Origin of the sequence: Paenibacillus sp. FSL H7-0350 (assembly GCF_038593195.1) — a bacterium.
Lineage (GTDB): Bacteria > Bacillota > Bacilli > Paenibacillales > Paenibacillaceae > Paenibacillus_AQ.
The window spans coordinates 5,073,633-5,996,378 of record NZ_CP151972.1 but is presented as its reverse complement, the minus strand read 5'-3'; the positions used below and the strand labels follow the sequence as shown (position 1 = coordinate 5,996,378).

Below are 922,746 nucleotides of genomic sequence, written 5' to 3'. Positions count from 1 at the left end.
CGGAATTATTAAATGGTTCACCAAAGCGGAGCTGAATCATGCCTCGATTGCTTTTGACAGTGAGCTGCGCGAGGTCTACAGCTTCGGCCGGAAAAAAGTGTACAACCCTTTTATCGCCGGACTGATCCATGAGAACTTCATCCATCCGTTCTATAACAGTGCAGACTGTGCCATCTACCAGCTTAGAGTCAGTGAGGAAGAATACAACACGATGTATAATCATGTCCAGGGTATGATGCAGAATCAGGAGCGTTATAAATATCACCTGCTCGGTCTGGTCGGTGTGCTGCTGAACATCCGGATTGACCGTGATAACGCCTATTTCTGTTCCCAGTTCGTCGCCTCTGTATTGGAGGAAACTACTGTTCATCCGGTAGCCAAGCCCTCCTGCTTCGTGACTCCGGAGGATTTCGCTTCATCTCTATGCGCTCACAAAATATTCAGCGGCAAACTCTCCTACTATATGCACCGGAGTCATTCTGCGGCCCTGCTAGGTTCCAGTCTACATAACCCCCAAGCTACTAATCCGCCAGATTTTGCAGTCCCAAGGCTGCTGCTGCATGAAGAACGGACCGAGGGAATCGTCTGAACGATCAACCTCCGCCCGCTTAATGCCTAGTAAAACATAAAATTATGGCAGAAGCATAAGGCACAAGGATTGCAACCCGCGTTATTTTACACGATGGCTCTGATAATATTCTGTCCAATCTCCGAGAATCGTTACCGCCACTGTATCCACCTTGGTCTGATACTCATTGGTTGCGGTGAAGGTAAAAGTAACCGGACCATCCGGCAGCTGTTCGAACGATGGGTCAGCCAGCTCACCTGTCCACATGGTCTTATCGCTCCCGGTCGGGCTCAGCGCAGCCGTGTATCCTCCGGTCATTGTGACTTGCACGGTATCCGGCAGTCCGGTAGCTGACCCCTGCAGCACGAATTTCTCGCCAGCCCAATAGACACTATACCCCCGCGGACTTTCAGTCGAACCGCTCTGCTTTATATTGTATGCCTGACGGTTGCCATTCCACTCCTCCGTATGACGGACAGCCCCCTTAATGCTAAGCAGGTTAACCATCATGAATTTCTTAGGGGAGACCTTACTCCATTCAAAGCCGTCATAGGCTTCTACTTCCACACCATACCTCATGTTCTCCACGAGTCTGCCAGCCGGCACCTGCCACTGCTTGTTGCTGGAATACTGTTCGCCCGAGCCGATAATCTGACCACTCGTCAGATCAATGATGCGAACCTTGAAGCGTTGCTGCGAATCCCCGTCTTCGTCTTGATAATCCCATTTGATAACTGGCGTAAGGGTGCTCACAATGGTTGGGCTGGTGTACACCGTACTCGCCGGGTAAGTGATGTTCACCACAGGGAGCCGGTTTACTACCGTAATATTTTGAATAAGTTCCCGGTACAGCCCCAATGAATCTGTGACAACCTGCCGCAGGGCGAAGGTTCCGTTAGAAGTGAACTGCTTGGTGAAATTGCTTTGTGTGTTAAAGAGCGCCTCTGTTCCACCTGCCGGCTTCAGGAAATACTGATGGCTTATGGCGTCCCCCTTCGGAATATCCGCGTCCGTTGCTGTACTTTGGATGTTTAGAACATCCGTCCGGTAGATCGGTACCTTCGCCGCATCTTTTCCGGTATCCGTAATGAGGGTGAATCCCGGCTTAGGCGGGTTGTCGATGATGAAGGCTTTTTCGTTGGAGATTTCAGACCACTTCCGTTTGGAGAATGCCCGTCCCTGAACGGTATAGAGCAGGAATCGGTCCAGCGATTGATCCGGCAATTGATACTGGCGTACTGATCCCGTACTGTCGCTGTTCTCTACCGTTTTGGCTAGCAGCCCGTCCTTCGTAAAGAACTCCAGCCGGTAGCTCTCCTGCGGATCGTTCTCCGGGTCGGAGTAGGTCCACTTGATCAGCGGATCTCCTTCTTTTTCCGCATCGATAATCGTAGGGTTGTTAACCGTCCCTGCAGGATACGTAAGGGTCATGCCAGGAGCCATGTTTTCTTTAACCGTTACCTTAAGTGTAGCTATGTTCGACTTGTCTCCAATCTGGTCTACAGCCCAATGCTCCAGCGTATAGGTTCCTAGTTCATCAAAGGTAAGAGAGATACTCGGAGTCTGGAAAAGTGTGATCTTATGATCGCTTCCCGTTACCCGCCAGTAATACTTCAAGCTGCTCTGATCGGCTACATCTTCATCCACATCAAAGGAAGTGAAGGTATGGGTATCGTATTGATTGACCGCTGCCGGACCGTTGATTGCCGCTGTAGGAACATGGTTTTTGACGCTGAACATCTGGGTGGCATAGGAATACAGATATCCATCCGTTGCGTTCAGTCTCATTTCCCAGCCGTCAGAGATGGCTTTTTGAGCAGAAATCCCATAATCATTGAGTACGTCCTGCACCCTGAATACCTGATTCCGGTTGCTCCCCCGCCAGTAATAAGGATCATTGTTAAGCTTGGTATACCAGCCATACTGCAAATTATCTCCGTCTTCATCCGGATCGGGCGTCAAATTATTCAAGATGATGACCGTATCCCGGTAGACCTCACTTGGCATCGTAAAGCTGGCCGCAGGCGGATGATTAATGACCTGCACGGTTTGGCTGTACATATTCGACCAGAGCCCGCGGTTATCGTGAACCTGCAGATTAAGCTGGTAAGAGCCCACGCCGAAGGCCGCGATGTTTGGGGGTACCGTCGCACCGCCCGAATGACTCCACACCTGCTGCCAGTCGTCTTTTATAACCGTCCAGGAATACAGATCAAGCGGATCATTATCCGGGTCAAAGGACTTATCAATAATAGTGGTTGCCTTGCGGTATGAGACATGGGTTGGACTCACTGTGAACAAGGCGACCGGCGGTAGGTTGGCTGCACTGCCCACACTCTGCTGCATCCAGTCACTCCAAACCCCGAGGCCGTTAGGACCATCGATGTCCCGGACACGCAGCCGGATCTCATGGGCTTTGCCCGATGGAAGCTGTGCAGGTGGCTGTCCCTCCGTCCACACTTCATCCCCGGCTTTACGCCATTGCCACTGCCAGGTCACCAGCCCCTTGGAAGGACTGGACATATGGTCCAGATCATAAGAGCTGTCTGTGAGATGCAGCGTGCCGCCTATCAGCTTCGCTGAGAATAAGGCAACCGGCTTCCGGTGGATCATGAACGTCATGCTGGATAAGTTGTCGCGGCTCCACATACGGTAATTGTCAAACCGGTCATCACCCTTCGGATTATCCTTCGCTTGAAAGGTAGCCGTGTAAGCGCCGCTGAAGGGAAATGACGGATACTTGCTATCCCGCCACAATCCGCTGTCCCAGATCATCCCCATGGAGTTATCAAAAATAGCAGGGTCCTGATCATACCGGTACCGCTCTGCATATTTGCCGTCATTCTCATAATCGGTATAGGAGGTACTGATATCAATCGGACTATTAATAAGGAAGAAGGCTTTGTTCCTCAGCCGGTTGGTCACGCTAAAGGAAGTGGAGGCTTCCCCCTTCAGGTTGAACGGATCGACGACCTTCACATTGACGTTGTACAACCCAGGCGGGATTCCCTCATTTATCACATCGATGGGAATGGTGAAATTTTTCGCAGATCCTGTATTTGCTAAGGTGATCTTCTTGTAGAACACGTTCGGGATCTCGGCTATGACATCGACGGTATCGTTATCCGGGTCTTGTACGTATCCTTCCAGGTTGTACGTGCTTAACCCGGTATCGTTGATCACCGTTTGGTTCGGTTGGGAGGTCAGGGTGAGATTCGGTTTTTTATTGATGTTTAAGGGGAATACCCGGTAATCCTTGATGCTATAACCTTTGTAATACTCATTATCCCAGTCGTTGAACGGGTTATGCTTGATAAAGTAAAATTCATGTACTTCCGTTTCAATACCAATAGCTGTTGGCTTCATCCCCCCAGAATTCTCTTTAAAGTACGTGGAAATGTCCGGATAACACTGATAATCATACCCTTGCTCAGATCTACAAGTGGATTCATAAGTTAATCCTGGAAATCCATTTAAGGTATACGACGAAGAAGTATCACCGTTGGCCCCCACTGGTCCTGTGGAATAACCTGAATTTACACTCGACCGAACCCAATCCTGATTGTTATAAAAGATATGGAATTTCAACGAAACTTGATTCGCGTAGCCGTGAGGTTTTCCGTTATATGCGGTTGGCTCCAGCGCATTTCGTTGAGTTGTCCATCTACCATTTAAATAATTAGGTGAAACATTCACTTCCACATCGCCTGTTACCTGATTCCATCTGACATTCGTAAATTCATAGGCAGGGATATCCAATTGCATAGCGATCCCCCCCCCACCATCACTTTGTGCCTCTAAATGCACGGCAGGAACCTCAACATCATTAAACTCTATCACTTCCCCAGCCGCTGCTGCCCGTTCCGTCATCATTCCCGTCAACGACAATGTGATGATTAGGATTAGGATCTTAATCCGCATAATCAATGATCTCATATTTCGTCACTCCTTCCCCTACCATGACCAGTCCACGACTGGAGCGCGGTTATAAACCTCAATCACTCGTTCCGCCAAGGGCTGTGCTGGCACACTACTGTAAGAGTCTTTTGATCTACGATCGGCTGCCGTTACAAATTCATCGATAGTTGGCTGGTCAAACTCTTCTGTTACAGTAAGCCGTACTTCATATCGTCCTACTTCATATAAAATCAAATTCAGAGTAGTGAAGTTGCCATCATTAAACGGGACCCATGGGTTATTGGAGAAATCTCCATCATTCTCAGCATCATAACGATATTCCCATTTTCGGTGGGCCAAAAAATCATAGTCTGGCGAAAAAGACATATCGGTTAAGGCTGCAACCGCCTGGTTCCCATTCGCTGGATCACGGTAGATCTTTCCCGGGGCAGAAAAATAAACGACCGGCGGCTCATCCGGAATAATTTCAAAGGTCATACTGGTGGAATCCCCAAAGCCCGCAGTGTTAGTTATGGTGAGAGTAGCCTTATACGTCCCAGGCTTCTTAAACAATACATCTTTGGAGTTCATCCCTGAGAGATTTCCCAAGTATTTAATATCTGCGGCAGTACCACCGGAAACAGGGGAAATCGCCCACTGCGTCTTGGTCTCATCAATAGGGTAGTGCTCCGGGCTTAGGCTCTTACTCAATAGTGTTACTTTCCTGTTTTCTTTTTTTGTCCCCTTCACAGCAATTTCCGCATGAGGAACTGGCTGAATGACGTTGATTTTCGCACTGGTTGATCCGGTCAGTCCTCCATTATCAGTTACGGTTAGGCGCACGGAATGCTGGCCGAGGGCGCTTAGTGGATACCAAGTCCAGCCGAAGGGTCCGCTAACCGGCTCCACAGCTCCAGGGGTATTGTACTTATAATCTACAATCGTTCCGTCTGGATCATATGAATCTTTACCATAGATCAAGGTTTCTTCCCCTGCCATGACCTCTTCAGACACATCAAGTACGGCTTTAGGCGGCTTGTTGCTATTGGCTGGTGGAGGTGTTGTAGGGACAGGAGAATCTGAGATTTCTACGGTTGCCTTCATCGTTTTGGACAGTGATGAAACTGTGCCATTCCCGGTCACTACCGGTTTAGCGAACCGCACGGTAACGGTAAGGGTATACTCTTGCTTCACATTGCTACCCCTGCTCTTAGGAATGACAAAATTATCGAAGGTCTGTGTGCTATTCAGAACCTTGCCGTAATCCTTCTTTGTCTTCACATCACTAGAGCCAGTCTCCTTCGCATAAAATATCCATTCCTCGATGTTAGATGAATTATTGTAAGCCAAAAGGTCTCCCTTGACTCTCAAGGATACCTCAGTGTCCTTCCCCTCAAACTTGGCTGGATTGGGGGAAGGCTTGAGGATGCTTACTCCGCCGTCTAGGGTGGGTTCGGTGATAGGCGTGTAGCTGAAGGATACGCTGCCGCTGTAGCTGTAGGTTGGAACTTTGGCGTCGGCGGTGTAGTAGTAAGCGGCTTTGACTTCGTATTTTCTTCCCTCAGCATGACCTACTAAGGGATGAGATGCATCGGCATCTTGATTTGCAAATTCCTGTTCATATGTTTTGCCATCTTCTCCAACTAAAAAAGGAATTGCGTAGTTAACAATAACTCTACCATTCTTAAATTTCGGAGCTTCATTAATATAAGTTGAGGAAAGTCCACTTTCAAAATGCGGTGTTAGCGTGTTAGCAATAATATACTTAGGATCGATAACATTGGCTTGGGACCCCTCGTACCATTTTAGATACTCCATTGATTGGGCAGGGCCAGCCGAAACAACAACTCTAGGTGGGCGCATTGAAGGAGTTGTGTTATCTTCTGCTGGCATATCCTTTGTTTTCATTCCATTTGTTGATTCATCATATTCATTAATCTGCCAGCGCCTTCCATCTGAGTACCTCCAGATTGAGTTGCTGGGATTAGTAATATAATATTCATTCCATGATGAACGGAATCCCTTGACGTTAGTTAGAATTTTCAAATTCGAAACACCATTAAGTTTTAGATTTATTTTTCCATTTTCAAGCGTAATGCCTCCAACAAGTTTGTTGTTACCTGAATACTTAAGTGAGCTAGTGTCAATAGAAGCAGCTGTTACACCAGTAGGTAAATCCAAAATATATGACTTTGCAACGTACTCATCACCAATTAATCCTGTATTTGCCGGAATAGATATTGTAGCAGTTTTAGTTTCGGAAGCCTCTGCTACCCTGGTTTGAATAAACGAAGTCGTCAGTATTGAAAAAACCACTATTAAGCTTAGTACCTTTTTCATTCAGGAACCACAAACTTTTCAACAAAATTTTCACCATAGAACATACGAATTACGAAAAATTCAAATTCATCCGAATAAACATAGCCAAGATAGGAATCTATTTTTTCGCCCGGTTTAAGTTTATATGTCCAAAGAGCTTCTGTACTGTTTGTTTTAGATGCATATTTTTTTGGCCATATTGCATCGGTAATAGTACCAGCTTTAAATCTTAATGGTATCAGCCTTTGTATATCATTACCGCTCCCATACATTGTTTTATTCGTTTTGTTTTCTATCGTTACTTTTGTCCATATAAAGTACTTTGGTTTGCCTATAATTCCAGTTTCATCCTGAAACCCATACAACTGCTGTAATTTCTTCACCTCCGGAGACTTAAAATCATATATCATAATCTTATGAAGTGTATAACTCAATCCTTCCGATTCAAGTGTGACTGGCAGATCCATTGCCTTCTTCAGTCCGAATTTAGCCAAGTTATCTGTCATCACTGGAGCCGCCGTAGCCTTCACCCCCGCAGCACTAACATCCCCAGATAGAACAGCAGCCGGACCTGCCAACAAGGCCACTGCCAAAAAAGCTTTTACTGCTGTTTTCCCCGCCATTGTCTTGCTGATCTTCAACTTCGTCATAATTACCTCTCCCTAGTTTTCATATTTTTGCACCTTCACCAGCCGGATGCATTTATCGATTTATCCTATATTCCTGAACTGCCGGTACCGTGATGGCCTCTTGGACCTTGCTTCTGGAGATCAGCACCGGGTGCTGCGTTTGAATAACGGCGATGACTGAAGGACCTTGTAAGTATTTGGTGATACCGTAAGTACTGTCCTCATAGAGCAGCGGAAAAGTAGTACCCGTAGATTCATCCACGATGTCGAACTTGACGATCTTCACTTGAGCCTGAAGCCGGCTCCCCGCTAAGGGGGATAAGCCGTCATCCAGTCCCAGATTACTCTGCAGGGTGTGGCGGAAGGTGGCATAAGCCTCAGCGGGGTCAATGACCAGACCGCCTTGGGCCCTTGCTGCTTCGTTCAACTCCTGTGATGCGTCATGGACAGCCATATTATTGGCATCCTTAAGCATGCTGCGCACCTGGTCCCATTCCTGATTCTGAATCTGAAAAAACCAGGAATAAATAAAGATCAACAGGACAAAGGCCAGCTTAATAATATAATCCATAGGTTAGCTTCATCCCTTAATTAATCGAGATATTCACTCATGATCGAGCCATGTCCATAGTACTGTGTCGGCTGGGATATGCCGGAGAAATTGTAGGGGAACAGGTTCACCCGCGGCGCAGTCACATATACATCAATCCGCTGTTTGCGCTCAAGGATCACTTCTGTTCCGCTGGTTATTTTAATCGAGCCTTCTGGAAATCCTACAGCTTTCAGGTTGGAAATGACCTCAGCCTTCATGAAGGCAGTGACCCTCCCTTCTGTCGCCGCCTTTTGCGTAATATACGAGGTATTGGCTTTGACCTGCAGATCGAGCAGATAATCGATGTACGTAAAAATCGGCTGCAGGATAATAAACAGCACCAGCCACATGAACAAGGCCCGGAGGACAGTTGCCTTCAAGCGCAGCGCCTCCTTTTAATACTTCTCGACAGCTTTGACATGGGTGATAATATCATCCTGGCTGCCGCCGATAATGCTTGTAGCCCCAGCGATAAAAATCCCGGCAATTACAAAGCCAATAGCCAGAAACAGCGCGACGGAAATCGAGTCCTTCTTCATCTCAGTTAAACCAAAGGACTGGCGAGTGTATACGTTACTGCCGCTTCCACAGAACCTGCGGGCTGAACCAGACTAACCTTGGGGATTTCAGGTCTGTTGTCATCCGCTTTATCGATTACATCCCGTACTACAGGAATCAATACAGCAATTACGATAGCCACACACAGGAACCCGATAGCGATAAACAAACCAGTCGAAATAGCGTCTTTTTTCATTGTAAATATCTCCCTTTTGATTTTATATTTTAAATGGCTTCTTGAATATAACAAATTTTTCATTTGGTTCTTTTTTTGCTGTGAGCCTGCCCGAACTGGTCATTGGAACATCCCTACGCCGTTAAAATTCCCTTTGATCAGCATAATGTACTGCATCGCCAGCGACACAATCATCAGAAAGGTAGCGATTGACGGAACAACATTGATGATCGTGGAAATATCCCCGATAAAGGACCACTTCTTCAGATATTGGTCACTTGAGATTTTGGTGATAATTTTGCCTTGCTCCTGCAGATACTTCGCTGCTTCATGGTCATCATCCATCCCTTCTGTCGCCAGCAGAATCGAGCGGATATCGTTGATAAACATGTGGTTCTCCGGGAATTTGCTGCAAAACCATTCAATGGCCCGCTCCGTCCCCTCATCCACCGCCCGCTCCGAAAGCTCATACAGATCCTGGCGGATGTAACTGAAATGGTTGGCCGTCCCGGCGCAGAAGGCTCCAAATTCCACATACCCCCGCTTGCGCAGCCGATTGTTCTCATAAAGGCGGATGAAGGAGATCAGCTCCCCGTCTTTTTGAATCAGTGTCTTCTGATGCAGCCAGCTCAGCACCCAGCCAAATGGCAGCACCCGCTGCGGACTGGTAATTACAAGAATCAGCAGCGCAATCAGAGGATCGTATATGGACATGGACTCTGAGCGTACGAAATCTCCCGTTGCCTGAACCAGCAGATAGAGGAAGGCCGCCGAATATCGGAATAATGTGATTTTGGCTGCGGATATAGAGAGTCCGCTCTGATTGAGCAATTGCTGCAGCCACTCATTGTGCACACGTTCACCGAAGGCCTTCCACTGCTGGCCTAGACGGAGCACATACCGTTCCTGACGGCTGCTGCTACTGACAAAGACCAGTAAGGCAAGATACACAACACCTGTTACAGCTATCAAAAGTAGTAATCTATCCATCATTCATCACCTTAATGGTAGTCCAGTCTGGGTCTGGCTAGGATGGTACTGATCATGAACGAGATGAATAGGCCCGTAAGGATCACCATCATAAATGTAAGTCCAATCGTTGTCTCGAACTGCAATTTGAAATACACATCCGGCTTCAGCATGTACATGAACGTTCCCACCGAAGATACCAGCACAATCAGATTACCGTACAGTCCCAGGCTGATCGCATCCCTGCTGCTGGCCTTTACCGTCAGAATGGTCTCCCGTTGCAGCTCCATTGAGCGGTTAAGCGTCATGAGTGAGCTTTTGAGATAACGGGTGCCCTCCTTCTCGCAATAGAGCAGGTCCGATACGAATTCAACGGCAAACGTCGTGCCAATCGCTCCGGCAAAACGCCCGGCTTCCTCATTCAGCTCCCGTTCATTACTATAGCCAGCGAATGCTGTCCCCAGCAGCCTCAAAGGCGTCTTTAGCACATTCTCCACCGGTAGCAAGTCACTGGTCTTGGACAAAATGGAATCCGCAGACAAATGCGTGAATTTGGTGGCGATTTTGATCACATCAAGCAAATCGTAGCTTCCCCGCACCTTGCGCTGGGCATAGGTATATCTCATCCGCAGATAAGGAATACAAGCCGAGAGAATCGCCAGGAACAAGGGAAGCCGCCAGGTATTCTGCACAGGTGCGCCGTCATTTAACACCATGCCTTCCAGAAAAGGATTGCTGAAGCTCATCTGCCCCGGCAGCTCTTTAAGAGTCAGCAGACTCGATAGGAATACCCCGAGGAATAGCATCCCCGAACGGGTGACGAAGCGCAGCACACTACTACCCGGCTCATATCGCTTATGGGCAAAATACAGCAGATCATCCAGATGGCGGTACAGCCACATTTTCCTCTTTGCGCTGCTGACCCTTTTGCCGAACAAGCTCATCCGCATGTTCATACGCAGATCCAGCTTTTGCCCCCACTGCCATAGATGCCGCTCGATCAGCGGCTTGACCAGCAGCCAGAGTCCGCCTGCAACGAGCAGGTGAAGCACAAACTGGATGATATAGAACAGCAGCTCCACAGGCACTCCCTCCTCTCATTCGTTCAAAACGATTTTGGACTTCAGACTTTCCTTCAGCGGGTCAATCATCGGTTTCTGTGCAGCGAGATGTCCAAGCTCCTGCAGCAGCATCCGGGCCGCTCTGGCATTCTTCTTCTTCATCTTCACAATCAGCGCTTGGGTTAGCTTGTCATTATAGGTCCAGCCTGCCTGCTCTGGTTCCCAGCGCATCAGATCGTTGGCGAAGACTGAATTACTGGCCTCTTCATAAAAGACCTCGGAGATCCGCGTGAGCCGCTTCTTGCCATCCGGGACACTCTCCAGAATAAACACCAGCTCACAGGATTTCAGTGCTGAGATTAAATGCCCCTTCAGGCTGCCGCCGATCCGTGTAGATACAGCAAACGCCCCCTGATAGGGAATATCCTCTGAATCTACGGTATGAAAGGTGCCCGTAATGCCGTCATAGCCCTTCTCGCCGCTCCACAGATAGAATTCCCACTCGTTATAACGCATCTCCGTCATGTAGAGAATGTTCGGGTCATGCCGCAGCGACTCCACTCCGACCTCCATCAATTCTTCATTAGACGCCTGAATGGGAATGATCCGGTGGCCTTTGATCTGATAAGGTAAAATCGACTCCGGATGCTTCTCGATCATCACGACGCCCATGCAGGAAGAGGAGCCGAGCAACTGCTCGCCGACAATCGTGTTGGCAAAAGTGGTTTTACCCGAGCCTACGGCCCCCGCGATAATTGTGTTGCGAAACGTCCCGGTAAGCGCACGAATCAGATCAATCGCTTCCGCAGGAATACATTCTGTGCCGGCCTGATCATCCAGATCCAGAAATTCAACGACCTGCCGCCGCAGCGAGATGGTAGTGAAGCCCTCCCAGACCCGTGGCGAGACCCAGATGGCTAGACGAATGAACCGGCCGGGCCAGAGGGGATCATCCATTTTGAATTCAACGGAAGGATTATCCTTGTTCAGCTTCTTGCCCGGATCGCTTTTGAGGAGAGAACGCTTAAGCTGCTCCACCCGGTCGAGCGAAGGCATCTCATAGGGATACGCCACAAACCTCCCCTGATGGTTATAAAAAATTTGCCGCCCGATCATCTGTAGTCCGGTGGATTCGCTATAGGCCCGGTCTGTGAACCAGCGGTAGGCGGGGCCGAAGCCCTTCCATTCATGAAACAGCGCTTCAGCGGCTGTGCGGTAAGCCTCCGGTACTTTTCCGGTAAACGGGGTCCGGCGCAGATATTTCTCAATCTCGTTCATGAAAAAGCTGACCGCCTGCGGATCACCAACCAGCGCCTTCGCATTTAGTTCGAAATAGCCGTCATCCTCACGCTCCAGCCCGGCGTTCATTTCACTTTTCATGGTGTGCAGGAAGCTGTAGAAGTCCTCTTTGCCAGGTTTGCTGGTTCGCAGTACACTCTGCTTCAGTGAAAATAGCCGTCTGCTCTGCGTTCCGTCCGCGAGTCCAGACACCGCCCGTAAACTCTCATCCCGCTGCTCCTGCCGCCTGCCCTGTTCAGGGTCCAGCGGAGCCCATCCGGACAACACCCGCTTCTGTAGCAACGGCAAGCTTTCATCCTTGTTGTTCATCATTGGAATATCCCCTTCTTACGGGTTTCCTGGGCGAGGCCCAGTGATACAAGCAATGCGTGGACCTTATCGTCCACTTGCTGAAGCTCTTTTTTCCCATCGGCAGGCTCTCTTGAAAAGATGGATAATACGGTAGCTCCAGCAGAAGCTCGCTGCCAAAACGCAGAGCCAGGCTCTTCGGTGACGTTAACTCCTCCACATTGCTGCGGTTGATAATCCACTGGAAGTCCTGCGGATGCAGGTCCATATGTCCGGCCAGCTCCATTAGAGGCTGCAGCCTGTGTTCATGCCGCGGGTGTGTAACGATCATGCGCAGCACCGACTTCTGCATCCCCACATACCACGCGGCGCTCTCGGGGATCGACCCGAAATCCGCAATTACCACATCAGCGCTTTCACTTGCTCTAGCCAGCAGGTATTCGATCTCCTCCTCCTGATAATCCTGGGCGCTTAGATAATCGAAGTTTCCGGGCAGATAGGCATAGCCTTCCTGCTTCACCAGCGTGCTGAAATCCTCATCATGCAGCATTTTACCGGTAATCCGCGGCCGCAGCCTGTCCAGACTAACCGCCGTCTTCCGGTCATAGCCCGGATCGTACAGGTCGAGACCCAGCATAATCACCCGCAGCCCTGAAGCGGCAATCCTCCTGGCGAACAGTTTGGCAATACTCGTGCAGCCAATACCTGGCCCCGAGCCGAAGAAGCCTACCACATTACCGCTCTCCTTATGCTCATCTTCGAGCATATAGCGCAGCTTATCGATGATTGCCGCTGAGGTTGAGCGCGGGGGCATGAAAAATATGCCCAGACTCTCACACTGCATATGTATAGCCTGGTAACCCCGTACCCCTTTTTGCAGATAGATGTACAAAATCGAAGAGTCCGGATACCTCCCTCTCAGCTCTCTTAATTCCACTGCCGGCACCTGCTCGCTAGTTACCATTAATAGATGCCCTCCGGCATGCTCAGGCTCTGGCAGCACACTTTGTGCTATAACGGTGAAGCCTGCCAGCTTAATCTCGTTGATGGTCAGCTGATCTATACCCAGACTGAATATTCTCAAGCTCATTCCTCCTCCCTTCTGTCCACTCTTCTACTCCACCCGAACAATCCATAGCTTCTTGCCCTGTTCGAGATAAGCTCCCAACAGCTCACCGTCACTTTTCTTCAACTTCAATTCCGGGGCTGCCACCTTCCCGGTGGAAGTAAAGCGGTTATTGTTGTTGCCGTTCTCCGAGTCGAGTACATCGTTGTTATCTTCCGTACGGACATAGTTTACAGTCACTCCGCTTAAAAATACTTTGCGCGCAGGGATTTCTGGCGGAATCTCTGCTTCCAGCAGGGAAGAAGAGTCTGCGGCCTTTCCCCCTCCGGGAGTAGTTACAGGTGCAGCAGCAGCCGGACTGTATCCCCTGCTTTCTTTTGCGGGTGAGTCTCCTTCGACCAGATAGATATCTACCTTATCCCTGCTGCGGAGAGAACCGTTGATGGCATAGATGGCATCTTTGGGAATCGGGAAAATCCCCTCGTCCTGCTGTGGCTCCAACTCGCTAACATCCACCAGTGACTCGGTCAGAATGCTGCCATCCGTCAGATTGACATTCGTAATCTTCTGCTCCACCTGCTCCAGACTACGGACGACCCCTGCCGGGATGTCTTTGGTCTGTACGGAATCCAGGTAGAGATTCTCTTCTGTCAGCTCATGATTCTTCGGCAGGAAGCCTCCGCCGTCCACCTTGATTTTGACAACGGTCTGTGACAGTACATAAGGTTTGAAGTAGAGATCATAGCCGAGCAGTCCGCCGAAGCCGATGAGCAGGATGAGTCCGGCGAAGAAATAATTGCGTTTTAATAGACGTCCGCGCTTTGTTGACAAGCCCTTTACCCCCTTTGAATGTGATTTCTGCACATAGCAAAATACATCTTGGCGCTTATGTCCAAAATGCCGGCAAAATGCTTTTTCACCTTAGTGGTTGAGAATTGTATTAGATTATCCTTGTGAGGTTGGTAAAGCCTGAGGCCGCGGGAAGCTCCCGCTGAAGATGAATGCCGGTAAAAGTCAGGCCAGAACGATGTTCTAAATCTCCTGCATTGCGCAAGATTGCTGACTTTTACCGGAGTGGTTATAACGTTGACTGCAAGATAAGGCTGATTAATTAAATACTACTGTTTTGTTGTGATGCACGAGGATTCTGTCCTCAATATGCCATTTGACCGCACGGGCCAGAACCACCCGCTCAATGGTACGTCCAATGCGCTTCAGCTCATTCACATCATCGCTGTGGCTGACCCGCTGCACGTCCTGCTCGATAATCGGCCCGCCGTCCAGCTCCTCGGTCACGTAATGGGCAGTCGCCCCGATGATCTTGACTCCGCGCTGATAGGCCTGGGCGTAAGGCTTACCGCCGACGAAGGCGGGCAGGAATGAATGATGGATATTGATGATCCGGTGCCGGTAATGCTCAATGAATGAAGGGGAGATAATCTGCATGTACCGGGCCAGTATAATTACATCGATATCCTCACCGATAACCTCCAATTGACGCGCTTCAGCTTCAGCCTTCGTCTCTGCGGTAACCGGAATATGATGGAACGGAATGCCGAAGGATTCCACATAAGCCTGCATATCGGTGTGGTTGCTGACCACAAGCGCGATATCTGCATCCAGGTCGCCCGCCTGCCACTGCCAGAGCAGCTCCACCAGACAATGGTCCTCCTTGGAGACGAAGATCGCCAGCCGCTTCTTATGGCTTACCTTGAAGATCTGCCAGTTCATCTTGAAGCGCTCGGCAACACCGCCGAAGATGCTACGTACCTCTTCCAGCCGCTCATCCAGCTTAGGCAGGTCAAACTCTACCCGCATGAAGAACATTCCACCGTCCGGGTCCATCGTATACTGGTCAGACTGCACGATGTTCGCGCCATGCTGATACAAGAAATGCGATACTGCCGCTACAATCCCCGGTCCATCAGGACAAGATATAAGCATACGTGCCCGGTCGGGATAAGGTCTGCCTGTTGAATGCTCTCTCTTCACATGTAATTCCATAGTTCTCCGTTCATCCTCTCATCTGCTTGCGTTATCTATGCGGGTCTATGCCTTCACGAGCAGCTGTTTGCCTGCAAGCCAGGCGATCAGCCGGTGATTAACGGCTTCCTCACTAAGCTGAGGGAATAATCCGGCAGCTATGACTTGATCATAGAGACGTTCCAGCGGTTCACGGGGGTCTGCTTTTTTGGCCTTGGCGTCATTCTTCAGCAGCTCCCACACATCCAGTACATAACGGCGGGAATCCAGCTCCTGCTTGGCAAAAAAGGCATGCAGCTCTTCCAGCTCCTGCAGGAACTCCGCTCCAAAGCGTTCAGCGACATTGCCGCGCAGCAGGGCGATTTCTACTTCATACATGGGACGGAGCTTCTTGGCATCCTTGCCGATCCAGGGTGTCTCCAGAATAAATGGCAGACCTGCGAGTGCTTCATGCCGGACTACATTGTTAATCGTCTCAAATCCTAAGTAGCCCGAGCCAATCGGTGTATGACGGTCTTTGCCCGCTCCGCGCGGGTTCTTGCTGTCATTAAGATGGATCACACCGAGGCGCTCCAGGCCGATCGTATCATCGAATTTCTTCAGTACCCCATCCAGATCGTTCACGATATCGTATCCTGCATCATGAATATGACAGGTGTCAAGACAGATCGATAGCCGCTGATTAAATTCGACCTTATCTATAATAGAGGCGAGTTCCTCGAAGGTGCGGCCGATCTCTGTGCCTTTACCAGCCATCGTCTCCAGTGCGATATGCACATCAGTCTCATTCGTACCGCCCAGCACCTCATTCAGGCCGTCTGCAATACGCTGAATGCCGTAATCAGCATCCTTATCAGTGAATGCACCCGGATGCAGGACAATATGCTTGACCTCAAGCGCATGGGTCCGGCGAATCTCCTCCTGAAGGAAATCTACTGCCAGCTGGTAGGTATTCTCCTTATAGGAGCCCAGGTTAATAATGTAAGGAGCGTGAACCACTATCTCTCCGACACCATTCTCCCGCATCTTCTGCTTGCCTTCCTCGGGGAACATCGCCTCAATCGGCTTCCGGCGCGTATTTTGCGGCGCTCCCGTATATATCATAAACGAGGTAGATCCGTACTCATTTGCTTCATTGGCCGCGCTCAGGAGACCCTTGTCCGCGCAGGACACATGTGAACCTATTTTCAGCATGCCTATTTCCCTCTTTCCTTCACGAATTAACCCTTATTCTACCGTGATCGGAAGAATAAATCTAGGCAAGCCCCGGAAGGCCGCTTCCGCTTCGCAAACTTAAGGAAATACGCTATACTCAAGAGGAGCAAAAGGAAAGTGACAATCATCATTGTCAAAGGCGGTGTATTCATGCATTTCCATTTACCCTCAAGCTTATTGTCCACGTCTCCAAGCAACTGGTTTATGAACTCTATCGCATTTTGGACCTTTTTACTGCTGGGCAGCATGTGCATCGGCGGCTATTTTATGTTCCGCAAATTTCTGAAGGTGCTGCCCAAGGCTGACGGCAAATCCAAGCTGGACTGGCAGAACTACTGGGTGGAACGCAGCCGTCCGCTGTGGAGCGACGAGATGAAAGCTTTTCTGGACCAGCTTGTACAGCCGGTGCCCAGCCCGTTCCGTGACATTGCCAAGCACTCTATCGCTGCTGAGATCGGCAAGCTTGCTGTAGAGAGCCAAGCAACCGAGGTTACCCGTGAGCACTGTATCCAAGGGTACATTATCGCCACACCCCGGCGTGACAACCGGTTCCTGATCACCTTCCTGGAGAAGAACGGCATCGACTACGCGCCTTACAAGCATCTGGTCAAATAAAGCAGATTAAGGAGCAAGCCCTATGAAATATATTATTTGCGGAGGCAGCGGATTCATCGGCAATGAGCTTACCGGATATTGGCTGCACAGCGGACATCAGATCATCAGTGTCGGCCGCAAGAACCCCGGGAACAAGCTGGAGCATCCGGGGCTTAGCTATCTCACCTGGGACAGCCTGGCATCTAATCCTGAAGCGGCAGAAGGCGCAGATGCAATGATTAATCTTGCCGGAGCTTCGCTCAGTCAACGCTGGACCCCTAAGGGGAAACAGGCGATTATGCAATCACGGCTTGAAACCGTTGCCGCTGCCGGAAAGCTGCTGAATTCACTCCAGCATAAGCCAAGCGTGATCATCCAGTCCTCAGCAGTCGCAATTTATGGTACATCCGTGCAGGATACCTATACCGAAGACTCCGAGACCCGGGTTGTCGATTTCCCTTCCGAGGTGGTCAAGACCTGGGAGGAGGCTGCAGATGTAGCCTATGCCGGTATCCGGCTGGTCAAGCTGCGCACTGGGGTAGTGCTTGGCAATGAGAGCGGTGCTTTCCCCAAAATGAAGCTGCCTTATTCGCTTGGCTTCGGCGGCAAAATCGGCACCGGTAAGCAGTGGATGTCCTGGATTCACCTTACAGACATTGTGCGCCTGATCGAATTCTGCATTCTTCAGCCTGAGATCGAGGGTCCCGTTAATGCCACAGCTCCACAGCCGGTCACTAATGAACAGTTCGGACGGATGATCGGCAAGGTCTACCATCGCCCGCATTGGTTCCCCCTTCCGGCGTTTCTGCTAAAAACCGCTGTAGGCGAGCTGTCAGAGATTCTGCTGGAAGGCCAGCGTGTGCTTCCTTCCAAAGCAATTAACCACGGCTTCACCTTCAACTATCCCACGTTACAGCCTGCACTGGAGCAACTGAAAAACCAGTAGGCTGCCGCAAATGCACCAGTTGATCTGCCCCGTCTATCTCTGCTACGTTGTATGAAAGGTGTAGGTACCCTTAACAATGGTGAACACAGTGCCTTCGGTCAGCGGATATTCTTTGTAGGGAACCATAGCTTCGCCTCCAAGCAGCGTTCCATTCCTGGAATCCAGATCCTTCAGAATGTAACTTCCTGAGGCTCTGGAGATTTCAGCATGGACCCGTGAAGCCCCTTCCGATTTCTCAATGTACTGAGCCACTTCAGAGGAGCGTCCAATAATGAAGCTGGGCCGGTTCAGCTCAATTCTCTCGGGAGCTCCCCCGTCATCCTGGTCACTTCTTTCCAGATAGGGTACTGCCCTACCCGCCTTGGGTATTCCGCTACCTGTAGCCTGAACGGGTTCCCGGGTCAGCAGCGCTGTAGCCATCGCCGCTTCCTTCTTCTGCGGACTACTGGCGGTCATTCCCGCCGGAGCCCGTTGTCTGCCAGCCGGTGCGGCTGTGAATCCGCTCTGCCCCGCATTTGCTTCCTGGTTCTGAGGAGTGTAGACCGGTACCGGAGAACGGCGCTGATCTACCGGATTCCTGCTGAAATCCCACTCCAGATCGCTTCTCAGCTTACGGTTCCGGGCTGTACTGTTATCATCCTCCGGCCTCTCCTCCAGAGCATCCCTCTCTTCCTCTGCTTCGCCCCAAGCCAGCCTTCCACTCCACACCAGCCAGCATGCAGCTGCAAGTATCAGAGTCACCGCAGCACAAACTGCCAGCCACAGTGCCCGGGGGGCATTCAGATAGAGAAACTTCCATAGTAAAGCATCACCCAATAATGCCCCCAGCAATATATAAGTCCTGTAAGAACTTTGCTTGTCCTCAGCCGGAACAGGTCTCATTGTTGTACCGTTTGCTGTCTGAGCCCCTGATAATCCATCCTGCCGCTTCAACTGAGGCGTACCGCTCCCCCAAGGCGTAGGATTAAGCATCGAACCGGAAGGCTGCGACTCCTTATCTCCATGTACATGGGAGAACGCTGCGGCCGCGGACCTCTCCCTTCCCGGTTCCTCCAGCCTGCGATCCGGAGGCTGCGCCCAGTCTATCCTCGTTCCTGACACGGCACCAGAAGTGCCTGTGCCAGCCATAGAACTTAGACGTGCAGGCTCCGTTTCTTCAACATGGCCCTTATGGGGTGTACCCTCCGTCAGCATTTCTGCGAGCAGCTCCTTCAGCCCAGCCGGACTAAAGACTTCTTCCCCGCAATATTGCAGCAGCCGCTGAATCCCGTCACCCGATAATTCCCGGATGGCTCCCATGAAGACCATGATCAGCGATTTCAAGGCTTCTCCAGGCTTCCGTGCAGGCTCTGTGAGTTCCAGCGGAACATATGTGAGGAAGACCTTGCCGCTGCTGAGCGGACCTTCGATAAAGATAAAATCCTCATGGAGCGCATACTGCTCCGTACGCAGCATATACAGCTGCCCCTCCTCCATCCCGGCAGCGATCTGCAGCATCAGCCCGAAGAATTCCGTCATGCTCAGCTTCCCGCTTTTAAGCAGAGCTCCAAGCATTTTACGTCTTGCCAACGTGTATTCCAGTGTGACCTGCAGATCTATTTCTCTAAGCAGCAGCCGTAAATGATACGGTATCCCGCTGGTCATCAGCATCCGGGCCTGCACCATATTCAGCTCGCCTGCGCTCAGCCCCCCGGATCTGCCCAGCAGCATCGTTATTCCATCCTGCTGGATGAAGTCACGTTCTAGTCCAAACAAGTCTCTTCACCTCCTAAGCTGTAATCGATAAGCTCCAAGTCAGAGATAAATATAAGCACAGATAAAGCCCGGGAATACGGCCAGCATAAAAGGAAACCGGAGCAGTTCTCCCTCCCCGCCTTTGACCAGACTCATATTGCGAAGCAGCAGGAACCTGGCTGTTCTGCTAATCACGCTGCGCAGCCTGCGTCCTGTCTCCCTCCTGTAGAGAATGATGATCCAGCCTACGACTGCCCCCAAGAGCACCGAATAGACCATGACCTGAAGCGAGAAAAGTACTCCTGTCCAAGCACCGATAGCCGCAAAGAGCTTCACATCACCAGCCCCCACCGCCCCGATAAAATACATAATCAGCAGGAGCAGGAAGCCTGCTCCGCTGCCGCAAAGTGAAAACAGCAATCCCTGCCAGCCATTGATAATCAACTGCAGGAGCAGTCCGCCAATCAGCGCAGGCAGTGTAATCCAGTTAGGAATTCTCATCCAGCGTATATCTGTGAATAATGCTGCTGTCAGGAACGGCAGGCAGCCCCATAACGCCCATTCCGTCATCCGTGCTCCTCTTTTCTCTATTCTTTTATTTTTTGACTACTGTAAAAGTCGCCTGAAGCGTAGCTCCATCAGCCAGACTAACCACGAAGGGCCAGGTACCCGGCGTAGTATTCACGCCAATCTTCCATTCCCATTCGATGTACCCGTGCTCATCCGCCTGCTTCCAGCCCAGATACTTGGCAGTACTCTGGCCGCTCTTGTAAAAGATCGATAGATTGGCTGATGCCCCGGGAGGTACCTTCACCTTGATGATGCCCTGGTGATTCGCTACTCCCGGATTCGGCTTCTCCAGGATCATAATGGTCCCGGTCTCCTCAGCAGGCTCAGCCGGATTTCCTTCCCCGGAAGAATCGGTGTTTCCGACCCATAAGCGTTCAACTGCGCTGGCCTCCAGCACGATTTTTTCATTCAAGAACGGAATTCTCATTGGCAGCTCATAGCTGACTACCATACCGAAATACGGATGCGTCCCTTTTCTCAGATCGGGTACAGTGACATTGGATACATGAATCTTGCTATATTCAAGCAGGTCTGAGGACAGATACGGCCGCAGCATCGGCTTAAGCACCTGATCCAGCACGGCCTCGGATGCTCCCGCCTGCACCTTCTGCAGAGGCCCTTCTCCCTCCCGGACCACAGCCTTGACCCAGGATTCCATCGGCTGCGGAAGCTTCTCCACGTAGTCCTCACTCCACTCCGTTACCGACAGCCGTGGAATGCTCCAGATGCTGGAGGAGTCCGCATCATCTGAGTGCTCTCCCTCACCTGCTTCTTCGGTTTCATCTCCCCCGCCACCACCTTCCCCCTCCTGCTGCTGCATTGCCAGCGCTGCGGGATACATATGGGTTGAGATTATTTTGACAGTGTCAGAAGCCGTACTCTGCAGCGCTGTCGAATACAAGGTCATTTGGATAATGAAGATGAGGAACAGGACAAATAACAGGAACACAGGCAGAATCAGTGCCGCCTCCACAACCATGCTGCCTTCATCCTTAGGGTTCAGCGATTTCCTCAGCCACCGCTTCATTCTACCGTCCCCCTTTAGTAAGAAAAGTCAGCCCCTGCTTGTCTGAAATAAACCTTGCCCCGCACATCTCCTGGCAGTCCGGCACTGTAATTCACCAGCTTCACTACACCCGGCAGAAACCAAAGCTGCATGCCCATCGTGATTCGGGCAAAGGCATATGTATATTTCTCTACCGGATTGATACCGGTATTCAAGCGGATCAGCGCAAGCATCCGGGACAACTGTTCTTCACCTCCCCCATGCAGCAGGAGGAACAGCCGAAGATAATCACGATAGCTGAGCTGTGCGGTCATATATTTGGATAAGGGAATCTCCCCCTTGGTGCAGAGCTGTATCATATCCTGGATAGCCTGCTCAATACCGTACAGCAGTGCGGCGGCCAGGACGACAAGCGGATTCCCCATACCGGCTTTCTCAATCAGGCCTTCCATCGTCCGCACAGCCAGCCGCAGAGCAAAGATCTCGCCATAAGCGGCGGCCACATTGCCTGCAGGATTATAGAATCCGTACAAAATATATTCCAGCTCTTGCGCCTGCGGCTTCAGTTGCTCTCCCAGCTGCTCACCGAACCCTTCAGCAGACCCGGAGGCCAGCGAGGTTAGCGCAGACAGATCGAAATGCCGGAAATACATCGCAGAGTACTCCGTCTGGTACAGCCGGTCTCTGGCTCCTGCCAGCACACTGCCCATAGCAGCATATATCCCATCCATATCTTTCATGGACGACTTGCCCGCAGCGTATTGATCACCAGTATTCACAGCAGCCCCCGGTTCCTGCTCCAGACCTTCGTTAAAGGCCACATTCTGCTGGTAGTATTGACGCAGACTACCGTACTGCTCCATCGCTTCATGTGCGCTGCTTCCCAGCGCGCGGATCTGATCCAGCAGTTTCATGGCATCGCCAAGCTTCTTCTTCGCCTGCCCTTCTATCTGCTTACGCTGGCTATCAGCAGTGCGGCGGCTCTCAATCTGTTCCGCTTCCTGCGTTATGACAGTACCGTGTTGCCCGTAACTGCTTATATAGCCGCGAACTGCCCGGGAAGCATTAAGAACACCTGCACTCATAAGAGAATAGTCGGCATACAACCCGGATGCTGTACTTAATGTAGCCGGCAAGCCGGAGACTGGCGGCTCCAAGGGAAGCGCAGAACCTCGCTGTATACCGATGTTATTGCCCATCCCGCTAAGCTCAGCCGGAGGAAGGATAAGTCCCTCCACCTGTGCTCTCAGCTTCTTCAGGGGCTCTGAGCTGAGCTCTCCGGCCGTGTCCGGAATGTCCCAGTTGCGGGCAGGATCATCCCCCGCAGCACTGGTATTCGCATCTGCCTGATCAATTACACTCTTCATCTGAAGGTTCAGCGCATTCACCTGCTCAAGTGCAGCCTCTGCTTCATCCAGCAGACGGCTGTTTTTCTCCTGGAAGTCAGCTAGCACTGCCGGTATCTTGCCTGTTATTTCACCAATCTGATACTGATACTGCGATAGCACTGCCGTGTACTTTGGCCATGTCTTGGGGGGACGGTAATAATCGTCATAATATTTATTGACATAATCCCCGTACATCGCCGGGATATCGGAGATTGCGGCCAAGGATGCAAGCGAACGGGCCGGAATACTGTCACCCGGAGGATTCATCAGAAGCTCCTGCAGGTTCTGTGCACTGTCAGCAGCTTCCTTGCGCTTCTTCAGCATAAGATCCAGCGCTTCCTCACGCTGATCATATAAGGGCTGCAAGTCACCCATTATCTCTGTTGTCCGTGAAGCCTCCGTCATCGCCGCCGATAACGGCTTAAGCTTGCCTGCCAGCTCCAGGGCGAAATCAACCGGCGCTTTGTATTTCATCTCTTCTATAATCTGCCGCCGGAAGACCTCATAGGTGCCCAGCGGGCGGCTCCAGTTCAGCGAAGAGGAATCTACCATCACGGGCAGCAGGTTAAAAGCATCCCCCCGTCCGCTCTCATACAGATTATCATTGAGCACCTTTGATAGCAGCTGATTGCCGTCCCCGCCGCCGAAGGCGAACAAGCCGTAGTTCTCGTGCAGTTCAATGTCATATGCCGACATTACTGAGCGTATAGCGGCTCTCGCCAGACGTTCCTCCTGCACATTCACCGCCGCAATCCGTGCGTAATCGATCAGCACAGCATTAAAAAGAAATACAAACGCCAGCACCAAAATAAGAAAGACCGATACCGAACCCTCCGCTGAACGAAGACATCTGAATATAGATCCGCGATACAAGCAGCGGCTCAGGCCGGGATACTTGCTTAAATACCAGCTGTGCTTGAAAATACGCATTGGAACTTCCCCTTAACCTTTTTCTTGAACAACCCGGCCCAAGCTGCTACATCACCAGCCATCCTTAACGCAGCTTATCAAGCATGAGGGCTGCATGCTTTTTCTCCATGCCGCTGCCCTCCTTGCCGGCGGAGGAATGCTGTTTGAACTTCGACCCGTAGTAACGCATAAGATCTACTGTTCTTATGAATTCAACAGGCTCCGTAACGTAGGAGCGGGCATACACCTCAGGCGCGGCTCTATCGGCCAGCAGATTGTCCAGAACAGGCAGATGTAGCGCCTTCTTCAGTTGCGTACTGATTCTGCGGCCAGTCAATCCGTAGACGTAGCTCATTTCTCCCTGTAATCCGGCAGGCACCATCTGTGATGACCGGCGCAGCTTCACTACCGGCAGGGGCCCTCCTTCTTCAGCATTACCAGGCAGCGTAATGGCCGTACTGCCATTCTCTGCTCCTGAACCGAATAGCGAAGCCAACAGTCCATCCTCACCGATTCTCCAGTACAGCGGATCAACATTTCCGGTCTGGAATTCTCCGCTTACCGCCCGGTTACTATTCTCCCAATTATAAGCAGCCCGCTCCGCAGTAGCTGAGGCAATCTGCAGAAGCATCGACTTCTGATAGCTGTAAAGGGAGAAGAACAGCAGCACCATCGTAATGCCCATAAGCATCGGCAGCAGAAGCGAAGCCTCGATAGTGAAGCTCCCCTCATCCTCCCGCAGCGGAATCACTCAAAGACTTCCTGACTCTTATCTCCGGCCGTGCCGATCAGATCCTTAACCACCTTCACAATCTCCTCACGGAATACCAGAACGACCGCAATCAGTACAGCGATGATCAGGATCATCTCCAGCGTCCCCAGCCCCTCCTCATCTTTCCAAAAGCTTTTTGCTCCTTCTGCCATCTGTGTTAACATACGCCTCTACCTCCTACATTTTTAACATCATAATCGCCGGTGTTCCCACCAGCACAATCACAATCAAGAAGATAACCACCATCGGAAAAACCAGCTTCGACGATGCCTGTTCCCCGCGTGTGCGGCTGATAGCCTTCCGCTTCTCCCAGAGCATCCGTGACAGATCCCGCAGTGACAGAACAAAGTCGGCCCCGCCTCTGCGGTAATTAAGCAGCACTGTAGTTGTGAAGATGGAGACCTCTTGCACAGCACAGCGCTTACTGAAGTTCTCGAACGCCTGCTGGAAGGAGTAACCGCCGTCCCATTCAGCCGTCATTTTCATTAATTCAGCGTAAAGCGGATGGGTGCTGTCCCCTTGACGGCTGTTCACACAACGGACAATTGCCCGCTGAACCGTCTCACCCGCGCCTACCAGCAGAACAATACTGTTCAGCAGCTCAGGAAGCTCCAGCATAATATTCTGCTCCCGTACACGTACCTTTTTGTGCAGATCGCTAACCATCGCCACCGGGAGAGCAACTGCCAAGAGCCCACCGAGAATGATTCCCGCCTGCTCTCCCGTAAGCATTGTCAGTGCACTTCCTCCTGCAGCAAGCAGCCAGCTGTAGCTAAGCATCTCCCCCATGAACAGTAAGGTCCGTTCTGCGCTGTAGCGCATACCATAGATCCGCTGTAGCGAACGTTGTATCCTGAACATCATGGACGGGAGATAACTGGCGATCCTGCCCTTCTCTACCAGTAACAATAGAGGCTCACCTAACAGGCGCAACCGCAGGCCTTCCATGGGCAGCTCCCGCAGAGCAGCATAACGGCTGCCGCATCTCATCCTCAGAATGAGCCAGCCTGCTGCGAGCAGAAGCAGAATCGCACCGCAGATCAATGACATCCCTTTACTCACCCTCCTTCACAGAGGAATATCCATGATCTTATTAGTCCAGAGGTAACAGAGGAACAGTGCAATCAGCGCCAGTGTAGACACCGCTATTCCTGCACCAGTATACATTGGCTGCATATAGTCTCCGGCGCTCAGACTCATGAACATCACCATCATCAGCGGAGAGACCAGCAGCGCCTTCGCCTCAAATTTCTTCTGGGCTATACTGACTGCTATATCCTGCTGGATATCCAGCTTCTCACCGATGATCGAGGATGTGCGGCGTACGATCTCTACCAGATCCCCGCCTGTACGCTTGCAGACCATGAACACATCTGCGAAGCGCTCCACATCCTCCATTCCTGCTCTTTTGCTGAATTCATACAGCGCATCTTCAATTGGCTCCCCGTTCTCCATCCGGGCACAGATGATATTCAGCTCGGAGATCATGTCACTTGCGCCCTCCGGGTCAAGCATCCGCAGATCCTGCACTGCCTCACGGAAGGCATTCTCCACCGAACGTCCGGCCGAGAGCGACGAAGAGAGTGAGAACAGCATCTGCTTGAATTGCAGATTCAGTGCAGCCCGGCGGCGCTGCAGCAAATATTCACGCAGCAGCTTCGGCCCATAGGCGCTTCCGGGGACAGGCATTACCGCCAGGATCAGCCGGTGATAGAACAGGTAACCAATACCGAACAACAGGGCTCCGGCACCGAGAATGACCAGCATTCTTTGCAGGGAGGTCAACTCGTATACGGTATAATCGGGCAGCAGCACCTGCTCTCCCCCTGGAGATGTACTAAGCGGCAGCATGGGCGGTGTCCTCTTCATGAACCCTTTGCTTCGCCTTACAGGGGGATGCCGGTCTATCTTCTTCATGACATTCAAGGTACACTCGCCTCCTTCGCAAAGCTTCTACTCTCATACTGCTTGAGCGGATAATCATGGATTCCGGCCATCCGCAGCTTGTCTGCATGCAGAAGCGGGTTGCCGCTGACTTCAAGCTTCCCTTGCACCCTGCCATCCTGTTCGCCCGATTCCCGAAACTCATACAAAGGATTCAGGATGACTTCACCGCTGCGGATTCCAGCAACCTCACTGATCTCCATCACCCGGCGTGAACGGTCACGCAGCCGCGACAGATGCACGAATATATCGATCGCTGAGCTGATCTGCTGACGGACGACGGTTACCGGCAGATCAGCAGCGCTGAGCACCATAGTCTCCAGGCGGCTGAGCATGTCCAGCGCACTGTTCGAATGCCCCGTTGACAAGCTCCCGTCATGACCGGTATTCATCGCCTGCAGCATATCCAGACATTCAGCTCCCCGGACCTCGCCAACGACAATACGGTTCGGCCGCATCCGCAGCGAAGTGCGGATCAGGTCGCGGATGGTGATCTCGCCCCGCCCCTCCGTGTTAGCATTCCGGGTCTCCAGGGAGACCAGGTTCGGAACCGTAACGATCTGCAGCTCTGCCGAATCCTCCACCGTAATGACCCGCTCCTGCGGCGGGATGAACTGCGATAGAGCATTCAGAAAGGTTGTTTTCCCTGAGCCAGTTCCCCCGCTGATGAAAATATTGTATTTGGCAGTAACCAGAATCTGCAGCAGCTCGGCCGCTTCCTCCGAGAGCGCTTCACGTCTCACCAGCTCCTCCATCGTCATCGGCGTCTCCGGGAATTTGCGGATGGTCATGGCCGGACCCTTCAGCGCTGCAGGCGGCAGTACGATATTGACACGCGAGCCATCCTGCAGCCGCGCATCTACAATCGGCGAGGATTCATTGACCACACGGTTGACGCCGGAGACGATAATCTGAATGATATCCTCCAGCCTGCTCCCCGATTCAAAAGCCAGCGGCAGCCTGCGGATCATGCCCTCTTCCTCAATAAAGATCTCCTCATGGCTGTTGATCATAATCTCGGTGATCGCCGGATTATCGACCAGCGGCTGAAGAATATCCAGCCCCCGGAAGGAATCGAACAGCTTCTTCACCAGCCCGTGCTTCTCCTGGGCAGTCAGGAGGCGTAATTGCTCCCGCTCCAGAATGATCCGTTCAATATAAGCTGCCAGCTCATCATTCCCGATGACCGAGGTAACATCCAGCCCTGCCCGGATATCGCTGCGCAAGGCGCGGAACATCTCTTCATTCATACAGGAATCCCGGTGAACACCACAGGCAATTCTGGCTCTACGATAGCTCTGGAGAGCTGCTGAATACCGTCGATGAATTGGGGAGAGCTTAGGCAGAGTTCTCCATAATGCTGTAAACCCCAGGATGGAATATACGGAAGTACAGCATCCAACCGGAGGGCAGCGGATAGCGGACCTTCACTATCTGCTCCGGTACAGCCGTTCATGACGAATCGGCTCCTGTTCACCAGCTCCGGCTGCATGCCGGAGTGCGGACTGGCAGTATAATCGAGCCAGCATTCCGTCTTACGGATACTGGCCTGGTCATTCTTCAGCACCCACAGCAGAATGCCGCATCTGTTCAGAACAGCCTGGGCCCGCTCCTCCTCAATAGCGCCGGTGTCTACAATAACCACATCATAGCTTCCAGCTCCGGCCAACCCCTCCAGGAGATCCATTGTATCCTGCCGCGACATCTGGAGCATCTCTTTGAAGTTCTCCACAGGCCGGAAGGCATCACACCGCAGACTGTCATGTCTGAACGCATAATCGGTCCATTTCGGCTGCCCTCTTCCTCCCTTATTCTCTGGCCCTCCGGCCTTAAGCTCATATAAGAGCCGCTCCAGACCGGGAACATGGCTCCCCGGCATACGCAGGATGAATCCGCTGCTGTCCACACTCTCCAGATTAAGATAGAACACGGACAGGCCAACTGCTCCAAGCTGCTTCGCCATGTTCAGTGCTACCGTGGTTTTGCCGCTGCCGCCGCTGGCCGAGACGATCCCGAGCAGCAGCGTTGCTTCCTTAGGCAGAGCAGCCGTCCGGACACGCTTCTGATCGCTCAACTGGAGAATCGCTTCCATTAGCGCCGGCAGAGCCTGATACTTGGCAATATGCCTTTCCCCCGCCAGATCCCGGCCATTCGGCAATTCTCCGCCTTCACTTAAGACAGCCCAGGGAACGGTACTTCTCCCTTCCACCAGCCAGGCTTCAATGAAAGACGGGTCAGCGGCAACCGCATCCGGCAGCTCGTCACCTGTCATAAATTCCATAAAAGCGTCCAGTCTGCTGAAAGCCGTAATCCGCAGCATCTCTCCATATTCGCTATGGTGAAGATAATGAAGCAGCGGTTCAATATACTGGCTCTCCCGGACTGCAAGTACGATTCTTGCCGTCATGAAATCCTCCTCCTCTCTTGGATACATAAGAAAAAGAACAGCAAAAAGCACCGCCAATAACCGTGAATATGGTCATTGAACGGTGCTTCCGTTACTGTTCCTGTAATTTACTGTTATAGTAGCATATATATAAGAGGTCGGCAATAGCTTTTTCTCCACTATTTGAGAGAATCCCTCAGAATCCCCCTTACCGGCTACAGAAATCTGCGCTTCATATCCGGTGTCGGCAGCAGACACTGCTCATCCCGGCCGAACCAGCGGTAGCGGTTCCTGGCCACAATCTTGTACATAGCGTTACGCAGCGGCCCCGGAATCAGGATGAACACATATGCGGCGGGCCACGGGAACCGGAGTCTGCGGGCAATCCGCAGAACAGCAGCCGATTTCGTATAATACTTGCCGTTCTCTATCAGCACCACAGTATCTAGTTGCTGCTCGTGCAGACCGCCTGCCTTAAGCAGTTCCCGGGCCGCATCACTCTGCAAGGAGGCGAATTTGAAGTACGCCTTGGGATCACGCGGAATAATGAACCGGACGATTCCCTGGCACAGATGACAGACCCCGTCAATCAGCACAATAGATTCACCCTGTATTCCCTTCCGCTCCTCAGTCACATCACCGCCCCCTTTCTCTTAAGCATAGTGTAACATTCGTATCCCCTTTTGAAAAAAAACAAAAAACGCGGGATAGCTCCCGCGCCTACAACGTCCGTTCGTCTAATTATTCAGCAATTGCTTTGTTAATCCATTCGTCCCCGGTCATTTGCTCTTCGAAATCAGCAGTGAAGGATTCCATACATTTGCAAATGAAATCTTTGCGGCATACCGGACAAGGAGTCTTGAGCAGGCGGCTGATGTTCGTCATTTTCCATTCCGGAAACCGGTTGTAGAACGCGCGGCACTCCGTTCCGTCAGCAAGCTTGATAATGAACTCGTACAATCCTTCCTTATCATTGCTGCTGGCTTTGGTCACATTCGTAATACTCGGTTTGTAAGACATCTTCATCACCCATTATTTAAATTTTTGGTAGTTAATAGCACGCGCGACATTAACAGATACTTAGACATATTAAAGAATTTCCGGGGTGATGTCAACCAAAGTACAAGCTCCTGCACGCTATTTACCACACTTCCGGCCTTCTCAGACTCTATTTAGCCATTATTCCCAGCTTTGTCCATTCCTACCCGTGGTTCTGCGCTCAACATAATGAAAGACCAGACATTGAATGTCTGATCTTTCAGATAACCATGCTATTCAATTTTACATTGCTATCTATCGCTACAGAACGTTCAGCTCAACCTCAATGTTTCCGCGGGTCGCCTTGGAGTACGGGCAGAAATCATGGGCTTTCTTAGCCAGATCCTCTGCCACAGAGCGCTCAATACCTGGCAGCTTCACATCCAGCTTCACGGCCAGCTTGAAGCCTCCATCGCTCTCGTCCTTGCCGATCAGCACATTCGAGGTAATCTCGACATCCTGCAGCTTTACGCCTTCTTTACGGGCAATATTAGCAAGGGCACTCTCATAACACGCACCATAGCCCGCCGCGAACAGCTGCTCCGGATTTGTGCCGGCACCACCAGGACCGCCAAGCTCCTTCGGGATTTTGAGATCATGCTTCAGCGCTCCGTCGGACGATTCCACCGAACCTTCACGGCCTCCGCGAACCTTGGCTGAAGCTGTATATAGGGGTTTTAGTTTCAATGTACTCATCTTTAACTCTCTCCTTTTAACACAAATTTTGTAAGAACACTTATCCTTAACTTAAACAATCTCACATTTTTGAAACGATTGGGGCAGATTGTTACCTTTTAAAACTTGCTTCCGGCGGTGAATAGTGTACAATTAAATTGTGATAAATCAATGTTCGGGAGGAATCATTCATGAATGTCCATGATTTTGAAGCCAACACCCTGCGGGGCCAGGAAGAATCACTCTCCAAGTACAAAGGCAAGGTTCTGCTCGTCGTGAATACAGCCAGCAAGTGCGGACTTACCCCGCAATATAAGGGTCTCCAGGAAGTGTACGATAAATTCAAAGACCGTGGTTTTGAGATTCTGGGCTTCCCAAGTAACCAGTTTGCCGGACAGGAGCCGGGTGAGAGCGAGGATATTGCCGAGTTCTGCGAGATCAATTACGGTGTATCCTTCCCGATGTACGAGAAAATCAATGTCAAAGGCGCCGACGCCCATCCCCTGTTCAAGTATCTGACTAAAGAGGCACCTGGTGTACTCGGCTCGAAGAGTATCAAATGGAACTTCACCAAATTCCTGGTGGACCAGGAAGGCCGTGTGCTGAAGCGGTTCGCCCCGCAGACAACACCTGATCAGATCGAAGAGGATATAGAGAAGCTGCTGCGCTAGAGCGGGTTCAACAAAAAAAGCTGATATCCTTGAATCATCAAGGATATCAGCTTTTTTGAAATATATGCGGTAGAGAGGACTCGAACCTCCACGGGTATACACCCACTACCCCCTCAAGATAGCATGTCTGCCATTCCACCACTACCGCGCGGTGTGTCTAACGTTGATGCATTGTTTGAGGCCAACATTCAATATTATAAATCGGTAAAATAATCCTCGCCGCTTTCCTGAATCGTTTGGGGCTGCTTACCCAGGATTAGCCAATCCAAGCTCACATGAAAAAATGCAGCAATCTCAATCAGCTTATGTGTACCGGGCGTAGATTTGCCGCGTTTCCAGTCTCCCATATTGCCGGTGCTGATTCCGAGCTGTGCACAGAAGGATTTCTTCGTAATTCCTTGCCGTTTAATCAATAATACAATACGTTCATAGATGGATTGCATCAGCCAACTGCCTCCCCCAACAGCAAACGCCCTATTACTGCCTACGGCTGGGCCATCAAGCAACGTCTGGCAGAACTGCACTTGGATCAGAAGAAATTCTGTGAATTACACGACATCCCACCCTATCGGCTGTCCAACCTGATTCACGGCACCCGCAAGGCAGACAGATACCGCCGTCAAGTCGCAGAGTTGTTGAACCTGCCGCCATCTTAGTACCAACTGGAACAGCAGCTCCCCAGGTATGAACCGACCGGCATTATTCTTCTTGTAGCTACTCTTATTCCATCTAATCCTGGAAAAATCCTTCTTTTCGCGCTTACACCACTCCATCTACAAAAAAACTCACCGGCTGGCATTATCCAAGACTGCCGTCCGGTGAGTCGTTAACATCGTAATTTTTATGAAAATACGTTTTAGAGCACCACCGGATCAGGTCATCCCGCTCTTTCTCATGAATCTTGATTAGCTGGTTCAGGACAAAAACCCGCTGCACAATATCCCCCGCAAAACGCAGCTGATTCGTGTAGTAATCGATTTCCCTTTGATAGGCCGAGTACTCTCCGTTGTTATGGGCAGAGTAAGCTTTTAACAATTGAAGGTGAAGGTCATAGATCTCAGAGTAATTCATTACCGTAGACTACCTCCCAGGTAAGGCGTTTACTAGTATTGTCTCCAAGATTGATAGGATTATACGATAGAGCTCCACTCTTCCTTTAGAATCGCATACTGATACGCATCATGCCATACAGGCTGCCCGTCATCTGTTCTTCTGAAAAAGGCTTTTTTCTTGAAATGACCCTCACGGCGCATATTCAATCGCTCCAGCAGTCTCCAGGAAGGTGCATTCTCAGGATTACACATAGCCGCCACCCGGTGAACACCCAATGCTTCAAATCCATATTGTAAAATTCTTTGGCAAGCCTCAGTGGCATAACCATGTCCATAAAATGCAGGGTTAAAGATGTAGCCTAGCATCCATGTTTTAAATTCAGCAGGTTCTTTTTGCTCAAAATAAATATGACCGATCATTTTATTGGTATCCTTCAAGCTAACGGCCCAGAAACTATCTCCACCCGCACGTTCCCTGGCTATATTCTTGCATTCCTCTTCACTGCTTACACCGCCCGGCTCGTATTCCAGCACCTGCTCTAATGACAAATACTCGTGTAAATCGCTCCAATCGTTTTCTGCAAATTCACGAACAATTAGCCTTTCCGTTTCCAGTAACATAGGATCGCCCTTTCATCCATCTTCGTTTCTTCCATTCTAAAGGTTTCAGGTAATTATCACCAGCTATAGCTTGATCAAGTTAGAATTCTTTGTAAATCACGTATTTCTTTCCATGAGACTAAATTAATATTCTCTTTTCTAAGCACTTTATTAATATCAGGATCTATTAGTAATAGATACTCAATCCCACGCTCAAAATAACAATTCGTTACAGACTTCAATTCTTCAGTTATTTTCGATGGATGTATAGTTAATTGTGTTATACCGGGCTTAATATTTTTGAGTAGCGTGAGCAACTGTCTCTTCATTTCTTCATATTCCACGGGCTTACAGCAGTAGGGCAAAGAAATTACATCATCAATAAACAAGATCCCACGTTTTCTTCCTGAATTAATTCTAATGCGAAAAGTTTCTTTTTGCTTGTTATTAAAAAATGGTTGTTCAATTATTCTTGTTGGTAAGTTAAAGGGGAGACGATATTTCTCGCATAGATCAAAGGTTATTTCTAAAAAATCATTGCCCGCATATAAACCCATAAGACTACCGCTATGACTATCAAGATGAGTTGGGTCAATTCCTAACATAGTGGCACTTTGTATCTGAGCCTCTAATTCAATTCTAACTTCTTCATCATCGGCATTTTCCTCTATGTATGAAATGTCAGTATGGAAGTTACCATCCTTATTGATTAAACTTTTCAATGATCTTTCTTGAAATACTGGACGATATAAATGATACTCACCGCTTGTTAAGGTAAGATGAATCCCGATATTATCTAGAATGTTTTGATTACTTAATTCAAGGGCTTCCCGCGCTGCTGGACAGGGAAACATTATAGATGTTGAGGTTATAGCTTGTTGTTCAAATAAACTAACAATTGCTTCATTAGTTCCCTTAGTTATTCCGAAATCATCAGCATTAATTATTAACAAACGGTCATCTGAAGAAAAACCTAATTTGCTTATCATAAAGATCTCCACCTTAATAAGTTTTTTGCAATCAAAAAAGAAAAACAGCAGGAATACAAAACACATTGTCGTGTGCGTATCCCTACTGTTTCAGAAAAATAAAATTAAAATAGTTAAACAATATTTATCGAAAAAAAAGCAAAAACCCTTGAACTACCAAGGATTTTTGCTCATTTGAAATATATGCGGTAGAGAGGACTCGAACCTCCACGGGTATACACCCACTACCCCCTCAAGATAGCGTGTCTGCCATTCCACCACTACCGCGCGGTGTGTCTAACGTTAATGCATTGTTTGAGGCCAACATTCAATATTATAAATCGGTTGCGCTCAAAAGTAAAGGTACCTGCTTAAGATTTTTCGCCGTCCGTATCCTGATCCTTGCGGTATTTGGTAAAGGCCAGATATTCCTTAATAAAGTTCTTCTCCTCCGGCAGCAGCTCTTCGGTTTGGCAATTCAATTGCCGCATTTGGCCAAAAAAATAATCCTCGCCGCTTTCCTGAATCGTTTGGGGCTGTTTGCCCAGGATCAGCCAATCTAAGCTCACATGAAAAAATGCAGCAATCTCAATCAGCTTATGCGTGCCAGGTGTAGATTTGCCGCGTTTCCAGTCTCCCATATTGCCGGTGCTGATTCCGAGCTGTGCACAGAAGGATTTCTTCGTAATCCCTTGCCGTTTAATCAATAATTCAATACGTTCATAGATGGATTGCATCAGCCAACTGCCTCCCCCAAAATATAATACGTAAAAACGTTATTTTTTATTGAAAAATGACGTAAAAAAGTATATAATTAACTATTATTATATCTTTACCTATTTTATATCATAGCGGCTGGATAGTCGATACGAGGTGAGCAATCTGAACAGCAAACGCCCTATTACTGCCTACGGCTGGGCCATCAAGCAACGTCTGGCAGAACTGCACTTGGATCAGAAGAAATTCTGTGAATTACACGATATCCCACCCTATCGGCTGTCCAACCTAATTCACGGCACCCGCAAGGCAGACAGATACCGCCGTCAAGTCGCAGAGTTGTTGAACCTGCCGCCATCTTAGTTCCAGTTGGAAGTAGCAGTTCTCCATATGTGGGCCAACCGACATTCTTCTTGTAGCTAATGTTATTCCACCTGATCCTGGCAAAATCCTGCTTTTCCCGCCCACTCTATTCATACACAAAGAAACCTCTCCTGTGAAATGGCTGAGCCGACTCCATTTCACTATAAGAGAGGTTTCTTTCCTGTTCTTTGCGGTCACTTACCCAATTTTAGTGAGTTAGCCTTTGACCGCTCCGCCGGTAAGTCCTCTGACCAGGGTCTTCGAGCCGAACAGGAAGAGAATAATCAGCGGCAGTGTACCCAGCGTAAGCCCCAGAATACTGGCTGAATAATCCGTGCGGAAGACCGTTGACAGATTAGCAATTCCCAGCGGCAGCGTGTACAGCTCGGGCTTGTTGATCGTCACCAGCGGCAGCAGATAACCATTCCAGGACCCAAGGAAGGAGATTAGCCCCAGGGTACTGATCGCAGGCATTAGAAAAGGAATAACAATTCGGGTGAGAATACCCGGTTCCGAAGAGCCGTCGATTCTTGCGCTCTCAATGACCTCTGTCGGGACAGAGGAGCGGATGAACTGGGTCATGAAGAATACGCCGAAGGCATTATTCAGACCGGCCAGAATCAGCGGCGCATGAGTGTTGTTAAGGTGGAACCACTTCATCTCCATCACATATGCAATCAGACCCAGATGACCGGGGATCATCATCGTCAGAAGAATGAAGCCATACAGTGCATTTTTACCCTTAAATTCATATTTGGCAAAAGCAAATCCGGTAATCGAGGCCACCCCGACCGTCACCAGAGTGAACAGTACAGCAACATAGAAGCTGTTCCAGTAATTCCGCAGGAAGCTGGCAGACATGATCGTCTTCAGGTTCTCCACCAAATAACCGCTGGGCAGGATCGGAAGCTGCTTGAACAGGTCTTCGGAATAATAGGTGCCCATCACAATCATCATATAGAACGGGAAGAGGAACGCGATAGCGATCAGACTAAGCAACAATACGGTAAAGAACTTCTTCGCTCTCATTTGTCGTCACCGTCCCTGTTGATCCATTTCATGCCAACCACCGAGAACAGGGCGATGAACAGGAAGGTGCCGTAAGCTATAGCCGCCCCTTTGCCGTACTTGAACGCACTGCCGTTGAAGGAAGCATCGAACATGTACCAGATCGGTGTGAAGGTGGAGCCGTCAGGCCCTCCTACCATACTGGAGCCGGAAGCCCAGCCGCTGAACAGCAGCATTGGTTCTTCCACCAGTTGCAGGCCGCTGATAATGGAAGTAATAATCAGGAACAGATTGATCGGCTTCAGCAGCGGAATCGTAATACGCGTGAACACATCTTTGGAGGAGGCTCCGTCGATTACAGCGGCTTCATAGATGGAGGTGTCAATACTGGCCATCCCCGCCGTGTAGAACATCACGAAATATCCAAGATTTTTCCAAAATACCATCAGGATAACTACCCAGCGGGAGGAGCTGGCGGAGCCCAGCCAATTGATCTTCTCCTGAATGATGCCCAGCTCCATCAGCATATTATTGAAGAAACCGCCCTGCCAGTCGAACAACAGAGAGAAGATAATCCCGACCGCGACCGGCGTTGTCATATAGGCACTGAATACACTTAGCCGGAAAAAGGTTTTGCGGCGGATCAGCTTGCTCTCGATAAGGCTGGCTACCAGCATGCCCATTAGGACAAGAGCCGGAAGATATACCGCCATGAAAATAATGACATTCAGCAGCGATTTCCAGAAGAAGGCGTCATGAAAAAATAGCTGTATATAATTACCAAGTCCGATGAAATTCCGGTTACCGTACAAATCCCAGTCTGTAAGACTGATGTACAACGTAAACAGGATTGGGAACAAGCTCAGTACGGCATAGGACAAGAAATAAGGGGTAATGAACAGGTACGGCCATTTGTTTTTACTGCTGATTCCATTTGATTTCTGCATCATTATTCAAATGTCAGCTCAGGGTGATTTTTCTTCAACTGTTCTTCCCACTTATCCAGGGCCTGCGCGGCATCGAAGCTGTTATCCTGTGCCATGACCTGCAACACCAGCTCCGACGAGCTGTAAATATCCTGATCGTATTTAGTCACCGCTTTGGACTTCATGTTCGGGAATACCTTCTCCACCCAGAACTTTCCTAGATCCTGTCCGCCGAAATATTCATCCGCCCCGGATGACAGCTTGGAGGTATCCTTGAAGAACGATTTCAACGGTAAAATGTAATCGGAGGTAGCGAAGTTGGCTTCAGCGCCTTCGTCTGTACCTAACAGCCAGTTGAGATACGCCCAGGCAGCATCTTTATTCTTGCTGTCCTTCCAAATACCGATAGTAGTACCGCCGTATGGATATCCGCCTTCCGGAGGCACCATCAGACCCCATCGGCCGTTGCTGGCCTTGTCGTTAGGCTTAATTACGAATTCTGGAGACCAGTTCGCTGCAGGATAAAAAATCACGTTGTCTTGCGAGTACGAAGCATTCCAAGTCGGAGACCACATCGCCAGCTTGCCCTCAGTGTTATTGTCGCGGATGGACTGCAGCTGAGTGAAGATCCTAAGCAGCTCTTGGGTATTCACCTTGGTTCCGTCAACAACTGCCGTTGTACCCTGGTTGGAGAGGATGGTATACGCATCCATGAGGCTTCCAAGCATGAATGTCTTGCCGCCGCTTTTCTCATAGACTTCCTTGCCCTTGGCAATAAAGGCATCCCAGTCAGTGAACATTGCCGTTAATGCATCAGGATCATCTGTCCCGAAGTATTCTTTAGCCAAATCACGCTTGTAAGCCAGCGCTCCAGGCGAGCCGGATTGCTCTAGACCCACAAGCTCTCCCTTACTGTTCGTCAGCAGCGGAAGCTCGAAGTCGAGCAGATTGGAGGTGTCGAATTTGTAGGGCTCTTCGGACAAGCTTTGCAGTACGTTAAGCTCATACAGAGCGCCGCGGAAGGCCGCTTCTCCCCAGATAATATCCGGCAGCCCGGAGCCGGCAGCGATGGAGGTCTGGATTTTTTTCAAATAATCCCCCGCCGAGACTTCGACGAACTCCAACTTGACGTTCGGGAACTTCTCGTTGAACTTCGCTCCGGTGCCTTCGAACCAGGCCTTGTCCCAGCCCCATACGGTCAATTTACCGGAAGCGTTCGCAGGATCACTTGAGTGATCCGCACTGTTTGTACTGCCGGAGTCTCCCGAAGTGTTGTTGCTTCCGTTGCCGCAGCCGGCCAGCACCAAGGTGAAGCATAACGTTAGAACAAGCGCTATAACCGATGCTTTTTTACTGAATAGATTGTGCAATTTAAGATCCCCCTTGCATCTGTTGTGACAGCGGGCGGTTCCTGTTAATGTCTTCCGTCCGTCTGTATAGTAGAACTATAAGCTTGAAGGGATCACCTAACAATTAGACGATCTGATGGTTTTGTATAAATAATGATAGTGCTTTTCACTCGGACGGTTGCTGCAGGACGGGCAGGAGAACAGACACTTTGGTGCCTCCCTGCTCACTTGACCGGATGACCAGGCGGCCTTCCTGCCCGTACAAATACTCGATTCGCTCCCGGATATTCCATAATCCAATCTGCTTCATAGCCCCTGAAGGGAGACGCGCAGGCGGCAGGGTTCCATTCATAATAGACCGGGCCTTCTCCTGGCTCATGCCGCAGCCGTCATCTCTGACCGAAACCAGCAGCCTTCCGCTGCGCTTACGGATAATGATCTCTATACGGCCTACAGTCTCTTTCTCTGAAAATCCATGAAAAATAGCATTTTCCACCAGCGGCTGAATCAGGCTTTTCGGAATATAGTCACCCTTCGCTTCGTCTTCTACGCTCCAGACTACCTCGAACCGGTCTGCATACCGGTACTTCTGAATCGTTACGAAGTGATTAATAATGTTCATCTCCTGCTCCACCGTGATATACAGACTGGTATCACCAATATTGACAGCATCATGCAGAATGCCAATGAAGGATTCAACCATTTCCTCAATAGCCGGGTAATTCTTTTTGCGGGCCAGATACACAACCGTATTTAGAGTGTTGTAGATGAAATGGGGATTGATCTGGGCGAATAACAGCTCTGCCGTCATTTTACGTTTCCAGCGCTCCTGCTCCACCCTTTCGCTCATCTGCCGCTCAATATCACCAAGCATCGTCTCAAAACCATTCTTCAGCACAGACAGCTCATCATTGCTGCGGAACGAGAGCTGAACATTATAGTTGCCCATAGACACCTGCTTCATCGCTTTGGTCATCTGCAGGATCGGACGGATAATATTCGAGATGATGGGGAGGAACAACAGGAAGCAGAGCGCCAGACACAAGGCGAGGAAGATGGCCCAGTAGCGGACAATATAACCCACCCATTCATAGAACCGTTCATTGGAGGTGAACGTGGAGACGGACCAGTCCGATTTCTCAAAAGCGCTGGCCAGATAATAACCCTTGTCATGCTTAACGACTTGAATGTCTGGGCTGTCTGCGCTCAGCGTAGGGGCAGGCAGCTCTGTAGCGGTGCCTTGCTGATAGAGCAAGGATTGACCCGGGCCGATCCAGGCTACCTGGTCGAAGGACTGGCCCAAGTACTGGAATAGACTCTCAAAAGCAGTGTAATCAATATTTAATAGCAGCACTCCACCATACTGGGGATCGAAACGGATAAAGAAGCTGACGATTTTTTTGCTGTCAGGGTCGAGAATAATATGGGGAGCTGTGAACCCGCTTTTGGCATTGCTCTTCAGCGCTTCCTGATACCAATCCTCTTGCAGCAGCCGTTCAAAATAAGGGTCGATATACAGCGAGGACCAGAAAATCTTGCCGTCCGAGCGGACGATGGCCGAGCTCTCAAGGTAGTCACGCAGTACATTGAATTTAGTCAACTGGACGACGACATCTCTGTATGCGCTTAGCTCATCATACGTAGAGGAGTAGTTCAATCTTGCAGCGAACCGCTGAAGCAACTCATCGTTGACCATATTTGCGGCATATTTCTGTACATCGTCAATCAGGTGATTCATCTGATTCGTGGTCTGCTCCAGATGGATCGTATCTTCACGCAGGGCTTGCGCTTCGAGAATCGAAGAGAACTGCTCATACGCCAGTGCACTGATGGCCGTTACCGACAGCGTAACGATCAGAATAACGCTGCCGAGAATTTTATTCTTAATTTTTCGCATAGCTATTCGCTGCCCCTCTGCTGCAGGAAATCCTTGGGCTGTATACCCGTGGTTTTTTTGAAGACCTGACTGAAGTATTGGCTGGTTTTGTACCCTACTTTCTCCGATACCTCGTAGATTTTGTATTCACCGGTCTGCAGAAGCTTCTTCGCCAGCCCGATCCGATACTCCGTTGTGTAGTCGAGCAGAGACTTGCCCGTCTCCCGCTTGAAGGTTGTCCGAAGATGGATGCTGCTGATCTGCAGATGACCTGCGACCGTCTCCAGGGACAGATCGGGATCGGCGTAATTCCCGGCAACATACTCCATCGCCTTGTTGACCCAGCGGGAATACTGCTTCTGGCTCTGCCGCTGCTGCAAACATTCTTCAAGCATCCGGTACAAGCTGTTAACTACTTGCCGCGTGTCTGTACCCAGCACTTGATCAGGGCTGTTGCTTCCGTCCTTGCTTCTTGCTCCCCTGATCTCACCCATGACGGCGCGCAAATCTCCCAAATACGCCTGAGCGGCGATCTGGTCCAGACCCGTCTTCAGCCGTTCCAGCAGACTCCGTTCGGGGGATAACAGATATTGTCTGACCTCTTGGGCAATACGGGTAGCTTCCCGGGTTGAAGCTGCTTGCTCCAGCAGAAACACAGCACCGGGCGGCAAAAACACAGAATAATCATAAGCCTGCCTCATCGCCGCATATCTGAGGTCCGGCGGTTCCGCGCCATTACCTGCGGATATTATCACTCTGGGAAGGTTCCCCCGATAGAAAGACTCCAGGCAGAGCAGAACTTGGGCCGCGAGCTGCCGCAAGTTATAATGCTGGAGCAGCAGACTGCTGGAAGAGGATAACTTAAGCAGCAGGATGTATCCGCCTTCATCCATCTCCAGAAGTTGAAGCTCCTCCAAGTCCGTTGTCTGACGGCGGATCTCTTCTTCGACATTCTTCCATACGAGGGCCGTGCCACTACGTGCATTACTCCGGCTGCCGTCCAGCTTCAATGCAGCCTCCAGCTCGAAATACAGCAGCCCGGGCTGACCCTGCTGATAATCTGCCACGAGGCGGTGAAGCCGGGATTCCTTATTCCCTGCAGGAGCCTGATACTTGCCGGCCAGCATATCCTTAAGCAGGATATGGAGCGCATGTCCGTGCCCTTCTTCCTCGGCAGCTTCCGCTGCCAGACCTTCCTTCAGCAGCTTTAGCTGTTCCAGCAGGCGGCCCCGGCTAATCTCATGCTTAAGCAGATAATGGGCCGCGCGCAGCTCCAGGGCCTGACGGGCATAGTCGAAATCCCGGTAAGCAGTCAGAAAGATCAGCCGCGTTCTTGGGGCAAGCTGGACCACATGCCGTCCCAGCTCCAAGCCATCCATAGGTGACATGGAGATGTCGGTGATGATAATCTGCGGCCGTAATTCCTCGAACATCCGTAGCGCCATACGCCCGCTGGTCGCCTGAGCGACCACCCGGAAGCCATTCTCCTCCCACGGAACCGATTGGTAGACATGATCAAGTGCAAGCGGCTCATCATCCACAAGCATGACCGAAATCAATGAATTCACTGTAGAAATCCCCCGTTCCTGTCGAATCCTGATATATATGCAGGTATAACGGAACATGGAAGGGCTGTCAATGGAAATAGATTCCCTTTTCCGATAAGTTGGTCTACTTCGGATACGGCACTTTAAAGGGTGAAGTTGCCGGGTAGATTTGAACCACCTAGAAGATGCAACTGTGAGGCGCACGCAAAAAAGGCGCTTCTATCAGCGCCTGAAATGGATTCTTATTCAGCTCCTTACTAAGCGTCGCGATGAATTATCACTTCACTTTTTCAACATGGAATTCACTTCTGCTTCGCTATGTAACAAATCAGAAACAGTAGGTTGACCTCCTATTGCCCCATGTTTATGTGCTTTGAAGAAAGAATGTATAAGCGAACCTATATCAATGATTGCAACTTGTTCACTGAAACAGTTTATATCTGAACATATGGTTAATGAATACCCAACTTCTAAAAGATAGGACTTAAAGTACCACTTTTTCCCGAATATCCATTTTTCACTTGCCATTTCGTCTCCTTCGACGGTAGAGAAACTTTCAAGTGGGATGGTCATCCCCTTGCCAATGGCTTTAATATAACTTTCTTTCGCTGTCCAAATCCGAAAGAACTGTAATAATCTATGCTCACCCATTTCAACTTTCAATATAGACCGGTATTCATCTTCCCTGAAAAATCGTAGCGCCAAATCGAGATGAACCTCATCTATTCGCTCTACATCTACTCCAATTTGGCTGGAAGGACCTGTAGCCAGAACGACCCAATCCCCAGAATGGGAAATGTTGAATCCAAGTCCCTGCTTGTTACCAAGCAGAACTGGCTTGCCAAAGCAATTAACAGCGATACTTATATCCTCTATAGGTCTATCCATCATTGAGGATAACACCATTCTCATTAACATATCTCCGGTTACACCCCGTAATTTATCTTGTAAAAATCGGAATTCCAGGTGCTTTTGACGTCTACCCTCCGGAAGATATGACAATATAGAATCCAGATATTTATAAGGGAATTGGGTTATCTGAACAGCGAATACTCTAACCAAAATTATCTCTCCCTGATTGATGAGTCGATATGTCTTCCCATCCTTACAAATTGAAACAGTAATTCTGATAAACTCTTGTTATACATCATCATTATAGATAGCTCTATGGTTAAAAATGCTTATAGTTCACCACAAACATTTTAGTCCCCTGGTAATCGTCATAGACTGTTCAGACCCGGCTACCTGTGCCCACCAGCAGGACGGCTGGCTGAAGAACGCCATGATCCAGATGTGTAAATCCGATATGGATACGCGGGATGTAGCCTATCTTAATAAAAGTACGTTTAACAGCCACTACTACTGTAGTTGAGGAGGACATACATCATTAGCATCAGTGGCTGTCAAATAAGTGTTACTCTCTTATAACGTCTATTTCCTTGGATACACAAGCATAGGTCCTCTGCTTTACATTGGATGTATATTTCCAGTACTCATTCAGACACCAAATTACGCGGATTGATTTTGAGAACGCCTCCCGAAGCGACCCATGTACTAAGCATGGTAACCGCCATACACAGTGGTGCTATCATAATAATTTGGAACCAGTCCATTACGATATCAATTCTTACAGCTCCTCCTTGGGATAACGCTGGACCAATGAAGGATGGAGTTAAGAGCACGGCTGTAACGATTCCTAATCCACATCCAATAATCGTTACAAATTGAATTCTATAGATCAAAGCTTTTCTTATTTCAAAGGAAGACATTCCAAAGGATTTGTAAATCCCGTAATTCTTCTTCATATTAAGGATATTGATTAAGATTGCATTGAACACTGTAATAAAACAAACACTAACTACAACTATACTGATAATATAGGTTACCAGCTTAATTACAGACTTAATAGAGGAAAGGAAGGTATCTCTGAATCTCGAATTGTTTACAATTTCTAATGAATCTTCGTATTTCCCCTTTAATTCTTGCTCAAATTTCGCTACATCCACATTCTCCTTTAACTTCACTTGATGAACCCTCTGCATGCCAATTTTCGAGGTCTTAATGTCAGCATTTAGGATTCTAAACATATATCCGCCACTGCTCATCGTTGAAAAAACACCCGAAATCTTTAATTCTTTATTTTCCCCTTCAATATTGGCTAAAAGGGTATCTCCTATCCCCATGTTAAGCCTCTGGGATAATTTATAACTAATTGAAACTTCATTCTGATCAGAAGGATTTCGGCCTTCCGAATTCGTAATGCCCAAAAGCTCCATATCTCCGGCATATGCTGTTCCTACAATGTTCTTAGAGGCACTATCATCACTGATAAAGATGGAGGAGTTGATCAAATAATTCATAGGAACTACAAACTCCACGTTCTCTTCCTTGGATAATAGCTGATATATATCATCATTAGTCATTTCCGTCCTGTTCGAATTCCCAACGGTCAGATCACTGTAATCCATCCCCATGTAATTCGGATCCTCCAAGGCATTTTCCATACTGGAGATACTTACGAAAGAAAACACCAATATAACACTTGTTACAAAAAGAACGATTACGAAAAAGATCATTTGTCTCACTTGAGAGAATGTATCCTTTATTCCAATCATCATGGATACCGGCAATCGTCTAAGTGCCGATAAAGAAATGCCTGTTCTCTTTAAGTTTTTACTTGCCGGAGCCCCATAACGGATCGCTTGGGATGGTTTAACTTTCGATGTTTTTGAAGCCGCAACAAAAGAAACACCAACCGTAAACAACATTAAAACAATGAACGTCACTATGCCTGTATCCAAGGAGGTCCCCGAGCTCTGCGTCATTCCTAACGCCTTCATCAAGCTGTCCGACAGCACCCCAACAATAGGTATGCTTAACATTGAACCTAGAGGAATAGCAATAAACCCAATAATTAAGTATTGCAGCACATATGTAAAAATAATATTGACCGAAGAGAAGCCCTGGGCTTTAAATATCCCAATGGTTGTATAATCAGACATTATTGAATTTGATATTGCAAAGAAAATTAGAATAAAACATACTGCAATAACTATTAAAGCAAGCACTAACATAATAGCGCCAATGCTTTCTTGCGTACTAGTATACTTGAAAACAATATCATTATAATCCAGTTTATATCCGGTAAAACTTTGTCCAAGATACGTTTCAAAGTCATTCCAGATTCTAACTTCATCCTTCTCGGAGTATTCCAGATAACGAATTCCAATGACATAGGATGTAGATTCACCGGTGAATATTCGGTTTAGTTCTCCTGATTTAACCCATACTCTGACTGGATTATGCTGAGGAGAGCTGTACTGGGGATCAATTATAATTGCAGACACTTTATATTTTTTCGAGCCTTCAAAGGTTGGCAAATCAATGCTGTCCCCTACGTTAATCTTATTCTCGTATGCAAATGTAGTCGGTAGCCAAATCTCATTAACTCCTGGTTTTGACCCCTCGGTGCCTTCAACAATTTTTAATATATCCTGTGTAACAGTCCCGTCAGGAACTTCAGCTATAAATAAACTAATATCAATTTTTTTATTAAAATAAGCATTCCCCTGCATGAATTGTGCAGGCACGAGGTAAGTGCTTTCTACTTCCTTTTGTGATTTCCAAAAAGCCTCAACGTCCTTATTCTTGTTAAGAACACTATCGTAAAAAAGTAAAGTATGAGAAGCATTTAGGTCTTTATACATTTTGTCAAAGGGTTTATCAATTATAGAAAGAATAGAGATCCCTAACGAAAAGACTAAAGAGGCCAATAAAACTGTAATGGCAATCAAAACCTTTTGCGTTTTATTCCTCTTGAAGTTTGCAAGACATACCTTAAATATTGATCGCATAATTACCACCCCTTATCCATTAAGAAAGAATATATTTGTTCTTCCCTCTCTATACCATTATCCTTTGAATATTTTTCGAGATTTAACTCACTATTAATCTCACCATCACGTAAAAACAGAATTCGATTCGCCCGGCAGGCTGCCTTGACGTCATGCGTAACCATTACAATAGATTGCCCTTTGCTGTTGATATCTGTGAATACATCCAAGATTCTTTGACCTTGTGTTGAGTTCAGTGCTCCTGTGGGCTCATCTGCAAAAAGCACCTTAGGTGAATTGATAAGCCCTCTTGCAATGGCTATTCTCTGTTGCTGTCCGCCTGATAACTGCGAAGGCATTCTTGATGCCTCCTGTTTGATATCCATATTGTCCAAAAGCTCCCTGGCTCTCTTCTCAACATCTTTTCTATTTTTTTGTGCAAGGTATCCAGGCACCGTCACATTTTCAAAGATGGATAGATTGGGTACAAGATTAATGGACTGGAAGACAAACCCGATTTTTTCACGTCTCAACTGAACCATCTTTTTTTCTTTTAACACATCAATTCTCATATCTTCAAACCAGACCTCACCCTTGGTTACATTATCAAGTCCGCTTAGAAGATATAACAGGGTAGATTTCCCAGAGCCTGAACTCCCCATGATTACAGTAAAATCCTTTTCATAGATATCAATGGTCAGATTATTAATAGCACTTACTTCTACATCAGCACTCAAATAGGATTTATATAGATTTCTGCATTTCAGAATAGCCTTGCTCATAGCAATTCCTCCTTTTGATAATTACCTTATAAACATTGAATATAATGGAATCCAAGGATCTGTTGCCTAATCAGGATTAGAAATCCTTGGATCTAATTACTACATACTCTTGCTGCAGGTATAATGGGATCTTCCCAGTACATTTATATTTAAGTTTTCTTTGACTTTCACAATTTTAATATTATTAAAACCAACTTTATTCAATAATGCAGAGAGCTCCTCCTCCAGATAACTTCTTTGGATAATGCAAAAATCATCTCGCTCCCAAACCTCACTTTCCTTAAAGTAAACACCCTTCATAATCCCCAATCGATCGTTAGCGTTGTAGATCGTCTTATAGGTGACTACCAGTTCTGGTTCTATTATGGAGTAACTCTGCTTATCCCAGATGTACTTATAGCCCTCCTCATTCCTCACATCAAAATACAATACTCCCCCGGGCTTCAAAGCTTGAGCAATATGGATAAAGACTTTCTCCAGATCTGCTATGTTAGTAATATGATTAAGACTATCCAACGTACATATAGCAGCATCAAAGGAAATGTCATAACTGAAATCCCTCGCATCTCCCACTTTAAAAGAGGCCTTAGGCGCATTAATCTTTGCATTTTCAATCATTTTTTCCGATATATCAAATCCTTCAACAACATAATTCTGCTCACTGAGTTTCGCTGCGATCAAACCTGCACCACAACAAACATCCAGTATGACACTATTGTCAGGTATAAATGGAAGAAGCGTTTTCTCAAGGATAGGATAATTAGACAACACTATATCATTCCAATATTTGATATATAAATCGGAAATGACATCATAAGGTGCACCCATAATAATAAAACCTCTCTCTCATATTCAATATTGTTAACGATTAGCCGTCAGCTCTTCATTGATAATCAAACATAAGTCACGCCACACTTCATTCAAGAAAAAGTGCCCTCCTTCAAAGTCAAAGACTTTGAAGGAGTGTTTCGTATAACGCTCCCATTCCAAAATTCCGGGCTTATCTACATGAAAGTCCTGAATGCTATAGAATAATACGATATCCGAATCAAAACATACTGCCGGTTCTTGGAATTGGTACTCTTCAATGAGGCGATAATCATTTCTCAGAATCGGAATGAAAATCTTGAGCAACTCTTTCGACTCAAAGAATGATGCTGGTGTGCCTTTAATCCCCTTCAAATACTCAATTAACAGCTCATCAGACTTTAGGTGAACCTTCTCAGCTTTGTAAAAATGATGAGGGGGCATACGTCCAGAAACAAACAGGATCGCCGGTTGCGGTAGACCTTCGGCACGTATAGCCGCTGCCAACTCGTATACAAGCACTGTGCCCATACTGTGTCCATACAAGGCATATGGCTTATCTGAAGTAATCAGCGGGCGAATCATCTCCAGCATATCTTCAACAGCTTCCTGTATACTGCTATGAAAAGGCTCGTTCATCCGTTGCCCGTGTCCAGCCAGTTCCAAATAATAAACGTTTGTTTTAGGATCGAGTATTCCTGTCCATTTACCATAAATAGTCCTGGCAGAGCCACCTGCATAAGGAATGCAGAATAAATTATAGCTGCCCATTAGACACTTCCTTCAATTTCCTTTTCTCATTATATTTCTCAACTAGCTGGGCAACTTCTTCATCAAACGCTTGACGAACACTTTCCATATCGGAATCAAACTTATACAACACTAAGAAATTTAGTTTATCCTTCACAACTCCGACCAGACCATAAAAACCAGCGTAATTTAATTTCTTTTGATCTTTGTCGTCTAACTGCTGCATGGTATAATCCCAAATCTGACTATACTCTTCCTCAGCATTTCCTCCATAGTTCAGCAAAATTGGAGAATAGAATGTAGCAGGAGCCTCTTTAAAGATTGTTTTATTTTTGGATAGACTAATAAAATTGACATTATGTTTGTTAATATTCTTCACTGTATTTCTGATTACATCGGCTACATGGGATGGATTCTCTCTATCCGCCGTTACGATGAATGGTACTGCATCTAATACTAAGCCCACTACATCGGAGAAGTTTTTACCTTCGTATCTACGGTTTTGGAAGAGCAAATCAAATGGCACAGCTTCCAGATCCAATATTCTCGCCACCACAAGAGCATATACCTGCAAAGCTAACTCAAACGGAGCATTAGCATCATCTTCATCGAAATTGAAGAGACTCAAATCTATGCTGTAGCGCATTTGCTGGATTCTATTTTCTTGAATATTATTGAATTTTTCTATTAGAATATCGGTATATTCAAGGTATCTGTCTAAGTCAAACATGCTGTGCAACTGCTCTATCTCCATACCAACCGGGCCTTTATTGATTTGCTGCAAATATTGCTCATACGTAGTCGCTGCTTCCATTGCATGTTTTACACCTTTTTGTAATTCCTTATAACGCTGAAGAATTTGACGCCGGATGGCCTGTCCAGAAGAAATATCAAATATAGAGTGATCAAATTGGAAGAACAGATTGTAATTTTTTTCATTCATTTTAATCAGCGTTACATGATACATTGGCTTATCCAATTGCTTAAAGTTCGCAGCCCACTCAAACTTTGCTATTTCCTCCATGACCCTGGATTGAGCGCCAGGTGTTAGTCCGGATAGATCCAACTTGGGAAGGGATAGTTTCAGAGGAGGAGAATACTCTTTCCACCGATACCCCTCGTTGTATTCATATAGACAACTACGCAGCAATTGGTGATTGCCCACAACATCACATAAGGCTTGCTCTAATAAATCTTGATCCACCATTTCATTAAATTGCATCATGTACAACTGTAAGCGTACTTCTCCGCGGAAATGAATTTCCTGGATATTACTTAGATCAAAGCGATTAATAATTGGCTGGCTGGTAACGGCTAGGTTAAAGAGATCTTGTCCTGCCTGTATATGTTCTTCAACGTTCTCGATAACCATCTTCTCTGAATTAAATAGAACACCATGCTTTATCAATTGACCTAGATCAATAGGTTCAGACAACTGTTCGTACAACGACAATTCATAAATATAATGCGGCAGAAGTTCCTCAGACATATGAAGCTTCTGAAGATACTGACGGGCAAAATCTACTCCGCCGGTTGCCGCTTCATCTACAAACAGAATATTAACGGGCTGCTCTCCGCCTAAGACGCGGAAGATCCACTTTGCTCCAAATGCTCCGGTAAGATGTGCCTCCAACTGTTCAACAGTTGTAATATCATTGCTTTTACCTTCAGATTGTCGATTCATATATGCGGCTAACAAATGAATGGTTGGATATTTATATACTTCATTCATCAATAATTTGTAGCCCTCACGTTCCAGATCCGTTGTCATTTCGATCAACTTGAAGGAATCTCCACCCATTGCAAAAAAGTCTTCTTCGCGTCCAATGTCTTCTCTGCCTAAAATCCCCTTCCATGACTTCTCCAACAATTGCTCCAGAACCTCAAGCTCTGTAACCTTTACGATTTCTGTCTTTGTCTTACTGGAAGCCCCAACCGATCCCGGTTTATCTGAGAATAAAGGGAATTCGCAAGGATTCAGGATAACTTGGCGTATACCCGACTCTAGCATTGCTCCCAGCACAGCAGGTAGTTCCTCAATAATCCCTTCATTCTCTAAAGGTAAATAGAGGCGGTATACATCTGCAGCAATATCCAACTCATCATTTGCTACAACCCATTTCGTTAGCTCAGAAGACCAATGATTGGCTTGAGAAAGAGAAGATATCATGATTCGCGGCTTCTGATTATCCATTCTGGTTATAAGTTGGTTTACAGCAATGGATAAGTCTACTTCCTCCTGATGCGCGACTCTTACTGCATGCTGGCTGCATTTCTTATTCGCCAATGCATCCCATAACATTATTCCATCCACATTTGATAGCGTATTGAGCGTTGCTTCCAGCGCCCTCTGCAAGGAGTCCATATCGCTTCCGGCAATGACCGGCAGGCAGGTTACCCCCTCTTCCGTCAGAATCACATTCTCCAATCCTTCAGTCTCTTCCATGATCATCCGGCGGCCAACAAGCATACCTACATCAAGCAGCGCTCCATACTTGCTCTGATCGGGATATGCCGTTACCATCTCAAGACCTAACTGAACGAATTGTCTATGCCATTCCACTACAGATATTAAAGGTGACAGTTCGCGTTCACTTTCATCAAAATGCCACCATCCATCGGCCAATCCCCAGATAAGATCAACAAAGCGTCTGGTGTGGACTCGTTCTATAACACATAGCAGTCCCCCCAGCTTCAACAATCTATGAAGATGATCTAGACTTTCCGAAATGCGATGTGTTGCATGAACAACGTTATACGCAACTACTATGTCGAAATGATTCGCTTCAAATCCTTGCTGCTGTGGATCTTTCGTAATATCAAAAAGTCCGGTTGTGAGGAATTCCAAGTTCTCCTCATGCGCGTATGCTCGAATATCCTCCAAGAATGAACTTGATACATCTGTAAATAAGTACTCGACTTCTACTCCCTTGAGAACCTCTGTTACTTGGCGCAGGATAGTACCAAATCCGCCTCCAACCTCCAGAATACGGATTCTGCGTTTTTCGCCTACCAGCTTAGACAGCATTTGTGCGAACATCTCAATCATAAGCTCTTCTTCTTTGGCCTGAAGAGTCCCTTCATAGGTGCGTTGAAGCAATTCATTGTTTCCTTCAGGATACAATACGCCAAGAGATGGGATCTCACCTCGAAGCGCAGGCTTAAATTTACTTACACAGTGAGCTAGTAGATCCAGTTGTCCTGAGAAAAGATCCGTCATACCTTCAATTTCCGCACGAATTTCTGTAGGCTGACGGAGCTGTTCTGTTCTCTCAGTAACCCTGAAGCTTCCTTTATCTTTTTCTGCTTCCAGAAGACCATCCTCACATAAGATATGGAGGAAATAATCTGCAAATCTAGCAAGCGGGTCAATGACTCCCAATCCTTCTTTGAAGGTATTGATGTCAAACCTCCGCCCTGTCTTCATCAGAAACACTTCATTAATATAGTCAAACACCAGACGAGCGGAGTATTCATCAACTAAACGGTGAGTACCGGATAAATCTTCAATTCCAAAGCGTTCCATATACTGCTGTTGCTGAGCTTGCACATCCTCCAATGCCTGAACAATCGTTTCATCATAAAAGGATCTGGAATCCAAGCGATAAGGCAGCAGACTTACCTTCGTATCCTTCTCGCGCTGGAGAGTTTGGGCTAATGCTATTGGCAGCCGGTTCTCAGGACTCAATACAACCAGATGGCTCCCGGAAATAGATGAACTTTGCCTCACCTCACACGTATCCAAATTACGAAGCCGAGGAACCATTCTTGATCCGTTGTTATAGGATACGGCCGGATAGTTACTACCATCTACAGCAAGTTCCTTTTCAATTACAGATGCCCATTGTTGAACATAATCAACATGGTTAGACGGTACACCTGCATCTACCAAACGAATAACTAAGCCAGGCTGCTCCGTCATTAATGCCCTGACCAAAGTAACGAGCCCAGGAGCATGATTGCCTATAGCTGCAGGACTAATGACTACAACTTCTGGTAGCGAATCATGAAGTTCCTCCTTTATTACATCAGCCAGCACGCGAAGCTCCTCTTCAGTGCTGCGGACATCAGACTGAATCACCATAATCGTGTTTGGCAGCATAGCATGATTCTTCAGGTCCTTGAATAGGCGGCGCAGATCGGTTTCGTTAGCAGGCCGTATGGCAGAATCGTAGAACCCATTGAACGAATACTCGCATCCAATGTTGACAAAAATCCCTCTCCACTTAGGCAAGCTCTTAAATAAATGAATGGCATGGCCAACATCTTGGGTCAAAATCAAACTGGTTCTCTGCTGCACAGAAGGATTAATCTGAGGCAAAAAGGATGGCTCCCAAAGAACCTGACTCACTTTCGCTGCCCCGTTGCCAGTATCCTTATGAATAATATCTTGTGAAGCGTTATTATGCTTGGCTCCGCTTGTTATTCCCTTTAGCAGACTATACGTATCTCTGCTTCCAATAGGGAATTTCTTAGCATCAAATGGATAATGAGGAAGCGGCTCGTGATTACGAACTTGTTCCTTATAATAAGCCTTCCAATCTGGAGCCACTCCACAACACCATAGTTCTCCTAAGCGTTCCGTGAGAAACGCATCATCACTCAAAGGCTCGTTGGGATGGCGTAAAATATTGACTACACCCGCAGTCTTCTCCGTTGCCGCCTGACGAACAAAGGTGGATAGAGTCCGTCCCGGCCCCACTTCAATGAATACAACTCCTGGATTCGTTAAGATGGTCTCAATTCCACGGGCAAATTGAACGCAGTTGCGCACGTGCTTCGTATAATAAGAGCTATCGGTAGCATCCTGAGGCGTGATCCAGTCCCCCGTCAGATTGGATACATAAGGAATTGCCGGCTCCTTAAAGGCAACCTTGGCGCACACCTCACCAAATTCAGCCAGCATACCATCCATCATTGACGAGTGGAAGGCATGGCTGGTCTTTAGCCTGCGGTACGTCAAGCCCATCGAAGCCAATTGAGATTGCACCAGCTCAATATCTTCATCCGAGCCAGCCACCGTACATTGGTTCGGACTATTGACAGCAGCCAAAGACACGCTGGCAGGCAGCAGATGCTCCAGAATGGCCGCCGAGGCACTGACACTAAGCATGGAGCCTCTAGCCATGGATTTCATAAGACGCCCTCTGGCCATAACAAGCTGGATTCCTTCTTCAATAGAGAACACTCCAGCCAGACAAGCGGCAGTGTACTCACCCAAACTGTGGCCAATCATTCCATAAGGCTTAATTCCCCAAGACATCAATAGACGCGCCAATGCATACTCAATAACGAACAAGGATAATTGGGCAAGATCCGTCTCTTTCATGATCTCTTCATCATTTGCCGCCGGATCTAGAATCAGTCGCCTAAGCGTGTACTCTCCACTTACTTCTGCAATTTTTAAGCATGCCTCTAATTCATTACAAAACACTTGCTCCGTCTGATACAGATCACGGGCCATACCCACATATTGAGATCCTTGTCCCGGGAAAACGAAAATGACTTCCGCCTTACTATTAGACACTGTATTCTTGCTTCCCCGCTGAGAAGCTTCGCCTTTTATAGCTGCCTCCAATCCTTCTGACAGCTCTTGATAATTGCGATAAGGCAGCGAGAAACGTTCCTTTAGACTTCTGCTCCCTGTATGTAAGCTGTACGCCAAATCCGTAGGGTTAATCCCAGCGCCAGCATGATTAATAAATGTAAGGTAGTCCTCTTTCATCTGGTTCAGAGATGTTTCAGTGGCAGCCGATAGACTTAGCACATTCCATTCTCTGCCCGGTCCCGAAACCTCTCGTTCCGGGGCTTCTTCTAATATAATATGAACGTTCGTGCCACCGATACCAAAAGAGCTGACACCCGCCCGCAGAGGATAATACTCAGCATTCTCTGTGGACTCAAGCTGTCTGTTCCACTCTTGGGATTCAGTTATCATCCGAAAAGGCGTATTTGTGAAATCAATATTAGAGTTTAATTTCTCGAAGTGTATACTTGCTGGAATAATCTTATTTTTAAGAGCTAACGAGGTTTTGATAAAGGATGCAACACCGGCGCCGACATCAAGATGTCCAATGTTAGACTTTAGGGACCCTAAACCGATGCTGCCGGATTTAGAATCTACAGACTGGAATGCCTTTTGCAGGCCCGCTATCTCAATCGGATCTCCCAATATAGTTCCGGTTCCATGCGTTTCAATATAGGATATGCTCTGCGCAGGTACATCTGCCATATACAAAGCTCTGCGGATCACATCCGCTTGCCCCTCAACGCTAGGAGCCGTGAATCCTACCTTGCGGTTCCCATCATTATTGACAGCAGAACCTCGAATAACCGCATAGATATGATCCCTGTCCTTAACCGCATTCTCAAGCCTCTTGAGCACTACGATTCCGACGCCATTACCCTCCACGGTGCCTTTGGCATCTTGGTCGAACGGGCGGCAATGCCCATCAGGTGAATTAATCATGCCATCCGTATATAAATAACCATTACGGCTAGGTACAGTAAAACTGCTGCCTCCAGCAACAGCAACTGAACATGCTCCGGTAAGGAGCTGACGGCAAGCAAGATCAATAGCATACAAGGAAGTCGAGCATGCACTATGCACAGTAACGCATGGTCCTTGAAGGTTAAGGCTATAGGCAATTCGAGTCGCTGCAAAATCTTTATCATTCAACAAACCAGTGCCAAACATATGCTCATCGTTATCCATACTGAGTTTCATAGTTTCAAGTTCCCAAGCAAAGTTACTTGTAGAACCTAAAAATACACCTATATTATTGCGGGGTTGTTCCGTTACATACCCGGCATCTTCCAAAGCATGGTAGACTTCTTGATGCAAAATACGAACTTGCGGATCTAATGTCGCAGCATCACGATGGGTGTAGTTGAAAAAATCAGCATCAAAGTACTCAATGTTAGGAAATACACCTTTAGCCCCAACAAAGTTAGGCATATCCAGCAATTCCGGATTCATCCCACTCGCTACAAGCTCATCTTTATCAAAAAAGGAAATTCCTTCTTTCCCATCAACCAAATTACTCCAGAACTCTTCGAGATCTCCCGCACTAGGAAACCTTCCTGACATCCCGATAACAGCAATTTCCATACCTGTATAATTATTTTTCATATCTTTATTTAGCCCTCCAAGAAACGAATTAGTCTATCAGTTTGTAATAGAGTTCTTCTGGATTCATTCAATTCAGCTTCCTTATCTTGTTCTTCTTGGTTGTCAATTACCTCTTTGGGCTGCAGGTATTTGGCCAGACGGGCTATACTGGTGTATTCAAACAGAACCGTTAAGGGTATATCTCTATTTAGCTTCGCTTTGAGCTTATTGTTAATCGTAATAATGTTTAGCGAATTTACTCCCAGTTCAAAAAAATTATAGTTTATCGGTACAGCTTCTGTTTCCAATACTAAGGCAAAAATATCTGTTATAATGTTCTCCATTTCACTTGCTGGCTGCATTCGCTCGGATCTGCCTGGAACTATTGATGAGGGCAGCGGTAGTGCCCCCTTGTCAATCTTGAAGTTTGGTGTCAAGGGTAACGCTTCCATCTGAATAAAGAAAACAGGAATCATATAGACCGGCAACTTGGAAGCCAATAGCTTCTGCCAATTATCTATATCAGGAACACCTCTGCTAGTATAGTAAGCACATAGTTGCTTTTCCTGTCCTACGTTCTGAATCTGAACGGTCACTTCTTTGAGGTCTAAGAAGTTCGCCATAGTACGTTCAATTTCACCGATCTCAATGCGATATCCCCTAAATTTCACCTGAGAATCAGCTCGGCCTAAGAAATCGACGGTTCCATCAGGAAGCCAGCGGGCTAAATCACCTGTCCGGTACATCCTCCCATCAGGCATAAACGTATCTTGAACAAATTTCTGATCGGTAAGCTCCCCGTTATTGTAATAACCCAGGCTTACCCCATCACCGCCCACGCATACTTCTCCTATAGCACCTACAGGGAGAAGATGAAGTCCCTGATCCATAACATATACCGATGAATTGTCCAGAGGACGTCCTATCGGGACACGATCTGCTTCCAAATCGGAATCGTTAATAATGTGAACGGTGGAAATTGTCGTATTTTCTGTAGGTCCATATCCGTTAATTAGAATCAAATCAGGATTCGACTCTCTTACTTTGCGAACGTACTTAGCTAATAGAACATCACCGCCCACCATCATACTTGTTAAAGAAGAGAACACTGCAGGGTCTTGATCGCATAACCGGTTAAACAATGCAGTAACCAACTGCGTACTGTTAACCTTTCGGCGGATTAATAATTCACCAAGCCTTCCAGAATCAATACAATCCTCCTCGTCTGCCACAACCAGAGTGCCTCCTTGCAGCAAAGCCACCCAAATTTCGAAAGTGCAGGGATCAAAGGTAGGCGAGCAAGTCTGAAGCATAACCTGACCATGCTGGAACTTCATAAATCCAGCACTACTTACTAGATGAATAATATTCCTATGAGTAATCATCACGCCTTTGGGTTTCCCTGTTGAACCAGATGTATACATGATATAAGCCGGACTCTCAGCAGTATGACTCTGGCTTATATCTTCGACCGCTACGTCGTTGTCTGTATAATCTAGGAATAGAGTTGCTATACCATCTGGCAGTTGAGATTCTAGTTCTTTCTGGGTACATACCATCTGGATATCTGTATCCTTAATCATTGTTGTCAATCTCTCAGCAGAGCTATTAATATCCAGTGGTACATAGACTGCACCTGTCTTCATTATTCCCAGCATGCCAGCTATCATTTCTGGTGAACGCCCTACTAATAAGCCCACATTACCACCAGGGCTCACCCCTCTAGCCCGCAGTAGAGCGGCTAAGCGGTCAGACCAGGCATCCAGCTCCGCATAAGTGAATTCTTTATTTCTCCATACAAGAGCAGTGTCGTTCGGATAGCTTGAAGCAATACTCTTAAAATAAGCGTCAACGGTAGTATCGGACGGATAGGTGAATCTCTTTCCATTGAAGTCTTGTATAATCTGCGTTTGATCGAGAGCTGAGCATAAACTCAACTCATCTACAGAAACATCCGGACTGGCGCAAGCCTCCTCTAGCAGGTTTATCAGACTTCGCTCCAAGCCTTCTATTGTTTCTCGCGAGTACCGTTTCTCATTATAGATAAATGTAACCGAATACTCATTTCCCGGATTGACGATAATGCTGAAATCATAATTCGCACGTTCATACACCTGAATATCCTCGAACCATAAAGAGTGTTCCGCTTCCGTCTCCCTTTCTCTAAGTTGATCGATTAGGGGATAATTCTCAAACGCCACTACATGGTCCAGCAGCCTATTCTTCAGTTCACAGTGTGTTTGAATTTCATAGAGCGGATAATATTCATAGGCAGTCGATGTAAAACTTGCATCTTGCACTTTGGAACAAATCATGGCAAAACTGTCTCCATCAGCGGTTTGAACACGTTGTGGCCTTGTGTTTATGAATAAACCAACCATGGATTCCACACCGGGTAAATCAGGTGGTCGCCCAGATACAACCGTTCCAAACACAACATCCCGAACATAGTTATACTTTTGGAGCAGCAGACCCCATGCACTTTGAAACAACGTATTCACCGTAAACTGTCGTGCTTTTGCCAAATACTCCATTGCTTCCACCAAATCCGATTTCAATGGAAAGACATGCCTAGCATGACAATAAGAATCCGTATTCCCCAGTGTAGGGATCGATGCTGGTTTATCATATCCATCAAGATACTGTTTCCAGTAGGCACAGGCCTCATCCACACTCTGCTTTTGAAGCCAACTGATATATTCGCTATATTGGTAGCCCGCTTTAACAGCCGGTATCGTCTGATTATTAACCGCAGTTTCATAATATCCGAATAGCTCCTGAAAGAAGGGCGCAAGTGACCATCCATCCATCACGATATGATGAAAAGTCAATATTAACCTCCAGGCTTTGTCCCCGACTCTCAATAACGCTGACCGAAGCAGCACATCTCGACTTAAATCAAACCCTCTAGCTCTATCTTTTTCCTTGAAATTATCTACAGCAGCTTCTATTGAATGCATGTTCCTATAATCCTCAACTGTCATTTGAGGGTGCCAGGATTTCAATACGATCTGCCTGGGCAGATCCGTTTTCTTGTAGGAGAACACCGTACGTAGAATATCATGGCAGTCAGAAATCTGAATCAATGCGTATTCCATACATTGGGGATTCACATCACCCATAATATTAAAATCAAATTGCTCCAGATATGCTGAAGATAAAGGATCGAGAGCATGACTTATTAACATCCCGTTCTGCATTGGAGACAAACCGTAAATATCCTGTATATCATCCTTATGGATCATATTGCAGCTCCTTGTTTATCCTTTACCGCCAAATAAATAGTACCATATTTGGTTAATATAAACAAACATAATCACTATTTAGCGATTTATTTAAAATAAAGGATATTAATTGTAATATTTAGAATTCATATACACTCAATCCAATGTTATATCCTCTAAGATACTATCTAGTTCTTCTTTGCTTAATTTGGTTACCGTGTAATCTGAAGCAGTTTTCTCACTGCTTTCTCTCTTCAAACAGAACTCGGCAATCTGCTCAGCCATCGTATCAAGCAGCGCCAAGAGCTCTTCAATCTCTTCTTCACTGAACATTGCGCGGGGATATCGCATTTCTATGGATATTGCCGATTCCACTCGAACTGCGACGATATCCAGCACCCATTGGCTCTCCCATTCGTCATCAGTGGTGACTTCGCCTGGCAAATGGTTAATATTCATTTCTGAATCATTTGTATTTCCTTGCACACCAAGATAATTAAAGCAAACCGCAGGTACCAGACTTTCCAACAAGGCTCGATCCTGATCTTCCAGTCCTGAATCCAATTGACGAAGAACACCATATCCAAAGCCCCGTCTAGGTACTCCGCGCACTGCTTCCTTAGTGTTCTTAATTGTATCTCCAATTCCGCTGACCGCCTTTAGCAACAACGGATAGGTGCTCGTAAACCAGCCAATCGTCCGGCTGATATCTAAACCTGGAGCGAAGTCCTCTCGTCCATGGCCCTCAAGGTTGACTAATAGAGCCGTTGTCTTAAACCATTCACACAATGCACGAGCCAGAACACTTAGCAAGAGATGGACAGTCTCGGTGTGATATGCAGAGTTGGCATCGCCACATAGCGCTCGGCCAACGTCTCCCTTAATCCAGTATTCTGCTCGCGCAGTATCCTTGCGCAAGACATTTACCGGGGCAAGCGGTGACGGCAATTTCCTAACCTCATTGGCTAATTCCAGCCAATACGGCAGCTCATCTCTAGCGCCTCCGGATCGGGCCCATTCTGTTAGCTCCTTGGTCCATGCGGAGAATGATGAGGTCTTCTTGGGTAGCGAAATCTCTGCATGTTCTAAACAGGCCTGAAAATCCTCCAATAGCACCCCCCACGATACAACATCCATAGCCATATGATGCACTGCAATGAATAGTTGACCTGCCTCTTGGCCTGACCCAATAGCTGCAGCCACCAGCGGACCTCCGTCAAGATGGATATGTTTTTGCACTTCAATCATTGCTTCATGAAGCGCATCTTCATTTAAATGCGGTGGCAAGTCCGTTAAATAGTACATCGGACCTTCATCTGGACTCCGCAATCGCATCCTTCCATCCGATGATACTGTCAGCCTAAGGGCATCATGATGTCTGCATATACTGGTCAACGCCGCTTGAATTTTTGTACGATCCCAGCTTGTATTGCTTCTGATGAACATGGCCTGATTGAACCGTCTGCCGGCATTCAACTCATTACTTAAAAACCAACTCTGAATAGCGCCAGGAGCACAGACGCCTTGAATATCGTGCTGCTCAACCTGCATCTTGAGTTGCATATTTAGATGTGGAGCCAAGGATTCAATACTCTGATTTTTGAACAAATCCTCCATCTTCACGCTATAGCCTTTATCTTGAAGTCTTGCGATTACTTGGATGGCTTTGATCGAATCGCCGCCCACATTGAAGAATTTATCATCCATGCTTGGCGTACGAATGCCCAGAACTTGAGACCATACATCGGCCAGCAACAATTCATGTTCATTGCGGGGCGCGCGAACCGGTTTCTGTGCACCTGAGAAGGGTCCGGGAAGTTGACTCTCGGCAATCTTTCCATTCTTATTGAGCGGTAAGACGGAGATAGGAATCACAAACGATGGCACCATGTAGCTTGGAAGAGTCTCTTCTAGCGAACGGCGTACATTCTGGCACCCAACTTCACTTGAATCCCCATCAAGGACTACCCACAAGCAGAGGCTCCGCACTCCTGCTTGATCCACATGAATTCCAGCATACGCTCCTATTACAGAGTCCAGGCAATTGGCGGTCGTTTCAATTTCCCCCAGCTCAATGCGATATCCTCTAAACTTCACCTGCTGATCGCTGCGACCCAAATATTTTAGAAGTCCGTCAGCCCCGCGAACCACCAGATCGCCACTGCGGTACAACCTTTCATCCGGCTGGAAGGGATTCTTAACAAAGCGCTCTCTCGTAAGCTCCGGCTGGTTCAAATATCCTATTGCCACACCAGGCCCTCCAATGTACAATTCCCCTGGCATTCCAATAGGCTGGGGATGCATCCGGTTATCCAGCACATACAATGAAGTGTTGCCAATAGCATATCCGATGGGAATTCCTTCATCTCCCGGCAAACAGTCTATTGCATACGTCACAGCGAACACCGTTGTCTCCGTAGGTCCATAGCCATTAATTAGACGATTAGGACCTATGCGTTCGTAAGCTTTCCGCACATGATATAGCGATGCTGCTTCACCACCAAAAACGACTTTTCGAGTAGAATCAAAGCATTCTAAATTGACATCAACCATCGCATTGAACAGAGAAGTAGTAACGAAAAGCACAGATACCTTGTTTCTCAAAATGATTTGGCTCAGCACTTGGGGATTGGTGACCTCATGCTTATGAAGCAATACGAGCGCTGCGCCATTTAATAATGCATTGAAGATGTCGAATACTGAGCCGTCAAAGGAGTAATTAGACAACTGCAATAATACGTCATCAGGAAGGATGTCAAGATACCTTGAATTACGCACCAATCTTATAACTGATTTGTTGCTTACCAGAACACCCTTAGGCGTTCCAGTAGAACCTGATGTGTACATGGCATAGGCTGCAGTATTACCATCCACTTGTAAGGCAGGATTGGCGTCAGAAACATCAGGATTTAGCGCATTAAGATCCAGCACAGGATTTTCATAATCAAGGCATTCCCTATATTTATGGAATAATTCTCCATGAGAAAGCAAAAGCTTTGCCCCACCATCCACCAGCATCATTTGCAAACGAGCCGTGGATAGTTCAGAATCCATTGGGATATAATAGCATCCGGCTTTTAGAACACCTATTATTGCAGCAATCATATCGAAGGAACGGTTTAATAAAAGAGCTACACCGGATCCGGGTTCAACACCATGCGCAGCAATCTCTCGCGAAATACGGTTGGCCCAAGCATTCAGTTCCTCATAGCTCAGGCGCTGGCCATCCATGATTAATGCGTCTACCTTGCCTCGGCGATCGACCATCTCTTCGAAAAGGGCGGGAATTCCCCGTTCATCAGGATATGGCATCTCAGCACGGTTCCATTGATTTAGAATCAAATCCATCTCCCCCTCCTCCATCAGATTCAGTTCATCTAAGGGAGAAGACGGATTATCCACTATGGAGGCAAGCTGCCGTTCAAATCGCCTAGCCATTCGTTCTATAGTGGAATGCCTATAAAGAGCTTCTGCATATTCCCATTCCATAAGCAGACCTTCCGGGGTTTCTCTTGCACTTACCGTAATATCAAACTTTGCGGTTCTCGAATCAAACTCTATAAATTTCTCATCCGAGCCCGACAGTCCCATGTCAACGTTTTGTAGAGCAAAATAGACATCAAACAAAGGGTTACGGCCAGGAATACGCTCAGGCTGTAAATCCTCGATCAAAGCTTCGTAAGGATATTCCTGATTATCAAAAGCTGACATTACCGTCGTTTTAAGTTGACCCAGAAAATCATGAAAGCTCTCCATATCGGTGGATCTTGTCCGAATAGGCAGCGTGTTAACGAACATCCCTACAATCTCTTGAAACTCCAGATAAGGTCTTCCGGCTACCGGTGTTCCAATGACAATATCACGGCCGCCTCCCAGACGGGCCAAAAGATTGTGAAAGGCTCCCAGCAGGACTGTAAACAAAGTCGCTCCAGCGTTCTTGGCCAACTGCTTCACCTGGGCTGTCAGCGCACCGGGCACCATATGAATAACCCGTGAGCCGCGGTAATCCCGTAACGCCGGACGGGGCTTGTCCATATAAAGATCCAGCACAGGTATTCCATCAGCGAACTGCTCCCTCCACCATTGACGCTGCTTCTGCAAGGCTGTCTCATCAAGACGCTTCCGAATCAGTGCGGAGGCTTCCCGATATCCCATCAACAAAGGTGATAATGTCCTGTTCTCGGCCAAAGCCATGTATTCGGCAAAGAGTATCCCCATTGAAGCTCCATCTGTAATGATATGGTGCAGATCAATAGCTAGATAGGCCTCATGACCATTGATCTCGAAATATCCAGCCCTTACCAGCGGTGCCGTTTCCAGATCAAACGGTCGGACAAATCGTTGAAGCTCTGCCTGTAGCATGTTCATCCGGATATCCGCATGATCTTCACACTCCAGTAACTTGCGCTCTACATTAAAATTCACGTTGGAACGAATGACTTGCACAGGCAATCCATCTTGCAGATGGAACGATGTACGCAAACTTTCATGACGTTCGATCAGACGGCGCATTATTTTTTCAACATCGTCGATATTTTCATGCTTCCGAATTCTCGAAACTCCCGTAACGTTATACGCTACCGAATCGGGCATCATACTCACCGACAGGAACGTTCTGCTCTGGGCAGGAGTAAGCGCCAAGGTATTCTCCTCACCTTGAGAGCGTTGAATAACCTGAGCTTGTACGGTAGACCCCTCCAGCAGAGAATCCAGTACTGCATCTGTGAAACCGAAATCCTTGAACACGGTTTGCACAAAATCGCTAAAGACCGGGAAACCCAAAAGCGACGACGGGGGTAATTCTAGGCTGTACGCTGTATTAAGCACTTGGATGATTCTGAGCGCATTGATAGAATCACCACCAAGCGCATAGAAATCATCCTGAGGATGAATGACTGGATACCCCAATACCTCAGACCATATCCAGGCCAATAAAACCTCTACGTTACCAGAAGCCTCATGCTCTGCAGGTAATCGGGAACCTGATGCTACTGCTTCCTTCCATATTGATACAGCATCGAACTTCATACTGTTCCCTGTTTCAGACGCCTCTGACTCGCTCTCCCCTAAGTTCCGGGGAGTTTCATCCCAGTAACGCTGATTGTTAAATACCTGGGGAGGTAGCGGAGTTCGTCTTACTGACTGATTCGCATAGATCCCCTCGAAGTTAACGTTAACCCCGGTGATATATAGTTCAGCCAGTGACATCCATGCATTTGGCATTTCCCGCATTTCCGGATTTGCCAGAGACGCTACAAGACTCTGCATGGCAGTCTCGCTATCCACAGTCTGCTCTTCCTTCTGAGCAAAGGTAGAGGATTCCGGTGTTAACCACAGGCTAACCCCTTCTCCCGACTGCTGATAGGTATATGTATCCCATCCTCCTTTGGAGATAGCTTTCGCCAAGACCTCAAGTCCAGCTATGAGACCTTGGGCATTCCGGCATAGTATAGCTGCGCGCACATGATGATGCTCGCGCCCTGTACTGGCAGTAAAGCACATATCATGCCAACGCATGTTTGGATGCTTCTTCACATACCTCAGATGGTGCAGAACCGTTTTTTCCAAAAGCTTAATGTTACGTCCCGATAAAGGATACAGGCTCAGCCCCTCATCTATACCAGAACGTTCATCAATCGGAGCTTCTTCTACCACCAGATGACAATTTGTACCCGACAGACTAAAGGAGCTGATTCCCGCACGCCTTGGGGCCATGCCAGCATCCCATGATGTTAAAGTGTCTTGGATGTAAACTGGGCTGTTGCAGAAATCAATATATGGATTTGGCATTTGAAAGTTAATTGTTGGAGGCAACGCGCGTGCGCGCAAGGATAAGAGCACCTTAATCAGAGAAGCCATTCCAGCCGATCCTACCGTGTGGCCTATATTGGACTTAACAGACCCAATGGCACAAAATTGCCGCTTGTTCGTAAACTTGGAAAAAGCGCCAGTCAGTCCTTTTATCTCGATAGGATCGCCTAAATGGGTCCCCGTACCATGTGTTTCAATATAAGAAATCGTTTCAGGAGGTATTCCCGCACGCTCCCAAGCCTTTAGCAAGACTTCCTGTTGTGCACGGGCACTTGGTGCAGTCAAGCCGTTGGATTTCCCATCATTATTAATCGCAATACCGCGAATGATTCCATATACATGATCCTGATCAGCCAGAGCTTTCGACAACGGTTTGATAAATACCGCTCCTACACCTTCACTCCAGACAGTACCACTTGCGCCGCTGTCGAAAGCTCTTACAATATACTCACTGGACTGGGTCTCATTATCAAAATTCACCGGGTCTAAAAAGAGGTTGGCACTCCCTATAAGAGCAGAATCACAATCGCCTTGCCGGATAGCCTTAATGGCATAATCCAATGCCACCAGAGCTGAGGAACAGCCGGTATCGAGTACAATCGCTGGCCCATGAAGGTTCAACAGATAGGATAAGCGGCTGGCCAAAACACCTGTCCATGATCCGGTCACAGTTGTAAAATCCTGATCCGACACAAAGGGCATATAGGACATGCTCAATCGGTGTGTATGGTCATTGCCCACAAAGATCCCTACGGAACGTCCTTGTAACTGGCCGCGATGATAGCCTGCATCTTCTATCGTTTCTATAAAGGTCTCAAGCAACAGACGATGATAGGGATCTAGGTGTAAGGCCACTTGAGGTGGGATATTGAAGTATTCCGCATCAAAAGCATCAATTGACTCCAGGAATCCCCCTTGACGAAGGGGCCCCTTAATCTTGCGGATACGTTTAAAATCTTCGAGTCTCGCAGCCGGGAACGGCGTAATGGACTGGCGGCCAGCAGAAAGATTATCCCAGAGCTGGTCAGGATTGTCGGCATCAGGGAAATGGCAGGACATGCCCACTATTGCTATAGGTTCAACATCACTCTTAGCTGTACTCCCCAGTTCCTTCAAGTATTGCTTCACCAAATTTGGATCAAGCTCCCGTTCTTTCACTTTAGACAGAAGAAACTGAATCAATTCCTTTTTGACATTCATACTATCCTTCGCCACGCTGTCCCCCCCCAGTAGACTTATCTAAAAAGAACTCCAAAAATTCTGTTCCGCTCAATTCTCTCTCTAAGAGTTCCATGAGTTCATCCACCACATCATCCGATTGGCCTGCAGTTAATGATTCGTCAGGCACAGTATGTTGTCGTTGGCTGTCAATGAAGTCTGACATGTCATTAACCGAGGGATATGAAAAGATGTCCGAAATATCAACAAGTCCCGGGAACTGATCTTCAAGCAGCTTCAATAGCTGCGTAGACATCAGAGAGTTCCCCCCCATATCCTGAAAGCTTGCAAATACATCTATTTCACTTAGTCCCAGTACCGCAGCAAAAATATTACCTAATGTACGCTGCGTATCGGTTATCTCGACAACTCCCTTTAATTTGACCGATGCCTCACTCTGACTTTGGCCTGATCCCTTATCACTGGCAGCCAACGGTATAGAAATTTCTGGAGCCAGCCGGAAAGGCAGATCATCAGCAAGTTGAGCCGCCAGTCTCGTATTAAGAGCTGCCGGAACGATACGCTGCTTAGGATGAACAATCAAGTATTCAAGCCAGTTAAGCCCGTCCTCTACATCTAGATGGCTGAAGAGGTTATCAGCAGCATCTATACTGAAATCTACAGACATGCCTACCTCCTTCCAGCTCGGCCAATTCACTGAGATGACCTTAAGCCCCCGTTGTCTGCTTGCAGACTCAGCGAAAGAGTCAAGGAATGCATTCGCGGCAGAGTAGTCACCTTGCCCTTCTCCTCCGGTCAATGCTGTGATTGAAGAAAAGAGTGCCAAAAATCCCTTGCCCTCTTGCGGTAGAAGAAGATGCATCAAATTCATCGTGCCATCTAGTTTAGGATTCAGTACCTGCGAGAACTGCTCTTTATCCTTAGACATCAAAAAACCGTCTCCCGCTACACCAGCGGCATGAAAGATTCCTGCGATCTCTCCATAACGATCCTGCAGGGAATCTCCTAATACTCGGACACTATCACGATTTGAGACATCAAGGCTTATATATTCCAAACTTCCTAACCGGGATTTTAGATCAATCAGTTTGCAATATAATGCTGTCCTTTCGGAAGGTCCTGATTCCGATAAACTCTTCCATTCATCAGCCGGCGCTATAGGCGTTCGGCCCAGCAGTACGACGTTTGCCTTGCCTTTCTCAGCCAAACGTCCAGCCACAGCAAGACCCACACCGCCTAGACCACCGGATATTAAATAGACACCTGTACGCTCCAATGAAAGACTCGTGTTCAGCGGCACACGATGCGGCCGCAGTTCCTCAATGAAAACTCCCGAAGTACGTAATGCCCGTAGTCCGGCTCCTTTGAACCGGAACAACTCATCCACTACGGCAATTTCAGAGACCGGCCCCGATACGTCCACAATGTCTACATTTAAGTGCTTATACTCCTGACCGATTACTCTTCCAAGCGCTCCTGTAGCCGCCGAAAGGGGAACGATCCACTCCGAATGGTCTACAGCCCAGGCATCCCGTACCAATACTTTTAGACCGCCGGGCCATTTGGACTTTCCGTTCAGAATGCTCTTACATAGCTGGAACAAGGCATCCACGCCGAGACTGCGTCTTTCGGCAAACCCCAGATCAGATTCCCCAGCCTCTAAGGTGTAATCGCATGAAAACAGCAGTCCCTTGACTCCGTTCTTCTCGGCAATTGACAATATCGTATCCATACCTTTTGGATCTGGTGTATAAGCAGGAGCAGCTTCTTCCTTGTTATCCGCTGCCAGCAGAAAGGTCACCACCTCGACTCCAGCTACTTCCAAAGCGTTCCGCAAGCCCTGATAGCGACTTCCTTCGGTTGCAATGAGCGCCCACGGTCCGTCCTTCTCTTCATACAATGACTTCTTCGACTCTTCGCGGGCTACCCATGTCATCTGTAAGCAGGAACCTGCTGTATCATCACTGCCTATTAAATCGAGGTCATGCACCCGCTTAACAGAATAATCGCTGATTTGTGCCGCAATCCGTCCTTCAGCATCTACAATATCTATGTCATAGGTCATAGTCTCGCCTCTTCCATCCTTAGCAGTATGGAGGCGGATATGAGTATATAATTCCTGTGTAAACGAACGATAGAATCTTAGCCGCTTGTACATGAAGGGAAGGAATGTCTCCCCCGTACTTTGGCTGGTCAGATTAACTGCATTGTCCAGTAGCGAAGGATGTAAAGGATAGATATTAAGCTCCTGCTTTAAATTCTCTGCTAGCTGCAAACGAGCCAGTGTTTCAGAACCAATCCGCCAGACTGCACGTACCGTATCCCAGTGGGGACCGAATCTAAAAACTCCAGTGTCGTGGTCATCTATGAAAGGATCTTGCACCTCATCTGCCCGGGACTTGAGATCCGTTAGATCCATCCGATCCTGACCTAATTCAACATTCAAAGCATATACCTTACCCTCTAAGTGGGAAATCCACTCCCCAGCCTGATTACAGCTCGCCACAGAGAACGAGTAGCCGGACTCCCTTGGCGTTAGCGTTAATTGGGCCAATACTTCAGCCTCTTCTTCAACGATCAGAGGAAACAGAAAGAATACATCACGAAACTCAATGCTCTCCTGGCCAAAAGCTCGAGCTGCAGCAAATCGCACCATTTCCAGGTAGCTTGTACCTGGCAGCACAGCTTTGTTGCTTATCCGGTGGTCCGACAGTACCCAATGCTTATCAATTCTGAACGTTGTTTGATAGCTGTGTTTTCCTTCATGGGCTGGAAGCTTCTCTTCTACCAGAGGATGCAGATTATCTGCGGGCTTTGTGCGGATTTTGCTGACCTTGGGATCAGCCCACACACGTATTCGCTGTAATGGATATACTGGAATAGGTATCCTTCTGCGAGATTCTTTATGATAGAGAAGCTCCCAGTTAATATCGGCTCCTTCGACATAGTGCCGGCACACTCTCTCAAGTATCGATGCGTCCGATGAATCCCCGTTCAGATAATCCTTCATCTTAAATGAGGCTAATTCACTAAGGTTATTACGTGTGTACACGCTAAGCTCACCAGATTCAAGCAGTTGCTTCTTCTCACTTACAATCATGTGATAGCCCGTGTATACTCCGGTTAACCCTAGGGGACTCCCTCCGTTATTCACTAAGGCCTTTACTTTCTCGCGCAGTTCATTCTCAGTTCCTGCAATAATTACAGTCCTGTATTCATAATGTCCCCGGCCAATGTTCGAGGTGTAACATAAGTCAGCCAGATTCCATGAATCCCCTTTTAAAAATGGCATGTAGCGCTGGAGGTATTGCTGCATCACCTCTTCATTCTTAGCGCTAATGGATAGACAATACCGGGGCTGCAAAGCTGGCTTCGGCTCCATATTAGGTGCTTCTTCGACAACCAGATGACAGTTCGTCCGACTGAAGCCGAAGGAACTGATTGCAGCCCGGCGGGGAATTCCATTAACATCCCAGGATTGCAGCTTGTTATTTACATAGAAAGGACTTTCAACGAAATTAATATACGGGTTAGGCGTATAGAAATTGATTGTAGGCGGCAATTCCTTATGCTCCATGGACTTAATAACCTTAATCAAGGATGCCACACCGGAGGCAGCAACCATATGCCCCATGTTGCTCTTCAGTGATCCGATGCCGCAGAATTGCCGCCGGGATGTATATCGGCGAAAAGCACTCATCAGTCCCTTTACCTCAATGGGGTCGCCCAATACAGTACCTGTCCCATGGGCTTCAACATAAGAGATCGTTTCAGGCGGAATGCCCGCTTTTTCCCAAGCATCGACAATTACATCTTCTTGCGTTTTTGCACTTGGTGCTGTCAAGCTATTCGTTCTGCCATCGTTATTGATGGCGCTGGCTTTTATTATGCCGCGGATATGGTCTCCATCCTCGAGTGCCCGATGCAGTGGCTTAAGCAGGACTACTCCGGCTCCCTCTCCCCATACTGTACCGTTAGCCTTTGCATCGAAAGTCTTGACTAATTCATCGTTTGACTCCACGTTTTCCATGTTCGCCCCTTCTAAGTAACGAGGCTTTATTTCACCTGTTGTCGTCAGATTAAGACCTCCGGCAATCGCTTGATGGCATTCACCAGCAATCAGAGCTTGAGCTGCCATATGGATACTAACCAGCCCTGCAGAACAAGCCGTATCTATGATCATAGAGGGTCCCTTAAAATCGAAAGCATACGAAATCCGGCTGACAATCATACTCTCCCACGAGCCCGTGAGCTGCATAGGATGCTTATCAGAGCTAAGCCGGTAAAAAGAATAATTGGTTTCATCCCTGCCTATATAAACACCCGTCCGGCTCCCGATCAGAGAATCACCGCCGTAGCCTGCATCCTCCATAGCCTCCCATGCAATCTCCAATGCTACACGCTGATTGGGGTCCATGTACGTTGCCTCAGTGCGGGGTATTCCAAAAAAAGCGGCATCGAACTTGTCTATTTCGTCTAAATATCCGGCCCGGACGTTAATGTCAGGAATATCCTCAGGATGTATTGCATTACCGAGCATAAACTCTGAGTAATGCGGGTTACGTAATACATGTTCAATATCACGAAGCCTCTCCGGAGGGAATTCACGGATGCCATTCACACCGTCCCTCAGGATTTTCCAGAACTCTTCAGTATCATTGGCACTTGAGAAACGGCCTGCCATCCCAATAATCGCGACGTCCCGCTGAACGGATTCAGTAGTTTCCATCAGTTCTGTAAGCAAGACCTTCGCTTCGTCTTTACTCAACTGTTGTTTAGCGACCTGGGACAATATATATTTTTTAAGCTCTTCCATCTGTTATCCCTCCTTCATTTTTTTATTGGCTAAGCGTGAAGAAGATTCCTCGACCGTCAGTTCTCCCGTTGCTACCAGCTCAAGTATTTCGTCCAAATTTTTATTGAAATCTGTAATCGGAGCTGTAGCTGCAGAAGCAGCTTTACCAAGCTGTTCTCTTACATATCCCGCTTGTTTATGTATGGTCGTATAAGTGAAGAGATCTGCAATTTCCATTATCCCGGGATAGATTTTTTCATATTCCCTGAGCATTTGTGATGTCAGCAGAGAATTGCCTCCTATACTACTGAACTCATCGTCGGCCTCTACTTTGTCTAATTCAAGTGTACGAGCCCATATGCCCGCCACTTCCAAATCGAATTCGTCCGGTTCAGTGATACCCAACAGTGTAATTTGTGTCCTTTTTTGTGGCACTGTATTGTGAAGCATCTTTGGCTTTTGTTGTATATAACCATTCGTTTTGAATGTCCTTCCAGGCATAATAACAGGTGGAAGCTCCTGGCCTCTCCATACAATCCTATCGAATAGCGCCAAAGCCTCATCGGTGTTCAGAGGGGTAAATAGTTCGTCTTCATCTACAGCATTCATCCGCCAGGCTATACCGGTCTCACGCCACGCCGGCCATTGAAGACTTAAAGCAGGTAAACCCATCTGCCGTCTATATGCAGCCAGCGAATCCATAAACATATTAGCTGCTGTATAATCCGACTGGCCGGGATTAAGCAGCAGCGAGGAGATGCTTGAGAACTGTATAAAGATCTCCGGTTGATCCTCCAACGTTACAAGATGCAGATTCAAAGCGCCATTAGCCTTCGGGGCATATACCTCGCGGAAGGTTTCTTCCGTTTTTTGAAATAAGAACCCTGATCCTGCCCGGCCAGCCAGATGAATAACACCCTGAATCGGTCCGTGGTCACTACGAAGCTCCGACATGAGAGCAGCAACTGCTTCAAAGTCTTCGATTCTAACTGAGCGGACCTCCAATACCTCTAACACCCGTTCCAACTCCAGCCATTGCTTCAGTCGCATAACCAGTTCAGCATCCATTGAGCTCTCAACTAAATGCTCCCAGGAATCCCTTGCTGGAATAGTACGATAACCTAATAAAGCCATTCGCTTTACCCCGCGCCGGGCCAAAAGTCCCGCTACCTCCATTCCAAGACTGCCCGTTCCTCCACTAAGAACAAACATTCCTGAATGCACTGGCACTGGAAGTGCAGCTTGCGTTGGCACAGCACAGTCTTCTACGACTGGCTCATAGGCCTGCCCTTTTCTGTAAGCCAAAAATGTCGGTCTGCCAACATCCGCAAATTCATCCAACATAACATCGCTAGAAGTCTCTTCGTCCTGATCGATACAGCGTAAGTTCATTGTCTCAAACTCAAGAGCGCCTACACGCCACAGGCCCCCCAAAGCCGCCTGCCCCGGATGTAGATCTGTTTCGTCATCGCCCACAGACCAGCCCCTATGGGTAAGGGCAATCACACCTGCTTGAGTCTTGAGTCTGGCGGTTGACCATGCCTTTAAGAAAGCGGCCCCCTGATATACAGCCTCATCAACCTCCCCCCAACTCTCAAGCTGGCTGCTGAGAGCTCCTGGAGTGTCCCATACAAAAATCGCCTGAGACAGCCATTCATTAGATAACAACTTTAACGGCTGCTCCCAATCACCGGAATCCGAGGTAATCTCAATTACGCGGTGTCCTCTCTCTTTCAGAGCCTGCAACAACCGCTCGTAGGTTCTGGAGATTCTTCCTGCCAGTACTACCGTTCCAGAAGGTAATTGCTTCGGCATAGGCAAGGGATAAGGACGGTAAACCTCTCTACGTCCATAGTTATTAGCCCCCTTCGTTCCAGAGAACGCTTCAGAAGCAGACTTTATACAATAATTACGGATCTCAACGACCAGACTGCCTTGGGCATCATACAGGTTAATATCGAAACGGTGAACAGGGTCTCCCTTTACTCCATGGGTCTTACGTAAATGCGTGAAAAAACGGGCCGGAAGACGTCGGTGTACAACTAACTTGCCGTAGGACAATGGTAGATAGAGTTCTCCTTCTCCCATCATATTGTTAGCCGCATTCACTGCGTTATCCATTAAAGCGGGATGCAGAGTATAGGCGGCTTCATCCCCCATATATTCAGCAGGCAAAGAAAGTTCGATTAAAAATTCCTCCGCAGAATCATCAATCATACCGCTCACAAAAGAATGAACCCAACGCCCCCCAAGCTCTAATCCTCTAGCCAAGTCTTCACTTGAGTCCATCGCAACGGACCGGTTCATTCGTGCCCTTATCGCTTCTAAATCAACCTTAGAATGAATGTCCGGCTGTATAATGTCTTCGTTATACCAGAACCCTTCAGCATGCTGTACCCATTCACCATCAGACGAAAGACTGGCAAACCGGAGGTGCGTACGACCACCGTCATCCTCTGCAAGAAGATGCAGCTCTTTAGAGGATTCGTGATCCACCATGAACGGCTGTTCAAAGCGGATATCCTTAAAATACAAAGACATGTCTTGCCCGTTATGTCTCCCCGCATAATCCATCATCATTTCAACAAGAGCCGTTCCGGGTAGTAGATATGTACCTTGGATTTTATGTTCAGCCAGCTCCCAATGAGTCTCAGGCCCGAGAATGCTTTTGATTAATGTGTGTCCAATGGTATGCACCAATGACGTACCTAATAAAGGATGGAGCGGGTTCAAGCTGGTATCAGTTCCATCCTGAGAAGGTTCCGGCCAGCAACGTATATGTTGAAACGGATAGGTTGGCAGCGGGATGCGCCGGGCTTCCAAATCGATAGTAAGCTGGCTCCAAGGAAGCTCTCCCCCTGCGATATAGAGCTGTGCCCATTTGAGCAGAACTTCTTTTGTCGGCCTGTGTTGACTACCCTCAATCATAGTCATCGCCTCATGGCTCATACGCTCCTGTTCCATCTCCGTTATATCTGTAGAACGGCGCCGATTCATTCCATCTGCAATGAGGCGGTACTCCCCATAGAACAAGCATGTGTCAGACAACATCTCCGGTCCGTTGTTCGCATACCGTTCCAGCAATGAACATAATTGGTCACGGGTCTCGAAAACAACCGCCAACCGCAGATTATGATGCAGACGTCCCCGCGAAGCAGTCATAACTACATCAGCCAAGTCTACAGTAGACTCCGCTATACGGTTACTGTAAGCTGCGGCTAATTGTTTTAACGCCATCTCATTTTTGGCACTCAAAGGTAGCAGGAGCGGGCCTGGTTCCGTAGAACGTGAGCGCTGCTGTAGAACCGGAGCAGACTCCATTATCAAATGGCAATTGGTTCCACTAAGCCCAAAGCTGTTGATTCCTGCGCGTACAGCCTTATCTTGATCCCCTGGCCAGGATACAGTCTGATTATTTACATATACAGGAGACTGCACAAAAGGAATACTACGGTTGGGTATAGCAAAGTTTAAGCTGGCAGGAAGCACTCTTTGCTGCATGGCCAACACTATCTTCGCTACTCCCCCAAGACCTGCAGCATTGTCTAAATGTCCTATGTTTGTTTTCAAAGAACCGATCGCACAGAATTGCTTCTTGTTCGTAAAATGCTTGAAAGCACGCTGAATGCCGCTGACCTCAATGGGATCTCCGAGGCGGGTGGCCGTCCCATGAGCCTCAATGTAGCTGATGCTCTCAGCGGAGACACCCGCATCTCTCAAGGCCCGAACAATTAACATTTCCTGAGCCTCAGAGTTAGGAGCGGTAATTCCATTAGAAGCACCATCTTGATTAGCGGCTCCTCCCAGAATTACAGCTCGGATAGTGTCTCCGTCTCTTACCGCTGCTTCCAGTGACTTCAATACAAAAGCAAAGGAACCCTCAGCTGCCGTAGTACCTGCACAAGCATTATCAAAGGTGCGGGTATGTCCATCCTGAGCAAATGTATCTTGAATATCTTTTATGCCTACTCTGCTCTCCTTACTTTCTAACAAAGGAACAAGGTCACATTTGACAGCACCGGCAATAGCCATGTAGCATTCCCTTGATTGAATGGAGCGGCAAGCTAAGTACATGGCCATTAACCCCGAGGAACAGGCCGTATCGACCAATAAAGCAGGGCCTCTAAGATCTAAATGGTATGCCAACCTGCTTGCTATAATCGATTTAATATTCCCGGCTACCGCAACTTCAGACGCATCCGGGTCTAGTGACGTCAACATATGCCGGTAAGCTTCACCAAAGTCTGATGAGAATCCTACATAGATTCCAGTATCCGATCCCTGTATTTCCTTTCCCCCGTACCCTGAATCCTCTAATGCTTTCCATGCCGTTTCCAGGAAAATTTTCTGGTTAGGATCCATATACTTTGCCTCTTGCTGGGATATACCAAAAAAAAGAGGGTCAAAACCGGTTAAATCTGTTAAAAAAGTTCCCTTAACATATGCGTTTTCAGGAAGAGGGGACTCCAGGCCTCTTGTTTTTGTATAGTTATCCAAGTCTCGGCGTCTTTGTTCCGAGAGAGATTTAAGCCCCTCCCGCTCATTCACTAATAGTTCCCAAAATAACTCCAGATTTTCCGCTTCACCCACTTTACCGTCCATACCGATAATGGCAATTGCCCGGGAAAGGGGGCGCAAATTCTCGGAATGTATCACAAGCTCAGTGTCAGACGAGCTATCCGATATATCATTAAGATCAATATCATCAAGACTGAAAATCGGTGTTACCATCAACAGCCCTCCTTAGCCGTTGTCAAGTACTCTGGAAAATCCCGGTCAGTTTCCGATGCCTTTAATAACAAACTAAATCTTGTAAACTGTTCCTCTGGAGGAATGCCCTTAGTCATAAAAATTTGACGCAATAGAGCTAATGCTTCCTGCATTTCTTCGTGGTTTGGAGTACGCCCTTCTTTTGCAGCCTTGTCGTACAGGTTTTGGATATTTTTGTAAGGCTCCACAACACCTTTATGATAAGCCGCCTCATCCCAATTTGTATTACGTGTGCTTACCGCTGCACCCAGGCAAAGTCCCACCAGGTTTGGCAGTCGCTCTTTATTCTGAAGAATTGCCGCAAGCTGTGTTCTACTAGCTTCATTGTCTGCTTCATCATCGTAGGCATAGAATTTACTATCAGGAAATGTTTGTAATCCAATTTTTTTGAGAACATCCTTTGGTCCCATCTCCAGCCACAGCGCTATGCGCTCTTCGGATAATCGGTCAAGCACCGTGGTCCAGCGTACTGGTCCAGTCAATTGAGCTGCAAGAATAGACTTAATATCATCATCTTTCGTATACAGCCGGCCCTCAAGTCCATTCATAACAGGAATTGACATATCCCCAAACTTCATAGGCTCCATAGCAGCAACCATTCTCTCAACCGCACTTGACATAAAGGTACTATGGAATGCGCCGCTTACATTCAGCGGATGTACCTTCCCTCCTATGGCAACCAGACGTTCTCCTGCGGATTGTAGCCCTTCAGCACTTCCCGACAATACTGTCTGCAACGGGGTATTGTAGTTAGCGATCTGGACACTATATCCTTCAGCTTGTAATTTTGCCACTATCACTTCAACTTGGGACGCTTCAACATTAGTTACTGCTGACATTCCTGTCTTAATGCCTGTAGAGCATGCAGCCATAGCCTCTCCCCGAATTCGCGCCAGCCTGACAGCATCTTCAAAATCCAACACACCAGATGCCGTCAGCGCAGACAACTCACCGAGACTGTGACCAGCCAAAAAAGAAGGCTGAAACCCTTCCTTTTGAGCCACTTCAAACATAGCCACACTAAGAACAAGAATCGCAGGTTGAGTGTTTTCAGTCTGTGTTAATGTAGCGGAAGGTCCGTTGAAACACAACTCAGACAGATCAAAGCCCAATATTTCCGAGGCTTTCGAGAATCGTTGGTGCACCGATTCATGGCGCACGAATAATGTTTTACCCATACCCACATATTGAGATGCTTGCCCAGGAAACATTGCAACTATTTGGCTCATGAAGTATCTCCTTTTGATTTAGTTTTGCTAATCACTATATTCAGCATCTTTATTAATCGGTTCAGGTGGTTCCGTATAATTGCCGCCTTTAGGCGTCCATTATAATAAATAGCGAGCTTGATTTCTTCGTCCGCTCCTTCAAGTGCAAGCACGAAATCCAGGTCATTCAGCACACGATGCCAATCAAGTCCATGGTCTGTGATGAATCCCACTCGCACCCCGTTCTCTGCAGTGATTAATGGGCTTATCGTCTGTAAGAGTCGATAATCACTAAATGACTGAACAGCAGAAGACCATTCACTGAGCATCTGTCCAATATCCGAGCGTCTTCCAAAATCAAAATCAATGAAACCTGCTCTTTCCGAATCTGCTATTAACCAGATAGGTATTGTTTCTTGCCCTAATTCCTTGTGCAGGTATACAGCAAATAGAGACATTATGATTTCTGAGATGCTGACCTTATTATTCTCTGTCCCCATTTCTCTTAAAGTCCGAACCATTCCCGGGGTCAGAGTCGCTGCAAAACGCCCTTCATTCCCGGAAGAATGGTTGAACCAAGAATCTGCAAGGGTTAGTACACCTTCTTGTCCTGTAGACGCACTAGAAATGGAACTATGAATATAATGTCTCAACCGTGCAATCGTAGGATTCGCAAACAAGTCCGCTACCGAGACAACACCCGGGAAGATCTTTTCTAACTCAGCCTGCACCAGCACAAGGCTAAATGAGTTTCCACCCACATCAAAGAAGTTATCGTGGATCCCAATATCGCGCTCACCCACGAATGTTCTCCATATATTCAGCAGAGTAGTGTCCAATTGATATAGAGGTTCTTCGATGTTTTCATTACGAACAGTAACAATAACGGGTGCTGCAGGCAGAGCCTTCCGGTCTATCTTTCCATTCGGAGTCTGCGGAATGACAGACAGCTCTGATAACCTTGCAGGCACCATATATTCAGGGAGACGGTCTGCAATCCATTCCATAAGCCCATCCTTGACTATCTCCATTCCGGGTTTCGTTTGAAAGTACGCGGCTAATACACTGTTACCTGGGCCCAGCTCCTGTACCGCCACAACAGCATTGGCGATAGCAGGATGTTGTTTAATAACCTCCTCTACTTCACCAAGTTCGATACGATAACCGCGAATCTTGACTTGATCGTCATTGCGACCGACAAATTCTAGTTCTGACCCCTTCCATATTGCTCGATCTCCCGTGTGATACATTCTTCCTTCATAAAAGGGATTCTCGGTGAAACGTTCTGCAGTTAGCTTAGGATTATTGATATATCCTCTAGCCACTCCTGTTCCTGCAATCCAGAGGTCACCCTCTACTCCTTCAGGAACCAATTGTCTATAGGCATCCAGCAAATAGATTTGTGTATTTTGTATAGGAACACCTATGTTAATCTCTTGAGCAGAGGTCAGCTCTTTGCATGTGGACCATATGCATGTCTCTGTTGGTCCGTAAACATTGAATATCCTCAACGATTCGAACTGCTGGAGCATTGGCAGCACCTTCTTCGGAAAGGCTTCACCTCCAACGATGAGGGTCTGAATGGAACCCATAACCTCTTTCATCACTTGCGGGTCCGTCAGAATTAACTGCAACCGTGTAGGCGTCATTTGTAAAATGTCCACCTGTCCCTCACGTACAAGTCGTGCTATAGACTGGGGATCAGCTGTCTCACGTTCATCCGCCAGAACCACGCATCCCCCTTGAGACAGACAGAGGAATGTTTCTAGCAGAAATATGTCAAAACTAATGGTAGTCAAACAAGCTGTCCGGCTTCCCCGCGTCCAATTCAATGCCTTAGCCATACCACAGAGGAAGTTAGCCAAAGAACCATGTTCGATCTGCACGCCCTTTGGTCTGCCTGTTGAACCGGATGTGAATATTAAGTAAGCCAAATCTTCAGTGCTGCTCTGATTCTCAAAGGTACATTCCGTCTTATATTCCATTACATCAGCCGGATCTAAGGTAGGTATAGAGAAATGGGAGCGGCCTTCATAGGAAGCTTCGCATATTACCAGGCTCGTTCTGCTGTTATCTAACATGTAATGCAAGCTTTCATCTGGATATGACAAGTCCAATGGCAGCCATGCCGCCCCCACCTTAAGAATTGCAAGCATCGCTGCCAGCATTTCTGGTGTTCGAGGCAACAATATGCCCACTATATCTTCTTTGCCTATACCAATATCCGCCATTCTTGCAGCCAAAGCTCCTGCGCGGACATCAAGCTCCGAATATGTCCATTCTCTCTGCCGAAACCAGACTGCAGGCTTATCACTCTGTTCCTTAACTACTTCAGCCATGATCCTGTCAGTCATTGCTCCTGTCTGCTTGACCTCGGGCCCCATTCCTTTGCTTGTTAGTTCTTCCTCTTCATCTTCTCCTAGAAGTCGTATTTCATCTAATGACTGGGAAGGATTAAGAATCATTTCGTGTAAATAGCTCTTAAATTGTATGATCCATTCGTCAATTCTCGATTGACTAAATAAAGGAACAGCATAATTAATACTGGAGAAGAGTTGACCGTCCCGCTCGATCATCTCTAGCGTCAGATCAAAAGTAGCATGTTCCGTTGGAACTTCTTCCGGCACGCCTTGAATTCCACCAAGTTCCACAATTCTCTGCTGGCCATTCTCATAAATAAACATGACATCAAATAGTGGATTTCGCCCCAAATCCCGCGGTACATTTAAATCTTCCAATAACCTATCTAATGGATATTCCGGATTTCCATAAGCCTCCAGGCATCTTTCCTTAACGGACGCCAGAAACTCTTCAAATGATAGCGTTGGCTCCGGCTGTAGCCGTAATACCAGCGTCTGCGCAAACATACCGACTATGCCATCAAGATCATTGTTGTTTCTCCGGTTCCATGGAATGCCGATACAGAAGTCCGACTGAACTGCAATCCGTCCTAAAAATGCTGCCCAAGCTGCCAAAAATAACATGAAAGGAGTGGTTTGATACTTCCGAGCCAGTACCTTCACATTAGATAGCATTTCAGACTCTATAGTGAAAAATCTGCTTGCTCCCTTGAATGTATTAATTGCCGGTCTTAATTCATCATTCGGCAAGTTAAGCCCAGCAGGCAGGGGACTCAGTTGTTTTAGCCACCAGTCCCTTTGCCGGGAAGCCTCAGGACTTGCTAGAAATACTTTCTCTGCTTGTACATAATCCTGATAAGTGAAAAAAGATTGTTGTGGAATAGCACCTCTGGAAACTTGCTCCAAATCTTGCAGAATGATATCTATAGAAGCGCCATCCACAATTAGATGATGAAAGCAAAATACGAGCTTATAACAGCCATCATGATCTACCAATAGTCCCCACCGCCATAGAGGAGCTTGAGTAAGATCAAATGGGCGCTTCCATAGTACTTCAAACCGCTCCAAGCTGTCGCCATTCCGTAAATCGGCATGTATACATTCAGGTTCTATGGTTTCGGCAATAACATGGATTACCTCTGAATTCTTGACATGGAATGAACTTCGCAACATCAAATGATTGTCGGATAGGGATTTAAAAGCTTTCTTTAATTCAGGAATATTAGGAATTCCATCCATGGCGAGCAAGCCGCGTACTTGATAGGCTTCGTTGCCGCCTTTGAACCTAGACATGATGTAAACCCTGCGCTCCTCAGAAGACAATCCAAACTGAATCGGGCTGGATTTAGACATCTCATTCGGATCAATGGGGTCTTTGGGATCTTCTACCGCTCTGAAACAAAAGCCTCCGGCTCTCAGTGTCTCCACACTGTACCGCAATGCCTCCAGAATCTTACTTGAATCCTCATTGGTATGAGCTGCTGAGAAAAAGCAGGTATGCCTCTCCCACACATACACACCTGCTTCCATCATCAGACGGAAGAACAGATTAATCTCTAATGACAATACACTCATATCTGTAGAGACCCCTGTAACAAACCGGTACATCGAACCAAACTGTAAGGTTGTAAGGGGCACACCCGCTTCAGCAAAATAAGCATTAGAACGCTCAACAAAGCAGCGGGTGCGTTCATTAATCTCGTCAATCAGAGCTGTTCCATTGTCTCTCAAGCGCTCCAACACTACTTTGGAAGCAGCCATTGTCAGAGGATGCTTACAGAAGGTGCCTGCGAAGAAGGTTGTCTCAGCTGACGGTCCTGACTCATCGCCATACGACCAGTTACCGCCATCCACTGCATCCAGATACAGTGCTTTGCCTGCCACTATACCAATCGGCATGCCGCCGCCAATCAGCTTGCCATAAGTAACGATATCCGCCTGAACCCCGAAATACGCCTGTGCTCCGCCCGTATGAATACGGAAGCCTGTCACCATCTCATCAAAAATCAAAGCGATGCCATACTCTGAACAAATAGCCCTTAGATGATGTAAATATTCCCTTGGTTGAAGCCCTGGATTCCGGCTTTGGACAGGCTCTACCAATACGGCTGCCAACTCCGACCCATGTTTGCGGATAGCCGCAAGGGATTCCTCGCTACCATATCGCAGTACTACCGTATCCTCCACCATAGACTGCGGTATGCCTGAGGTCATAGGCTGGCTATAACCGCCATCAGCTTCTGCCAAAACACCATCAAAGCTTCCATGGAAAGAGTTGGTAAATTTAGCTATCATGCTTCTTCCACTGACCGATCGCGCCAATCGCAAAGCGACCATAACGGCTTCAGTACCTGTATTACAGTAAGCCACACGTTCCACATCAGTAAGCTCACGGATCAGCATGGTTACCTCCCCAACCAATTGCGATTGAGGTCCAAGCTCGAAGCCCTTATCCAGCTGATTACGAATTGCCTCAATAATAAACTCAGGCTTATGTCCAAAAAATGATACTCCATAGCCCATTGCAGTATCCAGATATTCATTTCCATCTACATCCCAGAACTTGGAGCCTTGGGACTCTGCCGAAACCAATGGATAGACTAATTCTTTAATGCTGCGGCTAAAGTTAAGACTTACGATCCAATCAGCCAGCGTTTCTCTATACTCAGAGGCATATGCTTTAGATTTCCGGGTGCGCGAGTTCCATCGAATGATGAATTTGTTCAAGAATTCTTGCTGACGCGGTGTTAGTGAATCCTCCGTGAGCTTGATGCCCCTGGAGCTAGTGATACTAACAGGCGGCGAGCTTGAAGCATTTTTTTTCTTATCTGGTACAACAACACCATTCAACAGGCGCAACTGTTCTTCCATAATGGTTAGCTGACGGTTAATAATCTGTTGCACATCATCAGAATTACTATTACTTTCTACTTTCACCGGAACCTGATAAGCAGGTACTGGTACCGTGTGATTTTTTAAGATATAGTTCGCCAGTAGTTCAACAGTATGTAATTCTGCAAAGAAGGTTTTTATAGGAATATCCACTCCGAAACTTTTTCTGATATTCTTCCCTAGCTGCACTAACATCAGAGAGTCCAACCCTAGAGTAAACAGGTTGAGGGAACCAGAGATCTCAGCGGCAGCAGCACCAGTCACCTGTGAAATCATTTCTTTAAGCTGCTTCTGAATTCCACTGGTGTCTACATCCCAAGCAGGCGTTGCCTCAAGAGTCGCTGCAACCTCACTTCTGATCGATTCAGATTGCAATATATTTCCGGGCAAAGCAGCAATTCTGTTATCGGAATACCACACTCTCTGACGCTCGTAGGGGGTATGCGGTAAATTGCCAATGCGAGCAGCATGTCCACCATAGAGAGCCTTCCAATTAATAGGGTACCCTAGCTGCCACAATTGCCCCATACACTCATGCATCTGTTTCCATGCTAATCGATTTTTACGCAAACTTGGCAGTACTAGAATATCCGGATTACTAATATTCTGAGCAACCAACCCACTTAGGGTAGCGGTTGATCCGATTTCTAAGAACAAACTCCCCCCTGCCGCTACCGCAGTGGTTATCGCTTCTGAGAAGAGCACAGGCTCTACTAGATGGTCTCCCCAGTAAGCCGCATTCATAATTGTATCTTCTGAAACGAAGGTACCGGTACAGGCGGATATCAAGCGCCGGGATGGAGCATGAAACTTCAGATTTGCCAGCATCATCTCCATCTTCCTTGCGTCGTCACGCATAAGTACGGAATGAAATGGATGTGATACCTCTAGCTCTTCAATGAAAATCCGTTTCTTTTTAGCACGCTGTATCAGATTATCCATACTGGCTGTTCCACCAGATACGGTGATATTCTCAGGGGCATTTACAGCGGCTATTGATACATCATCATAACCGGCTATAAGCTCCCTTACCTTGACTTCATCGGCAAGTACACCGATCATCCGGCCTTGGACCGGAGTTCCATCCATAATCTTAGCGCGGGTAGCCACCATATACACAGCATCCTCTAGACTCATCACGCCTGCTATGCAGGCCGCAGCATATTCCCCAATGCTGTGCCCAATTAGTAGATCTGGAATAATGGAAAGAGATTCCCAATAATGCACCAACGCTATTTCTATCGAGAAAATTAGGGGTTGGGCATACAAAGGGCGCTGCAATGCATCATTTGAGTGACCATACACTAAATCGACAAGGGACACATTGATCTGAGACTGGAATGCTGCATCCAATTCATCAAGCTTGTCCTTGAATACGGGAGCCTGCTGGTACAATTCACAAGCCATGTCATGATATTGTGAACCTTGACCTGTAAATAGGAACACTATCATTCCCGGTTGTTCAGTTGCTTTCACTCCCACAGGCATCTGTAGTTCCGCCAAGGCTTCCAGGCGTGCGGCAAGCGTATCCATGTTATCGACACTGAGGGCAAGCCGGTGGGTTAGAGTTGCTCTGCCTATACTCACCGTACGACAAAGCTCTGTAATCCCCACACTAGGTTTGCGGCACCACTCAGCCAGAGCTCTCACATACTCACGCAGGGCCGGCTCAGTCCTGGCCGAAACCGTAAATAGATTTGATGGCTCCGAGAGCCCTACATCTGAACTTGTTAACTCACTTGGTACGTTCTCCACCACAATATGTGCATTAGTACCATTGATCCCCAATGAACTGATGCCCGCCCGTCTCAATCCGTCCCGGGCTTCCCACTCCTGTACCTCATTCACAATGGTAAAAGGTATCTCGTTCCATTTAATCAACGGGTTCCCTTTATTAAAGTGCAAGTTAGCCGGAATCTGCTTATAATGCATGGATAATAAAATTTTGCAAAGCCCGGCTAATCCTGAGGCCGTCTCCAAGTGACCTATATTAGATTTAACGCTTCCTATATAAAGAGGACGCTCCCTCCCACCGAATACATCTACCAGCGCATTCATCTCTTGGGGATCTCCTAGCTTGGTGGCCGAACCGTGTGCTTCCAAATAATCAATATCATCCGGCTTGAGTTCAGCATCAGCTAAGGCCTGACGAATAACCTGTTGTTGTGCCAGCCCGCTGGGTACCGTAAAGCCTCCACTCTGACCGTTATGGTTGACTGCAGCGCCTTTAATAACTCCCCAAATATGATCTCCATCTTTACAGGCATCCTCCAGACGTTTGAGAACAAGCACGACTCCGCCCTCACTCCGGATATAGCCATCCGCCGATTCATCAAAACTACGGCATCTGCCCGAAGGCGATAAGGCTTCCATTCTAGAGAAGCTGGCATGCCCTTCAGCTCGCAAAATCAGGTTGACGCCTGCGACCAATGCGGCGTCACAAGTATTAGCCCTAAGCTGTAACATGGCCTGTTGCACTGCTACAAGTGAAGAAGAACAAGCAGTGTCAATGGCCATACAAGGCCCTTGAAGACCAAAGACGTAAGAGAGACGGCCGGCTGCACTACTGAGCATTGCTCCCGTAAAAGTGTATGGTCCAGGTGCATGCCCCAGATCCCGGCCAACCTGTAAATAATCGCTGCCGGCAATACCAACGAAAACGCCGGTATTGCTGCCCTTAAGAGACTTGGGATTCCACCCGGCCTCCTCCAGCGCCTCCCAAGTCAGTTCCAGAAGAAGCCGGTGCTGAGGGTCAAGTGCCTCAGCTTCTAACGGAGAAATCCCGAAGAAGAGCGGATCGAATGCATCAATATTATCAAGAAAGCCACCCATGCGCGTAGTTAGATCCGCTTGGGCCTGTGGATCTTTCTCCCAACGCCATTCCGGGATTTCTTGTACAGGGTCTATTCCTTCGCTTAGCAGACTCCAAAAACGCTCCGGTGAATCCACTCCCCCAGGAAAACGACATCCTATACCTACTACTGCAATGTTCCCGCCTTCAGCGGATGCAGGACGTTCAGTTTCGCCGGATTCCTTAAGATCCTCCTGTTGCGATAATAGCTTTGTCAAAGCACTAATGCTTGGATAGTCCAGAACTGCTGTACTCGATATAGCAACACCCAAACGCTTCTCCAAGTTTTCTTGAAGTATCATTAGCTTGACCGAACTCAGTCCAAGATCTACCAAACCAGCATGCATATCTATACCGCTGCGTCCCAATAGATTCTCTACTTCTTCTCTTACCACCGTTAACATTTCTTCTTTATGTAAGGGCGAGGGGGCTTGTGAAATATCAGCTGAAGCTCTTTTTGGATGTACCCAATTTGAATTATCCATGTTCCCAGCGAATTTCCCATCAAGAAAGTCTCGGATTAACTTATGACGCTGTACTTTTCCGCTCGTTGTTTTCGGGATTTTTTTGACGGGCAATACGTAGTCTACTTTCAGCCCTAACCCATCCAATACTTGCTTGCGAACAAATTCTATAATAGGCAGAAACTCTTCGCTGCTCTTTTTAAAATATACAAATATCACTAAATCCTCTGTGCCTGATTCAGGATTAGGTACACCGCAAACAATATATTGATTTAGCTTATCTTCTCCCATACCGCGCAGTATGGCCTGTTCGATATCATGAGGGAAGTAATTTATTCCGCCGATAATAAGCATTTCCTTCAATCGGCCCACCATAATCAAACGTCCATTGTGCAGGAATCCTAAATCCTGTGTGTCAAGCCACCCCTCTTCGCTGAGAACTGCACGGGTAGCTTCAGCGTTCTTGTAGTATCCTGAAGTAACGCACAATCCTCTAACTTCGATATGTCCTACAGTGTCTTCCCCCAATGTCCTTCGCATATCATCAGTAATTCGGATCTCGCTGTGCTCACAAGGCAAGCCGCAATCTACAAATTGCAATGCTTCTTGTGCCGTATGCTCAACAAATCGGACAGGCTGGCCCGATGCCAATTGCGTCCGGTCAACCGTATACGTTAATATCCCTTCTTCCGGCGGAACAACCGTTACAATGAGCGTAGATTCAGCTAATCCGTAGCCGGGCTTAATCGACACAGGGGGCAAGCCCCAGTCCCCTAGCTCTTTTGTGAATTCTTCACATAACGAAGTCGATATAAGTTCAGCCGCATTAAAGATAATTTTTACGCAGCTCAAGTCCCATTGCTCCGCTTGTGCAGTATCTCGCTTGAACCGTTTAAGGAAATGTCTGAAGCCAAAGTTGGGAGATCCCAGGATTGTAGCTCTATATTTGTTGACTGCAGAGAACCAGCACATCGGATTCCAAACAAAGGTATTCGTGGGTATACGGTATTGCTGCAAGCCAGCAACAATCGGAGTCAGATGGAAACAGATCATTCCGAAATCATGTGAAATGGGCTTCCAGCTCAAAAAGGAATCCGTATCCTGCACGTTGTTACTTGAAATAATGTCATAAATGTTGTGCATGAGGTTCTCATGCGTAAGTAACACACCCTTGGGATCTCCGGTAGATCCTGAAGAAAACTGAATAAAGGCGATGTCTTTGCAATGAATTACGGGGAAATAAGGTTCCCGTCCAGCGCACTCAATCTGCTCCGGGTAAAAAAGATGAGAGGACATCCCTTCATAAACTGACAACAGATTTTCCTCATCAGAGAAGGATTTCAGCTTATTAAACAGAGTATCATTGTCGGTGGTAATCCATGGCTGCTCCAAGATGCCCCACACTGTAAATAGCTTAAGCATCTCATCCTTATTCTCAGGAAAAGCAAGAGGTACCGGCACAATCCCCCCTAAAAGACAGGCCCAAAATGCTGCCACAAAAGCGCGTGGTGATTTGTACAATAACAACATCTCATCGCCAATGTTCACTCCAACTGACTGATAAGCTGACAGGAAATTACCTGCCTCATTTAAAAGCTCTGAATAGGAGAAAAAATCGTCATCTAATGCGTTGTTAAGAAAGTGTATCCCAACATCATCTCGAGCATGATCTCGAAGTGCCTCGACCAAGTTATTATATGTACACATTTTGACCTCCTTATGAGAGAAAGCTAGCGTCTGCGATATTTCCTCATCCCATAGTTAGCAATCATCAATTGCTGAATCTGTGATGTTCCTTCAATAATTTCAAGAATCTTAGATTCACGGAATAATCGTTCTACCGGATATTCGTTCCAGCATCCATTGCCGCCGAATACCTGCACTGCGTCAGACGTTACTTGGCGGGCCATAATCGATGTGAAATACTTGGCGATATTGGTTTCCATAACAGCACTATGATCTCCGGCAATGGATAGCTCTCCAGCTCTAATGCATAGCGCTCTTGCAGCATGGACCTGTGTAACCGCATCACCAATAAGACCTTGGACCAATTGGAACTTGCCAATTTTCTGTCCAAACTGTTCCCGGGTCCTTGCGTAACTCACCATTTCCTCCAACGCTGCCTGACCGATGGCCACACCGGCCCAAGCTATGCTGTAACGGCCATAGAACAGGGCTGTATTAACAACAAAGCTAAGCCCTTCGCCTACATTGCACAAAACATTCTCTGCCGGCACCTCTACGTCTGTAAATGAGATTTCGGCAACATGGGCTGCTCTGCTCCCTAACAAGCCACTCATCGGTTTGACTTCGACACCCGGCATTGTGCGCTCCACTATAAAGGCGGTGATTATTCGTGTATCAGCTTCAGCAGCAATGACCAAGATAATATCCGCTATGCCGCCAAACGTAATCCATTTTTTTTTGCCGTTGAGAATAAACATATTTTCTTTCTTTGTATACTGGGTTTTGACAGAAGAAGCGTCTGAGCCCGCACCAGATTCGGATAATGCAAAACAGCCTAATTTTGTTCCTTTAGCAATCTCTGGCAAGTAACGCTCACGCTGTGCGGAACTTCCCAGTTTAACCAGCGTCTCACCAACAAGTGAAGTATGTACTGTCAATAACGCACGTGTAGAACAACAGGCTTTGCCTATAATTTCAGTTAAAGATCCATAGAATAGAGGGTCTAGGCCTAATCCGCCATATTTTTCAGGAATAGCAGCCCCTAATAGCCCTCGAGAAGCCAGTCCATCAATAATCTCCCGAGGCAGATATTCTTGGCGGTCGAACTCTCCTGCTCTAGGTCTGATTACTTTCTCAGCATACTCTGTAGCTTTTGAAAGAATCGATTGTTGAAATTCCTTATGCATACGAGCCTCCTTTAACTTTTTCTATTAAGCACAACATTTGATCTACCGAACTAAAGTTAGAGAGCAGGATATCTTCATCCTTAACTTCTATAGCAAAATCCTGTTCGATAAAATTCAACAACTGCATAGCAAACAAAGAGCTGACGAAGCCTTTTTCAAAGATGTTGTCAGAGTCGTGAACCTCATTATCATCAAACATTTCGTTCATATTGTTTTCAATAAAAGTTCGAATGCGCAAACGTGCTTTTTCCGCAGTTTCCATCATGCTATTCCTCCTTTACTAAGAGAATCCACTTGAATATATGGCGGGTATTCTTGAATCTTCGTAAGATCGTTCTCAAAGATTATGATATCTTCAACACATTCACGTTCCACGAAGTTAGCAAACTGATAGGTCAATAACATCTGGCGGTTACGTTCTGTCCGCCGAAAAACAGCTCTTAATCCTTTAGCTTGCGCTTTGGCTTCTTTCATCAAGAAAGACAGCAGGACGGTTCCTACTCCCCTGGAAATTACCCGGCAGGACATCAGCAACAGATGAATAACCCAAGCCTCTTCTTGTACCTCTACCAGCACCAACCCAATCTTACCGTAAGAGCCGTATTTATCCGTCAGCTCACAAATCCACAAATGATGATGCGGGGAATTTAACAATTCCTTAAGTTCATCAGAACTGTACTGAACTCCCGTTGAGTTAAGCTGATTTGTGCGAACCGTCAATTCCTCTGCACGCTGCAGATCCGATTCGTTAGCTTTAGATATGGTGAATACCATGTTCAGGCTTTTCAAGAAATCAATGGGCGTACCTTGGTATACTAGCTCGTCCCCTTTGCGCTGTTGCTCCTCTATATACATTAGCCTGCGCCTGCAGCTATCCTCAGTGATTACTTTTGGCATTAGAGTTGCCATTCCCAGCAGCTTATTATAGTTAGAAGCATCCACAATACTAACTTCCGGATGTGCCGCGCTTACCTCATCCCGCTCAAAGATCTGGTCATCTATAAAAAGAATGGTGTCCATACCGATATTCAGGCTTTTTTGGATATTAGCTACAGAAATAGATTTGGGCCCCCATCCAATCTGCGGATAGAGAAAGTAATGGGCAAGTCCAACTTGTTCTAAGTACTCCATCGTTTCCTTATAGTTGTTTTTACTGGCGATAGATAAAAGAATACCCCTTGAGTCTAAAATTTGTAAAATCTCCGAAATACCCGGTTTCAAGTAAAGCTGATCTCCCTCAAGCAGTACCCCCTCCCATAGAGTATTGTCGAGGTCCCAGATTACACATTTTATGTCCTTCAAATTCATATTCCTCTCTCATTATATGTATAAAAGCCCCGACCACTTTTACGGCCCTTCAGCCCGGCGTCAACCATCTTTTTCAGAAGCGGACAACACCGAAACTTAGGGTCCTGATAATTTTGGTAGAGTACATCAAGAGAACGCACAACGGTATCCAGCCCGATTAGATCCGCAGTTTCCAGCGGGCCCATCTTATGGCCGTATCCCTGTTTGAATAATGTGTCAATCTGTTCCGGCTCAGCCACCTGCTCTTGAACCAAGAAGGCTGCCTCGTTCATGAACAAGTGTGATAGTCGGTTTGATACGAAGCCCGGAGAATCCTGAACTAGAACCGATGTCTTACCAAGGCTTCTAAGAAAAGCTTCGGAAGCTTCAATCGTCTCATCAGAAGTATGAAACCCCCGGATCGTCTCAACAATGCCTTTCAACGGCACGGGATTCATAAAATGCATTCCAATAACTCGCTCAGGCTGGGGAACAAGACCTGCCAGCTGGGTAATTGTAATACAACTGGTATTTACAGCAAACCTTACATTTGATGAGCATACTTCACACAGCTCTCTGAAGACTGCACTTTTCACCTCTACATCCTCAGTGGTGTTCTCAATAATCCAGGATGCCTGCTCAAAGCCTTCATAGCTGTCACTAAACGTAATTCTGGAGAGAATGTCCGATATATTCCAATTCTGAAGATCCTGAGAAATCATCTTATACTTTCTGATATTCTGGCGAATGATATGAGGCGCCTTTGCCAGAGCCTCAGGATCAACATCTTTTACAATGACTTTATATCCATGGAATGCTGCCGTCGCCGCGACATCTCCCCCCATTACTCCTGCTCCTACCACCGCGACCACTCCGATAATAGAAATCATCCCTTTCCGTTGGCATAGTTGGATAAGAATATTATTTCTTGTTCAGAATATAAATTGCGCCTCCATAACCGAGAACACACCAAATGGACAAATTAACATAGTGCCACCAGTCCACTGCGAAAGTAGAAGCAGCCATAGCAGAACGCATCACTTCCGCCATTGAATATATAGGCAAGACATGATGGGTGAGCTGAAGCCATTCCGGCAGTCTATCAATCGGAAAGTTAATTGGTGAGAACATGAGCGTTGCAAATGCCAATACTTGAGAAAGCGCCATAGCAGCATTACCTGGCAACGCATAAGAAAAACCGGAACCAATTCCAATACAGGTTAGTGCAGTAAGCAGAAATGCCGGAACAATGGTCCACGAAAAATCAAATCCAGGTTGAAAGGTGAGCTGTGAAATAATGGTTGCAATCGATATTCCGGGTACCGTTATCATCAGCCATACCAATGTATCCGAAACAATAACAGATGCGCGATTTACTGGCCATGTGCGAATAAATTCAATATATCCTTCGACCTTTGAAGTAGCCAACTGTTGCGGTAAAATAACCAACCCCGTCATTGTCAGAATGATCGTTGGAGCACCTGTTGCCAGAAACAGCATCGAATTTGAATCAGGATTTTCAAACAGATAAGTAAAACCAATAACAATCCCTACTGAAACCATGATTTGAATAATGGCAAAGAACACGAGGAATCCCTTGGTTCTATTAAATTGCATAGCAAATACATAATTAACTTGCTTTATAAAGTTCATAGCGCCGAACCCTCCTTTCCTCCTGTCAATTTAACATACACATCTTCAAGTGAGGTTGGGGACAATGAATAATCCAGGAACTTCCCTTCGTCTATTTGAGACTTCGCCCATTCAATTACCTCGACTACAGTATTTGGATTTATGTATATTGCAATACGCCCATTATCTTGATTGGATGAAAGAGCCCAGCCCGGGAGATCCACTTTGTCTATTCCTGCGGATAAACTCGCTTCAATACGTAAATGACTGCTTATTGAACCCTTCACCTCTGACGGAGTACCTTGCGTAATGATCTTTCCTTTATGTAAAATGGCTACTCTATCTACTGCCTTCTCTGCTTCAAGAACGTTATGTGTTACTAGAATTACCGACACGCCTTCTTTGGTTAGGTTACGGATTTCATTCCAGAGGTATCGCCTACGGACAGGGTCCACATCATTGGTAGGTTCATCCAGTATGATAATTTTCCCGGCCTGCACCACAGACATGCAAAAAGCGGTTAATCGGCGCACGCCTCCGGATAGCTTGGTCCCTTCCGTCTTAGACCATTGGCTGATATCCAGTGCTTCAAATAGCCTCTCTGCCTGTTTTATGACTTCAGATTGTTTCCCTCCTCGCATTTCCCCCATAATAGTAACCGCTTTCAAAGGAGTCAGCTCTCCTAGCGGCACCTGAGACTGCGGCTGGATTGAACATAATTTCCGAGCACGGGCAGGGTCGTTAATTACCGATTTCCCTAAAACATAAATCTCGCCTCGAGTCGGCTTAGTTAAACCTATAATCTGGCTTACCAGAGTCGTTTTCCCTGCTCCATTGTGACCTAAAAGGCCTAAAATCTCACCCTCTTTGACACTTAGATTCAGGTCATCGTTAGCAAAGATCTCAGATCCACCTGAACCTTTGTAAATCTTAGTAACACCTTGAACATTAATAACCATAATTACCTCCACACCATTATTATTAATTTGTCAAAGATACAAATATGTAATCATTAATATATAAACCCATAATTAAACAAAGAAAAAACATATATACACTTACATAATTACACTTTTGGTTATATTGTGCAATACCTAACATGAAAATGTTGTAATTTTTTTAATATAAATGTCTAAAAAGGTACTTTTCATTCAAACAAAGTTAAAATCTCCATTTCCCTCGACCACTCTTAAAAACGAGTAAAATACTATATTCGTCAACACAGTTATAACAGAATCATGAGCAACAGTTTTTTTGAACTAGAGTAAAGGGCTGGCTTTAAACCAACCCCTCCTCATCAAACCGTACGTCATCCATCTCCTCCGTTGGCTCTTCTTCGCTTGCGAATATCTACCTGAACTACTTTGACCGGTAGTTTAGTTGCCATCTGCAGCACTCGGTCCCGTAAGGTCGGGATGCCTAGCGGTCTGGGCTTCCCATCTTTCTTGGGAATGTAGTGCCGCCGTACGGGCTGCGGATGGTACTTGCCTTCCTTTAGTTCTCGCTCGCATTCCTTGAGGAATCTTGTTTCTCCTTGTTCTTTAACATCTGCGCGCGTTACGGTATCCACTCCCGCAGCTCCCTTATTCGCTTTCACCCGTGTTCAGGCTTCGCATAGTACATCCCACCGGTAGACTTTGTCGTACAAGGCTTGGAATTTACGCTTATTATTCTCCTTGACCGCATGACCTAACTTTCCTTGGAGTTCTTGAACTTTTTCCTTAGGTTTCGTTAGCCGCTTGGCATTCACTCATTCGTACCTCCTTGAGAAACGTAAACAAAGCAGGGCTCCTCCCCTCCCTAAGATTATGTTACCCTTAGGTTCTTGGAGTAAACGAAAGTTAATAATAACAAGAAAAAGACGACATCCATTCGGAAGAAACGAATGGATGTCGTCTTTTTGAGATATGATTGTGACTTTACCAGGAAAGGTTAGTTTTTCAGTGGCCTCGCTGTTACCGTATTGTTTAAAACGGAACATGCCGTAGAACCCTACAATCTCAACGGCATCCAGCGTCACATCGGTACTTAAAATGGCTAGCCATTCCCGTTTTTCATTCCGGTTGCGGACAAAAACAAGCTTTATGGGTAGTCCACAAGCTGTTTGTACGATGACGGAGCCTTTAATGTCTTTTGCCCTCGAGGCAGGAAGGCTTTGAAATACCTCACGCAGTGTCAGTCGCTTGCCTTGCCCGAGATAACGCCGCTTCATCTCTTTCACCATACCAATAACAGGAAGCCCCTGGGCCGCAAGCTCACGAAGAAGTGGAGCTTGTGTAAACCAGCTATCCATAAGGACGTAGTCGGCGGTAAATCCTGTATGCAGTGCCTGTTTTAGCATAGCAAGGGCCGCATCTGGTTTCCGAAAAAAGCCTCCAGCCGGCGTTTGTACCCATGACTGCGCTTGGAGAGAGCCCTAGACATTTCGCATACCCGGTTGGTGATTTTAGCGGAAGACAGCATGACAAAATTAAGTGGAGCAAAGCTAAATCCCTCCGACCAATTCAGGGTTAGTATGGTGTAGCCCTTAGTGAATTTGCCCATAGAATGGTCAAAAACGCGTACTAAAAACTCTGCTTTTTTGCTACGGTTTCGGCTCAAAACGGAATCGCCGATAATGAACACGCTTACGAGCTGAGAAGAGGTAAGCGATTCGAAATGACATACAATACGAAGACTTAAAGCCTGCAAAAAGCGTCGCCAAGCAAACGAAGCTTGATTTAAAAAACGGTAAACAACATCTTTACCAGGAAGATCTGCTGCACGGTCGCTTTCCAGAAGCTGAAACCAGTTCTTTCCTTCGAAAACTAACGAGAATACGATTTGAAAAATGGCTAAACTGGAAAGATCTAAAGATTTGAAATACCACTTGCCTTAAGGTTTTTCCAAGGTGAAGAGTGGCAAAAAGTTTGGAAAAGCGAGGTGTGTTTTGTAAATACAAGTAAACCTACAGAATTCTCCTTACGCGCTCAAGGGTTTAAGCCATTTTTCTAGGTGCGAAAGTTGAGTTAATAATAATAAAAAAACAGAAACCCTTGATCATTCAAGAGTTCCTGCTCATTTCCTAGTATGCGGTAGAGAGGACTCGAACCTCCACGGGTATACACCCACTACCCCCTCAAGATAGCGTGTCTGCCATTCCACCACTACCGCATATTGGTGACTCGTATGGGATTCGAACCCATGTTACCTCCGTGAAAGGGAGGTGTCTTAACCCCTTGACCAACGAGCCAAATTTATGTTTTTTCTTTGTGACAACAAAAATGAGTATATCAAACCTTAATCCATTTGACAAGCCTTTTTTTGAAGGTCAACTTTCCTGGAAAATACGGGGAGAACTACAGTGTGCAGCCCTGCTTCTCCCCTCTTAAGATCAGTTCTCCCCGCCCGCAGCCAGCACCTGGATTCCATCCGCGTATTCATACCCCAGACTCCCGGCCACTGCAGCATTGGTTACCTGTCCAGCTACCACATTCAGGCCGCTCACAAGCGCAGCGTTCTTCACCGCAGCCGCATGAATGCCCAGATTGGCAATCTGTAGCGCGTAGGGGATCGTCACATTGGTCAGCGCCAGTGTCGAAGTCCGGGCGACCGCTCCAGGCATGTTGGCTACGGCGTAGTGGACTACGCCATGCTTCACATACGTCGGGTTCTCATGCGTGGTGATCCGGTCAATGGTCTCAATCGACCCGCCCTGGTCAATTGCAACATCCACGATGACAGAGCCCTCTTCCATCTGCTTCACCATATACTCCTTAACCAGCTTCGGCGCACGGGCACCGGGAATCAGCACTGCCCCGATCAGCAGATCCGCCCGGCGCACAGCCTGCTCCAGATAATAGGAATCCGACATCACGGTCACCAGCCGTCCGCCAAAAATATCATCCAACGCACGCAGACGGCCCGCATTCAGATCCAGTACGGTGACGCGTGCCCCCATGCCCAGTGCTATCTTCGCCGCATTTGTGCCGACAATTCCGCCGCCGACAATGACCACCTCTCCCGGTTGTACGCCAGGTACCCCGCCCAGCAGAACGCCTTTGCCGCCATGCGGCTTCTCCAGCAGCCCGGCACCAATCTGCACCGCCATGCGTCCGGCGACCTCACTCATCGGAATCAGCAGCGGCAGCGAGCCGTCTTCAAGTTGAATCGTCTCATAGCCCACGGCGGTCACACTGCTCTCCACCAGCGCTTTGGTCAGCTCCGCTTCAGGTGCCAGATGCAGATAGGTGAATAGAATCAAGCCTTTGCGGAAATAACCGTACTCCTCCGGCAGCGGCTCCTTCACCTTGATAATCATCTCTGCCTTGCTCCAGACCTCAGCAGCCGTATCCAGAATCACTGCACCTTTATCTGAGTACTCCTTGTCACCCATGCCGCTGCCTGCTCCGGCTGAAGCTTGGATGTAGACTTCATGACCTGCCTTCCGGAGTGCTTCCACCCCGGCCGGGGTGATGGCGACGCGGTTCTCGTTATTCTTGATTTCTGCGGGTACGCCAATAATCATGCCGATTCCCCCTAAAAGTTGTGTAAGCATAGCCTTCCTTGATATCTCACCGGCACAACTCGCCCCGGAAGCATCTGCTTAGTTGTGTAAGTATAGTCAACATTCTATCCTTGTGAGATGCGAAAAGAAAGGCTCCCATTCGGGGCCTTCCTCTTCACGGTTAAAGTGAGGCAAGAGGCTCCCTGGCCTCCTGCAGACCGGCTCCCCGTTCCCTTCACCTTAGTATATGCAATTTCACTGCTTAAGGATTAACCTTGGTTTCAAAGGTTTGCTTCCCGTCAACGAATTTCAGCACAACTGCGGCTTTGACCGGGTCATGCTTGTCGTTCAGGGTGATTTTTCCTGTAGCGAGCTGCAGATCCTTAGTCGCTGCCAATGCTTCTGTAATCTTGGCCGGATCGGCTTCACCGGCGCGGGTGATCGCATCAGCTACCAGTTTCAGGGCGTCATAGCCTAGGGCAGCCATACCATCTGGAACTGCTCCGCCGTTAGCGGCTTTGTAGGCATCCACGAAGCTGGTTACTTCAGGAGCTGTATCTTCTGGCGAGTAGTGATTGGACATGAACGTGTTCTCCAGCGCTTTGGCACCGGCGATTTCCGCCAACTGCGGGGAATCCCAGCCGTCGCCGCCCAGGAACGGAACGGTGATGCCCATTTCACGGGCCTGCTTCACAATTTTACCTACTTCTTCATAGTAACCAGGCAGGTAGATGACATCCGGGTTCGCTGCTTTGATGCGGGTCAGAACTGCTTTGAAGTCCGAATCCTTCTGCTGGTAGGACTCCTGGCTGAGCACCTCGCCGCCTTTGGCCTTGAAGGTCTCTTCAAAGAACTTCTGCAGACCCTTGGAATAGTCGGACGAAGTATCGGTATAGATGACAGCCGTCTTAGCCTTCAGGGAATCGAGCGCAAAGTTAGCCATTACCTCACCCTGGAACGGATCGATGAACGCTGCGCGGAACACGAATTCATTAACATTGCCGCTGCGCTCATCCACGGTAACCTTCGGATTGGTAGCCCCTACCGAGACAAGCGGAATCTTTTTCTCCGTAGCTACCGGAACGATCCCCAGCGTATTGGTCGAAGTGGATGCGCCGATAATGGTCACGACCTTGTCATTGGTGATCAGCTTCTGTGCCGCCTGGGTAGCTTCTTCAGACTTCGATGCATTGTCTGCAACTACCAGTTCCAGCTGCTTGCCGAGTACACCGCCTGCGGCGTTGATCTGCTGAACCGCCAGCTTCGCGCCCTTGGATGCGGAGTCGCCGAAAGAAGCCTGACCGCCTGTGAGCTCAAGGTCAGCCCCGATCTTGATGGTGCCTCCGGCCGTGTTGCCGCCGCTTGCAGAGTTACCGCTGTTCTCTGTGTTGTTGCCGCAGCCGGATGCTAATACCGCAGTCAATACTGTCGACAAGATAATGGCCCCAATTTTCTTCATAGTTTCTCCCAGCCTCCTGATTATTTAGTTTATATATGTTGTTTCTGTGATGCTGCTGTACGATGGATACCCTGCTTAGTGCCCGAGATAAGCCATTTTGATCTCATCGGAGTCGGCCAATTCCTTGGCATCCCCTTCAAGCACTACCCGGCCTGTCTCCAGGACATAAGCGCGGTCAGCGATTTTAAGTGCCTGGTGCGCATTCTGCTCGACCAGCAATACAGTGGTTCCGGCATCATTGACTTCTTTTATAATTTTGAAAATATCCTGGACCAGCAGCGGCGCCAGCCCCATCGACGGTTCATCCAGCAGCAGCAGCTTCGGGTGGCCCATAATTGCCCGGCCCATCGCCAGCATCTGCTGCTCCCCGCCGGATAAGGTTCCCGCCTGCTGCTTCTTGCGCTCAAGCAATCGCGGGAAGGTGTTGTATACCTTCGCGAAGTCCGCAGCCAGACTGCTTCCATCCTGCAGGTAAGCGCCCAATTCGAGATTCTCCTCGACCGACATATTAGCGAATACGCGCCGTCCTTCGGGACAATGGATCAGCCCTTCTTTGACAATCGCCTGTACACTTTGATTCGTTATCGATTTACCCAGGAATTCAATACTTCCTGTCTTGGGCTTCAGCAGCCCCGAGAGCGTCTTAAGCAGCGTTGACTTGCCGGCGCCGTTGGCACCGATTAGCGTCACAATTTCCCCCTGCTTGACGGTGATGCTGAGGTCCTTCAAGGCATGAATCGCTCCGTAATATACATTAATCCCTTGTACTGTAAGCATAGCCCTACGCCTCCTGTCCCAAATACGCTTCGATGACCTTCGGATTGTTGCGGATCTCCGCCGGCGTTCCGTCAGCGATCAGTATTCCGCGGTCCAGCACGTAGATGCGGCTGCAGACCCCCATTACCAGTGACATATCATGCTCAATCAGCAGAATCGTCAGGTCGAACTCCTCCCTGATCCAGGCGATCAGATTCATCAGGTCACGCGTCTCATTCGGGTTCATCCCGGCAGCCGGCTCATCGAGCAAGAGCAGCTTGGGTCCGGCCGCAAGCGCCCGGGCAATCTCCAGACGCCGCTGATTCCCATAGCTCAGGTTGCTCGCTACCTCTTCACTCTGATCAGCCAGATTGAAGATGGAGAGAATATCCATCGCCTTCCGGGTAATCTCCTCTTCGCCCTGGAAATGCTTCGGCAGACGTAGCATCGAAGAGAACAACGAGTGCTTCGCATGCTGATGGAAGGCAATCTTGACGTTCTCCAGCACCGTCATAGCCGTAAACAGGCGGATGTTCTGGAACGTACGCGCAGCGCCTTTATGATTGATCTTGTAGGGCTTCATCCCGCCGATAGACTCATTATTCAAAAGAATCCTGCCCGACGATGGCGGGTACACTCCGGTCAACAGGTTGAATAGTGTGGTTTTACCTGCACCGTTGGGCCCGATCAGGCCGATCAGCTCGCCTTTATCAATATGAAGAGATACCTCGCTGACCGCCTTCAGTCCGCCGAAGGCCCGGCTGGCCGCTTTCACATCAAGGAGTACCGCTGCTCTTGATTGCGTCATTTGCCTTCGCCTCCTTTTTGCCGAACTTGCCAAATGAGAATTTGCTTACGCCAAGCAGGCCGCTTGGACGGAAGATCATCATCAGAATGAGCACAATGGAGTAGATAATCATGCGCCATTCCGGGAATTCACGTAAGTAGGTATACAGCAGGGTAACGAACACCGCACCCACGATAGAGCCCGCGGTACTGCCCAGCCCCCCGAGAACAACCATGACGATGATTTCAAAAGACTTCAGGAAGTTGAAGCTGCCTGGCGTAATAACATAGAACGTATGGGCTGACAGGCCGCCCGCCATTCCGGCAAACAGCGCACCGATAGTGAAGGCAATGATTTTGTAGCGTGTCGTATTAATCCCCATCGCCTCAGCGGCAATCTCATTCTCGCGGATCGCAATACAGGCCCGGCCGTGAGTAGATCTAATGAAGTTATTAATCAGTACAACTGAAATCAGAGTGAAGAAGAAGAGCATGGTCCAGGTGGTTTTGGCCGGAATACCGCTTAGCCCTGAAGCTCCGCCGACAAATTCCGTATTCAGCATAATGATGCGGATGATCTCACCGAACCCCAGCGTGGCAATAGCAAGATAGTCCCCGTTAAGCCGGAGCGTAGGCATCCCGATCAATACACCGAATACCGCTGCCAGCAGCCCACCCGCAAGAATCGCAGGAATGAACGGCACATTGTAGTCAAGAGTCAGGATCGCCGAGGTATACGCACCCACTGACATGAACCCGGCATGACCAATGGAGAACTGCCCGGTAATCCCGGTAATCAGGTTCAGCGACACGGCCAGCATGATGTTAACCCCGATGAGCAGCAGCATAGACTGATTCACATCACTAAGAATTCCCGTTGTTAGAAGAACTTTAACGATTCCATAGAACGCAAGGGCGGTCAGTATGCCCAGCCAGAACTTATTATTTATCTTTTTCACGGCAGCTTCCCCCTACACTTTCTCCCGGACATTCTTGCCGAACAGTCCGGATGGTCTGAAGATAAGGATTAGAATCAGTACCGCAAAGGCTACGCCGTCACGCCAGGAGGAGAACCCGAGTGAAGAAATCTCTGTCTCAACCGTTCCCAGCAGCAATCCGCCGACAAGCGCACCCGGTATACTGCCAATCCCTCCAAGTACTGCCGCGACAAAAGCCTTAAGCCCGGGCATTACGCCCATGAGCGGATCAACCGAATTGTACGTCATTCCGAAAATCACGCCTGCGGCAGCGGCAAGCGCTGAACCGATCGCGAAGGTGGCTGAAATAGTGCGGTCTACGTTGATGCCCATCAGCCGCGCCGCTTCCACATCGAAGGATACGGCCCGCATAGCTTTTCCCGTCTTGGTGTAACGAACGATATATTGCAGTACAAGCATAAGAATAATCGTTGTTAGCAGAATCATGATCTGGTTGGATTCGACCTGGATGGAGGACCCGAAGAGATGATACTGCTTCTTATCCATAATATCCGGGAAGCCCTTGGCCTGCGGCCCGAGGATCAAGACTCCGGTATATTCGAGCAGGAAGGATACGCCGATCGCTGTAATCAGCGCTGCAATTCGAGTGGACTTACGAAGCGGCTTATACGCCAGACGTTCAATGCTGATACCGAGCAATGCACTGATGGTCATCGAGATGATCAGCGACAAGAGCAGTACAACGATCGGCGGCAATCCGGCATTCGCCAGGTATTTGGCACTGTACAGACCGATGAACGACCCAACCATGAATACATCGCCATGCGCAAAATTAATCAGCTTGATGATACCGTACACCATTGTGTAACCAAGGGCGATCAGAGCGTAAATACTGCCTACGGAAATCCCGTTTATTAGTTGCTGAATGAAATACTCCATCGCCATCCCCTTCTCCCCATATTCATCTTGTATACCCCTTTCTCTGTGTTGCTTCTCTATTCTTGGATTATGATGTCATTTATATTAACACAAGGTCAGGGAATCGTCACTAATAATTGTGGGAATTAATACAAAATTCAATAGTTGGTGTTATATTACATAACATGATATATGTAGGATTCGGTAGGTTTTTGTAGGTTTACGAAAAATGCGTAGAAAACAGGAGAAAAACAGAGGATTTTTAAGCAGGAACGTTTTAGAAGTTGTTTCCTTTTCTTATACAATACTTTTTTTCTGCGCAATTAATATAACATTTGTCTCTTTACAGCATCATTCCTTCAACAAGTGGAAACGGATTTGCCGTCCCTGTAAAGGACGGTACCGTTTCAGCGAGAAATAGAAGGATAAGTTATCATGTGAAACCTATAAATTCTTATATTTTTAATTAAAGGGGTAACGGATTGAACCAGCAGTGTGCGGTAGCAGAGGTCCAGATTATGCGTATAAAAGTCTCCCTACATCTACAGTCTCATAGATGACTGGGCCAAGGTCCCAATGGCCTGCTGGGCTCCAGGTTGTTCCTCACTTCCCCGTTCGTTGCTATACTCTACCAAGCATTACACACATTCAAAGGAGTGAAATTGAAATGAGCACCATCGAAAAAGAGGAGAGCGTCCAATCTGCCAGGAGAGGGTTGCTAGTATTCTTCCTGATACTTATACCCCTTACGGCTATAAGTTACATATTGGCCCTTACTGTAACACCTGTGTACGGCTTGCTGCTGATGTGGGCGCCCGGGATCTCCTCCATACTCACCCGTATCCTGCTTCGTGAGGGCTTCGCGGATATCTCCCTGAGGTTCGGGGGACGGCGCACATTGAAGACGATTCCGTTCATCTTGTTGTTGCCGGTGGCGGTTGGCTTGGTGGCCTACGGGGCAGCCTGGATCACAGGACTGACGGAGTATACCGGCCACAATGGCAATGTTGTCGGTGCGCTAGTCGGGGCGATCCTGATTCAAATGTCTGTTGGGACCGCGATGGGAATCATCAGCAGTGCCGGAGAAGAGTTAGGTTGGAGAGGCTACATGCTGACCCGGCTCATCCAAGCCCGCGTCTCGAAGCCTATTCTCATGAGCGGACTGATCTGGGGCATGTGGCATATCCCGGCGATTCTAATCGGCAGCTACTATTCCGGCCCTTCCCTGGCCTTATCGATCGTATTGTTCATGGTAACCATCAGCTCATTTAACATCATTATTAGTCTATTGCGCTTAAGCACGGGGAGCATATGGCCGGCGGTTCTGCTCCACGCCTCATGGAATGCTATCATTCAGGACGCTTTCGACCGGTACACCAGCGGGAAGAATGCCTATCTCTGGACAGGCGAGTCCGGGATACTGGTGGCTGCTACGCTCGTGATTGCAGCGTGGTTCTTCTACAGAAGATCTGCGTTCGTAAAGGATGCCCGGTTGTAGGTGGCAATGCGGCAAAAAACAGACAGCCCATTTTTTGAGCAGGATCAACGGGAGTACTCGGGTGGACGCTCCGCAAACGGAACGTTGTTACAATCGCTGTTGTGTCCAGATTTTTTTCATTCCCCTCAGCGGTGAAAATCCGGACACAAAGGCGACCGCTGCCGCTTTTCCGCGGGTCGTTCCGTCCGCTCCGCTGTTTAAGCGGGATGCGAAAACACATTTTTTTAGCACAAAAAAGAAATCGTCCTTTGGTAAAATGGAGTTACTATTAAAACATGCATCAATGGACCAAAAACAGAAAGCAGCGATTCTCCAATAACGAGAGAATCGCTGCTTTTTTAACATCTAAAGCTTTTAAGAAATCTGAGATTTGACTCGGGCAATGATCACCTAGTCCAAATATACAGCCTTCCCCGTCTGGGCCGATTCATAGATGGCCTCCAGAATCCGGGAGACCACATAAGCCTGTTCAGGAGTCACGACCGGATCTTTATCCTGCTCAATCGCTTCGATCCACTTTCTTAATTCGATATCCGTAGCTTTCTCTTCTTTGCCTTCATAGAAGGCCACTCCTCCGGCACCAAGCTCAATTTCATTCGTGTAGAGCTTGCTATGCTTCTCCCCATTAATCCGGAGACCGTTCTTCATGTCCGCACCTGCTTCGGTTCCGCTTAAGCTGCACTTGGCTTCATCCACATCCAGCGAATTCAGCGCCCAGCTCGCCTCCAGCGTAATCGTTGCTCCATTCTCCATTACAATCATCCCGAACGCAGAGTCTTCCACGGTGAATTTCTTCGGGTCCCAGGGTCCCCAGGCGTTGGCCGCATCTTCTTTTTGGGAGAGCTCGTGGTATTTGGTCCCCAGCACAACCTTCGGTTTGTAGTTGTCCATCATCCAGAGCGTCAGATCCAGCGCATGGGTTCCAATATCAATGAGCGGGCCGCCCCCCTGCTTCTCCTCATCCAGGAATACCCCCCAGGTAGGGACCGCTCTCCGCCGGATCGCATGTGCTTTCGCATAATAGATATGGCCGAGCTCGCCTGCTTCACAGACTTTTTTCAGATACAGGCTGTCTTGCCGGAACCGGTTGTCATACCCTATGGTCAGCTTCATCCCAGTACGTTTCGCTGCTTCAGCCATACGTTTGGCGTCCGCCGCTGTTTTGGCCATGGGCTTCTCACACATCACGTGCTTGCCCGCTTCCAAGGCTGCAATGGATATTTCCGCATGCGCGTCATTAGGAGTAAGCACATGAACAATATCAATGGAAGCATCCTTCAATAATTCCTGATAGTCCGTATAGACAGCAGCATCTGCACCGCCATATTGTTCAGCAGCCGCTTCAGCCCGTTCCTTGATAATATCGCAAAAAGCTACCACTTGAACCTTATCCTGTCTGCTTAAGGCAGGCAAATGCTTCCCGTTCGCAATCCCTCCACAGCCGATCACTCCAACACGATACACTTTGCTCATCGCCGCACATCCTCACTGTTCATGTATTTTTCGGGCCTTGCGGTATGCAGCCGGGGTCATGCCCAGCCGCTTGCGGAATACCGAATGCAAATAGGTCGCAGTGGTGAACCCCTCGGACTCCGCGATATGTTCGATCGACAGGTTACTGGCTTCAAGCTTGCTGCACACTGCCTGGAGCCGGATCTCTTCAAGAATCCGGCTGAAGGTCTGATCCGGATCGATCTGCTTAAATATCCGCTGCAGCTGTCTTGCGCTGATATTCAGCTTCTCTGCAACATTCTCCAGCGTCACGGCGGCTGAATAATTCGCTTCCATGTACTGAACAGCATATTGATAGCGGTAGGTTAACATGTCCCTTACGGGTGCCTCAGCTCCCATCCCGCTTGTATCATAAGCTCTGGTTACCTTCAGCAAGATACTGATCACGAGATGCTTGATGGATGTGTAATATCCCGCAAGCTTGCCGTCACAGGCTTCATAGGCTTCCAGAAAACACTTCATCGCCCTGTGATAATCCTGCGCAGGGACAAGCGGCAGCCTCCTCAGCTTCTCCACACATTCCTCCGCTTCGGCAACCTCCCATGGGTCTGCATCGTTCCGGGGCTTCTCCGCAATATGGATATGCAGACATAACTCCTCCATCGACTCTTCCGCATCTGCTTCCTGACGATGCATCACTCCCGGTCCGGTCAAATAGAGCATTCCCTCCGATAAAGGATACTGCTGATCGCCAAGAATGACGGTTCCCTTGCCCCGCGGTATGAAATGAAATTCAAATTCAGCATGGTTATGGAAATCAATGACCCTCCCCGGCGGAAAAGAGGTCAAATGAAACCGTAGAACGGAAATTTCATAATGTCCCCACAGGATAGAAATATCCAATCTTTCCAACAGATCCATCTTCTCAAACATAATCTCGAAGGGAAAAGGGCTCATGTTAACCTCCTGCTTAGGTTACGTTCTGTCTCGGATTTTGAATCAAGACTTCAGTTCGGCTAACCGGACCACCCGTCCTGCCTTCGCCGAGAGATTGGCCGCCTCCATTAACCGGGTAAGCTCCGTTGCCGCTTGAATATTGTCAGAAGCAAGCGTGTCATCCTGGATGTGGGCCACCCATTGCTCAAAAGCGCTATCACGGTTGGCCAGCACAGGCGTATCGTTCCAGGCAGCCCCTTGATCTGCTGCTTGATTACTTCTAACAAGCAGCTTCGCTTCAGGCGTTCCATAGAGTAGAGTTCCTTCCGTTCCATGCACTTCTATGGTAAAAGGGGAGTAGCTGTTCACGAAGCCGGCTTCCACCACACCGATCGCTCCCGAACCGGTATAGAGCGTCGCTACCGCGTTGTCTTCCACTTCCTTGCCCGTCACATATCCGAAGCTCGCGCTTACCCCGGTCACCTCTTGACCCAGAAACAGTCTGGTCAGGTACATGGGATGACATCCCAGATCAATCAATGCCCCGCCCTGGCATTGCTCGAGACTATAAAAATGCTCGGGAAGCCAGTTGGCCGTTGCGCCGTTATGAGATAAGCGGACTCTGACATAAGTGATCTCCCCCAGCAGTCCCTGGCTTAAAATGTCTTGAACCGTTAACGTATAACCGTCATTTAGCCGCGGCAAGGACACGGTTAGCTTCACTCCATGCTCCGCTACCTCAGAGAGGATTTCGTTCACCTCATTCAGCGTTGCAGCTACAACCTTTTCGGTGAAGATGTGCTTGCCTGCTCTGGCCGCCGCAATCATAACCTCCCGGTGCATATGGGTTGGCGCGTCGACAATCACGGCATCGATATCCTTCCGGGCAAGCATGTCCTCCAAAGAATCATAAAATGGGACATTCAAACTCTCTGCCGCCTTCCTGCCCCTCTCCGCATCCTCGTCCCATACCGCAGCAATCTCCGTATCTTCATGCTCCTGAGCCTGCTTCGTATAATCCCAGGCATGTACATGCCAAAAGCTGATCTTGCCAATCTTAATGCTCACCCGCCTGCACCTCCATATACATTATTCTGACATCACCTATAAAGTATCATATAATAAGCAGGATTTTTAGTAGATAAATGCGACATCGACTATATGGAATTACGACATCAGACAGGAAAATCGTATCTTCCAGGGATTCAGCGTTTCCCGCTAAAGGGACCCGCTTATATGAATCACATTGTTGCACATTATGCAGGATTCTTCTAAAAATATTACGGACTTTGGTACATTGTTGCATCATTTGCAGGATTTCCGGTGTTTAGTGCAACCTAGCGCTAGCTTTGTTGCCTTTCATGCAGAATTTCAGTGCTCGCTTCTATTGGGCCGTATTGCTGCACTTCTTGCAGGATTTCTCTACAAGGTTACGGGCTGCGGAGCAAGGCCCCCTCCTTTATCACATCAGCACCGATTGTATTCGGTTTCCCGTATACGTTTAGCCACTTCCCTTTATGGCAGTGCATTGTGTTCAGTTTTCCGCATATATTTGGCCCGAGATCCTTCGCGGCAACACATTGTATTCGGTTTTTCATATACAATCGGGCCAGATACCTTCGCCCAGCAAATTGTATTCGGTTTTTCATATGCACGTCAGAAGAAAATTGTAATTTTCTAAAAACAAAAAAAAGGAGCTCAATATGAGCTCCTTATGTGTTAATTCAAGAACGGAGAGAGAGGGATTCGAACCCTCGCACCGCTTACGCAGTCTAACCCCTTAGCAGAGGGTCCCCTTATAGCCACTTGGGTATCTCTCCAAGTAATGGCTCCCCGAACAGGACTCGAACCTGTGACAACTCGATTAACAGTCGAGTGCTCTACCAACTGAGCTATCAGGGAACATTAACATGAACAAGGATTAATTTATCATGATTCTACAGGTTAGTCAAGCGGGTAGCGAGAGATTCTGAGATCGTTTACAATTCAGACCCACTCCCCATCCAGCGGAATGGCAACGCGGGCGGACAGACCTTCCTGTTCAAGCCGCTCCTTCAATAGCCCCCTCGTCACACGGCAGTGGTTAATCGTATCCATATGCACAGCAATTACCGAAGCAGCCGGAGCGGAATGGCATACCTGCACCACGTCCTGCTCATCCATGGTAATCGGCCCTCCGCTCAGGAACCGTGCTCCTCCGGCATTGACAATGATCACCTCAGGCGATTCCTCTTCTATCACCTGCTGAACCTCTTCGCACCAGATCGTATCGCCTGCCAGATACAGCACAGGTTCGCCTTCCGCCCGAAAAACGAAACCCGAAACCTTGCCCATTAATTCTCCGATCTCCCCTGTCCCGTGATGCCCGCCTGTACGCGTCAGAGTCACACCGCCGAAGGACGCAGACCCGCTATCCTTAATCTCAGTAACTCGCCCATAACCTTGGGCCGCAATGGTCTCTCCGTCACCTTCCTGGCAATACACCGGCAACTCCTTGGACAACTGCTCTGCTGCCGCAGCATCCCAATGATCCGGATGCAGATGCGTGACCAGCACTGCATCCGGTTCCAGCCACTGCTGAACAGGGCCCGGCAGAGGCACCAGCGGATTCCGGCGGTCATCGCCTGAATTCATAATCGGCGGATTCACGCCCTGCACACTCAGCATGGGATCGATTAGAAACGTTGCACCGCCGTATTCCAGCCATAGGGTGGCGTGGCGGATCAGCTTTATTTTCATCATATGCACCTCTTCCCGGATGTCTACCTTATGTTCACTTTCTGATACAATAAGTATAAATCAGGGCAAGAAGAGAAGACATTGTGCCGCGAAAGAGATTGTTATGTTCTGCTTTCAGCCGGAAAGGAATTCAAGGAAATGACCTCTTACCTCATCGACAATACCGATTACCGCATCCTCCAGCTCCTTATCGAAGACTCCACCTTAAGCCATAAGGATATCGGGGCGATGGTCCACCTGACCGGCCAGGCTGTAGGCGCACGTGTCCGCAGAATGCGGGAGCTTGGCATCATTGAGGGCTACACCATCCGTTATAACCCGCTGCGGATCGGCCAGAGCATTCACGCCTTTATCACGGTTTTTCTCAGCAGCAATAAGGATCATCCGCCTTTTCAGGCTTTTGCGAAGGCCCATGAGAGTGTCACCGAGCTCTACCGCATCAGCGGGGAGGGCTGTTACTGGATGCGGGTGCGTACTGTGGATCAGGAGGCGCTGACCGCTTTTTTGGATGAACTGCTGAAGTATGGCAATTACCGGGTCAACCTGGACATGGGCCAGATCAAATAAGGACAAATAAGGCTAGGAACTGCCAAGGAGGCCGACATGAGTAACAAGATAGAACCACCCAGAATCACAGATCCCGGGCTACTTACGCCGCAGGACATTCACGCCCTTGCTTCCAAGGACGAATTCAGCAACTGCCTCATTGAAGGAGCGCTCATTGAATATCAGGAGGCTACGCGGGTAGCTTTCGACAAGACTATTTTCAAAAACGTCACCATCACGGAATCCTCGCTGCAGCGCATTGAGCTTACCGATGTGATCTTCGATCATTGCGACCTGTCCAATGTGGATTTCAGCGACGCCTTCATACACCGGACCGAGTTCAGGGATTGCCGCATGATCGGTACAGACTTCACCAGAGCACGATTTCAAAATGTATCCATCACCGGATGTATCGGGGAATTCGCGGTCTTCCGTTTCGCTAACTTCAAAGGGACTTCCTTCGAACGCAGCTCGCTGGTCAGCGCAGATTATTACCAGTCCACCCTGAACGGCCTGTATCTCGCGGAATGTAATCTGGAGCAGGCCACGCTGGCTGGCTGCAAGCTGAAGGGTGTTGACCTGAGCGACTGCGAGTTCACCGGCCTTCTAGTGGATCTTCAGGATCTGGAGGGCTGCATCATCTCTGCGGAGCAGGCGGCTTCTTTTGCCGGACTACTAGGTCTGGTTATCAAAAGTTAAGTAGCCGGACCCGCGCCCGCTTCTAGAGCAATCAGCTTCAGCTTACCGGAGCATTTACCGCAGCGGTACCGCCCGGGATCGGCCCGGCGCTTACGCAGATACTCGGTGGCACAGGCAATACATACCAGCTTATACCGGTAAGGCTGCGGCTTGCGGGCCTTGGCTCCCGGCAGGGTCTGACAATACCGGCTGCCGCCGACGCGGGCCAGCAGTGTTTTGAAATCGGCATCCCGGTGCATGTACCCCCGCTTCGCCAGATGCAGATGGTAGTGGCAGAGCTCGTGCTTGATGATCTTCTCCGTCTCCTCCCGTCCGTACATCGCCAGCTGCTGGGGGTTAATCTCTATATTATGGCTCTTGGTAAAATATCGTCCGCCGGTTGTCGTAAGTCTGCTGTTAAAGCTCGCCGTATGCCGGAAAGGCACGCCAAAGCTGTTCAGCGACACCTGCTCGATCCACAGCTGCAGCTCTTCGTTGCTCATACTGGTCATAGCGTTCCTTCACGGTCCTCTCCTCAAGGAAATCAGATCTCTACTTGAATTGTAACTTGCCCATAGGCTACACTGTCAAGAAGGAAGACAAGTCCGGAGGGAGAATGAAAGATGCCTAGAATGCGTTACGTAATTATGCAGCAGGATCAGGAACTGCTATTCGTGGAGATGCCGGAGGAATATGCTTACCAGCTAAGCGCCCTCAATCTTCGCCTGAACAAAGAAATCGACAAGCTGACAGCCGAGAATGTACCCGGACTGCCGCGGGCGGTGGCCGAATGCGAGGCGCTGGAGCTGCTGCGCGAAGAGCATCATCTGGAGTCGGGGCTGGCGTATATTAACCGGCTGGAGCAGGCTTTTGCCTCTATTAAAGAGGAGCATTACCCCCTGATCTCACTACTGACCGAAATCCGGGCGCTCCAGGCCCAGCTTGAACAATGGTATGAAGAGGAAGAAGAACGGGTGCAGTAACGCCGGTTCCGGGCGGCCTTGTGAAATTCGGCTTGGCTACCTGAAACTAACCGTGCACCTTTGGGCGTATTCCCCCATATGCTATCTATACACAGGAAGCATGCAGAGGAGGGGTACCCTTGCCACAATGGCTTCGCCAACAGCTCATGAAGGCCTATCTCAAGAAGGACTGCCGTCAGATTAGACTGCTGAATGAATGCTGGTTCTTTTACCGGAATACCGCCGATTCCCACGAGATGATCCAGAAGAACGTATAGCCGTTATGCAAGTGGAAACGGCTTTGCCGTCCTTTTACAGGACGGTACCGTTTCGGCGGGAAATAGAAGGATAATGTATAGCGTGAAACATATTCATTCTTATATTTGAACAAAAAGCCACGATCCCTTGAGGGGGTTCGTGGCTTTTTGGCGTGAATCCGTCCAAGTCTGCACTTAGCTGGGCAACTGGCTTATTTGAACATCGGGAATACGTATTTCACCAGGAAAAACAGAACTCCGAAGGTGATAATAATGTAAGCTGCATATTTAATGAACGTGGATGCGACAAGACTGGAATCCGATTTGCGGTGCACCTCTGTCCGTTCAACCTCAACACTTCTGTCCTTGTAATTCGGCTCCATCCTCAATCTCTCCTCTCCGTTGATAGCTGCATGTCTTCCATTAACCCGGGGATTTGGAGCTGAAACAGAGCCGCCTACGAACAGATCACTTGTAAAATATGGCTGCTGCGCTTAATCGAAACGGCGGGTGCCAGGCCAAGAGCCTTGCAGCTTGCGGACCAGTACAATCTGTCCCGTATGATAGGCATCGTGCAGAATCAGGCTCATGACCTCTTCGCCTGGCGCATGCCCGGAGCCGCCCCATTCATAAGCGCCTTCCTCCAGAGCTACAATAATCTCGCGCAGCGAGGCATGAATGGACTTCAGCTTGTCTACCGCCTGCTTCCAGTCCTCTTCCCCGCTTCCTGTTACAGTGAATGTAGCGTCATTGCTCTCCAGATCAGGCAATTTCTCCATTCCCTTGAGCTTGCGCAACAGACGCTCCTTATAATACGTCAGATGGTTAACATTCTCCCAAATAGAATTGCCCGCAGCTCCCTCCGGCTTCCAGACGGCCTGTTCACTGTCCACACCTTCAAGCGCCGCACTCAGCGGCGGCTGCCAATCCTCCACATCCATCACATAATCCCAGTTCTCGATCAGCACATCGCTAATTTTGTTTTCCATCTATATCCCTCCTGTAAACAACCCCAATAAAAGTTACACGAGCACTGTAACATATTTGCCAGAGCGTATCAAGTAACTAGTGTAACTCAGTTTTAACTGTTACAATCAAGGGAAAGATCATGTGAAGGGACAGATGAAGCTTGCTGTGGGTAGATTTCATGAACAGCTATTGGCGGAATTGGCGGACTAGTGACCGGAGCACGGACCAGGATCGGCTGGAGGACCCCAAATGGCTGGCGGAATGGCTGGTGGAGCACAAGCTGCCGGCAGCAGCCCCTCCCCGGCCGGAGGAGCTGAAGCAGCTCAAAGGACTGCGCGGCTTGTTATGGGACGAGCTGCAGCGGCTGGTCACGGGAGAGTCTCCGTCCACAGCGCTGCTTGCGCAGTTGAATACGTACATGAGCGACGGGCCCGTGATACGGCAGGTGGTCTGGACGGCAGCAGGTGAAGCCGAGATCTCCCTCCAGCCGCAGCGTGCGGACTGGGGGCAGATTATGGCGGAGGTTGCCGCCTCTTTTGCGGCTGCGCTGCTGGAGAAGGAGCCCTCTCGCTTCCGCATTTGCGGGAATCCCGACTGTCTCTGGGCCTATTACGACGATACCCGCAACCGCTCGAAGCGGTACTGCGACGACAAGCTGTGCGGGAATCTGATGAAGGTCCGGCGGTTCCGGGCACGCAAAAAAGCAGCGGAGGGTGAGCCTTCGAAGGAGTAAGCGTGTTACCGGAGGCGGCGGATGAATCATCGGCAGCGTAAGCAGGTTACCAGGTGAGACAAATTTGACTACACAGCATTCCGCTGCGTCAGCGGGGTCAGCGTAGTATTTTTGCCGGAGTGCTTGGCCGTATAGAGGAGATTATCGACTTCTTCGAACAGCGCTTCTTTGGTGGCGCCTTCGGCATAGCTCTTGAGGCCAATGCTGACGGTCACCGCCCCGTGCTCCATCTCTTCATGAAGCGTCTCCGAGAGCATGTGGCGAATCCAATCCATGAGGGTGTAAGCCTCCTCGAAGCTCTTCTCGAACAGCAACACCGCAAATTCCTCGCCGCCGTAGCGGGCAGCAATGTCTGCGGGAGAGAGATGGTCCTTGATGATCTGCGCGACCCGGGCCAGCACCAGATCCCCCATACGGTGTCCATATTTATCGTTAATTCGCTTGAAATTATCGATATCTACCAGCGCAAGATGGAATGGGGCACCCTGGCTGCCGTATTCCATCGCTTTTTCATAGAATTCGTGAAAAGAAATATGGTTATACAGTCCTGTCAGTGCATCGGTGGTAGACAGCTTGCGGATCACCGCATTCTCAATCATCAGATCCTGCTTGGCTGTCAGAGTGGCTTCCAGATCGCTTGCCAACTCGCGCCCGTTAATGATGATAATCCCCGCCACCAGCGTGCCAACTAGCAGGAAGAGCGGGATCGCAATCAGGTCGAAATCCGTCAGATAATACTTGAACCAGTAATCCCAGCGGTAGAGAATGAAGAAGGCCGCCGCCTGCAGGCCAGAGGTGAACAAGGTGAGATCCAGCCGAAAAAAGATCGCCGACGCAATAATCGGCAGCAGCATCAACGCCCCGATAATCCGTATATCCATATTCAGATGAATAATCATCATCGCGATAATTGTCCCCGCCACAAACAGCAGCACGAAGGAATACTTCGGTGCCGCAACATCCACCAGTTGCGTCAACCCAACCACCGCACTCATTAGTAGCGTCGGATAGAGCAACACATCATAGTAGAACTCGTGCGCTCCCATGGGATACGGCAAACATACAAAAGACCCCAGCTGGGCCAGGAAATGCAGAGCAATCACCAGCCAGTACGTATACAGAAACCGCTTGACCCACTTCGCCTGCCGGTGCGCCGAAGTCTCCGAAGGGCCCATGTAATCTCTCAATCTCAACGCTCTCACCTGTTGCCCCCCCGATTAAATTCACACATAGGATGTACACATTGGTCCTATTCTAACATGCCAGGGTCCGGGTCGGATACTCACTTGCGGGATATGTACTTGTGGGGGGTGGGGGAGGGTTAGTGGGATTGGTGAAGTATAGGGGCGAAAGGACGGGGGGTGGGAGCTTGGGGGCAGGTGTTGGTATGAGGGCGATTATTCTTTGTGCGATTTCAATACATGCTCGTACATAAGGAGGGGCCAGACCATGCCTGTGATAGTGCCGATCGCCCCACTTTTAATACACACCCCTACATGAGTAGCTACGCCGACGCGCCGATCGCGAAGCCAGGCTTCATCCGATTTCAATCCACGCTCCTGCACGAGGAGTGACAAGAAGTACCAGCGGGCTCACACCATTGATTTCACATTTCAATCCACGCTCCACACGAGGAGCGACAAGGAAGCTATTCAACCATCACACCTTTTTTACAAATTTCAATCCACGCTCCTGCACGAGGAGCGACATCATTAAAGCCCCTGAACCTTCGGCAGTAGAAATTTCAATCCACGCTCCTGCACGAGGAGCGACATCTTTCCCGACCACTCTAAACCGATCATATCCAGATTTCAATCCACGCTCCTACACGAGGAGCGACGGGTACAGGGCGGCAGACCACGTAAAGAGCTTGATTTCAATCCACGCTCCTACACGAGGAGCGACGATGGTTTAGGGGGAGCTTATATGAGCGATATTATTTCAATCCACGCTCCTACACGAGGAGCGACATAAATCTCTAAAATGATTAAAATCTCCGTTATTTATTTCAATCCACGCTCCTACACGAGGAGCGACAATCTCAATGACCGCCAGGCGCGCGAACTCCTCATTTCAATCCACGCTCCTACACGAGGAGCGACGGGTCATAGGTATTACTGGACCGTTCGGCAATGGATTTCAATCCACGCTCCTACACGAGGAGCGACATCACCGCCATTCTGGGCCAGCTTGGTCCGGTTATTTCAATCCACGCTCCTACACGAGGAGCGACATCACCGCCATTCTGGGCCAGCTTGGTCCGGTTATTTCAATCCACGCTCCTACACGAGGAGCGACGTACACCTCCGAATGGGACGATGGAGACGCGGATATCATTTCAATCCACGCTCCTACACGAGGAGCGACTAAAGCTGTCTCCTTAATGGCGCCATCGAACCTTAATTTCAATCCACGCTCCTACACGAGGAGCGACAGCAAATGGAGCAGCGCAACCGACAGGAGTTTGGATTTCAATCCACGCTCCTACACGAGGAGCGACTGACACAAACTTGTCTGTTGACCGTTCGTAATAATTTCAATCCACGCTCCTACACGAGGAGCGACCTCGTCTACTTTGACGAGATCGACCGTATGCACCCATTTCAATCCACGCTCCTACACGAGGAGCGACTACCACGGTAACACCACCAGCGCCGTCAGGGGCGAATTTCAATCCACGCTCCTACACGAGGAGCGACTAAACACTGCATATCCGAGCAACACGGAGCATGCATTTCAATCCACGCTCCTACACGAGGAGCGACTCACAGACCGTTTGGAGACCGCAGAAAGGCAGAGGATTTCAATCCACGCTCCTACACGAGGAGCGACTCCTAATTTGCAAATAAAGGAGATCAGCGCATATTTCAATCCACGCTCCTACACGAGGAGCGACCAGCCGCCCTTATCCCGATTACATTCCAATTCATATTTCAATCCACGCTCCTACACGAGGAGCGACGAAGCTGCTTCTTTGTCAGGCCGAATGTCATCTATTTCAATCCACGCTCCTACACGAGGAGCGACCAGGGATTGGAGCTGACTTCGGGGAGTCTTCCGAGATTTCAATCCACGCTCCTACACGAGGAGCGACTTGCTGTGTCTAAAACCGTCTTAGTGGCTTGCACATTTCAATCCACGCTCCTACACGAGGAGCGACTTGCTCAAGCAATGGCTCAGTAGGGCAAAATAAATTTCAATCCACGCTCCTACACGAGGAGCGACTCGTCTTGGGTTGGGGTATAGGCTTAATGGGGTAGGTATTTCAATCCACGCTCCTACACGAGGAGCGACGACAAGATTTGAAACGGACAAAGGGGAACATATAATTTCAATCCACGCTCCTACACGAGGAGCGACGCTTCTCTCCGCTGCCTCTATCGTAGCGCAACAGTATTTCAATCCACGCTCCTACACGAGGAGCGACGGTACCACCCGTACACTTATCCGTGTATAGGAAATACATTTCAATCCACGCTCCTACACGAGGAGCGACATATTATAGCGCATTATCGCGGAGACAACTCCGTAATTTCAATCCACGCTCCTACACGAGGAGCGACGCTTGCGCAGGCAAAAGAGGTGATGGAGCGCGAATTTCAATCCACGCTCCTACACGAGGAGCGACATGTTGTTGCAGATGCATGGGTTACTTTCAGGTCATTTCAATCCACGCTCCTACACGAGGAGCGACGGTAATCTGCAAATGTCATAGTCCAAACTGGAACGCATTTCAATCCACGCTCCTACACGAGGAGCGACGACGGCGTTACATGGTGCGTTCTGCGCGTAAGGGATTTCAATCCACGCTCCTACACGAGGAGCGACATTATATTTTCCGTCTGAAAGATATAGATACCACATTTCAATCCACGCTCCTACACGAGGAGCGACCCGTTAATCAGACTTTTGATCCGATTGGATATATAATTTCAATCCACGCTCCTACACGAGGAGCGACTTGATTTATCTGGATGATATTATCACCCGCCGTATTTCAATCCACGCTCCTACACGAGGAGCGACTATAAGTATCCACCGTTGTATTCGGGAGCATTCGATTTCAATCCACGCTCCTACACGAGGAGCGACGTATCTAACGCGAGTCGCTGCGTTCCAAGCCTTTATTTCAATCCACGCTCCTACACGAGGAGCGACCCAATTGGTGAGCGCGGGAACCTGAAGTATGTAGGATTTCAATCCACGCTCCTACACGAGGAGCGACATACTTGATAGTCCTGGTCCTGTGCCATTTGTTATTTCAATCCACGCTCCTACACGAGGAGCGACACTCATATTGTGTACAGTAGTACGCAGTTTATTATTATTTCAATCCGCGCTCCTACACGAGGAGCGACTTGTTTGCAAATGTAACTTTAGTTGTTGTAAGTGATTTCAATCCACGCTCCTACACGAGGAGCGACAACTCAAAATATGATATTATTATTGCAGTCGATTATTTCAATCCACGCTCCTACACGAGGAGCGACCAAGGAGATAGAGGAGGAGCTCACGCAATGATTATTTCAATCCACGCTCCTACACGAGGAGCGACCGTTGCTGCTCCCCCGCACTGTGACGCCCATCAGAAATTTCAATCCACGCTCCTACACGAGGAGCGACCCCATCTTGCAAGCACAACCATAATGCCTAACAATTTCAATCCACGCTCCTACACGAGGAGCGACTATTCTCCAGCATGCGCTACGTGGAGGACAAGAGAATTTCAATCCACGCTCCTACACGAGGAGCGACAAAATGCTTACACAAACGTGGACCACAGGCGGTATTTCAATCCACGCTCCTACACGAGGAGCGACCACATTAATCGTGACAATGTGATTAACAACCTGAGATTTCAATCCACGCTCCTACACGAGGAGCGACATCATCATTTGCCTTCGACAAATGGGCAGAGCAAATTTCAATCCACGCTCCTACACGAGGAGCGACGCGTTATGATCTGGTCTGTTCGTAATTCGTTCTAAATTTCAATCCACGCTCCTACACGAGGAGCGACGCTAGGCAGCGCCCCATTAAATAAAACGTATATAATTTCAATCCACGCTCCTACACGAGGAGCGACATGGCCTGGGGGCTTATCCGGTATTGCAAGTGAGATTTCAATCCACGCTCCTACACGAGGAGCGACGATTCCGTAGCCAAAAACAAGCACATGAAAATTATTTCAATCCACGCTCCTACACGAGGAGCGACATTTGGGGGACCGATGAAGTCGGCCCCTGGGAAGAATTTCAATCCACGCTCCTACACGAGGAGCGACCCTAAGGCAGATCCTGGACCGCCTCCGACTCCCGGATTTCAATCCACGCTCCTACACGAGGAGCGACACTATCTTAGGATAGTCGGTAATAACACAAATAATATTTCAATCCACGCTCCTACACGAGGAGCGACTAGGTGATGAAATGCGAACATATTTTCCATACAATTTCAATCCACGCTCCTACACGAGGAGCGACACCTGCACCGCCGAGCAGAGGGGAGATCGAAAATATTTCAATCCACGCTCCTACACGAGGAGCGACGCAGAGCAAGAACATTACGTTGAGGTGTGGGTCGAATTTCAATCCACGCTCCTACACGAGGAGCGACAGCGATTTTTCATCAAAATAAGGAAATAAATCCTCTTTTTAGATCTAAAATCACATGCTTTATTACTTCCAAAAATAAATCTATCAATAAAATAACAAATTTTTCTATAAATTCGGTGCGAATCTCCCAGGGATTTCATGTGAGCCTCACATTCGCACTACAGGATCAACGGGCCTTCAAGGTCTAAGGATTCCTTAATCCCCACATGTTCAACCTTGTTTTTATAGTTATTTCCCAGCTGATAGAACCTGAGGCTATCCTCCTTCTGATCAATAATATCCTTCAGCTTCAACTTAAGCTCGGTAAATTGCGCTGCATCCACTATGCACTCGAACACCGAGTTCTGGACACGCTGCCCGTAATTCTGGCAAACCTTAGCCACCCGCCGCAACCTGCTTTGACCTGCACTGCTGGTTGTACTTACATCATAAGTGATTAGCACTAGCATCGATTACACCTACTTCCACAGAAACGGAGGATACTCATCCAGATCATTACGCAAATGACGGGCGAGCAACAAGGCTTGAGCATGAGGTACCAGCCCCCAGGTTATTTTCTCCCCCAGATAGGGGTGGGTGATCTTCTCTTGCTTCCGGTTCTGCCATGCGGTAAGGAATCGCTTCCTTGCCTCATCCGTCAGGAGCACCGCTCCATTCTCTTTGGTCACAAAATCATCCTTGTTCACAAGCTTCTTGTTAATCAGCATCAAGACAAATTTGTCAGCCATGACTCCGCGTAGCTCCTCCATCAGATCGAGGGCCAACGACACCCGCCCCGGACGATCCCGGTGAAGGAACCCTACATACGCATCTAGACCAACTGCCTCTAACGCAGAGGCCGTATCATGTGCGAGCAAGGTATACGCCAGCGACAACATCGCATTCACCTTATCGAGCGGAGGTCTGCGGGAACGGAGATGGAATTGGAAGTCCTCTTTTTGCTGCAAAATCATAGGGTCAAACAGCTTATTATACGTAACCGCCGCTTGCCCCTCAAGCCCTCTCAAACGGTCTAGTTGCTCACAGTTTCTAACCTCAAGCAAAAGTGCGGATAATTGCTGAGAAGCCTCCTTGAACTGTTCCACATTCACCCGCATCGGATAATCTCTGGTTGTTCTTTCGAGTATCCATTTATGGTTATAGATCTTGCCAATAATGAAATTCCGGGCGATCTTCGCGGACTTCGTCTCGTCTTCCGACAACGCATACTGCTTCTTGCGCAGAATAACGTTCCCCCGGCTCTCACCGGTTACCCTGGCCAGAAATCTCCCATTCATCGTCAAAAAGAGCAGCGAAACATTGTGGTCCGCACAATATCCCATCAAGGCCGGACTTGCTCCCGTGTATCCAAAAGCGACTATCGATTCCAGATTATGCAGCGGAACTCTGCCCAGCTTCTCCTGCTCCTTAAGCAGAACAACATTATCCCCATCGAGCGATAGATATACATCCGGCTGTGTAACATATAGGGTATTTTGCAGCTTTTTCATTCCCTGATTTTCCCTTCGACATAGCTTTTCACAGTCTGTTTATTCATTAGCTTGGGCAGACAAATATGCTGGAGAGAGCAGCTTTGGCAAAAGGCTCCGGTCTTAACCTTCGGTGTATATCTGCGGCGGTAGTAATCCTGCATCTCTTCCAGCACAGCGCTTACCTTGCGCTTCAGCTCATCTGTAAGTGGAACTTCAATCCGGTGCTTCACCTCTTTATAAAAAATAAACCCTGTCCGCACCTCGCACAGCAGCATTTCTTCCAGGCACATCGCTTGGGCGGTCAGTTGCAGCACATCCGTGTCCTCCAGCTTGGGCTTCCCCCGTTTGTATTCAACGGGAAAAGCCACATATTTGCCTTCGGCTCCATGAATTTCAACTCCGCTGTCATCCTTGACGAACTCCACCACATCACAGATCCCCGTAATGCCAAGCTGTCGTGACTTCACCGGCATCGCCCGAACAACCAGCTTATCCCCACGCTTCTCCCGTGTAAAAGGCTGATCTGCATTGCGGTGAAGATGCTTCCCCTCAATCGTTCGCATATCCTCTGCCCATTGCTGTTCAATGTGGATTAATGCCCACTGCCTCTTACAGAAGTGAAAATGCTGTATTCCAGAGAGCATCAACGCATCATCTTCGTCAGTATAGGCCATCTAAGACCTCAGGTTGCAATCCTTCCAATGGATATAATTCTATAGAATAATCCTCAATCGATTTAGGCTCATCCTTCTTAGCACGAACATCCAGAGAACGGTGCACCTTGGCCGAAGAATATTGCCCCAGCTTAGAGTTATGCTCCCACCAGTACACCTTATGTACCTCCATACTTCCTTCCGGTCTTGCCGAAGAGACATCATTAGCAAAAAGAGTAACCAATGCTTCCTTAATCTTGTCTGCATCTTCATTTGTAAACCCGGTTTTCTCAGCAAGCTGTGTGTTAATACTGCCCTGGAATACGTATACTCCAAAGTCTACCCGGTGCTTCATCCCCATGGTATCGGAGCCTCTGTCTTTGCCGGGCTCGGAATTCACACTTTTGGTAATCTGCATACTGGTTATATCAATAGGACTTACACTCGTTGCCGTATGGATGGACACAGGGCCACGAACCCCGACAGATACACCTGAACCCTTACTATCCGCTTTAAAAGCAAATACCTGCCCAAAGCTGCGTACGTCAATCCACTCCTGACAGGCGATGCGGGCAAACTCCTCGTTTGAACTTGTTTTGGCTTTCAGTATTTTATCCAGCTCAGCGTTAGCATCCGCTCGTTCTCTCAAGCTTCCATAAGCATCCGTTTTACGGTCATTGGATTGAACAAAGATAGATTCCCCTGCGTCCTGCAGACGGTTTCTGATTTTGCGCTTCAAGGCTACATCGGAGATTTCACCGTATCCATCATAATTCTGGCGCGGCCGGTTTCCGTTAAGCGGGTCACCATTGGGATTGGCTTTATTGACAGCTACAATGACAGCAAAATCAATTTTATGATTGAGTGTAGACATCTCTTATCTCTCCTCTTGATTAGTAGTTGTGGAAGACGAAGGGGAAGCATCGGATTTGGCTTTGAAATGATTAAGTTCATGCCGCTGAGAATAGAAACCAAGTAAATACTTGCTAGTTAGAGCATTGTTGTTGAAATCTTCTATTTTAATTTTGGAAGCTACTTCATCAATCAGGTTAGAATAAAATCTCACTCTAGTCCCTAGTCTGGCTTGATGCGGCTGCAAGCAGGATTGAATCGTACTCCAGGTTCTAGCGGGATATTTGGAAAAAGAGTTCATGTAACGGATGGCATTCGTTGAACGTTTCTCATCTGAATCCAGCGCCCGTCTCTCCAGGATATCGGCAATAGCCAGCAATCTGCCGAACAAGTAACTGCGGTCATCTTCCTCAGTGTTTAGTGCCACATTATATTCCTCCTTTGTATTAATCAGAGCGCATGTAATACTAAGTGTCTTTTCCCACTCCCAATTCTCCATTGCAACGGGATTGGATGCCCGGTAAAAAGCACTTCGTATAATATCGTGAGGAATTTTATGTCCGTCAACGATGCAGGGCAGAACCCGTTCCATCATTCCCTTGACTACTTTCTCGTTAGCTTTCGGCCCGTAAGCGGCAAAGGCAATATCCTTTGTGGATGGTGCACCGTAAAAAGTGACTACATCTCCATGCTCATCCTTACGGTACTTATGCAGCCAAGCGCAGGTGGAGTGCCATCGAATCAGCTTGTCCACATATAAGTTCTTTTCCATGTTACGATAATACAAAACAGCCAGACGACCAGTCGTCGCAGAATCCAGAACGAGGATATTCACATCCGATTTAGTTCGGGACGCCAGCTTATTCCGGTATCCTCCAAGGCCTTTGGCGACTTCCCGCGCATATTCTTTGAAGGTATAACCAGCGCTTGCTTTGGCAGTAACTGGTGTCACTTCGGGCTCTGATTCCGGCTCAAGCTCCAGCTTTAACGTGAAAAAATCAGCAATGGGGTCAGGGATATTCAACTCCTTGTTTCCCCAGACGAGAAATACACGCTGATCTATGATTTTACCTTGCCTATTAATCAGCCACTTTAAGGCATTATGCGCCTTCTGGGACACTTCATAGCTGATACTAGCCGCATCGCTGCTCTGAGCAAAACGCCCCCGAAAGGTAAACCCGCTATTATCATTGGCCGAGATCAACTTGGCTTTATCTCCGGCATGTCTAATCTTATTCGCATGACGTTCTGTGCCGGGCAATATTTTGCCGGATACGAAGCAGTAATCTTCTTCCCCTAGAAGGCTGGAGTAGTGCTGAATGAAAGAGTTGTACATCTCAGGATCTTTCCAGACTGCCGTATGATCGTCAGGCTGACGAACGTTGAAACGGACAAATGCGCTCTCCTGTTCAGCGGCTACTAGGGCAAAGATAGGAGGTTTATCCCCGTGCAAGGCTTCATACTTTTTATCCCATTTATCAATGAGCTTATGATTGGCGTCCAGATAGATCACCTTGCTGGCTACCAGATCCCGAATCAACTCACGCTTGCTTAAATAGCGGTATATGCTCTTCACCTTGGAAGTGGCATGAGGGGAATTAGCCCACGCCTCCAATTGTTTGATATACGCTACGAAGGGCTCTTCCTTCTTGATCTTGCCGCCATAGGCTAAGAAATCACCAGCGACATAACTCAATTTGTCGTGAAGCGGGTAAGGGGCAATCTTAGAGCCGGCCCGGCTAGAGGATTCCTCCGTACAAGGAATTAGGGTGTTAATATCGCTTTTATCATTTACAGTTGCCGAGTGGAAGTCTCCGTCCTCTGTAATCTCAACGGTGATATGAGCATTCTGCGTGGTATGGGATACAGGAAGGAGCGTATACTCCGTATTATTTGCTTTTAATTCAATCTCACCGACACGGCCCAGATTCGCCTCATACGTCTCATATAAATTCAAGAGCCAGCTCATAGATGCCCTCCCGCTTCGAGTGCCTGGAGCAGTTCATCCGCCGACTGAACATTGTGCTCACCGAAAAGTTTAGGTTGCATATCCGAAATTTTCCGTACCCGCTTACAATCCTCAGGCCGTTCAAACTGAATGTATCCGTTCTTCATCACCGGATTCCACAACCTGACCTCCATCTGATCCCTGCCGGTCTCGTCAGGATAGTTGATCCCATGGACCATCGTGCCAAAATGGATCTCGCCGTCATAGTCATCGTAGTACCCTCGCACCTCCCCGAACACACATGGCTCAACATACGCCTGGCATTCCCTGGCACCCAGGAAGATATCTCTGCGGCCTCCAGCTTCCAGTGACCGCTTGAGAATATTGTGATGCTTATGCTCGTTTCGGTCATGTGCCAGATCCGGGCGATGCTCATTAAATTCAAAATGCGCCCTCACCTCGTAACGCGGCTCCTTCAGATAGGTATAATTCGCAAGCGTATTCCCTCCGCCGTATTCGATGGGACGAACGCCCTTGGACTCCATGCGGATCGCATTCATCACCCTCACTTCATCGATGACCATGATGAGCGTAGGTTTCCAGTAGATAGATTCCACAACACCCTTAAGCGCCTGATAGGTAGGAACACTGTACGTCAGCTTCTCCCCGCCCAGCTTGGTGAGGGGGTCAGTAAACAATGCGTATTTTCCATAGACCACGAATTCAATTGAATTCCTCATAGGGCTTTGCCTCCTTTCTTGGGATGGGATTTGGTATATATTAAAAAACTCTGCCTCCATCAAAGTTCAATCAAAGTTACACATTATGGAGGCAGTTGCTTTGCTGCCCTCTGTTAAAACTTTTTTCGAAGCTACATCCTCATTTCGTTAAACAGTGCATGGCTTTCTTTAATATTTCATTCTCCTGTTGTAGTTCTCCTATTCTTAGTTGCTGTTTCGTCAGCAAGTGTTCTACGCTGAGTTCTTGTTTTGACGGCAACTCGAGACTTCTAGAGAATAATTTCTGTAACTTACTGACTGGTTTCTTCTTGTAGTAGTCTGGATAGTCTTCAACTAGAGAAAACGTTGAGTTTTTCAATTTTTGTTCCTCCTTTCATTGGTAAAATGCAGGGATATGTTATGAATATGCAGAACATAGATCGAATATTCTTGAATTCGTATATAAAAATCCTTAAAATAGACCTAGCATTCAATGTTATATGAACTTTAAGATGAATTACTTAAAAGAAATTCTAACCGCTTAGAGTCAGCATATTATGCTATAATGAATCGTCGCTTCCATGCGGAAGTGTGGATTTAAATATATATCTTTGTATGCAGAGGCCTATCTGTTTTCAGATAGGTTTTTTAAAACATGCTGACCTCCATCACGCTCTCCCCTTTCAAATCCAAGCCATACTCTTTGGAGTATGTCCCTTCCTTAAGAGCAAGAATCTTGCCATCCAGATAAGCAATGATCCCATTGTTCTTGCCAAGTACATCCTTTTCAAAGTTGAAAAGATTAATTGTGAATTGCTGCGCCTCACGCAGCAGCCTGGATAAATCCTCAATACTGTGCTGACCATTAAGGTCCGCGATAATCTCCTTGCCCTTTCCGTAAGGTACGATTACAGAAGTCGTGATACTATCAATTACTTGAAAATTCTCAGCAGCCGTCTTATAACTGTTATGGAGGAACAATGGCAGGCTGGCATCATGCTCACCGAAATATGCCTGATGATAAGAATTATGTTCTCTGTCAGCCGACAACAACTCAGTCATTTCTAGTTGCAGTTTGGGGATATGGTAGTTCAGATTAGCAGCCAGTTCCGTGTAGAACTCCTGGAAATATTGCTTCATTGCCTGTACTGACAGCAGATGGCCCCCAAAACTTTCTGGATTGCGGAGAAAATCAACTAAGAGCTTGGCTGTTCTATCTTTACCGATTCGAATTTCCTTCAAATTCTTCAAATTCTCTTCTGCATGATTAATTACATAGACTTGCCGCAGCTCATCTTCACCGTGTCTGTTGCAGCGGCCTGCAGCTTGAGCAATGGAGTCCAGTCCCGCCAAGGAACGAATCACACACTCAAAGCTGACATCCACCCCTGCCTCAATCAATTGGGTGCTAACGCAGATCACTGGCTGTTTTGCATCAAGGAGCTTTCTCACCTCAGTCAGGATCTCATTCCGGTGAGCCGCGCACATCGTAGTACTCAGATGAAAGACTGAGATAGATAAATCTTTCTCCAGTAGCTTGTTATATAGGGACCTGACTACAGATCTGGTATTAAGAATAATCAGTACGCTGGTTACGTCTCGGGTCTTGTCCATTACGAAATCCACCAGTTTATCTGTATTGAATTCCTCTCCAGTCGCTCTATCTATGATCTCCACACGCCTGAACTCCTGAACAACAACGTCTAAGTCATGGATCATCTCGGCTTCAGGACTAAGCTGCAATTTATGCCGAACATAATCCAATTCCGGCTGAGTAGCCGTACACAGGACTATACTTGAATTTGCATACGCTTTCAGGAAATTCAATGCTTGATTAAACAAAGAGACACACGGAATAGGTACTTTCTGCACTTCATCAAAGATAATGACGGAATTGCTCAAATTATGAAGTCTGCGAATATTTCGGCTGCCATCTGCGAAGAACACATTCAGGAATTGCACCATCGTCGTAAAAATAATTGGAGCGTCCCAATTATCCTTCGCCAGTCTCAGCTTTTGCTGGATCGTAGCCTTCCCTTCATCCTCTTCATCATCTTCCTTCTCCGCCTCAACTACGTTCGAGTGATGCTCCAGCAGGTGCTGGTCATCCTGAAGAATCTTACGTACCTCTTCAGCATTCTGTTCAATAATTGTCGTAAAAGGCACCACGTATATAATGTGCTGTTTGTTGTAGCGTTTGGCATGTTTCAGAGCATAGCGCAGGCTTGCCAGTGTCTTGCCGCCTCCTGTTGGAATCGACAAGGTATAGATACCAGATGCTTTTTCTGCAAAAGCATCACACTGTTCCGACATCTCCTGTCTTAACTGATTAATGGGGGATTCTGCCTGCTTATGGTTCTTAAAAGATTCAATCTTTGTCATCAGCTGCTCATAATACTGCCCAAACAAAGCGTTAGAGTTAATCTCCTCGTCCATCTTGTTTTGTTCAAAGCAGCGTGTATTGGTTCGATCAGCATCGACCAGCGTACTAAAAATAAATTTACTCAGAAGCATAGCCCTGTGTTCGAGAGTAACCTTGGGTTCTTTTTTAAGAAAAGCGCTCAGTTCACCCTCAGCCTTATCTACATAGAGAAGAAAGTCATGTTCCGTCATTATTTGCTCGAAAAACATTTTGACCGTCAGGGGATAAAATTCATCAAGCTCTTTATCACGAACACGCTTGAGGTAATTGGATTCCAAGTCCTGATTCAGGAAATCCTGCAAATAAGAATGATGCGAAATAATAGCGTTTCCTACAATTTCGGACAAAATAATTTTATTCTGGCTGCTTGTCCCCTTCATATGTTTTGACGAAGAAGGATGAAACCAGTTAAATAATAACTTCCCTCCAGCCGTCGAGTGGTCTACGCTGCCTCTTCTGGGTGGAGCATTCGGGTTATTAACTGCAGTTAGTATGTAATCTCTAAATTCTTCTGTATATTTCCCAAGGTCATGTAGGAGCCCAGCCAGTCCCGCAATATACCGTACTCCCAATTTCTCACCAAAGTTCTCGGCCAATGTACAGACATCCAGCAAATGCTCCCTTACTGTCTGTATCTGTCCATCACTTTCGCGGATATGAGCAATATATTCCATCCTACCACCGCTCTCATATAGGTCTTTTCCACTACCTTTTTATCATAATCCTCTCCTAACGCAGATGCTGTCGGAATTTGGAGACTGCCCAAAGTTCTTATCGGATTTTCCATAATTGCTCCGAGGTCATGCCAGCGATTTTGGCATTTCAATCCACGCACTCGTATAGAGTGCGACGAGACGTTACGGCTCAGTAGACGCATACGGTTCAGATTTCAATCCACGCACTCACACGGAGTGCGACAGAAACAGATGGCAGCCGCGCTTGAATTGCCTTATATTTCAATCCACGCACTCACACAGAGTGCGACAAATACAAATCGTCAACAACCCGTTTGTCAAAGATTTCAATCCACGCACTCACACAGAGTGCGACAAATACAAATCGTCAACAACCCGTTTGTCAAAGATTTCAATCCACGCACTCACACAGAGTGCGACGCCACAAATTTTCAAATACCGGAGATTTCATCACAATTTCAATCCACGCACTCACACAGAGTGCGACGACCAACACGCCGGATTACATCCAAGTAAATTGGTCATTTCAATCCACGCACTCACACAGAGTGCGACGGCTCCCTTGGCTGGGTCATCACCTGTAGGGATCTGATTTCAATCCACGCACTCACACAGAGTGCGACACAGGCACTGGCTGTTCTGCAACTGGATTCTTTTATTTCAATCCACGCACTCACACAGAGTGCGACGTTATTGATTACCTATCGGATAAATGCCTAGGTATTTCAATCCACGCACTCACACAGAGTGCGACTAGCATCCCTTCGGCCCAATCCTTATATTGAGCTGTATTTCAATCCACGCACTCACACAGAGTGCGACATTTTTACAGTCCACCATAGGCGGACAATCATGATTTCAATCCACGCACTCACACAGAGTGCGACACCAATGTCACCAGCGACGGCAGGGCGGTCAGCGGGATTTCAATCCACACACTCACACAGAGTGCGACTGGGTCATTGGGGGTGTACCTCCTCAAATTTCATATTTCAATCCACGCACTCACACAGAGTGCGACACAGTGCCGTAGCAAAGACCATCACTTGCGCAAATTTCAATCCACGCACTCACACAGAGTGCGACATTGTCAAGTATATCGGGCGTAACGCCTTTACTGATTTCAATCCACGCACTCACACAGAGTGCGACATTCCCGAGTCGATTAAATCCGTGGACACCATGATATTTCAATCCACGCACTCACACAGAGTGCGACTCCCTGACCTTCTTGTTTATCCTGTATACGATACAATTTCAATCCACGCACTCACACAGAGTGCGACTTCCCTTCTTTTTTAAACACCGGAATGTTTAAGAATTTCAATCCACGCACTCACACAGAGTGCGACGCAAAATGACACATTGAGGGGGGGGATTCATGAAATTTCAATCCACGCACTCACACAGAGTGCGACGTGCGACAATGCAGTATGACAACGCCGGGACATGGACATTTCAATCCACGCACTCACACAGAGTGCGACGGGCAAGCTCAATCAGCCCTTTGTAACCAATCTGATTTCAATCCACGCACTCACACAGAGTGCGACATTGATGCACTGTTAAATCTGAAGTCACAGGCTATTTCAATCCACGCACTCACACAGAGTGCGACGTTACCTTTAATACCTGCTACTTTGAAACAATTACATTTCAATCCACGCACTCACACAGAGTGCGACGGCTAAGAAGATCACTATAACTGAAGCTGCTGCTATTTCAATCCACGCACTCACACAGAGTGCGACGGTTACCTATCGTATACAATTAAGGTAACCTAATATTTCAATCCACGCACTCACACAGAGTGCGACCAAAAGTGACGAAGATGTGGCGACTGAAAAAGTAATTTCAATCCACGCACTCACACAGAGTGCGACTAATTTTGGTCTTTCCACTTGTCCAAGGCATAGATTTCAATCCACGCACTCACACAGAGTGCGACGGTATACACACGACGGAATGAGGAATCAGCATAATTTCAATCCACGCACTCACACAGAGTGCGACGTCCGTTAACTTCGATCTTCATCCCTTGGTATGCATTTCAATCCACGCACTCACACAGAGTGCGACGCTTCCTCGGAAATCTTGTAATCAATCCCCTCAAATTTCAATCCACGCACTCACACAGAGTGCGACGGCGGAAAACAGCATAACCTATGCTTTTTCCGTATTAATTCACTATCTTCCTCCAAACTCAATTCTTGAAAACGTATCAGTCCACTCTTGAATTTCCAAGTACACTCTCTCAATGTTAGAGTTTCGGCAAATTCCGAGGTGCGAATCTCCCGGGGATTTCATGTGAGCTTGGCATTCGCACCAGCCCTCCCTCCTATCTTACTCCATCACTTATTTTCTGCAAACTAATTAGCTCACTACTAGCTTCAGTAGTCTATGGATTATTGTTCCTTCGCTCGGCCTTTTCGATAGCTTGTATAAAACTTAGCGTAGGATTCTCGGATCTGAAATTAACAGCAAACTCAGCCATACCTCCAGCTTGCACCCAATCCCAATAATCCAATGTATCTACATTTTCCAAGTACATTCGGGATAAGGCTTCGATTGGGTTTATTTTATACATAGTTTCAAAATCTGGAGTAGGCATTGGATCATTCAACAGATACTCATTTTTCAGGTCATATAACACTGTAAAAATGCTATAATGATTAACGTTAACAATCGTATTTATAAACTGATTGCATCTTACTGGTGTATTTAAAATAATTTGCATGTCATTAACTAACGCTTTGTCATCACAGTTAAGAATCGCTACCAACTCTCGAGCTGTTAGGTCAGACGTATCAGGTGCCTTTTCAATAATAATTGTCCAGGGTGGATACGCTCCCATTTTAAAAACCTTAATCGCATCCGTAACATGACAACCAATTGTCTGCCATTTACGTCCCAGCGCATCTGTCAAATGATAGTAGTGGATCGTATCCGGTAATCCATTTAGCTCTGGCCACACCAAGTTTTTCCGGGATATGTCCAGAATAGCTTGAGTATTAAGTTTGCGAGGGCGACGTTTGGACATAGAGCAACCTCCATTTGATTACCTCCAGAAACTGCACGTTTAAAGTTCAACTTCTATATCAATAATATACATTATGCACTATGAAAGTGCAATCATTATTATTAGGAGGTCCCCATGGAATTTGATAAATATACACTGCACTGTAAACTCGACCAAATTTTAAAGGCACACAATATCTCAGTACTAAAATTGTCCAATGAAATCGGCCACCGGAGAACGACTATCATGGAGTTAGTGCATAACTCCAACATGGATAAAAAGAAAATATCAGCAGAATTAATCATGAAGCTATGCCTCTATTTTGAAGTCAGCCCTAACGATTTATTTGAGGTACGCCGGAAGGAATAGGATAGGATTTAAAAAAGCACTGAGTCCTGCGGCTGCGCAGATATTCAGTGCTTTTATTTATAAGATGGAGCTAACCAGATTCGTGTAAGTCAGATAAACAAAAAGCTGGGACCCAACCGTATTCGTTATTATCCGTTTTTCAGTAAGTCCAATCATTTAAGTGCTTTAACCCCCACAGTATCTCCCCTTGAGTAACTGTCAGTTCATGGGCGGAATAATTTTCGATCACTTTTGCAATATCATGGTTATCTGAAGAAGTTAAAATCTGCTTCGGCACCCATCCCTCTTTGCTAGTGGACACTGATTTACAAAAAATCCAATAAGGAAATTGAGTATCCTCCCTGCCATACCGCACTTCTTGTCCCTTTTGCAAGATGATTGGATCAGGATAATTTGATGCATGATCTTTGATTACAATGTATTGTTGCAAGGTAGGGGGCCTCCATTCGCATTTAGTGTGTAAGGCCGGTATTTACTTCAGTCCACACTCCATACGGAGTGCGACTCCTTGGTCATTTTTCCAATGGCAGTTACCAAAATTTCAATCCACGCGCTCGTGTAGAGTGCGACGACTACCTGGGCATACCCATCACATACGCCAACATATTTCAATCCACGCACTCGTGTAGAGTGCGACCTGGTTCAACTTCTACGGCGAGGACGACCTCATATTTCAATCCACGCACTCGTGTAGAGTGCGACCGCAACCGAAAAGACTGACCGTCGGGGATTACGCATTTCAATCCACGCACTCGTGTAGAGTGCGACTGGGACTATGTTATTCTAGTCGGTAATTATTCAGATTTCAATCCACGCACTCGTGTAGAGTGCGACATTGGTGCATGAGCAGGCCACAGAATGCGGGCAAAATTTCAATCCACGCACTCGTGTAGAGTGCGACACGGGCAGCTGGTTGAACGGTTGCTCTTTTCGCGATTTCAATCCACGCACTCGTGTAGAGTGCGACAAATCTTCGGCATATCCCGTCGGCGACGGCGGAATTTCAATCCACGCACTCGTGTAGAGTGCGACAGGGCCACAGCATTGTTTCGCTCAAGCGTATCTATTTCAATCCACGCACTCGTGTAGAGTGCGACCTCCAGATACTCCTGTGTTACAGGCTTCATGTAATTTCAATCCACGCACTCGTGTAGAGTGCGACAAGTAATTTTTCTTTGGCATTTATTCCGGCTTCACATTTCAATCCACGCACTCGTGTAGAGTGCGACGTTAAGTACAAACTCAAAGTTACCGGAGATTGCCATTTCAATCCACGCACTCGTGTAGAGTGCGACGGCAGTTGCCAAGAAATACAATTCTTATGCTGAATTTCAATCCACGCACTCGTGTAGAGTGCGACGTTCCGCCCCCAATTTCCCTGGCAACCCCATGAAATTTCAATCCACGCACTCGTGTAGAGTGCGACGGCTTATACCATCTATGATTATCTTAACCAAAAAATTTCAATCCACGCACTCGTGTAGAGTGCGACGTCTCCCCATCGCCGGCTGATCCATACGAGGAGACGATATTTCAATCCACGCACTCGTGTAGAGTGCGACTACGCCGCCAGTTCCCCGGCTACAGGATGTGCCATTTCAATCCACGCACTCGTGTAGAGTGCGACGGTGTACCGGACTGGATGAATGCTTTTGAAGTGATTTCAATCCACGCACTCGTGTAGAGTGCGACTTCCTCACAGGCCGTACTCACTTTGTATAAGCGATTTCAATCCACGCACTCGTGTAGAGTGCGACAATCAAAATGCTCCGACAATTCAAGTAGTCGATATTTCAATCCACGCACTCGTGTAGAGTGCGACCATGCATGGGTTCCGTTTCTCCGTACCCTGAGTTATTTCAATCCACGCACTCGTGTAGAGTGCGACACCACAGCGGCTGTAGGGATCATTGCAGTGCTTCCATTTCAATCCACGCACTCGTGTAGAGTGCGACGTTCTTTTCGATGCTGATACCAGTCCCGTCCATATTTCAATCCACGCACTCGTGTAGAGTGCGACGGAATACGTAGAGGAGTTCATTCGTACCGCTGATATTTCAATCCACGCACTCGTGTAGAGTGCGACGATCATTATTTTGCTCTGGAGAGCCAACCTTTGAATTTCAATCCACGCACTCGTGTAGAGTGCGACCTTCCTGAAATTATCAAAACGCTTGCCGCGACTATTTCAATCCACGCACTCGTGTAGAGTGCGACTCCTTCGCTGTATGCGTCTACTATTCCACTATCAATTTCAATCCACGCACTCGTGTAGAGTGCGACAATTACAAAAACTTACTTACTGCATGGTCTATATTTCAATCCACGCACTCGTGTAGAGTGCGACCTGTGAGGGCTTGGTAGGCGTCGCCCAGCTTGGAATTTCAATCCACGCACTCGTGTAGAGTGCGACGGGGCTATGCGAGTAAAGTGGTCCTAAATTGGGAATTTCAATCCACGCACTCGTGTAGAGTGCGACCATGTTATGGATTTAGAGTGAATCTGATTTTCGAATTTCAATCCACGCACTCGTGTAGAGTGCGAAGCGAAAAAAAGCGTAACCCATACTTTTCCCGTATTAATTCACCATCTGTTCCCTAATTCTATTCTTTAAAAGATATACAACCACCCTTGACTTCTAAAGAATACCCTCATATTTATAAACATTCGACAAATTCCGAGGTGCGAAACCCCCGGGGGTTTCATGGGAGCTTGGCATTCGCACCGGCCCTCTCCTTCTATTTTAATCCATCGCAAACCATTCTGCATAATGATAAATCTCTCAATATTGTAGTTTTTTTGTTGTATGTGCGGCGTTTCATATGCACTAGGCCATTCGATATACTAGTAGTGGGAAAGGTCAACATTAGGCTACATACCTTAAGGAGAAGGGGAATCGAACTCAATGAAAAAATATATATTAACATCTATCAGTGCTATTGCACTTTTAAGTTACCTAATGGGGTGTAAGGATACTTATGCACTCCAAGCCCAGGTGTCAAAAGCAACTCCTTCCCACACCCCATCACCAAGGTCTGCCCCCTCCCCTACGCCAGCGCCTAAAGCACAGAGCATGAATGCCTTGATTCCGGCCGGATGGCATATTTTGGAGCCATATCTGGGAGAGAAGGCCCTCGCCAAAGGCAACTTAAATAAAGACGGGATTTCAGATCTTGCAATGGTCATTGAGAAAAATTCGGTCAAGGGAGAGGCATCACCGCGATCCCTATTAATCGCTTTTGGCGGCAAAAATAACACATACTCCCTCTCGATCATCGCCGATCATGTTATTTTGCAAGCAGATGAAGGCGGAATATGGGGCGATCCTTTTGAGAGCATAACCATTGATCGGGGGTCTGTGCTGGTCAGTGATTACGGAGGAAGCAACTGGCGATGGTATAACAAATACCGGTTTCGGTATCAAGATCAGGATTGGTTTTTGATTGGTTCCACCCGGGGAAGCTACTTTACAGGAGCCACAACTATGGAACAATCGGACGAGGATGACATTAACTATCTGACAGGACAATTCATTCAGCGTAGAACGGACGACCAGGGACATCTCACAACGAAAAAAGGAAATCGCGGCAAACAGAAATTGATCCGGCTTGAGGAGTTCAACTCCGAAAATCTATAGCGAGTGGTTGAAGGCCCGTTAATCCAAAGTGATTCACAAGAACTTCAAGCAACCTTTTCTCCCCTCAAGCGTCTACATTCACAGGAAGAATAAAACATAAATTGGAACAAGGAGGATTTGCATTAGTGAACACAATGTTGAAAAAAGGCGTTGCCGGGTGGCTTATCGCGTCAATGCTATTCACTGGAAGTGCCTTAATGGGAACGGCTTCAGCCGCTTCAGCTGCCATTCAGATCTCGATGAACAACTCGTTTGTGGATACAGATGTGGCCCCATATATCACGAATGGCACGACGATGGTCCCCCTGCAGGTGGCCCAAAAAATCCCCGGCAGCTCCATCCAATGGAACAACGCCTCGAAAACAGTCACGCTTACCCGGGACGGACAGACCGTGACCTTAGTGGCAGGCCAACAAACAGCAAAGATCGGTAATAAAGAAGTGAAACTCGAAGCAGCTTCGGTCATCCGAAAAGGGCGGGTGATGGTTCCCTTACGCTTCATGGCTGAATCGACCGGAGCCTATGTCTTGTGGAATCCCAAACAGCGGATCGTCTTCGTCGCTTCGAGGCCCAGTGAAGAGCTTAAGCAGCAATTAGCGTCCTCTAATCTGGCTGAAGCCCGGACCGCCGCCCTGAAACTGCCCAGAGTTAGCGCACTTAAACAATTTGAAGTGAGTGGCGTAGAAGGAGGCAATTTCGATTACTATTTCCCGGAGGGCAGGGCCGACCAATTTTTCCTATCCGGGGGTAACAGTATCTCTTACTATGAGGTTGTGGGGGGCCATAGCGAAGTCAAGTGGACCGCCACCTTCGACTGGAAGGTTAAAGCAGCAAGCGGACTGTTCTTTAAACCTTACCAAATTACCAACCAGGACGGCACACTCCCCAAACTAACGGGCCGGGTCGTATTCTACCATTTCATGGGACATATTGGAGCAGCGGGTTATGGATTCATTGATCCTGACGGGAACGTGACTACTTTGGGAATGAAGGATATGAATTCTGAGGTGTTTTTTGAGATTCCGGGAGAGGTGAAGCCTTAACCCATTGTCATTGAAAAAGCGGACAACGTAGCTCTATCCAGGCGTTGTCCGCTTTAGTGTGTCTACCAACCATTTTGCCGCATCCAGGAGGTCCTTCGCAATATAATCTGGTGCTGCCTGCTCATACCACAGGTAACGGTATTTATCCAAAGACTGCAAGCATATCGGTCAAAACCACATCGCCAATCACCGCACACCGGGTATCACCCACAAATTACAGCTTGAAGAGTCAAGCGGACTCACCTCTTTTTCCTGAATACTCCAAAAATTATAATAAAAATAAGAACAACGATTATGAACCCGCTCAACGCAATCCCCCCCTTTTTTGGGATTATATCATGAGCATTATGGTATGAATATCAGACTCTTAGTGTGAGTGTAGAGATTGATCCTTTACCAATTCCCAGTTTATCATTCCGTTCTCTACTCCGGTTCGTGTAAAACTCAATTTCTCCAGAACTCTGATAGACGGAATATTATCGATAAGGCACTCGGCCACAATTTTTTGGACTTTTTTTGATGATAAGGCCCATTCTATAATAGCTCCTACCGACTCAGTGGCTATACCTTTATTATGCATCTCAGGAATAAAGCCAAATCCAACTTCTACAATTCCTTGATGATCAGGCTTTCCCTTGAAGCCAATATCACCGATAATTTGTTGATTATCCGTCAAGGTTACAAACCACGCACCCCAGCCTAATAATTCAGGGTCCTATTTAAGCTTATCTAAATAGTTAATGATATGCTTTCTAACAGAATATGTTTCTGATACTTTTATGTAATTTTCTTGGGTGAAAGGGGTAATGCTGAGCCGTTCTGTCTGAATGTACATAATTAATTCCTCCTCTTGACTGGCTGCGCATGGAATAATTATACAAACAGACTTCTTTAAAAACCAGGTGAAAGTTGAATAAAACCAAACTACACTGCCCTAACTTGAGGGGCGTACTCGCCACACAGAACTAACATCCCCGTTAGCGAGCTAACTAGAAAGGTAAACATGAATTTATTTTACACTGATGACTCGTCCGTTTGTCATTTGAATTAATTCTTCGGGTGTTAATTGAAACACTGCTCTTGGATGTCCGGCAGCAGCCCATATCTCTCTATATTGTAACAAATCTTGATCAATAAAAGTGAGGATCGACTCTTTATGTCCTAAAGGCGGTACGCCTCCAATAACAAATCCTGTGTGTTCACGTACAAAATCAGCGTCAGCTTTTCCCAATTTGTCATTCAGATGGCTAATAATTTGTTTTTCGTTAATCCGGTTGACTCCGCTTGCTATAACCAATAAGGGTTTATCTTCATTTTTGAGCCGAAAGATAATGGACTTCGCTATGTGTGCAACCTCGCAGCCTATCGCATCGGCAGCTTCCTGTGCAGTTCGTGTACTGTCAGGCAGTTCTACAACTTGATTTGCATACCCCAGCTCCAATAGTTTGTTTTGAACCTGCTGGGCACTATCTTTAAGTTGACTTGTCAACGTGTATTCCTCCTTAATCATTACATGCAATTAAGAATCCATATAATGCATAATCACATGTATCGTCACATCTTCGTCCGATTTATTGATATAACGGTGTTCAATATTGCCTGTAAATTTTATAGCCTGGCCTTCTTGTAATTCGTATATTTCGTCCTTAATCTGTAGACTGAACACTCCGGAGGTAACCGTGATATACTCTTGAACCCCATCATTGTGCGGGAATGAAACATAGTTACAAGTAGGGCTGAGAATAATCGTAAACGTTTCAATACGTGTCTGCGGATCAAACGGAAATAGTAAGTACACTCTACATTTTCCATTGTCTTCTGTTAAATCTGGAATTTCTTTTCGAGTTGCAATGGATACTACTGCGTCATCCTCTTTAAGTAGAGATGAGAACGAAATATTGAGTCCCGTAGCAATTTTCCACACGGTTGTCACTGTGGGCTGCGTTTCTCCCCGCTCAATTTGATGAAGCATACCTTTGCTAACCTTCGTTAAATCAGCGAGCTTATCTAAGCTTAACTGCCTATTCTTTCTAATACGCTGCAGGTTGTTTCCTATCCTGATGTGTATAGCATTCAAGAAATAGCACCTCCTTCTTGTTCATTATAATATACAAATATAGCACTATACAATACGTTCCATGAAGTAACCCAAACCCCGTCCACTCTCATTCTCATCAATGAACAATGGTGCAATCCATGACGATAAATCTTTTCGACTTGTCGTTCTCCAATAGTAGGAATGTGTATGGCAACCCAGCTTCAGCCGATAAACTTTTGTCGATTTTTGGGAGGATCACCTTCTTTACATTTGGCCACTTTTCTTTAACCTATTCAGCAAGCTCAATATACCGCTCTGGACACTCTGTTATAGATTTAATACCTTGCATTAAGTCCACTCCTTGAAAAAGCTGCTTCCAGTTTACACTTTAAGTTAACTATGGGATGGGAAATTTCATTTATGTACTCTGCACGAGATGAGGCCAGTGAACAGTAGACGTATACTGCGCACTAAAGGAGGGATAGTACGGGGAGAAAACTCAGCTTGTCGCGGCAGCTCTGAACTAAAAACCAAAGTCAAAGACTGCCGCTGTTATTGTTTAACTAACGTTTCTTCGTTAGTTAAACGCAAAATAGTTATTCATTAGTCAAGTTTAATAAACTTATCAAAGCAGTATGAATCTTTGTCATAGCCATTTTGTTCATAGAAAGCATGAGCCTCGGTTCGCCTCATCCCTGAGCATAGAATTATGCTGGATATTCCGCAATCTTTCGCATAATTTTCAGTGTATCTTAACAGTTTAGTGCCTACCTTTTGTCGCTGAAAATCATTATGTATAGCAAGTCCGGTTATATGCAGATAATCATTCGCAGACCCTACAGCTAATGCATGAACGCTAGATATAAAACCAACAACATGGTTCTCAAGTAACGCAACAAACGTTTTGTAATTGCCCGCCATTCTCATCTGTTCCATCTTAACGCGAAAGTTCTCATCCGTAACAGTATGAACGCCAAGTACATTGTTCCATAAGAAAACAACTTCATTATAATCGTTTGCTATAATTTCTCGTATCTTAATTTCCATACCCTGCCCCCATTATTAAGATATTCACAATAAAGTATTCGTCGATTGAAGCATTTTCAGCGAGAGTCATAGTGCTTGTTGGACAGTCCGAGAATAAGGCGTAACAGAAAGGGGATTTTAATTTGTACACTGTTTACAAGAGTGGACTAGTGAACTTTTGACGTATACTGTTCAGTAAGAGCGGGATAGTACGGTGAAAATTCAACCTATCATGGCAGTTCCGAACGAAAAACAGAGTCATAAACTGCCGCTATGTTGATGAAACAACGTTTCTCGTTAGTTGAACAGACTAATCTACTAAAGTTGAAACTCTAATTGATAATCGTTTGGATCGTTTTCGTATAGTTTCTTATTTATCTCTACCGTCTCTTTACAGCCAATTGCAAAATAAAATGCAACCGTCTCCTCGGCAGAACCAGCACAAATATATATTTTATCTGCTTTCCACGCTTTAGCTCTTTCTGCGATTATTAAGAATAACTTTCTACCAATTCCTTTATTCCTATGCTCTAATGAAATAAATAACTGGTCTAATAAAACGTATTTATATTTTTCACCAAAGAACTCACGATTTAATGTTGCGAACCCTATTAATTTGTTGTTTTCATCAAAAGCACCAACCGCTTCACCGTTACTTAATATAGTTGCTTTTAAACTGTTGAAATGATGTTCATAACCATTAGCCCAATCAGAATCTTGATAATTAATTTTGACTAACTGGCGTTTTCCATCAACTTCTCTCCATGCATTATTTATGTATTGTGAAGGATTTATATCATTTATCAGTACACACTCTTCAATCGCTAATTTTCTATACTGCATACTCAATATAAATTACCTCCTCTAGCTTCATCACTCATATTACTTTCGATCCCTTTATACACCTTAATAAATTCTTCACCTTCATTCAGAGAATCCAACAGCTTTAATAGACCAGGAGTACCCACAATTCCATACCACCTCGAAACCTCATAACACGCCAGTTCATAGTTCATACGACTTTGAGCATTAGGCTGGAATGCAGTGTGGGAGTCCAATAGGTCGAAATTTATTGATTCTTTGCCGTCTTTCGTTTGGATTTTCCAAGTTTTTTCATTATCTGTAAATCGGCCATCGACCATAGCGGCTAGCCCCTCATCAAACCATACTGGCACTTTGCTGCTGTTTTTGAGCCTCTTTCTTAATTCTGCATGGGTGAATTCATGAGCAATAACATTCTCGTTATAACCCCTTGAGCCGATAACAATGTAGTTATTCCATGGATAATAATAAGTTTGTCCAATATCAGAATCCGCATAATTATCCAAAGCCTTTTTTGATTTTGCATAGATTACAACAGGGGCCGATTCTTTTGGACCAAAAAGTACATTGATTTTCGCAGAAGATATTTGAACAAAATGGATTAGTTCTGCTTTTTCACTCTCATTGATTTCAGGTTCAACGAATACATTAGGAGCAATTTGGTTCATTCTAGAGTATTTGACTAATACAGCATTTGTTTGCTTCGCATAACTCAAATACAAGATTAGTACGACAAGAGCGAATATCAGAATGGTAGAAAAGGTGATGATTTTGATCCTTTTGGATCTGAGTAGTATCAATGTAGTATTCTCCTTACGCATATAGCACACCATGTTTGATAGGAACAAATCATGTTGCGATAAATTACTTTATAGTGTCGTACTAGCTTCAGCCGATAAACTTTCATCAATTTTTGGGAGGACCACCTTCTTTACATTTGGCCACTTTTCTTTAACCTATTCAGCAAGCTCAATATGACGTTCTGGGCACTCTGTTATAGATTTAATAACTTGCATTAAGTCCACTCCTTCAAAAAAGCTGCTTCCAGTTTACACCTTATGTTAACTTATGGGATGGAAAATTCAGTTTATGTACTCTGCCAAGAGTGGACCAGTGAACTATTGACGTAAACTGTGCAGTTAAACTAACGTTTCCTAACTTAGTTCAATAGACTATAGTACGAACTCAGCAAATACTTCACCGGAAGGGTGGGTATCCCCTGTCTCAACAAAACCTAGTGAAGAATATAGATTCTTCGCAACCGCGTTTTCAGGTTTATATGTTAGTTCAACGACCCTAGCTTTCCCATGAGGAGATGCTTTTGAAAATTCTATGGCTTTTATCATTGCTTCTTTGCCATACCCTTTGCTCTGGTAACGCCCATCAATCATGATTTTAAAAACTCCATAACTGCTGTATTCAAAGTTACCATTTCCATCGTCATAATACATCATTATAAAGCCGACCATCTTTTCGTTTTTATATATCGCAAATGTTATAATCACCTGCCCCTCTTTTGATGCAATATAAGCTTCTGCGAGTGCATGTTGATTAGAGGAGATAAAGCGTTTCTGTTCCTCTGTGACTTGTAGCTCAATACATTCAATAAAGTTGTCCCATGTTATTTCTCTAAACTCCACAAACCATCCCTCCAAAATCCTTATGACAATAATAATTCTACAGTTATTGGAAGTATCCTGCCTATAGCTATAGTGATTGTTGCACAGTCCGAAGATAGGGCGTAACAGAAAGGGGATTTCAGTTTATGTACTCTGCCAAGGGTGGACCAGTGGACTATTGACGCAAACTGTACAGTAAAGGGGGGGGATGTACGGTGAGAAACCTCAGCCTATTGCGGCAGCTCTGAACGAATAACAAAGTCATAAGCAGCCAATGTGTTGTTTAACTAGCGTTTCTCGTTAGGTTGGTTAATTTCCCACCACCATGTCTAAATATTTCTTTAAGTTATCTTTGGCGTAAGAATTATTAGACCAAGCTCCTAAATTCCAACTCATATATCTAAGTCCCAGGTAGCGGGAAGCAATTCCATACATTTGACTGAAATGATCATAAGAAAATTCTATGCTTTTATCAGCCAGTAGCCCCCTGTAATCCTTAATTTGTTCGGTACCACAACGCAGTGGGATATCTAAAAATAAAGAGCCATACCTAGCTGCTTCCCAATCAATAAAGAGTACATCAGAATTGTTATGTACCAATACATTTCCTGGATTAAGGTCGTTATGAATTAACGTTTGGCTGCTTTCATCATTTATTACATGTTTAATATCCTCAATAATCGTATCAGCAACAGCTTCCACTAAGGGGATGTAATGCCAGAAGATATCTATAAACTGTTCATTTTTCTTAGCAGCTTGCCATTGGGGTCTCCACCACTCGAATATCGTCTTTTCTATATATAAGCTGTCTACTTCAGGTAACCATGAAAGTTCGTTTCTTTGGCAAAAGTTAGAGGCGTGAATGTAGGCTAGTGCCTTCGTTTCACTCTTCTGAAGTAAACTAACATTTATGTTACTATAGTTTGTTTGATAATCAACATCCTGTATGCAAATAAGAAACCTTTCATCTAATTCAGAACCATAGGAAAAAGAAAAAGGTACACTTGCTCCTTGGGAGTAAAGCCTCGTCAATACCTGTCGTTCTATCATGGTTGCATATTTTGAAACAAGGGACCACTTCGATGTTTCGTCAAGTATCTTCAATTGTACACTATGGCGCATTAACTCAACTGCTTGTAAGCCCATACTAATAGGCGTGCTTTCAATGCTTACAACTTCTGCATTAGGATCTATATATTTCTTTACAGTCTCTTGTACCAATCTTAGGAGGTAGTTATTTATTAACGTCAATTTATTCACCCATTCATATTACATTTTGCCTAAATATACCATATTACTCATTTTCAATGTGAGAAAAGTTTAAGACCTTTTGCTTCACTAATCTGTCTGTTAGCTTAATGCCTGGCATACGGCGTAACAGAAAGGAGTGAAACCATGGACTATAAGCAGAAGACCTTCATAGAATGTGGATTGCGGCAGCGTAAGGCTTGAGCCGGCGAAAAGAATGACGACCCATGCGGCGCGCTTACTGGTTGTATCATCTGCCCGGTTGTGACCATCGACAAAAGCTCTCAGGAGTTCGCGAAGCACAACCCGTGGTTACAGCCGTATGTTGGACTGCGCAATCTGATGATTCAAATGTACAAGAAACGCGGAATTAAGCCGGTCGAAGACGCAGCGGAGGTTGAGCGGTTAATGAGACGAAGATCAAGGGATTGCAGGTTAGCTATCAAATCGTTTGGAATCATCTGTATGACACTCCGGACCGCGAGAACAGGTAAATAAAAAAGCCTGATATAAGCCAGGTTTAAGCATTCTTGTGTCTAAAGAAACCAACGGCACAGCTAAGAGTCGTTAAACCAAACATAATAGCACGATATTCGATATACAGAAAATCGAGAGTCAAAAAAATAGTTAAAGCAGATAGCCATATCGTGAAATATGTACTTTGGCTTCGAGTCATGTTAAATCATCTTTCCAACAAGGTATATAAATACAATATATACCATTACAATAAAGGGTTGCAATACATTTATTGCAACGCTCGAATTAGGGTAGAGAACGAAGAATCCGAGGACAAGGATTGTGGGAGGGTTAACCTCCCTCTCCCTCGAAGGAGAGGACACATAACCATTATATATTGAAAGAACAATGATACAAACAAGTTACTGAGCGCCAGGGGCTTAATAAAAACAGCTACAAAAATTGGTATACGTATGCGCAGTGCATATAATCCATGCTACCATGCACTAGGGGGGCTTGGATCTCCCCTCTAAAAACCAATTTACTTTTTCTTACGCTTACTTAGGAACACAGTCCAACAACTAATAGCCGCGAGGAACGCAAGAATAACTGGTACTAATTGATTATTAGTCAAGTGCCACACCTCCAAGTTACAAATAATTCCATCTTTCTTTTGTGAGTTGAAACATGAAGCTGTAATGTTATGTTCAAAATTTATCCGGATTTTTAACTCTAATGGAGACTACTTCTCCGCACTTTTTACAAAATGTATATATAACCGGGGAGCCAAAAGAAAATGTTTTACCAATCGGCATTAATCTAGCATCCACAGCGTTCACTTCACCTTTAGCAAAGGTAGTACCTCCACAAGCTTTACAAGTTGTGTTTTCTTGAATCATAATAACCATCCTCAACAGAATATTTTTCCATTAATACGAATTATCCCAATGGTAGGTTTCATTAATAAAATGTGTTAATGCACACGTAACAGATACGGCCAGTGAAAACTAGACGCGTATTAATCAGCGAAGAGGCCCCTTCGCTCCCTATGAGAGAAGAGGCCTATCCGTGAGTGGGATATCAGAACTGATTCGCAGCTAAGTTTTGCAGCAGGAGATTGTTATATTTAGCCGCATGTTTTTGCTCATCCAGAATAATGCCATACAGAGTATCCTTGTAAATGCCGTACGGAAGACCGAACCATATCTTTCGATATTTCTCAACAGCAGATAATTCACCTTGGAAGGCTTGTTGCAACCCGGCAATATAAGAATTAACATTATCCGGAGCTTCGTTGCTAACTCCTGTTACTTCATGTCCTGTTAATTCCCTATACATTTGCCGAAACATTTGATTATGTCCTCTTTCATCATTCCGGATAGAGGTAATCACGTTAACTTGTTCTTGGTTCGGAGCCAGTTTGATGAGTTGATCATAAAAAAGTTCATCATTTCGTTCACCTTGTACCGCATTCCTTATTAGTTCAAGTGCTTCTTGTGTTGTAGTGGCCCAAACGGGGACAAATTGTGATCTATACCAATACGGATAAATCCTATTCATGAGCTTAACCTCCAGAAATGCAAATAATCACATCATCAATTATATGCATAGAAGCCCAGAGTGTGATTATTCGAGAAAGGTTTATCATCACCGTGATGTTGACTCATCCTATATTAAAGCTCCCACCAAACGTAGTACGTGCCTAGCAGCTCTGTAAGCTGGTTGATCGTAGCGAGGCAGTCTTGCGAACATTCGGTGATCAACACACCTTGGATGAGCGGCATTGCGAGATAGAGCTTACTCAGTACTGCCGTTTCCACTGGAAAAGCAGGCTTTTCCCGCGACACACGAATTCGCCATGATTCCATGAGCAACTTCTCATACTCTTCCCGTGTGTCTGGATCACTATAAAGCAACTGCTCGATATGCGTATCCATCATGATTGGCAACTTCGCTGCTTCGAATGCGTCCTTATGTACTAAGCGGCTTACCAGCCTCCTCATGATCGCGTTTACGCCAATGTTAGCCGGGGAAGCTTGCATACGAGCTTCTTCCCATATGAGCTCGGTGACCTGCTTGCCAGCTTCGAGTGTGAACTGGAGATTTTCATTTGTATAGCTCATCGCTTCAAAAAGTTCACCAGTCGAAATAGTCAGATAACCGCCGACAAATGCACTTCTGACCCAGGAGTCCAGGTGATCTGCATGAAGAATTCCGTCCTTGTTCCTCAATAGGCTTCGCTTTGATCCATCTATATAGTCCATAACATCAGTTGTACGAATATTTGCACGGACTAGGATGTCGACAATCTCCTGTGAAAACACGGCCTCCCGCGTCCATTCATGATGATCCACGCCTGGAAGGGATTCTAGTGTATGACTGAAAGGCGCATGCCCGATATCATGCAGTAATGCTGCTGCCCGCAACGTATGATTATCCGGCTCAAAATGCGCTATAAGCGCAAATACACCTAACGTGTGCTGTAAGCGGCTGTAGGTATGGTGGGTATTGATGAAAGAAGCTCCTCCATGCCGAATGTAATGAAGCCGCCGCACCTTCTTGCTTCGGAGCAGCGCTTTTTCTTCATCGGTGAGCTGAATCCGTAACTGCCATAGCGGTTCATATATTTCGTCTAACGCACCATCAAGTCTTAACCGAAAGTCCATTCCAATGGTTCCTCCTGGGTTCTCCTTTATTCTTCAACCTCAAATATTGAATCAATAATGATTGGAAGATTGTCTCTAACCGAAACAGCCCCAAACACTGATCGTGCATGGACACCCTTTTCTCCGAAAACATCCAACATAAGATCAGAACAACCATTTAACACTTTATGATGTTCTTCAAAATTAGCGACCGCATTAACAAAGCCCTGAATTTTAACCACTCGTTTCACTTTATCCAGTGTACCTAAAGCAGCTTTTAGTACAGCCATAATTTCAATCCCAGCCTGCCGTGCAAACTGATAACCTTCTGCGGTTGTATACTCTTGACCTAACTTTCCTTTAGGCGTTCCAGCAGGTCCCTTACCTGAAACATACAATAACCCGTTTACTTTAACGAAGTTTGCGTACTTAGCTGCTGGTTCGCTTGCATTGGGGAGGACGATTCCTAATGTTGCTATTCTACTATCTACTGTTTGTTCAGTCATTTTTCAATCTCCTCACGCATCATATTTGGAAGAATTATACTACCCAATGAGGTAAGGAGCAACAATTAGTCTAGCAATGCTTCAATCGCTGACTGTATTTCAAATGGCTCCGTCGTTGTTTCGTATCTACCCTCTACTTGTCCGTCCCGGCCGATCAGAAATTTTGTGAAATTCCACTTGATCCCATGCCCTGCGTATATGTCAGGATACTTTTCTTGCAGGAAATTCTGCATCCATTTACCGTTCACAGTCTGGGTATTGAAGCCTTGAAATGGTGCTTGATTCGTTAAAAATTCAAATAATGGATGCGGGTTCTGTCCCCTAATCTCGACTTTCTCAAATAACGGAAATGTCAGTCCAAAGTTGCCCGCACAGTATTCCTGCACTTCTGAGTTATTCCCTGGCTCTTTCTCATTAAATTGGTTACACGGAAATCCGAGGATTTCAAAGCCCCGCTCCCTGTGATGTTCATAAAGCTTCTGAAGATCAGCAAATTGGCGAGAATAACTACACTTGCTGGCAGTGTTTACAATAAGGAGTACTTTTCCGAGGTATATTGATAAATCAATGGTCTTCCCGCTAATCTTGGTTACCTTATAATCATATATAGACACCAGATCATTCCCCTTCGTTAAGATAAACACATCATATGTCGTTATCTCTTATTGGTCTAATATATAAATTCAATTAAATCTATAGGAAGAACCAATACATCAAGCGCAATCGGATACTAATCCGTGGTCATACGCTTATTCTCTGAATCTTCGAGCGGGATATATAATATACCGGACCCATTATTTCGATTTTGCCGTCTTTTACACGAATCGCACTCTCCTGCTCTGCCGCATATACATCGATCTCCTCCGATAAGGGGAACAGGTAGCCTTGGATAAACGAGCCATAGTCGCGTTGCGAGTGTGATTCATAGGCAAACGGATCAAAGCCCAACCCATCATGAATTGTATCTATTTCCACTGAATGGGCGGCGTTATGCGAGGTTACCCATTTGGCAGACATGTTCAACGAACCGGCGCTAGCTCCCAGGATAACTGCATTGCTATTTCTAATCACATTCGTCAAATCGTATTCCGCCAAAAAATCATGCTGCTGAACTGGATATCCCCCACATAATAAAATGACCGACGCGTTCTGAATCCATTGCCGGGCCTCTTCCTTCTGCATGCGGTAATCGATGAAATGATACTCATCAAACCTAAGATTAGCCTGATGGAGCCATGTCCATTCCGTTATATCCTCAAGGTTAATCTGCCCGTCTTCATAATCAGAGGGTTGAGCGCTGATCATAACAAGCGATTGTCTGTCTTGAATATCCTCCTGCAACCATTGCATCAGCCCCTCTGGCAAAATGCCATTAAACCAACTGAAATAATAGTGAGTACTCATGCTTCGTTACCTCCATATGTATGATTTGCCTCGTTAAAGCAGTTTAATTTAGCTTCAGCCGTCAGCATGGCGCTGGTGAGTGTAAGATAATTCCCGTCATTCCGGGCAATCGTTCTGAAATACAGGCTGCGCACGATATTTTTCCCATTCACTCTGGCGACTCTCTGTGCGCGTGTATCCGGCCATTCCATGCACTGCGACAAGCTATGAATCCAGCCGGTAATCTCCTGTTGCGGAAGCAGCTTTTCGCGGATCATCGTTTCCACAACACTAGCCATGCGTTCGTCTTCCTCCTCGTCAAAAATCCGAACACCGTTATGCAGCATTCCTGTAATCGCCTCTAACACCTCATGCTGCACCGCAATGTCACTTTCCTCATAGCGGATCAGCTCCTCCAGAGCATCTGCCCCGTGAGCTGCGGCATGAGCCCAGCCTTCGGCTGCCAGATAACCGCGCAGGTCCTTCTCCTCCTGATAGTAGCGAAGCAAGGACAGCTTTAGATACTGGAAGTCTTTTGGCGGCAAGAACGGATGAATCCTGTCCCGCTGCATAATAAGAGCGATAGGCAGAACCGCGAATGCCCTGGTTAGTACACTGTGACCGCCCTCACTTCCAATCCGGTAGAACAAATGCTGGTCGTCCAGCAAGACAGTTAATAGATGCCGCATTTCCTCAGCTGTGAGCTTATTATCGCGCTTCAGCCATATGTAAAAGGTAGAGTAAATATGCTCACGAAGCTCAGGCTCCGGGTCACCCATATGCCTCAGCATCAGATCGGTGAAGTCTTGGAAGCTTTCTCCCTCTCGCAGGATATACTGTTCTTCCTCCAATCTGTGCAGCTTGTGTATCAGTTCTGTCCGTGTGTCCTTCGTACCCCATTCATTGACTTCTTCGTCCAAAATGCAGGCTTTCATCTAGTCGGTTCACTCCTAACCTAGTTATAGCGGCGGTATGTATTTCTCCCGGCAATATCCCTACTATAAAATACAATGACTGACACCAGGGGGTCAGTCATTGTAGGATAAAAGCATATTGTGCATATATTGCTGCAGCTCGGCCCGTAATCCCCGAGGCTCCAACAGCTCGCACTCCCTGCCGAAGCTTAGAATGAATTTCAGCAGACCCTCCTCATGAGGAAAAGTATCCGTAACGAGATAGAAGCCATCTTCACCCAGGCTAATCTTCTCTTTCTCAAAATACTCGGTAAGCTGCGCGCCAATTCGCGAAGTGAATCTCAACACAACCTGTATGCCCGCCTGCGAATAATTGTGTTCAATGACCTCGGCAATCCGCGCATCCGGCACATCTCTTTTGGCAAAAGACGGCCCCAGCTCCAATTGTCTGATCCGCACAAGCTTGAATCTGCGATAGTCGTTTCTGACCCGGCAGAAGCCGATCACATACCAATGGCCGTGACGAAAGTCAATCCAGCCCGGCTCGACCGTCCGCTCCAGGTATTCCATATCCCGGTTAATGTAGTCGAACACCAGCAGCCTATTCTCCGTGATGGCTTCGCTTATAATCCCGAGGTACTCTTTAATCTCCTTTTCCATACTGAAATGGGACAAATCCAGAGTCAGTTTATCCTGATTGGATTCCCGCTTATAGGTATGTTCAACCTTCAGCAGAATGTCATTAAAAGCTTCGTTCCGGCCAAACAAGCCGTGTAAATTCTTCATTACAGCTACAAACTATGAGCTTCGTCCCCATTAAGAAAGAGATTGCTTACATTATAGCTGTCCATAATATAGTATCCTCCACCCTTGCCGCTGGTCGATGCAACCGGTATGCCGGCTTCGCTTATTTTCTCAATATCCCGGTAGATCGTCCGCAAGGATACCTCGAAATGCTCAGCAAGCTCCTTGCCCGTTACCGTACCTTGACCGGAGATGATTAGCAGCATGGAGAGTAATCGATTGACTCGCATGATGGGTGTGTGACGCTAAGGAACGTCTCCTCCTTTGGGTGGGATTTTTTACTATCCATTATTTAAGGCTACTTGGTATAGGATGTTTACGGTATTCATTAGTTGTACTTCTCCCCGATTTTCCTAACATAGGCTTCTTCGAGATATTCTTTTAATCCATCACATTGATCTTTAATCAGTGTCATCCATAAGATCTTTCCTTTTGCAGCAAGCTCTTCTTCACTGTATTGTCCTTTGATAAAAACTCCCCAGTTACCATCCTCTGTAAGTTTGTCCCAGCCAATATAATCGGAATATCTATTGTTTTCTTCCGGTATTTCAGAGCCCATGGCTTCTAACTTTACTAGCTCAGGACATAACCACATTGCCGTACAAACACCAGTTAACCCACCATGTATTTCATTGCGTCCATCTAATCCAGCGGCCTTCACTGCATTATCCCACGAACCGTTATAACCGGGGTAAATAACAATGATGTCTTGATATTTATAATTCATATGTTTAATAAATGCGTTATACCAATATGCTCCACCATGCCCTGAACATAGGAGATATTTCTTGAAACCTTGTCTTCTCAAGCCCAATATTATATCTTCAAGCATAGCAGTCAAAATATTAGGACTAACAGTCACTGTTCCTTTGAACGCTGCATGTTCTTCCGAGGTATTGAAGGGTAAAACGGGCAAAACGTATGCATTTAGTGCTTTACCATATTCATTGGCGTAAAGCTCAGCAATCAAACTGTCTATATGCATTGGCAAATAAGGCCCAAATTGCTCTGTAGCCCCAACGGATATGACTACAGCGTCAATGCCGCTTAAAGATAATTCTGTTGTGGTATTTGTATAATCTAGCATGGTTAGCTCCTTCATTGTTGATCTAGGTTACTTGATAAGCACGACTAACCTTCGATCCCCTCCTCGATCAGCTTGCCTCGAACTCTCCTAGCCATGCGCTCCACACGGAGTACGACAGCGGAAAACAGCAAAACTCATGCTTTCTCCGTATCAATTCACTATCTATTTCCCATTTCAATTCTTGAAAAGGACCCGGGGATTTCATGGGAGCTTGGCATTCGCGCCGATTCTTGTTTTTATTGTACCTCTCCTACCAAATTCTGCACAATCCTAAACCTCTCAACACTGTATCGACCAATGACAAGGGTGTGATTTGCCCCATCGAAAAGTTAATTCCTTGCCCACCCTTTCGACTGCTCCCGGACCAGTGAGAGAAATGCTGCTGCCGCTGGCGACAATGCCTCCTGTTTCCGGGTACAGACGGCAATCGGATTTAGCAGCGAAGTGCCGTTAACCATCACACGCTCCACTTCCCCGCGCTCCACATTGTCCCTTACCGCCAGGGAGGAGATGAAGATGGCTCCATAGCCCGCGATGACGGCCCGAACCATCTCGTTCACCCCATTAAATTGTAGACCGACCTTGGGAGGACTGACGTTCAAAGCCCGACATAAAGAGAAGAGACGCTCCCGGGTTGAACTTCCTTCTTCACGCAGAATGAAGGGAACCTTCATCATTTCCGCTAAAGTAATTTCCTTTCCTCCGTATGGATGGTTTTTCGGGACGATGAACCAGAGCTCATCCTCCAGAAGCTCCTCCCATTCAATACCCGGTTGCTCCTCCCAGCCGCCTCCGTATACGGCTACCTCGGCATCGTAATGTAGTAGCCCCTCCACCGCTTCCCGGGAATTCGCAGTATTCAAGACCACCTCCACGGAAGGATGCTCCTGCTTGTAGCGTGCCAGCCATTCCGGCAGCAGGAGATTAGCAGGCAGATAGGTGGCGACAATCCGCAGGATACCGCTGAACCCGGCCTTGTATTCACGGACTGCCTCATCCAGCTCACGCTCCAATGCAAACAATCGTTTGGCATGACTGGCCAGCATCTGACCCGCATCGGTCACTAAGATACCACGCCCCTTGGGGGCTAACAGTTGTATGCCTAATTCCTTCTCCAGATTGCGTACCTGGGCCGTAACCGCAGGCTGACTAATCCGCAATTCCTCCGCAGCGCGGGTGACTCCGCCTTTTTCAGAGATGGTGTGAAATATTTTAAGGGCATGAAGATTCATAAGATGACCTGCCTCCTACATCAAAATTAATGAAGAACGAAATTATATATATTTTTCTGATGAATCATTATGCTTTATTGTAAGGATAAGGGAAAATTTTCACAAGGTAAAATAATTTATCGATGAAGGAGAGAATTTCATGAGCAAAACTAAAATCGTCTGTACCATCGGCCCCTCCAGCGAAAGCCCCGAAATGCTCCGTAAGCTGATCCAAGCAGGTATGAATGTCGCCCGCCTGAACTTAGCTCACGGTGAGCTGGAGGAGCACGCAGAGCGCATCCGCCACATCCGGGAAGCAGCCAAGGAGCTAAACCAATATGTGGCCGTCCTGCTTGACATCAAAGGTCCGGAAATTCGTATCGGCAAAATGGCCTCGGACTACGTGGAATTGGTACCAGGGGGAACAGTGGTTCTGACCACAGAGGAAGTGCTCGGCACGAAGAACCGCATCCAAGTCACCTATAAGCAGTTACCCCAAGATGTGAAGCCCGGCAGCAGTATCCTGATTGATGATGGTCTATTGCGTTTGGAAGTCGTAAAGTCCGAAGGCACCGAGATCACCTGCCTCGTCAAGAACGGCGGCAAGCTGAAGCCGCGCAAGGGTGTCAACGTTCCCGGCATCAAAACCAGTCTTCCCGGTGTAACTGAGAAGGACATCCTGCACATCAAGTTCGGCGTTGAGCAGAATATCGACATCATCGCTCAATCGTTTGTCCGCAAAGCTGCAGATATTCTTGAGATTAAACATATTCTGAGTAAACACAAGGCCGACCATATCCAAATCATCGCCAAAATTGAAAATGACGAGGGCCTGGAGAACCTGGATGCCATCCTGAGCGTAGCCGACGGACTAATGGTTGCCCGCGGAGATCTGGGCGTGGACTTGCCGGTGGAGGAGGTGCCGCTGGTTCAAAAAGACATGATCAAGAAGTGTAATCTGGCCGGAAAACCGGTTATCACCGCCACTCACATGCTGGAGTCCATGCAGATGAACCCGCGTCCGACCCGTGCAGAAGCAAGTGACGTCGCCAACGCTATCTTTGATGGCACCGATTCTGTCATGCTGTCAGGTGAATCTGCCGCAGGTAAGTACCCGCTGGAGTCCGTCGAGACCATGGCCCGCATCGCCGCCCGCGCTGAGTCCGTCCTGGGGAGCTATGGCCGCTGTAACTGCATGGGTAATGAAACTGCCATCAACGTAACAGGTGCCATCGGCGAATCTGTTGTCCGCACTGCCCTCACGCTCTCCGCCAGGGCTATTCTCGCCCTAACTGAAAGCGGCTTTACTGCCCGGATGATCGCCAAGCACAAGCCCGCTGCACCAGTCATCGCCGTATCCACTAAGGAGAGCGTGCTACATGCCCTTTCTTTGACCTGGGGTGTAATTCCTCTGCTCCGCGACGAGTCTGCTTCCAGCACTGATGCAGCCGTAGAAGCCGCCGTTGAACTGGCGAGGTCTGCTGGATACGTACAAAATGGCGACTTGGTGCTCATTACCGCCGGTGTCCCTGTAGGCTGCGCGGGAACCACTAACCTGCTGCGGGTACACCGAGTTGGGGAAGGGATTTAAATAAAAACGGGGTTCGTATTTTACTCCAGCCTGTTAGAAACGCGGATTGCCCCCGATCAAATCTTTGGTCATTGGATCAAAAAACATTGTAATCGGTCCCAGTAGGCCGTTCATTTCCGTATCAAATTGAACGGATACAACAACATCTAACTTTCTGTCATCCATCCAATAGCCAACGTTTTTTCCAGACTCTAGAATCACTTTGGCTTTCTCTTTCGGCGTGGTTAAGGTGCTTCTTTCCTTTTCAGAGATTTGGGCCCAAGCTAGATTCCGAAATTCATCTTCATTTTTAAGTTTGTCATAATGGAAGACATAATAGTACCATCCACCGCCCAGATTCTTATAGTCATTGACATAGCTGAATTTCGAAGGATCGCCTTTGGCCATCTCTGGTAGGCTGATATAGGTTATGCCTTGCTGATACAAGTTGTCTTCGGCATTACACAAAAAGTCAATACTTTTACTAGGGTCATCATTTAAGGAGGATATCCTTTTTACAACACCTTCTTGAAACAATGTTTGAGCGATTTGTTGAATTTCAGGGTCTTGGATGTTCTCGATGGAATAATCTTGTTGAAGTATGACAGGCCGAGTCTGGAACACTTTTTCATTCTCTAACAGATAACCGCCTAGAATATCAAAATCTTCACGACGGTTTTGAAAATATTCAATAACCCCAGTCTCTGGACGCTTCAACACTTCGCTAACGTTCAAGGGAATAATGAAATCACTTGCCGTAACATGCTCCGTGCCCTTGCTTTTCATGCCAGCACATCCGCATACCGTCAATGCAAAACAAGTTAGAACTGAAATGAATTTCATCGGCCAAAGCTTCATATTGCTGACCCCCATTAAGACATACGTTGTGAATTCATGTCACGAAATAGCTTCTCGGTATTATTCTATAAAAACAGTAATAACATTGATGCTCACCTTAGGTATGACGGTTGCAGGGGGCGGGCTTTCTGTTTATGCAGGCTAAGGTACTTCCTGGCAGGCCTCTCCCAGAGGCCTCACTGGCTCCAGGTCTGTGTTAGCGAATAGAGTTGCAAGCAGCGCGGCTGGCTCAGCTGTGACGTCAGAGACACAAGATGAAGTGACCCTCAGTATATCCAATGTTGTTTTTGACGGGGACAATCTTGTCATGAAGACTGTGAGAAGCTTGTGCCTGGAGGTCACGCCAGTGCTTAATTCATACGACTTGTAGCATTAGGTATGTTGTAGCGGCAGCTTATACATTGATCCTGAAGTTTTTCTTAAAATTATTTCAATGATTTCTTCAGTTTCTCTATGGTCAGTTTCTATATGTTCTTGAAATCTACTCTCATTAAATGTAGCTACACCTGCTTTTGTATGCTGTTGGTACCAAGCATCATAAGTGTTCCCGCGTTTTTCAATACGTTTTTTAATTGTGTTTTCGGATGCCAAGAGACAAAAATGAAAAACTTCTCGATCCATACTTTTAAAACCGTTGTAAATGTACTCGAAATGTACAGCTTTATATATTGTCATAGGAACAATAAGATGTTTCTTGTACTTCTTCAATAATTCTTGAGCTGTCTTTACAGCAAGTATTCTCCATAATTCTATATCCTGAAAATCATCAGTTAGTTCTAATTATTCACTAATTATTTACGTATTCTTCATGTATACTACGCAACCTAACCGAAACAGCTTCCAAAGACTGAACGGGCATGGATACCTTTTTCTCCGAAAACATCCAGCATCAGATCAGAACACCCATTTAGCACTTTATGATGCTCTTCAAAACTGGCTACCGCATTAACAAAGCCCTGAATTTTAACCACCCGTTTCACCTTATCCAGTGTATCTAAAGCTGTTTGTATTACAGCCAAAATCTCAATCCCCGTTTGCCGTGCAAACTGTTTGTTCAGTCATTTTCAATCTCCTCACTCATCAGATTTGGAAGAAATACAGTAAGGAATCAAGTTTCATTTTGAAGCCGAGTCGATATTAAACAGGACTGCAATTTCTATAATCATTCGTTTTAAATTCATGAGATATCACCTAACACGTTTAGCAATCGGATGATTCTGATTCAACTCCAGCAGGTCCCATAAATTCCCGTATAAATCTTTAAAGACAGCTACTTTTCCGTACGATTGATCTTGGGGCTCTCTAACAAATTCAATGTCCTTAGAGACCATATCCTTATAATCTCTCCAAAAGTCATCCGTGTTCAGGAACAGAAATACCCGCCCACCCGTTTGATTACCGACAAATTGCTCTTGTTCAGGTATGGACGCCTTGGCAAGCAAGATCGTAGTCCCAACTGAGCCAGGAGGCGAAATCACCACCCACCGTTTATCCTGCTCCGGCTGATATGTATCTTCTACTACTGTGAAATTCAACTTTTTTGTATAAAATTCAATGGCCTCATCATAATCGTTTACGACCAGAGCAATATGTACAATGGACTGAATCATTTGTCATTTCTCCTCACCCATATCATTTAGTGTTTACAGCTCAATTACTTTCAATCGTTTAGATTGCAGCCGCTAACTTGGCAATAACATTAAAATAGACATGATCCGAAAACAATGAACTGCTTTAATGATTTCATGACATCCTATCCTCTACGGTTTTTAACCTATCTTATCACAGAGAGCATCGAGAATCAGGATCTACCACTGCTTAGTCCAAACGGGCTCCATGCTGGAGCAACCCCCTTTTGAAGTGAAAATCCTATATGAAAGCATACAAAAAGAGGGGCTGTTACAGCCCCACGCAGGAGACAATCATTCATCTTTAGCTTTAGGTTTTACCGTCATGGAGAAGACAACCCCAAAGATAATCCCGAAAGTAATGCCTAGTGGAATACTATGGAGAGCTGCACCAAATACCACACCAAAACACAAGCCTAAAGATGCACCGGTTACAAGAGATTTATTGTTCATAATCCACGCCTCCTTTCCCAATACAACGAATTTAAACAGTATCGGCTGGAGTATCCAACACATTGCAAATAAGCCGGACCGCATACTTAAGTATGCAGGCCGGCTATCTCTGTTACCTCTACTTGGCTATGCCCTCAGCATAGTGCTTTCTCCCACTCTCCCCAGCGGACTGCAGGGCCCTTATTCTGCGAGAAATCCAACTTTATCAGCTGTCGCGGACTCCAGGGCCCTTATTTGCAGGTTATTCGCCTGAGAGGGTTCGCAGAGAGGCAATAAGCGCACTCCTGCTCTTCTGTCAATAAAGTGGACGCCCAATTAAACGACTGTCTGGTAGTAAAGTTGCTCAAAACGCACTGGCGACATGTATCCCAGAGTACTGTTGGAACGCTTACGGTTGTAAAACAACTCCAAATACCAGTATAGCTTTTGGTATGCCTCTTCCATGGTTTTAAACTTTGGATGACTGTAAATCAACTCGCGCTTCAGAATGCTGTGGAACGCTTCTATACAAGCATTATCGTAGCAGTTGCCCCTGCGGCTCATACTCGCTTTCATACGATAGGTTTGGAGCTGTTTCCGGTAATCCTTGGAGGCATACTGAGATCCTCGGTCGGAGTGGTGTATCAGGTCCTTCCCAGGCTTTTTCGCCTTGTAGGCCTGCTTGAGGGCGTCTAGAACCAGATCTGTGGTCATCCGGTCACTGAGCTTCCACCCCACAATCTGTTTCGTATACAGGTCCAGAATACTCGCCAAATAGAGTTTGCCTTGGCGACATGGAATGTACGTAATATCGGCCACCCATTTTTCATTTGGCCTTGTGGCCGAAAAGTCTTGCTTCAGTTCATTGGGCGCGATCGGCAGATTGTGATTCGAATCCGTGGTCGTGACCCGATATTTACGGGCCATACACGAACGTATCCCTTGCTCGCGCATGAACAGGCCGACGGTACGCTCGGAGACCTTCCAGCCCTCCTTTTGGAGTTCCCGATGAATCCTTGGGCTGCCGTAGGTGCCCCCTGAATCCTGGTGATACCACCGAATACGCTGAATCAGCTTCTCTTTTCGCTCGAGGCGTACCGGCTGCTCTGCCGCACGCCATTTGTAGTACCCGCTTCGGGATACCTTTAGGACCTTGCACATCTTCTCCAATCGAAAATCCGAGCGGTGATCTTCGATAAACTGGAACCTTAGTTCTTTTCTTTGCTGAAGATGTGCAGCGCCTTTTTTAGAATGGCCAGTTCTTCTTTCAGGTCCTCGATTTCACGTTCTTTGCGGTGATTCTCCGCTTCGGCATCCTTAAGCGTCTGTTCAATCTGACGCATTTTCTCCGGATGGTGAATGGCCTCCTGCTCGAATTGGCGGTACTGAGAGATCCATTGGTGAATTGTACTCTTGGGGATATTCAGCTCCTCACAGATATCCCCTATACTCTTGGTCTGCTCCTGCACATATTTCACCGTCTGCTTCTTAAATTCTTCATTGTATCGTTGCCGTCGTTCCCCCACATTGGACACCTTCCTTCGTTAAGCCTATTATCCAGTGTCTCTTAACGTGGCGTCCACTTTTTATTCTAATTGCATCCAGTCCGCAGACCGGCAAAAAGGTACCTTTTCTTGAAAATAAGGGCCTTCAGGTCCGTTAAGGAGCAGATTGGGCACTCGAAGGTCCTCAATCGCCCTCCCATCCCCCATCAAGCATTCATCAACACCTGAATGCGCTCCACATCCTGGCTGAATTTTTTGGCCAGGCGGGCTTTGCCGAGGTTGGACTTCACGATCTTCTGCATGCGCTTGTCATCGGTCACTGCGAATTTGGCCAGCATCTTAAAGCCCGCTTCGGGCGCACGCTCGACGAAGACGCTAAGTGCGTATTCCAGACCCTTCGAGAGCACGCGGAACTCTTCCGCACCGTAGCGGGTCTGTCTGGCGGCAATCTGGTCAAGAATCTCCTCGGACAGCTCCAGCGCATACAAGACATTGGCCTGCTCCTTCAGCATCGGCGGGTGGGCCAGGGCGGCGACGAAGGCCCGCTGCTCCAGCGCGTTAGCCGTGCTTTTCATTCCGTCGAACAGTGCGCGGAGCGCGCTGAAGTCCTGCTCCCCGATGCGCTGCAGCGCCATCGCTGCCGCCTCGCGCATCCGCCAGCGGGCGTCATTCATCGCCGCCCGGCAACGCTCCAGAATGATCTCCCGACGGGCAGGCTCCGCATAGCGGTAATAGCTGCCCATCGCCTGGAGCGCGCAGAACGGCAGGAACTCGCGGGCATCGTCGGTCGGCGCTTCCGCCTCCGTCTTGACGCTCCATGCCACCACCAGCTCCCACGCTTCATCCGTCACCCAGTCGGACGCGAAGGCGTCCGCGAAGGCGGAAGCCGCCCCCAGATTGGCCCGCGGCCCCGGCAGGTTCGACTCGCCCATCAGGCGCTGCTCCAGCTCCGCATACTTCCCGGCCTCCTGAAGATCGCCGTAGAAGACGTTTTTGCTCATTTTACTGTTCATTCCAGTACCCCTCCATTATTTTGGAAAAGCCATCTTGATCTGCTCCTCACAGAACTCCTTACATACATTGTTGCCCCAGAACAGCCCGTGGAAACGCGTCAGCGCAATCGTGTCCTCGCGGATCTCCACCAGCCCTTCCTTCACGAACTTATCGAACAGCTCCGGGAAATGCTCCTCCGGGAAAACGCCGAATTTGCGGCGGAACTGCTGGCGGTCAACCGCTGTACGGCGCAGGCCCATCGCCAGGAACTGGTTGGGCAGATCCTCTGCCTTCACTTCGTAGCCTAAAGCAATGGGGAGGTCGCCGGATGTAACTTTTTTCACATATTCAGGGAGTAATTTCACATTCTGGTAGGCATAGCCGCCCACATCGCCGAACGCCCCCAGCCCCACCGAGAGCAGGTCCAGGTAATCGTCGAAATGCTTGCGGCTATACACATGATGGCCTCCCGGCCGTACGAAATCATACGTCGATTCCACCGAATAGCCCTGCGACTCCAGATAACGGCAAGCCTCCACATACATCTGCTGTTCCAGCTCAAGACCGCCGCAGGCCGGAAGCTCGCCGCTGGCAATGCGCTTAGCCAGACCGAAGCCGGGGATGATCTTCAGCGGAAATAGTGTGACATGGCCAATGTCCAGCTCTACTACCTTCGCCAGATCCTCCAGCCATTCCTCCATCGTCTGGCCCGGCAGATTGTACATCAGGTCCAGGCTGACATTGGTGATCCCGGCTGCTCTGGAATCCTGAATACTGCGCAGGGAATCCTCACCGGTCTGAAGCAGCCCAAGGCGTCTGCCCAGCTCATCGTTGAAGGTCTGCACCCCGAGACTGATCCGGTTCACCCCAAGCGCCTGAAGCAGCTTCAGCTTGGCAGCGGTGAACGAGGCGGGATTGCCTTCGAACGTGATTTCCTCAACGCTGTGCAGGGGAAGCGTGGCCTGGAGCTGCTCGAATAGAGCGGTGATCTCTTCCTCGTCCAGTACACTGGGCGTCCCGCCGCCGATGTAGAGCGCCTCCACCGAGCAATTGCGGATCTGCGGCGTCTCCCCGTACATCTCCAGCTCGCGGAACAGCGCAGTCAGATATTCCTGGCGGGCTCCCTGCTCGTTGAACGCCTTGGGGTACGGGCAGAACGGGCAGATGGAATCGCAGAACGGAATATGTACATAGGCCAGCTTGGAGCTTGCCGCAGCTTGATTCAGGTTCATAAGGGACGGCAGGCGCTTGCTGTCCTCCGGTGACACCGGAGTGTTCCCCATAGGATAATGTCCGATCCCGATCTCCCGGAACGGATACACAGGCTTGTTCATTCTATCAAGTCCTTCCTCCAATTGAATTCATAAGCATATCCTTATAAATATGGCGTGAAGCTGACAGAGCACCGGTTAGCAGGTCAGCACTATAATTCTTGGACTGATAGTAGGCTGGAAAAAGCAAGTTATCCTCAGCCCGGATCACCTGCTCCTGTAGAGCAATATGGTATAGTGCGGTGTGAGGGTAGACACGGATGCCTTGGCTGGCCAGAATATACACAGGGTTCATCTGATTGACCATCTGTACTGTCTCCTGTACCGTATCCGCATTCTCTCCCGGCCCGCCGAACAGCAGCGATACCGAATAGGGAAGCTGATAGTGCTCCAGCAGGCGTCCCAGCTCAATCAGCTGCTCCGGGGTGAACTGCTTGCCCATCTGCCGGAGCATCTGCCGCGAACCCGAGTCGGCCCCGATGTCTACGAAGCGGCAGCCGGTCTCCTTCAGCGAGCGGATCAGCTCCTCAGTAATATGGGCCGGAGTCAGAGCGCAGCTCCATTCCAGCGAGGGGCTTGTGCGGCCGATCAGCCTGCAGAACTCCACCGTCTCCTCCACCTCATGATTGAACACCCCGTCTACAAAAGTGATGTTATGCACCTGATAGCCGTTCTCCAGAATCTTCATATCTTCGCTGAACTGCTCCGCAGGAATCCGGCAGGCACCGGGATTCATGTAGCCCTCCGAGCAATAGATGCAGTGCCGGCTGCAGCCTCTGGAGGCCTGATAGCCCATCGAGGCTTTTTTGATGCGGGGATTGGGGATAAAATACTGCGGAGCGAACAGCGACTTCGGGGGAATACGGCTGTACACCGGATGATAGGCAGGATCTGCATGACGTACCGTACCTGTCTCCGGGGCCTGCCCCTGTTCCATCTCACAGGCCAGCCGCACTGCTTCCGCTTCGCCTCCGCTCCCCTTGATTCCGTAGTCCGCCCCCAGCTCCTTCACCAGCTCGCCTGGCATCACCAGCATCGCAGCCCCGCCAAGCAGTACCTTGGCTGAACTGCAAGTACGGCATACCTGCATGACTTCCTGTATAAAAGCAAGATAGCTCTCCGGCTGCTGAATCACCTGGTTATCGATGTTGCGCACCGAGAGGCAGATCAGATCCGCTCCGGTGACCCGCAGCTCCTCGCGAAGCGCCTCCAGCGGCTCAGCCACAAAAGCCAGATCCAGAAAACGGGTGCTAAATCCGGCAGCCGTGAGGGCCGAGTAGACCATCCCCGCGCCGACAGGAAGAACCGGCATCGGCCGGAGCAGGGTATTCGTAGACACTACCAGTATTCTCATGATTCACTCCACCCTGTCTTCCTTCAAATGAACATCCAGTCCGGGTTACGCTCCCGGTACGGGGCGCAGATGCGGTTCGCCTGCTCCAGACTCAGCTGCGGGGACATGAAGAACTTCGGATGCAGCAGATCATCCGGCTCCGGCGAACCCACATAGCTATACATATCGGTGGACGGCAGAATACGGATGCCGAACAAGCCGAAGATGCGCTGCACCGCAAGCTCCTCCATCAGATCCAGCGTCTCGTGCAGGGTCTCCGGCGTCTCCTCCGGCCCTCCGATCAGCAGACAGAAGCTGAAGTCCAGCTCCTGATCACGGCAGAGCTGGACCACCGTCCGGATCTCGGCCTGCCGGAAGTTTTTCTTGAACGACCTGAGACAGACATCGCTGCCTGAATCAATCCCGAACTCCACCTCCGTACACCCAGCCCCTTTAAGCAGCCCGGCGAATTCTGCCGTGAAGAACCGCGGATTCAGGAAGCAGCCCCAGGACAACGGCAACGTCCGCCCGATCAGCTCCCGGCAGATCTCTTCGGCATGCTCGAGCGGATAGTTGAACACACTGTCCACGAAATCAAAAGCACCGATGTCATACTGCACAACCATCTGCTCAATCTCATCGGCAACCCCCTTCGGCGACCGCAGGCGGACGGCCCGGCCCTCCAGTGACGGGTAAGCACAATAGGTGCAGCTTAGCGCACAGCCCCTTTTGGTCAATACATTATGGCGGACCTTCCGCTCTACATCATAGCTGTGCAGAAATCCGCTGCGGCTCGGGAAATACTCCTGATCCAGCTGCTCCGGTGCATATGGCGACCAGTAATTCCATTCCCCGGCCCTTGTTCTGAACATCAGCCCGCTCACTGCGGACGGCACCTGCCCCGCTTCCAGCTGGCCCAGCAGCTCCACGATACTGTCACAGCCGTCTCCGACAATGCCGTAATCGGCTCCTGTCTCCTGCAGCCACTGCCGGGGCAGAAGCGAGAAGCCCGCCCCTCCCAGAATAATGCGGGCGGTACAGTTCCATCCCCGGACCCAATCGACCAACGCACAGACCTGGTCCACGAAGCTCCGGGGGTACTGCATGCAGCAGTTATCGAGGTTGCGGATGGATAGACCGACATAATCCGGCATATAGGCATTGAGGTAATCCGTAACGGTCTCCCGGTTATACTCCAGCTGGGTCATGTCCAGCATGCCTGCTTCCCAGCCGGAAGCGACAAGACTGGCATGAATATAGCTAAGACCCAGCGGGAATACAGGCGGCCGCTTCTCCGTATTCGCCGAGATCAGCAGCACTCTGCCCATGCTCACTCCCCCTTAAGAAAAGTGAGCGTGGCAGCAGCTACATCCCCGCCCGCCTCAAGAAACATAAAGTGTCCGGCGCCTGGAACCGTATGCATCCGGGAGTCCGGCAAATACCGGTTCAGCTCCAGCGCCTTGTGCAGCGGCGTAATCCGGTCCGCTTCCCCGGTAATAATAAGCGATCTCTGACGGATGCCCTGCAGGACCGGCCGGAGATCGGGATGCTTGATCTGAATCATCAGACGGTGGGTCGCGGCAGGCAGCCGGGACCAGCCCTCCAGAATCTGCTGCTGAACTGCTTCATGCCCCTCGGTGAAAAAATACGGAACCGCCGCCGCATTCGTCTGCCGCACAGCATCCGGCGTGATCTCTTCCCCATGCTCCGGCCGCTTGAACGGAACCGCGAAGGTGGCGGCGGCCCCCATCAATACCAGCTTCTTCACCCGGTCCGGCTCACGTGCGGAGAGCAGCAGAGCAAGCGTACTGCCCAGGGAATGCCCGATGATCGAGACCTGCTTCAGCCCCTGCTCATCCAGCAGCCTGAGAATATCATCGACCATATCCTCCAGGGTGAAGGCCGGACCGTCGTATTCCGACTGGCCGTGTGCACGCAAGTCCGCGCACAGCACCTGATAATGAGGCGCAAGCGCCATGGCCAAATCCCGGAAGACAAGCGAAGAGTCGCGGTTACCGTGCAGGCACAGCACGGCTTCTCCGGTACCCTGAACAGTGTGATGTAAAGGTATCCCTTTAGTCTTCAACATGTAATTTGTATCCTCCCTTGAACTTCCCGGCCGGGCCGCTCATACGACAGCTTCCTCCAGATAGTCCACGACCCGGTCTATATCCCGGCCGTCTGCTTCATCCACTGCAAACAACCACCACTCCCCGGGGCTTCTGCCTACCAGAATGGCCGGCTGTCCGGGCGCCAGGGTGCAGCGCGAGGCCAGCTTATCCTCCCAGTCATAGTACAGCGTGAAGCCGGGAACAGTCTGGCCTGTCTTCTCCTTCACGAATTCATGAGTGATGAAGTGGGGCAGCTGCCCCACTCTTGCAATCAGCGCACAATCTGCGGTCCCGCCGAACTGCCGCTTCAGCTGCTCCAGCAGCGGCCCGCAGCGGAGGCTGGCCTGCTGATCGCCAATGACGAAGATCCTTGGCTGAATCGAAGCGAGTTCACCGAGCGTAACCTCCCCATCCCGGACGTCCTGTACAGTGAAGGCAGACCAGACTTCGCTTTGCTCCAGGCTCGCCAGCCCTTGCCCCTGCCCGTGGCTCTCCCCCGGATCACCGTTCACCTGCACCCCTCCCGACTGCCCGGGAAGGTCGAAGTAAGAGAAGCCCAGGGAGGAGGCCACCCGCATCCCGACTGCCCGGGCCATCATCTTCGCCTCCTCCGCTTCTTCAATCGGCTTGCTCCAGGAGCGCTTGCGGATGCCAGGCTGCCCGTCATATTCAATCAGGCTGATGCCTGCGCTGGCAATCATCGACAGCTTGATCGCCGTGAAGCAGGGCATCAGCGAGGCCAGCGCCCATTCATGCCCCGGTCCCGCTGCGACAACAATCTGTCCGGCGACCTTACCCTTGAACGCCTTGCCCTTCACCCCGGCTACCCGGTCATAATTGTAGTACTCGAAGTCCAGATCCTCGTCGCTGCAAGGCTCGCAGCGGTCGATCCAGTTCTTCCAGACGGCCGGAAGCGAGAGCGCATAGACCGGAGAGGCGAAGACGAAGCCGTCCGCCTCCTTCAGCTTGTCGTACAGCTCCGTCAACTGGTCCTCCGGGTCCTTCAGCAGGTGGCAGTGCTTGCCGTTCATGCAATTGCCGCAGCCGTCACAGGGCAGAATGTTGTAATCATTCAGCCGCAGCAGCTCCGTCTGCACCCCCTGCTCCGCTGCGGCTTCAAGCGCAACAGAGAGCAGGTATTCACTGGAGCTGTGGCGCTTCTTCATGGACCCGGCGAGCCCGATGATCTTCTTCATCCGGCCGCCTCCTCTAAGTCCAGCTCAGCCGTATCGAAGCCCAGCGACCGCAGATCGCTGAGCGCGAACATCCGGAAGTCTGCCGGGGTACACAGTACGTTCGCTTTGGCGACATCCTGCCTTAAGACCTGGGCACTTCCGCGCGCCGTTGCCAGCTCCTCAGCCTTCTTACGGATCTCAGGCCCGGCCATATCGCGGATGAACTCGGGCTTGCGCCCAATGACAGCTTCCAGAAGACCCTCGCCTTCCGCGCTCCAGGCCACCTTCATTCCTCCGGCCGCCGAATCGAAGAAGCTTCCTGAAGCCAGCGCCGCGAACAGCTGCTCGAATTCCTTCAGCGCCTCGTCCCCGGGCTTCGCCATGGACACCGTCCGGCTGGCCCATTCGGCACAGTAGCCGCACTTGTCACAGTCCATCCGGTCGCAGCGCTTCGAGCGGAAGCCCTCCAGGAAGCCTTCCAGGCTCTCGTTGTCGATGCTGGCCTGGAAGCTGAACAGCAGGCGGTAGACCTGTCTCATTTTCTCGGACGGAGCGAACTCCTCCTTGATATTCTTCGAGAAGTTGGGCATTTCGAAGTCAGCCTCTGCCATCCGCGAATTAAGCAGGCTCAGCAGGTTCCCCTGATACTTCCGCTGCGAATAGGACTGCGCGGTAGCCGCAATCTTCTCCGTGGTCTTCATCCGCTCGGTCAGCTTGAACTTGTGATAGCCCAGCTCCTCATAGACATACATGTCTTCCGGGCGAATCCACTGCGACTTCAGTAGCTCCTCAGGGTGCTGGAGCTTACGCTCCGTACAGCGCAGCATATAATAATCCAGCGCGAAGCCCTCCGTTACATGATTGCACTGCGAGGCATGACTCTGGAAGTTCGCATGATTGTGGCGCATGGGGCAATCCAGCATACAGTCATTGGTCGCAATGAGCTGATAGTCACAACGGGTATTCTTGCGCAGGCTCTCCAGGAAGGCGAAGTCGCGGTTCCGGCTCTCGGGCAGAGTAATCTCGCTGACGCCTTTTTCCTCGAAATACTGTGCCTGCCGCAGCGTATTCACATTGGCGAAGGTGGACAGGCTGATCTTCACATCCGGCAGCGCGGTGCGCACCATATCAATCAGCATCGGGAGGGATACGGTCACATATTCCGGCTGCAGGGTGCCGATCCATTCCAGCAGCTCGCGCAGGCGGTAATGGAAATCCTTGGTAGTCTCCAGGTTATCCAGACAGGTCGCATTCAGCAGATAATTGAACTTGAACCCATAGGCATGCAGGAGCTTGACATGCTCCTCCACCCTCGCCCGGTCTATCGTGGGCAGCGCAAAGGTCGGTCTTCCGCCGCCCACCAGATCAGAAGATAGCTTGCCATAGAAGACATCCACATGCGAATCCTTCAGCAGGATGGGCAACCGGTCATCAAAGTTCGTGCCGACAGACAGCTTCATCCCTTCAGCTCCTCTCCGGCAGCCTCAGCCGGCTTTTGTCCGCGTGCCAGCTTCACACGGCTCTCGAAGGTCTGCTGGTTCGCTTCCGAGAAGAATTCCTTGCAGACGTTGTTGCCCCAGACAATCCCTCTGTCCGACAGGCGGATCTCATGCTCATCCGTTTCCAGCAGGCCTTTGGCTACCAGATCATCGATCGTCTGACCGAAGACCTCTTCCGGCTGATATCCAAACATTCCAGCGAAATCCTTCCGCTTCACTGAGAGCATCCGCAGACCCTTGGCCATCATCCCGTGCATCGCTTCCAGATCATCTGCCTGACTGGCAATGAAGACGGACAGGAACTGCTGCTGGAGCCGGTCGCTGTACTCCTGGATATCCCCCTGGTTGATATACATCAGCTTGTTGACGTACCCGAAGGCCGCCGGACCGTGCGCGAACAGATCCTTCTGCTGGGTATAGTACAAGACAACATGCCGGTCCTCGAAGCCCGGCTTGGCGAAATCCCACACGCTGTACTGGACATAGCCTTCTTCCTGGAGCAGCCGCTTGGCTTCCAGATACATATCCACTTCCAGCTCGACGCTGCCGGTAGGCGGAATCTTGCCTTCCTTGATCATTTTGAACAGGGCAGTAAAGGGTACTACACACAGTGAAAATACCGTGATATGGTCGATGCCGAGCCGCACCGCCGTGCGGACATCCTCCAGCCACTCCTCCATGGTCTGCTCGGGCAGGTTGTACATCAGATCGATCCCAATATTCTCGAAGCCTGCTTCCTTCGCTTCCTCCAGCACCTCAAAGGCCCGCCGGGAATCATGGCTCATCCGCAGATGATGCCCCATCTTGTCGTTGAAGGTCTGGATGCCGATGCTGATCCGGTTCGCCCCCTGGGCGCGGATGGCCTGCATTTTTTCCAGCGTCAAGGTGGCCGGGCTGCCTTCAAAAGAGATCTGCGCATCCGGCGTCACCCGGTAACTCGCCTGGACGCTCTTCAGCATCTCCACCATCCGTTCAGCCGACAGAGCCGAAGGCGTACCGCCCCCGAACGTCACCGCACTGATCGTGGACTGCGAACCATACGGAGAAGAGGCATAGATGCCGATTTCGGCCTTGACGGCCTCCATGTACTGCTCCACCTGCTTTTCCTGATAGGCCATCTTGTTGAAGGGGCAGAAGATGCAGACGGACGCGCAGAAGGGAACATGCACATAGACTGCGCCCACATTATCCGCCGGAGGCTGGCCGCCAAGGCCCATCGTTCCATAGATATCAGCGGGGGCAACCTCGGTCACAGGGTTCGGATAGTGGGACACACAGATTGGATCTCTATGAGGATAGACGTTGTAGAAGCGTTCGTAGGCCGTGGTCTTAACCGACATGATGAACACCCCGCTTAGCTTCCACTGCCGACAAGGCCGCAGCCAGACCGGAAGAGACCGCCTCAATACCTGCCACAGGCAGACAATTCATCACCGTCTCTGTCACTTCCTCCGCGCTCGCCCCCAACTCATAAGCCTTCATTGCATGCAGCCGGATGCCGTAGGCAGAACGGTCTGTAACCACGCAAGCCAGCCGGATCAATTCCCGCACCTTGGGGTCAAGCGTCCCCGTGTCCTCAATCGACTTGCACATGCTCTCAAAAGCGTTCCCCACCTGCGGATTAACTCTCATCAACATATCGCTCATCAGCTATACCCTCCTTATGATTGTACCGACTGTACCGATTGTACCGACTGCACCGGGCGTCCCTTGGCCAGCTTCATCCGGTGCTGAAGCCCGTAATCCGCATATTTTGCGGAGAAAAATTGCTTGCTCACATTGTTGCCCCATATAATGCCGTCCTCAGTCAGCCGAATCCCTTCCGCATCCTGAATCAGCAGCCCGTCCTGCACCAGACGTTCGATCGTCTCCGGGAACAGCTCCTCCGGCTCCTGCCCGAACATCTTCACGAACCCGGCACGGTTAACGGACAGCATCCGCAGCCCCTTAGCCATGGCCCCGTGCGCCAGCTCCCGCTCATCCGCCTTCTCCCCGCAATTGACCGGCAGCAGCCCGTCCTGCACGCGGGTCATATATTCATTCAGATTGCCGCTGTTGATATACATATAGCCGTTGATGATGCCAAAAGCGGCCGCGCCGATCCCGATCATATGCGACTGCTCCGAGAAGTACAGGGTGGCGTGCCGGTCCGTCTTGCCCGGCTTGGCGAAATCGATGACGCTGTACTGCTCATACCCGGCTTCCAGCAGCATCTCCTTGGCGATGGTATACAGCTCGATCTCCCGGTAGACATCCCCGATGCCCGGGATCTTCCCTTCCGCTATACGCGAGGCAATCTGCGTATGCGGGACAACACAGAAGGAAATCACGCAGATATGGTCAATCTCCTGCTCGATGGAGGTGAGGATATCCGCCCGCCATTGATCCAGCGTCTGGCCCGGCAGATTGTACATCAGGTCAATGCCGACATTCTCAATGCCGCTGTTACGCGCATTCTTAACTAACGCGAATGAATCCTCGACACTGTGATACAGCCCCAGCACTTCGGCCAGCTCTTCCTGAAAGGTCTGCACCCCCACGCTGATCCGGTTGAGGCCCTGCAAAGCCAAGGCCTCCAGCTTGTCTGCCGTGAAATTCCGCGGGTTGCCTTCGATGAAGATCATGGCGTCCTCTTCCACGCGGAAGGCCTGCTTGATGTATTGCAGGACACCGGTCAGCTCTTCCGAGGACAGGCAGGAGGGAGTTCCGCCGCCGAGATTAATGGACGAGACCGTAATGCTGCTGCCAAACGGCGTAGCTGCATAGCTGTCCATCTCCTGCCGGACAGCGGCCAGGTAGCGGTCCACCTGATCCTGCCGCTTCAGATAACGGTTGAACGGGCAGAACGAGCAGGTGGCATCGCAAAAGGGAATATGCAGATACAGCGCTACCGGTGTATCCTTGGTATTCACCTGATTCAGCTCCATCAGCGACCTTACTTCAGACTCTTCGTGCTGAGAGACAGGTACAGGATAATGCGAGACACAGATCGAATCTCTCTCCTTGAACAATTCAACATATTGCTTCGCTCTGGTCATATGGAGCGTTCCCCCTTCATTTGGATTGCAGCATCCGGCCCGCATATGGGGAATCTTCGGACGGCTCCACCGGAATGCGGCGGATCTCCATCGTCATCTGGTTGCGCAGATCCGGGCAGGCCGAATGTACAATGTTGCCTTCCGGGTCCCACGGCAGCTTCGCATCCATGTTCAGCGCCAGCAGCATCGGAAAGACCGCATGAAACGCCGTTCCACACAGATTCCCTGCGTTCAACGGGGAGACCTTCATGATATCCCCTTCCTTATGCCCTGCCCGGCAATGCCCCTTAACACCCGTAACCTTAAGCTCAAATTCATAATTCATCCCTAATTCCTCCTCTTGGATTATGTGATTGGTATGTGACTCGTTTCACTTAACTTGTGATGTACTACTCAATAATGGCTACTACCCTTACCCAGGCCGCACCGGCCTGCCTGATCTTGATCGGAAAGCAAGCGACCTTGAACCCGTATGCCACCGGAATCCGGTCCAGATTCGCCAGGCGCTCCATATGGCAATACGTCTGTTCTCTGCCCCAGAAGTGAGCGGGGAACAGATAGGCGTTGTCGCCGGTCCGCTTATAATCGCTGATCATATGCTTGAACGGACGGTCGAACCCGTAGCTGTCGATGCCCATCAGCCTGATGCCTTGCCCGGTCAGGAATGCTGTAGCCTCCCTGCTCATGCCCGGATAATCCGTGAGATACCGGGGGGTTCCCCAGTGCCGGTCCGCACCTGTACGAATCAGCACAATATCCAGCGGCTTCAGTGTATACCCGATCCGCTCAAGCGCCTGTTCAATATCCTGCTGCCCGATGGATTCTCCTGCTTGCTTATGGGTGAAATCCAGCACCACCCCGTCGCCAAAGCACCATTCCAGCGGGACCTCGTCAATGGACGCTGCCGGTTCTCCCTCGCTCATGGAGCCGAAGTGCAGGGGGGCATCGAAGTGGGTCCCGGTATGCGTGGATGCGGTGATCATCTCCATGTTCAGGAACTCTTCGCCCGGAAAGTCCTTCCGGCTCCCGTTGAATTGGCGGGCGAAGCGGTCTGCCCCCTCCTGATGGCCGGTCTGCTCGAACCCGTACGGGGCCAGCTCGCCCGGATTCTGCTCCATCGGCACACTTAAATCAATGAACTGAACTGCCATGTCCTCACCTACTTCATAATTCTGAGTGCGTTACGCCCCAGGATGTTCTGGACATCCTCCCGCTTGATCTCCTTCACCCCCATCATCAGCTTCATGGGCAGCGGGATCACTACCTTCTGCATGTAATTCAGCACCTCGGCAATGTTCGGAGTGACTGTCCAGTCCGAGCCCCAGAGAATCTTGTGGCTGCCGCAGACCGAGATCATTTTGGCCAGCTCCATCCGGAACACCTTCGGGTTATTGTGAATCAGGATATTGGCTACCGCCGTGATGGTCACATACATATTGTCGTGCCGGCCGACCATGTAATAGCACAGGTCATTCCAGGGATGGCCCATATGCTCCACAATCAAGGTCAGGTCGGGAAAATCCACCGCCACATCATCAAGAAGAATCGGGTAGTTATGCTTCATCCGAAAAATACTGCCCGGCGTAATCCCGGTATGCACGCTGACCGGAATGCCCAGCTCACTGCACCGCTCATACAGCGGATACAGCAAATCCCGGTCATTCAGGACGAAGCCTCCGTAATCATTGGGGTTCAGCTTGAAGCCCTGCATGCCCAGCGTCTTAATGGCATAATCCAGCTCCGCCAGCGCTTCCTTCCCTTTGTAGGGATTGACGCTGGCGAAGCCGCGCAGCTTGTCGGGGTGGGCGCGGACCGCCTCGGCGATTTTCTCATTGGACAGCACCTCATAGCCGTAGACATCCTCGAAGCTGAGCTGATGCACCCAGCTCATGGCAATCTGGTTCTCGGCCATACAGTTCAGGTAATCCTCCAGCAGATTGTTGTCATCGACGAAGCCGTCCTGCGTGGCCCCCACCATCTTCTTCAGATACTGCAAGTCATCGAAGCCCTTCTGCTTCTTGTAATCCGGGACCGTCCCGGCCCCGGCCAGACTAAGCTCCAGGCTTTTGTTCTCCTTGACGGCGAAATGGGCATGAGTATCTACAATTACAAGATCGCTCTTCACGTTCGTCTTCTCACCACTTTGCTTAGAATTGGTATTGCAAGGCCGGGAGGCTAGACCTCTCTGTGCCCAATCTCCGGCCTCGGGGCCAGCGGCGCCGTGGCGAAGACCAGCTCCATCTCGCCCGGACCCTCATTGACTACGCGGTGCCGCTCACCCCTCCGCGCAATGAACAGGCTATTCTCCCGGATGGCATGCGGAATATCCTCAATGAACGCCGTTCCCCGGCCCCGGACGACATAGACATTCTCTTCGCCGTAATCATGGAGATGCTCCTTGATCTCTTCTCCCGGCTGGAGCAGGACATGACCCATGATCAATTGGGTAGACCCGACAGTTGCCGGACTTGCCAGCACGCGCATCTGTCCTCCTCTGGCATGAACCACCGGCACCTCTTCCATATGGACCACTGTTTTCGTGTAGACCTGGTTCATATTGCACCCCTTATCCCGCAGATTTATATTCGGTGACACCCGCCTCTTCCTTCTTGCCCAGGCTAAGTGAGATCAGCAGCGTCAGCACCATCAGTCCGGCGGCCACCAGATAGCTGGGATGCGTGCCGATTCGGCTGTAGAAGAATCCGCCAAGCGTAGACCCCAGCGCAATCCCGACCCCCTGAAGAGTCCGAAAGGTTCCTAAGGCTGCGCCCATCTCCATCGGATTAATCTTGATGACCTTATCCGTAATAATCGTGTTGACCAGGGTAATAATCGGCCCTTCCGTGAGTCCGATCAGCGCATAGCCGAAGGTCAGCAGCCAGGGGTTGAAGTCCAGCGCATACAGCAGCACGAGCGCTCCCACGCAGATCGATTGGGCCCAGATCAGGGGCGCATGTCTGCCTACCTTATCCGAGATCCAGCCGATGAAAACCGCCCCGAACGAGGCTACCGCCTCATACGGAATGAACAGCAGGCTGAGCAGCACTAGCGAGATATCCTGTTCCTTAGCCGCGAACGGTACCAGGAAGGTAGTGAAGACACCTACCATGAAGCACAGGGTTCCCACAATGCCTGCCAGCAGAATTTCGCGGACGCCCAGCCATTTGAAGGAGCTTTTGAAGGCTTGCCCGATGCTCCGGCTTGTATTCTTGACTCCGGTCTCCCGCAGCAGCACTGTGGTAACTAGCGTAGACAGCAGCAGCAGTGAAGCCAGCACCGCGAAGGAGGTATGCCAGCCGAAATAATTGCTCAGCAGCCCGCTCAGCACATACCCCAGCACCGACCCGGCGCCAATCGCCCCGGATACAATACCCATCGCCCGGCCCCGCTCCTCGGGCTTGCACACATCCATCACCACCGCGAAGATCGGCGTGGACACGAACCCTCTGGCGAAGCCGAACAGCAGCCATCCAGCCGTGAACAGCAGCACTCCGTGGGATGCAGCCACCATAAATACAGCCACTGCCGATAATGCCATGGAGGCGATAATAATCTTCTTCCGCCCGTACCGGTCTGCGAAGACACCAGACGGAATGGACAGAAAGGTCATCACCAGCGAGGCAATCCCCGCTATGGTTCCAATCTCACCGGAGGTCATGCCGAGATCACTGCTGATCAGGGGTGCGATTGGGAAGATGCTGACCATAATAGAGAATACAAGCAGAATGTTGATGGCGAGTAGTGTGAATATTTTGTTGTTGCTCATGTGATTCGTCCTCCTCACAGTCATTGACTGCTCTCAATAATGATGAATGCAGCAGCATAATCACCGTGATGACTAATGCTTACGTGGATGCTCTCCTGCTGCTGTATATAAGACTCCAGTCTTCGGCTGCGGACCAGATAGGGCTGGCCGCTGGGAAGGCTCAGGAACTCCAGCTCATTCCAGTCCAGCTCACAGTTCATTCCGGTGCCGATGGCCTTCAGCAGCGCTTCTTTGGCGGCGAATCTACCGGCCAGGAACTGTTCTGCATGTCTTTTTTTACAGGCGAACAGTTCCCTTTCTTCCATTGAATAGTACTGCTGGATGAAGAGTTCACCGCACTTGGCCAGCATCTGCTCCACGAAGCTGATGCTGACCAGATCCATGCCGATCCCTCTGATCATGCCTTCAAGGCAACGGCTTCGATCACTTGGGCTACAGAATACGTCTTGAGCACCCGGCTCTCAATGAAGATGCCAAATGCCTTCGCCAGTGCTGTAGAGACCAGCGCCAGCTCTGTTGAATCCAGGGCCAAATCGTCATAGAGCCGCGATGATTCCGTAATTTCATCCTCAATGCCAATATCCTCAATGATTGCTTTTACCTTCTCGAATACCATTAGATACACCCTCCCGCTTAAGTTAATGTGCCGTAATATTCACCCTTACAAGCCTTCAGCGTTCACAACCAGTGCCGAAGAGACACCACCCCTTCCTCTGGATATAATCAGTGAAGACTCCACAGCTGTTCGGCGGCTGATCCCCGGGACGAAGTTCAAGCCATTGTCCTGAACCGATTCTGCCAGATACGGAAGGCCGGGCAACTCCCCGTGATTCATAGCCAGCACACTCAGTGCCACATCGAACGCCCCTGCCGCTCCAATCGTGTTGCCGAAGACAGTCTTGGGGCAGCCCGCCCACTTGGCTTCTGTACTACTGCCGAAGACCTCTTGGATGGCCGAGCATTCAATTCCGTCTTCGCGGGCGGAAGCCGCCCCATCCAGCGACAGATAGCCGATCTGCTCCGGCTGCGTCTCCGAATGCCCGACCGCCAGCCGGATCGCCCTGGCACATTGCGCTACACTCTCCTCAGGCGGGGCTGCGGCCTGACCGTCGTTGGTAAAACCAAAGCCCTGGATGCTTGCCCTCACCCGGCGGGATGCCTCGCGCTTCTGAAGGCTGCGCTCCGATTCAAGGCAGAGGAACGCGGCTCCTTCAGCCAGGGTCATTCCGCTCCGCGACTCCACAAATGGCTGGTATGCCGCCTGCGGGCGATCCGCCTTCAGATTCAGCAGCCCCTCCGTGTTATAGAAGGACAATGCCCACGGATCAAGCGGCGTCTCGGCTCCGCCCACGATAGCTGCATCGATAATCCCGCTGCGGATGGCTCTGGCCGCATAGGCAATGGCGAGCAGCCCGCTACTCCGGTCTGCGATCACAGTCTTGCTGTAGCCCTTGATGTCGAAGGCCAGGGACATATGCCCTTGTGCCGCCGCCGGGAACCAGTTGCTCGCCAGGTTCGGGTCAATGAAGGGCGCCCCTTCGGTGTGCAAGACACGCAGGCCGTTCCGCGCACTCTCCCAGCCTCCCGAGTTGTTGCCGACGAAGATCCCGATCCGCTTGCGGCTCATCTGATCCAGCTCCCAGTGCGCATCATCCATGGCATCCTTCGCAGCCAGGATCGACATCACAGAGAAGCGGGAGCATTTCTTGAGCAGACGCTTCGAGATGACCCGCTCCGGCTCCATCCCGCTGACTTGTCCCGCGAAGGGAGGGGCGGCTCCGGTTGTATGCTCAAGCTGGAGCGGAGTCATATAATTGCGGCCGCTCAGGAGTCCCTCCCAGAAGGCCCCGGCACTATTCCCGCACGGCCCCACCATTCCTACTCCGGTTACGAATACTGTATTCTTCATAGGCTGCACATCCATTGTTCAGTCTGAAGCTTGCCCGCCTGATTACTGTATTCGTTCGCTGCCAGGATCATGGCGGAGTGAATGCCGGAGAATCCGCTGGCATTGGTCAGAATATGGTACAGGTCGCGCTGTATCGCATGCTTCGGTACATAGTTCAAATCACAGGCCGGGTCCGGCTCGTCCAGATTCGCGGTTGGCGGGATATATCCCTCGTTCAAGGCCAGCAGGCAGTGCACAATCTCAATGGCACTCGCTGCTGAGAGCGGATGGCCTACCATCGATTTCGTGGAGCTGATCGGGATGGAGTAGGCGAGCTCTCCGAACGTTCTTTTATAAGCGGCGGTCTCAAAAGCATCATTCTGCGGAGTCGAGCTTCCATGCGCGTTGATATATTGAATGTCCTCCGCTGTCAGGCCCGCGTGGCCCAGCGCCTCGTTCATCGTCAGACTGAGCGCATCCCCGTCCTGCGGCAGATCGGTCATATGAAAAGCGTTATTGGTACTTGCGAATCCGGTCACCTCGCCATAGATCGGCGCCTGCCGCCGGAGCGCATGCTCCAGCTCCTCTAGAACCACAACGGCACAGCCCTCACTGAGAACAAAGCCGCTGCGGTTCTTCTCAAACGGCCTCGAAGCCCGCTGCGGATCATCGTTGAACTTAGAGGTCAACGCACCAATGGCATCGAAGGAGGCAATGGTCATGGAGCTGACCGGTGCTTCCGCTGCGCCGCAGATCATTACGTCATGTTCCCCGGCTGTAATCGACTCATATCCATATCCGGCCGCATCAATGCCGCCCGTGCAGCCCGTAGACATGACCAGCGCCTCTCCCTGAAGTCCGAACTCATGCGCCACTTCGAAGGCAATATAAGAGAACATGCCCTTGCGGTACAAATCCTCCTGACAGAGTCCATGATCAATCGGCCCCTGCCCGCCCTCCGTCATCCGCAGGAAGGTTTGCTCCGAGAACGGGGTATCGGCAATCGCATTGGCGATGCAGACCCCAGAACGCTCCCGCAGCTCCTTCGTGAACACAAGCCCCGCATCGGCAACCGCCCTTATCGCGGCATTGACCGCCAGAATCCCCGGCCGCCCCATGCCTGCCCGCTGCGCTTCATCGGCTGTCCGGCCCAAATGCTCGAACTGCGGTATTGTGCCGGTAACTCGGCTTTTGAGCGCCATATGCTCATAGCCCTGCAAGCGGTCATATCCCACCTTGCCCTGCAGGCTGTTCCTCCAGAACTGCTCCAGCGTATTCCCCAGCGGGGTAAGCAGCCCCATTCCGGTGATCACGACTCTTTTTCCTGTCACCTTCTCCATGTAAGCCCTCAGCTCCGAACCGTTTGCTTCTCGATATTGTGCTTGATCGCTGCCATCTGCTCCTTAGTCGTGCGGTTCAGATGCGCTTCCACCTGATCCCCGGTCAGCCCGCTTGCCGGATCTACCTCGAATTCCTGAATCCAGGTCATGTACGTCCCTTCGTCCTTCTCCTCATAGAGCCATTCCAGATTCATATGCTTGAACGGCAGCAGCGGCGCAAGGCGTCTGGCCGTAATCCGGAAGTTCGGCCGGTCCAGCCAGCGTTCCGATTCCCATGTGCGCGAAGGCCGGTTCTCCTCGGGATGTGTCGTCAGCTCAAACCGGATGTAGGCGTCTCCTTGCTCCAGCACCCGCGTCTCCTTGTATTCTGTGAATAAATCTGTCCAGTGCGCAATATCATTCGTCCGCTCAAATACGGTGATCCGGTCTGCGTGAATCCAGACACTGTTCTGAATCGTTGCCACTTCATCTGCCTCCCCATTCGTATTAATGACATCGTAACGCCTAAGCCCGGAAGGGGACATAACCCGGCTGTTAAGCTTGCGTTAATTTACAGTTATTGTGCATTTCTGAGAGGAGACGGCAGAGTACAATCTATGTGTTTTCCGGGCACAAAAAAGACCTGACAGAACTCTGTCAGATCAATGGGTTCACCGAATATCCGATCCCCCGGCGAAACAGGATGATGTCGCTTCGTCCGGAGATGATCTCAATTTTGTGCCTCAGCTTGTATACGTACTGCCTCACAATCTCAGGGGATGTATACCTATCCCACAGATGGTGCAGAATCTGCTCGGTGGGAATGTATTGGCCTTGGCATTCCAGCAGCAGATCCAGGAGTTCGAACTCTTTACAGGTAAGCTCAATGACGAATTCTCCGACCTTCAGGGATTTGGAGTGCAGATGAAGGGCGATATCCTTGATTTGTCTGGTGTGGTGTGTGGGGAGGCCCAGTCCTTCGTCGAACCAGCAGCGCAACCGGCTGAACAATTCCTCTTGGAAGCCGTAACGCTCGAAGCTGCTGATATACATATGATTGGAAGGAAAGGGGACAGGGGTACCGTGCGCGCTGATCTCCTCTACAATGAAGAATATTCTCAGCGTAAGCATCTGCTGCAGGTACTGCACCGTGTGAATGAAGCCCGGGTTGAAGTCAGGGGTGCTGATCACCACACCATCGAGCCGGAGGCCCTCCTTCACAATATCGACGAGCGCCTCAAGCTCCTTGAAATGCAATACCTTACAACCGTACACCTGTGAAAAAAAAGAATGAACTTTCTTAAACCTGCAATCCTCACAAGGCTCTGTGGAATCTGCACAACACACCAGCGCAACACGCATGAACTTCTCTCCAATCCCATTCTTCTCAAATAAGCTTGGTTTCCCAAGATTGCATCTCCTATATTATAGTATTTTATGGGATTAAAAAGGAAAAATATCATAGTTTCTTATTCACAAAATGAACAATTTAAAAGTTTGGCAGTGTGTGATAATCCAGTTCCAAACTTCCCCTCCGCTTCTTTTTACTTAAGTGTATGTTTTACAACTAAATGGAAATTAGGCGCTACACTGGACGATTTAGTTGTACAGAATATACTTGAGCATATCGCTGGTAACTTAATGGCGGGACGACACCCTCAGCATGCGATTACGCTGGAACGAGAGTAACTGTAGTTTGTACAATAGAATGCTGTAAAAAAGGCTTCCAAATAGAATCTATTGTATTTGATACAACTGATGTTGGATAAAGGCCATATTTCGCTCAAAACGCAACATTCCACTGTACGAAATACAACAGAAGCACATTTCACGGTCAAATATGAGTTTTCTATTGCAGGAAATACAATCAGCCGTCTGCAGAACTATATTTCCCCTTCAAAATCCTACGAAGTACATCCGTCTCGATTTTCTTTCCCAATGAAGATTAGTTGCCTTCTTATGCTATAATCGTTCACCAAGAGGGATTGTTATCCGAACTTAGAAGGAAAGGAAGATGCTAAATGGAACACTTCGTTTTGAATAACGGAGTCCAGATGCCGAAGGTGGGTCTGGGTGTGTACAATATCAAAGACAATAATGAAGACGCTCTAGTATGGGCGCTCCAGAACGGGTACCGGCATCTGGATACGGCGGCAGCTTACCGCAACGAGGAGCTGATAGCCAGGGCTGTTCAGAAATCGGGTGTACCTCGAAGCGAGCTCTTTATTACGACCAAAGTATGGAGCACGGACCTGGGGCGAAAGACCCGGAAAGCCTTTGAAGCCAGTCTTCAAAAACTCCAAACGGATTATGTTGACCTCTACCTGATCCACTGGCCGGCTAAGCACTATCTGGAAAGCTGGCATATCCTGGAGTCTTTATACAAAGAGGGCAAGATCCGGGCGATCGGGGTGTCCAATTTTGAGCCGGAGCATCTGGACAAGGTCATGAAGCAGGGGACGATTGTCCCCGCAGTAAATCAAATTCAGACGAATCCGCTGCTCCAGCAAGGGTCGCTTCATGACTATATGAGGGGGCACGGTATCCGGCATGTCGCATGGAGCCCTTTTGGACACGGTAACTCGGAGATGCTTACCCATCCTGTGCTCACCGAAATGGCAGAGAGGTATGATAAAACAGCGGCGCAAGTCATCCTGCGATGGAACCTTGAGCGTGGTATCGCTGTCATACCGAAGTCGGTTACTCCTGCAAGGCTGAAACAAAATCTGGAGCTGTTTGATTTCTCCCTGTCCGATGAAGAGATGAAGAGAATCGCAGCCCTGGACCAGAATAAAAGAGGATTTACCGATCCGCAAAATAAATTTTACCTGTGGTCCACCCGGTTTATCCCGTTGTCCTAAGTTTATTCGTATTATTTTCCGGACAACTGCAACTTTTCGCCGTAAAGAACCATCTGAGTATATAGAGGTGATGCACAATGAAACCAACTAATCTAACGAAGCACGCAAAAAAAATGAGCATCGCGTGCGGAATCCTGGCTGCCAGTTTATCCTTCGGAGCGTCCGCATTTGCCTTCACGGACCTCAAGGGAAATTCAGCCGAAACCAAGATCAATTCACTGCATAGCGCAGGCGTAATTAACGGAATTACAAACGACCTGTTTGCCCCCAATGCCAAAGTGACGAATGCGCAAGCCGTACAGTTCCTTGTAAAAGGATTGGCGCTTGCACCGAAAGCCGGTACTGACAGCAGTACTAAGGCCAGCCAGCTCTTCGACAATGTAAAAGATAATACCTGGTACGCCTCCTCCTTCGCCCTTGCGAAGCAGAGCGGCCTGACACTGGCAAAGGATATCAACCCGAATGCACCGATGACCCGTGCAGAATTCGCCCATCTGTTGACCCAAGCCTTGCAGAGCAAGGGCAATTTCCCGGTGACCAAGATGTTCTTCATGATCGAGGATGGCGATAAGCTTACTCCAGAGGTGAATTACAGCCTGCAGGTGCTGCTGAACACGAAGGTGCTCACACTGGATAACGGAAAATTCCGTCCGTCCGATGCGATTACCCGTGCTGAAGCCGCTGTCATGATCCATGATGCCGCTGAATTCGCCGACCGGGTGATTACGCCGAACAATCCGGGCAATGAGCCTTCTGAGCCGGAGCCGGTTCCGGCTAACAATTACGTCTCCGATGTAGTCCTGGACAAAGCCGCGGAAGGCGTCAACAAAGCCACCATCACCGTTGACAATCTGCCTAACCCCGGTTACGGCCTGACAGTAGAGCGTATCGAATTCACCAGCGCCACCAAAGCCGTAATCTACTTCAAGGTAACCCTGCCTGACCCGGATAAAATGTATCCGCAAGTGATCACCAAAGGCTCGGTATCCACGTACCTGCCCGCAGGTTACACTGCGACGGCTGAGCCTGTAATGGATTCACGCTGGCTTGAGCCATCGGCTCCAGCGAAGTAAGAGGTTCCCCTTCTATCAAGGCTTGCACAACTAGCAGGAAAAAGCAGTTCCCATACGGGAACTGCTTTTTCCTGCTTTGTATAGAAGTATTAATATTTTTTACGAAAAGCAAAAAAGAAGTTGAGTTCACCGCAGCGACGAACTCAGTTTCAAGTCGAATCTTAAGCTGCTCCGCCTACTTACTCTGCCGCAGCCTATTCCGGTAATCCATCGGGCGGCAGCCGTAGGTTTTCTTGAACATCTCCGTGAACCGGTTCACATTGCTGAAGCCGGTCATGCCGGAGATCTCCATGATCTTCTTATCCGTGGTCTCCAGCAGGCTGACTGCCTCCGAGATCCGGTATTCGTTCAGGAAATCCATCGGGGACAGGTCGAACTGCTTCTTCATGAAGCGGCAAAAGTACGACGGGCTCATATTGACCTGCTGGGCCATATCCGAGAGCGTTATCCGCTTGCTGTAGTTCTGCTGGACGTAGGCCAGCGTTTTTTTGGCCAACATCGAGCTGTTGCCGCCCCGGGACTGCCCGGGCAGTCCTGCCCGCGGATGCTCAGCCGCACACTTTTCCAGCCGGTACAGTACCTCGAACAGCCTGGCCTTAATCAGCATCTCATAGCCGTGCGACTCCTGCTGATAGAGATCCCGCACCTCCTCCAACAGTGGGATAAGCCGCAGCTTCTCCTCCAGCTCCCGCCCGATCAGCAGCGGATAACGCCGGTTGTCGAGGAAGAGCGGGGATACAAACTGCTGCTGAATCTTGTCTCTCTCCAGGCTGGAGAGGAAATTGAAGTGCACCAGCACGGCGCAGAAAATGATCTCCTCCTGATCCACGCGGATCGCCGAATGCAGCATATTGGGCTGAATGAAGACCGCCTCTCCGCTCTGGACGACCAGCTTCTCCTGTCCCACATGGAATTTGGCCGTGCCCTTAATCATGAACAGCAGCTCCAGCTCTTCATGCCAGTGGGAATACAGCACCAGATTATTCATGGAGGGTACCTTGGTTACATGCACGCTCATGCGGAATTGTCTGCTGCCATGAATTAGCTTTTCCTTCATATCTTGAGATACAGGTTCGCCGATGGAATCGAGCAGTTCAAGACTTTTTTTCACTGAGGTTCCCTCCCTCCCGGCCCACCGGATGCTGCCCGCAGCGTCAGCTATACGCTCAGCCCTTCACCGCACCGATCATTACACCCTTCTCGAAGTACTTCTGGATAAACGGATAGATAATCAGCACCGGCACCGTCGATACGATAATGACCGCATATTTGATCTGATCCGCGAACTGCTGGGCATAGCTGCCCGCACCGGCACCGGCCCCTGATCCGGCTCCGCCCGCGAACGCCTGATTGGATAACAGAATATTGCGCAGGACGATCTGCAGCGGCTGTAAGCTATCCGTATTGATATAGAGCAGAGCGTTGAAGAAGTCGTTCCAGTGACCCACCACATAATAGAGCGTGATGACGGAGATTACCGCCTTGGACAGCGGAACCACCACCGAGATGAAGTAACGGAAGTGCGAGCAGCCATCCAGGGTAGCCGCTTCATGCAGCTCCTCCGGTATAGCGGTCTCGAAGAAGGTCCTTGTAATAATCAGATTGTATACACTAATAGCGCCGTTCACAATCATTACCCAAGGCGTATTCAGCAGATTCAGGTCACGGATAAGCAGATAGGTGGGAATCATGCCCCCGCCAAAATACATCGTGATCACGAATAGCGGCATAATGAATCTGCGTGCCCGGAATTTCCGCTGGGACAAGGCATACGCCGCAGGGAGTGTGACCAGCAGGTTGAGCAGCGTGCCCAGCACCGTATAAATAATCGTATTCTTATACCCCTGCCAAATCCGGGTGTCCTTGAATATCTGCTCATAACCATACAGGTTAATGTCCTTGGGCCATAGAATAACCTGTCCCTGATTCACCATGGTAGAGTTACTGACGGAAGCTATGATGATGAAATACAGCGGGTACGCGACCATGATGAACGCTGCGATGCTTATAACCGCAACCACCAGCGTATACAGCCTGTCTGCGATACCGCCCGAATGCTTAATCTTTTGCGAAGGAGCGGCTTGACTGTTTGACATCCCATTTCCTCCTTACATTAGACTGATTTTTGAAGTTTTTTTGGCCAGTGCATTCGCCAGCATCAGGAACGTGAAGTTGATCAGGGTATTGAATAGTCCGACCGCTGAACCGAAGCTGAACTGGTTGGATTTCACGCCCACATTGAAGACATACGTGGAGATGACCTCCGAGACGGGCTTGTTGAGACTATTTTGCATCAGAAAAGTCTTCTCGAAGCCTACACTGAGTATGCTGCCCATATTCATAATCAATAAAATAATAATGGTCGGCAGGATCGCCGGAATCTCGACATGCCATACAGTCTGCCAGCGGTTAGCCCCGTCAATCCGGGCGGCGTCATACTGCTGCGCATCCACCGAGGACAGGGCGGCGATGAAGATAATGCTATTCCAGCCGCAGGCCTGCCAGATGGCAGAGATGACATACACCGGAACGAAGGCGCCAGGGTCACCAATGAGGTTCGTATCCGCAGGGATCAGGTGCAGCGCCTTCAGGAAACCGTCAATCAGACCGGTGGTAGGAGACAGCATAATCTGCAGCAGCGCAACCAGTACAACGGTGGAAATGAAGTAAGGCATATACACCGTAGTCTGCAGGATTCGCTTGCGTCTGTTGCTGCGGATCGAGTTAACCACCAGCGCCAGTAGGATCGGCATCGGGAAGCCCAGCAGGATGGAGAAAAAGGCAATAATAAACGTATTTCGCAGCGTAGGCCAGAACATCGGGCTGTTGAAGTACTGCTCGAAGTATTTGAGCCCGGCCCATTCCCCGCCCGTCAGTCCTTTGCTGAAATCAAATTCACGAAAAGCAAGCTGGATGCCATACATCGGACCATAGCAGAAAATGGCGATATAAATGACCGCAGGAAGCACCATCAGCCATAGCTGATAATGCCCGGCATGCTTACGCAGCCATCCGTTCTCCCGCAGCGTCTGATGCGGCACCGTGGTCTGTGCTGGTTTCATTTGGGAGCGCCCCTTCCATTCAAGTCCACTATTTCAAGGTCGAGAGGTATTCGTCATACGCCTTTTGGCGGATTTGCAGGTTCTGCTCAAGACCGGAGCTATTGAAGGAGGCGACATAGGCAGCCCACTCCTTCTCAATGTCTACCTTGGTGGTCAGCCAGGTGGCCCACTTTTGATCCGTGATATTATTGACGTTCGCCTGATTCATTGCCAGGGTGTTAGTGTCCTCTGTGCTGTATTTCATGAAGTTCTGCGGATAGACATTACTCTTCTCATCTGCCTTGTTCAGCAGCTCATCATAGACAGCCTTCTCCTTCAGCACATTCTGCATATCCGACCCAAGCGTCACCTTGTCCTTCAGCGCATCGGCAATGTACATCGGACCGTTGTCCGCGAACGAATTCGTCCATTTCCATGAGCCGGGGTCGAGGGATGCATCTGCCGGAGGAAGAATCGCATACGTGCCATCCCCGTTATCCTTGATTCCCTTATCCGTGTCATTCATCCCGCCGAACAGAACCTGCAAGCTGACAACCGGCTCATAAAAACCATCAATGAACCGCATCGCAGCTTCCTTGTTCTTGGAGCGGGCACTGACCGACACCGCATTGGAGCCGTAATTCTGGTAGTAGTAGTCATTGCTCCAGTACAGCTCATCCGTAGAATCTGCATGCTGCTTCAGCTGCGGCAGGGTAACATATTGATCCTTCAGCTCGTTGCCGAAGCGGTCTCCTGTCTCCCAGCCCCAGGTGAATCCGACCTTGGCCGTAGCTCCATTCCCGCGGGCAACGGACTGGTATTTGGAGTAATCCTGCGTGACCACTTCCTTGCTGATCAGATTCTGGCTGTACAGCTTCTGCAGGAATTGCATGAGCGTCTTGAACCGTTCATCTACATAGAAATTCTTAACCTGCGCCCCTTCTGTAAAATAGCCGTCGCTCGCCCCGTTGGACAGAGGCAGCCCCAGGCTGCCCAGCAGCAGCTTCGGCGTGAAGTCCCAGCCAATCGGGTTGAAGTCCATCGGAATCTCATCCGTCTTGTCCCCGTTCTGATTCGGGTCGCCATCGCGGAAGGCAAGCAGCACCGTCTCTAGCTCATCCCAGTTCGTAGGCACCTGAAGGCCGAGATTGTCGAGCCAGGTTTTGTTAATGAACATCGAGGCGGTGGAGCCAGGCCAGATGCCCTTATAACGCGGAGTGCCGTAGAGCTTCCCGTCAATTTGAGTAGCAAGCGTTTTCAATTCCGGGTGCTCGCTGAACATTTTTTGAATATTAGGCGCGTCCTTCTCAATCAGCGGGCCCAGATCCTCGAACAACCCGTTGAATTGCACAAAATCAGAGTTCGAGGTCGCATTGAACAGCAAATCCGGAATTTCACCGCTGGCAAACAGGGCACTTTTCTTCTGATCCCAGTCCGCAGAGATTTGCTGCCATTCAATTTCGACATTCGCCTTCTCCTCTATTTCAGCGAGCCATTTCATTTGCGTGACATCTTTGGTTAATGAATGCTTCACGATAATCGCCTTCAGCTTCGTCTTCCCCTCCGGCGTATTGCTGCTGTCGTTCCCCACATCCGAGCTGTTCCCCTTACTGCTGCAGCCTGTGAGTGATAGCCCTGCCAGACAGCCTGCCAGCACCAAAGCAAGAATACTCTTTTTTCTCATTTGACTTACCCCCTTAGTAGGAATTCATAAATGATCTATGCTTAAGAGCGAGGCTCTGTTAGCCGGGAAACTCGGACACACTAAGGTTACAATTCACTCAGGTAATACAAGCCATTCCTTCATCGAAAGATTCAAGAAAGCGTTATCATTATTATAATTTTTCTTCTGCACCCTGTCTCACCGTATATTACCTTTTAATCATCGTATATTGACCTTTTTGGCTGCAATAGTAGCTGAATTCAGGCGAAGATTCGACTTCTGGTAGATGAAAATTGACACATGATGAATTGTTTTGGACCTCCGGCGAATCACCGCTGCGGGGTTAGAGAATAATAATTCCATCTAAGAGGATACGAGGTGAAGTATAATGAAGAATACATTACCCCGGCTGCGCACGGCCATAATCCCGCTGGCCTGCTGCATTCTGGCGGCAACCGTAGCTATCGGAGCACAGGCTTCCGCTTTCTCAGATCTGAAGGGCCATGTGGCCGTGAAGGAAGTGATTATGATGGATAAGAACATTGCTGCCCCGTCCGGCACATACGATGCAGCCGTTACACTGGACAAAGCAGCCGCTGGTGTCAACAAAGCTACGGTGACCGTATCCAATCTGCCGAATCCGGGATATGGCCTGGTCATTGAGCGGATTGAATTCAGCGCTGACAAAACTGCCGTGATCTACTTCAAGGTAACCTCACCGAAGCCCGGGTCTATGAACCCGCAGGTCATCTCGGCAGGTACCGCCGTCACCTATCTGCCGGAAGGCTATACCGCAGTAGCCCAAGCTACACCAGGCTCGGCAACCTCGGCTGCTTCCAGAGTCACAAAGTAATTGCCTTCACTTAACTTGCTGCATCGCAAAGAGCGCACCCCCGGATATCCGGCTGGTGCGCTCTTTGTGATATGTGATTGTACAGTCTCTATGATCAGGGAGTCGTTCGTTAGCACAGCTCCTTGGAGTATCTAATCTCCTGACGCCCAGTCTGGAAACCTACTGAATGGTACAGGGACAGTGCGGAATCATTCGTGGTCAATGCGACCAGCTGCGCCTGCTCCAGACCCTTCTCCTGAAGATACATTAACGCACGATTCAGCAGCGCCTTGGCAATGCCTCTTCTTCTCCAGGGCTTACAGACAAATACATCCTCAATGATGCCAAGCTCCTCTTCCTGCCAGACCATCAGACTGCCCGCCACCCGGCCTGCATCCCGCACAACCATCGATGCCCAGAGCGGATGCTCCTGATATTCCAGCAGACGCTCCATTCCAAGCGGGGTCTCCGGCCAGATCTCCGCTTCCAGCTCCAGATAAGCCGCCCGTTGCTCCGGTGATTCCATAGGCACATTGGTCAATTCAAAGCCTGCCTCCAGCTCCACCGTATGAACGGGTTCACGAAGATCGCGCTGGAGCGTATACAAGCGGCTATGCGGCAGGTAACCGAGATGCTCTGCGAAATAAGCATGGTAACTCTCTTCCGCCGCATAATTGCCTGTGCACAGGAGGGTCCCATATTCCGGGGGCAGCGTACGCTTCAGCACCTGTACCCGTTCCAGCAGAAGGGCGTAGACGCTGTCAAGCAGCTCCAGATCCTTTTCCCGTCCGGGCAACGTCTTCAGATTCACGAAAATCTTGTGTTTACTCTCCGCTGCGCGTCCCGGAGGCACCACATTAAAGAGCTGCAGCTGGCCTTTGGCCACCATCTGCTCCCCTTCAAAAGCACAGAAGACATTCTCCCAATTGTCCGCATCCCCCACCCACCAGAACAGTACATCCTCCTGCGCCGACACCTGCCCGTACATCACGCCAAGCGCCGCCATATCCTTCTCTTCAAACTGCTGGATCACTCTATTGCTCAATTCCCAACCGCCACCTTCTGTTTCTGTCTATCATAACACTGCCGGGCAGGGGGCTTCCGTTCCTAAATACCTATAGTTGTTTTATACTGCTGAGCTGAATCCTCAGCTCGAATTCATCAGCCCTATTTCGCAAAAAAACTGTGCCATCCTGATGAAGGATAGCACAGCTTTTTTTTCGCTCCTCCGGTCTTTGCGGCGGACCAGGATACCGTTATCCGCTTTGAAAGGCCTCTTTTGTCGGCCTAAACGGACTGAGAAGACGCTAATGAGGCTGCAAGGCCTAATTACAGGCTCCGATGCCTGTATTAACGGCTCCTGAGTCCACAGCGGTCCACAAAACGCCGATTTCAGCAAAATAAGGTCCTCTGAGTCCGTAACGTCCTCTACTTCTACTCCCCGCTGCCCGCCGCCTCGCGCGGCTGGCGCATCGTCAGGCTAACACGGCCCTTCTTCACATCTACGCCGAGCACCCATACGGTGACATTGTCTCCGACGGAGACAACATCCATCGGGTGCTTCACATAGCTGCCGCTAAGCTGGGAGATATGGACCAGCCCGTCGTTCTTGATCCCGATATCGACGAAGGCGCCGAAGTCGATTACGTTGCGTACCGTGCCCTGCATCTCCATACCGGGCAGCAGGTCCTCCATCTTCAGCACATCCTTGCGGAAGATGGGCAGCGGCAGCTCCTCACGCGGGTCGCGGCCCGGACGTTGAAGACTCTCCAGGATGTCGCGCAGCGTAGGCACGCCCACCGCAAGCTTCACCGCCAGTTCCTCCGCATCCTGAGCGCTTAGCTGCTCTGCAACCTCCTTGCTGCCAAGCTGCTTCACATCCAGCCCCAGCTCGCGGAACAACTTATCCACCACCGCGTAGGATTCCGGGTGGATCGGCGTGCGGTCCAGCGTATTGTCCCCTCCGGGGATACGCAGGAACCCGATGCACTGCTCGTAGGATTTCGCACCCAGGCGAGGCACCTTCTGCAGTGCCTTACGCGTAGTGAACTTGCCGTTCTCCTCGCGGAACTTCACAATATTCTTGGCAATCGTCGTATTCACTCCTGCCACATAGGAGAGCAGCGAGGCCGAAGCGGTATTCACGTCGACGCCGACATGGTTAACCGCCGACTCTACGACGCCCCTCAGGCTCTCTTCCAGATGCTTCTGCGACACATCGTGCTGGTACTGCCCCACACCGATGGCCTTCGGGTCGATCTTGACCAGCTCCGCCAGCGGGTCCTGCACGCGGCGGGCGATGGAGGCGGCGCTGCGCTCCGCCACATCCAGATCCGGGAACTCCTCCTGCGCCAGCTTGGAGGCCGAATACACACTGGCCCCTGCCTCGTTAACGATCAGGTAGGCCAGGTCAGGGTCGCCGACCTCGGCAATGACCTCGGCCGTGAACTGCTCCGTCTCCCGCGAGCCGGTGCCGTTGCCGATCACGATGAGCTGGATGCCATATTTGGCGATCAGCTCCTTGAACTTGGCCGCCGCCTCACGCTTCTTGTTGTTCGGCGGCGTCGGATACGTGACCGCTACCTCCAGCAGCTTGCCGGTATCGTCCACTACGGCCAGCTTGCAGCCGGTGCGGTAGGCCGGGTCGACGCCCAGAACATGGCGACCCTTCACCGGCGGCTGCAACAGCAGGCTGCGCAGATTACCTGAGAAGATGGAGATCGCCTGCGTCTCCCCCTTCTCGGTCATCTCCCCGCGCACCTCGCGCTCAACGGAAGGAGCGATCAGCCGCTTGTAGGCATCCTCGGTCACCGCCTCCAGCAGCTCCTTGACCGGAGAAGGCCCCTTCACCAGCTTGCGGATAATGAACGCATGAATCTTGTCCGGCACCACCTCGATACCGACCTTGAGGATATTCTCCCGCTCCCCGCGGTTGATCGCGAGAATACGGTGCGGCGGCATCCGGTGCACAGGTTCCCGGTACGCATAATAATTCTCGTATACACTTTCCTGCTGGGCATCCTTGGCCTCGGAGACCAGAATCCCCTGACTCGCTGTATACTGGCGCACCCAGGAACGGATATCCGGATCATCGGCAATATTCTCGGCAATGATATCCATCCCCCCTTGCAGCGCCAGCTCGGCGCTCTCCACACCCCGGTCCGCATCGATATACTTCGCAGCCTCTTCCAGCGGAACCCCTTGGCGTCTCTGCTCCATCACCCAATCCGCCAGCGGTTCAAGTCCCCGTTCCTTGGCGACACTGGCCCGTGTCTTGCGCTTCTGCTTGAACGGACGGTACAGATCCTCCACTTCCTGCAGCTTCACAGCCTTCATGATACTCGCCTGCAGCTCAGGAGTTAGCTTGCCCTGCTCCTCGATGCTGCGGATCACATCCTTCTTGCGGTCACCGAGGTTACGCAGATATCCGAGCCGTTCTTCGACATCGCGGAGGACATTCTCGTCCAGCTCCCCGGTCATTTCCTTGCGGTATCTGGCGATGAACGGAATGGTGTTGCCCTCGTCTAGCAGCCCCACCGTCGTTCTTACCTGCTTCAGACTGATGCTCAGCTCCTTCGCGATAGCTGCAAGTATCAGTTCCTGCTCCTGACGGGCAGCGGCATCTTCCGCCGCCTTCACCGCCTGATTCGTATCAACGCTCAAGTAGATCCCTCTTTCTATACACAGTCTAAGTTCATAGCTCTCTACTGAAATACTATCACAGTTTGCCGCAGGACCAAAGTTTGCCCCGTATAAAAGAAGAAGCGGCCGCTCCATCCCCACCGGGATAGCACAGCCGCAATCATGTTAACGTATTGTATTCGGTTTTTCACATACATTTAGCGCACCGCAGTAACCTGCTTGCTTCTTCTCCGCCGGGCATAGCCTACCGACAGCATGAAGCTGATGAACAAGACCAGCGCAGCTACCGCATAAGGGAAATTGATATCCAGGTCGAACAGGACCCCCGCCACAATCGGACCGGCAATGTTGCCAAGGCTCGTATAAGCGGAATTCATTCCCATCACCAGACCCTGCTGCGAATCATCTGCCATCTTGGAGAGCTGGGTGCCGACCGCCGGGCGAAGAATATCCATAGCCAGAAAAACAACAAAGGTCACAGATACAATCGCCACGAAGCCATGCACGAACAGCGTCAGGAGAATCGACAAGCCCGCGATCATCAGACAGGCGGAAATGACCCGGCTCTCCCCGAATTTGTTCAGAATCCAGCTGAATGCGGTAATCTGCACCACCGCCCCGGCAATGGAGCCGAACGTCAGGACAAACGCAATATCCTTAGGAGTAAACCCGAATTTATGATCTACGAAGAGTCCGAATACCGTCTCATAATTGGCCAGTCCGAAGGACAGCACGAATACAATAATTAATCCGAAGAAATAAGGCTCACGATACGAGCGCATGAGCTGCATGATTAGACTATCGTTATTGCCTCCCATCGTTCTCGCTTCTTCCCGCAGCTCCGCCGAACGTGATTCTGGCAGGACCAGCAAGGTGATTACCGCAACAATGGCGGCAGCCCCCGCAGCGACAAAGAAGGGGACGCGGATGCCCAGCTCCGCAAGATAACCGCCGATTCCCGGCCCGATGATGAAGCCGGTGGTAATGGCTGCGTTGATGAAGCCCATGCCCTTGGCCCGCTCCTCCGAGGTAGTGGTGTCTGCCACATAAGCCATAACCGCAGGCATAATCATCGCGGCACCGATACCGCCAAGCATTCTGGATACGAACAGCACCCAGGAGGCATTGGCCAGACCGAACAGAAGCTCCGAGAAGGCGAATACGGCCAGACCGCCGACGATGATTTTTTTACGGCCCATCTTATCCGACAGTCTTCCGGCGAAGGGCGAGACCAGCAGCTGCGTCAGTGAGAAGGCTGCCACCAGCAGTCCTACCACACTCCCGCCAATGCCCAGCTCGTTCATATAGGTAGGCATAATAGGGACAACTAGCCCAATCCCCGTGAACGCCAAAAAGATATTCAACATCAGGAGCAGCATCGCTCCCCGGTTTTTTAACAGTAATGACATGGTGTTTCCCTCCGTATATCTCAGAGCCTTGTTATAAGCTCTGATTGTAATTCATTAATGATCTCTATTTATTGCTCCATCTTCCTGGAACCTATCCCCTGAAGCAGGATCTGAATTCCCGCACGGTAGTATGCCCTGATCGTCTCCGGGGTATCGGTCCGGCCTGTGATCTCATGGACCCGGCTGATTCCCTCCAGCATGGCGCTGAGCGTGATTACATAGTTCTCCAGATCACCACGGATCAAATAACCGGAATCCATCCCCTCTTGCAGCAGTACACGGCAGGCCTCTGTTACCGATTCGAAAATATGTGAGAGTCGCTCACGGATCTCCTCTGACAGCGTATGAGATCTTCCGTATTCCTCCAGGGCATGAATCAGCGGATTCTGGATATCTTTTGCATAATGATCCCCAAGCGCATATAGACGGGCTTCCGTTCCGCTAATCCCGCTCCGCAGCTCCTCCCACTCCTTGAGCCACTTCAGGGTATCCACCTCCACTACGTACAGGAACAATTCATCCTTGCCCGGAAAATGGTGATACAGACTGCCCTTGCTGACCTTCGCGGCTGTGCAGACCTCGTTCATGCTTACAGCGCCATAGCCCTTTTGCGCAAATAAACTGGTGGCATGCTCCAGAATCCGGCTCTTCGTTTCTTCTCCATCTGAGCGTCCCTTCATTGTTAACCCTCCCCTAGACCGACCGATCGGTCTAATTATAGCACGCAGTTATGTCCATACACAACCCCCATCATCCATACTCATCTATCCCCTCGGTATATCAATAAGTATATATGGGACTAACGCCAAATAACCCCACAAAGTGGGGCTTTAGCTTCGATGATGACTCAGGTACTTTGCGGGGACCCCAAAACGCCAAAAAAGGCAGCACCGGAATATATCCAGCCTGCCTTTTATTACAATGGTTGATGTTATATCCCCCGTAGGGTTCAGAAATCAATCAGCCCCAGGCTGATTTGCAGCGAATCATCCACCAGCTTCATGGTTTCATCGTCCAGATGGGTGATTTTATCCGTTAAGCGTTGCTTGTCAATGGTACGAACCTGCTCCAGCAGAATCACGGAATCCCGGTCAAAGCCATGAGCTGCTGCATCAATCTCGACATGCGTCGGCAGCTTGGCCTTCTGGATCTGGGCAGTGATAGCTGCCACAATCACAGTCGGGCTGAAACGATTGCCAATATCGTTCTGAATGATCAGTACCGGCCTTACTCCACCTTGCTCAGAACCCACAACCGGTGAAAGGTCGGCAAAAAAAACGTCGCCGCGTTTAACAATCAATAGTTACACCCCGCTTACTAAGCGGCCAAGAGTACTGTCTGCATCTTCCTCTGCGAGAAAAGCCTCGCATGCCATGGTCAAATTAATCTTAGCCATTTCCATATAGCCCCGCTGCATGGACTCGCGGATGGTACGTTTCCTCCGATCGCTCAAGTACAGCTTCATGGCCTGCCTGATCAATTCACTACGGTTAGAGTTCTCCAGTTGAACGATCCCATCTACTTCCTGCAAGAGATGATCGGGCAAGCTGATCATGATTCTTTTGGTGTTCTGCAAATTGGCCACCTTCTCTTCCACCCCCACAAACCTTCTGCCCTTGTGTTCCAGTGTTACAATATACAAGGAATTTTATACAAGGAATATATGCCGCCAGTATATCAAGTATGCTGCATCCCATTATAAACTAGAAATGGCGGTTCGTATAGACTATAAGTCACAAGCTCTACACGGTACGTTCCTTATATTCAGCTCCTGTACTAGGTATCTGGTCAGGGTATTAGGCTTGCAGCAAAGGATTAACGAGGTTGGGTAGCATACCTTGGCGTACATATACGCGCGGTACCCGGTGAGCCAGCATACAGATTACTTCGTAGTGGATCGTCCCTAAATGGAGCGCCAGTTCATCTGCCGTAATCGACTCGGTGCCCTGGCGGCCGATGAGTACAACCTCTTCGCCTGCTTTGATTTGTTCCGCTTCTAGAGCGAAAGATTTGAGTGATACCATACACTGGTCCATGCAGATCGTTCCGACGACAGGAACGCGGCGTCCGCGTATTAGCACCTCCGCTTTGCCTGTTAGCATGCGGGAATATCCGTCAGCGTACCCCACGGGGAGCGTAGCGATGATCTCATCGCCTGCCGTGAAATACCGGGTGCCGTAGCTGATGCCTGAGTCAGGCGGCAGGGTTTTGACATATACAGCCTGCGTCTTCAGCGTCATTACCGGGTGCAAGGCCACCAGCTCGCGGTTCACCTCAGCCGAGGGGTAGAATCCGTACAAGCTTATGCCTACACGCACCATGTTAATGGATAGTAGAGGTGTATCAATGGCCGTAGCGCTATTGCCCGTATGTATGATCGGGATGGTAATGTTCATGTCCCGAAGCGCCTCCGCCACGCTCATGAAACGTCGGTGCTGCATTAGTGTATAGCTTTTATTGTGTTCGTCTGCTCTGGCAAAATGGGTGAACATGCCCTCCAGCTCCGCCTGTGCCACCGCATGAACCTCAGCGATGAATGCAGGCGCATCCTCCGGCAATAATCCCAGTCTTCCCATTCCGCTGTCAATCTTGATGTGTACCTTCAGCCGGTGCTCCTTCTCTACAGGAAGAGCCCTAACCGCTTCCAGTACCTCCGGTGTGAACAGTGTAACGGTGATATTGTTCTCCCAGGCTACGGCAATGCCCTCCGGTGAAGTATAGCCCAGCACCAGGATAGGAAGTAGTATTCCCGCCTGACGCAGCTCCAATGCCTCATCCAGAAAAGCAACACTGACGTAATCTGCTCCAAGCCGCTCCAGCTCCCGCGTCACCTCCACTGCTCCATGTCCATAAGCATTTCCTTTGACGCATCCCATGAACTTGGTCTCCTGCGGCAATACGCCGCGTAAAGCTTCGTAGTTGGCACGCAAATCATCCAGGTTAATCTCGGCTGCTGTCGGCCGATAGCTTGCCTTCACTTCAGGTCACCTTCTTACATTGTAGTAAAACATCTCTGCCTTGTTCGCACAGATCAGAAGTCTTACTGCCAATGGTAATGCTCGTGAAGGCCGCTGTCAATGTGAGCAATGTGTAGGCAAAAAACGGATACCGCGGGTAGAGGAATGATTCCCACCTTGCGCAGTATCCGCCCACTGATTTTTATTTACCCGATTGTTCCTCCATAGAAGCGGCTATTTGCATCATTTCCGTAACTGGCAGATTTGCGCTTGTAATCCGGTACTCTACACCCTCGCTCATCCAGGTCAGCGTCTGCTGCTCATCTCCGCTAAGCAGGCCTGCCGTGAAGCCCAGATCGACCAGTGTTCCGGGAGCCAGTGACACTGCACGGTCCAGCGGACGGGCTTCCATAATCGTATACTGGTAGACGCCGTCATAGCGGATCAGCACCGCATGGTCCTTGCTGCCTTCAATCTTATTGGTGTCCTTCAGCTTCACACCGGCCGGAATGTAAGCCGGCTCAATGATCCCGAAGTCGCCCAGCTCGGCCGTAACCGGCTCACCGGTCTGTTCACCATCTTCCGAGACCACCGGATTGCCATCCTGATCCACTTCCGCCATCGTATTCTCGGAAGGGCTGCCGGCCGCCATATTCTTCTGCATATCGAAGGAATCTGCTGTGAATTCCGGATCGAACTTGAAGCTGTCGAAGGTCACGTTCACCACAACCTTGGCTTCGGAATCCGATACCTGCACCTGCTTCGGCTCATAGGTCTTTTTGTTCAGCCAGATCTTCTGGCGGACCAGCGCACTGCTCTGATAGTTGGCAGCGACCTCGAACACATAATTATCCCCGTCCTCCACGAACTGCCGGTTATTGTCTTTGACAATTCCCTTCAGCAGCGTCTGGTACAGATACACCTGGCCCTGGCTGTCCGGCCAGTCGCTCTGGAAGCGGAAGCTTTTGCCCAGGCTTGGGGTCAGGACGAATACGCCCTCATCATTGCGCAGCACAATCTGCTTCACGTCCTTCTGGACGTTCGACAGGCTGATCCGGTAATACGATGGATTCTTATACCATACCTCCACCTTGTAATCCTGCGGCTGCTCCCCGGTGTACAAGGTCATCGTGCCTGAGCCCTGATAAGCTCCCTGCTTGCTCTCCAGCTTGTCAGACACTTGATTCAGATCCTTGACCACAGAGGCGGCATCCTTCTTCCCGCACCCCGCCAATACTAAGGCCACGCTCATAATGATCGCGAGTACCCATGTTATCCGGCGCATGACATCATCCCCTTAACCTGTTTTGAATGCATTGATTAGTACATGTCTATGAAGGACTTGGCCTCAATATGCAGACGGGCATGACAAGCTTGAAGAATAGTAGAGACGCTATTACAAAAAAGCACCAGCCCGCAATCCCCGCCACGCTCTGGGGTTGCAGTCTGGTGCTCTGATTCATCCTATGCCTGCCTATGCCTCATACCTGTTCCTTTATCCGCTCCTCAGGCTTACCAGTTAATGGACTCTGCGATCTTCAGAACCTCAGCCCGGTCAAGGCCACGGGTGCTGAGGCCGTACATCACGCCGCTTGCTTCCCAGTCCAGGCTTCTGTCACTGACCAGAACCGCATCCGTCCCCTTAAGCTTCACCTGCTCCACCTTGTCGTCAGTTGCCATTGAAAAGGCATTCTCCTCATTGGCCAGGCGCAGCTGCATCCAGATCCGCTTAGTCTTATCCTTGCTGCCAAAGAACAGCTCAACAATCTGCCCGCTTACGCCCTCCTCATCCTTATAGAACTCCCCGTGGTCAAAGGCAAAGCCCTCAGGCAAATATTCCGGCAGCTTCACCTTGAAAAGGGCGTATTGATCCAGCTTCGCTGCCTCCTTGACGGTAAACTTCTGCTCTGACGCTTCCTTGTCAAGCTGCTCCTGCTCACTCTTCGTAATGGGCTTATCCCCGTCGAAGCGTACGATGGCCTCCCCGGCTGCATTGAAGATGGCCTTCGGCATAGCTTCAAAGGAAGTGACCGGGTTCCCGTCCTGATCGAAGATCTGGCCCTTCAACGCCTCTGGAAACATAGCGCTGCCATCCATCTGAGCGACCTCAATGTGACCCAGATTAACCGATTTCAACACCCGCTCCAGCATTTCCTGTGCAAACGAGGGTCTGACAAAAGATACGCTTACCACAGCAGCCACCAGCAGGGAAGCTGCAATCATCACCGGACGTCTGATCCGTTGTTTGTTCTTCATTTTATCATCCTCCTGTTGTTTCTGAATGGAGCGGCTTCTCACTTGGCTGAGAACCGCCGCCATATCGGACTCCCGGGAGAAGTCCTGGCGGGCCAGATAACTCCCTAGCTCCTGAATCTCCTGCTCAACTGCATGTTCGGCGCTCTTCTTGTTATTCATAGCTCTTCCACACTCCCTATTTCGGATTTCAATTTTCGCATGCTGCGATAGAGAATGACTCCGACATTGCTCTCCGAGATTCCGGTAATCCGGGCAATCTCCGTATTCTTCAGATCCGCCCCGAACTTCAGGGCGATGAGGTTACGTTCCTTCGGGCTGAGCGTGTCCAGCGCCATCTGTAGCCTATCGTTGCGCTCTCTGCCGAGGATGAGCGTCTCCGGTTCTTTTTTGCCAGACACCAGCTCCCGGATACTGTCCAGTGAGAAGAAGCGCTGCCGCGCGCGGCTCCGGTAATAATCATTCACAACGTTGCGGGCAATGGCGAACAGCCACACCTCAAGCGGCGCTTTCTCCGGGGAGTAACCGGGCAGCTTGGACAGCGTCTTCTCGAACACCTGGCTGGCCAAATCCTCGGCGGTGTAACGGCAGCTCACCCTGTAGGCGATATAGTTGAATATCCGTTTATAATAGGCTTCAAAAACTGCTGCAAACTCAAGCTCTGTCTCTATATGAGCAGGAACTCTATCATGTATCAAAGGCAGCAATGCGCGCTCTTGCATCCTTGTGGCACTCCTTTCCAGGAAGATTCTACTTGGCCAAGTAATTTACATGAGCTAATACGCTCTATCTATCGAATCCATTACATATGCAGGCACAAAAAAAGACAGAGGATCGAAGCTCCCCTGCCTACTGTAGTTTTTTTAGGAATTACTGGCTATGCGGATTATTGCTGAACGCGGCAAGGCTCCTTTTCTCAAGCGTGCTCCTTCTTCCCGGTCAAAAAGTAGATCAGCGCCAGCACTGGCAGTGCCAGTCCGATTAGGGTTGTCAGACTCCAGCCGCCGTAAGCGTAGGCCCAGCCCCCGAGTGATGATCCCACGGCTCCTCCAATGAAGAAGATCGCCATGAACAAGCCGTTCAGCCGCCCCCGGGTCTCATTGCCCAGTGAATAGATCGCCCGCTGCCCCAGCACCAGGTTACCGGACACGCTCATATCGAGCAGAATCGCCGTCAGCACCAGCAGGCCTAGTGTAAGATTAGAGGAATCCCGCAGCAGATAGGCTAGGATAAAGGAGAGAACGGCCAGTGAAATGCCAAGACCGGTCAATAACCGGGTCCAGCCCTTGTCAGCCAATCTGCCCGCAATCGGCGCGGCTGCAGCTCCGCCCACACCAGCCAGGGCAAACAGGGCAATTCCTTGCTGGGACAAATGAAACTCGCTGGACAGGTGCAAGGGAACGGTCGTCCAGAACAGACTGAAGGCGCCGAACAGGCTGGCCTGGTATAGAGCGCGGCGCCGCAGCACCGGCGTGTGCGTGAGCAATGTGCCCAGAGAGCGGAGTAATTGTCCGTATCTCAAGCCGGGAGCGGGCTTCCGGGCGGGCAGAACACGGGATAGGAGCAGCGTCAGCAGCGCAGTAACGACAGCCGAGACCATGAAGATGGATTGCCAGCCCCAGAGTCCGGCCATGAAGCTGGCGACCGGGCGGGCGAACATAATACCCAGCAGCAGTCCGCTCATTACATTGCCTACTACGCGGCCGCGATCTTCCTCTGTGGCCAGATAGGAGGCATAGGGCACTAGGACCTGCGCTGCTACCGAGCCCAGTCCGATCAGCAAGGAAGCGGCCAGGAACAGCGGTGCATTTGGTGCCAGGACGGACAGCACCAGGGCAGCCACAACCAGAATCAGCGACATCACCGTCAGACGGCGGTTCTCAATAATATCGCTGAGGGGGACAATGAACAGCAGTCCGGCTACGTAACCGATCTGCGTCAGGGTAACGATTAGCCCTGCCGCTCCGGCCGACAGATGAATCGCCTGCCCGATGGGCCCAACCAGCGTCTGGGTATAATAGAGATTCGCCACGATCAGTCCGCAGGATACGGCTAGCAGAAATGTGATCCAGCCGGGAACAGCCTTGGCGGCTTCAGCGGAACCTGCTTGTTGTTGCACCCTAACTCCAGCCTTCATTTGAAACTCCACCTTCCATTTTTTAAATACTGAACGATAAGTTCACTAATTAGTTATGAACAAATAATATACTAAACGTTCAGTATTGTAAATAGGCGGTTTTATGGTATACTCCAATTAGAGTTGAACCAGCACTGTCAGGAGGAATCACCATGGAGAAAAAAAGAGGCCGTCCGCGCAACACCGAGGCCAAGAATGCTATTCTGAACGCTTCATATGAATTATTGCTGGAGACCGGCTTCGGCGCAGTTACCGTGGAGAAGATTGCAGAGCAGGCCCAGGTCAGTAAGGCAACGATCTATAAATGGTGGCCGAATAAAGCGGCGGTAGTGATGGACGGATATCTGTACGCTGCTAACGCCAGACTTCCGATCCCCGATACCGGTTCCGCCAAAGAGGACATTCTGATTCATGCAGGAACGCTCGCACAGTTCCTCACCAGCCGGGAAGGTAAAGTCATTACGGAGCTGATCGGTGAAGGGCAGTCCGATGCCGGACTGGCGGAGGCGTACCGGAGCAGATATTTCGGGCCGCGCCGCCAGGAGGCCTGGAAGCTGTTCGAACGGGGGATTGCCCAGGGGGAACTGAAGCAGGGACTCGATATCGGAAGTTGTATTGATCTCGTCTATGGCCCCATCTTCTACCGTCTGCTGCTGACCGGAGGAGAACTGAGCGAAGACTCCGTCAGAGCCCTGGTGTCACTTGCCCTTCAGGCGCTTGAGGCTTGAGGTTCCTCACCTCTGCTGAACAACAACATTTATAACGAGCACCCCCTTTCTAAAAGGGTCCCGCCATTTCAGAAAGAGGGTGCTATGATTGAATTTTAGCGAGTTGCAGGCTTAAACATGTACCCCATCTTTTTCAAATAGGGGTTCAGCTTGTCAAGTAGCGCAGTCTGTTCTGCAATCCTATCATCCGGTATACGATCCAACTGTCTGCCGTCCGGTCCGGTGAGTGACGCATTGTACTCCTTCCATTCCTCTATCAACAGTTGGACATTAGCCAGTTCCTCCCCGCTAAAAGTCTGTTCTGCCTTATCCAGCAACTGGTCACTGAAAGCGGCGAAATCAGAATCCGTCATAGTTGTTGCTGTGAGTGGAGCTGCAGCCTGATCGAGCTTGGTATTAAATGGCTTAACTTCAGCAGCCAGCTCCTTATAGCGTATCAAGTCTGCATCACTCAGCTTATCGAATTGCAGCACGCCCTGCTCATCTGCAATCTGCAGATTATAGACGGCTAACTCATGCAGCAAAGAGGTTAAGGCTTTGAAATCTTCCTCACTCAAGCTGGACTTTGACTGCTGAAGCTTAGCCTCAAGCCGATCATATTGCTGCTGGGCACCCTCAATCTTTGCCAAGTTATCCTGTGAGCCATATAGAGTATCCGCCAGATAGTTATAACCGGCATAAGCTCCGGTAGGAATAATTAAGGTCGCTGCTATTATAGCTGCCACCAGCCATTTTTTCATACGTCTACCTCCTTGTCCTGTTGGAATTCTGTCCAGAATCTTCTCTTTCAGTTCGGGGGGAGCATGTACATTCCCGGCTTCTTCCTGAAGAGCGCACCGTAAATCATGTCCTAGACTCATACAGCTCCTCCACCTTCCCCAATTTGATTGTATCCGCCTGATGCTTCCGTCTTAGCTTCTGCAGTGCGGCATGAAGCCGTGATTTCACCGTCCCGAGCGGGATCTGAAGAATTACCGATATCTCCTCCTGTGAGTACTCATGCAGGTAATGTAGAATAATGACTTGCTTCAGCTTATACGGCAAACGGCTAACCCCTTCGGTAAGTACCCGGTTTGTCATCCGCTCTACGACATCGCTGGAGAAATCCTGTACCATAGTCTCACTGGTCTGCTCCGCTTTGTTCATAATCCGCAGATGTCTCCAGTTTCTGCGCCTGTAAGCATGGACCTGCCGCATCGTGAGCCCCATAAGCCAGGGTCTAAAGGCTTGTGTCCTGTCAAATCTCCTTAGTGAGCGGTGCAGCTCAATATAAATTTCCTGTACAACATCCTCTGCATCTGAAAGCCCGGTAACGAGGAAACGCACGGTCTTATAGACATCATGAATGGTTGCCTCATATAACTCACCGTATGCTTCACGGCTGCCGGCTAGCGTGAGCTTGATGAGCTGCGAGTATGGATCAGTTGTCTTCATCCGTTATTCCCCCTTCAGGCTTACACTATTTATTGGAGGGATTCCGAGTTTTCGTTCGTTTTATTTTTGTTTTTGGGCTGTAACAGGCTTGTCTTATCTTTGTTAACAGAACGTGACCCGCGGGCGGAGTTTTTCATTTATAATACAAGAGATTGGAATTTCCAGACACCGGAGGTTATCTTATGAAAAAATTAATTACTGCTGCCGCTATTGCCCTGCTCCTCGCAGGCCATGCGGCGGGTTCATCCATAGATATTGCCCATTCTGCTGCTGCCCCTCTATCCCTTGTTGTGGACGGACAAGCCGTTCTCCCCGGGGCTCCCCCCTTCCACTCAGGCGGCACATTATACGTACCAGCCCGCACGCTGCTGGAATACTACCCGATAGAGCTGCAATGGAATAACACTCTCAAGCAACTTACTCTGTTCACGAGCTGGGACAAGACTATTCTTACGCCCGGTAGCGCCTCCAAACAAGTGACTTATACGCAAACGGATGGAGGATATCAAGAGGAGCTGGACTCTCCTGTGTTACTGAAGGCAGGCCGTGTATATATCGCGGCAGCTACCTTGGACTCCCTTACAGGAGCTGTTACAGAGCTGAATCCGGGAGGAAGCCGGGTTAACATTACCCCGGGCAGTCTTAGCACAACAGTAAGAGTACCCGCTGCCCCCCTTGCCGTTGCAGAGAATAACCCCAAGGTGAAGCTGTACGCCGCGCTCAAGGACGGCAATACCTACAAAGGATTCCTCCTTGAAGTGAACGGGAAAAAACAGCGCTTCAACTGGAATGTATCCAGAGACTACTCGCACCCGCCTCAGCTCTTCTATGCCGATGTAGATTCGGACGGCAAACCGGAGGTCACGGTTGTGTTCACCCTGGGAACCGGGACCTCGCTGGTCGCACAGGAGGTTCATGTGGTTAAGCCGGAACAGTGGAAGGAAATATCGGTGCCTGCTGCGGACAAAGCAGCCTCTGCTGTAGTATCTTCCAGTATTTCGCTGGATAAGGACGATGTCCTGCTGAAGCTTGAGCTTACAGGACCCAAGCCGTCCAAGGTGACGCTCAGACTCCCGGACCGTGCTGAGGACGGCATGAAGTATTTCGGCAGCAAAGCGGCCATTGGCGCAGTGACCTACTACTCCGTAGAGAATAACAAGCTGCTCGCAGATACCAGCCTGATGGTCGGGACGACCGAGAGTGTCGGTACCCTGAAGCTGGAGTATAAGGCAGGCAAGACGGGGATGGAGCTGGGGTCTATTGCTTTTGAGCCGGATGAACGCGGTGAAGCCATTGTGGAGTAAAAATCCGCCGCTGGAAGGAGAGGCTTGCAAATGATTGATGCCCATATTCATCTAGACCAATACGAGGATCAAGTAGTGTCCTCCATGCTGGAGGGACTGCGGGAGCAGGGCATTGAGGCCCTGATCGCCGTCTCGATGAATCTCGCTTCGAGCAAGCGAACGCTGGAGTTAGCAGCCAGCTATCCGGGCCTCGTGAAGCCTGCGTATGGCTTCCATCCAGAGCAGGCGCTGCCTACGGAGGAAGAGCTGAATTCGCTGCTGAAATGGATTACAGACCATGCGGACAATATGGCCGCTATTGGTGAAATCGGCCTTCCCTACTACTCCCGGGCCGAAGCAATCGCACGCGGTGAGGGCTGGGAGATGGAACCCTATCTCGGACTGCTGGGCAGACTTCTCAGGCTAGCTGCCCATTTAGCCAAGCCGGTTGTACTGCATGCTGTCTATGAGGATGCGTGGACCGTATGCGATCTGCTGGAGCAGCATGGCCTTACGCAGGCCCATTTCCACTGGTTCAAGGGGCCCGCTGCTACCGTTGACCGGATGATTAGCCGCGGTTACTACATTTCCTTCACTCCCGACATCCTCTATGAACCGGAGATTCAGGAGCTGGCACGCCGCTACCCGCCGGAGCTGGTCATGGCAGAGACAGACGGCCCATGGCCGTTTGAAGGACCATTCACCGGACGCACCACCCATCCGGCTATGGTCCATGACGTTGCCGCCGCCTGGGGGGCGCTGCATGGATATTCTGTTACCGAAGCCAGAGCGAAGCTGACGGCGAATACGGTGCGATTTTATGGGCTATAGGTATAGGGCCGCACTAATTATGTAGGACATCAGACCGGATTATGTGCAGGCGAAATGCTTAAGTGTATTCGGTACAACTAAATCGTTTGACTTACTGCCGAATAGCCGTTTAGTTGTATTTCATATATCTATAATGCCTCATTATCCGGGATCTCGCCCACTCGGGCAAATTTAGTTGTACAAACTACAGTTAGAAGAGGAAATCCTTCCTTTTGGCTGTTTTTAAATGTATAGAATACAACTATCCCCGAATGTCCAATATGTCCGCTTCGAACCCGGTCTTTGAAGATGTTTCTATTGCAAAGTAAGAAGACGCTGGTAGGCGCGCGCATGATTTTAAGAGGGAAATTCCGGACTATCCGTTTGCGGCCAGCTGATCAAGAAAAGCTAAATAGGCAGCCACCACATTGGTCGGCTGCCTTCTTGAATTTAGCTTACACAGGCATCCGCCGGATCAATACTTCATCTTCTTTGAACTCCATGACATAAATATCCGGCTTGGTCGTCTGCAGTAAGAAGTCCAGACCATATTCCGGGGAGAAATGGCCCATCATCAAGGACATCACCATGCCATGGGTGCCGATGGCCACTTTTTTCCCAGCATGGGTCCGCAGAACGTCCTGCAGCGCCTTCACTGCACGTGCCTGGCACTCCCGGTTGGATTCCCCGCCCGGCAGGGCGTAATCCGGATCGGTGTACATCTTCTGGAGTACTTGGTGTAAATCTTCGTCAGATAGCTGCTCGTTACCCTCCATCCAGACCTTTTCTCTCAGATCATCGATCAGAATGATTTCCTGCTCCAGTTGATCCGCCAAATCCGCAATTGTATTAACCGCCCGGATATACGGGCTGCTGTACAGCACATCTATCCCTTCATCCTTCAGGCATTCTGTGACCCGCAGGGCATCCTCCTCCCCCTTGGGCGACAGGCCGCGCGTCCATTCATCCACCCCGGTACGCAGCGAATCCCCGTGCCTTACCATATAGATATAAGTTGTCATAAGCTCCTCCTGTTCGTCCATACAGAAATTAGTGATCTATCAACCTTCTCAGCTACTCTCTACTGCCGGATGGGCGGCTTCCGCTTTAGACCTCGCCATCGGCCAGAGCTGCCGGCCAAACACCACACCTGTCAGACCCAGAAGCACCTGCAACAAGCCAATGTTGACAAAAATACGGGCCGGACCTGCATATTGCACCAGCACGCCGCCCAGCAGAGGCGCTACAATCATTACCGCGCTGAGTACGGTATTCTGGATGCCGAAGATACGGCCGGTCATGTGCGGCGGGGTTTCTTTTTGCAGACAATAATTGAACGTAACCATAAACATGCCGTTGCCGATCCCCAGCACAAATCCGATGAGCAGCACCCACAGCATCGATGCCCCCGGCCTAAGCAGACCCAGCGCGGCAATCGACCCGCCAATCAGCACGTACCCGAGGCCCAGCTTCCAGCCATACCGGCCTTCGGATTTCAGCTTGTTCAGAATCAGAATAATCAGCACGGCTCCAGCTCCCGTTGCGGCAACCATCCAGCCCAGCAGCGCTTCCCGCTCCGGGGCGAATATCCGGAACAGACTGGTGAACTGAAAATCAACCACCTGAATGACCATTGCTCCGGCAATTCCGAACAACATCGCAGTCAACAGCAGCCGGCTGCGCAACAGAAAGCCCCAGCCTTCCCGCCACATGGTGAGAAGCGGAATCTTACCTTGCTGCGCTTCAGACAGCTTTCTGTCTGCTTCATCCGTGCGGATATTCTTGACAGACAGCAACAGCAGGTAAGAACAGCCGCGCAGCAAGGCATTGAGCAGGATACACCACTGCGGCGTAAGGAAGGCGAGGGCCAGACCTCCGAGCAAGGGACCTGCGATTTTGGAGCCCTGGTTGACCAGTCCGTTGAGTGATGAGGCTTGCAGCAACTGGTCTTCTCTCACGAGACTGCGAGTCAGAGACTGCTGGGCCGGCATATTCAGTGTGGACAGCGCGGAGCGCAGGGCCAGCAGCGGCAGCAGCCAGACCATACTCGGCGCGAACAGCACCAGTAGGGTCAAGAGCGCGGTCAGCAGGTCGCAGGTACGCATCAGCTTCAGCTTGTTCATCCGGTCGGCGGCCGCGCCGGCAACCGAGCCGAGCAGAATGCTCGGCAGCGCCAGCGCTACCGGTATGAGCGCCAGCATCAGCGGGCTGGCCTGCCAGCGGTAGCCAACCAGCACCTGAATGGCTATCGCGTCGAACCAGTCGCCGAAGCTCGCCGTGGCAAAAGCGCTGTACACCCGCATATACGTTTTGTTATGAAGCAGGCTGTTCCCCTGCTTGGTTGATTGTTCCATCTGACATTCCTCCAGGTTACATAAGATCGTAGATGAAGCTCCATCTATGATTCTAAAGTAACGGAGAATTGTCAGAGAATTATCATGGGGTCTCCAGCAGCGGCAGCAGGATGTGTTCCAGGGTGTGTTCCAGTCTGGCCAGGCCACAAGCTTCAAGCTCGGCTACAAACAGGCTGTTATACTTTCGGTCCGAGGCACTTCCGCTCACGAACATCCGGCAAAAATGATGAATCTTGTACAGCGCATAGAAGCGCAATGGCACGAATCCCGACATATCCAGCACCTGCAATCCCTCATGGATAAGCCGCTCCCCCTCTATCCACTGTTCACGCTGCAGCTTCCAGAGTCCCTTCACGACCTTGTAATTGCCAATCTCCCGCAAAAAAGGCTTGTCCTGCAAAATCCGGCTGACAGCTTCATCCATCCGTTCGAGCTCTTCATCGCAAGCTCCCGCTGAGAGATGGATGAACAGCTCCGTGATTACCGTGACCGGGATGAAATTCTCGAAGCCGGGTTCGGAAATGACCTGGTAGGAACGCGTCAGACGTTCCAGCGCTTTTTCCGGCTGGCCTGCAAGGGTGTACATGTCCAGCATCGTGAGAATCTCCAGCTCCAGCTGCTCCGGCGGGTTCAGCAGACTCCGCGCAATCAGGCGCTCGGCGTACGCCACCTTCTCCCTGGGATCACCAATGAAGAAGTAGAACAGATTGAGGTAAAAGAGCCGGTCCTTTAACGGAATCTCGTCCGTATGAATCAGCCACTCCAAATCGCCCTGGACAAAATGAATAACCATAGAATAATGGGCGTCCAGCTCGTAGCCGAGGATGTCCTGCTGGCGGGCAAGGGTGAGCATGGAGTTCCCCTGGCCGTAGACATGGAACTTCATGAACACCTCTCGCATCGTGTCACGCAGCTCCGGGTCATTCGTTGCCGGATTCACAGCCACGCCCGCAAGGCTGCCCGGGATTGCCAGACTGTACCCGAATCCGCGAATCGTCTTAATGTCAATCCCACCCAGTAGACGCAGCTTCTTGCGCAGCCGGTAGATATGATCGTCAACGGTCCGTTCCACCGGATATTCCATCGGCCACACTTTATCCAGCAGCTGCTCCCGGCTGAAGGTCCGCCCCCGGTTACGGTACAGAAACTGCAGCAGTGCGAATTCCTTGGGCAGCAGCTCTACCGTTAATCCTCCGGCGGATACCTTAAATTCACTTCCGTTCAACTCCAGATGCATGGCCGTGCCTCATTTCTTCTGATTTCTTTCATAAGAGAAAGTATACATCATGCGTTGACTTTATTTAAGTACTCGCAACTGGTTAAGGCGGCCTGGCTCACGCACCAGCGCTTTTTTGATTACATTTCGCCTACGCGCCGTCCCTCGGTCCCATTGTGATCGGTTTTTCGATTACATTTCGCCTACGCGGCGCCTTCGGTCCCGTTGTGATCGGTTTTCCGATTACATGCCTGTAGACCGAAAAATCCCCCTGCAGTTGCTGCTGCAAGGGGATTCATAGTTGCTCTAAGATGCTCTCAGCTGACTAGCCTGCCATATTATTAATGGAGTCCTGCTCCGAGAACACCGAGATATGATCTACCGTCCCTGTGGATTCCGGGATGATGAATTTGAGCTGATACTGCTTGTTGGCCTGATAAATATAGATGTTATGCTCGCCATTCACAGTAGTATCATCCGGCTTGCCGAGGACTTCTTCAATCTGCTCCAGTGTGAGGTTACGCAGGTCCGGGGCGCTGGAGCGCACATCGAAAATCTTGCTGCCCTTATTGAAGCCGATTACCACCTGCTTGCCCGAATATGTGGAATAGATCCCTTTGCCTGCCGATTCCTTGAGGTCCGGCTCTCCCCACGCGGCTTCCACCTCATCAATAAGTCCGGTGTGTGCAGCATATTCGACACCGGGCACCTTGCCCTGCTTGGCAAGCTCCAGCAGTTCCTTCAGCTGCTTGCTCCGTTCCTGCGGGGTGGCGGGAGCTACGGTATCTGCTTCAGCCCCTGCAACCTCAGTAACCGTAGACTCTGATGAGGCTCCGGCTGCGGCTTCAGAGTCAGCAGTTACAGGCTCTGCGCCCGCAGCAGCACCTTCATCTGTACCGGATTCGCTTACCTGCGCACCTTTTGCTGCCGATGAAGCGCTATCCCCTGGCTGCACAGTTGCTGTAGCCGTAGCCGTATTGTTATACGATGGTTCCGTTTTGCCGGAATTACAGGCTGTAAGGCTGAGCATCGCCCCAACGATAAGAATACCTGTGATTGTTCTAATTGCTGTAGTCATGCCGCCATCTCCTTCGTTATGGGAAACATCCTCTTTTGTCTAAACTGTACCCTATGACGAAGTGCCTGTAACAAAGGTTGCAGGCGCAGACCTCCTGATCCAGGTATTATACGCATTGCCTTATGCTATGAATTTCCCTGTCTGATCACGGTCCAGCGCCGTTTTGTTCACCACATAAGTTCGGGCCATCAGATCATGCAGCGCCCGCTTGCGCTGGGTGAATGCGACGAACAGGCAATCCACAATCACTACCCAGCCAAAAAACACATTTATATCGGCCGCAAGCGGACTCCAGTTCACGAGACTGCTTGGTATGGCAGATAACGCCTCGGTATTCAGACTCACAACCACTGCCAGGAAGCTGTTAACAATAAAAAAACTATCCCTGATCAAAGCCTGCCGGAGCACCGGATATCTTCCATTCTCATCAACGATTCTTGCCCCCAGAAGCAGCCTGCCCGGCGTCCCGCCGTATCGGACAACCATCAATATATTGAACACCATAAGCAGTGCAAACTGTATAAAAAGCGGGAATGCTGACCCTGCCGACTCTGCCGCCGGCACTGAAATCCTGGTCAGTAAATAGGTAGGAAGAATAAGAATAAGTGAGTCAATGATATTAATCAGCACTCTTTTCCAAAAGCCTACAAATTCATATACATTAAGCTGCTCCTCGATCCACGGCTCCATACTTTCACCCCTTACGCAAAAGTAGTCCATCATTCATGCCCATATCCATAACCCTGGCAGCACAATCAGCAGCAGCGCAACGGCAATGAGACTCCGGGTCAAACCCGGGTTAAGCTTGCGGTTCTTCTCTGATTGGTACCAGCCTTTGAACTGCCAATAGTTGCGGTACATCACAAAGAACACCAGCAGATTACCAGGTACGGCAGTGTACAGGAAGCCTTCCCTTCCATATGCCATTTTGAATATCCACTGCTCCACGCCTCCTAGCACAAGCAGCGTAAGAATGAGCAGAATCACCAGACGCACCATCTCTACAATAAAAGTTGCCAATTTGCCCATGATGTCCTCCCGTATAATCGAATTAATCACTCGTTCCCAGCACACTCTTCCCCTGCACATACCTGCACATACCTGCCCACATGCTGCAAAATCTCACGATTCTGCTGCACGATGATCCGCTTAGCCTGATACTCCTCGGTTAATGCCATGATTGCAGGAATACCCTCCCTCCTGAAGCTGCGGTTCCATTCCAGCAGCATGATCCGGAGATACTTGAACGACTGCTTATAATTCCCCTGCTCCAGCCCCAGTCTGGTCTTCATGAACCTGCGGATGACCCGGGCATCCTGTACATAAGCCTTAGGCTGAATCAGAAAAATCAGATCCGCTTGCCGGAAGCTTTCTGTTCCCCATTTGTAATGTACGCCCTCTATAATCCACGACTCCGCATCCATAGCTTCCGCGAGCTTGGCATCCCGCACCTCCGGGGAGTTCTTGGTATTGTCCCTGCGATCCCAGACAAAATTATCCGTCTCATAGCAAGGAATTCCGTAACTTTGAGCTAATTTCCGGGCGATATATGTCTTCCCGCTCCCGCAGCCGCCTATAATCCGTACTCTAATCTTCAGTCCCTCCCCTGGAAGATCAAGAATATAACAAATCTCTCTCATATTACTATTCTCTATGTATCCTGTCACTCTACTCCACCCGGTTAAACATTTGAAGCCAGCCGATCAATGTTTGATAGGCTGGCTTCTGGAGCCGCAGTGTATGGCGGCATCTTGGTTGGATAATCCCTGGCTGGTGCAGCAGTATCCTGCTGCTTTACAGCTTCACTGCTCCCTCTTTAGCGTTCCAGGTGAACGGCAGGCCGAACAGCGGCGTTAAGCTGCCCAGCGGAATGTACAGGCGGCCGTCTACACTTTTGGAGGCTAGCATCTCCACTGTTTTGCCGTTCACTTTGGCTTTCGTGCTAAGCGGCTTGTGAACTGCTGTATTCTTGCCTATTGTGATGATAAGCGCTCCGGTTCCCGCCTCCTGCATCAGGCTTCCGCCCAGCAGCTTCACGGATTCACTCAGTGGAATATACACCCGCGAATCCTCCAGCAGGAAGGAATTCTTCACTTGCAGCTTCTCCCCGCCCTTGACAAAAGCTCCCGCAATCATTGTAGATCCCATACGGTAGCCGTTCTTCTCGGCAATGGCCGCCATCTCAAGCCCGGAGGTTGTAATGATGACCCGGGTGTTCTTCGCAATCTTCGGATACAGCCAGTGAATATCATCATTGTGCATGCGGATGCATCCGGCGCTGACATATTTACCGATAGAGGATTCATTGTTGTTGCCGTGAATGGCATAGGTGGTGCCGTAAGTGTCATTGACCTCCAGCCCCAGCCAGCGGTCCCCCAGCGGATTGGCCGGATCTCCTCCGGGAATCTTATCCTTGTAGTAGGGTCTGTTCTTGATTTTGACCACCATCTTGAAGCTGCCTTCAGGCGTCAGGCTTTTCGTTTTGCCAGTAGCGACCGGAAAAACCTTCACCAGCTTGCCATCGCTGTAATACGCCAGTTTGTTCGTTTTTTTGTTCACAATGATCAGATCTGAGGAAGACGATGCCGCCGCGGCCGATCCTGTGAAGCATGCGGTCAAAAGCATTACAAATACCAGTGTAAATGCGATGCTTTTGGGAAAATATATTTGAATCCGGCTTGCCTGTTCACGCTGACTCATAGTTGCCCCCACCTCCAGGTTATGGATGATTCTGGATTGTCTTTTCTACATAGACGTTCATTTGCCGCAATAGTTGCACAGCAGCCTGTACCTATTCTTATCAACTCGTCCCGCCCGGAGTGACGCAACGTTTGCAATATTGTAACCGTTCTTGGCGGAAGCGCCTCAATTGCACCCGAGGCATGAATATTCGCCAGTCCCATCAGAGATAATAAGCCCGCATGACCATAACACCCATCTCAAGGAGGCCAAAAATAGTGAATACCAACTCATCTGCACAGATCCGGGAATGCGAGCAAATCGTTCAGCAGCTGATGGCACAGACCCAGCAGGGAACGCAGAATTACCAGCAGCTTCTTCAGCAGGAGCAGCAGGATGCCGCCAAGCTCCAGGAGCTTAGCCAGCATAACAGCAAGGCCATTCAGATGATCCAGCAGGCGCTGCAGGGCCATCAGACCGCGATGCAGCAGCTAGAGCAGATCTCGCAGTCGGTCAGATCGATGGAGCAGTTCCCGCAGACTTCCGGCTTCAATACCCATACAAGCATTCCAAGCTTCAATTCCGGGAACCAGATGGGACTAATGCATTCTATGGGACAGAGCCAACCAATGGGGCAAAGCCACAATACAGGAATGGGAGGGTATAACTCTTCCTTCAGCCCGTCCTTCACTTCAAACAGCCAGCCGGTGAACTCACTGCATAGCCCGATTAATGCGGGGATCAACCACCAGCCGATGCATACGCCAATGCAGACACCAATGTCCGCAGGCTCCTCCTATAACACTCCAATGAATCAGGGACGAAGCTTCCAGTAGGAAGCGCGGGGAGCATATACGATTATATTTCGAAAAAGGGTTCTCTCAGACCGCAGCAGCGGAAGCTGAGAGAACCCTTTTGGCGTACGCGCCCCGCCATGAACGGTCTGCTCTTCGTCTAGACTACCAGCCTGCCCGTCTTCTCCGCCAGCCCAACCGTCGCTTCCACCCCGGAGTTGAACTCCAGATAATCGCTCTCCACTCCATCGCTGAAGATCACGCCGTCCTCCGGCATCTGCGAAGTGATGCGCAGCGGCAGACTGCTGCTGATTCTCCCGAATACCAGCTCTGCTGAAGTCGTCCGGCTTGGAAAAGGCTCCCGCACGGTGAAATACAGCTCGGGATGATTCCAGGCCAGCCCGCTGCCCGCGCTAACTGCGGCAATCTCCGCAGACACCTGGGCTGTCCGTTCAACCTCTGCATCCTTCATTTGTGCGGCACGGCTGACGATTCCTGCGGCTCCGGCGAGCACACTCTTGAGCCAACCCGTGGAGCCCAGGCCAGTCGAGACAATGATGCCGCTGGAGGATTGCTGCTCCAGCTGCCCGTTCAGCTCCAGCTGATACCGGGCTGAGACATGGGTCCGGCGGCCGATGAACAGATCGTTCACCCCGTATAGGCTCTGGCCGTCATTCAGCTCCACCTTGGCAAGGGTAACCTCACAGACCTGGCGCTGGGCGCGCAGCACCTCACTCACCACTTGCCGCACCTCCTTGACCCTGAAGGGCAACAGCACGCCATCCCAGCGCAGCGGATCAGGATTCACCCCGATCAGCGGCTGCTCGTGAAGGTATTTCAGCGTGTTGGCGACCAGACCGTCCTGGCCCAGGACCACTACGGTATCCTCGGCCCCAAAGATGAAATTCGGCACATGCTGCCGCTCCAGCACCTGGAGCCGGCCGATGGCGCTGAGCTCGGTCACTGCGGTCTCCACGGCTTTGCGGTATTGGAAATCCTCGCTTAAGTAGTCGCTGAAATCGGCTCCCAGCCGTTCAATATAAAACTGGGCCTGCTGGATCGTATTGTAGCGGACCACAAGCTCCTCCAGGCGAGTCTTGCGTTTGATCAGTATGATTTTGTTCTCCGATCCCCGGCTGCTCATCGTCCGTCACCTCCTCTGTCTGCTCCGGCTCCGCCTCCTGCGGAACCGGCCATGATTCCTTGCAGCAGATCCGGCGTAATGTTAAGCTGGCCGATCTTCCCGGCGTTCTCCGCCAGCTCCTGGAAGGCGATGGCGATTAGCTTATCCGGGTTCATGCCTACATTCGTCAGCGCCTGCAGGACGTTAGGCGATACATTTTGCAGCGAATTCATTACCGCCGTCAGCTCGTAAGCCTTGGCATCTGCTTCGGCTCTCTTATTCAATATGGCCAGCTCAATCAGCGCCTGCTTCTTCTTCTCCAGCTCCGTATCAAAAATCAGCTGCTCTTCCTTCATCTCATTCTGCTTCTGCTTCGCTGAACGGTCAGAATCCAGCAGCGCCTCACGCATCTGTCTCTTCTTCGTCTGAACGGCGATCTCCGTATTCAGCTCATTCTCCTTCACCCGCCGCTCCTGCTCAATCGAAGCATTGCGCCGCTCATATAGCGCATTATCCGCGCTGCGGAGCATCTCCTCCCTGGCCTGCGCCTCCAAAGCCCGCAGCGTCTCCTTATTCGGTACAATTGCCAGAATGGACAAGCCCATCAGCTCAATGCCCAGCTTCTCAATCTCCGCACTCTGGCCGATTTCATGAGTAATCATCTTGGCAAGACGTTCACTCGACTGGATAGCCTCCTTTAGCGGGAGCTGCCCGAGCTGCTTCTTGGTCAGGACCTTGGCGATATTAATCACCCGCTGGGCCAGCTTGTGCGGATCGTCGGAGAGATAGGTGTTCTTTTTGAGATTATAGGTGTAGTTAAGGATCTGGGTGGTCTTGCGGTAATCGGCAATCCGGTAGGTCAGCTGTCCCTGGACGGTTACCGTCTGATAATCCGCCGTAATTTCCTCGAACATGAAGGGAACATCTATCGAAGAGACAGGCACCACAACCACCGAAGTCGTCGGCGCATAATAATGAAAAGAAAGCCCGACCCCTTCACGTACTACCTTGCCATTCTTCACCTTAAGCACATAATCACTGGGCTGAAATTTCACGAACCGGAATCCGAACATGGTCATTACCTCCTATGGGTTGTATTCTGAGTCATCTGCTAAGCAGAGGGGAACCCAGTTATTAATTAGTTGTTATTATTAATTTATTATTAACAACATCATAGCAGACTATGTTGATATTATCAATATGTTATTAACAAAACAAGCAATTTTTTTTGTACAAAATCAATTCCTGCATTGCGTTTTGTCTATTGAGTAACTCCTGACTATAATTTATGATGACTTCAACGAGAATGATTATCATTATTGGTAATTACACTACCTTTGGGAGGCATACATATCATGAACAAGGCAAGATCCACCTTAGCCATCCTGTGCATCATCTTCCTGATGAGCACCTTACTGCTCGGCTGCAGCAGCAATAAGGAGCAGAACAGCCAGGCATCGGCACCTACCGCCGCTCCTGCTGCGGAAGCTACTGCTGAAGCTTCGGCCACGGCTGCGGCTGTAGCTGCAACCCGATCATACACGGATTACAAAGGCCATACGGCGGAGATTCCTGTGCATCCGCAGCGGATTATCTACTCTGGAGAAACGTACGGCGATCTGACCGCAATCGGTGTACAGGCCATCGGCTATCCGCTCTCCATGGCTGAAGGCCAGGTATTCGAGGACAAGCTCACTGGCGTGGAAGATGTAGGATTCCCGATTAACCTGGAGAAGACGATTGAGCTTCAGCCCGACCTGATCATCTATGCCGGCATTGAGGAAGCAGATTACGAGGCTCTGTCCAAAATTGCTCCAACAATTATCTTCAACACCTTCGCCCCGCTGAAGGAACGGATGCTGGAAATTGGAGATATCCTGGGCAAGAAGCCTGAAGCGGAGGCTTGGCTGGCACAGTATGCGGCGAAGGAAGAGGCGATGTGGGCGCAGCTTAAGGCTTCGGGCATGAAGGACGGCGAGACGGCTTCCGTCTTCACTTATTATCCGGGAGACCGGCTGTTTGTAATGGCAACGACCGGCCTCTCGCAGGTGTTGTACGGAGAGCAAGGCTTCAAGCCTTCCCCAGCCATTCAACAGGTACTGGACGACGATATGGGCTTTCAGGAAATCTCGCTGGAGGTGCTGCAGGAATATGCCGGGGACCGGATCTTCCTCCTGACTCCGGTAGCGGAAGAGGCTAAGCAATCCACTGATAAGCTGCTGGAAAGCGCGGTGTGGACAAGCCTGCCCGCCGTCAAAAACGGCTTCGTCTACACACAGGACATCATGAAGACCTCCAGTGATGCTACCACAAGAGAATGGCTGCTCGGTGAGATTCCTGCCATGCTGGGCAAGCAATAGTCGCGGTGGCAGACAGACTGAAAAGCAGCTTATCAACGCCTGTTGATAAGCTGCTTTATTTTATATACAATATTGTTTATTGATAATCATTCTCAATATAATTCAATTTTAATCTGCCCTGAAAGGAGAACCAAGCCTTGCGCCAGCCTGCCCATCCCGCTCAACCTCTGTCGCCGCCCCCTCCTGCCCCTCTCCGTTCTCTGCTGTTTCAAATGAAGGGCATTGAGCTGGTGATGCAGAGCGCTGACACCGTATCGGCCGTGCGGACTGCGGAGCAGCATACACTTCTGCTGTTTACAGGCGGACGCGGTGAACTCCGCATCACAGATCAGGTCACACTCTCTGTACATACGGACAAGTGTTGTCTGCTGCCTCCCGGAACCTCGTACAGTCTGGATAACCGGGAGCTGACGCTTTATTATTATGTGCTGACTTTTGCCGCTTTTACTACAGGGGATTCCCCTGCATTCTGCCTGGATGAACTGCTCCCGGGGCAAAAGGAGCTGATTGTCCACCCCTTCACCAGAGTGATCCGGCTGGCCGAAGAGCTGCTTGCACACCCTAACGGCGGGGATGACCTCCAGTATGTCAGACAACAGCTCCGCTTCCAGGAGCTGCTGCTCCTGCTGCTTGAACAGAACTACTCCACCCGCCAACTGCCTAGTCCGGCGCAATCGGTGGAGAGCACTGTACACTTCATGCAGCAGCATTATAGGGAGAGCATCACGGTGAAGCAGCTCGCGGAGCTGGCAGGTGTCTCCCCCTGGCAATACACTCCGATCTTCCAGAAACTGACCGGACAGCGCCCGCTCGATTATCTGACAGATGTGCGCATTGGGCACTCGAAGACTTATCTGCTTGAATCCTCTGAGCCGCTTCGCGAGATTGCCCGGCGGGTCGGCTTCTCCGACGAATACTACTTCAGCCGCCGCTTCCGGCAGAAGACGGGAGTGACTCCCGGGCAATATGCCCGTTCGCAGCAGCGCCGGATTACCGTCACGGACTGGACCGGACATTCGGTGGACATCCCGGAGCGTCCGAAGCGCGTTGTCTACCACGGGGAGACCCTGGGCGATGTGCTGGCACTGGGGGTGAAGCCTGTCGGCGGCGGCGAGGCGTTCGCCCGGGGCAGCGTCTATAGCCACCGGGTCAAGCGCTTAGCCAATGTGGGGTTTCCGCTGGACCCGCAGTTGACCCGTTCCGTCCGCCCTGACCTGATCATCCTCGCAAGCCCGGATGAACAGGTCTACCGCGGGGTATCCGGCATTGCGCCGTCCCTCACCTTCGACTCCTTCGCACCGCTGGAGCAGCGGCTGCGGACGCTGGGGGAGTGGCTCGGGAAGCAGCGCGAAGCTGAGGTCTGGCTGCAAGCCTACCATGCGAAGAACGCCGCCATGTGGCAGCGTCTGTACGCCGGAGGGCTGCGGGCTGGTGAAACAGCTTCGGCGCTGTTCTATGACCATGGCAACCATCTATACGCCATGGGAATGACCGGCTTGTCCACGGCCCTGTATGCCCCTGGCGGCCTGCAGCCGGCAGCGGCGATCAAGGACATTCTGGACAAGGACCTGGGGTTCCGCGAAGTGGACCCTGCGATGCTGCACAGCTACGCCGGGGACCGTGTCTTCATGCTGATTCCAGAGCGGGAGGACTCGCGGGAAGCCATGCAGGAGCTGCTCCAGACAGAGCTCTGGAGTAGTCTGCCTGCCGTGGAGCAGGGCCATGCCTACATGCTGGATGGAGCCAAATGGAATTCCGGCGATGCGCTGACCCGGGAGCGGCTGCTCACACTGCTGCCCAGACTGCTGGGCGCTCAGAAAGGGGAGTAGCCTGAGCACCCTTCTAGGGCTTGAGAAGAGCACGTATGGCTGCGAGCCGCTCCGGGTCTATCGGCTTCAGCGGGTCGCCGTCCTCCCGGACTGCCGAACCAAAGTGTACCCGGCGAACGCCGGTCCGTGTAACGAAATCCTTCAGGTCAGCGGCATTCAGGCCGCTGCCTGCCAGGATGGAGAGGGAAGAACCGGCAGACAGCCGTTCCAGTACAGCAAGTCTCACCATACCGCCAGGCGTATTGGCAGCAGCAGTCCCGCCGGACGTCAGGATATCCGTAATCTGCGGATACCGCCTCAGAACCTCTAGAGCTTCAAGCTGGTCCTGCACCTCGTCGAAAGCACGGTGGAAGGTAACCTCCATCCCCGCTGCCCTATCCAGCAGCCGGCTCAGCAGCTCTTCGTCTATCGTCCGGTCCTCCCGGAGCATTCCCATCACCACAGACAGCCCGCCTACCCCGGCTATATGGCGGATATCGCGCAGCATGGTCTCCACATCGGATGCATTATACACGAAGGAACGTGCATGCGGCCTCACCATTACTCTCACCGGAATACTGACCTGCTCCCGGACCGCTTCAATCAGGCCCAGACTGGGCGTTAATCCGCCCTCCCTGATGCCTGTGACCAGTTCAATCCGGTTAGCACCATAATGCTCCGCTATAACCGCATCACTTACCGTAGTAGCTATAACCTCTAACAGCATAAATTGCTCCACTCCCCTTCTTGGTTGTAATCCTTGTAAACTGCCTTACCCTTCGATCCGTCCAATCTGCTCTATCAGTCACGGGGATATATAGAGGCCGGGCAAATTCCTGACTATGTTATTTCTTCCAGCGGAGGCATGGATGCCACGGTAATCTATTACAAACAGCAATAATCAGAAACTGCACTAGACCAGAGACCAGGATTTTTCCCGCCTTTTGGAGAGTGTGTTCTCTGGATGAAGCCTCTATACTGAAGAAGTTGAAATTTGGAAATTCGGAATGGAGCGGTCTGAATGATAAGACAAAGTATATACGCGTGGAAAATATTGATGCTCTCCCTGCCCAAAGGAATCATTGCCTTCGTCATTGCTGTTACGGGTCTGAGTGCAAGCCTGCCTCTGATTATTGTATGGGTGGGGTTGCCTCTGCTGGCCCTGACCTTGGCCTGGTGCCGCAGGATGATGTCCGGTGAACACAAGGTGGTTGAAGCCTGGTCCAGCGGTAACAGCCGCGGGGGAGCCGGGCAGCCTGCTGCCGCAGATCATGCCCCCGCCTTCCACTGGGAGGGGCTGCGGACATTAGGACACCAGCTCCGCGAAAGGGAGTCGTACCGGGGAATCCTGTACAGCCTCCTCCAGCTGCCCGCAGGCATTCTCGGCTTCACACTTGCGCTGGTCCTGCCTACGGTTGCCTTCAGCGCTCTTCTGTCGCCTTTGGCCCAGCGAATCAGTGCATCGATATTCTCCTATGATTTGAATATGCTGGACCCGGAGTTCTTCTTCTTCCTATCCGGCACAACCTCGGACGAACGCTCGTGGATTCTATGCGGAACCGGATTTGTGCTGCTGCTGATTCTACCGCTGCTGCTTGTGGGTCTTGGACGTTTGTACGCGGCCTGGATCAGTGCAGTCTCAGGCACACATGTGAATTCCAGCAATACCCCGCTTGAAGTCATACATACCTGATCTCTTCCCGCATATCTATTAATAGTTCACTTGCCAAAGCTTACGAAGCGGGTTGTCCCCAAAGTAATTGCAGAAAGGGCGGCCCGCACAACCTTGTGAGGAGGCGGTTCAGTGCTCATGATCCTGGTGTATCTGTTTGCTGTGCTTGGCGTGTCTCTCCTGCTCTTGGCTGCGGTTCTTCAGTACAGACTCTCCCGTCCCAGGGCAGCGGGCCATAGCGGGGCTACCTATGCCCTGTCATCCTTCAGCCTGAAATTCCCCCAGCGGTTCATTACCCCGGACGAATCCCATCTGATTGCCCTGGACGAAGAAGGCCAGGCACTGGCCATCGGGCTGCTGCATCCGGGTAAGCCGGAGCCGGCGACAGCCACCATGTATACGTTCGATGCCATCCTTGGAGCAGAGATTGTCGAGAATTCCTTGACGCTCAGTAAAGTCAGCAAGACCAGCCGGATTACCACCAGTGCACCAAGAGTACGGGCAGGCGCTGCCGCTAGTTATGAATTTACAGACGCTGTGCCGGAAGGCAGTCCTGCCGAAGAGATCCGCGAGCTGACACTCAGAATCTATTTTAGCAGCGCAGATACGCCTGTGGTATCCATCCCTTTTCTCCCGCCGCTCCTGCCGGCCCGCAAAACAGATCTGCAATATTCCGCAGCCTTCCTGGAGGTGCAGCAGGTACATGAAAGAATCCGCGACATCGTCTCTGCATAAGGAAAACCGTAGCCTTCAGAATTCGCAATTACCGGACAACCGCTGTAAAATCCTCCAGAGCCCTCCCCTGTCTCAGCTTATCAATGATGGTGAGCAGGAAGCTCTCCGCGAGGCTGCCTGGTAATATGGCGTCAACAGCTTCATCCAGTGTGAACCAGGCGGCGTGGTCCAGCTCGTCGCTCATGGCACTTAAGTCATCCGTGTCAGCCACACTGATGTAATTGAGCATTAAAGTATTAGACGGGGCGAAATACTGGCTGCGCATATATTCATAAGCAATCACCTCAAGCCCCGCTTCTTCCTTCACTTCACGGATCAGGGCCGCTTCGGCGTTCTCTCCCTTATTCACATACCCGGCGAGCAGAATGTAATCCTTGCGCTTATACTGCTGGATGAGCAGGATTCTATCGAGACTCCGGTTCAGTACGGCTGTACTCATCGCTGTGCTGAACACAGGGAATCTGAAGGCGGCGCAGGATTCGCAATAGGGTACCTCTCCTTCTCCATTGCATTCCTTCATAACCAGACGGGTTCCGCATTCCAGACAAAACTTCAAGCTCTATCGCTTCTTTCTGTATGTAGTATAGTTGATGTCTATTCTAAGCGATTGCTTCCAAACGTACCACGATAAAATTTCAGGAACCCGTCCTTTATACCGATGGGGGACAGGGTTTCTTGCCGTGATGTGGAATATACTATAAGGGGCCCGGACACTACGGGCTGCATTACATCATAGAGATGGAGGGAACTACTCGACATGAACATCATTAATTTCGCGCATCGCGGCGCATCCGCAGCCGCCCCGGAGAACACAATGGCGGCCTTCCGCAAGGGTCTTGAGCTTGGTGCAACCGGCATTGAGACCGACGTACAGCTGACCAGTGACGGAGCAGTAGTAGTGATCCATGATGAGAGTCTTAACCGTACCACTTCAGGCAGCGGTTATGTGAAGGATAAGACGCTTCGTGAGATACTGGAGGTAGACGCAGGCTCCTGGTTCAGCCCTGAGTTCGCAGAAGAACGGATTCCGACACTGGACGAGCTGCTGGATCTGCTGCAGGGCCGGGAGACGATTCTGAATATAGAGCTTAAGAACGGGACCTTCCTCTATCCCGGCATGGAAGAGAAGGTAATCGCCGCTGTCCGGGAGCAGGGTATGAGTGAGCGGGTCGTGATCTCCAGCTTCAATCATTATTCCCTAGCCTACTGCAAGTCGCTGGCACCGGAGATCCGTACGGGTATTCTCTACGGCGAGGGACTGTACCGTCCTTGGAATTACGCGGCAACCTTGCAGGCGGATGCGCTGCATGCCCATCATTCCTCGGTGCTGCCGGAGTTCGTGAACGCCGCTGCAGAGAAAGGCATTGTCTATCATCCGTGGACGGTTAATGATCCCGAGCGGATGCAGGCATTAATCGAAGCTGAGGTGGCGGGAATTATTACCGATCATCCGGATATTCTAGCCGGGCTTTTGGCTGCCAGAGGCGTCTGACTTATGGAACACGGCTGCGCTGTCCATAGGACGGCGCAGTCCGGCGGGTGAACGAGTGGAATTCTGTACATCTCATTTGGCGTCACAGGTATTCAACAAAAAAACAGCTGGAATAAAGCACTTAATCGGCCCCGATTTTCTCAGAATCCATTGGATTCGGCAGATTAAGTGTACATTTTCCAACTGCTTACTTGTAAGACTTATAAACCTTATTGCGCTCTTGAGCTGCTGACCAGCTTCACGGAAGGAATGCGGCCCTCCTGCTTGTATACAGCACAACGCCCGCTCCCCAGCTGCTTGGCATTGTACATAGCCGAATCCGCCTCCTGAAGCAGCTGCTTCGGATCGATCCGGCCCTGACTTATCGTGATCCCGACACTCGCGGACACGAATAATTCATGGCTCTCCAGCTTATAGGTACGGGTGATGCGCTCCAGAACCTTAAGAGCAAGCTGCTCTGCCTCCTTGCGGCTGTAGCGTTTGGCGATAATGACGAATTCATCTCCGCCCACCCGGAAAATATGCCGCTTGCCCTTGCAGGTGAATTGCTGCAGGCTGGTTCCAACGGCCTCCAGTAACAGATCCCCTGTATGATGGCCGAGGGTATCGTTAATCGATTTGAACCGGTTCAGGTCGAGATATAATACTGCAAGCTGCTCGCTCATTTTGCAATGATCCCAGAAATGATCCATTCCGTTCTTATTCAGCAGGCCGGTCAGCGTATCCCGGTATGCCAATTCCTTGAGCTGCTCACGCTCCCCAAGGATCATGCGCATCCGCAGGAACAGATACAGAATACCGGCAAGTGTCAGCATGTACAGGAACAAAGAGATCAGCAGACTTCTGCCTTCTGTAGTGAAGCCGGTTAAGGCTCTTCTGCCGAGCAGATGCATGCCGGAAAGTCCGGCACTAATCACCAGCACCACAAGACTCGAGCGGACTGCCCGGGTTCTTTGCGTTTGTCGGGAGAAATCCCTTGTCAGTCTAAGCGAGCTATATACGGTCAGTACCCCTATAAGTATGGATAGAATTGTCAACATATAATTGCGGGCCTCTTCCACTAGTCTTACGCCCTCCTTCAGCCTATCAATGAATTTATGAATTTATGAATTTATCGCTTTCAAGCGCTACTGTACAGGAACAGACTGAACAAATTCTGAACAACTCCGGCAAGAGGCACTGTAAATGAATACCCCTAGCGGATTAGCATTAAGCATATTATCGGCAGGACAGGCGCTTTATTGTAATGAAATGCTCTGAAATATCCGTCCTATCCGTCCATATGCTCCGCACTGTTGTACAATTCACAGCTCCAGCTGCCCTTCTCCTTGACCAGGCAGGTGATGGAGGTGTTCTTCAGCAGCACGCTCACATCCAGGGAAGGCACAAGTCCGGCCAACGTACTCCGCAGAATAGCCCCGTGGCTGACTACCAGCACATTGCTGCCGGGATGGCGCGCAGCAAGCTCTTCAATTGCCCGGACTCCCCGCTCGCGGGCCAGCTCCTGACTCTCCAGCTTCAGATCCATCGTCTTCCACTGGCTGCCGAAGCGCTCGATCCGCTCACTCTCGGTGGTTCCTTCAATTAATCCGCCGTTCATCTCCCGGATGCCCGGAACGAGACCGGCCAGCGGGATGCCCAGCCTCCCGGCGATGGTCTCCGCCGTCTGTCTGGCCCGCAGCAAATCGCTTGAATAGATATAATCCCACGCTTCACTGCTAAGCCGCTCCGCAAGCACGCCGGCCTGCCGGAAGCCTTCCTCGTCCAGAGGATTATCCGTATGACCCTGTACCCGGCCCTCCTGATTCCAGCGTGTGCTGCCGTGCCGGATTAAGCCTATTCTTGTCATGATCGCTACCGCCCTTATATGCAGATATTCTAATGTGATCCCATTATAAACCAACCCGCTGCTGGATGCATGCTCCATTGACGGTAACGGGAGACGATTATATGATGATAGCTCAAGTACTGCATTCTGGGGCCTGTTCCAGAATCATCCTAACCTGCAGATTAACCTGCTACAACCCAAAGGAGATTTTGTGTATCATGAAAAAACTGCTCACCCTCTTTACCGCCTTCTGTCTGCTGGCCGTCCTTCTTCCAGCACTGCAATCCGGTGCCGCTGCGGCACCGCAGCCCAAGCTTGCCGTATATGTGGACAAGGAGAATCACTCCTTCATCCCGCTCCGCTTCCTGAACGGCTTCGCCGGTATCCAGTCTGTACTCACCGCTTCCGGCGGCCAGATTGAGATATCACGCGGCGAGAATTCCATTACCTTCACTCCAGGCAAGCCCGGGGCTTCCGTTAACGGCAAGCCCGTTACCGTAAGTGTGCGGCCTTTCAGTGAGAACGGGACTACCTATGTCCCCTTGTCTCTTGTAAGCCAGACACTCGGCATACAGCTCCAGTGGAATAGAGAAGCTGGGTCGCTTACGCTAACAAGCGGGGCTGAACCAGGCACTGCGGAGACAGCCACCCTGCCTGTACAGAACGGCAGCCTGATCAAGAGCGGCTCGCCCGCTGTAGTCAGCGGACATCATACCTACAAGGTCGGCGGCCGCTCCTTCAGCGTCCAGACCGTCACGGTCTCCCTGCTGCATCCTTCGGTGAAGCTGGATGCCGTTCTGGCCGGGAATACCGTCGGTAAGACTGAAGCCCTTGCCAGCATCGCCAAGCGCAGCAATGCTGCCGCCGCGATCAACGGCACGTTCTTCGCCGCGTATACTAATGACGCTTTCAAGGCTCCCTACGGCTACATCATCAGCGGCGGCAAGATGCTGAAGAACAGCTCCGGAGACAAACGGGCGGTCTTCGCTTACGACCGCAATATGCTCGCTGAACTGATTCCGGGCAGTGAATTCAAAGCCCGCTTCGATTCCGGTTCCGTTCACGGCGCACTTCAGGCTGGACCACGGCTGCTGGTTAACGGGAAGGTCGCGCTGAATGTGGCGGGGGAAGGCTTCCGGGACCCCAAAATCCTGACCGGCGGAGGCTCGCGCAGCGCACTGGGCATCACCCGCGATCATAAGCTGATTCTGCTCACCTCCGGCGGGGCAACCATCCCCCAGCTGGCGGAAATTATGAAGCAGGCCGGAGCCTACCAGGCGATGAACCTCGATGGCGGTGCCTCAAGCGGCCTATATTACAATGGCAAGTACCTGACCACTCCGGGACGCCTGATCAGCAACGCTCTGGTTGTACAGACTAAATAATGTACCCAGCTTAGAGTTCAAATCTAAAGTCTGTTGATGAAACTGCCTTTATGGAATGCTGCAAAGCTGCCATTCCTAAAGGGCAGTTTCTTTTTTGATTCCAGCGACTCCTCTATGTGCGTAGTTCAGGCAGAAGGCAGAATAAGGAATACGCCTATGGGGGATAATACAGGGAACACATCCAGATTTCAGCAGAAGGGAGTCCCCGAGATGCCTCAAGAGCCGAAGAAGAGCCGTAAGACTACCCAAGATCCTGTAGAAACCTCCGTGCCTGCACCGCTTCCGTTGAAGCTCTCCCTTGAGGATAATTTGCAGGAACTCAGCCGCCGGATCGGCAGCAGCTCGGATATTGTCATCCGCCATTATAAGAATGAAGCTCAGCCTCCCCTTTCCCTTGCCTTCATCTATATTGACGGTCTGGTCAACGCCGATACTGTCAACCAGTCCGTACTCCAGTCCTTAATGGAGAACAGCACGCTGAACGGAGATAGCATTACCACAGAAGCTGCCTTCAACCTGATTAAGGAGCACATTCTGCCAATAGGAGGAGTGAAGGAGGCCCGGACCCTGGAGGTGCTGCTGCCCCTGCTTTTTGACGGCTATACCCTGATACTGTTCGAGGGGCTTCAGGTCGCGCTGGCCGCCGACACCTCCGGCTGGGAGAAAAGAAGCATTAATGAGCCAACCTCCCAGGGAGTTATCCGCGGGCCGAAGGAAGGCTTCACCGAGAGCCTGCGTACCGGGACCGCCATGCTGCGCCGCCGCCTGAAAACCGCCGATCTGCGGATTGAGGAATATACCATCGGCCAGCGTACCGGGACCGGAATTGCCCTCGTCTATCTGGAAGGCCTCGCCAGTGAACAGGTGCTGGCCGAAATCCGCCGCCGGCTGAACGCCATCAATACCGATGCCATTCTGGAGAGCAATTATATTGAAGAATTCATACAGGACGGCGGCCTGACGCCCTTTCCCACCATTCAGAATACCGAACGTCCTGACGCTATGGCCGGGGGCATTCTGGAAGGCCAGGTCGGGATTATCATTGACGGCACTCCCTTTGCGCTGCTGGCCCCGTCCACCTTCTTCAACTTTTTTCAATCCAGCGAGGATTATTACCAGCGGTATGATATTTCCTCCTTCCTGCGGCTGATCCGCTATGGTGCATTCTTCGTCTCTATGCTGCTGCCTGCACTTTATATTGCCGTTACTACCTTTCACCAGGAGATGCTGCCGACCACCCTGCTTATAAGTCTGGCTGCCCAGCGGGAAGGCGTTCCGCTCCCCGCATTTGCTGAGGCGCTGCTGATGGAGCTGACCTTCGACGTCCTGCGTGAAGCGGGGGTACGTATGCCGCGGACCATCGGACCGGCTATCTCTATCGTAGGCGCGCTCGTGCTGGGCCAGGCCGCCGTCTCGGCCGGACTTGTGTCCGCGGCGATGGTGATTGTGGTTTCTTTTACCGCCATCTCGAACTTCGTGATTCCGTCACTCGCCATCGCCAACTCCATCCGGCTGATCCGCTTCGTGATGATGTTCATCGCTGCCTCGCTCGGTCTGTTCGGCATTATGTCCTTCCTGATGGTGCTGCTGATTCACATGGCGGGCCTGCGCTCTTTCGGCGTGCCTTATCTGTCTCCGGTGGCGCCGATGATTCCGCGTTATCTGAAGGACATCTTCATCCGTGTTCCGCTGTGGAGCATGAATATGCGTCCGAAGACCAATCTCGGCAAAGAGACCCGCAGACAAGTCCCTAACCAGAAGCCACAGCCCGTGGAAAACACAGCTCATCCATCACCGGCACAGCCTAAACCGCAGGGAGAGGGTCCAGCATGAATGGAAAAATCGGCACCACCCAAGCTGCCATGCTTGTAGTCAATACCATCCTGCCGACAGCCACTGTCGTGCTGCCTATCATTATCAGCACCTATGCAGAGCAGGACGCTCCGCTGGCGATCATCCTGTCTACCGCGGCGGGGCTGCTCATTGCGTGGATCGTCGGGGCGGTGATTCAGAACAGCAACGGCACTCCTTTTCTGGAGTGGGTGGGGGAGAAAAGTTCCCCTGTGGTCGCAGTCATCCTTGGTCTGCTGATGCTCCAGTTCTACCTGGACACCACCGCAACCATTCTGCGGGAATTTGTCAATTTCATTAAAGACAACGTCCTGATCGATACCCCGATCACGGTGCTGGTCATACTCATTCTCTTCATCACTATCTATATGGTCCGGCAGGGCATTGAAGCCATCGCCAGAGTGAACAGTCTGGTAATTCTGCTCTATCTGTTCTTCGTACCGCTGTATCTGTTCGGGCTGTACAACGACCTGAATGTGCATCATCTGTTGCCTATGTTCGATCATAATCTGGCTGAGATCACCCTGGGGAGCCTGACTCCGACTGCATGGATGTCTGAAGTGGCGGTGCTGCTGTTCCTGGCCCCTTACCTGCAATATCCGCAGCGGGCCAAAATTATCGGCTGGACCGGCCTGCTGTTCGTGGCCACACTGATGATGTTCTCATTAATCACAGCCCTGATGGTCTTCGGACCGGAATTCATTAAGCTCAGCGCTTACCCCGGCTTCGCTACCATCAGCATCCTCCGGGTCGGCCGGTTCATAGAGAAGCTGGATATTCTCTTCATCTCTTATTGGGTGCTGTCGATCTATCTCAAATTCGCCATCTTCCTGTTCGTGACGGTGGAGTGCTTCAAGCAGACGTTCCGGGTCAGCAGCAGCCGGCCCTTCATTGGCGCGCTGGGTCTGATCATTGCTCTGGAATGCCTGTTCTCCTGGCAAAGCTCAGCCAAGCTAAATGTATACAACCAGGAAGGGCGGTTCGTGGTCTTCTTCCTGTTCAACGTCCTGGTACCGCTGGGCGCGGTCCTGCTGAACAAGGTGCACAAGGCCCGGTCTAAGCGGAAGGGGCTGGAGACATGATGAACAAACCGAGAACTCTGCTGTGCCTGATTCTCTGTCTCCCGCTTCTCTCCCTCCTGCTCTCCGGCTGCTGGGATGACCGGGAGCTTAACGAGTTGGGCATTACCTCCGGCTCCGCCTATGACTGGGAGAACAATCAGTGGAAGGCGACCTACCAGGTCATCAACCCTTCCTCAGGTGCCAGCGGTATGGGCGGCAGCGGAGGAGGCAGCACCAGCTCGCCGCCCTTCCTCACGTTCACCGTCAAGGGCCGGACGATTATGGAGGCCATTGAACGGACGAATCTGACCAGTACGCGGGAGATGTTCTTCTCCCACTCTAGAATTACTGTGATCGGCGAGAGCCTGGCCAGACACGGGATCAATCAGCTGATTGATATGTTCCTGCGCAAGCAGGATGCCCGGGAGACGGTCTTTGTCTTCATCTCCCAGGGCGATGCGGGAATGATTCTGGATCAGCTGATGCAGATGACCAAGAACCAGGGTGCCGGCATCCAGCTAATGATTGAACAAGAATCACGGCTCTTGTCCTACTTTCCGGGAACCCGCCTGTATGAGCTGGCGATGGCGCTGTCCTCCGAATCCAAAAGCGCGGTGTTGCCGGAGATTCTGCTGACCGGCTCACAGACGATGGATGAGACCAGTGAGACCGCGGTTACCGATCTGCCCTCACGGCTGGCGCTGGGAAGGCTGGGCGTTATTAAAGGGGATACGTTCGCGGGCTGGCTTAGCCAAAAGCAGGCGTTCGGGCTTTCTTTTCTGACCGATAATGTTGATTCTGCCACCATCGCCTTCCCCTCCCGGCCGGCAACAAGCGACAAGCTTGACGCATCCTTCGTCCTGCAGAATTCGGCCACCACCGTACGCCCTGTCTGGGCCAAGGATCATTATGTGATGGAGGTTAACGTGAAGGGCAGCGGTGTGCTGACGGAGCTTGGCAGCATCATGGATCTGAACGACCGCAAGGCGATCAGTGAGATGGAGGAATCACTGGAGCAGCGGGTGCTGGAGCTAATGAATAACGCCTGGACAGAGGTCAAGCGGCTGAAGGCAGACGTCACCGGTTTTGCTGTGAGAGTACACCGGAGCGATCCGAAGCGCTGGAAGCTGATTGAGCAGGAGAAGCACTGGGACAGCGTTTTTCAGGAGATCGAGCTCCGCCCTCAGGTCTCGATTGAGATGGAACGGACCGGACTCAGCAACAAATCGTTCAAGTCTGTCCAGCAGAAGTAAAGGAGCATATCTATGAAAATAGCTATTACTCTTCTACTCTATGCGCTTGCCTACGGGTGGGGGTGGAGGAAGCTGAGCGGAGAAGGACATCGCCGGCGGCGGCTCTTGCTTGGCTGCATTATGGGATACGGAGTCTATCTTAATCTATGCGGTATTACCGATACCCCTCATCTGTCGCTGGGTCTCCTGTATACGGCGTACTTTCAGCCTGTCGGGAGAGCCATCATCCATTGGTTAGGAGGCTGAGAAGCCATTATGGTGAACAAAGAACAGGTCAAAGAACAAGTCTCTTCCCTGCAGATTGCGTTCATGATTATGCTGTTTGAAATCGGCAGCACGCCGCTGTTCCTGCTGGGGGGCACCGCCAAGCAGGATTCCTGGCTGGCGATGTGTGCAGGTTCAGCGGCGGGCTTCGCCCTTCTCCTTGTGCTGATGTGGATTCAGCACCGCTCTCCGGGCGCGGACCTGATTGGAATGCTCAAAGCTCATTTCGGCACAGCTCCCGGGGCGTTCATCGGCGCGGTGTACAGCCTGTACTTCGCTTATCAGTCCATGCGTAATGTCCGCGATCTCGGCGAGCTGACGGCGATGACCATGCTGCCGAGAACCCCGATAGCCATTACGATGCTGGTGTTCGTGCTGCTGGCCTTATATGCCATTTGGAAGGGGGCGGAGGTTGTCTTCAGGCTGCCTGAGGTGCTGCTTCCAGTCATGCTGTTCTTCTATTTTCTGCTTATTCTGATGCTGGGCATCATGGGAGTGATCGATTTCGGCCGTCTGGCGCCGGTGATGGAGGGCGGGTTGATGCCGGTGCTGCAAGCGGCGCTGCCGGAGATCGTCTCGTTTCCCTTCGGGCAGATGATTGTTTTTCTGATGCTGTGGACGCTATGGGAGAAGCCCGGTATGCCTGTAAAATACACAGTGAACGCCTATCTGCTCATCAGCGCGTTCCTGATCTTCATGAATGCGCTGAATGTGGCCGTCCTCGGCCCGTCGATTGCGGGCGTCAGCCAGCTGCCTTTTCTCAAAACCGTCCGGGTGCTGTCCAACCTCAAATTCGTCGAACGGCTTGATATTCTCGTCACCATCCAGCTCTTCCTGGGGCTGCTGATCAAGATGATGCTCTTCTACTTCTGTTCTGTAAAAGCTCTTGCAGAGCTGACCGGCAAACCGGCCAAATGGTGGGTCTTCCCTGTGGGGGCCGTCATCTATGGTTCCTCATTCCTCGAACGGGATTACACCCAGCATATCGCCATCGGCCTGGGTCCGAGCCTGAAGCTTGACCCGCTCTTCCAGGTCGCCATTCCGCTGCTGCTGGCCCTGTCGATCTGGGTGCGGGGCCGGTTACAGCGTTCAGCTTGAAGCAGATTGCTCCGGCTGCTGCTGGTTGAACTTCAGATTCTGCGGCCCGGACGGAAGGTTCTTCGCACCTGTAGAGCTATCCGTTACGGGTACATCCTTGCCTACTTCCTCAAATTCACATTCCCCCAGCCACACCTGTCCGGTTCCGCTCAGCAGTATTCCGATATTGATCACGTCGGCTTCGGACGATCCATTACGCAGGCATAGTGGTTCCATTCCGTGGTTCCTTGTATGCTCCGGTTCTGCATGTTATCAAAAGCCAGCATATTCTGCTGATTATCATCCACTCTCATCCACAGGCCGCTCCAGCCGGTGACATTCTCCGTTCTTACGAACCCGGAGAAGCGCATCCGCTTCCCTCGATACTCTCTTGCCTGAAACTGCTGCATTAAGGTTCCAAAACTATTGTCGTCCTGCGCAGCCTCTTCATTGGAATAAAGATGCATGGAGGGACTTGTCTTATAGCAGACGCGGGGATCGATCTCTACCTTATAGTTGTCCGGGTGAGTACCTGTAATATACCAGCCTGTAATCTCTGACATTGTAAATACCTCTCTTTCTTGAATCAATAGTCTCACCTGCGATCTGTACTGCGCAGGCGGCAGATCATAGATTTCCTTGAAAGCTCTTGTAAAAGCCTCCTGGCTCTCAAAGCCGTACTGCAGCGCAATCTCAAGAATACGTGTCTCGGAGTACAGCAGGAGATTGGCTGCTTGGCTGAGACGGCGGGCCCGGATATATTCATGGACATTTTTGTTCACATATTTCCGAAAAATCCGGTGAAAATGATATTTGGACAACCCTGCTGCCTTAGCCACCTTCTCCAAATCCAAATCCTCTTCCAAATGCTGCTCAATAAATTCGATACTCTTATGAATCAATTGATAGTGAATTACTCTCACCCCCTCCACAACTCAAAGTATATATTAGGTACCGGAAACACTTTTAATAAATCTTGCTCTATTTATCTTTCCCTAGGGAAACATTATTGTTGCAAGGACAAATTTATTTACGTATACTAATCTTGTGGCAGGGTGCAATATTTTGTTCCCTGCACAATATACTATACAAGTGCATATTTCATACTTAAGGATAACTATAACTATTCATTCATTATTCATACGAAAGTGGGAGTGCTTATGGCCGGAGCCGTAATTCCATTGTCTGAAGCTGTGAACGGCAGCACGCTGCGGATCAGCGGGATCGAGGTCCAGGGTGTGCTGCGGAGAAGATTGCTTGATCTCGGATTTGTCGCCGGGAACCGTGTAGAAGTGCTGCGGCGCAGCCCGCTCGGAGACCCTACGGCTTACCGGATCAGCAATACTACCATTGCCCTGCGGCGGGAAGAGAGTTCCCTCATTTATGGCGAACTGATTGGAGGCGGAGAAGGATGAGCGAGTATACTGTAGCTTTTGCCGGCAACCCCAATACAGGCAAGAGCACGCTGTTCAACCTGCTGACCGGCATGCGCCAGCACACCGGCAACTGGGCGGGCAAAACCTTAGTTACCGCTGAAGGGCGGTTCACCCACAAGGAGCATACCTACCGGGCCGTTGACCTTCCCGGCACCTATTCGCTCTACTCCAATTCCGCCGATGAAGAGGCGGCGCGGGACTATATTATTTTTGAAGAGCCGGATGTAACGCTGGTGGTTCTGGATGCAACATCGCTGGAGCGCAACCTCAATCTGGCCCTGCAGGTGCTGGAGATTACGGGACGCGCCGTGGTCTGCATCAATCTGATCGATGAAGCCAAGCGGCTGGGCATTGATATTAATCTGAAGCGGATTGCGGAGCGGCTCGGCGTGCCTATCACGGCCATTTCGGCCCGCAACGGGATCGGCATCGAAGCGCTGCTGGATCAGATCGCACGCGTAGCGACCGGTGAATTCAAGGCAGAGCCGCTGAAGATTACCTATGGCGAGGAGATTGAGCAAGGCATTGCCGAGCTGATCCCCATGGTGGAACAGACGGTCGGTGCCAGATATCCGGCACGCTGGATTGCCCTGCGCCTGCTGGACGGTGACCACAGCCTGCTGGCTTCCCTCAAAGCCCATATGGGACGCAAGGGTATATCTGTAGCGAAGGAGGTGGCCCGCCATGGAGTCACCGCATGCCATTAACGGCCAAGACCCGCTTGATTCCCTGCTCGCAACCGCGAAGAAGCTGGCAGACAAAGGGGCGATCCGCGACGAGATCGTCAGCGGAATCTATGGCGTATCGGCCGGAATCTGCAGCGATGCCGTTACTTATCACGATAAGAAGAAGCTAGGCAGCACCTACAAGCTGGATAATATCGTCACTTCGAAGATCTGGGGCTTCCCTATTATGCTCGCCGGCCTTGGTCTGGTATTCTGGATTACCATTGCCGGCGCCAACTATCCTTCGGGCTGGATTGCCTCCCTCTTCAGCTGGATCGAAGGCTATCTGACCGCCGGGTTTGAGGCTGTTCATGCCCCGGCCTGGCTGCACGGCGTGCTTGTTCTGGGACTGTATCGCGGAACCTCATGGGTCATCAGCGTCATGCTGCCGCCCATGATGATTTTCTTCCCGGTGTTCGCGCTGCTGGAGAATTTCGGGTATCTGCCCCGCGTGGCTTTTAATATGGACCGTCTGTTCAAGAAATCCGGGGGGCATGGCAAGCAGGCCTTGACGATGTCGATGGGCTTCGGCTGCAACGCCGCCGCTATTCTGTCCACCCGTATTATTGAATCGCCCCGCGAACGGATGCTGGCCATTCTGACCAACAACTTCGTCCCGTGCAACGGCCGTTGGCCTACGCTTATCTTGCTCTCCTCCATGTTCATGGTCGGGGCGGCAACCACCGGGGCATTGCGTACCTTCTCGACGGCGCTGGTGCTAATGGGCATCGTGCTGGTCGGAATTGTCGTCACCCTGAGCGTATCGTGGGTCATGTCCAAAACAGCGCTGCGCGGTGTCCCCACCCACTACACCCTGGAACTGCCGCCTTACCGCCGCCCGCAGATCTGGAAGACCATTGTCCGCTCCTCCAAGGAAAAGTCCCTCAATGTGCTGACCCGCGCCATCGTCGTGGCCGCTCCGGCAGGGATCATCACCTGGATTCTCGGCAATCTGTTCATCGGCGGCGAGAGCGTGCTGAATCATATGGCGGCCTGGTTCGATCCGTTCGCGCAGCTGCTCGGCATGGACGGCTTCATTATTATGGCCTTCATCCTCGGCCTGCCCGCTAACGAGATTGTACTGCCTATCCTGCTGATGGGCTACATGTCCTCCGGGGCCATGGTCGATATCGAAGGTCTCGGCAGCATTAAGGACATCTTCCTGAGCCACGGCTGGACCTGGCTGACGGCACTGAATATGATGTTGTTCTCCCTGCTCCACTATCCTTGCGGCACCACACTGGTGAACATCTACAAGGAGACCAAAAGCCTGAAATGGGCTGTGCTCTCCGCTGTAATCCCGCTCGCTATCGCTATCGGCGTAACCTTCGCGGTGGCTTCGGCGGCCCGGCTGTTCGGCTGGGTGTAAATCATGCAGAGCACTATTCCCCCGGACGGGCGGATAGTGCTTTTTTGCGCTCTGGGGCGCATCCTTCGCGGCAACCCCCGCCACGCCACCGCCACGCTAAATGTGATCGGTTTTTCGATTACATTCGGTCTGCACACCTCCGCCAAGCGTAATGTGATCGGTTTTCCGATTACATTCGGACCACACGCCACCGCCACGCTAAATGTGATCAGTTTTTCGACTACATTTGATCGTACACCCCCGTGGTTACAGGAGTTAACGGGCAAATAGGGACACTTGTTCCTCTGCTATTTGACTCTCCCTCTCCCTGCATGTTAGGGTGATTTGGAAGGTACTATTTTCTGGGAGGGATTGTTCATGACAGCAGGGAAGCTCAGTATTGATTATGATGGATATGAAGAAGGCAAGCGGATGGTAACGGAGATTGAACGCTTAAGCGGAAGCCCTGAAGCCGCCAGCCTGACCAGCCTTACAATTGGCGATTGGGGACAAGCCTACGAAAACAGCTCGGAGGAGGTTGCCGAGGCGCTGGTGAAGTATAGCGCAAGCTTCCCGGCACTGCGCAAGCTGTTCATCGGGGAAATGAGCTACGAGGAATGTGAAATCTCGTGGATTACCCAGAGTGACCTCTCCCCGCTGCTCCCTGCCTATCCGGAGCTTCAGTCATTGACGATCCAGGGCGGTACCAGTCTGCGGCTAAGCCAGCTGCAGCACGACAAGCTCGAAGAACTGATTATTATTACAGGCGGACTCGGCAAGGATGTGCTGGCGGATATCGCCGGTTCCACTCTGCCTAACCTGCAGAAGCTCGAACTCTATCTTGGGGTGGACAATTACGGCTTCGACGGCGGGCTGGAGGACCTTCTGCCGCTGATCGAGCTTGGGAAATTCCCTAAGCTAACCTATCTTGGACTCAAAAACAGTGAGATCCAGGACGAAATTGCCGCAGCCCTGGCGGATGCGCCGATTCTGGACCAGCTCCATACCCTGGATATGTCACTGGGAACGCTTAGCGACACCGGCGCAGAGGCGCTGCTAGCCAGCGAGCGGGTCAAGGGACTGAAGCAGCTCAATCTGAGCCATCACTTCATGTCTGACGAGATGATGCTGCGTCTGAAGAACAGCGGCTTGCCGGTCGATGTCAGCGACCAGCAGCAAGCCGATGACGATGATGACTGGCGTTATCCGTCGATCACAGAATAATGCAGCCCGCAGCACCGCTGATTGTCTTCTGCCAGCCCGGCGACCGGCGCTCGGCCGGTATCCAGCAGGCGCGTTCGCGTCTCGGGATGCCCCCGGCGCTGCTGATTCCCTACGCCGGGCTGCTGGAGAACCAGCCGCTGGCTGATCTGCTTACGCTGGCTGTGCAGCAGCAGGCAGCCTGGCTGCCGGAACAGGTGAGCCGGCAGCTTCGGGGCACAATTCCGGAACCGCCGGGGCTGAGTTCGCCAGCGCTGAACGGGACGCCGGTTCCGGCACAGCCGGCTACAACGGACCGCCGGAGCGGCGGGCACTCCGCGCCGGGACCCGCAGCGGAAGCGCAGCACCTGCGGCCGGATTCTCCCGGCGGCAGCTCCAGCGTGCCCGCTGTGCCGGAGCCCGCAGCGTGCCCGCCGCTGCTGCGGCTGGAGTCCCCCGGCGGCAGCTTCGCGCTGGAGCGGGCGCTTATCGCGCTGGGCGCACCCGATGCACCGGACGCGAACGACTCGCTGCACCCGTTCGGGCAGCAGCCGGACCTGCGGCCGCTAAGCTTCAAAGCGGCCTCCGCCCTGAAGGACATGCCCGGCGTGCTGCATCACCCGTCCCAGTGGTTCCGCGGCTACTGCCGCCTGCTGGCGCGGCTCCGGCAGGAGGCCGGGCAGCTTCTGCCCGCCTCCCGCTGGACCAATGACCCGGCGGAGATCGCAGCCATGACAGACAAGCGCCGGACCCAGCAGATTCTGGCTGAGGCCGGCGTCTCTGTTCCCCGGCCGCTTCGCGGCAGCGGCGGACAAGTCCCCGTGGACTACGCCTCCCTGCGCGAGCTGATGCTGTCGCAGCGGATGCACCGCGTATTCATCAAGCTGGCCAGCGGCTCCGCCGCTTCCGGCGTGATTGCTTATCAGCTGAACCCGGCCACGGGAGCTGAGTCAGCGGTCACTACCATCGGGGTCGAGAGCTATATCACCCGGCCCCCGGTGTATTATAATTCCGGCAAGCTGCAGCGCTATACAGATTCTGCCCGCCTTACCGGCATCATTAACTGGCTCTACCGCCACGGCGCCTATGCCGAGCAGTGGATTCCGAAGCCCGGCAGGGATGGGCATTCCTTCGACATCCGCCAGCTGGTTGTCGCTGGAGAAGCCTGCCACGCTGTCGCCAGGGTGAGCACCACACCGATTACGAATCTGCATCTGCGCAGCCAGCGGATGACTCCGGCGGAGGCCGGACTGAGCGAGGCGCAGCAGGCTGAGGTGCGCCGGACAGCGGAGGCTTCGCTGGCCGCTTTTCCGAACTGTTCCGTCGCGGGCATCGATGTGCTGGTTGGAAGCACCGGGCAGACGTATACGGCGGATGTGAATCCTTTTGGCGACTTGTTGTACGATATTAAATACCAAGGCTGCAGCACCTACGAATGGGAAATGAAGCAGCTGCCTTAGGAGGAATCCGGCCCCATGACCGATATGAATGCCATTGTCGGCACCCACGATATATTAATGATTACACTCGATACTCTGCGCTACGATGCGGCTGTGCTGGAGGAGGCGAATTGCCCCAATCTGTGCGGCAGCGGCTCCTGGGAACAGCGGCATACTCCCGGCAGCTTCACTTATGCGGCTCATCACGCCTTCTTCGGCGGCTTCCTGCCCACTCCGGCTGACACGAATAAGGCTGAGCATGTGCGGCTGTTCCACTCCAAGAATACCGGGATGAAGACCCATCCCCACACCTGGCTGTTCGATACACCGGATATGGTGTCGGGGCTGGCTGCAGCGGGTTATCAGACGGTGTGTATCGGGGGCGTCATCTTTTTCAGCAAAAAAGTGCCCCTCGCCCGCGTCCTCCCCGGTTATTTCCAGCAGAGCTACTGGCGGATGACCTTCGGGGTCACGAACCCGCGCTCGACGGAGCACCAGGTGAATCACGCGCTCAAGCTGCTCGGCAACACCCCGCTGGACCAGCGGCTGTTCCTGTTCATGAACGTGTCAGCGATCCATGGCCCGAACCATATGTTCCTGCCGGGCGCCCGCAAGGATTCGGTAGACAGCCAGCGTGCAGCGCTGCGTTATGCCGACGGGGAGCTTGGGCGTCTGTTCGATGCGTTCCGGAAGCGGGGCAATCCGGTATTCTGTCTGGCTTTTTCCGATCACGGTACGGCTTACGGCGAGGACGGCTATCAGGGCCACCGGCTGGCGCATGACACGGTATGGAATGTTCCGTACCGGGAATTTATTTTATAAGCATTGAACTGAAATTTCGATCCCGCACAAGGAAGGAGAACGTATGACGTCCATCCGGCAATCTCTGCATCACATGAACCAAGACGGACACCCTCCCTTCTCCGCTGGGGAGCTTCAGCAATGGACGGAGCAGATCACGGCCCATCCTTACCGCAATTATCTCTATTCCTATCCGCACAAAACCGCTTACCGCGAGTTCGCGTTCCCCCTTCCTTTAGAGGAGCTGTGGCGGGATGAGCCTGCGGAGAGTTTTTTCTTATATATGCATATTCCGTTCTGCGGCGCGCGCTGCGGCTTCTGCAACCTGTTCACGCTGCCTGATAAAAGAGCGAATGTGCACGCCGAATACGTGGATGCGCTGGAACGGCAGGCCCGGCAGTGGGCAGCCTTCACCCGTCACAAGCCTTACGCGCGCTTCGCCATCGGCGGCGGGACGCCCAGTCTTCTCGCTCCCGCCCAACTGAACCGGTTGTTCAGGATTGCAACGGATATCATGGGGGTTGATCTTAGAACCACCTCTATCTCTGTGGAAACCTCACCCGAGACGCTGACGGAGGAGAAGCTGACGATTCTGAAGGAGCATACCGTGGACCGCGTCAGCATGGGCATCCAGAGCTTCGTGGCCGCCGAGTCGGCTGCGATCTACCGCCCGCAGGACCCGGAGGTGGTGTACCGTGCGCTGGAGCTGCTAGGGCAGTTTGATTTTCCCATTCTTAATCTGGATCTGATCTACGGACTCCCAGGGCAGACAGTGGACTCTTGGCTCTATTCGCTGAACCAAGCGCTGCGGCATGAACCGGAGGAGATCTTCCTCTATCCGCTCTACACCCGTGAGCATACCATTGTGAAGCCGGGCGATCTGGTGAACCAGCTGGATATCCGTCATGAATGCTATGAAGCAGCACGTGCAGTGCTGGCAGAGCGTGGCTACCGCCAATACTCCATGCGCAGATTCGCCAAAGAAGATGCCGGAACCGGCAAGGATATTCTCGACTACAGCTGTCAGGAGGAAGGGATGGTCGGTCTCGGCTGCGGCGCGCGGTCCTATACCCGGAATGTGCATTATGCCTCCCGCTATGGCGTCAGCCGCAAGGCCACGGAGAGCATTATCGCGGATTATGTTGCCGCAGAGCGTTATGATACAGCCGATTATGGCATCGTACTGAGCCTGGACGAGCAGAAACGCCGGTTCATTCTAAAAGCAATCCTGCACAGCGAAGGGCTGACGATTGCGGATTATAACCAGCGGTTCGGGACTACGCTATGGGAAGATCACCCCGAGCTTGGCCTGTTGGTACAGAGCGGGTTCGCCACGGATGATGAGGGCATTCTGCGGCTGACTCCAGATGGGCTGGGGTACTCTGACTCCATCGGTGACTGGTTCATCTCCGGCGAGATCCGCGAGCAGATGCAGGAGTTCGTCCTGCCATGAAGGCAGTCCTCTACTACCGCGGTTCCCTCTCCTCCTGTAACTATGACTGTCCGTACTGCCCCTTCGGCAAAACCAAAGACAGCGCCGCCACCCTCGCCAAAGACCGCGCAGGTCTTGAGACCTTCGTCCGCTGGGTGGCGGAGCAGGGGGCCGCAGGCCACCGCCGCCTGTCTATCTTTTTCAATCCGTATGGCGAAGGCTTGACGCACCGCTGGTACCGGGAGGCGCTGATTACGCTGTCCCATATGGAGCATGTGGACAAGGTCGCCATCCAGACCAATCTGTCGGCCCGGCTTGATTTCACCGCTGAACTGAATCCGGCCAAGGCAGCCTTCTGGGCGACCTATCATCCGGGTCAGGTAAGCGAGGACAAGTTCCTGGCACAGTGTATGCAGGTATACCGGCAGGGCATTCCTTTCAGTGTGGGCAGTGTGGGGGTGCATAGTGCCTTCCCGGCTATCGCCTCGCTGCGTGCGGCCTTGCCGGAGGATGTCTATTTGTGGGTGAACGCCTACAAGGATAAACGGGATTATTATACGGCGGAGGATATAAGCTTCCTGAGCGGCATAGACCCGCATTTCCAGATTAATGCGCTGGACTACGACAGCCTCGGCGCCAGCTGTAATGCCGGCAGCAGCGTATTCTACGTGCAAGGCCCCGGCCTGGTAAAGCGCTGCTACAAGGACCGAGCGGTCATCGGCAACCTCTACCGTGACGGCCTGGAGGGACTGGCTGCCCAGCGGAGCTGCCGCATGAAGATCTGCGACTGCTACATCGGCTATATTCATATGCCCGAGCTGGGCCTGGAGCAGATCTACGGCTCCGGCCTGCTGGAGCGGATTCCTTACGGCGCAGGGAGCCTGCAATCGGTGGCTGGCCGCGGAGACGGGAGGACAGAGCAATGACGGCTCAGGTACATGCCCATACACATACTGGCATAACGATATGGCTTACCGGTCTGTCGGGGGCGGGCAAGTCTACGCTTGCCGCGCTGCTTACAGACCGGCTCCGGGAGCAGGGGCAGGCGGTGGAATGGCTGGACGGCGATGAGCTGCGGCGCAGCCTGGGGCGGGGACTCGGCTTCAGCCGCGAGGACCGGTTCGAGAACATCCGCCGGGCGGTCTACCTCGCCGGGATACTGAACCGGCATGGCGTGATTACCGTGGTCTCGGTAATCAGCCCTTATGCCGAGATGCGCAGCTATGCCCGGCAGGAATTGCCGGGCTTCGTCGAGGTCTATGTGGACTGCCCGCTTCCCGTCTGTGAAGCGCGGGATGTCAAAGGGCTGTACGCCAAGGCCCGCTCCGGTGAGATCCCGGCCTTCACCGGGATCTCCGATCCTTATGAAGCTCCGGCTGACCCGGAGCTGACGCTGCACACTGCGGAGCGTACAGCGGAGCAATGCATGGAAGAGCTGATCAGCTGGCTCACGGAGCATCGGCTTTATCTGCTCTGATGGAATAGAGCAGACGAAATAAGGAGGGGCGTTAATGCCCCTCCTTTGTTTATTTAGCCCGCGTCCGCTGGATTCAGGGGCACTAATGCTCCTCATTTGCTCATTTTGCCCGCGTCCGCTGAATTCAGGGGCACTAGTGCTCCTCATTCGCTCATTTAGCCCGCGTCCGCTGAATTCAGGGGCACTTATGCTCCTCATTTGCTCATTTTGCCCGCGTCCGCTGAATTCAGGGGCACTAATGCTCCTCATTCGCTCATTTAGCCCGCGTCTGCTGAATTCGGGGGCACATTGGGACAAATTGTATGTGATAAACCGAACACAATTGCTGCTACGAGGGTAATCAAACCCAATGTATACGAAAAACCAAGCACAATAGTGTAGGTAGTATCGCCTTATTAATCCACTCCTAATTACTTATGCGAGTTAGATTGGCCGCGCAGGAGAATCAATACGGCGGCTCCAAGAACTGCGATTCCGGCACCCGCTCCAGCGTATAGCAGCCAAGATGCAGAGTTTGTTTCAGGCACGGCCGTTGGATTATTTTCAGTTGTTGGATTACTTTCAGTTGTTGGATTACTTTCAGTTGTTGCGTTATTTTCAGAAGCTGGAGGGTTTGTTGATGTTGGATGGTTTCCAGAGACCGCCCCTGGATCATCAGCGATCCCGGGCGGCTCCGTGGGCGAGCCCCCTGATATTCCGGCGCCAAGCTCATTTAAGTCCTCCTCCGCACCAGAAAAGAATGCGGTCCGGCTGCACAAGCTGACTGTAAGCTTAGCAGTCCCTCCTGTACCCTTCGCTTCCTCTGCTCCTGCATATACGATGTAGCGTTCACCCTTGGTGAATTCAAAGCCGCAGCTATCCCCCGACTGTGCGGTAGTTACAGTCACCTTCTCCCCCACTTCACCCTTCCACCGGGCTCCCACTTGAAAGGTTACACGCACCGGATCAGCGCTGGACTGCATAATTTTAAATTTCTCTTGAATGGAGACTACCGTTCCCTCAAAAACAGCCGTACTCTTCTCCATTGCCTCCAGCGGCGAAGGAGACACAACACAAGAACAGGCATAGGTTACCTGCGGGCGCACAGTCAGCAGTGTCATGAAGACAATTAGCGCACAGAGAGCCGTCAGCCAGGCGCTCCGTATTTTCCTTCTCGTTACCATCATCATCACGCTCCTCATAACCCTCAGACGGAAATTTCCAGAGAAAGGTTACTCTACAAACCAAAAAGTCCCATCCTAGCAAAATAGCCGCAGTTACTCGCTAAGCATACCTAATAGAGATGTAGCTGCAACTATCAGCTGTTACCGTCTTTCCCGTTACCTATTCCTATTCCTGTCACCTATCTCACTAGCTACTCCCCCGCCTCAATCTCCCGCGCAATGGCGGTGAGTTGCTGCATTCCCTCGCGCAGTAATGCTTCACTGGCAAAAGAATAGCTGAGACGCAGCCAGGACTTCATCTCCCCCAGCGGATCGCAGAGCTCACCGGGAACGAAGGAGATGGACTGCTCCAGGCAACGGGCCAGCAGCTGAGTTACCGGAACACTGTCCGGCAGCTTGACCCACAGATTGAGGCCGCCCTGCGGAGTGGTCCATTCCCAGCCGGTGGCCGCGAGCTCCTCCTCCATAATCTCCTTGTGCACCTGCAGGGCAATCCGCAGCTTGCCGAGATGCTGCTGTAACCGCGGCGATGTGTAATAATGCAGGAAAATCTTCTGATTCAGCAGCGGCGTCCCGTTGTCCGCCAAGGACTTGGCCGCGATCAGCCGTTCCATGAACGGGTAACGGCAGGCCACCGCGCAGATCCGCAGGCCGGGAGCCACATATTTGCTGAAGCTGCTGATATAAATGACCCAGCCCTCCGTATCATAGGCGAAGAATGGTGCGGGCGGCTCTTCCCCGAAGTACATATCACGGAACGGATCATCCTCAACGAGCAGGCAGCGGTAGCGCTCCGCAAGCTCCACCAGGAGCTTACGCTGCTTCGCCGGAACCGTATACCCCGTCGGGTTATGATGGGTCGGGTTGATGTAGAACATCCGCGGCTTAACCTTGCGCATCAGCTCCTCCACCGCCGCCAGATCATAGCCCTGCGCCGAGATCTCCACGGCTACCAGCCGTGCCCCTGCCCGCTTGAAAATATCCAGCGCCACACTATACGTAGGCCGCTCCACCAGCACAACATCCATCGGGCCGAGCATGATTCCGGCAATCAGATTGATTGCCTGCTGGGCGCCTGAGGTAATCAACAGCTCCCGGGCCGACAGCTGGAGCCTATAACGTTCCTCGAAATGGCTGCTCAGCGTAACGCGCAGCTCTTCATCCCCCTGTACGGAGGCGTAGGTGCCCATGACCCTCGGGTAGAGATCGAATACTTTTTTGACATAATCGGACAGGAACAGGTTCGGCAGCAGTCCCGGATCAACCAATGCCTGAGAGAACTGGTACACTACGGGCATACGTTGAATATCGGACATCGGGCTCCTGACCATATATCCGGGTACTGCCGTCCCTTCGTCCGCCGGAGGGTTAAGCCTGCTGCCCGGCGCCACATAATAACCGGATTTGTCTTTGACATACAGCTTGCCGCTCTCGGCCAGCGCCCGGTAGGCCTTGAACACTGTCAGCCGGTGAACCCCCAGCTCCTCCGCCAGCAGCCGGATCGAAGGCAGTTTATCACCAGTCTTCCACTCCCCGCGCTCCATCCGGTTCAGCATGAACTCATAGACTTGGCGGAATAAGGGATTATTCTGCCCGGCACCCGCTATTTTTTCCATCAAAAAACTACCGCCTCTCTGCAACCTATACCGGGGTCGCCCCGCTCCATCGCTCCATATTCACTCGACACGGCTCCAGCTGACGCTTGCCGGCTCCTACACATCCCCGCACGCCCCGCCGCTAACTTCTCTTTGCCCTATTGTACAGCATTCCCCTCCGCAACTGTTCTACTATCTTCAAACTGTTCTGTGCCAATGAGGATATGATTAACTGAAATCTTTAAGAGGGTGACACATTACCACCGCAAAGGGGAACTGAACCATGATTCTGTTAGCTTATTCACTTGTCTGTCTGATCTTCGGCACTACCTTCCTGGCCATCAAAATCGGCGTAGACGCCGGAGCGCCGCCCTTCTTCTCTGCGGGACTGCGTTTTTTCGTGGCGGGTGCGGTGCTGTTCCTGTTCATGGTTCTGAAGGGCAAAGCCCGCTTCTCCCTGCTGCTGCGCAAGGAAATGCTGCTCACGGGAGCAGCCCTGACCTTCGGCACCTTCGCCGCACTCTACTGGGCGGAACAATATGTATCCTCCGGGCTTGCTGCCGTATTGTCAGCTACTGGACCGATGATGATTCTGCTGATGCAGACGGTCTTCCTGCGCCAAAAAGCTCCCGCCTACTCCCTGCTCGGCTGCATCATCGGGTTCACCGGAGTCCTGCTGCTGGTGCTGCCCAGCCTGGCAGCTGACGTCACTCCGCTCTGGCTGATCGGCTGTGTGGTGGTGCTGATTGGGGAACTCTGTTACGCGGCGGGGGCGATCTATTCCAAAAAAGTAATCACCACCTTCTCCGCCGAGTCCCCCGTGGCTTTGAACGCAGCCCAGATGATGTACGGCGGGGCGCTGCTGTTCATCATCTCTCTGTTCACAGAGCCGATGCATCCGTCCTTCTTGTTGTCTTTCAAAACTGCAGGTTCCCTGCTCTACCTGACCGTTGTCGGCTCCATGGTTGGACACACGCTGTTCTACTGGCTCGTCTCCAAGACGAATCCGGTTTTCCCGTCCACCTGGCTGTATATCTCGCCGCCGATTGCCGTCGGGGTAGGCTTCCTGTTCTATAACGAAGCAGTCACCTGGGTAACGCTGCTTGGCGTGTTCACGATTATATCCGGAACCATTCTTGTGAATGCTGGCGCACTGAAGCAGCTGTTCTTCAAGCCTAAATCAGTAATACCCGTTCTGCCAAAAGCAAGCGTTGAACCCTTGGTTCAGGAGTAGCTGCTGCGCTTCTCCCGAACACAAACAGCCTGCTCCCTAACTTAAAGGGATGCAGGCTGTTCTGTTATCTTCACAGGCTTCACGCCAATGGAAGTCTACGGCTGCTCTTCTGAGCTGAAATACAAATTCAGCGGCAATTCCTTATCGCTATCGAAGCTATTCGCCATTCTGTAGGTGATGAACAACTTGTCATCACCCTCGCCGTGCGTCCAGGATTCTTCTACTGCCCCTGTCAGCGGCTTCAACGGGAAGGTCATCCCGTCAATCGACTGGAGTGATTCCTCTACATTGTCAGCCTCTGCCTCATCCACTGGTTTGTACTGGTTCAGGAAAGCACGTACCAGCTCTCTCGCATCCTCATACCCGCTGTCCGATCTGGGAAAAACCGTCCCGATCCGGTAACCGGTAATCTTACCGTTTGTGATATCTGCCGTCATCTGCTGGATAAATTCTTTTTGATTGACGGTCAGTTTCTCGTCCAGCATCAGTATACCCAAGGTTGTATCGTACGCTTGAGCAGCATCCTTCATTCCCAGAGTAGTAAGCCCTTCTTCAAGCGGTTGCTTGAATACGGCCCGGTGCTTCTCTACCTGTGTGAACAGCTCGTTATATTGGGGTGTATCCTTGCTGCAGCCCGCCGTTAATAAGGAAAGAACCACTATTCCACAAATGAGCACAAAGTATGATTGTCTCAATTGAACCTGCCTCCTTCTCCTATCCCCTTCTATAAAATAACAAATATTCAAGCTACGATCCACACCGCAAAAACAAGGGCCTCCCTAAAGTCCGGCAGGACTTCGGGAAACCCTTGTCTTTTATCCTCTAATACGCCGTTCATCACTCTATGCTCATTGCTTCATCCGCTGTTCATTCGCCACTTAACGGATGCGCCCGTGGTTTCTGAGCAGCTCGCTGTCATCCTTCGCCTTCTCATCTGCAAGGCTCCCGGACCGGGTGCCTTCCTGTCTGGCGGCTTCCTGTGCCTGCCGTTCCTCCCGGTCTTGGAGCCTGCGGTCGGCTATATGATCCGGCATCTTGTCGATGCCGTTACGCGTGCCGGAATACAGATCCCCTGTCATTCCCGGCCGTTTCATATCCTCGACTGCGCTTCGCTCCGGGAGATCATGCTCCGTGGCTGAATTCATCGTGTCCAGCCCGGTATCATGTCTGCCTTCGAGACCTGAGCCATTGAACGCCGCATCCACCGCGTCTGTTACGGAGTCCCGTGGAGCATTCACATCTGCAGCCGTATCTGCAGTGCCGGCATCCCTCATATAGCGGTCAGCATTTGCCGAATTATGGTTGCGGAATACAGTGTATACGTCATGTTCGCGGGAGACATCTGCATCCACCATAACCAGAATGTGTCCTTCGTCTACATAGTTGTCATAGCTCGCGGCTTCATCCTCCGGAATGCCTAATCCGATCAGACCGCCGACCAGACCGCCCGTTCCTGCGCCTACGGCTACTCCGGTCAGGGTGGCTGCAATCGGCCCCGCTGCGATAATCGGCCCGATTCCCGGAATTGCCAGAGCGCCGATGCCTGCGAGCAGTCCGGTTACACCGCCAAGGATACCCCCGGTCGCCGCCCCGGAAGCCATACCCTCCGGCACCTTCGTCCCGGTCTCATCATTGATCGCTTCCACATCGCGTTTATTTCTCGCTATCACTGAGATATCCTCTGTCAGAAAGCCGTGCGCCTTCAAGTCTTCAATGGCCCGTGAAGCTTCATGCTCGGCATGGAACACACCTACAATTTTCTTATTCATAACGATTCCCTCCTGGTAGCTGTTTTAGGTTGTTGTTGGAATGACGCTCGCTTTACTTTCACATCCCTTACTTAACCAAACCCTTCTCCGCGAAACTGGTAACTTTCGATCTTGAGCCGGGTTCCGCAAAAAAATTTATGAAACAGGAAATTGCCTGCCGGACACATTTTCCACAAATTCAGTGATTTGAAGTCAGCTTAGATTACACTGAATTCTCCAATTGATGGAAGTTATTAAGCCTTTGGGAACAATGCTCCAATCTCCTTACAGCGCGGCCAAAAGAGACTATACTCCTCGTATAACAGGTTAGCTACTCTTATAGAATCCAGGGGGAAACCGCGATGAATATGCGTCTGAAGGTACTCAAGAAGCATCTGCTCTTCTGCTGCAGTGAGCACTGCAATAACCAGGATGTAGAGGATGTCATGCAGGAATTCAAGGAGCAACTGGTGGAGCAAGGGATCAACAAAACGGTCAAAATCAACAAAACCAGCTGTCTCGGCCTATGCGGCAACGGCCCTTTTGTCATCGTGTATCCGGACGGGGTCTGGTATTACAATGTAACGACGGAGGATGTGGCCCGTATCGTGGAGGAGCATTTAGTGAACGGTCAGCCCGTAGAAGAGCTGGTTATGCTCAAAATGGAAGCCTGAGTCCCAGCGTCCCCCGCCTGCCCGCCTTCAGCCTCATACTCCTGGTCCCTCCCCTCCCCGGGCTGGGACTATTTGCGGTTGTCCGGTGCTCCTCCTTCTGAGGTATACTAGGGGTATATGTTCATTAGGAGTGCCATCATCCTTTTAGGAAATGAGGCTGCAAGCATGACAGTATTCAAATATAACGCCCATCGCCCCCACCGGGCCAATCCTGACCTGTATCTGCATTACTGGGGCCAGGAGCAGTGTGTACCCGGTCATTCGTTCGGACCCGGGGTACGCAGCCTGTACAAAATCCACTTCATACACGCCGGAACCGGCACGGTAACCGTCGGTGAAGCCACCCATACATTGAACGCAGGACAGGCCTTCCTCACTTACCCGCATGTGGTAACGCATTATGCCGCAGATCAGGACAACCCTTGGCTGTATTCCTGGATTGCTTTTACCGGGGAGGAGGCAAATTATCTGCTGGGACGGACTTCGCTTACTCCCGAGCAGCCGGTGTTCCCGATGGACCAGGTGCTGATGCCCTCGCTGTCCGCCAGGTTATCGGAGACAGGGAGCAGCGGGGAACTGCTGGATCTGCCGCTGAAGGTGATGCTCTATGAGTTCTTCTCCCTGCTGCTGCGCACGGTCCCGGCTGCCGACAGCCCGGCTCCGCGCAGCAGAAGTGTCTATGTCGAGCAGTGCCTGCATTACCTTCAAGCCCATTACGCCGAGAATGTGACGATGGAGAGCTTGTCCTCCTCCCTGAAGCTGGACCGCAAATATATGTCGGCGCTGTTCAAGCGGACAGTCGGCTTGCCGCCGCAGCAATATCTGCTCCAATTCCGTATGTCCAAGGCCTGCGAGCTGCTGACAGAGACCGGCTGCACCATCGGGGAGATCTCGCAATCGGTGGGGTATCAGGACGCCTTGCTATTCTCCCGGATGTTCAAGAAGGTGAAGGGCTGCTCCCCCAAAGAATACCGGCTCCGCCATGCGGATACGGACATTGTGCTATAAAAATCATCCATGCTGACATACGATTGAAAGCGTTTATCCGCTACAATTAGGGAGGTATGAGGTCAAGCACAACTTACACTTAGGAGGAATCCAATATGTATATCGCCAATTCTGAACGCTATGACAAGATGAAATATAACCGCACCGGACGCAGCGGCCTGCTGCTTCCGGCCATCTCCCTCGGGCTATGGCATAATTTCGGCGGCAATGATGTGTATGAGAATGGCCGCGCGATGGTCCGCCGGGCATTTGACCTGGGGATCACCCACTTCGATCTGGCCAATAACTATGGCCCGCCTGCCGGCTCTGCGGAAGAGAGCTTCGGCCGGATGCTGAAGACGGATCTAGCGCCTTACCGCGATGAGCTGATCATCTCCAGCAAGGCCGGATATTACATGTGGCCCGGCCCTTACGGCGAATGGGGCTCCAGGAAGTATCTGGTCTCCAGTTTGGATCAGAGCCTGAAGCGGATGGGGCTGGATTATGTAGACATCTACTACCACCACCGTCCGGACCCGAATACACCGCTGGAAGAGACCATGTCCGCCCTTGATTTCCTGGTCCGTCAGGGCAAGGCGCTGTATGTTGGCCTCTCGAACTACAAGCCGGAGGAAGCGCGCGAAGCCGCGCAGATTCTCCGCCGCCTGGGCACGCCTTGCCTGATCCATCAGCCGAACTATTCGATGATGTCGCGCTGGATCGAAGACGGCCTGCAGGATGTACTGGAGGAAGAGGGCATTGGCACCATCGCCTTCTCCCCGCTGCAAAAGGGGATTCTGACCGACCGCTACCTGAACGGCATCGCAGCCGATTCCCGTGCAGCCGGACCCAGCGTGTTCCTCTCCGAGAAGGAGCTCACGCCTGAGGTGCTGGCCAAGGTTGGCAAGCTGAACGAAATTGCGGCGGCACGCGGACAGAAAATGTCCCAGCTCGCCTTATCCTGGGTGCTGCGCGGCGGCAAGGTGACCTCTGCACTGATCGGGGCAAGCAAGATCAGCCAGATCGAGGATGCTGTAGCTTCACTGAATGCGCCTGAGCTAAGCGTAGAAGAGCTGGGGCAGATTGAGACGATTCTGCACGGATAAGCCGTGCAGATACTGCACCTGCTGAACCTGCAGCTCACAGATACCAGATCACAGATTGTAGATTACAGATCCCAGATCACAGATCACAGATCACAGATATGACGGAAATCCTGCCCGCCCGCTCGCGGTGGTGCAGGATTCTTTTTGTGCAGATATCCCTACCCTAACTAGTACAGCACAAGATTTAAATATATGGATTGGATCAGTAAGACGGAACCACCAAAACTATTATGTTCGGTTTACCGCATACATTAGGCCCGATACCTTCGCGCAAGCACATTGTATTCGGTTTTTAGCATACATTGGGCCTCATTACCTTCGCGCAGGCACATTGTATTCGGTTTTTAGCATACATTGGGCCTGATTACCTTCACGCAAACACATTGTATTCGGTTTTCCACATACAATTGCTCCCAATTCCTTTACTCCTTATAAAACTTCAGGTCTCATCATGCCCAACCACAATTAAAAGACTGAGGTTGTTCCAGTTGAACTCTGAAGGAATCCCGCCCGAGTGCTTACGGTGTGCCTGAATGCTATAATGAACTCATTCGTACCCATTAATACCCATCACTGCGTAACGAAAGGACATCCGATGAAGACTAACCGACTGGGGCAATCTGATTTACATGTAAGTGCCATGGGGCTTGGCTGCATGTCGCTGGGGACCGAGGAAGCGCAGGCCACCGCCATTATCCACGAAGCGCTCGAACGCGGAATTAACTTCCTGGATACTGCCGACCTCTACGATGAGGGCCGCAATGAGGAGATTGTCGGTCAGGCCATCCGGCACCGCCGCGCTGACGTGATCCTGGCGACCAAGGTGGGCAACCGCAGAATTCCCGGCCAGGAAGGCTGGAGCTGGGATGCCTCCAAGGCCTATATCCGCTCTGCTGTGAAGGAAAGTCTGCGCAGGCTGCAGACCGATTATATTGACTTGTATCAGCTGCACGGAGGAACGCTTGAGGATGATATCGATGAGACGATTGAAGCCTTCGAGGAGCTGAAGCGTGAAGGGGTTATCCGCCATTACGGCATCTCCTCCATCCGGCCGAATGTGATCCGGGAATATGTGCAGCGCTCCGGCATCGTCAGCGTGATGAGCCAGTATAGCATTCTCGACAGACGCCCGGAGGAGAGCATTCTTCCGCTGCTGGGCCGCGCGGGCATCAGCCTGATTGCGCGGGGTCCGCTGGCGAGCGGCATTCTGACCGATCACGGCCGCAGCAAGGCACAGCGGGCATATCTGGACTATACGGAGGCCGAGCTCACGGCGCTGCATAAGCAGCTGATGAGCCAGACCACCCTCACCCGGACGCTGACGCAGACTGCGCTGCAATATCCGCTGGCTGATCCGGCGGTTGCTGCCATTATCCCTGGGGCCAGCAGCCTGGAGCAGCTGCGGCAGAATATGGCGGCTGCCCGCTCGCAGCCGCTCTCTGCGCTTGAGCTTGAAGCCGTACGGGATTCCAGCAAGGCAGGACGGTATACCCTGCACGTATAGAGCGTGCTTACGGCCAAGTGGAAACGGCTTCGCCGTCCTTTTAAAGGACGGTACCGTTTCAGCGAGAAATAGAAGGATAATTTATAGCGTGAAATATATAAATTCTTATATTTCAACAGAAGAAGCTGTCCGGAAACTGTAGGCGTTACAGTCTCTGGACAGCTTCTTATTTTTTTGCCTTGCTTCTTATTTTCTACCTATGAGCGCGTTTCCTTGCCTTAACTATCCACGTAATCAATGCAGCCACAAATACCACTGCGGTAATGAGCCAGGTCAGCAGGAACGCCATGCCCAGCCCGATATTGGCATCCAGCGCTTCCCTTCTGCTCTCCAGTATCAGCATCACGGCAAGCGGCGCTCCGCTGGCTATCAGGAGAACCGTCATGCTGTACCGGGCGAAATTCGTCCGCTTCTGAATAGCCGCGTATAAGCACAGGTATGAAGCAATCAATAGTACGAAGGATAATGCAGCTTCCCATTCCAGTCTAACCATCGTGTCACCACTCCTTCTCCATAGGAACCGGGGATTGCGTTATAGTATAGCGGCTGCGGCAGGCAGATGCAAACAACACTGCTGCTGAAGCAGCCTAGCCAAAAAACTGCGTAATATAGACCATCGCGAGCAGCCCGAAGATAAACGAATACGTGGAAGGCCGTTCATATCCGTGACCATGGCTCTCCGGGATCAGCTCCTTATACACAATAAAGAGCATCGCTCCGGCAGCGAATGCCAGACCGTACCCGACCACATTCTGTACATAGCTGGCTGTAAAATACCCGATCACGGCCGATACCATCTCCATCAGCCCGGTCAACGCTGCTATCGTCAACGCCTTACGCCGGCTGGCGCGGGCATTCATGAGGAAGATCGCCAGAATCAGCCCTTCCGGCATATTCTGCGCACCGATCGCAATCGCCACCATCGGGCCAAGGCTTGTCTGCTCGCTGGCATAGCTGAAGCCTGTGCTGAGCCCTTCGGGGATGTTATGAATGAACAGCGCAATCATGACGAGCAGCGCTTTGGAATCCAGAGTGCTGAGGCCGGGCTTATTCTCCACATCGATATGCGGTATATGGCTCTCAATCAGATCAAGCAGCAATACGCCGGTAATCAGCCCCAGAGTCAGTGCAGTAATGCCCGATTCCTTGATGGCCTGCGGCATCAGCCCGAACGTGCTTGCAGAAACCATGATCCCTGCGGTGAAAGCCACCAGCACATCCTTCCACAGCTCAGACAGCCGCCTTACGAACAGAATAGGAATAACGCCCAGCACTGTTGCCATTGCAGACAAAAAGCTGCCTAGAAGTGCACCCGCCAAATCTTCAACCCCTTTTGTGGACAGGACTATAGATCAAGCATATGCTCAAGGCAGCTATAAATATGACCTAAGCTTCAGAGTCTCACATACCGTCTCAGCCCCCGGTCTTCAAGCTCTGCCTTAGGGACGAACTGAAGGGCGGCAGAATAGATATGGTAATGCTGCTTCGCCGGCTCCGGTCCGTCAAAGGTCAGATACCCCAGATAAGCTCCGCTCAGCCTGCTGCGCAGCACGGTCCGCACCTGCCCGCCGCTATAATCCGCTTCGCGCCGGATCAGCCCCTCTTCCACCGGACCCGTGAAGCTGGGCCAGCCTGTGCCGGAATCGAATTTGTCTGCCGAGCTGAACAGCGGATCACCGCTGATCACATCCGTGTATAGACCCTCCTCGAAGTGGTCCCAATACGCATTCTGGTAGGCAGGCTCCGCGCCTTTGTTCTGGGTGACCTCATATTGCAGCTCTGTAAGCCGCTCCCGCAGCCGCTTCTTGTCCTCACGGCTGTTCCAGTGCAGCGCTGTGAAGTCGTCACGGCCCGAGCCCTTCTGATATAGCTTATAATCCAGCGGATGGGTCAGATAATATTGCTGATGCTCCGCTTCCGCCGGATAGAACGGCGCAGCGGGCAGGATGGGCGTCACAATCGGCGCTTTGAAGCGCTTGCTGGCCTTCAGCCTCTCCTTCGACAGCTCCGCCTGCTTCTGCTGCTCTTCATTCTGAACAAAGATCGCCGGAGCGTAAGAATGCCCCCGGTCCATGAACTGTCCGCCGTCATCCGTCGGATCGATCAGCTGCCAATAGATGTCCAGCAGCCGTTCATACGGGAACAGCTCAGGATCATAGACAATCTGTACTGCCTCCCGGTGCCCGGTAGTTTCCGACCCTACCTCTTCATAGGTCGGATTCTCCGTATGCCCGCCTGTATAACCTGATACCACAGAGACGATGCCCGGCAGCTCGTCGAACGGCTTGACCATACACCAGAAGCAGCCGCCGGCGAAGGTCGCCAGCTGCAGCGCATCATTCGAAGTCAAACAGACCGCCTCCCTACATGCTTTTCCCCTATTATATCTGAATATCCCGCTTCTCCAAAACGGTCAGGGTGATAGTTAGAGACAGCAAGATCCAAGCTGCGGGAATCCACAACGCGCGTATATAATCCCCCGTCCCCGAGAGCAGGATCAGCTGTGAGTTCTCCACATATATCCTCGAGAATTTGAGAATCTGCGTCATGAGGGAATGCTCAGAAACTGCGCGAAGAACCGCAGAGGAGGCGTCCTTGAGATACCCGCTGAGCAGCAGATTACCGAAGATGAAGAAGAATGCGGCCACCACCGCCGAAGCCGGTTTGCGGATCAGTATCCCCAGCATCATGACTGCTGCACAATAAGCTGCCAGATAGAGCAGGTTCAGTCCCAAGGCTGTCAGACCAGCCGCCAGATCCTCTGTATATCCGGCATGTCCTACCGGCACTCCTGTGATCAGCGCTGCCGCCAGAGAGAAGAGATAATATAAACCGTAGAACTCCAGCAGCCAGCCCAGAACAGCAAGCAGCTCCAGCACGTATTTACCGGTGAAGTACTTCGCCTTGCTATGCCCGGCAGCAATAATATTCTGCACCGAGCCATGCTCGAAGCCTTCGGTTGCGAAGAAGCAGGCATGCAGCGGAATGACCAGATAGAACAGGATGGAGAACGAAGCAGCCGTCTTGAGCGGCTCTGCATAACTGCTTAAGGAATAACCGCCTTTGCTGCCCAGAATTAGAACAAGTGCGAGGCTGGCGAGGGCGAAGACTGCGGTGACGCTTTTGAAAGCCAGATCCTTACGCAAATAATAGATTTCAGCCTGCCAGAGGTTTCTCATCTTCCGCCGCCCCCGATCAAGTCCATATAATACTGCTCCAGATTGGGCGCCGTCAGATGGAAGCCGTCAACCGGAATCTCCCGCTGCACGAGAAGAGACATTAGGCGCTCCAGATCTACCCCGCTGCGGGGAAGCTCGATCTCTCCGGACTGCTTGACCCGGATATCCCCGCAACTTAGCTCCTGCCTCAATATCTCAGCTACAGCTGCTGCCGGAGAAGATGTGGTAATACAGATCATCACCTGCGCAGACCGCTGCAGTTCAGCAGCCGAAATCTCCTGAATCAGCCGGCCTTGATGAATGAAGCCGTATTTACCGGCCAGCAGCTGCAGCTCACTCAGAATATGGCTGGAGATCAGGAGAGTCACGCCTTGTTCCCGGGACAGTTGCTCCAGGATATGCCTGACCTCCACAATTCCCGCAGGGTCGAGTCCATTCACCGGCTCATCCAGCACCAGGAACTCCGGCCGGTTCAGGAGGGCCACCGCAATTCCCAGCCGCTGGCGCATGCCAAGCGAATACTCGCCCGCCTTCTTTGGTCCCGCCTCATCCAGACCTACAAGCTTCAGCACTTCAGCACTTCTGCCCTTATCCCTGATGCCGAAGATCCGGCAGTAAAAGCCCAGATTCTCCATAGCATTCATATGCGGATAGAGCGAAGGCCGTTCAATCAGGAAGCCGATCCGGCGTCTGGCCGCAATCTGTTTCTCCTTGCTCTGCTCTCCGAATAAGGCCATCCTTCCGGCTGTCGGATGCACCAGACCGCCGATGATTCTCATCAGCGTTGTTTTGCCTGCCCCGTTCTCCCCCACGAAGCCGTATACTTCCCCCGCCTCAATTCTCATGCAGAGCTGATCCAGCGCCGCTCCTGTAGGGTACTCCTTGGATAAGCCCTCAGCCTCAAATACCGTTGCCGTCAAAGCAAACACTCCTTTTCCCATTCAAATCTGTTGACGGCTTAACGATACCATCTGGTGTTCCCTCCGCTAACGCAGGTGTCATATTCACGCGAGATCATGTCGTTTTTGAGGATGAAAATGTATAATGTAGGGATAAATGCAAAGGTGGAGAAGCCGATGATTCATATTGCTGTGTGTGACGATGAGCCCCGCGCAGCCGGAGAGGCCGAGCGCCTGATTCTGGAAACCGGAGAACACTTAAACGAGCCTATTGAAATTTCCATATATTATTCAGGAGAAAGCTTTGCCCGGGCCCTCCGGGATGGCAGCCAGTTCGATATTATCTTGATGGACATTGAGCTGGGCGGTCTGGACGGCATTGCGGCGGGACAACTGCTGAGGGAAGATGACGGCAATGATCCGGTGCAGCTTATCTATATTTCCAGCCATGAAGAATACCATATGCAGCTGTTTGACTTGCGTCCGTCGGGGTTCATGAAAAAGCCGGTAACGCCGGAGAGCTTCAAGCAGAAGCTGGTCCGGGCCATACATAAGACCCTCCGTCTCCGGCAGCAGGGCCGGACCAACTTCCTTGCAGTACAGCTGAAGAACCAGGAACTAAGGATTCCTCACAGGGACATTCATTACCTGGAGAGCAGCATCCGGCGGATTACACTGGTTACTCATGATCGGACACTGCAATACTACGGGAAGCTAATAGAGGAGGAGCAGAAGCTGGCGTCCAGCCATTTCGTAAGAATTCACCAGTCCTATATCGTGAACTTCTATTCAATCCAGGCCATCAGCGCCAAAAAAATCATTCTCACCACCGGCTGTGAGCTGCCGGTCAGCAGCAAATATAGCCCCGCTGTGCGCAGGGCCTATCTTCATTTCAGGGGGGAGCTGGTATGAATTCCTTACTCCTCGATGAAATCATATATCTCGCTGTACTACCGCTCCTGTCAGTCATACTGCATCTCTTCTTCAGCCGCTTCTTCACCTGCCGTGTAGAATCACGGCTGCGGCTGACCGCCTTTTATATTCTGTATATTGGTGTTCATGCTCTGCTCCATCACAGCTCCCTGCCCGGCTTGCTGCTGATGGCTGCTAATATCGGACTGATCCTGGGTCTGTCCCTGCTCTACAGGGGCAGCCTTGCCTGGCGGTTATACGCTGCGGTGTTTATCTCTGCTGTAATTATCCTCAGCGATGCAGCGGTTCTTCTGCCGCGTACAGACTTCGGTTACAGGCTTGGCTTGCTGCTCTCGAAGCTCTTGATGCTATTGCTCGTGCTGCTGCTGCGCAGGCTGGTGAAAGACGAGGGCCGGGGCCAGCCAAACGGATGGTTAGGGTCTGTTGTCTTTCTCTGTCCTTGTCTTAGCATTGCGGTATTGCTGAAGTTATCCGGCAGTCCCTTCTTCCAGCTATATCCGCAGTTATTCCCTATTGTTCCCGCCTTGCTGCTCGCTATCAATCTCTTGATCTTCCTCCTGATTGACCGCGTGCTGAACGCGCAGTCTGAACGCAGCCAGCGCCTGCTGCTGGAGCAGCAGAACAGCTATTATGTGAACCAATACCACCGGAACCGGGAATTTCAGGAGGAAGCTCTCCGCTTCCGCCATGACTTCAACCATATTCTGCTGGGCCTGCGCTCCAGAATTCTCAGCGGAGAAGAAGCCGCCTCTACAGCCGAACTGGACGCTCTGCTGGGCTCGACTGGACAAGCCCAAGCTTACTGTAACACGGGCAACCCGGTTATTGACTCCATTCTGGACTACAAACGGCAGGAGGCATCCGCAGCAGAGATAGATCTCCGTCTGGAGCTGAGCCTTCCTCCCCGGCTGATGCTCGATACCGCTGTTATCAGCGTTATTCTGGGCAATGCCCTTGATAATGCACGGGAAGCAGTCAGCCTGATCCCCAAGGAACAGGGAACAGAACGGTACATCGCGGTCCATATGCATTATCTGAATGACAGCTTATTCATACGGATTCAGAATCCGTATGCCGGGTCTGTCCTCCAAGGCCCAGGCGGCGAGCTGCTGACGACCAAAAGCGATAAGCGCTCCCACGGGATCGGACTGCGGAATATCCGCCAGACGATGGAGCGGGCCGGCGGGCTGTTTCAGCTTGCTTACAGCGGCCAGCTGTTTCAGCTGGAGCTGGTGCTTTTTCATATGGAGAGAGATGAACGTGGCGGAAGACTAGTGTCCGAGGGGGAATGATGGGGAATGGGGCCTACTTCAGTTTCTTGCGTTCGCTGCGGGGCTTAGGCCTATGGTTGCTGTCCCATAACTCCTTGTGCATCAAGCCTGCGAATACAAGCATGACGAGGGTCAGCACCAGCACATACTCCCGCAGGATATCGGATAAACTGCCGGACAGGTTCAGCCCGAGAATAATGTTCAGCCTTCCCCACAGCAGATTGAGACACAGGAGTGCTACTGCCCCATAAGTTACCCACACACTGCGGAGGTACAAATTATAGGTGCGCATAGGTCCCCGTCCGATGAAATATTTGCTGTAACGGATAACATACGCGGTAAAAGCGATCAAGGCGATCAGTTCCAGTGTAATCAGGATCAAGTCAATAATGTCCATGCAGATCATCTCCCCTTCTACCTAAGCCCGTGCGGTGCAGATCAATAAGCCTCTCTAGATCATTGGATTCATACGCCTCCTGAATTTGGCCCAGGGTCTCAATTTCCCGTTTGACCCGGCTGGGCTTCAGCTCGTGCTTGCGAAAGATATCGAGGAGCTTCACTTGTTGACGACCTCCTCATCATTAGGTTTTCTCTCTGCGGTTCCTCTCTCAATCAGCAGCTTCACGAGCGTACGGTTATATTCGCTAAGCTGCTTCTCATTCTCCTCATCGCGTTTCTGATAATTCTGTATGACTTTCTCTTTATTCGCAATTTGCTTAATACTCCAGATCAAGGCAGTAGATAACAGAACATTCAGCACGACCGAACCATTGTTATCCACGAAAAGGCCAGTCAATGCACTGAAATCCATCTGTATCCCCCCATTTCCTAATGTAATCGGAACGGATTCGCGCCTTTACCCCTGTCCACATTTTTGGCGAAATTCCTTGCCGCCACTCTAACAGAATCACCCTCAAGCTAATCTACTCTAGCAACAGCCATTCTGATTGGGTTGAGCAGCAAAAAAAACCGGAAGACCCGTAATCCGGGCCCTCCGGAGAAGGCTGAAACAGCGCTTATTTGAGTTCCGAGATCCGCCGGACCAGGGAATCATACAGGTAGATTAGGTCACCGGAGGGCTTGATGCCAAGCTCGCGGCTCAGCAGCCGCACGTAGTCTGTGTAGACGGCATTCAGACCTTTTTTGTCTCCGGCCAGTTCGTGAACGGCCATCAGCTTGCGGATCACCGATTCATCCAGCGGATTCCGCTTGTTCAGCTTCAGCAGCAGCTTGGAGGCCGCAGCGGAATCCCGGCTGGCAATGAGCGCTGCGGCCAGCCGTTTGACGAAGGAGGCATACAATTCCGCATAACGCTCCGTCTCATGGATGGCCCACACATAAGCCTTGTCGCCGAACAGCTCCCCTGTATAGAGCTGCTCGATACGCATAGCCCTCTCTATATCCGGGAGTTCAATGATGTGCAAGGCGGCTGCCTCCTGTTCAAATTGCAGATAGTCGATAACCGGCGCCTGAAGCTCAAGCGCATACCCGTCGTTCTCCGAACGGATGGCTTCCCGCAGGCCCAGCGGCTCCAGAGATTTGCGCAGTTGATAGACGGTAGTGTTAAGATAGCTCTCCGCATTGGTCTTATGCATGCCGCCGAAGATATCCGCAACCAGCCTGCTCCGGGGGACGCGCTTCCCCCGGAGCAGCAGCAGATAGGCAAACAGCTCAGCACATTTACGTGAGGTCCATTTGACCCGGCCTGCCCCGCTGCTGACGGCAACATCCCCAAGCATCGTGAGCGTTACCCGGCCGGAACCGGCCGGAGCCTGCACCTCCGGCTGAGGGGAGAGCCGTGCCGGCGCAGCCCGCCGCTGGGTAAGCACCCGGTTCACTGTGCGCGCAAGCCGCTCCTGGGAGACCGGCTTGACCAAATAATCCAGCACGGACAAGTCGTAAGCCTCCAGGGCAAATTCCTTATGTGAGGTCACGAACACAATTTGCACCGGAGAAGCGGCAGCCGCCAGCCTGGCTGCAAAGGCCATGCCGCCTTCTCCCGGCATAGAGAGGTCTACGAAGGCAAGCTCCACATCCGGGTGCTCCACCAGAAAGGCAGCAGCCGACTTCGTATCTGTGAACGTACCCGCAAGCTCAACTTCAGGCAGTTTAAGCAGCATAGTGCTAAGGATCAGATGCATCATCCGTTCATCATCGACCAGTATAACCTTCACTTGCATATCTCCTCCCTCCCGCTGCCCGTTACTCCATCCGTTCGCCTCCTGCCGATCCCGGCAAGGTGAAGAAGAAGGTGGTTCCACTACCCGGCTTGCTCTCAAACCACAGGCTCCCGCCATGAATGCGCACAAATTCACGCGCGAGCGCCAGGCCGAAGCGGGCATCTCCTGCCTCCTCTCCCAGCGGCGCCTTCAGAATCGGCTCCTCCAGGCGCAGCATGTCTGCGGTCGCTTCATCAATACCGATCCCGTCATCGCGGACAGACAAGATCACCTTGTCCTCTTCAAACAGGGCTTCAACCACAATAGAGCCGCCTATCCCAGTGAATTTGATAGCGTTAGAGAGCAGATTGCGCAGGATCAGATCCAGCATCTCTTTATCCGCCCGTACGGTTAATTCGCTGCCGATACGCTCCGTCAGGCGGATCTGCTTCATCCCGGCCTTCGTACCCGCCAGCATCAGGGCCTGCCGGACCACCTGCTGCACACTCCAGGCCTGCGGATGGAACGACACCGTCCCCTTCTGGCTGCGGTACCAGTCCAGCAGATTGTCAACAAGCTGGAACGTATTCCGCACCTGCCCTTTAATCTCCCGCACCACCTCCGCATGCTCCCCATCTGCAGCTGTCAGCCCGTCGCCCAGCAGCTCTGTCAGGCTGACCAGCAGTGCTACCGGATCGCGGATATCGTGGGCCACAATGGTGAACAGCTTATCCTTGAAGGCATTCAGCTCGGACAGCTGCCGGGCATTCTCGCGCAGCCGGACCTCGCTCTCCTTCAGCTCGGTAATGTCGCTGACCAAGAGGATTTTGCCGATAGGGGTGCTGCCTGTATCATGAATGAAGGACAGGCTGCAATTATAGTACATACGCCTGCCAGCTTGGAGCCGCTCATAGGCAAACCGCTCGTCCTCATCGCTTAAGCCCCTGAGACGTTCAAGCAGCTCCCCGCTGCCGGCAAGCACCTCCGTCATATCCGCCGGGTAGCGCCGCCTGCTCCCAAGCTCGGGAAACATCTTCTCTGCGGCACGGTTGTAGCTGACGATCTGATTCTCATAATCGAACAGAAGGACACCGTCCCGGATCGTCTCGAACACCTGCGCCATAGCCAGCGGAGTCAGACGGAGCAGGTTGAATCTGAGGATGCCCCAGGCGTAGGCGATGCCCGATACTGCAAATCCGAACGGCGTAAGATCTATTCGGGTTCCGGTCCACAGAAACAGATTGAGCAGCATAGGCGCAACCGCACCCAGAAGCAGAACAGCAATCTGTTTGCGTACAATCGGCAGCGCCCGCACAAACATGGATATGAACAGCGCAATCCCGCCAAGCAGCACCAGATAATTATACGCAGCATGGATGTTATACCACAGCCCCTTGACGGTGTAATACAAGGAGACTGAAGGGTCCGTATTCAGCAGAAATTCCCGGTAGATCAGATGATGCCAGTCATTGGTGAGCTGCAGGATGAAGATGACGGCGGGGATCAGGAACAACAAGGCAATCAGTCGCTTACGGAAGCGCGCAGCGGCTCCGGTGAATTGAATCGCTTGTACCAGCCATAAGGTGGAGACAAAGGGAATACCCAGATATTGAATGTGCAGCGCCAGCTTCACCTGGCTTAAGTTCCCGCTAAGCAGCTCAAGACCATAGCCGAAGGCGTAGAAGGCTGCTGTCAGCATAATCAGAATCATCGTTCTGGCAACAGGCAGATGTCTTTTCTGGTACGACAGGAACGAGACAAACAGCATCAGTGCTGCTGCAATAAAAAGCATAATCGACATCCAATGCCTACTTTCCACGGCTGCGTCTCCCTTAATAACAAATTCTATTAAGTTAGGATAGCACCTTCCGGGTCGGGGTGTCCACGCCTTGATTTTCCATGACAGGTTACCGGCAAAGGCCGGTCCTTATGCGGACCGGCCTTTGCTGCAGCCTCATTTCTTACTTGGATACTTTATAGATAATCTTGGATAACGTCATGACCAGCTTGTAGTAATTACTGAAGTCACTAATATACTTGCCTGCCGCCTTTTCGAACATCTTGAGGACAATCTTGGCCCCGATATAATCGCGGTAGACATCCCATACGGCTCCTGCCGAATCCAGCACATTGGCTCCTGATACAATCAGCACCTTCAGTGCATCTTCCGGTTCAATCCCTTCCGTCACCTTCAGCTGATTGGTGGCATCGGCGATACTGATCCTTCCGTTACGCATGGCGGACACCACTACAATCATGGCGATTTCATTGTTGTCCAGCAGCATGCGCTCCACGCTGCTAAGACTGTCATAGAATTCCCGCTGTTTCACGGTGGATACCTTTTTGAGAATACGATAGGTCTCCTTCAGCACGCCGCCCGTGGCCATCTGAATCGCCGTTCCCAGATCCACGAGTGAGATCAGCCCGGAATCCAGCATTCCCTGGGCGATATCATCCATGGTCCAGCCGCCAATCCCCACCAGCAATCCCAGCAGCCAGACCGGCTGATAATTGATCGCGATCAATGCACCTGCTACTTCACTGACCTGTGTAAATCCTCCGTCATACAGTGCTTTGGCTAAGTAATAGTGACTCATACTGCCCTTATACTTATTCAGCAGCTTGGCAATATCAGTTGCGGACAAGCCGAGCTGCTGTCTCAGAACTGCAATGGTATTGTCGGTCTCCACATTCCGGTAGCGGATGTATTCGCTTGGTGTATAGCCATTGCTGATCAGCCATTGCAGCTGCTCGTCCACGGACCAGCTTTTGCCTAGGAAAACCAGTGCCCGTACCACCGGAAGCCCAAGCTTCCTGAGAATCGCAGCAATGCTATCCCCGCCTTCTCCGATAATTTCAAGTCCGCCCATAATGGCTTCACCATCGTAGCCCTGCTCACGCATGGCAAGGGCAATCTCCGCGATTGGTGCATCCGGCAATCCTGCTCTTACGATCTTAAGAACCTTGTAAGGGGTCAGACTCCACTTGCGCAAGTATTGAACGATAGCGGCTGGTGTATTTACGCCGAGCTGCACCAGCTGTATTCCCTGCTCCTCTTCCGTGCCTGCATTCTGACGCATTTCGTTGAAATAATTGTAGCGCATCTTCAGGATGCTGGCGTTGTCGTAGCCCAGGCTCCGCAGTGTATCTACCAGGTAGCCGGACGGTGCCAGCTCAAGCAGTCCCCGCAGATCCAGTTCGGCAGCGACATCATTCGCACTCGCTCCCCGGTCTTTCATACGCTTCAGATAAGCATAGAGCGGATCAGCCCCGAACACTTCGGTTACCGCTGCCCGGACTCGCTCCGCAGGCATCACCGCCGTAGTGATTGCATCCAGCACACCGAGAGCGTCCAGATTGAACATCACCTTCAGCGCAAGCACGATATCGGTATCCCTGAATTTCGCCTTCATATAGTTCGCCACCGTTCCCGGGCTGCCCATAGAGGTTGCCGGAATCAGCTTCGCGAGATAACCGATATTCGTGCTGCTGTAATACACCGTAGTGACGGCCAGACCAAGCTCCGGCCCCTTGACATGCACGGCCAGCAGGGCGGTTGCTTCATCGGCACCCAAGTGATAAGCATCCTTCAAATACTGGAGGATATCCTGCACCGGTGTACCTTGCTTATAGAGCAGGCTTACAGCAGCCTCTGTACCCGTAATTCCATACAGATCAAGTACTTGCTGAAGCGTTCCAGAGGATGTGCCCACTGCGAAATACATTTCGGCCACTGTCTTCTGTACCGCATCCGCAGTGTAAATACCCAGTCCGTTCAGGACGTCCTTCGCCTCTGCCTCTGTCTTGCCATAGCTCTTCTTCAGTAATTCTGCGATATACGCCATCCGGTAGCCGCTTGTACTCAAGACCTGCGCCGCTTGCGGGGCGTCTGTAAAGATGCCCTGCGCTCTGAAGAGCTCCATCACAGCGGGATCATACGCAGTGCCATATATAGCACTGATGCTGCTCAGAACCGCAGAGCTATGGAACGAGCCATCGGCAAGCAGCAATGCTGCCGCTGCGGCCGCAGATTGGCCGTTATACTCTTTGAGCATTCTGACAATTTCCTGTAGCGGGTAGCCTGCGTTCCATAGATAGGCAATGGCCGCTGGCTCCCCTGTAATTCCAGCTTCCTGCAGGATTGATTGAGGCGTGGCAGCCGTAGTGCCTTCCTCCGCAGTTGTGCCGTAGACCTGCCGTACAGTCCATTCTATAATGCTGGCATCTTCCAATTGGAGAGACAGTAAGGCGTCATAGGTAGCCTGTAGCGTATTACCGTAGTAGTTCTTGGATACTTCGCTCACATCCTGCAGTGTGTAGCCCAGCGAACGAAGATATGGCGCTGCATCCTGGATGGAAGCAATACCGCTGCGGTTCAGCAGCTCCTCTACACTCTCATTCACCGGCTTGCCATAGAATTCCGCCACAGCAGCCAGAAGGTCTGCAGCCGGATATTTCCCGGATTGCAGCAGGCTGTAAGTTGTCTCTCCGGCGCTGAGCTTGTAGTGCGTCTTGCCTGCAAGCACCAGGTCGGCTAGTGTAAATCCGGCGCTTATCAGCTCCGGCACAGCATCAGCGAACACGGTGATCCCCAGCGCATTCAGCGTATCGAGCCGGGTCTGCGTCAGATTCTGTCCGTATACATAGGACACCGCACTCTGGATGTCCTCATCACTATAAGTGCCCTCGACAGTCAGAGCGGCGGCAGTCTCACCGGCCGTTAACCGGTAATGCTCCTTGCCCACCCGGACGATCCCGTTCAGATCGAACTTCATGTTGCGCAGGAAGGTTACGGCAGATTCCAGGGTGACCAGCCCGCTGGCTGCCAGTGAATCCACGATACTCTCACGCTGCGAGGTCCGGTAGATATCCGTCACTCCCGCAAGGATATCCTCCTGGCGGTATAACCGGGAATCTGTGAGCAGCTGCAAGGCGGTTCCCGCAGATAATCCGTATTCTGTCTTGGCCAGCCTGATGCTGTTCGCCAGACTGAACCGGGCCTGGAACACAAAGGCAATGGCTCCCTCGAAGGAGGGGTCTCCCTGACGGACAAGCAGTGCATGGATCACCTGCTCTACGGACAGTCCATAGACAGAGGCAAGGGTCGTTACCAGTACATTTTTATCTGCCAGAATATTCTTCTGCACGAAGAGCAGTGCGGTCTGACCTGCGTCCTGGTGGAAGGCGTCTTTGGCAGAGACCGCAATTTCTTTGGGAGCAAATCCCGCATTCCACAGATATTCAACAGCTGCGCCTACTTCAGTAATTCCCTGCTCCTGCAGCGCTTCTGCTACCGTACTTCCGAGCGTCTGTCCGTATACGGAAGCAAGCCCGGAGAGAATAAGACTCTGATCATTCGGATAAGCGGCGGTAAGCAGCTTGGCTGCTTCTCCGGCCGTAAGCCCGTAATAATCCTTGAGTGCGCGGGCAATATCAGGCAGCTTATAGCCGCCCTTCTGCAGAAATTCCAGTCCGTCTCCCGGCGATTCGGACTTGGCCGCACTCAGCAGCTGGGCAATGGTAATCTGCTGCTGGCTATACAGCGACTGCAGCAGCGCAAGCGTTGCCTTCAGGTTGCCCCGCACTCCGGCATGGATCAGCAGCCCCCGCATCACCTCATCCTGGCTGAATCCGCCCTGAATCAGGGCCGGGCCCACCTTGTCCGACTGCCAGTAGGCAGGGTATCGCGCGGCGAGCGTATTAATCACGGAGGCAGCCGTAGCCCCTTGTGCCCGCAGCGTCTGAATCCACAACGCGATTGGATCGCTGCCGTAGGCCCAGGCCGCTGCCCGGCCGATATCCTCCTGATCCTCGTCAGTCTGCTGGAGCAGCTGTGCCACCGCAGCAGCGCTATCCAGCCCGTAGGCTTCGCGCAGGACCAGCGCCCGGTCCTTCAGCGGATAAGGAGCCAGCCGGTCAATGACCTGGCTCATGGTAAGACCTTTTGTAACCAAATAGGCAGTCACATCACTTGCTGCAATTCCGTATGTGCTGAAGACAGACACCCATTCACTCCACCCTTGGCGGTCGAATTCCGCAGCGACCTCTTCGAAGGAATACCCCGCATTTTTCAGCGCAGAGATCAGGTAAGGCATTCCCTTCGCTCTGACACCCCCTGTAGGGTAGAGATTAATCGTTCCTTCCACAATCATGTTCAAGGTATAGCTGCTGGATAAGCTCATGGCCACCGTAATCTCCGGCAGGGTTGCACCAGCGAAAAGATACTGGGTATCCTTCACCACCGTACGTACATCACAAGCGCAGCCGAACCGGGACAAGGCCTCTGTGCGCTCCAGCTCCACCCAATCCTGAATTGTGAGGCCCATCTGCCGGATAAGCGGCTTGGCAATTTCATATTTATCCCACAGCGTGGAGTTGCTCATAACAGCCGCTAGTGCGGTAGCATCCGCCTTCCCATCTACATCCTGGGCGAACACGGTACGCAGCGCCGTCAGGACCTGGTCTGCTTCATAACGGTTATTGTAATCATGGTAGAACAGATCCATGGCTCCGCTCAACGTCAGCGCTGTTCCCGCTTGAATATAGGCATCATGCATCGTCTGCAGCGATTGTACCGGCGTCTTGCCCGCCAGCCTGAATTGTCTGAACAATTCATAAGGATGGCTGCCCTGCTTCAGATAATAATCTGCTAAGAGAACCGGATCATATCCCCCATCCAATAGGTATTTCAGGATATGCTCCCGCTGGGTCTGGGTAAGCCCTGGAGAGAGCGCCGCAATGCTTGCCGGAAGCTCTGCACGGAACTGCTCCCGCAGCAGCGCGGCCCGTGCTGAAGGCTCATATCCGCCAGCAGCGAACTGGGCAAGGATATCGCTTAACGGGGTACCCGCCGATACCCATAAATCATTCACAATGAGGGCAATTTCCTGCACCTCATAGTGCTTGGCCGTTAAGGCGCTAATGATAACAGCGGCTCCGTCACCGGCTGCTTTCACCGCTTCAGCCGCATCCCGGGCAGACACCTTGGCATTAAGCAGCTCTGCCGCCGCATCCTGCTGCGAATACTCCCTCCGCAGCAGAGCATACGTGTAGGCTGCCGGGAAGCCGGCGTCCATGAAGGCCTGCCGCATTTCAGCCGCACTGGCGTAGCTGTACTGCTCTGCAATCGCCTTGCTCACCTCCGCCGCCGGATATCCGGCTTGGGACAGCCAGGTTGCACTTGTAACCGCACTCTCCTGGTACAACTCTTTAATGACCGCTGCCGATTTCGTTGCCGGCTGCTTGCCTTCGGCCATAGCAGACACCGTCTGTGCCGGATTCAGACCATATGCATTCTGGACAGCTCCGGCAATCCCGTTGCTGTCATAACCCGTACGCCCGAGTAACTCCACGGTATTTCCGCTTGTTTCATTCCAGTTCTCCCTCAGGACCTTCGCCGCTTCTGTCACCGGTACATTGTAGCGCTTCAGATATCCCAAGATGTCTTTGCTGAGCAGACCGAATCGCTGGAGGACCGGGCCAATCTCACTGGCCGAATAGCCTGCCGAGAGGAGCTCACCTATAATCAATCCATCATACGCAGCCGTAGCTGGCTTAAGCGAATTGTAAGCATCAAAGAGCGCTGACGCATCCGCGTTCATTGCATACAGGATAGGAGTGATTTCTGAACGGATCATCCCGTATTCGACCAGCACCGCACGGTACAGATTCGCTGCCTTGAAGCCGCCGTCCCGCAGAAGCTCCGCCGTCTCCAGCGCCGTCTTGCCATATTGCTTGTGAAGGATTTGAGCCGGATAGGCTGCATCGTTCTTATAGGCATAGCTGGAGACGAACCCGGCCAGGGTCGCCGCATTGGCCACCGGCAATTCGTCAAAGACAGCCAGGAACGTCTGATTGACCGCCTTCACCCGGTTCACGCCGGTGTAAGCTACCGATACCGTAGAGGCTGAGCCAATTACCCGGCCGCTGCTATTCCAGCTCAGGAGAATCTGCGCCGGATCTGCGCCGAGTGCCGTAGTTACGGAGCTCTGCCATTGTCCGTCGATCTTAACGGAGAAGGACCCGCTTGCTGTTACGCTGGCCAGCGGCTTGTCGAACGTCAGGATCACCTGGGTTCCGCTCTCTGAAGAGGTTGCATCCATCAGTTGCGGCGGCGCGCTTATATTATTCACCGTCAGCTCCGCCCCGAGCTCATACCCCGCTGCGCTCAGCCGCAGCTTGAATTCCTTATTGTAGGCCAGGTTCGCTGCCACCTTGTACGTCTGGCCGAAGTCTGTGGTGGACACTGCGCCCAGTGTGACCGGGTTGTTGCCGGCGTCCTGCAAGCTGAACTGTACATCTGGAACCGGCGCACTGAAGCTTACAGTGAAGCCATTCTCATTCACTCCTGTGAGGCTTGAGGCAACACGGTAAGCCACGTACACTTTAGCCGCTGCGCCAAAATCATACCCCGTTTTCTTCAGAGTCAGCATATACGTACTACCTTCAGCAAGCTGAGCTTGAATGATGAAGGTACCAGCGTCAGTTCCCGCTGCGATCCCCGTCACCTTGATCTTATCGCCTGCAGCCGTAAGAAGCTCCACATCCTCAGGCAGCAACGTGATAGACTTGCGGGCCAGCAGCACACTTATTCCGCCGGTATCCGCACGGGTGACCTGGCTCGTAACCGCAACCGGCAGAACCACTTCCAGCGGCCCTTCTACCGGGTGGATTGAATCCTGCACCGTAAGTGTGTACGTTTGTCCGGCACTTATAGGCACCCGCACCTGATATACTTTGCCCGCATCTGCTGTACCGGGATTAGCATCATAGAATGAGCTTGCGGTAAGGGTTATATCCTGCCCGTCCGGTCCGCTAAGGCGAACGGAAGACAGCTTCAGATCAGGCACGGCCTTGCTCAGATTCAGACTGAAGCCTGAGGTACTAATGCTACCCGCAGTCAACTGCAGCATCGGAAGAACATCCACATGAACCGGCGGGCCAAAATCATACCCCTTAGCGGTCAAGGCCAGCCGGTATCCCGCCCCTTCTATTAGCTTCGCTGCCGCTTGGTACGTCAGCCCGCCGTCCGCCGTCACCAGGGAATCAAGCGCAACAGCCTCACCGCTGCTGTCCTTCAGCAGAATGTGATTGACCTTCAAATCTGGAACTGCGGATTGCAGGCGCAGAGTGAACCCGTTCTTGGACAGCGTCTCAATAGACTTGGCGACAGGCTGCAGCACCGTGAACGGCAGCACCATTCCGAAATCATACCCGTCAGCCGCAATACTCAGGCTGTAATCCGTTCCAAATTGCAGCGCCGCCCGCACAGCGTAGGTTGCACCGCCATCTGCCGTGCTTGCCGCAGATGCAACGCTCTGATTGCCCTCCGCATCCTTCAAGATGAAGCTGGCTGCGTGAAGTCCCGGAACAGCCGGGTCCAGCTTCACCGTCAGCCCGTCTTTTTGTATGGAGTCATAGCTCAGTGCGATGGGAACCGGTACCTTCACCGCAAGCGGGGCTCCGAAGTCGTAGCCTGCCGCAGTCACAGTCAGCGTATAGACCGCTCCAGCTGTAAGATTAGCAGATAACGAATACGCGGCTCCCGCATTCAGCTCTTTGACAGCTGTAACCGGAATGGCCTGCCCGGCAGCATCCACCAGCTTGAAGCTGCCTGCCTTAAGCCCGCCAACAGCCGGGTTCAGGAGAACCGTTACCCCTTGCCCGTTAACCGGCCCTGTCTCACTTGTAATCACACTTGGCAGCGTAGCAGACAAGACCTCCCCGAAGTCATGGCCCGTCTGTTGCAGCGCAATCGTATAGGTCTGGCCTCCGGCAAAGGCTGCCTTCAGGCGGTAGGTCAAGCCATGGTCGTCCGTCACCGCAGAGGACACAGGCAACGCTTGCCCCCTGCTGTCTTTGACCGTGAAATCAGCGGCGCTAAGTCCGAAGACACCGGGATTCAGTCCGATCTCCACGTAATCCGAGCCTGTTCTCAGCACAGCCGCGCTGATCATCGCCGGAACCTCAATGAAGAGCGGAGCACCGAAGTCATATCCCTGCCTCGCAATGCGCAGCGCGTAACGCTCGGTTCCCCAGAAGCTCGCTTCCACCTTATAGGTGAATCCTCCGTCTGCCGTAGATATTTTCAAGGGATGAGTCTGGAGTGTGTTCTCCCCTTGGGTAATGTTGAAATCGCCCGGCAGCAGACTTGGCATCGCTTGATCGAAACGGACGGTGAACGCCTGATTGTTCCCGCTCTCCATCCCCTCGAACGCAGCCGCAACAGCCTGAATGGACAACGGCAGCTCCGTACCCAGATCATATCCCGCCACATGCAGGCCCAGCTTATACTGCACGCCTGCCTTCAGATAGACACTAACCTCATAAGACCGTCCTGCATCCCGGGTAAGGATCGAACGGAGGTTAACCGTTTCTCCCTGCTCATCCGTCAGGCTGAGATTCCCGGGGTCCAGACTGAGCGGGGAAGACAGATTCAGCTTGAAACCGGTCAGCGACAGCTGATCCACCGTGACCGCAGCCGCATTCAGGGTGAACGGGTCAATGCTGTCAAACACATACGGCGCCTTCGCAGCAATCTTCACCGTGTACGTCTTGCCGCCGGATAGCGGAACAAGCACGTTATAGCTGCCTGGAGCAGTGGAAGCCTGGAGGGATTGTACCGCAGCGATATTTCCCCCTTTATCAGTGACGGTAATGTCCGCAGCACTCAGACCGGGCACCTCCGAGCTAAGAACAAGCTTGAAGCCGCTCCGCGACTGGCTGTGAATAATTGCATATACCCCAATCTGGAAGCCCACGGTAAGCGGTGCTCCGAACAGATAGCCGGGATACTTCGCCTGCAGGGTATACGTCTCGAAGGCGTCAAATTTCCCTTCAATGTTATACATCGCGCTATCCGGACCTTGAGAGGTCACCGTAATTGCGGTCTTGCGGCCTTTGCTTTCATACAGGGTGAAGTGCTCCTGTGTCATATCCGCCAGATTCGGCGCAACCGACACCACAATCTTGTTCCGCACAGTGCCGACCAGCCAGATTGCAGCCGACGCCAAGATATCGAAGGAGACCGGTGATGCCAGCCGGAATTCCTCTCTCGCCAGATCCAGCATATACCCCTTGCCTGCTGCCGCCGCATTCAGCGTCACCTGGTAGCTTAACCCCTGATCCGTTGTCTTAAGTGAATAATCGGATTCTGGGAGCAGATTGCCGCTTGGATCGCGGAGAATCAATTGCTGCGGGGTGAGACCGGGAACCCGGGAGCTGAATTGAAGCTTGAACCCCAGTACCGTCACATTGCTGACCACAGCCGTAATCGTTGCAGATATTGAAAAAGCAACCGGTTCATTCACCTGATAAGCTACATCAGGCTTGTACTGCACCGTATACGTCTGTCCGCCTGCAAAGGCACCGGCCAGAGTGTAATGAGCGCCCGCATCCGTGGTCGCCGCTGATGTCAGTGCAATGCTGTCACCGGAGGCATTCCGGATCACAAAATGCCGCTGGGCCAGCCCCGGAACCGGCGCATCCAGCTGCACCTTCACGCTTGCTGTCGTCGCCTCCGTAACTGTCAGCGCTGGTGGCAGCCGGAAGGAAACCGGATTCATTGAGAATTCATCCTTGTCCAGCTTAACCATATAGGCCATACCCGGCTTCAGCTGATTGCCCGGCACTCGAATCTGGTAGCTCGCCCCGCCGTCTGCCGACTCGAACAGATTCGGATAATAGAGCGTGCCCGCTTCATCCGTTAACGACAGTCCCAGATAATTCTCAATCTCCGGGAACGCGGGAGTGAACTTCAAGGTGAACCGCCCGTCCTTCGTTACATCCGCTATGCTGGCGGCAATCCACTTATTCACATGGAACGTAACCGGCGAGTCGAAGAGGATGAACCCTTTCTTCAGCACGATCGTGTAGTCTGCATTCTCCGCAAGTGTTACCCGCACACGATAGGTCCCGCCATTGTCACTCGTGCTTAATGTAATTCCGCTTAGCTTGTTATTCTGCGCATCCGTGATCGTGAGGTCACCAGGAAGCAGGCCCATCACCGGATTGGCAAAAGAAAGCTCGAAGCCTGTACTCGTGATCTTCGATACACTTGTTGTTCCTGCGTCTGTGGTAGCCGCAACCTTGAAATTCACACCCGCTTCCGGCAAATGCCCGGCCAGCTTCAGATTGTAGCTGCCTCCCGCCAGATGGGCCGACAGCCGGTAGCTTGCGCCCTGGTCCGCCGTTGACGCCGAGGATATCACTACCGGATCACCTGTATCGTTGTTGAGCAATACGAAACTCCCGGCATCCAGCCCATCCACGGCATAATCAAGCTTCGCAAGCAGCCCATTGTTCTCAATCTCTCCGACAGAGACTGTAGCGGTTAGCGGAACCAAGAAAGAGACAACGTTCGGGTCCACCTCCGCATCCAGCGCGAGACTATAGTAGCCCGGAATCAAGGCGGCTGAGAACTGATAGCTTCCGCCTTCCGGATCATTCATGACCGCCTTCTTGATGGGAACCTCCGGGCCTCCAAAAGCCTTGGTTAGCTTAAAGCCGTATTGCGTATTAATCTTCATCGCAGGTGCCATCACCAGCGTGAAGCCGCTGTAAGTCGGATCTACCACCGTGTTCTGGGCATACACATAAATCTTCTTCGGCGCGCCGAAGTCATACCCGTCCGCATGGGCAGATACGTAATAACTCTGACCGCCCTCTCCGTCAAAAGTCACTACATAAATCCGCTGCTGGTTATCCCACGTCACACCTGTAATCGCAACCTCACGGCCTGCCAGATCCGTGGCGCTGAAATGTTCAGCCGTCAAATCCGGCACGCGCGGATTCAGTCCGGCCATGAATTGGGTCGGCTTCCGCCCCGCTCCCCACACATTCAGAGTCGCATTCACCAGTGTGGCCGGCTTCCCGAAGCTGTAGCCCGGAGCCGTAAGGCCAAGTACAAATGGGCCTCCGGCATTAATCTCCGTGGTCAGCAGCTTGTAGGTGCGGCCCCCGTCACTGGAGCTCGCCGAGTCCAATACAACCGCCCCGCCGCTGCTATTCTTAAGCTCAAAGGCTGAGACTGTTAACCCAGGTACCGCCCGCCCGAAGTGAACCGTAAGGCCGCTATAAGCACCAGGGTATCCGTCGAAGGTCGTATACTTACTGATCTCCACTGTCTCAGGAACAATTACGGTCCCTTGTATGAACCGTCCGTCATAGAGATTGACGCGGTAAGCATAACTTCCTGCTGCCGGCAGATCCGCAGCTATCATTGCCGATGTTCTGTCCGGGCTAAACTGGACTTCATCCACCGCTACGGCCCCGCCGCCCGGAGCCTGCAGAGTCATATCGCCTGCCGGGAAGTCCGGTGCGCCCTGCGCAAACCGCAGCTCGAATCCGCTATGCGTCACCCAGCCTGCCGAAGAGGGAACTTCCTCTGCCTGGACCGCCAGAGCCGCCGGTTCGGTGAACTCATACCCGTCCATATCAAGTGAAAGGGTATACGAATCCTTCGGCGCCAGGCTGGCCCACACTTCATATTGCCGGCCGGGAACCACTGTACTAAGCATGTCGATACTGACAGGCTCGCCTGCCGCATTCTCCAGCACCAGGCTCAGCGAATCTACATCCGGCACTGTCTTATCCATGGACAGGATGAAGCCGTAAGTACGTACGGTGCCAACCGAAGGTTCAACCTTCACCTTGCCTGCGGCTGGTACAGTCACTTCAAGCGCTGTCCCGAAGCTATAGCCGCTCCGTTCCATACTAAGCGTGTAGCTGCTGCCCGGGACAAGCCCTGCCGTAATCGTGTATACACCGCCATCCTCTGTGGAAGCCGCTCCGTCCACCGGAACGCTGCTGCCATCCCCCACTGACAAGGCGAAATGGGCAGCGGTCATTCCCGCTACTGGCGGATTCAAGGATACCTGGAAGCCCGTCTCCGTGATGCCGTAGACCTCAGCAGATACTGAGATCACCACCGGGTCCGTGACCGGAACGAATACGGACACAACCCCGCCGAAGTGGTAGCCCGCCTTCGTCACGGTTAACAAGTAGGTAGCCCCTTCCTGCAAGCCGGCTGCCAGCAGGTAAGAGGTTCCGCCATTAAGAGCGGCAGCCTCTTGAATAGCTACTGCCTCGCCCGTCCCGCTGCGCTTCAGGGTGAAGCCGGACAGCGGCACATCCGCGACCGGCTGATCGAATTGGACCTCCAGGCCAGCTGCGGTGATATTCTGCACCGCCGTAGCCACCCGAATATCCTCCGGTATGATCACTGGAACAACGAAGGTAACCGGGGCGCCGAAGACATACCCTGCCTTGGAGAGAGTCACAGAGTAGGTCTCTCCCTCCTTCAAGTCTGCGGCAACCCGGTAAGTGCTTCCTCCGTTCAGTGAGCCGATGAAGGAGATCCCGACAGCCTGTCCCGCGGCATCCTTCAGCAAGAGCTCTGCTGCTGTCAGATTCGCAACAGGCTTGCTGAAGCTAAGCATGAAGCCTCCCAGGGTGCCAAGTGAAGCAGTGACTGCTACCTCAAGCGGCTGCCCTGCAGGCGGCAGGGTCGGCTGAGGCGTTGGGGACGGAGTCGCTGTTGGGGACGGAGTCGCTGTTGGGGACGGAGTCGCTGTTGGGGATGGCGGGGTCGTCGGATTGCTTCCGCCACCGCCGCCTCCACCACCACTTCCTCCGCCAGTTCCACCTGCTCCACCTGCTCCGGCAGGAGCCGTGCTTGCAGCCGGAGCAGTAACCGTGTACTCTCCGCGTGTCGTAGTCTCCACGCTGCCTGGGGAACGTTCAAACACTACTTTCGGAGCATCTACCAGCGCCTTCACGATTTCCCCAGTGCCCGATACACTGGCTGTGCCATGCAGCTCCAGATCACTCACCTTAACGCCTTCGTTCAGTGTAATGGCCGAACTACTAACTCCCCCGGCAACGCTTAAGCGGCCAATGGTCCCTGAGGTGACCACAACCTTGACGTTGCTCTTAATCTCCACCGAGCTGAAGTCTCCGCTCAGGGTAACTTCACCCGACCCTGAAATGACCACTCCCTCAATCCCGCCGGAAGCTGTCCCGCTCTGCTCTGACTCAAGCTTAGCATCAGACTGGACATTCAACTGCCTGATGATCGTTGTCCCACCGATGACAACCCGTACCAGACCATCCGCGCGATCTACGGTTACAACTCCGAGCCGGGACTGATTGATATGTACACTATGGGCACCGCCGCCTTGAATATCCGTGCTGCCCTGTACCGTCACCTGTTCAAGGTAGATCTCTCCGTCTCCAACCTTGGAGCCGATGAGCAGATTTCCTTGAACCTGTATATTGCGCAGCTTTATGCCCGGCGCATTCAGGGTAAGATCACCGGCCACGGTGAACGAACCTGTAGCAGGACCATAAGTGCCGCCGGTCTCCAAGGTCTTCGCCGGAGGAATGATCCCTCCCTCTGCATGACTGCCGGACTGCTGCTTCAGACGATCCAGCAGCACAACGGCTTCGGCCCGAGTAAGCTGCCGTGAAGCTGCAATCGTTCCATCCGGGAAACCCTTCATGTAACCGGCACTTAGTACAGCACCCAGTGCATCACGGCCATAGCCCGGAATACTGCCCGCATCCTTGAACACCTTCAGCGGATCTTCGCCGTCCTTCATCAGCACAGGCGTAAGCTTGGCGAGCATCACAGCCGCCTCCACCCGTGACAACGGCTTGTCCGGCTGGAAGGTCCTGTCAGGAAATCCCGTCACATATCCGGCCTGGACCGCTGCCTGCACCTGTGAGACGAACCAGGCCGCAGAGGGAACATCCTTGAAGCTGATCTTTCCCGTTCCCTGGTAAGCAAACAAGCGGTTCACTAACGCCACAAACTCTATGCGTGAGATAGCCTGATCAGGCCGGAAACTTCCATCCTGGAAGCCTTTGATATACCCGCCTCCTATCCATTCGCTCATTTGCGGCTCCGCCCAATGACCGCTAATATCACTCGCAGCAGAGGCGGTCCCGTTCACAGCCGCAGCTTCTGCCTGGCCAGTCTGCCAAAGTCCGGGATTCCACAGCCCCGCAATTAGACTGACAATCAACAGCCAATGGAGCAAGAGCCTGATTCTCTGTTTTGCCCGGTGGTTCTTCACGTCAATTCCCCCTTCATCACAGCACCCATATTTTCGACAATCTTTGAGATTTTTCTCATAGACAAAATCATATCTTGTATATTCGAGTCTAAAGGAAGGGAATAAAAGAATAATGAAAACTTTAAAGGACAAACAGAGAAAAACCGCGCAGCAGCAAGGCTTCGCGGTTTTTCTTAGATGAGATAAATATTTTGGGGCGGCTGGTATTCATTTAAATTTCAATTCAGCTCATTAAACCTTTCGAGCATAGTGGCAACCTCCGCTCTGGTAGCAAGACCAGAAGGATTTATAGTCAAATCCGTGTTACCCTTCATGATGCCCTTGGATACAGCCCAAGTAATGGACTCTTTGGCATAGCCTGAAATTTGATTTGCATCTTTGAAGCTCAGGCTTGAATTTTTAGCTTGAAGGCCATAACCTTTAACCTTTGCGTACCTATGCAGCATGACAGCAATTTGCTCACGGGTGATCGCATCGTTGGGAGCAAATTTCCCCTTAGCATACCCGTTAACAATGTTCTTTTGATTGGCCCAAATCACCGGCTCTGAATACCAGCGGCCACTTTGCACATCAGAGAATACACTCACAAATGTAACATCCGGTTTATTCTCCATGCGATAGAGTACAGTGGCCAGCATGGCACGGCTCATTTTCCCGGAGGGTGAGAATTCCGTTTCAGTAGTTCCCGTGAACAGTCCCTTGTTGTAAACATATCTTACAGAAGAATAGAACCAATCGTCATGTGCTATATCTGTAAAAGGAGGTTTTTTCGCAAAGGTAACCACCACAAGGGTGTCACGGCTAACCTCTGGAATAGTGTAAATGTCGTGGCCTATCCATTTCTCACCGTTGACAAAGATATATTCGGTTTCATACCCTTCATCGGGAATCATTCGGATGGTGGCAGAGGTTGTGGCGCGAATGGTTTGAACTTCAAAGCCCTCGGCAATTTTGCCGTTTCCGCCTTTCACCGAAGCTTTAACTGAATAGTAAAGATCCACTGCGGTGCTACCGGCTGTGGCATCGCCCTCCGGAGCAGCCCAACGTTTCGGACCGGTAATTTTGGAGTTCTCAAAGTCAGAAACGCCAATGCTAAGCTTTTCAATAGCCTCTGAGATTTCCGAAGCCAGCGCGTCCTTGTTATTAAAAACAGCCTCAGCTTCAGCAATCACAGCTCTCAATGTTTGCGCGGATTTGGTTGGGTACCAATAATCCGGATAATAGATGGTTTTGGGATTATCCGCAATCGTCACTGAAGCAAGCAAAGCTTTTGCAGCAACAATGTTTTCATATAACAGAGATTTTGAGGCATCTTTTACTCCATCGCCCACAATGATTTGCACAGCTTCAACCGGTTCAATATACCGGTGTGTCGCATCTTTGTTTGTTAGAATGAAGCCGCTTGAAGAAATGCTGAACGTGCCGCTGTTTTTAGCTTGAAATACAGCCGTTCCTATATTTTTCAGGATGGAATCCTCTGTTCCCTTGGCGGTCATATCCAGATAGACATAGTTGATGGCACCATCGGAAACTTTCATCGAAATGTCCTTTTCCATCTTCACACCGGTATTTTCCAGTACATAAGAATCAAACTGCAGCTTTCCCTGAAAGCCATATACCGGTGCCCTTCCGGCACCAGTATAGGCAAGACTAAGCTTAACAAGTATTTTTTCTCCGACCTTAAATGATGATTTCGAGGAACCCGAGCTGTCCGTTACGGTGATGCCCACACGATAACTAAGGTCTGCAGCATCATTTGCGCCATAGGCATATGAAGGTATAACAGCCCCTAGAAGCATGATGCACACAATGATTTTTAAGTATTTGATCATCTTTGAAGTGCCTCCATTAGGGTGAGCTGCGCATCTACAATATCAACAATGCCGTCACCGTTGGTATCAGCTCTCATCCAATTTTCTACAGAACTAAAGCCGTTGTAAACATTGTCCAAAATAGCATTCAATGTTGCCGTAACGTCGACTTTATCGATCGCACCGCTACCATCGGTATCTCCTCGCAGAAGAACAGGAGATTTCACCGTTGGTTCAAAACCAAGCTTGGCTGTTAATTGCTCGCCTGTGACAAGCTCCTTTGAAGCGCCAATATAGGCTTTCTTGAGATTGTCATATAACAGAGTTTGTTTGTTGCCTCCAATCACAACCGTTGCCTTGCCCATGTTCATTTCAGTATATATGGTGTACAACGAGAACCCTTGGGTCTGACGAACCTCATAACGGTAACCATAATCTTTTACATGAATTTTGATAACGTCTGACAGTTCTTTATAGACCGTCTTCCCGTTCTGGCCTTCAAAAGCAGACAGTCTATAACTAACCTTGATAGCCGTTTCGCCTGGGGCTAATGCTTCAAGGGTCCCGTCTTGTGACAGTCTGATGATGTTCTGATTATACAGAACGTCCCACACAACGTCTTCTGCCTTTAGAACGGTGCCCTCAACTGTGCGGAGAGCTTTAACAGACAGCGCCGTTGCCGCGCCTATGCCAAGCTCAATCGAATCAGGCTGATCCTCGGAGCCTTCCAGGTCAGAGATTAGTTTGATGCTTTCATACTCTGACAGAACACGATTCACCAGATACACTGGAACCACCGTTTCGTTACCGGCATCATCAACCGCTGTAAGCATCAGAGTTTCGTTCGGTTCCTCACCTGAGGCCTTGCGATTGACAACGAAGGTTCCGTCAGGACGGATAACAATGCCGTCTGAACTGCCGTCTAACGTTAAGCTTGCGGATGGCTCTGTTAGGCCATGGAAGCTATAGCTGGAGTCCGCGCCCACAAAAACAACCTGATTGCTGACGGTGTTATCAACGTTTTCCTTATCCAGGCTGGTTTTAACATCTTCATCAAGGAGTAACACAGGCGCTTTGGTATCAACAGTAAATCCAATGGCACCTGATGAACGGCTGCCTTGGAGGGTGTCACGGTTTTCAGCAACCGCTATAAAGTCAACCAGCTGCTGGCCGTCTTCAAGATTTTCTTCAAATGACCACACCTTCTTAAATTCTAGAGGCGTGTTTTTATCTTCGGTGTTAAGGTTGAAGGTCATTTTCACGGGTCTGTCGAAGGTGTACGTCGCCTTTAATTGGTTAGTGTTTAAGTAATAGAGATCCTTTGATCTGTCAATATTTGTATCAATGCTTACAAGCTGAGGCTTATCCGTTGAAGGCATAACAAAGCTTGGCGATGATGCAAATTCGGTTGAACGGTAATATTCCGCCTGTTTAAGAGCAGACTCCACAATTCTAACCGCCTGCACTTCAACAAAATAAGTCTTGCCTTCCTCTAATAGAGGCCGGTTGGTTTGGCTTTCTAATGGTTTGAGAACGATGTCACTGCCAACTTTAAATTGACCAAAGGAATTCTCGACCTCATCCCCGTCTTCATCTTGGATCGCCACAAGATAATGTGTGGCAGTATCATCGGTTCCCGCTATATCAACCTTCACATAGCCGTCACCGCTGTAGACCGCAGACACAGATTTCGGGTTTTGCGGGAGCAATGGATTGGTAAAAGTGAAGGTTGAAGCAGTGATTTTCTTGCTCATTCCGCCTTGATGGTTCACAAGCATGGCCACCACATGATATTTCCCTTCAGGAAAGGACTCAGGAAGCGTGAATACATGAGAGCCTGATTCAATTTCATCTAACTCCAGGTTGCCAATACTAATTAATGATGAAGTATCTTGAATGTTAGAGGATTCGATGGTTTTCATGACGGACGGGTCCTTCGTGACATAGACATTAAGTGCACCCGAATATTGGCCCTGCTTGTCCGTTGTCCAGGAAACGTTAATATCACGGCTTGTATTTGTGCTAGTAGAAGCACTAACTCCTGTCAGCTCAGGCATATAGTCAACACTGTTTACTGCAAAGTTGTCTATATAGACATCAGGTGTTGAAACTGAAACGGACCAGTTGCCCCCAACAATCAGAGAGGGATCAGTGACTGAAATGTACAAATAATTCGTGCCGTCTAAAGATTGAACAAGATAGTTTCCGTTGCCCTTGTTGTCGTCTTCAATCATGGTCAATCTTTTTCCATTTGGATTGGTGACAATGATTTCAGATGCAGACGGCTGGATTAAACCCCGAAGTGGAATTTCAAAGAGAAGTGCATCCTTTGTTGCCGGGTTAATCTCTTTGGTAACCCCATTCCCGGCCCTTGTCTTAGCGACGGCCTCCGTACTCAGTCTTCTCATATTCGTTCCATAGATCGTGGTGGTTGGCACAAGGTTGCCGCTCTCGTCCAGCGCTTCCGAGTGGACATAGTGAACGGCGTCTCCTCTTGAAGAGAGGTCGATGGACCCGCCAAAGCTTAGGTCACCGTTCCAATAATAGATGAAGCCAAGCTTCACCCCAATGACCTTAAAGTTTGCACCCACAAAGTCCGATGAGACGGCTGCCTCAACGCCTGCGATCTCCTTGCCCCCGAGCAGCGGGATGGAGTCTGGAATGAACAGCCCTGCGTACACATAACCATAGAAATAATCTTCCGTAATTTTAATCGTGATCCCGCCACGAATGGCTCCGGCATGAATACTGATACTGCCGAAGGCATTAAGCTGAAACGGCGAGATCCATTGAACATTCATTCCCGCTTGAATATTAAGCAGCCTTCCCTCTTCGTCTTTCTCCAAGTGGCCGCTGCCTTCTATGGCGAGACCGGATAGCTTCGCATCCAGCTTAAAGTCACCTACAATAATGGCATTAATTAATAGCCTCGTCTGAAGATGGATGGTAAGGGGTGGAAGCTCGCCTGCCGGTTCTCCGGCAACGGTGTCAGCAAGGTTTGAGATTCCTCCGCCAAGGCCTGTGATAAATACATAAGGTGCAACCACAGGAACCTTCATTGTGGATGGCGCTAAAAAGAAGGTGAGCTTGTCCAGCATCATTTTGGGCACGGAGTTAATAGGAACCTTTTTGAGGGCCAATGACCCTTCTACTTCGAGCATGGTAACAGATACACCGGCATCAATACTATAAATATCTTCAATGGTGTTAATGGTTATATCCGCTTTAACACCGGCTTCGTTTCCTACTAACGGGCCTAATATATCTTTGGGCAGAGCTACTGAGAGTGTTGTGTTAATGCCAACAAAACCAATCTCGCTGTCTTTACTTCCATAGAGAACATCTTGAACGTCCGCTGTGAGCGAGCCTTTATAATCATAATGCTCCTCACCCTTGGATGAGTCAGCAGCTTTTAAAGGCATTGAAATTCTACCGCCAAAGCTAATTCCGAAATCATCATCTTCCTGGGTCATAACACCGTACTTAATATTGATCAAAAAACCTGCAATATTTTGCAGCATATAACCGGCATCGCCGAGCTGAAGTTCAAAGGCTTGAGCCCTCTTCTCGGCAACAGCCTCCCGGTTCAGCGTATATTTGGTTCCATTGCTGGCTTCAAAATGCCACTTATTATGCCAAATATTAATCGAGTTGATCACTTTGACGGTACCGTCGCCTTCCAGCTTGGCCCCCTTGCTGTCAACGGTCATCTTCAAGGCTTCGGTGCTGTCATAGGTCAAGATGCTGTTGATGGTAATGTCGCCATCGGCCGGGCTGGCAGAGTAATATTTTTCTGTACCCGTATCCATAAGTCTGATTTTTCCGCGAAGGGTCAACAAAATTTCTGTTTCGTCTTCTTTAAAGGCTATTCCTTTGTGAAGAATGCCGTCTTTGCTCACGCCGCCGGCTATGAATTTCTTCATTACATCTTCGTTTGTAAAACTAATATAGTCATATAACTGTCTGTGGTTCGCAGCGTCTGTGAACCGGACTAGCGAAACAATGCCGTAGCTTGCACTTTTATCCGCTAAATGATCGGTAACGTCCACTGTAGTGGCTGCTTTAATTTTGGTACCGAAGGCATCGATCAGCTGTTGATTTGTAAATCTGAATTCAATGTCATACTTTCCAACCGCTAACGTCTGATTCGTTGAGAACGCAAGCGTTTGGCCTTCATCAATAAAGCTTATTTTTCTTTTGTCAATCAGAGCAGCCTCACCGCTTGAGGATGAAACAAGGTACAGACTCCATCCGTCACTTCCCGAAAGAGCCCCTGACAACACCTTCATATCGCCAGAAACGGTAAGGTTTTTGTCACCTTCATAATAAACGGCCGCCGGGAAAACATGCTTCATTGAAACCTCCGGGAGCTTTCCTTCCACTGCAGGAATCAAAATGTTTGTGTTGGCACTATAGTCAACCACTTTATTGGTCTTAGCATCAATAATTTCTGTGGCGTTTAGCGAAACGACCAGACGTTTTGATTTGATCATGGACTGTGTCTCTGCAATAATGTCTACATCCGGAATATTAAACACCGTTCCAATGTTAAGACCGCCCGAAATCTTCACTGTGTATTCCCGTGTCTTCGTGGCTGCAAACACAAGCCCCTCTTCGAGGCTAAGCTTCACAATGGGTTCTATAAGTTCCTTTGCTCCTGAGACACTATTGTCGATGGTTACATTTGCTTTAAAAACACCATTGTTTTCATACCCTTTTTTGTCGTTAGCTAAGTATACATTTTCGGTTTGAATCCCTATGGATACATGCTCCTTTTGGGTTTGTTCAGCAAAGCTGCCGATCCCATAGAGCATTTCAGAAATTCTGACTTGACCAGGCTCAATGGCTTTTTCATTCCAATAATAAGCCGTTGCAGTGTCGGGAACTAAGTATTGGTTAGAATAATTAGTAAAGTCCACACTAGGGTTTGGTGTATACTCGTATCTGGTGTTTGCAAGATTAATCCAGTGTCCTACAATCACCTTATCAACGTTCACATCCTTGTTGCCGCTCCAGCCGGACAAGAGGGCATAAGCCGTCTTGTTCGAGGCCGACAGAGAATCAACATATCTGATTTGCTGCGGAAGATTGTCACCGCTATATTCGGTTTCAACGATTGTCGGTTGCGACGGGTCAACTAACACATAAGGTGCGTCAATCTCTGAACCCAGCGCGTTGTCCAGCAGAAGCCGAATCCCCACCGTTCCGGCCGTGGCATTATTATTTTTCACATCATATGAAATACCAATGTTACCCGTCCTTGAATTGTTAGGGTCGATTGAAATGGACACCTTTTGTGTAATGGTATAGCCCTTAATGTCCCATGCAATGGTTAAAAGCCTATTTTGCTCAGAAACGACAGGTTCATGAAGCTTGGTATCAATTCCAAACCAGCCATATTCCTGACCGAAAATAAAATCCTTTCCGTCGATACGGACGGTTGTGAAGGATGTTCCGTTGCTCCTAGCCGCATCTTCCTTATACAGAAGCGGAAGGTTGTTATCAAACGCTTTTTGCGGATGACCGTCAATGGTTTCGATGGAGAAGCCGCCCGTTTTTGAATTAATTGAATATTTCATAAATTCGTTCGCAATGGAATAATCCGCATTACTGGCGTCAGCATGAACAGGGAAACTTGCAAACGTGAAAAGCATGGATAGAATCATAGCTGCAGCTATGCTGCGTTTCATTGTTCTATAGAACGTCATTGCCTATTTCCCTCCTTGATTTGAGACATATACATGAATGTTGAAATAGTCGCGTTTATCCGTTTGGATATATACGGTATACCAACCATTCGTAACATTATCGAGAGTATACACTCCGCTTTTCTCCCGCAGGACCGTTCCTTTTGTTTTCATCTGACCTTGGGTTAAGACACCTTTTTCATAACGTGCATACGAGATCCCGGAGAAATTCTTCAATGAAATTTCAACCTTGTTTCCTAGAACGGACGCAGCATTGGAACTGTTTGGCATAACGCCGTTCACAAGGGCTATGGTGTCATAAAGACCCACAAGGCGAACGGTCCGGCGAAGGGTAGTTTGATTCCCTGCATCATCTCTTACGGTATAGTCGATATAGTACGGGTTCGAGCGGACAAATTCATTGGCTGAGATGTTGTCAGGGTTAAACACCCGCCCGCCGGCTCCATAGCTTATAGTGACCCGCTTCGTCAAGTCGACCTTCTTACCCGCAACCATGTCCCATGCTTCGAAGTCCAGAATCTTGGACTTGTCATAGGCAATGGAGGCATCTTTTTTAGGCGTCATGCCTTCGATGAAGATTAGCTCTTCCCCATTTTTAAGTTTTAGCACAGGGGGTGTTTTGTCGATTAGACCAATGTCAACACCATACGAGGTATAGGTCCCTGTTCTTCCTTCAAGGTTAAAATTGTAAAGTCCATTGTCGCTATAGTTCATTGACTTCTCTTGTTTCCACGGATCGTTCCCGCCCACGAATTTAGCATCTTTATCCGTGATTACCGTGACATTCACATTCTGGTTCGTTGCCGGGTTCTTGTCGGTTCCCACAACGTATCCTTCTTCTTGTCCAGAGGTGTCAACACCAACAACAATCTTGTTTTGATGATCCTTTTCCACCCACTCGCCACTTTGGTTCTGTTCGAGATATTTGTATGTCCAGCGAACCTCTTTAACTCTTGGACCGCCCACTTCAATTCCTTCAACCGTTACCAGAATTTTTTGCGTGATGCCTGTTTGGTCCCTGACTTGAAAGACGTGCTCCCCGTTAGTTTTAACGTTGATCACTGCCTCTTTATAGGACAGGGCATCGCCGGCTTCGTCCTTCACTTCAGTCAGAAGTGCATGTTCATATCCACGATAAGAAACGGTAAGGTCTGTTAGTTTTCTTAGAATGTCGAGCGGAACGCCGTCACTGTCACGGATTTGGTCAAAGGTCACATTCACGCTCAGCTTATCTTCAGCTAATGTGGCAGTGGCTTTGATTTGCGGCGGTGTGGACACAATATTGGATACGGTTATCACTTCCTGGCCTTCATTGCCATAGTCGTCAACAAAGAACATGGACACTGTACCATTTTTTCTAAAGCGGACAGCTTTGGTGCCGGGGATATGTACGATATCGCCCGCAGTTAGGCTTCCGGCAGGCTCCACACCGGTGACTGTAATCGTTTTGAACTCCTTGCTGAACTGAGTCAACTCCACATTCACGCTTTGTGCAGTAACGGTGGTGGGTGGTGTGCTGTACGTTTTTGCAATTGCAGTTGGCACTACTTTATTAATGTTCGAGACAGTAATCGGAGTCGTCCAACGGTTTCCAGCGTAGTCATAGGCTGTCACATTATAAATTCCTGAGCTGTCCAGCTCTACGACATATTCATTCTCAAGCGGCTCCCCTTTGAACGGATACACCACATTGCCCTTCTTCACCTCTGCAAAAGCGATTTCACCTGAATCATCCGTTAAAGTGAACGTTGCAAAGATATTTTGGTTCGTCTTGGACATGTTGGATAACACATAGGATGTTTGGCCAATGGTATTGTCGAAATGGTTATAGCTAACCGTTTGAGAACCTGTGTTGCCCGATTGATCTCTAAACTCAAAGGTGAATGTGTGATTATCCTCCGTTAGCGTCCTTGAGAAGGCTGCGTTGTTGTTTGTCATCGAAAGCGTTTTTCCGCCTCCGGTAAACTTGAGCGTGGCCATAACCCTTCTATAGGCTTTTCCTTCTTGGATTGGAACCCAGTTCCCAAGATAGTTCTCATAGCTGTATTCAACGGTGTAGTGTGTGTCTTGCGTGATTGGCGTTTTATCAATGTTTGAAACGGTGACCGGCACGATTGTTACTATTCCGGCTTTGTTTGTCACTTTGAAATATACCGTTGCATTCTGCTCGAAGGTTTCGGTATGCGAAACAATCGATTCAATGGGGCTAAAGCTTATGCCGTCATACGAACGTTCAAGTTTTAGAATTCCGCTTTCCGGGTCATATACAGAAAGTGTTGCGGTAACATTTTGGTTGGTTGGCTCCGTGGTCGAATAGACCACCTGTGTAACAGGTGCAGTTTCGTCAACCGTTGCAATGGCAGCATACTCCGCTTCCATCCGGTCAGCTTCCATACCTTCTGCCGTATAGGCCTCGAAATAAGCTGATTTTGTTGTTTTGCCGTCTCTTAGCACTTCAAATACAAGCTTAGAATAAGCTGTTCTTCCTTCAACTTCTGTAAACGATGGGTCAGGAACACTTAGCTCGGTATTTAGTTCTAACCCGGATAACACTGCATGTTCAACAAAGAAATATTGTCCGGAATACTTTGGATTCGGAACTACAATATAATACAGCTTGTCGCCCTGGTTAAAGGATATGAACCCGCCGTTTTGAATCGTTTGACCATTTTTCTCTACATAACCTGTAGTATCAAAGCCTGTAACAAATTCAACCTCAGGTGTAAATTCCAGAACACTGTCTCTTCCAACCTCGTCCTGAATGTAAAGGCTGATTTTATTATTGTTTTGGATAACAACCTCATAATCCATTACATAGTTAGCGGAGGTTGTTAAAAGTCCTGTATACAGAAGGTTCGACCTGGCCATATCACCCACAACATCGCCCTCTACAGGTGCGTTTGGCATTACGGTTACTGGAACGTTAAAATAAACGCTGACCGTTGCGGTGGTTTTTGTAGTTCTAGGGTTTGCGCTGACACTTACAATGGCTGCCCCTGCGTCAACCAGGTCCAGTTTTGCGTCAGTGAACACTTTTTCAGTCACATTTCCTGCGGTGTCGGTGGCTTTGACCCCAATGGCATAGCTTCCGCTAAGCCCCTTCAGGTCAATGGTGTAGGTTTTCTGTTTGTTGCCTTCGCCATTAATGATGACCGGACTGCTTTGCATTTCCACGGATGGGCTTGATTGAAACAGCGCATAGTCCGCTTCGGTTAGAATAGGGTTTGCTGCCGGATCTTGAATAAGTGCGAAGGAGACGGTTGTGTCATTCTTGTCTGAGACATCAACTGTAATCACACCATCTTGTCTTGCTCCTTTGGTCACGGTGTCACTTGAAGCAAGCGCAGATGGAGCTGCCCGGTCAATGTTAGATACGGAAATAGGAACTAGAACACGATTGCCAAGCTCGTCAGACAAGATCAGATTTGTGGTTATATTTTCGCTTACCGTTACTGTGAATGCACCGTCTGTATAGGGAGAAACCGTGATTTTGTCAGCATCCTCGGGTGCAACGGTCAGTTTGCTAATCCCTGTACCCGCATCACTTGCGATTATTGTTGCTGTCACTGATGCGTTGGTTGGCTGTATGGTGCTATAGTCCGGCAATTCAAAGGCTGGTGCCTGGCTATCATACAGAATGGTGAGCGGTCTTGCTTCTGTTAAAAACTCCGGTCTGTCGTCAGCAGGAGCATTGATGAGGCCAAACTGGAAATAGATGGTGTTGACGCCTTCTTGAAGCGGAACCGGTGTGTCGAGTGTAAATGCATAATTCCCGCCCGAATTGCTACTCGCTGTAAACGCAGGAACTAAAGCACCGTTATCTGTTGGCATGCCGTCCGTTGTCGCATAATATACCGGGTTTTGATATTTCGTTGCGCTATCAGAAGTCCACGATGCATGTGGCTCATTCAACACAGCATTGATACTATAGGTTCCATCCGTGGTTGTACCCATTCCGTTTACAATCTTTGCTCCCGCAAAGTTTAAGGTATCAATTACCGCAGGCTCTGACCTCATCCCAAAGTACGGGGACACCTTTTTACTTTCTCTGCCATGCGGGTCTTTGGCCACAACAACAATGCTGTACGCACCTGATGGAAGTCCGGCCAGGGTCAAGGTTTGATTAACCTGCGCTATGTTGTCACTGCCAAGTGTCAGTGTCAGCGGATAGTTGGGCATATCTTCAATTCTCATCTCTGAATCCGGCTTGGATACATAGTAATATGCACTGGCAATTCCACTGCGGTCTGCCACTTTCACGTTAATTTGATGGGATGATTTGAAATGATCGTGCTGACTTCCTACGGTAAATTTAATCTCCGGGGGATAGGCGTCATACGTGTATTCTTGTGAGAATTCAGCAGTATTACCAGACTGTTTATTTTTCACCCGATATTCAAGGATATATTTCCCGTCCATCAGCACTTTGGTTCCGCTAAGATTCGTTTTTTCAGCTGCACCAACAGCATCGCTTGATTCGTACACTTTAAATTTTTGTGTAAAGCTGTTGTCATTGCCAGGATCAGAAATCCACCGGTAACTCGTTTCAAGGTTTGGATTGCTTACGTCAAAGCTAATGTCAAAATACGGCTTTGGCAGACTGGAATCCTCCGTATGGAGGGTGTCGGCAACATTTCCATTGAACATACTCACAGGCTTTTTATAGTAACTGGAGGCTTGCTCGTTTCTAGAATCGTTTCCAAGTGAGTCTACGGTGAAATAATAGAGAGTTCCCTCAAAGTTGTCCCCTTTGGGAATGGATAGAATGGCAGTTGTGCTGTCACCTTCTGAGTCTACGAATGCCCATGTGCCTTGAGTTGAAGCAATTTCTGCGGAGGCAGGTTTAATCTGATTGATTGGCGTGTCAGGCGGCGCCGCATTCCCGTTCATAAAGGTATAATAAGTTCTTGACCAGCCGTTATTGCTTTGCTCAAGGTCATTCATTTCAAAGCTATAGTCATTTCTTTTGCGGAGCTGTGCATCTTGGGGATGTACCGTTTCGTTTACGGTCACCCGCGGAGCCTGGTTATCGATTAGGATATTCTCAATTTCTGCATATCCGGCCTCTCCGCCAAGCGGATTGTCGGCTTGATCCCATCCGTACAGCCGAAGCTTGAATTCACCCTCCACCCGATCGATTGGACTTAGCTTTAGGCTAACGCCATTAATAACCTGCGTGTTAATAGGTGCGGTAACTCTTGCTCTGTTTCCTGTACCGTCAAAGTTTGTGATTCGGGTCATGGCCGGTTCATAGGAATCACCGGTTTTCTTGTACAGCTCATAATTAAAATAGTTTTGATTCGACTCGCTGTGGGCGACATTTCCGTCTGGATAGAGGGTTTCGCTGGCAACCATATAAAATTCATGCAGCTTTTTGATGTTGCCTTGAATGGAATTTGCCCCCGTCAGGTCATTTCCAGTTTGGTCGGTCACTCTTACCGTTGGGGTTTTAGTGTCCACTTTGTGAGTTGAGAAATAAAAGCTTTGTGATGACGGTGACTCTGGAGTTGGATTCTCTAAATAATAGGCCTGCGCCTGGCCTTTTTTCGTTAGATGGGTAGATACGTTGTCAAGCTGAAGCCTTATACCCTCGCTTTCCACTGCGCTAACATCCAGCGGGACTTGTCCATTGAACTGAAGCTTGCCGTTTGGTTTGCCATCATCGCCCTCCAGTTTGGTCATGGTTAGGTTGGCAAGCGGTGTTGTCGTGTTGTTCCCAATATATAACGAAGGCGTGGCTTGGAAGTTGGTGATCAGCTCCGTTTTAATTTCTTGCGTCATAGTTTTTTTATGAATGGACACCGCTTCAACCGTGATATTAACATCTGTGAATTTACGGTTGAGATACAGATTGTCCTGGCTCGGTGAATAGGTAACCGTTTGAGTGATATCTGGGTTGCCGAGGTTATATATGCTACGATAGAACGTATACGTTACATCTTTATAATAGTAGTCCGCTTGCCCTATCTTTGTTGTCAAATAGGTTTTCACTTCCGGATTTCCTGAACTTGTATGGGCAAAAGTTCCCCCGAGGCTCTCAGCATTGGTAGACTGGGCAAGCAGCGCCACTCTATAGGTTAGAGAAATCTCTGCTTTGTCCTTGGCAACCATCTGATCGTGAAGCTTCTTGCGGTCAATATTGAGCTCAAACGTTTTTGTTTTTGTCGGCTCCTGGAAGGTTAACCAATCCCTGCCTACAGCGTCGTCCGAAACAGTATAGCTGACTACAGGAGCATCCTCATATTGCATAATGTCATAGTGACCATATTGATCTCTGACATAGTTGTCCCACTCTGCACGTTCAGAGCCTGACGAATTCGCATCCAGATAGAACTCTCCTCCATGCTTATCAACGTCACCCATATCTGTGAATTTTCTTTTGGTTACGTCCGAGATATCACGATACAGTCTGCCCTGGTCTTTTGTCCATGAGTATATTGGAATGGTCTTCGTCTGTGTTGGATTTATGTTTCCCCCAATTTGAGGAAGCCACAGAACCACCGACTCACCGTACCAGTCATCACTGCCTACCAGCCAAAAAACGAGCTCGTTCATTCTCCACGGTGGAGTATTTTGCAATTTAAATGTATGTTGTGTATCAGACCAAGCGGCAGCGCCGCCAAAATTTGTTGCTTGATCAGAGTTTATTCCAGATTCATATGTACTTACGCCCATATAAATATCATCACCGGTTCCGCCGTTATCGTTGCCTCCTGTTTTCACACCAAACACATACGTGTACTCTGTTGCTACATTCGCATACACAGGCGCTACTGATAGTAAAAGCGAGAATACCAGCATCAAACTTATTATCTTCTTCATAAAATACCTCCTCGTTAGAAAATAGTTTCTATGTATTTTGAGCTAAGACCAAGGGCTTGTAGCTCTTGTTTCATTTGATGTGTGAGTTCAATTTTTTTGTTAGGGACATATACTGCTACGCCGCCCCGATGGTTATAGCCTGCTGAATTTCTTACTTCGAAGGCAAGCGCTTGGGCGGCAGCAGTGACTTCTGATGATTGGCCCATGATCTCTATAAGATCATATTGATCGAATATCCCGTCGTTTTTGCCTAATAGCTCTGAGCGGTTTGCAAGCTCTGTTAGGGAGAGATCAAATTCTGCATGTTCTATAGCCTTAACCAAGGATTCCGCCTGAGACAGCTTCAACATTGATAGGGTGGTTTGCATCTTAGCTTCCATCCCTGAATGAAGGGTAAAGGAATCTAAAATTAAACGCCCTACTCTTTCAGTGCTGATCTGTGGATTTCGCTCTAGCGCACCTATCCATGTGGTATAATACAAGCCTGCTGCGGGGGTTGAATCTTCAGAAGCTATGAGATATTTGCTCTGATTTCTAAGCGCATAGGCAGTTTCAACTGTGCCCATAAGACAGGCATCAAAGACGATTAAGTCGAAATACATATCTGATGAACCGATCGCTTGGGAAAGCTCCGAGACCTTCATCGTTTTTCTTTCATTTAACTCGTCTGCACCAAATCCGCCCATTGTTCCATACCCGTGGTCCCATAGAATCAGGATATAACGCTCACTTGGTGCAACGGTTTTGCCCCATACAAGAAAATCCTTTAGTGTTTTAGGGTCTGATGCGGCGGTTTGGATGTGGCTGTCGTGCTTTTGCAGCTGTCCACGACTAACTTCAAAGCGTTCGGATGCTCCATCGGTCATATATTTGTTGTGATAGTTGAGCGTTCCGCCTGTTTGCAGCAGGATTTTCGTATTTTGGTTGGGTTGACCCCGCAAAATTTCTTCCAGGTCATCGGTTAGCCGGCCTTGCTGTGATTCAAGGTCAGAACCCACCGCATATATTAAAATCGTCGTTGAATCCAGATTTTTATCCTGCTCCCAAAGTGACCTGGCCTCGTTTAAAGCTTGTGTGGTGAACACATTTGTTGCACTAAGGGTTTGACCTAGCGTTGCAAGTTGGTTTTGGGGTCTTGTGTTTAGAACATAACTGCTTATTTTTGCAAGCGTTCCCCGATTGAATTCGCGTTCTTGGGTAAGGTCTATTCCTAGAACTATTGAGGCGAAAGAAACCGCGGTTCCATAGGTAAAGTCGCCCTTTGTTTCTGAATATCTGAGCACCCTTAAAATCATTGAACAATATTGGTTAAGCGAGATAGGCCGGTTACCGCCAAAACGAAACTCATCCATTCCATTAACTACACCCTTGGTATAGGCATATGACACGTAGCGGCTTTCCCACCCTGTATCAGTAAATGGACTGTTGTAGGTGCTTTTCAGGACCTCTTTCTCCTTCCCCCACAGACGCAGCATCATTACAAGGGCTTCTGCTCTGGTAGGCACCCGCAACAGCTCATATCCATTCTCCGTTCCACTGAACAATCCCAAGTGGTTAAGCGCTTCTGCATAGCTGGAGCTTTGTGCCGCTGCTGCTGATGATGATGGAGTTATTGCAAGAAAAAAGACTAAAAAAATGATAAAACCTCTGATTTTTGTCATCAAGTTCCGGCCTTTCAATTGATTAATCCTATTAAGCTACTACTCTAACATGGCAGATTAACCCCTGTGTGAAAGTTAAAGAAATCTTTAAGTTCGCGCTTGCCGCTCCCTTCTGGCCAACAGCAAAAAGAGCCAGATCTCCAGGAGATCAGACTTTTACGGATACCTAATTTATTCACAGCCCCTAACAAAATGTGTTAGTCTATGTATGATGGGTAAAAGGCTTTGCTATTGATTATATGTTGCAACAGGAGAAGATAATATGAGTAACGAACCAAACTTTTGGCTGGATTTACCGAAACCGTTTTTTATATTAGCTCCAATGGAAGACGTCACAGATATTGTATTTCGTCACGTCATTAGTGAAGCTGCAAAACCTGACGTATTTTTCACAGAATTCACAAGTGCAGAACATTATTGTCATCCTGTTGGAAAAGAAAATGTAGGTGGCCGGTTAATGTTCACAGCTGATGAGCAACCGATTGTCGCTCATATTTGGGGCAATAAACCTGCACTTTTTGAACAGATGAGTATTGATATGAAAAAACTTGGTTTTCGTGGTATCGATATAAACATGGGATGCCCAGCACAAAACGCCGCAGCCAGTGGAAAAGGGGCTGGATTAATACGCCATCCTGAAGTTGCAGCAGAAATTATTCAAGCAGCAAAAGCAGGTGGATTGCCGGTTAGTGTTAAAACAAGATTAGGTTACTCTAAAATTGATGAGTGGCGCGATTGGTTAGGACATATATTGAAACAAGATATTGCGAATCTTTCCATTCACCTTCGTACCAAAAAAGAGAAGAGTAAAGTAGCTGCACACTGGGAACTCATTCCTGAAATAAAAAAATTGCGCGATGAAATTGCCCCAAATACGTTGTTAACCATTAATGGAGATATTCCGGACCGCGCAACAGGATTAAAAATAGTTGAACAATACGGCGTTGATGGTATCATGATTGGCCGCGGTATTTTCACTAATCCATTTGCTTTTGAGAAAGACTCTAAAGAACATAGCGCGAAGGATTTTCTCAATTTACTTCTTTTACAGTTGGATCTTCACGATAAATATTCGACAGAAACCTTGCCACGTTCATTTAGACCACTTCTTCGCTATTTCAAAATCTATGTTCGTGGATTTAGAGGCGCAGGCGAACTAAGAGACCAATTAATGGAAACCACTTCAACAGACGAAGTACGTCGTTTAGTAAAACCTCTTTTAGATCAAGAATTAGATTGAGGAATATTAAAGTCTAAAGCTATGAAAAAGAGACTTCCCACAAGTTCAATGAACTCATAGGAAGCCTCTTATTTTTGCATCATATGGTCAAACGGTGTTTCCTTCTCAGGAAACCCTTATTACATCATTCCGCCCATACCGCCCATGCCGCCCATATCTGGCATTCCGCCACCAGCACCGGCTGGTTCTGGCTTGTCAGCGATAACCGCTTCGGTAGTCAGGAACATAGCAGCTACGGAAGCTGCGTTCTGCAGCGCGTAACGGGTTACCTTGGCAGGGTCAACGATCCCTGCTTCGAACATGTTTACCCACTCATCGGTAGCAGCGTTGTAGCCGATGCCGATGGCTTCTTTTTTCAGGCGGTCCACGATAACGGAACCTTCCTGGCCTGCGTTAGCAGCGATCGTACGAACAGGCTCTTCCAGTGCGCGCAGCACAAGGTTAACGCCAGTTCTTTCGTCGCCTTCAGCTACAACAGCAGCTACAGCAGCATATACGTTCACAAGAGCTGTACCCCCACCGGATACGATACCTTCTTCAACCGCAGCGCGGGTTGCGTTCAGGGCATCTTCGATGCGGAGCTTGCGCTCTTTCAGTTCAGTTTCAGTAGCAGCACCGACTTTGACAACGGCTACGCCGCCAGCCAATTTCGCCAGACGCTCCTGCAGTTTTTCTTTGTCAAATTCGGAAGTCGTTTCTTCCAGCTGGGAACGGATTTGGCTAACACGTGCATTGATGTCCGCCTTGTCGCCGCTTCCGTCTACAATTGTAGTGTTTTCTTTGGTTACGCGCACTTGACGGGCGTTACCCAGTTGCTCGATGGAAGTGCTTTTCAGATCAAGTCCAAGTTTCTCAGTGATCACTTGTCCGCCTGTCAGAGCAGCGATATCCTGCAGCATAGCTTCACGGCGGTCGCCGAAGCCAGGAGCCTTAACCGCTACAGCATTGAATGTTCCGCGCAGCTTGTTCACGATCAGCATCGCCTGAGCTTCGCCTTCGATGTCTTCAGCGATGATTACCAGCGGACGCGCCTGTTGAACGATCTTCTCCAAGAGCGGAAGAATTTCTTGAGTGCTGCTGATCTTCTTGTCAGTGATCAGGATGTACGGGTTCTCCAGAACGGCTTCCATCTTGTCCGTATCTGTGATCATGTACGGGGAAATGTAACCACGGTCGAACTGCATACCTTCAACCACTTCAAGCTCAGTCAGGAATCCACGGGATTCTTCAACGGTGATAACGCCGTCTTTGCCCACTTTTTCCATAGCTTCAGCAATCAGTTGGCCCACTTCTTCGTCAGCAGCGGAGATTGCAGCTACTTGTGCGATCGCTTGGGAATCCACAATCGGTTTAGCGATATTCTGCAGTTCAGCAACAGCAGCCTTCACTGCTTTGTCGATCCCTTTACGCATAACCATCGGGTTAGCGCCTGCAGTTACGTTCTTCAGACCTTCGCGGATCATAGCCTGAGCCAGAACCGTTGCAGTTGTAGTACCGTCACCGGCTACATCGTTAGTCTTGGTAGCTACTTCTTTAACGAGCTGTGCGCCCATGTTCTCGAAAGCATCTTCCAGTTCGATTTCTTTGGCGATGGTTACACCGTCATTCGTGATTAGCGGGCTGCCGAATTTCTTCTCCAGCACCACGTTGCGGCCTTTAGGACCCAGTGTAACTTTTACTGCATTTGCCAAAGCGTCAACCCCGCGCAGCATTGCACGGCGAGCATCTTCACTGAACTTAATTTCTTTTGCCATTGTATAGTTAACCTCCTAATATAATTTGTGAATGTATTCTGAATCTGACTTATGAGAGACGCTTAAGACTAGTCAAGAATAGCGTGGATGTCGCTTTCTTTCATAATCAGATATTCTTTGCCTTCATATTTGATTTCAGTTCCGGCATATTTCGAGAAAAGCACACGGTCGCCTTCTTTCACTTCCAGCGCTACACGGACTCCGTCTTTCAAAGTTCCGCTGCCTACAGCGATAATAGTACCTTCTTGCGGCTTCTCTTTGGAAGAGTCCGGAAGCACGATCCCGAAAGAAGTAGTTTCCTGTTGCTCGCTTGGTTCTACCAATACGCGTTCACCTAGTGGTTTAATCATGAAAAAATAGCCTCCTTTGAAATTATGTGATTTGCCTTGAAAACATAAATTGAGCTGCGGGGATCTGCGCCATCAGCATCTCTTACGGAAAGCTGCTCCGGCCAATCCCGGTTTTTCAGCAGCGTTAGCACTCAACCCTCTGTAGTGCTAACAACAATTTTTATGATACTCAACTTGAAGACGGATTTCAAGTCCTTTTACACAAAATCGTATTTGTTTTTGCCAAAATTATGGTTTCAGCACTTGTCTGGGCGCACACTCTACTCCATTCTATCCACCAAGGGGCATATTATGCCCCCTTCCCACTAATCTGCCTTCACATATCGTGCCTCCCGCTTAGCGTCCTCAGCCAATTGCCTGCGGTAGACGAATGCGGACAGGAACACACTGAATTCATACAGCACCAGCAGCGGAATCGTCACCAGAAAGTCCGAGATGAAATCAGGCGGCGTAATAACCACAGCTATGAACACAAGCGCGAAATAGGCATAACGGCGCATCTTGCGCAGACGCAGCGGATTCAGCACCCTAAGCTTGGTCAGGAACATGACAATCAGCGGCAGCTCGAAGAGCAGGGCCAGCGGAATCACCAGACTGAACAGGAAGTTGAAGTATTCAGCGATGCCGTAGGTCTCTTCAAGCCCCATATTCCGCGTAATCGAAATGGTGAAGGACAAGGCCATAGGGAATACTATGTAATAGGCAAAAGCAATGCCGGCAATAAACAAAACAAACACATAAGGCACATATCGCAGGGCAGCACTCCGCTCCACAGGACGCAGACCGGGGCTGATGAATGCCCATAGCTGGAAGGCAATGAACGGCACGGAGAAGACCAGCGAGACCGCCATGGCGATCTTCATATACATCCCTATCCCGTCCCAGAAGGAGAACGCATGCAGTACAAAGCCTTGCGCAGCGTCGGCGCTGATCAGATACAGATAGATTGGTTTGGCGACGAATAAGCCGAGCACAAGTCCGGCCACAAACACGATCAGCACGTAGATAAGACGTCTGCGCAGCTCCGTCAGATGATCGACGAGGGACATTTCTTCCGCTTCCAGAGACATGACTGACACCACCCGGATTGACATATTAGCAATGGATAAGTTATCGCTTGATATACATACAAGTTCTTCTCTTCAAGTGAAAACGGCTATGCCGTCCTATTAAAGGACGGTACCGTTTCAGCGAGAAATAGAAGGATAATTTATCATGTGAAACATATAAATTCTTATATTTCAAAAAAAGGGCGCCGCCCCGGTCTAAAGCAGACCTGGGAAAGACGCCCCTGCGTGGGAACCTTAAAATTATTCCGGCAGACGGCGGTCCTGCGGAAGTTCTGCTGACACTGCCTGCGAGGCCGCAGGAGCAGGTGACTCGCTCCGCTTGGCCGGTTCCGGCTCGTTCACAATCTCCCGCGCACCGTCCTTGAATTCACGGAAGGTACGCCCGACTGCCCGCCCCAGCTCAGGAAGCTTATTGGGACCGAAGAGCAGCAGCGCCAAGATAACCAACAAGATAATTCCGGGTGTGCCAATACCACCTAACATTCCGGTTTCCTCCCATCCTTCTGTCCGTTCATGACAATAGTTAACGATAAAATAATAATACCATAACTTATATCACACATCCATCGTCTATCCTGAACGATTTAGACAAAAGTAATTAGGGCAGAACCCAGTTACTGGCGGTATTGTCCCGTAACCATCAACAGTGCTTCCGGAAGCTGATCCATAATCGCTGCCAGATTCTCATGTACCCCCTTCGGGGTACCGGGCAAATTGACAATCAGGGTTCTTCCGCGGATCCCGCAGATTCCCCGGAACAGCATAGCTGCGCGGTTCTTCTGCATCACCGTACTGCGCATCGCCTCGGAGAGTCCGGGCACTTCGCGTTCAATGACCCGCCGCGTCGCCTCCGGCGTAACATCGCGGATGGCCAGATCGGTTCCGCCGGTTGTCAGCACCAGATCCGCCTGGAAATAATCCGTTAGCTCAATCAGTGCAGCAATAATCTCATCCTGCTCGTCAGGCACGATCCGGTATTCAATGATCTCGCCGCCCAGCTCCTCCTCCACCAGTTCCCGAATCACCTGGGCGCTCGTATCTTCCCGTTCGCCCCTGGCCCCTTTATCGCTGGCTGTCAGGATTGCTGTTTTCCACGCCATAGGTTGTCCCTCCCTCTCTATGTACTATGTATGTCCGGCTGCTGAAGCAGCTGCCGCTGCGCCTTCGGCTGTATCATTCCCTGCTGCTGATCTATTCTGCTTCCAGCGCGTAATCCCCATTCTTGCCGCCGCTCTTGGACACCAGCATCGTAGGTCCGATAATCATGTCCTTCTGCAGCGCCTTGCACATATCATATACGGTCAGCGCCGCTGCCGATACGGCAGTGAGCGCCTCCATCTCCACCCCGGTCTTGCCGGTAGTGCTGACGGTTGCTTCTATATATAGTTCATCTTTGTTGTTATCCATGAAGCGGATATCCACTCCGGTAAGCGGCAGCGGGTGGCACATGGGAATCCAGCTGGAGGTCTGCTTCGCCGCCATGATTCCTGCAACCTGAGCTACCGCAAGCACATCGCCCTTGCGGATCGTTCCCGCCTTAATGGCGCTCAGCGTCTCCGGGGCCATATGTACCTGGCTTCTGGCTGCCGCTGTCCGCTTGGTAACTTCCTTGTCGCTCACATCCACCATGCGGGCTCTGCCCTGCTCGTTGAAATGAGTTAATTCCATGTAGCCCTCTCCTTCCGGCAATCCCAGATGCCGTTCTCCGTAATCAGCAGATCCATTAAGGCATCATGCTCTTCAAGCGGTACTTCGGGTACCAGCTGGAGGCCGTAGGCCAGACCAATCCACATAGGCTTGGCAGCCGTGCCGGGGACTCCGGCCTCCAAGGCAGTGTGCAAGCGGTCATAATATCCGCGTCCGTAGCCGAGGCGCCCGCCCCGCCGGTCAAAGGCCAGTCCAGGCACGAAGATGACCTCCGGCCAGCCGGTTCCCCGTCCTGCTTGCGCGATGGACCCGGCAAGTCCGGCACTCCCGGCTGGCGGCTCCATGATCCCGTAGGTTCCAGGGACAAGCTCATCCCATGAGCTTACCCGGTGAAGGCTTAAGTCCCCGCTCTCCCGGTTGACGCGGGGAAGCAGCACCTCATGCCCTTCCGCCCACGCCGCCGCAAGAAGCGGACGGCAATCCAGCTCGGAGCGCAGCGGGGCATAAGCAAGCAGTGAAGCTGCGCCTTCCTGCACGAACCAGCTCCACGCATGAGCGCATACCCGGGCGGATAACAGCTCCCGCTGCTCCATGGGCAAGGCATCGCGGAGTGCGGTATTCCCGGCGCGAAGCTCACGCTTCCGCCCGGCAAGCTGCATGCTGCGGTCCTGCATAGGCAGCCTCCTCCTTCACTTGTTCCTAGCTTATCATAGTTTGTAAGCTCAGTTTACCACTCTTCTCACCGGTTCGCCAAGGTTGATTCATTCCCCTTGTTAGAAGAATGGACCTCGCATGCCCAACCTTTTTCATGTAAACTGGAGAATAAGATTAGACAATCGCCTGGGCGCAAGCCGCCGAGGCCAATTTGCAAGGGCGGAGGTTTCATCAGAATGCTTCTTCAAGCGACAGGAATAACGAAATCATACGGTATACAAAGCGTACTGGACGGCATTAGCCTCATGGTGAATGAGAGGGAGAGAGTCGGGCTGGTTGGCGTCAACGGAGCAGGCAAATCGACCTTTCTACAGATCCTTGCGGGTGAGATGTCTTATGACAGCGGACAAATTCATAAGTCTAAAGAGACTACGATTGGCTACCTGGCCCAGAACAGCGGCCTGCAGTCGGATAACACCATACAGGAAGAGATGCTCGCGGTATTTGCGCCGCTGCTGGAGGCGGAAGCCGAGCTGCGGCAGCTTGAGACGGATATCGCCGATCCGGCACTTGCCGAAGATCCGAAGCGTTATGAGGATCTGCTGGAGCGTTATGCCAGACGCTCCGACTGGTTCAAGGATCACGGCGGCTATGAGATCAATACGCGTATCCGCAGCGTGCTGCACGGGATGGGCTTCGGAGAGTTCGCACCGGATACTCCAATCTCCACCTTAAGCGGAGGCCAGAAGACACGTCTGGCACTGGCCCGCATCCTGCTTCAAGCGCCCGATCTGCTCATGCTTGATGAGCCCACTAACCATCTGGACATCGAGACGCTCACCTGGCTGGAGGATTATCTGCGCGGCTACGCCGGCGGCATCCTGGTCGTCTCCCATGACCGGTATTTCCTTGACCGCCTGGTGACGACCATCGTGGAGATTGAGCGGCACCAATCGCGCAGATACACTGGCAACTACAGCCGGTATATGGAGCTGAAGGCTGCGGAATACGAGATCCGTATGAAGCAGTATGAGAAGCAACAGGATGAAATTTCGCGGATGGAGGATTTCGTGCAGCGCAACATTGTCCGGGCCTCCACCACCAAGCGGGCACAGAGCCGCCGCAAGGCGCTCGACAAGATGGAGCGCATCGACAAGCCGCTGGGCGACCTGAAGAAGGCCAGCTTCTCCTTCGAGCCTGATTTCATGTCCGGCAAGGAGGTGCTCCAAGTCCGGGAGGTCGCTGTCTCCTTCAGTCCGGAGGCTGCACCGCTCTTCCGCAATGCCTCCTTCGAGCTGCGGCGCGGCGAGACAGCGGCGCTGATCGGGCCCAATGGGATCGGGAAGTCCACACTGCTGCAATGTATGACCGGCACCCGCGAGCCTTCCCGCGGAACCGTGAACTGGGGAACCAAGGTGAAGATCGCCTACTATGATCAGGAGCAGACCCGGCTGAATCCGCGCAATACTGTGCTTGAGGAGCTGTGGAGTGAATATCCGATGCTGGAGGAGGCCAGAATCCGTACGATTCTCGGCAACTTCCTGTTCAGCGGAGAGGATGTACTTAAGAAGGTAGCTGCGCTGAGCGGCGGCGAGAAGGCCCGGGTGGCCCTATCCAAGCTGATGCTGCGCGGAGCCAATATGCTGATTCTCGATGAGCCTACCAACCATCTGGATCTCGTCAGCCGCGAGGTGCTCGAATCGGCCCTGATCGATTTTGAAGGCACATTGCTGTTCATTTCCCATGACCGTTATTTCCTCAACAAGATGGCTGAACGGGTACTTGAGCTGCACCCGGACGGAATTGATCAGTATTTGGGCAATTATGACGACTATATTGAGAAAAAGCTCGAGCTCAAAGCGATTGCCGAAGAGGAAGCCGAGCTGGCCGCCGCCAAGTCCTCCCGCAGTGCCGACAACGAAGCGATAGCGGCGGAAAAGGGTAGTTCCCTCTCCTATGAGGCGGAGAAACAGGCCAAACGCGAGGAGCGGAACCGCCAGCGCCGTATCTCTGAACTGGAGGAGAATATCGCGAAGCTGGAGGAATCCATCTCGGAGATTGAGCATGAAATGACTAAACCTGAGGTGTATCAGGATTATATGGCGCTTCAGGAGCACGAAAGTGAGCTGAAGGACAAAAAACGCAAGCTGGGAGATTTATTTAGCGAATGGGAGAAACTGGCTGAGGAATAATGTAAAGACGGTTCAAAAAAAATTTTAACAGTTTCCAATTTGTTCAAATCTGGTTATCCACAGCCCCATCCACAGTTTCCGTGCATAACTATCGCCTAAAATTAGCCCTTCGGGGCTTTTTTCATGCGTAAAATGGCTACTTTGCTTGTCAAGGACTTTTTATCCACCGAATTATCCACATTATCCACAATTCTCACAATTCTGTTTCAGAGCATAACCTCCTGTTTATGCTGCTCGTAAAAAAGGCGTTATTGCTGATTTTACACGGTTTTTACACAACTCGTGCGGAATATGTGGATAACGTTGTCCACAGCTTGACAAATGCCGCACGGGGCAAAAATCATGTTAGGTTTAGGCGATTTTGTATGCCCACTTGCCGCCAGCAAATTGTGTTCGGTTCTCTGTATACATTTGGCCGTACGCCGTCCTGCTAGCCCCTGACAGCAAAAATGCCCCTGCCGATGTCGATGACATGGCAGAGGCATCCGGTTCTTGAAAAAGCGTTGAACCTGCGAGGCCACCTCGCTCTGTTCTTTGGTCTCCAGCTTCTAGCTATTCACCGCTGAGCCCGGAGAGGGCACCTCCGATTCCGACAGCAGCGCCGCATTACAGGCGGCGATATAAGCAATGCCTGCGGCCATCACGATATCATGATGGATGGCCGTGCCCCGGAACTTGGTGTCCTTCCACTCCACCATTACGGCGGCCTCGGCCTGGGCATTCCCGCCGCTGCCGAGGGAATGCAGCTCCAGCCCGTCGAAGCGGATATCCTCAGCAATCCCTTGCCCTATAGCGGCAATGATCGCTTCCAGCGGACCGTCTCCGGTGCTGGTCTGGGTCGTCTCTGCGCCGCTCTGCAGATGGCGCACTGTCACTGCAGCCACGCGGCGCGGCGCGCTGCCGGCCAGGACCTGGACCTCGCCGAGCGCATAGACCTGCGCCTGCTGTCCCGTAGTGCTGCTGACCATCCGCAGCAGCTCATCGTCGCTGACGGCCTTCTGGCGGTCAGCCGTCTCCTTGAAGGATTCGTAGAGCGCGTCCAGCTCCGCCGAATCCAGGGCAATGCCGTACTTCGCAGCACGGTCCTTCAGCGCATGCCTGCCGGAATGCTTGCCGAGGATAATCATGCTGCGCGGGATGCCCAGCCGCTCCGGGTCCATAATCTCGTAGGTGCTGCGGTCCTTCAGCAGACCGTCCTGATGGATGCCGGATTCATGCTGGAAGGCATTGCGCCCGACCACCGGCTTGTTGAAGGCAATCGGGAAGTGCATCGCCCCGCTGATCATCCGCGAGGTGTCATACAGCTTATCCAGCACGATTCCAGTCTCGGCGCCGATAGAGTCTCCGCGTGTCTCCAGCGCCATGACCAGCTCCTCCAGCGCACAGTTGCCGGTCCGCTCGCCCACACCGTTGACTGTGACCTCAATCTGTGTGGCGCCGCCTTCAATAGCCGCCAGACTGTTCGCTACGGCGAGGCCCAGATCGTTGTGGCAATGGGCACTGTAGATAACCTTGTCTCCGCCCCTGGCCCCAAGCCGCACACGCCGGAACATCTCTCCGTATTCCTGCGGCAGCGCATAACCCACTGTGTCCGGCAGATTGATAATCGAAGCGCCCTCTTCAATCACCGCCTCGACCATCTCGATCAGATCGTCGATGCCCGTCCGCGCAGCGTCCATTGCAGTGAATTCTACCACATCGCAGAACTGGCGGGCATAAGCCGTCATCTCTCTGGCAACCGCTACAACCTCAGGGCGGCTCATGCGCAGCTGATGGCGCAGGTGAATGTCGGAGGAGGAGATGAACAGATGAATCCGCCGCCGCGCGGCATCCCGGGTGGCCCGTACAGCAGCATCGATATCCCCCTTGACGGCACGTGCGAAGCCGCAGATCTCTACGCCCTGAATCTTGCGGGAGATCGTCTCCACTGCAGCGAAATCCCCCGGACTGGATACAGGGAACCCCGGCTCCATGACATCCACTCCCAGGTCCGCCAGCTTGCCGGCCAGAATAATCTTTTGCTCAGGAGTAAGACTGGCTCCCGGGGCCTGCTCGCCATCGCGTAGCGTCGTGTCAAAAATCTGAATTCGTTTCTTTACCGGAATGATCATCGTAATTCCTCCTCAAATTAGGTTTATCTAATGGAAGGCTGCCTCCTAAAAAGCACAAAGACCCCCCGTCTCTTATAAAGAGACGGGGGGTCAGCCCTCCGCGGTACCACTCTTTTTGACGCATAGGCTTCCTGATGTACAGAAGTCCTGGCTGCGTCCAGCTTAGTATCAGATCTCTTTAGCCCCGATAACGGAAGTTCTAAAGTCTGAATAGTCCGGTAACGGGGACATCCGTAGCAGCGTACCTGTAGCTCTTTCCGCCGCTCCGCTCACGGGCGAGATTCGCCGGCCTCTGGTGTCTGCGTCGCACCTCCCCGCAGCTCTCTGCTCACCTTAGCCGTCTACTGCTCCCGATCCTCGCGTGTCATTCCTATAAACTTCTCAAAAATGTACACAAAAAAGCCTGCCGTCTCATTCAAGAGACGACAGGCTGTTCACTGTCGCGGTACCACTCTTGTTGATATCCGAACCCGCTAACCTTCCAGCTGTTCTGCGATACCCACTCCATGTCTGCAAGGGTTCCGGAATGTTTCCACTCCGCCAAGCCCTGACTGACCACCCTCTCACGGAGGTTAACCGTAACGATGTACCTAAGGTCGCCGGATTATATCCTGTACCGGCCAGTGCTCCTGTTCAAAGAGCTCCCTGCTTCCACCGCTCCGCTCCCGGACGAGTTCAGGTCTCCATCGACTGCGTCGCACCTTCCCGCAGCTCTCTTATCCCGGAGTGACCTTACTGCTTCCGATCATTGCGTTTGTTCAAATATAAAGTAATTGAATTGAACTGATTATACCCGGCGGCTTCTGCAAAAGTCAATAGGCAGATACCGACCATTTCTCCAGCGAATAGCCGGGATCGGCTACCATATCCAGCGGAATCCCGCCTTCATGTCTCCATTTCACATAAGCAGCGGCACCAATCATCGCCGCATTATCCGTACAATACACGGGTGGAGGAATAATCAGCTCAATCCCTTCTGCCCCGCAGCGCCGGGTCAGTGCTTCGCGCAGCCCCTTATTCGCCGCTACCCCTCCGCAGAGCAGAAGCTGCTCCGCGTGGTATTCCCGGACAGCACGGATCGCCTTCTCGACCAGCACTTCAACAACAGATTCCTGGAAGCCGCGCGCAATAGCCGCGACATCCGGCACAAGCCCCTTCATCTTGCTCTGATTCACCGCATTCAGCACCGCAGACTTCAGGCCGCTGAAGCTGAAGTCGTACGAGCCCGGCTCCAGCCACACACGCGGCAGAGTGAAGGCTTCTTCCGCTTTATGCGCAAGCTTGTCCACATGCGGCCCTCCCGGATATGGGAAGCCCAGGGCCCGCGCCACTTTGTCGTACGCTTCGCCGACGGCATCGTCACGCGTGCGCCCGATGATCCGGAAGCTTCCTTCCCGCTCCATATGCACCAGCTCCGTATGTCCCCCTGACACCACCAGCGTCATGTTAGGATACTTGAGTTCCTTGACCAGCCGGTTGGCATAGATATGACCGGCAATATGATGCGTGCCGATGAGCGGCTTGCCCCAGGCCAGCGCCAGGCTTTTGGCAGCCACGACTCCCACCAGCAGCGCCCCCACCAGCCCCGGACCCTGCGTTACCGCCACTGCTGTCAGCTCCTGCGGACCCACGCCTGCTACGCTTAAGGCTTCTTCAATGACCAGCGTAATCACTTCGACATGCTTGCGGGAGGCCACTTCTGGCACCACACCTCCGAATGCCCGGTGGGTCTCAATCTGGCTGGAAATAATATTGGACAATACCTCACAGCCATCCTTCACTACAGCTACAGAGGTCTCGTCACAGCTGGTTTCAATCGCCAGAATCAATACAGGCTCCCTTACGCCCGTGTCTGTCTTCATTTCAAGTCCACGCTTCCTTCCGTTACAGCTTGCTCCCCGTACTCCGGCAGATCGGCCCACATGATGAGCGCATCCTCGCGGTTGTCCGAATAATAGCCCTTGCGGGTACCCGCAGGCTTGAAGCCTTTTTTGCGGTATAAATTCTGGGCCACCTCATTGGAGACCCGTACTTCAAGCGTGATCGACTGCATGCCGAGATAAGCTGCCGTTCTCATCAGCTCGTCCAGCAGCCGCTCGCCCCATTTACGCCCCCGGTAGGCCTCCAGCAGTGCAATATTAGTGACATGCGCCTCATCGACAATCGCCCACATTCCCGCGTAGCCGATAATATGCCCTGCCAGCTCCATTACCATATATTTCGCAAAATGATTGTGGGTCAGCTCGTTGCGGAAGGCTTCCTCCGTCCAAGGCATGGTAAAGGCCTCCCGCTCAATCACTAGTATCTCAGGGACATCCTCCAGCCGCATCAGGCGAAAAACAAGCTCAGCCCCCTGAGCTGGTCTACGTTCCGGTTCGATCATCGTGTATTCAGGCTCCCTTCGCTGCTGCGGCGCAGATTCGCCTCCGCCTCCGACAGCTGCGTATAGTTGGGAATCAGCGTATGCAGATCTCCGCTCTCCTCATAAAGGCCCGCTTCCGCCAGGAATCCGGTCCAGCGTCCTTCCAGCTCATAAGGCAGCGCCCGGGCATTCGTGGCTTCCATCAGCGGAGCCAGTATATCCGCACTTCCGTGCAGCGCCGTCTCGCCTACGAACCACAATGTGTCCGGCAGCTTGCCCTCAGCTGCGGCTTCCTTCAGCCGCACCGCCAGCTCCTGCACCCAGTCGGCCATCAGCCGGATAGCATCCGGTGCCAGCCGCCGGGGCGGCTTGTCCCCACCCGCCGCGAATACAGCGGTGTACGCTTGTCCCCGCCGGGCATCGATCAGCGGAATGATCCAGTCTGTTCCTGACGTGCCAAGCCTAGAAGCCGCATGGTATCCGCCCCAGGCCAGCGCATGCAGACTGGATACGCCAGTAACCGGAACGTTCCAAGCCCAGGCCAGCGTCTTCGCTGCGGTCACAGCAATCCGTGTTCCGGTATAGGAGCCAGGGCCGATCCCGACCGAGATTCCGCCGATTGTATCGGCCGTAGTCGCAGACGCCTGAAGCGCCTGCTCAATAATAGGCAGCAGATGAACCGAATGATTCCGCTCCCCGGAAGCATTAATCTCATGCAGCAGCTCCCCGCCGCCAGTCACGGCCACTCCCAGAACTGCCGTTGATGTATCCAGCGCCAAAAACCGCTTACGCGGCTCATTATTCGAGTTCGTCATGTTTCTTTACCCCACTTCTGGATCAGCATCCGGCACACTTCGCCGTAAGACTCTCCGATTCCGGTCACCGTTATCTCCCGTTCATCCGGGCCGGCGGTCTTCAGCTCTATATGGAGATGCCGCGGCGGCATCAGGTCGGCGATAATTCGGCTCCACTCCACCAGACTCACACCATGGCCATAGAAATACTCTTCCAGCCCCAGCTCGTCCGCTTCCTGCAGCGATATCCGGTATACATCCATATGATACAGCGGCAGACGTCCTTCATACTCTTTGATAATGGTAAAAGTAGGACTATTCACAATGCCCTCCACACCTAAATGGCGCGCATAGCACTGCGAGAACGCCGTTTTGCCTGCACCTAAATCTCCGTCAAGGCCGATGACCATCCCTTCCGATGACACAGCAGCAATGGCGGCGGCAAGTGCCTCCGTATCCTGAAGGCTGAATGAACGGTACGTAAACACCGTTTGTGTATTATTATCCAAAGCTGCAACTACCACCTTTTTGAAGTCCCTTAACGGTTAACAATATCCTTAATTATATCGGTATGCTACTTGCACCGCAACAGCCGCTGTTAGTCCCTCGAGGCCGCTTGAAACGCCGCAGGCTTCCCCGGATGCCTGGAGAATAGGCTGTGCAGCACCATTCCGCCAATAATGACCGCAATCCCCGCCCATGACAGGAGGGAAGGCAGCGGCGAGGCCAGCAGGAGCATCTCCCCCAGCAAGGCGAACAGCACCTCCAGTGACTGGGTCGCTTCCACGGCTGCCAGACTGCTCATGTTATCCCGGACCAGATCGGTAGCCCGGAAAAATAGCACCGTAGCCACAATTCCCGAACTGAGTGCAACAATGACTGATTGTCCTACCTGCGAGGAGGAGGGCAGGCCTGTATCTGCCATACCATACAGAGCGACAGCCAGCCAGAAGGGCAGGCTGGCAAGCGTCATGCCGAGAATCCGCTGGAATACATCCAGCTGGCCGCCGCACAGCTCCATCATCTTACGGTTTCCAAGCGGATAAGCGAAGGAAGCGATAAGTACCGGGACAATGCCCAGCAGGACCTGGGATGGGGCAAGCTGCCGCGCCTGCTCCACCTGCAGCAGCGCTACTCCGGCGAGAATAATCAGGGAGAGCAGCAGCCCGCGCAGCGGGATTTTACCTCTTATGTATACTTGTCCTCCCGGTCCGCTGACCCATTCTCCGAAGAACGGAGCCAGCAGCGAACCGGAGATAATCGTGATCTGCCATGTTCCCGCGCTCAGCCAGCCCGGTGCATAGGCAGCGGCGAAGCAGATGGGCGCGTAGAACAGGCCGAACCCGACAGTGCCCCACAGCAGCCAAGACCCCGGCCGTTCTCTCATCGCAGCCAGCAGCGGCTTCAGCCTCCCTCTCCCGGCTACAATAACCAGCAGCAGCGGGAGCGTGAACAAGTACCGCAGCGAGGCGCTCCAGGCCCAGCTTCCTCCCGCAAGCTCCATCCTCCGGTTCAGCACAAACGTCACCGCAAAAAACAACGCCGAGCATACACCCAGCAATATCGGACGCACTTCCATCATCTCTTTTCGTCAAAATTCTTCTTCCAAATATAGGGGGTCACCACGCCGGCGTCAATATCTGTGTCAGCTATAATTAGAGGGACGTTGCCCGTTGGAAGACGTAAGGAAGGTTGCTGGCGGAGGTGGCGGGTAAGGGGAGTGCTGGGGTGTGTTGTGCTAATAAGCGTGGTGCCGGATGAAGTGGTGGCGGATGAGCGAGGCAACGGTGTGTGAGGTGACGGATGAGCGTGGTGACGAATGAGCGTGGTAGCGGATGAGCGGGACGACGGTGTGTGAGGTGACGGATGAGCGTGGTGGCGGATGAGTGGAGTGTTGGGAGTTCGGCGGACCCAAAAGCCGCTATTTGGCTTAAAATATCATTCTGCTGCTTGTTGCGGACCCAGAAGCCGTTAACTTCCAATTTTGAGCCAAATGTTACGCCGAATGGGTTACTTAACGACATCTGTGCAATTAGAATAAAAAGTGGACGCCACGTTAAGAGACACTGGATAATAGGCTTAACGAAGGAAGGTGTCCAATGTGGGGGAACGACGGCAACGATACAATGAAGAATTTAAGAAGCAGACGGTGAAATATGTGCAGGAGCAGACCAAGAGTATAGGGGATATCTGTGAGGAGCTGAATATCCCCAAGAGTACAATTCACCAATGGATCTCTCAGTACCGCCAATTCGAGCAGGAGGCCATTCACCATCCGGAGAAAATGCGTCAGATTGAACAGACGCTTAAGGATGCCGAAGCGGAGAATCACCGCAAAGAACGTGAAATCGAGGACCTGAAAGAAGAACTGGCCATTCTAAAAAAGGCGCTGCACATCTTCAGCAAAGAAAAGAACTAAGGTTCCAGTTTATCGAAGATCACCGCTCGGATTTTCGATTGGAGAAGATGTGCAAGGTCCTAAAGGTATCCCGAAGCGGGTACTACAAATGGCGTGCGGCAGAGCAGCCGGTACGCCTCGAGCGAAAAGAGAAGCTGATTCAGCGTATTCGGTGGTATCACCAGGATTCAGGGGGCACCTACGGCAGCCCAAGGATTCATCGGGAACTCCAAAAGGAGGGCTGGAAGGTCTCCGAGCGTACCGTCGGCCTGTTCATGCGCGAGCAAGGGATACGTTCGTGTATGGCCCGTAAATATCGGGTCACGACCACGGATTCGAATCACAATCTGCCGATCGCGCCCAATGAACTGAAGCAAGACTTTTCGGCCACAAGGCCAAATGAAAAATGGGTGGCCGATATTACGTACATTCCATGTCGCCAAGGCAAACTCTATTTGGCGAGTATTCTGGACCTGTATACGAAACAGATTGTGGGGTGGAAGCTCAGTGACCGGATGACCACAGATCTGGTTCTAGACGCCCTCAAGCAGGCCTACAAGGCGAAAAAGCCTGGGAAGGACCTGATACACCACTCCGACCGAGGATCTCAGTATGCCTCCAAGGATTACCGGAAACAGCTCCAAACCTATCGTATGAAAGCGAGTATGAGCCGCAGGGGCAACTGCTACGATAATGCTTGTATAGAAGCGTTCCACAGCATTCTGAAGCGCGAGTTGATTTACAGTCATCCAAAGTTTAAAACCATGGAAGAGGCATACCAAAAGCTATACTGGTATTTGGAGTTGTTTTACAACCGTAAGCGTTCCAACAGTACTCTGGGATACATGTCGCCAGTGCGTTTTGAGCAACTTTACTACCAGACAGTCGTTTAATTGGGCGTCCACTTTATTGACAGAAGAGCACTGAGTCCGGTCGGGTCCACAAAACGAAGAGTTTCATCCAAATAAAAGCACTCCAGTCCGCTCAACATCTTCCTCCCAACTCGCCCCCCTGAAGCCGCCGCTCCAAGCCCCCACCTTCCTCAAATTCACAGGCACTTCTGCACATCATACCCGCCCCACGCTCCCTCTTCACGCTCACCGCCACCGCCTAAAACAAGCATATAGCGCTCCATGCACCAGTTAGAGGATCAGCCAACAGCCAACACACCAAAAAGCAGGGCCTCCGGCGTTAATCATACCGCCAATAAGGTCCTGCCCCAATGCTGAGTTACTTTTACGCCCCTGCATCTTCTACCCGCTACTTCCCCTGCTCCTCCAGGCGCTCAACACCCACAGTCTGCGTATTCGTCGGCCGGGAGCCTACCTGAACTGTTGCCATGCCGTTAGCGGAATCAACATGCTCAATCCAGACCGGCTCACCATCGAGATGCACCGCGATTTTGTCCTTGGAAGCGTAAATATCCTGCGCACGTGTTATATCCATTCTTTTCTTGCCTCCCTATTCCTCGTCGTCGTCTTCCGCCGGAAGCTCCCCAATCGTTGCATCGGCATCCAGCAGTCCTGCATCCTCATCCAGTCCGGCATCCTCCGGACCGGCAATAATGTTGTCCCAATTGACCGCCTCTGCCGGAATGTCCTGCTCCGATAGGGCATCACTCCAGCGATAATACTCCTTGTCCATATTGCCTCCTCTTCTCGCTATGGGTCTGTGCAAGCTGAGCAGCCTTATTTTTTCCCATGACTCTCAAATAATGCATCCGGCTAGAAAAACCCTTGACGCCCCATACTAAGCCATACCACATCCCATCAGGAGGCGATTCTCATGCATACCGTTTGGAAAGGAGCCATCAGCTTCGGGCTTGTGCATGTTCCGGTCAAGATGTTCTCCGCCACGGAGGATAAAGACATCTCGCTGCGCTACATACACAAAGAATGCGGCAGTCCATTGTCTTATGTACGTAAATGTCCTGTCTGTGACAAGGAGGTCACCTGGGAGGAGATCGGCAAGGGGTACGAATATGAGAAGGGCAAGTTTGTTCTGTTCGACAAGGAGGAGCTGGATCAGCTAAGCGAGGAGAGCAGCAAGAGCATCACCATCTTGGATTTCGTGGATTTGACGGAGATTGACCCGATCTATTTCCAGAAGACCTACTATTTATCACCCGATCAGGCAGGCGCGAATGCTTACCGTCTGCTGATGGAGGCTATGCGTCAGACCGGGAAGATCGGTATTGCCAAGATCTCCATCCGCTCCAAAAGCAGTCTGGCCGCCATCCGCGTCCTGGCGGACTGCCTGGCGATTGAGACGATCTATTACCCGGACGAGGTCCGTCCGGTATCGCAGGTCCCGGGCTTGCCGGAGCCGGGCAGTGTGAACGACAAAGAACTGGATATGGCCAAGCTGCTGATCTCACAGCTATCCACCCCGTTCGAGCCTGCCAAATATACCGATGATTACCGCCAGCGGATGCTTGATCTGATCACGCACAAAATTGCCGGCGAAGAGTTCCACATTGCTCCGGCACGCCAGGAGAACAATGTCATCGATCTGATGGCTGCCCTGCAGGCCAGTATCGAGGCTGTGCAGCATATTCCTTCCGATCCCGGGCCCGCCAAAGGAGGCAGCGGAGCTAAGCCGAGGCCTGCTGCCGGTGCGAAGAAACGTCCGGCCAAGGCCACTGCCGCTGCGACTTCAACCGATACAACCGCCGCTCCCGTTGTAGATGAAGCTACCGGACCGATTCCGGTGATTGCCCCGAAGCCGAAGCGCCGGAGCGCGAAGAGCAAGGTCACCGGTGCCTAGGGGACGGACTCCCGCACCTGCTGCAAAGCCAGCCTGTTCCCTTCAACTTCAGCCCGTCACTCCGTTTGAGCCTGTGCTGGCCTCTGTGCTTCCAAGCGGAGAACAGTGGATCGCCCAGATCAAATGGGACGGCGTGCGGATGATCTCCTATTACGACGGGAGCCATGCCGAGCTGATTAACCGCCGGGGCAACCGGCGCACGCTCCAGTATCCTGAGCTGGCCGGACCAGAGAGCTATTGCCGGGCCGGCTCCTTCATTCTGGATGGCGAGGTCATTGCGCTCAGCGGCGGCAAGCCCTCTTTCCACGAGGTTATGCGGCGGGACAGTCTGAAGAACGAGGCGGCGATCCGGGCAGTGCAGCCGCAGGTTCCGGTGCTGTATATGGTTTTTGATATGCTGTACTGTGACGGCATCTGGCTGCTGGACGAACCGCTTTGCAGGCGGCAGGAGATGCTGAAGGAGATGCTGCTGCCCCATCCCCATGTGCAGCAGGTGCCAAGCTACCAGGACCCGGCCCAGCTGCTCACTGCGGCCCGGCAGGGGAGTCTGGAGGGAATCGTCTGCAAGGATCTGGACAGCACTTATGCGCCCGGCGGCAAAGATAAACGCTGGCAGAAGCTCAAGATCATCTCTGATGTCACTGCTGTCGCCGGGGGCGTCACCTTCCGCGACGGCATCGTGAATGCACTGCTTTTCGGCCTGTATGATGATGCCGGGAAGCTGCATTATATCGGACATGCCGGGGCGGGCAGAATGACCGTCCAGGACTGGCGGACACTGACCGCACGAATTCCGGGACTTGTCACAGAGCATATGCCGTTTGCCGCACTTCCGCAGCGAAGCTCAGGCTCCGTTTGGATTAAGCCTGAGCTGGTGTTTAAGCTGCATTTTCTGGAATGGAATCCCTCCGGCACCTTCCGCCAGCCTGTGATTCAAGCTCAGGTCGATCTGCCCGCACACTCTTGTTCTTTAAGCCAGAGGGGGGTCTAGCTGCCTATTGCGGAGTCAGACTTCCGGCAATCTTCAGCAGTTCAGCCTTACTCTGCACAGTGTTCCGGGTATCCGTTAATGTGTACTCTCTGCTGCCATCCGCACTGCTCCACTGCAATTGAGATTTCAGCTTGTCATGATGTGGCCCGAAGGAGGTGAACATCATCTCCTGCCCGTTAACCTTCACCTGCTCATCCTTGTCCTTCGGCAATAAGGCCAGTGTAACTCCAGCCGGAAGCTGGCTTGCAGGCTCGGCACGCAGGCTCAGCACCTCTCCCTTGCGGGTATAGGTCAACGTGGTAACATGACCGCTCCAAGGGAGCATTTTGGTGATAACCTTTTTACCGGCTGCTGTGGATTGCCCCTTGAGTTTATCCCTGAGCTGCATATATTCTTCCTCATACGAAAAAGGTATGTCAGGGCTGATGATTGCCTCCTTCAGCACATAATCTTTCGGCAGCGAAGCCGGAGCCACTAATACACCTCCACCCATTGATGTTAATTTCTGCGCCGCTGTGCTTACAGACGTATAACTAAACGGCACGTAACTGATATTCAGACTATCCAGCGTATTAATTTTGGCATCATTTACATACACGGCCCGGATTTCCCCTGCGTTCAAGGGAAGCTTATATTCCTTGGCCAGCAATGCGTCTAACGGAGATAGCGCAGCCGGTTTAGCCGTTTCTGTAGCCAGGATACCGTTGCTTTTATTCTTTAATTTGTCAGGCAGCGTCCCTGCTGCTCCCACCGGCCCCGCTGCTGTGCTGAGTAGCAGGGACATGCATATTGCGGCAACAGCCGCTTTTTTAAACTGAATCATAGTTCAATCCCTTCCTTCCGGTTCATTTGCTGTTCCCTCACCGCTGAACCATACCGGCGGCAATGGTCTCCCATTGTTCCCGGGTCAGCCGCTGGTTCGGCGGGTCCGTCATCCAAGCAAGCCCTCCGTAGGCACTGTCATACCAATACAGTTTGCTTGTTGAATCCTCGCTCCACCCAACTCCGCCAACAGTTCCGGGAATAAACAGCAGCTCCTTATCTTCAGAAGACCAAATCTCAGCAGTTTGACCGGGGGATACGCGAATTTGATAAGGGCCGGTAGTTGCTGCGTTATTCCAGAATACATAAAGCGTATGCTGCTGCCCGCCATCCTGGTAATCAAGCTCGGCGCTTGCTAGACTCTTAAAGGGCAATAAGGCCAAGGCCAGCGGATTTCCGTCCGGAGCGGCTTCTGTTTTGGCCTTCAGCGCCCCCAGAACCACCCCGTACTCTGGATCAAATGAAGAAGGAATTTCTGCGAACAGTCTGCCTTCTGCAAACCGGAGTTGACCAATTCTCTCGGGTGGCAGCGCAAAGCTCCACTTGCCCGCTTGCTCCCGGGCTGCCGACAGCTTCGCGTAGCTGGTATACGTAACCGTTTTGCTGGTGAAAAATAGCGGTTTTCCATACCCCAGACCGTTCATCAATGCAATCAATTCACTGTCATTGACATAATAAGCTGCTGTCTCTCCCGGCCGTAATTCCGCTTGCGCCTGATGATCATATGGCTCCTTCAGCTTGTAGTAACGCTCCCGGGCAGAAGACGACCCCGTATAAGAGGGCGTGTAGACCTTCGATTCAGCCTTCTTCACCTGTGCCACAACTCTGCCGCTGCTGTCCTTCAAGGCAAATGGCTGCCCCTCCGTCTGCCGGATGACCGCAAAGTCCGGTTGTAGCGCCTTCCCCGTAGTTTCCTGGTCCGTCACATGGCGGAGAATGCTGAACCCAGCCAGCCCCAGTAGCGCGACTGCGCAGAATCCGGCGGCCAGCCTTCTGCCCCGCTGTACCGCAGGACGCAGCGGAGGTATGAGCTGCCTGGTCATCACAGGCGCCTGCACCACCGTTCCCGGCTCCGCTTGTCCCTGTGAAGTTGGCGTTCCCCCGCCCTCTGACGCAAGCCGCTGGGCATGGATGGCCCGTACCCGCTCCATAACGGATGACTTAACATCAATGCTGCCCGATGCCTCACCTGCACCCATTCGTCTTATCCTTTTTTCTTCAGCAGTGAAGTGCTCGTCCAATGTGATTCCTCCCCCTCTCTTTGCGATTGCAGCAGGTTAGTGAGCTTAACAATCGTGCGCCGGTATCTTTTTTTGACCGCATCCTGATTCTTGCCCAGAATCACGGCAATTTCGGCAAAGCTCAACTCTTCAAATATCCGCAGTACCAGCAGATTCCTCTCTTCCGCCTTCAGCCGGGAGAGCGCTACAGCGAGCGGTTCATCGAACAGGAAGCGGTCCATCTGCTGCTCCGGGCTTTCCGCGTATTTCTGCGGCCGCAGCAGCATCATCAGCCGGCTCTGCCGCTGGCGCTGGCGGATGACCCCTAGGCAATGATGATAAGCGATTTTATACAGCCATGAAGAGAAGCTGACCAGCGGACGATACTGGCCGATATTTTGATAGGCTTTGACCAGAATCTCCTGCACGGCGTCCTCCGCCTCTGCCCCGCTGCCGAGCAGGCGGCTGCAATAACGGTACATCGGCTGCTGAACAGCCTCAACGATCCCCCCGTACTGCTCCACGTCGCCGTTTTGCACCTTAACAACGAGGTGTTCCATTTCATCCAAAATCGTAAAACGCTCCTCTCTTATAGCTGACACCCTTATAAGCATCTGCCCGGGCCAAAAGGGACATTTTGCGCAAAAAAAGTGTGAACTGCCCTTATCCCGGGCCGGAACCCCGACTGAAAACCGGCAGCGCGGCAAATACTAGGCAGACATAGACAAGCCTAAGGAGGGATGTCCCATGCCAGCATCCGCTAAAGGAACCATTACCGTAGACGGGCAGCAAATCAGCATCACCAATCCCGACAAACCGCTCTGGCCCGAGATGGGCATCACCAAGCAGATCTATCTGCAAAAGCTGGCGGCCCTCTCGCCCTATCTGCTGCGCTATTGTAAAGACCGGCTCCTCACAGTGATCCGCTATCCCCATGGCGTTCCCGGGATGTCGTTCTATCAGAAGAACGCCCCGGAGCCGCTGCCGGAATTCGTCCGCACGGCGGTGCAGGACGATATCACCTACATTTTGCTGCAGGGCCTGCCGGAGCTGCTCTGGCTGGGCAATCTGGCCGCGCTCGAATTCCACCCTTCCCTCCATTATGCCGGAAGTACGCTGCCCTGCGAGTGGATGATTGATCTGGACCCTTCGCTTGAGGTCGAACCGCGGATTATGGAAGCTGCTGCTGTGGTAGGGGAGGTGCTGAAATCGCTTGGACTGGACTCCGTTCCCAAAACCTCGGGAGCCACCGGAGTTCAGATCATTGTTCCGGTGGGGCCGGGGGTGACCTTCGATGAACTGCGCCGGATCGGGCATTTCGTAGGCCGTTATGTCACCGAGAAGCGGCCCGATCTCTTCACCCTGGAGCGGCTGAAGAAGCATCGCGGGGATAAAATATACTTCGATTATCTCCAGCACTACGGCGGCAAAACACTCGCTGCCCCGTACACCCCGCGCGCCCGGCCGCTGGCCACCGTCTCCACTCCCCTCCTGTGGGAGGAGGTTGAACGGGGCGTCAAGCCTACAGATTTCAACCTGCTGAATATAGAGGAGCGGCTCAGCCGGTTAGGAGATCTGATTGCCAAGGTTCCTCCCCAGCCGGTCGAAGCGATTATTGCCAAGCTGCCCTCAGGACAGCAATAAGCCCGCAAATGCCTTCTCAGGCTGCGGGCTTATCTGGCTTCCTCCTCAATCAGGACGAAAGGTATTATATATGGGAATACGGCGCAGCAAGTCAGAACCGCCGTATGGGTTACTCTGTCGTTCGTAAATATACCTTCCTTCGAAAGCGTTACGGCTGGGCCGGTGACGCTAATGCTAATGAATTGCTTTTTTCTTGAAGCGGCCGCCCTTGACATCATGGATATTGCCGATGGCGATGAACGCGTCGGAATCCCAATCCTCTACAATCGACTTAAGCTTCGCTTCTTCCAAGCGGGTGATGACTACAAAAATCACTTTCTTGTTGTCACCGGAGAATCCGCCTTCACCATCAAGATAAGTCACTCCGCGCCCCAGACGCTCCGTCAGGGCTTCGCCGATATCACGGAATTTATCGCTGATAATCCATACTGACTTGGACTGGTCCAAGCCTTCAAGTGTAATATCGATCAGTTTGAAAGCAATGTAATACGCAATCAGGGAGAACATCGCATTATTCCAGCCGAACACAAAGCCTGCGCCGGACAGAATGAACAGGTTGAAGAACATAACAACTTCCCCTACAGAGAACGGAAGCCTCTTGGACACAAGAATGGCTACAATCTCAGTACCGTCAAGCGATCCGCCATAACGGACAACGAGTCCAACCCCAACGCCGAGAATGACCCCTCCGAATACTGCTGCCAGCAGCGGCTCAACCGTAATGGGATGAACAGGATGGAGCAACTGGGTACCGATGGACATTACAATGACAGCGAATAGAGTAGATAAGGCAAATGTCTTACCGATCTGCTTATACCCGATAACCAGGAACGGCAGGTTAAGCAGGGTCAATAGTATACCGAGCGGTATATTGAAAATATGGGACAACATAATGGAAATACCGGTGATTCCGCCATCAATCAACTTATTGGGAACAAGAAAAATCTCAAGCGCAACAGACATCATGGCCGCTCCGATGACAATCATCACAATCCGCTGGGCCAATCTTGCCGTCTTAAATACTCCGGACTTCTGCGGCTTCTTCTGTTCTTCACTCGTAAAGATATGTTGGCTTACAGTCATAGAACTCCCCCTATAAATAGTATATCTAAGAAGCTTACGAAAGCGAACGTACAGTCGTGCCTTCTCCCCTGTTCTTCTTATATTTCCATTATATCATAAAGGAAAGTCAAATAACGCATATAAATTGATATAACCTTCGATAATCGATGCTTCCGCCATCTTTTCTGTCATAATAGCGGCGATAAGAGCTGACACAGACTTTCTATGCGTTTGACATTACGACTGCGCTCCCGGAACTTTTTCGGATCGATGAATTCACTCTGCTCCTGGTCTCTGCTGAAATCCTCAGCCAGCTCTGAAATCATCTCCGGACGGAGCAGCACCGCCGTCAGCTCAAAGTTGGAATAGAAGCTGCGCATGTCCAGATTGGCACTGCCGACGGTGGCCAGCAGGCTGTCGATAATCATTACCTTGGCATGCATGAACCCTCTGGTATATCGGTAAAATTTCACGCCTGCGTCCTGCAGATTCTCCAGATACGACAGCGTGGCATAATAGACCAGCTTGTTATCCGGCTTCGCCGGGATAATGATCCTCACATCCACTCCGCTAAGAACCGCATTCTTCAGCGCCCTGCTTATCGCAGGATCGGGGATGAAATACGGTGAGGTCATCCAGATCCGCTGCCTTGCAGCGCAAATAGAAGCGAAATACATCTCCTGGGTAGCATCTATGGCCGCATCCGGCCCGCTCGCGACAATCTGTACAGCCTCCCTACCGCTACAGTTATGATCCGGGAAGAAGCGCGGATGGCTGATAATATCCCCGGCTGCCAGCCGCCAGTCCTTGAGAAACACATATTGCAGCTGATAAACGGCATCCCCTTCAAGTCGTAGATGCGTATCCCGCCAGTAGCCCATTTCCGGATTTTTGCCCAGGTAATCATCGCCTATGTTCATTCCTCCGGTGAATCCGGTAAGTCCGTCCACCACCAGAATCTTCCGGTGATTGCGGTAGTTGAAGCGGCGGTCCGGCAGTGCAGTTAGCAGAGGCAGAAAAAAATAGACCTGCACTCCCGCGTTCTTCAGTGTATTCACAAAACCCCGGCTTAGTTTGTGGCTTCCCAGTCCATCGCACAGCAGGCGCACCCTCACCCCCTGGCGTACCTTGCGGATCATCAGCTCCTGGAACTGCCGGCCGATCTCGTCCTCCCGGAAAATATAAAATTCCATGTGGATATGCTCCTGCGCACCCTCCATCACCTCCAGCATGGACTTATACGCTGCCTGCGCGCTGGACAACACTTCACACCGGTTATGGCTTGTAACCGGACTGTCCGCCAGTCCCGAGAACAGGTGCAGCAGCTCAGGGCGGTGTTCAAATCCGGGGTTGCCGGTATCCTCCACCTGCTTGACCTTATGAATCTTGCCGGTAACATGAATGCGGATTTCCCGCAGCAGAGAGACGCACCGGTTGCCAAGCTTGCGGCTCTGCCAGTAATCACGGCCCAGGAAATAGTAGAACAGCAGGCCCAGCGGCGGGCAGCAGAAGGTAATACATATCCAGGCAAGTGCCCGCTGCGGACGGCGGAATTCGGAAGCGGTAATAATGGCAAGCTGCACAATAAAAAGACACAAGATAACGGCAAATATTCTCATTCCAGGCCTCCTGATTAACTGAATGAACTCTTACTATCTCTGCGGGCATAGACGGTACTTACTAACTTTCATGAGGAATCTGCCACGGCAGAAGCCTGCGCTTACTACAGGTTTTGCCTTAACTCTCCTTCTTTATTCAAGTAAACCGTTGTCATGTTCACCTTAGTTATGGAATACATAGAGTAGTAGGACGAATCGGATAAGCCCCCTGCACCCCGACAGTTGTTTCAGTCAGTTCATACCAAGCGGCTGCCATGGCCGCAGTAAGGAGACGTTATGAAGAGTCAGCCCAGTCAGAAAAAGATTACGCTGCTCGTTATGCGTGAGGCCGGACGGCCTGTGAAGCAGCTGCAAATGTCGAAGCCCTTCGCTCTGGCGCTGCCTGCTGCAGCCGCTCTGTCCCTCTCCAGTCTGGTCACCTCCATGCATATCCATGCTTCCCGGTCGATCGCCGAGCTGGAGGCCGAAGCGGCCGCCTTATCACTGACCAATATCCGCATGGAGCTGAAGGTTGCAGATAAGGAACAAGCGCTACAGCAGCTGCGCGGCCAGGTAAGCGAGCTCTCGGAGGAAGCGGAGAGCATTAAAGACAAGCTGAAGAGTGTGACTGAGCTGGAAGAGCAGCTGCAATCACTGATCAACAAGGAGACCACCTCTTCTGCTGCCGGTAGCGGTTCTAGTGAGGCTATCCGCACTGAAAATGCTGGCGCCAAGACCTACAACGCGGATACGTCAACCTCAGCAGCTTCCTTCAAAGGCAGCCAGCCGGTAGTGGCGAACTTGCCTGATACCGGAGCCGGGGCTGCTGCTGCCGGAAGCTATGGCAAGATCAGCCGCTTAAGCGCCGGCCCGTTCATCCAGGAACAGCCGGAAGCTCTCTCTGCCGCCGTATCGCCTGCCGTCAACTTCCGGATCAGGGCTGCTGCTGCTACAGCACTAAGCCTGCCTGCGAATCCGCAGGTCGGCGGTGAATATGTCGCCGTCTACGAGAATGATCCGCAGCGGCTGGTTGAGGAGACAAAGGACGACTTCGAGGAGATCCACACCATCATGGATGAGATGATTGGCAGTATCTCAAGCACGATTACACAGGCCGAGAAGGCACACAAAACAAGAGCGGAGTTTCAGGCAAAACAAGCCCAGGAGAAGCAAGCCCGGCTGGCGCGGGCCGTGATGTGGCCTACCGGCTCGAAGGTCATCACCTCCAGCTTCGGTTACCGCTCCGATCCTTTCAAGGGTGTCTCTGCTTATCATTCCGGGATTGATATTGCGGGAAATATCGGAGATGCAGTATACGCGGCACTGGGCGGCGTGGTTACCTCTGCAGAACAAATGGGAGCCCGGGGCAAATACATCATAATCAAGCATGACAATGGACTGGAGACCTGGTACATGCATTTGAACCAGATGACGGTCACCCCCGGTGAGCGGGTCGGCAAAGGGGAGCAGATCGGCATGCTGGGCAGCACCGGGCGCAGCACGGGCCCCCATCTGCATTTTCAGGTCGTGAAGCAGAACAAGCCGGTGAATCCGCTCAATTATGTTAAGCCTTTATAAGTTCAAGAATATAAGGAGGAATGCGGGAATGTGGAACAGACGTAAGCAGGGTGCTTCGCTGAGGTCAACCGACTCGCTGATCGGACATGGCGGCACGCTTGAAGGGAAAGTGCATTGCGATACGAACCTGAGGATTGAAGGGAACTTCAGCGGGGAGATTCTATGTGAGGGTACTGTGACGGTTGGTGAGCAAGGCACCGTCCACTCCAGCATTGAAGCGCAGGAGATTATTATCGCCGGCAAGGTTTATGGAGACGTAACCGCCCAGCGGAAGCTTATTCTCACCGGAACGGGACAGCTGCACGGCAATATTGCCGCCGGTTCCCTGAGCATTTCGGAAGGCAGCCTGCTGAACGGGGCTGTGGCTATGACCGAACAGCCCGCCCCTGAGACAGCGGGCGGGCTGCATACGGTCACTGCCAAGAAGACTGCAGCCAAGCGCAGAGACGGCAAGCAGAGTAAGCTGGAGGGCGCATGAGCCGCAAGCACTCAGTCTGTACGGCTCCACTGGCCAGCCCTATCTTGCTACTTACGCTGCTACATCCCTTTTACGGAACACAATCCATGATACCGCCATGAATACAACATAATACACAGCCAGGACGGCAATCGCGAACCACAGCGTCGCTCCTCCGGGACCGGTATCCGACACCACATAATTGCTAAGATTCATATGGGCAAAAATCAGATAGTTCGCCCACTCATACCGGTCAGGGTTGAAGATGGCGATAAAGATATCCTTGGTGAACATGATCGACAGCGACAGTACAATCGCAAGGCCACTGGAACGGAACACGCTGGAGATCATGAAGGCAATGGCTGCTGTCAGGAACAGCTCAATGTAGCTGCACAGAATCAGCATGAAGACATATTCCCCTGGCCCCCAGCCCATCACCATGTCCCCTGCATTTCCTGCAGTTGATGAAGAGAAAATGAAGGCAGAGCCATAGCCGAATAGGATCAGCACGCCCGTGCTGACAAGGCTGAAGATAACCAGCGAGATATATTTCGAGAGCAGAATCTTGGAGCGGCTCCAAGGGCGGATCAGCAGCAGCTTAATCGTTCCCCAAGTGAATTCGCCCGCTACGGAGTCGGCAGCCACTAAGGCTGTGAAGATAGTATTTAGGAAAAAAGCGATGGCTACGGTGGTCCGAAAGCTGTCCCATAACCCGACTACATCGCTGCCATTCGTGGTGAAGTGAACCAGCGCCGGAAACAGCGCACTCATCAGCGCCAGAAGAATCAGCATAATCCATGTCCGCAGACGTCTGAATATTTTGATATTCTCATTATGTATGAGAGAAGCGAACTCACCCAATGCCTTCACCTCCTGTCATTTCCAAGAATTGATCTTCGAGCGAACGGGACATCGCTTTGATGCTGTAGACCTTAATTCCGGCAGCTACCAGCTTGGCATTCAGCTCGGCAATCTCCTCCCGAACCGCCTCCACCGCTATTCCACCTTCCATGATTACGCCTTGGCCGATCTGCGCCAGTGCAGCCTCAGGGTTATCTACCTCGAAGAACGTCTGGCTCACCGGTACCGCTGCATCCCCGACCGTCTTAAGCTGCTTCACATCGATCAGGCGGCCGTTCTGGATAATCGCCACACTATCGCACATCAGCTCCATCTCAGACAGCAGGTGACTGGAGACAAAAACGCTTGTCCCCTCGGTCTGACACAGCTTGCGCAGATAATCACGCAGCTCGCGGATACCCTGCGGGTCCAGTCCGTTGGTCGGCTCGTCCAGAATCAGCAGCTTCGGCCGGTGCAGCAGAGCCTGGGCCACCCCCAGCCGCTGTCTCATCCCTAATGAATAGGTCTTGACCCGGTCATTGATCCGCTGGCTGAGGCCGACCAGCTCCACTACTTCATTGATGCGCTCTTTGGTCACGCCGGGCACCATGCGGGCGTACTGGCGAAGATTCTGATATCCGGTAAGGAACTTGTACATTTCGGGATTCTCTACGATGGCCCCCACGTTGGCTATGGCCTCTTCAAAATGGTCTTTGATGCTTCGTCCGCAGATCAGGATATCCCCGCGGCTAATGGAGATAAGTCCTACCATCATACGGATGGTAGTGGTTTTACCGGCTCCGTTCGGCCCGAGGAATCCGAAGATTTGCCCGGGTGGAATGTCGAGTGTCAAGTCGCTGATCAGTGTTTTGGAGCCGATCTTTTTGGTGACTCCCATCAGGCTGGCTACGGGCTTCACCACTTCTGCCGTATTCGGCATAACTTCACTTCCTTTCGTCGGTTTGGTGTGAAACGGGCTTGCGGTTTAAGATAAGGTATAATCATAGCAGAACTGAAGAGACTCTAATCTAGATGTAGTCGTACCTGCGGGAAAAGTTTGGACTTCCGGCCGCTGCCTAAGTTTGGATTTCCTCCTTACACTGCTGTCTCAGCGGTAGAAAGCCAAACCTAGCTTATGCTTCCGAAGCGAGCTTTCCTGCGGAAAGCTTTCAGGCGGACGCTACCGCTCCTCCAGTTCCAAACTTCCCCTCCGTTACTCCCATCTTATTATTGTCTTTTTCAGTTCAAGCTATTATTAACCTTATCAGTGCATCAACAACCCATTTTCAACCATTTATATATTTTACCACACCTTCCCTTTTCCCTGAAATTAGGAAAGAAATGCAGTGAAAGCCAGTGGAAACGGCTTGGCACAAAATCATCCTAACGGGTGAACGGGATAGCACAAATGTATACTGTTTTTCGCATACATTCGGGCTATCCCTCCTCGCGCGAGTGCAATGTATGCTGTTTTTCACGTATATTCGGGACACACGCCTGCGTGCGAGCGCAATAATCGGCCAGCGCGGGGCGCGAGGACGGAATGTAATCGCAAAACCGATTACATTGGACCAGCGCAGGGCGCGTGTACCGAATACGTACTGTTTTCACATACATTTGCCCCGCTCACCCTCGCGCCAGCATCCTGTGGATACCTGTGGATAAATGAAGGAGCATTTATCCTCCACAATTCTATGCATACTTTATCACCATCAGACGAGACCCTAATTTCCTGTAAGAAAAACATAAGAGGCCACCTCTTTCCATAATGAAAAGAGGTGGCCTCTTGAATTGGCAATGCGCTCCGTCAATGCCGAAGCATATCACTTATGAAATGTAGAACATTAACCGCCAACACGCGCAAGCTCACGCATATTCGCTTCAAAAGCAGCCATCAGTGCAGCTTCGCCGGTCAAACCGTTCTGCTCCACCTTGCGGATCTGCTCCAGCATCCGTTTGTAATCCTTCGGAATCACACGGGCAAATCTCGGCAGGGCCTCATCCCATGAATCCAGAATCGCCCGGCCCGCATTACTGTCTGTATGCTGGGTATGGCGGCTGATCATAGCATGCAGCTCAGCGATTTCGTCCGCTTCCTCTACCCGCTCCAGCAGCACCATCTCCAGGTTACAGCGTTTGATGAAGGTATTGTCAGGATCATATACATAAGCGATACCGCCCGACATCCCTGCTGCAAAGTTACGGCCCGTTGTACCCAGTACAACCACACGGCCGCCGGTCATGTATTCGCAGCCGTGGTCGCCCACGCCTTCAACGACTACATTCGCCCCGGAGTTGCGGACAGCGAACCGTTCACCGGCAATGCCGCTCACGTAAGCTTCGCCGCCGGTCGCTCCGTACAGCGCCGTATTTCCGATGATGATATTCTCTTCTGCCGCGAAGGTAGCCTTGCGCGAAGGCCGGATAATCAGCTTGCCTCCGGACAGCCCTTTGCCGACATAGTCATTCGAGTCGCCTTCAACGGTAATGGTGACGCCCTTCGGCACGAATGCGCCCAGACTCTGTCCCGCTGATCCGGTAAAATGCAGCCGGATCGTATCGTCCGGCAACCCGGCTGCGCCGTATTTGCGCGTCAGCTCACTGCCGAGAATCGTACCCACGGCACGGTTCACGTTCGTGATCGGCAGGGAAGCTTCCACCGCCTTGCCGGATTCCAGCGCAGGTGCAGCAATGTCAAGCAGATGGGTCATATCCAGGGTCTCTTCCAGACCGTGGTTCTGGAACTTGCTGCGGAAGCGTGTGCTTCCTTCCGGCATAGCCGGAATGTGCAGCAGGCTGCTCAGATCAATGCCCTTCTTCTTCCAGTGTGTGGATGCCTTAACCGCATCCAGGCAATCGGTACGACCGACCATCTCTTCAATCGTCCGGAAGCCCAGCTCTGCCATAATCTCGCGCAGATCCTGTGCCACGAAGGTCATGAAGTTCACCACATGCTGCGGATCACCCATGAAGTTCTTGCGAAGCTCAGGGTTCTGGGTCGCTACGCCCACTGGACAGGTGTCCATCTGGCATACACGCATCATGATGCAGCCTACGGCTACCAGAGGTGCAGTAGCGAAGCCGTATTCTTCAGCACCCAGCAGAACAGCTACCGCGAGGTCGCGCCCGCTGAGCATCTTGCCGTCTGTCTCCAGCACGACACGGTCGCGCAGATTGTTCAGCATCAGCGTCTGGTGGGTCTCCGCCAGGCCAAGCTCCCAAGGCAGTCCGGCATGACGGATGGAGTTCATCGGCGAAGCGCCGGTACCGCCGTCGTAACCGCTAATCAGGATAATATCAGCGCGGCCCTTCGCCACACCTGCGGCGATGGTGCCTACGCCAACCTCAGAGACGAGCTTCACGTTAATATTGGCACGCGGATTGGCATTCTTCAGATCATAGATCAGCTCAGCCAGATCCTCAATGGAATAAATATCATGATGCGGCGGCGGCGAGATCAGTCCTACGCCTGCCGTTGAACCGCGGACCTCTGCCACCCAAGGGTAGACCTTGCGGCCCGGAAGCTGTCCGCCTTCACCCGGCTTCGCGCCCTGTGCCATCTTGATCTGAATCTCGTCGGCATTCACCAGATAGTTCGAGGTAACGCCGAACCGTCCCGAAGCGACCTGCTTGATCGCACTGCGGCGGGAATCGCCGTTAGCATCCGGAATGAAGCGCGCCGGATCTTCTCCGCCTTCACCGGTGTTGCTCTTGCCGCCGATGCGGTTCATGGCAATGGCCAGCGTCTCATGTGCTTCCTTGCTGATCGAGCCGAAGGACATGGCACCGGTCTTGAAGCGTTTCATGATCGATTCAGCCGATTCTACCTCATCCAGTGATACCGGAGCATTGGTGCTCTTGAACTCCAGCATCGAGCGCAGCGTCTGATGCTTCTCGCTTTCGCCCTGAACGAGTGCCGCATACTTTTTATACATCTCATAATCGCCACTGCGCACGGAGTGCTGAAGCAGATGAATGGTCTGCGGGTTGAACAGATGCTCTTCCCCGTCACTGCGCCACTGGTATTCACCGCCGGAATCCAGCACCATATCGTTGCCGTCTTTGTCGGTGAAGGCGCGGTTATGGCTGGCAAGCGCTTCTTGCGCCACTTCCTCCAGGCCAATTCCGCCGATACGCGAAGGCGTCCAAGTAAAGTAACGGTCCACGAATTCCGAATTCAGCCCGACCGCTTCAAAAATCTGTGCGCCGCGATAGGATTGAATCGTAGAGATTCCCATCTTGGACAGGATTTTGACAACGCTCTTCGTAGCTGCCTTGATATAGTTCTTCACAGCCTTCTCATGCGAGATTCCGCGGAGCAGGCCTTGGCTGATCATGTCATCGAGACTCTCGAAGGCCAAGTAAGGATTGACCGCACTTACACCATAACCCAGCAGAAGCGCATAATGATGAACTTCACGCGGTTCGCCGGATTCCAGCAGAATGCTGACCTTGGTGCGGGTTCCAGAGCGGATCAGATGGTGATGCAGGCTGGAGACTGCCAGAAGCGCCGGAATTGCCGCATTCTCGCGGTCTACACCCCGGTCGGACAGAATAAGAATATTATGGCCCTTGCCCATGACGCGGTCTGCTGCCTCATTCATCCGGTCAAGCGCAATTCGCAGCCCTTCTGCCCCCAGCTCTGCCGGGAAGAGAATTGGAATGGACATTGACTTGAAGCCCGCACGGCGGACATGACGGATTTTGGCAAAATCCTCGTTTGAGAGAATCGGAGAATCCAGCGAGATCTGCCGGCAGCTCTCCGGTTCTGCCTTCAGCAGGTTGCGTTCAGGTCCGATTGTAGTCGCTGTGGACGTTACCAGCTCTTCACGGATGGCGTCAATCGGCGGGTTGGTAACCTGGGCGAACATCTGCTTGAAGTAATTGTACAGGCGCTGCGGACGGTCTGATAACACGGCCAGCGGTGAATCGTATCCCATGGAGCCGACAGCTTCGGCGCCTGTGGAGGCCATTGGCTCCAGCACCTTGCGCAGATCCTCGAAGGTATAGCCGAAGGACTGCTGCAGCTGCTGCACATTATCATGCTTCGGATTCGGCAGCTCCGGTGCATCCGGGAGCTGATCGAGGCCGATCAGATGCTCATCCAGCCACTCTTGATAAGGCTGCTCGGAGGCGATTTCGGCTTTTACCTCTTCGTCCGAGATAATCCGGCCCTGCTTCGTATCCACGAGCAGCATACGGCCCGGTCTCAGCCGGTCTTTGTATAGAACATCTTCTGCAGGAATGTCGAGGACACCCGCTTCAGAGGAGAGAATAATCAGATCATCTTTGGTGACATAGTAACGCGCAGGACGCAGACCGTTACGGTCGAGGATGGCCCCAATCTGCACACCGTCGGTGAAGCCCATTGCGGCAGGTCCGTCCCACGGTTCCATCAGGGTGCTGTGGTATTCATAGAAGGCTTTCTTCTTCTCGTCCATGCTGTCATGATTGCTCCAAGGCTCAGGAACCATCATCATCGCCACATGGGGCAGGGAGCGTCCGCTCAGGTAGAGGAATTCAAAGGTATTATCGAACATGGCCGTATCGGAGCCGTCCGGATTCACCACCGGCTTAACCTTGCTGATGTCTTCTCCGAACTTCTCGCTCTTGAACAGCGACTGGCGGGCATGCATCCAGTTTACATTGCCGCGAAGGGTATTAATTTCACCGTTGTGGATCATGAAGCGGTATGGGTGGGCACGTTCCCAGCTCGGGAAGGTGTTGGTGCTGAAGCGGGAGTGGACCAGCGCAATCGCTGATTCGAGTGTCTCATCCTGGAGGTCCAGATAGAATTGTCCTACCTGTACAGTGGTCAGCATGCCTTTGTATACGATCTTCTTGCAGGAAAGACTCGGCACATAGAAGGATTCGCCTTCTTCTGCCCCGCCGTAGCGGATGGCCAGTTCTGCCCGTTTGCGGATCACATACAGCTTGCGTTCGAAGGACAGGTCATCCTTGATTCCCTCCGAGCGTCCGATAAATACCTGGCGTACATATGGCTTCGCAGCCTTGGCTGTCTTGCCGAGCATTTCGTCAAAGGTCGGGACATCGCGGTAACCGAGTACCTGCTGACCCTCTTCCGCGATAATCTCGCTCAGAAGCGCCTCATGGCGGGCCCGGATCTCCTCGTTATGAGACAGAAAGATCATGCCCACGCCATAATGGCCCGGCTCCGGAAGCTCAAATCCCAGCTTCGCGGCTTCACCGGCAAAGAAACGGTGGGGAATCTGCAGCATAATGCCGGCTCCGTCTCCAGAGTTCGGCTCGCTTCCCTGGCCTCCCCGATGCTCCATATTGAAGAGCATAGTCAGCGCATTGCTGACAATATCATGGGACGGCTTGCCTTTAATATGCGCGACAAATCCCATGCCGCAAGCGTCTTTTTCGAACTGGGGATCATAAAGGCCCTGTTTGCCGGGCAGTTCAGTGTGTCTCATCACATGCAACCTCTCTATTATAAAGTAGACGGAATTCCAGGAAAATTTTTCAGCGGAAAATCTTAATAATTATTCAGGCAGAATTGGTGTTATTATTTTATCATCGAGCTGACATGAGCGCAATTTAAACTTTTTTATGAGCTTGATTAACATTTGCTTTTGCAGTGCAGCTTTAGCGAATAAAAGCGTAAAAAAACTGTCGAATGTATAATTATGCATAAATGACGAATAAGCGCTTATGCATTGAAAGCGTTTCAACCATTTTCCCGCACTGAAAACGGCACTTCCTTTAGCTATTTATATTTATGAATAAACCAAAAGCGCCCCCTAAGGGGGCGCTTTTGGTTCGTATGATTTACAAAGAATATTGCTGCTTTATACAGTCAAAACTTGTTCACTTTTCAGCACAGCTTCATTGCCGCGGTCACGGGTCATAAAGTAGGTGAAGGTTAATGCAAGGAATATTATTCCATAAGCACCAAGTGTTCCTGCATCGGCCCACATAGAGCCGAGTTCCCCAGTAGAGATTACTGCCTTGAAGCCTTTGACACTGTAAGTCATCGGCAGCAGCGGATTGAAGATCTTCATCCAGTTAGGAATCAGCTCCAGTGGGAAGGTTCCTGCGCTTGTAGTCAACTGGAAGATCAGAATCAGAATGACTACGAAGCGGCCCGGCTGATCCAGCCAAGTAACAATTGCTTGAATCATCCACATGAAGGCTAGGCTGGTAATGAACGAGAACGCGTAGAACAAGGGTACATTCTGTACTTCAAGTCCGAGACCATACAAGACAATCAGGACAGCCAGCAGTGCCTGAAGCACACTCATCATGGAGAACGTAAGGGTACGGCTCATGAACCGGTTGAACCGGCTGGCTCCAATGACTTCGGAATCACGCATTGGGATAACAATCGTACAAATCAGAGCACCTACGAACAATCCGAGGGACAGGAAGTAAGGAGCGAATCCTGTACCGTAGTTAGGCACCTTGTTCACCTTCACTTCTTCGATCTGTACCGGTTGGGCGAACATGGATACCAGTCCATCGGTCTTGTTCACCGATTTGGTCTGCGAAGCCGCATCGCCCAGTTTACTTGCCAGCTCACCGGAGCCTGTCTTCAGATCATCCAGGCCATCCTTCAGCTGCCCTGCTCCGTCACTCAGCTTCTTCGAGCCATCGGCTACCGAGCTAAGGCCGCTGCCCAGCTTGCCTGCTCCAGCCAGCAGCTTCGTAGTGCCGGCTTCAAGCGCCCGGCCGCCGTCTGCCAGCTTCACGCCGCCCGCTGCAGCTTCGTCCAGCTTCGCGCCGAACTGCTTCATGCCTGCGGTCAGCTTCGCGCCGCCGTTCTCCAGTGCGGCTGCACCGGCTGCCAGCTGATTCTGGCCATCCAGCAGCTGCGAACTGCCTGCGTAGAGCTTCTGCGCTCCGTCATGCAGCTGGCCTACACCTGCATCCAGCTGCTGTGAACCGCTGTGCAGCTGATTCGCTCCCTCAAGCAGCTGCCCCTGGCCGCTGTTCAGGGCCGCAGCTCCGTTCAGGAGCTGCTGCTGACCCTGGTCCAGCTGCGCGGTGCCCGCAGCTACTGCTGCGCTTGCTGCAAGCAGCTTCTGCACCTCAGGGCTTGCTGCCAGCTGAGGATTCGACTTCGCCAGCGCCTGCAGACCATCAGCTACAGCCTTGGCTCCGGCTGCTGTCTTGGCACTGCCGTCCTTCGAAGCCGTAAGTCCGGCTTCAAGCTTCGCACTGCCCTCGGCGGAGGAGCTTAATCCGGCCGCAAGCTTCGCGCTGCCGTCCACAACCGCCTTCGTACCTGTCTGCAGCTTCTCGGTGCCGGCTACAGCCGACTGTGTTCCGGCCTGCAGCGAAGCCGTTCCGGCTACTGTCTTCTGCAACCCGGCATTCAGCTGCTTGCTTCCCGCTGCCGACTGCGTTACACCCTCCTGCAGCTGCTTATGCGCTGCGGATAACTGCTGCAGTCCTCCGGCAAGCGTGCTGGTGCCGGTTTTGAGTGCGGCTGCTCCGTTATTGAGATCACTCACGCCCTGCGTCAGCGGCGCTACGCCATCCAGCAGCTTGCCGGTGCCTTCGGTCAGGACAACCAGATTGTCCTTCAGCTTCAGAGCGCCGTCATCCAGCTTGGTGGCGCCGTCTGCGATTTTGGTCGCACCGTCTCCGGCTTCGCCCAGACCGTCTGCGATTTTGGTGATTTTATCAAAGACAGAACTGGTGTAAGCTTCCGTAATCTTGGCGGATACCTTGCTCTTGATATCCTTCACTGCAGTGCCGCCAATCTGGCCCGCCAGGAAGTTGTAGCCTTCATTCGGCTCGTAGATAATCTTGGCCGGCTGCGGATCTGCATCCAGCAGTGTAGTTGCCTTAGCTGAGAAGTCTTCCGGAACCACAATCGCCATATAATAGGTATTATCTGCAAGTCCGGCTTCCGCCTGCTCCCGGCTGACGAAATTCCACTTGAACCCGTCCGTCTTCTTCAGCTCCGTGACCAGATCTGCTCCGGCGGTCAGCTTGGTGCCTTCATAGTCAGCACCCTTATCCTGGTTGACAACCGCTACCGGAAGCTCGTTCATTTTACCGTAAGGGTCCCAGAATGCTTTCAGGAACAATCCGCTGTACAGAACAGGAATAAATAGAATGGCGAACATGGAAATGCGCATCTTGGGATTCTTGAATACCGCGCCAAGATCCTTCATAAACACGGATAAAGATTTCATTCTGGTTCTCTCCTTATGATCATATGCTCTCTCTTGTAAAATACGATGACTTGCTTTGAAATGATAGTTTCGTGAATGTTACAGTAACACCAGATGACTGTTTTCCCCATTCGGTCAATCAAAGGCAAAAAAAAGGGTCTATCCTGTTCAGTACCATCCGCCTCAGCCCATCCATTCCAATCAGGGAAAGCGCAGCAGTGCGAAACGCCATCCCTATACCGGACTTAACTTCTACTGTGATAGCCCCTCTGCCAAAAACAGATGAAAATAATGCTTGATCTGTTCTTTGGTCAACGGCACATGTACCTTGCTCAGTTCAGCAGTAAGCGCGATATATAGCCTGAACATTACCACCGACACAATCTGGGGATCGCAGGGTTTGATTTCCCCTTGACGAATGGCCTGCTCCACCTCCCGTTCCAGATATTCAAGCACCACACTCTCGATCTTGTCGAGTCCTTCACCAGCCTGCGGCGTTCCGAAGTCCAGACTCTCCTGGGACAGCTTGATGAATAGCTCGTGTTCGCTACGAAATTCCAGCAGGGCATCCAGCACACGGTGCAGATTATCAAAAAACGGCTTATCACGCCTAATCTCCCGCTCGGCGATCATTTTCATCTCGATGATGACGTCCCGCAGGATTTCATCAAATAACTGTTCCTTGTTCGTAAAAAAGGTGTAAATCGTCCCTTTGCCAACATTGGCAATCTTGGCGACCTGATCCATCGTTGTTGCCTTATACCCGAATAATGAAAAAGACTTCGTCGCCGCCTGAAGCACCTGCTGCCTTCGATCTACCACAGCCATTCATACACTCCCTTTCCTGAAGGATCGTCTATAACTCCCGTTCTGACCAATTTACTAATCCGGTCACTCGGTCAAGACCAACTTTATCACTTTGCCTATGTCTTTGCAATACTTTTGCTAAATTTTTTTATTTTATTGCAGTGTTTTAACTTTCTATTTACGTCTTATTTGTATAATGTGAGAAAAGAAGCAAAATCCCTAGTATAATATTAGGAGAAGCATGTACGCGAGTAACCGCAGACGGACTTATGAAGCTATCTAACAAACCTACCTATTAATGGAAAGTTGCAGGTGAACTTATGCGAAAGAAAAGAGTACTGCTGTTTTCGGAAGGCTTCGGCACGGGCCATACAGGGGCAGCCTATGCTCTGGCTGAAGGAATACGACTGCTGAACCCTGATGTTCAGTGCCGGGTCTTCGAGCTCGGAAAATTCCTGAATCCTACGGTCGCTCCTTGGATTCTTTCCGCTTACCGCAAAACTGTCAGCAGCCAGCCTAAGCTGGTCGGCATGATGTATAAGACCCAATATCATAAATCACTGAACCGGTTGACTAAGCTGGCCCTTCACCGGATTTTTTATACCCATGCCTCTCAGGTCATTGAGCAGCTGCGGCCGGATCTGATTATCTGTACTCATCCGATTCCGGCTGCGGTCATCTCCAGGCTGAAGCGCCAGGGTCTTGATGTGCCGTTCTATACGCTGATTACAGATTATGATGCCCACGGCAGCTGGGTGAATGCGGAAGCCAACCGGTATCTGGTATCGACCTCCAGGGTCAAATCCATTCTTACGGGACGCGGCGTACCCTCCGAGCTGGTAACGGTGACCGGGATTCCCGTGCATCCGAAGTTCTGGGAGTCCCAGGGTAAGACCAAGCTGCGGAAGGAGCTGGGTCTCGCTGACATCCCGACTGCGCTTATTATGGGCGGCGGCTGGGGCCTGATGTTCGGCAAGGATATTATGAACTCGCTCACTGCCCGGATCAATGAGATCCAGCTTATCTTCTGTATGGGCAGCAACGACAAGGCTATAGCCAAAATGCAGGCCAACCCCCTGCTCAACCATCCCAACGTAAGGATTCTTGGGTACAGCAGCGAGATCAACAAGCTGATGGATGCCTCGGATCTGCTGATCACGAAGCCCGGCGGAATGACCTGCACGGAAGGCCAGGCCAAAGGTATTCCCATGCTGTTCTATAACGCCATCCCCGGCCAGGAAGAGAAGAACAGCCAGTATTTTGTCGAGCTGGGGCTCGCCGAGATGCTTGATCCGGGCGTTGTGGACAAATGGTTCTCCATGCTCCTGAGCGAATATGCCGGATTCGGAGGACCGAAGAAGCGCAAAAGCTCTCCGGACCTCCAGCAGCCGCAGCACTGCGCCGCCACCATTCTTAAGATGCTCGGCAAGCCAGCTGCGGAAGCCGTCTTCTCCGAGGCGTGGAGCGCCCCTCCGCCCAAGGTACGGGGAGAAGAAGCCGTCTATGTCACACCATAAGCCCTTATCCTGATATTCATACGAAGGTGCAAAAGAACCTCCAGCCCATAGAAATGGGGCTGGAGGTTCTTTTCGCGCCGCGGACCTGACAAGGCATCGGAGCCAGCAGTACGGCTGTGTCTTCCGGCTGCGTCAAATAGCTGTAACTGAATAGACGTATAGCGTCTGGTGCATAAGATCTTTTTGTTTACGGAAGAACCCTTATTATTTATAAAAGGTATGATTGCCGATGGTCTTCGCGAGTGTACGTGAATGATGTACGGTAAGATCCTGTGCCAGCGTCAGCGACAGGAAGAAATAGGTATCATCCGTAACTTCTTTGACCCCCATAAGCGCTGCGTTTACAGCCTTAATACTGTCCGAATTTGGCTTTACGCGCTTAAGACGCCCGTTAGCTACAGGACTGAACTGCCTTTTCTGATAGATTACTTCTCTGATCGTGTCGGGAAAATTGGCTGACCGCAGCCGGTTTAGAACAACGTTGGCAACTGCCACCTTGCCCTTGTACGGTTCGCCTTCTGCCTCTGCCATGACGATTTTTTGCAGCAGATGCAGGTCTTCTCCGGATACGGCGTAGCTCCAGGTAGCTTCAGCTTGATGCTCCTTGGGTAGTAGCTTGGTCCGGGAGAAGAACAATGTTGCGGGGGGATGTTGCTGAGTTACAGCCTTGCTTGGTTTCACACTCTTCGTCCCCGTTGCCGCGATCTTCAGCGCTTGCGCCGCTGGCGGCGATGCTTTCACCACAGTTACCTTAGGCTTAGTCACAATGGAAGCCGGCTTAGCCGCATTCTTGTGCTGCAGCTTCTCGGGACTTAACCATCCTGTACTCACCGTGCGGGTCCAGGTATGGACCGGCTTGGCAGCTGTGGTGAAGAGCATGGGTGTACTATTTTCAGCTGAATGGCTTGTCCTATGCAGGACGGATACGGCTTGCGGAATAAGCTGCTCTACCGATTGATGGCTTGCAGACTTCAGCTTACCCATTTCTATTACATTCTCCCCGGTAGCAGCAGTTCCTTCGGGGTTCATCAAACTTATCGCTGAGAAAGACACTAGGATTACACCAACCAGCAGCGCAATATAGCGGCTCTGTTTGAAAATCAACATGTTTTACCTCCTATTTTACGGCACATTCCTATTGTATGTAACCGAAAATGGAAGCTTTGAAAACTTTCTTGTCGATTTTATATTTAGAAAAATGTAAATTTTTCAGTCATTTCATACATAGGAATGGCATGCATCCTGGTAGCATACACCACAAAAGCATCTACCGTCCAGCCTATGTCTGGAAGTAATTGGCCCGAAGGATGGTTCTCCATCCGTAAATTTCCCAGCCGCTCCAGCGTAAACGGATCTTCTCCGCGATATTTGCGGGCCACCGTCAAATGGGGATTGTACGTTCGCATCTCTGGAGTATAACCTAAGGGAAGGGTCGCTGAAACCACCTTTCGCTGCAGCTCCTTCAGCGGCTCTAATTCTCCGGAAACCCCCGCCCAGAGCACTCTTGGCGAGTCTGGAAGACCGAAGGTGCCCCATTCGCCGAGCTTCAATTGAAAGCCTTTACTTGAGCGTGCAACCGTCCATAAGGCCTCATAGAGAGCTGGAATAGTTTCCCTGGGGGTATCTCCAAGAAATTGCAGCGTAATATGGAAATCTTTAAAATGTGTCCATCTCGCAAATTTAAGTCCGGACGACACACGGGCAGACTCATTCTTCAGATATTCAAGCAGCCTATCAGGCAGCGGCACGGCAACGAACAGGCGCTCTACTTCTTGCTCCGGGTCCAAATGGTTCATGCGAATTTCACCTTTCCAGGCAGATTTGTTATGCTTATCTATACTTATCGTCCATTTCTCTACTGAAATGTAGAACAGGAGGGAACCATCATGACTAAATCCATCGTTTGTATACAGCAGCTCTCCTCTGCTCAACAGGAGCTGATCCGGGCCGCTGCACCAGAGTACACACTCACCCTGGGAGATTCCAGAAACCCTGATCTGGATCTGCTCGCCGGCGCAGAGATTATTATCGGCTGGGGCAAAGGCATCCGTGACACCGTGCTGCGCCAGGGCTCGCCGCTCCGCTGGGTACAAGCCTGGTCCGCCGGTGTAGAGAAGCTTCCGCTGGAAGCCATGAAAGAGCGCGAAATTCTGCTGACGAACGCCAGCGGCGTGCATGCGGAACCGATTACTGCCGTCATCCTCAGCTTCATGCTGATGTTCACACGTAACATGCACACGGCCATCCGTAACCAGCAGAACCGCCGCTGGCACTCGGACGGGCAGGAGAGCGAGCTGACCGGCAAGACGATCGTCATCGCCGGAACCGGAGCGATCGGCAGCGAGACCGCCAGAATCGCCCAGGCCTTCCGGATGAAGACAATCGGTGTCAGCCGCTCCGGCCGGCCGGTGGAGGGCTTCGACCAGATTTTCACCACTAGGGAACTGAAGGATTCCGTCCGTGAAGCGGACTTCGTAGTCAACACGCTGCCTCTCACAGATGAGACACGGGGCCTGTTCGATGCTGAAGTCTTCTCCGCCTGCAAGCAGGGGGCCTACTATATTAATATTGGCCGCGGCGTGACCACTCATACTAACGACCTGATCGCCGCACTGAATAGCGGCCAGCTGGCCGGAGCGGGCCTTGATGTCTTCGAGACCGAGCCGCTCCCGGAGGACCACCCGCTATGGGACATGGAGCAGGTCATCATCACCCCTCACTGTGCCGGGGTAACCGACCGCTATGCCGACCGGGTGGTCGACATCTTCGTGGAGAACATGAAGGCCTACCTGGAATCCGGCAAGCCTTCGCGCAACCTGGTAGACTACAGCCGCCAGTATTAGGTTCCTTTCGCGGCTGAGCTGGCGGGTTGTAGAGCTAGGGGGTTGGCAGGCAGGCCGTAGCTTGGCGGGTTGACTCACAGTTTAGAGTTTTAACGTTCCCCTGCGGCCAAATGTTGCACATATTGCAACTCGGGTATCGCCAATTTGGGCTATTCGAGAAGATTGTTGCATGAAATGCAGGAATTGTCCCCTTCATCTGCCAACTGGATAAGAATTGCTGACATTTGTACAACATTCTCTCATTCACCTCATATTGATCAGGTAAATGTTGCAAAATGTGCAGGATTCCAAGCGAACTCATTAGCACCAGCACCAGCACCAACATCAGCACCAGCACCTGCACCTGCACCTGCACCTGCACCAATATCAGCAACAGCATCACCAGCACCACATGTCGATACATGCTCAGCTCGTTCAACTCTTTCAACTAATTTCAGCAATTCAGTTCATTCAATGATTCCGCGATTCACGAATTCACGCATAATAAAGAGCCTCTGCTGAACAAAGCAGAGGCTCTTTATATACTTCCATCCCTAAATAGATTGAACTTGAAATTTCCCCATTAGGGAGCAGTGGCGGAAGAGAAGTTTGGAACTGTAGGAGCGACAGCGTCCGCCTGAAAGCTTTCCGCAGGAAAGCTAGCTTCGGAAGCATCAGCTGTTCCCGGATTTCAACCGCTACTGCGGTTCAATCCAAGAAATCCGGGAACAACAGCGGCCGGAAGTCCAAACATTCTCTGCAGTCACGGCGTATCCCTAATCCCCGAAATTTTACCGCTTCAATCTATCCCCCCTCACACCTTAAATCGGGTCACCGACTCCCGAAGCTGCGTAAGCAGCAGCTTCAGCTCTGAGATGCCGTTAGCCACGGCAGTGGTTGAGCTGAGCTGCTCATGCGCAGAAGCAGAGGTCTCTTCGACACCTGCCGCGGATTCCTGGGAGAGTGCCGAGATATGCTGGCTGAACTCGTTCATAGTCTCGCTGGCACCGGTCATTTGCTGCAGGTCCTGGCCCATCTCATCGATGGTCACCGCCATCATGCGGACCGAGCCGTTGATTTCAGCCAGGGCATCACCAGTCTCGACAATCTGCCGGCTGCCTTGCTCCGTCTTGGCTACTCCGCCGCGCAGCTGCTCTACCATGGTTCTGGAGTCGAGCTGGATGCCCTGCGTAATCTCTGTGATCTCCGAGACCGTCCGCTGCACATCCTCAGACAGCTTCCGTACTTCCTGTGCGACAACGGCGAAGCCGCGTCCGCTGTCACCGGCCCGTGCGGCTTCAATGGCAGCATTGATCGCCAGCAGATGAGTCTGCTCCGAGATGCTCCGGATTGCTCCCACCAGATGGAAGATCCCCTCATTCTTGCGGTTCAGCTCTTCTACGGTATCCATGGACTGCGAGACCGCATCGGCAATCTCGTTCATCTGCGCCACGGAGCTTTCCATAAGCGACCGGCCCTTTTCACCCTTTTGCCGTACCTGCTCGGAATGGTTGGAGAGATCCGTACCTCTGCCGGCAAAATTCTCAATTAACGTATTTAGCTCCTCCACCGCCTTGGAGGCATCCACCGCTGCTTCGGCCTGGCTTCCGGACGCTGTAGCCAGCTCTTCCATCGTCAGCGCGATCTGGCTGCTGCCTTCCTTCGTATCGGCAATTCGATGCATCAACTCATCGCCCTGCTCCGAAATAATAGTGGATACATTTCGGATCTGGCTGACCATTTCCAGCAGCGTGCGGTTCGTTTCATTTACGGTCTTGGCGAGCAGGCCAATCTCATCTTTGTTGCGGATCAGCGTCTCTTCGGCCGTCAGATCCCCGCTGGAGATCTGCTGCAGCTGCGCAGTTACCCTTTTCAGCGGATTGATGATCGTTCTGCGGATAACCGTGTTAGTCAAGCCAATCATCAGAAGCACAACCAGTACAGTCACGATATTTAAAGTCACTGAGGTATTGAAAATTTGCGCAGATATTTCACCCTCATTCTCAGCATCCTTCTGGCTGTGCGCTACCAGCGCATCCAGATCCACCTGCATGGAATTAAAAGCGTCAATCCCCTTCCGCGATACCTCAAGAGCTAATTTCTCGTCTTTGGAGCTGCTGAGCAGGATCGCCTGATTGTTGACCGTCAGGAACTCGCCCCATTTCCCGACGAGCGACTGTAATTGCTTCAGCTCCTGATCTCCTGTCAGATTGGCTTTATACTCCTTAAAGGTGTCCGATACTTTGCGGATGTATTCGGACCGCTCTTCCGCAAGGGCGTTTTTGTCCGCACTGTCAGTGCTCAGGATATGCTGCAGGCTAAGCGCCATAACATGCTCTGTGAGGTAATTGACATTATGAATTTTATTCAACTCGGGGATAATGTGATTAATGATCTTCCCGGTATTATTCTGCATGCCGTTCATTTGATAGAGTGATACTCCGCCGCTGATCAGAACGAATACAGCCAGAGCCGCATAACCGTAGGCTATCTTGGAGCCGATGCTTTTTCTGCCCTGGATTAGACTTGCCTGCTGCTCCTTGTCTGCTCCCTTTCTCCCTTTTCCTAACAGATCCTTCAGTCGCTGACCTATACCCACACCTGTGTGCCCCCTTGATAATGTCTGGATGTTTACACCATTTTCCATCTGATTACATTTATTTTCATAAAAAAAAGCAAAAAAAAAATAGGTTGTATGTACTATTTCGGCAGCAGACGATTAAAAATTTACATGTTTCTCCCGATGTAAGGTATTACCTGCCAGCCGGGGCGGCGGACAGGTAAGTGTTCCACTATATGGGTCTAATCCAGATCGTATATCGAGCCGACCTTCAGTCCGTAAAGCTCATTGTAGATTTTCTCGGCAAAAGCGTCAGTCATTCCGGCAATATAATCCGTCACCATATGCTCCCAGGTCCAAATCGGTCTGGCCGACTTCTGGTCCTTCTCGAACCGCTGCAGCCAGTCCGAAGGGATGATACTCCGGGATGTCTCGGGATCAAGGAATGCCTCCCACAGCCGCCGCAGTATCCACTCGCTCCGTTTCTGCAGACGCTGTACGCGTAAATCGCGGATCATCGTTACCCAGGCGAAGCTTTTGAGCACACTGACGGTCCGCAGCATGTCCTCATCCTCCTTGCCTTCCTTAATGAAGGTAACCTTCTTCCAGTCCCCGTCCCCAATCACGCCGAGGCTGGCGACGAAGGTACTGACCCAATAGGCTTTGACTTCACGGCGGGTACGGGAATAGTCATTCTCACAGGTAGGCATCTTCTCCTTCCAGACACGCAGGAATGAACTCAGTACCTCCTCCACTTTGAAGCGGATCGCAGACTTGTTCCAGCCGGACCAAAAGGCATCCTCAAGCGTGGTGATTTTCTCCACAATCAGCCGCTGGATATAGTCGTCATGCATGAAATGCTCATGTACCTCAATCTTCCCGGCCTTGATACCGTCCTCCAGGTCATGCGCCGAATAAGCAATATCGTCACACAGGTCCATCAGCTGCGCTTCCAGCGTCTTTTTGCCTGCCGGAATTCCCCACTGGGTGCGGATCTCATGGATATACTCCCATTCGTGCAGATACATCCCCTTCTTCAGTACCGTCCCGGGAAAAGGATACTTGTTAATGCCCAGCAGCACCGCGTCCGAGAGGTTCAGGCCGTCGATATTCTCACGCTTCTCAAGGAACATGATCAGGCGGAAGTTGTGGGCGTTGCCTTCAAAATGCTCATATTTGCGCTTCATGCTCTCATGAATCGTCTGCTGCTGAACGGGACCAGCGCCGGACTTGGCCACCGCCTCCACCGTCTTGCGGGTCACCAGCTTCTCCAGCAGGTTGTCCAGCACCTCTTCTCCCTTATGTCCAAATGGGGGATGACCGAAGTCATGGGCGATGGCCGCACATTCCACTACCTCCGGATCAATGACCAGGCCCGGATTCTCCGCGGCTCCTGTCTCTACTTCCGGGTAAGAACGCAGCAGGCTTTTGGCCGCTTCACGGGCAATCTGTGCCACCTCCAGCGAATGGGTCAGACGCGTCCGGTAGTAATCCCCGGTTCCGGCTCCAAACACCTGAGATTTGCCTTGCAGCCGCCGGAAGGTCGGCGAATGGATCAGACGCGAATAGTCGCGTTCATATGCGGCTCTGGAGGTCTCCAGCTTCGTGATTTCGGGATATTGTCTATGCTCTCTTTGTTCAATCAGTGTCATCTCCGCTGCCCCTATTCCTTGATCTGTATTTAGTAACTTATTATAAGTCATTTCCGCCGGAACTTTCACTCTAAAATGCAAATCGCCTTGCGGGCTGCTATAAATGCATAGCAACCAAGGGGGATAGAGCATTCTAAGACTTAAGCAGCAGGAACCGCTTATAAAAACAAGTGTGGAGTGAATCTGAGAGCCATGAGAACAGCCACCCGAATGACCGCCGCAGTTCTTGCAGCGCTAGTGCTGATGCATAGCCCTTCCGATCTGGCCCTGGGCAGTCCGAACAAGGCAAAAAACCGCTACTACTATGAGGAGCGCGGCGATATGATCTGGGAAGTGCGCACCAGCCAGAAGGTAATTGCGCTGACCTTCGATGACGGCCCGGACCCCCTGGAGACGGACAGCATTCTGGAGGTGCTGCATGAGTATCAAGCGAAATGCACGTTTTTTGCGATTGGCAAGCGGATCGCCGCTTATCCCGATGTCGCCAGACGCGTAATTAATGAAGGACATGAGCTGGCGAACCATACCTATAACCATGTCTATTTCAAAAGGCCGATCTCCGGGAAGCAGATTCAGGAGGAGCTCGCGCTGACGGAGCAGGAAATTATGAAGATATCCGGCAGACACAGCAGCCTGTTCAGACCGCCGGGCGGAATGTATGACGAGACTCTGATCGATGTGTCTAACAGCATGGGCCTGAAGCCCGTACTGTGGTCCTGGCATCAGGACACCCGCGACTGGAACCGCCCCGGCGTCTGGAACATCTCAAGCCGGGTGATCCGCAATGCCAAGAGCGGCGATATTGTCCTGTTCCACGACCATGTCCATGGGCCGTCGCAGACGAAGGAAGCGCTGAAGATTATTCTGCCTGAGCTGAAGAAGCAGGGCTTCAGGTTCGTTACCGTCTCGGAGCTGATTGAGTTATCCGATGTACAGCAGGCGAAGACGGACCGGCATATAACCTATTAGGGGGCCTCCCCGGATTGCACAGGTTCACAAAATAAGGTAGTCTTGAGCATAATAAGGCTATCATAATATGGCTATTTGTGAATCTGCCGCAGTCCATCCCCCAGGAGGGTACAATATATGACCGAGAATACTTCCTATACAACCGAGGAAATCGCCCGGCTGCTCAAAATCTCCAAGCTCAAGGTCTATGATCTCATTAAAAAGGGCGAGCTTCCCTCTTACCGTGTCGGCAAGCAGATGCGCGTTGACCTCTCCGATCTGGAGAAATACAAGCAAAATTCCCGCAACAGCGGGGCTTATGCGAATCCGCTGCCCGGGGGCGGGCTGACCGAAGCTGCACTGCCGCAGGCCCAGCCATCGCAGCAGACGGGCCTCCCGTTCGCCGCGCCTTATCAGGCCTTTGCCTCCCCGCCGCCGCACAGTATGAAGAGCAGTGGTGTAAATGTAGTCATTACCGGGCAGGATATGTCGCTTGATATTCTGGCGACTCATCTGGAGCGGACCCTGCCGTCCACCCGGCCGCTCCGTTCCTATGCGGGCAGTCTGGACAGCCTCATTGCCATGTATCAGGGCGAATCAGATATTGTAAGCACCCATCTGCTGGACGGCGACAGCGGTGAATATAACCTGCCTTATATCCGCAAGCTGCTCGTAGGCTTCTCCTATATAGTAGTGCATCTGCTAACTCGCAGCGCAGGCTTCTATGTGCAGAAGGGCAATCCGCTGGGCATCCGCAGCTGGGGAGACCTCCGGCAGGACGGAGTGACGCTGATCAACCGTGAGCGCGGCTCCGGCGCCCGGGTGCTTCTGGATGAACAGCTGCGCCTGCATGGAATCCCGTCATCCCGCTTGAACGGATACACTAATGAAGAGAACAGCCATTTGGCAGTAGCCAGCCTGGTGGCGAGAGGCGGGGCGGATGTGGGCATCGGCACCGAGAAAGCCGCCAAAATCATTGACGGCATCGACTTCATTCCGCTGATCCGCGAGCGCTACGATCTGGTCATGGTGAAGAAGCCGGAGAATGAAGTCTGGATTAACGCCATTCTGGATATTCTGCGCTCGGAAGCGTTCCGCAGTGAACTAAGCTCGATTCACAGCTATGACCTGAGCGAGACGGGGGATATTATTTACGAGACTTGAAAGGATCTGCTATTTTTTTCCGGCCGAACGAGGAGGTACGCATGTTATCCACAATACCGCAGACAGCATTCAGGCTGGAGCGCTTGTTTTTTTCAAGCGTACACAGCTATTACGGAAGATTTGCAGAGGGGGAGTCTTTGCCCCGAAGGATCCTTCACCACCATGCCTTGTGTTATGTTACAGAAGGTAAAGGGCAGATTATCCTAAATGGTAGGCTGCTTACGGCGAATAAAGGAGACTTCTTTTTGTTATTGCCCGAAACTTCGGTGGAAGGCAAAGCGCTGACGGCAGAACCGCTGCGTTATATGATCATTTTCTTCTCCTGTATCCAGCTTCGTAAAAATCGCAGGCAACAGCAGCTCCACCCTCCGGTATTTCCAATTAGCGGGAAGCTTGAAGCTTCCGCCCATCCACAGGCTGCAGAGATCACCAGCCAAATGAGCTCCTTTCACCGTACCCGTGACCCGGAGGATATCATGCACGCCAAATACCGGCTGCAGCAGCTGCTCGCGATGCTCCTTCAACCAAGTAAGCGTATTGTGCAGGACAAGGCTGTAGGAATGGACATTGCGCTTGCCTACATGAAGAATAACTACAACCAAGAGCTTAAAGTTGGTCAACTGGCTCTAATGGCGGGCTTAAGCACCAATCATTTTATCAGAGCATTCAAGCAGCTTACAGAAAAGACTCCTATGACTTATTTACTGGAGGAGCGGATAAAAAGGGCCAAGCAGCTGTTGTTCTCTTCTGAACGGGTCAAGACGATCGCCAAGGAAGTGGGCTATAAGGACGAGCATTATTTTAGCCGGGTGTTCAAAAAATCGGAAGGCGTGGCACCGGCCAGTTACCTCAAAAATAATCATATCCGTATTGCTGTTCTCTACTATGGTCTGGATGATTACCTGATGACACTTGGATTGGCGCCAGTGGCTGCGCTGTCTTACCGGGAGCGGGTGTCAAAAAATCACAGCCTTCCCCACTCCGGTATACTGGAGCAGGACATTGTCCGCCTGAACGGTTCCCGGTTGAATTATGAAGAGCTGGCACGGGTGAAGCCTGATCTGATTATTGGGAGCGACCGCCTGTTACCAGGCGAGCTGCTGGAGTCCATCGCACCGACGGTTGTTCTTAAGCATACCGATAATGTGGAGCAGCAGTTGTCAAGGTTGTCCCGTATTCTGGGCAGAGAGCAGCAGGCTGACGACTGGATGAACCGCTACGCAGAGCAGAAGCACCTCCTTAGATCACAGCTGGAGGCACAGGATGTGCTGCCCACCGTTTCTTTTATCAGAGTCAGCTCTGAATTCTACCGCTTGTACGGCGCCTCCAATCAGACAGGAACTCTGCTATACCAAGATCTTGGACTGAGTCCGCCCCTCTCAACCCGTGAGCAGACTGAAGCAATGGATTTCGAGATTCATGAGCTTCCCGGGTATAACCCGGGAACCATCTTCTTGGCTGCGGACCCTACCCTGGAATCGAGACAACGGCTGGAAGCACTGCTCTCGTCCAGAGAATGGTCTTCCCTGGATGCAGTGAAGCAGTCCCGGGTATTCGATGCCGGAGATCTGTTGTTCAAAACACTCGGACCCTCAGGCAGAAAGTGGGCCATGTCGTATGTTGCATCCCGGATTAGCAGGCCGGCCGATAGAATTATCCACGCCAACACAGGGTTATAATCCATTGAAAAGTATGTATCGTTCTCCTATCATAATGATAATGATTATTATTATCTATTGCACAAAGGAGACTAAGAAATAAATGAAGCGAATGAAATCCCTCCAGTTCATGCTCTTTGCCGTGCTGCTGCTGATCCTGGCGGCTTGCAGCAATGGAGCAGGACAACCACAACCGGCTTCTGAAGAACCGCGTCCCTCCGCCTCCCAACCCAGCGGTCAGGGGGCTGCGGAAACGGGCACACGCACAATTACCCACCTTAAGGGAGAAGCTGTGATTCCGTCCGAAATCGATAAGATCGTTGTTCTCACAGCAGAGTACATAGATCATCTGTTGACTATCGGAGAGAAGCCTTCCGGCGTGAACACAGAGGTCCGGTACGGAGGAGAGTATCTTCCCTATCTGGCTGACAAGCTGCAGGGTGTACAAACCGTAGGTTCGGCGGATAATCCCAACCTTGAGGCCATTACCTTGCTTGATCCGGATGTGATTCTTATTGAGAGCCGGACGGCCGAGAATTCGTATGAGCAGCTGAACAAAATCGCCCCTACCATCGTTCTTGGAAATGAATGGCTTGATTATGGCGACGATACTTCCTTTTGGACCAAGGACCTGCTAACCATTGCGGAGATGTATGACAAAACGGACCTGGCGAAGGAAAAAATTGCTGAACTGGAACAGAAAACGGTCCAGGCCAGCGGGAAAATCAAAGCGCTGGACAGCAAAAAACTCGCCTACCTCCGTGTACGGGAGAAGACACTCCAAGTGTACGCACAACAAGGTCATCCAACCAATGCATTACTCTATCAGGATCTCGGGTTCGAACCTGCCGCACTTACGCCGGAAGAGAAAAGAGTTGATCTATCCTTGGAGAAAATACCGGAGCTGGGGGCAGACTTTATCGTCCTTGAGGTGGATTCCAATGCCCGCGATTTCCTGGACAACATGCAGGCCAGCGCACTCTGGAAGAACATCCCTGCCGTACAGGGAGGAAAGGTTCATGAGACCGATTCCTTCTGGCTCTTCAAGGGCTGGGGGGTTATCGGCCGGGGCGAGATTATTGATGAAATAATGGCATGGATGGAGCCATGAGCAGCGCTGAACCTTTTGGGAGCCAGTGGATACAAGATTTCATGCAGCAGCATTTTGCCGTGACTGTCGCGGAGGACAGGAATAATTCTTTTCCTTACAGTACAGAAGATCTATTGGATGCAGCGAGGCTACCGCTCATTATCGGCAAGCAATCGGTTCAGCTTGGGGAGCCTGGAGGAATTGTGGTCGGAACTTTATTTGCCAAAAGGTACTCGGTGTTGATCATGGGACTGGCCGCCTCCATCACTCTCTTCGATACCCCGCTCTCTCTGTTGCCCGGCGCTTTACGGTTCAGGCTAACGGATGCAGGAATGATGCAGTATGAAGCGGAGACGGCAGCCACGGACAAATGGCCTGCTAATCCTTCGGAAGTCCGTCAAGCCTGCCTTGCCGGCTATATGGATCGCCTGCTGGCACATTTACGGCAGGTGCTCCAGGCTGTATCAGGGTATACGGGAGCTAAGGAGAAAGTCATGTGGTCGCTGATTGCACATAATTTGCATAACCTGTATGGACGGCTGCTGACGGACAGGCAAATTTGGGATTCAGAGGAGCGTGGCCGGATCATCGGCCAGGATTATACTACCCTGCTTCAGCCGGAGAAGCCGGATGAATTATCCATGCGGTTCCGGAGGTATGAGCATCCGAAGCTGCGCGGCCATTCATTATATCTGCGCAAGCATTGCTGCTTGGCCTACCGGATCCGGATCGGGCCAGATGCCGGAGAGTATTGCTGCACTTGTCCCAAGCTATCCCCGGAAGAGCGAGGGCGTATATTAGATGAATAAGCAACGCCCCTCACCGGTTCGGGAGGGGCGTTGCTTATTCGTGCTGTGCTATTCTCTATGACCGCTAACGACAATAACATCCCGGTTATAGTTGCCTCCAGCAAACGCGATGCCCTCCGGCTCCGTCTTGCGGGGCAGCAGCGCTTCGGAGATAATATTGCCGGTATGGTCGAGGTAGCTGGTGACATCGACACTCTTATGGTAGAGGCAGATATCATCCACCCGGTCTCCCATCACGATACGCAGCGCGGTGGCCTCCTGCACGGAGAGTAATTCCCCATGCTGCCGGACAGGCAGCCGTTCTACACTCACCTGCGGCTTCGCTGTTCCGAACGGAACAGCCAGGGTAACGATAGCCGCGCTCCCCGTCAAGGTAAGGGAACGCTTCATGACCGGACTCTCGTGATAGTGGCCCTGCTTGAAGATCAGGCCCTGCTCCAGCGTCAGCCGGTCCTCCGCCAGCCCGGAGGGGAGCGGCTTCAGCAGCAGATTGGCCCCCTCCAGCTGCGAGACCACTTCCGTGCTGAGCGAATCGTAGGCCGCTGTCCCCGGCGGCAGGTGGAAGTACTGCTCATAGCGGTGCTGCCCTTCTGCTTCGAACAGGTCCACAATCAGCCAGTAGCTGTTCTTGACGAACAGCACCTTACGGGAGTGAACCACCGGATCTTCGTACCGGGTATATCCGTACTGGCTTGCAAAAGCATAATCATAGGCTTCATTGAACTGGGTATCCCAGATTCTGCAGCTCGCCGTAGGCGGCGTATTCCAGTGGAAGCTGCGCACATGCTGGTCCTGACCGTCTACAACCACAGTGTTATGGGCACGGGTCGAGACTGTATATTTACGTTCCTTGTTCCACTCGAACAAGCCCATACCCGAATCGGCCAGCAGCTCGCGTCCTCCGGCGTAGAGAACCAGACTGAGCGCATCGGAATGCGCATGCCCGCCAATCCCCACACCTGCCCGCATCGCCATGTACATATCGTTAGGGCTCCAGCCCTGGCGCGAGGTCACATAACCGCCTGCCGGGAAGCAGGCGGCCGTCTCCGCAGGCTCTGCAGCCTTGAGCTGATCATACTCCGACGCAGCCTCCGGCCCCACTCTCCACAGCAGGGAGAACGGCAGCCGCTCATGTCCCAGCGCCTTGAAGTCCCCCCGCTGGTACAGGTAAGCGCCAAGGCTCATGACGTTGCGCAGCTCGCTGACGACCTGGACATCGGTATCGCCGAACTTGACCAGCTGCCCGTCCGGTGCCAGCAGATGCATCGTGACGACATACATTTTCTCCAGCGTCTCCCGGTATTCCCCGGCATCGATGCCGAGCTTCTGGTACAGAACCACCAGTTCATACAGCTCGCGCATGACGATCAGGTGGTAATTCGGGCTGCCCTCGAACTGTACCCCGTCGGGGTAGACGTTCTCAAGGATGTATCCCGGCAGCTTACGCCCAGCGTATTCCAGCCATGCGGCGGAATCCTTCAGCTCCGGCAGAAGCAGCGCCGTCTGAGTCAGTCCCCGGAGCTGCATGCAGACATGGTTGCCGCCGCTGGCATGATATTTACGGACGTACTCCCCGTGCTGCTGAAAGGACTGAATCAGCTTCAGCTTCACCTCAGGCTCGAAGGCCGGAGAGCCGAAGAAGGTAATGAAGGCTTCCGGCAGCATGAACATCCGCACACCGGCCGAGAGAGGGTCCCAGGTCGAATGCTCCGCCCGGAACGTACCATCCACCGGCATAGGGTTATCGTCAATGAAATGGCTGATCATATCATTGAAGCATTTGGCGTATTTATCATCCCCGGTCAGCGCATAGGCTCTGGACAGGCGCTTCACATAGACGAACCGGGTCAAATGCAGCTGATACTGCGAGCTGTCGAACAGCCAGCTGTTCCAGTCATAGCTTCCGTGCCGGAAGAGCACTCTTTTCCCTTTGAACAGGGGAATATCCCCCTCCACAATCCGGTCCGCCTCGGCAATATCCTGCTGCGCCTCCTCCTCCCCGCTGTAATGGCTGGCGGCGTAAGCCCTAAGCCCAGGAACATCCTTCACATCAAAGTAATATCTCCCGTTGTTACCCGCTGCAATGACTTCTAAATAAGCATCCCGTGCACCGGCGATATCGCCTAAGTCCAGCTTCGCAGCTACACCGGCAAGCTCCGGTCTGGTCAAGTCCAGCCTTGTGCTTAAGAATTCTCCGGCAGTCAGCTGCGGCTTCGTGTATGCGGGATTGTGCCGCAGATCTTTATAATTCATGGTCAATTCTATCATCACCTTTATATTTGCGGATTCATCCGCCTAAATGTCTATTCCTTAATCGAACCCAGCATGGCACCCTTAGCAAAATATTTCTGCAGGAACGGGTACACCATGACTATGGGCAGCATCGCCAGCAGAATGGCCGCATTCTGGACATTGGGTCCAAGGTTGGCCGCAAGCGAGGCATCCACCGCCGCCTCTGCCGAGATATTGGAGGCGCTGATCGCGACCATCTGCCGCAGGAGTGGTTGAATCGGCCAGCGCGTCGTATCATTCAGATAGATAACCGCCGAGAAGAATTCATTCCAGAACTGCACCATGAAGAACAGGGTGAACGTAGCGATAATCGGCTTGGACAGCGGCAGCACGATCGAGTAAAGAATTCGGAATTCCCCCGCCCCGTCAATTCTTGCCGCTTCGTCCAGACTCTCAGGCAGGCTCTGGAAGAACGAGCGGATGACCATGATATTGAAGGCACTGGAGGCTGCCGGAAGTACTACCGCCCAGTAGGAATCGATCAGGCCCAGATTTTTGACGACCAGATAGTTCGGAATCATGCCTCCGTGGAAGATCATCGTGAAGAAAATAACCAGCAGCATGATCCGGCGTCCGGGCAGAAATTTCTTCGATAGGGCATAAGCCAGTGTAATCGAGACAAACAGGCTGAGTACCGTGCCCATCGCCGTGATAATTACAGAGTTCTTGACGGAGGTCAGGAACGTATTCGCATTCAGCAGATAGCTGTAGGCGTCCAGTGTCCAGTGCTTGGGCCAGATGAAGAAATTCCCGGCCATCGAATCTCCCGGCGGACTGAACGAGACTGCGATAATATATAGAAAAGGCAGAATAACCAGCAAGCTGATTAAGCAAATAATGACTACAATAATGGTGTCAAACCAGGTTGCCTTAAGCTTCATAACCTCTACACTCCTGTTCTTGTTCTAGAATATGCCTTCCTCGCCAAGCAGCCTTGCCGCATAATTGGCCCCGAGGACCAGGATCAGACTGGCTACGGATTTGAACATGCCGACCGTAATCGCGAAGCTGTAATTAAATTGCTCCAGACCGACATGGTAGACGAACAGATCGAAGACATTGGAGACATCGAGGTTAAGGCTATTGGTCATCAGGAAGATCTGCATGAAGTTGGAGTCCATCGAGGAGCCCAGACGGAGCAGCAGCAGAATCACAATCGTACCCTTGATGCCGGGAAGCGTGATATGCCAGATGCTCTGCAACCGGCTTGCTCCATCCACCTTGGCTGCTTCATACTGCTCAGGGTTAATCCCGGCCAGTGCCGCCAGGAAGATAATCGTACCCCAGCCCGCATCCTTCCAGATGGACTGGAAGATGACCAGCGGCCTGAACCATTCGTTGCTGACCAGGAAGTTAGCGCTGCCGTCAAACCACTGGCCCAGGTAATGGTTAATGACGCCCGAAGGCCCGAAGAAGGAGATCGTAATCCCGTAAATCACGACCCAGGAGAGAAAATGGGGCAGATATACGATGGTCTGCGAGACACGCTTGAACACCTTGAGCCGCACTTCATTCAGAAGCAGCGACAGGAAGATCGTGAAGGGAAAATAAATAATCAGATTCAGCAGACTGATCAACAGCGTATTTTTTAGCAACATATAGAAATCGGAGGTTCCGAAAAACTGTCTGAAATTATCCAGCCCCACCCAGGGACTGTCCATCATGCCCTTGAACGGGCTGTATTCCTTGAAGGCCAGAATAAGTCCTGTCATCGGGATGTAATGAAAGGTGAGAAAGTAGAGAATACCCGGTGCTGCCAATAAATAAAAGGGCCATAGCTGATGAAACCGTTTGGGGCGTAAAGCTCTCTGCACGGGCTAAACCTCCTTATCCGATTGGGCAAGTGGAGAGGGAAAAGTCCCCCTCCTTTGCCTCTGTGTATTGTGTTGTATTACTTCGTGGAATGCTCTGCTTTATACTGGTCCAGCAGTTCCTTGGTGATCTGCACCCCCGGACCCTGAGTCCAGGTATCAATCTCCTTCTGCACATCCTCCCAGGCTCCCTCGCCCAGCACATACTTCGTCATTACCGCACTCATTTTCTTATAGCTGTCGGGATTCTTGCTGGCGTACTGTGAGTTGTAGCTGAGGAACGGGTTCTCCACTCCGATCTTGCTGATCGTATCTAGAGTCGCCTTTTGCAGCGCCAGGATGTCCGGCTCCTTGGAGTTGGCGTATACATATGGATCTGCGCGGTTCTCCAGGATGAAATTGTTCGGCTTATCCAGCTCATATTGCTTCTTCTGCTCCTCGGTCTGCACCGCAACCCCATTCTTGAAATCGCTGGAATGAATGCCGGTGACACCCGCTTTGGAGAACGCTACATTCTCCTCGGAGGCCGTGAAATCAAGGAAGTCTACAATTTGCTGCACTTTATCCTCCGGTACGGAGCTTGGAACCGCCCAGAGTCCGTAGTACCCGGAGAGTACAGAAGCGCCCTTCTGTCCGTTCACGCCTTCAAGCACATCGACAATCGCGATTTCGGCCTTCGGGTCCGTCTGCTTCAGCTTCTCTACGTTGGTCTCTACAATATCACTGACATTCCCGACAAAAGCACCCGCTGTACCGGCCAGGAACTTACTCCGCGCCTGCCCCTGGTTCTTCAGTACAGGCGCATCCTTGTCGATCAGGCCCTTGCTCCACGAATCTCTCAGCCACTCCAGGAAGGCCTTGTATTCCGGCGTCTGGAAATCACGGACTACGTTGTCTCCATCCAGCTTCCATACGTTAGGAATGCCAAAGGCATACTGGAGCGGGAGGACACCCGAGAACGGCCCGGGGCTGTTCACACCGTCTGATCCGTAGATTGTGAACGGAATGGTTTTGCCGCCGCCCGCAGGGTCCTTCTCCTTGAACACCGCAAGCGCATTCGTCAGCTCATCCATGGTCTTCGGAACCGGCAGATTATACTTATCCAGCCAGTCCTTGCGGATCAGGATATTGGCTTCACCTCCGCCGTAGAGACCGCGCGGCCGGGGAATCCCGTAGGATTTGCCGTCAATCTTGGCCCCGTTCCAGACCACCTCATCAATCTGGCTGATATTCTTGGTCTTCGCAAGGTAAGGCGTCAGGTCATGAAAAGCGCCCATTCTCACCAGGTTGTTGAATTTATCGTCCTTGCCGCCATCCATCAGCAGCAGATCATAGGAATCTCCGGCGGATACCGCTACTGAGAGCTTATCCGTATAGGCTTCGGATGGCACGAAGGTTACGTTCAGATCTACATTGCCGCGCTTCTCCAGATCCTCCAGCGCCTTGTTGTTCGTCATCTCCGGCGGATTGCCGAACAGAATCGTCATGGCCTTGATGCTGGCTGGCTTGCTAGCCGCGCCGCTTGGTGTGCCGCCTTCCGGTGCCGCTGTGCTGCCTGCCGCTGAATTTTTATCTCCGCCGCAGCCCGCCAGTGTAGTTAAGGCTAACGCCGCTGTAGCCATAAGCGGTACAAGCTTTCTCTTGTAACTCATTGTCATCCCCCATTTGCTTGTATTGGTTGCGTTTACATCGTCCTTACACTTTGGATTATAGAAGACGCCGGAGCTTAAGAACATGCCGGATTCCAGCCAAAGTGTCACCATTTTTAAGATTTGCCGGGCCGCAGGTATCTCCCTGTTCTCCAATGTACTATAATCTGTATAGGATAGCCTGCCCGGTATCCGAAGTCCAAAACCTTTAACGGATGTGACTCTATGAATTCACCCTTTTTCAGCTTTTTGCGGCGGAGCTTCTATATCAAGATGATTGTGGTCATGTTCGCCATCTCGGTGGTTCCGCTGATTGTGCTGTCATTCATCTCTGTAAGCGTATCCAGTACGACAGTGGAACAGCAAGTGAACCGCCTGAACGCCCAACTCGTCAATCAGGTCGTGGACCGGATCGAATTAACCATGACCCGGCTGCGGGAGCTCAGCGAGCAATACTCGCGGATCTCGTCCATTCAAAGTGCGCTGGTCTCGCCTTCGGCCCAATATTTTGAAGAGGTGGTCCGCAAAAAGGATCTGATCTCCGTGCTCAGCGGCGCCTCCGCTATTATCGGGAATGTGGAGGGACTGCAGGTCTATTCCGCTGTCACCGGAGAAGTCCTCTCCTCCACGGAAGCCCCGGCCATGCTGGAGGAGTCCCCGTACCGGCCGCTGATTGAAGCCTACCTGGCTTCGGGACGGCCGAATCTTTTTCTGGACAAGCACTCGCTGCCTGAGCTGGCTATCCTTCATTCGTCCACCTATTATATCTCACGCGTTCCCTTCGACTTATACAAGGACCTGAAGGGCGTGCTGCTGATCTCCATGAACAATAGCCAATACCAGCAGCAGATTGAGAATATTCAGCTGGGGAGCGAGGGCTCCATCTCCCTGCTGACAGAAGACGGCCTGACCATTGCCACGACCAGCAAGCTGGAGAAGCAGGAGGATACGCAGCGGGTGCATGAGATTCTGAAGCGCTGGAAGGAGCTGAAGCGCCCAGATCAGTTCGCGGCAGGCTCCTCAATAGTCTCTGTCAAACAGACCTCCACCTATGATAAGTGGATCGTACTCTCGGAGATTCCGTCCAAGGAGCTGACGGCCAGCGCCGAGATTATCCGCCGGACGGTCACTTATTTTCTGCTGATACTGGTCTGTCTGGGGGCGCTCTGTGTGATCGGCTTCGGATATCAGCTCTACCGGCCTCTGCAAGCTGTGAAGCGGCAGGTCGATGCTCTGAAAAAAGGGGATTTCGAAGCCCGTGTTACTCATTTCGCGAGTAATGAGATTGGGGATCTGGGCCGGATGCTCAATACCATGGCTGTCCGCATTCAGGATCTGCTGGCAGACCTGCATGATTCGGAGGATCTGAAGCGCAAGCTGGAGATTCGGGCGCTGCAGTCGCAGATCAACCCCCATTTCATGTACAATACCCTCAATACGATCCGTATGTTCGCCATGATGAAGGATTATGAGAAGATCAACTCCCTGATGGGACGGCTGGTGGCCCTGCTGCGGTATTCGATGGAGAATTTCGAGCAGACGGTGCAGCTCCAGCAGGAGCTTGATTATCTGGCGGATTATGTCGGGCTGCTGAATATGCGCTACAAATGCCAGATTCACCTGGAGGCTGACATTGAGGAGCCGCTGCGGGGCATGATGATTCCGAAGCTGGGTCTGCAGCCGCTGATTGAGAACTCCGTATTCCACGGCATTCTCCCGCGCAAGGCACCGGAAGGGCATATCCGTGTGCGTGTATACAGAAGTCCCGGCGGGAGCCATATTATTGTACAAGTCGGGGACGACGGGATCGGTCTGGAAGAGAGCGAGCTGAGGAAGCTGCAGCTCCATCTCCAGCAGGAAGAGTCTGCCGAGAACATCGGACTGCAGAATGTATGGATGCGCATGAAGCTGCTGTTCGGAGCGGAGACACAGATCCTGCTCACAAGCGCTCCGGGCGAAGGCTTGACCATCCGCATGCTGCTGCCGTCCGGGAACGTTCTGATTAAGGAGGAGCATCATGAATCACTATAGAGTTGTCCTTGTGGAGGACGAGATTCCGGCAAGAACCGTCTTCCGGCATTTCATTGAGGAGCGCGCTGACCTGTTCACCCTTGTCGGCGAAGCCGAAGATGGCCGGGACGGACTGGAGCTGTTCCTGAAGCATAAGCCGGAGCTGATTGTTACCGACATCACGATGCCTGGCATGAACGGGCTGGAAATGCTGCGCGAGATTGAACGGAGCGGGGTCCGTGCGCCGCAGATCATTATCCTGACCTGCCATCAGGACTTCCATTATGCCCAGCAGGCCATTCATCTGAAGGCAGCCTCCTATCTGATTAAGGATGACTGCCTCTCCGATCCGGGCCTGTTGACCCGGACGATGGAGGAGCTGGCGGTCCTGGCGGATTCACGCGGCGAGACGAGGGACAATTATCTGCAGCTGGAGCAGCAGGTCCGCCTGAGCGAAGTGGAGATCGAGCAGAGCCTGTTCCTGGACATGCTTCGCAGCCCGGCGGCTGAAGCCAAATGGCTGCGCAGTCTTGCAGACTCGCAGCTTCCGCTTCACGGCCAGGGCTTCATGACCCTGCTCTTGGAGCTGGACCGCAACTCCCTGCGCTTCCCGATCGACCAGCTGGAGGAGCTGAAGCTGTGGCAATTCGCCGGGGTCAACGTGCTGAAGGAGCTGCTCGGCAGCATAGGCCCGCATAAGGTTATCGCCCTCGACAAAGGGCGATTCCTGGCCCTGTATACCGACAGCATGAAGACGGAGAGACCCCGCTTCCTGGAGCAGGTGCTGGAGTCTCTGGCCGCGAATCTGCGGATGAGCTGCATCGCCCTGCTGTGCAGCTTCGAACAGGGGCTGGAGGAGCAGCCGGAGGCGCTGAAGCGGCTGGCTTCAGCGCCGTATCCGTTCTTTTACCGCTGCAATGAGCTTATCGGCATCGGGGAGTGGGGGCAGCTCTCCAGCTTCCAGCGGATTCCCGAGCCGCAGAGCCGTTTTTGGAGCAAGGTGCTGAAGAAAGCGCTGCTGGAGCCGCATCTCAGCACAGCCGCTCTGGAACAGGAGCGCCAATCCCTGCACCGTCAGGCCATGGAGCAAGCCTGGGACCCGGAGCAGATCAAGTCCCTGTACCTGAGAGTCTTCCTGGATATGAGCCATAACGTAATTGGGGCGGAAGGCGGAGCGGACCTCGAAGCGGAGCTGCGTGTACAAATCGAGCTCTGCCAGACGTTCAACTCCGTACATGAGATCACCTGCGATTATTTCCGCAAGCTTCAGCAGCTTCAGGAGGGCGGCCGGAAGATCGATGCCTCCATCACGCGTATCATTCAACAGATGCGTGAAGATCTCAGCTATCCCTACAAGCTGGAGGAGCTGGCGGCTTCGATCAATTACAGCGTGCCTTACTTCAGCTCCATGTTCAAAAAGGCCGTCGGCGAGAGCTTTGTCCAATATCTGACCCGCCTGCGGATCGAACAGGCCAAGCTGCTGCTGCTCACCACCGACCACAAGACCTTCGAAATCTCCGAATCCATCGGCTTCGAGAATTACCGGTCCTTCAACCGGATTTTCAAGAAGGAGACCGGCGTCTCCCCCTCGGATTACCGCCGGCAGGGGACACAAAACACATAAATTCAGGAACTAAACCGTGAGGGCAACATGGATACTCTTCAGCCAATTGTGGTCGGTTTTTCGATTACATTGGGTACGTGTGCCGTCCGCTCAAGCCAATTGTGTCCGGTTTACCGTAAACAACCCCCGCCTTCACCGGAAATCCGGTGAGGACGGGGGTTGCTCTTGTTAACCTGTAATCATCCATCAGGAACGGCGGTTCACGAACATCAGCATAAGCATGGAAATCACAATGATTGAGCCGACCCACATCCAGGCAAGCGTCATATTGCCTCCGTCCACCGCTACATAGATCGCGGTAGGCACGGTCTGGGTACGTCCCGGGATATTGCCCGCCACCATAATCGTCGCTCCGAATTCACCCAGCCCGCGGGCGAAGCCGAGGACATATCCGGCAGCCAGCGAACGGCTGGCCAGCGGGAGAGTGACATAGCGCAGCACCTGAAGCTCGCTGGCTCCCTGCGCACGCGCAGCATCCTCAAGGTCCTTCTCTACCCCCTCGAAGCCTGCCTTGACCGTGCGGTATACCAGCGGAAAAGCCACCACGACTGCGGCAATTACCGCTGCCCCCCAGGTGAACAGGATCGTGTGCTCTGTGAACTGTTCATACAGCCTGCCAATCCAGCTGCGCCGCCCGAGGAAGACCAGCAAGACGAAGCCGACCACAGTCGGCGGCAGCACCAACGGCAGCAGCAGGACCGTTTCGACCAGGCTGTGTCCGAAGAACCGGCGTCCCGCCATCTTCCGGGCAGCCAGCGTGGCCAGCAGGAATACGATCACACTGGTTAATACCGCAATCTTGATGGACAGCCAGACCGGGGCGAAAAAATCGGTCCAATTGATCTCCATCTCTTTTCACCCTATCTAATAGAAGTTACTTATTTCGCTAATTGAAAGCCGTAGCCGGTAAAGACCGAGCTTGCAGAAGCAGTCTGCACATAGCTGTAGAAGGCTTTGGCCTCCACCTGATGCGACGAATCTGTGACAATACCCACCGGATAGTTAATTGCCTTGTGTACATGGCCGCCTACCGTCAGGGCAATCTTCACCTTCTTCGAGGTTAACGCGTCTGTCTTGTAGACGAACCCTGCATCTGCATTCCCTGTCTCCACATAAGACAGCACCTGACGGACATCCTTGGCGAAGACCAGCTTACTTTGCAGCGTATCCCATACCTTCTTCGCGGTCAAGGACTGCTGGGCGTATTGTCCGGCCGGAACCGATTCCGGCTGGCCTACGGCTACTTTTTTGAAGGCTGGAGCAGTAAGGTCAGTAATGGTTGTAAGCTTCGTGTTCGAATCGGAAGGAACCACGACGACCAACTGATTCTTCAGCAGCGGCATGTGGTCAGCGATCAACCCTTTGTCCACCAGCGCGTTCATCTGCTTGTCGCCTGCCGAGAAGAACAAATCCGCCGGGGCCCCCTGCTCAATCTGCTTCTGCAGCGTACCGGAGGCGCCGTAATTGAACACCAGCTTAATCTCAGGATGCTGCTTCTCGTACTGCACCGCGATCTTGTCCAGACTATCCTGAAGGCTCGCCGCTGCGGAGACAATAATCTCCGTCTTTTTGGCTGCCGCCTCAACCTCCCCTGTTGAGCCGGCCGTTACCCCCGCCATCATCATGAATACCAGTAATCCCATTAACCACTTCTTCAGCATTTCCCATTCCTCCCAATCGCTATTTCGTATATTTTGAACATATTCTAGCAAGTTAAATCGAATTATACAATATATTTGATTATGTTTGTGTATGTTTAGTTATAATTAGTATTAAAATCAGGGATTTCCCTCGTCCACACAGCAAAAAGCCCCCGCCTATATATAGGGAAGAGGCCTGTTCTAGGGGTATTCGTAATCATCTTTTCACCAGTTCCAGTTATTCGACCTTGAAAGCAACCTTGAAGCTTCCTTTGGTTTCTTCACCCTTGATTTCAATCCGGTATTTCCCGTCTTTATCGGCTTTCACCTTCTCAGTACCGGTTTCATTGGTTCCCAGTTCAGTAAGCACCTGATTATCCGGTCCGTATAACTTCATGGACAGCTGGCCCTCTTCCACCTTGGATTTATAATCGATACTGATCGTTTCGCCGCTTTTCATACTCAGTTTCTTCTCCTCTGTACCCGTAAAAAACTTGTAGGAGCCGCTTATTTTGCTCTTCGTGCTGGACCCGACGTACATTATTTTCTTATCGCAGGAAGTCAGCAGCACCGATGCCATGATGATTAAGATCCCCAGTGTCATCCATTTCTTGTTCATATGCTTAACACTCCTCTGTATAGATTAGATGGCCGCAGTGCGGACAACGGATACCTTGATTGGCTACATCAGATGCAGCGTGAATGTGGTGCTGCTTCCTCGCGAGGAGATACAGGATCAAACCGATGAAGTTCGGAATATAGATGACCGCAGTCATCCACAGCCAGGCATTCATCCGGCGCCGCGAGGCATCCTTGTAAATGAATACTGCAATTAGCACATTGAGGCTCAAGAACAGCAGGGCCAGCAGACTCATCACAATAAGCCAGGTCAGATTCTCCTCCACATAATCGCCCATATACGGACTTATGCTGTATCCCAGCGCAATGCAGCTGGCCAGAACGATTGCCGTCATCCCCCCAAAAACAAACTTCTCAACGGTGAAGTGAACTTTCATAAGATCCTCCTCCGCTTCCCATAGTACGGTACAATAGTAACGTTCCGGCAACCATTGGAGACAGAATGAACAGCAGCCCCATGCTGATCTTCCACTGCAAAGCAGCCGGACCGGCCAGGAAATACAGTCCCAGCACCATGAATACCAGCCATTGCAGAGCCACTAAAATGGAAATCGCGCCCATTGTCCTGCGCCCTTGTATCCGCTGGATCGTATTAGAGACAAGCTCTGGAGATGGCGTAACAGGCAGCTTGAAATATTCCGTCAGCAGCCGGTCTTCGTCTCTGGGCTCCTTCATTTAGTTCATCTCCTTCATTAACTTGTGCAGCAGCTTCTTGCCATGATTCAACCGGGATTTGACGGTTCCGAGGGGAACTCCCAGCACCTCCGCAATGCCCTCATAGCTGAACTCCTCATAGTAATACAGCATGAGAGGGGCAAGGTAACGTTTGGGCAGACTCCGCAGGCATTCCTCCAGGAACCGGTGCTCCTCATGCCGCAGCAGCTCCTCTTCTGCCAATGGAGCCGGATCTCTAATATGAATATGCTCCGAATCCGAGGACAACCAGGTCCAAAGGGCATACACACTTTTCCACTTCCGGTAGTGGTCACGGTACATATTGAACGCCACCTGGAACAGCCAAGACTTAAAGGGACGCTCTACATCATACTTCTCCAGCTTGCGGAGCACACGTACCCATACCTCCTGGAACAAATCCTCCGCATCCTGCCGGTTCAAGGTAAGATGGCGGCAGAACCGGTATAAATCATCCCTATACCTGACAATGAGAAGCTCAAGATGCTCATGTTGACCGGACTTGCATCCTTCAACGAGCTGTTTGTCGGTCATCATCTGTTCTCCGCCGCCCTTTCAACCTACATTACGAAGTGTTTTGGATATTGTTCGAAAATTCACAAAGTTATTTTCGGGAAAAGTTGCGACTACTGTTCATGGAACGCTGAGAAACGAATCTCCTATTCAAACAGAACAAACTCACCCTAACGGGTGGGATATGCTCGTGCCTTCCTTCATAATAACATTTCATTAAATAATCTCCCTCAAAATAAAGAGCTATCCCAACAGCCATTGATATGGCTTGGGACAGCTCTTGATAAGATCTTAATTTCAATTCTTCATCCGCGGGTCCAGCACATCGCGCAGGCCGTCGCCCATCAGGTTGAAGCCGAGGACGGTCAGCATGATGGACAGGCCCGGGAAGACTACGGTCCAGGGGGCCTTCTGGATAAACTGCCGGGAATCGGAGAGCATCTTGCCCCACTCCGGGTCCGGCGGCTGGGCGCCGAGTCCAAGGAAGCCCAGGGCCGCGGCTTCAATGATGGCTGTAGCGATGCCAAGGGTGCCTTGGACAATGATCGGCGTCAGGCTGTTCGGCAGAATATGGCTGAACAGAATCCGCCCGTTTTTCATCCCGATCGCCCTGGCCGCCGTAATGTACTCCTCGGACTTCAGGCTCAGCACCTTGGCCCGGACCAGCCGCCCATAAGTCGGAATGTTGACGATGGCAATCGCGTAGAGCGCATTCTGCAAGGAAGGCCCAAGAATAGCTACAATAGCGATGGCCAGCAGAATACTCGGAAAAGCCAGCAAAATGTCAAACAGACGGGAGATCATCATATCCATCCATTTGCCATAGTATCCGGCGAGTATGCCCAGTGCGGTGCCAACAATGATCGAGCCGATTACGGAGAAAAATCCTACCCAGAGTGAAATCCGTGCCCCGTAGATCACCCGGGTGAACAGATCCCGCCCCAGATCATCCGTACCGAACCAATGCTCCGCCGACGGCGGCTTCAGGCGGTTCACTAATTGCTGGGCCTTGAAATCATACGGAGCGATCCATGGCGCGAGCAGCGCAATCAGTACAAAGAACAGGATAATGCCAAGCCCGGCCATGGCCGTCTTGTTCTTGCGGAAGGCCTTCCACGCATCGCGCCAGGGGCCGGAGGCTTGATCCGCCGGAGCCTCAGGAGGTGGAGCCTGTAGTGCTGCCTGTCCCATAGCTGCTCCCCCTCACTTGTAATTGATGCGCGGATCAATAGCGGCATACAGCAGATCCACCAGCAGATTGATGACCACAAAGATAAAAGCGATAATCAGAATCCCCGTCTGAATCACCGGATAATCCCGCGAGCTGATCGCTTCAAAGATATAACGCCCTACCCCGGGCCAGGCGAAAATCGTCTCGGTCAGCACCGCCCCTCCGAGCAGCGCCCCCGTCTGCAGGCCGATTACCGTCAGCACCGGAATGAGTGCATTCTTCAGCGCATGCTTATAGACCACGAGGAACTGCGACATACCCTTAGCCTTGGCTGTACGGATATAATCGGAATTCATCACCTCCAGCATACTGGAGCGGGTCATCCGGGCAATGATCGCCATCGGAATCGTGCCAAGCGCAATACTCGGCAGAATGAGATGCTTAATGACCGTCCACAGCTGGTCCCACCGCCCGGCCAGAATTGTATCCAGCACGTACAGGTTGGTTATCGTCTCCACCGGATTGCGCTGGTCCATCCTGCCGATGGATGGCAGCCAATGGAGCTTCAGCGCGAAGAGCAGCTGCTCCATCAGCCCCAGCCAGAATATCGGCATCGATACCCCAATGAGCGCGATGATCATAGCCGTATAGTCGAACCAGGAATTCTGCCTCCAGGCGCTGAGGATACCGGCGTTCACTCCGACGAAGGTTGCGAACAGCATACTGGCAGCCGTCAGCTCCAGCGTAGCGGCCAGATACGGTACGATTTCCTTGGCAATCGGCGTTTTGGTACGGATCGAAGTCCCCAGGTCCCCCTGCACCAAATCACCCATGTAGTTAAAATATTGCTGCAGCCAGGGCTTGTCGAGGCCAAGCTGGTTACGCAGCGCCTGCTTGGATTGCTCCGTCGCCTTCTGGCCGAGAATGGTCTCGGCCGGATCACCCGGAATGGCATGGATGATCGAGAAGACGATCAGGGTCATGCCGATCAGCACCGGGAACAGCACCATCACACGTTTTATGAGGTAAGAGTTCAATTCCGTTCACCTTCCAAAGGTGTATTTATTCAAAATAAATCTCACTGTAATATTCTGTCCCTGTCGGTCCGGGAACAAAGCCCTTCAGATTGGCCTTACCGGCCAGCAGCGGTGTGGTATGAACCAGCGGAATCCATGGCGCATCGGCTTTGATCATCTCCTGAGCCTGCTTGTACAGCTCGGTGCGCTTGCCCTGGTCTATCTCCTTCTGGGCGCCGGTCAGGAGCGTATGCAATTCTTCATTCACATAAAAGGCACGGTTATTGCCGGGAATAGCATCCTTGTCCAGCAGGGTGTACAGGAAGTTGTCAGGGTCACCGTTGTCGCCGGTCCAGCCGAGCATGAAGATATCGTCCTTCTCCCCGGTCTTGGTGTCATCGAGATAAGTGGCCCATTCCGGGGACTCAATCACAGTCTTGACCCCGATCTTCTCCCACTCTGCTTGAATCGCTTCGGCTACCTTCTTGCCGTCAGGCATATAAGGACGGGATACAGGCATCGCGTACAGGGTCACCGGGTCAGGCAATCCGTCAGGATAACCCGCTTCGGCCAGCAATGCTTTGGCTTTGTCCAGATCATACTCATAATCCTTCACGCTGTCGTTATAGCCCCACAGGGAAGGCGGCATAGGATTGACCGCAGCCTGAGCCTGGCCGGCGAAGAATGCATCGATAATCTCCTGCTTGTTGACCGCATGGCTGAGTGCCTGTCTGACCTTCACATTGTCAAACGGCTTCTTCTTGAAGTTGAAGCCGAGGTACGCCACATTGAACGGCGGACGCTCAATCTTGGTCAGAGCGCTGCTATTCTCCAGCGTGGACAAGTCGTCCGGGCTCAGGTCTTCCATCAGGTCGATTTCCCCGTTTTGCAGCGCCGTGAAGCGGGCCGAGTTGTCCGGGATCGAGCGCACGATGACTTTGTTCAGCTTGGGAAGCCCTTCCTTCCAGTAGGCAGTATTCTTATCCAGCGTGATGGAATCGTTGCGCTTCCACTCCTTGAACACGAACGGGCCCGTCCCTACCGGCTCATTCTTGAAATTCTCCTTCTTCTCCTTGATCCCAGCAGGACTGGCAATTCCGAAGGTGGTCATGGCGATATTCTGCAGGAACGGCGCCTGCGGCTGGTTCAGTACAAATTGAACCGTCGACTCGTCCACCGCCTTCACTTCCTTGATCACCCGCGACCCGTCCGGGCCGAACATGGAGTCATAGTAGTCGAAAGAATCGCCTTCGAATTTGTATTCACTGGCCGAATCACTCCAGCGCTGGAAGTTGAACACAACGGCCTCGGCGTTGAAATCGGTTCCGTCATGAAACTTCACGCCGGGATGCAGCTTGAAGGTGTAGCTCAGCCCATCCGGCGTTACTTCCCAGCTGTCGGCAAGGGAAGCCTGGACTTCGGAGGTGCCCGGCTTATATTCGAGCAGCGAATCGAAGACCTGATGGGCAATCTTCAGCGACTCCCCGTCCGTCACAATCGCCGGGTCAAGGGAAGCCGAGTCGCCCCCGCGCCCCAGAATCAGGGTATCCTGTGCTGTCCCGGATGTCTCAGGTAGGCTTGCCGGAGCGTTCGTTGCCGCCGTATTCCCTCCGGTATTTCCTGTGTTGCCTGCGTTGCCTGTGTTGTTCCCTCCGCCGCAGCCGCTGAGCGCGAGCCCCGCGCCAAGCATCAGTACCAATGCGAGATTACCCCATTTCTTCATCTCCAGAAAGCTCCCTTCTTTCATTGAAATATCAAAGTGTTTATATAGAGCGGTGCAGGTAGCACAGCTATAAACCAAGGTTCTTCTGTATATGGCTCTAAGATGCATGCGGATCAGGCAAGCGGTGTATTGGCTTCTCCATCATAGAGATGACAGGCTGTGAAGTGTCCGGCTTCTGTCTCGAGCAGCGGAGGTCTGATCACCCGGCACCGCTCCATCACGCGCGGACAACGCGTGTTAAATGCACATCCGGCTGGCGCATTGGCCGGACTCGGTACCTCCCCCTGCAGAATGATCCGCTCCTTGCGGATATCGGGATCAGGTTCAGGAACCGCAGAGAGCAGGGCCTGCGTATAAGGATGCTGCGGCCGGGCATAGAGCGTATGCTTGTCCGTAATTTCGACAATCCGCCCCAGGTACATTACTGCTACCCGGTCGCAGATATGCTTCACCACACTAAGATCATGGGCGATAAATATGTAAGTTAAGCCCAATTCCCGCTGCAAATCCTGCATGAGGTTAATGACCTGGGACTGGATCGATACATCCAGCGCAGAGACAGGCTCATCCGCGATAATCAGCTTCGGATGGAGTGCCAGCGCTCTGGCAATGCCAATCCGCTGACGTTGTCCGCCCGAGAACTGGTGAGGGTAACGCTGCAGATGCGCCCTGGACAATCCGACCACATCCGCCAGCCGCTCCACCTCTGCCTTACGCTGCCTGGCATTGCCGGTGGCGTGTACAATCATCGGCTCTTCGAGAATACGCTGCACAGTATGACGCGGGTCCAGAGAGGAGAACGGGTCCTGGAAGACGATCTGCATCTCCCGGCGCTGCTTCCGCATCTCTTCCGCAGACAGCTTCGTAAGCTCCTGCCCTTCGAACCAGATCTCACCCGCTGTGGGCTCAATCAGCCGGAGCAGCGCGCGGCCGGTGGTCGATTTGCCGCAGCCGCTCTCTCCTACCAGACCGAAGGTCTCGCCCTTGCTTACAACGAAGGAGATATCATCCACAGCCTTCACACTGCCGCGGTCCCGGCTGAAGAAGCCCTTGTTCAGCGGATAATACTTCCGGAGTCCCTTGACCTCAAGCAGGCTCTCACTCATACCGCATCCTCCTGTGGACTGTCATGCAGCCAGCATCTGCAGCTGTGCTGTTCCTCTTGCCTTGTCAGCGCCGGAAGGCTCTGCATGCAGAGCTCCATGACCTCCGGGCAGCGCGGTGCGAACCGGCAGCCCTGCATATCTGTGCTGAGAACCGGCACATTACCCGGAATGGAGTAGAGACGTTCCTTCGCTTCATCCATCCGGGGGACGGAGGCAATCAGTCCTCTCGTATACGGATGCAGCGGATTTTTGAAAATATCTCGAACACTGCCTTCCTCCACCACCTTGCCGGCATACATCACAGCCACACGGTGGCACATCTCAGCCACTACGCCAAGATCATGGGTAATCAGCATGACAGCAGTGCCTTGCTCCTCATTCAACTGGCGGATCAGCTCCAGAATCTGGGCCTGAATCGTTACATCCAGCGCGGTTGTCGGCTCATCGGCAATCAGCAGCTCCGGGCTGCAGGAGATCGACATGGCAATCATGACACGCTGGCGCATGCCTCCCGAGAGCTGATGCGGGTACTCGTCGATGATCGCTTCCGGCCGGGGAATTCCAACCTTGCGCAGCATACCGACAGCATGCTCCCGCGCCTCCTTCCTGGAGAGGCCGCGGTGCAGGCGTATCGTCTCCATAATCTGCTGGCCAACTGTGAATAAGGGATTCAGCGAGGTCATCGGCTCCTGAAAGATCATGGAGACCGAATCTCCCCGGATCTTGCGCATATCCTTCTCCTTCAGCGGGACAATATCGCGGCCCTTCAGCAGGATGCGTCCGTCTACAATTCTCCCTGAGGGGCTTGGGACAAGCTTCAGAATAGATAGGGAAGTAACGCTCTTGCCGCAGCCCGATTCCCCCACCACGCCCAGAACCTCGCCCGGGTTAATGTAGAGATCGACACCATCCACTGCAGGAACCTCACCGCGGCCCGTTAAAAAGTGAGTATGCAGGTTTTCAATGCTCAGAATCGGCTGGATCAAGTCTCTCCCTCTTTTCTGTTAAAAATTGAACGAAGGTCAAATGACTAGTTAGGAAAAATTATTTAAAAAAGTTAGATATATTAACCAATACCTAACATACTAAGTGATATAATTAACATTAGATACATATTACTGTTATTTAATGTATAACATTACTATGGATATCCTATCTAGGCAAGGGGAATTTGTGCATATAACTAACCCTATGAATTTTATATGAATATATCAGAGCATAAAAATCCGGGGAAAATATACTTATCGTTATTTGTACAGCGACAGCCACTTCTCCAGTTGATGCTTCAGCACATCCCGGTAGTACAGCGGCTCCATAATCTCAGCCTCTTCCTTGTATTTCATAATCCAATGGACGAAGCCGATGTCCTGCTCCACAGCGACCTTGAAGTGCAGGCTGCGGTTCTGGCGGTCCACTCTGCTCGGCTTCACAAACATTTCCTCCTGCTTCAGCCGTTCCATCATCCGCTGCGAGAATTTGACTCTGAATTCAACCTGCAGGCTGTCCTGCTCCAGGGACCACTTCTGCTCCATGAAGGACTGCAGATCGAACTGATCTTTGGAGAACCACCTGTCCAACTGATTCACACTGGAGAAGCCGTTAATATGAAAGGTACGGATAATTCCGAAACGGTGACAGAAACCAATCAGGTGAAAACGATTCTCTAGCGGGACCAGGCAATAGGGATCAATCCGGATACCTTTTTCTTCGTAGGCATTCTCACTATAGTCGGCCTGTATGCTTCTCTGCTTCATCACGGCATCCAGAATGTCGGTCAGAAAGAGGGGCTGGTCTCCCTGAGATCTGCTATTTTCCGTCCAGTTTGGTCCGGCTTCCTTTTTCGTACGCTCCATTGTTTCTTCCCTTTCTGCCTTTTGCTTATAATCTGCCGCCATCACTTTCTCGTATGCATCTTCAAAGCCCGGGGGCAGCAAAGGTTTGATCTCCGCCATAATACTGCGCAACTGTGAAAAAGCCTCTTCTTCCTCTTCTGACCAATCCAAGGGGTACAGCGCGAAATTTCCGATAAAAGCATACCCCTTGCCGTGTCCCATATGAGTAATGGGGATATGCATGGCACTGAGCGCATCCATATCCCGATAAATCGTTCTCTCGCTGTTGCCGCATCGTTCCGCCAGCTCACGGGCCAGAATTCCCGGTTTGGCTTGAACTAGCGTAATGATGCGCATCAGCCGGATCAATCGGTCTGTCATATTCAGTTCTCCTTGACTTATGGTAAAATAGACCCATTATTTTTAAATAAACTAGTTATATATATCTATAACCAAGGATGTAATAACCGAGATAAGAAAATATAATAGAACTATTTTACTATGTTACCACATTTAGATATTACGCCTTTCTTTATCTGCTCCGCCGGGTGTGATACTATATTTGAGCCCTATGTATGGGTAATTCCTATTCTATCTACGCAGCTTCCCTGCAATTATCTCATTCCTGTCCTGCTGAGCGGCAGATTCTCTGCCTCCAGTCTTTTATACAGTGATTCCGCTTCTCTGAGCAGCTGCATATCCCCGGAGCGGGCAGCCATCAGGAGTAGTTGATCGGCCTGCCTGTGAAGAATCTCCGAGGGCACTTCCGGCTTGTTCTTCATCCGGGCCTCCTGGGCTTCCGCGATTAGCGCCTCTGTCTGCAGCAGTGCCAGATGCTTCTCCACATGGAAGCAGGAATGTGCCCCCAGCAGGTCGGTACGATGGGAATATTCGATTCCCAGCTTCTTGAGCGGCAGCTCGCGGATACGCTCCACCGTAGGCTGCTTGTATTGCCATTGCAGCCAGAGGGCTTCATGTATGCCTGCAGGCATACCCGCCATGATGAATTCCAGGGCGATGTACCTGCGCTGCCCGGAATGGATTTTGCCAAGCTTCAGGAGCAGTGATCTCCCCTCTCCTTCTTCTGCACTACACCCGTAACATCCTGTTACCTTGACATGACTTTCGAGCCAGACACGCAGCTCAATATCCCTGGCTACCACCTTGCGGCTCTTCTTGCGGAAATCTTCGCCTTGCGACACTCCTTTCCACTCCACCAGCAGCACTACTTTCTTGGCACCGCCCGCCAGAATACGCTCCTGGCTCCATGTAAACAACGTCTGAATACTTGCTTGCATATTTCCACCTCTTTCTTAATTTGGGTCTTCTATTAATGTACCAATATTGGCGGACAACTCCTTGTCATGGAATGTATGTTCGGTCCTATAATATCGACAAAAAAAGAGCCAACCTCCCCCTAAAGGGGATTGCCTCTTTACGAAAGTCTATCCTTTTGTCAAAATATGACGAACAAAGTTTTACGCATTACATCAATCTAACCCGTCTGCCCGCCTTCTCATGCCGGAAGAACAGCCCAAGGGCCCAGGTTGCACACAGCAATGCGAAGAGGAAGAACAGGAGTGACCACACAGGGGCCGGTAAAATGGTTAATCTGGACAGATTTGCTGCATCCCCTGCCCGGGAAGGTGTCACAACGGAAGCATAGACCAGGAATAAGGTCCCCATTACGGACTCCTCCAGGGTCAGGAACGCAAGAAACAGGTAGTACACCTTGCTGACCTTCGGCCAGAGGAACAGCATCGCAGCATTCAGCAGAATGAAGCCGCTCAGCCAGATCATCCCGAAGCCACCCCTCACATAGAGCACAAGCATAATTAGCGCAACCATGCTGGCCAGAACCAGCCCCCATTCCCGCTTATCTCTACTATAGAAATAGAAGAGCAGCAACGCAAACAGTGAAGCCAGAGGATAACCCGCCAGCGACACCAGGATCGCCTTGCCTCCGGCAGCAATCGCCGAATAGGTCACACCGCTGTGATCAGAATACAGCTCAATGCGCAGCACATTGCCGGAGAGCAGCAGAGTCATCAGCGCGTGGCCGAATTCATGGAACATGGTATCCAGATTACGGAATAAGGAGGAGAACGGAATAAACCGGGTTAACAGGGCGGAGCCCGCCAGGAACAACAGTGTTTTGAGCCATTTATTCATTGAATACAGCCCCTTTCCGTTCACAGTATACGTTAATTTGCAGCGACACTCAATATCGCGGGAACCATCTCTGGCTTAACGCTGTATTACCTGTATGGTTCTCTGTATGGTTCTCTGTATGGTTCTCTGTATGGTTCTCTCTATGGACCTGAAGGGTAATTATGCCTACAGCCTTCCAGGTTGTTCAAACGGCAAGCAGCTATGATAAAATAGGAAGACAATAGCTCTAACAGGTGGTGATCAGTTGATGAAAAGACGGGTAACAGGAGTGATGCTGAAGCTGCTGGGTTCTTCCCTGCTTCTGCTTGGCCTTACTCTCACTTGGCCTGCCCCCGAGGCCAAGGCCAATTATCTGAATGATATATACAATGGAATACAGAGCTTCTCGGAGCTTCCCGGAGAAGTCACCAAGCTGCAGGAGAGTTACCAGAAGACTGCAGAAGAGCTTCAGCAGACGAAGGAGGATCTCGGTGAAGCCAAGGACCAGCTGACGGACAGCCTGCAGCAAATGCAGACGTATCAGTCCCAGAATGCCGCCCTGCAGGAGCAGAACCGTCAGCTCAGCCAGGTCGTGGACGAGCTGAAGAACGACCGGACAGCGAGAGAGAATTATTTCAACCGGATCAAGGTGACGGTCATCTCCGGGATTGCTCTTCTTCTCGGCTACTTCCTGCTGATCCGGGTGCTGCGCTTCACAATGCGCCACCGCTCCAGAAGAAGTGACCGGCTGCGTTAAGGAGGATGAATGAAGAATGAATATTGACATTCAGGATGAAGGCGACAGCGGCAGCGGACAGGCGGTTGCTTTTACTATTCAGGAGAACGAGGAGGTCCATGTGCTGCACCCGCAGCAGATTATTGCTTACCAGGGCCCTTCGGCAGGACGTGCCGACCGGTTCATGGATGTGAAGGGCATGTACCGCAAGCGCAAGCTGATCCGGGCGGATCTGACCGGCCCTTGCCGGTTCACAGCCGCGCTGCCGCCCGGCTACCGGGTCAAGACCATCCAGCTCGACAGCAAAAGCGATCTGCTCTACGACTTCAGGCATCTCTTCTTCTACAGCAAGGGAGTCACGATGCAGACGAGAGTCCTGAGCATGAAGAATATGCTGATTACCCGTGATATCGTCAAGGTCAAATTCTCCGGCCGCGGCAGCATCGGCATTCTGACAGAGGGCACGGTCTGCGAAGCGGAGCTGCATCCCTTTGATCCGCTGTATGTCGATGCCGGGAGCATTATCGCTTATCCTGAGAACGCCAAGCTGGAGCTGACGGTCTACGGCAACCATCTCGCCAGCCAGCATATGAGCTATCACTGGAAGATGACCGGCCACGGGCCTGTGCTGTTCCAGGCCGGACGCCAGAGCAGACGCTTCGAGCGCGACAATAATGAAGATGGCATAATCAAGCGATTCCTGCGGGAGGCACTGCCCTTCGGCGGTGTATTTATTAAGTAAGTGGAAACGGCATTGCCGTCTTTTTAAAGGACGGTACCGTTTCAGCGAGAAATAGAAGGATAAGTTATCGTGTGAAACATATAAATTCTTATATTTTAAGCAAAGAGCGCCCGCATGTGTAACGCGGGCGCTCTTCTATATGTCCTGTGCGGAATTACGCAAGTGGAAACGGCATTGCCGTCCTTTAAAAGGACGGTACCGTTTCAGCGAGAAATAGAAGGATAACGTATAGCGTGAAACCTATACGTTCTTATATTTCCAGGTAAGCGTTCAGCATCCAGGCTGTCTTCTCTACACTTGTCCGGATTCCGATCAGCAGATCGGCGGTAGGCTGGTCGCTGACCTCCTCTGCGCTAGTAATGCCCTGCTTCAGCTCTTCAGCTACGGCAGCGAAGTCTTGAACCAGCTGTGCCACCATTTCCTTCGCGCTCTCACCGCCCGCGGCTTCCTTCAGGCTGGAGAGCTTCAGGTACTCAGCCATGGTGGAAGCAGGGCGTCCGCCGATGGCGAGCAGCCGTTCAGCCAGCTCATCCACATAACCCGCAGCTTCGTTGTACAGCTCTTCGAATTTCTCATGCAGCGTGAAGAATTGAGTTCCGCTGACATACCAGTGGTAGTGATGCAGCTTCACTCCCAGCAACGTCCAGTTCGCGGTCTGACGGTTCAGGACAGCATGCAGTGCAGTGTGGCTATTAACTTGTGTACTCATTCAAAAAACCTCCCGGAGTGTGTATTTTACAACATATTATATTTAGACTCGTTCTAAATCTATATACAATTTAACATACTTTTTTCCGTATTGCAATCTATTGTCCTGCAGCCTTGATGTATTGCACATTCTAGCATTCTTCCGGGAGCCTATCCTATAATTTGAATCACAATTCTGCAAAAGCACATGGATTGACATAAATCACCTGAACCGGAAGAGAAGCTTACATCCCTCCCGTAGGATGTCCCTTATACCGTAGGGATATCCTTCTCTGCCGCCCGTCCCAAGCCGCTGCGGAAGATGGCGCGCATCTCCTCCCGCTTGCTTTTGGGACTAAGCACATATACCGTATCTCCAGGTTCAATAACCGTGCTGCCATGCGGCGTCACAATGGTCTTGTTCCGTATAATGGCCGTGAACAGAATATCGTCCGGCAGGCCGATCTCTGCAATCTGCATGCCCGCAATCGGCATCTGCCGCTCAATTCCGATATGATTGAATTCGGAATCGGTCTTCCCGAGCGCGACCAGCTCCATCAAGGAGGGCTGGGACGCAGGCTCCCGGCCCACCAGCCTCAGCCGCGAGGCCAGAGGCGAAATGGTGGTTCCCTGAATCACTGCCGAGGTCAGGACCACGAAGAATACGACATTGAAGAATAGCCTGCCATGCGGCAGCCCCGCGAGCAGCGGGTAGGTCGCCAGGACAATCGGGACGGCTCCCCGGAGCCCGGCCCAGGAGATCAGTAGCTTTTCACGGAAAGAGAACCGCGACACAAGCAGGCTGAGGAATACGCCAAGCGGTCTTGCTAGGGCCATCAGGATGACAGACAGCAGCAGCCCTTGCCAGGCCACAGCCGCCAGCTCCTGCGGGAAGACCAGCATCCCGAGCAGAATGAACATGGCAATCTGCATCATCCAGGCGAAGCCATGATTGAAGTTCATAATGGTGCGGTGGTACATCAGCTCGGAATTCCCCAGCACCAGGCCCATAACATAGACGGCAAGCAGCCCGCTGCTGTGTACCATGGCCGAGACCCCGTAAGTCAGAACTGCGAAGCCGACCGCCATGACCGGATACAGCCCGGTGGAATCCAGATTAATCCGGTTAATCAGATACACTGCCAGCTTGCCAATGATGATACCGATCAGCAGCCCTACCCCCATCTCCCAGAAGAACGACAGCACCAGGCTCCAGACTGCAGTATCCGGGTGCTGCACCCATTCAATCAGCGACACGGTAAGGAATACAGCCATCGGATCATTACTGCCGGATTCGGCTTCAAGCGTCGAGGTTAGCCGTTTGTCGATATTTTTGCCGCCCAGCACGGAGAATACCGCCGCTGCATCTGTGGAGCCGACAATGGCCCCGAACAGGAAGCTCTCCGCCCAGGGTACACCGAGTACGAATTTGGCAAAAATACCAACGATCACCGTAGTCAGCAATACTCCGAGTGTAGCCAGCGACAATGCCGGCTTCAAAATCGGGCGAATATCCTTCATGCTCGTCTGCATGCCGCCCTCAAACAGAATCACCACCAGGGCAAAAATGCCGGCAATCTGCGTGAGTGAAGCATTGTTGAAATAAATAAAATGGCTGAGCACCATGCCGGCTGCAATAAACAGGACCAGAGCAGGCATACCAAAACGGGTGGAGAATTTGGTGGAGAGCACGGCGATCAGCAGCAAAGCCGCCAGCAGTAGGATGATTTGATCTGCAAGATGAGTCATGAACCGGTTCACACCTTCCCCGGAGCCGGGTATCCGCCATAGCCCCATTTATTTCATAATAATGTTTATGATTCCAGGGCAGAAAAAAACCCCGGTGGGCTGAATTCCACGGAGGTTATTATGCCGTCCTTCATTCTCTTGAATACACCTGCAGCTCCTGAATCGACCAATAGTTGCCGCCGGAGCCTGTCTGGGTAATCTTGATATGCCGGGTCTTGACCGGAGCAAACGTAATCTTGGTCTTCTCCAGCTGGCCTTTGCCCGCTGCGACCTGTCTCCAGCTCTTGGCATCATCCGATACCTGGACAGTGTAGCCGCGCGGATAATCATATGGCGATAAAGGGTAATCCATGTCTATAGCTTCTACCGTATGTTCTGCGCCCAGATCAATCTGGAAATACTCCCCCGAAGCCTGATGCTTGACCGTATCCCAGCGGGTCCGCCGGTCTCCGTCAATGGCACCTGCCGGATTGGAAGCCTCCTTACTCACACTGGACGTCACCTTCCAGCCTGCCCGGTCCAGCGGGACAAGTCCGGTTGCTGTAATCTGTGTCTTCTCTGACATCACACCAGAGCCGGACACTCTTACAGCATAAGTATAAAGTGTGCCTTCCTTCAGCTTGCTGTCGTTATACTCCGTTCCCTTCACCGCTGTAGCGATGACCTTCAGCTTCTCGTCCGGACCGTCCGCCCGGAGCACTTCATAGCTTGCTCCGGGGGCTTCCAGCCAGTTCAGATGCATCGATAATCCCTTGACAGCAGTCGCCTTCAGGCCCTGCGGCGCCGTATCCGCTACCTCGGAGGAAGGCTCCAGAATATACTGCACGCCTTCTCCCGGAGCCAGCGTCTCCGTGAATTCCAGCTCCGGCGAAGCGGCTCTGCCGGTTACATAGCTGCGGGCCTCCTCATAAGTATCGCCCTTGCCGAACCGTTCTCCTTCGTACACTGTCTTCTTCGGCATTGTGACCTTGACCTTAACGGTCTGCTCGGTGCGCTCGAAATTGACGAAGTTCACCAGCACCTTGTTCGATGTCGCCTTGCTCCCCGCCAGCGGCTCAAGCGTGGAGGTGTCCACTGCTCTTACGTAGACCAGCTTATCCTTCAGCTCCTCCTTATTGCTGATCTGGTAGGTCAGCGGAGCGCCGTGTGTGGCATAAGCCAGATCCAGCCTGCGCATGATACTGACGCGGGATTCTTCGCCTTCCTTGGTGTAGTAGATCTCTGTAGCCGCCGGATCATGATCCTCCAGATTAAAGCCGTATTTGAACAGGCTGAAATTCTTGAAGAAGGCGGCATGCTGCACGAACATATCCGCATAGCCGAGATGTGCCCGCATAATCCGGTCGAACACCGCCGAGGTCCGCTGCTTGGCCCCGTATTGATACGCATCTACATGAGAGTCCGAGGTGCCGAACTCGGTGGCGAGCATTTTTTTGCTAAGGCCGTCTACCGATCCCCCGAAGGTCTTCAGGTTCTCCGTGAAGCTCCCGCCCTGTCCGAAAATATAGGAATCGCCATAAGAATGTCCATTCGTCAGATCCGTTACCGCCTCCAGCTCATCACGCTGCTTCGGGTCGCGTTCCCAGCCGTCGGGGTCTCCGCACTGCTTCACCGGCCCCTTCTGGTTGCCGCACGAGTCTTCGCTGTAGCCCGGCCAGTAGGCCCATCCGGGTGCAACCGTCTGCAAATGGGGCGCGATCGTCTTACCCTTGCTGTTCAGCCACTCGGCTATAGCCAAATTTACCGCTTTGGAACGGTTGAACAGGCCCGGTTCGTTATCCACCTCGTAATACTGGAAGTACGGGCTGTACTTCTGGAAATAATCCGTCAGCTTCTTCTCCGCATCCCCCGGCAGCGTTCCGTCCGCCTTCAGCTTGATATCGCCTGTGTACAGATAGAGCGCTACGGCCTGCATATTGTAATCCTTCAGGACCTTGTAGTACTCCTCCATCTTCTCACAGGAACGGCCCACATCGCTGGCACAGCTGGTACGCATGATATTGCCGCTGTAGGCTACGCCCAGCCACTTCATAATATAGGGCAGATGCGTAACCGCCCCCTCGTCAAAATAAAACTGCTTGTTATTGACCACCGTCCCGGTCACCGTATAGCTGCCGTGAATCGGCTCCTTAATCGGAGACTTCAGCGCCTCCAGACTGAGATTATCCCATGTCCACCAGTTGTACTTATCCTCAGCTTCTGAGGAATAGATTCCCCTGGCCGTCCGCAGCGTCAGCTCGTTGGTGCCGCTGATGAGCTGCTCTTTGGGAATGTACAGCTCATAGGTTTTGCGGAAGTCGTATTTGCTGCCTGTTCCGGCAATCCCGGCGATCTGAATGATGCCTGAGAGCTGACGGTTGGAGAATACGCCCATCTGGGGTACGGATTTGTACGCATCGATAATGCTCACGCGAAATAAGACCCCGTGCTCCGGGATCTTATCCAGCTCATACTGAATCCGCAGCTCCGGGTTGGTCTCCCCGTGCAGGCCGGAGGGAAGTGACTTCAGCTCTGCCGACCTGGCAGTGGTTGAGGCTATGCTGAGCGTCTTCTTCACCCCGCTTGACCCTGCCGCCTTGAACTCATCGGCAGAGCCGTCATGCTTGCCAAGCTTCCATAGAACCGTTCCTTCCGGCATCTCAGGACCGGCATCCTTAGCCGCCGACAATGAAGACAGATCCACATCCGCTTCACCGTCCTTCGTCCCGTAATCTCCGAAGATAGAGACGGACAACAGAACCAAGATGATCAGTGCTGCAAATTTTAGTAGCCTGTGGAGATATTTACCGGGTTTCTTTTGAACTCTAGTCCTCATTCCCTTGTCCTCGCTTTCTTCCGGAATTCTATGCTGTACCGGGATAACGTTACGCTTCTTCTGCTGCGGGGCTTCCTTAAGGAAGCGTCAGCGCACTCTGGGGAATTATCATCTGCTTCTGGCTCTGGCTTCTCCACATCAGACTGACGCTGGCATCCCCGCGGTTCTCGTAATACTCTACCTTGATGGCGTAGGGGGTATTTGCCGAAAGTGTGATGCTGCCCTCCTTGCCCGCGCTGCTCTGATTCTTCCAGCTGTCGATCAGGAGCTTGCCGCCGATCCATACGCGGATGCCGTCATCCGAAGAAGCGGTGAACGTATACTTTTCACTGTAGAGAGGCTTAAGGGTCCCGGTCCAGCGTACCGAGAATGCATCCTTGGGCAGGCCGGAGGCCGGTGAATTGCCATGCCAGTTGAATTGAAGGGTGCTGTCGTTACGGGTAAGCAGCGGTGTGCCGGACAGGTCCATATTGCCATAATACTGGCCCCTCAGGCCATTCCTTGAGCTTACAGCCGCCGCATGGGTTTTGGTACCCACCGCAAGCTTATAGTCCTCCCGCGATACCGTGTATTTATGATTCATAAAGCTTTGAATTTTCACGGTCGGGTTATTCTCAACCAGCATCTTGCCCCATGTCATCGTATATACCCATTTGCTTTGTTTTTGAGACATGATGACAGGGTCTGGAAGCTCTCCGCTCTCCCCGATTCCGATCGGTTTGCCGCCCGCAAGCTTCAGGAGGCTGTCATAATAGGACTGTTTGAAATCATTGTCATAAATATCGGCGGCCAGAATATCCACCTTGGCGGTGCCGGGAAAATAAGCGTGATACGGCTCAGACGACTTATTGGGGGCATTCGGATTCCACACCCACAGCAGATTGTTCAACTTATGCTTATTCACCATGCGGTCATAGACCAGGTCCCAGAGCTTCGCAAAATCATCCTTCTGCCCCCACCAGAACCAGCCGCCGTTCATTTCGTGATAGGGCCGCCATAACACCGGAACTCCGGCATCGCGCAGCTCGCCCAGATACTTGGCCACTTCATCCAGCTCAGCAACTAATGCTTTGTACTGCGGCGTTCCGGGAGTGACGTACTGCTTGAATTGATCCTGGCTAAGCGGCTTCTGCACATTGGTCCATACCGGCGCGGTTCCCGGCAGATTCTGATGGAAGGTCATGGCGACAATGCCGCCGCCCTCATGCCATCGTATGGCGCTGTCCACGACAGCCTGACGCTGTCTGGCAATGATCTCCTTAGACTGGTTGCCTATGGCTCCCAGCTCATAGCCATGCAGAACGGCATAGCGGCCGCTTGTTGTGCGGAGCTTATTATTGAATTCATCGGGGCTCTCCAGGTAATCATGCTGGCCGGATATCATCCCCTTGCCGCTAAGATCACTAAGATAGCTTAACAGTGCGGAAGCCTCCTTGGAGGCCGATGGATTAATGGGTTTAATGGGCCCCATGGGAGCGGAGGCGGCAGGTGCCGTAACCTTAGCGGCTGCGGGCAGACTGCGCCCTTCCCCCCATGGAAGTAATGAAAGGATAAGGATTAGAGGAAAAATAGTTGTATATAGCCTGTACTTACGGTAAGTGTTCAATGTAATCTCCTTTCTCCAGCCACACTCTCAGGCAGGCCCCGGAGGTTAAGCCTCGCGGATTATCTGCCTTCTATAGCTTAGTAGCCCTGCTGGTAAGCAGGGCCATTAAGAGTGGCTTACAGGATTTATAATTGTAACGTCTTAACCAGTAACAGCGCCAATGATGAACACAGCTGCGGACCTTATGAGCTTAGGAAGCGGACGGGAGGAACAGCGCGCTTGCCGGAACGGTACCTTTGGCTTGGCTTGGACTCTGCCACATTAGCCGCGCTTTTGCATCCCCTTGATTCTCATAATACTCTACCTGAATATCATACAGCTCGCCTGCGGTCAGGCTGATGCTGCCCATGCGTTCGGTGCCGCTCTGCTTCACCCAGCTGTCAATCACAAGCTCACCGTTAACCCGTACGCGGATACCGTCATCGGAATTGGTATAAATCTGATACGTCTCTGTGTACAGCGGCTTAATCTTCCCGCTCCAGCGGACAGAGAAGAAGTCTATACCGATAGCAGCATCCGGCGAGCCTTGGCGCCAGTTGAAATCAAGCACCGCATCGGTGCGCACTGCAGCGGGTTCGCCCGATAGCGTCATGTTATTGAAGTATTCCGCATACAGTCCATTGGCAGCAGGGACTTCTACCGGCAGATCCACCGGTGTTGCTGTAGGAGAAGGAACGGGAACAGGAGCCGCTGTCGGTGTTGGTGCCGGTGTTGGCGTTGGTGTCGGTGCTGCTGTCGGCGTTGGTGCCGGTACTGGCGTCAGTGTTGGTGTCGCTGCTGGTGTTGGTGTTGTTACTGGTGCCGGCGTTGCTGTTGCTGCTGGTACCGTTGTCGGTACTGCTGTTGCAGCCGGAACAGGTATGGATATGTTGCCTGCTCTGGAGAAAAGCGCACTTGCAGGTACGGTTCCCTTCACCTGGCTAGGGCTCTGCCACATCAGATGGACATTGGCATCGCCAGCATTCTCATAGTACTCTACTTTGATATCGTACAATTGCCCGGCAGTTAAGGCTATGCTTCCTGTGCGGGCAGTTCCGCTCTGTTTGACCCAGCTGTCAATGACCGCTGTGCCGTTCACCCACAAGCGGATACCGTCATCCGATGTAGTATAGAACTGATAAGTCTCACTGTAAGCCGGCTTAATCTGTCCGGTCCAGCGAATTGAGAAGTAATCTACGCCCAGTGCGGCATTAGGAGTCCCCTGACGCCAATTGAAGCTGATGACATCATCGTTACGCACCATAACCGGTGTCCCCGAGAGCGTCATGTTCTTGAAGTATTCTCCAAGCAGGCCATTCTGGCCAGGCTTACTCTCCGGGTCGCCGAAGGTTGGGACCGGCTTCTGAGTCGGCGCAACGGTTGGTGTTGCCGTCGGCGTTGCCGTCGGTGTTGCGGTTTGTGTCGGTGTTGCTGTTGGTGTCAGTGATACTGTAGGCGTCGGCGTTGCCGTTGGCGTTGCGATTGGCTTAGGAGCCGCCGCCGGAGCAGACCAGGCCTTATATTGGTCACGGGTTAGTGTGTAACTGTCATTCATGAAATTCTTGATTGTCGCCGTGCTGTTATTCTCATAGAGCATCTTGCCCCAGTTCATCATGAACACGTAATTCTGCTGGTTCAGCTTTAGCTTCGATATATTTGGCATTTCACCGTTCTCGCCGATGCCGATCGGTTTGCCGCCAGCCAGGCTGGTCAGATCATCATGATATTTATTGGAGTAGTCGTTATTATATATATCTGCTGCCAGCACATCCACTCTGTCCGCGCCCGGATAAGTCCGTGGATAGGGATCGGAGCTTGCATTAGGCGCATTCGGGTTCCATACCCAGAGCAGATTATTTAACTGATGAACGTTCACGAACCGGTCATACATAATATTCCACAGGGCTGTAAAATTATCTTTCTTCCCCCACCAGAACCAGCCGCCGTTCATTTCGTGGTAAGGTCTCCAGAGGATCGGAACCTTAGCATCCCGCAGGCTTTTCAGAGAGACCGCTACTTTATCCAGATCGGTGATCAGTGCATTATACTCTGGCGTTCCGGGGGTTACGTATTTGTTAAATTGCGCCTGGGTGATCGGCTTCTGCACATTGGACCATTCGTACTTGGTGCCCGGCAGATTCTGGTGGAAGGTCATGGCGACAATGCCGCCCGCTCTGGACCAGTTCGTCGCACTCCAGACGATATTTTTGCGTTGTGCAGCTACTCCGCTCTCACTCTGCCCACCGATTGCTCCCAGCTCATAACCATGCAGTGCTGCGTATTGTCCGCTTGTTCCCTTCAGCTTGTTGCTCAGCTCATCCGGACTCTCGAAATAGTCATGCTGGCCTGTAATGATTCCATTTCCCGAGATATCATACAGATTGTTCAGCAGCTTGACCGCCTCCGCTGAGGCGTTAGGGTTCACCGGCGCTCCTTCAGAGGAGGCAGCCTTGACGGTGGAAGGGGCGATTCCCAGTCCCACAGGTACAGCAGACAATACCACGGCCAGCGACAGCACAGCGCAGAGCAAACGAGACTTACGGTAAGTTTTCACAATATTCTCTTCCTTTCGGTAGCCAGGCTGCCACTCTTGCGAAGGCCCTATAGCTTTGCGTCCCTGTCTTTCGATCAGGTTTGCCTTTGTCGTTTTGGAAGGATCAATCCCTCTTACCGTAAATTATCGTCTTTATGCAATTTTTTTGTAGAGCAAACGCGAATTTCTCCGAATAAATAGTTCCGAGTACCTGTTTTGATTCTGTAACAAATGGTTAAATAGATAAGTTAGACCTACGAAATAAACTGATGTAGCGCTATATCCTCCCAGTCCAGAGTAATACGGATGTTATCTTCCTCTACCAGCTCCGACCCCGTCTGCACCTCAATGAACTCCACATCGGTAAGAGCAAGAATGGCATGCTTGGTCCCTTCCGGTATCCGCACCACATCTCCCGCCTTCACCGTATGCATCTTCTCATTGATGACAATGCTGGCTTCCCCGCTGACGAAGGTCCAGATTTCACTGCGTTTGTGATGCAGCTGATAGCTGATATTTTTGCCCTCATTGATGAAAATCCGCTTGGTCAGCACCTCGTTGCCTTCGTCATACTTTACATAATCTATCACCTTGTAGTGGCCCCAGCGGCGCTCCTCGTACATCGGTCTTTGTTCAAAAGACTTCAGCACTTCCTTGATCCGCGGACTCTCAGTCTTGTGCGTCACCAGAATGCCGTCCGGGCTGGCAGCGATAATCAGATCCTTCGCCCCGATCACGGTAATCGGAATATCCAGCTCGTTAATGAGGCAGGTCCCCTCGGAGTCAGCGGTCACAAAGCCTTTGCCGACATGGTTGCTGGTCATTTCCTCGGTCAAGGTGTTCCAGGTACCCAGGTCCTTCCAGAATCCGGCATACGGCTGTACGACGATGTTCTCTTCTTTCTCTACCACTTCGTAATCGAAGCTGATGGAAGACAGCAGCTTATACTGCTTCTGCAGTTCCTCATAATTAAGCGGCAGCCCTTTGCGCTGCAGGATATCCAGCAGGTAACCCAGACGGAAAGCGAACACCCCGCAGTTCCAGAGAGCCCCCTGGCTAATCAGCTCCTCGGCCTGCACACGGTCCGGCTTCTCCTGGAAGTGGCTGACCTGCAGATAACCATTCGCTCCCGCATCTGCACCCGTTGGAATAATGTAGCCGTATTTCTCCGAAGCATGCTCGGGAACTACGCCCATCAGCGCCAGGTTCGCCCCGCTCACCAGCATGGTGTTCTCCAGTTGCAGTACCGTTTCGAAAAAGGAGGATTCCACGTATGGGTCCACCGGCAGAATCGCCACGGTCTCGCTTGGGGAAACCCCTGCGATGGAATAGAGGTAGGCCGCCGTCAGCGCAATGGCCGGGAACGTATCCCGCCGCTCCGGCTCCACGATGATCGGCACCTCGCTGCCGAGCTGGCTCTGGATCATCTCCACCTGGCTGCGTCCGGTCGCCAGATAAGAGGACCCGGCCATGCCGTTCTCCTCCAGCTGTCTCCATACCCGTTGTACCATTGATTCCGGTTCACCTGCCGGACTTGCCAGTACCTTCAGAAATTGCTTGGAGCGTGAATCATTGGACAACGGCCAGAGCCGCTTGCCGGAGCCGCCTGATAGAAGTACTAGTTTCATAGTGAACCCTCCATATCGTATTGTTATTGGGTATTTCTTATTGCGGCTGTGTGTTAAAATCCCGCCTGTTATGAGGGTCGCTGCAAGGAATTTTGGGCTTACGGCCGCTGTTGTCTCCAGATGTTGTTGATTATATTGCTTGCAGCAGATAACATCCGGAGACAAAGGCGGACGCTAACGCTCCTACAGCTCCAAAATTCCTCTCCACTCCATTTCATAACCGGCTTTACTTTTTATATCCGCTTCGCCCGCAGGCGAAGCTCCCGGCTAAAGATCCGGGTATTGCCGCTTGTTGTAGCGGCAAGGGGGGCCGGGCTGCCGCTTGTTCCAAGGCGTCGCCGCTGACCTAGCGGCTAGAGAAAGCAAGAATTCCAAGACAATGGAATTCAAGACCGGGATTCAAGACTCTTGTTCCAAGGGCTTGCCGCACAAATTTGCGGCGGCAGAAGCTGGTTAGTTTAAGTACGTGACACAAATGCTGCTCAGTTGCTCCATTTGGCTCGAATCCGAGAAATCAAGGGCACTTGTGCTCCTCATTTGCTCGTTTAGCCAACTTTCCCGGGATTCAGGGGCACTTGTGCTCCTTATTTGCCCGTTTAGCCAACTTTTCCAGGATTCAGGGGCACTTGTGCTCCTCATTTACTCCATTTGGCTCGAATCCGGGAAATCAGGTGCACTTGTGCTCTTCATTTACTCGTTTAGCCAACTTTCCTAGGATTCAGGGGCATTTGTGCTCTTCATTTGCTCATTTAGCCAACTTTCCCGGGATTCAGGTGCACTTGTGCTCCTCATTTACTCATTTAGCCAACTTTCCCGGGATTCAGGTGCACTTGTGCTCCTCATTTACTCATTTAGCCAACTTTCCCGGGATTCAGGTGCACTTGTGCTCCTCATTTACTCATTTAGCCAACTTTACCGGGATTCAGGTGCACTTGTGCTCCTCATTTGATCGTTTAGCTAACTTTCCCGGGATTCAGGGGCACTTGTGCTCCTCATTTGCTCATTTAGCCAACTTTCCCGGGATTCAGGGGCACTTGTGCTCTTCATTTACTCCATTTGGCTCGAATCCGGGAAATCAGGTGCACTTGTGCTCCTCATTTGCTCGTTTAGCCAACTTTCCCGGGATTCAGGTGCACTTGTGCTCCTCATTTACTCATTTAGCCAACTTTCCCGGGATTCAGGTGCACTTGTGCTCCTCATTTACTCATTTAGCCAACTTTCCCGGGATTCAGGTGCACTTGTGCTCTTCATTTCACCGCGCAGCCCACTTTCAGCGCATTCAAGAGGATTTATCCCCTTCATTTCGCCGCGCAGCCGATCCGGCGCAGCTCCTCCAGAAAAGGCTGACTCGCCGTGGATCGCTGCCCTTGATCGCCGCTCTACACCGCGCCAGCCACGCTAGCGGAGAATCCGCTAAGCCCGCCCATCTGCGGGCGGCCGACGGAGATGTACTCGAGGCCGGTGCCTTCGATTTGCTCTTTGCTATAGACGTTGCGGCCGTCGATCAGCACCTGGCGGCGCATGGTTCCGGCGAGCTGGTGCAGGTTGATCTCCTTGAACTGGCTCCAGTCGGTCAGCAGGCAGACGGCATCGCTGCCCTCGGCAGCCTCTTCCGCCAGTCCGCACCAGCGGAGCTGCGGGTGATCGTATTCCTTACGGAAGTTATCGGCCGCAATCGGATCGTACAGCTTGACGATGGCGCCTTCGGCCACCAGCGCCTCAACAATCTCACGGGCCGGGGCCTCGCGGACATCATCGGTATTGGGCTTGAAGGCAAGCCCCCAGATGCCGATGACCGCGCCTCGCAGGCTGCCGAGCGATTCATGGAGCTTGGAGATAATCATGAAGCGCTGGCCTTTATTGACTTCAACGACGGATTTGAGCAGCTTGAACTCATAATCCACGTTACCGGCAATCTGGATCAGCGCATTGGTGTCCTTCGGGAAGCAGGAGCCGCCATAACCGATACCGGCTTGCAGGAAGGTCGAACCGATTCTCTGGTCCATCCCCATGCCGCCTGCGACTTCGGTGACATCTGCTCCTACCTTTTCGCAAATGTTGGCAATCTCATTAATGAAGGAGATCTTCGTCGCCAGAAAAGCATTCGAGGCATATTTGATCATCTCAGCGCTGCGGATATCCGTAACGAATACGTTGTCTGTGAAGCCCTTATGAAGCTCACGCATGGTCGGCTCAAGCGCCGAATTATCCAGTCCGATGACGATCCGGTCGGGATGAAGCGTGTCGCGGATGGCAGAGCCTTCACGGAGGAATTCAGGCGCAGAGACGATATCGAAGGGATGATTCGTGAGGGAGGAGATCAGCTGGCGGATACGCTCATTGGTGCCAACAGGGACGGTCGACTTGGTCATGATGATCTTGTAGCCTTCCATCGCCTGGGCAATCTCGGCAGCGGCACCTTCGATATACCTCAGGTCGGCTTCGCCTCCCGGCAGGGAAGGTGTACCCACGGCAAGAATGACGATATCGGAGCGGCGGACCGACTCCTGAAGATCGGACGAGAAGCTCAGCCGGCCCTCGCGCAGATTCATTTCGATCAGGGCCTCAATGCCCGGCTCATAGATGGGAGATTCCATCCGGTTCAGCTTATTGATTTTCTCCTCATCCTTATCCACACAGATGACATGATTTCCATTTAAGGTAAAGCATACGCCTGATACAAGTCCTACATAGCCGGTACCAATCACTGCGAGTTTCATACTTTCATCCTCCTTTTAGGAAATTGACGTAGGCCTGTTCCACATACTGCTTGAACTGAACCATAAACGCCTGCTCATCGAATTTGCGTGCATGGCCCATAATCTGGTCGATATCCCACGCATAGGACTCCACCTCATCAATGGCCTTAAGCAAATCATCAACTTCCTGGTGCTGGAAAAACACGCCGTTAACGTATGGGATAATCGTGTCCAGCGCGCCCCCGGCCTGATAGGCGATGACCGGTCTTCCAGCAGCATTCGCCTCCAGCGGCGTGATGCCAAAATCCTCTTCCCCCGGGAAAACAAACGCCCGGCACTGGGACATCAGCCCTGTAACTTCCTCATCCTCCAGCCGGCCCAGGAACGATACATTCCCCTTGGCCATGCCTTCCAGACGCTTACGGTCCGGTCCGTCCCCGACAATATACAGCTTAAGCCCGTTACGGTTGAACGCCTCCACCGCCAGATCGATCCGCTTGTAGGAGACCAGCCGCGAGACAATCAGATAATAATCCCCAATGCTCGGGGAGCTGGTGAAGCGGGCTGTATTGATCGGCGGGAAAATCACATCGGAATCCCGGTGGTAATAATTCTGAATCCGCGTCTTCACGACGGAGGAGTTGGCGACGAACTGGTTCACATTTTTGGAGGTGCGCTGGTCCCAGTTCTTGAGCCGCTGCATATACACCTTGAGCAGTCTTTTGAACAACCCGGAATTCGATTGCCGCTCCATGTACGTGTCATAATCCCAGGCGAAACGCATCGGCGTATGACAGTAGCACAGATGGAAGGTGGACTCGGGCACCTGAATGCTTTTCATAAAAGCACTGCTGGAGCTAAGAACGATATCATACCCGCTGAAGTCCAAATCGCGGACAGCCATGGGGTAGAGCGGGAGCACCCCTTTGAAGTTACGCTTCACTCCCGGAATCTTCTGCAGCCAGGAGGCCCGGATATCGGCATCTTTGAGGTTATCGGTCAGGCGGCTTCCGTTAAAAACCGTTGTGAAGATCGGAGCTTCCGGGTACATGTGATGGAAAACCTCCACCACCCGTTCCGCCCCGCCCATCTGGATTAAATAATCGTGCGCGATCGCAATTTTCATGTGAATCATCCTCAAAGTTTTATGGAGCAGCATCATTAAGTAGTACACGCATGGCTAGAGACAGATATGATGCAAGCCTTAAGCATTATGGAGCGGGAAGGTCAGGTAACTGCCAGCAGACCTTTGTAGTAAGCGACAATATCCTTGACCGTGTTCTCGATGACAAAATGCTCTTTCACCCGTCTCATGCCATTATCCGCCATCCGTCTACGCTCTTCGGGATGGTTCAGCATCCAGGTGATGGAGTCTGCAAGTACAGTAGCATCTCCCGGCTGGATCAGCAGTCCTGTTTCACCAGGAACCACGATCTCCACCGGTCCGCCTTCATTGGAGGCAATGACCGGCAGTCCGGCCGCCATGCCTTCGACGATGACCTGGCCGAACGGCTCAGGGGTAATCGACGTATGAATCAGTAAATCCGCTTGGTTCATCAGTCCTTGTATATCATCCACATGACCCAGCAGGCTGACATTGGTGATGTCGTCCCGCTGCATCTGCTGAATTAATTCCTGCTTGTATTCTTCCTCTCCGAACAGGGCATCACCGGCCAGCCAGAACTTCACGCGGCTGTCCTGCTTGAAGGCCTTGGCCGCTTCCAGCACAATGTGCTGGCCTTTCCAGTGGGCAAGCCGCCCGACCAGCAGAACGTTGAAGTCCTTCCGCTCCCGCCGGCCGATCCCTTCGCCGATCGCCTTAGCGAAGGCCGAGTAGACGACCAGCGTCTTCTTCGAGCGCGGCAGATCCAGCGCATTCAGCGTGGAGTGGGAATTGGCAATGACCCCGTTCGGCAGCAGGCGTGACAGCAGCCGGATCGCCTTGGCGACAACCGGCTTCAGATAAGGCGCCCCGATGTGGTCCCGGATGTGCCAGATCAGCGGCACGCCTGCCTTTTTGGCGGCGACGGCTCCGTAAAAGGCTGATTTCAGGGAATTGGTGTGCACACAGTCCACCTTCTCCTCCTTCAGCAGCGGAGCCAGCTTACGGCCGTAAGCCAGCAGCTTCATCGCAGCAGCCGGAGCCCCGAGGTTCACGGCGTTGCGGCCGCGGCTGCGGATGCTCTCATCCAGCGGGATAATGCGGACATCGATGCCCTTCTCCCGCAGGCGTTCAGCAAGCGTCCCCTCTTCCGCCAGGATGACCAGCGGCTCAATCTGCTCACCGATGTTGGTGAGGATGTTGAACAGGGCGACCTCTCCTCCGCTCCATTTGGCGGTGTGGTCGATATAAGCGACTTTGATCATCCTACGCTCACACCCTTTCCCAAGGTTTCGAGGAATACAGACTCAATCTTGTCGCCTACATGCTGCCAGGTGTACTTCTCCAGCACATGATTCCGGCATTCCTCCCTGCCGGGCAGCAGCTTGCGGTTACTCAGCATATGAATCATACCTTCCGCCATATCGTCGCTGGCTGCACTCTTGAACAGCAGCTCCGGACGGAAGCCCTGGAGGATCTCCTTGTTGCCGCCGACAGGTGTAGCCATTACCGGAAGTCCGGAGGCCAGCGCTTCAACGGTGATCAGGCCAAAGCCTTCCAGCGCCTGGGAAGGAACAACGAACATGTCGGCTGCCTGATAATACGAAGCCAGCTCATGATCGGGAATATAGCCGAGCAGCCGGACCTTGTTCCCCAGCCCGTAATCGGATATTTTCTCTTCCAGCTCCCCGCGCAGCGGACCCTTGCCCCCGATCAGCAGAATCGCGTTCGGGAACCGCTCGGATACCTGCTTCCAGGCTTCAAGCAGCTGCAGCAGCCCCATCCGGTTCATCAGTCTGCGGACGGTCAGGACCGTTGTTGCGCCTTCCGGCAGATTCAGCGTCCGGCGGACCGCCAGCCGGTTCGTGGCGGGCGTGAACCGCTCGACATTGGCCGCTCCGGGAATGACGGTAATCTTGTGCAGGGGCACGCCGTGCAGCTCGTGCAGCATATTACGGAAGTAATCGCTGAGGACAATGAATTTGTCTGCCAGCTTGTAAGCCTTATGTTCAATCGATTTGGCAATCGTTGTTTTGACTTTATGCTTGATGCCTTGACCTTCGATCTTCATCTCTTCGTTCCATGGACCGTGGAAGGTCATAATGACCGGAATTCCCCGCTTCTTCGCTTCAATCGCCGGCCCGATGCCGTAAGGGGCGAAGTGAGTGTAGAGGATATCAATCCGCCCGCTGCCATCCCCCATCAGGGAGGCCGCCTTACGCTGGAAGGCGTCCTTGCGCTTCCAGATGGTCTCCTTCGGATCACCGGCATTGTGGATGATCAGTTCCTTCGGCGTCTCCGGCGTTTCTTGGCTGCAGATTAGGGCATGCACCTGGTTCCGCAAGGAGAGCTGCTCACACACAGATTTGAAATAGGTGTTCAGTCCTCCGGGCTGTAACGAGGGCCAGCTGAGGCCGGTCGTCATAATGTTAAGTCCGTCATTGTACGACATAGCTTCTCTCCCCCTTGTTCTCCTTCTCGGCCTGACCCGCTTCGTTATGCCGGGCCAGCCTGCCTGCGCTGTGCAATTCGTAATGCTTGAAGCCGACCATGAATTCATACATCACCCAGAAGACGGATACTGCGAAGCCCGAGATGCCTTTCTTGAACAGGCCATGCAGGAAATACTTCTGCAGGAACCGTGCCGGCGGACGCAGCAGCAGGTGGCTCAGCTTGAACGGCTTGCCGCTGGCGAACGCACTCTCTGCTTCCAGATCAGTGTATTTGTTGAACCGGGCCACATGATCGTTGATGCTGCGGAAGCCTTGATGCCACAGCGTTCCGTTCAGCTTCACCGTCCGCTCCTCGGACACCTCGGGCATCTCATGCACCAGAGAGTTGCGGATACCGTATTCCTTGCGGTTATACAGCCGCACCAGATATTCGCCTTTATCCAGCCATTTGCCAAGGAAGTCGCCAATCCGGTACAGCGAGAACGCCACCGTAGCATCGGTCAGTCCCGGCTTGCGCTCCAGGATATCCCGGGCCAGCTCCTCGCTGACCACTTCGTCGGTATCAATCAGGAAGACCCAATCATGGATGGCACGTTCCACTCCGAATTCCCTTTGCTTCGCATATCCGGGCCATGGGTTGACATACACCCGGCATCCCAGGCTCTCGGATAGCCCTACGGTCCCGTCTTTGCTTCCCCCGTCGATTACGACCACCTCATCGGCGAATAACCGGCAGGACTGAATGGCTTTGGATATCCGAACTTCGTCGTCCTGGGCAATGATGACCGCCGAGATGGGGTAGCTGCCCCGGCCGCCAAGCACGCTTGTTACTGAATCCATGATAGGTATCCTCCTTTGCCTGGTAGGGTCCGGTGTGTGTCGTCGCTCCGAGAAAAGTTTGGGCTTCCGATCGCTGTTGTCTTCTGATTTCCTGATTAGGACCGCTTACTGCGGTAGAAATCAGAAGACAAAGGCGAACGCTGACGCTTCTACAGCTCCAAATTTTCTCTGCGCTCCTCCAAGCACCGTCCCATGGTTTTTTAAGCAGATAGGGGCTCGCATCGTGTCTCTGCTCGCTGAAACAAATACAAACCATTTGATTCATAAGCAAAACACTTGAATCAAACCCTTAACTGCCTAGACATCTTCTACACATCCATAGGTTTCTTACGAATATACGAATTCATCGTCGTCTTCATCCACTGAAGGTCCTGGGCGTTAATGAGCAGCCGCGGAAGCTTAACCTTCAGGTTGTACCTGATATTGAGAATAATGAACAGGAACCGCAGCACAGAGGAGGAAAGCATAGCCACCCCGGCTCCGAACAATCCGAACTTCGGCACCAGCAGGAAGAGCAGCGGAATCACCAGGATCAGGCCGACCCCCTGCAGGATGGATACGAACTTCGGCTTGCCCAGCGCCATGAACACCTGAGCCAGAATCAGCGTCCCGCCGCTGATGGTCACTTCCAGCAGCAGCAGGCGGAACACGGTAAGCGCGGTATTGAAATCCTTGCCGTAGAGCAGCGGGATGACAAAGGGCGCTACCAGCATCAGGAACACTGCGCCAAGCAGAGTACAGGTAGTACTGATCCGGAAAGCTTTGAAGGTAAGGGCAACCGCTTCGTCCTTCGCCATCTCGGAGGCCTTCGGGAAGAGCACCACCGTGATCGAATTCGCGAAGAAGTTCACCATACGCGACAGGCTGACCGCTACCGCATAGAGCCCCAGATCTGCCGGTCTGAGTAATCCGGCAATGATGATCTGGTCTATGTATACTGAGAATTGTCCGAGCAGGTCGTTTCCGTAGGAGCCCAGACCATAGGTGAACAATCTTTTGAAATTAAGATAGGAATCCCGGAGCTTGACCTTGTAGGTCCGCAGCAGCAGGATGGTCATCCAGATGAACAGCGGAACCGACGGAACCAGATAAGCCAGTGCAGTTGTATAAGGATTCATGTAGCCGGTCAGGATCAGAATCCCGATGGCTCCCAGCGTCAGCAGCGGTACCAGGTAACGCATCCAGTTGAAGGTCTTATAATCCCCTCTGAACTGGAAGGCCGCGTTGTTGATCTGCGACACCACAATCAGCGGGCAGAGAATCATCGACCACTGGGCGAAGACCACTACCTCATGACTGAAGGACCCCAGCCAATACGGTAGCACGAGTATTCCGACGGTCATGGCGATGGTTCCGAACGTTAGGCCGATCAGCAGGGCGATCCGGTACAGCACCCCGGCTTCCTCCGGATTCTTCTTGGCGTTATAGATCAGCGCCGAGGGAATGCCGAAGCTCATGCTGAAGGCCAGGAACTGCGACCAGTTCACCATCGCTGTCTGCTCCCCCCGGCCTGACGGGCCGAGATAACGGGCGGTCAGTACGCCGGTCAGCATATTGACCAGCAGGATCAGCACGCTGACGAACATCGTTTTGACAGCAGCCGAGCTATTGTCCTTACTCTTCGTGAATCTCCGGAAGGTGGACCATACCCGGTTAGCGGGTAGTGATTTGGCGCTTGACTGCTGCATGCGGTAGTCCCTTCTTTCTGCTTTGAGTGAGCTCCTTGGCGCTGAGGCCAAGTCCGATCAGCATCCAGATCAGATACCCCTTAAGACCGGGAAAGCCATTATCCGAGATCAGGCTGGCTACAGCTCCCATCCACGCCGCCAGCGCCAGTCTGGCGTAAGGCTGAAGTTCATTCCTGCGGGTGACTCTGGCGCCGATCTCCTTGATGACCGCACCGAGGGCTCCGAAGAAGAACAATGCACCGAGTACGCCGAAGGTGAGCAGCAGCGCGATGAAGCCGTTATCCATGTTTCCGTATTCCCCCAGCTCTCCGCCGTTGCCGAGCTTGGTGCCCTGGCCTACACTGCCGATCCCCTGCCCTACCGGATTGCCAGCCACCATGGGCAGCATATTGGTCCAGAGGCTGAGGCGTTCATTGTAGGAATGATCCTCCTGCACGGAGGTCAGGGTCTCCATCCGGGCCACCAGCCCCTCTGCTCCAGGGAGCTTCGGAACGATCCAGAACAGCGCGGCTGCCACGAAGGCGAGCTGGAGCAGCGTCTTCCATTTACCCTTGGAGGGAGAGGAAGCGATGTAAACCAGCAGCATCACCAGCAGGACCAGCCAGGCGGACCGGACGAGCGTAGTCAGCAGGCAGACTACTACGAGCAGAACACCGAGCCAGCGCAGGGTACCCTGCCATCTTTTCTCCAGAATCATCGGCACCAGGGCGAAGACCAGGAAGGTTGCTGCCGGACCCGGAGAGTTCAGGGTCGAGAAGACCCGGATCTCCAGCGGATAGGGAGTCCCGATGGAGATCATATCGGCGTTCCGCATCCAGAAGGCGTCCCAGGGAGGAACGGTCAGATACTGCACGATCCCGTAGATCGCAACCAGCACGGCAATATTGGCAAAAGCGTACAGCAGCCGGTCGATATCCTTCGGCTTAAACGGCGTGACCGCGAAGAAGGGAATCAGCAGCAGCGGTACGATGTAATTCGCCAGATCGTATACCGAGCCGATACCGTTCTTCGCCAGGCCAATCAATGCGCCGTAGGCGAGTGCGATGGAGAACAACAGTATGATCCGGGTGGAGGACTTGCGAATCCGGTGAATTTCCCGCAGCACCGGAATGGCTAAGGTCGCTCCGGTCAGCAGCGGGGCCAGACTGAGCAGGGATACGGAGTGATAGACCCCTTCGTACCAGTCTGCAATCCGCCGCAGCTCCGGGGCAATCGCCCAGATCAGCAGAGTGTACGGGATAAGCATCCGTGTATTCAGCAGGGCCAGCAGCAAGGCCGGAAAGAGAATGCCCGCCAGAATAATGCCCTGCAGGCTGTTCGACGCGCTCAGGTTCGCACTGGCGAAGCCGATCGCAAGCGGCAGGGCCAACGCCGCAGCGCAGATCAAGGTCATCATTACAGCCGACTTCACGGCCTGTGCCGATGGAAGATTCAGACTATTCTCATCTCTGCTTAGCATCTTCATTCCCTGCCTCCCGTCTTTCGCCGCTTTCTTCAATCCGTACTGCTGTTCTTCACCTTACCCCGTTTGCGCATCTCCTTGAGCAGCAGCACCAGGAACTGGGCATCGTCGACAAGGTATCTTTTCCATAAACGGCCCGGCTCCTGGCTAAGTCTCCATAGCCACTCCATGCCAGTTCTCTGCATGAAATCCGGTGCCCGCTTCACCGAGCCGGACAGGAAGTCGAAGGTGGCACCTACGCCGATGGAGACCGGCGCCTGGTAGGAGGTATAGTGACGGTAGATCCACTTCTCCTGCTTCGGTGCGCCTACTCCTACGAACACGATATCGGGCTGACTCTCGGTCAGCAACCGGATAATATGCCGGTTCTCTTCTTCGTTATGCTCGAAGCCGTAGGAAGGCGAATAACAGCCCACTACGTTAATGCCAGGGAAGGCGGCCTTCAGATTCTTCGTAGCCTGCTCCGCCACACCCTCGGCAGCACCGAGGAAGAACAACCGGTATTGCCTTTGCTCGAACGCATTGCCCAGGCGGCTGAACAGGTCAGCCCCGGACACCTTTTGCTTCAGCGGCTTGCCGAGCATCTTGGACGCCCAGATCAGCGGCATCCCGTCTGCGACTACGGCACCTGCTTCGGAGTATACTTCCCGGAACTCTTTGTCTTTGCGCAGCTTGATCACATGATCGACATTGCAGGTCAGGATGTAGGACTGGTTCCTCTCCTGAATGGTTCTGTCGATATAATCCAGCAGGTCCATGAAATCATAGTTATCGAAATTGACATCGAACATATTCACTTGGTTCATCGTATCACTTCTTTTTGTGGGGAATCGGTCAGCTGTGAAGATCGGTACAGGCAGTTCAGGTACCAACAGAACGGAATGATGAATTGGACCGTCGACAGCGTGTTATCCGTGAAAGAATAGATTAGAAATGCTGCAATAAAGAGCAGATAATAAGGTTTGACCGCCGGCAAAAGAACTTTGTATACCATAAAAAACACAGCGAGCAAGGACAGCAGCAGCAGGATGGCCCCGACGTATCCCCCATCGTAATAAAAGCGGATATATTCGTTATGCGGAACCACGAACCCTCCGTAGAGCGTTCCGTCATTAGCCACCGTTACGGCTCCAAGACCCCGTCCTGCCACCGGCGAATCCGCCGCCTTGTTCAGGAAGTACTCCCAGGCCTCCGCCCGCCCTGACAGGTCAATTCCCGTCTCGGTCGTCCGTTCGAAGGAGCGCTTCTTGATGTTGTCGAGTTGCATATACACCGCCGAGGTAATGATCAGCAGGGAGCCCAGTAGCGGGAGCAGGTACTTCTTCTTGCCCTTCAGAAAAGCGCGGGAGATGTCATAGAAGTAATAGAGTACCATCAGCACCAGGGCGAGAATCGGCCCCCGCGTGCCTGTAATCACCAGAATGAAGAAATTCAGCCCCAGCATGATGTAATTGAACCGGATATACTGCGGACTGCGCTTGATCTCGATGAATGCGATCGCTACTCCCATGAAGGCCAGCATCGCCAGGTGAGGCGGAATGTTCGCCCCCTGCACCCGCACCGCGCCTGTGAACTCAACGGCTACCAGTGAATGTATATTCGCCGCTTGAAGCACTACACCCAGCAGCATGCTGACCAGCGGCAGCAGGGTAATGATCCGAATCTGCTTCTCGGCGACCTCCTTCTTCCAGTTGATCAGCAGAAGTACGAAGGGCAGAGACAGTCCGATGAAAGCTTTGACCGCAATCGATGTGCTCATCTCCGGCAGCCAGATGGAGAAGCTGAAGGTGAGCAGAATCAGGGCCAGCATCGCCCATATGGGAGGGCTGAGCTTGAACCTGAGGCCATTGACCAGGATACACGGCACCAGCAGCATTAGAATAACCAGCTTGTAGAGCGACAGGATCTCAATACCGAACATACTCCCGCTGTACAAGAAGTTAATCGAGACCGCCGTGGTCAGCAGAACGAAATAGCTGATCAGCTCAGGGCGTGATAGGGAGGCAACCAGCAGCAGAATGAAGAATACGGCCGCTACTGCGATGACCGGCTGGAAGATGACAGCTGTTCCCAGGAACAGTGCAGTTACGAGATAGAGCACTCCGTATGGCAGACTATTTATTTTGGAGCCCCACTCAAAATTGATCATCGCGCGTCCTCCCCTCACCCCGCTGCGGATTCCCTCTTCCGGTTAAGAATCATATGGAGAGTTCCGCGAATACTCTCCAGCCGGCATTTATTCAGCAGCTTCCTTCCCTTACTGCGGGAAAGAACGGAATCTGCCAGGATGTAGATCACTTTGGCGCCCGTCTTGCCCAGGAGCAGCAGATGCCCTATCATTCCTTCACTTTTCATAGCGTTCGATATGCCTTGGCTGTAGTACCGCTTCATGATCCAATCTTCCGTCAGCCGGTTAGCGGGAACGAAATGATCCACGGCCATCTCAGGATGATAGAGAATGGAATGTCCTTCCTGCTGCAGCTGGCTGAACAACCAGGTCTCTTCACCTGAGAGCAGCGAATCTCCCTTGCGTCCCAGCTCAAGCGGGAACAGGCTGATATCGAACACCGGCTTGCGCATCGCCATGTTGGCACCGCAGGGGTGAAGGCGCTTCGGATACTCTTTGATCCGGCTGCCCAGATCGACAATCGTATACGGAAGCTCGAACGGCTTGATCAGCCAATCCGGGCGCTTGCTCTCGAAGATCGGAGCAATCTTGCCACCCATTGCCATCACCTCCGGCTTATCCGCAAAGGTGTTCACAATGGTTGTAATCCAGGTCCGGCAAGGGATCGCATCATCATCCAGGAAGGCGATGAGCTGCGATTTGGAAGCCAGAATCCCTGTGTTCCGGGCTGCCGACAGCCCTTGAACCGGCTCCAGCAGATAACGGATATCCATATCGGCACCATAGGTCTCGATGAACCCCTTAATGGCGGCCGCCGTATCATCCGTGGACTGGTTATCCACGACGATGATTTCGGCCTGGTGCAGATTCTCCAGCGGCAGCAGCGAATGAAGAGTCTTCACCAGCAGCGCCGACCGGTTATAGGTGCATATGATAATGGAAATCTCAGGTACAGCTCCGTGTACGAACATCGGCATCACCTAATTTCCATATTTTTAATAAGCATTTTTGGAACCGAGCAGCATCAGGCCGGTCTTGACGATAATCTTCAGATCGAGCATTGTGCTGCGCATGTGGATATACGTGAGATCCAGCTGAACCATCTCGTCGAAGCCGACGCTGTTTCTGGCGTTCACCTGCCAGTAGCCGGTGCAGCCGGGGGTTACCATCAGCCGCTGCTTGTCGTATTCCGTATACTGCTCCACCTCTTCAACGAGCGGAGGACGGGGACCCACCAGACTCATATGCCCCATCAGCACGTTCCAGAGCTGCGGCAGTTCATCAATACTGGTCTTGCGCATGAATCTTCCAATCCGCGTAATACGGGGATCATTCTTGATCTTGAACATCGCGCCGCTTACTTCGTTATAGGCCATGAGACTCTCCTTCAGCTCCTCGGCATTAGAGACCATGGATCTGAACTTGTACATAGGGAACAGCTTCTCGTCCTTGCCGACCCGCATTTGGCGGAAGAACACCTTGCCCTTCGGATCTTCCAGCTTAATCAGGACAGCCACCACTGCGAAGAGCGGGAGCAGGAACAGCAGCCCCAGGGCAGAGAACAAGATGTCGATGATCCGCTTCATAACCAGATAGGATTCCATTCCCTTGCTTTCTTCACCCGAATGCAGCATGTAAAGTTTCGGCAGGACGGCCTCATAGTCTTCCGGCAGTTTTTGCATGCTCATCTCTCCTCATTTCTCGTAAAGGTTTATGCAGCCTTACTTCTTGACTCCGGCTTGTGCCGCTCACTTGCGGGGAACCGTCTCAGCTGCTGAGCGTGGTCTGTCCCGCTTTGTTCAGCCATTCCGCCATAGCATCCATGACCTGATAACGCAGATCCTCGCTCTCTAAGGCAAATTCCAGTGTGGTCAAAATATAGCCAAGCCGTTCGCCGACATCATATCTGGTACCGTCGAAGTTATAAGCGTAGACACGTTCGCTCTGGTTCAGCTTCTGAATGGCATCTGTCAGCTGAATCTCGCCGCCCGCGCCCTTCTCCTGAAGATCAAGATACTTGAAGATCTTAGGGGTAAATACATAACGGCCCATGATCGCCAGATTGGAAGGCGCCGTGCCGAGTGCCGGCTTCTCCACGAAGTTGTTCACCCGGTAGAGCTTCCCGTCCTGCATATCCGGCTCAATAATCCCGTAGCGGTTCGTGAATTCATCCGGGATCACCTGTACCCCGATTACCGAGTTCTGAGTCTCCTCATACTGGTCGATCAGCTGCTTCAGGCAAGGGACCTGTCCGGTTACAATATCATCGCCGAGCATAACACCGAACGGCTCGTCGCCGATGAACCGTCTGGCACACCATACGGCGTGGCCGAGACCCTTGGGTTCCTTTTGCCGGATGTAGTGAATTTCCACCTTGGAGGACCGCTGCACCTCTTTGAGCAGTTCCAGCTTACCGTCCTCCAGCAGCCGGGATTCAAGCTCAAAGGCGTTATCGAAATGATCCTCGATCGCCCGCTTTCCCTTACCGGTTACAATGATGATGTCTTCAATCCCGGAGGCAATGGCCTCCTCCACGATATACTGGATCGTCGGTTTGTTGATAATAGGCAGCATTTCCTTGGGCATTGCCTTGGTCGCCGGAAGGAAACGTGTGCCTAACCCGGCCGCCGGGATAATTACCTTTTTTACCTTTTTCATCACACATACCTCCCAATAGTTTCGTTCACATTGCCGCTTCAGTGTTCTACTTGGTCTGGTTCATTGCTATTCCGAGAATCCTTACACCTGTCTGTTCCATGAGACCCTTCAGCTTGCGGAGAGCTTCGCGCTTCGTCCGGCCGTGTCTGGCGACAATGACCACCCCGTCCGAGAGTGGGGCCAGAATCCGTGCATCGCTGTAATCAACCGCCTGCGGAGAATCCAGCAGAATCAGATCGAAGCTTGCCTTCAGCTCCGTAAGCAGCCCGGTCATTCTTTCGCTGCCGAGCAGATCCGGCGGACTGACCGTACTCACTCCGGCAGGGATGACCGCCAGATTCGCCAAGCTGCCGTATACCAGAACGTCCTTAGCTTCCTCGTAGCCGCTTAAGTAAGCTGCCAGCCCCTGGCTGCCTTCCACATCGAAGACGCTATGCAGGCCGGGCTTCCGCAGGTTACAATCCACCACCGCCACCTTCTTGCCGTCCTGTACGAAGGATACGGCCAGATTGGAAAGAATGGTGGTCTTGCCTTCACCGCCCTCTGCTGAAGTGAAGAGCAGCACCTGACCGCCTGGTCCCTTCAGCAAGCCGAGCTGGCGGATATACGTGCGCAGCGAGCGGAAGGATTCGGACACATGCGATGACGGGTTCATATCCGCGATTAGACTTCTATTCAGCCGTAACATATTTGCCCTCCCCTACTCTTGCCTTATCATTATCCACACTGCCGAAATCGCGTTTGCGGATTGCCGGAATACTGGCAATGACCGGAAGACCAAGCTCGAATTCCGCTTCCTTCTCATTTCTCAGCGTACCGTTCAGCGTCTCCATCAGCAGGATAAGCCCGACCGCGGCCATCAGTGACACCACGAAGCTAATCAGAATATTCATGGTCACCCCGCCGTTGACCGGCAGAGGCTGGGCTGCAGGATCAGCCGGAGTCAGGAATGTAACATTATCCAGATTCATCAGTGCCGGCAGGCTGCGGATGAAGGTCTGCGAAACCGCATTTACAATCGTAGCTGCGGTGCCGTAATCCTTATCCTCCACGGTCAGATTGATCACCTGGCTTTTCTCCGAGGATTTGATCTGCAGCTTGGCAGCCAGTTGGCCCGCCGTCAGACCGAACTCGGGATGCTCCGCGATCACACTCTTCATAATGGTTGGGGACTTCATGATTTCCTTATAGCTCTCGATGAGGTTAAGACTGAAGTTCAGCGCGTTGAGATTATTGCTCTCGGGGACATTCACAACGTTGTTGACCAGTAGCTGTCCAGAGGCGGAGTAGACGGGTGCAACGAAGTTTTTACTGACGTAGAAGGTGGTGGCGCAGGAGATAAGTACAAACACCATGATTAACCATAATTTTTTCTTTATCAGGTTAATGTAATCCAGAATCGTCTTTTCCACAGTAACCCTCCTTCCGCTTGTGTTCGTTTTGAAAGCAATCATGAAAGTTTCAGATGTCTTGCTTTTATTCTAACAATGCGCAGGATTTATCACATGCCCCCTCGCATCACTTTACACTTCACTTTTGAGTGACTGCGTTTGGTCCGCTAGAGGGGGCGGATGGTATACTTTAGTACCATATCCATGGAAAATGCTAACACCTCCGGTGAGCCTTGCCTGCTTCCGTTGTCTACTTGCCCAAACACAAAAATCACCCAGCCGGGTGAAATCTGCTGGTACGCCTTCACATCAGCCCCCGTTTGCGAGTCCAATGTATGCTGTTTTCCGCATACATTTGGGCCGCGGGCTGCTTGCGAGTCCAATGTATGCTGTTTTCCGCATACATTCGGCCTGATTTCCCTGAACGCAAAAAAACACGGACAACGTGGTCCGTGCTCCGTCCCCGATCATTCACAGGGATGATTATTAATCGTATGACATCTCATATTTGGTAAGCCCGACAGCATTGGCGTATAAAGCCGCCTGCGTCCGGTCCGCCACCTGCAGCTTCGCCAGAATCTGGCTGACATGCTTCTTGACGGTGAATTCGCTGATGAACAGGCGTGAAGCAATCTCACGGTTGCAGGCCCCCTGTCCCAGCTCAATCAGAACTTCCTTCTCTTTGGGTGTAAGCTCATCCGTAGGACTGCTGCCGCTCATACGCATCTTATCTTCCATCAGCCCGGGATCGTAATACTTCCTGCCCTTGTGAACCAGTTGAATTGCGAACAGTAATTCCTCAGGCAGAGCTTCCTTCAGTACATAACCGTCTACCAGCACTTCCTCCGCCTTCAGGAAATCTTCCCGGCTGGCTGAGGACGTTAGCAGGATGAACTTGCATGAGAATCCGCGCACGCGTGCTTCCTTGATAATATCCAAGCCCGATTCATCGGCAAGCTTCAGATCAATCAGCACAAGATCAGGCTGTATCTCCTCAATCACGAGAAGTGCTTCTTGGCCATTCGTTGCTTCGCCGGCAAACTGCAGATTGGACTGCATCGATATCACAGATGCCAATCCTCTTCTCACCAAAGGGTGATCATCAACAATGACGATTTTCACTTGAACGACCTCCTGCCTAAAGTTTATGCATTTTTCAGTTCAGCCACACCGACAGGTATAGAGATTAAAATTCTGGTTCCAGCGTTCTCACTGCTGGTTAACTGGAAATCGCCTCCAAGGGACTGTGCCAGATATTGCATATTCTTCATTCCCAGTCCGCCTGAGTGATCCTCGGATTCAGCCAAGATCAGATCGGCCTCGAAGCCGACACCATCGTCGACAATTGATAGTCTAATACATTTCGGCTTAAGCGACAGTTCTACATCCACCCGGCTGGCAGCACCATGTCGTATGGCATTGCCGGTAGCTTCGGAGATAATCCGGAAGAGTGCCTTGTGGTAAGGATAAGGGAGACTGAAATCATCCCCCGTTATTTTCAGTTCAATCTCAACATCGTTAAGCCGGGAGAGGCTCTTCAGATGCGAGCGCACCATCCCAAGCCAGCTTGGGCCGCCGCTCTTCTTGGAGCTGAGGCTGTAGATGGTAATCCGCAGCTCCTTGGCCACCTTGGTGGCTGAATCATGGATAAGCTCAATCTGCTCCTCCAGCTCCCTATCAGACATCTTACGCCAAGTCTGCTTCAGGGAATGGGTCGCATAGACGATGCCGAAAAGACTCTGGGAGACACTGTCGTGCATCTCATCGGCTATCCGGTTCTGCTCGTTCGTGATGATCAGCCGGTTCTCGATCACGCCCAGCTCGTGGCGCTCCAGAATAATCGCACTCAGCTCCGACAGGAACATCAGCTGCTGAATGTACCATCTGCGGCCCTCCAGTCCTTCCGACGCTTCCAGCTTCACTCCGATCATACCGACGAACCGGGTGCTCATTCTTACCGGCATCAGCAGGAAGTCACCGATTCCCGGCATACTTTTGAATACCGGTTCACGCTGCAGCCTCCATTCATGCTCGTGCTTCTCCAGCTCCATGAACAGAAAGCGCTCCTCCTCATGCTGCCATCCCGTCTGGCGGCTCTGTGGAGCAGGCTCCCCGCTCTTTTTGGCGAACCAGAACAGGGCCTTCTCCAGCTTGGTAAGCTTGACCACATAGTCAGTAATCACTTGGCCAATATTCATGAAGTCATGCTGGCTTGATGTTTCCACGATGTGATAAAGCGATTTGATATGTTCCATGGTATCGTTGGTCCGCGCGTTCGCTTCCTCCCGCTGCCGCTTTATCCCCTTAACCATCTGCATAACTATAACCGCGAGAGCCAGGGCTAGAAACAGGTTACCATTGGCAAGCATAATTTCAGCAATCGAAGGACCGGGAGAACCGGATTCCATATAGCCCGATGCCGCCACTATGGCAATATAGCCCAAGATCAGACTCCAGGCAAAATAAAGAGAGAGCGCACCCGCCGCAAACAGCACCGGATTCAGTACATATAGCTTAAAAGGACTATCGTATCCTCCAGTAAATAACATCATCACCGCAATGAGTGCCGTCTCCATACTGATCATTAGCATGAGAGGACGGGCTCTTGCATGAAACCTCCGGTAATAGTACGGGAATAGTTGGGCAAATAAGAATAGCACGATGATTAGTAGGGATTTGTATATTACGGAAGGTCCCGCAGGAACCATGAGGTACATAAACGATGTGAGGGACAAAGAAAAGATTCTAAAAAAGGCGATAGTACGATCTTCTGCTGTTAATTTAATGTTCATCCCACCACCCTATTCTCCAGTTTGTGGAAAATTCGAGTTTATTCTAAGCTATGTTTAAAAGCATCATACATGAGAAAAATCACAATAACAAGTTTCGATTTCTAATGATAGCGTTTACTTTGAAAATAAAATGGGTATAATTATTCTTTTTTCATGAAAAATTAACCAGCTCTATCCATCTTCTCAAATGATAGCGTATGCAATATTATCCAGTTCCGCTCCGGTCATGACAAAGAGCCTCTCCCTCCAGGGACAGGCTCTTCGAAAGACAGGATGTCTTCAGTTATCCGGTGAGTTCACCCGGCACAGTCTATTCAGTCGCCGCCGGAACAACCTGCTCCAGCTTGGCCTCATTGCATATACAAATTTGATAGCGCTGTTCGCCAACGATATGATACCCGGTGGACAAAATACGCAAGGTATGACTAGGTCCTACCACTTTATGGAGACTGCGGCAACTGATGCAGTAATACTCTCTCAATAGTCTCATCTCCGGCATAGTCTAGAAGTACTATTCTAGAACTGCTAATATTATCTAGAGCATAGCACTGTTTTTTTCTGCATGTCAACAAAAATCTGCAAAATACGACATTATTCCAAGATCATTTTGAGGAAATAAGTAGAAAAATGTCGTTTTTTTTATAAAACATAAGAATTTATATGTTTCACAAGATACCTTATTCTTCTATTTCCACTTGTCATATATGATTCCGGCAGATCTGCGGAGAGAGGCCCATATATTTTTTGAATAACCTTGAAAAATAAAAACTATCCCTATAATGAAGCATTCCCGCTATCTCCTGCACCTGCAGGGAGGTATTTAGCAGCAAATGCTTGGCCTCGGCCATCTTCAGCCGGTGGATATATTCATGCAGGGGGTACCCGCTGCTCCGCCGCACGGTGCGCCGGAGTGTAGACATGGACAGGTGCAGGTCTTCGGCTATGCGCGGCAGATCCGGCTTCTCATAGATGCAGGCATTCAGCGCCTCACGGATCAGCGGCATGGCTTCCTGCTGCCATGGGCGGCGGCTGCCCTGGAGCTGCAGCGAGTATTCCAGCAGCATCTCCTCCAGCAGCAGCGCAGCCCGGTCCGCCTCACCGGGAACATCCCCGGTCATGTACGCCAGAACCTTTTCAAAGGAGGCTTTCAGCTCTTCCGCCTTATCCCCCCGGGTTACCTCTCCACCCGCAATCATTCCGGCTTCCAGCCACTCTGTGACACGGCTTCCGCTGAAATTAATATAGTATTCATCCCAATACCCGCCAGGTGGCGGTCCGAAGCTGTAGCTGCAGCCGGGTCTGAAAAAAAACAGGCTTCCCTCCCGGACCTGCTGCTCTGGTCCTCCGTTCTCCGTATAAGTTCCGCCTCCTGCGACTATATATACAAGGGCCCAGTGTTCAAAGGTGACACCCGAACGAAACAACGTTCTTCCCGGCAGATGGCCGGCTTGCCCGATACGGATCGACTTCAGGCGCAGCCTTGCGGCCTCCACCTTCGGATCAATAATTCTTACAGGATAGGGACTGATCATATAATCCATGAGCTTGGGCATACACTGCATTCCTCCATGTGTTCAGGAGTGATATGTTGATAATGAAGATGATCATATTCTACATGAATAAGAGGTGTCCACGCTATGTCTGATGATGTTCACTTACAGCTTTTTCCCCGGCCGCATAAGATCACGGTATCCGCAGGACAGTTCCACCTTCCTTCCCGGGGCAGCATTGTGCTGGCCGGTGAGGACCCGTTGTCCGCCCTTCCCGCAGCCCGCAGGCTTCAACAGACCGCTTCCGAGGTGGTCCGTCTCAGTCTGCCTCTGTCCATAGGGCAGCGGTCTGCCGCAGTTCCGGCTTGTACTTTCCACTATAACGCACTACTTGCAGAAGGAGCCTATGAGCTGCACGTTAACGAAAAAGGCCTAATTGCCGCTTACGGTTCGCCGCAAGGTGCTTATTATGCAGCCGCGACGCTGAAGCAGCTCCTGCAGCAGTACGGCCGGACGCTGCCTTATCTGCATATCTGCGATCAGCCGGATTTCGCAGCCAGAGGACTGATGCTTGATATCAGCCGCAACAAAATCCCCACACTGGATACCCTGTACGGGATCATTGATCTCATGGCGGATCTCAAGCTGAATCAGCTGCAGCTATATATAGAAGGAGCTCCATTTGCTTACGAGTCCTTCCCGCAGGTATGGGAGCTGGAAACTCCGCTCACCGGCGATGAAATTCTGCGCTTAGATGCCTACTGCCGCGAGCGGTATATTGAGCTGGTGCCAAACCAGAACAGCTTCGGCCATATGGAGGGCTGGCTGACCCGGCCGGAGTTCAACCATCTGGCGGAGATCCCCGCAGGCTTCATGCTCCCGGATCAGATGGTTGATAGCGATTTATACCCGGAAGGATTGTTCATGCCTCCCGGGACCTTCCATACGGAGGACCCTGAGGTATTGCAGCTCCTGGGCTCGATGTACGATGACCTTCTTCCCTACTTCAGCTCAGAGATGTTCAATGTCGGCTGCGATGAGACCTATGAACTGGGACTTGGCGCAAGCCAGGCGTTGGCGGAGTCTTCCGGCAAAGGCGAGCTGTACCTCTCCTTCCTGCAGAAGATTCATGGACTGGTCAAGCAGCGCGGTAAAACCATGCAGTTCTGGGGCGATATCATCATCCAGCATCCCGAGCTGATCCCCCGGCTGCCGAAGGATATCATCGCCATGGAGTGGGGGTACAGCGCGGCTCATCCTTTTGAAGCGGATACCCGCAAATTCAAGGAAGCAGGCATCCCGTTCTATGTCTGTCCGGGAACCAGCTCCTGGAACTCGCTCACCGGGCGGACCGACAACATGCTTGCCAATCTGCGCAGCGCTGCGGTACATGGCAAGAGAAACGGCGCTATCGGCTACCTGATTACCGATTGGGGCGATTTCGGCCACTGGCAGCATCTGCCGGTCAGCTATGCCGGATTCGCTTACGGGGCAGCGTTGGCCTGGAATGTAGAGGGGAATCTGGAGGCGGATGTGGCTCATTATCTGAACACGGCAGTCTTCCAAGACCGCTCAGGAACCATCGGGCAACTGCTGCTTGATCTGGGCAACTACTACAAGCTGGAGTCGGGCACAGTCCGCCCGAATGATACGGAGATGTCCATGCTGCTGCGCAGCCATCTGGAGCATGTTCAGCTGGCTGTGAAGCTGCCTGTAGAGCAGCTTCACCAATTGGAGCAATACATTTTTGGCCTCGAAGCCAGGCTTGAGCAGCCGGTTCTGGAATGCAGCGATGCCGGGCTGGTCATAGAAGAGCTGCGCAGCGGCATACACTTCGTGAAGCATGCCGTGCAGCTCACCCGGCTCAAGCAGCAGCTCGCCGCAGCCGATCCGAAGCTTAAGGCAGCGAAGGTTCAGGCGCTGATCCATGACCTGGATCTGCTGCTCCACCAGTATCGCCAGCTATGGACCCGTCGCAACCGGCCGGGCGGCTTGGAGCGCAGCATCTCGAAGCTGGTCCGCCTGCGCGGGGAATATACCGCACTTGCCGCCAAGCTGGATGCAGAGGCTGTTCGGTAGACTACATTACGTAAGAACACAATGGAACATACTTAAGAAACCTCTCCTTTGAAATGGTTGTGTGAGTACTCCATTTCACCAAAGGGCGGTTTCTTTTTTTGGTACACTACTGTTCCTCCGGTGATACTGAGCCACACAGCAACAAACTTTGGATTGAAATAGGACCACCGCAGGATTATAATAGGATCGAATAACCACTTTTTGCCTATTATTAGAAGGAGAATACATAATTGACAGGGGACAAGCCTATGGATTGGCTTCATGCTTATGAGGACGAGCTCCGTGTAGTTTTTGAGGAGAACCGCAGGGTGATCTCTGCGTTTCCAGAGCCGCTTAACGCCCGCGGCCTGTCGTATCTCAATCAGTTCAACGTGTTCAACCCGGACAGCAACAAGAATTATATCTGTTACTTGCTACCCTTCTGGCTCCAAGACCCTTGTGGCCTGAATCCTGAACTGGCCCGCAGGATGTCCGCAGGTAACGTCTTCCTCATGCTCTACTTCTTCCTCCAGGATGACCTGATGGACAGTCCGGAGGCCTCGGCTGCGCAAGCGCTGCCGCTTGCCAATCTGCTCTATGTGGAGTTTCTGGCTACCTACCTTCCGCTATTCCCGGCAGATTCCCCCTTCTGGTCCTGCTTCAGCCGTTACATCAGCGAGTGGGCAGACAGTGTGAGCAGTGAAGCCGGCAGCGATTACTACCTGAATGACCGTATCCGTATCTCTCATAAGGCCAGCCCGCTTAAGCTTAGCAGTACAGCCGCGCTGCTGCTCTCCAGCCAGTCCTCGTCCATTCCCGAAGCCGAAGAGATGATTCACACCGTGCTGCTGACCCTCCAGCTGCTTGACGACTACGAAGATTGGGAGCAGGATCTGGAGGACGGCAGCTACAACTGCCTGCTGTCACTGGTACGATCCTGTACAGGGATTGCCGCGGGAGAACCGCTGACCGTAGCAGCAGTGAAGGACTTCATATATGTAGCAGGCGGATTTACTGAATATACGGCAACGGCCCAGGCCAACCATCTGATGCTGGAAGAGGCCGGCTTGCAGCTGCCCTTGCTGGTATCCTTCCATCTCATGCTCGTGCAGAATCTGCAGCAGATCGCCGCTGCCATTGAAGCACAGAAGCAATTACTGCTGGGCGGGGGGCTGGATTACTGGCTATCTACGCACGCAAACCTCTCATAATTTATACAAATAGCAATAGAATTATAGAATGGCCTATGCTATACTAAAAAGGCAATTATAACCATTTTGAAAGGGTGATTGTATTGTCAGTAGGAGTTCTTAAGAATCAGGTAATTCAGAAGGCGTGGGAAGATCCGGCATTCAAACAAAGACTGCTTGCAGATCCGAAGGCAGCACTCCAGGAAGCGCTGGGCATTAACCTTCCTGACAACATTACACTGAAGACCGTAGAGGAAGGCTCGAATGAATTCTACCTGGTCATTCCCCCAAGCCCGTCTTCCGATGTAATGAAGACACGTATCACTCCAATGGGAACCTGGTAGCATCCTCAAGTCATACTATTATCGGGAGTTGGAATCGTCCGGTCCTTCTGCACGCGGCAGAAGGGTGATGGACTCGGTTCCGGCTCCTTTTTTGCTCATAAAGCGGATTTCGCCCTCCATCGCCTCAATAATACGGAAGGTAACCATCAGCCCCAGCCCTGTACCCTTCGTCTTGTTGGAGGAGAAATACGGCTCGCCCAGACGGCTAAGTACAGCCGGTTCCATGCCTGCCCCGTTATCCTTAATATGAATATGCACCTTATCCCCCCGGCTGTAGGCCAGCAGATGAATTGTACCTTCCTCCCCCAGGGATTCAATGCTGTTCTTGATGATATTAATCATCGCCTGCTTGAATTTCGAGGAATTCCCTTTGACCCACAGACCGTCTTCCACCTCCAGAATCATTTTGCCCCCGTTCAAATGGCATAATGGCAGCAGTATGCTCTGGATATGCATGAATTCTTCATTCACATACAGCAGGGAGACATGTTCAAATTCCGGCTTGGCAAAGGTCAGAAAATCGGTAATAATACTCGCCGCCCGGTCCAGCTCACTGAGCGCCATGGACAAGTATCTCTGCTCGTCCCCGCTCGACTTCTCGCTGAGCAGCTGGAGGAACCCCCGGGTCACCTGGAGCGGGTTACGTACTTCATGGGCTACCGATGCTGCCAGCTCGCTGATAATCTCCATTTTCTCCGAACGCTGCAATTCGTTGTTGAACAGCTCCAGCTCCTGCGAATACTTCACCACTTGGCTGTGGTTCTGCGCCAGCCGCCGCCCCAGAATCACAATCAGCGAGAGAATGAATACAACCAGCGCCCATTTCCAGTAGAAGAGATCATAATTCCCGCGTCTGAAATAATACCACAGCAGCTCCAAGATCCCGGTAAGAGCAGCCGTACCGAAGCCGCATGCGAAGATGATCGCATCCTTGTTGCGCTTCAGGGAGAACACAATTACGCAGCCGATCAGCAGAATGAATTGTAGAATCATAATAATGCCGATAATGTTGGTGGAGATGAAGTAGTAGAATTCCACATACCGGCCCCCGGATAGAGCATTAATAATAAGGAGAAGACAGCAGAATAAGGAATAGGCCATCTGGAATTTGCGGAACCTGCGGATGATGCCGTATTTGCCTGCGCCGAATATTTTCTCGAACAGGAAGGTCAGGGCGGGTAACAGGGACAACAGTGCCACATCGAACAAAATTACATTGAGCCCGCCTAAATAGCTATAGAAGGTATACATGAAGGGCGAGTAGGTTACAGATAGCACACCGGTAGAGGCAATGACAATGGAGAGCGAAGCTGCCACGGGGAAATACTCCTTGTTCAGGAAAAATGCGCACACAAACAGAACCGCCGCCACAAAGATAAAAGCGCCGCCCAGAATCACATCTATAAGCCCGTTTTTGATATAGTCCTTGATTAGAATACTGTGCTCACCGAGCATCACCTGCTCTTTGATTCCGATCCGGTCCTGGAGCGTCTGCGTCCAGATATAGAGCGTCTTTCCGTTATCCCGCATATCCAGAGGCACAAGCAAGGAATAATTATCCATAATAAAGCCGCGATCCCCTTCAAAAACCAGCCGGTCCTCCACATACACCTTCACATGCAGCGCATAGATCGTCTGAATATAGACGGAGGGGGACACGTAATGATAGGAGGGCAAAGTAATCTTGGTCCAGGCAGACGATACCCCGGAAGGCTTGAGCGGCATCTCGGCCTTCGCCTCCACATCGATCCACCCCTGGTCTTCCGTTACCGGAGCCTGGAGTCCGCCATCATCCGGCCCCTCCTGCCACTTCATCTGCCAATGTCTGATCTCACTGGCAGGGGAGGCACTTTGCGCGGACACCAGGAGGCTTCCGCAAGTTAGGCAAAGCAGAAACAATACTAACGCTGTATGTAAACTTTTGACCATCAAAGACATGCAAGCACCTCAGAGGATAGTTTTAGAAGCAAAGTTCTGTAGTGTTACTATTTCGCCCCATACTCTGCCCATTCCTTCAAAAAAACGGAATAAACCAAAATTTTACTAATTCCTGGTGGAGGCCGGCAATTTAATAAGCACCTCGGTCCCTTCGCCCTTGCGGCTGTTGAACTTAATCGTGCCGTTCATTGCTTCAATAATACGGAAGGTGACCATGAGGCCAAGCCCCGTGCCCTTGGTCTTATTGGAGTAATACGGTTCTCCCAGCCGGGCCAGCTCGCTGACCTTCATCCCCTCGCCGTTATCCTTCACGCTGATGATTACCCAGTTGCCTGTTCTCCAGGCCGTTACGACAATCTGCCCCTCCTCCTGCAGTGATTCAATGCTGTTCTTGATCAGATTAATAAATGCCTGCTTGAACTTGGCCGGACTGCCCGTCACTTGAAGCTCCTGCTGCAGACGCAGATCTATCGAGCCGCCCTGCAAATTAGCCAGCGGCAACAGGATTCCCGACACATGCCTCAGCTCCCCCGAGACTTCGAATACATCCACGATATCCAAGCCCGGCTTCGCAAAGGTCAGGAAATCGGTAATGATCACCGAGGCCCGGTCCAGCTCCCCCACAGCCATCTTCAGATACTCCTTCTCCTTATTGCCGGAGCGCTCCCCCAGAATCTGCAGGAACCCGCGCGTGACCTGGAGCGGATTACGCACCTCATGGGCCACCGAGGCGGCAAGCTCACTGATAATCTCCATTTTCTCCGAACGCTGCAGCTCATTATTGAATTTCTCCAGCTCCCTGGCGTATTCCAGCGCCTTCTCATGGCTTCCCGCAAACCGTTTCCCCAGAATAGCAATCAGGGAAAGAATGAATACCACCATGCCCCATTTCCACCAGTACAGATGATATCTCTCCATTGAAAGGAAGTAACGCAGCAGCTCCGCCACGGAGACCAAGGCAAATACGGAGAAGCCGGCAGTGAAAAGGATGGCATCTGAATTGCCCCTGCGGGCATAAGAAAACGCCAGATACAGCAGGTAGACAAACTGGGCAATCATTAGTACACCGGTTGCGTTAATAGTCAGAACAGCATACAGCGCGTCCAGCCGGAAGGAAAGTGCGGCATTCAGAATAAGCGCTGCGGTACAGATCAGGGAATATGCCAGTTGAAATTTACGCACACGGGTAGTGAAGCCCCGCTTGCCCGGTCCGAATAACTGTTCAAAATAAAGCGTGAACGCCGGCATAATGGTAAACAGGGCCAAATCGAAGCTGATCTGTCTCAGACGATCCCCCCGGCTTAAAATCAGCGTCAGAAACGGAGAGTATGTCAGCAGCAGCACTCCAAAGGACAGGATGACCAGGGCCAGAAAGAAACCGCTGTAGAAAAATTCAGGCTTAAGGAACAGCAGGCAGATCAGCAACGCTCCAGCCATGAAGATCATGGCGGCTCCGAGCACAACGTCCACCAGATCCTGCTTCACATAAAAGGACAGCAGCTGATTATAGCTGCCGACCCTTACATCCCCCTCGATTCCAAACTCCCCGCTTCCCGCATTCCACAGATAGAGCGGCTTCGCACTGTCTAGCGCCGGGATCGGAATCAGCACCTTGTTGCCGCTATATTCCACATCCCCGCTGGAATCGTAGATTAGCCGGTTGTCTATATATGCTTTCAGGTTGTCGCCAAATACTCTATCGATCAGAATAGCGGAAGTTGCTCCAGTAGGGGGCAAGGTAAGCCGCATCCAAGCGGAAGGGGTACCAGATGGCGGAAGGGGCCTGGCCTCCCTGGCCCGTACCCGCGTCCATTCGGCGGCCGGCCCTGCCGTTGCAGCTTCTATACCGCTATTCCCAGCCGTTTCCCACTTCAGCTCCCAGGATGGAATTTCCGCTTCTGTATGTCCGTCCCATTCTATGGCGATTCCCGCTGGAATGATGGTTATTACAAGCAGCAGCATAATGAAGACTGCGGCTGTTTTGGTTGATGCTAACTTCATTGTGGCACCTCAGTGAATCGTTAGTTGTATTTATGTAGTCCATATGATTCTTATTTTCGACAACGTTTGCACTATACCTGCCTTCAGACTGCAAATAACCTCGAAACGGCTCGGTTAATTCATCTATTCCGGTTATTCTGCCGGAGAAATGAATATATTAATCAGATGGCCAGCCTGGATGCCGGACAGATTCGCCGCTGCTTAAACGGGTATAGTTGTACTATAAAGATGAAGAAAACTTACAACAAGGGATAAGGGAGCTGATTGACGATGGGTAATGAATTCAATAAGACGGAAGCCGACTTTGCATATGAGCGCTATACCAAAATGGGCGGTGTCTCCCCGGAGCAGGATATTCCGCTGGAAGAATTGCGTCCGCTTGGCACGATTACTGAGCAAAGCCCCAGTGAGGAAACCGTTGGCGCCGGGAACCGCCCGTTGGAATCTGCACTGGCCAGTCATGACCCTGCTCACTTCACACCGATCGATTTCGATGGTGTAGTGGATGACGGCTCGGATCCGGCGCTTGAGAGCGATCCTATTCTAGCAGCCGATATCGGCCTGAATGTACCGGACGCCGGGCTTGGGCCGCGTGCAGACCGCCCCGCTCCTGCTTCCGCCACACCCGGTCCGCAGCGGGATGAGCTGCTGGAGTCGGATGCTATATACACGGCTGGCGCAGCCGGATTAACCGGCAGCGTGATTGATTATGCGGATTCGGAGGAAGAGGTGACAGGAGAAGCGGAGGAATCCGCTCCGCTGGAGGATGTCCCGGATGCAGATGAGCTGGTTCCCGGAAGCAGCGTTGACCCGGTCTCCCCGGACCCTGATGCCATGCCCGGTACCGATGTGCTGAATGGCTCGAACGGTGACGAATAGATACGGCTAAGCGTTCCTGCCGGAGCGTTCACACACAGTCCAGGTTCATATTGACTTTTGGAGATAATCGGCTTACGATAGTTTCATTCAATTGCGGCGATGGAGTTCGCCATAACCGCCCTTCGGGGCTAATGACTCCTACCAGTGGTTAACTACGCTGGTAGGAGTCTGTTTTGATTTCAGGGTAGTATTTATTTCGGGTCGGGGGGCATTAGCCATAATGAAGAGGAAGTATGAACGGTGGGCAGAGCTTGCAGCGCGCCAGAGCCAGCTTGCGCTCTGGAGTACATTCGTGAAATGGGTGATTCTGGGGGGAATGGTCGGGCTGCTGGCAGGAAGTGCCTCGGCCTTGTTCCTGGCCAGTCTGAACGCGGTCACCCAGGTAAGGCTGGAGCATGCCTGGCTGCTCTTCCTGCTTCCGGCAGGAGGCGCGCTCGTCAGCGGAATGTATATGCGTTACGGCAAGAGCAGCAGCAAGGGGAATAACCTGATTCTGGAGCAGATCCGCCAGGGCAACGAAGCGATTCCGCTGCGCATGGCCCCGCTGGTCCTTGGCGGGACGCTGATTACCCATCTCTTCGGCGGCTCGGCCGGACGTGAAGGCACGGCAGTGCAGATGGGCGGCAGTCTGGCAGAAGCACTCGGCCGCTGGCTCAGAATCGGTCCGCTAGACCGCCGAATCCTGCTGATGTGCGGCATCAGCGGCGGCTTCGGCTCCATCTTCGGCACCCCGCTGGCCGGAACGGTGTTCGGCCTCGAGGTGATCGCCATCGGGCTGATCAGCCATAAGGCACTGCTGCCCTGTTTTGCCGCCAGCTTCACCGGTGATCTGGTAGCCTCCCGCTTGTGGGGCGTTCACCATATCCACTATCAAGTAGATGTCTTCCCCGGCATGGATGCACTGGTGCTGGTCAAGGTTATAATCGCCTCCATCTTGTTCGGCCTATGCAGCCTGCTGTTCAGTGAGCTTACCCATTATCTGAAGCGGACCTTCACCGCCATAATCCGTAATCCTATGCTCAAAAGCGCCGCCGGCGGGCTGATCATTATCGCCCTGGTCTACATAGCCGGTTCCCGGGACTATCTGGGGCTGGGCCTTCCACTGATCAGTAGTTCCTTCGAAAACGGCGTATCGCCCTTCGCTTTTCTATGGAAGCTGATCTTCACCGCGTTCACTCTGGGGACCGGCTTCCAGGGCGGCGAAGTGACGCCGCTGTTCGCCATCGGAGCTTCCCTGGGGAGCAGCTTGGCCGGAGTTCTTCATCTATATGGGCCTTTTCTGGCTTCACTTGGCTTCATCGCTGTCTTCTGCGGAGCAACCAACACACCGCTTGCCTGCTTCATAATGGGCATCGAGCTGTTCGGCTCCGGCGGAGCGGTCTATATGTTCATCGCCTGCATCATCAGCTATCAGTTCTCCGGGCACAGCGGAATCTACAGCTCCCAGCTCATCGGCATCTCCAAAAGCGCCTTACTGCCGGTTCCCGAGGGAACGACGCTCGCTTCCGCCAAAGAGCAGCCCGCACCAAAGTAGCAGAATCCGGCAGGCCGCAGAAGCAGACTTTGCCAGAAGCAGGACAAAGAAGGTATGATACAGAAGTGAATGCACCAGATTATTCAACAAGTGGAAACGGCTTTGCCGTCCTTTTAAAGGACGGTACCGTTTCAGCGAGAAATAGAAGGATAATTTATCGTGTGCAACATATAAATTCTTATATTTGGACAAAAGGAGAGATTCTGAAGTGAAGTCTATCACAAGAAAACCCGTCATCCTGCTTGCGGTGATGTGCATGATGCTCGTCATTCTGGCGGGCTGCGGCAATAAGCCAGTGAATAATAATGCCGCCGGTAATGGTAACAGCAGTTCCGGAGCAGGCAGTGAGGCCACAGCAGCACCGCAGGAGAGCGTCACCGTTACAGAAGGTGTGCCTTCAGCCACAGCCAGCCATCCGGTGGTTACGATCGAGTTGGATAACGGCGCTGTTATTAAGGCCGAGCTGTATCCTGAGGTTGCCCCCAATACGGTCAACAACTTCATTTCATTGATTAAGAAGGGCTTCTATGACGGAACCATCTTCCACCGGGTCATTCCAGGCTTCATGATCCAGGGCGGGGACCCGGATGGCACAGGAATGGGTGGACCGGACTACAGTATTGCCGGAGAATTCAATAACAACGGCTTCACCAATAATCTGCTGCATACTGAAGGCGTACTATCCATGGCGAGAAGCCAGGATATGGACTCTGCCGGCTCCCAGTTCTTCATTATGGCCGCAGCTTATCCAAGCCTTGACGGCGATTACGCCGCCTTCGGCAAGGTTACTGAAGGACTTGAAACGGTCCAGGCCATCGTCAGTCTGCCGCGTGGCAAGAATGACCGTCCGGATCAGCCGCCGGTCATGAAGAAGGTCACCGTTGATACGCTTGGCGTTACTTATCCCGAGCCGCAAAAAGCACAATAAGCAACCTGCAAGCTGGCTGCACGGACTAGTCTTGCTTCAAAATCCCGAAATCCACACAGAAGAGCCATCCCCCATAACCGGAGAATGGCTCTTCTTCGCATCTTAAGAATATTTGAAGCATGCAGCTTCTTATTGAAAGTGGGTATGCTTCGTTCTCCACTGCTCCAGCTTAATGACCACCCAGAAGCCGTAGATCCCGAGCGTAATCACTGTCAGCAGGAACCACTTGATCCATTGTCCGAACAGACTGACGGCTGTACCGTCAAACCGCAGGCGCTGCCCTTCCACCACGGTATGCTCGATCTTCCAGCGGTAGAGCATTACTACTGACCAAGGATAGCAGATACCGAAGGTGCAGACCGTTACCAGCCAGCCGGCCAGACACCAGCCAATGTACTCAATTAGCTTCCCGTCAAAATAAGATTCTCTGCTTCCATAATTCATCGCTGCCGTATTCATGTGCAGTGCTCCCATGGGTCTCCCCCTTTCATTCATGCAAAATTATTCCTGGTTCTATTTTCCTTATTGTCCATGGTGAGCACTACTACATTTCTCACAATTCTAACTAGGAATGGATAAAAAGCAGAATAAAGTCGAAATTAGGCGCCCCGACTGGGGACTTATCTCCGGCTAAGGGCATGCTGTCCGTTCCGCAGGAAAGTGCTGCGGCTGTTGCGCAGCAGGGATATCCGTTCTTCTGCCAGCTGATCCGCAGCCGCATAGGCCGGAATCCCCTTCAGGCGGGAAATCTCCAGCACACAGGTGATGCTGTCATAGATTCGGGCTATCTGCTTGTACGCCCGTTCCTTGTGGTAACCGTTCAATTCATCGGCGATATTAATAACGCCACCGGCGTTAATTACATAGTCCGGAGCGTAGACAATTCCCATCTTGTGCAGCGCGTCCCCGTGACGCGGCTCCTTGAGCTGATTATTGGCAGCTCCTGCAATCACCTTGGCTCTAAGCCGCGGCAGCGACTCATCATTAATGGTGGCACCAAGCGCACATGGCGCATAGATGTCACAATCTGCCCCAATAATGTCGGCCGGGTCTACAGCCGTTGCCCCGTAAGCCTGGACGGCCCGGTTCACTGCCTCACTATGAATATCTGCTACCAGCAGGCGTGCGCCTTCTTCATGCAGATACTTACATAGTGTAAAGGAGACATTGCCGACACCCTGCACGGCGACGGTTCTGCCTGCCAGGGAATCACTGCCGAAGGCAGCCTTCGCTGCGGCCTTCATGCCTTGATATACGCCGAAGGCTGTAGCCGGTGAGGGGTTGCCGGACGAGCCGTAGGAAGCCGATATTCCGGTAACGAAGTCGGTCTCCTGATGGATAATATCCATATCCTCTTCCGTAGTGCCTACATCCTCTGCTGTAATGTAACGGCCGTTCAAGCCCTGTATGTATCTGCCGAAGGCGCGGAACATCGCCTCGTTCTTGTCTGTGTGCGGATCACCGATAATAACGGTCTTACCGCCGCCCAGATTCAGCCCGGCCACCGCATTCTTATACGTCATGCCTTTAGCCAGACGAAGGGCGTCGATAAGCGCCTCCTCCTCCGTTGCATAGGTCCACATTCTCGTTCCGCCCAGCGCCGGTCCCAGCGTGGTGTCGTGAATCGCAATAATCGCCTTCAGCCCCGATGCCTTATCCTGACAAAACAGCACTTCCTCGTAATCCTCCCGCTCCATCGCCGCAAACAATTCCATCCGCTTCATTTCTCCTGTCTTTTCTTATGTACATGTTACGTTTCATAACAAAGCTAGTCGTTCTGGAACGTATTGTCAAGTTCATTTGTCCCATTTTCATCTATTTTCATAAAAGCACATGAAGCAGCAGACCCCGAACCTCACGCCTATTGTAAGCACATGGGGTGGAGTCTGCGAAGGGATTAGGCCCAGTATTGATCTGGCCGGTATTCGATTTCGGACTGCACGGCTATCGTTAAGCGCCCGGAGTCTGCATCATAGGTTACAGGCTGATCTCCAACGTAGTACCAATGCTTGATGACCGGCCCGTCCGCAGGCTCCTCGAAGCGGAATACATTAAGCTCCGCCTTCAGCTCCACCACCGCAGCGCCCTTATCTGCCGCCACATTCGTCAGGGTGATCAAGGTTAGCCCGCCCTGCTCATCAAAGGTGTACCCGGCTCCCTCCATGCTGTTCACAAGCATGCGCCCGGTTACGGAATGCTTCACCAGCACTCTTTCCTGTTCTGCCATTCGCGCTCCTCCTTCATGTCTGTATCCCGCCGCTCATTACGGCAGATCAATCACCATGACCAGTATGTTCTCATCAGCCTTCAGCTCGAGCTGCGCTGTATCCTCGATTCTCGCCGAATCGCCCGGCTTCAGCACATCCTCCCCGTTCAGGGTAAGCTGTCCTTCAACCAGATATACAAAGCTGCGCCGCCCCGGCTCCTGCCGGAAATCCAGTTGCCCGCCCGCTTCGGCCTTCCCCAGATAAATCGTCATATCCTGGGCTATATCGACAATCTCCTCCGACGCTTCGGCCGCTACTACCGGAAGCAGGCGTCCTTCAAGCTTGGCCGGATCGAAGCGTCCGGTTGCATAGGAGGGAGCCGTCCCCCGGGTCTTGGGCATGAACCATAGCTGAAGCAGGCGGACCGGCTCACTGTCCGAAGGGTTATGCTCCGTATGAATCGCGCCGGTCCCTGCCGACATCCGCTGGATGCCGCCGAAGGACGTCTGCGCGACATTGCCCAGGTTGTCCTCATGACGAAGCACGCCGGACAGTACAATGGAGACAATCTCCATGTCACTGTGCGGGTGGGCGCCGAAGCCTTTGCCCGGAGCGATCGTATCATCGTTACAGACGCGCATCGGCCCAAAGGCCGTATTGTCCGGATCATAGAAATCCCCGAAGGAGAAGACATGACTGCCCTTCAGCCAGCCGTAGTCGAACTGGTGCGCAGACGCAGCAGGGTAGATTTTAATCAATGGAACCGCCTCCTGTGGTTATTATGAAGTGGTCGATATCTGCAGTTCAGAAACGATGAACCATTTCTTGGACGCAGCATCCTTGAAGTACACCTGAATCATATAGTTCCCCTTGTCTGTAACCTTATAATTATACGCTGACGATTTGAACCAGAAGCTGTCCTTCTTCTCTGTTATTGGCTGGTTATCCACAACATCCGTCTTGCCTGCCGGGTCTGTAATGGTAATTTTCAGATCGGAGATATCTGTTTTGAGATCATCCACCTGCACCAGGGCAGAGAAGGTATTGCTGGTGTCCATTCTGACTTTGCCAAAAATCTTGCCCTGCTCATCCAGCAGCACCGTGTTCACATTAGGCTTGTAGATCTTGACCGTCCCTGCTGAGTCGTCCACAGTTACAATCGCCTGCATATTCTCAGAAAGCTGTTCCACAGGCACATAGACCCCGCCGTCCGAGGATAGTGCAGACTGCTTGAGCAGCATATTATTCACATAGAATGAGAGATCTGTTTTGCCGGCAGCAGCATACAGCAGGCCTCCTCCCGAGACCATCATCAGGCACATTGTTGAAATCGCCAGCTTGCGCATCTTCCCCATTATTCCCGTCCCCCTATATAATGTCCTATGCTGTTTATACCCTTCAGGCGTCAAGGAGTTGCTGTGAATTGTAAAATAAAACCGGCTGCACAATTTCCTGAGGAAAAGGTACAGCCGGTCACGGGACAACCTTCTTGCTCCGGGTGCACCCGGAAGCAGCAATTACAGCTTAGCGATCGTCTCGGTAAGAACCGGTACAATCTGTGATTTACGGGATACTACGCCCTTCAGCACAGCCTTGTTATCATCCAGCTTCACATTGTAAGCCTGCTCTACAGCCCCTGCTACGCGGCCCAGGGCGAGACCCACGGAATCGTTGTTCAGGATATCGGTAACTACGAACAGGAACAGATCCAGTCCCTTGTCATCAATAATCGCGGTAAGTGCCGCTTCCAGCTCCGGCTGCTTGGATAGAACATCATTCACATCCACAGCGTTAACCTGGGCAATCTCCACCTTATATTCACCCATCTTGAATTCCTTGGCATCCAAAGAGATCAGCTGGGCAATGCTCTTGTCGCTCAGGTCTGCACCGGCTTTGAGCATGTCCAGGCCATAGCTCTCAGCATCTACTCCGGCAATAGCCGCAAGCTCACGCGCAGCTGCCACATCCTGCTCTGTGCAGGTCGGCGATTTGAACAGCAAGGAATCGGAAATGATAGCGGACAGCATCAGACCGGCGATGTTCTTAGGAATGGCCACGCCATTCTCTTTGTACAGCTTGTTCAGAATGGTAGCTGTACAGCCGACCGGCTCAGCCCGGTAATACAGCGGATAGGCTGTCTCGAAGTTCGCAATCCGGTGATGATCAATAACCTCAACCACACGAACCTGATCGATATCATTCGCACTTTGCTGGCGTTCATTATGGTCAACCAGAATCACTTGTTCAGCTTCGGCGGCTACGTTCTCCACCAAACGCGGTGCTTCTACCCCGAAGTGGTCGAGGGCGAACTGTGTCTCTCCGCTGATGTCTCCAAGACGGACCGGCTCGGCATCCCAGCCCAGTTCCTTCTTCAGTGCCGCATAAGCAATAGCCGAGCAGATCGTATCTGTATCCGGGTTTTTGTGACCAAAGATCAAAGTTTTTGTCATTTCCAATCTCCTTACTATGTTTTTGTGAGAATAATATACCATACATTGATAGAGACCTGCCAGAGACCCGTAAATATCCGGCTGGAATTAACTCTTGGTATGCTCCTGTCCTACCTGTACAGCTTGCCCCCGCTTCGTCTTCGGCAGCGCCTCAGGCACATCCTCCCCGGAGAGCGGCTCGTTATCCGAGAACAGATCCGGGTTCTCTCTGAGCATGCCGCTCAGGATACGTGTAGTCTCTACTGTGCCGCAGAGCATAACCGCCGCATCGCCGAAGCTGCCCCTGCGCAGCGCTCCGCCGTCCTCCAGCACGGACTCCACCTTCCAGAAATGCTGCGACCAGGACAATCCGCAGTGTCTGCGCGAAGTCACCGCAATCTCCTCCCCTGCCGGCGTCATAGTATAGAGCGCCTCATGCCCGTCCGTCATCCGGCCGGGAATATCCACCCACTCTTCAATGCCGTGAATGAACGTATTCCTCCGCAGATCCACACCGAGCAGCATAATCTCCGCTTCCCGATCCAGCAGCTTGCCGTAGACCGAGCCGCGCGCACAAGGCGTATCCCAGCGCTCATCTCCGGCCGTAAATACCGCCGCATCCCTGCCTAGGGCCGCCACCGAATGTGTGGGATGCCAGGAACGGATTACGTTCGGACGCTTGCGGAACAGCTCCGGCAGAATACCCACGCAGGCAGGCGATTCCAGCACAGAGAAGCGCGGATTCTGCCCGTCGATATAAGACCAGGTATGCGTAGGCAGGACCAGCAGCCCCTCCTTCATATATTCTGAGAGAACATCCAGTACGGTATCTGCTCCCCCTTCCACTTCACCAATGCTTTTGAGCGAGGAGTGGACCAGCAGTGTCCCCTGCGGATCGATCCCCATCCTCTCCAGCTGCTTCATCAGACTTGATCTGGTGTGCATGATTAACCCCGCTTTCCTGAATAATAAATACCGATCTTGAAATACACCTTGCAAAATTACTCATTTACTATTAAAATTATAGTAACTTAATATTAATAAGTAATTTACAGCTTTTATATACCAACTCAAATCTCAGGAGGTATTCCCATGAGTTTAACACTAAAAGGACTTCACCATGTATCTGCCATTACCGCCAAAGCGCCGGAGAACTACAAATTCTATACAGAAGTGCTCGGACTCCGCTTGATCAAGAAGACCGTCAACCAGGATGACGTATCTGTCTATCACTTGTTCTACGGGGATGAGACCGGGAATCCCGGCACGGAGCTTACCTTCTTCGAGCTGCCTAACGCAGGGCGCAACCGCGATGGCAACAACAGCATCTCCGCACTCTCCCTGCGTGTTCCCGGCGATGATGCCCTGCTCTTCTGGACACAACGCTTCACGGTACTGGGCGTAGAGCATGAGGAAATCACCGAACGCGGCGGCCGCAAGACGCTGGCCTTCACCGACCATGAGGGCCAGCGTCTCATCCTCGTCTCGGATGAGCATAACGAGGGCATGCCCGGCGGCAAGCCGTGGGCCAAGAGCCCGGTTCCTGCCGAGTATGCCATTGTCGGACTGGGACCCGCACATCTGACCGTCGAGACCGCTGAGCATACAGCCCTGATTCTGGAGGACCTGCTCGGCTTCCGCCGCGCAGGCAGTTATCCTTCTCCGGTGGCGGGCCAGCCGGATATTATCGTGTTCGAGACCGGTGAAGGCGGCTCCGGCACGGAGATCCATCTGGAGGAACGCAACGATCTTCCACAGGAGCGCCTGGGACGGGGCGGTGTACATCATGTAGCCTTCCGCGTCGATAACGAAGAGGAGCTGAAGCAGTGGATTGAACGCATCCGCAGCGTACAGCTCCCGAACTCGGGCTTTGTAGACCGCTTCTACTTCCGCTCCCTGTACTTCCGGGAGCCGAATGGTATTCTGTTCGAGCTGGCAACGGACGGACCGGGATTCGCCACAGATGAGGAAGTCGAGCATCTGGGCGAGGCGCTGGCCCTGCCGCCGTTCCTGGAATCTAAGCGAGAACAGATTGAGGCCCACCTGAAGCCGCTGGATACCCGTCCGCAGGTCTAACGTTATCATCCTAGTGATAATAGCTCTGGCGGTTTGCATACGAAGAAACTCCGGCTGACTTACAAGCCGGAGTTTCTTTTGGGTTAGCCAAGCCTGCATAACAATTTAACTTACTAGCTCAGATCAGCTCTCCGACCAGGTGATCGTGAAGAGGTTGAAGCCGGGCCGGGCCGTGGAGGCTTTGCCTGTAATGGATACAGGACTTGTCCCGCCGAGTCTGCCCGAAATTTTGACATTGCTGGCCGATACAGACTCCGAAGCATTATCCAGATTTTTAATCCGCGCATATTCACTGTACACGAAGCCCATAATCTCCAGGGTCTCCTGCGTTGAATACGTGAACGCCACCTTCTTCTGGCCGTTAGCATCCGTATCCAGCGTGATTGCAATCAGGGCATCCTGGGGAATCGGAAAGTCCTTAGGCAGATTAACCGGTCTAGCCGTTCCCTCCACTACTGGAGCAGGAGTTGCATTCCCTCCGCCGGTAGAGGTTCCCGGAGCAGGAGTCGGAGCAGGAATATCCGCGCTGCCGGCACCAATTCTCACTTTATAGTTGACCGAGTCATAATTGATAGGCACCTTCAGCACCGTAGCGATCGACTGGACCGGCAGGTAGGTGAGACCTTCGTAGGTGATCGGTGTCAGGGTTTTGCCATTACCGTCCTTCATCCAAAACGGGTTACCATCCACGACAATACCCAGGCTATGGTTCAGATAAGCCTTAATCTGCTGCAGTTTGGTGCCCGCATACACCCCTGCCGAGCCCGTTACCGTCATGCCGGTGACAACTGCGGCAATCAACCATTTTTTCTTCATAATATCCTCTCCCGTATGTTGTTGTTAAAAAAGTAGGAACTTAGCGTCCCTATATATTTAACACGGGAGCGAAACTTTCAACCTGCCTGCTGCCGTATATTCCGTTCACGCGCGCTTCACGATCTCGACCAACTCATCCAGACTGCGGATTTCATAGGTCGGAACTATCTCAGGATCACCGGGCTTGCCCAAGGGATTGAACCAGCATGTATCGATGCCGTAATTGTTCCCGCCCCGGATATCAGAGGTCAAAGAGTCCCCAACAATCAGCACCTTGCGTCTATCGGACAGATTAAGCTTGGCAAAAGCATAATCAAAAATCCCCGTCTCCGGCTTCTGGTAGCCCGTCTCTTCCGATACAATTACCGCTTCGAATACCTCGCTGAGCGGAGAACCCTTAATCCGGGCATGCTGCACATCGCTGATTCCGTTCGTAATCACAGCCAGCCTGCATCCGGCAAGCTCGCCGCAGAGCTCGGCAGCCCCCTGAATCAGGAAGGTACCCTCGCCGAGGAAGCGCAGGTATGCTTCACTGAATTCCTCCGGCTTGAACGTGAGCTGACGGGCGGCAAACAGCCGGTTGAACCGTTCTACGCGCAGGGCGGCAGAGGTGATCTTCCCTTGTTCGAAATCCTTCCATAAGGCATGGTTAATCTCCTTGTAGCTGGCCGCATACTCCTGCGCGCCTGCCTTCTGCCCGAAGTGGGCGAAGGCATGGCTTAAGGCGTGGCTCTCGGCCATTCCATAATCGAACAGTGTATCATCGGCATCAAATAAGATACATTCGTATTTCATCATTTCCTCCATCTCGCTTATGTAGTTCGACAACATACATCCTTCTGCGATATAATCTGAGTTAGGCCTTTAAAAAATCAACGGGGTGATTGTCATTTTATACGGTTTAGCTTTTCTCGTGTCATTTTTTATCGTTTATCTGCTGATTCCTCCTCTGGCCAAGCTCGCTTTCCGGCTCGATTTCGTGGACAGGCCAAGGGAAGATGTTGAACGCAAAATCCATAGGGAGCCCATCCCGCTAACGGCAAGCTATGCCATATTCGTAGGTTTTTTCATTACATATCTGCTATTCGCACGTGAATTCACCCTGGAGACGCTCGCCCTGTTCATTGGCGGTGTGCTTCTGCTGACTATAGGAACCATCGATGACTGGTACAAAACCAAAGGTAAGGATTTCCCGGCTCTGCCCAAATTCATCGTACAGATTGCCGCCGCCGTTCTGGTGTTCTTTTCCGGCAATGCGTTTACCGGCTTCATTAATCCGTTCTCAGGTGATTATATCTCACTGCCGTTCATTTTGCAGTTCCTGCTGACGATCATCTGGATCTTCGGTGTCACTACGGTCATTAATTTCTCTGACGGCATGGACGGTCTGGCCGGCGGACTTACAGCGATCTCGGCAGTAACCCTGTTCGTCGTCGCACTCACGATGGGCCAATCTACTTCAGCCTTCATGGCTGTTTCGCTGATTGGGGTTACCCTGGCGTACTTGCGCTTCAACAAGGCTCCGGCCAAAATCTTCATGGGCGATGCCGGTGCCACCTTCCTCGGCTTCATTCTGGCGGTGATTGCACTGGACGGCGCGTTCAAGCAGGCCACGGTGTTGTCGCTGTTCATTCCGATTCTCGCGCTGGGCGTACCGATCTTCGACAATATTTTTGTCGTTATCAGACGCTTCCTTAAGGGACAAGCCATCTATCAGGCGGACGCCACTCAGGTTCATTACCGTCTGCTCAAGGCCGGTCTGAACCAGAAACAGGTGGTCGGCGTGCTCTATCTTGCCAGCGTCTGCCTCTCCCTGTCGTCCATTATCCTGCTGCTGATCCAGACGTAATGAAGTTACTATGTATGTCAAAGGCTGTTCCCACAAGTCATGAAATGGCTGCGGGGACAGCCTTTTTAGTTTTGATTTTTTGAGCAGGATCAGCGTAGGCGCTTGGGTGGACGCCTTTTTGTTCGAGCAGGATCCACGCAGGCGCTCGGGTGGACGCTCCGCGAACGGAACGTTGCTACAATCGCTGTTGTCTCCAGATTTTATTTATTTCCTTAATCGGTAAAAATCCGGAGACAAAGGCGACCGCTATCGCTTTTCCGCATTCGTTCCGTCCTCTCCGCTGTTTAAGCGGGATACGATTTAAAACCACAAACCCAGCACTACACACGCCCTTTCGCCCTCGCGTCGGCTCATGCGTTAGGTTTTCTGTATACATTCGGACCACGTGCCGTCCCCAGCAAATGTATGCTGTTTTTCGCATACATTCGGGTCACACGCCTGCACGCTAGTAAATGCTGTTTTTCGCATACATTCAGGCCACACGCCTGCACGCCAGCAAATGTATGCTGTTTTCCGCATACATTCGGGCCACACGCCTGCACGCCAGCAAATGTATGCTGTTTTCCGCATACATTCGGGTCACATGCCTGCGCGCCAGCAAATGTATGCTGTTTTCCGCATACATTCGGGTCACACGCCTGCACGCCAGCAAATGTATGCTGTTTTCCGCATACATTCGGGTCACGTGCCTGCGCGCCAGCAAATGTATGCTGTTTTCCGCATACATTCGGGTCACACGCCTGCACGCCAGCAAATGTATGCTGTTTTCCGCATACATTGGGCCCTCTTCCCCTCGTACCTGCGCATTGTGTTCGGTTTTTCGCATTTGGTCCACGTTCAGCCAGTCAGCATATTATATCCGGTTTTTCGCATACATCGGTCCACTCATCCTCGCGCCTACGCATTGTGTTCGGTTTTCCGCATAAATTCAGGCCGGTTACTCGTGAACCAGATCCCTCCCGGGCCCGGCCTCAAGGCGCCTGCTCCCCCGTGAAGTCACGCAGCTGCGAGTAGATTCCGATGATCTCCGGCATTGGCATGCGGACCAAGCCGCTGGAGGATGGAGCGACGAACTCCCGGACTCCGTCCACCACCGGAGCAATACCTTCTTGGAAGCCCCAGGCGGCTGTACTTCTGCGGCTGTACTCTGTGTACACGCCCTTGCCGACAAAGCAGGCAATCTCTGGACGGTATTCCTCCAGCTTGGCCCGCAGGTGCTCGCGGCCCTTGGCGTACTCCTCCCGGGTGATATCTTCAGCGCCTACGGTGGGGCGGGCGACGATGTTGGTGAAGCCATACCCCAGCTTCAGCAGTTCCCCGTCCTCGGAGGCCTCGTATAACCGCGGCGTCAGCCCGGACTTATGGAGTATGCGCCAGAAGTTATTGCGCGGATTGGCATAATGATGGCCCAGCTCGCCGGAGCGGATGCTGGGGTTGAACCCGATGAAGACAATCTGGAGTCCATGATCCAGATGATCCCGTACCTCTTCCATGATCATTCCTCCTTACACTGGCCGCATTATTTTACAGACCCTAATCTAATATACCCCTGCTTCGGACTCAGGTACAACTGAAGCTGAAGCAGAGAACATAACACTGGCACTGACCTGGCACCGGCACTAACTTCCCAATGCAACAAAGAAATCCCCCCGCACAGGATTTACATCCTTTTACGGGGGGAACAGACTGTCTAGTTACTGCATCAGACTAAATTGACTAAGGAAGAAGAGCCTTCAGCGCAGGAGCCATCTCCTGCTGATTCAGCGAAATATAATTAGATGAACCATTCTTATACACTATCTTCACCGCATATTCTCCCTCTCTGCGGTTGTAATTGCGCCGATGCTCCAGAATACCGTTAATGAGCGTCTTGTCTGTGACCATGACCGCCCGTTTCTCGCTGCGGGCTAATTCCAGACGGGTCTCGGGATCATACATCCGCCCGGGTGGCAGCTTACTGTGATCCATATCTATGAACATCTCGGCGGACAGGACGTCCGCTGCGGTAATCCGCACTTTATCCGCATATCCCTTCTGTTCCAGCCAAGCCCCCAATTCATGATAGGACGGGTACCACTCATATGAGAAATACGCCTGATTACCGTATTGATCCGGTTTCTGAAGAACGCGGATGGACGCCCGTGACCGCTGATCCGAGACCCGATCTTCGTAGGACATGTTCAGCACTTCACGGGTTAGAATGTCCTTGAACTCCCTCACCTCCTGCGGATCGGAAATACTGAAGGCCTTGTTCAGATTGCTTACCCGGATACTCTCTGCGTTCTTGTTCATCTGGGAGATCTGGTATCGCACACGTTTGTAGTCCACATGTCCCATGACTGCCTTCAGCTCCGGTTCGAAGCCCACTGTTGGAACCAGATAGGTCCGCTTCAGCGTCCCTCCGTTCTTCAATTGGTATAACAGCGTGAAGCGGTAGCGAGTGGGATATTCATAATTCCACATGAGATCATCCTGCCCCGGCTTCGCTGTTACGACAGCATGATGCAATGCGGTTACAGCTTCAATATACTTCGGGTCCTTGGAATAGACCTCTGCCTCCTCCGCAAGTGGAGTATTATTAGCGCCGTACGGGCGTTGCGTCAGTTCATCATAATTGCCACCGGCGAATACCGCACTCACTTTCCCGGAGGCTGGAACCCGGGTCTCATATCCGGTCAAGCCGGATACTGGAACATAGAGCAGCAAGCCAAGCAGGATACTGTATACTGCCAATTCAAGCGGCAGCTTGCGGTTCAGGATGTGCCAGCTTTTGCGGAGAACCATCTCTACGAGAATATAACCGATTACCCCTCCGGCGGCGACACTGCCGACGATCCAGCCTGTTCCCTGCTTGATACTACCGAAGTAGCTGAGCGCAAGCAGCATACTGCAGAGCATCACCCCGGCTTTGAACAGCGGATTGAAATAGGTGAAGGCCATTGCCTGTCCGGCCTTTTCGCTGTGGCGCTTACGATAGAGCACGAAGGACAGCGTTAAGAAGGCTGCGGACAGGAGAGCGTAGACCCACAGCTCTGTATGGCTGAAAGGATTATAGGATATATCTACAATCCGCAGCAGCGGCGCCCAATCTGTTATATCTGCCCGCGCCCCTACTCCATCCGGGTACCCATACAAATATCTGTTCAGATGCATATCTATAAACATTAACATTGCCGCAGGGAGGACTAACAGAATGAGGGTCACCACTCCCTGCAGAATGGTCTGCCCCGTGCATATCCCGACAAACATCGTGAACGCGAACAGGAACAGGGTCAACACAGTAAGGGTCAGACACCACTGCCAGACCTCCGCTCCGTGATAGATATACATATTGCTCTCCAGCGGGCGGACCAGCATCGTAACCACACTTGTAATCCAGATGGGCGGCAGCAGCAGCAGCAGACCGCTCAGCGTATAGGAAGACAGCAGATGCGAGCGGCGCAGCGGGAGGCTGTGTATCAGATCGGAGGAGCCTTTGGACTGCAGGTAACGGGAAAGGAACAATCCGGTGATGATCGGAAAAGGAATAAGAATTGCCGCAATGTCCATGCCAAGATCGAATAGTCCCTCTAATACGACAGGCTCCTTAAGCCGTTCACCGTTAACGAACAGCTGCAGCGGGAGTATGAATAAGAGCGCCAGTGTATACAAAATTCCGATCCAGCCATACTGGCGCAGGTTCTGGCGGATAATGCTGCTGTTACAGAATAATCGGCTGCGCGTCATAACCGGCATCCCCCATTTCATAGATAAAGATTTCCTCCAGCGTCAGCGGAAGCAGGTCATACACATACGGGTCATAGACATGAAAAGCCTGACTGATCCGCTCCCGCTCTCCTTTTACAATGTACAGACTGACGCTTCCCCGCTGCTCCTGATGGAGAATCTGCAGCTTGGATTCCAGCGCCGCCGCATGACGCACGTCACGGAAAGCGACCTGAATCTTGTGCGTATCGGCCTTCAGATCATCAAGATCCTTCTCCACGAGCATCCGGCCCTCATGCATAATACCGACATGGTCGCACAGATCCTCAATCTCCCGCAGATTATGCGAGGAGATCAGCACGGTGAGCTCGCGCTCGGCAACTTCCTGGAACAACAGATTCTTGATCTGGCGGCGCATCACCGGGTCCAGGCCGTCGATCGGCTCGTCCATAATCAGTGCATCCGGCTTGCAGCTAAGCGCCAGCAGGAAAGCGGCCTGCCGCTGCATCCCTTTGGAGAAGCGGCTGAGTCTGCGCCGGGGATCGAGCCGGAACACTGTAACCAGCTCCTCGTATCTTTTTTGACTCCACCCTGTATAGATTGAGCGGTAGAATTCCGCCATACTCTTCATCGTAGCCTGCGGGAAGTAGTACGGGCTGTCCGGCATGAAGAACAGACTGCGCTTCACCTCCGGTGATTCATAGACAGGCTGCCCGCCTACCTTGACACTCCCTGTATCCGGGCGATAGATGCCCGCAAGCATCTTAAGAAGCGTGGTTTTACCAGCCCCGTTAGATCCCAGTAATCCATAGATGGCCCCTTTGGGTACCGTCAGCGAGAGGCCGTTCACAGCCTTTTCCTCCTGAAAAATCTTGCTCACTCCGCGTATCTCAATCATGGCTGCTCTCCTCTCTTCTCATATCCAGCGCCTCGCGGTACAGGGAACTGATTTCCGTCTCCGTGAACCCAAGGTAGACTGCTTCGGCCATCAGCCGCAGCAGCTCTTCCTTCAGCTCTGCCCGTTTGCTCTCACTCTGCCCCTGCTGCAGCGCGGCTACGAAGTTGCCCTTGCCCTGCAGCGAATAGATATAACCCTCACGCTCCAGCTCTCTGTAGGCCTTCTGGATCGTATTGGGATTCACGGTAAGCTGCGAGGATAACGCCCGCACCGAAGGCAGCTGTTCATCTGCCCGCAGAATACCATGCATAATCAACTCTTTCACCTTGTCGGTCAGCTGCTCATAGATCGGCTTGCGGCTGCGTACATCCAACTCGAACATGACAGTCCTCCCTTCTTCGGACCTGTGATCCGGCTGTTAAACTGTGTTAACTGTACTACTATTATTAATACAGTTGAGAGTTAATGTCAATCATTAACTTTTACTTTGTCTATTTTCAGCGTCATGCAAATAACCCCCACCTGCCTGTAGGACAGATGGGGGTTATGATTGCTTAGCGGGACTGTTCCATTAAACATGAACACTGCTGCTCCGCCGCTGTCTGCGTTCATCGCTGAACAGGGCAGCGCCGATACCCGGGAGCAGCAGATAGCCTGCGAACTTATAGGTCTGACTGAATGCATCCACAGCCGCCTGTTGCTGTCTTATTGCCGCAGTCCCAGCCTCTGTACCTGCGGAGCTCGCCGCGCTCAGCTCCCGGGTTGTATTATGCTGGAGCACCGTGACGATGATGGCCACACCGAGCACACTCCCCAGCGCCTTTGCCATATTCGTTACTCCTGAGGCTATGCCCACCTTATCTTCAGGAACGACCCGTATCGCCGATGACATCACAGGCGCCATCGAGAGTCCCACGCCGAAGCCGGTCACTGCCAGCCGGAGCATCACCGCACCCAGCGTAGAATCGGCCTCAAGTCCGCTCATGGAATAGGTGGCACCGCCAATCAGCACCATTCCCGCCGCGGCGAACAGACTGCTGCCGTATTTCGCAGACAGCGGCCCGGATACAGCCGAGCTGGCGATGGAGCCTAAGGCCATAGTTGAGAGGACCAGCCCTGCCTTCAGCTCCGACACCCCCATCACCCGGGTCAGATAAAAGGAGGTCAGCAGCGAAATATTCATCAGCGCCGCCCCCAGCACGATCATCGATACCGAGGTACTGTTGAAGGCCCTGATCTTCAGCAGGGACAGGGGCAGCATCGGCTCCTTCCCCTTAGACTGCGTAAGAAAAAAGAACACCAAACACAGCACCCCCGCAGCCATCAGTCCCAGGAACGGGCGCGAGCTCCAGCCGTAATCCTGCACTTTAATCAGGGCATATGTAATGCAGAACATCCCGCCTGTAATCCCCAGCATTCCGCCATAGTCTATGGACCGCCCTGCTGAATCATCCCGTGACTCCTGAATGAACATAGCGGTCAGCCCTATACTCAGCAGCCCAAGCGGTACGTTCACAAAAAAAATCCACTCCCAGCTCAGCTTCTGTGTCAGTATTCCGCCAAGTGCCGGACCGCTTGCCGCAGCCACTCCCGAGACGGCTCCCCATATGCCTATAATCAGCCCGTGCATTTCTTTGGGGAAGGTGGTGGTGCTTAGCGGAATTGTAACCGGCACAATAATGGCTCCCGCCAAGCCTTGAATGACCCTGAACAGAATCAGCATGCCAAGTGAAGTGGAGAGTCCGGCCAGCAGAGAGCTCAGTGTGAACACCCCCACGCCAATGAGGAATACCTTCTTCCGTCCGAATTGATCGGCCAGACGCGAGGCAGTCAGGATGAATACGGCAAATGCCAGGTTATAGCCGTTCATCACCCAGGATACCTGCGACACACTCCCCCCGAACTGGCGGGTCATCTCCGGCAGGGCAATATTAATAATGGTTGTATCCAGCAGCGCCATGAAAAAGCCCAGCACAATCGCCGTAAAGGATAAAGCTCTGCGCATCCCAATCCCCATATCGATCATCTCCTGAAATATGAAATAGAGTTCATATTCAGATTATATGAACCCTAGTTCATATTTGTCAATCAAAAAATGAACTCCGGTTCAACTTTTATTGACAGCGCAAAACCACTCCACTACAATCTGTACTATGAGGGGGACCTTACGATATGGGTGAAACAGAGGACAAGATTAGAACTCCGCAGCAGGAGCGCAGTATACGAACGAAGGAAGCCATTATCCGGGCCGCGATGCAGCTATTCTCGGACAAGGGTTTCTATCAGACGAATACGAAGGAGATTGCAGCGGCAGCCGGGGTCTCGACCGGGAGCTTCTACTCCTATTTTGTGGATAAAAGGGCCGTATTTATTGAGGTGCTCCACATGTACGGGGATGAGCTGATGGCCGAGGTCGAGCGGTCGATGGCAGAGATTAATTTCAATACGATTGAACGTACGGACCTGATCCTGCATCTGATAGACACGCTTCTGCTCGCGCATAAGGCATTTATCGGGTACCATAAGGATCTGAATATTATGTATCACAGCGATGAGGCTATCAAGCAGCTGATGGATGCCCAGTACGAGTCCGGCCGGCTCAAGACGCTGACCTATCTTCAGATGGGACAGGATGAACTGAAGACCGAAGATACGGAGGCAGCTTCGATCATTGTGTTCGAGTCAGTGAGCGCGATTGTAGACTTTATCTCCTTCTCGCCGCAGCGGATCGCTGTGGACCGGCTGAAGTCAGAGCTGGTTCATATGCTGGTGCAATATCTGTATAAGTAACAACTGCCTTTTCTCTATACATTTCCTCAAAAAAAGAGCAAGCCTGCAGGTACCCCGCAGCTTGCTCTTTCTTTATTGACCCTTGCGGATCAGCGTTTATCCTTCCAGAAATTGAGCGGCTCCATATCCTTCGTAATGAGCTTGAAGGTATAGCCTTCCTTCTTCAGCTTCTCCAGAATACGCGGCAGCACCTTGAGTGTAGCCTTCTGGTCATGCATCAGAATTACCGGATTCGTCTTGGACGCCTTCAGCTTATTCACCTGATCCATCACGGTGTTATAGATTCTGTCGCTGTTCTGTTTGTATTTCCAGTCATAGGAATCCACGTTCCAGTCCCAGAGATGGTATCCCTGCGTCAGGACTTTATCGCGGAAGGACTTGGTGAAATAGGGCTTGCTTCCGTATGGCGTACGGATCAGTGGGGTGCTTACTCCCGTCAGCTTCTTCAATGTTGCATTGGCCCCTGACATCTCGGCAAGCGCCGCTGCAGGAGAGGCATAGAACTTCTCCTTGCGGTGGGTCACACCATGCAGCGCTAAGCCATAGCCTTCCTTAGCAATCCGCTTTACCTGGGCGGGATGCTCATTCATGTTGTTCCCCAGCATGAAGAAGGTCGCCTGTACGTCATATTTGTGCAGGATATCCAGCAACTCACCAGTCGTCGCTGACGGGCCATCGTCGAAAGTCAGGTATACGGTCCGGCCCGGCTTGCCCGGCTCAGTGGGTGTAACGGGAGTGGCAGGAGTCACTGGAGCCACTGGAGCCTTCGGCTTCAGGTCGGCAGCATATTTATCGGTAAACACTGCATCGGTAAGCTGCGCCGAGCCGTCCTTCACACGAAGTAAATATTTATCTCCCGCGTAGGAAATGCTATACCCGAGGTACCCGCTAACCTTCAGCGGAGCCATGAGTTTGCCGTCCTGCACGAAAGTGCTCATAGGCACAGTAGTGCCATCCTTAAGCACGGCACCTCCGTCCTTGCTCAGCAGGGTAAGCGAACCCGTTCCGCCGGCTACTTGAATTCCGTCCGTCATTCCGGTAAGGGTCCATTTCAGCTCATCCGCAAGTGCACGCAGCGGTACATAATAGGTGCCTTTTACGGAAACAGCTTCAACCTTACTTAATTTATCGTTGACTCCGAGCTTAAGAATAGCGCTATCACCTTTAGCATTAGCCGGGACCTGCACAAGCCCCATGATTAGGAATAAAGACATGAATAAGAGCAGAATTTTCTTGATACGCACAGCAGCAGTCTCCAATCTATGTATATTTATCTATTACTTTATCATATATACTTTCAACGTAATTTGAGAGATTGTAACCGGAAGCTAAAAAATTGTTACTCTTGTGCAATGATAAATGAGGGTTCGCCATAATTTTCAGAAAGCACGCAAATCTCGTCGAATGCTGTCACAGCAAGCGTTACACGGTTAAATCAGCGGTTTTTGGCGCAGAATAATTGTGACAATATTAATAACAATATCGATATTTTGAACAAAAATTGAACAACCTTAAAATTAGCTAAAGTGCGCCACTACAGTGATCTTTATCATACCCTTAGGGAGTTGTAACAATTTGATCACACATATTTAACTTGTTCGCCATTTTTAAGGTCTTTTTTATACTTTTATACAAAATATGTATTTTGCATTATGGGTAAGTAGTTCTTACTATAGATACAGATCAATGTACTCCCGTTAATGAACGGCGAATGAAAAGTAGTATTGAAGGAAGGAGTTCTATATGAAAAAAAAGGGACCGTTATACGCTTTGTTTTTAAGCCTGATCCTTCTCCTGCCGGGATGCAGCTCAATCGCTGTTTTGAACCCGAAGGGGCCGTCTGCAAGGACGTTATCTGACACCATCTTGCTCTCTATTCTTGTAATGCTCGGGGTTCTGGCTGTTGTCTACATTCTGTATATCTTTGTACTGGTGAAATATCGTGCGAAGAAGAGTAATGAGGGCTACATCCCTGAACATGAGGAAGGCAACAAGGTACTGGAGGCCATCTGGATTATCATTCCGATTATCATCGTAGCCTTCCTGTCCGTTGTTACCGTCAAGACGACTAACGAAGTGGAGAATGTGGCTGCGGACTATCAAGATCAGACTCCGCTGGTCATCTATGCTTCCTCTTCCAACTGGAAATGGCATTTCAGCTACCCTGAGGAAGGGATCGAGACGGTTAACTACGTGAATATGCCGGTGCATCGTGCGGTAGAATTCAGAATGTACTCATTCGGCACCATTACCAGTCTCTGGATTCCACAGCTTGCCGGCCAAAAGTACGCCATGAGCGACATGCTGACAACGCTTCATCTCTCCGCTGATACAGAAGGCTCTTATATCGGAAAGAACGCTAACTTCAGCGGTAAAGGCTTCGCCCACATGGAATTCGAAGCGCTTGTCCTGAGTAACAAGGGTTACGAGGACTGGGTGAAGGAAGTGAAGGAAACTGCGCCAAAGCTGACTGAGGAAGAATTCAAGGGCCTGCTGGCCACGGATTATCTCGGACGCAAAACGTATTCCTCCACCCATCTGGAGTTCAGCCCGCCTCCTGGAGACCACGGCGAGCATATGAGCGGCGGCGGCAAGGAGATGGATATGGACAACGGCAATCAGGAGCATCAGGATAACAAAGAGCTTCATCCTTCTCCAGAGCCGTCCAGCGGAACGGAATTCGATAGTAAGCCTGATCCTGAATTGGACCAGCCGCTGCCAACCTCAGCTGTAGATGAAAGCACACATGAAGGACACTAGCTCTCTTGCGAGCTTAATGCAACACACTGAAAGGAGCTACCCTAATGGATTTGGACAAATTTAAGGTTCACGGCGAACCCTTGATATACGGGGCCATGATCAGTATTGCACTGGCAACCATCGGGATTCTCGTAGGGCTTACCTATTTCAAGAAATGGGGCTATCTGTGGCGCGAATGGCTGACTACGGTTGACCACAAAAAAATCGGGATCATGTACATCCTCGCCGCGCTGCTGATGCTGTTCCGCGGCGGTGTAGATGCAATGATGATGCGTCTGCAGACGGCTGCGCCGGAAATGAAATTCCTCGATGCACAGCATTACAATGAGGTCTTCACCACCCATGGTCTGATCATGATTCTCTTCATGGCCATGCCGTTCATCATCGGTCTGATGAACGTAATCATTCCACTGCAGATCGGTGCACGGGACGTTGCCTTCCCGCGGCTGAACGCCGTCAGCTTCTGGCTCTTCTTCATGGGCGCCATGCTGCTGAACATTTCGTTCGTCATCGGCGGCTCGCCGGATGCGGGCTGGTCAGCGTACTTCCCGCTGGCGAGTCTTGAATTCAGCCCGACCGTAGGGAACAACTACTACTCTCTGGCTCTGCAAATATCCGGTATCGGTACGCTGATCACCGGGGTTAACTTTATCGTAACAATTCTCAAAATGCGCGCACCAGGCATGACGCTGATGAAGATGCCGATGTTCACCTGGTCCGTACTGATCACCAACGTTATTATTGTCTTTGCTTTCCCGGTTCTTACCGTAGCGCTGGCGATGATGATGTTCGACCGCCTCTTCGGCTCCCAGTTCTTCACGATGGCCAACGGCGGGATGGATATGCTCTGGGCCAACCTGTTCTGGGTCTGGGGACATCCGGAGGTCTATATCGTAATCCTTCCGGCGTTCGGTATTTATAGTGAGATTATCGCCACCTTCTCGAAGAAGAACCTGTACGGCTATACCTCCATGGTATTCAGTATGTTGATCATCTCGCTCCTGTCCTTCCTCGTATGGGCGCACCATTTCTATACGATGGGTCAAGGTGCCATGGTCAACAGCTTCTTCTCGATAACAACGATGGCCATAGCAGTACCTACCGGGGTCAAAATATTCAACTGGCTATTCACCCTGCGAAAGGGCAGGATTACCTTCACGACCCCGATGCTGTATACTCTAGCCTTTATCCCGATCTTTACGATCGGCGGGGTAACGGGCGTCATGCTGGCGATGGCCAGCGCCGATTACCAGTATCACAACACGATGTTCCTGGTTGCGCATTTCCACTACGTGCTGATTCCGGGTGCTGTGTTCGCCGTCATCGCCGGGTTCCACTATTGGTTCCCTAAAGTATTCGGCTTCCGCCTGAACGAACGGCTGGGCAAGCATGCCTTCTGGTGGATCATCATTTCCTTTAACGTAACCTTCTTCCCAATGTTCTTCCTGGGACTGATGGGAATGACACGCCGTCTGTACACTTACTCTAAGGAATCAGGCTTCGGTCCGCTCAATATGCTAAGCTTCGTCGGGGCTGTCGGTCTCGCCATCGGCTTCGTGATCCTGGTCTACAATATTTACTGGAGTACCCGCTACATGCCAAGAGATACAACCAACGATCCTTGGGATGGCCGGACGCTCGAATGGGCTACGCATAGCCCGATCCCGCTCTACAACTTTGCGATTGTGCCTAAGGTTGAGACACGTGATGCTCTATGGTCTGCGAAGCAGGAGAATATCCCGCTGTATACAGACACCAAATACACCAAGATTCATATGCCAAGCAATACCGGCAAGCCGTTCATATTGGGTGTAGTCTTCTTCTTCCTTGGCTTCTTCCTGGTATTCAGCATGTGGATTCCGGCGATTGTTGCCGGAATTGGAATCCTGGTCGTGCTGGCCTTCATGTCCTTCGATAAGGACCAAGGCTACTACATTCCTGTAGAAGAGGTTATAGCTACAGAAAAGAAACTGATGCGGGGTGAGACTGTATGAAAATAGATGCGTCCAAGCCGCTCGAATATTCAACGGAAGAGAACAGTAACAAGATCTTCGGCTTCTGGGTCTTTCTCGGAGCCGAGATCCCTCTCTTCGCTACGCTGTTCACTGTATATTTCGTAATGGTTAACCGCTATGCCAGCGGACCGAGCGGCAGCGAGCTGTTCGAGATCGGCCCGGTGCTGATGGAGACCTTCCTCCTGCTGTCGAGTTCCTTCACTATCGGTCTGGCTGTCCATGCCATGCGGCATGGCTACAAGAAAGCTATGATGGTCTTCATGGCGATTACGCTGGTGATGGGTCTTGCTTTTGTCGGTATCGAAATTGACGAGTTCTTCACTTATGTGCATGAAGGAGCTACCCTGCAGACCAGCGGCTTCCTCTCCAGTCTGTTCATACTACTGGGAACGCATGGTCTTCACGTCAGCTTCGGCCTGCTGTGGGGAATTGGCATTATGATTCAGCTGTGGAAGCGCGGCATTACTCCCGCTACCGCCAACAAAACGTTCATCTTCTCCTTGTTCTGGCACTTCTTAGACGTGGTCTGGATCTTTATCTTCAGCTTCGTCTACCTGAAAGGACTGATGTGACATGATGAAGCAACTATTCCCAATTAAGCATGTGATGGGTTATGTAGCCTCTCTGGTCCTCTCTGCCGCTGCACTGATTGTTATTTATGGAGACCTGTCCTCCAGTGCCAATATGGTGGTGCTGCTAATCACAGCGCTAATCCAGGCTTCCTTGCAGCTGTTTGTGTTCATGCACATCGGAGAATCGGCCGATTCCAAAAAAGAACTGTATATCAACATCGCATATGCCATGTTCGTGGCCCTGGTCACCATCTTCGGCACCCTGTTCATCTTCGTATGGGGCTGGTATGCTTAGCACCTAAGAAGCAGAGGAGCGTTATGCTCCTTCAAGTAATCTATAAAAAAAGCGGTCCGTATCCGGTAGATTTACCGGTGCGGACCGCTTTTTTTGGATTTTAAAGATTGCCATCATGTTGATGTTCTACTTTAACTGTACTATACTGCTGCTGCTGCCGCTGTCATCCCGCTCCGTATACGCAAGCTGCTTGCCATTGGGGCTCCATGAGGTGGTCATCGTCCCGTTGCTCTCCGCAATCTGAACGGACTTATCAGAAGACAGGTCGTAGACATATAAGGTATTCTTCGTTGTCCCCTTCTCCTCAATAGTTACACTATAGGCGACCAGACGTTGGTCTGGAGACCAGGAGACGGATCCAAGTTCAGCGCCTTCCACCAGGGTCCGCGGATTCTTACCGTCTGTGCCGCTGAGCAGCAGCGCCTGGGTATTCTCCTTATACTGCAGGATCAGCATTTGTTCTTCGTCCGGCGAAGGGTTTACGCTGCTGGTACCTGGAATATTTAGGTCTGCCTTTTCCTTAGTATTCAGGTTCAGGGTGTGCAGCGAGTCATTCGAATTACTGGTGTAATAGATCTTATTCTTGATTTGTCTTACAACAATCAGGCCTTCCCCGCCCAGTCCCTCCACCGGCGCAATCTTCATAGAAGTAGTCGCTGTATAAGCGCCGCCACTGTACGCTGGACCCACTACTGTATCCTTATCTGCCCACTCGGCTCCCATTGCCCCGGCAATGGTATCGCCCTTGATGGTGAAGGTCTTCTTGGACCCCAGGTCCATTACATTGTAGACAGGATCGCCCAGGGAGAATTCACTATACAGCAGAAACAACTGATCGGCGGATAGCTTGGCATCCCCCAGCATCATGTTCGCCTTCTCAGTAATCAAATCGTATTTGCCGGTATCCAGATGGAAGAAATACAGGCTCTGCGGATAAGACCCCTTCAGCTCTCCCGAGGCGATCGGCCCAAGCTTATCGTTCGCCTTGGACACGACAATGGTGTGATCATCTTTCCAGTCGGAAATCGCGATTTGCTCATACTGCTTAACTTCCCCAACCTTTACGCCAGCAGCTTCAGCAGGTGCCGGTGTAGCCTTCGGCCCTTCCGCCGGCTGGACAGACGCTTCTACAGGAGCTGCTGTTGGCTGCGGGCTGGGGCTAACCGCCGGAGTAATAGCCTGATTCGAGCTGCAAGCTGCAAGTGTCATTAACAAGGCTGGAACTACCGCCAGCTTCCATGTTCGATTATTCATTATAGAGACCGCCTCCCTGAGGTTAATAATAATAATACGTTCAAAAGCCCGGCTCCGCTGAGGATGCCCGGGAATCTCCAGGGTTCCTCGGCCGAATCGGGCCAGGCTCGTGTCTATTATAGCAGTTACAGCCGGAACCTTGCCAGATGCTTCTGCAGGTCCTCGGCCAGGGTAGCCAGATACTGTGCGGAAGAGGACATCTCTCCCATCGCGGTCAGTTGCTCCAGGCTTGCTTCGCTGGTGCCCTGAACGTCTGCGGCGCCTTTGCGCGAGATTTCATTCACCGTCGACATAGACTTGGCTGCTTCCTCCGATTCTTGCGCGACATGGCCGATAACCTCTGTAATCTGCTCTGTCTGCTCACTGGCCGCCTGAATGGAGGTCTGGATCGCTGTAAAGGCTTCCGATACCACTTCACTCTGTGCTACGCCATGAGAGACAATCCCGGAGCCCTGCTCCATCGATTCAACGGCACTGGCGGTCTGCTGACGGATATGGTTAATGATCTCCGTAATCTGCAGCGAGCTTGATCCGGTAGCCTCCGCCAGCTTCCGGATCTCACCGGCAACTACTGCGAAGCCACGGCCATGCTCACCCGCCCGTGCCGCCTCGATGGAAGCATTCAGGGACAACAAATTGGTCTGGGTCGCAATCTCATTGATGGTTGTAATAATCGTATTTATCTCTTCAGACAGGCTGCCCAGGTTGCCCACAATCAGCCGGCTCGCCGAGACACTGGAGTCAATCTCCCGCATCTGGGCCAGAATCTGCTCTACTGCGTACACACCGCGTTCCGTGGAGGAGGCAGCCTGTTCCATCAGGCGTGTCATTTCATTTCCGCTATGCCGGGCTTCGGCAATCTCATAAGACATCGTCCGTACAGACTGCGTAGTAAGGGTAATGCTCTCTGCCTGCACATCGAATCCGGCCGCGATCTCGCCTGAGGTCTCAGCGATCATCTGTGAGGCGTGTGCGGTCTGGTCGGCACTGGCGCTCATCTGCTGGGAGGAAGCCGAGAGAATCTCGGCGCTCTCCGAGACGCCGCGCATCATATTTTTCAAGCCGTCCAGCATGGTATTGAACGAGGTATTAATCTGGCCGATCTCATCCCTGGACCGGTAAGCGGCAGAGGCCGTCAGATCCCCTTCTTCCGCCCGCTTCATCAGCCCCTGCAATTCCTTCAGCGGTCTTGTAATCAGCCGTGTGATAATGATACTGAGGACAATACTGAGCAGCAAGGCCAGCACAATCAGAACGCTGCTTAGTGTAACAGAGCTCTTGGCACTCTCTATGGTCTGTGTGTTATGGGCAGACGCATCCTGAATGAATAACGTCGCTGTCTCTTCAAGCAGCCTGACCATTTTGTCACGCAGCTCATTAAAGGTCTGGCCCGTGAACACCTGATACCCTTCGTCGTTAAGATCGTTATCGGCCAGGTGGATAATATTATCACGCTGTGAGCGGTAGTCCGGCAGCAGCAAGGTATATTCGTTCACATAAGCAGCAATCTTCTCATTGTTAAATTCAATGTTCCTCAGTTCGGCCATCAGCTCATTGTTCGTCTGGATGTTCTCCTGAATTCTCGCCTTCAGCTCCTGCTTCTTGGCGTCATCCGTGGTAATCAGATCCTCCAGCAGAAAAGACTCAATTGCCCGGTTATTCCCGCGGATCTCCGTTACGAAATAAATCGGCTGCAGGTTCTGCCTATACGTCTCTTCAGACCTGTCCGCCATTCTGGTTGTCGTCAGAATACCTATTGTTCCAATCCCGATCAGCAGTAGGATAACCACCGCTATCAGTACAATCATTTTATGCTTAATCTTCAGATGTCTCATTTCCCGTTATCCCGCCTTCTCGAATCTAGCTGTAACCTTATTTATCGGAGAATAACATCGAATTGTTGATGGCCCTGCTAAAAAAATTGTCGAAAAAAGAAGAAAAATATCATTTTAGTAAAGCGCTATCTATTAATTATAATTCCATTCCCTCTTGAAGCAAGCCATATTTCTTGCGGAATCTCTGCAGCACCTTGGTCCAGCCTCCGGCCAGCACTGCTAAGAAGAATACATTCGACAAGGCATGGGCCAGATCGAAATAAAAGCTTGCGGCAAACGTAACGGCAACCAGCCGCCAGCTAAAGGCATCCGGCAGACTGAGCAGGACCCAGATATTCATAATCCAGCCGAACAGGAACCCCCAGATGAAGCCAAACACCAGCAGTCCGGCCCGCTTACGCAATAGCCAGCTCCTCCGCAGCCACCCGGCTGTAAGTCCGGTCATGCCCCAGGCGAACATCTGCCATGGCGTCCAGGGCCCTTGCCCGAAGTAAATATTGGAGACCAGCGCAGCAACTGCACCGATGACGAATCCCGCCTCTGCCCCGAAGACATAAGCGGAGAGGATGACAACGGCCGACACAGGCTTCACCCCGGGAAGCGCGGCAAAAGGTATCCGGCTGACCGCAGCGATGGCTGACAACACCGCCAGCAGCACGAGTTCACGGGACTGTAGCGGCCGGCGCTCCAGCCGGATGAACAGCGGCAGGAGCGCAGCCAGCAGCAGCACCACGCTAAGCAGTACATAATGCCGGTCAGTGAATGCTGCGGTAAGCGCAAGCCCGGCGATGAAGAGTCCCAGGGCAATTATCAGCGGTACGCGGAAGCGGGCCATGCGCGAATCACATCCTCAATAGTCAATGCCTGCGGCAGCCAGTCCCGCACCATCCGGTTGACTGCCGTGGTATAGAAGTAATTGCTGCTGAAGAACTCAGCCGGTGTGCCCTCCGCCGTAATTCCCCCGTCGAACAGGAGCGCACAGCGCGTAGCATGCTTAGCCGCGAACTCTACATCATGCGTTACGATAAGAATACTGATCCCTTGCCCGCGCAATTGCTGAAGCAGGGCGGCCAGCCTGTCTTTGGCGGCTGGATCAAGCCCCTTGGTCGGCTCATCCAGCAGCAGAATATCCGGCTTCATGAGCAGCATCATGGCAAGCGCGGTCTGCTGCTGCTGCCCGCCGCTGAGATCATGCGGATGACTCTGCAGCACCTCCCGGAGCTGGAACACTTCGAGTAAAGCCTCAATCCGGCTTGCTGCTGCCTCAGGGGATAACCCGGCGTAGCTGCCCATATGCTGTAACTCCTCAGCCACTGTATCATAACTGAAATAGAGCAGCGGATTCTGCGCCAGCAGGCCGGTAGTCTTGCCTTTGGCCAGCTCTATTTTGCCGCGCTGCGGCTTCATCAGCCCGTTCAGCACATGCAGCAGGGTGGACTTGCCTGCGCCGTTCCCGCCCATGACTGCCAGGAGCTCCCCCTGCTTGAGTGTCAGCGAGAGCTTCCTGAGGACCTCCCGGCCCTCCTTCTCATACCGGAAGGTCACTTCGCGGCAGGTGAGCAGAGACGATGCGGCGGGGATTGGGGATGAAGACGCCCCTTGAGCAGATATTACGCGGGAAGTTAGGGGGGCTGGTACGTCGGGACTATTCAAGTTATTAACAAGTTCTAAGCCTGCGGCAGCGTCCGTTCTAGCCAGCAGGGAATGTATCCAGCGTCTGCCCTCACGCACGGTCAGCGGAATATTCTCCGGCGCAGTCAAATCTGCTTCCGGAGAGAGCGACAAGTGCAGGCGTGAAGCGGCTGACAGGTAACGTCCAGCCGAGGTCAAGGCCCCGCTGCCGGTCTGCCGGGCGAACAAGCGGGGAGCGGCATCTGCCAGCAGCTTGCCGTCTTCCAGCATCAGCACCCGATCAGCCAGCGGCAGCACCTCCTCCAGCCTGTGCTCGCTGATGATCACCGTGACCGCCATCTCCTCGTTCAGCCGCTGCAGCGCCATAATGAATTCCCGCGCAGCAACGGGATCAAGCTGGGAGGTTGGCTCATCAAGCAGCAGCACCTTGGGCTGAAGCAGCAGCACTGAGGCCAGGTTCATTAGCTGCTTTTGTCCGCCTGACAGCTCATGTACCGGACGGTAAAGCAGCGGCTCCAGCCCGAACAAGCCACAGATCTCTGCCAGCCGGGTCCGCATGACAGCAGGCGGTAGCCCCAGATTCTCCATGGAGAAGGCCAGCTCATGCCAGACCGTATCCATCACTATCTGTGCATCCGGGTTCTGGAAGACCATCCCGATCTCCCCGGCAGCCACCGCTGCCGGAAGCCCGGATAGAGGTTTCCCTTTGTAGGTCAAGGTTCCGCTGGTTGAACCTACCGGGGCGAGCTCCCGCTTCAGATGGCGCAGCAGGGTGGTTTTGCCGCTGCCGGACGGGCCGCAGAGCACGACAAATTCACCCTCTTCTATGACGAACGATAGCTCATGGAGTGTGTCCCTGTTTTCTTCAGGGTATCGGAAGGATAACTGCTGTGCTTTGAGGATCTCCATAACCATTTCTCCTTTCCTTCCAGCCCCGCAGGAATGAGCACGAACAGGCAGAAGCTGCCGTACATGACGGCCTCCTGCCAGCCGAAGTCCGACGGTCTCATCCGGGGATAGATCTCCAGCTTGCCGTAGCCCTGCACCCAGAACAGCAGCGTAACCACACCGCTAACGGTTAACAGCAGCATCACCAGCTTATCCTGCAAATCGGCCTTGTATATCGTGTAAGTGCTGCGTTTGGTGCTGCCGTAACCACGGGCTGACATGGAGTCTCCAGTCTGGAGGGCTTCCTCCAGCGACCAGGTCAGCAGCACTTTGAGCAGCGTCATTCCGTCAGTCATTCTTTTCTTAAGGCTTCCCGTACCGGTATCTACCCCGCGCAGACGCTGGATCAGCGTAATCTGGCGCAGCCGCCGCTGGAACAGCGGCACGAACCGGATGGCCATCAGCGTCAGCAGCGCCGTTCTCGGCGCAGCCGCCGCGAACAGGTACATGAATTTATCTGTAGTCACCGTGTAATTGTAGGATATAAACCAGATAAAAATGGTTAGCAGCATTGTCATCATCATCAGTCCATACAGCACAGCTTCCAGTGTAATAGGCTGATCCAACCAGTAGAACAGAATATGCGCTCCTCTATGCGAGAACAGCGGGTTCAGCAAGGCCACGGAAGCTGTCATCAGCAGCATAAAAGGCAAGCCGCGCACAAGCAGCCTCCCTTGTCCCTGCAATAGCAGCAACACCAGCAGTCCGGCTATCTCTGTAGCCAGAAATAACGGATGGAAGATCATCAGAGTGAACAGCAGCAGCCCTGCATAATACAGCAGGGCTACTACCGGATGCATGGAACGGAAGCCGCTGCTCATGGTGCTTTGGCCCCCAGGTCTTTGCCTAGATCAAGCGTATACAGCCACTCGATGGTATCCCCGGGCTCGACGATCCAGCTGCCCGCAGCCTTGGACGGAAATTCTCCATTGACCTTGTACATCCACCCGCTCTCTGACCCGTGATCATTCTCGTACAAATTATCTATACCTTCCACGTAAGCAAATGCCTTGCTGCCCTGATATTCCATCTGGATTTTCTGCCCCCGCGTAATCCGCTTCAGCAGGTCCAGCACACTCTCGCCCTTCTTGATCTCATACTGGGCGGCGGCCAGAATCACACCATGCTCCTCATCTCCGGTGATGGAGAGGGTGACCACGTTGTCCGGCTTGGGCGTGGCTGCCGGGGAGCGCGTGGCGGCTGGCGGCTTGGCCGTAGCCGCCGGAGCGGGCTTGGGGGTCGGCGGCTTGGGTGTGGCCGCCGATGGTTGCGTCGCCGCTGCGCTTGGCGACGCCGGCTTGGCGGGCTCGCTTACGCCCGCCGTTGGCTGCGTCGCCGCTGCGCCTGGCGACGCTTGGGGCTTGGCGGGCTCGCTTACGCCCGCCGTTGGCTGCGTCGCCGCTGCGCCTGGCGACGCTTGGGACTTGGCGGGCTCGCTTGCGCCCGCCGATGGTTGCGTCGCCGCTGCGCTTGGCGACGCCGGCTTGGCGGGCTCGCCCCTGCCCGCCTGCGCTGGAGCTGCCGTACCTTCCGCAGGGGCGGATGGTACGGCAGTGCCCTCAGCGGCTCCCGGCAGCGGAGCCGCTTCGTCTCCAGGCCGCGGCGTCTGCGCGGCCGGGGTCCCGGCGGGCGGCTGTGTGCCGCCGCCTGCCTCATCCGGCTGCGCAGAGGAGCAGCCGGAGAGCAGCAGCACCATCAGCAGGAGAAGCAGCGGAGCCAGCCTTCCCCGGCCTCTTTTGACTAGTTTGAACATTACCTGCACACCTCCACAAAAAGGGAAAAGAACGGGGCAGTCAGCCTGTTCCCCGTTCCTTCATACACCTTATGCTTACTTTTCAACACATATCCAAACGAATTTCAAGCAAATTTGTCACGCTAACGAGCCTTCAGCGCTTCGGCAACCCTATACGCCTCAACGGCTCATCGGCACGGATACTTTAGTTGGATTTTCTACACTTAATTATCCTGATTACGCATCTGTACAAAAATTAGTTGGATTTACAGCATCTAATTCTGCCCAGACCTCATCCTTCTGCAGCTTCAGACCTGAATAAGTGTCATTTATCCAACTAACTCCCGCTCTGCAGCAAATCCGGCCAAATTAGATGTCATTTATCCACTTATCGTCGGCCCCAGCGTGCAGTACAGTCTGCTCCCAACTCCAACTAAGAACTAAGGCAACCTAACCGCCACAGCAGCAGCCATCTCACGGGTTACCACAGCGGAAGGCTCGAATGCGCCGCCGGTGCCGCTCATATATCCAAGTCCCGTCACCGTACGGACAGCGGACAACGCATAGTCGCTAATCTTATCTTCGTCGCTGAACTTACCAGCCCCTGCTCCAGTTGATGCTGCATCCAGCTTATAAGCTCTAACTATCATTACAGCCATATCCTGACGCGTAACCAGCCCGTCCGGTTTGAACGTCTTAGCCGTCACGCCGCTGATAATTCCCAGCTCCTTCGCCCGGTTCACTGTTCCATAATACCATGTACCGGCCTTAACATCACTGAAGGCCCCAGCGGAAGCCGCCGCAGACGGCTCATTCCCGGTTAACCGCAGCAACAGCGCTGCAAATTCAGCACGGGTAATATTCTTTTTCGGCGCAAACACCAGACTGCCCTCACTCACACCATTCATCAGCTTGCGGTCATACGCCGTGTATACTGACTCCAGCGCCCAAGGCGAGATCGACTTCACATCGGCAAAAGCCGGACGGTCCGCCGCAGCAGAAGCCACCGTTACCGGGACCGTATGACGCACGATGGCAGGGGTCTTATCCTTCAGATATCCCGTAACCGTCAGGGTATATTTATTCGCCGGCAGACCACCAGCCACAACAGCCACGCCCGCAGCATCTGTAACTGCCGTTTTGCCGCCGATGGTTACCTGTACGCCTGCTGCCGGTGAAGTTACCGGATCAGAGGTGAAGGTCGCCTCATTCCAGACCCATTGCTTCTGGTTCACCTGCACCTTCAGATCTTGTCCAGGCTGCGGCTGTGCGGGCGTCACGGTTACGGCATCAACCACCTGCGTGTTGTCTCCGCCATAATAGACCACAATGCGGTCATTCTCCTCCAGCGCGAAGTCGCCCATCCCTACACTTGGATAGATCCATGCTCCGCCGCGGGCGACCACATACATCCAGCCATCATATCCGCCAAAAGTACCCGCAATCACGCCGCCGATCCCCGTCACATAATTGCCTGCTTCATTGACCAGGGCCAGGCGCTTGGCGGCTGCTGTCTTTTCCAGTGCATTAAGCACATTCCCTGCATACACGCTGCCTTCAGCCAAGGCTCCATTCGGACCTTCAACAGTAACCGAGACACTTACCTGATGATTCTTCACTGGTGTGCCGCTAAAATCAAAGAGCTTAGCGCCTGTACCAAACAGCTTGTACGCTACCAAAGCCTCCAGCGCCTGCTCCGTAGAGAGCGGATTGGAGCTGCCGCCCGCAGTGTGGACGAATCCGCCATCTGCTGCGCTGAAGCTCAGCAGCTTGCTGACCAGATTAATCTGGCCTTTGGTATACTCTGCTCCTGCCGGATCAATGCCGAAGGCAGACAGACCGATAATGGCCTGAGCTACACTCTCGCTGCTGTCGCCATATCCGCCGTTCTTGTCCTGTGCCTTAGCCAGCCAGGCTGCCGCCCGCTGACCGGCAGTATTCACGGCTGCTTCCTGCTTGTGTCCAGCCAGTGCGTTCAGCGTCATCGCTGTCATATCCGGATCACTCGCACCCGTAGTCAGGGTGAAGCCGCCGTCCGGGTTCTGCTTCGCCAGAATCTCTGCCAGCAGCTTGGACGGTGTCCATTTCGCATTTGCCGGGATCGTATAGCTGCCGGAATCCAGAGCGAGCAGTGCATAGACCGGATTATTCAGCGTCTGGCCGGTAATTGCATCGTGATTGTAGAGCTTCTCGATCAGGTTATAGCCTGCCACATTCGCCGGGTCGCCGCCCAGTGCCTTAACGGCAAGCGTAATCCGGGCATAGTCCGTAGCTCTGGCAAAAACACCCTTAGCCTCACTCACCTTACCTTCAAGCGCCTTCAGATAGCTGGCAGGAACCTTGTAGCCTGCTTGTGCAAGGCCAATCGCCTGCCAATCCGACTGGACTCCGTTCTTCAGCATGAATTCCGCAGTCGCATAGACCGCAGCGGTTACGCTGGCAGCCTCACTTGCGGGCAGAGCGGATACTGCAGGCGCGGAAGTCCCGCCTGCCTGTGCAGCAGCAGCTTGTCCTGCCGGGGCTACAGCTGCTCCCAGCAGTGCGAACAGCATAATGACAGCAAGCCCCAACCGTATGAACCTGGATGATAGAGAATGGTTCTTCATAACTAACCTCTTTCCTGAAATAGAATGGATGAATCCTGCTTCCTCCGCAAAGAGAGCGGCAACCTAAAGACCGCCCTATGCAGGGCGGCCGGGGAAGAATACAATACAGGGCGGCTGAAGGAGTCGATGGCTCTCCAACATTACATTGAGCTTATACAGCCCTCGCCAATATCAGCATCTGCTCCACATTCTTACCCCCGAAGAATAGAAACAACATCGAAAAAGGCAGGTCTCCTGGCTCATACTTCACCGCTTCCCCCGCCTTCCCATCCAATTAGCAGACAGTGGCTCCTCAGGAGTTGCTCCGTATTTACAGTGGCGGGACCGCGCCGGACTTGCACCGGGCTTCCCTTTTAAGCAGATTGCTCTATTAGACATAGCTCTGCCAGCATCTGCTAGCGACAGCGTCCGGTCTCTAAGGCAATCTGCACCTTTTCCCAAAGCTTATTAAATTTTAATATTCTCAAACCATCATATCGACTATTCCCCTGTATGTCTATAGACAAGGTATATCTATTCCAGCGCCCCAAGACTCAGCCCATTCCGCACAAAAATCCTGAATAGCACATGCCCGCTCCCCCGGCACATTCGTACTATTCAGGACTATAAAAAGTTAATCTTCTGCTGCTAATCAAGACGTTGGTCTACTGCAAATCAACACTCTAGCGCACCTATGGAGACCGCGGCAGAAGGCCGATTGTATTCTATACATCAGAATTAGTATAAAAGCAGCCGATAACGCATTCTGTTGCACTTCATACCATCGATTTCGGCAAATCCCCCTCAGCCGGGCTAAATCCCAAAAATCTACTGCACCAAATACAACAGAACGCCATATTAACTCCATTATGCCTGATTCTAGTGTACAAAGTGCGATCGAGCCGCTTCTTCCGGACACTACCATACTTAACTAATTACTTTATGCTCTTATCAGCCCGCTGGAGCGCCAATCATTGTACTACGTTAAAGTAGCATGCACTAGGCTCTGACTAGTCCTCCATGCCGCGCTATATGCGCACAACGGTTCAGCTGCCGCTAGTCGATCATCAGGTTCAAACTAATCAACATTCATTTAATCCCCTCGCTTGCTGAGGGTTTGCAGTCCCCCAACTAACAAAGGTGAGAACGTTATGCTTAAATGCAATCTGTACAACTAAATCGTCTGATTTACGGCCAAATGTACTTTTAGCTGTATTTCGTGCAACTAAAATGCTTATGTACCCGGCTTTTCGCCCATTCAGGGCAAATATAGTTGTATAGAATACAGTTAGGAGAGGTATGCCTTCCTTTTCACTGTTTTTAGTTGTACAGAGTACACCTATCTCTGTAAGTAATGTTACCTGATCGCATTAGTTAAAAGCTTACGCAGCCTGCTATTGCCGCTGCTTTATTCTGCGTCCGTGTCCGCCTCCGGGCTTGCGGAAGCGGATGGCTCCGCACTAGGCGCGGCTGCAGCTGTAGCTTCCGGGGCGCTGCCCGGATCTGCCGCCAGCTTCAGCGAGTATCTTCCGGCGGTGATCATATCACCTGCCGCCAGCTTCGCGCCTGCTGAAAGCTCCACCGTCACCTCGTATACGCGTGACGGAGGAGTGCCGGCGGCTCCACTGTCCGCATCGCCGTCCACTCCCGCTCCTGCATCACCCTTCGCACCGCCGTCCACTCCCGCTCCTGCATCACCCTTCGCATCGCCGTCCACTCCGGCTCCTGCATCACCCTTCGCATCGCCGTCCACTCCGGCTCCTGCATCACCCTTCGCATCGCCGTCCGCTCCGGCGCCTGCCTTACCACTCGCATCGCCGTCCGCTCCGGCGCCTGCCTTACCACTCGCATCGCCGTCCGCTCCGGCGCCTGCCTTACCACTCGCATCGCCATCCGCTCCGGCTCCTGTATTACCCTTCGCATCGCCATCCGCTCCGGCTCCTGTATTACCCTTCGCATCGCCATCCGCTCCGGCTCCTGTATTACCCTTCGCATCGCCGTCCACTCCGGCGCCTGCTGCAACCTGGCAACTGCTAACCGTTGCCTTAACCTCATAGTCCGTAACGCCGCTGGCGGACTCCACGCCGATCCGCTCCGGCTTGAAGGCGGAGCATTCCGCAGCATCAGTGAAGCTGAACAACAGCTTCACGCTGTTATTCTTACCCGCTTCTCCGCTTCCCGCATCTCCGCTACTATTCCCGCCAGTCCCTGCATCACCGCCGTTATTCCCGCCGATAAGCCGGACTGAGACCGGAGCCGCTACAGCGGCTTGTCCGGTCTCTGCCGGAAGCGGGCTGGGGCTGGCCACCGGCGCAGCTGTATCCTTGCCGCGTCCCCCTAGCTGGCTCAGCAGGATAACCGCCGCAATCAGAATGATCCCGAGGATGCTCCCTGAGATCAGGATTTGAAATCGGCTGCGGCTGACCCACCGCGCCAGCGGCGAAGCCAGCTGGGCGCGGGCTTCATTGTAGACAGTCTGCATGGCAGGCGTTGCTGTGTCGAGATGGGTTTTGCGGAATTCCCGGTTCTTGAACGCCTCGCGGTCGCTCTTTAGGAAATATCTCAGCACGGCCCGCTTGTAATTCGGCCACAGCTTCTTGCCTGAGCTTGCGAACAGCCAGCTATGCTGCGACCAGTCCAGGAACCGGTACACTGTCTCCTTGTCATTGCCCGCCTTGCGGACCACCAGATCCAGCAGCGCATCATAATCCAGCGGTCCGCCTTCACGTTCACTGCTGTGATAGAAGGCCAGCGGCAGCCGGTCGAATGGCTCAAGGCTCCGCGCTTCCTTCAGCCACCGCGCGCCCAGCAACTGTACATCGTCCAGCTCACGCGGCGTCAGTCCGGCAAAAATCTCCTCGTCCGGCGACTCCTCCCCGAACCAGCGGTAGGCCGCGCGCAGCGCATTCGCTTTGCGCTTCGCAATCGCATCGAGCGGCGGCTGCCAGTCTGCCGTATCCCGGTAACGCAGGAACGAGATCTCCAGCAGCTGCTCCATCGTCAGCTCGTCCAGCGAGAGCCGGTTCAGCAGGAAGCGGTCCGCAACCGTGCCCAACTCCTCCATAACGGACAAGGCCTCCGGGTACACACCGCCTCTGCGGCGCTGCTTCTCTGCCTGTTGGACCGCTTCATGAACAGCCGTTACCGCCGCTACCGGATCGGACTCCCGCTGCAGCTTCTCCAGCAGATATTCCTTGAAGGTATCCCGTACCGCTGCCTGCTGAAGCACTTCTGGAAGGCTCCGGCCGAAGTGGCCCACGAGGCGGAGGATATCCGCCGTCCCGGCAGCGGCAGCCAGCCGGGATTCCAGATACGGCTCGAACAGCGCTCTGCGGAAGAGAGATTGGGACAGCACTTTTTTGAAGAATGCCTCACTAAGCTCCGCATCACTCTCAATAATCCCGTAAGCCGCCGACAGCACATCCTCCCGGCCCCCGGACTGGCAGTTCAGCATCCCGTTGATGAAGTAATCGACGATCTTCACCCGGTAATTATGGCCCGGCAGCGCGTAATACGCCTTGAACTGTTCCAGGATCTCCGTTGACGGAATCCCCTTCTTGCGGATCAGATCATATTCGCGGTCGAACCGCTCCAGGAACATATCATTCAGCCGCACCCGCGAGTCCAGCTTCCCCTCCGGCTTCAGATAGGACAGCAGGCCGCCGAGTATAGCGTTCTTGTTGTCTGTATATAAGGCTTCGTTGCCTTGCTCGATTTCATAAAAGACCGCCAGCTCATTGTAGAGCGCCAGCGACAGCTTACGCTCCGGACTCTCTCCGAGCAGCAGGCTGTCGGCAAACTTAGCGAAATCGCGGAGGCTTCCGCCCTTCTCCACCAGCGTCTTCCAGGCCAGATCGGCATAGATCTGCCGCGACTCGCCGAAGTCGGTATTCAGGAACCTTGCACCTGCCAGATCGAAGATGTAATCCTTCTCGATATTACGGTCGCCCGGACGCAGTGAGCCCTTTTCCACGAAGGTCAGGTGAATATATTTGCGGCTCTGCGGCTCCTTGGCATACGTGATCACTCCGAGCCTGCGGCGGAAGTCATATGGCAGCGCAGCGAAGATAACTTCCGTCAGCCGGACCGCACGCTGCGACAAATCACTGATGGGCACATCCAGCGCTACATAGATTTTCTTCTTCCCGGCTACGGACAGCATTACCGCCTGCAGCAGGGCTTTGAACAGCTCTTCTGTGAATCCTAGACCGGACAGCACCGTACGCGGATCTGACGGCACGTCCAGCTCTCGGGTTGCCACGGGAATCGACTCCAGCTCAGGCAGGGTTCCGCCAGGCTCTCCCTCATAGCTCCGGGCAAACCCCGCGTGCAGCCAGCTTCCATACCCCTCGACAATCTCTTCGGAGCGGATAGGCGGCACCACGAAATTATGGGCAAAAAAAGCGCTCCGCTGCCCCGTAAAATCCGCCGCCAGATAACGGCTCTCTCCGATCACAGTCTCGTTGCTCTCCGTATGGAACAGGTGCAGCGCAGCCGGATACAGCTCCTCATCCTTCTCGCCGCGCGCCGTAAGTTCAGCCGGGGCATCGTAGAGGCAGAAGGGATGCAGGATTTTTTTGACAAAATTATTATCGAGACTCTCCGATTTCGCTACCGTATCGAAGCCCTCTGTCGACCGGTACACGCCGCGGCGCTCGCGGGTATACATCTGCTGGGTGATCATGGACCCTGACAATCTGTTCACGGCCCGTCGCTCCCCTCAATGTAATTCAGCTTGTGCAGCAGCCAGATGAACGGCTCATCGACCCGGATCGGACTGACCACACCCTCCACCTTCTGATTGACCGGATTGCTGCCCAGCGCAGACACGGCGAAATACCCTGTATTAGCAAAATACACATCCATCGTATCCTTGAACGGACGGTCCACCTTCTCAATAAAGCGCCGGATTTCACCGTCGATGTTGTGGAACTCGTCCAGGTTCAGCGTTTTGCGGTGCACGTAGTTGTTGAACACATTGCTGTTCGACTTGATATAGTCGCCATCCTCATCCTTGAGGGAGTGGAGCATATCGCTTTTGGCCAGGACGACTGCGGTCGGAATCTCGGTCTTGCTCTTCTCCTGATAGGCGATGAAATCCCCGAACATGGTCAGCACCACATCACGCGGCTCATCATACTGCGATACCCACTCTCCCGGGCGGTCACCGAAATTAATGCGGATCTTCTCCCGGACTGAACGGATCTGCAGCGGATCGACCATGAACAGAATCCCTGCGGAGTTCTTAATATGCTGGCCGTGCAGGCCTAAGTAATCCTGATCGACCATACCTTCACCGGCCACATCGAAGAACACCAGCGTCAGCGGGGGCTTAGACTCATCCTTGAACACGAACTGGAAAATAAACGGCTCCTGCATCTTCTCCTTCTGGGTAGACGCCAGCAGATCCCCACGCTCGAACAGCGGCTCCTCGTACAAGGTGCGGAATTTGCGGCTGATCTCGGCATTCAGCGGCATACAGGCTGCGTCGAAATGTCCTGCCGTTGTATGCTGGAGCGTGTGGATCAGCGAGGTCATATAGACAGACTTCCCGACCTGGGAAGCTCCGATAATCGAGATAATATTGCTAGGCACCTTGCCTGCTGTTACAGGCAGTTCGTTATGGCAGGACGGACAGAGCCGTCTGCGGGTCATCACCCCGTAGCGGTCGGTGAGCCCGGTCAGCACATTGTCTGTATAATGATGATACTCCTCCGGGATATCCGCCGGCTGCAGAACTGCTTCCATATCATCCACCGTATCGAGGCCGAAGCGCTCCCGGTATTTATTCAGCAGATCATCCTCACCGAGCGCATAATTCTCATCATCCTCACGGCTGTGCATGGCCCGGAACACCACTTCCTCCGGCTCAAAGCGCGTGAAGCAGAACGGGCAGACGATATCGTAATACAGCGGCCTCGCTGCAGGCTGATTCTTCTTCATGAAACGGCTAAAAAAAGACATCTCTCATCCTCCTCAGAGTTGTGTCAGCACCCGGTATGCTACTCCCGCTCACTCGGGAACCAGCTCATAATACGCCCCGTATTTAGGCCCATCGGTGAAGAAAATACGGATGAAGTCGTCCTTGCCGACCTCAATCGGCGGGAGCTGGTTGCGCCCGGGAGCGAAGTCCTGAACGAACGGGAACCTTGCACCGTCCTCCTTGGAGGATGGGTGCGCATCCCGCTTTTTGACGTAGCAGAGCACTTCCTTCGGCACCGGCACCTCGGCAGTAATCGTCATCTGCACGGTTTTCAGCTTGCTGAACAACCCCTTTTTGTGCTGGACCGCGTAGTAGATCCTCGCTTTGCCCGCGCTGACGAGCGCCCGGTTACCGCCATCCTGCTGACGGACCAGCAGCGTCTCCCCATTCTCGCTAATCCGCACGTAAATGGTATAGGCCACCATCCCGATCTCGTCCAGCCGGTCCCGGTACCCGTTATTCGCTTTGTATTCTTCACGCGTGTAGAGCTTCATGCCCGGAGGCGGATGCTCATGACTGTCCGGTGCCTCCGCAGAGGCCTTATGAATATATACCGCCTGTACACCGTCCGGCCAGCGCCAGCGCAGCGTACAGAACCGGTCTTCCACTCTGGATACAACTTCGGTAATCACCGGTGCTCCAGCGTCTGCCTCGGCGTACTTCATGGCAACCTGCCCCTTTCCCTGCATCTGGCTTTAGAACCCTTTACTGCCGCGGTTACGGCGGGGTGAATGAATACTGTCCGCAGGCGCATTAGCAGCCCCCGCAGCTCTTCCCCGGCGCGACAAGCGTCCTTCCCCTACAGGCACGATATACGTGAACAAGGTGAGAATGGCCGCCAGAACGAGCAGCGCCAGCAGCCGGGTCATAGGGTCCCAGAGCGTGTCGCCTTTCAGGCCGGATTCCAGAATCAGCCCCGCAATAAGTCCCGATACCGTGCCCCCGATACTGAAGCTCCGGGCCAGATGGCGGTTATCGAACACAATGCCAAGGCCCAGACCCAGCGCCGTACCAAGCAGCATCAAGGCCAGCACACGCACCACAGCATAATAAGGGCTGTCCGCGGTCTGGTCGCTGCGTTCGGTCAGCAGTGTCCGGTCCCCCAGACGGTCATAAATCTGCTGGAATACGTCGCCAAGCCGGTTCGCATCGGCCACATCATAATACTGTCCGCCGGTGCCGCTGGCGATATTCTGGAGCAGATTTGCGCCGGACGGATCATCCAGGGCCAGCCCAATTGTATTCACTTTTATTCCACGCGCTACATAGTCTGTCAGCTCCGTAGAGGTATTGAACTGGCTGACACCGTCGGATAGGAGAATAACCATCGCCCCGCGGTCCGCGCCGTCTTCATGAATTACCTTCATCGCTTCGGCCAGCGCGCCGCTGATATTCGTTCCGCCTTCAGTCGTCTTCAGGCTGCTGATGACCTCCATAACCTTCTCGCGGTTCGCCGCTTTGGAGAGCGGGAGCAGCGGCTGGACCACGGAAGCCTCATTGCTGAAGGTAACTACAGCGACTTTGTTGTCTTTTTTGAGCTGCTGCACCAGATTCTTGGCCGCCGCGTAGCGCCTGTCTGACGGGTCGCTCTGCGACATGCTGCCGGAATCATCGATCACCATGACGACATTCTTAACCGGTTTGCTGCCGCCGAAGTTCAGCTCGTACACGAACTCGGTCAGCGTGCCCACGCCGAGCAACAGCACGACCATGAGCGGGAACATTTTCCACGAGGTGCCCAGGTAACGCAGCTTCCATGATTGTCCGTTCAGCTTCGGTGAAATGTTCTCTGCGACCAGAGCGCCTATTCCAACACATAAGGCCACGATGGCAAAATAAATGCCGACCAGCACCATCTGAGGTAAATCATACGGCCTGCGGTCCAGCAGCAGCTCACCGAGCACAAACGCTACACCCGCGCCGAGCAGACTGAACAGCAGCAGGAGCAGATTGATTTTTCGCTGCATTGCACTTCATCCTTTCCGGGAAAAGCTTGATCTTCACGCGCTTCCCCATTCCATTCTATTGCACATCCGGCAGTGGAATGAATGAGAATTGTCCTACGAAGCCTGTTAGTGTAGGCCCGCACCCACGTCCGGGACCCGGAGCATGGGTATTATCATGGTGAACCCTCTGATCTCGGCCAACCCCCTGTAATCAGGGGCATTAGTGCTCCTCATTTGGCGGTTCAGCATACTTTCGGTGAAATCAGGGGCATTAGTGCTCCTCATTTGGCGGTTCGGCATACTTTCGGTGAAATCAGGGGCATTAGTGCTCCTCATTTGCTGGTTCGGCACACTTTCGGTGAATTCAGGGGCACTTGTGCTCCTCATTTGCTGGTTCGGCACACTTTCGGTGAATTCAGGGGCATTAGTGCTCCTCATTTGCTGGTTCGGCACACTTTCGGTGAATTCAGGGGCATTAGTGCTCCTCATTTGGCGGTTAAGCACACTTTCGGTGAATTCAGGGGCACTATTACTGACACTCGCCAGCATCAGAGGGATTTATCCCTCTCATTTCACCATCCAGCCCACTTCCACCAGCATCCGGTCAGCCTACGAACTCGCGCGGACTATAGATCCTGCGGTTGTGGTAGCCCGAACATAAATAATAGTTTGTCATAGCACTTCGCTCATCAGCACTCATCCCATCTAATCGCCACTCATCAGCACATATCCCATCTATTCGCCACTCATCTCATCACCGGCAGCTGCTCCTCTTCCAGACCGTGGAGCTGGTATCCGTTGCCGGCATAAGTCTCGTAATAGACCTTGCCGTTGCGGTAGTAGAGCAAGTCTTCCAAGTGGAAGCCGCCCATCAGGTTCAGCTTCTCTACGCCGCTGCGGCGCTGCTCATGTACGAAGCCGAGCCGGTAGATGCGGGTGGTCTCGTCAGCACTGAAGGCATAGCGCAGGAATTCGGAGGAGCTGTCGCCGAAGAAGTACTTCTCTTCATGCCGGTGCTCCTGCGTATACTCGAACAGGCGGACATTCATCGCCGCCTCCTCCTCCAGACTGCGGTAGAGCTGCTTGAACAGCTCCTCCTTGGAGACGATGTCCCGGTTCTCGTAAGCGGCTGCGACATTAGCGCGCCGCAGCAGCTCCTCCTCGAACGGAAGCGTGAACGGTCCCGCCGTAAGCAGCTCCCGGCGGCACAGCTCAATCAGCCGCTCGGCAACAGCCTGGCCGCCTCCTTGCACTAGCAGCCCGGAGAGACTACCCATGAACCGCTCGCTGAAGAAGATCCCCGCACCGCGCCGGGTCTCGATATCCTTCATGACATCGTCGGTCACACTGCGGTAATACTCCATGATGTTCTGATCTACGGCCTCTTTGCTGCGGCCAATGCTGACGAGGGCCAAGCTGTGCAGATCCTCCTCCAAAGCATCCATCGCCGCAACCTTCGTTCTGCTGTCTGCGTGCAGCTGCTCCAGTGCAGCGTCATAGCGGAGACAGAGGGCCAGCTCGCTCTCCAGCAGCAGAATCTCATACTTCTTGCCGTAGACGGACTCGAACAGATAATGAATGAAATTGCGCACCGTCCGTTTGTCCAGCAGCGGCACCCGCTGGAACGGCTGACGCTCCACGCTCTCCGCATAGAGCCGCTCCAGCTCCTCCTGCGCGGAGAGCAGAGCGGAACGCAGGCCGCCCATATGCTGGCGCAAGGCCTGCAGCACGCTGCCCTCACCCGTCTTCTCACTGGTCCATTCCGCCAGCTGGTAGAAGGTGACCGGGGAGGCTCCTGCCTCCTCGGCCGCCAGCACGCCGGCCCACTCCCGGGCCGGGTCGATGCCCGCCGCCCTTCTCACGGACACCTCCGCAAAATTACTGCGGAAGTAAGCCTGCGCCCCTTCCCCGAACAGCAGTTCCTCGGCCTCGCGCAGTGAGAGCATGCGCAGCTGTGAATAGGACGGGCGCCCGTGGCTCATCAGCCCGGTCATCTCGGCGAGAGCGGACTGCTCCGGCAGCAATTCCGCCGCGCGGTCACGCAGGGTATCCGCTCCAAGGCCAAGCATCGCCTGCCGCTCCTTAAGACTACGGGGGTGGCCTGCACGCAGCCGCCCGGACAGATAATGCAGCGCATGGTACAGTACCGCCAGCGCAATCTGGCGGTTCGGCCGCCGCACCGCCGAGAAGCCGGCAGACGCGTAGCCTTGTCTGCCTGTGCTGCCGCGGATGCCGCTTTTGAACGTCATATTATTGTAGCCGCCATGCCCGGAGGCCTGATCGGCCGCAGGCCGGACCCGGTTCTTGAGCAGGCTGATGTGGGCGATAATCTCGTAATTGTCGTCCATCCCATGGACCGACATCAGTCCGCGCTCGTTCTTGTCGGAGAGCAGATAGACCAGATCGAACAGCGGAGAAGGGCCATGCGCCACTGGAATGGACAGCCCTTCCTCCGTAACCAGCAGCGGAGCGCTTAAGGCATAATCCGCCGCCTGCATCCCGTCCAGCTCACGCAGACAAGCCAGCCCGACCGAGCTGGAATAGCCGAAGTTATCCCCCTGCTCCCGTTCGTTAATCAGCGCGTACAGATCAATCTGTACTGATTTGAACGACTGGCTGAGAATTGCGCGGGCCAGGAGCACGATCTCCGGCAACAGCACATTCTGCGGGTCATCGACCCGTGTAATGACAGACAGATGGATAACGTCAAAAGAGGAATAAAGCCGCCCGTAATCCGCTATGCTGTTGCTTAAGCTGCGCAGCGTCCGGTTCATTCCGGCCAAATACTGGCTATCCTCATGAAATTCACGGTACAGCTCACGCCGGACCGTACGCGGATCACGCCCTGCCGTATCCGGCAGGGCCATGTGCATCACACGTTCATGGACGCTGCTGTTTCCGCTGCCGATCCGCCCCTTGACCCCCTCCTTCTCCTGCGTACTGCCGCTGCCGTTATGTGAACCGGCATGCAGCGCCATCACGCCGCCCGCATTGTCCCATTTGCGCTGACAGCGTTCCAGCACAGGGCCGATGGCCGGGGTCACCTTATCGCCCAGGAACAGGAACAGCGCAGGGTAATGGATACTGCTGCGCCCATCCCCCTTATTATGCTGTGCTTCCTCCAAAGCAGCGTATTGCTCGGCATATTGTAAGGCCTGATCTCTGATCATAGGCCTACTTCAGCTTTCTGCGGATGCTGCCAAGCTTGCCGGTCAGGCTCTTGTAGAAGCTGTACATTTCATCTCCGTTGGCATGCTCTACCCGCTCATATTCCAGAGCGTCACGTGCCTCCAGGAACGAGACATACATCCCTTCCAGCTTATACAGCAGCGGAGTTACATCTTCGGCTGCGGTCATCTCTCCGGCCCGGCGTGCTGCCTTGCGGAGCAGGAGACTGCGGCTTTTCTCATCCAGCTCACGGAAATGGCGGTAGACGGCATACTCCACATAGCTGCGTTCCTTCATCAGATTGGCGAACGGCTCCCAGGCATCCTCGTCCTCGTCACGGTCATAGACATAGAGCGCACCTTTTTTGGAGATGGTATCGGTGTACAGCGCTTCGATGAACTGGTCCAGCCATTTGTCTTCATCCAGATGCTGATGCACCAGCGCCTCCAGCTCCTGTGACTTGGCTGCCAGCGCATCGTATTTCGCCAGCTCCTCACGGACACGGGCAATGAGCTGCGGGGAACGGATCAGGTTCTCCTGGGCCAGCTCCAGATTAATGCTGCCGAAGATATCCTTCACGGCTTCGCGTTCAAGACCTCCTGTACGGAGCGCTTTGAGCTCTTCAGCAGCCTTGCGCACTTCACCCAGATTCGGACGCGGCGCATCCAGCTGCAGATCATAAGCGCCCAGCAGCTTGCCCAGATCCAGCGGCTTCGTGAAGTTCACGGAGAAGCGGCTGCTCGTGTTCTCGTCCACACCCTTCTCTATAATGACACCGGATTCCAGCGCCCGGGCGAAATCCGCACGCACTCTGGCATTATAATCACGGACGCGCGGGTTCACGTAAGTATCGCCCCATGACTTCTCCGGGATCGGTGAAGGCAGATAGGTCCAGTTGTCCTTGTCCGTCATCACGAGATGGCGTCCAATGCCTTCTTTATCCAGGATGGTCCGTTCATAGTTCTCCTCAAATACCCGCAGCGGCGTGTATACGAACAACGGCACCCCGTTGCGTGTATTCAGCCAGAAAATCCGGTTCTTCACCTGGCTCTCCTTGATCGTGAACTGCGATTTGCCGAGTGCATTGTTCTGATAATTCCGCACACCCTTCAGAATCCCCGGTGCCTTCACCGGCACAGAGACGAAGCCCCAGGACGGGAAGTGCAGACTGCCTGAGCTGTTGCTGAGGTGGAAAATCGGCACCGCATCCTCATCCAGACGTCCGGCAATAATCCGCTCCACGAACTTATCCAGCGGCTCCTCGTGCCCGTATTTCATCACCAGGAAATCCTCCATCGAGCGGGTAATCAGATCCCCGAACTTGTCGCTGAGGAACTCGGATATGGAGCGGACAATATCAATCTCCTGCTCCCTTACCCAGCGCCCGGAATGCTTCAGCATCTCGCGTGTGAAGTCACGGATCAGATCATCGCCATCCTTTTGATCCATGATTTTGGAGATGGTCGCCGAGATATCCGGCACGTTGACGATATTCCAATAGTAGGTTTTGTTGCCCTTGTGGTCAGCCTGTTCTTCGCCATTAATCAGAATGTCACCGTTCTTCTCGAAGATCGAGCTGAGCGCGGTCAGAATCTCGGTGAACACACCGTAGATCCGGCTGTTCTCTTCATTCAGCAGTTCATACAGATCCTCATAGAACTGGATCATCTGCTCGGTGCGCTCCACATCGGCATGCAGCCAGTATTCATTGATTTTGGCTTCAATATAGGCATTCTTCTTCTTCTCCTTGGACACAAAAGCGCTCCGCGCATCGCCCAGCTTATCCTCTGCACTCTCCTGTGCGGTCTCAATATCACGCGGCAGGCGCAAGAGGCTCTCGCGCAGCGCTTCAATATAAGACTGGATCAGCTTCAGGATGCAGAAGCCCTTCTCTGTGTACAGCAGCCGGGACACATAGAACGGCCCCTGCTCGGGATGAAGGAAGATGCGCTCCAGCTCTTCGCCGAACTGTCCGGCAATCTCGCCCGGAAGCTGCTTCTTGGATTTGATATATTCCTCACGCGCACGGGCCAGGAAGTTCTGCTCCAGCTCCGTATCCATGCTGACGACCTGATTCTTGACCACGTTCGCATGGCTGAGACGCTCGCTGTTCTGATAGCCCGGCAATGGCTCCGGCACACGGGACTCGAACGTCTTGATCATCGTATCAAGATCGATGCCGAGCTTACGCGCCATCTTCTCCACATCCTCCTGATTCGGGGCGTGATGGAACATCTTGTCCATTTTGTCGAAGAGGCGGTAGGCCAGGTAGGTTGTCATTTCCTCAATCGGCAGCACGGCCGAGGATGCTCCAATAATGTTGTATTCATAGTTGGCAGGATAAGTCTTGTTCATCTGGGCAATGTTCGTGCGGATGTTGCTGATATAGTCATGGATGGCGAACTCTTCGCCGGATGCCTTCTCTTCACTGGCCATGAAGTTGGTGATGTTCTCAGCCGTCACATTCATGCAGTAATCGTAGGCATTCTCCAGCAGCTTGCCTTCCGTATTCGTTGCGGAGATGAGATGACAGAGATTGAACGGCGGCAGCGGCGAGTTGACGCTCAGAATATTGCCGTACTTCTGGCGGAACCGTTCGCCCCGGCTGTCCACGTTCATCCAGTAATCCAGTTCTTTAAGCGCGGCATACCCGTTCTTACGGATATACTCGCGGGTATGCTCGCTGAGGCTTTTGTTCGACAGGTTGACGTCCGGTGTGAACAGATAGCCCAGCGTATTGACACGGTCTATCCCGGCTGCGCCGTAGTCACGTTCAATAATGCCGCGCACGATGTAGGCAATATCCAGGAACGCCCCGCTGCCGGTTCCGCCGGACAGACCGGTAAGCAGGAAGACCATCAGCTTCTTGCTGGTGCCGACAGACAGCGTCTTGATCTTCTTGTCGATGGCGGCAACCACCTGGTTGATCTTCGTGAACAGCAACAGGCGTCCGGCCTGGCGCACCCCGGCGGCTCCGTTCATGCCGTCTGTGATGCTCAGCTCCGGCGACAGCCAGTCTGTAATGTAAGAATCCAGGATGCTGCGGTTCTGCAGCAGTCCGCCGATCTCGGCATTGGCCAGCAGCACGAATTCATTCTGCGGATCGAGGCCGATGCCCTTGTATTTTTTGCCGCGGTCCTGTTCATTGGTCTCGAACGCCAGGAATTCCACGTTGTCGGGCTTATCCCGCTTCTTCTTGGACAACGGATCTTCAGGCAGCTTGAAGCGGCGGTTAATCTGGTATTTGAGCCGCAGCAGGGCATCGATGCCCGTGCCGCCAAGCCCGATAATGAGGATCGGGTTGTCGATGGTATCCACTCTAATCTTGTCGCTGACGATCCCTCCGCCAAGCGATACATCCAGCTGTTGAATATGTTCTCTTACTACCGGTTTCATAGGTTCTCCCCCAAAAGTTGTGATAGCCTATGCAGCCCGAATCACTTCATATAATCGCTTCGGGAGCATACACTTAGCCTGCTTATCAGATCAAATATTCCAATAGAATCGTCTTGTCTACCGTCTGCAGAGAGACTGTTACCCGGTCCCCGCTCTTCAGCTCCAGGCCCCGCGAGGTATCAGCAGCACGCCCTGAGCGTTCCACCGAGATCCCTTCGCCCCCGCGCAGCAGGAGCCGGTCATGGGTTCCCGGGGTGAAGACCAGCTTTTCGCTCTCCTTAAGTTCAGGAGCAAGCTGCAGGAGCTGGTGCAGAGTGAACTTGCCGCGGAAGGCGGCGAGCTTCTTGTACTGCGGATAGGTTTTCTCTCCGGTGTTGCCGTCCACCACTTCCACTACCAGTTGTCCGACGAACCCCCGGTTAGCCTTACTGCGCAGCAGCCAGAATGCGGCAGCAGCAGCCAGCAGCAGCACAATACCGCCGATGATATAGTACAGCGTGTTCGAGGTCTTCTCCTCAGCAGGCTCTTCGCCCGCAGGAGTGCCTGCTGACGGCGGGGTAGTCGCCACCGTTCCCGTCTTGGCATTGATCGTCAGCTCGTCGCTCTCGCGGTAGAAGCTGCTCTCCTCGGCCCGGACCTTCAGCTTATATTCATGACTGTCTTGTATCTCAAAAGTGCCCTTAAACGCAGCACCCGAATTGTCCAGCGGAATCTCCTGCACCTGGCCGGTATCGACATCAGTTGCCAGCAGCACCGCCTTCATCTCCTGATACAGGCTGCCTTCCGTTACCTCCGCCCCGTTGCTGTACAGATGGGAAGAGATCTCCACCTTGTCGCCTTTGCCGTAAGACTTGGCTGGCAGAGCATCCAGCTTCAGCTCCAGATCGTAGTTGAACACCAGATTAATATCGATCTTATCCTTCGGCACGCCCTTGACCTGGAGCTTCCAGTCCCCCTGCTCCGGCGCGAGCAGCTTGATCAGGGTGTAGGTGGACGACTTCGACAGCAACACCTTATCCGAGGGAATAGCAACTTCCTTGCCGGAAGGATCGCTCAGCTTCGCCGTCACCGGCTTCGAGGACATAATGGAGATATTCGCTTCCAGCACGCTGCTGTTCGGCACGTTCACCGTTACGTCCTGATAATCGCCGTTTGCCGTAATGGACGGCACCGGCACCACCTTCAGCTTCAAGTGGCTGGCAAAAATCTCGCTGAGAATCTGCGGCAGATCATCGGCAGAATTCGTGGTGAACGCCTTGCCGCCTGTCTCGGCGGACAGTCCGGCCAGAATATTCTTGTTCAGCTTGCCGTCTGCATTCAGCCCTATGCTATATACGGGATACCCCTTCTGCTTGGCAGACTCTACTGCTGCCTTCAGCTCCTTGTCGGAATCGGACTGCTTCCGGCCGCTGGCTTCATTCAGGTCATTGTTGCCGTCCGCCAGCATGACAATCATTGGCTCATGGCCGGGATCGCTGCCGTTCTCCAGCACCTTCACTGCCTCTTCCATCCCGACCGCCAGGTCTGTGTAGGGTCCACGGCTAAGCCCGTCGATGAAATTCTTCAGATCCTCCTTGTCGCCGGCGGATTTGATGCCGAGCAGCGCCTTCTCGCGCTGTACCTTATCGGTGTAGGCCACAATGCCTACCTTATCGCCTTGGGTGGACAGCATATCTATGAACATCTTCATCGCTTCATTGGCTATCTTGTTCTTGTCGCTCTTGTTCATCGAGTTGCTGACATCGATCAGCAGCACAGCGTCAATATGTGACGGTGCGGCTGAAGCCGCGCTGGCTCGCGAAGCAGCATATGGAGATACAGTGATGCATAAGATCATGAGCAATACAGGCAATATGCGCTGCAGTCTATTCTTGGCCTTGCTGAAATAACGTTCGTTACGAAGCATAAATAGGGCTCCTCTTGTGTGAAATTAGGCGGATATGGCAGATCCGTAACGCATAGCTAAATTCTGTCAATAGCATGCCATTATGATATAATTAAACCTTGTAAACTTCAACATAGTGACCGCTGGACCGGCACTTCCGCTAGTGGCAATCGCCATCCTGAGCCGGATAGACTATTCTAAGTATACGCCGCTTTCCTGAATATTTGATTAAAAGACCGTAACCAGAGCAGAAAGGAAGAGTTCCATGATTACATACGCCATACTCGGGATAACGTTTCTCTATGCTGTGATTCAGATCATTCTATATGCTTCCCGCCAGCGGAAGCCGCTCACCCGCGAGGATATCGACGAGCGCCTGCTGGCTGCATTGAACGGAGGAGATACGGCCCGTGAGTAAAAAGAAACCGGTGATCTTCCGTCCCTTCAAAGCCCCCCGTTACGCCTTCGAGAAGCTGCGCATCTGCCGCCGCTGTCACCGTTACACCGCGCTGGGCGAGGAACGCTGCACCCGCTGCGGCCGCGCTTCGCTGACTCCGGTGGAGAAGTATGCAGTGTCCCAGGCCGGGCGCAGGGTACAGACCCGGCTGCTCGTTATTCTCCTGCTGACCCTGGCCGGAATCTATTTCGGACAGAATCTGCAGCAGATGGTGCTGTGCGGCACAGGCGGTCTCGTATTAGCCGGACTGGTCTACTATACGCAGCGAAAAGTACGGCAGAACGAAAATCTGTATGCGCTGAACAAACTGCTTGGCCGTAATATCTATAGCATCAAGGAAGATCTGGAGCTGAACCGCCAGGAAGCCGTGACGGTACTGCGCGAGAATGATGTGCTCGCTTATGAGAAGCTGCGCGAGATCTCCGTGCTGCTGCGCGGAGACCGGATCTCCCGCCAGCGTGTCGCCCTGCTGCACGGCTTCCAGCTGCGCAAGGACATGACGCTGGAGCTGGAGCAGCTGCTGCTGAAGGACTTCGAGCCGCTGCTGGCTGAATATATCGGGGAGATCGCCAGGGTCCGCCCCGAGCTGATCAAAGACCGCACCCTGCGCTATGTCAAGAATTACGAGGTGCAGATTCTCGAAATGGATACGGGGCTGGTCATTATGGCCGCCGTTGCCAGTGCTGCGGTCCGCATGAAGCGATACGCGCTGCTCTACTCCGGCATGATCGGCCGCTATGTGCAGGAGCTGCCCAAGGACCGGTTCCTGCGCTTATCCAGACTCATTGCCGCGAACCCTTATGAGCCGTGGAACGGCCTGGATGCCAAGGTAGAGGAGATCCGTGAGCTTAAGTACCGCTGGGACCCTGAAGTATAAGGTTAGAAGCGGACTGCCGCTCTATCCTTATCTATGAATAAAGGGGCTATATTATATGACGATCATACGGGCTGTAACCCTGCGGAATATTATGATTATTCTGTGTATTTTGATGCTGCTCCCGCTGGGACAGAAGGCGCTGGGGATTAAAAATAAGCTTAAGGATGTACAAGAAGCCGGTGAATTGTACGCTGCCGGGGAGCTTATCGCCGCCGAGAACCGGTACCGCCAAGCAGCGGCCAACCACGCGATTTCTTATAAAGAAGAAGAAATATCGGCAAGACTGGCAGAGCTGGCTCCCATAACGGGCATCCGCAGCAGTCTAAGCAGACTGTCCTTAACGCTTGCGGACCAGCTGACTGTGAAGGATTTCGCAGGGATGATGGAGAGCTACGCCTACCTGCTCAGCCTGAAGAGCAAGTATATGACGCCGGGCGGTCCCTATGAAGCCTATTATCGCCAGCTCTCGGCGGATTCAGGCGTCTCAGACAAGATGACAGCCGGGTTCCGGCAGTTCAAGGATGAGTATCTGGCCGGACTTACCGCAGGTTCGACTAAGGGGGCAGATTCCGGGACGGGCAGCGACAGTACGGACAGTCTCAAATGGAGCCTGCTGCAGATTCCGGCAGACTATTACGGGGGAACCGCCGCCAAGGATAAGCTGCTCGCTGCGAGCTTCAAGGCCTATGATACCGCGGGGCTCAAGGCTCTGGCCGCAGACGGAAGCTTCGGGCTTATGCTGGAGAGCGCCCTCTCTATGGAAGAAGCTTATAAGAATCATAGTTATACCGCGCCTTGGCTTAACAAGCAGGTTCAGGAGAGCGCTTCGCTCATCCTGAACAAGGATCTGGATGGTGACCTCACCGCAGCCTTCGCCGGACATGCTGCCCGCTACCGCAGCTATGCGGCATCTGCCGGCATCACCAGCTCCAAGGTGCTGAAGCTGATCGATAACAGCATCGCCCGGCTGCTCCGTGAGGGCACGCGACATGTGCGCGGCGGCCGGTATGCGGATGCCATCAGGCTCTATGCCGAGCTGGCTCCGGTGCAGGATACCTTGGCGGAGACCGCAGCCGCAACGCTGGCCTGGAATACCGCCGAGCCGGTACGGCTGCTGCCGGGCGGCGAAGTGCCGGGCAGCTACTCCCTTACAGCGTCCGTTACTGACAAGTACGGTGCCAAGGTAGCCGTAGCTGGAGTAGATGCTGGCGGCAAGCTGGTCTACGCCGAGATGGGCGGGGACGGCACGGTCTCCACCCGGACCGGGGAGGTAGTCCCGGGTTCGGGGATGCTGAGCGCTCTTTCTTTTGACGAGCCGTTATCCGCTTACTCCGAAGTTCCAGTAGTTGTAGCTAACAGCGGTGAGACTGACGGACGCAGCACCTTCACAGGCTATGCCATCCGGACGGAAGGTATCTCCCTGCTGTTCAGCTTCACGGGCAGCAGCTATGAGCTTATGGCAGAGGACGGCTCCATCCGCGTTGCGGACAACGATCTGACCGATGGGGCCGATGGCCGGACAGCTATTTTCCGCCAGGTGAACGGAAGTTATGAATTCACGGAGCTCTATCAGGAGGCCGCCGCCTATACTCCAATTGATGCGGCACAGCTTGAGCTTCATCTCAATGAGAAGGTGATGTTCTCCTGTGAGATTATCCTCGACTCTGCCGGAAGAACCGTTGCGCTCGCAAATGGACGTTACCTGCTTCTTCAAGGCCAGGTGCCTCCGTATACCGGCTCCGCCGTCATCAGCGGCCAATTTGAGAATGGCTATGGCTCGATGGAGACTGATCTCGGCGAAGCTGCCGTGCCGGTATTTATTGTTGATTCTGCGGACAGCTTGAGCCTCATACTTTAACCTAACCGGGATAAGGAGCCTTTATTGCACATAGAGGTTCTTTATCTCTTTTTGTGCTTGGAATTTCATTATTTTTTCATTAATAACGGCTATACTGGGTCTTACAGGAACTGCGCGGGAGCGGTATCCATAATCATTCAATGAAGAAAGCGGGCTTGCTGCTATGCGAATTCTTTTGGTGGAAGATGATTCCAAGCTGGGCTATATGATCCAGTACAAGCTTAAGCAAGCCGGACATCTGAGCGAGTGGGTCCAGCATTCGGATGAAGCCGAGACATGGTTTGCTGCAGGGGAATTTGATCTCTACATTCTGGACTGGATGCTTCCCGGCAAAACCGGACTTGAGCTGTGCAGACAACAGCGGACAAGGAACGACAACACCCCCATCCTTATGCTGACTGCACGCGGCGAGATTGAAGACCGGGTTAACGGGCTGCTGACAGGGGCAGATGATTATGTAGTCAAGCCGTTCGCCTTCGAGGAGCTGCTAGCCCGGATCACTGCCCTGGACCGCAGAAAGCAGGTTCAGGGCACGATGAACAAGCTTGCCGTTGGCGGGCTGCTTTTGACTCCGGATACCCAGGAGGCTGAACGTGACGGTGTCTCTTTTACACTGACCCGGCGTGAATTTCAGCTGCTGGAGTACTTCGTCCGGCATCCTGGAACCGTATTGTCAAGAGAACGGATTCTGAGTTATGTCTGGGGCAATGAAGCGGATGTAACGCTGAATGCCGTCGATGCAGTCATCCGGCTCTTGCGGAAGAAAGTCGATGATCCTTTTCCGGTAAAGCTGATCAAGAGTGTACACGGAAGAGGGTACCGCTTAATAAATCCTGGAGCTGAGCCGGATGATACCTAACACGCGCAAGCATCTGACCCTCTTTTACAGCACCATGATTGGATTGATTCTGCTGATTATGGCGGTCTCCTTCTATTATGCATTGTCCGAAGTAATCCACAGGGATGAGAATCATAATCTCGAAGCTGCAGCATACAAGGCCCGGGAAGAATGGCTCCATATCTCCCCGCAGGATGCGGAAGAATCACAGGAGCGCCGGCAGGCAGACCATGCGATGGAGTGGGAATATTTGCAGAGCGACCAATTCGCGGCAATTACGGACAGTGCGTGGTCGATCGCTGCGCAGTCCCCCGGTAGGGAGAATCCGCTGCTCGCTCCTTCCATCCGGCAGCAGCTTGACGCTCAACCTGACCAAAGCCATGTTCATCTCCGCATTTCTTCCGGTAATCGTATGACAACGTATGCTGTACTGCGTATGTCGGCCGGAGATGCAGCTCAGCACATCATACTTATCGGTGAAGATGTCACGAGGCAGGAGGCCTTGCTTCAGCAAATGAGGCTGCTGCTCACAGCCATTACTCTGCTTCTGCTTGCTGCAGCCACCTTCATCGGGTACCTATTCGCCGGCCGGACCATGGTTCCCATTAGACAGGCGTTTGCCCGGCAGCAGAAATTTACAGCGTATGCTTCCCATGAGTTAAGAACACCCTTAAGCGTACTTCAACTGGCCGTGGATATTCTGGAGGAGGAGAAGGGGAAGCTGTCCCCTGTTCAGCAAAGGGTTCTTGCGGATATGAAGGAGGAGCTGCAGCGCATGAACAGACTGACAGAGCAGTTGCTCACGCTGGCCAGGAACGACTCTCCCCTGCAGCATACCGCCCATAAGCCGTTCGACTTAAAGCACAGCCTATCCTTCGCCGCAGCAAGAATGCAGTTGATGGCCGCCGAGAAACAAGTGACCCTGCAGCTGGATATTGACCACCCGGAAGAAGCGTTTCTTTTCACCGGAGACAGCGAACAGATCGACCAGCTGCTCTACATTCTTCTGGATAATGCGATGAAATACTCTTCCGCAGGGGATAAGGTCACACTGGGGATATCCCGTAACGGCAACGGTACGGTCGGGTTATCCATCCAGGACACAGGATGCGGCATTCCCGAAGCTGATATCCCCCATCTATTCGAACGTTTCTTCCGTGTCAATCAGGCCCGGACACGGGAACATGGCGGCACCGGTCTGGGTCTTGCTATTGCCTCTGAGATCGCCAACAGACACGGAGGCCGAATCGCGGTCCAGAGCACCCTTCATCAGGGAAGCACCTTTACGGTCATTCTCCCTGAAACCAAGGGTTCCACCCGGCAATAACTTTGAGAACTGGAGGTTTGAAGAATGTTCACTGAAATATTGGCACATATTCATCCGATTATCGTACATTTCCCGATTGCTCTGATCATTATTGGTTGCGGCTATGATGCGGTGCTCGCTGTGAGGAGACGCGCTCTGCCGCCCGGACAGGGGTTATGGTTATGGCTTCTGGCCGCCGCCGGGGCTTGGGCCGCTATTGCGACAGGTCCCGATGATGATGCGCGCGGAGTAACCTCATTCATAGAACCGCATGAGACGCTTGCGACATTAACCGCTTGGACAGTAACTCTGATCGCGGCCTGGAGATTGCTGATGCTCTGGAAAGGAAACCGGGCGTTTGTGAGAATACCGTTAGCGCTGTATATAGCCGTATCTGTGGCTTCATGCGGCCTGGTGCTGGGAACCGGTTATTACGGCGGAAAAATGGTGTACACGGACGGCGTAGGGGTATCCGCCAATGGCGCCGCAGTGAATCCGCCTCACTCCTCCTCTCACCGTGGCGGATAGAGATTCCTCGGGGCTGCGGATATTGCGAACGGCGCGGAGCCGCAGATCAGTGACGGGATGAGCAAGGTGACCTCTGCTTCATATATTGAAAGATTAATAGTCACGATGATACTATATAACGTAATTAAATGAATTGGAGGGAAATGATGGACGCTAAAGCGAAAAAAATATTAAACAAAACGTTCTGGTCTGCGCAGGGATGGAAGCCTGCCGGGACAAGACTGCCTTTTGCAGGAGAAGAGTTTGAATATGCTAAAAGCAAAGGGGTGATGTTCGATCCTGTGACGATGACGCATGATGAGTGTGTCTCGAGAATTTGTTATTTGCTAGAGCATGAGATGACGAAGGACAGGCTAGCTGCTGCCTTTTTACATAGCTTATCCACAAGAGAAGTACATCTGAGAAGCGGGTTATCCAGCTATGCATTAACCAGCAACCTTATTCAGCATAAATATAGTGACAAGCTTCTGGAGCGTGCCAGCTACAGCCATTGCTTCTATTGTAACGAACATAAATTAATGACTCATGAAGAATGGAATAATGCCGATATTAATATTTTGAATTTTGAACGGGTAAAATGGGGTGGTGTCCGCTTAAATTGGCTCCTATATTGCTGGATGGATATAGAACTGCTAGCGAAGGAGGAACCGGTAGAGGTGACATCTGAGGATGTTCAGATTCTCAAAAATTTACTGGCAGAGGTGGATGCCTGCGCTGAGACGGATTCCGCACGTAAATTAGAGAAGCGTTGGAAGAATGTATTAGCCTCCAACCAGTATGAACGAGATGCTATGATGGAAATATGGGGGTTTGCAGGTATATTAGCTTCTGAGGAGCGGCTTGGACCGGAACGCGGCAGAGGGACGGACTTCGTATCCGTAGATTCATGGCTTGGCATAGATCGTTATGCGAAAGAGAAGGTTGAGTATTATTTTGGAACTTATTTATAGCAAGGAGAATGGAATGGGCCAACTCCACTTTCGCAGAGTGAAAATTGAGTTGGCCCGTATTCATTATGGACGATTCTATGTTTGAAACGAAATCGAGAGTGATTAATGGTTTGCGCGTAACTCTTCCAGCAGCTCCATCACCTCTGACTCCTCTACCGGAACGGAATACGAGCCGTCTGCGAAAAGCTTCATCCTCCCGATGCCGTCCTGGAAGACGAAGCGGATGCGGCCGCTGCGCACTTTTTTGTCCGTGTACATCTTATCTAGGAGCGCGCGGTTTGTAATATAATTTGGAATCTCTGTCGGCAGCCCCGCCTTCTTCAGCAAAGCCACCACACGGTTAGCCTGCTCTTCCGTCATATAACTTAATTTCACACCCAGCTTCGCCTGAATAACAAGGCCCACAGCAATGGCCTCGCCATGCAGCAGCCGGTAACCACTGAGCGCCTCAAGCGCCCGGCCTGCCGTATGCCCCAGATTCAGAATCTGCCGCAGATTACTTTCATGCTCATCCTGCTCTACCACTTCATATTTGATCCGGCAATTCGTCAGCGCGATATGCTCACACACCCCGGCCTCCAGGATCAGCTCCCCTTCTTCTGTAATGATTCTGTCCATGTTCGCTTCCAAGTAACTGAAGAACTGCTCATCCCCCAGACAGGCATGCTTGATGGTCTCGGCCAGACCGCTTCTGAACTCACGGGACGGTAGTGTACGCCAGGCGGCCAAATCTATGTATACTTTACGGGGCTGGTGAAAGACGCCGATCAGGTTCGTGGCGACAGGGGTGTTCACGCCTGTTTTGCCGCCAACGGAGGCATCTGCTGCTGCCAGCAAGGTGGTAGCATAATTCAGCGAAGGTACTCCCCGGCCAAAGGTTCCTGCCACAAAGCCCGCCAGATCCGTCACCGCTCCGCCCCCCACCGCAATAATACAGCAATCTCTGCCGTAGGCATGGCTTAGCAGCTGGTCTTCCAGCATTGCCTTCGTCTCCCGGGTCTTCGAGCTCTCCCCCGCCGGAAACGAGAATAATTCCACTTGGAATCCCTCATGACGTAGCAGCTCTAGTAAAGGACGGCCATATAACAACTCCACCGTAGAGTCTGTAATAATTGCATATTTGCTAATCCCCGTAAGCAGCCCCTGCTGCAAATCGCGAACTAATGAGGCGGACAGATGCTCACCGATTTCAATAGAGTAAGAGTGATCGACTACTTTTTGGAGTGTTACTTCAAAGCTCTTGGACATGGGCTCAGCCCCTTTCTCTATAAGACTATTGCCTGCAGATTTCATTTACGGATCATCGTCCGGTAGACGAACTTCGGCAGCGCAGATTGTCTGCGCCAGCGTGACTTCTGGCCTTTGGCGACGGGTGAGAACAACAGTCTGTGCGCCCACTCCAGATTCATTTTTTTCCAGATGGCCGGTGCTGGCCGTACTTTCCCGGAGATCACATCCAGACTTCCGCCCACGCCAAAAACAAGCTTAATCCCCTGCAATTCGTCTTTGTGCTTATACAGCCATTTATCTGAGTACGGAGCACCCATGGCAAGAATGAGCACATCCGGCTTGGATTGCTGAATACTGGCAATAATCCCTGGCTCTTCGTCAGGTGCAAAGAACCCGTGATGCCTCCCGGCAATCTTCACCTGCGGATAGCGCGTGTTAATCTGCTCCACTGCCAGTCTGCTAGTAGACTCATCTGTCCCCAGAAAATAAAAACGCCAACCCCGCTCATTTCCCCTCGCAAGTAAACTCAGCAGCAGGTCATAGCCGGTCACCCGCTCTGCAATAGGATTGCCTTGTCTTCGCGCCGCCATCACAATGCCGATCCCGTCAGGGACAATCAGATCTGCCGAGTCGATGATCTCCCGCAGCTGTTTGTCCGTTTGACTCGCCAGGGTAATCTCCGGATTCGCCGTAATGAGATGAAACAGCCCTCCCTGCCCGTCCATGATCTGCTCATCCAGCAGCGAAGTCGTCTGTTCCAGCGTCAATTTGGAGAAGGGGAGTCCCAGAATACACACCTTGTCCTTCATCTTGTCACCTCTCTCTTATTCTCTAATCCCGTCAATCCTCGAAGTACTTCCACCATTCCACCAGCCAAGGCTCATCAACGCCGCGCAGGAGGAATTCCTCCAGCAGCACCTGACGGACCCGCTTCTCCATCTTCACAAAGCTGTTATCCTCCTGGTACATTGGCGCGTATGAAATATCTTCTGACAGGTAGAGCCGGAAGTCCTTCATGCAATCAAGCACCCTTTTTCCCACTGGAAGCTGCTCTGCTACCTGTACAAGCCATTTATCATACGGGTAGGGGTAGCCCTCCACCGTAATGGCGCAGCGCAGGGCCTGCTTGAACACCTCGACCGCCTGAAAAAGAATCGGAAAAGCCTCTCCCCGGCGCACGGGATTATCCAGGCTTTTGGCAGCACTCCGTAGGTCTATGTATGTCTTCTTCCGCAGGTTCATTAGAAGATCCGGGTGCAGCGGAACCGCTTGCGCGAACAACTCTTTCAAGCCCAGCGGATCATGATAGATACAGGAAACGGATGCATTCCACAACCAGTCCAGTTGCCCCTTCCCCAGAGCCTGCCCCAGCTCCGCTAATTTGAGCAGGGTGTAATGTCCTGTTTTGCCGCCGGGCAGATGCACATCGACAAACAAGCTGCTTCCCTCCGGGATCAGCCCCGCCCGTTCAAACCGGCTCGTAATCGGCTCATAGCGTTCATCCCGGCAGACCAGGATCAGATCGATATCCGAGCTGTCGTCCACAATCCCTAAGGCCGTTGATCCATCCAGCAGGATGCTGATATGCCCGCAATCTTCCGCAAGCAGCGGGTGATTCAGGATGTGGGTGCTGATATAACTGGCAATTTCCTGAAGTAATAGGCTATGCCGCTGCCGGTTGTCCGGCTTAAGCAGCAGACTGGATAGACTTGCCGTCCATAGCATACGCTTCCCTCCCTCTCTTAGTATTTCCGCTTCCTGCAACCAACCGCACAGAACATATTTCCGGAATATTATAACATAATTTAGGAGGGTTACTGTCTGGATTGTCTCATAGTGTACATTTGGTTTGCCGCATGATGACAGGAAGGGAGACTTTGAGAAGAATGAATGATGAAACGATTTATAGCCATGAGGACACGCTGAGGATGCTGGACACTTTTTTCCGGGAGGAGGGAGAGTGGTGGGATGAGTTCTATGCGGATAAGGAGAAGGGCATTCCCTTTTTCCGGGATTGTCCCGATGAGAATCTGGTGGAATCTTTCAGCGGCGGGGTGCTCACCCCGGGCCGGGTGCTTGAGCTAGGCTGCGGAGGCGGCAGAAATGCAGTGTACATGGCCCGTCAGGGCTGTAAGGTGGACGCTGTGGATATTTCTCAGGCAGCGGTCAATTGGGGAATGGAGCGTGCAGCGGCACATCAGGTCGAGGTGAATTTTACTTGCGGGAATATCTTTGACCTGGAACTGACGCCCGGGAGCTATGACCTCATCTATGACAGCGGATGCTTCCATCACATCTATCCCCACCGCAGAGCCACCTATCTGGAACTGTTGGACAGGGCGCTTACGCCCGGCGGTTATTTCGGCTTGACCTGCTTCGCAGCAGGTTCCATGGGTGCAGAGATTACCGATTGGGAGGTCTACCGTCAGCGGCGGATGAGAGGCGGATTAGGGTTCACGGAGGAGCAGCTCGAGACGTTCTTCGGCAGTTACGAGAATATCCGGTTCCGGCGGATGCGCCAGACGGAGCAGAGTGAGAATCTGTTCGGTGAAGCTTTTCTGTGGACGGCCTTGTTCCGAAAAAGATAACTGCAGACATCAGAGCTATAACGAGCCACCACCTACTGGAGCAGTTATCGGATGCTGTCGGAGCTCGAACAGTAGTAACTGTACTTTGTACAATAGAATGCTGTAAAAAGGGCATCGAAATAGATTCTATTGTATTCGGTACATTTGAATGTTGAATAAAGGCTATTTTTCGCCCATTACGCAACATTCTACTGTATGAAATACCTGAAATACCTCTATTCCTCGGTTCTCAACCATTCGGGTAAATTTAGTTGTACAGACTACAGTTAGCAGAGGACGGCCTGCCATTTCACGTTTTTTAGTTGCGCAGAATACACTTATCTTCCATAATTGCTTCGAACGTAACCTCATGCTCTGCACGAAAAATAGGCTGAGCGCTCAACAAATGCGCCCAGCCTATCTCATGCCGCTTATTCCCGCTTACTGTTACTGCACCCGCTCCGTGAACAACCGGCCCGCGTAGTCGCTGATCAGCTCACGCATCGCCAGCTTGCGGCTCCATTCGGCCGGGATGCCACTGAGGCCGTAGTAGGCTCCGGCGATCTGGCCGTAGATGGCCCCGGTGGTGTCCGCGTCATTGCCAAGGTTCACGGCGAACAGTGCGCCCTCTGCGAAGCTGTCCGACTTATGGAATGCCCATAGCGCCGCCTCCAGCGACTCCACGACATAACCCGATCCCTGAATCTGTGGCGGCTCCTTCAGCTTGTAGGAGCCTTGCTTGATGTTCAGCATATGCGGCGTCAGCGTATCTTCATCCAGCCATTCACGGAAGGCCTCCGGCGCCAGCATCTCCTGCTTACTCCAGCCGTGCAGCCCGGCGAGAATATATGCCGCTAGCAGGCGGCAGGCAGCAAGACACTCGGCGGCCCCGTGTGTGGTTCTTGAACTCATCGCTGCATAGCGGATCACCTCCGCGGGGTGCTCCGCATAGTACATCACCACCGGAGCCAGACGCATAATTGAGCCGTTACCGGCAGAGAACGGGTCCTCTGAACCGCTGTAAGCCTCCCCGCTTGCTTCATACCGGTGCAGCGCTTCGCGCGTTGCGTTACCGATATCGAAGCACCGGCTGGTGCTGCTGAGTGCGCCTTCGCGGTACCATTTCACATAACGCTGCATCTGATCTGCCGGATCGAAGCCCTGCAGGGCAAGCAGACTCTCCGCAAGGCAGAGAGCCATGGAGGTATCATCCGTCCACTGACCCGGCTGCAGAGCAAATACCCCGCCGCCGACAATATCTGTCATTGGCTTGAAGGTGCCTGGGGCTTGGAACTCTACAGTTGTTCCCAGCGCATCTCCGGCGGCCAGCCCCTGCAGGCAACCCTGATAACGATCATTAGTCAATGTCACTTGGTCTCCCCCTTTCCAGAAGCCTCGTACCGGCGGTTATTCGCCGGGGTATTTCAGCCCCCATTGTGCCCGGACAGTATCCAGCAGCTTCATTATGGCTAAGGATTCATCGAGGGTCATTACCGGACTCTCAGTAAGTCCCGCTTGAAGGCAGCGGCCCACTTCTTCCGCCTCGAAGGCATAGCCAACCGAAGCGCGTTCATCTTCGAACATCTCTGCTAATTCGCCGTTCATGTACAGCTCAGCAGACTTGGGATTGACCAGTGTGCCTTTGACCACGATATGCCCTTCCGTTCCGTAGACATAAGCTTCCTCATGCATGTTCAGGCGCACGCCCCCGTTCAGAGAAGCAGACACGCCATCGCCGTAGGACAGCAGCAGCGAGAAGTGCTCGTCCACGCCAGTCTCTCCGATATGAACGGTGCTGCTGACCTTCTCAGGATGCGGTCCAAGGACCATCGAGGCGAAGGAGACTGGATAGATTCCGACATCCAGCAGCGCTCCGCCGCCAAGGGCCGGATTCAACAGACGTCCTTCCGGGTTCCAGTCGGCGCGGAAGCCAAGGTCCGCCTTCACCAGCCGCACTTCACCAATTCTCCCGGCTGCGAGCCACTCCCGCACCTTCACCTGCGCCGGGATATAACGGCTCCACATCGCCTCCATCAGGAACAGCTTGTGCTCCCGGGCGTAGGCCACTACTTCCTCCAGTTCAGCACTATTCACGGTAAAAGGCTTCTCGCACAGCACAGCCTTACCTGCACGCAGCGCCAGCAGCGCGTTCTCCCGGTGGAACGGATGCGGTGTGCCGATATAAATGGCGTCTACATCAGGATCATTCACCAGCTCTTCGTAGGTGGCGTATGCCACAGGAATGCCGTGATCGGCTGCGAATTTATCCGCGCTTTCCTGCGAGCGCGAGCCGACTGCATAAGCCACGCCGTTGCTGGCATGGGCCAGATCTGTTGCGAATTGATGGGCAATCCAGCCTGTGCTGAGAATGCCCCATTTTATCGTGTAAGCGTTATCTGCTGCCATAGTAATCTCCTCCTCTTAATGAAGCTCAGGTCCCTCTGATTCTATCAAAATCTCCCTGGTGTGTACATGTCCGCCTTCCGGCAGGACCCTCCAGCTCTAGACAAGTGTGTATTACAGCCCCAAGTGGAAACGGCTTTGCCGTCCTTTTAAAGGACGGTACCGTTTCAGCGAGAAATAGAAGGATAATGGATAGCGTGAAGCCTATACATTCTTATATTTGAACAACGAATTCAGGCGTTCCTCCGAATAACCGTCCTCCCCACGCCAGTTGGCTACAGCGTTGAAGTCATTGCCTCCGCCCCGGCCCTGACGCGGCTCCTCCTGCGGAACCAGAATACCGGCATATCCCCAGATCTCCATCACCACATCCCGCTCATACTGATTAGAAGGGAAAATATTCTTCCAGTGCTTCTCCAGCTTCCGTGCCCCGTCCTTACTGCCGCATAGCTTCACGGCCTCGGCCATGTCCTGCAAAATACGAAGATCCTGCGGAGTTGCCTCCACCTCCTCTTCCCGGCTAAACAGCTCCAGATCCAACCAGCAATACAACAGCTTATTGAGGCGGATGCCACCCCATTTGACCCGCTCGAAATTGAGCACATTCAGATCTACAGCGTTGTACTGCTGATCAGACATCAGATGCCCGGCATCACAGGCCGCACAGCTGCTATACCTTGACTGCTTAGCAGGAGGCTGGGCGTAGGCATGCGCAGACAGCTCCGAGGTCAAGGCCCAACTGGACAAGGCGCTCCGCAGATGAACCTTCCGGGTAGATAGACTGTGCAGGAAACCCGCCGCCACCTTGTCCCGGGTCACGCTTCCGCTGTGCAGCACCCGCAGTTTCTCCACCAGCTCATCATGGGTGATCGTCAGGGGATCGAACATGACCCCCTTGCTCTTGGCATAGTCGAAATCTTCACCGGAAAAAGGCCCGTACGTGCCCTTCCAGCCGCTGGCACTCCAGAACGATTTTTGCAGTATGGTTTTGGCCTTACGATCCATGTATCTTGCTCCCTTCCTTACCTGATGGTCCTGTTCAATGATTATGTATCTCTTATACTTAACCTGAAGGCGGGGATTTGCACCGTTACAAGAAATTACCCCTAAGGGGTGAAGGATGCTTTTATGGCGGTGCTCAGCCTACCTCTCACCAGTTCTGAGGGTCTTCTCCCACCGACCGCTTGTATGGATAGCACAATGTCCATATCTCACCGCAGCAGCAACGATTGTGTTCGCTTTTTTGATTACATTCCGGCCGTACACCCCGCGCCAGCCTAATGTGTTCGGTTTTACGCATACATCCGCCCCCACCGCCTTCGCGCCTGCCCAAGTTACATCGAAAACCCTCCCCGCCAGCCGCAAATCCACGGCAACGGGAAGAGTAATCTCCAAACCCTATATTATTTCTTAAGCACAAGCTCCAGGCGCACATCAAGGTTGTTCTCGGTACTCAGCACGATAGAATGCGGATTGCTAAGGCCGAAATCCTCGAAGGTTACTGTAGTCGTACCCGACAGCTTAAGCTCTCCGCCGCTGTATGCGGCCTGCGAGTCGAACGTGACTTCCTTCTCAATGCCCTTCACAGTCAGCATCCCCTTCAGTTGTACCGGCACCGCGGTACCCTCTGTCCATTCCTTCGGCAGCTCCGAGAAGGACTTCACCGTGAAGGTGGCTTCCGGGAACTCTGCCACGGACAGGAAGTCCGCTCCCTTGACGTGCTCGTCCCGTGGGGCTGTTCCTGAATCAAGTGCGTTCATGTCTACCGACCCTTCGCCGGTCATCGCGGAGGCATCCTCCAGATTCACCTTCCAGGTTCCCTTAACGGAGGGGTCTACGAAGTTCACGGTTTCTTTGGATGTGGTCACAGACCAGTAGACCTTGGACGGCTCTGTAATATTCCAGGCTCCGTTCAACTGCTCCGGTGTTACAGCAGCAGCGGCAGCAGCCGCATTGGCCGTTCCTTCCTTCTGGGCTCCGCTACCCTGGGCCTGCTCAGGAATCACCGATTCAATCTCCACCTTATTGCCAAGGCTGTTATTCACTAAGATGAAGGCGGTGATGGCTCCTGCAATAATTACAATGGCTGCGGTTATAGCGACGGTTCTCTTCTTCATACGATCTCCTCCATTCCATATTCTTATCTCTGCTCTATTGGCTTGGCTCCCATTCTACCAAAGCAATATGTCGGGAATAAGTCAAAGCGGACAGGCCGGGAATATGTTAGAATTGTCGTAATTTTAGTTAAGGGACTGAAGCTCATGCAATCGATACTAATCGTAGAGGATGAAGAAGCCATCGCGCGGGTGCTTAGTGCCTATCTGCGAAAAGCAGGCTTCCACGTCACCCGGGCCGCAGACGGCCGGAGTGCCCTGGACACCTTCGAGGAGGCGCCGCCCTCACTGGTCCTGCTCGATATCATGCTGCCGGAGATGGACGGCTTCGAGCTGCTGCAGCTCATCCGTGAGCGGAGCAGCTGCCCGGTCATCATGCTCACCGCCCGCGACGGCATCAATGACCGGCTCGCGGGACTGGACGGCGGAGCTGACGACTATATGTCCAAGCCCTTCATTCCCGAAGAAGTGGTCGCACGGGTGAAGGCGGTGCTGCGCCGTCCCTCGCAGTGGTCGGACGGCAGCCGCAAGCGCCATTTCGGCAGTCTGTTCATCGATTTCTCGGCGCGCAGCATCTTTCTGAACGGGGCGGAGGTCAGCCTCAGCCCGCGCGACATGTCGGTTCTGCTGTTCCTGGCCGAACGCCCGAATCAGATCTGCACCCGCGACCAGCTGCTGGAGCATGTATGGGAGATGGACTACGATGGAAGTGACCGGGCTGTTGATCTCTCCATCAAGCGGCTCCGTCAGGCACTGTCGCACTGGCCGGAACGTGAGGGCGAGATCCGCACACTGAGAGGAACAGGATATCAATTATGGACAACATAAATAAGAGTAAGAAGAAACGCAACAAGAAGAAGACCACCTCCATTCTCACTTACTGGACTCTGCGGTATCTGCTGATCATCAGCATTGGGCTGCTGGTGACGGCACTGTTCACCTTCTGGTGGATGCAGCAGGAGGCAATGAGCAACCGGATGCAGACGACCGGCCTGCTGGCGCAGGAGATCGCTGACCGCAGCGTAGATACAGACGGCCAATTAGCGATTACCCCGAACCTGAATAAGCTGGTGGAGGACCGCAAACGCTTCTTCAAGGTAACTGAGGAGATGTGTGTAATCATCACCGGACCAGAAGGAGAGCTGCTGTACTCCCAGCCCCCGATGACGGACGAGGAGATGCGGTACAAGCTCAATGATAGCCTGACCGATTCGCGGACCTCGGAATACAAGGCCGCTGCCGCGCAGATCCAGGGGGGCCAGGGCACGCTGGGGCAAGTGCTGGTTATGCAGTCCAAGCGCTCCCTGCGCCATATCCCGACGGAGGAGATTACCTTCTTTTCGATTATCATCGTCTTCCTGATTATTTTAAGCTGGCTGACGATCTATCTCTTATCGATCAAGCTGGCCAAGCCGGTTCAACGGGTGGCCGCCGCCGCCGCGCAGATTAGCAGCGGCCAGTATAATATCGTGCTTGAGACCGGGGCCAGAGAGCGCGAGATTCACGAACTCCTCGTCTCCTTCCAGGAGATGGCGGGCAAGCTGCAGCAGTTCGAGCAGTCGCGGGCCATCATGCTCGCCGGCGTGTCCCATGAGCTGAAGACGCCGGTCACCTCAATCAAAGGACTGCTCCATGCAGTACGCGAGGGGGTTGTCGAAGGCGAGGAGGCCGGGGAATTCCTTGATATCGCTCTGCTTGAGACCGGGCGGCTGCAGCATATGGTCGCTGACCTGCTGGACTACAATGCGTTGACGGCAGGCATGGTTGCCGTCCGTCACGATAACCTTGAAGCAGCACCGCTGCTGGAGGAAATCCTCTATCAATGGATGCTGACCCAGAGCGAGGAAGTCAATAAGCCCATCCTGCTGCTGCCGGAGACCCCGCTTGTGCTGCGAGGGGACCCGCTGCGCATCCAGCAGATTATTGTGAATCTGCTGGGGAACAGCCTGCAGGCGAAGACGCCGGACCGCAAGCTTCAATTGAAGCTTGAACTTACTCCTACGCCGCAGGGGCAGGCCGAAATCACCGTTACGGATAACGGGCCGGGCATCCATCCGGATAGCCGGGAACGGATCTTCGAAGCCTTCTACCGCAGCTCGGGCAAGCAGAGCCTGCTTCGCGGACTCGGGCTGGGCCTGACGTTCAGCAGACTGCTGGCCGAGGCCATGGGCGGCAGTCTGGAGCTGGGCAGCCACCCGCCGCAAGGCTGCTCCTTTGTGCTGCGGCTCCCGCTGGCAGAGTCATGAGCCCGGGAAGCGCGTGTAGTCCCGCGCCACACTGCGTGGTATAATCAATAATTTATAGCGTAAAACATATAAATTCTTATATTTCAAGTGGAAACCGGAGGCGTATATGCTTACTTTTGAACAGAAAATAGCTATTCTTGATTCCTATCCCCAGCTGGAGGCGCGGAAGGTCTCGCTGGGACGGGTGAATTATCACCTGGAGCAGAGCCGGCACGATAAGAAGACCGTGGCTTCGCATATTCACCCGAACGGGAACGGCTTCGTCTATGCCGGGCTGCTGCGGGGCTATGAGACGGATGATAAGGGACTGGTCAATATCCGCGATTATTCGGAGGCTGCGCTGCGCGAGCTGCTGGATGCGTCCATCACCTCTCTCTTGATGTACATTCCCGAGGCCCCGGCCCCTTCCAAAAGAAAGAAAAAAGCGCAGACTGGCGGAGCTGAAGCGCAGTCGCTGTGGACGAATGAGGATGGCCATACGCTGAGCCTGAGATTCGAAGAGGATCTGTGGTATCTCTATGCCGGACTGCAGCTTGAGATGGCCTTCGAGACGACGGCTGAAGCGGAGGAATATCTCGCTGAAGAGGGCTTTGCCCGGGTGGCGGACGAACCACAGGAATAGGAATGGCCCCGGCCCGTAAATCGACGTTTATCGACGATTTACGGGCTTTTTCGGATGAATTCCTGCATATTCCGGCAAATTTATAGAATTTCCCGGTGAGTCCCCTTATACTATAGCCAATGGCATTTTCCATATATTTCACAAGGAGGAATCACCATGAACAATCCGGAAGGTGGAACACCCTTCACGAATCCTGAGGGACCCAACAACCAACCTGGGCAACCGCAGCCCCAGCGCAAGGTAACTGAGCAGCTCAACAACCTGCTCAAGGATGAACGTGTACAGCAGGCACAGGCGGTAGGCAAGCAGTATTGGAGCTTTTACCTGAGAGCCCTTACCCGTCCGTACAGTACAATGAGGGAAATTCCTGTGGCCCATTTCATGAACAGCCTGATCACTATGGGGCTTATGGCCTTGCTGACGGCCTTATATTTCCTCACCCTGTTCATCAAATGGGATGTCTCGGCCATCTTCGGCCCCGGCTTCCTGAAGCCGCTGCTATTGACGGCGGCAGGCCTTGCCGTTGCTTGCGGAGCCACTTATGCCGTTCTCCGGCTGGAGAAGGTCAGCTTTGATTTTAAATTGCTGATTACCCGGATGGGAACACTGCTCGTTCCGGCCGTGGCGCTGCTGGTGCTGGCGATTCTCACGCTCGTTGTCAGCCTGTACTCCTTCTCGACCACACTGGTGGCGTTGTCCTTCCTGTTCGTCTTCATCAGCATGAATACGGCTTTGTTTCAATATCCGCTGAACACCGCCGGCAGCCGGGGAATTGATACCTTATACCCGATTGCCATCGCCAACATTGTGACCGGATATATTTTCTACAAGCTGATCACCTCCGTCATTGCCGGCGCAGCCTTTGGTATGCTCAGCAACTCGTTTAATTTATAAAATCACCCCGCAAAGTGGGGCTTTAGCTAAGATGTTCACCCAGGTACTTTACAGGGGCCCCAAAACAACTTACCAAGTGGAAACGGCTTTGCCGTCCTTTTAAAGGACGGTACCGTTTCAGCGAGAAATAGAAGGACAATTTATCGTGTGAAACCTATAAATTCTTATATTTGCAAAAAAACGGCGCTGCCGTCCTTAACAAGGACAGCAGCGCCGTTTCCATGTGCTACATTGCTATTCAGCCCGTTACGCCTGTTACGGAGTTGTCGGGGCTGACGGTGCAGAAGGCATTTCAACTTCCTTCGCGTCCAGCGCTTCCTGCGGAATTTTGATCTCATCAACCTTGTTGTGATCGCTGATGGTCGCCTTCATATCCATATCAATGGATATTGTCTGGTCCCCATTGATCATATCCATGACCATGGTTACTTCAGTACGGGTTGGGAAGTAGGTCTTTTTATCCACCGCATACGCAATATTCATGGTTTTGATATTCATCTGCTCCATCATGGCAGCCATCTGCTGATCAGAGCCGCCGGTCTGGTTCATGTAAGTCTTCGCCAGCTCCTTGACATCATCACCGGATACCTCTGCGGCCAGCATATAGTTATCGCCATCCTCAGTGATCTTTGTCTTTTCGGAAATTGCCTTGAATTGCTCCAACTGCTTCTCCGGGTTAGTAGACTGCTGCATAGCGGTAATGACCTGTTGACCCATTGTAGCAGGCAGCTTCATCCACGCACCGTTCGTCTGCGAATAGAAGCCGTCCTTTGTCACATACTGCTCAATCTTCTGGTCGCCCTGGGCCGTCTTCATCAGTATCTCCTGATGCATCGTCAGCGGCTCCTTAATGAATTTGGATTTCGTGGTCATATCGGTATCTTGCGCATTGTCCCCTTGTGCCGTCTTCACATTGATCTTCTGCTTCACTTGCGATTCCATCTCGAAGCTCTTCAGCTGATCAGACGCAGCAACCGTCTTCTTAATCAAATCCTCTACACTTGGAACTCCGTCCGAAGTCTGTTCAGCAGGCGCAGCCGATGCAGAAGCTTCCGGAGCCGCGTTCCCTGCAGGCGCAGCTGTTGCAGCCCCCTCCGAGGGTTTGAGTTCCTCATTATTGCCGCAGCCAGCCAAGGCAGCAGTCAGCATAACACCCATAAATATCGTAGTCCATTTCTTCAAGTTCGACTCCTCCCAATCATATCAGCAAGTAGTATTGTTAAATCTTGTGATGTATTTAACCACAGGGACACCCCTTTTAATCAGCCGTTTAAAAGTTACATCCAAAGTCATGGTCGTTCCGCCCGCAAAAGAACACTATGAAGACAGGCAAAACTATGCTTATATGATGGAGAATACTACTAAATCCAAAAGGGAAAGAAGCGTGGACCGCATGAGTTTTGAAATCGTAGAGGCTACCATAGCGGAGATTGGGACTGCTCTGGATTCCGGAGAGATCACGTCCAGACAATTAGTCCTGATGTATCTGGAGCGCATTGCCGATCATGACAAAAGCGGCCTGACCGTCAATTCCGTGCTGGAGATTAATCCGGATGCGCTGTTCATCGCTGAATCCCTGGATGCTGAGCGTCTGCATCAGGGGCCGCGCGGACCGCTGCACGGCATCCCCGTGCTATTGAAGGATAACATTAATACCGGGGATAATATGCATACCAGCGCGGGCTCGCTCGCGTTGGCGGATTCTTTTGCCGGAGAGGATGCCTTCATCGTCAGCATGCTGCGCGAGGCGGGAGCTATTATTATGGGCAAAGCCAATATGACGGAATTCGCTAACTTCATGACGAACGGCATGCCCTCCGGCTACAGCTCCCGGGGCGGGCAGGTGCTTAACCCCTACAACATCTCCACGCCGACAGGAGGCTCCAGCGCCGGTTCTGCGGTAGCGGTAGCCTGTAACTTCTGCACAGTATCCGTCGGAACGGAAACCTCGGGCTCGATCCTCAATCCCGGCAATCTTGGCTCTATTATCGGTATTAAGCCCACGGTGGGGCTGATCAGCCGCTCCGGTATTCTGCCGCTCTCCAGCACGCAGGATACCGCCGGGCCTATGGCACGAACGGTCCGGGATGCCGTCCTTCTGCTGAATGCCCTGCTCGGTCAGGATGCCGGCGATGCAGCTATGGGTACGAACAGAGGTAAGGTTCATGAGGATTATACGGTTTTCCTGGATGCAGACGGTCTGCGGGGAGCAAGAATCGGAATTCCTCGTGATTATTACTTCGAGGAGCTGACGGAGGAGCAGCTTGCGCTGTTCAATGCCTCTGTAGAGAGAATGCGGGAGCTTGGAGCGACAATCATTGATCCGGCCGAGATTACAACAGCACGGGAGATCAGCTATTCATCCGTGGTGCTGAATGAATTCAAAACCTCGCTGAACGCCTACCTGGCCCGCCTGGGTGCGGGTGCACCGATGCGCACCCTGAAGGATATTATTGATTTCAATCATGCCCATCCGGTCCAGACGCTGAAGTTCGGGCAAGCTACCCTGCTAGATGCCGAACATACGACCTCCGGCACCTTCACTGAGCCGCAATATCTTCGTGACCGCATGACAGATCTCAGGCTCTGCAAGGAGCTGGGGATCGACGCTACCATGCGCGAGCATCAGCTTGATGCCCTGCTGTTCCCCGCTGACTTCGGCGCACGGATTACCTCAAGAGCGGGATATCCGTCCATCGTTGTGCCGTCAGGTTATACCTCAGCCGGAGCCCCCTTCGGCGTAACCTTCTCCGCCCGGGCCTATGAAGAACCGGTGCTTATCAGACTGGCCTACGCTTATGAGCAGAACTATAAGGTGCGCAAGCCGCCTTCACTCCGTAGCTTCATCTGATTCCGCTTCACTCTATGTTCTCTATTATTCCTAATACAATGCCTAATCTGCGGCTATGCCCATATGCCTGTTGCCTTCATGGGACAGGCCCCAGGTGCGCAGCTCGTAGCTGCGGATACCCGAAGTGACATACGGGTCCCGCTCTGCGATAGCTGCCGCTGCCTCGCGGGAAGCTGCGCGGATAATCACCATCCCTCCAGGACTGTCACTGAACGGTCCGCATAATACCAGTTGCCCGCTTCGCTCCAGTTCCTGCAGATGCTTGACATGCGCCTTGATAATCTCCATATCCCTGCGGTCCTGCTCCGTAGGACTCAGCAGAATGACATAACAGATATCCTCGGGGTAAGCCGTCTCCTGATTCATGATTATCTCTCCTTCAATCATAATCCTGCCGGTTCTCTTCATCGGCAATGCTCTGAATCTCCTCTGCATGCATCAGATGCAGCTCATAATCGCCTTCGGCATGCAGCTTCACGACCCGCTCTTTCGTAAACTTCGCACTGCTCTCCGCTGCATCCTCGTCGTAGAACAACAGAATCCCGTCGCTTTTGCGCAGCAGGAGATCATCTCTGGCCTTGAACTGCCAGCTTCCGTCATAGGGTGCATTGCTAACGGCTCCATAGTAGTCGGCACCGGCTACAATGCGGCGGTATTCATTCTGCTTCTCTTCCTTCCACTTCTCCTCCGGTGACGTATGGGCTGTAATAATGCCCAGCTTCAGCCCGGGGTATTGCTGCTTCAGCTCCAGCACCACCTCGCAAGCCCACAGATCGACGCCATATTGCCCGGGAGTGATGACCCATTCCAGTCCCTCCTCCACCAGCGGAATGATCCGGTTCGCGAGTGCTTTTTTGATATAAGGAATGCCCTGATGCTTGCTGTCATAAATGCCGAGCTCATGGGCCCGGTAGCCTGTGACCAGTAAAGTCTTCATGTGCCCCGCCCCTCTCATGACTGCTTCATTCCGATATGTATGGAACAACCGGTACTCTATGCATTATATCTTATTTCGCGTGGCAGGGCTGCCGGACCCGGGGAGTATATAAGCCGGACCCACCGTGCCGAATTATTTTCGGTAATTATGAGTAAATTTAGATGAAGTTTGGAAAACTGCATGAAGATGAAAACTCGTACTCCATTATACCCAAAATTCGAGAGCTGGGGATGATTACACTGTTCGGTATGATTCTTTCCTATATACCCGGCTGGGCAATCTTCGCCCAGGCGGGTGTGGCTATACTTGTTCCGCTGCTCCTGGCCTATCTCTATAAATCGCTCTACAAGCTGGTAGGCAGCGGACGCGGCCAGATCGGGTACGGCGCAAGAACCCTTCCGCAGCCGCCGCCACCGCTGGCTCCCGAGGAATCCTCTGCACGTTTTACCGGTGATCTCCAGACCGACCTGCAGGCGGTTAAATCCGGCATCGGCAACAACAGCGATGTCCATTTCAGAGCATTCACAAATGCAAATACAGGTGCACAAGGAGTCGTCATCCATGTCGACGGGATGCAGAGTGACCGGCTGCTCAGTATGGAAGTCATGCAATACCTGATGTATGAGATGCCTGCCGGTCCACAGCCTTCTGTTGAAATGGCCGGGCATCGTCTTCCCTTCAGCGAGCTTAGAGAGGAAGAGCATATCAGGGACTTCAATAAGTATGTCCTCTTCGGTCATGCCGCCCTCCTGATCGAAGGACTGCGCTGCGGCCTCCTGATCGAGATGCCCGATGCTCCCAGCCGCCAAGCGGACGAGCCGGTCTCCGAAGCGCTGCTCCGCGGCCCTAGACTGGGCTTCACGGAAGTGCTCAGCGAGAATACCTCTATTTTGCGCCGCCAGGGCCTTAGCGATCAGCTTGAGATGGTATCCTTCCGGGCAGGGACCGCTATTGAAAGGGAGATCGTTGTGGCCTACATGAAGGATATCGTCAATCCCGACCTGCTGGAGGAGGTCAAGAACCGGATCTCCAAAATCGATATGGATTTCCTGGCCGAATCCGGCTACATCGAGCAGCTGATTGAGGATAATTATCTCAGTCCGTTCCAGCAGCTGCAGAATACAGAACGGCCGGACAGAGTGATCAGTGCCCTGCTGGAAGGACGGGTTGCCATTATGCTGGATGGCACCCCCTTTGTACTAATCGCACCGGTAACCTTCAGCATGCTGCTGCAGTCGCCGGAAGACTATTATGATCGCTGGCTGCCGGGAACACTTCTGCGGCTGCTGCGTTTTGGCGCCTCCTTCTTTGCCCTGATGGCTCCGGCCCTGTACATCTCGTTCATCTCCTTCCATCCGGGGCTGATTCCTACGGAGCTGGCGATCACGATCATCAAGACCCGGCAGGGTGTGCCCTTTCCCTCTCTGATAGAGGTGCTGATTCTGGAGGTCGCCATTGAGATCCTTAGGGAAGCGGGCATCCGGCTGCCGAAGCCGATTGGTCCGGCAATGGGCATCGTCGGCGGTCTGATCATCGGCGATGCAGCGGTCCAGGCGGGGATCGTCAGCCCGTTTCTGGTCATTACGGTGGCTGTAACCGCCATCTCCTCCTTCTCCATTCCGATGTACAGCGCTGGAATCACCCTGCGGATGCTGCGCTTCGCCGGCATGCTGTTCGCCTCGGTGCTGGGAATGTACGGGACCATTCTGTTCTTCCTGTTGATCTGCTGCCATCTGAGCAAGCTCAAGAGCTTCGGAGTGCCTTATCTGACACCGCTCTCCCCGTTCCGGCTCAGTGACTGGAAGGATCTGTTCCTGCGCGCTCCGATGGCACTGATGAAGCGCAGACCGAAAATGATGAAGACCAAACAACGCCAACGAAAACCATAACCATAATAAACGCCTGCGCGTAAGGAGGAACGTTGATGTTCATACGCACCGATGATAAAATCACGGCCACACAAACGGCCATTTTCCTGAACAATACACTGCTGGGTGCGGGAATCCTCACGCTGCCGCGCAGTGTCAGCAAGAGTGTCGGAACCCCAGACGGCTGGATTTCCATTCTGCTCGGCGGTGTCATTGTGATGCTGGCGGTGCTCCTCATGGTCAAGATCAGCCAGCAATTCCCGGGGAAAACGGTCTTTCAATATTCGAGACTGCTCACCGGCCGCTTCTTCGGCGGAGTCCTGTCCATGCTGCTGATCTGTTATTTCATCATCATTGCCGGGTTTGAGATCCGCACACTGGCCGAGGTCACCCTGTTTTTCCTTCTGGAGGGTACCCCCATCTGGGCAGTTATTCTTCCATTTCTCTGGCTAAGTGCCTATCTGGTATACGGAGGCATTAATTCCATTGCCCGCGTCTTCACCATTGTGTTCCCGATCAGCATTATGATTCTGCTCATCTCCTTCGTGCTTAGCCTGCGGATGTTCGATATCGATCATCTGCGTCCTGTACTCGGCAACGGATGGCTTCCCGTATTCGCAGGGCTCAAATCCACCGTGCTTGTATTCACCGGCTGCGAAGTGACCATGACGCTGGTAGCGTTCATGCAGGACCCGAAACTGGCGGTCAAAGCCATTCTTGGCGGCCTCGGTATACTGCTGGTACTCTATTTCCTGACCTTCATAATAGTGATCGGCGGCATTTCGATTGATTCTGCATCCACCAGTACCTGGCCTACCATCGATTTGATGCGCAGCTTTGAGGTGCCCGGTTTTTTCTTCGAGCGGATGGAGTTTCCGTTCATGGTGATCTGGCTGATGCAAATGTTCTGCAACTTCAGCAGCTTCTTTTTCCAGTCCTCGCTGGGTCTCTCACAGATCTTCAAGCTTAAGATCCATCCGGTTATTTATGCTATGGTTCCGCTGCTCTTCATTTCGGCGATGCTGCCGAAGTCCTTAAGTGACCTGTTCGCCCTCGGGGATGCCATCGGTAAGATTGGCGTGGTTCTGTTCACGCTAGTGCCTTCAGTGCTCTCGGTCGTCTGGCTCATCCGCGTGAAGGGGCTGAAGCAGCATGTGTAGACGAATCCTTCTGCTGCTGTGCAGTCTGCTGATTCTCGCCACACAGACCTCCTGCTGGAGCAGCAAGGAGATCGAGGATCTTGCGCTCTACGCCGGACTGGCCCTGGATACTGCGGAGCTCTCACCCACCGAGCAGAAGCTGGAGGATCAAGGTGCGACTTACTCCAAGCGTAATATGGTTACCGCCACTGTCCAGATGGTTCCGGCCAATTCTGTTGGCGGCTCAGAGAATCCGGGTACCCATAACAACGGCAGCGCCCCCTACATGAATGTCACTGGAACCGGAGACTCTGTACTGGAGATCTTCCGCCAGTATTCCATCCTGCGTGATCGGCCCATTATCGGGCACCACCTCAAGGTTATTGTTGTGTCCACAGAGCTGCTCAAGCAGTATAAGATGAACCAGCTAATGGATTTCGTGCTGCGTGATAATGACATCCGCCCCAGCACCATGGTGTTCTTAAGCCAGGGCCGGGCCGAGGAGACACTCGTCTCCAACCAGAAGGATGTCATTCCTTCGTTTCATATCCGGGATATGATCCGCAACCAGAAGCGGACCAGCAAGGTACTCGACCCTGTCATTTTATCTAAATTGGATTCCCTCATGACCTCCAAACGCAGTTATGCACTGCAAAATCTGGTGACGGCAAACGGCGAGGTCGAATTCTCCGGGGCCGGCATTATCAAAGGCGAAACCGGGCACTGGGCGGGGGCATTGACTCAGGAGGATACGGAATGCCTGGCCTGGCTGACCAATTCCGCCCAGGCTGGTGTTATCAAAACCTATGATTCAAGCAACGAGCCGATCACCTATGAACTCAAGGCTATGAAAAGTAAAATCACGGCCAAAGTTGACGGCGGCTCTCTGTCCTTCGACGTCAATATCAAAACAGAAGGAAGGCTGATTGAAACCTGGAACATAGACGAATACCCTGCTTCCGCTCATTTTCCCCAAAAAGCAGAGAAGCTGTTCAAGAAGCGGCTGGAGCAGATGATGCAGAGCCTGCTTCACAAGCTGCAGTCCGATTACAAAGCAGATGCCGCCGGGTTCTCCAACCGGCTCAGCATTCAGGAGCCCGCCTTATGGAGGAAGCTGGAGGATCACTGGGACGAGGAGTTCAGCCGGACCCCTATTCATGTCACCGTTGATTTGAAGATTACGGACTTCGGCTCCTTCACTCAATAGAATAATCCCGTTAAGTGAGTCTGTATAAAAAAGAAGCTGTCCCGGCCACCGTTTCTAATAAACGGCCTTCGGGACAGCTTTGTCGTGCCTTACTGTTTGTCTGATTTGTCTGAGAGAATCAGCACTCCGTGCCCAGGAACCGGGGTGGAGCCGCTGGACTTCTTCCCGGTAAGCAGATCGGTCCGCTTGCCTTCGCCAATATCCGCCCGAAGCTCCTCTGCTGAATGGTTCAGCAGGAACAGATAGGATACGCCGTCCTTCACACGCTGGACGGACTCAATGCCTTCAGGTGCGCTGACCAGCGGCACAATGCCGTTATCCGCGCACAGGTTAGCGAGGAAGCCGTTAAGGAAGGCCGCATCGGGACTTGTGGCCACATAATAGGCCTTGCCTTCACCGAAGCTATTCACCGTCAGGGCAGGCATGCCTTTATAGAAATCCGCGCCATACTGAGCGAGCACCTCTGCGCCTTCGGGATGAATCAGGTCGCAGAGCAGACCGCAGGTGTAAGAACGGTTCAAGGCTCCCCAGTCCTTATTCATTACAATTTCATTGCTCATGCCCGGCAGAAGGGCATCGATCTCCTCGGCCCAGATTCCCAGCACCTTGCGCAGCTCTCCCGGATACCCGCCAACCGTAACCAGATCGTTCTCATTAACAATCCCGCTGAAATACGTCGTAATGAAGGTCCCGCCTGCCTGGACGAAGGCTTCGACTTTCTCGGCGAAGCCCGGCTTCACCATATACAGCACCGGTGCAATGACAATCTTGTATCTCGACAGATCCTCTTCTACCCCGATCATATCCGCTTCGATGTTCTGCTGATAGAGCGCATCATAATACTTATGGACCTCATCCACATAATTCAGTGCAACGGACGGGCCGCTGGAGAGATCAAGCGCCCAGCGGTTCTCCCAGTCGTAGACAATCCCGATCTGCGCCGCACTGCGTGCATCCAGCAGCTCGCCGCCCAAGCTTTCCAGTTCCCGGCCCAGCTCGGCGCATTCGCGGAATACGCGGGTATGCTCATGTCCTACATGCTCAATGACCGCTCCGTGGTACTTCTCACACGCGCCGATGGACCGCCGCAGCTGGAAGAACAGCACGGTGTCGGCACCGCGCGCTACCGCCTGATAGCTCCAGAGACGCATCACGCCGGGGCGCTTCAGGGAATTGTAAGGCTGCCAGTTCTGCTGACTTGGCGTCTGCTCCATCAGCATGAACGGCTGGCCGTTCTTCAGGCCGCGCATAAGATCATGCGTCATCGCTGTATAGCTGACCGGGGTGTCCAAGGACGGATAGTTATCCCAAGAGATTACATCCAGGTACTTGGCCCACTTGAAATAGTCCAGCTCCGGGTAGAAGCCCATCAGGTTAGTCGTAATTGGAACATCCGTGCTGTACTGCTTAATCGCCTCATATTCGAGGATGTAGCATTCCAGCAGGCTATCCGACATGAATCTGCGGTAGTCCAGAGAAATCCCCTGGAAGTTGGTCCGGTTGCCCCCCCACTCTTCACTGAGTTCATTCGGAACAACGATTTCCTCCCAGTCATAGAAGGTATGGCCCCAGAACCGTGTGTTCCAGGCTCTGTTGAGCGCATCCAGCGTTCCGTAACGGTCCTTCAGCCAGACGCGAAAAGCAGCCTCGGACTGCTCGGAGTAATCATAGCCGCCGTATTCATTAGAGATATGCCAGGCCACCAGGCCCGGATGATCCTTATAGCGCTCCGCCAGCTTGCCGGCCAGCAGCGCCGCATATTTGCGGTAGATTGCACTGTTCGGATTGGAGTTGTGACGCCCGCCGAATTTGCGCTTGCGGCCCTGGACATCTACCCGTGTCACTTCAGGATAGCGGTGAGCCATCCAGGCCGGATGCGCCCCTGTACCCGTAGCCAGACATACATATGTGCCGTTCTTATATAAGCGGTCGATTAATTCATCCAGACCCGCGAAATCGTACGTATCCTCAGACGGCTGAATCAGCGCCCAGGAGAACACATTGATGGTTGCCACATCTATGCCCGCGAGCTTGAACATCCGCTCGTCCTCCGCCCAGACCGGGGCCTCCCATTGCTCCGGGTTATAATCTCCACCGTACCAGATCTTAGGTAACTTCTCGTTGATCACGCTACGCACATCCTTTATAGTATAAGTATATTCTTATTTTAATCGCTACCGCTATCGCTATAAATATAATATTAATGAATAGTAATATAATAATATGGAACAACAGGAGATGAACCGGAATGTCACTGGATGCCGTCCGCAGAATCGTATTCGCCCAGGAGAGCGGCCAGCTGCTCCCCATCACCCTCGACAGTATGGGCTATAACCCTGATCAGGAACAAGTCTCCCGGCCGCAAGGCTATCACACCTATCACTGGCTGCAGACAGCGCATGGTAGCGGGATGATCCACTTCGACAATAAGAAGCTCACCCTCACCGAGGGCAGCGGCATTCTACTGATGCCGGGTACACCGCACCGCTATGAAGCGCTCTCCTCAGAGACTTGGCGCACCTATTATCTCACCTTCGGAGGGACCTCAGCACGGCATATTCTGGATTCGCTCGGGATGAACACCAGCCTGTTCTACCGCTGGGAGAGCGGAGCGCCGCTGCGCTGGATGCTGAAGGAGATGCTGGACCGCCACGATGCTTCGAATGACATGTTCAGTCTCGGGGAATCCAGCGATGCCTACCGGTTCCTGCTGACTCTGAACAAATACGGGCAGCTGCATAACAACACGGCGATCTCCCGCAATGTAGACAAGCTTCAGCCGCTGCTGAAATGGATGGACAGCCATTATGGCGATCCCGAGGTAGGTCTCAGTGATCTCGCTTCCCGGCTTGAGGTGTCCGGCAGATATCTGAACAGCCTGTTCCTGCAGACCTTCGGGCTCTCCCCCTATGCTTATTTCGTCCGGCTGCGCATCCGCAAGAGCAAGGAGCTGCTAGTCGCCCAGCCCGAGCTTACCGTCAAGGCCATCTCGCAGCTGGTCGGCTTCCGCGATGTCAGCCATTTCGTAGCCACCTTCCGCAAGCAGTCGGCGGTTACGCCGGAGCAGTTCAGGAAGCTGCACTGAGTAGCACGTAAGATTGTGTTCGCTTTTCCGTATACATATTGCACTCGACATTTCCTTTACAAACACAGAGACGGATACCATCCACCTAAGTGGGGTATCCGTCTTTTGCGGCATAAATATTTGATCTTATACTACGCTGATGACTTCACTGCGCTTGTTCCTCCACAGTACCGCCGCTGCCTTGCAGCCTGTCTGTACCGCTCACTGCTTCCGGCAACCCTGCCTTCAGCTCTTCTATGAACTCCCGGAACGCACTCGTCATATAGAGGTCACGCCGCCGGATGAATACCGTCGGCACCTCTGCATACTGCTCGGGGAACGGATAGATCCGGATACCCTCAGTGACATTCATCCGGGTGAAATAGGATAACGGCAGCACCGCATAGCCGATTCCCGCCTTTACGCAGCCGAGCAATCCTTCCATCGTCCCGAACTCCATCACCTTACCCAGCCGTCCGCCCTCTTCCGCCAGCCAGCTCTCCAGCCTGTTCCGGTACAGACATTCTGAATTTAGCATCAGCAGAGTCTTGTCATGAACAGAGAGGATACCCTGATAATCCATCGTATCGGGTATCACCAGCCCAATCCGCTCCTGAATGAGCAGCTCCTGAACAAGCTCCGGGTGCTCCACCGGTCCGTCCATCAAGGCCCCCTGCACGTTATGCTGCAGAACCGACTCGATAAGCTCCCCCGCCCGTCCGACCTTAAGATGAACTTCCACATCCGGGTAGCACCCGCGGTACGTGGACAGGATAGCAGGCAGCCATACTGCCGCCGTCGTATCCGAGCCAACGCTAATTGAGCCTGTCGGAACCGGCGAATCCAGTACCGCCAGCTTGGCTTCATCCAGCAGATTAAGAATCTTGGCCGTATACTCCATGAACGTCCGTCCTGCCGAGGTCAAGGTGATTCCCCGGCTATGCCGGTAGAACAGCGGAGTCTTCAGCTCCTGCTCCAATTGTTGAATTCTTGCAGTCACATTCGACTGCACATAGTTCAGGCTTTGTGCAGCCTTTGAGATACTTCCTTCTTCAGCAACCGCCTGAAACACTTTGAGAAGACCCATATCCACGCTGCATCGCTCCCCCGGATCACCCATCAGCCGCAGTGATGGCCACCATCATTTCCCTTCATTATACATGATCCGCTCCACCGATTATGATAAAAATACCAAAGAAGGAGTGATACTCATGGGAAATAAACAGTGGAATTTCAAAATCCCCGGCAGCCCGGAAGATACCGCATTAACTATAGATACGAAGCAAATCACTACCGTCTATGACCTGCTGGACAGGCTGCGGCAAGCACAGTCCCAGACTCCCCAGGTTACCCCCTTACTCTCCAGAACCTTTTGAAAAAGACGCTATCCTTCCGCCTGATGATCCACCCGCCGCTGCCTTATCAAGTGGAAACGGCATTGCAGTCCTTTAATAGGACGGTACCGTTTCAGCGAGAAATAGAAGGATAAGTTATTGTGTGCAACATATAAATTCTTATATTTACACGAAGGACGCCCCGCCTCCTCTCCTTTTCGGAGAGAGACTGGAGCGTCCTTCACAGCTTCGCTTACTTAAGCGCTTCGTCTTATTTCTTCAGCTTATCCCAGGCAGCCTGCATGCCCTTCTCCCAGCCGGCTTCATCTACTTTGCCGGCAATCAATTCTTGAATAGAGCTGGCGAATTCCTGTGTAACGCCATCAGGGAATTTGGAAGCCTGCAGCCCGTATACCTTGCCTTCTTTTACATAATTCCAGACATCCGCACCCAGCAGACCGATATCCTCAGGGGTTGCCGGAATGGTGGACAGTGCAGGAATGAACTTCCATTTCTTCACGATATACTCTTTCCCCATATCCGAAGTGACCAGCCAGTTCAGGAACGTCTTCGCTTCTTCCTTGGAGCCGGATTCCTTATTCACTACCAGGTTCGCCGGAACGCCCACCGACAGCTTATCGTTCATCGCCGCATCATCGTTGATGGGCATCGGGAACATCCCGATGTTCATGTCCGGCGTAATGTTGTCCACCAGCGTCTGTGCCCAGTTGCCTTCCTGCATCATAGCCGTTTCTCCCTTGGCGAACAGTGCCAGGTGAGTATTGGCATCGGTGGTCAGCGGATTCTTCTGGCCGTATTTTACCGTCAGGTTCAGCAAGTTGCTCCAATCCTTGAACTTCTCATTCCCTACAATGGATGCAGTTCCGTCGTTCAGGCCCTTGATGAATTCATCTACATTATCCTGCTGAGCAAAAGCTACGCTAATCCCCTGAATCCCCAGCAGCCACCACTCCTGATAAGCGTTGCCAAACGGAGTTACGCCAATCGCCTGTAGCTTTTTTGCTGCTTCTTCAAGCTGGGAAATGGTTTTTGGCGTCTCTGTAATCCCGGCTTTGGCGAACAGGTCCTTGTTGTATACATAACCGATTCCTTCAAGGTTCATTGGCATCCCGTAGGTTTTGCCGTCCTTGGTCATAGGCTCTGCCGCCAGTGGAATCAGATCCTTCACCCAAGGCTGGTCCGACAGGTCTTCCAGTTTGTCAGCCCACAGTGCCATTTCGGCATACCCGCCGTTACTGAAAATATCAGGAGCATCGCCGGAAGCGAATTTGGTCTTGAGCGCTGCACCATAGTCTGCTCCGCCGCCCACGGTCTGGATATCCAGCTTGATGTTAGGATGCTCCTTCTCGAATTCTACCTTCAGCTCATTCAGGCCTTCCACAATCTCAGTTTTGAACTGGAAAATCTTAACGGTCTTCACAGCGCCGCTATTGCCAGCGCTTCCATTAGAAGCATTATTGGAGGCAGACTTATCGGCATTGCCGCCACAAGCCGCGAGCACTACTGACATAAGCATTACGGATGACATCATCAGTGCAGAATGTTTCTTCTTCATTAGATATTTCCCCCTTGAATAATTTAACTGCTTCTTATGTGGAACGGGAGCCCGGTGAATTAACCCTTCACCGAGCCAGCCGCTATTCCCTCAACAATGTAACGCTGCATGAACAGATAGAAGATAACAATCGGGGCAATCCCGATGGTCAGTGCCGGAAGCGCCATATCCCACTGCTTCGTATACTGGCCGAAGAAGGAGAAGGTCGCCAGCGGAATCGTCCGCAGACCGGGTGCCTGAAGAATCAGGGACGGCAGCAGATAGTCATTCCAGATCCCCAGCGCATTCAGCACGATAATGGTCATCAGCATCGGCTTCAAGAGAGGCAATACAATCCGGAAGAACGCCGAGATCGGGTTACAGCCATCCACCGTAGCCGCCTCTTCAATCTCCAGCGGCACGGATTTGATGAAGCCGTGGAACAGGAAGATCGCCATCGGAATGCTGAGCCCCAGATGGGAGATAATGAGACCTGTGAAGGAGTTATTCACGCCCAGGACGTTCACAACCTTCAGGATCGGAATCATAATCGTCTGGAACGGAACCACCATCGCCGCTACCATCAGCAGCAGCAGAATCTGGTTGAACCGGTTATTGGCACGCACCATGCGGTACGCCGCCATCGCGCTGAACAGCGAGATAAGCGCTACACTGATGATCGTAATGATCAGCGAGTTGCGGAAGGCCTCGGAGAACCGGGCCAGCTTCCAGGCATTGGCATAGTTCGACCACATGAAGGTCTGCGGCCAGCTTGCCGCGTCGCTCAGAATCTCGCCGAAGGATTTCACCGAGTTCGCCAGCAGGAAGTAGAACGGAGAGAGGAACAGAAGCGCCAGAAGGATCATCATCACTTCAATGCCGATATTCCATCTGCTTTTGGTCTTGGCATTCATTAAGCTTCTACCTCCTTACTCTTCGTTATACGAACCTGAATGACAGTGATCAGCGCTACAATGAGGAAGAACAACAGCGCCTTTGCCGTACCCAGACCATAACGGTTATTCAGGAAGGCTTCGTTATAAATGTTCATCGCTACAGATTCCGTAGACTTGAACGGCCCGCCTTTGGTCAGCGAGAGGTTGAGGTCGAACATCTTGAAGGACCAGGAGATCGCCAGGAACAGTCCGATCGTAACCGCAGGCATAATCAGCGGAAGGATGATGTTGCGCAACACCTGCATCCGGGAAGCGCCGTCAATCTCGGCAGCTTCGAGCACCTCTTTGGAGACGTTGCTGAGCGAAGCGATGTAGATGACCATCAGATAACCGGAGGACTGCCAGATGAAGACCATGACAATCGCCCAGAAGCCGGTGGTCGCATCCCCGAGCCAGGGAAGGTTGAAGAAGGACAGGCCGGTAAGATCGCCCATAGTGGCGAAGCCTTTGATGAAGATGAACTGCCAGATGAACCCGAGCAGCAGGCCCCCGATCACATTCGGCATGAAAAAAATGGTCCGGAGCATATTGCGTGTCTTCAAAGGTTTGGTCAACAGATAGGCCAGGAAGAAGCCTACTACATTAGTCAAGATCACACCCAGCACGGTGAACCTCACGGTAAACCAGAAGGATGACCAGAAATCGTGATCATTCGTAAAAATACTTTTAAAATTCTCAAAGCCGACCCAGCTTACATTACCGGATACGCCGTTCCAGTCCGTGAAAGAGTAGTACATCCCCATCAGAAACGGAATAATCATGATCAAGGTAAAAAACAATAATGCCGGGCCAACGAAAAATACCTGCTGACCGAATTGGGACAATTTATTGCCGCGCATGTTATGGCCCCCCTTTCTTTTACTCACTCACTTGTTTATGATCTAAAGATATTATCTGTTTTTTGCAGAGCCTCTTACACCTACGCAAGTGATCTTTAGGGTGTAAAATATTGACCTGGATGTGACCCGCCCCATGAAATGGACCAGTATCCGCACGAAGCTGATCGTCTTTCTGCTTATGCCCACCTTAATCTGCATTATGGCTACGATGTATGTCAGCTATTCCCACACCACCAAGTCGCTGCGGGACCGGGCGGTCGATGAGAACAAGAATCTGCTCTATCAGGGCTACAAAAACATTAACAGTCTGCTGCAGGAGATCAACCGTCTGTCGCTGAACGTGTATTCGGACGGCGATTTCTACCGGCTGCTTGAAGCAGGGTACGACGATCTGTCCTCCGATATTGCCATCTATAACTCGCTCAGCTATATCTCCACCTCGCTGCCCCACCTCTCACAGGTGTACTTATACAGTGTGAAAGACTCGAAGGCTACGCTGATTACCGACAACACAACACCCAAGCGCTGGCTGGCTGCTGCACCCTACCACCAGTCCAGTCTGAGCGGAAGCTCTCCGGTAAGCGTGCAGAGTACGCATCTGAGCAATGCTTACGGGCTGAGGCTACCGTTAACACAGTTCATACCGGAGCCAGTCTTTACCCTGCACCGCAGGATTGAGCGTGTCCCTACCTCTCAGGCGTTAGGCTATTTGTCTATTGATGTCAAGCTGGCTGCCCTCAGTGAGATTGTGGACCAGCTGTACGAGCAGGATCAGGAGAATCTCTACCTGGTGGACAGCAGCGGCAGGCTAGTCTACAGCCAGACTACCGGGCTGCTCGGCAAACCGCTGAATGCCGATTGGTATAACAATCAGATTGCGGACAGCACGCAGCGGCAGGGTTATTTTGAACAGGACAGCTCCGTATTTATCTATCAAAAAATCGACAGCATCGGCCTCGGCTGGACGCTTGTCAAGCAAATTCCTGTCTCCTACCTGTTCCGCGAAGCCAAGGAGGCCGCCGCGATCAACCTGCTGCTGCTGGCGCTGCTGCTGGTGACGATCATTGTTCTGACGATCCTCGTCGCTTTCCGGATTACCGCGCCGATCAAGCAGCTGACCCGGTATATGAATCAGGTCCAGACCGGTAATCTCAACATTGAGATCCGCCCGGCAGGCAACGACGAGATCGGTGTGGTCACCGAGCATTTCCGCAGTATGATGGACACGATCAACAATCTGATCCTGCGGGAGTACAGGCTGGAGCTGGCGAGCCGGACCAATGAGCTGAGGGCGCTCCAGTCCCAGATTAACCCGCATTTTCTGAACAACACTCTCCAGATTATCGGTACGCTGGCTCTGGAGCTGAAGGTGCCGCAGATCTATGGCCTGCTCTCGGCTCTGGCCAAAATGATGCGCTACAGCATGTACAATGATGAGAAGGTGGTGACGGTCCAGAATGAGCTGGACCATGTCAAAGCGTATATCCAGCTGCAGAAGGAGCGTTTTGAGAACAAGTTCAGCTTCAGTTGTGAAGTGGAGGAGCCGCTGCTTCAGGCGCTGATGCCCAAAATGATCCTTCAGCCGATTGTGGAGAATTACTTCAAGCACGGCTTCCAGCTTGACCGGCAGGACGGATATATTGAGATTAACGTGGCCGGGGTAACCCCGGAGCGGATGGAGATCAGCATCGCCAACAATGGCCTCCCCATTCCGGCAGGCCGGCTGGAAGCGCTGCGCAAGGAGCTGGAGCAGTCCAGCACCGCTGAAGAACGGGAGCTGCTGCAGAACGCCGGACAGAACAGCCCTATCAGACGCGATGCTCCGGGCGCGGGCATCGGCCTCGGCAATGTGCTGGGCAGGCTGCGGCTGGTCTGCGGGGATAATGCCCTGCTGACCGTGGATAATCTGAAGGCAGGCGGGGTAATCATCCGCCTGGAAATCGATATCGTAGTGGAGAGTGAACGGATATGAAGGCACTGATTGTAGATGACGAAGCAAGAGTCCGGAAGGCAGTCCGCCTGCTGGTGGACTGGGATGCTCATCAGATTGAGGAAATTCTGGAGGCCGGGAACGGCAATGAGGCCATCGGTCTAATCCGCCAGGAGAAGCCTGCGCTGGTCATTATGGATATGATGATGGAGTCCGGGAGCGGCCTGGAGCTGATGACCTGGGTGGATGAATTCGCAGGCAGTACCAAGTTCATTGTGGTCAGCGGGCATAATGACTTCGACTTCGTCCGCCAGACCGTCCGCCATGGCGGCATCGATTATATCCTGAAGCCGATTGAGCCGGATATGATTAACAGCGCGGTATCCAAGGCGGTAACCGCCTGGAGGGCCGAGGAAGCGGAACGCAGCCACCGCCAGCACCAGAGCCTCCGGCTGAATGAGATCAAGCCGATCTTCGGGGAGAAGCTGCTGTCCGCATTGATCGATGACCGGGTGAATGCCGAGGCCTCGCTGCGCCGTCTGATCCATGACGGCATCATCCCGCCGGACAGTAAGATTTCGCGCCTGCTCCTTGTGCAGACGGACAGCGGCAACAATCCGCTGCTGCGGCGCTTCGGCGGTGACAGCGAGCTGCTCTACTACGCCATCGTGAACATCTGCAACGAATTTCTGCAGCAGGGCACGGGCATAGCGTTCCGCTATTGGGGCGGGCCGCCGGAGATTGCCATTCTGCTCTGGGAGCCGCATGAATCCGTCACTTCGCTGATCAGCCGGATGAATCAGGGCATCTTCCTGACGCTGCAATTCCGCATGCATTTCGGAATCAGCACGCCGGGCGCCTTCCCCGCGCATCTGCCGGCAGGACGTGCCGAAGCCGCCGAAGCCCTGCTGCGGCGGAATCTGCTTAGGCATGAGGATTACTGCCATTTTGCGGGATCTGAAAGCAGCCGGGATGCGGGGGCGTTGTCTGGTGGGGTGACTGGCACGGGAACGGACGCGGGGCCGGGGGCGATGCTCGGCGGAAAGCAGCGCGATAAGCGGGAGAACGCAGTCCCGCTGAGCTTCGCCGATGTTCAGGAGGACTGGCGGATGGCGGTCATCAGCGGGACGCCCGAAGCCCTAAGCGCAGCGGCGCAGCATTGGACCCAGGAGCTTAGCCGCCGGGGAGTGGTTACGCCGCAGATGCTGAACGACTGGAAGGCCGATGCGCTGCTGATGCGCTCCCGTCTGGTCCGGGAAGCACTTGGCAGCCAGGCTGCTAACGTGCTGGCTGAGCTTGAGCAAGGGGACCAGCAGTACCCCTCTCCGCAGCCCAGCGGCTATTCCTTCTCCCTGTTCGCCTGGCGCGACTGGTCCCTTGCCTTCATGCAGCAGTTATCCCGGGCGCTCACGGACAGACAGCAGAAAGAGCGGAACCCGATGACGGAGATCGTAAAATACATCGAGCAGAATTACCCGTCAGATCTCTCCCTTCAGGAGGTGGCGGGCAAATTCCAGGTCAGCCGCGAGTATGTCTCACGCCGGTTCAAGCAGGAATACGGCATCAACTTCTCCGACTACATCGTCAGCGTCCGCATCGAGAAGGCCAAGCTGCTGATGCAGAATCCAGGCCTCAAGCTGGCCCAGATCTCAGAAATGGTCGGCTTCCACGACGTCAAATACTTCAGCAAAGTCTTCAAAAAGCACACCGGCCATTCGCCTAAGGACTACCGGGATCAGGCGGAGCATTAAGCTCCGTCTGGGTGGTGGATGAATACTGATTACTGGGTGCTGATTAACTGATTGCCTTGTTGTATTCGGTTTAATACGAAAATAAAAATATCGGAAAATGCGCCGCAGACTGGGTTTTTGACAAAAAAAGACCCACCGCCCCAAAAAAACGTTTCGTTTTTTTGAAAAAGGGAAGACTATGGGATAGGATTCAATTGAACACTATATCCTAACTGCTGGATATATTTCACGTACCTATCTAACGTGTTTTTCTTGGACGTCTCATCGCCTAGTGAGACGTCTATTTCTTGGTATGACCTCTTCTCCCGCATCAGGGCATGGAGGATTCGAATCAGCAAATGCGCGGTGGCGACGTTTGCTTTTTTATCGCCTCGTCTCTTACGAATTCGTCGAAAGAATTGTCCGATCCGATTCGAGGAGCGAGAGTTTGCCCAAGCCGCCTGACACAAGGCCCCTTTCAGATGCTTGTTCCCTTGCATCGTTTTTGACTTTCTTCGCTTTCCAGCGCTTTCGTTGTTCCCTGGACACACCCCCGCCCATGAAGCAAACTGCGCATCACTCGGGAACATTTCCGCGACATGCGGCCCCACTTCGGCAAAGATGGTCACGGCAGACGTCCGCTCAATTCCTGGAATGGAGTCAATTTGTTCAATCTTCTCCAGGTACGGTTCTGCCTTTGCCTCGATTCGAGCTTCCAGTTCCGTGATCCTTTTCTCCAAATAGACCAAGTGGTCCCAGTGGTCTCGAATCATCTCGCGATGATGACGGCGCAGCTTGCCATTGAGCGCGTCTAGCAACTGCGGAACTTTCCTTTTTAAACGGGTTTTGACCAGGTTCTTAACGGTCCCTTCGTCGATGACCTCGCCGTCCATGATCTTCTGGAGCAGGCCCCGCCCTGAAACCCCATATAGATCGGACATAAAGGTGGTTAGCTTGATGTTGGCATCCTGCAGGATTTTGTGAATGCGGTTTTTCTCCGCCGTCACCGCCTGCACCATCTTACTCCGGTAACGGGTCAAGTCTCGCAAATCCCGAATGTCCTGTTCGGGCACCATACTGCCTTCAATGAGCCCGCAACGGTGCAATTGCGCTAACCAGCGCGCATCTTGCATGTCACTTTTTCGACCCGGCGTATTCTTTACCCGCTGGGCGTTGGCCAAGACCAGATCACAACTGCCCTCTAAGATGTTCCATACCGGTTTCCATAACACGCCCGTGCTCTCCATCACCACCTCCCGGCAGCCGTGTTCACTCAGCCAATCTTGCAGGCCTAGCAATTCTTTGGTTGTCGTCCCAAAGGTTTTCAGGTGACATTGTGGTTTCTGTTCGATCGGTCCTTTCAACACGCAGGCCACAACGGTTTCCTGGTGCACGTCCAGACCGGCGCAACACATACGTACAGCATCCATTCCAACCATCCTCCATCGTCAGTTTACAAATCATGCGCTCGAGTGAGTGTAATTTAATACACGTACTTTTGGGGCTACAATAGGCGATGCTCGAAAAGCGCAATAGAACGGTTTTTCGCACGGGGTGTATCCCAGTAACCGTTTCCGCCCTTTGATTTGTATATGTAGTGTTGACGACTACAGCCTCATTTAGAATGGTTGCGACGGATGCCACCCGCTTATTTTCATTCCTGGGGGTGACAAGGCCTCTGTCTTGTCATGCCTGTTTTTCGCATACATTTGCCACGGTTACTCCACTCTTTTAATTGCTGGCGTTCGTTTGCTGGTAAATTCCGCTAACCTCTGTACCACGCCAAAAAAGCCTCCGCCACTGCCTTGCCCGCCGCACCGTTCGGATGCGGGTCGAACTCGTCGCTCATGTATTCCGGCTTAATTCTATGGTCAGCGGGGGCCGCAACAGAGAGCACGGCGGCCATGTCGAATACGCGGTCCACTCCGGCCGGAGGGCTCGTACGAATGCAATCATTGACTTTGCGCCAATAGGTTTCCCGCCCCCCCTCGAAATTAAAAGGTGGCACTGTGCTGAGAATAACCGCCGCCTCCGGCTGAGCTTCCTTGATCCGGGAGATAATGTACGCCAGGTCCTCCAGCAATTCCTCTGCCGAGCGCTGGCCGATATCAAGATCATTCACACCCAGCACGATCAGCACCTCATCGCCCTGCTGCGCCTTATGCAGCCAAGGCCCGTCCGTGGCTACATCATAAGCCCGGCCCCAACCGGAGCCGATATTCCACACTCCATACTCTGTGCCCAGCCCCTCCGCAATTCTTGCCGTCCAGTGTGTGTATTGATCCTTGGCCGTCCGTACCCCCTGCGTGATAGAGTCACCCAGGAATACCAGCTTCTTCGTTACGCCCTTCTTGTAGCCTAGGAAGCTTGGGAGGACCTGCAGCTTGTCCGATTCACTGAACGCATCCGCAGATTCCTGAGCGGCCAAATTGCCCGGTGCATCGTAGCCGGAGACCAGCATTCCCTCCACATTGAAGGGGAATGACTTTCCTGCACCAGCCGTGTTCAAGGTCCAAGTGAAGGCCAACATGTGCCCCTCCGGCAGCTCCAGAAGCGCTTCGTCGCTCCAGAACTGCTCGCCTGGCTCCACACACCGCGACCGTTCGCCGCCGAAGGTAACCGGCACCTGTGAGCCCGGCACAATGCTGCCGTCCGGCGCGGCTCCGCCATCGGCGACATATGCCGCTTCGATGCTCCACTTGCCGCCCGGTTCACTGGCTACGGCGTCCGCGCCCAGATCCCAGGTGGAATCCACCGCGTTGCTGTGCCAGAACTTCAGCGTCAGCTTGCCGTTCTCCCGCAGCCGGATATAGGTGCGGTACGTATGGGTGAACGGCTCCGGTGCGTTCATAATATAATTGGCGGTTGTAGACAGCGCGGTGGCCGAGGCGAACTCCGGCTGGCTCAACACTCCGGCTGGACTGTTCTCAATATTGCTCATAGTCATCGACTCCTTCTTATTCTGATGTTGCTTCTCTGGCTGATGGGTGGTGGGTAGGGCGGCTGGTGCTGTACAGAAACTTAACTCGGCACTAACTTGGCCCAACTTTGACACGACTTCGACCGACTGGCCCAACTTCTGCCCGGCTTCCTCCCGGCTGTAGCTCGCCTTTGACCAAACTTTGCCCCCACTCCTGCCCGACTATTGTTGCATTATCTGCAACACTGATGCCTGTGAAACCCGCTATTCCGGTGCAATGTTGCACAAAATGCAGGAATTTCGCCGCTGATTCGCTCTGGGAAGCTGAAATGCTGCATTTTTGACAACAATTCGCTATAGCCCTGCTCCTGCTGAGGGGAATGTTGCACTTCTTGCAGCATTTAGCCCATTGTGCGCCATAGCGAGCAACAATCCCCCCAACGCCGCCAATCCCCAAAAAGCTCCCCGATCCAGGAGACGAATGTCCCCTGTCATCAGAGAGCTTGGTTACTTAAGGGCACACCACATGCTAAGCCCGCGTACGGGTGTATTCATTCTGTCTTGCAGGTATGTTAATTCAGTCTATAGCTGTCTTATTTCAACGTAATCGTGAACGATACGGACTTCTCGCCCGCGCCCACGCTCACTGTTGTCTCATCTACCTGCTCCGCACCTTCCACGGAGGCGATAGCGCCAAGATCCTTCACCGCCAGGGTGAATGCTTTGCCGCTGCCTTCGGCAGTTACTTTTACAGCGCTGCCGCTGCGTACCGCTTCAACCTTCAGCTCAGGAGCGCCGTGGATATCGCGCACAGTCGCAACAGCAGACTTACCATCCTCCAGGGAGTACAGCCCGAACTTCACACCGTCGGCAAAATCATAATCCGGACGGCTGTCCTCGCTACCGAGCGCAAGCAGGGAATTCTGACGGACAAACAGCGGCAGGCTGAAGAAGTCATGCTTCTCCTTGCGCCATGATCCGCCCTGTACGGTCTCACCGTTCAACAGGTGTGTCCAGCGTCCGGCTGGCAGGTAGTACTTCACTTCGCCGTTCTCCTGGAAGATCGGAGCCACCAGCAGGGAATCGCCCAGCATGTACTGGCGGTCCAGTACCTCGCAGGTCGGATCTTCCGGGAACTCCATCACCATCGCCCGCATTGAGGCCCAGCCCTGCTCATGCGCCTGTCCGGCTACATCATACAGGTATGGCATCAGGCTGCACTTCAGCTTAGTGAAGAAGCGGGTGACATCGACAGCTTCGTCGTCGTACGCCCAAGGCACACGGTAAGAGGTGCTGCCGTGCAGGCGGCTGTGGCTGGAGAGCAGGCCAAAGGCCAGCCAGCGCTTGAACACATGCGCCGGAGCGGTGTTCTCAAATCCGCCGATGTCATGGCTCCAGAAACCGAAGCCGGACAAGCCGAGCGACAGGCCGCCGCGCAGGCTCTCTGCCATCGATTCATAGTCAGCGTAGCAGTCGCCGCCCCAGTGAACCGGGAACTGCTGCCCGCCGGCTGTGGCGGAGCGTGCGAAGACAGCTGCTTCATTTTTGCCAAGCTTCTCTTCGAGCACTTCAAACACAACCTTGTTATACAACTGGGTATAGTAGTTATGCATCTTGTATGGATCGGAGCCGTCGAAGTAGACCACATCCGTCGGAATCCGTTCGCCGAAGTCCGTCTTGAAGCTGTCTACGCCCATGTCCACCAGGTCACGCAGGTAACCGGCATACCATTCACAAGCCGCAGGGTTCGTGAAGTCGACCAGTCCCATGCCTGCTTGCCAGAGGTCGGTCTGATAGACGTCGCCGTTGGCTTTTTTGAGCAGATAACCGTTCTTGCGGCCTTCTTCAAACAGCGGAGAGCGCTGTCCGATATAGGAGTTGATCCAGACGCAGATCTTCAGCCCCTTGTCGTGCAGGCGCTTCAGCATACCCACCGGGTCCGGGAACACACGGGAATCCCACTGGAAATCCGTCCATTGATATTCGCGCATCCAGAAGCAGTCGAAGTGGAATACATGCAGCGGCAGATCGCGCTCCGCCATCCCTTCCACGAAGGAGTTCACCGTAGCTTCATCGTAGTCTGTAGTGAACGAAGTCGTCAGCCACAGACCGAAGGTCCAGGCCGGAGGCAGCGCAGGCTTGCCGGTCAGGGAGGTGTATTTGGTGATGACCTCTTTAATCGTCGGCCCTTCAATCACGAAGTATTCCAGACTCTCGCCCGCTACGCTGAACTGGGCCTTCTTCACCTTCTCAGACGCAATCTCATACGATACCAGCTCCGGCTGGTTCACGAATACACCGTATCCCTTGCTCGTCACATAGAACGGAACGTTCTTGTAGGCCTGCTCCGAGCTTGTCCCGCCATCCTTGTTCCACAGATCGACCACCTGGCCGTTTTTGACAAAAGCTGTAAATCGCTCGCCCAGACCATACACGAATTCGCCAACGCCTAAGTCCAGCTCCTCACGCATGAAGGTGTTGCCGTCCTGATCCGTGATGTAGGCCATCGATTTGTAACCGCTACCGGTAATCCGCTCATCGCCGCGGTAGAAGTCCACAGACCAGTGTGTGCCCTTGTTGATGACCACGCGGAGTCCGCCGCTGATCAGCACCGTCTGCGCCTCTGTCTCCTCGATTTCCACATGATCGCCGGTTCCCTCAGTCAGCTCGAACGAAGGTCCGCGTGGAATCACGCCGTCGTTATGAATAATCTTGACGCCTACCACGCCCGGAAGCGGGGAATGGAATTTCACCGTCAGCAGTGTGGAGTTGAGCGTCGCCGAACGTCCCGTGATGGGCGTCGTCTGCGTGATGGCAGTCAGGCCTTCCTCCGTTTTTTCTACCACATAGTTCTGCACTGCACCATTGATTGTAATTCCGTCACGTACCAGCCATAAGCCGTCTGTAAATTTCATATGTGCACTTGCCACCCTTCGATTTGGTGTATATAGTTGCATTATACCGATAATAAAAGTTCAAAACTAATAATATATAGCTCATTTATAACACTATTTTGACGTCATCTCACAAGGAGGCCCCTAATGGACCGCACCTCGCAGCGCTTGCTCAAAGAAGACCGCGAACACGGGGATGTCATGTTCCCCCTGGCTGCCTACTGGATTGACCTTCCCGCCGGAGCGCATGTCCTGGACACCCACTGGCATGAGGAAGCCGAGTTCTTCCTGCTGCTGGAAGGCGAGATTCTGTTTCAAGTGGACAGCGACTATTTCACGCTTCGTCCCGGTGAGGCTGTGTTCATTGAATCCGGGGATATCCACGCCGCTCACGCACTTACGGAGACCCCCTGCCGCTTCTGCGCCCTTGTCTTCCACCCCGACCTGCTGGCCAGCGCCCAATATGATACCATCCAGCAGAGCGTCATTTTGCCGCTTCAGGAGAAACGCCAGAGCTTTCCGCGCCACCTCACCCCTTCTGTTCCCTGGCAGGCGGAGCTGCTGCTGCATCTGAACCGCATGATGAACGCGTATGAGCAACAAATGCCCGGATTCGAAGCTTTTATGAAAGGAACCCTGCTGATTATGCTCTCACAGATTGCGCAGCCGGGGCGCTTCGTCAACCACAGCCAGTCCGTAGGCACGGAGCCCGCGAAGATTGACCGCCTGAAACGGGTAATTCTCTATATCCAGGACAACTACCAGGAGCCGATCCGTACCCGTGACCTGTCGGGGCTGATTCCGATGAGCGAGGGGCAATTCTGCCGTTTTTTCAAAAGCATGACCCGCAAGACGCCCGTCGATTACATTAACTCCTACCGGGTCCGCCAGGCCGCAGCCCTGCTGAAGCAGGGGGACCGCAAAATCTCCGATATTGCCATGGATGTCGGCTTCGACAACGTCAGCTACTTCATCAAAGTGTTCCGCAAATTCATGAACTGCTCGCCCTCAGAATTCCGCAAGGACGCCAGTCCCTTCGCCGGGCAGAACCAGCTTTATCCGTAGGCTGAACCCCGCTCCCTTTCTTTTTCCTGCTTACGGTTGCCCGGATACGTTTAAGTTAGTGTATGGATGACCAGGCACCTGCCGCTTCAGCGGTGGCCTAATGGCTCATTCCGGTGGACATGCCGTCCCCCCACCAATCTACTTACAGGAGGCAGATATTCATGAATCAACATGTTACCTTGCCAATTGAGGTACAGGACTTCTACAATGCAGTAAACCAATACCAGCCCGACGCTCTGATCGAATTGTTCGCTCCCGGCGCTACCGTGAAGGATAACGGGAAGTCGGCCGAAGGCACAGAAGCCATTGCGGCTTGGGGTGAATCCGAGCTTTTCTCTGCTAAGGTCCGCTTTACTATTATGGAAATTGAAGAAATCCAGGGCCGCATTGCGGTGACCGCTGAGATGGAGGGGGAGTTCAATAAGAACCGTGTTCCCGCCCCGCAGCAGTTCACCCATGAATTCAAGGTACAAGGCGGCAAAATCAGCGAGCTGATCATCACGCTAAAATAAGCTTTAATGTATCCAGCACAAAATCACCCTAACGGGTGAACGGGATAGCACCGAATGTATGCTGTTTTTGATATACATTCGGGACGTGTGCCTGCGTGCGAGCACTATGCTGTTTTCCACATACATTCGGCCCGCCCTCCCTCACGCCAGCATCCTCGAGATAAATGAAGGAGCATGATCCTCCATCCTAATTTCCTGCAAGTGGAAACGGCTTTGCCGTCCTTTTAGAGGACGGTACCGTTTCAGCGAGAAATAGAAGGATAATTTATCATGTGGAACGTATAATTCTTATATTTAAAAAAGAAATCGTTCCTTCGGAAGATTGGGCTCCCGCCCAGCCCTTTCAAAGGAGCGATTTCTTTGGTATGAGACAATCCTCCCCAAATGCTATGAATAATTGAAACACTCCGCCGTCCAGCGCCGCGCCAAGCGTGCCCCCCTGCTTCTCAACCAATTGCTTCACAATGGCTAAGCCGAGACCGAGCTGACCGCTCGACCGCGAAGGATCGCTGGTGTACGTCCGCTCGAACAGCCTCGGCAGATCCTGCTCACGGATATGCTCCGTTTCATTGACGAACTTCAGCTTCACTTGCTGCTGTTCCGTAAACAGGGAGATGGTTAAGCGGTTCTTGCCGTAACGGAGCACATTCTGGAGCACATTGGAGAAAATGCGGATCATGGCTTTTTCATCCAGGGAAATCGTCTTGACGTTCTCATCCAGATGAAGCTGCACCTCAATGCCCTTCTGCGTAAGGTCCGGATGAAACGCCAGAATCACTTCGCTCAGTAGACTGTAGAGATAGACCGGCTGGCTGTCCAAGGGAGAGTCCCCCGAGTCCATACTGGATAATTCATAGAATGATTCCACAATATTGTTCATGACCGCCATTTTATGCATGATGATCTCCATATACTGCTGCCGCTCGGCCTCGGAGGCAAGGGGATCTTTCAGCAGATAGGCATATCCATGCATGGACGTAAGCGGAGTCCGCAGATCATGGGACAGATTGGCAATCTCTTCCTTCACGGCGCGCTCTCTCGACTGGTGGATCACCCGCTCTCTCTGGCGCTGATCCAGCAGCCGGTTAAGGGCCACGATGAGCTTCTCCATCTCCTTCCCGGGCAGAGGCAGCTTGACATGCAGGTGCTGCAGGGAAGACGACTCCCACTCCGTCAATTGCCGCCGCACTTGAATCATGCTCTGCCGCTGCAGTAGATACACAAGCAATATCCCTACAGCCGCCAGAGCGGCAATGATGGCTATAGCAAGATACATTTGTCTTCCCTCCTTAGCTGCACCTGTTAGAACTCTTCCTTCCTGAACAGATACAATCCCAATACATAAAAGAACACTGTAAACACCATTCCTGTAACCCACGGCTCCCAGGCAGGATAGGTTGCCACATCGTAGGCATGGAACAAATAATAAGCAGGGCTGTGACTGTAGAGCCAGGCCGCCCAGGTAAATCTGCCTTTCAGAGCGCTCAGAATCATATAGGGCAGGAAATAGATCAGCAGGAACACGGTAGATATCTGTGCATTCTTGTTCATCACAGCGGTAAGACAGAAGTAGGTGGTTACGCCGGCAATCATAATAGGCAGCAGACCAAGCAGCATCTGGCAGTATTCCGTAAGCGCATATTCATAGCTGCGCAGCAGCAGCCTTGAACCGAGCAGGACCGATATCCCGACCAGAACGAGCGCGAACAGCAGGAAGCCGGCCAGTGTAACCAGCAGCTTGACGGTGTAAATCGAGCGTCTGCTGAAGCCGTAGGCTACGGTATTTTTGAGCACATGCTTGTGATCTCCCATCAGGATTCCGGTGAAAATAGTCAGCAATGCGAAGATCACCGGCATCATTGACAGCACATTGCGGTAGAAGAAGCGCTCATTCCCATAGGGGAAATCCGGCACAGACTGATGAAAGACCTTGAGAGTTATAGCGGCAGCGACCATTAACACCGCACAGAGCAACCCGTAATAATAATAGCTCTTGGTGCGGACAAAACGGTACTGCTCACTTTTCATCAGATTAAGCATGACGCTCACCTCCCAGCAGACCCAGGTAGTATTCTTCCAGATCCCCGCCGGTGGCCGCAATGGAATACACGCTGACGCCCTGGGCATGAAGCACCCGGTTGAGCTGATCGGTCTTATCCATACCACCAGAGAGCACAATCCGGTGTCCCGGCAGAATCCGGTAAGGGATGCCCGGGAAATGCTTCTCCAGAACGGTAGACGCTTTGCCGCTGTCATCCACCACGATCTCTACATTTCTTCTGGTCTTCTGCAGCAGTTCTTCTGCCGTCAATTGCTCCACAATCCGCCCCTGGTCCATGAAAATATAACGGGTAGCCACACTCTGCAGCTCAGACAATACGTGACTTGAGATGAGGATCGTGATCCTTTTCTCTTCATTCAGCGTCTGCAGGAGCTGGCGGATCTCCGCCTTTCCCTCCGGGTCAAGGCCATTGGTCGGTTCATCCAGAATCAGCAGCTCGGGGCGGGTCATCAGTGCAAGCGCGAGTCCCAGCCGCTGTTTCATTCCGAGGGAGAAGGCTTTGAATTTCTTGTTTGCGGCATGAAGCAGATTGACATCCTTAAGCGCCTGCTCAATGGAATCCTTGCCAGCCAGCCCCCTCTGCAGGCGGAAATACTCCAGGTTCTGCCTGGCTGTGAAGTCCGGGAAGAACGCCGGCTCTTCAATCATCGCCCCGATGCTCCGGCGTCCCTTCCGCAGACCGGCGTCATCCCGGTGTCCGTAGAGCGCAATCGCGCCTTTTGTTGGAAACACCTGCTCTGTAATACATTTGAACAGCGTGGTTTTGCCTGCGCCATTTTTACCGATCAGTGCTACGATATCCCCTGACTCAACCTGCAGGTTAATATCCCGGAGTGCGGAAGAATCCTGATAGGTCTTACTGAGCGCCTTAATCTCCAATATACAATGCATCATCGTTAAGACTCCCTTGCCGTTTGATAATTCCATTGTATAAAGAACACTTTTAATAAGCTTTAAGCAAAGTCTTAAGAAAGTGTAAAGAAATCCCCTAGACCAGCTTGAACCCGATGCCCCAAATCGTGCGGATATACTCTTCTTCCGTGATTGCAGCCAGTTTGGCCCGCAGATTGCTGATATGTACATTAATGGTGTTATCGTCTCCCAGGTAGGTGCCGCCCCAGATTTGCCGGTACAGCTCGCTTTTGGAGAAGATATGCTCCGGCCTCGACATCAGCACCGCCAGCAGTTCAAATTCGTATTTGGTTAAAGCCAGGACCTGGCCGTCCAGCATAACCTCCCGCCGCTGCTTGTCCATGACCAGCCCGCGTACCTTAAGCATCTGTCCCTCAGAACCTGCGGCAGGCGCATATTGCAGCCGGCGGAGCTGCGCGTACACTCTGGCCAGCACCTCCTCCTGGTCAAAGGGCTTAGTAATGTAGTCATCCGCTCCCAGACGCAGCAGACTCACCTTGTCCTCCAGCGTGCTTTTGGCCGAGATTACAATGATGGGTACGGTTGACTGCTCACGGATCTGTGCAATCAGAGATTCACCGCTCATGCCCGGCAGCATCAGGTCCAGCAGGATTAACTGGTAGTCTTCAAGCGACATTCGGAGGGAGGCTTCGCTCCCTGAATATGCAGGCACAGCCGTCAGTCCTTCACCTGTCAGCATACGGCACAGCAGGCGGTTAATATCGGCATCATCCTCGACCACAAGTACGTTGAGATTAGCGTGGTTCACTTTAGCCTGCCTCCTTACGGATCACAATAAAGCAGGTGCTGTCCGGAAGCGGCACAGGCTCTCCGCTCTCACCCATAATCTTAACCCGGTCCTCCAGCGCCTCCGTATATCCCTCCTGCAAATAATGACGGAAGACCTCTATCTTGGCCCGGTCCCCAAGCGTCTGCTGAATGAATGCGGCGTACTGCGAGGGTGTGAAATAACCGAACTGCTCCTGAACCTCATGAATGTAGGCTTCCTCTCCCCAGGTGTAGGTATAGAGGAATTCCATCGCATCATTTACCGGCATCAGAACCTCCTGTTCGCCAAGCTGTTCATAACGGATATTCCGACCGGCAAAATCCTTCGCGTACCGCTCCAGCCACGCCATACCGTCCGCCTCCAGAAACCGCACCCGGCGCTGCTGCTCCTCCGGCTCACTCATAATGCCGTCGCGGATAATAATCGTTCCTCCATCTGCCAATACATCGAAGGCACTGGTCAGCGCTGCCGCCACCGTGCCGTGATTGAACTTCCGGCCGTCCAGCGGCACATAAGAATACAGCTCATGCAGAATCGATGAGAAAATCACCGTGTCCACCGTGCCCCGCTCCACGTAATCCTTCAGGTTCAGCGCATCGCCCTGGAGCACCTCCCAGCGGCGGTCCTCCCGCTGCTTGCGCTGCCGCAGCGCTTCAATCACATTGCTTGAGATATCAATCCCCACAGGCACTACCTCCGGCATCCGCTCCTCAATCAGATCGAGCAGCACCCCGCCGCCGGGGCCGATGTCCAGCACCTTCCGTCCGGTAACGTAGTCCAGAATCACTGCCTTATAGTCAGCCGTATCATTCATCTGGCTTAAGTACGTGTCCTCATTGTGGAAGCGGTCAAAGGCGTCCCTCCGCAGATCGAACAGGTCGAACAGCAGCAGGACCGCCCGTTCATACAGCGCCGACTTCTCGGCCTCTATGCAGAACTCAATCAGCTTCTCCGCTGCCGCTGAGAACTCGAACTGGAAGAATAGCGTATCCGGCAGATGCTCCTTACCCAGCAGCCGGTGCGTAAGATGCGGGTTGCCGCCGGAAGGCTTCACGCCGCTGTAGATCTCCTCCCAGCCAAGCTCCGAGAGATACTTCTCAATAATCCGTTTTTTATAGACATTGATCTTCTTGCTGCCCTTGTAATCATAATGAATACTGTTCATGACCGCCTCGAAGCTGAGATGGCTTAGCTGGCTTAGCTGCAGCGGGCTGCTGCCGGCCACCAGACTCATGACCTTCAGGAACTGCTCCAGCGAGAAGGTCTGGAGCGCCGATTCCACATACCAGAAGGTGGCAGGCTGCAGCGGCTCCAGCGCAGCTGGGAGGAAGCCCTCCTGCACCAGCCCGTCCCACTCCGTCTCGTAATCCTCCCCCTGCGCAATGGACCCGGCGCGCATTCTCCGCAGACGCTCCTTCATCGGGACCTCAGGCTGCAGATTCCCTGAAGCAATTACAGCAATCAGCTCCATGACCTGCAGGCGGACCTCCTGCCACAGCTCCGGGGACACCGCAGCAATGATGCAGTGATTCAGCGCGAACAGAAGCCGCTCCAGCTCTTCTGCGCCCAGCAGTCCCTGCTCCACCAGTGCGGACAACGGAAGATTGACGGAAGGCGGAACCTCGCCGCGGATTTGCTGTCCAATCAGCCCATGAGTCTCAATCAGCGTATGTATCACCCGTCTCTTCTCCGCAGAGCCTGCCTCGTCCTGCTTCAACCCTTCCGCATACCGCCGGTACAACTCCGCGGAGCCGATATTATGAACGAAAATATTAATGCCCTCTTCCTGCCAGCTCCGGCGCTGACGGAGAGTCCCGCCCTTAGCCGTCTCCGACCAGATCAGCGTCTCCTCGGCCAGCTCCTTGATCCAATACGACAGCGGCAGACTGTCCAGCACCCGCAGGCTCCGCTCCACATAATCCAGCACCGGATTCTGCTGCGCAAGCGACTGCAGCGATTCTACCCGCTCCAGGTTCACAATCGTCTGCTCCGCCTGCACGATGGACTCCAGCCATGGATAGCCTTCTCCGGCAGGCCACCCTCCTTCACGATATGCCTCTATAGCCCGTAATGATTTCAGCATTTGCATGCCTCCCTATGTAATAGCAATCTATATACAATAGCCCATGTACTTCAGGTTTGAATCAGAAGCTCTGACGAATTGAACAAACCGCAAGCTTCTGGATAGAAGCTTGCGGCTACGGAGAGCTCTTGTTCAATTGTATCAGATCTATGGCCGGGAATCAGATTCCGCTCATTTCACTCCTGCCATGAATTCTCTGTAATCCTTGGCAATCTCTTTGGACAGCGTATGGTGCAGATAATGACCGCCTTCGAGCGGCACCAGCTTACCGTACACGGAATCCTTCACCTGCTCCTCATGCAGCTTCATCCAGCCTTCAACGTCGGTATTATTCGACTGTATGAAGAGCAGCAGCGGAAGCTCTTTGGGGAAGGCCAGCGCCTGGGCTGCTGTGAAATTCTCCTTGAAATGGTCGATCTCATTCATGACAGTGTCATTGTTTAAGTTCTTTGTGGCGATCATTTTCATCTGCTGCTTGGTGTGCTCGTCGAACGGAAGCCCGGCATACGGGTCGGGGCCTATCTTTTGGAACAATCTCATAATGCCGGATTTGTCGAGGAACTTCAGCGTCCCCACCGGTATTTTATCGTCCAATCCCCCTTGGTTCGGCACACTGCTGTCAATTCCTACAAAAGCCTGCACTTCATCCTTATACTTGTTCACATAATCCAGCCCGTAGATGCCGGCGATGGAATGACCCATGAGCGTGTAACGTTTGATCCCAAGCTGCTGCAACGCTTCATGAATCTCACTGACGATATTGTCCGAGGTCCGTTCCTTATCTGTCCGGTCACTTAAGCCATAGCCGAACGGCTCCACAACGACTACTTTGTAGTTAGGGGACAGCTCGTCTACCAGCGGTTTGAAGTCAAGTGCGGGCGCCCCGGTGCCATACCCCGTCAGCAGCACCACGGTCTCCTCACCCGATCCCTGGATGAGTACATTCATCTTCTTACCATCGACTGGCACAAGCTGACCGTACTGATCAATCTTCTTCAGCTCCGATTTGCTGCTGATGATATTGACCACAAATACTACGGCAAAAAATAACACGATCACAATCAGCAATGCCGCTATAGATTTAAGCAGAATTCTGAGTCCTTTTTTCATTATACAATCACCTGTCCTTATGAATCGGATGTGCTGCCTTGATGAGGAGCTAAGGATAGTATATATAATGAAAATGTACTCTCCGTGACGGTAATATGAACGGAGGATGAACGGGAGAAACAAACTTAATTCGCCGGTATATTCAGCGGCAGCGTTACAATGAAGCTTGTGCCTGCGCCAAGCTCACTCTCGACCCGGATATCTCCTTGGTGAAGCAGCACGATCTGCTTCACGATCGCCAGCCCCATCCCGCTGCCGTTATACTTGTTGCTGTGGGAGCGGTCCGCCTTGAAGAAGCGTTCGAAGATCCGCTTCTGGTCCTCGGGGGCGATCCCGATGCCGGTATCGGATACACGAACGGTCACACTTTTATTATCTTGCTTCGTATGGACACTTATTACTCCCCCATCCCCGGAGAACTTGATGCTGTTGCCCAACAGGTTCGTCCATACCTGGCTCAACAGGTCATAATCCGCCGTGAGCACGGCAGCCGTCAGCTGAAGATCGAAGTTGATGCGCCGGGCCGACCATTGCGGCTGAAGAGCAACGATCACGCGCCGGATCTGTTCATCCAGGCTGAAGGTGGTGAACCGGAGCTGCTGGGACTGCGATTCCAGCAGGCTCAGCTTCAGCAGGCTGTCGCTCATCTTGGACATCCGTTCGGCTTCCCCGATGATGATATCGAGATAGCGGCCCCGCTCGCTCTCAGGAATATTCATCTGCTTCAGTGCCAGGGCATAGCCGGAGATGGAGGTCAGCGGCGACTGCACCTCATGAGATACATTCGACACGAAGTCACGGCGCATCTGCTCCAGCTGCTGCAGATCATGCATCATCTCCTCGAAGCTGCGCGCGAGGGCACCCAGCTCTCCCGATTGCTTGATATTCAGCTTCACGTTGAAGTCTCCGGCTGCGATCTTGCGCGTCGCATTGGTCAGCTTCTTAATCGGTCGGACCAGGAACATGGCCGCCACCAGGATCACAAGACTGCCGGAGATCAGCGAATACACCACGAAATACACCAGCCATTTCAGCACAAAGGCGGAAGAGGGGGGGCCGACAGGCTCTACGAACAAGGCTTTTTTTTCCGTATCCGTAGTTAATTGCAGCCCTAGGAGGCTGGTGGAGATGCCTGTCGGATTGACCTGCACAATTCCGCCTGCCAGCACCTGCTGGACCTGCGCTTCAGTCACGGTCTCCAGCTTCATCCCTTCTGGACCGCCATAAGACTGAACCCCGCCGTTCTCATCATAAATCCGCACATGATAGGTCTCAAGCTGATTCATGCCTGCAACGAACTCGTTGGCTTCGTTCAGCGGAAAGCTCTTATAGATCCGTACGATATCTTGTCCGAAGCGCAGCAAGGGAACCTGCAGATTCTCGTTCAATTCGTCTTTATATATCCAGATCGCCAGATTGAAGGAGATCACTGTCCCCCCGATCACGGAGACCAGGAAGGTCAGGACCACTCGGGTATAGAGGGATTTGATCATTCAGTAACCTCAAGCCGGTAGCCCAGACCGCGGACAGTCTCGATCCGAAAATCCGGCGAAGCCGCAAACCGTTCACGCAGACGCTTGATATGTACATCTATCGTCCGGTCATCCCCGGCGTAATCGATCCCCCAGATCTGGTCGATCAACTGCTCGCGGGTATAGACCTGTCCCGGTGTTCCAGCCAGCTTATAGAGCAGCTCGAACTCCTTAAGCGGCAGGGACAGCGCTTCTGTCCCGTTCATCACCTTGTAGGTCTGCCGGTCCAGCATCACCTCTCCGATACGGATCGTATGCGACTTGCCGATTCCCGAGCGTTTCAGCAAGGCTCTGACGCGGACCGTCAGCTCCAGCGGATCGAAGGGCTTGGTCAGATAATCATCGGTTCCCAGCTCGAAGCCCTTCACCTTCTCCCAGGTCTCCCCCTTTGCCGTCAGCATTAACAGCGGCAGCTCCGGGTCCGCTCTGCGGAGCTCCTTGCATAGCGCCCAGCCGTCCATCACCGGCATCATAATATCCAGGATGACCAGATCCACATGTGTTCTGGCATAGACCGCCAGCGCCTCTTGGCCGTCTGACGCTTCAGCGGTATCGAAACCGTCATTGCGCAGAAATAGGCAGACAAGCTCGCGGATATTCGCATCGTCGTCTGCAACAAGTATAGTAGGCATCTATTCCCTCTTTTCGTATGATCCGGCCTTATAAATCTCTATTCCCTCTAGCATCACCCTGCTGCCTTGCCGGTATGCACTGCACTAGCATCCACTCCGGCCTCGCGCTCCGGCTAGGTGCCGAACCGCTGCCGGTAACCGCATTTGCGGCACAGCTCCTCCACGGCCTCCCGGCGGGAGAAGCCATAGAACAGATTATTCGCCCGTTCCCCCTCGACAATCTCGGAGAACGGTTGCTCATGAATATTGCCGAGGTTGATCACCCCTTCGCCATCCAGACAGCACGGCACAACGGTGCCGTCTACCAGGACCGCCGCCTGGCTGCGCAGCGCATGGCAGAAGCCCTTGCCGTCATCCTCCGGCTCATGCAGTGCGGGCCATCTGAACTCGTGGTCCTGGTTCAGGTACACACGCGGGGCAATCTTCACGCCGCTGCCGGGGATGACCTTCTCCTCGATCCTGTAGTCGAGTCCGAAGGCCTCCTCCAGCAGAGCCAGTGTCTCGCGGTTACGCTCCTTCTCCAGATTCGTCCGGTTGTCCTCTGTCAGATTCCAAAGCCGGAACGAGACAATAACGCCCTGAGCTGAGATCTCCCGGACAAACTGGATAATCTCTGTAAGATAACCTTCACGGTTCTCCGAGCCTGCATGGCCGTCGAAGCTGTGCAGCGAGAAGTTCATCTGCCGCAGCGCCGGCTTGCCGAGCAGCTTCGGCCCCGCCTTACGGATTAGCGTGCCGTTGGTCGTAATGTTAACCTTGAAGCCCTTGGCGTGTGCGGCATCCAGCAGCTCGCCCAGTTTCGGATGCAGCAGCGGCTCGCCTTTGACATGCAGATAGATATGATTGCTATGCGGTTTGATCTCATCAAGAATGGTACCAAACGTCTCCAGCTTCATGAAGTTCTTCTGCCGCTCCGTGGGCGGACAGAAGCTGCAGGCCAGGTTGCAGACGCTTGTGATCTCGATGTACACCTTTTTGAACGTCTTCAAGTTCCGCTCCCCATTTCAATATATAATGCAGGCCAGGCTGCCCGTTACGCTAGAGATCCGAAGCATACCGCAGGCCGATCTGGGCCCTCGCCTCTTCCATCAGCTCTGCCACCGCCAGGGAATTGGCGTGGCTGTTGGTCGCGCTCTCCCGCTGCCCGCTCTTCAGCAGATGAATGAACTCCTCAACCTCATAGTACATTGCCTCATACACCTGCGGGAGCGTAAGCTCCTCGACGGTTCCGTCGCGGTAGTGGATTTTGACCTGATAGGGCTGGTTAATCTTGTCGATAACCATTGTTGCGTTCTCTCCCTGAATCTCGGCAGGCAGATAGGAGTCCGCAATCTTGGAATGCATAATGACCGCCCCCATGTCCGGGTAGCGCATCACCATACTGCCTTCTCCGTCCACACCCGAAGCAAGCATCAGGCCTGCCGCCTTCACTGTATCCGGCTTGCCGAACAAGACCACCATCGGATACAGGCAGTAGATGCCCAAATCCATCAGAGAGCCGTTAGAATATTCAGGATTGAACGCGTTCAGCACCGTCCCCTGACGGTAAGCATCATACCTCGAAGAGTATTGACAATAACCTGCGAAGTAGCGCCGGACTTGGCCTAGCTTATATAAATTATCCCGGATCACACCAAAATTCGGCATGAACGTGGATTTCATCGCTTCCATGAACAGCACATCATTGCGGCGCGCCGCTTCAATCATCTCCTTCAGCTCCCGGCTGTTGGAGGCCGCCGGCTTCTCACAAATCACATGCTTGCCGTGGTTCAGACAGATCAATGAATGCTCCGCATGCATCGAGTTGGGGCTGGCGATATAGACCGCGTCCACCTCTGCGCTTGATACCATCGCCTCCAGATCCGTATAGATCGAAGCCCCGGCATACTTGGCGGCAAAAGCCTGTCCCTTCTCCTCTGTGCGGGAATACACGGCCGTAAGCAGAAACTCCTCATTCTCAAGTCCCGCCTGCACAAAGCGGTCTGTAATCCAGTTAGTCCCTACAACCCCGAAACGAATAGTCATGAATGATCCCGTCCTTTTTCAAAATATATAGAATTTATATGTTCACGTTATACATTATCCTTCTATTTCATGCCGAAACGGTAGCGTCCTCTAAAAGGATGGCAAAGCCGTGTCCACTTGAAATGTCAGCTATACCTGCTATTTTCTCATTCCATGATAGGTATGTCCACTTATATACCGTAATTTCCGACAAATTCCGCTAGATTTCGCTTGTGAAAAAAAGCACCTGAGGATAAGCACAGAATTCACCTTCATTCGGCCAACACCTCTCAGACTATGAGACCATTGATCCAGCCGTTACCTCCTGGAATCCATGCATTAACCCCAGGCAGAATCATACCCCACAGTGGAGCCATTCTACTTCAACGAACCTTGCATTAACTCCCACCGAGCCATTCCACTCCACTAGCCTTGCATTAACTTCAACAGAGCCATTCCACTCCAACTAGCCTTGCATTAACTTTAACAGCCGAGCCTGCAATTGTACTTCGTACAATAGAATCGCGTGTAAAGCCCCCGTTTTGCCATTCTGCTGTATTTCGTACAATAAAATTAGCAGTTTGAGCCTGTAGCAGGCCTTCTCCCATAAATCTGCTGTATCAAATACAATAGAAGCGATTTTCGAGGTGTTTTGGAGACTTTCTATTGCCCATAATGCAATCACCCGAATGGGCGAGAACGCAGTTATAGAGATTTTTTAATTGCACCAAATACAGCTAAACAGAAATTTAGTGGCAAATCAGGCGATTTAGTTGTACAGATTGCATTTAAGCATTTACCCACTCGCACCTTCAAAAAGGTACACAAACCCCTCAGTAAGCAATTAGTTAACATCCTTCTCACAGATTCACAACTGATGCGCTACGAGAGGACAGCGGAGCGTACTATTCAGTGTCCCACAATACGAGCGACAGCGAACAGTGCGCCCACTATCCAGTGTCCCACAATACGAGCGACAGCAAACAGCCCCCGCTCATCCCGGCGGGGGCTGTCTTCATAATGCGGACGGGCCAGTCTGGCCCCGGCTCGCTATTTTATCCGTAAAAAGCCACAAGCTGGCGCACAATCTCCGCCTTGTCATGATCGACCACGACCTGATGCTGCGGCAGCTCGAACAGGGCGGCGATCGGCGCCGGGAACTCCTGCTTGATGCCGGTCAAGGCAATCGCCTCGTCGAACTTGGCCGGATGCGCTGTAGCGTAAGCAATGCTTATCTCATCCGGCGCACTGAACTTCTCGTAAGCGGCTACGCCACATGCCGTATGCGGGTCGAGCAGATAGCCGGATTCCTGCTGGTACTTGCTGATGATCTCCAGACACTGTGCGTTCTTCACGCCCAGCGCGGAGAAATCCGCCTGTACCCGGGCCAGCAGTTCGCCCTCCACCTTAATTGCGCCCTCACTCTGCAAGGCTGCCATGTACCCGGACAGCTTCTCTGCATCCTCATCCAGCAGATAATACAGATAGCGCTCAAAGTTGCTCGCCACCTGGATATCCATTGACGGGCTGTAGGTGCCCGTGAAGCTGCCCGGCTTGTATTCACCGGTAACCACGAACCGTTCGAGGATGTTATTCTCATTGGTGGCGATGATCAGCTTGTGGATCGGCAGACCCATTTTCTGCGCCAGGTAGCCTGAGAAAATATTACCGAAGTTACCCGAAGGCACGCTGATGTTGACCTTCTTCTGATCGCTTCCCGGAAGCTGCAGATAAGCATGGAAATAATAGACCGTCTGCGCCAGAATGCGCACGAAGTTAATGGAGTTAATTGCCCGCAGGTGATACCGTCCCTTGAAGTCGAGATCGGCGAACAGCTCCTTGATAATCTTCTGGCAATCGTCGAAGTTGCCTTCTACAGACAGATTCAGCACGTTGCTGTCATCTACGGTGGTCATTTGCAGTTCCTGTACCTTGCTGACCTTGCCGTGCGGATGAAGGATACAGATCTTGATCCCTTCTTTGCCGCGCACTCCTTGAATCGCAGCCGCTCCGGTATCGCCGGAGGTAGCCCCGAGAATATGGATGATCTCACCGCGCACCTTGGCAATATAGGAATACAGCTCGCCCATGAACTGCAGCGCCACATCCTTGAAGGCAAACGTCGGCCCATGGAACAGCTCCAGCACGTATAGAGAATCGTTCACCCGGTGCAGCGGCGTAACTTCCGGAGCGCGGAAGTTGCCATAGCTGGTGTAGACCATCGAGCGCAGATCTTCATAAGGAATTTCGTCATTGGTATAGTAGGAGAAAATCTCAAGGAACAGCTCCTGAAAGCTCAGGCTTCTCCATTCCTCCAGCTTCTCCGGGGAAATCACCGGAATCTCAGCCGGCACCATCAACCCGCCGTCATCCGCCAGCCCCATCAGAACTGTATCAATAAAGCCTCTGGCCGCTACCTTGCCTCTTGTGCTTATATACTCCATACCCGTCTCATCCTCCTGAACCCCTCTTTATTTACTGTACATAGTACCACGTTTACGCGTTAAAGTCCGCTGATTCTATAAGATTAAGGCCCCGGAGCTATTTGCCCTGAAGCTCTTTCCAGACGGTTTTGTTACTGTACTTCTTCTCTGTGCTGACATCCAGGCCGAACCATTCCGGGGCAGCGAAGCCTTCCGCCTCCTCCAGCGAATCGAACTCAACCTCAAGCACCGTAAGCTCCAGCTGGGTGTAGAGATCAATCTCCACCGTAGTGTCGTTCCATACGCCTGTAATGCGGGTTTTGACCAACGGGATCGCCTTCACAGCCTCAATCATCTGGTTATACAAGCCTGCGGAAATGGAATATTCAATCTCCTGGCGGCTGATGCCCTTGCCATCCTTGAACGTATGCGTGTAAGTTACCTCACCCGTGTCCAGATCCGTGATCTTTCGCACCCGCAGCTCCTGCCCGTCCTCAATCGCAAGATAGGTCTGGTCAATACTGTGACGGGTCAGCACCTTCAGCTGTCCTTCTTCAATCAGCCGCTCCGGGTATTCCGGCAGCAGGAATTTGCGTTCAATCTCCATAGCCATGCTGTTTCTCTCCTCTGTGTGCGAGCTTTGTGCGAGCGTTAGTGTTACATATTATTTATCATCATAGGGGCGGGTCATACGCAAGTCAACCGGAGGGAACAGATTCACGGGGAAAATATTCCTATGCCTTTCCTGCTCCCGGGACATAAATGTTTTTGGCTCCCCAGGCTACGATCTCTTCAATTAACGGGACCAGCTCCTGCCCGGAGGGGGTCAGCGAATATTCGACGCGCGGAGGCACCTCATGATATTGCTCACGATGGATAATCCCGTGGTCGATAAGATCCTTGAGACAGTTCGTTAACGTGGTTCCGGTGATGCCGTTCAGCCTTCTTTTTAGCTCGTTATACCGGATCGGCCCCTCTTCACTCAATAAAGCAAGGATAGGCAGATTCCACTTCCCGCTGATGACATGAAAAGCAAAGGTGGCGGGGCACATCTGCGTTAAGTCGACCTCATATTTCATAGGGGATTCCTCCGTAAGTATATTTTATATACCAGGTATTAAAAACAATAGTACTTGTTAATCTGATTCCAGATATTATAATCATACTATAAAAAAGAAAGTGAGGTAAACAGCTATGAATACAAATCCTATGATCTGTGATCTGAAGACAGGTGTATGCGGGGTCAGCGACGAGGAGCATACGCAAATTATAGATTTCAATCCGCAGCCACAGCCCAAAGTTACTCTCTATTATGCGACAGATCCGATCTGTTCACACTGCTGGGCCATCGAGCCTACCCTGAACCGGTTTATTCAGCAATATGGCAAGTACTTTGAACTACAGCCTCTAATGGGCGGGTTATTAGCGGGTTGGAATGGCTTTGCTGACAAGGCGAATGGAATACAGCAGCCAGCCGATGTAGCGGGGCACTGGAAGGAAGTCGGAGAGCATTACCGCATGCCTATTGACGGCACCCTATGGCTCCACAATCCGATTATGTCCTCTTATCCGCCCTCCAGAGTATTCAAGGTTATCCAGCAGAGACATCCGGGGAAGGAGCTGGCCTACTTGCGGAGCGCGAGAGAAGCAGTCTTCGTCTTCAACCGGAATATCGGGGAAGACGAGGTACTCACGGATATTGTGAATAGTCTGGGATTACCGGGCGATGACATCGTTCAGGCCGCAGGACTGGAAGCGGCACAGGAACTGCTGGAGGAGGATTTCCAGAAGGTAGCCCGGCTCGGCGTACGCGGCTTCCCGACCCTTGTCATGGTCAATGAAGAGAACCAAGGCATCAAGCTCGTCGGGTCCCGTACCCTGCAAAACTACGTGGACGCCTTGCAGCAGCTTATCCCTGAGCCTCTTGCTCCTGCTGCTCTACCGGCTATGCCGGAGCTGCTGGCCGAAGGACATCTTCTCTTCTCCAGAGAAATCGAGGCCATGTACGATATCGGGCAGGATGAGGTGGAGGCCTTCACCGCTGCTGCGCTTCCCGCGCATTCATACCGCACCCGGCAGATTCTGGGTGAGATGTTCATCGAACCGGCCTGAAGACGGCTGGGTATTCAAAAACAGCGGTCCCCCGTCATTGGAGGACCGCTGTTTGTTGGATGATCCTGAATCATAATGTCCATATACCCAAGCATGATGCCCAGCTCATGGCGGACTGAGAATCCGCTATCCGGCTTAAATAGCCGATTTTCACTATCATTCGGACTCAGGGGCCCCTATTCGTGCAATTTCACCTTGAAACGGCCAGTCCGGAAGACAATAAGGTCTTCTGAGTCCGCAAGAACAGAAATCAGGTTAGTTTATGAGCAAATAAGGTCATGTCAGCCCGCAAGGCCAGCTGAGGGTGAGGGGAGCCACGGCCCCAGAGGTGACTCTAGCACCAATCCCCGCTGCGGCGGAATCACAGTGGCGGGCAAGTCCACGGTTGCGGAAGTGTCTGCATCTGCGTGAGAGTTCTTGATTAGATATAATCCGCCATCGAGCGGATCACAAGCCCCGTCGGAGCTGCCGGAATGAAGTCGCCCCCTCCATTGCCGCTGCTTCTAAGCGAGAACTCCACCGTCTTCGGCTCGCCCGGCAGCAGATCGAAGTAATTATCGGAGAAGATGCCCTCTTCTTCTACAGTCAGATGAACCCCCCGCGCCAGCACATCGCTGCTCAGCGTGAAGCTCTGCCCGCCGCTGCCCGGTACCTCTGTCACCGTGATAACCGGCTGGCTTAGCGGAATATCCTTGGCAGCCGCGAAGTAATGCTCCTTGCGCTCCAGCACTTGTTTTGTCTCCGGTCCTTGCTCCTGCACCTGCCTTGCCTCTGTCCCCTGCTCCACCATCTGCCCGCTCTCCAGCAGCGAGGCCACCAGCAGCACACTAGCCGGCTCGCGGCCCTCCAGCACTTCGGCCAGCGGCAGCGTGAAGATCACAGCTGACGAATCCGCAGCAAGGGTTACCGGCTGCGACCACTCACGCAGCAGTACGCCGCTGATATCATGCAGCCGCAGCACCAGCTCTGCGTCCAAGGCTTCCCTCCGGTCAGACACCCCATAGACCTTGACGCTCTCCCCGTCCGTGCTGTCTACAGACAGCAGTACCTCCTGGAAGCTGCGGCGCACCGTATATTGCAGCGCCTTCCAGCGCCCGTAATAATCCATGCCCGCCCAGGAGGCTACCGGCCAGCAGTCATTCATCTGCCAGTACAGCGTGCCCATGCAATAAGGCTTGTTGCGGCGGTGGCTCTCCATAGCCATGCGGATCGCCTCGGCCTGAAGCACTTGGCTCATGTACAAGAAGCCCCGGAAATCCTTCGGCTGCGGCAGGTACATATCCATATACTCCTTAATCAGCTGATTGCCCGCTCCATTCTTCTGATGAGCCAGCATTACCTTCGATTCCAGCGCCAGCTCTGCTTCCTCTGCATAGCTCAGCACCGACTTCAGCTCCGGGAAGGACTGGAAGCCGTATTCGCTCATGAAGCGGCCCACCTTGAGATTATAGTTCTCGAACGGCTCCTTGGCGTGCCAGACGCCCCAATAGTGAACATCCCCGTCACCCTTAATTCGCGTGGCATGCTGATCCTGACCACCGGTAAGCTCGCGCAGCGGTGAAGACGGCCAGTAGTCCATACCCGGATGGTTCGCAGCAACGGCTTCCGGCAGAATCCGGTGGAAAATCTCTTCATATGCAGCCCATAAGATCTGGCGGATCTCAGCATTCAGCTTCTCCTTCCAGCCCCAGCCCATGTACTCCTCATACTGCGACCAGGCCGAGTCAATCTCATTGTTCCCGCACCAGAGCGCGATACACGGGTGGTTGCGCAATCTGCGGACATTATATACCGCTTCTGCGCGGACATTATTCAGGAACGCCTCATCCCCCGGGTACATGCTGCAGGCGAACATGAAGTCCTGCCAGACCAGCAGCCCGTATTCATCACACAGCCGGTAGAATACTTCTTCTTCATAGAATCCGCCGCCCCACACCCGCAGCATATTCATATTGGATTCCACGGCTGTGGCTATCTCATGGCGGTAACGTTCTTCCGTAACCTCTGTAATGAAGCTGTCGTTCGGGATATGATTAGCACCCTTGGCGAAGACCGGCACCCCGTTCAGCTCAAAATGGAACGACGCCCCCTGCGCATCCGGCTTACGCACCAGCTTCATTTCCCGAAGCCCCGTCGTTGCCTCCGATACCGCTACAGCCTGCGCTTCTTGCAGCAGCTCTGCACGGAAATGGTACAGCTCCGGCGTGCCCAGGCCATTGCACCACCACAGGCGCGGGCGGTCAATCACCAGCTCAAGCTCTATCGTCTGCTTGCCCGGAACGAGCGTAACCGCCTTCATCCATTCCTGCCCTTCAGTGCTCACGCGCAGCATTCCGTTCCATGCTTCCGGTGCATCCGCTTCAATCACGGCCGTCAGCCGGGCCTCCTGCTCATTCACTGCATGCTGGCGAATGTACAGATCCTCTATCGCCGCAACGTTACGGCCCGTCAGCATAGCTTCCCGCCAGATTCCGCTGGTCAGAAATCGCGGGCCCCAGTCCCAGCCGTAATGATACGGCGCTTTGCGGGCAAATACACTGATCCGCTGCTCCTGAAGACCACCTAACTCAGACTGGTCATTCGGCGCAGGCAGCGCGTAGCCCAGCGCCGCCAGCTTCGGCAGATCCTCAGTCACCACCGAGCGGAAGACGATGTGGAGCTCATTCTTACCTGTCCGCAGCAGCCCCTTCACATTCACGGTCCAGGACAGGAACATATTGTCTGCGGACAAGGCATGCACCCCGTTCACATACACATCGGCATACGTATCCAGCCCGGCGAACACCAGCTCAGTTACCGCCAGCGTCTGCCATGCCTCTTCTAATACAAATCCGGTTCTGTATTCCCAGTCCTTTTTATCAATCCATTGCAGCTCATGTTCATTCGTTCCATAGAAGGGCTGATCGATAACGCCATTGCGCAGCAGATCCGTATGCACCGTTCCCGGTACCACAGCCGTAAGCCATTCATCATCTCCGCAGGCTCTGAACTCCCAGTTCGACAGGTCGATTTGTAGTTGTTTCATAGTTCCTCCTATACTGTTTTTGCGCATTTCGGCGCTTAGCTACCCTCATTATATTTTGTTATAATAATGTTAGCAATAACAATATTCAAAGTAGCTACAATACAAACAAAACAAACATCTCATCGAACCCCTCAAACACATGCCCCCCTATATTAAGCCCCAGTCACCAATGTATCATTTGTTATTTTTGTTATCTTCCCCTGCGCTTACTTCTGCTTATGCTGCTCTTCATGCTCCTTAATCACCTGCTCCGTCCCGAGCAGAATCAGTCTCAGTCCGAATTCAAAGGCCCCGTCAGTCCCCAGCAGCTCGAACAGTCCGTTCTTGAACATCCTGCGGAACAACCCAACCTCCTTATCGCTCATCGATTCCATCAGGCGAAGCAGTTCCTCACCCGGAGGCTCCTGTTGTTCCTTAGCCATCATAGCGACATTTCGCTCATGCTCATAATCGTCCAGCACGAAGAAGAACACGAAGTTCACCAGTGTTGTGACCACCTGCACCTTCTGCGCCTCCTCAAGCGGCGTGGATTCCACGCAGTGCAGCATCCGGTTGTTGAACCGGATAATGTCCGGCTCGTGGGGCAGTGTCATCATCATAAGTTGGGTGGAACAGGAATACCGGCTGAGCACGCTCCGTACCGTTACCGCAAATCCTGTCAATTGTTCCTTCCAGTCGCCCTCCGGGCGGTGCTCCTCCAGGATGACTCTGGAGATGTGGTTGGCCAGCCGCTGGTAAAGGTTCTGCTTGCTCTTGAAATACCAATACAGCGAGGGAGCCTGAATGCCCAGCCGTTCCGCCAGCCGCCGCATGCTGAATTTCTCGATGCCCCCCTCCTTAAGAAGCTCCCATGAAGCTTCCAGAATCCGGTCCTCCGAGATTTGAGGTTGTGCTTTTTTCATCGTTATCCGCCCTTTTATCTAACAGTGTAAGTTTATGCTTTACAGTCTCTTAGGTTCATGATATCATCTAACACTGTAAGGTTCAATCTAACGCCGTTAGATTGACAAAAATCAGTGAAAGAAGTGATCCCTAATGGATACCGAAAACCTTTATTATTTTGAAAAAGCACCTATCACCAAAGCCGTCGCCCATTTCGCCGTGCCCATGATGTTAGGCACCTCCATGAACGTCATCTATTCGATTCTGAATGCCTATTTCCTGGGCACTCTCCACAATACGGCCATGCTGACCGCACTCGCCCTGACCTTACCGCTGTTCGCCATCATTATGGCGCTGGGCAATCTGGTGGGGATCGGCAGCGGCACCTACATCTCGCGGCTGCTTGGCGAGCACAAATATGATGAAGTCAAGCAAGTGTCCTCCTTCGCCTTTTACAGCAGTCTCTTGCTTGGCCTCCTCGTGATGGCCGCAGGTCTGCCGCTGATCGGCCCGATCCTTCACAGTCTGGGGGCAACGCCGGATTCCTATGGATTCACGAAGGATTATGTCACAGTCATGCTGATTGGCGCGCCGTTTGTTGTGTTGTTCTTTACGCTGGAGAATATGGTCCGCTCCGAGGGTGCAGCCATCGTGTCCATGATCGGGATGATGCTCAGCGTGGTGGTTAATATCCTGCTCGATGCACTGGTCATCTTCGTGCTCCACTGGGGTGTAATTGGCGTAGCGTCGGCAACGGTTGTTGCCAACATGGTTGCGAGTGCCTACTATGCCTTCCATATGGGCTACAAAAGCCAATTCCTCACAGTCTCCTTCAAATGGTTCAAGGCCACCAAGGATATTCTCAGCAATGTGTTCAAAATCGGCGTTCCGGTCTTTATCATGAGTGTCTTTCTGGGAGCCATGTCGCTGATCTTCAACCTGTTCCTGATCGAATATGGAGATTCGGCTGTAGCCGCTTACGGGATATCCTCAAGATTGCTGCAATTTCCCGAGTTTATTCTGATGGGATTGTGCGAGGGAGTGGTGCCGCTCATTGCCTTCTCATTCACAGCGGATAAGCTGCGCATGAAGCATACCATTGGATTCACGGTAAAAGCGATGGCCGCCATGGCTGCCGTATTCGGCATCATCGTCTATCTGATATCCGACCATCTGATCGGTCTGTTCACCCAGGACCCGCAAATGATTCAAATGGGCAGCTACATTCTGCATGTCACCTTCTTGTCCTTATTCATTTCAGGGCTGACCACCTTGTTCATGGGGATCTTCCAAGCTACCGCGCAGGGAACAGCCGCGTTCGTAATGTCGATTATTCAAGGGGTCACACTGATTCCTGTGCTCTTCTTCGCCAACCAGACGAATGGCTTCCATGGAGTGGTGTGGTCGCTGGTCATTGCCGATGCCGCTGCCTTCCTGGTCGGTGCCGCCATGCTGTACGCCCTACGGCACAAGCTACAGCCCGAACTAGAGAGTCTGGTACATTAAGTAAACCTAAGCCGCCTCTGACCCATACAAGCAGCCGCAGGAAGAACTTCCTGCGGCTGCTTTATGTTACTATGAAGGCTGTAACGAATTCCATCTGCAGAAGGAGTCTGATCCGCTTGCACACACCACCCCTTACTAACCACGACTCTCAGGACATCGAGGTCTACGATACAACCGAGCTATATGGCGAGACCGGACGGTTCCGGGTTCTGCAATTCTCAGGGGAAGCTGTTCAGGGCGCACTGGATCTGGACCATCCGCGCCGGGTGATCTTCGAGTATCCCCGGGCGATGATCCATCTGATGGAGGCGGGTAATCCTTATTTCGAGCATGTCTTCCTGATCGGACACGGGATTGGTACGATAGCCGGTTATTTCGCCGAGAAGCAGTTTACTGTGGCTGAGGTGAACGCGAAGGTGGTGGAATACAGCAGAACCCGCTTTGGCTACACGCAGGATAACGTCCTGATCGGTGACGGCCGCAGTCTGCTGGAAGCCGCGCCGGACCAGGGCCATGACTACATCCTGGTCGACGCCTTCACCGCTGCCGGGACGCCGCCCCACTTCACCACACTGGAGTTCTTCCGCCTTACCCGTGCCAAGCTGAACGGACACGGCCAGATCATCATGAATCTGATGGGCCGCAGCGGCAATGACCGCTTAATCAGTGCCATCCATACAACACTCTGTGAAGTGTATCCATATACCAGAACTTTCGTGCTTCCGGGAGAGGGCAAGGCTGATCTCTGCAATATCCTCATGACCGCCAGCGCCCGGTCGATCCCCTGCCAGTCCCGCCACATGGCCGGCTTCAGCGAGATCACACCAGGGCTGGGTCATGTGATCCGTGACCGGTAATGACGCAGGTATCCAGATCCAATATATTCTCCAAATTCAGCAAATGAATAAACTGGCGGTTGTCTTTATAGACGCCATCCAGCACTTCCGGGTTCTGGAGAATGTGATCCGGCGCCTCATCCATATGCTCTCTTGCCAGCAGCTGCACCGCCGACACCTGATCCACCCACACCCCTACCTCCTGTCCCGACACCTCACAGATCAGAATCCGGGAACCGGCTGTCTGTTCACCACTGTCCATTTCGAGCTTAGGACGTATATCATAGACCGGGAACAGTAGTCCGCGCAGATTAATCATCCCCAGGACATGAGCCGGGGCGGACACCAGCGAATGAATCTCGGGAACCGGTACAATCTCCTTCATTTGACGGATCGGAATCCCGAAATCCAGCTTCTCCAGCTTGAAGGTGATATATTTCTCGCTCTGACTATCCTGATTCCCTGCCATAACCATGTTCTCTTGCAGCAGTGTATCGTGGGACGAGCCGGTCTCTCTTGCAATTGAACCTATATCCAGGATATGGGCCACACGGCCGTCGCCAAGTATGGTTGAGCCTGCGATATAAGGAACGCTGCCTATGTAGCTTCCCAGTGACTTGATGACAATCTCCTGATTGCCGATCGTCTCATCTACCACCAGGCAGACCCGTTTATCCGCGAAGCCGACAATGACTACGAACAGCCGGCCGTCTGCCGTATGCTCCTCTTCCTCCACTTGCAGCATACGGTGCAGACGGACAAGCGGAAGCACCTGATCGCGGAATTGACAGACCTCCTGTCCCTGAATGGTAACAATATCCTCCGCCTTCATTCTGAATATTTCAATGACATTAATTAGCGGAATGGCAAAGGTGCTGCTCCCCAGCTTCACCAGCAGGGAGCGGATGATGGCAAGGGTCAACGGGACCTTGATCGTGAATACACTCCCCTGATTAGGAGCCGTCTCAATATCTATGATGCCATTTAATTTCTCTATATGTGCTTTGACAATATCCATGCCCACTCCGCGGCCGGATAAATCAGTGACCGTACGGGCTGTAGAGATGCCCGAGCGGAAAATCAGCATCACCAGCTCCTTATCCGTCATACGCTTCACTTCTTCGGCGGTGACAAAGCCTCTACGCACAGCAGCTTCTTTGACCTTGCCGGTATCAATGCCCCTGCCGTCATCGGATATCGTAATCACGATCATGTTTCCTTGATGGCTTGCGCGCAGAGTAATGGTCCCTTTCCGCAGCTTGCCCGAAGCTGCACGTTCTTCCGGCGACTCCAGCCCATGGTCCACCGCGTTACGCAGAATATGAATCAGAGGATCGCTGATCTCCTCAATCAGGCTGCGGTCCAGCTCGGTCTCATTGCCCTCAATGATGAATTCGATCTCCTTGCCCGACTTCTGCGCCAAATCCCGGATCATCCGGGGGAAGCGGCCGAACAGATGCTCCATCGGCAGCATCCGGGTCTTCATCATCCCCTCCTGAAGATCGCTGATGACCATATTCAAGTGTCCTGCGATATCATTAAGCAGATGAACATCACTGTTGCTCTTGAACTGCTCGCTTAATCGGGAACGGACACTGTGCAGCCTGGTATTATCTATAATCAGCTCTCCTACCAGATTCAGCAGCCCCTCCAGCCGCTCCACATCCACACGGACAGTCTGGGCCGTATAGCCGCTATTTTTTTGCGCCTCTTTTCCTGCGGTGAAGGTGTCGAGGTTCGCTTTCGTAATAGGATCTGTATGTATAATTTCAATCTGCGAGATTTCCTGCAGACTGGCCATAATATCCTGCCGGGATTGCTGTGTTAGCAGAATATACGCGATGGTACCGGAGAACTGCGCCTCCCTCTCGATCCATTCCAGTTCCGGGTAGGTAGCAACAACCACTCCCTTCTCCAGCAGCTTGGCCTCTACAAGCTTCGCGCGGACATATTTCATCGGCTCCTCAGCAGCCAGTTGAATATGAACCGCTATAGCCATAGAGCCTTGATCTATGGCCGCCTGGATCTGCTCTTTGCGGATATCATCGAAGATAATATCTGGCGCAGCCCCCGCTCCTCCCTGCGGAAGCCCCTCTGTAACAGGCACGGGGGACTCGGCCGCTGTCTTCCGCACCTCTTTTAACCGGCGCAATAGCTCTGAGGTGTCCCCCTCCACCAATGTACCGCTCAGAATGGATTGACGAAGCTCCTTAATGAAATCTACGCAGTCAAAGAGAATGTTCAATAATTCGGAGGTTACAGCAAGCTGTCTGCCCCTGAGCAGCTCAAACACACTCTCCATCTGATGTGTCAGCCGGTTAAGCTGCTTGAATCCCATGACTGCGGATGAGCCCTTAAGTGTATGTGCGACCCGGAAGATCCTCTGAATAATGTCATTCTGATACCCTTTGCTCTCCAGCATGAGCAGGGCCTCATCCAAATACCGCAGTTGCTCGTCCATTTCATCCAGAAAAACGCCCAAGTACATCATATTATGAAACTCGTTCATCTGTTCTCCTCTCCTCCTTCATGCATTAGCCTTCACCCTTCACTTAGCAGACGCCCAATGTTCAGAATGCTGATCAGCTCCTCAGGACATTTTCCGATTCCGTCCATGTACTGCACTCCCTGCATTTCATGAGCTTCCGGAGGAGGCTCCACCTGCTGGAAGGAAGCCACCTTCTCTACGGAATCCACCATAATGCCTATGGCCTCCTGCCGATAATGCACCACAATGATCCTAGAGCGGGTATCCGGTGGAGATTCTGCAAGTCCAAACCGCCTGCACAGACTGATCACCGGTATAATTTTACCGCGTAAATTAATAACGCCCTTAATAAAAGACTTGCTGTTAGGCACAGATGTGACAGGCTCCATCTTGATAATCTCGTTAATCTCCCGGATATCGATGGCCAGCTTCTCCTGTACCAGCCGGAATATGATGTACTGCTCCGTTCGCGCAGCCAGCATAACTACTCCCCCCTCTACAATCTGAACACCGAGACAGAGCTATTCAGTTCATCCGCCAAGGAGGCAAGCATTTGTGAAGAGGAGGCTGTCTCTTCTGCTGCTGCTGCGGATTCCTGACTTCCGGCCGCTATAGACTCAATCGAGAGCAGCACCTCGTTCGTCTGCGCCGCCTGTTCCTCACAGGCCGCAGCGATACCTGTAATCTGCTGGGTAGTTTCATTGATACGGGTAACGATTCCGTCGATCAGCCGCTCTGTCCGCTCGGACAGGGCCGATACGTCACTAACAGCCTGTACACTCAGAACCGTGTTCTTCTGCATCACCCTGATGATCAGGGCAATCTGTTTGGTGGCCTCACTGCTCCGTTCAGCCAGCTTGCGGACCTCATCGGCGACAACGGCAAACCCCCGTCCCTGCTCACCGGCACGCGCTGCCTCAATCGCTGCATTGAGCGCCAGCAGATTGGTCTGCTCAGCAATCTCATCGATCACTTCGATAATTTCGCCGATCTTCTGGGAATCCTGCTCAAGCAGCTCCATCTTCTCCGACAAATTGCTCATGCCGAGGCCGGATTCTCTTACCGCAGTGCTTCCCTCCTCAGCGCCCTGACGTGTCAGCAGGGATAGCTCCGATGCCTGCTCGGCATTCTTCGCAACCTCATCGATGCCCCGGGTCAGATCCTGAACCAGCTGATTGATATTTTGCGCCGCCTGAGCCTGGGATTGGCTGCCGCTGGCAATTTCTTCTGTCGTTGCCGATATTTCCTCAGAGGAAGCCGCGACACTTTGTGCCGCTTCGACAGTCCCGCCAATCAGCTTGCGCAGGCTGGCAATCATCTCATTGGCTGCTGCGGCCAGCCGGCCGAACTCATCCCGGTTCTTGACCGCAACCTCCTCCCTGAGATCACCGCCTGCCATGCGGACCATCGCAGCGAGCAGCTTGGATACCGGGCCGACAATGCCCTGCGAGATCACGACTCCAAGCACAATGGCTGCAATTGCCGCAATGCTGGAGATGATCAGGATCATCAGTCTTCCGGAATTATAACTGGCAACCGTGGAGTCAATCCGGTCATCTGCGCCTTGAATTACATTACTGACGGCCAGATCGGCGGTATCCTGAGCCTTCTGCAGATCAGGCAATGCGTCGATTAAGACGCCGTAAGCCTGCGTATTCTGATCTTTATCCAGCAGTTCATGGACTTTGGGTACGGATTGGTTATAGTTATCCACGCTCTGCTTAATGCTCTCTAACGCAGCCCGTTGATCCGCATTCAGTGCCAGCTCTCCATAGACCTTCATGCGGTCAGCAATCTTGTCCTGATCCGCTTTAATAACTGCCTGAATCTCCTCCTTCACCGCATCATCGGTTTCGAGGATAAGCTTGAACAAGTCACCGCGCAGCTTGTACAGTTCCGTCCGAATCTCGGCAACATTGACAAGCGCAGGAAAGTTGTAGCTCTGCATCTGTAAAGAGTTATTGTTCATGCCCGCCATTTTCATAATCGATAGCCCGCTGATAAATATAAGCAACGCTACAATAACCAGAAAGCCTCCCAACAATTTGGTGCGGATGTTTAGTTTCAAATGAAGCACTCCTCAATATGTATTTTGTCGAGCCTACAAAGCTTCTACTATTATGTATAACGTATGGCCTCTGCGCCTATCGTCACTGGTTCCTAAGTTTCGACATAATCTTCCTGTTTTCTACAGGCCTTCTTTCCTTTATCAAGTGGAAACGGCTTTGCCGTCCTTTTAAAGGACGGTACCTTTTCAGCAAGAAATAGAAGGATAATGTATAGCATGAAACCTATAAATTCTTATATTTGCACAAAAAAAGCAATGTACGCTTACACCCTGCGTAATCATTGCTTTTATAGAGAATCTTTTTTGCCTGTAGCCTGATACATTTGCGAGATGGCCTGTGATCTGCTATGCACACCAAGCTTCTCGTAGATTTTGGTGATGTGATTCTTGACAGTATGCGTACTGATAAACAGCTTCTCCGCAATTTGTTTGTTATTAAGGCCGGTCAGCAGACCATCCAGGATATCTTTTTCCCGGGTAGTAAAACGTTCGCCTCCTTCTTGCTGCGCTGCAACCGGCGGAGGAGCTATCAGTTGTTCAAAAGACCGCATAAGCGGCTCGGGTACGGGTATAGGAAGTGTTTCCTTCCATTGCCTGCCGCCCTGCTCCGTGTACTTCGTAAGCACAAGCAAGACCTTCGCCAAGTATAGATGGGAACTTTCTCCTACATCCTCTTCCCCGGCAGAATCCGACAGGTAAAACTGCATATGGCACAAAATGCATACCGCCGGGATGTCACCCAAATATTTGCGGAGCAGCCCTATATGATATGGAGCAAGGAGCGCGGCCTGGCCGATCCATTCGATCTCTTCCGCTGAATGATTTAGCGGCCCCAGCAAGTCCTGTGCAAGCCTTCGGATATCCGCAGCTCTGCTATGTACTACCGGCTGCTGCATCAGCAGATTATCCTGGAGCAGACGCATGAAGTCAGTCCCGGAGGGCGTGTCCTGAGGCTGCTGTGCAAGCAGCTTGGTCACTAGCAGCACATTGGTCATATGAAAAATCGTTTCATATTCCCGCCGCTGCCCCTCATCACTGAACTGGACCGTGAATAACCCCAGCAGCCTTTGTTCAAATACCATAGGATGCTCTACCAGCTGCCAGCTCTTCCATTCCCGCCGGATCGGCTTGTTCAGGAGGTTGAACCCCGGTATCCCGTCAGAGAAATAGATCTGCTCAGCATCCTCTGCGTAGACGGTGTACAGTTCACCCGGAGCGGAAGAAGAAGAATAGATCCTCAGTCCGGCTTCCTCAGGCGTATGTAATAACAAGCACATGAACGGACTGCCTAGCTGCTGCTGGAAAAACTCGATAAACAGCTGCAGGTAATCCTCCTTATCCTGAGTAACCAGAATCCCTTGGACAATTTCTTTATAGGTATCATGCCTCTTCCTTTGACGGTCATACAGCGCTTCGCTCTCCATATGATACATGGAAGCAGCGAGCTGATGGGCCACCAGCATGCCCATATCCGCCTGCTCCTCCGTCAGCTCCGGGCGGGCCGGATCTCCGGCATACAATAATCCGTAGAGCTTGTCCTTGTATTTGATGGGATAGCAAATTAACACCTTCGGCCTTACCCCATGCGCAGCAAAAAAAGAAATTCGCAGATCACGGTCAGCATTCCTCCAATACCCCATTTGCTTGGAGAGCCCCACCTGCCCCAAAAATCCTTCTCCATAAAAAAAAGAAGCCCCCTGCAGGGAGTTATTCTTAGGCAATCCGGTTGTCTCCACCACCGTGAATTGATCCCCGTCTTCAGCATTACTGGCATAGCCTGCGAATTCTACTCCAAGAACACGTACTACAATGCCAAGTATTCCTTGCAGCCACTCGGGGCTTGCCGGGTCCAGCAGATAGATCAGATTCAAAAGCTGCAGGTCGTAAGCAGAATATTCTCCCCCCTGCTCCCGTTCAAGCAGAGCCTGCACCGTATCAGCCAGCATATCCAATTGAGTAATGATCCTGGCCACGCCCTCCTGATCCAGGACCGGTACCTTATCCAACGCCTGAATCCAGTCCGCCCATTCCCCGGGGGGAACGGTTTCATGAATCTTCGCGGTAATCAGATCCTTCGTACAACCATCCACCCAGACGCCTGTTAGAATATAATAGGGCCTTTGTTTACTGAGCCTGATGGAGGTAATCAGCATTTTCAGCCCAGAGCGGGTTTCATAAACTATGGTTTTCGATATCGTTCTGACCTTTTTCAGCAGGTTTGCAATTGCATGTTCAGCGGATGCACAAGGAGAACCGAACAACAGAGCTGCCATCTTGGTTAAGCCTGATGGTTCTGTTATCCGTTGGTCCGCTTGATCGGTAATAATAATTGTCAATCCGCATAAGGATGCGTATGCGTCTTGCAAAGACTGCAGATTTTGGCGGAGCCTGTTCTTCATTTCTTATTCCTCGCTTTCCCCTCCAAAAAAATTCGCCATAGACTTACTGATTCCCTGCTTTTAAACCCTTTTATTCTACAAACGTAGCATTATAGTCCAAGAATCTTAGTGAAAAAATGCGCATATGCGAAAATTCATGACAGCTTTTTCCTACAAAAAAAGAGCTATCCCAAGCCAATTTCAAGGCATTTGGGACAGCTCAGGACAAGCCAAAACATAGTTAAGTTTGATTCTTTGACTGTATAATACAAGTTAGGGATATGATTAAAATGACCCAAAAATGGTATTGTTCTTTTGAGAGTGAAATACAGTACTATCAGCCAATCAGGCATGATCCCTCCTCCTTTATCTTCCTCATGGGTTACATAGCGGAACACTTCTGCAATTTACCTTATCAAATAATCGGGCAATTTCAAAAGCAAGAATCAGCGAGGGGCTATAACGGTTCCCTTCAATAGAAGAAGATGGTCATTCTGCTTATATCCAATTTCTTTGCAACCTCGTCCTGTGTCCATCGCTTCTCACAGCACGCAGAATATGAATATTGTTAACAAGCCTTCCCTTCTTCTTCATCCAAATCCCTCCTGCTTAAATCGTAATATGTATTGATCATAATGTAAAATATTTCTATTAAAATGATCGATATAGTTGGCTTTATGTCATATGCAAACAAACAAAACTACTCTAACGGTTGAAGGATGCTGATGCCTCTCTCACCTGCCGCTTGTAAGGAGCAGCATTGTTGCACATCTTGCAGGATTTCTTCATAAATGTTACTGGCTGAAGTGTAATGTTGCATTATTTGTACAATTTTCGGTATTTAGAGCAAGTTAGCGCTGAATTTGTTGCATTTCTGGCAGGATTTCAGTATATACCGCTTTTATGGAGGTAGTATTGTTGCACTTCTTGCAGGATTTCTATAAATGTTACTGGCTGTGGAGCATGGGGGCCCCATGCTTCATCGCAACACCCATTATGTTCGGTTTTCCGCATACATTCTTGACCCACGTGCCTTCGCCCAGCCATAAGAGGCAGCTTCTCTCCCCCGCACCAAAAAACACCGGCGCTCAAGTTCGAGCGCCGGTGCCATATATCCCCTGACTAAGCAGACGCTTAGCCCTTACCCCTTACTGCACAGCAGCTCATCTGCTCAGCTGTTCCAGAATCTGCGGGTCCTTGATCTTCGTATCATCGGCCAGCAGCACGACCTTGGAGAGTACCTCCGCTGTGCGCGGGTCCTCGTCCAGGAACGGCAGGAACAGCCGGCCCCGGTGCTGCGAATGCACCGGGATAATCGACAGGGCGCCTGCGGCCTGCTTGTACGCCTGACCGCTGCCCAGATGCACTGCATACTCGCCCAGCGTACCGTCTATACGCGCATAATTGCCATCCAGCCGGACGTTCCCAATCTTCAGCAGACGCAGCGACTCGCTGACGATCACCCGGCGCATCTCTACAGTCGTCAGGCTCGCTTCCGGATCGACGCCGCCGACATGGGCCACGCTGACGACAAGATCCACATCCCGCATAACCTCCGAGAACAACATGGGCGGCACCTGATCCAGCGGCACGCCCTTGTACGTCTTCCGGTCGAAGAACTGCACCGTCTCCAGTGTCGGCGCCTCAGTGTCCGCCGGCGAGAACCAGTCCGCCATGGCATAGAGCCGGACGATCAGGTTCTCGGCATAGAACACCTTCTGCAGCCCTTCCTCATAGCTGACCGTCCACTGCCGCCCCTTCAGGAGGGCGACCGTCTTGCTCGGCTGCACCTGATGGCCCGCATAACGGCGGGACAACACGCCATGGGCCAGTTCATCCTCATTCGGCAGATACAGCTCGCGGAAGACCTGCTTGAACGGCTGGCGGAGCTGACGGTCGAACAGATCCTTCTGATACAGGCTCCATTGTCCACTGCGGTATAGATCCAGCGGATGGGCAATCCGCAGCGCCGTCTCCCCGCTCAGTGCCGTAGATTCGCCCGCAGGACTGACCAGTGCCCCCTGATCCGCATCGTAATACCCCAGAGCATCGCCGCTCATCAGCACCAGCTTGCTAATCAGCGGAGCCAGCACCGGGTTCCGGCTCAGCCCGGCAACCTCTGCCGGTGTGAAGCTGCTGCCGGACTCCATCGACCGCTCCAGCTCGGCCCGGGCGCGCCGGAATTGTCCGGTTAGCTCACTCTTGGCCTCCTTCAACGCCTCGATCCACTCATGCTTCTTGAAGCGTGCAGGTACCGACTTCAGCGCCTTTCCCTTGCTGGTGACTACATAATCGCTTTGCCCTTCTTCATTGATACTAAGCGAGACGAAGGTCTCTTCGTCCAGCTCATAAGGCTCGAAGTACGCAGCATAATCGTCCAGCTTGCGCGCCTCCATATCCCAGATCAGGCGGGTGACATCGGCATATCCGGCATTGCGAGCCAGGTTGCCCAGGGCAATCTGGGCAGCCTGGCCTTCGCTGGCACGGCGCTGTGCGCCGAATTTCTTACTCTCGGCCAGGAAGCGCTGGATGAACTCATAACGCATGCGGATATCCTGTTCGCGGTCTTCTCCCAGCGGAATCAGGCTATAGCTGAGCAGATGATCCTTGCCCCGCTTCTGCTCTACAGACTGCTTCATCTCTTCCAGGTTCAGCTTGCCGAGCGTGGCGTCGGCGAACAGCTGGGAACGGCGGTGGTTCGCACCGGCGGAGATATACTTCGCACAGTCATAGAGCAGCTCGAACCGCTCTTGTCCAATCTCCTTATAGGCTGACTGGAACCAGTTCACATCGAAGGCGCCGTCGTTGAACTCCTGCGGCGTGATCGGCGAGTAATGCGCCACCACCGTCTCCTTTTCGGCCGAGAAGCTCTCGTTAATGTGGGCATGGAAGTACCAGGCGGCACTGCGCAGCCCTTCCCAGCCAAGGTACTCGGCAATAATCTCGATCCACTGCGGGGCGTACATAGCGGCTTCCAGCAGCTTTTGATCAGTGAGCTTGTATTCCTGCAGCAAGGCCTTCAGCCGCTCCGCATTATCGCCCTCGCGCGGATAACATACCTTAAGCAGATGGCTGAAGGATTCCTTCTTCGTAATATTGTTGCCGTACCCGTACACGTAGCCGCGCACGAAGGTATCCTTATTCAGCCCGGACAGGATGCGGATACAGTACTCCAGCCCCTCGATCCGTTGCAGCCCCATCGTCATGCCGGTCACCTCGGTCGGCAGATCGCCGCGCCCCAGCTCAATGGCCAGCAGACGGTCAATAATCCGTGCACGCAGCGCAACCATCTGCGGACTGTCTTCAATCCAATCGTACCTGCGCGAGCTGATCCAGCTCATATGGTTGCGTGCATCCGTACTCAGCAGCAGTTCCTTAAGCAGCGTCTCTTCGCCAATGATTCCATCGTTGAAGGCCTGGACATAATGCTTCAGCCCGATAATGCTGGACCGTTCTCCGTCCCCGCTGATGCCCTCGAATCTGTAGCAGGTACGGAACATCTCCTTGAACTCCTCTGTTCCGTCCCACAGCTTCTGCACCATATCGATCCACGGATCTGCCAACACAGACAGGAAAGGCCAGTCAACGGCAAGCTTCTCCTCCGGGAACGCGGCCAGCAGCGCATTCACCGCACCATCGGCAAGACGGAAGCCCTCAGGGCTCTTATGGTCCGCGCGGAACGCATCCAGCAGCGACTCCACCTGCCATCTGTACTTCAGCTTGTCCACCAGCTTCATCACAGCCTCGGTCTGCTCCAGCGGGTAGATCTTAGCTGCGAACTCCTTACGCCAGCCGGACAGCAGCTTCTGCTTGCTGAGTTCGTTATCATCGATCCCTAAGGTATCGTAGCCGTCATAGTTCTCCAGGGTCTCATCCAGCTCCTCCAGGCTGATATAGAAGTTCAGCTCTATCAGATCCCGGGCGCTCCAGCCGCTCTTATCCCAATATTCAGCCCATACCTCATGCAGCGGGTACTGCTCAAGGGCGGATTTGACGGTCTCCTCATCGTTAATTAAGTACCCCTGCAGCGGTCTGAGGTTGGTCCCGATCAGCAGCGTATCCTTGTATCCGCTGTAGTATTCAACTTCATACTCCACATCGCGGTGCTTGTGGATCGTGTTGTCCAGTCCCTTAAGGAACGTATTGATCTGCTCCAAGGACAGCTTGAACACCTGATCCCAGGCGAACCCGTCAAGCACCGGCCCCTGCGTCAGCCACTTCTCAGACTGCTTGGGATCGAACATGCCGAAGCCGTTCGCCTTCGTGTACTCGTTCTTCCGGCTCAGCCTGGCGATCAGCTCGCGCTCCTGGTCGGAAGGCTTCTCCAGCGCCTCCGCCAGCGGACGTACCGCTTCAAAGAGTACCTGACGCTCCTCATCCTGGAACAGCACCGTCATAATCTCCAGTCCCGCCTGCCGCTGCAGGGCATTCTTGCCCTGCACCAGTCTGCGGACGGAGTCATTCAGCGCTTCATCCGGCTGATTCAGCAGCATCCGGGTCACGCTCTGCCGAAGCGTACCCGTCTTGAGCTTCAGCAGCCCTTCGGCCATCAGCAGCTCATCCTCTGCCAGCGTCAGCTCCTGCGCCAGGTCCAGCGCCAGTTCCCGGTTCTTTATGCTCTTGTCAGAGAGGCTGGCGAAGATGAATTCGCGCTGTACGGTATCCTCCGTATGCTGCACGAAGTAATTCAGCAGCTCCCCCCGTATGTCCGTGCTGAGCTTGTCCTTCAGCGCCAGCAATTCATTGACCCAGGCCGGGTCCATATCATAGGAGATCAGATAGAGCATCTTCTGGACCGGCAGATCACGGGTGTAGCTGACCTGCAGGAAATCCAGCACCTTGGAGGTGCCGGTCAGCTCCCGGCTGTCCGGGTTCAGGAAGATGTGCTTCAGCAGACCGAAGTCGCGCTGCCGCTCGCTTTTATCCTCAAGCTGCGGGCTGGTTACGACCTCGATCTTCGGCCCATTATCCTTCGGCCCTCTCCACATCCGGTTATACTCATAATTATAGTTCGTCAGAATCCAGTACAGCAGCTCCGGCTCTTGCTCGCTCAGATACTTCCGGGCGCTGCTCAGGCGCACCTCCCGGTTCTGGCTGCCCGAGAGTACATACTGGGCTACGATTTTCTGGTAGGACTGGCCCTGTTCCATCAGGATATCCACCTTGCCAATCAGCTCATTCTCCGCATAGACTGCCGTCGCCCACAAGCTCAGGTAGACATGGTTGGCATTCTCGCTGGTCAGCCATTCCTCACGCAGCGCTTCATCTGTCAGCACCTGATAAGCTCCTTCAATCAACTGCTTCGCCACCCGCTGGTTCTGGGCTTCCAATCCCATGCCCGTCCATACGCCCAGGGCACGCACAACCGAGCTGTAGCGCACGAGATCATTATCCAGAATCACCTTAAGCATATAGAGATTGTTCTCTATTGTTCCCTCATCCATTGTCTCCATAATGGACTGCCGCAGTCCCTCCTGCAGCCGGGCAGCGAGCAGCAGCTCGCCAATCATCTGAACAGCAGCCTGGTTATGGCTGAGGAATGCACCTTTTATCATATTGCGGCTGAGCATTGCCCCCTGGTTGTCCCCGTACACCGCATCCTTAAGCAGCTTCTCCATTCCGCTGCCGCTGCGGTCCAGCTCATAGGCTATTACATCGGGAACGGCAATATCCACACGGTAGGATGTACTGTAATCCTTTTCATGATTCCCCTGCAGATACTCCGGCAGCGAGAATTCAATCAGCTCCATATAGATCAGAGCATTGATTTTGCGGAGGATCTGCATCCGGTGCGCCTGAACCTCCCGGGTCCGGAACGGCCGGCGCAGATACCCTATGGAATAAGGGTACTCCACTGCATGATTAACTATGTACCTTGTAAGATCAACAGTATGTGCGCTGTACAGCTGCTGCATGACCCCAATCAGTGGCCCCCAGTATCCGGTAAAATCAGCCTGAGCCGCCGCAGCGCGATCATCCATGATAACAAGGAAGCGGTCCAGCGAATCTTCCCCTTCATGAAGGTAGCGGTTCTTGCTGAACTCCGCGAGCAGGCCTGCCAGTTCCGCGCCTTCCCCCTTCAGCCCCTTGGCTTTGTTCTCAACATCCGCGTACCACTGAGTCTCCCACTCTTCATTTCCGATCTTCATCCTGTCATCTCCCTCACCATAATCTTCCGGCCAGCATCGTGAACCGGATCAGCGTCAGCTCATCGCCCTCTTCGAGCCTCAGCGGCTCATCCAGCGCAGTACATTCCTCTTCCTGCACGAACACCTTGTACAATCCGTCTTCGTAGGCAAGCAGTGCCGCAGCCGTCGCCTTCTCCAGCTCAGGCTTTGCCTCGCCGTACACCGTGCCGAACCCGACCTTGCCATTATCGCCTTGCTCCGCAATCTCATTTGCGGTCAGGTAAGGGATTAGATCTCCCCGCTCCTGCCGTTCCAGCATTGCCTGCACCTGCCCGGCAACTATCTCCGCGATCAGCGCGCGAAGCGTCTGCGGACGGGCCGCAAGCAGCAGCTCCCTGCGCTCCAGCACCGGCCTGCGTTTGCCCAGGCTTTTGACGGTTACATACAGCTTCATGGCCTTCCCTCCTTACCTCAATAGCTCAATAGTTCTATTCGACAGATTATCTAGTTCATTACCCAATTTAGAGATAAATGTCACACCCTAACCAACCGGAAAGAACATTATAATTCTGCTCCAGGGTCTGGCTTCCATCCACCTCCAGCACCTTCAGCTTCCGATCCTTCGCTTCCCGTTTAACCTTATCAGCAAACAACGCGTCTCTCCTCATCCAATTTTCAAAAGAACGCTCAGGATTCTCTGTAGCTTGTAAGATGCCTTGAATCCATTCCCGCCTGCTGTATTGATTACGCTGAAATTGTTCTGACGGAATCATCCAGATTGCTCTTTCTTTTTGCCTCAGGAGAGGTTCTATCAGATCTGGTAATAACTGATTTCCTTCTACAACAACCGGATCGCTTCCCCCACCCGCCACATCGCTCAGTACATACAAGAAATCCTCCCGCAAATATTCAATATAAGTTTTCAACTGTTCCGCAATCTTCCTGGTGAAAAACACTTCATTCATCGCCATCCGCGACACCCTGTACATTACAGGCTGAGCCTTCTCTGTAATATGCTGCAAATGCATCCCGACATGTTCGTCACAGGCATAGAGCGCAAAACCATTCTCCTCTGCAAACCGCTTGGCAAGTGTACTCTTTCCCGCACAAGCCGAACCGCCAATCCAATAGATTTCCCTGTTCAGATCCAACATTGGTTCCTCCCGGTAACTGGTCAAAGCCTTAAGTTCACTGCCCCGTTAGTTTTTCTCCTGACCTATTCGACATCTTCCTATTACTAACCTTTGCTTCCCACTCTTCCTTATTTCCCATGCAGCCTCTTTTTTTGCTAAAATAGAAGGGTCGGCGCATTTTCGTGCAATCTTGGCGCCAGTCACTGAAACGGAGGCATTACCTGTGGATTATATTATTCTGGACATCGAATTCAACGGCCGCAAATTTGCCAGCGAGCATCCCATGGAGGTCATTGAGATCGGAGCGGTCCGGTTAGACGCTTCATTGCAGGTTAAGGATGAATTCTCAGCCTTAATCAGACCCATATACTTCTCCACCCTGAATTCATTCATTAAGAAAAAAACCGGCATCCCCCAGGAGGATATCGACGTCGCCAGCCGGTTCCCGAAGGTTATTACCGCCTTCAGAGCGTGGCTTGACCAGAGTACTGACGGCGTGCTGCTCTTAACCTGGGGCGGCGAGGATATGAAACGGATTATCCAGGATGTGCGGATGCACAAGATGGATGATGCCTACTGGATGGAGGCCACCTACTTCGATCTGCTCAAGGGCGTCCTGCGCGCCCGCGGCCTCAGTAACGACATCAGCGTCGAAGGAGCTATGGCCCTCTTCGGCCTGGAGCCTTCCGGCTCCGCCCACCGCGCGCTTGACGATGCTAAGATGACGGCGGAGATCTTCCGCGCAGTCTTCAGCGAGCTGGACTTTGCGCGGTCACAGCATTATGTCGATACCTTCTCGAACGCCAGAGAGCGCAAGACGGTTAAGATCGCCATCAAAGCGATGACCGCCCAGAAAATCGTCCCCACCTGGGAGCTGGTTGCCGAGCATTACTTCCCCGCGGAGGATGCCCTGGCGGACCCCCGGAAGCTGGCAGAGCTTAAGGCGTATTTCGCCGCCCAGCTTGGCAAGAAATAACCCCATATGCCCGCGCAGCAGCGGCAATCTCCCGAGGCAAAGCCCGGGCGGTTGCCGCTGTTTGCTTTTCCAGCACCGACGGTTACCCGCCCCGCAGTCTGGTTATTCTACCAAATAAGAGTTGACCTTGCCGTTACGTCAAAGTATACAGTTAGATCTGTAAGCGGCCGCTTACTCGGCGGGAACGCCTTGAACCCGTTCTCTGCTGTATACGCCAAGACAGATTGGAGGCAGATAGAACTATGGAGTACACCGTGCAGAAGCTGGGCACACTTGCGGGGATCAGTGCACGGACCCTGCGGTATTACGATGAATTCGGCATTCTGAAGCCGGCCAGAATCAATTCCTCAGGATACCGGATCTACGGCCAGGCCGAGGTGGACCTGCTGCAGCAGATTCTGTTCTACCGGGAGCTGGGCTTAGGCCTGGAGGCGATCAGAGATATTATCCATTCGCCCTCCTTCGACGGCGCCCGCGCCCTGCGTGAGCACCATGACCAGCTGCTTCAGCGGAGACAACAGCTGGACCGGCTCATCGCGAACGTCGAGCAGACCATTGCACACACAGAAGGGAGAAGTATGATGAGTAATCAGGAGAAATTCGCAGGCTTCAAGCAGAAGCTGATTGAAGATAACGAGCAGAAATACGGGCAGGAGGTCCGGGAGAAATACGGCGAAGAAGCCGTAGAGAAGTCCAACCGCAAGCTCAGCCATATGACCGAGGAGCAGTATACTGCCCTTCAGCAGTTAGAGGCTGACATGTTCGCGTCACTGGAGCAAGCGATGGAGGAAGGGGATTCGGCCAGCGAGCTGGCTCAGAAGGCCGCTGACCTGCACCGCCAGTGGCTCAGCTTCTATTGGGATACGTACACCAAAGAAGCCCACGCCGGCGTTGCCCAGATGTATGTCGATGATGAGCGCTTCACGGCTTATTACGGCCAGCGCCGTCCGGGCATGGCCGCGTTCCTGCGGGATGCTGTCCACGTGTATACGGGAGCGAAGCAGTAGACGTAATCGTTTGGCATAGCAAAGAGGCAGCCGGATTGAACGGCTGCCTCTCTTTTCTTCTGCTGAAACGCTCTTCTGACTCAATCATCATCCTCGTCAGAATCGGTATCGGTGTACACAACCTTGGCAGTATACGCATCGACACCTACTTCTGTCTTGACCTGGCCGTTCCTGATTTCAACCTCGTAGACAGCGCCCCCGTGATCCCGGTCCAGATCAATCTCAGTGACCGTCCCCTTCACAGCAGCTTGAGCCACCTCAGCCGCCTTGCCTGCGGTAATCAGCTTCCCGCCTGAGGCCGGAGCTGCCTTATGAGAGTCATCATCGTCTGCATCCTTGCGCACGCTGATTACTTTTCCCGAATACGCATCTACCCGGACATCTATCTCCTGCTTGGTCTGCTGAATTTCGATATCGTAATACGTGCCGCCGGCCTTCTTCTCTAGATCAATGCTCTCCACCTGTCCCGGAGCTGCCTTCAAGGCAATCTGCTCAGCTCGGCTTACACTGATCAACGTTTGGCCCTGACTCTTCACTGCTGCGGCTGCATCTGCTGTACTGCCCTTCAGCTCGCCTATACCATAAGCGCCGCCGAGAATAAGTGCTGCCGCCGTGATACTGCTCCATATCTTTGTCTTCAATGTTAACGCCTCCTAAGTTCTTTCTTCGCTGCTTCATGTAGTAACTATAACGCTACAATCTGAGAGAACAGCGGGAGCAACATTAGAATTCGCTGAGAAAACAAATAAACAGAACACTAGGAATCGTCCCCATCCGGCTCTTCCCAGGTCACAGACATAATATGGCCCGAGATTGCATTCACCTGGACTACGGCCTCCCGTCCGTCTGAAGTATGAATCTCCACCAGATAATAAGCGCCCGCCGCATCGATTCCCGTATCCACATCGTCCAGCTCCCCCGGTACCTCAAGCATAGCCAGCCTGACAGCCTCCTCTTCGGAGACTACGCTCTGCGCTGCCGGGGTAGGTGCTGGTGACGGGGTCGCGTCAGCTCCGCCAGATGGAGCTGGAGTAGCGGCAGACGTAGGCTGCACCGCCGGTTCGTCCGTGCGCTTCAGCAGCACGATGGAGAGAATCTCGCCGGTCACTCCGTCCAGCTTCAGCTCATACCGTCCTTGCTCCGTCTGAAGCTCTGCTACATAAGCTCCAGCTTGCAGCTTCAGACTGTCTACCTTACCGGGATATTCGCTCAGCACAGCCAGCGTAGCCTGATCTCTGGATAACAGCGGCTCCGAATCCTTGCCAAATATCCAGAAGGCAACCACAGACAGCAACAGGAAGACAACCATACCTATAACTGCCTTGTACATCTTGCTCTTGTTCGTTGGTTTCTGCTTCATTGTCCACCTCCCCTGGGGTCCGCAGTCATGCGGATCGTCACCGAGGTTCCCAGTCCTACCGTACTCTCCATAGACAGCTCCGCTCCAATCGCTCCCGCGATCTCTGCGGCAAGTGACAGCCCCAGGCCTGCCCCTCCGTTCTCACGGGTTCTCGCCTCATCCACTCTATAGAAACGGTCGAATATCTTCGGCAGCTCCTCCAGCGGAATTCCAATGCCGCGGTCGGTAATCACAATCATCCGTTCCTGCCCGGCAGCTTCAATACGCACAGTTATCTGCTCATCGCTGTATTTACGGGCATTATCCAGGAAGATGAATAGCAGCTGCCGGAGCTTAGCTTCATCGCTGTAGCCCTCAGCCAGCCCTTCGACCTGAACCATGACCTCTCTCCCGTACGCATTATGAAAAGCCTTCGCCGAAGAACGCACCAGCTCCTCCAGATCCATCACCTTCAGCTCCAGCTCCCACTGCTCCGGGTGCTTCGCCAGCAGCAGCAGCTGCTCCGTCATTTCCTTCATCCGCACAGCTTCGGAATGGATGGCCTCAACCGATTCCTCGAACAGCTCCGGGTGATCCCGCCCTCTGCGCTTCAGCAGACTGGCATAGCTCTCAATAACCGTCAGCGGTGTCCGCAGCTCATGGGAGGCATCCGACACGAATTTCTCCTGCTTCACATAATTGCTCTCCAAGAGGCCTATCATTTCGTTGAAGGTATGCCCCATCTCTATCAGCTCATCCTTCGAGTGTGCTTCCAGCGGAAGCCTGCGGAATTTCCCGCTGCGCTGAATCTCCCGCATGGTTGCCGTCATTTGGACGATGGGCCGCATAATCAGGCCCGACAACAGGCGGCTGGAGAGCAGCAGCGGAAGCAGCGCCGCAAGCGTAGCCCCGGCAAGGACCATCCGCAGCACCCGCAACGTATCCATCGTGCTCTCCAGGCTTTTGGTCATCTGGAGATTCAGGACGTTCCCGTCTGTCCAGATGACCGGAACGCTCACGAACGCATACAAGCGTCCGTCCACCCGGACCCGCTCCACCTGCTTCGCGGAATAGTAGACCGGCTTCATCCGGCTGATCTCCTGCCCGGAGGTTGAGGTAACCGGTGCCGGTCCGCTTCCGTCTGCACTAAGCAGCCGCAGCATTCCCTCCACCGGTACATAAGCCCGGAGCAGCTCCGGTGCCGTTACCCCGTCTCCCGCTTTTCTCATCGCGGCAGCGATTCTGGCCGTCTCGGCAGTTGCCTGCCCAAGCTGGCTGTCTAATGACATCCGGCTGAACACGGCGTAAATGAACAGATTCATGAGGATAAGCAGCACAGCGAACAGCACGCTGGAATACAGATGAATGGTGCTCCGCAGCTTCATGGGGTATCCTTCAGCACATAACCAACGCCCCGCACGGTATGAATCAATTCAGGCTCGTGGTCCAGCGTAATTTTTTTGCGGACATAGCGGACATAGACATCCACAATATTCGTATCGCCGTAATAATCATACCCCCAGACGGCAGCCATGATCTGTTCCCTGTTCAGCACCTGGCGCTTATTCTTCAGCAGGTAGACCAGCAGGTCAAACTCCCGGGGAGTCAGCTCGATGCTCCGGCCTGCCCGCTTCACCTCCCGCGTAGCTTCGTTCAGCTCCAGATCAGCTGCCAGCAGCAGGTTGACGGCTTCGTCTCTCCTCTGCCCCGAGGCCAGCCGCAGCGCAGCACGGACACGCGCCAGCAGCTCCTCAATTTGAAACGGCTTCGTAATATAATCATTGGCCCCAAGGTCCAGGCCTGACACTTTATCCTCCACAGAGCTTTTGGCTGTAAGCAGCAGAACAGGTGTATCGGGATCGCCCGACCGGATCCGCCGCAGCAGCTCTATGCCGCTGAATCCAGGCAGCATCACATCCAGCAATAGCAAATCCGGCTGCTGCTCCTGGTACATCTCCAGCCCCTGATGGCCGCTACCGGCAATAGACACACGGTATCCCTCGCATTCCAGCTCAATCTGCAGCAGACGGGCAATTCTCACCTCGTCCTCCACAACCAGAATCAATTCTGTCATCGGCGCTCCGCCCCTTCTACTTAGTTGCCTTCATTGTAGGGCATGGACAGCTACAGTTTCAAACTCCGCACGCCACTTGCAATACTCTCTATGTATGCAAAAGGGTGCTTCCACCGTTTCACCGGCCGGAAGCACCCCTCTATCCCCATTCCTGCTGCTTCCGAACCGGCAGCCGCTACAAGCTGCGGTGCAGCAGTTCCAGCACACCGCGCAGCTCGGCAACCGCCACCTGCCCCGGTGCCGAAGGCTTATGCGCTGCACCGAAGGTCAGCGCCGAGCCGAAGATCTCTCCGGCCAGCCGGCTGATCACGCCCTCCCCATTCATCGCCATCGTAATGATCGGACGGTCCGCATACTGCTCCTGCATCCGGTTCGTCGCCGCCAGCAGGGTCAGCACATCGGCTGGACCTTGCGGCATTACGGCAATCTTCGGCAGATCGCCGCCCAGCTCTTGCGCCCGGCGCAGCCGGGAGACAATCTCCTCCTCGGACGGCGTCCCGTCGAAGTCATGATTCGAGAGAATCACGAACACCGCCTGTCCATGTGCTGCTGTAATCAGTCTGCGGACCTCCGCTTCCTCCTGGAACAGCTCCACATCCACAATATCCACCAGCCCGCTCTCTACCGCTGCCTGGATCAGCCGGAAGTAATAGGCTGAGGAGATTTCCCTCTCGCCGCCTTCCCTGGCGCTGCGGAAGGTGAAGATCAGCGGAATCTCCGGCAGCAGACGCTGAATGTCCTCCAGCACCTGGGTCACAGCATTAATATCTTCCACCTCCGTGAAGAAATCACTGCGCCACTCCACCACATCCGGCGCCAGTGCGATTAGCGCCTCAGCTTCTGCACGCAGCTCCGTCCGCGTCGTTCCGACCAGCGGAACACAGATTTTGGGCATCCCTTCTCCGAGGGTTATATTCTTAACAGTTACTGTACCGCTCAAACGTGTCAGCTCCTTAGCGGACCCGGAGTCTCAGAGCTTCCTCTGACGCTCCCCGCTTAATTTGTCTATAAGCATCTGCTTACTCTATCTCACATACGGGATCTACTGCTCATGAGGCTTCGCATCAGCAGCTGTCCGCAGGAACTGCTCCACCTCTTCGAGTCTGGGCAGAGAAGCAATCGCACCGGTCTTGCCAACCGCCAGCGCACCGACAGCATTGGCGAAGCGGACCGCTTCCTCCAGTGTCCTACTGCAGGTCAGCTGCCAGGCCAGAGCCCCGTTGAAGGAATCACCGGCTGCCACCGTATCGACCGCCTGCACCGGGAACCCCTGGACATGCCGGCTTCCGGCAGCATCCACGATTAACGCCCCTTTGGAGCCAAGCGTTACAATGACGTGCCGGACCCCTTTTGACAGCATAATCCGGGCCGCACGCTCTGCATCCTCCACATTCTCCACAGAGATGCCAGCCAGAATACCCGCCTCTGTCTCATTCGGAGTCAGATAGGTCACATGGTGCAGCAGCTCATCACTCAGCGGCTGGGCCGGAGCCGGATTAAGAATCACCGGTATCCCGTGCCGGAACGCCAGGACTGCCGCAGCCTCGCACATCGCCAGATCCGTCTCCAGCTGCATCACCACGATCCCGGCCCCGCTGATCACTGTCTCAAGCGCTTCAATATCCTCCGGCTTCATCTCCATATTCGCACCAGGCACCACAATGATCCGGTTCTCTCCGGACCCGTCCACCACAATGGAAGCAACCCCTGTAGCCTGGGATTCACTCTGTGAGATATACGCAGTATGCACCCGCTCCTGCTCCATAATCTCCAGCAGCCCGCTGCCAAAAGCGTCTTTCCCCACTCTGCCGATCATCGTCACATCCGCGCCCAGTCTGGCCGCCGCAACGGCCTGATTCGCCCCTTTTCCGCCTGGAGACAGAACAAATCCCTGACCGAACAGGGTCTCCCCGGCCTCCGGCGCACGCTCTGCCCGCACGACCATATCCATATTCAGACTTCCAATTACGACTATACTCAATCCTTTACACCACCACTTGGTTTATTGTTTGATTTATGGTTTAGCTTATGATTTAGATGAACCTTGTACATTTATTCTCCCCTTATCTTATGGCCTTCCGGCAGGTTAATCAAATTTTATTTATCGGCTCCACAGGCAGCCAGTTGTCACCGAAAATTCGCTGTGCTTTTTAAGGATAAATATGCTAGAATGATGGTGCAATCGCTTCCAGAGCCCGTCCTGCCTTATTGAGCAAACGTTTGCATCTTAGATACAGCCTGCAGTAATTCTTATTCGCAGTACCATCTAAATCGCATTTAGGAGGCTTATCAAGTGAGCGACAACCACTTACCGTCAGTAGCTTATTTCAGCATGGAGTACGGACTGCATTCCGATTTCAAAATGTACGCCGGAGGCTTAGGCATTCTGGCCGGAGATTACATCAAGGGCGCGCAGGATATCGGGGCACCCATCATCCCTATCGGACTCAAATGGAAGCAGGGCTACACGGACCAGAAGATTGATGCAGACGGTAACCCCTACGACTCTTACCACAACTATGTGTACGACTTCCTGGAAGATACAGGCGTCAAGGTCACGGTAAAAGTCAGAAAGACCGATGTAGTCTGCAAAGTGTGGAAAACCGACCATTTCGGCAACCGTCCGCTCTATTTGCTCGACACCGATATCCCGGAGAACAGCGATGCCTGGATTACCGGCCAGCTCTACGGCTGGTTCGGGGAGGAGCGGATTGCCCAGGAGATCGTTCTGGGCATCGGCGGCGTCAAAGCCATGCGCGCCCTGGGCATTCCCATCGATGTCTATCACTTCAACGAAGGACATGCGGCGCTTGCTGCAATCGAGCTGATCCGGGAGAAGATGTCCGGCGGCAGTACCTTTGAAGAAGCCTGGAAGGCTACACGGGAAGAGGTTGTGTTCACTACACATACACCGATTAAGGAAGGTAACGAGACCCATCCGCTGGACCGGCTGGAATACATGGGGGCCTTTAATAGCTTAACCCGGGCGCAAATGGAGCGGATTGGCGGAGAACCCTTTAACATGACCGTTGCCGGTCTGCGGCTGTCGCGGATCTCGAATGCAGTCGCCCAGCTTCATGCCGACACCGCGAACACCATGTGGAAGGAAGTCGCCGGCCGGTCTGCCATCATAGGCATCACCAATGCGATTCACACCCCTACCTGGGTAGATGAGCGGATGACCCGTGCCTTTGAGAAGGGCGGCGACCTGTGGGCCGTGCACAAGGAGATCAAGCAGGAGCTGATCAGCTTCATCGAGGAACGTTCCGGCATCGCCCTGAATGCCGACCAGCTGCTGATCGGGTTCTCCCGGCGCGCCGCTCCCTACAAGCGCAGTGACCTGATTTTCTCCCAGCCGGACATTATAGAGCCGTACCTGGAGAGCGGCAAGATCCAGATTGTCTTCTCCGGCAAGGCGCACCCGCTGGACGACAACGGCAAGCGGATCGTCAGTAATCTTGTAGCCATGATGCGCAAATATCCGAAGAGCGTAGTCTTCCTGGAGAACTACGATATGACCATCGGAGCCCAGCTGACCCGCGGCTCTGACATCTGGCTGAACAATCCGCGCAGACCGCTCGAAGCCAGCGGAACCTCCGGGATGAAGGCCGCCATGAACGGCGTCCTGAACTGCTCCATTCTGGACGGCTGGTGGCCGGAGGCCTGCATCGACGGCGAGAACGGCTGGCAGATCGGCGACGGCTTCGAGACTACCGACTTTGCGGTGCTTGACCAGCATGATAGCGATGCACTGTACGAGACCCTGCTGAACCGCGTCCTCCCGGTCTTCTATGAGGATCAGGCTAAGTGGGTGCAGATGATGCACCGCAGCATCGAGACCACCCGCATCGAATTCGCCACCAAGCGCATGCTGGATGAATACTATAACCGGATGTATATCACAAGCTAACTCGTATTAGTTTGGTATCATCAGCTAACTTGCAGGTCTTCTTGCTTCCGTCATCAGTACCCCTTCCTGCTCCGCTTCTGTTCCAGAATCCCCCCTCCTGTCCGCTGCTGCGGGCGGGAGTTTTTTGTTGCATTAGTATCATCAACCATCCTTCTTCTACATAAGCTTAATTATAATAATTATAAAAAAGGATTGATTTTATTTAAATTCTTGCTATTATAATACTTATACTTAATCTAAAATCAAATCCTACACGAGGTGATTGTGTTCATGACTACAAACAATAACAACAAGCTAACGACTAGCTGGGGCGCCCCCGTAGGCGACAACCAGAATTCAATGACCGCCGGTGCCCGCGGCCCCGTGCTGCTGCAGGATGTCCACTTACTGGAAAAGCTCGCCCACTTCAACCGTGAACGTGTTCCTGAGCGGGTCGTTCATGCCAAAGGTGCCGGTGCCCATGGTTATTTTGAAGTCACCAATGATCTCTCCCAATATACGAAGGCTGCCTTCTTGTCCGGGGTCGGCAAACGCACCCCGATGTTCATCCGTTTCTCTACCGTAGCCGGGGAACTGGGCTCATCCGATACCGTGCGCGATCCGCGCGGCTTTGCTGTGAAATTCTACACCGAAGAGGGCAACTACGACCTGGTCGGCAATAACACGCCTGTCTTTTTCATCCGTGACGCCATCAAATTCCCGGACTTCATCCATACCCAGAAGCGTCATCCGCAGACCCATCTGAAGAACCCGAATGCGGTCTGGGACTTCTGGTCCCTCTCCCCCGAGTCTCTGCACCAGGTGACGATTCTGATGTCTGACCGCGGCATCCCGGCTACTCTCCGCCATATGCATGGCTTCGGCAGCCATACGTTCAAGTGGGTGAATGCCGAAGGTGCAGCCGTCTGGGTCAAATACCACTTCAAGACAGAGCAGGGCGTCAAGAATCTCGATGTTAAGCTGGCAGCACAGCTAGCCGGGGAGAACCCGGATTATCATACAGAGGACTTGTTCAACGCCATTGATACCGGAGACTTCCCGGCCTGGAGGCTGCATGTGCAGATTATGCCTGTGGAGGATGCCGACACCTACCGCTTCGATCCGTTTGATGTAACCAAGGTATGGTCGCAGAAGGATTACCCGCTGATTGAGGTAGGCCGCATGGTGCTGGACCGCAATCCTGAGAATTACTTCGCCGAAGTGGAGCAGGCCACCTTTTCCCCCGGCTCATTCGTTCCAGGCATCGAGGCTTCTCCGGATAAAATGCTTCAGGGCCGACTGTTCGCATACGGGGATGCCCACCGCTACCGTGTAGGAGCGAACCATAACCACCTGCCGATTAACCAGCCTGTCGCCGAGGTCAACAATAATCAGCGCGACGGCGCGATGAATGCTACGAATAACGGGGGAGGCTCCGTCTACTACGAGCCTAACAGCTCCGGAGGTGCAACCGAGTCAGCGCAGCATAAGGCGGCTGCTTTTGAAGTCTCAGGCCAGGCGGACAGCGTCTCATATGATCATGACGATCACTACACCCAGCCGGGGGACCTGTACCGCCTGCTGAGCGAAGAGGAGCGTACCCGGCTCGTAAGCAATATTGTTGGTGCCATGACTCCAGTAGAGTCTGAGGAGATCAAGCGCCGCCAGATTGGCCACTTCTACAAAGCCGATCCGGAGTTTGGCCGTCGAATCGCAGAAGGACTGGGATTGGCTGTAACAGAGTAACCTCTATCCACAGCAAAGAAGGGATAAGCATCGCTTACCCCTTTTTTTGCATGATATGCAGCTTATATTTCCAGATTCATGAGACAGAGAGATTATAGACTAGTGGCCTGCTCCGTGATTGTTAATAGAGATATTGCCGGAGGCTGCGGATAAGTGGCCGCCTGCGCTTGCAGTTGATACCACAACGCTTGCGCTAATCAACAATACGGCTGTTAATAACGAGATCGCCTTTTTCATCTTTTAAAAACTCCCTCTCTAAGATATTTTTCATTATGTTTTGATAAGATTCTTGTTGTTCTGCGGTGGCATGGCTCCGGATGTGCTCATAAAACGACACGATCTTCCTAAAGCCTGTCCCATCATAAAGTTTACTACTTATTACCAAAATATAGAGAGTCAGATTAATTGCATCATGAATTTTCTCCCTTTTATACAAATAAATTGCACTAAGATGCATGTAGTCTATGTAGTATCTGATGTCTTCCTGCTTCGCTCTACAGCTCAGCTCCTTAAGCGGCTCATTGAACTCATCCAGTACCCAATCGATAGAAAAGTTATACTTAATTGCAGATTCCAGTACAGTAATCAGGCAGGCAAGCAGCTCCTCCTGATCCCCTGTGCGAATGAATTCAACATAATCAGGGAGAACTTCTACCTTTCCTTCCAGCAGATCAATGACGAAGGTGTTGGCTATCGCAATGTTCCTGTAGTATTCCACTTCTGTGGCAGCTTCCTGATCCATATCCTTGATCCAGCTCAAATCCGAATACAAGCCTATACATTTTCTTGATTCAGCGAGGTTACCGAGCTTTTGATAGGCAATCCCCTTCATGCATGCACTGTACCCGAGATAATACGCTATATTTTTTTTCAAATAATACTTCTTTGCACCCTGTTGATGGGAGCCGTAGGTTAGAACTGCAAGTTCAAAGAGCTTGTCTGAAATCTCGAGAATTGCCGTCCAGTTCTCCCATGAGAACGAGACTTTAAGCATATCTGTCAAAGAGTCTTCATTCATCCCATCCAGTTCCAGCAATTTCTATCTTGCCTCCTATCATTCCATTATATTCCAATAATAACCTGCTTCACCGCTCCGGTCAATTCATTCAGGGCATATATATCTCTAAAAAAGCCTTTATTCTCCAGTTGAACTATTCAATCTAACCTTTTCGACATATTTTATTCCATATTATGTAATATTGTGATCTACAACTACTACTGATACACATCCAGCCACTGCTCCAGCTGCTCCTTCAATCGTTCCCTGGCCGACTCCGGCTCCAGAATCTCCGCATTAGGGCCATACTGCAGAATCCACTTGATGAACTCATTCTCATTATTAACCGTGACTTCGAACAGCAGCGTCCCATCGCCTTCTTCGCTCATCCGCGGCTGTACGAACAGCTCCTCTTCCTTAATGTAACGCGCCACCTCCGGATCGAACCGTACCTTGAACGTGACATTCCGGGTCCCCCGGTTGATCGACCAGGTGTTTTTCAGATACTGCTTAATATTGAAATTTCCCTTATCAAAAGTAGACGCCGTCATCTCTACCTGCTCAAACCGGCTGATCCGGAACGTACGTATTGCGCCCTTCAGATGGCAATAGCCAATGAGATAAAAACGCTGATCCCGCGGGATCAGATAATACGGGTCAATCTCCCGCGCCGTAGTAACGTTGCTTGATTGCGAGTGGTATACCGTACGGATGCTGCGCTGCTCCAGGATTGCTCCAATAAGCGGCTGCAGGAAGTTCCGGCTCTCCTTGCGGTAGGCCGGGGTGCCCATTTGAATAATATCCGCAATATTCTCCAGCAGGCCATTTTGCCGCGATTTCTCCTTCAGATGAGTCCCCATCACCTTGTCATACGCAGAATGAAAACCCGGTGGGATTCTATCCTGATTCAGGACCGAAGGCAGCAAAGAGAACGCCAGCGACTCCTGCTCCGAGAAATCCAGCGGATACAAAAAGAATTTCCCCATGAACCGGTACCCCGTGCCCCTTCCTTCATTCGTAACCGGAGCAAAGTGGCTGATCAGCTCAAGATCCCTGTAGATCGTTCTTATATTCACCTCGCACCTAAAGGCCAAATCTGCTGCGGTAATCCCGGGGTTCGACTGAATGGCGTTAATGATTCTAAAAATCCGTATTACTTTGTCTGTCATAACAAATGCTCCTCAGCTTCCAAGTAAGTGTTGCCTATGATCCAATAGTCCCATAGTTATACTATATCAGTTCTATAGAAACATAACGCCCTCCAATACTATTGCAACCTCCCGGCCCTTACAACAAAATCACCCTAACGGGTGAACGATACTGCTGCTAATACCACTCTCAAACGGAGTTCACTTTTCTCCCTCTCTCTGCCTTCTCTCCATCTCTCTGCCTTCTCTCCATCTCTCTGCCTTCTGGCGGCCATTTGACAGCTACAGCTTAGCCAGGTGGAGCATCGATACTCTGGATTCTATTGTGTTCGGTTTTTCTCATACATTTCCTAAATAGCAAAAAAAGTCCGCCTTCCCAATAGGGCTGACGGACTCACGTGATACAGATATAAGCGGGTGATGGGAATCGAACCCACGCTATCAGCTTGGAAGGCTGAAGTTCTACCATTGAACTACACCCGCATAGGTGAAATGAAATATCGGGATGACACGATTTGAACATGCGACCCCCTGGTCCCAAACCAGGTGCTCTACCAAGCTGAGCTACATCCCGTTAATACAAAAACTGAATCAATGAAGTATAAATGGCGCGCCCTGAGAGATTCGAACTCCCGGCCTTTTGATTCGTAGTCAAACGCTCTATCCAGCTGAGCTAAGGGCGCAAAATCTATATGGAGCGGACGACGGGAATCGAACCCGCGACCCTCGCCTTGGCAAGGCGATGCTCTACCGCTGAGCCACGTCCGCAAAAACATGGTGCGCGTGAAGGGACTTGAACCCCCACGTCGTGAAACGCCAGATCCTAAGTCTGGTGCGTCTGCCATTCCGCCACACGCGCACACGTTACAAGAAAATGGTGAGCCATGAAGGACTCGAACCTTCGACACCCTGATTAAAAGTCAGGTGCTCTACCAACTGAGCTAATGGCTCTCATAAGAGAAACAATCGAAAATAGATGGCTGGGGATATAGGAATCGAACCTATGAATGACGGAGTCAAAGTCCGTTGCCTTACCGCTTGGCTAATCCCCAATATTATAATTAGCAAAATACTACGGAATCGGATGGATACTCTATACTTCGAGATATAGGATGCTCAATCCCTTATGTCTTAATACCAATTAAAATGGCTTAACAGGGCGGGATACTCTTCACTCCGTTACGAGATTGCGAAGTATTCCTTACGAAGCTTATGCGTAAGCGAACCCAGGGAATTCTCATCCCTTAAGCCATTAAATGGCGGAACCGACGGGATTCGAACCCGCGATCTCCTGCGTGACAGGCAGGCATGTTAGGCCAACTACACCACGGTTCCAAATTGGTTGCGGGGGCAGGATTTGAACCTGCGGCCTTCGGGTTATGAGCCCGACGAGCTACCGGGCTGCTCCACCCCGCGTCATTGAACAAAATCTATTCGGTTAAGATAGATGGTGGAGGCTGAGGGGTTCGAACCCCCGACCCTCTGCTTGTAAGGCAGATGCTCTCCCAGCTGAGCTAAGCCTCCATATATGACTCGTATGGGATTCGAACCCATGTTACCTCCGTGAAAGGGAGGTGTCTTAACCCCTTGACCAACGAGCCATGCTGTAAATATATTTGCTCTCATCCCTTTGCAGGGAGGTAACGCTACGGAGAGAGAGGGATACTCTTCACTTCGTTACGAGATTGCGAAGCAGTGCTAACGAAGCCTATGCTCCAACGAACCACTGAGAGTTCTCATCCCTTTGCAGAGAGGTAACGCTACGGAGAGAGAGGGATTCGAACCCTCGAGACGCTTGTGGCGCCTACACGATTTCCAATCGTGCTCCTTCGGCCAAACTCGGACACCTCTCCATATGGCTCCCCGAACAGGACTCGAACCTGTGACAACTCGATTAACAGTCGAGTGCTCTACCAACTGAGCTATCAGGGAATATGTAACCAATTAGGGCAAAAAAAATACCACAGTGTGTGTGGATGGTCCGCTTGGCGGCGTCCTACTCTCCCAGGACCCTTCGGTCCAAGTACCATCGGCGCTGGAGGGCTTAACGGTCGTGTTCGGGATGGGTACGTGTGGAACCCCTCCGCTATCGCCACCAAACGGGCATTTACAGCGTAAATGCTTCAGGAATTGATTCCTGAAAACTGAATCCGAAACGAATCTGCGTGTTAGAAATTTGGATAAGCCCTCGACCGATTAGTATTGGTCAGCTCCATGCATTGCTGCACTTCCACCTCCAACCTATCTACCTCGTCGTCTTCAAGGGGTCTTACATACTGGGAAATCTCATCTTGAGGGGGGCTTCACGCTTAGATGCTTTCAGCGCTTATCCCGTCCGTACGTAGCTACTCAGCCATGCTCCTGGCGGAACAACTGATGCACCAGCGGTACGTCCATCCCGGTCCTCTCGTACTAAGGACAGCTCCTCTCAAATTTCCTGCGCCCACGACAGATAGGGACCGAACTGTCTCACGACGTTCTGAACCCAGCTCGCGTACCGCTTTAATGGGCGAACAGCCCAACCCTTGGGACCTACTTCAGCCCCAGGATGCGATGAGCCGACATCGAGGTGCCAAACCTCCCCGTCGATGTGGACTCTTGGGGGAGATAAGCCTGTTATCCCCAGGGTAGCTTTTATCCGTTGAGCGATGGCCCTTCCATGCGGTACCACCGGATCACTAAGTCCGACTTTCGTCCCTGCTCGACTTGTAGGTCTCGCAGTCAAGCTCCCTTATGCCTTTGCACTCTGCGAATGATTTCCAACCATTCTGAGGGAACCTTTGAACGCCTCCGTTACTCTTTAGGAGGCGACCGCCCCAGTCAAACTGCCCGCCTGACACGGTCCCCGTACCGGGTTACGGTACTAGGTTAGAACCTAGATACGATCAGGGTGGTATCCCAACGGCGCCTCCGCAGAAGCTTGCGCTCCTGCCTCTACGGCTCCCACCTATCCTGTACAGATCGTACCCAAATTCAATATCAAGCTGCAGTAAAGCTCCATGGGGTCTTTCCGTCTTGTCGCGGGTAACCTGCATCTTCACAGGTATTAAAATTTCACCGGATCTCTCGTTGAGACAGCGCCCAAGTCGTTACGCCATTCGTGCGGGTCAGAATTTACCTGACAAGGAATTTCGCTACCTTAGGACCGTTATAGTTACGGCCGCCGTTTACTGGGGCTTCGGTTCACAGCTTCGGGTTTAACCCCTAACCACTCCCCTTAACCTTCCAGCACCGGGCAGGCGTCAGCCCGTATACTTCGCCTTACGGCTTCGCACAGACCTGTGTTTTTGCTAAACAGTCGCTTGGGCCTTTTCACTGCGGCCCCCTCGGGCTATTCACCCTACCGAGGCACCTCTTCTCCCGAAGTTACGAGGTCATTTTGCCGAGTTCCTTAACGAGAGTTCTTCCGCGCGCCTTAGAATTCTCTTCTCGCCTACCTGTGTCGGTTTGCGGTACGGGCACCTTCTCCTGACTAGAGGCTTTTCTTGGCAGTGTGAGATCATGACCTTCGCTACTATAATTTTCGCTCCCCATCACAGCCTGGCCTTAATAGTGTGCGGATTTGCCTACACACCAGCCTCACTGCTTAGACGGACATCCATCAGTCCGCGTCACTACCCTCCTGCGTCACCCCATCGCTCATAGCGGATTACGGTGGTACAGTAATTTCAAACTGTTGTCCTTCGACTACGCCTTTCGGCCTCGCCTTAGGTCCCGACTTACCCTGAGCGGACGAGCCTTCCTCAGGAAACCTTGGGCTTTCGGCGGATCAGATTCTCACTGATCTTTTCGTTACTCATACCGGCATTCTCACTTGTATGCTGTCCAGCGCTCCTTACGGTACACCTTCAACCCACATACAACGCTCCCCTACCCCAGATGCAAAGCATCTAGCCATAGCTTCGGTGGTGTGTTTAGCCCCGTTACATTTTCGGCGCAGAGTCACTCGACCAGTGAGCTATTACGCACTCTTTCAATGGTGGCTGCTTCTAAGCCAACATCCTGGTTGTCTGTGCAACTCCACATCCTTTCCCACTTAACACACACTTGGGGACCTTAGCTGATGGTCTGGGCTGTTTCCCTTTTGACAATGGATCTTAGCACTCACTGTCTGACTCCCGGCAAGAAGTTAATGGCATTCGGAGTTTGACTGAGCTTGGTAACCCTTGCGGGCCCCGCACCCAATCAGTGCTCTACCTCCACCACTCCATTCACCGAGGCTAGCCCTAAAGCTATTTCGGGGAGAACCAGCTATCTCCGAGTTCGATTGGAATTTCTCCGCTACCCCCACCTCATCCCCGCATTTTTCAACATGCGTGGGTTCGGGCCTCCAGTGCGTGTTACCGCACCTTCACCCTGGACAGGGGTAGATCACACGGTTTCGGGTCTACGTCCACATACTCAGTCGCCCTATTCAGACTCGCTTTCGCTGCGGCTCCGGCTTCTCACCTTAACCTTGCATGTTAAACGTAACTCGCCGGTTCATTCTACAAAAGGCACGCCATCACCCATAAAGAGGGCTCTGACTTTTTGTAAGCACACGGTTTCAGGTTCTATTTCACTCCCCTTCCGGGGTGCTTTTCACCTTTCCCTCACGGTACTGTTTCACTATCGGTCGCCAGGTAGTATTTAGCCTTAGCAGATGGTCCTGCTGGATTCATACGGGGTTTCACGTGCCCCGCACTACTCGGGATCCGTCTCGGAGAGAACACAGTTTAGGCTACAGGGCTTTTACCTCTATCGCGGGCCTTTCCAGACCTCTTCGCCTACCATATTCCTTTGTAACTCCATGTGAGACGTCCCACAACCCCAAGAGGCAAGCCTCTTGGTTTAGGCTGTTCCGCGTTCGCTCGCCGCTACTGACGGAATCACTATTGTTTTCTCTTCCTCAGGGTACTTAGATGTTTCAGTTCCCCTGGTCTGCCTCTGCGTATCCTATGTATTCAGATACGAGTAACTGCGAATTACCACAGCTGGGTTTCCCCATTCGGACACCCCCGGATCAAAGCTTGCTTACAGCTCCCCGAGGCAGTTTCGTTGTTCGCCACGTCCTTCGTCGGCTCCTGGCGCCTAGGCATCCTCCGTGTGCTCTTAGTAGCTTAACCAATGCGTTTTCCCTAAGGAAAATCGCTAGTATCGCCATTAATTCAAAACTTGTTTACACAAGTTCAGCTTAAAGGAATATTCTAAACGCAAATTCGTTTCGGTATCCAGTTTTCAAGGATCAAGGTAAAGATGAGAGCTTAAACTCTCAAAACTGACCAACGAGTGAGTAACAGGCCTAAACCTGATTGGTGGAAGCAAGCTTCCGATTTGAATGTCACCATTGCAGGTGACGATTCTCCATAGAAAGGAGGTGATCCAGCCGCACCTTCCGATACGGCTACCTTGTTACGACTTCACCCCAATCATCTACCCCACCTTCGGCGGCTGGCTCCCTTGCGGGTTACCCCACCGACTTCGGGTGTTGTAAACTCTCGTGGTGTGACGGGCGGTGTGTACAAGACCCGGGAACGTATTCACCGCGGCATGCTGATCCGCGATTACTAGCAATTCCGACTTCATGCAGGCGAGTTGCAGCCTGCAATCCGAACTGAGACCGGCTTTGCTGGGATTGGCTCCACCTCGCGGCTTCGCTTCCCGTTGTACCGGCCATTGTAGTACGTGTGTAGCCCAGGTCATAAGGGGCATGATGATTTGACGTCATCCCCACCTTCCTCCGGTTTGTCACCGGCAGTCACTCTAGAGTGCCCAGCTTAACCTGCTGGCAACTAAAGTCAAGGGTTGCGCTCGTTGCGGGACTTAACCCAACATCTCACGACACGAGCTGACGACAACCATGCACCACCTGTCTCAACTTTCCCCGAAGGGCACCTGATGCATCTCTGCTTCGTTAGTTGGATGTCAAGACCTGGTAAGGTTCTTCGCGTTGCTTCGAATTAAACCACATACTCCACTGCTTGTGCGGGTCCCCGTCAATTCCTTTGAGTTTCAGTCTTGCGACCGTACTCCCCAGGCGGAGTGCTTACTGTGTTAACTTCGGCACCAAGGGTATCGAAACCCCTAACACCTAGCACTCATCGTTTACGGCGTGGACTACCAGGGTATCTAATCCTGTTTGCTCCCCACGCTTTCGCGCCTCAGCGTCAGTTACAGCCCAGAAAGTCGCCTTCGCCACTGGTGTTCCTCCACATATCTACGCATTTCACCGCTACACGTGGAATTCCACTTTCCTCTTCTGTACTCAAGTCACCCAGTTTCCAGTGCGACCTCAGGTTGAGCCCAAGGTTTAAACACCAGACTTAAATAACCGCCTGCGCGCGCTTTACGCCCAATAATTCCGGACAACGCTTGCCCCCTACGTATTACCGCGGCTGCTGGCACGTAGTTAGCCGGGGCTTTCTTCTCAGGTACCGTCACTCCGGTAGCAGTTACTCTACCGGACGTTCTTCCCTGGCAACAGAGCTTTACGATCCGAAAACCTTCATCACTCACGCGGCGTTGCTCCGTCAGGCTTGCGCCCATTGCGGAAGATTCCCTACTGCTGCCTCCCGTAGGAGTCTGGGCCGTGTCTCAGTCCCAGTGTGGCCGTTCACCCTCTCAGGTCGGCTACGCATCGTCGCCTTGGTGGGCCGTTACCCCACCAACTAGCTAATGCGCCGCAGGCCCATCCCCAAGCAGCAGATTGCTCCGCCTTTCATTCTCTCCTCAGGAGAAAAAAGAAATTATCCGGTATTAGCTACCGTTTCCGGTAGTTATCCCAGGCTTGAGGGCAGGTTGCCTACGTGTTACTCACCCGTCCGCCGCTAAGTCTGAAAGGAAGCAAGCTTCCTTTCAGACTCCGCTCGACTTGCATGTATTAGGCACGCCGCCAGCGTTCGTCCTGAGCCAGGATCAAACTCTCCAAATTGGTATTTAGAAAGAGCGATTGCTCATTTTGAAACATCTGACGAGAATTTACATTCTCTAATTTGGATCTCGCCGAAGCGATCTCCAGGTACTCACTCGTTGTTCAGTTTTCAAAGATCAAGCTCGTTGTCAGCGCCGCTTACCGCGTCACCAGCAACTCTTATAATATATCACATCCAACCGATCAATGCAAGCTCTTTTTTTAACTTCTTTTTCGAGCTCGGCGTTGATGTTTCGCGGCCAGAAATAGAATATATCATGGATAGAGATTCATTGCAAGCATTATTTTATATTTAACATCTTAGAATGATATTAACCGTAAATGGACAGAATAACCGAATATCTAAACGTAAGCTATGCATGCCTCAAGCCTACGTTATCTAACCTTCTAGGAGGATTGTTATGGACACTCATGAATTCGTGGAGAAGTTCCAGGAGAATCAGCGTAAAGCGCTAAAGAACAGAAACCGCGGTAAAGGAACCCCAGGCGCAAGACTGGCCAACAAGCAGCATAGCTCTAACAAATAACAGTAACAAGCATGCCTCAAGCGGAAACGGCTTTGCCGTCTTTTAAAGGACGGTACTGTTGCGGCGAGAAATAGAAGGATAATGTATAGTGTGAAACATATACATTCTTCTATATCAAAACAAAGCAGGGATGTCTGCGCAGCCAGTTACGGCTCTGCGGACATCCCTTTTGCATTCTATTCTATAGAAGGAGTAGTAATTATTTGCTCAGCTTCGTTACGCCCACTGCCACTTTCTCGATTTGTGCTTTGCTGAGTGATTTGTCAGCGGAGCTGATGGTTACAAAACGGTCTGCCAGCTTGAAGGTCAGCATTGGCGTATCCGAAGGGGTATACCATTTCGCCTCTGTTCCATTGGAGAGCTTCACTGTACTACTGTCATATCCATCGGAATAGTCACGCGGCGAGACATTTACACGCATTTTATTGAACAGGAAGCTTACGCCGTCATCACCGCCCGCAACCTTCTGGAAGGCATCTCCGCTGACCATCTGTGTCGGGGCATAGGCTGTCTCAAAACCCTCGAAGTTCGCAAACGCCTTAGCAATCTGCTCCTTCTGCGCCGCACTGTATTCTACCGCCGTCAGCTTCACAGCTGAACCATTATCCGGCGTTGTCGCCCCTGTTCCAGTTCCAAGGATAACTTCATTCGTGGAGGCATTGAATGTCACCGGTACCTTCAGTGCATCTGCCATCGCCCGGACCGGAAGATACGTTGTATCCTTATAAGTGATTGGCGCCATTGTTTTGCCGTTGTTATCAACCGGAGTATAGGCCGCTCCGTTAACTTTGAACCCGATGCCGTGGTTAAGATAGGCGCTGATCTTCTGCATGTTCGTTCCTGCGTAGACCCCTGCTGAACCTGTAACGGCCATTCCGAATACCATCGTTGCTATGATCATTTTTTTGCTTTTCATTGAATATCGTCTCCCTTAGCCTGTGATGTTAGTGTGTTCCTTGCTATGAATTCATTAAACCATTAACTTGTTTCTAACTTGTATCCGGATTGTAAAGAAGTAATTCAAACGCCCACCCCATACACCTCTGTATACAAAATATCTCTAAATCGGCGGAACTCTTTCATCGTCACCGGCTCCGGGTAGGTCATAATGCGCAGCGGAAGATCGGCTTGCCCTGCACGCAGTGGCGGCTGCATATAGTTATAGGGATTCAGGTAAAAGCCCAGCCGCTCGTAGAATCCGATTCTTCTCTGTTCCAGCTCACCGTCCGGCGGCTCTACCTCAAGCAGCACCGGCTTGTCCGAACGCATAAGGTAGCTGCTCATCAGCTTACGGCCGATCCCTCCGCTCCGGCACTCGGGATTCACGGCAATATGCTCGATGAACCGCAGCTCGGGTAACTCCCATGCCGCCAAAAAAGCCAGTATCTCCCCCTCCGCATCCTTGCTGGTATACAGATGATAATTCGGCCGATCCAGCAAAGCCTGCTGCCCGGTGCGGGTTCTAATCTCACTTACCGGAAAAGAGGCTTCCATGATCGCGAATATTTCATTGAATTCCACTTCACTAATGCCTGCTTCATGAATAGTTGTCTCATTGATCATTGTATTCTCGTCCATTGCAATGGCCTGCTTTCTGCCGCTTCGCTGCGTGAAGGGCTCTAATGTATGGTCCCCTTATCCGGTTAAAAATACCTTCAGGGAGCCTGTACGCATCAAGATGTTTCAAAATAAAGACTGTCACAGAACATTCTCCGCTTCCCTATGAGCCGATTAGCATCTGGTACTAGGAGAACGTGCTATACTGTAGTTAACAGATACATCATTACTTATAATAGGAGAGGTTCATTTGGATAATCAACGCTGGATCGCACCTGAATTCTACAATCTCACTTCGGAAATGGAGCAGCATCCTGAAGATAAGATTGCAATTAAATGGTTACATGAAAATGGGAGCCTGGAGCAAATCACCTATGGTGCGCTCATGGCTCAGGCTAACCGTCTCGCCGGCGGACTGGCCGGCCTCGGACTTACGCAAGGCGACCGGGTCCTGGTCATGGTCCCCCGCCGCATCATCGCCTATGCGATATATCTGGCCTGCCTGAAGCTGGGACTGGCTGTTATCCCTTCGTCTGAAATGCTGCGGGCGAAGGATCTCTCATACCGGCTCCGCCACTCTGAAGCACGGGCCGTTATTGTCTGGTCTGAGGCTACCGGAGAAGTCAACAAAATCTCCGATGATCTTCCCGCATTGGACTACCAGCTGTCCGTCTCCAGCGGTGCGGCTGAGCCTGAAGAAGGCTGGATCGACCTGGAAGGTCTAATGGAAGGACAAGCAGATTCTTACCCTACGGTTGCCAGCCGCCGCGATGATATCGCCATTCTGGCCTATACCTCCGGAACCACCGGCAATCCCAAAGCAGTAGTTCACACGCACGGCTGGGGATATGCTCATCTGCGGATCACTTCCTCCCTCTGGTTCGATATCCGTGAATCAGATACGGTCTGGGCCACAGCCGCACCGGGGTGGCAGAAGTGGATCTGGAGTCCGTTTCTGACGGTACTCGGCAATGGGGTAACTGGCTTTGTCTATAACGGAGCCTTCCATCCGGAACGCTACCTGCAGCTGCTGCAGGACGAGAAGATCCAGGTATTATGCTGCACACCGACAGAATACCGCCTGATGGCGAAGACAGAAGGTCTGGCAGACTACGATCTGTCCAATCTGCGCTGCGCTGTATCCGCCGGTGAACCGCTGAATCAGGAAGTGATTCATACCTTCCAGCAACACTTCAATATTACAATCCGTGACGGCTATGGACAAACAGAGAGCACACTCATCATCGCAGCGCTGAAGGATGAACCGATCCGGGTCGGCTCCATGGGCAAATCGATTGCTCCGGGCATTGTCGAAGTGATCGACGAGGACGGACATCCGCTGCCGGCCGGAGTGGTCGGTGATATCGCCGTACATCTGAGCATGCCTGCATTGTTCCAGAACTACTACAAAGATCCTGAGCGCAAAGCGAACTGCTCGCATGGGGAGTATTTTGTAACGGGCGACCGGGCGCGCAAGGATGAGGACGGCTATTTCTGGTTCGAGGGGCGCGGCGATGACATCATCATCAGCTCGGGCTACACGATCGGGCCGTTCGAGGTCGAAGAGGCGCTGATGAAGCATACCCTCGTTAAGGAATGTGCCGTAGTCGCAAGCCCGGATGAGATCCGCGGGTCCGTCGTCAAGGCTTTTATTGTACTCAAGGACGGCCATGCCGGAACACCGGAGCTGACCAAAGAGCTGCAAGCCCATGTGAAGGAGCAGACCGCCCCCTACAAATATCCGCGCAAAATCGAATACATTACGGATCTGCCGAAGACTACCTCCGGAAAAATCCGCAGAATCGAGCTGCGCGAGCAGGAGAAGCACGCTAACCTGTAACATAAGCTACTCTGTTAAGTGGAAACGGCTTTGCCGTCCTATTAAAGGACGGTACCGTTTCAGCGAGAAATAGAAGGATAAGCTATCGTGTGAAACAGATAAATACTTATATTTCCTAGGAGGGCTGCAAATCAGGCTGCTATATTGCCAGCCGAAACTATAAAATCCCCGTTCCTACAGTGATGCAGGACGGGGATTTTTGTGTTTCGGGAATGCTAACAGCAATACAAACAATACTGCAAGAATCAGCGTAGTCACCAGACTGGCCTCCAGACCAAACTGGCCACCGGTTAGCATTTCATTGCCCTTTAGAGCTACGGAATACAGGCCATAAGTGTTATTACCGCTCACCGCAACCCCGTAAATATAACCCTGGAATAGATTCCAGGAGATATGCAGTCCCATTGCCGCATACAAGTTGCCGGTTCGCAGTGTCATCCAAGAAAAGATCAGGGCAATGAATACGATATTGAGTCCGCTGACCCAGTTATATCCGGGGTTCGCCAGATGGGCCAGCGAGAACAGGACGGAAGTCACGCCCACCGCAGCCGGAACGCCAATCCGTAAGGACAATAGCTGTTGAAGATAGCCTCTGAAAACAACCTCCTCGCATACTCCCGCCAGCAATGCTGTAAGTACAATATCCGCCGCATCCAGCTGTCCGAATTGCGGGTGTGCCCATTCCCCTTGCAGAACAGCATACCCCAGTCCCCACAGCACAAGCAGAATCAATGAAAGCAGCAGAAATCCGCCAGCAAATCCGGCGGCAAGGCTTACACCGTCCGGTCTGGATAATCCAATGCTGGACAACGGACGCTTATGAATTCTCCGTACCGTATAACAAACAACAATAAAGGAGTAGATCGCTGTAGATTTGAATACACGTACCCACCCGTCCGGATCAAAAAGCTGCTCAGAGCCGATCCTCAGCGATACGCCAAAGGAGACAAGAGCCGTCAGAAAAACAATAACCGCTACGACACATGATATTTCCCAACCTGCTCTAAGCTGCCGGTTACGGTTCATGAATATATTTTGCATATTGCGGATTCCCCTTCCCTCTATTGCCTGTCATTCATTAGACGGACTTCAAGGGGTTCTCCCTGCAAATTCATAGAAATGCTTGGAGGCATTGTCTTTACTCGGACCAATACTCGGCATCCGGGTTGAGCGCTGAACCTACTTCACCTTCTTTTACCAGATCGCAGTCCAGGTAGCCTTCCTCATCCAGGAAATAGACCTCCTGCTTATAGAATTCGCACAGCGTCTCCAGGAACTTCTCCGGTGAATCGTACATCACCACCAGATCGCCGTAGTCGTGCAACAGATCGCAGATCCGTTCCACGCCTTCTTCAGAGCGGTAGTAGCAAATGAAATCACTCCCATAGTTCGTCAGCAGCGGCAACACGATTCCACCGCCGGTATATCCCTTCTCCTGCAGAATCCCTGAGAGTATCTTCACCTCATGGCCGTATTCTCCGATATGAATCAGCCGGTAGCCCGGAATGAACTCCAGCAGACTGGGATCTTCCTCGGCGCCGCCCGTTCCAAGAACCGTATCATAGACCGCACGCAGAAGCGCAGGTACTTCGGGTGTAAACTCTAATATCGCATCACTGCCCCCTGCCGGAGCTTCACCCAGACTGGCGGTGTACCCGGGACGCAGCTGCGTGGACAGCTTAAGGAATTCCTGAAATGTACCGGTAAGCATGTAATCATCCTTTCTCACAAAAATATAGCGGAGCAATAAGGAACGCCCCTATCTCTCCGCTTGGTGCTGTCATGCTAATTCGCTATGGTATTTGAGATTGGTTACTTGGCAGCCGAAGCCCACATCTTCTCCAGCCACTGATCGAAATCCGCGCCCTTCTCGCCTTCATAGGCATCGTAGATATCAACCCGCATCTTCTTCAGCTTCTCTTTGAACTCTTCGTAGGTATGGTCCTTGGGCAAGCTCTTCTTAATCCGCAGAATAATCTTGGACAACCCTTTGAACAGTTCGGCTTTGTTCTTCGATGGAACCTTGACCTCTTCGCCGAAAGCCACCAGCTTGTTATATGCGGCTTCTTGCACGGTATATACAGGATCGCTGATCATCAGGCGATTAAGGATATCGATAATTTGTTTGTGGTTGTAGCGGCCCAGCTCTTCTACCGCTTCAAGACGCGCTCTCCAGTCTGCGGAACGGCCGGCGGCTTTCTTCAGTTCGTCATAGTTCTCTGGCAGCTCTTGGATTACTTCTTCATTATTCAAGCGTTACAATCCCCTTCTTGGTTAAATCTGATATATAGAACGTAATCATCTTACTTAGTGCAATTCTACCGTACTGCGCTGCTTGATTTCAATCTTTTGTCCAAACATTCATGGAAAAAGACTTGGAGGACGGATTTTGACTAACGGTAGCCGTATGCGTATAGTATGTACCAAATCATCCACCAGTAGATAAAGGAGACCCACCATAGATGAAAGCCATTGCTATACATATGCCCGGCCCGCATGGGAATCTAACAGAAATTGACCTCCGTCAGCCTGCTCCAGGTGAGCATGAGGTGCTAATTGAGATGTATGCGACCTCTGTTAATCCGGCAGATTGCAGCATACTGGATGAAGCACGGATTGCCAGCGGGGAACCCCCTGCTGCCTGTCCATTCATTCCAGGCGTTGTTGTAGCCGGAATCATTGCAGACACCGGCGCAGGGGTGAGCCGCTTCAAGCCTGGCGACGAGGTATTCGGCCTGAAGCCCGCTAGTGAGAGCGGAGGTTACGCGGAATATACGTTGGCCAAGGAGCATGAGCTTGCGCTTAAGCCCCCGGGGGTATCCTTCGCAGCAGCCGGGGTGTTACCCGCTGCCGGGCTTGCCGCCTGGCAGGCGTTGGCTGCCGCCAAGGTCGCAAGCCGGGACCGCGTGCTGGTGCAGAACGGTACAGGCGGAACCGGCAGCTTCGCAGTACAGCTGGCCAAGCTCAGGGGTGCTACGGTGATTACTACCGTCAGCGGCGATGAGGAGCTGGATGTTGCCTGGGGCCTCGGGGCCGATCAGGCGATTAACAGCAGCGAGCAGGATTGTGCCGCGATTCTGGGACAGAGCATCGATGTGGTGATCGATACCGCAGGAGGCAGGGTGCTAAGCAGAAGCTTCGCGGTACTGGCTCCGGGCGGAAGGCTGATCTCCACTGCAGAACAGCCTGATCCGGCCTTGGCAGCACAGCAAGGAGTTACAGCAGCTTATCTGACTCCCGCTGCCGATCCCTACCAGTTGAGCGAGCTGGCCCGGCTGACGGCCGGGCGGAAGCTGCAGCCGCTGATCGGCGGTGTTTTTCCGCTGAGTGAAGAAGGGCTGCGCACTGCACATGCGCTCAGCGCAAGCGGGAAGACGCGGGGGGTTATTGCTATTACGATAATTGATAAACGATAATTCAGTTAAAAGTTATGTACCAGCACGACCAGCAGCACAGCCATCAGGATACCGGGCAGCAGGTTGGCTACCTTGATCTTAGTGATCCCGAGCAGGTTCAGACCGATTCCGATAATCATTACCCCGCCTGTAGCGGTCATCTCTGCTATGCAGTCGTTCAGCAGCGCATAAGGCACAAACCGGGTGATCTGCGTAGCCAGTAAAGCGATGGCACCTTGATACATAACAACAGGAATAGCCGAGAACATCACTCCGATGCCCAGCGTTGAAGTCAGAATTATGGCAATGAAGCCGTCCATGATGGATTTGGCGTAGAGGATTTCATGATTGCCTTTGATACCGCTGTCCAGCGCGCCTAGAATAGCCATGGCTCCTACAACAAACACCAGGCTTGCCGTGACAAAGCCCAGCGAGATACTCCCCTGTCCGCCTGCACCTACTCTGCGCTCCAGCCAATCGCCCGCACGGGTGAATTTGCCTTCAATGTTGATCCACTCCCCGGCCACTGCGCCGATCACCAGACTTAGAATGACGATGAGGAAATTCCCGCTTTTCAGGCCCATCTGCACCCCCAGCAGCATAAGCGCCAGTCCAATCGCTTGCATCACAGTGTTCTTCATACTCTCCGGTATCCGCTCCAGCAGCTTGCCCAGCAGAGTTCCGGCAATAATTGCTATTCCATTCACGATTGCTCCGAGCAGTACCATTCCTCAGCAACTCTCCCGTCGATTCTTTTCTCTCTTAATCTGCATTATAAGGGCAGCCGTCACTATTGAGTCAAGACTATTCTCTGCTGGCAGGAATGATAAGCTCCGAGACGCACCCGGCGAAAAATTGACAAATTTCGGTTAGCGATGGTACGCTCACTAATATCGTTCTTTTAATAGAACAAATCCGGTGCGGATCTGTTCACAACTCAGGTGAGGAGCGTCTCTATGACTGACCGGAAGATCCTTAATCAGGCAAGCTTAACCAAGGAAGTACGCCTTATTCTTGCACTACTGAATTCCGGAAATCCAGATGAGACGGCGCGGAAGCATCCGCAGTTGTTCACAGAGGTGAACTGGGACTTATTCGTGGAGCTGAACCGTCAGCACAGGGTGTATCCCTACCTCTATTCCAGGCTGAGCAAGATGGAGGAGAAGGCGGTCCCTTCTGACGTTCTGGAGCAGCTAAAATGGCAATACCGCAGGAATACGGTGCAGATGCTCCAGCTTAGCGGTGAAATGAGCACTATCGCAGGTCAGCTGGCCGAGCTGAATATCCGCTGTCTGTTCCTCAAGGGGCCGGTGCTTGGGCAGGAGCTGTACGGAGACCTGTCGCAGCGCACCTCCCGGGATCTTGACTTCCTGGTGCCGATTGAACAGCTGGAGGATGCCGAAACCTTGCTGATCCGGCTGGGCTATGAGAAGGAAGACAAGTTCGAGAGCCTGCTTGGCGACTGGAAATGGCGGGAGCATCATTCGACGTTCGTGCATCCGCTCAGCAATGTTAATCTGGAGCTGCACTGGCGGTTAGGGCCAGGGCCTGCCAAAGAGCCTGCGTTCGACGAGCTCTGGCGTCACTCGCGGACCAGCAGCGCCTTCGGCCAGAATGTCCGCTATCTGGGGCCGGAGGATCTGTTCATGTTCCTGGCTGTACACGGTGCCAGACATGCCTGGTCCCGGCTGAGATGGCTGCAGGACATCAAGATGCTGCTAATGGGACAGCAGCCGCCCGACTCCGCCAAGCTGGTCCGCTTACTACAGCACTATGATCACAACGCCATAGGAGGACAGACGCTGATTCTGGCCAGAGAGCTGCTGGAGACGCCAGTCGATTCCAGCCTCGCCCCTCTGATGGACAGCCCCAAAGCCCACAGGCTGGCGCAGGATATTCTGTTCTATCTCCCTCGGATTGTGAATTTGAATACCCCTCCACTGGAGGCGGAGGTGGAGCAGCACTTCAAGCGGTATCTGCCAAGCATTCTATCCACCCGAAGCCGGATGCTCCGCTCCGCCAGCTTCCTGTACCCTTATGCTGCGGATGCCAAGATGCTGCCGCTGCCGAGAATGCTGCATTTCTTGTATTTTCCGCTGCGGCCTTTGCTGTGGAGCTGGCGGAAGATTACGGGTGCGGAGAAGGAGAATTAGGCAGGGACAGCCATACCAAAAAGGCAAGTGCTGCGTTAGATTAGCAGCACTTGCCTTTTTACGGTTTCGGAGCCGGGTGGCGGTCAGCCAATGTAATCGGTTTTTCGATTACATTCGGGCCACACACCCACGCAGCACCGAATGTGTTCGGTTTTTAGCCTATATTCGCGTTTAAGGTATACCCTTATCCCGCTTCTTCCTGCCCCTTCAATAGCCGGCTAAACATGCCGCCCTTCTCCGAAGCCAGACCGCTATAGACTCCCTGCTGGATGACCCGGCCCTGGTCGATGACCAGAATCTGATCGGCATCGCGGATCGTGGACAGGCGGTGGGCAATGACGATGACGGTCACCGATGCCTTAATCCGCTCCAACGCCTCTTGAATCCGTTGCTCGTTCTCGGTGTCGAGCGCACTAGTCGCCTCATCGAGCACCAGAATCGACGGCTTGCGGATAATGGCGCGCGCCAGCACCAGGCGCTGCCGCTCCCCGCCCGACAGGCGGACACCCCGGTCGCCGAGCAGTGTATCCAGTCCGTCCGGCAGCTTGCGGACAAAGTCCGCCGAGGAAGCAAACTCCAGCGCCTCCCACAGCTCCGCTTCCTCTGCATCCGGCTTGATCATCATCAGATTATCGCGGATGGTAGCGTTATATAGGAACGGGTCCTGTGCCACATACCCGATGGATCTCCGGTAGGACAGCAGCCGCTCCCTTGTGACCGGCTGACCGTCCGCCAGAATCTCCCCGTTCTCCGGCTGCATCAGTCCCATGAGCAGATCGACGAGCGTGCTTTTGCCGGCGCCTGAACGTCCGACAATCGCCGTCATCTGCCGGGCGGGAATCTGCACATTCACGTTCTGGAGCGAATATTGCGGCTCGTCCGCATGATAACGGAAATCGACATTCCGGGCTTCTAGACCGCGCTCCAGCGTCAAAGGCAGCACCCGTTCTCCGCCTTGATCCGCTTCATGCTCGACAGCAGCCAGACATTCTTCCTGCAGCGATTGCAGTTGTTTGAAGGATGGCACTACTGAGGCCAGCTGCTCCAGCAGCGACTGTAGCGTCGAGAAGGTCGGCCACAGCCGGGTGAAGACGAGAATGACCAGCAACAGATTCGGCCCTTCCACTTGCATGAACCGGAAGGAGACGAAGATAAATACAGCAATCAGCAGCGTGGAAGACAGCTTATACAGGAGCTGGGAGTTAGAGCGCAGGCGTGTGTAGTCGAGCTGCTCCTGCTTAACTTCGCCGGTGAAGGCATGCAGCCATTCGAGGCGGGACTGCTCCAGATTATTGCTTTTGATATCCTTGATTCCGTTCAACTGATCGGTAATGCCGCCCAGATACGTCTTACCCAGCTCTGTGCTGCGGCTGCCCAGCCTCTTCGCCTTACGGATGAACCGCCGGGAGAAGATGGACAGCAGCGCCGCGCAGACGAGCACCGCCAGTGTCATCTTGGGGGACAGCCAGAAGGCAAAGGCAATCTGAACCAATGTGAACAACAGCGAAGTGAGAAACTGCAGGAAGCCGCTGATACCCGCCAGGACTCTGGCTAGCTCCGTGGTCATCATATTGATCAAATCAGAGGTGCGTTTTCTCAGAAAAAAAGACCACTGCGCCCGCAGCAATGCGCTATACACCTCATATCGCAGCTGCCTGCCATAAGTCTGCTGAATTTCGACATTGCGGATCGCTACGAATCTTGCAATCAGATTCTGACAGAGCACAATCAGAACATAACTGCCCAGCACCAGCAGCAGCGCTGTGGATTGCGGCAGTTCAGTGATGAATCCGAGCATAGGAAGATGATAGCCCGCCGCCGCGCCGCCCAGCTGAATGCCAGCCATGCCAAGCATGGGAACCAGCAGCAGAATGGCGGAGCTCTCCAGCAGACCGCTGATCACCATGCCCAGCAGATTAAGATACAGCTTCACGCCCGACAACCGCTGTAGCTGCCGGACGTAGTAGATTATTGCTTGCATGGACCCACCTCGATTACTCGGCTTGTAACACCTTCGCGAACTTCTCCACCACCACGAAGCCTTGCATAGCGTCATCCCCCGAGACATAATGGGCTCCGCTGCGCAGCCAGGCGTGGGCAATCATTTTGCCCTGCTTATCGCGGGCCACCCCCATGTAGAGGGTACTCTCAATCCCCCGCTTCTCCAGCATCTTCAGGGCGGCTACCGCCCGGACCATACAGGTGCTTTTCCAGGGAGTATAGCGACTCATTACCCGGATCGCCTTGGTAATCTGCTGGATGCGTCGAATATCGGAAGGTCTGGATACTTCGGGAGTCTCCAGAGATTTCACCCCAAGCTGCGGGGCTGTCCCGGCAAAGGGGAACAACAGCTGGATTCGGGCCAGCATCAGCCGCCATAATGTCTCGGGAATCAGCGCAAGCAACGCCTTGTCATGCACCAGCAGAAGACGGAGCCGCCGGAGGGTCATCATGGCCCGCTAACGATAGAGACAAGATCCTCATTCAGCAGATTCTGTACAAAATCAATGACATCCTGCTGCGCCAGCTCTGCCGGTACCTCAAAGATCTCCTGCATCTTCCCGGCAATCTGCCGAATCGATACCGGTGAAGCCAATGCTTCCCAGATCTCACCGCCGACTTCGCCGAGGTTGTAGTATTTGCCGTTCTTCACATTCAGCATGACCTTCTCGCCGTCCATGTCACTTGCGATATTGCCTTCCCGTTGAACCAGTACTGACTCCAGCGACAGCACTTCTGTAGTATTCATATTCATAGGTTCAGCTCCTTTACCTTAGGCATAATTGTCTCCATAATCATTTCCGTCTGCTGCGGTGCACTGAAGCCCTGCTCAGGGCGGGTCAGCCGGTACATCGGCAGCCGGTTTACGAACGAGGCCAGCAGGCCGAAGTGCCATTCTCTTACACCCATAGGGTCGACCAGCGCCTTTTGATAAGTATGATTGTATAAGGTATGAAGCCGGTCCAAGCCGCTTATAGCCTCTACGGCCACCGGTCCGTCCTCCACCACAGACAGTTCAAATATGCCGGCCAGCGGCAGCGGCTCGCTCTGGAACCGGTCATGCACCGGTACGGCGAACTTGGTCTCCCGCTGAAACAGCGGACGGTATGCAGACGAATTCATTCCCAAATAGTCCAGGCTCTGCTGCCACAGCTTCTGCTGCGGATAACCTGGAACAGCTAATGGATGTCCATTATGCACCAACACGGGAATAACGTCGTCACTGACCAGGAGATGTCCCTGATCCATCAGATAGGAGGCAAGCGTGGATTTACCCGCACCTGAACGCCCCACCAGCGCATAGGCTTTATTGTCCAGCACAAGCGAGCTGCCGTGCAGAGCCAATATGCCTTTTTGCATCAACACTACACCCATACAGCTGCCCAGAATGAACAAGCGGATGCTATCCGGATCGGCGCCTGTTGCTGGAGAGACTGTAATCGTACTGCCGTTCTGTATAGAAAAAATAGCAGTTCCCTTCACCATGAACATCACTTCATGCTCCGTGATGCCCAGATTCGGCGTAATCTTCGCTATCGCTTCCCAGCGCTCTGACAGACGGCCTTCCACTACCGACAGGCTCCCTATCCTTCCGGGGTGATCCGTACGGGGGAGCTCCGGCAACGGGAACTCACTGAGGATATGCAGGCCAAAAGCCTTATAACCGAGGCATTGCACTGTGCCAGCCATACTGCTCACTCCATCTCAGTCAATTTCACCCGTTGTCTTGCGGATGACAAGTGGAAACGGCATTGCCGTCCTTTGAAAGGACGGTACTGTTTCGGAACGTTACTTCGGATAAAGGGATAGCCCTGATCCCCCTCCAGCAAGCTAAGAGGGATTAGGGCTGAGCGGTAATGCAGGAAGACTAGGAGTGACTAACGATTTCATCTGGATCGGCTTGGAACGCATCGGCAATGGATACCCCCGGGCCAGCCATAGTCATTTTCACATCCAACACTTCCAATGCAGGCTTGCTGTATTCCTTTTTCATCTTGTCACCCCCTTTCAAGAAACGTCCTTCAGGAGAGCCGCTTCAAAAAGCGGTAGAACACCAGTCCTCGCGTAAGAAGGCGGAAATCTGTGTTAAAGATTAATAATGGTTCGGGCTCACTACCCAGCCGGTCCAAGCATCCGGCGAGCCCGGGACGATTCAGATAAGACGAAGTACGGGGGTCTTGCAGCATCTCCCTCAGCTCCTGCTGGAACCTCTGCCACTCGGGCAGCATACGGGTAATGCCGTCAGCTCCCTGAATACCGCGCCGGGTCTGGTTAAGCCTGACCTTATCCGGCAGCCGCCCCTCCATCGCCCTGCGGATGAGCGAGCGGTCCATTCCGTTCTGGACGTATTGCTCCTCAGGCACCGACATACAGAAGTTGATGACACGCAGGTCATTCGTCGCATCCCGGTCCCAGACCCTGTACTTCAGCGACAGCTTGGTAGCCGCCGTTCCGTTCACATTCCAGACATGCGGCTGGCGGAAATGCTCTCTGCGGATATCGTACACAGTCTGGGAGGCTGGCGACTGGTCCAGCTCCTTCAAGCGCTCCTGCACCCCTGTCCGCCGGGCAAATTCAGGATGGATCAGCTCCGGCGCAGCCTCCTGCTTCCCGGTCATCAGCTGGCCCAGGGCAGGGAATACCTTGCGCCCGGCAATCTTCAGCATTCTTTTGCGGCTGACGCCCATCGAATGGCTGTACAGCTTATTCTCCCGGTAAAAGCGGAACCAGCGGAACTCCCGCAGCAGCTTCGCCTGGTAATCCAGCGCCGGCCCCCAGGAGATACTCCAGTTGCCCCGCTGTCCGCTGAGCAGCACACCAGCATTCTTCAATCCGGCTTGTTCATATATGCCTCTCAGCCAATAGGAATTCTCTATGAATTTGTAGGGCATCTCCATAATATCGAGCCATTCGTCGATTTCGCCATAAGAGCTGCGGTCAGGAAAATTGTAAAAGCTAGGCTCAATATTCCCGACGTAGTCTACGGTCTCCTGAATATATGGACGCTCATCGGTCACCCGCTGGCCCAGCTTGAACCCTGTAAAGTGATCCAGGGGATATGAACTGAAGGTGTAGAGCGGCTTACCTTCGCTGCGAAGCGCCTCCGCCGCAAAGCTCACCACCGCCCCTGAGTCCAGTCCGCCGCTTAAGTTCGCACCCGCTTCAAGATGGGTACGCAGCCGGTCCCGGACTGCACGTCCGAACACCTCACGGAATGCTTCCTCATACTCGCCATTGCTGCGCAGCCGGAGTGGAGACGGGGTCTGGAAGGTGTAATACCTGGAGAAGGTTATCCCCTTCGCGCTGACTGTCATTGAATGCGCCGGGGGCAGCTGCTCCACACCCTGATAGACCGTGGAGAACATATCCGCGACATCCATCCGGCCCTGGCCTGCAAGGTATTCCGAGATCCAGCCTTCATGCAGCGCGTGTGCTCCATCCATTAGCGTGAGCAAGGGATGAATCACGGTGCAGAAGGAGAACTGTCTGCCAGAGCGGTGAAAGTACAGCGTCCGGCTCCCCGAGAAATCCCTCGCTCCAAACAGCGTCTGCCTGCCGGCATCCCAGATCATGAAGGCAAAATCTCCGACCAGATGCACCGGAGCCTGATCCCCCCATTTCTCAAAGGCCAGAAGAATCAGCAGACTGTCCGGCATCGACTCCTGATCCTCCCGGACCACCTGAAGTTGTCCGAAGAGCTCGCTGCGGTTATCAATGATGGCGTCCGCTACGATCGTCAGCTTCCGCTGCGGATCATAATAGGGAAGCACCTCGCCCCGGGACTGCGGAGTAATCCACTGTGCGTGGCACCCGAGGAACAGCCCCTCCGTATTCCAGCCCCGGGCATCATCCGCCGGATAACGCTGCAGCTCCTGCATCAGTCGCAGGCCAAGCTCCGGGTCCAGCGGCCCATGCTGCATAGAATAGATCCCGGCGATTGCACTCATGGGTTAACCTCCAGCTGTCTATAATTTCGCTACCGTTACAGTACTAGGTTCATTACAACAGGTTCTTTATAGTGAACACTTCTTATTACCTAAGATAACGTTCTTGCCATTAAATGTGAATAGTACCAGAGAGTACTTTTAGGTATCCTTTAGCGTATTGACTATAGTTAAAATCTATGGTATTAAAACCCTGAAATATGACCTATGTAAGATAATGGCTTATACTAAAAGTGACTGATTCACCAAATACAATCAATAGGAGCTAGATTTATGAAGAATTATTCAATGGACCCCATCCTGATTCCCGTACCGGAAAGCTTCGAAAGCAGCCGCCTGCAAATTCGCTCAGTAGCATGGGGAGACGGCGCTACTGTACATGAAGCGGTACAAGAGAGCGCAGTGGAATTACGGCACTGGATGCCTTGGGCCCAGCAGGTCCCTTCTGTGGAAGAATCAGAGGTATCCATCCGGAAATCACGGCTGCAGTTCCTGGAACGCAGTGATATCCGGCTGCTGCTTTTTCATAAGAAAACGGGACAGCTTATCGGGAGCAGCGGCTTGCACCGAATCGATTGGCTGGTGCGTAAATTTGAAATTGGATATTGGGTTCGCACCTCATACGCGGGTCAAGGTTACATCTCAGAAGCAGTAAATGCCATTACAGATTTCGCCATACAGGAGTTACAGGCTAACCGGCTGGAGATCCGTTGCGACTCACGCAATACACAGAGTGCTCGCGTAGCCGAACGTACTGGCTTTACCTTGGAGGGTATCTTGCGCAATGACAAGACCGATGTAACGGGTAGCTTAAGAGACACGATGGTCTACTCAAAGGTTCGCGGGGTTGAATATTAAACGGGATTATTTAATTCAACTTAACTAATACCTGTCTGGCGGAGAGGGGATTTAGTATAGTTGGGGTTATACTTTTACCTATACACTGAAGGAGCAACTACCTATGAATACCCTTCAATTTGTCTACAATTATAAAGATCATGAGCCGCTGCGCAGCAGCTTTTTCGAGCTGGCAAAAGATACGTTCGAGCTAGAGCTGGAGCGCTGGTATGAGGGGGGCTGCTGGACGGATACGTATGTTCCTTATTCTTATGCAGAGGGAGACCGGATCGTGGCGAATGTCTCGGTGAATCTCATAGAGCTAATTATTAATGGGGTGAAGTCCCCTGCTGTGCAGCTCGGAACGGTGATGACTCATCCTGACTATAGAGGACGCGGCCTGTCTGCCCGGTTGATGGACAAGGTGCTGGAGGATTACGGACAAGCGTGTGAATTCATGTATCTTTTTGCCAATGAGTCAGTCTTGGAGTTCTATCCAAAATTCGGCTTCCACCCGGTGGAAGAACAGATCTTCTCCATGCCCTGCCTCGGAGGCGCTGCCGGATCTGCGGCAATCCGCAAGCTGGATCTTGCCGACCCGCGTGATCTGAGCCTGGTCTCTACCCTTGGAGCGCAGCGGGTACCGGTATCTGAGCGTCTTGGCGTCAGCGGCGCCCATGGACTGCTGATGTTCTACTGCCTGAATGTGTTCAGCGATCAGCTCTACTACCTGGAGGACGAGAATCTAATTGCCATCTGCCAGCAGGAGAATGGGCAGCTGGAGATCTTCGATCTGATCAGCACACAGCCCGTCTCCTGCCGCGACATCGCCCTGAAGCTTGCGGACAGCGACACGGAGACGATCGTTTTCCACTTCACCCCGGATGACCCTGGCCTGGAGTTGTCAGGCAGCAGCCATTCAGAGGGCCTATTCGTCCGGACTCAGGGCGGGCAGCAGTATCCTGGGAACGTCAAGCATCCGGCTACTTCAATCGCCTAGGCGTACGCTACACTTTTAACCTTGTAAAATGTTCACAGCGTCATAAACTGCCCCTGCCGGGCCAGATAGGCTTCCTTCTCCTTATAGTCCGGCATTATACTGCCCAGGCGCCGCCAGAAGGAACGGTCATGATTCATATGCAGCAGATGACACAGCTCATGAATGATGACATAGTCGATCACTTCAGGCGGCGCCATGGCCAGGCGGTAATTGAACGTCAGCTTGCCGTCAAAGCTGCAGCTCCCCCACTTGGTCCGGGATTCCACAATCTCGATATTCTTCGGCTTCACTCTGAGCTGCGTCTGGTAGGGCTTGATGCGCTCTGCGATGATTTTTTTCAGACTGGCCGTATAGAACTTCTTCAGCGCAAGCTTCAGCGCCTCCGCATCCGCCTGCCGCTCCCCAATCAGCTCATGCAGCGCATACTCCTTCCCCAAGTACAAGAAAGCTTCTTCGTCTCCCTCATAAGCCTTAACCTGCGGCACCTGCCGGGCCGCGGCATTGCTGCGCAGCTTCTCCAGAATCTTCGGGCCTAGACTTGCTACCGCACCTAGGATCGTCTCTTCACTCGTTCCCTTGGGCGCTTTAACGGTAATGAGATCCGAGCCGTCCACCGTTACGGAAAGCTTCTTGCGCTTGGCATACTGGACATGTAACGTCACCATCTGATCTTCTAGTTGAATCTGCATAGCCACCATCGTTTCTGTAATTTCTAGTACACACTAATATACCGGATAACCGGATACAAACACCGCCAGATACAGGAGCCCCCCCACAATGAATAGCGTCGTGAGCAGGATATCCTTCCATCTCTTATCCTCCGTCAATAGCACAGCGGCGAAGGCCAGCGGAAAAGCTACGGCGAAATAACGCGGAGCAGACAGCAGCCAAGTCGGGGCCACCACATAGACGAAATAGGCGATCATGTACGCCATATAAGCGGGATTAAGCTTCTTCGCACTGCGGAGCATCATGAAGAGAACCAGGAAGATCGCGCACAAATTCGGCAGCCACAGCCCCAGGAACGACCGGTAATCGGCATCCTTGAAGGTATTCACCGCATACTCTATCTGATATCTCACGGTATCGAAAAAGAAGTAAAACCGCTGCGACCAGTGCTCCCGCTGATAAATACTGAACTGGAATGCGTTGCCCGTCACATTGTAATTGATGTAGAGATAAGCCAGCAGACCGAAGGAAACGCTCACCAGGGAGAGGACAGCCAAGATCAGCTTATTCGTAAAAGCCTTCCGGTCCATTGACCTGTAGCCAGCAGCCAGCTCCCGGGCAAATTCCACGGCAATCGGCACGGCCAGCAGAATCCCCGGGGAACGGGTGAATCCGGCCAGCGCCGCGCAGAGGCAGCCAAGCAGCCAGCGCTTTTTGCGCACAAAATACAGCGCCATCAGGGAGAGCAGCAGGAACAGCGCCTCCGTCATGGGAAGGAAGAAAAAGAAGGCCGACGGAAAGATGAAGATGTACTTCACTACCCGCAGGGCATTCCTGCGCCCCATATCCAGCCGTGCCAGTTCATAAGCGAACAACGCCGCTGCAAGCGTGCAGAGATTGGCTACAACAAATCCGGCAGCCATATAATTTCCTGTGAAGAACTGCGCCAGCTTGATCATAACGGGGAAGAACGGCAGAAATACAATATGAAATCTGGGGTCCCCTTCCGTCACATACCACCGCTCGGCAATGCCCAGATAGGACATCGCATCAATTCCGCGGATATGCCACATCTCAATGAAGCGGGAGAACAGGCTGCCGGAGCCTCCCTCCCGAAGCACCCAGAACACATAAGCTGCCAGGATCAGCAGCACCCGGCTGAATATCACCCACAGTACAATCTTCAACCAGGTCCGCTGCCGTTCCTCCGGCGAGTCGTCCATATTCACCGTCCGCAGTGCGCCTGGGCTCATGATGTATCCGGTTATAGCGGGTATGGCCCGCAGGCCCGTCCAGATAAACAGAGCCAGACAGAGCAGAGAAGCCAAGGTCCCTGCCAGGGTCCAGGTATGCATTGACACGGCCCATACCCAGACCGCAATTATCATAACAAGTATAAAGAGCGCTGAAATTGCTGTATTGACCTTTTTCACCATAGCCTCCGGTTCCGCAACCTTTGCGTTGTCTTTTTCTCATTTTCTTATAGAAATGCCTGTAGCACAATGATTAGTTTGATCGGTCATGACAAAAAAGGAACACTGCGTAAGATTCAGCAGCGTTCCTCTTCGGTACAGCGTAGGGTAATCCTTAATCAGGATTTCGGAAGTAACGGGAAATGACAGGCTACCGGACGGCCCGGCAGGACCTCTTCCAGCAGCGGCTCCACGAAGCGGCATTTGTCCTGGACGAACGGGCAGCGGGTATGGAACCGGCAGCCCGAGGGCGGATTGGCCGGGGAGGGCACATCTCCCTCCAGCATAATGCGCTCCTGCTTGCGCCTTGGCGTAGGCTTGGGAATGGCCGAGAGCAGGGCGGCAGTATACGGATGCAACGGAGCCGCGAACAGCTCCTCCGTCTCTCCTACCTCCACCAACTTACCCAGGTACATAACCCCAACACGGTCAGAGATATGCCGGACTACGTTAAGACCATGCGCGATGAAAAGGAAGGTGAGGCCCAGTTCCTTCTGCAGCTTCATCAGCAGGTTAATGACCTGGGATTGCACGGATACGTCCAGCGCAGACACGGCCTCATCGGCCACAATAAACTGCGGATTCAGTGCAATCGCCCGGGCGATACCGATGCGCTGGCGTTGTCCGCCGGAGAATTCATGCGGGTAGCGGTTCCGGCGGCTGGCATCCAGACCCACCAGCTCCATCAGCTCGACTACCCGGGCATCGATCTCCTTGCCGGACATCTTCCAGTGAATGCGCAGCGGCTCGCCGATAATATCCTTGACGAGAAAGCGCGGATTGAGCGACCCGAACGGGTCCTGGAAGATAATTTGCATCTCTTCCCGCAGCTTCCGCATGTCACGCGAACCCAGCGAATGGATATCCTGGCCCTTGAATAACACCTGCCCCCCGGTCGCACTTTGCAGCCGGAGCAGTACCCGTCCGAAAGTGGATTTGCCGCAGCCGGATTCCCCGACCAGCCCGAACGTCTCACCTTGGCGGATCGCCAGACTGACCCCATCCACAGCCTTCACCTGTCCAACGGTCCGGTTAAGCAGACCCTTGGTGATCGGAAAATATTTCCTAATATCCTTAACTTCCACCAGCACTTCAGAAGAAGCGGGTAGCTTACGGTCTGGTATGGTTGCTGCCCTGTTCATCATGCGCGCTTCGCCTCCCTGCTGGTACCCGCTGAAACCGGCTTATCCTTGAACAGCCAGCAGGCGGTCCGGTGATCACCCGTGATCATGAAATCCGGCGGCTCCTGGCTCCGGCAGATCTCCATAGCATGCGGACAGCGCGGGTGGAAGCGGCAGCCCGCAGGCAATTGTCCTATCGGCGGAATCGTTCCGCTGATCGTATAGAGCTCGCCTCCCCGTCCGCCTTCGAACCCCGGAATTGACTGGAGCAGACCTATCGTATAAGGATGGCTGGGATGGTCGAAGATCTCTTCCACACCGCCCTCTTCCACGATAGCACCCGCATACATGACAGCAATGCGGTCCGCCATCTCGGCGGCCACCCCCATGTCGTGGGTAATCAGCAGGATGGACATGCCAAGCTCCGACTGAAGCTTGCGGAGCAGATCCAGAATCTGCGCCTGGACCGTCACATCAAGCGCGGTGGTCGGCTCATCGGCAATCAGCAGCTCGGGCTTACAGGCCAGCGCAATCGCAATGACTACGCGCTGGCACATCCCGCCGGACAGCTCATGCGGGTACTGCTTCGCACGGATCTCCGGTGCGGGAATCCCCACTAATCTAAGCAGATCGACCGCCAGCTTCAGCGCTTCTGCATCCTTCTTATTCTGATGCAGCCGCAGGCTCTCAGCAATCTGCTCGCCTATGGTGAAGACCGGGTTGAGCGAAGACATCGGGTCCTGGAAGATCATAGCGATCTGGTTGCCGCGGATTTCCCGCATCTCCTCCTGGCTCTTCGCCCCCAGATCCTGTCCATGGAAGTCAATCTGTCCATCCAGGATCATACCGCCCGCATAATCAATCAGGCGCATGATCGCCAGCGAGGTGACACTTTTGCCGCTGCCGGATTCGCCTACAATACAGACCGTCTGACCTTTATTCACCGTAAGGGAGATGCCGTCGGTTGCTTTGAGCAGCCCCTTCTCTGTCGCAAAGCCGGCGGTTAGTTTCCGGATTTCGAGTAGTTTTTGCGCCATTGTTCCAGCCTCCTCCGGGATTTGGTCACTTGCTGTCTGGGATCAAGGGCATCCCGGATGCCGTCGCCGATAAAGTTAACCGCCAGCACCACCATCAGGATGCAAAAGCCCGGATACACCGCCTGCATCGGATCAACCAGCATGAACTCCTGCGCGTTGCTAAGCATCAGCCCCCAGCTCGTAGCCGGAGCCTGGATACCAAGACCAAGATAGGACAATGCAGATTCACTGAGAATCGCGCCGCCGACCATCAACGTGGCATTGACAATAATCGGGAAGCTTGCATTACGGAGCAGATGCCGGAAGATGATCCCCCAGCTGGATACCCCGATTGCTCTGGCCGCCTCCACATACTGCATTTCACGCAGCTGCAGGAAGGTTCCCCGGACCAGCCGGGCAATACTCATCCAGCTCGTGAACGCCAGAATCAGGATCATGAATTTAATCTTTGTTCCGAACAGCGCCATCACCAGGATATTCAGGAACAGGGACGGTACGGAGTTCATGACATCAACAATACGCATGAATACCGTATCCACAAATCCGCCGAAGTAACCCGAAATGGCTCCGACCACTGATCCGACCAGCACGGATACAAAAGCAACGGAAAAACCGATAAGCAACGAGATTCGCGCACTGTAGAGCAATCTGCTGAGAATATCACGGCCCAGCTCATCAGTGCCGAGGGGATGACCCTCCGCTCCCGGCTTCAGGTTGGCGAACATCAGATCAATCTTCTCCGGCCCATAGGAAGTCAGGAACGGTGCGAAGATCGCCAGCAGCACAAAGATAAGCAGGACGGCCAATCCGCCCATGGCAAAAGGATTGCGTGAAAACTTCTTCCACAGCACTCTCCACGGGCCGGGAGGTCTGTCCAGATCCACCACTGGAATTTCCGGGTCGGTCCCGCCCGGCATCGGACTCATATCCGGTGTCCCCAGCGGCTTGGATACCTTCCCTTTGGCAAGCTCAGTATTGTCTGTACTCATGCTGCCTTCCCCCCTTGCTTGCCGAGCTTAACGCGGGGATCAACTACGACATACAGTATATCTGCCAGAAGATTGCCAATGACGACCATCACAGCCGTTACGATGGTCACAGCCATCAGTGCAGAATATTCGCGCGCAGTGGCCATCTCTACGAACCAACGGCCCATTCCCGGCCAGTTGAATACATTCTCTGTTAGTGCGGCCCCTCCCACCAGGATCGGAAGATCAAGGCCAAGTATCGTAATAATTGGAATAAGCGCATTGCGCAGGGCATGGCGGAAGACGACCTTCCGTTCCTTGACGCCTTTGGCCCGTGCCGTCCGGATATAATCCTGATCCAGCACCTCCAGCATACTGGCCCGCGCATACTTCATATAAGAAGCCAGGAAACCAAGTGCCAGCACTGTTACCGGCAGCACCAGATGCATGAATAAATCAGCGATACTGTCTTCCTTGCCTCTTGTATGCATATCCGACAATGGGAACCAGTCCAGCTTGAGCGACAGCCACTGCTGCAGCAGAATCCCGAACCAGAAGGTCGGCATGGCGAAGCCCAGATAAGAAATGAAGGAAGCCGTCTGATCCGATAAACCATAGACTTTGGTACTATTGTAGATTCCCCAGGGGATTGCGATCAGCAGCGATACCAGCCAAGCTGCCCCCATCAGGATTATGGTATTGCCGATACGCGGCCACAGCAGGTCCGAGATCGCAATATGGTTCTTAAAGGTATAACCCAGATCCCCTTGCAGCAGGTCGCCGATCCAGTGAAAATACTGTACAGGAATGGGCTGGTCCAAGCCCAGGTTCTTGGCTTGCTGCGCAAATATTTCCGGCGTCAGTCCCGGTGCGAGCATCACTTGCGTAGGGCCGCCCGGAGCCGCATGGATGAGAAGAAAGGTTAGTATGGTAATCAGAAAGATGACCAGTACCGATTGAAGTACACGGCGTATCAGATATTCTGTCATTGGCTGTCCTCCTAGAGATGGTAAGGCGATAGATTACGGAAGCCCCCCATTTATACAAAAGGGGGAGGTGAAAGAGAATTCTCTTTCACCTCCCGCAAGTCTATTCAGTTAGTCGGTACGTTACTCGGTTACCCACCATTTGATAGCGTGGAAGAACTGTCCGTAGCCCAGTGACGGCTCAGGAGCATCCTCCTCTGCCCAGTGCACTCTAGGTCCTGTTCCGATCGCCTGACCATACTGATACAGGAAGACATAAGGAAGGTCGGTCGAGATTTCCTTACCTACTTCTTTGTAGATTTCTTTGCGCTTAGCCTGATCTACCGTGGAATATCCGTCTACCCACAGCTTATCCAGCTTCTCATTCTTATACCAGCCGCTGTTCTGTCCGGCAGGCGGGAAATACTTGGAGGAGAAAATGCTCTCTGCATCCGGGTCCGGAGTATTCAGCGACCATGCCAGCAGCAGGGCCTGATATTTACCCGGCGTTACGTTCTGGTCAATCCATGCAGCGAAATCGATTGCCTTAGGCTTCACTTCAATGCCTACATCTTTCAGGTTCTGCTGGATAACAGCGGCTACCTGTTCACGACGGCTGTTGCCGGCATTATACTGCAGCTCGAAGGAGAAGCGGTGGCCATCTTTGACCAAAATGCCGTCTTTGGCATCCGCAACCCAGCCGTCTTCAGCCAGGAGCTTCTTGGCCGTTTCAGCATTGTAATCATAGTTCACAGCAGCATCACCCGGGTCAGCCCAGGTATCTGGCAGGAACGGTGCATTCATCAGTGCGCCTACGCCCTTCAGGATATTGTCTACCATCCCTTGACGATTCAGGGCATGGGCAATCGCCTGTCTGGTCTTCTGTCCCTGGAACAGGCCGTAGCCATCCGGGAAGTTCTTGCCGTCAAAGTTGAAGTTAACATATTCATACTGTGCGCCCGGCTTCTGGATGATATCGATTTTGCCGTCAGCCTTAACTGCTTCAACCTGGGTTACAGGAATCGCACTAATATGGTCTGTGTCACCTTTCATAATCGCCTGAACTTCAGTATTCTGGTCGGCATAGACCTTATAGATAATCTGAGCGATATGAGGCTTCACGGTTCCCCAGTAGGCCGGATCAGCATCCAGGGTATGGCTCTCTCCCTGCTTCCAGGCTGTCCATTTCCACGGTCCGCTTGTAACGGTCTTAGCCGGATCTGTACCGAAAGCGTTCTTCTGCATTTCGGTCGGCTTCACATCCTTAAGAACATGAGCGGGAACAATCTCCTGAACGAGCGCGTACAGGAATGGGGCGTAAATCTGGGACATCGTGAATTTCACCGTGTGGTCATCGACCTTCTCCACGGTCTTCACCTTGTCAAAGGCACTGATCAGGGGCGAGCCTGTCTCCTTATTCTTGGCCATTTCAACGGTGTAGACTACATCATCTGCAACGACGGGCTGGCCGTCACTCCATTTGGCGGTATCCTTCAGCTTCACAGTGTAGGTCAAGCCATCTTCGGAGATCTCCGGCAGCGCGGCAGCCAGCGACCAATCCTCTGCCTGTACATTGCCTTCACGGTCCAGGTTATACAGCTTGGCGAAGACGAATTGGGCCACATCACCAGAAGCGGTGTCATTAACTAAGATGGGATTAATATTAACAATATCGGAGAATGAGCTTGTAACTAGTGTTCCGCCGTCAACAGGCGCGTCAGCAGCAGGTGCTTCCGTAGCATCAGGCGCTGTACTCTCTGCCGGAGCTGTAGTGGCTGCAGGCGCACTTGTTGAAGAACCCGCAGTGTTATTCGTACTGCAACCTGTAAATAGAACCCCTACCAACGATAAGACTAGTAAACCTGACCACCATTTTCTCTTTTTCGCCATTCCTTTACTCCTCCTTAGTTAGGTGCTTGTACCTGCTCTTCAAAGCTTCTCGGGAGACTGGATGCTCCGGATCGTTATGCGCCTAAGACTGCTAATGACCGCCTTCGCATTACATGTGACATAACATCACACCTAATATATATTGAAGGAATGCGATGAATAGACCGCAGGTCAATTAGGATCAGGGATAACTTTTCCTGCGGGAAGCCTCACAACTTCCCTCATAAATTATGGTTTATATTACATGTGAATATATCTTACGTCAATATATTTATTTACCGCTGTATAATCTTACTTTTTTGCTCCTGAAACATTTACTTCCAATGTATCTTGGAATAACTGTAAAAAATCCTTTTACTCATCATTATAATTAGTTTAATCGGGTTAGTTTTAATGACACTTTCTTATCATATTCGCGATTTTTCGACACTGTTCATCATATTTCTGCGTGTTTCTGCGCTAATCCTCTTGTTATCTAGCCCTTTTCAGGCACAAAAAAAGAAGGATAACGGCTCCGGGCTCCCTCTGTCCCCGGCTCATTATCCTTCCTTATATACTGATGCTTTTTTATTTTTTTGACAAAATCGTGACTGAACTACTCTACCGACTTCAGCGCTTCAATCATATGAATCCGCTTGAGCTTGATGTGCATGAAAGCCATTACGATCCCTGAAAATAGTATGGTCAATAGCGCTGCATAGATGTAGCTCTGCCAATTGATGAGCGGAGCGAACATGGTGGCATCCAGCTCAGCAGTCGAGAGGACGAAACGGTGCAGGGTCACCCCCAGGGCACTGCCCGACAGGATGCCGAGCAGGGTCAGCAGAATATTTTCCCGGTAAATATACAGAGTGACTTCCTTATCATAGAAGCCGAGCACCTTAATCGTAGACAACTCGCGGATCCGCTCGGACACGTTAATATTGGTCAGGTTGTACAGAACCACGAAGGCCAACGCGGCAGCAGAGACAATCAGCACCACAATGACGATATCCATACTGTCCATAGTTTCCTCGAAGGCTTCTCCCACTCCGCTGGAAAAGCTGACCAAGGCCACCTGGCCATTAGCAGTCAGCTTCTCCCTGAAGGCACTCTCCCACCCTTTATCCTTGCCGCTGTAGTTGAGTAACTGAGTATTATAGACTGGCTCCTTGCCGAACACCTCCGTGTAGTAAGCCGGAGTCATGTATACGTAATGCAGCACATAGTTCTCAGTGACCGCTGATACCTTGACCTGGAATGGCTCATTATTGCTGTCAAGAAGCGTCAATGTATCCCCGGGAGCAACATCATACAGCTTGGCCAGCTTCTCTGTAATGACCGCGCCCTCGTCACTAAGTACACGCGGCTTACCGGTGCTGCGGTCCTTGAGATTAACGAAAGACGCCAGATCAGCTGTATCCGAGGGAACAAATATCCGTACTTCCTGATCGTTCACGCCTTTGGCCCGGGCGGTCATAGCCTCCTGCAGTACATTCAGCGTGCCTGTCACCGCAGTCTCCTGTTCAATCAGCTCCTTATAGGAAGTTTGATCTGCTGCGGCTGCATTATCATGCAGGGCGACCAGGGCGCTGTATTTCATAATCCCGCCGAACTGCCGCTCGGCGATGCTGCCAATGGAATCCTTCAGTCCAAAGCCGGTCAGAATCAGCGCAGTACATCCTGCCACCCCGATAACGGTCATGAACATCCGCTGCTTGTAGCGGAACAGATTGCGGGCCGTTACCTTTTGCACGAAGCTGAGCCTTCTCCACAGGAAGGTGAAGCGCTCCAGCAGAATCCGCTGTCCGCTCTTCGGTGCCTTGGGCCGCATCAGCACAGAGGCGCTACTCCGCAGTTCCACCCGCGCGGCGATCATCGCCGTCATCGTTGTACATACCAGCGCTACGATGATGGAGATCACGGCGTAGGAAGGATAGAAGCTCTTGATCACATCCGGCAAGTTGTAGAGCGAGCTGTAAGCATTATAGATAAGGTCCGGGAAGAACGTGAAGCCGACCGCTAGACCCGTAATAGATGCTGCAAGGCTAGCGAGTGTTCCGTACACCAGAAACTTGGTCATGATGTCCATAGCGCCGTATCCGAGTGCCTTCAACGTCCCGATCTGGAGCCGCTGCTCCTCCACCATGCGGGTCATTGTCGTTAAGCTGACAAGCGCTGCAATCAGGAAAAAGAATACCGGAAAAGCCGACGCAATCGCGGACAGGCGGTCCGCATTATCCTTGTATTCGGCGTATCCCGGGTTAATCGTGCGGTCTGCCACATATATCTTGGGCAGCTCCGGCTGGCTCTGTGCGGCGGATGCTGCCTGTTGTTGCGGCTGTTGCTGTTGCGCCCCCTGCTGAGCCGCAGCCTGCTTGGCCGCTGCTACCGCCTCCGCCTTCAACTCTTCCAGACGCTGCGCCGGGTAATCCTTCAGCGCCTCCTCCACCCCGGAAAGATGCTGCTCAATCAGCTTATCATACGCAGGCGTATAGGCTGTTTGGGCAACCGTATCCTTGAAGCTGAGGTATGCCTCCGTATATACCGGAAGTGTGAAATCCCCTTCCGGGATGAGCGCGAACGCATCAAGGGTCCCTTTGCCGATCCGGCTGGTTCCGCGGTTCGCGGTCTCAATATATTGCGGACTCTGCGCGAAGCCTACTACAGTATAGGTCTTGGTCCGGAAGCTCTGTTCGGGCTTATCCCCGGCCTCCCCGCCGAAGATAATGGAATCGCCAAGCTTGAATTTTTCCTGTTCGCGCAGGTGCTCATCCAGTACAATTTCTCCAGAGGCTGCCGGGAGATGCCCGGCGGTGAGCTTGTAGCCGTTCAGTTCATTATTGTCTGCATATGAATAGACCTTGGCAATTAGCCCGCTGTCGCCAAGAAAGACATCCGAGCTGTATACAGGCTGAACCGTCTTCACCCCGGGTATCCCCCGAAGCTGTTCAATCCCTCGCTCCGACAGCCCGTAAGTGGACTGGACCCGCAGATCCATCAGCCGCAGATCCTTATAATAGGTTGCTGCGGTGTCCAGCATATCCGGTCCGGCCGACTTGATCCCGGAGAAGAAGCTGACCCCCAGCATAATAATTGCAAAGATCGAGAGGAACCTCGCCTTGGTGCGGCCGATCTCCCGAAAAACATCCTTCCATAGTGCCCGTTTCTTCATCATTCCCGGCTCCTTACCATTCGATATCTTCCACGGATACCGGTGCTTCGTTCTTCACCATTTTCCGTACCTTGGCGTTGTTGATCTCAATGACCCGGTCGGCCATTGGAGCAATCGCCAGATTATGCGTGATCACAATCACCGTTGTGCCGGTGTCGCGGCAGGTATCCTGCAGCAGCTTAAGCACCTGCTTGCCGGTATTGTAATCGAGCGCACCGGTCGGCTCATCACAGAGCAGCAGCTTCGGCTGCTTCGCCAGCGCTCTGGCGATAGCCACGCGCTGCTGCTCCCCGCCAGAGAGCTGGGCCGGGAAGTTATTCAGCCGCGCGCCAAGCCCCACATCCTCCAGCACCTTCCGGGCATCGAGTGCCCGGGGCGAGATCTGCGAAGCCAGCTCGACATTCTCCAGGGTGGTCAGATTAGGGACCAGATTATAGAATTGAAACACGAAACCCACGTCATTACGGCGGTAACCGGTCAGTTCCTTGGCGTTATATCGTGCGATGTCGGTACCGTCCACAATGACCTGGCCTTCGTCGGCGGAATCCATCCCGCCCAGTATGTTAAGCACCGTTGACTTTCCAGCCCCGCTGGGCCCTACTATTACAGCAAATTCACCCTTTTCAATCTCGAACTCTATGCCGTCGTTGGCAACAATCAGGGTCTCCCCCATCTTATAGCGCTTATATTCATCCTTCACCGTTACGAATGCCATGCCGTCTCCTCCTGTCTTCTCCACAAACCGCTAATGCACCAGAACTGGCAGATACCGATTCAATTACTCAAGTGTAGCACATGAACCCCCTATGATGGCAAAAGTGGGGGAGGCCGCCCTCCGCTGAATCCAGGTGACGCAGACTGCTGCGAGTATTCCCCTCACGGCAAAAAACCTCCTAGCGGAGGTTCTTGCTCAAGGATGTTGTTACTCAAACTTAATTTATGGTGTCGGCATTCCGCCGTTAGCATTCAGAGTCTCGCCGCTGACATAGCTTGATTCCTGGCTGGCCAGGAATACATAAGCCGGGGCCATTTCAGCCGGTTGGCCGGGGCGTCCCAGCGGGGTCTTGGCTCCGAACTCCTTCAGGACTTCCTCCGGCTGTCCGCCGCTTACCTGAAGCGGAGTCCACACCGGTCCCGGTGCGACAACGTTCACCCGGATTCCCTTAGGCGCCACCTGCTGGGCGAACGCCTTGCTGAAGGTGTTGATCGCGCTCTTGGTGGTGGCATAATCCAGCAGAATCTCTGAAGGCTCATAGGCCTGAATCGATGATGTATTAATAATCGTACTACCCGGCTTCATATGCTTCACCGCTGCCTTGCAGAGCCAGAACAGCGAGTAGACATTCGTCTTGAAGGTAGCATCGAACTGTTCAGTGGTCAAGTCGGCGATGTCTTTCACGAACTGCTGCTTACCGGCGATGTTAGCCAGGATATCAATCCCGCCCAGCTCCTCTACGGCCTTGGCAATCAACTGTTCACAGTACTTCTCGTCCTTCAGATCCCCCGGCAGGGCCACTGCCTTGCGGCCGGCTTCCTCTACGAGCTTAACGACTTCCTTCGCGTCAGCTTCTTCCTCCGGCAGATAGGCCAGCACCACATCCGCGCCTTCACGGGCAAAAGCAATCGCTACCGCCCGCCCGATTCCGCTATCCGCTCCCGTAATGACGGCCTTGCGTCCGGTGAGCTTCCCGCTGCCCTTGTAGGTACCCGCTCCGTCATCGGGACGCGGATGCATCTTCGTCTCCAGGCCGGGACTGGGCTGCTGCTGCTCGAATTCAGGCGTAGCCTTTTCATATTGCTGCACAGGGTCTTGAATCTTATATTGATCACTCATAATGTATTCCTCCTCTGTTCGCTTCTGATTGTGTAGGCTTCTGACTCTTTCTATGTAACCAGCTTCCCTTTTTCTCAAACGAATTATGTATGAGCGCTGTAACAAAACAACAGCCCCCTGCCAAAGAGCAAGGGGCCGTATCTCTATAACATAAATGGATCAGAATTCTTCGTACACAGCCGGGTCCTGGTCCCACAGCGGTCCGGTGGACGGAAGCTCAGCAATCACCTTCATCTCAGCCTCCGACAGCTCGAAGTCGAAAATATCCAGATTCTCCCGCTGATGCTCCTCCGACTGCGATCTTGGAATCGGAACGGCTGCCAGCTGCACATGCCAGCGCAGAACAATCTGCGGGACGGATTTGCCCTTGGCTGCGGCAATAGCTCGTAGCTGTTCATTCTTAAGCAGATCCTCGCCGCGTCCCAGCGGACTCCAGGATTCTGTGACGATTCCGTGCTGCTCATGATACGCGCGCTGCTCCGCCTGATGGTAGAAGGGATGCAACTCAATCTGGTTCATTGCCGGTACCACCCCCGTCTCCTTGATCAGGCGGTCCAGATGCTCCGGCAGGAAATTGCTGACGCCGATCGAACGGATCAGCCCTTTTGCCCGCGCATCAATCAGTGCCTGCCACGCTTCCACATACAGGTTCACCTTGGGATTCGGCCAGTGGATCAGATACAGATCATAATAATCCAGCCCCGCCCGGTACAGCGACTCTTCAATGGTCTTAAGTGCTTCCTCATACTTATGATGGCGCCCAGGGAGCTTCGAGGTAATGAACAGCTCGTCTCGGGCCACGCCGCTCTGCCGCACAGCCTCGCCGACCACGCCCTCATTCTCATAGTTAAAAGCGGAATCGATCAGACGATACCCCAGATCCATTGCCGTCTTCAGACTCTCTACACCCTTCGCGCCTCTGATCCACGCAGTACCAAAGCCAATCGCAGGCACCTTCCTTCCATCGTTCAACTGGACTTCCGGAATATGATTCGTCATGTTCATGCAGCCTCCTGTGTTTAGATAGTAACAGCCCCTGCCGGAATCTTAACCAGCACCTGATACTGCTTACCCGGTCTCAGTTCTTTCAGAACACCGTCTTCCACAAGCTGTCCGTCCAAATATACCTCGATTGCCGTTGCGCCAGACTCACGTTTCATCTCAATCTGCAGCTCGGCGCCTCTGAAGCTGCGCTTCACGCTGGCTTCCTGCCACGCGGAAGGAAGCTGCGGCTTCACCTGAAGCCCTTCCCGGCAGCCTTGCAGTCCGAACAGTCCGTCGATCAGGCAGCGGTACACCCATGGAGCGGTTCCGGTGTTGAACAGATGACTGGAGCGTCCGGCAGTCTGCGGGAACTGCTTGTAAGCCCCCCGGTAATAATTAGGGATGAACACCGGCAGCTGGCCCCGCCGGATGATATCCTCGATATCAGGCCCGGGGAGCATTTTGCGCAGCAGACGATAAGCGTGATCCTGCTCCCCCACTGCATACAAGCCATAGATATAGAAGGCCGCGGCATGGTTGTAGACTGCGCCATTCTCGGCTGTCCCCGGATGCTTTTGGGTCACCCGGCCCACATCCTCGCGCATGGCGGTATAGGATGGTGCGAGCTTTTCTACTCCATACGGGGTCTCCAGCTGTTCATGGACCGACTTTATCAGCTTCGCCCGCTTCTCCTCACCGGCCGCACCGCTGAGCAACGCCCAGCCCTGGGGATTAATGAAAATACGGCCTTCCTTGTCGCTGCTGATTCCGAACACCACATTGTCATCGGTAATTCCCCGCGCATACCACTCGCCATCCCAGAAGTACTGATTGACGAGCTTATTCGTCTCCTCCGCCGCATGGCGGAAGGTCTTGGCGATATCCGTACGGCCGCTCCGCTCACAAATATCCGCCCAGACCATACAAGCATACGCGGTAGCGATGGTCAGCCAGCCGGACACGCCTTGTCCCCGGTACCCTACCATATTCATCGGGTCACACCAGTCGCCCTGATTGATATAATTCAGGCCGCGCTCATCCCGCTCATGGAGCAGCCACTGTACCGCCCGGTCGATATGCTCATGCACAGGTCCTGTCTCCAGGCCGCCCGTATACGATACTTCCTCATCCAGAATGCTGTAATCATCCGTCTCATCCAGATAGGTACTAAGGCAGATCGGCAGCCAGACACAATGGTCTGTATGCGGAACCTGATTGATATATTTCAGTTCAGCCGCTTCATGCAAAATAATGCCGTCCGGCATCGCTCCGCTGGCCTCCTGCTGGCTTAAGGCCGTCAGGAACGCCTCTCTTGCCGTCTGCGGCTTAAGATAGCTCATTCCCATATTATCCTGCAGATAATTCCGGGTCTGCGGGTCGGTGGTCAGGCGGTTGGTCTGCCCGTGATAATACATCTGCCGGGGCAGCCAGTGGTTGACCAGATTGTCGAGGTCCGCATCCGGCGTAGAGATCTCAATGCTTCCTCTGCCTTCCGCAATGTACTGGGCATATTCCCGCTCAGCGCGCATGAATCCGTCCTCGCCTGCCGCATCGGTATCCAGAAACAGCTTCCGGCGGATCTCGGCAATCTCCTGCTCACTCCGGGCCGGGCCGAAGATGAAGCGGTATTCACGCTCTTCCCCCGCAGCCAGGTCCATACTGTATTGCAGGGCGGCAACCGGGGTCTCATAACGGGCTTCGCCTTGCGCCAGCCGCTGACTCTTAAGCGCTGACGGCGAGCCGATTCCGCCTTCGCCCTCGAAGGCTTCCTGATTCACTTCCCAGGAGGCCGGGGCATGGTCGGCCAGCAGAAAGGTTTTGTCCTTCAGATGCTTGATCTTGGCATAATCCTGATATTTCTGATAAGGTGTGACCGCTGTAGCCACAATTCCCTGCAAGGCTTCCTTATACTCGCCCGACTGATTCATCCATGACATATAGCCGATGGTGAAGTAGGGATAGAGGCTGATACTCCGCTGAACTGAAGACAGATTGGTCACTTTTACCCGCCACAGCTCCATCGGGTCATCCTTAGGCAGGCTTAACGTCATCTCTATCGCGATCCCGTTCTTCTCGATGGTCCATACAATATTATGTTTACCTACTGCAAAAGTGTAATGATCCGGAGGGTTGCGGACAGGCTCATAAGGGGCAGAGAACAGCTCTCCATTCTCCTCATCCTTGACATAGACGAAGCGGCCGGGGTGATGGGCATAATAAGGCTGCTCCGGCTGCATGAACGTCTTGGCCTCCAGATTCGGCGCATAAGAGTATTTAGCAGGCTCGGGCTGCATGAACTGGGCTACCGCATAGCCCCGGCAGTTCATATGAATCATCATCTGCTCATTCCACAGGAACCCCGAAGCCTTGGGGAGAATGGTGGGACTGGACAGCTCATAATATTCATTATCTTCAGATGCTCTGATCATTCTCGTGCCTCTCTTTCCGGAATAAATATCCATCATTCTAGTATACTTTATTCAAGAATACGCTCTCATAGGTTTGGGGGCAAGTCTAATGGAAGAGTTTCAATTTCATCGTTTTGGTTTTTATAGTAGAATATACCCAAATTAACTACCACTAAATGAGAGGTGCATCCTATGAAGCAATCGTACATAGCCAGACTTGAATTATTCGTAACTAACGCGCAGCAGATTAAACAGGAATTCCCGTGGCAAAATGCCTCCGTGAACCGGCTGGCAGCCTTGCTCTACGCCGTGGAGGACAAGATGGTCAACGTACAGGCGATCCGCATGTACCATGAGATGGTCAAGGATAACACCCGGGGCTTCTCCTCCTTCCGCGGAACCTCAGCCATCTGTATTGCTGCGCTGCTCTCCCTCTCCGCCCAGCCGGAACAGCAGCTTGCAAATACGCTCGCTGTATATGACCTGCTCAAGGAACGCAAATTCCGGGCCTCCGACTACCTGGTCATTGCCGCCTATCAGATCGCTGCCCATACCCCGTACGATCAATATGCCGCAGCCATAGACCGCACTCAAGCTTTCTATGAAGGAATGCGGTCAAAGCACCGTTTCCTCACCGGACGGGACGACTATATCTTCGCCGCCATGCTCGGCCTCTCCGATATCCCTGTAGAGCAAGGGTTGGAGCAGCTGGAACAGCTCTATGTTACGCTCAAGCCCGAGTTCTTCTCCGGCAATAGTGTTCAGGCGCTGACACAGGTGCTGGTGCTAGGCGGCGAGGATCTCACAAGCCGGGTGATTAGCCTGCGTGAGGCGTTCCGGGCACGGGATATCCGGCTGGATAAGGAGTATACGCTCTCGTCCCTTGGCATCCTGTCCCTGATCCCGTACGAACAGCAGCAACTGGTAAGCGATGTCTCAGACACCTATGAATTTCTGCGCCCGCAGAAGGGCTTCGGCGGCTGGTCCATCAACAAGCAGGAGCTGCTCCTGCTGTCTGCCGCACTCGTCTCCTATCAATATATAGTCGATGTAAGAAACGGCATTATTGAATCCACCCTATCTACCAGCCTGACCAATATCATCATTGCCCAGCAGACAGCGATTGCTGTAGCTGCAGCCTCTGCTGCGGCGGCAGCTTCTTCTTAGGAAGTGACATGCAAAAGGCCTCCGGAGCGTAATTGCTTCGGAAGCCTTTTAGTTGGATTTCAGGCACTTGTTAACCAGCGATCTCCCGTGTGACGGAAATTAGTTGGATTTATGACACTTAACTCTGCCCATATCTGCGATGTTACCTATATCCGGCTGGATTAGGTGTATAATTTCCAACTACAATTCGCCAAACAACGATTTTGTTATAATTAGATGACGTTTTTCCACTTGTTGTTATGTTAGATAGCAGCGGCCGCTTGCCTGCCACCCTTCCGCAACAACCCTACACTTCCTCCCCATCCCCGGGCATCCGGCGCTTGCCGATCCCAAAAGCAAAGTAGCCCGCCACAACAATAGCCAGGAAGGACGCGCCGACGATCAGCGACAGATGGGTATCCGGGTTGAACCACATGCCGATAATGACCAGCGACAGGAAGATAATGATAATGTAGTTACTGACCGGGAAAAAGCGGGACTTGAACGGATGGACTGCCATCTCGCCTGCCCATCGCTCTCTGAATCTGAACTGGCTGAAGGCCAGGGCGAACCACGGAATCATTCCCGGAAGCACGCTGGCACTGTAAATATAGAGAAACAGCTTGGAGTCCGGCATCAGATAGTTTAACAATACGCCTACGAGCAGCAGGGAGATCGTGGTAATAATGCTGTTTCGGGGCACTCCGCTGGCAGAGACTCTGCCGAAGAACTTCGGAGCCTGTCCGTTCTGGGCCAGCGTGTAGAGCATTCTTCCCGCACTGTAGATTCCGCTGTTGCAGCCCGACATCGCCGCTGTCAGCACCACGAAGTTGATAATGCCAGCCGCAGCGACAATCCCTACCTTGGCGAAGGTCAGCACGAACGGACTGCCGATCTCGCCGATCTCATTCCACGGATAGATGGTCACAATGATGAAGATGGCCCCCACGTAGAAAATCAGAATGCGCCAGATGATATTCTTGATCGCTTTGCGCAGCGTTTGCTTCGGATTCTCCGCTTCCCCTGCCGTAATCCCCACCAGCTCAATCCCCTGATAGGCCGCCGTGACAATGCAGAGCGCGAACAGAAATCCCTTTAATCCTCCGGCAAAAAAACCGCCATGGCTATACAGATTGGACAGACCTAACGGCTGCCCGCCATTCCCGAGACCGAAAAAAATCACCCCGGTGCCGATCACCAGCATCACAACAATGGCAACCACCTTGATCATCGCAAACCAGAATTCAAACTCCCCGTACAGCTTCACCGCCGCCAGATTGGCTGCCGCAATGATGCCCACCCCGATCAGCGCCGGAATCCACTGCGGGATATCCGGGAACCAGTACCCGACATAGATACCAATTGCCGTAACCTCCGCCATTCCGACTGTCACCCACAGGAACCAATAACTCCAGGCGGTCAGGAAGCCGGCCAGCGGGCTGATATATTTGTGGGCAAACGTGGCAAAAGAACCGGTCACCGGCTCCATCACCAGCATCTCCCCCATAATCCGCATCACAAAAAACATAATGATTCCTGCCAAAAGATACGCAAGCAGCACGGAAGGCCCCGCCCACTTAATCGTACTTGCCGAGCCCATGAATAATCCCACGCCAATCGTGCCGCCCAGTGCGATCAGCTCGATATGCCGCGGCTTAAGCCCTCTGGTTAACTCTTTGGATTCCAACGAAATGCTCCTCCTCATATGTACACCTGTACACCTCACATGTACTCCACGCAATCTATCTTAATATGTAAGCATCATTGTAAGCTGTGATCTACATTAACGCAATGCAGAATTACTGGATTACTCCAGCAGAAAGTTTCACCATTTGTAACAATAAATTGCCCCAGAACCTATACATTTTGGTTCATAGTGTTATAATCACTTTGTTTATCACAAGACAACAGGAAACAGGTGATCAGATGTTTGAAATCAAATGGCTGTGGCAGAACCTGGAGGGCAACCGGGCGCGGTATATCGTGGCGCTCTGCCTCTCGGTGGTGGGCTCAAGTCTTACGATTGTGAACCCCTACATCAGCCAGCGCATCGTCGATACATTCATTGCCGGTGACCACGCCGGAGAGAATCTTGCTACAGGCCGCGGACTGCTCATTGCACTCTGCCTGGGCATGATCGGCTTCTCTCTGCTCCGAACAGGGCTGGCATACTTCACGACCATGCAGTACGAAATTTCTTCACAGAATATGATGTACAATATCCGGATTTATCTGTACAACAAGATTCAGGGCCAGGACCGGGAATATTATGACCGCAACCGCACCGGGGACCTGATGACGAAGATGACCGGGGATCTGGATATGGTCCGCCACTCGATGGCGTGGATTTTCAAGACGATCATTGAATCGCTTACGATTTTCCTGGCAGCCGTCATTTATTTCCTCACGATTGATGTGAAGCTGACGCTGTGGATGCTGATCCTGTCACCGCCGATTTTTGTGGTGGCCTTTATCTTCGCCAGACGGGTACGTCCCATGTACATCGACCTGCGCGAACGGCTGTCCCAGCTCAATACAACGACCCAGGAGAATATCTCCGGGAACCGGGTGGTGAAGGCTTTTGCCCGTGAGGAATTCGAGATTGCCAAGTTCACAGAGAAGAATGTCAACTACGCGGTGGCGAATAAAAAAGCGGCCCTCGTCTGGCTCGACTACTTCCCTTATCTGGAGACCTTCGCTCAAGGCTTCAACGTGGTTCTGATGCTGGCCGGCGGTTACTATGTGATGGAGGGCCGGATTACCTTCGGTGAGTTCACGGCGTTCTCCTCGCTGATCTGGGCTGTCTCGAACCCGATGCGCAATATCGGGATTATTATTAATGATATCCAGCGTTTCTTTGCCAGCTTATCCAAAATCGTCGATATCTATTACGCCCGTCCGGCAATTGCCAACGATCACAATCCGGTAGAGCACCGCCGCTATGAGGGACGGATTGAATTCGACCATGTCCGGTTCAAATATGATAACGCTACCGTGCTGGATGATGTGAGCTTCACGATCGCCCCCGGCGAGACCATTGCGATTATGGGGGCCACCGGCTCCGGCAAAACCTCGCTTATCAACCTCATTCCCCGCTTCTATGATGTGGCTGGCGGGCGCGTGCTGGTGGACGGCAGAGATGTCCGGGAGCTTGAGCTGGATGAGTTGCGCGGGAATATCGGGATGGCTACGCAGGATGTCCTGCTGTTCTCCGATACCATTGACGGCAACATTGCCTACGGCGATCCCGATCTGCCTGAGGAGGATGCGCAGGCTTACGCGGCTCTGGCCGCTGCCCATGATTTCATTGTCAAAATGCCTGAAGGCTACGATACCGTAGTCGGGGAACGCGGTGTCGGGTTGTCCGGGGGCCAAAAGCAGCGGATTGCGCTGGCCCGCGCCCTGGCGGTCCAACGTCCGATTCTGATCCTGGATGATACGACCTCAGCGGTCGATCTGGAGACCGAGGAGCATATCCAGCGCAGCCTCCGGGAGCTGGAGTATCCCTGCACGAAGATCATCATCGCACAGCGGGTATCCACTACGGCCCAGGCTGACCGCATTCTGATCCTGGAGGGCGGGCGCTTGATTGAGGAAGGGACCCACGCCGAGCTGCTGGCGAAGCGGGGTTATTACTATGATGTATTCATGCTTCAGAACGAGGGCATTGGAAGGCAGGTGACCGAGATTGGCCAGGAATAAATTCGATGTCGATGAGAATCTGGAATCGCCGTTCAATATTAAGCATTTCCGGCGGGCCATGGTCTATATCAGACGCAAAAAGAAGCCGATGCTGATCGCATTCGCGCTCAGCGCATTGTCAGCGGCAATCGCCCTGTCGGCTCCGCTGATTATGCAGCATGTGGTGGATGTGACCATACCCGCCAAAGACATGGGAGCACTGGCAGGCTGGTCCCTGCTAATGCTGGCGACCATCGTGGTCAGTGTCATTCTGGCGACTATCCGCTCACGGATTATGACCCGTGTCGGTCAGGATATTATTTTCGATATCCGCACCGACCTGTTCAAGCATCTGCAGGAGCTGCCCTTCAAATATTATGACGACCGGCCGCAGGGCAAAATCCTGATCCGGGTCGTGAACTACGTCAACGGGGTCTCTGACGTGTTGTCCAACGGGATTATCAACTTCATCCTGGAAATCGTGAACCTGATCTTCATCGCGGTGTTCATGTTCGCCGTGGATGTGCGGCTCTCCTTCATCATTCTGGCCGGACTGCCGGTGTTCCTCGGTGTCATGCTGCTGATCAAGACCCGGCAGCGCCGGGCCTGGCAGGCCGTATCGAACAAAAGCTCCAACCTGAATGCTTATCTGCAGGAGAGTATCAGCGGCATCGGCGTCACCCAGATGTTCTCCCGGGAGACACGCAATGAAGGGATCTTCACCCGTCTGGCCGGCAACTTCCGCACGGCCTGGATGAAGGCGCTGCGTTACAACATACTGATTCCGTTCAGTGTCGATAACCTGTCTACCATTGTTACGGCTATGATCTTCCTGGTTGGCCTGCTGACACTGGACCCGCAGAATATGACGCTGGGCGTCATTCTCGCGATGAGCAGCTATGCGGCACGCTTCTGGCAGCCGATCCTGAACCTGTCGAACTTGTACAATAACTTCATTAATGCGGTCGCTTATCTGGAGCGGATCTTCGAGACGCTGGATGAGCCGGTAACGGTCAGCGATATTCCCGGTGCGAAGGCGCTGCCGCCAGTGGAGGGCCGGGTGACGTTCGATGATGTCACCTTCGCCTACGATCCGGGCCTGAATATCCTGGAGAACATCTCCTTCGATGTCGCAGCGGGAGAGAGCATCGCTCTGGTCGGTCCGACCGGAGCGGGCAAGACCACCGTCGTCAACCTGATCTCACGCTTCTATAACCTGACCGGCGGACGCATTCTGATCGACGGGCAGGATATCTCGCAGATCACGCTGAAGTCACTGCGCAGCCAGATGGGGATCATGCTGCAGGACAGCTTCATCTTCTCGGGAACCATTCTGGATAATATCCGCTATGGCAGACCGGATGCGACCGAGCAGGAGGTCATCGCCGCTGCGAAGGCGGTCTGCGCGGATGATTTCATCCGCGAATTCGATCAGGGCTACCAGACCGAGGTGAACGAACGCGGCTCCAAGCTCTCCCAGGGGCAGCGGCAGCTGATCTCGTTCGCCAGAACGCTGCTGGCCAACCCGCGGATTCTCATTCTGGATGAAGCCACCTCCTCTATTGATGCACAGACCGAGCGTCTGCTCCAGAAGGGGCTGAATGAGCTGCTTAAGGGCCGGACCTCGTTCATCATCGCGCACCGCCTGTCTACAGTGAAGAACTGCGACCGGATCATGTATGTCTCGAACAAAGGCATTGCCGAGAGCGGCTCCCATGACGAGCTGATCGCCCGCCGCGGCCTGTACCACCGGCTGTATACGGCGCAGAAGATGGAAGCCTGACGTGCAACGCAAGTAAGGCTATATAGATTGTACTTGTAGTTCAATTTATATAGGTTCAAACAAGTGGAAACGGCTTTGCCGTCCTTTTAAAGGACGGTACCGTTTCAGCGAGAAATAGAAGGATAATCTATCGTGTGAAACATATAGATTCTTATATTTTAAGAAATCGCCAAAAACCGCAGCAGGGGCTCCCCTGTCTGCGGTTTTTGGCACGCTTAGTTGGACCGTACAGCACATCTCCAGTGAAGATTGCGCCCTCACGTAAGATCCGTTACCGCCTAAGACTACTGTTACTGGCTTTCTCAATTTCGTGCAATTAAGCAATACTAATACTCCTGCTGCGATCCATGCGGACTGGAGAGCCGCTATTCCTGTACATTGCACCATTTCGCGGGCTAAGCGGACTCACATGCACTTAACTAGCCGCGCTTGCCTCATTTCCATCACCAACTGGCCTTATAACGGCCCCTCAGTCCGCGGACGAGCGATAAAGCTGTCTTTTTCACAAAATAAAGGCCTCATGGTCCGGTTGTAGAACCTTCATATACTCTTCCCTCAGCATACTATAGATCTCCAGATCGACCACGCCCTTGCCGGACCAGAGGGCCGCCTGCCGCAGCATCCCTTCCTTGACATATCCGTTCTTCAGCAGCACCTTCTTGGAGGGCTCATTATTCAGCATCACTTCCGCCTGAATCCGGTTCACCTGAGCCTGCTGGAACAGAAATGCTGTCAACAGCTCAACGGCCCTGGAGGCGAGGCCCCTCCCCCACTGGGCTTCCGCAAGGAAGTAGCCAATGGTGACCATATTAACCCTCTGATTGAAGTCGCAGGCTTCAATGATTCCGAGCAGGTGCGTATCGTCCGCTGGAGCGAAGATGCCCCACTTGATCCGCGATCTTTTGCCATAATCCCGCTCATAATGACCGATCATGCTCTTGACTGTAGTCTTATTGTGCTTGGGGATAATCCCGCAATATTCGAACACATGGTCATTGCTGTAAATCTCGAACAGCCCGTCCAGATGCTGCTCCTCAATCTTGCCCAGCACCAGCTCCTCTGATCTTAAGACAGGGAACTGGTCAAACACAATCTCCATCTTCACCCGGGGCACTCCCTTCTCTGATCCTTAAGCGCTTGGCCTAATGGGGACGTACAGCTCAACCATGCACTTGCCCTGCGGGTCCTGCGCAGGATCATTCAGACAGAATTCAAGACATGGCCGGTCATCGGCTTCATAGCCGCTGCGGGGTAACCATACGCTGAACATCGTATCATACGCAAGGACAAATCTCTCTACCGTATCATAGTAGGAATACACCGCATACTGCCCGCCGGATAGAGTCTTGTATGCTACCTCCTCCCGATGGGCCTCCCGGTCGAATCCCTCCGGAAGTGTAACGCAAGCATCATAGCGGCATACAGACTCTTCCGTAAGTTCCCCGTCATCCAGTGAGATTCCGATGAACTGCTGATTCGCCGGATGCAGCCCCTTCTCAGTAGCCCAGCCGGTTAGCTTGTCCCATGCGTGATGCGTGTCCAGGTAACTACCAATATGCCTGACATAAGCGACTTCAACTTCTGCAATTACTCTAAGTTCCACCATACTGTCCCATGCCCTCCTTAACAGCGAATTACCTTCGGCTTTATTGTAATCCGCCAGGGCGGCCGGCTCTGCCTGCTTATTGCTGAGGAGTGACGGGAAATTGCTATGTTTCTGCCTGCTGTTCCTGACACTGCTGGGCGTACAGCCGAAATGCCGTTTGAAATGGACATTCAGAGCAGATACCGATTCAAAGCCACTTTCCCATGCAATCTCCAGAATGGTCAGGTCCGTCTTGGTCAGCAGCTCCCATGCCCGCTCGATACGCTTCCTGGTAACGAAGGCCATGGGCGTCATGCCCGTGAAGGCTGTAAATATTCTGCTGAAATGATATTTGGAGAAATGGGAGATCTCCGCCAGCTGATCCAGCCGCAGCGGCTGGCTGCTGTGATTTTCTATGTAGGCAATGACCTGCTTGATCCTCTCTCCATACTGCTCCTTCATCACTGAATCCCCCGTCCTCTTCGTGTTACAATACTGTACAAATATTAATAGATGAGGCGATAGTGAATGATTACCACTCTGTACTTCGTACGACATGCCCACTCTACTTATTCTACCGACGAATTGAATAGACCTTTATCCGAAGATGGACGGGCAGACGCACAGAGAGTTACCCGTCTACTACTTCATGAGAATATTAACATTCTGATCTCTAGTCCCTATAAACGGGCTATACAGACCATTGAGGGGCTGGAGAAACCGCTCAGGACTAGGATTGTAATTGAAGATGATTTTAAAGAAAGAATCTTGTCTTCAGAACCTGTACCGGACTTCGGGCAGGCTATCTCCAAGGTATGGGAGGACTTTTCCTTCGCCTGGCCGGGAGGAGAATCCAATCTGGTTGCCCAGAAGAGAGGCGTACAAGCACTCTATAAAGTATTACAGCAATATAAAGGAAATTCGATCGCTATCGGAACTCACGGTAATATGATGGTCCTGATCATGAATGCTCTGGATAAGCGTTATGATTATAGCTTCTGGAAGCAGTTAGAAATGCCAGACATCTATAAGCTAAGCTTCGTTGAGAACAAGCTTGTGAGTGTACAGCGTATTTGGCGCTAGCCCCCCCTTGGCCACACATATAGTTTCGATGCACCCGGTTAAACTTGACAGACTGCTGTCACGGCGCTGTGATATAACCAGGTAAAGGAGTGATTGTCTTATGGCAAGCTATGAATACTCGTCAAGGCAGGACTTGATGGACACGATCCATAATCTGTACCTGCTCTTGGATGCCGAGTATGACGGCATTAACAATACATATAAGGATACGCGAATGCCCGAGGTGGACAAAACCCCTGCCGAGATCATCGCTTATCAGCTGGGCTGGCTGGAGCTGGTGAGGAGCTGGGACCGGAGCGAGCTGGAAGGACAGACCTTCTCCATGCCCGCTGCGGATTACAAGTGGAATCAGCTCGGCGGGTTGTATCAGTCCTTCTACAGCAAATATGCGGAGTATTCCCTGTCTGAGTTGCGCGGGCTCTTCCGGCAATCAGAGCAGCAGTGGCTGGACTGGATCGGAACATTGACGGAGGATGAGCTGTTCATCCAAGGCGCGCGTAAGTGGACCGGAACCAAAGAGAACTGGCCGATGGCCCGGTGGATTCACATTAACTCTGCCGCTCCGTTCAAGACCTTTCGGGGGAAGATCCGGAAGTGGAAAAAGCATTGTACTGAAGGACTGGCAGAGTGAAATAGTGGCAATATGACAAAGTGGCATAGCAGCTTAGCGTCCACTGCTTCGCAATCATTGCGTGCTGTCTGCCCTCCCGTCTGGCCCTTGCATCCCCCTCCTGCCAGGGCCTTCACGGTTCATTCCCCTGCTCCCGTCCTTGAAGTTGGTGCCGCCGCCGTTCATGCCGGGGAAGCCGCCGGGCCGGGAATTGAAGTCTGCACTAGTAATATTTTGAGCCGTGACCGCTTCGCAGGAAGTGAGCAGCAGAGAACAGCTAAGCATACTAATGATTAAGGTGATGTAATATTTCTTAGTCCGCATGATTAGACCTCCTTGTCCCGCTAAGTAATACATACAAGTCTTGAACACCCAAGCAGGATAAGACAAGCAGCAGCGGATACACGGGATACAGATACCGGGACTTAATCTCCCAGAGCAGGTAGAACCCGATGAAGCCAAGAATCACCAGAAGGAGCGGGGTCTCCGCGAAGCGCTTAGCCCGCAGTCCCCGGATTAACCGGATCAGAATGAAGACGTACATCAGGAAATTCTGGACATATAAGGCCCACAGCAAGCCGCTCCGGTACATAGAAGCACCTTCAAACAGTCTGCTTGCAGCTGTGGAATAGCTGTAATGGCCCATTACCATGCCGCCCCTCCCGCCAACAGAGGAGGCTCCTTCATTTCCTATCCCGTAGCGCTCCATCTGATAGGTCCCTTCCGTCCAGGTCCAGACCAGCTTTTTATAATACATTCCTGCAAGCTCGGTTAAGGTCGCGCCGGAGAGCTTGCTGCGGATAGACGCCTTGAACAGTTCTACACTCTCCGCCTTATTATAGCCGGCCTCCTGTTGGTAGATATTATAGCTCTCCCGGTCATCCCAGAACCCGAGTGTCTCCAGATTAATCCCCATATTCAGCCACATGTACACTGGAGCAGAATTGCTGGACGGCGATTCGTCCACAATGCCTGTTGCTTGAAGCGCCGTATTCTGAATCCAGGCAGGGAGAACCCACAGCAGCAGCGTTACTCCAAGGGCAGCCATGACCTTTTTCACGCCAATCGCCCGCAGGTTCAGGAGCAGACCGAGGACAATGGCAATCAGGAAGATCATACCTATACTACGGAAGTAGTTGCCGAGTGTCAGCAGAACTGCCGCGAACAGTATATCCTTCATGGATCTTCTGCGGATGAACCTGACTGCGAAGTAGAGCGCGCTGGTGAGCAGAGCCGTGGCAATTCCATCATTATAGATGAAGTTGCTCATGAACAAAGCTGGAACATAGGTCGCAGCCACAATCAGAAGGCCATAGTCCTTCCTGCTTGATTTAGGATTCAGCTCTTGGCAAAGCAGGTAGATGACCAGCGTAGTGACGAGGGAGAAGAGGATATTGAAGCTTTTGATCACCAGATAATTGTCCGGGAACAGAAGCAGCAGCGTCTTCAGATACAGCACGAAGGAGAAATTGAACGGGAACATGTAGAGGTATCCGCCTGACTGAAAGGAGGAATAGTCCTTGTCATAGAGCATAGCCCAGGCCAGGGACAGCACCGTCTGTGAATCATCTGTAGGCATGCGGGTGAACAGAAAAATAATCACGAGCTGCAGGATACCAGACAACAGCAGAACGGCTGGAATAATCTTGGCCCGGCTATAGCCTTCAAGCTTCCGTGAGAGTCTGTACAGCACGAAGCCCAGTCCCAGAACAACTACGATCCATAGCAGGAAAATAAGCGGCTGCTGCCCTTCCAGCACCGCCCGGTCTCCATACACGGAATAATTATATTTTGCCCGGAAAAAGAAGGATGAAGCGATGAACAGCCCAATGAACAAGGCGAGGATGATCGTTACGATTTGCTGGATTCTTTTTACCATGATACCCTCCTGATCGGCAGCGTCCGGCGAATCTTTCGCATGTGCCTTAATCCATATACGGAGTATACATAGTGAATCTGAATGTTAGTTGAAAGGATGCTTCCTTATCACAAGTGGAAACGGCTTTGCCGTCCTTTTAAAGGACGGTACCGTTTCAGCGAGAAATAGAAGGATAAGTTATCGTGTGAAACATATAAATTCTTATATTTTTTAAAAAACCTCCGGGTCCTCTCCAGCCGCTGCATCCATAGATGCGCTCATGCCGGAAAATGTTCCCGAAGGCTTGCTGCTTAAACTATTCTGTTCCTGTTGAATACGTGCGGGTGAATCACTTGTCAGCAACAGCACGAACCACACGAAAGCCCTGGTCATTCCCCCGGCTGCTTGGGTCGAATTGGCCGCGGAAGGATACCTCCGTATTGTTCACTCCGCCGATCCAGCCACCGCCCTTCACGAGCCGGACCGAGCCGGTCTTGCTATTCGAATCCGCTTTCCCGTACCAGTTCCAGCACCATTCCCTTACGTTGCCTGACATATCGTACAGTCCCAGCTCATTGGGCTGCTTGAGGCCGGTATTTCTCGGCTGGCTATGGTTGTTCTCAATCGCAGGCCAGGTCCAGTCCCCAGTCAGGAATTGATCGCCGGAGTTCCTCCAGTACCAGGCTACCTCCTCCGGGTTGTCGCTTCCGCTATACGGATTGCTTGTGCTCATCTGGCCTCCGCCTGCTGCATATTCCCACTCGGCTTCTGTCGGCAGACGGTAACCGTCCGCCCCTTCATTTGCCGTTACATTCCATTTCATGAAATCCCGGTCACTTGTATTATTCGAATCAACCGTATTCTTGTCTATATTATAATAGAGGGCCAGGCCTTCCTTCACACTCCGCTCATTGCAGTACTCCACGGCATCATACCAGGTTACGCTCTCCACCGGCAGCTTGTCTCCTTGGAACCGCGAGGGGTTACTCTTCATCACTTCCAGCCATTCTTGCTGGGTGATCTCATATTTACCAATGTAGAAGTCCGGGAGGGTCATCTCTGTCCCGTAGTAATTGGATTTCGTATCTTTAAAAGTACCGCCTTCTATCCGCACTAAACGCTCATCCGCGGCAGGCTTCTCCTGCGCGCAGGCACTGGCTATAACCGCGATTGCCATACACAGAATCAGAATCATTAATGGTTTTCTCATGAATACCTCTCCTTTGAGCAGATGGGCAAGGTACAGGACCTAAGCACAGATCGGTGCATGAAAATGATAAGGCCGGCAGCTTGTCCACCCGGCCGGCCTTAGCCTGTCAACGGTTAGCTGAACTTACGGCACTGCCGGAACGGCAAGGCGCCTGTCAGCTTGTCCATTACCACACGGTTACGTTGGAGCTGCCGCTGCTCTGGTATCCTTCAGTAGCCAGTACCTGATATGACCAGCTGCTTCCCAGATACATTGATTTGCTCTGCCAGGCATTCACGTGGTTGCTGAATGTAATCTGGACATTGCTGCCGATTGGCCGTTTAGATTGTCTTACACTCCAGTACTGCGGGAACGTAGCATTTCCGTCAATAGAAGGAGCGTCGTAACGCATGGTACGATAGATATCATAAGTGCCGCCATCACTGTTCACCGTGCCTTTGTAATCGCCGGTTGGTCTGTAAGTTCCCCAGTTGTCTACCACGTAATATTCAATAAGGGAATTCCGGGTCCATCCGTATAAGGTCAGGTAGCCGTTGCCGGAAGGCGCGAAAACCCCTGCATTATAATTTACAACCCGGTTCGGTGATCCGTAAGTCCAGCCTTTACCCACTACGAAGTTCCCGGTATTGTACCAGTTCACACTATAATTCCCGCCACTTCCGTTCACCGCATTCACGGTTCCGCCGCCATCGGTCCAGTTCTGCCAATAATCTGTTGCGCCTGCAGTAGCTGCGAACGCGCTGAAGCTCAGTGCCGCTGTCATTAATACCGTAAGAAGTTTCTTTTTCATTGTCAATTAATACCTCCCGATTATAATGTGTTTGCTTGCAGCTTGCTTCCCCCAACAGAATAATAACTTATCCTGATGGTTATCCCATATATTTACTTGTCCTCCTTTCGAGAAAATTATATCTAGTAAGCGTTTACATTACTCTCCGCAAACTAAAGATTAACCCCCAATTTTTATTGATATTATGAAATTATTGGGATGAATCGACGAGAATTTCACTCTCGCCGGAAGATAGGGGCGGAAATTGGGGGAATTTCGGCAGCGGCGGACTACCATTTACTCCTTCAGGATGGGTTGGCTGGAATCAGGTGCACTAATGCTCTTCGTAACCTAAGAGGGGCCTATCAGTTCATCCTCCGGCTCACCTTCAGCCCACTAAGGGAATTGGTCCCTTTCTTCCACCTCACCCCGTCTTCAGAGCCGACCAACGCCAAAAAGCCGCCCCAAACGGGGCAGCTCTGCGCTATTCTGCCATACTCACTTGTCACTATTCATCCATAGCTAATCTATTAACTTTTTCTATTCACCATCTAGCTATTCCCCATCAACTTTAGTCCCTCTAGCCCATCTTGATAACCGCCTTAACCACATCCTCCTTATTATTAATCACGTAATCGAACGCTTGCTGCGTCTCCTCAAAGTTGAATTCGTTGGTGACGATCCCCTTGACGTCGATCTTGCCGTCCGCGATGGCTCCGATGGCTGCCGGATACAGGTTGCGGTACCGGAAGACCGACTTGATGCCGGCTTCCTTGAACATAATCTGCATGAAGTCGAAGTCAATAATATCCTTGGCGGCCAGGCCAACCAGGACGATGGTTCCGCCTCTTTTGACCAGATATGGCGTCTGCTTCACCGTATGTTCACTGCCTGCCGTCTCAATCACCTTATCCACGCCCGCGCCATCGGTCCAAGCCGCAATGGTCTCCAGCACATTCTCCTGCTTGGCATGGATGACCCGCGTAGCTCCCAGCTTCATCGCCGCTTCCAGCCGCTTCCCGATAATGTCCACCACCACAATCTCCGTAGCCCCGTAAGCCTTGCAGGCTAGTAGTGTAACCAGTCCTATACAGCCAGCTCCAAGAATCACAACACGGTCCCCCAGCTTAACGCCGCCCTGCGCCGCAGCATGGAGTCCTACCGCCAGCGGCTCGACCAGTGCGCCCTCCTCCGAAGACACATTATCCGGCAGCTTGAAGGCCATATTCTCGGGGTAAGCGATATAGTCCATCAGACAGCCATGGTACGGCGGCGTAGCTAGGAACTGTACATCCGGGCAGAGATTGTACTTGCCACTCTTGCAGAACTCACACTGGCCACAAGTCACACCAGGCTCCAGCGCCACCCGGTCCCCCACCTTCAGATGCTTCACGCCAGGGCCAAGCTCCACCACTTCCCCGGCGCATTCATGCCCCAGAATGAAATCTCCGTCCACCACGAAATCACCGATCCGGCCATGCTCCAGGTAATGTACATCCGATCCGCAGATGCCGACAACCTCCAGCTTCACAATGACCTCGCCCTCCCGGACTGCGGGCATATCGATGTCCTTCATTGCCATTTGCTTCAGATCTGTCATATAAAAAGCTCTGTTCTTCATCCATTTCTCCTCCTCAGGAACATTAGCATACTCTTTAACAAACTCCTGTTACTTCAAGGATTTTGCCTTCCTTCTTCAACCATTCAATAATAATATACTTTTATAAAACCATTTAAATAAGATTATAAACGGAATTGGGGTGAAGTCAACAAAAACTCCCCCAGAGAAGGACAAGGCTGCGATTGCAGCAACGTCCCTCTTCCGGAGGAGCGGGGAAAGCAGATATTGTATTAGGGTAAAATCAACCCGGATCTAGATTCTGTCGATAAATTCAGTCACCAGCTCCAGGGCAGCGCCCACAGCGGTGGCCTCCAGCTTATATTTGCAGACCCGCAGGTAGGAGCCATCCTGCTCGAAGGTGTTCTTGCGGGCTGCCAGCGCCTGAAGCTCATCAATGTATTCCTCCATGTGAGCCCCGGCGTAGCCGCCGAGAATCACATCGCAATCGTACAGCATCCGCAGGTTATTCACTGTAAGCACCAGATAGCCCAGATATTCCTGCCAGATAGCCCGCTGCTCCTCCTTGCCCTCTCCCAGCAGCCGGAAGAATTCCGCGATGCTCCCCCCCGTGCTGTCCGATAGAATCCTCGCTGAGCAATAGGCATCTACACAGCCCTTCTGTCCGCAGTAACATGTACGCCCTTCAGGCACAATCGTCATATGCCCGAACTCTCCGCTACGGTGGTTCTGGCCTGCATAGATCTGGTTACCGGCTATAATGGCACCACCCACACTATTGTTAAGGGACAGATAGACCACATTGTGTATGTCCTGCTCTCCCCACAGTTCAGTGAGTCCCGCCGCATTCGCATCATTGCTCAGGACGCAGGGATAAGGGATGTATTCGGCGAACCGCCGGACACTGCCTCCCTTGAAATCTATGACTGTAGCATAGCTTACCGTCTGCCGGTCCCCGGATAGAATCGCAGGCAGCGCAATGCCTACTCCCAGAATCCGGCTGCGGTCCAGCTGACATTCCTCTACGAACTCCTCCACCAGCTTGCCTACCCCATGGAAGTAGGTCTCCTCATTTGCAAACGGATAATGATTCCTGACATTCTTAATGATTCTGCCGCTCAAGTCAATGACGACAATCCCCACATGATTCAGGGTAATATCCAGTCCGACGGCATATCCCGCCACACTGTTACAGGCCATCGACTTGGCCTTACGCCCCCCGGTGGATTCATACAGCCCGGTCTCCTCAATCAGCCCGCGTTCCTGCAGTTCCTTGAGATTCAGTGTCACGGTTGGAAGACTTAGACCCAGCGCCTGTGCAATCTCCTGAATGGAAGTGGATTCACGGTGATACAGGTACCGGTAAATGGCATTCCGGTTCATCTTTTTAACTTCCATACTGTTCAAGCGATGTGTCGCCATTCGAGTCCCCCTCACTTTTACAAATGTGCTTTATAATTTTATACATATAATATGCAATCACACCCGTTATAGCAATCATTAGCCGCTTTAGTTGTGAATAATTTCACGTAAGTGGTTTTATTGTATCAAGAATTGGAAGGCCCGTCATTAATCTTTTGGGTCGATGGCCTTAATCGGTCCCTCTTGTCGCACTCATTCGCATGTTAACGCCAAGAATGACGAGCCAACCGGAGAACAGCAACTGGGAGATCAGGATCATTCCCTCACCAAGTAACCATGGATAGGAGCCGATTAGATCAAACACCCCGGTCAGAAGCCCGAGGGCTGCCGTGAATTGTCCCAGTCCGCTCTTCCAAATCACAAGGCTCAGCAGAATCGTTGCGATTCCAACAACTAATGCGACACAATGCACGCCCCCGTAATAGAAGCTGATGATCAGCCTGTAGCTCTCCGGCGTAAGCTCAATCCCATATACCGGATAGACCAGCCTCCCCAGAATAATAACCAACACGATATAGACAGGAACGCTAACCGCCAGCAGGCCGGAACAAATAAACGCCATTCCGCCAAACCGGATCAGCCGCTGACGGGTCATCATATCGCTTCATCTCGATTCTTATTTATTCTTAATGCTGCCGGATTCTATGAACATTTAGGCTTCCGGGTCTATGGCCGCTCCGAACAGGATGAGCAAGGCAAGCCTTGGCCCATCCTGCATATACGGTTATAGCATGAACAGCCGTGACTCTCTCGCCGTCCAAATATTCAGCGCCTGTGTGCGGACTGCGGGATTCGCATGATTCCTGTACTCCCGCAGACGCTCTGACGGTTCCGGGCTCCAGCGCAGTGCGCTTCCCGCCGCTTCCAGCAACGACAGTCCGAGATACGGAGCCTCGTAAGACGGTTCTGCCCGCAGAACATCCACAATCTCAAGCAATGTCTCCGGTATCCAGAATCCGGCGCTGTTCTCCAGGCTGGCGGCAAGCCCGCGGTACAACTCGCTCAAGAGCTGAGGCTGACGGGTCACCTCCCGTGCGATCCGCTTCACATACCCGGACGCCTCCTCTGCGCGACTCCAATCGATCACTGCGATATATAAGGTCAAGACAAGCTCATATAAAGTCTCGTCGGCGGCCAGTGTGCCGGCCAGCTCCAGGTACAACGGGTTAAGCTGTATGCTTGTACTCTTAGGCAGACCGGTTAACTGCTTGATGAGCACCTGCAGGCGCTGCCGGTGCGGCAGGTCTCTATCCGCCGCTGCATTCCATTCCTGCGTCACGGGCGTTGCCGCCAGCTCCCGGCAGATATCGGCTACAACCGCGTTCACTTTGCCGTCCCGGGCGGCTTCAATCAATGTCATCATCGCGAACTCCCAGCTGGAGCTGTCCTTCAGACCCGCAACCGCCTGAGCCGCAGCCGCCGCAACGGTGTCTTCATAACCGCTTGTCCACCACTTCATGGAAATATAAGCCTGGCTGATGACGGATACATCCGGGTGAGCGGCAATGGCTATGATTAAGTCCAGATAGCGCGGTCTGTAAGCAAGCGGAAGCCCAGCAGGCTGCTGGGACAACAAGCTTACTGCGATATCACGCTCTGGAGAAGCAGCGATGGTACGCAGCACCTCCCAGCTCCGTTCATCATCCAGCAGCCCTCTGGCAGCATGCCCTATAGCAATCACCACATCCTTATGCACAGCAGGCTTCGCGAATTCATTCAACAGCAGCGGAAGACTGTCCTCACTTCTATACGCACCAAGCAGGCGGATGGCTTCCTTGCGGACGGTGATCTTCAGCTTCTCCCTGCTCAGCAGAGCCTTCAGTGCCTGAGACAGCCGCTGCGGACTGACCCGGCGGATACACCTTGGGATGGAGTACATCGCTACACGGGCCCGGTCGCTATCCAGATGCTCCAGCAGCACCGGCAGGGATTTCTCCGGCTCCTCCAGCAGGGACAAGGCATGAAGCGCTGCCTCCACTACCGCCACCTCTTTGTCCTGTACCAGTTCATACAGCCGCTCCGGGTTCCCATCCGGCATACTGGCCATGATTCTAATCGCTCTCGAGCGCTCAAACAAGCTGTACTTGGAACCCGTTGCGACTGTGCTTAACAGAGCACCGTACGCCTCCTGCTGGCGCGGCAGCCAGCGGTAGAATCCGTCCGCAGCCGGAACGGGATAGACCGTTTTGCCCGAGAGGAACTTGCCCTTGATCGCAGCGCCCGAAATATAAGGGTCCAGCCATTCCTGGCGCTTCAGATGCAGATGCAAGAACACCTCGTGGATGGTGATATACGTTGGATCTGCATCCAGCAGCTCCTTCACCCGTTCATCGCGCGTCTGCAGCGGCTCCAGCCAGAGACGGGTTGCCCGGATAGCGGTTCCCTCGGTTTTGGCCCGGGTGGCTTCCCGTAAAAGCTGCTGTAGCTTGAAGATCCCGTACCCCCTTTTACCAAAAGAAGTTGCCAGGCTCAGCACCAGGTTGTAATCCTCCCGCTTGCCCGCCTGCGCAGCGTAGGAATAGATGCCGTCAAAGATGATCTCTTCCACGCCCCGCGGCATGTTCTTCGCAAGGGACGGCAGGGAGAGCTGCCCGTCCTGCTTCGCCAGCTTCTGGAGCGTGTTCAGCGCGAACTTGAACAGCTCCCCGCCCGTCTCCGCCGCCTGATGGCGCAGAATCGAGAAGGCCAATTGCTGCACAGAGTACCTCGTACCATAGGAGGTGTCTCTGGCATCAATCACACTGTCTACCAGCACAGTAAGCGCAGGGACATGGGCAGCCTCGTACACAGACGCCGGACTCTCCGACAGCTCCTTGAACACCGCCGCCCGGACAGGGTCCTGATCATTACGGATGCGGCCTAAGGTCAGTAGTGTAGCATCCATTCCCTGCCTTGCCAGAACGGTGCTGCGGACCAGCTGCATCAGCGCCGTAGCGCGTTCATCTGCATTCGATACCCGGGTGGCCTGCTCCAGCTGCTCTCTGACCTGAAGAATCGGGCGGGCGGCTGTGATGCGCAGGGTGTTCTCCCGGCTCTCCCTGATCTCACGCAGGCCCAGCATCCGGGCAGCCTCCCGGTCACGCAGCGCATGCGGCAATACATACAGCAGCCCCTCCGGATAAACCCGCTCCCGGCGCTTCTCCTCCTCATACGCAGCATCGAAAATCTCCTGGCGCTTAGAAGGCGCAAGATGCTCCAGAAGCCGCGCCACATGGTAGGGCTCGTCCGCCAGCAGCTTGGCAAGCTGCGACAATTGATCCATGGAGAGGAGCTTCGCCCGCTTGAGCACAGCTTCAGGCACACCATAAGTCATAAGCTCACCACGCGTCTGCGTCCGGATCAGCAGCTCATACACCGCGCCTGGTCTCAGGCGCATCAGTGTGCCAAGATTCGCCTTAAGCGGAGGCGGCAGCATGTCTGCCGGCCCATGGTTCACCGCATAAGCCAGCACCAGGTCAGGCTTGTGACTACTCAGATGCTCCATCGCGGAGGAGAACTGCGACCAGACCAGCCCCTTAGCCCTTAGCGGGGCCGCTTCCAGCTCGCTGGTGAAATACTCCGCGACCACCTCCAGATGGCGGCTGGACAGCTTTTTCCAATCCTTAATGGCGTACCCCAGCTCAGCCAGCCGCGCGCAGACGGTAGCCGCAGAGCAAGCCTGCAGCACAATCGCTGCCTCCTCCGGGCCCCACCGGGCCTGTACCACTGGCAATAGCCGCTCCGCCAGCTCCTGGCGGTTCATCAGGGCTACCGTGCGCAGTAGCTTGCGGCGGCAATCCTGTGACAGCTGCGGAAGCTCGTGTTCAATCTCTTCGGCTGAAGCGGCCTTGGGCAGCAGGCCCGCAGCCATTTTCCTGATACCCGCCATAGGATGATATAGCGCAGATCGGATCATAGAACCATCCAGCGTAGCGATCGCCCCCATCAGGGCCAGCCGCGCTTCATAAACCCCGCCCCCAAGTAAGGAGGTAAGTAGCTGTGAGTATTCCGGGGACCCCAGGTGATCACGGCCTAGTCGTGTGATTGTTTTGATTCTATCAGAATACCCCAGGGCATCCAGCTCCCCCAGTAAGCGCTCTTTATTCAATGGGTCTCGTCTCCCAGTCATAAGTCCTCCTCTTGAATCTGTTCTGAGTTCTTCCTTATTTTACAAAAAGTAAGCTTTCACCCGCAACAAGTGGAAACGGCTTTGCCGTCCTTTTGAAGGACGGTAACGTTTCAGCGAGAAATATGAGGATAAGTTATTGAATGAAACATATAAATTCTAATATTTCAAACAAAAGGGTAACCCCGAATCCGGTGCTTCCACCATCTTCAAGATTACCCTCTATACTGCTCAATCTATCAGCCTATTCTTTGTCTTGCTTGGCTTGAACGAACACATACGTGTTCTCATCCGACAAGGCCGCTTCATACCGGAAGTCAAATCCGCTGAAGCCCTCAATCTCCTCGACGCTGGTAATCTGCTGCTCCGCCATGAACCGGACCATCTCGCCCCGGGCCATCTTAACCAGTGTCGCCCGCTCCACCACCTTGCCGCCGATGTTCTGCCCGAATACACAGCTTACCATCCGGACATCACTGCTGAGGTAGGGAGAGACGCACCTGCTGTATTCCTTGGAGGCCAGATTCACAATCGTGTCAGTCTCTGCGAACAGCTGGTCCGCTAATCTTCTGTTCCAGAACTCATAGAGGGTACTGAAGCCCCGCCCACCCAGCTTGGCCTGCATCTCCAGCCTGTAAGGGACCACCCCGTCGAACGGCTGGACGATCCCATAGAATCCTGATAGTATCCGCAAATGCTGCTGCAGATAGTCCAGCTCCTCCGTCTGAAAAATCCCCGGCGCCATGTACTGGTACTGGATGCCCTCATAGGCGAAGATCGCCGGGGTCAGATTCCGGGTCAGGTCCATCTCTTCAATCCGCTGCATATTCAGCGCAGCAATAGCGTCATTGCATTTCCACAGCGCCTTGGCTTCTGCGTAACTCAACTTACGAAGCAGGGCCAGGAGCGTCTGTGACTCGTTTAAGAACTGCGGAGCCTGGCGGGATTCCAGAAAATCCGTGTCCGTTTTCATCTTTTTGGCAGGTGAAATGATGATTCTCATGATACGCTCTTTTCTACCCCTACGGGAAAATAAATGTACCTCTATACTATCATATTATCCCCGCGCCGGCCCCCGGCCAAGCTATTCAGCAGCAAGCGGTACGAAGACAGAGGCGCAGTTCGCCTGGCGGAACCGGGCAATCACATGCCTGCTCCAGTCACGCGTATACTCAGGGTGGGCGCTCAGGTACAGCTCCTCCAGATGATTGAATGCGGCATCATACGGGATGCCCGGATGATCACCGTTCACCTCAAGCTGGGTAATATGCAGATAGATGCCCCCGGGCACCGTCATCTTCTCCACACTGTCAGGAAGGCCATCGAAGCTGCTGACCCTTGTGCCGAAGCAGGAATTCACCCTCCCCTCCTCCCCGCTGTTCACCGGGAATCCGTAATAGTCATGCAAGTAATAACGGGCTGCCCCGGTGGCGAATACCTGATCCTGCACGCCGAAATATTTGGTGATCACAAACTCCTCATCCTCCGGCAGCGTCATGCTGCAGGCAATCTTCATCTCCGGCAGCGTTACCGGCTTGAAGCGCAGGGAGCCGAACTGTTCGGCCGTATTCCCCGGCAGAATCACCGGCTCGTATTTGGTAAGAATCTCACCGGACGGGTCATATGTATTGAAGCTGAGGCCGGCGGGATTATAGACATAGCTTGTATCGTTGCGGAATTCACCCACGAAATATTCATCGGCGTGCATCCGTTCCTCGTAGCCGGTCCGCCCGGCGCTCTTCGATTCATTGATCAGAACCTTGGCATACCGGCAAGCGGGTACGTTCAGCGTCTCCGTATACTCCGGCAAATGCGCTGGCAGCCCCTCGAAGCTGCTTACCTCCATGCCCACAATCACTTTGTAGTTGCCATCGCCCTGAACCCCGGTGCGTACTGTGACGATCTCCCGGCCCTTAATCTGGTGCTCTATCAGACTGGAGAGCAGTGCAATCTCTCCTTCTGCCGCCAGCTTTTTCGTATAAAAATAATCATTAATCGTACCGCCCGCCTGCCCGGAATCATAATACCCGCCATAACCCCGGCTCTCATACGATATCGGCAGCGCAATCCCCACAACCTTCATTTCCGGCCTGTCCACAATGCTGCACAGCTCCGTAACCTGCTCTACATGAACCTCACTTAACATCTCCATCTGCTTCAGCTCCTCCACCATTCTCAGGATTACCGGCTTCACACGTGGACTATAGCCTTCAGCTGCTTGCTGCGGCAGTGCTTGCTTGCTCAGATTCATAGGTCAGCTCCTCTCCTGGTTAAGCTCAAGTATAGTAGCTCACGGTTCGTAAATATTATCACTTCTTAACATCTTTCAGCTTCATCCACACGCTCATCGTTATGGCATCCGGGCGGCCCGGGGCTACTGTCTCATAGGTGGTAAAAGGAAACGTCCCCTCCCTGCTACACCCGCTCTCCTCTACCCAGCTCTCCAAAAGCGCGATAAACATTCCCCGGTCTCCATAGCTGCTGCTCTCAAGCACCGCATACCTGCCTTCGGGAGCCTGCAGAATCTGAAGGCCGCTATCTCCGGCGAGCGCTATCGCTTGCCCCCGCTCCAGCCGCACTCCGCAGGTACAGCGCCCGCCGTGCTGGATGACGCAGAACATGCTGGCCGTTCTTAGCACTTCAGGATGATGCCTTGAGCAATAGTTCATCACGGCTGCCGCTGCCTCCTCTTCCGCCTGCTCCCCTTCCCTGGACGCAGCCAGAAATTCAAGACCTTCACTGAAGCTCACACTGATCTTGTCATAATCCGTCCGCTTCCTCACCGGCACATACAGAATAAGCCTCTTCACCTCGCTGCCCTTGCGGATATACTCTTCCCCGTAGCGCTCCTCATCCTGCTCGAACATGCTGGTCCTCAGCAACTTCAGATACAGATAGTCCCAGGCCAGTCCGATCTCAGCCTCATCGCTTCGGACTGCCAGCTTGGCACAGGTTAAGCTGCGTTCCGGGACAACCTCCAGCTCCCGGAAGATACTTCCGGTTAAGCTGTGCAGCAGGGCTGGGCCATACTCCACCGCAAGCTCATAACAGAACAAGCCGCCCTGCGGCTGCCCGTCTCGCCCGAAGAGTCTGCCCTGGTAGGCGGGGAGAAGAGCGTATAACGCTTCCAGCGCTTGCTGTTCAATGCCGCCGTGTCTGGTTGAATAGAATTTCATATGTATGGTTGCAGGAAGGATCTCTGTGCTGACGGTTACCTGCCGGACGGCTTCACTGTCGAATCTGGGGAAGAAATAGCAGGCGGTACTTTTTTGATAGGCTAGCGGGGTTAAGCTTGTGGCTGATTTCACATACTTGCATAAGGCTTGCTGGGAGCTGTAGCCGCAGGCGTATGCAATCTCGGCAAGCGGACGCTGTGAGCTTCGGATCATCCCGAGCGCCACCGAGAGCCTGCGCTTGCGGATGTACTCTTTGACCGAGTGTCCGGTGTAGGTATAGAAGCCACGGTACAGCTGCATCAGCGAGGTGAATCCTGCCTGCGCAGCTTGTTCAAGCGGAATCTCCTCATGCAGATGCTCCTCGATGAAGGCGATGGATTGTCTGAAGCGGTCGGACCCTGGCATAGGCATTCCTCCGGGAAGTACAGCATGCATTTCCACATAAGCCGTAGCGGCTACGGTTGCAAAAAAAAGTCCCGCCTTGGTACGCATTATGAAGAGGCGTGGCGGGATCGGTTACCATAATACATGCTTAACTCTAAAGGTTCAACGGATCTTAGATATTCGATTCCCCAATCACCCGAATCACCGTATCAAAAGCTTCCAGCTCCACAACCTGCGGACCGTAGTCCGTCTCGATGGTGGTAAGCTGCGGCTGACCGCTATTGTTAATCACAACCAGGCGTTTGCTCTGCGGATAGTACGCGCACTCGGTGTAGAGATTATCCGGGAGGTAGAGGTTCTCCTCCAGCTCATTGCCGGCATAGCGGATCAGATTCAGCAGCAGGCGGGTATTCTCCCAGCTGAAGGCCAAGGACGGCAGGTAGATGCCCTTCCCTCTCCCGAAGCTATTCACAGTCAGGGCCAGCTTGCCCTCTGCCTCACGGACCACCACAGCAGCACCGTCGGTCAGATAGACCCCGTTCTTCGGCGTGAGACTGACACCATCCGGCACCAGTCCCTGCACCGGCTGAACCCCATAAGCCCATTTGCCATGCGCCACCCGTGCGCCGTTATCCTCATCCACCCCGAGAACATGCGCCATCCGGAAGTAGTGATCGTAGCCGTCCACGGCGGAAGGCTGATTCACCCCGATCAACGCACCGCCCTTATACACCCACTCTGTCAAGGCATCCACCGCCTGACTGTCCTTCCAGTGGTCCCCGCCGCTCCACGCTGAACCGGCGCTGCCTGCATTGATCACCACATCCACATCCTGCAAAACGCCCTGGCGGACATCCCCGAAGTCGATGAACCGTACCTCCACCGGCAAGCCGGATAAGGCCTCATTGATATGAATCAGATCATGCATATACGTCTCATGGAAGTGGCCGGAGAGGGTCCACGACCGCAACTTGCCCCACGAGTGCAGAACAGCTACCTTAGTCTTGATGTGATAAGGCTGCCCCTGCCGGTGCAGCTCCTTGATCTCCCTGAATTCATCCGCAATCTTCTCAATGTACGCACAGAAATCCGGGTAAGGCTCGACCAGATGCAGATAGCCGCCCAGGCCAATCCGGTCGATCGGCTCACGCAGGAGGGCACGCCGGATGTTAATCCAGTATTGCTTCGCATCGAGTGTGGGATTGCCTCCCTCCATGAAGGTAGGTGCGCCGCCCAGGCCAACCGGGAACAGATACGGATGCAGCCGGATCTCATGCGTCTCCACCTTCACCCCTGAGCAGAGTCTGGCTTCATAGCCCGAGAACACGCATTTGATCATCCCGTCGAAGCCGAACTCCCCGAAGCGGTCATTGTAGGGCTCTGCGCCCACCCAGCTGTCATCATAGAAGACATACGCCAGCTTGCCGTGCTTATGGACAATGTCAATTAACTGCTTGCCGAACCCGATGACGAAATCGTTGATAAAAGCCATATAGTCAAGCTTACGCTGCTCCGCCGGAATATGGCTGACACGGTATTTTCCGCCGTTCACGAAATCCTCTGCGCACAGCGAATAGCCGTATTGCTCCGCGAACAGATCCAGGCCCCGCGCGCTCACCGTGAAATCGTAGGACCCCCAGTCCGAGAACAGATGGCGGTTCTGCCCGCTGCGGCCCCAGATCCAGGCGAAATTGTAGAACAGGGAGGTGAAGCGGACCACTGTCGTCGCCTGATGCTCCCCGCACCAGTCCTCCATCCAGTCCAGCAGGTACTGCCGGGTCTCCTTATACATCGGATCAATCTGCATCAGATGCTCTTTATCCCAGTGATTCGTCGTGTGGTTGTACATGGAGATCTCTTCCCAGATCCGGTAGGCCATGAAGCTGACCGTATATTTATGCCAAGGCGTTATACCGGTTAGCACCACATTGCCGGACTCCCGGTCGTAATTCCACTGCTCCCCCGGCACCTCCTTCCCGGTTGTCCGGTCGTACACCTGCCAGTACTTGAACGCCTCACGCGAATCATTCACCCTGAATTGCTCTGCGAAGAAATCCTCCAGCAGGTAGATGGATAGGTAATCCTGCACAGCCACCTTCGGACTTGTAATCAGGAAGGTCTGCTGCAGCTTGTCCGGGTTCCTCGCCGCCCAGCCGTTATGGTCGCGGATGATGCACAGGGTCGAATAGATGCCGTAGCCGGCATTGATAATCTCTTCCGACAATTGCGTGCCGTCACTGTCACGAATGACATCGGCCCCCCAGCGTTCGGCAAGCTTCAAGGTCAGTGCTTCATAACCGGCTTCCCCCGGCAGGGTAAAAGCTCCTGTGGAGCCTGTAGATAGTGTCCGCAACGTAAATTCCTCCTATTTGAGCAGATCCGACAGGAACGCAAGCGCGAGGCCCTGGCCCCAGCCCTGAGTCCAGTCCTTGGGAATATGGCGGTACCCTTCACGGTCCTTCATGACGGCGGTGCCGCCCGATACGTTCAATACGCGTCCGTCTTCCGTGATGTTCTCCAGAATGCCTTTCAGGGCCTTTTGCACATATTTGGTATGCAGCGGATTGCCGTTATTCACCATGGCCGCCGCGATCCCGCAGGATGCCGACACCTCTTCATAGGACTCCTCATCGTCCAGCAGCGTGCGCCACAGGCCGTTCTCCGTCTGCACCAGCTTCAGCGCCGCCAGCTGATCCCGGAGCGAGCATTCCACATCCATGCACTGCGGGTACAGGTACCACTCCTTAAGCAGCGGCTTCACCTGCGACATTGTATAGGCTCCCCAGGCGTTCGCCCTGCCCCAGTACAAGCCGGACATATGATCCTGCTTCACATGGTTATAGCCATGGAACCAGAGGCCGGTGCTTGGGTCCTGCAAGTATTTGATGTGCCAGTAATACTGGTTAAGCGCATCCTGGATCAGCTCCTGATCCTCCAGCTTGCTGCCCACACGCAGCAGGAAGAACGCCGCCATGAACAGCGTATCCGCCCAGGCCTGCTCCGGGAAGTCATTGGATACCGAGACCGTATGCTGCAGCACCTGATCCCCGAACCGCAGCGCCGTCCCCCGGATATAGCCGATTTTACTCAACACAATATCCCAGTACTTCTGGTCCCCGGTCTCTTCGTACAACGTGATCAGCATATGGCCCATTGCACAGGTGTTGACCGTAAAGGCGGGCAGCCCCAGCTCAATATATTCATCTACCCACTTCACCAGCTGGTCCAGGTAGTCCTGGTTCCCCGTGGTCTGGTAGGCCCTGGACACCCCGTAATAGGCAACGCCGCAAGGCCACTCCCACGTTAAATCCATCGCCAGCGTCTTCCTTGCCACTTTATCGATTACACTTAAGATTTCTTCCCGGTTATATGTAACTTGAAGCATGTGTATTCCCCTCTCCTGTTCCCTGCGTCTCTTAAGGCAGCTATCATCCGTCCATCCGTTTGCAAGCGCTTTACAGAATCTATTGTAAGCAGTAAAATGTTCTACATCTAAGCACATTCACATCAAAACTGCGCAATTTCGACCCTTTATTCTTCATTCCTATTCTAACGCAAGAAGGACAGGAGCTGCTGAAGATGCCCAGAAAAAAGAAACCCGTCATTGAGTACCGCCACTACAGCCTGCCGATCCATTTCCCTGTCCTGCTGCTCAGCGGCGAACGCTGGAAGATCTCCGATATCAAGAGCGAGCATCTGCATTTCCACAACCATCTGGAGATCGGGATCTGTTATTCAGATAGCGGGATCATGGAGATTAAGGGCGAGAACGTGCCTTTTGCCGCCGGGGATGTGACCTTCCTGCCGCGGTATCTGCCCCACACGACGTACAGCTCTCCGGGAGAGGCCAGTCTGTGGTCCTATCTGTTTTTTTCGCCGGAGGATCTGTTTCAGCATTCCTTCAAGAGCGCCTACGCCGGCTTCGAGCCGAATCTCTGGGCGGTGCAGGGCGCGAACTGTATTCTGAGCAGGGACAAGCACCCCCTAGTCTATACGCTGGCTACCTCCATCGTCCTCGAATTGCAGCAGCAGAAGCCTTACTATCAGGAGAGTGCGTACGGCTTATTGCTATCCCTGTACATTGAGCTGCTCCGCATTCATTCTACGAACGAAGCCTTGAGCGGCCAGGAGGCCGGGTATAGCCTGAAGGGCGATTTCGTGATCTCTCCTGCGCTGGAGTACATCACCAGGAACTATATGACGCCGATGACCATTGATGATCTGGCCGAGCTGTGCCACTTAAGCACCACCCACTTCCGCCGCAAATTCCATGACATCATGGGCACCGCCCCCCTGGATTTCCTGAGCAGCACCCGGATTGAGGAAGCCTGCAAACAGCTCAAGAGCACAGAGGATTCGATTCTGGACATTTCCGAAAAAGTAGGCTTCCACTCCATCTCCAGCTTCAACCGCTGCTTCTCCAAGCTGATGGGCGTCTCCCCCAAGGAATGGCGCAAGGGGGCGCAGTCTGAGGCGCAGTCGGCGAAGGCGAGTATTCTGGAGTTCACGGGGTGGGTGTGAGCGCTACTCTTCTAATACTCTCTTGGGTCCAGGGAGGAGCCAGGGGATGCTTCATGATCTCATCGCAGGTCAGCCAGTGGACGGCTTCCACTTCATCCGGACTCCGGTTAGTTGCCGTACCACTCTCATATTCACATAGGAACACCATATTGATGACATGACGCCCATCCTCAGTTACGAAGGAGGAGCTATACACAAAAGTAACCGCATCCTTGATCACGATGCCAACCTCCTCCTCGCACTCGCGCTTCACCGTCCGTTCGAGGATTTCAAGCGTGTTGCCCTCAATATCCACTTTTCCCCCTACAAGAGCCAGAGTCCCTCCTGCATGCTCTTCTTGGGTACTTCGTGTAATCACAAGCCACTTATCTTCCTTACAGATAGCTGCTTCTACGTTAACAATAAACACACTGACATGCCCCTCTCCTGAAGATTCTGTTATAGCCAATTATAGCAAATACCAGACCTCTTCTAGCAAACACCAAGCTTCCAATCGTCCGGGTGATCAGCAAGTGGACAAACGTATCTTAATTTATCACTTTCTGAGGATTGTAAGCAAACAGGTGGAAAAACAGCAACTAGTTCTAGTGATTGTGCCAATTCAGCTGAATTGTGATCCATTAAGTGTCATTTATCCAACTACTGTCCCTTTAGGACACATCCGCTCTGCAACAAGTGTATAAAATCCAACTGCTTACGCGCAGCACCCCGCCCCCTCCCAGCTCTAGATTTTCTATAATTAGGTACACGCCAAATGTCAAAATTCAATCGTAAAAAAGCGAATTCAGCTCAATGCCTGAATCCGCTTTTTTGGGTTTGTATAATTTAGTTTAGACCATTAATCAATCAGCTTCGACTTCTGGAGCAGACGCTGGATCAGCACCGCCACTTCAGCGCGGGTGACGTTAGCCTGTGCCTCCAGCTTATTGCCGCCGCGGCCGGTGATTAAGCCAGCGGAGGCTGCCAGCGCCAGGCTGTCCTTCGCCCAGGCTCCCGTGCGGCTTGCATCCGTAAAGGCTGCAAGCACGCCTGCGGTGTCCACTGCGCCGGTCTGTTCTGCGAGACCGGTCAGCTTCATCGCCTTGGCAATGATGTTCATGGCCTGCTCGCGTGTGATCCGGTCTCCAGGACGGAAGGTTCCGTCCTCGAAGCCGTTGATCAGACCCGCTTCGGAGGCTGCCCCGACTGCTGCTGCATACCAGCTACTCGCCGGAACATCTGCGAACTTCGCAGCTCCCTCTCCAAGCTTCAGGCCCAGACCGCGTACGATGATCGCTGCGAACTCTGCACGGGTGATGTCAGCGTTCGGGTTGAACGTTGATTCGTTCACCCCGTTAATGACCAGACGGGAGCCCATGTCATTCACTGCATTCTTCGCCCAATGCTTCTCCACATCCGCGAACGTCAGCGGATGCCAGACCACCGAATAGGTGCTGTTCGTCAGACTGTTGATCTCTGCATAATACTTACCTTCCTTCAGGATGATTCGGGTGGGTACATGACGCACCATTCCATCCGGTTCTACAACGATACCTGTTGTAATCCGGTTCGGGTTAACCCCCTGCGGAAGCGCCACTGTCCGCGATACATAAGCATTGAACCGGTTCAACTCTACTGTTGAGGTCCCGGAAGAAGCAGTAACTGTGAAATCCAGGGCTGGTGCTGCAAGGGTAAGGCCGTCTCTGCCTGCCGCAGTGCTAACCACCTGGTTCATGGCAGCCGAAGCATCACTAATGGTAATTCTCAGCGTAATGTCATCCAGCTTAGCTCCGTTACCTAATCTTGCGGCCAATGCGGCGATGTTAACCTCGGATGCAGGTAAGGTATAACTCCCCTTGCTGGTCTGAAGCACCAGGGTGGCCGCCATATTCTCCATATTCTTGATCATCTGGCCGCTCAATTCTCCGACAATCACATTCGAATCCAGCATCATCGGAATAGTTACTACAGCGCCGTTCCCCTCGGCATCCAGCTTCGCCTGCAATCTGGCCGGATCTACCGCGATGGTCGTTGTTCTAACGTTACCGGTGGTCGTGGTCGTTGCTTTACCCGCGTTCTCCTCCTTGCCGTTCACAAGGACAATCACATCGGTGACCGTACTGGACGGATTCCCGGAAGGAGTCCCGCTGTTCGAGTTACTTCCGGCAGTTGGGTTATTCCCGCTTCCCGGGCTGACCGGCTCGGGAGTCGGCGTTACCGGAGTCGTCACCGCAACTACTGCAATGACGCTGCCGTATTTCACCACCTGGCCGTCCGCATCTATCTCAGCAATCCCAAGCGTATCGCCATCGGCTGCCAGAATCAGCCCTTCACTGCCTACAAGGGTGTATCCGGTCAGAAGGTCTCCCACATTCGGCACGATGATGCTGCCAACACCAAAATTCTTATACAGCAGCTTATGCCCTTCAGCCGGTGCAGGCGTAACCTTGATTTGCGTATAGCCGTTACTCTCTGCACCACTCGGATCACTGGCACTCACAGCCAAGTCCCCGGCTGGGATCAAGACATTCGTTGTAAAAGTCAGCGTAGTTGCCGGTCCCGCCGGAACCGATCCGCTGGCCGCCACCCGTACCTTCACCGTATGCTCCCCGCTCAGGTCCGGCAAGTTGGTTCCGTCATAACGTACGTAGGATCCCTCATCCACGGAGAATTCCATGCTGGTATTCAGGCCCATAATCGTATTGTTCAGATCATCCGCTACCACTTCTGGAGCCGCCGGGATCACGGCATCCGAGTCATGCACAGTCACCTGAGCAATAGCAGAAGCAAAGTCCGTTGACGTAGCCTTCACCCGCACATAATACGTGCCCGGTGCAAGACCGGTAATCGTAGTATCTGTAACTTCTGTCCAAGCTCCAGTGTTCCCCATCTGGTATTCCATCTGGACGGTCAGATTCTGCAGTGTTCCGTCATTGGCTCCGTTATAGGTCACATCCGTTACACTCACACCCACCGGAGCAGCCTTGCGCGCGGGAACACTCAACACTTGCGCATCACTATCAGTGGTGGTTACTTCGTTACCCGTCTTCACAATACTCAATGTGGTTCCCAGCCAGCTGCTGTCTAGCAGGAGCGTTCCATCCGTGGTGGCCGTTACAGCCGTACCATTTATGGTGTATACCCCTTCTGGAATCAGACCTCTCAATTGCTCAGCGTTAAAATCAATCACCGCCGCAGGCGTCACTTCCGCCTCAGATGCAAAGGAGGTCACTGTCACTTCCACCGCAGCAGAGCTGAACGCCGTTGCTGTTGCCTTCTTGCGGACATCATAGATACCTGGCGTAAGTCCTGTGACGGTGGTGCCTGGAACATCTGTCCATGCGCCTGCTGTACCTTGTCTGTATTCCATGGCTGTTGTCACATTCGTGAGCGTGCCATCCTTCGCATGAATCGCCGTTTCGTCCGTTGAAGCTACACCCGCAGGCGCTGCCGGACGGGCAGGAATATTCAAGGTCTGCGCCGCACTATCGATGGTTGTGGATTCGTTCCCCTGCTTCACTAGGCTCAGGGGGCTGCCCAGCCAGCCGTTATCCAGTGCCACCTTGCCGTCTGCATCTGCTGTTACTATCAACGAACCATTCAGTGTATACGTACCGTTCGCAGTCAGACCGCTCAGCTGCTCAGCTTCGTAGTCAATGACCGCTGTTGGAGTGGCTTCCAGTGTGGGTACGTAGGCATTCACCGTTACAGCTTGTGCTTCCGAGGCAAAAGCTGTAACCGTACCCTTCGTACGGACATAGTACATATCCGGGACCAACCCGCTTACGCTAGTGCCTGTGACATCTGTCCATGCGCCTGCTGAACCTTTTTTATACTCCATGGCTGTAGTCACATTCGTGAGCGTACCGTTCTTCGCGTTAATCGCCATCTCATCCGTTGCCGCTACTCCGGCAGGCGCTGCCGGACGGGCAGGAATAGTCAAGGTCTGCGCCACACTATCTATGGTTGTCGATGCATTCCCCTTCTTCACTAGGCTCAGAGAGCTGTCCAGCCAAGAGCTATCCAGCGCCAGCTTGCCGTCTGCATCCGCTGTTACGGTCAACGTACCGTTCAGTGTATACGTGCCATTCGCCGCCAGACCGCTCAGCTGCTCAGCTTCATAATCAATGACCGCTGCTGGTATGGCTTCCGGTATCGCTACATACGCTACCACATTCACGATGTGTGCTACCGAGGCAAAAGCCGTCAAAGTCGCCTTGGTCTGGACGTAGTACGTACCCGGAGCCAGTCCCGTCACCGTTGTACCCGTCACATCCGTCCATGCTCCTGCGGCACCTTGCTTGTACTCCATGGCCGGAGTCGCATTCGTAAGCGTACCGTTCTTCGCGTTAATCGCCGTCTCATTCGTTGCTGTTACTCCGGCAGGCGCTGCCGGACGAACAGGGATGGTCAAGGTCTGCGCGGCACTGTTAATCGTCGTGGACGCATTTCCCTGCTTCACAAGGCTCATAGAGGTTCCCAGCCAAGAGCTATCCAGTGCCAGCTTGCCCGCCGCATCCGCATATATTGATAACGTGCCATTCACCGTATAGAGACCATTCGCCAGCAGACCGCTTAGCTGCTCGGCTTCATAGTCAATCACCGCTGCCGGGATTGTCTCTACCATTGGCACATACGCATTCACCGTAACACTATACGCCTCCGAGGCAAAAGACGACGCCGTCAATTTCACACGGACCTCGTACGTACCCGGAGCCAGTCCCGTCACCGTTGTACCGGTCACAGCCGTCCATACTCCCCCGGTACTTGGCTTGTACTCCATCGCTGAAGTTACATTCGCAAGTGTACCGTTGTTCGCATCTATCGCCAGTTCATCCGTTGCCGTCACACCTGTCGGTGTTGCCGGACGGGATGGAATGGTCAGCACCTGCGCCGCACTGTCCACCGTTGTTGAAGCATTCCCCTGCTTCACAATACTCAGGGACTCTCCCAGCCAGCTCTGCTCCAGCACCAGGGTGCCAGCCGCAGTCGCGGTTACCGCTGTACCGTTCACGGTATACTTACCATTCGCCGTCAGACCGCTCAGTTGCTCGGCTGCGTAGTCGATCACCGCTGCCGGGGTAGTCTCTGCCGTTGGCACATACGCATTCACCGTTACACTATGCGTTTCCGATACAAACGACGACGCCGTCAATTTCACACGGACCTCGTACGTACCCGGAGCCAGTCCCGTCACCGTTGTACCGGTCACATCCGTCCATACTCCTCCGGTACTTGGCTTGTACTCCATCGCTGAAGTTACATTCGCAAGTGTACCGTTGTTCGCATCTATCGCCATTTCATCCGTTGCTGTCACACCTGTTGGTGTCGCTGGACGGGATGGAATGGTCAGCACCTGTGCCGCACTGTCTACCGTTGTAGAAGCATTCCCCTGCTTCACAATACTCAGGGACCCTCCCAGCCAGCTCTGCTCCAGCACCAGGGTACCAGCCGCAGTCGCCGTTACCGCTGTACCGTTCACGGTATACGTGCCATTCGCCGTCAGACCGCTCAGTTGCTCGGCCTCATAGTCGATCACCGCTGCCGGGGTTGTCTCTGCCGTTGGCACATACGCATTCACCGTTACACTATGCGCTTCCGAGGCAAAAGACGACGCCGTCAATTTCACACGGACCTCGTACGTACCCGGAGCCAGTCCCGTCACCGTTGTACCCGTCACATCCGTCCATACTCCCCCGGTACTTGGCTTGTACTCCATCGCTGAAGTTACATTCGCAAGTGTACCGTTGTTCGCATCTATCGCCAGTTCATCCGTTGCCGTCACACCTGTTGGTGCCGCTGGACGGGATGGAATGACCAGCACCTGCGCCGCACTGTCAACCGTTGTCGTAGCATTCCCCTGCTTCACAATACTCAGGGACTCTCCCAGCCAGCTCTGCTCCAGCACCAGGGTGCCAGCCGCAGTCGCGGTTACCGCTGTACCGTTCACGGTATACGTGCCATTCGCAATCAGACCACTCAGTTGCTCGGCTTCATAGTCAATCACCGCTGCCGGGGTTGTCTCTACCATTGGCACATACGCATTCACCGTAACACTATACGCCTCCGAGGCAAAAGACGACGCCGTCAATTTCACACGGACCCCGTACGTACCCGGAGCAAGCCCCGTCACCGATGTCCCGGTCACATCCGTCCATACTCCCCCGGTACTTGGCTTGTACTCCATCGCTGAAGTTACATTCGCAAGTGTACCGTTGTTCGCATCTATCGCCAGTTCATCCGTTGCCGTCACACCTGTTGGTGCCGCTGGACGGGATGGAATGGTCAGCACCTGTGCCGCACTGTCTACCGTTGTAGAAGCATTCCCCTGCTTCACAATACTCAGGGACCCTCCCAGCCAGCTCTGCTCCAGCACCAGGGTACCAGCCGCAGTCGCCGTTACCGCTGTACCGTTCACGGTATACGTGCCATTCGCAATCAGACCACTCAATTGCTCGGCTGCGTAGTCAATCACCGCTGCCGGGGTAGTCTCTGCCGCTGGCACATACGTATTCACCGTTACACTATGCGTTTCCGATACAAACGACGACGCCGTCAATTTCACACGGACCTCGTACGTACCCGGAGCCAGTCCCGTCACCGTTGTACCCGTCACATCTGTCCACGTTCCTGCTATTCCTTGCTTATACTCCATCGCATTAGTCACATTAATCAATGTACCGTTGTTTGCATCTATCGCCATTTCATCCGTTGCCGTCACACCCGATGGTGCCGCTGGACGGGATGGAATGACCAGCACCTGCGCGGTACTGTCTACGGTTGTCGTAGAATTCCCCTGCTTCACAATACTCAGGGACTCTCCCAGCCAGCTCTGCTCCAGCGCAAGCGTACCATCCGCAGTCGCCGTCACCGCTGTACCGTTCACGGTATAGGTGCCATTCGCCGTCAGACCGCTCAGTTGCTCGGCCTCATAGTCGATCACCGCTGCCGGGGTTGGCTCCAGCGCTGGCTTGAACAGCGATACGGTTGCCGTCTGCGGCGAACCGCTAACCGTGTATCCGCTTGGCGAATTCACAGCCACGGATACATCCCCCTCGCCGGTCACTGAAGTAAGCGCAAGGCTCCAAGCGGTCCCAGATCCGCTCAAGGTCCCTTTTACCGCAGAGCCTGTATCATCTGTAATCGTGATATCGTCTGCTGTTAATCCGGTGATCACAGCATCAAAGGTCAGGTCAATCTTCGTTGAAGTAGTGGTTCCCGGCACACCATCCGCTACAGCCGATTGCAGCACAACCGGAGTTAAGACCTCCCTGTTGAACAGCTTGCCGGTGATTCGGAAATGAGTAGCATCTGTATTATCTGTTGTGATGAAAACAATCTTGTCGCCGAAGGCCGGATATACAGCGAACTTCGCATAATATTCCACATTGAACATCCAAGTGTCTTCATTGTATCCCTGAAATACAGCCGGAGCGGAATCCACCGGCTGATCCGTTGTATACAGCAGGGTCCCGTCATTGTCATAGTAATTCAGGTAAGCATACTGGGTTCCCTCCCACTCTGTACCATAGTTATAGGCATCGTCAATGGCCTTATTCGACGCGGCATCCGTGCTTACTGTAACGAATCCCGGCAATGTGCCTTTCTTGTAGACAGCGGCAGATGTCTCGCCCAGCGAACCATTTACATTAAATCCGCCTTGGCTTACACCCGTATTGTCATATAAGGAGACACTCGTAATTCCGGTTTGCCAGCTAAATTGACTGAACATGAAATTCCCGTTGCCCAGTGTATGCAGATACAACTGCTTCTCATTCGTTCTCGCTCCAACATTAATGGTGGTTATGGAGGTTCCGCTGTTATTGAATAACTGCAGATAGATATTATCGTTCGGGGCCCCCGAATTGTAAGCCGCCATATACACGCCGTCACCAGCGGCGACGTAGGACATGCTCGCATTAGCAGCTACCAGCAGGGTTTCGCTTGACGCCGGTACGCCCGCAGCGGTAAATACGCGGGTGACCGTGCTTACATTATCATTTCGTTGCCAGGAAAAAGCGATATCGCCGTTAGACAGCTCCGCCGCAGATATAAAACGCGTCAGCTGCGGCTGACTGGCCGCACTGAAGGTATTCAGCCGGGTCTGGCCAGTCACCTTCTGGCCGGTCTTATCCAGCACCATGAAATAAGCATTGGGTGTGGTCTCGGTAACTGTGCCCAGCTGCAGGTTGTACTCGCTGGAGTCGCTTTTACTGTACATAATCAGCAGATTTCCGTTATTGAGAGCAAGCATACTCACAGACGTCATTTTGTAATAGGTGTCCATCAGGTTGCCCAGGTTAACGTCCGTTATAAGCGTTCCTGCGCTGTTAAAGACCCTTAAGAAGTTAGAGGAAGTGTATGTATTCCCCTGATAGACGAATGAATTCAGCAGAACCGCCGTACTTCCATCCTGTAGACCCTGCGCATCCGTCAGATTCTTGCCCGCCGCATAGGTAACCGGAGGCTCAATTACAAAATCGGCCGCTTCATTAAACGACTGCACCGCCGCATAGGCACGGAGTGACATCATAGGCAACAGCCCAATCACCAATACCACAGCCAGCCCGATCTTCCCCATTTTCTTAAACATCGCTTTCCTCCTTGTCGAATGACCATTTCCATAATATTGATAACGCTTCCGCAAAACTCTGAACATGCTGCACACGCTCTGCACATGCCCGGCATTAGCAAGCATTAGTTTTCCATACTGGTTTATCGACATTTTTCGCGTTAAAGTTAACTAATTCGACAAATTATTATATTCAATTTCGATATTTATGTATCTTTATTACTTGCATCTTTCATGACAGGGCACTTCCTGCCTTTTTCACCCTTCTAGTAGGATGCATAACATTAAAAAGGGATTCAGCTCAAGCTGAATCCCTTTTTCTCTTTCCCTCTCCGTTTAGTCAATCAAATCTGACTTCTGCAGCAACCGCTGTATGAGAACAGCCACTTCTGCACGTGTGACATTAGCCTTGGCTTCCAGCTTATTACCGCTGCGGCCGCTAATCAGACCAGCCTTGGCAGCAAGTGCCAAACTATCTTTTGCCCAGCTGCCGGCAAGTCCTGCATCAGTAAAGGCTGCAAATACACCTGCTGTATCCACTGTGCCGGTCCGGTCTGCAAGACCGGTCAGCTTCATCGCCTTAGCGATGATCGTCATCGCCTGTTCGCGTGTAAGCTTGGCATCCGGACGGAAATTTCCGTCCTCGAAGCCGTTAATCAGACCATACTCCGAGGCCGCTTGTACCGCCCCTGCATACCAGGCACTCACTGGCACATCAGCAAAAGAAGTCGCTCCTTCACCGAGCCTCAGTCCCAGACCGCGTACAATAATTGCTGCGAACTCTGCCCGGGTGATATCCGCATTCGGGTTAAACGTCGTTTCGTTCACCCCGTTAATGACTAACCGCGAGCCCATATCATTCACTGCAGCCTTCGCCCAATGCTTCTCTACATCTGCGAAGGTCAACGGATGCCAGACTACCGAATACGAGCTATTCGTCAGACTGTTAATCTCAGCATAATATTTATTATTCTCCCGGATGATTTGGGTGGGTACATGACGCACCGTTCCATCTGGCTCTACAACGATACCTGTTGTAATCCGGTTCGGGTCAATGGCTCCAGGAATCTCCACCGTACGTTTCACATAAGCGTCAAACCGGTTGATTTCCACTGTGGAATTACCGTAGGTCCCAGTGACTGTGAAGTCTAGTGAAGGTGCAACCAGGTCAAAGCCGCCTTTGCTTGCTGCGACGGCTATCACTTGATTCATTGCTGCAGAAGACTCGCCGATCGTAATCTTCAGCTTGATATCTTCCAGCTTCACACTGGTGCCAAATTGCTGGGCCAACGCTCCGATATTAATCTCGGATGCTGGTAAAGTGTAAGAAGCCTTGCCGGTCTGGAGTACAAGCGTTGCCGCCACATTCTCCATATTCTTGATCATCTGACCGTTCAATTCGCCAACAAAAATGTTGGAGTCCAGCATTACTGGAATTGTAACCACTGCCCCAATGCCTTCCGCATCCAGCTTGGCCTGGAGCTTGAGCGGATCTACGGTAATGATCGTAGTTTTGGTGTTGCCCGAAGTAGTTGTCGTCGCTGTGCCCGCGTTCTCCTCCTTGCCGTTCACAAGGACAATTACGTTGGTGACCGTACTGGCCGGATTCCCGGAAGGAGTCCCGCTGTTCGTGTTACTTCCGGTACTTGGGTTACCTCCGCTTCCCGGGCTGACCGGCTCGGGAGTTGGTGTTACCGGAGTCGTCACCGCAACTACTGCCATGACGCTGCCGTATTTCACCACTCTGCCTTCCGCATCTACCTCAGCAATCCCAAGCGTATCCCCATCGGCTGCCGGAACTAGCCCTTCAATGCCTACAAGGGTGTATCCGGTTAGAAGGTCTCCTACATTCGGTACAATGATGCTACCAGCACCAAAATTCTTATACAGCAGCTTATGCCCTTCAGCTGGTGCAGGCGTAACCTTGATTTGCGTATAGCCGTTACTCTCTGCACCACTCGGATCACTGGCACTCACAGCCAAGTCCCCGGCTGGGATCAAGACATTCGTTGTAAAAGTCAGCGTCGTTGCCGGTCCCGCCGGAACCGATCCGCTGGCCGCCACCCGTACCTTCACCGTATGCTCCCCGCTCAGGTCTGGCAAGTTGGTTCCGTCATAACGTACGTAGGATCCCTCATCCACGGAGAATTCCATGCTGGTATTCAGGCCCATAATCGTATTGTTCAGATCATCCGCTACCACTTCTGGAGCTGCCGGGATCACGGCATCCGAGTCATGCACAGTCACCTGAGCAATAGCAGAAGCAAAGTCCGTTGACGTCGCCTTCACCCGCACATAATACGTGCCCGGTGCAAGACCAGTAACCGTAATGTCTGTAACTTCTGTCCAAGCCCCTGTGTTCCCCATCTGGTATTCCATCTGGACGGTCAGATTCTGCAGTGTTCCGTCATTGGCCCCGTTATAGGTCACATCCGTGACACTCACTCCAACCGGAGCAGCCTGACGCGCAGGAACACTCAACACTTGCGCATCACTATCGGTGGTGGTCACACCGTTACCTGTCTTCACGATATTCAGTACGCTGCCCAGCCAACTGCTGTCTATCGGCAGCGTTCCGTCCGTGGTGGCTATTACAGCCGTACCATTTACAGTGTATACCCCTTCTGGAATCAGACCCGTTAGTAACTCAGCAGCATAATCGATGATCGCATTAGGCATCACTTCCGCCGTTGCCGCAAATGACGTTATCGTCAACTCTGCCTCAGCTGAGGTGAAGGCCGTTACGGTCGCCTTTGTGCGGACAAAGTACATGTCTGGTGCAAGGCCTGTGACGGTTGTGCCCGTAACAGCTGTCCAAGAACCTGCCGTGCCGCGCTTATATTCCATCCCAGTATTCACATTGATGAGTGTGCCGTCCTTCGCATCAATCCCGGTTTCATCCATTGAAGCTACACTCGCAGGCGCTGCCGGACGGGACGGAATGATTAAGGTCTGCGCCGCGCTGTCGACGGTCGTTGTAGCATTCCCCTGCTTCACGACGCTCAACGTAATACCCAGCCAGCTGCTGTCCAGAGCCAGCCTCCCAGTCACATCCGCTGTTGCTGCCAGTGTGCCGTTAATGACATACTTACCGCCTGGAACTAGTCCGGTCAACTGCTCAGCTTCATAATTAATCTCTGCTGCCGGGGTGATTTCCTGCGCTGCCACGTACAGCTCGACAGCTACACTTTGCTCTTCCGAGGCAAAGTCCGTTGCAGTTGCCTTCACCCGTACGTAGTACGTGTCCGGAGCAAGGCCTGTCACGGCCGTGCCTGTAACGACACCCCAGGCACCTGCGGCACTCTTCTTGTATTCCATCGTGGAATCTACATTAACCAATGCTCCATCCTTCGCATTAATCGCGGTTTCATCCGTTGCCGTTACACCCGCAGGCGCTGCCGGACGGGACGGAACATTCAGCGTCTGCGCCACGCTGTCTGTAGTCGCCGAACCGTCACCCTTTTTCACGATGCTTAATGAAGCTCCCAGCCAACCGCTAGCTATAGCCAGCTTGCCGTTAACGTCCACCGTTACAGGCTGACCGTTTACGGTATAAGCAGCACCTGGCGTCAGGCCAGTCAGCTGCTCGGCAGTATAGTCGATCACCGCTGCCGGGGTAGTCTCTGCCGTTGGCACATATGCATTCACCGTCACAAGCTGCGCTTCCGATACAAATGCTGCCGCTGTCGCTTTCGTGCGGACATAATAAGTATCCGGTTCAAGGGTTGTTACGCTTGTGCCCGTAACAGCTGTCCAAGAACCTGCCGTGCCACGCTTATATTCCATCGCAGTAGTCACATTCGTCAGTGTTCCATCCTTCGCATCAATCGCGGTTTCATCCGTTGAAGCTACACCCGCAGGCGCTGCCGGACGAGATGGAACATTCAGCGTCTGCGCCACGCTGTCTGTAGTCGCCGAACCGTCACCCTTTTTCACGATGCTTAATGACGTTCCCAGCCAACCGCTAGCTATAGCCAGCTTGCCGTTAACGCCCACCGTTACAGGCTGACCATTCACGGTATAAGCAGCGCCTGGCGTCAGGCCAGTCAGCTGCTCCGCAGTATAGTCGATCACCGCTCCCGGGGTAGTCTCTGCTGTTGGCACATATGCGTTCACCGTCACAGGCTGCGCTTCCGATACGAATGCTGCCGCTGTCGCCTTCGTGCGGACATAATAAGTATCCGGTTCAAGGGTTGTTACACTTGTACCCGCAACATTCGACCAAGCACCTGCCGTTCCACGCTTATATTCCATCGCAGCAGTCACATTCGTGAGTGTTCCATCCTTCGCATCAATCGCGGTTTCATCCGTTGAAGCTACACCCGCAGGCGCTGCCGGACGAGATGGAACATTCAGCGTCTGCGCCACGCTGTCTGTAGTCGCCGAACCGTCACCCTTTTTCACGATGCTTAATGACGTTCCCAGCCAACCGCTATCTATAGCCAGCTTGCCGTTAACGTCTACCGTTACAGGCTGACCATTCACGGTATAAGCAGCGCCTGGCGTCAGGCCAGTCAGCTGCTCCGCAGTATAGTCGATCACCGCTCCCGGGGTAGTCTCTGCTGTTGGCACATATGCGTTCACCGTTACAGGCTGCGCTTCCGATACGAATGCTGCCGCTGTCGCTTTCGTGCGGACATAATAAGTATCCGGTTCAAGGGTTGTTACACTTGTACCCGCAACATTCGACCAAGCACCTGCCGTTCCACGCTTATATTCCATCGCAGCAGTCACATTCGTGAGTGTTCCATCCTTCGCATCAATCGCGGTTTCATCCGTTGAAGCTACACCCGCAGGCGCTGCCGGACGGGATGGAACATTCAGCGTCTGCGCCACGCTGTCTGTAGTCGCCGAACCGTCACCCTTTTTCACGATGCTTAATGAAGCTCCCAGCCAGCTGCTATCTATAGCCAGCTTGCCGTTAACGTCCACCGTTACAGGCTGACCGTTCACGGTATACGCAGCGCCTGGCGTCAGGCCAGTCAGCTGCTCCGCAGTATAGTCGATCACCGCTGCCGGGGTAGTCTCCGGTGTCCCCCCCACTCCGCTGTCCAGTACAATTCTTGTATTGTCGTTACCTACAATATAGAATTTATCATTCTGGAACCTAACCTGGTTTAATCCTTTTCCGCTGACTCCCAGCGCCTGCTCATCATATTGGGTCCAGGTAACCAGGTCTTTAGAAGAATAAACCACATGGGATTCCTGATCGTTGTACACTACACCCGCAGCAACATAATAACCGTTACCATAATCTATGGAACGCAGCTCCGTCCAGGCTGCGCCTGCATCAATCTCATGCTTCGTCCAGACAGAGGTGTCGCTTAACACACCGCTTGTCTCCAGCAGCTGCGGAGTTCCATCATTGCCATTCGTAGCTATAACGGCATATTTTCCATTCGCATAAGTGATATCATAGAAAGTGATGTAGCTGGAGGGCTCGTAATCCTTCAATGAGTCAAGTGAACTCCAGCTTGTTCCATTCGTAGAGGCCCAGATCCCTCCTGTACCAAAGGCCACATAACCCCCGTTCACAGCCTTCACATGGTTGAAAGAAGCGCCGTTTAAGGTAGTTACAACTGTCCATGAGACTCCATCAGCAGATTGGAGAACGTTATCGCCAGCCACGGCAACAAAACCGTTAGTGCCATAAGCTAATCCTTGTACAAGACCGGTAGCTCCGGCTGGGAGATCTGTAACCGTCCAATTCTCTCCATCTCCAGAGACACCCAGCTTTTTCCCCGCTGCAACGAAAACATTGTTTCCATAGGCAATTTCAGCGAATCCCAGCTTAGGCAGCAGGCGGTTAGACACACTCAACTGATCCCAGCCGCTTGAAGAGGACAGGAATATACTATCCTGAAGCTCCGAACCCGCGTTTGAGAGAACGTCTCCAACAACCTCCCACTTGTTTCCATTATAAGCACTTCCTTGTAAATTCCCGCCGAACCTGGCCCAGCGGGTTTGATCTGACGTCACGACAAGACTATGCGATGACTTGGTTATCAGAACCATTCCTGTGCCGTTTGAAGCAGCCGATATAATGGTATGATTCGTTACGGGCTCCGCCGCTGTCCAAGCCCCTCCACTATTGGCCGAGGTATACATTTTACCTTCCCTGCCATATCGGTAGAGTAATGATCCCGCCTGCACAACGCCAAGCATATAATCGTAAGAAGAGTCTGCCGCAAAGGTCATTCCATTGCTGCTTACATAACCGTTCTCCCAGTTTTTCGATACATAGAGCTTACCGTTGTACACAGCTAATGCATCCAGCCCAAACGTTCCGCCCAAGAATGCAGACGTCCAGTTTGACCCGTCACCCGAGTGGGCATAAGAGGCGAATATATTTCCCGTAATCACATATTTTCCATTGAAATTAATAATGTCCGTTATATAAAAAGTAGTACTGGTAGTCGATCCGTTTGGCCAGAGTGCCGGAACAGTACTCCACTGGCTCCAATTCTGTCCGTCTGCGGAAGAATAGATAACTCCAAGGTCTTGCGCCCGATTAGCAGCGGCCCACCTTCCGCCGACAGCATAAAATATCCCGTTAATGTAACGTACCTTTTGCAGGATATCAGCATTTACAGATGAGGATTTATCACTCCAGGTTCTGCCTCCATCCGTAGAGACAATAACCTTAGCCTTTGCAGTGGAGTTTGAATAATCAACACCTACCGCTACATAAGTACTTGAGGTAAATGCAATACTCCTCCATGAAATCTTGGCATTAGATGAAGGGGTACTGATCTTGCTCCAGCTCATTCCATCAGCCGATTGTACGATTCTCCCGCCCTCTCCTACTGCGGTATAAGTTCCGTTCTCATAGATTACACTGTTCAAGTTCGTATCCAGGTTGTCTGCCACGGCCGATGCAACAGTCAAAGTATCCGCCGAAGCCTGTGCTCCGGCAATACTCATATTCGGGAATATCAGTATAAATATAAGCATGAAAATCGAGCTTTTTTTCCATAACAACGGTCTTTTCATACACATGCCCCCTTATGTCTATTAAATGTGCCGTCCAATTTATCCGTTAGCCAGCCCTCAACCCGTTAGTAAAAGTGCCCTCCTGTGAGCAGAATATAATTCTCCACATTGGATTCGACAAAAATCGCCATAAACCTTCAAAATTACTTTACTAAAATTTAAAATACATCATTATATTTTTTTGCCGAATTTGGAAGCCACTCTTGCAAAAGAACTCCAGCTTCGAAACCTGATGAGTTACCATACGCGCAAAAAAGCCCGCTCTGTCGATTGCACAGAACGGGCTGATAAATATCCTCTACATTTCTTCCACATACCGCTTGGCTTCGCCAAGGGGCATATCCGTATGCTGACGAACCAGCTTGATGGCAAGAATAAGCTTGCCGTCCTTTTTTAACTGCCGGACATGCTCCTGGACCTCTTCGGGAACGACCCTCAGTGTTGTGCTTGCTGCCTCCCGGCGCTTCAGCTCCGCGGCTACCCGCTGCTCCATATCCGGCGTCAACGTCTCGTCTACAGAAGCGGCAGGCACCGGCCAGCGCTCCGGCCTACTTCCCCGGACCGCTGCGAGTACGGTGCCTACAATCGAATAGAGCACCATATACTGGGCCAAGCGGTACAGGTATAACCATACGGTACTTAGCGTGACCATCTCCCCGCCAGGCTTCAGTATAGCAAGGTTATCCGAAATGACATACTGGCCTGGCGCATAATTATTGACATCCTGGTCCAGCTGCAATTGACCTATAGATGAGACGATCCATTGCAGCGGCTTATTGTATACGGGGTTCCCGGCCGTGTCGATCATCATGCCCAAGAACGAGAAGACGGCGACGGCAAAGACCAAATAAGTGGACCAACTCAACCTTTTTACTAAAACTATAATACTGAACACAACCAGCAACGTCAGACTTCTAATGTAATCGTTATGTAGGAATAATTGAAAAACTACCGGCAGCCCCCATCCGAACAGCAGCACCATCACAGCCGCAAACCCAAAGAAAAACAATAGAATCTTAACATTCTTCATCACTACCTGCATTCTCCTTTCCTGTCTCCTATCCTATATTTACCCAGAAAGAAGTCATTTGAGGCGATCCTGTTTATAGTACACTATAGCTGTCAGCCGACAGGTTATAATATGCAGCCTACTATCACCTCAGGTGAAGGAGGACTTACTTACTATGCAGTAATTGTTAAATATGAAAGAATTATTCAAACAAGTCATCAAGCAGGACGTCAAACCTTTTTTCTCCGCACAGGGCTACCGTACAAAGGATCTGAACTTCTACAAAACAGAGGGCCAGCTTATCTATAACATCAATATTCAGAAATCGACGGGCAATACCTGGGACAAGCTCAGCTTCTATGTGAATTGAAGCTCTTCCTAAGCCCGCCCTGCACCAGCCCATTGTGTTCGGTTTAATACGAAAATAAAAATATCGGAAAATGCGCCGCAGACTGGGTTTTTGACAAAAAAAGACCCACCGCCCCAAAAAAACGTTTCGTTTTTTTGAAAAAGGGAAGACTATGGGATAGGATTCAATTGAACACTATATCCTAACTGCTGGATATATTTCACGTACCTATCTAACGTGTTTTTCTTGGACGTCTCATCGCCTAGTGAGACGTCTATTTCTTGGTATGACCTCTTCTCCCGCATCAGGGCATGGAGGATTCGAATCAGCAAATGCGCGGTGGCGACGTTTGCTTTTTTATCGCCTCGTCTCTTTCGAATTCGTCGAAAGAATTGTCCGATCCGGTTCGAGGAGCGAGAGTTTGCCCAAGCCGCCTGACACAAGGCCCCTTTCAGATGCTTGTTCCCTTGCATCGTTTTTGACTTTCTTCGCTTTCCAGCGCTTTCGTTGTTCCCTGGACACACCCCCGCCCATGAAGCAAACTGCGCATCACTCGGGAACATTTCCGCGACATGCGGCCCCACTTCGGCAAAGATGGTCACGGCAGACGTCCGCTCAATTCCTGGAATGGAGTCAATTTGTTCAATCTTCTCCAGGTACGGTTCTGCCTTCGCCTCGATTCGAGCTTCCAGTTCCGTGATCCTTTTCTCCAAATAGACCAAGTGGTCCCAGTGGTCTCGAATCATCTCGCGATGATGACGGCGCAACTTGCCATTGAGCGCGTCTAGCAACTGCGGAACTTTCTTTTTTAAACGGGTTTTGACCAGGTTCTTAACGGTCCCTTCGTCGATGACCTCGCCGTCCATGATCTTCTGGAGCAGGCCCCGCCCTGAAACCCCATATAGATCGGACATAAAGGTGGTTAGCTTGATGTTGGCATCCTGCAGGATTTTGTGAATGCGGTTTTTCTCCGCCGTCACCGCCTGCACCATCTTACTCCGGTAACGGGTCAAGTCTCGCAAATCCCGGATGTCCTGTTCGGGCACCATACTGCCTTCAATGAGCCCGCAACGGTGCAATTGCGCTAACCAGCGCGCATCTTGCATGTCACTTTTTCGACCCGGCGTATTCTTTACCCGCTGGGCGTTGGCCAAGACCAGATCACAACTGCCCTCTAAGATGTTCCATACCGGTTTCCATAACACGCCCGTGCTCTCCATCACCACCTCCCGGCAGCCGTGTTCACTCAGCCAATCTTGCAGGCCTAGCAATTCTTTGGTTGTCGTCCCAAAGGTTTTCAGGTGACATTGTGGTTTCTGTTCGATCGGTCCTTTCAACACGCAGGCCACAACGGTTTCCTGGTGCACGTCCAGACCGGCGCAACACATACGTACAGCATCCATTCCAACCATCCTCCATCGTCAGTTTACAAATCATGCGCTCGAGTGAGTGTAATTTAATACACGTACTTTTGGGGCTACAATAGGCGATGCTCGAAAAGCGCAATAGAACGGTTTTTCGCACGGGGTGTATCCCAGTAACCGTTTCCGCCCTTTGATTTGTATATGTAGTGTTGACGACTACAGCCTCATTTAGAATGGTTGCGACGGATGCCACCCGCTTATTTTCATTCCTGGGGGTGACAAGGCATCTGTCTTGTCATGCCTGTTTTTCGCAGACATTGGGCGTCGCGCACTCGCACCAACCCTACACCTACACATAAAGGGCTTCCCGCTCTCCTAAGGAGACATCGGGATAGCCCTTTTTCCGAAAAAACCTTCTATACAGATTAGGATAAGTTCTCCGTCAGCAGCGTGAAGCCTTCGATCACCGCATCCTCATCAATCTCAATCATGATGCAGCGCTTGCCCTGGTAATTCACCTGCCGCACATATCTCAGGTCCTGCGGGCTGATCGTGATGGAAGCGACCTTCGTATCGATCTTGATCGACTTCGAGGTGAACTTCGGGATGACGCTGCTGGCCTTCATCTCATAGTGCTTATTGTCCACGATGGTCTCGAATGCCCGCTCCACCTTCTCCGCCGTCACATCCTCCACGCCACTCGCCTTTAGCACACGCTCCACATCACGGTAATCGAGTCTCGGCGGTTCTTCCTCTTCCGCGTTGTCTTCAATCACCTGATGAATCTCCTCATACACCTGGGCAATAGTCGCCACATCGATCTGTTCGCCCGCCACTTCCTTCACAATATCTTCAAAAATAGACCGTTCCTCCAGCGCCGTCACCGACCGCTCCGCATTCAGCACCTGCTCGATGAACTGCGGGTTCGGATTATTCGCGCTTCCCGTGCAGTATAGCACACGGTTGATATCCGAATAGTTGTCGGTCACACTCGGGTAGAAGAAGCCCTGCTCCGGCGTGCTGAGCTTGATGATCGGATCAACCATGATATTATACTTGAACTCCCGCTCCACATAATCGAACAAAAGCGTCTTACGCTGCTGCTCCGTGGAATTCACGCTGCATAGAATGAACGGATGCGCGAAGACCTCGTCCTTCCCAGTCTCCTCGGCTTCATCATTACGCGCCTTGGTCGGCCGGAAGTATTGCCCCCGCACGAACGTGACTACGGCATCCTTCTCATACTTGGCATCCACCAGCATTTTGTCCACCAGCATGAGCATCAGGTCCTGCCACTCCTCCGGGTCACCGGTTATCAGCCCCTGGTGCAGCATCACCTGCGACGGCTCCTCCGCTTCCTCCAGGAACTTCAGCTCGAACAGCTTCTGATCCAGCTCGCCCGTCAGCAGCTTCCGGAAGTTACTCATATACAGCTCCTGCTTCTCGCGTTCCAGCATGGCGAACGGCTGGCGCTCGAAGTGGTAGATTTCGTTCGTTTCTTTCATAATATAGACATTCAGAATATCGTACAGATTCAGCTGATCATGGTCCATCTTGAACTGCTTGCGGATATGTGCGGCTTCTTTCTTGATCATGGTATGTGACACAGCTCCTATGAAATGAATTGGTCAGGCAATAGCTTCCTTAATTATAGCACGTACGTTCTCCATGCAGTTGAAAATTCCGATTCAGCCCCTCACCTCAATGGAGGTGAATTCTCAACGTTGGTGATAAATAAAACCCCTTCGCCAGAAGGGGTTTTATTTATCAGTTCTATTCATTTTTTGTAGGCGGCTTCAAGATCCAGCAGATTCTTATCCGAGATCACCTGGTAATTACCGTCCTGTTGGGGAAATTCCAGGCTTGCCATAACTTCAGCTTTGAACAATCCATTCTCCCTCTCTGCTGTCTTGTCTGTTCCTGAGGATATCTTTATCAAGACCCAGCCGGTGCGATAATTTTCCTCCTTACGGATAATGTTGATCCATGAGTCTCCAACATCGGCAGGCTGTTTCTGCGGGTCTCCGTAGAGGTAGTTCCAGTAGAAGCGTTCCCCGGATTTCTTTGTGTTTCCTCCTTTGCTGAGGCTTTCAAGCTTCCCCCCAGCATCAACACATAGGTAAGCAGTATCTCCAGATAATTCATAGATAACATCATCACTGCCGTGCAGCTCAAACAGAATGCCTGGAGTTACGCTGATTGCTGGTGACCACCCAGCATTCCAGGATATATCAACTATTTCGTCAGCAGGCACATCAACAGCATTCAGTTCCTTCACTTTTTCCTCCGTATTGAGCGAGCACCCGGTACCAATCAGAGCCAGCATAAGGACTGCGCAGACAAATTCCCACCTTAATCTGCCAACTTTGATTTTGTTGAAGCTCATATTCAGCACCTCCTCTATTCAATTAGGATATTAGAAAATCAAAAATCAGATTGCAGGCTCAATCTTGTTAGGTTGGGGCCCAGGACCGTTTTTTGCCCAATAAATAATATAATAAATTGAGCTATTGTATGTTATGTTCCCCGGGTTACTTATATTGTTTACAGAATATTCATTAGTCCAGGTGGTATATCCTGGAGAGGAATAATTCCATCTCAAAGGATTGGTCCCCCCAGGTTTATGTGTCCAATCATTACCTGATAGATCACCTTTCATGAAATGATAATCTACGCTGCCTTTTCTAATAGCAACTACTTTTTGATAATTAGCTAGTGGCGATGGTTTTGTGATTGTTTTATAACCCCAATATCCAAGGGTATCCAAATCATCAACTACTAAGTCCGCCATACTAGCTATAGGTAAACTCATACTGAATCCCTGACCGGAATGATAGCCTGGATTTTGGAATACATGCACTCCAATAGAATATCCATAACAATTATATCCGGTATAGCTGTTTGACCATGATCCTATCACTGTGCTATGTACTAACGAATGCTGGCTTTAACAGAGCTTTTTAAGGGAGAGACATCGAGAATTCTCCTAGCTAACTCCGCTAGCTCTGTATAATTATATGGGATGTGGTCCGTGCTTACTACTCCCCGCTCGATGTCCGAAACTATTGTCTTCACAGCATTCTCAGTGTATTCATTCTGTTCTAATCCCTCAGGCAGAATCAGCCCGTTATCAACGAGGGTATCCAGTAAATTATCACTGCTTAATTGTGCCAGCTTCTCTATTGCTAATGGGTTAGTCTCAGCATTCACTTGATTGGCCGGGAATCCGAAGACAAATAACATTATGATTACCAAAAATCCTGAGAGCATTACCTCCCCCTACAATAGTAAAGATAAAAGCACAAAAATGTAATATTTTACACAATAATTCCATATCTTTATTTTCTACGAATGCTAAAAAGCCTTTTCTGCCATTGAACAGAAAAGGCTCCTCCGACAAAACATATCTACTACACAATAACCATATCAAAATTTCGCCTGATAGCCTGAGTGTAGCGGGGTGCTCTTGATATCAAGGACCCTTGCCGTATCAGACAGAAACTCCCGCACGGTTTCCTCAATTAACGACATCCCCCTGCCCAACTCAAATCTCATGATTTCCCTCCGCCTCTCCCCGCTTGATCGCATACATCCGTCTGTCCGCTTGGCGCAGCAAGGCATCCGGGGCCGTTCCGTCCTGCGGATACACGCTGATGCCGATGCTCATATCAATCTTCAGCTCTTCGCCTTCATAATCGAGCTTAGCCTGACTGGCAGCTGTGTGCAGCCGGTGTTCCAGCTCTGCGGCGGTCAGCCCGCCTCCATCCACGGGGCAGAACAGCACGAATTCGTCGCCGCCGAAGCGGGCCGCCAGCCCGTCCGGCTGAACCAGCTGATGGATCATGCCCGCTACCTTGCATAACATCTGGTCTCCGGCCTCATGACCCCAGCGGTCGTTCACCAGCTTGAACCGGTCGAGATCCAGCAGCAGGATGGCTACTTCCCCGCCACTGCGCTCTGCTTCCGCAAGAGTCTCCTCCAGTTTGTCGTAGAATTGTCTGCGGTTCGGCAGCCCTGTAAGCGGATCATGATAGGCCATGAAGGCAATCTGCCTTACATGCTGATTGCGCAGCCGGATGTCACGGATGAGCAGCACGGCATGAGGCTCATGATCCACGGTCACGTAATCCCCGTTAATCATCACCTCGATCAGACTGTCCCCGCTGTGCAGCACCATTTCCAGCTCGCTGATATCCTCTTGCGCCTGAAGCTTCGCCATGATCTCCGCACCGCCCAGATCGGCAAGATTAGCCTTCCCGAGGGACAGACGATCGAACATCCTGCCGGCACTCGGATTCGCTTCCTTGATGCTGCCTGACAACGAGACGAGCAGCGCAGCCTGCGAGCTGATCTGAAACATTTTTTTATAGCGCTGTCCTGAATGGTGTAGGAACTCATACCTCTGCATGGACAGGCGCAGCACGAAGCACCAGATCAATCCTCCGTAGATATACGTGTAGGGCGGCAGCATTTCATCGAAGCGGAGATAACCGAATACAGCTACCCAGAGGAACGTCACCCAGGAGCCGTACTCCAGCAGCTTGAAGATACCGCCATGCTCCTGATAATCAGGATCGGCGGCACTCCACTTGCGCGCACTGCGCAGCATGACGATGGGGATGAAGCTAAGCAGCAGACTTGCCGTTAAGGTCCCGTAGTAGGCTGAATTGGCTATCGGCCATTTCCATACCCCGCTTACGGTGAACAGCTGCACAGAAGTATAGGAACGTTGACCAATGAGTCCCGCCGGGATCGCCAGCGTTAGGATATGGAACAGATAGGGATACCACGGCCGGGACATCCGCTTATGGAGGCCAATCAACCGGGCAATCAGATGGAAGCCAAGCCCTGGAATGAGGATACCGACATTGGCGAACCAGACCGCAGCCAGCACCGGACTATATTCAATCGGCAGCATATACCGGATGTACTCCTCCAGGAACATCAGGAAATAGCACAGAATTGTAGCGCTTACCAGACGATGTTCAATCTTCCGCGGGTTGCGCAGCAGCACATCCATTCCCATGTAGAAAAAGAAGAGCATCGGCAGCCAATAAAATACGACAGGTATCCACACATGGATCGGGCTCATCTCTCTTCTCCTCTACAGTCTGTCACGGACATAGTTAATCTTAATTTTAATATATTACCGGGTGGAGACGCCGTCAATGAACAAGTTCTGTGGTATGGCTTAAGGCGGCGTATTGGCTGCGGAACAGCAGATCATAGGCCTCATTCCGGTTACGCAGGTTAGCATGGGTATCGCAGGCTGCCACCTTACCGGCTTGCAGAACCAGCACCTTATCACAGTCTTGGATCGTAGAGAGGCGGTGTGCGATCGAGATCATGGTAGTTCCAGCCGACAGACGCTTCAGCTCATTCCTGATATCGCTCTCATTCTCATGATCCAGGGCGCTTGTACTTTCATCGAAAATAATAATGTCCCGCTGCTGCAGCAGCGCCCGCGCAATCGACAGCCGCTGCTTCTGGCCCCCGGAGAGCTTCATCCCCTTCTCCCCGATAACCGTATCCAGCCCTTGCTCGAGTGATGCAATGAAGTCATAGATATTGGCGCTGCGGCAGCAGGCGATCAGCTCTGCTTCCGTTGCCCCGTCCCCCGCCATCAGCAGGTTCTCCCGGATCGTCATATTGAACAGAACAGGCTCCTGCACCACGATGCTTACCTTGGCCGCCACACTCCCGCTGTTCACTGCATGCAGCTCCGTGCCGCCGATGCGGACGCTCCCGCCCTGGGGCTTCATCTGTCCGGTCAGCAGTCTGGCAAGCGTAGACTTGCCGCTGCCGCTCTGCCCTACGATGGCCAGATGCTCGCCCTTCCCCACCGAGAACGAAATCCCGTCCAGCGCGAAGGCATTCTTCCCCTCATAGCGGAACTGTAAATTCTGAGCCTCAATCTCTTGTCCGCTAATGCGCTTGTAAGGCCGCTGGTCCACCTTGGCATGCAACAGTCCGATCACTTTACTGATATTCACCGAATCATTCTTGTAATTCAGCAGGCCGTTGCTGATCGTCTCAATGAACCCGAAGAACTGCCCGTAGAAGCTGATGAACACCAGCAGCACACCGACCTCCGAATAGCCCTTAATCACGAAGAGTCCGCCAATGAAATAGATGAACAGCTGGGTAATGAAATTCTTGGTGAAGAACGAATAGGTAACGCCCAGATGCTGATAGAGCTGGCTGCGGAACCACACCGGACGGATAGCTGCATAATGCCCGTTCAATTCCTCTAGCTGGGCCTCCTCCAGATTATTGGTCTTAATATCCTTCCAGTTCTGCAGACTAGCATGTAAAAAGGATTCGTACCCGTTCTGCAGTCTCCATAGCTCCTCTCCCGCCTTTCTCGTCTTCTCGCCCAGAAGATTCACCGTCAGCAGGGAGACCGGAACGAAGACGAAGCTAAGGAGGGCGATCCGCCAGTCATAGCTTACAAGGATCCCAGCCAGCGCAGCAGCATACAGGACAGCGTAGCTGAAATCTAACAGATGAACCGTGAAGAACCGTCCGGCGGCAGCTGAATCCTGCTCGATCCGGCTTTTTAGATCACCAATGCTGTACCCGCTATACTCCTCATAATCCAGGCTGCTCACTCTATTCAGCAGTTTGCGCTTAAGCCTGAGATCATACCTCAGGAGCAGCTGGTTGGAGTAGCGCTTGCTGACCGCAATCCCGGCCGTCGTAAGCAGGAATACCCCCAGATAACCCGCGATAACCGGCCATAGCCCACTCAGATGCTTCTCCACCAGCACGCGGTTGACGAGCAGAGAGTACAAGAATAACGGAAGCAGTCCGCAGACCAGATTCCACAGCTTGAACAACGCGAGCACCAGCAGCGGCTTACGGACACCTTCAATTCCCTGTGTCAGCGCCTTATAGGCGGCCCATCTTGTCATGGTCATACCGCTTCGCCTCCTGCACACTGTTCGCTGAATAGATCTATGTACGTTTTGTTGCTTCTGATCAGCACGTCGTGAGTATCGTAGCCTGTGACCCGGCCATCCTCCAGCACTGCAATCCGGTCACAGCCTCTAAGCGTGGACAGCCGATGGGCGATGATGATCAGCGTCCGGTCTTGCCCAAGCTCACCGGTCATCTGCCGGATCAGCGCTTCATTCTTGCTGTCGAGGGACGAAGTTGCTTCATCGAAGACCAGAATTTTCGGATTCTTGACCAGGATTCGCGCAATAGCCAGACGCTGCTTTTGGCCGCCCGATAATTCCTGCCCGGAAGTCCCCAGCACCGTGTCCAGCCCGTCCGGAAGATTCAGGACCAGCTCATACAGCGCAGCTCTCTTAAGTGCTTCGAGTAACAGGCTGTCCTGATCACGGTTATTCGTAAAAGACAGATTATACCGCAGCGTGTTATTGTACAGAACCGTCTCCTGATGCACCACGCCCACCTGACTCCGCAAGCTGTGCAGGTTATATTCATTCACGTTGCGGCCATCGATCAGAAGCTCGCCGCCGTCAACAGGATAGAGGCTACAGAGCAGGCTTCCGAGCGTTGTTTTCCCGGCTCCGCTCCTCCCGGCAATGCCCACGGTGCTTCCTCCCTCCACACGGAGATTGAACCCGTCCAACACCCGCCTCTCTTCCGTATATCCGAAGCTGACATTACGAAATTCAATCGTCCCCTCCTTAATCAGTGTGGGCAGAAGCGCTTCTCTATAGTCCTCCTCCTGCTCATTCAGGAGCTGCGCAACACGCTGTAAGGACACCGACTGCCCCCAGGTATCGGTAATCTTGCCGCTCATCGAGCTGAAGTAAGTCACAGCCATATTGAAATAGCTGGCGGCAGCCACAAAAACACCAAGCTGCATCTGCCCCTTCACAATCAGCCGGGCACAAATGATGAACAGCAGCAGTTGTGCAGCAAGCGTGATGAATGCGTTCACCCGCTCGGTGGTTACTTCGATTATTCCATTGTCCACATGCTTGTGATGGATAGAGACTGTCCGTCTGAGATAGGTACGCGTTACCTGCCTCCCGGCATTCAGCAGCTTGATCTCCCGCATATTCGCCACAATTTCAAATAAGTACGAGGACAGCCTCCCTTGCTCCGCCGCCAGATCCCGGTTAACTCTAAGCGCCCGTTGCTTAAAGTATTTCGAGGCCAAGAACACGACAGGCACCAGTACCACCGTGAACACTCCCAACAGGACATGATAATAGAACATGAAGCCCACGGCGAACACGATATGCAGTAGATTCGAATACCCCCACAGTCCGCTCCAGAAGACGAGATTCATAATGTCCTTGGCATCGCGGTTCATCCGGCTGATCAGATCGCCGCTGTACATCCCGGAGAGATCCTTCCCCTTCTGATGCAGAATCTTGCGGAATAGCGCCCGCCGGATATCGAACACGAACCCCGTCATCATCTGGGAGGAGATCAGATTATTCAGCGTCGCCACAATGAACTGATTGAACAGGAGAATTCCGGCATAGATCAGGCACAGCTTCAGGAAGGCCTTCAGATCCTGGTCATAAAAAGCGATATTAATCAGCCGTCCGCCCAGGAACGGATACATCAGGTTCACTAAGGTCATTAACGTAGTTACTAAGAAACCGCATACAAATACCAGCTTGTGCATCCGTATGAAGGTCATCACCCACCGTCTTGCAGTCACTGCCCCACCGCCTTCCATATATTCACAAGGAATATTGTAGCACGGACGTTCGTATATGAGGAGTGAGCAAATTCTCCATTCATCCTAGAATGGAAAGCAAGCTTTACATAATGCGCATAATGCGATACAATCTCCATGTAAAGTTAACTTTCCATAAAGAGAGGGATTCCATGAATAACCGTTTGGAAGAGTTACGCAAGCAGCGCGGAATCAGGCAGGAGGAATTAGCAGCGGCGCTTGAAGTGTCCAGGCAGACGATTGGTTCGCTGGAGAACGGCCGCTATAATCCCTCAATCCTGTTAGCGTTTAAGATTGCCCGCTATTTCAGATTGAGTATTGAGGAGATTTTTATTTATGAGGAGGAAGAGAGTTCATGAAGAAATCCGTCACCGCTTATCTTCTGGTTATTGCAGGTCTTCTGTTGCTGGCAGGCAGTCTGTACCTTATTAGAACGGTTCAAGACCCGCAGGGGATCATGCGGACGTTGCCTTATATCTGTATTGGGCTGGGCTCCGGCGTCTTTGGCAGTGGAATGGGGGAACTCATCGGACGGCGTGCTCTGAAGCAGAGCCCTGCCACCGCCAAGGAACTGGAGATCAACAAGAACGATGAACGCAATATCGCCATTGCCACCCGGGCAAAGGCGAAGGCCTATGACATGATGGTTTATATATTCGGGGCTTTAATGCTGGCTCTTGCCTTAATGGAAACTGAACTCACCGTTGTGCTGTTACTGGTATTCGCCTACCTGTTCACGATTGGATACGGCATCTATTACCGGTTCAAGTATGATCGGGAGATGTAATTGGCAGCCGTCATCACTCAAGCCAGCAAGGCCTGGGCCACCTGATCCAGAATGCAGTTGATGCCTGTAGGTCCATAACAGCCGATCCAGGTAGCAGCATCTACCGGGTATATAAGCTGCCGCTGATCTGCACCTAGCATGCCCCTCACACTATGCTCTGTCATCGATATTCCCCCCTGCATTCGCTCGTTGCTGAGCAAAAAGTAGTAGTTAGCATGCACAGCCGGAAGTCTGTCCACGGAAATATGATAGGCCGTGTCAGAGGCGGTGTCCGCCACAAATAACGGGGCCGGCAGACCAAGGTCGCGGTACAGTACAGCACCTGTGCGGTGAGAAGCCGTGTGTACCCGGACGATGGACTCGCGCGGACGGATCAGCGCAACACTTTTACCCGCGAGTACCGGAGCAAGCTCTGCGGACAGCAATGCTGTACGGCGGAGATAATCGGCAATAATATGCTCTGCCTCCTCCTGCTTGCCGGTCAGTTCTCCGAACAGACGCAGAATCGTCTGCCAGCTCTCATTACGCTTGAACATGACCGTTGGCGCTACCCGGCTTAAGCGTTCATAGTGCGGAGCATGCACCTCGGTGCACATAATCAGATCCGGCCGCAGCCGTTCAACCGCCGGCAGATCCGGGTACTCATAGGTTCCGAGCATTTCCGTTGCCGTTAATCTCTCCCGGAAATACGGCGGGAAATTCAGCGCCCCGCTTCCGAAGCCTACGCTTCCTGCGGGGGACATCCCCAGCGCATGTAAATGGTCAGCATATTGGACGTCCAGCACGGCGATCCGCTGCGGAGCAGAGGTGACAAGATATTCGCCCCGCAGATGGGGGATCACCGGACCCTGTGTTGATCCGTGCGGGGAGACCGAGCGTTCCGGCAATCCCGAAGGAACGGGAACCGTCCCCGGATCTGAAGCGGCAGCACGCCTGTAGAGCTGCGGAGGGACTCCATAATGCTTCTTGAATGCTCTGCTGAAATAATACATGTCGCGGTAGCCTGTCCGCTCCGCGATTACGCCGATGGGAGCATCCGTGTAACGCAGCATCCGCTCTGCATTCTCCATCCGCAGCTGGATCACGTATTCCATCGGCCCGAGCTGCTTCTCCTGCTTGAACCGCCGCTGGAGCTGCCGCACGCCGCATCCGGCCAGTGCGGCCAGCTCCTTAAGCCCCAGCTCCTGACGATAATGTCCCGCGATATAGGCGGCAACAACCTCCACCATATCCGGCTCTCTGCCACCCTGACCACGTTCATGCTCCATAATAAGCTCGCACAGCATGCCTTGCAGCAGCGCATTGGCATGGAAGCGTTCCAGTCCTTCTCCCCGGCTCCATTTGGCTGCAATTCTCTCCGCTGCCATATGCAGCTCCGCAGGGGGCGCGGAATGGTGTACAAACGAAGTCCGCAGCGGGTGATTGCGCTGCGGGAAGAGCACATGGGCAGCTCCCGCAACAGGAATGGCCTTGTAGCTAATAGCTGTATAATGAATGTTGTCTGATTCCGCACTCAGAGTATAGGCTGATCCCTTGGCAGCATGACAAGCAAAAGAGGCCTGGACATGGCAGCCTTCACCATTCATCACAAGCCCTCCCTGCCCGCCGATGGCCAGCAGCAGCTGATTTGCCGCCAGTTCCGTTTCGCTCAGCACGCCGCCGGGCGGCACAGTACCACTGCGCACATCAAGCATCTTGACCGCCGTATCACTCCATAGACTCGCCTGTTCTTGTTGCGGCATTTCTCTCATCTCCTGACAACAGTATCCTTTGCTAAACGGATAGACCTGCTGTCATTTTAATTGAGATTCATTCTCATTGTCAATTTTCGGGCACTTTCTGCAATATTCCCCGGACATCCGGTAGTAAAAGCAGCACGTGATACGCTTGCTCTTCGCAACCGGAGCCTCGTCACTCCCCTCGGTGAACCGGGTGAACGGGTTGCGTCTTGCGCTGAACAATGGACCGGCGGCCATCCGGATCAGATACGTAAAGTCCTCTTGCATCCGCAGCCTTTCTTCGCCGGACAGATCTGCTCCGGGCGCATACAGCGGGGCAATACGCACCATAATATTCTCCCACAGCACAGCCATGGAGACAGGTCCAACGGCAGCAAGCGTCTGCAGCATCGGCGCAAGCCGTACTGCAAAATTCCCCTTAACAACAGCTTCGCGCCACACTCCCCGATCATCCGGCGGGGAGGCTGACTGAAGCCCGTCCAGCGCCAGGAAAGGGAATGTCGTCTCTTCTGCAGAAGCCGGATGATAGAGGAAGCTTCTGTCCAGCGGGAAGAAGACTTCACGATTATGAACGGTCATGGCGGTCAGTATTGGCGCGATCCACAGATATCCGATCCGCTTAGCCAGCATGGAAGCCGCAACCTGTGTGTCCGGCGCACCGATATAATCCTTAAGCCAGCTAACATATTCGCGGCACACCGCCTCGTCTTGCAGCTCACTCAGAGCAATGGTGCGGACGCTGCCCGCAGGCGGCTCCCCCAGTCTCATCCGGTAATCCTCCGCCAGTTCCCTCCAGGGGGCGGACGACAGATATTGGTCCATCTCAGTTAGCTCCAAGCAGCGCTTCCGAGGCCTGATCTACAATAATATTGATCGCAAGGGGACCATAATACGCGATCCAGAGCGTTGAATTCACATCATAGGCACGGTTATTCTTCACTGCATCAAGGGATTTCCAGATCGGACTACTGGCCAGAGCCTCTGCCTCTTTGGCGAACAGATCATCTGAGAGCAGGAAATAGCGATCTGCCCCGATATCAGAGACAGTCTCCATCGATATTTCAACCGAGGTATCATCCTTGATCGCCTGAACGAACGCAGGCGCCTTTAATCCCAGATCCTCATACAGAATGCTTCCAGTACGGTGCTCAGGACCATGTACACGGATCCCTTCCGGTCTCGGGCGAATCAGCGCGACCGTCTCGTCGCCCAGCTTCGCCGACAGCTGCTCACGCAGTCCGATGATTTTATCCTCATAGGCCTTCTTCACCACTTCTGCCTCTGCCTGCTTACCTGTTATTGTACCAATGGTAGCCAGCGTATCCCGCCAATCCTCATAGAAGTCCAGTACGATTGTAGGCGCGATTTTACTGACACTCTCATAAGCCTCCTCCTGAAAATCAGTCATCAGGATCAGATCCGGGTTCAGCGCCACAATTGCTTCCAGATTGGGCTCATCGCGTGTACCCAGGACCTTCACACCATCCATCTGAGCACTCAGATATTCCGGGAACTCGTCCTTGGTTCCAGCAACCACGCTGCCTGCCGGCTTCTCTCCAAGCGCGATCAGCTGATCGGCGAATTTCACGTCAAGCACAGCGATCACCTTCGGCTTCTCCGTCAGCGTATGTTCACCTTTCATATCTTTAAGAGTAACCGGGTAGGCTGCTGTCGCCTGTGCCTCCGGTGATGCCTGCGCCTGTGCTTCAGCCGACGGAGACGGTTCAGCTGACGCAGACGGCTGTGCGGCTGTCCCTGCATTAGCTCCCCCTCCAGATCCGCAAGCTGTCAGTACCAATACCAGTGCGAGCATCCATACCATGAATAATCCTGATTGCCCAGCGGCGAATTTCTTCCTGCCGGCCTCTTGTTTCTGTGTTGCTCTGTTCACGCTGACTCCCCCTGTTATGTATTATGTGATAATGATTTTCATTATCATAATTGTTACAGCGAGTATAGCCGATCTGCGACCTCTGTTTCCATGTACTTTTGCGACATTACAGCCGGATAAATGCGACATGTTGTTTAGCTATATAAATTGAACTAATATTTTTTTCTTTTGGGATTGGCCGTGACTCCAGAGAAGTTTTGGACTTCCGGCCGCTGTTGTGTTTGAATTTCTTGATTAAAACTGCTACGCGCAGTGGAAATCCAAACACAGCCTATGCTTACGATGCGAGCTTTCCTGCGGAAAGCCTTCAGGCGGGCGCTACCGCTCCTACAGTTCCAAAATTCCCCTCCGCCACTTTTCCCTTAACTTTAATTTTCAAGTTTAATCTATATAGCAGGTGATATAGACCGAAACATTAGGAAATCACCCTGTCGGGTGAAGGATGCGATGCCTTCTCTCACCAGCCGCTTGTATAGAGAATTGTTGCAATTCTTGCAGGATTCCTCTTTAACTATTACTTACTGAATGTACAATGTTGCATTATTCACACAAATTTCGGTGTTTAGAGCAAGTTAGCACTGGATTTGTTGCATTTCGTGCAGAATTTCAGCGTAAGACGCTTCTAATGGGCAGCAATGTTGCATTTCTTGCAGGAATCCTCTATACATGTTACCTAAACAATCAACAAGCCCGCATCCTGTGGTCAGATGCGGGCTTACTTTTATGAACAGTTGCTACCTATTAATGAAGTTAAGCCCAGTATTGCTGAGCAATCTTTTGCCCCTGTCTGATCTTCGCCCATTGCTCCGCTTCCGTCAGCTCATTACCCCCGTCGCAAGAGGCGAAGCCGCATTGGTGGGAGAGCAGAAGTCTCTCCTTCGGAATGATCGTGGACGCTTCATCCAGCATGCGGAGGACACGGGTCTCATCGTCCAGCGTACTGGTTTTGGAAGACAGCAAGCCTAGTACAATTTCCGTCTCCGGTCTATCCTTGAACACGGCAAGTGCCTCCAGCGAGCCCGCGCGTTCGTCGTCCCACTCCAGGAAGAAGCGGTCGTACTTCAGCTGCTTCAGGAACAGGTTGGCAATCTTCACATAAGAGCCGCCGCCCATATTCCGGGAATCATAATTCCCGCGGCAGTTATGGGTCCACATAAGCAGCCCCAAGCTATGTCCGTAATCAATAATGGTGTTGTTAATATCGATGAACTCTGTAGCGAGACTCTGTACTTCTTCATGGTTGATTGCCTCACCGGTAAAGGGCGAATTCGGATTATCGTCCGCGAATAGCTCCCAGAGGCAGTCGTCGAATTGCAGAATCTTACCGCCAGCGGCTGCGAATTCCCCTACAAAATCCTTATATGCCGTCACTAGACCGGCCTTCAGCTCATCACGGTTCTGGTACACTGCACCTTCGCCGCCAAGGTTATCCGACCAGGACAGCTCTCCGAAGATATGGGACGGCGAAGGCACGCACAGCTTCGTCTCCCTGTCTCCCGCATGCTCTTGAAGCTGGCGGTACGCCTGAAGGAAGTGGTGATTCTTACCGCCCAGCTCGCCTGTGATGCGCAGACCGATGTCTTTGCGCGTCTCGTATTTGGAGGTGCCGTCAACGTCTCTGAAGAAATACCCGTGAGGCGCGATATAGCGCTCCATCCCCTGGAAGCCCCACGCAAAGTCCAGATGCCACATCGACTTGGAATACTCTCCATCCGTCAGAATCGATAGCCCATTCTCCTTCGCTTGCTCGACTACCGACTGAATCGCCTTCGCCTCACACTGCTCATAGCCCTGGAAATCCTCGTAAAAAGGATACTGAATATCGTCCCGGTGTTCAATCTGCTGCTTATATTCTAATAGCTCCGCCGGACGCAGCAGGCTGCCTACGATCTGAAATCTATCACACATGATTAGCCCTCCTCTAGTTCCACTGTTCTGTCTTTGTGTATAAATTCTAGCATGGAGTACGGCATTAGACGTAACACTTATAACTGATATCTGGCTATAGGGAGAAGTTATACGTTCTTTGCGCCGCCGTAATACAATCGTAAGATTTCGCTTAGAGAATCGTAAGCTCTCCCGTTTATTCTGTTCCATGTAACCACTACAAAGAAATGGAGCGTGATTAGCATGGGTAACAGCAAAGCAGGCAAACGGTTCATGATAGCGGCAGTATTGGTTCTCTCTCTGGCGGTGTCCGGCATCTCCGGTGCGGCGGCAGGCATCAAGACGATGAAGAAAGACGGCATGGAGCTGATGAACCTAAGACAGGCCGCCATGATGTACGGCTACAGCATTGAATGGAACAGCAAGGACCGCTCCGTCTCGCTGATGTACATGGACAAGATGATGGACGACAGCAAGACGATGGACGATAGCAAGATGATGGATGACGGCAAGATGATGGATGACGGCAAGATGATGGATGACGGCAAGATGATGGACGATGGCAACATGATGGACGATAGCAACATGATGGATGACGGCAAGATGATGGACGACGGCATGATGCCGATGGGCAAGATGATCAAGGTTATGATTGGGTCGAAAAAAATGATGGTCGACGGTAAGACGGTTAATCTGAGCATGGCTCCGGCTCTGTACGATGGCAGCACTTATGTGGCGGATACGGTAGTGACCATGTACATGAAGCCTGCCAAGGCCATGAAATAAGCCGGACTGAGCCGGACCCCCGCCATATGATATGATGGAATCAAATGGATTTTGGACAGATATGGGGTGGGTTAAGATGAATGAACGAGTGCTGGTCGCGGATGATGATCCGAATATTACCGATGTGTGCCGCAGGTATCTGGAACGGGAGGGGTATCTGGTCACCACCGCCAAGGACGGCTTGGAGGCGCTAGAGCTATGGCGCAGCCAGTCTCCAAGCCTGATTGTGCTTGACTTGATGATGCCGCATAAGAATGGCTGGGAGGTGTGCAGCGAGATCCGGCAGACCGAAGATCTCCCGATCATCATGCTGACGGCGCGCGGCGAGGAGCAGGACCGGCTGATGGGGCTGACGATGGGGGCGGATGATTATCTGACTAAGCCCTTCAGTCCAAGGGAGCTCGTACTGCGGGTGCAGGCGATTCTGCGCAGAATGAGAGTTGTCCAGGTATCGCCGGCTACCGCCGCTGAGCACACAATCAAGTACGAAGGACTGACCCTCGATGTCGGGAAGCGTACGGTGGAGATCAGCGGGCAGGCGATTGACTTGACGGTGACCGAATTCGAAATGCTGTATCTGCTGGCGAGCCATCCGGGGCAGGTGTTCTCCCGGACGCAGATGCTGAGCAAGATCTGGGATTTCAGCTATGAAGGAGATACGACTACCGTTACGGTGCATATAAGAAGATTACGCGAGAAGATCGAACAGACTCCCTCCGACCCGAAATACATCAAGACGGTCTGGGGAATCGGCTATAAGTTTGCGGGTGATGGCATCTGATGAAGCTGCGCACCTATCTATTATTGTCCAGTCTCACGGGGATCGGCGTATTGTTGATCTGTCTATTCGTCAGTTATTCCCGGATGCTGCTGACCATTGATCAGCTATACTATCTGTCGGGCATCACAGCCGGGATCGGCGTGTTCTCCTTCGTCCTGCAGCATCTGCTGACGCGGCCGGTGGAGAAGTCCATTGCCCGGATTACGGAGCAGACGGTACGGATTGCCGAGGGGGATTTCCACACCGAGGTCCCCACCATCGGCCCGCACGAGTTCAAGCTGATGGCCCGGCAATTCAATGAGATGAGCAGTAAGTTAAAAGAGAGCTTCGACCATCTCCACCAGTCCGAGTCCGCCCGGCGGGAGCTGATCGCCAATGTCTCCCACGATCTGCGGACCCCTCTTGCCTCCATTCAGTCGTTCGTAGAAGCGCTGGAGGATGATGTGATCAAGGACGAAGAGACCTTCCAGCGGTATCTGAATACGATCCGGCTGGAGACGAAGCGGCTGGCGGGACTGATCCAGGACCTCTTTGAACTATCCAGCCTGGAGGCCAGCGGCGGAACCTTCGACCCGCAGCCCTGCCATGCGGATGAACTGCTGATCAGCACGCTGGAGAGCTTCTCCTTCCATCTGGCGGAGAAGCGGCTGAAGGTCGAGATTGAGCTCCCGGATAAGTTACCCGCGGCCCTGATGATGCCCACGCAGATTAAGCGGGTGCTGTCCAATCTTGTGCAGAATGCGATTCAACATTCTCCTGAAGAAGGCCATATCGTGCTGTCCGCCGCCGAGGAAGGCCCGTTCCTGCGAATCGCTGTGAGCGATGAGGGTCAGGGAATTGAAGCTGCGGAGACCTCACGGATCTTCGAACGGTTCTACCGGATAGATAAATCACGCAGTAAGAATAGCGGAGGCGCCGGACTGGGTCTTGCCATCGCACAATCCATTGTGGAGCTGCATGGCGGCAAAATTGGTGTAGAGAGCACTAAGGGTTCTGGAAGCTGCTTCTGGTTCACGGTCCCCATCTACACCAGCCGGTAAGCCTTAGCTTTAGAGAAGCGTATTCATATAGGTGGTGATAGAGATGGCTGGTGATTTTGTATTCCTGTTCGGCGTCTTCGGCGCAGGGGTATTATCGTTTTTTGCACCCTGTATTCTGCCGCTGCTTCCGGTCTATGTCTCGTATCTGTCCGGAAGCCTGGCGGGCAATGTGAATCAGGGAGGGGTGGACGCAGGCTCCTTGCGGTTCCGTTCGGTATTCATGCTGCGGACCCTAATCTTCGTGCTTGGACTATCTGTGGTCTTCATCACCCTGGGCTTCGGCTCCGGCATACTTGGCAATGTCATTTCAAGCTCCAGGTTCATTGCCGTCTGCGGAGTGATTGTCATTTTATTCGGAATCTACCAGACCGGACTAATCAAGATCTCCTGGCTCGAACGGGAAAAAAAGCTGTCCAGTCCCCGCGCAGCACGTGGCGGCTATATCGGGGCCTTCCTGCTCGGCCTGACGTTCAGCTTCGGGTGGACGCCGTGCATCGGCCCGGTACTTGCGGGCATTCTCAGTATCGCTGCCGGGGAAGGGTCCCCTGCTTACGGAGGATTCCTCATGCTGCTGTACACGCTGGGTCTGGCAATTCCTTTCCTTATACTATCCGTCTTCTCAGACTATCTGGTGCAGCGGATTCGCCGCTTGTACCGGTTCATGGGCGGAATTAAGATCGCCTCCGGCTGTATGCTGATCGCCATGGGGCTGCTGCTAATGACAGACCAGCTGAATACGATTGTGAGCTGGATTCAATAACGGGAGGAGGAATCAGGTATGAAAAAGATATGGCAGTGGTTCGGAATGCTCATGGTCATTGGCGGAATGCTCACGGTCCTGGCCGCCTGCGGCGTCAAGCCGGAGGCAGGAGCAGGTAAGACAGACTCTGGCGCAGCTATGAGCAAGGGGAAGCCGGCTCCGGCATTCGCCCTGCAGGATCTGAAGGGTGATTCGCTGAAGCTCGAGGATCTGAAGGGCAAGAAGGTCTATGTGAAATACTGGGCCTCCTGGTGCTCCATCTGCCTTGCCGGTCTGGAGGAACTGAATGCGCTGGCCGGCCAGGAGAAGGACTTCCAGGTGGTATCGATTGTAACCCCAGGCTACAAAGGCGAGAAATCCGCCAAGGAGTTCACGGACTGGTTCAACAAGCAGCCGTATGACAATCTGACTGTGCTGCTCGATGAAGACGGGACATGGGCCAAGGAGTTTCAGGTACGGGCGTATCCCAGCTCTTTTTATATCGATGAAGAAGGAATGCTGGTGAAGTCCCTCCCGGGTCATGCCTCCAACGAGCTGATTAAGGACACCTTCGCGGGAATGAGCTCCACCTCAGCTGCCGCCCCGGTTCCAGCGGTCAAAACCGCAAGTATAGCCGAGAAGGATCTGCGTAGCCTGTACCTGGCAGGCGGTTGCTTCTGGGGTGTGGAAGCGTATATGGCCCGCATTCAGGGAGTTCAGGATGTCACCTCAGGCTATGCCAACGGGAAAGGCGAGAATCCGACCTACGAGGATGTTATTCGCGGGGACCGGGGGTTCGCGGAGACTGTGCATGTGAAGTACGATCCGAAGCAGGTCACCCTGAAGCAGCTCCTGGAAGCTTATTTCAAGGTTGTTGACCCGACCAGCCTGAACAAGCAAGGCAATGACCGGGGCGTTCAATACCGGACAGGAATCTACTATTCGTCCCCGGAGGATGCAGCTGTTATCCAGCAGGCTGTAGCACAGGAGCAGACCAAGTATGACAAGAAAATCGTAACCGAAGTCCTTCCTCTGGAGAACTACTATCTGGCGGAGGAATATCATCAGGACTACTTGGCGAAGAACCCGAACGGGTACTGCCACATTGACTTAAGCATCCTGGATGAGCAAGAGCCGGTCATCGACCCGGCCCAATACCCGCGCCCTTCCGACGCAGAACTGAAGGAGCGGTTAACTGCCGATCAATACGCGGTAGCCGTCAAGAATGACACGGAGCGTGCCTTCAGCAACGACTATTGGGATAACTACGAGGCTGGCCTGTATGTCGATATCGCCACGGGTCAGCCCCTCTTCTCCAGCAAGGATAAATACGACTCCGGCTGCGGCTGGCCCAGCTTCACCAAGCCGATTGCCCCGCAGGTCGTCACCTATGATACGGATACCAGCTTCGGCATGGAACGCACCGAGGTCCGCAGCCAATCCGGTGACATCCACCTGGGCCATGTCTTCGACGACGGTCCCGCAGACCGCGGCGGCAAGCGCTACTGCATCAATAGCGCCTCTATCCGCTTCATCCCTCTGGACCAGATGGAGGGGGAGCATTACGGGTATTTGACGGGGTTGGTGAAGTAGATTAAGCGTAGTCGTACAGATGTAAGGAGCTTCTCATACAATAAGAATCGCCCTCCACTAGCTCATAAGCTGAGCTGTGTGGAGGGCGATTCTTGTCTATTTACTTGCGCCGATGAGCGAGCTTAACCGCTCCAGCAGATCACCGCCGCCGGTGACCGAGATGGAGCCGATCCGGTCGCAGATTTTCTCCAGGAATTCCAGCTCCTTGAGCCGGAAGAGCGTCTGATTCTCATCCATCAGCTTCGCTGTATTCAGCAGGCTGCGTGTCGAGGCTGTCTCTTCCCGGCGGGTGAGCAGGTTGGCCTGGGCTTTTTTCTCAGCGAGCAGCACGGTGTTCAGGATGTCCTTCATGTCTCCCGGCAGAATTACATCCTTCACCCCTGCCCCGAGGAAGCGCACCCCGAACTCTTCCTCCTTCTCCCGGATACGGTCCAGAATGAACGTCGTCAGATCCTCCTTCCGCTTCAGCAGATCGTCCAATCTCAGCGTCCCGACATACTCGCGCAGCAGGAGCTGAAGCTGGATATGAATCTGCTCATCGAAATCCTTCATCTCCAGGACACGGTGCGGACTTACGATCCGGTACTGGCAGACGAAGTTCAGGCGCAGCGTAACCTTATCTTCCGTCATCATCTCCTGGCCGAGCAGATCCATCTGCTGCTGTCTCAGATCGACCTTCTTGGTCAGCACCGAGACCGGCCCCTTCCAGAAATAATATTTCCCCGGCGTCAGCTCCCGCTGGAGCGTATGATCGTAGAACAGGAACCCCAGCTCGTGGCTGGCGATTTCGCAGCTCTGCAGGTGCGGCGTAAGCCGCGCGATGATCGAGCGGTCGATCCCGGCGGGCAGCTCCGGCACACGGATGTCCGTGTGGACGAAGGTATGCTTTTTCAGCAGATTCCAATACGCATATACCCCCGGCTTCAACACCTGCATGAATTGACCATCCTCATAGTGCAGCACATTCTCATGATCCTGTACCCGTACCACCTCAAGCTCCCGCAGGAGCTCATCATCCTGTAAGAACAGCTGCAGATCCTTACCGCCAGCGCTAAAAGGCTTAGCAATATCCAGTACCAACACAGTATGTTGCGACCAGGAGAAATAACGGTAGGTTCCCGGCAGCAGCCGCTTCACATAACTTCCCTTATGAAAGAGCAGACCGCGCTGGTCCGCTTGAATCGTGATTGGCTTCAACATCGTATGTATTACCTCCTTCATGATTGGACCAATGGATGACAGAATCCCGCTGCGGACCCGGACGGAATCACGCTTGAGACAGGCGGTCTGCCGGGAGATCCGGGAGGACTGCTTGAGACCTGAGACTAACCCAACCTTCAGCCAGCCTTCGTTCCCTTCTGTCCCTACCTCATTCTCCGCAAGCTTCCCCGCTGCCGGTATCCACGGATTACAAAGCCCTGCCGCAGTAGCGCTACACCAGCCGCCAGGGATGCTGTCCATTGGTTTCCTTACTCAGATTGTGCTTCAATTGTGGCTCGATGGAAATCGAGTGTAACCAACGTCGCTGTGAAGGCGATCGGGGAATCGAACCCCTTAGTTGCTCTTACCGAAACGGACCGTACAGGATACCGTAACATACATGCCGGCACTGCGGGATCACCAGAGATCCCCGCCTCGTTACGCCCGCCCGGATAAGAACCGGATGCAGGATGAACGCGCTCAGCGTTATCTTACAGGGTCTATCATCGCTTAGATCAGACGGAACGAACATGGCGGAAGTATTACGATGGAAGAATAAATTTCCAGAGGGGGGATTTTAAGAGGCATAGGAAAAAGCCCAAAGGCAGGTGGGGGGGCCTGTTTTTGGGCTTGATTAAGGATTCGGTTTGTGTATTCCATTCGTAATCCCTGTTGTTCATGTTCGGCATGTTCATTATCGCATTGCTTAATTCCCCCATGAAGAATTAGGCCGCCCTGGTCTAAGGAAGCGATCCTATTTCAATGGATAAACTTTTGAAGCCACCGCCCTTAAAAGCGGCTATTGCTCCGAGAGTCGTGTTCGCCGCACGGCTTTCTTTTTTCATTATACTTTCTTCTGCCTATTGCACCACTCTCTCAAAATTTCTCAGTACCCCTAGCCCCTCTTCCGGCGGGCTCCATTGGATGAGTCTGCGCTGTTCGTATATTCAAAAATTTCCATTCATGGTATAATCGCTGAAGCAATAGAAAGGCTTATATGGGCGGTCGGCTAATCTCCCGGAAGGGAGGTGAAGCCTGTGGAGGTATACCAAGCATTGACGCTAATGATTTCGTTCGCGACTCTGGTTGTGTTGATTCTCTCTTTCCACAAAAAGAAATAGACCGCCCTCACCAAGGAATCGGTCTATTTCTTAACTGATATTCCGAAAGCCACCGCCCTTAAAAGCGGCTATTGCTCCGAGAGTCGTGTATCGAGCACGGCTCTCTTTGTATTCTACGTTTTTTCTGCCTTTACTATACCACAAATCATATCATAAAGTAAGTAAATGTATGAAGATATCTATTTCCTTATAGCTCCTCATTACCCCGAGCCCACTCCTCCGGTGGGTTAAAATACCCATCGTACTCCTTAAGAGCTTCCGGTGACTGCTTCCCTCTCCATTCCTGCAGATGCACCAAATAATCTTCTCCCGCTCCCATTCTCCAGCCCATACTGAAGGGAGGAAGATCAGGGTACACAATCCATTCCGGCAAAAAGAATTCGGGGCTGTACCCCGCAAGGCCGTCCCGAATCTCCATCCACAGCTTGCCCAGCATATTGCCTCCCTGACCGTCCCCGCCGTCTCCCCAGTAAGCATCATTCGAGGTATGTTCGACAAGCGTGCAATCTCCGGTTGAGAGCAAGATGGACTTGATCACAGAATGCTGCTCGACTTTGGCGACCAGGGCCTCCCGCATCACCTCAACCTTGCACTCCTCCCAATCAGGGCGCAGCGGCCGATTCCGCTCCCGACCCATCCTGGCTGCGATCATAGGCGTACTGGCGAGCCGGATCTCCTCTTCATGCTCAGTCCCTGCGAACTTCTGCGCCTGAAAGTAATGCTCCGATGTCGCCCACTCTTTGCCTTTTAACAGAATCGGATACTTCGCAAAATTAGAAAAACAGCCGTAAGGCTTATCCGTTTCATAGAAGCGTATTATACGTTCCTCTGGCTTAGCCGATAACCATTCCTTTCGATGTTCATCGTGCAGCTTCTGGATATGTTCCGGGGTGTCCATGGCAGGCTTGGCCTCCTTGTGTTTATTACTTGATCCGTGAATTGAAAATCACATAATCCGGCGCTGTAGGAACATTAATGGTGAATGACAGTGCACCCGCCTTAGGTGTCGCCTTCGAGGGACCGGGAAGCTGCCGGACGACGGCTTGGCCTTGGCTGTTCACAGCAACGAACTCCAAGCTGGATGCATCCCCGGCAATGACAAAACCGGAAGCGTTAATCACGCTCAGCGCCAGCCGGAAGCCTTTCCCGTCAGCAGATTGCGTTAGCAGTGTGGGGTAAAAAGGGTTCTGACGCTCCCCAGGCACATCTCCAAACGGAGTCACGTTCTGCCAAGCCTTGGCCTGCGGCAGCACTGTGTCACCCCGGCCCTGCACTATCAGTACATGGCGGCTGAGCGCGTTATACATACTCTCCCACTTCAACTTCTTCAGCCCGGTGAGGATCGGGTTCATGGGTGCAAACAGTACACCATCCCGCAGTTGCGGAGACGCTCCCAGCGCTATCGTACTGCCGTCTTTGGTTACCGCCGTAGCCTGCCCGGCCCGCAGCTTCCCCACACTCTCCCCAAGCAGCGAGATCGTAGAGCTTTTGGTGGCGGCATCATAGGTCAGTTGTGCACCCAGCGCCCCTGCAAACGCACGGACAGGTACCATTAATTTTCCTGCTTCGATATAGGGCGCCAGCTTGCCTGGAAACAGCACATATTGGTTGTTGATCAGGAGCGGCCTGATCTGGTTCCCCACTACCGGTGCAGCCTGAGCTGGAGCCCCCGTATGCACGAGTGGCAGCAGACCAGCGCACAGCAGCATAATCAAGCTTTTCATAGCGAACCGGTAGAATGGACGACGGCTATTGTTCATAATTCATCTCTCCTTTAATGATAAATGAATTGAATGACCTAGAGTCTGCAATCTTCAGATCCCTATCAAATATTCCTTACCTCCACCACACGCCCCAAATCCACATACTCCTCATGATCCAACTTCACCTTCACTCTACCCTTGCGGCGCTTCTCCCGCCATTCCCGCATCGCTTCCTCCGTCTCCAGCCGAAGCTCGGCAAGCTCCAGGGCCCGGTCGAGAATGTATTTGCTGGTATGGAGCACCGTATAAATCCCCTGCCCGCCCAGCGCGATAGGATCAGCTAAACTCTTCCATTCTTCAATGGTGAACCGGACATACAAGTCCTCTTCCGTACCCGGCCGGCAAGGAACCTCGGTAATCTCCTTACGCCGCAGCACCTTCCAATCGGCCACCTTGCCTACCCAGTGAATGCCTGTTTTGGCCGAATGGATGAACTTCTTGCGGGATTGGCACATCGCGATGTATTCGATCTGGGTCAGCAGCTTCTGGCTGGCAAGATTCTGAAGCGGCATATGATAAAAAGCGTTCCGCAACGCCACCCCCACCTGCTCCGGCCCCCGCACCGACCCCACCAGCACATTCTTCCCCGCCAGCTTATCGGCATAATACTCCTTCGTACCGCGCGGGCGTGTGGAGCGTTCGTAGGCCTTTTCCGGGCTGTCACGGATGATCTCCTCCAGGAATTGCTCCACCAGACCGGTGGCATTCGGAAGGAACGGGAAGGCACCGATGTTGAGCAGTTCAATGCTCCGGTAGAACGGATGGCTCTTGAACCGCTCTTCGTCCGGATAAGGGAATAACACATACGCCCCGAACATGCTGCGCTCATACTCCCCGGAGCTCTGCTCCTGATACACAATCGCATCCCGGTAGCGGTGCATCGTATTGATGTCGTCCTCCTCCGGCCCGGGCTGCTTGTACCTTTTCTCATAGGGCGTGCCTGGATAGGCAGGATTCAAGCGGTATTTGGCGTCAAAAACATACTTATACTCCTTCACCTGACCCGCATCCTTCTTCTTCAAGGTGAGCACATTATCTGGCCGCTGGCTCAGTGTCGGCGTCTGATCCGTGCCCGGAATCGCGTTATAATACAGGATGAATTGCTCCCCGTTCACCGGGTTCTCATAGACCATTTTGGCACTCTGCGAACGGTCCAGCGTGACGAAGATCCCGCTCCGGTTCACCCGGATGATGTTCTGCTTCACCAGCTTATACTTCTGCCCCAGCAGCTGATTCAGCTTCAGGAAGCACCAGTATTCATAGAGCTGAGCGACATCCTTCATGGATAGCCGGAGAAGATCGCTTTGGATCGACAGGCCTTTGAGCAGCATGAGATAGAAGCGGTAGACCTCACGGTACCCAGGGGCCATTTGCAGCACCAGTGTAACGGACATCTGCTTCATCACACCCGCCTCACGCACAAAATCCATCTGCAGCACCCGATCAATCTGCTTCAGCATGGAATCCAGCCTTGCCATCAGCAAGGGGTCTGAGGTTCGGCTGTTCTCTCTCCAGCGGAGCTTAAGCTCCTTCAGCTTCCCGCGAACCCGTTCCAGCATCCAGCGGACGAAGCGGTTCTCGTTCGTATCATAGGCGAGGCGCCTGCGCGTCTCCATTAAGTGTGTGGCCGTGTAGCTGCGGTTACCAATCGTCAGGAACCCGTGCTTCGCATCCTCCCTTAACCGTTCAGGGTGCTTGGCGAGCTCGCGGATGTTCTCCCTTCCGGCTTGCTTGACCCGGCCCGCATCCATTAGCCTTCGTTCCTGGAGCAGCGCATAGTTAGGATTCTTGTTGATCCTCTCAACCGTATCCAGCAGCTGCCTTAAGATGTGCTGGAGGATCGTGAAGAATTCCGTCAGGCTCTGATGCGGGGTCTCCCGCAGCCCGGTGAGCTGGTAGGTCCGGCGCAGGAAGTCGAAGGCCAGATTATAGATCTGCGCATTCACCTCATGCAGAATATTCTGGTAATCCAGCTTGTAATCCATTTTCGAGGGGAAAATCTCCATCTCCACCCGCAGCAGCATCCCCCCCGCTACCCGAAGCTCCCATTCCGTCAGACCGACCTCATTCCTGAAGTTCAGCACGCCCGCCAGAATAGAATCCCCCAGCGGCTTCACCGCCTGCCGGAGCAGCACATTCTCATGATAGAACGTAAGACTCTCCACCTGCTTATGCTGAACCACCAGCTCGTAAGACTGCGTCTCATAAAAGCAAGGGAAAGCCGTCTCCCCCGGCACCCACTCCACTAGCCCATACGCTTCCGGCGAGAACACCTTAATCTGCACCTCACCCAGCCGCTGGGAGCAAGTGATGCCAAGCGTAGCCTCCACCCACTCCTGCTCTGTGGAACGATGCAGTTGCAGCGTCTCCACCGTAGGATGATAGGGCTTCCCCAGAAGATACAGCGTGAACAGCTCCGTCTCCACCCGCAGCAATTCTACCGCCTGGTCACGAGAGCCAGTATGAGGTGAATCCATCTTCCTCCAGCCTCCTAAGCATGTACGCCAATTTGCGGGCGCTCTGCGGATGCTTCAGCCCAAGCGGAGTCTTCCCGCCAGCCCAGGCCAGATAGAGAGGCGATGCATCCTCCATGAGCGATTCCATATTGAACGTTAAGCTCGTCCCATTGCCGATGGCCTCCTTGATCAGGCTCAGCAGAACCCGGCGTACCGAGGAGTGACTGCCTTGAATGCGCGGGAGAATCTTTTGCAGCAGCTGCCAGTCGAACGCCTCTTCCTCATCCATCAGGCCATACCGCTCGTTATAGATCATATAAAAGCAAACCGCATCCCGCACCCGGAACCCCACATGAGCATGAATATCCTCCAGCAGCGCGTTGATCTTCACCAGTCTCCCGGTCGTCCGCACCACAAGCTCCTGATAAGGCTCGTAGGCATCTGCCAGCTTCAGATAATCCGAACGGACGAACAGATGATTCAGCTCCGCAAGCTCAGCGGGAACGTCTGCAGCCTGAGCCGACTCTTGCGGATACTGCTGCAGATTGATGTAATTGAACTCCAGGGTGCTGGCGCGGTCGAGGACTTTTTTGCTAAAAGGGTGCGTGGTCTCGTCCATATTCACCGTCCCGATCAGAAACACATTCTCCGGGATGCCCAGGCCGCCGTAGGTCCGCTCATCCTCAGGGTTCCCCAGCGTAGCCGGAGAGATCAGGGCCTGTGTCTGAATCTCCCCCTCCCGCCACTCCTGCGTCTCCAGCACACTTAACAGATCGCTGAAATAATGTTCCACTCGCGCCAAGTTCATTTCATCCAGGCAGATAAAATACGGCTGATGCCGGTTCTCCGGCTGCCGCGCCTCCACGAACACCTGCATCATCGGCCCCGGCTGGAACCTGCCCGACAGATCCTTATACCCCAGCAGATCCGCAGGATCACTCCAATCCGGCCGCACCGGAATCAACCTGAACCGCCCATTATCCCTTGTCGCCCCCAACGCCTCCGCGAACAGCTTCACCAGCCTCGTCTTCCCCGTCCCCGAGATCCCCGCCAGAATCACCAGCGGCTTCGCCTTCAGCGACAGGTAGAAGTTCTCAATCAGATGCTCCGGGAAAAAGAAGCCTTGGCGGCGGATGTGGGATTGAATGTGGTGGAGGATAGAGGGGATATCGGCGTCGTCAATCGGCTCAGGTACGGATTCTATATCTTCTGTCACTGGCTCTACCTCCAAGGTGCTTGCCGTTTCGTTAAGTACGTACTCTTCAACGTAGATGCGATAATCTTCCACTACCCTCTGTAGATCCTGTATCAATGTCTCATCCGAAGGCACTTTACCACGTTCATACTTTATGTATGCAACCGTAGATGCCTGATAATCCTTCCCTCGACCGTGGCCCAGGAGTTCAATATTCTCGTCCTTATTCATATTGGTGAGAGGAATGAGCTTACGAATTTCTTGGGTTTTATTGCGTAAATAAGTATACTTATCTTCGCTCCCCTTCTCCTTTGGTGTAATTGTCACTCCTTGAGCAAATGATAGATACACAGCACTCATATCTTCCGCAAAAAGATAGACGACATACTCACCGCTCTGCGTGGTACTAGTAATTCGTTTATCTAATATGGAGAACCAAGGTACATCCGCCCACTTCCCCTGCCCAATAGAGCCTTGAATCTTATAGTATTCCTCATTCAGGAAAGGCAACGCTCTTAGCTCAGAAGGAATCGTTCTACGTAATAGGGTGCCTAAGGAATGATCTTTAAAAGGTTCTCTTTTGGCTTGGATATAATGATTCATAATATTCTCCAGATGTTTTTTCAGAGAGAATTGTTGCATTGCAGCATTGTACTTATGTAGCTCTTCTTGTGCCAGATTCTCAAGTTGACTTAGGCCAGCCTCTCCAAGTTGATGCTTCACCTCTGGATTGAAGCCAATTAAATTATTTTCAGTATCAACCGATATCATTTCTGAAAGAACCTTAACAGGTGTCGTCAAGATAGTATTAAGCTGGCCTTTTGTTATCTCACTCCAACGGGCGTGATAGCGAGAAGGTGCCTCATCTACCCTATGCCCATTGTTTTGTTCCTTTATATAATAACCAAGAAATCGCTCCTTCACTTTATCAAAGGCCACTCTCTCCTGATTAACATTTTTCAACTCTTCAATTAAGGATAAGACAAGGACCATCTTGTATGATTTTTGTTTTTTCTTGAAAATTTGATTAATCGATTCTGGTAATGTCATGTTGATCCCCCAATAGGCACATTTGATTTCAAGTGATAGTGGCTACTCCGTCACTTCAATCAGAAAAGTTCGATCTGTAAACCCTCCACGTTCCTCAGCTTTGTTTGCACGAACATTCTCAAGATCCTCTGGCAGGATCTTATGTAATTGAGCAAGAGCATGGACCACCTCAAGAATATCGGCCAACTCTTCCACCGCTTGTGCATCACCAAGAGCTTGGTTATACTCTTCTATCTCTTCACGAAGCTTCTTTTTCAATTCAGAGACATAGGATTCATATTCTAAAGTTATGCAATTACAGTCCTTACCCGTGCTTTGGATAATCTCAGGGATTTTATCACGAACAAGCTTGTTGTAAATCGGCATTTCAATCAGCTCCGTTTCTTGATTTTATCTATATGAAGCTTGCGGATATCGGCATCGGTGATGTTAGCCTGAACCAGTTGATCATATATAGTTTGGGCCAGCGCCGCAGAAATAGGAGGATCAGGATTCACCGTCTTCAAGCTAATCAGCTTCCTAGAGATAAGTTCGCTTAATTCCACATCATAGACAACCAGTTCGTCCGAGTGGATCTTACGCAGCTCTGGGTCAATACTGAATCGACACCTCATCGTGAATGAAATCATAGAGATGTATTTTACAATGGCTACGTCTTTTAAAAGACTCTCAATGGCCTTGATATGTCCATAGTTCTGCTTCAGCGGATTGTACATCTTATAACGGTTACTCACAGACCATTGCTGATCGGTCCGTCTGCCTTTGATTTCTCCATTGTAGTTTTTCGTCTCAATAACAAATATGCAATATGGGGAAATAACGATATGATCAATCTGGGCGTAGCCTGTTCGTGACTTGGAATTAGGGAGCAGCAGATCGCTTAAGAATTTGCATTCCTTAGGTAACTGGTTAAGCTGTATGTTAATTTTATGCTCACCTAGCTCGCCAATTCGGGTGGGTGCAACCTTAGGTTTAGCTTTTGGAGCATGTGCCTTATGTACAGCCTGTGGCGCCTTAGAGTCTGATTTTCGGAAGAGTTTCTTTAGTACTTCAAACATAGCCCAACCTCGTATCCTCTGAATTTACAATATGTATGGTAATTCGACAATATGGGAAGGATTCCCTCCCGAAAATAAGCATAAGAAAAGGACTGTCGCGTGAACAGCCCAAACGTGAATATGCTTATGTTGTCTATTTTGCTTACTCCGAGAGAACAGAAGGAGCATTAAAGGAATGTGCAAGCTGCGTTCCATCCTTCAGCCCTTGAAGATATAGGCGTTCATAAAGAACGGAGTGCTTTATAGAAAGCTTATCCTCCCAGATTTCAAATTCTGGCTTATGTGCAATATCCATAGAAGCAAATAATTCTTGGAATGCTTCTCGCTCTTCATCAAAAGCTAGTCTAGGCTCAGATTGATGTTCAATTTTGGCGCTCACCTCAACCAATCGGCCTTGAATAGTTTCTTTAAACCATGTTGGAAAGCTCACCACATCTCCTCCAAGACAGAAGTTAAACGACACTTATGTGAATCCCTGTTCTTTTCTTGATACATCTGATTAATAAATCCATCCACTCTGCCACTCTGGATTTGAATTGCTTCATGCCGCTCAGTGAATCCCCTGCTTCAAAGATTTCTGGCCAAGTTCGTTAAACTTGCGCTTCTCCTCCTCATATTTGTACGTCAGATGCACATTAATCCTCACCTTTCTGGCAAGAATATTTTCATTAATTATGCTTTTCAAATCGCTACAACTCGCACTCCAATGAAATTTTGTCAACCGTAGAGTCTTTTCGATGCTTCATTTCATTATCACCTCACAATATAGCCTAATTGTATGCGAAGAAAATGTTATTTTAATGCGAATATCGAATTAAATTAAAACAAACTAATGGACGCATTTGAATTTCTGTACTCAACTGAAGAAATGAAATTTTATTTCCAACATATGCCTAATTTTAGATTGAAAGGTCAACATGGCTCGTTCAGAGTTATGAGGTGTTAGCTAAATGTGAAGGTCGCTGGATGAACATATGCCTTTGCTAAACAATGGAATTGTAAAAGAAATAGCAGCAATCACTCGAGTAACCAGAAGAAGTGATTGCTGCTATAGGGTTTGATAAGGGATGGAGGTAGGGGCTTATATAACATAATTTCTAAACGTAATTTCTTTAAGAATTGCTACCTATTTTTCAAATAATTCAATTTATCAAATCCAATGTAACGATCATGTTGCAATCTTGCAACAACTATACCTGGAAGTACATTTTGAGATTTGGCAAATTTATAAATACTTTGTTCATCAAATTTATTAGTATCAACAAAAATGCTGTATTCTGAATTGTTTATAAAATAATCTCTAGCAAATTCATTTGCCTCTTTTTCTTTAGTATCTATTGTATATTTTAACTCAAACAATTCGTCTTCAAGAGTTATAATTGGTCGATTAGGAATATAGTGTTTAATAAGATGGCCTATTTCGTGCATCAGTGCAAACCATACATGATCGTGAGTTTTAAATCTCCCACTAAGATAAATTGCGGGATTTTCTTTATAGGTTGTTAGAGCACCACGTACTTTACTATTATCTATTGCATTAATAAACACTAAATAAATTCCAAAACGGTTTAATAATTTTCTGGCACTTTTTAATGAACTCTCATAATCAGAGTTTAAAGCAAGCAATTTAAATTTGTCTATGTTTTCCATAAGTGCCTCTATACTAAAATTTATACTGGATAAGTCCTTATTCTGAATTTCAACTTCTTCTTTAGCTAAATTTATCCATATGGCTATTGATTCTTTTTCTCCTCCATCTTCCATAAAATCAACATTTAAATTAGAATAAACCGTATCAAATTGTTTGAAATTCGCTATTCCCAGTATTTTCAACATTTCATTCGCTTGTTTGGTTAGGTCCCAATCTAATCCACTAAATATAGTATTAAACTTAAATCTTTTTGACAGTTTCTTTAACTCATCCATAGTATATAATTGAAGGTTTTTTTCTTGTCTATTTTTATATGCCCTGTACTTACTATCATAATTTAGCCAGTAAGATGCTGGTATACCTTTTAATATTCCTTCTAACTTAATGGCTATTTCTTCAGTAATAACGTTCTTTCCATTCAACAAGTTTTTAAAGTATTCTTCATTTAACCCAATTTGTTTGCAACACTCTTCCTGGCTTATTCCGACATCATCTAAATATTCTTTAATAATTGAACCTGTATGCACAATAAAATCTTCACTCATTGGTATGCCTCCTTTCTAATGATAATCTTCGACTGTTATTATCTCCACATTCTGAATTGTTCTTAAGTCAGACGCTTCCCATTCTCCAATAGGTCTCAGTACAATCCGAAAGTTTTTTGAGACGTCAATTCCCCAACAATCATTATAATCTCCACTTAGTTTATGTCGGTTAGGTGGGGGAACGTGCGGAATTTCCTCCAAATTATTAGCAACTCTTAATTCAGACATTCTATTTATTAATTTCTTGTGGAATAATGTATATTCCCTTTTTATTGAACGTTCATTAGTTAATACCTTTTCCAGTTTCGTATTGTTGTAAGAAATATTCATTTGTATTCCCCTTTTACATAAAAATAAACCTGAAAGAAAAATATTCATTAAAAGATCGGCTTGATTTATGAGTAGTGGACTATGAATCAAAATATATTTATAATTGCTTTAGAATGGAGTGTAGGAATATGTCTAAGAAAAGTAATTATTTTGAAAATGCTCAACTATTATCAAATCAATATTCTACATTTCTCAGTAATGAGTCTGTTGAAAAAAAAATTTTAGAGGTATTTGATGGCCATTTACCCAATCAATTCAATAGTGATTTAACAATCAGGGAATCTTTAAATGAATTTCTTCTAAGTTATTATCCGAATGAGACTTCTATAAAAGCAACATTCATTAACAATATTCTCTTAAAAAGAAATAATCATGTGTCTATATTTGAACTCAATGTAGGTAAAAGTAGAGTTGATTTATGTAAAATAAACGGTACTAGTATAGCTTATGAAATAAAAACAGATTTAGATACTCCAAAAAGATTAGGACAGCAAATGAATGATTATTTCCAAGCCTTTGACGAAGTGTACCTCATATGCTCATCAAAAAATTTGAATAATTTGCTGCCTCATCTTCAAGAAGAATGTGGAGTATATACCTACTACACTACCAAAACAGGTAGATACATTTTTAAAAAACATCGCCAAGCAGTTACTTCAAACTATATCTCCCCATTAGCACAGTTATCTATTTTAACAAAAAAAGACTTATTTTCTTTCTTTAACTGCCCTCATCTAGAGACTAAAGATGCTATGATTAATTTCATTATTAGTCATACTACCAATAAAGAAATTAACAAAATATTTAAATTGTGTTTGAAAAATAAATTTCATGACAATTGGGAATTCATAGTAAAAAATCACGCTGATATTTTAGAAATTGATTATCAATGGTTTTTCAAAAATTTATTACCTCCAAAAATAGTATATCTCTAAAGAGATATGCTACTTTTTGCTTGTTGATGAATGTACCTAGTTAGTGTAAGATTGTTCCATGTTGCCCAGTTACCGTATTTTCCCTGCATATCCTTGATCCGTTTTATAGCGACACAGTTATCTTCCTTATCTAAAATATCCAATCTTTTGAGTATTTCAGACCTAACATATTTATATCCTCCAACGCCCATATTTGTATCGTGATTCACAACTGAATAAAAAGCATTTTCTTCTTTCACGAATGTTAATCCTAATGCTGCTCCCTTTCCATTCCCTCCAGAATCTACAGGTAAATCATCTTTTAAACCTCCAAAATCTCCAAAACCTTGAAAACCGTAATCTTTATAGATAATAGCTACTTTATTATCAATTTTACTTGTAAATAATAAATTCTCATATTCTCCGTTTTTATGAGACCGTAATCTTGGAGAATTAAGCAAAATTTTAACAGCATCCGTCTCCAATTCTTGAAACTCTTCTAATTCAATAAACTTGGAATCAACATGTTGGCTTCTAATATCTAACATGAGATAATCACTGCGCGTCAAACTTTCTTCAAACAATTCTGCATAATCTTCTAAATAATTGTCTGTTATTCGAATAGCTATAGAAGAATTCCCCTCTCTTAAATCATTTATCATTTTCTCTAATTCATGTGCGCTTACTTTAAACCCATTTTTTATAGAGATTACTGGTATTAAATTTTCATACTCCGCTATTCCATATATTCTATGCTTATAATAAGCATAATCTCTGCTTAATTTAAATGATAACTCCATACCTTTAAATACTTTATTATCATATTCATTATCGTTGAATCTAAAAAAATCAATAAATGCCCTTTTTCCATTTAGTCGTTTTTGAATTTCCGCTAGTGTAATAATATCTTCTTCTCTTGGATCCAATTTTATTTTAGTTTTATTTTTCAATCCTGGTTTTTTTTCAAAAATAAATTCTCCAGTTACTTCATCAGTTCTGTAACGAACAAAATACTCATCTCTAATAATCTCCAAAACAGGTATTATTAATTCACCAAAGTAATTACTCATCCCTTTAACCACTCTCAACTCTTCATCGCGATTTTTCATGATAGGAAAGTACATAGTTATTCTCCTTACATAATAATTTGCTGAAACCTAAATGTATTCAATTTGTATCCTACGGTGTAAAAAATTGGTTTGACACTAATATAACATACAACCCATACCATAGAACTATTATTTCCTGAAAATTTTGTATCTTTTCTCCTAGTTCTAATTCGAATACGTTGAATATAAAAAGCCATATATTGTAATATATGGCTTTTTATATTCATTGGATTATTTAGTTCGATTTTCTCACTTTCAAAGCCGTTCCTTTGACGGGCTGATTAGCCATACAACGATTGTATTCAGTCGATATTTAGTCATGGAATACAAACGGTGGGAATCGAGTGATGACCAAACACTAGGCGGATTCTTTTTTTCTCTTTGCTGACGAGGTTCGCGATCTGGACTACCAATCTGCACTTCAGCAGCTCATGAGCTTATTCCTTAAAACGTTCCAAGCGAAAACAAAGAAAAACAAAACGCAACTAGACGAATGGATCTCCGGTTTACCCAGATGTATCAAGGGTTTATTTGGAGATTTAAGCTACGAAAGTTGAGTTATCTAACACTTCTGATAACATTTTTCAATTCCCCATCCCCCGTTATACTCCTAGCCTCAAGCTGCGTTGGCACAAGCTATACCTACTACAGATTTCTACCCAATAACCTTTACCGCATTATCCTTAATCCTTGTGACTGTCTCTACCAGTTTTTTTTGTTTCGCACCATCGAACAATTTCACAAAACTTTGCGGTTTATCGAATGGCGGCTTAACCAGCTCAGACACATTATCGATATAGCCGTTCTGGGCAATATAATCAATAACTTTTTTGACAAATACAATTTGTCCTTGATTCAGAGACTGATCATTGATGAACTCCGAGAATGCAGCTGTGGCAGCCTCATACTCTAACTTGGCAATTCGACGGACCAATAAGCCAAACGGCGTATCTTTGAATTCCCGTTGATAATCCTCAGCCGTACCTAGTTCACCTGTGAAAATCTTTTCAAGCACTTCATAGTCCAGCGCAGTTAAAGGAATATTATTACGAAGCTTATGAATTACAATTGCATCGCGGTTTTTCTCGATGTAACGATTCACCTTAAGCTTATAATCTTCAAAGGTATAGGCTTCATACATTCCTTTCCCTTCATTAATTTCAAGAACCTCGTCCATTAAATTTGTGTAGATGGGGTTTTTACCACCTTCTTCATCTACAATGAATTTAATCAAACCACGCAGTTCCTTGCGTACTGTTTCAAAATCCAGTAGACCTGCACTCTCCCAGAATTCCTCCGTACCAATAGTCTGGATAAGTGGTAGTTTTTCTTTTACCCACTGGATAGTCGCCCGCTGAAGCAAGCTAGAAGCTACTTCCATCAGTTGCTTCTTTCCCTTTTTGAATTGCGGCGATTCCTCAAGCTGGGCAATCATCAGACCATACATGAAATTATCAAACCGTTTGGCGTGTTCATCTGTATCAGACATATATACAATAGGTGCAAGGTGCATTATAAGATTTGATTTATCCTGATCCAACAGACAGACAAAAGCTTCACGATGCTTATACTTTTCTATATGCTGTAATTGCAATTTTACAGATACGAGCTCAGTATTCAGTGCAAGAATTTGCCCCAATACTATTACTACCAACTCTGTACGGACAGCCTGATAGGATTCATCAATAAAACTAGCTTGCTGTAAATAATGGATCAACCGTACTCGCTTCGCAAAGATCGCTTCAGACAAACTCTGGCCTTCATTTCCCTGAATCCCTTCCTTATGCTGACGAAAAAATTCAAAGTTGCCCAGATAATCAAAGATGACGAAGCGTTGTTTGTCCTCACCTTCTCCGAACAAATCCCTGCGCAACCTTGTCCCACGGCCAATCATCTGCCAAAACTTCGTTTTGGAACGAATTCGTTTGAAAAACACAAGGTTAACAATCTCCGGTACATCTATCCCTGTATCCAGCATATCCACAGAAACGGCAATATGGGGCTCTTTATCAGGTATTTTGAAATCATCAATCAAGCTCTGCGTATAGGTATCTTCAGAGACAATCCTCTTGGCGAAATTCCCCTTATATTGAGGATATAGCTTATTAAAGCGTTCCACGATATACTGGGCATGATTTTTCTTCTGAGCAAAAATAATTGTTTTCCCAAGCCGATCCCCGCCTGCCACCTTAATCCCCTGAGTCATTAGATCTTCCAATACACGGTCTACTGTAGCCTGATTAAAAATGAATTCGTTAATTGCAGGAGACGGAATGAACTCGGGCATTTCACCGTCCTCATCCGTAAAGTCCTCCTCATAGCGAACCTTATCTTCTGGCGAAAGATTATCATAAGTAATCCCATGCTCCAGAAATCTTGTCGTAACCTCAATGTTATAGTAAGGAACCAAAACATGATCAATCTCTACAGCCGTTTCATAGGTGTAGGCATACGTTGGCACACCACTTTGCATCTCAAAGAAATCATACGTATTCCGGTCCACTTCCGTCTTGGGGGTGGCGGTCAAACCTACAATAATACCGTCAAAATATTCAAAGATCGCACGGAATTTCTTAAAAATACTCCGATGGGCTTCATCCACAATAATCAAGTCAAAGTGAGCGGGCGTAAATAAGCGTTTCCCATCATCCGTCTTTGCCCTATCGATGGCGTTCAGCATTGTTGGATAAGTCGAGAACACAATACGGGCTGTTTTGTCATCCTTATTGCTCAACAGATTACACAGCGACATGTCAGGCAAATAATTTTTAAAATCATCTTTAGCCTGTTTAACCAATGCCTTCCGATCAGCCAAAAATAGGATATTGGTTACATATCCCCCACGGGATAAAACATCTGTTAAACTGGAGGCCGTTCGGGTCTTACCAGTTCCAGTTGCCATGACTAACAGAGATCGTCTGTGTCCCTCCATGATATTCTCGCATACAGCACGGATTGCTTCCTTCTGGTAGTAACGATCAGTAATCTTGTCGTCAATAATAACTTCATTGAGCACTTTACGTTCATTTCTCCGGTTCATCAACTTCTGTAGATCCGCCTTGGAGAAAATCCCACTTACTTTACGCTGTGGCGAGGTAACATCATCCCACAGATTCGTTTCAAAACCATTCGTCGTAAACATCATCGGCCGTCTTCCAGTCATCTGTTCCAGACAATCGGCATACAGCTTGGCCTGATGAGTACCGATTTTCGGGTCCTTCGAAGTTCGCTTGGCTTCTATCACTGCCAGCGGCAGACCGTCTTTGCCATACAGCACATAGTCGGCATAACCTTTGTCTTCGTTATTAGGCATACCAAACAGCTCTACTTCTTCCCTTACATCATCTCCAAGTGTCCAGCCGAGCAACTTCAAGTCAACATCAATAAATTTCTTGCGTGTATGGAACTCAGAAAGATCTCCAGGTGTAAACTGGCGTTCTTCCTGATGCTGGCCTTTGTCAGCGGTAAGTTTATCACTCATTGCTGCAATTTGAGCACGCAAAGCCTCAATTTCTGATTCCTTTTGTTCGATTAAGCTATCTTTTTCCTTAATCCTTGCTTCATCCAAAACAACCTTTTCGGCTGGGATATTGCTTTCAATGAAATGTCGTTCCTCATAATTAGCCCCATAGCAGTAATCAAGCCACTGCACAAATTCAAACAAAGCAGCCAGCGACAAGACTGCATCGCTACGACTGATATTCTTGTCCGTATGTACCGCGAGGTTCCCTAGCTTAATAATGTAACCCAGCTTACCCCAAGTCTGATTCTCCATCGCAAATTTGAAGGTTGGCTCATGAATCAATGCCTGCAAGTTGTCCTTATAGGGCATAGTAATAGTATTATCGGCAGCATATACCCACTTCACTGCAAGCTCAAAAGCTTTCCTGCTGCCCACCGCCGCCATCGCCGGAGAGGTAGCAAGCACCTTCTCCGCTTCAATAGCCGCTGTAGCAAACAGCTTATATTCCGTCTGTCCCTGTAAGAATTCAAAGTTTGCAGGCATTGGATTCACCTCATGAGTAAAATGATGAAAGCGATTTGCTTAATATAAGAGTAGAGTTAGAGCTCATTATTCAAAATATTGACTCATCAGACTATCGTAAAGATGCTGAGTTTCGTCGATGACCTTCTTGACGATAGCTTTTTGTTCTTCGATTTTGGTGACAATGTTGGCGAATTGTTCTTGTAATTCAAATGGAGGGAGAGGAAACTGAAACCCTTCTAATTGATGCTTATTTACTTTAGGAATATTAGTACGGCTACTAAAATCCATAATATAGCTTAAAAAGAAATCTGAGCGTAGGATATATACCAAATATAATTTATTTAATACCCCCTCTGTGGGCAAGATAGGGTAAGCATCAGCAGAACAAAGTCCCTCAAAAGAAGGCAAGGCGACCTTATTAAGGTTTGGACGTATTTTGCTATAAATAATATGTTTACTACCAAATAGATACTTTCCACTAATAATATTGCTATCTTTCACAAGCTTATATTCAACTATTGCTCCCGTTCCCTTCTCAATACTATCTATGCCTATGTGCGGATAATTTCCATATTTTGTAAAGTCCTTCGTCATTTTCGTATCTATCATAGCAACATCTTTAAATGCCTTAATCGCCCAACCTTTTTTATTTGTATTAGGATCGCCAAACATTTTATAAAAAATTGATTTGATAAGATTGTCCAGCTCAGCAAGGTACTGTTTACGCATAGCAAGCAATTCAGCAGCTGCATCTAATGTTTTGGCAATTTGCTTCTGTACCTCAAGTGGCGGTAATGGTATCATACTATTCTTCACTTCAGCATTGCTGACAGCAGGATAACTAGCACCTTTTGCAACTTTTACAAGTCCATTAATAAAAGTTTTAGATTTACAAAAGTTAAATAAATAATTCGTTTCTATCTCCCCATCACTTCTCAAAACACAGTAGCCAGTTGAACCTACTACCACATTTCTACTTTCAATATCATTTATTGCAACAGCATTTAGGTTTGGCCGAACAGTTGAAACTAAAATGTCATGTTTTTTTAAAATCTGTTTCGCTCGACTCGGGGCTTCTTTTATCTTTATAGTCTGATATGAAACAATTTTCTTGTCTTGATTATCTACTGAAGAAATATCAACGTACTCAATATCATAATCGTCTAACGTGTTAAGTGTTTGAATCTTTTTAACACAAACATCATCAATCTTCACCTTTTCCCACTTACTCACCCAGCAACCCCCTCAATTCCTCCATCTTGGAGGCAATATCAAGGTTTAACTGCTCCATTCGAGACATAATCACTTCAGGCTTGTCATACTCTACCTTCTCATAAACGATCTCTTTATACCGATTGATAGACAGGTCATAGTCATTCGCTTCAATAGCCGACTTGTTCACCAAAAAACTCGGTTCTGTCGGCAGACGATCTGCTTCACCTTCCAGGTTGTGATAACGGGCAATGATATCAGGAATATCGTTAATCGCAATAGGCGAACGTTTGTCGTCCAGCGAATAGCCATCGGCTTTCATATCATAGAACCATACTTTATCCGTGCCGCCTGCCCCTGTCTTGGTAAACAATAGGATCGCCGTGCTGACTCCAGCGTAAGGTTTGAACACTCCGCTTGGCATGGAAATTACCGCCTGAAGCTGATGATTCTCTACTAGTTCCTTACGAAGTGACTTATGCGCCTTGGTCGAGCCAAATAGTACGCCATCGGGCACGATACAGGCACAACGTCCACCTTTACGGAGAATACGTAAGAAAAGGGCCACGAATAGAAGCTCTGTCTTTTTAGTATCAGTAATAGTTCTTAGATTATCGTTGATGCTTTCAGCATCCACTGTTCCGGTGAATGGAGGATTGGCAAGTACAATATCATAGGCGGATGCTATATTATTTTGTCTGGATACACTATCCACATAATCAATATGTGGCTGGCTGATGGAGTGTAACATCAGGTTCATAGCAGACAATCGCAACATCGTTCTGTCGGTATCATAGCCTGAGAACATCTCACCGGAGAAATGCTCCCACTGTTCGCCTGTCATCTCCGACTCGTATTTTTCACGGATATATTCAGCTGAAGAGACAAGGAAACCCGCAGTACCACAAGCAGGGTCAACGATCTTATCATTTGGTGTAGGCGCGAGCAAACGAACCATCAGATCACGAATATGTTTTGGCGTTCTAAATTGGCCGTTTTGTCCAGCCGAAGCGAGCTTGCCCAACATGTACTCATACAGATCGCCCTGCATATCCAAATCCTTAATATCATGTTCATACAGTTCATCAAGGCCTGTAATCATCTTCTGTAGTACCTGCGGCGTTGGAACAAGGAACATGGCATCCTGCATATAGCGTGTGAAGGCAGTCATGTTCTCTCCATTCATCGTTTTAATAAAAGGAAAGACCTGCGTGCCAACAATATCATAGATGATACGGGCGTCTTTGGTTTTGAACTTACTCCAGCGCATATTCTGTCCGTCTTCGTTTTGAGGGAATATTTTCGGCACCTCTGCTCCGCTAATCGCCTCAAAACTCTCGTTCTCCAATTCCTTTTCATCCAGTGAACGGATAAACATCAGGTAAGTCAACTGTTCAATAACGGTTAAAGGATTACTAATCCCACCAGCCCAGATATCAGACCATATTTTGTCAATCTTATTACGCACTTCTCCAGTTAGCATTCATCTTTCTCCATTTCTACATATCAGTTTATTCTGCTTTGAAATCACTCATTAATAAAGCAGTTCTTATTCCATAATTCGACTATAAATTCCTTATAACGATAATACTCCTCTTATTATACACTGAGTAAGAGAAGAAACTGACACCAAAATAAATCTTACTTATAAAATTTATAGTTTTCAGAAAATACTTTTTGATTACAAAAACACCATATTTACGTAAAGAGTCACAGTAGTTCCTTCCAAATTTAAGGCACCCAATCGGGTGCCCTTACTCCTCTTTGCATCTTGAATGATTCCTCATACTCCGAACCTATACGCCGTTTCATTTTTCTCCATTAGACTGTAACGAATTTCCCCTTGATAAAAGATAAAGCTATTCAAAAAACTGATTGGCATACGCTATTAAGTTTTCCTTTATGCCGTTAAAATCTTGTTGTAAATCAAGAGATACAACTAAAATTTGATTACCTTTAATACTGTAAATATGGTTAGGTTGATTTAAAGCGATTGTTTTTGCATAAAGTAGCATACCTACCACAGTCTCATCACTCTGTTTTTTCCAGTTATTTATATACGTAAACATTTGATACAGATTAGAAGATATTTGCTTTGGAACTCCACCTTCAAACCTCACTGCCATATTCTCAGAATAAAACTTTGCATCCACAATCAATGTTTTTTTATCTTTTTGAAGTACAAGGTCTGTTTGCATAATCGGTAATGCATCTGTAAATTCATCATCAACAATCCACCGAATCTGAGGATGGGATACGTTATATTCCGTTTCACGTCTGAAAAATGCATAGATGAATTTTTCATATAAAGACCATAATCTTTGTTCTTCTTGGACCTCTTTCATCCTTTGGGATGTTGAGCTTTCATCCAATAATAACTGCTCATAAAGATATCTACACACATCTACAATAAATTGATAGCGAATGTTTTGGCGGTTATATCTAAGGTTTTTCCATAGATTCAAGTTCAGCTCTACATCTGATACTTCTGTGAAATAAGGAAGTAAACCGTAAAAAATTCTACGTGTCTTTCTATTTATTTTATTTGAGCGTGATAGGTAAACAAGTGTCACTTTGATAATTTGATTCAATAATATATTTTCAGAGAAATCATCATAAACTACTGAAACTTTCTTAATTATCAATGTATTTTTATTTATCGTTGAATTGATATCAATCTTCCCTTTAATAACATTGGAAGCCTCTTCAATACTTATATAATCTTTCACTAATCCTCCGCGGATCAAAACGGGTATCCCAATCGCCAAAATTTCTGAATACAGCTCTTCAACATTCTCAAACTTTTCTGTTCCAATTTGTTTGTACTCGGAAAGATGTAACGTTTGATATGCATAAGAAAGCATATAGTATATATTACGAATTGGAATATTATTATTTTTCTCCATCGTAACAGCCTCTTAGTCGTTCAGCCCAATCGTCTGCCTTCTGTTCATCATCAAACCAATACTCGAATAGCTGTGGAATAATTTCATATTCAATTACTTCCTCTACACGCTTTGCGGTATCTACTTTATAAGCATCGCCTGTAAAGTAGCTGTGCCCAATTTGAAATCCTGATCCTAGCTCTTTAACAACTTGATTATTTAATCTTTTGATTTCATCAATGACACGATTTAAACATTGTGGATTATTTAAATCATTTATATAGGACTTAAATGTATCATTGTGGAAAGCTGGTTTAATTTCATAAAATGAAAACCTTCTTCTAAGTGCGTAGTCTAATAAAGCTAAGCTTCTATCTGCCGTATTCATCATTCCAATGATGTATAGATTCGATGGGACAGAAAACTTATCATTAGAATAGAGAAGATTGATCTGCTCGCCTCGCTTATCCGCTTCAATAAGCATCATTAATTCCCCAAGTATTTTACTCATATTCCCACGATTAATTTCATCAATAATAAAGAAATAGTCTCGTTCAGGATCTCGTGCTGCTTTTCTAGCAAACTTCACAAACGGACCTTGTTTCAGTTCAAATCCATCCCCTTCAGTTTTAGGACGTAACCCTTCAATAAAGTCCTCGTAACTATAGCTTTGGTGGAACTGAACCATATGTATACGCGTTTCATCTTTTTCTTCCATCATTACATACGCTAAACGTTTGGAAATAAACGTCTTACCTACTCCTGGTGCACCTTTCAATATAAGATTCTTCTTATTTTCAAGTAGAGAAATTAGACGTACCATTTCCTTTTTTTCAATAAAAACATCCGAAAGAAAGTCCTCCATTGTATAGGATTCATTCTCCTGAACAGTAGGCTTTGATTCAATAAAACGAATGTAGTAGTCAATAGAACTGCCCGATACACCTTTATATTTTGTGTAGGATTTATCTGATACAACAACATCTTTTAACTGTTTTAGTTGCTCAATATCTATTTCACCAAAAATTAGAGTATCAAAATGGTGCTCTATATCCTTTAACGCACTTACTTTTTGCGTAACTGTCTTATCATTTAAGCTAACTCCTGTATCTGTAACTTGATTAGATAACCAATTTCGAAAATCATTCACTTCAGCCATTTTTGGATCAATAGAGTCTTCATTCATTACTTGATCAATTTCTACAATAAAATTAGGATAAGGATTTAAACATGTTAATGATTTCTGAGCAAAAGTCTGATATAGTTCCCACTTTCCAACTTGAAGCCACTCAACTTTTCTTCTATGCTTATATTCCGATACATCATTATCGAAATAATAATCTCCCGTAACAACTCCGCGTGCGAGGATTGTCTTAATTCCTTCTTTTACATATATAATGTCACCAGCTTGAATTTCCCTATAGAAATCCCATACAGCCTTTGTATCATTAACAGGGCGCACTCCATCCGTTCTTTGCTCAGCTATTTCCCGTTCAATATCTTCTTTTAAGTCATAGTGTTTTAGATCTCCCAAATAGTCCCAACCAAGTGCAATTATATTTTCTTCATGGAACTGATCCCATAATCTCGAATTCTCACCTGGAGAAATCAACCAATAATTAATACTGTTATCAATTTTATCTTCTTGATTTGCAATTTTCTTCTCTTTTTTAGGATAAGTTAAAGTAGGATTCTCATCATAATATAAAAATATTAGATATGAACGCATTAAAACGCCCCAGTCAGGTATTCCACCTATATTATCAGGCTTACCTCTTACTCCGCGATTAAATTCATCTTCCGCATATCTTTTTCTAAACAGATTTTTTTTCATACCAAACTTTTGTGGATATCGTGGCGTACCTTTACCACTTACTAACCTCTCAATATCCTGATCATTTTGTTCTGTTATTTGCTGATAAATTTTTTTATATTCTGAATATGATTGATAATCAAAGAAATTCTCCTTAAAACCGCTACCTAAAGCAAACTTTTCTAACAACTGCCCAAGTTTCTCAAGATATGGCGTATACCATCCACCCGTTTTTTCACCCAAGTTTTCCGTAACCCAAGCTATATATTTTTCTTTTTGAGTATTTACAACATCATTCATAGTGTACCTCCGAAATTGAAGATAAAATGACTTTCACTAAGAGCTTTGAAGAATGGGTGTTTCGCCGTACTTATGATACCTATATAGCTAGGCCTCGTAGATATTTAAGGATCGGTATTTTATCTATGTAATCGTGACAGAGCTTCCCTTGGACCTGGATATGGGGTATTTCTTCGCATTCTTGTCTATCTTCTGAAGGATCGCATCCTTAACATCGATCCGCAAATCATGAGCCAGCGTTAGCGTGTAGATGAGAATATCCGCGATTTCGTCCTGCATGTCGGAGGAATGTTGCTCTATAGCCTGCTGACTGTTCTTCCATTGAAAAAGCTCCAGCAGCTCGCTAGACTCCAGCGTGATCGAGAGCGCCAGATCCTTAGGATCATGGAATTGCTTCCAGTCCCTGTCGTCACGGAATTGAATAATTCTCTGCATTAGTTCGTCCATGTGTACCTCCGCCCAGTTGGTCAAATTCAATTTCCCACAATTTCTCTGTATATATTAATGATAGTTCAATCCTTAATGTAAATCTATGATATTTCTAAAATTACACAGAAAAGGACTCCTGTTGGAGCCCGGGGTTTGTGAATTGGTTTAGTAGAACCATATTAGAGTTGGAATTCTGAGTTGGAGCTGGTAACTGCTAATGGAACTATTGCCTTCACAAAGGTTTCTTTATTAGTCTGGATCGCTAGCTCTTTTAATTTGTCTTTCCCTTTAATAATGAAAACAGGTGTGCCTGTACCATAATAATTCGAAAAATTGTTCGGTGTTATCTTTTCGCCTGTGATAGAGTAACTGGTAACTTTTCCGGCTTCCAACTCAACTTCACTGGCAGATACTTTTTCGTCAGTTATTAAATAAATTTGGTCATTCCATTTTAAGATAGGAGCTGCGTTACTCTGAAAGGTTTTAATCTCTGTGAAGGTAATGTCCTTCGTTGTTGTGTTAGATTCTTGAGGGTTTGAGCAAGCGGTCAGTAGTAATAATAGAGAAAACCCTATTAATTTGTTCATGATATTCCTCCGTAGAAATATTTGAGAGCTTATTCTATTGTATGCTTAACATATCAGAGTTAGCGCTATTAATATCATGCTTCGAAGCCAATAGGACTTGCATCTGCTAACTGGGAAGCAGTAAACCGAAGGAGGGTTAAGATGAACAAAATCGCGAAGGTTATAGCGGGTTCTTTAACTATAGGGATTCTAGCAGGCTGTGCTGGTAATTCTGATGTTCTACCCAAACATACCGCTATTAATCAAGAGACACAAACTTCAGCGCCACAATCATCACTAGACCAAGGCAATTTTAAGACAGGTATATTCATTGAGTTAAGAGATGTAAATGATACGAAGTTGAATGAACAGATTAGAAATAGTTTGAACGCAGTAATGAACGCTCTAGTGAACAATAACGAGGAAGAATTCAGGAGTGCCTTTGCAAATAATCAGTCATCTGACGCACATGGATTCATGCTTGGGAAAGAGTACTCTTTTGATAAGCTAAATTCTGTTGAGGAAGATTCTGCTGGAAGAACAGTCGTCTCGCTTGAGGTTAAAGTAAAGGATGGTTCAGACATTAAAGTAAATAATCTTTCCTTTTACTTCGTGAAGGATGATACAGGCAAGTGGGGGTTACGGACGATAGATTAATTTACGACCATGAATTTAAAACAGTAAAAGAAAAAGCTGCTCTTTCGAGAACACCTTTGATATTGCGATGGTTCCTGCTCAATCGGAAGACTTACAAAATATTTATAAACCCTTATCCTTACGGAGCTGATCCAGTCGTTCTCTTACCGGTTCTTCAAGCTCGACTTCTGACAGGTGTGTTACCGCGTGAATTAGCTGCTCTCCCCAGGATGAAACGTCCCAGCTCTCCAGTGCATTGATCGCCATGTTCCGGTTGAAGGTGTCTGGACTGTTCAGGCCAGTGAGGATCAACTCTGCCCCTATCCCCTCGAATCGGTCCAAGCTCTGTAAGATAGCGCCCAGCTTCCTGTGTGCTGCATATTCTTCGCCGAATCCCCTCACAGTTCCGGGGCCAGTGGCGATCTGCTGTATGGGGAGGTCAGCAATCCAAAAACAATTTAGGCTTTGAGACGTACAGGGTTCGTTCGGCTAAGCTTTTATTCGATTGTGAACACTCTTGGCCTGGACTCATCTGTACTGCACAGTCGGGCGGGGAGACCCTTGCCCTTTTGGCGATGGTCTGCGATTTCAGATCATCTGTGAGCGATTCAAAATATCTTAGTCCTATTTTGGTATTCTCTGTATCCGTATTTACTCATTTATAGTTATATAGATACAAATTTAAACTATGTGGAAAAAGAAAGAAAATAATTACATTTAATTGGGTATATATATATGTTTGTGTGATTATTTGGGGCCTTGTTAGTGCAGATTATTTATCAGGAGGCAGAAAAAACAGTGCAAAGCCATTTGTGTTTTACCATTCATCTGTAGCAGATTTTGGTTATACAGGTCACTATGATGCAGGTAGAGCATATTGGAATGGATTCAATAATGCCACAAGGCTGGAGAGTTATTCCTTCTTCTATATCGCCTTATGATTCCGAGCAGATTAACATCAAATGGCCTTTATAATATTTTATCAGTCAAATAAATAATTACTATAGGAGGTTCATATGAGAAATATTAAACTTTTTTTGCTGCTTGCATCATTCTCTATATTTCTTTTTGCGTGTACTAATGATGTAGTGGATAATATAGGAGATAAAGATATTGATAAGAACACTGTAGTGACAGTTGTGAATCAAGGTAATTACATGAAGTTCGATAAAGAAAGCCAATTGTTTGATGACGCAGAGCTGGTTGTAATAGCAGAGACTGATACCGGTTTTTTTGATCGTGAACATGTGGTCAAATACGCTGAGCCGGATGCCTCGGGAGCAGAATTACCCCAAGCCATCGAAGATTTTTATACCAGAACTCCGATTGAGATACTAAAAGTATTAAAAAACTCAGAATCTGCACCAGTTGTTGAAAATGAAAAAATGAATATTATTGAACCAATTTCTCTGATTGAAGGAGACACCGAGTCGAAAATTTATTCTATTGAAAATTATAATGAAATAAAAGAGGGCGAAAGATACGTAATATACCTCAAAAAGAATTCATATGGTGAGTACGGTGTTATTAATATGAATAACGGCAGATTTAGTTTGGATTCTGATGGATTAAAAATACAAACATTAGATCAAGATCATAAAAACGACCAGGCTGAACACAATGAATTCAAACAAACGGTTAAAGAAAGATTTAAGACTGAAATAGAAGTGCTTAATTAGAATATAAGGTAATGTTAAAAGCAACAAGATGCCAACAGAACGACCACTAATTTAAACAGTGAAAGAAAAGGTGCTCTTTCGAGAACACCTTTTTGTCCATGGTCTATTTAAAATAATTCTCCAGCTTACTTATTATTTCAGTATTGTCGGTTGAATAATCACTTAGTTTATTCTTGGTCTTACTACTGTCATACAAGGAAATATTAAATTTGTTATATATGTCAATCCCAAATCTAGCCTCCTTATTTATATATATCCGAAGGTTATAAGTATAGGGATCAAACTTCATTTTTTCGTCATTTGCATTCTTCAAGTCTAACTTATCGAACTCAGCCATGATCTTATTGATTTCTTCCCGATCTTCAATTTTAATTTCATCTTGCCTAACTTCAACACCTGAAGATTTTTGGGTGATATAGATGGCCGATATTTCATTAATATTAATTTTATCAGTTACTACTTTCTTAAATGAAGTCGTCTTCTGAGAATTATATACAACAACAGCTGCAACCAAAATAATGATTAAAGCTCCGAGTCCTATCAGGTATTTGGTTTGTTTTCTCATTATAAATTCCTCAGTCCTCCCACCCCCGTATACTCATCCATAACCTTCTGCATTTGCACAATATGGCGCTTGGCGTGCTGACACAGAAAATAGATGTATTGATACACATCAAGCTTACCCAGGTTGTTTACCGTCATTTTGGTTGTATAGAGTAGCCCCTCTCCGTTTCCTAGCTCCTTCAGAAGCTCTCTGCATTCGCTAATCTGCTCTTCCAGTAATGCTCTAATCTGCCCTAATTCTTTGTCCCCTGTAGGCTCCATATGCTCTGGCCTGATCCATTCAAAAGCCTTATGCTTAGCTATTGCATCGAGCTCCTGTAGATTAATTGGACGGGATTCAATCACTGCCTTTACATCTTTCTTTGTGGACAGTTCAATGGCTTTCCGCGTCCCTTTTCTAATGAGAATCAACAGAAAGTGATTAGTTAAGGTTACATGCTCCAATACTTGTTCAATACTCCATCCAACCTGCGGTTTAAGGGATCGGACGTCGGACTTCAAATCAAACCAGTCTTGATAATCATTTAATGTCTGAGATAGTTCCTGATCAATGAAGCTTATTGCTTGATCTACGTTCATGGTTCCACCAGCTTTCAGTTATCTATGGACTCCTACTTAAAACCCGCAGCATGAACCTATATATACTCTCTAGCTATCTACGAATCCGAGTGAACCATGAGCTTGGCCTTAGCAGGACAACGGTGATCATCGCCACTGCCCCCAGAAGCATTATATTCAAGCGGTCAAAGATCCGGTAGAACAGATCCGGCGAGAGGTACGCTCCATTCTGATACAGTGCCTCGTCAATAAGCCGTGCGAAGGCATACGTCCCCCGGTTCAGGGTCCAATATTCCTGACGTACCGCAGTGAGAAAAGGCTTGTTTGCTCTAATCGCTGATTTCATTACAGCCTCTATGCTGTCTATTCTAATATAATAATACTCTTCGCCCAGTCCAGGGCTTGCCGCCTCTGCCGTCTTGAACGGCCGGACATACCGCCATCCCTTCTCATACGTAGGATAGCTGGTATACCCGTACCCTAACTCATAGAATGAAGATCCCGGAGAATGCTGCGGAATAGCCTCAATGACCGCTCCCTTGGGGATATGTAGGGCAACCGCCGTATCCTTGCTTGGAATCTCACTATAATATTGCAAAGACACAGGCGCTTCTACAAAATGCGTTATCGAATAGGCAGGCTCTCCAGATATGCCGGGAAAATAGGAGTTATACGCGCCCAGATCCATCTGCTCCAGCGGAATGCCTTGTTGATAGGGACTGGCTTCGGCCGCAGCTGAGAAATCCTTGCGCAGCTGGTGATTGTGGTACAATGAGGCCCCTGTTCGGTAAGCCATAACACACAAGAGGATAATGACCGTCAACAAGGCGCACCACCACAAGAATGGTCTAGAGATTGAGGGAACAGACATGTCATTATCCTCCTTATGGGGCTTAATAATCTGGCTGAACAGAATTACTCGAAATTCACATGGACGGATCATCGGGAACCTACGGCTTTTGGCTAACACTGAAGATGTCAGATATATCTTCAACTTTTATTTGCTCAGTGTCAGCACTAGTTTTGATTTGTAACATATTATCTTGAAATGTTAGAGCTGTTCCCCTGATTACTTCACCCATTTTAGGAATAACAACAACTTGCCTTTTCCCTTCTACTATCCAGTTAATAAATTCATAAATATCAAACATGAAATCCCCCTTCCTCCGGCTCCCCCACCGCAAACCCCAACACCCTCGTGGCTTCTGCCTTGAACCTTCCGATCCACGCATCCCACTCGCTCTGCTCCATCTGAGCATAGAACGACAAGCCACTCGGTTCCACTGAGGCCATGATGAAACTCTCCTCCTCTTCCTGCCCGAACCAATAGGGGATTCCGTCTGTGTAGCCTATCCAGCCCGGCATTGATTCATATATATCAGCCACTTTCGTCCATATCTCATCCGGCAGATGCGCCCAGATATTCAGGTTACAGTTATGGATGTTCATCCGATCATCCCCCTCCTAATCATTTCATGCCCATCCTATCAATAAAAAACGAATATACTCAACCCTTCCATTCCCGCCTATGAACAGCTATGCTATCGTACCTTTATGCGTTTATTTTGTATTGCCAAGGAGGAGCTAGCATTGACTGTGCACAACAATCTGGAAGAGTACCGTGACCCGATCAACTATGATCGGGAGTTCGGCGGGGAGACACGGAAATATCAGTTCTATCTGGAATGGGCCAAGGCGTCTGCCGGAGAGGTTTTGGAGCTGGCTTGCGGAACCGGACTTACGACTCTGCCGCTGGCTCAGGCGGGAGTGGCCATAACTGGCGTTGATATTGCTTCCTCTATGCTGGCTTATGCACGGGTGAAGGCCGGGAACTTGCCTGTAGCGTTTATCGAAGCTGATGCGCGAACCTTCCGCTCCGATAAGCGGTTTGCCATGATCTATTTAACGGGGAATGCGTTTCAGGCTTTTTTGAGTGATGAGGATCAGGCCGCCTTACTCCGCACCGTCTACAATCATCTGGAGCCCGGAGGACGTCTGATTTTCGAGACGCGCAATCCCGCAGGAACTGACCTGTCCGATGAAGGGGAGACGGATTGGGGCCAATTCACCGATTCAGACGGCAACGTAGTCAAGGTATCGGGCACACAGACTTACGATACGGAACGTTCCATCATGCGCTGGGTAACTTTTCGCGATTGGGGCAATAAGCGGACAGAGTCACGGATCGACTGCCGGTTCACAACATACGCTGCGCTGACGGAGTTATTGACCCGTTACGGATTCCGTATCGAGCATCAGTATGCGGACTGGGATCGTACCCCGTTCACCTCCAGCTCCCCGCTCCTTATTAGCGTATGCAAGAAATCGTAAGCTTCAATCTGTTCTCTTTGCCATAATTAAGCTGACGAACTGCTCCATCTCCTCCTGGTTAAGGACAGAATACCAGCGGGTGGTTGTGTTATCCTTGCTAACTTTCAGCAGAAGCAGCTCCTTCTTATCTTCGGAGACATCCAGCATCACTCTTAGGCCACCCTGGACGCTTAAAAATATGGAGTCGAATTGATCGGGCTCTTTTTGGTTACTTTTGTTCTTTTCCTTTATTTGCAGGCTGGAGAGACGGGTTATGAGATCGCTAAGATCATCATCGCCGGTAATATTGAATTCCCTCTTTGCGTCATTTCCAGGAATAAAGGTCAGGGTAGTGATCTCCTTGTCAGGCAACAGGGGGGCTACCTGCCCTATCGTTGTGGTTACAGGATGGAGCCAGATCCGAATGGTGGTACCATAATTTTGGATCAACAGGACAAAAGGCAGAACGGCAACTAGAATTCTCAGTAATAAAAACCCTTTCCCTTTACGCATATAAGGTTAACCTCCTTGTCTGCTCACTCATCTTGAGGATCACCCTAAAATTTACCTTCTAGTATATCATAAGTCAGATTGCAGTTATGGATGCCCATCCTAGCAATAAAAAACAAATATAGTCAACAGTTCCATTCCCGCCCATGAACAGCTATGTTATCGTACTATTATACTTTGATAAATGAGGGAGCGATCTGCGATTGGATAAACACTTGAATACCGCAATGGAAGCACTCGAGCACTACTCTATAAGCTGCAAATCGGTTGAGTTCATTGCACAGAGCGGCAATACGATCTACAAAGTCACTGATCTGGACAACAATTGTTACAGCCTCCGGTTACATATCTCCAAAGGTGACACCCTTGAGCCAATCTGGAGTAAGCGGGAGGTCCTTCAATCCGAGATGGTCTGGCTGGAAGCCTTAACCTTGGATACCGATGTGACCCTGCCTTCACCCTGCAAGAATACTCGTGGAGAATTCATTACGGACGTGAACCATACCCGCTGCACTTTGTTACGATGGGTGGAGGGTGAGCAGAAGCCTTTCATTCCAACTATAGAAGATGCCGGGGCCATAGGTGAATTGATCGGCAAGTTACATAAGCAAGCCTCGAACTGGAGCATTCCCGCTGCCTTTGAACGCCCGGCCTTTGATCCTTCCCGGATCTTGCAAGCCCTTGATCTGCTAAAAGAACGTGCGGCTGACGGACTGCTTGCTGCGGATGATGTGGAGCTTCTATTGCGTGCAGGCGAACGGGTCATTCACATGATGAATTCTATGGAGCGGACCGCCAGTAATTGGGGCATGATTCATGCTGATCTGATTCCAACTAATTTAGTGTTTGATGGAGAAGAGGTACGGCCCATTGATTTTGGCGCTTGCGGGTTCGGTTATTACTTAGTGGATTTGGGCTGGACGTTCTCCTACATCCATCCTTCGTTCAGAGAACAGCTGCTTCAGTCTTATTCCATGCACCATCCGTTACCGGATAACTATACCCAGCGGTTAGAAGGCTTCTTCATCGCAGCGCAGCTGGAGACGATGAATTTCTGGTTGGGCTTGCCGGACTCTCAGGAATGGCTGCCTGGACATATCAATAAATTAGCCAGTAGAGAGATTAAGTCCTACTTGAACAATGAATCTTTCCTCTTCAGCGGCGTGCCGTATTGGGAATGAATCTTCACCTGGGCTTGGCACAAGCGCAAAATAAAGACGCTACGGGAATTCCCGAGCGTCTTTTCCCTTCTTTATAAGGAAGAAAGGTACTCCCTTAGTTCTGCCCCCCGTACCCCTTATACGTTCCGTACACAGCATTCGCATACTGATCCGCCAGAATCGGGCGGCCGTAGGAATCGGTGGCACCTGGATACCAGTTGTCGCCTCCATTATAGTGTAAGAGTCCGTTGTAGATGTTGCCGAATCTTGCGATCTTCTCATCAAGAATAAGTCCGCCTAGAGCTACCTGATCCTGTTCGCTGCTGTGATTATACGTGCGGCCGAATTTGGCGCTGAATTGGGAGGCATAAGCGGCGCGTGTATTCGGCTCGACCTGCATCAAGCCGTCACCGGCGGATGGACTACCCGGCAGACCTGCTCCGAAGCTGCTCTCCTTCTTGATCACCGCGCTCAGGAGTAGAGCGAAATCTCCGCCTTTGCCGAATTTATTGTCTACATTCATGGCATAGGTCCAGATCTGGCTGGGCACCTCGGAGGGGCGGGTGACGCCGGTTGCAGGCGGTGAACCGGTGTAGATTTTGACCGAAGACATCTTGTCATTCACACTGTCGCCGACCCAGGAGGAGCTTGATGTATAGGTCCACTTGGTGCCGCTGTAATTATCGTCCGCATACACCTCCACTGTCCAGCCGTTCGGTACCTTGAGCGAGGACATCCAGTCATTCGGAATGCCCGCATTGTTCAGCTGGGACAGCACATAATTGCCCGTTCCCAGGGTGACGGCCTTGCCGCCATAGTTCATATCTGCATAGAAGATGGCTCCGTTTGTTGCTGGTGGCGTTGTGGGCGTGGGCGTTGGTGTCGGTGTGGTGGTGCTGCCGTTTTTCCATAGTGCAGGAACATTTGGCGGCTCCCAGCCGGTCAGGGACGTATGCGCCTGAAGACAGGTATATGTACCTCCGCCATAGGTTACGGTGTCATTCACCGCATAGGCCGTGTTCGGCGACCACGATCCTCGCGCGGCAGCATTTGCATTCGGTAAGGCAGTGAAGAACACGGAGAACAGTAATGCGAATGCGGCCAACAGGGATAGAGCTCTAGCTGACACTTTGGTATACAATAGCCAAGCCTCCTTAGATCATTTGCCCTCATAAAATAACCCTATAAAGTGATGCTATGGCTTAAAAAGGCCCCTTCAAGGGGTGAACTGTGACCCACAAGAAAGACACTTTGAAAAAAGTGACCATCTTGTGGGTCTTTTGTGTTTTAATCAGAATATTGGAAAAGGAGCGGGATAAGGCTGTGGGAAACTTAAATCGAACCCTATTTACGGAAGATATCATCAGAAGATTAGAGAAGAATCCAAATGTTCAGCGAGTATCCGAGACGAATATTTCGTATACTGCTGAGTTTAAGTTGGCGGCAGTGAAGGCCTACAACGAGGGGACACCCCCGTCAGAAATATTTCTTAGGGCGGGCTTTGACCTGGATCTCATCGGTTCTAAAAAACCAAAGCATAGTTTGAAACGCTGGAGAGATAGCTTTGCTAAATATGGTGAACTGGGACTACTGGAAGAACGGCGTGGCAAAGGCAGCGCTGGGCGAAAGCCTGCAAGTCCCTTGTCTGCTGACGAAGAACTGAAGCGCGCAAAGGCGAAGATCAAATTACTAGAAGCTGAGGTCGACTTTCTAAAAAAGCTCGAAGCGCTCGAACGGAACAAAGGAAGACCTTAACACCTTCGGAGCGCTACGAGATCATTCATTACACCCTGAGAGCCCATGGACTCAGCCGCATGACGCGTTATCTCTGTGAAGTCGCCGCCGTGAGCACCAGTGGCTATTACAGATGGCTGGGCTCCGAGCAAAGACGCCAACTTCGTACAGCCGACGACGAGCGTGACCTTGTTCTTATTAAGCAACACTTCGACGCATTACAAGGAAGAGCTGGCGCTTTGGTGATTAAGATGCGTTTGGAGCACCTCAGCGGGGTCACCATGAACCACAAGAAGATTCGCCGATTAATGCGTAAGTTTAACCTTGTCGCGGCCATACGGCAAGCTAACCCGTACCGTAAGATGGCAAAGGCTACGCAGGAGCATCAGACCTGTGCAAACTTACTGAAACGCCAATTTGACCAGAACGAGCCGGAGAAAGTCTTTCTAACCGATATCACGTATCTGCGGTACGGAAACGGACAGTGGGCTTATCTTTCGTGCATAAAAGATGGAGCAACGAGACAAATTCTTGCCGACTGTGTAGCAGGGACACTAGAGTTACCACTCGTTGAAAAGACGATTCGGCGCCTGCTGGAACGGCTGGATGGAAACCTTCATCCAGAAGCCATTTTCCACTCCGATCAGGGCATGCACTACACGCATCCTAAAACTCGTCTTCTCATTGAGCAGGCAGGTTTTCAACAGTCCATGTCCCGTAAAGGGAACTGTTGGGATAATGCATCGATGGAGTCATTCTTTGGGCATATGAAAGATGAAATGAGCGTTCGAGATTGTCAGAATCTTACGGAAGTCAGGGCTCGTGTTTCGGAATATATTGCCTACTATAACTCCGAGCGATACCAATGGACATTAAAAAAGATGACTCCTGACGAATTCAGGAGTCATCTCCTAGCGAGCTAGCTCTAGGGTGTTTCTTTTAAACCGTCCTCAAATCGGGTCACAGTTCAGGGGCATCCATCAGGGTACTATATTTTATTACCGATTTTCTAATTCATTCCAACATTTCTGTAGTTTTTAAATAGCTTGCTGAAAGGATTATATTCCCATATATTAAAAGTTAAATGCTCCTTATCCCGCAGAAACGAGGATGCTCCTTTCATGAAATTCAAAATAATGTTACTTCTTTCTATATTCCCTATCTTGTTTGTGGGCTGTGACATTAATGTTGTAAATGATCCTCTCCCTCAAGCAGAACTTTATCACCCGCCTTCATCTCTGTTAGAGATTGCAATTGTGGGTAAAGTCCCTTTTGATTCCGTCAGAAATGTTAACTACATCCCTAAGAACCTCAAGGATATTGTTGAAGACCCTGCTATTCATTATGACGGATTAATTATTACTGAGGATTATCTGGCTGAAGCAGGAAAGCAAGAATATAGAGATTTCTTTAGCAACCTAACGTATCCGGTATTTTTCATGGGGACGGAAAATTTGTTAGCGAAGGTATTTATGGATGACCGGTTAACGCTTGATGCAGCAAGAATAGACGGCTTCGGCGCTAACGTATCCGGATTTGTTCTATCGGAGGGTAAGCATTTGGAGTGGGGCCTGTATTTACCAGACAACCCTACAGAAGCAGATAAAGATATCAACATGATTCTAAGAATCTCCAATATATTAGAAGATTTCAAGCGCAAATGAACAAGGGGCTTCACAGTGATTGATCACTGAGAAGCCCCTTGTTTCATTTAATTATTCATCAGAAGGGCATCACGGAGAAGCTCCCCTTGCACCCGTGTGCGATGGATAGCCCCTCCCTTACCCACCAACCTTACAATTTTCGACATTTTCTTCTCCTTAACTCGCATTCTACACAGGAATTTAACCTATTAATGAAAGAAAAGAAAACTTTACATAGTGCAATTTCACACAATTTTCGGCAATGATGCTATCATTAAGGCAATGAGCTTAAAATGACGAATTGTGTAGATTGGGGTCGGCTTCATGATGAGGGGTGTACTAAGGTCCGGTTCGCGTAATATCTGGTTACATATCGCTGTGGTCGTAGTTATCGGGCTGATCGCAAGCTATGCCCTCCTGTCTGCAACGCCGGATGCCCCCAAGCCTCGAAGCAAGGAAGGCCTTCTGGATCTAACGCATACCTCTATCCGAACGAATCCGCTGAAGTTACAGGGAGAATGGGCCTTCTATTGGCATAAGCTGCTCTCGCCCGAGGATATACGAAGCCGGATGACAGGCGGGGAACCGGCTGAGCGGGACCGGTATATCAACATCCCCAGCTCCTGGCTGGGCTACCCGCTGGACGGTCAAGCGCTGAAGAGCGAGGGCTATGCCACCTTCCGGCTGGTGATCCGGCTGAGTGAGCAGGATCGAAAGGAGCGGCTGGCTCTGCGGCTGCCTACTATTTTTCATGCCTATAAATTGTGGGTGAATGGAGAGCTGCTGACAGAGGTCGGTGTGGTGGATCAGGACAAGGAGGGCATGACGCCGAATCTGGCGACGAAGCTAGTGTTCTTCCAGCCTGAAGGCGACACGGTGGAGCTGGTGATGCAGGTCGCGAACTTCCATCATAAGCGGGGCGGCATCACCAAGGATATCGAGCTGGGCGGCAGTAATGTGTTGACGGTCCGGACCCATCTGAAGATTGCTGCGGATATGTTCATCACGGCCAGCCTGCTGGTGATCGGTGTGTATCATCTGCTGCTGTTCATGCTGCGCCGTAAGGACCGGGCCCCTCTATACTTTGGCCTGTTCACTGTGATGTTCTCTATCCGTTCCCTGCTGAACGGCGAGCTTATGCTTACCCAGTGGCTGCCTCACTTTCCGTGGGAATTGCAGTTCAAGCTGGAGTATCTGATCCTATGCCTCGGCGGATGGATGATCACGATGTATTTTGAATGCATTTTCCCGGATTACGTGTCGCGGTGGTTCCGCTATGGCACCCGGATCGTCACAGGCGCACTCTGTCTGGTAGTTGTGGTGACCCCTGCTCTCGTCTATTCCCGGATGCTGGTGCTGATCGGTGTGGTCGTGGTTCTCCATATGGTGTATCTGATGGTGGGGCTGGCTCATGCAGCCTTGCGGCGGATGGAGGGAGCGCTGATCTTCCTGCTGGTGTCGGTAGTTGCTCTGGCTACAGTGATCAACGATTTCCTGTATTACAACGAATGGTCCCCCATCGGGAACAGCTCGCCGTTCGGGCTGCTCATCTTCACGGTTGCCCAGATGCTGCTGCTCTCTTCCAGATTCACGCGGGCGGCAACGAATGAAGAGCGGATCGCGCGGGAGCTGCAGGAGGCCAACCTCAAGCTGACCGGGATGAATGCCAATCTGGAGCAGATTGTGCTGGAGCGCACCCACGCCTTATCCGCCGCCCATGAGGATCTCCGCCTGTCTTATGAGCGGTTACTGCACTCCGAGGAAGGCCGGAAGAAGCTGCTAGCCTATATTACGCATGATCTGCGTATGCCGCTGTCCAGTATGCTGGGTTATGTCGAGGCGGTGATGGACAGGGTGAAGCCGGAGCGCAATGAACAGTACCTGAGGTATATCCGTGATAATACGATAAGGATCAACCGCATGATCGGGGAGCTGAGCTTCTTGTCCCATCTGGAGACAGGGCAAGTGGAATACCGGATGGAGCCGGTTCAGGTGATTCAGTTCCTGCGCGGCTTCTATGAACAATATGAGCTGGTGGTGCGGGATGCGGGGCTGAATTTCGATCTGGATATCGGGCATACAGAAGCTTCAAGCGCGGTCCAGCCTGTTGCCCGGATCGATACACAACGATTAGAGCAGGCGTTATTCAATCTGGTGTCGAACGCGATGAAGTTCACGCCTGGCGGCGGATTGGTGCGTCTTACGTTGGCCGTGGACGAAGGGAACGATACGCGGTGTGCGGTCATCAGCGTGCAAGACTCCGGTATGGGTATTCCTCCAGAGCAGCTGGAGCAGATCTTCGACCGCAATTACCGGGTAGACCGGCCGGGGCTGGATATGGGCGTGGAGGGCAGCGGACTGGGGCTGGCGATATGCCGGGAAATTGTACAAGCGCATGGCGGGAGTGTCCGGGCGGAGAGCGACGGGAAGAAGGGGTCGATTTTCCAGGTCATATTGCCGTTGATCTGAGAAGCAGGAAGGTGACAATAGAATGGACACATACCGAATTATGATCGTCGACGACGATCCCCATATCTGTGAGATTGTTGAGCTATACTGCCAGCGGGAAGGCTTCGACTCCTCATCTTGCCACAGCGGGGCCGATGCTATGATGCTGCTTGCGTCCTTTAACCCGGACCTGATTGTGCTGGATGTGCTGCTGGCGAATGAGAACGGCATTGACTGGTGCAAGAACGCACGCAATTACACGAATGCCCCGATTGTGTTCCTAAGCAGTCAAGAGGAGGATGAGGTGAAGATCAGCGCTTTATCCTATGGCGGGGATGATTATGTGACCAAGCCGTTCAGTCCGGGCGTACTCATGGCCAAGATCAAGGCCCACCTCCGCAGGGTATCCACGGGCAGAAGGGAACAGCTGCTGGAGCTGCCGGGACTAACGCTGGATTTCTATGCTCAGTCTGTCCATATGGGCAGCAGAACGATTTTTCTGTCCAAAAAAGAATTCAGCCTGCTCTCCTACATGGCACAGAACGTGAATCAAGTGGTCACTGCCGATACACTGTTTCACCTCATCTGGGGGATGAAGAGTCTGGAGGATACGCGAACAGTGGCGGTCCACATCAGTAATCTGCGCAAAAAAATCGAGGAAGACCCCATCCATCCCGAGCGGATCATTACCGTCCGTGGGGCCGGATATATGCTGGTTGCCGGGAAACGCTGAGCACAGGCGGATACGGCTTTGCCGACCTTGTAAAGGACGGTACCGTTTCAGCGGCAGCGGCCATAACAATCATCGTGCCCCGCGCCGCAGATCATAGAAATACTCCACCGCCGGATGCTTCCGCTGCATCTTCACGGCCATCCCCTCGATCCGCTTCCGCCCGACTCTCCGGTCCATCAGAGCCAGGATGTTCAATATAATATCGCTGCTCTCCAGGCTCTCCTCGATAGGAGTAACCAAGAACTTATTCGCCACCACAATGAAATTCGATTTCGTCAGGGCAGCCTGGGCCAACATTAATGCTTTGGAATGTTCGGTGGTTAAGCGGCTTCGGGCCATTATGATTAGGCGGTCCTCAGGGATGGGGCCTTTGGCCGTCAGTCTGACTGCTTCAATGTCCTCATTGGTGACGGAGATATGCAGCTCCGGGTCATTCTTGACCTCCAGCTCGGATGAGTACCAGCGGATAGAGCTGGACTTGTCGGTCATGCTGAGAATGTTCTTCTTGTCCACCGTAATATAACAGGTGCCTGATTTATCCGGCGAATAGCGGTAAGCGGGCGCCCGGTACTCTACCCGTCCCTCTAAGGATGGGCTGAGGAAGCCCTCCAGTTGCTGCTTGAGTTTGCTCCAGGACATGTAATCCCTCCATATTGAAAATGGGAAAAGGCCTATCGGCCTCTTCTTGAAGTTCTATGTTACCATACTTCGCGTCCTTACTGCCCGCCTGTGGAGACTTCGTGATGGATATCCCCCTCAATCCTTATACGGATCGAACTCATCCGCGCCAGCCATACATACGCCCACCGGCTTCAGAACGTGCATAACCTCAATGGTCCCGGCGTGCGCTTCCAGTACTTCTTGCAGCTTCCGGTACACAAAAGGACTCTCGTCCGTCCCTGCGCCGCGCAGCTCTACACCGAACTCACGGACCGCCTCCATCATCTGCCCTGGCGTGATTTGACCTCCACTGCGGGTGCGGGTCTTCCAGTTCATACGGCCCGCTGCCTGGGTCCGGCTCATGATTCGGCCTGCTCCGTGAACGGTGCTGTAGTAGGCCTCCCGGTTCTCCACGCTGTCCTTGCCCCGGACGATCACGGAGATGTCTCCCATGCTGCCGCCAATGAAGCCTATCTGGCCGGGTGCGGACGGAGTGGCCCCTTTGCGGACAACGATGACTTCCTTGCCGTCATGCGTCTCTTTCCAGGCATAGTTATGATGGTTATGCACCACCATGTCCGCTTCTGTTCCCAGAATGGCCAAGACCTGCTGGATGACATAGTCTCTGCCCGCATAAGCATAGCGACCAGCCAGCTTCATCGCTCTGTAATACATATCGCCCAGCTCACTGTTCAGGTCGAGCAGTACGGGCGGCTGATCCATCTTTTCCCCGGGGGCATTCGCCAGGAAGTCTCTGCCTGCTGCCAGGTTAAGGAACCCGCTCGCTGTCTTATGCCCGAACCCTCTGCTGCCGAAATGATTGGCAATCCATACCCGGCCGGTTGCGTCTTCTTCTAGTACGTCTACGAAGTGGTTGCCGCTGCCGACGGTACCGAGCTGATTCTGCGCCAGGTCCTTCAGCTTATCATGTACTCCGCTGCCCAACGTCTTGAACACCGCCCAATCCGGGTCGTCGAACAGTTCGTGTTCCACCCGCTCGTTATTAACCCGGCCTATGCCGAAGGAGATTCTGCGGGCAATCTCGTCCATGATCCCTGAGAGTCGCGGCCGCAGCTCCTCTATCTTCAAGCCGGTCCGCACCGCCTTATTCCCGCACCCGATATCGTAACCCACGCCAGACGGAGAGATCTGTCCATCGTACACCACCACGCCGCCAATCGGCTGGCTGTAGCCTTTATGATGATCTGCCATAAGCAGGGTCTGCACCACATTCCCGTTCTCCGCACACATCCGGGCCTGCACCAGGGCTCCTTCATCCGGCTTCCCCCACACCCGCACTCCGTCTATATTCTGATAAGCCATTTCGTTCTACCTCCTATGATCGGGATCACCGCGATGGTGCCGCAGCGTCCTCATGCCCTCTTAAGCTTCTGTGTCTATATTCGCTTATCCGGGCACCCAAGTACATGGCGGAAGTATTACGAACTGGGGATATCTAACAATGTAGCATACGTTGCCGGAATTCGAGAACATAAATAGGCCGCCCCGGTAACGGAAGCGGCCTATCTACTATTAAACAAGAAATCATAAGATAAGTAATTCTCCATCACGGAAATAATAAATATTCTCCCGTTTAAAACCGTACAATCCATTTCTGTGCTTAATATGCGGCTCAAATGTAAATAGTGATCCTTCACTAAGCTTCATCTTATTCCCGGACTCAAAGTATTTTCTGTGATCTTTATCGAATTCGATGGTATGTCCCAAATTTCCGGAAAAATCAAGATTAATGTAACCAAGTTGTTGGATAACCTCATTCATATATAAGTAGACTTCTTCAAAAGTCATGCCCGGTCTTACAAAATCAATAAATTTGTTATGGAGCTCCTTTTCGGCGTTAATTCCATGTGAAAATTCTAGTGCAGATTCATTATTGGTATGTGCAAGTGCGTCTTCGGCAATTACTTTTCCATCAATCACTATTAGTGTTCGTGCATAGTCTCCCCAATAGGCGTTAATCTCTGGACTAAGATCTATGGTCACGATATCATTTCTGCGGACAAATGTATCCGAAGGCTTATACTCCTTACCCGATTCGGACCTAATTGTTCTCTTCCCAACGTGAACAAATGCCCCTACACCGTGATACCAAAAACTATGAATCCCCTTATCTCTCATAATCTCTTCGGCTCTATAGACGATTTCCTTTTCTGTGATACCTTCTTTAATTATCCCCTGTAATTGACTTATAGTATCTTTTGCGATCGATTGAACATAAGTATACTGTGACAGATGCTCCACTCTAAAACCGCTCTCCCCTTGACCGCACGGATCGCGGCTACTGGCATTCTATTAAGTCTGATTCTCCACTGCTTCATCCCTACGCATTCGAATCCAGCATCGCCGGAATATTGATCTCCTTCACACAGGAAGCCTTGGACAGGTTCATGACGCATTGTACCAGGGACACGATATCCTGAAGCGGAATCTGCGTGCCGTTGTAGGCAGACAAGACGGGCTCCACACCGGCCTCCAATGGAATCTGCGTAGCTATCTCGCCAGGATTGATGACAGTCACACCGATGCCGTACGGCTTCACATGCTCCCTGACCGCATTGGCGATTCCGCGCAGACCGAACTTGGACGCGGTGAAGGAGACCTGGGTGTAATCATTATGATCGAGGCCTGCCGTAGAACCGATGAAGAAGATGTTCGCATGCGCAGACTGCTTGAGATTCGGCAAAAGCTTCTGAATGCACGTAATCGCCGCAGTCACATTAATGTTAATGATGCTGGCAATCTCAGCCGGATCGTCCTGCTCAAAATCATAGTCATCGCTGAACCCCTTGCTCTCCCATACGCCAACATTATAGATGAATACGTCCAGTGTAACGCCGTTCAATGATTCTGCAATCCGGCCCGCAGCATCCGGCTTCGCCAAGTCAGCCTCCATCCAGGTCCGCTGCACCCCATCCTCCAGCTTCAGGCTGTCCGGATACGTTCTTGAGACCACCCAGACCTGATCGCCCGGCTCCGGCAGCGCTTTGACGAAGGCCTCTCCCAAGCCCTTGCTTGCTCCGAAAATAATAAAGTTTCGCATATGCCCTCCCTTAACTCCCAAGCTCCTCCGCACCGTCCTGCTCTTTGCTGGCGAATTCATCCAGCAGCGCACGCACCTCGCGGGTGGACTTGGTGTTCATTAGATGATTTCTGAGTTCACTGGCGCCGCGGAAGCCGCGGACGTAGATTTTGAAGAAGCGGGGCAGCGGCTTGTAGGAACGTGATTCCAGCGCCGAATAGTGGTCATGGAGATCCAGGTGCAGCCGTAGCAGATCCAGGAGCTCCTTGCTGCTATGCTCCCTCGGTTCCTGCTCGAACGCAAACGGATTATGAAAAATCCCGCGCCCGATCATAATCCCGTCCACCCCATACTCTGCGGCAAGCCTCAGGCCCGTCTCCCGGTCCGGTATATCCCCGTTGATCGTCAGCAGCGTGTGCGGCGCGATTTCATCCCGCAGCTTCTTGATCTCAGGAATCAGCTCCCAGTGGGCATCCACCTTGCTCATTTCCTCCCGCGTACGCAGATGGATGGACAGATTCACAATGTCCTGCTGCAGAATATGAGTCAACCAGCCCCGCCATTCATCCACGCTGCTGAACCCGAGCCGGGTCTTGACGCTGACAGGCAGTCCTCCAGCCTTGGCGGCTTGGATGATCTCCGCAGCGGTGTCCGGGCGGCAGATCAGTCCGCTGCCCTTGCCATTCTCGGCTACATTCGCTACCGGACAACCCATGTTCAGATCGATGCCCTTGAAGCCTTCTTCGGCCATACTAATGCTCATCTTCCGGAAGTACTCCGGCTTGTCCCCCCAAATATGGGCGACCATCGGCTGTTCATCCTCCGTGAAGGTTAACCGCCCCCGCACCGCCTGCTTCCCCTCCGGGTGAGCATAGCTCTCTGTATTCACGAACTCCGTAAAAAACACATCCGGCCGGCCCGCCGCGCTCACCACATGACGAAACACCACATCCGTCACATCCTCCATCGGGGCCAGTATAAAGAAAGGGCGTGGCAATTCACGCCAGAAATTATTTATCATATGAAGTACCTCTCTATGCATGCCGGGATCATCCTTATCCGGCCGTAATAAAGCTAAATTATATCATAACTCTGGGGGAATGGTAGCGGCCCTGCCTAACCATACCTGTGCGGCTTGAGACCTCGGCTGTCCGGGCAGACAGTAAGGCTCAGGTTCAGCGGCAGGCTCCCAGATGAAGTCCTCAAAACCGGGCACTGTCCCGTACAGATGTGAGGGGAACGCCTGGCGCTCGCCTCTAGCCTCGAAGGTATTGTCGTAGAAATGCAGCGCATCACGGAAGGCGACCACAATCTGGGATTGGATGAAGTTCGGATGATAGAACCAGATTCTCAGATAAAAAGGTTCATTGAAACCTGCCATCTGCCAGGACCAGGAATGATACACCTCGATTATCGCCTCCAGCAGCAGACGGGAGTACCACACCGGCGGATTGCGCCTGTTCAACCGGTAGAAGGGGTCGATCCATAGCTTCACATAATCCCGCCGGGTGGTTTGCAGCTCCTCCAGATCGAGGTGCATACACCATTTTTTCCACTGGTCAATCTGCTTCACCCTGCGCTTCCAGCCGCGTATTCTCTTCTTGTTCGAGAGTGGATTCGCCATAATCTTGTATGTCCTCCGTTAACTCTTAGGTTTCAATTGCTTAATCACGGACATCATCAGAATAATCATTCCCGTGCCGAAGCCTGACATCGATAGGGGCGCCAGCACAAACCGCATGATCTCCCCCTGCACCCAGAAGCTTGCCAGCATAATCACCATACAGATCACCGTGAATATCCCTACCGTCAGCGTCCCTACGAAATCCGTCAGACTATGATTGTCCTCACGCGCCAGCGTAATCCGGTTCTCCTTCAGCAGCGGCAGCTCCAGCAGCTTCGGGATATAGTCCTCCAGCCGCCCCTTCACCTTGTTGAACTGTTCCTTGACGATCTCTCCCGTATCCATCTGTTCTGCGAAGGACTGGCTCGCTGCGGATAGAGAGTACGACTCATCTACAGAGGACAAGGTTCCGTCCAAGGTAATAATTGCCCGGAAGGCCCCGGCCACCGTCGGCTTCAAGGACATGCCCAGCTCGGTAATCATCGACATCAGCCGCCTCATCATGACACTGGTAGGATCAGGGGAGAAGGAGGCTTCGGATAAAAGTCTGCCGAGGCGCCGCTCGATCATTTTCACATCTAATTGCTCCCCTTCTTCACAGACCCCGGCCAGGCCCTGGGCCATCTGCTTCGTCTCCTTCCGGCTGTAGCCCATCAGGAAGTTGAGCATCCCTGCCCGCTCTTCCTCTGTCAGATAACCCACGGAGCCGAAGTCAATCAGTGCGACTTCCCCGTCCCGGGTCAGCATCAGGTTACCGGGATGCGGGTCGGCGTGGAAGATGCCGATCATCAGAATCTGCTGCAGGAATGCGTGCATGATCATTTCCGATACATCATTGGTCACCTTCCGGGTGAACCGCTGTCCTTCAATATATTCCATGGTCAGAATCTGCTTGGTCGAGTACTCGGCGTAGATCTTCGGCACTTGTATCGGAATATCGTGTTCCTGGAACGCTTGGCGCAGCAGGTTGGTATTCAGCGCTTCAATATCAAAATCTGTCTCTTCGATCAGATTCGTTTTAAAGCCTTGGGCGAGCTGAATTAAGCCGAATCTTTTAATTTTGGAGGAGCGCTCGGAGAGCCGGGTCACGAATTGGATTAACAAGTCCAGATCTACGCTCATCTTCTGCTTCACATCCGGACGCAGGATTTTGACAACCACCTTCTCGCCTGTGGACTTCAGCCGCGCCAGATGCACCTGACCGATCGAAGCCGCAGCAATGGGTTCCATCCCGAAGTCTTCATACGTCTCCTCCAGATCGCCGATTCTGCTGTCGATGATCTCCTTCAGCTCCTTCCGGCTGAGTGGCTTAACCTGGTCATGCAGGCTGGAGAACGCCTCGATGTATTGTGCCGGGAGCATGTCCTTTTTGGTCGATAAGACTTGTCCGAACTTCACGAAGACCCCGCCCATGTTATCCAGAACGGCAGCAATCACCTGCGGCAGCTTTGCATGATCCTGCTGGAGCAGATGGTTCAGCCCTTTGCGAGAAGCGATCCACAGCAGACGGACCATACGCCTGAAGCCGCGCACCTTGCCCATCATATACCCGAGCGGGTTCCCGGACTGCAGTAGCTTGAAATTGAACACGCTAAGCAGCATGTAGACATAGCAGGAGATAAATAGAATCAGCAGCGGGTAATAGATGAACATCACCCTGACCATCTCCTCTTCGGAGGGAGCCACAGGCTGCTTGAAGTAGGTTGAGGTTATGATGAGAGTGACGACGGATGTGCTGAAAAGAATCGCCACCATTAACTGGAACTGTTCATGCTTGAAGGTCCTGATGCTGCTTATGATGAAATACAGAATGAACGCCACAATAATAATGCTGCTCATGTAGAATTGCTCCAGCACCTGCACCAGCATACTGACCGCCAACGCGCTGACAAGCGGCATTATGATCTTATGCTTCGCGTTGAATATATAGGCAAGCGCTGTGAACACACCGAAACCTACAAGCATTACAATGAAAAAGAACATCCTCCAGCCCCCTGTATCCGCTTCATTATCCTCACTATAGCATATCCGGTTTGGGGTTCGGAACTCCGCTATTCCAGGCCCTTCAGCGATTCGATCATATTGATCCGGGTCACCTTACGTCTAAGCAGCAGATTAGCCATAAGGGTAAGCGCGAACGCAACCACCACCGACATCAAGAGACTGGCAAGGCCTAATTGATCCGGGATTTGCTGGTGAGTGCTGGATAACGCTTTTACGACCAGTTCATACACATAACCGGAAATGGAGAGGGCGACTATGACTGCCACCGTAGTGATGAATATATTTTCCATGAAAATAAGCCGGTTGATCTGATTTCTGAAATAGCCTAATACCTTGAGCGTCGCCAGCTCGCGGTTCCGCTCATACATATTGATCGACGAGATCGTGTAGATCGCGCCAAAGGACAGGATCACCGCGCAAACAATAAACATAATAAAGACAAAGCTGTTCTGCTGCAAAATATAACGGCCTTCCTTCTCCAGCTCATCCTTGCCTGATATTGCTTCCACCCTGGGATCTTTCCCGAACTCGCTCCGAATACCGGTTAGAGCTCCCGGAGAATCCGCTTCCACCAGCAGGGCGGACGGTTTGTACACGATCCCGAAGCTTGCCAAATAGTCTGGCGTGATATAAAAGGCCGGGCTTGAGTATTGTGTAGAAATACCGAGCACCTTCATCTCTACCGTCTTGTTATCCAGCTCAGGCGCAGTAAATGCAATATTTATGGTATCCCCTTTCGCAATACTATAATGGTCAGCATACGATTGGGGCACCAGTACACCGTGGTCCTCCAGTTGCAGGCGATGGTCTTTGTCATCATAGAAATGAATGAGTCTGTTATCCGGTTCCGTGACCCTCAGCTCCGCTTTTTCGGACTGCTGGTTCTTGTTCAGCTCAATGGGGAAGGCGGACAACGCATAATGGCTTTTGATGCCTGAAGGAAGAGACTGTCCCGCCATGGCCTCCCCCGCTTTATAATCGACACGAAGGTCATAGCTGTACACTTGCCTGAACTGGCCGGCTACCTTTTGCAGGGAAGCTTGGGTGCCAAAGGCCGTTATTAACAGCACTGTACTGACCATCACCCCGACCGAGCTTACCAGAACCTTAACCTTGTTAAGAAAAATATTCCGCAAAATCAGCTTGTACCTGTACGGCAACCATCCCCAGAGCCCCGGAATTCTCTCGATGAGTATAGGTTGTATGGATCTGGGCGGCTTGGGGCGCATGGCCCGTGACGCACTTTCCTTCAACAGGCTTCTTCCGCTGAAATAACAAGCGAACATGCCGAACAGGCTGGAGACGAGCATGGGCGGAAAGATCAATCCAACCGACAGGTCAAATTGAATACCCGGCAGTGTGAAGGACCTGGCATTCGATACCGCGATAAGGGGCACAAATACAGCCGCAGACAGGATATATCCCAGAATCGAACCAGCTACTCCAACCAGCACGGGATAGCCCATATAATGAAGCATGATGCTGCTTCGGCTCACACCGAGTGCCTTCATGATGCCGACCTGATTCCGCTGAGAATCAATTATTCTGGACATGGCCAGGAATAGGATAATCGCTTCGATCAGGAAGAGCACCAGAGGAATGACCTTGCTCATTAACCCGTTATTATGGAGCGTAGCCTTCAGGCGCGAGTAGCTGAACGAACGTTCCTTGCTCTCTTGGCCCAGATACTGCAGCCCTTTGGATTTCTCCTCTATGGACTTGCCGATTTGATCCACATCGTAGCCTTCCTTGGCATCCACCAGCAGTTCATTATAGAAGAAGGCGCCTGCGACCTCAGGGATAGCCGCCTCGCTGACGTAAGCAACGCCGTCATGCTTATGATCCTGTGTCTCATTCTTTTTGGCGTGCTCCACATTCTCCCCTAAGCCGCTGATCCTGAAGGTCAGCTCTTGGTCTTGAACGCGGATCGTCACTTGATCTCCAACTCCGTAGCCATGCTCTGCGGCATAACGGGAATCCAGCACAATCTCGTTTGCCCCCGATGGAGGTCCCCCCTCCAGCATCTCCAGCGTGTTAATTTCATTACTCTCCGGGATGGAGTGAATTCGAAGTGTCGAACGGTAACCGTCAAATGTCTCTGTGGCATTGAAGGTATACCGCCCCTCCAGCTTATGGATGCCCTCCACTTGGCTGAGCGGCGCGATCCTCTCAGGTGGGAGCTTGGTGTAATAGAGATTCAAATCGCTTAAAGTGTGTTCTGCAAAATAAGCCTTCGTATAATCATTCAAATGATTGCTTAAGGACGCCAGCCCTGTATAGAAAAAAGCACCTACTGCGACAATCAGCACAAAGGAGAAAAACTGCCCGGGCGACTGTCTGATATCCCGCAACAGCTTGAACAGAAGCTTCATCTCACCACTCAATCCCTTCAGCACTTTGTCTGTTTTCATTCATCGTTATACTTTCAATTCTGCCGCTTTTGACCTTAATGACCTTGTCCGCCATCTGGGCAATCGCCGAATTATGCGTGACCAGCACAACGCATTTGTGAGTCCTCCTGTTCAAGTCCTCCAGAAGCTTCAATACCGCCTTGCCCGTCACATAATCGAGTGCCCCAGTGGGTTCATCACAGAGCAGAAGCAGCGGATTCTTGGCAACGGCTCTGGCAATCGCCACCCGCTGCTGCTCGCCCCCAGATAGCTGGGACGGGAAGTTGCGGTTCCGGCTGCTTAGCCCCACCTTGTGCAGTACCTCCCTTGCATCTAAATGATCCTTGCATACCTCAGCAGCAAATTCGACATTCTCCAGTGCATTCAAGTTGGGAATGAGGTTGTAGAACTGAAACACAAAGCCCACCTTCTCACCACGGTAGCGGGTTAACTTCTTCTCGCTGTACTTCGTGATCTCCTGGCTGCCGACAAGAACTTGGCCTGATGTAGCGGTGTCCATACCGCCCAGAATGTTAAGAATAGTGCTTTTGCCTGCTCCGCTTGCTCCCAGTACAACCACGAACTCCCCTTCTGATATGGAGAAGTCTACGCCGTCAAGCGCCCGGATGCTCACCTCCCCTACTTGATACTCCTTGGCTACATTCTTGAACTCAATCAGCTTATTCACTGCTGCTTCCATCCCCTCTGCTTCTCTGAAAGGTCTACAACCGCATGACTGGGGCTGTTATTTACGCCTTCAGTATGTTAGTATGTTACTCATGTAGCATACTGTAATACATGAAAGTTCAAGCTGTCAATATGAGCCTTCCCGGTTCATCTGGAGCTATCATTCTGTGGATTGACAATTGGATGTCCATCCTTTATGGTGGTATGTTATATGAGTAACATACTAAGAGGACGAATGGTGAAGCCATGACCATCACTTTTGACGATAATCTACCGATATTCCAGCAAGTCGCCCATATCATTGAGGATGATATTCTGAACGGCACGTTTCAGGTGGACGAGCAGATTCTTTCGGTTGCCCAGTTCTCCCAGCTGTTTCAGATCAATCCGGCCACTGTGGTTAAGGGGATTGGCATATTGGTCAACGAAGAGATTCTGTACAAAAAAAGAGGGCTGGGCATGTTTGTCGCGGCCGATGCCAAAGAGAAAATTCATTTGAAACGAAGAGAGCGGTTTACCAAAGAGCTCTTGTCCGGGCTGCTGAACGAAGCCGACAAGCTTGGGCTGACCACCGGCGATATCATTGACATGATCACACAACTGAGAAAGGACTGAAATCCGTGAGTATAGCATTAGCTTGCGGCCGTCTGACCAAATCCTTCGGCTCTGCTCCGGCTCTGCGGGCGCTCGATTTACAGCTGGAAGAAGGCGTCATTTACGCGTTACTTGGACGCAACGGGGCCGGCAAAACCACATTACTGAACACGATTGCGGGTGGAATTGCGGCAGATTCCGGCACGATTGAGGTTGGCGGACAGCGGCTGCGCAGGGGAGAATTACCGAAGGACTTGTGCTATGTACGCGATCACTACCAGCATTTCGGGGGAGCAAGAGTTATCGAAGCTTTGGAGACTGCAGCAGCCTTTTATCCCAGGTGGGATGGTTCTTATGCCCGCGAACTGCTTGACCTCTTCCTAATCGATAAGGACCAGAAGATCAGGCAGCTCTCCAGCGGGAACCGGTCGCTGCTCCAGAATGTAATCGGATTCGCCAGCCGGGCGCAGTTAACCTTATACGATGAGCCTGTGCTAAGCCTTGATGTGTTGATGAGGGAACGGTTCTACAAGTCACTTATGGAGGATTACGCCAATTGTCCGCGCACGATTCTGCTGTCCACGCACTTGATCGATGAGATCGCACCGGTCGCAGAGAGGATCATTATCCTTGAGTCAGGCTCCCTTCTGCTGCAGGAGGATATGGAGCAATGCCTCCAGTCGGCTTATCTGATCCGGGGACATTCGGAGGCTGTAGCTTCTTATACATCCGGCAAACGGGTGATCTACCGCGAGGATTATGGAAGAGGAACACTTGCCGCACTTTACGAGAAGCTGAGTGACAAGGACAAACGGTTGGCCCGTGAGCGGGACATATCAGTCGAAGCGCTGAGTCTGCAAAAGCTATTCCTGTATTTGATCGAGGGAGGTCTCTAGATTGAGTGCGTTGACCGTTCATTTAAAAGCAACCTACAGACAGCTTAAATTATATATCTGGCTGGTTCCGATGATTATTGTGCTTGGCCGGACGACAGAGCTTATGATTACTTTCCTGACAAACACAATGAGTGCCTCACGTTTATCCGAGAGCAACATGCTTATTCTTCTATTGCCATTGTTCGCCGTCACGCTGCCGCTGAGCTATTACCAACGGATTGTTCATTTGGGCGCCAGCCGGATACAATATTACAGGGGGCTGCATGCCGTTTTTGCCGTCTGGGCCGCAGGTGTTGCCTTAATGAACTCCCTATGGTTCGCCGTGCAGGTTCATGTCTTTCACAATTATGATAATGCCACGGATCTGATCGCCGCCTTTCATTGGAATGATTACGGCTTTGCCGGTTCATTTCTGTATCAAACCGCCTTTTACCTGATGACTATGGCTTTGCTGAGTATGCTGGTCTCGGGATTCTTCACCCCCGCAGGCTGGCTGCTGACTGTGCTGATTGCTGCAGCTATTCCGGTCGGAACAGCCATCCCGGAGCTCAGGGTTCACGTGGCCTCCTTCTTCCGTACCCTGCTGCTGAACGATTCTCTCTTGCTGGGCACCGGATTCAACCTGCTGCTTTATCTTGTTTTCGTGGCTGGCGGGTGGCTGTTTACGAGAAGACGGGTACATTGATGCAGGGTTCAATACTATTGACAGCTTCAAGAGTTCAATGTTAAGCTCCAGCTATAAAATTCGAGGAGGATGGCAGCCGATGATTCCACGTATATGGTAAGCACGCCCAACAAAAGCTGATTTCTCACCAAGTGTGGGCTTTTTTGAGCTGCTGCTATTTACGTTAAGGACATCGGCTGCGATCCGCTATGGCTTATTTCACTATGCCCGGTTTCGCACTGTCCCGTTATGTAATTGTTGCAGACCCAAGCCCCTATGCGGACTTGGGTCTGCTTTTATTTAGGGAGGGTACAAACTTATGAATATTCAATGGAAAAAGACGTTCGCCTTCATCTTCAGCGGACAAATCTTCTCGATATTAACCTCTGCGATGGTTCAGTTCTCCATCATCTGGCATCTGACTGAGACGACAGGATCAGCTGTCGTGCTGATGCTGGCCGGTCTGGCCGGGTTCCTGCCGCAAGCGGTCTTAGGTCCGTTCATCGGCGTCTGGCTCGACCGGTGGAACCGTAAGCTCACCATGATCGCCGCGGACAGCGCCATTGCACTAACCAGTCTGATTCTGGGTGCTTATTATCTATGGGGGGAGCCGAGCTTATGGGTTGTGTATGCCATCCTGCTCATTCGTTCGGCAGCATCTTCCTTCCATGCACCATCGTTTCAGGCTGCGATTCCGCTGATAGCACCGGAAGACCAGCTCACCCGGGTGGCAGGCTGGAACCAGCTCATCTTCTCTGCTTCCAGCGTACTTGGACCGGCGCTTGGAATTGCGGTATACTCGGCTACTTCACTAGGAACCGTATTGCTCTTAGATGTGGCTGGCGCTAAAATCGCTAATCTTATGCTTTTGTTCGTCCAGATTCGTCAACCGAAGCCGGAAATCGTAGAGACCCCCTCGTTCCGTAGGGAGTTTATGCTCGGCTGGCGGGCCTTTCTGTCGCAAAAGTCCATTGTCACAGTAACGGTTGCCATGGCGGTCTTCAGCGTTGTATTCATGCCGCTGGCGATGCTGTTCCCCTTGATGACGCTGTCGCATTTCGGACGCGGCGGCTACAGCGCCAGCCTGATTGAGGCCGTATTCGGAATTGGGATGATCCTTGGCGGTGCCCTGCTGTCCGTGCTTGCTTCCAGATGGAAGGACACCACCTACATGAGTCTGAGTCTGGTTGTGATCGGGCTCACCTGTGTCCTGAGCGGGGTGACCGGGCGCGAGGCCTTCCTTGCTTTTACCGTCCTCTCGTTCCTGATGGGTGCCGCAGCCCCCTTGTTCAACGGCCCGTACATGGCGATGATCCAGAAGTCTTACGAGCCTGAGCTTCTGGGACGTGTCCTCTCCTTCGTGACGAGTATCGGACTCTTGTCGTCTCCGCTCGGGCTTGCGCTGGCGGGACCTGTGGCTGACCGGTTCGGCGTTCCGTTCTGGTTCTTCTGGTCGGGGATAGTCGTGATTCTGATTGGAGTATTCCTATTTGTCAGGTTTGCAGGAACAGATACAGACAAGGAACCTGCTAGTGAATAAGTGAAGGTAAATAGACCGTCCTCCCTTTAATGGGATGGCGGTCTTTTTTAGGGGTTGTGCATGCAGAATGGAAGAATCTATAATATACGCGACTGGGAATATTCACTTTTACTTAATGGGAGGAGTTACGATATGGCTGATCCTACAAACAGCAAGCATGTTTATATTATTCATGGTTACGGAGCCACCCCGGCCAATCATTGGTTTGGATGGTTACAGAAGCGGCTCGCGGCAGACGGGATTACGGCAGATATTTTGGAAATGCCAACGCCCTTATCGCCTAATCTCCAGCAATGGCTGGAGCATCTGTCCAGTAAGGCCAAGCTGCTGAACCAGGACACCTATTTCGTTGCTCACAGCTTAGGCTGCGTCTCTCTGCTCAAGTATCTGCTCAGCGCGAGGCCGCAGGAACCGCTCGGCGGTCTGGTTCTCGTGTCCGGCTTCACCAAGCCGTTACCCGGCCTGCCAATGCTTGATGAGTTCACGCAGGATCAGATCAACTACAGCGAGGCCGCAGCGCTGGCCCCCAAACGTGCAGTGATTGCCTCCAAGGATGATGCCATTGTGCCAGTCGCGCTCAGCAAGGAGTTAGCACAAGTCATTCATGCCGATTTTCACGAGGTAGAGCACGGCGGACATTTTCTGGACAGCGACGGCTTTACCACTTTACCTATTGCCTATGATGTCCTGCGCGATATGATGGGGCATGAAGCAAAATAACCGTGTATCTCTCGCCCAGGTTCTATCCTCATATGCGCTTCAATCGTCTAGATCTGAGCCATAATCCGAATCCAATGAACAGAATCGTCGTTACCACGCCGGTGGTCGGGCTGAACCATAGTTCGCCTGCCGGCGTGAATGTAATGATCCCGGCAACCGATACCAGCAAGGTAGGTACTCCATCCTCCACTGCGTGCATGAGTACACACGGCCACACCGATTGCGTAAGACGATAGATTTCAACGTACATGATGGACCAAGCAACCATGAGCACACAGCCGATGAAGACATAGCCCCATCTCGTCGTAGTCCCGAAATAAGTATCTGGCAGGAAGACCAGATAATATGCCGTATGCCACAGCGCCCAGACCAGACCGGACACAAGATAGATTATCCAGTCATTCAGCTTCAGCTCGATCAGCTTCGGGGTCAGATAGCCGCGCCAAGCGAATTCCTCGAAGATGTTCTTGATCAAGTTGCCGGCGAGCGATACTCCAACCAGCGACAGAATCGTAAGTAGTTCGGCCTCTGAAGTGCTGGCGCTATTGAACAGCAGAGCAAGCCCTACCGCAATTACCATGATTACCGGATAGACAGCAATGGCTGCGCCGTACCACTTCCTATTTCCTCTTAAATTAAACCTTACGCCAATATCCTTCCAATCGCGGTTCAATAGCCGCAGTACAAGCATGGCAATCACCGGCAAAATCAGCCATAAGCCCATGCCCGGCGAATTCCCTTCCGGCTGATCCGGCAGCTTCGTATCCACCCATACCCCAATCCAGCCGCTGGTCAGCACAATTACGATGAACAATATAAGACTAAGCTTTGTTCTGCCTGCTGTCATATGATCATCCCCTCCAGGTTCAGGATTACTCCATGCCACGCTTCGCTGTGCTGATGACATCCTCCGCCGCGCTGTTCAATAGCTGAATCATTTGCTCCTCCGTATAATGGTCCGGCAGTAGCTCATTGGCAACCATCACACTCATCCCAACCTGGAACATCTTCATTTTGAGCAAAATCATCCCCAGTTCATCATCCGATAATCCATTCAGATCTGGGTCCGTTCTCATCATCTGTATGAACCCTTGTGTCTCTGCCTCATCATGCTTCGCCTGATCGTTCTTCTTCATCACCAGATCCCGGAACAATATCGGATACTCCCGGGCAAAGCGGATGCTGGCCGCCCCGATATCGTAGAACGGATGCCCGGAGTTCTGCTCCAGCAGAATCTGTCTGCTCACCGTAAGGGTTCTCTGGTGCACCTCCTCCACCAGCTCGCCAGCCTCTTTGAAATTGACATAGATGGGGGCGATGGAGCCCCCCAGCTTCTCGGCCACCTTACGGATGGTCACGGCATCCACTCCTTCGGTCCTCGCAATCTCGAACGCCGCATCGATGATTTGTTCTTTGGTGAACTTTTTTTTGGGTGCCATAGGTTTCCTCCTGAAATAAAACAATCGATACAAATCATATGATATATATCAAATGATATACAAAATTCATCCCAGGTGTCAACCTAATCTTAACGGCTTGATTCTCCTTTTTAAGAACTGTTGTGTTCTGAGCATCTGTTCATATAGAATCAAATTATCAGCTTCACTCCAAAGAATAATGGAACAAATCAGCGGAGCCCACGTAAATTCCGATAAGATCACTGGAATATCATTACATCATGAAGGAGGCGGCTGCCCATGGCATTTATTCCGTTGAACTGTCCCAATTGCAGCGGACGAATTGAATACAAGGAAGGCACGATTCTCAAGTGCCCTTATTGCCAGACCGAGCTTCTGCTCAAGCAAAATAATGTCTACTATGTAGATCAGACCATTAACCATTATCACGGGACACCCCCTCCCAAGGCCGCACCGAAGCCAACCGTCTCCGTCTCCATCCCCATCAGGCTGGTGCTGGTCCTGCTGCTGATGCTGGGCGGCGCTATCGGTACATATTTCTATTACAGCCTAAGCTCTCCGCAGCAGGCAACCAAGGCTAATCTGTCTGTGCGGACGATGCCTGAGAGCGAGGTACTGCTCACCTTCCTGCGGGAGACCCTGGGTAAAGGCTCTGCCATACCGACCGAGGAGGAAATTGCCCGGCTGCGGTATTTATCGGTGAAGCATTTAGACAATGATCATTGGCAGTTCACCTACAGCTTCTCCGATCCCTTCAGCGATGCACAGGCCGAGAAGCTCACTTATGTGATCCAGGATAAGCGGCTCAATACCCAGCGGATCGACCAGCGGGACTTCGAAGCCTTCACGGGGCTGACGGCACTGGACTTGAACGGGACCTACGAAATTGACCAGACGGATCAAATCAGTTTTGCCCATATTCCCGGATTAAAAAGCTACGGCGGCGCCTTCAACGAATCCTTCAGCAGATTCTCCGGCTATTTCGGCGACAAGTCCAAAATTACGGAGCTGTCCACTCAGCTGCGCAGTAATCAGGAAGTGGCTCTGCTGCTGGAATTCCCCAATCTAAGCTCACTGTCTATTACCTATGTGGATGAGTCTATATCGGATTTGCATCTGCTGAGTAAGCTGCCGCTGAAGTCCCTGTCCCTTACCTTCGTCAATGACCTGGGGTGGTTATCATCCATGACGGGGTTGTCTTCTCTGGCTATCTATCACAGTGAAACCACAGATCTGCAGCCTTTGTATGCCTTAACCGGACTCCAGGAGCTTAAGCTTTCCTATTTGTCCAATGTGAAGTCGATTGACTTCGTGCAGAACATGCCTGCTCTGCAGACGCTGGATATCGAAAATCTGAATTTCTCCAGCCTGGAGCGTCTGGCCGGGAAAACCTCCATTACCAGCCTCCGGCTGGCGTCCTTAAGCAAGCTTGGCTCGGTAAAGGCTGTGAACAGCCTGCCCTCGCTGCGGGAATTCACCTTGTACGGTTATTACGACGAGCCAGACGCACTTACCTTACCAGGAGTCAAACGGATGGAGATTCCAGCCTCCTTCCTCTCCGGGCTGAAGGCGCCAGCGGTAACAAGCCTGACGCTCCGGGGAGGCAGCGGGGAGCTGAGCATGGCTGAGCTGAAGAAATTCCCGGAACTTGCGGAGCTGTCCCTCTGGGGGAGCGACGACATCATCCAGCTTCGTGCGCTGGACAGCTTGTCCCGTCTGAAGACACTACGCATCTATGATTCGTCACTGTATTCAGAGAGCGATGCCTTATTCGGCCTGAAGCAGGTGAACACGCTAGTGTGCTCGGAATGCCGCCTGAATTTCAAGCAGGCAGCAGCAACGAATAGTGTGCTTGAACATTTGACCTTGGACCGGCCATACTTCTCCTTGAACAACAACTCCGTTAGTGAGGTTGACCAGGTGATGCCTTACTTCGCGGGCCTGACTGCCCTGCGTTCCTTCACCCTGCAGGACAACAACCTGGCTTCTCTTGCGTTCATGAGCAAGTGGCAGGCCATCGAGGAGCTTCATCTGGAGAACAATGCAATTTCCAATATAGAGCTTCTGAGCAAGCTGCCCAAGCTGCAACAGGTATTCCTGGCCGGCAATTCCGTGGCGAACAAGTCCGTGCTGGATGCAGGCGTACGGGTATATTAATTTCCGCTACTATGATATGAGAGAATAGACCGCCCTCCTTAAAGAGCAGAGGCTTGCGGTCTATTTTTGTTGAGAGCGCAGTTATAGGCAATGCTTATTAATTGCATAGAAACTATATATTTCATTTATAAGCTATGCAGCACTATACTGAACTTCATAAGGAGGGGAAGTACATGAATCAACCGGCTTCCAATAACCAATGGCAGGCAGATACGTATGATCATAAACTGGATTTCGTCTCCAAGCTGGGCAGCGATGTCCTCTCGCTGCTGCAGCCTCAGCCCGGTGAGCGCGTGCTTGATATCGGCTGCGGAACAGCCGATCTTACAGCTAAGATCGCGGCCGCTGGAGCGGATACAGTGGGCATCGATCTGTCACCCGAGATGATTGCCCGTGGCCGCAGCAAGTATCCGCACCTGAATCTGAGCGCCCAGAATGCATACACTTACCGGACCGCTCAGCCTTTCGATGCAGTGTTCTCCAACGCTGCGCTGCACTGGATGAAGGACGCGCACGCCGTCGCGGTAACGGTAGCAGGTGCACTTCGGACCGGCGGGCGGTTCGTCGCCGAATTCGGCGGCTACCGCAACGTTGCCGCGCTGGTGAATGCAACCGAGGCCGCACTGGAAGCGCATGGCTATGACCCGCAGGGACGCAATCCTTGGTATTTCCCCACCATCGGAGAATATACGGCAGTGCTGGAGGCACATGCCTTCCTCGTCACGCTGGCCCAGCATTTCGAACGGCCGACTCCCTTGCAGGGGGAGAGTGGAATCCGGGATTGGCTCGATATGATGGCCGATGACTTCTTCTACGATGTCAGTGCAGAAGACAAGACTGTAATCTATCGCGAAGTGGAAGAGCAGCTGCGTCCGGAGCATTACCTGCAGGGACAATGGATTGCCGACTACCGGCGGTTGCGGGTCTGTGCAGTGAAGATGGCGAACTGAGTATTAGATAAGCGGAGAGCCTTCAGATTGTCTGGAAACCCGGGTCCTTTCAAGACCTTGGGTTTCTTTTATAATGCAATGATAGAGACGCTTGGGAATATATGTTTCTCATCATGCAGATTCTGGGTAATACATAGAGTTGTATCTGTCTACATAGAAACTGATTGTCGGCATGAAGCACAAGCAAAATGATTACAGAACAGGAGAATCAAGATGGAGAACCAAAACCGGGATACGTACCGCTTTCAGGTGAACTTAAGCGGGATGATCAACATTTTGTCTAACCATTTGTATAGCAGCCCGAAGGTATTCTTAAGAGAGCTGCTGCAGAACGGCATAGACGCGATTACTGCACGTCAGGCATATTCCCCAGTAGGCTACGAAGGTAAGATCCATGTCGAGGTAAGCGGAACCTCCACGGGGGCAACCTTATTAGTAGAGGATAACGGGATCGGGTTAGATGAGGCAGAAATTCATGAGTTTCTGGCCATGATTGGACAATCCTCCAAGCGGGGCGAAGATTTCCTGTCGACCAATACCTCCTTTATCGGTCGGTTTGGCATCGGACTGTTGTCCTGCTTCATGGTGAGTAACGATATCGTAATGGTTACCCAATCGGCCAAGGGCGGACCTGCCCTGGAATGGCGCGGGAAGCCGGACGGCACTTATACGATCCGTAAGCTCGATGGGGCACATGCCCCCGGCACCAAGGTTTTTTTGCGTTGCAAGGAAGGGTCGGAAGCTTACTTCGAAGAAGAGAACCTGCGGGAAGGTCTATTCCATTACGGCGCTCTGCTGCCTTACCCGATCCAACTGGTGTCAGACCGCAACACCCGCCTGATTAATCCGCTGACCCCGCCGTGGATCAAAGATCCGCAGCTGGCCCGGAAGCATCGTGACGAGGTACTGGCCTTCGGCAAGCAGGTGCTGGGAGAGACATTCCGTGATTTCATTCCCCTGCACACCGCTTCGGGCCGGACAGGAGGCATCGCCTTCATTCTGCCACATGCGGTGAATCTGAACGCCAAGCGCAATCACCGGGTATACCTGAAGCACATGCTGGTCTCCGAAGCTGCCAGCAATATCCTGCCGGACTGGGCGTTCTTCGTGAAATGTCTGATCTGGACCGATGAGCTGCAGCCCACCGCTTCCAGGGAGCATTTCTATGAGAATGCTCAGCTGGAGCAAGTGCGGGAAGAGCTGGGAAATGCCATTCGTCAGGAATTGATGCGGATGGCCGAGTATGACCCGGACCGCCTGCAATCGATCATTTCACTGCACGCCTTATCGATGAAGGCGCTCGCGGTGGAAGATTCGTCATTCTATTCTATCATTCATGAGTGGCTGCCGTTTGAGAGCACGTATGGCAGAAAGACGCTTGGCGAGCTGAAGCAGCAGCCTCCCCTGTACTTCACGGCGACGCTGGACGAATACCGCCAGATTACCCACGTGGCTTCGGCCCAATCCATGCTGGTGGTGAATGGCGGGTATATCTATGATGCCGAGCTGCTGTCCCAGCTTCCGCTTATTGACCCGGAGGTGCAGACGGAACGGCTGCTGCCGGAAGAGGTGTCCTTATCCTTCACCGATATTACGCCTCAAGAGCGGCTGGATTACTATGAATCTGTAAGACTCGCAGACAGTGTCCTGCAGAAGTTCCGCTGCCAGGTGCAGCTGCGCCGCTTCAAGCCAGAAGAGATTCCGGTGCTCTATACTCTATCCGAGGAATCCGCCCAGTGGCGTGTACTTGAGGCAACGAAGGAAGTCAGCACCGAGGCCCTATCCTCTGTTCTGGGCAGCCTGGGCGCTTCGCTTAAGGATACGGCATACGCTACACTTTACTTTAACCTGAACAATCCCGTCATTGAGAAGGTATTCCATCAGGGGAATCAGGCTACGCTGCCTTCTATTGTCGAGATGCTGTACTGCAATGCGCTATTGATGGGACATTATCCAATGAACCGCCAGGAGATCGCGCTCCTGAACCAAGGCATTATTCAATTTATTGATTGGGGATTGACGGCCAGTCGATCCGCAGAAGGAGAGAAATAAATGAACGTTACCGAGATGGATTTCGACGATCTGATGGAAGAAGCCTATGGCCTGCCCGGAGGCAAGGCTAAGCTGGAGCTGCTGGAGCAGGCCGTACGGGTGGCCGATGCCGCAGGAGATATCGATCAGGGCTATGAGGCCCGCAGCGAAATCGTAGAGCTGGGCAGCTTCCACGGCTATCCGATGAAAGCGCTGGTCGCCTTTTCCTGGCAGCTGGGGCAGTATGACAAGAACCCTGGCCGGTTCGATGATTACAGCCTGATGTGGTCGTACAAGTGGGTGCTGGACCGCATTACCGCTTTTGCAGATATTAGCCGCACTCAGATTGAGAACCTGCTGGAGGATATGAAGATCCGCTACGAAGCCGAAGGCTATAGCAGCCGGACCTATCACTATTACCGGGCGAATATTCTCGAAGATTTTGGGGAGCTGGAAGCTTCACAGGCCGAATGGGCGATTGTCCAGACCATGGACCGGGACGAGATGAGCGATTGTGAGGCTTGTGAGCAGCATGGCCTGGTTGAGTTCCTGGCGAAGCAGGGAGACGATGAAGCAACCGTTAAGGCGGCTGAACCGATTCTCAAGGGTAGAATGACCTGCGGTGAGGTCCCTCATGTGACCATCACCAAGGTACTGTTCCCTCTCCTACGGCTGGACCGCCAGAAGGAAGCCGATAAGCTGCAGAAGAAAGGCTATAAGCTGGTAAAAGGAAACCGCGACTTCCTGTATCACCAGGCAGAGCATATTGGCTACCTGACCCTGACCGATCCGGTCAAGGCGCTGGAGGTCTTCGAAGAGTATATCGCCTCCTCTCTGGATCACGAGAACCCGGCCGATCAGATGATTTTCAACGCTTATTCGGCCAAGCTGTTCCGCCGTCTGTCTGAGGAATCCATCCGCTTCCAGGTCAAGCTTCCGGCTGGGCACCCGTGTGAACGCCAATCCGAAGACGTAGCTTCGCTTGCGAAATACTTCCAGAAGTTAGCTCTCGCTACAGCGGAGAAGCTGGATAAGCGGAATGGCAACGGCTATTATACTGAGCTGATAGAGAAGCTGTAGGATGCGTTCCTACGGCATTGAGTAAGAACAAGCGCAAATAAGAGCAGCTCCCGTAATGGGGGCTGCTCTTTACATATTGTAACTAAGCATTTACAGTGTTTGAAGCAATCATGCTGATGCTTACCTTTGGTTTGCTCATCGTAGCGCTACTGTCCGATAAACGCAAATAGACCGCCCTCCCCAGCAAGGTGTGCGGTCTATTTGTCGTATCCTGTTTGCCTAAGGCCTACCGCCCGCATGTTAACAGCGGTTAACAAACTTGTGAGCACAAGTCCGAAGACGCAGCTGCACTTGCGAGGCATTTGCTGCTTATTTCGTTCCCAGCCTTTGCTTGATCGAACTAAGCATTTGATTATCGTGATAAGCACCGGCCCGTATCACAGCATTGATTTTATGAAGATTTTGTACACTTTCAATGGGATTGGCATCCAAAAGGACCATGTCGGCGATTTTTCCAATTTCTACGGTGCCCAGATCGTCCATCCGGTCCAGAAATTCAGCCCCGTTCAGCGTGGCCATCTGAAGAACATGCAGCGGCGGGATGCCGGCTCTCTCCAACTCGTCGAATTCCTCATGAAGGGAATAGCCCGCAACCTGCCAGCTGTCTCCGCTGCCCCCGTCTGTACCCGCCAGCAGCTTGACGCCCTCCGTATCATAAGTCTTGACGAGCTTCAGGTACAGATCGTAAAGACCCTGGGCGGTTGCTTCACTACTATTGGAGAACAGGCCAGACCGCATACGTATCATAGTCGGACTCTGCCAGGTATTGTATTGTACATACACATCGGCTAGCTCCTTAGCCTTTTCCCCGCTATACGTATTGATGATATGCATCAGCTCCGCCTCATCCTCTTTGCCGCCTGAGGTTTTGATGGCCGTCTCCAGAACCTTAGCATTCACGAAATCCCGCAGTCCCTTGATCTTCATAAGCTGTACAAAAACCGGATTTCCCGTGATTGCCGGTACGCTCTTTTCCTGCGCCCGTAGCCTCTCTTCATCCGTGGAGCTTGAGATTAGACTCCCGTTGTTGATTCCGAAATGCTCCACACTCTTGAACCCCTGCCTGGCGGCCTCCTTTAAATCCATATCGGACAACACATGTCCCGCAACCGGCAGATTCAATCTGTCTGCTTCCGCCTGAATGGCCTGGAGCACCTCAGGTGTAACGCCGCCCACTTTGATGAAATCAGCCCCTGCCTGCTTTTGCAGCCGGACAAACTCAGCGGCAACCGCAGGCGTCGGCGCATTGATCGGTGTCAGCACATCGCCAGGCATGGTGAGGAGTGCAGCCCGGTCTACGGAACGGGTAAAAGCGCCGGAATGCCATTCCTTCAATAGCTCGTACGAGCCGCTCATCTGCCTGAACCCTGTGATCCCGTTAGCCAAAAGACTCTCCATCGTCTCGTCTGTATGCTTGTCCCCGATGACATGCATATGCATATTCAGATAGCCGGGAACGGCGTATTTCCCCGCAGCATCTACAACCTTGGTATTCTCACTCGCCTCTAGCGTGCCCATTGGCGCAATGGCCCTGATTACCCCGCCGGCGCACAGAATGCTCATGCCCGAAGTTAAGCCGCCGGTGCGCGTATCCACAATAGTGACGTTATTCAGCAAAAGCTCATAGGACGCGCTTGGCTGTTCCAGCTGGAGTCCGGTGTAGGTTCCGGTAACGGGCGAAGGCTGCCCTGCGAACAAACCTGTCCAAGCCACGGCCAGAGCGATGACCCAACAGAGCGGGACGCGCCATCCGTGCCAGAAGGCCGATCTTCTCACAAACACTAGCCCCCCGATACAGGCTGCCAGTATCAGATATGCATACCAGCGTTCGCCGCTGCTGATCATCAGCAGAAGCACAATTCCATACAGGAGCACGGACAGCAGTGTAAATCCACCGGTCTTCAGAACGCTTTTCCTGATCTGATTCTTCATGAGTTAACCTTTCTTAATCCGTTGTATGATGGGGCTAAATTATGATACAAATATATCATAAGTATGAATGTGATCAATGGAAGATCAAGAAGTGGAACAGGAGCGGGGCTAATGTATCGTATTGGCAATGATAAACGGAAGACACAATCGGCCAGACTGGTCTGTAGGGGCCTGGAGGAATTGATGCGAAAGCATGATTATAACGACATCACCGTGACCAGCCTCATCAACACCTCCGGTGTCGGCAGAGCGACCTTCTACCGCTTGTTTGACGACAAGTCAGATGTGGTTCTGTACCAGATGGAATCCGTCTTCACTGAATTATTAAGGAGTACCGGCCCTTATTCCGACCCTAACGCGATGGTCATGGATTTATTTGAGCTTTGTTTTGGCCGAAAAGAGTTCTTTTTATCGATTATCGAAGCCAATTTGTACGGAGAATTTCAAACCCGGCTTGCCAGTATTCTCAGTCAAAAACTGAACTTCGTTCAAGAGAGAACCGGCTTGGATTACAGGAACTGGCAGTACTTTATACAAGTCCGCACGGCGATGCTGTTGTCCGCTCTGCGCGTTGCCATTACTCAGTTTAACGAGGACAATCCAGTGGAAGTGCTGGAGACACTGAACAAGCTTTTCGGCAAGCAGCCGGCGTTATTCTATGAAGCGGGGACAGCCGCGGGAGCCCAGGAGTGACTTCCTGCATTTCCCACGGCTCTTGGCATGACCTTCTAATCCCTCATGCTTTCAATTCGTCTTAGGCTCTCCGTGTCCCGGGCTGGAGATGCACCGAAGAAGCGGGAATACTCCCGATTGAACTGCGAGGGACTCTGATAGCCAACATGATATGCGGCACTTGCTACTGGATAGCCCTCGAAGGCAATGAGATTTCTGGCCTCAAGGAGCCTTAATTGCTTTTGAAATTGAATAGGACTTAACCCCGTAGCCCGTTTAAACTGCCGGTGAAAGGTATTTATAGCCATTCCCGATTTCGATGCCAGCTCACCAATGTCTATTGGCCTCATAAAATTACTCCGAAACCATTTTACAATTTGAGATATCCTGGACAAATCACTTTCCCGCTGACCCAATTGCCTCAGATTCCCTCCTTGTGGTCCCATCAGTACGCGATACAGGATTTCGCGCTCATAAGCCGGTGCAAGAGCCGGAATATCTCTTGACGCTTTGGATAATCGCAATAAACGCAGCCAAGCCTCCATCAATTCAATATCCATGTCGCAAGCTGCGAATGGCCCGGAAGCAGCCGGTAATAGATTCTCCTGGAGATCTCTTAGCAGACTCTGAAGAACATTCTGATTCAACTTGAGACCAAGGGACATGTAAGGATGGCCATAGCGTTCTGGATGTACAACCGCCGTTGCAGGAACATGTACCGGTAACACGTAATAAGATGGTCCTGCCAGTTCTGTGCTGCGCCCCCCTATGGATAGAATCTTTCTTCCTTGAACCGTAAAACCAATCATCGGCTCGTACAGCGCTGCAAGCTGATGATTGGGGATCGCTCCTTTAATCATACTTAGCCCCGGTACTCCAGTATCCATCTGCCTGGTGCCCGCATCTTTCATCAGATCCATTATTTCTTCAAGGACGTTTTTCATGCACATAGTTTATCACACGAATGGTGCTTTTAGGCAATCAATAGGCACTTTCAGGTCTATTTGGATATGTCAGCTGCCGCTACAATTAGAACCAGGCCGAACACAAAACAAGGAGGAGCTTATGACAATTGCGATAGTAACGGGTGGAAGTAATGGCATTGGAAAAGCGACGGCGCTGGAGCTTGGCAAGCGTGGAATTAACGTCATTCTCACCTACAATTCCTATAAGGACCGTGCAGAAGATGTCGTACAGGAAATCGAGAAAAATGCAGGTGTCCGGGCAGTCGCACTGAAGCTGGATCTGACGCAGATATCAACCTTTGCAGGCTTTATTCTAGAAGTGAAAGAGAGTCTCCACAACATTTGGAACCGGACAACCTTTGATTACTTGGTGAATAATGGCGGTATTGGCGGACCCATGCTGTTCACTGAGATGAGTGAAGAATATTTCGACAAGATTCTGAATACAAACTTCAAAGGACCGGTTTTTCTAACACAGCAGCTTGCCGGATTCATGGAGGACGCCGGAGCTATTGTAAATACCACGAGTTCATCCAAAAATCAATCATTTCCGGGCTACTCCGTCTATGGCTCGTTAAAAGCAGCCTTCTCAACCTGGACCCGCTACATTGCCAAAGAGCTTGCACCGCGCCAAATTCGGGTCAACGCCGTGTCGCCTGGTCCTACGCACAGCAATTTCGGCGATGGAGTATTCGATAAACATCCCGAATTCATTAAGCCGCTGGCGGAGCAATCTGTATTCGGCAGAATCGGCCACCCCGAAGATATAGCGAGGGTTATTGTGAGCTTGTTGTCTGATGAGTTCGGATGGGTTACAGCCCAGGACATTGAAGTGTCTGGCGGGCATTTGCTTTAATTCAAACGCCAAAAGACCGCCCTCCCGGCAAAGGAGTGCGGTCTTTTAAGCATATCTTGTTCCTATAAGAAGCTTTTACTTATTGTACAATCTGTAGAGGAAGACCGCCGCTTCTGCTCTGGTGGTGTTGCCGGCCGGATTGATCTTGTTACCGCTGCCTTGGATAAGCCCTTCCTTCACCATGGCAGCTACGCTGTTCACTGCATAGGAAGCCACCTTGGACTTGTCGGAGAATTTCTGCAGATCCGCAGCTGTACCCTGGGTATTCAGCTTTTTCTCCAGCTTCAAGGCCCGTTCGGTCAACACCATCATGTCCTGCCGGGTGATCTTCTGACCACTGCCGAAGCTGCCGTTATCCAGGCCATTCGCAATTCCAAGCGCTTTGGCAATGGCAAGTTCATTATAGTAGTAAGCATTCTTCTGTACATCGCTGAAATTGCCATCTGTCTTCGCAGTCAACCCAAGTGCTCTGACAAGGGAATACAGGAAATCTGCTCTGGTGATATCCGTTGACGGATGGAATACCTGACCCTCTGTCATGAGAATATCCTTCGATGCAAGGACTTCGACCGCATTTTTGGCCCATGCTGTTTTTCCGAGATCTGTGAATGTCTTGGATACATAAGCTACTGCGAAATCGCTGAAATGAGTGGTTGTGAAGGTTACCATACCGGTCTTGGAAGCATAACGTCCGCTTGGTACGGTCATAACCTTCCCGCTTCCGTCAATATACCGCACAACTATCATTTCCGGATTCTTCAGTTCGTCCGCAGACGGCTGGTAGGGCACGGATACGGTTACAGGTGCCCCGGGATTACTCCAGGCTGTTTCTTTGCCATCTACCTTAAGACTAAGCTGAATGATCGGTCTATCGCCTAGTTCCTCTTTTACTTCCGCCGGGAGCCTGGCCTTGTCACCTTTTCCAATCTCCAGCGCTACTTCCTTGCTGCTGCTTTCAGGTGTGCCTGTCAACATATTACCGGGGATGACGACCTGACCGAATTCGGTGGAAACAGTCAGTTTGTTATCCTTGGTTCCGCTGGTCAGTGCTGCAGCAGGCAAGCCTACCGAGTATGAATTCACTCCTTGCACGGCAGGGATGTCCAGCGTCACATTTTTCCCGATGAATTCCTTTGCTTGTGCCAGATCCGATACCTTAACTGATGCAGTCCCATTGTTCACTGTTGCCTGCATGGTTACTTTCTGACCTTCTACAACGGGTGCTGCTGGTGTTGGAGAAACTGCTGGTGCAGACGTTGCATAGCTGCCAGGTGCAGACGTTGCAGGCGCAGGTGTTGCTGGTTCAGGTGTTGCTGGTTCAGGTGATGGTGATGGTGTTCCAGGTTCGGGAGTGGACGGAGTCTCTGTCTTACTGTTGGTTACTTTCAGGGTATAAGTCTTGACCCTGCCGTCTGCCCCTGTGACCTCAACCTTTATATCTGTTTTGGTGCCCGGTGTCAGCGTTATAGCTTCGGAAGCTGCACCGCTGGCAACCACCGTATCGTTGACTTTGATGGTTGACCTGCTGTCTGCCGCCGCTGCTGTCACGGTCATGCTGCTGACATCCTTCAGGGACACATTATACTCTGTGGTGGACGCATTGAACGCTGGCTCGAGTGTTCCTGCACTCAAGGACAAGCTTCTGAGGTCAGCGTTCACGCTATTAGGTGTATAGACTCCAAGATCGCCAAGGTCGATAGCATTATTCCCGATGGCCTGATATTCGCCTGCAAAATAATCCTCCAGATACGAATGTCCCAGAAGGAACCGGTCTGGCTTCATAGCGCCATAGTACCCGGCATTCGCATTACTTTGGCCATCAAACAGAACATAGCTCCCCTGCCATCCGGAACCACTCACGCCCCAGCTGATGATGTGGTCGATATACGGGGCGAACTTATTGAACATTTTGTAGAGCAGTGCGTACTGATAACCAAGAGCGTCCGACTGTCTGACATTAAGCACTGCCGGAGCGGTTGCGCCTCCTCCAGGGGCATCGGTCGGCACCTTAAGATCAAGCTCTGAATAGGTAATACCCGACAGCAGGCCCCGGTCAACGAGAGAGGCATAGAGGGCCATCGCATACTGGTTGTCGCTTGCAAGGGTTTTACCTACCATATCATGTCCCTGGATTCCGATGTCTTCGATCAGGGACCTTCCGTCATACAGCGGATCGGAGCGCCATGCGGTATTTAATTCGAGAACCATATTGTATACAGTTCTGGCTTTACTGCGGGTCGCAAGCCCGTAATCGTTGTACGTCAGCTTCGGAGGATTGTCAACGATGTAGCTGTCAATGCTGCCTTTATTGTCGTGTCCATCCAGCTTCATATACTCCGGAAGGTTAGCGTAATTGGCTTTGTAAGCTTCCGCCATCTTGGCGTTGGGCGCCGCGATGTGCGCATTTTTGAACAGCAGGTACACGTAATGATCGGTGATGTCGCCGCCAATCTCATCATCGGACATGGCCACCAGCCAGTTGGTATGCTTCAGGCTCGTTCTCCAGCTGTTCGAATCCTTAAGGGAAATCTCGCTGTGGCGGCTTTCGTGTACCTCTTCGTTCAGCACATCCCACGAATTGAACGGAATGACGCCACGGGCTTCGCTGGACCCGTACTTCGTATCTGTAGTCAGGAAGTGCCGCATCACATACATGGTGTGGTTGAACTGCACTCTTCTCGCCATTTCTTTGTCTACCTTAACCGTAGTCGTGACGCCGTTGCCAAGTCCGTAGAACTCGGCACTGCCGTTATACCCGGAGGGCAGGCTTGCAGGGATCATCTGCGCCATCCAACCAGGGGCCTGGTTATACCAAGCCAGAACATGACCGTGAGACTTGTACTGTCCGGGAGTTCCCGAATCCCGGATCGCCTGATAAGCGTTCGTCGGGAAGCTGTATTCCTCTAAGCCAGGGGCAGCGGTTGCGCCTTTCATGGCCTCACCGTTCACGTTCTTCAGCCATTCGGGACCACGGGGATGCGTGCCGTCGGCCTTCAGATTGTTGCCGTCGACGAAGATCTCATAGTGATTGGCTCTGGTTCCGGTTACAGGCCCGGTGCCGATCGCGCCGACCATGAACAGGCCATTTTTCTTATTGTACACACTCTTTAGAGGCGCTACGGCACTCTGGTTTTCCTTGTTAACTACGTTCGAAAGGGCCTCGCCATTCGGATCTGGTGCGGTAATCTCGATGTTAGAGACCAGCAGCATACCAGTTTCTTCAGGACGGGCATTCTCGCCATGCAGCTCAAGAATGAAATTCGAGGAATTTCCAGCTGATGCGGTAATACTGTGATGCGCCTTCAGCCAGGATTCACCATTGTAGCTGCCCACCCAGTCAGGGTTCAGGTTATTGTACTGGTAATCTCTGAGGTAGCTGTCCAGGTTTTCATTGGTATTTCTGACTCTCCATCTCATGAATTTGCCTTGCGCACTCTTCGGATAGTAGACATCGAATTCAATCGTTGAACCCACTGTGACATTGACGGCCGGGGACAACGGGGATTCCAGACTTATGCCGCCGAAGGTGCTTTTTCCGTTGTGGGCGTAATTAATCTGAAGCACTTCCGCTTTACCTTGGGCATCTGCAAAAGGATACGTTATCGTCTTGAATGTGCCGCCGGCAAAGTCAGCGGGAACACGATTGTCCAGCGGAGTTCTAGCCGTCCAGGTATTAGTGGGCACGGTAACTTTTACAGAAACCTTACCCGGACCCGGATCAAGACGGAAATACGGATCGGAGCCGTCTGACTTAATATTTTTGGTGAAATTCATTATCGCTTCTTTAAGTGCTGCAATAGCTTCGCCATCGGGAGTGTTCGCATTACGTGCGAGTTCAATCGCATCATTCAGAGCTTGGAGCTCATCAACATGCACCCAAGGAAAAGCCTGCTGCACGTCAGAACCATAGACAGCTCCATACACAGAATGGCTGACTTGGAGCGGGAACTCCGCATTGCCGGTTTTTAGAGCCTCGGCCTCAGCAATGAGGTCGCTCAGTTCAACGGACGGTTCCTCTCCAGCCGCAGCAGCCGGGACGGGAGTATACGTGAAGATGGAGAACAACATGATGATGACGAGAAGGCGGGAGATGCTGATTACATATTTTCTACTGTTCATCTAAGTTTGACTCCTTTTCTTATGGAGATTCTTACCCTTGATTACGCCAAGTCTGGCTTGACAGTCAATTCCGCACCTCCCTCTGAACCCATTGGCAGACAAAGTTTGAAAACGCATTCACAAAAGCGGATGATTAGGCTGTAACTGCTTTCATATTAACAACACGAAGCGAAAGTCTAAATACGGGTAATGCACGAATGATTTTAATATATTACGAAAATAGACACATTCCCCAGCCGATCCTTCCATGAAACAGGGAATATGGTATGGCAATGGATTATAGGCAAAAACAAAAAGACCGCCCCCTCTCGCAAAGGTATGCGGTCTATCAGATGCTCTACTCGGTTACCTGACTCACATTGCTGGTTCAGCTTTACAGTCTCGCAGCCTTTAACATTAAATAAAAATGATGATTAAAATGCACTTCATTCGTATATATTTTTGTGAATAAACCAATGCACTTGTCTTTTATTTCCCCAGTGAACTTTTGGGACATGATGGCTTTATTCGAATAGAACCTTACTGCCTTCCAGTCATTAATAATTTGGTCCAATAACGGGTCAAGCGTATCTTTTGCATTGATATGATCAAGGTTATACTTATAGAGAGTATTTAACCTGTATTTCTCAGAACATTTCCTATAAATAGTACTGCTTAGTGTTTCTATAATCGTTTCATTTGTTATAATGAGCTCGTAATTTTCTGCCAACAACAATATATTATTTAAACTTTCCGTTATTTCATTTTGATACCTGCACATATTTTCTATAAATTTATTGATGTTATTTTGTGCTAACCTCTTATTGTTCAAGCTATCATGATCAGTGGGGGACACTAGTGCATATTCCCAAAAATAGTTTGGCATTTTCACATGTTCCGAACTCAGGCATGACAATTTAAATTCTGAAAATGGTAAAGAATATTGCCTGTATTCTGTAATATCATCAACCGTATATATTTCCCCGTTAGTCCGATTGAAGCCATAGACAAAAACAGGGTGCAGTCCATGTTTTTTGTTATAGTAAAAGTCTCTCCCGCGTTGATAGAATAAATCAATAAAAATGGAAATCGGATGCCCCCTGGAAATAGAGCTTATGATCTCATCTTGTAACGTATCTAGTGCAGGGGATTTTTTACGAACAGAGATCCCCATTTCCTCAAGGATCTGATCTCCCTCCTGAAGCTCCAATACCTCTAACTTGAAATATCCTCTTGCTTGTATTTTTTGTTCATTAAATCTATAAATACTAATCACATTATTCAAAATCGGCAGTTCATCTTTTTCGAAATATCTGGCAAGCGTTAAATACAAATTGTAGTCGCAACTAAAGTATGGAAAATTATGATGAGGAAACATTTTGGTCATGCCGTCGAAGGGTTGAAAGGTGTCCAGGGAAATAATATCTTCCATACAATATTTCTCCTAACCTAAAATTATTGTCGATATTACGGCTATGTCACCTCTTAACAAGGTTCATCATACGGTATTGCTGCGTCCCAGCCTTCATCTCTTCATATTTCTTCGAGCCGGGCAATGCGATGAAATCACTGATATCTCCATTATTCATGCTCACGTTGGCATTGTTCGCAATTCCTTGTGGGCCAGTACGTTGCTTTGCATTCTCATCACATGATAGAAGGACATTCGAAGTCACATCCTGATTGCGGATTACAGACAGACCTGCTTCCTCTAAAAGCCTCACGTTCTTCGCTACCTGATCTTCCAGCATCAGCTCCGTATACAGAAATACACCGCCAACTCTCATTATCCGGTACACTTCTTCATAGAAGCGTGATCGGTTCGGATAGGCTTGCGCGGATTCCATATTCAATACAATATCGAAACTCTCGTCTGCAAACGGTATATTCTCCGCATCGCCGACGAGATAGAAAGATTCACCCCCTCTGGATTTGGCACTGCAATACGCAATATTCGCCGGGCAGATGTCGAGACCGACAATAGACAGAGGCTTGAAATATTTATACAAAGCTGCTATGTTCCCTCCCCTGCCGCATCCGATGTCGATAACCTGCCGCTCCGAAATCGCCGTCCTGCCCACCGTCTCGAGCAGCAGCTTGACTGAATTTCTATTCCATACATCGTCGGGCTCGATCACCGCATGTTGCTCACTCCCTTGCGAGACGTAACCATAGTTTAAGAAGGTTGCGAATCGGCCTATGCCGGAAAGCGCAAAGGAATCCGAAATCTCGCTATAATCTCGAATTTCGCCCTCTTTACGCTTCCAATCAGACGGGTGGACAAACTGCTCACGCCGGTCGAGCATCGATACATAACGATTATCGATCGTATATGCCGCATCGCAGTTGCGGCATCGCAGCAATGCATCCGACTGGGCCAGCTCGCCCTTGCAGCTGGAGCATACCAACCTTGCATGCAGATGCTGTAGCATGACTATCACCCAGCCGATATATGCATTTGATTCAATGCGTACACATTATAGTAATTTGGGATATTCAAGTCTTCGTAGTAATCGATCGAGATATTGAAGCCGTTGGTCCGGAAGATGTTCTCAAGCCTGCTGATCTGTTCTCCGTCCAGTCCGTGTACCTCCATTACAATTTGCCTGATTTTGCCCCAATCCTCTGGATGGATGCCTTCCAGCACCTCAAATTCACTTTTTTCCACGTCGATTTTGAGCAGATCAATGGGGTTCAGATCGTAATAGCGGATCATTTCAGAGATCGTAGTTAGCTTGCAGCGATGGATTTGTTCATTCAAGAGCTTCGGCGACATAAGTTGATCGACAAACCGGTTTAGCATGCGCGGGTCGGCGAATTGATCCCGGTAATGGTTGATTAACCCGTATCGGAGATCCTGATCGTGGTTCTCCCGGTATTTGATCTGGACAGAATCCGTGGACATCGTGGGGAAATAGGCAAACTCCGCTTCCTTGATCTCATTGGAAAGCCCAACGTTAACCGTTGTTACGCGAGGCAGCGAGCTCGTATTCATCTTCAGGAGCTTAAATGTCGGAGGCAGTGGCTCAAACGCATACACCCTGCAGTTGCTCTTGCTGCTGACATATAGGGTGAACATGCCGATATTAGCACCGACGTCCATGACCGTGCCATTATCCGGGAGCGTAATCCCGTGCTTGAAATACATCTCCTTTTGGAAAATCTCGTTGTAGAGGAACTCGGTCTCACCTTCGTTGTTTTGATAGATTTCAATCCCGTTGTCCAGCCGCTTCTTTGCGGTGGCCTCTGTCTGCGACGAAACGCTCTTTTGCTCCATCCTGCTCATCCAATTCACCTTCTCAACAATTTATTTTTTTGGCATTTCTCTAACTGCTGGCGCTCTCATAGTGTTTGACGGCCAGCTTCCAGAACAGCCTGACCACTATAAGCGATATCACAGGAGCTACAAAAATCCATATCCCAAGGAACAGGTCCAATCGGTCGATCAAATAAACTGACGGCATGTTGGTGATAAACAAGATAGGCACGACATACAGCCCTATTCTCCGCAGCCATTTGGGGTATATGTACATCGGCATATTGTTCAAATCCCAACATTTGTCCAGTATGTCGAAGATCGCACCGGACTTCACCGTCCAGAAGGCCAGAATTTGCGGAAGCAGAAGCACCGAGTAGGTCACGATCGTGCTACTCAAGATCACCCCGATATATCCGGCCAAGTGGATCAGGCTTGGCTCGATGCCAAGACGCCGCCAGGCCAGTACGATCATCGTGATCCCGGCGATCAGGTTCGGAATTGGAAACGCGAAGTTAACGTTCCGGAATGAAATCATGAACTGCAGCGATAGCGGCTTCGTCATATACAGGTCCAGCGTCCCGTTGCGGATATGGCCGGCGAATCTATAAAAGTTATCCATAAACAATCCTGTATAGATTGCGATCATAATTGTATAGGTCCCGGTGAAGATCATCATCTGGTCAGGAGAAATTCCATTAATTTCAATTCCTAGCTGGTAAACGAAGATGATATAGATCAGCTTAGAAAACAGAAATACGGTCTCCATGATCAAACCGGAGTAGAAATTCGCTTTGTATTCCATGTAACCGACCAGGCTATTCTTTGCGAAAATAAAAAACATACGTACATGCTTCCGAATCTCACTCAAGCGGATACTCACAGATCTAACCTCCAACGGCTACATATTTCTTCATTCCGGAATCCCAAGACAACTTGGAAATGATCAACAGCACAATTACCCAAACCGCCTGCAAGAGGAGCCCGCTCACGATATCATGAATCGCCAAGCTCCCGTTGATGATCTTAACCGGGAAGAATACAACATACTGAAACGGTAAATAGCTGGAGATTCTAGCAAACGTATCTCCGAAAATATTAAGCGGAAAGATGGCGCCACTGAGCAGATAGACGCCTTGGTTGAAAGCGATAAATACGCCCCAAACCTCAGTAATGATGAACGCGAGCGCACTAATTGAATAAAAGAGCAGGAAGTTGATGAGCAGTCCGAACAGAATACTGATCAAAAACATAACGATCTGCCCCGCGCTAAGCTGAAACTCCCAAATCTGAGTAAACACGGTCATCAGTATGACGAATAAGACAAGGACAACCCCGGTCTGAACCGTTTTCCCACCAAAAAAATTGCATGTCCGATAGCTAAAATAATGAATGGGCTGAGCGATAAATTTGCTCAGTCCACCCGTCTTGATATCATTCGCGATTTCCCCTTCGAAGCCGGCAGAAACCAGCTTGGAGACGACGCCGGACAACACGGAATAGATGATGATCTGTGAATAAGAATAGCCGTTAATAATCTCTTGCGGCGAGCTGCGAAACACGGCTGTCCAGAGGAAGCATTGGACGAGTATGATAAAGCCGCCGCTAATAATACTCATCAGGAAATCGGTCCGATACTCCATCGCATTCTGAAGCGCAAGGATGTACGTCCTTTTATACTTCTGCAAGACTTTCATGTCTGACCTCATCTTTCTGATATAAGCTTTCGATGCCTCGCTCGACAGGTATATCTTCAACTGTGAAATCAAGGATCGGGAACCGGTCCAGCATCATCTTGGAAAGTCGCTGAAGCTCATGCTTATCGATCTCCATGACGGCATTCAGGCCGTCATGTTGAGTAATAACGCCATAGTCGCTTAGCGCTTGCCTTGGCACTTCGTCCGTAAATTGCAGCTTAATAATCTTTTTGGCATGAAACAGCTCGTTCACACGCCGGAGATCGCCGTCGTATACGATCTTCCCTTGATTGATGATGATCGTTCGTTTGCACAGATCCTCAATATCCGCCATGTAGTGGCTTGTCAGAATGACCGTTGCCTTCGTCTGCTGGTTATAATACTTCAGGAACTCCCGAATGCGCTTCTGCGAAATCAGATCGAGTCCGATTGTAGGCTCATCCAGGAAAATCACCTTGGGCCGGTGGATGAGCGACGCAATTAGCTCCATCTTCATCCGTTCCCCCAGCGAAAGCCTCCGCACCTGAATGTTGAGCAAGTCTTTAACGTCAAGCATCTCCGTAAGCTCATCCAGGATAAGGTTGTAGGACTCATCCTCGACCTCATAGATGCATTTGTTCAGGTATAACGATTCATTCGCTGGTAAATCCCACCACAACTGCGATTTCTGTCCCATCACGATCGAGAACTGCATCTTGAATTCTTTTTTTCGCTCCCAAGGGACATAGCCTAATACCGTCGCCTGCCCGCTTGTCGGATACAAGATCCCGGACAGCATCTTAAGCGTTGTCGTTTTACCGGAACCGTTCGGGCCTAAGAATCCAACCATCTCGCCTTGCTCGATTACAAGTGATATATCGCTAACCGCTTCTTTGATCAGTGATTTACGCTTCACTAAATTTTTGAGCGATTTTTTGAGTCCCAGTTCTTTTTCGTAGTACTTGAAACTTTTGGATAATTCTTCCACCTGGATAATACCCACTTGCGCACCTCATTTGTGAATTTAGAATAGTTAAACACCGTGCAAATGCAAGACACTGCACTTGGAACATGCCGGTGTCAGTCGTTCGTCCATCATTTCCCTTATCCTTCTGTAGTTCATGCTATGCCATAATTCTTGTACAGACGTTTCTTGTAATTTGCCGATCTCGAACTCCTTGAAAAATTTGCACGCGATAATTGTTCCGTCGGGCGTAATGTCCATGCGGTTCGAGAGCGCCAGGCACTTCTTGTTCATCGTGCCTTTGCCCTCCACCTCTTTGCCGAGCACGAAATCTTCAATCTGGTCTTGATCCAGATTCGGCTGGTAGCGCAAGCGCATTTTCCAGACCCGCTGATTCACCCGGTCCAACTCGCTCATGAGAGCAGGGATACGCTCCGGATCGAGCTTATAGTTAAATGCATGCCAGCTTCGTTCGCCCCTGTGCCCGCTCGCCGGAAGGAAGTCGAACTTCTGGTTGAAGTAATCGTCCATCCCCTGCGAGCATTCGTCCGAGATGTACCACGGGAAGCAGACGATGACCAGATCTACGCCGACACCCTCCAGAAAGTCCAGCAGATCGTACAGCTTGTCGGTCATACCATCGTTAACGACGGTATGGATCGAAATTTTGCCTCTGAATTTGTTCTCCTTGCGCAGCTCGACCAGCATCCGGATAGCATCTATCGCCTTGTTGAATACCCCTTTGCCGCGAAGCGCATCATTCTCTTCTTCGAATCCGTCAAGCGCGATGAGCAGCTCCAGGTTATCGGAGATTCTCTGCAAGGCATCCAGCTTTCGCTCGATCAGCACCGCATTCGTACAGATTGTCGTCTCACGGGGATGGGCTTCAAGCAAATCAGCCAAACGGTCGAAATGGCTGTATACAAGCGGCTCGCCGCCCCAGATATAGAGTCTCGACTTGGCGGGTTCCGTCTCAAGGATCAGCTTCTCCAGCAGCCCGTAGTCGAGCTGTTCCCGCTGCTGCTCCGGTGTCATGAAGTGATGGTAGCCGGTGTCGTTCCATTGATAGCAATGCTTGCAGCGCAAGTTGCATTGGTTCGTCAGTTTAATCCCGACCGACTCTGGCAACGGTGTCGCGTAACCAGCTATTTTCTCTATATTCCGCTTGGTTTCCATCGTATTCCTGATGGTACGTTTTAAAATATGCAAATCCTTTGCGGAATGTTTAATCTCAGATTTCGGATTCATATCAACACACCCTTCTTAAACGTAATAGGTCATGAATCAGTAGATATAATACCTTGAACAAGCCGTACAAATCGGAAGCATATTTTTTTTCATATACGCGCGATATTCTTTGTACTTGTCACTGCGCCAGATATCCACCAAATTCTCTTCGTTCACGTTGCCGAAGGTCAAATCATAGAAGGCATGGCAGGGCGAAACATCGCCCCTTGCCGTAATCTCCGCATAAACCCATGGAAGGGAGCACTGTCTTCGTTTATCAGCCATCTGATCGAATTGCCCCGAGAAATAGTTACGCAAATTCAGTTCATCTATCGTCTTCGGATAGGTGATCACATGGATACTATTTTTTATGCAATACGCTTTAACATTATTGAGCTGTCTCGTCAATTCGGGAATATCGATCTGGCTGAACGAACTGATATCCCGCCAGACCATCCCCTTGGCATACGGAGCTTCATGCACACCGAATTCCTCTCTAAGAACATCCACATATTGGGCATACTGTTCTTCCGTGGCATAGAGCTGCACTTCCATACTGATATGGTCCAGCATCGACAAGTCGATATGCTTAAAGAAAAATTCCTCGATGTACATATAGTTCAAGGGCGTAATGATAAAGGATACGCCCATCTTCGGAAATTGCTTGCCTTTGCTTTGACGGAGCTCATAGAGCTTCTCAATCCCCTTGATCACTTTCTTGAATACGCCTTTGCCCCTCTGCCTGTCGTTGATTTCCTCAGGGCCGTCGAGCGACACCCAGATCTTATTGGGCGCAGTCTCGACAAGCATCTCGGCATGCTTCTCAAGCAATGTGCCGTTCGTGGGGAAGTCCGCTCTGCTTCCATAATGATTGATCATGGCGAGAATGTCGCTCAGCCAAGGGTACATCAGCGGCTCGCCGCCGAAGAAATCGTAATACGGCTTGCCGGGACTGCACTCTACGATGATCTTTTTGATCAGATCCGGGTCCAGCTGCGCTAACGTTTTTTTGCTTTTGTAGGGTCCTTCGAGTCCCCACTCATAGCACATCTTGCATCGCAAATTGCACTCCTCGAGCAGTTGCAAGACGATCCATCTCGGATAGCTTGTCGTATCCTGGGCGACACTCAATTTGTTTACGCTCATCGCTTAACCCCTTCTGCCATTGAATTCTTACCCCTTCGTTAACGCGACTCTCGCACAATAATGATCTACATAATTCGTCCGTTCTCCGGGTCTGTTCTTGATTGCTTGATGCATCTCCTTAAGGACATCTACGGAAAAGTCCATCTCCCGCCACTTCTCGTAGCGTATTCCAAACCCAAGCGACTCCCATAATTCCAAATTGCTAAGCTCGTGACTTCCGAACGGCTCCAGCAGAATAAGAGGGGTTTCGGATGCAAGCGAGTCAATCAACGTGCCCGCTCCCGGCTTGGCCACGATAGCCATCGCCTCCGAAGCGACGTCGAATAACCAATGATGATCAACCTTAGCCGCGTATGAATTCGTATCTTCTCCCGTTATTTCGATGTATGGCGGAAACTCGTGCAGGCCGTTTGCGCTTTTCACCCATGCACACCACTCCGGATCGTTCATCCAATATCGTAGCTTATGATTGGGCTTCGCTTCCTTCCAATCATAAGCTACGATATCAAGCCCGTAGTTATGGCCGACAAGCTCTGGAACTTTACTTTGATAAGTGCCCATCCCCCAGCCGCCGCCATGAACAACAAGCCGCCGCTTCCTTGATTCGAAGGGCAGTGGCGTACCCAGAGGAACCGGGATTTCGCATCGAATCTCCATCTTGCCGGGTTCATAGAGAGAAGCATTGTAATAATGCTCTTCATAGCGAGGATGATACTTCTTCAAGCTCTTCCAAGACGGGGCCAGATCTGAATCGACGTAGAGCAGGTCTACATGAATTCGATTCGGCAGCATCTTCTCCCTATACAAATCCAGAATATAGACCCAGTGTCCGGATAGCGATATGAATTCGTAGCGTTCTTCCGCTTTCCACGCCTCCAGCAATAGCTCAACCTGGGCGTAATCTATGCTGCCCTGGATATCCATCGGCATTCGGGCCGAAAAATTGGCAAGTGCGAAATCATTGTGGTAAGCCTTCCTGCTGTCGGCAATATGATCTCTCTTGTCTTTCTCCAAATAGCTTTCGAACACGAGCACTTCCGTCGCGATATCCCTTTTCTCGAAATCTCTTGCAGCTAACAGGCCGGGAATATAGAACCCCAGACCGAAACCGGAGCATAGAAACGTTACTTTTCGCTTACCCATAAACTCTCTTCCTCCATTCATGGTTTCAAGCTCTTCGGACTGCATCAGCGGGCGATCTTGAAGGATAACGACGACAGCACCTCATTAACCTTCGCGGACAATCGTTCGTTATCCCCTTTCCCCTCAATCAACGAATAATACAATCTGCCCTTCACCTGCTTATTCCGGATCCCCTTGCACTCGCTGACGACTTTGTTAATAAAGAGCGTATTCGCGCTTAACGGTAGCATGCCGAACCCCCGATCAGGCTTATATAGAACACCCTCGCGGTCCAGTGATTCCAGCAATTGATCGAAGGATACATCACATGCAAACTGTAAGGTCGCATGCGTCATGCTCCCGGCCGTACCGTGCTTCTCGAGATATCGGTCAACATAATGTTTGATCAGACTCATCGATCTTCTTGCATTCACCTCAACGATCGGAACGATGCGGCCTTCTCTCAACAGCATCGAATCAACGCATACGTCGCCGTGATAACCAGACCGGTAAAGCTCGCGAGCCGTCAGCTTCATTACATCAAAGTACTCCGCTTCGTCCAGCATATGAAGCAGCCTGTCGTCGGCAGTATAGGAGCCTTGGTAAGCGAAATTATGATTGACTAATTGCTGCACGGAGATATGTCTGTACGTACCGTCTGGATCGATGTGAAATTGGCAGGAGAAATCCAGCTCCTTGAGAAGGAACGGCTCAATAATAAACCGAACCGTTCTTCCCTTTCTGCACTGACCGGCGAGATAGGATGTGACTCGCTGCAGAATCGCTTCCGACTCGATGAGCAAATTCCCCTTCCCGGATACCCCAAACTCATCTTTGATCAGGAAGGGTCCTTGTTTCAGCAAAGCCAAGCCGCTTGACAGCAGCTCTTCGTGGGAATAGACCGTCTGGCTGTCACATTGAAGATCAAGGCGACGGTTCAATTCGGTTGAATACAGCTTCGAGTTGACCTTCTGAACCGTCTCGACAGCTGGACAATCCTGTTCCAGCCCGTAACGCGCTGCAGTACGATCCGCCCCCGGAATGACGGCAAAGGGCGACAACCGGGCTCCCTTCAGCCAATATGGATCCATGTCCTCCACTCGATCAGCTGAGGTGAGCAGGTCGAATATATTGGCGGTTCTGCCTGCACTACCTCCATCAGGACTCTCAAGATCGGTTGAATTGGAAAAAAATTTAAATCCGATCTCATGCAAATACGCTTTATGGCAAACGTTCATTCGATAACGGGTAATAAGCCTATCCTGGCCCTCGCAAAATGGGAAAAGCAGCTCATCCATGGCCATCACGACATTCTCCATTTCAGGATCGTGAACCGACGGCAGTTTGGCTAAATTAGGGTCACGCCAGAAGCGTTCCGCGTCAAACATCCCGATAATGAGCTCGGATTTGCGTCTATCGTTCATACAGATGTCGTCTTCTGCAGCTCCGAGATATAATTGCAGAAGGCTGTAACCGATTCCATGCATTCAAAGTCGAATTGTTCGAAATCGATTTCAATATCGAAACGCTCTTCCACCTTCAATAAGAAAGTAATTAGCTGTAAAGAGTCCAATCCCCCGTCTTCCATGATGCTGGAATGCCCGTTCAAGCTGATTGCCAGCTGGGCGTCGTCCTTGACTTCGCTTATCATCGCTATGATCTGTTTTTGCATAGGAACCTCCCGTTTAATGGATATATTGACCTTGGTAATAATGGATCGTTCTAGCGAGTGCATCATGCAAACTGATCGCCGGTTCCCAGTCTATGATCTTCCTTGAAATGGTAGTATCCGGATTCCTCCTCTTGGGATCATCTTCCGGTAGCGGGAGAAACTCGATCTGCGCGTTGGACTTCATGAGCTCCTTCAATAATTGGGCGACTTCAAGTATGGTGACTTCTTGCGGATTCCCCAAATTGACCGGCTGTTCATACGTGGTGCCCAGCAGTCTCATAATCCCTTCCAGCAAATCGTCGATATACTGAAAGCTTCTCGTCTGTCTGCCGTCGCCATAAATCGTAAGGTTTTGCTTGGACATGATTTGATTAATGAAATTGGTAATGACACGTCCGTCATATAAATCCATCTTCGGGCCGAATGTATTGAAGATCCGAATGACCCTTACCGGTATGCCGTATTTCCTGTTCATCCAGTAGGTAATCGCCTCTGCATACCGCTTCGCTTCGTTGTAGCAGCTTCTTGCTCCAATCGAATTCACGTTGCCATAATAGCTCTCCGGCTGAGGATGAACGGTTGGGTTACCGTAGATCTCGCTTGTTGAAGCCAAGAAGAAAGCGGCCTGCTTCTCTTTGGCCAGATGCAGCAGATGCATCGTTCCTTCGCTGTTGACCCTCATCGTTTCGATCGGATAGGACAAATATTTGGGCGGGCTGGCAGGACTTGCGAAATGCATCACCCAATCGACAGGTCCTTCAACTGCTAGCGGATAAATGACGTCATGCTCGATAAACTTGAAATTCGGCGACCGTAGGAGATTGTCAATATTGACAGTGGACCCGGTCAGAAAATTATCGGCACCGATAACGGTATGGCCTTCCCGCAGCAGCCTCTCGGCAAGGTTGGAACCGATGAAGCCTGCGACTCCCGTTAATACAATGAATATAAAGATCCCCCCCATTGCTTATGATTGGTGATAGCAAAGCCTATAATCCCAGCATCACTCCCTTCAATAGCTAGATCACCACCCGCTTCGGGTGGGGCTACTCCCTCGACATTACTGAATGGCTACCTGCTTCAGCCATCGTTCAAGGAATATTGATTCTTCATTTTCTATATTTGTTATCAGCGTAAGTAAGCTTTCTAAAATACTTATATCCCTTGTCAAATTGTATTTGAGCGCTACATTCACAAGTATCCTCGCCTTCACTTCAATTGATATGCATTCGTCTATATGCTCTTGATTTAATCTAATTAGATGACGATTATGGTACAAATACTTGAGTCTTAACGTCATTAACTTCTTATGATCATAAAGTAAATGAAAGGGTCTTATATCAAGTTCAGATTTTTTTTCCGTTGTCTCTTTCACATAATTTAATAGAGTTGTATATATTTGGATGCCGAAGTCAAGATTATCCCTGTCGCCGCCATAGTTGGACATCTCCCAATATTCCGGCGTTTTTTTAGTGAAATAGTTTCTTATAGAATTCACTAGAGTATCTGCACTGAATTTATCCTGATATTGATCATTGAATGTATACAGATAAACCATTTCTCTTAGATAATCATGATTGGTTGTTAGATGATTAGTATTGAACGCAAGATTGAAATCTGTAAATGATATCTCAGCTTGACTATAAACACCGTTCTTAAAGAAATCGGAAACATACAATATCTCTCTATTTAAATCATAACCGTATACAAATATGTCATGATGCAAATGGAGTCTATTATATCGATCACTTAATGGCACGTAGAAATAATTCACCATGGTGTGGATATAATTATTAGCATTAATGTTTTCTATAATAAATTGAATAACAGAGTCCCATTTAGTTGTTACAGTATCTCTATGTATCTTTTGAGTCGTAATCCATTTGCACGCATCTGAAGGCCGCAGCTCATAAGTCAGAGGGAAATAAAAATCTCCCCAATGATGCTTATAATCTTTGTTAATATATAATTGAATATAATTACTAAATATCCATGGGTGTGCGCACTCGTAATGGGTAAGAATGGACAAGAGATGGGCATGTTGCGTATATGTTGTAATCATCGGATAACTTATTGGTAATATTCCCTTGTCCAATGGTTGGGTTGTATTCTTCAATTTCTTCTTCCCCCTACTCATTTAGCAATAAGCGCTTTGTACTTGCCCTGTCCAGTTTTCCTGTTTTTGTTTTTGGAATGTCATCTATAATCCTCCATTGTCTAGGCACTTTATACGATGACAAATGCAAGTTGCAATGTTGTGTCAGCGCATCTATATCAACCAGACATTCTTCAAAAACTTTCAGAAATGCTATGGGTACTTCGCCTAATAGATCATCGTGCACACCAACAACCATGACCTCCTCCACTTCTTTCAAGCCATATATAAATTCCTCGATTTCTTCCGGATAGATATTGATACCGCCTGATATAATGATATTTTTCTTTCGGCCTGTGAGTATGAGACACCCTGATTCATTCCAATATCCCAAATCTCCTGTCTTTAACCAACCATCAACAATGGTAACGTTCGTTAACTCCGGATTTTTGTAATAACCAAGCATCACATTCGGGCCCTTGACCCAAATTTCTCCTGTAGCAGCAGTTCCTTTAACCTCATTCTCTTCTTCGTCAACAAGCCGAATAGAAACGCCACTGACGGGTGACCCACAGGAAAGGCTGCGGTCTCCCCGTTCCATCATGCTCACCCGCGGAGAAGCTTCAGTTAATCCATAGGTTTGAATAATATCCGCTTTGGGAAACACAGTCTGAAGATGGTCTACTAATTTCGCGGGAATCGCCGCACCGCTAATCACAATAAATTCAATAGAATCAAAGGCACTCCAGTTTGTTGTCTGATGAAAATCGGAAACAAACTGCATCAATTGCGTAGGCACCGCTGAGAATGCCGTGACCGCCTTATTCTGAAACAGTCTAAAAGCTGTGCGCGGCAGCAAGGGCAAGCTGATAAGTATAATTCGGGTTCCATGAAGCATGCAAGAAATCAATTGCGTGACAATTGTAGAGCTGAAATGAACGGGCATCGTGACAAGAAACGAATCTTGATCCGTATAACCGACCTTTTCGCCATGTGCCAGCGCATTCGTTAATACATTCCTATGGGATAACATAACGATTTTAGATTTTCCGGTTGTGCCCGATGTAGGAAGGAGAATCGCACATGGATTGGAATCGGACGGATTCGTTAACGGGATCGATTCGAACGAAGGCATCGGCTCTTGTGATAAATCCTGAGCGGTAACCCAATGAATATCACAATTTAAATGCGCAGGTTGTGCATATTTGCTGATAACCAGCCTGACGTCACTGGCATTAAGAATATTTTCAATTTCAGTTTTGGAAGCCGAGTAAGGAACCGGCACTAGTACATGACCGCAGAACTGAATGCCAAGCGCTGCAGTAATGAACAAGGGCTCATTATTTGTGTATACTGCAAGATGACTTCCGGCCTCAAGATCAAAGTTCTTCTTTATATATAAAGCAATCAAGTATGCTTCAGTCATCACCTCTGCATAAGTCCAGTGCTGCTTTATATCTTGAAGGATAATATGTTCTTTGCGGTCACATGCCTCCATAAATACACGCTGAATGATAGTCATCATATCGTTTTCCCGGTCAAATAATTAAGGATTAATCCAGCCGTGGAGAACTTCTCAAACAACAGATCCTCATCAGGGATCGAGATGTTAAACTTCGATTCCATTGAAACAATAAGCTTGATGAAGCCAGCCGAATCGATCCCTTGATCCAACAAATTGGTATCGTGATCATCTGGATAATCGATTTCAAGCTCAGCAAAAATTTCATCTCTCAAGATATATTCAATTGATCTAGACATCATGTTTCCTCCGTTCCATAATCTTTAGAAAGGCTGGTTAGAGAGGATGGCATACATGGTGATATTCAGTGATGAGTAAGTGAAAGTGCTTGTGAAGGAGAGTAATCTCAAAACGATGGACAATGTCCATTCGCACTGAAAGAGTTGTTTGCAGAGACCCTGCAATTTATGCTGGAGGCGGAATATCACACGGTGCAGGACATGAAAAGCTTGACGCGAAGAGTACAACGACGGAAATGTCCGAGGGTTACCATCGTCAACATCGCTAAGCAACTAAAGAAAAAAAGCATTTTCCCAAGCGATGAAGCGCTGCTGAAAATGCTCTACTTAACTACGATGAATGCCACTTGTAAATGGATGGTTTTAGTATAAATTGCAAATATACCAATTGTCAACAATTTTAAATAAGCCCGTTGATGCCCTTTAGAATTCCATTCGTCATCTGAATGTTTCTCTCATTTTCGATCTGCGTTTTCCGCTTATCTTCCCGATATATCCTTACCAAGCACTCCACATGTGTGGAGTGCTTAATTTTGAATGTATCTTCATCAATCGTTTGGCGAGTTAGATGGCGGACGAGTTCTAACTGCTCATGTTGAAGTTCTTTAAGTTTCTTCTGGACTTTCTGAAGTTCATTTCTGCACCAACTGTGATCCAATAGAATAACCGCTCACGTTGATTGAGCGGTTATTCTACTATCGTCACCCGTTAGGTCAATAGCATTTGGTCACAGGTCCGTGGTAATTTGTGGGCAACAGAAAGAGGATGCCAATCGGCTATGTTACTTAGATTTCTTCTCTAGATTGCTAGGCCTACTTGATTGATGTTATAAAAAACTGCCTTGCCTTTCAACAAAGACTTACAAAGTTCAATCAGACTTGGTATATGTTCACGTATCCACACATGCATTTCTTTTGTACTTAGCCTAAACGCGTAGAGTTCACATATATTCAAGAACATCAATTCTTCTAACTGTGCGATGTCCATTTCTCCTGACGCAACACTAGTGTAGCCGGAAAGTAGCTCATCCCTTAATTCATTTTTAGTAAATAGGGCACCCATAGCGACGTCACTTGCGTAATATCCGAACCCCGATAATCCGAAGTCGATGAATGAAATTCCCATTGATGAACGGATTAAATTGCTGTAGTGAATGTCACCATGAATTAATCCCCATGTCTCAAAACATTTGGCCCAATTTTTCATACGGTCGGTTACCAGCAAAATGGCACTTTCAAGAATTTGAAACTCTTCAGTGGCGATAACACCCATTTTTTCGCCTGATCGCAGTTTATTCAACATGATATTTACCGACTCTATCCCATATTCGGGTCTTATGAAACTTGAATCATGTTTAAAACCCTGCGAAAACTGATGTAATTCTGCAATAGACTTTCCGAAGGTTCCAACCATTTCCTTACTAGTGAAATCTCCCTTGGACATGGTTTCTCCAAAAATCCATTTCAATACGGAACAATGCACTTCTTCGCTTTCAACGACATCGCTTGTTACAAGCTCACCCTCTAGATTCGAAACAGGGATTTGAACAGGGATTTGCGAATGAGACGACAAAGCTAACAGATATATTAGTTCTGATTGAATCGCCTCACGTGTGTTTTGTAAACCCTGCATGTTTTTTGTGATTGGTTTATGCATGCGCAACAAGTAGGTATCTTCCGATCCCTTTTCTGTTACTTTGTAGGTAATATTTTCATTATGACGAATAAATTCCACGATGGGGTCGATTAAAGGATATTTCTGTATAACCTCTTTAAAGCACTTCGAATAATCCATGGATAAAATTTCACTCCTTACCATAGTAAACTACCACACGTTTGTAGATCCCCCCCATTTGCAGACATAGAGCTTCAGAGCGGTGAGCCCTACTATACCTATGTACAAAAGCATATCTTTGAAGTGCTTGGTATGGACCATACCTCTATTCACTGGGCGCAGCAGGATAATCCAGCAGTTGCCGATGGGAGAAGCAGAATTCAAGGATACACGCGGCCTAATCGGATGGGTCGTTCACAGATTCAAAAAAACGGCGAAACTGCCTGCCCCGTTGAACAAACACTATCTTTCGATAAATGCTGCAGGACTTGTCTTTATTGCGAACACCGCAATTCTGGGCTATAGAACCTTGAATAACTCGACCTATCCAGCCCTTCGCATCCACCTAATATTGAATATCGTTTATGTTGTGCTGACAGCCGGTTATATCGTACTGCTTGGACTTAAGTTGTGGAAGCAAAAGAACGGCAAACGAAGAACAATCCTATATGCGCTGTCCGGCTGTTCAGCATTGCTGTTCAGCGCACTTATCATCGGCTGGGATCTGTACTTTTAGTTTGCTCATGAAATGAGAAATTCTGAGATGCTAAAAAGCCTTTCTAATAACAAACTCCTACGCGGCACTAAATTTTCAAAAAACATTGATTCTCCGTGGCTAGAGGTTGTTATAGCTTGACGTTAAAACTTATTCATCATGATTGAACTTGTAATATAAGTCATTCACAAGCTTATAGATGTTGGTCCAATTAAGATTGCTGCAATTGCAAAATAAAATGACACTGAACCGTTTTTCATAAAATCTAACATAAATACTTCTGAATCCGGCATCTCCGCCTGTATGCCAAAGTGTCCTTTGTCCACACTTATTTTGGATCATCCAGCCATAGCTGTAACCGCCGCAGGAATCGGACAGCACTTCCCCGTCCGAACGGATACCCTCTTCGTAAATCCGTTTTTTAATATCCTGACCCAATAATTTACTGCCATACAAAATATCGTCATATAGCTTCATATCTGAAATTGAGGTAAATACATTTGCACAGCCTGTTGCAAGTGTATCGACATAATAGCATTTCAAGTCACTCTCGTGTTGCTCATATCCGTAGGCTCTATTGGGAACAACAGGTTGTTTTTCATCAAAAACCAAAGTATGCTTCATGCCTGCTGCATCAAAAATATTTCTTTTCATATAATCAGCAAGGCTCATATTCATAATTCTCTCAATAATGATCGCCAACAGTACGTAATTGGAATTACATTATTCCATTTTACTGCCCGGTTTAAAGCATAATTGCTGCTGGGCCTCAAGCAGACTCAAAACCTCGGCATTTGTAGAATACAGGGCGTTGTTTCTTGCCTTTTTCCAAAGCAAATCATTATAGTCTGCCAAGCCGGAAGCATGATGCGCCAAGTGATAAATCGTGATTTCATCTGCGTAATGCTTCAACTCGGGTATATATTTCACCAGCAGATCCTGTTCACAAAGCTTTTTGCTTTCAATAAGCTGCAATATGGCGATACCTGTAAACTGCTTGGATACAGAGCCAATGTTGAATACAGTACTGGATGTAATAGGAATGCCATGCTCGCAGTTGGCAAGACCACGATAATCTTCGAATACCACATTCGAATTTTTGATTGCAATTAATGCGATTCCAGCTGAGTTATTTGTATAAGCTCCTTCATAATATCCTTCCAGTGTTATTTCCATATTCCCCCTCCTTTCTCCATTCAATAAAGGCGTGTGGTGACTTTGTCATTTGCATGTATTCGTTTTTTTCCTATACCTATACGACCGGCACGTAGTAGTCCAGCTCACAATAATCTTGGGTACACAGACTCCTATCTACATACTCAAAATGAAAGTGGTTCTCCCAATCAATCGGCTTGTTCTTTGTCAAAAAATCATCCTTGAAATCCCAAAATTCAAGCAGATGTTCCCATGTCAACTCCTCCGGAGGAAAAAAACCTATAAACCGGAAAACCGTATAGCTGCCGGCGGGAACGACAAGCCGCTTCATATCGATGGGCAAAGCGCTGTCTTTTTCAATTTCCACACTGGATAAGTAGTAGGTATACTGGCCCCTTTCTTCTCCCCAAAAGGTATACCCGTAATAAACGTTTGGATTGACAGGCTGCATGATCCTTGAACGATGCCCGTGGAAAAATTCAACAGCCAGGCTAGTGGCTTTAAACTCCTGCAGATTTTCCTGGATACTCACCTGATGCAGCAGACCGCCAAGCTCAAAGGCAGGCCGAAAAACATGAAACGGCCTTACGAGCAGGGCATGATCCAATTCAATAAGGAGCGAAGGATCTGCCTTGGGCGTAATTGGAACATGGCGCGGGCTTCTTCGATATTCGGAAGGAGACAAGCCGAACTCGCCTTTAAAGGCCCTTGTAAAAGATTGCTCATACTCGAATCCATATTTTTCGGCAATACTTACAATTCGGTCACCGGTATGGATCAACTCGTACAAGCTTTCCGTCAGCTTCCGGGAACGAGCATACTCCATAATGCCGCGCCCGGTCAAAGACTTAAAAATCCGTTGAAGGTGGTACCTGGACAAGTACACCTGTCCGGATATATCCTCCATGGATAGATGTTGATACATATTCGCTTCAATACAATCAACGGTATTCTGGATATGCCCTATCCGATCATTCTCGCTCACATGTTCCCCCCAAGTCTGTGATCCCGGCTAACGAATTCATTTCTGGCACAAAGAGCACAATTTGTTAAGGTTGATTCTGCTCCTCTTTAGTATAATCAGGCTGATCAGAAAACGCATTCACAAAAATCCAGCAGAGGAGAATGAAGATGAACCCGCAAATCATAAGAAGCCATATTGATGAGGGCGGCACGTTTTATTTGGATATTCTGGGGAAATCCGAACACATGGAGACCGAACAACGTCCTCATTATACAATGATCCATCCCAAAAAGGGATACCATGGGGGAACGTCGATCTATAACATTCAAATTGAACATTTGCCCGAGCCCGAAGCATTACGCCTTGTACAGGAGATCAAAAGCTACAAGGAGCATATATTCTGGGGAATGTATCCCTCCGTGCGATTGATGCAGTATGTTGGGGAGGGTAAACCCAGACCGGAGCCATTGCCAGAGCCGAACGAGGAGGAGGCCGGTATGGCTCTGCTGGCCGCAGAGAAGCCCGAATATCCCAGGAATCCCAACCATATAACGGTACATAAGGTTAACAATGCTGAAGATTTCAAGCTCTGGGCGCTGCTTTGCAACTTCGTTATTCACCAAGGGTATCCCATTATTCATCCCGAGCTTCATTACCCGGTATGCCAGGAAGGTATTCTAACGTGCTTTAATGTGTATGATCAAGGAACACTGGCAGGGGTGTCATCTCTTTTAAATCACAATGGGGTTTTCTCCCTGGAATTTGTTGCTGTATCAGACGCCTTCCGCCGAAGAGGAGTCGCTACGGCAGCGGTCATCGCTGCTATTGAAGATGCCTTTGCTCAAGGAGCCGAGCTGATTACGGTAAGGTCGATTGGAAAAAGCAAATATCTGCTCCCTAAGCTTGGATTCCGGATTTACTGAAAGACGAAAAGCCCTCTCCCAAAGGAGTGGGCTTTTGATAAAACGTCTCGGTTTTCTTCATAACGATTGGTTAATCAATTACTGTTGTTTTTTTATTTTCGCCAATACATCTCAACTATTAGTCGTTCCTTACTAGCACCGAATTAAAAATATATTCTTTGTAGTGTCCGTTGTCAGATGAAAATCTTAAAATATTCCCGTCTTCGGGAATACCTTCAAAATAAGCTCCAATACAACCAGTAGTACATCTGTGACCTGATATTAAAATATTCACATTTCTTAAACTGTATTTAGCTTCAAGTTCATTCATAAAGTTGAAGACTCTTGATATGTAGGTCTTAATTTCTTCAACGCCTTTATAAACCCTCGTATCAGGTACTACTCCGACCATTTTTACATCGCCTTTTTTTAATCCATCGGCTTCACCTAAATCGAATACATCCAGTCTCTTATCAATTATCGCTTTAGCACCTGTTGCAATCTCAGCAGTTTGGATAGCTCTTTCTTGTGGGGAAGAAAAGACATAGTCAAATTTTGTATTCTTAAGTTTATCCCTTAAAAGTTCCGCTTGATTGATACCTACTTCATTTAATGGCAACCCTAGTCTACCTTGGAGTCTTCTCTCTTTGTTCAAATCTGTTTGTCCGTGTCGAACTACATAAATCATACTGTAACCTCCCCAACGTAATATTCGTATTTCCCCTTGTCCCTTGAACATTTTAATGCAGTCATAGTCATACTACCATATACTGGTACACAAGGAGAATGCACGAATTCTTTGTTCGTTTTGGATGTACGTACCATAGCATTGAGGAAAATTTTGTACGGAACAGACAACGGTAAACTATGCCGCGACAACAAAAAGCAATTCGCTAGGCAGAATGACCTTGCCCTCTTCTCAAATCAGGCATTAACCCTTGATGCTTTTACCGTCCAAAATGAACGCATCCAATCCGAACAGCAAGGAATTATGAAACGAAAAGTTGAATTGGAATCCATTCTCGAAATGCAAAAAGACACGGAAGAGAGATTCCGTGCCTACTTCATCAAGATTCACTACAACATTGCCCAACCTCAAGGAAAAGGCGAATTACTACAAGGGGCTTAGTCATTAGCCCCTTTCAATTTAAGTAATACTGTACACTCCACATGCACCGTATGCGGGAACATATCCACCGGCGTGACCTCCACCGCCCGGTATCCCCCATCCTCCAGCACCCGCAAATCGCGGGCCAGGGTAGACGGGTTGCACGAGACATAGACGACACGCTCCGGCTGCATCAGCAGGATAGTCTCCAGCAGGCGCGGGTCGCAGCCCTTGCGCGGGGGATCGACGACGATGACATCGGGAGTGATGCCCTGCTCTTTCCAAGCGGGGATGACATCCTCCGAAGCGCCGACTTCGAATTTAACGTTGTTCATTCCGTTCAGCTTCGCATTAGCACGGGCGTCTTCGATGGCTTCAGGGACGATCTCAACTCCGTACACCTGATCCGCGTGCTGGGCCAGGAACAGGGAGATGGTGCCGATGCCGCAGTAGGCATCAATCACGGTTTCCTTGCCGGTAAGTGCAGCGTATTCCAGAGTTCTGCCATACAGCACCTCAGTCTGGGCCGGGTTCACCTGGTAGAAGGAGCGCGCCGAGATGGCGAATTGCACCTCTCCAATGTAGTCATAGATGACCTCGCTGCCCCAGAGGACACGGGTATCGTTGCCGAAGATGACATTGGTCTTCTGCGTGTTAATATTCTGGCAGAGGCTGACCACCGCCGGAAGCTGCTCACGGATACTACCGAGCCAAGCATCCAGATGCGGGATATCCCGGCCGTTCGTGACCAGCACCAGCATCATCTGGCCGGTGCGGAACGCCTTCTTCACCACAACGTGACGGAGCAGGCCACGGCCGGTCTCTTCGTCATAGGCGGTGATGCCTAGCTCTCGGCCGAGGCTCTTGACGGTGGCAACGACCTTGTCGTTGTCCTCATGCTGGATCAGACAGGTCTCCATGTCGATGATCCGGTGACTGCCCCGTGCATAGAAGCCGCCGACCAGACCGCCTTCGGTCACACCGATAGGCACCTGGGCCTTGTTGCGGTAGCGCCATGGCTCGTCCATGCCGAGTGTAGGCAGCACGCGGATGCCTTCGCCTTGAGTCCCTGATGCACTTGCTCCATCTGTACTCGCCGCTCCTCCACTAACTGCACCGGCCACCTCCAGCTTCCCGATCCGCTGGAGGTTGTCCACCACCAACTGCCGCTTCCACGCGAGCTGCGCGGTGTAATCCATATGCTGCAGCTGGCAGCCGCCGCATTGATCATAGATCGGGCAAGGCGGCGCGATGCGGTCGCTGCTGGCCTGCACTAGCTCCAGCAGCTTGGCGTAGCCATACTGCTTCTTGGTCTTCAGCACTCTGGCCCGGACCCTCTCACCGGGAAGAGCGCCCTGCACAAATAGGGTAAAGCCCTCTACGCGGCCTACCCCTTCACCTTCATGGGTCATGCCGATAATATCGAGCAGGACCTCATCGTTCTTATTCACCGGCAGACCGGCGACAGGGGCCGTCCCTTGTTCCCGGCGGCTTGCGCTGCGCCTGCTGCGTTGTTTATTCATGTGTATAGGTTCACTTCTTTCATGTTCTTCACGATTAATTCTGCGCGAAAATCCGCAGATGCTGCGGCAGGATGCTGAAGTTGCCCGGCAGGGTGCCGCCAAGCTCGCCGTCCAGGTTCAACTGTACGTGGCCGGGAGAGGTAACCTCCATGGCATCGGTGCGGAAATGGATAACCTTCTTGTCATTCAGGTGATCTCCGCGGATGGTCAGACGCACCAGCCGGATGAACTCGGCCAGGTTGCATTTCTTAACGGCAATAACGTCGAGCAGGCCGTCATCGATACGCGCACCCGGGGCCAGCTTCTCGAAGCCGCCGACTGAATTCGTGTTGGCGATCAGGAAGAGCATGAACTCGTCATGGATCATCTCCTGGCCGTTCGCGCGGATGTACAGCTCTTGCGGAGCAAGGCTGGCCATCTTCTCGATCCCCTTCAGATAATAGGCGAGCTGACCCATCATGGTCTTCAGCTTGCTGGGGACCTCATAGGTCAGCTCCGTCAGCTGCCCTCCGCCTGCTATATTAATGAAGTAACGGTCATTGGCTTTGCCGAGATCGATCAGGCGCGATTCCTGACGCAGAATCAGGTCGCAGGCTTCCTCCCAATTCTTCGGAATACCCATGGCCCGCGCGAAATCATTCGTCGTTCCCAGCGGCAATATGCCGAGCGGGGGAAGGTTCGGCTTCTCCGCCATCCCGTTAATCACTTCATTAAGCGTACCATCGCCTCCGGCAGCTATGATCAGATCATAAGTACCGCGTTCCACAGCCTGGGCTGCAGCCGCAGTAGCATCGCCCTCTCCCGTTGTTGCATGGCAGGTAGCTTCGATACCGCCCATATCCAGCCGGTCTAGAATATCGGCGAGTCGTCTTTTCATTTCTTCCCGTCCAGAAGTGGGATTATAAATCAATCTCGCAGTTTTCATTACCGGAACGCCACCTGTTTATATAATGGATAACTTTACTGATTATACCCAATTCTGTACCCCACAAGCAATGTCGGAGGAACTGAGGAGGAATATAAGTATACCCTCCGCCCGGGCTCCAAGCTTAGAAGATCGGCAGAAAGTATAGATATATGTATGCAGCAGTGGTAACCATGGCTACATGGAACACTGGGCGCACCCTATAATCAGCTTCATTACCCGCTTACGAATTAACGTTGACCCTCAAGCCTCCAGGCGCTGGAGCACTGCTTCCACCTGCCGCTGAATCCAGCGCGGCAGCAGCGGATGCGGCAGCAGCGTCTGGCCGGAGTAGGCATAATCTAACCCTTCCAGCCGCTGCGGAATAACCACCTTAGTGAAGTACCCCTCACTCAAAAAAAGCGGAGCTACCAACACACCATAGCCCTGCTTCTGCCAGTGCTCCACCCGGCTTCTTATACTGTCCGGGTTCAGCAGCCCGTAATCAGCTGCATCCAGCCCGCTTATCTCCCGTACCCGCGCGGCAAGTGAAGAGATGCCCTGCTCCCAGCGCTGCCGGAAGCCGTCATGTCTACTGCCGTGTCCGACCAGCAGCACCATCTCCCGCCCGTTATGCTTTGACAGTTCCCGAATCTTATCCCACAGCATCTGCGCAATATCGGGATCATCATCGACAGGATAGCCATAGTGAATTTTCGCGGCAACCCTGAACGGCGCAAGGTCGGTCTCCCGCTCAGGAACCGGCTTAGCGCCCAGCGCATACTCTATCTCATCGACATGCGTGCTGCCGGAAGAAACAAACAAGGGGATCACAATAATATCTGTGACCCCTGCATGTTCCAGCTTATCGATTCCATCCTGTATCAATCGTCCTTCTACCAGCTCAAGGAAAGCCACTGCCACCGGCAGCTCCTCCCGGAACGTGAGATGGCTCACTGCCTCGTCTACCATCGACACCCAGGCCTGATCACGGGAGCCGTGACTGATTAACAATACACCCGGAACCATAGATTATCGGCCCAGACGTTCCAGCGTAAGCTTATAACCGTCATTGCCATAGTTCAGGCAGCGCTTCACGCGGGAAATTGTAGCCGTACTGGCCCCCGTCTCGGCTTCGATCTGATTATATGTAGACCCCTTGCCCAGCATCCGCGCAACCTCAAGGCGCTGCGAGAGCGATTGAATTTCGTTCACTGTGCACAGATCATCAAAGAATACATAACATTCTTCCATATTTTTCAATGTTAAAATAGCCTCAAATAATTGATCGATACTTTTATCGTTTAGCTTCTTTAGCTGCATCGCCCTATCATCCCCTAAACATTAACTTAATGTGACTATCTTGCCTCTACTATATTGTACTGGAGCACATTTTTCAAGCATTAACGGTTTCACGCTGTAAAGAGTGAAATCGATGGACAAACGTCCACCCCTGGCGTACACCATCACTGGGGTTAATTCTAATCTACTTCCGGCTTCCAGGTTAGACCGCCTTACTCATAGTACTACAAAACCGTGCGAAATCAAGCATGGACACGGTTTCTTCACTTCCGCTTGCCGCTCTATAGGCATTCGCCCTTTTCCGCTAGTATCCCGGTTACCCGGGCTTTCGTCTATACCGTCTGTTCGCCCATGACATACAGTATAGCAAACCACTAACGAAGGAATGTGATCCTATGCCTCAGCATTACTATAATCATTCCCGCCAGCAAGGCCGTTCCCTGGCTGAACCCTACAATCCGTCACCCTACCCGGGACTATCTGCTTATACACCTGCCCCGCTTCCCGGAGAACCTGAGCTGCTGCCTGCTTATGGCGCTGAAGTCACCGATACGACCCTCGCGCTCCCTGCTGCAGAAGCTTCTACTGCGAAGGCCGGAGGCCTGCTTGGCGGACTCGGCAATCTTGGAAGTCTGGCGAATATGGAACAGATCAAGGGAATCGTTGACCGGATGGGCGGTATTGACGGAATCGTCAACACCATGGGCAAGGTGCAGAAGGTAATGCAGGGCTTCTCACAGATGGCTCCGATGGTGAAGCTTGTGATGGGCGGCTTTGGCAAAGGCAAGGGAAGCGGAGCGGGAGAGCTCGCCGCCGAGGAGGATGCAGCCCTCTATAGCCCCAAACGGCGCAAAAAAAGACGCTCCGTCCCGAAGCGCCGCAATACCACCTCCAAAAAGCGTAAATCCGGCGGGCCTTCCTCCGTTAAGCGCCGCCGTTCCTAAGCGGCGGCGTTTAACGCGCTTTTCCCGTTACTTAAACCAGCCGCTCCGCCGGAACCAGCCGAACATTCCGATTCCCAGCACCAGCATAAGCAGCAGCACTGCGAAATAGCTGTATTTCCATTCCAGCTCCGGCATCACCCTGAAGTTCATTCCATAGATTCCGGCGATCAGCGTCAGCGGCATGAATACCGTGGTAATCACCGTGAGTGTCTTCATAATGGAGTTCATCCGGTTGGAGTTGAGCGAGATATAGCTGTCACGCAGGTCGGCGGTCATTTCCCGGTCAACTTCAATCATGTCGGTCAGCTTCAGCAGATGATCATAGATATCGCCGAAGTAGACCCGCTCCTCCCCGTTACTCTGCACATGCTGCGAATTGACAATCCGGTACATCAGATCACGCATCGGCACAATCGTCCGCCGCAGCTTCAGCAGCCTTCCGCGTACATTGAAGACCTGGCTCATCAGCTCTTCCACCGATTCGTTGCCGCCCTGGCTCTCCAGATCCGCAAGTTCATCCTCCAGCGTATACAAGGACGGGAAATACCTGTCGACCAGCTTGTCCATCACAGTGTAAGCAGCGGCCATCGGTCCGCCCGACCAGCCCTTGCGGCTATGAATCTCAGCTTTGACCATCTGCCACGCTTCCTCCATCTCCGGCTTGTCCTGATGATGGTAGGAGACGAGGAATTTCGGGCTGAGGAACAGGTCAATCTCTTCGGCCTCCAGCGTCCGCTCATTCAGCGAATGCAGCACGAAGAACTGCACATCCTCGTAATAATCAAGCTTCGGCCGCTGCAAGACATGCATACAGTCTTCAATTGCCAGTGGGTGAAAATGAAAATAAGTATCCAGCTTCAAGGTTTCTTCCTCCGTCGGCATAGCGAAATCCGCCCAGATCCAGGAATAATCGTCCAGTACGATATCCTGAAGCAGCAGATCGGTCAGCACCTCACCCGTAGGCGTTACGGCAAGTGTTCGTATCATAATATAAGTCCTCCGCCCTATGTAGGCAATCCGCAGCAGAGCTGCGCTGTTCTAGTTGCTTCCTCCCATTGTACAGCATGTCCCCGCAAAAAAATAACCGCCAGCCCGCTGACCAGCGGCTCCGGAGGTTTCTTGGTCTTGCCTCTATAGCTGACGATGCCATTTGCAGTGAAAGGCCCGGACCCATAGTCCCGTATCCGGCTTAGCGGCCCAAGCCTTCCAGCACCTCCAGATGCAGCACCTGCAGAAATTTCTTAATGTTCACCTTCACCTTGCCGCTATCCCGGCCCTGTTCGATCTCCTTCATCTTCAGGCGCACCTCTTCGAAGTCGAAATACAGCGGCGCATAATGCTCGAACTTCGGATTCCCGTAATCTGTCAGACCGATGGACGCGAGACTTGTCAGACCCGCCGCCAGTGCGCGGCGCAGACGCTGCTCAATAGCCTTGACCTCTTTGGCTGCCTCCACAGGTACCGGTCTGTATTTGGCAGCAGTCAGCTCATACAGCTCCTTCAGGGACGGAAGACTTCCGCTCTTCCCTTCCGCTACCGCCAGCTCCATGATCGTGATAATATCACGGCTGCCATTCTCCGAGATCATACCCATATTCATCAGAATGGGCTGGACAATCTCCTTGACGGTCCGTTTGCCCGGCTGCAGCTGGGGCAGTCCGAACTGCAGGCCCTCCAGCTTGCCCAGCGTCAGCTTGATCTCATCCAGATAACGGCCCATGGCGTAACGTTCATTCACTTTATATAGAACAGATTCGACTTCAATCTTGTTGATCGGCTTGCGGATGAAGAATTCAATTCCGCTCCTGTAGGCGCGGCTGACCATGTCCCCGTTCTCAATCTGCGAGATCATGACGAATTTGGAGCGGCAGCCCTGTGCCTGAAGAGTGAGGATGGTCTCAATCCCGTCCTGGTCCGGCATCAGCAGATCCATCAGCACAATATCCGGGGTCTCGCTCAGTATCAGAGCTATACCCTCCTGTCCGCTCGCTGCAGTACCCGTCACCTCACCAAGCCCGCTGTCCTCAATAATATGCTGCAGCATTCTTCTCGCCGACGCGTCGTCATCTACAATACAGAATGATAGCGGCATCCTCTATTCCTCCTTCCGCAGCTTCATGCTCGGCACTGTAATCTGGAACATGGCCCCTCCGGCATGCGATACCGGCTGAACCGTAATGCTTCCCTCGAACATATTCACTATATCCCGTACATGTGAGAGCCCGATCCCCGTGGCAGCGATGCCCTCTTCATCGAATTTCGTTGTGAAGCCCGGCTCGAACAGCAGGTGGAGATCACGCTTCCCGATGCCCGTCCCGCTATCAGTAACTGTCAGAATCGTCATACCGTCCTGCTCATAAGCGTTCAGATGGATGCTGCCTGTTCCTTGGATGACTTCCACCGCATTGGCGGTAAGATTGTTAAGCAGGGTCAATAGAGGAATGTAGCTGTCGGTTGTGTAATCGGAGGTGATGTGAATATGGAACTTAATCTCTTTGCCCAGCATTTCCGCATATTTGCCATTGCTCTTGACCGCGAACTGCAGAATGCCCGATAACGGCATGTCCCCGTTCACCTCACGCTCTACCAGCTTCACCAGCCCTGCCAGAATCCGCTGCGAATCCTTCTTCACCTCATGGAGCTGCTGGGTGATGTCGAGCACCTGCCGGCTGTAACGCCCCGTGCCTTCCCCGTCCTTCAGCTTGGTGTACAGCTCAAAGCTGTTCAGCGTTACCTGCTCCAGGGTGCCTATGGACTTCTTCAGATAGAACACTTCCCCGTACAGGCCGGAGCCGAATCCGAGCATCTGCTGGGTCCGTTCATGCTGCTCCCGCTCCCGGATACGCAGCTGGCTGACAGAGATACTGCTGTATACCCCGGTGGTGAAATACGTACGCAAGACCGCAATCGCCATCAGGTACGTCCACTCGTTCAGCCGGAAGGTAGCCGAATCCAGCACAATCAGGCGGGTCAGCAGCTCCATTTCATTGGACAGGAGATCGATCACCGCGGCAACGGCGCCCAGCACCAGCGGATGGAAGGTGTCGATCCGGCTCTTGATGACATACATCAGCGCGCCGAACACCATGTAATAGATCATTGCCGAGAAGTGGCTGCTGAGGCTCTGCTCTGCCGTCAGTCCGCTTCCCTCCACCATATCCATGGCAGTCCGGAACAGCAGCACGACCACCCCGGTGGCACAGCCTGTGCGGATATACGGCAGCTGCCTCATTAACAGCAGGAAGAGGAGAAAGGCGCTGCTGCCCATGGCAATGCGGAAGATATCTCCGTCAAACGGGTTGATCTTGAATTCTCCGGCTACCGCAGTAACGGCGGCCACCAGCAGAATCTGTACCGCCTTCATTCTCAGAATCGATTGTCCCATCGCCACTGCTCCTGCCTAGAGAGGTTGACAACTATAGTATCATAGCCGTACTGGATTGAATATGGCTTAATCCTCATTCGGCTAAGGTTATACCGCTCTGTGCTCAAGCCTTCTGGACAGCAGCGACAGCAAGTAATTGACGACAAAATAAATCAGGGCAACCAGCGCCAGCGTAGGGATGGTATAGCTGTAGCTGTGGCCGATGACAATGTTGGCATTATGCATCAGCTCCGGCAGGGAAATCACAACAGCGAGCGAGGTATCCTTCAGCAGGGAGATGAACTGGCTGACCAGTGGCGGAACCATGCGCCGCAGACCCTGGGGAAGCACGATATGCCATAAGGTCTGTAGATTGCTGAGACCGGAGGAACGCGCCGCTTCAATCTGCCCCTTGTCGATCGACATTAAGCCGCCGCGGACAATCTCGGCAATCATCGCCGCCTCGAAGATGGTTAGTGCTGCAATGGCCGCAGTAATCAGTCCGAGCTTGATTCCGACCTCCGGCAAGGCGAAGCGGATGAAGAAAATGATCAGCAGCAGCGGCAGATTACGGATCAGCTCCACCAGGTAGAACATGACCGGAGACAGCACCGGCACCTTCGAATAGCGGATGACGCCAATAATACAGCCGATGATAAAGCTCAGGAAGATCGATACAAAAGCAACGATCAGCGTCACATACAATCCGTCCAGCAGAAACTTCAGATTATCGGCAGAGTATGCACCTATGAAATCCATAATACCCCTCCTTTAGCTTCAGATGTCCTTTAATGATGCTTCTTAATATTTGCGCTGCAGCCGGCGCTCCCAGATCCGCACGCCGTAGCTGAGCGGAAGTGTAAGCACCAGATAGAATACCGCTACGAAAATGTAGGTGTCGAAGGTACGGTAAGTCTCTGTAGAGATCCCGTCAGCAAAGTACATCAGATCAAGACCGGCCACCAGAGTCAGTACCGAGGAGTTCTTAATCAGATTAATGAACTGGTTGCCGAGCGGCGGAATGACCAGCTTGATCGCCTGCGGCAGAATAATATGCAGCATGGTCTGTATGTAGTTGAGACCGGAGGAACGTGCCGCCTCCATCTGCCCCTTGGGCACGGCCATAATTCCGGCACGGATCGCTTCGGCGATGAAGGCCGAGGTATATACGGCGAGTCCAATGGTTCCTGCCTTGAAGCCGTCCAGTGTGAAGCCCAGAGCGGAAGGCCCATAATAGAAAATATACACGACTAGCAGCAGCGGAATGTTGCGGATGAACTCCACATACACCGCACCGGACCAGCGCAGACCCTTGACCGAAGTTATGCGGAAGACGGCAACGACCGCGCCGATCAGGAAGCTGCCGATCAGGGCCAGCACACTGGACAGCAGCGTACCGTAGAAGCCTTCCATATACAGTCCGAAGTAGTTCGTTAATATCGAGAAATCCATCAATGTTCACCTGCCTTTACCTGTGGATGAGTTCGTTCCTGCCCGGCATGACCGCCGTTCCTACAAACAAGTAGAAACGGCGTTGCCCTCCTTGGAAAAGGCGGTACCGTTTCTACGAGAAATTCGTGTGAAACCCGTTTATTCGTTTTTACCTTGATGGAAGCCTGCTCTTACTTGGGACAGACTTATTTAGCCGGGGCTTTACCAATCCACTTCGTATAGATGGCATCATACTCCCCATTCGCCTTCAGTTCAGCCAGTGTATCATTAATCGCCTTAACTACATCCGCGTTGCCTTTCTGGACCGCAATGCCGTATGGCTCATCGGTAAACGGCTTCCCTACCACCTCGAAGCCGGGGTCCTGTGAGGCCATTCCGTACAGAATCGCATCATCCGTAGTGAGCGCGTCGCCCTGCCCCGCCTTGAGCGCGCTGAAGGCATCCTGGTAGTTATCGAATTCAAGCACGTTTACGCCCGGCACCTTCTCTTTGATATTCTTGATCGAGGTTGCCCCCTTGGAGCCGAGGATCTTCGTATCCTTCGTAACGCTCTCCAGGCCTGTTATCGGGCTGCCCTTCTTTACAAGCAGGGACTGGCCGGCCTGGAAATAGACGTCAGAGAAATCGACTTCCTTCTTGCGGTCCTCCGTAATGGTCATGGTAGCCACCACCATATCGATCTCGCCGTTATTCAGCATCGGAATGCGCGTCTTGGAGGTCACCTCCTTCAGCTCGATGGCATTCTCGTCACCGAGAATTTTCTTAGCGATGGCCTTGGAGATGTCGATGTCGAAGCCTTCCACGTTGCCGGAGGCCGGGTCCTTCAGACCGAACAGGCGGGTATCGAACTTCACGCCGACGAGCAGCTTGCCGCGCTCCTTGATCTTGGCAATGGCTGCAGAGTCAGCGGCTGCCCCTCCGGCTGCATTGCCGCCTGCCGCAGGGTCGTTCTTGCCCTTGTTGTTGCCGCATCCGGCAATGACCAGCAGGGCCGCAATCATCAGCGCACTTAACACCTTGAAGCTCTTAGACATTTTCATTTCGTTTCCTCCCCGGATTCCTATATATTTAGTTTAATGGCTTAATACACGGCTGAGAAAAGTACGCGTCCGCTCTTCCTTCGGGCTGGCGAAGAAGGCTTCCGGCTCCGCCTCTTCCACGATCTGCCCTTGATCCATGAAGATGACCCGGTCCGCTACCTCACGGGCGAAGCCCATCTCATGGGTCACAACGACCATTGTCATGCCCTCACGCGCCAGGGCGCGCATGACATCGAGCACCTCTCCGACCATCTCCGGGTCCAGCGCCGAGGTCGGCTCGTCGAACAGCATAATCTTCGGCTTCATTGCCAGCCCCCGGGCAATCGCCACCCGCTGCTGCTGTCCGCCGGACAGCTGGGAAGGATAGGACTCTGCCTTGTCGGCAATGCCGACCTTCTCCAGATAATACATTGCGGTCTTCTCCGCTTCCGCCTTGCTTACGCCCAGCACCTTCACCGGGGCCAGCGTGATGTTATCAATCACCTTTTTGTGCGGGTACAGGTTGAAGTGCTGGAAGACCATTCCGATCTCTTTGCGCAGGGTATTGATATCTGTCTTGCGTTCGTTTACAGTTATACCGTCCACGGTTAATCCGCCGCTCGTTATCGTCTCCAGACGGTTAATGCAGCGCAGCATCGTGCTCTTGCCGGAGCCGGAAGGACCGACTACAACAACTACTTCCCCTTCCTGAACATGCAGATCAATGCCCTTCAGTACATGGAATTGTCCGTAATGTTTGTCTACCTGATGAAAGTCGATCAATGGCTAGGCCTCCTTTGTCTATTCGGATGTTTGTCAGCAATGGTAACACTTAAAACAAACCTTACTTCAGAGACTACCAAATCCTACATAATACTACGCAAATTTCATTTCTCATATGTTATTTTCTTTTAAATATGTGATGTATTTCATTTTCTTTTTATGCCTATTAACATTTTTTATCAGTTTGGTGTAGTCTTTTGTGACATTCCTCTCTTGAAAAATCAAGTGGAAACGGCTTTGCCGTCCTTTTAAAGGACGGTACCGTTTCAGCGGGAAATAGAAGGATAATTTATCGTGTGCAACATATAAATTCTTATATTTTCAAATAACCTCCGCTTAGGCCGAGGTTTACCGCTGAACGCAAAAAAAGATGTCCTAAAGCCATCCATGGCTTCTGCGACATCTTGTCCAGGCAATCTATTCTGTTCAGTCCTAGAAGAAGAGCTTGAAGATCACTCCCGACAGCAAGGCGCTGATCGGAATCGTAATGAACCAGGTAACCACGATCCGTCCGGCCACTCCCCATTTGACAGCGGAGAAGCGCTTGGCAGAACCTACACCCAGAATCGATGAAGTGATCGCGTGGGTTGTACTTACTGGCAGATGCAGCAGCGTAGCCGTGAAAATAACAGAGGCCGCCGAAATATCCGCCGCGAAGCCGTTGATCGGCTCAATTTTGAAAATCTTCGTGCCCATCGTCTTAATAATCTTCCAGCCGCCGATAGACGTTCCGAGTGCCATGGATGTAGCCGCTGCAATCTTAACCCAGAGCGGAACCTCCATCGTCTCAAGCCGTCCCGAGGTAACGAGTGCAAAGGTAATGATCCCCATCGCCTTCTGCGCGTCATTCGTACCATGGGTGAAGGATTGCAGTGCGGCCGTCACGATTTGCATCGAACGGAAGCCCTTGTTGACCGTATGCGGACTGCGCTTCGCGAAGATCCACTTCAGAATCGTCATCACAATATACCCGATTACAAAAGCGATCAGCGGGGAGAAAATCAGCCCCTCTACGATCTCAATGAACCCGCTCCATTTGATATGCTCTGTACCTGCCCCAACATAGACCGCACCGGCTAACGCACCGATAAGCGCATGGGAGGAGGACGAAGGAATACCCAGCCACCAGGTCACGAGATTCCAGATAATTGCCGCAATGAGCGTCGCTGTGACAATATCTATCCCGTTGTCCAGCAGGGTCGGATCGGTAATGCTGCCCCCGATCTTCTTCGCCACGCCGGTGAACATCAATGCGCCGATAAAGTTCATCGAGGCGGCCAGCATGATGGCTGTACGCGGCTTCAGCGCACGGGTCGAGACAGAGGTAGCAATCGCATTGGCGGTATCATGGAAGCCGTTAATGAAGTCGAACGCCAGCGCAAGAAAGATAACAAAAGCTAGTACATATATAGATGTATCCATATTTAAGGCCCCTTATGAGTTACGCATGATGATCGATTCCAGCATGTTGGCTACGTCTTCACATTTATCCGTGGTGGTCTCGAGCCGCTCATACAATTCTTTGCGCTTAATCAGCTCAATCGGGTCCTTCACAGTCTCGAACAGGGCCTTGGTGCAGATACGCAGGACTTCGTCGCCCTGGTTCTCCAGATCATTCAGACGGATGGTGTATTCGCGGATCGCCAGCAGCTTCTTCTGGGAGAGCAAATGAACTGCCTTCTGGATCTCGTATGCACTCTGGCGGAGAATCTCTGCAAACTGGACAATATACTCATCCGCATCCAGCAGGTTATACATATAGAAACGCGAGGCTGAGGCCTCCAGACCATCAATGACATCGTCCATGCTGGTGATCAGATCCATGATGTCGTCCCGCTCCAGCGGCGTAATGAACGTCTTGTTCAATTCCTTGATGACAGTATGTGTGTAAGTATCGCACTGGGATTCGTATTTCTTCATCTCCGCGGCGAAGTTCTCCACATTGCCCTGGAGAGTCGAGATATTCTGAGCGAAATAATCCGCAGCCTGAACAATGGTGTCAGCCATGTTTTCCAGCGTCTCAAAGAATATATCCTTTTTTCTGAGCTTCATTAGTCTAAGACCCCTTTACATAATATTGCCGTGAAAAAAATGAAGTCATTCCATGTAAACCGCATGAAAATGAATGACAACCCTTGTTATCTTATCATATCGACAGAAGGGATAGAAGACAAAAAACCGAACTTTTTTACACTATAATAACAATTCCCTGTAATCACGAAAATAATCATCCGAACATTCGATTCTCCAGCTGAACTTAGAGGGATGCAGGCGCCAGCGCATATTCGACATGACTGCTGAACGAGGGGCTGTTCGGGACAATCAGAATATGGGTGATTCCCGGGAACATCAGCGCCTCCTTGCCGTCCTTCTTCACGAACCGGATGACGTCTCCGGGGCTGCGCGACCATTTGCCCTTAATCGCTACGCCGCGCTGTAACAGCACTGCTTCTCCCCCCAGCTCCGTATCCACCTGCAGCCGGCCGACATCGTCAAGCACCTTATGGTCCGAACCCATCACGATGATGTTCGCCGCTTCCACCGGACGGTTATTATTCAGATCCAGATGCGGCTTGCCGTTCACCAGGCGGGCATACGTACGCTGCTCTGCATTATATTGGTACCCGACATTGTAGCTCTTCAGCAGGAAGTTCACACTCAGCGCAAGCGCCGGGGTGCCCTCCACAGGAATGTAATCCGGATCATTGAAAAGAAAACCAGGGACCTTCACGCTCTCCGCATACCCCAGCTTCCCGGCACCCTCCCGCAGCTTGGCGGCATTGCTGTACAGGTTATGCGGGGCCTTGCGTTCCTTGTCCCGCCAGAAGTAAGCTCCCGCGCGTCCGATTTCGTCCATATCCGCCTTCTTCTGCCGTTGCAGAATGGCATAAGCGTCCGGACTGCCTCCGGCATGCACTGTTATGCCGCCGTAGCTCTCGCCGATATCGAGCAGATATGGGCGGATACTGCGGATCGGCCCGATCTTCACCACGCCGGCATGACTCTGAAAGATACCGATCAACCGGGTAATCCCGCCCTCGGCCAGCACCTCGTACAGAATATCCGCCTCGCTGATCCCGGACTGTGGACGGGCCGCCGGGGCATTATTAATCATGACCGCGAGCGGCCGGGGCAGGCTCCCCTCTTCAGATACCAGGCCCGTTAAGCCGGAGATCGCTCCGGCGGCAGGCTCAGGGGCCGGGGTCTGCGCCACCTCTGTCGGCTGTGGCTCCAGGGTAGGCGCTGCTGTTGGTACAGATGTTTGTACAGGTACAGGGTTGGCTTGCTCATTACTGCAGGCAGAGAGCAGCACGGCGGCAAGGACCAGAGCATATACAGGACGGGATACAGAACGGTTCATCGATATAGACACGTTGTTCCTCCTAATCATAAGTTACAGCTTGCTTCTCTCGATGCTCTTCTGTGAAACTCGCTTCCTTCATTTAATCATAGCTGGCAGAGTTTGTCTTGAGTCAAGTGAAAACGGCAGCAGAAAAAGGGTACAGCCCTTATAGCAGCTGTACCCTCTATTCATTCCTATATTAGTCAAGCATCCAGCAGTTCAGGCTGAGCGTACCGTATTGGTAGGCCTGAATCATTAGCTGTGCCCGTCTGCCTTCATCGGCTGCACCCATTGCGTAGAAGAGCGGGATAAAATGTTCTTTGCCGTAGGCAGGTACGGCCTCTCTCACATGTGGCGCTTGCTTCTCATACGCATACAGGGAGCGAAGATCCCAGGCCGCAAGCCGCTCTGCAATCCACCCGTCGAAGTCAATCGCCCATTGCTCCGGCTGATCCTTTTGCTTCAGCAGTCTGAGGTTATGAACCAGACCGCCGCTGCCGATCAGGAGAACGCCTTCCTCGCGCAACGGAGCAAGCATCCGTCCGATGTTGTACTGCTCCTCAGGCGAGCGGAGCGAATCCACGGATAAGGCCACGACCGGAATATCCGCCTGCGGGAACATGGTGCTCAGGATGACCCAGGCGCCATGATCCAGCCCCCGTCCCAGCACGGGCTGATGGGGCAGATTACTATTCTTGAACAGTTCCGAAATACGGCTGCTGAGTGCGGGATCACCTGGAGCAGGATAACTCAGCTGATACATCTCTTCCGGGAACCCGTAGAAATCATGCTGCGCTTCATGCTGTGTGTCCACTGTAATCAGCTGCTCTGGACTGTCCCAATGAGCTGAGAAGATCACAATGCCGCGGGGCTTCCCCAGATCCGAACCCAGCCGCTGCAGGAAACGCGTGTAGTCGTTATCCTCAAGTACCAGCAGCGGGGAGCCGTGCGCAATGAAAAAGGCCGGTAATTTCATAGGGTAAGAGCCTCCATTTCCGGTATGGTCTGCCCCTTTATTTTACAGCTAATTCCCAGCCATTGCGAGTGCCGTTACCGCTCCTATATCATCCAGTTCTGCCATTCCTCCTGCAGATGCTCCTGCTGGTTCATCCAGTCCCGGGTGCGCTTCAGCACCTGCTCCTGCGCCGGACCCGAAGAGAAGGTATGATCGCCCTGGAAAATAATCTCCTTGTCGCACCGTCCTTCCGGCCGGGTCCAGAACAGCTTCTGGTAGAGGAATGCATAGTCCACAGGAATCACATCATCGGAAGTTCCGTGAATGACCAGCACATCACCGCTGAACTTTCCGGCCTCTTGGAACGGCTGGAAAGCGGCCAGGGAATTGAAGTATACCGGAGTGAACGAATAGCCGGCATAATCTGAGCAGCCGCTCTTCACCGACCGGTCGAACGTTTCCCTGCCGACAATCTTGACGATATCATTGAAGGGATAGCCGACAGCCGACCACAGTACAAGATTCTTCACCCGCCGGTCACGGACACCGGTCAGCAGCGCCACCGCACCGCCCAGACTATGCCCGATCAGCGTTACACGCTGCGGGTCCACATCGGCCGAGCCGATGCCGTAATCCAGCACTGCCCGGGTCTGCCCGATCATCGACTCCATATCCTCACTGCCGTAATCGCCGCTGCTCTCTCCGCAGCCTGCATAGTCGAAACGGATTACCATATAGCCATCCTGCGCCAGCTCCCGGGCTGCCTTGACGAAGATCCGGTCGACACCGATCCGGCTGCCCACGAAGCCGTGGCAGATCACTGCAAGCGGCACCCGGTTCTTGCACCGTCCTGTCCCTGCCCGGTCTGCGGCCGGATAATGTATGCTCGCTGTCAGTTCCTCTCCGTTATGCCGGATGATGATATTCCGTTCCATTGCGGCGTCCTCCCCTGAATGGCTAATTTATTTTAAATTATAATAATTCCGATTAACTTAGTATGATTAATAAGTCTATTATAATATCTGTGCTAATTTGTTGTCAATATGCATGAAGCCCGCAGCTTTCATCAGCTCTTCAGGAGAAAAGGCCCCTTCCACTCCCTTAGGAGCAAAAGAGGCCCATCTCTGCTTAGGCATCACTCAGTCATAGCTGTCGTGAAACATGTCGTGTGTCTCCTGCCGGCCTTCCCAATCTCCAAGCCCGTTCTCCTGGTCCTGGCCCGCAGCATCCCATAGGCTGAAGCCGTCAGAATTGCCCCAGTCCCCCACATCATTAGTAGGTGCAGGCGCGGTGCCGCCGTTCACAGCCTTGCCGGGTTCCTGCTTGTTGTCCTGTTCCATAACGCTCCCTGCCTTCCCTCTAGCTATAGTTGGTGAAGCCACCACCTCTTCAGTGTTTACTCTTCCAAAAGGATTATTCAGACCTTCGTGAACGAACGTTGTCCTTGCACACGGCTGGTGCACAAACGTATACTCTAGGTTGAAGGTATCCTGATCACTCAATGCTGGAGGTATAGGTCCACACTATGAAAGTCAAAGCTATGATTAAGCAGAACAACCTGCTGCGGGAGCAGATGACACCGTCTAACCGCTCTTATTTCGAAGATATGATTCTGGCGATGCGCGCCAGTTCAGTAGATGCTGTACGTGCAGAGGAGCTGCTGCTGGAGGCGGCCGCGCTGCTGCTGAAGGGACAAGCCAAGGGGAAGAACGCCAAGCAGGTTTTTGGCGAGAAGCCCGGTGATTATTTCAAGGACGTGATGGACAGTGCCCCGCCGCGTGCACCGCGCAGCCGGCTGAAGAACTCCCTGATGATCTCCTGGTCCGCTCTGACCCTGCTGTTCGGGACGATGGGCATTGCCGGTCTGATTACACAGTGGAGCGACGGTCCGCACGAACTCTTCGGCCAGCTTAGCCTGTTCACGCTGGTCGTTGTCGGCGCAGGCTCCATCGTGCTGGTTGAGCTTATTATGAAATGGATGGCCTCCCTCTCGGAGGACGACAGTCCGAAGCCCAAGACCTTCGATATTAAGGCCTTGGGCATCTATATTGGAATTGCCGTGATTGCGGTATTCGCCGGCCTATTCCTCGATAATCTGTTCCCGGTGATTCCGGTCTCGCCCTGGGTCAGTCTGGCTCTGGCCGCTGCCGGAGGTCTAGGGCTGAAATTCATATTCTTCCCATCTTAGAGGCTGTATCCCACATCCATTCCACACAGGAGGAGACTCGAATGAAAAAGCATACCGTTCTATCCGCCGCTATCGCCCTGCTCATGGGGCTTCAGGCAGGAGCAGCCGTCCCGGCCGGTGCCGAAGGCAGCGGAAGCAGCCGGACAGGCACTTCCGGTGCAGCTGCAAGCGCTAAGACCGCCAGCCATGCAGAAGCGGTCTATAAGGCCGCGCTGCCGCTGCTGTCCAGCGGTAACCTGCCGGGCTCCATTTCCTATATGAAGACGAAGCTGTATGCAGTCACGCCGTATCAGGCGACTGTACTGACGCTGAAGCTGGAGAACCTGCATAAGGCGCTGCTCCCCTCCTGGGAGAAGAAATTCAGCAGCAGCGAGGTCCAGCGGAAGCTCCTCACCGTGTACAGAGGAGGAGTCAGCATGGAGAAGCTGGCTGAGAGTACGGATAATGCCACCCTACGCGCCCTGCTGCAAAGTGCGGGAGAGAGCGGGTACAAGCTGGATACCGCCGAGGGCAGCTTTTACCCGGTGATTGATTATGCGGCTTACCGCAAATATAAGCCTTATGTAACGGAGGATATCAGCAGCTATATTTCCATTATGGCGGCTGAGTCCGATCTGCCTCCTTCCAAGGATAACGGGCTGATCATTGCCTGGGGCGAGGTGGCCGACCGTGCGTTGACCCAGGAGCAATTCATCCAGACCTATCCCAAATCCAACCGGGTGCAGGCCGTCAAGAAGCTGTATGACCAGTATGCTGTGAACACCTTCTACGGCCAGAACAACACTCCGCTCTTCCATTACGATAATCTGGAGATGGATCTGGAGGCGCAGAAGGCCTACACCGGCATCCTGGCCAAGAACAGCAGCACAAGCGCCTTCCTGCAGAAGCTTGAGGGCTTCATGAAGCTGATGAAGAGTAACGGCTACCTGCTGGATGACGCGGCTGAGCAGTATCTGAAGAGTGAGGTGCCTCAGCCGTAGGCAGTTCAATTGAATTCCATACAACGCAAAACAGCCCCGTCCAGACTTTGCTGGGCGGGGCTTACTTTGTCTATATGCAGCTTCTCGCCGCACCTCAGATCAGCATACTGAACAGATTAACATCCTTGTTGATCTCCACGTAATCAACGCCCTTCTGCTTCATCCGCTCAATCAGCGGGGCGTAGGCATCGGTGGACATCAGCTCAATGCCGACCAGGGCCGGGCCGTTCTCCTTCTCATTCTTCTTCGTGTACTCGAACCGGGTGATATCATCGTCCGGTCCGACCACCTCGGTCAGGAACTCGCGCAGGGCACCCGCGCGCTGCGGGAAGTTGACCATGAAGTAATGCTTAAGACCCTCATAGATCAGGGAACGCTCCTTGATCTCCTGCATCCGGTCAATATCGTTGTTGCCGCCGCTGACGATGCAGACCACGCTTTTGCCGCGGATCTGATCACGGTACATGTCCAGTGCAGCAATGGGGAGGGAACCGGCAGGCTCCACCACAATGGCGTTCTCGTTATACAGCTCCAGAATAGTGGTACACGCCTTCCCCTCCGGCACCTTCACCACATCATCCAGAAGCTTCGAGCAGATATCGAAGGTCAGGCCGCCGACACGCTTCACCGCCGCGCCATCCACGAACTTGTTGATCTCCTTCAGGGTGATTACCTCGCCGCTCTGCATGGCCTCACTCATTGAAGCCGCGCCGCTAGGCTCCACACCGATCACCTTAGTTGCCGGACTCACCGTTTTGATATAGGTGGCTACACCGGCTGCCAGCCCGCCGCCGCCGATGGTGACGAACACGAAGTCCGCAGGCTTGTCCAGATTCTCCATTACCTCCATGGCTATGGTACCGTTGCCGGCAATAATACGCGGCTCATCGAACGGGTGAATCAGGGTCATGCTATAGTCTATGCAAGCCTGCAGCGCTTCATCATAAGCATCATCGAAGGTATCCCCCTTCAGAATCACCTCAACGAATTCGCCGCCGAAGCGCCGGACCTGCTTAATCTTCTGATTAGGAGTAGTGCTCGGCATGAATATCTTGCCTTTGATGCCGAGTGCCTTGCAGGAATAAGCCACGCCCTGGGCATGATTTCCCGCACTGGCGCAGACGATGCCCTTGGCTCTGTCTTCGTCAGACAGACTGCGGATCATATTATAGGCCCCCCGGATTTTGAAGGAGCGTACAATCTGCAGATCCTCACGTTTCAAGTACACATTACAGCCGTATTTGGCCGACAATACCGCATCCAGCTGGAGCGGCGTACGGACGATAACCTCCCGCAGCACATGGTGTGCGCGTACAATATCTTCCATTCCTACGATCCGGTTTTCGCCTTCTCTCATGTTTTTCCCGCCTCACTGTCTCTTTCTTATCGTTTCGCTTCTTGTAACATACTCTTCCAAGGACTTTTTTTCAACCCTTGTCCTCTCCACACACCATAACATCCACTGAGAGTGGAATGGTGACCAGCAGCCCCCCGCCGATAAGCAAGAGGGAGGTCCGGCATCTACCTGCCGGACCTCCCTCTCACCAGAACCCTTTATACCTTAAACCTTGACACCGCACTCAGCAGCTGCGCCGAGCTATGCTTGATCTCCTCCATCTCCGCTACGATGCTGCCCGACCGCCCGATGATCTGCTCCGCTCCGGCAGCGATGACTCCCGCTCCTTCCGCCCCCTCATTCGTCGCACTGCCAGTCTCGCTGATCGCAGTGAGCATGCTCTGGATGGAAGCGAGCAGCTCTTCCGAAGTGGCGCTGAAGTCCGTCACCAGCTCCTCGATATACCGGGCATCCTCACTGTACCGCTCTCCGGTCTCCTGCATGGCATCATAGTCCTTCTTCACCTGGCTGTCCATGAAGCCCAGCATACTCTCCGCAGCCTCCACAAGATTGGACACCGCCTCGATTACCGCCCCGGTCACTCCCTGAATCTCAGTCACCGTCTCACGCGAGTTGTCCGCGAGCTTACGGATCTCCTCCGCCACTACAGCGAACCCCCGGCCGGCTTCTCCGGCCCTGGCCGCCTCAATTGAAGCATTCAGCGATAACAGGTTGGTCTGGGCGGCGATCTCCAGAATGGCTCCTGTAAGCGCGCTGATCTGCGAGATTGATCCCGACTGTTCAATGGCTGTGCGCAGCTTCTCTTCACTAAGTCCGTACACGGTATCCGCCTGTGTGCGGGATTCCCAGGCTCTCTCCTTCAGCCGCTCCGCCCGTACGTTAATTTCTCCGGCGGCTTCCGCCCCCTCCTGGGCTTTGCGGGCAATCCCGTGGATCGCCGCCTCGATCTGGGTTGTACTGGCGTTCATCTCCTCCATTGAGGCGGCGGTCTGCTGCAAGCCTGCCGACAGCTCCTCCGTAACCCCCGAGATATCGGTGATGCTGCCGTCCAGCACGAATACGTTCTGCTCTGTATTCCCCACCGCTCCCGAGATACTCTGCGAGCTGTGCAAGATCTCCTGAATCAGTGACTGCTGCGAGGCGATCATATCGTTGAAGCCCTCAGCCAGCACCCCGATCTCGCCTCCCGCGGTCACCCTTGCCCTTACCGACAAGTCTCCGTCCTTCGCCTGCCCGAACGCAGCCGTGAGGAGCGGAATCTGCTTCAGGATGCTGCTTGAGACCAGATACAGCAGGACAGACAGCACCGCAATCGAAGCCATAATAGAGAGGAAGAAAATCAGCGCGAAGCGCTTCAGCTCCAGCTCCGCATGCTTCTGTGGTACGATCAGCGCGACCGACCACTGGTTAGCCACAGCCGGTGAATAGGATACATAGCTGGGTTCGCCGTCAATGTCCGTCCGGATGACATTAGAACCCCATTGCAGCATTTTATCGCCAACAATCTTCCACGATCCACCCAGGTCAGCCATCTTCTTCAGCAGGATATGATCCGGATTAGGATGGTAGATGAACGTCCCTGTCTCATCAATCAGCACGGCATAGCCGCTGCCCTTATAATTAAAAGCGCCCAGCGCCGCTGTAATCTGCTCTATCGAAATATCTGCACTCGCCACACCGATCAGCTTGCCCGAATCATCAAGCAGCGGGGTGCTGACACTAACGACCATTTTGCCCGACCCGGCATCAATATAAGGATTGGTAATCGTAACACGCTTGTTCGCAGCCGCAGCGGAATACCAGCTTCGCTCCTTCAGCACGTAGTCTGCCGGAGGCTCGAATTCATCCTGGGTAATCACCTTGTTCACCGCATCCAGACCTATGTATACATTGAGCAGATTCTTATTGTTGTTCTTGATTAGGTTCAGCGTCTCGATCAGCTCCGCGTACCCGTCCGTAGTCTTCAGCATCTGCGCATCCTTCACCCTCAGAATGAAGTCGCGGAGGTAGGCGTTGGCATTGAGCAGCGCCACACTATCCACAGCAGGCTGCAGCAGGTCATTGACCTGCACCCCGATCTCCCCTTTCTCATACGTCAGTGAGCTCTTCAGCCCGTCCACGATAAGCTGCTTGGCATTGCTGTAGATCACTGCAGACACCGCCATGAAAATAACCACCACAGACAGAATCACTGACAAAAACAGCTTGCCGCGAATCCCCATATTCCTTAATGCTTTCATAGAACTCCCCCATCCCCATGTCAATAGACTCAGGCCCTAAGCTCTACCTGCGGCTATTCTCTGTCTTTTCGACTTATTTCTGCAAAAAATCCCCTTATCCCTTTACCGTTTCTCCGTAAGCTGTGAAAAAACTGTGACCATGTCAGGTATTTTCTCATGATTATCCTGTTAACCACCTGATTCTTCCTCATTTCCACTTGTTCATGTCAGGTTTGTCGCACAAAAAATACTCCCTTTCTCTGCTGTATTCAGCAAACAAAAGGGAGTATGAGGAGTACACCGTCCTACCGTTCCAGCAGCTCCTGAAACCATTTCAGGTTCAATTCATGGTGGGCTCTGACATTATTCATCATCGATTTGGCCGTATCGTAGATCTTATCTTGCTTGGCATCCAGCACATGGTCAATTTCAGCAATTTTGCGCCGTGTCTGCTCCATCTGCACCGCTACAGCCGCCTTGAATTGTTCAGGATCATATTGGTGGGCGAACAGCGTTGTCATGTAAAAGGCTAACGTAATATCGTCCGTCTGCAGCGAATATTTGGCCATCAGTGCTTTGAAATGCTCGTCGCCCTGCGGTGTGATCTCGTAGATATATTGCTCAGGATAGTTGTTCACGCTAACGACCTCCACCAGCCGGACCCAACCTTCCCCCGCTAACTTCTGCAGGTTGTAATAGAGCGATCCCTTCGTCATATGAACAAGGTAACGGTAATCCCGTTCTTTGAAGACACTGAGCAATTCATAAGCGCTGGATTGTCCGCAATCCTTCAGCAGACCCAGTATAAGTAAGGGTATAATAGTGAATTCCTCTTTCTGTATTTATTGAAAATCACCGAGATGCTCCGCGATCCATTCTCTGAACGTATAAGGCTCCCGGCCAAGAATCGTCAGCACCGTGTCCGTCACGGCGAGCTTATGCTTCAGGCTATACTCCCAGTCCTGAACTCTAAGGGTAATGTACTCTTCAGCGATATACTTGCTCATATAAGAACGGAAGTCCCCGATCGTCTGCTCCTCCAGTTGAATGGATTGTCCAAGCTGCTTGGAGATTTCGGTCAATATGTTCCGCTGGCTAAGAATATTTGCTCCTGTGAGCGTCAAGACCTGCCCGGAGAATCTGTCAAAATCCGCTGCAACCTCACTGATCACTTCGGCAATATCTGCTTCATGCACACTGGCCAGCTTTGCCTCCAGAGCCGGTAGCCGGATCGTCCCCTTATTGTATCTAAAAAGGTCCCTCCAGTAAACGGTATTATGCATGAAGGCCTCGGCCCGGATATACACATACCGAAAGCCATACGCCTGAATCTGCTCCTCGACCTTCTTATGTTTCATAGCGTTCTCATTGTAACCGGCATCCGAGCGGTTGATCGACGCTGAGGATAAGAACACGATGTTCCGTACACCCTTGTCCCGGGCAGCCTGCAGAATTTCTTCGGCATCATCCAGCAGGATCAGGAATAAGGTCTCCACGCCTCGCAGACTGTCTGACCAGGCACTGCAATCCTTAATATCGCCAGTGACGATAGTCATTTGATCGCTCTGATCGCTTATCAGTTTCTCCGGTGTCCGGGTGAGGGCTTTGAAATTGACATCCTTAGACTTGAGGGAATGTACAACCCGATTTCCGACCGTTCCAGTTGCTCCAGTAATAAATAACATTAGGAGGACCTCTTTTCAGATAGTTTAGTCTAATTAGACTACACATCATAATATAGTCTAATTAGACTATATTGGCAAGGGGATTTATACGTAGCCCAATCCCAACGCCAATGTGGTCGGTTTTTCGATTACATTCGCCCATCCACCTGCGCCACTCCCCAATGTGTTCGTTTTTGGCATACATAGGCGGTGTGAGATGAAATCAAGGAGGTCACGCCTAATCTCCATAAAAAAACACAGCCCCGGAGGACTGTGTCTGGTATTTCATCTATAGTGTCTATTGCTTCAGCATCCACTTAAGCAGATCCGGCAGGCTCGCCCACAAGCGCGAGTGCATAATTACATATTCAATCGCTTCATTGGGATCACCCATACCGACAAAATCCGGAAGATTATGCGGCAGCCGCTTCACGCCCAGCAGGTAATCCGGCACATGCTTGTTCACTCCGCGGGCTATGCGGTAGAGCATTTTGAGCTGCGAGGTAATCCCGTTCTTCTTGAACTCCAGTACAATCCGGTCATAGGCAAAAGCCGCCGCCGCATCCTCTTCACCGTAGTTCTTAATAATCCGCTCTGCCTCTTCAAGCTGGTTGCTATACAGGTATACAGCAGTCAGCAGATAGCGGGCACCGGTATTATCATCCTGATTAAGCTCCAGAATATGCTCCAGCATCTCTGTTGCTTCCTCCGCCTTACCGCCGAACCAGCAGGATTCCGCGTAGCTCTGGCAGATACGGATATAAGGACGGGTCTCATATAGCCCCCAGAAGAACCCTTTATGCTTCGTAAAATAAGACTCGCCCAGCTCCCGTCTGCCTGCGGCGATTCCCGCCTTCAGCAGCTCCCGCGCGTCATCCTCATTCTCCGTTTCCTCGGCGAGAATAAGGTAGGCTTCCGGGCTGTCCGGATAGAGCTCCAGCGCCTTCTCCGCCAGCTGGACCCGGCGCTTCGCAGAGGTTGCCTCCATGGCTTGGGCCAGAAGGGTCTGTGCCTTCTCCTGCGGAGTTTCCGCTCCGTTCAGCGCCATCAATTCATCCGCTTCCCCGGTCATGCCGTATTCCTCGACATAGTTATAGATCTCTTTAACCTTGCGGGAGATCGTGGCCGTAGTAACCGCGTATTTGTCCGCCAGCTCCGCCTGCGACAGCATGAAGCCGTATTCCTCGGACAGCAGGTATTCGATTGCCGCACAGAAGGAGCCTGTCTTCTTCACGGCCGGCTTGGTCTGGCGGGAGAAACCGTTCCACAGCAGCAGTGCTTCCAGAATCAGCTCCCGGTCATACTGCTCTCTCATGTGCTCGATCAGCTCCAGCGCCAGCTGTTCATGGGCCGGATGCTCCCAGTTCAGCTCCTTCGCCACCATCTTCTTCAGCTTGGGCAGCGTTAGCTTGCCCGCAGCAGGGGCAGCACTTACCGTAGCCGGCTGTTCCTCGTGCACGATTACGCCGGGTATGGTTACAGGCGCTTGCGCCGCTGCATCCCCTGCGGTAACCAGCCGCAGCATTGACTGGGCTGCCGCTCTGTCTTTCTCCATGCAGCATTTCTTATATTTGTTCCCGCTTCCACACGGGCATAAGTCGTTTCTTCCTACCTTACTCAAAACTAATTCCCCCTTAAATCAGTAACTGTACATCCGCATAAGCATCGCTTTTATTGTACTATTATAACATTCGTTATGGAATTGCAAGTGGAAACGGCTGTGCCGTCCTTTTAGGGACGGTACCGTTTCGGCGAGAATAGAAGGATAATGTATAGCGTGAAACATATGAATTTCTCTATTTTAAAAAAGGCCTTTCCTTAGAAAGGAAAGACCCTTTATCTGTATATATCCGCACATTTTCCCCCGTACGAGTTGTATTATAGCACTTCTCCTACAACTTGTCAGTCCTTTTTTTGGGACTTTCTCCTCAGACCAGTGCCTTCATTGCGATATCACTGCGGTTCTGTTTACCCGCAAACGTAATAGTCTCCGCACTGGCATAGGCCGATGTACGTGCTTCGGCAATGGTTGCCCCCAGGCCTACCACCCCAAGCACACGGCCGCCGGTGGTCACCCAGCCTCCGTCTTCACTGCGTGCGGTTCCGGCATGGAAGACCAGCGCAGAGCTGCTGTCTTCCAGCCCGCTGATCGGTACTCCCTTCGGGTAAGGCCCGGGATACCCCTCCGAGGCCAGGACCACGCAGACTGCCGCCTCTTCGCTCCACTCAATCGGAATATCGGCGAGTCTGCCTTCGGTCACAGCCAGGAAGATCTCCAGCAGATCGCTTCGCAGCCGGGGAAGAACCACCTGGGTCTCCGGGTCCCCGAAGCGGGCATTGAACTCAATCGTCTTCGGTCTGCCGTCCGGCGAGATCATTAGTCCCGCGAACAGCACTCCGCTGAAGGGCCGCCCCTCAGCCACCATCGCTCTGGCTGTCGGCTCAATAATCGTCTCCACCGCTTCACGGATGATCGCTTCATCGATATGCGGCAGCGGGGAATACGTCCCCATGCCTCCCGTATTAGGTCCTTTATCGCCGTCGAATACAGGCTTATGGTCCTGAGCCGCAGCCATCGGCCGCACCGTTTCGCCATCCACGAACGCCAGAATCGACATTTCCTGCCCGGCAAGGAACTCCTCAATGACTACCTGCGCCCCTGCTTCCCCGAAGACCTTGTCGACCATGATCTCCTGAAGGGCCTGCTCCGCCTCCTCCGGGGAATATGCCACGGTTACCCCTTTGCCTGCGGCCAGGCCGTCCGCCTTGATGACAATCGGCAGCTCCTGGCTCCGCAGATAAGACAGGGCTGTCTCATAATCGCTGAATTTCTCATATGCGGCTGTCGGAATGCTGTATTTATGCAGCAGATCCTTCATGAAGGTCTTGCTGCCCTCAATCTCTGCGGCATTCTTCCGCGGGCCGAATACAGGAATATCCTGGGCTTCGAAGGCATCCACAATGCCTGCAGCGAGCGGATCATCCGGTCCGATGACTACCAGGCCCACCTTCTTCTCCTTCGCAAAAGCGGTCAGCTTATCGAACTCGAAGACGCCGATCGGCACACATTCCGCAAGCTGCGCAATCCCGGCATTGCCGGGGGCGCAGTAGATTTTACCGGCACGGGGACTGCGGGACAAGCTCCAGATGATCGCATGCTCTCGTCCGCCGCCGCCGACTACTAAAATATCCATAAGGCTCTGATCCTCCCAGCGTGCTAGTGTTTGAAGTGGCGTACGCCGGTGAAGACCATGGCAATGCCGTATTCATTGGCAACCTTAACCGATTCCTCGTCCTTGATCGAGCCTCCCGGCTGAATAACTGCCGTAATGCCCGCCTTCGCAGCCATTTCCAGTGTATCGCCCATCGGGAAGAAGGCGTCTGATGCCAGCACAGCACCCTTTGCTTTCTCGCCTGCTTGTTCAATGGCAATCTTGGCCGCACCGACACGGTTCATCTGTCCTGCACCTACACCGACTGTCATATCGTCAGCCGCAAGCACAATGGCATTGGACTTCACATGCTTCACGACCTTCCAGCCGAACAACAGCTGCTTCAGCTCTTCTTCCGTAGGCTTGCGGTTAGTTACAACTTGCAATTCCTCAGGATTCACAGAGTGTACATCGCTCTCCTGCACCACCATTCCACCTTCAACGGAGGTAACCACAAAGCTGCTCTTGCGGGATGAAGCGGTGCTGAGGTTGCCCAGTTTAAGCAGGCGGATATTCTTTTTCTTCGTCAGGATCTCCAGCGCTTCTTCTGTGAAGCCCGGGGCCAGGACGATTTCGAGGAAAATATCCTTCAGCAGATTAGCCGTGTCCGCATCAATAATCCGGTTGGCTGCCACAATTCCGCCGAAGATGGAGGTAGGGTCCGCATTGTACGCTTTTTGATATGCTTCATAGACACTTGTGCCCACGCCGACTCCGCAAGGATTCATATGCTTCACGGCTACAACGGCAGGCTCTTCGAACTCTTTGACAATCTGGAGCGCCGCGTTCGCGTCATTGATATTGTTGTAGGACAGCTCTTTGCCGTGCAGCTGCTCAGCAGCCGTCAGCGTATCCTGTGCAGCCAGCGGCTTGCGGTAGAACGCAGCCTTCTGATGCGGGTTCTCCCCGTAGCGCAGATCCTGGATTTTCTCATAAGTGACCGTATAGCGCTCCGGCAGCGGTTCACCGGTGACATTCGCCAGATAATCGGCAATCAGGGCGTCGTAAGCCGCCGTATGGCGGAAGACTTTGGCCGCAAGACGTTTGCGGGTTGCAAGGGTTGTATCTCCACCGGCGCGTACTTCTTCAAGCACATTCGCATAGTCAGCCGCATCGACCACCACACTAACAAACGCATGGTTCTTCGCCGCAGAACGCAGCATCGTCGGTCCGCCGATATCGATATTCTCGATAGCCTCTTCATAAGACACATCCGGCTTGGCAATCGTCTCCGCGAACGGATACAAATTCACCACGACAAGGTCGATGTAATCAAGGCCAAGCTCATTCATCTGACGGGTATGCTCTTCGTTGTCACGAACGGCCAGCAGGCCGCTGTGTACGGCTGGATGTAAGGTTTTGACGCGTCCGTCCATGATCTCAGGGAAGCCGGTAACATCAGAGATGCCAATGACCGGAACGCCTTCCTTCGCGAGAAGTGTGCTGGTGCCGCCTGTGGAGATAATTTCTACGCCTAATGCAGACAACTCGCGGCAAAAATCCACGATGCCCTGTTTGTCCGATACGCTGACCAGCGCTCTCTTGATACTCACTTTGAATAGTCCTCCTCTGGATTCTCGCTAGATTATTAGGGTGTTGTAAGAGTTACTTGATGAATCGGCTGCTCTTGAAGACGGCTTGTACCCACTCATTGGCGCAGCTGATTTAGTTGGATTTTTGTCATCTAATTCCGGCGGGGAAGCACGTAGCGGGGCAGTAGTTGGAAAATACACACCTAAATGACGCCAGATAAGGTCAATCATTCGATTGGGGCCGGATTAGCTGTACTTTTTCCACTTATGCTCCGTTCACCGCATATATCAGCCAGATTAGATGGAGAAAATCCACCTGTTCCAGCAGCTTAGCTTATTGAGTTGGGAATACTGAACCTTTAAATCAAATGATCCCCGTGCCTATGAATGTTTGCCGGATGAACTCCGGATGATTACAGCAACGAATCCTGTAGAACAAACTATTAATTTAGAATTCCCTGGTGTTTCTGTCCTGATATTTGTGCTTCTGTCCTTATGCCAGCAAACCTGTATTTTCGCAATTTCCGGCCATGCCGCCAGAGCTTCCGTCAATTTCTGACGCCTCAGCAGTATTTCCCGAGAAATATACAGCTACTTCTATTAATCGCCAATGGTCGCCATTCTTCCGTTCAATTCTACTTTTCCGGCGGCAAAAGCACTCACTACCTCAGGATACAGCGCGTATTCCACCTGATGGATACGTGCAGCCAGCGATTCAGCGGTATCTCCAGACTGGACCTCCACGCTGCGCTGGGCAATCACCGGTCCGGTATCCATGCCTCCATCGACAAAATGCACGGTCACGCCTGTCAGCTTCACGCCATACTCCAGCGCCTGCCCGATCGCGTCCTTCCCGGCAAAAGCCGGCAGCAGCGAAGGATGAATGTTGATGATCCGTCCGGCATACGGTGTGAGCAGAACAGGGGAGATTAGCCGCATATAACCGGCCAGCACCACCAGTCCGATGTTCCGGCGCTGCAATTCAGCCACAATCGCGGCCTCGTACTGCTCCCGGCCCGCGAAGTCCTTCGGCCGCAACAGCAGAGCAGGAATTCCTGCCTCCTCTGCCCGCTGTGCTACAGGCGCTTCCGGTTTATCCGAGACCAGCAGCTCTATGCTGCCTCCGCCCAGCCTGCCCTCCCGCTGTGCCTGGACCAGTGCAGCGAAATTGCTGCCCGTTCCGGAGGCAAAGACAGCGATTCGGCTCCACTCCATCAGACTTCAGCTCCCGTGAAGGTAACAATGCGCTCTCCTTCAGTAACCGTGCCGATCCGGTAAGCCTCTTCCCCGCTGGCCTTAAGCAGTTCCAGCGCACGCTCTCCGTCCGCTTCCGCCACTACCAGCACCAGCCCCACGCCCATATTGAACGTTGTGAACATGTCGCGGTTGCTGACCTGCCCCTTACTCTGCATCAAGCTGAAGACAGGCTGGATCGGCCAGGAGCCGTAGTTGATCTCTACATTCACATGCTCCGGTAATACGCGCGGAATGTTCTCGATGAACCCGCCGCCGGTAATATGGGCCATGCCCTTGACCGGAAGCTGTTCCAGCAGAGCGAGTAGCGGCTTCACGTAGATCCGGGTTGGGGCCAGCAGAACGTCCACCAGCGGCGCTCCCAGCTCCGGCACAACCTCATCTAAGCCGTAACCGTCTTCCTCCAGCAAAAGCTTGCGCACCAGCGAGAAGCCATTGCTGTGAATCCCGCTCGAAGCCAGCCCGATAACTGTGTCTCCTGGAGCAATATCTGATCCGGTTACCAGCTTCGCCTTATCGGCCACACCTACGGTGAATCCGGCGATATCATATTCGCCAGCTGCATACATGCCCGGCATCTCGGCGGTCTCGCCGCCGATCAGGGCGCAGCCCGCCTGATGACAGCCTTCCGCGATCCCGGCTACGATGGCTTCGATCTTCTCCGGCACGACCTTATCGCAGGCCAGATAATCGAGGAAGAACAGCGGCTCAGCACCCTGTACCACGATGTCATTCACGCACATGGCGACAGCATCGATGCCAATCGTGTCGTGGCGGTCAGCCGCGAACGCGATTTTCAGCTTCGTGCCCACACCATCTGTTCCCGACACGAGAACCGGCTCTTCGTACTTGTCCTTATTCAGGCCGAACAGGGCGCCGAAGCCGCCCAGCTCCGTCATCACTTCCGGACGGTATGTGCGCTTCACATGCTTTTTCATGCGTTCTACTGCTTCATTGCCAGCCGCAATATCCACTCCGGCTTTCTTGTACGCTTCTGACACTTCTCAACACCTCATTTAGATTAGTTTAGAGCGCGGGTTCGGGGCGGCAGGGATTTGAAATGATAGGGTCGTTATAGTCGTCATTACAAAGAATATTTGGACTTCCGGCCGCTGTTATGGCCCGATTTCCTGATTGATACCGCTATTTGCGGTAGAAATCGGGCCATAAAGGCGGACGCTACCGCTCCTACAGTTCCAAAATTCCTCTCCATGACTCACACCACCGCAGTTCAAACCTCTGCCGCAAGCCGAAGCTTCGCGCCTTGCACAGCGGCAAGGGGGCGGCGCTGGGCTTCGCACAGCGCCTCCTTAGGCGACCGGTCCCCCGTTTTTGCGTTAGCAAACAGGACGGGGGTGGGAGCTCTTCTCCGCACGGGGCGAAGCCGTGCGGGCTTCTTAGGCGACAGAATCTCCGGATTTGCGCAGCAAATAGGACAGATTCTGGAGCCAGTGGGCCCAGCGGGCCGCAGGCCGCCGGGGGGCAGCACCGCATAAGCGCGTCCCGTCCGTGCGCAGCACATAGGGACAAAGCGGGCACCCGCACCCAAGCCTCCTTAGCAAGTTTAGAGCAGAAACAGACCACCAAACTTCCGGAATCCCCCTTCGCAAGGGGAACTTAGGGGGATGAGCCCCACAGTGTTAGGCGGATGTTCCGCCTAACACGAGCATCCGTCCTTCTCTTCCCCGCCGAAATCCACCTGCGTCGGGTAATCATTGTCGAAGCAAGACAGGCATAGGCCGCCTTTATAGTCGTCACTATTATAGCCGCCGATGGACTGGATCAGCCCCTCGGGAGAGAGGAACGCCAGGGAATCAGCGTTGATCTCCTCACACATCTCGGCGATGGTCTTGTAAGAGGCAATCAGCTCCCGGCGGTCCGGGGTATCAATGCCATAGAAGCACGGATTCTTGAACGGCGGCGATGTAATCCGCACGTGGACCTCTAAGGCTCCGGCTTCGCGCAGCAGGTTGACGATCCGGCGTGAGGTGGTACCTCGCACGATCGAATCGTCGATCATCACTACACGCTGGCCTTCCACGACGCGGCGTACCGCGCTGAGCTTCATCTTGACGCCCTGCTCACGCAGTTCCTGGCTGGGCTGGATGAACGTGCGGCCGGTATACTTGTTCTTGATCAGCCCCAGCTCGTACGGGATGCCCGTCTGCTCGGCATAGCCGATGGCGGCGGAGATACTGGAATCCGGCACGCCGGTGACAATATCCGCATCCACGAAGGCTTCGAGCGCCATACGGCTGCCCATCCGCTTGCGGGCGGAGTGCAGGTTGGAGCCGTTCAGGTCGCTGTCCGGGCGGGCGAAGTAGATGTACTCCATCGCGCACAGCGCTTTGCGCTTAGGCTCTGCGAAGCGTTCTTCACGGAAACCGTTCTGGTCCAGCACCAGCAGCTCGCCGGGCTCGATATCACGCACCAGCTCGGCGCCGATCACTTCGAGCGCACAGGATTCAGAAGCGAAGACATAGGCTTCGCCCAGGCGCCCCATTACAAGCGGACGAAGTCCGTGGGTATCTGAGGCGACAATCAGCTTGTCATTGGTCATCAAGAGGAAGGCGAATCCGCCGACCAGTTGCGACAAGGCATCCTTCGTCGCTTCGACAAAATCCTTCTGTGAACGTGCAATCAGATGCGCCAGCACCTCGGTATCACTAGTCGTCTGGAAGATCGAGCCGCCCTGCTCCAGCTGCTTGCGGATCAGCGGTTCGTTAACGATATTGCCGTTCGTGGCAATCGCCAGATCACCGTCACGGTATTTGAAGACCAGCGGCTGCGCATTGGTCAGCCGGCTGTCTCCGCTGGTGGAGTACCGCACATGGCCGATGGACATGTCTCCCACCAGTGAAGCGATTTTGTCTTTATCGAAAACTTCTTTCACCAGGCCCATGCCGCGGTGATAGTTGAAGTCGCGCCCATCCGCCACGCAGATGCCCGCGCTCTCTTCTCCCCGGTGCTGCAGAGCATGCAGGCCATAATAGGACATGGAGGCGGCCTCCGGGTGTCCGAAGACCCCGAAGACGCCGCATTCTTCTTTTAACGTATCAAAAATATCTCCCGAGCCCGTTCCTTCATTGTAAAAGTCGCCGGTCCACAGGATAGGGGTTTCCTGCTTGTTCCCGGTCTTTATTTCATCAGACATGGAATAGCATCCTCCCAAATGGTCTTGAGTTCGGTAACAGCTTCATCCAGTGCAGACGAGCCGTCCAGTGTAACGCGCAGGCGCTCTCCGCCCACGGTTCCAATGATCTCTACAGGCACGCCGTATGCGGCAACTGCCGCCTTCAGCTCCTCTGCATGCTCAGGCGCGGAAGTCAGGATAATACGGGACTGGCTCTCGCTGAACAGCGCCACATCTGGGCGTAATCCGCCCGCAGACAGTTCGATATTCGCGCCGATGCTGCCGCTGATGCAGCTCTCTGCCAGTGCTCCGGCCAGACCGCCTTCAGACAGGTCATGCGCCGAGCGCACCCGACCGCTGCGGATGGCAGCGAGTACGGCATCCAGCAGCTTGCGCTCTGTCGCCAAGTCCAGCGCCGGCGGACGGCCTTCGGTCACGCCGTGAACGGCATACTGGAATTCACTGCCGCCCAGCTCTGCCTTCGTCACGCCCAGCAGCAGTACAGCATCGCCTTCCTGCTTGAAGGCCTGGGTTGTAATGTGATCCGTATCTTCAATGAGACCGACCATGCCAACAACAGGTGTCGGGTAGATGGACCCGGAGGCATTCTCGTTATACAGGCTGACATTCCCGCCGATAACCGGCGTATCCAGCACCCGGCAAGCTTCCGCCATACCGTCTACCGCCCGTTCCATCTGCCAGAAGATCTCCGGCTTCTCCGGACTTCCGAAGTTCAGGTTGTCCGTAATCGCCAGCGGCTGGGCACCGGAGCAGACGATGTTGCGCGCCGCTTCGCTGACAGCAATGCGTCCGCCCACTTCAGGGTCCAGATAGACATAACGGCCGTTGCAGTCAGTCGTCATGGCCAGACCTTTGCGGGTGCCATGAATGGTTACCACTGCCGCATCGGAACCCGGACGAACCGCAGTACTGGTGCGTACCATGTAATCATATTGGTTGTACACCCATGCTTTGCTTGCTACCGTAGGCGAACCCAGTACGGTACGCAAAGCGCCGCCCAGATCGGTAACTTCTTCATAACGGAGCGTATCTACCGAGGCATTCTCCTCATAATAAGCAGGAACTGCCGATGGTTTGTTATAAATAGGGCATTCATCCACCAGCGCCTTCACCGGCATATCGCCTACTACTTCACCGTGATGGAACAGCTTCAGGCGGCCGTCATCGGTCACCTTACCCACCTTGCGGCAGATGACGCCCCAACGATCGAAGATTTCCTGGGCCTGAGCCTCATCCTTAGGCTCCACCACGAACAGCATCCGCTCCTGGGATTCCGAGAGCATCATCTCATACGGGGTCATCCCGTCTTCACGCTGCGGCACCTGATCCAGATAGAGCTCCAGACCGTTGCCTGCCTTGCTCGCCATTTCCGCGCTGGAGCAGGTCAGTCCGGCTGCGCCCATATCCTGAATGCCGAGGACGATGCCGCTGTCGATCAGCTCCAGGCAGGATTCCATTACCAGCTTCTCCATGAACGGATCGCCGACCTGAACCGCTGTCTTCTTAGCTTCGGATTCTTCGCTCAGTTCCACAGAGGCAAAGGTCGCACCGTGAATCCCGTCACGGCCAGTAGGCGGACCTACGTAGAAGACAGGGTTGCCCACCCCTTTGGCAACGCCGCGCTGGATTTTGTCATGATCAATCAGACCGACACACATCGCGTTCACCAGCGGATTACCGTCATAGCTGTTGTCGAACATAATTTCCCCGCCGACAGTAGGGATGCCGATACAGTTGCCGTAGCCTGCAATCCCGGACACGACATGCTCGAACAGGTATTTAACCCGGTCACTTTCCAGCTTCCCGAAGCGCAAGGAGTTCAGCAAGGCCACCGGTCTTGCTCCCATGGAGAAAATATCGCGGATAATCCCGCCCACTCCGGTCGCCGCGCCCTGATAAGGCTCTACCGCCGACGGATGGTTGTGGCTTTCGATTTTGAAGACAACGGCCTGGTTATCACCGATGTCCACGATGCCCGCGCCTTCACCCGGTCCCATCAGCACCTTCGGTCCGCTTGTCGGGAAACGGCTCAGCAGCGGCTTGGAGTTCTTATATGCACAGTGCTCAGACCACATGACGCTGAACACACCGATTTCTGTATAGTTGGGCTTACGTCCCATGAAGGAGGTAATGAGCTCATATTCGCTGTCTGATACACCGAACTGACTGTAGATTTTCTGCTCCGCGATCTGCTCTGCGGTCGGCTCCTTAGCGGATACTTGCTGCGTCATAACGATCCCTCCATGTCTTGAGAATGGATGTGAACATCCGTTTGCCGTCTTCCGATCCCAGCAGGCTATTCGCTGCACGCTCCGGGTGAGGCATCATGCCGACTACATTGCCCGCCCTATTACTGACTCCGGCAATATCGGCCACCGAACCGTTCGGGTTGTCACTGTAGGTGAATACGATCTGGTTATTCGCTTGAAGCTCTGCGAGCGTCTCTTCATCACAATAGTAATTGCCTTCGCCATGCGCGATAGGGATGACGATCTCTTCATCCTTCGCATAGTCAATAGTAAACGGGGTTGTGTTATTAATGACCTTAAGCACCGTGTCATGACAACGGAACTTCATCGACATGTTGCGGCGCAGCGCGCCCGGCAGGAGACCCGCTTCAGTCAGAATCTGGAACCCGTTGCAGATGCCAAGCACGAATTTGCCTTGCTCTGCCGCCTTAGCCACTTCAGCCATTACCGGAGCGAACCGGGAGATTGCGCCGCAGCGCAGATAGTCACCATAAGAGAAGCCGCCTGGCACGAGGATGCAGTCATACGCCGACAGGTCTGTCGCTGTATGCCATACATAATCTACTGGTTCGCCGAGGCTGTCTTCTACTGCCTTGTAGCAGTCAATGTCACAATTGGAGCCTGGAAAGACAAGTACAGCAAATTTCATGACGTTTAGTCCTCCAATTCGTAGCGGTAATCCTCGATCACCGTGTTGGCCAGCAGCTTCTCGCACATTTCCTTCAGGCGTCCTTCCGCTTCTGCGCGGTTATCCGTATCGAGGGTCAGCTCCATATACTTGCCGATCCGCAGACTTTCAACTTCCTGGAATCCAACGGAATGCAGGGCACCCTGCACGGCAACTCCCTGAGGGTCGAGCACGCTTTTCTTAATGGTGACGTAGACTGTCGCTTTTAACATACGCTTGTAGTTCCTCCTAGAATTTAATGAACTGAATTAGGCTTACTGGCAGCTTGCTTAACTGCATAATGTACAACTATATTCTCAATATTCCCTGCAAAATTAGCTTTAGTTGTATTTCGTACAGCTATTTCTATGAAAATCTGCATTTTACGCCATCCTACAACGACTTCCCGGTAAGACGGTGATAAATATCCAGGTACCGGCGCGACGTCTCCTCGACTACCTCAGCCGGCAACGGGTCCGGCGTACTGTTTTTGTCCCAGGAGGAGGCTGACAGGTACGTGCGAACCGGCTCCTTATCCATGCTGTCGATCTCGATATCCAGTGCATATTTGTCCTTGGCCCAGAAGCGGGAAGCATCCGGCGTGAAGATCTCATCGATCAGAATCACCTTACCATCCAGCAGTCCGAACTCGAATTTGCAATCGGCGAGGATGATACCGCGTTCTTCACAATAAGCTCTGGCAAAAGCGAACAGCTTCAGGCTCTTCTCCTTCAGCTCCAGCGCAAGCTCTGCGCCGATCTGCTCCTGCATCTGCCCGAACGGAATGTCTTCATCGTGACCAACATCATTCTTAGCCGCAGGTGTGAAAATCGGCTCCGCCAGCACCGCATTTTTCCGCAGTCCCTTGGGCAGCTCAATGCCGTTGACTTGACCGGTCTCCTGGTACTGCCGCCAGCCGCCGCCTGTAATGCAGCCGCGCACGACGCATTCGATGTCAATCCGCTCGGCTTTGCGTACGACCATGATCCGGTTCTTCAGCGCTTCACGGTCCTTCACAATATCTCCGAGCTTGTCCACCTCGATATGCACCACATGGTTCTCGATCAGCTCCCGGGTCTGGCCGAACCAGAAGGCGCTGAGCCGGTTCAGTACATTGCCCTTGTCTGGAACCGCCGGGTCCAGCACATAGTCGAATGCAGAGATCCGGTCTGTCACCACGATCAGTATCTCATCCCCCAAATCATACAGCTCACGAACCTTGCCTTTGTAGAGCAGCGGCGCATTTACTAGTTCCACGGCAGTGGATACGGCTAGGTGTGTCATGACCTTTCCTCCCTTGAACAAATGATCTTGCTATATTCGGGCTAAAAGCTTTGGGAGGCTTGTTTCCTGAGCTTCGCATCAAGGAATTGACTACACCTTCGGGTTAATAGGGTCACTGCGGAAATTTTGGACTTCCGATCGCTGTTATGGTCATATTTCTCTGATTTAACCACAGGCTGTGGTAGAAATCGGACCATAAAGACGAACGCTTCGCTTCTACAGTTCCAAAATTCCTCTCCGTTCCTCCTTTACCCCAAACCTAAATTTCAATTTCCTGTGCCCCGCATATCAGGAACAAGCATCCCCGTCGCTCCGCCCAACTCTTCTCCAGCTCATCCCTTCACCACTGACTTACCTTTTTTATAAATTAGATCAGTTCCAGCTTGCGGAAGATGGTGTCCACATGCTTGAGATGCCAGGAAGGGTTGAACGCATCCTCGATCTCCTCCGCGCTAAGCACGGCTGTGATTTCTGGGGTGGCTTCCACGATGTCACGGAACTGGGTCTGTTCCTCCCAGGCCTGCATCGCACGCGGCTGCACGGTGTCGTACGCCTGCTCGCGGCTGAAGCCCTTGTCGATCAGTTTGGTCAGGATGCGGCCGGAGAACGGAACCCCGAAGGTACGGTTCATGTTGCGCTTCATATTTTCAGGGAATACAGTCAGGTTCTTCACGATGTTGCCGAAGCGGTTCAGCATGTAGTTCAGCAGCATGGTCGCATCCGGCAGGATGATCCGTTCTACGGAAGAATGCGAAATATCACGTTCATGCCACAGCGGCACGTTCTCGTAAGCTGTCATCATATGGCCGCGGATGACACGCGACAGGCCAGAGATGTTCTCGCAGCCGATCGGGTTGCGCTTGTGCGGCATCGCGGACGAACCCTTTTGACCCTTGGCAAAAGCCTCCTCCACCTCGCGGATCTCACTCTTCTGCAAAGCGCGGATCTCGGTAGCGAACTTGTCCAGGGAAGTGGCAACCAGCGCCAGCGCCGCCATATACTCTGCATGACGGTCACGCTGCAAGGTCTGCGTGGAGATCGGAGCCGGGCTGGTGCCCAGCTTACGGCAGACGAATTCTTCAACGAACGGGTCGATGTTGGCATAAGTACCGACCGCCCCGGAGATTTTGCCGAATTGCACGCCGTCCGCCGCATGACGGAAGCGCTCCAGGTTCCGCTTCATTTCCTCATACCACAGTGCCATCTTCAGGCCGAATGTTGTGGGCTCTGCATGTACGCCATGGGTACGGCCCATCATCGGGGTATCCTTGTAGGCGATAGCTTTGTCTTTTAGAATCTCAATGAACCGGATAATATCCTGCTCCAGAATCTCGTTGGCCTGACGCAGCAGATAACCCAGCGCCGTATCGACCACATCTGTCGAGGTTAGTCCGTAATGCACCCATTTGCGCTCTGCTCCCAGACTCTCGGATACCGCACGGGTAAAAGCAATCACATCATGGCGCGTCTCCAGCTCAATCTCATCAATCCGCGCGATATCGAATTTGGCATCCTTGCGCAGCTTCGCGGCATCCTCATGCGGGATCACTCCCAGCTCGGCCCACGCCTCACAGGCGCAAATCTCAACCTCCAGCCACGCGTTGAATTTATTCTCTTCGGTCCAAATGGCCCGCATCTCAGGTCTGCTGTAACGTTCAATCATAGCTTGTCAGTTCCTCCAAAGGTTAGTTTGCTCTACCCAGGACAATCCGTCGCCGGTATCCTTGCAGAGCAGGTTAATATGGCCCATTTTGCGGCCGGTTGTGCTCTCGGTCTTGCCATATATATGAAGCTTGGGTGATACTCCAAGCCTGCTCACTTCTTCATTCGCACGGCAGGCTGCCCGAACGGCACCTTCCAGATGCTGGCCGAGTACATTCACCATCACCACAGGAGTAAGCAGCGAGGTATCGCCCAGCGGCAGATTACAGATGGCCCGCACATGCTGCTCGAACTGCGAGGTCACGCAGGCATCCATCGTGTAATGGCCGGAATTATGCGGCCGCGGCGCCAGCTCATTGACGAACAGTTCTCCATCCTCCGTCACGAACATCTCAACCGCCAGCAGTCCGACCGCCTCCATGCCGGAGACAATCCGCTCGGCCAGCTCACAGGCCCGCTGTTGAATCTCCTCCGGCACCCGCGCAGGTACAATCGAGAGATGCAGGATGTTATCCACATGAATGTTCTCGGCAGGCGGGAAGCTCTTGACCTCCCCCGAGGCGCTTCGGGCCGCGATGACCGAAATCTCACATTTAAAAGTGATGAATTTCTCCAGCACCAGCTCCGGTATATCTGCTTGCGTCCCCGGCGCGACCTGATGGAACGCTGCAGCCAGCTCTTCCGGCCTGCGGATGACGGCTTGTCCCTTGCCGTCATACCCCCCTGTGGCTGTCTTCAGCACACAGGGCAGGCCCAGGTCGGCAGCCGCCGCTTCCAGCTCCGCCAGGCTGCCGACCTTGCGGTACGGGGCAACGGGCACGCCCGCCGACTCGATTGCCGCCTTCTCGCGCAGCCGGTGCTGTGTCGTATACAGCAGCGCGCTGCCCTGCGGCACGTACGATTCCTCCGTCAGCAGCGCGGCTACGCCCGCGTCAACGTTCTCGAACTCGTACGTGATGACGTCCGAGCGCCGTGCCAGCTCGCGCGCGGCGTCCCGGTCGTTATAAGCCGCAGTGATCTGCGGCGTCACCTGTCCGCACGGCGCATCCTTTGCTGGGTCCAGCGCCACGAAGCGGTAGCCCATGGCGCTGCCGGACAGCGCCATCATGCGCCCGAGCTGCCCGCCGCCGAGCACGCCGATCGTTGCGCCGGGCAGCAGCGTCCGTGGCGGCTGCGCCCCGGTTTCTTCCCGCTGTGCCTCAGCCCCGGCAGCTTCCGCTCTGCCTTCAGCCTTTACCGCCCCGGCACTGGCACCTTCCGCTTCGCCTTCAGCCTTCATCCCTCGCCCAGCCTTAGCCTGCTCCGCGCCACCCTCCAGCCGTCCGGCTTTCAGCTCCTCCGGGCTCATAGGCTCTCGCTGCTTTCCAACACCTCGCGCTGGGTCGCCTCGCGCCGCAGTTGCACCCGCTGCGCTACCTCCGGCTCGAAGGCGCCGATGATCTGCGCCGCCAGCAGCCCCGCATTGATAGCTCCGGCGCGGCCGATGGCTACTGTCGCTACCGGGATGCCCGCAGGCATCTGCACAATCGACAGCAGCGAATCCATGCCGTTCAAGGCCTTCGACTGCACAGGTACACCGATGACCGGCAGCGTGGTCTTCGCAGCCACCATACCCGGCAGATGCGCCGCACCGCCCGCTCCGGCGATAATGACCCGCAGGCCGCGCTCCGCCGCCTCCTCGGCATAACGGAACATCAGATCCGGTGTGCGGTGTGCAGAGACAACCTTTTTCTCATAAGCTATATCCAGCTCCTCCAGCACTTCACAGGTATGCTGCATCGTTTCATAGTCCGATTTGCTGCCCATAATGACACCAACTTGCACAGACATCGTTCACCCAGCCTTCCATTTCCGTTATAGAGATTTCTCTGATTTCAGTGTGTCCCGTTTCCTGCCAATTCCCGCATGAACCGTGAAAAATAGCCCGGACTCCAGACGCATTCTGCTGCGGGTGGACCCGGACTACTAAAGGAATCAGGTGATAACCGCCTGGCAGCCGCACTCTCCCCGTTCTAACAGGCAGGAGAATGCAGGAACACCGCCCCGGTCTGCGGGGAGGCTAGCTGCTATCGTTCCAGTTATCCTATTTCCTCGTAGTCCGGCAATTTACGGTTACCGGGTAGAAACTTCCGGGCCCTATCCCCGGTTTTATACGAGCTCTTCATAGATTCAGTTTAACAACGCCCTACACATCATGTCAACTTAAACACGAACATTGTCATATCATGTCTGCAAATTGTTCGCTTTTGGGCATAAATGAAAATCTTATTCCCGCTAATCCGCCTAAAAAAAGGGGAACGCCGCAGCGTTCCTCTACTAAAGTTCCTATTATTTAACAACCAGCACCGGAATGCGCGCACTTTGCACCACATTATGGCTGACGCTGCCCAGAACGAATTCCCGGATACCGCCCAGCCCCCGGCTGCCGATTACGATCACATCTGCATCCTGCTCCTTGGCATAATTCAGAATAATTTCCGCAGGCGATCCCTGCAGCAATTCTACCGTAGCATTCAGACCTTCGGCTTCCAGGCGGCTTTTCACTTCTTCCGTAGTCTGGACCGCGAGATCATAATAATCCTTGTTCACCGATGCCGGCAGAGGCGCGAGAGCTTCCCCGATGAAGAACCGGGGGAATTCAAATGCGTGTACGACGTACAGGGAAGACCCTGGAGTTACCTTAGCCAGCTCGATCGCCCGTTCCAGAGCCTGATTCGAAGCCTTTGAACCGTCATAGGCAAGCAGAATTTTAGAGAATAACATTTACGCCACCTCTTTCTATTATTTACATCATCACCAAGCCTTGCAAAGGGCTTACCTCAAAAAATACCCATACAGCACCATATTCAGCAGCAGCAGCAGCGGAATTCCGAGTCTGAAGGAAGTATGCCTTGTCTTGTGGCGCTTGCGGTACATGGCAATCAGCACACCCAGCGCACCGCCCATGAACGCCAGCAGAAACAATGTTTTCTCCGGCACCCGATCCCGTCTCTTCCGGGCCTTGTTCTTGTCTTCCGACATTACTACATACCCGATAATGTTGATCAGCGCGAACCACAGCAATACCACCTTGACCATCCTTCCGGCCCCTCCTCCTAGCATCCTATCTGCACTCTATTATATTACCCTTTCCGGCAAAAAACCAATAACCTCACATCACCGGCCCTGCAACTGCCGCTCTTTCTTGCTCCGCCCGCCTGCGGCTCCGGCCTCCCTGATCCAGAACCAGGACAGTACCGCTGCAAGCACCGCTGCCATGGCTCCCAGCCAGAAGCCTCCTCGCAGACCATAAGCCGCACTCATCCATCCCGCTACAAAAGGACCGCCGGACATACCAATCGCATACACCGCCTGATAGAACCCCATCGCTGTCGCCCGCTTGAACGGAGCTACCCCGGAGACGGATTTACCCAGCAGCAGCGGGAAGATCAGTCCCTGCATGAACCCGTTCCCGATCTGTGTTACACATAACGCAGCAAGCGTTGGCATCGAAGGAATGAGCAGCGTGAACACCGCACTTCCGGCAAAACCAAGCATCAGCGTCCCCCGGTCCCCCAGCCACCGGCCGAACAGCCGCGCACCATAGAGGGTTGCTATCGCATGAGGCAGCATAAAAGCCAGCGTCAGCCAGCCGAGACTCCCCTTGCTCGCTCCAATATAGAGCGCCTGATTCGGCGTGTAGCCGAACATCGTAATGAACAGCACACAATGGGCCAGCACCGATAACAGCGATACTTTTACCAGCAGCGGCTCCTTCACTACACCGGCCAGGTCCTTTATCTGAATCGCCGTGCGCTTCTCCAGCTGTTGCTCTGGAAGACGGACGACCAGCAGCATCGCAGCCACCGCCACAATCCCTCCGATGATGAACGGAGTATTCCAGCCGAAGTGTTCTACGATATACCCGCTGATCATCATACTGGTCAACTGGGCAATCACCGTGGTGAACTGGAGCATACCCATAGCCCTGCCCGCCTCTTCTTTCGGAAAATACCCCGCGAACATCACCGAGTACACGACCCACGCCGATGCCGCTATCCCCGAGACCGCCCGCGCCGCCAGCGCCCAGCCCGGATGGGCCCCTGCCAGGAACAGCAGACAGCTCGCTCCGCTTGCAATCAGCCCCAGATAAATGAACGGCCGCCGCCGGTTAAGCACATCTGACCCCATCCCTATCGGCAGCCGGAACAGAATCTGCATCAGGCCGTATATCCCCAGCACCGCTCCTACCATGAAATAAGAAGCTCCCAGATGCTCCACATACGGCGAGAGCACCGGGACATAGATATACGAAGAGAACCAGAACATAAAGACTATCACCAGAAAATACAACCGGCTGCTCTCCTTCGTACCCTGAGCCTCTGCCGCTTTCACCACACCCTCTATCCCTTCAGCCGCTGCCACTTCTCCACCTGCCCCACTCTATTTAGCGGAACCCTAACACCGGATCCCGTATCAATCATTTACAGTAAAGCATATCTGCCGTCCCTTAGACAGCCTTACTTTGGCTTCTTGCGGCTACTTGCCCTTCTGTTTCGCTTCCATCGCAGCCTTCAGCAGATCACCAAGATTGTTGCCGGCACTTTCCGTCTTGCTGTACTGCTGAACCAGCTTCTGCTGCTCGCGTTTATTGATATGCTTGTGGTCCTTATCCATCGTCTCTGTAATGCCGCAGCCGAGGCACTGCACATACTTTCCGGCCTTGCCTTCCTTCATCTCCATCTTCTTATGGCACTGCGGGCAGCGGCGGTTCGACAACTGCTTCTCGCCCGCCCGGGTGTAGCCGCAATCCTCCTTCGGACAGACCAGCAGCCTGCCGCGTTTGGTCTTCTTTTCTAACATCCTTGTTCCACACTCCGGACAATGGCTGTTAGAGACATTATGCGGCTTGTATTCCGCTCCGCTGTTCTTCACCCCGGACACCAGCTCCTGGGCCATACTCCGAATCCCCTGCAAAAAAGGCTCCGGGCGCCCCTGCCCGCGCGCAATTCTCTCCAGCTCCGCTTCCCAGCGTGCCGTCAGCTCCGGTGTACGCAGCTGCCCCGAGACCAGCTCAATCAACTGCTTCCCCTTGCCGGTCGGATGCAGCAGATTGCCCTGCCGTTCAATTGTATCCGAGCTGACCAGCTTCTCGATGATATCCGCACGTGTGGCCGGTGTCCCCAGCCCATGCTTCTCCATCTGCGTCAGCAGCGTGGCTTCGTTATAACGCTTCGGCGGATGTGTCCGTCCCGGCTTGATGATGCAGCGCGCAAGCTTCACGCTATCGCCTTCCCGCAGCTCCGGCAGCTTCACATTGCCTGCTGCGGGTTCATCCCCCGCATTCTCCTCTTCGTCATCCGAGCTCATATCTCCGCCGTATACCTCACGCCAGCCTGCATCCTTGACGGTAGTTCCCTTCACATAGAAGCTTTCACCATCCACGGTTACCGTTACAGCTACGGCGTCATAACGGGCCGGAGGATAGAACAGGCTAATGAACCGCCGTACGATCAGATCGTAGAGCTTCCGCTCTTCCGCACTCAGCAGATTAAGCAGCACCGTCTGCTCTGTCGGAATAATCGCATGGTGATCACTGACCTTGCTGTCATCGACAATCCGCTTCGTAATCGGCAGCGGCTTCCGCAGCAGCGGTCTGGCGAGGGAGGCATACGGCCCGACAGCCACACTGTCGAGTCTTTCTTTTAACGTACCCGTCATATCAGCGGTCAGATAACGGCTGTCTGTACGCGGATAAGTGACCAGCTTATGTTGTTCATACAGCTTCTGGAGCACACTTGAGGTCTGTTTGGCCGAGAAGCCAAATTTGCGGTTGGCATCCCGCTGCAGCTCGGTCAGATCATAGGCCAGCGGATGCGGCTCGCTTTTCTCACTCTTTTGTACCTTAGTGATCCGCCCGCTGCGGCCTGTAAGCTTATCCTTAAGGACATCTGTCTTCTCCCTGTCAAAAATCCGGCCGTCCCCGCCCTGCGCACGCCACCCCGCCTGGAAATTCCCGAAGTCCCCAGTCAGCAGGTCATATTCCTGGGAACGGAAGCCGGTAATCTCACTCTCCCGGTCCATAATCATTCCCAGGGTAGGTGTCTGCACACGCCCCGCAGAGAGCGGCGCGCCGAACTTGCAGGTTAAGGCCCGCGTCACATTCAGCCCGATCATCCAATCCGCCTCAGCACGGCAGCGTGCAGATTCATACAGGCGGTCGAAATCCCGTCCAGGCCGCAGAGAAGCGAAGCCCTCTTTAATGGCCTTATCCGTCTGCGAAGAGATCCACAGCCGCCGGAACGGCTTTTTCCAGCCAGCCATATTCATAATCCAGCGGGCCAGCAGCTCACCCTCACGGGCCGCGTCTGTTGCCACGATCAGCTCTTCGATATCCTGCCGCTTCATTAGCTGCTGCACGGCCTTATATTGCTGACTGGTCTCGCGCAGCACCTTCAGCTTGGCCTTCTCTGGAAGAATCGGCAGATCCTCCAACGCCCACGTTGCATATTTATTGTTATAGTCCTCAGGCTCAGCCAGACCAACCAGATGCCCGAGAGCCCAGGTCACCACATATTTCGGACCTTCCATATAACTCTTCTGTTTATTTCCACAGCCCAGCACCCGCGCAATCTCACGGGCTACCGACGGCTTCTCTGCTAATACTAATACCTTCATCGTCCAAACCCCTCCCTGTCATCAACAACCTATTATACCATGACATACAAGTCCGCAATTATCATCAGGCCGAATTCCCTTTACTTCCGATAGACTAGAATCATCCCCAGCCGAAAGGAGTCACAGACAATGTCCGCATCAGAATCGTATAATATTATACCAGTAGGAGTTGTAACAGGAACACAGCAGAACCTGCAACTTGAGATTAGACCCGAATACAGACCCGCCTTGAAGGGGTTAGAGGCCTTCAGCCACTGCCAGATTCTATGGTGGATTCATGAATTTGCAGCAGATCACTTCCGGGGAACTACGCAGATTGAGCCTCCCTATGATGCCCCGGTTAGCGGTGTATTTGCCACCCGGTCTCCGGTCCGCCCTAATCCGCTTGGACTGACGGTTGCCCGTATTCTATCCGTTGACCTAGATCAGGGAATTGTGGAGGTCAGCGGACTGGATGCCTATCCGGGAACGCCCGTGCTTGATATCAAAGCTTATTTCCCTTCCACCGACCGTGTCTGTCAGGTTAGAGTGCCTGCATGGGCTGCCTCATGGGGAGAGTGGACTGTAGAGTAACCTAGAGGAGAGGACTTCATGAAGAACAGCCAGCTCATTCTACAGGCGATTGAATATATTGAATCGAAACTGAAGCAGCCGCTGTCTGTTCTGGACCTCTCCAGAGAGACCGGCTATTCCCTGTTCCACTTTATCCGCCTGTTTCAAGGGGTTACCGGACTCACACCGGGCGACTATATGGCAAGACGGAGGATTTCAGAGGCGGCCCGGGATATTCTGAGCAGTCCCGAGCGGACTTTTCACGAGATCTCACTGGACTATGCTTATAATGATTACGAGACCTTCACCCGGTCCTTCAAAAGACTGCTGCACACCACTCCCCCCCATATCCGTCACAAGTCTAACCCGGATATCCCTCTGTTGCTCCATCCCTTACAGCCCGCTGATTTGACGCACTGGTCAGACCAGAAGGGCGCCTCTCCTGACCTGATTGAGCTTGGTGAAATCAGACTTCAGGGGCGGTTCATTACCGTTACGCAAGATCAGTCGGTCATCGGATCCGCATGGGAGCAGCTGTTCAGCAGCCTTTCTGCTATCCCGGACCGCAAGCTGCCAGAACAATATTACCAGCTAGGCTATTGGCCGGATAACTATGAGGATCAGGGAATCTCCTTTCACATTGCCTGTGAGTTGAACACCCTGGCATCTGTACGTACCGGCAATACCGTTCAGTCGAGTTGCGAACAAGTTGGCAGCAACCTGCCTATCCATACACTGCCGCCAGCACGTTATCTCAGATTTAAGCATACAGGGCCATCCGCAGAAGTCTCTGCCACCTACAAATATATCTATGGCGTTTTTCTGCCGAGAACCGATTACCGCCTGAACCTCTCCTATGAATTTGAATACTACGGCAAGGACTATCTCGGACCGGAGCATCCGGATTCAGTAAGTGAAATCTACATTCCGCTAACATTGCTTTAATCGTCAAAAAGCCCGCATCTGCACAGCAGACGCGGACTAGAGCATAAATTATTTCACACCTAACTTTTCTGAAATTCAAGGAATTTGTATCGTTGTTTCAAGCTCCTTCATATAAGTTTTTACCGGTTTCCCATCGGCATCCAACAAGAGTTTCGGCTCATTATCCAGAGTCATTGTATACGGTCTGACCGTAATCGTCTTGGGTTTTTGCGGGAAGGTATTGTACAGGCTATCCACAATAGGATGCTGAACCGCCTTCATCATGGCATATCCGAGACCCTTTGGACCAATAACATTACCGGCATCATCCACAAGCTCATAGAATACCTCCGTTGGACCATATTCCCCTGTCTGCTCCGGCGATGCAGGCACCTCTCCTTCGCTGGTGACGACCAGCCTCATCGCAGCAGGCGTGATGTCCAGACTCTTTACTTTATAATGGAAGGAGTCTTTGCTTGCCCCCTGACCCGGAGTAAGATTGATGATCCCCTCCGCAAGCTTCTTCACCGTCACCTGGAACTTAAAGGGCTCGGCGATTTGGGCAACCGGCACACTGATATTTACCTTGAATTCATCTCCGAGAGCTGATGTATTCCACAATTCTCTCATTTCCAATAAAAGGGTATTGGGTTGCCCCTGTACGTCGCCTGTAGAAGAAGAACCGAAGCCCATACGCTCACCAGATTCCAGGGTAACTTCAGGCAACCCCAGCAGGCCTTTCGTCGATTGATCGAATTCATGGGTTTTATAATCAGTAATCTCCGCCAGCATCCGCTCATCCGCTACTCCAGCCCTTTCAAATCCAATAGCCAGTTGAATCCCGTCATAAAATACCTCTGTAACACTTAACGTCACTCCATCTTTGGTCACGCTCATGTTAGGTGAAGTGGTCAGCCCCTGTTCCGCCGCCAACTTCAAACCTGGGTTCTCCGTATGCTTGAATATACTGTTGAACACGGGGAGCTGACTCAAAGTATCGGCCCAGGCCGGGGAGATGAATCCTGCAGTTATCGTACCTAATCCTATCACTGCAGCTATACTTGCGGCTGCTAACGTCTTCTTAAGCAATTTGCTTCCTCCTCTGGTCTCCAAATGTTCGATCCGGTTCATAATCTGCTCATTATAGCTATCAACAGGAAACTCCACTCTTCCGACACTGCTGCGAATATGTTCCAGCATTTGCTTCTCAGTTTGATTCTGCCATTTCTCCATGAGCACATTCTCTCCCTTCATCCGCTTTTTGCTGAATCAGTTTTTTACGGAGCCGTTCATATTTTTTGCGCAATGCCGGCGAACTGCTTCCGGTAATCATTGAGATCTCTTCGAAGCTGTATTGTTCAATGACACGAAGGATTAATAGCCCCCGCTCTTCCGAAGTGAGTTTTTCCAAAATCCGGTCTACCGGCGGCTCCTCCGGCAACGCTTGTTGATGCGTCATCAACTGCAGCTTATAAAGGGACAGCAACCGGCTGCGGCGCTTACGCCTGCGTAGCTGGTCCAGGCAATGATGATAAGCCACCTTATATAGCCAAGCCGAAAAAGAAACCCGCTTCTCATAACGCCTAAGCTGCTGATATACCTTCACGAATATATCCTGCACAGCGTCCTCTGCTTCTTCACGGTTTCTTAGGAGATAGTAGCAATACGTGTAAATCTTTCTTTCATATTCCGTAATTATTGTTGTAAAAGCTTGCCTGTCACCTGCGTGTACCTGATGAATAGCTTCTTCAATCTTTTTGGATTCAGGTGGGCCCCCGGGGTTGCCTTGCTCCAAAGAAATCACCTCCATTTTCCTTTTACACCTGTATAACGATTATCAATTGTGTATTTGTGACATATAAGAAAGTAGCAAATATGACAAAAGACAGTTCCCCTGAAATCCGAGCAACTGTCTAGATTTAACATTATGTAAGTCTCTCTCAGACATCTATCTATCTTCTAAGCTTCAGGCAAGCTTCAAAAAAGATTCGTCCCCCGCCTTGACCGCGCACATATACCCCTTCTTCAGTCAGAGAAGAACGCATAACACTAATCTCCTCACCATACTTGGCTTCCTGGGCATAGGTAATATGGAGCCCCGTAAGCTCTAACTCCTCCCACTCCTCCAGCGCCAGAGCATCACAGCATAAATCTGCATACCGCGCATTGTTAAGATGTTTGTTGTTATCCAGCCCGCTATATCTTACCTGATAACGGTAGGCCTCCTGCAAGGGAAGTTCTGGTGGAATGATTACTTTATCCGGCAGACTGCCTACGGAATCCTCTACATATGGCTCGACAACAATAGGCAAGGCTGACGGACGCAAAATCTTTCGTTTGCCGATATCCACAAGCGCCCAGATCGATCGCGCCGAAGCTAGTTCTACACCTTGGGCATCATAAATCCGGTAATCCCGCTGCCAGAGCGGTCCTTTGTTTCCTTTACTCCAGGTGTGTACATCAAGAAGCTCACTCGGGGACGGCAGACGCTGCAGATTCAGATCAAGGGTGATAACCATCCAACCCATTCCCGCCTTAAGCATACTCTCCATACTTAGCCCAAGACTGCTTACAGCCGAATCCGCAGCACGCTGCATGATATCCAGCAGAAAGGAGAGCTTGCCCCTTGACCGGTAATCCGTGTCACTTGCCTGAACCCTGAACTGCTCTGTCCACAAAAAGCTGCTGTGCTTGTCCATAACTTTCGGCTCCTTCGTCTAACTATCCCCAATTTTCCGTGCCTATCCACATTATTCTACCGGATATCCACATCATTTGGGGAGAAGTATCAAAAAAACTAAATCTATCCACATGTGTATAACTATGCTCCACTTGTAAGAATACCTGAATTCTACTCACAAGCTGTCCACACACTTCCCCGAAAATACAAAAAGACCACTGTCGAGGTATCAACAGTGGTCTTGCGTGCTTGGCAACGTCCTACTCTCCCAGGACCCTTCGGTCCAAGTACCATCGGCGCTGGAGGGCTTAACGGTCGTGTTCGGGATGGGTACGTGTGGAACCCCTCCGCTATCGCCACCAAACATGCGTCTGTGAAACAGACGCTGCCGCTAGAAATTCGGTTCATCACGAATGTGTGAATGAATTTCGTTGCGTTCAGGAATTGATTCCTGAAAACTGAATCCGAAACGAATCTGCGTGATAGAAATTTGGATAAGCCCTCGACCGATTAGTATTGGTCAGCTCCATGCATTGCTGCACTTCCACCTCCAACCTATCTACCTCGTCGTCTTCAAGGGGTCTTACATACTGGGAAATCTCATCTTGAGGGGGGCTTCACGCTTAGATGCTTTCAGCGCTTATCCCGTCCGTACGTAGCTACTCAGCCATGCTCCTGGCGGAACAACTGATGCACCAGCGGTACGTCCATCCCGGTCCTCTCGTACTAAGGACAGCTCCTCTCAAATTTCCTGCGCCCACGACAGATAGGGACCGAACTGTCTCACGACGTTCTGAACCCAGCTCGCGTACCGCTTTAATGGGCGAACAGCCCAACCCTTGGGACCTACTTCAGCCCCAGGATGCGATGAGCCGACATCGAGGTGCCAAACCTCCCCGTCGATGTGGACTCTTGGGGGAGATAAGCCTGTTATCCCCAGGGTAGCTTTTATCCGTTGAGCGATGGCCCTTCCATGCGGTACCACCGGATCACTAAGTCCGACTTTCGTCCCTGCTCGACTTGTAGGTCTCGCAGTCAAGCTCCCTTATGCCTTTGCACTCTGCGAATGATTTCCAACCATTCTGAGGGAACCTTTGAACGCCTCCGTTACTCTTTAGGAGGCGACCGCCCCAGTCAAACTGCCCGCCTGACACGGTCCCCGTACCGGGTTACGGTACTAGGTTAGAACCTAGATACGATCAGGGTGGTATCCCAACGGCGCCTCCGCAGAAGCTTGCGCTCCTGCCTCAACGGCTCCCACCTATCCTGTACAGATCGTACCCAAATTCAATATCAAGCTGCAGTAAAGCTCCATGGGGTCTTTCCGTCTTGTCGCGGGTAACCTGCATCTTCACAGGTATTAAAATTTCACCGGATCTCTCGTTGAGACAGCGCCCAAGTCGTTACGCCATTCGTGCGGGTCAGAATTTACCTGACAAGGAATTTCGCTACCTTAGGACCGTTATAGTTACGGCCGCCGTTTACTGGGGCTTCGGTTCACAGCTTCGGATTGCTCCTAACCACTCCCCTTAACCTTCCAGCACCGGGCAGGCGTCAGCCCGTATACTTCGCCTTACGGCTTCGCACAGACCTGTGTTTTTGCTAAACAGTCGCTTGGGCCTTTTCACTGCGGCCCCCTCGGGCTATTCACCCTACCGAGGCACCTCTTCTCCCGAAGTTACGAGGTCATTTTGCCGAGTTCCTTAACGAGAGTTCTTCCGCGCGCCTTAGAATTCTCTTCTCGCCTACCTGTGTCGGTTTGCGGTACGGGCACCTTCTCCTGGCTAGAGGCTTTTCTTGGCAGTGTGAGATCATGACCTTCGCTACTATAATTTTCGCTCCCCATCACAGCCTGGCCTTAATAGTGTGCGGATTTGCCTACACACCAGCCTCACTGCTTAGACGGACATCCATCAGTCCGCGTCACTACCCTCCTGCGTCACCCCATCGCTCATAGCGGATTACGGTGGTACAGTAATTTCAAACTGTTGTCCTTCGACTACGCCTTTCGGCCTCGCCTTAGGTCCCGACTTACCCTGAGCGGACGAGCCTTCCTCAGGAAACCTTGGGCTTTCGGCGGATCAGATTCTCACTGATCTTTTCGTTACTCATACCGGCATTCTCACTTGTATGCTGTCCAGCGCTCCTTACGGTACACCTTCAACCCACATACAACGCTCCCCTACCCCAGATGCAAAGCATCTAGCCATAGCTTCGGTGGTGTGTTTAGCCCCGTTACATTTTCGGCGCAGAGTCACTCGACCAGTGAGCTATTACGCACTCTTTCAATGGTGGCTGCTTCTAAGCCAACATCCTGGTTGTCTGTGCAACTCCACATCCTTTCCCACTTAACACACACTTGGGGACCTTAGCTGATGGTCTGGGCTGTTTCCCTTTTGACAATGGATCTTAGCACTCACTGTCTGACTCCCGGCAAGAAGTTAATGGCATTCGGAGTTTGACTGAGCTTGGTAACCCTTGCGGGCCCCGCACCCAATCAGTGCTCTACCTCCACCACTCCATTCACCGAGGCTAGCCCTAAAGCTATTTCGGGGAGAACCAGCTATCTCCGAGTTCGATTGGAATTTCTCCGCTACCCCCACCTCATCCCCGCATTTTTCAACATGCGTGGGTTCGGGCCTCCAGTGCGTGTTACCGCACCTTCACCCTGGACAGGGGTAGATCACACGGTTTCGGGTCTACGTCCACATACTCAGTCGCCCTATTCAGACTCGCTTTCGCTGCGGCTCCGGCTTCTCACCTTAACCTTGCATGTTAAACGTAACTCGCCGGTTCATTCTACAAAAGGCACGCCATCACCCATAAAGAGGGCTCTGACTTTTTGTAAGCACACGGTTTCAGGTTCTATTTCACTCCCCTTCCGGGGTGCTTTTCACCTTTCCCTCACGGTACTGTTTCACTATCGGTCGCCAGGTAGTATTTAGCCTTAGCAGATGGTCCTGCTGGATTCATACGGGGTTTCACGTGCCCCGCACTACTCGGGATCCGTCTCGGAGAGAACACAGTTTAGGCTACAGGGCTTTTACCTCTATCGCGGGCCTTTCCAGACCTCTTCGCCTACCATATTCCTTTGTAACTCCATGTGAGACGTCCCACAACCCCAAGAGGCAAGCCCCTTGGTTTAGGCTGTTCCGCGTTCGCTCGCCGCTACTGACGGAATCACTATTGTTTTCTCTTCCTCAGGGTACTTAGATGTTTCAGTTCCCCTGGTCTGCCTCTGCGTATCCTATGTATTCAGATACGAGTAACTGCGAATTACCACAGCTGGGTTTCCCCATTCGGACACCCCCGGATCAAAGCTTGCTTACAGCTCCCCGAGGCAGTTTCGTTGTTCGCCACGTCCTTCGTCGGCTCCTGGCGCCTAGGCATCCTCCGTGTGCTCTTAGTAGCTTAACCAACGTTCCGGTGTTTTGCTTGTTTGCACAATCAAAAACCTTCACTTTGTAGCAACTAATAACTATTTCAACTTGCTTACACAAGTTTCAGCTAAAAGATGTTCTAAAACGCAAATTCGTTTCGGTATCCAGTTTTCAAGGATCAAGGTAAAGATGAGAGCTTAAACTCTCAAAACTGACCAACGAGTGAGTAACAGGCCTAAACCTGATTGGTGGAAGCAAAGCTTCCGATTTGAATGTCTTCATTGCAGAAGACGATTCTCCATAGAAAGGAGGTGATCCAGCCGCACCTTCCGATACGGCTACCTTGTTACGACTTCACCCCAATCATCTACCCCACCTTCGGCGGCTGGCTCCCTTGCGGGTTACCCCACCGACTTCGGGTGTTGTAAACTCTCGTGGTGTGACGGGCGGTGTGTACAAGACCCGGGAACGTATTCACCGCGGCATGCTGATCCGCGATTACTAGCAATTCCGACTTCATGCAGGCGAGTTGCAGCCTGCAATCCGAACTGAGACCGGCTTTGCTGGGATTGGCTCCACCTCGCGGCTTCGCTTCCCGTTGTACCGGCCATTGTAGTACGTGTGTAGCCCAGGTCATAAGGGGCATGATGATTTGACGTCATCCCCACCTTCCTCCGGTTTGTCACCGGCAGTCACTCTAGAGTGCCCAGCTTAACCTGCTGGCAACTAAAGTCAAGGGTTGCGCTCGTTGCGGGACTTAACCCAACATCTCACGACACGAGCTGACGACAACCATGCACCACCTGTCTCAACTTTCCCCGAAGGGCACCTGATGCATCTCTGCTTCGTTAGTTGGATGTCAAGACCTGGTAAGGTTCTTCGCGTTGCTTCGAATTAAACCACATACTCCACTGCTTGTGCGGGTCCCCGTCAATTCCTTTGAGTTTCAGTCTTGCGACCGTACTCCCCAGGCGGAGTGCTTACTGTGTTAACTTCGGCACCAAGGGTATCGAAACCCCTAACACCTAGCACTCATCGTTTACGGCGTGGACTACCAGGGTATCTAATCCTGTTTGCTCCCCACGCTTTCGCGCCTCAGCGTCAGTTACAGCCCAGAAAGTCGCCTTCGCCACTGGTGTTCCTCCACATATCTACGCATTTCACCGCTACACGTGGAATTCCACTTTCCTCTTCTGTACTCAAGTCACCCAGTTTCCAGTGCGACCTCAGGTTGAGCCCAAGGTTTAAACACCAGACTTAAATAACCGCCTGCGCGCGCTTTACGCCCAATAATTCCGGACAACGCTTGCCCCCTACGTATTACCGCGGCTGCTGGCACGTAGTTAGCCGGGGCTTTCTTCTCAGGTACCGTCACTCCGGCAGCAGTTACTCTACCGGACGTTCTTCCCTGGCAACAGAGCTTTACGATCCGAAAACCTTCATCACTCACGCGGCGTTGCTCCGTCAGGCTTGCGCCCATTGCGGAAGATTCCCTACTGCTGCCTCCCGTAGGAGTCTGGGCCGTGTCTCAGTCCCAGTGTGGCCGTTCACCCTCTCAGGTCGGCTACGCATCGTCGCCTTGGTGGGCCATTACCCCACCAACTAGCTAATGCGCCGCAGGCCCATCCCCAAGCAGCAGATTGCTCCGCCTTTCATTCTCTCCTCAGGAGAAAAAAGAAATTATCCGGTATTAGCTACCGTTTCCGGTAGTTATCCCAGGCTTGAGGGCAGGTTGCCTACGTGTTACTCACCCGTCCGCCGCTAAGTCTGAAAGGAAGCAAGCTTCCTTTCAGACTCCGCTCGACTTGCATGTATTAGGCACGCCGCCAGCGTTCGTCCTGAGCCAGGATCAAACTCTCCAAATTGGTATTTAGAAAGAGCGATTGCTCATTTTGAAACATCTGACGAGAATTTACATTCTCTAATTTGGATCTCACCGAAGCGATCTCCAGATACTCACTCGTTGTTCAGTTTTCAAAGATCAAGCTCGTTGTCAGCGCCGCTTACCGCGTCACCAGCAACTCTTATAATATATCACGTTCATCCGAGCAATGCAAGCTTTATTTTTGAAATTACTTATTTAAGTAATCTCTCATTTCCTTTGCCGCTCCAACAACGCTTACTTATAATAACCTATCCTTCTATTAAAAAGCAACCTTTATATAAATAAAAATAACCCGCTTAATGATTAAGCGGGTTATTCTCAGGTAATGCTATAGTTCACAGCTATTCTTAGTAGAATTTCGCTGCAGTGTATTTGCTTGCTGCTTTGACCAGTTCTGTTGATACTGTGTTCTTGCCCAGACCTGCATCGACTGTAGTATCAATCGTTACCCATTTGCCGTTCAGGAACACTTCGTTCCAGGCATGGTATGAAGTTACATAGCTTGTATTTCCCATAACCAATTTGGTTGGAATACCTTCACTGCGGAGCATAGTAGCGAACAAGGATGCGTAATCGTAGCAGATCCCTTTGTTGGTAGCCAGCGTGTTATCGTTGTTCGGAATATAATCTGTGCTTACGCTGTTAGCCAGAGAGTAGTCATATTTCACGTTAGCTACGATGTAATTGTAGATAGCCTTAACTTTGTCTGCATCTGTGGTCAGACCCTTTGTAAGCTGGGCTGCCTTTTGAACGGATTTATCGGAAGAACTCCACTTAACATTCTGCACAGAGCTCAAATATACGGCATTCACATTGCTCATTGAAAGAGAGACAGTCTCGGAAGATAGTACTTTGTATTTGTTGCCCGTAGTATTCTCAAGAACGGATACCTTGTAAGAGCCGTTTCCTTGTTGCAGCGGGAACGTCTCGTTCGGCTTGGAGGTGTATAAGTTGTAAGTATAGCTGTTATTGTCCTTGGTAATCATGAGCTTCATCTTCTTGTCCTTAGGAACATCGTACGAAACCCCGATAACCCCTTGATCAAGTTGTCCAACATTTAACCAGCTTGAATCTGCATTAGCAGCTTGAGCAGTGCCTGTCTGCACGGAAGTGACGATTACAAAAAGTGTAATTAGCATTAAATAAAACTTTTTCATGGATAAAACCCCTTTCGGTAGCTGGCTGCCATCCATGACGGGAAGGCCCTTTAGCTTTGCGTCCCTACCTTTCGATAGGTTTGCCGTTATCGTATAAGCTTTATCTGTCTAATCTACTACCACATAATGACAGATTCTGAATTAAAACAAACAAAAAAAGCCTCTTCATTCGGTAGCTGGCTGCCATCCATGACGGGAAGGCCCTCTAGCTTTGCGTCCCTACCTTTCGATAGGTTTGCCGTTATCGTGCATTAGCTTTTGATAGTTCTATTTTACCATACACATCTCTATTAGCAAGACCCAAATTGCTAGATTCCACCACAAATATACTAAAATTTTATGTTTTTTCGACCTTTATCGCCTTGTTCTGATAGATTCAGGTGAGCTTCGCATGAATGATGAGTCTGTGGGTCGGGTTGACAAGCGGATCACAGGTAATGAGGGTCAGAATCTTATCATTATCATTTCCCTTCAGTACCGAAATATCGGTAGGCTCTACAATAGATACATCATATACAACATACTTGTATTCCTGGCCGCTTGTAATAACAGTAATGGTGTCCCCATTACCGACCTCATCCAGTCTGTTGAACAGCCGCCCTGCCGTTCTTGAGCGGTGTGCCGCAATTGCTGCATTGCCTACCGCGCCAATCGGAGCTGTCTCCTTCATATGCGCCGCAGCATGCTTCATATTGGTCTTGGTGGCGCCCTCCAGAACAGGCAGCTTCAGATCGATTTTGTCGATTTCAATAATGGCAGTGATCTTCCCTCCAACTTCAATCTCGGGCGCTGCAGTGGGCACCGGCTCTTCCGCACCAGACTCTTCCGCGAGCAGCTGGGTGACTTCCGCATAAGGCTTGCTCAGATCCTGGCTGGCAGGAGCCGTAGCCGAAGGAACGATTTCACTATAAGCCTGTTCGGCCTCTTCCAGCAGCTTCTGCTGTTGACGGTCCTCGTACCATTCGCTTCCTTTGGGGTAGAGCATAATCAGGACCCCGGCAAGTATAATCAAATAGGATAACTTCCGCATGACAATCGCCTCCGCAATATAGAATAACTGCAGCCCCGCAGGATACGGGGAATATATACTGTCTCTTTAGAATACCCATTTCCGGCTTCCAAAGAAATTAATGATCACTGTTATGAAGGTAACCAGCACCTTGGCCAGTAGCACCTGTATCCCCAGCCGGTCAGTCAGAAGATGAATCAGCAGCACCGAAATGCCCAGTACCAGCAGATTCAGCACAATAAATCTCACCAGCTGCATCCGGTCAAAGCCGCCATTCCCGCCTCTGTCCCTTCCCTTAAAGGTCACCTTCTTATTCCAGAAAAAGCTGTTGGCCGTCCCGGCGCTGTAGGAAATAATCTGTGCGGGGGTGTTAAGCATCCCCAGGGAATGCAGCAGGGTAAATACCGCAAAATCTATGAATGTATTAAGCAGGCCCACCGCATTAAATTTCAGAAACTGGATCATGCCTGCGCGCCAAGCCTTATCTTGCATAATCGCTTTCCTTCCGGGTGTCTTCAGCCTCTGTCTCCGGGTAGCCTCTGGTCTCGCTTACGATATAGAGTGGTCTATCCTTCGATTCGTCATAGATCCGTCCGATGTATTCCCCAATGACGCCCAGCAGCATCAGCACAATGCCGTTAAACAGCAGGTTAACTCCCACAATGGATGCCCAGCCCGGCACGGTCCAGGAGGTGAAAACCTTCTGGAATAAAACCAGGAACAGGTAAATGAAGCTGGAGAAGGACAGGAAGAAGCCGACATAGGAGGCGATTTTGAGCGGCTTATGCGAGAAGGAGGTGATTCCGTCGAGCGCAAAGCGGATCATTTTTTTGAGCGGATATTTTGTCTCCCCGGCGAAGCGTTCCTCCCGCACATATTCCACCATGGTCTGCCGGAAGCCAACCCAGCTCACCAGCCCCCGCACATAACGGTTCTTCTCCTTCAGGCCGCGCAGCACATCGCAGACCTTACGGTCGATCAGCCGGAAGTCCCCGGTATCTGTGGGAATCTCCACACTGGTCATGCTGCTGAGCAGACGGTAAAAGATTTTGGCTGTCACCTTCTTGAAGAAGGTCTCTCCGTGGCGCTTCAGCCGCTTGGCATAGACTACCTCATAGCCTTCCTTCCACTTGGCGATCATCTGCAGGATGACCTCCGGCGGGTCCTGGAGATCTGCGTCAATCACCACAACAGCCTGACCTTCAGCATAATCCATGCCCGCTGTAATCGCCACCTGGTGGCCGAAGTTACGGGAGAAGTCAATCAGCTTGACATGCTCATCCGCATTACTGATTCCGCGTATAATCTCAGCCGTACGGTCCCGGCTGCCGTCATTGACGAACACGAGCTCATAGGTATCCCCGCACTCATCCATTACTTTTTTGAGCCGCTCGTAGGTTACCTGAATGACTTCCTCCTCATTATACATGGGGACAATTACACTATATCTGGCCTTCACAAGGGTTCCTCCTAAATTTATTGTAAGCCACAGCTTCCTTGATGCACCTCATCAACATCAGCTTTGAACAACTATACGGCTCTTACAGCTCCCCTCCTAGAATACCCAGGAAGGGAACCAGCGAAGTACTTGAATGATATAACTGCTGTTCACCTGCATGCCGGATAATACCGGATAGAACATTACAAACAGGATGGCGGCGGCCGCAACATAGGCGTACCGCAGGTATCTGGCACCCTGGAACCTGCTGTCAAGCAGCTTCAGGATGTACACAATGGATAGAATCATAAACGGCACCATCGCAAAGTAATGGTACAGGAACGTCTCACGCGGCACAAGCATCCAGGGAACATATTGTGAGAAGAAGCCGATCCAGATCATGTACAGGTTCTTGTCCCGGCGCTTCACAGTGAACCATACGGCAGCCAGCATCGCGAAGATTCCTGTCCACCAGATCAGCGGATTGCCCATCGTTACTATGCTGCTCGTCTTGCCTGCGGGTAAGCCTTCGCCGCCGCTGAAGAACCACACGGGACGCTTCATGAACGGCCACTCCCACCAGGAGGAGGCGAACGGATGTGTTGCTACAAGCTGGCTGTGATAGTTGTACATATTCTTCTGGGCATCAATCAGCCCCTTAACGGTGAAGCCCTCTGCCGACGCAGACAGTGAAGGAATGAAGGACAAACTATATACGATCCCTGGAATGACAATGAAGAATCCTATACAGCTAGCCAAGGTGATCACTGTATTCTTCCAGAAGGACTGATCTGCATTCCTGCAGGCGGCTTTGAGCTCCTGCCCGCTCAGCTTGCCTTCAGCCAATAGACGTCCGGCAGCCTTGTATTCCCTGTAGCGTTCAAAGAGTACCAGCGCAAGCATAATAGCAAGTCCCGCGCCGCCGTAAATCACGATCCACTTCGAAGCAACCCCGATGCCGAAGAACAGGCCGGACCAGAACAGCGGAACCAGTGTGGTCCGCAGCGGAACACGGTAGAAATTCATCGTGAAATACCGCTGCATGAAATAGAACATCAGCATAATGAAGAATACACCATATACATCGATGGTCGAAATCCGCGTCTGGGTGAAATGCATGAAGTCCAGTGCGAACAATCCTGTTGCCAGTGCAGCATAGGTAGTCTTACGGAACAACCGCATAGCCATAATATAGATCAGCGGCAGCATCGCAATCCCGAACAAGGTGCCTATGATCCGCCACCCGAACGGATTGACGCCGAACAGCTCCATTCCTATCCCGATCAGCAGCTTGCCAAGCGGCGGGTGCGTGTTCTCATAAGGCACAATATTATGATAATGCTCATAAGCCGTGCGGGCATGATAGATCTCATCAAAATACGTACTGTTCATGAAATTAGAGTTCTCCGGTATGACGGACTGCTCGTCGAACAGATTGGCCGGCGTTCCTCTTTTAGCTGCTGCTCCCGAATCAGGTGTTACGCTTGCTATGGTCAGAGGAACCTTCGGTGCCCCCTGCTCATAGAAGGCCATCTCATTGAGGGTGAAGCCTGGAGAAGTAACCGAGAGCTTGACATATCTTGCAGATACGTTAAGCGGCTGGCTTTTCCAGATGAAGACATTGCCGACATCCTCGCTTACCTCAAGCGGACTGCTCCAATTATCAGGGGTCTGGCTGAATTCCAGCTGAAACTTCCCTGTTCCGACACCGCCGAACACATTGACCCGCTCAAGCTGACGGGCCTGCCCCAGATCCACATAGAAGCTCTCGCCGCTGGCCGCCGGCTCCCACAGAGTCTCAGGCGCCTTGTTATCACCCAGATGATAGAGGGCAAGCGCTCCGTACAACGCGGTGATACCGAGCATCCAGACCCAGTCTCTGCGCTTCAGCTTCAGCGGAGAACGCCGCCCAGCAGGGGCAAGCGGCTTGATGCCTTCTGCAAGCAGCAGATCTGCTGCATAGGACTCCTTGGGAGTAACCGGTTCAGGCAAAAACTTCGCAGTTCGGCGGATATACACATCGTATCCAATATAGAGCAGATATATCGCAAGAATGATAGTGGTAATAGCTGTAACCAGAACAATACCGTCGGCCGGTGGATTTCCGCCGGTATTCAGGTACGCCAGTGTATAACCAACATTGATGTACTGGGTCAGGGAGAACCCGAGAAACAGGGTCAGGAACCGCCGGTCCCGGCTCTCTATGAAGGCGAATAAGGACAGGATCAATACCGGATACAAGTAACGCTCATGCATCTTGGTACCGAATACGAAGACAATCGTGATCAGCACCATAGCGATGAAGTAGGACTTGGAGAGATCCTTACGGTCCTTAGTATTGAAAGAATAATATGCAGCAAGTGCAACTGCCGCCAGGATGAAAATAAAGCCCCATATACGGTAAGGAATGCCGAGCCAGGTCACATCCAGCGCCGACCACATCGGGTCAGTCAAGGCATACAGATTGAACGCATTCACTGTGGAATACGGATAGGAGGACAGTGTACTTTTGTAGAGGTTAATCAAGCCCGCAAAACCGCCGTTATTCCAGAAAAACGGAGCTGCGAGGACAAGAAAGATCCCCAGTCCGTATAGGGCGCCCAGCGCAAGCTGCTTCCAGGCCCGGTGATGATAGAAGGCGAACAGCAGCACAGGTGTGAAAATCAGCGCCTGCGGCTTGATCAATGTAGCGACGGCAAAGAAGATCGCTGCACGTACAAAGCGCTTATCGACAACCCCTATTATACTGAGCAGCAGGAAGATGAGGAAAAACGAATCTGCCTGTCCCCAGGCTGCCGAATCCATCAGCACAGCTGGATTGAACAGAAACAGCATCATCAGCCCCATGGCCAGCCCGGAGCCAAGCCTGGTTCGCGCACTCTTATAGATCATCCAGCCAAGCACCAGATCAGAGAGAATCGCGGGCAGCTTGAAGAGAACCGTCTCGGCACCTGATCCGCCCGCAAAATTAAATAATCCGCGCAGCAGGCTAAGCAGGTATAGCACATATAAGTACCCCGGCGGGTAATCGGCGAAATAACCTTCCTCATAGAATTTGCCCGGTCCAAGGTCGGTCAGGCGCTGACCCCAGGCCATGAAGGTGTTCATATCATTCTTGTAGCCCTGTGCCGTAAGGCCGATCCAGATCCGCAGGATGAATGCCGCTCCAAACAAAACGTACAGCCAGCGGGTGTAGATTACATCCTCCTGTCTCAACAGACGCTCACTGCGGAAGGCTCTTGTGTACAAAAAAGCAAAGAACAGGCAGAATACTCCGGAAAGCAGCAGCAGCTTGGCCGGCGATACTTTATGCGGCACTTCCTCCGGCTTGCTTCCGCCATCCGCATCTGCCGGGGGAGCCTGGGCTCCGCTGTCCAGTGAGATTATATTCGATCCCTCCGGCACTGTATCCAGCTTCTCTACGGACAGATCATCGAAATAGGCCTTGCCCTGAACCAGATTGGCATAGCCGCCGAGCGCAGCGCCGATTCCGACCTCGGTCTGTTCCTTGCCGGTCTGGCCGATGAACTCCAGACGCTGCCATTCACCGCCGGTATCGCTGGTAGCGGGATAACCGCCCCCAATGCCTACCGGGAAGATGTTGGCCCCGATTCCCCCGCCTACGGTGCTGGCTATTTTGACATATCCAGAGATTCTGTAGTAGCTATCCGGCACAACGGTAACGGTCTGCACCCACTTCAGGTGATTGGGCTCCAGATTCTCAATCACCGCCGCTTTGCCGCCGGAATGAACCTCTTCGGACTGAACGGATATGGAGCCTGCCGCATCTCCGGCAATCCACATGTCCTTGCTCCAGCCTGCCGGTGCCCCCTCTTCCCCTTCTTCAAAGCCCGGGTTCTGCAATAAATTCCCTTCGGCATAAATACTTGTTGCAGGAAGAATAAATAAGAAGAGCATTAATATAACGGTTGCCGCTGCACGTACATTTTTGGTCATCGTTCTACCCTCACCTCGTCAATGTTAATCCAGCCATTACCGCCGGTTATGTATACTTCCGCCTGTATCCCCTGCTCCAGAGTGACCGCAGGAAGTGTGACCTGTTGATAGGCTTCCGCCGCAGGCAGCTCTGTCTCTGCAAGCACCTTACCGGCTGCCCGAATGCCGATCTTCCCGCCGCTGCCGCCGCTACTAGCCATAACGGTCAGTCTGTACTCACCGGCTGTTGCGGTAAAACTCTGCGAAACGATGGTCTCCGCTCCGGGATCAAGATATGCCAGCTTACTCCCGGCGAAGGGGTTGTTGCCAGCAACTCCCGTTCCCGCAGAAAAGGACCAGCCTGTTGTCCCTTCCTCAAATCCTCCGTTCACAAATTCACCTACAGCAGTCCTGGGTGTGTCTTGAGACCCGCCATTCTGTTCACTGGTGAGCAGTACGCTGTAGTTGGCAAAGCGCTTCACTGTAGATCCGGCACTTGCCGCAGGCGGCGCAGCAGTATTCGCATAGATATATGCGGCATTCGCAGGCACCCTGTTCAAATCATCAAACCTGTATCTTCCAAAGGAAGAAACCCGCTGAAAGGCTTCTCCTGGATTGGCATACTGAACGGACTTCAGGAAATCATGCGGATTGATCTGCTCATAGAACAGTACATAAATATAAGGCATATTCACCTGATTCGTAAGATAGACTTCACCGGTGCTATGTTCCGAAGCATACTCGACAGCCTCCCCCAAGGATTCGTAGAAGGCTGGACCGATTTGCTCAGGGAAATCGCGGAAATACGCATTGGAGAATAAAATAAACATCACGGCGAATCCGGCCGCGGCCAGGATGGCTACGCCCTTGACTCTGCCTGCCAGCCAGACGAATCCGGTGCTTACCAGCATAATGAACGGATAAAAAATAATATTAATCCGGTTAATATTCACAGTTGTAATCAGCGCCATAAGTACCGCCACCAAGAGCCAGAGCAGCAGGACTCCCCTACCAGCGCCCTCCTTCTCCCGCCGGCTTGTCCACCAGGAATGCAGGAGAACGACCAGGCCGAGCAGTGCAAAAGGCAACGCCAGCGGGTACGCATATCCGTAAGGAGAGATGGAGTTCCAGGCCAAGCCGTCGCTCCCGCTCCACATCAGCTTGCTGAAGGCACTAAGGTTATCCGTAGCCGCCTGCCACAGCCTTCCGCTGAATACGGACGAAATCTCCTCCACGCGCGGCGTCGTAAGCTTCGGAATCGTGAATAGCGGAGTAGCTATATCCTGCATGGCGTAGCGGTTAATGATAATAAATAGTAATATAGGCAGCGCCAGTGCCGCAAACCATACAGAATTCCAGGCCAAGGCACGGGGCCGCAGGACCTTGCTATATAATAGAAGAATTGCCGTACCGAGTGCAAATAGCGGAACGAAAAAGTACGCTGTTCCATAAGCATACAGCGAGAGGGCCAGCATGCCGGTAAAGGCATACAGCCATTTTGGATTCGTAAAGGCGCGCAGCAGAAAGTATACGGCTATCAAAATCATCGTAGGAAACAGATTCGATTCCAGCGCCCACCTGGACATCATAATATGCCACGGATTAATGGCGATAAAGAACATAGCAGCGGTCCCGGCCCCAGGCGAGGCCGACAGTCTTTTCATAATGAGATAGAACAACAGCATGCCCAGTAGTCCCATGATTAGGCTAAGCGCCCTTACAGACAACGGCGTTAGTCCGAACAACAGAATGAACGGCATGGACAAGTAGGCATAGAGCGCATTCTGCCCGCTGCCCCAGGCGATTAGATGAATCGGCAGATGAACACCATTCCGGTCCATCCCGTAATGCAGAATGGAGTAGGCATCATAGCCGATAGAGGCTTCGTCCTGATTCAGTCCTGGTGGAATAGAAGTTATGTATAGAATACGGACCATTGCCCCAAGCAGGAACAGCAGCACCGGCCAGGGCTGGCTACGGAGGGACTTGTACACTCGATTGAATACACCGGACACCATTTATCACCTCTTCAACAATATAATCTAAATATTGGTTGATGAAAAGGGTAAAACCCAGCTTCTCTCGGCGGCTTCCCCCTTTCAAGAGCAAAAAGAAAACGGCCTCTTCATATAATGAAGAGACCGCAGAATGGAAGTCAGAATCCGTGGAGCTTATTAGCCTTGGCTGCCGATCAGAACATAACGCAGAATAATCAGAATCGCCAGAACCCACATCATCCAGTGGATATCGTATTTCTTCTTGCCGGCGATATTCGCTACACAAGCCAGAATAACATAAGTAACAATCCCGAATGAGATCCCGTTAGCAATGTTATACGTAAACGGCATGATTACAAAGGTCAGGAAGGCCGGAATTGCCAGCACCATGTCCTGGAAGTCAATCTCACGGATCGATTGAGCCATGAGTACACCGACAATAATCAGCGCTGCCGCTGTGGCCGGACCAGGGATCAGAGCGACTACCGGAGCCAGGAACAAGGCAAGCAGGAAGCAGATCCCTGTAGTTACTGCAGTCAGACCCGTACGTCCGCCTTCAGCTACACCGGCTGCACTCTCGACATAAGCGGTAGTGGTGGAAGTCCCCAGCATCGCACCGCCCGCAACAGCTACTGCATCTACGAACATAGCATTGCCGACACGCTTTTTGCCCTCTTCAGGGTTCTTCATGATTCCGGCACGTTCAGCAGTACCTACCAGCGTACCGAAGGTATCGAACAGTTCCACGAAGGTAAAGGTGGCAATCGCCGATACGATACCGGTGTGCATAATGCCTTCCCAGTCGAATTCCCAGAAGTTAAGCTGTGTGAAGTCAGGAATCCAATGTGCTTGCGATTCATTAATTGTACTGAAATCTACAGCACCCATCAGGATAGCAGCGACGGTAGTACCGAGAATTCCGAACAGGATGGCGCCGCGAACGCGCAGTACCATTAAGATGGAGATCAGAAGCAGGCCGATAATGACGAGTTGAACATTCGTATCTTCTAGACTGCCCATATGAATTACCGTTTCAAAAGACAGTACATCTGTAAATTTGTTAGCAGCGATGTCTTTACCGGCTTCCACACCAATGGTCATCAGTCCGCTGTTCTTCAGGCCGATAATGGTGATGAACATCCCGATACCGACAGTGATCGCATGCTTCAGGCTGTCAGGAATGGCAGTGAGCAGAATTTGCCGGACCCGGGTAATGGTCAGGATGATGAAGATAATCCCGGAAATAAATACAGCGGTAAGACCCATTTGCCAGGTGAACTCATGTTCAGTGGTGGCAGAGGATAAGACTACGGAAGCGAAATATGCGTTAAGGCCCATACCAGGTGCCAGAGCGACCGGGAAGTTAATGAATAATCCCATAGCAATGGTGAAGATACCTGCTGCCAGCGCTGTAGCTAGGAAGACAGAATACCAGCCCATATCAATGCGGCCGAAGGCAGTCAGGGTGTTTGGATTAACCGACAGAATATAAGCCATTGCCATAAACGTGGTTATACCGGCCATGATCTCTGTACGTACTGTGGTGCCGTTCTCTTTCAGTTTGAAAAAGCGGTTCAAATGGTTCTCCCCCTAAGGTTGTATGTTGTGCCAATACAGCAACACAGGAAGCCGGCATCTGGGAAGACACCGGCCCGAAAAAAGAGATCGCTGCCCGGAATCCCGGACAATCGCCGGTCATCCCAGAACAAGCTGCTCTTCTTAATCGTAGCCAGGTCATTACGGTGACCTCGTAGAGACTTCCGGGCCGATCCCCGGAATTATACGAATATATTTGCTGTAGCGCTTTATCATTTTAGGGGGAGATGACATGCCTTGTCAATGGCAAATACGAACATTTCCCGTCAGGTTTGCACAAATGTTCGTAAATTGAACATTTTTATGACAAATCCCGCTTGGTTCAGGGAGAATCCCCCAAACATTGCAGTATAAATGCGGATAGAACCGCACTAAATTAATTATAATTAAACTCTACATGGATTCGCACGCCAAAATATGTTAACCTGAATTTGCTTAGAAATAAGCAATCAATTTTCTTACAAGTTCCTTATCCGAAAGGGGATGTTTTAATTGGCTACTACTTATATGGTGGTTTCAGTTTAGAACTGCATAGCAGGCATACTTCTCACAAAAATCGGGCAAAGCCCCGTATTATTTGGTATGCCATCCCAAGTAACCTTTCGTGAATATTGCTGTTTGCGGGGTACGATGAAGGTCGTATCTTCTTTGCATCTTGATGCCGCAGATCAGCAGCTTCTTTAAGAGGCTGCTGTTCCGCGGCATTTTTGCGTCCACAAAACAACATCATAAGGAGCTAAACCTAAAACATGATTAATCTAAAAACCTATGGATATACAGAAATAGAGGAAATTCCTTCAGGGCTATTGCCCGGCAGAATTACAGAGCTCCGGCGGGAGCGCTTCACAGTAATCACAGAGCGGGGTGAGCTAACCGCTGTACTCAAAGGCACATTCTATCATAGTGCTGAATCGCGTGAAGACTTCCCTTGCGTGGGGGATTTCGTCCTGCTGCATCCGAATAAGAGCGGAGATTCGCTTATTGTTACGCTTCTCCCCCGCCGTTCCAAGTTCTCGCGGGCGAATTATTCCGGCCATGCCGCAGGCTATACCAAAACCATTCTGGAGCAGGTCGTGGCCGCCAACTTCGATTATGTCTTCATCCTGTCTTCCCTGAACTGGGATTTCAATGTCACCCGGATGATGCGGTACCTGACCCAGGCCAGACAGAGCGGCGGCCAGCCGGTCGTCATTCTGACCAAGGCTGATCTCACCGAAGACTACAGCCTACCGCTGGCAGAAGTCCGGCAGAGCATGCCGGATGTTCCGGTGCACGCCGTGTGCAGTCACAACGGTCTCGGTCTACATGAGCTTGATGCCTACCTCAAGCCAGGTTCAACTATCGTCTTCCTCGGCATGTCCGGGGTCGGCAAATCGTCGCTGCTTAATGCGCTGATGGAACAGGATGTCATGAAGGTTAGTTCGATCCGGGAGGAAGACAGCCGGGGACGGCATACGACGACCCACCGTCAGTTGTTCATGCTCCCCTCGGGAGCAATGGTGATCGATACCCCAGGGATGCGTGAACTAGGGCTGTTCGATGCCGACGAAGGCATCTCTGCAGGCTTCGCGGATGTAGAAGACTTGTTCACCAGATGCCGGTTCAGCGACTGCCGCCATGAGTCCGAGCCGGGCTGTGTGGTGCTCGCCGCACTGGCGGATGGTTCCCTGACGCATGAACGCTGGGAGCGCTACAAGGCCCAGCAGCAGGAGAACCGGTTCGTTCAGAATAGAACACACTATCTCAGGCACAAGGATGCCCAGAATCAGTCAGCTGCGATGCAGCGTAAGCAAATGAAGAAAAACGGAGGACGAAAAAAATGAAGATTCCAACTGAAGCGTTATATACTGCACTAAGTGCGCTTTTCAAAACAACGATTACATCTGCTGACTACCAGACGTTACAGCTACATGGCGGGACCTTGGGGGATGTGCAGCTGGTTACCGGAACAGCCGAAACGGCTGACGGAGAGCAGCTGCCGTACCGTATTGTGCTGAAAATCCAGAAGAAATGGGAACGTTACGATGATCCGCATTCCTGGCGGCGGGAATATGACCTCTACGCTTCGCCACTCGATGCAACCTTCACAGAATCCTTCCGCTGGCCGGTGTGTTATCATGCTGAGATGAATGAAGCCGGGGATGAAATGAGATTATGGCTGGAATATATGGATGGCATCTCAGGCCTGAACCTGACCGGTGATATGTATGAACAGGCGGCACTGGAGCTGGGACGCTATCAAGGCAAATTATACGCAGCGCAGCCTGAAGTGCTGCAGAGTCTGACCAACCTGAGCCATGCAGATCTCATGAAGAACACCTATCTGCATTACCGGTCCTGGCCGCTCGTCTACGACTATATCCGTTCGGAGGAATGCGACTTCCCGCAGCATATCCGGCAAATGCTCATCGACATCGACGAGCAGTCGGACGATATTTTTGCCCGGATTGAAAAATTGCCCCTTGTACTGTGCCACCGGGACTTCTGGGTAACCAACATCATCTATACTGGCGGGACCATCGCGCTGATCGATTGGGATACCTCGGGCTGGGGCTACCTCGGCGAGGACATCGCCAGCCTGATTGCGGATGAGGCGGATCTTGATCACATGATTGAATACTATCAGCGGTGTGTCCCTGCTTATTACCGGGGCTTCACGGAATATGCGGGAGAGATTGCCCCGCTTACCGGCCACTGCGTCTACGAATTCATCCTGCTCGTGTTCGGATACAGGATGGTGGAGGGGTATCTTCATACGGATAGTGATGACAAGAAGACAGAGTGTCTGGCTACGCTGGAGAAGGTGTATGAATTGAAGAGCTTGTAGCAGTCCGCCTAAGCGGGAAGAACTCCAAACCCTAATATAGGGTTTTGGAGTTCTTTTTTGTCATATATAATTGACATATAAACTTATGGAGAGTACCATGAACATAGAGTTAGTCATATATATATGACTTTTTATCAAGGAGGAATCGATATGAACAGGGTTGCCGAATACAGAAAACGCTCCGGTTTGTCGCAGCTTGCCCTGTCGAAGGAGGTCGGAGTTGCCCGGCAGACGGTCAATCTGATTGAGAATGACAAGTATAATCCTTCATTGGATTTGTGCGTTAAGCTGGCCAAGGCCCTGAACTCTGATTTGAATACACTTTTCTGGGAGGTAAACAGTAATGCTGAGTAATATGGAGAAGAGAATGCTAAAGCCATTTGTTGGCTATATAGAGGAAAGGGATGAGTATCAGCGGGGAGAGATTCATCGTATTCTTGCCGGTGCCTGCATGCATGCCTTGTATCTGACGTCTGGTCTTATGCTCATCAGCTTAATTATGGATAACATCAACCACACATTTACATTTGGAACTATGGCTCTCTTCATTGTGCAGCAGTTCGTAGCCTACTACATCCTTATCCGGCTCCGAAAAACCGGAGTTGCCGAAACGGAATATGATATAAATGCAGATTATGAAAAAACAATTAAAGCATTGAAGAAAAAGTTTTTCTTAGCGGGTGCCCAATGGGGCTTCACTATGTTCGTCCTGATGGAGTTCCTATTCCCGGCGTTAGCTGGCGAGAAGATTGACATCGGCCTGTTTAATATTCTGCTCTGGTGTACCGCAGGTGCCGCCTTTGGCATCATTACATACTTTCTTCAAAAAAGAAATATTAAAAAAATCGTTTAGAAATAAAAGCGGGAACAGCTTTGACGATCTTTTAAAGGACGGTACCGTTTCAGCGAGAAATAGAAGGATAAAAAAACTCTCTTCTATTGGCAGAAGCCTGCCGGTAGAAGAGAGTTTTTATTTTCAACCTATGTCTATTCCCATTCGATGGTTGCTGGCGGCTTCGAGGTAATGTCGTAGACGATACGGTTGACGTTATCAACTTCGTTGACGATACGCACGGAGATTTTCTCCAGTACATCCCATGGGATACGTGCCCAGTCGGCGGTCATGCCATCGATGGAGGTTACGGCACGAATGCCTACGGTGTAGGAATAGGTGCGCTCGTCCCCCATTACGCCAACACTCTTCATGTTAGGGAGAGCAGTGAAATACTGCCAAATCTCACGGTCAAGACCCGCCTTAGCGATCTCTTCACGCAAAATATAGTCGGAGTCGCGGACGATCTGCAGCTTCTCTTCGGTCACTTCACCCAGCACACGAATCGCCAGACCCGGACCCGGGAAAGGCTGACGCCATACGATCGCATGCGGCATGCCCAGCTCTTCACCCAGCTTCCGGACTTCGTCCTTGAAGAGAGTGTTCAGCGGCTCGATCAGACTGAATTTCATATCTTCCGGCAGCCCGCCCACATTGTGGTGCGACTTGATCGTCTGCGCTGTAGCTGTACCGCTCTCTACGATGTCTGTATACAGTGTACCCTGGGCCAGGAACGCGAAGTCACCCAGCTTGGCCGATTCTTCGTCGAAGCAGTAGATGAACTCGTTGCCGATGATTTTACGCTTCTGTTCGGGATCGGACACACCGGCCAGCTTGCCGAGGAAGCGGTCACGGGCGTCGATTTTGACAACATGGATATCGAACTTGCCGACAAAAGTCTCCATGACGCTCTCCGCTTCACCTTTACGCAGAAGACCGTGGTCGATGAACATACAAGTCAGCTGATCGCCGATCGCACGGTGAATCAGCATCGCCACAACAGAGGAATCCACGCCGCCGCTGAGTGCGCACAGCACCTTCCGGTCGCCGACTTTATCACGGATGTCCTTAACAGCATCCTCAATGAACGACTCCATCGTCCATTTGCCCTCGCAGCCGCAGACCTCGTACAGGAAGTTCGAGATCATCTCATTCCCCTTCACGGAGTGGCGTACCTCAGGATGGAACTGAACGGCGAAGAATTTGCGTTCATCATTACTCATGGCTGCAATCGGCGCGCTCTCTGTACCGGCATCCAGTTTAAAGCCCTCCGGAAGCTCCACTACATGGTCCCCGTGGCTCATCCATACGGTCTGCTTGCTCTCAAGGCCCGCTGCAAGCACGGAGCTGGGTGCGAATTCCACATCTGCTTTGCCGTACTCACGCTTGGCGGAGCGTTCCACCTTGCCTCCCTGCTGCTGTGCCATCAGTTGCATCCCATAGCAGATCCCGAAGATCGGCAGCCCGAGCTCGTAAATCGCCGGGTCTACATGTGGTGCATTCTCCGCATAGACACTGCTTGGCCCGCCTGAGAATACAATCCCTTTGGGCGATAAAGCCTTAATCTTCTCCATCGGTGTATTGTACGGCAGAAGCTCGCTGTATACCCCCAGGTCACGAATTCTGCGCGCGATAAGCTGGTTATACTGTCCCCCGAAATCCAGAACAACGATCATTTCATTTGGCTTGTTCATTACTTGCCTCCCTTGATTATTGGATTCATTATACTCATGGTTAATTCTCAGCGTCAAGGAAATGGGGTCCCACTGCTTCAAGGTTTTGGGCTGGCTGTGGTTGGGATGGAGGGAATACCTGCACAGGGCAAAGGTAGCGGAAACAGGCTCGTGGCTATGACTGTATTGAATACCTGCAGATGAGCAAATGTCTGCCGATTCACCGCTGCCGGGAGCCGACACCAAGTTATAGGGATAAAGAGAAGAATTGTAGCCGTGGGCTGGCGGTGGATAGTGTCTGGCATGGGGAGCGTGGATTTAAATATGGTCGGTTTTTCGATTACATTTGCCCCAGGTGCCCACGCAGTGGTCATACCCCTGTCAAGTAGACAGATAAAAAAAGCTAAGCAGCCAGCGCGTGCCGATACTCAATCGGCGCGCGCTGTTTCAGTTTCGCCTGAAAACGTTGGTAATTGTAAAAGTAGATATACTCCTCAACTGCTTGATGAATCTCTGCTTCTGACTTACACTGGTGAAGGTACAACTTTTCTGTCTTCAGATGCGAAAAGAAGGATTCGATGCAGGCGTTATCCAGGCAGGTTGCTTTGCGAGAGTGGCTGCCCTTGACGCCGAATGCCTCTAATCGTGTGTTGTACGCCTGAGACGTGTACTGAAAGCCTTGGTCCGAATGGAGCACGGCCTCAGACACGTCTCTTTTCCGCGTCCACTGTTCAACCGTATCCAGGACGAGGTTTACGTCGTTTCGCTCCGAGATCTGCCAAGCTACAATTTCATTGTTGAAGAGGTCCTGAATCGCAGACAGATAATAAAAGCGGGTGCCGTCTGAGATATACGTAATGTCCGTGACTAGCTTCTGCTGTGGGGCTGTCGCATGAAACTTACGCTTTAACCGGTTCGGGTAGACCACGGAAGGAGCAGAGCCCGCACGACGCCTTTTCTTGCGAATGACGGACTGGATCGATAGCTCTTTCATGAGCCGCCATACCTTCTTGTGGTTGACGAGGTAGCCTGCCTCCCGCAGGGCTGCCTGCATTCGAGGGTACCCGAAATAGGGATGAGCCAGGTGAATCGCCACCATATGCTCTTTCATAGCGTGCTCTTGCTCATGGGCCTCCATTCGTCGAGCCTGTGTACCTCGCCACTTGTAGTAATTCGCCCGCGATACCTCTGCAATGGCTAATAGGCGGGTGACGCCATGTTGGTCACGTAGTTCTTCAAGGATGGCGTATTTGTCGTGTAGTCCAAGCTTCCCTCCCTTTATAGATTTGGATACCGCTTTTTTAAGTAGTCCACCTGTGCCTTTAAGTAATCTCGTTCTTCTTCTATACTGGCAAATGTAGATCGTGGACGTCCTTTTAAGGGGCTTGTTACCCCTTTTGGTGTATGGAGTGGCTCCCCATTCCGATATTTCTTTACCCATACTTTAAGCTGGGTACAGTTCACAATCCCCAACCTGTCGGAGACGACCTTATAGCTCTCCCTCCTGTACAATAGGCTTGAATAGCCTCTTTCTTGAATTCCTCTGTGTACGATTGAAATACTTGTCCCTTTTTGGCCATACCAAAATCCCCTCCATGGTCACTCACTTCCTCATGTTAACACATGAGGGTTTTTACGAGTGTCTACTTGAAGGGGATAATACCAACGTCGCCCATTGTGATCGGTTTTTCGATTACATTTGGCCCTCGTGCCCGCGCAACGCCGAATGTAGTCGGTTTTTCGATTACATTTGCTCCTCGTGCCCACGCAGCGCCGAATGTAGTCGGTTTTTCGATTACATTTGGCCCTCGTGCCCATGCAGCGCTAAATGTGGTCGGTTTTTCGATTACATTTGGAGCGGCAAGCTTAGCCGTCACAAAGACGTCCGCTGCAAATGCAGGGACGCCGCTTCTGGATCAGGTTAGATGGAAGGTGATCATCAGGCACCGGGCCATGAAAGCCTCTTCGTCCTTGGCATCGGCAGCATTGGGTGGCGACGAGGGCGACATAGGCGCGGAAGGCGTAGAGGGGGCGGCGTCTCCAGAGGAGCCCGACGCCGGCAAGGGCACGCCGCCTCCGGCGCCGCCATACGCCAGGGTCTCCCACTGGCGTACAAACCCCCGGACGGCGGCGCGCAGCCGCCCGTCCTCGATAGCCAGGGAGTCTGCATACTCCCTGGCGGTAACCCCGGGCAGCGGCGGCCCATACCGCGCCGCCAGCCCATACCAGGCCAGAGCGGCGGCGCGCAGCTGCCGCTCACGGCCAAGCCTGCCGGCGCGGCGCACGGCCGGCAGCAGGGCCAGGCTGCGCCGCCAGCGGAGGGCGGCAGCCAGCACCAGCGCCGCCAGCGCGAGCGGCGCACGGTCCGGGCCGCCCGCCTGCGGCAGGGCGGCAGTGAGCGCGTCCGCGTGCAGCGCAGCGGAGCGGCGGGTGTCCGGCAGCGCGGAGGCCGCAGCCGGGTCCGTAGCAGCCGCGCCGAGGGCAGCGGCGGAGGGCGTGGGGTCGAAGGGGACCCAGCCCGCGCCGGGGAAATAGACCTCGACCCAGGCGTGGGCATCGCCGCCGGTCACGCTGTAGCGCTGCGGCACAGAGCCGGGCACGGCGGTTCCCGGGCCGTAGCCCTGGACGTACCGCGCCGGAATGCCGCTGCTGCGCAGCAGGACCGTCATCGCAGTGGCAAAATGCACACAATAGCCCTGACGGGTCCCGAACAGGAAATCATCGGTGAAATCGGCACCGGACGGCGGCACACGGGTCTTCAGCGAATAGGTGTAGCCGTCCTGAAGATAGCCGGCTATAGCTACGGCGGCATCGTAACGGCTCGCCGCAGCAGTGGTAAGATCGCCGGCCAGTGCACGTACTCTGGGCGGCAGAGCAGCGGGGAGCTGCAAATACTGGCTGCGGACCCCGTCAGGATCACTCCCCTTCAGCTTCCGCAGCGCTGCCGGATCACTTGGCGGCAGAACAGACTTGACAGTATACTCCGTAACCCCTGCGGAGCCGTAGACTTCCGGCAGGCGGAAGCTGAGCCTGTCAGGGCTAGTCAGCACGTAACCCAGCTGGCTTCCGTCTGCAAGCCGGATGTTCTGTACGTCTGTTATCGCGCCTGCGCTGAACAGCGGCACACCTCCGGTGGAAGGCGAAGCGAGCTGAATCCGCTGGATAAATGTCTGGCCCCCGGCGGATGAAGCATTCGCCAGAGCGGGCACCGCCCCGGATAGGCGGGGCAGATTCAGCGCTGAATACGCGGCTCCGCTCCTGATCCAGCGGCGGCCGTCATAATACGCCATGCTCTCCCCCCGCGAGTAGTAGGGACGGGACGCAGTGACCGTGAAGGCCGCCTCCGCGCTGGGTGTCAAGGGCATGCCAAGCTCTCTGTCCTCCATACTGTAGCCGGTGCTGCCGGTGCCGGGTACGCCTGTCTCCTCCGGCCTTTGCGCCGCAGCCCAGTGCTCCAGCTTGTCCAGCACCGGCTGCAGTGTAACCGGGGCAGCCGGGCGTGCGCCCAGCCCTTGCCCGGCTATCCAGGCGGCCAGCGTTACCAGCACAGCCGCCGATAACGCCCCGGCTCCCCAGCGGGCGTAAGGAAGAACCTGCCTTCCTGTCCGTTCTTGCAGGTGGAGCAGGCCGCTGAAGGCCCGCAGCCACAGGATCAGTCCCGCCGTCACCAGGACATCCCCGGAAGTATTAACGGCATAGCCCATATCCAGCACCAGCAGATACACCAGCGTTACACCGGTGAACAACGCAATACTTCCCCTGTACAGCGCGAGTTGCTGGACAGAGGACACCAGCAGTCCCCAGCCCAGAACCAGAATCAGCAGTCTGCTGTCCTCGCTTAAGGCGGAGATCCGGCCGGAGAACAGCAGCAGGGCATCCTGTCCGCTTTTCTCCATGGCATAGACCTTCAGCCACCCGCCCCCGCCTCCCGCAGCAGCACAGAGGCCATACCAGGTCATGAAGATTAGCAGAAACTGACCGCTTGCCTGTACAAGACGGGGCAACAGCAGACAGCCCCATGCGAGAAGTGCTGCTGCAGAGAGCATCAGGAGCCGCAGGAGCTGTGTATGGTCCGCTGCCGCAGACAATCTGTAGAGCGGCAGCAGCCACAGACCAAAGACGCCCATAATTGCCAAAGAGAACAGGCCGCGATAATACAGGGGGCTGTCCTCTCTTTTACCTGCGGTGCTGTTCTCTGCAAGTTCTGATTCCTGTATCCCTGCCGCTGTAAACATGATGCTTCCGTAGCAGCGCTGCCTGCTGTGGGTTGAGCCCTTCGGACTGGCGCCATCCGCACTCACTCTAGCAGGAGGTGGAGTTATCCGGGAATCCATCAGGCTCCGCCCCCTTGTACCCTTGTGCAGGAGCAGCATTGCTCAGACAGTGAATCCTCGCTCCAAGCCGCATTAGACTTCCTGCAATCGTATCCGAGGCAGGCAGTCTGCTGTCCCCGTACACCGCGGGATCATGCCCCGATGTTGCCCAGTCCTCCGGTGCCAGCCTGCCGCTGCTGGACAGCTCCGGCATTGTACCCGCTGCTCTGGCGGGACTCCGTACAGGATTACCGGGAGTCCGGCTCGGAGAAGGCTGGTCCCAGACATAATACAGTTCCACCCTGATTCCCTGAACCAGGAAGCGGGCCAGCGTTCTCGCCGACTCCTCCTCCAGCCGGCCGGTAATGACGGATACCGTCATCCCGGGGATCCAGCTCTGTGACGCATCCTCCAGCAGTCTGCTGAGACTCTGTGAGCCGGAGGGAGCAATCTCTGTAAGCAGATCCCGGACCCTCCCGGGAATCTGGCCCAGCCCCTCATGCCTAGCCATCCCTTCCGGCCAGCCGCCGCTGAAGAGCTGGATGTAGCTGCCGGAGCGCTCGGCAAAGAGCAGCAGCCCCATAGTAGCCGATACCGCCTGTTCAAAGGCCGGGATCACCGACCTCCGCTGGCTGCGGGGAACATGCGCACCACCGGGAATCTCATAATCCGCCGGACTGCTCGCAAGCACGATGCAGGTCATCTGCCCCGCTTCACGTTCCGGCACTCTGCTCTGCAGATTGCCTTTACGGGCGCTGCTCTTCCAGTGAATCCGGCTGAACGGATCACCCGGTGCATAATCACGGATATCCGCTGCTTGCGGGCTGCTATGGTTCCCCCGCCCGGATGCACGGTCTCCGGAAAGCAAGCCGGTATCCGGCACTGCTGCGCCCATATATAGAGCTCTTGGCAGCACCTTGAAGCCTGCCTTGCCGCCCGGCTGGCAGCCGCCTGTGAACAGCCCCGGCAGATCTCCCCAGGTTACACTGCACCCATGAAGCTGATGCACGCCTCTTGGGACAGACAGCAGCTCATACGAATATTTGAAGGAGCGCCGGAAGCCGGGAAACAACAGCTCCTGATGGCTGCCCCCGCTCCAATAATCTGTAACAATCATCCAGGGCAGCGGGATTCTGGCGTTAAAAGAAATCTGAACCTCCACAATAGCGTCATCCCCCGCAGACAGACGCGCAGGAGCAATCGTGCGCTGGACACTAACTCTCCGGGGACCGCAGAGCTGCATCAGCAGGCCGCCGGACATAACCACTCCGCCAGCTGTCAGCAGCAGCAGGAGCGATTCTCCGCCGCGCCACATATACAGCCCTCCGGTAACCGCCATCAGGAGCAGCATTCGCCCCCACTCCTTGGCTGCGCGGCGGATGCGCTTCCGGGGGAACCCTGCAATCTCTGCATTCCCGTACCTGCCCAGCTGTGAATATACCTGTGATTTCTGATCTGTCAATGATGATGAGGACAAGGAGGACACCCTTCCATGGTCATAGACTAGCCCCCTGACAGCCCGTGGTTTCACTGGCTATACCGCTTGCTGAGGCCTGTTGCTATCTATTCTTTCCACGAAAAAGGATGCCCAGACATTCAGCAGCCGCTTTTCCCCGCCAGCTCTCCCTGTTCTCTGCTCTCCTTGCCGTTCCCTCCTCCCAACCGGATATCCGCCTTAAGCTGCGGTGACCCTGCGCTCCTCTGCATTTACAAAGGCTTCCGCACCCGGATGACCTGCCGCCTCCAGCAGCATACGCAGGGGTACCCAGAGGGAGGAGCCTTGGAGCTGTACCTGTGCCGCCTTGTACTCTGCTGTACCGTCCGGCCAGTGAATGCCCACCTCCTGCCTTTGTGAGTCTAACGTCATGCTGCGGCCGTTCCAGCTTACAGCTGCGCTGCGGGTAGCCACATCCCAGCCGACCCGTCCGCCCAGCCGTTCCACGGTGGCGCGTAGCGGAACATAGTACTGCCCGTCCTGTAGACGGTACTCTCCGGGCTTTAGCTTGGTTTCCATCCCGCCAATCTCAAGCGCAAGCGCCTTGCCTGGTGCAAACAACTCCGCATTCGGGGCAATATTGACCGATATCCAATCCTGTGACGGTTTGCCCCGATGAAGGGAGGCTGCCTTGGAAGACACCCTGAACTGTACGGGATCACTCTGCGCATCCAGAACACCGAATCCATAACCGGCTGCTCTGTAGCGTTCAATGATGGCGGGCAGCGCCTTGGCGCTCTGTTCATGGCCCGATCCGTCATGCAGCAGCAATACCACACTGGAAGAGGTCAAGTCAGCCACAGAAGCCTGTACAATCTCCGCAGCGGGCACTCCCCGGCGGCGGGAATCCCCGCTGTCCACAGTCCAGTCCATCACCCCGTAGCCTGCCTGCTTCAGCAGATTGAAATATGTACTGTCGAAATGGCCGAACGTGCCGCCCGGCGCACGGACCAGCTGCGGACGGACGCCTGTGATCTCACGTACCGTTTCCTCCGTCTGTTTGATTTGGCGCCAGAACTCCTTGAAGCCGCTATATAAATCATGATAGTTATGATTATAGGTATGGTTGCCGATAGCATGCCCTTGCTCCCAGATGGCCTTGATCAGCTCGGGACGGCCTGCGGCCTGATCCCCCAGCACGAAGAAGGTCGCCTTAACCCCCTGCTCCTGCAATATGCTAAGTACCTTGGGAGTAACTGCGCTTGGACCGTCGTCAAAAGTCAGATAGACCACCTTCTCCTTGCGGTGTCCCGCTGCCGGAGCAGCTTTTCCCGCAGCAGCGGATACTTGAGCAGGACGCTCCGCACCTGCTTTAGGGGCTGAACCGCCCGAAATGTGCAGCTGCCGTAATTCTGCGGTTGTCATTCTGGCCGCTGCCGGGCGCAAATCTTGCACCGGGACAGCCGGAGCATTATTCTTAGAGAGTAGAGGTAACGTACTGCCTGCTTCAGCCTGTAGGGAGTACTTACTCCGCGAACCGGAAGAATTCCCCTGCCCTCCATAAGCTGACACACCCAGACTTAGCACAACAGCAATAACAAGCAACCCGCAGATCATGATGCGGCGGATAGGATTTTCCCGGTTGTTCTTCATCTTCTCTACCTCCAGCATTCTATTGGCGCTTCCGCACCATTTGGTAGATTGTATGAAGACAAGCTTCAGAATAGAATTGGCGCGCAGCCTTTGGAGAGTGAAGAATTTATGGATATGCTGAAATGGATACAGGAATTGTTTGCGAGCTATGGATATAGCGTATTGTTCTTCGGGCTTTTGCTCGAATTTATCGCCCTGCCTTTTCCCGGGGAGACCACGATGGCCTTCGCAGGATTTCTCTCTTTCACGGGGAGGCTGGATTTCTTCACACTGGTGATCGTAGCCTTCTTAGGGACTACAATCGGGATGACCATCACTTATTTCATCGGACTGAAGGCCGGTCTGCCCTTTATCCAGCGGTACGGCAAATGGTTCATGTTCTCTCCCGCCAAGCTGGAAAAGACACAGCGCTGGTTCGAGAAATACGGCAGCGTGCTGATTTCCATCGGCTATTTCATCCCCGGCGTCCGACACTTCACCGGCTATTTTGCCGGGATTATCGCCCTGCCCTTCCGTAAATTCGCTATGTATGCCTATGGGGGCGCAATATTCTGGGTAGTGTTATTCCTCGGAATCGGCAAAATCTTCGGCCCGCAGTGGATGGGCATCTTCCACCTGATCGAATCCTACGCCCTTTGGATTGCGGTAGGTGTGCTGGCCATCGCCGCGCTGATTGCCCTCTACCGTTACCGGGCTGCCATTTCTCTCCGGCTGCGCCGGCGCAAGCCAGTGGCTACGCTTGAACCCAAGGTCCAAGTGAAGGTTAAAGAAACCTCCAAGACCCGTTAATCCACACCTTACCTAACGCCTGAAAGAAGGTTTTCCTGTGAAAATAGACCGTCTGCTCTCCATTGTCATTCTGCTGCTCAACCGGCCGCTGATTCAGGCCAAGGAGCTGGCCGATATGTTCGAGGTCTCCGTGCGTACGATTTACCGCGATATAGACAGCATTAACAGCGCAGGCATCCCTGTGGTCACCTATCAGGGATCAGGGGGCGGCATCGGCCTCATGCAGGGCTACCGGCTGGACCGCAACGTGTTATCGGAACGCGAGCTGGCCGATATTTTCAACGCGCTGCAAAGCGCCTCTTCCATCGGAGGAGGAGGCCATCAGCTATTGATGGAGAAAATCAGCAGTGTCGTCCCTCCCTCCCAGATCGCCGCCTTCCGCAGCCAAACCACCCGGATGATTGTCGATTTCTCCCCCTGGGAGCTGACAGGCCCGCTGGAGGAGCGGCTGAGCCTTCTTAAAGAAGCCTTGGAGAAAGAGGTTACGGTCACTTTTGAATACATAACTGCCGAAGGCAGGGTAAGTCTGCGTACGGTCGAGCCGTATACGCTGGTTCTCAAGGGACCGTTCTGGTACTTATACGGGTTCTGCCAGGACCGTCAGGATTTCCGCCTCTTCAAGCTGCTGCGGATGAAAGCGCTGGTGAAGGAGAACAGGCACTATATCCGCCAGGATATCCCGCTTACAGAATTGCCGTGGAGTAGTAGCTGGAAGGAACCGCAGAATCTCACGCCGGTCAAGCTGCGTTTCGCGCCGGAAGGCAAGCATCTCGCAGAGGAATACTTCGACTGTGAGACGCTCCAGCGGGATGATACCGGCGGATACACCCTAACGCTCCAGTACCCTGAGAATGACTGGCTATACGGCTTCCTGCTAAGCTTCGGGACCGTCCTGGAGGTGCTTGGACCGGAGCATGTCCGCCGCAGATTAGGCGAGGTGGCCCGCGGCGTCGCGGCGGCATATTCAGCAGATCTGGCGGAGATGCAATAACCGCCATGCCCGCATTCAAGCATGTACAATCTTTCTCCATCCGCATCCGAACCTGAATCCATGTTGTCAGGTTTGCCGGTATATACTCTAAGGGAGAAGCTGGTTATGGGCTGGGGAGGTGCAGGGCAGTGGGGCAGTTCTGCATCCTCTCCAGACGCAGGAAAGACGATCCGCTATAACCGTTAACGGTTATAGCGGATCGTCTTTTTTAAAATATAAGAATTTATCTGTTTCACACGATAAATCGTCCTGCTATTTCTCGCTGAAACGGTACCGTCCTTTAAAAGGACGGTAAAGCCGTTTCCACTTGTACTGTAAACAGGATTATGCTCTCTGTGATTTCGTCAGGTTCGGCTGCGGCTGTCCGCCTTCCGCTTCTTCCGTCTTCAGGAAGTCGGGCTGCGGAGAGGTCTTGCGGATGAACAGCGCCAGCACCAGGGCAACAACAGTTACCCAGGTCGCTACAGCGAACGCATGGGTAATCCCGTTAATCGTTGCGTCCTGTGTAAGCTTGAGCATTGCAGCCTTATCGGTCTTCGACACCGCTCCGCTTACCAGCGCATCGGTAATGTTGCTCTTCGTACGGTTAGTCATCAGGCTGACGAACAGGGCCATCCCCAGTGCGCCGCCCACGGTACGCAGGGTGTTGGACATGGCTGTACCATGGGAAGCCAGACGCTGCGGCAGCTGGTTCAGACCAGCGGTGACGATAGGCATCATCAGCATCGACATCCCGAACATCCGGGCCGTATACGTCAGGATCAGGTGAGTATAGGTGGTAGTGGTGCTGATCTGGCTGAATTCCCAGGTCGTCACAGTGGTGATAGCAAGGCCGATAACCGCCAGCCATCTGGCGCCGATTTTATCAAATATAATTCCGGTGATCGGTGACATAACGCCCATCAGAATCGCACCCGGCAGCAGCATCAGTCCGGATTCCATCGGTGTGAAGCCTCGGATCGTCTGCAGATAGATCGGCAGCAGGATCATCCCTGCATACATAGCCATGGTGACGATAATGTTGATCACAGTAGTAAGTGAGAACATATTGTAGCGGAAAATCCGGAACTCAAGCAGCGGCTTATCCGCGGTCAGCTCACGCCACACGAACAGACCCAGAGACACGATACCCAGGATCAGACAAAGAATAACGGTCTTACTTCCCCAGCCGTCTGTTCCGGCGTCACTGAAGCCGTAGAGCAGCCCGCCGAAGCCCAGGGTCGATAAGATCACACCCGGTTTATCCAGTTTCGGAGAAGTCAGCTTGCCGACATTCTGCATAGTCTTCATGCCGAGCAGCATCGAGAAGATGGCCAGCGGAAGCACGATGTAGAACAGCACGCGCCAGGAATAGTTCTGCACGACCCAACCGGATAAGGTAGGTCCGACAGCCGGAGCAAAAATCATCGCAACCGCCATCAGCCCCATTGCCTTGCCCCGTTCTTCAATCGGGAAGATGCGCAGGAACACAATGTTCATCAGCGGCATCAGAATTCCGGCACCCACGGCCTGAATGACTCTGCCGACCATAATCATCTCAAAGCCTGTTCCTATTGCACAGACTAGAGTACCTATCGAAAATAACATCATTGCTGTCGTAAAGAGCTGGCGGGTCGTAAATTTCTCCACCAGATAGGCGCTTATCGGCACAAGCACACCGTTAACCAGCATGAACCCTGTCGTCAGCCATTGGGCCGTATTGGCGAGGATATTCAGATCCTCCATCATTTTGGGCAGCGCCACATTCATCAGTGTCTGATTCAATAACGCCACGAAGGCGCCGATCAGGAGCGCTGCGATAATCGGGCCTCTGCGGACCGTCTTGGACGGTGCATTACCGGCTGTAATTGTACTCATAGCTTCTTGTTGTCTCTCCCTTGTTCTAGAATTCGGATAATTTCACCATGCAGCCGCAGCAGCTCCTGTACATCCTCCGCAGGAATATTTGCCATTGGCTGCAAATGTCTTCGGAGTGACTGTCTGCTGAGCAGACGGATCTCCTTGCCTTTCTCAGTCATCGCCAGCTTGAATATTCGTCTGTCGCTCTGCGAGCGTTCCCTGGTAATCAGTCCGGCCTTCACCATCCGGTCCACCACCCCGCTGGCTGCGCTGTTGCCCAGATGCAGAAGATCGGCCAGCTCCGTGATCCCGATATCGGGATGCAAGGATAATTTACGCAATACCATCAGCTGGGTAGATGTGATGTTAAGCTCCTCTGCATCCTTCCACAGAAGCTGCTGGAAATTATGAGTAATGCAGCGGAAAGAGGACAGAATATCGTCCAGTTGCTTTTCCTTTTCTTCCAAGCCTTATCCCTCCACAAACATAATGCACAATAATACTTCGCATACGAACTATTTTACAATTTACCTATTTATCCGTCAATGATTTTCTTGCAGAAATTTTCTGAAAATCACTTATTTTCACGATATGAATTTTACGAAAAGAGGGGTTTATAATGAATACGGAACAACGTCATCACTGGAATGCGCAGCACAAAATCTTGTCGGGGATCATCTCCCTGCCGGATGAGCATGCTAAGGCAGTCACTTTGTCTCTGGAGCTGCACTCAGCCCTCTATGCTTCTGAAGGCAGGAGCGCGGAACAGACGACTCTGGAGGACTCCCTATGGGACCGTTTGTTAGAGTCCACCTTACGAAGCTACCCCGTGCGTACGCCCGGAAGCCGTAATTCTATAGTCTGGCATCTGTGGCACAGTGCGAGAATCGAGGATATTACGATGAACCTCCTGGGGGCAGACCGTGAGCAGGTGCTTCATTCGGAGCATTATGCAGAGAGGCTGCAGACGCCCTTCATTCATTCCGGCAACGGGATGAGCGAGCAGGATATCGCCGCCCTCAGCGCAGAGATCGATCTCGGAGCGTTGGCAGCGTACCGGTGTGCTGTCGCGGGCAGAACCCGCTGCATCCTCTCTGCGCTGCAGCCGGGCCAATTCACGGCCAGAGCCACACCGACGCAGTTCCGAAGAGTCAGAGAGGAGCAGGCCGTCCTGGAAACCGAGCAGTGGTTATTCGATTATTGGAGCGGTAAGACGTTCGCCGGCCATGTTCTGATGCCGGTTACACGCCATAATTTCGTCCATCTTACCAAGGCCATGCGTGTGAAGCAGAAGCTCCAGCGGTAATCGGCTATTCTTGTCTAGCCTGGAACAAAGCTTAAAAATTTCGAGGAACCTGCAATGAAGCCGCCTTCTGCCTACAAGCAGGTAGCCCAGATGCGGTGCTGACCGGAAGCAGTTGGATAAATGTATCTTAATTTGACCAGATTTGGGGGTTAGCCGGAAGCAAGTGGATAAACACCATCTGTTTAGGACAGTTATCGCTACTATGGATGAAACGGGTAGATTTAAGTGCCTTTTTTCCAATTGCTGATTCAGCAGCAGCCTAATTGTGCATTAGTAGTTGGAGAAAATCCACTTGTTTCCATTCTCCATTCCCCATTTCCTGTCCCACATAACCGTCCCCCATCCCGCCTGAGCATATCTCTCCCCCAAGAGGCCAGGCCCCCGTCCAAGGTTTTTTTCGCGCGTTTCACGCACGAAGGCCAAAAAAAGCGGACCGGAGTTTCCTCCGGTCCGCTCTTCATTTACTCAACCGCTGCTTATTCGCAGGCGGCTTGCTCTATCCTTGGCAGCCCACACCTCCGGCCATGACAGGCACCAGCTGTGCCAGATCGTCCGCTGACGGCTGGGTACCGGCAGTAAGGCCGCTGGCAATCGACATCATCAGCTTGATCCGGTTGGCCTGGTTGACCACACTGACTCCGGCATCATAATCAATGGCGACGATGTTCGCACCAGAATATAGCTCCTTAAGCCCCTTAATCATCCCGCGCCCGGTAATGTGATTGGGCAAGCAGGCAAACGGCTGAATGCAAGCAATATTGTTCACACCGTTATCCAGCAGATCCATCATCTCCGCCGTCAGGAACCAACCTTCGCCCATCTGGTTGCCAACCGACACGAGGCGGCTTGCCTTCTCGGCCAGACCGTAGATGTTCTCCCGGCCTTTGGATAGTCCAGCCTGCTCCAGTGCTACCTTGACCGGCTTGCGGTAGATTTCAAGATAGGAGATCAGCATGGGATTGATATAGCCCAGCCGCTTGCTTTTGCCGAATTGCTCGGCCTTATAGATGGGATTGTAGACACAATAGAAAATGAAGTCCAGGAAATCAGGCATCACGGCCTCTCCGCCCTCGGCCTCAATCATGTCGATGATATGGTTGTTGGCATCCGGATGGAATTTGATTAGAATCTCCCCGACAATGCCCACCTTGGGCTTCTCTACCAGGATGACCGGCAGCCGCGAGAATCCGGCAACAATCTCACGGGTCAGCCGCTTATATTCGCGGAACGAGAAGTTTGACAGACTGCCCTTGCAGCGGTCCATTCCCTCGCGGAATAAGGCCTCTGCGCTTCCCGGTACTGCTTCATACGGTCTGAAGCGGTGCAAGAGACGCATCATCAGATCCCCGTAGCAGGCTGCGGCGATCAGACGGTTCGCCAGCTTCAGGCTGATGCGGAAGCCCGGCTGGTTCTCCATCCCGGAGGCATTCAGGGAGATGACCGGGATCTGCCCCAGATCAGCATCCTTCAGCGCCTTGCGCAGCAGGGAGATATAGTTGGTCGCCCGGCATCCGCCTCCAGTCTGCGACATAATCACAGCAGTCCGGTCCGGGTCGTAATCGCCGCTCTTCAGTGCCGACAGCATCTGCCCAATCGTGACAATCGCCGGATAACAGGCATCATTGTTGACGTACCGTAGGCCTTCCTCCGTCTCCTGCGGACCAGTCGATTCCAGAATTTTCAGCCGGTAGCCCGCATCCTGGAAGACCCGTTCGAACAGCTCGAAATGAATCGGTGACATCTGCGGGGCAAGGATGGTATAGCTATCCTTCATTTCTTTGGTGAACGGCACATTGACTTGCGGCTTGTAGAGCAGCTGCGGCTTAACCTCACCTCTCTCGCGCTCACGCATCGCGGCCTGGAGCGAACGCAGGCGAATCCGCGCGGCTCCGAGATTGCTGATCTCATCGATTTTGATAAGCGTGTAGACCTTGTTGTGACGCTCCATAATCTCCTGAACCGCATCGCAGGTGATCGCATCGATCCCGCAGCCGAAGGAGGTAAGCTGGACCAGCTCCAGATCATTTCTTCCCGCCGCCAGCCGGGCTGCACGGTACATCCGTGCATGGTAGGTCCACTGGTTCACTACGCCAACGTCCCCTTCACTGTGGTCCAGATGGCAGATCGAATCCTCGGTCAGCACCGCAAGTCCCATACCCGTAATCATATCGGCAATCCCGTGGTTGATCTCAGGGTCGGCATGATACGGATGCCCGCAGAGCAGAATTCCCTTCGTGCCTGTCTCCGTGAGGAAGACCAGCGTCTCCTCGCCCTTGGTACGCACATCGTTCTTCGCCTGTTCCGCTTCCGCCAGTCCCGCCTGGACAGCAGCCGCAATCTCCTCCTTAGGCACCTCGGCGAAGGTTCGCGCCAGCACCCGGGTCAGCGCCGGAATATCGTCGAAGGTCAGGAACGGGCTGACCAGCGGAACCCCCTGCTCCTTCAGGCCGTCCATATTATTACGGATCACCTCGGGGTAGGAGGCAACCACCGGGCAGTTGAAGTGATTCTGCGCCGCATCATCCTCCTTCTTCTCATACACCACCGCCGGGTAAAAGATGAAATCCACGCCCTGGCCGATCAGCTGCTGCACATGCCCGTGAGCCATTTTGGCCGGATAGCAGATGGATTCCGAAGGAATGGTATCCATTCCGCTCTCATACAGCTTCTTACTGGACTTCGGAGACAGCACGGTCCGGTAGCGCAGCGAGGTGAAAAAAGTATGCCAGAACGGGTAATTCTCGAACATATTCATGGTGCGCGGAAGACCAACCGTCCCCCGGACCGCCGCCACCTCAGGCAGGCCCTCGTAGGCGAAGAACCGCTCATATTTATATTGCATCAGATTCGGCAGCGTGTTCTTCTCTTTCTTGCCGCCTGCGCCGCGTTCACAGCGGTTCCCCGTCACATGGAAGCTCTTGTCCGGGAACCGGCTGATAGTCAGCGCACAGTTGTTGGCACAGCGGCTGCAGCGGCCTGGAGCGACGGAATACTGGAAGCTCTCCAGCTCCTCCGGTCCGAGAATTGTGCTGATTCCTTCCAGCGCAGCTTGTTCTCTGGCAATCAGCGCACAGCCGTAAGCGCCCATCACACCGGCGATATCGGGTCTGACTACCGTTCTTCCCGTAAGCAGCTCAAAAGCCCGCAGGACAGCCTCATTATAGAAGGTCCCGCCCTGAACAATGATATTCCGGCCCAGATCTTCAGGATTACGGATCTTGATCACCTTTTGCAGCGCATTCTTCACCACGGAATAAGCAAGCCCCGCCGAGAGATCAGCAAGTGTCGCCCCCTCCTTCTGGACCTGCTTCACCTTGGAATTCATGAACACGGTACAACGCGAGCCGAGATTCACCGGCCCCTTCGATTCGAGCGCAGCAGCGGCGAATTCCTCTATGCCAAGCTCCAGTGCGGAAGCGAAGCTCTCCAGGAAGGAGCCGCAGCCCGCCGAGCAGGCTTCATTAAGCATCAGGCTGTCAATGGCTCCCCCGCGGATCTTGATGCACTTCATGTCCTGGCCGCCGATATCGAGGATGAAGTCGACCTCCGGCATGAACCGGGAGGCTGCCTTGTAGTGGGCCACCGTCTCTACTTCCCCGCCGTCCATCCGTAGCGCTGCCTTGACCAGACCCTCGCCATAACCGGTTGCGTAAGCTCCCGCAATGTAGCAGCCAGAGGGCAGAATTCGGTAGAGCTCCTTCAGCGCGTCCGTAACCGACTGCAGCGGATTGCCTCCATTGCTCCCGTAGAAGGTATGCAAAATCTCATCCGCCGCTCCGGTAACCACCAGCTTTGTCGTGGTCGAGCCGGCATCAATGCCGAGATAGACCGGCCCCTGGTAAGCAGCCAGCGCGGAGCGCGGTGCTGTAGCCTGACTGTGACGGAGTCTGAACTGCGCCAGATCCTCCGGCGCTCTGAACAGCGGCGCCAGCTCTGCATCCTCCGCGCGGTCCTGTGAGAAGTCTACCGCCATGATCCGCGCAATCCAGCCGCTCAGCGGCAGGAACACGGGATCTGACTCGGCAAGCGCTGAACCGATGGCGACGAAGTATTGCGAGTGCTCGGGGAACAGCACCTCGTCCTCCTTCAACCCCAGCGTCTCCGTGAACCGGTCCCGCAGAGCGGACAGGAAGGTCAAAGGTCCCCCGAGAAAAGCAACACGCCCACGGATTGGCCGTCCGCAGGCCAATCCGCTAATTGTCTGGTTCACGATGCTCTGGAAGATCGAGGCCGCCACATCCTCGCGCCGCGCCCCTTCATTCAGCAGCGGCTGCACATCGCTCTTGGCGAATACCCCGCAGCGCGAAGCGATGGGATAGATCCGCTCATGCTTCACCGCGAGCGCATTCAGCCCGGCAGGGTCCGTCTGCAGCAGAGAGGCCATCTGATCGATGAATGCCCCTGTACCGCCTGCACAGGCTGTGTTCATCCGCTGCTCAATGCCGCCGCTGAGATAGATGATTTTGGCATCCTCTCCACCCAGCTCAATCGCGGTATCACATTCTGGAATCCGTCCGCTGATCGCCCTCGTGCAGGCAATGACCTCCTGGACAAACGGAATCTCCCCTAGCTTAGACAGGGATAAGCCGGAGGAGCCGCTTACGGTGAGCGCTGCTTCACTGCCGGGGAACCTCTGCTGAACCTCTGAGAGCAGGGTGACCGCCGCCTTTTTTATATCACTGAAATGACGCACATAATCCTGATATATAATGATATCCCGCTGCATAACTACCAATTTGGCCGTAGTTGATCCGACGTCAAGCCCAATACGCAGTCTCTTCATGCCATCCCCCATACCTTGCTCCAAATTTGAAGTAATATGAGGCAACTATATCACGAGTGAGCGTGGCTATAGCTGTTAGAAAAGTAACAGACAAATACAATTAATTCCCAGCATACTTAATTATTTCACGATTTGTTCTAATGCGGCCTCTACATGGCCCTTCACTCTGACCTTTCGCCACTCCGCTCTCAGAATGCCTTCCTCATCAATTAGAAAAGTAGAACGGACAATGCCCATGAATTCCTTGCCGTAGAGCTTCTTAAGCTGCCATACGCCGAATAATTCACTCACCGTATGCTCCTCATCGGACAATAGCGGAAAGGGCAGGCTGTTCTTGGCAATAAATTTGCTGTGCGAGGCCAGAGGATCGGCGCTGATTCCCAGGACAACTGCCCCATTCGCAGTAATCGTATCGTGGGCATCACGAAAATCACAAGCCTCTTGAGTGCAGGCCGGAGTACTGTCCTTGGGATAGAAATAGAGCAGCACCTTCCTGCCGCGATAGTCGCTTAAGCTGATGCTAGCCCCTGTTGAGGCAGGGAGTGTGAAGTCCGGAACCTTGTCGCCTATAGTGATATTCATTTATTATTCACTCCTTGTAATATGGTTAATGATTTCTGAAATTGCGTGTCTTCCCAAAAGAAATTATAATGTAGAGAATGTGAACTGGAAAGGACGAACGAAATGCCGCCAAGAAAGAACCGGCACGCAAAAGCCGGCAAGTCAAAGAAGAAAACGCTGCTCTGGACTCTGGCAATCATACTCCTTTTAATTATCGGAGGTCTGGTTTACTATTTCACTGCTATTTACAACCAGCTCGATAACCTCCACAAGACAGGCGAAGATTCTCCGTGGGCCAATGTACCGACAGCCTCGGCAGAAGCCGTAAAACCTCCCGAATGGGAAGGCACAGAGCCGGTCAACATCCTGCTTATGGGCGTGGATGGCCGCGGGGTGAAGAAGGGCGAGGTGCCGCGTTCCGACACCATGCTGGTAGCCTCACTTGATCCGGTAAAGAAGAAATTCTATGTCTTCTCTATTCTGCGTGATACGTATGTTGATATTCCCGACCACGGGACCCAGCGGATCAATGCCGCCATTACTTACGGACCCAATACGGCGATGCAGACGGTAAGCGACCTGCTCGGCATTCCGATTCAATATTATGTCTATACCGATTTCCAGGGCTTCATTAAGCTGGTGGATGCCGTGGGCGGTGTGGACTATGAGGTCGAAAAGGACATGCGCTACACCACTAAGGCAGACGGGCCTGAATACGATATTGATCTCAAAAAAGGCTTCCAGCACCTGGACGGAAAAATGGCGCTGCAATATGTACGCTTCCGCCATGATGCCACCTCCGACTTCACCCGGACCGAGCGCCAGCGCGGCTTCCTTAAGGCGGTGGCGGACAAGGTGATCAGCACCACTTCGATCATCAAGCTGCCGAATATTCTCGGTCAGGTTACGCCTTATATCGACACGAACCTTGACGCGAGCGACATGTGGAAGCTGGGCGCTGTAGGTTATGACAGCTCTATGGGCGGCAGCGAGCAGATTCCGCCGATGAAGCTGATCCGGGAGAAGACCCTCAAGGACGGCTCCCAGGTGATAAGCTTCAGCAGCGAGAAGGCACTGAAGCAGTTCGTAGAGGATACACTCACTGCACCAGAACCATCGCCAACTCCTGGAGCAGAGGCTTCACCAGGCAGCAGTCCTACAGCATCACCGGGAACAAAGTAACATCCAATATAACCATGCTTGGCACACGGGGCGGGCGGACAGCGGGAATCAGCCGCGGTTCGCCCTTTCCCATGGGCGCAAGCCAAGAAGAAAGGAACATTATCTATGAACCGCAGCACATCAGAACAGTTATACGAGGAAGCTCTCCAGCATATTGTCGGGGGTGTGAACAGCCCCTCCCGCTCCTTTAAGGCCGTAGGCGGAGGAGCTCCTGTCTTCATGAAACGCGCCGGAGGCTCACGCTTCTGGGATGAGGACGGCAATGAATATATTGATTATCTGGCCGCCTACGGCCCGATCATAACCGGACATGCCCACCCGCATATCACCACTGCCATTACAGAGGCCGCGCAGAACGGCCTGCTCTACGGAACACCAACCCGGCTTGAGATCAAGCTGGCCAAGATGCTGAAGGAAGCCATTCCTTCGATGGACAAAGTACGCTTCGTCAACTCCGGTACAGAAGCCGTCATGACGACCATCCGCGTCGCCCGTGCCTACACCAAGCGCAGCAAAATCATCAAATTCGCCGGCTGTTATCACGGCCACTCTGACCTTGTGCTTGTAGCCGCAGGCTCAGGCCCGTCGACCCTGGGCATTCCAGACAGCGCAGGCGTTCCGGCCAGCATCGCCCAAGAGGTCATCACCGTTCCCTTCAATGATCTGGATGCCCTGCGTGAAGCATTGGAGAAATGGGGCCAGGATGTAGCTGCCGTTATGGTTGAGCCGATTGTCGGCAACTTCGGTATGGTTATGCCGCAGCCGGGCTTCCTGGAAGGCCTGTGCAAGCTGACGCACGAGAACGGCTCCCTGGTTATCTATGATGAAGTCATTACCGCCTTCCGTTTCCACTATGGCTCCACCCAGACCTATACGGGTCTTGCGAATCATGAGGAGATCATTCCCGATCTGACTGCCCTTGGCAAAATCATCGGCGGCGGGCTGCCGATCGGCGCTTACGGCGGCCGCAAGCATGTCATGGAGCAGGTCGCTCCGCTCGGTCCTGCTTATCAGGCCGGCACGATGGCCGGTAACCCCGCCTCCATCTCAGCAGGGATCGCCTGCCTGGAGGTGCTTAGCGCAGAAGGCGTCTATGACGAGATGGAGCGGCTGGCCATCCGCCTGACCGAAGGACTTCAGGCATCCGCGGGCCGTCACGGCATTCCGCTGACCATCAACCGGATACGCGGCGCATTCTCTACGCATTTTTGCAGCCATCCTATTACGAATTATGAGGAGGCGCAGGATACCGATGGTGAAATGTTCGCCAGCTTCTTCCGGCATATGCTGAGCCGGGGCATCAATCTGGCCCCGTCCAAATATGAGGCGTGGTTCCTGACCACAGCCCACACAGACGCCGACATTGACCTCACCCTCGAGGCGGCAGAGGCTTCGTTCGCGGCTATGGCTGCGGAGAAGTAATCGATTTTGACCGTATAGAAATGCCCCCTGCCTTTTAGCGGCATGGGGGGCATTTTTGATTATTGCAAAAATTTAAATTTACTTTGGGTTCTTCCGTGCTCGAATTAAACGCATGGATTGTGGTTTCCACATCGGTTTAATCACGCTCTGATATCACTGGTAATTTTCTCGTTTATATCATTTAATTCAATAAAATGTTAAAATAATCAAGTGATTAATTCCAATATGGGAAGGGTGTCTGCTCTTGAAGAGCAAAAAAGATCGGGTTTCTTTACTTACCATACTTTTGGCACTTTTACTTATCAATCTATTTGGTGATTCTTTAAATTCGTTGATTTGGATGCATTTTACGTTATTCATGAACTGCATCTTGGTTCAAGCTGTTTTTCTTCAATTATCGAAGATATTGAACTCAAAAACAAATCGTGTCCTGCGTTTTGTACTGACCCTTTTAGCGTTATTGACTGGTCTAAGTACATTTGTTGTTATACTCTATTCCCCCATGGGATCATTCAATCGAGTTTTCTTTTTTATTTTACAGCTTGTCATCACCTATGCTGAAGCAATCCAGCTTAAAGATGAATATAAGAAACAAGCATAAAAGAAAAACAAGTTGATTGAAATAGCTTCTTTAGAATAAAAAAAGCCCACTGCAAAAAGGAAAAAAAGCGTCGTGCAGCTAGCTGCACGACTTGTACTTTTAATTAATATCCTACTGCTTCATAAGATGTAGTTGTATAGTAAGTCCAATAGCTCATAGTAGGATTGACAATTAACTTTTCCCAAGTTGTTACGGTAACTTTAATTCTACCGAATGATCCGGAATTATCGACTAAAACATGTAGGATTTCAGCAAGTCTGTTTTCGTCTGTGTAATTAATGATCTGTTCAATAAGTTTTGTTGTAGTCACTACGAGTACAGCTAGACTTAAAAATCCAGCAACTTGAGGTGGAAGTTTTGCCGCAAGAATTTGTTTTATGCGACCGTAACCGTAGGTGGCAATAGCCCATCCAAGTCCCGTTACGCTTTGACCTACACTACTTTCAATCATGGCATTAATTTGGTCTTTCGTAAAATAAACTGTTTCCGTTGAACGAACGTTTGGACTGACTACACCTGCTACATTTGAAGAGGTGATTGCTTGTTGATCTGACATTGTAAATCCTCATTTAGGTTTCAAATGAAGACAATAAGGGAGTCAGAGAAAATAGGCTACTCCCAAGCCTACATACTCTGTTATTGCCTTTCACTATTAAGGGTATATCTCGCAAGTAAAAAACAACCTGATTTATTAAATACTTTATTTCCTTCTGAAAGCAGCTCCGTGGATCTTACCGGCGTCGTCCCCCTCGGAAGGCGATAGCCATCCTTTTTTTGCTTCCGTTATTCTTTGAAACGAAACAGCGGCAGTCTAAGACTTAATCAATAAAGTCTTAGACTGCCGCCGATTATTGTTGTGAAGAAAAGCTAATCGAACAATTTGCTCTGGATGAGTCCGCGAAGAAGTTACTTAAGTAATAACCTGTTGGCCATCTCCATGGTATACTTATTCACAAAAAGTAGATCTGCTTGTCCAAAGTGACCTACTTGAGATGGGGTCGTCTAATCCCCCACCCCTCAGATGGAAATCCTCACTACTCCCCACTCTTCCGCCGCCCATACACAAACAGCGCCGCCACCACAAGCGGGGTCACCAGCCGTACGGCAAGCGGCATGCTCCCGCCCGTAAAGGCGACCACTACATAGCTTATCACGATGGCTGCTTCGGACATCAGATGCTTGTGAAAGGTTCCTTGTCTCATCCTGTAGATGAACACCAGGGCGATGACTACGGCCAAGCCTGTGTAGAGAAGGGTTAACGGTAATCCATCAATATTCATATCCCGCCGCTACTTGCCCTTCTGCTCATACAGGCTGCGGATCTCCACATCCTGCGGAAGCTTGAACGGGTTCTGCGGATTGATCCGGTCATAGAACATCATTCCGTCCAGGTGATCCATCTCATGCTGGATGATGATCGCCTGATAGCCCTTGAATTTCTGGGTAATCACCTCGCCGTTCAGATCAAAGCCCCTGACCTTCACAGACTCATAACGCGGTACGAAGCCGTGCACCGGCCGGTCCACAGACAAGCAGCCCTCGCTCTCCGGCAGATAGACCATCGCCATCGAATGGCTGATAATCTTGGGATTCACCCAGGTATATTCCACATTCTTGCCATTATCGTCCTTCAAATACATGACAAACATCCGCTTCGATAGTCCGATCTGGTTAGCAGATAAGCCTACCCCTGAACGCAGCTTATATTTGGCAGACATTGCCGCATCCTGACTGTTCTTCAGAAACTGCATCATGCTCTGCAGCGCACCGCGGTCCTCCGCCTGCAGCGGCAACTGTACCGGTTCCGTCACCGCACGCAAGACAGGGTCGCCTTCCCGTATGATATCCTCCATCGTGATGATGTAATCAGCATTATACTTTGTACTAGACAACTAGGTTCATCCACCTTTTCCACTACGGGACTGATTTGATGATGCTATGGTTAGATTATGCGCAATTACGGATTAATAAAAGCTGTCCGCAGCTTACTGCTGTAATTCACATCGAAGCCCAGTCCGGTAGCAAGCGCGGCGAGCGGAAGATAGGTTTTATCCTCTTTGCCAACCTTATGCAGAAATGCCGGGGTATCGATCGCCACATCCGCACCGTTAACCTTCATAGTTTTCGAGCCGATAGTAATAACTACCGTTTTTCCGCCGTAAATTACGGTCGCACTGGAGGTTTTGTTATCCCATTTGCCTGTTGCCGAGGCCGCATTCAGAATATCCTTCAGCGCCAGAAAATTCTGCCCATTCTTCAGAATCGGCTTATTGGGCGTATTCAGTTCTTTCCCCTTCACCACGATGGACATTGGCACCGTCTCTGAAGCCATCGCCGTTACTGCTGGCATACGGTATTCCCCCCATTGCAGTTCAGCGAATACAGTGGCAATCCGCTCATAACCAAGCTGCGTAGGATGGAAGTCTGCCGCCCCTGCTCCGATGATATGAGTTAGCGATCCCTCTACACCGGCGAACTTTTCGGCTACATGAGCTACCTTAAGAGGCGCGCCTGCCTGGTTCAGGGTAGCCGCGATATTCTCAGCCGCGATGGTGAACTGTGCAGCCGCATTCATCAGTTTGTCATACGAAGCCCCCAGGGCGATTCGCGGAGCAGGCTGATACTGATCGGCCAGCAGAATGGTTGCCTGCGGATTCACTTCCCGAATATTCTTCAGCAGTGCTGTTACATTATTGCTGTATTCCGTCAGACGCTCCGCAAGCTGGGAAGCGAAATCGGCATCGGTCAGCGTCTTGTAATTCAAGAACAGGCTGCTGACATCATTACCGCCGATGGTAATGGTGATCAGATCCGCCGCAGCGAGCTCCGTTCTAATCTGCGGGGCCAGCGCAGCAAATTGCAAGGTACGCGGATCAGACAGCCCCGGCTGAATGGCCTCCGGCGTAATAGCCGCACTGTCCTTAATAGCTCCGGTATATTGAAGCAGCCCCGCTGTCTTAAGGCCCAAGATGCCATAATTCTGAAGCTCACTTCTCCCGTGATACCAGCCCTGCTCCAACAATCGCTCAGCGTATCCGTACGGCTTCACGCTGGGATCAGTCATCCCCGGCTCATACCCGGCAGTAATGGAATCTCCAAGTGCTACGATACGAAAGACATCCTGCTCCGTTCCTTGCGCCACGGCTGCTGCAGCGGCATCCGCCGGACCTGCATGCACATTGATTAATACGGTGAACAACAGCAGTCCGCTAGCAGAAGCTGATATTAACCTTCTCCATGTCTTCAGCATCGTATTCCTCCTAAATTAGTATAATTCTATTCTAACATCCCGCTCCGCCCCTGTGGAAACAGCTTTGCCGTCTTTTTATAAATATAAGAATTTATAGGTTTCGCACGATAACTTATCCTTCTCTTTCTCGCTGAAACGGTGCCGTCCTTTAAAAAGGACGGCACCGCCGTTTCCACTTGAGCTGGTAGCGCTTCACTGGCTTATCTTTGCGCAAAAGAGCGGTCTCCCGATGATTCGGAAAACCGCTCCTGTGGATAACAGCAGCTTATTGCTCCCCGCTGCTAGATTCTGAAGATTTCTTCGGTCGGCCAGTGCTTGGCGGACCGCTTGCCTGGTCTGAGCGCTTTACATATTTATCATACCGGTCATCCAGCTCATAGGCGATTTTGCGGTAACGAAGCGTCTCTTCAACTATAGGGTCAAGTGTAGTCTGAATGCGGATCTCATACTTGGGCGAAATTTGACGAATCTCCTTGGCTTGCTGATCGGCCTGTTCCATCTCGCCGTCCTCCAGAAGCTCGCTTAGCCTCCGCTCCAGATCTTCCTTCTCATTCATACGTTGTAAGCCCCCCCTACTGCTTCTTGAAGCCTGTGGCATCTGCAGCCTGCAGGGACGTAACCAGATAATCATGAATTCGTCCATTGCTTGCGACCACATGGCGTGTGCCGATATCGTAGGGATCGCCCAGCGTATTCGTGACCTTGCCGCCGGATTCCAGCACTAGCAGCACCCCCGCCGCACAGTCCCAAGGGCTTAGTCCAACCTCCCAATACCCGTCCACTCGTCCGGCAGCAACATAAGCCAGATGCAGTGCCGCCGATCCTCCGGCACGAATACCGCGGACCTGCGGCATAATCTGCTGCAGCCCGGCCATATTCGCCGGCTGGGCCAGCACGCGGTCCGGCGGGAAGCCCATGGCGATCAGGCTGTTGCCCGGCAGTGTCTCCGCTGATACCTTCGTAGGAATCCCGTGCATGTATGCACCCTTCCCCTTCTCGGCCACGAACATCTCGTCCCGGATCGGATCATAGATAACGCCTACCGTAAGCTCTCCCTTAACCACCAGAGCAATCGATACGCAATAGAACGGGAAGCCATGCACGAAATTGGTCGTACCGTCTATCGGATCGACGATCCACAGATACTCATGCTCCCGCGCTTCATCCAAGGCGGCCGTCAGTGCCTCCGCACCGGGCTCAACACCCTCCTCGCCAAGGATGGCATGGTCGGGATAATGGGTCAGGATCAGCCGGCGGATCATCTGCTCCACACCCTTATCGACCTCCGTGACCAGATCCTGGGCCGATGTCTTACTGCCCAGCTCCTTCACCTGGCCTTGTCTGCTCTTGATCCATTCCCCCGCTTTGGCTGCAGCATTGATGGCTGCCGCCGTATGTCCCTTGCTTGTAACTACATAGGGCTCCCGTTCATTTCGGTTATCAGGACTTACAGGACTCATCTCTTCACTCCGCTTTCTTTGAGCATGATTGTTCTCCCGGGGAACGATGTTTCCGCAGGATACCATTTCTCTGCTTTAGAACATGATTGCTCAACTTTCATTCAACGTACCTCATTTCGGCCGGTTTATCAAGTCATGACTGGTGCCGCTAACGGGCCTGGCCGGCAAGTTTTTTGCCAGTTATGGTTCAAATATAAGAATGTATATGTTTCACGCTATACATTATCTTTCTATTTCTCGCTGAAACGGTACCGTCCTTTAAAAGGACGGCAAAGCCGTTTCCACTTGTATATTCACGCTGGCTCCGTTTAGTACCATAATTCCATTCCCGCCCTCTGCCAATCCCTTCATTTCCTCCATCAGACCAAACAAGGCGCCATCCTTGTGCTTCGCCTCAATCATCACATCTACAGCCGGAGTATCCGCAGCAATCCGCTTCAGAAAAGCAACCAGCGGTGCCGGCTCCACCCCATCGGCATGGCTGCGCGGATCAGACGGGCTGCGCGGGCTGGACACATGGATCTTCGGCGGCAGATGACCGCCGGGCGGCACATCCTTCAGCGCCAGAGGGCTTGTCCATGTCTTAAGAATCTCCGGCCACAGCTCCCAGGGGAGCTCGCCTTCATTGTTGACCCATTGGTGATGGATATCCAGCACCATCGGCAGTCCCATTCTGCGGCAGACCGCAAGCGTCTCCACCGCGTTGAACGTCTTGTCGTCGTTCTCCAGTGTTATCCGCTCTCTAAGTGCAAGCGGCAGTGCAGAGCATTGCACGCAGAAGCGTTCCGCAGACAGAGGCTTGTCCCCGTAAGCGCCGCCGATGTGAATATTGCTCTTAGCCGTCGCCGGCAGCCCCATCGCGTCCAGCATGTCCGTATGATGCTGCAGATCACGGATCGAGCTTGCAAGCACCTCCGGCCGCGGCGTACTCAGCACCGTGAAGTGATCCGGGTGGAAACTGACACGCAGCCCGTGCTTCTTCACATAGCTGCCCACCACAGCGAATTCCTCCGCAAGAGCATCGAGAGGATTCCAGTCTGCGAGATCAGGATGGGTTGCCAGCGGAACAAGCTTAGAAGTAAGCCTGTAGACCTCAATATCCGAGCCGACATTATGCTTCAGCAGACGGAGCGTATTATGCAGATTCATCCGGGCAATGGATTCCAGCTTGCGAAGTCCCGCTTCCCGGTCGCCCAGCTTGTTGAAGCTTGCCATAGTCATCGTTTTGGAGGGAGAACAGTCCGGAATCACCGTAGACATGGCGACATAGCCGAAGCGGACAATCATCCCTCTTCCCCGAAGAACATCTCGTAGGCAAGAGCCGTCTGAACGCGCGACTCTTCCTCATTCAGCTTACGGACCAGATCCATTTCCACCGCCGTAACCTCATTGCCCTGAAAATTAATTTCTGCAATCGACGCGGAAATTTTGACAATTGCCACCGCAACATTCTGCGGATTATAGGCGATAACCTTCTGGCCGGTCGGATATACACGGAAGCCCTGCTTCACCATCTTGGTACGTCCGTACTCCAGCAGTTCGTACAGCTCCTGCTCATTCTTGAACTTGCACACCGAATTGAATTCTGATTGAAACCCCATGCTTCTCTCTCCTTCCCGGCCGGAATGCTCCCGCCGATCACCGTGGTTTATTCATTATCGTACTTCAGGCCCTGTCTGAACCGGTAACGCTCCAGCGCCAGCGCGATCATACGGTCCAGCAGCACTTTATAGGACACACCCGTCTCACGCCACAGCAGCGGATACATGCTGAACGGGGTGAAGCCGGGCATGGTATTCACTTCATTAATAAGAATCTTGCCATCAGACCTCCGCAGGAAGAAGTCGGCCCGGGTAATTCCGCTGCCCTCAATAGCCTTGAAGGCCAGTATCGCCGACTCGCGCAGACGGTCCGCTACCTCGGGATCGACAGGTGCAGGGATCAGCATCTGTGATTTGCCGTCAGTGTATTTGGCCGCATAATCATAATATTCACCGGAAGAGACGATTTCACCCGGAACCGAAGCCTCCGGCTCCTCATTGCCGAGTACCGCCACCTCCACTTCCCGCGCATCCACGAACTCCTCAATAATCACCTTCGTGTCATAGCGGAAGGCATAGTCCACAGCCTTGATCAGACTTTCCTTGTCGGTGGCCTTGGAGATCCCTACGCTCGAGCCCAGGTTGGCAGGCTTGACGAATACCGGGTACCCCAGCTTATCCTCCAGATCTACAATCAGCTCGTGCTTGTGCTGTCTCCAGTTCACAGCATTGAAGTAGCAATAGTCACATTGCTCAAGCCCCGCCTCGCCGAACAGCTTCTTCATGACCACCTTATCCATGCCCGCCGATGAAGCCAGCACACCTGCACCGATATACGGGATATTCGCCATCTCGAACAGTCCCTGAATGGTGCCGTCCTCGCCGTTCGTACCGTGCAGCAGCGGGAACATGACGTCTATTACCTGCTCGCCTCCGCTAAGCCCGCTGAACAAGGTATTCAGGGCCGAGCCCATATCTCCGGCCACCCCAGACAGCTTAAGCTGCTCAATCGCGGAGAAGGGAGCCTCCAGCACTGCACCTACCTTCCATACCCCCTGCTTGGAGATATAGAACGGAATAATCTCATATTTATCGTAGTCAAAAGCGTTCATAACCGCATAAGCCGTCTGCAGCGATACCTCATGCTCTCCGGATTTGCCGCCGTACACCAGTCCTACGGTAGTTTTAGCGTTCCCCATGCATTAACCTCTTTCTGAACTATAAATAGTCATTAATATGAAAAAAACGATAAGCCGTCCGGTCCGTCCAGGCGTAGGAATCCTTGTAATCCCAGAAGCGGTGACGGCTGCTAACCGTCCGCGCATTCACCAGCGGCTGCCCGCCCGCATCAAAAGCGGTAACGATCGTGCTGTGCTGATAATGTCCGTTGCCGTCCCAGTCATACTGAATAATGTCGCCCAGCTGAAGCTGCTCCGGCCGCTCGACAATCTCCGCACGCAGCCCGCTGCCGCGGCTCCCGCTCAGATAACGCTGCAGGCTGTCGGAGACCGCCCAGCTGAAGCTCCACCATTCCTGGGCTCCATTATAGCCCTTGTACCACCAGCCCGTTTCTCTTTTACCAGTATAGTTGATAGGTGCTCCCCCTGCAAAGAGACATTGGGAGACATAATTGGTGCAGTCCACCTCAAAAATCTCGAACTCCGGATTCCCTTCCTTCCACCAGAGGTCGGCATAGGCTGCGGCTTCCTCCCGGCGGTAGCGCACCTCCCTTGCACCGCTTGCGCCTTTCAGGACACGGCGGTTCAGCAGCGGCTGGGACGGACGCGGATCGGGCAGAGCCTCCCCCCACTCCGAGAGCCGCAGTGCCGGATCTTTCTCCACTACCTTGCGCACCCCGCTCCGTTCAGGCACACGGTGCTCCACATTCACAATCTCCCAGCCGCCCTTTTCACGTACAAAGGTCAGGCGCTCCGACTCCACCACATCCTCACGGTGGGTCATCCCGCCCTTCTCATAATAGAAGGCGCTGTGCAGCGCCACATCGGCGACCACCTCTGCTGGATTCTGCCGCACGGTCCGCAGCGTCCGCACCCCCGTCTCCCCGCGCAGCGGAGTAATGCCCCGGGAGGTGTACCACTGGGCGATCCGGCGGGAGCGCGTGCGCTGTTCGTCAAGGAACCGGGGGTCCCTGATCGTGGTATGGCGCGGCTCGGCGCCAGGTGCAACCCGCCCCTTGTTCAGCTGGTCCACATAGACATAGAGACTTTTCTTCCACTGCTGCTCCATTCATACTCCGCCCTTTCGTTCACAGATAAGAATGTATATGATGTAAGCTAAGAATATTCCTTCACGGTTTCACCGCCATAATGGCTGCTGTCCTATGTATATGAAGGATTGCTTGCACCTATACGGAAGCTGGAGCGATTTAACTGCAAGGAAGTCAGGGGCTGAGGGTTCTATGCATCCGTGTGAACCCTGAATATACCTTACATCAAGGAGCAAAAAAAACTTTACTCCCCCCATTGTAAACGTTATACTTAAAGTATAGTAATTATGAAATGTAGTTTCACCAGATGAAACGAGGAGGCGCATATATGCCAAGCAAGGACCATTTTTCATTGGCCAAGAACCTGAACTCAGGTGGCAAAACTTATCGCTACTATCATTTGAACGCTCTGGAGGAGCAGGGTGCAGGCGACATTTCCTCCCTGCCATTCTCCATTAAGGTATTACTCGAAGCGGCTGTCCGCCAATATGACGGACGGGCGATTACAGAAGAACATGTTAAACAGCTGGCTAACTGGTCTGGCGGCATTGACCGCAATAAGGAAATTCCGTTCATTCCTGCCCGGATTGTCCTGCAGGACTTCACCGGCGTGCCTGTAGTTGTCGATCTCGCGGCTATGCGCGATACCGTCAAGAAGGCGGGCGGTGACCCGAAGAAGATCAACCCGCTTGTACCGGTTGACCTTGTTATTGACCATTCGGTTATGGTTGATGCGTTCGGAACGGCAGATGCCCTTGAATATAATATGAACGTAGAATTTGAGCGTAATGAGGAGCGCTACCGCTTCCTGCGCTGGGCACAGACCGCCTTCAATAATTTCCGTGCGGTTCCTCCGGCAACCGGAATTGTGCATCAGGTGAACCTGGAGTATCTGGCTTCTGTAGCGGCCACTAAGACCATTGACGGAGAAACTGTTGTCTACCCGGATTCCCTGGTCGGCACGGATTCCCATACTACAATGATTAACGGCCTTGGCGTAGTGGGCTGGGGCGTCGGCGGAATCGAGGCTGAAGCAGGAATGCTGGGACAGCCGCTGTATTTCGTTACCCCGGATGTCGTAGGCTTCAAGCTGACCGGAAGTCTGATGGAAGGCGCTACAGCTACCGATCTGGCTCTTACCGTTACCCAAATGCTGCGCAAAAAAGGCGTAGTCGGCAAGTTTGTCGAATTCTACGGTCCGGGTCTGGCGAACATCAGTCTGGCAGACCGTGCGACAGTAGCCAATATGGCTCCTGAATACGGCGCTACGATCGGCTTCTTCCCTGTAGATGAGGAGACGCTGGCCTATCTGCGCAGCACCGGACGACCGGATGAGCTGGTAGAGCTGGTGGGGGATTATTATAAGGCGCAGGGTATGTTCCGCACCGCAGAGACACCGGACCCGGCATTCAGCGATGTCATTGAGCTGGATCTGGCTTCAGTGGTTCCCAGCCTGGCCGGACCGAAGCGTCCGCAGGACCGGGTAGAGCTTACCCATATGAAGGAGAATTTCGAAGGCATTATCCGTACACCTGTTGACAAGGGCGGCTATGGCCTCAGCGATGAGAAGATTGCCGAATCGGTGGAAGTGCAGCATAAGAACGGAAGCAGCAGCAAGCTCACCACAGGAGCGGTTGTCATTGCAGCCATCACGAGCTGTACGAACACCTCCAACCCGAGCGTAATGCTGGGCGCAGGACTGCTTGCCAAGAAGGCTGTAGAACGCGGTCTCACCAAACCTGGCTATGTCAAAAGCAGCCTCACTCCCGGATCGCTGGTCGTTACGGAATACCTGCAGAAGGCTGATCTGCTGAAGCCGCTGGAAGCGCTCGGCTTCTACCTGGCCGGCTACGGCTGCGCCACTTGTATCGGTAACTCCGGCCCGCTGCCGGATGAAGTCAGCGAAGCCATTACAGAGCATGATATGACGGTTGCCGCAGTCATCTCCGGGAACCGTAACTTCGAGGGCCGCGTGCATGCCCAGGTTAAAGCCAACTATCTGGCTTCACCGCCGCTGGTTGTCGCCTACGCCCTGGCCGGCACAGTGAATATTGACCTGAAGACCGAGCCGCTGGGCTATGACCCGCAGGGTGAGCCTGTCTTCCTGGCCGATATCTGGCCGACTACAGCCGAGATCCGCGAAGCCGTAGCGCTCTCGCTCAGTCCGGAAATGTTCCGCAGCAAATATGAGAATGTATTCACGGCCAATGAACGCTGGAATAACATTCCGGTACCGGAAGGCGAGCTGTATGAATGGGATAACAACTCCACTTACATTCAGAATCCGCCATTCTTCGAGCATCTGGCAGACGGTGCCTCTGACATCCAGGATATCAAGAGCTCGCGCGTGCTTGCGCTGCTTGGCGATTCCGTCACTACCGACCATATCTCACCAGCCGGGAATATCTCCACTTCCGGTCCAGCCGGAGAATATCTGCGCGGTCATGGCGTGGAACGCGCTGACTTCAACTCCTACGGCTCACGCCGCGGGAATCATGAGGTGATGATGCGCGGTACCTTCGCCAACATCCGTATCCGCAACGCAGTGGCTCCTGGGACAGAAGGCGGCGTAACCACCTTCCTGCCAAGCGAAGAGGTCATGTCGATCTATGACGCCTCCATGCTGTACCAGTCGGCCGGACAGAACCTGATCGTTATCGCCGGTAAAGAATACGGCACAGGCAGTTCCCGCGACTGGGCTGCGAAGGGAACACTCCTACTCGGAGTCAAAGCCGTCATCGCTGAGAGCTTCGAGCGGATTCACCGCAGTAACCTCGTCGGCATGGGTGTGCTGCCGCTGCAGTTCCAGGAAGGCCATGGCTGGAGCAGCATGGGGCTGACCGGACGCGAGACCTTCGACATTACCGGTCTTGACAACCATGTCCTTCCCGGACAGGAGCTGACAGTCACTGCTACCCGTGAAGACGGCACCCAGTTCGACTTCCCGGTCATTGCCCGTCTCGACAGCAGCGTAGATATCGATTACTACCGCAATGGCGGTATTCTGCAGACAGTACTCCGCCAGATGCTGGCTGATGCTACAGCTTCGGAAGCGGCTCAACCGGTAGAATAAGTTGACTTCATAAGGATAGTCATTATACAAGCTGCGCCGGTATCAGATTTCAGTCTGATACCGGCGCAGCTTTTTGTCTTATTCAGGAATGCCCTATTTGACTGACAGCAGGCTGTTCGTAATGAAATCCAGCTGTTTCTCCAGGGAGATCGGGTCATTGTACGTATCGGCAGCAGGATTCAGCATGAACACATTCCCTGCCTTGACTGCCGGAAGCCCCTTCCACAGCGGATTGTCATAGACAATCTTCGGGTCTGTATTATCCCCTGACCATTGGCAGGTGAAGATAATGTCTCCGGCAAAGTCCGGCAGCTTCTCCATGGAGATGGTAGCCCAGCCTGTTCCGCTGTCGATGGCCTCCTTCTGCGCTTCAGCAGGAGCCTTCAACCCGAACTCACCATACAGAATCTCACCACCCCGGCCATAGTTATGTCCAAAGACAAACAGCCCCTTGGCATATGGATTCAGGATAGATACCGTCTTATTACCCACAGCAGCCTGCACCTGCGGCTTCAGCTCAGCAATACGGGCCTCCCACTGGGCGATCCAGGCCTTAGCTTCATCATTCTTGTTCACCAGCTTGCCGTAGTCGAGCATCTGATCCTTATAATTTTTGGCGCCATATTGAATCTGTACCACAGGCGCAATTTCCTTCAGCTTATCGATGCCTTCTGTTCCGGTATACACAATAATCAGGTCAGGGTCCAGCGCCAGGATATTCTCCGGGGTGACATCGTCACCCAGCCCTTCTGCGCCTCCAAGCATCTCTGCAAGATACGGACTATCCTTGGCTCCTTGCATGACCCCTACCGGCTTCACGCCCAGCGCCAGAAGATATCCTGTATAAAAGGCTGTAGTATCCACGATTCTCTGCGGATTCTTAGGTACTTGAACCTCACCGGCGCTATCCTTGAAGGTAACCATCTCTGCTTCAGCGGAGGGTTCACCAGCAGCCGGAGCAGCCGTGGGTGCTTCGGAAGGTGCAGGTGCATTCGCTGCCGCCCCGGAGCCAGAGCCGGAGTTATCCGATGAACCGCAGGCTGCCAGCAGGACAGCCATGACGAGAGTAAAGACAATCAGGACAAGACTTTGTTTAGAGTATCGCAAGATAATCCCCCTATGTATATATGATATTGATAATCATTATCATTAGTAATATATCACAGAGTTTTCAGGCTGACAACTCTCCCGGAATTTTCCGCAGCAAAAATCCCCTTTCACTGGAAAGGGGATTTCATTTCTCCTGGCATACGCAGATAAATTTTCGCAGCCTCAGGAGGCCTTCAGGACATCTCGATACGTTCGGAATCGAATATTCTTTTATAGACCAGAGCTATGATCTGTGAACGGTCCGTCACGTCCATTTTATTAAAAATGCGGCTTAGATGATTCTTGACGGTATGCTCGCTGATAAACAGGGCACTGGCAATCTCCTTATTCGTCTTGCCCAGAATAATCAGCTCCAGCACTTCCTCCTCGCGCGGTGAGATTCCCCATTCCTCCTTGGGCGTCTTCAGCGCTGTACTGTTCAGCAGCTTCCCTGCCGACACGCCTCTTCTGGCAGGCATCGCTTCCGAGCGGCTGCGCAAGAAGGATTGGAAGGTAGTGCGCGGCTCACTGTAAAGCTCCCCGACCACATGATCATCCAGATAGAAGCGGGAGGGGGTCAGCCACTCCAGATCCGTGTCCGCCAGCAGCTCCTTGTCCGCGCCTCGGCCTGCATGATGAAGCACCAGCACGAGCAGTTGGGCCGTGACAGAGACCGAAGGCTTATTGATCTCAAAATAGAACGAAGCAAACTGGTCCACCTGCTTCAGTAAAGAAAGCTCCTCCGGGTAGAATCCATACCCATGCAGGAATTCCAGCCTGAACGGTGCCAGCAGGGCAGCCGTTCTCATCTGCTCTGACTCCCGCTCCGGCAGCCCTGTATAGCGGGCAAGCTCATACGCCATAGCAGAAGCCTCCGCCGACAGGCGGTGCAGCTCGGGATTACTGAGCCGGAGATAATGAAGCGTCTGCCCGGTGAAGACCCCTGCCTGCTTCATATGTCTGGATTCCTTCTCGATCAGACGGATCGAAGTACTCGCCAGACTGGCCAGACAGCTTGTTAAGGACAGCCACTCCTCAGCTTCGCTGCGGCGTCTGAAGCCCACGGACAGAATGCCCTTAAATACCTTCTCGGCAATCAGCGGACATTCGAGCAGGACCTGCCCCTCCGCCTCCCCGTTGAGGATCGCAGAAGAGAGAAAGGCCTGCGAGGAGTACCGGGACTGGAGGTCATAGATATACGGCGCAATTTCCTCCGGCCTCCATCCCTTGGCGTAATGGGTCTCCCCCGGCTGCTCCTCGAAAAATACGAGTACCGATGACGGGAAGAACGGCATGCCCATAATCATATCCAGCAGCCCGGTGCCCAGCTCCTGGGTGGATGCGGCCTGCGGCAGCAGGCGGGCAGCTTCCTTCAAACGCAGGGTGGCCTCCCTGCGCAGGGCTTCACGCTGCACCAGTTGCTCTCCCCGTCCGGATAAGCCCAGGAGCGCAGTAACATTCTGCTCATGCTGAGCATAGTCCTGTATCGGGCGGCTCTTCCCAAAGCCCACAGCGAGCAACAATGCTCTCTTCCCGCTGTGAATTCTCACCGGATAACATGACAAATATTCCGGCTGCGTCATCCCGCGCTGGGTGAAGAATAACGATCTTGAATCTTGGGCAACGCTCTGCCAATGCCTGGGCTCCATGCCTAGAACTGCCTGTCCCAGAAAACCGTCTCCTTGCTGGAACCCGGCATTCATGAGGAGTCCTGCTTCTTTGCCGGCAGAATATTTCACCTTGAACTGGCCGGCCTCCTCCTCTTGGGCAAAGGCATACAGCTCTGCATCAGATAACGTACCGGCCATCTGCTGCAGCACAACCTCTATCTTCAGGAACTCACTCTCCAGATTGGATAACAGCTGGGAAATCAGCAGACCCCGTCTCTGTTCCAGCGGCTTCACTGCGCACCCCGCCAGCAATTTGGAGAGCACATTCCCGAGCACACTCAATTTCCCCCTGATGCTGGCGATACCTTCCCGGCTAAGCTCAGGCATGGCGGCCAGTACATCCTTCAGCATCTCATAATCCGGGTGATTCCGCATCTTGGCCTCGAACGCCCGCAGTACAAGCCCGCGGGTGCCTTCTTCCATATATAAGCCGGACCATAAATAGTACGTCTGTCCATAGTCAGGAACCAACGGACTGACCACATACTTCAGCCCGGGGACCCACTCCTCAAGTATGGCAGGATATGATAAGGGGCCCAGTCTGAGCAATGCAGGCTCGAAGGGCCGCTCTATGTCCTCTAAAGATTTAAACATCTTCTGATAGAATATTCCGGACAGCGTGGGGCGGGTAACCACATTCCCAGCCTGATCCGTAAGCACAAGCGCCTGACCCGTAACAGAGCCGAACGTATCCTGGAGCTCTTGAATTTCTCCCATCAGTGAATCGGGTATAACTACTTTCATCCCATCACCTCGTGCACTGGATTCCTCTTATTTCTTCAATCTCAATTTAGCTAATCATTACTAATGATAGTCCATTTTAACTAGATATACAATGAATGTCGAAGGCTGAATAGCCTGCATTTCCTAAAGTTTTCCTGCGCCGATCTGCTGCCGGAGGCCTCCAGCTCAGCTCATCATTAGGCCCATTTCAGCAGCGGCCTCAGCCAAAATGACAGCATATTCCTCCAGAGTCTCCCGCGACAGACGACTGACCGGGCCGGACAACGAGAGCGCTGCTACCACGCCCCCGGCCCGGCCGGCGATAGGCACAGCCACGGCTGCCGCTCCCGGCTCCCGTTCCTCGAAGCTGGTCGCATAGCCGCAGCGGGTAATCTCCTTCAGCTGCTCCAGGTACAGGCTGCGGTCTACGCTGTCCGGCCATGCGGGGTCGGCCAGCAGCCTGACCTGCACTTCCGGCGGCGCGTAAGCAGCCAGCACCTTGCTGGATGCGCCTACCGAGAGCGGCAGCCTTGCACCGATCTGGGCTACCCGGCGGATAGCCTGGCGGCTCTGCACCGCCTGAATGCGCACACGCTCCAGATTGTCGCGCAGATACAGGCTGACCGTCTCGCCCAGGCGGTCGCGAAGCCGCTCCATGGCGGGCAGCAGAAGCACCGCCGGCTCGTTCAGCGTCGGAAGATGTGTGGACAGCTCCCAGATGCGGATACCCAGGCGGTATTTGTCAGTCCCGTCGTCCCGCTGCAGGAAGCCCTTCTCCTCCAGTGTGGTCAGCAGGCGGTGCACTGTGCTTTTATGCAGGCCAATCTTCGCAGAGATCTCCGTCAGACTAAGGTCGTAATCATCATTATCCTGAGTAAAGCACAGTAATATATCCAGTGCACGTTCTACGGCGCGTACAGTCAGCTTCCGGTCTTCCACCCCGATCTCCCCTTCACATGTTTCACCTATTGAAACCCGGTTACATAATTATTAAGATATCCCTATCTTAGTGCAAAAGCCTAAATAAAGTCCAGCAGATTCCGTATCCATAATCAGCCGCCGCAGTTTACAGTTACATTACAAAAGGACCATTTCCATTGACTTTGTAAGGGCATAAATTTACGATTAAATATATGAACTATTCATGCTCTGAATCATGAAATTTTCCAGGAGGGGACCTTATGAATCTGGCAACTAGTCATCCCGGCGCGCCGGTCTCCCGTATGCCTAACGAGGATAAGCCCGCTTCGTCAACCTTAATTCCGATTCGGATGATACGCTTCAAGCACATCATTGTGGCACTGCTGTTATCCGTATTCTTCTTCTTTGTATTCTGCTTCATCGCCCTGCATGCCTATATCGCCTGGGTGCTCTCGAATCCTACCGTAGCCCCGCTCTACTCCAATCCTTATCAGGCCAAGGGGCTCGCCTACGAGGATATCAGCTTCCCTGCCAAGGACGGCAGCCGGATGATGGAGGGATGGTATATTCCTTCCAAAGGAGCTACCAAAACCATTGTCTTCAGTCACGGCTACGGCGCGAACCGCGAAGAGAGCTGGGTTCCCATGTATGATCTTGCCCATTATGCACACAGTCTGAGATTCAATGTCGTCATGTTCGACTACGGCTTCGCCTCCAAAACCGACAGGGACATCGCAACCGGCGGCAAAAAGGAATCCCAGCAGCTGCTCGGAGCCATTGAGTTCGCCAAGGAGCAGGGGGCAGATCAGATTGTGGTCTGGGGCTTCTCGATGGGCGCAGGCACCGCCCTGCAGGCAGGACTTGTAACCAAAGATGTGGATGCGATGATTCTGGACAGCACCTTCCTGCTGGAGCCGGACACCCTGTACCATAATATCAAGCAGAACATCAATCTTCCCCGCCAGCCTTCGCTGGAGATTATGGAGATGCTCTTCCCGGTCCTGAACGGCACAGGACTGAATCAGATTCCTTACTCCAAGGTCAAATCGGAGGATTACCCGTTCCCGGTGCTGTTCATGCACGGCACTAAGGACGATAAGGCACCTTATCCGATTGCCGAGGAGCTGGCGGCGAATCAGAGCAATCCGTATTCGGATTCATGGATCGTGGAGAACAGCCATCATGAGCTGCTGTTCCGCGAGCACCCGCGCGAGTATCTGCGGCGGGTATCCGCTTTTCTCGGGAATGTACAGCTGGCCCAGATCAGCGGGAGCCACAGCAATCCAACCGCAAGTAAATAAGCTTCTTATCGTTACCCTAAGGCATGTGCAGATGTATCTTGTGATACATTCTGTGCATGCCTTTTTACTGTGCGTGGCACCAGGTCCTCCAGTCCACCGCGATTCCCCGCACAGGCTAGTCTCATAAGCTGTTCCTCTCTGGCATATAATGGACCGATGAAACTTTAGGACGGGAGGACTACATGTCATGCCATATGTATTCGTTGCACCGCCGCCAGTACAGATTCTAGGGGAAATCGCCTTCTGGAAAAAACAGGAGAAGGAGCATGCCGAGGTTCTAATTCAGATCATCCCACGCCTAGAGGAGCCTTATGTGAAGCTGCTGGAGGACTGGGCCATTGTATTCCTGGCTACAGAACAGGCGGCCCAGCATCTGCTTTCCACTCCGCAGGCACCGGACACTGGCGGTCCCGGGAGTCCATCCGCCGAAGCCGGGCTGCTGCTGCACACCGCCTGCGACCAATCCGCCGAATTCATCAGGCACCTTAAGGCCATGAAGGAGGCCAGCGCCGCCGTCAATGCCTTCCCCCTGGCAGGAACCACGCTGCTGCACTTCATCCGGGAGTCTGAATACTTCCTCGCTGTGCTGGCCGCTCTGACCCCTGCGGACTACGGGCCCGGGATGCTGCGGATGAATCCGCCGGAGCAGGCTGAAGCCGCTCCTTCACCCGATCCGGCTGCAAGCGGAGAAAGTCTTCAGGGAACAGGAAGCTTCGCAGTTCCGTTATGGGAATCCCGCGAGGCAGGCCCGGTTCCCATCGGCGGGCATACGCTTCCCCCTCTGCCTTATGTTTATAATGCACTGGAGCCGTATATTGACGAGAAGACGATGATCATCCATCACGACAAACATCATCAGAGCTATGTAGACGGACTGAACAAGGCGGAGAAGAAGCTGGCGGAAGCGCGACTGAGCGGCGACTTCGATCTGGTTAAGCATTGGGAGCGGGAGCTTGCCTTCAACGGGGCTGGCCATTATCTGCATACAATCTTCTGGAATGTCATGTCCCCGCAAGGCGGCGGCCGTCCCTCCGGTGCGCTGCTGGACGCCATAGAACGCAGCTTCGGAAGCTATGAAGCCTTCAAGGCCCAGTTCACTGAGGCCGCGGGTAAAGTCGAGGGCGGCGGATGGGCCCTCTTGGTCTGGAGCCCGCGCAGCCGCAGACTGGAGATTCTGACGGCTGAGAAGCATCAGAATCTGTCCCAATGGGATGTCATTCCGCTGCTGGCACTAGATGTGTGGGAGCATGCTTATTACCTCAAGCATCAGAACAACCGCGCCGATTACATCCAGGACTGGTGGAGAGTCGTCAACTGGCCTTATGTCGCCGAGCGCTACGGGGCTGCCCGCAAGTTGGTCTGGGAGCCTTTTTGAGGCTCTTCGGTGTATTCGGTTTTAAGCATACAACTAGCCCGTGTACCCTCAGCGCGGCATATTGTATTCGGTTTTTCGCGTTCCGGTTCCGCGTATCTCTCGCCCATTCTGAGGGTTTTCACGCGCACCGACCGCTTGTATGGAGCGGCCATTGTTGCACTTCTTGCAAGATTTCTCTAAAAATATTGCTGGTTGCAGTACATTGTTGCATCATTTGCAGGAACTTCGGTGTTTAGAGCCAGTTAGCACTGACTTTGTTGCATTTCGTGCAGAATTTCCACATAGGCAGCTTTTATTGGGCTGCAATGTTGCACTTCTTGCAGAAATTTTCTAAATTTATTAGAAGGTGTGGAGTATTGGGTCACGCACCTTCGCGCGAGCACAATGTATGCTGTATTTCATATACATTTGGTCCATATGCCTGCTTGCGAGCACAATGTATGCTGTTTTTCACATACATTTGGTCCATGTGCCTGCTTGTGGGCATAATGTATGCTGTTTTCCACATACATTGTGGCCATATGCCTGCTTGCGAGCATAATGTATGCTGTTTTTCACATACATTTGGTCCATATGTCCCTGTACCAGCCAATTGTATTCGGTTAGAAGGACACTATAGTTTCCTATATAACAAATATAACAAAAAAAGCCCGCCGCCACTGTTGCAGTGGCAGGCGGGCTTATCCATGGCAGTTCCGGTCCAAGTGCAGGGATAACCTGCTCTATTCCTTGATCAGGGCCAGGAATTCGGCCCTTGCCGCAGCATCCTCACGGAAGGTGCCGCGGGTGGCCATCGTAACCGTCTTGCTGCCTGGCTTCTTCACGCCCCGGGCACACATGCACAGATGCTCCCCTTCGACTACAACCATAACACCGTGCGGATTCAGCACCTCGGTCATGATGTCGGCGATCTGGGCCGTGATACGCTCCTGCACCTGCAACCGGCGGCTGACCGCTTCTACGAGCCGGGCCAGCTTGCTGAGTCCGGCAATGCGGCCGCTGGGAACATAGCCGATATGCACCTTGCCGAAGAATGGAGCCATGTGATGCTCACATTGGCTATAGTAGACAATATCCTTCACAATGACCAGCTCTTCATGAGACTCGTCAAACGTTACGCCCAGTGCTTCGCGCGGATCAATGGAATAACCGCCGAAGATCTCTTCATACATCCGCGTCACTCTGGCCGGTGTTTCGAGCAGACCTTCGCGGCTGGTATCTTCACCGATTAATTCCAGAATCTTCTCTACATGATACTCAATCTGCTCCCGGTTTACAGAAACCTTCCCGTTCTTGTACTCCTTGATGCCTCCCATGAAAGCTCCCCCCTTCCGCACCTGCAGCTGACTCTTATCTATTTCATACGATCATCATTATTACTTCTTGCGGGAATTTCCTTTGCCCGCAGCAGGACGCCCCGGCGGATTACCATTCTTCATCATCTGCTGGGCACGCTGCATTTGCTTCCCGTTCAGGTTATACCCCATTTGCTTGGCAACCTTCTGCAGCATTTCAGGATCATTCTGCATCGTTGTCATCTGTCTGCGCAGATAATACACACCGATGAAGAATCCGCCGATCAGCCCTACCACAAGCGTAATAATAGGCAATGCAATATTCATCTGTAATCCACCTTTGTACTCTATTGTCTGGCGATAACCCTGTTCAGGCACGCGAATCTATCATAGCATTTCAACAACTGGACAGCAATTGGCAAATCCCGCTGTCAGCCGGTTCATGTCACGTCGGCTGCTCCCTGTTCCCGGAGCTTGCCTACAGCCTGCTCCAGCATGTCGCGCACCGCAGCGTCCTCTTCGCTCTCCAGCGCCTGCTCAACAGCCGCAAGCGCTGCTTCGCCGCCGATGCGGCTAAGCGCCCAGGCCGAGGTTCCGCGCATTTCCGGCCGGGGCTCCTTCAGCAGAAGCTCCGTCAGCTTCGGCACCGCCGAAGCCTCCTTGAAATTGCCCAGGGCAATGACAGCGTTACGCTGAATCGGCTTCTTGCCGCGCCAAGCCGCCGAGCTACTGCCGAACTTCTCCTTGAACTCCCGGTTGCTGAGGTCCAGAATCGGCATCAGAAGCGGCTTAACCACCTCAGGGTCAGGCAGAAGCTGCGGGCGGTGGTTCCAGTTCTTGCCCCGGTTATGCGGACAAACAATCTGGCAGGTATCACAGCCATACAGCCGGTTGCCGATCTTGGTCATATAGTGATCGCTCAGGAAGCCCTTCGTCTGGGTCAAGAAGGAGATACAGGCCTGGGCATTGAGCTGGCCCGGTCCGACCAACGCTCCGGTAGGACAGGCGTCGATGCATTTGGTGCAGTCACCGCAGCCTTCCTGCACAGGCTGGTCCGGGGGAAGCGGCAGATTCGTCACCATCTCCCCCAGATAGATCCATGATCCCCACTTGGGGGAGATGATCGCGCAGTTCTTGCCGCTGAAGCCGATCCCCGCCCGCTCTGCCACAGCCCGGTCTACAAGTGCCCCAGTATCCACCATGCTCTCCAGCACGGCATCCGGGACACGCTCACGGATGAAGCTCTCCAGCTTCGCCAGCGCCTCACGTAGGACATGATGGTAGTCCTGGCCCCAGGAGGCGCGGGCCAGAATACCCCTGCGCGCACCCGGCTCGGATTTGGGCGGGTCCTCCATTTTGGAGGGATAAGCCACCGCAATGGCAATGATGGAGAGCGGCTGCTCCCCGGACTGCAGGGCCGGAACCGTCCGCTTGTCCAAATCAGGCTCCTCGAACCCGGATTCATATCCGTTGTCCCGGTGCTCCTGGAGAATGTTCTTCAAATATAAAAACGGCTCTGCAGTGGTGAACCCGATATCATCGATACCGAGCGCAGGTGCAGCCGCCTTAATCTCAGCCTTAAGCTCCTCCCATTTGGAAGGAGGCGGAGCGTAACCTTTCTGGATGTTGAGGTGCATATCCGCCTCTCCTTTATAGAATGAATAAGGTAACTCTACAGGGCCTTCATCTTAGAGAAAGGCCACCAGATCAGGGACACCTTACCCACGATACTCTCCCCTGCGACAGCGCCGAAATAACGGCTGTCCTTGCTGGCTCCGGCATGCCGGTTGTCCCCCATGACGAAGTAGGTCCCCGCCTGCACGGTCAGGCTGTTGAAATCGGGATCTTCAATAGATGTATCGATATAAGGCTCATCCAGCAGCTTGCCGTTGAGATAGAGCTGCTGGTTCCGCACTTCAATGATGTCGCCGGGAATGCCGATCACCCGCTTGACCAGATATTCCTTGCGGCTGGGTCCCGTACTGGGATCATGAAGGACGACAACCTCCCCGCGGCCCGGATTCCCGAAGCTGAGGGCGATTTTATTAATAATCAGCTTCTCTCCCTGATACAGGGTAGGCTGCATGGATTGCCCGATTACAGTAGACACATTGAACACATAGATATTAAGCAGCGACATCACAGCAAACACAATCCCCGCCGTAATGATCCACTCCCGTATATCCTTGATCCACGTTCTTCCAGACTTCTGTCTGGACTTATTATGCGTCACTGATCTGTATCTTTGTCTGCGGCTCCGCATGAAATCTTCTTCAAGCTCCCGGTTCATAGGCCACCTACTTGCTTCGATTGGGTTATCCGTTCCTTAACAATAGAAAAGCATATCTCCCGCCCATTTGCAATGGACATAGGGAAGATATGCTTTAGTATAATGAAACAGACTATGCAGGAATATCCATATACTCGAAGTTCCGGCCCTGCAATAGCTCTCTACTCTAACATTTGATTCCGCTTACAGCAGCGGTTCAGCAACAGTTACCCGACAATGCTCAGCTTGCGCACGGATTTGAAAATGTGGTTCTCGTCATAACCCATGGCCTCATAGAGCGGCATTGCAAAAGAATTGTGTTCATCCACGGCAACATAGATACCGCTGACCTTCCGCGCCTGAAATCTGTTCTCCATAGCCGTTACAAGACTCTTGCCGACTCCTCTGCGGCGGTAATCAGGATGGACGGCAATGCGGAAATAACAGCCGTGATTCTTCTCAATCGTACCAATCAGCGCACCGATGATTTCTCCTTCATCCTCAGCAACTACAATGAGATCAGAATCCCATGACAATTGCCTGGAGAAAGGCTCGATCGTGCTCTCGAAACATTCTTCCGATAATGCGGTCTGCAGCAATTCAGTCACTGGAGTAACATCGCTTAATTGAAAGGAACGAACGTGCATACTTAAAAGTCTCCCTTTTCTATGGCTTATGATTTTACAAAAAGAAGGGGTTTCCATAACAGTATAAAGTGGAAAAAAGCATCAAAAACCGAGGAATACCTGCTTTTGTCTCTATTAAAGCACACTTTTCTCGCGTTATCATCATTTTTCTTTTGAAAGCGCTTGATATAAAGCGTTTTCATTCAATATAGTTTCATATTTAACATGTATTAGGAGATTTCCTAGTCAAAACGTCCCAGTTACTAAGCCTTATTAGTTTAACATAGCCTTAACACTTTCTGTGTACGGAGGACAAGAAAATACTTTTTAAACATTTTTGTTTATTTAATGTTGCATTATTGTTCCAGATGCGTTTTAATAATAGTATCTCAACGGATATATACCAAAACCAACATATAATCAGGAGGGATTTTTCCATGGCTTTTCAATTACCGGCACTTCCGTACCCGAACAACGCACTTGAACCACACATCGACGCATTGACGATGGAGATTCATCATGACAGGCACCATAACACTTATGTGACGAACCTGAACGCCGCACTGGAAAAGGCACCCGAACTGCAAAACAAAAGCATCGATGAGCTTCTGACCGACCTGAACGCTGTACCTGAAGCGATCCGCACAGCGGTCCGCAACAACGGCGGTGGACATGCCAACCACACCCTGTTCTGGGAAGTGATTGGACCGAACGGCGGCGGCGCACCTACTGGCGCACTGGCTGCTGCCATTGACAGCGAACTGGGCGGCTTCGATAAATTCAAGGAAGACTTCGCTACTGCGGCTACTACACGCTTCGGCAGCGGCTGGGCTTGGCTCGTTGTGAAGGACGGCAAGCTTGCTGTAACCAGCACTCCTAACCAGGATAACCCGATCAGCGAAGGCGCAACTCCAATCCTCGGCCTCGATGTATGGGAGCATGCCTACTACCTGAACTACCAGAACAAACGTCCTGACTACATCAAGGCATTCTGGAACGTAGTGAACTGGGAAGAAGTCGGCAAACGTTACGAAAGCTCCAAATAAGCATCGGCCTTCAGCATGATGCTGTAAGCAAACAGGTTCACCTCTGCTGTAATGGCAAGGGTGAACCTGTTTTTGTATACCGTCTCCGTTCAACGTGCACGCTAGGCCAGGCCTCAGATCATTGCATGAACTTGGCATTCAGAGCGTCGTATTCACGCCGGGTAACCGGAATTACCGTTCCATGACGGGGGCTGGCCGGCAGCTCATAATCAGAGGATACCGTCCACTTGCCGGAATCCAGATCTTCCGTCTCCAGCGGGATGTACCCTCTCCCTCCGAATTCATCCACAAACAGATACCACTTCTGCTCCGTATTGGATTTGAACAGGGTTGGCCCTTCAATGCCCTTCAGTCCGCCGACACTCCCGCTTAGCAGCTTCACCGCAGGGGCAAATACCGAATCCAGGGACTCCTGGAACACCATTTTGCCAAAAGGGGATTCCGGGCCTTGCTCGCGTTCATCCTTGGTGAATCTGTAAATCTTCCCGTTATACGCAGCCATAGTGGTATCGATGATCGAATGCCCGTAGTCCATATAGACCTGCGGCTCTGTGAACGCGCGGAAATCGCGTGTCTTGCTGTACATAATTTTCTGGTAGGCGTCCCCGGTGTGAGTGGAATCGGTGTACATCCGCGAGGCCCAGAATACGATATATTCCCTGCTCTCCTGGTCATAGATCACCTCAGGTGCCCAGGTATTCCCCGCTTCCTCAGGTGAGACCTGGGCTTCCCAAGGCTCCGACCAGTCCACCAGATTATCCGATTCCCATACAATAATCGCCCGGCTGCCTTGTGTCTGGGCTGCACCCCAATCCCAGTTGCCGTTGATCTTCAGATCGGTGGCGATGAGATAGAACCGGTCCCCTTCAGGTGAACGGATGATGAACGGGTCCCTGACCCCCTTGTTGCCCAAGCTGGACCTAAGCACGGGCTTCCCGGCATTCAGCTCCTTCCAATGCAGCGGGTCATTGCCTTCGCTGAGGGCGAAGTATACCTGCTCGCCGTCCCCGGTCCCTTCGCCTGTGAAATAGCTGAATAAATAGCCCGCATAGTCCCCCGCAGCCGGAATTTCCTGCGCAACCTGAGTCTGGGCAGCCTGAGTCTGGGCAACCTCACCCGGCAGGTCAGCCTCCTCCTCTAACTCCGGCCCGCCGGCCACCAGGGTCACCACCGACTTAGCCGGGATAACGGCCTGAAATACCTGCTCCCCAGCTGCTGTCCCATCAGCAGCTGCATCAGCGGCCACATCCTCGCCGCGCGCCAGATCCAGCTGCGCATTGGTTACATAGGAACGCAAGGCAGATGCCTTCAGTCCCAGTCCGCTCAAGGTGAGCTGCACCTGCTTCTCCTCCAGGCTGTCATTCACCAGCACCGCCGTCATGCTCTGCTCCTCCTCGTGCACGTAAGCCGAGCCGAGCAGCTCGCTTCCGGCTTCCTGGCTCAGACCGGAGAGTGCAATCCGCACCGCTCCGGGGCGGATGAACTTGCTGTAGTTGCCGAGCGACCAGAGAATCTTCGAGGTCAGGATGTTCTGCTCATCCCCAGGCTGAGTGTAATCGGTGTACAGCAAGCCGTCCTTGTAATCCACCTTGGACACTGCAGTCCACCACTGCCATGCGGCTGCATCCGCCTCGGTCAGATCAAAGTGAATGGTGCGCGCCACCTGTAGCGCCGGCTCCATTCCCAGATCCCGTCCCGGGCCATAATCGCCCATAATGCAATATTCGGTAACCCAGTACTTGGCCTCAGGATCATATTGCTTCAGATTACCGTCCAGCAGCTGTCTTAGCTTAACCAGGCGGTCATCGCCGGAATGGCTGTAATCGGACCAGTAGGAATGCGAGGCGATCTTATTGCCTACCGCTTCCTTCAGCACAGGATCACCCAAGAGGTCCTTAATATATTCACGGTATTTTCCCAGCCCCAGGCTGTTAGCCCCGCTGGAATAGACACCGCTGCCCGTGAATTCCCGGTAGTGCTCATCATCCAGCAGAGAGGTAATCTCTACCCCGTCCGGAGCACTGATCTGCGCTTCCAGCCCGCTGGCGCGGAGCTGGGCGTGCAGCTCCAGAATCACCCGCTTCAGGTCGTCATTGTTGTACCGGCTGGCTTCCTGCTGCGCATGATTCCAGTCCCAGGTCGGCTCGTTAACGGGGCTGATATAATTGAACTCCAGCCCTTCCTGCTTGAAATGCTCCAGCACCTCAATCAGGAAGGCGGCGAAGGCAGCTTCAGAGCCTTCCTTCAAATTACTGGACCCCACCTCTGGGTCAGGCTGGGCATGACCGCTGCGGGTCATCCAGACCGGCGGGCTGTTGACGAAGGCAATCAGAGATTCGACTCCGCGCTCCTGGGCTGCCCGCAGGAACCACTGCTGGCCTGCCTGCCTGCTCCAGTCGTACGGCCCTTCCTCCGTTATTTTGAAGGCTTCCGTTCTCCGCCATGGATCTGGAATGATCGCCTGATCGGTCTCCGCCGAGCCTGCGCCTATATTGAAGCGCCAGGCCGACAGCCCGATCCCTCTGCTGCGTGAGAACAGTAAATCTGCCACCTTGTTCTTATTCTCTTCGGTCCACTCCTTCCCCAGGGGGTCCATGGACCAGGCGTCGGACGCGCCAAAGTTATCGATAGTCTGATAGCGGAGATTACCGTCTATCGTCACTGCCGCATCCGGCGGTTTCTGGTGCTGCACAGGGATTTCCTCCTCTTTCCTATTACTGAACAGAATTACTACAACAACAACACACACTAGAACAATGCCGATAACCGCCGTAACTGCCAGCCGCTTCATGCTCCTATCCTCCTCCTAACCAACCAGACCGGAACGCTCCACACTCTCTACGAAATGCCGCTGAACGAATACATAGAGGATAATCAGCGGCAGAATCGCCATCAGCACACTCGTATTCATCATCATGGACATGAAGAACGGGTCCTGAACGAGCGAATTCGCCGCTTGGCCCCCGCCGGTCATGTAGGTAGCAATACCGTAGCCCGCCGAAGACATCATCGATGACATGACCTTCGGTTCGTTCAGATACATATTGGTGAAGAATGAATCATTCCACTGCCACACGAAGGAGAACAGCATCACCGTTACCATTGACGGAATAGCATTGGGTAGAATCACCCGCGCGAAGGTGGTGAAATAGCCTGCTCCGTCCACATAGGCCGCTTCCTCAATCTCTCGTGGAATACCCTTGAAAAACTGGCGGAAAATATAGACATACAGCCCTGTCTTAACACCCATCCCGAGCATCGAAGAAATTATAAACGGCCAATACGTATTGATCAGGTTCGCCGGCTTCCCCGTGAACAGCTCAATCAGACCGAACAGGTCAAAGTTCTTGAAATGCAGGTACAGCGGGATCATGATCGTCTGGGACGGGACAAGAATCGTAAAGATTACTGCGGCGAACAGCAGCCCGCTCCCCTTGAACTTAATCCGGGCAAAGCCGTAACCGGCCAGCACACAGATGATCGTCTGAAGCACCATGACCGCTGATGACAACAGCATGGTGTTACGCAGAACTGCCGGATAGTTCATCGCCTTGAAGACCAGCCTGAAGTTCTCCAGGGTGAAGGCCTGCGGGACCCAGATCACGGTGGAATCATACAAATCATCCATACTCTTGAACGCAATCGACAGCTTTAGCAGGATTGGGTACAGGATGACGAACGAAATGCCGAAGACCAGCACAAAGCGGGCGAATACCCACAACCATTTTTTTGAAAATTCCACCCAATAGGCGGCCGAGGCCAGCCTGTGCAGCTGCTCTTTCCTGGATCGGTGCGGCATTGCTGCGGTCTCTGTCTTCATGAATGCTCCTCCTTCCTAACCGCTAGTCTTGATAAAAGACTTTACGTGAGATCAGCGCCGTCGTTATCCACAACAGCAGTGCAATGATGACAAAATACATCCAGGACATGGCTGCGCTCAGCCCGAAATTGAAGCTCTTGAACGCTGTATCCACCACCATGCGGCTGGTCTGGTCGCTGATGAAGCTGTCGATGATGGTGTAGACCAGATTGGTCAGAATCAGCGGGCCGATCATCGGAAACGTAATTTTCCAGAACGCCTCATAGCCTGTGGAACCTTCAATCTTCGCCGCCTCATACAGGGAAGGGGAGATCGATTGCAGCCCCGCTAAAAAGATCAGGATCTGCACGCCCGATTGGCTGACAATCTCATAGATCCGGCTCACCGCTCCAGTCAGATACTGCACCACGGTAGGGCTCAGGCCAGATTCGATCAGCAGCGTGGTCAGCTCCAGATTCTTGATCACCGACAGGCCTCCGCCTGTGGAATCACTGGCGCTGCGTACAACGGACTGCATCAGGTCCCCGTTCTCGATGCTGGCAATAATGCCCGAGGCCAGAATGACCGGCAGGAAGAAGATCGCCCGGGCCAGCACTCTGCCATGGAACTTCTGATTGAGCAGCACGGCGAAAAACAGGCTGAAAATCAGAATAAGCGGGGTGTTCAGCACGATATTCATCACAGATTCCGTTAATGTCCGGACATAGGATTCATGGGAGAACAGCGCCTCCCGGAAGTTCGCGAGTCCGATATACTTCAGCGTGAAGCCCTCATCATTGACCTGCAGGTTACTGAGGCTGAACCGCAGGGAAGACAGCAGCGGCGTCAGGAACAGGAAGCAGAAGCCCGCGAACCAGGGAAGAATGAAGTACAAGCCGTAATATCTGTTTTTTTGCTCCAGGGACAGCTTCTTAAGCTTCATTATTACTGCTCACCTCCTACCCGGTAATTCCGTCCGTCTATGGTTACTCCGCCCACACTCACCGGCGTACGGTTGTAATTGACTATAATCGTGGTGCCTGCTTCATAAGTCGTCTGATAGACACCTTCCGCCAGCTTCTTATGCTCTCTGATCGTCTGGGACTGGACATTCTTCAGCACGAGGCTCAATGCCTGATACTGACCGGCTGCCTGGTCAATCCAGCTGCGGTAATCGGCCGAGTAGAGGCTGCCAAAGCCCGTCATTTTAATCGCGGAAGGATCAGCATAGAACCAGGTGTAATACGGTGCGCCCCCGGTCTCCAGCGCCTTGAGCAGACTGAGCGATGCATCCTGATCGTCAGCCATATTCCAGGCAGTTCCGGCATATTGCAGATAACCGTGGTACACCATCTGGAAGAAGGGGATGCTCTCATCCGTAATATTGAACCCGCTGCTCTGCATGGGCGCAGCCACTATATGGCGGGCGAAGGGAGCCGCGTACGCATTGCCGCCCTCCACCATCAGGCGGGGCACCGAGCTGCTCATACGCTCCAGCTGCTCCTTGACGATTCCCTCGGCCTGCTGGCGGTCAACCAGTTCCTCCGCATTGAAATCGGAATTCAGCCCGCTGCCGAGATCCCGCAGGGACAAGCCGTCTACTCCAAGCTCTGCATAATCCCCGAGGAAACCGTCTACCACACCCGGCAATACCCGGGGGCTGACGACATAACCGGAGGGCTCCTGCACATCCAGCTTCAGCATGGAGAAGTCGAAGGGATACGTATGCGCCAGCTTACCCGTAATCAGCCGGGAGGCCTGTGACTTGCGGAGGCCCTTGGCTTCCGGGAAGGTCTGCAGGAACGAAGCATCGGGATACAGTGTAATCCCCTTATCCTGTGCGTAGGCCTGCAGCTCCTTAAGCCCACCGGTCCCGCCAAGCTTGCTGTCTACAGATACGCCCTTCGGGTAATTATGGTTGATGCCGCCGTTGAACCATCCGGTATACCGCAGTTGAATGTCCCCGATTCCCTTCTCCTGCATCTGCTCCAGAATGGCCTTGGCCTCCTTGAAGGAGGTGAGCGGCTCATAAGCGCTGTAAGGAATGCCCAGGAAGAATTTCTTCTTCGGAATGCCGCCGATCAATTCCAGGTAAAAGGGAACGTTCTCTGTCCCGTCCAGCCTTGCCATCCCGGTATGTTCGATTAAGTACTCCCGGTAATGCGCGGCCATACCTGAATAGCTGGCTTCCTCCTGATCAAGGAAGCTGTACGCTACAGTGATATCTCCGGGGTAGATCCCCGCCTGAAATTGCTTCACTGTACTGGAGCGCCAGCCGTTGGTCAGTGTCACTTCCTCCAGACTGCCTAGCGTATAGCTGGAGAAGACATTGTTATACTGATTCAGCCGCCCGCTGACATCTGCCTCCACAGCCGCAACCGCGTCCCCGCTCTCGATCACCGCCAGGAAGCCCCGGTCCTCATACTTCATGCCGAATACAGGCAGCCGTGCGGTCTCCTCCTTCTGCACTTGCCCCAGCTGGGTCAGCGCAGCATCCGGCCCGTACATCGCTGTACGGTAAGGGGTAGCATAGAGCTTGTTATTATTGAAGTGTATCAGTGACCCGGAGCCGTCCGGCACCAGGCTGTAGCCTTCATCCTTTGTCCCGCTCGCCCCAAAAAACGGAAGCAGCGACAAACTCTGAATGTGCATATTATCCGGATAACGGACCTTATCGCCCGGGATGCTTACCTTCAGCTGCTTCCCGTCCAGCCGGTATTCCAGGGGAAGTGTCACCAGGGCGGCTCCGTCATCCTCTTCACCGTAGGCGGCTTTATCGATGGCGATTTGCGCCTCATCATAGCCGATCAGCCCGAACAGGGTGGTTACCTTCTTCAGCCCCACTCCCTTAAAGGAGGTGTCTCTTCGTTCATACCGCTTACTCAATTCATCGTACCTGAACCGCTTCTCAATCTCCTTCTTGTCACTTTCCTTCTCAAGACGGCCGATGATCAGGGTACGGAAGCGTTCTTCACTGATGTATTTGGGAATTCCGTCGATATTGCTCTTGACCTCCCCCAGCGTGTACACGATGTTCAGACTGTCACCCGATTCCTCAATGGTGAATTGACTGCTCTGTACACTGTGGGTGTAGTTGTCGTAGTTCATGAGATTACCCTTGCTGTCATAGTAGGTCAGCTCTACCTGCACATTCAGCTTGGATTTGTTATAGCCGGTGGCAACGGCGTCCTGTTCACGGTCCTGCGGGTTAGAATACCAGATCGCTCCGCTCTTCTTATCCTTAACGGCAACCTCCGTAGTCGTCTGATTCAGATACAGGGTCAAATACTCGTTGTCCAGGGCCGCCTTCAGATCTGCGGATAGCTCCGGCGCTTCCGGGGTGCGGGTATTCTGCCCGCTCTGCACTTCAGACTGTACCGCCGCTTCCGCTTCAGGTGCGGATTCCGCCAAGTCCGCGTAAGGCAGAACGGCTGCCCCGCTGAGCATAAGTACAATTGCAATGATGGTTAGCTTCTTCTTCAAAGCCTGGCTCCTCCTTTCTTATCCGCGAAGTGAAAGCTCCTGGTAGACGGTGTAGACAAAACTGACAATTTGCTGGATCAGATTAAAGAACAGCAGGCCCAGGAAGATGATGATGCCCACCACGGCCAGTGTCAGCAGCATGGTTGTAATCGTTTTGAGCACCGTGTACTGATGAACGGTCATGGTTCCGATGAACAAGAGCCACACGAACCAGAGCGTGGCCAAAGCATCCAGCAAATGATAGAAGGAAGCCTCCCGCAGCGTGATCACATTACTGAGCAGGATATTGGGAATGTTGATCAGAATCAGCGGAAGCAGGGCGTACCCGGTCATAATGATGATCTCCTTGAACTTCCCTTCCCCGTCCATCAGCGTCGTCAGGGACCAGTTCGCCAGGCACCAGAGCAGGAACGGGAAAATAATATACTTGAGCTCATTGATGCTGTTCAGTGCAAGCGGGTGATTATAATTGACCACATAGCCTACATATTGGCGCTTCACAATCATGGTCAGGGTAAGGGCCATAAGAATGCCCAGTGCCATGCGCAGCTTGCCCTTATTCTCGTATTTCAGATCCCAGAATCCGTCGAAGGGGTGCACTGCTACATGCAGTGAATATTTAATGTCCTTAAGAAACGACATCCTGAACCCTCCCTTCCTTTCTCGGCCGCTTCACCAGGCGGACGATGACGCAGCCGCCCAGCAGCACGGCTATTATTCCAGTCATATAGAGGCTGAAATAATCGCGCATATACTCCCTGCGGTATTTCCCAAGCGCCTTGGAGTAATATTCGCGGTCATTACCCAGCTTCAGATAAGTCATAGCCTCCTTATATTCGCCTTGGCGGAGCAGCGATTTGCCGATGCCGACATACGCCATCTCATAGTTGGCATCCAGCTTCAGCACCTCCCGCCACAGCTTAGCGGCTTCATCATGCTTACCGGAGCTGTACAGGGTGTTGGCTTCATTGACCATGCTGCCGAACTGAGTCACTGTGAACTCGGTAATTCTCCCCAGATCACGGTCCAGTACATAGATTGCATCCTCATAGCTCTCCACCGCCGCCGGGTTCTTGAAGGTACCGAGCTGGCTGCCTAGTTGACCGATGACATACAGCAGCTTGCCGTCCTCATTGTAGGTGAACACCCGCCCGCGCGTAGAGTCCAGTACCCGGTAGACTCCGTTTCCGGTCACATCAATATCAATGAAGGCGGAGCGGTCCCGGCTCAGATCGCCGATGGGCGGGATCTCTTTGCTGACCCGCAGGACATCGATGCCGGAGGGATTCAGTCTTTTTACCGGAGAAAAGGTCTTCTTATCCACCGTAGTAGTATAGATGAAGCCATCCTCATCGACATCGGTATTATTGAATTCCAGCGGAATGAACTGCACCATCTTCTCGCGCTGCTCCTTGGTCGATACCGACTTCCAGAACAGATCCACCGGATCAAACTGCACCTTATTCGTGCCCATGAAGCCTGTGAACTGCCCGTCGCTGTCGAACTCGATCAGCCCTTCATAGACCCCTCTGCCAACCACATAGATGCGGCCAGCCTTATCAACAATCACCTTCCGCGGAAAATACTCAAAACCCGCTCCGATCACATCCGCCTTCGGCGGTCCAATCTCCCGCACGAAGGTCCCTGTGCCGTCCAGCTCGACCAGCCGCCCATTCTCCGTATCTGCCACGTAGATCCGGCCGGCGTCCGTAACGAAGAGTCCCTCCGGGTTATTGAAGCTGTCCTTCTTCTCCCCGTTCTGGAAGCCTTCGATAACACGGAGTGTGTTCCACTCCTTATCCAGCACCACAATCCGCCCGTTCCCGGAATCGAGCACGTACAGCAGCCCCTCCGCCGAAACGAACAGGTCCCCCGGAGCATTCCAGGCTCCTGTTCCTGCCTCTAGCCCGCCGATGGCCCTCGAAGGAAGATAGGCAATCGGCGACTGAACCGCCTCGCCCCAGTAGGAATAGGTATATCCTTCATACGGCGCAGCCCCGGCCGGCCTTGGACACAGGCTCACAAGCAGCAGCACGGATACAAGCACCAGTATCGATGACTTTATTCTCAACCCTAACGCCTCCATCGCTTCAGTCCTTCATGCCGGACGAAGCCATCGTCTGAATCACATTGCTCTGTGACAGAATGAACGTCACAATCGGCACGGTCATCATAATCACCGCTACCGCGGCCCCGACTCCTGCACGGGCGATCCCGCCCTGAATAATCTGGCCCATCGCGTAATGCAGCGTCTTGAGCTGCTCGCTGTAGATGAAGCTGCCGCCGTCCGTGCCCCATAGCATCTGCATCATCAGGATGAGCAGCGTCAGCCAGGCCGGCTTCACCAGCGGCATAACGACCTGCCAGAAGATGCGGTATTCACTTGCCCCGTCAATCTTCGCCGCCTCCAGCAGCGCATCCGGGATCTGCTCCATAAACTGCTTCATTAGATAGAGTCCCAGCGGATAGGCAAAGGCGGGAACGATAACCGCCTGGTAGGTGTCCATCCAGCCTAGAGCGGACATAATCATATAGTTCGGTATCGCGGTAACATGCGGCGAGAACATCAGCGACAGGACAACCACGGTGAACAGCACCTTAGAGCCGCGGAATTTATGCTTCGCCAGCGGGTAAGCCGCCGCCGAGGCCAGCAGGATATGCCCGGCTGTACCGGCAGCGGTAATGAATACCGTGTTGAATATATATCTGGAGAACGGCACCCAGGAATTCTTCATCACCTGAAACAGATTGGCGAAGTTCTCAAGCGTTGCATTGCGCACAAACAGCGTAGGCGGGAAAATAAACAGCTCATCCAGCGGCTTGAACGCATTGTTAATGACATAAATTAACGGAATCGCCATGAATGATCCGAATCCGGCCAGGGCCAGGAACAGCAGGGCGTCGACCTGCCAGGAACGGTTTACTTTTTTGTTCAGACGTATTGCCAGCTTCATCCCGCTTATTCACCCACCCTCTTCAGCAGCTTTTGGACAATCAGATTGCTGCCCAGCATCATCACGAACAGCACGGTGGCAATCGCCGAGGCATAGCCCATCTCGAAGCGGATCGTACCGTAGTCCACCAGATGGGTTACAATCGTATGCGCCCCGTACTGCACACTCGGGAAGCCTGCCAGCGCCATAGCCACATCGGCAACTGCCAGCGACGCAGTGATCTGAATGACCGCACCGAACATCAGCTGCGGGCGCATGGAAGGCAGCGTAATGAACCACAGCTCCTGCCAGCGGTTTTTGACACCGTCCACAGCCCCTGCTTCATATAACGTCTTGTCAACGGTCTGCAGTCCGGCGATGAAGGCCAGGAAGCTGGTCCCCAGACTTAGCCAGAGCTGCACCAGCATAATGATCCCCAGCATATACTTGGGGTCCTGCAGCCATTGGATCGGCTCATAAATTACGCCAAGCTGCATTAGGAAACCGTTGATAATCCCGTAGGAGTCACTGGAGAAGATAATCTGCCAGATGAAGAATACATTCCCCGAGATGGACGGCGCAAAAAAGATCAGGGTCATGAACGCCCGCAGCTTGGGATTCAGCTCATTGATCAGCCAGGCAAACAGAAAACAGGCAATATAGCTGACCGGTCCGGTAACGACTGAGAAAATCAGCGTATTCTTGACCCCGATCAGGAACACATCATCGTTCCAGAGCAGCTTGGAATAATTCTCCCAGCCGATCCAGCGCGGCATCTCCAGCATGTTGAAGTGCGTGAAGCTGAAGATGATCGAAATCACTACCGGCAATACGGTAAACAACAGAAACAGCACCATATATGGAGCCAGCAGGATATACAAGTGCTTATCCCGCCGCACATCCTTGCCGAACAATGCCCAGTAATTACGCAGCCCGGAAGGGGACAGCCGGGGCTGAATCAAGGGTTCGGCCGTATTTTTCACTTTCTGCACAAGAGTCCCTCCCTATTCCCTTCGTTTCAAATCGAACTCTGCTCTCTTTTGATCAATCTCATAGTCGATCTCCTGCACATAATCGTACAGGGCATCGGCGGTATTCGTTCCATTGTTGATGACCTCGCGCAGAGCATTGTCCAGATGGCGGCCCGTGAAGTAACCGCCCGGCACCTCAGGCACACCCTGCACCCATTGCCACTGCTCCTCCAGATGGCGGTAATCGCTTGTCGGCCACGGCAGCTCCTTAAGCGCTTCAACGTTAGCGGTCGGATACCGCGCAGCCGCGCCCATGAGGCCCTCCATCTCCCGGCCGAAGCGGACCTGCGAATCCTTGTCTACCCACCACTTCATGAATTCCCAGGCGGCAGCCTTGTTCTTAGCCTGCTTGAGCATCAGGGCGGCGGTGCCCCCGCTGGCCACATCCCTGCGGATACTGCCGTCCGGCTGCTTTGTGCCCGGAACCGGAATGAATTCCCATAATCCCTTAATCTCCGGCGCGGATACGCTCAGATAGTTATAAAAGGTATAGTCCTGAATGCCGACCGGCATCTCGCCGGTGCGGAACCGCATCGGGAAGTCGAAGATCAGCGGCAGCTTGTAGCTGGTATAGAAATTGGTCCAGTCCTTGAAGGCAGCCAGCCCGGTCTCTGTATCGAGTCCGCTCTTCGCTCCGTTATTCAGATAAAAGGATCCGCCCATCTGATAGAGCAGCATGGCATAGGCGCGGTTGACCTCCAGCACCGGCACGCCTGTCGTCTGCGCGAGCGGCAGTGCCATATCCATCCGGTGCTTCTGCAGCACCGGAATCATTGCATATACCTCATCCCAGGTCTGCGGCGGCTCAAGATTCAGCTCCTGCAGAATATCCTTCCGGTAGAACAGCATGTTGAAGATCTGCTGCTCCGGCAGGGCAAAGACCTGATTCTCGAACCGGTACGGCACGAGCGCACTGTCTCTGAACTGCTTCACCACTTCCTCATAGCCGGGATACTTCGACAGATCCTCCGCCGCCTGGCGCATCCCGAAGTTCACCGGCATATCATTGCCGACCTGCATCGCCACATCCGGGCCTTCCCCGGCCAGCGAGGCGCGCAGCAGCACATTCGGACTCACCAGCTTCAGATTGACACCGATGCCGGTGAGCGGGGTAAATGTATCATCAATCATTGCCTTCAGCACCTGCGCCTGGTCGCGGCCGGTTCCGATCCATACATCAATGGTCTCGCCGTTCTCCGTGGTATTGCCAATGGTGTTGTAATCCTCGAAGAACGAATGGGTGAAGGACGACACCTCATGCCCGATCTTCCGGAATACGGAAGCATTCGCCTTTGGCAGCTTCACATCCGGCGAAGACAGCAGCAGGTAATCAATTTCCAGCGGCTGCTCCCGTACCTCCAGAATCCAGGAGCCTACGCTGCCCACGTTGATTTTGAACTGCGACAGCCGCTTTTGCACCGTTTCCGGCTTATCGGCCATGTCCGCCAGCTGATAGGCAGTTTTATTCAAGGTTGCGGTTTTATCACTCTTTTCCCCTGTAAGCCGGACCAGCTCTTCCGATACGCCATATAGAATCTGGCTCTGCTCACGGAAGACCGCCGTCATATCCGGGATTTGCTCCTCTAGCCTGTAATCGCGGTACGGATCTGGCACATTGCCTGTAATCATCAGGATTTTGCGGTACATCGCGTTAATGTCCAGCACACTGGCCTCCACCTGGCGCAAGAGCGGTGCAATGGCTCCGAGGCTGACCTCCAGCTGCAATTCGTGTTTTCCTTTGCTTAAATAGAATAAATAAGGCTCCTCATCGTTCCCCAGCCGGTTCATCTGCCAATCCGAGTCATAGTAGAACGGAATCTGCAGCATTTCCCGGAACGGAATCTCTCCGTCAATCCGCATAGAGCGTGTGGAATATATCCCTCTTAGCAGCTCCTGCCGGCCTTTGATGGTGATGTTGTACAGACCGTCCTCCGGCGCTTCCACCTCCCAGGCGATCCATTGGCCCGGTACCCGCCAGTTGTTGCCGCCAATGGTGTTCATTCTGATCTTGGAGACATCGTACGGCTCTGTTGATGGGCTTGAGCGGTCTGTGACCGGATACAGGGTCGGGGAGGATTTGTAGGCCGCCGCTTCCCCCTGCACCTTCACCGCGTGCCCGCTGGTGGCCTTATATCCCTTGGCCTCGTAGCTCTGCTTCACCTCTGCGTAGGCAGCGGGTGCAGCGTAGCTGTGCAGCTTAATATAGTCGATGACCATCGGTTCTCTGCTGGATACCATCGTCAAGGTGTGCCTTCCGGCCGACAGATAGAATTGGTAAGGCTCCTCATAGTAGCCTTCCGTATCTCTCAGCAAAGTCTCCTGCCAGGCCGGGGCCTCAATCTGGCGCGGCCGGAGATCGTTATCCCGGTTATCCTGCTGGATCTCCGGGTTCTCATTGACCCAGATCCGCCCGAAGGACAGATTGCGGGCGCTGGTGAACGGCAGCTTGCCGTCAATCAGCAGCTCACGTTCAATCGCCGAGCTTTTGCCCTTCACCGGATAATACCGGACAGAGATGTGGTACAGCCCGGACTTCGGCACATCCAGCTGCCACTCCACCGAACCGCTCTCCTCCGTTCTGACGTATCTTCCCGTCTCACCGCCAAGCTCCGTCAGCACCTCCGGGCTCATCCCCTCGGCCCCGGTATAATCGGCTCCATTCAGCATAATTTCTTCACGGGGCTGCTCCTCGCCCTCGTATTGCTGCAGATAATGCTCATAGCTGCCCTCAGGCGGCTGCCGCATCTCCTGCCCGTTCCCCGTCTCACCTTGTGCCTGGGCAGCAGGCAGCTCTGCACTTGCCGCAGGCAGCGCCATCATGGAGATCAGCATGACGGTTACAAGTGTCCGGTTCATCATCCGCCGGGATAATGATATTCTCACTCAGGTTCCCTCCTCTAGCAGACTTGCAAATTAAGAGTGATACAGGTGCACACGGCTACGCCGCCCTATAAGGGCGGCTGCCGATTCTGCGGACTAACACAGCAGGTATTGCGCAGGACAAGCAGGTATTACGCTTGTTATAAGCTGTCCTGTTCCCTATTTCTTCTCTTTATCCTGCTCACCGCTCAGTACCTTCTTGGCTGCGGCCTGCGCCGTTCCAATGACTTGGGCCACCCCGGTGGACGGTGTAATCTCGCCCTTCAGGAATTTCTCAGTTACCTTATCCAGCTGATCCTTAACGCCAAGACCGCCGTAACGTCCGCCGAAGACCCGCTCCACCTTACCTTCATCATTCATCGCATTGGCGATAGAGGCTTCATCCGGCAAAACATTCTCCATCGACAATCTGCGGTTCTCCTGCCAGCTGTCGAACGGCTGCAGATCCTCCCAGATCTTCACGATGGTATCCGCATCCTTGACCCCTTTGGGAATGGCATAGGCTGCTGTCTGGCCCAGCGGATCGTAGTACTTATCGGCCTGCGGGCCTTTTGGAATATAGACATATCCCCATTCATCCTTCATCTTGCCGAGAATACGCCCCTCGATTTCCCAGAGACCGCCCGGATACATAGCCACCGTTCCTTCTCCAAAATACTTAGCCGGATCTTCCCAGTCATTGCCCTCGTTAGGCTTGAATACCTTATCCTGGGTATAGAGCTTATGAAGGAAGTTAAGCGCTTCCATGGATGCCGGTGAATCAAAGACCGCCTTCTGGGTAGCTTCGTCATAGATTTTGCCGCCGTTGCTGGCGATCAATAGCTCTGAGATTACATAATGGGCTCCGGCCAGACCGTACTGGTCCATCTTCCCGTCCCCGTTCTTGTCAATCGTCAGCTTCTTCGCCGCATCAAGCATCGTATTCCAGTTCCAGTTATCCTCATCCATCAGCTGCTGCGGGTCCTTCAGGCCTGCTTCCTTGAAAATACGCTTGTTGTAGAACACGCCGCTGTCGTTCGGGCTGTACCAGCTCTCCAGGCCATAGACCTTGTCGCCGCCGAAACGCATGGAATCAATCACGCTCTGATCGATGAGTGAGTCCTTCAAATAATCATCCAGCGGTGTAAGGAAGCCGCCATGCATCAGACCCCAGATGAAGCCGTCCGGCAGCCGGACAATTTCGGCAAACGGATCGCTTGCCATAACGGAAGAGGACAGCTTCTCGGCGGTGGACCAATACTCTGTATTCAGGTATTTAATCTTGACGTTGTATTTCTCTTCCACCGCTTTGATCCGCTCGCGGGCAAGCTCATCTGCCTCTGAATCCCCGACAGGAGTGGCATCCCACCAGTGGGAAATGCGGATCTCCCGCCCGTTCAGATTGGCAGCCGGTGTTGCCGAAGGCGCTTCCGTTGCCGCTGCTGGCGTTTCACTGGCTGCCGGAGCCTGTGTCGCCTCCGCCGCCGGTGTTGCCGGTGCAGCCGCATTATTCCCGCCGCTGCAACCGGTTACAAGTGTAACTACGGCTGTCAGCAGCATGAGCCAAGCCGAGCTTTTCTTCTTTAACTGTTTCACTGTTCGCCACGCTCCCCTAATTTCAGTGATGTTAAACTAATCCAAGCCTGTATGCGTCCGTACACTGCTCCTTCCCCATGTCATATTTATATAGTGGCGTATGCCAGCATATAAGCCCTTAAGATAATCCTCGAAATAATAGGTTACGGCTGCGATTTCTAATACTTTTCAAATTATCAGTAAATTCGAAAACTCCCCTTGTTCCATATGTACCGCCAGAGTAACCGCTTACTCAAAACCAAAAAAATAATGAAATGGGTTTCATGAAATCCATTTCATTATAACTTCTGCTTATCCTCTGGTCAATCCTACTTTACACAAATTTCATGCTTCAATCCAAAAACTTTCCAGAATACAGGCCCCCTCATGCTGAGGCACTCCACATACGCCTGGAAAGTTCTTGACCGCCCCTGGATGAACATACTTGAATGCTTGCGCGGCAGACTTGTCTGGTAAGCAGCTTCCGGCGGGAGATATTGCGGGCTATTCTGAGAGCTATTCTGCAGAATTTTTCGGGCGTCCCGTGCTGTCGCGTACCACCAGCTTTGGCTGGAGCACCGTCCGTTTCTTGGGATTCCTGCCGCAGATCAGCTCATGAAGCATCTCTACAGACAGCTCCCCCAGCTGGTTGGTGTTCTGCGAAACCGTGGTCAGCTCCGGAATAACCGCTCTGGACAAGGGCGAATCGTCGAACCCGACGATCGACAGATCCTCCGGTATCTTCAGCCCATGCTGGGTGGCAGACTTCAACGCCCCGATAGCAGTAAAATCATTCACACACAGCACCGCTGTCGGCCGGTCCTCCTGCTCCAGCATCCGGTCCATCAATGCCCGCCCGCCCTCGATCGAGAAGTCGTGGAACATGACCCAATCCTTGCGCAGCGTAAGCCCCTGTTCTTTCAGCTTCATCCTCACCGACTTCAGCTTCACTTGGGTTGTGGAGGTCTCCTCCATTCCCCCGAGGAACCCGATTCTCCGGTGCCCCAGGTCCAGCAGATGCTGGGTAGCCAGTGCGGCCCCTTCCTCTTCATTGGTATATATGCGGTGCAGGCCGCTCCGGGGCAGATTGCCGTTGACCAGCACGATCGGCACATGCTTCGACAGCTCCACGACCTCCTGCGACAACGCCGGCGGGCACTGGTCCAGGTTAATTCTGCCGCCCAGGAAAATAATTCCGTCCACTCTTTTCTCCCGAAGAATGCTAAGGTACTCCGACTCGCGGCTATGCTCACCCGCCGTATCGCAGAGGAAGAAGGTATAATGCTTCTCTCTGGCTACATTCTCGGCTCCCCAGAAGACTTCCGGGAAAAAGGGGTTGGTGATGTCAGGCAAAATCATGGCGATCGTGCCGGTCTCCTTCTTGAGCAGACTGCGGGCAAGCGCGTTCGGCTGAAACTGGTGCTTCTCAATCACAGCCATGATGATCTCCCGGGTGCTCTCCTTGACCGGAGCTGTATTGTTGAGGACACGGGAGACTGTGGCTACGGACACCTGGGCCTCCTTAGCGATATCATATATGGTAATCGTCTTCATCCTTTACCTCCTTAGTCTCGCGTTCCTGGATTATGGGTTTTGGCAACTTATATCCGGGGCGGATGGGTGCGGGGATTGGGGTGGGGCGGGAGTTGGGGCGGAGGCAGGGCGCGGTTAGGGTTGGGTGGGCGCGAGGGAATGGCTCGGCGAATTCAGGGGTATTTGTGCTCCTCATTTTGCTCAACCGCCCGCTTTTGGCGAATTCAGGGGTAGTTATGCTCCTCATTTTGCTCACACCGCCTACTTTGGGCTAATTCAGGGGTATTTGTGCTCCTCATTTCAGCTAACCGTCCACTTTGGGCCAATTCAGGGGCATTTGTGCTCCTCATTTTGCTCACACCGCCTACTTTGGGCTAATTCAGGGGTATTTGTGCTCCTCATTTTGCCCAACCGCCCGCTTTTGGCGAATTCAGGGGTATTTGTGCTCCTCATTTTGCTCAACCGCCCGCTTTTGGCGAATTCAGGGGTATTTGTGCTCCTCATTTTGCTCACACCGCCTACTTTGGGCTAATTTAGGGGTATTTGTGCTCCTCATTTACGCCTGCTGCCTACTTTGGATACTTTTAATAAGATTCATCCCTTTGATTTCACCGTGAGGCTCACTTTCGGCACATTCAATGGGATTTATCCCTCTGATTTCACCGCGCGGTCCACTTTCGGCACATTCAATGGGATTTATCCCTCTGATTTCACCGCGCGGTCCACTTTCGGCACATTTAATGGGATTTATCCCTTTGATTTCAACGTGCGGCGGCTCACTTCCGTTAGTGGTGCACATATACTATACTTTCGGCTGTTGAGGTCAGGTAATATATAGTTCCAGTTTGTCCACATCCGATAGCCACACATTTGCTCAACAGCACACGGAAGCGGAGGCACTCTCTTTAGAAGGACGGCAGCCGTTGCAGCGTTGGTGAGAAGATAAGAGAAGCACTCCCGTCTAGCACTAAACATACTAATCTTTACACTGCAACCGGCAGCAGTGATACTCATATCTCGGTGGAGTGTATCGCTCAGCGGGTAACAGCATCACAGCTGTGGCTTAGAGCCTACGTCTCTTGCTCATCGAAATAGTTGTTCAGCAGCTTGAGGAACACATTCGGAAAGGCATAATTCTTCATGTCCTCGCGGCTGATCCAGCGCTGCGCTCCGCTGTCTGCCGCATCGGCTGCGGCATCCCCGCTGTCGAACAGCGCCAGCGGTGCGTCTTCCGCTGGCTGTATCCCCAGCGCCGCAGCCACACGCTCCGCATGTGCCGCTTCAGCGTCCGCGTCCAGCGGGCTGTCGCCGCGCTCCGCTTGCGCCGCCCCATACATGGCGCGGCCCTCCGCTGCCAGCGGCAGCGCCGCCTCTTCCCTGCAGCGGTACACCTGCAGGGTCCACACAATATGGCTGAATGTATGCTCCGCAGCCATCCAGTGCCCCTCAGGCCGGGCGTGAATCCCGGCCTGGCTCATGGACCGGCGCAGCCGGTCCAGCGCTGCCGCTTCCGGCAGCAGCGCACCGCGCGCGCCGCCAGCCTCAGCAGGCGGCGCAGGCCAGTGCGGCAGCTCCCACATGCGGGCCAAAAGCCCGCTAGCCGGCCGCTGCCGGATCAGTACCCGGCCCGCGTGCTCGCCGCGGCCCTCGACCAGGGCGGCCAGCCGCTCCTCCGGACGCGGCGGCTTCGCCTTGGTCTTGACGGGCAGCGAAGCCTCGCAGCCCGCCAGCCGCGCGGCGCAGTGCTCCATCACCGGACACGGAAGGCAGCGCGGTGATTTCGGCGTGCAGATGAGCGCACCAAGCTCCATCAGCGCCTGATTGAAGCTGCCTGCCTCCCCTTCGGGGATGAGCTCGGCGGCGAGCTTTTCCATTTTCACACGGGTCGGGCCTTTGGCAATGTCATCCTCAATCAGGAAATACCGGGATAAGACGCGCATCACATTGCCATCCACCGCCGGCTCCGGCCGGTTGAACGCGATGCTCAGAATAGCACCGGCGGTATACGGGCCTACGCCCTTGAGGCCGAATACGGCATCGCGGTCATCCGGTACCTGCCCTCCGTACAGTTCCTTGACCTGCTTCGCGGCATGCTGGAGATTCCGGGCACGCGAGTAGTAGCCAAGCCCCTCCCAGCACTTCAGCACCTCTTCCTCCGGTGCATCAGCGAGCGCCTCTACAGTCGGGAATTGCTCAATGAAACGGTTGAAATAAGGAATTACCGTATCTACCCGGGTCTGCTGCAGCATAATCTCCGAGATCCAGATGTAATAGGGATTGCGGTGGCGCCGCCACGGCAGGTCCCGCTTCTGGAGGTGGTACCATTCCAGCAGGAACCGGCTGAAGAATAACTTGGCTTCCTGCTTCGCCTCTATGTGCTTCTCATCTGTTGTCATCGTTATTCTCCTTGCCGTTCATATTATATAGTCACAGGCTGTAGCCGGCTGTCCGCTCCACCACCGCGAAGGCCGAGGCCAGTCCGCGGCTATGTGTAATGGTGAGATGAATGACATGCTCCTGCTCCGGCAGCCCCAGCCGGGACCAGGCCTCCGCCGACAGTGTGGCTACTGGCTTGCCTAGCGCATCCGGCAAAATCTCAATATCCTGAAAACCCACCATCTGGCCGATTCCGCAGCCCAGCGCTTTCACAACCGCTTCCTTGGCCGAGAATCTTCCGGCGATGAATTCCGCTGTCTTCGCGCCTTTGCCTGCGCCCAGCACCAGCTCCTGCCGGGTCAGAATTCTCCGGGAGAAGCGGCTACCCAGGCTGCTCTCTGCAATCCCGGCAACCCTGCCGATTTCCAGCACATCATGCCCGATTCCGTAAATCACACATCCCACACCTCTCCTGGCTCTGCATTCCTTAACCCTCTTATATTACCTTCTATCCTTACCCTGCGTCTAATGATATGATCTTGCTAGGACTCCACAGATCTCATGTAACAGTGAAGCCTGTCAGCATCTTGACCAAGTATTATTAATAATAGTCTTAGCGTCAGCTTTCTGCTATTTTAAAAGAAAAAAAACTGAAAGTCTATCACGCACAAATCAGGTATATCTGGTAAAGAAGTACAACCGCCAGTTCCAAGATATGTAGGAAAGGAAGAATACCTTATGTCCCGTAATTTTGAATTACCCGCAGGAGAGGATGCGGTGCTTCGCTGTTCCCATTTCCCCGCCCAGGGAGAGGCCCGCAGTCTGATAGTCATCGCTCACGGCTACAAAGGCTTCAAGGATTGGGGGATGTTCCCGTATACGGCACAGGCGCTCAGCGACGAGCATGAAGTAATCACCTTCAACTTCTCCCATGCCGGCATCGGCGAGGATCTGCAGAATTTCACCGAACTGGACAAGTTCGCCCGCAACACCTACCAGCGTGAGATCAAGGATATGGAGATCCTGCTCTCTTATCTGAGCCAGCACCACAGGTTCGGCAGCCTCCCGCTCTTCCTGCTAGGCCATAGCCGCGGCGGGGGCGACTCGCTCCTCTACGCACTGGATCATCCCGCAGAAATCACCGGGGTCATCTCCTGGAACGGGATCACTAACCTGGATCTGTTCACAGAGCAGCAGAAGAGTGAAATGCGGGAAAAGGGCAGGACCCATGTGCTCAACGGACGGACCGGCCAGCAAATGCCGCTGGATGCCATCATTATAGAGGATCTGGAGCAGCAAGCGGAGCGTTACCAGATTGTAGAGCGGATGAAACAGGCCAGCTGCCCCGTTGTCCTGATTCAAGGCAGTGAGGACGGAGAGCATCTGCGGCGCGGCTCCGAGCAATTGATCCGGCTGCGGCCGGATATCGAATGGGTGCAGATTCCCGGCGGCAATCATACCTTTGGCACCGTTCATCCTTTTGCCGGTACTACCCCCCAGTTAGAACAGGCGATATCCGCTACCAGGGATTTCATCAACCGGGTGCTCGCGAAGTAGATTCTTACTCTTACCAAAAAACCGCCGGAGCGTCTGCATCAAACGCAGCGCCCCGGCGGCTCCGGCATAACCTGCTTAGATCCCCGGAATACTGTCACGCTTATGCGCCGTTCTCCGGAAGAAGCGCTCCAGCTTCTCAGCCGCTTCAGGGCTGACGGTCTTCCCCTCCAGATAATCGCTGTTCTCCTCGTAGGTGATTCCAAGCTCAGTCTCATCCGTCTGACCCGGCCAGAGTCCAGCCGTCGGCGCTTTGGTTACGATATCCGCCGGCACGCCAAGCGCCGCAGCCAGCTGCCGTACCTGCCGTTTGTTCAGAGAAGACAGCGGTGTAATATCGACGGCGCCATCGCCCCACTTCGTATAGAATCCGGTAATGGCCTCTGAGGCATGATCGGTACCCACCACCAGCAGATTGTTCTCAAAAGCAAGCGCATACTGCATCACCATCCGCGTTCTCGCTTTTACATTCCCCTTGCCCTGATGGGTAATATGCTTATGCTGTCCCAGGGCCTTCAGGCTATGCTCGACCTCCAGAGCAATCTCGTTCACCGCTTCTTCAATATTGGTCTCCACCGTATGGGTCAGCTCAAAAGCCCGGGCCACCGCATAGCTGTGTTCAATATCCTCCTGCTCCCCGTAAGGCTGGAACACCCCGAGTGTCATATACTCCTTGCCTTCCTCTGCCGTCAGCTCATCCGTAGCCAGCTTGCACAGACCCGCAGCCACCGCACTGTCCACACCCCCGCTAATCGCAATCAGCAGACCTCTGGCCCCCGCCTGGAGCGCATACGCTTTCAGGAAATCTACACGTCCCCGTATCTCTGCATCTGTATCAATTACCGGCTTAACTCCCAGCGTAGCAATAATCTCTTCCTGCAGACTCACAGGACCACCCCGTTTCTTAGAATTGTATTTCCTAGCCTTAACATTAGAAAAAATCCCGCATGAGCCAAGCCTCCGGCTGACGGCTGGCTGATGCGGGATCATTACTTATTCATGCTGCTGCCTTAGGCTGCAGGACATTATTACTGGCACACGCGGTCAAAAACTTCCTTCAGCTCCGCAGCAATCTCGGCGGCCGAACGGTCTTCCACACCGTGACGTTCGATGAAGTGAACCAGCTCGCCGTCTTTCATCAGGGCGATGGACGGGGACGATGGCGGATACGGAGCGAAATATTCACGCGCCTTGGCTGTAGCATCCTTCTCCTGACCGGCAAATACGGTGAACAGGTGATCCGGCAGAATCTCGTTCTGCAGCGCCTGGGCTACCCCTGGACGGCACTGTCCGGCGGCACAGCCGCATACGGAGTTAACAACAACCAGCGAAGTTCCCTTGGCTGCCGGAAGGGCTGCTTCCACATCCTCCGGGGTCAATAGCTCCTGAAATCCGATACTTGTCAGATCGTCGCGCATAGGTTGAATAGAATCTCTCATATATTGATTAAAAGACATGGACATTTCTCTGCACTCTCCTTCATCACTTGAATTGAGATACGGCCCTGAACCGGGATAAAGTTACCGCGTTCCAGCACTACTTGCTAACTTTATTATACATACATACTCTGCGAAAGCAAGAGAAGCAGCCTGCTCCAGCCTGCCGCTGCACAGTCCCGAATCGGTGCCCGTCACCCCCGAATCCGCTGCATATATACAGGGCTTTGGACCACTCCCTCTCTGGAATCCACCGGAATAGTAACGATGACCGAGGTCCCGCACCCTACCTCCGATTCTACCCGGATCGTCCCGTTATGCCGCTCTGCAATACTAAGACAGAGCGACAGCCCAAGACCTGTCCCCTGGCTCTTGGTGGTGAAGAACGGGGTGAACAATTGTTGTAGCTGGCTCTCGGGCATACCGCCTCCGGTATCCGTTATAATCAGTAGCACGGTATCCTCATGCTCACAGGCAGCCAGTGTCAGCACGCCCTTGGCCTCCATCGCCTCCATGCCATTGCGGGCCAGATTCAGAATCAGCTGCTTGATCTCCCGGACATTGAGCTGCAGCAGCGGCATGGCCGGGCTGATCTTCAGTTCAACACTTTGGCCGCGGAGATTGGCATCCGCCCAGATCAGCGGCGTAAGCTCCTCCAGAATAGGCTGGAGCCCGGCCGGCTCCTTGTCCGATACACGGGTCTGTGCCAGCGACAGAAAGTCATTGATGATGCTGTTGGCCCGGTCCAGCTCCTCCATGACAATATGATAATAGGAGTGGAGATCCTCCGGGCTCTTTTCCCGCATCAGCTGCAGGAAGCCGCGTACTACCGCCATCGGGTTGCGGATCTCATGCGTAATTCCGGCAGCCATCTGCCCGACCAGCGACAGGCGCTCGACATTGCCAAGCTCACTGCGGATTTTCTCCTCTTCTGTCAAATCCTGAATAATCATGACAATTCCGCCCGGCTGCCCCGATTCATGCTGGAGCGGCGCGGTAAAAATATGATAGGTCATCGAATCAACCCTGATCTTGGTATTGGAACGCTGTCTGCTGCGCAGAACCTCATGTAACCGGGTGAGGGCGGCCTGATCCATGCTTTTGCCGAAGAGCTCACTGGCCGGACTGGACAAAATAATCTCTCTGGTCAACAGAGGGCAATGACGCTGCATCAGGCTCAGCATGTATTCATTCACCTCCGTCACATACCCGTTGTCATCGAACTCCATAATATTCAGCGGAACCACATTCGTGATCTGCTGCAGCTTCTCCGATTCCCACTGGAATTTCTCCGAGATCCCCTGCATTTGTATCCTGACTTGCAGCTTGTCCCAGGCCTTATCAATATAGATGATAAACAAGGCACCCAGAATTAAGGCCGTCAAGGCATATAGCCCGGCCAGGGCGGCTTCAGCAGAAGGGATATTCAGGACGCTCCGGCCCTGCATATTCGGTACAATGACAATGAACAGCATGCTCGGAAAAAGCGCGCCCCACAGAATGCCGATTTTGCCGGGAATCGCGGATTTCTTGAACAGCCCGGACATACCGAAGAGCAGCGGATACATCAGCACCCCTGTATTCAAGAAAAAATGCTCTATCCCTGACGGCATCGAGAATAATGCAGTACAGAATAAGAAATACAGTGCCAGGTACACGCTGGAGGGCAGGTTACCATATAAGATCCCGAGATAGGCCGGGAGAATCGCCAGATTCAAATAGACCACTCCGAACATCGTATCGGATAGCGCCATGCACAACGTAATGCCCAGTGCGCAGCAGATCATCAGAAAGGTATGGTCATCGGGGAACCTGATGTTCCGGCGTAGGGGATCGCCCCGGTCCAGCCTCCACTGAAAAAGAAACAGGAACATGCAGGCAGACGATATTTGCAATAAAATATCCTTTACCGCATAAATAATTGCAATCACTCCTCAAATTGGTTAAAATTCCTTTTCCACTTAGATTAAAGCATACCCGCGCATTCCTGACAACGATAATCAGGTTTCGGTCGCTTGGACCTGGCTACACTCCGCCTGGAATGGTATGATGCCGTTAATAGAGTGTCGCAATAAGCAAAAGGAGCAAATGAATGAATAGCTATGATGTAATCGTCATTGGAGGCGGCCCGTCCGGGCTGATGGCCAGCGTAGCCGCAGCCGGACACGGGGCGTCCGTACTTCTGATCGACAAAGGGGCGAAGCTGGGCCGCAAGCTGGGGATTTCGGGCGGCGGGCGCTGCAATGTTACCAATATAAAGGAGACCTCGGAGCTGATCGCCCATATCCCGGGCAACGGCCGTTTTTTATACAGCTCGTTTGATCATTTCAACAACCGGGATATTATAGATTTCTTTGAGGGGCTGGGCATCGCCTTGAAGGAGGAGGATAACGGGCGGATGTTCCCTGTATCGGACAAGGCCGCAAGCGTAGTATCCGCTCTGATAGGCAAAGTACGGAGCCTTGGCGTGCAGATCATGACGGACAGCCCGGTCCGGGAGGTTCTCTACGGGGAAGGAGCCGTCCGTGGCATCCGGCTGGAGTCAGGCAAAGCCTTCAGTGCGAAGGCTGTCATCATCGCCACCGGAGGCAAGTCCGTGCCTCAGACTGGCTCTACCGGCGACGGATACCCTTGGGCTGCCGCTGCCGGACATACGATCACGGAGTTGTTCCCGACCGAGGTCCCCATTCTCTCACGGGAGGCGTGGATCAAATCCGGGGAGCTGCAGGGCTTGTCCCTCCGCGATGTTACGCTGAGCGTCTGGAATCAGAGGGGCAAAAAGGTGATCTCTCACCGGGGGGATATGATCTTCACCCATTTCGGCCTATCCGGCCCGATCGCGCTACGCTGCAGCCAGTTCCTGCGCCAGGTTCAGCAGAAGTCGGGAACCGATACCGTGGAGATGTCCATCGACCTGTTCCCGGATCTGTCCCTCCAGGAGGCGGAGTCTATGCTCCAGAATAAGCTCGACCTGGAGCCGAAGAAGGCTATCCGCAACTCGCTGAAGGGCCTGCTGCCCGAGCGCCTGATCCCGCTGCTGCTGGCGAAGGGTGGGCTTGACGGGGAGATTACAGGCCATCATCTGCCCAAGACTGGCCTTGGGGCGCTGGCTGCCCTGGTGAAACGGATGCCCGTTCAGGTTCATGGGACACGTTCCCTGGCGGAAGCCTTCGTAACCGGCGGTGGAGTCGCGCTTAAGGAGATTGATCCCAAAACCATGCAGTCCAAGCTGACCGCAGGCCTCTATTTCTGCGGTGAGATTCTCGATATTCACGGGTATACCGGCGGCTATAATATTACCGCCGCCTTCTCCACCGGCTATACGGCCGGCAAGCATGCGGCGGCGCAGTAAGGCGGATAAGCAGCGCCTATAGTTAGAACAGTAAAGAGCCTTCCCCCAGCTTGTGGGACTGACCCCCTAATGTGAGACAAATCAAAACACCTTCAAGAGAATGAAACTCTGTCGTAAGATAGGGAGATATCCTTGGAGGTGTTTTTTGCGTTGGCAACCAGAGTGAGTTACCCCGTAGAAATAAAGATGAAAGCTATAGAAATGAGATTGGCAGGAGTACCCGTGAGCGATGTTATGAGACAGTTGGGCATACGAAATAGGACACAACTAAAAGTCTGGATGAAATGGTATCGCGAAGGCGAAATTCATCGCATGGAGCAACCTGTAGGTAAGCAATACAGCCTTGGAAAAGGTCCGGAAGCCACTACGGAGCTGGAGAGACTAAAGGCAGAGAATCGATTCCTGAAGCAACAATTGGACCTGCTAAAAAAGTACAAGGAACTGGAAAGGGGGTGGAACCAGAAGTTGTCGTTGCCTGGATCGAATCCATTCGGGCAGAAGTGAAGGTGTCGGAGGCTTGTGCGTGGCTTGGGGTCGCGAGAGCTACCTACTACCGCTGGAAGGCTGCCAGGACTCAACGTACAGATCGGATGGTGGAAAAGATAAGGCAGCTTTGCACTCTGCACAAATTCCGGTACGGTTACCGTAAAATCACGGCACTCCTTCGGGCAGAAGAGCCTATAAACCATAAACGGGTCCAGCGTATCATGCAGCGTGAGGGATTACAGTGCCGTGTGAGGATGAAGAAACGAAAGACTACGGGGCAACCGGCACAACCTGCAGAACATCTGTTAAAGCGGCAATTTCATGCAGCAGCTCCCTTGCAAAAACTGGTCACAGATATTACGTATTTGCCGTTTGGCGGCAAGATGTTGTACCTTTCAAGTATTTTGGATCTGTACAACGGAGAAATTGTCGCTTACAGTATAGCGGACAAGCAGGACACGTCCTTTGTATTGGATACGCTGGGCCAACTTCCAGAGCGGGCCAACATGCTGCTCCACAGCGATCAGGGCAGTGTGTATACGTCTCAGGCGTACCAGGCGGCAGTCAAAGAAAAAGGCATTACCATGAGCATGTCCCGTAAAGGAACGCCCGCGGATAATGCCCCCATCGAATCGTTTCATTCCACCCTAAAGTCTGAAACGTTCTACCTCGAAGATCTCATGTGTACAACGACAGCAATCGTTGAACGGACCGTTCGAGACTACATCACCTACTATAACTCAATTCGGATTCAGGCGAAACTAAATAACCAGTCGCCGGTGGATTTTCGGCGACTGGCTGCTTAAACTTGCAAGGTGTTTTGACCCCTGTCTCACAAACAGGGTGCAGTCCCTTGTGGAGGAAGGCTCTTTGCTGTTATCTTGCAAATCTGATGACACTGAAGATACGGCCGATCCAGATTCCGGCGGCAGCCCCGACAGGGATAAAGATCAGCAAGCCCCACCAGCCATAGGCAGGAATACAGAGCATAGCGGAGCACAGGACAGCGAAGGGCGTCAGCAGAATGGGCATCGCCTTGGAACCGGCGTCCGCCTTCTGCACCTTGGTGAACGGCAGAATGCCGATATAATCATCCCCGGAGAACAGATTCCAGAAGGAAGTCAGCCAGTAGGCCATCATACTCGTCAAGACAATATATAGCAGCCATTTCAGTACTACTGGCACAATAAAGTTGGCCACCAGCGACACTCCAGTGAACTGCAAGTACAGCTTGAGATGGGCCGGATTGCGCAGCATCGCCTTCATCCCTGCGGCGGCGAAGCGGCTCTCGGGCAACTTCGAGGCCAGCAGCGGCTGCGACTTGCGGAAGATCCAGGGCTTGTAACGTGTCGGCCGCGGCTTATCCAGCACACGGCGCAGCAGAATTGCTGCAATTCTCATCCGCTGCTTGTAGTCTTCGCGCACATCATTGATGAACGTGCCGCGCAGGCGCAGGCGTGCTCTGAAGGCCAGGACGGTCACTGCCGCATAGGCGGCAGCCGCAAGGAACAGAAGGGTTGGGCTATCCTTCCAGAAGAGCGCAAGACGCAGGTAGATCCCGCAGGGCACGGCCACCGCCAGGATCAGCCACAGCCGGCGGCGGAAGCCCTGACGCTGCACCTTGACGATATGACCCAGCAGCTTAACGGCCCAGCTGCAGGTTATGGTCAGCGCCAGCAGGCCATAGGTGCTTGCCGCGCTCAGACCATAGCCGCGGATCAGAAACGGCAGCAGAATGACGTACACCGCCGCCATCTTCAGCGCAGTTACCGCTAGGCTATAGACCATGCCGCCTTTGAGAATCGTGCTGATCCAGTTCTGCCGCTGCCGCAGGAACAGCAGATCGCCTTCCTGGAGCAACAGCACGATACCTCCGGTAGCCAGCAGAATGGCCAGCAGCGAAGGCACGATCACAAAGGGTACATGGCTGAACCAACCCGGAAGATTGCCATTCCAGTAGCCATAGTAGAAGCGGCCGCCGAGCAAGCCCCCCGGGATGAGAATATACAGCAGGACTGTCCAGTCTACAGCCGTACGGATAATAGCAGTCTGCTCCCGGAAATGGGAGAACAGTCTTCGTCTTAAGAGATTCCTTGCAGCCGGGAACGCAAATGAATTCCGGCTCATGTTAATTCGTCGAAGCAATCAAACAGCGATCCCTCCGGCAGCCCCGCTTCCCCGCGTATCGCCGCAAGTGTCCCCTCGGCGGCAATTTTGCCTCCGGAGATCAGAATGAAGCTGTCGCAGATTTTCTCCGCTGTATCCAGAACATGTGTGGACATCAGCACCCCGGCACCGCGCTCCCGTTCCGCCTCCAGCAGGCGCAGGAAATCCTTGGTGGCCCTGGGATCAAGCCCGATGAATGGCTCATCCACTATATAGACATCCGGCTGTACCAGGAAGCCAAGCATGAGCATCATTTTCTGCTTCATCCCCTTGGAGAAGCCCGCAGGCAGATCATCGCGCACATGGGTCATGCTGAACTGTACCAGCAGTTGTTCCGCCGTGGACTCGAAGGCTTCATAGCTTAAGCCGTAGGCGGCAGCGGCCAGATCCAGATGCTCCCACAGCGTAAGGTCCTCGTAGAATACCGGCTGCTCCGGCACGTAGGCGTAGGACTGGTTCTCGCCGCCCAGCTTCACCCGGGCCTTGGCATGCTTCAGCAGACCGAGCAGCGTCTTGATCGTAGTGCTTTTGCCGGCCCCGTTCGGTCCGATCAGTCCCAGCAGTTCGCCCTTTCTTACCTGGAAAGAGATTCCTGAGATGCGGATATCTCCTGCCTCATAGCCCGCTTCCTCAATCACCACATCAAGCACAGTATCCTCATCATCGTAGTCATCATCGTCGTCGTAATACTTGTTGATCCGCTCCTCCGTCTGCTTCGGAGCCTTCTGTTCCTCTGAGCCTTCTGTCTCTTCCATGTATCTCTCCATCTCCTGTATCATCATTCAATATAATGCGATCATAGCACCCTGGACGGGCCTTTGCTGCAATAATTTTCACCCTTTACTCTCTCCGCAGCCTGTAGCCTTCATTATACGAATAACCGGTCACCGACTTCAAATTCCGCACAAGAATACATTTTTATGCACCTTCAAAAGATTGTTCAATTTTTTATAATTAAAAGTGTGCTTATTGTGACAAATGACATGTTCTTCAATCTTTGTTTGACGTATTGTAAAACTAGATATCAGGAAGCAAGTATTCCAAACCGTGCGGATAAGCCCGTACGATTAACAATAGAGGTGGAGAAGCATGATACAATCCTATGAACGCGATACTCAGTTGACCCTGCATTTGTACAGAGTTTTTGCCAAGTCCTTCAAGAGCATTAACGAGCATGCTGTAACCGGCAGCAAGATCGAAGGCTTCAACCCGACCGCCTTCGCAGTCATGGAGGTGCTCTTCTACAAAGGACCACAGCCAATCCAGCAGATCGGTGCCAAGCTGCTGCTTCAGAGCGGCAACGTTACTTATGTGATCGACAAGCTGGAAGAACGCGGCTATCTGCAGCGCAAGCCTTGCCCTAGCGACCGCCGTGTTATTTTTGCCGAGCTGACTACAGAGGGCGAACGCCTGATGAACGAGATGTATCCGAAGTACTCAGAGCGCCTGCATCTGGCCTTCAGTGGACTCAGCGACGAAGAGAAGGAACAGATGATTGTGTTGCTTAAGAAAATGGGCCTGCAAGCCGAGAAGCTCTCCCCGCTCCCGCGCAAATAAGGCTAGTTAAGGAATCGGGGGTTGTGAATCTATTCACTAATTCAACCAGTTATCAGAGTATGGGCTGCTCCAAAAAGCATGAATCGGCTGCTTGGAACAGCCCTTTGTTTTGAGCGGGATCAACGTGAGCACTTGGGTGGACGCTGCGTGAACGGACCGCATTCAGGCTATGCGCCTGTGTCTGAGCACAATGTATGCTGTTTTTCACATACAATTACAATTTAGTTCATATGCCACGTACCCGCCATGGTATGTGGTTGTATGCATACCTTACCTTCAGCCCTCAGTCACATTCAGCAACCCAGTCATTCTACGAATCACTCATGTGCAACATAAAAATTATATTTTCAAAAAATCGCTCCTTGGGTAAATGGAAGGTCCGCCATCCATTCCCAAAGGAGCGATTTCTTTGTATGTTCAAAAACCCTCTCGATAAATCTCCTAATCAGGAGAATCAGTGCTAAGACTTGAAGCTTAATGCTTCGAAGGTGTGCTTGCTTCCTGTATGGAAGGCACCCCTCGATCAAGGCGTACTGAGATCACCAGAGAGATTACAGCGAACACCGCCATTACGATGAACAGGGAGTGCAGGCCGCCCTCCAGCGCACCTTGCAGACTGCTCCAGGCTTCCTTAGGCAGGACGCTTCCGCTATGCGGGTTAAGCAGCTGGTTAATATCTGCGCCAGAGACGGCAGCTCCTGGCTGTTCCGCCAGGCTCCGGTCAATACTGAAGTTCAACCACGAGCCGAAGATCGCCACCCCCACCGTCTGCCCGAGTGAGCGGGTGAAGGTGTTCAGTGCCGTAGACGCACCGCGCTGCTCATGCTGCACCGAGGACTGGGCGATAATGGTGAAGACGGTCGAGGCATAGCCGAAGCCCACCCCGCAGCACAGCATCAGCACCAGAAGCAGCTGCTGGGAGGAGTCTGCATTCATTAGCGTAAGCCCCACGGCCGCGACAACAATCAGCGACAGGCCGAGCATTCCCGTACGGCGCGTGCCTGCACGCAGAATCATCCGCCCGCCCGCAATGGAGCCCAGCATCCAGCCGACCGACATCGGCGCCAGGAGCAGGCCTGAGAGGGCGGCACTTTTGCCGAATACGCCCTGCACCCACAGCGGAACATAGGTAGACAGGCCGATAATCAGCGTGCTGACCAGCAGGTTCGCCCCTGTAGAGACCGCAATATTACGGATGGAGAACAGCTCCAGCGGCAGCATCGGCTCAGCGGCCCGGCGCTCCACGAACAGGAACACCACCAGCAGCAGAACAGCCGCCAGAAGAATGGACAGCAGCAGCGGAGAGTCCCAGGGCAAACTCTGCCCCCCAGTTGTCAGGCCAAACAGCAGCGCCCCCATCCCCGCAGCGAACAGCAGCACTCCGGCTACATCGATCTTCGTCTTACGGCGCACCTTCTCTTCCTTCAGGTACCGTGAGATGAAGATAATCGACAGCAGGCCGAACGGCAGATTGAATACGAATACCCAGCGCCAGCTTAAATAATCGACTACATAACCGCCTAGCAGCGGCCCTACAAGCGAAGAAATCCCCCACACCGAGCTAAGCAGCCCCTGCGTCTTAGCCCGTTCCTTCAGGCTGTAGATATCTCCGATAATGGTAAAAGTCATCGGAATCAGCGCACCGGCACCAATCCCCTGTATCCCCCGGTAAATAATCAGCTGCTGCATACTCTGCGAGATTCCGCATAACAGCGAGCCTGCCAGGAAGACTACAGCGCCGCCTATGAACACGGGCTTCCTCCCGATCAGATCACTCAGCTTGCCAAAAATCGGCGTGGTCACGGCCATCGCCAGCAGATACGCTGTAAAGATCCAGCTCAGCCACTGCATCCCCTGGAAATCCCCTACGATGGCCGGACCCGCAGGACCCGTTACGGTCCCTTCAATTGCTGCCAGAAATGTAGCCAGCAGTACGCCTGTCAATATTAACTTTCGCTGCTTTTCCCCCAGTGAACTCAATGAATCCATACCTTCTCTCTATGTTCTCTCTGTTCTCTCTCCTGCACCCGTATCTCCTTGCAGCAGGGAATACATTACTACATCCTGATAGCCGGAAGCCGTATGCCGGTATTGCCGCAGCAGCCCTTCCTGCCGGAAGCCAAGTCCCGTGAGCAGCCGCTCTGCGCGAAGGTTGTCCAGGTGGCACAGGGCTTCCATCCGGTTCAGCCCCATGCTCTGGAAGCCGAAGGCTAGCACCAGCTCCAGCGCTTCCCGCATGTATCCTTGGCACATGGCTGCCGGTGACAGCTCGAAGCCGATCTCTCCCCGGTAGGCGCCTTGAAGCTGCCAGTGGTTATAGCCGCAGCTGCCAATGACACTGCCTTCCGGCCCCAGGATGCTCCAGCGCAGGCTCTCTTCCTCCGCAGCCCACTCCGCCAGCAGGGCAATCAGTGCTTCTGCATCCTCCACAGAGGACAGAGGGGGGCCATCCAGCCAGGGCGCTACCGCCGGATGGCTCCAAATCCCGAACAGCGCCTGCGCGTCCGCAGGCAGCATCGCCCGCAGGCGCACCCTCCGTCCGCTTAATTCCGGGATTACCCCTCCGCACACATACATGTTCCCGTCCCCTTTCAACCCTACCAGTATACACTCTATTCTGCCCGGGCGGCGCGTTTACCTCTCACTTCCGCTTAACCATCACAAACAGCGTCTGACCCTATGGCTTGCCGCCACACGGTCAGACGCTGTACCTTATACCTAATGTTATGTTACATTCCGTACAGCAGCATTCAGAATTAACCTGACGCACCCGCTGCCTTAACCGGCTTAAGCACCTCAGTGCACAGCACGCCAAGCTTGGCCTGAATGGCTTTGAATTCTTCGATTCCCGTTCCCGTAACACTATAAGCGTCGCCATGGGCGGTGAGGAAATTCTCCTGGGTCAGCCGTTCCAGCTCCTGTTTCACTTCGCGCTCCGCCACCCGGTACCCCAGGTTCTCCAGCTCCGGCAGCATTTCCGTTAGTGTCAGATCCTTCTCATGTGCACAATATAGCATATGGATTCCAATAAACAAGTTCTGTACGTCGGCGCGCATATTTCACTCCTTCTGGCTACTAGCCTGCTGTATTTATAAAAGCATTACCCTGCCCTGAGTTCCCGGAAACATCCTCACTTCTAGGATTCTTTCTTCTTACTCTTTTTCCACTAAGCGGAAAAACCTGTTAATCCTTGATTATACTTGACGTATCACGCTTCCCTGTACTATCTTGATAGTTAACAGTTATGGGATTCATACTGACTCAAGGTACAGGAAGGTGATGCTTCATGTTTCAAGCCATGCCTTATGATGGCACTCGTAGCGAACGGTTCGAAGCCGTTCTCAGCCAGCTCGGGGCACTGATGGAGGGTGAACCGAACGCCATTGCCAACTTGGCCAACGCTTCGGCACTGTTAAAGCTCTCTCTGCCGGACACCAACTGGACCGGTTTCTACTTGTTTGACGGCAAAGAGCTGGTGCTCGGACCCTTCCAGGGACTTCCGGCCTGCATCCGGATTCCGCTGGGCCGCGGCGTCTGCGGAACCGCAGCCGCTGAACGCCGCACGCTAGTGGTCGGCGATGTTCATGCCTTCCCGGGACATATTGCCTGTGATGCTGCCTCTAACAGCGAAATAGTTGTTCCCCTGGTCAAAGGGGACACCCTCTATGGCGTACTTGATATCGACAGCCCGCTCAAGCACCGCTTCGACGACGAGGAGCGCCGCTTCCTCGAACGGTTCGCAGCCATGGTATCCGAGGTGCTGTAAGGCTAGCCTTCATTATCAGCAGCAAATAAGCCCTGAACCGCAAAATAACCCCGCAAAGTGGAGCTTAGCTTTGATGATGACTCAGGTACTTTGCGGGGACCCCAAAACATATCAATTCTTATCTATCAAAAAAGCCGCCCCACCGCAGGAATGATTCCTGGATGGGGCGGCTTTTGCTGCCCTGATTACACCGCCTGAAGCTGCGGCCCGTACCTATGGCGTTACAGCCGGACCGGATCGATATGCCAGATCTCGGCGGCGTAGCGGCTAATCGTATTGTCGCTGGAGAACTTGCCGGAATGGCCGATATTGATGATGGACTTCTTCAGCCATTCCTTCTGGTTCCGGTAAGCCAGGTCAATCTTGACATGGGTCTCCACATAGCTGGCGAAATCCTTAAGCACGAAGAATTCGTCATTGTTGTCAATCAGCGACTGGAAGAGCGTATCGAACTCCTGGGCATGGGAACTGAAGGGGCCAGGGACGATTAGCTGATCCAAGACTTCTTTTACCCGGCCATCGCCATTGTAGATATCGCGGGCGTGGTATCCGCCGTACTGGTAATAATCAAGTACCTGCTCTGCACGGAGGCCGAACAGGAACATATTATTGTCCCCTACCATCTCATGCATTTCCACATTAGCCCCGTCCATGGTTCCAATCGTCAGCGCACCGTTCATCATGAACTTCATATTGCCGGTACCGGAGGCTTCCTTGCTCGCCGTGGAGATCTGCTCGCTGACATCAGCGGCCGGAATAATCTTCTCCGCCAGCGATACAGAATAATTCTCCAGGAAGAAGATACGGATCTTCCCGTTAATGTCCGGGTCTTTGTTCACTACATCAGCCACCGTATTGATCAGTTTAATGATCCGCTTGGCCAGATGATAGCTTGGAGCAGCCTTGGCACCGAAGATGAAGGTCCGCGGCACGATATTAATGGATGGATTATCCTTGATCTGATTATACAAATGCATAATATGAAGCACGTTCAGCAGCTGACGCTTATAGGCATGCAGGCGCTTGACCTGTACATCGAAGATCGAGTCGGGATCTACCGCAATACCGTGCTTTTTCGTGATATATTCAGCCAGATGCAGCTTGTTGCGGCGTTTGATGGCGGCCACCTGCTCCTGGAAGGAGGCATCCTCACTGTATTTGATCAGTCCGATCATCTCCTGTGGCTGATGCAGCCAGCGGGTGCCGATCGACTCGCTGATCAGTCCGGCAAGCTCGGGATTGGCATGCTGCAGCCAGCGGCGGTGCGTAATGCCGTTGGTCTTGTTATTGAAGCGGTGCGGATACATCTCATTGAACAGCCGCATCTCACGCTTTTGCAGAATCTCGGTATGCAGCGCCGCTACACCGTTCACACTGTGGCTGGCAACAATCGCCAGATGCGCCATCCGTACCTGATCGTCATGGATGATCGCCATCTGATTGATCCGGTCCTGGTCTCCAGGATATTTGCTCATCAGTTCGCCGCAGAAGCGGGCGTTAATCTCTTCAATAATCAGGAAGATGCGCGGAAGCAGCTCTCTGACCATGCCGATCGGCCACTTCTCCAGGGCTTCGCTCAGAATGGTATGGTTGGTATACGATACCATCCGGGTAGTCATGCTCCAGGCGTGATCCCAGCCCAGATTATAGACATCCATCAGAATGCGCATCAGCTCAGGGATCACCAGCGTAGGGTGAGTGTCATTGATATGCAGGGCTACCTTGTCAGGCAGGCTGTCAATCGGCAGGCCTGTCTTGGCGAAGGTCCGAATAATACTCTGCAGGCCGGCACTGCACATGAAGTACTGCTGTTTCAGACGAAGCAGCTTGCCTTCGTACTGGGAATCATCGGGATACAGGAATTCAGAGATGGATTCCACCGAACGCTTGTATTCCAGAAACTTGTGATAATCCGTACCGCCCTGAGCGCCGAAGACTCTCGATGGCTGGGTGATGGACTCAGCACTCCAGTTACGCAGCGTGTTCACATGTCTGCGGTCTGCACCAATCACCGGGATATCATACGGAACCGCCCGTACAGCCTCATAATCCTTGTGCTCGAACACAAGCTCATCATTCTCCCAGCGGGTGTCCACATGTCCCCAGAAATGCACCTCTACCTGTTTATCTTCGCGGCGAACTTCCCACACGTTGTCATTCTGCAGCCAGTAATCCGGGAGTTCCACCTGATAGCCGTCTACAATCTTCTGCTCGAACAAGCCGTATTTATAACGGATGCCGCAGCCGTGCCCTGCATATTGCAGGGAAGCGAGCGAATCCAGGAAGCAGGCTGCAAGGCGGCCCAGCCCCCCGTTGCCCAGGCCGGCATCGGCTTCGACCTCTTCGATATCCTGCAGACAGAATCCCAGATCCGCAAGGCCCTCGCGAACGACCTCCAGCACACCCATGTTCAGCAGGTTATTGCCCAGCAGCCTGCCGATCAGGAATTCCATGGAGAAATAATATACCTGCTTATCCTTGTCGATCTTGAACTTCTGATTGGTGGCCGCCCAGTCCTTACCGGCATTCTCGCGGATCATGTTGCCGAGAATATTATAAATGTCGGCGTTCGAAGCTTCTTCAAGCGGCTTGCCTAATTTCCCGATGAGTTTCTCGCGGAACACTTGTTTGAAAGTCTCTTTATCGTTGAACAACAGCAGGTTCCTCCTTACAGGATGCATGTATTTGTTGATAATAGTGCCTATTACAACACTGGATCAGGGGAAATGCCCCTAGCGGTACATTTCCCCTGATCCAGATATTATATCTTGCTGCTCTTGGCTATGACAAATGGACGCCTGCTGTCTCCAACGAGTATCCGGTCTTTGCTGAGATGCACATCTTTGTCCATGATCACATTCTCAATCACAGCATTCTCTTCAATGACGCATTTCTGCATAATCACAGAATTAATAATTCTCGCACCCTTACGAATCTGTACGCCCCGGAAAATAACGCTGTTCTCCACTGACCCGGCGATTACACAGCCGTTGGCCACCAGCGAGTTGCTGACCGACGCACTGTCCAGATAACGGGTTGGCGCCTCATATTTAATCTTGGTCTGCACCGGATTCTCTTTGAACAGACCGAAGTAATTCTCCTGCTTCAGCAGCTCCAGGCTGTTCTTATAGTAACTCTCCAGCGAATTGATAACGGCATGGTAACCCTTATATTCATAGGCGGAGATTTTGAATTTGTGGCGGTTCTTCTGAATGGCATCGCGGAAGAAATAGCTCTCGCCATGGGCAATGCAATGCTCCACCTGCTCCAGGAACAGCTTCTTCTCCATAATGAAGATGTCCAGATACACATTCGGATGATGCTTCTCATGGTGAATATTCGTCACTAGATTGTCGTCATTAAGCTCGACCCGCAGGCACGGGTCATGCTCGGGCTGAAGCTCGTCAATCTGCTTGTAGACCATCGTTACGTCCGCACCCTGTTCCAGGTGATACTGATAGAGGTCCTGCAGGTCCACCGTGTTAATATGCTGGCTGCCGGAGAAGACGATGTATTTGGCCGAAGCCCTTTTGAAGAAATCCAGATTGTTATGATAATGCTGCAGGTCGCCCAGGGAGGTGTCCGTAGGGTCATTCCAGTCCGGTGGCAGGATGAACAGTCCGCCATGCTTGCGGTTCATATCCCACGATTTGCCGTCGCCGAGATGATCCATCAATGAACGGTATTTGCGGCGGACGAACAGCCCTACGCTCTCCAGCTCCGCACGCATCATGTTCGACAAGACGAAGTCGATCAGCCGGTAACGGCTGGCGAAGGGGACCGCTGCTCCGCAGCGGAAATAGGTCAGTTCATTTAAATTATCCAATTCATGATCAAGATTAATTACACCCATAAGCTCTTTCATCGGAATCCCCCGCCCTCTTGTGGTTATATGGTTTTGGCTGCTACAGATTTGAGCTTCTTGCTTCGTTTGTCGATCAGCAGAATTTCATTCTCATTCTCCCGGTCGGCGCCGATTTCCATATTATCCTCAATGACCGTGTTCTGACTGATGATCGCTTTGTGAATTCTCACGTTCTTGCCGATCTTCACCTTGGGCATAATGACAGAGTCGGTGATGACACTGCCTTCGCCCACTTCAACCCCGTAAAAGAGGACAGAGTGCTTCACCTCGCCATGCACGATGCAGCCTTCATTAATGATGCAGCTCGATACCTTGGCTCCCGGTGCCACATATTGTGCGGGCTGATTCGGATTACGGGTGAAGATTCTCCAGCCGGTATCATTCAGGTTCAGGGGAGGCGTATCGCTCAGGAGATCCATATTCGCTTCCCACAGACTGTCTACCGTACCTACATCTCTCCAATAGCCTTCAAAAGGATAAGCGTACAGCGATTGGCCTTCACCCAGCATCATCGGAATAATGTCCTTACCGAAGTCATGCGATGATCCGGCGTTCTCCCCGTCCTCAAGCAGATGCTTGCGCAGAACATCCCATTTGAAAATATATACCCCCATCGAAGCAAGTGTGCTCTTAGGCTGGGCTGGCTTCTCTTCGAACTCATAGATCTTCAGGTCATCTTCTGTATTCAGTATGCCGAAGCGGCCTGCTTCCTCCAGTGAAACGTCAATGACTGAGATGGTGCAGTCCGCATTCTTGGATTTGTGATATTGCAGCATCGCATGATAATCCATCTTGTAAATATGGTCTCCCGACAGAATTAACACATGCTCCGGATCGAACTGATCCACGAACTTCAGATTGCGGTAGATCGCATCTGCCGTTCCCCGGTACCAACTGCTTCCGTTCTCCCGTTCATGCGGAGGCAAGACGAATACGCCGCCATCCTTGCGGTTCAGGTCCCAGTCGCTGCCGACCCCGATATACGAATGCAGCACCAGCGGTTCATACTGTGTCAGCACACCCACGGTATCGATGCCTGAATTCGAGCAGTTACTTAGAGGGAAGTCGATGATGCGGTAGGTTCCTCCGAAATATACAGCCGGTTTGGCAATCGATTTGGTCAGACTTTTTAATCTTTTCCCTTGGCCTCCCGCCAATAGCATGGCTACCATCTCTTTTTTCTTCATGGAAGAGCCTCCTTGACTTATGGGTAATGGAACATGTAATAAATTAGGTTGAATGAGTGATGCTGTGAAGTGCAGACCTAAATAGATACCCTAAAAAGAAGTGTTGTGAAAAGATTTAACCCAAAAGAAATGCCTAGACAGGATGAATACGGGTTGTACGGGGAGGAAAACAGCTGAACGGGACATGTTGTATCCTTATATTCTAATAGTGTTCTATGCCCGCCGTAAAAAACCCTTTATTACCTGAACTAAACTGTTTAAATTTATAACTATATTTCATATTCATGGCGCGATAAGTCACTATAATTAGATTAACCATTATGATTAACCGCAATCAGCCGGGATGAATCGAATCCGTGGCTCCAAAGGCCTATTTCAGCAAACGTTCAACCGGGGAATTCATACTATGGACATACTACACTAACTTCACTTACTCAAAATGGAGGAAATGCCAATGAAAGCGACACAAGGTATCCGGCTACTCCTGGTGGATGATGAGCCTCATATCCTTCAGTTTCTGGAGCTGGGCCTAATGAACGAAGGCTTTGAGGTACAAACCGCCGCAGATGGCGCTGAAGCCCTGGCAACGGCAGCCGACTTTAAGCCGCATGTTGTTATCCTTGATGTAATGATGCCCGGTATGGACGGATTCGAGGTCTGCCGGTGCCTCCGTTCCGAGGAAGCGGAGGTGGCGATCATCATGCTGACCGCCAAGGATGAGGTGGACGACCGCGTGGCGGGCCTGTCTCTTGGCGCAGATGATTACATGGTGAAGCCGTTCAGCTTCGAGGAGCTGCTGGCCCGGATTCAGGCCCGGCTGCGCAACCAGTTTCCCGGCCTGCTCGGTGAGGTCCGGTGCGGCCCCTTCCGGATTGACGGCCGCCGCAAGGAGATCCGCCATAAGGAGGAGGTGCTGGAGCTGTCTCCGACTGAATATGAGCTGCTGCAGTATCTGGTGATCAACCACGGACTGGTCCTGAGCAAGCCGATGATTCTCGACAAGGTGTGGGGCTATGACTTCGGCGGGGAGGAGAATATCGTGGAGGTCTATATCCGCTCCCTCCGGGAGAAGCTCGGCGACAAGGAGCACCGGATCATCCGCACCCTGCGCGGGGCGGGGTACCGGGTGGATCTGGTATGACTGCCCGGACCCGTAGATTCACAGGCAGATTCCATGCTCCGCGTTCCCTGCGCAAGCAGCTGCTCGCCGCCTCGCTGCTCATTCTTTCAGGATTGCTTATACTGATCGGCACACTCCAGTATGTACTCATGCGGAATTTCATATACAGCAACCGGGCGGAGGCGATGGAGACCCAGATACGCTCTGTGCCATTTGAAATCTTCAATAATGCAGGTAACAGACGGCCAGGGGGAGACCGGCGCCCCCTGCTGCTCGACGCCCATACTACCCTCGCTATCTATAATCAGGACGGCAGCTTCATGGATTTGAAGGAAGAGACCCTGTCCGCTTCGCCTGCACCAAGAATGAGTAATGAGGCCTATGACCAGCTGTTGAAGCTCACCCAGGACAAGAGGGGCGGGAGTTACCAGCTGATTCCCGCCGGGGATGGCAGCGAGCATCTGGCGGTCTTCATGAATCTGGGCAGGCCCGGAGCTGCCCGGATGCTTCTGCAGATGACGGTGGAGACCGGACCGCTGAAGGATGTCATCCTGCAGCAGCTGCTTATCTTCGGCGCATTGTCGGTAACGGCTCTGCTGGCCGGGCTGCTGCTGTATTTGCCTGCGCTGCGCAAAACGCTGGTCCCCTTATCCAACATGGGGCGTTCGGCCCAGATTATCGATGCCGGCAACCTGAATGTGCGGTTCCCTGAGGAGCAGGGCCAGCTTGAGATCGACCAGCTCGCCCAGTCCTTCAACGGCATGCTGGAGCGGCTGGAGATTTCGTTCAAGAATGAGCGGGAGGCGAAAGAGCAGATGCGCCGGTTCGCCGCAGATGCTTCCCATGAACTGCGAACGCCGCTGACATCCATCTACGGCTTCCTGGAGGTCCTTCTGCGCGGAGCTGCCGATAACCGGGAACAGCTCTACAGCGCGCTGAACAGCATGCACGGTGAAGCCAAGCGCATCAACAAGCTGGTGGAGGACCTGCTTCTGCTCGCCCGGATGGACGGCGCACCCCGGCTGCGGGTCAAGCAGGTACTGCTGGGCGAGCTGATCGACGACATGCAGGCGCAGCTCCGGGTGCTGGCCGGAGAGCGGCAGGTCGTCTTCGACCTGGCCTGCGGCATCCGTTGCCTGGTTGATCCTGACCAGATCAGACAGGTCCTTCTTAATCTATTCCACAATGCGGTTCAGCATACCGATGAGCTCAAGGGCATCATCCACATATCGCTACACGCCGGGGGAGAATTAGCAGAGCTTACCGTGAAGGATAACGGCTCCGGCATCTCTGCGGAGCATCTCCCGCATGTGTTCGACCGCTTCTACCGCAGCGATTCCTCCCGCACACGCAAATACGGCGGCTCCGGGCTTGGATTATCGATTACGAGGTCCATTGCCGAAGCTCATCAGGGAGAAGTTACTGTATCCAGCCCCCCGGGTGAGGGGGCTGCCTTCAAGGTCTCTCTTCCATGTCTGCGGAATTAGCCAATGAGCTGTAAATAGCGATATAATAGTTCTGCGAAGTGTATGCTTCCGAAGCGAGTTTTGCGATGTGATTCAACGAGGTTTATGCTATCAAAACTTAAGTGTATGCTTTCAAAACTTTTAGGAGGTTATCTCATGTACGAAATCGCCATTATCGGTGCCGGTCCTGCCGGTGCAAGCGCCGCCCTGTTCGCTGCCAAGGCCGGCAAAAAAACACTGCTGATTGACAATGACAAAGGTATGACCCGCAGAGGCTGGTATGAGAATTATTACGGAATTAGCGAGATCGGCGGACCTGAGCTGGTAGAAACCGGACATAAGCAGGCGGTGAAGTTCGGGGCCGAGCTGGTTGCCGGACAGGCGACGTCGCTTGAAGCCAGCGGTGAGGGCTTCGTCATCGGGACAGAGAGCGGGGCTACTTATGAAGCTAAGCATGTCGTGCTGGCGACAGGTGTTCTGACGGATCTGGCTGCCGCAGCCGGGGTAACGACCAAAGAAGGTACGGAGCCAAGAATCAAGACGGTGATTGCCGCCACACCGGAAGGCAGAACCAATATCGACGGGATCTGGGCCGCCGGAACCGTTGCCGGAATGAGTGTCCACGCCATAATCACTGCCGGGGATGGCGCCAAGGTTGCCGTCAACATTATCAGTGAGCTGAACGGCGCACGTTATGTCGATCATGATTTGCTGAAGGCTTAGCAGAGACTACATAAGAAACGCCTTTCCTTAGGGAGGAGAGGCGGTGCTTTTTTGTGCGAAAGAACTATGGTTATTTGTTGAGATTGGCGACTCTCTGCTCCTGCGCGCTCTGCTGCGGCCTGCCGCTGTAGAACTCCTGAACGATGTAGAGGGGACGGCCCTTCGATTCATCATAGATCCGTCCGACATACTCGCCCAGAATGCCCAGCATGAGCAGCACGAACCCGTTGAAGGTCAAGGTGATCCCGATCATCGATGCCCAGCCCTTCACGGCCGCATCCGTAAAGAGTGCCAGGTACAGCACATACAGCAGGTACAGGAAGCCGGATACGGACAGCAGTGCTCCAAGAACACCCGCCAGCTTCAGCGGCTTATAAGAGAAGGAGGTAATGCCATCCAGAGACAGCTTAAGCATCCGCCCTAACGGATATTTGGTCTCTCCGGCCAGCCGCTCCTCCCGCTCGTATTCTATCGCCTTCTGGCGGAATCCAACCCAGCTGACGAGACCGCGCACGAAGCGGTTCTTCTCCGGCAGACGCTTCAGCTCGTCGCAGACCCTGCGGTCCATCAGGCGGAAATCGCCAGTGTCCACCGGAATAGAGATATCTGTCGAATAACGCAGCACCCGGTAAAATAAGCTGGCCGACCACTTTTTGAACAGGGACTCTCCGTTTCGCTTGATCCGCTTGGCATATACGACCTGGTAGCCTTGCTTCCACTCGGCAATCATCTCCGGAATCAGCTCGGGCGGGTCCTGCAGATCCGCGTCAATGATCACAACCGCATCGCCCAGCGCATAATCCATCCCTGCGGTAATAGCAACCTGATGCCCGAAATTGCGGGACAGATCGATCAGCTTCACACTTTCATCCCAATAGCTGTATTCCTCGATCATCTGCGCGCAATTGTCCGTGCTGCCGTCATTAATGAAGATCAGCTCGTAAGGCTCGCCTGTTGTGCCCATTACTTTTTTGATGCGCCGGTAGGTTTCCTGAATAACAGCCTCTTCATTGAACATCGGTATAATAATGGAATAGCGCACTTGGATACTCATGGGCAGCTCCTCCTCAAAAGTAGTAAGGAAGCGCGGCGACAAAGGGCCGGATATACGCGCTTCCAGATCTCCTGCTTCCGCAGGTTAGTTCAGGGTTATCTCATAAAGGGTTCCGGCATTGCCGCTGTTCTGTGTTCCCTGCCAGTCTGCGGCAGGAACCTCGGTCCCGTTCGATGTAATCCATTCCGTAATCTCCGAGCTGCCGCCGCGCCCCCCGCCCATGCCGCCGCTGGTGACCAGGAAGTACTTCACCTGCCCGCTCTCTATAAGCTCCTTCAGGCTGTCCGGGGTGTAAGGCGTATCTGACGCATTGAAGCCGTTCAGGATAACAACCTGCTCGCCTTCGTCGATGATATACGGGCCTGCCGTTCCATAATCCATCGCTGCGAACAGATATTTCTCGCCGGTGTTATGCTCCTTGAGATAGCCCAGCAGAGAATCATTAATACCAGCGGAGTTATTCCTTCCCCCCATGCCGCCCATTCCGGCCCTGGTGTCCACGTCAGGCGCATTGCCCATGTTGCTTATATTCCCCCTACCGAAGGTGAAGGAGCTGCCGCTATCCGGACCAGCTGCCGGCGTCATGCTGTTATTGCCATAGACAATCGGTGTGAATGCCCAGTAGAGAGGGCCAATCAGCAGCACCAGGAACCCTGTTACAGCAGCGGCATGTATCCAGGAATGCTTATTTCGTACCGTTTCCAGCAGCCGCAGAATGATTAGCAATACAGTCATTGCAATACCTGCGGCCAGTATGCCCACGGACCACCCGCTGCCGATGGTATCGTCATACGGACGGATAATGTACACCTCAAGCACCGTTGTAGCCAGCACCGCTGCGGGCAGCAGCCAGGACAGCCAGGTCTTCCGCTCCTTATAGTAGCTCCAGAGCTGAGACCAGCCTGCACCTGCCAGCGCCGCCACCGGCGGAGCCATCATGATCAGGTAGTACTGGTGGAAGAAGCCGGCGATGCTGAAGAATCCCATGACCGGAATCAGCCAGGCCAACCAGAACAGGGCTTCCTTATGCTGCCGGGTGAAGCTCCTGCGGCGCAGGCTGGCCAAGATCCCGATGCTGCCGAACAGCACGAACGGCAGCATCCAGCTCGCCTGGCCGGACAGCTCCTGCTGGAACAGCCGCAGCGGACCGGCAGTGCCTGTGTTGAACATCCCGCCACCGCCCATCCCACCGCGTCCGTTCGGGCTTCCGAACCCGCCGAATCCGCCGCTCTCTCCTTCTGCGCGCCGTCCTCCATCCTGACCGCCCGGCACCATTCCGCCACCGCGTCCGTCCTGGCCTGGTGCAGTCCCGCCGCTGTCACGGCTCTGATTGTCCCCGGCGGCGGAATCACGGCCGTTCATCGTCCCTTGCCCGTCTGCGCCCCCTTGCCCGTCAGCTCCATCCATGGGCGGGAATTCACCGCTTAAGTCCAGCATTTCCCCGTTCATTCCTGGCATACCACCACCGCCCAAGCCGCCACCTCCGGCTCCCCCAGTACTACGGTCACCGGTCAGACGGGACACACCGTTATAGCCAAAAGCCAAATTAAGCACAGAGTTGGTGCCGCTGCTCCCGATGTAAGGACGCTCATCGGCCGGAATGGAATCGACAATTACAGCCCAGGATAGAGACACTGCCAGCAGTACGGCAGTGCAGGCTGCAAGGGTGCCGGTCTTCTTTTTCCAGTTCACCTTGGCTGCCAGGAGATAGAATAGATAGAAGGCCGGAAGAACCATATAAGCTTGCAGCATCTTCTCATTGAAGGCGACACCGATGAGTCCGAAAGCTGCCAGCAGGCTGCCAAGCCGGTGGGTCCGGGTGCCTCTGAACAGGAACCATGCCGCCAGCAGCAGTGTGAATACCAGCAGCGTATCAATATTGTTCGTCCGGCTTACCGCTGCTGCTACCGGAGTAGCGGCCATAACGAGCGCTGCAAGCCGTGCCGCCGCCCGTCCGAAGGTTGGCTTCACCAGCAGATAGACTAAGAGTACCGAGCCTACACCGCTGAGCACCTGCGGCAGAATGACACTCCAGCCATGCAGGCCGAAGACCAACGCGCTTAAGGTCTGCAGCCAGAAGGTTACCGGCGGCTTATCGACCGTTACAGACCCTGCCGAATCCAGGGAAGCGAAGAAGAAGTTATGAAAGCTCTGCAGCATGCTGCCCACTGCGGTTGTATAGTACGTATTGGCATATTGGTCATTCCAGATTCCGTATCCGTACAGGACGGCTGCCAGCAGCATAATCATTAGCAGGACAACATCGATACCCGGCCTCTTCAGTAATTTCATTGTATGATCCACTCCGATTCGTTCATTTCTTAGGTGTATTATGGCATCTGTACCTTAACCCGTAATGAATGCCCGCTGAATGTTTGCTGAATGTGCCGGACACGCCAAATACCCCGCCAGGAGATGTCCCGGTGGGGTATTTGGTAGAGCTACTATTTCCTTTACGGCTTACGGGCCAGTGCGGCTACCTTGTTCAGGGTGTTCCAGTTGCGAGCAGTAAGCGCCGTTCCCAGCAGCTTGTCGAACGGCACCTTGAACAGCGGCGACTCGCTCACACTCACTTCATAGAAGGCATACAGCTCCCTGCCGATCACCCGCAGCTTATCAGCTCCATCCTCATAGGGGCGGAGTTTCTCCAGCGCTTCAGCGGCTGGCTCCGCTGCCAGGAACGAGACGTACAGTCGCTTGTAGGCTTCCTGCTCACTCTGCGGGAACGGATTGCCGGCAATAACTGCCTCCAGCTCCTCCAGAGAACGGATCATCACCGGTACTTCAAAGCCGAAGGTCTCCTGAATCTTCCCGCTAATCATCTCGGCCAGCCCCTCGCCGGTTAATGCTTCACTCTCAAATATAACATTGCCGCTCTGGATGTAGGTGCGTACATTCCTGAATGGAAGTGTTCCGAGGGTGGCCTTCAGGTCCTGCATTTTGATCACTTTGTTGCCGCCGACATTAATGCCGCGCAGCCATGCAATATATGTATTCACCAGCACTTCCGCCTCCCCTATACAGTCTCTTGCTTGCAGCGCTATGCTCTCAGACGTCTGCGGATCTCACGGACCAGCAGCTCCTTCTCGGGAACCGGAAGTCCCTCCACCAGCCGTGCGGCTGCTACCGGCAGTATCCACGGTTCGATATCCGCAAGCGTCAAGCCTGACAGCTTCAGATACCTGCCGACATATTGCGCGGTCAGCCGCTTCCTGGCGAACCCCAGGAACCCCTTAGCGAACACGGAAGCCTGCGGAGGCATGGCCCCGATACTGAACATGATTACTGAACGTGCCACATCTGCCGCAGGATTACCGTGGACGCCGGTCATCCAGTCAATGACCCACAGCTTATCGTCCATCAGGATATTATCCGGGTGGAAATCGCCATGGCATAGCTTCTCCCCATCCGGCAGCCGGGCAAGCCGGGACAGAATCTGTGTTTTCTCCTCGGTCTCAAGCATGGGTGCCGCGATAATCTGCTGTTCCAGGCGCTTCTTCTGCGCTCCGGCTTCGCCCATGCCGTCAAGCTGATGGAGGCTGTAATGCAGGGCGGCCATCTGTTTGAAGCCGCTGAAGTTCAGCCACGGCTTCCGGTTCATCTGCTTCAGCAGGGTAGGACCGGCGATCTGCTGATATACAATTCCCTGTTTGCCCTCTACAACTACCCGCTCATGGGGCTGCGGAGTAGCAACACCTTGTTCATAGACCCATTTACTGATGCGGTATTCCAAGTCCACATGTTCTTCTGGAACATCGTCACGGTACAGCTTAAGAATCCTTCCTTCCCCGTACTCCAACACTTCAGCCGTTCTGCCTTGGCCGATCACCTTCCCCTGCATATACGCACCCTCTCCACTAATCCAGACTAACCTTCGTATAATGCTCTACTATAGGAAAAGGGCTGTAATAATGATGCAGCAGCGCCTTCCACTCCTGATACTGGGGCGATTCCCTGAAGCCTACGGTATGATCCTCCAGGCTGCGCCATCTGACAACCAGCAGATACTTGTGGTCATCCTCCATACAATGCTGAAGCTCATGGCCCAAATACCCGTCAATCGAAGCAATCAGCGGGGAAGCCTCCCTGAAGCTCTGCTCGAAGGAATGGGTCTGTCCCGGCTTCACCTGAAGCATTGCCGCTTCTGTAATCATGCTCTCATCTCCTTTTATAGTGAATCTCGGAAAAATTCATGATAAAAATTAATAATAACCAGCAGCACAGCCAGCGATTCGTTGACGCTATCCACCTCCAGATAGTGGTTGGCATCGTCAATTCTATATACCCTTACCTGCTTCATGCTGCTAAGCTCGGCAGGATGCTGCCCGGTGAACATCGGGTCACTCCCGCCGTAGATCACACTGCCCCGGCTCTGCCGGATGAACGGAATGCTCTCGGGAACAGGGGTAAGGAACAGATGCGAGACCTTCTCGCCCATTCCGGGCTCCGACGCCGCCTTACCGGCAATAATCGTGCCCATACTCTTACTGATGAACAGGAACTGCTCATAGTCGGGAAGCGAAGCAAGCGCAATCTTGCATTCCTCGGCAACAATATCAATCTCTTCGCGCTTGAAGGCTACTCTGGCAGCCTGGTAGCCGTATTCGAGCAGCAGCAGGTCACAGCCGTATTCCCGGGCCAGCTTGCCTGCATAATCCAGCAGCGGCCGCTCGGCGGAATAATTCTGTCCTGGAAACACCACGGCCAGCACCTTGGAGCCTTGCGTAATAAGCTTATGTCTGACCTCTCTGCCCCAATGTGAGGACATTACAATGCTGGATACGCTCATCTGTAATCCACGCCTTTCTTACCTGTTCTATGAAATTCTCTCTTATCTCTCATTATAGCTAACTTCAGCACAGGTTGAAATCCGGAAAGCCCCGCAGGGCGGGGCTGAAGAAATGACGCTGCTCTGCTCTATAAACCTTCCGGCTGCTGCTCTGGAAGAGCCTTGTGCCTGCTGCACCTTTTGCGGACAACAAGCTCGGCTGTAAGCCACAGCAGCACAGGAATCACCACTTCGAACGGGAGGGCATATACCTTGTAGATGTGATACGCGAACTCTTCCATTTCCATAATATTGGAATAGATGAAGTCCGACAGATAGATCATGATCAGTCCCATCTGCAGCACTACAGACCGGTAGCTACCCAGCTTGAATACTTTCGCTACCCCGTTACAGGTTACATACAGACACAGACTGACCTTGACGAAGAGCGCCGTAACAAACACAATGGCTGCCGAGCCCTCGATCCGGGTAACGAAATCACCGATATTAATCCGGCTGACCGCCACGTAAGAGGGGAAGTACAGACCGGACAGAATATCAGGGCCAAGCACCAGCAGGTTGCGCAGTGTAATCATAATAATGATAACCCCTGCAATCAGTGTGCTGCTGACCAGCACCCGCTTGGCAGAGCCCTTGGCCGGGATGGCGTTGAACGCGCCCAGGAAGACTACAATCTCGGCAAAAGGGAAGGTGAACGAGCCAGCCGTATCTGCAAGAATAAGGTCTAATCTGGTATGGAGCAGTGGCCTCAGATGATGGTACTCAAACTTGGGTACAGAGAGTAGTTGTAGGACCACAATTACAATCAGCGAGAACAGCAGCAGGAATTTGGCGCTTCTTCCAAGCACCTCGATCCCGGCGTGGACCACCCAGATACAGAGCAGGCCGATCACAAGCATAGGTGCGAGCATCGGAGTTGCGGTTAAAGCCACGGTCTTGCTGAACTCCCCGAAATTGCGAAGCACCAGCGCTCCAAGATGTAAAGCATACCAGATGTACAGACAACAGAGCATCCGTCCCAGGACGGAGCCGAACACTTCAATCAGCATGTCATACAGATCCTTGCCTGGAAACAGGACATGGAGTCTCGCATAGATCAGCATGAGGGGAATCGCCAGCAGTATGGCCAGGAGCTGGGCAATCCAGCTGCTGTTGCCGGACTGTGACGAGGTACCCAGGAACAGAGAAGCGCCGGTGATAAATAATACAGCGATGCTGATCGACTGGCCAGCCGGAATAATCTCTTTGCTCACACTCTCCTCCTCCTTCAGCGTCACGCGCTAATATAGCCTTTTGATCCAATCCACAAACAGCGGGGACGGACTGGGTATCTCCCAACGCATCGAGAGTGCGAAGGCCAGCGCGAAGGAGATCAGGTACAGGGCAGAACAGACCAGGAAATCCCGCTTCATTCCCTTCTTCCGCAGCCCATATGGATCAATTACAGCGATCAAGGCATAGATCAACACCACGTAAATGACCATAGCTTAATCCCCCAGCCGGATGGCCCGCGATGTCTTGGCACTGCTCTGTATCGTCACCTTGGACTTGACGTTCACTTCAAGACCGGCAAAGACCTCAGGCCAGTGATTCTTCACCTCCGCCCAGAGCTTGGGCTGGTTCTCGTACAGGCTCTCACCAAAGCCAAAAATGTCAGCGTCATATTGCTGCTGCATCTTATGAACTAACGTAAGAATATCCGCCTGCAGCTGCTCAGCCGCCCTTTGCTCAATATCATGAATAGTCTCATTTTTTAAGAATCCGTCCGTGGTCATCACCTCATCCAGCCCCGTCTTGGTTGCCGTACGAATCTCCATTTGGAGCCTGCCATCTACCATTTGGTGCTTCAGCTTGGTCTGATTGGAGACAATCTCCAGGGAATACGCCGGGTTCCCCCGCTTATCATCCACAACCAGCACCCCTCCTTGCAGTACATTTTTGATCATAAGCATCGTCTTCGTCTCATCGCCGCTCAGTTTGCCCACCATCCGGTCCTTCACGAATACGGCGGTGCCTGCCACCCTTTCGCTCTTTTCACCATTTTTCTGATGAATATGAATGATTGGGGCTGTAGCATAAATCCCTGAAGTCTCCAGCTTGTCAATGAAATCCCAGATCTCCACAGCCGGAGCGATGTTCATATACTTCTCGTCATGCATCATCTGGGCCAATTCAAAAGACAGAATCGCTTCTGTGGTACTGTTCAGATTGAGCACCTCGCGGGCCGTCTTCTCTCCTGATATGAAGATGAACACATCCGAACGGGTCTCCGTGTCCCGGCTGTACCAGTCAATGACTTTCACCAGCCCCTCTCTGGCGGCTTCCTCACTGATGATTATTGCCTTGGCATGACTCCAGAATAGCTTCTTGCCGGTCAGAGAGATCATATTGCGGACGATTTCAAACATCGTATTCCCGCTGAGGCTGACCATTTTATAGCCCGCCTGAGCCTTGTTGGCTGCCCCGCCAGTATCTACGATCTCTACTGTAAGCAACAGCTTCCCATCCTCATCTTTGTCAATGGCCACCCCGGCTACAATCGCCATATCATCCACCTCGGTATAATTCCAGCAGCCGGTGAGTCCCAGGCTCAACAGCAGCAGTAGTGAGATCAGAGAGGCGATCCCTCTTCGCAGGGATCTCATGACCGCTTCGCCGGTCTTTTCGGCGGCTTCCGTCTCCGGTTGCGCATTCCAATCATCGCCGGCCGCAGATTCATATCCCACCAGGGGGCACGGATCGTTGTATCCTTAATATCCTGCGGGCGGATCGAGCCGACTCCCAGCATGTAAGAGACCCCGAAGGAGCGCAGACTCATCAGATGAATGACCAGACCGAGCAGACCGAAGAAATATCCGTAGAGACCGAGGAAAAAGGTGGCGCCCAGCAGCGCCAGTCTGGCGATGATCAGCGGCCCGGTCAGCCTTGGATTCAGCAGGGTCGTTATCCCTGTCAAGCCCACCACGATGACCATCGGCGCACTGACAATCCGTGCATCCACAGCAGCCTGGCCCAGCACCAACGCTCCGACAATGCTTACCGCCTGCCCAATCGAAGTCGGTATCCGCGCCCCCGCTTCCCGCAACACCTCGAAGATGGTCAACATAAGGAGGGCTTCAACTATGGTTGGAAAAGGCACCGATTGCCTTGCGGTCGCAATGCTTAGCAGCAGCAGAGTGGGGACCATCTCCTGGGCATAGGTCACCAGGGCAATATAACCGGCCGGAATACTGATCGACATGAAGGCGCCCATCACTCTAAGCACACGGTTAAACGATGCAAAATAATAATTGATATAATAATCCTCACTGGCCTGGAAGTTCTCTACAAATACATAAGGGACAGTCAGCGCAAAAGGGGTGCCTTCGATAAGAACCGCAACCCGGCCCTCCAGGATTTTGCTTACCAGTGTGTCCGGCCGCTCGGTATTTCCGACAGTTTCAAACGGAGAATACGGCTCGTCACGGATCAGCTCGGACAAATAACCCGTATCCAGAATCAGATCAAGCTCCACCTTCTCCAGCCTGTCATACAGCTCCTTAATAATGGCAGGAGAGGCCAGGCCCTCCATATAGCAGATGCAGGTCTGTGTCCTGCTGCGTGTTCCGATTTGCGTGAATTCAAATTTCAGATCCGGGTCCTGCACTCTGCGGCGGATTAGGGTCAGATTGACAAGCAGCGATTCGGTGAACCCCTCCCGGGGACCGCGCACTGCTTTTTCTGTAGTAGGCTCTTCTATCGCTCTGGAATCCCATCCCTGAACATTGATAACCAGCCCTCCAGCATAGCCATCCAGGAGCAGCAACGCCTTCCCGCTGACGACCGCTCCTATCAATCCCTCCAGCTCCCCGGTGGCCGTGACATCAGGCGTATCAATAACGGTCATCCGGATTCTTTCCATAAGAACCTTGGGGTCCCGGTACTCTTCTTCTGCGGGCTGGTAAGCAAGTACCGGCTTGATGATCCCTGTCTGAATCAGATTCCGGTCCACCATTCCATCGGCATAGATTAATCCGCAGCGGACGGGAGCACCCTGGCTGTTCTCTATGATCCTTACTCTCAGTGTCCCGTCGTTATTGAAAATCTTCCGCAGCCGTTCCACCGTCTCCTCCAGCGAAGGGCTTAGCGGAGGATGCGCGGACAGGGTACCGGCAGCTTCACTGTTCAGTGCAGAATGCTTGTTCTTCACCGCTATCACTCCTGTCAGAGATCTATTGCTCTGATTATCCCCCGTCTCTCTAACTCCTATTCGCCAGAATTTGCTGGATAGGAGAAGCAGAAGCCGCCCGGCCCCTGAATGGCACAGCAAGTGGAAACGGCATTGCCGTCCTTTTAAAGGACGGTACCGTTTCAGCGAGAAATAGAAGGATAATGTATAGCGTGAAACCTATACATTCTTATATTTCAAATAAGCCCGCTCTGTAACAGAGGGGCCGGCTGAGGCCAAGCTTCGTATGAGATTGTCAGTTACTGCTCCACTAGTGCCAATGCTCCTTGCAGCAGCCGCTTTATGTTATGGTTAGAATAGTATTGTTACAGAATGAGAATTTAAAGGAGCCCGCAAGATGACACCATTCACACGAAAAGTTATCCTCATCATTCAATCGATTCCGGAAGGCACCGTCATGACCTACGGCGGAATTGCCCGGGCGGCCGGAAGCCCCCGGGCAGCACGGCAGGTCGTGTGCATTCTGCACTCCATGAGCAGGAAGTACAAGCTGCCGTGGCACAGGGTTATCAACGCCAAAGGCATGATCTCGCTCACCGAAGACGAGTCCGCCTCCCTGCAGCAGCTGTACTTAACCGGAGAGGGCGTTAGCTTCGATGAACGGGGCATGGTTGACCTGGAGCGCTACCAATATGTTCCGGCTCCTGAGCTGGAGATGGACATGGAGCTTCCGCCTGAACTCGGCGATGAGGAGGACATTTAACCTATCTTCCTCCGGCTCTCGGAATAACTCCTGCGGCTCCCGCCCCCCAGCCCGTTCAGCAGGCAATACATCGTGGCATAGATCACCAGCAGGACAAAAGCGATGAACAGGCTGAAGAACACAGACTGCCGGTTCAGGCTGTCCATGACCAGCCGGTACAGCTGATGGCGGTCCGTCAGCACATCCCAGCTGTTCAGCCGGTAGACTCTGCCGAGCAGGACGCCGTAGCCGCCCATGACACAGGCAAACAGGACGAAGACCCACGAGAGCAGCATGTTGCTTTTCCGGTATATCACGTGCTGGAACTGGTACAGGGAGAAGAATCCGGTCAGCCAGCCGCTCCAGGTGAACAGGAGGAGGGTGGTCAGATCATACCAGTACCGGTTCTGGATCGTTCCGCCGACGATATACTTGCTTTTGCGGACGGTCAGATGAATCAGATCAGTCATAATATAAGGCGCATTCGGAAAAAACAGCAGCCAGGCAACGCCCAGCGGCAGAATCAGCAGCCCCCCGATCTTCCGCTTATCCAGCTCATGCGCGGCCATGGAGAAGAAGAACGGCACCCAGGCCAGAAACAGATTCCAGATCAGAAAGGCATAGAACGTATCCGTCTGCAGCGAAACTACGCGGTATACCGCCAGCGTTGCCGCCGTCATAGCAGCCAGAAGGATGAAGACCTTGGTGTAATTCAGTTCTTTCATGAAGGATAATCTCCTTACCTTGATATAGTCCATTTATGTAATTGTACAAATATGGGGCAGGAGTGTCCAATATGGGAGGGTTCAACGGGAGGGTTCACGGGATATCCGGTGACAAGTGGACAAGACACAAGTGGAAACGGCTTCGCCGTACTTTTAAAGGACGGTACCGTTTCAGCGAGAAATAGAAGGATAAGTTATCGTGTGCAACATAATAAGTTCTTATATTTTAATAAAACCGACGGGAAATTTACGTCTGTAAATTCCCCGCCGGTTTTTGCTTTGAGCCGGTTCGTTACTGCCTAACCGTAGGCTTATGCAGTAACCCTCATATGAATTACTTTTCGCTTACGAAATATATTCACTGTACTCATCCTCAGTCGTCTGCACGTTCTTCAGATACGTAATCTGCCCCATATCATTCACATGCATAATATCTATACCCGCCTTCGCATAGACCGTGCCATCGGCAGCTTGTCCGCATACTGCCCAGTTGGTCAGGTAGCTGCCGTCAGGCTGAAGTACCCATGCGTCCCACATATGTTTAATGTCTTTGTTGTGTTCATAAAAAGTCTTAATCACTACCTCGAATCCTGTGCGGCTTCTCCCGCCCGACACAATTTCAGCATCCTGCGTGAACAGTGACAACAAGTCGTGCATAGCCCGATCGTCGGTGCGAGAGGCATCATACAAACGGAAATAGTTATTTAACATGGTTATGTTCTTATCCGTGTGTTGAGCGTTAGTGGTATTACCGGCATTTGTTGTGTTAGACATTTTGTTACCTCCTGAATTTTCTGTAGTATTATACAAAGTTGTTTTATAGTTCGAATATTTTCGAACTATTTAACATAAGAAGAACTATACCACACTTCTAAAGCAACGTATATTATAATTCGAAAATTATCGAACATTGAAAGAAGATATTGAATATGCTAGTATCTACCTTATGAGACATTTATCGATACCTACAGTTTCAGAGATGCGTCTGACCACGGTCTGCAATGCATTAGGTGACCCGTTGCGCATGAAGATTGCACATTGTTTAGCCAGTTCTGGCGAGAAACGCTGCTCCGCATTTGAAGTCGACCACATCTCAAAATCAACGTTGTCCCACCACGTTAAAATGCTTCGTGAAGCTGGAATTATCCAGCCGCGCATAGAAGGCAAACAGCACTTTTATTCGCTCAGAAAGGATGACTTAAATACACGTTTCCCAGGTCTGGTCGATATGATTCTGCACGCAGGAGATTTAGGATAATATAGGATAAAGCGGGGACATGTTATAGTAAACGACAAAGAAATCGCTCCTTTTGGGATGGAAGGCGGACCCTCCATTTTACCAAAAAGGCGATTTCTTTGTCCGGATTACAAGGGTTATACCCCGCCGCTCAGCTTGCGGGCCACCGCCGGAGTGCGGCCCTTGAAGGCCGCGCTGCGCGATGAGGATTCCTCCAGCCCCGAGAGGGCGCTGCATTCTCTGAAGGCCGCATGTGTGCAGCCCCGGCAACGGCTGGGGTTCACGCTGCCCAGCGAATCATTGATCGCTTCGCCGGTATGATCATAGAACTGGGAGGCACCGATCCGGTCATACAGTCCTGTTCTCTTGAGCAGCTCAAGCGGTTGGCTCTGGATGCCTGAGATCATCAGCCTGCCGCCTGCCGCCTGCAGGTCCTTCACCAGCGCTGCCAGATTGGCCTCGCCTGTCGTATCCATCAGCGGCACCTTGCCCATGCGCAGCAGGATAAGCTTAGGCTGATCCGGGCCGAGCTCGGGCATGGTGTGGTCGAAGCGGTAAGCGGCTCCGAAGAACAGCGGTCCCTCCACATTGTAGATTCCGATCTGCGGACAGTCGTGGCTCTCGGTTACCATATGGGCCTCGACCTTGACGGAAGACGGGTCAGGCAGCACCTTGGAGATTCTGTGTACCTCGCCCATACGCTTGACGAAGAGGACAACGGCCAGGATCAGCCCCACCTCTACCGCCACGGTCAGATCGGCGAATACCGTCAGCAGGAAGGTAATCGCCAGCACCAGCGAATCCCCGGTCTTCAGCTTCAGAAGATGAAGGAATTCCTTGCGTTCACTCATATTCCAGGCTACGACCATCAGAATCGGGGCCATCGCTGCCAGCGGAATGCTGGAGGCGTACGGGGCGAACAGCAGCAGGATCAGGAACACCACTACACCGTGAATGATCCCGGAGAGCGGGGACGCGGCGCCGCTGCGGATATTGGTGGCGGTTCTGGCAATCGCGCCGGTAGCCGGTATCCCGCCGAACAACGGCGCAGCGATATTGGCGACCCCCTGACCGATCAGCTCCCGGTTGCTGTCATGGCGGCTGCCCGACATGCCGTCGGCCACGACTGCGGAGAGCAGCGACTCAATGGCCCCCAGCAGTGCAATGACAAAGGCCGGACGGATCAGCAGCTTGATTTTCTCCCATGTAATGACCGGGAAGTGAAAGCTAGGGAGTGTATTCGGAATATCTCCGTAGGCAGAGCCGATGGTCGTCACCTTGCCGCTGAAGAACAGGGCAGCGATAACCGTAGCACACAACAGTCCGATCAGAGAACCCGGCACCTTCGGAGCAAATTTCAACCCCAGCACCACTACGGCGAGACATACTCCCGCAGTCAGAATGCTATACAGATTGATTGTGGAGAGATGCGCCCCGATCTCCTTCATATTGTCGATAAAGCTTTCATGCCGCTTCATATCCCTCAGGCCAAGGAAGTTCGCAATCTGCCCGCTGAAAATAATAACGGCAATCCCGGCCGTAAAACCAATAGTCACCGGCTTCGGAATGAACTTAATCAATACCCCCAGCCGCAGAACACCCATCAAGACAAGAATTACCCCGGCCATCATTCCGGCAATCAACAGATTCTCATACCCGTACTGCATCGCAATGGCGAACAAAATAGGAATGAATGCACCCGTAGGCCCGCCAATCTGGAACCTGGACCCGCCGAATAAGGAAATCAGTATACCGGCCACAATGGTTGTATAAATTCCGCACTCCGGCTTCACACCGGAAGCAATAGCAAATGCCATCCCGAGAGGGATGGCAATAACGCCGACGATTGTCCCTGAAATGATATCCTTGCGCAGCGAAGCAATGTTATAGCCTTTGAAACGGCCCCACCCTGTCATCCTATAACCTTCTTTTCTCTAAATATCTGATTATTTGAATATAATACTCACATTACTCCTGCCCGCTGCTCTTGTCAACGGGGTAATCCGCCCCCGGAAGCCGGGGTTATTCGCTGCGGATGCCTTCGAGCAGGGAAATGGTACTCACCAGATGATTGTCGAAAATCTGCCTGGCTACAGCCAGAAGCTCCTTGATCAGAGGATCACGGAGGGCATAGATGACAGTGGTCCCTTCCTTGACGCTGGTGACCACATTTTTGGCCCGGAGGACGGCCAGCTGCTGGGATACCGCAGAGCCTTCGGAGCCCAGAATCGCCTGCAGCTCGTTCACATTCTTCTCGCCTTCGCTAAGCAACTCCAGAATCCGAATCCGCATCGGGTGAGCCAGCGCCTTGAAGAATTCCGTCTTAAATTGTTGAATATCGCTGTTCATCAGATTTCTGCTCCTTATGCTGTTACTTGTTTCAATCTATATTATATTAGCGCATTTGCCTGAAGGTGGCTATGCCGGGGCAGGAAATCGTTCGTAAGCCGGGTGCCCTGCGGCCCTTACAGATTCACGGGATACAGCCTCACTTCACGGGTCCTCAGCTCAACGAACCCGCCCAGCGCCATGGGTTCGCCCAGGCATTCGAACATGATCAGGTCGCGGCCGATCCTCAGATAACCCGCGCCGTCCTCCTCTATATTTTCCAGCACGCCCGTCAGGATAACCATGTCCCCTTCGATACGCAGGCCAAAGGCACCTCCGGGAGCCGGCACAATATCGACCCAGCTCATGAACAGCGCCGGCAGCTCCCATTCAGCTTCCCAGACCTCTCCCGTCTGTACAGGCGGCCCGCACCAGATGGCTCTGGCTTCCCCCCATTCTGCTACCGCGAATCTGATTTCCCCGGTCCGGGGACCTTGTCCAAGAATGTGTATGTTCATCTTCATTAGCTCCATCTTCGTTCATTGGTA

At 52.0% G+C, this 922,746-nt stretch carries 743 protein-coding genes, 19 tRNA genes, 6 rRNA genes, 9 pseudogenes, 3 CRISPR repeat arrays, 7 riboswitches and 2 other annotated features (1 of these 789 cut by a window edge); of the genes and pseudogenes, 187 read left to right on the top strand and 590 right to left on the bottom strand.

Annotated features, from left to right (window positions below; translation table 11 throughout):
* Positions 1–589, top strand: the 3' portion of a protein-coding gene (locus NYE24_RS27080; protein ID WP_342477114.1) for a hypothetical protein. It extends 56 nt beyond the left edge of the window; 589 of the gene's 645 nt are visible here — the last part of the coding sequence; its start codon lies off the left edge, out of view; it ends in the stop codon at positions 587–589.
* A gap of 81 nt (positions 590–670) precedes the next feature.
* Here NYE24_RS27080 and NYE24_RS27075 read toward each other — a convergent pair whose 3' ends face one another.
* The 14 genes from NYE24_RS27075 to NYE24_RS27010 form a co-directional block, all read right to left on the bottom strand.
* Positions 671–3,934 (bottom strand): hypothetical protein, encoded by a 3,264-nt coding sequence (locus NYE24_RS27075; RefSeq protein ID WP_342477113.1) that lies wholly within the window; start codon positions 3,932–3,934, stop codon positions 671–673.
* 588 nt (positions 3,935–4,522) lie between these two features.
* Complete coding sequence (locus NYE24_RS27070; protein WP_342477112.1) at positions 4,523–6,805, bottom strand: hypothetical protein; 2,283 nt, start codon at positions 6,803–6,805, stop codon at positions 4,523–4,525.
* Positions 6,802–7,434: a hypothetical protein gene (locus NYE24_RS27065; protein ID WP_342477111.1), complete on the bottom strand. Its 633-nt coding sequence runs from the start codon at positions 7,432–7,434 to the stop codon at positions 6,802–6,804. The genes NYE24_RS27070 and NYE24_RS27065 overlap by 4 nt, the downstream gene beginning before the upstream one ends.
* 52 nt (positions 7,435–7,486) lie before the next feature.
* Entirely contained in the window at positions 7,487–7,984 is a 498-nt protein-coding gene (locus tag NYE24_RS27060) for a hypothetical protein (RefSeq protein ID WP_342477110.1), read from the bottom strand.
* 20 nt (positions 7,985–8,004) lie between these two features.
* On the bottom strand, positions 8,005–8,385 hold the full coding sequence (locus NYE24_RS27055; protein WP_342477109.1) for a hypothetical protein: 381 nt from the start codon (positions 8,383–8,385) through the stop codon (positions 8,005–8,007).
* 15 nt (positions 8,386–8,400) lie between these two features.
* A complete protein-coding gene (locus tag NYE24_RS27050; RefSeq protein ID WP_155991580.1) occupies positions 8,401–8,544 on the bottom strand; it encodes a hypothetical protein in 144 nt (47 codons plus the stop codon).
* 5 nt (positions 8,545–8,549) lie between these two features.
* Entirely contained in the window at positions 8,550–8,759 is a 210-nt protein-coding gene (locus NYE24_RS27045; protein WP_342477108.1) for a hypothetical protein, read from the bottom strand.
* 99 nt (positions 8,760–8,858) lie between these two features.
* On the bottom strand, positions 8,859–9,689 hold the full coding sequence (locus NYE24_RS27040) for a hypothetical protein (RefSeq protein WP_342477107.1): 831 nt from the start codon (positions 9,687–9,689) through the stop codon (positions 8,859–8,861).
* A gap of 50 nt (positions 9,690–9,739) precedes the next feature.
* Entirely contained in the window at positions 9,740–10,789 is a 1,050-nt protein-coding gene (locus tag NYE24_RS27035) for a hypothetical protein (RefSeq protein ID WP_076159102.1), read from the bottom strand.
* 15 nt (positions 10,790–10,804) lie between these two features.
* Positions 10,805–12,379, bottom strand: a complete 1,575-nt coding sequence (locus NYE24_RS27030; protein ID WP_036696937.1) for an ATPase, T2SS/T4P/T4SS family — start codon at positions 12,377–12,379, stop codon at positions 10,805–10,807.
* Entirely contained in the window at positions 12,360–13,439 is a 1,080-nt protein-coding gene (locus NYE24_RS27025) for a hypothetical protein (protein WP_342477106.1), read from the bottom strand. Before NYE24_RS27025 ends, NYE24_RS27030 begins: the two co-directional genes overlap by 20 nt.
* 30 nt (positions 13,440–13,469) lie before the next feature.
* Entirely contained in the window at positions 13,470–14,252 is a 783-nt protein-coding gene (locus NYE24_RS27020) for an SAF domain-containing protein (RefSeq protein WP_036696939.1), read from the bottom strand.
* A 276-nt stretch (positions 14,253–14,528) separates the two neighbouring features.
* Complete coding sequence (gene purU / locus NYE24_RS27015) at positions 14,529–15,425, bottom strand: formyltetrahydrofolate deformylase (RefSeq protein WP_076159077.1); 897 nt, start codon at positions 15,423–15,425, stop codon at positions 14,529–14,531.
* 45 nt (positions 15,426–15,470) lie between these two features.
* Complete coding sequence (locus NYE24_RS27010; RefSeq protein ID WP_341029290.1) at positions 15,471–16,598, bottom strand: deoxyribonuclease IV; 1,128 nt, start codon at positions 16,596–16,598, stop codon at positions 15,471–15,473.
* A gap of 171 nt (positions 16,599–16,769) precedes the next feature.
* On the opposite strand from NYE24_RS27010, the gene NYE24_RS27005 reads away from it, so the two are divergent.
* Together NYE24_RS27005 and NYE24_RS27000 are read left to right on the top strand one after the other, a co-directional pair.
* Positions 16,770–17,234 (top strand): DUF2621 family protein, encoded by a 465-nt coding sequence (locus NYE24_RS27005; RefSeq protein ID WP_341188079.1) that lies wholly within the window; start codon positions 16,770–16,772, stop codon positions 17,232–17,234.
* A 22-nt stretch (positions 17,235–17,256) separates the two neighbouring features.
* Positions 17,257–18,159, top strand: coding sequence for a TIGR01777 family oxidoreductase (locus tag NYE24_RS27000; protein WP_342477105.1), 903 nt, complete (start codon positions 17,257–17,259; stop codon positions 18,157–18,159).
* Between the two features lie 42 nt (positions 18,160–18,201).
* Here the strand turns inward: NYE24_RS27000 and NYE24_RS26995 are convergent, their stop codons facing one another.
* The 13 genes from NYE24_RS26995 to NYE24_RS26935 form a co-directional block, all read right to left on the bottom strand.
* Positions 18,202–19,914 carry an FHA domain-containing protein gene (locus tag NYE24_RS26995; RefSeq protein WP_342477104.1) on the bottom strand — a complete coding sequence of 571 codons (1,713 nt, stop codon included), beginning with the start codon at positions 19,912–19,914 and terminating at the stop codon, positions 18,202–18,204.
* Between the two features lie 39 nt (positions 19,915–19,953).
* Entirely contained in the window at positions 19,954–20,463 is a 510-nt protein-coding gene (locus NYE24_RS26990) for a prepilin peptidase (protein ID WP_342477103.1), read from the bottom strand.
* A gap of 25 nt (positions 20,464–20,488) precedes the next feature.
* Positions 20,489–21,490 carry a TadE/TadG family type IV pilus assembly protein gene (locus NYE24_RS26985; RefSeq protein ID WP_342477102.1) on the bottom strand — a complete coding sequence of 334 codons (1,002 nt, stop codon included), beginning with the start codon at positions 21,488–21,490 and terminating at the stop codon, positions 20,489–20,491.
* A 14-nt stretch (positions 21,491–21,504) separates the two neighbouring features.
* Positions 21,505–23,787 carry a hypothetical protein gene (locus NYE24_RS26980; RefSeq protein WP_342477101.1) on the bottom strand — a complete coding sequence of 761 codons (2,283 nt, stop codon included), beginning with the start codon at positions 23,785–23,787 and terminating at the stop codon, positions 21,505–21,507.
* A gap of 64 nt (positions 23,788–23,851) precedes the next feature.
* A complete protein-coding gene (locus NYE24_RS26975; RefSeq protein WP_342477100.1) occupies positions 23,852–24,517 on the bottom strand; it encodes a TadE family protein in 666 nt (221 codons plus the stop codon).
* A complete protein-coding gene (locus tag NYE24_RS26970; RefSeq protein WP_036696953.1) occupies positions 24,514–24,702 on the bottom strand; it encodes a Flp1 family type IVb pilin in 189 nt (62 codons plus the stop codon). Before NYE24_RS26970 ends, NYE24_RS26975 begins: the two co-directional genes overlap by 4 nt.
* Before the next feature lie 13 nt (positions 24,703–24,715).
* Positions 24,716–25,588 (bottom strand): type II secretion system F family protein, encoded by an 873-nt coding sequence (locus tag NYE24_RS26965; protein ID WP_342479304.1) that lies wholly within the window; start codon positions 25,586–25,588, stop codon positions 24,716–24,718.
* Between the two features lie 18 nt (positions 25,589–25,606).
* A complete protein-coding gene (locus NYE24_RS26960) occupies positions 25,607–26,407 on the bottom strand; it encodes a type II secretion system F family protein (RefSeq protein ID WP_342477099.1) in 801 nt (266 codons plus the stop codon).
* 53 nt (positions 26,408–26,460) lie between these two features.
* On the bottom strand, positions 26,461–27,732 hold the full coding sequence (locus NYE24_RS26955; protein ID WP_342477098.1) for a CpaF family protein: 1,272 nt from the start codon (positions 27,730–27,732) through the stop codon (positions 26,461–26,463).
* Positions 27,729–28,889 carry a hypothetical protein gene (locus tag NYE24_RS26950; protein WP_342477097.1) on the bottom strand — a complete coding sequence of 387 codons (1,161 nt, stop codon included), beginning with the start codon at positions 28,887–28,889 and terminating at the stop codon, positions 27,729–27,731. Before NYE24_RS26950 ends, NYE24_RS26955 begins: the two co-directional genes overlap by 4 nt.
* A gap of 194 nt (positions 28,890–29,083) precedes the next feature.
* The gene (locus tag NYE24_RS26945; RefSeq protein WP_342477096.1) at positions 29,084–29,503 is read right to left on the bottom strand and encodes a thiol-disulfide oxidoreductase DCC family protein; all 420 of its coding nucleotides are present in this window, start codon (positions 29,501–29,503) and stop codon (positions 29,084–29,086) included.
* A gap of 106 nt (positions 29,504–29,609) precedes the next feature.
* Positions 29,610–29,888 (bottom strand): hypothetical protein, encoded by a 279-nt coding sequence (locus tag NYE24_RS26940; protein WP_036727511.1) that lies wholly within the window; start codon positions 29,886–29,888, stop codon positions 29,610–29,612.
* 279 nt (positions 29,889–30,167) lie between these two features.
* Positions 30,168–30,602 (bottom strand): organic hydroperoxide resistance protein, encoded by a 435-nt coding sequence (locus NYE24_RS26935; protein WP_036697152.1) that lies wholly within the window; start codon positions 30,600–30,602, stop codon positions 30,168–30,170.
* A 170-nt stretch (positions 30,603–30,772) separates the two neighbouring features.
* Between NYE24_RS26935 and NYE24_RS26930 the strand changes: the two genes are divergently transcribed.
* Positions 30,773–31,252, top strand: a complete 480-nt coding sequence (locus NYE24_RS26930) for a glutathione peroxidase (RefSeq protein ID WP_036697153.1) — start codon at positions 30,773–30,775, stop codon at positions 31,250–31,252.
* A gap of 65 nt (positions 31,253–31,317) precedes the next feature.
* On the opposite strand, the gene NYE24_RS26925 is transcribed toward NYE24_RS26930, so the two are convergent.
* Positions 31,318–31,400, bottom strand: a tRNA-Leu gene (locus NYE24_RS26925).
* Positions 31,401–31,458: 58 nt separating this feature from the next.
* Positions 31,459–31,695, bottom strand: a pseudogene (locus NYE24_RS26920) (helix-turn-helix transcriptional regulator); the annotation flags it as partial.
* Here NYE24_RS26920 and NYE24_RS26915 point away from each other — a divergent pair.
* The gene (locus NYE24_RS26915; protein ID WP_084648992.1) at positions 31,690–31,908 is read left to right on the top strand and encodes a Rha family transcriptional regulator; all 219 of its coding nucleotides are present in this window, start codon (positions 31,690–31,692) and stop codon (positions 31,906–31,908) included. The pseudogene NYE24_RS26920 and the gene NYE24_RS26915 overlap by 6 nt on opposite strands.
* Before the next feature lie 142 nt (positions 31,909–32,050).
* Here NYE24_RS26915 and NYE24_RS26910 read toward each other — a convergent pair whose 3' ends face one another.
* The 5 genes from NYE24_RS26910 to NYE24_RS26890 all read right to left on the bottom strand — a co-directional run bounded on the left by NYE24_RS26910 (position 32,051) and on the right by NYE24_RS26890 (position 34,609).
* The gene (locus NYE24_RS26910) at positions 32,051–32,323 is read right to left on the bottom strand and encodes a hypothetical protein (RefSeq protein WP_036697158.1); all 273 of its coding nucleotides are present in this window, start codon (positions 32,321–32,323) and stop codon (positions 32,051–32,053) included.
* Positions 32,324–32,382: 59 nt separating this feature from the next.
* Positions 32,383–32,925: a GNAT family protein gene (locus tag NYE24_RS26905; protein WP_051493780.1), complete on the bottom strand. Its 543-nt coding sequence runs from the start codon at positions 32,923–32,925 to the stop codon at positions 32,383–32,385.
* Between the two features lie 74 nt (positions 32,926–32,999).
* Positions 33,000–33,893 carry a polysaccharide deacetylase family protein gene (locus NYE24_RS26900; RefSeq protein ID WP_341029139.1) on the bottom strand — a complete coding sequence of 298 codons (894 nt, stop codon included), beginning with the start codon at positions 33,891–33,893 and terminating at the stop codon, positions 33,000–33,002.
* Between the two features lie 184 nt (positions 33,894–34,077).
* Positions 34,078–34,160, bottom strand: a tRNA-Leu gene (locus NYE24_RS26895).
* Between the two features lie 83 nt (positions 34,161–34,243).
* Positions 34,244–34,609 (bottom strand): helix-turn-helix transcriptional regulator, encoded by a 366-nt coding sequence (locus NYE24_RS26890; protein WP_036697161.1) that lies wholly within the window; start codon positions 34,607–34,609, stop codon positions 34,244–34,246.
* Positions 34,610–34,754: 145 nt separating this feature from the next.
* On the opposite strand from NYE24_RS26890, the gene NYE24_RS26885 reads away from it, so the two are divergent.
* Complete coding sequence (locus NYE24_RS26885) at positions 34,755–34,952, top strand: hypothetical protein (protein ID WP_036697411.1); 198 nt, start codon at positions 34,755–34,757, stop codon at positions 34,950–34,952.
* A gap of 216 nt (positions 34,953–35,168) precedes the next feature.
* Here the strand turns inward: NYE24_RS26885 and NYE24_RS26880 are convergent, their stop codons facing one another.
* From NYE24_RS26880 to NYE24_RS26710, 35 genes are all read right to left on the bottom strand, one after another.
* Positions 35,169–35,981 (bottom strand): carbohydrate ABC transporter permease, encoded by an 813-nt coding sequence (locus NYE24_RS26880; RefSeq protein WP_076159039.1) that lies wholly within the window; start codon positions 35,979–35,981, stop codon positions 35,169–35,171.
* On the bottom strand, positions 35,978–36,910 hold the full coding sequence (locus tag NYE24_RS26875) for a sugar ABC transporter permease (protein ID WP_063829044.1): 933 nt from the start codon (positions 36,908–36,910) through the stop codon (positions 35,978–35,980). Before NYE24_RS26875 ends, NYE24_RS26880 begins: the two co-directional genes overlap by 4 nt.
* A complete protein-coding gene (locus tag NYE24_RS26870; protein WP_342477095.1) occupies positions 36,910–38,256 on the bottom strand; it encodes an extracellular solute-binding protein in 1,347 nt (448 codons plus the stop codon). The genes NYE24_RS26875 and NYE24_RS26870 overlap by 1 nt, the downstream gene beginning before the upstream one ends.
* A 145-nt stretch (positions 38,257–38,401) precedes the next feature.
* On the bottom strand, positions 38,402–40,132 hold the full coding sequence (locus tag NYE24_RS26865; protein WP_342477094.1) for a sensor histidine kinase: 1,731 nt from the start codon (positions 40,130–40,132) through the stop codon (positions 38,402–38,404).
* Between the two features lie 2 nt (positions 40,133–40,134).
* The gene (locus tag NYE24_RS26860; protein WP_076159028.1) at positions 40,135–41,679 is read right to left on the bottom strand and encodes a response regulator; all 1,545 of its coding nucleotides are present in this window, start codon (positions 41,677–41,679) and stop codon (positions 40,135–40,137) included.
* Between the two features lie 261 nt (positions 41,680–41,940).
* Complete coding sequence (locus tag NYE24_RS26855) at positions 41,941–42,570, bottom strand: 4'-phosphopantetheinyl transferase superfamily protein (RefSeq protein ID WP_162174486.1); 630 nt, start codon at positions 42,568–42,570, stop codon at positions 41,941–41,943.
* Between the two features lie 319 nt (positions 42,571–42,889).
* Positions 42,890–43,039 carry a hypothetical protein gene (locus NYE24_RS26850; RefSeq protein WP_342477093.1) on the bottom strand — a complete coding sequence of 50 codons (150 nt, stop codon included), beginning with the start codon at positions 43,037–43,039 and terminating at the stop codon, positions 42,890–42,892.
* A gap of 112 nt (positions 43,040–43,151) precedes the next feature.
* Positions 43,152–45,512: an FtsX-like permease family protein gene (locus tag NYE24_RS26845; protein WP_342477092.1), complete on the bottom strand. Its 2,361-nt coding sequence runs from the start codon at positions 45,510–45,512 to the stop codon at positions 43,152–43,154.
* A 2-nt stretch (positions 45,513–45,514) separates the two neighbouring features.
* The gene (locus NYE24_RS26840; protein ID WP_036697181.1) at positions 45,515–46,273 is read right to left on the bottom strand and encodes an ABC transporter ATP-binding protein; all 759 of its coding nucleotides are present in this window, start codon (positions 46,271–46,273) and stop codon (positions 45,515–45,517) included.
* A gap of 99 nt (positions 46,274–46,372) precedes the next feature.
* On the bottom strand, positions 46,373–47,101 hold the full coding sequence (locus NYE24_RS26835; RefSeq protein ID WP_036697183.1) for a class I SAM-dependent methyltransferase: 729 nt from the start codon (positions 47,099–47,101) through the stop codon (positions 46,373–46,375).
* 33 nt (positions 47,102–47,134) lie between these two features.
* Positions 47,135–47,851, bottom strand: coding sequence for a thioesterase domain-containing protein (locus tag NYE24_RS26830; protein ID WP_036697186.1), 717 nt, complete (start codon positions 47,849–47,851; stop codon positions 47,135–47,137).
* Positions 47,838–54,962, bottom strand: coding sequence for a beta-ketoacyl synthase N-terminal-like domain-containing protein (locus NYE24_RS26825; protein WP_342477091.1), 7,125 nt, complete (start codon positions 54,960–54,962; stop codon positions 47,838–47,840). Before NYE24_RS26825 ends, NYE24_RS26830 begins: the two co-directional genes overlap by 14 nt.
* A gap of 8 nt (positions 54,963–54,970) precedes the next feature.
* Positions 54,971–58,186 carry an amino acid adenylation domain-containing protein gene (locus NYE24_RS26820; protein WP_342477090.1) on the bottom strand — a complete coding sequence of 1,072 codons (3,216 nt, stop codon included), beginning with the start codon at positions 58,184–58,186 and terminating at the stop codon, positions 54,971–54,973.
* A 135-nt stretch (positions 58,187–58,321) separates the two neighbouring features.
* Positions 58,322–65,191, bottom strand: coding sequence for an amino acid adenylation domain-containing protein (locus NYE24_RS26815; protein ID WP_342477089.1), 6,870 nt, complete (start codon positions 65,189–65,191; stop codon positions 58,322–58,324).
* Entirely contained in the window at positions 65,178–69,971 is a 4,794-nt protein-coding gene (locus NYE24_RS26810; protein ID WP_342477088.1) for an SDR family NAD(P)-dependent oxidoreductase, read from the bottom strand. The genes NYE24_RS26815 and NYE24_RS26810 overlap by 14 nt, the downstream gene beginning before the upstream one ends.
* 3 nt (positions 69,972–69,974) lie before the next feature.
* Positions 69,975–74,681: a beta-ketoacyl synthase N-terminal-like domain-containing protein gene (locus NYE24_RS26805; RefSeq protein ID WP_342477087.1), complete on the bottom strand. Its 4,707-nt coding sequence runs from the start codon at positions 74,679–74,681 to the stop codon at positions 69,975–69,977.
* Entirely contained in the window at positions 74,681–75,949 is a 1,269-nt protein-coding gene (fabD, locus tag NYE24_RS26800; protein WP_342477086.1) for an ACP S-malonyltransferase, read from the bottom strand. Before fabD ends, NYE24_RS26805 begins: the two co-directional genes overlap by 1 nt.
* Complete coding sequence (locus tag NYE24_RS26795) at positions 75,946–86,202, bottom strand: amino acid adenylation domain-containing protein (RefSeq protein WP_342477085.1); 10,257 nt, start codon at positions 86,200–86,202, stop codon at positions 75,946–75,948. Before NYE24_RS26795 ends, fabD begins: the two co-directional genes overlap by 4 nt.
* Positions 86,203–86,225: 23 nt before the next feature.
* Positions 86,226–87,368, bottom strand: coding sequence for an acyl-CoA dehydrogenase family protein (locus tag NYE24_RS26790; RefSeq protein ID WP_076159004.1), 1,143 nt, complete (start codon positions 87,366–87,368; stop codon positions 86,226–86,228).
* Complete coding sequence (locus tag NYE24_RS26785; protein ID WP_051493787.1) at positions 87,361–87,633, bottom strand: phosphopantetheine-binding protein; 273 nt, start codon at positions 87,631–87,633, stop codon at positions 87,361–87,363. The genes NYE24_RS26790 and NYE24_RS26785 overlap by 8 nt, the downstream gene beginning before the upstream one ends.
* A complete protein-coding gene (locus NYE24_RS26780; RefSeq protein WP_036697195.1) occupies positions 87,630–88,676 on the bottom strand; it encodes an HAD-IIIC family phosphatase in 1,047 nt (348 codons plus the stop codon). Before NYE24_RS26780 ends, NYE24_RS26785 begins: the two co-directional genes overlap by 4 nt.
* Entirely contained in the window at positions 88,673–89,545 is an 873-nt protein-coding gene (locus tag NYE24_RS26775) for a 3-hydroxyacyl-CoA dehydrogenase family protein (RefSeq protein ID WP_036697198.1), read from the bottom strand. The genes NYE24_RS26780 and NYE24_RS26775 overlap by 4 nt, the downstream gene beginning before the upstream one ends.
* Positions 89,546–89,576: 31 nt before the next feature.
* On the bottom strand, positions 89,577–90,308 hold the full coding sequence (locus tag NYE24_RS26770) for an ABC transporter permease (RefSeq protein ID WP_036697200.1): 732 nt from the start codon (positions 90,306–90,308) through the stop codon (positions 89,577–89,579).
* Entirely contained in the window at positions 90,305–91,246 is a 942-nt protein-coding gene (locus NYE24_RS26765; RefSeq protein WP_342477084.1) for an ABC transporter ATP-binding protein, read from the bottom strand. Before NYE24_RS26765 ends, NYE24_RS26770 begins: the two co-directional genes overlap by 4 nt.
* A 644-nt stretch (positions 91,247–91,890) precedes the next feature.
* The gene (locus NYE24_RS26760; protein WP_235218485.1) at positions 91,891–92,037 is read right to left on the bottom strand and encodes a hypothetical protein; all 147 of its coding nucleotides are present in this window, start codon (positions 92,035–92,037) and stop codon (positions 91,891–91,893) included.
* Complete coding sequence (locus tag NYE24_RS26755; protein WP_342477083.1) at positions 92,038–92,628, bottom strand: hypothetical protein; 591 nt, start codon at positions 92,626–92,628, stop codon at positions 92,038–92,040. It abuts the gene before it with no gap.
* Positions 92,622–92,978 carry a hypothetical protein gene (locus NYE24_RS26750; protein WP_342477082.1) on the bottom strand — a complete coding sequence of 119 codons (357 nt, stop codon included), beginning with the start codon at positions 92,976–92,978 and terminating at the stop codon, positions 92,622–92,624. Before NYE24_RS26750 ends, NYE24_RS26755 begins: the two co-directional genes overlap by 7 nt.
* A gap of 379 nt (positions 92,979–93,357) precedes the next feature.
* A tRNA-Leu gene (locus NYE24_RS26745) sits at positions 93,358–93,440 on the bottom strand.
* 4 nt (positions 93,441–93,444) lie between these two features.
* Positions 93,445–93,519: transfer RNA gene (locus tag NYE24_RS26740), tRNA-Glu, on the bottom strand.
* Between the two features lie 141 nt (positions 93,520–93,660).
* A complete protein-coding gene (gene ald / locus NYE24_RS26735; RefSeq protein ID WP_342477081.1) occupies positions 93,661–94,794 on the bottom strand; it encodes an alanine dehydrogenase in 1,134 nt (377 codons plus the stop codon).
* 241 nt (positions 94,795–95,035) lie between these two features.
* Positions 95,036–96,232 carry an ABC transporter substrate-binding protein gene (locus NYE24_RS26730; RefSeq protein ID WP_342477080.1) on the bottom strand — a complete coding sequence of 399 codons (1,197 nt, stop codon included), beginning with the start codon at positions 96,230–96,232 and terminating at the stop codon, positions 95,036–95,038.
* Between the two features lie 75 nt (positions 96,233–96,307).
* A complete protein-coding gene (locus NYE24_RS26725) occupies positions 96,308–97,009 on the bottom strand; it encodes an ABC transporter ATP-binding protein (protein ID WP_036697211.1) in 702 nt (233 codons plus the stop codon).
* Positions 97,010–97,013: 4 nt separating this feature from the next.
* Positions 97,014–97,796 carry an ABC transporter ATP-binding protein gene (locus NYE24_RS26720; RefSeq protein WP_036697214.1) on the bottom strand — a complete coding sequence of 261 codons (783 nt, stop codon included), beginning with the start codon at positions 97,794–97,796 and terminating at the stop codon, positions 97,014–97,016.
* On the bottom strand, positions 97,765–98,733 hold the full coding sequence (locus NYE24_RS26715) for a branched-chain amino acid ABC transporter permease (protein WP_051493791.1): 969 nt from the start codon (positions 98,731–98,733) through the stop codon (positions 97,765–97,767). The genes NYE24_RS26720 and NYE24_RS26715 overlap by 32 nt, the downstream gene beginning before the upstream one ends.
* 12 nt (positions 98,734–98,745) lie before the next feature.
* The gene (locus tag NYE24_RS26710; RefSeq protein WP_036697217.1) at positions 98,746–99,651 is read right to left on the bottom strand and encodes a branched-chain amino acid ABC transporter permease; all 906 of its coding nucleotides are present in this window, start codon (positions 99,649–99,651) and stop codon (positions 98,746–98,748) included.
* A 646-nt stretch (positions 99,652–100,297) separates the two neighbouring features.
* On the opposite strand from NYE24_RS26710, the gene NYE24_RS26705 reads away from it, so the two are divergent.
* Positions 100,298–101,128 (top strand): type II CAAX endopeptidase family protein, encoded by an 831-nt coding sequence (locus NYE24_RS26705; RefSeq protein WP_051493792.1) that lies wholly within the window; start codon positions 100,298–100,300, stop codon positions 101,126–101,128.
* Between the two features lie 390 nt (positions 101,129–101,518).
* On the opposite strand, the gene NYE24_RS26700 is transcribed toward NYE24_RS26705, so the two are convergent.
* The 6 genes from NYE24_RS26700 to NYE24_RS26675 all read right to left on the bottom strand — a co-directional run bounded on the left by NYE24_RS26700 (position 101,519) and on the right by NYE24_RS26675 (position 106,255).
* Positions 101,519–102,601: a Gfo/Idh/MocA family oxidoreductase gene (locus NYE24_RS26700; protein WP_036697220.1), complete on the bottom strand. Its 1,083-nt coding sequence runs from the start codon at positions 102,599–102,601 to the stop codon at positions 101,519–101,521.
* A gap of 12 nt (positions 102,602–102,613) precedes the next feature.
* Positions 102,614–103,537 carry a helix-turn-helix domain-containing protein gene (locus NYE24_RS26695; protein ID WP_342477079.1) on the bottom strand — a complete coding sequence of 308 codons (924 nt, stop codon included), beginning with the start codon at positions 103,535–103,537 and terminating at the stop codon, positions 102,614–102,616.
* 42 nt (positions 103,538–103,579) lie between these two features.
* Positions 103,580–104,584: a Gfo/Idh/MocA family oxidoreductase gene (locus NYE24_RS26690; RefSeq protein WP_036697226.1), complete on the bottom strand. Its 1,005-nt coding sequence runs from the start codon at positions 104,582–104,584 to the stop codon at positions 103,580–103,582.
* A 663-nt stretch (positions 104,585–105,247) separates the two neighbouring features.
* Positions 105,248–105,336, bottom strand: a tRNA-Ser gene (locus NYE24_RS26685).
* A 6-nt stretch (positions 105,337–105,342) separates the two neighbouring features.
* Positions 105,343–105,418 (bottom strand) — tRNA-Asn (locus NYE24_RS26680).
* 84 nt (positions 105,419–105,502) lie between these two features.
* On the bottom strand, positions 105,503–106,255 hold the full coding sequence (locus NYE24_RS26675; RefSeq protein ID WP_342479303.1) for an MBL fold metallo-hydrolase: 753 nt from the start codon (positions 106,253–106,255) through the stop codon (positions 105,503–105,505).
* Between the two features lie 138 nt (positions 106,256–106,393).
* Between NYE24_RS26675 and NYE24_RS26670 the strand changes: the two genes are divergently transcribed.
* Positions 106,394–106,822, top strand: a complete 429-nt coding sequence (locus NYE24_RS26670; protein ID WP_036697430.1) for an Lrp/AsnC family transcriptional regulator — start codon at positions 106,394–106,396, stop codon at positions 106,820–106,822.
* A 36-nt stretch (positions 106,823–106,858) separates the two neighbouring features.
* On the top strand, positions 106,859–107,500 hold the full coding sequence (locus NYE24_RS26665; protein WP_342477078.1) for a pentapeptide repeat-containing protein: 642 nt from the start codon (positions 106,859–106,861) through the stop codon (positions 107,498–107,500).
* On the opposite strand, the gene NYE24_RS26660 is transcribed toward NYE24_RS26665, so the two are convergent.
* On the bottom strand, positions 107,497–107,982 hold the full coding sequence (locus NYE24_RS26660) for a SprT family protein (RefSeq protein WP_051493793.1): 486 nt from the start codon (positions 107,980–107,982) through the stop codon (positions 107,497–107,499). The two genes, NYE24_RS26665 and NYE24_RS26660, sit on opposite strands and share 4 nt — an antisense overlap.
* A gap of 120 nt (positions 107,983–108,102) precedes the next feature.
* Between NYE24_RS26660 and NYE24_RS26655 the strand changes: the two genes are divergently transcribed.
* Entirely contained in the window at positions 108,103–108,462 is a 360-nt protein-coding gene (locus NYE24_RS26655) for a hypothetical protein (RefSeq protein ID WP_036697237.1), read from the top strand.
* Between the two features lie 119 nt (positions 108,463–108,581).
* On the top strand, positions 108,582–108,719 hold the full coding sequence (cmpA, locus tag NYE24_RS26650; RefSeq protein ID WP_143804182.1) for a cortex morphogenetic protein CmpA: 138 nt from the start codon (positions 108,582–108,584) through the stop codon (positions 108,717–108,719).
* Between the two features lie 191 nt (positions 108,720–108,910).
* Here cmpA and NYE24_RS26645 read toward each other — a convergent pair whose 3' ends face one another.
* Together NYE24_RS26645 and NYE24_RS26640 are read right to left on the bottom strand one after the other, a co-directional pair.
* Complete coding sequence (locus NYE24_RS26645) at positions 108,911–109,081, bottom strand: hypothetical protein (protein WP_200869223.1); 171 nt, start codon at positions 109,079–109,081, stop codon at positions 108,911–108,913.
* A gap of 111 nt (positions 109,082–109,192) precedes the next feature.
* Complete coding sequence (locus NYE24_RS26640) at positions 109,193–109,687, bottom strand: DinB family protein (protein WP_036697238.1); 495 nt, start codon at positions 109,685–109,687, stop codon at positions 109,193–109,195.
* Positions 109,688–109,827: 140 nt separating this feature from the next.
* On the opposite strand from NYE24_RS26640, the gene NYE24_RS26635 reads away from it, so the two are divergent.
* Positions 109,828–110,400 carry a CGNR zinc finger domain-containing protein gene (locus tag NYE24_RS26635; protein ID WP_036697240.1) on the top strand — a complete coding sequence of 191 codons (573 nt, stop codon included), beginning with the start codon at positions 109,828–109,830 and terminating at the stop codon, positions 110,398–110,400.
* Between the two features lie 68 nt (positions 110,401–110,468).
* On the opposite strand, the gene NYE24_RS26630 is transcribed toward NYE24_RS26635, so the two are convergent.
* From NYE24_RS26630 to NYE24_RS26585, 10 genes are all read right to left on the bottom strand, one after another.
* Positions 110,469–111,602: a GGDEF domain-containing protein gene (locus tag NYE24_RS26630; protein ID WP_305954422.1), complete on the bottom strand. Its 1,134-nt coding sequence runs from the start codon at positions 111,600–111,602 to the stop codon at positions 110,469–110,471.
* Positions 111,603–111,942: 340 nt separating this feature from the next.
* Positions 111,943–116,016: a CRISPR direct-repeat array (repeat unit 32 nt; unit sequence ATTTCAATCCACGCTCCTACACGAGGAGCGAC).
* A 157-nt stretch (positions 116,017–116,173) separates the two neighbouring features.
* Positions 116,174–116,464: a CRISPR-associated endonuclease Cas2 gene (gene cas2, locus NYE24_RS26625; RefSeq protein ID WP_342477077.1), complete on the bottom strand. Its 291-nt coding sequence runs from the start codon at positions 116,462–116,464 to the stop codon at positions 116,174–116,176.
* Positions 116,465–116,473: 9 nt separating this feature from the next.
* A complete protein-coding gene (gene cas1c, locus NYE24_RS26620; RefSeq protein ID WP_342477076.1) occupies positions 116,474–117,505 on the bottom strand; it encodes a type I-C CRISPR-associated endonuclease Cas1c in 1,032 nt (343 codons plus the stop codon).
* Positions 117,502–118,161 carry a CRISPR-associated protein Cas4 gene (gene cas4, locus NYE24_RS26615; protein ID WP_342477075.1) on the bottom strand — a complete coding sequence of 220 codons (660 nt, stop codon included), beginning with the start codon at positions 118,159–118,161 and terminating at the stop codon, positions 117,502–117,504. Before cas4 ends, cas1c begins: the two co-directional genes overlap by 4 nt.
* Entirely contained in the window at positions 118,148–119,014 is an 867-nt protein-coding gene (cas7c, locus tag NYE24_RS26610) for a type I-C CRISPR-associated protein Cas7/Csd2 (protein WP_342477074.1), read from the bottom strand. Before cas7c ends, cas4 begins: the two co-directional genes overlap by 14 nt.
* A 3-nt stretch (positions 119,015–119,017) precedes the next feature.
* Positions 119,018–120,961, bottom strand: a complete 1,944-nt coding sequence (cas8c, locus tag NYE24_RS26605) for a type I-C CRISPR-associated protein Cas8c/Csd1 (protein ID WP_342477073.1) — start codon at positions 120,959–120,961, stop codon at positions 119,018–119,020.
* Positions 120,958–121,680 carry a type I-C CRISPR-associated protein Cas5c gene (gene cas5c / locus NYE24_RS26600; RefSeq protein ID WP_342477072.1) on the bottom strand — a complete coding sequence of 241 codons (723 nt, stop codon included), beginning with the start codon at positions 121,678–121,680 and terminating at the stop codon, positions 120,958–120,960. The genes cas8c and cas5c overlap by 4 nt, the downstream gene beginning before the upstream one ends.
* 139 nt (positions 121,681–121,819) lie before the next feature.
* Positions 121,820–122,038 (bottom strand): hypothetical protein, encoded by a 219-nt coding sequence (locus NYE24_RS26595; protein ID WP_342477071.1) that lies wholly within the window; start codon positions 122,036–122,038, stop codon positions 121,820–121,822.
* Positions 122,039–122,307: 269 nt separating this feature from the next.
* Complete coding sequence (cas3, locus tag NYE24_RS26590; RefSeq protein ID WP_342477070.1) at positions 122,308–124,755, bottom strand: CRISPR-associated helicase Cas3'; 2,448 nt, start codon at positions 124,753–124,755, stop codon at positions 122,308–122,310.
* A 145-nt stretch (positions 124,756–124,900) separates the two neighbouring features.
* Positions 124,901–126,921: a CRISPR direct-repeat array (repeat unit 32 nt; unit sequence ATTTCAATCCACGCACTCACACAGAGTGCGAC).
* Between the two features lie 253 nt (positions 126,922–127,174).
* Positions 127,175–127,816: a hypothetical protein gene (locus NYE24_RS26585; protein ID WP_342477069.1), complete on the bottom strand. Its 642-nt coding sequence runs from the start codon at positions 127,814–127,816 to the stop codon at positions 127,175–127,177.
* A gap of 114 nt (positions 127,817–127,930) precedes the next feature.
* Here NYE24_RS26585 and NYE24_RS26580 point away from each other — a divergent pair, with 114 nt between their 5' ends.
* A complete protein-coding gene (locus NYE24_RS26580; protein WP_342477068.1) occupies positions 127,931–128,164 on the top strand; it encodes a helix-turn-helix transcriptional regulator in 234 nt (77 codons plus the stop codon).
* Positions 128,165–128,303: 139 nt separating this feature from the next.
* On the opposite strand, the gene NYE24_RS26575 is transcribed toward NYE24_RS26580, so the two are convergent.
* Positions 128,304–128,594 (bottom strand): SH3 domain-containing protein, encoded by a 291-nt coding sequence (locus tag NYE24_RS26575; protein WP_342477067.1) that lies wholly within the window; start codon positions 128,592–128,594, stop codon positions 128,304–128,306.
* Positions 128,595–128,702: 108 nt separating this feature from the next.
* A CRISPR array of direct repeats spans positions 128,703–130,709; the repeat unit is 32 nt; unit sequence ATTTCAATCCACGCACTCGTGTAGAGTGCGAC.
* A 360-nt stretch (positions 130,710–131,069) separates the two neighbouring features.
* On the opposite strand from NYE24_RS26575, the gene NYE24_RS26570 reads away from it, so the two are divergent.
* Both NYE24_RS26570 and NYE24_RS26565 read left to right on the top strand, forming a co-directional pair.
* Positions 131,070–131,801: a hypothetical protein gene (locus tag NYE24_RS26570; RefSeq protein ID WP_342477066.1), complete on the top strand. Its 732-nt coding sequence runs from the start codon at positions 131,070–131,072 to the stop codon at positions 131,799–131,801.
* A 134-nt stretch (positions 131,802–131,935) separates the two neighbouring features.
* Positions 131,936–132,844: a copper amine oxidase N-terminal domain-containing protein gene (locus NYE24_RS26565; RefSeq protein WP_342479302.1), complete on the top strand. Its 909-nt coding sequence runs from the start codon at positions 131,936–131,938 to the stop codon at positions 132,842–132,844.
* A gap of 367 nt (positions 132,845–133,211) precedes the next feature.
* On the opposite strand, the pseudogene NYE24_RS26560 reads toward NYE24_RS26565, so the two are convergent.
* From NYE24_RS26560 to NYE24_RS26470, 19 genes and pseudogenes are all read right to left on the bottom strand, one after another.
* A pseudogene (locus NYE24_RS26560) lies at positions 133,212–133,532 on the bottom strand (GNAT family N-acetyltransferase); the annotation flags it as partial.
* 321 nt (positions 133,533–133,853) lie between these two features.
* Positions 133,854–134,333 carry a YbaK/EbsC family protein gene (locus NYE24_RS26555; protein WP_342477065.1) on the bottom strand — a complete coding sequence of 160 codons (480 nt, stop codon included), beginning with the start codon at positions 134,331–134,333 and terminating at the stop codon, positions 133,854–133,856.
* Positions 134,334–134,363: 30 nt separating this feature from the next.
* The gene (locus NYE24_RS26550; protein WP_076161991.1) at positions 134,364–134,921 is read right to left on the bottom strand and encodes an XRE family transcriptional regulator; all 558 of its coding nucleotides are present in this window, start codon (positions 134,919–134,921) and stop codon (positions 134,364–134,366) included.
* A 564-nt stretch (positions 134,922–135,485) separates the two neighbouring features.
* Positions 135,486–135,929: a GNAT family N-acetyltransferase gene (locus NYE24_RS26545; protein ID WP_036697251.1), complete on the bottom strand. Its 444-nt coding sequence runs from the start codon at positions 135,927–135,929 to the stop codon at positions 135,486–135,488.
* A gap of 297 nt (positions 135,930–136,226) precedes the next feature.
* Positions 136,227–136,751 carry a GNAT family N-acetyltransferase gene (locus NYE24_RS26540; protein WP_235218493.1) on the bottom strand — a complete coding sequence of 175 codons (525 nt, stop codon included), beginning with the start codon at positions 136,749–136,751 and terminating at the stop codon, positions 136,227–136,229.
* Between the two features lie 2 nt (positions 136,752–136,753).
* A complete protein-coding gene (locus tag NYE24_RS26535; protein WP_342477064.1) occupies positions 136,754–137,398 on the bottom strand; it encodes a hypothetical protein in 645 nt (214 codons plus the stop codon).
* A 504-nt stretch (positions 137,399–137,902) separates the two neighbouring features.
* Complete coding sequence (locus NYE24_RS26530) at positions 137,903–138,370, bottom strand: GNAT family N-acetyltransferase (protein ID WP_076161989.1); 468 nt, start codon at positions 138,368–138,370, stop codon at positions 137,903–137,905.
* A gap of 288 nt (positions 138,371–138,658) precedes the next feature.
* Positions 138,659–139,570 (bottom strand): phosphotransferase, encoded by a 912-nt coding sequence (locus NYE24_RS26525; RefSeq protein ID WP_342477063.1) that lies wholly within the window; start codon positions 139,568–139,570, stop codon positions 138,659–138,661.
* A 1,190-nt stretch (positions 139,571–140,760) separates the two neighbouring features.
* Entirely contained in the window at positions 140,761–140,952 is a 192-nt protein-coding gene (locus NYE24_RS26520; protein WP_076161985.1) for a hypothetical protein, read from the bottom strand.
* A 181-nt stretch (positions 140,953–141,133) separates the two neighbouring features.
* Entirely contained in the window at positions 141,134–141,613 is a 480-nt protein-coding gene (locus NYE24_RS26515; RefSeq protein ID WP_036697259.1) for a ferritin-like domain-containing protein, read from the bottom strand.
* A gap of 113 nt (positions 141,614–141,726) precedes the next feature.
* On the bottom strand, positions 141,727–142,719 hold the full coding sequence (locus NYE24_RS26510) for an HD domain-containing protein (protein WP_076161983.1): 993 nt from the start codon (positions 142,717–142,719) through the stop codon (positions 141,727–141,729).
* A gap of 26 nt (positions 142,720–142,745) precedes the next feature.
* The gene (locus NYE24_RS26505) at positions 142,746–143,204 is read right to left on the bottom strand and encodes a RidA family protein (RefSeq protein ID WP_036697263.1); all 459 of its coding nucleotides are present in this window, start codon (positions 143,202–143,204) and stop codon (positions 142,746–142,748) included.
* Positions 143,205–143,269: 65 nt separating this feature from the next.
* Positions 143,270–143,818 (bottom strand): glutathione peroxidase, encoded by a 549-nt coding sequence (locus NYE24_RS26500; RefSeq protein ID WP_342477062.1) that lies wholly within the window; start codon positions 143,816–143,818, stop codon positions 143,270–143,272.
* Positions 143,819–143,945: 127 nt separating this feature from the next.
* Positions 143,946–144,608, bottom strand: a complete 663-nt coding sequence (locus tag NYE24_RS26495) for a Type 1 glutamine amidotransferase-like domain-containing protein (RefSeq protein ID WP_342477061.1) — start codon at positions 144,606–144,608, stop codon at positions 143,946–143,948.
* Complete coding sequence (locus NYE24_RS26490; protein WP_342477060.1) at positions 144,605–145,522, bottom strand: DUF2785 domain-containing protein; 918 nt, start codon at positions 145,520–145,522, stop codon at positions 144,605–144,607. Before NYE24_RS26490 ends, NYE24_RS26495 begins: the two co-directional genes overlap by 4 nt.
* A 93-nt stretch (positions 145,523–145,615) precedes the next feature.
* Positions 145,616–146,287, bottom strand: coding sequence for a WYL domain-containing protein (locus NYE24_RS26485; protein WP_342477059.1), 672 nt, complete (start codon positions 146,285–146,287; stop codon positions 145,616–145,618).
* Positions 146,288–146,292: 5 nt separating this feature from the next.
* Complete coding sequence (locus tag NYE24_RS26480; RefSeq protein WP_342477058.1) at positions 146,293–146,535, bottom strand: HTH domain-containing protein; 243 nt, start codon at positions 146,533–146,535, stop codon at positions 146,293–146,295.
* A 98-nt stretch (positions 146,536–146,633) separates the two neighbouring features.
* Positions 146,634–147,407 carry a creatininase family protein gene (locus NYE24_RS26475; protein ID WP_342477057.1) on the bottom strand — a complete coding sequence of 258 codons (774 nt, stop codon included), beginning with the start codon at positions 147,405–147,407 and terminating at the stop codon, positions 146,634–146,636.
* 314 nt (positions 147,408–147,721) lie between these two features.
* Entirely contained in the window at positions 147,722–148,624 is a 903-nt protein-coding gene (locus NYE24_RS26470; RefSeq protein WP_036697271.1) for a LysR family transcriptional regulator, read from the bottom strand.
* Positions 148,625–148,763: 139 nt separating this feature from the next.
* Between NYE24_RS26470 and pyk the strand changes: the two genes are divergently transcribed.
* Positions 148,764–150,194, top strand: coding sequence for a pyruvate kinase (gene pyk, locus NYE24_RS26465; protein ID WP_342477056.1), 1,431 nt, complete (start codon positions 148,764–148,766; stop codon positions 150,192–150,194).
* Positions 150,195–150,227: 33 nt separating this feature from the next.
* Here the strand turns inward: pyk and NYE24_RS26460 are convergent, their stop codons facing one another.
* From NYE24_RS26460 to NYE24_RS26325, 28 genes are all read right to left on the bottom strand, one after another.
* Entirely contained in the window at positions 150,228–151,031 is an 804-nt protein-coding gene (locus NYE24_RS26460) for a hypothetical protein (protein ID WP_342477055.1), read from the bottom strand.
* A gap of 372 nt (positions 151,032–151,403) precedes the next feature.
* The gene (locus NYE24_RS26455) at positions 151,404–151,706 is read right to left on the bottom strand and encodes a hypothetical protein (RefSeq protein WP_342477054.1); all 303 of its coding nucleotides are present in this window, start codon (positions 151,704–151,706) and stop codon (positions 151,404–151,406) included.
* Positions 151,707–151,855: 149 nt separating this feature from the next.
* Complete coding sequence (locus NYE24_RS26450; protein ID WP_256708042.1) at positions 151,856–152,050, bottom strand: RidA family protein; 195 nt, start codon at positions 152,048–152,050, stop codon at positions 151,856–151,858.
* A gap of 168 nt (positions 152,051–152,218) precedes the next feature.
* Positions 152,219–152,641, bottom strand: a complete 423-nt coding sequence (locus NYE24_RS26445) for a VOC family protein (protein ID WP_342477053.1) — start codon at positions 152,639–152,641, stop codon at positions 152,219–152,221.
* Positions 152,642–152,953: 312 nt separating this feature from the next.
* Positions 152,954–153,112, bottom strand: a complete 159-nt coding sequence (locus NYE24_RS26440; protein ID WP_179090535.1) for a hypothetical protein — start codon at positions 153,110–153,112, stop codon at positions 152,954–152,956.
* A gap of 315 nt (positions 153,113–153,427) precedes the next feature.
* Positions 153,428–154,288, bottom strand: a complete 861-nt coding sequence (locus tag NYE24_RS26435; RefSeq protein WP_342479201.1) for an IS3 family transposase — start codon at positions 154,286–154,288, stop codon at positions 153,428–153,430.
* Positions 154,289–154,299: 11 nt separating this feature from the next.
* Positions 154,300–154,617, bottom strand: a complete 318-nt coding sequence (locus tag NYE24_RS26430) for a transposase (RefSeq protein WP_342477004.1) — start codon at positions 154,615–154,617, stop codon at positions 154,300–154,302.
* 185 nt (positions 154,618–154,802) lie between these two features.
* Positions 154,803–155,609 carry a hypothetical protein gene (locus NYE24_RS26425; protein WP_342477052.1) on the bottom strand — a complete coding sequence of 269 codons (807 nt, stop codon included), beginning with the start codon at positions 155,607–155,609 and terminating at the stop codon, positions 154,803–154,805.
* A 15-nt stretch (positions 155,610–155,624) separates the two neighbouring features.
* Positions 155,625–156,923 carry a radical SAM family heme chaperone HemW gene (gene hemW / locus NYE24_RS26420; RefSeq protein WP_036697281.1) on the bottom strand — a complete coding sequence of 433 codons (1,299 nt, stop codon included), beginning with the start codon at positions 156,921–156,923 and terminating at the stop codon, positions 155,625–155,627.
* Positions 156,924–156,927: 4 nt separating this feature from the next.
* Entirely contained in the window at positions 156,928–158,214 is a 1,287-nt protein-coding gene (locus tag NYE24_RS26415) for a radical SAM protein (protein WP_342477051.1), read from the bottom strand.
* Positions 158,215–158,237: 23 nt separating this feature from the next.
* On the bottom strand, positions 158,238–159,521 hold the full coding sequence (locus NYE24_RS26410) for a radical SAM protein (protein WP_341029085.1): 1,284 nt from the start codon (positions 159,519–159,521) through the stop codon (positions 158,238–158,240).
* A 2-nt stretch (positions 159,522–159,523) separates the two neighbouring features.
* A complete protein-coding gene (locus NYE24_RS26405) occupies positions 159,524–160,282 on the bottom strand; it encodes an alpha/beta hydrolase (RefSeq protein WP_341029083.1) in 759 nt (252 codons plus the stop codon).
* A 39-nt stretch (positions 160,283–160,321) separates the two neighbouring features.
* Complete coding sequence (locus NYE24_RS26400) at positions 160,322–161,500, bottom strand: flavodoxin family protein (protein ID WP_342477050.1); 1,179 nt, start codon at positions 161,498–161,500, stop codon at positions 160,322–160,324.
* Positions 161,497–162,939: a U32 family peptidase gene (locus tag NYE24_RS26395; protein ID WP_076161957.1), complete on the bottom strand. Its 1,443-nt coding sequence runs from the start codon at positions 162,937–162,939 to the stop codon at positions 161,497–161,499. Before NYE24_RS26395 ends, NYE24_RS26400 begins: the two co-directional genes overlap by 4 nt.
* Positions 162,936–164,318, bottom strand: coding sequence for a radical SAM family heme chaperone HemW (gene hemW / locus NYE24_RS26390; RefSeq protein WP_342477049.1), 1,383 nt, complete (start codon positions 164,316–164,318; stop codon positions 162,936–162,938). Before hemW (NYE24_RS26390) ends, NYE24_RS26395 begins: the two co-directional genes overlap by 4 nt.
* Positions 164,308–164,625, bottom strand: coding sequence for a carboxymuconolactone decarboxylase family protein (locus NYE24_RS26385; RefSeq protein ID WP_051493801.1), 318 nt, complete (start codon positions 164,623–164,625; stop codon positions 164,308–164,310). Before NYE24_RS26385 ends, hemW (NYE24_RS26390) begins: the two co-directional genes overlap by 11 nt.
* A 14-nt stretch (positions 164,626–164,639) precedes the next feature.
* Complete coding sequence (gene hemW / locus NYE24_RS26380) at positions 164,640–166,016, bottom strand: radical SAM family heme chaperone HemW (protein WP_036697298.1); 1,377 nt, start codon at positions 166,014–166,016, stop codon at positions 164,640–164,642.
* A gap of 16 nt (positions 166,017–166,032) precedes the next feature.
* A complete protein-coding gene (locus tag NYE24_RS26375) occupies positions 166,033–166,341 on the bottom strand; it encodes a TIGR04076 family protein (protein ID WP_036697299.1) in 309 nt (102 codons plus the stop codon).
* Positions 166,342–166,405: 64 nt separating this feature from the next.
* Positions 166,406–167,167, bottom strand: a complete 762-nt coding sequence (locus NYE24_RS26370; protein WP_342477048.1) for a cyclase family protein — start codon at positions 167,165–167,167, stop codon at positions 166,406–166,408.
* An 8-nt stretch (positions 167,168–167,175) separates the two neighbouring features.
* Entirely contained in the window at positions 167,176–168,141 is a 966-nt protein-coding gene (locus tag NYE24_RS26365; protein ID WP_051493802.1) for an amidohydrolase family protein, read from the bottom strand.
* Positions 168,142–168,191: 50 nt separating this feature from the next.
* Positions 168,192–168,611, bottom strand: coding sequence for a cupin domain-containing protein (locus tag NYE24_RS26360; RefSeq protein WP_342477047.1), 420 nt, complete (start codon positions 168,609–168,611; stop codon positions 168,192–168,194).
* A complete protein-coding gene (locus tag NYE24_RS26355; RefSeq protein WP_342477046.1) occupies positions 168,583–169,782 on the bottom strand; it encodes an MFS transporter in 1,200 nt (399 codons plus the stop codon). The genes NYE24_RS26360 and NYE24_RS26355 overlap by 29 nt, the downstream gene beginning before the upstream one ends.
* Positions 169,783–169,802: 20 nt before the next feature.
* Entirely contained in the window at positions 169,803–170,183 is a 381-nt protein-coding gene (acpS, locus tag NYE24_RS26350; RefSeq protein ID WP_036697309.1) for a holo-ACP synthase, read from the bottom strand.
* Entirely contained in the window at positions 170,180–170,398 is a 219-nt protein-coding gene (locus NYE24_RS26345; protein WP_036697310.1) for a phosphopantetheine-binding protein, read from the bottom strand. Before NYE24_RS26345 ends, acpS (NYE24_RS26350) begins: the two co-directional genes overlap by 4 nt.
* A gap of 45 nt (positions 170,399–170,443) precedes the next feature.
* Positions 170,444–171,691, bottom strand: coding sequence for a beta-ketoacyl synthase N-terminal-like domain-containing protein (locus NYE24_RS26340; protein WP_342477045.1), 1,248 nt, complete (start codon positions 171,689–171,691; stop codon positions 170,444–170,446).
* Positions 171,688–173,010, bottom strand: coding sequence for a beta-ketoacyl-[acyl-carrier-protein] synthase family protein (locus tag NYE24_RS26335; RefSeq protein ID WP_051493803.1), 1,323 nt, complete (start codon positions 173,008–173,010; stop codon positions 171,688–171,690). Before NYE24_RS26335 ends, NYE24_RS26340 begins: the two co-directional genes overlap by 4 nt.
* Before the next feature lie 8 nt (positions 173,011–173,018).
* Entirely contained in the window at positions 173,019–173,474 is a 456-nt protein-coding gene (locus tag NYE24_RS26330; protein ID WP_342477044.1) for an SRPBCC family protein, read from the bottom strand.
* A 172-nt stretch (positions 173,475–173,646) separates the two neighbouring features.
* Positions 173,647–174,264 (bottom strand): winged helix-turn-helix domain-containing protein, encoded by a 618-nt coding sequence (locus NYE24_RS26325; protein ID WP_342477043.1) that lies wholly within the window; start codon positions 174,262–174,264, stop codon positions 173,647–173,649.
* A gap of 746 nt (positions 174,265–175,010) precedes the next feature.
* Here NYE24_RS26325 and NYE24_RS26320 point away from each other — a divergent pair.
* Positions 175,011–175,850: an aldo/keto reductase gene (locus tag NYE24_RS26320; protein WP_036697318.1), complete on the top strand. Its 840-nt coding sequence runs from the start codon at positions 175,011–175,013 to the stop codon at positions 175,848–175,850.
* A gap of 77 nt (positions 175,851–175,927) precedes the next feature.
* The gene (locus tag NYE24_RS26315; protein ID WP_083678201.1) at positions 175,928–176,923 is read left to right on the top strand and encodes an S-layer homology domain-containing protein; all 996 of its coding nucleotides are present in this window, start codon (positions 175,928–175,930) and stop codon (positions 176,921–176,923) included.
* Positions 176,924–177,098: 175 nt separating this feature from the next.
* Here NYE24_RS26315 and NYE24_RS26310 read toward each other — a convergent pair whose 3' ends face one another.
* The 4 genes from NYE24_RS26310 to NYE24_RS26295 form a co-directional block, all read right to left on the bottom strand.
* Positions 177,099–178,034, bottom strand: coding sequence for an AraC family transcriptional regulator (locus tag NYE24_RS26310; protein ID WP_036697320.1), 936 nt, complete (start codon positions 178,032–178,034; stop codon positions 177,099–177,101).
* 55 nt (positions 178,035–178,089) lie between these two features.
* A complete protein-coding gene (locus tag NYE24_RS26305) occupies positions 178,090–179,019 on the bottom strand; it encodes a carbohydrate ABC transporter permease (RefSeq protein ID WP_051493805.1) in 930 nt (309 codons plus the stop codon).
* Between the two features lie 12 nt (positions 179,020–179,031).
* A complete protein-coding gene (locus NYE24_RS26300) occupies positions 179,032–179,895 on the bottom strand; it encodes an ABC transporter permease subunit (RefSeq protein ID WP_051493818.1) in 864 nt (287 codons plus the stop codon).
* A 118-nt stretch (positions 179,896–180,013) separates the two neighbouring features.
* A complete protein-coding gene (locus tag NYE24_RS26295; protein ID WP_342477042.1) occupies positions 180,014–181,648 on the bottom strand; it encodes an ABC transporter substrate-binding protein in 1,635 nt (544 codons plus the stop codon).
* 367 nt (positions 181,649–182,015) lie between these two features.
* On the opposite strand from NYE24_RS26295, the gene NYE24_RS26290 reads away from it, so the two are divergent.
* A complete protein-coding gene (locus NYE24_RS26290; protein ID WP_342477041.1) occupies positions 182,016–182,480 on the top strand; it encodes a protease complex subunit PrcB family protein in 465 nt (154 codons plus the stop codon).
* Between the two features lie 109 nt (positions 182,481–182,589).
* On the opposite strand, the gene NYE24_RS26285 is transcribed toward NYE24_RS26290, so the two are convergent.
* From NYE24_RS26285 to NYE24_RS26235, 11 genes are all read right to left on the bottom strand, one after another.
* Positions 182,590–183,504, bottom strand: a complete 915-nt coding sequence (locus NYE24_RS26285) for a GNAT family N-acetyltransferase (RefSeq protein WP_342477040.1) — start codon at positions 183,502–183,504, stop codon at positions 182,590–182,592.
* A gap of 389 nt (positions 183,505–183,893) precedes the next feature.
* Positions 183,894–186,122, bottom strand: a complete 2,229-nt coding sequence (locus NYE24_RS26280) for a Tex family protein (protein WP_076161941.1) — start codon at positions 186,120–186,122, stop codon at positions 183,894–183,896.
* A gap of 176 nt (positions 186,123–186,298) precedes the next feature.
* Positions 186,299–187,510 (bottom strand): MFS transporter, encoded by a 1,212-nt coding sequence (locus NYE24_RS26275; RefSeq protein ID WP_076162119.1) that lies wholly within the window; start codon positions 187,508–187,510, stop codon positions 186,299–186,301.
* A gap of 68 nt (positions 187,511–187,578) precedes the next feature.
* Positions 187,579–188,190, bottom strand: coding sequence for a TetR/AcrR family transcriptional regulator (locus tag NYE24_RS26270; RefSeq protein ID WP_341029066.1), 612 nt, complete (start codon positions 188,188–188,190; stop codon positions 187,579–187,581).
* A 269-nt stretch (positions 188,191–188,459) separates the two neighbouring features.
* Positions 188,460–188,810 carry a type II toxin-antitoxin system PemK/MazF family toxin gene (locus NYE24_RS26265; RefSeq protein WP_036697332.1) on the bottom strand — a complete coding sequence of 117 codons (351 nt, stop codon included), beginning with the start codon at positions 188,808–188,810 and terminating at the stop codon, positions 188,460–188,462.
* 3 nt (positions 188,811–188,813) lie between these two features.
* On the bottom strand, positions 188,814–189,095 hold the full coding sequence (locus tag NYE24_RS26260) for a ribbon-helix-helix protein, CopG family (protein ID WP_036697455.1): 282 nt from the start codon (positions 189,093–189,095) through the stop codon (positions 188,814–188,816).
* Between the two features lie 211 nt (positions 189,096–189,306).
* A complete protein-coding gene (gene alr / locus NYE24_RS26255) occupies positions 189,307–190,488 on the bottom strand; it encodes an alanine racemase (RefSeq protein ID WP_036697334.1) in 1,182 nt (393 codons plus the stop codon).
* A gap of 181 nt (positions 190,489–190,669) precedes the next feature.
* On the bottom strand, positions 190,670–191,752 hold the full coding sequence (locus NYE24_RS26250) for an outer membrane lipoprotein carrier protein LolA (protein WP_036697337.1): 1,083 nt from the start codon (positions 191,750–191,752) through the stop codon (positions 190,670–190,672).
* Positions 191,753–191,979: 227 nt separating this feature from the next.
* Positions 191,980–192,882, bottom strand: coding sequence for a DUF4367 domain-containing protein (locus NYE24_RS26245; protein ID WP_342477039.1), 903 nt, complete (start codon positions 192,880–192,882; stop codon positions 191,980–191,982).
* Entirely contained in the window at positions 192,879–193,418 is a 540-nt protein-coding gene (locus tag NYE24_RS26240) for a sigma-70 family RNA polymerase sigma factor (RefSeq protein ID WP_342477038.1), read from the bottom strand. The genes NYE24_RS26245 and NYE24_RS26240 overlap by 4 nt, the downstream gene beginning before the upstream one ends.
* A 218-nt stretch (positions 193,419–193,636) precedes the next feature.
* Positions 193,637–194,839, bottom strand: coding sequence for an MFS transporter (locus NYE24_RS26235; RefSeq protein WP_342477037.1), 1,203 nt, complete (start codon positions 194,837–194,839; stop codon positions 193,637–193,639).
* Between the two features lie 170 nt (positions 194,840–195,009).
* Here NYE24_RS26235 and NYE24_RS26230 point away from each other — a divergent pair, with 170 nt between their 5' ends.
* Positions 195,010–195,585, top strand: a complete 576-nt coding sequence (locus NYE24_RS26230; protein ID WP_036697346.1) for a TetR/AcrR family transcriptional regulator — start codon at positions 195,010–195,012, stop codon at positions 195,583–195,585.
* 95 nt (positions 195,586–195,680) lie between these two features.
* Here NYE24_RS26230 and NYE24_RS26225 read toward each other — a convergent pair whose 3' ends face one another.
* Together NYE24_RS26225 and NYE24_RS26220 are read right to left on the bottom strand one after the other, a co-directional pair.
* The gene (locus NYE24_RS26225; protein WP_036697349.1) at positions 195,681–196,325 is read right to left on the bottom strand and encodes a DUF3600 domain-containing protein; all 645 of its coding nucleotides are present in this window, start codon (positions 196,323–196,325) and stop codon (positions 195,681–195,683) included.
* Between the two features lie 103 nt (positions 196,326–196,428).
* Complete coding sequence (locus tag NYE24_RS26220) at positions 196,429–197,019, bottom strand: sigma-70 family RNA polymerase sigma factor (RefSeq protein WP_036697352.1); 591 nt, start codon at positions 197,017–197,019, stop codon at positions 196,429–196,431.
* A 182-nt stretch (positions 197,020–197,201) separates the two neighbouring features.
* On the opposite strand from NYE24_RS26220, the gene NYE24_RS26215 reads away from it, so the two are divergent.
* Together NYE24_RS26215 and NYE24_RS26210 are read left to right on the top strand one after the other, a co-directional pair.
* Complete coding sequence (locus NYE24_RS26215; protein ID WP_051493809.1) at positions 197,202–198,323, top strand: stalk domain-containing protein; 1,122 nt, start codon at positions 197,202–197,204, stop codon at positions 198,321–198,323.
* Positions 198,324–198,353: 30 nt separating this feature from the next.
* Positions 198,354–199,133, top strand: coding sequence for a TatD family hydrolase (locus NYE24_RS26210; protein ID WP_051493810.1), 780 nt, complete (start codon positions 198,354–198,356; stop codon positions 199,131–199,133).
* 434 nt (positions 199,134–199,567) lie between these two features.
* Here the strand turns inward: NYE24_RS26210 and NYE24_RS26205 are convergent, their stop codons facing one another.
* The 8 genes from NYE24_RS26205 to NYE24_RS26170 form a co-directional block, all read right to left on the bottom strand.
* Complete coding sequence (locus NYE24_RS26205; RefSeq protein ID WP_036697355.1) at positions 199,568–200,134, bottom strand: histidine phosphatase family protein; 567 nt, start codon at positions 200,132–200,134, stop codon at positions 199,568–199,570.
* A gap of 48 nt (positions 200,135–200,182) precedes the next feature.
* Positions 200,183–201,466 carry an MFS transporter gene (locus tag NYE24_RS26200; RefSeq protein WP_051493811.1) on the bottom strand — a complete coding sequence of 428 codons (1,284 nt, stop codon included), beginning with the start codon at positions 201,464–201,466 and terminating at the stop codon, positions 200,183–200,185.
* Positions 201,467–201,548: 82 nt separating this feature from the next.
* On the bottom strand, positions 201,549–202,703 hold the full coding sequence (locus NYE24_RS26195; RefSeq protein ID WP_036697358.1) for a winged helix-turn-helix domain-containing protein: 1,155 nt from the start codon (positions 202,701–202,703) through the stop codon (positions 201,549–201,551).
* A gap of 304 nt (positions 202,704–203,007) precedes the next feature.
* Positions 203,008–203,760, bottom strand: coding sequence for a YjgB family protein (locus NYE24_RS26190; protein WP_036697360.1), 753 nt, complete (start codon positions 203,758–203,760; stop codon positions 203,008–203,010).
* 120 nt (positions 203,761–203,880) lie between these two features.
* Entirely contained in the window at positions 203,881–204,450 is a 570-nt protein-coding gene (locus NYE24_RS26185) for an RDD family protein (protein ID WP_342477036.1), read from the bottom strand.
* Between the two features lie 33 nt (positions 204,451–204,483).
* The gene (locus tag NYE24_RS26180) at positions 204,484–204,789 is read right to left on the bottom strand and encodes a hypothetical protein (RefSeq protein ID WP_036697365.1); all 306 of its coding nucleotides are present in this window, start codon (positions 204,787–204,789) and stop codon (positions 204,484–204,486) included.
* A 26-nt stretch (positions 204,790–204,815) separates the two neighbouring features.
* The gene (locus NYE24_RS26175; protein ID WP_235218489.1) at positions 204,816–205,400 is read right to left on the bottom strand and encodes a hypothetical protein; all 585 of its coding nucleotides are present in this window, start codon (positions 205,398–205,400) and stop codon (positions 204,816–204,818) included.
* A gap of 154 nt (positions 205,401–205,554) precedes the next feature.
* The gene (locus tag NYE24_RS26170; protein ID WP_342477035.1) at positions 205,555–206,460 is read right to left on the bottom strand and encodes a L,D-transpeptidase family protein; all 906 of its coding nucleotides are present in this window, start codon (positions 206,458–206,460) and stop codon (positions 205,555–205,557) included.
* A 257-nt stretch (positions 206,461–206,717) separates the two neighbouring features.
* Here NYE24_RS26170 and NYE24_RS26165 point away from each other — a divergent pair, with 257 nt between their 5' ends.
* Positions 206,718–207,275 (top strand): hypothetical protein, encoded by a 558-nt coding sequence (locus NYE24_RS26165; protein ID WP_063829045.1) that lies wholly within the window; start codon positions 206,718–206,720, stop codon positions 207,273–207,275.
* A gap of 118 nt (positions 207,276–207,393) precedes the next feature.
* On the opposite strand, the gene NYE24_RS26160 is transcribed toward NYE24_RS26165, so the two are convergent.
* Complete coding sequence (locus tag NYE24_RS26160; RefSeq protein ID WP_342477034.1) at positions 207,394–208,377, bottom strand: sugar kinase; 984 nt, start codon at positions 208,375–208,377, stop codon at positions 207,394–207,396.
* On the bottom strand, positions 208,374–209,429 hold the full coding sequence (locus NYE24_RS26155; protein ID WP_342477033.1) for an SPFH domain-containing protein: 1,056 nt from the start codon (positions 209,427–209,429) through the stop codon (positions 208,374–208,376). Before NYE24_RS26155 ends, NYE24_RS26160 begins: the two co-directional genes overlap by 4 nt.
* A 282-nt stretch (positions 209,430–209,711) precedes the next feature.
* On the opposite strand from NYE24_RS26155, the gene NYE24_RS26150 reads away from it, so the two are divergent.
* Positions 209,712–210,716, top strand: a complete 1,005-nt coding sequence (locus NYE24_RS26150; protein WP_036697372.1) for an ABC transporter substrate-binding protein — start codon at positions 209,712–209,714, stop codon at positions 210,714–210,716.
* A gap of 137 nt (positions 210,717–210,853) precedes the next feature.
* The gene (locus NYE24_RS26145; RefSeq protein ID WP_342477032.1) at positions 210,854–212,545 is read left to right on the top strand and encodes a helix-turn-helix domain-containing protein; all 1,692 of its coding nucleotides are present in this window, start codon (positions 210,854–210,856) and stop codon (positions 212,543–212,545) included.
* A gap of 13 nt (positions 212,546–212,558) precedes the next feature.
* On the opposite strand, the gene NYE24_RS26140 is transcribed toward NYE24_RS26145, so the two are convergent.
* Positions 212,559–213,251 carry a copper homeostasis protein CutC gene (locus NYE24_RS26140; RefSeq protein WP_342477031.1) on the bottom strand — a complete coding sequence of 231 codons (693 nt, stop codon included), beginning with the start codon at positions 213,249–213,251 and terminating at the stop codon, positions 212,559–212,561.
* Positions 213,252–213,305: 54 nt separating this feature from the next.
* Here NYE24_RS26140 and NYE24_RS26135 point away from each other — a divergent pair.
* The 3 genes and pseudogenes from NYE24_RS26135 to NYE24_RS26125 form a co-directional block, all read left to right on the top strand.
* A pseudogene (locus NYE24_RS26135) lies at positions 213,306–213,425 on the top strand (GNAT family N-acetyltransferase); the annotation flags it as partial.
* 120 nt (positions 213,426–213,545) lie between these two features.
* The gene (locus tag NYE24_RS26130) at positions 213,546–214,217 is read left to right on the top strand and encodes a sensor domain-containing protein (RefSeq protein WP_342477030.1); all 672 of its coding nucleotides are present in this window, start codon (positions 213,546–213,548) and stop codon (positions 214,215–214,217) included.
* Between the two features lie 111 nt (positions 214,218–214,328).
* A complete protein-coding gene (locus NYE24_RS26125; protein WP_036697380.1) occupies positions 214,329–214,931 on the top strand; it encodes a hypothetical protein in 603 nt (200 codons plus the stop codon).
* Between the two features lie 28 nt (positions 214,932–214,959).
* On the opposite strand, the gene NYE24_RS26120 is transcribed toward NYE24_RS26125, so the two are convergent.
* A complete protein-coding gene (locus tag NYE24_RS26120) occupies positions 214,960–215,487 on the bottom strand; it encodes an NUDIX domain-containing protein (protein WP_342477029.1) in 528 nt (175 codons plus the stop codon).
* Positions 215,488–215,688: 201 nt separating this feature from the next.
* Here NYE24_RS26120 and NYE24_RS26115 point away from each other — a divergent pair, with 201 nt between their 5' ends.
* The gene (locus NYE24_RS26115; protein ID WP_342477028.1) at positions 215,689–216,423 is read left to right on the top strand and encodes a glycerophosphodiester phosphodiesterase; all 735 of its coding nucleotides are present in this window, start codon (positions 215,689–215,691) and stop codon (positions 216,421–216,423) included.
* A 209-nt stretch (positions 216,424–216,632) separates the two neighbouring features.
* Here NYE24_RS26115 and NYE24_RS26110 read toward each other — a convergent pair whose 3' ends face one another.
* On the bottom strand, positions 216,633–217,463 hold the full coding sequence (locus NYE24_RS26110; protein WP_143804444.1) for a GGDEF domain-containing protein: 831 nt from the start codon (positions 217,461–217,463) through the stop codon (positions 216,633–216,635).
* Positions 217,464–217,693: 230 nt separating this feature from the next.
* Complete coding sequence (locus tag NYE24_RS26105) at positions 217,694–218,272, bottom strand: histidine phosphatase family protein (protein ID WP_036697383.1); 579 nt, start codon at positions 218,270–218,272, stop codon at positions 217,694–217,696.
* Between the two features lie 197 nt (positions 218,273–218,469).
* On the opposite strand from NYE24_RS26105, the gene NYE24_RS26100 reads away from it, so the two are divergent.
* The 6 genes from NYE24_RS26100 to NYE24_RS26075 all read left to right on the top strand — a co-directional run bounded on the left by NYE24_RS26100 (position 218,470) and on the right by NYE24_RS26075 (position 225,163).
* Complete coding sequence (locus tag NYE24_RS26100) at positions 218,470–219,636, top strand: phosphodiester glycosidase family protein (protein ID WP_036697385.1); 1,167 nt, start codon at positions 218,470–218,472, stop codon at positions 219,634–219,636.
* A 210-nt stretch (positions 219,637–219,846) separates the two neighbouring features.
* On the top strand, positions 219,847–221,469 hold the full coding sequence (locus tag NYE24_RS26095; protein ID WP_076162161.1) for a spore germination protein: 1,623 nt from the start codon (positions 219,847–219,849) through the stop codon (positions 221,467–221,469).
* Complete coding sequence (locus tag NYE24_RS26090) at positions 221,466–222,569, top strand: endospore germination permease (protein ID WP_342477027.1); 1,104 nt, start codon at positions 221,466–221,468, stop codon at positions 222,567–222,569. Before NYE24_RS26095 ends, NYE24_RS26090 begins: the two co-directional genes overlap by 4 nt.
* On the top strand, positions 222,566–223,801 hold the full coding sequence (locus NYE24_RS26085) for a Ger(x)C family spore germination protein (protein ID WP_342477026.1): 1,236 nt from the start codon (positions 222,566–222,568) through the stop codon (positions 223,799–223,801). Before NYE24_RS26090 ends, NYE24_RS26085 begins: the two co-directional genes overlap by 4 nt.
* Positions 223,802–223,813: 12 nt before the next feature.
* Entirely contained in the window at positions 223,814–224,047 is a 234-nt protein-coding gene (locus NYE24_RS26080) for a hypothetical protein (protein WP_036697389.1), read from the top strand.
* A 9-nt stretch (positions 224,048–224,056) separates the two neighbouring features.
* Positions 224,057–225,163, top strand: coding sequence for an endospore germination permease (locus NYE24_RS26075; protein WP_342477025.1), 1,107 nt, complete (start codon positions 224,057–224,059; stop codon positions 225,161–225,163).
* Here NYE24_RS26075 and NYE24_RS26070 read toward each other — a convergent pair.
* Complete coding sequence (locus tag NYE24_RS26070) at positions 225,155–225,337, bottom strand: hypothetical protein (protein WP_051493815.1); 183 nt, start codon at positions 225,335–225,337, stop codon at positions 225,155–225,157. The genes NYE24_RS26075 and NYE24_RS26070 overlap by 9 nt on opposite strands.
* Positions 225,334–226,065 (bottom strand): AraC family transcriptional regulator, encoded by a 732-nt coding sequence (locus tag NYE24_RS26065; RefSeq protein WP_342477024.1) that lies wholly within the window; start codon positions 226,063–226,065, stop codon positions 225,334–225,336. Before NYE24_RS26065 ends, NYE24_RS26070 begins: the two co-directional genes overlap by 4 nt.
* A 237-nt stretch (positions 226,066–226,302) precedes the next feature.
* Between NYE24_RS26065 and NYE24_RS26060 the strand changes: the two genes are divergently transcribed.
* The 9 genes from NYE24_RS26060 (at position 226,303) to cysC (ending at position 235,000) form a co-directional block, all read left to right on the top strand.
* Positions 226,303–226,557 (top strand): FeoA family protein, encoded by a 255-nt coding sequence (locus NYE24_RS26060; RefSeq protein ID WP_076162153.1) that lies wholly within the window; start codon positions 226,303–226,305, stop codon positions 226,555–226,557.
* Entirely contained in the window at positions 226,554–227,285 is a 732-nt protein-coding gene (locus tag NYE24_RS26055; RefSeq protein WP_342477023.1) for a FeoB small GTPase domain-containing protein, read from the top strand. The genes NYE24_RS26060 and NYE24_RS26055 overlap by 4 nt, the downstream gene beginning before the upstream one ends.
* Positions 227,263–228,672, top strand: coding sequence for a nucleoside recognition domain-containing protein (locus NYE24_RS26050; RefSeq protein WP_036697397.1), 1,410 nt, complete (start codon positions 227,263–227,265; stop codon positions 228,670–228,672). The genes NYE24_RS26055 and NYE24_RS26050 overlap by 23 nt, the downstream gene beginning before the upstream one ends.
* Before the next feature lie 357 nt (positions 228,673–229,029).
* Positions 229,030–229,875, top strand: coding sequence for an STM4015 family protein (locus tag NYE24_RS26045; RefSeq protein WP_342477022.1), 846 nt, complete (start codon positions 229,030–229,032; stop codon positions 229,873–229,875).
* On the top strand, positions 229,875–231,311 hold the full coding sequence (locus tag NYE24_RS26040) for an STM4014 family protein (RefSeq protein WP_342477021.1): 1,437 nt from the start codon (positions 229,875–229,877) through the stop codon (positions 231,309–231,311). Before NYE24_RS26045 ends, NYE24_RS26040 begins: the two co-directional genes overlap by 1 nt.
* A 15-nt stretch (positions 231,312–231,326) precedes the next feature.
* On the top strand, positions 231,327–232,112 hold the full coding sequence (locus tag NYE24_RS26035) for an STM4013/SEN3800 family hydrolase (protein WP_036693769.1): 786 nt from the start codon (positions 231,327–231,329) through the stop codon (positions 232,110–232,112).
* Positions 232,113–232,185: 73 nt separating this feature from the next.
* Positions 232,186–233,544 (top strand): STM4012 family radical SAM protein, encoded by a 1,359-nt coding sequence (locus NYE24_RS26030; RefSeq protein ID WP_342479301.1) that lies wholly within the window; start codon positions 232,186–232,188, stop codon positions 233,542–233,544.
* Positions 233,541–234,449: an STM4011 family radical SAM protein gene (locus NYE24_RS26025; RefSeq protein ID WP_342477020.1), complete on the top strand. Its 909-nt coding sequence runs from the start codon at positions 233,541–233,543 to the stop codon at positions 234,447–234,449. The genes NYE24_RS26030 and NYE24_RS26025 overlap by 4 nt, the downstream gene beginning before the upstream one ends.
* On the top strand, positions 234,446–235,000 hold the full coding sequence (gene cysC, locus NYE24_RS26020) for an adenylyl-sulfate kinase (protein WP_342477019.1): 555 nt from the start codon (positions 234,446–234,448) through the stop codon (positions 234,998–235,000). Before NYE24_RS26025 ends, cysC begins: the two co-directional genes overlap by 4 nt.
* 410 nt (positions 235,001–235,410) lie before the next feature.
* Here cysC and NYE24_RS26015 read toward each other — a convergent pair whose 3' ends face one another.
* Positions 235,411–236,169 carry a hypothetical protein gene (locus NYE24_RS26015; protein WP_342477018.1) on the bottom strand — a complete coding sequence of 253 codons (759 nt, stop codon included), beginning with the start codon at positions 236,167–236,169 and terminating at the stop codon, positions 235,411–235,413.
* A 185-nt stretch (positions 236,170–236,354) separates the two neighbouring features.
* Complete coding sequence (locus NYE24_RS26010; RefSeq protein WP_342477017.1) at positions 236,355–237,779, bottom strand: PLP-dependent aminotransferase family protein; 1,425 nt, start codon at positions 237,777–237,779, stop codon at positions 236,355–236,357.
* A 262-nt stretch (positions 237,780–238,041) separates the two neighbouring features.
* Between NYE24_RS26010 and NYE24_RS26005 the strand changes: the two genes are divergently transcribed.
* The gene (locus NYE24_RS26005; protein ID WP_342477016.1) at positions 238,042–238,992 is read left to right on the top strand and encodes an EamA family transporter; all 951 of its coding nucleotides are present in this window, start codon (positions 238,042–238,044) and stop codon (positions 238,990–238,992) included.
* Between the two features lie 95 nt (positions 238,993–239,087).
* Here the strand turns inward: NYE24_RS26005 and NYE24_RS26000 are convergent, their stop codons facing one another.
* Both NYE24_RS26000 and NYE24_RS25995 read right to left on the bottom strand, forming a co-directional pair.
* Positions 239,088–239,687 carry a hypothetical protein gene (locus NYE24_RS26000; protein WP_342477015.1) on the bottom strand — a complete coding sequence of 200 codons (600 nt, stop codon included), beginning with the start codon at positions 239,685–239,687 and terminating at the stop codon, positions 239,088–239,090.
* Between the two features lie 579 nt (positions 239,688–240,266).
* Positions 240,267–240,761: pseudogene (locus NYE24_RS25995) on the bottom strand (general stress protein); the annotation flags it as partial.
* 341 nt (positions 240,762–241,102) lie between these two features.
* Between NYE24_RS25995 and NYE24_RS25990 the strand changes: the two are divergent.
* The 4 genes from NYE24_RS25990 (at position 241,103) to NYE24_RS25975 (ending at position 245,011) form a co-directional block, all read left to right on the top strand.
* Positions 241,103–241,414 carry a (2Fe-2S) ferredoxin domain-containing protein gene (locus NYE24_RS25990; RefSeq protein ID WP_051493345.1) on the top strand — a complete coding sequence of 104 codons (312 nt, stop codon included), beginning with the start codon at positions 241,103–241,105 and terminating at the stop codon, positions 241,412–241,414.
* 165 nt (positions 241,415–241,579) lie between these two features.
* Positions 241,580–242,422, top strand: coding sequence for an AraC family transcriptional regulator (locus NYE24_RS25985; protein WP_341029014.1), 843 nt, complete (start codon positions 241,580–241,582; stop codon positions 242,420–242,422).
* A 95-nt stretch (positions 242,423–242,517) separates the two neighbouring features.
* Positions 242,518–243,507, top strand: a complete 990-nt coding sequence (locus tag NYE24_RS25980; RefSeq protein ID WP_341029012.1) for an aldo/keto reductase — start codon at positions 242,518–242,520, stop codon at positions 243,505–243,507.
* Between the two features lie 595 nt (positions 243,508–244,102).
* Entirely contained in the window at positions 244,103–245,011 is a 909-nt protein-coding gene (locus NYE24_RS25975; RefSeq protein ID WP_342477014.1) for an aldo/keto reductase, read from the top strand.
* A gap of 193 nt (positions 245,012–245,204) precedes the next feature.
* Here NYE24_RS25975 and NYE24_RS25970 read toward each other — a convergent pair whose 3' ends face one another.
* The 5 genes from NYE24_RS25970 to NYE24_RS25950 form a co-directional block, all read right to left on the bottom strand.
* Complete coding sequence (locus NYE24_RS25970) at positions 245,205–245,504, bottom strand: hypothetical protein (RefSeq protein ID WP_036693755.1); 300 nt, start codon at positions 245,502–245,504, stop codon at positions 245,205–245,207.
* A 94-nt stretch (positions 245,505–245,598) separates the two neighbouring features.
* Positions 245,599–246,330, bottom strand: a complete 732-nt coding sequence (locus NYE24_RS25965) for a ZIP family metal transporter (protein ID WP_036693754.1) — start codon at positions 246,328–246,330, stop codon at positions 245,599–245,601.
* 74 nt (positions 246,331–246,404) lie between these two features.
* A complete protein-coding gene (msrA, locus tag NYE24_RS25960) occupies positions 246,405–247,361 on the bottom strand; it encodes a peptide-methionine (S)-S-oxide reductase MsrA (RefSeq protein ID WP_036693752.1) in 957 nt (318 codons plus the stop codon).
* A 31-nt stretch (positions 247,362–247,392) separates the two neighbouring features.
* Entirely contained in the window at positions 247,393–248,190 is a 798-nt protein-coding gene (locus NYE24_RS25955) for a hypothetical protein (RefSeq protein WP_342477013.1), read from the bottom strand.
* Positions 248,187–249,131 carry an ATP-binding cassette domain-containing protein gene (locus NYE24_RS25950; protein ID WP_342477012.1) on the bottom strand — a complete coding sequence of 315 codons (945 nt, stop codon included), beginning with the start codon at positions 249,129–249,131 and terminating at the stop codon, positions 248,187–248,189. Before NYE24_RS25950 ends, NYE24_RS25955 begins: the two co-directional genes overlap by 4 nt.
* Positions 249,132–249,266: 135 nt before the next feature.
* On the opposite strand from NYE24_RS25950, the gene NYE24_RS25945 reads away from it, so the two are divergent.
* Positions 249,267–250,001 (top strand): LytTR family DNA-binding domain-containing protein, encoded by a 735-nt coding sequence (locus NYE24_RS25945; protein WP_162174451.1) that lies wholly within the window; start codon positions 249,267–249,269, stop codon positions 249,999–250,001.
* Positions 249,998–251,314 carry a GHKL domain-containing protein gene (locus NYE24_RS25940; protein WP_342477011.1) on the top strand — a complete coding sequence of 439 codons (1,317 nt, stop codon included), beginning with the start codon at positions 249,998–250,000 and terminating at the stop codon, positions 251,312–251,314. Before NYE24_RS25945 ends, NYE24_RS25940 begins: the two co-directional genes overlap by 4 nt.
* Before the next feature lie 13 nt (positions 251,315–251,327).
* On the opposite strand, the gene NYE24_RS25935 is transcribed toward NYE24_RS25940, so the two are convergent.
* From NYE24_RS25935 to NYE24_RS25890, 10 genes are all read right to left on the bottom strand, one after another.
* Positions 251,328–251,690, bottom strand: coding sequence for a hypothetical protein (locus tag NYE24_RS25935; protein WP_036693741.1), 363 nt, complete (start codon positions 251,688–251,690; stop codon positions 251,328–251,330).
* Complete coding sequence (locus tag NYE24_RS25930) at positions 251,677–251,853, bottom strand: hypothetical protein (protein ID WP_155991288.1); 177 nt, start codon at positions 251,851–251,853, stop codon at positions 251,677–251,679. Before NYE24_RS25930 ends, NYE24_RS25935 begins: the two co-directional genes overlap by 14 nt.
* Positions 251,850–252,104 (bottom strand): hypothetical protein, encoded by a 255-nt coding sequence (locus tag NYE24_RS25925; protein ID WP_036693739.1) that lies wholly within the window; start codon positions 252,102–252,104, stop codon positions 251,850–251,852. The genes NYE24_RS25930 and NYE24_RS25925 overlap by 4 nt, the downstream gene beginning before the upstream one ends.
* 205 nt (positions 252,105–252,309) lie before the next feature.
* Positions 252,310–253,473 (bottom strand): response regulator, encoded by a 1,164-nt coding sequence (locus tag NYE24_RS25920; protein WP_342477010.1) that lies wholly within the window; start codon positions 253,471–253,473, stop codon positions 252,310–252,312.
* A 22-nt stretch (positions 253,474–253,495) separates the two neighbouring features.
* Positions 253,496–255,271, bottom strand: coding sequence for a histidine kinase N-terminal 7TM domain-containing protein (locus tag NYE24_RS25915; protein ID WP_143804290.1), 1,776 nt, complete (start codon positions 255,269–255,271; stop codon positions 253,496–253,498).
* Between the two features lie 142 nt (positions 255,272–255,413).
* Positions 255,414–269,528 carry an S-layer homology domain-containing protein gene (locus tag NYE24_RS25910; RefSeq protein ID WP_342477009.1) on the bottom strand — a complete coding sequence of 4,705 codons (14,115 nt, stop codon included), beginning with the start codon at positions 269,526–269,528 and terminating at the stop codon, positions 255,414–255,416.
* 218 nt (positions 269,529–269,746) lie between these two features.
* On the bottom strand, positions 269,747–271,360 hold the full coding sequence (locus tag NYE24_RS25905; RefSeq protein ID WP_342477008.1) for an S-layer homology domain-containing protein: 1,614 nt from the start codon (positions 271,358–271,360) through the stop codon (positions 269,747–269,749).
* On the bottom strand, positions 271,357–277,047 hold the full coding sequence (locus NYE24_RS25900; RefSeq protein WP_342477007.1) for a hypothetical protein: 5,691 nt from the start codon (positions 277,045–277,047) through the stop codon (positions 271,357–271,359). The genes NYE24_RS25905 and NYE24_RS25900 overlap by 4 nt, the downstream gene beginning before the upstream one ends.
* A 3-nt stretch (positions 277,048–277,050) precedes the next feature.
* A complete protein-coding gene (locus NYE24_RS25895; protein WP_342477006.1) occupies positions 277,051–283,869 on the bottom strand; it encodes a hypothetical protein in 6,819 nt (2,272 codons plus the stop codon).
* A gap of 14 nt (positions 283,870–283,883) precedes the next feature.
* Positions 283,884–285,530: a clostripain-related cysteine peptidase gene (locus NYE24_RS25890; RefSeq protein WP_083677910.1), complete on the bottom strand. Its 1,647-nt coding sequence runs from the start codon at positions 285,528–285,530 to the stop codon at positions 283,884–283,886.
* A 262-nt stretch (positions 285,531–285,792) separates the two neighbouring features.
* Between NYE24_RS25890 and NYE24_RS25885 the strand changes: the two genes are divergently transcribed.
* Positions 285,793–286,770 carry a tRNA-dihydrouridine synthase gene (locus tag NYE24_RS25885; RefSeq protein WP_036693729.1) on the top strand — a complete coding sequence of 326 codons (978 nt, stop codon included), beginning with the start codon at positions 285,793–285,795 and terminating at the stop codon, positions 286,768–286,770.
* 119 nt (positions 286,771–286,889) lie between these two features.
* Here NYE24_RS25885 and groL read toward each other — a convergent pair whose 3' ends face one another.
* The 7 genes from groL to NYE24_RS25850 form a co-directional block, all read right to left on the bottom strand.
* Complete coding sequence (groL, locus tag NYE24_RS25880) at positions 286,890–288,524, bottom strand: chaperonin GroEL (protein ID WP_076157176.1); 1,635 nt, start codon at positions 288,522–288,524, stop codon at positions 286,890–286,892.
* 68 nt (positions 288,525–288,592) lie between these two features.
* Complete coding sequence (gene groES / locus NYE24_RS25875) at positions 288,593–288,874, bottom strand: co-chaperone GroES (RefSeq protein WP_036693725.1); 282 nt, start codon at positions 288,872–288,874, stop codon at positions 288,593–288,595.
* A 305-nt stretch (positions 288,875–289,179) separates the two neighbouring features.
* A complete protein-coding gene (tatC, locus tag NYE24_RS25870) occupies positions 289,180–289,944 on the bottom strand; it encodes a twin-arginine translocase subunit TatC (RefSeq protein WP_076157173.1) in 765 nt (254 codons plus the stop codon).
* Positions 289,945–290,184: 240 nt separating this feature from the next.
* Positions 290,185–290,427 carry a twin-arginine translocase TatA/TatE family subunit gene (gene tatA, locus NYE24_RS25865; RefSeq protein ID WP_036693722.1) on the bottom strand — a complete coding sequence of 81 codons (243 nt, stop codon included), beginning with the start codon at positions 290,425–290,427 and terminating at the stop codon, positions 290,185–290,187.
* 131 nt (positions 290,428–290,558) lie between these two features.
* Positions 290,559–291,044 (bottom strand): MogA/MoaB family molybdenum cofactor biosynthesis protein, encoded by a 486-nt coding sequence (locus NYE24_RS25860; RefSeq protein ID WP_036693720.1) that lies wholly within the window; start codon positions 291,042–291,044, stop codon positions 290,559–290,561.
* A 91-nt stretch (positions 291,045–291,135) separates the two neighbouring features.
* Positions 291,136–291,612, bottom strand: a complete 477-nt coding sequence (moaC, locus tag NYE24_RS25855) for a cyclic pyranopterin monophosphate synthase MoaC (protein WP_036693719.1) — start codon at positions 291,610–291,612, stop codon at positions 291,136–291,138.
* Positions 291,603–292,265, bottom strand: a complete 663-nt coding sequence (locus tag NYE24_RS25850) for a 5-formyltetrahydrofolate cyclo-ligase (protein WP_076157171.1) — start codon at positions 292,263–292,265, stop codon at positions 291,603–291,605. Before NYE24_RS25850 ends, moaC begins: the two co-directional genes overlap by 10 nt.
* 216 nt (positions 292,266–292,481) lie before the next feature.
* Between NYE24_RS25850 and NYE24_RS25845 the strand changes: the two genes are divergently transcribed.
* Positions 292,482–294,437 carry an ABC-F family ATP-binding cassette domain-containing protein gene (locus NYE24_RS25845; RefSeq protein WP_036693715.1) on the top strand — a complete coding sequence of 652 codons (1,956 nt, stop codon included), beginning with the start codon at positions 292,482–292,484 and terminating at the stop codon, positions 294,435–294,437.
* Positions 294,438–294,985: 548 nt separating this feature from the next.
* Here NYE24_RS25845 and NYE24_RS25840 read toward each other — a convergent pair.
* The 6 genes from NYE24_RS25840 to NYE24_RS25815 all read right to left on the bottom strand — a co-directional run bounded on the left by NYE24_RS25840 (position 294,986) and on the right by NYE24_RS25815 (position 301,277).
* On the bottom strand, positions 294,986–296,548 hold the full coding sequence (locus NYE24_RS25840) for a 2-isopropylmalate synthase (RefSeq protein WP_036693714.1): 1,563 nt from the start codon (positions 296,546–296,548) through the stop codon (positions 294,986–294,988).
* Positions 296,549–296,623: 75 nt separating this feature from the next.
* Positions 296,624–296,915, bottom strand: a binding site (T-box leader).
* A 48-nt stretch (positions 296,916–296,963) separates the two neighbouring features.
* Positions 296,964–297,306, bottom strand: a binding site (T-box leader).
* Between the two features lie 54 nt (positions 297,307–297,360).
* The gene (tsaD, locus tag NYE24_RS25835) at positions 297,361–298,410 is read right to left on the bottom strand and encodes a tRNA (adenosine(37)-N6)-threonylcarbamoyltransferase complex transferase subunit TsaD (protein ID WP_342477005.1); all 1,050 of its coding nucleotides are present in this window, start codon (positions 298,408–298,410) and stop codon (positions 297,361–297,363) included.
* Positions 298,407–298,931 carry a ribosomal protein S18-alanine N-acetyltransferase gene (gene rimI / locus NYE24_RS25830; protein ID WP_076157168.1) on the bottom strand — a complete coding sequence of 175 codons (525 nt, stop codon included), beginning with the start codon at positions 298,929–298,931 and terminating at the stop codon, positions 298,407–298,409. Before rimI ends, tsaD begins: the two co-directional genes overlap by 4 nt.
* Complete coding sequence (tsaB, locus tag NYE24_RS25825; RefSeq protein ID WP_076157165.1) at positions 298,928–299,725, bottom strand: tRNA (adenosine(37)-N6)-threonylcarbamoyltransferase complex dimerization subunit type 1 TsaB; 798 nt, start codon at positions 299,723–299,725, stop codon at positions 298,928–298,930. Before tsaB ends, rimI begins: the two co-directional genes overlap by 4 nt.
* Positions 299,722–300,192, bottom strand: a complete 471-nt coding sequence (tsaE, locus tag NYE24_RS25820) for a tRNA (adenosine(37)-N6)-threonylcarbamoyltransferase complex ATPase subunit type 1 TsaE (RefSeq protein ID WP_342479300.1) — start codon at positions 300,190–300,192, stop codon at positions 299,722–299,724. The genes tsaB and tsaE overlap by 4 nt, the downstream gene beginning before the upstream one ends.
* A 110-nt stretch (positions 300,193–300,302) precedes the next feature.
* Positions 300,303–301,277, bottom strand: coding sequence for a multidrug resistance efflux transporter family protein (locus NYE24_RS25815; RefSeq protein ID WP_342479299.1), 975 nt, complete (start codon positions 301,275–301,277; stop codon positions 300,303–300,305).
* A 528-nt stretch (positions 301,278–301,805) separates the two neighbouring features.
* Between NYE24_RS25815 and NYE24_RS25810 the strand changes: the two genes are divergently transcribed.
* Together NYE24_RS25810 and NYE24_RS25805 are read left to right on the top strand one after the other, a co-directional pair.
* Positions 301,806–302,123: a transposase gene (locus NYE24_RS25810; RefSeq protein WP_342477004.1), complete on the top strand. Its 318-nt coding sequence runs from the start codon at positions 301,806–301,808 to the stop codon at positions 302,121–302,123.
* 11 nt (positions 302,124–302,134) lie between these two features.
* The gene (locus NYE24_RS25805) at positions 302,135–302,995 is read left to right on the top strand and encodes an IS3 family transposase (RefSeq protein ID WP_342479201.1); all 861 of its coding nucleotides are present in this window, start codon (positions 302,135–302,137) and stop codon (positions 302,993–302,995) included.
* A 367-nt stretch (positions 302,996–303,362) separates the two neighbouring features.
* On the opposite strand, the gene NYE24_RS25800 is transcribed toward NYE24_RS25805, so the two are convergent.
* Together NYE24_RS25800 and NYE24_RS25795 are read right to left on the bottom strand one after the other, a co-directional pair.
* Complete coding sequence (locus NYE24_RS25800; protein WP_036693706.1) at positions 303,363–303,548, bottom strand: H-type small acid-soluble spore protein; 186 nt, start codon at positions 303,546–303,548, stop codon at positions 303,363–303,365.
* Between the two features lie 15 nt (positions 303,549–303,563).
* On the bottom strand, positions 303,564–303,746 hold the full coding sequence (locus tag NYE24_RS25795; protein ID WP_036693705.1) for a hypothetical protein: 183 nt from the start codon (positions 303,744–303,746) through the stop codon (positions 303,564–303,566).
* Between the two features lie 141 nt (positions 303,747–303,887).
* On the opposite strand from NYE24_RS25795, the gene NYE24_RS25790 reads away from it, so the two are divergent.
* Both NYE24_RS25790 and NYE24_RS25785 read left to right on the top strand, forming a co-directional pair.
* On the top strand, positions 303,888–304,868 hold the full coding sequence (locus NYE24_RS25790; RefSeq protein ID WP_036693703.1) for a Ku protein: 981 nt from the start codon (positions 303,888–303,890) through the stop codon (positions 304,866–304,868).
* On the top strand, positions 304,861–305,859 hold the full coding sequence (locus NYE24_RS25785; RefSeq protein WP_076157160.1) for a DNA ligase: 999 nt from the start codon (positions 304,861–304,863) through the stop codon (positions 305,857–305,859). Before NYE24_RS25790 ends, NYE24_RS25785 begins: the two co-directional genes overlap by 8 nt.
* A gap of 4 nt (positions 305,860–305,863) precedes the next feature.
* Here the strand turns inward: NYE24_RS25785 and NYE24_RS25780 are convergent, their stop codons facing one another.
* From NYE24_RS25780 to NYE24_RS25770, 3 genes are read right to left on the bottom strand one after another with little or no spacing between them, the layout of a single operon-like run.
* Positions 305,864–306,682 (bottom strand): hypothetical protein, encoded by an 819-nt coding sequence (locus NYE24_RS25780; protein ID WP_342477003.1) that lies wholly within the window; start codon positions 306,680–306,682, stop codon positions 305,864–305,866.
* Positions 306,683–306,719: 37 nt separating this feature from the next.
* On the bottom strand, positions 306,720–307,880 hold the full coding sequence (locus NYE24_RS25775) for a hypothetical protein (protein ID WP_342477002.1): 1,161 nt from the start codon (positions 307,878–307,880) through the stop codon (positions 306,720–306,722).
* 5 nt (positions 307,881–307,885) lie between these two features.
* Entirely contained in the window at positions 307,886–308,461 is a 576-nt protein-coding gene (locus NYE24_RS25770) for a sigma-70 family RNA polymerase sigma factor (RefSeq protein WP_256706711.1), read from the bottom strand.
* A gap of 187 nt (positions 308,462–308,648) precedes the next feature.
* Between NYE24_RS25770 and ligD the strand changes: the two genes are divergently transcribed.
* Positions 308,649–309,545: a non-homologous end-joining DNA ligase gene (gene ligD, locus NYE24_RS25765; RefSeq protein WP_342477001.1), complete on the top strand. Its 897-nt coding sequence runs from the start codon at positions 308,649–308,651 to the stop codon at positions 309,543–309,545.
* Positions 309,546–309,719: 174 nt separating this feature from the next.
* Here ligD and NYE24_RS25760 read toward each other — a convergent pair whose 3' ends face one another.
* A complete protein-coding gene (locus NYE24_RS25760) occupies positions 309,720–310,628 on the bottom strand; it encodes a YitT family protein (RefSeq protein WP_036693693.1) in 909 nt (302 codons plus the stop codon).
* A gap of 167 nt (positions 310,629–310,795) precedes the next feature.
* A complete protein-coding gene (gene cls / locus NYE24_RS25755) occupies positions 310,796–312,226 on the bottom strand; it encodes a cardiolipin synthase (RefSeq protein WP_341028968.1) in 1,431 nt (476 codons plus the stop codon).
* A 276-nt stretch (positions 312,227–312,502) separates the two neighbouring features.
* On the opposite strand from cls, the gene NYE24_RS25750 reads away from it, so the two are divergent.
* Together NYE24_RS25750 and NYE24_RS25745 are read left to right on the top strand one after the other, a co-directional pair.
* A complete protein-coding gene (locus NYE24_RS25750; protein WP_051493338.1) occupies positions 312,503–313,783 on the top strand; it encodes a M23 family metallopeptidase in 1,281 nt (426 codons plus the stop codon).
* 28 nt (positions 313,784–313,811) lie between these two features.
* The gene (locus tag NYE24_RS25745; RefSeq protein WP_083677908.1) at positions 313,812–314,261 is read left to right on the top strand and encodes a polymer-forming cytoskeletal protein; all 450 of its coding nucleotides are present in this window, start codon (positions 313,812–313,814) and stop codon (positions 314,259–314,261) included.
* Positions 314,262–314,312: 51 nt separating this feature from the next.
* On the opposite strand, the gene NYE24_RS25740 is transcribed toward NYE24_RS25745, so the two are convergent.
* The 5 genes from NYE24_RS25740 to NYE24_RS25720 all read right to left on the bottom strand — a co-directional run bounded on the left by NYE24_RS25740 (position 314,313) and on the right by NYE24_RS25720 (position 325,057).
* Positions 314,313–315,101 (bottom strand): DUF2705 family protein, encoded by a 789-nt coding sequence (locus tag NYE24_RS25740; protein ID WP_076157145.1) that lies wholly within the window; start codon positions 315,099–315,101, stop codon positions 314,313–314,315.
* Positions 315,094–316,020, bottom strand: a complete 927-nt coding sequence (locus NYE24_RS25735; RefSeq protein ID WP_036693687.1) for an ABC transporter ATP-binding protein — start codon at positions 316,018–316,020, stop codon at positions 315,094–315,096. Before NYE24_RS25735 ends, NYE24_RS25740 begins: the two co-directional genes overlap by 8 nt.
* 904 nt (positions 316,021–316,924) lie before the next feature.
* Positions 316,925–321,520, bottom strand: a complete 4,596-nt coding sequence (gene gltB / locus NYE24_RS25730; RefSeq protein WP_342477000.1) for a glutamate synthase large subunit — start codon at positions 321,518–321,520, stop codon at positions 316,925–316,927.
* A 375-nt stretch (positions 321,521–321,895) separates the two neighbouring features.
* On the bottom strand, positions 321,896–324,250 hold the full coding sequence (locus tag NYE24_RS25725) for a YhgE/Pip domain-containing protein (RefSeq protein WP_342476999.1): 2,355 nt from the start codon (positions 324,248–324,250) through the stop codon (positions 321,896–321,898).
* 231 nt (positions 324,251–324,481) lie between these two features.
* Positions 324,482–325,057 (bottom strand): TetR/AcrR family transcriptional regulator, encoded by a 576-nt coding sequence (locus tag NYE24_RS25720; protein ID WP_036693681.1) that lies wholly within the window; start codon positions 325,055–325,057, stop codon positions 324,482–324,484.
* A 299-nt stretch (positions 325,058–325,356) separates the two neighbouring features.
* On the opposite strand from NYE24_RS25720, the gene NYE24_RS25715 reads away from it, so the two are divergent.
* Positions 325,357–326,553 (top strand): glycosyltransferase, encoded by a 1,197-nt coding sequence (locus tag NYE24_RS25715; RefSeq protein WP_342476998.1) that lies wholly within the window; start codon positions 325,357–325,359, stop codon positions 326,551–326,553.
* Positions 326,554–326,757: 204 nt separating this feature from the next.
* Here the strand turns inward: NYE24_RS25715 and NYE24_RS25710 are convergent, their stop codons facing one another.
* Both NYE24_RS25710 and thpR read right to left on the bottom strand, forming a co-directional pair.
* On the bottom strand, positions 326,758–327,660 hold the full coding sequence (locus NYE24_RS25710; RefSeq protein WP_342476997.1) for a cell wall hydrolase: 903 nt from the start codon (positions 327,658–327,660) through the stop codon (positions 326,758–326,760).
* Between the two features lie 83 nt (positions 327,661–327,743).
* The gene (gene thpR / locus NYE24_RS25705; protein WP_076157132.1) at positions 327,744–328,349 is read right to left on the bottom strand and encodes an RNA 2',3'-cyclic phosphodiesterase; all 606 of its coding nucleotides are present in this window, start codon (positions 328,347–328,349) and stop codon (positions 327,744–327,746) included.
* Positions 328,350–328,439: 90 nt separating this feature from the next.
* Here thpR and NYE24_RS25700 point away from each other — a divergent pair, with 90 nt between their 5' ends.
* Positions 328,440–329,396 (top strand): D-2-hydroxyacid dehydrogenase, encoded by a 957-nt coding sequence (locus NYE24_RS25700; protein ID WP_342476996.1) that lies wholly within the window; start codon positions 328,440–328,442, stop codon positions 329,394–329,396.
* 34 nt (positions 329,397–329,430) lie between these two features.
* On the opposite strand, the gene NYE24_RS25695 is transcribed toward NYE24_RS25700, so the two are convergent.
* The 3 genes from NYE24_RS25695 to dgt form a co-directional block, all read right to left on the bottom strand.
* Positions 329,431–329,823, bottom strand: coding sequence for a hypothetical protein (locus NYE24_RS25695; RefSeq protein ID WP_342476995.1), 393 nt, complete (start codon positions 329,821–329,823; stop codon positions 329,431–329,433).
* Positions 329,824–330,189: 366 nt separating this feature from the next.
* Positions 330,190–331,974 (bottom strand): HAMP domain-containing methyl-accepting chemotaxis protein, encoded by a 1,785-nt coding sequence (locus NYE24_RS25690; RefSeq protein ID WP_076157126.1) that lies wholly within the window; start codon positions 331,972–331,974, stop codon positions 330,190–330,192.
* A 203-nt stretch (positions 331,975–332,177) separates the two neighbouring features.
* Positions 332,178–333,587, bottom strand: coding sequence for a dGTP triphosphohydrolase (dgt, locus tag NYE24_RS25685; RefSeq protein ID WP_036693670.1), 1,410 nt, complete (start codon positions 333,585–333,587; stop codon positions 332,178–332,180).
* A gap of 192 nt (positions 333,588–333,779) precedes the next feature.
* Between dgt and NYE24_RS25680 the strand changes: the two genes are divergently transcribed.
* From NYE24_RS25680 to NYE24_RS25660, 5 genes are all read left to right on the top strand, one after another.
* Positions 333,780–334,556: a polysaccharide deacetylase family protein gene (locus tag NYE24_RS25680; protein ID WP_076157124.1), complete on the top strand. Its 777-nt coding sequence runs from the start codon at positions 333,780–333,782 to the stop codon at positions 334,554–334,556.
* Between the two features lie 117 nt (positions 334,557–334,673).
* A complete protein-coding gene (locus tag NYE24_RS25675; protein ID WP_036693667.1) occupies positions 334,674–335,699 on the top strand; it encodes a helix-turn-helix transcriptional regulator in 1,026 nt (341 codons plus the stop codon).
* A 41-nt stretch (positions 335,700–335,740) separates the two neighbouring features.
* Positions 335,741–337,378: an ABC transporter substrate-binding protein gene (locus NYE24_RS25670; protein WP_342476994.1), complete on the top strand. Its 1,638-nt coding sequence runs from the start codon at positions 335,741–335,743 to the stop codon at positions 337,376–337,378.
* Positions 337,379–337,460: 82 nt separating this feature from the next.
* Positions 337,461–338,468, top strand: a complete 1,008-nt coding sequence (locus tag NYE24_RS25665) for an ABC transporter substrate-binding protein (RefSeq protein WP_342476993.1) — start codon at positions 337,461–337,463, stop codon at positions 338,466–338,468.
* Positions 338,465–339,256 carry a hypothetical protein gene (locus NYE24_RS25660; RefSeq protein ID WP_342476992.1) on the top strand — a complete coding sequence of 264 codons (792 nt, stop codon included), beginning with the start codon at positions 338,465–338,467 and terminating at the stop codon, positions 339,254–339,256. The genes NYE24_RS25665 and NYE24_RS25660 overlap by 4 nt, the downstream gene beginning before the upstream one ends.
* Positions 339,257–339,304: 48 nt before the next feature.
* On the opposite strand, the gene NYE24_RS25655 is transcribed toward NYE24_RS25660, so the two are convergent.
* From NYE24_RS25655 to NYE24_RS25640, 4 genes are all read right to left on the bottom strand, one after another.
* A complete protein-coding gene (locus tag NYE24_RS25655; RefSeq protein ID WP_342476991.1) occupies positions 339,305–341,509 on the bottom strand; it encodes an alginate lyase family protein in 2,205 nt (734 codons plus the stop codon).
* 50 nt (positions 341,510–341,559) lie between these two features.
* On the bottom strand, positions 341,560–342,429 hold the full coding sequence (locus NYE24_RS25650; protein WP_036693658.1) for a carbohydrate ABC transporter permease: 870 nt from the start codon (positions 342,427–342,429) through the stop codon (positions 341,560–341,562).
* Positions 342,430–342,453: 24 nt separating this feature from the next.
* Complete coding sequence (locus NYE24_RS25645) at positions 342,454–343,362, bottom strand: ABC transporter permease subunit (protein WP_036693657.1); 909 nt, start codon at positions 343,360–343,362, stop codon at positions 342,454–342,456.
* A gap of 77 nt (positions 343,363–343,439) precedes the next feature.
* Complete coding sequence (locus NYE24_RS25640; protein WP_342476990.1) at positions 343,440–345,011, bottom strand: extracellular solute-binding protein; 1,572 nt, start codon at positions 345,009–345,011, stop codon at positions 343,440–343,442.
* A 222-nt stretch (positions 345,012–345,233) separates the two neighbouring features.
* Here NYE24_RS25640 and NYE24_RS25635 point away from each other — a divergent pair, with 222 nt between their 5' ends.
* Both NYE24_RS25635 and NYE24_RS25630 read left to right on the top strand, forming a co-directional pair.
* Positions 345,234–347,039: a histidine kinase gene (locus NYE24_RS25635; protein WP_342476989.1), complete on the top strand. Its 1,806-nt coding sequence runs from the start codon at positions 345,234–345,236 to the stop codon at positions 347,037–347,039.
* Complete coding sequence (locus NYE24_RS25630; RefSeq protein WP_342476988.1) at positions 347,026–348,642, top strand: helix-turn-helix domain-containing protein; 1,617 nt, start codon at positions 347,026–347,028, stop codon at positions 348,640–348,642. The genes NYE24_RS25635 and NYE24_RS25630 overlap by 14 nt, the downstream gene beginning before the upstream one ends.
* Positions 348,643–348,828: 186 nt before the next feature.
* Here NYE24_RS25630 and modB read toward each other — a convergent pair whose 3' ends face one another.
* The 14 genes from modB to NYE24_RS25560 all read right to left on the bottom strand — a co-directional run bounded on the left by modB (position 348,829) and on the right by NYE24_RS25560 (position 361,147).
* The gene (gene modB / locus NYE24_RS25625; protein ID WP_036693651.1) at positions 348,829–349,491 is read right to left on the bottom strand and encodes a molybdate ABC transporter permease subunit; all 663 of its coding nucleotides are present in this window, start codon (positions 349,489–349,491) and stop codon (positions 348,829–348,831) included.
* A gap of 29 nt (positions 349,492–349,520) precedes the next feature.
* The gene (gene modA, locus NYE24_RS25620) at positions 349,521–350,303 is read right to left on the bottom strand and encodes a molybdate ABC transporter substrate-binding protein (RefSeq protein WP_341028950.1); all 783 of its coding nucleotides are present in this window, start codon (positions 350,301–350,303) and stop codon (positions 349,521–349,523) included.
* Positions 350,304–350,520: 217 nt separating this feature from the next.
* A complete protein-coding gene (locus tag NYE24_RS25615) occupies positions 350,521–350,901 on the bottom strand; it encodes a hypothetical protein (protein WP_341028948.1) in 381 nt (126 codons plus the stop codon).
* Positions 350,902–350,905: 4 nt separating this feature from the next.
* Entirely contained in the window at positions 350,906–351,298 is a 393-nt protein-coding gene (locus tag NYE24_RS25610) for a PLDc N-terminal domain-containing protein (protein WP_036693646.1), read from the bottom strand.
* Complete coding sequence (locus NYE24_RS25605) at positions 351,276–351,596, bottom strand: hypothetical protein (RefSeq protein ID WP_036693644.1); 321 nt, start codon at positions 351,594–351,596, stop codon at positions 351,276–351,278. Before NYE24_RS25605 ends, NYE24_RS25610 begins: the two co-directional genes overlap by 23 nt.
* Positions 351,597–352,151 carry an RNA polymerase sigma factor gene (locus NYE24_RS25600; protein WP_083677904.1) on the bottom strand — a complete coding sequence of 185 codons (555 nt, stop codon included), beginning with the start codon at positions 352,149–352,151 and terminating at the stop codon, positions 351,597–351,599. It lies immediately after the preceding gene.
* A 273-nt stretch (positions 352,152–352,424) separates the two neighbouring features.
* Positions 352,425–353,318, bottom strand: a complete 894-nt coding sequence (gene nikC, locus NYE24_RS25595) for a nickel transporter permease (protein WP_036693642.1) — start codon at positions 353,316–353,318, stop codon at positions 352,425–352,427.
* A 12-nt stretch (positions 353,319–353,330) separates the two neighbouring features.
* Entirely contained in the window at positions 353,331–354,335 is a 1,005-nt protein-coding gene (locus tag NYE24_RS25590) for an ABC transporter permease (protein WP_342476987.1), read from the bottom strand.
* A 25-nt stretch (positions 354,336–354,360) separates the two neighbouring features.
* Complete coding sequence (locus tag NYE24_RS25585) at positions 354,361–356,037, bottom strand: ABC transporter substrate-binding protein (RefSeq protein ID WP_342476986.1); 1,677 nt, start codon at positions 356,035–356,037, stop codon at positions 354,361–354,363.
* A 113-nt stretch (positions 356,038–356,150) separates the two neighbouring features.
* Complete coding sequence (locus NYE24_RS25580) at positions 356,151–357,143, bottom strand: dipeptide ABC transporter ATP-binding protein (RefSeq protein WP_342476985.1); 993 nt, start codon at positions 357,141–357,143, stop codon at positions 356,151–356,153.
* Complete coding sequence (locus tag NYE24_RS25575; protein ID WP_342476984.1) at positions 357,140–358,129, bottom strand: ABC transporter ATP-binding protein; 990 nt, start codon at positions 358,127–358,129, stop codon at positions 357,140–357,142. Before NYE24_RS25575 ends, NYE24_RS25580 begins: the two co-directional genes overlap by 4 nt.
* A 261-nt stretch (positions 358,130–358,390) precedes the next feature.
* Positions 358,391–359,356 (bottom strand): WYL domain-containing protein, encoded by a 966-nt coding sequence (locus NYE24_RS25570; RefSeq protein WP_036693636.1) that lies wholly within the window; start codon positions 359,354–359,356, stop codon positions 358,391–358,393.
* Positions 359,357–359,589: 233 nt separating this feature from the next.
* Complete coding sequence (locus tag NYE24_RS25565; RefSeq protein WP_036693634.1) at positions 359,590–360,273, bottom strand: hypothetical protein; 684 nt, start codon at positions 360,271–360,273, stop codon at positions 359,590–359,592.
* Between the two features lie 187 nt (positions 360,274–360,460).
* Positions 360,461–361,147, bottom strand: a complete 687-nt coding sequence (locus NYE24_RS25560; protein WP_036693633.1) for a M50 family metallopeptidase — start codon at positions 361,145–361,147, stop codon at positions 360,461–360,463.
* A gap of 244 nt (positions 361,148–361,391) precedes the next feature.
* On the opposite strand from NYE24_RS25560, the gene NYE24_RS25555 reads away from it, so the two are divergent.
* Both NYE24_RS25555 and NYE24_RS25550 read left to right on the top strand, forming a co-directional pair.
* Positions 361,392–361,883 (top strand): hypothetical protein, encoded by a 492-nt coding sequence (locus tag NYE24_RS25555; protein ID WP_143804286.1) that lies wholly within the window; start codon positions 361,392–361,394, stop codon positions 361,881–361,883.
* A 16-nt stretch (positions 361,884–361,899) separates the two neighbouring features.
* Entirely contained in the window at positions 361,900–362,604 is a 705-nt protein-coding gene (locus NYE24_RS25550) for an AIM24 family protein (protein ID WP_036693630.1), read from the top strand.
* Between the two features lie 250 nt (positions 362,605–362,854).
* Here the strand turns inward: NYE24_RS25550 and NYE24_RS25545 are convergent, their stop codons facing one another.
* The 23 genes from NYE24_RS25545 to NYE24_RS25435 form a co-directional block, all read right to left on the bottom strand.
* Entirely contained in the window at positions 362,855–363,313 is a 459-nt protein-coding gene (locus NYE24_RS25545) for a Dps family protein (RefSeq protein ID WP_076157080.1), read from the bottom strand.
* Between the two features lie 248 nt (positions 363,314–363,561).
* Positions 363,562–365,040 carry a potassium/proton antiporter gene (locus NYE24_RS25540; protein ID WP_076157076.1) on the bottom strand — a complete coding sequence of 493 codons (1,479 nt, stop codon included), beginning with the start codon at positions 365,038–365,040 and terminating at the stop codon, positions 363,562–363,564.
* Positions 365,041–365,170: 130 nt separating this feature from the next.
* Complete coding sequence (locus NYE24_RS25535) at positions 365,171–367,855, bottom strand: discoidin domain-containing protein (RefSeq protein WP_083677903.1); 2,685 nt, start codon at positions 367,853–367,855, stop codon at positions 365,171–365,173.
* A 76-nt stretch (positions 367,856–367,931) separates the two neighbouring features.
* Positions 367,932–369,461 (bottom strand): glycosyl hydrolase, encoded by a 1,530-nt coding sequence (locus NYE24_RS25530; RefSeq protein ID WP_076157073.1) that lies wholly within the window; start codon positions 369,459–369,461, stop codon positions 367,932–367,934.
* A gap of 190 nt (positions 369,462–369,651) precedes the next feature.
* On the bottom strand, positions 369,652–371,994 hold the full coding sequence (locus tag NYE24_RS25525) for a PA14 domain-containing protein (protein WP_342476983.1): 2,343 nt from the start codon (positions 371,992–371,994) through the stop codon (positions 369,652–369,654).
* Positions 371,995–372,008: 14 nt separating this feature from the next.
* A riboswitch (cyclic di-GMP riboswitch) is annotated at positions 372,009–372,089 on the bottom strand.
* Between the two features lie 138 nt (positions 372,090–372,227).
* Complete coding sequence (locus NYE24_RS25520) at positions 372,228–373,601, bottom strand: sugar phosphate nucleotidyltransferase (RefSeq protein WP_036693623.1); 1,374 nt, start codon at positions 373,599–373,601, stop codon at positions 372,228–372,230.
* Between the two features lie 1,379 nt (positions 373,602–374,980).
* On the bottom strand, positions 374,981–376,321 hold the full coding sequence (locus NYE24_RS25515; protein ID WP_036693621.1) for a UDP-glucose/GDP-mannose dehydrogenase family protein: 1,341 nt from the start codon (positions 376,319–376,321) through the stop codon (positions 374,981–374,983).
* A gap of 4 nt (positions 376,322–376,325) precedes the next feature.
* Entirely contained in the window at positions 376,326–377,426 is a 1,101-nt protein-coding gene (locus NYE24_RS25510; RefSeq protein ID WP_036693619.1) for a glycosyltransferase, read from the bottom strand.
* 101 nt (positions 377,427–377,527) lie between these two features.
* The gene (locus tag NYE24_RS25505; protein ID WP_076157070.1) at positions 377,528–378,667 is read right to left on the bottom strand and encodes a glycosyltransferase family 4 protein; all 1,140 of its coding nucleotides are present in this window, start codon (positions 378,665–378,667) and stop codon (positions 377,528–377,530) included.
* Positions 378,664–379,854 (bottom strand): glycosyltransferase family 4 protein, encoded by a 1,191-nt coding sequence (locus NYE24_RS25500; RefSeq protein WP_342476982.1) that lies wholly within the window; start codon positions 379,852–379,854, stop codon positions 378,664–378,666. The genes NYE24_RS25505 and NYE24_RS25500 overlap by 4 nt, the downstream gene beginning before the upstream one ends.
* On the bottom strand, positions 379,841–380,695 hold the full coding sequence (locus tag NYE24_RS25495) for a glycosyltransferase family 2 protein (protein WP_036693614.1): 855 nt from the start codon (positions 380,693–380,695) through the stop codon (positions 379,841–379,843). The genes NYE24_RS25500 and NYE24_RS25495 overlap by 14 nt, the downstream gene beginning before the upstream one ends.
* Before the next feature lie 308 nt (positions 380,696–381,003).
* Positions 381,004–382,383 (bottom strand): oligosaccharide flippase family protein, encoded by a 1,380-nt coding sequence (locus NYE24_RS25490; RefSeq protein ID WP_342476981.1) that lies wholly within the window; start codon positions 382,381–382,383, stop codon positions 381,004–381,006.
* Positions 382,349–383,779 carry an O-antigen ligase family protein gene (locus NYE24_RS25485; protein ID WP_156949594.1) on the bottom strand — a complete coding sequence of 477 codons (1,431 nt, stop codon included), beginning with the start codon at positions 383,777–383,779 and terminating at the stop codon, positions 382,349–382,351. The genes NYE24_RS25490 and NYE24_RS25485 overlap by 35 nt, the downstream gene beginning before the upstream one ends.
* Before the next feature lie 98 nt (positions 383,780–383,877).
* Positions 383,878–384,651: a WecB/TagA/CpsF family glycosyltransferase gene (locus tag NYE24_RS25480; RefSeq protein WP_036693609.1), complete on the bottom strand. Its 774-nt coding sequence runs from the start codon at positions 384,649–384,651 to the stop codon at positions 383,878–383,880.
* Positions 384,648–385,994, bottom strand: a complete 1,347-nt coding sequence (locus tag NYE24_RS25475) for an O-antigen ligase family protein (protein ID WP_342476980.1) — start codon at positions 385,992–385,994, stop codon at positions 384,648–384,650. Before NYE24_RS25475 ends, NYE24_RS25480 begins: the two co-directional genes overlap by 4 nt.
* 14 nt (positions 385,995–386,008) lie before the next feature.
* Positions 386,009–386,944 carry a glycosyltransferase gene (locus tag NYE24_RS25470; protein WP_036693797.1) on the bottom strand — a complete coding sequence of 312 codons (936 nt, stop codon included), beginning with the start codon at positions 386,942–386,944 and terminating at the stop codon, positions 386,009–386,011.
* A gap of 24 nt (positions 386,945–386,968) precedes the next feature.
* Positions 386,969–387,661, bottom strand: coding sequence for a sugar transferase (locus tag NYE24_RS25465; protein WP_036693606.1), 693 nt, complete (start codon positions 387,659–387,661; stop codon positions 386,969–386,971).
* 79 nt (positions 387,662–387,740) lie between these two features.
* Complete coding sequence (gene galU / locus NYE24_RS25460) at positions 387,741–388,631, bottom strand: UTP--glucose-1-phosphate uridylyltransferase GalU (protein ID WP_036693604.1); 891 nt, start codon at positions 388,629–388,631, stop codon at positions 387,741–387,743.
* 46 nt (positions 388,632–388,677) lie between these two features.
* Positions 388,678–389,319 carry a CpsD/CapB family tyrosine-protein kinase gene (locus NYE24_RS25455; protein ID WP_036693602.1) on the bottom strand — a complete coding sequence of 214 codons (642 nt, stop codon included), beginning with the start codon at positions 389,317–389,319 and terminating at the stop codon, positions 388,678–388,680.
* Positions 389,303–390,043 carry a Wzz/FepE/Etk N-terminal domain-containing protein gene (locus NYE24_RS25450; RefSeq protein WP_341028917.1) on the bottom strand — a complete coding sequence of 247 codons (741 nt, stop codon included), beginning with the start codon at positions 390,041–390,043 and terminating at the stop codon, positions 389,303–389,305. Before NYE24_RS25450 ends, NYE24_RS25455 begins: the two co-directional genes overlap by 17 nt.
* A 465-nt stretch (positions 390,044–390,508) precedes the next feature.
* Positions 390,509–391,144 (bottom strand): response regulator transcription factor, encoded by a 636-nt coding sequence (locus NYE24_RS25445; RefSeq protein ID WP_036693598.1) that lies wholly within the window; start codon positions 391,142–391,144, stop codon positions 390,509–390,511.
* A gap of 23 nt (positions 391,145–391,167) precedes the next feature.
* Complete coding sequence (locus NYE24_RS25440) at positions 391,168–392,607, bottom strand: ATP-binding protein (protein WP_342476979.1); 1,440 nt, start codon at positions 392,605–392,607, stop codon at positions 391,168–391,170.
* A 905-nt stretch (positions 392,608–393,512) separates the two neighbouring features.
* A complete protein-coding gene (locus tag NYE24_RS25435) occupies positions 393,513–394,367 on the bottom strand; it encodes a helix-turn-helix domain-containing protein (RefSeq protein WP_036693594.1) in 855 nt (284 codons plus the stop codon).
* An 84-nt stretch (positions 394,368–394,451) separates the two neighbouring features.
* Here NYE24_RS25435 and NYE24_RS25430 point away from each other — a divergent pair, with 84 nt between their 5' ends.
* The 3 genes from NYE24_RS25430 (at position 394,452) to NYE24_RS25420 (ending at position 397,896) form a co-directional block, all read left to right on the top strand.
* Positions 394,452–396,383: a family 20 glycosylhydrolase gene (locus NYE24_RS25430; RefSeq protein ID WP_342476978.1), complete on the top strand. Its 1,932-nt coding sequence runs from the start codon at positions 394,452–394,454 to the stop codon at positions 396,381–396,383.
* A gap of 248 nt (positions 396,384–396,631) precedes the next feature.
* Positions 396,632–397,573, top strand: coding sequence for a hypothetical protein (locus NYE24_RS25425; protein ID WP_036693794.1), 942 nt, complete (start codon positions 396,632–396,634; stop codon positions 397,571–397,573).
* An 83-nt stretch (positions 397,574–397,656) separates the two neighbouring features.
* A complete protein-coding gene (locus NYE24_RS25420; protein ID WP_036693592.1) occupies positions 397,657–397,896 on the top strand; it encodes an NHLP leader peptide family RiPP precursor in 240 nt (79 codons plus the stop codon).
* A gap of 18 nt (positions 397,897–397,914) precedes the next feature.
* Here the strand turns inward: NYE24_RS25420 and NYE24_RS25415 are convergent, their stop codons facing one another.
* Both NYE24_RS25415 and NYE24_RS25410 read right to left on the bottom strand, forming a co-directional pair.
* Positions 397,915–399,759 (bottom strand): sensor histidine kinase, encoded by a 1,845-nt coding sequence (locus NYE24_RS25415; RefSeq protein ID WP_235218383.1) that lies wholly within the window; start codon positions 399,757–399,759, stop codon positions 397,915–397,917.
* 180 nt (positions 399,760–399,939) lie between these two features.
* On the bottom strand, positions 399,940–401,835 hold the full coding sequence (locus tag NYE24_RS25410; protein WP_076157052.1) for a sensor histidine kinase: 1,896 nt from the start codon (positions 401,833–401,835) through the stop codon (positions 399,940–399,942).
* Positions 401,836–402,105: 270 nt separating this feature from the next.
* Here NYE24_RS25410 and NYE24_RS25405 point away from each other — a divergent pair, with 270 nt between their 5' ends.
* From NYE24_RS25405 to NYE24_RS25395, 3 genes are all read left to right on the top strand, one after another.
* On the top strand, positions 402,106–402,714 hold the full coding sequence (locus NYE24_RS25405; RefSeq protein WP_342476977.1) for a hypothetical protein: 609 nt from the start codon (positions 402,106–402,108) through the stop codon (positions 402,712–402,714).
* Between the two features lie 86 nt (positions 402,715–402,800).
* Positions 402,801–402,862: riboswitch (Fluoride riboswitch) on the top strand.
* Positions 402,863–402,934: 72 nt separating this feature from the next.
* Positions 402,935–404,248, top strand: coding sequence for a voltage-gated chloride channel family protein (locus NYE24_RS25400; protein WP_036693586.1), 1,314 nt, complete (start codon positions 402,935–402,937; stop codon positions 404,246–404,248).
* A gap of 250 nt (positions 404,249–404,498) precedes the next feature.
* A complete protein-coding gene (locus tag NYE24_RS25395; protein WP_341029794.1) occupies positions 404,499–405,176 on the top strand; it encodes a peptidylprolyl isomerase in 678 nt (225 codons plus the stop codon).
* A gap of 129 nt (positions 405,177–405,305) precedes the next feature.
* Here NYE24_RS25395 and NYE24_RS25390 read toward each other — a convergent pair whose 3' ends face one another.
* The 7 genes from NYE24_RS25390 to NYE24_RS25360 all read right to left on the bottom strand — a co-directional run bounded on the left by NYE24_RS25390 (position 405,306) and on the right by NYE24_RS25360 (position 410,757).
* A complete protein-coding gene (locus NYE24_RS25390) occupies positions 405,306–405,635 on the bottom strand; it encodes a DUF898 family protein (protein WP_342479298.1) in 330 nt (109 codons plus the stop codon).
* A 161-nt stretch (positions 405,636–405,796) separates the two neighbouring features.
* Positions 405,797–406,891 (bottom strand): Glu/Leu/Phe/Val dehydrogenase, encoded by a 1,095-nt coding sequence (locus NYE24_RS25385; protein ID WP_036693581.1) that lies wholly within the window; start codon positions 406,889–406,891, stop codon positions 405,797–405,799.
* Positions 406,892–407,073: 182 nt separating this feature from the next.
* Positions 407,074–407,403 carry a hypothetical protein gene (locus tag NYE24_RS25380; RefSeq protein WP_036693580.1) on the bottom strand — a complete coding sequence of 110 codons (330 nt, stop codon included), beginning with the start codon at positions 407,401–407,403 and terminating at the stop codon, positions 407,074–407,076.
* A 36-nt stretch (positions 407,404–407,439) separates the two neighbouring features.
* A complete protein-coding gene (locus tag NYE24_RS25375) occupies positions 407,440–408,141 on the bottom strand; it encodes a pirin family protein (RefSeq protein ID WP_342476976.1) in 702 nt (233 codons plus the stop codon).
* Positions 408,142–408,162: 21 nt separating this feature from the next.
* Positions 408,163–408,738, bottom strand: a complete 576-nt coding sequence (locus tag NYE24_RS25370; protein ID WP_342476975.1) for a hypothetical protein — start codon at positions 408,736–408,738, stop codon at positions 408,163–408,165.
* A 162-nt stretch (positions 408,739–408,900) separates the two neighbouring features.
* On the bottom strand, positions 408,901–409,833 hold the full coding sequence (locus tag NYE24_RS25365; RefSeq protein WP_076157041.1) for a manganese-dependent inorganic pyrophosphatase: 933 nt from the start codon (positions 409,831–409,833) through the stop codon (positions 408,901–408,903).
* 87 nt (positions 409,834–409,920) lie between these two features.
* Complete coding sequence (locus NYE24_RS25360; protein ID WP_342476974.1) at positions 409,921–410,757, bottom strand: AAC(3) family N-acetyltransferase; 837 nt, start codon at positions 410,755–410,757, stop codon at positions 409,921–409,923.
* A gap of 147 nt (positions 410,758–410,904) precedes the next feature.
* Between NYE24_RS25360 and NYE24_RS25355 the strand changes: the two genes are divergently transcribed.
* Positions 410,905–411,888 (top strand): ring-cleaving dioxygenase, encoded by a 984-nt coding sequence (locus tag NYE24_RS25355; RefSeq protein WP_036693573.1) that lies wholly within the window; start codon positions 410,905–410,907, stop codon positions 411,886–411,888.
* A 123-nt stretch (positions 411,889–412,011) separates the two neighbouring features.
* On the opposite strand, the gene NYE24_RS25350 is transcribed toward NYE24_RS25355, so the two are convergent.
* Positions 412,012–412,704, bottom strand: a complete 693-nt coding sequence (locus tag NYE24_RS25350; protein ID WP_051493334.1) for a hypothetical protein — start codon at positions 412,702–412,704, stop codon at positions 412,012–412,014.
* Between the two features lie 105 nt (positions 412,705–412,809).
* Positions 412,810–413,499: a YjjG family noncanonical pyrimidine nucleotidase gene (locus NYE24_RS25345; RefSeq protein WP_342479297.1), complete on the bottom strand. Its 690-nt coding sequence runs from the start codon at positions 413,497–413,499 to the stop codon at positions 412,810–412,812.
* An 85-nt stretch (positions 413,500–413,584) separates the two neighbouring features.
* On the opposite strand from NYE24_RS25345, the gene NYE24_RS25340 reads away from it, so the two are divergent.
* A complete protein-coding gene (locus NYE24_RS25340; RefSeq protein WP_051493333.1) occupies positions 413,585–414,553 on the top strand; it encodes an MraY family glycosyltransferase in 969 nt (322 codons plus the stop codon).
* Positions 414,554–415,524: 971 nt separating this feature from the next.
* Here the strand turns inward: NYE24_RS25340 and NYE24_RS25335 are convergent.
* From NYE24_RS25335 to NYE24_RS25315, 5 genes are all read right to left on the bottom strand, one after another.
* Complete coding sequence (locus NYE24_RS25335) at positions 415,525–416,046, bottom strand: mismatch-specific DNA-glycosylase (protein ID WP_342476973.1); 522 nt, start codon at positions 416,044–416,046, stop codon at positions 415,525–415,527.
* Between the two features lie 223 nt (positions 416,047–416,269).
* On the bottom strand, positions 416,270–418,300 hold the full coding sequence (locus NYE24_RS25330) for a hypothetical protein (protein ID WP_342476972.1): 2,031 nt from the start codon (positions 418,298–418,300) through the stop codon (positions 416,270–416,272).
* Entirely contained in the window at positions 418,254–419,156 is a 903-nt protein-coding gene (locus tag NYE24_RS25325; protein WP_342476971.1) for an ABC transporter ATP-binding protein, read from the bottom strand. Before NYE24_RS25325 ends, NYE24_RS25330 begins: the two co-directional genes overlap by 47 nt.
* On the bottom strand, positions 419,149–419,538 hold the full coding sequence (locus tag NYE24_RS25320; RefSeq protein ID WP_342476970.1) for a GntR family transcriptional regulator: 390 nt from the start codon (positions 419,536–419,538) through the stop codon (positions 419,149–419,151). Before NYE24_RS25320 ends, NYE24_RS25325 begins: the two co-directional genes overlap by 8 nt.
* 189 nt (positions 419,539–419,727) lie before the next feature.
* Positions 419,728–421,173, bottom strand: coding sequence for an MFS transporter (locus NYE24_RS25315; protein WP_342476969.1), 1,446 nt, complete (start codon positions 421,171–421,173; stop codon positions 419,728–419,730).
* A 155-nt stretch (positions 421,174–421,328) separates the two neighbouring features.
* Here NYE24_RS25315 and NYE24_RS25310 point away from each other — a divergent pair, with 155 nt between their 5' ends.
* The gene (locus tag NYE24_RS25310) at positions 421,329–421,946 is read left to right on the top strand and encodes a TetR/AcrR family transcriptional regulator (protein ID WP_076157036.1); all 618 of its coding nucleotides are present in this window, start codon (positions 421,329–421,331) and stop codon (positions 421,944–421,946) included.
* Positions 421,947–422,035: 89 nt separating this feature from the next.
* Here the strand turns inward: NYE24_RS25310 and NYE24_RS25305 are convergent, their stop codons facing one another.
* Entirely contained in the window at positions 422,036–423,190 is a 1,155-nt protein-coding gene (locus NYE24_RS25305; protein WP_051493332.1) for a polysaccharide deacetylase, read from the bottom strand.
* Between the two features lie 499 nt (positions 423,191–423,689).
* Here NYE24_RS25305 and qoxA point away from each other — a divergent pair, with 499 nt between their 5' ends.
* The 4 genes from qoxA to qoxD are packed head-to-tail and all read left to right on the top strand — an operon-like array spanning position 423,690 to position 427,588.
* Positions 423,690–424,706: a cytochrome aa3 quinol oxidase subunit II gene (qoxA, locus tag NYE24_RS25300; RefSeq protein WP_341028883.1), complete on the top strand. Its 1,017-nt coding sequence runs from the start codon at positions 423,690–423,692 to the stop codon at positions 424,704–424,706.
* A 44-nt stretch (positions 424,707–424,750) separates the two neighbouring features.
* The gene (gene qoxB, locus NYE24_RS25295; RefSeq protein WP_036693561.1) at positions 424,751–426,700 is read left to right on the top strand and encodes a cytochrome aa3 quinol oxidase subunit I; all 1,950 of its coding nucleotides are present in this window, start codon (positions 424,751–424,753) and stop codon (positions 426,698–426,700) included.
* Positions 426,697–427,293, top strand: a complete 597-nt coding sequence (gene qoxC, locus NYE24_RS25290) for a cytochrome aa3 quinol oxidase subunit III (RefSeq protein WP_036693560.1) — start codon at positions 426,697–426,699, stop codon at positions 427,291–427,293. The genes qoxB and qoxC overlap by 4 nt, the downstream gene beginning before the upstream one ends.
* Before the next feature lies 1 nt (position 427,294).
* Positions 427,295–427,588 (top strand): cytochrome aa3 quinol oxidase subunit IV, encoded by a 294-nt coding sequence (gene qoxD / locus NYE24_RS25285; protein WP_036693559.1) that lies wholly within the window; start codon positions 427,295–427,297, stop codon positions 427,586–427,588.
* 126 nt (positions 427,589–427,714) lie between these two features.
* Here the strand turns inward: qoxD and NYE24_RS25280 are convergent, their stop codons facing one another.
* From NYE24_RS25280 to NYE24_RS25215, 14 genes are all read right to left on the bottom strand, one after another.
* Entirely contained in the window at positions 427,715–428,842 is a 1,128-nt protein-coding gene (locus NYE24_RS25280; RefSeq protein ID WP_342476968.1) for a hypothetical protein, read from the bottom strand.
* A gap of 125 nt (positions 428,843–428,967) precedes the next feature.
* Positions 428,968–430,677 carry a methyl-accepting chemotaxis protein gene (locus NYE24_RS25275; protein WP_342476967.1) on the bottom strand — a complete coding sequence of 570 codons (1,710 nt, stop codon included), beginning with the start codon at positions 430,675–430,677 and terminating at the stop codon, positions 428,968–428,970.
* Positions 430,678–430,813: 136 nt separating this feature from the next.
* A complete protein-coding gene (locus tag NYE24_RS25270; protein ID WP_036693554.1) occupies positions 430,814–431,512 on the bottom strand; it encodes an ECF transporter S component in 699 nt (232 codons plus the stop codon).
* The gene (locus NYE24_RS25265) at positions 431,488–433,218 is read right to left on the bottom strand and encodes an ABC transporter ATP-binding protein (protein WP_342476966.1); all 1,731 of its coding nucleotides are present in this window, start codon (positions 433,216–433,218) and stop codon (positions 431,488–431,490) included. The genes NYE24_RS25270 and NYE24_RS25265 overlap by 25 nt, the downstream gene beginning before the upstream one ends.
* On the bottom strand, positions 433,134–434,078 hold the full coding sequence (locus NYE24_RS25260; protein WP_342476965.1) for an energy-coupling factor transporter transmembrane component T: 945 nt from the start codon (positions 434,076–434,078) through the stop codon (positions 433,134–433,136). The genes NYE24_RS25265 and NYE24_RS25260 overlap by 85 nt, the downstream gene beginning before the upstream one ends.
* On the bottom strand, positions 434,075–435,010 hold the full coding sequence (locus NYE24_RS25255) for a DUF4430 domain-containing protein (protein WP_342476964.1): 936 nt from the start codon (positions 435,008–435,010) through the stop codon (positions 434,075–434,077). The genes NYE24_RS25260 and NYE24_RS25255 overlap by 4 nt, the downstream gene beginning before the upstream one ends.
* Positions 435,011–435,429: 419 nt before the next feature.
* The gene (locus NYE24_RS25250) at positions 435,430–437,595 is read right to left on the bottom strand and encodes an S-layer homology domain-containing protein (RefSeq protein WP_342476963.1); all 2,166 of its coding nucleotides are present in this window, start codon (positions 437,593–437,595) and stop codon (positions 435,430–435,432) included.
* Between the two features lie 206 nt (positions 437,596–437,801).
* Positions 437,802–437,982: riboswitch (cobalamin riboswitch) on the bottom strand.
* Between the two features lie 1,000 nt (positions 437,983–438,982).
* Complete coding sequence (locus tag NYE24_RS25245; RefSeq protein WP_342476962.1) at positions 438,983–442,279, bottom strand: hypothetical protein; 3,297 nt, start codon at positions 442,277–442,279, stop codon at positions 438,983–438,985.
* Entirely contained in the window at positions 442,276–443,538 is a 1,263-nt protein-coding gene (locus NYE24_RS25240) for a hypothetical protein (RefSeq protein WP_036701281.1), read from the bottom strand. Before NYE24_RS25240 ends, NYE24_RS25245 begins: the two co-directional genes overlap by 4 nt.
* 48 nt (positions 443,539–443,586) lie before the next feature.
* Complete coding sequence (locus NYE24_RS25235; RefSeq protein ID WP_036701282.1) at positions 443,587–444,222, bottom strand: hypothetical protein; 636 nt, start codon at positions 444,220–444,222, stop codon at positions 443,587–443,589.
* A 30-nt stretch (positions 444,223–444,252) separates the two neighbouring features.
* The gene (locus tag NYE24_RS25230) at positions 444,253–445,524 is read right to left on the bottom strand and encodes a VWA domain-containing protein (RefSeq protein ID WP_342476961.1); all 1,272 of its coding nucleotides are present in this window, start codon (positions 445,522–445,524) and stop codon (positions 444,253–444,255) included.
* Between the two features lie 725 nt (positions 445,525–446,249).
* Positions 446,250–448,673: a transcription initiation factor TFIID gene (locus NYE24_RS25225; protein ID WP_342476960.1), complete on the bottom strand. Its 2,424-nt coding sequence runs from the start codon at positions 448,671–448,673 to the stop codon at positions 446,250–446,252.
* Positions 448,674–448,677: 4 nt separating this feature from the next.
* The gene (locus NYE24_RS25220) at positions 448,678–452,067 is read right to left on the bottom strand and encodes a tubulin-like doman-containing protein (protein WP_342476959.1); all 3,390 of its coding nucleotides are present in this window, start codon (positions 452,065–452,067) and stop codon (positions 448,678–448,680) included.
* Between the two features lie 85 nt (positions 452,068–452,152).
* A complete protein-coding gene (locus NYE24_RS25215; RefSeq protein ID WP_036701290.1) occupies positions 452,153–453,973 on the bottom strand; it encodes a vWA domain-containing protein in 1,821 nt (606 codons plus the stop codon).
* A gap of 244 nt (positions 453,974–454,217) precedes the next feature.
* On the opposite strand from NYE24_RS25215, the gene NYE24_RS25210 reads away from it, so the two are divergent.
* From NYE24_RS25210 to NYE24_RS25180, 7 genes are all read left to right on the top strand, one after another.
* On the top strand, positions 454,218–454,370 hold the full coding sequence (locus NYE24_RS25210; protein ID WP_155991665.1) for a hypothetical protein: 153 nt from the start codon (positions 454,218–454,220) through the stop codon (positions 454,368–454,370).
* Positions 454,363–455,286, top strand: a complete 924-nt coding sequence (locus NYE24_RS25205; protein WP_036701292.1) for a hypothetical protein — start codon at positions 454,363–454,365, stop codon at positions 455,284–455,286. Before NYE24_RS25210 ends, NYE24_RS25205 begins: the two co-directional genes overlap by 8 nt.
* A gap of 55 nt (positions 455,287–455,341) precedes the next feature.
* On the top strand, positions 455,342–457,144 hold the full coding sequence (locus NYE24_RS25200) for a hypothetical protein (protein WP_342476958.1): 1,803 nt from the start codon (positions 455,342–455,344) through the stop codon (positions 457,142–457,144).
* 163 nt (positions 457,145–457,307) lie between these two features.
* Positions 457,308–458,003, top strand: coding sequence for a response regulator transcription factor (locus tag NYE24_RS25195; protein WP_036701296.1), 696 nt, complete (start codon positions 457,308–457,310; stop codon positions 458,001–458,003).
* Positions 457,993–459,309 (top strand): ATP-binding protein, encoded by a 1,317-nt coding sequence (locus NYE24_RS25190; RefSeq protein WP_051494059.1) that lies wholly within the window; start codon positions 457,993–457,995, stop codon positions 459,307–459,309. The genes NYE24_RS25195 and NYE24_RS25190 overlap by 11 nt, the downstream gene beginning before the upstream one ends.
* A 24-nt stretch (positions 459,310–459,333) precedes the next feature.
* Positions 459,334–459,816: a DUF2231 domain-containing protein gene (locus NYE24_RS25185; protein WP_036701299.1), complete on the top strand. Its 483-nt coding sequence runs from the start codon at positions 459,334–459,336 to the stop codon at positions 459,814–459,816.
* A 146-nt stretch (positions 459,817–459,962) separates the two neighbouring features.
* Entirely contained in the window at positions 459,963–460,766 is an 804-nt protein-coding gene (locus NYE24_RS25180) for a hypothetical protein (RefSeq protein WP_341028865.1), read from the top strand.
* A gap of 102 nt (positions 460,767–460,868) precedes the next feature.
* On the opposite strand, the gene aroB is transcribed toward NYE24_RS25180, so the two are convergent.
* From aroB to NYE24_RS25165, 3 genes are read right to left on the bottom strand one after another with little or no spacing between them, the layout of a single operon-like run.
* Positions 460,869–462,014: a 3-dehydroquinate synthase gene (gene aroB / locus NYE24_RS25175; RefSeq protein WP_036701301.1), complete on the bottom strand. Its 1,146-nt coding sequence runs from the start codon at positions 462,012–462,014 to the stop codon at positions 460,869–460,871.
* A gap of 41 nt (positions 462,015–462,055) precedes the next feature.
* Positions 462,056–462,805, bottom strand: a complete 750-nt coding sequence (locus tag NYE24_RS25170) for a WecB/TagA/CpsF family glycosyltransferase (RefSeq protein ID WP_036701303.1) — start codon at positions 462,803–462,805, stop codon at positions 462,056–462,058.
* 31 nt (positions 462,806–462,836) lie between these two features.
* Entirely contained in the window at positions 462,837–463,721 is an 885-nt protein-coding gene (locus tag NYE24_RS25165; protein WP_342476957.1) for a hypothetical protein, read from the bottom strand.
* A 161-nt stretch (positions 463,722–463,882) separates the two neighbouring features.
* Between NYE24_RS25165 and NYE24_RS25160 the strand changes: the two genes are divergently transcribed.
* Positions 463,883–464,584, top strand: coding sequence for a class I SAM-dependent methyltransferase (locus tag NYE24_RS25160; RefSeq protein ID WP_342479296.1), 702 nt, complete (start codon positions 463,883–463,885; stop codon positions 464,582–464,584).
* A 426-nt stretch (positions 464,585–465,010) separates the two neighbouring features.
* On the opposite strand, the gene NYE24_RS25155 is transcribed toward NYE24_RS25160, so the two are convergent.
* The 4 genes from NYE24_RS25155 to NYE24_RS25140 form a co-directional block, all read right to left on the bottom strand.
* Positions 465,011–465,934, bottom strand: coding sequence for an ADP-ribosylglycohydrolase family protein (locus NYE24_RS25155; protein ID WP_036701308.1), 924 nt, complete (start codon positions 465,932–465,934; stop codon positions 465,011–465,013).
* Between the two features lie 36 nt (positions 465,935–465,970).
* Positions 465,971–466,969, bottom strand: a complete 999-nt coding sequence (locus NYE24_RS25150) for a Gfo/Idh/MocA family oxidoreductase (RefSeq protein WP_342476956.1) — start codon at positions 466,967–466,969, stop codon at positions 465,971–465,973.
* A gap of 201 nt (positions 466,970–467,170) precedes the next feature.
* Positions 467,171–467,971 carry a hypothetical protein gene (locus NYE24_RS25145; protein ID WP_342476955.1) on the bottom strand — a complete coding sequence of 267 codons (801 nt, stop codon included), beginning with the start codon at positions 467,969–467,971 and terminating at the stop codon, positions 467,171–467,173.
* A 398-nt stretch (positions 467,972–468,369) separates the two neighbouring features.
* On the bottom strand, positions 468,370–469,083 hold the full coding sequence (locus tag NYE24_RS25140; protein ID WP_342476954.1) for a YceI family protein: 714 nt from the start codon (positions 469,081–469,083) through the stop codon (positions 468,370–468,372).
* A 144-nt stretch (positions 469,084–469,227) separates the two neighbouring features.
* Here NYE24_RS25140 and NYE24_RS25135 point away from each other — a divergent pair, with 144 nt between their 5' ends.
* The 4 genes from NYE24_RS25135 to NYE24_RS25120 all read left to right on the top strand — a co-directional run bounded on the left by NYE24_RS25135 (position 469,228) and on the right by NYE24_RS25120 (position 472,842).
* Positions 469,228–469,908, top strand: a complete 681-nt coding sequence (locus NYE24_RS25135; RefSeq protein ID WP_036701316.1) for a response regulator transcription factor — start codon at positions 469,228–469,230, stop codon at positions 469,906–469,908.
* Positions 469,896–471,326 carry a HAMP domain-containing sensor histidine kinase gene (locus tag NYE24_RS25130; protein ID WP_036701318.1) on the top strand — a complete coding sequence of 477 codons (1,431 nt, stop codon included), beginning with the start codon at positions 469,896–469,898 and terminating at the stop codon, positions 471,324–471,326. The genes NYE24_RS25135 and NYE24_RS25130 overlap by 13 nt, the downstream gene beginning before the upstream one ends.
* 106 nt (positions 471,327–471,432) lie before the next feature.
* Positions 471,433–471,948 (top strand): hypothetical protein, encoded by a 516-nt coding sequence (locus NYE24_RS25125; protein WP_036701320.1) that lies wholly within the window; start codon positions 471,433–471,435, stop codon positions 471,946–471,948.
* Between the two features lie 156 nt (positions 471,949–472,104).
* Positions 472,105–472,842 carry a hypothetical protein gene (locus NYE24_RS25120; RefSeq protein WP_342476953.1) on the top strand — a complete coding sequence of 246 codons (738 nt, stop codon included), beginning with the start codon at positions 472,105–472,107 and terminating at the stop codon, positions 472,840–472,842.
* Positions 472,843–473,097: 255 nt separating this feature from the next.
* Here the strand turns inward: NYE24_RS25120 and NYE24_RS25115 are convergent, their stop codons facing one another.
* On the bottom strand, positions 473,098–474,024 hold the full coding sequence (locus NYE24_RS25115; RefSeq protein WP_051494060.1) for a DUF6612 family protein: 927 nt from the start codon (positions 474,022–474,024) through the stop codon (positions 473,098–473,100).
* Between the two features lie 211 nt (positions 474,025–474,235).
* Here NYE24_RS25115 and NYE24_RS25110 point away from each other — a divergent pair, with 211 nt between their 5' ends.
* Positions 474,236–475,693: an amidase family protein gene (locus NYE24_RS25110; protein WP_036701325.1), complete on the top strand. Its 1,458-nt coding sequence runs from the start codon at positions 474,236–474,238 to the stop codon at positions 475,691–475,693.
* A gap of 42 nt (positions 475,694–475,735) precedes the next feature.
* On the opposite strand, the gene NYE24_RS25105 is transcribed toward NYE24_RS25110, so the two are convergent.
* Positions 475,736–476,059 carry a YciI family protein gene (locus NYE24_RS25105; protein WP_083677915.1) on the bottom strand — a complete coding sequence of 108 codons (324 nt, stop codon included), beginning with the start codon at positions 476,057–476,059 and terminating at the stop codon, positions 475,736–475,738.
* Positions 476,060–476,072: 13 nt separating this feature from the next.
* Positions 476,073–476,630, bottom strand: a complete 558-nt coding sequence (locus NYE24_RS25100) for a DUF1273 domain-containing protein (RefSeq protein WP_342476952.1) — start codon at positions 476,628–476,630, stop codon at positions 476,073–476,075.
* 239 nt (positions 476,631–476,869) lie between these two features.
* Between NYE24_RS25100 and NYE24_RS25095 the strand changes: the two genes are divergently transcribed.
* The 3 genes from NYE24_RS25095 to NYE24_RS25085 are packed head-to-tail and all read left to right on the top strand — an operon-like array spanning position 476,870 to position 480,844.
* Positions 476,870–478,519 (top strand): spore germination protein, encoded by a 1,650-nt coding sequence (locus tag NYE24_RS25095; RefSeq protein WP_342479295.1) that lies wholly within the window; start codon positions 476,870–476,872, stop codon positions 478,517–478,519.
* Between the two features lie 35 nt (positions 478,520–478,554).
* On the top strand, positions 478,555–479,658 hold the full coding sequence (locus NYE24_RS25090) for a GerAB/ArcD/ProY family transporter (protein WP_342476951.1): 1,104 nt from the start codon (positions 478,555–478,557) through the stop codon (positions 479,656–479,658).
* Positions 479,651–480,844, top strand: a complete 1,194-nt coding sequence (locus NYE24_RS25085; protein ID WP_342476950.1) for a Ger(x)C family spore germination protein — start codon at positions 479,651–479,653, stop codon at positions 480,842–480,844. The genes NYE24_RS25090 and NYE24_RS25085 overlap by 8 nt, the downstream gene beginning before the upstream one ends.
* 89 nt (positions 480,845–480,933) lie before the next feature.
* On the opposite strand, the gene NYE24_RS25080 is transcribed toward NYE24_RS25085, so the two are convergent.
* Positions 480,934–482,973, bottom strand: coding sequence for a beta-galactosidase (locus tag NYE24_RS25080; protein ID WP_036701332.1), 2,040 nt, complete (start codon positions 482,971–482,973; stop codon positions 480,934–480,936).
* Positions 482,974–483,092: 119 nt separating this feature from the next.
* Here NYE24_RS25080 and NYE24_RS25075 point away from each other — a divergent pair, with 119 nt between their 5' ends.
* Positions 483,093–483,929 carry an AraC family transcriptional regulator gene (locus NYE24_RS25075; RefSeq protein WP_051494062.1) on the top strand — a complete coding sequence of 279 codons (837 nt, stop codon included), beginning with the start codon at positions 483,093–483,095 and terminating at the stop codon, positions 483,927–483,929.
* A gap of 145 nt (positions 483,930–484,074) precedes the next feature.
* Here NYE24_RS25075 and NYE24_RS25070 read toward each other — a convergent pair whose 3' ends face one another.
* Positions 484,075–484,995, bottom strand: coding sequence for a LysR family transcriptional regulator (locus NYE24_RS25070; protein WP_342479294.1), 921 nt, complete (start codon positions 484,993–484,995; stop codon positions 484,075–484,077).
* A 124-nt stretch (positions 484,996–485,119) separates the two neighbouring features.
* Here NYE24_RS25070 and NYE24_RS25065 point away from each other — a divergent pair, with 124 nt between their 5' ends.
* Positions 485,120–485,284, top strand: a complete 165-nt coding sequence (locus tag NYE24_RS25065) for a hypothetical protein (RefSeq protein ID WP_179090433.1) — start codon at positions 485,120–485,122, stop codon at positions 485,282–485,284.
* A gap of 229 nt (positions 485,285–485,513) precedes the next feature.
* Here NYE24_RS25065 and NYE24_RS25060 read toward each other — a convergent pair whose 3' ends face one another.
* Genes NYE24_RS25060 through NYE24_RS25050 form a run of 3 tightly spaced genes read right to left on the bottom strand, consistent with a single transcriptional unit; the run spans position 485,514 to position 488,592 of the window.
* Positions 485,514–486,818: an extracellular solute-binding protein gene (locus NYE24_RS25060; RefSeq protein ID WP_036701336.1), complete on the bottom strand. Its 1,305-nt coding sequence runs from the start codon at positions 486,816–486,818 to the stop codon at positions 485,514–485,516.
* A gap of 59 nt (positions 486,819–486,877) precedes the next feature.
* Complete coding sequence (locus tag NYE24_RS25055; RefSeq protein WP_036701338.1) at positions 486,878–487,711, bottom strand: carbohydrate ABC transporter permease; 834 nt, start codon at positions 487,709–487,711, stop codon at positions 486,878–486,880.
* Positions 487,711–488,592, bottom strand: coding sequence for a sugar ABC transporter permease (locus tag NYE24_RS25050; protein ID WP_036701340.1), 882 nt, complete (start codon positions 488,590–488,592; stop codon positions 487,711–487,713). Before NYE24_RS25050 ends, NYE24_RS25055 begins: the two co-directional genes overlap by 1 nt.
* A 133-nt stretch (positions 488,593–488,725) precedes the next feature.
* Between NYE24_RS25050 and NYE24_RS25045 the strand changes: the two genes are divergently transcribed.
* Together NYE24_RS25045 and NYE24_RS25040 are read left to right on the top strand one after the other, a co-directional pair.
* Positions 488,726–490,564 (top strand): histidine kinase, encoded by a 1,839-nt coding sequence (locus NYE24_RS25045; protein WP_342476949.1) that lies wholly within the window; start codon positions 488,726–488,728, stop codon positions 490,562–490,564.
* Positions 490,561–492,273 (top strand): helix-turn-helix domain-containing protein, encoded by a 1,713-nt coding sequence (locus NYE24_RS25040; protein ID WP_076156966.1) that lies wholly within the window; start codon positions 490,561–490,563, stop codon positions 492,271–492,273. Before NYE24_RS25045 ends, NYE24_RS25040 begins: the two co-directional genes overlap by 4 nt.
* A gap of 176 nt (positions 492,274–492,449) precedes the next feature.
* On the opposite strand, the gene NYE24_RS25035 is transcribed toward NYE24_RS25040, so the two are convergent.
* From NYE24_RS25035 to yicI, 3 genes are all read right to left on the bottom strand, one after another.
* Positions 492,450–493,682: an IS110 family transposase gene (locus NYE24_RS25035; RefSeq protein WP_342476948.1), complete on the bottom strand. Its 1,233-nt coding sequence runs from the start codon at positions 493,680–493,682 to the stop codon at positions 492,450–492,452.
* Between the two features lie 335 nt (positions 493,683–494,017).
* Positions 494,018–495,193, bottom strand: a complete 1,176-nt coding sequence (locus tag NYE24_RS25030; RefSeq protein ID WP_342476947.1) for an SGNH/GDSL hydrolase family protein — start codon at positions 495,191–495,193, stop codon at positions 494,018–494,020.
* Positions 495,194–495,765: 572 nt separating this feature from the next.
* The gene (gene yicI, locus NYE24_RS25025; protein WP_342476946.1) at positions 495,766–498,087 is read right to left on the bottom strand and encodes an alpha-xylosidase; all 2,322 of its coding nucleotides are present in this window, start codon (positions 498,085–498,087) and stop codon (positions 495,766–495,768) included.
* A gap of 126 nt (positions 498,088–498,213) precedes the next feature.
* Between yicI and NYE24_RS25020 the strand changes: the two genes are divergently transcribed.
* Together NYE24_RS25020 and NYE24_RS25015 are read left to right on the top strand one after the other, a co-directional pair.
* Positions 498,214–499,131: an AraC family transcriptional regulator gene (locus NYE24_RS25020; protein ID WP_342476945.1), complete on the top strand. Its 918-nt coding sequence runs from the start codon at positions 498,214–498,216 to the stop codon at positions 499,129–499,131.
* Positions 499,132–499,292: 161 nt separating this feature from the next.
* Positions 499,293–499,643 carry a nuclear transport factor 2 family protein gene (locus NYE24_RS25015; RefSeq protein WP_051494108.1) on the top strand — a complete coding sequence of 117 codons (351 nt, stop codon included), beginning with the start codon at positions 499,293–499,295 and terminating at the stop codon, positions 499,641–499,643.
* 343 nt (positions 499,644–499,986) lie between these two features.
* On the opposite strand, the gene NYE24_RS25010 is transcribed toward NYE24_RS25015, so the two are convergent.
* The 13 genes from NYE24_RS25010 to NYE24_RS24950 all read right to left on the bottom strand — a co-directional run bounded on the left by NYE24_RS25010 (position 499,987) and on the right by NYE24_RS24950 (position 514,270).
* Positions 499,987–500,919 carry a HAMP domain-containing sensor histidine kinase gene (locus tag NYE24_RS25010; protein WP_036702018.1) on the bottom strand — a complete coding sequence of 311 codons (933 nt, stop codon included), beginning with the start codon at positions 500,917–500,919 and terminating at the stop codon, positions 499,987–499,989.
* Between the two features lie 26 nt (positions 500,920–500,945).
* On the bottom strand, positions 500,946–501,683 hold the full coding sequence (locus NYE24_RS25005; protein WP_036702016.1) for an ABC transporter permease: 738 nt from the start codon (positions 501,681–501,683) through the stop codon (positions 500,946–500,948).
* Positions 501,676–502,599, bottom strand: coding sequence for an ABC transporter ATP-binding protein (locus NYE24_RS25000; RefSeq protein ID WP_342476944.1), 924 nt, complete (start codon positions 502,597–502,599; stop codon positions 501,676–501,678). The genes NYE24_RS25005 and NYE24_RS25000 overlap by 8 nt, the downstream gene beginning before the upstream one ends.
* A gap of 94 nt (positions 502,600–502,693) precedes the next feature.
* On the bottom strand, positions 502,694–503,386 hold the full coding sequence (locus tag NYE24_RS24995; protein ID WP_076161792.1) for a response regulator transcription factor: 693 nt from the start codon (positions 503,384–503,386) through the stop codon (positions 502,694–502,696).
* 1 nt (position 503,387) lies between these two features.
* Entirely contained in the window at positions 503,388–505,490 is a 2,103-nt protein-coding gene (locus tag NYE24_RS24990) for a class I SAM-dependent methyltransferase (RefSeq protein WP_342476943.1), read from the bottom strand.
* A gap of 171 nt (positions 505,491–505,661) precedes the next feature.
* Complete coding sequence (locus tag NYE24_RS24985; protein ID WP_051494107.1) at positions 505,662–506,600, bottom strand: alpha/beta hydrolase; 939 nt, start codon at positions 506,598–506,600, stop codon at positions 505,662–505,664.
* A gap of 125 nt (positions 506,601–506,725) precedes the next feature.
* Positions 506,726–508,093 carry a HAMP domain-containing sensor histidine kinase gene (locus tag NYE24_RS24980; RefSeq protein ID WP_036702009.1) on the bottom strand — a complete coding sequence of 456 codons (1,368 nt, stop codon included), beginning with the start codon at positions 508,091–508,093 and terminating at the stop codon, positions 506,726–506,728.
* On the bottom strand, positions 508,090–508,764 hold the full coding sequence (locus NYE24_RS24975; RefSeq protein ID WP_036702007.1) for a response regulator transcription factor: 675 nt from the start codon (positions 508,762–508,764) through the stop codon (positions 508,090–508,092). Before NYE24_RS24975 ends, NYE24_RS24980 begins: the two co-directional genes overlap by 4 nt.
* A 113-nt stretch (positions 508,765–508,877) precedes the next feature.
* Positions 508,878–509,753 carry a radical SAM/SPASM domain-containing protein gene (locus NYE24_RS24970; RefSeq protein WP_036702005.1) on the bottom strand — a complete coding sequence of 292 codons (876 nt, stop codon included), beginning with the start codon at positions 509,751–509,753 and terminating at the stop codon, positions 508,878–508,880.
* 49 nt (positions 509,754–509,802) lie between these two features.
* On the bottom strand, positions 509,803–510,789 hold the full coding sequence (locus NYE24_RS24965) for a Gfo/Idh/MocA family oxidoreductase (protein WP_036702003.1): 987 nt from the start codon (positions 510,787–510,789) through the stop codon (positions 509,803–509,805).
* A gap of 1,034 nt (positions 510,790–511,823) precedes the next feature.
* Positions 511,824–513,212: a threonine synthase gene (gene thrC / locus NYE24_RS24960; RefSeq protein WP_076161800.1), complete on the bottom strand. Its 1,389-nt coding sequence runs from the start codon at positions 513,210–513,212 to the stop codon at positions 511,824–511,826.
* Positions 513,213–513,309: 97 nt separating this feature from the next.
* The gene (locus NYE24_RS24955; RefSeq protein WP_036701999.1) at positions 513,310–513,804 is read right to left on the bottom strand and encodes a CYTH domain-containing protein; all 495 of its coding nucleotides are present in this window, start codon (positions 513,802–513,804) and stop codon (positions 513,310–513,312) included.
* A gap of 121 nt (positions 513,805–513,925) precedes the next feature.
* A complete protein-coding gene (locus NYE24_RS24950) occupies positions 513,926–514,270 on the bottom strand; it encodes a helix-turn-helix domain-containing protein (RefSeq protein WP_083678192.1) in 345 nt (114 codons plus the stop codon).
* Positions 514,271–514,385: 115 nt separating this feature from the next.
* Here NYE24_RS24950 and NYE24_RS24945 point away from each other — a divergent pair, with 115 nt between their 5' ends.
* Positions 514,386–515,303: a DsbA family protein gene (locus tag NYE24_RS24945; RefSeq protein WP_342476942.1), complete on the top strand. Its 918-nt coding sequence runs from the start codon at positions 514,386–514,388 to the stop codon at positions 515,301–515,303.
* Positions 515,304–515,724: 421 nt separating this feature from the next.
* Here NYE24_RS24945 and NYE24_RS24940 read toward each other — a convergent pair whose 3' ends face one another.
* Entirely contained in the window at positions 515,725–518,328 is a 2,604-nt protein-coding gene (locus NYE24_RS24940) for a glycoside hydrolase family 2 protein (protein WP_342476941.1), read from the bottom strand.
* A 206-nt stretch (positions 518,329–518,534) separates the two neighbouring features.
* The gene (locus NYE24_RS24935) at positions 518,535–519,230 is read right to left on the bottom strand and encodes a TetR family transcriptional regulator (RefSeq protein ID WP_076161804.1); all 696 of its coding nucleotides are present in this window, start codon (positions 519,228–519,230) and stop codon (positions 518,535–518,537) included.
* Positions 519,231–519,363: 133 nt separating this feature from the next.
* Between NYE24_RS24935 and NYE24_RS24930 the strand changes: the two genes are divergently transcribed.
* On the top strand, positions 519,364–520,716 hold the full coding sequence (locus NYE24_RS24930; RefSeq protein ID WP_342476940.1) for an MATE family efflux transporter: 1,353 nt from the start codon (positions 519,364–519,366) through the stop codon (positions 520,714–520,716).
* 116 nt (positions 520,717–520,832) lie between these two features.
* Positions 520,833–521,573: a fused MFS/spermidine synthase gene (locus tag NYE24_RS24925; RefSeq protein ID WP_342476939.1), complete on the top strand. Its 741-nt coding sequence runs from the start codon at positions 520,833–520,835 to the stop codon at positions 521,571–521,573.
* Here NYE24_RS24925 and NYE24_RS24920 read toward each other — a convergent pair.
* From NYE24_RS24920 to NYE24_RS24885, 8 genes and pseudogenes are all read right to left on the bottom strand, one after another.
* Entirely contained in the window at positions 521,536–524,061 is a 2,526-nt protein-coding gene (locus NYE24_RS24920; protein ID WP_342476938.1) for a chemotaxis protein CheA, read from the bottom strand. The genes NYE24_RS24925 and NYE24_RS24920 overlap by 38 nt on opposite strands.
* 32 nt (positions 524,062–524,093) lie before the next feature.
* Positions 524,094–524,522, bottom strand: coding sequence for a chemotaxis protein CheW (locus tag NYE24_RS24915; protein ID WP_342476937.1), 429 nt, complete (start codon positions 524,520–524,522; stop codon positions 524,094–524,096).
* Between the two features lie 14 nt (positions 524,523–524,536).
* Positions 524,537–526,108: a methyl-accepting chemotaxis protein gene (locus tag NYE24_RS24910; protein WP_076161815.1), complete on the bottom strand. Its 1,572-nt coding sequence runs from the start codon at positions 526,106–526,108 to the stop codon at positions 524,537–524,539.
* A 287-nt stretch (positions 526,109–526,395) separates the two neighbouring features.
* Positions 526,396–528,507, bottom strand: a complete 2,112-nt coding sequence (locus NYE24_RS24905) for a LuxR C-terminal-related transcriptional regulator (RefSeq protein WP_342476936.1) — start codon at positions 528,505–528,507, stop codon at positions 526,396–526,398.
* A 365-nt stretch (positions 528,508–528,872) separates the two neighbouring features.
* Positions 528,873–529,080, bottom strand: a pseudogene (locus NYE24_RS24900) (helix-turn-helix transcriptional regulator); the annotation flags it as partial.
* A gap of 569 nt (positions 529,081–529,649) precedes the next feature.
* The gene (locus NYE24_RS24895; protein ID WP_342476935.1) at positions 529,650–534,635 is read right to left on the bottom strand and encodes a DUF4132 domain-containing protein; all 4,986 of its coding nucleotides are present in this window, start codon (positions 534,633–534,635) and stop codon (positions 529,650–529,652) included.
* A gap of 13 nt (positions 534,636–534,648) precedes the next feature.
* Entirely contained in the window at positions 534,649–535,068 is a 420-nt protein-coding gene (locus tag NYE24_RS24890) for a hypothetical protein (protein ID WP_342476934.1), read from the bottom strand.
* 67 nt (positions 535,069–535,135) lie between these two features.
* Entirely contained in the window at positions 535,136–535,768 is a 633-nt protein-coding gene (locus NYE24_RS24885) for a hypothetical protein (protein ID WP_051494101.1), read from the bottom strand.
* Between the two features lie 202 nt (positions 535,769–535,970).
* Here NYE24_RS24885 and NYE24_RS24880 point away from each other — a divergent pair, with 202 nt between their 5' ends.
* Together NYE24_RS24880 and NYE24_RS24875 are read left to right on the top strand one after the other, a co-directional pair.
* Positions 535,971–536,723 carry a 3'-5' exonuclease gene (locus tag NYE24_RS24880; protein ID WP_036701978.1) on the top strand — a complete coding sequence of 251 codons (753 nt, stop codon included), beginning with the start codon at positions 535,971–535,973 and terminating at the stop codon, positions 536,721–536,723.
* 242 nt (positions 536,724–536,965) lie between these two features.
* A complete protein-coding gene (locus NYE24_RS24875) occupies positions 536,966–537,730 on the top strand; it encodes a MerR family transcriptional regulator (protein WP_342476933.1) in 765 nt (254 codons plus the stop codon).
* A gap of 80 nt (positions 537,731–537,810) precedes the next feature.
* On the opposite strand, the gene NYE24_RS24870 is transcribed toward NYE24_RS24875, so the two are convergent.
* The 6 genes from NYE24_RS24870 to rbsK form a co-directional block, all read right to left on the bottom strand.
* Positions 537,811–538,371, bottom strand: a complete 561-nt coding sequence (locus NYE24_RS24870) for a PepSY domain-containing protein (protein ID WP_076161827.1) — start codon at positions 538,369–538,371, stop codon at positions 537,811–537,813.
* 116 nt (positions 538,372–538,487) lie between these two features.
* The gene (locus tag NYE24_RS24865; RefSeq protein WP_342476932.1) at positions 538,488–539,090 is read right to left on the bottom strand and encodes a PepSY domain-containing protein; all 603 of its coding nucleotides are present in this window, start codon (positions 539,088–539,090) and stop codon (positions 538,488–538,490) included.
* Entirely contained in the window at positions 539,087–540,454 is a 1,368-nt protein-coding gene (locus NYE24_RS24860) for a HAMP domain-containing sensor histidine kinase (RefSeq protein WP_342476931.1), read from the bottom strand. Before NYE24_RS24860 ends, NYE24_RS24865 begins: the two co-directional genes overlap by 4 nt.
* Positions 540,451–541,143: a response regulator transcription factor gene (locus tag NYE24_RS24855; RefSeq protein ID WP_342476930.1), complete on the bottom strand. Its 693-nt coding sequence runs from the start codon at positions 541,141–541,143 to the stop codon at positions 540,451–540,453. Before NYE24_RS24855 ends, NYE24_RS24860 begins: the two co-directional genes overlap by 4 nt.
* A 175-nt stretch (positions 541,144–541,318) precedes the next feature.
* Entirely contained in the window at positions 541,319–542,083 is a 765-nt protein-coding gene (aroD, locus tag NYE24_RS24850; protein ID WP_342476929.1) for a type I 3-dehydroquinate dehydratase, read from the bottom strand.
* Positions 542,084–542,185: 102 nt separating this feature from the next.
* Positions 542,186–543,124 carry a ribokinase gene (rbsK, locus tag NYE24_RS24845; protein ID WP_076161834.1) on the bottom strand — a complete coding sequence of 313 codons (939 nt, stop codon included), beginning with the start codon at positions 543,122–543,124 and terminating at the stop codon, positions 542,186–542,188.
* Positions 543,125–543,436: 312 nt separating this feature from the next.
* Between rbsK and glgP the strand changes: the two genes are divergently transcribed.
* Positions 543,437–545,053, top strand: coding sequence for an alpha-glucan family phosphorylase (gene glgP, locus NYE24_RS24840; protein ID WP_342476928.1), 1,617 nt, complete (start codon positions 543,437–543,439; stop codon positions 545,051–545,053).
* A 270-nt stretch (positions 545,054–545,323) separates the two neighbouring features.
* Positions 545,324–546,778, top strand: a complete 1,455-nt coding sequence (gene katA, locus NYE24_RS24835; RefSeq protein WP_342476927.1) for a catalase KatA — start codon at positions 545,324–545,326, stop codon at positions 546,776–546,778.
* A 193-nt stretch (positions 546,779–546,971) separates the two neighbouring features.
* On the opposite strand, the gene NYE24_RS24830 is transcribed toward katA, so the two are convergent.
* From NYE24_RS24830 to NYE24_RS24745, 18 genes are all read right to left on the bottom strand, one after another.
* Complete coding sequence (locus NYE24_RS24830) at positions 546,972–547,814, bottom strand: DNA-binding protein (protein ID WP_342476926.1); 843 nt, start codon at positions 547,812–547,814, stop codon at positions 546,972–546,974.
* A 179-nt stretch (positions 547,815–547,993) separates the two neighbouring features.
* Positions 547,994–548,944, bottom strand: coding sequence for a WYL domain-containing protein (locus tag NYE24_RS24825; protein ID WP_036701958.1), 951 nt, complete (start codon positions 548,942–548,944; stop codon positions 547,994–547,996).
* Between the two features lie 391 nt (positions 548,945–549,335).
* Positions 549,336–549,406 (bottom strand) — tRNA-Gly (locus tag NYE24_RS24820).
* 17 nt (positions 549,407–549,423) lie between these two features.
* Positions 549,424–549,497 (bottom strand) — tRNA-Pro (locus tag NYE24_RS24815).
* A gap of 32 nt (positions 549,498–549,529) precedes the next feature.
* A tRNA-Arg gene (locus NYE24_RS24810) sits at positions 549,530–549,606 on the bottom strand.
* A gap of 10 nt (positions 549,607–549,616) precedes the next feature.
* Positions 549,617–549,691 (bottom strand) — tRNA-Gly (locus NYE24_RS24805).
* 7 nt (positions 549,692–549,698) lie between these two features.
* Positions 549,699–549,782, bottom strand: a tRNA-Leu gene (locus NYE24_RS24800).
* A 16-nt stretch (positions 549,783–549,798) separates the two neighbouring features.
* A tRNA-Lys gene (locus NYE24_RS24795) sits at positions 549,799–549,874 on the bottom strand.
* 26 nt (positions 549,875–549,900) lie between these two features.
* Positions 549,901–549,975, bottom strand: a tRNA-Gln gene (locus NYE24_RS24790).
* A gap of 205 nt (positions 549,976–550,180) precedes the next feature.
* Positions 550,181–550,258 (bottom strand) — tRNA-Asp (locus tag NYE24_RS24785).
* A 4-nt stretch (positions 550,259–550,262) separates the two neighbouring features.
* Positions 550,263–550,339, bottom strand: a tRNA-Met gene (locus NYE24_RS24780).
* Positions 550,340–550,371: 32 nt separating this feature from the next.
* Positions 550,372–550,447 (bottom strand) — tRNA-Val (locus NYE24_RS24775).
* 5 nt (positions 550,448–550,452) lie between these two features.
* Positions 550,453–550,524, bottom strand: a tRNA-Glu gene (locus tag NYE24_RS24770).
* A gap of 162 nt (positions 550,525–550,686) precedes the next feature.
* A tRNA-Ser gene (locus NYE24_RS24765) sits at positions 550,687–550,776 on the bottom strand.
* A gap of 3 nt (positions 550,777–550,779) precedes the next feature.
* Positions 550,780–550,855, bottom strand: a tRNA-Asn gene (locus tag NYE24_RS24760).
* Positions 550,856–550,906: 51 nt separating this feature from the next.
* A 5S ribosomal RNA gene (gene rrf, locus NYE24_RS24755) occupies positions 550,907–551,023 on the bottom strand.
* 76 nt (positions 551,024–551,099) lie between these two features.
* A 23S ribosomal RNA gene (locus NYE24_RS24750) occupies positions 551,100–554,028 on the bottom strand.
* Between the two features lie 244 nt (positions 554,029–554,272).
* Positions 554,273–555,833, bottom strand: a 16S ribosomal RNA gene (locus tag NYE24_RS24745).
* Together the 16S, 23S and 5S rRNA genes with 13 tRNA genes alongside form the textbook arrangement of a ribosomal RNA operon.
* Before the next feature lie 401 nt (positions 555,834–556,234).
* Here NYE24_RS24745 and NYE24_RS24740 point away from each other — a divergent pair.
* Positions 556,235–556,360 (top strand): DUF4023 family protein, encoded by a 126-nt coding sequence (locus NYE24_RS24740; RefSeq protein WP_076161612.1) that lies wholly within the window; start codon positions 556,235–556,237, stop codon positions 556,358–556,360.
* 199 nt (positions 556,361–556,559) lie between these two features.
* Here NYE24_RS24740 and NYE24_RS24735 read toward each other — a convergent pair whose 3' ends face one another.
* On the bottom strand, positions 556,560–557,276 hold the full coding sequence (locus NYE24_RS24735) for a hypothetical protein (RefSeq protein WP_076161610.1): 717 nt from the start codon (positions 557,274–557,276) through the stop codon (positions 556,560–556,562).
* A 104-nt stretch (positions 557,277–557,380) separates the two neighbouring features.
* Positions 557,381–557,938: a GNAT family N-acetyltransferase gene (locus tag NYE24_RS24730; RefSeq protein ID WP_235218407.1), complete on the bottom strand. Its 558-nt coding sequence runs from the start codon at positions 557,936–557,938 to the stop codon at positions 557,381–557,383.
* A 280-nt stretch (positions 557,939–558,218) separates the two neighbouring features.
* Here NYE24_RS24730 and NYE24_RS24725 point away from each other — a divergent pair, with 280 nt between their 5' ends.
* Positions 558,219–559,757 carry an AMP-binding protein gene (locus NYE24_RS24725; RefSeq protein ID WP_342479293.1) on the top strand — a complete coding sequence of 513 codons (1,539 nt, stop codon included), beginning with the start codon at positions 558,219–558,221 and terminating at the stop codon, positions 559,755–559,757.
* 174 nt (positions 559,758–559,931) lie between these two features.
* Here the strand turns inward: NYE24_RS24725 and NYE24_RS24720 are convergent, their stop codons facing one another.
* The 3 genes from NYE24_RS24720 to NYE24_RS24710 form a co-directional block, all read right to left on the bottom strand.
* On the bottom strand, positions 559,932–560,798 hold the full coding sequence (locus NYE24_RS24720; RefSeq protein ID WP_036694588.1) for a CPBP family intramembrane glutamic endopeptidase: 867 nt from the start codon (positions 560,796–560,798) through the stop codon (positions 559,932–559,934).
* A gap of 97 nt (positions 560,799–560,895) precedes the next feature.
* Entirely contained in the window at positions 560,896–561,486 is a 591-nt protein-coding gene (locus NYE24_RS24715) for a hypothetical protein (protein ID WP_342476925.1), read from the bottom strand.
* Between the two features lie 83 nt (positions 561,487–561,569).
* Positions 561,570–562,010: a HEAT repeat domain-containing protein gene (locus NYE24_RS24710; RefSeq protein WP_076161608.1), complete on the bottom strand. Its 441-nt coding sequence runs from the start codon at positions 562,008–562,010 to the stop codon at positions 561,570–561,572.
* Between the two features lie 209 nt (positions 562,011–562,219).
* Here NYE24_RS24710 and NYE24_RS24705 point away from each other — a divergent pair, with 209 nt between their 5' ends.
* Complete coding sequence (locus NYE24_RS24705; protein WP_076161606.1) at positions 562,220–563,173, top strand: NADP-dependent oxidoreductase; 954 nt, start codon at positions 562,220–562,222, stop codon at positions 563,171–563,173.
* Positions 563,174–563,178: 5 nt separating this feature from the next.
* Here the strand turns inward: NYE24_RS24705 and NYE24_RS24700 are convergent, their stop codons facing one another.
* Positions 563,179–563,880: a DUF554 domain-containing protein gene (locus tag NYE24_RS24700; RefSeq protein ID WP_076161604.1), complete on the bottom strand. Its 702-nt coding sequence runs from the start codon at positions 563,878–563,880 to the stop codon at positions 563,179–563,181.
* Between the two features lie 228 nt (positions 563,881–564,108).
* Between NYE24_RS24700 and NYE24_RS24695 the strand changes: the two genes are divergently transcribed.
* On the top strand, positions 564,109–565,305 hold the full coding sequence (locus NYE24_RS24695; RefSeq protein WP_342476924.1) for a nucleotidyltransferase family protein: 1,197 nt from the start codon (positions 564,109–564,111) through the stop codon (positions 565,303–565,305).
* Between the two features lie 184 nt (positions 565,306–565,489).
* On the opposite strand, the gene NYE24_RS24690 is transcribed toward NYE24_RS24695, so the two are convergent.
* The 6 genes from NYE24_RS24690 to NYE24_RS24665 all read right to left on the bottom strand — a co-directional run bounded on the left by NYE24_RS24690 (position 565,490) and on the right by NYE24_RS24665 (position 571,253).
* Complete coding sequence (locus NYE24_RS24690; RefSeq protein ID WP_342476923.1) at positions 565,490–567,286, bottom strand: ABC transporter ATP-binding protein; 1,797 nt, start codon at positions 567,284–567,286, stop codon at positions 565,490–565,492.
* 13 nt (positions 567,287–567,299) lie between these two features.
* Positions 567,300–567,758: a lasso peptide biosynthesis B2 protein gene (locus NYE24_RS24685; protein WP_342476922.1), complete on the bottom strand. Its 459-nt coding sequence runs from the start codon at positions 567,756–567,758 to the stop codon at positions 567,300–567,302.
* A complete protein-coding gene (locus NYE24_RS24680) occupies positions 567,755–568,060 on the bottom strand; it encodes a lasso peptide biosynthesis PqqD family chaperone (RefSeq protein ID WP_036694597.1) in 306 nt (101 codons plus the stop codon). The genes NYE24_RS24685 and NYE24_RS24680 overlap by 4 nt, the downstream gene beginning before the upstream one ends.
* Positions 568,057–568,995, bottom strand: coding sequence for an aldolase (locus tag NYE24_RS24675; protein WP_342476921.1), 939 nt, complete (start codon positions 568,993–568,995; stop codon positions 568,057–568,059). The genes NYE24_RS24680 and NYE24_RS24675 overlap by 4 nt, the downstream gene beginning before the upstream one ends.
* Positions 568,996–569,173: 178 nt before the next feature.
* Entirely contained in the window at positions 569,174–569,299 is a 126-nt protein-coding gene (locus NYE24_RS24670; RefSeq protein ID WP_036694602.1) for a paeninodin family lasso peptide, read from the bottom strand.
* A 28-nt stretch (positions 569,300–569,327) separates the two neighbouring features.
* Positions 569,328–571,253: an asparagine synthase-related protein gene (locus tag NYE24_RS24665; RefSeq protein ID WP_342476920.1), complete on the bottom strand. Its 1,926-nt coding sequence runs from the start codon at positions 571,251–571,253 to the stop codon at positions 569,328–569,330.
* 270 nt (positions 571,254–571,523) lie between these two features.
* Here NYE24_RS24665 and NYE24_RS24660 point away from each other — a divergent pair, with 270 nt between their 5' ends.
* Together NYE24_RS24660 and NYE24_RS24655 are read left to right on the top strand one after the other, a co-directional pair.
* A complete protein-coding gene (locus NYE24_RS24660; RefSeq protein WP_342476919.1) occupies positions 571,524–572,108 on the top strand; it encodes a GNAT family N-acetyltransferase in 585 nt (194 codons plus the stop codon).
* A gap of 103 nt (positions 572,109–572,211) precedes the next feature.
* The gene (locus NYE24_RS24655; protein WP_342476918.1) at positions 572,212–573,087 is read left to right on the top strand and encodes a GNAT family N-acetyltransferase; all 876 of its coding nucleotides are present in this window, start codon (positions 572,212–572,214) and stop codon (positions 573,085–573,087) included.
* A 32-nt stretch (positions 573,088–573,119) separates the two neighbouring features.
* Here NYE24_RS24655 and NYE24_RS24650 read toward each other — a convergent pair whose 3' ends face one another.
* The 12 genes from NYE24_RS24650 to NYE24_RS24595 all read right to left on the bottom strand — a co-directional run bounded on the left by NYE24_RS24650 (position 573,120) and on the right by NYE24_RS24595 (position 589,610).
* On the bottom strand, positions 573,120–573,776 hold the full coding sequence (locus tag NYE24_RS24650) for a SprT family zinc-dependent metalloprotease (protein WP_342476917.1): 657 nt from the start codon (positions 573,774–573,776) through the stop codon (positions 573,120–573,122).
* Positions 573,777–573,809: 33 nt separating this feature from the next.
* The gene (locus NYE24_RS24645) at positions 573,810–575,111 is read right to left on the bottom strand and encodes a hypothetical protein (RefSeq protein WP_342476916.1); all 1,302 of its coding nucleotides are present in this window, start codon (positions 575,109–575,111) and stop codon (positions 573,810–573,812) included.
* A 236-nt stretch (positions 575,112–575,347) separates the two neighbouring features.
* Positions 575,348–576,373, bottom strand: a complete 1,026-nt coding sequence (locus NYE24_RS24640) for an ABC transporter ATP-binding protein (RefSeq protein WP_342476914.1) — start codon at positions 576,371–576,373, stop codon at positions 575,348–575,350.
* Positions 576,370–577,386 carry an ABC transporter ATP-binding protein gene (locus tag NYE24_RS24635; RefSeq protein ID WP_036694608.1) on the bottom strand — a complete coding sequence of 339 codons (1,017 nt, stop codon included), beginning with the start codon at positions 577,384–577,386 and terminating at the stop codon, positions 576,370–576,372. The genes NYE24_RS24640 and NYE24_RS24635 overlap by 4 nt, the downstream gene beginning before the upstream one ends.
* Positions 577,353–578,312: an ABC transporter permease gene (locus NYE24_RS24630; RefSeq protein WP_036694659.1), complete on the bottom strand. Its 960-nt coding sequence runs from the start codon at positions 578,310–578,312 to the stop codon at positions 577,353–577,355. The genes NYE24_RS24635 and NYE24_RS24630 overlap by 34 nt, the downstream gene beginning before the upstream one ends.
* Before the next feature lie 59 nt (positions 578,313–578,371).
* Positions 578,372–579,343 (bottom strand): ABC transporter permease, encoded by a 972-nt coding sequence (locus NYE24_RS24625; protein ID WP_076161586.1) that lies wholly within the window; start codon positions 579,341–579,343, stop codon positions 578,372–578,374.
* A gap of 120 nt (positions 579,344–579,463) precedes the next feature.
* On the bottom strand, positions 579,464–581,209 hold the full coding sequence (locus NYE24_RS24620) for a peptide-binding protein (RefSeq protein ID WP_342476913.1): 1,746 nt from the start codon (positions 581,207–581,209) through the stop codon (positions 579,464–579,466).
* Between the two features lie 595 nt (positions 581,210–581,804).
* Complete coding sequence (locus NYE24_RS24615; protein WP_342479292.1) at positions 581,805–584,363, bottom strand: ABC transporter permease; 2,559 nt, start codon at positions 584,361–584,363, stop codon at positions 581,805–581,807.
* 13 nt (positions 584,364–584,376) lie between these two features.
* The gene (locus NYE24_RS24610) at positions 584,377–585,078 is read right to left on the bottom strand and encodes an ABC transporter ATP-binding protein (protein WP_076161582.1); all 702 of its coding nucleotides are present in this window, start codon (positions 585,076–585,078) and stop codon (positions 584,377–584,379) included.
* 222 nt (positions 585,079–585,300) lie between these two features.
* A complete protein-coding gene (locus NYE24_RS24605) occupies positions 585,301–586,197 on the bottom strand; it encodes an SDR family oxidoreductase (RefSeq protein WP_341028778.1) in 897 nt (298 codons plus the stop codon).
* Positions 586,198–586,356: 159 nt separating this feature from the next.
* The gene (locus NYE24_RS24600; protein WP_342476912.1) at positions 586,357–587,196 is read right to left on the bottom strand and encodes an aldo/keto reductase; all 840 of its coding nucleotides are present in this window, start codon (positions 587,194–587,196) and stop codon (positions 586,357–586,359) included.
* Positions 587,197–587,216: 20 nt separating this feature from the next.
* Complete coding sequence (locus NYE24_RS24595) at positions 587,217–589,610, bottom strand: NdvB protein (RefSeq protein ID WP_342476911.1); 2,394 nt, start codon at positions 589,608–589,610, stop codon at positions 587,217–587,219.
* Between the two features lie 171 nt (positions 589,611–589,781).
* Between NYE24_RS24595 and NYE24_RS24590 the strand changes: the two genes are divergently transcribed.
* Entirely contained in the window at positions 589,782–590,756 is a 975-nt protein-coding gene (locus tag NYE24_RS24590) for a DUF4003 family protein (protein ID WP_342476910.1), read from the top strand.
* A 286-nt stretch (positions 590,757–591,042) separates the two neighbouring features.
* Here NYE24_RS24590 and NYE24_RS24585 read toward each other — a convergent pair whose 3' ends face one another.
* Positions 591,043–592,422, bottom strand: a complete 1,380-nt coding sequence (locus NYE24_RS24585; RefSeq protein WP_036694623.1) for an amino acid permease — start codon at positions 592,420–592,422, stop codon at positions 591,043–591,045.
* Between the two features lie 239 nt (positions 592,423–592,661).
* On the opposite strand from NYE24_RS24585, the gene NYE24_RS24580 reads away from it, so the two are divergent.
* Together NYE24_RS24580 and NYE24_RS24575 are read left to right on the top strand one after the other, a co-directional pair.
* Positions 592,662–594,437: an ABC transporter ATP-binding protein gene (locus NYE24_RS24580; protein WP_342476909.1), complete on the top strand. Its 1,776-nt coding sequence runs from the start codon at positions 592,662–592,664 to the stop codon at positions 594,435–594,437.
* Positions 594,424–596,199, top strand: a complete 1,776-nt coding sequence (locus tag NYE24_RS24575; RefSeq protein WP_036694628.1) for an ABC transporter ATP-binding protein — start codon at positions 594,424–594,426, stop codon at positions 596,197–596,199. The genes NYE24_RS24580 and NYE24_RS24575 overlap by 14 nt, the downstream gene beginning before the upstream one ends.
* A 502-nt stretch (positions 596,200–596,701) precedes the next feature.
* Here the strand turns inward: NYE24_RS24575 and NYE24_RS24570 are convergent.
* Both NYE24_RS24570 and NYE24_RS24565 read right to left on the bottom strand, forming a co-directional pair.
* Positions 596,702–597,304 carry a GNAT family protein gene (locus NYE24_RS24570; RefSeq protein WP_036694629.1) on the bottom strand — a complete coding sequence of 201 codons (603 nt, stop codon included), beginning with the start codon at positions 597,302–597,304 and terminating at the stop codon, positions 596,702–596,704.
* A gap of 24 nt (positions 597,305–597,328) precedes the next feature.
* Positions 597,329–598,246, bottom strand: a complete 918-nt coding sequence (locus NYE24_RS24565) for an AraC family transcriptional regulator (RefSeq protein WP_036694630.1) — start codon at positions 598,244–598,246, stop codon at positions 597,329–597,331.
* Between the two features lie 69 nt (positions 598,247–598,315).
* Here NYE24_RS24565 and NYE24_RS24560 point away from each other — a divergent pair, with 69 nt between their 5' ends.
* Together NYE24_RS24560 and NYE24_RS24555 are read left to right on the top strand one after the other, a co-directional pair.
* Positions 598,316–598,867, top strand: a complete 552-nt coding sequence (locus NYE24_RS24560; protein WP_036694661.1) for a histidine phosphatase family protein — start codon at positions 598,316–598,318, stop codon at positions 598,865–598,867.
* Between the two features lie 100 nt (positions 598,868–598,967).
* Positions 598,968–599,498 (top strand): ClbS/DfsB family four-helix bundle protein, encoded by a 531-nt coding sequence (locus NYE24_RS24555; RefSeq protein WP_076161570.1) that lies wholly within the window; start codon positions 598,968–598,970, stop codon positions 599,496–599,498.
* A gap of 54 nt (positions 599,499–599,552) precedes the next feature.
* On the opposite strand, the gene NYE24_RS24550 is transcribed toward NYE24_RS24555, so the two are convergent.
* The 13 genes from NYE24_RS24550 to NYE24_RS24490 form a co-directional block, all read right to left on the bottom strand.
* The gene (locus NYE24_RS24550) at positions 599,553–599,801 is read right to left on the bottom strand and encodes a hypothetical protein (protein ID WP_076161568.1); all 249 of its coding nucleotides are present in this window, start codon (positions 599,799–599,801) and stop codon (positions 599,553–599,555) included.
* A complete protein-coding gene (locus NYE24_RS24545; protein ID WP_342476908.1) occupies positions 599,791–601,356 on the bottom strand; it encodes a glycosyltransferase family 39 protein in 1,566 nt (521 codons plus the stop codon). The genes NYE24_RS24550 and NYE24_RS24545 overlap by 11 nt, the downstream gene beginning before the upstream one ends.
* A 328-nt stretch (positions 601,357–601,684) precedes the next feature.
* Positions 601,685–602,545, bottom strand: a complete 861-nt coding sequence (locus NYE24_RS24540; protein ID WP_342476907.1) for an SUMF1/EgtB/PvdO family nonheme iron enzyme — start codon at positions 602,543–602,545, stop codon at positions 601,685–601,687.
* A gap of 166 nt (positions 602,546–602,711) precedes the next feature.
* Positions 602,712–603,335, bottom strand: a complete 624-nt coding sequence (locus NYE24_RS24535; RefSeq protein ID WP_036694640.1) for a glycoside hydrolase family 11 protein — start codon at positions 603,333–603,335, stop codon at positions 602,712–602,714.
* 559 nt (positions 603,336–603,894) lie between these two features.
* The gene (locus tag NYE24_RS24530) at positions 603,895–604,935 is read right to left on the bottom strand and encodes an NAD(P)-dependent alcohol dehydrogenase (protein WP_342476906.1); all 1,041 of its coding nucleotides are present in this window, start codon (positions 604,933–604,935) and stop codon (positions 603,895–603,897) included.
* Between the two features lie 252 nt (positions 604,936–605,187).
* Entirely contained in the window at positions 605,188–606,315 is a 1,128-nt protein-coding gene (locus NYE24_RS24525; protein WP_342476905.1) for an ROK family transcriptional regulator, read from the bottom strand.
* 169 nt (positions 606,316–606,484) lie between these two features.
* On the bottom strand, positions 606,485–606,913 hold the full coding sequence (locus NYE24_RS24520; RefSeq protein WP_342476904.1) for a hypothetical protein: 429 nt from the start codon (positions 606,911–606,913) through the stop codon (positions 606,485–606,487).
* Between the two features lie 126 nt (positions 606,914–607,039).
* Positions 607,040–610,402 (bottom strand): HEAT repeat domain-containing protein, encoded by a 3,363-nt coding sequence (locus NYE24_RS24515; RefSeq protein WP_342476903.1) that lies wholly within the window; start codon positions 610,400–610,402, stop codon positions 607,040–607,042.
* Between the two features lie 262 nt (positions 610,403–610,664).
* Positions 610,665–611,423 carry a peroxide stress protein YaaA gene (yaaA, locus tag NYE24_RS24510; protein WP_342476902.1) on the bottom strand — a complete coding sequence of 253 codons (759 nt, stop codon included), beginning with the start codon at positions 611,421–611,423 and terminating at the stop codon, positions 610,665–610,667.
* Between the two features lie 81 nt (positions 611,424–611,504).
* Positions 611,505–612,671, bottom strand: a complete 1,167-nt coding sequence (locus NYE24_RS24505; RefSeq protein WP_342476901.1) for a GyrI-like domain-containing protein — start codon at positions 612,669–612,671, stop codon at positions 611,505–611,507.
* A gap of 58 nt (positions 612,672–612,729) precedes the next feature.
* The gene (locus NYE24_RS24500) at positions 612,730–614,001 is read right to left on the bottom strand and encodes an AraC family transcriptional regulator (protein WP_342476900.1); all 1,272 of its coding nucleotides are present in this window, start codon (positions 613,999–614,001) and stop codon (positions 612,730–612,732) included.
* A gap of 151 nt (positions 614,002–614,152) precedes the next feature.
* Positions 614,153–616,333: a 1,3-beta-galactosyl-N-acetylhexosamine phosphorylase gene (gnpA, locus tag NYE24_RS24495; RefSeq protein ID WP_342476899.1), complete on the bottom strand. Its 2,181-nt coding sequence runs from the start codon at positions 616,331–616,333 to the stop codon at positions 614,153–614,155.
* A 12-nt stretch (positions 616,334–616,345) separates the two neighbouring features.
* Positions 616,346–617,365 (bottom strand): glycoside hydrolase family 88 protein, encoded by a 1,020-nt coding sequence (locus NYE24_RS24490; protein WP_342476898.1) that lies wholly within the window; start codon positions 617,363–617,365, stop codon positions 616,346–616,348.
* Positions 617,366–617,559: 194 nt separating this feature from the next.
* Between NYE24_RS24490 and NYE24_RS24485 the strand changes: the two genes are divergently transcribed.
* Entirely contained in the window at positions 617,560–618,501 is a 942-nt protein-coding gene (locus tag NYE24_RS24485; RefSeq protein WP_342476897.1) for an AraC family transcriptional regulator, read from the top strand.
* Here the strand turns inward: NYE24_RS24485 and NYE24_RS24480 are convergent.
* The 4 genes from NYE24_RS24480 to NYE24_RS24465 form a co-directional block, all read right to left on the bottom strand.
* Complete coding sequence (locus NYE24_RS24480) at positions 618,485–618,910, bottom strand: NUDIX domain-containing protein (RefSeq protein ID WP_342479291.1); 426 nt, start codon at positions 618,908–618,910, stop codon at positions 618,485–618,487. The genes NYE24_RS24485 and NYE24_RS24480 overlap by 17 nt on opposite strands.
* Before the next feature lie 429 nt (positions 618,911–619,339).
* The gene (locus tag NYE24_RS24475) at positions 619,340–627,073 is read right to left on the bottom strand and encodes an S-layer homology domain-containing protein (RefSeq protein WP_342476896.1); all 7,734 of its coding nucleotides are present in this window, start codon (positions 627,071–627,073) and stop codon (positions 619,340–619,342) included.
* Positions 627,074–627,388: 315 nt separating this feature from the next.
* A complete protein-coding gene (locus NYE24_RS24470; protein ID WP_342476895.1) occupies positions 627,389–634,045 on the bottom strand; it encodes an S-layer homology domain-containing protein in 6,657 nt (2,218 codons plus the stop codon).
* Between the two features lie 298 nt (positions 634,046–634,343).
* Entirely contained in the window at positions 634,344–635,078 is a 735-nt protein-coding gene (locus NYE24_RS24465; protein ID WP_342476894.1) for a hypothetical protein, read from the bottom strand.
* Between the two features lie 169 nt (positions 635,079–635,247).
* Here NYE24_RS24465 and NYE24_RS24460 point away from each other — a divergent pair, with 169 nt between their 5' ends.
* Positions 635,248–635,424, top strand: a complete 177-nt coding sequence (locus tag NYE24_RS24460) for a DUF4304 domain-containing protein (protein WP_342476893.1) — start codon at positions 635,248–635,250, stop codon at positions 635,422–635,424.
* Positions 635,425–635,573: 149 nt separating this feature from the next.
* Here the strand turns inward: NYE24_RS24460 and NYE24_RS24455 are convergent, their stop codons facing one another.
* From NYE24_RS24455 to NYE24_RS24420, 8 genes are all read right to left on the bottom strand, one after another.
* Positions 635,574–636,806: an IS110 family transposase gene (locus tag NYE24_RS24455; protein WP_076162511.1), complete on the bottom strand. Its 1,233-nt coding sequence runs from the start codon at positions 636,804–636,806 to the stop codon at positions 635,574–635,576.
* Positions 636,807–637,192: 386 nt separating this feature from the next.
* Positions 637,193–638,362 (bottom strand): DUF4317 domain-containing protein, encoded by a 1,170-nt coding sequence (locus NYE24_RS24450; protein ID WP_076158698.1) that lies wholly within the window; start codon positions 638,360–638,362, stop codon positions 637,193–637,195.
* Between the two features lie 182 nt (positions 638,363–638,544).
* A complete protein-coding gene (locus NYE24_RS24445; protein ID WP_036693010.1) occupies positions 638,545–639,153 on the bottom strand; it encodes a hypothetical protein in 609 nt (202 codons plus the stop codon).
* A 45-nt stretch (positions 639,154–639,198) separates the two neighbouring features.
* Complete coding sequence (locus NYE24_RS24440; protein WP_342476892.1) at positions 639,199–639,558, bottom strand: hypothetical protein; 360 nt, start codon at positions 639,556–639,558, stop codon at positions 639,199–639,201.
* 140 nt (positions 639,559–639,698) lie between these two features.
* Complete coding sequence (locus NYE24_RS24435) at positions 639,699–640,010, bottom strand: hypothetical protein (RefSeq protein WP_342476891.1); 312 nt, start codon at positions 640,008–640,010, stop codon at positions 639,699–639,701.
* A gap of 301 nt (positions 640,011–640,311) precedes the next feature.
* Positions 640,312–641,859, bottom strand: a complete 1,548-nt coding sequence (locus NYE24_RS24430) for a GGDEF domain-containing protein (RefSeq protein ID WP_342476890.1) — start codon at positions 641,857–641,859, stop codon at positions 640,312–640,314.
* 73 nt (positions 641,860–641,932) lie between these two features.
* On the bottom strand, positions 641,933–643,687 hold the full coding sequence (locus tag NYE24_RS24425) for an ABC transporter ATP-binding protein (protein WP_342476889.1): 1,755 nt from the start codon (positions 643,685–643,687) through the stop codon (positions 641,933–641,935).
* A complete protein-coding gene (locus NYE24_RS24420) occupies positions 643,684–645,417 on the bottom strand; it encodes an ABC transporter ATP-binding protein (protein ID WP_342476888.1) in 1,734 nt (577 codons plus the stop codon). The genes NYE24_RS24425 and NYE24_RS24420 overlap by 4 nt, the downstream gene beginning before the upstream one ends.
* A 170-nt stretch (positions 645,418–645,587) precedes the next feature.
* Here NYE24_RS24420 and NYE24_RS24415 point away from each other — a divergent pair, with 170 nt between their 5' ends.
* Positions 645,588–645,794 carry a helix-turn-helix transcriptional regulator gene (locus NYE24_RS24415; protein WP_342476887.1) on the top strand — a complete coding sequence of 69 codons (207 nt, stop codon included), beginning with the start codon at positions 645,588–645,590 and terminating at the stop codon, positions 645,792–645,794.
* Positions 645,791–646,222 (top strand): hypothetical protein, encoded by a 432-nt coding sequence (locus NYE24_RS24410; RefSeq protein WP_342476886.1) that lies wholly within the window; start codon positions 645,791–645,793, stop codon positions 646,220–646,222. Before NYE24_RS24415 ends, NYE24_RS24410 begins: the two co-directional genes overlap by 4 nt.
* Before the next feature lie 17 nt (positions 646,223–646,239).
* On the opposite strand, the gene NYE24_RS24405 is transcribed toward NYE24_RS24410, so the two are convergent.
* The 4 genes from NYE24_RS24405 to NYE24_RS24390 all read right to left on the bottom strand — a co-directional run bounded on the left by NYE24_RS24405 (position 646,240) and on the right by NYE24_RS24390 (position 651,760).
* Entirely contained in the window at positions 646,240–647,964 is a 1,725-nt protein-coding gene (locus NYE24_RS24405) for an AraC family transcriptional regulator (protein ID WP_342476885.1), read from the bottom strand.
* Positions 647,965–648,015: 51 nt separating this feature from the next.
* Complete coding sequence (locus NYE24_RS24400; protein WP_342476884.1) at positions 648,016–648,783, bottom strand: (2Fe-2S)-binding protein; 768 nt, start codon at positions 648,781–648,783, stop codon at positions 648,016–648,018.
* A 1-nt stretch (position 648,784) separates the two neighbouring features.
* Positions 648,785–649,852, bottom strand: a complete 1,068-nt coding sequence (locus tag NYE24_RS24395) for an iron-siderophore ABC transporter substrate-binding protein (RefSeq protein WP_342476883.1) — start codon at positions 649,850–649,852, stop codon at positions 648,785–648,787.
* 750 nt (positions 649,853–650,602) lie between these two features.
* Positions 650,603–651,760, bottom strand: a complete 1,158-nt coding sequence (locus NYE24_RS24390; protein WP_342476882.1) for a 5-methyltetrahydropteroyltriglutamate--homocysteine methyltransferase — start codon at positions 651,758–651,760, stop codon at positions 650,603–650,605.
* Between the two features lie 222 nt (positions 651,761–651,982).
* Between NYE24_RS24390 and NYE24_RS24385 the strand changes: the two genes are divergently transcribed.
* The 5 genes from NYE24_RS24385 to msrAB all read left to right on the top strand — a co-directional run bounded on the left by NYE24_RS24385 (position 651,983) and on the right by msrAB (position 656,678).
* On the top strand, positions 651,983–652,525 hold the full coding sequence (locus NYE24_RS24385) for a hypothetical protein (RefSeq protein ID WP_342476881.1): 543 nt from the start codon (positions 651,983–651,985) through the stop codon (positions 652,523–652,525).
* Between the two features lie 76 nt (positions 652,526–652,601).
* The gene (locus NYE24_RS24380) at positions 652,602–653,306 is read left to right on the top strand and encodes a response regulator transcription factor (RefSeq protein ID WP_036693045.1); all 705 of its coding nucleotides are present in this window, start codon (positions 652,602–652,604) and stop codon (positions 653,304–653,306) included.
* Positions 653,306–654,346, top strand: a complete 1,041-nt coding sequence (locus NYE24_RS24375; RefSeq protein ID WP_342476880.1) for an ATP-binding protein — start codon at positions 653,306–653,308, stop codon at positions 654,344–654,346. The genes NYE24_RS24380 and NYE24_RS24375 overlap by 1 nt, the downstream gene beginning before the upstream one ends.
* Positions 654,347–654,389: 43 nt before the next feature.
* The gene (locus NYE24_RS24370; RefSeq protein ID WP_342476879.1) at positions 654,390–655,106 is read left to right on the top strand and encodes a cytochrome c biogenesis protein CcdA; all 717 of its coding nucleotides are present in this window, start codon (positions 654,390–654,392) and stop codon (positions 655,104–655,106) included.
* 18 nt (positions 655,107–655,124) lie between these two features.
* Positions 655,125–656,678 carry a bifunctional peptide-methionine (S)-S-oxide reductase MsrA/peptide-methionine (R)-S-oxide reductase MsrB gene (msrAB, locus tag NYE24_RS24365; RefSeq protein WP_342476878.1) on the top strand — a complete coding sequence of 518 codons (1,554 nt, stop codon included), beginning with the start codon at positions 655,125–655,127 and terminating at the stop codon, positions 656,676–656,678.
* A 96-nt stretch (positions 656,679–656,774) separates the two neighbouring features.
* On the opposite strand, the gene NYE24_RS24360 is transcribed toward msrAB, so the two are convergent.
* The 11 genes and pseudogenes from NYE24_RS24360 to NYE24_RS24310 form a co-directional block, all read right to left on the bottom strand.
* Positions 656,775–657,878, bottom strand: a complete 1,104-nt coding sequence (locus NYE24_RS24360) for a slipin family protein (protein ID WP_342479290.1) — start codon at positions 657,876–657,878, stop codon at positions 656,775–656,777.
* Positions 657,879–659,186: 1,308 nt separating this feature from the next.
* Complete coding sequence (locus tag NYE24_RS24355; RefSeq protein WP_342476877.1) at positions 659,187–659,897, bottom strand: NADAR family protein; 711 nt, start codon at positions 659,895–659,897, stop codon at positions 659,187–659,189.
* Between the two features lie 25 nt (positions 659,898–659,922).
* Positions 659,923–660,759, bottom strand: coding sequence for a copper amine oxidase N-terminal domain-containing protein (locus tag NYE24_RS24350; protein WP_342476876.1), 837 nt, complete (start codon positions 660,757–660,759; stop codon positions 659,923–659,925).
* 65 nt (positions 660,760–660,824) lie between these two features.
* The gene (locus NYE24_RS24345; RefSeq protein WP_342476875.1) at positions 660,825–663,239 is read right to left on the bottom strand and encodes a DUF2357 domain-containing protein; all 2,415 of its coding nucleotides are present in this window, start codon (positions 663,237–663,239) and stop codon (positions 660,825–660,827) included.
* Positions 663,211–664,434 (bottom strand): AAA family ATPase, encoded by a 1,224-nt coding sequence (locus NYE24_RS24340; protein WP_342479289.1) that lies wholly within the window; start codon positions 664,432–664,434, stop codon positions 663,211–663,213. The genes NYE24_RS24345 and NYE24_RS24340 overlap by 29 nt, the downstream gene beginning before the upstream one ends.
* A gap of 60 nt (positions 664,435–664,494) precedes the next feature.
* Positions 664,495–665,016, bottom strand: a pseudogene (locus tag NYE24_RS24335) (DUF3578 domain-containing protein); the annotation flags it as partial.
* 489 nt (positions 665,017–665,505) lie between these two features.
* Positions 665,506–665,829, bottom strand: coding sequence for a nucleoside triphosphate pyrophosphohydrolase (locus NYE24_RS24330; protein WP_342476874.1), 324 nt, complete (start codon positions 665,827–665,829; stop codon positions 665,506–665,508).
* Between the two features lie 5 nt (positions 665,830–665,834).
* Positions 665,835–666,521 (bottom strand): nuclease-related domain-containing protein, encoded by a 687-nt coding sequence (locus NYE24_RS24325; RefSeq protein WP_342476873.1) that lies wholly within the window; start codon positions 666,519–666,521, stop codon positions 665,835–665,837.
* Positions 666,522–666,663: 142 nt separating this feature from the next.
* Positions 666,664–666,951, bottom strand: a complete 288-nt coding sequence (locus NYE24_RS24320; RefSeq protein ID WP_342476872.1) for a hypothetical protein — start codon at positions 666,949–666,951, stop codon at positions 666,664–666,666.
* 692 nt (positions 666,952–667,643) lie between these two features.
* Positions 667,644–668,717, bottom strand: coding sequence for an ImmA/IrrE family metallo-endopeptidase (locus tag NYE24_RS24315; RefSeq protein ID WP_342476871.1), 1,074 nt, complete (start codon positions 668,715–668,717; stop codon positions 667,644–667,646).
* 15 nt (positions 668,718–668,732) lie between these two features.
* A complete protein-coding gene (locus NYE24_RS24310) occupies positions 668,733–669,047 on the bottom strand; it encodes a plasmid maintenance system killer protein (protein ID WP_342476870.1) in 315 nt (104 codons plus the stop codon).
* A gap of 128 nt (positions 669,048–669,175) precedes the next feature.
* On the opposite strand from NYE24_RS24310, the gene NYE24_RS24305 reads away from it, so the two are divergent.
* Positions 669,176–669,982: a sce7726 family protein gene (locus NYE24_RS24305; RefSeq protein WP_342476869.1), complete on the top strand. Its 807-nt coding sequence runs from the start codon at positions 669,176–669,178 to the stop codon at positions 669,980–669,982.
* On the opposite strand, the gene NYE24_RS24300 is transcribed toward NYE24_RS24305, so the two are convergent.
* From NYE24_RS24300 to NYE24_RS24265, 8 genes are all read right to left on the bottom strand, one after another.
* Entirely contained in the window at positions 669,979–671,070 is a 1,092-nt protein-coding gene (locus tag NYE24_RS24300; protein ID WP_342476868.1) for a hypothetical protein, read from the bottom strand. The two genes, NYE24_RS24305 and NYE24_RS24300, sit on opposite strands and share 4 nt — an antisense overlap.
* 655 nt (positions 671,071–671,725) lie before the next feature.
* Positions 671,726–675,076, bottom strand: coding sequence for a DEAD/DEAH box helicase family protein (locus tag NYE24_RS24295; protein ID WP_342476867.1), 3,351 nt, complete (start codon positions 675,074–675,076; stop codon positions 671,726–671,728).
* Between the two features lie 66 nt (positions 675,077–675,142).
* Positions 675,143–676,291 carry a restriction endonuclease subunit S gene (locus tag NYE24_RS24290; RefSeq protein ID WP_342476866.1) on the bottom strand — a complete coding sequence of 383 codons (1,149 nt, stop codon included), beginning with the start codon at positions 676,289–676,291 and terminating at the stop codon, positions 675,143–675,145.
* Entirely contained in the window at positions 676,284–677,753 is a 1,470-nt protein-coding gene (locus tag NYE24_RS24285; RefSeq protein WP_342476865.1) for a class I SAM-dependent DNA methyltransferase, read from the bottom strand. Before NYE24_RS24285 ends, NYE24_RS24290 begins: the two co-directional genes overlap by 8 nt.
* Before the next feature lie 376 nt (positions 677,754–678,129).
* On the bottom strand, positions 678,130–679,176 hold the full coding sequence (locus NYE24_RS24280; RefSeq protein ID WP_342476864.1) for a restriction endonuclease: 1,047 nt from the start codon (positions 679,174–679,176) through the stop codon (positions 678,130–678,132).
* Positions 679,163–681,268 (bottom strand): AAA family ATPase, encoded by a 2,106-nt coding sequence (locus NYE24_RS24275; protein ID WP_342476863.1) that lies wholly within the window; start codon positions 681,266–681,268, stop codon positions 679,163–679,165. Before NYE24_RS24275 ends, NYE24_RS24280 begins: the two co-directional genes overlap by 14 nt.
* A gap of 123 nt (positions 681,269–681,391) precedes the next feature.
* Positions 681,392–681,715, bottom strand: coding sequence for a nucleotide pyrophosphohydrolase (locus tag NYE24_RS24270; RefSeq protein WP_342476862.1), 324 nt, complete (start codon positions 681,713–681,715; stop codon positions 681,392–681,394).
* Between the two features lie 161 nt (positions 681,716–681,876).
* Positions 681,877–682,284, bottom strand: a complete 408-nt coding sequence (locus tag NYE24_RS24265) for a hypothetical protein (RefSeq protein WP_342476861.1) — start codon at positions 682,282–682,284, stop codon at positions 681,877–681,879.
* Between the two features lie 141 nt (positions 682,285–682,425).
* Between NYE24_RS24265 and NYE24_RS24260 the strand changes: the two genes are divergently transcribed.
* Entirely contained in the window at positions 682,426–682,920 is a 495-nt protein-coding gene (locus NYE24_RS24260; protein ID WP_342476860.1) for a hypothetical protein, read from the top strand.
* A 102-nt stretch (positions 682,921–683,022) separates the two neighbouring features.
* Here NYE24_RS24260 and NYE24_RS24255 read toward each other — a convergent pair whose 3' ends face one another.
* Entirely contained in the window at positions 683,023–683,241 is a 219-nt protein-coding gene (locus tag NYE24_RS24255) for a hypothetical protein (protein WP_342476859.1), read from the bottom strand.
* A gap of 674 nt (positions 683,242–683,915) precedes the next feature.
* Between NYE24_RS24255 and NYE24_RS24250 the strand changes: the two genes are divergently transcribed.
* A complete protein-coding gene (locus NYE24_RS24250; RefSeq protein ID WP_342476858.1) occupies positions 683,916–684,578 on the top strand; it encodes a hypothetical protein in 663 nt (220 codons plus the stop codon).
* Between the two features lie 103 nt (positions 684,579–684,681).
* Here the strand turns inward: NYE24_RS24250 and NYE24_RS24245 are convergent, their stop codons facing one another.
* From NYE24_RS24245 to NYE24_RS24225, 5 genes are all read right to left on the bottom strand, one after another.
* Positions 684,682–685,143, bottom strand: coding sequence for a hypothetical protein (locus NYE24_RS24245; protein WP_342476857.1), 462 nt, complete (start codon positions 685,141–685,143; stop codon positions 684,682–684,684).
* The gene (locus NYE24_RS24240; protein WP_342476856.1) at positions 685,143–685,721 is read right to left on the bottom strand and encodes a DinB family protein; all 579 of its coding nucleotides are present in this window, start codon (positions 685,719–685,721) and stop codon (positions 685,143–685,145) included. The genes NYE24_RS24245 and NYE24_RS24240 overlap by 1 nt, the downstream gene beginning before the upstream one ends.
* 73 nt (positions 685,722–685,794) lie before the next feature.
* The gene (locus NYE24_RS24235) at positions 685,795–686,496 is read right to left on the bottom strand and encodes a hypothetical protein (protein WP_342476855.1); all 702 of its coding nucleotides are present in this window, start codon (positions 686,494–686,496) and stop codon (positions 685,795–685,797) included.
* Positions 686,497–686,650: 154 nt separating this feature from the next.
* The gene (locus tag NYE24_RS24230) at positions 686,651–686,851 is read right to left on the bottom strand and encodes a hypothetical protein (RefSeq protein WP_342476853.1); all 201 of its coding nucleotides are present in this window, start codon (positions 686,849–686,851) and stop codon (positions 686,651–686,653) included.
* The gene (locus NYE24_RS24225) at positions 686,844–687,149 is read right to left on the bottom strand and encodes a hypothetical protein (RefSeq protein ID WP_342476852.1); all 306 of its coding nucleotides are present in this window, start codon (positions 687,147–687,149) and stop codon (positions 686,844–686,846) included. The genes NYE24_RS24230 and NYE24_RS24225 overlap by 8 nt, the downstream gene beginning before the upstream one ends.
* A gap of 147 nt (positions 687,150–687,296) precedes the next feature.
* On the opposite strand from NYE24_RS24225, the gene NYE24_RS24220 reads away from it, so the two are divergent.
* Positions 687,297–688,031 carry a class I SAM-dependent methyltransferase gene (locus tag NYE24_RS24220; RefSeq protein WP_342479288.1) on the top strand — a complete coding sequence of 245 codons (735 nt, stop codon included), beginning with the start codon at positions 687,297–687,299 and terminating at the stop codon, positions 688,029–688,031.
* Between the two features lie 3 nt (positions 688,032–688,034).
* Here the strand turns inward: NYE24_RS24220 and NYE24_RS24215 are convergent, their stop codons facing one another.
* Positions 688,035–688,523 (bottom strand): hypothetical protein, encoded by a 489-nt coding sequence (locus NYE24_RS24215; protein WP_342476851.1) that lies wholly within the window; start codon positions 688,521–688,523, stop codon positions 688,035–688,037.
* Between the two features lie 200 nt (positions 688,524–688,723).
* Between NYE24_RS24215 and NYE24_RS24210 the strand changes: the two genes are divergently transcribed.
* The gene (locus NYE24_RS24210) at positions 688,724–689,701 is read left to right on the top strand and encodes a phosphotransferase (protein WP_342476850.1); all 978 of its coding nucleotides are present in this window, start codon (positions 688,724–688,726) and stop codon (positions 689,699–689,701) included.
* Positions 689,702–689,795: 94 nt separating this feature from the next.
* Here NYE24_RS24210 and NYE24_RS24205 read toward each other — a convergent pair whose 3' ends face one another.
* Entirely contained in the window at positions 689,796–690,821 is a 1,026-nt protein-coding gene (locus NYE24_RS24205) for a carbohydrate-binding protein (protein ID WP_342476849.1), read from the bottom strand.
* Between the two features lie 89 nt (positions 690,822–690,910).
* On the opposite strand from NYE24_RS24205, the gene NYE24_RS24200 reads away from it, so the two are divergent.
* The 5 genes from NYE24_RS24200 to NYE24_RS24180 all read left to right on the top strand — a co-directional run bounded on the left by NYE24_RS24200 (position 690,911) and on the right by NYE24_RS24180 (position 696,238).
* Positions 690,911–691,435 carry an HTH domain-containing protein gene (locus NYE24_RS24200; RefSeq protein ID WP_342476360.1) on the top strand — a complete coding sequence of 175 codons (525 nt, stop codon included), beginning with the start codon at positions 690,911–690,913 and terminating at the stop codon, positions 691,433–691,435.
* Positions 691,436–691,455: 20 nt separating this feature from the next.
* Positions 691,456–692,337, top strand: a complete 882-nt coding sequence (locus tag NYE24_RS24195) for an IS3 family transposase (protein ID WP_342479287.1) — start codon at positions 691,456–691,458, stop codon at positions 692,335–692,337.
* 198 nt (positions 692,338–692,535) lie between these two features.
* Positions 692,536–693,078, top strand: coding sequence for a hypothetical protein (locus NYE24_RS24190; protein WP_342476848.1), 543 nt, complete (start codon positions 692,536–692,538; stop codon positions 693,076–693,078).
* Positions 693,079–693,381: 303 nt separating this feature from the next.
* Positions 693,382–695,526 carry an ATP-binding protein gene (locus NYE24_RS24185; RefSeq protein ID WP_342476847.1) on the top strand — a complete coding sequence of 715 codons (2,145 nt, stop codon included), beginning with the start codon at positions 693,382–693,384 and terminating at the stop codon, positions 695,524–695,526.
* Positions 695,527–695,548: 22 nt separating this feature from the next.
* The gene (locus NYE24_RS24180) at positions 695,549–696,238 is read left to right on the top strand and encodes a response regulator transcription factor (protein ID WP_036693096.1); all 690 of its coding nucleotides are present in this window, start codon (positions 695,549–695,551) and stop codon (positions 696,236–696,238) included.
* Between the two features lie 69 nt (positions 696,239–696,307).
* On the opposite strand, the gene NYE24_RS24175 is transcribed toward NYE24_RS24180, so the two are convergent.
* The 9 genes from NYE24_RS24175 to NYE24_RS24135 form a co-directional block, all read right to left on the bottom strand.
* Positions 696,308–696,877, bottom strand: coding sequence for a hypothetical protein (locus NYE24_RS24175; protein ID WP_342476846.1), 570 nt, complete (start codon positions 696,875–696,877; stop codon positions 696,308–696,310).
* Between the two features lie 117 nt (positions 696,878–696,994).
* Positions 696,995–698,221: an RtcB family protein gene (locus NYE24_RS24170; RefSeq protein ID WP_036693102.1), complete on the bottom strand. Its 1,227-nt coding sequence runs from the start codon at positions 698,219–698,221 to the stop codon at positions 696,995–696,997.
* A 222-nt stretch (positions 698,222–698,443) separates the two neighbouring features.
* Positions 698,444–699,160 carry a M24 family metallopeptidase gene (locus NYE24_RS24165; protein WP_342476845.1) on the bottom strand — a complete coding sequence of 239 codons (717 nt, stop codon included), beginning with the start codon at positions 699,158–699,160 and terminating at the stop codon, positions 698,444–698,446.
* 79 nt (positions 699,161–699,239) lie between these two features.
* On the bottom strand, positions 699,240–699,959 hold the full coding sequence (locus tag NYE24_RS24160; RefSeq protein ID WP_342476844.1) for an SDR family NAD(P)-dependent oxidoreductase: 720 nt from the start codon (positions 699,957–699,959) through the stop codon (positions 699,240–699,242).
* A 10-nt stretch (positions 699,960–699,969) separates the two neighbouring features.
* Positions 699,970–700,959, bottom strand: coding sequence for a tRNA-dihydrouridine synthase (locus tag NYE24_RS24155; protein WP_342476843.1), 990 nt, complete (start codon positions 700,957–700,959; stop codon positions 699,970–699,972).
* Positions 700,960–701,022: 63 nt separating this feature from the next.
* On the bottom strand, positions 701,023–701,562 hold the full coding sequence (locus NYE24_RS24150; RefSeq protein ID WP_342476842.1) for a hypothetical protein: 540 nt from the start codon (positions 701,560–701,562) through the stop codon (positions 701,023–701,025).
* Positions 701,563–701,580: 18 nt separating this feature from the next.
* Complete coding sequence (locus NYE24_RS24145; RefSeq protein ID WP_342476841.1) at positions 701,581–703,545, bottom strand: AarF/ABC1/UbiB kinase family protein; 1,965 nt, start codon at positions 703,543–703,545, stop codon at positions 701,581–701,583.
* 68 nt (positions 703,546–703,613) lie between these two features.
* Positions 703,614–705,938 carry an FtsX-like permease family protein gene (locus NYE24_RS24140; protein WP_342479286.1) on the bottom strand — a complete coding sequence of 775 codons (2,325 nt, stop codon included), beginning with the start codon at positions 705,936–705,938 and terminating at the stop codon, positions 703,614–703,616.
* 1 nt (position 705,939) lies between these two features.
* Complete coding sequence (locus NYE24_RS24135; protein ID WP_342479285.1) at positions 705,940–706,644, bottom strand: ABC transporter ATP-binding protein; 705 nt, start codon at positions 706,642–706,644, stop codon at positions 705,940–705,942.
* A 245-nt stretch (positions 706,645–706,889) separates the two neighbouring features.
* Here NYE24_RS24135 and NYE24_RS24130 point away from each other — a divergent pair, with 245 nt between their 5' ends.
* The 5 genes from NYE24_RS24130 to NYE24_RS24110 all read left to right on the top strand — a co-directional run bounded on the left by NYE24_RS24130 (position 706,890) and on the right by NYE24_RS24110 (position 711,057).
* On the top strand, positions 706,890–707,258 hold the full coding sequence (locus tag NYE24_RS24130; RefSeq protein ID WP_342476840.1) for a GntR family transcriptional regulator: 369 nt from the start codon (positions 706,890–706,892) through the stop codon (positions 707,256–707,258).
* Positions 707,259–707,263: 5 nt separating this feature from the next.
* Positions 707,264–708,133, top strand: coding sequence for an ABC transporter ATP-binding protein (locus NYE24_RS24125; RefSeq protein ID WP_342476839.1), 870 nt, complete (start codon positions 707,264–707,266; stop codon positions 708,131–708,133).
* 1 nt (position 708,134) lies between these two features.
* Positions 708,135–708,818: a hypothetical protein gene (locus NYE24_RS24120; protein ID WP_342476838.1), complete on the top strand. Its 684-nt coding sequence runs from the start codon at positions 708,135–708,137 to the stop codon at positions 708,816–708,818.
* Between the two features lie 298 nt (positions 708,819–709,116).
* A complete protein-coding gene (locus NYE24_RS24115) occupies positions 709,117–710,337 on the top strand; it encodes an MFS transporter (protein ID WP_342476837.1) in 1,221 nt (406 codons plus the stop codon).
* Between the two features lie 132 nt (positions 710,338–710,469).
* Positions 710,470–711,057 (top strand): alpha/beta hydrolase, encoded by a 588-nt coding sequence (locus NYE24_RS24110; protein ID WP_342476836.1) that lies wholly within the window; start codon positions 710,470–710,472, stop codon positions 711,055–711,057.
* Between the two features lie 28 nt (positions 711,058–711,085).
* Here NYE24_RS24110 and NYE24_RS24105 read toward each other — a convergent pair whose 3' ends face one another.
* Together NYE24_RS24105 and NYE24_RS24100 are read right to left on the bottom strand one after the other, a co-directional pair.
* On the bottom strand, positions 711,086–711,904 hold the full coding sequence (locus tag NYE24_RS24105) for a CPBP family glutamic-type intramembrane protease (protein ID WP_342476835.1): 819 nt from the start codon (positions 711,902–711,904) through the stop codon (positions 711,086–711,088).
* A 25-nt stretch (positions 711,905–711,929) separates the two neighbouring features.
* Positions 711,930–712,496: a helix-turn-helix domain-containing protein gene (locus NYE24_RS24100; RefSeq protein ID WP_036693129.1), complete on the bottom strand. Its 567-nt coding sequence runs from the start codon at positions 712,494–712,496 to the stop codon at positions 711,930–711,932.
* Positions 712,497–712,754: 258 nt separating this feature from the next.
* On the opposite strand from NYE24_RS24100, the gene NYE24_RS24095 reads away from it, so the two are divergent.
* The 4 genes from NYE24_RS24095 to NYE24_RS24080 all read left to right on the top strand — a co-directional run bounded on the left by NYE24_RS24095 (position 712,755) and on the right by NYE24_RS24080 (position 718,693).
* Entirely contained in the window at positions 712,755–714,632 is a 1,878-nt protein-coding gene (locus tag NYE24_RS24095; RefSeq protein ID WP_342476834.1) for a leucine-rich repeat domain-containing protein, read from the top strand.
* A 173-nt stretch (positions 714,633–714,805) separates the two neighbouring features.
* Complete coding sequence (locus NYE24_RS24090; protein ID WP_342476833.1) at positions 714,806–715,582, top strand: methyltransferase; 777 nt, start codon at positions 714,806–714,808, stop codon at positions 715,580–715,582.
* A gap of 213 nt (positions 715,583–715,795) precedes the next feature.
* On the top strand, positions 715,796–717,634 hold the full coding sequence (locus NYE24_RS24085; RefSeq protein ID WP_342476832.1) for an HSP90 family protein: 1,839 nt from the start codon (positions 715,796–715,798) through the stop codon (positions 717,632–717,634).
* Positions 717,635–718,693, top strand: coding sequence for a hypothetical protein (locus NYE24_RS24080; protein WP_342476831.1), 1,059 nt, complete (start codon positions 717,635–717,637; stop codon positions 718,691–718,693).
* A gap of 309 nt (positions 718,694–719,002) precedes the next feature.
* Here the strand turns inward: NYE24_RS24080 and NYE24_RS24075 are convergent, their stop codons facing one another.
* Complete coding sequence (locus tag NYE24_RS24075; protein ID WP_342476830.1) at positions 719,003–720,625, bottom strand: amidohydrolase family protein; 1,623 nt, start codon at positions 720,623–720,625, stop codon at positions 719,003–719,005.
* A 111-nt stretch (positions 720,626–720,736) separates the two neighbouring features.
* On the opposite strand from NYE24_RS24075, the gene NYE24_RS24070 reads away from it, so the two are divergent.
* Complete coding sequence (locus NYE24_RS24070) at positions 720,737–721,318, top strand: TetR/AcrR family transcriptional regulator (RefSeq protein WP_076158556.1); 582 nt, start codon at positions 720,737–720,739, stop codon at positions 721,316–721,318.
* A 35-nt stretch (positions 721,319–721,353) separates the two neighbouring features.
* Here the strand turns inward: NYE24_RS24070 and NYE24_RS24065 are convergent, their stop codons facing one another.
* Positions 721,354–722,241 (bottom strand): AraC family transcriptional regulator, encoded by an 888-nt coding sequence (locus NYE24_RS24065; RefSeq protein WP_342476828.1) that lies wholly within the window; start codon positions 722,239–722,241, stop codon positions 721,354–721,356.
* A gap of 121 nt (positions 722,242–722,362) precedes the next feature.
* On the opposite strand from NYE24_RS24065, the gene NYE24_RS24060 reads away from it, so the two are divergent.
* On the top strand, positions 722,363–723,118 hold the full coding sequence (locus tag NYE24_RS24060) for an SDR family oxidoreductase (RefSeq protein ID WP_341028693.1): 756 nt from the start codon (positions 722,363–722,365) through the stop codon (positions 723,116–723,118).
* A 75-nt stretch (positions 723,119–723,193) separates the two neighbouring features.
* On the opposite strand, the gene NYE24_RS24055 is transcribed toward NYE24_RS24060, so the two are convergent.
* The 16 genes from NYE24_RS24055 to NYE24_RS23980 all read right to left on the bottom strand — a co-directional run bounded on the left by NYE24_RS24055 (position 723,194) and on the right by NYE24_RS23980 (position 742,111).
* Positions 723,194–727,237 carry an S-layer homology domain-containing protein gene (locus NYE24_RS24055; RefSeq protein WP_342476827.1) on the bottom strand — a complete coding sequence of 1,348 codons (4,044 nt, stop codon included), beginning with the start codon at positions 727,235–727,237 and terminating at the stop codon, positions 723,194–723,196.
* Positions 727,238–727,610: 373 nt separating this feature from the next.
* Positions 727,611–728,648, bottom strand: a complete 1,038-nt coding sequence (locus NYE24_RS24050; RefSeq protein WP_036693150.1) for a hypothetical protein — start codon at positions 728,646–728,648, stop codon at positions 727,611–727,613.
* Between the two features lie 46 nt (positions 728,649–728,694).
* Complete coding sequence (locus NYE24_RS24045) at positions 728,695–729,648, bottom strand: class I SAM-dependent methyltransferase (protein WP_051493300.1); 954 nt, start codon at positions 729,646–729,648, stop codon at positions 728,695–728,697.
* A 5-nt stretch (positions 729,649–729,653) separates the two neighbouring features.
* Positions 729,654–730,502 (bottom strand): FkbM family methyltransferase, encoded by an 849-nt coding sequence (locus tag NYE24_RS24040; RefSeq protein ID WP_342476826.1) that lies wholly within the window; start codon positions 730,500–730,502, stop codon positions 729,654–729,656.
* 40 nt (positions 730,503–730,542) lie between these two features.
* Positions 730,543–731,355 (bottom strand): ABC-2 family transporter protein, encoded by an 813-nt coding sequence (locus NYE24_RS24035; protein WP_036693155.1) that lies wholly within the window; start codon positions 731,353–731,355, stop codon positions 730,543–730,545.
* Between the two features lie 4 nt (positions 731,356–731,359).
* Complete coding sequence (locus NYE24_RS24030) at positions 731,360–732,091, bottom strand: ABC-2 family transporter protein (protein WP_342476825.1); 732 nt, start codon at positions 732,089–732,091, stop codon at positions 731,360–731,362.
* A 55-nt stretch (positions 732,092–732,146) separates the two neighbouring features.
* On the bottom strand, positions 732,147–733,151 hold the full coding sequence (locus tag NYE24_RS24025) for an ATP-binding cassette domain-containing protein (protein ID WP_342476824.1): 1,005 nt from the start codon (positions 733,149–733,151) through the stop codon (positions 732,147–732,149).
* Between the two features lie 30 nt (positions 733,152–733,181).
* The gene (locus tag NYE24_RS24020) at positions 733,182–734,288 is read right to left on the bottom strand and encodes a radical SAM protein (RefSeq protein ID WP_342476823.1); all 1,107 of its coding nucleotides are present in this window, start codon (positions 734,286–734,288) and stop codon (positions 733,182–733,184) included.
* A 108-nt stretch (positions 734,289–734,396) separates the two neighbouring features.
* Entirely contained in the window at positions 734,397–735,485 is a 1,089-nt protein-coding gene (locus NYE24_RS24015; RefSeq protein WP_342476822.1) for a radical SAM protein, read from the bottom strand.
* Positions 735,486–735,512: 27 nt separating this feature from the next.
* Positions 735,513–736,628: a UDP-glucuronosyltransferase gene (locus tag NYE24_RS24010; RefSeq protein WP_342476821.1), complete on the bottom strand. Its 1,116-nt coding sequence runs from the start codon at positions 736,626–736,628 to the stop codon at positions 735,513–735,515.
* A gap of 44 nt (positions 736,629–736,672) precedes the next feature.
* A complete protein-coding gene (locus NYE24_RS24005; protein WP_076158535.1) occupies positions 736,673–738,031 on the bottom strand; it encodes a hypothetical protein in 1,359 nt (452 codons plus the stop codon).
* Positions 738,028–738,279 carry an acyl carrier protein gene (locus tag NYE24_RS24000; protein WP_036693173.1) on the bottom strand — a complete coding sequence of 84 codons (252 nt, stop codon included), beginning with the start codon at positions 738,277–738,279 and terminating at the stop codon, positions 738,028–738,030. The genes NYE24_RS24005 and NYE24_RS24000 overlap by 4 nt, the downstream gene beginning before the upstream one ends.
* A 13-nt stretch (positions 738,280–738,292) precedes the next feature.
* Positions 738,293–739,243 (bottom strand): NAD-dependent epimerase/dehydratase family protein, encoded by a 951-nt coding sequence (locus tag NYE24_RS23995; RefSeq protein ID WP_341028682.1) that lies wholly within the window; start codon positions 739,241–739,243, stop codon positions 738,293–738,295.
* Positions 739,244–739,339: 96 nt separating this feature from the next.
* Positions 739,340–740,395: a hypothetical protein gene (locus NYE24_RS23990; protein ID WP_341028680.1), complete on the bottom strand. Its 1,056-nt coding sequence runs from the start codon at positions 740,393–740,395 to the stop codon at positions 739,340–739,342.
* 13 nt (positions 740,396–740,408) lie between these two features.
* On the bottom strand, positions 740,409–741,899 hold the full coding sequence (locus NYE24_RS23985) for a class I adenylate-forming enzyme family protein (protein WP_083677988.1): 1,491 nt from the start codon (positions 741,897–741,899) through the stop codon (positions 740,409–740,411).
* Positions 741,896–742,111, bottom strand: a complete 216-nt coding sequence (locus tag NYE24_RS23980; RefSeq protein ID WP_342476820.1) for an acyl carrier protein — start codon at positions 742,109–742,111, stop codon at positions 741,896–741,898. The genes NYE24_RS23985 and NYE24_RS23980 overlap by 4 nt, the downstream gene beginning before the upstream one ends.
* A 192-nt stretch (positions 742,112–742,303) precedes the next feature.
* Between NYE24_RS23980 and NYE24_RS23975 the strand changes: the two genes are divergently transcribed.
* On the top strand, positions 742,304–742,507 hold the full coding sequence (locus tag NYE24_RS23975) for a hypothetical protein (RefSeq protein ID WP_036693183.1): 204 nt from the start codon (positions 742,304–742,306) through the stop codon (positions 742,505–742,507).
* Positions 742,508–742,933: 426 nt separating this feature from the next.
* Here the strand turns inward: NYE24_RS23975 and NYE24_RS23970 are convergent, their stop codons facing one another.
* Complete coding sequence (locus NYE24_RS23970; RefSeq protein WP_036693187.1) at positions 742,934–743,929, bottom strand: phosphotransferase; 996 nt, start codon at positions 743,927–743,929, stop codon at positions 742,934–742,936.
* A gap of 184 nt (positions 743,930–744,113) precedes the next feature.
* On the opposite strand from NYE24_RS23970, the gene NYE24_RS23965 reads away from it, so the two are divergent.
* A complete protein-coding gene (locus tag NYE24_RS23965) occupies positions 744,114–744,485 on the top strand; it encodes a hypothetical protein (RefSeq protein WP_342476819.1) in 372 nt (123 codons plus the stop codon).
* A 129-nt stretch (positions 744,486–744,614) separates the two neighbouring features.
* On the opposite strand, the pseudogene NYE24_RS23960 reads toward NYE24_RS23965, so the two are convergent.
* Positions 744,615–745,640: pseudogene (locus NYE24_RS23960) on the bottom strand (serine hydrolase domain-containing protein).
* A gap of 76 nt (positions 745,641–745,716) precedes the next feature.
* A complete protein-coding gene (locus tag NYE24_RS23955; RefSeq protein ID WP_342476818.1) occupies positions 745,717–746,604 on the bottom strand; it encodes a helix-turn-helix domain-containing protein in 888 nt (295 codons plus the stop codon).
* Between the two features lie 140 nt (positions 746,605–746,744).
* On the opposite strand from NYE24_RS23955, the gene NYE24_RS23950 reads away from it, so the two are divergent.
* Complete coding sequence (locus NYE24_RS23950; protein WP_342476817.1) at positions 746,745–747,506, top strand: GNAT family N-acetyltransferase; 762 nt, start codon at positions 746,745–746,747, stop codon at positions 747,504–747,506.
* A gap of 118 nt (positions 747,507–747,624) precedes the next feature.
* Here NYE24_RS23950 and NYE24_RS23945 read toward each other — a convergent pair whose 3' ends face one another.
* Complete coding sequence (locus NYE24_RS23945) at positions 747,625–748,173, bottom strand: histidine phosphatase family protein (RefSeq protein WP_036693199.1); 549 nt, start codon at positions 748,171–748,173, stop codon at positions 747,625–747,627.
* A 120-nt stretch (positions 748,174–748,293) separates the two neighbouring features.
* Between NYE24_RS23945 and NYE24_RS23940 the strand changes: the two genes are divergently transcribed.
* Positions 748,294–748,614, top strand: a complete 321-nt coding sequence (locus tag NYE24_RS23940) for a hypothetical protein (protein ID WP_143804329.1) — start codon at positions 748,294–748,296, stop codon at positions 748,612–748,614.
* Here the strand turns inward: NYE24_RS23940 and rlmD are convergent.
* From rlmD to NYE24_RS23920, 4 genes are all read right to left on the bottom strand, one after another.
* Complete coding sequence (gene rlmD / locus NYE24_RS23935) at positions 748,611–750,116, bottom strand: 23S rRNA (uracil(1939)-C(5))-methyltransferase RlmD (protein ID WP_076158516.1); 1,506 nt, start codon at positions 750,114–750,116, stop codon at positions 748,611–748,613. The two genes, NYE24_RS23940 and rlmD, sit on opposite strands and share 4 nt — an antisense overlap.
* Positions 750,117–750,150: 34 nt before the next feature.
* A complete protein-coding gene (locus tag NYE24_RS23930; protein ID WP_036693231.1) occupies positions 750,151–751,041 on the bottom strand; it encodes a diacylglycerol kinase in 891 nt (296 codons plus the stop codon).
* Between the two features lie 243 nt (positions 751,042–751,284).
* A complete protein-coding gene (locus NYE24_RS23925; protein WP_076158513.1) occupies positions 751,285–752,049 on the bottom strand; it encodes a CbiX/SirB N-terminal domain-containing protein in 765 nt (254 codons plus the stop codon).
* 3 nt (positions 752,050–752,052) lie between these two features.
* On the bottom strand, positions 752,053–752,343 hold the full coding sequence (locus tag NYE24_RS23920) for a YerC/YecD family TrpR-related protein (protein WP_019913624.1): 291 nt from the start codon (positions 752,341–752,343) through the stop codon (positions 752,053–752,055).
* A gap of 374 nt (positions 752,344–752,717) precedes the next feature.
* Between NYE24_RS23920 and NYE24_RS23915 the strand changes: the two genes are divergently transcribed.
* Positions 752,718–753,266, top strand: coding sequence for a hypothetical protein (locus tag NYE24_RS23915; protein WP_036693237.1), 549 nt, complete (start codon positions 752,718–752,720; stop codon positions 753,264–753,266).
* 27 nt (positions 753,267–753,293) lie between these two features.
* Here NYE24_RS23915 and corA read toward each other — a convergent pair whose 3' ends face one another.
* From corA to NYE24_RS23850, 13 genes are all read right to left on the bottom strand, one after another.
* Positions 753,294–754,253, bottom strand: a complete 960-nt coding sequence (corA, locus tag NYE24_RS23910) for a magnesium/cobalt transporter CorA (RefSeq protein WP_036693238.1) — start codon at positions 754,251–754,253, stop codon at positions 753,294–753,296.
* Between the two features lie 202 nt (positions 754,254–754,455).
* Positions 754,456–755,358, bottom strand: a complete 903-nt coding sequence (locus NYE24_RS23905) for a response regulator (RefSeq protein WP_036693240.1) — start codon at positions 755,356–755,358, stop codon at positions 754,456–754,458.
* A gap of 3 nt (positions 755,359–755,361) precedes the next feature.
* Complete coding sequence (locus NYE24_RS23900) at positions 755,362–756,651, bottom strand: ATP-binding protein (RefSeq protein WP_076158511.1); 1,290 nt, start codon at positions 756,649–756,651, stop codon at positions 755,362–755,364.
* Positions 756,652–756,738: 87 nt separating this feature from the next.
* Complete coding sequence (locus NYE24_RS23895; protein WP_342476816.1) at positions 756,739–757,389, bottom strand: amino acid ABC transporter permease; 651 nt, start codon at positions 757,387–757,389, stop codon at positions 756,739–756,741.
* A gap of 42 nt (positions 757,390–757,431) precedes the next feature.
* Positions 757,432–758,082, bottom strand: a complete 651-nt coding sequence (locus NYE24_RS23890) for an amino acid ABC transporter permease (RefSeq protein ID WP_036693248.1) — start codon at positions 758,080–758,082, stop codon at positions 757,432–757,434.
* Positions 758,083–758,267: 185 nt separating this feature from the next.
* Positions 758,268–759,122 (bottom strand): glutamate ABC transporter substrate-binding protein, encoded by an 855-nt coding sequence (locus NYE24_RS23885; RefSeq protein ID WP_036693249.1) that lies wholly within the window; start codon positions 759,120–759,122, stop codon positions 758,268–758,270.
* 33 nt (positions 759,123–759,155) lie between these two features.
* Positions 759,156–759,884 carry an amino acid ABC transporter ATP-binding protein gene (locus NYE24_RS23880; RefSeq protein WP_342476815.1) on the bottom strand — a complete coding sequence of 243 codons (729 nt, stop codon included), beginning with the start codon at positions 759,882–759,884 and terminating at the stop codon, positions 759,156–759,158.
* 432 nt (positions 759,885–760,316) lie between these two features.
* Positions 760,317–761,306: an inorganic phosphate transporter gene (locus NYE24_RS23875; RefSeq protein ID WP_036693255.1), complete on the bottom strand. Its 990-nt coding sequence runs from the start codon at positions 761,304–761,306 to the stop codon at positions 760,317–760,319.
* Positions 761,307–761,318: 12 nt separating this feature from the next.
* Positions 761,319–761,936, bottom strand: coding sequence for a DUF47 family protein (locus NYE24_RS23870; protein ID WP_036693257.1), 618 nt, complete (start codon positions 761,934–761,936; stop codon positions 761,319–761,321).
* 205 nt (positions 761,937–762,141) lie between these two features.
* Positions 762,142–763,257, bottom strand: coding sequence for a DUF3048 domain-containing protein (locus tag NYE24_RS23865; protein ID WP_342476814.1), 1,116 nt, complete (start codon positions 763,255–763,257; stop codon positions 762,142–762,144).
* 169 nt (positions 763,258–763,426) lie between these two features.
* Positions 763,427–764,203: a class III extradiol ring-cleavage dioxygenase gene (locus tag NYE24_RS23860; RefSeq protein ID WP_076158503.1), complete on the bottom strand. Its 777-nt coding sequence runs from the start codon at positions 764,201–764,203 to the stop codon at positions 763,427–763,429.
* Positions 764,204–764,286: 83 nt separating this feature from the next.
* A complete protein-coding gene (locus tag NYE24_RS23855) occupies positions 764,287–765,117 on the bottom strand; it encodes an alpha/beta fold hydrolase (protein WP_342476813.1) in 831 nt (276 codons plus the stop codon).
* 204 nt (positions 765,118–765,321) lie between these two features.
* Entirely contained in the window at positions 765,322–765,522 is a 201-nt protein-coding gene (locus NYE24_RS23850; RefSeq protein WP_036693270.1) for a hypothetical protein, read from the bottom strand.
* A 185-nt stretch (positions 765,523–765,707) separates the two neighbouring features.
* On the opposite strand from NYE24_RS23850, the gene NYE24_RS23845 reads away from it, so the two are divergent.
* Together NYE24_RS23845 and NYE24_RS23840 are read left to right on the top strand one after the other, a co-directional pair.
* Complete coding sequence (locus NYE24_RS23845; protein WP_342476812.1) at positions 765,708–766,370, top strand: DUF1129 family protein; 663 nt, start codon at positions 765,708–765,710, stop codon at positions 766,368–766,370.
* Positions 766,371–766,411: 41 nt separating this feature from the next.
* Complete coding sequence (locus NYE24_RS23840) at positions 766,412–767,350, top strand: hypothetical protein (protein WP_342476811.1); 939 nt, start codon at positions 766,412–766,414, stop codon at positions 767,348–767,350.
* A 94-nt stretch (positions 767,351–767,444) separates the two neighbouring features.
* Here NYE24_RS23840 and ilvA read toward each other — a convergent pair whose 3' ends face one another.
* The 23 genes from ilvA to NYE24_RS23725 all read right to left on the bottom strand — a co-directional run bounded on the left by ilvA (position 767,445) and on the right by NYE24_RS23725 (position 794,261).
* Positions 767,445–768,707 (bottom strand): threonine ammonia-lyase IlvA, encoded by a 1,263-nt coding sequence (gene ilvA / locus NYE24_RS23835; RefSeq protein WP_036693275.1) that lies wholly within the window; start codon positions 768,705–768,707, stop codon positions 767,445–767,447.
* Positions 768,708–768,904: 197 nt separating this feature from the next.
* Complete coding sequence (locus NYE24_RS23830; protein WP_342476810.1) at positions 768,905–770,947, bottom strand: methyl-accepting chemotaxis protein; 2,043 nt, start codon at positions 770,945–770,947, stop codon at positions 768,905–768,907.
* Positions 770,948–771,231: 284 nt separating this feature from the next.
* Positions 771,232–771,720, bottom strand: coding sequence for a PadR family transcriptional regulator (locus NYE24_RS23825; protein WP_256706978.1), 489 nt, complete (start codon positions 771,718–771,720; stop codon positions 771,232–771,234).
* A gap of 48 nt (positions 771,721–771,768) precedes the next feature.
* Positions 771,769–772,611, bottom strand: a complete 843-nt coding sequence (locus tag NYE24_RS23820) for an NmrA family NAD(P)-binding protein (protein WP_341028646.1) — start codon at positions 772,609–772,611, stop codon at positions 771,769–771,771.
* A gap of 277 nt (positions 772,612–772,888) precedes the next feature.
* Positions 772,889–774,211: an SEC-C metal-binding domain-containing protein gene (locus NYE24_RS23815; RefSeq protein WP_341028644.1), complete on the bottom strand. Its 1,323-nt coding sequence runs from the start codon at positions 774,209–774,211 to the stop codon at positions 772,889–772,891.
* A 307-nt stretch (positions 774,212–774,518) separates the two neighbouring features.
* Complete coding sequence (gene purD, locus NYE24_RS23810; RefSeq protein ID WP_341028642.1) at positions 774,519–775,784, bottom strand: phosphoribosylamine--glycine ligase; 1,266 nt, start codon at positions 775,782–775,784, stop codon at positions 774,519–774,521.
* A gap of 23 nt (positions 775,785–775,807) precedes the next feature.
* Positions 775,808–777,355, bottom strand: a complete 1,548-nt coding sequence (gene purH / locus NYE24_RS23805) for a bifunctional phosphoribosylaminoimidazolecarboxamide formyltransferase/IMP cyclohydrolase (protein ID WP_341028640.1) — start codon at positions 777,353–777,355, stop codon at positions 775,808–775,810.
* A 579-nt stretch (positions 777,356–777,934) separates the two neighbouring features.
* Complete coding sequence (gene purN, locus NYE24_RS23800) at positions 777,935–778,549, bottom strand: phosphoribosylglycinamide formyltransferase (RefSeq protein ID WP_036693288.1); 615 nt, start codon at positions 778,547–778,549, stop codon at positions 777,935–777,937.
* On the bottom strand, positions 778,549–779,589 hold the full coding sequence (gene purM, locus NYE24_RS23795) for a phosphoribosylformylglycinamidine cyclo-ligase (RefSeq protein WP_036693291.1): 1,041 nt from the start codon (positions 779,587–779,589) through the stop codon (positions 778,549–778,551). Before purM ends, purN begins: the two co-directional genes overlap by 1 nt.
* A 230-nt stretch (positions 779,590–779,819) precedes the next feature.
* On the bottom strand, positions 779,820–779,963 hold the full coding sequence (locus tag NYE24_RS23790) for a hypothetical protein (RefSeq protein WP_342476809.1): 144 nt from the start codon (positions 779,961–779,963) through the stop codon (positions 779,820–779,822).
* 22 nt (positions 779,964–779,985) lie between these two features.
* Complete coding sequence (locus tag NYE24_RS23785) at positions 779,986–780,108, bottom strand: hypothetical protein (protein ID WP_342476808.1); 123 nt, start codon at positions 780,106–780,108, stop codon at positions 779,986–779,988.
* A 137-nt stretch (positions 780,109–780,245) separates the two neighbouring features.
* Entirely contained in the window at positions 780,246–781,742 is a 1,497-nt protein-coding gene (gene purF / locus NYE24_RS23780) for an amidophosphoribosyltransferase (RefSeq protein WP_036693294.1), read from the bottom strand.
* Positions 781,727–783,973 carry a phosphoribosylformylglycinamidine synthase subunit PurL gene (gene purL / locus NYE24_RS23775; RefSeq protein WP_036693297.1) on the bottom strand — a complete coding sequence of 749 codons (2,247 nt, stop codon included), beginning with the start codon at positions 783,971–783,973 and terminating at the stop codon, positions 781,727–781,729. The genes purF and purL overlap by 16 nt, the downstream gene beginning before the upstream one ends.
* Complete coding sequence (purQ, locus tag NYE24_RS23770; RefSeq protein WP_036693302.1) at positions 783,951–784,640, bottom strand: phosphoribosylformylglycinamidine synthase subunit PurQ; 690 nt, start codon at positions 784,638–784,640, stop codon at positions 783,951–783,953. Before purQ ends, purL begins: the two co-directional genes overlap by 23 nt.
* Positions 784,641–784,645: 5 nt before the next feature.
* Positions 784,646–784,891, bottom strand: a complete 246-nt coding sequence (purS, locus tag NYE24_RS23765; protein ID WP_019913657.1) for a phosphoribosylformylglycinamidine synthase subunit PurS — start codon at positions 784,889–784,891, stop codon at positions 784,646–784,648.
* A 160-nt stretch (positions 784,892–785,051) separates the two neighbouring features.
* Positions 785,052–785,942: a phosphoribosylaminoimidazolesuccinocarboxamide synthase gene (locus NYE24_RS23760; RefSeq protein WP_036693305.1), complete on the bottom strand. Its 891-nt coding sequence runs from the start codon at positions 785,940–785,942 to the stop codon at positions 785,052–785,054.
* Between the two features lie 367 nt (positions 785,943–786,309).
* Positions 786,310–787,605, bottom strand: coding sequence for an adenylosuccinate lyase (purB, locus tag NYE24_RS23755; RefSeq protein ID WP_036693308.1), 1,296 nt, complete (start codon positions 787,603–787,605; stop codon positions 786,310–786,312).
* A gap of 6 nt (positions 787,606–787,611) precedes the next feature.
* Positions 787,612–788,952 (bottom strand): 5-(carboxyamino)imidazole ribonucleotide synthase, encoded by a 1,341-nt coding sequence (purK, locus tag NYE24_RS23750; RefSeq protein WP_342476807.1) that lies wholly within the window; start codon positions 788,950–788,952, stop codon positions 787,612–787,614.
* Positions 788,949–789,434: a 5-(carboxyamino)imidazole ribonucleotide mutase gene (gene purE, locus NYE24_RS23745; protein ID WP_076158490.1), complete on the bottom strand. Its 486-nt coding sequence runs from the start codon at positions 789,432–789,434 to the stop codon at positions 788,949–788,951. The genes purK and purE overlap by 4 nt, the downstream gene beginning before the upstream one ends.
* Positions 789,435–789,678: 244 nt before the next feature.
* Positions 789,679–789,780, bottom strand: a riboswitch (purine riboswitch).
* Between the two features lie 152 nt (positions 789,781–789,932).
* The gene (locus tag NYE24_RS23740) at positions 789,933–790,367 is read right to left on the bottom strand and encodes a universal stress protein (RefSeq protein WP_036693311.1); all 435 of its coding nucleotides are present in this window, start codon (positions 790,365–790,367) and stop codon (positions 789,933–789,935) included.
* Positions 790,368–790,418: 51 nt separating this feature from the next.
* Positions 790,419–790,682: a DUF1294 domain-containing protein gene (locus NYE24_RS23735; RefSeq protein WP_036693313.1), complete on the bottom strand. Its 264-nt coding sequence runs from the start codon at positions 790,680–790,682 to the stop codon at positions 790,419–790,421.
* 78 nt (positions 790,683–790,760) lie between these two features.
* On the bottom strand, positions 790,761–792,008 hold the full coding sequence (locus NYE24_RS23730; RefSeq protein WP_342476806.1) for an MFS transporter: 1,248 nt from the start codon (positions 792,006–792,008) through the stop codon (positions 790,761–790,763).
* A 114-nt stretch (positions 792,009–792,122) separates the two neighbouring features.
* Complete coding sequence (locus NYE24_RS23725) at positions 792,123–794,261, bottom strand: DNA topoisomerase 3 (RefSeq protein WP_342476805.1); 2,139 nt, start codon at positions 794,259–794,261, stop codon at positions 792,123–792,125.
* Positions 794,262–794,390: 129 nt separating this feature from the next.
* Here NYE24_RS23725 and tsaA point away from each other — a divergent pair, with 129 nt between their 5' ends.
* Positions 794,391–794,834: a tRNA (N6-threonylcarbamoyladenosine(37)-N6)-methyltransferase TrmO gene (gene tsaA, locus NYE24_RS23720; RefSeq protein WP_051493310.1), complete on the top strand. Its 444-nt coding sequence runs from the start codon at positions 794,391–794,393 to the stop codon at positions 794,832–794,834.
* 18 nt (positions 794,835–794,852) lie between these two features.
* The gene (locus tag NYE24_RS23715; RefSeq protein ID WP_342476804.1) at positions 794,853–795,758 is read left to right on the top strand and encodes an AraC family transcriptional regulator; all 906 of its coding nucleotides are present in this window, start codon (positions 794,853–794,855) and stop codon (positions 795,756–795,758) included.
* 75 nt (positions 795,759–795,833) lie between these two features.
* Here NYE24_RS23715 and NYE24_RS23710 read toward each other — a convergent pair whose 3' ends face one another.
* The 13 genes from NYE24_RS23710 to NYE24_RS23650 form a co-directional block, all read right to left on the bottom strand.
* The gene (locus NYE24_RS23710) at positions 795,834–796,970 is read right to left on the bottom strand and encodes a DUF4179 domain-containing protein (RefSeq protein WP_036693317.1); all 1,137 of its coding nucleotides are present in this window, start codon (positions 796,968–796,970) and stop codon (positions 795,834–795,836) included.
* Positions 796,945–797,547, bottom strand: coding sequence for an RNA polymerase sigma factor (locus tag NYE24_RS23705; protein WP_342476803.1), 603 nt, complete (start codon positions 797,545–797,547; stop codon positions 796,945–796,947). Before NYE24_RS23705 ends, NYE24_RS23710 begins: the two co-directional genes overlap by 26 nt.
* Before the next feature lie 142 nt (positions 797,548–797,689).
* Complete coding sequence (locus NYE24_RS23700) at positions 797,690–798,436, bottom strand: acyl-ACP thioesterase domain-containing protein (RefSeq protein ID WP_036693321.1); 747 nt, start codon at positions 798,434–798,436, stop codon at positions 797,690–797,692.
* Between the two features lie 228 nt (positions 798,437–798,664).
* A 5S ribosomal RNA gene (gene rrf / locus NYE24_RS23695) occupies positions 798,665–798,781 on the bottom strand.
* A gap of 126 nt (positions 798,782–798,907) precedes the next feature.
* Positions 798,908–801,834, bottom strand: a 23S ribosomal RNA gene (locus NYE24_RS23690).
* A gap of 267 nt (positions 801,835–802,101) precedes the next feature.
* Positions 802,102–803,662 (bottom strand): 16S ribosomal RNA (locus NYE24_RS23685).
* A gap of 367 nt (positions 803,663–804,029) precedes the next feature.
* A complete protein-coding gene (locus tag NYE24_RS23680; protein WP_036696894.1) occupies positions 804,030–804,839 on the bottom strand; it encodes a transglutaminase-like domain-containing protein in 810 nt (269 codons plus the stop codon).
* Between the two features lie 13 nt (positions 804,840–804,852).
* Positions 804,853–804,934, bottom strand: a riboswitch (cyclic di-GMP riboswitch).
* A 73-nt stretch (positions 804,935–805,007) separates the two neighbouring features.
* Positions 805,008–805,089, bottom strand: a riboswitch (cyclic di-GMP riboswitch).
* Positions 805,090–805,215: 126 nt separating this feature from the next.
* Positions 805,216–805,869 carry a class D sortase gene (locus tag NYE24_RS23675; RefSeq protein WP_036696896.1) on the bottom strand — a complete coding sequence of 218 codons (654 nt, stop codon included), beginning with the start codon at positions 805,867–805,869 and terminating at the stop codon, positions 805,216–805,218.
* 66 nt (positions 805,870–805,935) lie between these two features.
* Positions 805,936–806,340 (bottom strand): GtrA family protein, encoded by a 405-nt coding sequence (locus tag NYE24_RS23670; protein ID WP_036696898.1) that lies wholly within the window; start codon positions 806,338–806,340, stop codon positions 805,936–805,938.
* Positions 806,330–807,307: a glycosyltransferase family 2 protein gene (locus NYE24_RS23665; RefSeq protein WP_036696899.1), complete on the bottom strand. Its 978-nt coding sequence runs from the start codon at positions 807,305–807,307 to the stop codon at positions 806,330–806,332. The genes NYE24_RS23670 and NYE24_RS23665 overlap by 11 nt, the downstream gene beginning before the upstream one ends.
* 96 nt (positions 807,308–807,403) lie before the next feature.
* Complete coding sequence (locus NYE24_RS23660) at positions 807,404–811,243, bottom strand: glycosyltransferase family 39 protein (RefSeq protein ID WP_342476802.1); 3,840 nt, start codon at positions 811,241–811,243, stop codon at positions 807,404–807,406.
* Positions 811,240–813,216 (bottom strand): hypothetical protein, encoded by a 1,977-nt coding sequence (locus NYE24_RS23655; RefSeq protein WP_342476801.1) that lies wholly within the window; start codon positions 813,214–813,216, stop codon positions 811,240–811,242. Before NYE24_RS23655 ends, NYE24_RS23660 begins: the two co-directional genes overlap by 4 nt.
* A 180-nt stretch (positions 813,217–813,396) precedes the next feature.
* On the bottom strand, positions 813,397–814,797 hold the full coding sequence (locus NYE24_RS23650; protein ID WP_036696901.1) for an NCS2 family permease: 1,401 nt from the start codon (positions 814,795–814,797) through the stop codon (positions 813,397–813,399).
* 128 nt (positions 814,798–814,925) lie between these two features.
* A riboswitch (purine riboswitch) is annotated at positions 814,926–815,025 on the bottom strand.
* A 539-nt stretch (positions 815,026–815,564) separates the two neighbouring features.
* Here NYE24_RS23650 and rsgA point away from each other — a divergent pair.
* From rsgA to NYE24_RS23630, 4 genes are all read left to right on the top strand, one after another.
* Entirely contained in the window at positions 815,565–816,638 is a 1,074-nt protein-coding gene (rsgA, locus tag NYE24_RS23645) for a ribosome small subunit-dependent GTPase A (protein ID WP_083678148.1), read from the top strand.
* Positions 816,635–817,642 carry an aminoglycoside phosphotransferase family protein gene (locus NYE24_RS23640; RefSeq protein ID WP_342476800.1) on the top strand — a complete coding sequence of 336 codons (1,008 nt, stop codon included), beginning with the start codon at positions 816,635–816,637 and terminating at the stop codon, positions 817,640–817,642. Before rsgA ends, NYE24_RS23640 begins: the two co-directional genes overlap by 4 nt.
* 150 nt (positions 817,643–817,792) lie before the next feature.
* The gene (locus tag NYE24_RS23635) at positions 817,793–817,996 is read left to right on the top strand and encodes a helix-turn-helix transcriptional regulator (RefSeq protein ID WP_036696905.1); all 204 of its coding nucleotides are present in this window, start codon (positions 817,793–817,795) and stop codon (positions 817,994–817,996) included.
* The gene (locus NYE24_RS23630; RefSeq protein WP_342476799.1) at positions 817,986–818,495 is read left to right on the top strand and encodes a DUF3278 domain-containing protein; all 510 of its coding nucleotides are present in this window, start codon (positions 817,986–817,988) and stop codon (positions 818,493–818,495) included. Before NYE24_RS23635 ends, NYE24_RS23630 begins: the two co-directional genes overlap by 11 nt.
* Before the next feature lie 134 nt (positions 818,496–818,629).
* On the opposite strand, the gene guaA is transcribed toward NYE24_RS23630, so the two are convergent.
* The 5 genes and pseudogenes from guaA to NYE24_RS23605 form a co-directional block, all read right to left on the bottom strand.
* Positions 818,630–820,168 carry a glutamine-hydrolyzing GMP synthase gene (gene guaA, locus NYE24_RS23625; RefSeq protein ID WP_036696906.1) on the bottom strand — a complete coding sequence of 513 codons (1,539 nt, stop codon included), beginning with the start codon at positions 820,166–820,168 and terminating at the stop codon, positions 818,630–818,632.
* A gap of 382 nt (positions 820,169–820,550) precedes the next feature.
* A pseudogene (locus tag NYE24_RS23620) lies at positions 820,551–821,727 on the bottom strand (IS3 family transposase).
* Positions 821,728–822,063: 336 nt separating this feature from the next.
* On the bottom strand, positions 822,064–824,481 hold the full coding sequence (locus NYE24_RS23615) for a transglutaminase domain-containing protein (protein WP_342476798.1): 2,418 nt from the start codon (positions 824,479–824,481) through the stop codon (positions 822,064–822,066).
* Positions 824,450–825,922: a DUF58 domain-containing protein gene (locus NYE24_RS23610; protein ID WP_342476797.1), complete on the bottom strand. Its 1,473-nt coding sequence runs from the start codon at positions 825,920–825,922 to the stop codon at positions 824,450–824,452. Before NYE24_RS23610 ends, NYE24_RS23615 begins: the two co-directional genes overlap by 32 nt.
* Before the next feature lie 213 nt (positions 825,923–826,135).
* Positions 826,136–827,548: a polysaccharide deacetylase gene (locus tag NYE24_RS23605; RefSeq protein WP_036700120.1), complete on the bottom strand. Its 1,413-nt coding sequence runs from the start codon at positions 827,546–827,548 to the stop codon at positions 826,136–826,138.
* 108 nt (positions 827,549–827,656) lie between these two features.
* Between NYE24_RS23605 and NYE24_RS23600 the strand changes: the two genes are divergently transcribed.
* Positions 827,657–828,337, top strand: a complete 681-nt coding sequence (locus tag NYE24_RS23600; RefSeq protein WP_341028606.1) for a DedA family protein — start codon at positions 827,657–827,659, stop codon at positions 828,335–828,337.
* A 37-nt stretch (positions 828,338–828,374) separates the two neighbouring features.
* A complete protein-coding gene (locus tag NYE24_RS23595) occupies positions 828,375–829,328 on the top strand; it encodes a YafY family protein (RefSeq protein ID WP_076161326.1) in 954 nt (317 codons plus the stop codon).
* 324 nt (positions 829,329–829,652) lie between these two features.
* Here NYE24_RS23595 and NYE24_RS23590 read toward each other — a convergent pair whose 3' ends face one another.
* Together NYE24_RS23590 and NYE24_RS23585 are read right to left on the bottom strand one after the other, a co-directional pair.
* On the bottom strand, positions 829,653–831,185 hold the full coding sequence (locus NYE24_RS23590) for a DHA2 family efflux MFS transporter permease subunit (RefSeq protein ID WP_036700084.1): 1,533 nt from the start codon (positions 831,183–831,185) through the stop codon (positions 829,653–829,655).
* Positions 831,182–831,634, bottom strand: a complete 453-nt coding sequence (locus NYE24_RS23585; protein WP_036700082.1) for a MarR family transcriptional regulator — start codon at positions 831,632–831,634, stop codon at positions 831,182–831,184. Before NYE24_RS23585 ends, NYE24_RS23590 begins: the two co-directional genes overlap by 4 nt.
* Positions 831,635–831,786: 152 nt before the next feature.
* On the opposite strand from NYE24_RS23585, the gene NYE24_RS23580 reads away from it, so the two are divergent.
* On the top strand, positions 831,787–832,473 hold the full coding sequence (locus NYE24_RS23580; RefSeq protein ID WP_342476796.1) for a DinB family protein: 687 nt from the start codon (positions 831,787–831,789) through the stop codon (positions 832,471–832,473).
* A gap of 496 nt (positions 832,474–832,969) precedes the next feature.
* Here the strand turns inward: NYE24_RS23580 and NYE24_RS23575 are convergent, their stop codons facing one another.
* Positions 832,970–837,256 (bottom strand): acyl-CoA dehydratase activase-related protein, encoded by a 4,287-nt coding sequence (locus tag NYE24_RS23575; protein ID WP_342476795.1) that lies wholly within the window; start codon positions 837,254–837,256, stop codon positions 832,970–832,972.
* Positions 837,257–837,376: 120 nt separating this feature from the next.
* Positions 837,377–837,838, bottom strand: a complete 462-nt coding sequence (gene bcp / locus NYE24_RS23570; RefSeq protein ID WP_076161320.1) for a thioredoxin-dependent thiol peroxidase — start codon at positions 837,836–837,838, stop codon at positions 837,377–837,379.
* A gap of 102 nt (positions 837,839–837,940) precedes the next feature.
* On the opposite strand from bcp, the gene NYE24_RS23565 reads away from it, so the two are divergent.
* The 3 genes from NYE24_RS23565 to NYE24_RS23555 all read left to right on the top strand — a co-directional run bounded on the left by NYE24_RS23565 (position 837,941) and on the right by NYE24_RS23555 (position 841,022).
* Entirely contained in the window at positions 837,941–838,999 is a 1,059-nt protein-coding gene (locus NYE24_RS23565) for an LCP family protein (RefSeq protein ID WP_076161318.1), read from the top strand.
* Positions 839,000–839,104: 105 nt separating this feature from the next.
* Positions 839,105–840,421, top strand: coding sequence for a glutamate-1-semialdehyde 2,1-aminomutase (locus NYE24_RS23560; RefSeq protein WP_036700074.1), 1,317 nt, complete (start codon positions 839,105–839,107; stop codon positions 840,419–840,421).
* A gap of 244 nt (positions 840,422–840,665) precedes the next feature.
* The gene (locus NYE24_RS23555) at positions 840,666–841,022 is read left to right on the top strand and encodes a hypothetical protein (RefSeq protein ID WP_036700072.1); all 357 of its coding nucleotides are present in this window, start codon (positions 840,666–840,668) and stop codon (positions 841,020–841,022) included.
* Positions 841,023–841,125: 103 nt separating this feature from the next.
* Here NYE24_RS23555 and NYE24_RS23550 read toward each other — a convergent pair whose 3' ends face one another.
* The 10 genes from NYE24_RS23550 to NYE24_RS23505 form a co-directional block, all read right to left on the bottom strand.
* Positions 841,126–841,578, bottom strand: coding sequence for a hypothetical protein (locus NYE24_RS23550; protein ID WP_342476794.1), 453 nt, complete (start codon positions 841,576–841,578; stop codon positions 841,126–841,128).
* A 478-nt stretch (positions 841,579–842,056) separates the two neighbouring features.
* Positions 842,057–842,302, bottom strand: a complete 246-nt coding sequence (locus tag NYE24_RS23545; RefSeq protein ID WP_036700069.1) for a hypothetical protein — start codon at positions 842,300–842,302, stop codon at positions 842,057–842,059.
* A 9-nt stretch (positions 842,303–842,311) separates the two neighbouring features.
* Complete coding sequence (def, locus tag NYE24_RS23540) at positions 842,312–842,875, bottom strand: peptide deformylase (protein WP_036700114.1); 564 nt, start codon at positions 842,873–842,875, stop codon at positions 842,312–842,314.
* Positions 842,876–842,979: 104 nt separating this feature from the next.
* A complete protein-coding gene (locus NYE24_RS23535) occupies positions 842,980–844,272 on the bottom strand; it encodes a stalk domain-containing protein (RefSeq protein WP_036700067.1) in 1,293 nt (430 codons plus the stop codon).
* 265 nt (positions 844,273–844,537) lie between these two features.
* Positions 844,538–844,828: a hypothetical protein gene (locus tag NYE24_RS23530; RefSeq protein ID WP_036700064.1), complete on the bottom strand. Its 291-nt coding sequence runs from the start codon at positions 844,826–844,828 to the stop codon at positions 844,538–844,540.
* Positions 844,829–844,844: 16 nt separating this feature from the next.
* On the bottom strand, positions 844,845–845,732 hold the full coding sequence (locus NYE24_RS23525) for an inositol monophosphatase family protein (protein WP_342476793.1): 888 nt from the start codon (positions 845,730–845,732) through the stop codon (positions 844,845–844,847).
* Positions 845,733–845,990: 258 nt separating this feature from the next.
* Entirely contained in the window at positions 845,991–847,019 is a 1,029-nt protein-coding gene (gene uvsE / locus NYE24_RS23520; protein WP_342476792.1) for a UV DNA damage repair endonuclease UvsE, read from the bottom strand.
* Positions 847,016–847,333, bottom strand: coding sequence for a hypothetical protein (locus NYE24_RS23515; protein ID WP_036700056.1), 318 nt, complete (start codon positions 847,331–847,333; stop codon positions 847,016–847,018). Before NYE24_RS23515 ends, uvsE begins: the two co-directional genes overlap by 4 nt.
* A 47-nt stretch (positions 847,334–847,380) precedes the next feature.
* On the bottom strand, positions 847,381–848,472 hold the full coding sequence (locus NYE24_RS23510; RefSeq protein ID WP_036700054.1) for a D-alanine--D-alanine ligase: 1,092 nt from the start codon (positions 848,470–848,472) through the stop codon (positions 847,381–847,383).
* Positions 848,473–848,491: 19 nt separating this feature from the next.
* On the bottom strand, positions 848,492–849,520 hold the full coding sequence (locus NYE24_RS23505; protein WP_036700052.1) for an amidase domain-containing protein: 1,029 nt from the start codon (positions 849,518–849,520) through the stop codon (positions 848,492–848,494).
* 308 nt (positions 849,521–849,828) lie between these two features.
* Between NYE24_RS23505 and acnA the strand changes: the two genes are divergently transcribed.
* Positions 849,829–852,573, top strand: coding sequence for an aconitate hydratase AcnA (acnA, locus tag NYE24_RS23500; RefSeq protein WP_076161307.1), 2,745 nt, complete (start codon positions 849,829–849,831; stop codon positions 852,571–852,573).
* 93 nt (positions 852,574–852,666) lie between these two features.
* Here acnA and NYE24_RS23495 read toward each other — a convergent pair whose 3' ends face one another.
* The 3 genes from NYE24_RS23495 to NYE24_RS23485 form a co-directional block, all read right to left on the bottom strand.
* The gene (locus tag NYE24_RS23495; RefSeq protein WP_036700048.1) at positions 852,667–853,680 is read right to left on the bottom strand and encodes an ABC transporter substrate-binding protein; all 1,014 of its coding nucleotides are present in this window, start codon (positions 853,678–853,680) and stop codon (positions 852,667–852,669) included.
* 176 nt (positions 853,681–853,856) lie between these two features.
* Positions 853,857–856,076, bottom strand: a complete 2,220-nt coding sequence (locus tag NYE24_RS23490) for a LuxR C-terminal-related transcriptional regulator (protein ID WP_305954402.1) — start codon at positions 856,074–856,076, stop codon at positions 853,857–853,859.
* Positions 856,077–856,241: 165 nt separating this feature from the next.
* Positions 856,242–856,994 (bottom strand): IclR family transcriptional regulator, encoded by a 753-nt coding sequence (locus NYE24_RS23485; protein WP_036700045.1) that lies wholly within the window; start codon positions 856,992–856,994, stop codon positions 856,242–856,244.
* Positions 856,995–857,278: 284 nt separating this feature from the next.
* On the opposite strand from NYE24_RS23485, the gene NYE24_RS23480 reads away from it, so the two are divergent.
* Both NYE24_RS23480 and NYE24_RS23475 read left to right on the top strand, forming a co-directional pair.
* Entirely contained in the window at positions 857,279–858,277 is a 999-nt protein-coding gene (locus NYE24_RS23480) for an alpha/beta fold hydrolase (RefSeq protein ID WP_076161339.1), read from the top strand.
* A 187-nt stretch (positions 858,278–858,464) separates the two neighbouring features.
* Positions 858,465–859,652, top strand: a complete 1,188-nt coding sequence (locus NYE24_RS23475) for a Fe-Mn family superoxide dismutase (protein ID WP_036700043.1) — start codon at positions 858,465–858,467, stop codon at positions 859,650–859,652.
* 722 nt (positions 859,653–860,374) lie between these two features.
* Here NYE24_RS23475 and folE read toward each other — a convergent pair.
* From folE to NYE24_RS23450, 5 genes and pseudogenes are all read right to left on the bottom strand, one after another.
* A complete protein-coding gene (folE, locus tag NYE24_RS23470; protein ID WP_036700041.1) occupies positions 860,375–860,968 on the bottom strand; it encodes a GTP cyclohydrolase I FolE in 594 nt (197 codons plus the stop codon).
* A gap of 60 nt (positions 860,969–861,028) precedes the next feature.
* Entirely contained in the window at positions 861,029–861,274 is a 246-nt protein-coding gene (locus NYE24_RS23465) for a YneF family protein (protein WP_076161298.1), read from the bottom strand.
* Between the two features lie 122 nt (positions 861,275–861,396).
* Positions 861,397–862,584 (bottom strand): annotated as a pseudogene (gene queG / locus NYE24_RS23460) (tRNA epoxyqueuosine(34) reductase QueG); the annotation flags it as partial.
* Between the two features lie 35 nt (positions 862,585–862,619).
* The gene (gene lepB, locus NYE24_RS23455; protein ID WP_036700106.1) at positions 862,620–863,180 is read right to left on the bottom strand and encodes a signal peptidase I; all 561 of its coding nucleotides are present in this window, start codon (positions 863,178–863,180) and stop codon (positions 862,620–862,622) included.
* A gap of 263 nt (positions 863,181–863,443) precedes the next feature.
* The gene (locus NYE24_RS23450) at positions 863,444–863,863 is read right to left on the bottom strand and encodes a GNAT family N-acetyltransferase (protein ID WP_036700038.1); all 420 of its coding nucleotides are present in this window, start codon (positions 863,861–863,863) and stop codon (positions 863,444–863,446) included.
* A gap of 416 nt (positions 863,864–864,279) precedes the next feature.
* Here NYE24_RS23450 and NYE24_RS23445 point away from each other — a divergent pair, with 416 nt between their 5' ends.
* On the top strand, positions 864,280–864,888 hold the full coding sequence (locus tag NYE24_RS23445) for a superoxide dismutase (RefSeq protein ID WP_036700036.1): 609 nt from the start codon (positions 864,280–864,282) through the stop codon (positions 864,886–864,888).
* Positions 864,889–865,006: 118 nt separating this feature from the next.
* Here the strand turns inward: NYE24_RS23445 and NYE24_RS23440 are convergent, their stop codons facing one another.
* The 13 genes from NYE24_RS23440 to acpS (NYE24_RS23380) all read right to left on the bottom strand — a co-directional run bounded on the left by NYE24_RS23440 (position 865,007) and on the right by acpS (NYE24_RS23380) (position 884,933).
* Positions 865,007–867,679 carry a glycoside hydrolase gene (locus NYE24_RS23440; protein WP_342476791.1) on the bottom strand — a complete coding sequence of 891 codons (2,673 nt, stop codon included), beginning with the start codon at positions 867,677–867,679 and terminating at the stop codon, positions 865,007–865,009.
* A gap of 15 nt (positions 867,680–867,694) precedes the next feature.
* The gene (locus NYE24_RS23435) at positions 867,695–868,708 is read right to left on the bottom strand and encodes a carbohydrate ABC transporter permease (protein ID WP_083678142.1); all 1,014 of its coding nucleotides are present in this window, start codon (positions 868,706–868,708) and stop codon (positions 867,695–867,697) included.
* A gap of 22 nt (positions 868,709–868,730) precedes the next feature.
* Positions 868,731–869,630 (bottom strand): sugar ABC transporter permease, encoded by a 900-nt coding sequence (locus tag NYE24_RS23430; RefSeq protein WP_036700035.1) that lies wholly within the window; start codon positions 869,628–869,630, stop codon positions 868,731–868,733.
* A 2-nt stretch (positions 869,631–869,632) separates the two neighbouring features.
* Positions 869,633–872,170 (bottom strand): DUF5696 domain-containing protein, encoded by a 2,538-nt coding sequence (locus NYE24_RS23425; RefSeq protein ID WP_342476790.1) that lies wholly within the window; start codon positions 872,168–872,170, stop codon positions 869,633–869,635.
* An 18-nt stretch (positions 872,171–872,188) separates the two neighbouring features.
* A complete protein-coding gene (locus NYE24_RS23420; protein ID WP_342476789.1) occupies positions 872,189–872,812 on the bottom strand; it encodes a Yip1 family protein in 624 nt (207 codons plus the stop codon).
* Entirely contained in the window at positions 872,799–874,241 is a 1,443-nt protein-coding gene (locus NYE24_RS23415) for a tetratricopeptide repeat protein (protein WP_162174499.1), read from the bottom strand. Before NYE24_RS23415 ends, NYE24_RS23420 begins: the two co-directional genes overlap by 14 nt.
* A 19-nt stretch (positions 874,242–874,260) precedes the next feature.
* The gene (locus NYE24_RS23410) at positions 874,261–875,124 is read right to left on the bottom strand and encodes a carbohydrate ABC transporter permease (protein ID WP_036700030.1); all 864 of its coding nucleotides are present in this window, start codon (positions 875,122–875,124) and stop codon (positions 874,261–874,263) included.
* A gap of 5 nt (positions 875,125–875,129) precedes the next feature.
* Positions 875,130–876,095 (bottom strand): sugar ABC transporter permease, encoded by a 966-nt coding sequence (locus NYE24_RS23405; protein ID WP_036700028.1) that lies wholly within the window; start codon positions 876,093–876,095, stop codon positions 875,130–875,132.
* 12 nt (positions 876,096–876,107) lie between these two features.
* Positions 876,108–879,017: an extracellular solute-binding protein gene (locus NYE24_RS23400; RefSeq protein WP_235218553.1), complete on the bottom strand. Its 2,910-nt coding sequence runs from the start codon at positions 879,015–879,017 to the stop codon at positions 876,108–876,110.
* Positions 879,018–879,173: 156 nt separating this feature from the next.
* The gene (locus tag NYE24_RS23395) at positions 879,174–880,589 is read right to left on the bottom strand and encodes an extracellular solute-binding protein (protein ID WP_036700024.1); all 1,416 of its coding nucleotides are present in this window, start codon (positions 880,587–880,589) and stop codon (positions 879,174–879,176) included.
* Positions 880,590–881,084: 495 nt separating this feature from the next.
* The gene (locus NYE24_RS23390; RefSeq protein ID WP_036700021.1) at positions 881,085–882,122 is read right to left on the bottom strand and encodes a LacI family DNA-binding transcriptional regulator; all 1,038 of its coding nucleotides are present in this window, start codon (positions 882,120–882,122) and stop codon (positions 881,085–881,087) included.
* A gap of 1,049 nt (positions 882,123–883,171) precedes the next feature.
* On the bottom strand, positions 883,172–884,497 hold the full coding sequence (gene mutY, locus NYE24_RS23385) for an A/G-specific adenine glycosylase (RefSeq protein ID WP_342476788.1): 1,326 nt from the start codon (positions 884,495–884,497) through the stop codon (positions 883,172–883,174).
* Positions 884,498–884,528: 31 nt separating this feature from the next.
* Positions 884,529–884,933: a holo-ACP synthase gene (gene acpS, locus NYE24_RS23380; RefSeq protein WP_076160135.1), complete on the bottom strand. Its 405-nt coding sequence runs from the start codon at positions 884,931–884,933 to the stop codon at positions 884,529–884,531.
* Between the two features lie 282 nt (positions 884,934–885,215).
* Here acpS (NYE24_RS23380) and NYE24_RS23375 point away from each other — a divergent pair, with 282 nt between their 5' ends.
* A complete protein-coding gene (locus tag NYE24_RS23375) occupies positions 885,216–886,034 on the top strand; it encodes an alpha/beta fold hydrolase (RefSeq protein ID WP_342476787.1) in 819 nt (272 codons plus the stop codon).
* A gap of 75 nt (positions 886,035–886,109) precedes the next feature.
* On the opposite strand, the gene nadE is transcribed toward NYE24_RS23375, so the two are convergent.
* From nadE to NYE24_RS23360, 3 genes are all read right to left on the bottom strand, one after another.
* On the bottom strand, positions 886,110–886,919 hold the full coding sequence (nadE, locus tag NYE24_RS23370; protein WP_341028573.1) for an ammonia-dependent NAD(+) synthetase: 810 nt from the start codon (positions 886,917–886,919) through the stop codon (positions 886,110–886,112).
* Positions 886,920–887,059: 140 nt separating this feature from the next.
* Entirely contained in the window at positions 887,060–887,494 is a 435-nt protein-coding gene (locus tag NYE24_RS23365; RefSeq protein ID WP_036700137.1) for a BrxA/BrxB family bacilliredoxin, read from the bottom strand.
* Positions 887,495–887,661: 167 nt separating this feature from the next.
* Complete coding sequence (locus tag NYE24_RS23360; RefSeq protein ID WP_342476786.1) at positions 887,662–889,341, bottom strand: ATP-binding protein; 1,680 nt, start codon at positions 889,339–889,341, stop codon at positions 887,662–887,664.
* A gap of 218 nt (positions 889,342–889,559) precedes the next feature.
* Here NYE24_RS23360 and NYE24_RS23355 point away from each other — a divergent pair, with 218 nt between their 5' ends.
* Both NYE24_RS23355 and NYE24_RS23350 read left to right on the top strand, forming a co-directional pair.
* Positions 889,560–890,819: an NAD(P)/FAD-dependent oxidoreductase gene (locus tag NYE24_RS23355; RefSeq protein WP_036700138.1), complete on the top strand. Its 1,260-nt coding sequence runs from the start codon at positions 889,560–889,562 to the stop codon at positions 890,817–890,819.
* A 150-nt stretch (positions 890,820–890,969) separates the two neighbouring features.
* Positions 890,970–892,111 (top strand): IS3 family transposase gene (locus NYE24_RS23350; RefSeq protein ID WP_342476556.1). Its coding sequence is split into 2 segments (ribosomal slippage): positions 890,970–891,243 and positions 891,243–892,111, totalling 1,143 coding nucleotides; the frame shifts between segments, so codons are not numbered across the junction.
* Positions 892,112–892,181: 70 nt separating this feature from the next.
* Here NYE24_RS23350 and NYE24_RS23345 read toward each other — a convergent pair.
* Together NYE24_RS23345 and NYE24_RS23340 are read right to left on the bottom strand one after the other, a co-directional pair.
* Positions 892,182–893,432: an ABC transporter permease gene (locus NYE24_RS23345; RefSeq protein WP_342476785.1), complete on the bottom strand. Its 1,251-nt coding sequence runs from the start codon at positions 893,430–893,432 to the stop codon at positions 892,182–892,184.
* A complete protein-coding gene (locus NYE24_RS23340; RefSeq protein WP_342476784.1) occupies positions 893,429–894,253 on the bottom strand; it encodes an ABC transporter ATP-binding protein in 825 nt (274 codons plus the stop codon). The genes NYE24_RS23345 and NYE24_RS23340 overlap by 4 nt, the downstream gene beginning before the upstream one ends.
* A 307-nt stretch (positions 894,254–894,560) precedes the next feature.
* Here NYE24_RS23340 and NYE24_RS23335 point away from each other — a divergent pair, with 307 nt between their 5' ends.
* On the top strand, positions 894,561–895,028 hold the full coding sequence (locus tag NYE24_RS23335; protein WP_036700143.1) for a MarR family transcriptional regulator: 468 nt from the start codon (positions 894,561–894,563) through the stop codon (positions 895,026–895,028).
* 474 nt (positions 895,029–895,502) lie between these two features.
* Here the strand turns inward: NYE24_RS23335 and NYE24_RS23330 are convergent, their stop codons facing one another.
* From NYE24_RS23330 to NYE24_RS23320, 3 genes are all read right to left on the bottom strand, one after another.
* Positions 895,503–897,017, bottom strand: a complete 1,515-nt coding sequence (locus NYE24_RS23330) for an MDR family MFS transporter (RefSeq protein WP_076160127.1) — start codon at positions 897,015–897,017, stop codon at positions 895,503–895,505.
* A gap of 9 nt (positions 897,018–897,026) precedes the next feature.
* Positions 897,027–897,605, bottom strand: a complete 579-nt coding sequence (locus NYE24_RS23325) for a GNAT family protein (RefSeq protein WP_342476783.1) — start codon at positions 897,603–897,605, stop codon at positions 897,027–897,029.
* A 179-nt stretch (positions 897,606–897,784) separates the two neighbouring features.
* Positions 897,785–898,084, bottom strand: a complete 300-nt coding sequence (locus tag NYE24_RS23320; RefSeq protein WP_036700151.1) for a hypothetical protein — start codon at positions 898,082–898,084, stop codon at positions 897,785–897,787.
* Between the two features lie 230 nt (positions 898,085–898,314).
* Between NYE24_RS23320 and NYE24_RS23315 the strand changes: the two genes are divergently transcribed.
* Complete coding sequence (locus NYE24_RS23315; RefSeq protein ID WP_036700153.1) at positions 898,315–898,794, top strand: GAF domain-containing protein; 480 nt, start codon at positions 898,315–898,317, stop codon at positions 898,792–898,794.
* A gap of 221 nt (positions 898,795–899,015) precedes the next feature.
* Here NYE24_RS23315 and NYE24_RS23310 read toward each other — a convergent pair whose 3' ends face one another.
* From NYE24_RS23310 to NYE24_RS23300, 3 genes are all read right to left on the bottom strand, one after another.
* Positions 899,016–901,448 (bottom strand): glycogen/starch/alpha-glucan phosphorylase, encoded by a 2,433-nt coding sequence (locus NYE24_RS23310; RefSeq protein ID WP_036700156.1) that lies wholly within the window; start codon positions 901,446–901,448, stop codon positions 899,016–899,018.
* 107 nt (positions 901,449–901,555) lie between these two features.
* Entirely contained in the window at positions 901,556–902,659 is a 1,104-nt protein-coding gene (gene glgD / locus NYE24_RS23305) for a glucose-1-phosphate adenylyltransferase subunit GlgD (protein WP_341028566.1), read from the bottom strand.
* Between the two features lie 23 nt (positions 902,660–902,682).
* Complete coding sequence (locus NYE24_RS23300) at positions 902,683–903,846, bottom strand: glucose-1-phosphate adenylyltransferase (RefSeq protein ID WP_342476782.1); 1,164 nt, start codon at positions 903,844–903,846, stop codon at positions 902,683–902,685.
* A 454-nt stretch (positions 903,847–904,300) separates the two neighbouring features.
* On the opposite strand from NYE24_RS23300, the gene NYE24_RS23295 reads away from it, so the two are divergent.
* From NYE24_RS23295 to NYE24_RS23285, 3 genes are all read left to right on the top strand, one after another.
* Positions 904,301–904,987, top strand: a complete 687-nt coding sequence (locus tag NYE24_RS23295; RefSeq protein WP_036700162.1) for a response regulator transcription factor — start codon at positions 904,301–904,303, stop codon at positions 904,985–904,987.
* Entirely contained in the window at positions 904,984–906,453 is a 1,470-nt protein-coding gene (locus NYE24_RS23290) for a HAMP domain-containing sensor histidine kinase (RefSeq protein WP_342476781.1), read from the top strand. The genes NYE24_RS23295 and NYE24_RS23290 overlap by 4 nt, the downstream gene beginning before the upstream one ends.
* Positions 906,454–906,588: 135 nt before the next feature.
* The gene (locus NYE24_RS23285; RefSeq protein ID WP_342476780.1) at positions 906,589–907,155 is read left to right on the top strand and encodes an FAD-dependent oxidoreductase; all 567 of its coding nucleotides are present in this window, start codon (positions 906,589–906,591) and stop codon (positions 907,153–907,155) included.
* A 70-nt stretch (positions 907,156–907,225) separates the two neighbouring features.
* Here NYE24_RS23285 and NYE24_RS23280 read toward each other — a convergent pair whose 3' ends face one another.
* The 10 genes from NYE24_RS23280 to NYE24_RS23235 form a co-directional block, all read right to left on the bottom strand.
* Positions 907,226–908,209: a glycosyltransferase family 2 protein gene (locus NYE24_RS23280; protein ID WP_342476779.1), complete on the bottom strand. Its 984-nt coding sequence runs from the start codon at positions 908,207–908,209 to the stop codon at positions 907,226–907,228.
* Positions 908,210–908,293: 84 nt separating this feature from the next.
* On the bottom strand, positions 908,294–910,501 hold the full coding sequence (locus NYE24_RS23275) for a glycosyltransferase family 39 protein (RefSeq protein WP_342476778.1): 2,208 nt from the start codon (positions 910,499–910,501) through the stop codon (positions 908,294–908,296).
* Positions 910,502–910,662: 161 nt separating this feature from the next.
* Entirely contained in the window at positions 910,663–911,208 is a 546-nt protein-coding gene (locus tag NYE24_RS23270) for a DUF1697 domain-containing protein (RefSeq protein WP_342476777.1), read from the bottom strand.
* A gap of 41 nt (positions 911,209–911,249) precedes the next feature.
* Entirely contained in the window at positions 911,250–912,050 is an 801-nt protein-coding gene (locus NYE24_RS23265; RefSeq protein ID WP_342476776.1) for an aminoglycoside phosphotransferase family protein, read from the bottom strand.
* Positions 912,051–912,066: 16 nt separating this feature from the next.
* A complete protein-coding gene (locus NYE24_RS23260) occupies positions 912,067–912,363 on the bottom strand; it encodes an antibiotic biosynthesis monooxygenase (protein WP_076160099.1) in 297 nt (98 codons plus the stop codon).
* Between the two features lie 14 nt (positions 912,364–912,377).
* The gene (locus NYE24_RS23255) at positions 912,378–912,977 is read right to left on the bottom strand and encodes a hypothetical protein (protein ID WP_342476775.1); all 600 of its coding nucleotides are present in this window, start codon (positions 912,975–912,977) and stop codon (positions 912,378–912,380) included.
* Positions 912,978–913,126: 149 nt separating this feature from the next.
* Positions 913,127–914,251, bottom strand: a complete 1,125-nt coding sequence (locus tag NYE24_RS23250) for an endospore germination permease (RefSeq protein WP_076160096.1) — start codon at positions 914,249–914,251, stop codon at positions 913,127–913,129.
* A gap of 27 nt (positions 914,252–914,278) precedes the next feature.
* A complete protein-coding gene (locus tag NYE24_RS23245; RefSeq protein WP_342476774.1) occupies positions 914,279–914,482 on the bottom strand; it encodes a hypothetical protein in 204 nt (67 codons plus the stop codon).
* Between the two features lie 3 nt (positions 914,483–914,485).
* Positions 914,486–915,643 (bottom strand): Ger(x)C family spore germination protein, encoded by a 1,158-nt coding sequence (locus NYE24_RS23240; protein ID WP_342476773.1) that lies wholly within the window; start codon positions 915,641–915,643, stop codon positions 914,486–914,488.
* The gene (locus tag NYE24_RS23235) at positions 915,640–917,187 is read right to left on the bottom strand and encodes a spore germination protein (protein WP_342476772.1); all 1,548 of its coding nucleotides are present in this window, start codon (positions 917,185–917,187) and stop codon (positions 915,640–915,642) included. The genes NYE24_RS23240 and NYE24_RS23235 overlap by 4 nt, the downstream gene beginning before the upstream one ends.
* Positions 917,188–917,563: 376 nt before the next feature.
* Between NYE24_RS23235 and NYE24_RS23230 the strand changes: the two genes are divergently transcribed.
* The gene (locus NYE24_RS23230) at positions 917,564–917,929 is read left to right on the top strand and encodes an MGMT family protein (protein ID WP_342476771.1); all 366 of its coding nucleotides are present in this window, start codon (positions 917,564–917,566) and stop codon (positions 917,927–917,929) included.
* Here the strand turns inward: NYE24_RS23230 and NYE24_RS23225 are convergent.
* Together NYE24_RS23225 and NYE24_RS23220 are read right to left on the bottom strand one after the other, a co-directional pair.
* Complete coding sequence (locus NYE24_RS23225) at positions 917,926–918,633, bottom strand: DUF1361 domain-containing protein (RefSeq protein WP_036700190.1); 708 nt, start codon at positions 918,631–918,633, stop codon at positions 917,926–917,928. The genes NYE24_RS23230 and NYE24_RS23225 overlap by 4 nt on opposite strands.
* A 345-nt stretch (positions 918,634–918,978) precedes the next feature.
* Positions 918,979–919,407 carry a hypothetical protein gene (locus tag NYE24_RS23220; protein ID WP_051493992.1) on the bottom strand — a complete coding sequence of 143 codons (429 nt, stop codon included), beginning with the start codon at positions 919,405–919,407 and terminating at the stop codon, positions 918,979–918,981.
* 172 nt (positions 919,408–919,579) lie between these two features.
* Between NYE24_RS23220 and NYE24_RS23215 the strand changes: the two genes are divergently transcribed.
* Entirely contained in the window at positions 919,580–919,891 is a 312-nt protein-coding gene (locus NYE24_RS23215; RefSeq protein ID WP_036700192.1) for a metalloregulator ArsR/SmtB family transcription factor, read from the top strand.
* A 116-nt stretch (positions 919,892–920,007) separates the two neighbouring features.
* Here NYE24_RS23215 and NYE24_RS23210 read toward each other — a convergent pair whose 3' ends face one another.
* From NYE24_RS23210 to NYE24_RS23200, 3 genes are all read right to left on the bottom strand, one after another.
* Entirely contained in the window at positions 920,008–921,786 is a 1,779-nt protein-coding gene (locus NYE24_RS23210) for a SulP family inorganic anion transporter (RefSeq protein WP_342476770.1), read from the bottom strand.
* A 106-nt stretch (positions 921,787–921,892) separates the two neighbouring features.
* Positions 921,893–922,219, bottom strand: coding sequence for a metalloregulator ArsR/SmtB family transcription factor (locus tag NYE24_RS23205; protein WP_036700195.1), 327 nt, complete (start codon positions 922,217–922,219; stop codon positions 921,893–921,895).
* A 116-nt stretch (positions 922,220–922,335) separates the two neighbouring features.
* Complete coding sequence (locus tag NYE24_RS23200; protein ID WP_342476769.1) at positions 922,336–922,716, bottom strand: hypothetical protein; 381 nt, start codon at positions 922,714–922,716, stop codon at positions 922,336–922,338.
* Positions 922,717–922,746 lie beyond the last annotated feature (30 nt).

What these genes read in the sequence shown, in the direction of transcription:
- NYE24_RS25050 (WP_036701340.1), bottom strand. Translation starts at nt 488,592, where the DNA reads ATGCGCGGCAATAAATTGTCCCAATTCGGTCAGCAGGTATTTTTCGTT.
- qoxC (WP_036693560.1), top strand. Translation starts at nt 426,697, where the DNA reads ATGAAAATAGATGCGTCCAAGCCGCTCGAATATTCAACGGAAGAGAAC.
- NYE24_RS26765 (WP_342477084.1), bottom strand. Translation starts at nt 91,246, where the DNA reads ATGGTTATTAATGTTCAAGGTGTTACTAAGATTTACAAAGGTTCAGGT.
- NYE24_RS25760 (WP_036693693.1), bottom strand. Translation starts at nt 310,628, where the DNA reads ATGACTGTAAGCCAACATATCTTTACGAGTGAAGAACAGAAGAAGCCG.
- NYE24_RS25980 (WP_341029012.1), top strand. Translation starts at nt 242,518, where the DNA reads ATGTATATCGCCAATTCTGAACGCTATGACAAGATGAAATATAACCGC.
- NYE24_RS26290 (WP_342477041.1), top strand. Translation starts at nt 182,016, where the DNA reads ATGAAGAATACATTACCCCGGCTGCGCACGGCCATAATCCCGCTGGCC.
- NYE24_RS25145 (WP_342476955.1), bottom strand. Translation starts at nt 467,971, where the DNA reads ATGGATCGTAAGGCCAAAACCATACTGCAAAAATCGTTCTGGAGTGCC.
- NYE24_RS23875 (WP_036693255.1), bottom strand. Translation starts at nt 761,306, where the DNA reads ATGGATACATCTATATATGTACTAGCTTTTGTTATCTTTCTTGCGCTG.
- ilvA (WP_036693275.1), bottom strand. Translation starts at nt 768,707, where the DNA reads ATGAGAGAAGGCGAAAACCGGATCGTAGGAATGGAAGATATTGTACGC.
- NYE24_RS26535 (WP_342477064.1), bottom strand. Translation starts at nt 137,398, where the DNA reads ATGAACCAAATTGCTCCTAATGTATTCGTTGAACCTGAAATCAATGAG.
- NYE24_RS24300 (WP_342476868.1), bottom strand. Translation starts at nt 671,070, where the DNA reads ATGAAAAATCGCGATGAAGAGTTGAGAGTGGTTAAAGGGATGAGTAAT.
- dgt (WP_036693670.1), bottom strand. Translation starts at nt 333,587, where the DNA reads ATGACACTGATTGAACAAAGAGAGCATAGACAATATCCCGAAATCACG.
- NYE24_RS26670 (WP_036697430.1), top strand. Translation starts at nt 106,394, where the DNA reads ATGACCTCTTACCTCATCGACAATACCGATTACCGCATCCTCCAGCTC.
- NYE24_RS23255 (WP_342476775.1), bottom strand. Translation starts at nt 912,977, where the DNA reads ATGTCCTCACATTGGGGCAGAGAGGTCAGACATAAGCTTATTACGCAA.
- NYE24_RS26060 (WP_076162153.1), top strand. Translation starts at nt 226,303, where the DNA reads ATGGCCGGAGCCGTAATTCCATTGTCTGAAGCTGTGAACGGCAGCACG.
- NYE24_RS24405 (WP_342476885.1), bottom strand. Translation starts at nt 647,964, where the DNA reads ATGCCGCAACAAGAACAGGCGAGTCTATGGAGTGATACGGCGGTCAAG.
- NYE24_RS25535 (WP_083677903.1), bottom strand. Translation starts at nt 367,855, where the DNA reads ATGAGGACTAGAGTTCAAAAGAAACCCGGTAAATATCTCCACAGGCTA.
- NYE24_RS26810 (WP_342477088.1), bottom strand. Translation starts at nt 69,971, where the DNA reads ATGGAAGAGCTTAAAAAATATATATTGTCCCAGGTCGCTAAACAACAG.
- NYE24_RS24095 (WP_342476834.1), top strand. Translation starts at nt 712,755, where the DNA reads ATGGCATTTATTCCGTTGAACTGTCCCAATTGCAGCGGACGAATTGAA.
- NYE24_RS25630 (WP_342476988.1), top strand. Translation starts at nt 347,026, where the DNA reads ATGAATCACTATAGAGTTGTCCTTGTGGAGGACGAGATTCCGGCAAGA.
- NYE24_RS26030 (WP_342479301.1), top strand. Translation starts at nt 232,186, where the DNA reads ATGAACCAAGACGGACACCCTCCCTTCTCCGCTGGGGAGCTTCAGCAA.
- NYE24_RS23535 (WP_036700067.1), bottom strand. Translation starts at nt 844,272, where the DNA reads ATGCTGAAGACATGGAGAAGGTTAATATCAGCTTCTGCTAGCGGACTG.
- NYE24_RS25615 (WP_341028948.1), bottom strand. Translation starts at nt 350,901, where the DNA reads ATGAACAAGAAATGGATGACACTGGGGATCTTAATCATCATGGCATCG.
- NYE24_RS24700 (WP_076161604.1), bottom strand. Translation starts at nt 563,880, where the DNA reads ATGGTACTGCTCGGAGCAATCGTGAATGGAATAGCAATTATTGCCGGA.
- NYE24_RS26645 (WP_200869223.1), bottom strand. Translation starts at nt 109,081, where the DNA reads ATGGAGCCGAATTACAAGGACAGAAGTGTTGAGGTTGAACGGACAGAG.
- NYE24_RS23660 (WP_342476802.1), bottom strand. Translation starts at nt 811,243, where the DNA reads ATGACCAAAAATGTACGTGCAGCGGCAACCGTTATATTAATGCTCTTC.
- NYE24_RS26840 (WP_036697181.1), bottom strand. Translation starts at nt 46,273, where the DNA reads ATGAGCAAGGCTATTCTGAAATGCAGAAATCTATATAAATCCTATTTG.
- NYE24_RS23280 (WP_342476779.1), bottom strand. Translation starts at nt 908,209, where the DNA reads ATGAGTATCCAAGTGCGCTATTCCATTATTATACCGATGTTCAATGAA.
- NYE24_RS24580 (WP_342476909.1), top strand. Translation starts at nt 592,662, where the DNA reads ATGTTTGAAATCAAATGGCTGTGGCAGAACCTGGAGGGCAACCGGGCG.
- NYE24_RS23970 (WP_036693187.1), bottom strand. Translation starts at nt 743,929, where the DNA reads ATGGATTATTCGAAGTGCTTTAAAGAGGTTATACAGAAATATCCTTTA.
- NYE24_RS24965 (WP_036702003.1), bottom strand. Translation starts at nt 510,789, where the DNA reads ATGACTATTCGTTTCGGGGTTGTAGGGACTAACTGGATTACAGACCGC.
- NYE24_RS25510 (WP_036693619.1), bottom strand. Translation starts at nt 377,426, where the DNA reads ATGAAAATTGCGATCGCGCACGATTATTTAATCCAGATGGGCGGGGCG.
- NYE24_RS26215 (WP_051493809.1), top strand. Translation starts at nt 197,202, where the DNA reads ATGAAAAAATTAATTACTGCTGCCGCTATTGCCCTGCTCCTCGCAGGC.
- NYE24_RS24530 (WP_342476906.1), bottom strand. Translation starts at nt 604,935, where the DNA reads ATGAAGAACAGAGCTTTTTATATGACAGATCTGAAGCAAATGGCAATG.
- NYE24_RS26930 (WP_036697153.1), top strand. Translation starts at nt 30,773, where the DNA reads ATGAATGTCCATGATTTTGAAGCCAACACCCTGCGGGGCCAGGAAGAA.
- NYE24_RS26705 (WP_051493792.1), top strand. Translation starts at nt 100,298, where the DNA reads ATGAGCACCATCGAAAAAGAGGAGAGCGTCCAATCTGCCAGGAGAGGG.
- NYE24_RS24725 (WP_342479293.1), top strand. Translation starts at nt 558,219, where the DNA reads ATGGAGCAGCATCCTGAAGATAAGATTGCAATTAAATGGTTACATGAA.
- NYE24_RS25200 (WP_342476958.1), top strand. Translation starts at nt 455,342, where the DNA reads ATGACGATCATACGGGCTGTAACCCTGCGGAATATTATGATTATTCTG.
- NYE24_RS25075 (WP_051494062.1), top strand. Translation starts at nt 483,093, where the DNA reads ATGTCACTGGATGCCGTCCGCAGAATCGTATTCGCCCAGGAGAGCGGC.
- tsaD (WP_342477005.1), bottom strand. Translation starts at nt 298,410, where the DNA reads ATGAAGACAGACACGGGCGTAAGGGAGCCTGTATTGATTCTGGCGATT.
- NYE24_RS25005 (WP_036702016.1), bottom strand. Translation starts at nt 501,683, where the DNA reads ATGCTTAATCTGATGAAAAGTGAGCAGTACCGTTTTGTCCGCACCAAG.
- NYE24_RS26660 (WP_051493793.1), bottom strand. Translation starts at nt 107,982, where the DNA reads ATGAGCAACGAAGAGCTGCAGCTGTGGATCGAGCAGGTGTCGCTGAAC.
- cas5c (WP_342477072.1), bottom strand. Translation starts at nt 121,680, where the DNA reads ATGAGGAATTCAATTGAATTCGTGGTCTATGGAAAATACGCATTGTTT.
- NYE24_RS25060 (WP_036701336.1), bottom strand. Translation starts at nt 486,818, where the DNA reads ATGAAGAAGAAACATTCTGCACTGATGATGTCATCCGTAATGCTTATG.
- NYE24_RS26990 (WP_342477103.1), bottom strand. Translation starts at nt 20,463, where the DNA reads ATGACGGAATGGGCGTTATGGGGCTGCCTGCCGTTCCTGACAGCAGCA.
- NYE24_RS25720 (WP_036693681.1), bottom strand. Translation starts at nt 325,057, where the DNA reads ATGGCTGTGGTAGATCGAAGGCAGCAGGTGCTTCAGGCGGCGACGAAG.
- NYE24_RS26460 (WP_342477055.1), bottom strand. Translation starts at nt 151,031, where the DNA reads ATGAAGCTTTGGCCGATGAAATTCATTTCAGTTCTAACTTGTTTTGCA.
- cas2 (WP_342477077.1), bottom strand. Translation starts at nt 116,464, where the DNA reads ATGCTAGTGCTAATCACTTATGATGTAAGTACAACCAGCAGTGCAGGT.
- NYE24_RS25400 (WP_036693586.1), top strand. Translation starts at nt 402,935, where the DNA reads ATGAAGAGGAAGTATGAACGGTGGGCAGAGCTTGCAGCGCGCCAGAGC.
- NYE24_RS24615 (WP_342479292.1), bottom strand. Translation starts at nt 584,363, where the DNA reads ATGAAGAAACGGGCACTATGGAAGGATGTTTTTCGGGAGATCGGCCGC.
- NYE24_RS25680 (WP_076157124.1), top strand. Translation starts at nt 333,780, where the DNA reads ATGAGAACAGCCACCCGAATGACCGCCGCAGTTCTTGCAGCGCTAGTG.
- NYE24_RS24860 (WP_342476931.1), bottom strand. Translation starts at nt 540,454, where the DNA reads ATGAAGCTGCGGAGCACCATTCATCTGTATTCCAGCGTGCTGTTCGCT.
- NYE24_RS23740 (WP_036693311.1), bottom strand. Translation starts at nt 790,367, where the DNA reads ATGTTATTCTCTAAAATTCTGCTTGCCTATGACGGTTCAAAGGCTTCG.
- NYE24_RS23375 (WP_342476787.1), top strand. Translation starts at nt 885,216, where the DNA reads ATGTCCCGTAATTTTGAATTACCCGCAGGAGAGGATGCGGTGCTTCGC.
- NYE24_RS25310 (WP_076157036.1), top strand. Translation starts at nt 421,329, where the DNA reads ATGGGTGAAACAGAGGACAAGATTAGAACTCCGCAGCAGGAGCGCAGT.
- NYE24_RS25905 (WP_342477008.1), bottom strand. Translation starts at nt 271,360, where the DNA reads ATGATCAAATACTTAAAAATCATTGTGTGCATCATGCTTCTAGGGGCT.
- NYE24_RS24275 (WP_342476863.1), bottom strand. Translation starts at nt 681,268, where the DNA reads ATGAATGATGTTGTAAATACTCAAAAAGAAAAATATATAGCTTGGGTT.
- NYE24_RS26130 (WP_342477030.1), top strand. Translation starts at nt 213,546, where the DNA reads ATGATAAGACAAAGTATATACGCGTGGAAAATATTGATGCTCTCCCTG.
- NYE24_RS24190 (WP_342476848.1), top strand. Translation starts at nt 692,536, where the DNA reads ATGAAATTCAAAATAATGTTACTTCTTTCTATATTCCCTATCTTGTTT.
- NYE24_RS25355 (WP_036693573.1), top strand. Translation starts at nt 410,905, where the DNA reads ATGAGTTTAACACTAAAAGGACTTCACCATGTATCTGCCATTACCGCC.
- NYE24_RS24280 (WP_342476864.1), bottom strand. Translation starts at nt 679,176, where the DNA reads ATGGAGAAAAATAATAATATTCCAATTCGTAATATATACTATATGCTT.
- NYE24_RS23525 (WP_342476793.1), bottom strand. Translation starts at nt 845,732, where the DNA reads ATGAGTCCTGTAAGTCCTGATAACCGAAATGAACGGGAGCCCTATGTA.
- NYE24_RS26875 (WP_063829044.1), bottom strand. Translation starts at nt 36,910, where the DNA reads ATGATGCAGAAATCAAATGGAATCAGCAGTAAAAACAAATGGCCGTAC.
- NYE24_RS24130 (WP_342476840.1), top strand. Translation starts at nt 706,890, where the DNA reads ATGACCATCACTTTTGACGATAATCTACCGATATTCCAGCAAGTCGCC.
- NYE24_RS24680 (WP_036694597.1), bottom strand. Translation starts at nt 568,060, where the DNA reads ATGAATATGAATACTACAGAAGTGCTGTCGCTGGAGTCAGTACTGGTT.
- purK (WP_342476807.1), bottom strand. Translation starts at nt 788,952, where the DNA reads ATGAGCCCGGAGGAGCTGAAAGCCGGACGGCTGGAGGGTGGCGCGGAG.
- cas1c (WP_342477076.1), bottom strand. Translation starts at nt 117,505, where the DNA reads ATGAAAAAGCTGCAAAATACCCTATATGTTACACAGCCGGATGTATAT.
- NYE24_RS25470 (WP_036693797.1), bottom strand. Translation starts at nt 386,944, where the DNA reads ATGTTCGTACACGGAGCTGTACCTGAGATTTCCATTATCATATGCACC.
- NYE24_RS24390 (WP_342476882.1), bottom strand. Translation starts at nt 651,760, where the DNA reads ATGTGTGATAGATTTCAGATCGTAGGCAGCCTGCTGCGTCCGGCGGAG.
- NYE24_RS23205 (WP_036700195.1), bottom strand. Translation starts at nt 922,219, where the DNA reads ATGAACAGCGATATTCAACAATTTAAGACGGAATTCTTCAAGGCGCTG.
- NYE24_RS23895 (WP_342476816.1), bottom strand. Translation starts at nt 757,389, where the DNA reads ATGGATTTCATAGGTGCATACTCTGCCGATAATCTGAAGTTTCTGCTG.
- NYE24_RS24325 (WP_342476873.1), bottom strand. Translation starts at nt 666,521, where the DNA reads ATGTTTGAAGTACTAAAGAAACTCTTCCGAAAATCAGACTCTAAGGCG.
- NYE24_RS25500 (WP_342476982.1), bottom strand. Translation starts at nt 379,854, where the DNA reads ATGTCGTACAATGACGGACTTAACATTATGACGACCGGCCTCAGCTGG.
- NYE24_RS24545 (WP_342476908.1), bottom strand. Translation starts at nt 601,356, where the DNA reads ATGGTAAAAAGAATCCAGCAAATCGTAACGATCATCCTCGCCTTGTTC.
- NYE24_RS23965 (WP_342476819.1), top strand. Translation starts at nt 744,114, where the DNA reads ATGGGAGAAGCAGAATTCAAGGATACACGCGGCCTAATCGGATGGGTC.
- NYE24_RS24690 (WP_342476923.1), bottom strand. Translation starts at nt 567,286, where the DNA reads ATGCAAGCAATAATCTACTACGTCCGGCAGCTACAGCGGTTGTCGGGC.
- NYE24_RS24265 (WP_342476861.1), bottom strand. Translation starts at nt 682,284, where the DNA reads ATGAACAAATTAATAGGGTTTTCTCTATTATTACTACTGACCGCTTGC.
- NYE24_RS24355 (WP_342476877.1), bottom strand. Translation starts at nt 659,897, where the DNA reads ATGGACACCCCGGAACATATCCAGAAGCTGCACGATGAACATCGAAAG.
- NYE24_RS24655 (WP_342476918.1), top strand. Translation starts at nt 572,212, where the DNA reads ATGAATACCCTTCAATTTGTCTACAATTATAAAGATCATGAGCCGCTG.
- NYE24_RS26665 (WP_342477078.1), top strand. Translation starts at nt 106,859, where the DNA reads ATGAGTAACAAGATAGAACCACCCAGAATCACAGATCCCGGGCTACTT.
- NYE24_RS25110 (WP_036701325.1), top strand. Translation starts at nt 474,236, where the DNA reads ATGAGTTTTGAAATCGTAGAGGCTACCATAGCGGAGATTGGGACTGCT.
- qoxB (WP_036693561.1), top strand. Translation starts at nt 424,751, where the DNA reads ATGGATTTGGACAAATTTAAGGTTCACGGCGAACCCTTGATATACGGG.
- NYE24_RS23675 (WP_036696896.1), bottom strand. Translation starts at nt 805,869, where the DNA reads ATGCGGAAGTTATCCTATTTGATTATACTTGCCGGGGTCCTGATTATG.
- NYE24_RS23435 (WP_083678142.1), bottom strand. Translation starts at nt 868,708, where the DNA reads ATGAAGACAGAGACCGCAGCAATGCCGCACCGATCCAGGAAAGAGCAG.
- NYE24_RS25315 (WP_342476969.1), bottom strand. Translation starts at nt 421,173, where the DNA reads ATGGGGATTGGGATGCGCAGAGCTTTATCCTTTACGGCGATTGTGCTG.
- NYE24_RS25940 (WP_342477011.1), top strand. Translation starts at nt 249,998, where the DNA reads ATGAATTCCTTACTCCTCGATGAAATCATATATCTCGCTGTACTACCG.
- NYE24_RS26790 (WP_076159004.1), bottom strand. Translation starts at nt 87,368, where the DNA reads ATGCATAAGGAATTTCAACAATCGATTCTTTCAAAAGCTACAGAGTAT.
- NYE24_RS26035 (WP_036693769.1), top strand. Translation starts at nt 231,327, where the DNA reads ATGACCGATATGAATGCCATTGTCGGCACCCACGATATATTAATGATT.
- NYE24_RS26200 (WP_051493811.1), bottom strand. Translation starts at nt 201,466, where the DNA reads ATGGAACAATCAACCAAGCAGGGGAACAGCCTGCTTCATAACAAAACG.
- NYE24_RS24625 (WP_076161586.1), bottom strand. Translation starts at nt 579,343, where the DNA reads ATGACAGAATATCTGATACGCCGTGTACTTCAATCGGTACTGGTCATC.
- NYE24_RS24350 (WP_342476876.1), bottom strand. Translation starts at nt 660,759, where the DNA reads ATGAACAATAGCCGTCGTCCATTCTACCGGTTCGCTATGAAAAGCTTG.
- folE (WP_036700041.1), bottom strand. Translation starts at nt 860,968, where the DNA reads ATGGGAGGCATCAAGGAGTACAAGAACGGGAAGGTTTCTGTAAACCGG.
- NYE24_RS23670 (WP_036696898.1), bottom strand. Translation starts at nt 806,340, where the DNA reads ATGCAAGATAAGGCTTGGCGCGCAGGCATGATCCAGTTTCTGAAATTT.
- NYE24_RS26025 (WP_342477020.1), top strand. Translation starts at nt 233,541, where the DNA reads ATGAAGGCAGTCCTCTACTACCGCGGTTCCCTCTCCTCCTGTAACTAT.
- NYE24_RS23335 (WP_036700143.1), top strand. Translation starts at nt 894,561, where the DNA reads ATGATACAATCCTATGAACGCGATACTCAGTTGACCCTGCATTTGTAC.
- NYE24_RS23275 (WP_342476778.1), bottom strand. Translation starts at nt 910,501, where the DNA reads ATGAAATTACTGAAGAGGCCGGGTATCGATGTTGTCCTGCTAATGATT.
- corA (WP_036693238.1), bottom strand. Translation starts at nt 754,253, where the DNA reads ATGATACGAACACTTGCCGTAACGCCTACGGGTGAGGTGCTGACCGAT.
- NYE24_RS26115 (WP_342477028.1), top strand. Translation starts at nt 215,689, where the DNA reads ATGAACATCATTAATTTCGCGCATCGCGGCGCATCCGCAGCCGCCCCG.
- NYE24_RS23975 (WP_036693183.1), top strand. Translation starts at nt 742,304, where the DNA reads ATGCTGGAGGCGGAATATCACACGGTGCAGGACATGAAAAGCTTGACG.
- NYE24_RS23490 (WP_305954402.1), bottom strand. Translation starts at nt 856,076, where the DNA reads ATGAAAGTAGTTATACCCGATTCACTGATGGGAGAAATTCAAGAGCTC.
- acnA (WP_076161307.1), top strand. Translation starts at nt 849,829, where the DNA reads ATGCCAAGCAAGGACCATTTTTCATTGGCCAAGAACCTGAACTCAGGT.
- NYE24_RS25550 (WP_036693630.1), top strand. Translation starts at nt 361,900, where the DNA reads ATGAATATTGACATTCAGGATGAAGGCGACAGCGGCAGCGGACAGGCG.
- NYE24_RS23885 (WP_036693249.1), bottom strand. Translation starts at nt 759,122, where the DNA reads ATGAAAATGTCTAAGAGCTTCAAGGTGTTAAGTGCGCTGATGATTGCG.
- NYE24_RS25010 (WP_036702018.1), bottom strand. Translation starts at nt 500,919, where the DNA reads ATGTATCTTGCTATAGCCATCATTGCCGCTCTGGCGGCTGTAGGGATA.
- NYE24_RS25515 (WP_036693621.1), bottom strand. Translation starts at nt 376,321, where the DNA reads ATGAAACTCGCAGTGATTGGTACCGGCTATGTAGGACTTGTATCAGGC.
- rsgA (WP_083678148.1), top strand. Translation starts at nt 815,565, where the DNA reads ATGATTAATCTAAAAACCTATGGATATACAGAAATAGAGGAAATTCCT.
- NYE24_RS25280 (WP_342476968.1), bottom strand. Translation starts at nt 428,842, where the DNA reads ATGAATAATCGAACATGGAAGCTGGCGGTAGTTCCAGCCTTGTTAATG.
- NYE24_RS24020 (WP_342476823.1), bottom strand. Translation starts at nt 734,288, where the DNA reads ATGGAAACCAAGCGGAATATAGAGAAAATAGCTGGTTACGCGACACCG.
- NYE24_RS23300 (WP_342476782.1), bottom strand. Translation starts at nt 903,846, where the DNA reads ATGAAGAAAAAAGAGATGGTAGCCATGCTATTGGCGGGAGGCCAAGGG.
- NYE24_RS25710 (WP_342476997.1), bottom strand. Translation starts at nt 327,660, where the DNA reads ATGTTGATTTTCAAACAGAGCCGCTATATTGCGCTGCTGGTTGGTGTA.
- NYE24_RS23985 (WP_083677988.1), bottom strand. Translation starts at nt 741,899, where the DNA reads ATGATGACTATCATTCAGCGTGTATTTATGGAGGCATGTGACCGCAAA.
- NYE24_RS26295 (WP_342477042.1), bottom strand. Translation starts at nt 181,648, where the DNA reads ATGAGAAAAAAGAGTATTCTTGCTTTGGTGCTGGCAGGCTGTCTGGCA.
- NYE24_RS25885 (WP_036693729.1), top strand. Translation starts at nt 285,793, where the DNA reads ATGAGTAACGAACCAAACTTTTGGCTGGATTTACCGAAACCGTTTTTT.
- NYE24_RS25990 (WP_051493345.1), top strand. Translation starts at nt 241,103, where the DNA reads ATGAATATGCGTCTGAAGGTACTCAAGAAGCATCTGCTCTTCTGCTGC.
- NYE24_RS25920 (WP_342477010.1), bottom strand. Translation starts at nt 253,473, where the DNA reads ATGCAAGTGAAGGTTATACTGGTCGATGATGAACGGATGATGCATCTG.
- NYE24_RS23735 (WP_036693313.1), bottom strand. Translation starts at nt 790,682, where the DNA reads ATGGTCAAGGTGGTATTGCTGTGGTTCGCGCTGATCAACATTATCGGG.
- NYE24_RS25655 (WP_342476991.1), bottom strand. Translation starts at nt 341,509, where the DNA reads ATGAATTATAAAGATCTGCGGCACAATCCCGCATACACGAAGCCGCAG.
- NYE24_RS23635 (WP_036696905.1), top strand. Translation starts at nt 817,793, where the DNA reads ATGAACAGGGTTGCCGAATACAGAAAACGCTCCGGTTTGTCGCAGCTT.
- NYE24_RS23840 (WP_342476811.1), top strand. Translation starts at nt 766,412, where the DNA reads ATGAAAAAGCATACCGTTCTATCCGCCGCTATCGCCCTGCTCATGGGG.
- NYE24_RS25950 (WP_342477012.1), bottom strand. Translation starts at nt 249,131, where the DNA reads ATGGGAAAAGGAGTGTTTGCTTTGACGGCAACGGTATTTGAGGCTGAG.
- NYE24_RS24235 (WP_342476855.1), bottom strand. Translation starts at nt 686,496, where the DNA reads ATGGCTTACCGAACAGGGGCCTCATTGTACCACAATCACCAGCTGCGC.
- NYE24_RS25435 (WP_036693594.1), bottom strand. Translation starts at nt 394,367, where the DNA reads ATGCCCAAGCTCATGGATTATATGATCAGTCCCTATCCTGTAAGAATT.
- rlmD (WP_076158516.1), bottom strand. Translation starts at nt 750,116, where the DNA reads ATGAATAAACAACGCAGCAGGCGCAGCGCAAGCCGCCGGGAACAAGGG.
- glgD (WP_341028566.1), bottom strand. Translation starts at nt 902,659, where the DNA reads ATGAAAGAGCTTATGGGTGTAATTAATCTTGATCATGAATTGGATAAT.
- NYE24_RS23220 (WP_051493992.1), bottom strand. Translation starts at nt 919,407, where the DNA reads ATGTCTAACACAACAAATGCCGGTAATACCACTAACGCTCAACACACG.
- NYE24_RS26075 (WP_342477025.1), top strand. Translation starts at nt 224,057, where the DNA reads ATGGTGAACAAAGAACAGGTCAAAGAACAAGTCTCTTCCCTGCAGATT.
- NYE24_RS24735 (WP_076161610.1), bottom strand. Translation starts at nt 557,276, where the DNA reads ATGAAAAGCAAAAAAATGATCATAGCAACGATGGTATTCGGAATGGCC.
- NYE24_RS23890 (WP_036693248.1), bottom strand. Translation starts at nt 758,082, where the DNA reads ATGGATTTCTCGATATTAACGAACTACTTCGGACTGTATATGGAAGGC.
- NYE24_RS25380 (WP_036693580.1), bottom strand. Translation starts at nt 407,403, where the DNA reads ATGGCAGAACAGGAAAGAGTGCTGGTGAAGCATTCCGTAACCGGGCGC.
- NYE24_RS24865 (WP_342476932.1), bottom strand. Translation starts at nt 539,090, where the DNA reads ATGAAGCAGAAACCAACGAACAAGAGCAAGATGTACAAGGCAGTTATA.
- NYE24_RS23510 (WP_036700054.1), bottom strand. Translation starts at nt 848,472, where the DNA reads ATGGGGAACGCTAAAACTACCGTAGGACTGGTGTACGGCGGCAAATCC.
- NYE24_RS26340 (WP_342477045.1), bottom strand. Translation starts at nt 171,691, where the DNA reads ATGAAGAATACAGTATTCGTAACCGGAGTAGGAATGGTGGGGCCGTGC.
- NYE24_RS24825 (WP_036701958.1), bottom strand. Translation starts at nt 548,944, where the DNA reads ATGACAGACAAAGTAATACGGATTTTTAGAATCATTAACGCCATTCAG.
- NYE24_RS24550 (WP_076161568.1), bottom strand. Translation starts at nt 599,801, where the DNA reads ATGCGGACTAAGAAATATTACATCACCTTAATCATTAGTATGCTTAGC.
- NYE24_RS26105 (WP_036697383.1), bottom strand. Translation starts at nt 218,272, where the DNA reads ATGACAAGAATAGGCTTAATCCGGCACGGCAGCACACGCTGGAATCAG.
- NYE24_RS25065 (WP_179090433.1), top strand. Translation starts at nt 485,120, where the DNA reads ATGGGAAATAAACAGTGGAATTTCAAAATCCCCGGCAGCCCGGAAGAT.
- NYE24_RS23240 (WP_342476773.1), bottom strand. Translation starts at nt 915,643, where the DNA reads ATGAGATCCCTGCGAAGAGGGATCGCCTCTCTGATCTCACTACTGCTG.
- NYE24_RS27005 (WP_341188079.1), top strand. Translation starts at nt 16,770, where the DNA reads ATGCATTTCCATTTACCCTCAAGCTTATTGTCCACGTCTCCAAGCAAC.
- yicI (WP_342476946.1), bottom strand. Translation starts at nt 498,087, where the DNA reads ATGAAATTTACAGACGGCTTATGGCTGGTACGTGACGGAATTACAATC.
- NYE24_RS23680 (WP_036696894.1), bottom strand. Translation starts at nt 804,839, where the DNA reads ATGAAAAAGTTTTATTTAATGCTAATTACACTTTTTGTAATCGTCACT.
- NYE24_RS25475 (WP_342476980.1), bottom strand. Translation starts at nt 385,994, where the DNA reads ATGATCAATTTTGAGTGGGGCTCCAAAATAAATAGTCTGCCATACGGA.
- NYE24_RS24905 (WP_342476936.1), bottom strand. Translation starts at nt 528,507, where the DNA reads ATGAAGAACAGGCTCCGCCAAAATCTGCAGTCTTTGCAAGACGCATAC.
- NYE24_RS26830 (WP_036697186.1), bottom strand. Translation starts at nt 47,851, where the DNA reads ATGGGCAGCTATAATTTATTCTGCATTCCTTATGCAGGTGGCTCTGCC.
- NYE24_RS23225 (WP_036700190.1), bottom strand. Translation starts at nt 918,633, where the DNA reads ATGAAAGAACTGAATTACACCAAGGTCTTCATCCTTCTGGCTGCTATG.
- tatA (WP_036693722.1), bottom strand. Translation starts at nt 290,427, where the DNA reads ATGTTAGGTGGTATTGGCACACCCGGAATTATCTTGTTGGTTATCTTG.
- NYE24_RS26825 (WP_342477091.1), bottom strand. Translation starts at nt 54,962, where the DNA reads ATGAAAAATAATTATACAGGTATGGAAATTGCTGTTATCGGGATGTCA.
- NYE24_RS26980 (WP_342477101.1), bottom strand. Translation starts at nt 23,787, where the DNA reads ATGCGTATTTTCAAGCACAGCTGGTATTTAAGCAAGTATCCCGGCCTG.
- NYE24_RS24645 (WP_342476916.1), bottom strand. Translation starts at nt 575,111, where the DNA reads ATGCATACCTGGACCCTGGCAGGGACCTTGGCTTCTCTGCTCTGTCTG.
- NYE24_RS24230 (WP_342476853.1), bottom strand. Translation starts at nt 686,851, where the DNA reads ATGTTTGATATTTATGAATTTATTAACTGGATAGTAGAAGGGAAAAGG.
- NYE24_RS24955 (WP_036701999.1), bottom strand. Translation starts at nt 513,804, where the DNA reads ATGGCTATGGAGATTGAACGCAAATTCCTGCTGCCGGAATACCCGGAG.
- NYE24_RS26010 (WP_342477017.1), bottom strand. Translation starts at nt 237,779, where the DNA reads ATGGAAAAAATAGCGGGTGCCGGGCAGAATAATCCCTTATTCCGCCAA.
- NYE24_RS26675 (WP_342479303.1), bottom strand. Translation starts at nt 106,255, where the DNA reads ATGAAAATAAAGCTGATCCGCCACGCCACCCTATGGCTGGAATACGGC.
- NYE24_RS25505 (WP_076157070.1), bottom strand. Translation starts at nt 378,667, where the DNA reads ATGATCAAAGTCGCTTATATCGACCACACCGCCAAATGGAGCGGAGGA.
- NYE24_RS24685 (WP_342476922.1), bottom strand. Translation starts at nt 567,758, where the DNA reads ATGATGACCCTCCGGCGGCTCCGTCTTCTGCTGGTGCATGACAAGGCG.
- NYE24_RS26490 (WP_342477060.1), bottom strand. Translation starts at nt 145,522, where the DNA reads ATGAAAGCCTGCATTTTGGACGAAGAAGTCAATGAATGGGGTACGAAG.
- NYE24_RS25635 (WP_342476989.1), top strand. Translation starts at nt 345,234, where the DNA reads ATGAATTCACCCTTTTTCAGCTTTTTGCGGCGGAGCTTCTATATCAAG.
- NYE24_RS24705 (WP_076161606.1), top strand. Translation starts at nt 562,220, where the DNA reads ATGAAAGCCATTGCTATACATATGCCCGGCCCGCATGGGAATCTAACA.
- NYE24_RS26445 (WP_342477053.1), bottom strand. Translation starts at nt 152,641, where the DNA reads ATGATTCAGTCCATTGTACATATTGCTCTGGTCGTAAACGATTATGAT.
- NYE24_RS26820 (WP_342477090.1), bottom strand. Translation starts at nt 58,186, where the DNA reads ATGATCCATAAGGATGATATACAGGATATTTACGGTTTGTCTCCAATG.
- NYE24_RS24590 (WP_342476910.1), top strand. Translation starts at nt 589,782, where the DNA reads ATGAAGCAATCGTACATAGCCAGACTTGAATTATTCGTAACTAACGCG.
- NYE24_RS26055 (WP_342477023.1), top strand. Translation starts at nt 226,554, where the DNA reads ATGAGCGAGTATACTGTAGCTTTTGCCGGCAACCCCAATACAGGCAAG.
- NYE24_RS25035 (WP_342476948.1), bottom strand. Translation starts at nt 493,682, where the DNA reads ATGGATGCTGTACGTATGTGTTGCGCCGGTCTGGACGTGCACCAGGAA.
- NYE24_RS26565 (WP_342479302.1), top strand. Translation starts at nt 131,936, where the DNA reads ATGTTGAAAAAAGGCGTTGCCGGGTGGCTTATCGCGTCAATGCTATTC.
- NYE24_RS24105 (WP_342476835.1), bottom strand. Translation starts at nt 711,904, where the DNA reads ATGACAGCAGGCAGAACAAAGCTTAGTCTTATATTGTTCATCGTAATT.
- NYE24_RS24240 (WP_342476856.1), bottom strand. Translation starts at nt 685,721, where the DNA reads ATGAACGTAGATCAAGCAATAAGCTTCATTGATCAGGAACTATCTCAG.
- NYE24_RS26400 (WP_342477050.1), bottom strand. Translation starts at nt 161,500, where the DNA reads ATGAAGAAGATCATCGGGCTCGCCGGGTCCATGAAGAAGCGCCACAGC.
- NYE24_RS23705 (WP_342476803.1), bottom strand. Translation starts at nt 797,547, where the DNA reads ATGGAGGTGATTTCTTTGGAGCAAGGCAACCCCGGGGGCCCACCTGAA.
- NYE24_RS26695 (WP_342477079.1), bottom strand. Translation starts at nt 103,537, where the DNA reads ATGAGCCCTTTTCCCTTCGAGATTATGTTTGAGAAGATGGATCTGTTG.
- purN (WP_036693288.1), bottom strand. Translation starts at nt 778,549, where the DNA reads ATGGAGTGGAGCCGAATCGCTGTCTTTGCCTCCGGAACGGGCAGCAAT.
- NYE24_RS26780 (WP_036697195.1), bottom strand. Translation starts at nt 88,676, where the DNA reads ATGAATTTGAAGGACATAAAATGTGTAATCTGGGACCTCGACAATACT.
- NYE24_RS23345 (WP_342476785.1), bottom strand. Translation starts at nt 893,432, where the DNA reads ATGAGCCGGAATTCATTTGCGTTCCCGGCTGCAAGGAATCTCTTAAGA.
- NYE24_RS26345 (WP_036697310.1), bottom strand. Translation starts at nt 170,398, where the DNA reads ATGGTATTCGAGAAGGTAAAAGCAATCATTGAGGATATTGGCATTGAG.
- NYE24_RS26950 (WP_342477097.1), bottom strand. Translation starts at nt 28,889, where the DNA reads ATGACGGCAAGAATCGTACTTGCAGTCCGGGAGAGCCAGTATATTGAA.
- NYE24_RS25570 (WP_036693636.1), bottom strand. Translation starts at nt 359,356, where the DNA reads ATGACAGACCGATTGATCCGGCTGATGCGCATCATTACGCTAGTTCAA.
- NYE24_RS24930 (WP_342476940.1), top strand. Translation starts at nt 519,364, where the DNA reads ATGGATACCGAAAACCTTTATTATTTTGAAAAAGCACCTATCACCAAA.
- guaA (WP_036696906.1), bottom strand. Translation starts at nt 820,168, where the DNA reads ATGAACAAGCCAAATGAAATGATCGTTGTTCTGGATTTCGGGGGACAG.
- NYE24_RS25455 (WP_036693602.1), bottom strand. Translation starts at nt 389,319, where the DNA reads ATGTTACGGCTGAATAGAAGTCTAATCGCGGATATGAACCCGTCATCG.
- purL (WP_036693297.1), bottom strand. Translation starts at nt 783,973, where the DNA reads ATGACGCAGCAAGTATCCGCTAAGGAGCCGACCGCAGAGCAGATCGCG.
- NYE24_RS24015 (WP_342476822.1), bottom strand. Translation starts at nt 735,485, where the DNA reads ATGAGCGTAAACAAATTGAGTGTCGCCCAGGATACGACAAGCTATCCG.
- NYE24_RS25210 (WP_155991665.1), top strand. Translation starts at nt 454,218, where the DNA reads ATGATTACATACGCCATACTCGGGATAACGTTTCTCTATGCTGTGATT.
- NYE24_RS23545 (WP_036700069.1), bottom strand. Translation starts at nt 842,302, where the DNA reads ATGAATATTGATGGATTACCGTTAACCCTTCTCTACACAGGCTTGGCC.
- NYE24_RS24225 (WP_342476852.1), bottom strand. Translation starts at nt 687,149, where the DNA reads ATGAACATCCATAACTGTAACCTGAATATCTGGGCGCATCTGCCGGAT.
- NYE24_RS26900 (WP_341029139.1), bottom strand. Translation starts at nt 33,893, where the DNA reads ATGATAAGCAAATTAGGTTTTTCTTCAGATGACCGTTTGTTAATAATT.
- NYE24_RS26245 (WP_342477039.1), bottom strand. Translation starts at nt 192,882, where the DNA reads ATGAATAACAAGAAGAGCGCCGAACATGCAGTTGAGCAGGAGATTCAG.
- NYE24_RS24555 (WP_076161570.1), top strand. Translation starts at nt 598,968, where the DNA reads ATGGCAAGCTATGAATACTCGTCAAGGCAGGACTTGATGGACACGATC.
- NYE24_RS23715 (WP_342476804.1), top strand. Translation starts at nt 794,853, where the DNA reads ATGAAGAACAGCCAGCTCATTCTACAGGCGATTGAATATATTGAATCG.
- NYE24_RS26785 (WP_051493787.1), bottom strand. Translation starts at nt 87,633, where the DNA reads ATGATGGAAACTGCGGAAAAAGCACGTTTGCGCATTCGAACTTTTATT.
- NYE24_RS25225 (WP_342476960.1), bottom strand. Translation starts at nt 448,673, where the DNA reads ATGATCAGAGATCAGGCCTTACAATATGCCGAGCAATACGCTGCTTTG.
- NYE24_RS23200 (WP_342476769.1), bottom strand. Translation starts at nt 922,716, where the DNA reads ATGAACATACACATTCTTGGACAAGGTCCCCGGACCGGGGAAATCAGA.
- NYE24_RS26300 (WP_051493818.1), bottom strand. Translation starts at nt 179,895, where the DNA reads ATGGTGCTTCCTGCGGTCATTTATATCGCCATTTTCTGCTATGGTCCG.
- NYE24_RS26225 (WP_036697349.1), bottom strand. Translation starts at nt 196,325, where the DNA reads ATGAAAAAATGGCTGGTGGCAGCTATAATAGCAGCGACCTTAATTATT.
- NYE24_RS25795 (WP_036693705.1), bottom strand. Translation starts at nt 303,746, where the DNA reads ATGGACAAGGAGTATTATCGCTGGAGTGATGCCCTATCGGAGCAGGAC.
- NYE24_RS26395 (WP_076161957.1), bottom strand. Translation starts at nt 162,939, where the DNA reads ATGAAGCTGTCTGTCGGCACGAACTTTGATGACCGGTTGCCCATCCTG.
- NYE24_RS25610 (WP_036693646.1), bottom strand. Translation starts at nt 351,298, where the DNA reads ATGAAAGTTCACTTCACCGTTGAGAAGTTTGTTTTTGGGGGGATGACG.
- NYE24_RS24000 (WP_036693173.1), bottom strand. Translation starts at nt 738,279, where the DNA reads ATGCAAAAACAGATCATAGCGATGATAAGCGAAGTCAAGGACGACGCC.
- NYE24_RS24490 (WP_342476898.1), bottom strand. Translation starts at nt 617,365, where the DNA reads ATGCTTCAAGTTACATATAACCGGGAAGAAATCTTAAGTGTAATCGAT.
- NYE24_RS23320 (WP_036700151.1), bottom strand. Translation starts at nt 898,084, where the DNA reads ATGCGCGCCGACGTACAGAACTTGTTTATTGGAATCCATATGCTATAT.
- NYE24_RS24005 (WP_076158535.1), bottom strand. Translation starts at nt 738,031, where the DNA reads ATGAACGATAGACGCAAATCCGAGCTCATTATCGGGATGTTTGACGCG.
- NYE24_RS25605 (WP_036693644.1), bottom strand. Translation starts at nt 351,596, where the DNA reads ATGAAGGAGCCCAGAGACGAAGACCGGCTGCTGACGGAATATTTCAAG.
- NYE24_RS26180 (WP_036697365.1), bottom strand. Translation starts at nt 204,789, where the DNA reads ATGGGCAAATTGGCAACTTTTATTGTAGAGATGGTGCGTCTGGTGATT.
- NYE24_RS25660 (WP_342476992.1), top strand. Translation starts at nt 338,465, where the DNA reads ATGAGCAGCGCTGAACCTTTTGGGAGCCAGTGGATACAAGATTTCATG.
- NYE24_RS23950 (WP_342476817.1), top strand. Translation starts at nt 746,745, where the DNA reads ATGAAGATGAACCCGCAAATCATAAGAAGCCATATTGATGAGGGCGGC.
- NYE24_RS24415 (WP_342476887.1), top strand. Translation starts at nt 645,588, where the DNA reads ATGAATAACCGTTTGGAAGAGTTACGCAAGCAGCGCGGAATCAGGCAG.
- NYE24_RS23440 (WP_342476791.1), bottom strand. Translation starts at nt 867,679, where the DNA reads ATGAAGCGGCTGGCAGTTACGGCGGTTATCGGCATTGTTCTAGTGTGT.
- NYE24_RS24180 (WP_036693096.1), top strand. Translation starts at nt 695,549, where the DNA reads ATGGACACATACCGAATTATGATCGTCGACGACGATCCCCATATCTGT.
- NYE24_RS26710 (WP_036697217.1), bottom strand. Translation starts at nt 99,651, where the DNA reads ATGGAGTATTTCATTCAGCAACTAATAAACGGGATTTCCGTAGGCAGT.
- NYE24_RS25275 (WP_342476967.1), bottom strand. Translation starts at nt 430,677, where the DNA reads ATGAGACATCTGAAGATTAAGCATAAAATGATTGTACTGATAGCGGTG.
- moaC (WP_036693719.1), bottom strand. Translation starts at nt 291,612, where the DNA reads ATGGAATTAACTCATTTCAACGAGCAGGGCAGAGCCCGCATGGTGGAT.
- NYE24_RS26385 (WP_051493801.1), bottom strand. Translation starts at nt 164,625, where the DNA reads ATGAGCGATATGTTGATGAGAGTTAATCCGCAGGTGGGGAACGCTTTT.
- NYE24_RS26185 (WP_342477036.1), bottom strand. Translation starts at nt 204,450, where the DNA reads ATGGAGCCGTGGATCGAGGAGCAGCTTAATGTATATGAATTTGTAGGC.
- NYE24_RS23210 (WP_342476770.1), bottom strand. Translation starts at nt 921,786, where the DNA reads ATGACAGGGTGGGGCCGTTTCAAAGGCTATAACATTGCTTCGCTGCGC.
- NYE24_RS26540 (WP_235218493.1), bottom strand. Translation starts at nt 136,751, where the DNA reads ATGCAGTATAGAAAATTAGCGATTGAAGAGTGTGTACTGATAAATGAT.
- NYE24_RS26320 (WP_036697318.1), top strand. Translation starts at nt 175,011, where the DNA reads ATGGAACACTTCGTTTTGAATAACGGAGTCCAGATGCCGAAGGTGGGT.
- purD (WP_341028642.1), bottom strand. Translation starts at nt 775,784, where the DNA reads ATGGATATTTTAGTAGTCGGCGGCGGCGGACGAGAGCATGCGATCATC.
- NYE24_RS24875 (WP_342476933.1), top strand. Translation starts at nt 536,966, where the DNA reads ATGGAGTACACCGTGCAGAAGCTGGGCACACTTGCGGGGATCAGTGCA.
- NYE24_RS23410 (WP_036700030.1), bottom strand. Translation starts at nt 875,124, where the DNA reads ATGAAGCTGGCAATACGTCTGAACAAAAAAGTAAACCGTTCCTGGCAG.
- NYE24_RS23360 (WP_342476786.1), bottom strand. Translation starts at nt 889,341, where the DNA reads ATGTTCCTGTTTCTTTTTCAGTGGAGGCTGGACCGGGGCGATCCCCTA.
- NYE24_RS25215 (WP_036701290.1), bottom strand. Translation starts at nt 453,973, where the DNA reads ATGCTTCGTAACGAACGTTATTTCAGCAAGGCCAAGAATAGACTGCAG.
- cas7c (WP_342477074.1), bottom strand. Translation starts at nt 119,014, where the DNA reads ATGTCTACACTCAATCATAAAATTGATTTTGCTGTCATTGTAGCTGTC.
- NYE24_RS25985 (WP_341029014.1), top strand. Translation starts at nt 241,580, where the DNA reads ATGACAGTATTCAAATATAACGCCCATCGCCCCCACCGGGCCAATCCT.
- NYE24_RS25800 (WP_036693706.1), bottom strand. Translation starts at nt 303,548, where the DNA reads ATGGATATAACACGTGCGCAGGATATTTACGCTTCCAAGGACAAAATC.
- NYE24_RS24620 (WP_342476913.1), bottom strand. Translation starts at nt 581,209, where the DNA reads ATGGCGAAAAAGAGAAAATGGTGGTCAGGTTTACTAGTCTTATCGTTG.
- cas8c (WP_342477073.1), bottom strand. Translation starts at nt 120,961, where the DNA reads ATGAGCTGGCTCTTGAATTTATATGAGACGTATGAGGCGAATCTGGGC.
- NYE24_RS23465 (WP_076161298.1), bottom strand. Translation starts at nt 861,274, where the DNA reads ATGAATATTGCATTGCCTATTATTACGCTTGTGGTAGGGCTGATCGGC.
- NYE24_RS24730 (WP_235218407.1), bottom strand. Translation starts at nt 557,938, where the DNA reads ATGGACGAGAATACAATGATCAATGAGACAACTATTCATGAAGCAGGC.
- NYE24_RS26050 (WP_036697397.1), top strand. Translation starts at nt 227,263, where the DNA reads ATGGAGTCACCGCATGCCATTAACGGCCAAGACCCGCTTGATTCCCTG.
- modA (WP_341028950.1), bottom strand. Translation starts at nt 350,303, where the DNA reads ATGCTGAAGAAGTGGTTAATGGGATTACTGGTATTCATGATGATGGCG.
- ligD (WP_342477001.1), top strand. Translation starts at nt 308,649, where the DNA reads ATGCCAGCATCCGCTAAAGGAACCATTACCGTAGACGGGCAGCAAATC.
- NYE24_RS26220 (WP_036697352.1), bottom strand. Translation starts at nt 197,019, where the DNA reads ATGAAGACAACTGATCCATACTCGCAGCTCATCAAGCTCACGCTAGCC.
- NYE24_RS24295 (WP_342476867.1), bottom strand. Translation starts at nt 675,076, where the DNA reads ATGCCTGCAAACTTTGAATTCTTACAGGGACAGACGGAATATAAGCTG.
- NYE24_RS26720 (WP_036697214.1), bottom strand. Translation starts at nt 97,796, where the DNA reads ATGACGCAATCAAGAGCAGCGGTACTCCTTGATGTGAAAGCGGCCAGC.
- NYE24_RS24440 (WP_342476892.1), bottom strand. Translation starts at nt 639,558, where the DNA reads ATGGCGGACTTAGTAGTTGATGATTTGGATACCCTTGGATATTGGGGT.
- NYE24_RS25425 (WP_036693794.1), top strand. Translation starts at nt 396,632, where the DNA reads ATGGATTGGCTTCATGCTTATGAGGACGAGCTCCGTGTAGTTTTTGAG.
- cls (WP_341028968.1), bottom strand. Translation starts at nt 312,226, where the DNA reads ATGAGAATATTTGCCGTTATCTTGTGTCTTTTTATTGTGCAGCTTGCC.
- NYE24_RS23605 (WP_036700120.1), bottom strand. Translation starts at nt 827,548, where the DNA reads ATGAAGAACAACCGGGAAAATCCTATCCGCCGCATCATGATCTGCGGG.
- NYE24_RS24855 (WP_342476930.1), bottom strand. Translation starts at nt 541,143, where the DNA reads ATGACAGAATTGATTCTGGTTGTGGAGGACGAGGTGAGAATTGCCCGT.
- NYE24_RS26155 (WP_342477033.1), bottom strand. Translation starts at nt 209,429, where the DNA reads ATGTTCGGATTCCGGTTCGTGAAATTTCAGCCCAGTGATTATGTGCTT.
- NYE24_RS24270 (WP_342476862.1), bottom strand. Translation starts at nt 681,715, where the DNA reads ATGGACGAACTAATGCAGAGAATTATTCAATTCCGTGACGACAGGGAC.
- NYE24_RS26410 (WP_341029085.1), bottom strand. Translation starts at nt 159,521, where the DNA reads ATGGGCAGAGTGCTGCTGATCTCGGCGAATACGGAGAAGCGGCCGCCT.
- NYE24_RS24975 (WP_036702007.1), bottom strand. Translation starts at nt 508,764, where the DNA reads ATGCCTACTATACTTGTTGCAGACGACGATGCGAATATCCGCGAGCTT.
- NYE24_RS26955 (WP_342477098.1), bottom strand. Translation starts at nt 27,732, where the DNA reads ATGAATGAAGAGATGTTCCGCGCCTTGCGCAGCGATATCCGGGCAGGG.
- NYE24_RS24605 (WP_341028778.1), bottom strand. Translation starts at nt 586,197, where the DNA reads ATGAGTGATCAATATAAGATTCAAGACCCTGTGCAGCAATATGAAAAG.
- NYE24_RS26160 (WP_342477034.1), bottom strand. Translation starts at nt 208,377, where the DNA reads ATGAGCAGCCGGGGATCGGAGAACAAAATCATACTGATCAAACGCAAG.
- NYE24_RS23505 (WP_036700052.1), bottom strand. Translation starts at nt 849,520, where the DNA reads ATGGAGCAGCAGTGGAAGAAAAGTCTCTATGTCTATGTGGACCAGCTG.
- NYE24_RS25545 (WP_076157080.1), bottom strand. Translation starts at nt 363,313, where the DNA reads ATGAGTACACAAGTTAATAGCCACACTGCACTGCATGCTGTCCTGAAC.
- NYE24_RS24610 (WP_076161582.1), bottom strand. Translation starts at nt 585,078, where the DNA reads ATGGCATTCGTAACGGTGAAGGATGAATATAAGCGCTATAAGATGGGG.
- NYE24_RS24330 (WP_342476874.1), bottom strand. Translation starts at nt 665,829, where the DNA reads ATGCCGATTTACAACAAGCTTGTTCGTGATAAAATCCCTGAGATTATC.
- NYE24_RS25840 (WP_036693714.1), bottom strand. Translation starts at nt 296,548, where the DNA reads ATGATCATTCCGGTAAAGAAACGAATTCAGATTTTTGACACGACGCTA.
- NYE24_RS24010 (WP_342476821.1), bottom strand. Translation starts at nt 736,628, where the DNA reads ATGGGTAAGCGAAAAGTAACGTTTCTATGCTCCGGTTTCGGTCTGGGG.
- NYE24_RS25465 (WP_036693606.1), bottom strand. Translation starts at nt 387,661, where the DNA reads ATGAGCATGCAAAAACTGCCGGAAGACTATGAGGCCGTCCTGCCGAAA.
- NYE24_RS24435 (WP_342476891.1), bottom strand. Translation starts at nt 640,010, where the DNA reads ATGTTATTTGTCTTCGGATTCCCGGCCAATCAAGTGAATGCTGAGACT.
- NYE24_RS27075 (WP_342477113.1), bottom strand. Translation starts at nt 3,934, where the DNA reads ATGAAGCCAACAGCTATTGGTATTGAAACGGAAGTACATGAATTTTAC.
- NYE24_RS25490 (WP_342476981.1), bottom strand. Translation starts at nt 382,383, where the DNA reads ATGCAGCAGTCAAGCGCCAAATCACTACCCGCTAACCGGGTATGGTCC.
- NYE24_RS24245 (WP_342476857.1), bottom strand. Translation starts at nt 685,143, where the DNA reads ATGAGAAAACAAACCAAATACCTGATAGGACTCGGAGCTTTAATCATT.
- NYE24_RS26755 (WP_342477083.1), bottom strand. Translation starts at nt 92,628, where the DNA reads ATGCTAAAACAGGCACTGCATACAGGATTTACCGCCGACTACGTCCTT.
- NYE24_RS25270 (WP_036693554.1), bottom strand. Translation starts at nt 431,512, where the DNA reads ATGGCCCGCTTCCGCGTACCGCTGATAATTGCCCTGGGACTCTTCATC.
- NYE24_RS23615 (WP_342476798.1), bottom strand. Translation starts at nt 824,481, where the DNA reads ATGGATTCCCGGATAACTCCACCTCCTGCTAGAGTGAGTGCGGATGGC.
- cas3 (WP_342477070.1), bottom strand. Translation starts at nt 124,755, where the DNA reads ATGGAATATATTGCTCATATCCGCGAAAGTGATGGACAGATACAGACA.
- NYE24_RS24140 (WP_342479286.1), bottom strand. Translation starts at nt 705,938, where the DNA reads ATGAAGCTTCTGTTCAAGCTGTTGCGGGATATCAGACAGTCGCCCGGG.
- purS (WP_019913657.1), bottom strand. Translation starts at nt 784,891, where the DNA reads ATGTTAAAAGCGACAGTCTACGTCACCATTAAGAAAAGCGTGCTCGAC.
- NYE24_RS25195 (WP_036701296.1), top strand. Translation starts at nt 457,308, where the DNA reads ATGCGAATTCTTTTGGTGGAAGATGATTCCAAGCTGGGCTATATGATC.
- NYE24_RS25130 (WP_036701318.1), top strand. Translation starts at nt 469,896, where the DNA reads ATGGACAACATAAATAAGAGTAAGAAGAAACGCAACAAGAAGAAGACC.
- NYE24_RS24075 (WP_342476830.1), bottom strand. Translation starts at nt 720,625, where the DNA reads ATGAAGAATCAGATCAGGAAAAGCGTTCTGAAGACCGGTGGATTTACA.
- NYE24_RS26190 (WP_036697360.1), bottom strand. Translation starts at nt 203,760, where the DNA reads ATGACTACAGCAATTAGAACAATCACAGGTATTCTTATCGTTGGGGCG.
- NYE24_RS26835 (WP_036697183.1), bottom strand. Translation starts at nt 47,101, where the DNA reads ATGGGTGCACCTTATGATGTCATTTCCGATTTATATATCAAATATTGG.
- NYE24_RS23430 (WP_036700035.1), bottom strand. Translation starts at nt 869,630, where the DNA reads ATGAAGCTTAAGAAGCTGTCCCTGGAGCAAAAAAACAGATATTACGGC.
- NYE24_RS23855 (WP_342476813.1), bottom strand. Translation starts at nt 765,117, where the DNA reads ATGGAACGGAATATCATCATCCGGCATAACGGAGAGGAACTGACAGCG.
- purB (WP_036693308.1), bottom strand. Translation starts at nt 787,605, where the DNA reads ATGATTGAACGTTACAGCAGACCTGAGATGCGGGCCATTTGGACCGAA.
- NYE24_RS24540 (WP_342476907.1), bottom strand. Translation starts at nt 602,545, where the DNA reads ATGAGAAAACCATTAATGATTCTGATTCTGTGTATGGCAATCGCGGTT.
- groL (WP_076157176.1), bottom strand. Translation starts at nt 288,524, where the DNA reads ATGGCAAAAGAAATTAAGTTCAGTGAAGATGCTCGCCGTGCAATGCTG.
- NYE24_RS26080 (WP_036697389.1), top strand. Translation starts at nt 223,814, where the DNA reads ATGAAAATAGCTATTACTCTTCTACTCTATGCGCTTGCCTACGGGTGG.
- NYE24_RS26305 (WP_051493805.1), bottom strand. Translation starts at nt 179,019, where the DNA reads ATGTCAAACAGTCAAGCCGCTCCTTCGCAAAAGATTAAGCATTCGGGC.
- NYE24_RS26520 (WP_076161985.1), bottom strand. Translation starts at nt 140,952, where the DNA reads ATGATTCAAGAAAACACAACTTGTAAAGCTTGTGGAGGTACTACCTTT.
- modB (WP_036693651.1), bottom strand. Translation starts at nt 349,491, where the DNA reads ATGGAGATCAATTGGACCGATTTTTTCGCCCCGGTCTGGCTGTCCATC.
- NYE24_RS25325 (WP_342476971.1), bottom strand. Translation starts at nt 419,156, where the DNA reads ATGATTGAGATACGCGGAGTGAGCAAGATTTTTCAGGAGGAAAAGGCT.
- NYE24_RS23630 (WP_342476799.1), top strand. Translation starts at nt 817,986, where the DNA reads ATGCTGAGTAATATGGAGAAGAGAATGCTAAAGCCATTTGTTGGCTAT.
- NYE24_RS27060 (WP_342477110.1), bottom strand. Translation starts at nt 7,984, where the DNA reads ATGGATTATATTATTAAGCTGGCCTTTGTCCTGTTGATCTTTATTTAT.
- NYE24_RS27045 (WP_342477108.1), bottom strand. Translation starts at nt 8,759, where the DNA reads ATGAAAAAAGACGCTATTTCGACTGGTTTGTTTATCGCTATCGGGTTC.
- NYE24_RS26795 (WP_342477085.1), bottom strand. Translation starts at nt 86,202, where the DNA reads ATGTGTACATATAATAACTTGGTCGAGGCACTTCGAGATCATGCTCGA.
- NYE24_RS26195 (WP_036697358.1), bottom strand. Translation starts at nt 202,703, where the DNA reads ATGCATCTGGAGTTGAACGGAAGTGAATTTAAGGTATCCGCCGGAGGA.
- NYE24_RS23265 (WP_342476776.1), bottom strand. Translation starts at nt 912,050, where the DNA reads ATGCAGGGGAAGGTGATCGGCCAAGGCAGAACGGCTGAAGTGTTGGAG.
- NYE24_RS25100 (WP_342476952.1), bottom strand. Translation starts at nt 476,630, where the DNA reads ATGAAGACTTTACTGGTCACAGGCTACCGGGCCCATGAGCTCGGCATT.
- NYE24_RS24060 (WP_341028693.1), top strand. Translation starts at nt 722,363, where the DNA reads ATGACAATTGCGATAGTAACGGGTGGAAGTAATGGCATTGGAAAAGCG.
- NYE24_RS25365 (WP_076157041.1), bottom strand. Translation starts at nt 409,833, where the DNA reads ATGACAAAAACTTTGATCTTTGGTCACAAAAACCCGGATACAGATACG.
- NYE24_RS23330 (WP_076160127.1), bottom strand. Translation starts at nt 897,017, where the DNA reads ATGGATTCATTGAGTTCACTGGGGGAAAAGCAGCGAAAGTTAATATTG.
- NYE24_RS24475 (WP_342476896.1), bottom strand. Translation starts at nt 627,073, where the DNA reads ATGTTTAAGAAAATGGGGAAGATCGGGCTGGCTGTGGTATTGGTGATT.
- NYE24_RS23480 (WP_076161339.1), top strand. Translation starts at nt 857,279, where the DNA reads ATGCCTAACGAGGATAAGCCCGCTTCGTCAACCTTAATTCCGATTCGG.
- NYE24_RS23640 (WP_342476800.1), top strand. Translation starts at nt 816,635, where the DNA reads ATGAAGATTCCAACTGAAGCGTTATATACTGCACTAAGTGCGCTTTTC.
- NYE24_RS27010 (WP_341029290.1), bottom strand. Translation starts at nt 16,598, where the DNA reads ATGCTGAAAATAGGTTCACATGTGTCCTGCGCGGACAAGGGTCTCCTG.
- NYE24_RS23915 (WP_036693237.1), top strand. Translation starts at nt 752,718, where the DNA reads ATGCCTCAGCATTACTATAATCATTCCCGCCAGCAAGGCCGTTCCCTG.
- NYE24_RS25265 (WP_342476966.1), bottom strand. Translation starts at nt 433,218, where the DNA reads ATGGAGATCCTCAAAGCACAGCAGTTATCCTTCCGATACCCTGAAGAA.
- NYE24_RS23905 (WP_036693240.1), bottom strand. Translation starts at nt 755,358, where the DNA reads ATGCCGCTATCATTCTGTATTGTAGATGACGACGCGTCGGCGAGAAGA.
- NYE24_RS24260 (WP_342476860.1), top strand. Translation starts at nt 682,426, where the DNA reads ATGAACAAAATCGCGAAGGTTATAGCGGGTTCTTTAACTATAGGGATT.
- NYE24_RS24410 (WP_342476886.1), top strand. Translation starts at nt 645,791, where the DNA reads ATGAAGAAATCCGTCACCGCTTATCTTCTGGTTATTGCAGGTCTTCTG.
- NYE24_RS23600 (WP_341028606.1), top strand. Translation starts at nt 827,657, where the DNA reads ATGGATATGCTGAAATGGATACAGGAATTGTTTGCGAGCTATGGATAT.
- NYE24_RS25750 (WP_051493338.1), top strand. Translation starts at nt 312,503, where the DNA reads ATGAAGAGTCAGCCCAGTCAGAAAAAGATTACGCTGCTCGTTATGCGT.
- NYE24_RS25240 (WP_036701281.1), bottom strand. Translation starts at nt 443,538, where the DNA reads ATGTCTTTTTTTAGCCGTTTCATGAAGAAGAATCAGCCTGCAGCGAGG.
- NYE24_RS24535 (WP_036694640.1), bottom strand. Translation starts at nt 603,335, where the DNA reads ATGAAAAAGAAACTTCTTACGGTATTAATGACAGCGGCACTGAGCTTC.
- NYE24_RS24985 (WP_051494107.1), bottom strand. Translation starts at nt 506,600, where the DNA reads ATGAAAAAAGGACTCAGAATTCTGCTTAAATCTATAGCGGCATTGCTG.
- NYE24_RS24520 (WP_342476904.1), bottom strand. Translation starts at nt 606,913, where the DNA reads ATGATGACCCGTCAGCGGCTGATCCGGTTTGGCGGAATGGCGTTTATT.
- groES (WP_036693725.1), bottom strand. Translation starts at nt 288,874, where the DNA reads ATGATTAAACCACTAGGTGAACGCGTATTGGTAGAACCAAGCGAGCAA.
- NYE24_RS26985 (WP_342477102.1), bottom strand. Translation starts at nt 21,490, where the DNA reads ATGAAGCGGTGGCTGAGGAAATCGCTGAACCCTAAGGATGAAGGCAGC.
- NYE24_RS24500 (WP_342476900.1), bottom strand. Translation starts at nt 614,001, where the DNA reads ATGCCAGGGTCCGACCGCTTCAGACAATCCATCGCCTTCATCGAGGAG.
- NYE24_RS23550 (WP_342476794.1), bottom strand. Translation starts at nt 841,578, where the DNA reads ATGTCAGATCAACAAGCAATCACCTCTTCAAATGTAGCAGGTGTAGTC.
- NYE24_RS24030 (WP_342476825.1), bottom strand. Translation starts at nt 732,091, where the DNA reads ATGAGTATTATTAGCGGCGGCTTTATCATACTCGTCCAATGCTTCCTC.
- NYE24_RS23285 (WP_342476780.1), top strand. Translation starts at nt 906,589, where the DNA reads ATGTACGAAATCGCCATTATCGGTGCCGGTCCTGCCGGTGCAAGCGCC.
- NYE24_RS26355 (WP_342477046.1), bottom strand. Translation starts at nt 169,782, where the DNA reads ATGAGCAACAACAAAATATTCACACTACTCGCCATCAACATTCTGCTT.
- NYE24_RS24980 (WP_036702009.1), bottom strand. Translation starts at nt 508,093, where the DNA reads ATGATCAAATCCCTCTATACCCGAGTGGTCCTGACCTTCCTGGTCTCC.
- NYE24_RS26045 (WP_342477022.1), top strand. Translation starts at nt 229,030, where the DNA reads ATGACAGCAGGGAAGCTCAGTATTGATTATGATGGATATGAAGAAGGC.
- NYE24_RS25485 (WP_156949594.1), bottom strand. Translation starts at nt 383,779, where the DNA reads ATGATGACCTTGATCTGCGCTGCGGCGTTGGCCCTGCCGCTTGCGATC.
- NYE24_RS26965 (WP_342479304.1), bottom strand. Translation starts at nt 25,588, where the DNA reads ATGTCATTGATCTGCGGTGCGATTCTGCTTCTGCTCGCAGCAGGCTGG.
- NYE24_RS26505 (WP_036697263.1), bottom strand. Translation starts at nt 143,204, where the DNA reads ATGACTGAACAAACAGTAGATAGTAGAATAGCAACATTAGGAATCGTC.
- NYE24_RS23365 (WP_036700137.1), bottom strand. Translation starts at nt 887,494, where the DNA reads ATGTCCATGTCTTTTAATCAATATATGAGAGATTCTATTCAACCTATG.
- NYE24_RS24045 (WP_051493300.1), bottom strand. Translation starts at nt 729,648, where the DNA reads ATGCTACAGCATCTGCATGCAAGGTTGGTATGCTCCAGCTGCAAGGGC.
- NYE24_RS23230 (WP_342476771.1), top strand. Translation starts at nt 917,564, where the DNA reads ATGACACCATTCACACGAAAAGTTATCCTCATCATTCAATCGATTCCG.
- NYE24_RS24115 (WP_342476837.1), top strand. Translation starts at nt 709,117, where the DNA reads ATGAATATTCAATGGAAAAAGACGTTCGCCTTCATCTTCAGCGGACAA.
- NYE24_RS23710 (WP_036693317.1), bottom strand. Translation starts at nt 796,970, where the DNA reads ATGGAGAAATGGCAGAATCAAACTGAGAAGCAAATGCTGGAACATATT.
- NYE24_RS23870 (WP_036693257.1), bottom strand. Translation starts at nt 761,936, where the DNA reads ATGAAGCTCAGAAAAAAGGATATATTCTTTGAGACGCTGGAAAACATG.
- NYE24_RS26960 (WP_342477099.1), bottom strand. Translation starts at nt 26,407, where the DNA reads ATGAAGAGGACACCGCCCATGCTGCCGCTTAGTACATCTCCAGGGGGA.
- tsaB (WP_076157165.1), bottom strand. Translation starts at nt 299,725, where the DNA reads ATGACGAACTCGAATAATGAGCCGCGTAAGCGGTTTTTGGCGCTGGAT.
- NYE24_RS25320 (WP_342476970.1), bottom strand. Translation starts at nt 419,538, where the DNA reads ATGTTCGAGTTGGATGTACGCAGCCGCAAGCCGATCTATGAGCAGCTG.
- NYE24_RS25030 (WP_342476947.1), bottom strand. Translation starts at nt 495,193, where the DNA reads ATGAGCAATATTGAGAACAGTCCAGCCGGAGTGTTGAGCCAGCCGGAG.
- NYE24_RS23260 (WP_076160099.1), bottom strand. Translation starts at nt 912,363, where the DNA reads ATGATTACAGAAGCGGCAATGCTTCAGGTGAAGCCGGGACAGACCCAT.
- NYE24_RS26770 (WP_036697200.1), bottom strand. Translation starts at nt 90,308, where the DNA reads ATGAACTTTATAAAGCAAGTTAATTATGTATTTGCTATGCAATTTAAT.
- NYE24_RS25410 (WP_076157052.1), bottom strand. Translation starts at nt 401,835, where the DNA reads ATGAAGTTAGCATCAACCAAAACAGCCGCAGTCTTCATTATGCTGCTG.
- NYE24_RS24215 (WP_342476851.1), bottom strand. Translation starts at nt 688,523, where the DNA reads ATGCGTAAAGGGAAAGGGTTTTTATTACTGAGAATTCTAGTTGCCGTT.
- NYE24_RS25020 (WP_342476945.1), top strand. Translation starts at nt 498,214, where the DNA reads ATGGACCGCACCTCGCAGCGCTTGCTCAAAGAAGACCGCGAACACGGG.
- NYE24_RS23845 (WP_342476812.1), top strand. Translation starts at nt 765,708, where the DNA reads ATGAAAGTCAAAGCTATGATTAAGCAGAACAACCTGCTGCGGGAGCAG.
- nikC (WP_036693642.1), bottom strand. Translation starts at nt 353,318, where the DNA reads ATGGGACAGGCAGCACTACAGGCTCCACCTCCTGAGGCTCCGGCGGAT.
- NYE24_RS26905 (WP_051493780.1), bottom strand. Translation starts at nt 32,925, where the DNA reads ATGTTACTGGAAACGGAAAGGCTAATTGTTCGTGAATTTGCAGAAAAC.
- NYE24_RS25780 (WP_342477003.1), bottom strand. Translation starts at nt 306,682, where the DNA reads ATGATTCAGTTTAAAAAAGCGGCTGTTGCCGCAATATGCATGTCCCTG.
- katA (WP_342476927.1), top strand. Translation starts at nt 545,324, where the DNA reads ATGACTACAAACAATAACAACAAGCTAACGACTAGCTGGGGCGCCCCC.
- NYE24_RS24425 (WP_342476889.1), bottom strand. Translation starts at nt 643,687, where the DNA reads ATGACCATGACAAGATGGGCCGCCTATAAGGCGCTGACACAGGGAATT.
- NYE24_RS26040 (WP_342477021.1), top strand. Translation starts at nt 229,875, where the DNA reads ATGCAGCCCGCAGCACCGCTGATTGTCTTCTGCCAGCCCGGCGACCGG.
- NYE24_RS25670 (WP_342476994.1), top strand. Translation starts at nt 335,741, where the DNA reads ATGTTATCCACAATACCGCAGACAGCATTCAGGCTGGAGCGCTTGTTT.
- NYE24_RS26335 (WP_051493803.1), bottom strand. Translation starts at nt 173,010, where the DNA reads ATGGAGAAGGTGACAGGAAAAAGAGTCGTGATCACCGGAATGGGGCTG.
- NYE24_RS24155 (WP_342476843.1), bottom strand. Translation starts at nt 700,959, where the DNA reads ATGATAAATAATTTCTGGCGTGAATTGCCACGCCCTTTCTTTATACTG.
- yaaA (WP_342476902.1), bottom strand. Translation starts at nt 611,423, where the DNA reads ATGAGAATCATCATTTCACCTGCCAAAAAGATGAAAACGGACACGGAT.
- NYE24_RS26275 (WP_076162119.1), bottom strand. Translation starts at nt 187,510, where the DNA reads ATGTCATTACTGTTAAAAAACCGGGGAGCGATGCTGCTCCTGATGTTG.
- NYE24_RS25085 (WP_342476950.1), top strand. Translation starts at nt 479,651, where the DNA reads ATGTGTAGACGAATCCTTCTGCTGCTGTGCAGTCTGCTGATTCTCGCC.
- tatC (WP_076157173.1), bottom strand. Translation starts at nt 289,944, where the DNA reads ATGTCTCTGGAAGCGGAAGAAATGTCCCTCGTCGATCATCTGACGGAG.
- NYE24_RS24090 (WP_342476833.1), top strand. Translation starts at nt 714,806, where the DNA reads ATGAATCAACCGGCTTCCAATAACCAATGGCAGGCAGATACGTATGAT.
- aroB (WP_036701301.1), bottom strand. Translation starts at nt 462,014, where the DNA reads ATGTCCAAGAGCTTTGAAGTAACACTCCAAAAAGTAGTCGATCACTCT.
- NYE24_RS24525 (WP_342476905.1), bottom strand. Translation starts at nt 606,315, where the DNA reads ATGGCGACACATCGCTTGAACAGTATGGAAGTTAAAAAGATGAACCGG.
- NYE24_RS25335 (WP_342476973.1), bottom strand. Translation starts at nt 416,046, where the DNA reads ATGGAAGAGGTACGGGATCATCTGGATCATGGACTCCAGATTGTCTTC.
- NYE24_RS26150 (WP_036697372.1), top strand. Translation starts at nt 209,712, where the DNA reads ATGAACAAGGCAAGATCCACCTTAGCCATCCTGTGCATCATCTTCCTG.
- NYE24_RS24110 (WP_342476836.1), top strand. Translation starts at nt 710,470, where the DNA reads ATGGCTGATCCTACAAACAGCAAGCATGTTTATATTATTCATGGTTAC.
- NYE24_RS24050 (WP_036693150.1), bottom strand. Translation starts at nt 728,648, where the DNA reads ATGGAAGATATTATTTCCCTGGACACCTTTCAACCCTTCGACGGCATG.
- NYE24_RS24385 (WP_342476881.1), top strand. Translation starts at nt 651,983, where the DNA reads ATGGGTAACAGCAAAGCAGGCAAACGGTTCATGATAGCGGCAGTATTG.
- NYE24_RS25745 (WP_083677908.1), top strand. Translation starts at nt 313,812, where the DNA reads ATGTGGAACAGACGTAAGCAGGGTGCTTCGCTGAGGTCAACCGACTCG.
- NYE24_RS24565 (WP_036694630.1), bottom strand. Translation starts at nt 598,246, where the DNA reads ATGAAGGAGCAGTATGGAGAGAGGATCAAGCAGGTCATTGCCTACATA.
- hemW (WP_036697281.1), bottom strand. Translation starts at nt 156,923, where the DNA reads ATGAACAAGCCTGTGTATCCGTTCCGGGAGATCGGGATCGGACATTAT.
- NYE24_RS23945 (WP_036693199.1), bottom strand. Translation starts at nt 748,173, where the DNA reads ATGATTTATGTAGTTCGACACGGACAAACAGATTTGAACAAAGAGAGA.
- NYE24_RS26700 (WP_036697220.1), bottom strand. Translation starts at nt 102,601, where the DNA reads ATGAGCAAAGTGTATCGTGTTGGAGTGATCGGCTGTGGAGGGATTGCG.
- msrAB (WP_342476878.1), top strand. Translation starts at nt 655,125, where the DNA reads ATGAAAAAGATATGGCAGTGGTTCGGAATGCTCATGGTCATTGGCGGA.
- NYE24_RS26865 (WP_342477094.1), bottom strand. Translation starts at nt 40,132, where the DNA reads ATGCGAAAAATTAAGAATAAAATTCTCGGCAGCGTTATTCTGATCGTT.
- NYE24_RS25650 (WP_036693658.1), bottom strand. Translation starts at nt 342,429, where the DNA reads ATGAAGCTTAAGGCAACCTGGTTTGACACCATTATTGTAGTCATTATT.
- NYE24_RS25105 (WP_083677915.1), bottom strand. Translation starts at nt 476,059, where the DNA reads ATGAATCAGGAGACGGCTTACCCCGAGGATATCTGTTATGTCATTCTG.
- NYE24_RS26110 (WP_143804444.1), bottom strand. Translation starts at nt 217,463, where the DNA reads ATGTTGACAATTCTATCCATACTTATAGGGGTACTGACCGTATATAGC.
- NYE24_RS25770 (WP_256706711.1), bottom strand. Translation starts at nt 308,461, where the DNA reads ATGGAACACCTCGTTGTTAAGGTGCAAAACGGCGACGTGGAGCAGTAC.
- NYE24_RS25935 (WP_036693741.1), bottom strand. Translation starts at nt 251,690, where the DNA reads ATGGACATTATTGACTTGATCCTGATTACACTGGAACTGATCGCCTTG.
- NYE24_RS26655 (WP_036697237.1), top strand. Translation starts at nt 108,103, where the DNA reads ATGCCTAGAATGCGTTACGTAATTATGCAGCAGGATCAGGAACTGCTA.
- NYE24_RS27000 (WP_342477105.1), top strand. Translation starts at nt 17,257, where the DNA reads ATGAAATATATTATTTGCGGAGGCAGCGGATTCATCGGCAATGAGCTT.
- NYE24_RS23295 (WP_036700162.1), top strand. Translation starts at nt 904,301, where the DNA reads ATGAAAGCGACACAAGGTATCCGGCTACTCCTGGTGGATGATGAGCCT.
- NYE24_RS25045 (WP_342476949.1), top strand. Translation starts at nt 488,726, where the DNA reads ATGAAATGGACCAGTATCCGCACGAAGCTGATCGTCTTTCTGCTTATG.
- qoxD (WP_036693559.1), top strand. Translation starts at nt 427,295, where the DNA reads ATGATGAAGCAACTATTCCCAATTAAGCATGTGATGGGTTATGTAGCC.
- NYE24_RS25150 (WP_342476956.1), bottom strand. Translation starts at nt 466,969, where the DNA reads ATGGCAGCAGATAACGCTTACACGATAAAATGGGGCATTCTCAGCACA.
- NYE24_RS26585 (WP_342477069.1), bottom strand. Translation starts at nt 127,816, where the DNA reads ATGTCCAAACGTCGCCCTCGCAAACTTAATACTCAAGCTATTCTGGAC.
- NYE24_RS25390 (WP_342479298.1), bottom strand. Translation starts at nt 405,635, where the DNA reads ATGAATACGGCAGCGATGAATTATGGAAGCAGAGAATCTTATTTTGAC.
- NYE24_RS27070 (WP_342477112.1), bottom strand. Translation starts at nt 6,805, where the DNA reads ATGAAAAAGGTACTAAGCTTAATAGTGGTTTTTTCAATACTGACGACT.
- NYE24_RS26170 (WP_342477035.1), bottom strand. Translation starts at nt 206,460, where the DNA reads ATGAGTCAGCGTGAACAGGCAAGCCGGATTCAAATATATTTTCCCAAA.
- NYE24_RS25975 (WP_342477014.1), top strand. Translation starts at nt 244,103, where the DNA reads ATGAAGACTAACCGACTGGGGCAATCTGATTTACATGTAAGTGCCATG.
- NYE24_RS25360 (WP_342476974.1), bottom strand. Translation starts at nt 410,757, where the DNA reads ATGCACACCAGATCAAGTCTGATGAAGCAGCTGGAGAGGATGGGGATC.
- NYE24_RS25480 (WP_036693609.1), bottom strand. Translation starts at nt 384,651, where the DNA reads ATGAACCAAGTGAATATGTTCGATGTCAATTTCGATAACTATGATTTC.
- NYE24_RS25370 (WP_342476975.1), bottom strand. Translation starts at nt 408,738, where the DNA reads ATGGGGAAGATGCGCAAGCTGGCGATTTCAACAATGTGCCTGATGATG.
- NYE24_RS25585 (WP_342476986.1), bottom strand. Translation starts at nt 356,037, where the DNA reads ATGAAGAAATGGGGTAATCTCGCATTGGTACTGATGCTTGGCGCGGGG.
- NYE24_RS23995 (WP_341028682.1), bottom strand. Translation starts at nt 739,243, where the DNA reads ATGGGGGGGATCTTTATATTCATTGTATTAACGGGAGTCGCAGGCTTC.
- NYE24_RS24470 (WP_342476895.1), bottom strand. Translation starts at nt 634,045, where the DNA reads ATGAAAAGACCGTTGTTATGGAAAAAAAGCTCGATTTTCATGCTTATA.
- NYE24_RS25180 (WP_341028865.1), top strand. Translation starts at nt 459,963, where the DNA reads ATGGACGCTAAAGCGAAAAAAATATTAAACAAAACGTTCTGGTCTGCG.
- NYE24_RS23580 (WP_342476796.1), top strand. Translation starts at nt 831,787, where the DNA reads ATGAATACGGAACAACGTCATCACTGGAATGCGCAGCACAAAATCTTG.
- NYE24_RS26775 (WP_036697198.1), bottom strand. Translation starts at nt 89,545, where the DNA reads ATGATTTCTATTATCGGAGTGGTCGCGGTGGTAGGAGCAGGAGTAATG.
- NYE24_RS24630 (WP_036694659.1), bottom strand. Translation starts at nt 578,312, where the DNA reads ATGAGTCCGATGCCGGGCGGGACCGACCCGGAAATTCCAGTGGTGGAT.
- NYE24_RS25120 (WP_342476953.1), top strand. Translation starts at nt 472,105, where the DNA reads ATGAACAATCCGGAAGGTGGAACACCCTTCACGAATCCTGAGGGACCC.
- NYE24_RS25860 (WP_036693720.1), bottom strand. Translation starts at nt 291,044, where the DNA reads ATGGCGTGGAAAACAGCAATCCTGACAGCCAGCGATAAAGGGGCCAGG.
- NYE24_RS25000 (WP_342476944.1), bottom strand. Translation starts at nt 502,599, where the DNA reads ATGATGCATTGTATATTGGAGATTAAGGCGCTCAGTAAGACCTATCAG.
- NYE24_RS25385 (WP_036693581.1), bottom strand. Translation starts at nt 406,891, where the DNA reads ATGGAATTGTTTGCGGCGATGGAGCGGGAGGATTACGAGGAAGTGCTG.
- NYE24_RS25165 (WP_342476957.1), bottom strand. Translation starts at nt 463,721, where the DNA reads ATGCTATGGACGGCAAGTCTATCCAGTCTGCTGCTTAAGCCGGACAAC.
- NYE24_RS24890 (WP_342476934.1), bottom strand. Translation starts at nt 535,068, where the DNA reads ATGAAGCTGTATGTAACCGTCAAAAGCCTGGGCAAACGCAGGCCGGTG.
- NYE24_RS24310 (WP_342476870.1), bottom strand. Translation starts at nt 669,047, where the DNA reads ATGAATATTTCTTACAACAATACGAAACTGGAAAAGGTATTAACTAAT.
- NYE24_RS26090 (WP_342477027.1), top strand. Translation starts at nt 221,466, where the DNA reads ATGAATGGAAAAATCGGCACCACCCAAGCTGCCATGCTTGTAGTCAAT.
- NYE24_RS24600 (WP_342476912.1), bottom strand. Translation starts at nt 587,196, where the DNA reads ATGACGAATCATATTCCGGAAGTCCAGTTGAACGATGGAAGGAAGGTG.
- NYE24_RS23420 (WP_342476789.1), bottom strand. Translation starts at nt 872,812, where the DNA reads ATGTCGTTTCTTAAGGACATTAAATATTCACTGCATGTAGCAGTGCAC.
- NYE24_RS24695 (WP_342476924.1), top strand. Translation starts at nt 564,109, where the DNA reads ATGACTGACCGGAAGATCCTTAATCAGGCAAGCTTAACCAAGGAAGTA.
- NYE24_RS26850 (WP_342477093.1), bottom strand. Translation starts at nt 43,039, where the DNA reads ATGTCCTCCTCAACTACAGTAGTAGTGGCTGTTAAACGTACTTTTATT.
- NYE24_RS24285 (WP_342476865.1), bottom strand. Translation starts at nt 677,753, where the DNA reads ATGCTAACTGGAGAAGTGCGTAATAAGATTGACAAAATATGGTCTGAT.
- NYE24_RS25715 (WP_342476998.1), top strand. Translation starts at nt 325,357, where the DNA reads ATGCGAAAGAAAAGAGTACTGCTGTTTTCGGAAGGCTTCGGCACGGGC.
- NYE24_RS26970 (WP_036696953.1), bottom strand. Translation starts at nt 24,702, where the DNA reads ATGTTAACACAGATGGCAGAAGGAGCAAAAAGCTTTTGGAAAGATGAG.
- NYE24_RS24375 (WP_342476880.1), top strand. Translation starts at nt 653,306, where the DNA reads ATGAAGCTGCGCACCTATCTATTATTGTCCAGTCTCACGGGGATCGGC.
- NYE24_RS26455 (WP_342477054.1), bottom strand. Translation starts at nt 151,706, where the DNA reads ATGACAATATATAAAGCTGTACATTTCGAGTACATTTACAACGGTTTT.
- NYE24_RS25015 (WP_051494108.1), top strand. Translation starts at nt 499,293, where the DNA reads ATGAATCAACATGTTACCTTGCCAATTGAGGTACAGGACTTCTACAAT.
- NYE24_RS23850 (WP_036693270.1), bottom strand. Translation starts at nt 765,522, where the DNA reads ATGGAACAGGACAACAAGCAGGAACCCGGCAAGGCTGTGAACGGCGGC.
- NYE24_RS25850 (WP_076157171.1), bottom strand. Translation starts at nt 292,265, where the DNA reads ATGCAGGACCGCAGCATGCAGCTTGCCGGGCGGAAGCGTGAGCTTCGC.
- NYE24_RS24640 (WP_342476914.1), bottom strand. Translation starts at nt 576,373, where the DNA reads ATGATGAACAGGGCAGCAACCATACCAGACCGTAAGCTACCCGCTTCT.
- NYE24_RS26425 (WP_342477052.1), bottom strand. Translation starts at nt 155,609, where the DNA reads ATGAACAGTAAAATGAGCAAAAACGTCTTCTACGGCGATCTTCAGGAG.
- NYE24_RS26230 (WP_036697346.1), top strand. Translation starts at nt 195,010, where the DNA reads ATGGAGAAAAAAAGAGGCCGTCCGCGCAACACCGAGGCCAAGAATGCT.
- gltB (WP_342477000.1), bottom strand. Translation starts at nt 321,520, where the DNA reads ATGAGACACACTGAACTGCCCGGCAAACAGGGCCTTTATGATCCCCAG.
- hemW (WP_036697298.1), bottom strand. Translation starts at nt 166,016, where the DNA reads ATGACCAGAGCGAAGCAATATGTTGAATTGTTCAAGGAGAGAGATTCG.
- NYE24_RS24940 (WP_342476941.1), bottom strand. Translation starts at nt 518,328, where the DNA reads ATGAAACAACTACAAATCGACCTGTCGAACTGGGAGTTCAGAGCCTGC.
- NYE24_RS26405 (WP_341029083.1), bottom strand. Translation starts at nt 160,282, where the DNA reads ATGTTGAAGACTAAAGGGATACCTTTACATCACACTGTTCAGGGTACC.
- NYE24_RS25925 (WP_036693739.1), bottom strand. Translation starts at nt 252,104, where the DNA reads ATGGATTTCAGTGCATTGACTGGCCTTTTCGTGGATAACAATGGTTCG.
- NYE24_RS24040 (WP_342476826.1), bottom strand. Translation starts at nt 730,502, where the DNA reads ATGAGCAGGATGGAGCAAAAGAGCGTTTCGTCGCAGACAGAGGCCACC.
- NYE24_RS26375 (WP_036697299.1), bottom strand. Translation starts at nt 166,341, where the DNA reads ATGAATTATGAATTTGAGCTTAAGGTTACGGGTGTTAAGGGGCATTGC.
- NYE24_RS25055 (WP_036701338.1), bottom strand. Translation starts at nt 487,711, where the DNA reads ATGAATGCCAAGACCAAAAGCAGATGGAATATCGGCATTGAAGTGATG.
- NYE24_RS25675 (WP_036693667.1), top strand. Translation starts at nt 334,674, where the DNA reads ATGACCGAGAATACTTCCTATACAACCGAGGAAATCGCCCGGCTGCTC.
- NYE24_RS25125 (WP_036701320.1), top strand. Translation starts at nt 471,433, where the DNA reads ATGCTTACTTTTGAACAGAAAATAGCTATTCTTGATTCCTATCCCCAG.
- NYE24_RS23920 (WP_019913624.1), bottom strand. Translation starts at nt 752,343, where the DNA reads ATGCAGCTAAAGAAGCTAAACGATAAAAGTATCGATCAATTATTTGAG.
- NYE24_RS25255 (WP_342476964.1), bottom strand. Translation starts at nt 435,010, where the DNA reads ATGTTCAAACTAGTCAAAAGAGGCCGGGGAAGGCTGGCTCCGCTGCTT.
- cas4 (WP_342477075.1), bottom strand. Translation starts at nt 118,161, where the DNA reads ATGGCCTATACTGACGAAGATGATGCGTTGATGCTCTCTGGAATACAG.
- NYE24_RS25600 (WP_083677904.1), bottom strand. Translation starts at nt 352,151, where the DNA reads ATGATGACCGACAAACAGCTCGTTGAAGGATGCAAGTCCGGTCAACAT.
- NYE24_RS26470 (WP_036697271.1), bottom strand. Translation starts at nt 148,624, where the DNA reads ATGAATCTTCATGCCCTTAAAATATTTCACACCATCTCTGAAAAAGGC.
- NYE24_RS25405 (WP_342476977.1), top strand. Translation starts at nt 402,106, where the DNA reads ATGGGTAATGAATTCAATAAGACGGAAGCCGACTTTGCATATGAGCGC.
- NYE24_RS26485 (WP_342477059.1), bottom strand. Translation starts at nt 146,287, where the DNA reads ATGAAGAATTTACACGGCTTGTTTGGCCGGAACGAAGCTTTTAATGAC.
- NYE24_RS25070 (WP_342479294.1), bottom strand. Translation starts at nt 484,995, where the DNA reads ATGGGTCTTCTCAAAGTGTTTCAGGCGGTTGCTGAAGAAGGAAGTATC.
- NYE24_RS24080 (WP_342476831.1), top strand. Translation starts at nt 717,635, where the DNA reads ATGAACGTTACCGAGATGGATTTCGACGATCTGATGGAAGAAGCCTAT.
- NYE24_RS24070 (WP_076158556.1), top strand. Translation starts at nt 720,737, where the DNA reads ATGTATCGTATTGGCAATGATAAACGGAAGACACAATCGGCCAGACTG.
- NYE24_RS26515 (WP_036697259.1), bottom strand. Translation starts at nt 141,613, where the DNA reads ATGAATAGGATTTATCCGTATTGGTATAGATCACAATTTGTCCCCGTT.
- NYE24_RS24595 (WP_342476911.1), bottom strand. Translation starts at nt 589,610, where the DNA reads ATGATCAGAGCATCTGAAGATAATGAATATTATGAGCTGTCCAGTCCC.
- NYE24_RS24670 (WP_036694602.1), bottom strand. Translation starts at nt 569,299, where the DNA reads ATGAAAAAGGAATACAGCAAGCCTGCATTGGAAGTGTTGGATGTGAAA.
- NYE24_RS26725 (WP_036697211.1), bottom strand. Translation starts at nt 97,009, where the DNA reads ATGCTTACAGTACAAGGGATTAATGTATATTACGGAGCGATTCATGCC.
- NYE24_RS25190 (WP_051494059.1), top strand. Translation starts at nt 457,993, where the DNA reads ATGATACCTAACACGCGCAAGCATCTGACCCTCTTTTACAGCACCATG.
- NYE24_RS24175 (WP_342476846.1), bottom strand. Translation starts at nt 696,877, where the DNA reads ATGTCCTGGAGCAAACTCAAGCAGCAACTGGAGGGCTTCCTCAGCCCA.
- NYE24_RS23475 (WP_036700043.1), top strand. Translation starts at nt 858,465, where the DNA reads ATGCCATATGTATTCGTTGCACCGCCGCCAGTACAGATTCTAGGGGAA.
- NYE24_RS24430 (WP_342476890.1), bottom strand. Translation starts at nt 641,859, where the DNA reads ATGAGCCCGATCCATGTGTGGATACCTGTCGTATTTTATTGGCTGCCG.
- NYE24_RS25580 (WP_342476985.1), bottom strand. Translation starts at nt 357,143, where the DNA reads ATGAGTGAGAGCCTGCTTGAGGTCAAGGGACTCCGGAAGTATTATCCG.
- NYE24_RS24360 (WP_342479290.1), bottom strand. Translation starts at nt 657,878, where the DNA reads ATGTTGAAGCCAATCACGATTCAAGCGGACCAGCGCGGTCTGCTCTTT.
- NYE24_RS24315 (WP_342476871.1), bottom strand. Translation starts at nt 668,717, where the DNA reads ATGAGTGAAGATTTTATTGTGCATACAGGTTCAATTATTAAAGAATAT.
- NYE24_RS25090 (WP_342476951.1), top strand. Translation starts at nt 478,555, where the DNA reads ATGTTCATACGCACCGATGATAAAATCACGGCCACACAAACGGCCATT.
- NYE24_RS26640 (WP_036697238.1), bottom strand. Translation starts at nt 109,687, where the DNA reads ATGGAAAACAAAATTAGCGATGTGCTGATCGAGAACTGGGATTATGTG.
- NYE24_RS25345 (WP_342479297.1), bottom strand. Translation starts at nt 413,499, where the DNA reads ATGAAATACGAATGTATCTTATTTGATGCCGATGATACACTGTTCGAT.
- NYE24_RS25160 (WP_342479296.1), top strand. Translation starts at nt 463,883, where the DNA reads ATGAATGATGAAACGATTTATAGCCATGAGGACACGCTGAGGATGCTG.
- NYE24_RS26730 (WP_342477080.1), bottom strand. Translation starts at nt 96,232, where the DNA reads ATGAAGAAAATTGGGGCCATTATCTTGTCGACAGTATTGACTGCGGTA.
- NYE24_RS25945 (WP_162174451.1), top strand. Translation starts at nt 249,267, where the DNA reads ATGATTCATATTGCTGTGTGTGACGATGAGCCCCGCGCAGCCGGAGAG.
- NYE24_RS24950 (WP_083678192.1), bottom strand. Translation starts at nt 514,270, where the DNA reads ATGAAATATGAGGTCGACTTAACGCAGATGTGCCCCGCCACCTTTGCT.
- NYE24_RS23445 (WP_036700036.1), top strand. Translation starts at nt 864,280, where the DNA reads ATGGCTTTTCAATTACCGGCACTTCCGTACCCGAACAACGCACTTGAA.
- NYE24_RS26205 (WP_036697355.1), bottom strand. Translation starts at nt 200,134, where the DNA reads ATGACAACTTATATCTATATGGTAAGGCACGGGGATTCGCTGCGTACC.
- NYE24_RS25170 (WP_036701303.1), bottom strand. Translation starts at nt 462,805, where the DNA reads ATGAAGGACAAGGTGTGTATTCTGGGACTCCCCTTCTCCAAATTGACG.
- NYE24_RS25790 (WP_036693703.1), top strand. Translation starts at nt 303,888, where the DNA reads ATGCATACCGTTTGGAAAGGAGCCATCAGCTTCGGGCTTGTGCATGTT.
- NYE24_RS26580 (WP_342477068.1), top strand. Translation starts at nt 127,931, where the DNA reads ATGGAATTTGATAAATATACACTGCACTGTAAACTCGACCAAATTTTA.
- def (WP_036700114.1), bottom strand. Translation starts at nt 842,875, where the DNA reads ATGGAGGATATCATACGGGAAGGCGACCCTGTCTTGCGTGCGGTGACG.
- NYE24_RS23390 (WP_036700021.1), bottom strand. Translation starts at nt 882,122, where the DNA reads ATGAAGACGATTACCATATATGATATCGCTAAGGAGGCCCAGGTGTCC.
- NYE24_RS24660 (WP_342476919.1), top strand. Translation starts at nt 571,524, where the DNA reads ATGAAGAATTATTCAATGGACCCCATCCTGATTCCCGTACCGGAAAGC.
- purQ (WP_036693302.1), bottom strand. Translation starts at nt 784,640, where the DNA reads ATGAAATTTGCTGTACTTGTCTTTCCAGGCTCCAATTGTGACATTGAC.
- NYE24_RS25775 (WP_342477002.1), bottom strand. Translation starts at nt 307,880, where the DNA reads ATGGGTGCAGGTGAGGCATCGGGCAGCATTGATGTTAAGTCATCCGTT.
- NYE24_RS25725 (WP_342476999.1), bottom strand. Translation starts at nt 324,250, where the DNA reads ATGAAATCTTTATCCGTGTTTATGAAGGATCTTGGCGCGGTATTCAAG.
- NYE24_RS24915 (WP_342476937.1), bottom strand. Translation starts at nt 524,522, where the DNA reads ATGCTGGCTGCGCGAACGGAGCAGTACATCATATTCCGGCTGGTACAG.
- NYE24_RS24650 (WP_342476917.1), bottom strand. Translation starts at nt 573,776, where the DNA reads ATGCAGATTCAACTAGAAGATCAGATGGTGACGTTACATGTCCAGTAT.
- NYE24_RS25560 (WP_036693633.1), bottom strand. Translation starts at nt 361,147, where the DNA reads ATGAATAAATGGCTCAAAACACTGTTGTTCCTGGCGGGCTCCGCCCTG.
- NYE24_RS23900 (WP_076158511.1), bottom strand. Translation starts at nt 756,651, where the DNA reads ATGGGACAATCGATTCTGAGAATGAAGGCGGTACAGATTCTGCTGGTG.
- NYE24_RS24935 (WP_076161804.1), bottom strand. Translation starts at nt 519,230, where the DNA reads ATGAAAAAAGCACAACCTCAAATCTCGGAGGACCGGATTCTGGAAGCT.
- NYE24_RS23930 (WP_036693231.1), bottom strand. Translation starts at nt 751,041, where the DNA reads ATGAAAACTGCGAGATTGATTTATAATCCCACTTCTGGACGGGAAGAA.
- NYE24_RS24185 (WP_342476847.1), top strand. Translation starts at nt 693,382, where the DNA reads ATGATGAGGGGTGTACTAAGGTCCGGTTCGCGTAATATCTGGTTACAT.
- NYE24_RS24085 (WP_342476832.1), top strand. Translation starts at nt 715,796, where the DNA reads ATGGAGAACCAAAACCGGGATACGTACCGCTTTCAGGTGAACTTAAGC.
- NYE24_RS24400 (WP_342476884.1), bottom strand. Translation starts at nt 648,783, where the DNA reads ATGGACCAATATCTGTCGTCCGCCCCCTGGAGGGAACTGGCGGAGGAT.
- NYE24_RS25330 (WP_342476972.1), bottom strand. Translation starts at nt 418,300, where the DNA reads ATGAAATGGGGGATGCCGGTTATGACGCGCAGCCGATTATTCTGTAAC.
- NYE24_RS24920 (WP_342476938.1), bottom strand. Translation starts at nt 524,061, where the DNA reads ATGAACGAGTTTCATAATATGATGTACTTGGGCGTTTTTCTGGATGAA.
- NYE24_RS26210 (WP_051493810.1), top strand. Translation starts at nt 198,354, where the DNA reads ATGATTGATGCCCATATTCATCTAGACCAATACGAGGATCAAGTAGTG.
- NYE24_RS23700 (WP_036693321.1), bottom strand. Translation starts at nt 798,436, where the DNA reads ATGGACAAGCACAGCAGCTTTTTGTGGACAGAGCAGTTCAGGGTTCAG.
- tsaA (WP_051493310.1), top strand. Translation starts at nt 794,391, where the DNA reads ATGTCCGCATCAGAATCGTATAATATTATACCAGTAGGAGTTGTAACA.
- NYE24_RS24170 (WP_036693102.1), bottom strand. Translation starts at nt 698,221, where the DNA reads ATGGCTTATCAGAATATAGACGGAGTGCGGGTGTGGGGGAAGCCGGAT.
- NYE24_RS26095 (WP_076162161.1), top strand. Translation starts at nt 219,847, where the DNA reads ATGCCTCAAGAGCCGAAGAAGAGCCGTAAGACTACCCAAGATCCTGTA.
- NYE24_RS24635 (WP_036694608.1), bottom strand. Translation starts at nt 577,386, where the DNA reads ATGGCGCAAAAACTACTCGAAATCCGGAAACTAACCGCCGGCTTTGCG.
- NYE24_RS25520 (WP_036693623.1), bottom strand. Translation starts at nt 373,601, where the DNA reads ATGAAACTAGTACTTCTATCAGGCGGCTCCGGCAAGCGGCTCTGGCCG.
- pyk (WP_342477056.1), top strand. Translation starts at nt 148,764, where the DNA reads ATGAGCAAAACTAAAATCGTCTGTACCATCGGCCCCTCCAGCGAAAGC.
- NYE24_RS23565 (WP_076161318.1), top strand. Translation starts at nt 837,941, where the DNA reads ATGCCGCCAAGAAAGAACCGGCACGCAAAAGCCGGCAAGTCAAAGAAG.
- hemW (WP_342477049.1), bottom strand. Translation starts at nt 164,318, where the DNA reads ATGTCGGTTAAGACCACGGCCTACGAACGCTTCTACAACGTCTATCCT.
- NYE24_RS23860 (WP_076158503.1), bottom strand. Translation starts at nt 764,203, where the DNA reads ATGAAATTACCGGCCTTTTTCATTGCGCACGGCTCCCCGCTGCTGGTA.
- NYE24_RS25430 (WP_342476978.1), top strand. Translation starts at nt 394,452, where the DNA reads ATGTCTGATGATGTTCACTTACAGCTTTTTCCCCGGCCGCATAAGATC.
- NYE24_RS23725 (WP_342476805.1), bottom strand. Translation starts at nt 794,261, where the DNA reads ATGAAGGTATTAGTATTAGCAGAGAAGCCGTCGGTAGCCCGTGAGATT.
- NYE24_RS24740 (WP_076161612.1), top strand. Translation starts at nt 556,235, where the DNA reads ATGGACACTCATGAATTCGTGGAGAAGTTCCAGGAGAATCAGCGTAAA.
- NYE24_RS23245 (WP_342476774.1), bottom strand. Translation starts at nt 914,482, where the DNA reads ATGGTCATTTACGTGGTGTTGATCTATGCCTTGATCGCTGTAATTGAT.
- NYE24_RS24885 (WP_051494101.1), bottom strand. Translation starts at nt 535,768, where the DNA reads ATGTTGGATCTGAACAGGGAAATCTATTGGATTGGCGGTTCGGCTTGT.
- NYE24_RS27030 (WP_036696937.1), bottom strand. Translation starts at nt 12,379, where the DNA reads ATGATGAACAACAAGGATGAAAGCTTGCCGTTGCTACAGAAGCGGGTG.
- NYE24_RS24455 (WP_076162511.1), bottom strand. Translation starts at nt 636,806, where the DNA reads ATGGATGCTGTACGTATGTGTTGCGCCGGTCTGGACGTGCACCAGGAA.
- rimI (WP_076157168.1), bottom strand. Translation starts at nt 298,931, where the DNA reads ATGATCGAACCGGAACGTAGACCAGCTCAGGGGGCTGAGCTTGTTTTT.
- NYE24_RS25735 (WP_036693687.1), bottom strand. Translation starts at nt 316,020, where the DNA reads ATGCCGAATACGGCAGAAGTGGTGAAGCCCGTAGCCAGCCTGATGGGA.
- NYE24_RS23325 (WP_342476783.1), bottom strand. Translation starts at nt 897,605, where the DNA reads ATGTATGTGTGCGGAGGGGTAATCCCGGAATTAAGCGGACGGAGGGTG.
- NYE24_RS24485 (WP_342476897.1), top strand. Translation starts at nt 617,560, where the DNA reads ATGCCCAGAAAAAAGAAACCCGTCATTGAGTACCGCCACTACAGCCTG.
- NYE24_RS23760 (WP_036693305.1), bottom strand. Translation starts at nt 785,942, where the DNA reads ATGACACACCTAGCCGTATCCACTGCCGTGGAACTAGTAAATGCGCCG.
- NYE24_RS24305 (WP_342476869.1), top strand. Translation starts at nt 669,176, where the DNA reads ATGTCTAAGAAAAGTAATTATTTTGAAAATGCTCAACTATTATCAAAT.
- NYE24_RS26100 (WP_036697385.1), top strand. Translation starts at nt 218,470, where the DNA reads ATGAAAAAACTGCTCACCCTCTTTACCGCCTTCTGTCTGCTGGCCGTC.
- acpS (WP_036697309.1), bottom strand. Translation starts at nt 170,183, where the DNA reads ATGATCAGAGGGATCGGCATGGATCTGGTCAGCATCAGCTTCGTGGAG.
- NYE24_RS24055 (WP_342476827.1), bottom strand. Translation starts at nt 727,237, where the DNA reads ATGAACAGTAGAAAATATGTAATCAGCATCTCCCGCCTTCTCGTCATC.
- NYE24_RS25640 (WP_342476990.1), bottom strand. Translation starts at nt 345,011, where the DNA reads ATGAGTTACAAGAGAAAGCTTGTACCGCTTATGGCTACAGCGGCGTTA.
- NYE24_RS24720 (WP_036694588.1), bottom strand. Translation starts at nt 560,798, where the DNA reads ATGCAAAATATATTCATGAACCGTAACCGGCAGCTTAGAGCAGGTTGG.
- NYE24_RS26910 (WP_036697158.1), bottom strand. Translation starts at nt 32,323, where the DNA reads ATGAATTACTCTGAGATCTATGACCTTCACCTTCAATTGTTAAAAGCT.
- NYE24_RS26570 (WP_342477066.1), top strand. Translation starts at nt 131,070, where the DNA reads ATGAAAAAATATATATTAACATCTATCAGTGCTATTGCACTTTTAAGT.
- NYE24_RS27050 (WP_155991580.1), bottom strand. Translation starts at nt 8,544, where the DNA reads ATGAAGAAGGACTCGATTTCCGTCGCGCTGTTTCTGGCTATTGGCTTT.
- NYE24_RS23315 (WP_036700153.1), top strand. Translation starts at nt 898,315, where the DNA reads ATGTTTCAAGCCATGCCTTATGATGGCACTCGTAGCGAACGGTTCGAA.
- NYE24_RS26270 (WP_341029066.1), bottom strand. Translation starts at nt 188,190, where the DNA reads ATGAAGGGACGCTCAGATGGAGAAGAAACGAAGAGCCGGATTCTGGAG.
- NYE24_RS24450 (WP_076158698.1), bottom strand. Translation starts at nt 638,362, where the DNA reads ATGATCAAGAAAGAAGCCGCACATATCCGCAAGCAGTTCAAGATGGAC.
- NYE24_RS24145 (WP_342476841.1), bottom strand. Translation starts at nt 703,545, where the DNA reads ATGTTCTTTTTCATTGTAATGCTTGTAGGTTTCGGTGTGTTCACAGCG.
- ald (WP_342477081.1), bottom strand. Translation starts at nt 94,794, where the DNA reads ATGATTATTGGCGTACCCGCAGAAATCAAGAATAACGAGAACCGCGTC.
- NYE24_RS24100 (WP_036693129.1), bottom strand. Translation starts at nt 712,496, where the DNA reads ATGGCACCCAAAAAAAAGTTCACCAAAGAACAAATCATCGATGCGGCG.
- bcp (WP_076161320.1), bottom strand. Translation starts at nt 837,838, where the DNA reads ATGAATATCACTATAGGCGACAAGGTTCCGGACTTCACACTCCCTGCC.
- NYE24_RS25440 (WP_342476979.1), bottom strand. Translation starts at nt 392,607, where the DNA reads ATGATCAGTATGGAGACGGCACTCATTGCGGTGATGATGTTATTTACT.
- NYE24_RS25135 (WP_036701316.1), top strand. Translation starts at nt 469,228, where the DNA reads ATGCAATCGATACTAATCGTAGAGGATGAAGAAGCCATCGCGCGGGTG.
- NYE24_RS25140 (WP_342476954.1), bottom strand. Translation starts at nt 469,083, where the DNA reads ATGAAGAAGAGAACCGTCGCTATAACCGCAGCCATTGTAATTATTGCA.
- NYE24_RS26085 (WP_342477026.1), top strand. Translation starts at nt 222,566, where the DNA reads ATGATGAACAAACCGAGAACTCTGCTGTGCCTGATTCTCTGTCTCCCG.
- NYE24_RS25540 (WP_076157076.1), bottom strand. Translation starts at nt 365,040, where the DNA reads ATGACTCATCTTGCAGATCAAATCATCCTACTGCTGGCGGCTTTGCTG.
- NYE24_RS25565 (WP_036693634.1), bottom strand. Translation starts at nt 360,273, where the DNA reads ATGCAAGCAAGTATTCAGACGTTGTTTACATGGAGCCAGGAGCGTATT.
- NYE24_RS24345 (WP_342476875.1), bottom strand. Translation starts at nt 663,239, where the DNA reads ATGGATTCACCTCATACTGGCTCTCGTGACCAGGCGGTAGAATTGCTG.
- NYE24_RS24505 (WP_342476901.1), bottom strand. Translation starts at nt 612,671, where the DNA reads ATGAATCTGAGCAAGCAAGCACTGCCGCAGCAAGCAGCTGAAGGCTAT.
- NYE24_RS26250 (WP_036697337.1), bottom strand. Translation starts at nt 191,752, where the DNA reads ATGCGCCGGATAACATGGGTACTCGCGATCATTATGAGCGTGGCCTTA.
- NYE24_RS26015 (WP_342477018.1), bottom strand. Translation starts at nt 236,169, where the DNA reads ATGATGATGGTAACGAGAAGGAAAATACGGAGCGCCTGGCTGACGGCT.
- NYE24_RS26890 (WP_036697161.1), bottom strand. Translation starts at nt 34,609, where the DNA reads ATGCAATCCATCTATGAACGTATTGAATTATTGATTAAACGGCAAGGG.
- NYE24_RS25955 (WP_342477013.1), bottom strand. Translation starts at nt 248,190, where the DNA reads ATGAGAAACCTCTGGCAGGCTGAAATCTATTATTTGCGTAAGGATCTG.
- NYE24_RS24370 (WP_342476879.1), top strand. Translation starts at nt 654,390, where the DNA reads ATGGCTGGTGATTTTGTATTCCTGTTCGGCGTCTTCGGCGCAGGGGTA.
- NYE24_RS23450 (WP_036700038.1), bottom strand. Translation starts at nt 863,863, where the DNA reads ATGCACGTTCGTTCCTTTCAATTAAGCGATGTTACTCCAGTGACTGAA.
- NYE24_RS25235 (WP_036701282.1), bottom strand. Translation starts at nt 444,222, where the DNA reads ATGAAGTACGCCGAGGCAGACGCTGGAGCACCGGTGATTACCGAAGTT.
- NYE24_RS26935 (WP_036697152.1), bottom strand. Translation starts at nt 30,602, where the DNA reads ATGAGTACATTGAAACTAAAACCCCTATATACAGCTTCAGCCAAGGTT.
- NYE24_RS25395 (WP_341029794.1), top strand. Translation starts at nt 404,499, where the DNA reads ATGTGCATGATGCTCGTCATTCTGGCGGGCTGCGGCAATAAGCCAGTG.
- NYE24_RS24895 (WP_342476935.1), bottom strand. Translation starts at nt 534,635, where the DNA reads ATGAAGATCGGAAATGAAGAGTGGGAGACTCAGTGGTACGCGGATGTT.
- NYE24_RS26140 (WP_342477031.1), bottom strand. Translation starts at nt 213,251, where the DNA reads ATGCTGTTAGAGGTTATAGCTACTACGGTAAGTGATGCGGTTATAGCG.
- purF (WP_036693294.1), bottom strand. Translation starts at nt 781,742, where the DNA reads ATGTCTGATGAAATAAAGACCGGGAACAAGCAGGAAACCCCTATCCTG.
- mutY (WP_342476788.1), bottom strand. Translation starts at nt 884,497, where the DNA reads ATGACAACAGATGAGAAGCACATAGAGGCGAAGCAGGAAGCCAAGTTA.
- thrC (WP_076161800.1), bottom strand. Translation starts at nt 513,212, where the DNA reads ATGGAGTATATAAGCACAAGAGGCAAGGTAGCGGCCAGAGGCTTTATT.
- NYE24_RS24990 (WP_342476943.1), bottom strand. Translation starts at nt 505,490, where the DNA reads ATGCTGAAATCATTACGGGCTATAGAGGCATATCGTGAAGGAGGGTGG.
- NYE24_RS26370 (WP_342477048.1), bottom strand. Translation starts at nt 167,167, where the DNA reads ATGGCAGTTCAGTTCATTGATTTAAGTGTGCCGATGGAGCAGAATCCG.
- purE (WP_076158490.1), bottom strand. Translation starts at nt 789,434, where the DNA reads ATGTCTGTGCAAGTTGGTGTCATTATGGGCAGCAAATCGGACTATGAA.
- NYE24_RS24150 (WP_342476842.1), bottom strand. Translation starts at nt 701,562, where the DNA reads ATGGCGAATCCACTCTCGAACAAGAAGAGAATACGCGGCTGGAAGCGC.
- NYE24_RS25260 (WP_342476965.1), bottom strand. Translation starts at nt 434,078, where the DNA reads ATGAGCAGCGGCTTCCGTTCCATGCATCCGGTAGTAGCCCTGCTGTAT.
- NYE24_RS23925 (WP_076158513.1), bottom strand. Translation starts at nt 752,049, where the DNA reads ATGGTTCCGGGTGTATTGTTAATCAGTCACGGCTCCCGTGATCAGGCC.
- NYE24_RS25230 (WP_342476961.1), bottom strand. Translation starts at nt 445,524, where the DNA reads ATGCAGCGAAAAATCAATCTGCTCCTGCTGCTGTTCAGTCTGCTCGGC.
- purU (WP_076159077.1), bottom strand. Translation starts at nt 15,425, where the DNA reads ATGGAATTACATGTGAAGAGAGAGCATTCAACAGGCAGACCTTATCCC.
- NYE24_RS25700 (WP_342476996.1), top strand. Translation starts at nt 328,440, where the DNA reads ATGACTAAATCCATCGTTTGTATACAGCAGCTCTCCTCTGCTCAACAG.
- NYE24_RS25890 (WP_083677910.1), bottom strand. Translation starts at nt 285,530, where the DNA reads ATGACAAAAATCAGAGGTTTTATCATTTTTTTAGTCTTTTTTCTTGCA.
- NYE24_RS26475 (WP_342477057.1), bottom strand. Translation starts at nt 147,407, where the DNA reads ATGAAGGAGCTAACCATGCTAGATTATACAAATACCACAACAGAATTA.
- NYE24_RS23215 (WP_036700192.1), top strand. Translation starts at nt 919,580, where the DNA reads ATGAGACATTTATCGATACCTACAGTTTCAGAGATGCGTCTGACCACG.
- NYE24_RS26855 (WP_162174486.1), bottom strand. Translation starts at nt 42,570, where the DNA reads ATGAGAATGGTGTTATCCTCAATGATGGATAGACCTATAGAGGATATA.
- NYE24_RS27065 (WP_342477111.1), bottom strand. Translation starts at nt 7,434, where the DNA reads ATGACGAAGTTGAAGATCAGCAAGACAATGGCGGGGAAAACAGCAGTA.
- NYE24_RS26175 (WP_235218489.1), bottom strand. Translation starts at nt 205,400, where the DNA reads ATGAGAGAGATTTGTTATATTCTTGATCTTCCAGGGGAGGGACTGAAG.
- NYE24_RS26845 (WP_342477092.1), bottom strand. Translation starts at nt 45,512, where the DNA reads ATGCGATCAATATTTAAGGTATGTCTTGCAAACTTCAAGAGGAATAAA.
- NYE24_RS25900 (WP_342477007.1), bottom strand. Translation starts at nt 277,047, where the DNA reads ATGACGTTCTATAGAACAATGAAACGCAGCATAGCTGCAGCTATGATT.
- NYE24_RS24250 (WP_342476858.1), top strand. Translation starts at nt 683,916, where the DNA reads ATGAGAAATATTAAACTTTTTTTGCTGCTTGCATCATTCTCTATATTT.
- NYE24_RS23560 (WP_036700074.1), top strand. Translation starts at nt 839,105, where the DNA reads ATGAACCGCAGCACATCAGAACAGTTATACGAGGAAGCTCTCCAGCAT.
- NYE24_RS25185 (WP_036701299.1), top strand. Translation starts at nt 459,334, where the DNA reads ATGTTCACTGAAATATTGGCACATATTCATCCGATTATCGTACATTTC.
- NYE24_RS26315 (WP_083678201.1), top strand. Translation starts at nt 175,928, where the DNA reads ATGAAACCAACTAATCTAACGAAGCACGCAAAAAAAATGAGCATCGCG.
- galU (WP_036693604.1), bottom strand. Translation starts at nt 388,631, where the DNA reads ATGAAAAAGGTAAAAAAGGTAATTATCCCGGCGGCCGGGTTAGGCACA.
- qoxA (WP_341028883.1), top strand. Translation starts at nt 423,690, where the DNA reads ATGAAAAAAAAGGGACCGTTATACGCTTTGTTTTTAAGCCTGATCCTT.
- NYE24_RS24665 (WP_342476920.1), bottom strand. Translation starts at nt 571,253, where the DNA reads ATGAGTGCAATCGCCGGGATCTATTCTATGCAGCATGGGCCGCTGGAC.
- NYE24_RS24675 (WP_342476921.1), bottom strand. Translation starts at nt 568,995, where the DNA reads ATGGCTGGCACAGTGCAATGCCTCGGTTATAAGGCTTTTGGCCTGCAT.
- NYE24_RS23820 (WP_341028646.1), bottom strand. Translation starts at nt 772,611, where the DNA reads ATGTTATTTATTACTGGAGCAACTGGAACGGTCGGAAATCGGGTTGTA.
- NYE24_RS25970 (WP_036693755.1), bottom strand. Translation starts at nt 245,504, where the DNA reads ATGGTTAGACTGGAATGGGAAGCTGCATTATCCTTCGTACTATTGATT.
- NYE24_RS23290 (WP_342476781.1), top strand. Translation starts at nt 904,984, where the DNA reads ATGACTGCCCGGACCCGTAGATTCACAGGCAGATTCCATGCTCCGCGT.
- NYE24_RS26005 (WP_342477016.1), top strand. Translation starts at nt 238,042, where the DNA reads ATGATTCTGTTAGCTTATTCACTTGTCTGTCTGATCTTCGGCACTACC.
- uvsE (WP_342476792.1), bottom strand. Translation starts at nt 847,019, where the DNA reads ATGATTGTCCGCTTCGGCTATGTCGCCATGTCTACGGTGATTCCGGAC.
- NYE24_RS26880 (WP_076159039.1), bottom strand. Translation starts at nt 35,981, where the DNA reads ATGAGAGCGAAGAAGTTCTTTACCGTATTGTTGCTTAGTCTGATCGCT.
- cysC (WP_342477019.1), top strand. Translation starts at nt 234,446, where the DNA reads ATGACGGCTCAGGTACATGCCCATACACATACTGGCATAACGATATGG.
- NYE24_RS26495 (WP_342477061.1), bottom strand. Translation starts at nt 144,608, where the DNA reads ATGAGTACTCACTATTATTTCAGTTGGTTTAATGGCATTTTGCCAGAG.
- fabD (WP_342477086.1), bottom strand. Translation starts at nt 75,949, where the DNA reads ATGAGCCAAATAGTTGCAATGTTTCCTGGGCAAGCATCTCAATATGTG.
- NYE24_RS23575 (WP_342476795.1), bottom strand. Translation starts at nt 837,256, where the DNA reads ATGAAGAGACTGCGTATTGGGCTTGACGTCGGATCAACTACGGCCAAA.
- NYE24_RS26805 (WP_342477087.1), bottom strand. Translation starts at nt 74,681, where the DNA reads ATGGTAACACCGATTTTCAGTCTTGATGATATTGATCTTAATGATATA.
- NYE24_RS25040 (WP_076156966.1), top strand. Translation starts at nt 490,561, where the DNA reads ATGAAGGCACTGATTGTAGATGACGAAGCAAGAGTCCGGAAGGCAGTC.
- NYE24_RS23590 (WP_036700084.1), bottom strand. Translation starts at nt 831,185, where the DNA reads ATGAGTACAATTACAGCCGGTAATGCACCGTCCAAGACGGTCCGCAGA.
- thpR (WP_076157132.1), bottom strand. Translation starts at nt 328,349, where the DNA reads ATGAACCATTTGGACCCGGAGCAAGAAGTAGAGCGCCTGTTCGTTGCC.
- NYE24_RS26480 (WP_342477058.1), bottom strand. Translation starts at nt 146,535, where the DNA reads ATGCGAGTCAATCGATTACTCTCCATGCTGCTAATCATCTCCGGTCAA.
- NYE24_RS26440 (WP_179090535.1), bottom strand. Translation starts at nt 153,112, where the DNA reads ATGAACAATAAATCTCTTGTAACCGGTGCATCTTTAGGCTTGTGTTTT.
- NYE24_RS23355 (WP_036700138.1), top strand. Translation starts at nt 889,560, where the DNA reads ATGAATAGCTATGATGTAATCGTCATTGGAGGCGGCCCGTCCGGGCTG.
- NYE24_RS24380 (WP_036693045.1), top strand. Translation starts at nt 652,602, where the DNA reads ATGAATGAACGAGTGCTGGTCGCGGATGATGATCCGAATATTACCGAT.
- NYE24_RS23515 (WP_036700056.1), bottom strand. Translation starts at nt 847,333, where the DNA reads ATGGGGTTTCAATCAGAATTCAATTCGGTGTGCAAGTTCAAGAATGAG.
- NYE24_RS24460 (WP_342476893.1), top strand. Translation starts at nt 635,248, where the DNA reads ATGAAAGAATTATTCAAACAAGTCATCAAGCAGGACGTCAAACCTTTT.
- NYE24_RS25845 (WP_036693715.1), top strand. Translation starts at nt 292,482, where the DNA reads ATGCTTCTTCAAGCGACAGGAATAACGAAATCATACGGTATACAAAGC.
- NYE24_RS26415 (WP_342477051.1), bottom strand. Translation starts at nt 158,214, where the DNA reads ATGAGAATACTGGTAGTGTCTACGAATACCCTGCTCCGGCCGATGCCG.
- NYE24_RS26940 (WP_036727511.1), bottom strand. Translation starts at nt 29,888, where the DNA reads ATGTCTTACAAACCGAGTATTACGAATGTGACCAAAGCCAGCAGCAAT.
- NYE24_RS25895 (WP_342477006.1), bottom strand. Translation starts at nt 283,869, where the DNA reads ATGAAGAAGATAATAAGTTTGATGCTGGTATTCTCGCTTTTACTATCA.
- NYE24_RS23530 (WP_036700064.1), bottom strand. Translation starts at nt 844,828, where the DNA reads ATGAATGAGAAGGAAGATCTGGAGCGGAGGCTAAGCGAGCTTCTGGAG.
- NYE24_RS26510 (WP_076161983.1), bottom strand. Translation starts at nt 142,719, where the DNA reads ATGGACTTTCGGTTAAGACTTGATGGTGCGTTAGACGAAATATATGAA.
- NYE24_RS26545 (WP_036697251.1), bottom strand. Translation starts at nt 135,929, where the DNA reads ATGGAAATTAAGATACGAGAAATTATAGCAAACGATTATAATGAAGTT.
- NYE24_RS23340 (WP_342476784.1), bottom strand. Translation starts at nt 894,253, where the DNA reads ATGATGATACAGGAGATGGAGAGATACATGGAAGAGACAGAAGGCTCA.
- NYE24_RS25665 (WP_342476993.1), top strand. Translation starts at nt 337,461, where the DNA reads ATGAAGCGAATGAAATCCCTCCAGTTCATGCTCTTTGCCGTGCTGCTG.
- NYE24_RS25220 (WP_342476959.1), bottom strand. Translation starts at nt 452,067, where the DNA reads ATGAAACCGGTAGTAAGAGAACATATTCAACAGCTGGATGTATCGCTT.
- NYE24_RS25250 (WP_342476963.1), bottom strand. Translation starts at nt 437,595, where the DNA reads ATGAAGAACCATTCTCTATCATCCAGGTTCATACGGTTGGGGCTTGCT.
- NYE24_RS24065 (WP_342476828.1), bottom strand. Translation starts at nt 722,241, where the DNA reads ATGAAAAACGTCCTTGAAGAAATAATGGATCTGATGAAAGATGCGGGC.
- NYE24_RS24445 (WP_036693010.1), bottom strand. Translation starts at nt 639,153, where the DNA reads ATGAGCTTCAACAAAATCAAAGTTGGCAGATTAAGGTGGGAATTTGTC.
- NYE24_RS24160 (WP_342476844.1), bottom strand. Translation starts at nt 699,959, where the DNA reads ATGCGAAACTTTATTATTTTCGGAGCAAGCAAGGGCTTGGGAGAGGCC.
- NYE24_RS25495 (WP_036693614.1), bottom strand. Translation starts at nt 380,695, where the DNA reads ATGGATTCAGTAACAAGCGTGCTTGGCGGCCGGGGCAGCTACCCCATC.
- NYE24_RS23830 (WP_342476810.1), bottom strand. Translation starts at nt 770,947, where the DNA reads ATGAAAGCATTAAGGAATATGGGGATTCGCGGCAAGCTGTTTTTGTCA.
- NYE24_RS24945 (WP_342476942.1), top strand. Translation starts at nt 514,386, where the DNA reads ATGAATACAAATCCTATGATCTGTGATCTGAAGACAGGTGTATGCGGG.
- NYE24_RS25350 (WP_051493334.1), bottom strand. Translation starts at nt 412,704, where the DNA reads ATGAAGAAAAAATGGTTGATTGCCGCAGTTGTCACCGGCATGACGGTA.